This window comes from Corynebacterium kroppenstedtii (genome assembly GCF_016894245.1).
GTDB lineage: Bacteria > Actinomycetota > Actinomycetes > Mycobacteriales > Mycobacteriaceae > Corynebacterium.
In genome coordinates this window covers 1-922,746 of sequence record NZ_CP069792.1, presented here as the reverse complement: position 1 = coordinate 922,746, position 922,746 = coordinate 1, and the positions used below count along the sequence as shown (strand labels likewise).

At 56.1% G+C, this 922,746-nt stretch carries 796 protein-coding genes, 19 tRNA genes, 6 rRNA genes, 1 other RNA gene, 7 pseudogenes and 4 riboswitches; of the genes and pseudogenes, 442 read left to right on the top strand and 387 right to left on the bottom strand.

All coding sequences use genetic code 11. The annotated features are described in order from the left end of the window. The first annotated feature begins 99 nt into the window (after positions 1–99). Together I6J23_RS04105 and I6J23_RS04100 are read left to right on the top strand one after the other, a co-directional pair. Complete coding sequence (locus I6J23_RS04105; RefSeq protein ID WP_204582634.1) at positions 100–639, top strand: phage holin family protein; 540 nt, start codon at positions 100–102, stop codon at positions 637–639. A 128-nt stretch (positions 640–767) separates the two neighbouring features. Then, complete coding sequence (locus I6J23_RS04100) at positions 768–1,712, top strand: alpha/beta fold hydrolase (RefSeq protein ID WP_204582633.1); 945 nt, start codon at positions 768–770, stop codon at positions 1,710–1,712. A 1-nt stretch (position 1,713) separates the two neighbouring features. Here the strand turns inward: I6J23_RS04100 and I6J23_RS04095 are convergent, their stop codons facing one another. The 4 genes from I6J23_RS04095 to nth all read right to left on the bottom strand — a co-directional run bounded on the left by I6J23_RS04095 (position 1,714) and on the right by nth (position 5,321). Then, entirely contained in the window at positions 1,714–2,916 is a 1,203-nt protein-coding gene (locus tag I6J23_RS04095) for a MarP family serine protease (RefSeq protein ID WP_204582632.1), read from the bottom strand. Positions 2,917–2,926: 10 nt separating this feature from the next. Beyond that, positions 2,927–3,748, bottom strand: coding sequence for an NUDIX hydrolase (locus I6J23_RS04090; protein WP_204582631.1), 822 nt, complete (start codon positions 3,746–3,748; stop codon positions 2,927–2,929). A 98-nt stretch (positions 3,749–3,846) separates the two neighbouring features. Beyond that, on the bottom strand, positions 3,847–4,584 hold the full coding sequence (locus tag I6J23_RS04085; RefSeq protein WP_204582630.1) for a TlpA family protein disulfide reductase: 738 nt from the start codon (positions 4,582–4,584) through the stop codon (positions 3,847–3,849). Further along, a complete protein-coding gene (nth, locus tag I6J23_RS04080) occupies positions 4,584–5,321 on the bottom strand; it encodes an endonuclease III (RefSeq protein ID WP_046203279.1) in 738 nt (245 codons plus the stop codon). The genes I6J23_RS04085 and nth overlap by 1 nt, the downstream gene beginning before the upstream one ends. A 50-nt stretch (positions 5,322–5,371) precedes the next feature. Here nth and I6J23_RS10825 point away from each other — a divergent pair, with 50 nt between their 5' ends. Next, complete coding sequence (locus tag I6J23_RS10825; RefSeq protein ID WP_260623998.1) at positions 5,372–5,503, top strand: hypothetical protein; 132 nt, start codon at positions 5,372–5,374, stop codon at positions 5,501–5,503. Between the two features lie 384 nt (positions 5,504–5,887). After that, on the top strand, positions 5,888–6,571 hold the full coding sequence (gene glxR, locus I6J23_RS04075) for a CRP-like cAMP-activated global transcriptional regulator GlxR (protein ID WP_012732600.1): 684 nt from the start codon (positions 5,888–5,890) through the stop codon (positions 6,569–6,571). 213 nt (positions 6,572–6,784) lie between these two features. On the opposite strand, the gene I6J23_RS04070 is transcribed toward glxR, so the two are convergent. The 4 genes from I6J23_RS04070 to I6J23_RS04055 all read right to left on the bottom strand — a co-directional run bounded on the left by I6J23_RS04070 (position 6,785) and on the right by I6J23_RS04055 (position 8,908). Beyond that, entirely contained in the window at positions 6,785–7,624 is an 840-nt protein-coding gene (locus tag I6J23_RS04070) for an MBL fold metallo-hydrolase (RefSeq protein WP_204582628.1), read from the bottom strand. 145 nt (positions 7,625–7,769) lie between these two features. Beyond that, positions 7,770–8,252: a RidA family protein gene (locus tag I6J23_RS04065; RefSeq protein ID WP_204582627.1), complete on the bottom strand. Its 483-nt coding sequence runs from the start codon at positions 8,250–8,252 to the stop codon at positions 7,770–7,772. A gap of 4 nt (positions 8,253–8,256) precedes the next feature. Beyond that, positions 8,257–8,415, bottom strand: a complete 159-nt coding sequence (locus tag I6J23_RS04060; protein ID WP_012732603.1) for a DUF4177 domain-containing protein — start codon at positions 8,413–8,415, stop codon at positions 8,257–8,259. Positions 8,416–8,536: 121 nt separating this feature from the next. Beyond that, positions 8,537–8,908, bottom strand: coding sequence for a WhiB family transcriptional regulator (locus I6J23_RS04055; protein WP_204582626.1), 372 nt, complete (start codon positions 8,906–8,908; stop codon positions 8,537–8,539). 277 nt (positions 8,909–9,185) lie between these two features. Between I6J23_RS04055 and I6J23_RS04050 the strand changes: the two genes are divergently transcribed. Continuing rightward, entirely contained in the window at positions 9,186–11,522 is a 2,337-nt protein-coding gene (locus I6J23_RS04050) for a transglycosylase domain-containing protein (protein ID WP_204582625.1), read from the top strand. Between the two features lie 98 nt (positions 11,523–11,620). Here the strand turns inward: I6J23_RS04050 and I6J23_RS04045 are convergent, their stop codons facing one another. Further along, positions 11,621–12,082 (bottom strand): GatB/YqeY domain-containing protein, encoded by a 462-nt coding sequence (locus I6J23_RS04045; protein WP_204582624.1) that lies wholly within the window; start codon positions 12,080–12,082, stop codon positions 11,621–11,623. 76 nt (positions 12,083–12,158) lie between these two features. Between I6J23_RS04045 and I6J23_RS04040 the strand changes: the two genes are divergently transcribed. Both I6J23_RS04040 and I6J23_RS04035 read left to right on the top strand, forming a co-directional pair. Further along, complete coding sequence (locus I6J23_RS04040; protein WP_239454987.1) at positions 12,159–13,322, top strand: metallophosphoesterase; 1,164 nt, start codon at positions 12,159–12,161, stop codon at positions 13,320–13,322. Positions 13,323–13,387: 65 nt separating this feature from the next. After that, positions 13,388–13,461, top strand: a tRNA-Pro gene (locus I6J23_RS04035). Between the two features lie 106 nt (positions 13,462–13,567). On the opposite strand, the gene I6J23_RS04030 is transcribed toward I6J23_RS04035, so the two are convergent. Then, complete coding sequence (locus tag I6J23_RS04030) at positions 13,568–13,915, bottom strand: antibiotic biosynthesis monooxygenase family protein (protein ID WP_012732608.1); 348 nt, start codon at positions 13,913–13,915, stop codon at positions 13,568–13,570. Between the two features lie 338 nt (positions 13,916–14,253). On the opposite strand from I6J23_RS04030, the gene I6J23_RS04025 reads away from it, so the two are divergent. The 4 genes from I6J23_RS04025 to I6J23_RS04010 all read left to right on the top strand — a co-directional run bounded on the left by I6J23_RS04025 (position 14,254) and on the right by I6J23_RS04010 (position 19,329). Beyond that, positions 14,254–15,132, top strand: coding sequence for a PaaI family thioesterase (locus tag I6J23_RS04025; RefSeq protein ID WP_204582622.1), 879 nt, complete (start codon positions 14,254–14,256; stop codon positions 15,130–15,132). 107 nt (positions 15,133–15,239) lie between these two features. Beyond that, complete coding sequence (locus tag I6J23_RS04020) at positions 15,240–16,349, top strand: aldo/keto reductase (RefSeq protein WP_204582621.1); 1,110 nt, start codon at positions 15,240–15,242, stop codon at positions 16,347–16,349. Continuing rightward, positions 16,342–17,850 carry a H(+)/Cl(-) exchange transporter ClcA gene (gene clcA / locus I6J23_RS04015; RefSeq protein WP_239454986.1) on the top strand — a complete coding sequence of 503 codons (1,509 nt, stop codon included), beginning with the start codon at positions 16,342–16,344 and terminating at the stop codon, positions 17,848–17,850. The genes I6J23_RS04020 and clcA overlap by 8 nt, the downstream gene beginning before the upstream one ends. 117 nt (positions 17,851–17,967) lie before the next feature. Then, positions 17,968–19,329 (top strand): alpha/beta hydrolase family protein, encoded by a 1,362-nt coding sequence (locus I6J23_RS04010; protein WP_239454985.1) that lies wholly within the window; start codon positions 17,968–17,970, stop codon positions 19,327–19,329. Between the two features lie 19 nt (positions 19,330–19,348). Here the strand turns inward: I6J23_RS04010 and I6J23_RS04005 are convergent, their stop codons facing one another. After that, complete coding sequence (locus I6J23_RS04005) at positions 19,349–20,386, bottom strand: cation diffusion facilitator family transporter (protein ID WP_204582620.1); 1,038 nt, start codon at positions 20,384–20,386, stop codon at positions 19,349–19,351. Between the two features lie 433 nt (positions 20,387–20,819). Between I6J23_RS04005 and I6J23_RS04000 the strand changes: the two genes are divergently transcribed. The 7 genes from I6J23_RS04000 to I6J23_RS03970 all read left to right on the top strand — a co-directional run bounded on the left by I6J23_RS04000 (position 20,820) and on the right by I6J23_RS03970 (position 28,284). Next, positions 20,820–23,819, top strand: a complete 3,000-nt coding sequence (locus I6J23_RS04000; protein ID WP_204582619.1) for a DUF4040 family protein — start codon at positions 20,820–20,822, stop codon at positions 23,817–23,819. Next, positions 23,816–24,394, top strand: coding sequence for a cation:proton antiporter subunit C (locus tag I6J23_RS03995; protein WP_204582618.1), 579 nt, complete (start codon positions 23,816–23,818; stop codon positions 24,392–24,394). The genes I6J23_RS04000 and I6J23_RS03995 overlap by 4 nt, the downstream gene beginning before the upstream one ends. After that, positions 24,395–26,143 (top strand): monovalent cation/H+ antiporter subunit D family protein, encoded by a 1,749-nt coding sequence (locus tag I6J23_RS03990; RefSeq protein ID WP_204582617.1) that lies wholly within the window; start codon positions 24,395–24,397, stop codon positions 26,141–26,143. After that, complete coding sequence (locus I6J23_RS03985; protein ID WP_204582616.1) at positions 26,140–26,811, top strand: Na+/H+ antiporter subunit E; 672 nt, start codon at positions 26,140–26,142, stop codon at positions 26,809–26,811. The genes I6J23_RS03990 and I6J23_RS03985 overlap by 4 nt, the downstream gene beginning before the upstream one ends. Positions 26,812–26,813: 2 nt before the next feature. Continuing rightward, positions 26,814–27,071 (top strand): hypothetical protein, encoded by a 258-nt coding sequence (locus I6J23_RS03980; protein ID WP_052722092.1) that lies wholly within the window; start codon positions 26,814–26,816, stop codon positions 27,069–27,071. After that, complete coding sequence (locus I6J23_RS03975; protein WP_204582615.1) at positions 27,068–27,469, top strand: monovalent cation/H(+) antiporter subunit G; 402 nt, start codon at positions 27,068–27,070, stop codon at positions 27,467–27,469. Before I6J23_RS03980 ends, I6J23_RS03975 begins: the two co-directional genes overlap by 4 nt. Before the next feature lie 248 nt (positions 27,470–27,717). After that, positions 27,718–28,284 (top strand): hypothetical protein, encoded by a 567-nt coding sequence (locus I6J23_RS03970; RefSeq protein ID WP_204582614.1) that lies wholly within the window; start codon positions 27,718–27,720, stop codon positions 28,282–28,284. Between the two features lie 148 nt (positions 28,285–28,432). Here I6J23_RS03970 and I6J23_RS03965 read toward each other — a convergent pair whose 3' ends face one another. The 6 genes from I6J23_RS03965 to I6J23_RS03940 all read right to left on the bottom strand — a co-directional run bounded on the left by I6J23_RS03965 (position 28,433) and on the right by I6J23_RS03940 (position 34,236). Next, positions 28,433–28,612, bottom strand: coding sequence for a hypothetical protein (locus I6J23_RS03965; protein WP_204582613.1), 180 nt, complete (start codon positions 28,610–28,612; stop codon positions 28,433–28,435). Beyond that, positions 28,605–28,931, bottom strand: a complete 327-nt coding sequence (locus I6J23_RS03960) for a hypothetical protein (RefSeq protein ID WP_204582612.1) — start codon at positions 28,929–28,931, stop codon at positions 28,605–28,607. Before I6J23_RS03960 ends, I6J23_RS03965 begins: the two co-directional genes overlap by 8 nt. Positions 28,932–30,534: 1,603 nt before the next feature. After that, positions 30,535–30,620, bottom strand: a tRNA-Ser gene (locus I6J23_RS03955). A 185-nt stretch (positions 30,621–30,805) separates the two neighbouring features. Further along, positions 30,806–31,783 carry a hypothetical protein gene (locus tag I6J23_RS03950; protein WP_204582611.1) on the bottom strand — a complete coding sequence of 326 codons (978 nt, stop codon included), beginning with the start codon at positions 31,781–31,783 and terminating at the stop codon, positions 30,806–30,808. Further along, positions 31,780–32,907 (bottom strand): hypothetical protein, encoded by a 1,128-nt coding sequence (locus I6J23_RS03945; RefSeq protein ID WP_204582610.1) that lies wholly within the window; start codon positions 32,905–32,907, stop codon positions 31,780–31,782. Before I6J23_RS03945 ends, I6J23_RS03950 begins: the two co-directional genes overlap by 4 nt. A 204-nt stretch (positions 32,908–33,111) precedes the next feature. Further along, positions 33,112–34,236, bottom strand: a complete 1,125-nt coding sequence (locus I6J23_RS03940) for a hypothetical protein (protein ID WP_204582609.1) — start codon at positions 34,234–34,236, stop codon at positions 33,112–33,114. 129 nt (positions 34,237–34,365) lie between these two features. On the opposite strand from I6J23_RS03940, the gene I6J23_RS03935 reads away from it, so the two are divergent. Further along, positions 34,366–35,382 (top strand): NAD(P)H-quinone oxidoreductase, encoded by a 1,017-nt coding sequence (locus I6J23_RS03935; protein ID WP_204582608.1) that lies wholly within the window; start codon positions 34,366–34,368, stop codon positions 35,380–35,382. A 37-nt stretch (positions 35,383–35,419) separates the two neighbouring features. On the opposite strand, the gene I6J23_RS03930 is transcribed toward I6J23_RS03935, so the two are convergent. Further along, a complete protein-coding gene (locus tag I6J23_RS03930) occupies positions 35,420–36,712 on the bottom strand; it encodes an aminotransferase class V-fold PLP-dependent enzyme (RefSeq protein WP_204582607.1) in 1,293 nt (430 codons plus the stop codon). Positions 36,713–37,046: 334 nt separating this feature from the next. On the opposite strand from I6J23_RS03930, the gene wzm reads away from it, so the two are divergent. The 6 genes from wzm (at position 37,047) to efeB (ending at position 43,850) form a co-directional block, all read left to right on the top strand. Continuing rightward, a complete protein-coding gene (gene wzm / locus I6J23_RS03925) occupies positions 37,047–37,895 on the top strand; it encodes a galactan export ABC transporter permease subunit Wzm/RfbD (protein ID WP_204582906.1) in 849 nt (282 codons plus the stop codon). A gap of 75 nt (positions 37,896–37,970) precedes the next feature. Then, positions 37,971–38,822: a galactan export ABC transporter ATP-binding subunit Wzt/RfbE gene (gene wzt, locus I6J23_RS03920; protein ID WP_204582905.1), complete on the top strand. Its 852-nt coding sequence runs from the start codon at positions 37,971–37,973 to the stop codon at positions 38,820–38,822. 90 nt (positions 38,823–38,912) lie between these two features. Beyond that, the gene (gene glfT1 / locus I6J23_RS03915; protein ID WP_204582606.1) at positions 38,913–39,845 is read left to right on the top strand and encodes a galactofuranosyltransferase GlfT1; all 933 of its coding nucleotides are present in this window, start codon (positions 38,913–38,915) and stop codon (positions 39,843–39,845) included. Between the two features lie 101 nt (positions 39,846–39,946). Next, the gene (efeU, locus tag I6J23_RS03910; protein WP_204582605.1) at positions 39,947–40,828 is read left to right on the top strand and encodes an iron uptake transporter permease EfeU; all 882 of its coding nucleotides are present in this window, start codon (positions 39,947–39,949) and stop codon (positions 40,826–40,828) included. Between the two features lie 74 nt (positions 40,829–40,902). After that, the gene (efeO, locus tag I6J23_RS03905; protein ID WP_204582604.1) at positions 40,903–42,243 is read left to right on the top strand and encodes an iron uptake system protein EfeO; all 1,341 of its coding nucleotides are present in this window, start codon (positions 40,903–40,905) and stop codon (positions 42,241–42,243) included. Between the two features lie 140 nt (positions 42,244–42,383). Next, on the top strand, positions 42,384–43,850 hold the full coding sequence (efeB, locus tag I6J23_RS03900) for an iron uptake transporter deferrochelatase/peroxidase subunit (RefSeq protein ID WP_239454984.1): 1,467 nt from the start codon (positions 42,384–42,386) through the stop codon (positions 43,848–43,850). A 71-nt stretch (positions 43,851–43,921) separates the two neighbouring features. Here the strand turns inward: efeB and I6J23_RS03895 are convergent, their stop codons facing one another. The 3 genes from I6J23_RS03895 to I6J23_RS03885 all read right to left on the bottom strand — a co-directional run bounded on the left by I6J23_RS03895 (position 43,922) and on the right by I6J23_RS03885 (position 46,965). Further along, on the bottom strand, positions 43,922–44,275 hold the full coding sequence (locus I6J23_RS03895; RefSeq protein ID WP_046203405.1) for a metal-sensitive transcriptional regulator: 354 nt from the start codon (positions 44,273–44,275) through the stop codon (positions 43,922–43,924). Then, positions 44,272–46,689: a heavy metal translocating P-type ATPase gene (locus tag I6J23_RS03890; protein ID WP_204582903.1), complete on the bottom strand. Its 2,418-nt coding sequence runs from the start codon at positions 46,687–46,689 to the stop codon at positions 44,272–44,274. Before I6J23_RS03890 ends, I6J23_RS03895 begins: the two co-directional genes overlap by 4 nt. 66 nt (positions 46,690–46,755) lie before the next feature. Then, a complete protein-coding gene (locus tag I6J23_RS03885; RefSeq protein WP_046203407.1) occupies positions 46,756–46,965 on the bottom strand; it encodes a heavy-metal-associated domain-containing protein in 210 nt (69 codons plus the stop codon). A 383-nt stretch (positions 46,966–47,348) separates the two neighbouring features. Here I6J23_RS03885 and I6J23_RS03880 point away from each other — a divergent pair, with 383 nt between their 5' ends. Next, positions 47,349–48,815: a TIGR01777 family oxidoreductase gene (locus I6J23_RS03880; RefSeq protein ID WP_204582603.1), complete on the top strand. Its 1,467-nt coding sequence runs from the start codon at positions 47,349–47,351 to the stop codon at positions 48,813–48,815. Between the two features lie 25 nt (positions 48,816–48,840). Here I6J23_RS03880 and I6J23_RS03875 read toward each other — a convergent pair whose 3' ends face one another. The 4 genes from I6J23_RS03875 to I6J23_RS03860 all read right to left on the bottom strand — a co-directional run bounded on the left by I6J23_RS03875 (position 48,841) and on the right by I6J23_RS03860 (position 52,457). Beyond that, on the bottom strand, positions 48,841–49,488 hold the full coding sequence (locus I6J23_RS03875; RefSeq protein WP_239454983.1) for a GtrA family protein: 648 nt from the start codon (positions 49,486–49,488) through the stop codon (positions 48,841–48,843). Between the two features lie 99 nt (positions 49,489–49,587). After that, positions 49,588–50,655, bottom strand: a complete 1,068-nt coding sequence (locus I6J23_RS03870) for a hypothetical protein (RefSeq protein ID WP_102215125.1) — start codon at positions 50,653–50,655, stop codon at positions 49,588–49,590. Positions 50,656–50,729: 74 nt separating this feature from the next. Beyond that, positions 50,730–51,428, bottom strand: a complete 699-nt coding sequence (locus I6J23_RS03865; RefSeq protein WP_204582602.1) for a hypothetical protein — start codon at positions 51,426–51,428, stop codon at positions 50,730–50,732. 144 nt (positions 51,429–51,572) lie between these two features. Continuing rightward, a complete protein-coding gene (locus I6J23_RS03860; protein WP_204582601.1) occupies positions 51,573–52,457 on the bottom strand; it encodes a helix-turn-helix domain-containing protein in 885 nt (294 codons plus the stop codon). A 270-nt stretch (positions 52,458–52,727) separates the two neighbouring features. Between I6J23_RS03860 and I6J23_RS03855 the strand changes: the two genes are divergently transcribed. From I6J23_RS03855 to I6J23_RS03845, 3 genes are all read left to right on the top strand, one after another. Next, positions 52,728–53,366, top strand: coding sequence for an SDR family oxidoreductase (locus I6J23_RS03855; RefSeq protein ID WP_204582600.1), 639 nt, complete (start codon positions 52,728–52,730; stop codon positions 53,364–53,366). Positions 53,367–53,463: 97 nt separating this feature from the next. Then, on the top strand, positions 53,464–54,366 hold the full coding sequence (locus I6J23_RS03850) for an alpha/beta hydrolase (RefSeq protein ID WP_204582599.1): 903 nt from the start codon (positions 53,464–53,466) through the stop codon (positions 54,364–54,366). A gap of 58 nt (positions 54,367–54,424) precedes the next feature. After that, on the top strand, positions 54,425–55,339 hold the full coding sequence (locus I6J23_RS03845) for an alpha/beta hydrolase (protein ID WP_204582598.1): 915 nt from the start codon (positions 54,425–54,427) through the stop codon (positions 55,337–55,339). 47 nt (positions 55,340–55,386) lie between these two features. Here I6J23_RS03845 and I6J23_RS03840 read toward each other — a convergent pair whose 3' ends face one another. Both I6J23_RS03840 and I6J23_RS03835 read right to left on the bottom strand, forming a co-directional pair. Further along, a complete protein-coding gene (locus I6J23_RS03840; protein WP_204582597.1) occupies positions 55,387–56,121 on the bottom strand; it encodes a hypothetical protein in 735 nt (244 codons plus the stop codon). Then, positions 56,112–56,378, bottom strand: coding sequence for a hypothetical protein (locus I6J23_RS03835; protein ID WP_204582596.1), 267 nt, complete (start codon positions 56,376–56,378; stop codon positions 56,112–56,114). The genes I6J23_RS03840 and I6J23_RS03835 overlap by 10 nt, the downstream gene beginning before the upstream one ends. A gap of 204 nt (positions 56,379–56,582) precedes the next feature. Here I6J23_RS03835 and I6J23_RS03830 point away from each other — a divergent pair, with 204 nt between their 5' ends. From I6J23_RS03830 to I6J23_RS03810, 5 genes are all read left to right on the top strand, one after another. Further along, on the top strand, positions 56,583–57,857 hold the full coding sequence (locus tag I6J23_RS03830) for an esterase-like activity of phytase family protein (protein WP_204582595.1): 1,275 nt from the start codon (positions 56,583–56,585) through the stop codon (positions 57,855–57,857). A gap of 231 nt (positions 57,858–58,088) precedes the next feature. Further along, entirely contained in the window at positions 58,089–58,712 is a 624-nt protein-coding gene (locus I6J23_RS03825; protein ID WP_204582594.1) for a DJ-1/PfpI family protein, read from the top strand. A gap of 120 nt (positions 58,713–58,832) precedes the next feature. Then, the gene (locus I6J23_RS03820; RefSeq protein WP_046203376.1) at positions 58,833–59,069 is read left to right on the top strand and encodes a hypothetical protein; all 237 of its coding nucleotides are present in this window, start codon (positions 58,833–58,835) and stop codon (positions 59,067–59,069) included. Between the two features lie 205 nt (positions 59,070–59,274). Continuing rightward, positions 59,275–60,708, top strand: coding sequence for an FAD-binding oxidoreductase (locus I6J23_RS03815; protein WP_204582593.1), 1,434 nt, complete (start codon positions 59,275–59,277; stop codon positions 60,706–60,708). A 77-nt stretch (positions 60,709–60,785) separates the two neighbouring features. Then, positions 60,786–61,547, top strand: coding sequence for a decaprenylphospho-beta-D-erythro-pentofuranosid-2-ulose 2-reductase (locus tag I6J23_RS03810; protein ID WP_204582592.1), 762 nt, complete (start codon positions 60,786–60,788; stop codon positions 61,545–61,547). Between the two features lie 56 nt (positions 61,548–61,603). Here the strand turns inward: I6J23_RS03810 and I6J23_RS03805 are convergent, their stop codons facing one another. The 5 genes from I6J23_RS03805 to I6J23_RS03785 form a co-directional block, all read right to left on the bottom strand. After that, a complete protein-coding gene (locus tag I6J23_RS03805) occupies positions 61,604–63,259 on the bottom strand; it encodes an alpha-keto acid decarboxylase family protein (RefSeq protein WP_204582591.1) in 1,656 nt (551 codons plus the stop codon). Between the two features lie 187 nt (positions 63,260–63,446). Continuing rightward, positions 63,447–64,268, bottom strand: a complete 822-nt coding sequence (locus I6J23_RS03800; protein WP_204582590.1) for a PspA/IM30 family protein — start codon at positions 64,266–64,268, stop codon at positions 63,447–63,449. A 541-nt stretch (positions 64,269–64,809) separates the two neighbouring features. After that, positions 64,810–65,184 carry a thioredoxin gene (trxA, locus tag I6J23_RS03795; protein ID WP_046203381.1) on the bottom strand — a complete coding sequence of 125 codons (375 nt, stop codon included), beginning with the start codon at positions 65,182–65,184 and terminating at the stop codon, positions 64,810–64,812. A 226-nt stretch (positions 65,185–65,410) separates the two neighbouring features. After that, on the bottom strand, positions 65,411–66,322 hold the full coding sequence (locus I6J23_RS03790; protein WP_204582589.1) for an ABC transporter ATP-binding protein: 912 nt from the start codon (positions 66,320–66,322) through the stop codon (positions 65,411–65,413). Next, complete coding sequence (locus I6J23_RS03785; RefSeq protein WP_204582588.1) at positions 66,319–67,086, bottom strand: hypothetical protein; 768 nt, start codon at positions 67,084–67,086, stop codon at positions 66,319–66,321. The genes I6J23_RS03790 and I6J23_RS03785 overlap by 4 nt, the downstream gene beginning before the upstream one ends. Before the next feature lie 630 nt (positions 67,087–67,716). Here I6J23_RS03785 and I6J23_RS03780 point away from each other — a divergent pair. Beyond that, positions 67,717–67,917: a heavy-metal-associated domain-containing protein gene (locus I6J23_RS03780; protein WP_046203386.1), complete on the top strand. Its 201-nt coding sequence runs from the start codon at positions 67,717–67,719 to the stop codon at positions 67,915–67,917. A gap of 77 nt (positions 67,918–67,994) precedes the next feature. Here the strand turns inward: I6J23_RS03780 and I6J23_RS03775 are convergent, their stop codons facing one another. From I6J23_RS03775 to I6J23_RS03725, 11 genes are all read right to left on the bottom strand, one after another. Continuing rightward, positions 67,995–68,333: a fluoride efflux transporter FluC gene (locus I6J23_RS03775; protein ID WP_204582587.1), complete on the bottom strand. Its 339-nt coding sequence runs from the start codon at positions 68,331–68,333 to the stop codon at positions 67,995–67,997. After that, a complete protein-coding gene (locus tag I6J23_RS03770) occupies positions 68,330–68,794 on the bottom strand; it encodes a fluoride efflux transporter FluC (protein ID WP_239454982.1) in 465 nt (154 codons plus the stop codon). The genes I6J23_RS03775 and I6J23_RS03770 overlap by 4 nt, the downstream gene beginning before the upstream one ends. Positions 68,795–68,801: 7 nt before the next feature. Further along, positions 68,802–70,391: a cation:proton antiporter gene (locus tag I6J23_RS03765; RefSeq protein ID WP_204582586.1), complete on the bottom strand. Its 1,590-nt coding sequence runs from the start codon at positions 70,389–70,391 to the stop codon at positions 68,802–68,804. Between the two features lie 358 nt (positions 70,392–70,749). Beyond that, complete coding sequence (gene dnaB, locus I6J23_RS03760; RefSeq protein ID WP_204582585.1) at positions 70,750–72,240, bottom strand: replicative DNA helicase; 1,491 nt, start codon at positions 72,238–72,240, stop codon at positions 70,750–70,752. A gap of 1,048 nt (positions 72,241–73,288) precedes the next feature. Then, positions 73,289–73,741 (bottom strand): 50S ribosomal protein L9, encoded by a 453-nt coding sequence (rplI, locus tag I6J23_RS03755; protein WP_012732665.1) that lies wholly within the window; start codon positions 73,739–73,741, stop codon positions 73,289–73,291. Between the two features lie 28 nt (positions 73,742–73,769). Beyond that, entirely contained in the window at positions 73,770–74,348 is a 579-nt protein-coding gene (locus tag I6J23_RS03750) for a single-stranded DNA-binding protein (RefSeq protein WP_012732666.1), read from the bottom strand. Between the two features lie 80 nt (positions 74,349–74,428). Next, positions 74,429–74,716: a 30S ribosomal protein S6 gene (rpsF, locus tag I6J23_RS03745; RefSeq protein WP_012732667.1), complete on the bottom strand. Its 288-nt coding sequence runs from the start codon at positions 74,714–74,716 to the stop codon at positions 74,429–74,431. Between the two features lie 267 nt (positions 74,717–74,983). Beyond that, on the bottom strand, positions 74,984–75,172 hold the full coding sequence (locus I6J23_RS03740) for a hypothetical protein (RefSeq protein ID WP_204582584.1): 189 nt from the start codon (positions 75,170–75,172) through the stop codon (positions 74,984–74,986). After that, positions 75,169–76,743: a glycosyltransferase family 87 protein gene (locus I6J23_RS03735; protein WP_204582583.1), complete on the bottom strand. Its 1,575-nt coding sequence runs from the start codon at positions 76,741–76,743 to the stop codon at positions 75,169–75,171. The genes I6J23_RS03740 and I6J23_RS03735 overlap by 4 nt, the downstream gene beginning before the upstream one ends. A gap of 239 nt (positions 76,744–76,982) precedes the next feature. Further along, entirely contained in the window at positions 76,983–78,971 is a 1,989-nt protein-coding gene (locus I6J23_RS03730; protein ID WP_430516398.1) for a transglycosylase domain-containing protein, read from the bottom strand. Positions 78,972–78,976: 5 nt separating this feature from the next. Beyond that, positions 78,977–79,426, bottom strand: coding sequence for a DUF5318 family protein (locus I6J23_RS03725; protein WP_204582582.1), 450 nt, complete (start codon positions 79,424–79,426; stop codon positions 78,977–78,979). Between the two features lie 296 nt (positions 79,427–79,722). Here I6J23_RS03725 and I6J23_RS03720 point away from each other — a divergent pair, with 296 nt between their 5' ends. The 3 genes from I6J23_RS03720 to I6J23_RS03710 all read left to right on the top strand — a co-directional run bounded on the left by I6J23_RS03720 (position 79,723) and on the right by I6J23_RS03710 (position 81,869). Continuing rightward, complete coding sequence (locus tag I6J23_RS03720; protein WP_204582581.1) at positions 79,723–80,298, top strand: MarR family winged helix-turn-helix transcriptional regulator; 576 nt, start codon at positions 79,723–79,725, stop codon at positions 80,296–80,298. 134 nt (positions 80,299–80,432) lie between these two features. Further along, entirely contained in the window at positions 80,433–81,350 is a 918-nt protein-coding gene (locus tag I6J23_RS03715; protein WP_204582580.1) for a universal stress protein, read from the top strand. Positions 81,351–81,380: 30 nt separating this feature from the next. Next, entirely contained in the window at positions 81,381–81,869 is a 489-nt protein-coding gene (locus tag I6J23_RS03710; protein WP_204582579.1) for a hypothetical protein, read from the top strand. Positions 81,870–81,931: 62 nt separating this feature from the next. Here the strand turns inward: I6J23_RS03710 and lepB are convergent, their stop codons facing one another. Then, complete coding sequence (gene lepB, locus I6J23_RS03705) at positions 81,932–82,756, bottom strand: signal peptidase I (RefSeq protein ID WP_239454981.1); 825 nt, start codon at positions 82,754–82,756, stop codon at positions 81,932–81,934. Positions 82,757–82,780: 24 nt separating this feature from the next. Further along, a complete protein-coding gene (leuS, locus tag I6J23_RS03700; protein WP_239454980.1) occupies positions 82,781–85,903 on the bottom strand; it encodes a leucine--tRNA ligase in 3,123 nt (1,040 codons plus the stop codon). 87 nt (positions 85,904–85,990) lie between these two features. On the opposite strand from leuS, the gene I6J23_RS03695 reads away from it, so the two are divergent. The 4 genes from I6J23_RS03695 to I6J23_RS03680 all read left to right on the top strand — a co-directional run bounded on the left by I6J23_RS03695 (position 85,991) and on the right by I6J23_RS03680 (position 89,013). Further along, positions 85,991–87,127 carry a hypothetical protein gene (locus I6J23_RS03695; protein ID WP_204582578.1) on the top strand — a complete coding sequence of 379 codons (1,137 nt, stop codon included), beginning with the start codon at positions 85,991–85,993 and terminating at the stop codon, positions 87,125–87,127. A gap of 68 nt (positions 87,128–87,195) precedes the next feature. Further along, positions 87,196–87,918, top strand: a complete 723-nt coding sequence (locus tag I6J23_RS03690; RefSeq protein ID WP_204582577.1) for an SDR family oxidoreductase — start codon at positions 87,196–87,198, stop codon at positions 87,916–87,918. Positions 87,919–87,941: 23 nt separating this feature from the next. Then, the gene (locus I6J23_RS03685; RefSeq protein WP_204582576.1) at positions 87,942–88,397 is read left to right on the top strand and encodes an SdpI family protein; all 456 of its coding nucleotides are present in this window, start codon (positions 87,942–87,944) and stop codon (positions 88,395–88,397) included. 100 nt (positions 88,398–88,497) lie between these two features. Further along, a complete protein-coding gene (locus I6J23_RS03680) occupies positions 88,498–89,013 on the top strand; it encodes an NUDIX hydrolase (RefSeq protein WP_204582575.1) in 516 nt (171 codons plus the stop codon). A 143-nt stretch (positions 89,014–89,156) separates the two neighbouring features. Here the strand turns inward: I6J23_RS03680 and I6J23_RS03675 are convergent, their stop codons facing one another. Beyond that, positions 89,157–91,286 carry a YhgE/Pip domain-containing protein gene (locus I6J23_RS03675; RefSeq protein ID WP_204582574.1) on the bottom strand — a complete coding sequence of 710 codons (2,130 nt, stop codon included), beginning with the start codon at positions 91,284–91,286 and terminating at the stop codon, positions 89,157–89,159. Beyond that, a complete protein-coding gene (locus tag I6J23_RS03670; RefSeq protein ID WP_204582573.1) occupies positions 91,276–92,166 on the bottom strand; it encodes an ATP-binding cassette domain-containing protein in 891 nt (296 codons plus the stop codon). The genes I6J23_RS03675 and I6J23_RS03670 overlap by 11 nt, the downstream gene beginning before the upstream one ends. 277 nt (positions 92,167–92,443) lie before the next feature. Here I6J23_RS03670 and I6J23_RS03665 point away from each other — a divergent pair, with 277 nt between their 5' ends. Next, positions 92,444–93,445, top strand: a complete 1,002-nt coding sequence (locus I6J23_RS03665) for a bile acid:sodium symporter family protein (RefSeq protein WP_204582572.1) — start codon at positions 92,444–92,446, stop codon at positions 93,443–93,445. Here the strand turns inward: I6J23_RS03665 and I6J23_RS03660 are convergent. From I6J23_RS03660 to I6J23_RS03645, 4 genes are read right to left on the bottom strand one after another with little or no spacing between them, the layout of a single operon-like run. Further along, a complete protein-coding gene (locus tag I6J23_RS03660; RefSeq protein ID WP_204582571.1) occupies positions 93,429–93,794 on the bottom strand; it encodes a branched-chain amino acid transporter permease in 366 nt (121 codons plus the stop codon). The two genes, I6J23_RS03665 and I6J23_RS03660, sit on opposite strands and share 17 nt — an antisense overlap. Then, on the bottom strand, positions 93,791–94,591 hold the full coding sequence (locus I6J23_RS03655) for an AzlC family ABC transporter permease (protein ID WP_239454979.1): 801 nt from the start codon (positions 94,589–94,591) through the stop codon (positions 93,791–93,793). The genes I6J23_RS03660 and I6J23_RS03655 overlap by 4 nt, the downstream gene beginning before the upstream one ends. A 31-nt stretch (positions 94,592–94,622) precedes the next feature. Next, positions 94,623–95,228 carry a YqgE/AlgH family protein gene (locus I6J23_RS03650; protein WP_204582570.1) on the bottom strand — a complete coding sequence of 202 codons (606 nt, stop codon included), beginning with the start codon at positions 95,226–95,228 and terminating at the stop codon, positions 94,623–94,625. Then, positions 95,225–96,736, bottom strand: coding sequence for a CCA tRNA nucleotidyltransferase (locus I6J23_RS03645; protein ID WP_239454978.1), 1,512 nt, complete (start codon positions 96,734–96,736; stop codon positions 95,225–95,227). Before I6J23_RS03645 ends, I6J23_RS03650 begins: the two co-directional genes overlap by 4 nt. 151 nt (positions 96,737–96,887) lie before the next feature. On the opposite strand from I6J23_RS03645, the gene I6J23_RS03640 reads away from it, so the two are divergent. The 9 genes from I6J23_RS03640 (at position 96,888) to I6J23_RS03600 (ending at position 109,121) form a co-directional block, all read left to right on the top strand. Further along, positions 96,888–97,793: an NUDIX hydrolase gene (locus I6J23_RS03640; RefSeq protein WP_239454977.1), complete on the top strand. Its 906-nt coding sequence runs from the start codon at positions 96,888–96,890 to the stop codon at positions 97,791–97,793. Then, on the top strand, positions 97,787–100,519 hold the full coding sequence (locus I6J23_RS03635; protein WP_204582568.1) for a hypothetical protein: 2,733 nt from the start codon (positions 97,787–97,789) through the stop codon (positions 100,517–100,519). The genes I6J23_RS03640 and I6J23_RS03635 overlap by 7 nt, the downstream gene beginning before the upstream one ends. 51 nt (positions 100,520–100,570) lie before the next feature. Beyond that, on the top strand, positions 100,571–100,846 hold the full coding sequence (locus I6J23_RS03630; protein ID WP_204582567.1) for a hypothetical protein: 276 nt from the start codon (positions 100,571–100,573) through the stop codon (positions 100,844–100,846). 49 nt (positions 100,847–100,895) lie between these two features. Next, a complete protein-coding gene (locus I6J23_RS03625) occupies positions 100,896–104,513 on the top strand; it encodes a murein biosynthesis integral membrane protein MurJ (RefSeq protein ID WP_204582566.1) in 3,618 nt (1,205 codons plus the stop codon). A gap of 280 nt (positions 104,514–104,793) precedes the next feature. Next, positions 104,794–105,315 (top strand): RNA polymerase sigma factor, encoded by a 522-nt coding sequence (locus tag I6J23_RS03620; protein WP_204582565.1) that lies wholly within the window; start codon positions 104,794–104,796, stop codon positions 105,313–105,315. A gap of 188 nt (positions 105,316–105,503) precedes the next feature. Continuing rightward, a complete protein-coding gene (locus I6J23_RS03615) occupies positions 105,504–106,340 on the top strand; it encodes a hypothetical protein (protein ID WP_204582564.1) in 837 nt (278 codons plus the stop codon). 29 nt (positions 106,341–106,369) lie between these two features. Beyond that, complete coding sequence (gene trxB / locus I6J23_RS03610) at positions 106,370–107,296, top strand: thioredoxin-disulfide reductase (RefSeq protein ID WP_204582563.1); 927 nt, start codon at positions 106,370–106,372, stop codon at positions 107,294–107,296. 230 nt (positions 107,297–107,526) lie between these two features. After that, positions 107,527–107,850 carry a thioredoxin gene (trxA, locus tag I6J23_RS03605; RefSeq protein ID WP_204582562.1) on the top strand — a complete coding sequence of 108 codons (324 nt, stop codon included), beginning with the start codon at positions 107,527–107,529 and terminating at the stop codon, positions 107,848–107,850. Positions 107,851–107,942: 92 nt separating this feature from the next. Next, positions 107,943–109,121, top strand: a complete 1,179-nt coding sequence (locus I6J23_RS03600) for an N-acetylmuramoyl-L-alanine amidase (protein WP_204582561.1) — start codon at positions 107,943–107,945, stop codon at positions 109,119–109,121. Positions 109,122–109,222: 101 nt separating this feature from the next. On the opposite strand, the gene I6J23_RS03595 is transcribed toward I6J23_RS03600, so the two are convergent. The 4 genes from I6J23_RS03595 to I6J23_RS03580 form a co-directional block, all read right to left on the bottom strand. Next, positions 109,223–109,441 carry a hypothetical protein gene (locus I6J23_RS03595; protein WP_204582560.1) on the bottom strand — a complete coding sequence of 73 codons (219 nt, stop codon included), beginning with the start codon at positions 109,439–109,441 and terminating at the stop codon, positions 109,223–109,225. Between the two features lie 187 nt (positions 109,442–109,628). Next, a complete protein-coding gene (locus I6J23_RS10900; RefSeq protein WP_204582559.1) occupies positions 109,629–109,793 on the bottom strand; it encodes a ribbon-helix-helix domain-containing protein in 165 nt (54 codons plus the stop codon). Beyond that, positions 109,726–109,878, bottom strand: coding sequence for a hypothetical protein (locus I6J23_RS03585; RefSeq protein ID WP_204583087.1), 153 nt, complete (start codon positions 109,876–109,878; stop codon positions 109,726–109,728). Before I6J23_RS03585 ends, I6J23_RS10900 begins: the two co-directional genes overlap by 68 nt. Before the next feature lie 161 nt (positions 109,879–110,039). After that, positions 110,040–110,219 (bottom strand): hypothetical protein, encoded by a 180-nt coding sequence (locus I6J23_RS03580; RefSeq protein ID WP_204582558.1) that lies wholly within the window; start codon positions 110,217–110,219, stop codon positions 110,040–110,042. A 22-nt stretch (positions 110,220–110,241) separates the two neighbouring features. Between I6J23_RS03580 and I6J23_RS10820 the strand changes: the two genes are divergently transcribed. After that, the gene (locus I6J23_RS10820; RefSeq protein ID WP_275431240.1) at positions 110,242–110,373 is read left to right on the top strand and encodes a hypothetical protein; all 132 of its coding nucleotides are present in this window, start codon (positions 110,242–110,244) and stop codon (positions 110,371–110,373) included. Between the two features lie 212 nt (positions 110,374–110,585). On the opposite strand, the gene I6J23_RS03575 is transcribed toward I6J23_RS10820, so the two are convergent. From I6J23_RS03575 to rpmH, 9 genes are all read right to left on the bottom strand, one after another. After that, entirely contained in the window at positions 110,586–111,311 is a 726-nt protein-coding gene (locus I6J23_RS03575; protein WP_204582557.1) for a hypothetical protein, read from the bottom strand. 4 nt (positions 111,312–111,315) lie between these two features. After that, positions 111,316–112,794 (bottom strand): ParB/RepB/Spo0J family partition protein, encoded by a 1,479-nt coding sequence (locus I6J23_RS03570; protein ID WP_412523800.1) that lies wholly within the window; start codon positions 112,792–112,794, stop codon positions 111,316–111,318. 309 nt (positions 112,795–113,103) lie between these two features. Beyond that, positions 113,104–114,048 (bottom strand): ParA family protein, encoded by a 945-nt coding sequence (locus tag I6J23_RS03565; protein ID WP_204582555.1) that lies wholly within the window; start codon positions 114,046–114,048, stop codon positions 113,104–113,106. A gap of 147 nt (positions 114,049–114,195) precedes the next feature. After that, positions 114,196–114,852, bottom strand: a complete 657-nt coding sequence (gene rsmG, locus I6J23_RS03560; RefSeq protein WP_239455028.1) for a 16S rRNA (guanine(527)-N(7))-methyltransferase RsmG — start codon at positions 114,850–114,852, stop codon at positions 114,196–114,198. Between the two features lie 172 nt (positions 114,853–115,024). After that, positions 115,025–115,522 carry a protein jag gene (locus I6J23_RS03555; RefSeq protein WP_204582553.1) on the bottom strand — a complete coding sequence of 166 codons (498 nt, stop codon included), beginning with the start codon at positions 115,520–115,522 and terminating at the stop codon, positions 115,025–115,027. 246 nt (positions 115,523–115,768) lie between these two features. Continuing rightward, positions 115,769–116,743 (bottom strand): membrane protein insertase YidC, encoded by a 975-nt coding sequence (gene yidC, locus I6J23_RS03550; protein ID WP_046203502.1) that lies wholly within the window; start codon positions 116,741–116,743, stop codon positions 115,769–115,771. A gap of 90 nt (positions 116,744–116,833) precedes the next feature. Continuing rightward, positions 116,834–117,127 carry a membrane protein insertion efficiency factor YidD gene (yidD, locus tag I6J23_RS03545; RefSeq protein ID WP_239455027.1) on the bottom strand — a complete coding sequence of 98 codons (294 nt, stop codon included), beginning with the start codon at positions 117,125–117,127 and terminating at the stop codon, positions 116,834–116,836. Between the two features lie 278 nt (positions 117,128–117,405). After that, positions 117,406–117,813: a ribonuclease P protein component gene (gene rnpA, locus I6J23_RS03540; RefSeq protein ID WP_204582551.1), complete on the bottom strand. Its 408-nt coding sequence runs from the start codon at positions 117,811–117,813 to the stop codon at positions 117,406–117,408. Positions 117,814–118,055: 242 nt separating this feature from the next. After that, positions 118,056–118,199, bottom strand: a complete 144-nt coding sequence (gene rpmH / locus I6J23_RS03535) for a 50S ribosomal protein L34 (protein ID WP_012732704.1) — start codon at positions 118,197–118,199, stop codon at positions 118,056–118,058. An 884-nt stretch (positions 118,200–119,083) separates the two neighbouring features. Between rpmH and dnaA the strand changes: the two genes are divergently transcribed. From dnaA to I6J23_RS03505, 6 genes are all read left to right on the top strand, one after another. Next, a complete protein-coding gene (gene dnaA / locus I6J23_RS03530; RefSeq protein ID WP_204582550.1) occupies positions 119,084–121,078 on the top strand; it encodes a chromosomal replication initiator protein DnaA in 1,995 nt (664 codons plus the stop codon). Positions 121,079–121,736: 658 nt separating this feature from the next. Further along, positions 121,737–122,921, top strand: coding sequence for a DNA polymerase III subunit beta (dnaN, locus tag I6J23_RS03525; RefSeq protein WP_204582549.1), 1,185 nt, complete (start codon positions 121,737–121,739; stop codon positions 122,919–122,921). 50 nt (positions 122,922–122,971) lie between these two features. Further along, positions 122,972–124,288: a DNA replication/repair protein RecF gene (gene recF / locus I6J23_RS03520; RefSeq protein WP_204582548.1), complete on the top strand. Its 1,317-nt coding sequence runs from the start codon at positions 122,972–122,974 to the stop codon at positions 124,286–124,288. Next, the gene (locus tag I6J23_RS03515) at positions 124,281–124,979 is read left to right on the top strand and encodes a DciA family protein (RefSeq protein ID WP_204582547.1); all 699 of its coding nucleotides are present in this window, start codon (positions 124,281–124,283) and stop codon (positions 124,977–124,979) included. Before recF ends, I6J23_RS03515 begins: the two co-directional genes overlap by 8 nt. Positions 124,980–125,153: 174 nt before the next feature. Continuing rightward, positions 125,154–127,202: a DNA topoisomerase (ATP-hydrolyzing) subunit B gene (gene gyrB, locus I6J23_RS03510; protein ID WP_204582546.1), complete on the top strand. Its 2,049-nt coding sequence runs from the start codon at positions 125,154–125,156 to the stop codon at positions 127,200–127,202. Between the two features lie 497 nt (positions 127,203–127,699). After that, positions 127,700–129,124, top strand: coding sequence for an amino acid permease (locus I6J23_RS03505; protein ID WP_204582545.1), 1,425 nt, complete (start codon positions 127,700–127,702; stop codon positions 129,122–129,124). Between the two features lie 344 nt (positions 129,125–129,468). On the opposite strand, the gene I6J23_RS03500 is transcribed toward I6J23_RS03505, so the two are convergent. Then, the gene (locus I6J23_RS03500; protein WP_204582544.1) at positions 129,469–129,915 is read right to left on the bottom strand and encodes a DUF6918 family protein; all 447 of its coding nucleotides are present in this window, start codon (positions 129,913–129,915) and stop codon (positions 129,469–129,471) included. Between the two features lie 127 nt (positions 129,916–130,042). Between I6J23_RS03500 and I6J23_RS03495 the strand changes: the two genes are divergently transcribed. Next, positions 130,043–131,419, top strand: a complete 1,377-nt coding sequence (locus I6J23_RS03495; RefSeq protein ID WP_204582543.1) for a M18 family aminopeptidase — start codon at positions 130,043–130,045, stop codon at positions 131,417–131,419. A gap of 108 nt (positions 131,420–131,527) precedes the next feature. After that, complete coding sequence (locus I6J23_RS03490; protein ID WP_204582542.1) at positions 131,528–132,322, top strand: esterase/lipase family protein; 795 nt, start codon at positions 131,528–131,530, stop codon at positions 132,320–132,322. Between the two features lie 114 nt (positions 132,323–132,436). On the opposite strand, the gene I6J23_RS03485 is transcribed toward I6J23_RS03490, so the two are convergent. Continuing rightward, on the bottom strand, positions 132,437–133,147 hold the full coding sequence (locus tag I6J23_RS03485; RefSeq protein ID WP_204582541.1) for a hypothetical protein: 711 nt from the start codon (positions 133,145–133,147) through the stop codon (positions 132,437–132,439). Between the two features lie 826 nt (positions 133,148–133,973). Here I6J23_RS03485 and I6J23_RS03480 point away from each other — a divergent pair. From I6J23_RS03480 to I6J23_RS03470, 3 genes are all read left to right on the top strand, one after another. Next, positions 133,974–134,861, top strand: coding sequence for an MFS transporter (locus I6J23_RS03480; protein ID WP_204582540.1), 888 nt, complete (start codon positions 133,974–133,976; stop codon positions 134,859–134,861). A gap of 239 nt (positions 134,862–135,100) precedes the next feature. Next, positions 135,101–136,357: an alpha-hydroxy acid oxidase gene (locus I6J23_RS03475; protein ID WP_204582539.1), complete on the top strand. Its 1,257-nt coding sequence runs from the start codon at positions 135,101–135,103 to the stop codon at positions 136,355–136,357. 403 nt (positions 136,358–136,760) lie between these two features. Next, positions 136,761–138,449: an L-lactate permease gene (locus I6J23_RS03470; protein WP_046203663.1), complete on the top strand. Its 1,689-nt coding sequence runs from the start codon at positions 136,761–136,763 to the stop codon at positions 138,447–138,449. A 106-nt stretch (positions 138,450–138,555) separates the two neighbouring features. On the opposite strand, the gene I6J23_RS03465 is transcribed toward I6J23_RS03470, so the two are convergent. Next, complete coding sequence (locus tag I6J23_RS03465; protein WP_204582538.1) at positions 138,556–138,984, bottom strand: pyridoxamine 5'-phosphate oxidase family protein; 429 nt, start codon at positions 138,982–138,984, stop codon at positions 138,556–138,558. A 171-nt stretch (positions 138,985–139,155) separates the two neighbouring features. Between I6J23_RS03465 and nrdI the strand changes: the two genes are divergently transcribed. Both nrdI and nrdF read left to right on the top strand, forming a co-directional pair. Further along, positions 139,156–139,677 carry a class Ib ribonucleoside-diphosphate reductase assembly flavoprotein NrdI gene (nrdI, locus tag I6J23_RS03460; protein WP_318743637.1) on the top strand — a complete coding sequence of 174 codons (522 nt, stop codon included), beginning with the start codon at positions 139,156–139,158 and terminating at the stop codon, positions 139,675–139,677. 13 nt (positions 139,678–139,690) lie between these two features. Then, positions 139,691–140,743 (top strand): class 1b ribonucleoside-diphosphate reductase subunit beta, encoded by a 1,053-nt coding sequence (nrdF, locus tag I6J23_RS03455; protein WP_204582536.1) that lies wholly within the window; start codon positions 139,691–139,693, stop codon positions 140,741–140,743. 79 nt (positions 140,744–140,822) lie between these two features. On the opposite strand, the gene I6J23_RS03450 is transcribed toward nrdF, so the two are convergent. The 10 genes from I6J23_RS03450 to gyrA all read right to left on the bottom strand — a co-directional run bounded on the left by I6J23_RS03450 (position 140,823) and on the right by gyrA (position 151,531). Continuing rightward, the gene (locus I6J23_RS03450) at positions 140,823–141,203 is read right to left on the bottom strand and encodes a hypothetical protein (protein WP_204582535.1); all 381 of its coding nucleotides are present in this window, start codon (positions 141,201–141,203) and stop codon (positions 140,823–140,825) included. Between the two features lie 516 nt (positions 141,204–141,719). After that, entirely contained in the window at positions 141,720–141,917 is a 198-nt protein-coding gene (locus I6J23_RS03445) for a hypothetical protein (protein WP_204582534.1), read from the bottom strand. Between the two features lie 191 nt (positions 141,918–142,108). After that, complete coding sequence (locus I6J23_RS03440) at positions 142,109–142,267, bottom strand: methionine/alanine import family NSS transporter small subunit (RefSeq protein WP_204582533.1); 159 nt, start codon at positions 142,265–142,267, stop codon at positions 142,109–142,111. Positions 142,268–142,270: 3 nt separating this feature from the next. Further along, a complete protein-coding gene (locus I6J23_RS03435) occupies positions 142,271–143,995 on the bottom strand; it encodes a sodium-dependent transporter (RefSeq protein WP_204582532.1) in 1,725 nt (574 codons plus the stop codon). A gap of 777 nt (positions 143,996–144,772) precedes the next feature. Continuing rightward, on the bottom strand, positions 144,773–146,545 hold the full coding sequence (locus I6J23_RS03430; protein ID WP_204582531.1) for a hypothetical protein: 1,773 nt from the start codon (positions 146,543–146,545) through the stop codon (positions 144,773–144,775). Positions 146,546–146,613: 68 nt separating this feature from the next. Then, positions 146,614–147,345: an ABC transporter ATP-binding protein gene (locus tag I6J23_RS03425; protein WP_204582530.1), complete on the bottom strand. Its 732-nt coding sequence runs from the start codon at positions 147,343–147,345 to the stop codon at positions 146,614–146,616. Positions 147,346–148,065: 720 nt separating this feature from the next. Then, positions 148,066–148,138 (bottom strand) — tRNA-Ala (locus I6J23_RS03420). Positions 148,139–148,179: 41 nt separating this feature from the next. Next, positions 148,180–148,256 (bottom strand) — tRNA-Ile (locus I6J23_RS03415). A gap of 165 nt (positions 148,257–148,421) precedes the next feature. Then, complete coding sequence (locus I6J23_RS03410) at positions 148,422–148,919, bottom strand: DUF3566 domain-containing protein (RefSeq protein ID WP_204582529.1); 498 nt, start codon at positions 148,917–148,919, stop codon at positions 148,422–148,424. Continuing rightward, positions 148,919–151,531 carry a DNA gyrase subunit A gene (gene gyrA, locus I6J23_RS03405; RefSeq protein ID WP_204582528.1) on the bottom strand — a complete coding sequence of 871 codons (2,613 nt, stop codon included), beginning with the start codon at positions 151,529–151,531 and terminating at the stop codon, positions 148,919–148,921. The genes I6J23_RS03410 and gyrA overlap by 1 nt, the downstream gene beginning before the upstream one ends. A 179-nt stretch (positions 151,532–151,710) precedes the next feature. Here gyrA and I6J23_RS03400 point away from each other — a divergent pair, with 179 nt between their 5' ends. Next, positions 151,711–151,929 (top strand): CopG family transcriptional regulator, encoded by a 219-nt coding sequence (locus tag I6J23_RS03400; protein ID WP_204582527.1) that lies wholly within the window; start codon positions 151,711–151,713, stop codon positions 151,927–151,929. After that, positions 151,926–152,261 (top strand): hypothetical protein, encoded by a 336-nt coding sequence (locus I6J23_RS03395; RefSeq protein ID WP_204582526.1) that lies wholly within the window; start codon positions 151,926–151,928, stop codon positions 152,259–152,261. The genes I6J23_RS03400 and I6J23_RS03395 overlap by 4 nt, the downstream gene beginning before the upstream one ends. A 56-nt stretch (positions 152,262–152,317) precedes the next feature. Here the strand turns inward: I6J23_RS03395 and I6J23_RS03390 are convergent, their stop codons facing one another. After that, positions 152,318–152,683, bottom strand: a complete 366-nt coding sequence (locus I6J23_RS03390) for a hypothetical protein (protein ID WP_204582525.1) — start codon at positions 152,681–152,683, stop codon at positions 152,318–152,320. Between the two features lie 118 nt (positions 152,684–152,801). Then, positions 152,802–153,170, bottom strand: coding sequence for a hypothetical protein (locus I6J23_RS03385; RefSeq protein WP_204582524.1), 369 nt, complete (start codon positions 153,168–153,170; stop codon positions 152,802–152,804). Positions 153,171–153,542: 372 nt separating this feature from the next. Between I6J23_RS03385 and mvk the strand changes: the two genes are divergently transcribed. The 6 genes from mvk to I6J23_RS03355 all read left to right on the top strand — a co-directional run bounded on the left by mvk (position 153,543) and on the right by I6J23_RS03355 (position 160,728). Further along, entirely contained in the window at positions 153,543–154,616 is a 1,074-nt protein-coding gene (mvk, locus tag I6J23_RS03380) for a mevalonate kinase (RefSeq protein ID WP_052722385.1), read from the top strand. Continuing rightward, positions 154,583–155,770, top strand: coding sequence for a diphosphomevalonate decarboxylase (gene mvaD / locus I6J23_RS03375; RefSeq protein WP_239454976.1), 1,188 nt, complete (start codon positions 154,583–154,585; stop codon positions 155,768–155,770). Before mvk ends, mvaD begins: the two co-directional genes overlap by 34 nt. Before the next feature lie 5 nt (positions 155,771–155,775). After that, the gene (locus I6J23_RS03370) at positions 155,776–157,005 is read left to right on the top strand and encodes a phosphomevalonate kinase (protein WP_204582523.1); all 1,230 of its coding nucleotides are present in this window, start codon (positions 155,776–155,778) and stop codon (positions 157,003–157,005) included. After that, complete coding sequence (locus tag I6J23_RS03365) at positions 157,002–158,288, top strand: alpha-hydroxy-acid oxidizing protein (RefSeq protein WP_204582522.1); 1,287 nt, start codon at positions 157,002–157,004, stop codon at positions 158,286–158,288. The genes I6J23_RS03370 and I6J23_RS03365 overlap by 4 nt, the downstream gene beginning before the upstream one ends. Positions 158,289–158,428: 140 nt before the next feature. After that, positions 158,429–159,538, top strand: a complete 1,110-nt coding sequence (locus tag I6J23_RS03360) for a hydroxymethylglutaryl-CoA reductase (protein ID WP_204582521.1) — start codon at positions 158,429–158,431, stop codon at positions 159,536–159,538. Positions 159,539–159,558: 20 nt separating this feature from the next. Then, positions 159,559–160,728 carry a hydroxymethylglutaryl-CoA synthase gene (locus tag I6J23_RS03355; RefSeq protein WP_204582896.1) on the top strand — a complete coding sequence of 390 codons (1,170 nt, stop codon included), beginning with the start codon at positions 159,559–159,561 and terminating at the stop codon, positions 160,726–160,728. Between the two features lie 33 nt (positions 160,729–160,761). On the opposite strand, the gene I6J23_RS03350 is transcribed toward I6J23_RS03355, so the two are convergent. Next, positions 160,762–161,853 carry a phosphatase PAP2 family protein gene (locus I6J23_RS03350; protein WP_204582520.1) on the bottom strand — a complete coding sequence of 364 codons (1,092 nt, stop codon included), beginning with the start codon at positions 161,851–161,853 and terminating at the stop codon, positions 160,762–160,764. 465 nt (positions 161,854–162,318) lie between these two features. Next, entirely contained in the window at positions 162,319–163,917 is a 1,599-nt protein-coding gene (locus tag I6J23_RS03345; RefSeq protein ID WP_204582519.1) for a hypothetical protein, read from the bottom strand. 112 nt (positions 163,918–164,029) lie between these two features. On the opposite strand from I6J23_RS03345, the gene I6J23_RS03340 reads away from it, so the two are divergent. The 4 genes from I6J23_RS03340 (at position 164,030) to I6J23_RS03325 (ending at position 167,283) form a co-directional block, all read left to right on the top strand. After that, positions 164,030–164,569: a peptidylprolyl isomerase gene (locus tag I6J23_RS03340; protein WP_204582518.1), complete on the top strand. Its 540-nt coding sequence runs from the start codon at positions 164,030–164,032 to the stop codon at positions 164,567–164,569. Between the two features lie 131 nt (positions 164,570–164,700). Next, on the top strand, positions 164,701–165,540 hold the full coding sequence (locus tag I6J23_RS03335; protein WP_204582517.1) for a rhomboid family intramembrane serine protease: 840 nt from the start codon (positions 164,701–164,703) through the stop codon (positions 165,538–165,540). A gap of 89 nt (positions 165,541–165,629) precedes the next feature. Beyond that, a riboswitch (cobalamin riboswitch) is annotated at positions 165,630–165,863 on the top strand. A 265-nt stretch (positions 165,864–166,128) separates the two neighbouring features. Further along, positions 166,129–166,374: a CbtB domain-containing protein gene (locus I6J23_RS03330; RefSeq protein WP_046203693.1), complete on the top strand. Its 246-nt coding sequence runs from the start codon at positions 166,129–166,131 to the stop codon at positions 166,372–166,374. Positions 166,375–166,428: 54 nt separating this feature from the next. After that, positions 166,429–167,283: a CbtA family protein gene (locus I6J23_RS03325; protein ID WP_204582516.1), complete on the top strand. Its 855-nt coding sequence runs from the start codon at positions 166,429–166,431 to the stop codon at positions 167,281–167,283. Between the two features lie 293 nt (positions 167,284–167,576). On the opposite strand, the gene I6J23_RS03320 is transcribed toward I6J23_RS03325, so the two are convergent. Continuing rightward, positions 167,577–167,735 carry a hypothetical protein gene (locus I6J23_RS03320; RefSeq protein WP_169302932.1) on the bottom strand — a complete coding sequence of 53 codons (159 nt, stop codon included), beginning with the start codon at positions 167,733–167,735 and terminating at the stop codon, positions 167,577–167,579. Positions 167,736–168,194: 459 nt separating this feature from the next. Here I6J23_RS03320 and I6J23_RS03315 point away from each other — a divergent pair, with 459 nt between their 5' ends. Further along, positions 168,195–168,803 (top strand): histidine phosphatase family protein, encoded by a 609-nt coding sequence (locus I6J23_RS03315; RefSeq protein WP_204582515.1) that lies wholly within the window; start codon positions 168,195–168,197, stop codon positions 168,801–168,803. A 29-nt stretch (positions 168,804–168,832) separates the two neighbouring features. On the opposite strand, the gene crgA is transcribed toward I6J23_RS03315, so the two are convergent. After that, positions 168,833–169,105, bottom strand: a complete 273-nt coding sequence (gene crgA, locus I6J23_RS03310) for a cell division protein CrgA (RefSeq protein ID WP_046203692.1) — start codon at positions 169,103–169,105, stop codon at positions 168,833–168,835. 261 nt (positions 169,106–169,366) lie between these two features. Further along, a complete protein-coding gene (locus tag I6J23_RS03305; RefSeq protein ID WP_204582514.1) occupies positions 169,367–171,046 on the bottom strand; it encodes an LssY C-terminal domain-containing protein in 1,680 nt (559 codons plus the stop codon). Between the two features lie 370 nt (positions 171,047–171,416). Here I6J23_RS03305 and I6J23_RS03300 point away from each other — a divergent pair, with 370 nt between their 5' ends. The 9 genes from I6J23_RS03300 (at position 171,417) to I6J23_RS03260 (ending at position 186,436) form a co-directional block, all read left to right on the top strand. Further along, a complete protein-coding gene (locus I6J23_RS03300; RefSeq protein ID WP_204582513.1) occupies positions 171,417–172,913 on the top strand; it encodes a methylmalonyl-CoA carboxytransferase subunit 5S in 1,497 nt (498 codons plus the stop codon). A gap of 43 nt (positions 172,914–172,956) precedes the next feature. Continuing rightward, the gene (locus I6J23_RS03295; protein WP_204582512.1) at positions 172,957–174,540 is read left to right on the top strand and encodes an acyl-CoA carboxylase subunit beta; all 1,584 of its coding nucleotides are present in this window, start codon (positions 172,957–172,959) and stop codon (positions 174,538–174,540) included. 10 nt (positions 174,541–174,550) lie between these two features. Then, positions 174,551–174,838 (top strand): hypothetical protein, encoded by a 288-nt coding sequence (locus I6J23_RS03290; RefSeq protein WP_204582511.1) that lies wholly within the window; start codon positions 174,551–174,553, stop codon positions 174,836–174,838. A gap of 26 nt (positions 174,839–174,864) precedes the next feature. Further along, positions 174,865–175,236 carry a biotin/lipoyl-containing protein gene (locus I6J23_RS03285; RefSeq protein WP_204582510.1) on the top strand — a complete coding sequence of 124 codons (372 nt, stop codon included), beginning with the start codon at positions 174,865–174,867 and terminating at the stop codon, positions 175,234–175,236. A gap of 312 nt (positions 175,237–175,548) precedes the next feature. After that, positions 175,549–175,734: a CsbD family protein gene (locus I6J23_RS03280; RefSeq protein ID WP_412523799.1), complete on the top strand. Its 186-nt coding sequence runs from the start codon at positions 175,549–175,551 to the stop codon at positions 175,732–175,734. Positions 175,735–175,837: 103 nt separating this feature from the next. Beyond that, entirely contained in the window at positions 175,838–176,488 is a 651-nt protein-coding gene (locus I6J23_RS03275) for a methylated-DNA--[protein]-cysteine S-methyltransferase (protein WP_239454974.1), read from the top strand. Between the two features lie 98 nt (positions 176,489–176,586). Further along, positions 176,587–179,925, top strand: a complete 3,339-nt coding sequence (gene lysX, locus I6J23_RS03270) for a bifunctional lysylphosphatidylglycerol synthetase/lysine--tRNA ligase LysX (RefSeq protein WP_204582508.1) — start codon at positions 176,587–176,589, stop codon at positions 179,923–179,925. 359 nt (positions 179,926–180,284) lie between these two features. Then, entirely contained in the window at positions 180,285–184,898 is a 4,614-nt protein-coding gene (gene gltB / locus I6J23_RS03265; protein ID WP_204582507.1) for a glutamate synthase large subunit, read from the top strand. Beyond that, positions 184,898–186,436, top strand: coding sequence for a glutamate synthase subunit beta (locus tag I6J23_RS03260; RefSeq protein WP_204582506.1), 1,539 nt, complete (start codon positions 184,898–184,900; stop codon positions 186,434–186,436). Before gltB ends, I6J23_RS03260 begins: the two co-directional genes overlap by 1 nt. Before the next feature lie 63 nt (positions 186,437–186,499). Here the strand turns inward: I6J23_RS03260 and I6J23_RS03255 are convergent, their stop codons facing one another. After that, positions 186,500–187,108: a malonic semialdehyde reductase gene (locus tag I6J23_RS03255; protein ID WP_204582505.1), complete on the bottom strand. Its 609-nt coding sequence runs from the start codon at positions 187,106–187,108 to the stop codon at positions 186,500–186,502. Positions 187,109–187,233: 125 nt separating this feature from the next. Between I6J23_RS03255 and I6J23_RS03250 the strand changes: the two genes are divergently transcribed. From I6J23_RS03250 to I6J23_RS03225, 7 genes are all read left to right on the top strand, one after another. Beyond that, entirely contained in the window at positions 187,234–187,500 is a 267-nt protein-coding gene (locus I6J23_RS03250) for a hypothetical protein (RefSeq protein WP_204582504.1), read from the top strand. A gap of 26 nt (positions 187,501–187,526) precedes the next feature. After that, positions 187,527–187,916: an SdpI family protein gene (locus I6J23_RS03245; protein WP_204582503.1), complete on the top strand. Its 390-nt coding sequence runs from the start codon at positions 187,527–187,529 to the stop codon at positions 187,914–187,916. 1,018 nt (positions 187,917–188,934) lie between these two features. Further along, complete coding sequence (locus I6J23_RS03240) at positions 188,935–189,165, top strand: hypothetical protein (protein ID WP_204582502.1); 231 nt, start codon at positions 188,935–188,937, stop codon at positions 189,163–189,165. Between the two features lie 98 nt (positions 189,166–189,263). After that, positions 189,264–189,515, top strand: a complete 252-nt coding sequence (locus I6J23_RS10895; protein WP_204582894.1) for an RNA-binding S4 domain-containing protein — start codon at positions 189,264–189,266, stop codon at positions 189,513–189,515. Between the two features lie 157 nt (positions 189,516–189,672). Next, complete coding sequence (locus I6J23_RS10815; RefSeq protein ID WP_257994329.1) at positions 189,673–189,801, top strand: hypothetical protein; 129 nt, start codon at positions 189,673–189,675, stop codon at positions 189,799–189,801. 1,084 nt (positions 189,802–190,885) lie between these two features. Continuing rightward, entirely contained in the window at positions 190,886–191,263 is a 378-nt protein-coding gene (locus I6J23_RS03230; RefSeq protein ID WP_204582501.1) for a hypothetical protein, read from the top strand. Positions 191,264–191,266: 3 nt separating this feature from the next. Continuing rightward, positions 191,267–191,464: a helix-turn-helix transcriptional regulator gene (locus I6J23_RS03225; RefSeq protein ID WP_046203634.1), complete on the top strand. Its 198-nt coding sequence runs from the start codon at positions 191,267–191,269 to the stop codon at positions 191,462–191,464. A gap of 418 nt (positions 191,465–191,882) precedes the next feature. Here I6J23_RS03225 and I6J23_RS03220 read toward each other — a convergent pair whose 3' ends face one another. Further along, positions 191,883–192,392, bottom strand: a complete 510-nt coding sequence (locus tag I6J23_RS03220; protein ID WP_046203687.1) for a VOC family protein — start codon at positions 192,390–192,392, stop codon at positions 191,883–191,885. 13 nt (positions 192,393–192,405) lie between these two features. Between I6J23_RS03220 and I6J23_RS03215 the strand changes: the two genes are divergently transcribed. The 4 genes from I6J23_RS03215 (at position 192,406) to I6J23_RS03200 (ending at position 194,435) form a co-directional block, all read left to right on the top strand. Next, the gene (locus I6J23_RS03215; protein ID WP_046203633.1) at positions 192,406–192,891 is read left to right on the top strand and encodes a MarR family winged helix-turn-helix transcriptional regulator; all 486 of its coding nucleotides are present in this window, start codon (positions 192,406–192,408) and stop codon (positions 192,889–192,891) included. Positions 192,892–193,012: 121 nt separating this feature from the next. Next, positions 193,013–193,240 (top strand): hypothetical protein, encoded by a 228-nt coding sequence (locus I6J23_RS03210; protein ID WP_204582500.1) that lies wholly within the window; start codon positions 193,013–193,015, stop codon positions 193,238–193,240. A gap of 71 nt (positions 193,241–193,311) precedes the next feature. Then, on the top strand, positions 193,312–193,605 hold the full coding sequence (locus I6J23_RS03205; RefSeq protein WP_239454973.1) for an RNA-binding S4 domain-containing protein: 294 nt from the start codon (positions 193,312–193,314) through the stop codon (positions 193,603–193,605). After that, a complete protein-coding gene (locus I6J23_RS03200) occupies positions 193,605–194,435 on the top strand; it encodes a VOC family protein (RefSeq protein WP_204582498.1) in 831 nt (276 codons plus the stop codon). Before I6J23_RS03205 ends, I6J23_RS03200 begins: the two co-directional genes overlap by 1 nt. A 1,589-nt stretch (positions 194,436–196,024) precedes the next feature. On the opposite strand, the gene I6J23_RS03195 is transcribed toward I6J23_RS03200, so the two are convergent. Beyond that, complete coding sequence (locus I6J23_RS03195) at positions 196,025–197,653, bottom strand: sugar transferase (RefSeq protein WP_204582497.1); 1,629 nt, start codon at positions 197,651–197,653, stop codon at positions 196,025–196,027. 466 nt (positions 197,654–198,119) lie between these two features. Here I6J23_RS03195 and rfbA point away from each other — a divergent pair, with 466 nt between their 5' ends. Then, positions 198,120–199,019 carry a glucose-1-phosphate thymidylyltransferase RfbA gene (rfbA, locus tag I6J23_RS03190; protein WP_204582496.1) on the top strand — a complete coding sequence of 300 codons (900 nt, stop codon included), beginning with the start codon at positions 198,120–198,122 and terminating at the stop codon, positions 199,017–199,019. On the opposite strand, the gene I6J23_RS03185 is transcribed toward rfbA, so the two are convergent. After that, positions 199,005–199,487, bottom strand: a complete 483-nt coding sequence (locus I6J23_RS03185) for a hypothetical protein (RefSeq protein WP_204582495.1) — start codon at positions 199,485–199,487, stop codon at positions 199,005–199,007. The genes rfbA and I6J23_RS03185 overlap by 15 nt on opposite strands. A 132-nt stretch (positions 199,488–199,619) precedes the next feature. Here I6J23_RS03185 and I6J23_RS03180 point away from each other — a divergent pair, with 132 nt between their 5' ends. From I6J23_RS03180 to I6J23_RS03155, 6 genes are all read left to right on the top strand, one after another. Next, on the top strand, positions 199,620–200,693 hold the full coding sequence (locus I6J23_RS03180) for a glycosyltransferase family 4 protein (protein ID WP_204582494.1): 1,074 nt from the start codon (positions 199,620–199,622) through the stop codon (positions 200,691–200,693). Positions 200,694–200,821: 128 nt separating this feature from the next. Next, positions 200,822–202,210 (top strand): hypothetical protein, encoded by a 1,389-nt coding sequence (locus tag I6J23_RS03175; RefSeq protein WP_204582493.1) that lies wholly within the window; start codon positions 200,822–200,824, stop codon positions 202,208–202,210. Next, a complete protein-coding gene (locus tag I6J23_RS03170; RefSeq protein ID WP_204582492.1) occupies positions 202,211–203,923 on the top strand; it encodes a polysaccharide biosynthesis tyrosine autokinase in 1,713 nt (570 codons plus the stop codon). Between the two features lie 15 nt (positions 203,924–203,938). Beyond that, positions 203,939–204,523 (top strand): low molecular weight phosphatase family protein, encoded by a 585-nt coding sequence (locus I6J23_RS03165; protein WP_204582491.1) that lies wholly within the window; start codon positions 203,939–203,941, stop codon positions 204,521–204,523. A 35-nt stretch (positions 204,524–204,558) separates the two neighbouring features. After that, entirely contained in the window at positions 204,559–205,140 is a 582-nt protein-coding gene (locus tag I6J23_RS03160) for a hypothetical protein (RefSeq protein ID WP_204582490.1), read from the top strand. Between the two features lie 202 nt (positions 205,141–205,342). Next, complete coding sequence (locus tag I6J23_RS03155) at positions 205,343–207,559, top strand: glucose PTS transporter subunit IIA (RefSeq protein WP_204582489.1); 2,217 nt, start codon at positions 205,343–205,345, stop codon at positions 207,557–207,559. An 85-nt stretch (positions 207,560–207,644) separates the two neighbouring features. On the opposite strand, the gene I6J23_RS03150 is transcribed toward I6J23_RS03155, so the two are convergent. Then, the gene (locus I6J23_RS03150) at positions 207,645–209,957 is read right to left on the bottom strand and encodes an MMPL family transporter (RefSeq protein ID WP_239454972.1); all 2,313 of its coding nucleotides are present in this window, start codon (positions 209,955–209,957) and stop codon (positions 207,645–207,647) included. A gap of 284 nt (positions 209,958–210,241) precedes the next feature. Between I6J23_RS03150 and I6J23_RS03145 the strand changes: the two genes are divergently transcribed. Then, positions 210,242–211,561, top strand: coding sequence for a hypothetical protein (locus tag I6J23_RS03145; RefSeq protein ID WP_204582488.1), 1,320 nt, complete (start codon positions 210,242–210,244; stop codon positions 211,559–211,561). A gap of 68 nt (positions 211,562–211,629) precedes the next feature. Here I6J23_RS03145 and I6J23_RS03140 read toward each other — a convergent pair whose 3' ends face one another. Then, positions 211,630–212,871 (bottom strand): hypothetical protein, encoded by a 1,242-nt coding sequence (locus I6J23_RS03140; RefSeq protein ID WP_204582487.1) that lies wholly within the window; start codon positions 212,869–212,871, stop codon positions 211,630–211,632. A 72-nt stretch (positions 212,872–212,943) separates the two neighbouring features. Then, the gene (locus I6J23_RS03135) at positions 212,944–215,106 is read right to left on the bottom strand and encodes a M13 family metallopeptidase (RefSeq protein WP_239454971.1); all 2,163 of its coding nucleotides are present in this window, start codon (positions 215,104–215,106) and stop codon (positions 212,944–212,946) included. 302 nt (positions 215,107–215,408) lie between these two features. Between I6J23_RS03135 and I6J23_RS03130 the strand changes: the two genes are divergently transcribed. The 4 genes from I6J23_RS03130 (at position 215,409) to I6J23_RS03115 (ending at position 220,171) form a co-directional block, all read left to right on the top strand. Then, on the top strand, positions 215,409–216,248 hold the full coding sequence (locus I6J23_RS03130; RefSeq protein WP_204582486.1) for a hypothetical protein: 840 nt from the start codon (positions 215,409–215,411) through the stop codon (positions 216,246–216,248). Further along, positions 216,248–217,147: a PrsW family intramembrane metalloprotease gene (locus tag I6J23_RS03125; RefSeq protein WP_204582485.1), complete on the top strand. Its 900-nt coding sequence runs from the start codon at positions 216,248–216,250 to the stop codon at positions 217,145–217,147. Before I6J23_RS03130 ends, I6J23_RS03125 begins: the two co-directional genes overlap by 1 nt. Positions 217,148–217,305: 158 nt before the next feature. Then, positions 217,306–218,739 carry a glycoside hydrolase family 25 protein gene (locus I6J23_RS03120; RefSeq protein WP_239454970.1) on the top strand — a complete coding sequence of 478 codons (1,434 nt, stop codon included), beginning with the start codon at positions 217,306–217,308 and terminating at the stop codon, positions 218,737–218,739. 49 nt (positions 218,740–218,788) lie between these two features. Continuing rightward, the gene (locus I6J23_RS03115; RefSeq protein WP_204582484.1) at positions 218,789–220,171 is read left to right on the top strand and encodes a glycerate kinase; all 1,383 of its coding nucleotides are present in this window, start codon (positions 218,789–218,791) and stop codon (positions 220,169–220,171) included. 11 nt (positions 220,172–220,182) lie between these two features. Here I6J23_RS03115 and I6J23_RS03110 read toward each other — a convergent pair whose 3' ends face one another. The 4 genes and pseudogenes from I6J23_RS03110 to I6J23_RS03095 form a co-directional block, all read right to left on the bottom strand. Beyond that, positions 220,183–223,764: an arabinosyltransferase domain-containing protein gene (locus I6J23_RS03110; RefSeq protein WP_239454969.1), complete on the bottom strand. Its 3,582-nt coding sequence runs from the start codon at positions 223,762–223,764 to the stop codon at positions 220,183–220,185. A 60-nt stretch (positions 223,765–223,824) separates the two neighbouring features. After that, entirely contained in the window at positions 223,825–225,960 is a 2,136-nt protein-coding gene (locus tag I6J23_RS03105; RefSeq protein WP_204582482.1) for a galactan 5-O-arabinofuranosyltransferase, read from the bottom strand. An 18-nt stretch (positions 225,961–225,978) separates the two neighbouring features. Continuing rightward, positions 225,979–226,323 (bottom strand): annotated as a pseudogene (locus I6J23_RS03100) (NYN domain-containing protein); the annotation flags it as partial. Between the two features lie 1,085 nt (positions 226,324–227,408). Then, positions 227,409–227,970 (bottom strand): annotated as a pseudogene (locus I6J23_RS03095) (NYN domain-containing protein); the annotation flags it as partial. Between the two features lie 247 nt (positions 227,971–228,217). On the opposite strand from I6J23_RS03095, the gene I6J23_RS03090 reads away from it, so the two are divergent. The 11 genes and pseudogenes from I6J23_RS03090 (at position 228,218) to I6J23_RS10665 (ending at position 242,769) form a co-directional block, all read left to right on the top strand. Next, the gene (locus I6J23_RS03090; protein ID WP_204582481.1) at positions 228,218–229,141 is read left to right on the top strand and encodes a hypothetical protein; all 924 of its coding nucleotides are present in this window, start codon (positions 228,218–228,220) and stop codon (positions 229,139–229,141) included. 9 nt (positions 229,142–229,150) lie between these two features. Beyond that, on the top strand, positions 229,151–230,044 hold the full coding sequence (locus I6J23_RS03085; RefSeq protein WP_204582480.1) for a hypothetical protein: 894 nt from the start codon (positions 229,151–229,153) through the stop codon (positions 230,042–230,044). A 688-nt stretch (positions 230,045–230,732) separates the two neighbouring features. Further along, positions 230,733–232,253 (top strand): 16S ribosomal RNA (locus I6J23_RS03080). Between the two features lie 411 nt (positions 232,254–232,664). Then, positions 232,665–235,741, top strand: a 23S ribosomal RNA gene (locus I6J23_RS03075). A gap of 112 nt (positions 235,742–235,853) precedes the next feature. Continuing rightward, positions 235,854–235,970: ribosomal RNA gene (gene rrf / locus I6J23_RS03070) — 5S ribosomal RNA — on the top strand. Together the 16S, 23S and 5S rRNA genes form the textbook arrangement of a ribosomal RNA operon. A 170-nt stretch (positions 235,971–236,140) precedes the next feature. After that, entirely contained in the window at positions 236,141–236,560 is a 420-nt protein-coding gene (locus I6J23_RS03065; RefSeq protein ID WP_204582479.1) for a DUF2871 domain-containing protein, read from the top strand. A 235-nt stretch (positions 236,561–236,795) separates the two neighbouring features. Continuing rightward, positions 236,796–238,427 carry a peptide ABC transporter substrate-binding protein gene (locus tag I6J23_RS03060; protein ID WP_204582478.1) on the top strand — a complete coding sequence of 544 codons (1,632 nt, stop codon included), beginning with the start codon at positions 236,796–236,798 and terminating at the stop codon, positions 238,425–238,427. A 135-nt stretch (positions 238,428–238,562) separates the two neighbouring features. Further along, positions 238,563–239,489, top strand: coding sequence for an ABC transporter permease (locus I6J23_RS03055; protein WP_204582477.1), 927 nt, complete (start codon positions 238,563–238,565; stop codon positions 239,487–239,489). Next, a pseudogene (locus I6J23_RS03050) lies at positions 239,482–240,545 on the top strand (ABC transporter permease). The gene I6J23_RS03055 and the pseudogene I6J23_RS03050 overlap by 8 nt, the downstream one beginning before the upstream one ends. A gap of 119 nt (positions 240,546–240,664) precedes the next feature. Continuing rightward, positions 240,665–242,341, top strand: coding sequence for a dipeptide ABC transporter ATP-binding protein (locus I6J23_RS03045; protein ID WP_239455025.1), 1,677 nt, complete (start codon positions 240,665–240,667; stop codon positions 242,339–242,341). A gap of 53 nt (positions 242,342–242,394) precedes the next feature. Next, entirely contained in the window at positions 242,395–242,769 is a 375-nt protein-coding gene (locus I6J23_RS10665; protein ID WP_239454968.1) for a hypothetical protein, read from the top strand. 603 nt (positions 242,770–243,372) lie between these two features. Here the strand turns inward: I6J23_RS10665 and I6J23_RS03035 are convergent. The 4 genes from I6J23_RS03035 to I6J23_RS03020 are packed head-to-tail and all read right to left on the bottom strand — an operon-like array spanning position 243,373 to position 250,239. After that, complete coding sequence (locus I6J23_RS03035; RefSeq protein WP_204582476.1) at positions 243,373–245,991, bottom strand: ABC transporter permease; 2,619 nt, start codon at positions 245,989–245,991, stop codon at positions 243,373–243,375. After that, positions 245,988–246,755 (bottom strand): ABC transporter ATP-binding protein, encoded by a 768-nt coding sequence (locus tag I6J23_RS03030; RefSeq protein ID WP_204582475.1) that lies wholly within the window; start codon positions 246,753–246,755, stop codon positions 245,988–245,990. Before I6J23_RS03030 ends, I6J23_RS03035 begins: the two co-directional genes overlap by 4 nt. Positions 246,756–246,815: 60 nt before the next feature. After that, entirely contained in the window at positions 246,816–249,104 is a 2,289-nt protein-coding gene (locus I6J23_RS03025; RefSeq protein ID WP_204582474.1) for a hypothetical protein, read from the bottom strand. A gap of 52 nt (positions 249,105–249,156) precedes the next feature. After that, on the bottom strand, positions 249,157–250,239 hold the full coding sequence (locus tag I6J23_RS03020) for a pseudouridine synthase (RefSeq protein WP_239454967.1): 1,083 nt from the start codon (positions 250,237–250,239) through the stop codon (positions 249,157–249,159). Positions 250,240–250,485: 246 nt separating this feature from the next. Between I6J23_RS03020 and I6J23_RS03015 the strand changes: the two genes are divergently transcribed. From I6J23_RS03015 to I6J23_RS03005, 3 genes are all read left to right on the top strand, one after another. Then, positions 250,486–251,607, top strand: a complete 1,122-nt coding sequence (locus tag I6J23_RS03015) for an LLM class flavin-dependent oxidoreductase (protein WP_204582473.1) — start codon at positions 250,486–250,488, stop codon at positions 251,605–251,607. 309 nt (positions 251,608–251,916) lie between these two features. Beyond that, a complete protein-coding gene (locus I6J23_RS03010; RefSeq protein WP_204582472.1) occupies positions 251,917–252,816 on the top strand; it encodes a universal stress protein in 900 nt (299 codons plus the stop codon). 276 nt (positions 252,817–253,092) lie between these two features. Beyond that, the gene (locus I6J23_RS03005) at positions 253,093–253,713 is read left to right on the top strand and encodes a TetR/AcrR family transcriptional regulator (protein WP_204582471.1); all 621 of its coding nucleotides are present in this window, start codon (positions 253,093–253,095) and stop codon (positions 253,711–253,713) included. A 70-nt stretch (positions 253,714–253,783) separates the two neighbouring features. Here I6J23_RS03005 and I6J23_RS03000 read toward each other — a convergent pair whose 3' ends face one another. Further along, positions 253,784–253,936 (bottom strand): hypothetical protein, encoded by a 153-nt coding sequence (locus tag I6J23_RS03000; RefSeq protein WP_204582470.1) that lies wholly within the window; start codon positions 253,934–253,936, stop codon positions 253,784–253,786. Between the two features lie 69 nt (positions 253,937–254,005). Next, the gene (locus I6J23_RS02995; RefSeq protein ID WP_204582469.1) at positions 254,006–254,950 is read right to left on the bottom strand and encodes a class E sortase; all 945 of its coding nucleotides are present in this window, start codon (positions 254,948–254,950) and stop codon (positions 254,006–254,008) included. 269 nt (positions 254,951–255,219) lie between these two features. Here I6J23_RS02995 and yidC (I6J23_RS02990) point away from each other — a divergent pair, with 269 nt between their 5' ends. Continuing rightward, a complete protein-coding gene (yidC, locus tag I6J23_RS02990) occupies positions 255,220–256,575 on the top strand; it encodes a membrane protein insertase YidC (protein WP_204582468.1) in 1,356 nt (451 codons plus the stop codon). 4 nt (positions 256,576–256,579) lie between these two features. On the opposite strand, the gene I6J23_RS02985 is transcribed toward yidC (I6J23_RS02990), so the two are convergent. The 3 genes from I6J23_RS02985 to I6J23_RS02975 all read right to left on the bottom strand — a co-directional run bounded on the left by I6J23_RS02985 (position 256,580) and on the right by I6J23_RS02975 (position 258,993). Next, positions 256,580–257,236, bottom strand: coding sequence for a DUF2020 domain-containing protein (locus I6J23_RS02985; protein WP_204582467.1), 657 nt, complete (start codon positions 257,234–257,236; stop codon positions 256,580–256,582). Between the two features lie 121 nt (positions 257,237–257,357). Continuing rightward, positions 257,358–257,726 carry a histone-like nucleoid-structuring protein Lsr2 gene (locus I6J23_RS02980; RefSeq protein WP_012730789.1) on the bottom strand — a complete coding sequence of 123 codons (369 nt, stop codon included), beginning with the start codon at positions 257,724–257,726 and terminating at the stop codon, positions 257,358–257,360. Positions 257,727–258,366: 640 nt separating this feature from the next. After that, the gene (locus tag I6J23_RS02975; protein WP_204582466.1) at positions 258,367–258,993 is read right to left on the bottom strand and encodes a DUF6474 family protein; all 627 of its coding nucleotides are present in this window, start codon (positions 258,991–258,993) and stop codon (positions 258,367–258,369) included. A 206-nt stretch (positions 258,994–259,199) separates the two neighbouring features. On the opposite strand from I6J23_RS02975, the gene I6J23_RS02970 reads away from it, so the two are divergent. Further along, on the top strand, positions 259,200–261,173 hold the full coding sequence (locus tag I6J23_RS02970; RefSeq protein WP_239454966.1) for a ribonuclease H-like domain-containing protein: 1,974 nt from the start codon (positions 259,200–259,202) through the stop codon (positions 261,171–261,173). Here I6J23_RS02970 and I6J23_RS02965 read toward each other — a convergent pair. Next, positions 261,166–264,156 carry a multicopper oxidase domain-containing protein gene (locus tag I6J23_RS02965; protein ID WP_204582465.1) on the bottom strand — a complete coding sequence of 997 codons (2,991 nt, stop codon included), beginning with the start codon at positions 264,154–264,156 and terminating at the stop codon, positions 261,166–261,168. The two genes, I6J23_RS02970 and I6J23_RS02965, sit on opposite strands and share 8 nt — an antisense overlap. Positions 264,157–264,348: 192 nt before the next feature. On the opposite strand from I6J23_RS02965, the gene msrA reads away from it, so the two are divergent. Then, positions 264,349–265,011, top strand: a complete 663-nt coding sequence (gene msrA / locus I6J23_RS02960) for a peptide-methionine (S)-S-oxide reductase MsrA (protein ID WP_204582464.1) — start codon at positions 264,349–264,351, stop codon at positions 265,009–265,011. On the opposite strand, the gene I6J23_RS02955 is transcribed toward msrA, so the two are convergent. Together I6J23_RS02955 and I6J23_RS02950 are read right to left on the bottom strand one after the other, a co-directional pair. Then, positions 264,988–266,223 (bottom strand): MFS transporter, encoded by a 1,236-nt coding sequence (locus I6J23_RS02955; protein WP_204582463.1) that lies wholly within the window; start codon positions 266,221–266,223, stop codon positions 264,988–264,990. The two genes, msrA and I6J23_RS02955, sit on opposite strands and share 24 nt — an antisense overlap. A 248-nt stretch (positions 266,224–266,471) precedes the next feature. After that, positions 266,472–267,077 carry a superoxide dismutase gene (locus I6J23_RS02950; RefSeq protein ID WP_046201864.1) on the bottom strand — a complete coding sequence of 202 codons (606 nt, stop codon included), beginning with the start codon at positions 267,075–267,077 and terminating at the stop codon, positions 266,472–266,474. 488 nt (positions 267,078–267,565) lie between these two features. Between I6J23_RS02950 and I6J23_RS02945 the strand changes: the two genes are divergently transcribed. From I6J23_RS02945 to I6J23_RS02930, 4 genes are all read left to right on the top strand, one after another. Then, positions 267,566–268,552, top strand: coding sequence for an L-lactate dehydrogenase (locus I6J23_RS02945; RefSeq protein ID WP_204582462.1), 987 nt, complete (start codon positions 267,566–267,568; stop codon positions 268,550–268,552). 42 nt (positions 268,553–268,594) lie between these two features. Then, positions 268,595–270,634 carry a pyruvate kinase gene (locus I6J23_RS02940; RefSeq protein ID WP_204582461.1) on the top strand — a complete coding sequence of 680 codons (2,040 nt, stop codon included), beginning with the start codon at positions 268,595–268,597 and terminating at the stop codon, positions 270,632–270,634. A 38-nt stretch (positions 270,635–270,672) separates the two neighbouring features. Beyond that, positions 270,673–271,401: a glycerophosphodiester phosphodiesterase family protein gene (locus I6J23_RS02935; RefSeq protein ID WP_204582460.1), complete on the top strand. Its 729-nt coding sequence runs from the start codon at positions 270,673–270,675 to the stop codon at positions 271,399–271,401. Positions 271,402–271,516: 115 nt separating this feature from the next. Further along, complete coding sequence (locus I6J23_RS02930; protein ID WP_239454965.1) at positions 271,517–272,437, top strand: DUF5926 family protein; 921 nt, start codon at positions 271,517–271,519, stop codon at positions 272,435–272,437. Between the two features lie 51 nt (positions 272,438–272,488). Here I6J23_RS02930 and I6J23_RS10660 read toward each other — a convergent pair whose 3' ends face one another. From I6J23_RS10660 to I6J23_RS02910, 5 genes are all read right to left on the bottom strand, one after another. Next, a complete protein-coding gene (locus I6J23_RS10660) occupies positions 272,489–273,361 on the bottom strand; it encodes an LCP family protein (protein WP_239454964.1) in 873 nt (290 codons plus the stop codon). An 8-nt stretch (positions 273,362–273,369) separates the two neighbouring features. Next, positions 273,370–273,903 carry a hypothetical protein gene (locus tag I6J23_RS10655; protein WP_239454963.1) on the bottom strand — a complete coding sequence of 178 codons (534 nt, stop codon included), beginning with the start codon at positions 273,901–273,903 and terminating at the stop codon, positions 273,370–273,372. Positions 273,904–273,929: 26 nt separating this feature from the next. Beyond that, positions 273,930–276,899 (bottom strand): glycosyltransferase family 87 protein, encoded by a 2,970-nt coding sequence (locus tag I6J23_RS02920; protein WP_204582458.1) that lies wholly within the window; start codon positions 276,897–276,899, stop codon positions 273,930–273,932. A 280-nt stretch (positions 276,900–277,179) separates the two neighbouring features. Next, positions 277,180–277,950, bottom strand: coding sequence for a CPBP family intramembrane glutamic endopeptidase (locus I6J23_RS02915; RefSeq protein WP_412523854.1), 771 nt, complete (start codon positions 277,948–277,950; stop codon positions 277,180–277,182). Further along, positions 277,925–279,388: an amidase gene (locus I6J23_RS02910; RefSeq protein WP_204582457.1), complete on the bottom strand. Its 1,464-nt coding sequence runs from the start codon at positions 279,386–279,388 to the stop codon at positions 277,925–277,927. The genes I6J23_RS02915 and I6J23_RS02910 overlap by 26 nt, the downstream gene beginning before the upstream one ends. 186 nt (positions 279,389–279,574) lie before the next feature. Here I6J23_RS02910 and pheA point away from each other — a divergent pair, with 186 nt between their 5' ends. The 4 genes from pheA (at position 279,575) to I6J23_RS02890 (ending at position 282,717) form a co-directional block, all read left to right on the top strand. Continuing rightward, positions 279,575–280,732 (top strand): prephenate dehydratase, encoded by a 1,158-nt coding sequence (pheA, locus tag I6J23_RS02905; RefSeq protein ID WP_412523858.1) that lies wholly within the window; start codon positions 279,575–279,577, stop codon positions 280,730–280,732. Positions 280,733–280,823: 91 nt separating this feature from the next. Continuing rightward, positions 280,824–281,747 (top strand): histidine phosphatase family protein, encoded by a 924-nt coding sequence (locus I6J23_RS02900; protein ID WP_204582456.1) that lies wholly within the window; start codon positions 280,824–280,826, stop codon positions 281,745–281,747. A 76-nt stretch (positions 281,748–281,823) separates the two neighbouring features. Continuing rightward, entirely contained in the window at positions 281,824–282,492 is a 669-nt protein-coding gene (locus I6J23_RS02895) for an aminodeoxychorismate/anthranilate synthase component II (protein WP_204582455.1), read from the top strand. Positions 282,493–282,561: 69 nt separating this feature from the next. Continuing rightward, positions 282,562–282,717 carry a hypothetical protein gene (locus tag I6J23_RS02890; RefSeq protein ID WP_204582454.1) on the top strand — a complete coding sequence of 52 codons (156 nt, stop codon included), beginning with the start codon at positions 282,562–282,564 and terminating at the stop codon, positions 282,715–282,717. Between the two features lie 51 nt (positions 282,718–282,768). On the opposite strand, the gene pknB is transcribed toward I6J23_RS02890, so the two are convergent. From pknB to I6J23_RS02855, 7 genes are all read right to left on the bottom strand, one after another. Beyond that, positions 282,769–284,904, bottom strand: coding sequence for a Stk1 family PASTA domain-containing Ser/Thr kinase (pknB, locus tag I6J23_RS02885; RefSeq protein WP_204582453.1), 2,136 nt, complete (start codon positions 284,902–284,904; stop codon positions 282,769–282,771). A gap of 3 nt (positions 284,905–284,907) precedes the next feature. After that, positions 284,908–286,797: a serine/threonine-protein kinase gene (locus tag I6J23_RS02880; RefSeq protein WP_204582452.1), complete on the bottom strand. Its 1,890-nt coding sequence runs from the start codon at positions 286,795–286,797 to the stop codon at positions 284,908–284,910. A gap of 3 nt (positions 286,798–286,800) precedes the next feature. Further along, on the bottom strand, positions 286,801–288,264 hold the full coding sequence (locus I6J23_RS02875; RefSeq protein WP_204582451.1) for a penicillin-binding transpeptidase domain-containing protein: 1,464 nt from the start codon (positions 288,262–288,264) through the stop codon (positions 286,801–286,803). Further along, positions 288,261–289,718 carry an FtsW/RodA/SpoVE family cell cycle protein gene (locus tag I6J23_RS02870; protein WP_204582450.1) on the bottom strand — a complete coding sequence of 486 codons (1,458 nt, stop codon included), beginning with the start codon at positions 289,716–289,718 and terminating at the stop codon, positions 288,261–288,263. Before I6J23_RS02870 ends, I6J23_RS02875 begins: the two co-directional genes overlap by 4 nt. After that, positions 289,719–291,428, bottom strand: a complete 1,710-nt coding sequence (locus I6J23_RS10890) for a PP2C family protein-serine/threonine phosphatase (RefSeq protein ID WP_204582449.1) — start codon at positions 291,426–291,428, stop codon at positions 289,719–289,721. Between the two features lie 14 nt (positions 291,429–291,442). Beyond that, complete coding sequence (locus I6J23_RS02860) at positions 291,443–291,952, bottom strand: FHA domain-containing protein FhaB/FipA (protein WP_239454961.1); 510 nt, start codon at positions 291,950–291,952, stop codon at positions 291,443–291,445. Positions 291,953–292,247: 295 nt separating this feature from the next. After that, positions 292,248–293,234, bottom strand: coding sequence for a DUF3662 and FHA domain-containing protein (locus tag I6J23_RS02855; protein WP_204582448.1), 987 nt, complete (start codon positions 293,232–293,234; stop codon positions 292,248–292,250). Positions 293,235–293,664: 430 nt separating this feature from the next. Here I6J23_RS02855 and I6J23_RS02850 point away from each other — a divergent pair. The 3 genes from I6J23_RS02850 (at position 293,665) to I6J23_RS02840 (ending at position 296,150) form a co-directional block, all read left to right on the top strand. Next, positions 293,665–293,748: transfer RNA gene (locus tag I6J23_RS02850), tRNA-Leu, on the top strand. Between the two features lie 200 nt (positions 293,749–293,948). Then, positions 293,949–294,551: an MFS transporter gene (locus I6J23_RS02845; RefSeq protein WP_204582447.1), complete on the top strand. Its 603-nt coding sequence runs from the start codon at positions 293,949–293,951 to the stop codon at positions 294,549–294,551. Between the two features lie 135 nt (positions 294,552–294,686). Beyond that, positions 294,687–296,150 carry an NAD-dependent succinate-semialdehyde dehydrogenase gene (locus I6J23_RS02840; protein ID WP_204582883.1) on the top strand — a complete coding sequence of 488 codons (1,464 nt, stop codon included), beginning with the start codon at positions 294,687–294,689 and terminating at the stop codon, positions 296,148–296,150. 5 nt (positions 296,151–296,155) lie between these two features. Here the strand turns inward: I6J23_RS02840 and I6J23_RS02835 are convergent. From I6J23_RS02835 to eat, 4 genes and pseudogenes are all read right to left on the bottom strand, one after another. Further along, positions 296,156–297,427, bottom strand: a pseudogene (locus I6J23_RS02835) (glycosyltransferase 87 family protein). A gap of 200 nt (positions 297,428–297,627) precedes the next feature. Further along, a complete protein-coding gene (eutC, locus tag I6J23_RS02825; RefSeq protein ID WP_204582445.1) occupies positions 297,628–298,521 on the bottom strand; it encodes an ethanolamine ammonia-lyase subunit EutC in 894 nt (297 codons plus the stop codon). Then, complete coding sequence (locus tag I6J23_RS02820; protein ID WP_204582444.1) at positions 298,518–299,915, bottom strand: ethanolamine ammonia-lyase subunit EutB; 1,398 nt, start codon at positions 299,913–299,915, stop codon at positions 298,518–298,520. Before I6J23_RS02820 ends, eutC begins: the two co-directional genes overlap by 4 nt. Further along, the gene (gene eat / locus I6J23_RS02815; RefSeq protein ID WP_204582443.1) at positions 299,915–301,450 is read right to left on the bottom strand and encodes an ethanolamine permease; all 1,536 of its coding nucleotides are present in this window, start codon (positions 301,448–301,450) and stop codon (positions 299,915–299,917) included. The genes I6J23_RS02820 and eat overlap by 1 nt, the downstream gene beginning before the upstream one ends. Before the next feature lie 582 nt (positions 301,451–302,032). Here eat and I6J23_RS02810 point away from each other — a divergent pair. After that, positions 302,033–302,233, top strand: a complete 201-nt coding sequence (locus tag I6J23_RS02810; RefSeq protein ID WP_204582442.1) for a hypothetical protein — start codon at positions 302,033–302,035, stop codon at positions 302,231–302,233. Between the two features lie 294 nt (positions 302,234–302,527). Here I6J23_RS02810 and I6J23_RS10650 read toward each other — a convergent pair whose 3' ends face one another. Beyond that, positions 302,528–302,842: a threonine dehydratase gene (locus tag I6J23_RS10650; protein ID WP_082089980.1), complete on the bottom strand. Its 315-nt coding sequence runs from the start codon at positions 302,840–302,842 to the stop codon at positions 302,528–302,530. Between the two features lie 192 nt (positions 302,843–303,034). On the opposite strand from I6J23_RS10650, the gene I6J23_RS02800 reads away from it, so the two are divergent. Next, positions 303,035–304,147, top strand: coding sequence for a TIGR00730 family Rossman fold protein (locus I6J23_RS02800; RefSeq protein WP_204582440.1), 1,113 nt, complete (start codon positions 303,035–303,037; stop codon positions 304,145–304,147). Between the two features lie 45 nt (positions 304,148–304,192). On the opposite strand, the gene I6J23_RS02795 is transcribed toward I6J23_RS02800, so the two are convergent. The 9 genes from I6J23_RS02795 to I6J23_RS02755 all read right to left on the bottom strand — a co-directional run bounded on the left by I6J23_RS02795 (position 304,193) and on the right by I6J23_RS02755 (position 314,015). After that, entirely contained in the window at positions 304,193–305,605 is a 1,413-nt protein-coding gene (locus I6J23_RS02795) for an NAD-dependent succinate-semialdehyde dehydrogenase (RefSeq protein WP_204582439.1), read from the bottom strand. Positions 305,606–305,649: 44 nt separating this feature from the next. Further along, positions 305,650–306,027, bottom strand: coding sequence for a DoxX family protein (locus tag I6J23_RS02790; protein ID WP_204582438.1), 378 nt, complete (start codon positions 306,025–306,027; stop codon positions 305,650–305,652). A gap of 108 nt (positions 306,028–306,135) precedes the next feature. Continuing rightward, positions 306,136–306,792 (bottom strand): recombination mediator RecR, encoded by a 657-nt coding sequence (locus I6J23_RS02785; protein WP_204582437.1) that lies wholly within the window; start codon positions 306,790–306,792, stop codon positions 306,136–306,138. An 84-nt stretch (positions 306,793–306,876) separates the two neighbouring features. After that, positions 306,877–307,191 carry a YbaB/EbfC family nucleoid-associated protein gene (locus tag I6J23_RS02780; protein WP_204582436.1) on the bottom strand — a complete coding sequence of 105 codons (315 nt, stop codon included), beginning with the start codon at positions 307,189–307,191 and terminating at the stop codon, positions 306,877–306,879. A 153-nt stretch (positions 307,192–307,344) separates the two neighbouring features. Beyond that, a complete protein-coding gene (locus I6J23_RS02775; protein WP_204582435.1) occupies positions 307,345–310,314 on the bottom strand; it encodes a DNA polymerase III subunit gamma and tau in 2,970 nt (989 codons plus the stop codon). A 139-nt stretch (positions 310,315–310,453) separates the two neighbouring features. Continuing rightward, positions 310,454–311,155: a suppressor of fused domain protein gene (locus I6J23_RS02770; protein WP_204582434.1), complete on the bottom strand. Its 702-nt coding sequence runs from the start codon at positions 311,153–311,155 to the stop codon at positions 310,454–310,456. Positions 311,156–311,198: 43 nt separating this feature from the next. After that, positions 311,199–312,482 carry an aminotransferase class I/II-fold pyridoxal phosphate-dependent enzyme gene (locus I6J23_RS02765; RefSeq protein WP_204582433.1) on the bottom strand — a complete coding sequence of 428 codons (1,284 nt, stop codon included), beginning with the start codon at positions 312,480–312,482 and terminating at the stop codon, positions 311,199–311,201. 71 nt (positions 312,483–312,553) lie between these two features. Then, positions 312,554–313,102 (bottom strand): hypothetical protein, encoded by a 549-nt coding sequence (locus tag I6J23_RS02760; RefSeq protein ID WP_204582432.1) that lies wholly within the window; start codon positions 313,100–313,102, stop codon positions 312,554–312,556. Between the two features lie 824 nt (positions 313,103–313,926). After that, positions 313,927–314,015: transfer RNA gene (locus I6J23_RS02755), tRNA-Ser, on the bottom strand. Between the two features lie 191 nt (positions 314,016–314,206). Between I6J23_RS02755 and ffs the strand changes: the two genes are divergently transcribed. From ffs to I6J23_RS02740, 3 genes are all read left to right on the top strand, one after another. Beyond that, positions 314,207–314,301, top strand: an RNA gene (ffs, locus tag I6J23_RS02750) — signal recognition particle sRNA small type. 364 nt (positions 314,302–314,665) lie between these two features. Continuing rightward, complete coding sequence (locus I6J23_RS02745; protein WP_204582431.1) at positions 314,666–315,451, top strand: hypothetical protein; 786 nt, start codon at positions 314,666–314,668, stop codon at positions 315,449–315,451. Positions 315,452–315,584: 133 nt separating this feature from the next. Continuing rightward, positions 315,585–317,237 (top strand): hypothetical protein, encoded by a 1,653-nt coding sequence (locus I6J23_RS02740; protein WP_239454960.1) that lies wholly within the window; start codon positions 315,585–315,587, stop codon positions 317,235–317,237. Positions 317,238–317,248: 11 nt separating this feature from the next. Here I6J23_RS02740 and dhaM read toward each other — a convergent pair whose 3' ends face one another. From dhaM to dhaK, 3 genes are read right to left on the bottom strand one after another with little or no spacing between them, the layout of a single operon-like run. After that, positions 317,249–318,355, bottom strand: coding sequence for a dihydroxyacetone kinase phosphoryl donor subunit DhaM (gene dhaM, locus I6J23_RS02735; protein ID WP_430516397.1), 1,107 nt, complete (start codon positions 318,353–318,355; stop codon positions 317,249–317,251). An 11-nt stretch (positions 318,356–318,366) separates the two neighbouring features. Beyond that, positions 318,367–318,999 carry a dihydroxyacetone kinase subunit DhaL gene (gene dhaL / locus I6J23_RS02730; RefSeq protein ID WP_204582429.1) on the bottom strand — a complete coding sequence of 211 codons (633 nt, stop codon included), beginning with the start codon at positions 318,997–318,999 and terminating at the stop codon, positions 318,367–318,369. A 38-nt stretch (positions 319,000–319,037) separates the two neighbouring features. Then, on the bottom strand, positions 319,038–320,042 hold the full coding sequence (dhaK, locus tag I6J23_RS02725) for a dihydroxyacetone kinase subunit DhaK (RefSeq protein WP_204582428.1): 1,005 nt from the start codon (positions 320,040–320,042) through the stop codon (positions 319,038–319,040). A gap of 198 nt (positions 320,043–320,240) precedes the next feature. On the opposite strand from dhaK, the gene I6J23_RS02720 reads away from it, so the two are divergent. From I6J23_RS02720 to I6J23_RS02710, 3 genes are all read left to right on the top strand, one after another. Next, positions 320,241–321,131 (top strand): rhodanese-related sulfurtransferase, encoded by an 891-nt coding sequence (locus I6J23_RS02720; protein WP_204582427.1) that lies wholly within the window; start codon positions 320,241–320,243, stop codon positions 321,129–321,131. 374 nt (positions 321,132–321,505) lie between these two features. Beyond that, positions 321,506–322,126 (top strand): S1 family peptidase, encoded by a 621-nt coding sequence (locus I6J23_RS02715; protein WP_204582426.1) that lies wholly within the window; start codon positions 321,506–321,508, stop codon positions 322,124–322,126. Positions 322,127–322,213: 87 nt separating this feature from the next. Further along, the gene (locus I6J23_RS02710; protein WP_204582425.1) at positions 322,214–322,354 is read left to right on the top strand and encodes a hypothetical protein; all 141 of its coding nucleotides are present in this window, start codon (positions 322,214–322,216) and stop codon (positions 322,352–322,354) included. Between the two features lie 25 nt (positions 322,355–322,379). Here the strand turns inward: I6J23_RS02710 and I6J23_RS02705 are convergent, their stop codons facing one another. Further along, positions 322,380–323,438: a hypothetical protein gene (locus I6J23_RS02705; protein WP_204582424.1), complete on the bottom strand. Its 1,059-nt coding sequence runs from the start codon at positions 323,436–323,438 to the stop codon at positions 322,380–322,382. A 465-nt stretch (positions 323,439–323,903) separates the two neighbouring features. On the opposite strand from I6J23_RS02705, the gene I6J23_RS02700 reads away from it, so the two are divergent. After that, a complete protein-coding gene (locus I6J23_RS02700) occupies positions 323,904–325,535 on the top strand; it encodes a YeeE/YedE thiosulfate transporter family protein (RefSeq protein WP_204582880.1) in 1,632 nt (543 codons plus the stop codon). A gap of 664 nt (positions 325,536–326,199) precedes the next feature. Here the strand turns inward: I6J23_RS02700 and I6J23_RS02695 are convergent. From I6J23_RS02695 to I6J23_RS02680, 5 genes are all read right to left on the bottom strand, one after another. Further along, entirely contained in the window at positions 326,200–327,171 is a 972-nt protein-coding gene (locus I6J23_RS02695) for a hypothetical protein (protein ID WP_204582423.1), read from the bottom strand. 176 nt (positions 327,172–327,347) lie between these two features. Continuing rightward, a complete protein-coding gene (locus I6J23_RS02690) occupies positions 327,348–329,372 on the bottom strand; it encodes a DNA/RNA helicase domain-containing protein (protein ID WP_204582422.1) in 2,025 nt (674 codons plus the stop codon). A gap of 480 nt (positions 329,373–329,852) precedes the next feature. Then, entirely contained in the window at positions 329,853–329,978 is a 126-nt protein-coding gene (locus tag I6J23_RS10810) for a hypothetical protein (RefSeq protein WP_275431239.1), read from the bottom strand. Positions 329,979–330,399: 421 nt separating this feature from the next. Then, positions 330,400–330,651 carry a hypothetical protein gene (locus tag I6J23_RS02685; RefSeq protein WP_204582421.1) on the bottom strand — a complete coding sequence of 84 codons (252 nt, stop codon included), beginning with the start codon at positions 330,649–330,651 and terminating at the stop codon, positions 330,400–330,402. A gap of 84 nt (positions 330,652–330,735) precedes the next feature. Next, on the bottom strand, positions 330,736–331,464 hold the full coding sequence (locus I6J23_RS02680) for a hypothetical protein (protein WP_204582420.1): 729 nt from the start codon (positions 331,462–331,464) through the stop codon (positions 330,736–330,738). Between the two features lie 208 nt (positions 331,465–331,672). Here I6J23_RS02680 and I6J23_RS02675 point away from each other — a divergent pair, with 208 nt between their 5' ends. Together I6J23_RS02675 and I6J23_RS02670 are read left to right on the top strand one after the other, a co-directional pair. Further along, complete coding sequence (locus I6J23_RS02675) at positions 331,673–332,341, top strand: LppP/LprE family lipoprotein (RefSeq protein ID WP_204582419.1); 669 nt, start codon at positions 331,673–331,675, stop codon at positions 332,339–332,341. 213 nt (positions 332,342–332,554) lie between these two features. Continuing rightward, the gene (locus tag I6J23_RS02670) at positions 332,555–334,306 is read left to right on the top strand and encodes a hypothetical protein (protein ID WP_204582418.1); all 1,752 of its coding nucleotides are present in this window, start codon (positions 332,555–332,557) and stop codon (positions 334,304–334,306) included. Positions 334,307–334,337: 31 nt separating this feature from the next. Here the strand turns inward: I6J23_RS02670 and I6J23_RS02665 are convergent, their stop codons facing one another. Continuing rightward, the gene (locus I6J23_RS02665) at positions 334,338–336,569 is read right to left on the bottom strand and encodes a fructose-specific PTS transporter subunit EIIC (protein WP_275431238.1); all 2,232 of its coding nucleotides are present in this window, start codon (positions 336,567–336,569) and stop codon (positions 334,338–334,340) included. Positions 336,570–336,731: 162 nt separating this feature from the next. Here I6J23_RS02665 and I6J23_RS02660 point away from each other — a divergent pair, with 162 nt between their 5' ends. Then, positions 336,732–338,669, top strand: coding sequence for a BCCT family transporter (locus tag I6J23_RS02660; protein ID WP_239454959.1), 1,938 nt, complete (start codon positions 336,732–336,734; stop codon positions 338,667–338,669). Between the two features lie 2 nt (positions 338,670–338,671). Here I6J23_RS02660 and I6J23_RS02655 read toward each other — a convergent pair whose 3' ends face one another. The 11 genes from I6J23_RS02655 to I6J23_RS02605 all read right to left on the bottom strand — a co-directional run bounded on the left by I6J23_RS02655 (position 338,672) and on the right by I6J23_RS02605 (position 353,204). Beyond that, entirely contained in the window at positions 338,672–340,051 is a 1,380-nt protein-coding gene (locus I6J23_RS02655; protein ID WP_204582417.1) for a GntP family permease, read from the bottom strand. Beyond that, a complete protein-coding gene (locus tag I6J23_RS02650; RefSeq protein WP_204582416.1) occupies positions 340,051–340,587 on the bottom strand; it encodes a gluconokinase in 537 nt (178 codons plus the stop codon). The genes I6J23_RS02655 and I6J23_RS02650 overlap by 1 nt, the downstream gene beginning before the upstream one ends. A 268-nt stretch (positions 340,588–340,855) precedes the next feature. Then, positions 340,856–341,989 carry a glutamate--tRNA ligase family protein gene (locus tag I6J23_RS02645; RefSeq protein WP_239454958.1) on the bottom strand — a complete coding sequence of 378 codons (1,134 nt, stop codon included), beginning with the start codon at positions 341,987–341,989 and terminating at the stop codon, positions 340,856–340,858. A gap of 10 nt (positions 341,990–341,999) precedes the next feature. Further along, positions 342,000–343,283: a tRNA guanosine(34) transglycosylase Tgt gene (tgt, locus tag I6J23_RS02640; protein WP_046201897.1), complete on the bottom strand. Its 1,284-nt coding sequence runs from the start codon at positions 343,281–343,283 to the stop codon at positions 342,000–342,002. Positions 343,284–343,367: 84 nt separating this feature from the next. Further along, the gene (locus I6J23_RS02635; RefSeq protein ID WP_239454957.1) at positions 343,368–344,771 is read right to left on the bottom strand and encodes a class I SAM-dependent methyltransferase; all 1,404 of its coding nucleotides are present in this window, start codon (positions 344,769–344,771) and stop codon (positions 343,368–343,370) included. A 34-nt stretch (positions 344,772–344,805) separates the two neighbouring features. Continuing rightward, the gene (locus tag I6J23_RS02630) at positions 344,806–346,104 is read right to left on the bottom strand and encodes an SAM-dependent methyltransferase (RefSeq protein ID WP_204582415.1); all 1,299 of its coding nucleotides are present in this window, start codon (positions 346,102–346,104) and stop codon (positions 344,806–344,808) included. A 174-nt stretch (positions 346,105–346,278) separates the two neighbouring features. Continuing rightward, complete coding sequence (locus I6J23_RS02625) at positions 346,279–347,958, bottom strand: FAD-binding oxidoreductase (protein ID WP_204582414.1); 1,680 nt, start codon at positions 347,956–347,958, stop codon at positions 346,279–346,281. Continuing rightward, positions 347,955–348,932 (bottom strand): type 1 glutamine amidotransferase, encoded by a 978-nt coding sequence (locus tag I6J23_RS02620; protein WP_204582413.1) that lies wholly within the window; start codon positions 348,930–348,932, stop codon positions 347,955–347,957. The genes I6J23_RS02625 and I6J23_RS02620 overlap by 4 nt, the downstream gene beginning before the upstream one ends. Then, positions 348,922–350,478 carry a MurT ligase domain-containing protein gene (locus I6J23_RS02615; RefSeq protein WP_239454956.1) on the bottom strand — a complete coding sequence of 519 codons (1,557 nt, stop codon included), beginning with the start codon at positions 350,476–350,478 and terminating at the stop codon, positions 348,922–348,924. The genes I6J23_RS02620 and I6J23_RS02615 overlap by 11 nt, the downstream gene beginning before the upstream one ends. A gap of 115 nt (positions 350,479–350,593) precedes the next feature. After that, a complete protein-coding gene (locus I6J23_RS02610; protein WP_204582412.1) occupies positions 350,594–352,411 on the bottom strand; it encodes a hypothetical protein in 1,818 nt (605 codons plus the stop codon). A gap of 10 nt (positions 352,412–352,421) precedes the next feature. Beyond that, positions 352,422–353,204: an SDR family oxidoreductase gene (locus I6J23_RS02605; RefSeq protein ID WP_204582411.1), complete on the bottom strand. Its 783-nt coding sequence runs from the start codon at positions 353,202–353,204 to the stop codon at positions 352,422–352,424. Positions 353,205–353,252: 48 nt separating this feature from the next. On the opposite strand from I6J23_RS02605, the pseudogene I6J23_RS02600 reads away from it, so the two are divergent. Continuing rightward, positions 353,253–354,859, top strand: a pseudogene (locus I6J23_RS02600) (succinic semialdehyde dehydrogenase). 2 nt (positions 354,860–354,861) lie between these two features. Here the strand turns inward: I6J23_RS02600 and leuA are convergent. Both leuA and I6J23_RS02590 read right to left on the bottom strand, forming a co-directional pair. Beyond that, complete coding sequence (leuA, locus tag I6J23_RS02595; protein ID WP_204582410.1) at positions 354,862–356,703, bottom strand: 2-isopropylmalate synthase; 1,842 nt, start codon at positions 356,701–356,703, stop codon at positions 354,862–354,864. Positions 356,704–356,932: 229 nt separating this feature from the next. After that, entirely contained in the window at positions 356,933–357,781 is an 849-nt protein-coding gene (locus I6J23_RS02590) for a DMT family transporter (RefSeq protein ID WP_204582409.1), read from the bottom strand. 97 nt (positions 357,782–357,878) lie between these two features. Here I6J23_RS02590 and I6J23_RS02585 point away from each other — a divergent pair, with 97 nt between their 5' ends. Then, positions 357,879–359,276: an aspartate kinase gene (locus tag I6J23_RS02585; RefSeq protein WP_412523851.1), complete on the top strand. Its 1,398-nt coding sequence runs from the start codon at positions 357,879–357,881 to the stop codon at positions 359,274–359,276. An 80-nt stretch (positions 359,277–359,356) separates the two neighbouring features. Then, positions 359,357–360,409 carry an aspartate-semialdehyde dehydrogenase gene (locus I6J23_RS02580; RefSeq protein ID WP_204582408.1) on the top strand — a complete coding sequence of 351 codons (1,053 nt, stop codon included), beginning with the start codon at positions 359,357–359,359 and terminating at the stop codon, positions 360,407–360,409. Between the two features lie 77 nt (positions 360,410–360,486). On the opposite strand, the gene I6J23_RS02575 is transcribed toward I6J23_RS02580, so the two are convergent. Continuing rightward, the gene (locus I6J23_RS02575) at positions 360,487–361,095 is read right to left on the bottom strand and encodes an RNA polymerase sigma factor (RefSeq protein WP_204582407.1); all 609 of its coding nucleotides are present in this window, start codon (positions 361,093–361,095) and stop codon (positions 360,487–360,489) included. A gap of 204 nt (positions 361,096–361,299) precedes the next feature. Between I6J23_RS02575 and I6J23_RS02570 the strand changes: the two genes are divergently transcribed. Further along, positions 361,300–362,961, top strand: a complete 1,662-nt coding sequence (locus I6J23_RS02570; RefSeq protein ID WP_046201906.1) for a catalase — start codon at positions 361,300–361,302, stop codon at positions 362,959–362,961. A 146-nt stretch (positions 362,962–363,107) separates the two neighbouring features. Continuing rightward, entirely contained in the window at positions 363,108–363,539 is a 432-nt protein-coding gene (locus I6J23_RS02565; protein WP_204582406.1) for an organic hydroperoxide resistance protein, read from the top strand. Positions 363,540–363,927: 388 nt separating this feature from the next. Here I6J23_RS02565 and I6J23_RS02560 read toward each other — a convergent pair whose 3' ends face one another. The 5 genes from I6J23_RS02560 to hisC form a co-directional block, all read right to left on the bottom strand. Continuing rightward, positions 363,928–364,110: a hypothetical protein gene (locus tag I6J23_RS02560; protein ID WP_046201908.1), complete on the bottom strand. Its 183-nt coding sequence runs from the start codon at positions 364,108–364,110 to the stop codon at positions 363,928–363,930. 204 nt (positions 364,111–364,314) lie between these two features. Then, positions 364,315–364,911: a hypothetical protein gene (locus I6J23_RS02555; protein WP_046201909.1), complete on the bottom strand. Its 597-nt coding sequence runs from the start codon at positions 364,909–364,911 to the stop codon at positions 364,315–364,317. A 2-nt stretch (positions 364,912–364,913) separates the two neighbouring features. Further along, positions 364,914–365,060 (bottom strand): hypothetical protein, encoded by a 147-nt coding sequence (locus tag I6J23_RS02550; RefSeq protein WP_156441646.1) that lies wholly within the window; start codon positions 365,058–365,060, stop codon positions 364,914–364,916. Positions 365,061–365,282: 222 nt separating this feature from the next. Further along, a complete protein-coding gene (locus tag I6J23_RS02545) occupies positions 365,283–365,561 on the bottom strand; it encodes a hypothetical protein (protein ID WP_204582405.1) in 279 nt (92 codons plus the stop codon). Between the two features lie 425 nt (positions 365,562–365,986). Continuing rightward, entirely contained in the window at positions 365,987–367,057 is a 1,071-nt protein-coding gene (hisC, locus tag I6J23_RS02540) for a histidinol-phosphate transaminase (protein WP_204582404.1), read from the bottom strand. Positions 367,058–367,316: 259 nt separating this feature from the next. On the opposite strand from hisC, the gene I6J23_RS02535 reads away from it, so the two are divergent. After that, positions 367,317–367,404, top strand: a tRNA-Ser gene (locus tag I6J23_RS02535). A 170-nt stretch (positions 367,405–367,574) separates the two neighbouring features. Beyond that, positions 367,575–367,647, top strand: a tRNA-Arg gene (locus I6J23_RS02530). 209 nt (positions 367,648–367,856) lie between these two features. Here I6J23_RS02530 and I6J23_RS02525 read toward each other — a convergent pair. Continuing rightward, positions 367,857–368,375, bottom strand: a complete 519-nt coding sequence (locus tag I6J23_RS02525; RefSeq protein WP_204582403.1) for a hypothetical protein — start codon at positions 368,373–368,375, stop codon at positions 367,857–367,859. A gap of 326 nt (positions 368,376–368,701) precedes the next feature. Next, positions 368,702–370,759, bottom strand: coding sequence for an OPT family oligopeptide transporter (locus I6J23_RS02520; protein ID WP_204582874.1), 2,058 nt, complete (start codon positions 370,757–370,759; stop codon positions 368,702–368,704). A 151-nt stretch (positions 370,760–370,910) separates the two neighbouring features. On the opposite strand from I6J23_RS02520, the gene I6J23_RS02515 reads away from it, so the two are divergent. Further along, positions 370,911–372,353, top strand: coding sequence for a GuaB1 family IMP dehydrogenase-related protein (locus I6J23_RS02515; protein WP_204582402.1), 1,443 nt, complete (start codon positions 370,911–370,913; stop codon positions 372,351–372,353). Positions 372,354–372,430: 77 nt separating this feature from the next. Here I6J23_RS02515 and I6J23_RS02510 read toward each other — a convergent pair whose 3' ends face one another. Next, the gene (locus I6J23_RS02510; RefSeq protein ID WP_412523850.1) at positions 372,431–373,468 is read right to left on the bottom strand and encodes a prephenate dehydrogenase; all 1,038 of its coding nucleotides are present in this window, start codon (positions 373,466–373,468) and stop codon (positions 372,431–372,433) included. A 38-nt stretch (positions 373,469–373,506) separates the two neighbouring features. On the opposite strand from I6J23_RS02510, the gene I6J23_RS02505 reads away from it, so the two are divergent. From I6J23_RS02505 to I6J23_RS02475, 7 genes are all read left to right on the top strand, one after another. Further along, positions 373,507–374,019 (top strand): tRNA adenosine deaminase-associated protein, encoded by a 513-nt coding sequence (locus I6J23_RS02505; protein ID WP_204582401.1) that lies wholly within the window; start codon positions 373,507–373,509, stop codon positions 374,017–374,019. A 9-nt stretch (positions 374,020–374,028) separates the two neighbouring features. After that, positions 374,029–374,520 (top strand): tRNA adenosine(34) deaminase TadA, encoded by a 492-nt coding sequence (gene tadA / locus I6J23_RS02500; RefSeq protein WP_204582400.1) that lies wholly within the window; start codon positions 374,029–374,031, stop codon positions 374,518–374,520. A gap of 154 nt (positions 374,521–374,674) precedes the next feature. Continuing rightward, entirely contained in the window at positions 374,675–374,836 is a 162-nt protein-coding gene (locus I6J23_RS02495; protein WP_180962488.1) for a hypothetical protein, read from the top strand. Between the two features lie 108 nt (positions 374,837–374,944). After that, a tRNA-Ser gene (locus I6J23_RS02490) sits at positions 374,945–375,032 on the top strand. A 238-nt stretch (positions 375,033–375,270) separates the two neighbouring features. Further along, positions 375,271–376,524, top strand: a complete 1,254-nt coding sequence (locus I6J23_RS02485) for a hypothetical protein (RefSeq protein ID WP_204582399.1) — start codon at positions 375,271–375,273, stop codon at positions 376,522–376,524. Positions 376,525–376,638: 114 nt separating this feature from the next. Further along, the gene (locus I6J23_RS02480) at positions 376,639–378,171 is read left to right on the top strand and encodes an MFS transporter (protein WP_204582398.1); all 1,533 of its coding nucleotides are present in this window, start codon (positions 376,639–376,641) and stop codon (positions 378,169–378,171) included. Between the two features lie 99 nt (positions 378,172–378,270). After that, the gene (locus tag I6J23_RS02475) at positions 378,271–379,791 is read left to right on the top strand and encodes a hypothetical protein (RefSeq protein WP_204582397.1); all 1,521 of its coding nucleotides are present in this window, start codon (positions 378,271–378,273) and stop codon (positions 379,789–379,791) included. Between the two features lie 25 nt (positions 379,792–379,816). Here the strand turns inward: I6J23_RS02475 and I6J23_RS02470 are convergent, their stop codons facing one another. Beyond that, complete coding sequence (locus I6J23_RS02470) at positions 379,817–381,163, bottom strand: glycosyltransferase (RefSeq protein ID WP_204582396.1); 1,347 nt, start codon at positions 381,161–381,163, stop codon at positions 379,817–379,819. 234 nt (positions 381,164–381,397) lie between these two features. On the opposite strand from I6J23_RS02470, the gene I6J23_RS02465 reads away from it, so the two are divergent. After that, positions 381,398–382,801: a hypothetical protein gene (locus I6J23_RS02465; RefSeq protein ID WP_204582395.1), complete on the top strand. Its 1,404-nt coding sequence runs from the start codon at positions 381,398–381,400 to the stop codon at positions 382,799–382,801. Here the strand turns inward: I6J23_RS02465 and I6J23_RS02460 are convergent. The 7 genes from I6J23_RS02460 to I6J23_RS02430 form a co-directional block, all read right to left on the bottom strand. Continuing rightward, positions 382,798–384,318, bottom strand: a complete 1,521-nt coding sequence (locus I6J23_RS02460; protein ID WP_204582394.1) for a condensation domain-containing protein — start codon at positions 384,316–384,318, stop codon at positions 382,798–382,800. The two genes, I6J23_RS02465 and I6J23_RS02460, sit on opposite strands and share 4 nt — an antisense overlap. Before the next feature lie 508 nt (positions 384,319–384,826). After that, on the bottom strand, positions 384,827–385,153 hold the full coding sequence (locus I6J23_RS02455) for a hypothetical protein (protein WP_204582393.1): 327 nt from the start codon (positions 385,151–385,153) through the stop codon (positions 384,827–384,829). Between the two features lies 1 nt (position 385,154). After that, the gene (locus I6J23_RS02450) at positions 385,155–385,748 is read right to left on the bottom strand and encodes a gamma carbonic anhydrase family protein (RefSeq protein WP_204582392.1); all 594 of its coding nucleotides are present in this window, start codon (positions 385,746–385,748) and stop codon (positions 385,155–385,157) included. A gap of 67 nt (positions 385,749–385,815) precedes the next feature. Beyond that, entirely contained in the window at positions 385,816–386,616 is an 801-nt protein-coding gene (locus I6J23_RS02445) for an SDR family NAD(P)-dependent oxidoreductase (protein WP_239454955.1), read from the bottom strand. Between the two features lie 111 nt (positions 386,617–386,727). Further along, entirely contained in the window at positions 386,728–388,077 is a 1,350-nt protein-coding gene (locus I6J23_RS02440; RefSeq protein WP_204582391.1) for an aspartate aminotransferase family protein, read from the bottom strand. Positions 388,078–388,357: 280 nt separating this feature from the next. Then, on the bottom strand, positions 388,358–388,705 hold the full coding sequence (locus tag I6J23_RS02435; RefSeq protein ID WP_204582390.1) for a metallopeptidase family protein: 348 nt from the start codon (positions 388,703–388,705) through the stop codon (positions 388,358–388,360). An 8-nt stretch (positions 388,706–388,713) separates the two neighbouring features. Further along, positions 388,714–389,745: a septum formation family protein gene (locus I6J23_RS02430; protein ID WP_204582389.1), complete on the bottom strand. Its 1,032-nt coding sequence runs from the start codon at positions 389,743–389,745 to the stop codon at positions 388,714–388,716. A gap of 173 nt (positions 389,746–389,918) precedes the next feature. Here I6J23_RS02430 and serS point away from each other — a divergent pair, with 173 nt between their 5' ends. After that, positions 389,919–391,190 carry a serine--tRNA ligase gene (serS, locus tag I6J23_RS02425; RefSeq protein ID WP_204582388.1) on the top strand — a complete coding sequence of 424 codons (1,272 nt, stop codon included), beginning with the start codon at positions 389,919–389,921 and terminating at the stop codon, positions 391,188–391,190. Positions 391,191–391,382: 192 nt separating this feature from the next. Here the strand turns inward: serS and I6J23_RS02420 are convergent, their stop codons facing one another. The 4 genes from I6J23_RS02420 to I6J23_RS02405 form a co-directional block, all read right to left on the bottom strand. Then, positions 391,383–392,543: an alpha/beta fold hydrolase gene (locus tag I6J23_RS02420; RefSeq protein WP_204582387.1), complete on the bottom strand. Its 1,161-nt coding sequence runs from the start codon at positions 392,541–392,543 to the stop codon at positions 391,383–391,385. 1,049 nt (positions 392,544–393,592) lie between these two features. After that, a complete protein-coding gene (gene glpK / locus I6J23_RS02415; RefSeq protein ID WP_204582386.1) occupies positions 393,593–395,131 on the bottom strand; it encodes a glycerol kinase GlpK in 1,539 nt (512 codons plus the stop codon). Positions 395,132–395,383: 252 nt separating this feature from the next. Further along, on the bottom strand, positions 395,384–396,133 hold the full coding sequence (locus I6J23_RS02410; RefSeq protein WP_204582871.1) for an MIP/aquaporin family protein: 750 nt from the start codon (positions 396,131–396,133) through the stop codon (positions 395,384–395,386). A gap of 1 nt (position 396,134) precedes the next feature. After that, on the bottom strand, positions 396,135–397,862 hold the full coding sequence (locus I6J23_RS02405; protein WP_204582385.1) for a glycerol-3-phosphate dehydrogenase/oxidase: 1,728 nt from the start codon (positions 397,860–397,862) through the stop codon (positions 396,135–396,137). A 542-nt stretch (positions 397,863–398,404) separates the two neighbouring features. Between I6J23_RS02405 and I6J23_RS02400 the strand changes: the two genes are divergently transcribed. The 8 genes from I6J23_RS02400 (at position 398,405) to glf (ending at position 408,703) form a co-directional block, all read left to right on the top strand. Next, positions 398,405–400,546 carry an HAD-IIB family hydrolase gene (locus tag I6J23_RS02400; RefSeq protein WP_204582384.1) on the top strand — a complete coding sequence of 714 codons (2,142 nt, stop codon included), beginning with the start codon at positions 398,405–398,407 and terminating at the stop codon, positions 400,544–400,546. Positions 400,547–400,554: 8 nt separating this feature from the next. Next, the gene (locus I6J23_RS02395) at positions 400,555–401,466 is read left to right on the top strand and encodes an HAD family hydrolase (RefSeq protein WP_204582383.1); all 912 of its coding nucleotides are present in this window, start codon (positions 400,555–400,557) and stop codon (positions 401,464–401,466) included. A 94-nt stretch (positions 401,467–401,560) separates the two neighbouring features. Then, positions 401,561–402,610 carry an aldose 1-epimerase family protein gene (locus I6J23_RS02390; RefSeq protein ID WP_204582382.1) on the top strand — a complete coding sequence of 350 codons (1,050 nt, stop codon included), beginning with the start codon at positions 401,561–401,563 and terminating at the stop codon, positions 402,608–402,610. A 104-nt stretch (positions 402,611–402,714) separates the two neighbouring features. Continuing rightward, on the top strand, positions 402,715–404,367 hold the full coding sequence (locus tag I6J23_RS02385; RefSeq protein WP_204582870.1) for a sodium:solute symporter family protein: 1,653 nt from the start codon (positions 402,715–402,717) through the stop codon (positions 404,365–404,367). 102 nt (positions 404,368–404,469) lie between these two features. Then, positions 404,470–404,772, top strand: a complete 303-nt coding sequence (locus I6J23_RS02380; RefSeq protein WP_204582381.1) for a hypothetical protein — start codon at positions 404,470–404,472, stop codon at positions 404,770–404,772. Positions 404,773–404,842: 70 nt separating this feature from the next. After that, the gene (gene galT / locus I6J23_RS02375; protein WP_204582380.1) at positions 404,843–406,057 is read left to right on the top strand and encodes a galactose-1-phosphate uridylyltransferase; all 1,215 of its coding nucleotides are present in this window, start codon (positions 404,843–404,845) and stop codon (positions 406,055–406,057) included. Beyond that, on the top strand, positions 406,057–407,475 hold the full coding sequence (galK, locus tag I6J23_RS02370; RefSeq protein ID WP_204582379.1) for a galactokinase: 1,419 nt from the start codon (positions 406,057–406,059) through the stop codon (positions 407,473–407,475). The genes galT and galK overlap by 1 nt, the downstream gene beginning before the upstream one ends. Before the next feature lie 28 nt (positions 407,476–407,503). Then, positions 407,504–408,703, top strand: coding sequence for a UDP-galactopyranose mutase (glf, locus tag I6J23_RS02365; protein ID WP_204582378.1), 1,200 nt, complete (start codon positions 407,504–407,506; stop codon positions 408,701–408,703). A gap of 123 nt (positions 408,704–408,826) precedes the next feature. Here glf and betA read toward each other — a convergent pair whose 3' ends face one another. After that, complete coding sequence (gene betA, locus I6J23_RS02360) at positions 408,827–410,545, bottom strand: choline dehydrogenase (RefSeq protein ID WP_204582869.1); 1,719 nt, start codon at positions 410,543–410,545, stop codon at positions 408,827–408,829. 389 nt (positions 410,546–410,934) lie between these two features. Between betA and betT the strand changes: the two genes are divergently transcribed. Then, positions 410,935–413,292 carry a choline BCCT transporter BetT gene (betT, locus tag I6J23_RS02355; RefSeq protein WP_204582377.1) on the top strand — a complete coding sequence of 786 codons (2,358 nt, stop codon included), beginning with the start codon at positions 410,935–410,937 and terminating at the stop codon, positions 413,290–413,292. 42 nt (positions 413,293–413,334) lie between these two features. Further along, entirely contained in the window at positions 413,335–414,867 is a 1,533-nt protein-coding gene (locus tag I6J23_RS02350; protein ID WP_239454954.1) for an aldehyde dehydrogenase family protein, read from the top strand. Here I6J23_RS02350 and I6J23_RS02345 read toward each other — a convergent pair. Beyond that, entirely contained in the window at positions 414,851–417,154 is a 2,304-nt protein-coding gene (locus I6J23_RS02345) for a glucose PTS transporter subunit IIA (RefSeq protein ID WP_204582375.1), read from the bottom strand. The two genes, I6J23_RS02350 and I6J23_RS02345, sit on opposite strands and share 17 nt — an antisense overlap. 418 nt (positions 417,155–417,572) lie before the next feature. Between I6J23_RS02345 and I6J23_RS02340 the strand changes: the two genes are divergently transcribed. From I6J23_RS02340 to I6J23_RS02320, 5 genes are all read left to right on the top strand, one after another. Then, the gene (locus I6J23_RS02340; RefSeq protein ID WP_204582374.1) at positions 417,573–418,544 is read left to right on the top strand and encodes an alpha/beta hydrolase family protein; all 972 of its coding nucleotides are present in this window, start codon (positions 417,573–417,575) and stop codon (positions 418,542–418,544) included. Positions 418,545–418,915: 371 nt separating this feature from the next. Further along, the gene (locus I6J23_RS02335) at positions 418,916–420,985 is read left to right on the top strand and encodes a glycosyltransferase (protein WP_204582373.1); all 2,070 of its coding nucleotides are present in this window, start codon (positions 418,916–418,918) and stop codon (positions 420,983–420,985) included. Positions 420,986–421,061: 76 nt separating this feature from the next. Beyond that, entirely contained in the window at positions 421,062–421,499 is a 438-nt protein-coding gene (locus tag I6J23_RS02330; RefSeq protein WP_239455021.1) for a phosphatase PAP2 family protein, read from the top strand. Positions 421,500–421,581: 82 nt separating this feature from the next. Beyond that, on the top strand, positions 421,582–422,619 hold the full coding sequence (locus I6J23_RS02325; protein WP_204582372.1) for a decaprenyl-phosphate phosphoribosyltransferase: 1,038 nt from the start codon (positions 421,582–421,584) through the stop codon (positions 422,617–422,619). Positions 422,620–422,997: 378 nt separating this feature from the next. Beyond that, complete coding sequence (locus tag I6J23_RS02320; RefSeq protein WP_239454953.1) at positions 422,998–424,191, top strand: alpha/beta hydrolase; 1,194 nt, start codon at positions 422,998–423,000, stop codon at positions 424,189–424,191. A gap of 150 nt (positions 424,192–424,341) precedes the next feature. Here I6J23_RS02320 and I6J23_RS02315 read toward each other — a convergent pair whose 3' ends face one another. Then, the gene (locus I6J23_RS02315; RefSeq protein ID WP_204582371.1) at positions 424,342–424,488 is read right to left on the bottom strand and encodes a hypothetical protein; all 147 of its coding nucleotides are present in this window, start codon (positions 424,486–424,488) and stop codon (positions 424,342–424,344) included. A 77-nt stretch (positions 424,489–424,565) separates the two neighbouring features. Here I6J23_RS02315 and I6J23_RS02310 point away from each other — a divergent pair, with 77 nt between their 5' ends. The 4 genes from I6J23_RS02310 to I6J23_RS02295 all read left to right on the top strand — a co-directional run bounded on the left by I6J23_RS02310 (position 424,566) and on the right by I6J23_RS02295 (position 430,421). Further along, a complete protein-coding gene (locus I6J23_RS02310; protein ID WP_204582370.1) occupies positions 424,566–426,602 on the top strand; it encodes an alpha/beta hydrolase-fold protein in 2,037 nt (678 codons plus the stop codon). 121 nt (positions 426,603–426,723) lie between these two features. Further along, a complete protein-coding gene (locus tag I6J23_RS02305) occupies positions 426,724–427,386 on the top strand; it encodes a hypothetical protein (protein WP_204582369.1) in 663 nt (220 codons plus the stop codon). Positions 427,387–427,410: 24 nt separating this feature from the next. Further along, the gene (locus tag I6J23_RS02300; protein WP_204582368.1) at positions 427,411–428,358 is read left to right on the top strand and encodes a cutinase family protein; all 948 of its coding nucleotides are present in this window, start codon (positions 427,411–427,413) and stop codon (positions 428,356–428,358) included. Positions 428,359–428,969: 611 nt separating this feature from the next. Then, entirely contained in the window at positions 428,970–430,421 is a 1,452-nt protein-coding gene (locus tag I6J23_RS02295) for a hypothetical protein (protein WP_204582367.1), read from the top strand. A 116-nt stretch (positions 430,422–430,537) separates the two neighbouring features. On the opposite strand, the gene I6J23_RS02290 is transcribed toward I6J23_RS02295, so the two are convergent. The 5 genes from I6J23_RS02290 to trmB all read right to left on the bottom strand — a co-directional run bounded on the left by I6J23_RS02290 (position 430,538) and on the right by trmB (position 435,348). Beyond that, positions 430,538–432,040, bottom strand: a complete 1,503-nt coding sequence (locus tag I6J23_RS02290) for a peptide MFS transporter (protein ID WP_204582366.1) — start codon at positions 432,038–432,040, stop codon at positions 430,538–430,540. Between the two features lie 60 nt (positions 432,041–432,100). Then, entirely contained in the window at positions 432,101–432,592 is a 492-nt protein-coding gene (locus I6J23_RS02285) for a DUF3054 domain-containing protein (protein WP_231725401.1), read from the bottom strand. Between the two features lie 107 nt (positions 432,593–432,699). After that, positions 432,700–433,893: a lysylphosphatidylglycerol synthase transmembrane domain-containing protein gene (locus I6J23_RS02280; protein ID WP_204582365.1), complete on the bottom strand. Its 1,194-nt coding sequence runs from the start codon at positions 433,891–433,893 to the stop codon at positions 432,700–432,702. Between the two features lie 13 nt (positions 433,894–433,906). Further along, entirely contained in the window at positions 433,907–434,599 is a 693-nt protein-coding gene (locus I6J23_RS02275) for an NYN domain-containing protein (RefSeq protein WP_204582364.1), read from the bottom strand. After that, entirely contained in the window at positions 434,596–435,348 is a 753-nt protein-coding gene (gene trmB, locus I6J23_RS02270) for a tRNA (guanosine(46)-N7)-methyltransferase TrmB (protein WP_204582363.1), read from the bottom strand. Before trmB ends, I6J23_RS02275 begins: the two co-directional genes overlap by 4 nt. 457 nt (positions 435,349–435,805) lie before the next feature. Here trmB and I6J23_RS02265 point away from each other — a divergent pair, with 457 nt between their 5' ends. From I6J23_RS02265 to I6J23_RS02240, 6 genes are all read left to right on the top strand, one after another. Further along, positions 435,806–437,230, top strand: coding sequence for a hypothetical protein (locus I6J23_RS02265; protein ID WP_204582362.1), 1,425 nt, complete (start codon positions 435,806–435,808; stop codon positions 437,228–437,230). Positions 437,231–437,262: 32 nt separating this feature from the next. After that, positions 437,263–437,925 carry a DUF6802 family protein gene (locus I6J23_RS02260; RefSeq protein WP_204582361.1) on the top strand — a complete coding sequence of 221 codons (663 nt, stop codon included), beginning with the start codon at positions 437,263–437,265 and terminating at the stop codon, positions 437,923–437,925. Between the two features lie 228 nt (positions 437,926–438,153). Continuing rightward, on the top strand, positions 438,154–440,019 hold the full coding sequence (locus I6J23_RS02255) for a phosphoenolpyruvate carboxykinase (GTP) (protein WP_204582360.1): 1,866 nt from the start codon (positions 438,154–438,156) through the stop codon (positions 440,017–440,019). 80 nt (positions 440,020–440,099) lie between these two features. Further along, positions 440,100–440,834 (top strand): acetolactate decarboxylase, encoded by a 735-nt coding sequence (gene budA / locus I6J23_RS02250; protein ID WP_041629048.1) that lies wholly within the window; start codon positions 440,100–440,102, stop codon positions 440,832–440,834. Continuing rightward, positions 440,834–442,402: a glycoside hydrolase family 32 protein gene (locus tag I6J23_RS02245; protein ID WP_318744916.1), complete on the top strand. Its 1,569-nt coding sequence runs from the start codon at positions 440,834–440,836 to the stop codon at positions 442,400–442,402. The genes budA and I6J23_RS02245 overlap by 1 nt, the downstream gene beginning before the upstream one ends. 135 nt (positions 442,403–442,537) lie before the next feature. Next, entirely contained in the window at positions 442,538–444,190 is a 1,653-nt protein-coding gene (locus tag I6J23_RS02240) for an FUSC family protein (RefSeq protein WP_204582357.1), read from the top strand. On the opposite strand, the gene I6J23_RS02235 is transcribed toward I6J23_RS02240, so the two are convergent. The 6 genes from I6J23_RS02235 to I6J23_RS02210 form a co-directional block, all read right to left on the bottom strand. Further along, complete coding sequence (locus I6J23_RS02235) at positions 444,171–446,441, bottom strand: 3-hydroxyacyl-CoA dehydrogenase NAD-binding domain-containing protein (RefSeq protein WP_204582356.1); 2,271 nt, start codon at positions 446,439–446,441, stop codon at positions 444,171–444,173. The genes I6J23_RS02240 and I6J23_RS02235 overlap by 20 nt on opposite strands. Positions 446,442–446,528: 87 nt before the next feature. Then, complete coding sequence (locus I6J23_RS02230) at positions 446,529–447,761, bottom strand: acetyl-CoA C-acetyltransferase (protein WP_060941965.1); 1,233 nt, start codon at positions 447,759–447,761, stop codon at positions 446,529–446,531. Positions 447,762–448,016: 255 nt separating this feature from the next. Further along, positions 448,017–449,183 carry an NAD(P)-binding domain-containing protein gene (locus I6J23_RS02225; protein ID WP_204582355.1) on the bottom strand — a complete coding sequence of 389 codons (1,167 nt, stop codon included), beginning with the start codon at positions 449,181–449,183 and terminating at the stop codon, positions 448,017–448,019. A gap of 55 nt (positions 449,184–449,238) precedes the next feature. After that, on the bottom strand, positions 449,239–450,549 hold the full coding sequence (locus I6J23_RS02220; RefSeq protein ID WP_204582354.1) for an anaerobic C4-dicarboxylate transporter family protein: 1,311 nt from the start codon (positions 450,547–450,549) through the stop codon (positions 449,239–449,241). Between the two features lie 214 nt (positions 450,550–450,763). Continuing rightward, complete coding sequence (locus I6J23_RS02215) at positions 450,764–452,077, bottom strand: DUF3068 domain-containing protein (RefSeq protein WP_204582353.1); 1,314 nt, start codon at positions 452,075–452,077, stop codon at positions 450,764–450,766. A gap of 136 nt (positions 452,078–452,213) precedes the next feature. Further along, the gene (locus I6J23_RS02210) at positions 452,214–452,756 is read right to left on the bottom strand and encodes a universal stress protein (RefSeq protein ID WP_412523849.1); all 543 of its coding nucleotides are present in this window, start codon (positions 452,754–452,756) and stop codon (positions 452,214–452,216) included. A gap of 179 nt (positions 452,757–452,935) precedes the next feature. Between I6J23_RS02210 and I6J23_RS02205 the strand changes: the two genes are divergently transcribed. From I6J23_RS02205 to I6J23_RS02190, 4 genes are all read left to right on the top strand, one after another. After that, positions 452,936–454,564 (top strand): VanW family protein, encoded by a 1,629-nt coding sequence (locus tag I6J23_RS02205; RefSeq protein WP_204582865.1) that lies wholly within the window; start codon positions 452,936–452,938, stop codon positions 454,562–454,564. Positions 454,565–454,574: 10 nt separating this feature from the next. Beyond that, entirely contained in the window at positions 454,575–455,468 is an 894-nt protein-coding gene (locus I6J23_RS02200) for a PrsW family intramembrane metalloprotease (RefSeq protein ID WP_204582352.1), read from the top strand. Then, positions 455,465–456,715: a phosphatase PAP2 family protein gene (locus I6J23_RS02195; RefSeq protein WP_204582351.1), complete on the top strand. Its 1,251-nt coding sequence runs from the start codon at positions 455,465–455,467 to the stop codon at positions 456,713–456,715. The genes I6J23_RS02200 and I6J23_RS02195 overlap by 4 nt, the downstream gene beginning before the upstream one ends. Positions 456,716–456,812: 97 nt before the next feature. Further along, on the top strand, positions 456,813–458,240 hold the full coding sequence (locus I6J23_RS02190) for an MFS transporter (protein ID WP_046201954.1): 1,428 nt from the start codon (positions 456,813–456,815) through the stop codon (positions 458,238–458,240). 66 nt (positions 458,241–458,306) lie between these two features. Here the strand turns inward: I6J23_RS02190 and I6J23_RS02185 are convergent. Further along, positions 458,307–458,380, bottom strand: a tRNA-Gly gene (locus I6J23_RS02185). A 197-nt stretch (positions 458,381–458,577) separates the two neighbouring features. On the opposite strand from I6J23_RS02185, the gene dcd reads away from it, so the two are divergent. Continuing rightward, positions 458,578–459,141: a dCTP deaminase gene (gene dcd / locus I6J23_RS02180; protein WP_046202128.1), complete on the top strand. Its 564-nt coding sequence runs from the start codon at positions 458,578–458,580 to the stop codon at positions 459,139–459,141. Between the two features lie 70 nt (positions 459,142–459,211). Next, the gene (locus tag I6J23_RS02175; protein WP_204582350.1) at positions 459,212–460,567 is read left to right on the top strand and encodes a UDP-glucose dehydrogenase family protein; all 1,356 of its coding nucleotides are present in this window, start codon (positions 459,212–459,214) and stop codon (positions 460,565–460,567) included. Positions 460,568–460,685: 118 nt separating this feature from the next. On the opposite strand, the gene I6J23_RS02170 is transcribed toward I6J23_RS02175, so the two are convergent. The 3 genes from I6J23_RS02170 to I6J23_RS02160 all read right to left on the bottom strand — a co-directional run bounded on the left by I6J23_RS02170 (position 460,686) and on the right by I6J23_RS02160 (position 465,302). Further along, positions 460,686–462,164 carry a YibE/F family protein gene (locus tag I6J23_RS02170; protein ID WP_204582349.1) on the bottom strand — a complete coding sequence of 493 codons (1,479 nt, stop codon included), beginning with the start codon at positions 462,162–462,164 and terminating at the stop codon, positions 460,686–460,688. Positions 462,165–462,444: 280 nt separating this feature from the next. Beyond that, a complete protein-coding gene (locus tag I6J23_RS02165; protein WP_204582864.1) occupies positions 462,445–463,653 on the bottom strand; it encodes a pyridoxal phosphate-dependent aminotransferase in 1,209 nt (402 codons plus the stop codon). A 158-nt stretch (positions 463,654–463,811) separates the two neighbouring features. Next, entirely contained in the window at positions 463,812–465,302 is a 1,491-nt protein-coding gene (locus tag I6J23_RS02160; protein ID WP_204582348.1) for a hypothetical protein, read from the bottom strand. A 387-nt stretch (positions 465,303–465,689) separates the two neighbouring features. Between I6J23_RS02160 and I6J23_RS02155 the strand changes: the two genes are divergently transcribed. The 9 genes from I6J23_RS02155 (at position 465,690) to I6J23_RS02115 (ending at position 475,854) form a co-directional block, all read left to right on the top strand. After that, on the top strand, positions 465,690–465,983 hold the full coding sequence (locus I6J23_RS02155) for a GlsB/YeaQ/YmgE family stress response membrane protein (protein ID WP_204582347.1): 294 nt from the start codon (positions 465,690–465,692) through the stop codon (positions 465,981–465,983). Positions 465,984–466,549: 566 nt separating this feature from the next. Then, positions 466,550–466,861 carry a hypothetical protein gene (locus I6J23_RS02150; protein ID WP_204582346.1) on the top strand — a complete coding sequence of 104 codons (312 nt, stop codon included), beginning with the start codon at positions 466,550–466,552 and terminating at the stop codon, positions 466,859–466,861. 32 nt (positions 466,862–466,893) lie between these two features. Further along, positions 466,894–467,319: a DUF488 domain-containing protein gene (locus I6J23_RS02145; RefSeq protein ID WP_204582345.1), complete on the top strand. Its 426-nt coding sequence runs from the start codon at positions 466,894–466,896 to the stop codon at positions 467,317–467,319. A 422-nt stretch (positions 467,320–467,741) separates the two neighbouring features. After that, entirely contained in the window at positions 467,742–469,613 is a 1,872-nt protein-coding gene (dnaK, locus tag I6J23_RS02140) for a molecular chaperone DnaK (RefSeq protein WP_204582344.1), read from the top strand. Beyond that, positions 469,610–470,374, top strand: a complete 765-nt coding sequence (grpE, locus tag I6J23_RS02135) for a nucleotide exchange factor GrpE (protein ID WP_412523848.1) — start codon at positions 469,610–469,612, stop codon at positions 470,372–470,374. Before dnaK ends, grpE begins: the two co-directional genes overlap by 4 nt. A gap of 633 nt (positions 470,375–471,007) precedes the next feature. Beyond that, a complete protein-coding gene (locus tag I6J23_RS02130; protein ID WP_412523857.1) occupies positions 471,008–472,036 on the top strand; it encodes a PTS sugar transporter subunit IIC in 1,029 nt (342 codons plus the stop codon). A gap of 739 nt (positions 472,037–472,775) precedes the next feature. After that, the gene (gene dnaJ, locus I6J23_RS02125) at positions 472,776–474,026 is read left to right on the top strand and encodes a molecular chaperone DnaJ (protein WP_204582342.1); all 1,251 of its coding nucleotides are present in this window, start codon (positions 472,776–472,778) and stop codon (positions 474,024–474,026) included. 150 nt (positions 474,027–474,176) lie between these two features. Further along, complete coding sequence (locus I6J23_RS02120; RefSeq protein ID WP_041629054.1) at positions 474,177–474,587, top strand: heat shock protein transcriptional repressor HspR; 411 nt, start codon at positions 474,177–474,179, stop codon at positions 474,585–474,587. Then, entirely contained in the window at positions 474,574–475,854 is a 1,281-nt protein-coding gene (locus I6J23_RS02115) for a hypothetical protein (protein WP_204582341.1), read from the top strand. Before I6J23_RS02120 ends, I6J23_RS02115 begins: the two co-directional genes overlap by 14 nt. Before the next feature lie 3 nt (positions 475,855–475,857). Here I6J23_RS02115 and I6J23_RS02110 read toward each other — a convergent pair whose 3' ends face one another. From I6J23_RS02110 to I6J23_RS02090, 5 genes are all read right to left on the bottom strand, one after another. Beyond that, entirely contained in the window at positions 475,858–479,259 is a 3,402-nt protein-coding gene (locus I6J23_RS02110; protein ID WP_204582340.1) for a pyruvate carboxylase, read from the bottom strand. A 74-nt stretch (positions 479,260–479,333) separates the two neighbouring features. Further along, entirely contained in the window at positions 479,334–483,005 is a 3,672-nt protein-coding gene (locus tag I6J23_RS02105) for a proline dehydrogenase family protein (protein WP_239454951.1), read from the bottom strand. Between the two features lie 133 nt (positions 483,006–483,138). Further along, complete coding sequence (locus I6J23_RS02100) at positions 483,139–484,671, bottom strand: alpha/beta hydrolase (RefSeq protein WP_204582339.1); 1,533 nt, start codon at positions 484,669–484,671, stop codon at positions 483,139–483,141. An 11-nt stretch (positions 484,672–484,682) separates the two neighbouring features. Then, positions 484,683–485,021, bottom strand: coding sequence for a hypothetical protein (locus I6J23_RS02095; protein ID WP_046205211.1), 339 nt, complete (start codon positions 485,019–485,021; stop codon positions 484,683–484,685). A 180-nt stretch (positions 485,022–485,201) separates the two neighbouring features. Further along, positions 485,202–485,972, bottom strand: coding sequence for a TSUP family transporter (locus I6J23_RS02090; RefSeq protein ID WP_204582338.1), 771 nt, complete (start codon positions 485,970–485,972; stop codon positions 485,202–485,204). A 71-nt stretch (positions 485,973–486,043) separates the two neighbouring features. Between I6J23_RS02090 and I6J23_RS02085 the strand changes: the two genes are divergently transcribed. The 5 genes from I6J23_RS02085 to clpB all read left to right on the top strand — a co-directional run bounded on the left by I6J23_RS02085 (position 486,044) and on the right by clpB (position 493,300). Then, positions 486,044–486,874, top strand: a complete 831-nt coding sequence (locus tag I6J23_RS02085) for a carbon-nitrogen hydrolase family protein (protein WP_204582337.1) — start codon at positions 486,044–486,046, stop codon at positions 486,872–486,874. Positions 486,875–487,722: 848 nt separating this feature from the next. Then, the gene (locus tag I6J23_RS02080; RefSeq protein ID WP_204582336.1) at positions 487,723–488,439 is read left to right on the top strand and encodes an ABC transporter ATP-binding protein; all 717 of its coding nucleotides are present in this window, start codon (positions 487,723–487,725) and stop codon (positions 488,437–488,439) included. Further along, complete coding sequence (locus I6J23_RS02075) at positions 488,439–489,743, top strand: hypothetical protein (protein WP_204582335.1); 1,305 nt, start codon at positions 488,439–488,441, stop codon at positions 489,741–489,743. The genes I6J23_RS02080 and I6J23_RS02075 overlap by 1 nt, the downstream gene beginning before the upstream one ends. 35 nt (positions 489,744–489,778) lie before the next feature. Continuing rightward, complete coding sequence (locus I6J23_RS02070) at positions 489,779–490,369, top strand: hypothetical protein (RefSeq protein ID WP_204582334.1); 591 nt, start codon at positions 489,779–489,781, stop codon at positions 490,367–490,369. 357 nt (positions 490,370–490,726) lie between these two features. After that, a complete protein-coding gene (gene clpB / locus I6J23_RS02065; RefSeq protein ID WP_204582333.1) occupies positions 490,727–493,300 on the top strand; it encodes an ATP-dependent chaperone ClpB in 2,574 nt (857 codons plus the stop codon). Positions 493,301–493,453: 153 nt separating this feature from the next. Here the strand turns inward: clpB and I6J23_RS02060 are convergent, their stop codons facing one another. Then, positions 493,454–494,878, bottom strand: coding sequence for a hypothetical protein (locus tag I6J23_RS02060; RefSeq protein WP_204582332.1), 1,425 nt, complete (start codon positions 494,876–494,878; stop codon positions 493,454–493,456). A gap of 267 nt (positions 494,879–495,145) precedes the next feature. After that, positions 495,146–495,880 carry an ATP-binding cassette domain-containing protein gene (locus I6J23_RS02055; RefSeq protein WP_204582331.1) on the bottom strand — a complete coding sequence of 245 codons (735 nt, stop codon included), beginning with the start codon at positions 495,878–495,880 and terminating at the stop codon, positions 495,146–495,148. A gap of 179 nt (positions 495,881–496,059) precedes the next feature. Here I6J23_RS02055 and I6J23_RS02050 point away from each other — a divergent pair, with 179 nt between their 5' ends. The 8 genes from I6J23_RS02050 (at position 496,060) to I6J23_RS02015 (ending at position 507,318) form a co-directional block, all read left to right on the top strand. After that, positions 496,060–496,902: a sulfurtransferase gene (locus I6J23_RS02050; RefSeq protein WP_204582330.1), complete on the top strand. Its 843-nt coding sequence runs from the start codon at positions 496,060–496,062 to the stop codon at positions 496,900–496,902. Positions 496,903–497,117: 215 nt separating this feature from the next. Continuing rightward, a riboswitch (glycine riboswitch) is annotated at positions 497,118–497,237 on the top strand. Between the two features lie 200 nt (positions 497,238–497,437). Continuing rightward, positions 497,438–500,614, top strand: a complete 3,177-nt coding sequence (gene gcvP, locus I6J23_RS02045; RefSeq protein WP_275431237.1) for an aminomethyl-transferring glycine dehydrogenase — start codon at positions 497,438–497,440, stop codon at positions 500,612–500,614. Positions 500,615–500,725: 111 nt separating this feature from the next. Then, on the top strand, positions 500,726–501,829 hold the full coding sequence (gcvT, locus tag I6J23_RS02040) for a glycine cleavage system aminomethyltransferase GcvT (protein WP_204582860.1): 1,104 nt from the start codon (positions 500,726–500,728) through the stop codon (positions 501,827–501,829). An 84-nt stretch (positions 501,830–501,913) separates the two neighbouring features. After that, on the top strand, positions 501,914–502,312 hold the full coding sequence (gcvH, locus tag I6J23_RS02035; protein ID WP_204582329.1) for a glycine cleavage system protein GcvH: 399 nt from the start codon (positions 501,914–501,916) through the stop codon (positions 502,310–502,312). A 216-nt stretch (positions 502,313–502,528) separates the two neighbouring features. After that, the gene (locus tag I6J23_RS02030; protein WP_204582328.1) at positions 502,529–504,418 is read left to right on the top strand and encodes a hypothetical protein; all 1,890 of its coding nucleotides are present in this window, start codon (positions 502,529–502,531) and stop codon (positions 504,416–504,418) included. Between the two features lie 200 nt (positions 504,419–504,618). After that, complete coding sequence (gene pyrE, locus I6J23_RS02025) at positions 504,619–505,101, top strand: orotate phosphoribosyltransferase (RefSeq protein ID WP_239455018.1); 483 nt, start codon at positions 504,619–504,621, stop codon at positions 505,099–505,101. Beyond that, positions 505,094–505,813: a TrmH family RNA methyltransferase gene (locus I6J23_RS02020; protein WP_204582327.1), complete on the top strand. Its 720-nt coding sequence runs from the start codon at positions 505,094–505,096 to the stop codon at positions 505,811–505,813. The genes pyrE and I6J23_RS02020 overlap by 8 nt, the downstream gene beginning before the upstream one ends. A gap of 143 nt (positions 505,814–505,956) precedes the next feature. Further along, the gene (locus tag I6J23_RS02015; RefSeq protein WP_239454950.1) at positions 505,957–507,318 is read left to right on the top strand and encodes a glycoside hydrolase family 76 protein; all 1,362 of its coding nucleotides are present in this window, start codon (positions 505,957–505,959) and stop codon (positions 507,316–507,318) included. Positions 507,319–507,321: 3 nt separating this feature from the next. Here I6J23_RS02015 and I6J23_RS02010 read toward each other — a convergent pair whose 3' ends face one another. From I6J23_RS02010 to I6J23_RS01995, 4 genes are all read right to left on the bottom strand, one after another. After that, complete coding sequence (locus tag I6J23_RS02010; protein WP_204582326.1) at positions 507,322–507,729, bottom strand: MerR family transcriptional regulator; 408 nt, start codon at positions 507,727–507,729, stop codon at positions 507,322–507,324. A gap of 26 nt (positions 507,730–507,755) precedes the next feature. Beyond that, positions 507,756–508,619, bottom strand: coding sequence for an aldo/keto reductase (locus I6J23_RS02005; protein ID WP_204582325.1), 864 nt, complete (start codon positions 508,617–508,619; stop codon positions 507,756–507,758). Positions 508,620–509,350: 731 nt separating this feature from the next. Next, on the bottom strand, positions 509,351–511,141 hold the full coding sequence (locus I6J23_RS02000; RefSeq protein WP_204582324.1) for a DUF2075 domain-containing protein: 1,791 nt from the start codon (positions 511,139–511,141) through the stop codon (positions 509,351–509,353). A 1,177-nt stretch (positions 511,142–512,318) separates the two neighbouring features. Further along, positions 512,319–513,245, bottom strand: coding sequence for a DedA family protein (locus I6J23_RS01995; protein ID WP_239454949.1), 927 nt, complete (start codon positions 513,243–513,245; stop codon positions 512,319–512,321). A 231-nt stretch (positions 513,246–513,476) separates the two neighbouring features. Here I6J23_RS01995 and I6J23_RS01990 point away from each other — a divergent pair, with 231 nt between their 5' ends. Continuing rightward, positions 513,477–514,604: an FUSC family protein gene (locus tag I6J23_RS01990; RefSeq protein WP_204582323.1), complete on the top strand. Its 1,128-nt coding sequence runs from the start codon at positions 513,477–513,479 to the stop codon at positions 514,602–514,604. 12 nt (positions 514,605–514,616) lie between these two features. Here the strand turns inward: I6J23_RS01990 and I6J23_RS01985 are convergent, their stop codons facing one another. Further along, a complete protein-coding gene (locus tag I6J23_RS01985; protein WP_046201986.1) occupies positions 514,617–514,904 on the bottom strand; it encodes a WhiB family transcriptional regulator in 288 nt (95 codons plus the stop codon). An 844-nt stretch (positions 514,905–515,748) separates the two neighbouring features. Here I6J23_RS01985 and shbA point away from each other — a divergent pair. Both shbA and I6J23_RS01975 read left to right on the top strand, forming a co-directional pair. Beyond that, the gene (gene shbA, locus I6J23_RS01980) at positions 515,749–516,360 is read left to right on the top strand and encodes an RNA polymerase sigma factor ShbA (protein WP_204582322.1); all 612 of its coding nucleotides are present in this window, start codon (positions 515,749–515,751) and stop codon (positions 516,358–516,360) included. Between the two features lie 174 nt (positions 516,361–516,534). Further along, on the top strand, positions 516,535–517,650 hold the full coding sequence (locus tag I6J23_RS01975; protein ID WP_204582321.1) for a hypothetical protein: 1,116 nt from the start codon (positions 516,535–516,537) through the stop codon (positions 517,648–517,650). A gap of 6 nt (positions 517,651–517,656) precedes the next feature. Here the strand turns inward: I6J23_RS01975 and I6J23_RS01970 are convergent, their stop codons facing one another. Next, positions 517,657–518,025 carry a DUF5319 domain-containing protein gene (locus I6J23_RS01970; protein ID WP_046201988.1) on the bottom strand — a complete coding sequence of 123 codons (369 nt, stop codon included), beginning with the start codon at positions 518,023–518,025 and terminating at the stop codon, positions 517,657–517,659. Between the two features lie 119 nt (positions 518,026–518,144). On the opposite strand from I6J23_RS01970, the gene guaB reads away from it, so the two are divergent. From guaB to guaA, 3 genes are all read left to right on the top strand, one after another. After that, positions 518,145–519,659, top strand: coding sequence for an IMP dehydrogenase (guaB, locus tag I6J23_RS01965; RefSeq protein ID WP_046201989.1), 1,515 nt, complete (start codon positions 518,145–518,147; stop codon positions 519,657–519,659). 175 nt (positions 519,660–519,834) lie between these two features. After that, positions 519,835–520,989 carry a GuaB3 family IMP dehydrogenase-related protein gene (locus I6J23_RS01960; protein ID WP_204582320.1) on the top strand — a complete coding sequence of 385 codons (1,155 nt, stop codon included), beginning with the start codon at positions 519,835–519,837 and terminating at the stop codon, positions 520,987–520,989. 102 nt (positions 520,990–521,091) lie between these two features. Beyond that, a complete protein-coding gene (guaA, locus tag I6J23_RS01955; RefSeq protein WP_204582319.1) occupies positions 521,092–522,666 on the top strand; it encodes a glutamine-hydrolyzing GMP synthase in 1,575 nt (524 codons plus the stop codon). Positions 522,667–522,738: 72 nt separating this feature from the next. On the opposite strand, the gene I6J23_RS01950 is transcribed toward guaA, so the two are convergent. After that, positions 522,739–523,203: a hypothetical protein gene (locus tag I6J23_RS01950; RefSeq protein WP_204582318.1), complete on the bottom strand. Its 465-nt coding sequence runs from the start codon at positions 523,201–523,203 to the stop codon at positions 522,739–522,741. 433 nt (positions 523,204–523,636) lie between these two features. Between I6J23_RS01950 and I6J23_RS01945 the strand changes: the two genes are divergently transcribed. The 3 genes from I6J23_RS01945 to I6J23_RS01935 all read left to right on the top strand — a co-directional run bounded on the left by I6J23_RS01945 (position 523,637) and on the right by I6J23_RS01935 (position 527,398). Then, positions 523,637–524,509 carry a hypothetical protein gene (locus I6J23_RS01945; RefSeq protein ID WP_204582317.1) on the top strand — a complete coding sequence of 291 codons (873 nt, stop codon included), beginning with the start codon at positions 523,637–523,639 and terminating at the stop codon, positions 524,507–524,509. 68 nt (positions 524,510–524,577) lie between these two features. Then, complete coding sequence (locus I6J23_RS01940) at positions 524,578–526,230, top strand: Y-family DNA polymerase (protein WP_204582316.1); 1,653 nt, start codon at positions 524,578–524,580, stop codon at positions 526,228–526,230. Positions 526,231–526,261: 31 nt separating this feature from the next. After that, complete coding sequence (locus tag I6J23_RS01935; protein ID WP_204582315.1) at positions 526,262–527,398, top strand: sucrase ferredoxin; 1,137 nt, start codon at positions 526,262–526,264, stop codon at positions 527,396–527,398. Positions 527,399–527,467: 69 nt separating this feature from the next. Here I6J23_RS01935 and I6J23_RS01930 read toward each other — a convergent pair whose 3' ends face one another. From I6J23_RS01930 to I6J23_RS01920, 3 genes are read right to left on the bottom strand one after another with little or no spacing between them, the layout of a single operon-like run. Further along, positions 527,468–528,238 carry a methionine ABC transporter permease gene (locus I6J23_RS01930; protein WP_412523847.1) on the bottom strand — a complete coding sequence of 257 codons (771 nt, stop codon included), beginning with the start codon at positions 528,236–528,238 and terminating at the stop codon, positions 527,468–527,470. Next, positions 528,238–529,380 carry a methionine ABC transporter ATP-binding protein gene (locus I6J23_RS01925; protein WP_204582314.1) on the bottom strand — a complete coding sequence of 381 codons (1,143 nt, stop codon included), beginning with the start codon at positions 529,378–529,380 and terminating at the stop codon, positions 528,238–528,240. Before I6J23_RS01925 ends, I6J23_RS01930 begins: the two co-directional genes overlap by 1 nt. Continuing rightward, complete coding sequence (locus I6J23_RS01920; protein ID WP_204582313.1) at positions 529,380–530,270, bottom strand: MetQ/NlpA family ABC transporter substrate-binding protein; 891 nt, start codon at positions 530,268–530,270, stop codon at positions 529,380–529,382. Before I6J23_RS01920 ends, I6J23_RS01925 begins: the two co-directional genes overlap by 1 nt. Before the next feature lie 435 nt (positions 530,271–530,705). Here I6J23_RS01920 and I6J23_RS01915 point away from each other — a divergent pair, with 435 nt between their 5' ends. Next, a complete protein-coding gene (locus tag I6J23_RS01915; protein WP_204582312.1) occupies positions 530,706–534,041 on the top strand; it encodes an error-prone DNA polymerase in 3,336 nt (1,111 codons plus the stop codon). A 19-nt stretch (positions 534,042–534,060) separates the two neighbouring features. On the opposite strand, the gene I6J23_RS01910 is transcribed toward I6J23_RS01915, so the two are convergent. Both I6J23_RS01910 and I6J23_RS01905 read right to left on the bottom strand, forming a co-directional pair. Further along, positions 534,061–534,648 (bottom strand): tRNA (cytidine(34)-2'-O)-methyltransferase, encoded by a 588-nt coding sequence (locus I6J23_RS01910; RefSeq protein ID WP_239454948.1) that lies wholly within the window; start codon positions 534,646–534,648, stop codon positions 534,061–534,063. Positions 534,649–534,743: 95 nt separating this feature from the next. Further along, the gene (locus I6J23_RS01905) at positions 534,744–535,496 is read right to left on the bottom strand and encodes an SDR family NAD(P)-dependent oxidoreductase (RefSeq protein WP_231725427.1); all 753 of its coding nucleotides are present in this window, start codon (positions 535,494–535,496) and stop codon (positions 534,744–534,746) included. Between the two features lie 680 nt (positions 535,497–536,176). Here I6J23_RS01905 and I6J23_RS01900 point away from each other — a divergent pair. Beyond that, on the top strand, positions 536,177–538,894 hold the full coding sequence (locus tag I6J23_RS01900) for an ATP-dependent Clp protease ATP-binding subunit (RefSeq protein ID WP_204582310.1): 2,718 nt from the start codon (positions 536,177–536,179) through the stop codon (positions 538,892–538,894). Positions 538,895–538,946: 52 nt separating this feature from the next. Here the strand turns inward: I6J23_RS01900 and I6J23_RS01895 are convergent, their stop codons facing one another. Continuing rightward, positions 538,947–539,990: an A/G-specific adenine glycosylase gene (locus I6J23_RS01895; protein ID WP_204582309.1), complete on the bottom strand. Its 1,044-nt coding sequence runs from the start codon at positions 539,988–539,990 to the stop codon at positions 538,947–538,949. Positions 539,991–540,279: 289 nt separating this feature from the next. On the opposite strand from I6J23_RS01895, the gene I6J23_RS01890 reads away from it, so the two are divergent. Both I6J23_RS01890 and I6J23_RS01885 read left to right on the top strand, forming a co-directional pair. After that, positions 540,280–540,966 carry a carbonic anhydrase gene (locus I6J23_RS01890; protein ID WP_204582308.1) on the top strand — a complete coding sequence of 229 codons (687 nt, stop codon included), beginning with the start codon at positions 540,280–540,282 and terminating at the stop codon, positions 540,964–540,966. A 115-nt stretch (positions 540,967–541,081) separates the two neighbouring features. Beyond that, entirely contained in the window at positions 541,082–541,792 is a 711-nt protein-coding gene (locus tag I6J23_RS01885) for a hypothetical protein (RefSeq protein WP_204582307.1), read from the top strand. Between the two features lie 136 nt (positions 541,793–541,928). On the opposite strand, the gene I6J23_RS01880 is transcribed toward I6J23_RS01885, so the two are convergent. After that, a complete protein-coding gene (locus I6J23_RS01880; protein ID WP_204582306.1) occupies positions 541,929–542,588 on the bottom strand; it encodes a hypothetical protein in 660 nt (219 codons plus the stop codon). A 212-nt stretch (positions 542,589–542,800) separates the two neighbouring features. Between I6J23_RS01880 and I6J23_RS01875 the strand changes: the two genes are divergently transcribed. From I6J23_RS01875 to rlmB, 3 genes are all read left to right on the top strand, one after another. Next, positions 542,801–543,391 carry a CarD family transcriptional regulator gene (locus tag I6J23_RS01875; protein ID WP_204582305.1) on the top strand — a complete coding sequence of 197 codons (591 nt, stop codon included), beginning with the start codon at positions 542,801–542,803 and terminating at the stop codon, positions 543,389–543,391. A gap of 40 nt (positions 543,392–543,431) precedes the next feature. Further along, complete coding sequence (gene cysS, locus I6J23_RS01870) at positions 543,432–544,853, top strand: cysteine--tRNA ligase (protein ID WP_204582304.1); 1,422 nt, start codon at positions 543,432–543,434, stop codon at positions 544,851–544,853. A 79-nt stretch (positions 544,854–544,932) separates the two neighbouring features. Next, positions 544,933–545,892 (top strand): 23S rRNA (guanosine(2251)-2'-O)-methyltransferase RlmB, encoded by a 960-nt coding sequence (rlmB, locus tag I6J23_RS01865; protein ID WP_204582303.1) that lies wholly within the window; start codon positions 544,933–544,935, stop codon positions 545,890–545,892. Here rlmB and I6J23_RS01860 read toward each other — a convergent pair. From I6J23_RS01860 to I6J23_RS01850, 3 genes are read right to left on the bottom strand one after another with little or no spacing between them, the layout of a single operon-like run. Beyond that, entirely contained in the window at positions 545,846–546,820 is a 975-nt protein-coding gene (locus I6J23_RS01860; protein ID WP_204582302.1) for a metal ABC transporter permease, read from the bottom strand. The genes rlmB and I6J23_RS01860 overlap by 47 nt on opposite strands. A 16-nt stretch (positions 546,821–546,836) precedes the next feature. Beyond that, the gene (locus tag I6J23_RS01855; RefSeq protein WP_204582301.1) at positions 546,837–547,595 is read right to left on the bottom strand and encodes a metal ABC transporter ATP-binding protein; all 759 of its coding nucleotides are present in this window, start codon (positions 547,593–547,595) and stop codon (positions 546,837–546,839) included. Positions 547,596–547,604: 9 nt separating this feature from the next. Further along, positions 547,605–548,639: a metal ABC transporter solute-binding protein, Zn/Mn family gene (locus tag I6J23_RS01850; RefSeq protein ID WP_204582300.1), complete on the bottom strand. Its 1,035-nt coding sequence runs from the start codon at positions 548,637–548,639 to the stop codon at positions 547,605–547,607. A gap of 231 nt (positions 548,640–548,870) precedes the next feature. Here I6J23_RS01850 and I6J23_RS01845 point away from each other — a divergent pair, with 231 nt between their 5' ends. Then, complete coding sequence (locus I6J23_RS01845) at positions 548,871–550,064, top strand: LacI family DNA-binding transcriptional regulator (protein WP_204582299.1); 1,194 nt, start codon at positions 548,871–548,873, stop codon at positions 550,062–550,064. A 49-nt stretch (positions 550,065–550,113) separates the two neighbouring features. Here the strand turns inward: I6J23_RS01845 and I6J23_RS01840 are convergent, their stop codons facing one another. From I6J23_RS01840 to thrE, 5 genes are all read right to left on the bottom strand, one after another. Continuing rightward, the gene (locus I6J23_RS01840) at positions 550,114–550,971 is read right to left on the bottom strand and encodes a trehalose-phosphatase (protein WP_204582298.1); all 858 of its coding nucleotides are present in this window, start codon (positions 550,969–550,971) and stop codon (positions 550,114–550,116) included. An 8-nt stretch (positions 550,972–550,979) separates the two neighbouring features. Further along, entirely contained in the window at positions 550,980–551,330 is a 351-nt protein-coding gene (locus I6J23_RS01835) for a 2Fe-2S iron-sulfur cluster-binding protein (protein ID WP_204582297.1), read from the bottom strand. Further along, complete coding sequence (locus I6J23_RS01830; protein ID WP_239454947.1) at positions 551,323–552,849, bottom strand: alpha,alpha-trehalose-phosphate synthase (UDP-forming); 1,527 nt, start codon at positions 552,847–552,849, stop codon at positions 551,323–551,325. Before I6J23_RS01830 ends, I6J23_RS01835 begins: the two co-directional genes overlap by 8 nt. A gap of 227 nt (positions 552,850–553,076) precedes the next feature. Continuing rightward, a complete protein-coding gene (locus tag I6J23_RS01825; protein ID WP_046202002.1) occupies positions 553,077–553,544 on the bottom strand; it encodes a hypothetical protein in 468 nt (155 codons plus the stop codon). Between the two features lie 91 nt (positions 553,545–553,635). Continuing rightward, on the bottom strand, positions 553,636–555,258 hold the full coding sequence (gene thrE / locus I6J23_RS01820; protein WP_204582296.1) for a threonine/serine exporter ThrE: 1,623 nt from the start codon (positions 555,256–555,258) through the stop codon (positions 553,636–553,638). Positions 555,259–555,484: 226 nt separating this feature from the next. Here thrE and I6J23_RS01815 point away from each other — a divergent pair. Together I6J23_RS01815 and I6J23_RS01810 are read left to right on the top strand one after the other, a co-directional pair. Continuing rightward, positions 555,485–555,557: transfer RNA gene (locus tag I6J23_RS01815), tRNA-Thr, on the top strand. Positions 555,558–556,065: 508 nt separating this feature from the next. Then, positions 556,066–556,923 (top strand): annotated as a pseudogene (locus tag I6J23_RS01810) (Abi family protein). Between the two features lie 186 nt (positions 556,924–557,109). On the opposite strand, the gene trhA reads toward I6J23_RS01810, so the two are convergent. Then, positions 557,110–557,820, bottom strand: coding sequence for a PAQR family membrane homeostasis protein TrhA (gene trhA, locus I6J23_RS01805; RefSeq protein ID WP_204582295.1), 711 nt, complete (start codon positions 557,818–557,820; stop codon positions 557,110–557,112). Between the two features lie 52 nt (positions 557,821–557,872). Continuing rightward, entirely contained in the window at positions 557,873–559,918 is a 2,046-nt protein-coding gene (locus tag I6J23_RS01800; protein WP_204582294.1) for an alkaline phosphatase family protein, read from the bottom strand. 272 nt (positions 559,919–560,190) lie between these two features. Here I6J23_RS01800 and I6J23_RS01795 point away from each other — a divergent pair, with 272 nt between their 5' ends. The 4 genes from I6J23_RS01795 (at position 560,191) to I6J23_RS01780 (ending at position 563,908) form a co-directional block, all read left to right on the top strand. Then, positions 560,191–561,147, top strand: a complete 957-nt coding sequence (locus I6J23_RS01795) for a hypothetical protein (RefSeq protein ID WP_204582293.1) — start codon at positions 560,191–560,193, stop codon at positions 561,145–561,147. Between the two features lie 88 nt (positions 561,148–561,235). Next, positions 561,236–562,210 carry an ATP-binding cassette domain-containing protein gene (locus I6J23_RS01790; protein ID WP_204582854.1) on the top strand — a complete coding sequence of 325 codons (975 nt, stop codon included), beginning with the start codon at positions 561,236–561,238 and terminating at the stop codon, positions 562,208–562,210. Between the two features lie 30 nt (positions 562,211–562,240). Then, a complete protein-coding gene (locus tag I6J23_RS01785) occupies positions 562,241–563,005 on the top strand; it encodes an ABC transporter permease (RefSeq protein ID WP_204582292.1) in 765 nt (254 codons plus the stop codon). A 102-nt stretch (positions 563,006–563,107) separates the two neighbouring features. Next, positions 563,108–563,908 (top strand): fructosamine kinase family protein, encoded by an 801-nt coding sequence (locus I6J23_RS01780; protein WP_204582291.1) that lies wholly within the window; start codon positions 563,108–563,110, stop codon positions 563,906–563,908. 53 nt (positions 563,909–563,961) lie between these two features. Here I6J23_RS01780 and I6J23_RS01775 read toward each other — a convergent pair whose 3' ends face one another. Further along, the gene (locus tag I6J23_RS01775; protein WP_204582290.1) at positions 563,962–565,065 is read right to left on the bottom strand and encodes an AbrB family transcriptional regulator; all 1,104 of its coding nucleotides are present in this window, start codon (positions 565,063–565,065) and stop codon (positions 563,962–563,964) included. 248 nt (positions 565,066–565,313) lie between these two features. Here I6J23_RS01775 and I6J23_RS01770 point away from each other — a divergent pair, with 248 nt between their 5' ends. Both I6J23_RS01770 and I6J23_RS01765 read left to right on the top strand, forming a co-directional pair. Next, positions 565,314–566,018: a response regulator transcription factor gene (locus tag I6J23_RS01770; RefSeq protein WP_204582289.1), complete on the top strand. Its 705-nt coding sequence runs from the start codon at positions 565,314–565,316 to the stop codon at positions 566,016–566,018. Positions 566,019–566,151: 133 nt separating this feature from the next. Next, the gene (locus I6J23_RS01765) at positions 566,152–567,987 is read left to right on the top strand and encodes a sensor histidine kinase (RefSeq protein WP_239454946.1); all 1,836 of its coding nucleotides are present in this window, start codon (positions 566,152–566,154) and stop codon (positions 567,985–567,987) included. On the opposite strand, the gene I6J23_RS01760 is transcribed toward I6J23_RS01765, so the two are convergent. Together I6J23_RS01760 and I6J23_RS01755 are read right to left on the bottom strand one after the other, a co-directional pair. Further along, positions 567,962–568,882: an alpha/beta fold hydrolase gene (locus tag I6J23_RS01760; protein WP_204582288.1), complete on the bottom strand. Its 921-nt coding sequence runs from the start codon at positions 568,880–568,882 to the stop codon at positions 567,962–567,964. The genes I6J23_RS01765 and I6J23_RS01760 overlap by 26 nt on opposite strands. A 26-nt stretch (positions 568,883–568,908) precedes the next feature. Next, on the bottom strand, positions 568,909–569,346 hold the full coding sequence (locus tag I6J23_RS01755; protein WP_204582287.1) for an HIT family protein: 438 nt from the start codon (positions 569,344–569,346) through the stop codon (positions 568,909–568,911). A gap of 72 nt (positions 569,347–569,418) precedes the next feature. On the opposite strand from I6J23_RS01755, the gene purD reads away from it, so the two are divergent. From purD to I6J23_RS01725, 6 genes are all read left to right on the top strand, one after another. Beyond that, positions 569,419–570,699: a phosphoribosylamine--glycine ligase gene (purD, locus tag I6J23_RS01750; RefSeq protein WP_204582286.1), complete on the top strand. Its 1,281-nt coding sequence runs from the start codon at positions 569,419–569,421 to the stop codon at positions 570,697–570,699. 22 nt (positions 570,700–570,721) lie between these two features. Next, positions 570,722–572,002 carry a pyridoxal phosphate-dependent aminotransferase gene (locus I6J23_RS01745; RefSeq protein WP_204582285.1) on the top strand — a complete coding sequence of 427 codons (1,281 nt, stop codon included), beginning with the start codon at positions 570,722–570,724 and terminating at the stop codon, positions 572,000–572,002. 185 nt (positions 572,003–572,187) lie between these two features. Continuing rightward, a complete protein-coding gene (gene purB, locus I6J23_RS01740) occupies positions 572,188–573,651 on the top strand; it encodes an adenylosuccinate lyase (RefSeq protein WP_204582852.1) in 1,464 nt (487 codons plus the stop codon). A gap of 176 nt (positions 573,652–573,827) precedes the next feature. Then, on the top strand, positions 573,828–575,234 hold the full coding sequence (locus I6J23_RS01735; protein ID WP_204582284.1) for an alpha/beta hydrolase: 1,407 nt from the start codon (positions 573,828–573,830) through the stop codon (positions 575,232–575,234). Positions 575,235–575,365: 131 nt separating this feature from the next. Then, entirely contained in the window at positions 575,366–576,259 is an 894-nt protein-coding gene (locus tag I6J23_RS01730) for a phosphoribosylaminoimidazolesuccinocarboxamide synthase (protein WP_204582283.1), read from the top strand. A 105-nt stretch (positions 576,260–576,364) separates the two neighbouring features. Continuing rightward, positions 576,365–578,704: a S9 family peptidase gene (locus I6J23_RS01725; protein ID WP_239454945.1), complete on the top strand. Its 2,340-nt coding sequence runs from the start codon at positions 576,365–576,367 to the stop codon at positions 578,702–578,704. Between the two features lie 6 nt (positions 578,705–578,710). Here the strand turns inward: I6J23_RS01725 and I6J23_RS01720 are convergent, their stop codons facing one another. Then, entirely contained in the window at positions 578,711–579,331 is a 621-nt protein-coding gene (locus I6J23_RS01720) for a TetR/AcrR family transcriptional regulator (protein WP_204582282.1), read from the bottom strand. Positions 579,332–579,470: 139 nt separating this feature from the next. Between I6J23_RS01720 and I6J23_RS01715 the strand changes: the two genes are divergently transcribed. The 10 genes from I6J23_RS01715 (at position 579,471) to I6J23_RS01675 (ending at position 590,702) form a co-directional block, all read left to right on the top strand. Continuing rightward, positions 579,471–580,286 (top strand): carboxymuconolactone decarboxylase family protein, encoded by an 816-nt coding sequence (locus tag I6J23_RS01715; protein ID WP_204582281.1) that lies wholly within the window; start codon positions 579,471–579,473, stop codon positions 580,284–580,286. Positions 580,287–580,288: 2 nt separating this feature from the next. Then, entirely contained in the window at positions 580,289–580,726 is a 438-nt protein-coding gene (locus tag I6J23_RS01710; RefSeq protein ID WP_204582280.1) for a cupin domain-containing protein, read from the top strand. A gap of 84 nt (positions 580,727–580,810) precedes the next feature. Then, positions 580,811–582,226, top strand: coding sequence for a cation:dicarboxylate symporter family transporter (locus I6J23_RS01705; protein WP_204582279.1), 1,416 nt, complete (start codon positions 580,811–580,813; stop codon positions 582,224–582,226). Between the two features lie 97 nt (positions 582,227–582,323). Beyond that, positions 582,324–582,812 (top strand): glutathione peroxidase, encoded by a 489-nt coding sequence (locus I6J23_RS01700; RefSeq protein ID WP_046202017.1) that lies wholly within the window; start codon positions 582,324–582,326, stop codon positions 582,810–582,812. A gap of 84 nt (positions 582,813–582,896) precedes the next feature. Beyond that, complete coding sequence (gene purS / locus I6J23_RS01695; RefSeq protein ID WP_046202018.1) at positions 582,897–583,190, top strand: phosphoribosylformylglycinamidine synthase subunit PurS; 294 nt, start codon at positions 582,897–582,899, stop codon at positions 583,188–583,190. Then, positions 583,190–583,858 carry a phosphoribosylformylglycinamidine synthase subunit PurQ gene (gene purQ, locus I6J23_RS01690; protein ID WP_204582278.1) on the top strand — a complete coding sequence of 223 codons (669 nt, stop codon included), beginning with the start codon at positions 583,190–583,192 and terminating at the stop codon, positions 583,856–583,858. The genes purS and purQ overlap by 1 nt, the downstream gene beginning before the upstream one ends. 150 nt (positions 583,859–584,008) lie before the next feature. Continuing rightward, on the top strand, positions 584,009–586,408 hold the full coding sequence (purL, locus tag I6J23_RS01685; protein WP_204582850.1) for a phosphoribosylformylglycinamidine synthase subunit PurL: 2,400 nt from the start codon (positions 584,009–584,011) through the stop codon (positions 586,406–586,408). A gap of 102 nt (positions 586,409–586,510) precedes the next feature. After that, the gene (locus I6J23_RS10885; protein WP_430516396.1) at positions 586,511–587,638 is read left to right on the top strand and encodes a glycosyltransferase; all 1,128 of its coding nucleotides are present in this window, start codon (positions 586,511–586,513) and stop codon (positions 587,636–587,638) included. Between the two features lie 17 nt (positions 587,639–587,655). Further along, positions 587,656–588,000, top strand: coding sequence for a hypothetical protein (locus tag I6J23_RS10880; protein ID WP_373369132.1), 345 nt, complete (start codon positions 587,656–587,658; stop codon positions 587,998–588,000). Between the two features lie 215 nt (positions 588,001–588,215). After that, positions 588,216–590,702, top strand: a complete 2,487-nt coding sequence (locus I6J23_RS01675) for an ArnT family glycosyltransferase (RefSeq protein ID WP_204582277.1) — start codon at positions 588,216–588,218, stop codon at positions 590,700–590,702. Between the two features lie 141 nt (positions 590,703–590,843). On the opposite strand, the gene I6J23_RS01670 is transcribed toward I6J23_RS01675, so the two are convergent. Beyond that, positions 590,844–591,902, bottom strand: a complete 1,059-nt coding sequence (locus I6J23_RS01670) for an acyl-CoA thioesterase (RefSeq protein ID WP_046202020.1) — start codon at positions 591,900–591,902, stop codon at positions 590,844–590,846. A 116-nt stretch (positions 591,903–592,018) separates the two neighbouring features. On the opposite strand from I6J23_RS01670, the gene I6J23_RS01665 reads away from it, so the two are divergent. From I6J23_RS01665 to purM, 3 genes are all read left to right on the top strand, one after another. Next, the gene (locus I6J23_RS01665) at positions 592,019–592,393 is read left to right on the top strand and encodes a sterol carrier family protein (protein ID WP_082089951.1); all 375 of its coding nucleotides are present in this window, start codon (positions 592,019–592,021) and stop codon (positions 592,391–592,393) included. Between the two features lie 298 nt (positions 592,394–592,691). Further along, entirely contained in the window at positions 592,692–594,161 is a 1,470-nt protein-coding gene (purF, locus tag I6J23_RS01660) for an amidophosphoribosyltransferase (protein WP_239455016.1), read from the top strand. Between the two features lie 207 nt (positions 594,162–594,368). Continuing rightward, entirely contained in the window at positions 594,369–595,481 is a 1,113-nt protein-coding gene (gene purM, locus I6J23_RS01655) for a phosphoribosylformylglycinamidine cyclo-ligase (protein WP_204582275.1), read from the top strand. 148 nt (positions 595,482–595,629) lie between these two features. Here the strand turns inward: purM and I6J23_RS01650 are convergent, their stop codons facing one another. Both I6J23_RS01650 and I6J23_RS01645 read right to left on the bottom strand, forming a co-directional pair. Beyond that, on the bottom strand, positions 595,630–595,812 hold the full coding sequence (locus tag I6J23_RS01650) for a DUF3073 domain-containing protein (RefSeq protein ID WP_012731053.1): 183 nt from the start codon (positions 595,810–595,812) through the stop codon (positions 595,630–595,632). A gap of 269 nt (positions 595,813–596,081) precedes the next feature. Further along, positions 596,082–597,392, bottom strand: coding sequence for a YgfZ/GcvT domain-containing protein (locus I6J23_RS01645; protein ID WP_239454944.1), 1,311 nt, complete (start codon positions 597,390–597,392; stop codon positions 596,082–596,084). 84 nt (positions 597,393–597,476) lie between these two features. On the opposite strand from I6J23_RS01645, the gene I6J23_RS01640 reads away from it, so the two are divergent. Then, the gene (locus tag I6J23_RS01640) at positions 597,477–598,424 is read left to right on the top strand and encodes an aminodeoxychorismate lyase (RefSeq protein WP_239454943.1); all 948 of its coding nucleotides are present in this window, start codon (positions 597,477–597,479) and stop codon (positions 598,422–598,424) included. A 103-nt stretch (positions 598,425–598,527) separates the two neighbouring features. On the opposite strand, the gene I6J23_RS01635 is transcribed toward I6J23_RS01640, so the two are convergent. Together I6J23_RS01635 and I6J23_RS01630 are read right to left on the bottom strand one after the other, a co-directional pair. Beyond that, complete coding sequence (locus tag I6J23_RS01635; RefSeq protein WP_204582273.1) at positions 598,528–599,559, bottom strand: hypothetical protein; 1,032 nt, start codon at positions 599,557–599,559, stop codon at positions 598,528–598,530. Between the two features lie 173 nt (positions 599,560–599,732). Continuing rightward, positions 599,733–602,675: an FAD-binding and (Fe-S)-binding domain-containing protein gene (locus tag I6J23_RS01630; protein WP_239454942.1), complete on the bottom strand. Its 2,943-nt coding sequence runs from the start codon at positions 602,673–602,675 to the stop codon at positions 599,733–599,735. 270 nt (positions 602,676–602,945) lie between these two features. Between I6J23_RS01630 and I6J23_RS01625 the strand changes: the two genes are divergently transcribed. The 3 genes from I6J23_RS01625 (at position 602,946) to I6J23_RS01615 (ending at position 605,639) form a co-directional block, all read left to right on the top strand. Continuing rightward, positions 602,946–603,488 (top strand): YceI family protein, encoded by a 543-nt coding sequence (locus I6J23_RS01625; protein WP_204582271.1) that lies wholly within the window; start codon positions 602,946–602,948, stop codon positions 603,486–603,488. Positions 603,489–603,748: 260 nt separating this feature from the next. Beyond that, entirely contained in the window at positions 603,749–604,645 is an 897-nt protein-coding gene (gene hchA, locus I6J23_RS01620; RefSeq protein ID WP_204582270.1) for a glyoxalase III HchA, read from the top strand. 58 nt (positions 604,646–604,703) lie between these two features. After that, on the top strand, positions 604,704–605,639 hold the full coding sequence (locus I6J23_RS01615; RefSeq protein WP_204582269.1) for an esterase/lipase family protein: 936 nt from the start codon (positions 604,704–604,706) through the stop codon (positions 605,637–605,639). Positions 605,640–605,677: 38 nt separating this feature from the next. On the opposite strand, the gene I6J23_RS01610 is transcribed toward I6J23_RS01615, so the two are convergent. Together I6J23_RS01610 and I6J23_RS01605 are read right to left on the bottom strand one after the other, a co-directional pair. Then, a complete protein-coding gene (locus I6J23_RS01610) occupies positions 605,678–606,412 on the bottom strand; it encodes an FABP family protein (RefSeq protein WP_204582268.1) in 735 nt (244 codons plus the stop codon). Positions 606,413–606,467: 55 nt separating this feature from the next. After that, on the bottom strand, positions 606,468–607,361 hold the full coding sequence (locus I6J23_RS01605) for an LmeA family phospholipid-binding protein (protein WP_204582267.1): 894 nt from the start codon (positions 607,359–607,361) through the stop codon (positions 606,468–606,470). A gap of 139 nt (positions 607,362–607,500) precedes the next feature. Between I6J23_RS01605 and I6J23_RS01600 the strand changes: the two genes are divergently transcribed. The 8 genes from I6J23_RS01600 to I6J23_RS01565 all read left to right on the top strand — a co-directional run bounded on the left by I6J23_RS01600 (position 607,501) and on the right by I6J23_RS01565 (position 616,336). After that, positions 607,501–608,178: a winged helix family transcriptional regulator gene (locus I6J23_RS01600; RefSeq protein WP_046202046.1), complete on the top strand. Its 678-nt coding sequence runs from the start codon at positions 607,501–607,503 to the stop codon at positions 608,176–608,178. A gap of 179 nt (positions 608,179–608,357) precedes the next feature. Then, positions 608,358–609,473, top strand: coding sequence for a mycothiol synthase (gene mshD, locus I6J23_RS01595; protein WP_204582266.1), 1,116 nt, complete (start codon positions 608,358–608,360; stop codon positions 609,471–609,473). Between the two features lie 245 nt (positions 609,474–609,718). Further along, positions 609,719–610,768 carry a phosphate ABC transporter substrate-binding protein PstS gene (gene pstS / locus I6J23_RS01590; protein WP_046202176.1) on the top strand — a complete coding sequence of 350 codons (1,050 nt, stop codon included), beginning with the start codon at positions 609,719–609,721 and terminating at the stop codon, positions 610,766–610,768. 102 nt (positions 610,769–610,870) lie between these two features. Continuing rightward, positions 610,871–611,935, top strand: a complete 1,065-nt coding sequence (pstC, locus tag I6J23_RS01585) for a phosphate ABC transporter permease subunit PstC (RefSeq protein WP_231725414.1) — start codon at positions 610,871–610,873, stop codon at positions 611,933–611,935. Positions 611,936–611,986: 51 nt separating this feature from the next. Beyond that, positions 611,987–612,928, top strand: a complete 942-nt coding sequence (gene pstA, locus I6J23_RS01580; RefSeq protein WP_046202047.1) for a phosphate ABC transporter permease PstA — start codon at positions 611,987–611,989, stop codon at positions 612,926–612,928. Positions 612,929–613,022: 94 nt separating this feature from the next. After that, positions 613,023–613,799: a phosphate ABC transporter ATP-binding protein PstB gene (gene pstB, locus I6J23_RS01575; RefSeq protein ID WP_204582264.1), complete on the top strand. Its 777-nt coding sequence runs from the start codon at positions 613,023–613,025 to the stop codon at positions 613,797–613,799. Positions 613,800–614,148: 349 nt separating this feature from the next. After that, complete coding sequence (deoD, locus tag I6J23_RS01570) at positions 614,149–614,865, top strand: purine-nucleoside phosphorylase (RefSeq protein WP_204582263.1); 717 nt, start codon at positions 614,149–614,151, stop codon at positions 614,863–614,865. A gap of 10 nt (positions 614,866–614,875) precedes the next feature. Then, positions 614,876–616,336: an MFS transporter gene (locus I6J23_RS01565; protein WP_204582262.1), complete on the top strand. Its 1,461-nt coding sequence runs from the start codon at positions 614,876–614,878 to the stop codon at positions 616,334–616,336. A 55-nt stretch (positions 616,337–616,391) separates the two neighbouring features. Here the strand turns inward: I6J23_RS01565 and phoU are convergent, their stop codons facing one another. Together phoU and dusB are read right to left on the bottom strand one after the other, a co-directional pair. Further along, on the bottom strand, positions 616,392–617,126 hold the full coding sequence (gene phoU / locus I6J23_RS01560) for a phosphate signaling complex protein PhoU (RefSeq protein WP_204582261.1): 735 nt from the start codon (positions 617,124–617,126) through the stop codon (positions 616,392–616,394). A gap of 75 nt (positions 617,127–617,201) precedes the next feature. Beyond that, positions 617,202–618,305, bottom strand: coding sequence for a tRNA dihydrouridine synthase DusB (gene dusB / locus I6J23_RS01555; protein WP_046202178.1), 1,104 nt, complete (start codon positions 618,303–618,305; stop codon positions 617,202–617,204). 323 nt (positions 618,306–618,628) lie between these two features. Between dusB and I6J23_RS01550 the strand changes: the two genes are divergently transcribed. Next, the gene (locus tag I6J23_RS01550; protein ID WP_204582260.1) at positions 618,629–620,140 is read left to right on the top strand and encodes an acetyl-CoA hydrolase/transferase family protein; all 1,512 of its coding nucleotides are present in this window, start codon (positions 618,629–618,631) and stop codon (positions 620,138–620,140) included. Between the two features lie 159 nt (positions 620,141–620,299). Beyond that, a tRNA-Lys gene (locus I6J23_RS01545) sits at positions 620,300–620,372 on the top strand. Positions 620,373–620,451: 79 nt separating this feature from the next. Here I6J23_RS01545 and I6J23_RS01540 read toward each other — a convergent pair. From I6J23_RS01540 to I6J23_RS01525, 4 genes are all read right to left on the bottom strand, one after another. Further along, complete coding sequence (locus I6J23_RS01540) at positions 620,452–621,426, bottom strand: ABC transporter substrate-binding protein (protein WP_204582848.1); 975 nt, start codon at positions 621,424–621,426, stop codon at positions 620,452–620,454. A 186-nt stretch (positions 621,427–621,612) separates the two neighbouring features. After that, positions 621,613–622,275: an ABC transporter permease gene (locus I6J23_RS01535; RefSeq protein WP_204582259.1), complete on the bottom strand. Its 663-nt coding sequence runs from the start codon at positions 622,273–622,275 to the stop codon at positions 621,613–621,615. Then, positions 622,272–622,922 carry an ABC transporter permease gene (locus tag I6J23_RS01530; RefSeq protein WP_204582258.1) on the bottom strand — a complete coding sequence of 217 codons (651 nt, stop codon included), beginning with the start codon at positions 622,920–622,922 and terminating at the stop codon, positions 622,272–622,274. The genes I6J23_RS01535 and I6J23_RS01530 overlap by 4 nt, the downstream gene beginning before the upstream one ends. Next, complete coding sequence (locus I6J23_RS01525; RefSeq protein WP_204582257.1) at positions 622,919–623,731, bottom strand: ABC transporter ATP-binding protein; 813 nt, start codon at positions 623,729–623,731, stop codon at positions 622,919–622,921. The genes I6J23_RS01530 and I6J23_RS01525 overlap by 4 nt, the downstream gene beginning before the upstream one ends. A 205-nt stretch (positions 623,732–623,936) precedes the next feature. Between I6J23_RS01525 and I6J23_RS01520 the strand changes: the two genes are divergently transcribed. Next, positions 623,937–624,012 (top strand) — tRNA-Glu (locus tag I6J23_RS01520). 74 nt (positions 624,013–624,086) lie between these two features. On the opposite strand, the gene I6J23_RS01515 is transcribed toward I6J23_RS01520, so the two are convergent. The 4 genes from I6J23_RS01515 to I6J23_RS01500 all read right to left on the bottom strand — a co-directional run bounded on the left by I6J23_RS01515 (position 624,087) and on the right by I6J23_RS01500 (position 627,335). Then, complete coding sequence (locus I6J23_RS01515) at positions 624,087–625,172, bottom strand: site-specific integrase (RefSeq protein WP_204582256.1); 1,086 nt, start codon at positions 625,170–625,172, stop codon at positions 624,087–624,089. A 166-nt stretch (positions 625,173–625,338) separates the two neighbouring features. Continuing rightward, positions 625,339–625,671, bottom strand: a complete 333-nt coding sequence (locus I6J23_RS01510; RefSeq protein ID WP_204582255.1) for a hypothetical protein — start codon at positions 625,669–625,671, stop codon at positions 625,339–625,341. Positions 625,672–626,488: 817 nt separating this feature from the next. Then, positions 626,489–626,893, bottom strand: coding sequence for an ImmA/IrrE family metallo-endopeptidase (locus I6J23_RS01505; RefSeq protein WP_239454939.1), 405 nt, complete (start codon positions 626,891–626,893; stop codon positions 626,489–626,491). After that, positions 626,868–627,335: a hypothetical protein gene (locus I6J23_RS01500; RefSeq protein WP_204582254.1), complete on the bottom strand. Its 468-nt coding sequence runs from the start codon at positions 627,333–627,335 to the stop codon at positions 626,868–626,870. Before I6J23_RS01500 ends, I6J23_RS01505 begins: the two co-directional genes overlap by 26 nt. 162 nt (positions 627,336–627,497) lie before the next feature. Between I6J23_RS01500 and I6J23_RS01495 the strand changes: the two genes are divergently transcribed. Both I6J23_RS01495 and I6J23_RS01490 read left to right on the top strand, forming a co-directional pair. Then, a complete protein-coding gene (locus I6J23_RS01495) occupies positions 627,498–627,719 on the top strand; it encodes a hypothetical protein (protein WP_204582253.1) in 222 nt (73 codons plus the stop codon). A gap of 11 nt (positions 627,720–627,730) precedes the next feature. Then, on the top strand, positions 627,731–627,886 hold the full coding sequence (locus I6J23_RS01490; RefSeq protein ID WP_160296110.1) for a hypothetical protein: 156 nt from the start codon (positions 627,731–627,733) through the stop codon (positions 627,884–627,886). Here the strand turns inward: I6J23_RS01490 and I6J23_RS01485 are convergent. Further along, on the bottom strand, positions 627,883–628,044 hold the full coding sequence (locus I6J23_RS01485; RefSeq protein WP_156441636.1) for a hypothetical protein: 162 nt from the start codon (positions 628,042–628,044) through the stop codon (positions 627,883–627,885). The genes I6J23_RS01490 and I6J23_RS01485 overlap by 4 nt on opposite strands. Before the next feature lie 109 nt (positions 628,045–628,153). Here I6J23_RS01485 and I6J23_RS01480 point away from each other — a divergent pair, with 109 nt between their 5' ends. The 14 genes from I6J23_RS01480 (at position 628,154) to I6J23_RS01415 (ending at position 636,202) form a co-directional block, all read left to right on the top strand. Beyond that, entirely contained in the window at positions 628,154–628,927 is a 774-nt protein-coding gene (locus I6J23_RS01480; RefSeq protein WP_204582252.1) for a phage antirepressor N-terminal domain-containing protein, read from the top strand. A gap of 68 nt (positions 628,928–628,995) precedes the next feature. After that, positions 628,996–629,202 (top strand): hypothetical protein, encoded by a 207-nt coding sequence (locus tag I6J23_RS01475; protein WP_204582251.1) that lies wholly within the window; start codon positions 628,996–628,998, stop codon positions 629,200–629,202. 12 nt (positions 629,203–629,214) lie between these two features. After that, positions 629,215–629,382, top strand: a complete 168-nt coding sequence (locus I6J23_RS01470; RefSeq protein WP_204582250.1) for a hypothetical protein — start codon at positions 629,215–629,217, stop codon at positions 629,380–629,382. Between the two features lie 84 nt (positions 629,383–629,466). Further along, positions 629,467–629,931, top strand: coding sequence for an HNH endonuclease (locus tag I6J23_RS10875; RefSeq protein ID WP_430516395.1), 465 nt, complete (start codon positions 629,467–629,469; stop codon positions 629,929–629,931). A gap of 537 nt (positions 629,932–630,468) precedes the next feature. Next, entirely contained in the window at positions 630,469–630,675 is a 207-nt protein-coding gene (locus I6J23_RS01460) for a helix-turn-helix domain-containing protein (protein WP_046202059.1), read from the top strand. Then, positions 630,672–630,902: a hypothetical protein gene (locus I6J23_RS01455; protein WP_204582249.1), complete on the top strand. Its 231-nt coding sequence runs from the start codon at positions 630,672–630,674 to the stop codon at positions 630,900–630,902. The genes I6J23_RS01460 and I6J23_RS01455 overlap by 4 nt, the downstream gene beginning before the upstream one ends. A gap of 2 nt (positions 630,903–630,904) precedes the next feature. Next, positions 630,905–631,789: a YqaJ viral recombinase family protein gene (locus I6J23_RS01450; protein ID WP_204582248.1), complete on the top strand. Its 885-nt coding sequence runs from the start codon at positions 630,905–630,907 to the stop codon at positions 631,787–631,789. Next, the gene (locus I6J23_RS01445) at positions 631,789–632,295 is read left to right on the top strand and encodes a hypothetical protein (RefSeq protein ID WP_060941986.1); all 507 of its coding nucleotides are present in this window, start codon (positions 631,789–631,791) and stop codon (positions 632,293–632,295) included. Before I6J23_RS01450 ends, I6J23_RS01445 begins: the two co-directional genes overlap by 1 nt. Beyond that, positions 632,288–632,647, top strand: a complete 360-nt coding sequence (locus tag I6J23_RS01440) for a hypothetical protein (RefSeq protein ID WP_204582247.1) — start codon at positions 632,288–632,290, stop codon at positions 632,645–632,647. The genes I6J23_RS01445 and I6J23_RS01440 overlap by 8 nt, the downstream gene beginning before the upstream one ends. A 10-nt stretch (positions 632,648–632,657) precedes the next feature. Continuing rightward, positions 632,658–632,981, top strand: a complete 324-nt coding sequence (locus tag I6J23_RS01435; protein ID WP_231725415.1) for an HNH endonuclease — start codon at positions 632,658–632,660, stop codon at positions 632,979–632,981. Between the two features lie 214 nt (positions 632,982–633,195). Further along, the gene (locus tag I6J23_RS01430) at positions 633,196–634,137 is read left to right on the top strand and encodes a helix-turn-helix domain-containing protein (RefSeq protein ID WP_204582246.1); all 942 of its coding nucleotides are present in this window, start codon (positions 633,196–633,198) and stop codon (positions 634,135–634,137) included. Further along, positions 634,134–634,625, top strand: coding sequence for a hypothetical protein (locus I6J23_RS01425; RefSeq protein WP_204582052.1), 492 nt, complete (start codon positions 634,134–634,136; stop codon positions 634,623–634,625). The genes I6J23_RS01430 and I6J23_RS01425 overlap by 4 nt, the downstream gene beginning before the upstream one ends. 111 nt (positions 634,626–634,736) lie before the next feature. Beyond that, on the top strand, positions 634,737–635,219 hold the full coding sequence (ssb, locus tag I6J23_RS01420) for a single-stranded DNA-binding protein (RefSeq protein WP_204582245.1): 483 nt from the start codon (positions 634,737–634,739) through the stop codon (positions 635,217–635,219). Between the two features lie 635 nt (positions 635,220–635,854). After that, on the top strand, positions 635,855–636,202 hold the full coding sequence (locus I6J23_RS01415) for a hypothetical protein (RefSeq protein ID WP_012732236.1): 348 nt from the start codon (positions 635,855–635,857) through the stop codon (positions 636,200–636,202). A gap of 87 nt (positions 636,203–636,289) precedes the next feature. Here I6J23_RS01415 and I6J23_RS10870 read toward each other — a convergent pair whose 3' ends face one another. Continuing rightward, on the bottom strand, positions 636,290–636,520 hold the full coding sequence (locus I6J23_RS10870; RefSeq protein WP_204088637.1) for a type II toxin-antitoxin system death-on-curing family toxin: 231 nt from the start codon (positions 636,518–636,520) through the stop codon (positions 636,290–636,292). 157 nt (positions 636,521–636,677) lie between these two features. Beyond that, positions 636,678–636,845: a hypothetical protein gene (locus I6J23_RS01405; protein WP_204582244.1), complete on the bottom strand. Its 168-nt coding sequence runs from the start codon at positions 636,843–636,845 to the stop codon at positions 636,678–636,680. Between the two features lie 90 nt (positions 636,846–636,935). On the opposite strand from I6J23_RS01405, the gene I6J23_RS01400 reads away from it, so the two are divergent. From I6J23_RS01400 to I6J23_RS01375, 6 genes are all read left to right on the top strand, one after another. Continuing rightward, positions 636,936–637,316, top strand: a complete 381-nt coding sequence (locus I6J23_RS01400; protein WP_204582243.1) for a hypothetical protein — start codon at positions 636,936–636,938, stop codon at positions 637,314–637,316. A 260-nt stretch (positions 637,317–637,576) separates the two neighbouring features. Beyond that, entirely contained in the window at positions 637,577–638,467 is an 891-nt protein-coding gene (locus I6J23_RS01395; RefSeq protein ID WP_204088068.1) for a DNA-processing protein DprA, read from the top strand. Positions 638,468–638,613: 146 nt separating this feature from the next. After that, entirely contained in the window at positions 638,614–639,213 is a 600-nt protein-coding gene (locus I6J23_RS01390) for a phosphoribosyltransferase (RefSeq protein WP_204088069.1), read from the top strand. Between the two features lie 378 nt (positions 639,214–639,591). Beyond that, positions 639,592–639,906 (top strand): DUF2283 domain-containing protein, encoded by a 315-nt coding sequence (locus I6J23_RS01385; protein WP_204582046.1) that lies wholly within the window; start codon positions 639,592–639,594, stop codon positions 639,904–639,906. A 97-nt stretch (positions 639,907–640,003) separates the two neighbouring features. Next, complete coding sequence (locus I6J23_RS01380; RefSeq protein ID WP_204582242.1) at positions 640,004–640,816, top strand: hypothetical protein; 813 nt, start codon at positions 640,004–640,006, stop codon at positions 640,814–640,816. Positions 640,817–640,819: 3 nt separating this feature from the next. Next, positions 640,820–641,020: a hypothetical protein gene (locus I6J23_RS01375; RefSeq protein WP_204582241.1), complete on the top strand. Its 201-nt coding sequence runs from the start codon at positions 640,820–640,822 to the stop codon at positions 641,018–641,020. Positions 641,021–641,211: 191 nt separating this feature from the next. Here the strand turns inward: I6J23_RS01375 and I6J23_RS01370 are convergent, their stop codons facing one another. The 26 genes from I6J23_RS01370 to I6J23_RS01245 all read right to left on the bottom strand — a co-directional run bounded on the left by I6J23_RS01370 (position 641,212) and on the right by I6J23_RS01245 (position 668,403). Further along, entirely contained in the window at positions 641,212–642,135 is a 924-nt protein-coding gene (locus tag I6J23_RS01370; RefSeq protein WP_204582240.1) for a GDSL-type esterase/lipase family protein, read from the bottom strand. Positions 642,136–642,159: 24 nt separating this feature from the next. Next, positions 642,160–643,044, bottom strand: coding sequence for an SGNH/GDSL hydrolase family protein (locus I6J23_RS01365; protein ID WP_204582040.1), 885 nt, complete (start codon positions 643,042–643,044; stop codon positions 642,160–642,162). Positions 643,045–643,145: 101 nt separating this feature from the next. Further along, complete coding sequence (locus I6J23_RS10865) at positions 643,146–643,424, bottom strand: HNH endonuclease (protein ID WP_204582039.1); 279 nt, start codon at positions 643,422–643,424, stop codon at positions 643,146–643,148. Then, positions 643,421–643,783 (bottom strand): hypothetical protein, encoded by a 363-nt coding sequence (locus tag I6J23_RS01355; protein ID WP_046202073.1) that lies wholly within the window; start codon positions 643,781–643,783, stop codon positions 643,421–643,423. The genes I6J23_RS10865 and I6J23_RS01355 overlap by 4 nt, the downstream gene beginning before the upstream one ends. Positions 643,784–643,832: 49 nt before the next feature. Continuing rightward, positions 643,833–644,285, bottom strand: a complete 453-nt coding sequence (locus I6J23_RS01350) for a hypothetical protein (RefSeq protein WP_204582038.1) — start codon at positions 644,283–644,285, stop codon at positions 643,833–643,835. Positions 644,286–644,348: 63 nt separating this feature from the next. Next, positions 644,349–645,014: a glycoside hydrolase family 25 protein gene (locus I6J23_RS01345; protein ID WP_060941997.1), complete on the bottom strand. Its 666-nt coding sequence runs from the start codon at positions 645,012–645,014 to the stop codon at positions 644,349–644,351. Between the two features lie 260 nt (positions 645,015–645,274). After that, positions 645,275–646,873, bottom strand: coding sequence for a hypothetical protein (locus tag I6J23_RS01340; RefSeq protein ID WP_204582037.1), 1,599 nt, complete (start codon positions 646,871–646,873; stop codon positions 645,275–645,277). Next, entirely contained in the window at positions 646,791–647,663 is an 873-nt protein-coding gene (locus I6J23_RS01335; RefSeq protein WP_204582239.1) for a hypothetical protein, read from the bottom strand. The genes I6J23_RS01340 and I6J23_RS01335 overlap by 83 nt, the downstream gene beginning before the upstream one ends. Positions 647,664–647,688: 25 nt before the next feature. Further along, positions 647,689–651,459: a tape measure protein gene (locus tag I6J23_RS01330; RefSeq protein ID WP_204582238.1), complete on the bottom strand. Its 3,771-nt coding sequence runs from the start codon at positions 651,457–651,459 to the stop codon at positions 647,689–647,691. A gap of 2 nt (positions 651,460–651,461) precedes the next feature. Continuing rightward, positions 651,462–651,827: a hypothetical protein gene (locus I6J23_RS01325; protein WP_204582237.1), complete on the bottom strand. Its 366-nt coding sequence runs from the start codon at positions 651,825–651,827 to the stop codon at positions 651,462–651,464. A 55-nt stretch (positions 651,828–651,882) separates the two neighbouring features. Further along, entirely contained in the window at positions 651,883–652,176 is a 294-nt protein-coding gene (locus tag I6J23_RS01320; protein WP_204088086.1) for a hypothetical protein, read from the bottom strand. A 120-nt stretch (positions 652,177–652,296) separates the two neighbouring features. Continuing rightward, positions 652,297–657,357, bottom strand: a complete 5,061-nt coding sequence (locus I6J23_RS01315) for a hypothetical protein (RefSeq protein WP_204582236.1) — start codon at positions 657,355–657,357, stop codon at positions 652,297–652,299. Between the two features lie 98 nt (positions 657,358–657,455). After that, positions 657,456–658,733: a hypothetical protein gene (locus I6J23_RS01310; protein ID WP_204582235.1), complete on the bottom strand. Its 1,278-nt coding sequence runs from the start codon at positions 658,731–658,733 to the stop codon at positions 657,456–657,458. 2 nt (positions 658,734–658,735) lie between these two features. Beyond that, on the bottom strand, positions 658,736–659,365 hold the full coding sequence (locus I6J23_RS01305) for a hypothetical protein (protein WP_204582234.1): 630 nt from the start codon (positions 659,363–659,365) through the stop codon (positions 658,736–658,738). 50 nt (positions 659,366–659,415) lie between these two features. Next, the gene (locus tag I6J23_RS01300; protein WP_204582233.1) at positions 659,416–660,408 is read right to left on the bottom strand and encodes a hypothetical protein; all 993 of its coding nucleotides are present in this window, start codon (positions 660,406–660,408) and stop codon (positions 659,416–659,418) included. Between the two features lie 83 nt (positions 660,409–660,491). Continuing rightward, the gene (locus I6J23_RS01295) at positions 660,492–660,869 is read right to left on the bottom strand and encodes a hypothetical protein (protein WP_204582232.1); all 378 of its coding nucleotides are present in this window, start codon (positions 660,867–660,869) and stop codon (positions 660,492–660,494) included. Beyond that, positions 660,866–661,156: a hypothetical protein gene (locus I6J23_RS01290; protein WP_136662405.1), complete on the bottom strand. Its 291-nt coding sequence runs from the start codon at positions 661,154–661,156 to the stop codon at positions 660,866–660,868. Before I6J23_RS01290 ends, I6J23_RS01295 begins: the two co-directional genes overlap by 4 nt. Before the next feature lie 2 nt (positions 661,157–661,158). Then, positions 661,159–661,533 carry a hypothetical protein gene (locus I6J23_RS01285; protein WP_204582231.1) on the bottom strand — a complete coding sequence of 125 codons (375 nt, stop codon included), beginning with the start codon at positions 661,531–661,533 and terminating at the stop codon, positions 661,159–661,161. Beyond that, positions 661,505–661,903 carry a hypothetical protein gene (locus tag I6J23_RS01280; RefSeq protein WP_204582033.1) on the bottom strand — a complete coding sequence of 133 codons (399 nt, stop codon included), beginning with the start codon at positions 661,901–661,903 and terminating at the stop codon, positions 661,505–661,507. The genes I6J23_RS01285 and I6J23_RS01280 overlap by 29 nt, the downstream gene beginning before the upstream one ends. A gap of 3 nt (positions 661,904–661,906) precedes the next feature. Further along, positions 661,907–662,965: a major capsid protein gene (locus I6J23_RS01275; protein WP_204582032.1), complete on the bottom strand. Its 1,059-nt coding sequence runs from the start codon at positions 662,963–662,965 to the stop codon at positions 661,907–661,909. Beyond that, complete coding sequence (locus I6J23_RS01270; RefSeq protein WP_012732201.1) at positions 662,965–663,393, bottom strand: hypothetical protein; 429 nt, start codon at positions 663,391–663,393, stop codon at positions 662,965–662,967. Before I6J23_RS01270 ends, I6J23_RS01275 begins: the two co-directional genes overlap by 1 nt. Positions 663,394–663,422: 29 nt before the next feature. After that, a complete protein-coding gene (locus tag I6J23_RS01265) occupies positions 663,423–663,986 on the bottom strand; it encodes a hypothetical protein (protein ID WP_204582031.1) in 564 nt (187 codons plus the stop codon). 92 nt (positions 663,987–664,078) lie between these two features. Then, entirely contained in the window at positions 664,079–664,804 is a 726-nt protein-coding gene (locus tag I6J23_RS01260; RefSeq protein WP_204582030.1) for a hypothetical protein, read from the bottom strand. Beyond that, complete coding sequence (locus tag I6J23_RS01255; RefSeq protein ID WP_204582029.1) at positions 664,805–666,283, bottom strand: phage portal protein; 1,479 nt, start codon at positions 666,281–666,283, stop codon at positions 664,805–664,807. Then, positions 666,280–667,896 carry a hypothetical protein gene (locus tag I6J23_RS01250; protein WP_204582230.1) on the bottom strand — a complete coding sequence of 539 codons (1,617 nt, stop codon included), beginning with the start codon at positions 667,894–667,896 and terminating at the stop codon, positions 666,280–666,282. The genes I6J23_RS01255 and I6J23_RS01250 overlap by 4 nt, the downstream gene beginning before the upstream one ends. A gap of 3 nt (positions 667,897–667,899) precedes the next feature. Next, positions 667,900–668,403: a hypothetical protein gene (locus I6J23_RS01245; protein ID WP_146003257.1), complete on the bottom strand. Its 504-nt coding sequence runs from the start codon at positions 668,401–668,403 to the stop codon at positions 667,900–667,902. A 163-nt stretch (positions 668,404–668,566) separates the two neighbouring features. Between I6J23_RS01245 and I6J23_RS01240 the strand changes: the two genes are divergently transcribed. Together I6J23_RS01240 and I6J23_RS01235 are read left to right on the top strand one after the other, a co-directional pair. Continuing rightward, positions 668,567–668,767 (top strand): hypothetical protein, encoded by a 201-nt coding sequence (locus I6J23_RS01240; RefSeq protein ID WP_152647016.1) that lies wholly within the window; start codon positions 668,567–668,569, stop codon positions 668,765–668,767. 29 nt (positions 668,768–668,796) lie between these two features. After that, positions 668,797–669,021, top strand: a complete 225-nt coding sequence (locus tag I6J23_RS01235; protein ID WP_204582229.1) for a hypothetical protein — start codon at positions 668,797–668,799, stop codon at positions 669,019–669,021. Positions 669,022–669,463: 442 nt separating this feature from the next. Here I6J23_RS01235 and I6J23_RS01230 read toward each other — a convergent pair whose 3' ends face one another. The 4 genes from I6J23_RS01230 to I6J23_RS01215 form a co-directional block, all read right to left on the bottom strand. Then, a complete protein-coding gene (locus I6J23_RS01230; protein ID WP_204582228.1) occupies positions 669,464–669,904 on the bottom strand; it encodes a hypothetical protein in 441 nt (146 codons plus the stop codon). Positions 669,905–669,958: 54 nt separating this feature from the next. Next, complete coding sequence (locus I6J23_RS01225; protein WP_204582227.1) at positions 669,959–670,129, bottom strand: hypothetical protein; 171 nt, start codon at positions 670,127–670,129, stop codon at positions 669,959–669,961. 233 nt (positions 670,130–670,362) lie between these two features. Further along, positions 670,363–671,445 (bottom strand): glycerophosphodiester phosphodiesterase family protein, encoded by a 1,083-nt coding sequence (locus tag I6J23_RS01220; RefSeq protein ID WP_204582226.1) that lies wholly within the window; start codon positions 671,443–671,445, stop codon positions 670,363–670,365. Further along, positions 671,445–672,920 carry an MFS transporter gene (locus tag I6J23_RS01215; protein WP_204582225.1) on the bottom strand — a complete coding sequence of 492 codons (1,476 nt, stop codon included), beginning with the start codon at positions 672,918–672,920 and terminating at the stop codon, positions 671,445–671,447. The genes I6J23_RS01220 and I6J23_RS01215 overlap by 1 nt, the downstream gene beginning before the upstream one ends. Positions 672,921–673,238: 318 nt before the next feature. Between I6J23_RS01215 and I6J23_RS01210 the strand changes: the two genes are divergently transcribed. From I6J23_RS01210 to I6J23_RS01185, 6 genes are all read left to right on the top strand, one after another. Then, a tRNA-Asp gene (locus I6J23_RS01210) sits at positions 673,239–673,312 on the top strand. Between the two features lie 160 nt (positions 673,313–673,472). Further along, a riboswitch (cobalamin riboswitch) is annotated at positions 673,473–673,620 on the top strand. A 46-nt stretch (positions 673,621–673,666) separates the two neighbouring features. Next, positions 673,667–674,890, top strand: a complete 1,224-nt coding sequence (locus tag I6J23_RS01205) for an ABC transporter substrate-binding protein (protein WP_204582224.1) — start codon at positions 673,667–673,669, stop codon at positions 674,888–674,890. Further along, positions 674,887–675,924: a FecCD family ABC transporter permease gene (locus I6J23_RS01200; RefSeq protein ID WP_204582223.1), complete on the top strand. Its 1,038-nt coding sequence runs from the start codon at positions 674,887–674,889 to the stop codon at positions 675,922–675,924. Before I6J23_RS01205 ends, I6J23_RS01200 begins: the two co-directional genes overlap by 4 nt. Further along, on the top strand, positions 675,917–676,738 hold the full coding sequence (locus I6J23_RS01195) for an ABC transporter ATP-binding protein (protein ID WP_204582222.1): 822 nt from the start codon (positions 675,917–675,919) through the stop codon (positions 676,736–676,738). The genes I6J23_RS01200 and I6J23_RS01195 overlap by 8 nt, the downstream gene beginning before the upstream one ends. Before the next feature lie 179 nt (positions 676,739–676,917). Continuing rightward, positions 676,918–676,990, top strand: a tRNA-Phe gene (locus tag I6J23_RS01190). A 67-nt stretch (positions 676,991–677,057) separates the two neighbouring features. After that, positions 677,058–677,360: a GNAT family N-acetyltransferase gene (locus tag I6J23_RS01185; protein ID WP_204582221.1), complete on the top strand. Its 303-nt coding sequence runs from the start codon at positions 677,058–677,060 to the stop codon at positions 677,358–677,360. Positions 677,361–677,391: 31 nt separating this feature from the next. Here the strand turns inward: I6J23_RS01185 and epsC are convergent, their stop codons facing one another. Continuing rightward, entirely contained in the window at positions 677,392–678,012 is a 621-nt protein-coding gene (gene epsC / locus I6J23_RS01180; protein WP_204582220.1) for a serine O-acetyltransferase EpsC, read from the bottom strand. A 91-nt stretch (positions 678,013–678,103) separates the two neighbouring features. Then, a complete protein-coding gene (gene cysK, locus I6J23_RS01175) occupies positions 678,104–679,042 on the bottom strand; it encodes a cysteine synthase A (RefSeq protein ID WP_204582219.1) in 939 nt (312 codons plus the stop codon). 394 nt (positions 679,043–679,436) lie between these two features. On the opposite strand from cysK, the gene I6J23_RS01170 reads away from it, so the two are divergent. The 3 genes from I6J23_RS01170 to ramA all read left to right on the top strand — a co-directional run bounded on the left by I6J23_RS01170 (position 679,437) and on the right by ramA (position 682,382). Next, positions 679,437–680,270, top strand: a complete 834-nt coding sequence (locus I6J23_RS01170; protein ID WP_204582846.1) for an enoyl-CoA hydratase-related protein — start codon at positions 679,437–679,439, stop codon at positions 680,268–680,270. A 145-nt stretch (positions 680,271–680,415) separates the two neighbouring features. Next, entirely contained in the window at positions 680,416–680,973 is a 558-nt protein-coding gene (locus I6J23_RS01165; RefSeq protein ID WP_204582218.1) for a DUF2505 family protein, read from the top strand. Positions 680,974–681,542: 569 nt separating this feature from the next. Then, positions 681,543–682,382 (top strand): acetate metabolism transcriptional regulator RamA, encoded by an 840-nt coding sequence (ramA, locus tag I6J23_RS01160; RefSeq protein WP_046203705.1) that lies wholly within the window; start codon positions 681,543–681,545, stop codon positions 682,380–682,382. 34 nt (positions 682,383–682,416) lie between these two features. On the opposite strand, the gene I6J23_RS01155 is transcribed toward ramA, so the two are convergent. Then, positions 682,417–683,016, bottom strand: coding sequence for a cob(I)yrinic acid a,c-diamide adenosyltransferase (locus I6J23_RS01155; protein WP_204582217.1), 600 nt, complete (start codon positions 683,014–683,016; stop codon positions 682,417–682,419). A 236-nt stretch (positions 683,017–683,252) separates the two neighbouring features. Between I6J23_RS01155 and murA the strand changes: the two genes are divergently transcribed. From murA to rrf (I6J23_RS01135), 4 genes are all read left to right on the top strand, one after another. Further along, entirely contained in the window at positions 683,253–684,530 is a 1,278-nt protein-coding gene (gene murA, locus I6J23_RS01150) for a UDP-N-acetylglucosamine 1-carboxyvinyltransferase (RefSeq protein ID WP_204582845.1), read from the top strand. 653 nt (positions 684,531–685,183) lie between these two features. After that, positions 685,184–686,704: ribosomal RNA gene (locus tag I6J23_RS01145) — 16S ribosomal RNA — on the top strand. Between the two features lie 411 nt (positions 686,705–687,115). Further along, positions 687,116–690,192, top strand: a 23S ribosomal RNA gene (locus I6J23_RS01140). Positions 690,193–690,304: 112 nt separating this feature from the next. Then, positions 690,305–690,421, top strand: a 5S ribosomal RNA gene (gene rrf / locus I6J23_RS01135). A gap of 233 nt (positions 690,422–690,654) precedes the next feature. Here the strand turns inward: rrf (I6J23_RS01135) and I6J23_RS01130 are convergent. After that, a complete protein-coding gene (locus I6J23_RS01130; protein WP_239454937.1) occupies positions 690,655–691,875 on the bottom strand; it encodes an aminotransferase class I/II-fold pyridoxal phosphate-dependent enzyme in 1,221 nt (406 codons plus the stop codon). 232 nt (positions 691,876–692,107) lie between these two features. Here I6J23_RS01130 and I6J23_RS01125 point away from each other — a divergent pair, with 232 nt between their 5' ends. After that, entirely contained in the window at positions 692,108–693,259 is a 1,152-nt protein-coding gene (locus I6J23_RS01125) for a hypothetical protein (RefSeq protein ID WP_204582216.1), read from the top strand. Between the two features lie 52 nt (positions 693,260–693,311). Here I6J23_RS01125 and I6J23_RS01120 read toward each other — a convergent pair whose 3' ends face one another. The 3 genes from I6J23_RS01120 to I6J23_RS01110 form a co-directional block, all read right to left on the bottom strand. Then, complete coding sequence (locus I6J23_RS01120) at positions 693,312–693,953, bottom strand: DUF3239 domain-containing protein (protein WP_204582215.1); 642 nt, start codon at positions 693,951–693,953, stop codon at positions 693,312–693,314. A 4-nt stretch (positions 693,954–693,957) separates the two neighbouring features. Then, entirely contained in the window at positions 693,958–695,634 is a 1,677-nt protein-coding gene (locus I6J23_RS01115) for a DNA repair helicase XPB (RefSeq protein WP_204582214.1), read from the bottom strand. Positions 695,635–695,716: 82 nt separating this feature from the next. Next, positions 695,717–698,389, bottom strand: coding sequence for a helicase-associated domain-containing protein (locus tag I6J23_RS01110; RefSeq protein ID WP_204582213.1), 2,673 nt, complete (start codon positions 698,387–698,389; stop codon positions 695,717–695,719). A gap of 74 nt (positions 698,390–698,463) precedes the next feature. On the opposite strand from I6J23_RS01110, the gene I6J23_RS01105 reads away from it, so the two are divergent. Then, positions 698,464–698,664 carry a hypothetical protein gene (locus I6J23_RS01105; protein WP_204582212.1) on the top strand — a complete coding sequence of 67 codons (201 nt, stop codon included), beginning with the start codon at positions 698,464–698,466 and terminating at the stop codon, positions 698,662–698,664. 289 nt (positions 698,665–698,953) lie between these two features. Here the strand turns inward: I6J23_RS01105 and I6J23_RS10805 are convergent, their stop codons facing one another. Next, positions 698,954–699,811 carry a resuscitation-promoting factor Rpf1 domain-containing protein gene (locus I6J23_RS10805; protein WP_275431236.1) on the bottom strand — a complete coding sequence of 286 codons (858 nt, stop codon included), beginning with the start codon at positions 699,809–699,811 and terminating at the stop codon, positions 698,954–698,956. 384 nt (positions 699,812–700,195) lie between these two features. Here I6J23_RS10805 and I6J23_RS01095 point away from each other — a divergent pair, with 384 nt between their 5' ends. Continuing rightward, positions 700,196–700,588: a cold-shock protein gene (locus tag I6J23_RS01095; RefSeq protein ID WP_204582211.1), complete on the top strand. Its 393-nt coding sequence runs from the start codon at positions 700,196–700,198 to the stop codon at positions 700,586–700,588. A 99-nt stretch (positions 700,589–700,687) separates the two neighbouring features. Here the strand turns inward: I6J23_RS01095 and I6J23_RS01090 are convergent, their stop codons facing one another. From I6J23_RS01090 to I6J23_RS01075, 4 genes are all read right to left on the bottom strand, one after another. Then, on the bottom strand, positions 700,688–701,287 hold the full coding sequence (locus I6J23_RS01090; RefSeq protein ID WP_204582210.1) for a DUF2771 family protein: 600 nt from the start codon (positions 701,285–701,287) through the stop codon (positions 700,688–700,690). Positions 701,288–701,308: 21 nt separating this feature from the next. Then, complete coding sequence (locus I6J23_RS01085) at positions 701,309–702,787, bottom strand: MFS transporter (protein WP_239454936.1); 1,479 nt, start codon at positions 702,785–702,787, stop codon at positions 701,309–701,311. 127 nt (positions 702,788–702,914) lie between these two features. Then, positions 702,915–703,829, bottom strand: a complete 915-nt coding sequence (locus tag I6J23_RS01080; protein ID WP_204582208.1) for a glutaminyl-peptide cyclotransferase — start codon at positions 703,827–703,829, stop codon at positions 702,915–702,917. Continuing rightward, positions 703,805–704,083 carry a DUF2530 domain-containing protein gene (locus I6J23_RS01075; RefSeq protein WP_204582207.1) on the bottom strand — a complete coding sequence of 93 codons (279 nt, stop codon included), beginning with the start codon at positions 704,081–704,083 and terminating at the stop codon, positions 703,805–703,807. Before I6J23_RS01075 ends, I6J23_RS01080 begins: the two co-directional genes overlap by 25 nt. Before the next feature lie 102 nt (positions 704,084–704,185). Between I6J23_RS01075 and I6J23_RS01070 the strand changes: the two genes are divergently transcribed. Further along, entirely contained in the window at positions 704,186–705,679 is a 1,494-nt protein-coding gene (locus tag I6J23_RS01070) for an NCS2 family permease (protein WP_204582206.1), read from the top strand. A 67-nt stretch (positions 705,680–705,746) separates the two neighbouring features. Beyond that, on the top strand, positions 705,747–706,637 hold the full coding sequence (locus I6J23_RS01065) for a TrmH family RNA methyltransferase (RefSeq protein WP_204582205.1): 891 nt from the start codon (positions 705,747–705,749) through the stop codon (positions 706,635–706,637). Between the two features lie 67 nt (positions 706,638–706,704). Here the strand turns inward: I6J23_RS01065 and I6J23_RS01060 are convergent, their stop codons facing one another. The 3 genes from I6J23_RS01060 to serC all read right to left on the bottom strand — a co-directional run bounded on the left by I6J23_RS01060 (position 706,705) and on the right by serC (position 710,855). After that, positions 706,705–707,799, bottom strand: a complete 1,095-nt coding sequence (locus I6J23_RS01060) for a DUF6928 family protein (protein ID WP_239454935.1) — start codon at positions 707,797–707,799, stop codon at positions 706,705–706,707. Between the two features lie 74 nt (positions 707,800–707,873). Next, positions 707,874–709,421 (bottom strand): septation protein SepH, encoded by a 1,548-nt coding sequence (gene sepH / locus I6J23_RS10800; protein ID WP_204582204.1) that lies wholly within the window; start codon positions 709,419–709,421, stop codon positions 707,874–707,876. Between the two features lie 273 nt (positions 709,422–709,694). Beyond that, positions 709,695–710,855 (bottom strand): phosphoserine transaminase, encoded by a 1,161-nt coding sequence (gene serC, locus I6J23_RS01050; RefSeq protein ID WP_204582203.1) that lies wholly within the window; start codon positions 710,853–710,855, stop codon positions 709,695–709,697. Between the two features lie 467 nt (positions 710,856–711,322). Between serC and I6J23_RS01045 the strand changes: the two genes are divergently transcribed. Continuing rightward, a complete protein-coding gene (locus tag I6J23_RS01045; protein ID WP_204582202.1) occupies positions 711,323–712,633 on the top strand; it encodes a citrate synthase in 1,311 nt (436 codons plus the stop codon). Positions 712,634–712,771: 138 nt separating this feature from the next. After that, positions 712,772–713,131: an FKBP-type peptidyl-prolyl cis-trans isomerase gene (locus I6J23_RS01040; RefSeq protein ID WP_012731110.1), complete on the top strand. Its 360-nt coding sequence runs from the start codon at positions 712,772–712,774 to the stop codon at positions 713,129–713,131. Positions 713,132–713,588: 457 nt separating this feature from the next. On the opposite strand, the gene I6J23_RS01035 is transcribed toward I6J23_RS01040, so the two are convergent. After that, entirely contained in the window at positions 713,589–715,139 is a 1,551-nt protein-coding gene (locus I6J23_RS01035) for an acetyl-CoA carboxylase carboxyltransferase subunit alpha/beta (protein ID WP_239454934.1), read from the bottom strand. A gap of 178 nt (positions 715,140–715,317) precedes the next feature. Here I6J23_RS01035 and I6J23_RS01030 point away from each other — a divergent pair, with 178 nt between their 5' ends. From I6J23_RS01030 to I6J23_RS00985, 10 genes are all read left to right on the top strand, one after another. Then, positions 715,318–716,202 carry an aldo/keto reductase gene (locus I6J23_RS01030; protein WP_343287136.1) on the top strand — a complete coding sequence of 295 codons (885 nt, stop codon included), beginning with the start codon at positions 715,318–715,320 and terminating at the stop codon, positions 716,200–716,202. 94 nt (positions 716,203–716,296) lie between these two features. Beyond that, a complete protein-coding gene (locus tag I6J23_RS01025) occupies positions 716,297–717,223 on the top strand; it encodes an enoyl-CoA hydratase (RefSeq protein WP_239454933.1) in 927 nt (308 codons plus the stop codon). Positions 717,224–717,373: 150 nt separating this feature from the next. Next, a complete protein-coding gene (locus I6J23_RS01020; RefSeq protein WP_204582200.1) occupies positions 717,374–719,938 on the top strand; it encodes an HAD-IC family P-type ATPase in 2,565 nt (854 codons plus the stop codon). A 118-nt stretch (positions 719,939–720,056) separates the two neighbouring features. Beyond that, positions 720,057–721,280 (top strand): cation:proton antiporter, encoded by a 1,224-nt coding sequence (locus tag I6J23_RS01015; RefSeq protein WP_204582839.1) that lies wholly within the window; start codon positions 720,057–720,059, stop codon positions 721,278–721,280. Between the two features lie 123 nt (positions 721,281–721,403). After that, a tRNA-Arg gene (locus I6J23_RS01010) sits at positions 721,404–721,476 on the top strand. Between the two features lie 291 nt (positions 721,477–721,767). Beyond that, complete coding sequence (locus I6J23_RS01005; RefSeq protein WP_204582199.1) at positions 721,768–723,348, top strand: cytochrome ubiquinol oxidase subunit I; 1,581 nt, start codon at positions 721,768–721,770, stop codon at positions 723,346–723,348. Between the two features lie 7 nt (positions 723,349–723,355). Next, positions 723,356–724,327 (top strand): cytochrome d ubiquinol oxidase subunit II, encoded by a 972-nt coding sequence (gene cydB / locus I6J23_RS01000; protein WP_204582198.1) that lies wholly within the window; start codon positions 723,356–723,358, stop codon positions 724,325–724,327. A gap of 60 nt (positions 724,328–724,387) precedes the next feature. Beyond that, positions 724,388–725,926, top strand: coding sequence for an ABC transporter ATP-binding protein/permease (locus I6J23_RS00995; RefSeq protein ID WP_204582197.1), 1,539 nt, complete (start codon positions 724,388–724,390; stop codon positions 725,924–725,926). Further along, a complete protein-coding gene (cydC, locus tag I6J23_RS00990; RefSeq protein ID WP_204582196.1) occupies positions 725,916–727,496 on the top strand; it encodes a thiol reductant ABC exporter subunit CydC in 1,581 nt (526 codons plus the stop codon). The genes I6J23_RS00995 and cydC overlap by 11 nt, the downstream gene beginning before the upstream one ends. Positions 727,497–727,616: 120 nt before the next feature. Further along, complete coding sequence (locus tag I6J23_RS00985) at positions 727,617–728,900, top strand: heparan-alpha-glucosaminide N-acetyltransferase domain-containing protein (protein ID WP_204582195.1); 1,284 nt, start codon at positions 727,617–727,619, stop codon at positions 728,898–728,900. A gap of 60 nt (positions 728,901–728,960) precedes the next feature. Here the strand turns inward: I6J23_RS00985 and I6J23_RS00980 are convergent, their stop codons facing one another. Then, positions 728,961–729,713, bottom strand: a complete 753-nt coding sequence (locus I6J23_RS00980; RefSeq protein WP_204582194.1) for a hypothetical protein — start codon at positions 729,711–729,713, stop codon at positions 728,961–728,963. Between the two features lie 67 nt (positions 729,714–729,780). Then, the gene (locus tag I6J23_RS00975; RefSeq protein WP_204582193.1) at positions 729,781–730,347 is read right to left on the bottom strand and encodes an SRPBCC family protein; all 567 of its coding nucleotides are present in this window, start codon (positions 730,345–730,347) and stop codon (positions 729,781–729,783) included. A 269-nt stretch (positions 730,348–730,616) separates the two neighbouring features. On the opposite strand from I6J23_RS00975, the gene I6J23_RS00970 reads away from it, so the two are divergent. Both I6J23_RS00970 and cobF read left to right on the top strand, forming a co-directional pair. Beyond that, positions 730,617–730,937, top strand: a complete 321-nt coding sequence (locus tag I6J23_RS00970) for a hypothetical protein (protein WP_046203447.1) — start codon at positions 730,617–730,619, stop codon at positions 730,935–730,937. 52 nt (positions 730,938–730,989) lie between these two features. Further along, positions 730,990–731,814, top strand: a complete 825-nt coding sequence (gene cobF, locus I6J23_RS00965; RefSeq protein WP_204582192.1) for a precorrin-6A synthase (deacetylating) — start codon at positions 730,990–730,992, stop codon at positions 731,812–731,814. Between the two features lie 80 nt (positions 731,815–731,894). On the opposite strand, the gene I6J23_RS00960 is transcribed toward cobF, so the two are convergent. From I6J23_RS00960 to I6J23_RS00945, 4 genes are all read right to left on the bottom strand, one after another. Further along, on the bottom strand, positions 731,895–732,182 hold the full coding sequence (locus tag I6J23_RS00960; protein WP_046203445.1) for a mycoredoxin: 288 nt from the start codon (positions 732,180–732,182) through the stop codon (positions 731,895–731,897). Between the two features lie 55 nt (positions 732,183–732,237). After that, positions 732,238–732,903: a dihydrofolate reductase gene (locus I6J23_RS00955; protein ID WP_204582191.1), complete on the bottom strand. Its 666-nt coding sequence runs from the start codon at positions 732,901–732,903 to the stop codon at positions 732,238–732,240. A 30-nt stretch (positions 732,904–732,933) separates the two neighbouring features. Then, positions 732,934–733,761, bottom strand: a complete 828-nt coding sequence (locus I6J23_RS00950; RefSeq protein WP_412523839.1) for a thymidylate synthase — start codon at positions 733,759–733,761, stop codon at positions 732,934–732,936. Between the two features lie 94 nt (positions 733,762–733,855). Then, positions 733,856–734,614 (bottom strand): 3'(2'),5'-bisphosphate nucleotidase CysQ, encoded by a 759-nt coding sequence (locus tag I6J23_RS00945; protein WP_046203478.1) that lies wholly within the window; start codon positions 734,612–734,614, stop codon positions 733,856–733,858. 276 nt (positions 734,615–734,890) lie between these two features. Here I6J23_RS00945 and I6J23_RS00940 point away from each other — a divergent pair, with 276 nt between their 5' ends. Then, on the top strand, positions 734,891–736,504 hold the full coding sequence (locus I6J23_RS00940; protein ID WP_204582189.1) for a PepSY-associated TM helix domain-containing protein: 1,614 nt from the start codon (positions 734,891–734,893) through the stop codon (positions 736,502–736,504). A gap of 14 nt (positions 736,505–736,518) precedes the next feature. Beyond that, positions 736,519–737,652 (top strand): ABC transporter substrate-binding protein, encoded by a 1,134-nt coding sequence (locus I6J23_RS00935; RefSeq protein WP_239454932.1) that lies wholly within the window; start codon positions 736,519–736,521, stop codon positions 737,650–737,652. 73 nt (positions 737,653–737,725) lie between these two features. On the opposite strand, the gene I6J23_RS00930 is transcribed toward I6J23_RS00935, so the two are convergent. The 5 genes from I6J23_RS00930 to I6J23_RS00910 form a co-directional block, all read right to left on the bottom strand. Then, positions 737,726–738,622, bottom strand: a complete 897-nt coding sequence (locus I6J23_RS00930) for an ABC transporter ATP-binding protein (RefSeq protein ID WP_239454931.1) — start codon at positions 738,620–738,622, stop codon at positions 737,726–737,728. Next, positions 738,619–739,710, bottom strand: coding sequence for a FecCD family ABC transporter permease (locus I6J23_RS00925; RefSeq protein ID WP_204582187.1), 1,092 nt, complete (start codon positions 739,708–739,710; stop codon positions 738,619–738,621). The genes I6J23_RS00930 and I6J23_RS00925 overlap by 4 nt, the downstream gene beginning before the upstream one ends. Next, entirely contained in the window at positions 739,707–740,816 is a 1,110-nt protein-coding gene (locus I6J23_RS00920) for a FecCD family ABC transporter permease (protein ID WP_239454930.1), read from the bottom strand. The genes I6J23_RS00925 and I6J23_RS00920 overlap by 4 nt, the downstream gene beginning before the upstream one ends. 144 nt (positions 740,817–740,960) lie before the next feature. Further along, entirely contained in the window at positions 740,961–742,628 is a 1,668-nt protein-coding gene (pgi, locus tag I6J23_RS00915; RefSeq protein WP_204582185.1) for a glucose-6-phosphate isomerase, read from the bottom strand. Positions 742,629–742,821: 193 nt separating this feature from the next. Then, the gene (locus I6J23_RS00910; protein ID WP_204582183.1) at positions 742,822–743,133 is read right to left on the bottom strand and encodes a chorismate mutase; all 312 of its coding nucleotides are present in this window, start codon (positions 743,131–743,133) and stop codon (positions 742,822–742,824) included. A 127-nt stretch (positions 743,134–743,260) separates the two neighbouring features. Between I6J23_RS00910 and I6J23_RS00905 the strand changes: the two genes are divergently transcribed. Beyond that, positions 743,261–745,861 (top strand): UvrD-helicase domain-containing protein, encoded by a 2,601-nt coding sequence (locus I6J23_RS00905; RefSeq protein ID WP_204582181.1) that lies wholly within the window; start codon positions 743,261–743,263, stop codon positions 745,859–745,861. 162 nt (positions 745,862–746,023) lie between these two features. On the opposite strand, the gene I6J23_RS00900 is transcribed toward I6J23_RS00905, so the two are convergent. Both I6J23_RS00900 and I6J23_RS00895 read right to left on the bottom strand, forming a co-directional pair. Continuing rightward, positions 746,024–746,818, bottom strand: a complete 795-nt coding sequence (locus I6J23_RS00900) for a M23 family metallopeptidase (RefSeq protein WP_204582179.1) — start codon at positions 746,816–746,818, stop codon at positions 746,024–746,026. A 338-nt stretch (positions 746,819–747,156) separates the two neighbouring features. After that, a complete protein-coding gene (locus I6J23_RS00895; protein ID WP_204582178.1) occupies positions 747,157–747,531 on the bottom strand; it encodes a hypothetical protein in 375 nt (124 codons plus the stop codon). Here I6J23_RS00895 and I6J23_RS00890 point away from each other — a divergent pair. The 4 genes from I6J23_RS00890 (at position 747,519) to I6J23_RS00875 (ending at position 753,169) form a co-directional block, all read left to right on the top strand. After that, positions 747,519–749,411: a cell division protein PerM gene (locus I6J23_RS00890; protein WP_204582177.1), complete on the top strand. Its 1,893-nt coding sequence runs from the start codon at positions 747,519–747,521 to the stop codon at positions 749,409–749,411. The genes I6J23_RS00895 and I6J23_RS00890 overlap by 13 nt on opposite strands. Further along, positions 749,398–750,147, top strand: coding sequence for a phosphoribosylglycinamide formyltransferase (gene purN, locus I6J23_RS00885; RefSeq protein ID WP_204582176.1), 750 nt, complete (start codon positions 749,398–749,400; stop codon positions 750,145–750,147). The genes I6J23_RS00890 and purN overlap by 14 nt, the downstream gene beginning before the upstream one ends. Beyond that, the gene (gene purH / locus I6J23_RS00880; protein ID WP_204582174.1) at positions 750,144–751,817 is read left to right on the top strand and encodes a bifunctional phosphoribosylaminoimidazolecarboxamide formyltransferase/IMP cyclohydrolase; all 1,674 of its coding nucleotides are present in this window, start codon (positions 750,144–750,146) and stop codon (positions 751,815–751,817) included. The genes purN and purH overlap by 4 nt, the downstream gene beginning before the upstream one ends. A 137-nt stretch (positions 751,818–751,954) precedes the next feature. Then, the gene (locus I6J23_RS00875; protein WP_204582172.1) at positions 751,955–753,169 is read left to right on the top strand and encodes an acetyl-CoA C-acetyltransferase; all 1,215 of its coding nucleotides are present in this window, start codon (positions 751,955–751,957) and stop codon (positions 753,167–753,169) included. Between the two features lie 28 nt (positions 753,170–753,197). Here the strand turns inward: I6J23_RS00875 and I6J23_RS00870 are convergent, their stop codons facing one another. Then, the gene (locus I6J23_RS00870) at positions 753,198–753,767 is read right to left on the bottom strand and encodes an RDD family protein (RefSeq protein ID WP_204582170.1); all 570 of its coding nucleotides are present in this window, start codon (positions 753,765–753,767) and stop codon (positions 753,198–753,200) included. A gap of 149 nt (positions 753,768–753,916) precedes the next feature. Here I6J23_RS00870 and I6J23_RS00865 point away from each other — a divergent pair, with 149 nt between their 5' ends. Further along, positions 753,917–754,837 (top strand): HpcH/HpaI aldolase/citrate lyase family protein, encoded by a 921-nt coding sequence (locus I6J23_RS00865; RefSeq protein WP_239454929.1) that lies wholly within the window; start codon positions 753,917–753,919, stop codon positions 754,835–754,837. A 44-nt stretch (positions 754,838–754,881) separates the two neighbouring features. Here the strand turns inward: I6J23_RS00865 and I6J23_RS00860 are convergent, their stop codons facing one another. The 5 genes from I6J23_RS00860 to rpmB all read right to left on the bottom strand — a co-directional run bounded on the left by I6J23_RS00860 (position 754,882) and on the right by rpmB (position 757,021). Then, the gene (locus I6J23_RS00860) at positions 754,882–755,844 is read right to left on the bottom strand and encodes an AEC family transporter (RefSeq protein WP_204582169.1); all 963 of its coding nucleotides are present in this window, start codon (positions 755,842–755,844) and stop codon (positions 754,882–754,884) included. 208 nt (positions 755,845–756,052) lie between these two features. Beyond that, entirely contained in the window at positions 756,053–756,301 is a 249-nt protein-coding gene (gene rpsR / locus I6J23_RS00855; protein ID WP_012731143.1) for a 30S ribosomal protein S18, read from the bottom strand. 11 nt (positions 756,302–756,312) lie between these two features. Further along, positions 756,313–756,618: a 30S ribosomal protein S14 gene (gene rpsN / locus I6J23_RS00850; protein ID WP_012731144.1), complete on the bottom strand. Its 306-nt coding sequence runs from the start codon at positions 756,616–756,618 to the stop codon at positions 756,313–756,315. Between the two features lie 2 nt (positions 756,619–756,620). Next, positions 756,621–756,785, bottom strand: a complete 165-nt coding sequence (gene rpmG / locus I6J23_RS00845) for a 50S ribosomal protein L33 (RefSeq protein WP_005279910.1) — start codon at positions 756,783–756,785, stop codon at positions 756,621–756,623. Continuing rightward, complete coding sequence (rpmB, locus tag I6J23_RS00840) at positions 756,785–757,021, bottom strand: 50S ribosomal protein L28 (protein ID WP_012731145.1); 237 nt, start codon at positions 757,019–757,021, stop codon at positions 756,785–756,787. The genes rpmG and rpmB overlap by 1 nt, the downstream gene beginning before the upstream one ends. A 576-nt stretch (positions 757,022–757,597) precedes the next feature. Between rpmB and I6J23_RS00835 the strand changes: the two genes are divergently transcribed. From I6J23_RS00835 to I6J23_RS00815, 5 genes are all read left to right on the top strand, one after another. Continuing rightward, positions 757,598–757,861: a type B 50S ribosomal protein L31 gene (locus I6J23_RS00835; RefSeq protein WP_012731146.1), complete on the top strand. Its 264-nt coding sequence runs from the start codon at positions 757,598–757,600 to the stop codon at positions 757,859–757,861. 89 nt (positions 757,862–757,950) lie between these two features. Next, positions 757,951–758,118 (top strand): 50S ribosomal protein L32, encoded by a 168-nt coding sequence (gene rpmF, locus I6J23_RS00830; protein ID WP_012731147.1) that lies wholly within the window; start codon positions 757,951–757,953, stop codon positions 758,116–758,118. Between the two features lie 135 nt (positions 758,119–758,253). Beyond that, the gene (locus I6J23_RS00825; RefSeq protein ID WP_204582168.1) at positions 758,254–759,666 is read left to right on the top strand and encodes a S1C family serine protease; all 1,413 of its coding nucleotides are present in this window, start codon (positions 758,254–758,256) and stop codon (positions 759,664–759,666) included. Positions 759,667–760,008: 342 nt separating this feature from the next. After that, positions 760,009–760,635 (top strand): MogA/MoaB family molybdenum cofactor biosynthesis protein, encoded by a 627-nt coding sequence (locus I6J23_RS00820; protein ID WP_430516399.1) that lies wholly within the window; start codon positions 760,009–760,011, stop codon positions 760,633–760,635. A 9-nt stretch (positions 760,636–760,644) separates the two neighbouring features. Further along, complete coding sequence (locus I6J23_RS00815) at positions 760,645–760,989, top strand: hypothetical protein (protein ID WP_204582165.1); 345 nt, start codon at positions 760,645–760,647, stop codon at positions 760,987–760,989. Positions 760,990–761,008: 19 nt separating this feature from the next. On the opposite strand, the gene mscL is transcribed toward I6J23_RS00815, so the two are convergent. Both mscL and I6J23_RS00805 read right to left on the bottom strand, forming a co-directional pair. Beyond that, on the bottom strand, positions 761,009–761,569 hold the full coding sequence (gene mscL / locus I6J23_RS00810) for a large conductance mechanosensitive channel protein MscL (RefSeq protein WP_204582164.1): 561 nt from the start codon (positions 761,567–761,569) through the stop codon (positions 761,009–761,011). Positions 761,570–761,905: 336 nt separating this feature from the next. Further along, positions 761,906–762,601 (bottom strand): 5-formyltetrahydrofolate cyclo-ligase, encoded by a 696-nt coding sequence (locus tag I6J23_RS00805; protein ID WP_204582163.1) that lies wholly within the window; start codon positions 762,599–762,601, stop codon positions 761,906–761,908. Positions 762,602–762,655: 54 nt separating this feature from the next. Here I6J23_RS00805 and I6J23_RS00800 point away from each other — a divergent pair, with 54 nt between their 5' ends. The 6 genes from I6J23_RS00800 (at position 762,656) to I6J23_RS10630 (ending at position 769,913) form a co-directional block, all read left to right on the top strand. After that, positions 762,656–762,847: a hypothetical protein gene (locus I6J23_RS00800; RefSeq protein ID WP_204582162.1), complete on the top strand. Its 192-nt coding sequence runs from the start codon at positions 762,656–762,658 to the stop codon at positions 762,845–762,847. 125 nt (positions 762,848–762,972) lie between these two features. After that, positions 762,973–763,896, top strand: coding sequence for a UTP--glucose-1-phosphate uridylyltransferase (locus I6J23_RS00795; protein WP_239455014.1), 924 nt, complete (start codon positions 762,973–762,975; stop codon positions 763,894–763,896). 86 nt (positions 763,897–763,982) lie between these two features. After that, positions 763,983–765,317: a molybdotransferase-like divisome protein Glp gene (gene glp, locus I6J23_RS00790; RefSeq protein WP_204582159.1), complete on the top strand. Its 1,335-nt coding sequence runs from the start codon at positions 763,983–763,985 to the stop codon at positions 765,315–765,317. 15 nt (positions 765,318–765,332) lie between these two features. Further along, entirely contained in the window at positions 765,333–766,058 is a 726-nt protein-coding gene (locus tag I6J23_RS00785) for a GNAT family N-acetyltransferase (protein ID WP_204582158.1), read from the top strand. Positions 766,059–766,240: 182 nt separating this feature from the next. Beyond that, on the top strand, positions 766,241–767,887 hold the full coding sequence (locus tag I6J23_RS00780) for a gephyrin-like molybdotransferase receptor GlpR (protein ID WP_204582157.1): 1,647 nt from the start codon (positions 766,241–766,243) through the stop codon (positions 767,885–767,887). A 1,408-nt stretch (positions 767,888–769,295) separates the two neighbouring features. Then, a complete protein-coding gene (locus I6J23_RS10630; protein ID WP_239454928.1) occupies positions 769,296–769,913 on the top strand; it encodes an MFS transporter in 618 nt (205 codons plus the stop codon). A 202-nt stretch (positions 769,914–770,115) separates the two neighbouring features. Here the strand turns inward: I6J23_RS10630 and I6J23_RS00770 are convergent. Beyond that, a tRNA-Ala gene (locus I6J23_RS00770) sits at positions 770,116–770,188 on the bottom strand. Between the two features lie 95 nt (positions 770,189–770,283). After that, positions 770,284–770,823: a type 1 glutamine amidotransferase domain-containing protein gene (locus I6J23_RS00765; protein ID WP_204582156.1), complete on the bottom strand. Its 540-nt coding sequence runs from the start codon at positions 770,821–770,823 to the stop codon at positions 770,284–770,286. Between the two features lie 280 nt (positions 770,824–771,103). Between I6J23_RS00765 and I6J23_RS00760 the strand changes: the two genes are divergently transcribed. Beyond that, the gene (locus tag I6J23_RS00760) at positions 771,104–771,631 is read left to right on the top strand and encodes a DUF805 domain-containing protein (RefSeq protein WP_204582155.1); all 528 of its coding nucleotides are present in this window, start codon (positions 771,104–771,106) and stop codon (positions 771,629–771,631) included. A gap of 119 nt (positions 771,632–771,750) precedes the next feature. Here the strand turns inward: I6J23_RS00760 and I6J23_RS00755 are convergent, their stop codons facing one another. The 5 genes from I6J23_RS00755 to I6J23_RS00735 all read right to left on the bottom strand — a co-directional run bounded on the left by I6J23_RS00755 (position 771,751) and on the right by I6J23_RS00735 (position 777,508). Next, positions 771,751–773,172, bottom strand: a complete 1,422-nt coding sequence (locus I6J23_RS00755; RefSeq protein ID WP_204582154.1) for an MFS transporter — start codon at positions 773,170–773,172, stop codon at positions 771,751–771,753. Positions 773,173–773,473: 301 nt separating this feature from the next. After that, positions 773,474–774,718 carry an alpha/beta hydrolase-fold protein gene (locus tag I6J23_RS00750; RefSeq protein ID WP_204582153.1) on the bottom strand — a complete coding sequence of 415 codons (1,245 nt, stop codon included), beginning with the start codon at positions 774,716–774,718 and terminating at the stop codon, positions 773,474–773,476. A 70-nt stretch (positions 774,719–774,788) separates the two neighbouring features. Further along, positions 774,789–775,853 (bottom strand): Fe2+-enterobactin ABC transporter substrate-binding protein, encoded by a 1,065-nt coding sequence (gene fepB / locus I6J23_RS00745; RefSeq protein ID WP_204582152.1) that lies wholly within the window; start codon positions 775,851–775,853, stop codon positions 774,789–774,791. Positions 775,854–775,973: 120 nt separating this feature from the next. Continuing rightward, entirely contained in the window at positions 775,974–776,648 is a 675-nt protein-coding gene (locus I6J23_RS00740; protein WP_204582151.1) for a response regulator transcription factor, read from the bottom strand. Beyond that, entirely contained in the window at positions 776,648–777,508 is an 861-nt protein-coding gene (locus I6J23_RS00735) for a sensor histidine kinase (protein WP_239454927.1), read from the bottom strand. Before I6J23_RS00735 ends, I6J23_RS00740 begins: the two co-directional genes overlap by 1 nt. A 131-nt stretch (positions 777,509–777,639) precedes the next feature. On the opposite strand from I6J23_RS00735, the gene I6J23_RS00730 reads away from it, so the two are divergent. Both I6J23_RS00730 and I6J23_RS00725 read left to right on the top strand, forming a co-directional pair. After that, entirely contained in the window at positions 777,640–778,368 is a 729-nt protein-coding gene (locus I6J23_RS00730; RefSeq protein WP_204582150.1) for an ABC transporter ATP-binding protein, read from the top strand. After that, on the top strand, positions 778,369–779,760 hold the full coding sequence (locus I6J23_RS00725) for an FtsX-like permease family protein (RefSeq protein ID WP_204582149.1): 1,392 nt from the start codon (positions 778,369–778,371) through the stop codon (positions 779,758–779,760). It begins immediately after the preceding gene. 70 nt (positions 779,761–779,830) lie between these two features. Here I6J23_RS00725 and I6J23_RS00720 read toward each other — a convergent pair whose 3' ends face one another. Beyond that, entirely contained in the window at positions 779,831–780,937 is a 1,107-nt protein-coding gene (locus I6J23_RS00720; protein ID WP_204582148.1) for a lipoate--protein ligase family protein, read from the bottom strand. Positions 780,938–781,051: 114 nt separating this feature from the next. Between I6J23_RS00720 and I6J23_RS00715 the strand changes: the two genes are divergently transcribed. The 3 genes from I6J23_RS00715 to I6J23_RS00705 all read left to right on the top strand — a co-directional run bounded on the left by I6J23_RS00715 (position 781,052) and on the right by I6J23_RS00705 (position 782,943). Then, positions 781,052–781,543 carry a DoxX family protein gene (locus I6J23_RS00715; protein WP_204582147.1) on the top strand — a complete coding sequence of 164 codons (492 nt, stop codon included), beginning with the start codon at positions 781,052–781,054 and terminating at the stop codon, positions 781,541–781,543. Positions 781,544–781,635: 92 nt separating this feature from the next. Next, a complete protein-coding gene (locus I6J23_RS00710; RefSeq protein WP_204582146.1) occupies positions 781,636–782,046 on the top strand; it encodes a DoxX family protein in 411 nt (136 codons plus the stop codon). 87 nt (positions 782,047–782,133) lie between these two features. Next, complete coding sequence (locus tag I6J23_RS00705) at positions 782,134–782,943, top strand: zf-HC2 domain-containing protein (protein ID WP_204582145.1); 810 nt, start codon at positions 782,134–782,136, stop codon at positions 782,941–782,943. A gap of 43 nt (positions 782,944–782,986) precedes the next feature. On the opposite strand, the gene I6J23_RS00700 is transcribed toward I6J23_RS00705, so the two are convergent. After that, a complete protein-coding gene (locus tag I6J23_RS00700) occupies positions 782,987–784,690 on the bottom strand; it encodes a dolichyl-phosphate-mannose--protein mannosyltransferase (protein ID WP_239454926.1) in 1,704 nt (567 codons plus the stop codon). Between the two features lie 37 nt (positions 784,691–784,727). On the opposite strand from I6J23_RS00700, the gene rsmI reads away from it, so the two are divergent. Continuing rightward, positions 784,728–785,597 (top strand): 16S rRNA (cytidine(1402)-2'-O)-methyltransferase, encoded by an 870-nt coding sequence (gene rsmI, locus I6J23_RS00695; RefSeq protein ID WP_204582144.1) that lies wholly within the window; start codon positions 784,728–784,730, stop codon positions 785,595–785,597. A 70-nt stretch (positions 785,598–785,667) separates the two neighbouring features. Beyond that, positions 785,668–787,437, top strand: coding sequence for a BCCT family transporter (locus I6J23_RS00690; protein ID WP_204582143.1), 1,770 nt, complete (start codon positions 785,668–785,670; stop codon positions 787,435–787,437). A 59-nt stretch (positions 787,438–787,496) separates the two neighbouring features. Here the strand turns inward: I6J23_RS00690 and I6J23_RS00685 are convergent, their stop codons facing one another. Beyond that, complete coding sequence (locus I6J23_RS00685) at positions 787,497–787,916, bottom strand: RrF2 family transcriptional regulator (RefSeq protein ID WP_204582142.1); 420 nt, start codon at positions 787,914–787,916, stop codon at positions 787,497–787,499. Between the two features lie 120 nt (positions 787,917–788,036). Then, complete coding sequence (locus I6J23_RS00680; protein WP_204582141.1) at positions 788,037–789,320, bottom strand: aminodeoxychorismate synthase component I; 1,284 nt, start codon at positions 789,318–789,320, stop codon at positions 788,037–788,039. A gap of 141 nt (positions 789,321–789,461) precedes the next feature. On the opposite strand from I6J23_RS00680, the gene metG reads away from it, so the two are divergent. Both metG and I6J23_RS00670 read left to right on the top strand, forming a co-directional pair. Continuing rightward, positions 789,462–791,300 (top strand): methionine--tRNA ligase, encoded by a 1,839-nt coding sequence (gene metG / locus I6J23_RS00675; RefSeq protein ID WP_204582140.1) that lies wholly within the window; start codon positions 789,462–789,464, stop codon positions 791,298–791,300. 72 nt (positions 791,301–791,372) lie between these two features. Then, a complete protein-coding gene (locus tag I6J23_RS00670; RefSeq protein WP_236881619.1) occupies positions 791,373–792,395 on the top strand; it encodes a quinone oxidoreductase family protein in 1,023 nt (340 codons plus the stop codon). A 24-nt stretch (positions 792,396–792,419) separates the two neighbouring features. On the opposite strand, the gene I6J23_RS00665 is transcribed toward I6J23_RS00670, so the two are convergent. The 3 genes from I6J23_RS00665 to I6J23_RS00655 all read right to left on the bottom strand — a co-directional run bounded on the left by I6J23_RS00665 (position 792,420) and on the right by I6J23_RS00655 (position 796,030). Then, the gene (locus I6J23_RS00665) at positions 792,420–793,019 is read right to left on the bottom strand and encodes a class I SAM-dependent DNA methyltransferase (RefSeq protein ID WP_204582139.1); all 600 of its coding nucleotides are present in this window, start codon (positions 793,017–793,019) and stop codon (positions 792,420–792,422) included. A 23-nt stretch (positions 793,020–793,042) separates the two neighbouring features. Then, on the bottom strand, positions 793,043–794,527 hold the full coding sequence (locus I6J23_RS00660) for an aminopeptidase C (RefSeq protein ID WP_239454925.1): 1,485 nt from the start codon (positions 794,525–794,527) through the stop codon (positions 793,043–793,045). Between the two features lie 72 nt (positions 794,528–794,599). After that, the gene (locus tag I6J23_RS00655; RefSeq protein ID WP_204582138.1) at positions 794,600–796,030 is read right to left on the bottom strand and encodes an aminopeptidase C; all 1,431 of its coding nucleotides are present in this window, start codon (positions 796,028–796,030) and stop codon (positions 794,600–794,602) included. Positions 796,031–796,221: 191 nt separating this feature from the next. Here I6J23_RS00655 and I6J23_RS00650 point away from each other — a divergent pair, with 191 nt between their 5' ends. From I6J23_RS00650 to I6J23_RS00605, 10 genes are all read left to right on the top strand, one after another. Further along, positions 796,222–797,073 carry a TatD family hydrolase gene (locus tag I6J23_RS00650; RefSeq protein WP_204582137.1) on the top strand — a complete coding sequence of 284 codons (852 nt, stop codon included), beginning with the start codon at positions 796,222–796,224 and terminating at the stop codon, positions 797,071–797,073. A 270-nt stretch (positions 797,074–797,343) separates the two neighbouring features. Beyond that, on the top strand, positions 797,344–798,513 hold the full coding sequence (locus I6J23_RS00645; RefSeq protein WP_204582136.1) for a resuscitation-promoting factor: 1,170 nt from the start codon (positions 797,344–797,346) through the stop codon (positions 798,511–798,513). 9 nt (positions 798,514–798,522) lie between these two features. Next, entirely contained in the window at positions 798,523–799,452 is a 930-nt protein-coding gene (gene rsmA / locus I6J23_RS00640; protein ID WP_204582135.1) for a 16S rRNA (adenine(1518)-N(6)/adenine(1519)-N(6))-dimethyltransferase RsmA, read from the top strand. Between the two features lie 30 nt (positions 799,453–799,482). Further along, positions 799,483–800,808, top strand: coding sequence for a hypothetical protein (locus I6J23_RS00635; protein WP_204582134.1), 1,326 nt, complete (start codon positions 799,483–799,485; stop codon positions 800,806–800,808). A gap of 150 nt (positions 800,809–800,958) precedes the next feature. Then, the gene (locus I6J23_RS00630; protein WP_204582133.1) at positions 800,959–802,779 is read left to right on the top strand and encodes an ABC-F family ATP-binding cassette domain-containing protein; all 1,821 of its coding nucleotides are present in this window, start codon (positions 800,959–800,961) and stop codon (positions 802,777–802,779) included. A gap of 71 nt (positions 802,780–802,850) precedes the next feature. Continuing rightward, on the top strand, positions 802,851–804,896 hold the full coding sequence (locus I6J23_RS00625; protein ID WP_204582132.1) for an alpha/beta hydrolase: 2,046 nt from the start codon (positions 802,851–802,853) through the stop codon (positions 804,894–804,896). A gap of 99 nt (positions 804,897–804,995) precedes the next feature. Further along, on the top strand, positions 804,996–805,331 hold the full coding sequence (locus I6J23_RS00620; protein ID WP_204582131.1) for a putative quinol monooxygenase: 336 nt from the start codon (positions 804,996–804,998) through the stop codon (positions 805,329–805,331). Positions 805,332–805,394: 63 nt separating this feature from the next. Continuing rightward, on the top strand, positions 805,395–806,858 hold the full coding sequence (locus I6J23_RS00615; protein WP_204582130.1) for an L-serine ammonia-lyase: 1,464 nt from the start codon (positions 805,395–805,397) through the stop codon (positions 806,856–806,858). 63 nt (positions 806,859–806,921) lie between these two features. After that, entirely contained in the window at positions 806,922–807,842 is a 921-nt protein-coding gene (gene ppk2 / locus I6J23_RS00610; RefSeq protein ID WP_204582129.1) for a polyphosphate kinase 2, read from the top strand. Positions 807,843–807,955: 113 nt separating this feature from the next. Further along, positions 807,956–809,125, top strand: a complete 1,170-nt coding sequence (locus tag I6J23_RS00605) for an enoyl-CoA hydratase/isomerase family protein (RefSeq protein ID WP_204582128.1) — start codon at positions 807,956–807,958, stop codon at positions 809,123–809,125. 62 nt (positions 809,126–809,187) lie between these two features. Here I6J23_RS00605 and I6J23_RS00600 read toward each other — a convergent pair whose 3' ends face one another. The 3 genes from I6J23_RS00600 to I6J23_RS00590 form a co-directional block, all read right to left on the bottom strand. Further along, the gene (locus I6J23_RS00600; protein ID WP_204582127.1) at positions 809,188–809,922 is read right to left on the bottom strand and encodes a nicotinamide mononucleotide transporter family protein; all 735 of its coding nucleotides are present in this window, start codon (positions 809,920–809,922) and stop codon (positions 809,188–809,190) included. 46 nt (positions 809,923–809,968) lie between these two features. Beyond that, a riboswitch (FMN riboswitch) is annotated at positions 809,969–810,140 on the bottom strand. 126 nt (positions 810,141–810,266) lie between these two features. Further along, positions 810,267–810,911 (bottom strand): TetR/AcrR family transcriptional regulator, encoded by a 645-nt coding sequence (locus I6J23_RS00595; protein ID WP_204582126.1) that lies wholly within the window; start codon positions 810,909–810,911, stop codon positions 810,267–810,269. Continuing rightward, on the bottom strand, positions 810,911–813,358 hold the full coding sequence (locus I6J23_RS00590) for an MMPL family transporter (protein ID WP_204582125.1): 2,448 nt from the start codon (positions 813,356–813,358) through the stop codon (positions 810,911–810,913). Before I6J23_RS00590 ends, I6J23_RS00595 begins: the two co-directional genes overlap by 1 nt. Before the next feature lie 254 nt (positions 813,359–813,612). On the opposite strand from I6J23_RS00590, the gene pip reads away from it, so the two are divergent. Then, complete coding sequence (pip, locus tag I6J23_RS00585; protein WP_204582124.1) at positions 813,613–814,683, top strand: prolyl aminopeptidase; 1,071 nt, start codon at positions 813,613–813,615, stop codon at positions 814,681–814,683. Positions 814,684–814,728: 45 nt separating this feature from the next. Here pip and I6J23_RS00580 read toward each other — a convergent pair whose 3' ends face one another. After that, a complete protein-coding gene (locus tag I6J23_RS00580; protein WP_046203126.1) occupies positions 814,729–816,378 on the bottom strand; it encodes a peptide chain release factor 3 in 1,650 nt (549 codons plus the stop codon). A 212-nt stretch (positions 816,379–816,590) separates the two neighbouring features. Here I6J23_RS00580 and I6J23_RS00575 point away from each other — a divergent pair, with 212 nt between their 5' ends. Further along, positions 816,591–817,760: an NAD(P)H-dependent flavin oxidoreductase gene (locus tag I6J23_RS00575; RefSeq protein ID WP_204582123.1), complete on the top strand. Its 1,170-nt coding sequence runs from the start codon at positions 816,591–816,593 to the stop codon at positions 817,758–817,760. A 64-nt stretch (positions 817,761–817,824) separates the two neighbouring features. Here the strand turns inward: I6J23_RS00575 and I6J23_RS00570 are convergent, their stop codons facing one another. The 6 genes from I6J23_RS00570 to I6J23_RS00545 all read right to left on the bottom strand — a co-directional run bounded on the left by I6J23_RS00570 (position 817,825) and on the right by I6J23_RS00545 (position 824,868). Next, positions 817,825–819,510: an NAD-dependent malic enzyme gene (locus tag I6J23_RS00570; RefSeq protein WP_204582122.1), complete on the bottom strand. Its 1,686-nt coding sequence runs from the start codon at positions 819,508–819,510 to the stop codon at positions 817,825–817,827. A gap of 854 nt (positions 819,511–820,364) precedes the next feature. Then, positions 820,365–821,024: an aminoacyl-tRNA hydrolase gene (gene pth / locus I6J23_RS00565; RefSeq protein ID WP_204582830.1), complete on the bottom strand. Its 660-nt coding sequence runs from the start codon at positions 821,022–821,024 to the stop codon at positions 820,365–820,367. Positions 821,025–821,045: 21 nt separating this feature from the next. Then, positions 821,046–821,702, bottom strand: a complete 657-nt coding sequence (locus tag I6J23_RS00560; protein WP_204582121.1) for a 50S ribosomal protein L25/general stress protein Ctc — start codon at positions 821,700–821,702, stop codon at positions 821,046–821,048. Between the two features lie 379 nt (positions 821,703–822,081). Further along, on the bottom strand, positions 822,082–823,050 hold the full coding sequence (locus I6J23_RS00555; RefSeq protein WP_082089932.1) for a ribose-phosphate diphosphokinase: 969 nt from the start codon (positions 823,048–823,050) through the stop codon (positions 822,082–822,084). Between the two features lie 121 nt (positions 823,051–823,171). Then, positions 823,172–824,752 carry a bifunctional UDP-N-acetylglucosamine diphosphorylase/glucosamine-1-phosphate N-acetyltransferase GlmU gene (gene glmU / locus I6J23_RS00550; RefSeq protein ID WP_204582120.1) on the bottom strand — a complete coding sequence of 527 codons (1,581 nt, stop codon included), beginning with the start codon at positions 824,750–824,752 and terminating at the stop codon, positions 823,172–823,174. Positions 824,753–824,793: 41 nt separating this feature from the next. Further along, a tRNA-Gln gene (locus tag I6J23_RS00545) sits at positions 824,794–824,868 on the bottom strand. Between the two features lie 235 nt (positions 824,869–825,103). On the opposite strand from I6J23_RS00545, the gene I6J23_RS00540 reads away from it, so the two are divergent. The 10 genes and pseudogenes from I6J23_RS00540 (at position 825,104) to I6J23_RS00500 (ending at position 836,535) form a co-directional block, all read left to right on the top strand. Next, positions 825,104–826,042 carry a TetR/AcrR family transcriptional regulator gene (locus tag I6J23_RS00540; RefSeq protein WP_204582119.1) on the top strand — a complete coding sequence of 313 codons (939 nt, stop codon included), beginning with the start codon at positions 825,104–825,106 and terminating at the stop codon, positions 826,040–826,042. Positions 826,043–826,177: 135 nt separating this feature from the next. Further along, positions 826,178–829,966 carry a transcription-repair coupling factor gene (gene mfd, locus I6J23_RS00535; protein ID WP_239455013.1) on the top strand — a complete coding sequence of 1,263 codons (3,789 nt, stop codon included), beginning with the start codon at positions 826,178–826,180 and terminating at the stop codon, positions 829,964–829,966. 9 nt (positions 829,967–829,975) lie between these two features. Next, positions 829,976–830,977, top strand: a complete 1,002-nt coding sequence (locus tag I6J23_RS00530) for a MazG nucleotide pyrophosphohydrolase domain-containing protein (protein WP_239454924.1) — start codon at positions 829,976–829,978, stop codon at positions 830,975–830,977. 39 nt (positions 830,978–831,016) lie between these two features. Beyond that, complete coding sequence (locus tag I6J23_RS00525; protein WP_204582117.1) at positions 831,017–831,787, top strand: lytic transglycosylase domain-containing protein; 771 nt, start codon at positions 831,017–831,019, stop codon at positions 831,785–831,787. Positions 831,788–832,169: 382 nt separating this feature from the next. Then, on the top strand, positions 832,170–833,453 hold the full coding sequence (gene eno, locus I6J23_RS00520; RefSeq protein ID WP_204582116.1) for a phosphopyruvate hydratase: 1,284 nt from the start codon (positions 832,170–832,172) through the stop codon (positions 833,451–833,453). Between the two features lie 11 nt (positions 833,454–833,464). Next, positions 833,465–834,250: an FtsB family cell division protein gene (locus I6J23_RS00515; RefSeq protein ID WP_204582115.1), complete on the top strand. Its 786-nt coding sequence runs from the start codon at positions 833,465–833,467 to the stop codon at positions 834,248–834,250. Between the two features lie 51 nt (positions 834,251–834,301). Further along, a pseudogene (locus I6J23_RS10625) lies at positions 834,302–834,709 on the top strand (DUF501 domain-containing protein); the annotation flags it as partial. 252 nt (positions 834,710–834,961) lie between these two features. After that, the gene (locus tag I6J23_RS10620; RefSeq protein ID WP_239455012.1) at positions 834,962–835,897 is read left to right on the top strand and encodes a Ppx/GppA phosphatase family protein; all 936 of its coding nucleotides are present in this window, start codon (positions 834,962–834,964) and stop codon (positions 835,895–835,897) included. Positions 835,898–835,987: 90 nt separating this feature from the next. Continuing rightward, positions 835,988–836,061: transfer RNA gene (locus I6J23_RS00505), tRNA-Leu, on the top strand. Between the two features lie 240 nt (positions 836,062–836,301). Next, positions 836,302–836,535: a PLDc N-terminal domain-containing protein gene (locus I6J23_RS00500; protein WP_318744583.1), complete on the top strand. Its 234-nt coding sequence runs from the start codon at positions 836,302–836,304 to the stop codon at positions 836,533–836,535. Between the two features lie 750 nt (positions 836,536–837,285). Here I6J23_RS00500 and I6J23_RS00495 read toward each other — a convergent pair. The 4 genes from I6J23_RS00495 to I6J23_RS00480 all read right to left on the bottom strand — a co-directional run bounded on the left by I6J23_RS00495 (position 837,286) and on the right by I6J23_RS00480 (position 840,559). Further along, positions 837,286–838,053: an Ltp family lipoprotein gene (locus tag I6J23_RS00495; protein WP_239454923.1), complete on the bottom strand. Its 768-nt coding sequence runs from the start codon at positions 838,051–838,053 to the stop codon at positions 837,286–837,288. 25 nt (positions 838,054–838,078) lie between these two features. After that, the gene (locus tag I6J23_RS00490; RefSeq protein ID WP_204582113.1) at positions 838,079–838,615 is read right to left on the bottom strand and encodes a hypothetical protein; all 537 of its coding nucleotides are present in this window, start codon (positions 838,613–838,615) and stop codon (positions 838,079–838,081) included. Between the two features lie 730 nt (positions 838,616–839,345). Then, on the bottom strand, positions 839,346–839,735 hold the full coding sequence (locus tag I6J23_RS00485) for a hypothetical protein (protein ID WP_204582112.1): 390 nt from the start codon (positions 839,733–839,735) through the stop codon (positions 839,346–839,348). Between the two features lie 191 nt (positions 839,736–839,926). Continuing rightward, positions 839,927–840,559, bottom strand: coding sequence for a hypothetical protein (locus tag I6J23_RS00480; RefSeq protein WP_204582111.1), 633 nt, complete (start codon positions 840,557–840,559; stop codon positions 839,927–839,929). 664 nt (positions 840,560–841,223) lie between these two features. On the opposite strand from I6J23_RS00480, the gene I6J23_RS00475 reads away from it, so the two are divergent. Then, the gene (locus tag I6J23_RS00475) at positions 841,224–842,102 is read left to right on the top strand and encodes a Bax inhibitor-1/YccA family protein (RefSeq protein ID WP_204582110.1); all 879 of its coding nucleotides are present in this window, start codon (positions 841,224–841,226) and stop codon (positions 842,100–842,102) included. 196 nt (positions 842,103–842,298) lie between these two features. Here I6J23_RS00475 and greA read toward each other — a convergent pair whose 3' ends face one another. Together greA and I6J23_RS00465 are read right to left on the bottom strand one after the other, a co-directional pair. Then, complete coding sequence (gene greA / locus I6J23_RS00470) at positions 842,299–842,805, bottom strand: transcription elongation factor GreA (RefSeq protein WP_204582109.1); 507 nt, start codon at positions 842,803–842,805, stop codon at positions 842,299–842,301. A gap of 110 nt (positions 842,806–842,915) precedes the next feature. Next, a complete protein-coding gene (locus I6J23_RS00465; RefSeq protein ID WP_204582108.1) occupies positions 842,916–843,371 on the bottom strand; it encodes a DUF4307 domain-containing protein in 456 nt (151 codons plus the stop codon). Positions 843,372–843,743: 372 nt separating this feature from the next. On the opposite strand from I6J23_RS00465, the gene mca reads away from it, so the two are divergent. From mca to uppS, 4 genes are all read left to right on the top strand, one after another. Further along, entirely contained in the window at positions 843,744–844,682 is a 939-nt protein-coding gene (mca, locus tag I6J23_RS00460; RefSeq protein ID WP_204582107.1) for a mycothiol conjugate amidase Mca, read from the top strand. Positions 844,683–844,943: 261 nt separating this feature from the next. Beyond that, positions 844,944–845,312 carry a hypothetical protein gene (locus I6J23_RS00455; RefSeq protein WP_239454922.1) on the top strand — a complete coding sequence of 123 codons (369 nt, stop codon included), beginning with the start codon at positions 844,944–844,946 and terminating at the stop codon, positions 845,310–845,312. 28 nt (positions 845,313–845,340) lie between these two features. Further along, positions 845,341–846,495: a 3-deoxy-7-phosphoheptulonate synthase gene (locus I6J23_RS00450; RefSeq protein WP_204582106.1), complete on the top strand. Its 1,155-nt coding sequence runs from the start codon at positions 845,341–845,343 to the stop codon at positions 846,493–846,495. A gap of 132 nt (positions 846,496–846,627) precedes the next feature. Continuing rightward, a complete protein-coding gene (gene uppS / locus I6J23_RS00445; RefSeq protein ID WP_204582827.1) occupies positions 846,628–847,497 on the top strand; it encodes a polyprenyl diphosphate synthase in 870 nt (289 codons plus the stop codon). Positions 847,498–847,510: 13 nt separating this feature from the next. Here the strand turns inward: uppS and coaA are convergent, their stop codons facing one another. After that, positions 847,511–848,437 carry a type I pantothenate kinase gene (gene coaA, locus I6J23_RS00440; protein ID WP_204582105.1) on the bottom strand — a complete coding sequence of 309 codons (927 nt, stop codon included), beginning with the start codon at positions 848,435–848,437 and terminating at the stop codon, positions 847,511–847,513. 117 nt (positions 848,438–848,554) lie between these two features. Between coaA and glyA the strand changes: the two genes are divergently transcribed. The 4 genes from glyA (at position 848,555) to I6J23_RS00420 (ending at position 853,267) form a co-directional block, all read left to right on the top strand. Continuing rightward, positions 848,555–849,901 carry a serine hydroxymethyltransferase gene (gene glyA, locus I6J23_RS00435; protein WP_239454921.1) on the top strand — a complete coding sequence of 449 codons (1,347 nt, stop codon included), beginning with the start codon at positions 848,555–848,557 and terminating at the stop codon, positions 849,899–849,901. Between the two features lie 2 nt (positions 849,902–849,903). Further along, positions 849,904–850,554: an isochorismatase family protein gene (locus tag I6J23_RS00430; protein ID WP_204582104.1), complete on the top strand. Its 651-nt coding sequence runs from the start codon at positions 849,904–849,906 to the stop codon at positions 850,552–850,554. 604 nt (positions 850,555–851,158) lie between these two features. Continuing rightward, positions 851,159–852,334: an acyl-CoA dehydrogenase family protein gene (locus I6J23_RS00425; RefSeq protein ID WP_204582103.1), complete on the top strand. Its 1,176-nt coding sequence runs from the start codon at positions 851,159–851,161 to the stop codon at positions 852,332–852,334. 105 nt (positions 852,335–852,439) lie between these two features. After that, entirely contained in the window at positions 852,440–853,267 is an 828-nt protein-coding gene (locus I6J23_RS00420; protein WP_204582102.1) for an enoyl-CoA hydratase/isomerase family protein, read from the top strand. A 51-nt stretch (positions 853,268–853,318) separates the two neighbouring features. Here the strand turns inward: I6J23_RS00420 and I6J23_RS00415 are convergent, their stop codons facing one another. After that, positions 853,319–853,723 carry a DUF5997 family protein gene (locus I6J23_RS00415; RefSeq protein ID WP_204582101.1) on the bottom strand — a complete coding sequence of 135 codons (405 nt, stop codon included), beginning with the start codon at positions 853,721–853,723 and terminating at the stop codon, positions 853,319–853,321. Positions 853,724–853,822: 99 nt separating this feature from the next. On the opposite strand from I6J23_RS00415, the gene I6J23_RS00410 reads away from it, so the two are divergent. Both I6J23_RS00410 and I6J23_RS00405 read left to right on the top strand, forming a co-directional pair. Then, positions 853,823–854,494 carry a LysR family transcriptional regulator substrate-binding protein gene (locus tag I6J23_RS00410; protein WP_204582100.1) on the top strand — a complete coding sequence of 224 codons (672 nt, stop codon included), beginning with the start codon at positions 853,823–853,825 and terminating at the stop codon, positions 854,492–854,494. Between the two features lie 28 nt (positions 854,495–854,522). After that, positions 854,523–855,029 (top strand): GNAT family N-acetyltransferase, encoded by a 507-nt coding sequence (locus I6J23_RS00405; protein WP_204582099.1) that lies wholly within the window; start codon positions 854,523–854,525, stop codon positions 855,027–855,029. 61 nt (positions 855,030–855,090) lie between these two features. Here the strand turns inward: I6J23_RS00405 and I6J23_RS00400 are convergent, their stop codons facing one another. From I6J23_RS00400 to glpX, 4 genes are all read right to left on the bottom strand, one after another. Further along, positions 855,091–856,776 (bottom strand): MDR family MFS transporter, encoded by a 1,686-nt coding sequence (locus tag I6J23_RS00400; RefSeq protein ID WP_239454920.1) that lies wholly within the window; start codon positions 856,774–856,776, stop codon positions 855,091–855,093. Then, positions 856,773–857,696, bottom strand: a complete 924-nt coding sequence (locus I6J23_RS00395; RefSeq protein ID WP_204582098.1) for a TetR/AcrR family transcriptional regulator — start codon at positions 857,694–857,696, stop codon at positions 856,773–856,775. Before I6J23_RS00395 ends, I6J23_RS00400 begins: the two co-directional genes overlap by 4 nt. A 205-nt stretch (positions 857,697–857,901) precedes the next feature. After that, positions 857,902–859,305, bottom strand: coding sequence for a class II fumarate hydratase (locus I6J23_RS00390; protein ID WP_204582097.1), 1,404 nt, complete (start codon positions 859,303–859,305; stop codon positions 857,902–857,904). A 330-nt stretch (positions 859,306–859,635) separates the two neighbouring features. Continuing rightward, positions 859,636–860,640, bottom strand: a complete 1,005-nt coding sequence (glpX, locus tag I6J23_RS00385) for a class II fructose-bisphosphatase (protein WP_204582096.1) — start codon at positions 860,638–860,640, stop codon at positions 859,636–859,638. Positions 860,641–860,934: 294 nt separating this feature from the next. Here glpX and I6J23_RS00380 point away from each other — a divergent pair, with 294 nt between their 5' ends. Further along, the gene (locus I6J23_RS00380; protein ID WP_204582095.1) at positions 860,935–861,552 is read left to right on the top strand and encodes a DUF4245 domain-containing protein; all 618 of its coding nucleotides are present in this window, start codon (positions 860,935–860,937) and stop codon (positions 861,550–861,552) included. Here the strand turns inward: I6J23_RS00380 and I6J23_RS00375 are convergent. The 7 genes from I6J23_RS00375 to I6J23_RS00345 form a co-directional block, all read right to left on the bottom strand. Next, positions 861,480–861,815 (bottom strand): exodeoxyribonuclease VII small subunit, encoded by a 336-nt coding sequence (locus I6J23_RS00375; RefSeq protein ID WP_204582094.1) that lies wholly within the window; start codon positions 861,813–861,815, stop codon positions 861,480–861,482. The two genes, I6J23_RS00380 and I6J23_RS00375, sit on opposite strands and share 73 nt — an antisense overlap. 47 nt (positions 861,816–861,862) lie before the next feature. Next, positions 861,863–863,137 (bottom strand): exodeoxyribonuclease VII large subunit, encoded by a 1,275-nt coding sequence (gene xseA / locus I6J23_RS00370; protein ID WP_204582093.1) that lies wholly within the window; start codon positions 863,135–863,137, stop codon positions 861,863–861,865. A gap of 118 nt (positions 863,138–863,255) precedes the next feature. Then, entirely contained in the window at positions 863,256–864,185 is a 930-nt protein-coding gene (locus tag I6J23_RS00365; protein ID WP_204582092.1) for a DUF6542 domain-containing protein, read from the bottom strand. Between the two features lie 26 nt (positions 864,186–864,211). Next, positions 864,212–865,558, bottom strand: coding sequence for an AI-2E family transporter (locus I6J23_RS00360; RefSeq protein ID WP_204582091.1), 1,347 nt, complete (start codon positions 865,556–865,558; stop codon positions 864,212–864,214). Continuing rightward, entirely contained in the window at positions 865,558–866,919 is a 1,362-nt protein-coding gene (locus I6J23_RS00355) for an AI-2E family transporter (protein ID WP_204582090.1), read from the bottom strand. The genes I6J23_RS00360 and I6J23_RS00355 overlap by 1 nt, the downstream gene beginning before the upstream one ends. Before the next feature lie 58 nt (positions 866,920–866,977). Continuing rightward, entirely contained in the window at positions 866,978–867,142 is a 165-nt protein-coding gene (metS, locus tag I6J23_RS00350; protein ID WP_046203096.1) for a methionine/alanine import NSS transporter subunit MetS, read from the bottom strand. Next, a complete protein-coding gene (locus I6J23_RS00345) occupies positions 867,139–868,908 on the bottom strand; it encodes a sodium-dependent transporter (RefSeq protein ID WP_204582089.1) in 1,770 nt (589 codons plus the stop codon). The genes metS and I6J23_RS00345 overlap by 4 nt, the downstream gene beginning before the upstream one ends. A 351-nt stretch (positions 868,909–869,259) precedes the next feature. On the opposite strand from I6J23_RS00345, the gene ychF reads away from it, so the two are divergent. The 3 genes from ychF (at position 869,260) to alsS (ending at position 873,218) form a co-directional block, all read left to right on the top strand. Further along, positions 869,260–870,339, top strand: a complete 1,080-nt coding sequence (gene ychF / locus I6J23_RS00340) for a redox-regulated ATPase YchF (RefSeq protein WP_204582088.1) — start codon at positions 869,260–869,262, stop codon at positions 870,337–870,339. Positions 870,340–870,723: 384 nt separating this feature from the next. Next, the gene (locus I6J23_RS00335) at positions 870,724–871,068 is read left to right on the top strand and encodes a hypothetical protein (RefSeq protein WP_204582087.1); all 345 of its coding nucleotides are present in this window, start codon (positions 870,724–870,726) and stop codon (positions 871,066–871,068) included. Positions 871,069–871,556: 488 nt separating this feature from the next. Then, on the top strand, positions 871,557–873,218 hold the full coding sequence (gene alsS / locus I6J23_RS00330) for an acetolactate synthase AlsS (RefSeq protein WP_239454919.1): 1,662 nt from the start codon (positions 871,557–871,559) through the stop codon (positions 873,216–873,218). Between the two features lie 21 nt (positions 873,219–873,239). On the opposite strand, the gene I6J23_RS00325 is transcribed toward alsS, so the two are convergent. Beyond that, on the bottom strand, positions 873,240–873,596 hold the full coding sequence (locus I6J23_RS00325; protein ID WP_204582085.1) for a plasmid stabilization protein: 357 nt from the start codon (positions 873,594–873,596) through the stop codon (positions 873,240–873,242). A 423-nt stretch (positions 873,597–874,019) separates the two neighbouring features. Here I6J23_RS00325 and I6J23_RS00320 point away from each other — a divergent pair, with 423 nt between their 5' ends. The 3 genes from I6J23_RS00320 (at position 874,020) to I6J23_RS00310 (ending at position 877,552) form a co-directional block, all read left to right on the top strand. Further along, positions 874,020–874,877: an aldo/keto reductase gene (locus I6J23_RS00320; RefSeq protein WP_204582084.1), complete on the top strand. Its 858-nt coding sequence runs from the start codon at positions 874,020–874,022 to the stop codon at positions 874,875–874,877. A 179-nt stretch (positions 874,878–875,056) separates the two neighbouring features. Continuing rightward, positions 875,057–876,400: an NADP-specific glutamate dehydrogenase gene (gene gdhA, locus I6J23_RS00315; protein WP_204582824.1), complete on the top strand. Its 1,344-nt coding sequence runs from the start codon at positions 875,057–875,059 to the stop codon at positions 876,398–876,400. Positions 876,401–876,511: 111 nt separating this feature from the next. Beyond that, positions 876,512–877,552, top strand: coding sequence for an LLM class flavin-dependent oxidoreductase (locus tag I6J23_RS00310; protein WP_204582823.1), 1,041 nt, complete (start codon positions 876,512–876,514; stop codon positions 877,550–877,552). Positions 877,553–877,566: 14 nt separating this feature from the next. Here I6J23_RS00310 and I6J23_RS00305 read toward each other — a convergent pair whose 3' ends face one another. The 4 genes from I6J23_RS00305 to I6J23_RS00290 all read right to left on the bottom strand — a co-directional run bounded on the left by I6J23_RS00305 (position 877,567) and on the right by I6J23_RS00290 (position 882,332). After that, the gene (locus I6J23_RS00305; protein WP_204582083.1) at positions 877,567–878,232 is read right to left on the bottom strand and encodes a YdhK family protein; all 666 of its coding nucleotides are present in this window, start codon (positions 878,230–878,232) and stop codon (positions 877,567–877,569) included. A gap of 370 nt (positions 878,233–878,602) precedes the next feature. After that, complete coding sequence (locus I6J23_RS00300) at positions 878,603–878,857, bottom strand: hypothetical protein (RefSeq protein ID WP_046203087.1); 255 nt, start codon at positions 878,855–878,857, stop codon at positions 878,603–878,605. Between the two features lie 157 nt (positions 878,858–879,014). Next, positions 879,015–880,781: a choline/carnitine O-acyltransferase gene (locus tag I6J23_RS00295; RefSeq protein ID WP_204582082.1), complete on the bottom strand. Its 1,767-nt coding sequence runs from the start codon at positions 880,779–880,781 to the stop codon at positions 879,015–879,017. A 96-nt stretch (positions 880,782–880,877) separates the two neighbouring features. Continuing rightward, positions 880,878–882,332 carry an MFS transporter gene (locus I6J23_RS00290; RefSeq protein ID WP_204582081.1) on the bottom strand — a complete coding sequence of 485 codons (1,455 nt, stop codon included), beginning with the start codon at positions 882,330–882,332 and terminating at the stop codon, positions 880,878–880,880. A 170-nt stretch (positions 882,333–882,502) separates the two neighbouring features. On the opposite strand from I6J23_RS00290, the gene I6J23_RS00285 reads away from it, so the two are divergent. Next, complete coding sequence (locus I6J23_RS00285; RefSeq protein ID WP_204582080.1) at positions 882,503–883,330, top strand: TetR/AcrR family transcriptional regulator; 828 nt, start codon at positions 882,503–882,505, stop codon at positions 883,328–883,330. 31 nt (positions 883,331–883,361) lie between these two features. Here I6J23_RS00285 and I6J23_RS00280 read toward each other — a convergent pair whose 3' ends face one another. Further along, on the bottom strand, positions 883,362–884,291 hold the full coding sequence (locus I6J23_RS00280; protein ID WP_204582079.1) for a patatin-like phospholipase family protein: 930 nt from the start codon (positions 884,289–884,291) through the stop codon (positions 883,362–883,364). Positions 884,292–884,486: 195 nt separating this feature from the next. Between I6J23_RS00280 and I6J23_RS00275 the strand changes: the two genes are divergently transcribed. The 4 genes from I6J23_RS00275 to I6J23_RS00260 are packed head-to-tail and all read left to right on the top strand — an operon-like array spanning position 884,487 to position 888,221. Further along, complete coding sequence (locus I6J23_RS00275; RefSeq protein WP_204582078.1) at positions 884,487–885,101, top strand: ECF transporter S component; 615 nt, start codon at positions 884,487–884,489, stop codon at positions 885,099–885,101. Next, positions 885,101–886,708 carry an ABC transporter ATP-binding protein gene (locus I6J23_RS00270; RefSeq protein ID WP_204582077.1) on the top strand — a complete coding sequence of 536 codons (1,608 nt, stop codon included), beginning with the start codon at positions 885,101–885,103 and terminating at the stop codon, positions 886,706–886,708. The genes I6J23_RS00275 and I6J23_RS00270 overlap by 1 nt, the downstream gene beginning before the upstream one ends. Before the next feature lie 53 nt (positions 886,709–886,761). Beyond that, positions 886,762–887,490, top strand: a complete 729-nt coding sequence (locus I6J23_RS00265) for an energy-coupling factor transporter transmembrane component T family protein (protein ID WP_204582822.1) — start codon at positions 886,762–886,764, stop codon at positions 887,488–887,490. Continuing rightward, positions 887,487–888,221 carry a hypothetical protein gene (locus tag I6J23_RS00260; protein ID WP_318744554.1) on the top strand — a complete coding sequence of 245 codons (735 nt, stop codon included), beginning with the start codon at positions 887,487–887,489 and terminating at the stop codon, positions 888,219–888,221. Before I6J23_RS00265 ends, I6J23_RS00260 begins: the two co-directional genes overlap by 4 nt. Before the next feature lie 80 nt (positions 888,222–888,301). On the opposite strand, the gene I6J23_RS00255 is transcribed toward I6J23_RS00260, so the two are convergent. Further along, positions 888,302–889,057: a DUF4232 domain-containing protein gene (locus I6J23_RS00255; RefSeq protein WP_204582076.1), complete on the bottom strand. Its 756-nt coding sequence runs from the start codon at positions 889,055–889,057 to the stop codon at positions 888,302–888,304. Positions 889,058–889,248: 191 nt separating this feature from the next. Here I6J23_RS00255 and I6J23_RS00250 point away from each other — a divergent pair, with 191 nt between their 5' ends. After that, positions 889,249–890,418, top strand: coding sequence for an acyl-CoA dehydrogenase (locus I6J23_RS00250; RefSeq protein WP_204582075.1), 1,170 nt, complete (start codon positions 889,249–889,251; stop codon positions 890,416–890,418). Between the two features lie 33 nt (positions 890,419–890,451). Here the strand turns inward: I6J23_RS00250 and I6J23_RS00245 are convergent, their stop codons facing one another. From I6J23_RS00245 to I6J23_RS00220, 6 genes are all read right to left on the bottom strand, one after another. Continuing rightward, entirely contained in the window at positions 890,452–891,603 is a 1,152-nt protein-coding gene (locus I6J23_RS00245) for a tyrosine-type recombinase/integrase (protein WP_204582074.1), read from the bottom strand. Between the two features lie 140 nt (positions 891,604–891,743). Continuing rightward, a complete protein-coding gene (locus I6J23_RS00240; protein ID WP_204582073.1) occupies positions 891,744–892,043 on the bottom strand; it encodes a hypothetical protein in 300 nt (99 codons plus the stop codon). 101 nt (positions 892,044–892,144) lie between these two features. Further along, complete coding sequence (locus I6J23_RS00235; protein WP_204582072.1) at positions 892,145–892,300, bottom strand: hypothetical protein; 156 nt, start codon at positions 892,298–892,300, stop codon at positions 892,145–892,147. Between the two features lie 252 nt (positions 892,301–892,552). Next, complete coding sequence (locus I6J23_RS00230) at positions 892,553–893,035, bottom strand: hypothetical protein (protein ID WP_204582071.1); 483 nt, start codon at positions 893,033–893,035, stop codon at positions 892,553–892,555. A gap of 2 nt (positions 893,036–893,037) precedes the next feature. Beyond that, the gene (locus I6J23_RS00225; RefSeq protein WP_204582070.1) at positions 893,038–893,448 is read right to left on the bottom strand and encodes an ImmA/IrrE family metallo-endopeptidase; all 411 of its coding nucleotides are present in this window, start codon (positions 893,446–893,448) and stop codon (positions 893,038–893,040) included. Next, the gene (locus I6J23_RS00220; protein ID WP_204582069.1) at positions 893,423–893,923 is read right to left on the bottom strand and encodes a helix-turn-helix domain-containing protein; all 501 of its coding nucleotides are present in this window, start codon (positions 893,921–893,923) and stop codon (positions 893,423–893,425) included. Before I6J23_RS00220 ends, I6J23_RS00225 begins: the two co-directional genes overlap by 26 nt. 520 nt (positions 893,924–894,443) lie before the next feature. Here I6J23_RS00220 and I6J23_RS00215 point away from each other — a divergent pair. The 3 genes from I6J23_RS00215 to I6J23_RS00205 are packed head-to-tail and all read left to right on the top strand — an operon-like array spanning position 894,444 to position 895,661. Next, positions 894,444–895,232, top strand: coding sequence for an antA/AntB antirepressor family protein (locus I6J23_RS00215; protein WP_204582068.1), 789 nt, complete (start codon positions 894,444–894,446; stop codon positions 895,230–895,232). Further along, on the top strand, positions 895,210–895,464 hold the full coding sequence (locus I6J23_RS00210; RefSeq protein ID WP_204582067.1) for a hypothetical protein: 255 nt from the start codon (positions 895,210–895,212) through the stop codon (positions 895,462–895,464). Before I6J23_RS00215 ends, I6J23_RS00210 begins: the two co-directional genes overlap by 23 nt. Positions 895,465–895,493: 29 nt before the next feature. Continuing rightward, the gene (locus I6J23_RS00205) at positions 895,494–895,661 is read left to right on the top strand and encodes a hypothetical protein (protein ID WP_204582066.1); all 168 of its coding nucleotides are present in this window, start codon (positions 895,494–895,496) and stop codon (positions 895,659–895,661) included. On the opposite strand, the gene I6J23_RS00200 is transcribed toward I6J23_RS00205, so the two are convergent. After that, positions 895,658–895,879 carry a hypothetical protein gene (locus I6J23_RS00200; RefSeq protein WP_204582065.1) on the bottom strand — a complete coding sequence of 74 codons (222 nt, stop codon included), beginning with the start codon at positions 895,877–895,879 and terminating at the stop codon, positions 895,658–895,660. The genes I6J23_RS00205 and I6J23_RS00200 overlap by 4 nt on opposite strands. 72 nt (positions 895,880–895,951) lie before the next feature. Between I6J23_RS00200 and I6J23_RS00195 the strand changes: the two genes are divergently transcribed. Beyond that, positions 895,952–896,119 carry a hypothetical protein gene (locus I6J23_RS00195; protein ID WP_204582064.1) on the top strand — a complete coding sequence of 56 codons (168 nt, stop codon included), beginning with the start codon at positions 895,952–895,954 and terminating at the stop codon, positions 896,117–896,119. 7 nt (positions 896,120–896,126) lie between these two features. Here the strand turns inward: I6J23_RS00195 and I6J23_RS10795 are convergent, their stop codons facing one another. Further along, complete coding sequence (locus I6J23_RS10795) at positions 896,127–896,261, bottom strand: hypothetical protein (RefSeq protein WP_275431235.1); 135 nt, start codon at positions 896,259–896,261, stop codon at positions 896,127–896,129. 102 nt (positions 896,262–896,363) lie between these two features. Between I6J23_RS10795 and I6J23_RS00190 the strand changes: the two genes are divergently transcribed. Further along, positions 896,364–896,552 (top strand): hypothetical protein, encoded by a 189-nt coding sequence (locus I6J23_RS00190; RefSeq protein WP_204582063.1) that lies wholly within the window; start codon positions 896,364–896,366, stop codon positions 896,550–896,552. Between the two features lie 11 nt (positions 896,553–896,563). Then, positions 896,564–896,719: a hypothetical protein gene (locus tag I6J23_RS00185; RefSeq protein WP_160296110.1), complete on the top strand. Its 156-nt coding sequence runs from the start codon at positions 896,564–896,566 to the stop codon at positions 896,717–896,719. Here I6J23_RS00185 and I6J23_RS00180 read toward each other — a convergent pair. Next, positions 896,716–896,877: a hypothetical protein gene (locus tag I6J23_RS00180; RefSeq protein ID WP_204582062.1), complete on the bottom strand. Its 162-nt coding sequence runs from the start codon at positions 896,875–896,877 to the stop codon at positions 896,716–896,718. The genes I6J23_RS00185 and I6J23_RS00180 overlap by 4 nt on opposite strands. Before the next feature lie 109 nt (positions 896,878–896,986). Between I6J23_RS00180 and I6J23_RS00175 the strand changes: the two genes are divergently transcribed. The 13 genes from I6J23_RS00175 (at position 896,987) to I6J23_RS00115 (ending at position 905,394) form a co-directional block, all read left to right on the top strand. Continuing rightward, the gene (locus tag I6J23_RS00175) at positions 896,987–897,754 is read left to right on the top strand and encodes a phage antirepressor N-terminal domain-containing protein (RefSeq protein WP_204582061.1); all 768 of its coding nucleotides are present in this window, start codon (positions 896,987–896,989) and stop codon (positions 897,752–897,754) included. 21 nt (positions 897,755–897,775) lie between these two features. Then, complete coding sequence (locus I6J23_RS00170) at positions 897,776–898,171, top strand: hypothetical protein (protein ID WP_204582060.1); 396 nt, start codon at positions 897,776–897,778, stop codon at positions 898,169–898,171. Between the two features lie 2 nt (positions 898,172–898,173). Then, positions 898,174–898,812 (top strand): hypothetical protein, encoded by a 639-nt coding sequence (locus I6J23_RS00165; protein WP_204582059.1) that lies wholly within the window; start codon positions 898,174–898,176, stop codon positions 898,810–898,812. Between the two features lie 97 nt (positions 898,813–898,909). Then, positions 898,910–899,110: a helix-turn-helix domain-containing protein gene (locus I6J23_RS00160; protein WP_204582058.1), complete on the top strand. Its 201-nt coding sequence runs from the start codon at positions 898,910–898,912 to the stop codon at positions 899,108–899,110. Then, positions 899,040–899,552 (top strand): HNH endonuclease, encoded by a 513-nt coding sequence (locus I6J23_RS10860; protein WP_430516394.1) that lies wholly within the window; start codon positions 899,040–899,042, stop codon positions 899,550–899,552. Before I6J23_RS00160 ends, I6J23_RS10860 begins: the two co-directional genes overlap by 71 nt. 528 nt (positions 899,553–900,080) lie before the next feature. Further along, positions 900,081–900,341 carry a hypothetical protein gene (locus tag I6J23_RS00150; RefSeq protein WP_204582056.1) on the top strand — a complete coding sequence of 87 codons (261 nt, stop codon included), beginning with the start codon at positions 900,081–900,083 and terminating at the stop codon, positions 900,339–900,341. Between the two features lie 2 nt (positions 900,342–900,343). Then, positions 900,344–901,228 carry a YqaJ viral recombinase family protein gene (locus I6J23_RS00145; protein ID WP_204582055.1) on the top strand — a complete coding sequence of 295 codons (885 nt, stop codon included), beginning with the start codon at positions 900,344–900,346 and terminating at the stop codon, positions 901,226–901,228. Continuing rightward, complete coding sequence (locus I6J23_RS00140; protein WP_204582054.1) at positions 901,228–901,734, top strand: hypothetical protein; 507 nt, start codon at positions 901,228–901,230, stop codon at positions 901,732–901,734. Before I6J23_RS00145 ends, I6J23_RS00140 begins: the two co-directional genes overlap by 1 nt. Continuing rightward, the gene (locus tag I6J23_RS00135; protein WP_204088062.1) at positions 901,727–902,086 is read left to right on the top strand and encodes a hypothetical protein; all 360 of its coding nucleotides are present in this window, start codon (positions 901,727–901,729) and stop codon (positions 902,084–902,086) included. Before I6J23_RS00140 ends, I6J23_RS00135 begins: the two co-directional genes overlap by 8 nt. A gap of 548 nt (positions 902,087–902,634) precedes the next feature. Beyond that, on the top strand, positions 902,635–903,492 hold the full coding sequence (locus I6J23_RS00130) for a helix-turn-helix domain-containing protein (protein ID WP_204582053.1): 858 nt from the start codon (positions 902,635–902,637) through the stop codon (positions 903,490–903,492). After that, the gene (locus tag I6J23_RS00125) at positions 903,489–903,980 is read left to right on the top strand and encodes a hypothetical protein (RefSeq protein ID WP_204582052.1); all 492 of its coding nucleotides are present in this window, start codon (positions 903,489–903,491) and stop codon (positions 903,978–903,980) included. Before I6J23_RS00130 ends, I6J23_RS00125 begins: the two co-directional genes overlap by 4 nt. 112 nt (positions 903,981–904,092) lie before the next feature. Then, on the top strand, positions 904,093–904,575 hold the full coding sequence (ssb, locus tag I6J23_RS00120; protein WP_204582051.1) for a single-stranded DNA-binding protein: 483 nt from the start codon (positions 904,093–904,095) through the stop codon (positions 904,573–904,575). Between the two features lie 33 nt (positions 904,576–904,608). After that, complete coding sequence (locus I6J23_RS00115) at positions 904,609–905,394, top strand: hypothetical protein (RefSeq protein ID WP_204582050.1); 786 nt, start codon at positions 904,609–904,611, stop codon at positions 905,392–905,394. A 151-nt stretch (positions 905,395–905,545) separates the two neighbouring features. Here I6J23_RS00115 and I6J23_RS00110 read toward each other — a convergent pair whose 3' ends face one another. Both I6J23_RS00110 and I6J23_RS00105 read right to left on the bottom strand, forming a co-directional pair. Continuing rightward, positions 905,546–905,683: a hypothetical protein gene (locus I6J23_RS00110; RefSeq protein ID WP_204582049.1), complete on the bottom strand. Its 138-nt coding sequence runs from the start codon at positions 905,681–905,683 to the stop codon at positions 905,546–905,548. Between the two features lie 2 nt (positions 905,684–905,685). Beyond that, on the bottom strand, positions 905,686–906,180 hold the full coding sequence (locus tag I6J23_RS00105) for an ImmA/IrrE family metallo-endopeptidase (RefSeq protein ID WP_204582048.1): 495 nt from the start codon (positions 906,178–906,180) through the stop codon (positions 905,686–905,688). Between the two features lie 98 nt (positions 906,181–906,278). Here I6J23_RS00105 and I6J23_RS00100 point away from each other — a divergent pair, with 98 nt between their 5' ends. The 6 genes from I6J23_RS00100 to I6J23_RS00075 all read left to right on the top strand — a co-directional run bounded on the left by I6J23_RS00100 (position 906,279) and on the right by I6J23_RS00075 (position 910,363). Further along, positions 906,279–906,659, top strand: a complete 381-nt coding sequence (locus I6J23_RS00100) for a hypothetical protein (RefSeq protein WP_204582047.1) — start codon at positions 906,279–906,281, stop codon at positions 906,657–906,659. A gap of 260 nt (positions 906,660–906,919) precedes the next feature. Further along, positions 906,920–907,810, top strand: coding sequence for a DNA-processing protein DprA (locus tag I6J23_RS00095; RefSeq protein ID WP_204088068.1), 891 nt, complete (start codon positions 906,920–906,922; stop codon positions 907,808–907,810). 146 nt (positions 907,811–907,956) lie between these two features. Beyond that, positions 907,957–908,556 (top strand): phosphoribosyltransferase, encoded by a 600-nt coding sequence (locus tag I6J23_RS00090; RefSeq protein WP_204088069.1) that lies wholly within the window; start codon positions 907,957–907,959, stop codon positions 908,554–908,556. A 378-nt stretch (positions 908,557–908,934) separates the two neighbouring features. Continuing rightward, a complete protein-coding gene (locus I6J23_RS00085) occupies positions 908,935–909,249 on the top strand; it encodes a DUF2283 domain-containing protein (RefSeq protein WP_204582046.1) in 315 nt (104 codons plus the stop codon). A gap of 97 nt (positions 909,250–909,346) precedes the next feature. Next, positions 909,347–910,159, top strand: coding sequence for a GTP pyrophosphokinase (locus I6J23_RS00080; protein WP_204582045.1), 813 nt, complete (start codon positions 909,347–909,349; stop codon positions 910,157–910,159). 3 nt (positions 910,160–910,162) lie between these two features. Beyond that, complete coding sequence (locus I6J23_RS00075; protein ID WP_204088072.1) at positions 910,163–910,363, top strand: hypothetical protein; 201 nt, start codon at positions 910,163–910,165, stop codon at positions 910,361–910,363. Between the two features lie 453 nt (positions 910,364–910,816). On the opposite strand, the gene I6J23_RS00070 is transcribed toward I6J23_RS00075, so the two are convergent. After that, complete coding sequence (locus tag I6J23_RS00070; protein ID WP_204582044.1) at positions 910,817–911,563, bottom strand: metalloregulator ArsR/SmtB family transcription factor; 747 nt, start codon at positions 911,561–911,563, stop codon at positions 910,817–910,819. 87 nt (positions 911,564–911,650) lie between these two features. Between I6J23_RS00070 and arsD the strand changes: the two genes are divergently transcribed. From arsD to I6J23_RS00045, 6 genes are all read left to right on the top strand, one after another. Further along, entirely contained in the window at positions 911,651–912,019 is a 369-nt protein-coding gene (gene arsD, locus I6J23_RS00065) for an arsenite efflux transporter metallochaperone ArsD (protein WP_204582043.1), read from the top strand. Further along, a complete protein-coding gene (gene arsA, locus I6J23_RS00060; RefSeq protein WP_204582042.1) occupies positions 912,019–913,770 on the top strand; it encodes an arsenical pump-driving ATPase in 1,752 nt (583 codons plus the stop codon). The genes arsD and arsA overlap by 1 nt, the downstream gene beginning before the upstream one ends. 44 nt (positions 913,771–913,814) lie before the next feature. Continuing rightward, positions 913,815–913,937: a hypothetical protein gene (locus I6J23_RS10790; protein ID WP_269091350.1), complete on the top strand. Its 123-nt coding sequence runs from the start codon at positions 913,815–913,817 to the stop codon at positions 913,935–913,937. Positions 913,938–914,296: 359 nt separating this feature from the next. Beyond that, positions 914,297–915,586 (top strand): hypothetical protein, encoded by a 1,290-nt coding sequence (locus I6J23_RS00055; protein WP_012732226.1) that lies wholly within the window; start codon positions 914,297–914,299, stop codon positions 915,584–915,586. Between the two features lie 23 nt (positions 915,587–915,609). After that, the gene (locus I6J23_RS00050) at positions 915,610–916,191 is read left to right on the top strand and encodes a hypothetical protein (protein ID WP_204088076.1); all 582 of its coding nucleotides are present in this window, start codon (positions 915,610–915,612) and stop codon (positions 916,189–916,191) included. 5 nt (positions 916,192–916,196) lie between these two features. Further along, the gene (locus I6J23_RS00045; protein ID WP_204582041.1) at positions 916,197–916,799 is read left to right on the top strand and encodes a hypothetical protein; all 603 of its coding nucleotides are present in this window, start codon (positions 916,197–916,199) and stop codon (positions 916,797–916,799) included. Positions 916,800–917,266: 467 nt separating this feature from the next. Here I6J23_RS00045 and I6J23_RS00040 read toward each other — a convergent pair whose 3' ends face one another. The 8 genes from I6J23_RS00040 to I6J23_RS00005 all read right to left on the bottom strand — a co-directional run. After that, on the bottom strand, positions 917,267–918,151 hold the full coding sequence (locus I6J23_RS00040; protein ID WP_204582040.1) for an SGNH/GDSL hydrolase family protein: 885 nt from the start codon (positions 918,149–918,151) through the stop codon (positions 917,267–917,269). A gap of 101 nt (positions 918,152–918,252) precedes the next feature. After that, entirely contained in the window at positions 918,253–918,531 is a 279-nt protein-coding gene (locus tag I6J23_RS10855; protein ID WP_204582039.1) for an HNH endonuclease, read from the bottom strand. Continuing rightward, positions 918,528–918,890 (bottom strand): hypothetical protein, encoded by a 363-nt coding sequence (locus I6J23_RS00030; protein ID WP_046202073.1) that lies wholly within the window; start codon positions 918,888–918,890, stop codon positions 918,528–918,530. Before I6J23_RS00030 ends, I6J23_RS10855 begins: the two co-directional genes overlap by 4 nt. Positions 918,891–918,939: 49 nt before the next feature. Then, positions 918,940–919,392 carry a hypothetical protein gene (locus I6J23_RS00025; RefSeq protein ID WP_204582038.1) on the bottom strand — a complete coding sequence of 151 codons (453 nt, stop codon included), beginning with the start codon at positions 919,390–919,392 and terminating at the stop codon, positions 918,940–918,942. Between the two features lie 63 nt (positions 919,393–919,455). Next, entirely contained in the window at positions 919,456–920,121 is a 666-nt protein-coding gene (locus tag I6J23_RS00020) for a glycoside hydrolase family 25 protein (RefSeq protein WP_060941997.1), read from the bottom strand. A 260-nt stretch (positions 920,122–920,381) separates the two neighbouring features. Further along, the gene (locus I6J23_RS00015; protein WP_204582037.1) at positions 920,382–921,980 is read right to left on the bottom strand and encodes a hypothetical protein; all 1,599 of its coding nucleotides are present in this window, start codon (positions 921,978–921,980) and stop codon (positions 920,382–920,384) included. Next, positions 921,898–922,260, bottom strand: coding sequence for a hypothetical protein (locus I6J23_RS00010; RefSeq protein ID WP_204582036.1), 363 nt, complete (start codon positions 922,258–922,260; stop codon positions 921,898–921,900). Before I6J23_RS00010 ends, I6J23_RS00015 begins: the two co-directional genes overlap by 83 nt. Positions 922,261–922,313: 53 nt before the next feature. Continuing rightward, positions 922,314–922,746, bottom strand: a 433-nt coding sequence (locus tag I6J23_RS00005; protein ID WP_204582035.1) for a hypothetical protein, incomplete at its 5' end; no start/stop codon positions are given.

Sequence of the window (922,746 nt, the reverse complement as noted above, 5' to 3'; positions counted from 1 at the left end):
TTTATTAATAGGGCCTCAATCGCTATTTTCCCTAGCGCATGGCACAATTGGGTGAGAAAGTTTTGATTTCCCCATGTTTTAATGCGCAGGAGGATGCCCGTGAGCTCCACGAACAAAAATGGCTTGTACACCGATAGCTCAGACTCGGTTTTCCCCGAGGTAGGCAGTATCCCTCTCCGCGATGCCGATACTCACGCAGCAGGCCAAGGTAGCATTAATCGCCTGGTCAAGGACGCGTCCGGCCAGATCACCACCCTCGTCCGCACCGAAATTGAGCTCGCCAAAGCAGAACTCACGCAGTCCGTGAAGAAGGGCGCCATCGGTGGAGCAATGTTCGCCGTCGCCGGCATTATCGCTTTCTTCAGCGCGTTCTTCCTCTTCTTCACCCTGGCAGAGGTGCTTGACATCTGGCTCTACCGCTGGGCAGCATTCGCCATCGTCTTCGCCGGAATGCTCCTGCTCGCGGGCATTTTCGCGCTCATCGGGCTCAAGCAGGTCAAGCAGGTGAAGAAGCCAGAAGCAACCATCGATTCCTTCGGCAAACTCCCCGAGGTGGTCCCCAGCGGTTCATCCAACTCGGGTTCCTCCAAGACTGCGAGCTCAAAGAACGTCGAAACTGCTGAAGGCCTCTACAGCTAAACGCTAGAAACACTCAGCACCGACGTGGGTCCATCCACGTCGACACCACCCCGCCGACGATGCCCCGCTGCATCGTCGGTTTTTGGTTCCGTCTACCGTCGAACCTCATGATTTGGTAAACCTGGTGTGTGCCTCAACGCCCGACGAACCCCTCCGCCATTGAACTCGATGGCCCGTGGACCCACCACCTGTATCACAGCCGGGGAGTTCGCATTCACTGCGCAGACAGCGGAAATCCCGACGCCCCATTAGTGCTGCTAGTTCACGGTTTCGCTGGCGGATGGTTCGACTGGCAATCTGCCCTCCCCTTGCTCGCGGAGGATCACCACGCCGTCGCCATGGATCTCCGCGGCTATGGGCTCTCTGACAAACCCCCTCACGGCTACGACCTGGGCACAACGGCGCTAGACATCGCCGGCCTGGTCCTTGCGCTGGGTCATACGTCGGCAACTGTGGTCGCCCACGGAGAGAGCGTGCCTGCAGCGGTGATCGCTGGCCTGACCGAGCCGCAGCGCATTAAGCGTGTGGTGGCCCTCAACCCGTCGCATCCGCGTCAAAACGTCGACGTCGTCACCCGCCACCCGATCCGGCACCGTGACCGCATCACGCTGGGCATGGCCACTCGTTTCCCGCGTCTGGGTAAGCGCTGGCTGAAAGCCGACCACAGCTTGTTCCTTGAGCAGATCGTCGCCCATCTAGCCGGCTCCGCGTTCCGGTACTCCGACAGTTTCGACGAGTATCTTGCAATTCGACGCTTCGCGATGGGCGTCGAGCGCGTCGCTTATTACGCGTGCCTGCGCCACCGAAAGGCCGCGGTGGCGACAATGCCCCGCGGAACAGCGCAAACCGTTCTGGCCGATTGGTCCGGCTGGAATGAAATTGAGTGCTCGACCCCCCCGGCTGTGCGCGTTCTCCACGGTGCCGAGGATCCTCTGATCACGGCGTCGAAGACAGCTCGCGAGACTATTGCCGACGCCGACCACGTCACCGTCGTTCCCGGCGCGGGGCATTATGTCCACATGGAGGCGCCCCACGCGGTACGCGATGCTGTGCTGGCCGTGGAGAAAGCGTAACCTACTTAGCCACGCACGACTTCGTGTCCACCGCGGACCGCAAGTTCTGTACGTTTTCCACCGATCCCAACGATTCCATAAGCTCATGGTTGGTCAGCGCGTATCCGGTGTCTTGATCATCCACCCCGGCGCCGAAGATAAGCCCAAGAACTTCACCGTCGCCATCGACAACGGGCCCACCAGAGTTACCCTCACGGACCAATCCGCGCAGCGTATACGCTTCGCGCTGAACCCGATCGGTGGAATAAATATTCGGCCCGTCGATGGTCAAACGGTCACGGACGCGCGCGTTTTCCACATCGAACGGCCCGCCCAAGGGGTACCCGAGGACTGCCGCATCTGACCCCGTGGTGGCGGGCACGTTGTCTAGCGCCAGGGGGTTTAATCCCAAATCCACGGCGTGCAGGACCGCGATATCTTTATCGGGGTTGAAATACGTGACGGTGGCCACGTCCTCACCGTTGACTGTCCGCAGTTTGACCTCATTCGATCCGGCAACCACGTGGGCGTTGGTCACCACAGTGTCCGGAGCGATAACAAAACCACTGCCTTCCAGCATTTTTCGGCACTGCTGTGCCGTCGATAAGACTTGAACAATCGACGGCCGGATCTCGTTCAAGCGTTGAGTGGACAAGACTGAATCCGCCGGTGCGGGAACATCCTTATTCGGTAGCTCACCGAACGAATCGGTCAGCGTCGGCATGCCGTTCTGGTTGAGGAACATGCCTACCCGGCTGCCCCAGTTGTTCACCTGTTGCGGTGCCAGGGAGTCCACCGCCCCCAAAACCTTGGAGTTGCGGAGCGCTTTGGAGAAGTCTCCGGTGGACACGGACACCACGGGCACAGCAATCATCCACACGACGACGATCGCGGTGAAGACCTGCACAACGGCCCCGACGGCCGCGTCGGCCTTGTACACGGCCCTGGTGCGGATCATGTTGCGCAGCGCAATGCCAATGGAGGATCCTATGGCGTATCCAATAATGACGGCGAGAACCGCAATGCCTAGGGCGAAGAGGAATCGGGTGTTGTTGTCGTCAGTTTGGGCCATCGCGTACGGCGCGGCCCACATGCCGACCATGCCGCCGATGAGAACGCCTATGACCGCGGCGATGGAGGATACGCCGCCTTGTCTCCATCCGGAATGCATCGCCGATAGTGCGATGAGCACAATGACGATGTCCACAATGGTGGATCCGCTCATTCAGTGTCTCTCAGTTCTTGTGGTTGGGGGTTGTCGGCGTTGATGGTTTCTGGGGGTTTCTCCGCCACCGAGTCACCGGTTCATTGTTCGCCGACCGAGCAAGCGTCTCTGCAAGATCGTACACAGGTGAAGCGTTCCATGGTTTCTCCCAACCCGCTTCGCGGAGGAGGCCATCCACTAACCCGCCGGTAAAACCCCAAAGTAGAAGGTCCCCTATCCAAAAGGCGGGCCCGGTCCACCCTTGCCTTCCGACGGTTATTCGTATCGACGGATCCGCCAGGTGTCCCAAGGGTATGGCGACGACGTCGGCCACTTCGGCGGGGCTGGCGGGGTAAACGTGGGTGGGGTTGTTCCAGTACGCCAACACGGGCGAGACGACGTTTCCCGTGCGGGGGATGAGTATTGGGTGGAGGACCGCCAGGGGCGACATTGTGTCCGGGCGCACTGCTGTTTCCTCCTGGGCTTCCCGTACGGCGGTGTCGATGGGCGTAGTGTCCTCGGGGTCCTTCCGCCCGCCGGGAAACGCCATTTGGCCCGAGTGCGACCGCAACGTGGGCGCGCGGTGGGTCAGGAGCAGCCGGGCATCCTCGGGGTAGGGCGTGCCCGGTGTGGGCTCGTACGTGGGGTCGCCAGCCACAAGCATCAGCACTGCCGACGGGCGGGTCGCGTCGGCGTCGTCAAGCCGCGGTGTCCGTCGAGATAAATCAGAAAGTTGACGACGAATACCACCGTCGCGAGCCCGCTGTGTGATCGCGCGAAGCCACGGCGGGACCGCATCAGGCAGCGGCGGCTGGGTGGGGTCTGAGAACGACGTGGGGAACTCTTCTGTCACCTGTGGCCTCCTACAACTCGCAACGCCTCAGATCAGGATACGGCCTGACGGTAGCGTTCGGTGGGAGATACCGAGCTAGCCGACCGGCTGCAAGCCTGCTAACTGAGCACCGCGGTGACCGCCGACTCTAAATCGCCGGTGCTCGTGAACGTTTGCGGGTACACCTTGGCGACCTCCCCATTGGGTTTAAGAACCACCGTGATCGGAATAACCGACGGCAAGCGCAACGCTCGTGCGACGTCGCCACCCGAGTCTTGGAAGCTTGACAGGTGGTCCACATGTAAGTCGGAGAGGACGTCTACACCTGCGTCACCATTTTTATCGGCGTGGACGCCGACGACGTTCCATTCCGGGTGGGACTGGGCCACTTTGTCAACAATCGGAAGTTCCTTCTTGCATGGCTGGCACCAGAAGGCCCATAGATTAATAACGGTCGGTTTGCCTGCGAGGTTGCGGCTTAATGGTTGGGAGTCAGCCTTGCTTGCTGAGTTGCCCAAACATGGCAGTGTCACCGACCCCAGGGGCGAATCGTCATCCTTTTGCGAACCATCGTGACTGCCCACCGCGGCCTCAGCGGACGCAGTGGGGCACGCTGGCCGGCCAGTGGTGGGGTTGGACGCAGGGGAATTTTCGCCCTCCGATCCATCCGTTCCATCGCCCCGGCCAGCGTCACCCTCACCCGCACTGCCTTGGCCCGCGGGGCTATCGGATATCGCCGCTCCCGAATGCGCGTCATTGTGACTGGATGTAGACCGGAGCATGAGAGGAACCGCGCAGATCACCAAGCCCGTGAGCACGGCGATAATAAGGATGGTCCAGCGTTGTTGTCGCCCCATCAGTGGCCCCCTAGTGCTAAATCGAGAATGCGGTCACGCTCTGGGCCCTTAACCAGCTTTTCTGCCTCGTCGGGATTTGTGGGACCCCACACACCGAAACCATGACAGTCCTTCGCTAGGAAGCACGCACCACACGCTGCCTTCCGGGAGTGGCACACACGTCGACCATGAATAATCACTTCATGGGAAAACGGCGTCCACCGTTTTTTCTCAATTAATTGGGCCACGTCCTGCTCAACTTTTTTCGGATCCGTCGCGTCCGTTAAACCGAACCGACGCATCAAGCGACCCACATGGGTATCTACCGTTATTCCCGGCTTGCCAAACGCATTCCCCAAGACCGTGTTTGCCGTCTTACGACCCACCCCGGGCAGCGACACTAACTCCGCCATCGTGTCCGGTACGGTACCGTCGAAACGAGTGACGAGCTCATGCCCCAGAGCAACCAAATTCCGCGCTTTGTTGTGATAAAACCCCGTCGAGCGGATAAATCCTTCCACTTCCTCGACGCTGGCGTTGTCTAAATCCTCCGGGCCGGGAAACCGCTTAAACAACGCTGGCGTCACCATGTTAACGCGACGATCCGTGCACTGAGCAGACAAAATCGTGGCGACGACCATCTGATACGGATTGTCAAAGTTCAGTTCCGCTTTAGCGTCCGGATACGCACGGTGCAGCGCGCGGGAGATCCTGCGAGCACGACGGACTTTTGCAAGCGGAGTCTCGGTAGTGGCCATGCCAACACCATAGCGGGCGCCCCGGACATAACGTCGGTATGGTGGACCGCATGGCCGGGTTATTTGCCCTCCTCGCACCATTCATTCTGATGGGATTCGCCATTGGCATGGAACGCTACGAACTCTTCGCGAAGAACGCCGGAAGGAAGAAGGCGTCGAGCCCCGGTGTCGAGGCGCACTAGAGAAAGTGCAAAGTTCTTACCGCAATTCGTTGGTTCCGTCGACAAAAAATAATGTGTTTTTCACCACTATAAAAAGCTACGATAACGTAGCATACGTTATCAACGGGAGTTCGCTTCCGAAAACGTGACCAACGGCACAAGCAGCGGTTTTGTCAATTCATCCCCAAATATGGGCATCCTTGGCAAACTTTTCACCCTTTTATTGATTATTCCTCTCTATAAAACTCCCGCGTAAGCCTATTCCTAAATCGGACAAAGCTCTCACTTTTCGCCTGCCACGTAGTAATGTGAGGTGCGATACAGCGACGGGTGCGGTATTTAGTATCTAACACAGACAGCCGCGCACCGTGGCACTCGACCCTACTGCGAGAAGTGGAGACTACGTTGAGCGACGTCACCGAGATCCTCTCCCGTGCCGGCATTTTCCAAGGTGTTGACCCTGTTGCCGTCCGGAACCTCATCCATGATCTTGAGACGGTGCGATTTCCGCGCGGCACCACCATTTTCGACGAGGGGGAGCCCGGCGACCGCCTCTATATCATCACTGAGGGCAAAGTGAAGTTAGCCCGCCACGCAGCTGACGGTCGTGAAAACCTTCTCACCATTATGGGCCCCTCGGATATGTTCGGTGAACTATCCATCTTCGATCCGAACCCGCGCACATCGTCGGCTATTTGCGTCACTGAAGTGTCCGCCGCCACGATGAACTCGGAGAAGCTCCACCAGTGGATCAACGACCACCCGGCCATCTCTGAACAGCTGCTTCGTGTGCTCGCGCGTCGCCTACGTCGCACCAATAATTCCCTGGCAGACCTTATTTTTACCGACGTCCCCGGGCGCGTAGCGAAGGCGCTTCTCCAGCTAGCCAACCGGTTCGGCGTTCAGGACAATGGCAACTGGCGAGTTCACCACGACCTCACCCAAGAGGAAATCGCGCAGCTTGTTGGTGCATCGCGCGAAACTGTCAACAAAGCGCTCGCCGAATTTGCTCACCGCGGGTGGATCCGGCTCGAAGGTAAAACCGTCGTTATTTGCGACAGCGAACGCCTGGCACGTCGCGCGCGGTAAATCGGTACAACGCATAGTTCGCACCACGGGCGCTCGGCGGGTGATAGCGACGAAGCCGGCACACGGACACATTTTTGTCGTATAGCCCCGTATAACCCACAAACGCGCAAAACTTAACCACAAAAGCAAAGCAGCCCGAGACTCCCGGGCTGCTTATTCCTATTGTGCGCTACTTTTCTCGAACGCTATTTTCCCGAGCGCCACTCCTGAGCGCTACTTCTCTTCAGCGCTTAAATACCGCAGCGCCACGCGCGTCGACTGCTCAGCAGCCCCACGCAATACCGGGTCCACGTCTGTGTAAATCTCATCGACCAACTGGTCCACCGAAGCATCATCCCCCAGCTTCTTCCGAGCCTCACGGATCTGGTCAAGGCGATGGTGACGTCGATCAAGGTATTTCTTGGCAAACGGCTCCAGGTCCGGGTGATCCGGCCCATGTGCGGGCAGCAAAGGAACACCGGCGCCCCGCTTTTTCAGCATCTCCAATGTCTCTAGGTATTGCCCCAGATCACCATCGGTCTCGGAGATCATTGTCGTGTGCTTGCCGGCGATCGTATCGCCCGTCAAAATCGCCTCAGGCTTCGTATCGCTCGAACCATCATCGGCCCGAGCAGCGTCGGCACTCGGATAAAGGAAGAAACTCACCGAATCCGCGGTGTGGCCAGGAGTGGCGACAACTTTTACAGCCGGAGTGACACCCTCGACGGTGATGACTTCCCCGTCCTCGAGCGGATCACCCATTTTGCAGAAACGCTTATCGACGGACCGGACAGGCGCCCCCGTAATCTGCGATAACCGGTTAGCTCCATCAGCATGATCCGGATGCCGGTGAGTCAAAAGAATCATCGCGATTTCCGACGCATGATGGTTAAGAACATTCAGGTGGCCTTCATCCTGAGGGCCCGGATCCACAACGATCGACCGCGGATCACCGTCAGCTCTAATAACCCAACTATTGGTGCCCTCTAGCGAGCCATAGCTGGGATTGGGACATAAAACAACGCCCGCGTTGGGGGTAACGGGACGCAACTGGCTATACGCAGGATGCTCCATGCATGTCAGTGTACGTCCTCGGGCGGTCTGTCAAAATCTCATCGGGCCAGAGACAACCCAAAAAATGCCGAAACGGGGGCAATTCCGACCATGACTTAGCACACGTTCGGAAAACCCCCGGGACAGAGCGGCTTCCGTCGTAGCGTTATTGCACTCCTGTATTTCGTCGCGCGATGACTTCAACCTCCACCGGCGCATCCAAGGGCAACTCCGAAACCCCCACAGCAGACCGCGCATGGGCTGTACCGAAGACGTCGCCGAAAAGATCCGATGCACCATTTATTACCCCAGGTTGACCACCAAATCCGGGTGCGGACGCCACAAAACCCGTGACTTTCACAATCGACACCGAATCAATGTCGACGAGGGAATTGATGGCGGCCAAAGCGTTGAGTGCCGCCTGGCGAGCGTATCCCGCCGCGTCATCCGCAGACACGCCTGCACCAACCTTGCCCGTCGCCGGCAGTTCTCCGTTCTTGAATGGAAGCTGACCCGACACATAAATCGTGTCCCCCGAGATCACGGCCGGTGCATAAGAAGCCACCGGCGCCGCCACCTCTGGGAGTTCAATCCCTAAGTCGGCAAGATTCTTCCTGGGGCTCTGAGTGGACTGTCCACTGGTCGTCATAAAACTAGTCTTCCTTCGGGCGCTTCATGTAGGCAATGTGCTGCTCGCCTGTTGGGCCGGGCATGACTGCCACCAGCTCCCAGCCGTCAGCCCCCCATGTATCCAAAATCTGCTTTGTAGCGTGCGTCAACAGCGGAACTGTTGAATATTCCCAGGTTGTCATGACCCTAGCCTAACAAGGATCAGCTGCGCTGGCTTCGATCAGCTGCGCTGGGCTCAATCAGCTACGCTGTGCGGAGCCACCCACTCTAAGCTCAACCAACCAGTTAGACGGGATGCCCCCGTTATGACCGCCCGGCGTACCCCGCGTAAAAGTCTGCCCAGCTTTCCACCTCGGGGTGCTCCCGCAACAATGCACGACGCTGTCGCTCGGTCATGCCACCCCACACGCCGAACTCCACGCGGTTGTCCAAGGCGTCGGCACGGCACTGCAACACCACAGGGCAATGTCTGCAAATCGCCGCAGCTTGTCGCTGCTTCGACCCCTTGACAAACAACTCCTCAGGATCAATGTCACGGCACTTGGCGTGAGTGATCCATTGGCCACGCTCCGCGAACGATGACGGATCAGTAAGCGAATCCACCTTCTGCTGGATTCGTCCGTCCTTGGTTGTGGCCAACGATGTATCAGCCGGTCGGGTCAGCGATGCAGTCATTGTGCACTCCTCTCCGTGGTCACGTGTGCATGGTCGCGAAGCCGTGAGCGTCACCCTGGTATGTCTCGATACCGTTTTTATGGATATTCACCCTGCTTAGCTAGCTGTAAGTCTATTCACACGCCAAACAAACTGTCGACTACATCACATTTCGGGGGTAGTCGCGTTAACTACTTAACGGAAGAGTAAGTTTTTGTCTATCTGTGTTTTCCCAGAACACATGCCCATAATCGGTGAGACTCACTTCACACGGCCAATCACTGGGTAGGGTGTAAGCGTGAACCGACGATCTGATGCTCCGGCCCCTAGCCTGATCCTTTTCGGCGCAATACTCATCGCCACCCTGCTAGTGGCGCTCAGCGCGCTGCCCGTCGCCCTGGCGGCCGGAGCCACGATCAACCGTGGTCACAACGCCATGGACTCCAACTACCACGACATTGCCAGCGCCGCGTTCCCGCAGGTCTCCACCATGACCGACCGGGACGGCAACCCCTTAGCCACCTTCTACACGCAGCGCAGAGAAGAAGTCGCGTCGGACCAGATCTCGGAACCGATGAAAAAAGCCATCGTTGCCATCGAAGATCGCCGGTTCTACGATCATCACGGCGTTGACCTGCGCGGAACCGCTCGAGCGGTCGTAGCCAACATCACTCACGGTGGCGTCGCCCAGGGCGCGTCCACCCTGGATCAGCAATACGTCAAGAACTACCTCATGCTGGTCAAAGCCAAGACCGACGACGAACGCGCTGCCGCCAACGAAGACACCGCCGCGCGGAAGCTCCGCGAAATGAAACTCGCGTCTGACCTGGATAAAGACCTCTCCAAGGACGAGATTCTGACCCGGTATCTCAACCTCGTGGAATTCGGCAACGGCGCGTACGGCGTGCAAACCGCGGCACAGACGTATTTCCACGTCGACGCCAAAGACCTCACCGTGCCGCAGGCCGCGCTGCTGGCGGGAATGGTTCAATCCACGTCCGCCTATAACCCGTTCACGCACCCCGACGCCGCGCTGCAGCGCCGCAACACGGTCATTAACGCCATGGCCAGCACGGGGGCGCTTTCCGCGGCCGACGCCGACGCGGCGAAAATCACGCCGTTGGGCGTCGTCAATAAGCCTGAAGCTCCCACCAACGGATGCATTGGGGCCGACGACGCCGGCTTCTTCTGCGATTACGCGCTGCGCTACCTGGACTCGCACGGGATCTCGAAGGACGATTTCATTTCGGGTGGCTACACGATGACCACCACACTCGACCCCCACGCGTTGGATTCCGTCAACGCCTCGCTCGAACAATATGCCCCCGCCACCACCCCCGGGGTCGCCGGGGCAATGAACCTTATCAAACCCGACGGTCACGAAGTCCTCGCTATGGGCGCCTCACGGCACTACGGGCTCGACACCAGCAATTCTCAGTCCGTCTTGCCATTGGCATCACACCCTGTCGGTAATGGGGCTGGCTCCATCTTCAAAGTCTTCGCTGCAGCGGCCGGGCTGGAAAAGGGGATGGGGATCGACACGGTGATGGATGTGCCGTCGCGGATCGAGATGTCCGACATGGGGCACGGTGGCGCTCCGGGGTGCCCCTCCGACAAATACTGCGTGGAAAACGTCGGCGCGTACCCGTCGAAAATGACGCTCAAGCAGGCACTTGCCAAATCACCGAATACACCGTTTATCGAACTCGAAAAGCGACTAGGCGTGGGCACTGTTGTTGACACTGCCGTCAAGATGGGGCTACGCAGCTTGGCTGACAAACCTGATGATAGTGGCGATAACAACGGTGACAGCAAGGACAAGAAATCCCAGGCCGACACGATTAAAGAGACCAACCAGGGGTCATTCGTTCTCGGCCCTATCGCCGTCGACCCCCTTGAACTGAGCAATGTGGCGGCGACCATCGCCAACGGCGGAACGTGGTGTGAACCCAACCCCGTCCTGAAGGTGACCGACCACGACGGCAAAGACGTCCCTGTCACACCGCCGCAGTGTGAACAAGCCATCCCTACCGACGTCGCGAACGCGCTGGCCAATGGCCTATCCGATGACGTCGGCACCGGAACAGCTCACGAAGCCGCCGAGCTAACCGGGTGGGACGGCACTTTGGCCTCAAAGACCGGCACCACAGAGACCAACCAATCCGCCGCATTCTTAGGGCTCACCAGCGGACTTGCCGGAGCTGTCTATCTCTTCAACGACGGTAGTACCAGCTCACCGCTCTGCACCGGCCCCCTGCGCCAATGCCCCGATGGAAACCTTTTTGGTGGCAAGGAGCCCGCTGATATCTACCTCACCGCAGCCAAACCCCTTATCGACGCCTACGGCGGGCACACACTTCCACCCATAAACCCCTCCTATCAGGCAGGAACCAACCCCGAGGCGATCGGCTACTCACGCGCGGTACTCCCCCAACCCACTAACTCCGGCTCAACGGGAGCCACCGGCGGAGGAGGCACTGGCGGAGGAGCCACCGGTGGTGGCGGCGGTACCGGTGGCGGCGGAGGCGGAGTACCCGCTCCAGCCCCAGCGCCGGCCCTACCCGACATCCCCGGCATGATTAACGACTTCCTGCACACATATGTCCCACCTCAGCTGCAGGGATTCCTCCCGTAGCGACGGGGCCGGCGAGTGGAACGGTGGCCGGAATGGGCACCGACCGATTGAGCGCCCGCCCAAATGGGCGCCGGCTGAATGGGAGATGACCAGATGCCCTAGCCCTGAAGGCGCGCGCGAACAGCCGTCGATAAGCGTTTACCGTCAGCAGTGCCCTTCGCCTCTGCGGTGGCAGCCTTCATGATCTGCCCCATCGCTTTCATCGAAACCTCGCCGCCCTCGGCTTGATGCTGCTCGATCACACGATCTACCAGGGCATTAAGCTCCTCATCCGATAGCTGCTTCGGCTGGTAGCGTTCCAAAACGGAAATCTCAGCGCGCTCAGAATCCGCAAGTTCATCACGCCCTGCCTTCGCGTACACGTCAGCAGATTCGTGCCGCTTCTTAATTTCACGAGCAATCACGCGAAGAATGTCCTGGTCCGACGCCTCATGCGCCTTTCCCGACGTTTCCTCCTCTTGGATGGCGGCCAACAACATACGCAATGTGCTGGTCGTTTCCTTATCGCGGTTCTTCATCGACTGCTTAAGATCCTCACGGATCGTTGCTTTCATACCCATGCTTTTGAGGATAGCGCCCGCCCGGACGGTGACCAGCCGAATCGGAAAAGCGTCCCACCACCTTTACCATGGGCGTGTGAGTATTTTTCCCCGGTCCTCGTCCAGTCGGCACAGTGCCCCGTCGGCGGCGCGAGCATCACACACCTCGCACCCCCGGCCAGCCGCACCATCGTTGCTTAACCGGGCCACCCACGCGGCATCACGTGCGGGCGGGGTCCTCGTCGATAAGAAAATCGATAAGAAAAATGGGCGGTCGATTGGCAAGAAAATTGCGGCCACCGCGGGGGCTGCGGGAGCTGCAGGGGCTGCCGCCGCACTACTCGGTGCCAGCCGATTCCGCCTCGCCGTCACAACCATCCCCATGCTGGACAAAGGCACTTTTCGGGGACGGCGTAACGAATTCCGTATCCTCCATATCTCCGACCTTCACATGTTGCCCCACCAACAACTGAAGCAGCTGTGGGTCAGTGAGCTCGCCGAGCTTCAGCCGGATCTCGTTGTTAATACCGGGGATAACCTGGGCGACCCGAAGGCCGTGCCTGCCGTCGTTCAAACACTTTCTCCTCTCTTAACGACGCCGGGGCTGTTTTGCTTTGGCACCAATGATTATTGGGCGCCGACGGCCCCTAACCCACTGCGCTATCTCACGGGCAAAAAGCAAAAGCACAGCGACCAGAGCATGCCGTGGAAGAATTTGCGTGCGGTGTTCAAGGAGCATGGGTGGGAAGATTGCACCCATCAGCGGCATGATTTCGCCGTCGACGGGTTCCGGCTTGCGGTTGCTGGAGTCGACGATCCTCATGGGGATTTGGATGACTATTCGCTGATCGCTGGGGAGCCGAATAAGGACGCAGACCTATCCATCGGGCTAACGCACTCTCCTGAGCCGCGGGTGCTGGATGCCTTCGCCAAGGACGGGTATCAGCTGATCCTCGCTGGTCACACGCATGGTGGGCAGTTGTGCCTGCCGGGTGGGAAGCCTATCGTGACGAACTCTGGGATCGATCGCGAACATGCGTCCGGCGTCTCCGAGTGGAAGGACTCCATCCTCAACGTTTCCCCCGGCCTGGGAACGTCCAAGTTTGCGCCGGTGCGGACATTCTGCCCGCCTACCGCACAGCTGCTGCGCATCGTCGAAAAGGGTGGCGGTGGAACCGACGACCTCCCCGAGCCCACTATCGACGAAATTGAAGTGGGAGACGGCTTCATTGAGCGGGAAATTGTGCTGAAAGGACTGTAGGCAGGGCACCTGCGTAGTGATTTGGCAGTACGAAAGAGCGTGCGCTAGCCTTAGTCGAGTTGCACCGGGGTATGGCGCAGCTTGGTAGCGCGCTTCGTTCGGGACGAAGAGGCCGTGGGTTCAAATCCCGCTACCCCGACAAAATTTTCACCTCCGCCACTTTCGTTACGAAAGCAGCGGAGGTTTTTGCTGTATGCGCTGGGGGTTCTGGGTGGGGTTGCCGTGTGCGCGCGTTACCGCGTCAACTACTCAGCAGCATCCTTCGTCAGCATGACGTCATAGTTACGGACGACGGAGTTCATCGACCCGTGCGGTGGCCTCTTTGCCTCTTCTTCTTTGCTGGATTCGCGCTCACGCCAGCCGTGGTCTTCACGGAACTTACGGGAATTGCGCCATCCCAGGAAGGCCTCCTGGTCGCGCCACCGGGTGATGACGATCCAGCGGTCGTCGGCAGGTTCCGTCGGCTTGCACAGTTCGAAGCCTTCGAACCCATCGAACGTGTCCAAGGACTGCATATTCTGCGAAAAGCGGGAAACAACTTCGTCCGCGCGATCTGACGTAATGGTCAGCTGGTTGGTAACTACGATGCTCATGGACTCATATTAAGCATTGGCTGTCTTATAAATAAAGCGACGGGGTGTCGCAACCCAATATATCCAGCCTAACTTACCCCTTAAATAACAGGGGAGACTGTCGCAAAAATCTTCCAGTCGGAGTATGCGCTGGCCAGAGGGGTGAAACACCGGGGCGCTTGGCCCTTCAGCAAACCGCGGTACCCCACGGCCGCCGCCATCAACGAGGTACAGATTGAGCCGGCACTACCTAGCCAGAAACCGACCCGTGACTGCAGCACGTCTGCATGCCAACAAAAAGCGTCGTCCGAATGGGACAAACCGCCCCGGCGCCACCGAAGTTGAGTAACCTAGCTCACATGAATGTTCGCGCTGCAGCCCTCCTCGTCAAACGTGTTCTCCGGTCACCGCGCCTCTTCGCCGCCGCTATGAGCGCATACCCACCTCTTTTTGCTGCAGGCGTGAGAATCCGGGATATTCCCGACGATTGGTCGTCGGCACACCTCATCCTCAAGGTCAACCGGTTCAACGGCAATGCACACGGAGCCGCGTTCGGCGGATCGCTGTTCTCCATGACCGACGCCATGTTCGGCATGCTCGTTATGCAACGCCTCGGGCGGGAGTACGAAGCCTGGACGCGCACCGGCACATTCCAATACATCAACCCCGGCCGCAATAATGCCCACGCCACGGTCCGAGTCACGAACGCCATGGTCGAGCAAATTAAACACGAAATCGCCTCCGACGGCTTCTGTAATATCCCGTACACCACAGTCATTACTAACGACGACGGCTCCACCGTCGGGATTGGCCAGCAAGAACTCCACTGTCGTCTGCGCAAGAGTAAGGAAGCGCAACGCTCGCACCGCGAGCAGGAGCGTGGAGGTTCGTCCCCTCGTGTGGTCGACCGCCGCATCGAGCCCCACGAAGCTCGCGGAATCACCCTTCTTTCCTTGGCGACGGCGGTCGCGTGGCGTGCATTCGGCCCGGCGTCATCCTCTGCGGGGCCCTCCTCCGCCGAAGGACGCAGCGCGCAGGAGCATAGCGCCGAGCAACACAACATTGGGGCATCGAACAACGCCGCCACGTTAACCACCCTCCTCAGTGCGGCACGACGAATCCCCGACCCGGAAGACCGCGCGCGGTTCGTCGTCAAGAAAGTGTTAGAAGAAAACGCACTTACACCCCTGGAAATACAAGAGATGGGAATTCCATCACGGCTCATCCCTAACGACTAAAGCCAGGAACACTGATATATCCGGCACCCGAACACTGCGAACCTGTGCGTGACCACGCCCGCCAACACCGTTAACCCCTGTGCACCTGCGTCGTTACACTGGGATCTATGAGTAGCGCACATTATCCAAACGTGTACCGAGCTGCAGATGACCGCTACGACCCCGAGGCACACTCCCCCATGCCCTACAACCGCTGCGGGGATAGCGGCCTGAAACTTCCCGCGATCACCCTGGGATTGTGGCACAACTTCGGTGGGGATCGCCCCCTGGAGACGCAACGCGCAATCCTCCGGCGTGCTTTTGATCGTGGCATCACCCACTTCGACCTAGCCAACAACTATGGGCCACCACCCGGATCCGCGGAATCCAATTTCGGCCGCATTTTTGCCCAAGACTTCCGCCCATACCGGGAAGAAATGGTGATTAGCTCCAAGGCCGGCTGGTATATGAATAGCAGCCCATACGGCTTCGGGGGCAGCAGAAAATACCTGGTAGGAAGCCTGGATGCCTCATTAAAGCGGATGGGTTTGGACTATGTAGACATCTTCTACCACCACCGCCCGGACCCCGACACGCCACTGGAAGAGACAATGAGCGCGCTCGACCACATCGCTAGGTCGGGGCGTGCGCTCTACGTGGGCATCAGCTCGTACTCGCCCGAACTCACGCGGCAGGCACAGAGCATCGCCCGCGACCTGGGCACTCCGCTCACCATCATGCAGCCCAGCTATTCCATGTTTAACCGGTGGATCGAGGGCCCCGACGGCCCCACCGACCCATCCGTATCTCCCGCCGCGAAGACATCATTGCTAAAAACATGCGCCGAAAACGGTATGGGAGTCATTGCGTTCTCTGTCCTGGCCCAAGGCCTTCTGACCAGCAAATATCTCAATGGTATCCCGGATGATTCACGCCTGGGCAACCACAAGATGAACTCCACATTCCTCAACGACGACACTCTCGAGGGCATCCGCGCCCTCAATGCCATCGCCGAAGAGCGTGGACAATCACTGGCGCAAATGGCGATCGCCTGGGCACTTCGACGGCCAGAGGTGACGTCGGCACTGATCGGGGCAAGCTCAGTTGAGCAACTCGACGACAGCCTCGGCGCACTAGACAACCTGTCATTTACCGACGAGGAACTGCGGAAGATTGATCGCTACGCGGTTGACCGCAATATCAACCAATGGCAAGTAGCGACGGACTCCCGTGACTAACTCCGAGCACGACACTAACGGCCTCACTGTGAGTGGCGACGTCAGTGACGATGTGAGTAACGACGCGAAGCCGACGGCCAGTGGCCAGCCCCTCACCCGGCGCGAACGCCTCATCCGAGTGCTAACTGGCTATCACAGCCTGGAGTGGTGGAATGAGGCCAAGGGGAGACCATCAATGTCGATGGTTCCTCTGACCATTACCGCCATCATGGTGGGGTTAGGTACTGGCATCATTGCGTCCCTTTTCCGCGTGTGTCTTGAGCACGCGGAAGCATGGCGGACCACAGTGTTCGGGTGGTCACAGGGGCATGGGGTCGTCGGCGTGCTCGTCGCCATTGTTGCTCCGGCAGTATTGGCCATGGTGGGGGCGGCGATGGTTCGCCATCTGGAGCCGGTGGCGGAGGGATCCGGCATTCCCCGCGTCGAGGCCATCGTGAAGGGCAACGCCAACCCCACCCACATGCGCTTGCTGCCCATCAAGTTCGTCGGCGGGCTGATGTCCATCGGTGGCGGTTTGGCGCTGGGGCGCGAAGGCCCGTCAGTGCACCTTGGTGCGTCGGTGGCGACAATCCTGGGCCGGACCTATCGCAACAACCGCGCCGACCTGCGCTTACTGATCGCCGCAGGAGCGGCCGCCGGACTCACGACCGCCTTTTCCGCACCCCTGGCCGGTGCCGTGTTTGTGCTTGAGGAATTGGTTAAGCGCTTCGAGGCCAGGATGACAGTTGCGGTTCTATCAGCTTCTGGGGCGGCGTATTCGATGGCGCATGTGATCGTTGGAGATGATCACGTGTTTCCCCTTCCTGAACCTCAACCACCCACGCTGGATAATGGGCCATTTTTCCTGCTTGTGGGGCTGGTCGCCGGGTTCGCTGGGCTGCTGTACAACCGCATGCTCATGCGAACCCTGGCGGTAGTCGACGCGTCAACGTTCCCTGTGGAACTCCGTGCGGGCATGATCGGGGCGGCCATCGGTGTCGTCGGTTATCTCGGCCCGAATCTGGTGGGTGGCGGAGATTCGTTGACGATGGATGCTCTGATGGGTCGCGGCACCGTCATGGTTCTCCTCGGCCTGCTGATCTTGCGTTTCATCATGGCGATCGGTTCGTATGTCGCGCTCACGCCGGGCGGTTTGTTCGCCCCCATGCTTGTGTTGGGCGCTGAACTCGGGCTGATCGTTGGGCTCGTGTGCCATGCGCTGTTCCCGCAGGTCGCGCCGGATCCGTCGGCAATGGCAATCGTCGGCATGGCAGCATTATTTGCCGCGAGTGTGGGCGCGCCGGTGACCGGGCTTGTTTTGACCACCGAGATGACGGGCGCCGTGGTGCTTCTTCCGCCGCTTTTGGGTGCGTGTGCGGTCGCGATGTTCATCGCCGTGATATTTAAATGCCGTCCTATTTACGACGCTTTGGGTCTGCGGTCGGCACGAAACGTTGCGAAGAATGCTGCGGCCATTGAGCAACGGACGCAACGGGCGATGAAAGCGGAGCATGAGCGGTAGGGAGTGAGTGGCCACCACCGAAAGATAGGTTTTGCAAAGTTTTTACTTTGTTTCCTATCGACGTTGATGTGCTGGGACTATCGTTCTCAAAAAGCTCAATTCCTAGGAGGAGGTCCCATGCCCCGCACTGCTCCCCAAACTTCTCAACCCGATCGGTTCTCTCGCGCGCACACGGCGAGACGTCGGCGCTCCGTTCTTGCAAGCCTAAGCCTCAGCGCTTCTCTAGGAATCGCCTCGACACTCGCTATTCCCACTGGGATCGCGTATGCCGGTGATGCCCAAGGCACCGTGAGTCAGCCCACCGAATCCATACCCGGAAGCAATGATCCGCACCTGATGGATACTGCGCCCGGTGACGCGACCGAGCCTGGCACACTCACGAAAGTCGAGCCACTGAATCCGGCTATTGCTGTGCCCCATGCGGGAGCGTCGTATCGAATCACGTACTGGACGGTGAATTCCCAAGGTCAGCCAGCGCTGTCTACCGCAGCCGTTTACCTTCCCCAAGGCAAGGCGCCTGAAGGCGGATGGCCGGTTATGGCTTGGGCACATGGCACAGTCGGCCTCAACGACGTGTGCGCCTACTCTACAAACGGTCCAGCCGCATGGGAGAGAGATTGGGATTATCTAAATTCGTGGATGGACCAGGGCTACGCAATTGTTGCGAGCGACTACGTCGGCCTCGGAACGCCCGGCAGCCATCCTTATTTGGACGGAAAAGTAGAAGCTCACAGTGTTGTTGACGCGATTAAGGCGTCCACAACACACTTCGAGGAGTTAGCCAAAAAGTGGTTCGTCGCCGGACAGTCACAAGGCGGCGGCGCTGCAATGTTCACGGCACGATACGCAGAAGAATACGGTGGCAACAGCGACGGATTATCCTACCGCGGTGCCGTCGCCACCGGAGTTCCTGCTTACATTGAAGACTTACTACCAGTGGTGTTCCGTCCGGGCGTGGTCCCACCAGGAAAATTGGGTGAACAAAACGCGCTGCCGACCCTCACCACCTATCTTCTCTACATTGTTTCCGGGCTTCGTACCGCGCACCCGGAGTGGGACGTCAATTCCTATCTCACCGATTACGGGAAGAAATGGGTGGACTATGCTGAGGGACCAATATGCGACACCTTGTCGACTCCATCGCATCCTGCCCCTGAAGGAATTACGGATGTCGTTAAAAAGGAAAACATCCGCATTGAAGAGGTGTTTTCCAAGCCTTTAGACACTATCCCAGGATTCAAACAGGCCCTCAAGGACTACATGGGAATACCTGAATCGGGATATAACCAACCTGTTTTTATCGGCCAAGGAGGATTGGACACCGACATATTTATGCCCGGAGCTGTAACTCTTGCGGAGAAGATGAAGGCTAGCGGCCAGCCAGTCACGTTCAAGTTCTATCCCGATAAAGATCACAGCGGAACGGTGAACAAGTCTAAAGAGGACAGCATCCCGTTCGTTAAAAATGTGATGAGCTAGTTGCTCAACGGCGGACTATTTATGCCGCGCCGTGGTGTAAGCGCTCGTGCCCGCTGTGGTCCTTCGCTTCCAACTGGAATGTGGTGTGCTTGATGGCCACCGGGAAGTGCTGGGCCGTGCAATCTTCCAGGGTATGAAGAATCCGGTGGTGCTCGGCCGCGGACAGGCCACTATCCACCGCCACGTGCGCGGTTAACGCCACCACACCCGTGCTGATGGTGTTGATGTGGAGGTCATGGCAATCCTTCACCCCATCGACGCCGCAAATATGTTCGCGCACATCATCGAGGTCAATTTCGTCGGGGGTGGCCTCCATCAGGATTCGGATCGCTGTGCGGAGGAGGGTGAACGCGCGCGGAACCATCAGCGCAACGATAAACAGGGACGCGATCGAGTCCGCGCGAACCCACCCCGTCGCTAGTCCGATAATGGCGGCAAGAATGACAGCCAGCGAGCCCAAAGCGTCGTTAACTACCTCTAGAAATGCGGCGCGCATATTGAGCGAACTTTCGCGCCCACCTGCCAAAATGATAATCGACGCGGCGTTAGCCACCAGGCCAATAGTTCCGATGATGAGCATGGGCACGGGTTCCACGTCGGGCTGGTTAATGAGGTGGGATATGCCCTCTACCGCGACGACTCCGCAGATAATGATCAGCATCCCTGCCTGCAATGCGGCGGCAAGTACTTCCGCCCGCGACCATCCCCACGTGAAGCGGTTATTGCGTGGCCGCTGCGACAAATGCACAGCGATCAGGGCGATAACCAGGCCCGACGAGTCAACCAACATATGGCCGGCATCAGCCGCGAGGGCCAGCGACCCGGAGATCCACGCACCGATAAGCTCTGCGAGCAGGATTGTTGCCGTGACCGCGAGGGCGGCAATCAAACGCCCCCGTGACGAAGCACCGTGATCGTGCGTGTGCCCGTGAGAGTGCCCGTGGCTGTGGCTATGAATGTGGCTGTGGCCCGGCCCGTGCTCATGACCGTGCTCAACCCCATGATCGTGATGGTTTGCCTCCACGTGGTCGTGTCCGGGGGACATGTTGTGAGCCATGATCGTCTCCAAAGAAGTATTCGGGCACCAGAAGAGGTATTCAAGCAATAGTGAGCGCTATGACATGGCAGCCGTCATCGGCCATAGCGCTCGACACCGTCACGCTCTCCGCCGCGGCAATATTCGCCACGCGAGTTTATTTTCAATAGTGCCATCGTCATTTTCAATAATTTTGACCCTAACACCTACTCACCCGCTTCAACAAGGTATTTTTCTAAATTAGCTTTAGCTCACACTCTCTCTGTATCGTCACGACTATGCCACCATATTTTCATTAAGCAATCACGGGCACTCCATCACAGGCCAACCCACTCCGATATTCCCCACTCCAAGGCCAATTCCCGCAGCGTGGAATTCTGACCTGCAACTGATACCCTGGGAAACTGTTTATTGTCTGTTTATGTCCACTTAAACCCACAGGTGTTGATGCTTCGTGGAGCTTGTCGCGATCCCCTTGTTCGTGGTGCTCGCCCTCATCCTGGTTCCCCTGTTCGTTCGGTTACTTGACCGCAACGCAGGGTGGCCCCTAGCCCTTATTTTCATCGCGTCCGCCATCCCGCTCCTCCGGAAGTTGCCTGACATCATTGACGGCAATCCCTGGACCTGGAAGGTCACATGGATTAAGGATTTCCTCCCCAATGGTGCCGATGTGATCTTTTCACTCCGCGCCGACGCCTTATCTACATTCTTCGCTCTGCTCGCGTTAGGCATCGGCGCGGCCGTGTTCATTTACTCAACGCGGTATTTACACGGCGGCCGTGGGTCCATGAGCTTCTACCTGCTCATGACAGCTTTCATGGCAGCCGTCGTCACTCTTGTTCTTGCCGACGACGTCATCCTGATGTTTATCTCGTGGGAGCTCGTGTCACTGGCGTCGTTCTTCCTCATCGCGCGGTCAGGCCCCGGTGGCGAGCTGGGATCAATGCGCACGATTATTCTGACGTTCTTCGGTGGGCTTACGCTCCTGACCAGTTTGGGCATTAGCGCTGGTGTGACGGGAACGACCAGCCTGTCGGGGATCATTCATTCGCCGGAATGGGCACATCACCCCGCGTTGCTGTCTGTCATTGCCGTGTTGATTGCGACGTCGGCGTGCACGAAGTCGGCGCAGTTCCCCTTCCACTTCTGGCTCCCCGAGGCGATGGCGGCAGATACTCCGGTGTCCGCCTTCCTCCACGCGGCAGCCGTCGTGAAGGCCGGCATTTACCTGCTCTTGCGTTTTTCCGCGCTCTTCCATGACGACGCGTGGTGGCGCGGTGTGCTCATTATCGTCGGCATGTTCACCGCAATTATGGCGGCACTATTTGCCCTGCAGAAGAATGATCTGAAGAAACTGACCGCATACTCGACGGTGTCTCAGCTGGGCTGGATTGTGTGCACCATTGGTATTGGTACACCGCTCGCCATGGCGGCCGCGGTGGTTCACACGCTGGCACACGCATTGTTCAAATCCAGCTTGTTCATGCTGATTGGTGTGGTAGACCACCAAACCGGGACGCGCGATATTCGCCGGTTGGGGCCGATCTGGCGCGTCATGCCATGGACATTCAGCATGGCACTCATCGCCGCGACGTCCATGGCCGCGGTCCCGCCACTGTTCGGCTTCATCTCCAAAGAGGGCATGTTGGATGCCATGCTGGAAGGTGAACTGGCCACCCCGGCCACCGCGCTCCTGCTCATCTGCGCTGCTGTGGGTGCGATCCTGACCTTCGCCTACTCCTACCGCTACATTTTCGGCGGTTTCGTCGACGGAAAACGCGACGTCAGCGACGTCCACGAAGCACCACTGTCCTTGTGGCTCCCCGCGGCGATCCCCGGTTTCCTGTCCCTACCGCTGGGCTTTGTCCCCGGCTTCATGGATTCCTTCGTAGATGCCGCCGCGGATTCCGCGCTGAGCACACACCACGCGACGCACACTCACCTCGCCTTGTTCCACGGCATCACCGTGCCACTGGTGATCAGCGTCGTCGTCATCGTCGTTGGTATCACCTGTGTCGTGTTCCGTAAGGCTATTGCGCGGGTTCTCGTCGGCAAGGAACTATCCCCCTTCACGGGAGCTCACGTGCTCCAAGGGGTCATCACTGGTGGTTCCCGTTGGGGCAAGCTGGGCGGTTCTATGGCGGACTCCGTTTCGCCGACGCGCCACCTGGCTCTGCCGTTCTTGGCGGTCATTACTCTCGCGGGTTCCGTGGCTATCGGGGCGCTGTTTGATGGTGGTGCCATCGATGGTGTCGATATGGGCTCCCGGGTGGGCGGAATTGACCGCCCGCTGGATTACGTTGCCCTGGTCACGGTCATTATTGGTGTGGCCACCGCGGTCCTGGCCCGACGTCGTCTGTCGGCTGTGATTGCGGTCAGCGCTGCCGGTGTCGGTGTTACCCTGCAGATTCTGACCCTGGGCAGCCCAGATGTGGCGCTCACCCAGATTTTGGTTGAGCTGCTCACGACCGTGGTCCTCATGCTGGTCATCCGGCTGCAACCGCGCGACTTTACGGAGCGGTCCGCACGTCGTGATCGCTGGGCCGGAACGATCGCGGTTCTCATGGGATTAACGACGACGGTCGGCGTGGTCGCGCTGGTCGGCTACCACGGAAAACCATTGATTTCGCAGTGGTACCTCACCAACGGGCCCACAATTTCGCACGGAAATAACGTCGTGAACACCATCCTGGTGGAGTTCCGTGCTTTCGATACCATGGGCGAGCTTTCCGTGCTTGGTATGTGTGGTGTGGCGATCGCCGCGGTGGTGCTTTCCGTGCCGCGTGTTCGCGATGACATCCGCGGATCCTTGGCCGCCATCCCGCGCCCGGAGCTGAACTCGTTACCGATGAGGTGGATGGCGAAACTCCTTATCCCCGTCCTCATCCTGATCAGCGCAGCGGTGTTCTGGCGCGGGCACAATCACCCCGGCGGCGGGTTCATCGCAGCCCTAATCGGTGGCGGTGCGCTCATGTTCTACTACCTGTCGCGCCCGGCAGATAAGGCCCCAACGAACAATCGGCTTCCCTACATCCTGGTGGGCTCGGGTATTTCCTTGGCGGTCCTCGCAGGCCTGGCCGGTTACCTCGGCCACGCCTCCGGTGAGGAAGGCGGGCACGGATCCCGCGGGTCCTTCCTCCAGCCTCTCAATGCTCACGTTGGTGGCGAACTCTTGACGACGGCCCAGATTTTCGATGCCGGTGTCTACCTGGCCGTTCTCGGTTTGGTGGCCATCGCACTCTTGCAGTTGGGCGGCTCCATCCGGCCCGGCGCGGAAAACCCACTAGGGCCCGTACGCACCCACGGAGGGTTCTCTCCTGTCAACCCCACTGAGCCGGACTATGCACCGTCTACTGCGGGCACCGACCGCGATACCGTCTCTGAATCGACATCCGATAGTGGTGGCGATACGTCCGGCCGGAAACCCGTCGACACCGTGGAGGTGGAAGAATGATTATGGCAATAACGATTGGTGTACTCACCGCCGGCGGTGTGTTCCTGGTTCTCCAACGGGGAATGGTCCGGTTGATCCTCGGGATGACGCTCATTGGCCACGCCACCAACTTAACTCTCCTGGCTGCCGGTATCGGCGCGTGGCGGTCAGAGCCCATCATGAGCGGCACGAATCCCCAGGACGCAGCCGATCCTTTGCCGCAGGCTTTCGTGCTGACGGCGATTGTTATTTCGATGGCCACCACCGCGTTCATGCTGGCCTTGGCCGCGTTGGGCCGCTCCGATGACACCTTGACCGATCCGGTCAAGGAGTTCCCCGATTTGTTCGCAGCGTTCAAGGACTCGGTGTGGAGCACCGAGGAAAAGTCCGTGCCCGCTAAGAAGAAGGTGGCACACGGCCAGGCAAAGGATTCGCAGGAAGAGCACGATACCCCTACCGACGACGCTTATGTTTTGCCTGATCACGTCACCCATGAGGTGACAGCGCTGCAGACGATGGGCCGCAGTGCACGTCGAATTTCCACCGACTCGAACCAATATCAGCGACGCCAACAGCGCGAGGAGGGCATCGAATAGATGGCAACGTCAACGATTGCGGCGCTGCTGCCGCTCTTCCTTGCTGGGCCTCTGACGGCCGCGGCTCTTGCGGCCATGTCGCCGTGGAAAGTGCTCCGCATTGCTTTGGCTTTCGTGGTGCCCATCGTCGGTTTCGCCGCGGGCTTAAGCCTCATGATCTACCACTGGAATCATCCCGCGATCGCGGAGAACGTCGGCGGGTACGCTGCGGGTATCGCGATTCCGTTCGCGTCGGATTCGTTCTCGTCGCTCATGATCACGATGACCTCGATCGTGTGCCTGGTCTCTGTGTGGTTCGCGACGGCTGTCGGAGAGATGAATGCGCGCTTCTACCCTGCCCTGGTGTGCATGCTGATGGGCGGCGTGTACGGGGCGATGAGCACGGCGGATCTGTTCAACCTGTTCGTGTGTATTGAGGTCATGCTTCTGCCGTCGTACGCGTTGCTTGCCATGACGGGTACATTGCAGCGCCTCCGTGCTGGCAGGTTATTTGTGCTGGTGAACTTGATTACATCGGCTGTGCTGGTCGTTGGTGTCACGCTGACCTACGCGACGGCGGGGACGTCGAACCTGCCGGCCCTGGCCAGCGCGGCCCGGGGCAACGGTCCGGTGGTGGTGACCGGCGGTCTGATTCTTCTGGCGCTGGCTATTAAAGCTGGTCTGTTCCCTGTTCACACGTGGTTGCCGCGCACCTATCCGAATACGTCGCCGGCCGTCATGGCTTTGTTCTCTGGCCTGCACACCAAGGTGGCGTTCTATGCGATCTTCCGCATTTATGCCGTCATGTTTGGCCTGGATGACCGCTGGTCGTGGCTCATTCTGGTGATTTGTGTGGCTGCCATGCTTGTTGGTTCCTGGGCTGGCTTGGGTGAGCGTACGATGCGTTCGGTTCTGGCCTACCAGATGGTCAACGGTATGCCATTCATGTTGGTTGGCCTGGCCTTCGTGGGGCATGATCCCCGACGGATGCTGGCCGCGGGCGTGTTCTACGCGGTTCACCACATGACGGTGATTGCGTCGCTGGCCCTGTCCATCGGTTCGATTGAGGAAACGTACGGAACTGGCCGTTTGCAGCGCCTGTCCGGTTTGATGCGTCGTGACCCGTTGGTCGCGGCCGTGTTCGTCGCCGGCGCTTTGTCGATCGTCGGGTTGCCGCCGTTCTCCGGTGTTATCGGTAAATTGGGTGTTGTGATGGCTGTGGCCAGCGACTACTCGGTGAAGTCGTGGATTGTGTTGGCGGCCATCGTCATCGCCGGCATGGGCGCGCTGCTCTCTATGCTCCGGCTGTGGCGCGAGGTGTTCTGGGGCAAACCCATGAACCCGCAGTACGTTGACCGCCAACTGGCTGTTCCGGTGCGGTTCATTTTGCCGTCCGCGGCGATGGCCCTGATGTCGGCCGGGCTGCTGGTGGGCGCTGGGCCCGCGATTTCGGCGACGAACCACGCGGCGGATTCGCTGCTCAACGTCAAGGCCTACCAGAGCGCCGTTCTTGGCGACGACGCGGTGGGCGTGGCGAACACCGGTGGCGCTGGCCTGACTGGCGATTCCCATGATCCAGCCGATGTCCCCGACGACATGATTGTTCATCACGACGATGAGGACGAGCACGCGGCTGGAGACGACCACGGTGCCGGCGAGGACAACCACGCGATGGGTGCTGGCCACGCCACTGAGAGCGGTCACCACGCCGATTCACATCAGCGTCACGCGTCGGCAATGATTGCAGTCACCACAGGAGGGCAAGAATGAAAACGCTTCGTCTAACTCTGCATGCCCTACGGTACGGCGCGTGGCTCATTGAGCAGGTGTTACTGGCAACGTGGTCCATCATCGTGGATGCCAACAAGCGCAGGTCGGACATCGATCCGATCATCGTGGCGTACCCGTTGCGTGTGCAAACGGACCGTGAGGTCGGTCTATTTACGACGTCGATCACAATGACCCCGGGCACGTTATCGCTGGGGCTCCTTGAAGTGGGCGATGCCCTCCCCCAAGACGTGTCCGATTATCCGGGCCCCCATGAGCCAATGCCGGCCGACGATGCCCCTGATGGGCGGATCCTCTTAGTCCATGCTGCGTTTGGTAGCGATCCGGAGGCCATTATGCAGGAGCTGGCAGAGATGGAACAGCGCCTTGCCCCGCAGGTCTGCCAGCGCACGCATCCTCGGTGCGCTAATGGCTACACCAGCAAGTTGTATTACTCAGATGGCGCGCCCAATGGTGGCCCCGGGCCGAAGTCCTTCACTAAGCCCGGAGGACCGAGCATTCCTCCTGGTTATGCCGGTGGGGATACGGATGCTACCGGGTTCTCTGTTGAGTCCATTGTTCCGGGGTCTGCCGAGCAGTCACAGGCGGGAGGTGCGACCTCCAGGTCTGCCGAGCCGTCGCGCCGAAACGCTTCACAGGAGGAGAGCTAACTATGACATTCGTCTTAATTCTTGTGAGCGCGGTCATCATTGCCGCCTTATTAGCGGCATTGTTGCTGATGGCGCGGTGTGATGACTTGTCCCGTACAGTGCTGTCCGATGTGATCTTTTTCGGCGCCGTCGGGTTATTCCTTGTCTACTCACTGGGAAACCGAACAACCATTACCTACGAAGTCGCCGTCTTCGCCGGGGTGCTGAGCGTCCTGAGCTCAGTTGCGAACTCACGCATCATGGTGGGAGGCCAACGATGATCGTCAACATCATTATTTCCGTACTGATCGTGATCGCCGCCATCGCCTTCATCGACGAGGTCATCGAGATGTGGCGGGCGCCCGATGCACTCACCCGCGTCAACCTCACGGGCCCCATCACAGGCGTCGGAGTCCCCCTGCTCATCATTGCGAACATGATTCGTTCTATTGCCGACGGCGACGAATGGTACGTCGTGCTAGTGAAGTCCGTGATCGCAATCGTCGCGTGCCTGATGGTGGCGTCGGTGGGATCCTTCGTGATGGGCCGTTCCGTCCACGCCGAGCAAATCCGGCGTGGGCAGAGCGCCACGATGGGCAAAGGAGCAGGCTACACGGGCAAAGCCACAACAACGACGGGAACGCCCCTGGACGGCAAAGCCGGCGGAGACAAAGACTAAGCGGAGGGTTAAGCATTAAGCGGGCCTACTCCTCGAATGCCTAGGCGTCGAGGGTAGCCTTGTTTCTTTTTGATAACATCCCCCAACGAAAGGGGGGATATTTCGCCCTTGAAAGTTTCGTTTATATTTCGGTTACTGAAGTATCGCAGAACCATTGCTACCGTTGGCCCCGGACACGGAAACCACTTTCTGCCCAGGTGGTCAGCCCCTCGAGGGCACCACTACCGACTTCAGAGAAAGGACTATCCATGCCAGCCAACGTCACGTCCGATTCCATCGATCGCGACAACACAATCCGCAGCGCCCGATCACACGTCGGGCGTATTGCCGCCGGAGCCGCCGCCATTGTTGCCGGTGCCGGCCTCATGGGGGCAACCGCCGCGCAGGCTGAAGAAGCGCCTGCTCCAGCACCGGCACCGCAAGATGCCGCCCAGGCTGTTCACCACGTCGTCTTCAACACCCCCGAAGTCGACTGCCAGGTCACCGAGAACCCTGATTCCATCGCATGTGGAAGTAGCACGGCTGCGGCACAGAGTCAGAACTCAGAGCAAGCCGTCGACGGAGCTGTTTGCGGACCTGACCTCAATGTCGATCGCCCCGCCTTCGAGACCAAGGAGGGCGACCCCAACTCCGTGAAGCTCTCGTGCACGCACCAAGGATTCGCAGGGGACACCACCGTACTCGACGGGACCAGCCCGCAAACTGTCGGCCGCTACACCTTCTCCTTTGAGGCGGATGGCACCATCCACGTCACTGCCGACGGCGGTAACAAGGTTGTCGACATCACCCCAGCAGGAACTTTCGACGCTGCCTAAATACAGCGCCGATTCTGTGCATGAGGCGCCACTGTGCTTGATGCGCATCTGACGCAGCAATCACAGTGGAGCAATTCCGCCGGGACCATGTCCCTAGGCCGAGACGACGAAGCCCCCGCCACCAGGGCGGGGGCTCGATAGTCTGTGGTTACCACACGGGTTTTAGGGAATTGATGAAGCGTCGCCACAGTGGGGCGGGTTGGTATTCGTCAGTCGCTTTCTCCGGGGGCGTTAGACCAGCAGAGATGTAGGACTGTCGCGGTGGTGTTTCTCCGAGACTCTCAGAGTGGCGAATGGCCTTACGGTGGGTATCAGTCCAATCAGTCATTGTCTTCACCATCCTTTCCTTTCATGCTATCGCTTGCACCGCAATCATGGGTTGACTGATAAAACTTGTCTATCAGCTCTCGTTCGGTTTGACCCGCTAAGGAGCTGTCGTAGAGGTCGCCCAGCTCGATATCCACTGCTTTCCTTGTTTCATTTGTTGCTGTTTCATTGTTTGCGTTTTCTACTGCCCAGGTGAAGCGTTTCCACCACTCGGCTCGGTTATCACTAAGCCATTTTTGCCATAGTGTATGGAATACGGCCACAAGGCCGCCAGCGGCGATGAACAGTTGCACGAGCCGAAGCCACGCTTCTGTATCCATGCTTTTTACCCCCTTTCTACTCGTTGAGTGTCATCGACAAGAGGTATTGACGCGTTTTTTACAGCAATGGTTCCCCAGTGTGGCCGTAGTCAGTCACTGTGCGACCACCGACGCTCGGCGATGGGAGAAGAGGGTCGGTGGATACCGCGCTAGCGTGCATGTCACCGTTTTCCTGGTGACTAATTAACGTCTCTCGTTATGCACGAAAGAATTTCAGGGTTAAGAGCCAAAAGCCGGCGGGGATTTTTACACAGAACAGTTCGGAAATGATGTACATTAAAAAAATTGTGACACCCCGGCGCGGTAAAATAATTCTGAAGCTTTCACGGTAGGTAGTGATCCGATTTATGTTGGGCGAGACTCTTCTTTTTACAACTTACTTCCTCGCTCGAGAGTCAGATCTTGAACGATTTCATAAACAGTATTTGAAAAGGGTAGATAAGGCTCGAGAGATCACAGAGATACTCTATGTAACTGACGAAATCACACATGGAGGAGATTCATTAGCTCGCGAAGTCCTGATGCAAGATTTCCGTAGGGATATGCGAGACTTTGGAACTTATCCATTTGATGAATCTGAATGGGGTTTGTATAGCCTTTCATGTGTGGCTAAAGACGTTGACGAGCCCGCCAGTGAAGGGTCTAACATGTCTAGGCTATGGTATGACCTAGCTTTGGGTGAAGAGACAGTACCTAGGGAATTTACCAGTCAAGTAGAAGCCGTTAATGTGTCGAGCGATGGCCGGGGGTTCCCTCTGGGATCCATTGGCGACTGATCATGATCCGGAACCTCAGCAAATAGCACCAAAGAAAATGCTGGAATGGTGACTGCACACACAACCGCAACTGCCTGATAATCCACTCACCATCGCCAGGCAATGCCATGTTGGCTGGGCGAGTTGTTGGATGAGTCGTCCGTTCTTCTATGCGCAATTGCACGATCTCACCGGTGAGGGTAAATGCCACAAGACCCGCCTATTAAAACGTCACAGTCTTTAACTGCTTCGAGTCGCGAGAGACTTTACGCCTCTTTCTATCGACTGCGAGATTGAAGAGAATCGCGACGATAGAACCGACTGTAACCCCTAAGAGAAGAACTCGGCTCCTATAGCTTTCTTCTATGTCAGCAGCGTTGGCGATAATATAAGCGGCCAGCAAGCTTCCGAGGATCAGAAGGACTTGAATTGCGTACTGAACCTTGGGAGACATTGTTTTGGGACTCCTGTCACGGTCTGATCTACTCGGACTCTTCCCCAGTTTACTATCCAGGTTGTTTTGCCCCGCTAACCAAGCTCGACATGCGTCTTGCGTCTTTCTGTCTAAAAGGGTGCGAGTAGCTGCTCAAACGGTAGTAGCCGATCCGACGAACCTGCTCTTCAGCTCGGGATATGTCATTTAAGACGAGACCACGGTCGGATAATTCCTGAACTTGCTCTTCGAGATTGAACCCAGGTTTGTAATAACACGCCACCACGATTCTCCCCAGAATGAAAATCAGCCCGAGCCACTAACGCGGCGAGCGGGCTGAACATGATGAGGGTCGGGTGACACAAAACATCCCCAGCGACGAGGCCGACATCGGCCCGCACGCTGGGGATCACTGCGGAGGTAGAGGGATTTGAACCCCCGGTCCGTGTTAGGGACGCTCGCTTTCAAGGCGAGTGCATTCGGCCGCTCTGCCATACCTCCAAGCGGTTATGTATGTGCTGTGCGTTAGCTCCCTTCACCGTCGACAGCGCCGATCAACGACATCAACCGTCGAAGACGACAAGAAATGGCGGAGTGCTCTCAGCACAACGTAACCATGCTAGCCCATCTGGAGCGGCAACACCAAGCTCGGGGAAGGCTCCTTCCCGGCGCGATACGCAGAGAAGTTATTTACCGCACTGCGCGGGTGTGAACTCTTTCTGATGCGCCTTCACCACAGCAGCAAGGTCATTCAAAGCAGATTGTCCCGTCTCATACGTTCCATCCGAGGGGTGAGCTGCTAAGGCAACGGCTATTCGTCCCGTTGGGCCGTCGAAAAACCCTATCTGCCTGACCAAATAGGCGCCATCTTCATCTGGTCCCCATCCGCCTTTAAAACGAGCGCCGGGAATAGTGCCCAGGCCCCAACGCTGGTCGGAATTAATCTCGCCCATTTGGTCGATGACGAATTCTGCGCCCGGCATGCAGGGAAGATTCGCCGCAAACAGGGCAGAGTCCTCCACGGGCCACTGTGTTTGGCCAAAGCCTGAATAGTGGGGGCGAATTGCGTCGATCTGTACCTTCGTGTTGGGGTTACCACCGTCAGCTAAAACCTGGTGGACCGCTTGCCCGGAGGCTTCACCGCCGCCCAACGATTGCCATAAAGCGTCGGCGGCGTCGTTATCGGAAGCACGAATAGCATCCCGAACGTCCGCCTGGATGTCGTCGGAATTGTTATTGCGGAGCGCAGCAATAGCCAACGGCACCTTGATGGACGACCACGCGGGGTAGGGATCGACATGCCCGAAACGTCGGACCTGCTTGCCATCAGAGACGGCCAGCTCCGCCATTCCCCCGTGTTTCTTAATAACCTGGTCAACCGCTTCTTGCATGGGCGCGTCGGCTTTACCCGATAACTTCGGGGTGCCTGCCTCCGTATTTTCAATGGATGGGTGCGGGCCGGGCACGCTGGATGGCAACGTATCAACGTTTTCCGGCACCGACGATGGTGTGGACTTAGCCTGGTCCGAGCCCCCGATTGTGCATGAAGACAACATCACACCCGACGCGATCAGTCCGGCGACACACATGCGCAACCGGCGACGACGGTGCGAGCGTGAAGCATCCGTTCCAGAAGCATCCGTTCCAGGTATGTTGCCCATCATTGAATGTAAACCCTTTCGTCGTCCGGACCCTCACAAGTAACAAAGCCACCATTATCGCGGCAATTCATCGCGATATTCCGCCCACTGACTGGGCTTTTTACGTCCACCGTCATATTTGTACTCAGCGTTTTGACGTACTGCTGGGCGAAGACCCTCCGCGTTGCCACCGCAAACGCTGCCGGAGTGCTATCGGACCCGGTGTACGCCAGGTTAAGCTGCCCCGCCTCGTCATCTTGAATGGCGGCCGCGTTGGCGGGGATGGCATCGTCGGGAAGTGACGCTGTTGTTGGCCGATTTTTGATGGTGGACAGCCGGACCTCCTGATCGCCCTTCGGTTCACCATCACCTTGTTGGTGTGTGGAACTGCGTTCTTTGTTCCCATCGCCACCGCCGCCGGTCTCTTGGGTGTTCTGGTCATTCGCAGTATTTGAGGCTGTGTGGTGGCTATCCGAGGACCAGGGGCTCCCTAAAACGCCTGATTGCCATGCGGCGAACGTTCCGCCGAATACCGCGCAGGCGACAACACCAACACCGATGGACGCTGCAGCAACTGAGTGCCGACGACGTGTCGACAGGCTCACCGGGACGGACGACTTGGCTGGTCTCGAGCCAGAAGGCCGACGAGAGACGCGGGAATCGGAGGTGTCAGGTTTTTTCGGACTAGGCGCGGCTGGAGCTCGTTTGTCCGGTTCCGTTGTAACGGTCGGCCTCTTCGCGGGGGACAGGCTTGGTGCCGACGCCGAGCGGGCCCGGTCCGGAATGTAACGCTGCGGTGTTCCTAATTCCTTAGGGGACAGTGTGCGGGGAGTGTGCGAAACGGACTTGTCCCGCGTCTTACGGTTGCCTCGAACATCCGCATCCTGCTTGCGACTCGTCGTCGTGGTGGACCTGCTGGGGGCCTCAGAGCCCCGCCTTCCACGGGCCAACAATTCCGCGACAGTGACCTGTTTGCCACCCCGTAATGTGCTCTGATGCGGAGGATACTGTCGGCTATTTTTCTGTCCCTCGCCCTCACCAGCGTGGTTTTGCGACGCGGAATCCGCCGGCTCGATGTGGTTCGTGAACCACCGTTGGCTAGATTCGTCACGAGCAGAACGCGCGTGCTTGTTCGCATGTCTGCCCATGAGTCACCTATGCCCTACGCGGTTGTCACCTTTCCCGAAAGCTTTATTATGCGCAATCTATAGCAATTTATACAATACAGGCGCGCATTAGCATTCCTAACAAGCGTATACCCAGGGGAAGTACGCGCTCCAATCACATGCTCTATGTGCAAACTCTAAGCGCGTCCCGTCATCGGCATCGCCACCGTCGATAATGATGACGTTTTAGTCGATAATGACGACCGCATTATTGCCACCGTCACACCGCACATACTGGCCATTATCAACACAATCCATGTCATAAGTGAGCTTAGTATCTGGGCTATACACACCCTTTACCGTGGTATTCAGTTCGCCCGTCGAAAGATAATTCCGTACGTAAGCATCCCGAACATTCCTTGCAAAAGGTTTCGTTGTGAGCCCACCCAGTACATACACGTTGTTTAAGTTCCCAGCTGGTTCATTGTTTTCTGCCGAATTATTTGCGGGAGAGACTCCCGACGGCAAATCGGGGTATTGGGGGCGTTTCGACGAATCGTCCCCTCCGCCACTCGTATCTCGATCCGACGCTTGACCGTCGTTACCATTGCTGCCGTTCTGACCGGCGGTGGTGTTTTGGCCCTGATTGCCGGGATTCTGAGCATTGCCATTATCTTGTCCAACCTCGCGCGATTGAGAAGAGCTGGCCTCATTATTCGACGTATTAAACCAACCCTGTTCCCGTCCGAAGAAGAACAGGCCCACCACGGCCACGAGCGCCACCACCGCAGCGACGAGGGCTAAGACTTTCCCCAGCGGAAATCCTGATGAACCCGAACTCGCCCCCACCGACGCGGAACCGGCGCGAGATCCATACGCAGCACTACCGGGGTACTGCTGCTGATCGTATTGTTGCTGGCCATATTGCTGGCCCTGGGAATATTGCTGCCCGTACTGTTGGCCTTGACCATATTGCGTCGAATACTGGTTCGGCTGCTGGTACTGGCCTTGTTGCGACACACCATACCCCTGCGCGTAGCCCTGTCCATATCCCTGGGCACCATTCTGGGACTGCCCATACGTCTGCCCATATTGCCCTTGCTGAGCAGCAGATGCCCCCGGAGGTGATGGCTGAAACTCCGTCGTTTCGGTCACGTCATAGTTCGCATCCTTGGCGGCTGCACTACCGCTACCCGACTGTTGGGAGTTGTCATTTGGTTGGTAGCCGTATTTCAGCGGGACGCCTCCGTTGGAGCGCTCCCCCGCATCACCCCACGCGTCGCCACCCCCATCTGACGAGTGCGAATACCCGAAACCGTCCGAATCAGACGTCGACTTATCGTTATTCCAGTTATCCGAGGAGCGAGGCATGGGCTTTCCTTCTGTTCATCGCTGTACCGGTTGCCGGAAGCAACACATCTAGCTATTAGCACGACTTACCCATAGCGTATCGAAATATACGCCTGCGCACGACGAACCCACGCCTCTACACTCGACGTCATGAAGGCAATTATTCAACACGACACCAGTGACCCAACGTCATTGAAGTGGACAGACACCGACGACCCAACCCCCGGCCCCGGGGAAGTCCTCGTGCGTATACGCGCCGCCGGTGTCAACCGCGGCGATGTTCTCCAAGCCGCCGGGCATTACCCGCCACCACCCGGCGCGTCGAACATCATCGGGCTCGAAGCCGCGGGAACTATCGAAGCATTCGGGCCGCCCCTGGAGTCGTCACACGAATTCAGCGAGCAATCCGACGAGCAACCTGCCAGACAGTGGAGCGTCGGCGATGAATGTGGAATGCTTTTGGCTGGTGGCGGATATGCCGAACGTGTTGCTGTGCCCATTACCCAGCTCTTTCCCGTACCACGCGGATGGTCGCTCACCGATACGGCGGGTGTGATTGAAGTTGCGGCGACAGTGTGGTCGAACCTGGGGATGGTCGCTGGCATGCAGCAAGGCCAGACCGTCCTGATCCACGGTGGGTCGGGCGGCATCGGCACGTTCGCCATTCAGTTGGCCCACGCGATGGGGCTGACTGTTGCCACCACGGCAGGCAACGCCAACAACTTGGAGCTGTGCCGCTCCTTGGGCGCGGATATCCTCATCAACTACAAGGACGACGACTTCGTTGCTGTCATGAAAGAGCACGGTGGTGCCGACATCATCCTGGATATCATGGGCGCGAAATACCTGGATAGCAACGTGAAAGCGTTGGGTGAGAAAGGCCATCTTGTCATCATCGGTATGCAAGGTGGAGTCAAGGGCGAGCTTAATATCGGACGGTTGCTGTCCAAGAGAGGGTCGATCACGGCGACGAATGTGCGCGGCCGCTCCCTTGACGATAAAGCCGCCGTCGTCGCGGACACGATCAAACATGTCTGGCCTCTCTTGGAGGACGGAACCGTGTCCGCCCAGGTGACGAAAACACTTCCCATTGCCGACGCGGCAGAGGCCCACCGGCTACTGAAATCCCGTGAGGTCACCGGAAAAATCGTGCTGACCGTGGAATAAAATGGCCCGCCGGCTGGCCCTGGTCAGCGGAGTCCAGTCACCGGAGAACCGAGACCGATCTCAACAGGTGGTCAACGTCGTGGGCGGTATTATACGGCGCCAGCCCGACCGTCAACGCCCCGCCGGACTCGGTGACCCCCATGGCGTCAAAGAGGGAATCACTCTCTGCAACGCCCACGATCACGCCGTTATCGGCCAAACGCGCCTGGGCTGCCTCCGCCGACATCCCCGAGATGATGAAACTAATGCGCGGCACCCGTTCAACATGCGACGAATCATCGTCGAAACCGATGACATAGACGCCCAAGTCCTTCAATCCGTAGACCAAATGCGCTGCTAAAGCCGTGAGATAGGTGTCGATCTTCGGCATGGTGGACTGCAGCCGTCGACGCCGCGTACCCGTCGCGGAATCGTCAAGACCCGCCCAGTGGTCAACTAACGCCGCCACTGATCCGCACAGCGCCGCCTGCGGAGGATCCCACTCCACCACACCGGCCCCGGCATGACGGCCACGCCTCTGACCGGAGGAAACGCCCAGCGCAGACTGGTTAGAACCCCAACCCCGACGCCGCGGCGGACGCAGACGATCAAACATGGCCTCATCACGAAACACCAGGGCACCAAGCTCCGGCCCGCCCAAGGGGGCCAGATCCAGAGCCACCACGTCGGCCCCCCACGACTGAATCTCCACATGCCGGTAAGGCAGCACATCGGTGGCGTCGACAATAGTCCAGGCTCGCGGCGAAATACGGTGCACTGAGCTGGAAATGGCCTCCACATCAGTCACCGCACCTACCAACGCATGAGCAGCAGGCAACGCCACGATAGCCGTTGACGGTGACACTAACGACGTAAACTGCCACGCCGGCAGCGCACCCGACGCGAGATCCGCCTCTGCCCACTTCACCGTCGCACCATACAAATGGGCAGACCGCACCCACGGATCAATCGCTGAATCCGCATTACTGCGGGCCAATACAACCTCAGTGCCAATTCCCACGCGGTGGCTCAGACAGTCCGCCAAGTTACGCAGCAAGGACGCGCGCGACGGGCCCAATACCACCTGGTTTGCCCGGGCCCCCACCAAATCAGCGACAGCCCGGCGCGCCGATGCGACATAGCTATCACCGATCGGTGCCCCCGACTTCTGACTTTGAGAATGACTACCCGATGCCGCCTCCACAGCCGTGCGCAAATGAGCGTTCCTAAACGAATACGTCGCCGCTGTATTCACGCGCTCCGGAATCTGCGCCTGTTCGTGCGCATTTAAGTACACCCAGCCCTCGCCTAACCAAACATAGAGTCCACGCGCGTGGGCGACGTCGAACATGGCACACCTTTCCTTAGACGAACTTGAGACACGGTTCATGCAGGCCTCTACCGCTATTCGCTTATCATCGCGACGCGTCATCATCACTGACCCAACGCACACAATAACGGTTTAGTAGCTCCAGGGTAATCTACCGGTCACTGCCAACACGATGAACATCAGCAAGGCACACCACACTGGGATTAATACCTGCTTGTCCCATCACAAAGGTAGGGTACGGATTATGGCTGACATAGAACCAACTGAGGGCACGGCCGCGGACCACGCTGGCACGAGCTCCGATGAAGCCGGGGGAATTGCGCTTCACCGGGCCTCTCAGGCCGACATTGATCGGATGATTAAAGAGCCCACCAGCTCTATACCGCCTTCGCAGTCGCAGACCCTCCGAGCAGCATGGGTCGACCTTCTTCGCGGCTTCCAGTCGTACGAGCTGTGGTTGTCGCTGGGGATGCAAGACATCAAACAGCGCTACCGTCGCTCAGTCCTTGGTCCGCTATGGATCACGATCGCTACTGGTGTCATGGCCTTAGCGCTGGGACTGCTCTATTCATTGCTCTTTAACATTCCGCTGCATGATTTCCTCCCGCACGTCACCGTCGGGCTCATCATCTGGGGTTTTATCTCCGGGTGCGTGATCGAGGGAGCGCAGACATTCATTGCGAATGAGGGATTAATTAAGCAGCTACCAGCGTCGTTATCGGTTCACGTCTACCGGTTGGTGTGGCGACAATTCCTCTTCTTGCTGCACAACCTCGTGATCTACGTCCTGCTGATGATCATTTTCCCGCGCCCATTGGGATGGGATTGGTTTCTATCCATACCCGCGCTTGCGCTGATCGTCATTAACGGTGTGTGGGTAGGAATGTTCTTCGGGATCATCTCAACCCGCTTCCGTGACATTGCGCCACTTCTCGAATCCCTCATTCAGCTGGCGTTTTATGTCACACCTATCGTTTGGACGATGCAAACATTGCGCGATCGTGGTGGCGCCGCCGGTGAGCGCGCCCGCATCGCAGAGCTCAACCCCCTCATGCACTACCTCGAAATCGTCCGTGGCCCCCTCATCGGTGTTCCGGTCATGTGGTACAGCTGGGTGATTGTGGGTCTGTGTACCATCGTTGGCCTGCTCATCACAACGGTTGCCATGCGTCAATGGCGTGGCCGCGTGAGCTACTGGGTGTAAATGCGATGTCCGATACACGCACAGTTGCCTCCGCGCTACACACAACGGATCATGGGGACAGGAGAAGCCACAATCATGGTCAGTATTGATACCTACAATGCGTGCGTCGATTTCCCCATTTTCGACGCCAAATCACGCTCACTGAAGAAAGCGTTCCTCGGAGCTGCCGGCGGAGCGATCGGCCGGAACGCCGACAACGTCGTCGTTGTAGAAGCGCTGAAGAACGTCAACCTCCACCTTCAGGACGGCGACCGGGTGGGGCTCGTCGGCCATAATGGTGCTGGTAAGTCCACGCTGCTACGTCTGCTGTCGGGAATATACGAACCCACCCGCGGGTCGGCTGAAGTTCACGGCCGCGTAGCCCCCGTCTTTGACCTGGGCGTCGGCATGGACCCGGAGATCTCCGGCTACGAAAACATCATTATCCGTGGCCTTTTCCTGGGGCAGACGCGCAAAAAGATGCAGGCCAAAATGGATGAGATCGCCGAGTTCACCGAGCTGGGTGACTACCTCGACATGCCGCTGCGCACCTATTCCACCGGTATGCGCGTCCGCCTCGCGCTGGGGGTTGTGACGTCCATCGAGCCGGAAATTCTTCTTCTCGACGAAGGCATCGGCGCTGTTGACGCCGCGTTCATGGCGAAAGCGCGTGACCGGCTCCGCGAAATGGTGGAGCGGTCCGGAATTTTGGTGTTCGCCTCGCACTCGGACGAATTTCTTGCGCAACTGTGTACGTCCGCGTTGTGGGTGGACCACGGAGAGATACGCCAGGCCGGACAAGTGGACGATATCGTCGAACAATACGAGGGACGTGAAGCAGCCGAACAGGTGCGTCACGTAATGCGCGATATGGCTATTGAACATGCGCAAAAGAACGGTAGCGTGCCGGTGTCCGAGCAGAGCCCGTCGTCGGAAACTGCCCTATAACCCGTCATCCGGCGCCCAATTCTGCGGGCTTTTTAACGGGTTATTGTGCAGCCTGTCCTTGCCCGCGCAGGCATGTGCGATACTAACCGCATGCCTCTTTCTTCGTCGGACCGCATTGCCGCTGTCATCGTGACGCATAAACGCCGTGACCTGCTGGCCAACTCACTGCACATTGTCGCAAGCCAAACTCTGGCACCAGAGTGGGTTGTCGTGGTGGATAACGGCAATGAGCCCGAAGTCAAAGATCTCGTGGAAAGCGTCTGTGCGAACAGTCCTACCTCGCCGACACCCGTCTACCTTCCCTCGCGGCACAACCTCGGTGGGGCCGGTGGTTTCGCCTACGGATTCTTAACCGCACTCGCTCTCGGTGCCGACGCCATATTCTGCGCCGATGACGACGGCCGGCCGGAAAACACCGAGGTCCTAGCGACATTAATGCGCGTTGCGGACAAGCACGGACTTGAGGAAGTCAGCCCCGTGGTTGCAGGGATTGAGAATCCCGACCAGCTGGCGTTCCCGGTTCGCCTCCCCGGCACCGTCGAATGGAAACGGAAGCGAAGCGAACTGGAAGGGACCGATAACGGGACTTTTATCCCCGGCATCGCGTCACTGTTCAACGGAGCGCTGTTCAGCGCGAATGCCGTCGACCAGCTGGGAGTACCCGACCTCCGGCTGTTTATCCGCGGCGACGAAGTCGAATACAACCGCCGGCTCAATCGATCCGGCCTGCCTTACGGGACGACACTGGAAGCTGCCTACCTGCACCCAACGGGGGCCGACGAGTTCAAACCCATTTTCTTCGGGAAAATGCACACCCAATACCCCGATAACGAAAACAAGCGGTATTTCACGTACCGCAACCGTGGTTACCTGATGAACCAACCCGGGATGAGGAAACTCATACCCCAGGAATATGCGCGTTTCGCCTGGTTCTTCCTTATTCAGCGGAAAGATCCCAAAGGTTTTGTCTCCTGGTTGAGGCTTCATCGCCAAGGGCGCCATGAACGCTTTACTCGCCCTTAGGGCGAAGGGCGGGGGTACATAGTCCCCTCCGCGCGCTATAAGCATTGTCTGACCTACATTGCCCGAGTACATTAACCATGCACGGACAAAAAAGGAACGTCATGCTTATAGCGAATCTCCTGCTTGCTCTCCGAGAAGGCTTTGAGGCAACCCTTATAGTGGGAATCCTTTTCGCCTACCTTAAAAAGGCTGGTCGGCAGGATGTTTATCCCAAACTATGGCTAGGTATCGGACTGGCAGCCCTCGTCCCCCTCTCATTCGGCGCCATTCTGACGTGGGGGCCGAAAACACTCACCTTCCAGGCACAAGAGATCATCGGCGGAGGCCTCTCTCTCGTCGCCGTGGCTCTGGTCACCTGGATGATTTTTTGGATGGGGAAAAACTCCCGCCAGATGAAAGGTGAACTCGAAGGCTCCATGGCGAAAACCCTAGGAGAACACGACTCTGGCTGGGGCGTCGTATGGATCGCCGTCCTCGCCGTCGGCCGCGAAGGCATGGAGACTGCGCTGTTCATCTGGGCCACCGTGAGGTCGTCGATCGAAAACAACGTGGCGGCCACCACGACGGGCGTCGTGCTAGGGCTGGTTATTGCCATCATTCTCGGATGGGCAGTATACAAAGGCGCTGCTCGCATCAACATGCGCATGTTCTTCGCCGTCACCGGCATTTTCCTCATCTTCGTCGCCGCTGGTATTTGCTCCTACGGCATCGGAGACCTCCAAGAGGCCGGGGTCATTCCCGGTGTCATGAACCACGCATGGAATATGTCCCACCTTCTCCCCGAAAACACGTCCCCGCTGTACTGGGTTTATGTGGTGGGGCAAGCGATGTTCCAAATCAACGTGCAGCCCACCGTCGGCCAAGTCATCGCCTGGTGGGTGTACCTGGTGCCTGTCCTCGTGCTGTTCATCCTGCAGATCAGGGGCAAGGTCTTTGCCCCTTCAGCCCCGGCACGGCCTGCAGCACCTGCCACTAGCCAATAACTCTGTTCACTCCGCGTTCCATCAACCCTCGTTCTTCCTATTCACCATTTCCCACTCCCCGAGAGAAAGCCATCATGACATCTCATTTGTGCTCCCCACGCATCATCGCAGCAACCATTGCATCCGTCGCCACTGCTCTCACGCTCGGCGCGTGCACGGACAATCCTCAGAACTCGTCCAGCGATGACAACACCAAAGCCGACCAGACGATTCAGGTCACCATCACGGACGATTCGTGCGAACTGTCCACGTCAGAGGTGCCGTCGGGCGTCGTCAAGTTTGAAATTACTAATAACGGAACAAAGCCCAATGAGCTCGAGATTCTGGCCGAAAACAAACTCCAGATTGAATCAGAGCAAGAAAACATTGGCCCCGGGACCACCGCAAACCTGACCACCGCGTTAAAGCAGGGGTCGTATCACACGGCGTGCAAGCCGAACATGGTTGGCGACTTTGTCGGGCTCAAGGATTTCACGGTCACCAAGGGCAAAGAAGTCACGCTGACTGACGACGAAAAAGAGGCAGAGGACCGGGCGATTACGAACTACACCGCGTATGTGAAGGATCAAGTCGGGCAGCTACTCACCGGGACGCAGGCGTTTACCGAGGCCTACACCAGCGGAGATACCGAGAGGGCCAAGCAACTATTCCCGCTCGCCCGCGCGAACTATGAGCGAATCGAACCCACTGCGGAGTCCTTCGGCATCAAGGAAGCGGGCGACCTCGACACCGCACTCGATGCCCGCATCCAGGACCTCGCCGCAGACGCTGGCAAAGATGTCACCGATAAAGATGTGCTCACAAAGTGGACCGGCTGGCACCGGATTGAAGCTGACCTATGGTGCGGGGACGACTTCCGATTCGCTCATGACGAGGATCGGAAGAAAGCCGCTGACCAGCTTAACGAGGACACGAAGAAGCTGTATGACCTTGTCTACGGCAACCGTGAGGGAACCGACGGCAAATTCAAACTGGACCTTTCCGACGTCGTTGATGGCGCATCCAGCTTGATGGAGGAAGTAGCGACCTCGAAGATCGTCGGGGAAGAGGACACGTTCTCGCACACCGACCTCTACGATTTCAAAGCGAATGTTGAGGGTGCCACAGTCGCCTACGGCAACGTTGCTGACCTGGTGAAGAAGAAGGACGCGGACTTGGACAAGAAGATCACCCGCGCCTTCGACAAGGTCAATAAGCTTATCGACGAACAGAAGCCCGGCGAGGTCACCGGCCTCGGTGACGGATTCGATGGGGACCCGACCTACAAGCCCTATGACGAGATCGCCACCGTTCAGAAGGATGCTGGCGAGGCCCCCAAGGAGTCGGATTACACCGACACACAGAGGGACTTCTCTGACGCGATCAACGGCTTGTCGGAGCCTTTGTCCCAGGTTGCCGGCACGATTTTGCACTAGCGAACGAACGGTAAAGGACGAGCGGTAGCGAACGAACGATAAAGGACGAGCGGGCACTGCCGGGAACCTACGACACGCACTGACAGGAGCATGCGATATACCCCTGGCAGGGGTTAAAGGCACACGATGAGGAGGAAATAGTGTCACCCCACAACGACAACCCCGACCGCAGCCGCGGCCACGGTAACCGTCATGAACCGTGTCGCGATGAACCGGGCCCTGATACCAGCAGGCACGGGGACGGTGACGTCGGCGAGACGGATGGTTCAGCGCATGAACGTACGAGTTCGGCGGACGCGACGGGCACGCCGGGCACATCGGGTAACAAGGATCAGGGCCGTACGCGGGGTATTTCACGACGCCGACTCTTCACCACTGCCGGATTCGCTGGCCTTGCCGGGATAGCCGGCGCGGGCATCGGCGGTTTTGCTGTTCATGCTGCGGAAAACAAGGACACATCTGACCCAACTTCGCTCATTTACCCGTTCCGTGGCGAACATCAGCAGGGAATTACAACGCCGGCGCAAGACAATATGTATACCGCCGCATTCGACATCACGACCGATGATCTGGACGAGCTCAAGGACATGCTGATTTCGTGGACGTCCGCCTCGGAACAAATGTGCGCGGGTGAATTGATTGGTGGCGAACCGAACGCTAACCCCAAGGCCGTACCTCGGGACACTGGTGAGGCGTGGAATTACCCCGTCGGCGGTTTGACCATTACTTTTGGCTTCGGGAAGGGGCTTTTTGTCGACGGAGACGGCAAGGACCGCTTTGGTCTGAAAGCGAAAATGCCGGACGTCATCAAGGAAGGGATGCCCAAGTTCGCCAATGAGGCGCTTCGGTCTGAACAGAGCGATGGTGATCTGTTGGTTCAGGTGTGCTCCAATGATGCTCAGGTGTGCGTGCATGCGATTCGGAATCTGACGCGAATCGGGTTCGGCACTGTGCGGCTGCGGTGGGGGCAAATCGGGTACGGGCGGACGTCGTCAACCAGTACTGACCAGGACACTCCCCGGAACTTGTTTGGCTTTAAAGACGGCACCCAGAACATCAAGAGCGATGAAACCGACGCTCTGGATAAAGATGTGTGGGTGACGGATGGGTGGATGTCCGGCGGCAGTTTCTTCGTCGCCCGGAAGATTCACATGTATCTCGAGGTGTGGGATCGCGTTATTTTGGAGGAACAAGAGGATGTGATCGGGCGTGATAAGCGCTACGGTGCCCCTTTGTCCGTTGAGGACCCCTCCGACGATCGCGAGTTTGACGATGTTGATTACACTGCCCGGCGCGGCGGAAAGCTGGCTGTACCAGCGGATTCTCATGTGGCTGTTGTTGCCCCGGAACATAATCAGGGTCATAGGATGCTTCGGCGTGGGTACAACTACACCGATGGAAATGACTCCTTGGGCCGGTTAAACGCCGGACTGTTCTTTATTGCGTATTCGAAGGATCCGCGGGAGGGGTTCTATCCAATATTGAAGAAAATGACGGAAAAAGACGCTATGACTGAGTACCTTCAGCATCAGGCGTCTGCCTTGTTTGCTGTCCCCGGCGGTGTTCGAGAGGGCGATACTATGGTCGGCCAGCGGTTATTCGAATAATCCGCATCTCTTTGCTTCGCTCTATGCGGTGAGAGGAGCCGATCGATGGTTCCATCGGCTCTGGCATGACATTAGGACTTCACTAATCGGGCAATAGCTTGTGATGCCTCGTGAAGTTTTTGTTCGGCTTCATCGCCCCCAGCTTGGGCTGCATTAAGGACGCAGTGATTTAGGTGGTCATCAAGTAAGCCCAATCCAACGGCCTGTAAGGCCTTTGTTAACGCGCTGATCTGCGTCAGAATATCGACACAGTATTTTTCGTCCTCAATCATCTTGGTGATGCCACGGGCTTGTCCTTCGATCCGCTTCATCCGGTGGAGGTACCGTTCCTTTTCCGAAATATAGCCATGGGGGGCGTGGGTTTCATGGCATGCATGACATAATTCCTGTTCAGCCGTGCTATCCACGGTAGTTGGTGTGGTCATTTCACCCATTCCTCCTCATCAGTGCGAGTACGCGTGCTCGTATTACGGCGGACGTCAATATCCCTACCAGTGTGGATACCGATGTTCCCATTAACGCTGGTAAACCCACGCAGCCGGAGGCTGTTGCCCACCACAAAGACGCTAGAAAACGCCATCGCTGCTCCCGCGATCATGGGATTAAGAAGCCCCAGAGCAGCTATTGGAATAGCGGCGACGTTATACGCGAAAGCCCAAAACAGGTTTGTCTTAATGGTCGCGAGCGTTGCGTGGGAGAGGCGCACTGCGTCAACGGCGCTGGATAGGTCTCCGCGAACTAGTGTGATGTCGGCTGCTTCGATGGCCACATCTGCGCCAGTTCCCATCGCAAGGCCGAGGTCTGCTTGAGCCAACGCAGGGGCATCATTGACGCCGTCGCCCACCATGGCCACGGTTTTTCCTCGGCTCTGAAGTCCACGGATGACCTGTACTTTATCGGCGGGAAGGACATCTGCTTTGACATCGGCAATGCCAACTTCATCGGCAATGCGCTGGGCAACAACTCTATTGTCTCCTGTTAGCAAGACAGGGTTGAGCCCTAGCTCTTTGAGTTGTTTTATTGCTGTGGCACTCGTTGTTTTCACAGTGTCTGCGATAACAAGAATCCCTCGGGCTTCGCCATCCCAAGCGATAGCGACTGCTGTTTTTCCGGCTTGCTCGGCATCATTTTTCGCGCACCGAAGTTCGTCGTCTAGAGGAATTCCGACGTCATTGAGCAGAGATTCCTTACCGACGTACACGTCGTGGCCGTCCACGGCCGCATGTACCCCGAGGCCCTCATGGTTCCGGAAGTCGGTGACCGTGTGAGCCCCGAGACCTTGAGCGTTCGCTGCCTGCGCTATGGCGTGTGCAATGGGGTGTTCTGATGACGACTCCACTGCTCCCGCGATGGCTAGGACTTCATCACGGGATGAGGTGGCGGCAGCATGAACACTAGTTAGCGCCATGGTGCCCGTAGTCACCGTGCCTGTTTTATCCAACACGATGGTGTCAATGCCCCGAGTGGATTCTAAAACTTCTGGTCCCTTGATCAGCACACCCATTTGTGCACCGCGGCCTGTGCCAACTAAAAGTGCTGTTGGCGTGGCAAGCCCCAAGGCGCAGGGGCACGCTACAACAAGAATCGCGACCGCAGCTGTCATAGCGGTGGCGAATTCGTGGCCTAAAGCAAGCCAGACGATCAGGGTCAGTAGGGCAATGCCAATGACGGCAGGGACAAAAACACCGGAAATGCGATCGGCTAGGCGCTGAACCTGAGCTTTTCCGGTTTGGGCGTCTTCAACCATGCGCGCCATCTGGGCGAGCTGAGTATCTGCACCAACGCGGGTTGCCTGGACGACCAACCGGCCACTGGTGTTGACTGTTGCCCCGGTGACGTGATCCCCGGAGCCAACTTCTGCGGGGACAGATTCGCCCGTCAACATGGATTCGTCGATTGCTGAGGATCCACTCACTATAACGCCGTCGGTGGCAATCTTTTCGCCGGGTCGAACAACAAAGGTGTTTCCTACCTCGAGTTGCTCAACGGGAATGCGGATTTCTTGGCCGCCGTCGAGAAGGGTGACTTCTTTGGCTCCCATGTCCAGTAGCGCGCGAAGAGCAGCCCCGGATTCTCGTTTGGACTTTTTCTCGAAGTAACGTCCTACCAGGATAAATAACGTGACACCGGAGGCGACTTCTAAGTAGATATTGGCCGACGCATCGGTGTGCGACGCCATCATGGTGAACGTATGTTTGAGCCCTGGTTCACCGGCGTGTCCGAAGAAAAGGGCGTATAAGGACCACGCAAATGCCACCAGTGTTCCCATTGAAATGAGCGTATCCATGGTGGTTGCGCCGTGTTTGAGGTTCGTCCAGGCTGCCTTATGGAAGGGAAGCGCGCCCCACACGATAACGGGAGACGCCAATGTCAGGGACAGCCACTGCCAGTTACGGAACTGCAGCGCCGGGATCATCGCCATGGCGATAACGGGGATAGCCAGCCATGCGGAGACAATAAGGCGTTGCCGAAAACGTGCTGTCTCCCGCTCGATAGGACTTGCGTCCTGCTTAGAGCCAACAGCGCTACCGCGCTGGGTCTGACTTTTCGAAGCACTGCTGGTCGTGCGTTCCCCTGGAGCGGGAGTACGTGGTTCACTGAGAGTGGCCGAGTATCCTGCTTTTTCCACTGTTTGGATGAGGTCGTCGGTCGATACTGTCGACGGCACCGTAACTTTGGCTTTTTCAGTTGCCAAATTCACTGTGGCCTGCACTCCCTCGAGTTTGTTGAGCTTACGCTCTACCCGGTTAGCACACGATGCACAGGTCATCCCACCGATGTCGAGCTCAATGGTTGAGCCTTCGGCTGTGGCCACACCGCCGGTGGCAATCGGTGTCATGGAATCAGGGTTCGTCGCCGCTGTGTGTGGCACTTCTCTCGCTTCCCTTTACTTCAGCCGGTTGATTTACAGGCGGGTACCTGTGTAACCCGCTTCCTCTACGGCCTCAAGAACCTTCATATCTTTGATGTCACCATCTGAGCTGACGGTCAACATTCCCGTTTCCAAGCTGACCTCATCAACATGGATACCGGGTAGTTCGCTGACTTCGTCACGAATTGCACGTTCGCAGTGGCTGCAGGTCATGCCCGAAATCTTGTACTTGTGGGTGTTCATGGCGATCTCCTTGTCGTCGCTGTTGCTGCTGGCGTCCGCGTGTTTATAGTCCACACGAATGCACGTGTCCGAGTCAGGGGCTCATAATTCCGCATTACCGGAATACACGCAGGCGATCACATACCCTCCGGGGGTATCTGATACACCCAACGCTATACCCCCCTTGGGTATTCCGCAACGATATTGTCGTCGCACCACACCCGCCCCGACGTAACTCGCCACAACATACCCCCACCAGGTACTCCCTACGCTTGTCTGTCCATCATGTCTATCCATCACGACACGTCACCCACTCTTCGTATCGGCCACGCGTGTCGGAGGTTTCTGCAACAATGGGCCACATACCGTCCATGATCCGATTACCAAGGAGGACGAAGAGAATTATGACTATCGAGTATTCACATACCGCACGGATCCCCTTTCCCCGGCGCGACGTCGTGGAGTATTACGAATCCGCTGGAGGCGCTGCGCGTTTATGCCCTGATTTTTCAACAACGTTGACTTCGGGCCCCAGCAAAGGTCTAGCGGAGGGCTCCGAGACTGAGTTAGAAATGGGCTTGCCCTGGCTAGAGGGCCTGGCGCCAGTGTCGACGACAGTAAAATGGAAGGCGCGTCATACTGCGTACACCCAAGGCGAGTCGTTTACGGACATGATGGTGCAGGGCCCTCTCGATTCATGGGAGCATACCCACACATTTTCGGACGATAAGTTTTCCGATTCCAATGGTGGTTCCTCACTAGTTCAGGATCAGGTAACAGCGGAGCTTCCGGGCAAGACGTCAGCACTGGGTAAGAATTGGCTGGTTAAGAAAAAGATTGACAAAGAGCTGGAGCGGACGTTTGATTTCCGCACACGCCAGACGGTGGCTGACTTAGCCTTTAAACAGCAATTACGTGATATCGGCAGCACGGATAGGGCTACTGATCCCACAACTCCTCAAACTTTTGTCATCGCAGGCGAAACCGGATTAGTCGGGCAAGCAATTTCGGCGCTCCTCCGTTCACTAGGCCACAGTGTTATCGCCCTAACCCGCAGTTCTCGCACGTCGCAAGTTCCCGGTGTCACATACAAGCGCTGGGATCCCAGCAACGGCACCCTTGACCCGTCTCTTCTGAAAGGTGCGACAGCTGTCATCAACTTGGCAGGGACGTCGATTATGGGGCGTTTTACTGATGACCACAAGAAATCAATTCTTCATTCGCGTCTCGACGCCACTACGACTCTTGTCGAGGCAATGAAAAAGGCCGCGCCGGATGGTGGACCGACTACGCTAATTAATGCCTCAGCCAGCGGGTATTACGGAGCTGATGCGGGTTCGGTGACGGAAGAGTCTCCAGCGGGCGACGATTTCCTTGCCGACGTATGCCAGCGCTGGGAGGACGCTGCGCTACAGGCGGAAGAGGCTGGTATTCGGGTGGCACTCATCCGGACTGGCCTGGTGTTATCCGCCCGTGGGGGCCTCCTAGGCGCCCAGCTCCCGCTGTATCTCATGGGTGGAGGCGGCCCACTGAACGGCGGTGAGATGTGGCAGCCGTGGATTGGTATTGATGACCTTGCCCAGATCTATATTTGGTCGGCGTTTAACCCCGAGGTATCCGGGCCGGTTAATGCCGCTGCTCCCAACCCGGTAAAGCAAAAAGAATTCGCGTCCATACTGGCGAAAGTTCTTCGTCGCCCGTCTGTCATTCCGACGCCACGTCTGGGACCGGATGCTCTGATGGGTAAGGAGGGCGCAGATCAGCTTGCTCTCTCGTCGGTCAAGATGAAACCCGAGGTGTTAAAGAAGAACAAATACACGTTCCGCTTCACTGATTTGGAAGAGGCGTTGCGCCACACGCTGGGGAAATGAGGTGAAAGCCCCCTAGCTGGTCCCGCTAGTTGGTTTTGAAGATGACCCACCGCTGGACAACGAAGTTCACGGCGGTGGCCACGCCCTGGCCAATGACATAACCGACGGTGCCGGCAATGAAAGCACTGGCCCCGGCATTAAGCAAGAGATGGTTCACTGAGACCGCAAGGCCCCACTGGACGGCGAACATCAGTGCGTAGAGGGACATCGTCTGAACAAATTTCTTTGCCGATGCTTCAGCCTCAAAAGTCCAGCGACGGTTGATGATGTAAGCCGTGATGGTGCCGAAGATAAAGCCAATGGCCTTCGCGAGTGGATACGACTGCCCAAACGCATGCTGGATGATCATGGTCAGGCCGTAGTCCACAACAGCGGAGATTCCGCCTGCGATCACGAATTTATAGAGGTGAGTGAGGACGCTCGCTCCCTGCGGAGCGGGGGCATCGACGCCGGCGGTGCCGGATGTGGTGGCACTGTCGTGCGACGCTGGGGTTCCATTCTGTGCAGCCGCGTCACTTACTATTGCGACGTTTTCCGCCATACCGTTGTCTGTTACATCATCGGAGTTATCCATTGCGGCACTCTCGGCAGCTAAAGCCCCCGATAGGTTGGGCGTCAGTAGTTCCGGCTCGGCGTGATCATCGGTTGGGTGGTCAGGCTTGGTTTCACTCACGTCCTGGCAGCTTACTCTTCACCGCGCTTCACGGTCCTCCCCCGGCTCATGTCCGCTATCGGCCGACCGGTCACCGTCATACCTAGTCCGCGCCGTTACCTAGTCCGCACGGATTATTGCGCGGCACAATTCAAGACGTTCCAGTGAAGACAATCGCTTATCCCCCGTGAGCCCTATGTGCTCGAAGGCCTGCAAAGTTTCGCTGGCCAGTTGATCAATCTCAGGAAGTTTCAGTTCCGAACCGTCGTCAGCTACCCAGCCAATTGCTTCCATCATCGTTTCAATGATGTCTGCTCGCAGGGGGCCTTCAACCAGGGCTGCTTGGGCCAAGATTTCAGCAACTGCTGCATCACGGCCGGCCGGATCCTTTTCTTTCGGGAGGGAGCGGCAGACATCTAAAGTGTCGGGGTCTACGTTAATTTCTCTGCCTAAATCCAGCGCTTGAAGCAGCGGAATGAAGTCAAATATGCCACTGCGTTCAATAGCCAAGCGGATCATCGGTTTCGTCGCGCACAGAATGTGCTGCGTCGTCGCCGCGCCGGTTAGCTCTGCATTGATGCTGTCTAAATCTGCGTGTTCGTCCCCACCGACACACAACGCGTCGGGAGTCCCGTGATCACGGAGATAGCACTCGGCAACGTCGATATGAAACTGCAGGTCATCGTGTTCATCAACATTCTTATCGACAACATCCTGATCAGCGCTCCCCTCCCCAGGTTTAGAGTTCCCAGCCGCATGTTGGTGGCGGGTCACATCGAGAGTGTCGCCGGGGGCATTGAGCAGCTCGTATAACGGCCAATCCTCAACGACATGCTCGCTTTCTCCAGCTATCCCGTCGATTTCGCCGACCCCATCGTTCCCGTCTGTACCGTGAAGGATCCATTCTGCGTCACCATCACACCCGAAGCATGTGTCCAACACAGTGAAGAGATCAGTGATATGAAGGGCATCGTTAATCCCGATGATTCGGTATTGGGGTCCGTCTCCACCGCTTTGGTGCACAGAGATCACGAGGCTGGCGGGTTCTCTCGCGACGGATTCGCTGTCATCTGGTGCGGGTTCGCTTTGGCTCTGGGGAAAATGGCTGCTGTCACCGCTGCGCGCGCGATTCGCATAATCGCTCAGTTCGATGACGTTGTCATCGTCGCGGGCGGTATTTGTGCTCATAAAACCCAGGGTAGACACAAATGCCGGGGCTGGTGCGCTGATTATTCCCTACTTTGGGTTTGGCGGGCCGTCTGTTAGTGCTCAGTTGTGCGTGTGACCAGGGGAATAGACTGTGGTTCTTTGCCGCCGAAGTGCTGCAAATAATCGGTGGCTTTGGCCCGGCGCTGGACATCGATGCCGTTCCACGTGTCCACTAACCGTCGAATGCCCTCCGCCCAAGCCCAGCACTCTTTGGCCAACGGGTTGTCGACGCCGAGCGCGTCGGCGGCGTCATAGGCAGGGTCCACATCTGCGACGGCGGGGTAGGTTTGCCCCTTCAAAGTGCTCTGGCCGTTCGCTTTCCGACGCGCATTTTCGGCCTTCAGCGCCTCCTTATATGAGGCCACTGCTTCCTTGATCGCTGCGACGGTCTCGTCGACATTGACGACGCTCCACGTCGCGGTTCCTCCGTCGGATGCCCCACTTCCTTCGTCAGTGTCACCAATGGCATCATCAATGGTGGCGAGTGCTTTTCTGCCACTGCCGGTCGCTACCACAGGGTGACCGTCGATAAGCATGGGAAGAACGGATTGATCGAGTTTCGCTCCCGCCCAGGATAACTTATCCGTTTCACCAGGCTGGATGCTTGTTTTCCCCGTACCGACGATCCACGCGCCGACGAACTGACCTGTTTTAGCTAGCGGATCGGTGTCGACATGCCACACTGCGGTGGGCCCTTCACCGGCTACCACTGCGATGACGGGGTAGTTGCCGTCGGATTCAGCAGACGTCATGTGGTCCTCTTTCTCGCCTCTTTGTGCGTTACATACCGCGAGGCGTTGCGTGCCGCGAGTTGTTGTGCGTACCACTTTATGACGTTGGCCGCTCGCGCCTCTCATCCAAGCACCCAGTCTTATGGTCTGAGCCAAGCGCCCAAGTCACGGTCGCTGCAGCTCAGATGAGCTATTCACGTAATTCGTCGCAGCCATGGTGGCAAGCAGACGCAGTCCATCGCGTGTTGCTGGGTGGTCTGGTTCGGGGGTGTAGCCCAGGAGCCGCAGACCAGGATTCCCCACCACATCGAGGGCTTCGTAGCGCAGCCAGAGTTCGCCAACCTCAGCGTCATGCACAACCTTGGTTCCCCGTCGGTGATCAGCGACGTCACGCGCGGACCAGCGCGCATCGAAGGCCTCGCTCTGCTGGGACAATTCAGCGATCAGTGCATCGATGACCCGGCTAGGTGTGCGTGCCTGCTCAAGGCGGAGCATGGCGACCGCTTCATCAGCGATAGCATCCCAGTCATCGAAAAAACGCAGCGAATCCTCGTCGAGGAATACGTAGCGCGCGAGGTTCGGGCGTGGCCAGTTCTCGAACACTGGGCGATACAACGCGCGGCCGAGCTTGTTGGCAGCAACAATGTCGAGCGAGCCATTCTGAACTAGTGCCGGGACGCCACCCATCGCATCCAGCAACTGTTCTAACCCCAGCGGCAAGCATGTCGGCGTCGGCTTCGCGCGATGGTGGGAGGAACCGGGCCGATGAGAGGGACGTTCGCCGGCCAACTCGAATAAGTATGTGCGTTCGGCATTGTTCAGTCGGAGGGCACGCGCAATCGCGGTCAGCACATCATCGGAAACGCCTTTTGCCAAGCCACGTTCAACCTGGACGTAGTAGTCAACGCTGATAGCCGCGAGTGAGGCCACCTCTTCACGCCGGAGCCCCGGCACCCTACGACGGGTACCCCGCGGTAAGCCGACTTCCTCCGGCTGTAGCTTGTCGCGACGGGAAATAAGAAACTCGCGCAGTTCGGTGTTGGCAGACACAACCTCAACAGTAATGAGGAGCCCACTCCGAAGCCATAGGTTATGGGTACTCCCCAACAGCTCCCCTGCGAGGACGAAACCCCAGTCATAGGCGCTCCCCGTATGGTGGAGGGTCAACGGCTGGAGTTGATGGAGTTAAAGATACGGCTCTTCGAACAGGCACTGACAACCCCTGGATGGCATGGGGAACCGTCGATACCCTCGAGCTCGAAGACGTTGTTAAGTCAGCATTGTTACGTCATACCAAAGCAACCCAACAAAGGAGTTAGCATGACCAACGTTATCGTTCTAGGCGCCAGCGGCCAGATCGCCCGCCACGCCATCCCCACGATCGCGGACCAGGCTGACCACGGGGATAGCCTCACACTGTTTGCCCGCAATGCTTCCAAAGTCGATGCGCCCGACGGGGCCCGCATCGTCGAAGGTGATGTGCTCGACGCGGACGCTCTCGGTGCAGCGCTCGAGGGGCAGGACATTGTTTATGCCAACCTTGCAGGAAACCTCGACGAGCAGGCACGCGCACTTATCGATGCCATGAAAACGGCCGGGGTCGCGCGCCTGATTTTCGTCGATGCGCTCGGAATTTACGATGAGCTGCCCGAGAAATTCAACACCTGGAACCGGGAGGCCATCGGCGGCGAGGCGTTGACCATTTACCGCCGCGCGGCAGACATCATTGAGGCTTCGGATCTGGACTACACGATCGTCCGCCCAGCGTGGCTGACCAATAAGGACGAGACCGATTACGAACTCACCCAACGTGATGAGCAGTTCAAAGGGACCGAGGTGTCGCGCAAGGCCGTCGCTGCATTCATTGCGTCCATCATTGCCGACCCAACCCAACACTCGCGCGCCAACGTCGGGATCGACAAGCCGGGTACCGACGGCGACAAGCCTGCCTGGTACTGAGAACCCCTGGTTGAGGATTCCGCTCGTCCATATCGTGGGTGGCGTAAGTCACTACCGGCTCATTTCAAGAAAAGAAGTTTCAAGGAAGGAACCTGTAATGCAGACTGACGTTAAGTTTTCCAGCGGAAACCAAACCATCGCGGGCACGTTGTTCATTCCCGACGACGCGCAGGGTGCAAGTCCCGCGATTGTCATTAGCCACCCATTCGGCAGTGTCCGCCAACAATCACCGATCAATTACGCAACACGGCTATCCAAGGAAGGCTTCGTCACATTAACGTTCGACGCCGCCTACCAGGGAGAAAGCACCGGCGAACCCCGTCAGCTCGAAGACCCCTTCATTCGTGTCGAAAACATCAAGGACGCCGTTAGTTACCTAGCGACGTGTAAGGAGGTCGACGCCGACCGGATTGGTGCTCTCGGCATCTGCGCCTCCGGAGGGTTCGTACCGTTCGCCGCGTCCAGTGATATTCGGATCAAGGCGGTCGCCACTGTCAGCGGGGCCGACCTGGGTGACGTGTACCGGTCCCAGGCTGAGACGCTGCCGAAATTCCTCGAAGCCTCGGTACAAGCTCGCACCGACCGTGCAGCGGGTAAGGACGTCGAAGCACAACCAATGATCCCGATGACCCAGGATCAGGCAAACGAGTACCCCGATCGTTCGATGTACAAGGAAGCCTACGACTACTACCGCACGGACCGTGCCAAGGATGACCGAGCACCGAATACGGTCGATCCGACGAGCTTCGACCGCATTGCTGTGTTCGACGCCTACGGTTTCATCGATCAGATCTCGCCCCGTCCGCTGCTCATGATTGCCGGAAGTGATGCGGACACGCTGCCGTATTCGCAGAACGCGATTGAGAAGGCTCAAGAACCAAAGGAATTGTTCATTATCGACGGCGCGTCACACGTCGACCTCTACGACAAGCCCGACTACGTCGACCCGGCTGTTGCCAAGATGAGCTCCTTCTTTCGCGAGAAGCTCGCGGGCAACTAATTATTTAACGAACTGATTCCTCAAGGCGAACTGACCAGCGACCTGTAAAGGAACAAACATGAGCAAAAACATCAATATCAAGACTCTCAACGGTTATGGCACAACACTCTCTGCAGTAATCAACTTCCCTCCAGAGTTCGAGGCCTCACAGACCTATCCCGCCATCGTCGTTTCCCATCCCGGTGGTGGCGTGAAGGAGCAAACCGCAGGCCTCTACGCCAAAAAAGTCGCCGAATACGGATTTGTCACCGTCGTCTACGACGCGTCCTTCCAGGGCGCCAGTTCTGGTGAACCCCGTCAACTGGAGAATCCACATATCAGGACCGAGGATGTCAGCGCTGTCGTCGACTACCTCACCACTCTGGACTACGTCGATAACGAACGAATAGGCGCCATGGGAATTTGCGCCGGCGCTGGTTATACCGCCAACGCCGCGATCAATGACCCGCGGATCAAAGCCGTGGGCACCGTGAGCATGGTTAATATCGGGCAGATGTTCCGCAACGGGTGGGACGGATCGGTTACCGACGCCGAAGCGGCACCGATTCTCGAGCAGGCAGCACAAGCGCGGACCACTGATGCCGCCGGTAAAGACAACGAGTTCCCCCTCGCACCGATGAACGAGGACGATGCTCCCAATGAGGAGCTACGCCAGGCGTGGGAGTACTACCACACCCCGCGTTGCGAGCACCCCAACGCCCCAGGTTGGATGACTACGCGTAGCCTGTCGCAAATCATCACATACGATGCTTTCCACAAGGCCGAGGCTTATCTCACTCAACCGCTGCTGATCATTGCCGGGAGCAAAGCAGGGTCGAAGTGGATGAGCGATGATCTCTACGAACGAGCCGCCAGCACCGACAAATCCCAACACGTGGTTGACGGCGCAAACCATATGGACCTCTACGACGGTGAGAAAGAAGTAGCTGAGGCCGTCAGTAAACTCGGCCCATTCTTCACTGACAAACTCTAAGTCGCAGGCTATGAGCCCCAGGGGATGGCACCGCAACCAGCGGAAAACTAAGCGCGTGTCCTCAGTACGGAGTCGAGCTTGGCGTCGAGTTTGGCATTGCGCTTATCCTCCTGGAAGCTCAACGCAAAGCAAACAATGCCGACGAGCACCCCATACACTGTCCACGGCCGTGACTCAGTGATATGCGTGCGGATGAACGCCACGGCTTTTCTTCTGATGAAGCGGGAGAAATAAAACGACCCCACGAAGTAGCCCACCACGGCGCTGATAGCCAGACCCAATCGTGCCCAACCCCACGGGCTTGGGGCTCTATTTTCATCAATTTTCGACGGTGTGGCCTGCGGTGATTCACTTTCTGACGGCGCGGTCTCCGTCGAAGAGGTTTCCGACGGCCCAGTTTCGGACGCCGCGGTGGTTTCCAACCTCGTGGTCTCAGACGCAGCGGCGTCAAGCGATGTATCTTTTCCTGGGCTGGATAATTCCTTTGCCCCAACCCTCGGAGAATTATTATCCGCGCTTGCCAGATCTTCCGACGGCTGTGTCGTCATCCATATCACCGCGAACGCGGATCCTAGTAGCCCGACCTTCGTCGCCACCCGGCGCGGCTTCGACTCGATGCCACCTGAGGCATACCAGCCACCGATCAGGGAAGATACCAATACACGTTCAACAAGGCGGGAAACACCTCGTTCGTCTGGAGGCAGTGCGTTGATACGGTCTCTCGCTTCGTTGAGACGTCGTGTGACTCCGTGGGGAAACTGACCTCTCCTGCTTAGGTGCATGGCACCAAGACTAACAAGGCTTTACTCATTGCCTCTTTTGCTTTTGCACCGGAATAAAGCTGCGCAGTCATCCGACCAGCGATCAGCGCTGAGACCTGCCGTGCCACCGCACTAGGGCTCGGAACTTCCAAGCACGCTAAAGCGTCGGTAATAACGTCGTGCAGATCGCTCGCCATCTGTGCAGCGGATGATGCAAAGACTGGTTGCGTCCGGGATGCACGAATAAGTTCGAGCACGACGATAGCTTCTACCGCCACTTTCCTCTTGTACCAAACCAACACCCGGGATGACTCTTCTCTCGGCAGACCCCGCCTGCGTTCGTTTCCACGATGCAATATCGAAAGAAGAGTGTGGGGGCAAATGAACAACAACTAAACTTCCAGCGAACCTTCCGCAAAATTCTGCAGCGGTATAGCGAGCGACCACCATCACTACGCATGCCACCTGTTTTCATAGTGGGTGTGAAAATACGTACTCGCTCCAATCACAACCGGAAGATCACCCCTCTGATTGCTCCCCCACTTATTCTCACCACGCTCATTACGGGGTCCGCAGTTGCCATCTCAGCAACCCCAACCACCGCAGATTCGGCTGTCCCATCTTCTAGCGCTCCGAGCCCAGGCGCGACAAACCAATCCCGTTATAACGGCATGTTCGACCTCGGCAAGGCGACTCAAGATCCTAGTGTCGGCGGATTATCCGGACTGGCCTCTCTTGCTGATGGTTCCTATCTAGCCATCTCAGATGACAAAGGCGATTATGGTCCCACCCGCGCATACCGATTGAACATCGATAACAGTGGGCAGGCACAAGTCATCGGCCGGGTCGTTTTCACCAACCCAGATGGAAGTGCGTACGATCCTAAGGAATTCGACGCGGAAGAGATCCGCCAATTGCCCAACGGGCACCTGTTGTGGACGACAGAGGGTGGGTCACAAGGTGCAGAGAATCGTTCCGCCCTTGTCATCGAATCCGATAAAACCGGGCGTGAGATTCGCCGTATTCATCCCCCGCAGTACCACGTCCCCAACTATGAAGATGTGCCGGACACTAAAGAAGCTAAAGGCATAAGCCCCAATAAGGGGCCAGAAGGGATGACCATTTCTCCTGATGGAAAAACCTTTTACACGATCAACGAAAACTCTCTGGTGCAGGATGGACCAAGCAATACTCCCCAGTCGGGATCCAAAACGCGACTAACCGTCTACGACACTGCGACAGGGAAGCCCAGCGCGGAATACGTGGTTGACGTAGATCCCACGTATGCCCCCAAAGCCGACCGCGGATATGCTTCCCTGGCTACATCCCCGGATGGAAACCTTTACGCCCTACAACGCGGATATATCCCCAAACAAGGAAACCGCGCAGAGATCTACCGATTAGATGTAAACGGAGCTACCAACGTTCTCGGCCGGGAACGCCTCAACGGTACCGAAGTAGCAGTCAAGCGCGAGAAAGCCTTCGATTTCGTTGATTCGAAACTCGGTAATAGCGCACATCCGGGTGCCAGAGGCGTTCCGGAGTCTCCCGAAAACGTGGAAGGCATGACCTTCGCAGGCCCGCCAGCAGGAACCTCGGCTACCAATTCCCTGTCCGCTGGCTCCCGTGCCAACGGCCGAGGCACTGGAGTATCTAAAACTCCAGTGGGAAACAATCGTGTTTACCTCATCTCGGACAATAACTTCAGCGATTCGCAACGCACGGTAGTCCATTCCCTGGACATCGCTCCTCGCTAGTGGCCCGCCACCAGCGGATACTCATTCGTGACACTGCTGCTAACACCCGACGATCGTAGGAGATAAACAGCACTCCACGATCTCGCCGCACAGTCTCGCGCAGCATCTCCACTACCTTCGCCGTGGCGATGGGATCGATCATCACGGTCGGTTCGCCCGGCTCATAACCGATAAAAGGAACGTTCACAGTGAAACCATGACCGCAACTACGAGGTCCTCTATCATAAGTCCATGGCAGAGAACGTGGTTGAAAGGCACCTCGCGGTAATACTTTTCGACGGATTCGAGTTGCTTGATGCGTTCGGCCCTATAGAGTTCTTCAGCGCAATCCCCGATGTAAAAATTGAACTGGTAGCTCAGAGGAGCGGCCCCGTCCGAAGCGCTCAAGGCGTTGAGGTAATTGCGGAATTAGAGTGCGGCGCGCTTAACGATCCAGATATCATTTTGGTCCCCGGAGGTATGGGAACACGGACGTTGGCTCACGACGAATCGTTCTTGTCTTGGCTAACGGATATTGGAAACCGATCGGAGATAGTGGCATCAGTTTGTACGGGATCGGCGCTCTTGGCCGCGGCTGGTCTGCTCGAAGGCCATCGAGCGACGAGCAACAAACTAGCTCTTGAATGGGCGTCCTCATTTGGCGACGATATTTCTTGGGAGTATCAAGCGCGGTGGGTGCACGACGGTTGTCGATGGACATCCTCGGGTGTTGCAGCCGGCATGGATATGACCGCCACGCTGATTGGACACCTGTTTGGGCGAAAAGTTCAAACGGAAGTAACCAAGCGCATTGAATACCAACCGCAGACCGATAGCACCACCGATCCCTTTGTACGCTTCCAGGGCCCGCGTTAAGCAACCGTTACGCGATTCGACCAGAGCAAAAGCACCGAAAAGACCCCAGCCCAGCGTCGATAATGAAATCCCGGTCACAGCAACGCTGAAATTTCAGCGTCACCCCGTACACTAGGGAACATGTTCGGACGAAAATCAGCGGCTGACAAAGCTGCGGCCGCCACCTATGAAGCTGCGGAACGCACCACAGTCCCGCTGGACGTGCCCATGACGCGGATGATGGCCCAAGAGCTACCTATCTTGGATAGTTCATCCCGGCAACGGGTCAATGACCTGCTCAGAGAATATGATGGGCCGCTCATTACCAGCGTGGACATGTTGCCCGAAGAGATACGCGACATCATGAACCTCTACTAAAGCCCGTCTCCCCGGTGTAGGCTCCCATCGAGTCGATACTCGCCTATCACTGCGACAGGCGTACAGCTATGGCGTAGAACTATACGGGTGGTAGCGCGGGAGGCTTTGTGGCCGCTCACGGCTCCGGCCGAGAACCCCAAGGAGGCTCCCACGCTCGTGTGATCGCGCACAACCAATCTGACGTATCAAGGAGAAAGAGTTAGAAGTGAGCTCAACCACGACAGATCAACTACCGCTAGAGCACCGTCGTCTCACAGGGTGGGGGCGCACTCAGCCGGCTTCCAGTGAAGTCCTGTCCACACCCGACCTAGACCTGATCGCCCGCGCGGTGCGGGAGGTTGCCGAGCAGAACGAGGGTAAGCCCGACTACCTCAAGCGCGGCGTCATCGCCCGTGGTCTGGGCCGTTCCTACGGCGATCCGGCCCAGAACAGCGGTGGACTTGTTATCGACATGGCTGCGCTCAGTGAAATTCACTCCATCGACCCGGACACGGCTATTGCCGACGTCGACGGTGGCGTCACCCTCGACCAACTCATGAAAGCCGCACTGCCTTACGGCCTATGGGTTCCGGTACTCCCCGGCACCCGGCAAGTCACCATCGGCGGTGCCATCGGCCCAGATATCCACGGCAAGAACCACCACTCAGCCGGTTCCTTCGGTAACCACGTCGCCTCCATGGAACTGCTGGTTGCCGACGGCCGCATCCTGCACCTCGAGCCAGAGGGCAGCGCTGACGACCCAGATGGCGAACTTTTCTGGGCAACCGTTGGTGGCATGGGCCTCACCGGCATCATTGTGCGCGCACGCATCGCGATGACTCGCACCGAAACCGCCTACTTCATTGCCGACGGCGACATGACGGCGTCGCTGGACGAAACCATCGAATTCCACTCTGACGGGTCGGAGAAAAACTACACCTACTCCTCGGCCTGGTTCGACGCTATTTCTCCCGAACCGAAGCTGGGCCGTGCCGCTATTTCCCGCGGATCCCTGGCCACCCTGGACCAGTTGAAGGAATACGCCCCCAAGCTGGCGAAAAAGCCGTTGAAGTTCAACGCGCCTCAGTTGATGACCGTCCCGGACATCTTCCCGAACTTCACGATGAACAAGCTGACCATGATGTCCATCGGTGAGCTGTGGTGGCTGAAGTCCGGAACGTACCGAAATAAAGTGCAGAACCTGACGCAGTTCTACCAGCCGCTCGACCTCATCGGTGAGTGGAACCGCGGGTACGGCTCCAAGGGCTTCCTGCAGTACCAGTTTGTGGTCCCGCGCGAAGCCGTCGACCCATTCAAAGAAATCGTCCGCGACATTCAGCGCTCCGGGCACTACTCCGCCCTCAACGTCTTCAAGCTGTTCGGTGAAGGCAACCGCGCACCTCTCTCCTACCCGATGCCCGGCTGGAACGTCTGCGTCGACTTCCCCATCAAGCCCGGCCTCGGTGAGTTCCTGGATGACCTGGACAAACGAGTCATGGAATTCGGTGGACGCCTCTACCTAGCGAAGGAATCGCGCACTTCGGCCGAAAACTTCCACAAGATGTACCCCAAGATGGACAGCTGGCTGAAAACTCGCAACACCATCGACCCCAGCGGTGTGTTCGCCTCGGACATGTCCCGCCGTCTGGAACTGCACTAATCCAATCCCACCGCACGAATTGCATCACTCCGCCGGGTCCTGTGACGGGCTCGGTACACAGAAAGGGTTCTTTCTTTATGCTTAACGCCGTTGGGCACGCACAATCCATCCTTCTCCTCGGGGGAACGTCGGACATGGGCCTCGCCATCGTCGAGGAATTCCTCTCCCGAGGCTCCGCCTCCGTCACCCTCGCAGCCAGGAAGAACAGCAAAGATCTCCCCGCCGCGATTGACCGGATGAAGAAAGCAGGGGCGTCCGAGGTCCGCACGATCGACTTCGATGCTCTCGACACCAAGTCACACAAAGCCGTCATTGATGAAGCCTTCAGCCACGGCGATATCGACCTCGCCATCGTCGCATTCGGTATCTTGGGCGACCAAGAAGAGTTGTGGCAGAACCAAGAAAAAGCTGTTCAAGCTGCAGAGATCAACTACACCGGCTCGGTCTCCGTCGGTGTACTGCTCGGCCAGGCAATGAAAAAGCAGGGCCACGGGCAGATCGTGGCCATCTCGTCCGTCGCCGGTGAGGTCGTCCGACGCTCCAACTTCGTGTACGGCTCCACCAAGGCCGGGTTCGACGGTTTCTACCGCCAGCTAGGCGAGGCGTTGCGCGACAGTGGCGTCCGCGTCCTCGTCGTTCGGCCTGGCCAAGTGCGCACACAGATGACCGAAGGCCTTGATGACGCGCCACTGACCGTCAATAAGGAAGACGTCGCGGCGGCCGTCGCGAAAGCTGTCGATGACAACAAGTCCGTGATCTGGGTCCACCCGCTGTTCCGCTACGTCATGATGGCCCTGGCTCACACACCGGCCGCTATCCTGCGGAAACTGCCTATCTAAGGCGCGCTAGCGACGCAGGTCCCGGCGCGAATAACCGGGATCGGGCGTCAGTGCGGCTACTTTGAGTTGGCGTCGTTAATGGCCTTCCCGATTTTCTTCAGCAACTTCGGGTAGTCCTTCGGCGCGGTGCACACCTCAATGAGCACCAGCCGATCCTGATTCTCCTGCGCCGTCTCAAAGACGTCATTAAGTTCTGCGCGCGTGGTGGCCTTCAGCGTCACCACTTTATCGTCGGTGCCGCCGAGGGCCTGCGGAATCGTCCGCCAATCCCACGCCGTGATGTCGTTGTAGTCGGCGTCCTCGCCGTGAATCGAGCGTTCCACAGCGTAGCCGTCGTTGTTCACCACAATGACGACGCCGTTGACTCCTTCCCGCATCCAGGTGCCTAGCTCCTGGACTGTCAGCTGCGCAGAACCGTCGCCGATAACGAGCACTGGGCGTCGCCCCGGGCAGGCGAGACCGGCGCCCATTGCAGCAGGGAGCGTATATCCGATGGACCCCCACAACGGCTGGCCAATGAAGGTCGTGTCCGCCGGGAAACGCATCTTCGCTAGGCCGAAGAAACTGGTCCCCTGATCAGCAACAACGATGTTTCCCTCAGTCAGCACCCCAGCTAACGTCGGCCATACATCGTCTTGTACCAAGGGCTCATCAGCACCCGCAACCCAGTGGTGCGGCTCCGGTTCCGGAACTGCCCCCGGGGTACGGTCCGCGAAGGACGGAGCAAGCTCAGCAAGTGCGTCCAACGCATCAGCAATGTTCAGCGGAGCAAAGGTTTTATCGCCCACCTTCGCGTAATTAGTGGCGATATCCACACAGCGTGCCGGGTCGATCTTCTGGCTGAAGCTGGCCGTCGTCGTATCGGTAAAGCGAACACCGGCCATAACCAGGCGATCAGCCCCCTCCACAGCTTTGCGAACGTCAGGCTCGGAGGCTGCGCCCGCATACACGCCCAAGAAGAACGGGTCTTCCTCATTAACCAGCGTTTTGCCCCACATCAAGGTGGCATGAGGAATACCGGCGCTGAGCAGCCGGTTCAGGTTCTCCGTCGCCCCCATCCGGTGAACCAGGAGATCCGCCAACACCGTCACGTCGCGCCCCTCCAAGAATTCAGAGGCAGCCGCGCGGAACTCCGCCAGAGCACGGTTGGAGGTGTAGGACCGGGCACCACCCAAAGGAGACGATGGCGGCTCAACCTCGACGCGGGCGACGTCGGTAGGTACCACAATGTATCCGGGCCGCCGATGTGTCTGCACCGCGCGGAGAACGCGATCCACCTCGTCGACCGCATCGGCCGGGGTCAGATCAGCGACGGCACACGTCACTTCGCTAGCCATGCGTCGAAAATGAGAAAAATCACCATCACCAAGGCTGTGGTGCAACAACCGTCGGGACGCCTGCGCATCCTTCGACGGGGCGCCGACAATGTGCACCACCGGAACGTTCTCCGAGAAAGACCCAGCGATCGCGTTGATAGCCGAGAGCTCGCCCACCCCGAATGTGGTGACCACGGCACCGATGCCATTCATGCGTGCGTAGCCATCGGCCGCGTAGCCCGCGTTCAGCTCATTGGCGTTGCCGACCCAATGCAGCGCATCATGCCCCGTAATGTGATCCAGGAATTCCAGGTTGAAATCACCCGGAACCCCAAAAACATCCTTAATGTGCAGTTCAGCTAAGCGATCTGCAATGTAATCAGCAACCGTATACATAGTTCTCCTTCGCAAGGCTCGGTGGAGCCTGCATCGTATGGCGAGGGGTTCATCACGTGTGCTCGACGTGGCAGGTTGGCCACGTGTACACGTGACGACGTCGATGTCGCTGGGTTCGCGACACCCCACCCATACTGTCAGGAAAACGTATTAAACAGGTTGCGAGGAGGTAAAAAATGTCGATGAATTATTTGCCCTGAGTAGTATTCGACCCCCCGGTGTCACCGGAATCGAGCTCACCCTGCGGCGTATCTCCCGCGTCTAAGGAACGGTTACCAGCCTGTCCACCATGCATCTGGGCCCTAATCTCTTCCAACCGAGCCGAAGCCTTGATATCACGACCAGCGGTTTCAATCTCCGCCATGCGGGTATCCACCGAACTCTCCGTGAGCTCCTGCTTACCAAGAGCATCCGCGTAGCGACGCTCGATCTTGTCGCGTACCGAATCCAAGCTAGGAACAGAATCATCCGTGGTACTCAGCGCGTTCATTGACTCAGCAGCTTTTGCGGACTCTTCTTGCATCTTCGTCTGGTTAACCTGCGCCCGTAGCTGATCGATCTGCCCCAACTGCTCCTTCAGATGGGCCTCCGACTTCTTCACCTGGGCCTTAGCCTGCTCCGCGGCCTGAGCATTACTGTGGTGAAGCTGCTTTGTCTCCTCAATCTGCTGTTCGACGCTGACCAGTTGCGATGCCACCACCTCAGCTGTGCTGTTCCACTCGCTCGCCTGCTGGGCATCCCCCTCCTGCGACGCTTTATCCGCAAGCTGCACTGCTTTCTGAGCCTGAGACTGAAGGTTTTCTTGATCCTTAATCAGCCGGTTGAGCTTCATCTCAAGCTGCCGCTGATTTCCCAAGACAGACGACGCTTGCTCCACAACAGCCTGGTGCTGTTTCTTCGCCGCCTCTGTGGCCTGCCGGATCTGCACCATGGGGTCTGCTTTTTCATCGATGGTGCTATCAAATTTAGCCATCGCGTATTTCCACCCTTTTGAAAAGGGGTTAGCCATCACAATCTCCTTAGCGTCTGTCAGCATCGGTCGACCCTACTGTGCGGTTCACGCGCGCTCTGCAGTTCAGGCGTACAGTGCACTATGGACAACATTGATCGCAATCGTAAACAATCCTGAAGCACGTGTCCGTGTCAGATGGCGAGTCCACCACACAATCCATACCGACATTACCCATCGAGCCCAAAACACAGTGAGTTTTAGGCGATATAGCGTCGGCAGGACCGGCATCTCCCCCACAGCCGTGCCAAGGAAGGAATGGAGTACTCATGGACGTTCTGAACAGCATCCTCGCACTTGCCGAGCACCTTCTGGCAATCTCCGGCAACCCCGGACCCGTCATTCCCGACGGCACCACAATCAAGTAGGTAACGACGTCGCGAGTCTGCTCTCGCTGACAAGTCTGCGACTACGAGTAGCTCTGTGACGTGCGAATACGCGCCCCACCGATACACCGACGGTTGGGGCGCGTCGTGCTATGTGCATGATATGTAGCCGGTTGTACATTTACGTCGCTACTCCCCCGATAGCGTCGATGAGGCTACTCCCCCGATTCTTTAGCTTCCTGCTCCGCGATCTGCTTCCGAACCTCATCCATGTCCAGGTTCTTAGTCTGCTCAATGACGTCCTTAACCTGACCAGCAGAATGGACGCCCGCATGACGGTAAACCAAAACGTTGTCCCTAAACACCATGAGCGTCGGGATGGACTGGATACCCAGCGAACCCGCGATCTCCTGGTTGGATTCCGTATCTACCTTGCCAAAAGTCACATCAGGGAACTGCTCAGAGACTTCCTCGAAAATCGGTCCGAACATGCGACAGGGGCCACACCATTCAGCCCAAAAGTCCAGCGCAACAACACCATGAGAGACGGTATCGGTGAAATTATCCTTCGTCACAGTAACTGTAGCCATAAATTCCTTTCACTAAGTTTAAAAAGACGGCGCTCCTGGCCACTTTAACTAGGCCACTTTAAGGGGCCGACGCACACGGTCATCACGCCGTCTACCTGCACTATATGAAGCAGAGACCTTTAGGCGGCCCATCATAGACCAGACAGTCTACAACTGCAGCGGGGATGGGTGCCTTCACATGCGAACGTGGATATTGCGGATACAGAAATGACGAAACCGAGGACACCTATTCATTCAGTTCTAAGTAGATGCTCTCCAATGACCTACTTTCCTTAGTGAGGCCTTCAATCTTGACACCATGCCGAACCGCTACTTCCGCGATCGTCGCTGTGTCTAATCCACTAATAGAAAGTGTATGCCCAGACACACCATCAATATGACCACCATTGGTGACCATGGCACGTTGAGCAGACTCAGTATCCCCTCGGACTGTTAAAAGAACGCTATTCGTCGTTCGTAGCTGGTCAAGTGGCTTTTGAACTATCGTTCGCCCATTTTTAATCATGACCACATAGTCTGAAAACTGCTGAACCTCGTTCAGCAAGTGCGATGAAATCAAGGCCGTTCCGCCGGAACTAATATATTCCTTCAGCTTGTTCTGAAATGCGATCGAGCCATCTGCGTCCACCCCATTATGCGGTTCGTCCAAAATCACGATCTCAGGATCGTTGAGAAATGCCACCGCAAGGCAGACACGTTGCCTCATACCCAGCGACACCTTCGCAAGCTTACGGTTGCGAGCATGAGCGAGACCGTATTCGTCGAGAATGCCGATCGCTTTCTTCTTAGTATCTGAAATGCCCTTCAATAGCATTTGACTGCGAAGGAAAGTAAGTATCGACACCCGTGTATCTATCCATTCGGGATCGAGAAGATAGCCAATCGATGCCCGGCAATGATCAATCCCGACGACGTGCTCAGAAGAGTCAGGACGTCCTAGATCGATCGTGACCTTGCCAGAATCGGCATGGGTCAGCCCCGCAATAATCTTCATTATTGTCGACTTACCCGACCCGTTTGGCCCCAACAACCCCGTAATCTTGCCCCGCGGAACGTCGAATGTCATATTCTCCAAAACCGGGACTCTTTTCCCAAACGACTTATTAATTTGTTCAACCGAAATTGCCGACGAACTCATGCCTCATACCTCCACAGACGTGCCGCACCACACGCAACGGCCACGACACACCACAACCCAACTTCAAGCAGGCCCTTGAGCGACGTTGCATTAGCTTGCGTTAGTTTGTCCACGGCGAACGGGAAGCTGTGGTGGAGCAGGAGATCACCCTGGTCGTGACCCATCGCCATCAAGATGGCACCCGCCATCGGGAGAATGAGCATGATAATAATGATGAACGTGAATGACAGGGTTACGTTTCGAGCCAGATGAGAGATCCCACCAGTGATCACTCCAATGGCCACCATGCACACCGCCCATGACAGCCCACGGATACATTCCCTAGAGACAGAATCAGTGGTGACGTTAAAACTGGTTACAACAAATAAGGCGATTAAAAGTAAGCCAAAAAATAAGATAAACACTAGCCAAAAAGCCAGGGAGATAATAGCGCAAGTAAGCAGGCTAGCGACATAAGTGCGAGAACGGAAAGGAATGGAAAGAAGGGTGTAGTTTACTGATCCCTTCGTGTAATTACCAGCAATATACAGGGATAATATGAAGGCAACGAAGAAAAAAGCTAGCTCTGAGACATTAGCTAAGCCCCCCGTAAAGCCGATCGGCTTGTTGTTATGTCGCGACACCCCTACGGCTAAGCCGACCGTGGGGATGGCCATCACAACCAGCGAGACTTTCAGCGAAGTGGTGTGTATGAACGTCGTCAATTCGGACTTAATGCCATTGAGTACGAAGCCGGTTTTACTATATGACTCACTCGGTCTCATGTGCCGCCTCTTTCTCCACCCGTTTTTTCTTTTCTATTCCCTGACCCCAAACACCCATTAACCCAAAAAAACCGGCGAGCGGCATAATAAAGTCCCTAAAGCCGTGCAAGCCAACCGTAAACACAATGAAGACGACTACAGCTACATAAGGAACGAGGATAAAAAAGCCCCGTCCAGTTGGGAAGATACCGGGGTAATAAATACTGGAGTGCGATGCACGCTACCGCTATGACGGTGAATATAAGGCCGCCCACTTATTTCTCCCCTCTGCCCTCTGTAAGTCCCATTAAGGTTCGCTGCGTGGCGTATTTAGCATGGCTCAATAGGGTACCGTTACCTTAACATGAGGGAGCGCCTCTGAGCTCATCAGATTAACTGAAAAAGCTACCCCAAGCCCACTACAGGGCCTATGCGACGAACGAGCACCCCTAAATACCCCTAAACATGTGCAAAATAGAAATTGTCACTAGTGCAAACTAACAACAATAACTAAAGTTTCGTTCCACACGGGGCTATTTCGCGCCCCACGCTATAGCCTATGGAGCACACACCCGCCTGTGAGGCACCAGCTAGCACTGGCCAACCATCAGTGGCCATCAACACGACAGTACCCCACAAGGAGATACCCCAATGATGAAGAACTACACCATCACCGGCATGAGCTCCAACGAAGGAGCCGCCACCATCAAAAACGCGGTATCTCAGGCACGCGGAGTACAAAACGTCACCATCTACAACGACGGACACATGACCGTCGAAGGTGAAGACTTCGGCGATGCCGACATCAACGAGGCCGTCACTGAAGCTGGATACGCCCTCGAGCCCAAGTAACCCTCACTTTCTCCGCGCCACGCCCCGGGCGCAATGCCTCTGGCGTGGCGCCCCCGGCGCGACGTACCCGATGCACCCTACCCGGCGATGATCAACCCGACCCACGCCGCGAGGACCGCCACCACCAGCGTCGATAATGCATAGATGGCGCCACGGCCACCGCTCCCTTGAGTGACAGCCTCTACAGACGCCGTGGAGAACGTGGTATAGCCGCCCATCATCCCAGTCCCCAAAAAGCCCAATACTGCTCCCCCAGACAGGCCTGCTACACAGAGGCCAAGAACAAACGAACCGGTCACGTTGATCACAAACGTGGCCCACGGGAACTCCGCCGGCCACCGTGTGCGGATCCACGCATCCACCGCATATCGCAGGCACGCACCAATCCCACCGCCGACCGCCACGAGCAGCATCATCGCCGAGGCACCTCACTACGACCGACGCGCTCCCACCATGCCCCGGCAAACGCCGCAATCGCGCCACAGATAACACTAAATAACGCGTAGTACACCGCGAAACTCATGCCCATCAGGGACCCGGATCCCTGCACGCCGGCAGCTCCGACCCCCGGGAACCACCGAGCAATGTCCACGGCAAGCGTCGAATATGTGGTTAAACCGCCGCAAAAACCAGTCCCCAACAGCAATTTTGCGTTCACACGGCCCAGGCGGGCGAAGCGTGCACCCAAAAAACCAAGCAAAGCCGCTCCCACAACGTTCACCGCGAAAACCCACCACATAGTGGGCACCACGGCGCTCACCACGGGGCTCGACGTCAACACATCACGCACCAATGTCCCCACGGCACCACCAACAAAAACCAGCGCAGCCGACCCAACAAAACGCTTCGACACCACAGAACTTTTTTCACGAGACACAGCGCACCTACCTTTCTCGGAGCCCCATGACAGAATTTTCGCCACTCGCAAGCGTCATGCGGTCCAACTGCGCCAGCACTTCGTCGATAATGAACGGATCCGCGCCTGGCTCGAATCGAGCCGACATAACCTCGACCTGGGCAGCCTCGATCGCCTCCAATCGGACGGCGGTCACTTTCCGACGCACCTCGCGCAGGCGACGCACCGCATCCTCATAGTTCTCTGGCTCGTCGTCCTTCGGGACGCCCGTCATGTCGCGGAAACGACGCGCGATAGCCTGGATAGCCTCAGGTGGGAGATCCTCGCCCTTCGACTGCAGCACATCCATCGCGGCATTATGCGCGCGGCGCAACAAACGATCCATCGTCGCGTCGGCAATCGCATCATTGCCCTCATTGACATTCAGCTTTTGCATCATCCACGGCAGCGTCAACCCCGGAACTACCATCGTGCAGAACAGCACCGTGATCGCGATTAGTGGCATTTCGTTATAGACATTGATATAACCAGCGGGCACCGACAAAACCAGGGCCAGCGTGACCAAACCGCGCATCCCTGACCACGTCAACACCAGCACTTCCTGCAAACGAAGCGGGGACACGTTCTTCTTTTTGCCGTGCTTGTTCAACAAATACTGGTCATACATCCACACAAAACGCACCGCGAAGAGGACACCGGAGATGACCAAACCCCACACAATACCTTCGCCGATACGCGTCGAGGTCTGCTCCACCGCGTTACGTACCGACAAACCGATCAGGCCGAACGCCAGGCCCGTCACCAACAGCTCCGCGGTTTCCCAGAACGCCGACCCCGTCAAGCGATCCTCAGCCGCCGTCGCCGACACACGCGACGTCATCTCGACGGCGGCAACGACCACGGCAATAACACCCGACGCGTGAATCTCCTCCGCGGCGATATACACCGCGAATGGAACCACCCAGCTTAATGCGTTAACCGTGTTTGATCCCGCGGTGTACTCCAATGCCCGGCCGGCAACATGACCGATCAACCAGCCCAAGGCAATCGACGCCACAGCTGTATACCCAAACTGCAGCAACGCCGAGCCCACATGGATTGGGTCGTCGTTATACAAAGAATTGAGCGCCAACTGGAAGGCCACCAACGCTACCGCATCATTAAACAAGCCTTCCGTCTGCAAGGTGCCGATCACGCGCCGAGGAATTCCCGCCGGCTCCGCAACGGCCTCCACGGCCACCGGGTCCGACGGAGCGACCGCCGCGCCCAAAGCAATCGCCCCCGCGACTGACAATCCAGGGATCAACACCATTGATGTCCCGGCCACCGCCAAGATCGTGACCACGACCAACAACACCGACAAAGACAACAGCGTCCGCCACTGGGAACGGATGAGCGGCCACGACAAGCGCCGCGCCATCGCCCAAATCAGAGGCGGAAGGAATAACGGAAGAATCAGATCAGGAGGTAATGAAATATCCGGAATCGCAGGGAAGACCATCGTCGCCGTCGTTAACAGGGTTAACAACACGGGCCACGGGAGGTTGGTCCGCTCGCCGATGGACACGACGATGACCGTCGCAAACATCAGACCCACAATCACAATGAGGGTCTCCATGCCCGCCACCTTTCATTACTACCTACACACTGTCCCAGCCACTCCTGCGTGGGCAACTGCTTATGCCACGTACTTATACGAGGTCTGGGGCCAGCTCACCAAGTGCCACATGAGCGCCAGGGGCACCTCACACGCGGGCATGTAACAAATAAGCACTCCGCGCGGGCGCATCACTCAGCAATCGGGAACTACTACTCGCTATCCAAAATAGAGGAAAATGTCGGTTTGGCGCGATTTCGTGGCAGTCCACGGGCCGCGCCGACGAATGTGCGGATACCGCGAGAAGCCCCGAAAATTACCCATGAACGGCATTCTCCCGGTCTCATGGGGCGTTCAGGCCGTACGGCACGGCCCGGCCTTACGAGAAGTTATCGGTGGCCAGATTAGCGAACCTCGAGTACTTCAATTGCTCGGCAATCGGGATGGTCCCTACCGGTCCCCCGCGGTGTTTAGCCAAAATAATGTCTGCTTCTCCTTCGCGGGCGTTATCCAAAGCACCCGGCTGAGAATCCGGCCGGTACAACAGCATTACCATGTCCGCATCCTGCTCGAGGGACCCCGATTCACGAAGGTCCGCCAGCTGGGGTTTCTTGTCTGTACGGGATTCCGGGCCACGGTTGAGCTGCGAAATAGCGATCAGCGGAACTTCCACTTCCTTCGCCAACAACTTCAGCTGACGGGAAAACTCCGACACTTCCTGTTGGCGCGACTCCACCTTGCGGCCCGAGGTCATCAGCTGAAGATAATCCACAACAATCAAGCCGAGACCGTGCTTTTGTTTGATCTGGCGCGCTTTCGTCCGGATTTCCATCATCGTCAGGTTGGGAGAATCGTCTATAAAAATGGGCGCTTTCTCGAGCTTCCCCATCGTTTGAGCCAGCCGGGTCCACTCGGACTCGTCCATTTTGCCGCTGCGCATATTGGTGAGTTTCACCTCGGCCTCGGCCGATAGCAGCCTCAGAACGATCTCCATTTTGGACATCTCGAGGCTAAAAAGTGCCGACGGTGTGTTATTTTCTACCGACGCCGACCGCATGAAATCCATCGCCAAGGTGGACTTCCCCACGCCCGGACGAGCGGCGATGATAACCATCTGCCCAGGGTGAAGGCCGTTAATCGTTTTGTCGAGGTCAAGGAAGCCCGTTGGCACACCACTGGCTGCCCCACCGTGCATTTCGTACTCGTTGAGAAGATCGTTGACCTCCTCAAACGTGTCGGCCAACTCAACATAATCCGTGCTGGCGTCACGACGTCCGACCCCGAACACCTGAGACTGGGCGTAATCGACCACCTTGTCCACGTCCTGGCCGTCGATGCCGTTGTACCCCAGCTTGGCGATCTCCGTCCCCACCGAGACCAGCCCACGGAGCACCGCTTTTTCGGCAACGATCCGCGCATAGTAACTCGCGTTGGCCGCCGTCGGCACTTTAGTCATAAGGGTGTGGATGTATGGCGCACCACCCACGCGCTCCAAGTCGCCGTCCCTATTAAGGCGGTTGCTCACCAGCACCGGGTCGATCTGCAGCTGGGCGTCCGCGGATTCGCTATAAAGATCGAGAATGGCGTTAAAAATGGTTTGATGGCGCGGGTCATAGAAATCGTCCGCGCGGAGAATCTCTACGACATCCGTAATGGCGTCCTGGGACTGCAGCATACCGCCCAAAACAGCCTGCTCAGCCTCAATATCCTGGGGAGACTTCCGGCCGAATTCCTCATAATCCCGCGGATCGGGGCCGCCGGAAGGTCCAAACGACGCATCCTCATAGTCCCCACCCGAACCAAAACCAGACTCATACGAGTCATACGAATTATCAAAAGAAGACGCTGATACCGCTGAACGTGATGCCATGGGAATACCCTATCGTCTGCCGCCGACATAAACACTGAGCACAATCATGAGAGGCACGCTGGAATATGGGCGCACTGCTCTAACTCTCGCTAAACCCCACGAGATCCCACTAGACCTCACTAGGACCTCACTGGACCTCGCTAGGTCTGCTGGTGCCCGCCAGATCTCACCGGATCTCACCGGAAGGGGTTGCTCAGAGTGACTCTTTACTGCTTTTCATAAAGCCCCGACGGCTAGGATGCAAATCTCAATAACTACTTCCCGACGAAGTTATCCACAGGTTTCGTAGACCGCCTGTGGATAAAATGTGGAGAATTCAACGTTTCCCACGTCGGCCTGTGGAATTTACTGTGGACAAGTTTTTATAGCGACCTGCGGAAACGAGCGTTTGCGCAGGTCAGCCCTGTGAAATTTTGATTTGACGAATCTCACAGTACCGGTGGAAAACCGCTCCTACGCTGGGCCTTTTTATCGTGAACTGGGGAAATATCCGAGCAAATTGGGGTAAAAAGCCGGTTGTCAAGCACCTAACCTGTGCGTGTTATCCCCAGCCCCATCCACGACATCCGACAACATCTCTATCACCATTAACAGAAGGTAAACGACGAAGCTCTTGCGTGAATGATGTTCTTCGCCTGGCCGATCCCCGCATACGGAAAACCCGGGTAATACCCCAGGAAGAACCCAATTCCTGGAGCGCGAAGCGCCGGCGCATGGAACAAGGAGCTGGTAGACGGACACATTTCGTCGTATAAGGTCCGCGCATACGAAAAACGGGCCCGGCATATCTGCCAGACCCGTCGTTATTTCACGCAGGGCGTGGTGTCGAAGCACACCCAACGTGGAGTGAAGAACACGGCGCGGTGTCGAGTCGCGCCTTGTGTATCACAGAACGGCCACGAAAACGTGGCACATCCCTTATCAAGCCCCAACAACCACTGAGTTACCCCACGCTATGCGGAAATAACCTGTGGATGGGGCTCACACGCTGTTGTCGACCGGGGGTGTCGAGTCCCCGGAAAGAATTCAAAAAGTGTAAAACCAGAAACTACTGGGATACGACCTCGAAGTTAATGGTGCCGTGGATATCCTCGTGGAGCTTCACATCCACCGAGTACTTACCCGTCGACTTCACAAACCCTTTGGTCATGTCAATGCTGTGCTTATCCAGCTCCGGACCACCAGCAGCTACGACGGCTTGAGCAACGTCGTTAGGCTTAACAGACCCGAACAGCTTGCCATTGTTGGCAGTGCGGACGGCGACAGAAACGCCTTCCAGGTTTGCCAACTGCTCTTTGACCTCGCGAGCGCGATCGGCGTCGCGAATAGCACGCGCTTCCTGCGCACGCTTCAAATCCTGAACCTGCTTCTCTGCACCACGAGTAGCGGGGACCGCGTACCCGCGCGGGAGCAGGTAGTTTCTTCCATAGCCGGCCTTGACCTCGACGATGTCACCAGGAACACCGAGATTGTCAATGGCGGCGGTGAGGATCAGCTTCATGATCCCTAGCCTTTCTTACGTTGATTAGTTAGAAGGGTGGCTCATCATCTGCCCCACCAAACCCTTGGCTGGAGCCCTGGCTGGGAGCGGAATTCCACGGATCCTGATCCGCGCCCGAGTTCCCTCCGGAACCGCCGAAGCCCTGGTTGCCTTGAGACTGCTGGCCACGGTTGGAGTTAAAGCCTCCGCCTCGGTTTCCACCGAAGCCACCGCCGCCTTGGTTGAATCCGTTGCCTCCGCCACTCGTCTTTTCGACGTTTGCCGTGGCGTACTTCAACGACGGGCCGACCTCGTCGACCTCGATTTCAAAAACGCGACGCTGTTCACCGTCCCGAGTCTCAAAACTCCGTTGACGCAAGCGGCCATTCACGATCACGCGCATGCCTTTTTTTAGCGATTCGGCAGCGTTCTCGGCGGCCTGGCGCCACACATTGCAGGTAAGGAACATCGCATCCCCATCAACCCACTGGTTGGTTTGGGAATCGTAACGGCGTGGCGTCGATGCCACACGGAAATTAGCCACAGGAGCACCCGACGGGGTGTAACGAAGTTCTGGGTCAGCAACAAGATTGCCGACAACCGTGATAGGTGTCTCTCCTTGTGCCATGATGAATCCTCTCTCTGCAGGACAACCGGTTTTGGTGGTCAGATAAAACCTGACACTGGTGCTTTTACCAGTGTGCCTTTTTAGGCGTCGGTCCGCAGAACTTTCGTACGCAACACCGAATCATTCAGGTTGAGCAGACGGTCGACTTCCAGCACAGTGGCGGACTCACAGGTGAAGTCCACGACAACGTAGATGCCTTCCTCTTTCTTCTGAATGGGATAGGCCAAACGGCGCTTGCCCCAAATATCAACCTTGTCAACGTTGCCCTTTTCTTTGCGGACAACATCGAGATACTTATCCAGGGACGGGGCTACAGTGCGCTCATCCTGCGCGGGATCGAGAATGATCATGATTTCGTAGTGACGCACGGACCTCATCACCTCCTATGGTCTAGTCGTATTTCGGCCGCGCCATCGTTAGCGCGACAGGAGGGTTCGTTGCGTCAAGCAACCCCCCGAGACTACCAAACCGCTGGCCAGAGGCAAAACCCGGAGATAAACCGAAGATAAAAACCAAGCATGGTCCGCAGCAGCACCACCCAGATAAAACGACTAGCTGGCTAAGCGGGACTAATTGGCTAGAGGGGAGACTGTTTACCTAGATGGGACTAATTGGCTAGGTGGTAAGCACCCCGGCTAGTTAATGAGCGTTGCCCAAAAGACAGCAACGGTCACCGGCACAACGGTGATGAAGAAAACGGCGATACCGAATAGCCACCACGTCACCTTTGCCGGCTTCTTATACATGAAACTGGCAAACGAAGCAGTAAATAAAAAGAAGCCGATAAAAACGCTAACAATCGTCAAAGTCACTTGTGACGTCATGCTGAAGCCCCCACATCTGATCGTGTACCGACGTCCGTCCAGTTAGTTCCCGCCCGGCTAGTTGCCGTCAGATTACTCATTTCCGACGACGACGCACCGCGCTGCGCCGCTACACCATGGTGCGACGTCCACGCCCCCACGCCCGTTTCCTGTTGTCCAGGAACCTCCGCCTGGAGCATCGTTCGTGGCGCGTCGGGACGTGTACCACGCATCTGCTGGATCACCAGCACAAGGATGGCCACAACAAGCGCATCTCGCGCAATCACGAAGGAGTTGAAAAGCCAGTCTGGAGCGCCTTTGTTATCTGCACCCGTGAACCACCACATGCGCACGAACCAGTAAATAGCTTCCACCCACATCCAGGCGAATACCAGCCGCCAGCGGGGGAGAGACAACGCTACGAGGGGCACGAGCCATAACGAGTATTGCGGGCTCCACACCTTACTGGTCAGAACGAACGCGGCGATGATCAACAACGACAATTCCCACACTGCAGGCTCGCGTTTCACCTTCAGTCCGAGAATCAAAATTCCGACACAACACAATCCGAACAGCACGAACGAGATAATCGACTGCGCCTTCACCGGGACAGCAGTGGAGTAACTAAATCCCGTCACCCATGAGAGCACGCTGTACATCGTCGAATCTTCGGCTGCTCGCTTCCCATTCCGGGTGAAGAATTCTGCCCATCCAGCCGGGGATGCCATCATGATCGGGATATTCACCACAAGCCAGGTGACCACTGCTGAGACCACCGTGTTGATGAATTCCGTGCGTTCCCGCCAATGGTGACGGATGACCAGGACCAGGAAAGCGCCCAAGATATATGCTGGCCAGAGCTTCGCGGCCGTGCCCAGACCGATGAGCACCCCAGCTCCTGCGTACTTTTTCCTGGTCCACAGGAAAATCGCGCCCATCGCGCACACTGTCGCTAAAGAGTCGAAATTGGTGAAGATATGCACACCCACGATGGGACTGGCAGCAACCAAGATGACGTCCCACACCCGATGACCGGCCAGCTGGTAGGTGAACCACAGCGTCCCAATCCATGCAATCGCGAGGAACACGGCGTTGACGCCGAAATAAAAATCGACGCGGGGCACCGACCATCCAATGAGGTCAGCAAGCCAGTGCAAGGGAGCGGCCAACTGTGCGCATAACCACTGGTACAGACCGGTGAGAACCGGGTACTCCATATGGCGGGTGCCACCATCGCCGGCCCAGGAGTAGACATACGGAAAGTGCCCATCTTTCAGGCCTTCAATGCTGTACAGCGGGATCGAATCCGCATAACACCCCGAGATGTACTGACGGTTCGATGTCCAATTCACTCCGTCACCGTCGCCACGAAGACAATTCGCCTTCGACAGCCAACCTAGTGACATCATGCCCAAGGCCAGGCCCATCAGGACGCGAAGGGGAGTGGCCCACACTGCTCGCCCGACGAGACCATGGCCCGCAACAGGCCCCCCAAGGAAATGAGTCCACCGTTGCGCTGCGGGCTCCGTCAGGCTCGGCTGAACCCTCAACACGTCGGTGTCCTGCTGCTCTTTTCCTCTACCTGCACCCAACGCCACTATGTCCTTCTTAACTCTGTACGGGCCAACTCGTCGATTATTTACGGAGCTGGCTGATCGTTATTGCCCAAGTCCGGAACGGGAACTTCCACACCGGGGACAATTTCCTGCGTCCGCGTCGGAATGTTAAGACCGCCATTATCAGGCGCTTGTGGCGTCGGGGCAGGGGTTTCCTGCGTCTCCGGCGCATACTGCTGCTGCTGTGGCGCCTGCGTTTGGGGTGCACGAGTACGCTACGGCTGCTGCTGTTGAACCGTTGTCGTTCGGGTATAGGTCTTCTTCGATCCGCCCGAATTCGTATTCGCCTGCTTAGAGCCCGACGAACCTGAATCACCAAAGGCCATGTAATCTTCGTTCTGCAAGGAGCTATCCATGGTTTGCTTCCAAATGTCGGCTGGGAGTCCAGCGCCATACATCGGCCGGCCCGAGTAGAAAATGGGCTGGCCGTCATTAGTGCCGACCCAGACCGCCGTCGCTAATTGCGGGGTTGCACCAACAAACCATGCATCCTTGTTATTGCCAGTATCGCCCAACTGAGCCGTACCGGATTTGGCTGCCGAGGTCCGGCCTCCAGCCAAGCCGTGGTTACGCGAGTACGACGCGATCGGCTCCATCGCGGAGATGACGTTATTGGCGACATCCTTATCAATCCGCTGGTCACCCTCAACATCCGACCGGTCCAGCAGCACCTTGCCTGACGACGTCTCCACCTTCTGAACAAAGTGCGTCTGGTGGTACATGCCGTTATTCGCCAACGTGGACAGGCCAGTCGCCATGTCAATTGGGCGGGTTAAGTACTGGCCCAAGATGACGCCGTCATAAACCTGACCATCTTTTTCCTGCAATGTCTTTTCGCCATTGACCTCAGTGGGGATACCCAAGCGGTGGGCCATATCCGCTGTGTCCTTTGAACCGTGCTTCAAATCGTGCTGCATACGCACAAAGCTCGTGTTCAGCGACATCTTCAATGCCGTGGCCAAACTACACGAACCACAGGATTCGCCCTCAGAGTTCTGAATAGTCAGGTTATTGATAGTCACTGGGGCCGAGGAGTACACGCGGGACAGCGACATTCCCTGCTCAAGGCCTGCGGCTAAACCGAAAATTTTGAACGTCGATCCGGTCTGAAGGCCGGTGTTGGCGAAATCCCAACCATTAGGATCATCGCCTCCGTAATACCCCTTCACCGCGCCATTGCGGGGATCAACCGACACCACTGCGGTCCGGTAATCATCCGGGTAGCCCTGCATGCGGTTCTTGACCGTCTCCGTCACGGACTTCTGAACCTTGGGGTCAATCGTCGTCGTGATCTTCAGACCCTGGGTGTTGACATCCTGCTCACTAATGCCGGATGCCTCGAGCTCAGACATGACCTGCGACTTAATCAAGCCATTCGTGCCCTCAACTTCGGACCCTGTATCGATCGTGTTCGGATCAATAACCTCCGGGTATGCCGCGTGTGCGCGCTCTTCGCCGTTAACAGCGCCCATTTCGGCCATACCGTCCATGACGTAATTCCATCGCTCTTCGGCAGCCTGGCGGTTAGTCCACGGGTCTAATTCCGACGGACGCTGAATAGAGGCAGCCAACACAGCGCCTTCCTCCGGCGTGAGGTCCTTGACATCCTTGTTGAAATACGCCTTCGACGCCGCGGCGATGCCATACGCGTTACGTCCAAAATAAATAGTGTTCAGATACGCCCCGAGGATTTCGTCTTTCGACCACTCGCGGGCCATCTTCGCGGAAATAACGAGCTCCTTAGCCTTACGCGTGTAGGAGTGCTCGTTGCCCACGAGGGCATTTTTCACATACTGCTGGGTGATGGTGGAACCACCACCAGAGGATTCCTTACCTGTCACAAGTCCGAGCGCAGCGCGTCCGAAACCTTTGACGGAGAAACCGGGGTTGGAATAGAAGGAACGGTCCTCCGCCGCCAAAACGGCTTGTCGCACTGGTTGGGGGATCTCCGACAGATCAATGTCCGTGCGGTTACCGTCGGGCGGCACGATGCGCGCCAACTGTGTGGAGGAATCCGACGCGTAAATCGTTGCAATCTGATTAGTTTGTAGCTCTTGAGGCTCCGGAACCTTCGTCACCGCGTAGGCGGAAAAGAATGCCACAACAGGCGCAAGAATGAGGACAAGGAGGATCACACCTGTCCATAGCAGCACCTTTTTCCAGGTAGACATCTTGGCCTGCCTTTGTGGTTGTTTATTACTCACTAGTCCTATTTCTCCTCTACGCGAGGTTTGGACGTACCACTTCCTACGCGAACAAGCATCTCATGAAGCAGCACGTTCCACCGGCAATGCACGCATACCTCCACGATGTGGGCGGTAATGTCGCCATAGGTTTCCGCCAGGGCCTCAACCTCTCGACGACTACGCGCGGTCCCTGCTATTTTCCCCAAGTTATCGCCGAATATCCAGATGACATTTTTTAACGTCCTTTTTCCACATAGCGGACACGGACGATCTTGTGGTTCACCATGGAAATCAGCTGCATCAATCAGCCGACGCGACGACTGCCGCAAGTCTTCCGCAGAGATTTCTCCTCGGCGGTATTCAGCCAGCAACCGTTGACGATCAAGCTGATGATTCCTCGTCTCTGTCCAGCTCACTCCGGTCACTATAGGCACAATAGCCTCACGTGTATAGCCCTCCACACCGTCCCCCATAAAACCTTCTACTAAGTCCCCCTTCAACTTCCGTTTTCGTTCCTCTACCCGCCCTCTAGCATCTTCTGTGACCTTTCCCTAGCGTCGGGAATGCCGATTTAAGGAACTTCACGGTTCCCATAGGCCAACGTATCGAACTCACGCACCACGCTGACATGTACCACGCTGACATGCACCACGCTGACATGCATCGGGATGCGCTACCAATCTTTGCGCTGCGCGCAAGCAGCTTTAGCGCGGGTGAGAATCCCCATATAATGGGAGGGGTCCTCTACTGATTAACGTACCTGGTGATAATGACCTCAACTGACAAGTCCATCGATAACAATTCAGGCGACACCTCTCCGGTCGATGCCACACCATCCCACGCCCCCACGCAATCCTCGAAAAAATCCGCCGATGACATTTCCATTGACGAGCTCGCCGCACGGCTTCGCCCCCTTTTCAACAGGCTGGTTCTGATCTACTACCGCCAGTCAGTCCACACCACTCTCACTGCTGGTCAGATCTCTATACTTTCCGTCCTCGAACAACACGGATCCATGCGCATCAGCGATATTGCTAAATACGAATCCATCAGCATGCCCACCGCGTCAAACGCCATTCACCGATTAGAGTTCGATGGTCTCGTCGTTCGGGAACGTGATAAACACGATCGCCGTGGAGTCACTGTTGCCCTTACCGAACACGGTCAACAAGAACTAGACCGCGTCAATGCCCAACGGAACCGAGAATTTGCCCGATTTATCTCGCAATACACCAGGGATGGCAAAGAGCTAGCATTAGAGTTAACCGATCTCCTTGAGCGTATGCTGAATGATCATGAGGGTGGTTCCGACGATGATCAGCCTCCCCACCAGCAGCCGGCGTAAGTGATGTCCACTAAAAACTGACACACGGGCACCACCTACGCCAGATAATCGCCGACGCGGGCACCAGCCTCTATTCTTTTTCATAAAACCCGACATACACTAGAAACCAGTACTTTCACCGACGGAGCACCACCGTGACAGACGAATCTCCGGTTCGCATTCTCATCGCCCGAAGCCCCCATCCCGCCGAATCCAGTGCCGAGGAATTCGCAGCCTGGATCGCCCGCACCTCACCAGCTACCATCCGAACCGTCACAGTTTTGCCCTCCATCTGGCCATCTGACACTCCCGACGGGTTGGGAGAAGACTACCAACACTGGATCCGCAAAGAGACCAAAAACTGTGAGCGTGCTGCTCTTCAAGCATTGAAAAACGCTCGCGTTCCGGACGATTCCCTGGACACTCACCCCTTTGAGTTCATCACCGCGACCTCGGAAACGGATGCCCTCAGTGCAGCCGCCACTGATTTCAACGCAACGATTGTCTTGCTCGGATCCCACGCTTCTGCGCCCGAGGGCCGCTTTGTCGCCGGATCCACATCGGACGCTCTGCTTCACTGCGCACCTGTATCCCTAGGGCTCGCCCCACGTGACCTGCGAACATCCAAAAAAGGCGTCACACGGGTCAATTGCGCTTACGTCGACACTGACCAATCACAAGAAGCTCTGCGGAAAGCGTGCGACTACGCACACCGATGGGATGTTCCCCTTCGCCTCGTCGCATTCACCCCCCACGGGCCATCGATGTATCCCACTGAAACCCCGTACAAGCACGCAAAAGAAGCCACCCGTCAATGGCGGGATCAAGCCCAGAGCATCCTTGAGCGTGGACAAGAACGCGCTCTCGCGCGCTTCGACGATCTCCGCGTCGAACTCGCCATTGGTTCCGGCGCGGACTGGGAAAGTTCCATCACCGATCTAGATTGGAAGAAAGGGGACCTCCTCATCGTGGGCAGTTCCACGCTGGGGGTCTTCGGGCATACCTTCCTTGGTTCCTCAACAAACCAGATTGTGCGGAATTCGCCCGTCCCCACTGTTATTGTTCCCGTCTAAACCAATATTTTCGCTGTAGAGGAGGTTCGAGTGGATAGCCACGGGAAATCTCATTCTCACCGCTCCGATGACCCCGATCAGCGCGTCACCGTAGATAAAGCAGACTCCACGCCATCCAAACCATCCCGGCTCGATTATGAACTCGACCCATTACTTCGCCTAGAACAACACACTCGGTCCACTCACCAAGCCATTGTGTATGTCATCGTGGTGCCGCTTATTACGCTGATCGCGGCCGGAATAATCCTGTTCATTTCCCATAACCAGGGTGGCCCCGATTGCGACGCGGGGGAGTCGGCATGGATATGTTCGCGCACCTACGAAATCCTCTTCCCGGTCGTGCCGGGAGCCATCGCCCTCGTCGGCGCACTCGGGGCAGTGTGGACCACCTATATCAAGTGGGCACGGTACGACCGCTGGCGCCCATGGCTCGCCATTTGTTGGGTGCTCATTCCCTTCGCACTCGGGTGGATAACCAGCACCGGGTGGATGGCAATTGCCGGTCTCGATTACCGATAGGCGCGCCAGGGATGTTGCCGATGATGGTTTCGCGTCCCCTCATCACCGGCAACGCGAATCGGTTAGTCCTTCTGGACATCCGGGTGATCCACCGTGCCAATCCGACTAAACGGCAAAATACGGGCATCCACCCGACCAATAATGTTCTTCTCGGGCACCGTTCCCTGGTACTGGTCTTCCATGTGGTAACGCGAATCCGCAGAATTCGTGCGATTATCGCCCATCAACCACACATTTCCATCGGGCACAGTAATCGGGCCAAAATACCCGCCCCCACATGCTTCTGAACCATGCTCAGTGTCGACCTGCCTCTGCGGAGGCTGCAATGTGTACGACGAATCAATCGTCTTCCCATTCACTTTGACGCCATCGTCGCCGGGTTGACACTCCACGGTTTGCCCACCCGTCGCGATGACCCGCTTCACCACGTCATTCTCCGGGGGAGTTGCCAGCCCGATATACGACGCCCCAGTACGCAATACTCTGCTGAAGCCGCTGCCCTCATCCGATGTGTTCTCACCGAACTCGCCTTCGTCCCAGGACTCTGGTCCTCGGAACACGACGACATCGCCCGGCTTGGGGGAACTGAAATCGTAGGCAAGCTTATTGACAAAAACGCGGTCATTATTGCAGCCCGTGCACCCATTGAGCGTCGGCTCCATGGATTCTGAAGGAATGACATAGACGCGCCCAATAAAAACCTGGAACAGCACAGCGACAAGAAGCGCGCAGAGAATGATGATCGGGATTTCGATATACCAGGGGCGTTCCTTCTTCACCGTGGCCGCAGCGGGGCTAGACCCCGACGCTCCCGACGACGTGCTCGACTCCGAAGAACCCGACGCCTCCGACGACCCCAAGGCGGATTTTTTTGATTTTCCAAGCATGCTGTTTTCCGTTCCGGGTCGGGCCTAGATCACCACGTTGACCATACGGCCAGGGACAACGATCACTTTCTTGATCTCATGGTCGCCCACGTGTTCTTTCACCTTGGCGTCATCAAGTGCCGCAGCTTCAATATCTTCGCGTGAGGCGTCCGTCGCTACATTAATACGACTGCGGACTTTCCCCTGCACCTGAACCGGAATCTCGACGGTGTCGTCGACAAGCCACTTGTCCTCGAACGTCGGGAAGGGGCCGTGTGCCAAGGACTCGGTGTGGCCCAGCCGTGACCACAGCTCTTCAGCGATGTGCGGGGCCAGCGGGGCAACGAGCAGCACGGCTGGTTCAACGATCTCGCGGGGCGCCCCACCCGCGTACGTTTTGGTCACGTAGTTGACGTACTCGATGAGTTTCGCCACCGCGGTGTTATCCATCAACTGGGCGTAGTCCTCACGGACTGCGGCAATCGTGCGGTGCAGGGCGCGACGATCGTCATCGGTGGGGGATGCATCGGTGACGACACGATCGCCCGTCTTCTCATCGACCACAAGTCGCCACAGGCGCTGCAAAAAGCGCTGTGCACCCACGACGTCTTTTGTTGCCCATGGGCGTGATGTATCCAGAGGACCCATCGACATTTCGTAAATGCGCAGCGTATCCGCACCGTAATTGTTGCAGATGTCCTCAGGAGAGACGGCATTCTTTAGGGACTTACCCATTTTTCCGTACTCCTGATGAACCTGGATTTCGCCGTGCTCATTGGTCTGAACACCGTCCATGTTCCGCCCGTCGCTGGGGACCCACCAGAATGAGCCATCGCGCTCAACAACCTCCGCGGCAGGGATGTACACACCGCGGTCGTCGGTGTACGCGAAGGCCTGGATATACCCCTGGTTAAAGAGACGATGGTACGGCTCACAGGAGGAAACGTATCCGAGATCAAACAGCACCTTATGCCAGAACCGGGAGTACAGCAGGTGCAGCACAGCGTGCTCGACACCGCCGACATACAAGTCCACACCGCCGGATGTCTTCTGATCCGTGGGGCCCATCCAGTATTTTTCATTCTCTGGGTCACAGAGCGCGTCCTGGTTGGTGGGATCCACATAGCGGAGCTCGTACCAGGAGCTTCCCGCCCACTGCGGCATCACGTTTGTATCGCGTCGGTATTTCTTCAGGCCATCGCCCAAATCCAGCTCCACGTTGACCCAATCCTTCGCCTTGGCTAGGGGCGGGTGCGGTTCCGATTCCGCATCATCCGGGTCAAAGGACACGGGTCGGTAGTCGTCAACATCTGGAAGCACAACGGGCAACATGGACTCGGGGAGCGGGTGAGCGACGTCGTTCTCGTCGTACACAATGGGGAAGGGTTCGCCCCAGTACCGCTGCCGGGCAAAGAGCCAATCACGCAGTTTGTATTGAATTTTTTCCTTGCCGACGCCGCGCTGGACGAGCCAATCGATGGTACGGGCTTTTGCGTCCTTCACGTGGAGGCCGTTGATGTCTAAGCCGTCATCGTTAGCTGAATTCACTGCTGTGCCAGCGCCAGTGAAAGCCTCCACGGTGACGTCGCCGCCGGAAATGACCTCGGTGATAGGCAATTCGAAGACCCGGGCGAAGTCGTAGTCACGCTCATCGTGCGCGGGAACAGCCATAATCGCGCCCGTGCCGTAGCCCGACAGGACATAGTCGGCGATGAACACGGGGATGCGACGACCATTCACGGGGTTGGTCGCATAGGTGCCTAAGAAAACACCGGTTTTGTCCTTGTTCTCTTGGCGTTCCAAATCAGACTTCGCGACGATGGACGCGCGGTACTCCTTCACCGCATCGGCAGGGGTGGCCGCTCCGCCGGTCCAGCGGGCGATGGTGTCGTCGGACAGCGAGTGTTCCGCGCGGAGATCAGGCCACTGATCTGCAACGATTTCGTCGACAAGCTCATGTTCTGGCGCCAAAACAAGATATTCAGCACCGAAGAGGGTATCTGGGCGAGTCGTGAATACCGAGCACGCAGCGCGACCGTGACCGGAACCGTTCGTCGGGATGGTGAAGGTTACTTCCGCGCCCCTCGACCGGCCAATCCAATTCCGCTGCATGGACTTCACCTTGTCGGGCCAATCCAGCAAGTCAAGGTCATCGAGCAGACGATCCGAATATTGAGTGATCCGCATCATCCACTGGGTAAGTTTTTTCCGGAAAACGGGGAAGTTACCACGTTCCGAACGACCATCGGCCGTAACTTCCTCATTGGCTAGAACCGTGCCTAGTCCTGGCGCCCAATTCACCGTTGACCTGGATCGATACACTAAGCGGAACGTTTCAACGATATGCTCACGCTGAGCATCATCCAGCGCTTGCCATATCTCCGCGGAGCTTTTACCGGCTTGTTCAGCGGCATCTACGGCTCTCCCTGTTTCCGGATCAACGCTGTGATACCCGGGACCTGAAGCCACATTAACGGCACCCGATGCCAATTTATCTCGCAATTCCGACACCGGCCGCGCTGCGTTGGCCTCGGGATCAAACCAGGAATTGAAAATTTGTAAGAAAATCCATTGGGTCCAGCGGTAAAAGTCTTGATCAGTTGTAGCGAAAGACCGGCGGGGATCATGCCCCAGCCCCAAGCGCCCCAGCTGCCGCTTCATGTTCGCGATGTTCGCTTCGGTGGTCGTCCGCGGATGCGTCCCCGTCTGGACGGCATACTGTTCCGCGGGGAGACCGTAGGCGTCGTATCCCAAGGCATGCAACACGTTTTTACCCAACATCCGGTGGAAGCGTGCGTACACGTCCGTTGCAATGTATCCCAATGGGTGCCCAACGTGCAGCCCCACGCCTGAGGGGTAGGGGAACATATCCTGAACAAAAATTTGGTCATCGGGGAGGTCCGAATTCCCGTCGAGGGGTGCTAAATCGCCGGTGGGGTTAGGCGCGTTGAAAGTTCCCTCACGGGACCAACGCTGGTGCCAGGCATTTTCGATGTCCGCAGCCAAACCGGCGGTATAACGGAAGCGGGGCTCGTCGTTAGTTACCGACGATGCACTCGACCGCGAGGAAAGGGAACCCGACGAAGTAATGTGGGAAGCGGACACTGAAGTAGTGGGGCGATCAGATGACTGGCCCCCATTCGGGCTCTTTTCTCTCGGATTTGTCATGGTCACATAGTCTAGTTGGGCCCATGATGAGGGCAACTGTCCCGGTCACCCCTGACAAGTAAACCCTTTATAAAAGAAGGAGTACATATGCCTAACACCACTATTCTCTCCGACTTCGTGACTTTCTATCGCGAAATGTATTCACCGAAGACTCTGTCCGCGTCAGACATTTTCGCTAAAAAGACAGAGTCCTTTTCAATTGACGACGTCATCCACCCGGCAGATCAAAAGTGGTTTTCTGATCATGACAAAGAAGCGACGGTTAAGAAAGGTTCCATCGTCTACCTCGGCGATGAGCCTTTCTACGGGCTTCTTTCTGAGGTCGATGACGGTATTATCAACCGTACGTTCCCGCACATCGTTGACCGTCCCGCCTCTGACCACCTCAAGCTCATGGTTCTTGGAGATAACGCGGTTTTTAAAAACAAGGTTTCTGGATACCTAGCTGACGGCTTAATTCAAGTAAAAAACACAGAGGGCCATCAAGGCTCCGCCGAAGAGCCTATTAAATATTTCGATGCTCTGCTTCAAAAAATTGACCATTCGCTACCGCTAGTTCGGCATCAACGGGGGGAGCAGCTTGGCCATTCACTCACGCGTACGGCGCAAGCGCTTGCGGAAATCCTCGACCTCAATGACCAACAAAATGCGATGATGACCGGCCGGGATAACCTCAACGTTAAGGATGATGAGTTCCCGCTCATTCCTGCTTGGGAACTCCGCCACGTACTCATGGACAAGTGGCCTGGAAACCGGATGACCACGGACGGGAAACTACACATTTCCGGCGAAGACCTGCCCACAGCTGACGAGGTCGCCCGCCTCGAGCTTTACCCGTGGCGTAGCCTCCGACGTGGTTTCATTCCTGAATGGATTAAAGAAAAGATTGCTGAGGGTGACGTACCACCGTCGGTAAGCGAAGCTGCTTCTGTGGTCATTAGCATCCTTGACCGTCTCGACGACGACGCTAATGACCTTCTCTTCGTCGTAGCCAACCCCCAAGAATGGATAGATGCCATTCGCGGGACTGCAATAGCTGCACACCACGATAATGTTGACCACCTGATTGATCGCTTTACCAAAAAGCAATTACTGTATGCCGACACCCGCGACCTGTCCTTCGACAATCTCCTTGACGCATGTATCGGTGACGGAGCCAAATCCCAGCAATCAGCCGAAAAACGCCTTCACGGGCTCAGCGGTGTCGACATCACCACTAAATAAACCTCCAAATTAGCGGCTTATCTCGGGCACCCACGAATAGGCCGCAAAACACTGAGGAGTCACGACCAATGACTACACCACCCACCACGCCCGCCGAACGCCCGGTAGCCCTCATCACAGGAGGGACCCGCGGTATTGGGCTTGCCATCGCCCACGACCTCGCCACCACGCACACCGTCTACATCGGCGGAACCAGCGAGGAGAGCATTAAAAAGGCTCAACAAACCGTTCCCGATGCGCGACCATTCGTCGCGGACCTCACGGACCCGTCATCCGTCGGCAAGGCTCTCGACGCTTTCCCTGAACCGGCGCTGGATGTACTTGTTCTCAGCGCCGGGATTTCAGTGGGTGGCGCTATTGCCGATGTCTCCCGCGAAAGCTGGGTACGGGTCCTCGACCTCAACGTTATTGCGCAGGTAGACCTCATTCGGCAGCTCTTGCCGAAATTACGCGCCGCGCATGGCGACATTGTCGCCATCAATTCCGGCTCCGGGCACAGATCCCGCCCCGGAAGCGCCCCGTACTGCGCCTCTAAGTTTGCTCTGCGGGCTATCACCGACGCACTTCGCGAAGAAGAACGGGGCGTCGTCCGGGTCACATCTGTCCATCCAGGGCGCGTCGATACTGATATGCAACGCGAAATCCAGGAAGAAAAAGGGATGGCCCCCGAGGACTACGACGGCGCAATCTACGTGCAGCCGGAATCCATCGCGGCGGCGGTGCGCACAGCCATCGATGCCACACCCGAATGCACCGTGGAAGAGATCCGTGTCCGGCCTGTCATCGCATAACGCGACGGGCTTACACTAGAACCATGATTGTCGGCATCATTCTGGTTATTCTCGCTATTGCACTAGGCGGGGTGGGCCTGGCCGCATGGGGAGGAAAACTTCCTGGTAACAGCTGGGTGGGCATTCGTGTCCCCGAGGTTCGCCGTGATCCCGCCATGTGGGAACTTGCCCACAAAGTGGCCGCGCCGAGCTGGACAGTCGGTGGGCTGGCCCTGTTACTCGGAGGAATCGTCGCTTGGGGGGCTTCTGGATGGGCATGGCTGTGGGTTGTCGTGGCTGTCATTGCATCGGTAGCTCTCATCGGTGTGGGTGCCGCCATGGGCGCACATACTGTCGCAGTGCTTGACGCTCAACGACAAGCCGAAGAGAGCAAGACGTCCTGCTCCTGCGGTGGTGGGGAGGGCTCACAACAATCCCACAATCCGGTTGCCGTCGATATTGATGCTGCCCGGCGGGCTGCACAGGCTGCGGATTCCTAGGGTGGTTCTTCCCACAGCTGATTGCTACGCCGGCTAGGTCTATACAGGCCGATCCGCCCCCTGTTTCACAGTTCACCCTCGCCGCGGAGGAATATAACCGATGTCCACGCCACCCTTCATCATTAATCTCCGATCAAAAATTGGCCATGATCCACTCTGGCTGCCAGGAGTGACCGTTGTCGTCCTCCGCGACGCCGCTGTCCCTGGTCATCGCGAAGTTTTACTGGTTCAGCGCGTCGACAATGGGCAATGGACACCTGTTACGGGCATCGTCGACCCAGGTGAGCATCCCCATATTGCAGCTATACGGGAAGCCCACGAAGAAACGCGGGCGCTCATCAAGATCGAATCCCTTTTGAATGTCCAGGCGGTCGGGCCGGTGGTGTATCCCAATGGCGATGTGACCTCATATGTGGATACCGCTTTCCGTGCCTCGCTTCGCGATGATTCGCCGGAGGCCGGCATTGGCGACGACGAATCCCAAGCGGTCACCTGGTGCGATGTAAACGAATTGCCTGATATGAAGCCACGGTTCCGGGCCATTATTGCTCGGGCATGCGACGACGCAGATCACGGTGGCGCAGCATCGTGGGGGCCTCTTCCCGGGGCAGAATAGTCCGAGCTGGCGACGCCGACGTGGTACCGCCGAATCCCACTTAGCCGGCCACGAACATAAAAATCCTCCCAATCCAAGCGGGACTGGGAGGAGCACACGGCTGGGGATGAGCCCTTACACCACGCGGGGCTAGAGGCGAGTCCTTACACCACAGCTGGGTGCAGAGTAGACATTGTGTATACGCGTTTGCGCGATACACCCCACACCAAGAACATCATGGTGAGCACCGCAACGAAGGCCAACACGAGCGCGGAATTCCAGAATTGGGCGTTCACATCACCGACCCCGGCTTGCCTCATCCCTTTGATGAGCCAACTAAATGGCATGAATGGGTGGAGGATCTGGAAGAATCTGGGCGAGGTTTCTATGGGGTACAGCCCGCCCGCGGACGCTAACTGCACCACCAAAGCAACGATGCCCAACAACTGCCCCTTTCCTTCCCCGAACCAGATAATCAGTGCTTGCTGGAAGATCAAGAATCCAAATCCACCCAGCAACATCAAAGCGGTCCAGGCGAGGAGGTTTTGGGGACGAATATCCAACGTAAACCAGCTGATGCCAACCAGCAGCGCGACCTGCAAAACACTGATTAACAAGGCTGGAGTAGTAGCTCGGATAGCCAAGCGTAGCGACGACACTGACGCAGCGAGGTTCCGTCGGGGGAGTGGACGAACAACCTGCCACACGAACAATCCACCCAAGAAAATTCCGAAGCCGGCCAGGAACGGGGCTAGGCCTTCGCCCATCGACGACACCTTATGTACCCAGCTTTCATTCAGTTCCGACGGACCAGCCATGGTGTCCGCGTTGTGCGCCACCATCTGCGTCGTAAACGCTGGTACACGACCCTGCGAGGATGCCAAACTATCGTGCAGCGTGCCCGCACCCTCTGAAAGCTTCCCGGTTCCTCCGGCTAATTGGGTCGTTCCGTTCTTCAGATCTTGGTGGCCATTATTCAGCGTGGTTGCACCATCCTGAAGCCGGCTTGCGCCACCCTGCAATTGGCTCAGGCCACTGCTGAGCTGCCCTGCACCGGCGTGAGCTTCATCCAGCTTCGAAGCGATGGTCTGGCTTCCGGTTTGGAATTGCTGGAGCGCACCGCTGATTTGGGTGCTGCCATCTGCCACTCGTCGGGAACCATCAGAGGCCTTCTGAGCACCGTCGGCTAGTTGGTGAGCCGCCGAATTTGCTTGATTAACGCCGTCGAGAAGTTGCCGTACTTGAGGTAGCTGGTTGATTCCGGGGATTCCCTCTATCGCGGCCAGCTTCCCTTTCATCTCGTCGAGCCCCGCGGCTAGTTGGGCGTTGCCCTGTGCCAGCTTTGCGTTACCGTCAGAGACCTGTTGGGCACCGCTCGCAAGTTCCGTCGATTTCTCGTGGGCAAGACCTAACTTGTCGGTGAGTTGTTGGGCGCCTGCGTGAAGCTGCGCAGATCCATCATCCAGCTTCTTTGCACCATCGTGGGCTTCGCCCAGTTTCGACGTGAGCGTCCCGGCGCCGTCCTTCAACTGCGAGGATCCATCGAGAAGCTTACTGGCGCCATTATCCAACTGGGTCGCACCGCTATTGGCGGTCTTCGCACCATTAGACAACTGGCCGGAACCGTCGGCAGCTTTACCCATTCCGTCATGGATTTCATTGAGCGACGAAAAAACTTTGGCACTGGCTGTGTTGGTGATCGACTCATTAATCGTCGAGTGCAGACGCTCAGCTGCTGCTTTCAACAGGACGGATGCCGATTTTCCATTCGCGTCGTTATAGTCGAAGTTCAGCACAGCTTGGTGCGGATTCTGGGTGCCGATGGACGCCACGGAGGATGAAAAATCTTGGGGGATAACGACGGTAGCGAAGTACTTACCGTCCTCTAGACCTTTCTTGGCTTCTGATTCTGACGGGAATTGCCAATCGAAGGTGGGGTTGGCCTTAACGTTCTGAATAATTTCCGGGCCAACATTCACTGGCTGTCCATCTTTTTCTGCCGGACGGTCATTATTGACGACGGCGACCTTCATGTCGCTGAGGTTTTCCGTCGGATTCTGGTTGGCCCATAGGAAGAACGCGCCGACAAGGAGCGGAATGGTAGCCAGAATGGCGAGTGCGACGGGAAAGATACGCAGGCGGTGGATTTCCGAGTTCCGTCCGATCAACATGCGGGGCATGATGCGTTCGCGGTACGCGGCAGCTCCTTTCCCACGCGGAATGAGGCCTCGTCGTTTCGGCTGAGCGGGCGAGGAACCCGCGGATGCACTGTGGTTGGGCTTGTTATTCGCCATGGTTAGCCTCCTCGGCGGCGAGAGCATGGGTGTGCTGATAAGCAGGTGTACTACCTGCTCTGGAGCGGGTTGTGGTGTCTTGCGTGCTCCTTAGTCTGGAGTCGTCCTGGGGAGTCGTCCTGGGGGAGCGGGGGATATCGGCGCGCGTCTGCTCAGCCACGAACTCATCTGCGGGCTCATCAATAACACGGTTTTCATCCCGATTGTCGGGACGCTCAGCGAAGATCTGTCGTACACCCTCAGGAATAGCGCCGACGTTCGCGGTGTTCGCGACAATAGTTATTCCTAGAGCAGAGGCACGCTGCAGTGATTCCCATAATGCAGCTTGATCGTTTGGATTGCGGAGGGAATCGACATCGTTATAACTGATCACAGAGGGGCGACACACGAGGGCGACGAAAAGCCTCGCCTGCGCCTGCCCCAACACCGTGAGGTCTTCGATGGGAACGTCCGGTCCCGGGGGCTCGGAACCAAAAGCTGCGTGGAGGCATGACATCATATGATCGCCCTCCCACCCAGGCCGACGTGCAATGAGCGGTGATTCGAGCGAAATCCGCTCGTAAGCTATTTCCGCGATGGTCAGTGCAGGATCCAAATCATCCAGATTCTCAAAGCCAGCGAATGTCGCAATCTTTTGGACTTTCCGCATGTGTTGGGGAATGGTGAGTCCACCCACGGTGATTGTTCCGCCCGAGGGCTTCATGCGCCCCACCAGGGTGAGTAACAGGCTCGACAGCCCGTTGGACTGGCCGGCGACAAGCGCGACCGTTTCTCCCGGTTGAACAGTGAAACTTAGCGGTCCGTACACCGGGCCCCTTTTGGTCGACAGCTCGACGTCTTGTGCCGAAATGTCCACAGGCATGAAGCTACTTCGCACCACGCAGCTCCTTATCATCTCAACATTTACTTTTGTACTGAAAAACGTATGAGCGAAATAATAACACAACGGTTTCGACACACTAATTATTTCTCGTTTGAAAGTGTGTTGGCGCTTCACATGTAGTTCTCACTCACCCGCGGCGTGCACCTAGAAAACCTAACCGAATCGCTTTGTACGCAGGTATCCAATTCTTTCGCACTAGTGGTACTTTTCCGGCCGCGAGGGCTATTTTCCTCCATACCCCTCGCCCCGGTGCGAAGGTTTTTAGAATAGTGACGTGAATATTCGCAAAATTGCCTCCTGGCGGCCCGATACGTTGATCGTCATGATCCTCTCAGCAGTGGCGATCGCTATCCTTTTCCCTGCTCAGGGGGCTTTTGCCAGCGCGTGGGACACCGTCACCACGGGGGCGATTGCGTTTCTGTTTTTCCTTTACGGCGCGCGCCTCTCACCCGCAGAGGCTGTCGAGGGTCTCAAGCATTGGCGTCTTCATACCCTCATTCTGGTTTTTACCTACGTCGTGTTTCCGGTCATCGGTATCGCGCTCTTCCCACTTCAACACCTGGTTGGGCACAACCTTTATGCCGGGTTTTTATTCCTCTGCCTCGTACCCTCAACCGTGCAGTCTTCGGTGGCATTTACGTCAGTTGCCAGGGGGAATGTCGCGGGCGCCATCGTCAGTGCGTCGACATCAAATCTGTTAGGTGTCGTGATCACGCCCATCCTCGTGATGTTCTTCATGTCGGGTTCAGGCTTCCATGTGTCCGGTAGTGTGTTTATCGACGTCGCACTGCAGCTCCTTGTGCCGTTCATCCTTGGTCAGGTCGCACGCTTGTGGCGCCCAATCGCGACGATGTCGGCAAGTCCCGTGACGAAAAACGTGGACCGGCTATCCATCGCTTTCGTGGTGTACGGAGCATTTTCGGAGGGGATCGTGTTGGGGGTGTGGACGTCGATCGCGTGGTGGCAGCTGGTGATCGTTGTCCTGCTGTCTCTCATCTTGGTGGAACTGATGCTGTGGCTGACGTGGACAGCGGCTCAACGTTTCGGCTTCGATTACGGCGACCGCGTAGCCATTCAGTTTTGCGGCACTAAAAAGTCTTTGGCGACGGGCCTTCCTATGGCAGCCGTCATTTTTCCCCAGAGCGCTGCGGTGATCATCTTGCCGTTGATGGTGTTTCATCAGATTCAGCTGATGGTGTGCTCTGTGCGCGCGAGCCGATACGCGCGTCAGTTAGACGAATCGGCCAAGGTGGACGCCGCTACGCCACAACGTTGAGAAGCACAACGTAGAGTGCGGTTCCACCGAAAATTGAGAGCGTCACACTGTGCCGCCACACGTGGAGCAGGCACGTTCCCGCGATGGCTACAAGGACAGGCCACCATCCGCCGCTGTCATGCGATGTTTCCACAGCGGTGTAGACAATGAGCACCATGGTTACGCCCACGGGCATGGTTCGGCTGAGGTGGGCCACGAAATCCGATCCCCGCAAACGCGCAATAAACGGAAATGGGAATGCGCGCAAAGCAACGGTGACGACACCGATCACGAACAGCATCGCGAGCGTGTGAGACAGTGACACACCTTCGGGTAGCCCGTAGTCACCATAAGCCAGCGTTTGATTCATCGTTGTGTTTCCCCTTCACCATCGATGGGTTCAAACTGGTCACGGCTAGACCGCAGCGTGAGGGTGTCGTCAACAGTTGGAGACCAAAAGCGCACGAGAAGCACCGCAAGGTAGAGCCCTAACCCGATAACCATGAGAGATTGTTCTGACACTAGCCATCCGACGGCCGCGCAGATCAGGGCGAGGTTTGGTAAAGACCAGTCGGGATTCGCAGAAAATGACTCCATGGTGAGAACAATGAACAGGGCGACGAGGGCGAAGGACATCCCGTCGATGGTGGGAATGTACTGCCCGACAAGGGCACCGACTATTCCCGACGCCAACCATAAGGCTTGGACAACGACCTGGATTGTCAGAACGTGGACTCCGCTAATCGAGGTGTTTTTCGCCATTGATGTCGATGCGATGGCATAGGACTCATCCGTCAACGCATACGTGGAATAGGCCCGCCAGGCGCGGCTTTTAATCGCGTGGCGAGGGAACGTAAGGCCGTAGAACGCGTGACGGAAGTTCACCATTAGCGCTGTTAATCCAGCGGAAAACAGCCCAATCCCGCTGCTAATTAGGCTGATGGCCAGGAACTCCATGGATCCGGCATAGATGATGGTGGACAATATTGGTGCCCACCACCAGGCGAAACCTGACTGAACGACCAGAAGACCAAAGGAAAGCCCAAGCGGAATAAGCCCCAACCCAATTGCCCAGGTTTCGGCTAGACCTTGACGGATATCGTGGTTTACCGTACCGCCGTGTGCGGGGTTGTCCTGCGGTGATCCGCTGTGTGGTGGTGTGTCCATAACATGTTCTCTACGGGTGCGGGGTGTCGGTTTAGTTCTCGTTCGGGTCGATAGGGTAAGTCGCAAAGAGGGGGAGTGGCTGCTCTTGACGACGCATAACTTGCCCCCAGACATCGACATTGGCGGGTGCGAGGACATCTTCGGTTAATGCAGGCGCAACGTACCAATTCCCCCGCTCGATCTCGGCATTGAGTTGTCCTGGCCCCCACCCGGCGTATCCGCCAAACATGCGAAGACCGTGAAGCTTCCCTTTCACGTCATCGGGGTCGGCATCTAAATTAACCGTGACAAATCGGTGTGCTGTGGTGGAGAACAGCGTGGTGTCGTCGATAGCGGTATCTGGTTTCGCTACTCCGACGGCAAGAACAGTGTTGTGCCCCACGGGACCGCCGAGATAAATCACCTGCGGGGCAGTAATAAGGGGCGTCCACTGGGGCAGGACGTTGTGTGTTGCCATCTCTGTGCGTTCTGTCAGGTCAACGCCGACGGCACCATCGGGGCCAACGTCGAGAAGGAAAATAACGGAACGGGTCAGTTCTGCGGACACCGTTCCTGGTGCAGAGACCAGCAACATTCCCGCCTCCGGCGGTGTTTTACTCAACCCATTGAACAGGCGATCACTGTAGATATCACTCATGAATGTTGCTCCTCTGACTCCTGTTCCTCAGTCCACCATTTTTTCAGCTCTAGGATGGCGTCTTCGCGCTCTAGAGGCCCCTGGTCCAGGCGAACATCCTTCATGTGCTTCCAGGCTTTTCCTACCATCGGTCCTGGCCCAATATCTAGGATCGTCATAATGTCGTTTCCGTCAAGGTCTGGACGGATGCGAGCAAGATCCTCTTTATGCTGAATCTCCTCAATACGGCGTTCGAGATCGTCGTACAACCTCTGTAAACGTCGGGCTTTCGCCTTATTCCTGGTTGTACAGTCCGCCCGAACGAGCCGATGGAGCCGGGGCAAAAGTGGACCTGCATCGGTCACATAGCGACGAACAGCGGAGTCATTCCATGCTTTTTCGGTATAGCCGTGGAAGCGCTGGTGCAGATAAATCAATCCCGAGACATCTTTGATGAACTGCTTACTGTATTTCAATGCCCTGAATCGCTTACGGGCCATTTTCGCCCCCACCACATCATGGTGGTAAAAAGTGACGCCTCCACCGGGTTTGGGGGCGCGCGTGCTGGGCTTTCCGCAATCATGGAGCAGCGCAGCCCACCGCAGGACTAAATCCGGACCATCGGGTTCACGGTCAATGGCTTGGCGTAGCACCTGCAACGAATGGGCATACACATCTTTGTGTTGCATGTGCTCGTCACGAGTCATACGCATAGCAGGGATTTCGGGAATGATGTAGTCCGCCAGCCCGGCGTCCACCATCAGTTCAATCCCATCAGTCGGGTGATCCCCGAGGATTAATTTATCCAGCTCAGCGTGGATCCGTTCCGCTGTGATCCGCTGGATGTCCTCGGCCATTCTCTCCATTGCCTGACGCACACGTGGAGCGACGCGTAGCCCCAGTTGGGACACAAAACGGCAGGCCCGGAGCATCCGGAGTGGGTCGTCGTGAAACGAAATCGCGGGATCGTCCGGTGTATCGAGGACACCGCGAACGAGGTCGGTTAAACCGTGAAGCGGATCGTGAAACACCTGCGATCCATCGCCGCGAACCTCGACAGCCATCGCGTTGACAGTGAAATCCCTGCGGGTTAAGTCTTTGTCCAAGGAATCACCAAAGGTGACCTCCGGGTTTCTTGATTCACCGTCATAGGTGTCGGCGCGAAAAGTCGTCACTTCTATATCTTGGCCACTCCGTTGACCCGAAACCGTGCCGTAGTCAATGCCCGTATCCCACACGGCGTCGCACGTACTCTCCAACAGCCGGTGGATATCGTGCGGCCGGGCATTCGTCGTAAAGTCAAGATCACTACTCAAGCGCCCTAGAAGAGCATCTCTGACTGAACCTCCAACCAAGTAGAGATCACAATCCTTTTCGTTAAAGGCCCTGGCGAGCGGTGTCATCACGGGGACTAATGAGGCTAAGTCTCTATGCGCGCGTGCCAAATACTCTGCTTCTACAACGGACGTGTCATGAGAAGGACTCGAAGAGGACGGATGCGAATGGGATAGTGAGGACGAACCAGCCATGTCAGATATCGTACCGGTCGCCAAGATCGATCTAGCCCCCACCGATTATTATGACGCGAGTTATCCACACGTGACCACTTATCCACAATGAACGTGCGTGATGACTGGCCCATCTACCCACATGGGTTCATCGGCCTCTATCCTGAAAAGAATGAGTAGGAGCACACGGCCACAGTCAGCGAGCCATCACTCGTCCGACGCTGGCCACACGGGGGGCGGCGGATCGCCACGGCGCACGCGGCGCACTAACGGAGGCCGACGCCGGCGCAGCACCTCGAGCTCGAAAAACAATCGTCATGATGGCGATAAGAAAAAGGACAATCAGCCTCGCACACCGCGCAGTAACCACAGTCAGGGCAACGGCTCGTCGCGAGATAAAAATTCGTCGCGAGATAAAAACAAGCCACACCAGAAGCGTGCTACTGCATCGCGACGAAACAGCTCGCGCGATGCTGGGAAGCGTTCGCGGCCTGGTAGATCACGTGACCAACGCTCCGGCCGCGGGGCACGAAATACCAGGCGGAATAAATCTCGCGCCCTCGCTTCCGTCTACATGCCTACCTCGGAAGAAACCTCCGCCGGCGGGCTCGTCGTCTCTGGATTAGCCGAAGCTGTTGACGACGCCGGGATTGTGAATATGGATCGCATTTATGTATGCCTTATCGGGCGGCTTGACCGACGTGGGCGACTACTATGGTCCATCCCCAAAGGTCACGTTGAACAAGGCGAGGACCATACCACGACCGCCGAGCGCGAAGTGTGGGAAGAAACCGGATTAACCGGACGTGTCTTCGCGGACCTGGGAACTATTGACTATTGGTTCGTCTCCGACGGAATCCGCATCCATAAAACGGTCCACCACCATCTGTTGGAATACGTGGACGGCATATTTAATGATGATGATCCTGAAGTCACCGAGGTTACGTGGGCCCCTGCCTCTGAACTCGTTGAACGGCTAGCTTACGGGGATGAACGGAAATTGGCCCGGCGCGCACACGAGATTCTGCCGGATCTCGCACGTCAAGCCCATGCGGAGGGAAGGATGACGCCATGGTGAAACCGTGGGGCACACGCATCCTAGGCATGTGCAGCGCTTGTGCCGTAGCTTGTGCCGTCGGAATTCTCCCGGCGACGCTCACCGAAACAGGGCATCAGGGTCCTACGGCCCAGGCTGCGGAATCGACGCAATGGACCAACCCCTCGGCACGGGACGGGCACTCCAAAAACGATATTGATGTCTCGATTTCCCAGCTTGATCCGACGATTGCCACGATCGATGGACATGTTGCGTTCACGGTGAAGCTGACGAATTCAACATCGAGCACCCTCGACTCCATTACATATTCTCTGTCGCGCTCCGATGCCGTCGTCGACACCGCATCTGCTCGGCTCCGGTTGGCGGATAACAAAGATGTGTTTAACCACGAGCTCATCAACGGGGCTGTGGATCACGATCAGGCCAATGACTCGCAATCTACGGGGTCAACGTCAGCAGGCGAATCGACCAAAAAAGGCGAGTCAACCAAGGACAATAAATCCACCGCTTCCTCGAGCGATAACGCCGCTGTCACTCTCAAACCTGGTGAATCCACCACGTTGACTTTTGACCTTCCGATCACGGAGGGGAGTGGCAAGGCGACACCTTTAGGCATAACTGACCCAGGGACCTACCCCATCGTGATCAGCGCCCAGGCGGGGTCGTATGAGGGTTCTTCGAGGTTCTTACTTCCCGTCCGGGATAAAACTAAACCGGACACTGACAATAAACCGGCTACTGAAAATCAGCCTGTACCATTTACTTTCCTCTGGCCACTTGCCAGCCGCTCGGCCATCGTTCCTGGTGAAACTGGTGAAGCCCCTGACTCTGCACCGCTTCTGCTGAGCGACGAAACACTCGCTCATGAGCTCGCTCGTGGAGGTCGGCTCGATGGCTTGTTGTCGGCCTACGCTACTGCGGCCAACAAAAATAACGACATTAAAGAAGCGAGCTGTCTAGCCATCGATCCCGATCTGCTTACCACAGTGGAGAGAATGACTCACGGTTACTCGGTGGCCAATGAGAGGCCCAGCGCCGTGAGTGAAACCACTCGCCTGCGGGATAGTTGGGGGTCCTCCAATCGAACGAAGACGCGCGATGGCAAGGGCACTGGCGACGCTGAGAGGTGGCTGAAGAAACTCAAAGACACGGCATCCGGTGGGTGCGTGGTGTCGCTGCCCACTTCTGGGGCTAACCTTAGTGCCGTCGCAGCCACCAAAGACCCTTGGTTAGCTACACAAACGCTCTCAACCGGGGATGCGACCATTCAAGCCATCCTTGGTACTAGCACACTCAGCAACATCGCCATTCCCGGCGCGGGTTACCTCAACCAAGATGCCATACCGTCGTTAGCTAACGCCTACACCAATGGGGAGCCCGTCGACCTTAACTCGCAATTTGAGCAAGGAGCCGCAAAAACCGATAAATCTGATGACACGCCCAACACGGAGGAACCACAGGCCAATCCAGTTACTCTCACTTCTGACGACGCGTCTACGAACACAGTACGGCCAGCCTCGTGGCCTCCTCATGATCCGCATGTCACGACGCTCGTTGCGGATAACTCGCTGTCTACAAGCCCTGCCCCTAACAATGGAGAACTATCTGATACGGCACCGGGCGATAGTTCTTCCTCCGACAACGCTGATTCGGCTGGTGGGAATTCCGGGGCTCGTTCACGCGATGACGACTCAGATAAACAAGACCAACCCACGTGGGAGAACAAACTTGTCGACGTTGGTCACGGTGTGACAGCCATTCCATTTAACGCAGACGTGGGGGCCACTCTTGCGGCAACCGGGGGGACACCCGAAACGGCCGCGTACTCCACACCTTTGACTCGCTATCACGAGACGCTTGATTCCTCTCATGCGCGTATGCAGGACGCCATTGCCGTCATGTGGCAAACGATTCAATCGCGCACTCCTATCCTTGCCACGCCTCCCGCGCAGTGGACAGCCAGCCAAGAAGACGCCACCGCTTTCCTAGACGCGGTTGGCACACTCCTCGGTGGCGACGCCACACCGACCGCACTCTCCGCTATCACGTCCCAAACTCCACATTCCACGGGGAGTGTGAACCGCCCGTATGACGATCCCGGCGCGGTAAGCAGCGACGATATACATCGGGTAGCGACGCAGGCGTCGTCAATCACACGACTCACCACCATGATGAGCAATGATGATCGGATTGAGCTCACGCGGTTTAATTTCACATCGCCGTTACGGACAGATCTCCTTCGGGCACTGACTGACGACGGCCGACGGAGTGAAAAGAAATACGACACCGTCACCCAGTATTCGGACACGCTGTTGGATAAAAGCCAGGCGATGCTTCACAACCTTTTGACCTCGGTGAAGCTCGTTCCTCCGGGCAATGTGTACACGCGGACGTCGGATTCATCGCCGATCTTGATCGTGGCGCGCAATGGTTTACCCCTCCCGGTCAAGGCATCGCTCCAATGGCAGGGCCCGTCGAACGTCCAGCTTGACGAGCTGAAACAAACGTTGCCTGCCCGTGGTTCGGTTACCCTCCAGGTGCATGCTGATATCGCGGCACGGAGTAAACAAACCAAACTCAAACTATGGCTAGCGGGCGACCATAATCAGGCGCTGTCTGAACCCACCACCGTCGCCATTCAATCTGCCCCAGGTATCTCCTGGAAAGGTGTTCTGACCGTGGGGGGAATCCTCGTCACGATCGCTGGAATCGGCCTTATCCTGCGGGAACGGCGAACACGCATGTAGGTTGTCGTCTTGTGAACTGACCACGATAAATTGACGGGTAAGGATTTTATCGTGAGAGAAAGAGCCGTCTTTTCAGGAATTCTGTGTGGATTATTTCTCGGCGTCGCAACTCTCTACGGCGGAGTATTGCTTTCCACCTGTCTACCCATACCCGTCGTTTTCTACGGACTACCTCTCGCTTTCTTAGTGATGGTGGGAGTTCTGGCCGGGTCTGTCTCCCTGCTCAAGAACGATCGCTGCAGCAATCGATCATGGCGTGGCTTCGCGATCACATTTGTGACGATTGATCGTATTCGCCGCGTTAGTATCCCCAATTCACAGCGCTAACGGGCATGTCGATTCCACTTCGTTAAGCAAGTCGGCAACAATGGGCAAGGTGAGTTCAACCGACGAGAACCCAAGCTCCCCAGAGCAGCCCGAGCACCAACCGCGCCACACCGCGGCGTCTCCTCGGGCACGTGCTGGACAACGTGGCCGGATCGTCACCCCCAGGCCTCCCGCTCCAGTGCCGGAGCCAAGGAAGAAACCGACCCAGCAGGCTGGCCCCGACCTCTCCACGCTCAATGAGCGGCCACGCGCCGACCGGTCCGGTGAGCAAGGAGCACGGGGGAGCACAGCAGCATCCCCTGACCGCGCCTCGTCATCGACGGCGACAGCCACCGCGGTGAAGCCCCAGCAGGGCCAGGGTGGAAGTGGAGACGCATCACCCCAGGCAGGCACAGGTGATGGTGAGGACAAGCCACCCACGAGTACCGACACCGAGGTTGTCCGGGCCGGCGGAACGATGGCCGTCGCCACGTTGCTGTCCCGCATCACGGGGTTCTTCCGTAACCTCCTCATCGGCTCCACCATGGGCGCTGGGGTCGCGTCGGCCTACACCAGTGCGAACACTCTGCCGAACCTCATTACGGAGATCGTCCTGGGCGCAATTTTGACGTCGCTCGTCATTCCCGTTCTCGTGCGCGCAGAGAAAGAGGATGCGGACCACGGCGCTGCATTCATTCGACGCTTGCTAACGGTCGCGTCGGCCCTGCTAGTTGGGGTGACCGTGCTCGCCGTCCTCGGAGCGCCGTGGCTTGTTCAGCTGTCGTTGGACGCGAACGGCAAGGTCAATGTCACGATGGCGACGGTCTTTGCCTATCTCCTGTTGCCACAAATTCTGTTCTATGGCCTCTTTGCGCTGCTCATGGCTGTGTTGAATACGAAGGGGATTTTTGGTCCCGGCGCGTGGGCTCCGGTGGTCAATAACGCCATTGTGTTGGTTGTCCTTCTGGCGTACTGGTTCCTTCCGGGGTCATTGGATCCAACCCAGCACGTGGTGATCACCGATCCTCACATCCTTTTGTTGGGCGCGGGTACGACGTTGGGTGTTGTGGTTCAGGCGCTCATGTTGTTTCCGTATCTACGGATGGCCGGGGTTGACCTTCGCCCGCTGTGGGGCATCGACGACCGAGTCAAGCAGTTCGCCGGCATGGGTTTGGCGATCGTCGTGTATGTCGCTATTTCCCAGGCAGGGTATTTCTTCACCAACCGTATTGCGTCGGCGGCCGATCCCGGTGCGTTGTTCATCTACCAGCAGCATTGGTTGTTGCTGCAGGTGCCTTATGGCGTGATCGGTGTGACATTGTTGACGGCGATTATGCCTCGTTTGTCGCGCAACGCCGCCGATGGTGACAACCAGGGCGTTGTCCGTGATTTAACGATGGCCACGAAGATCACGCTGATGGCGTTGATCCCGGTCATTGTCTATTTCACGGTCTTTGGCACCACCATTTCGAGCGCGCTGTTCGCGTGGGGTCGTTTCGACGCGTCGTCGGCGGAAACATTGGGGTGGACGCTGAGTTTCGGTGCCTTCACACTGGTTCCGTACTCGATTGTTCTTTTGCACTTGCGCGTCTTCTATGCCCGTGAGCAGGCGTGGACTCCGACCTTCATCATTATTGCGATCACTTTGACCAAGGTCATTCTGTCCTACTTGGCACCGTTCTTAGCCACCCGCTCTGATTTTGTGGTTGTGTTGTTGGCGGCTGCCAACGGGTTCGGCTTCATTACGGGTGCGATCGTCGGGGCGGTGTTGCTGCATCGTTCATTGGGGTCCTTGCGTGGCCGTGAGGTGATGCGGTCAACGACGTGGGTGCTCGCTGCGTCCCTAGTTGGCGCTCTCGCCGGCTGGCTGCTGGATCTGGTGCTGCGCGGGGATTGGCTGATGCAGTTCCCGAAGGTGGCGACCTTGATGCGCACTGGTTTGGACGGCATCGTCTTGGTGGCTGTCGCGGGCTTGATCCTGGCGAAGTCTGGCCTGGAGGAAATCACCATTTTCGGCCGCGCGTTGGCCCGCGTACCTGGTCTGCGTCGGTTCGTATCGGTGCGGCAGCCTGCGCCAGAGGACATGGTCGGTGTTCCGAACGCGGCAGATGCTGCGGATACGTACAACGTGACTGCCTTGTCGACGGCCTCGCCTGGTTTGCCTCCCATGTCGGCTGGGTTTGTGCGCGGGCCTAAGCTCGTGCCGGGGGCGGCCGTTGCGAATGGCCGGTACCGATTGTTGGCCGACCATGGCGGAACGAATGCCATGCGCTTGTGGCACGCCCGCGAGCAAGCTTCGGGCAGGGAAGTCGCGCTGACAATCATCGACACCATGCGCATTCCGGGTATCGACGATTACCGCACTGCTCGCGATACGACTGACCGTATTATTGACCGCACATCCGCCCTCTACGAGGCGAAGTGTGCTGGCCTGGCGCAGATCCGCCACATTATTCGCGACTCTGCGGGAGCGATTGTGGTGGCGGATTGGACCCCGGGTTCTGCCTTGGCTGCTGTTGGTCAAGGACGGCCGGATCCGTACGCGGCGGCATTCGCGTGTGCTGGTTTGGCTGAGGCGGCAGTGACCGCGCATCGGCTGGATACGGCATTGGGAATTGATCATCGTGACCGCTTGCGGATTAGTTCGTCGGGCGAAGCTGTGCTGGCTTTCCCCGGAGTTATGCCACATAACTCGTACGGCCAAGATGTGCACGGCGTCGGCGTTGCTCTGAGTTTGCTGCTAGAGAATGTGGATCCAGTGCCGACGGACATCGCGAAGCTGCAGGATGAGGCTTTGCACGCTCGGTCGGCCGATGCAGAGACGCTGGCGGATCGACTGCGTCGGACGGGTTTGGGCGATGCGGAGCTTCATGCTGTTGATGAGTCCACCCCGAACCCTGAGGCTCGCCCTGGTTTCGGTGAGGCATCGCGCCGGCCCACTGGTATTGCGGGCATCGGTGCGCTGGCCATCGTTGTGGTTCTGGCAGCCGCGCTAATCGCGACGTATGTGGTGGGCAAGATTAACCGCAGCGATAATGGCCCTCTGAACTCGGGTTCGTTGGGGCGTGCTGGATCGTCGATTACTCAGGGCGATGGTGCGAAAGCGATTACCCCGACGGCGGCCGCGTATTGGGCTCCGGAGAATGGGCGGGGCACTCCTGATAACCCCGACATGGTTCCGTTGGTTATCGACGGAAATGGGACGACGGAGTGGCGTTCCGATGAATACGAGGCGCAGTTGGGCTCCTCCGCTACCTCCGTGAAGTCCGGCATGGGGATCATGATGACGCTGCCGGAGCCTGCGACGGTGACCTCGCTGCGTATCGATGGCGCGAAGAGCGGTACGCATGTGGAGATTCGTGCCGCTGGTTCAGCGACGCCGGCGACTGTAGAGGATACGACGGAGCTGGCGTCGGCCGACCTTGAGGATGGTTCCACAACGATTGATATCCCCAAGGCGGCACGACAATCTGCCGCGCCGGGCGCAGAGAAGTCGACGTCGTCGGTTCCTGCTCATACGCAATATGTCTTGGTCTGGATTACGGCGTTGCCGGTCCCGGACGCTGCCGAGATCTCAGAGATTGGTGTCACTGGTGTGGTGAATAAGGCCCAATCCAGCACGACGAGCCCAACGTCAGCGCAGTCTATGGCACGGACTGTCTCGAAACCTGTGACCCCTCAGGGGTAACGACGTACGGCCGGTGCGCCTCGAGTGCCCGGATCGTACGTATAGGGACTACGCATCGCGCCCGGGTGGTGACATCGGGCGTCGAATGTGAGAATCTAGTGTGGTGCTCATCGGGGGGAGGGCGCGGATTTCGTCGGGGGACGGTCCGCTGCCAGGTCAGTCTGAGAATAATGTCGCGCTAGGTCATTCTGTAGATACACAGGTGGCGAACACCTGTACCGATTACGGTCCTCATCGCGATTGTGCCTCACGACGCCCACGACCTCGCGAGCTGGAGACGATGAGTGACCAGGAGCTTTTCGCTGCGGTCAGCGCAGGTCAGGCGGATGCGATGGCGGTGTTAGCCCGTCGTCACGAAAAAGCAATACGCTTCGTCATTTCGCGCTGGGTGGATTGCCCGGAGGATGTGGACGATCTGTGGCAGGACACGCTGTTCAAAGCTCAGCGAGCGGCCACAATGTTTCGCGGACGCTGCGCTCCGGGGACATGGCTCCATCGAATCGCGGTGAATACGACAAAGGACTATCTCCGTCGACGGGGGAATGCTCGGATGGTCGTTCTTGACGGCGCCACACTTCCCGCGGAATTCTTTCGTGCCAATGAAGGTGGGTTGCGAGCTGCTTTAAAGACGGCACTGGCCAGCTTAGACGAGCCGTTCCGGACGACTTTTTTGCTCGTTGATCTTTACGGGTTCTCTGTGAAAGAAACTGCGGCGAAGCTGGATATCTCGCCGGGGACGATGAAGTCGCGGTGCTCACGCGCACGGCAAGCTCTTCGGAGTGCGCTGAATGAGGAGGCGTGACGGAGGTGGTGCGTGATCCGGAACACCGAGAGCTGCGTACCTGACGGTTGCCGTACGTAGGGGGTTACCGTATGGGGCCACCATACCTAGTAGCCGCCCACAACGTCGCTTGACCTGCAGGGAACCTGCACCTCGATTGCGCGTCTAATTCACTAACCGCCCACCTGTTGAAACCACTGGAGTGTGTCATGCCTACGTTTTCTCATGAGCCGGAGCCTTCGGCTTGGCCACCCCTTTCGCCTACTGTCTCTGATCTCTCCGACGACGACCTGGACTTTTTAGTCTCTCGTTTACTGTCTTCCAACGATGAGCTAGCCGTGAGTTCTCCCGACGAGGGTTCTTCCGACACAATGTCAACGTTGAGCCCATCGGTAGCGTCTAATACCGCGCCGGGCAAGGATCGCCGTGTAGCTCAAACTGAGAACGCAGATTGTCCTGTCGCCACTGACGGCGTGAGCCAGGTGATTCCTCTCCCCATGCGAAACACATGGTGGCGAATGGCTGCAATAGTCGTATTGATCGTGGGTGGCGTGGGATCGTCGTTCTTCATGCCGAACGTGATCGGGAAAATATCCACGCATACCTCAGATTCAGCCCACTCCGGCTCATCCCGTTCGGACACGATCCACTCGGACACCTCGGTTCTGCCGCGCCGGCGACCACCCAGCACCGAGCGATCCAGCGTGGAGTTGATTGCTATGACAAGCGAGCAACAAGCAGCGGCGAAGAAAGCTTTTACAGGAGCAATGGACCTCAGCAATCTCGATGTTCCCGTTGCGCAATGTTTGTCCACCATCACCATGGCTCATTCGCCCGTGCTCGGAGCCGCCCCCGTAGAATCATCCCAGCCTACAGCTACCCACACACCGTCAAGTCCCACCCCGCCTGGGTCCCGTCATACCAGATCTCAGCTGCTCATTCTTGGTGCACCGCTGCGCATTGTTGTTGTGGAGCACACGTGTTCTCGCGGAGAATCGAGCGTTCTCTACCGCTCGACCCTGAGTCACGGGGAGAGGACAGGTTAGGCTTTGACATGCCATGTAGCATTGCTCGCATGAGCGTTCACGATGTCATCATTGTCGGGTCTGGCCCTGCCGGCTACACCGCAGCCATTTATGCTGCTCGGGCAAATCTCAAGCCCCTTGTGTTCGAAGGCATCGAATACGGTGGTCTTCTCATGCAGACCACCGAGGTAGAAAATTATCCCGGCTTCCACGATGGGATTATGGGCCCATCACTCATGGAGGAGATGCGCCAGCAAGCTGAGCGCTTCGGTGCCGAACTCAAACAAGACATGGTTGAGAGCATGGGCCTGACCGGCGACATCAAGATCGTCCGTTCGGAGGGAGAGGAATACCAAGCCCGAGCAGTCATCATCGCTACGGGTGCAGCCCCTCGCTATCTTGGTGTCAAAGGTGAACAAGAACACCTGGGGCTAGGCGTATCCGCCTGCGCGACCTGCGACGGTTTCTTTTTTAAAGACAAACCCATCGTTGTCGTCGGGGGTGGAGACTCCGCCATGGAGGAGGCAGACTTCCTCACCAAGTTTGGTTCCTCGGTCACGATCGTTCACCGACGTGGCGAATTCCGCGCTTCAAACATCATGGTTCAGCGTGCCAAGGATAATCCGAAGATTAATTTCGAGATGAACGCCGTCGTTACCGAAGTGTGTGGCGACGGTCCCGTCGATCATCTCATTCTCGAAGACACACAGACGGGTGAACAGCGCACAGTGACTGCGTCGGCACTGTTTGTTGCCATCGGGCACGATCCCCGGTCTGAGATGGTTCGCGATGTCATCGACACGGACGACAAGGGCTACATCGTGGTACAAGAGCCCTCCACACGAACGTCGATTCCGGGGGTGTTCGCCGCCGGCGACGTCGTCGATAGCCACTACCAGCAGGCAATTACCGCAGCAGGATCAGGTTGTCGCGCTGCGCTCGACGTCGAACATTACCTGGTCGACCAGCGCGGATAAGGTGACTATGGCCTCAAACCATCCCCTAGGGACCACAACATACGCGGGATAGTGAATAGAAAACCTGCGTCCTGCGTTCTACGTCAATAGAGGGTCGCATAGAGAACCCTCGCATCGACGCGTAGTGATGGCTCTCGCTTGTTGATGGGTCATCATGCGTCACGCAGCTTGTAGCTACACCAATATTTCCAGTCAGAATTAACTCCAGCCGGAAAGGATTTCACACTCCCATGACTTCCCCAGTAAACGTCACCACGGACTCGTTCCGTTCCACCGTCGTGGACTCCGACAAGCCTGTTCTCGTCGATTTCTGGGCAACCTGGTGTGGTCCATGTCGGAAAATGAATCCCGTCCTGGAAGAAATCGCCGACGAGTACGACGGCAAAGCTGTGATCGCCAAGGTGAATGTCGACGAGAATGCACCCTTGGCATCCATGTTCCAGGTCATGTCCATCCCGACGATGCTGCTGTTCAAGGATGGCAAGAAAGTTCAAGAAATCCACGGGGCACAGCCCAAATCTCACATCACGACCGCACTTGAGAAACTTCTTTAACTCTATTCACTAACGCAACACTGTTCACTGATAGACTGACTCACTGACATTGTTATAACGGCAGAAATTGGGTTAAAGGGGCTGAGACGATCGTGGAGGAAAACCTGCAGGTGGGGGATAAGAGCCCTCGCGTCGCGGAGGTTCGCACGATCCTCACGAAGATTGGTCTTTTGAAGCACCCGGTGTCGGAGCACACCAGCACCGACCAGTGGGCTGATGGTGACGATGACTTTGACTACGAACTCCAGTCGGCGCTGCGAGCATTTCAACAGCAGCGAGGGGTTCTTGCCGACGGGGTCATCAACGACCACACCCTTCGCCTATTGCGCGAGGCTACCTATTCGTTGGGGGCTCGCGTTCTGCTGTATGACCCATCATCGCCGATGCAGGGTGATGATGTTGCCCAGCTGCAATCTCACCTGCAGGAACTTGGTTTCTATTCCTCCCAGATTGATGGACAGTTTTCCCGTGACACGTATAGCGCACTGAAAAATTATCAGCGTGATTATGGGCTTACTGTCGACGGTGTCTGTGGACCGGACACATTGAAGGCGCTGTCTTACCTGGGGCGGAGCATTACGGGTGGCTCACGGGCTGCAATCCAAGAGCGTGAGACCGTCCGTGCTGCAGGTCCGCAGTTGTCGGGGAAGCGCATTGTGATTGATCCGGGGCTCGGTCTGTCCACGCCGGGTCATGTCGTGCGTGGGCCCTACGGTGAGTTGACCGAAGAAGAGATTTTGTGGGACATCGCGACGCGGCTAGAGGGCCGCATGGTCGCGACGGGAATTGAGACGATTATTTCGCGCCCGCGCCAGGCTAATTCGACTGATTCGGAGCGAGCCGACATTGCTAATGCTTTCGGTGCGGATCTAGTCATCAGCCTGCGATGTGATTGGTATCACAATGAGCGCGCGGAGGGCTGTGCGTCGTTTTATTTCGGCTCCCCGCGCGGCCATTCGTCGATTACCGGCGAGTTATTGTCGGGCTATATTCAGCGAGAAATTGTAGCCCGGACGCCGCTACAGAATTGTCGTAACCATGCTCGTACGTGGGATGTATTGCGTTTGACGTCCATGCCGACGGTGGAAATCGTTTTGGGTTATCTTTCCAATCCACACGATACTGCTGTGCTGGTAGATCCGAACTACCGGGATGTCATCACAGAGGCCATGTTGATCGCCGTCAAGCGTTTGTATCTAGCTGATAATGATGATCAGCCGACGGGGACCTTTACGTTTTCCGAACTACTCGAACTCGAATCACAGGGTTAACGACCGCAGCGCTAACCTTTTAGCCACGGTGACGTAAATGAGCTGAGCTATGCTTGTGGGTGAGATAGCGCCGCGAAGGCTCGTTAGGCCTAATGCTTATATTATCCCACAGCAATTTCTAGGGAAGTGTCTGTCATACGCCAAGTAACTTCTAGTGTGTATTCAGCGCCGTAAGGCAGGTCCTCAGCCAGCGCAATAGCCTCGTGGACGTAAAAACCGAGTGTGCTGAAATTAGGGGCCCACGTGGACACCCCAATGCTGTTGGTTATGGTGGCTGGCCAGTTCTTTCCCTCTAGGGTGATATCAGCGGTGTAGGTCATTGTAACCATTCTTTTCCGCGTGCTGGTTCCACCTGTTTCTCAATACTTCGTAGCGTTCCGACGGGCAGGCCGCATCTTTATGGCGTTGCTAAGCAACTCATCACCGCCATCTGTGGCAACCACGACGGTTTCAAAAGAACGGGCGTAAGGATCGAAATTCCATGCTTAGTCGCCGAGAGGATATGCCTCATGCCACAGGCTTTAAATGGGTGATGACGTAACGAATGACCTCGGAGCGGTTCATGTGAAGTCGATCGGCGAGCTGATCGAGTCCGGCTAGCTCCTTAGCTGTCAGATGTACCGTAAAGGCGTGGGGTGAGTTGTATGTCTCGTCCGAGGCGGCCCCGACCACAGGTAATGAGTCTATCGACGTCGCAGCCGTCTTCCGCCTCAGCGAAGTAAGTGGCTAATTGGTCATCAGTGAGACGGACAGGCATGCAAATATCGTAGTGCACAAGCAGTGTTATTTAGTTTCGGTTTTTAATACGCGCCTTCGGTCGTCGTGCTCGGATCCTACCCAGGCAGGCAACCACTGTTACGGGCAGACCGGATTCGCACGCGCATATCCCGTGAAAATCAGTCGAATGGGGGGAAGGCTTTAGCGATCCATTTTCTTCCGTTTATGGTTGATGGTAACAAAAGAGAAAATCAGTGACGCAATAAGAGCGATAGTCATCGTCGGTTTTGCTAAAGGCGAGCCATCTAGTTCTGCAGCTATAGCACCAATACCGAAGAAGAGAAGAAGGAAATATACGAAGTAAATAGTTTTAAGCTGCATTTATTTGCACACTTTCTGCTCTATGAGTGTCAGAACCGCGCCTGTCACATTAATAAACGCTGCTACCTTTGGAGCTGCAGCCAGCAACGGAGCCATCTCAGCCGTTACTAAGGCGATTAATCCCGAGGATAGCGAGTCCTACGGAGTGATGTGAGGTGTCCCGTTGCACCAGGATTCGTGGACGTTCTTTTTAAAACTCATATCCGCACCCCTCATCAAGAGAAACGGCCCGGTTGCGAGTGAGTTAAGTCAACTTCGTCAGCCTTTAGAATCGCCTTGTGGTTCTTATCCGTTAGCTATAGGACAATACATGGGGCCGCCACCTCGATGGGTGTCGAACTCCATGTACCCTACTCTGTGACTGTGCTAGTGGGCTCCCATACCGACTTTGATTCGGAATCCCATGGTGACAGTCGCTTCCCACAGACTTTCTTCGACAGCTGCGAAAAGGTTCCCAGTATCAGGAAGTTCCATCCGATACCGTGGGAAAGCCGGGTGGTCGGCGGCGATCTCAAAACCCCGTTCTTCCAGTACATCGGAACACAGGATTGGAGCATGGCGGGGAATAAGGGGGCAGGTCGCCTTATCGGCTGGTGACGCGGTGGGGCGAACAGCAAAGCATTCCACTGCTCTTACGCCGCGACGCGATAATTCGTCGACGACAGCGTCGATAAGTCGGTGTTCTAGAAATAGTCCCTGGTAAGGTGGCGGAACATGCACCGTGGAGATGAGCACTGCGTCGTCACCGACTGGCCCTGTCGGAAAAGCTAGGCGTCCAGGAAGGCTAGCCGGCGGTGCAAAGACCACGGTGGCAGCAGGCACTGCTAAGTCCGCGTTTGCTCCGGACGTCACGTACGCGGTGAACGCGCATGACCCCCATGTGGTGAGGGTGTTGTGCATCCACAGTTCTTTATCCAGCCGGGGATTCCCAGAATCCACACTTCTCGGCTGACCAGCTGGTCCTGGGGGTTGCGACTCATCGTCATTATGGCTTTGTGTGCCAGGTTGGGTTGTCCAAAATGTGTTGGTCGCAGCTGTTCCAGCAAGATCCCCCAGGGTGTCAAGGGTGAGCGGATGTACAACTATTCGCATGGGTTTAGTGGCGTTCTTGCTCCGCACGTGAGGAGTCCGCTGTACCGGAGCTCCCCGACGAGCGGGAGTTATCTGCCGAACGAAGGACATCGTGATGCCCACTAGGGGAGTGCGAGACACTATCGGGGCGATTGCTGGGTTCGTGGGCTTTTAGCATTGCGATAATGCGGTCAAAATCCTCCATACCCGCAAACTCGACAACAATCTTGCCTTTCTTCGCACCCATTTGGACTTTTACGTTGGTATCTAAGTAATCGCCGAATGTATCGGCCCAGTGAGTCATTTTTTCGGGCTGGGGGCGGGGAGCGCGTGGCTCCTTCTTTTTTGGTTTATCCTCTCCTCGGTTGATAAGGGTGACAGCTTCCTCTGTCGCTCGCACCGACAGGCCTTCCGCCACAATGCGTTCAGCGAGCTTGATTTGGGCATCAGGGCCTTGTGTCACTCCCATGAGAGCGCGAGCATGGCCTGCGGACAACACTCCTGCGGCTACTCGACGTTGAACTGGTAGTGGGAGTTGGAGGAGACGAATAGTGTTTGAAATAACTGGCCGAGAACGTCCCAGTCGTGTGGCCAGCTCCGCCTGGGTGACACCAAATTCTTCGAGGAGTTGTTGGTAGGCTGCACCTTCTTCCAAAGGGTTGAGCTGCACACGGTGGATATTTTCCAGTAGCGCATCCCTCAGCATGGTGTCATCGTCGGCCTCCCGGACGATAGAGGGGATCGCTTCGAGATCAGCTAGTTGGGCGGCCCGTAAACGGCGTTCGCCCATGATGAGTTCAAATTTCCCGGGTTCCGACGCTTGACGCACCACGATGGGTTGAAGGAGACCAAACTCACGGATCGAGTGGGCCAATTCACGCAGGGCTTCTTGGTCGAAGTCCTGACGCGGATTTTTCTCGTTCCGGGTTATCGCGTTAATGGGAAGCTCGCGGTATGTTGCGGTTTCGTCGCTAATGAGAGGTTCCTGCGATGTATGTTCACTCTGCCGTTCAGCTTGTGGAGTTGCTGCGGAATCAGCGGAATCAGCGACTCCCCGGGCCTTTGCCTTTTTCGCGCTGGACGACGTGGTCCGGGTTCTATCGCGTACAGCTTCTTTCCTCTCCGCTGCGGCACGCTGCCCTAAGCTCGATCGGTTCTTTGGTAATCCCGCTTTGGTTCGTCCATGGTGGGTGTCCGCTGAGGCCGAACCCTTGGTAACGGCACCCTTGGTGTTCTTCTCGCTACTATCCGTCTGGGCATCTGCATTCCTGGACGACGCAGCGTTATCTGATTGGGTGCCGTCAGCTGGGGAATTTACGTTCTGATTACGACGCGGACTCTTCGTTAATGAGTACCAGGAGGGTTCCGGGGCACTGTTACTACCTCGGTTCGCTCCAAAGATGACGTCGGCTGCGTCGTTGCCAATCTGTGGTTTTGCCGGTCCCGTGGGAATTAAGGAGGCGAGTCCTTTACCGAGGCCACTCTTGCGTTTGGCTTCTGCCATGACGTTCATCCTTATCATTGTGGAGAACCTGCGCCGGAGCCTGGGGCACCAAGTGCAAATTCGTCGATCAATCGTCGATTATGGGGAAATTATTTAAAAGTGAGGGTTACACGCGTCTAGCGACCCAATTACGTTGTGCCCCGTAGCCTAGTCAGTTTTTCATCGTCGTAGGGAAACTCTGCGATTCATGGATGCCCGGTTCACGTTCGGCCCGAATGTTTCACGTGAAACATTGTGGCATCACGTCGATCAATTTTAGACCGACGTGGCACCCGCGAATTTCGGACTCCGAGTATTTAGCTTCGAGTTTTACGCGGTGTGACGGCCACGACGTGGGTCAGCGTTCCGCAAGGGCGACTCCGGCTCTCGACGTGCAAGTTCTTCGACAGTCGCCATGTACGCCGCCGACCCTGGGGAACCTGCATCGTGCTCGATCACGGTTTGGCCATAGCTCGGCGCTTCAGACACGCGAACATTCCGGGGGATGACGCGATCAAACACCAATGAACCGAACGACTCGCGGACATCGCTCTCGACATCATGCGAGAGATTCGTGCGACTGTCGTACATAGTGAGCAAGACACCGGTGATGTCCAGATTCGGGTTGAGAGCCTCCCGTATCAGGCGGACGTTCTCTGTCAGCTGCGTCACGCCCTCAAGAGCATAAAACTCGCATTGAATCGGAATAATAATTTCATTTGCGCCGGTCAGCCCGTTAATCGTCAGAAGACCCAAAGACGGGGGACAATCAATGAAGATGTAGTCGAACCCCATATCATCGATACCTTCATCACCCAGCATTTGTGCTACGCGGTACTCACGGTTGTACCCGTTAGCCAGTTCCATTTCCGCGCCGGCCAGATCAATGGTGGCCGGAATAGTGAACATATTGGGGTTCGACGGGTGAGCTTGAACGGCATCCTTGGGTTCAATTTCACCAATAATCACTTCGTATGTGGACGGAGTGCCTTCTGCTCGGTGCTCAGCACTGAGAGCAGTCGACGCGTTTCCCTGAGGATCAAGGTCCACCACCAGTACTTTTTGACCACGAAGAGACAGTGCCCACGCTAAATTTACGGTTGACGTGGTCTTCCCGACGCCGCCTTTCTGGTTAGCCAACGCGATTTTCCGGGTGTGGCGAGGTCGTGGAAGGGGCTTCATCGTCCCCGATTGAAACCGCGCGGCCCGTCGGGCTTGTTCTTCTATGCTGTTGTCGTCGTCATAGTCATACCCGTCCGACGAAACCCTGCCCATGTTCCCGTCCTTTGTGTCCGTGTTGTACAACTTCCGTGTGGCTGTCCGCCGTTGTCGTAACCTGTTTCGTAACCTGGCTTATCCTAGCCGGATTCGCGAGAACAAACTAGCGTTCCTGGTTGAGCAACCAACGGCTCACGCCGAGTATCAGCGACGCTCACAACGCACGACGATAGTTGCGTCGGGTAAGACATGCGTCCCCGCTTCAACGACTGAACATTCCCCGCCCCCGGCTGAGCTGATAGACCTGTGGTCACGCTCGATCTCTTCGTGAGCACTCGCGCCCTTCATGGCCAAGACCAAACCATGATGTCTGGTTAAAGGCAATGACCACCCCATAAGTTTGCCCAGTGGCGCGACTGCTCTGCTGGTCACATAGTCAGCTCCGCGGTTCTGTCGTTTGATCGTCTTCTCTTCGGCACGGCCCCGAATTACGGACACGTTGTCCAATTTGAGCTTGTCGACGACTTCCTTGAGGTAATTCACGCGTCGTAGCTGAGGCTCAACGAGCGTGATGTCTAAGTCTGGCCGCGCGATCGCGAGAGGGATGCCTGGAAGACCGGCGCCGCTTCCGATGTCCACGACACGCGAGCCACGCTCCATCAGTTCTCCAATAACGGCGCAATTGAGGATGTGCCGTTCCCACAAGCGTGGTGCCTCGCGAGGCCCGATCAGTCCGCGAACGGTAGCATCACTGCGTAGAGATTCATGGTAAGCAACGGCGAGTGGTAGGCGATCACCAAAGACTGTCGCCGCCTCAGGGGGAGTGGGCGGGGCTTCATTTATGAATGAATTATTCTTCATGCCCTGAGCATTGTCAGCTTCCGGAGTATCGCTCACGTCCAGAGCACGCTCGTGATCACCGTGCTCGATCGATGTTTCACGTGAAACATTGTCTCGGTCAGTCATTACCTTATTATCATTACCTTGCTACTGGTTACTCTGCTGCTAGATCAGATCTCATCGCTCAACGATGCTAGCGTACAGCGTCGTCAGATGTTTCACGTGAAACCACGACAGAGCGCATCGGAGGTAACCCGGCACTCTCAGACGTAAAACCTTCTTCTTCCGCCACTCGGCTATGCACAGCAGCACGCTCAAACGGATTCATCGGCCGAAGAACCACGGGTTCGCCCGTTTCACGCACTCGATCTAACGCTTCTTCTGCCTCAGCGAAAAGGCCCTGACGCTGCGAATCGCGGTAACCGTCGATGTCAAGAACAACCCCCGGAACGTCCTTAAATCCTGACGCACGAACTGCCAATCGTGTCAACATTTGTAAGGCATCAATGCCTTCACCATGCCGGCCGATAAGCTGGGCGCAGTCTCCACCCGGAAGTTCCACAAACGGTCGACCTTGAGTGACGCCATAGTCAATATCTCCATCAAGATCGGCGGCGTCTAAGAGTTCTTCGATGTAATCAGCAGCCGACTCTGCGGCACGGTCGGTATTGTTCACAGGGCCTTCATTCATGCCTCAATTATGCGCGCCCAGAGTGGAGCGCGGTAGGGGTGAGGGGGTTTCAACCCCCATAATCACCTATGCAGATTTGTCCATAGTGCCGAACTACGGCGTCGGCAGGCGGACAACGGAATTACTTCATCAACGACGACGCCATAGTAACCACAACGCCACCACACGAAAAAAAGGAGGGCCTGCAAGCCCTCCTTTACGCCTCACGGCAAACAGCGTCCCTTCATGCGACGCTCAATGCGGATATTACTTCTTCTTCTTACCGCCCTTTTTCTTATTATTTTTCGGCTTCTGACCAACCTTCGGTGCAGTGGCACGCTGAGCTTCAGCTTTTGCCTTCTTTTCCTCTTCCTCTTCGCGGTCCATCTTGTTGAAGAGGACAATCTGCTGCCCCAGTGTCCAGACGTTATTAGCCAGCATGTAGGTCAAAAGCCCGATCTGCCAGAACATACCGGTGATCAAAATCATGGCCGGGAAAAGCCACAGCATCATGTTGTTCATCATGTTGGCTTGCATGGCCATCTGCGGGTTTTGCGCGTTCTTCTTCGGGTCGGCCGCCTGGCGTGCTTTATTCCGCCGGACCATATTCCTGGCGTTGAAGTGCGTGGCCAACGCAGAAATAATCATCAACGGGATGGCCACCACGAGAATGTTGGTCCGCGTAAAATCAACGCTCCCACTAGCGGAGAACGCGTCGAACGCTTTTTCCGGCATCCGAATGTAGGCCGACAGGGGAGCACCGAACAGGCGCGCATCGAGGAAGGACTGCACCTCGGTGGCACCAAACCCGTAGTTAGGAGTGTTGCGGGTCTGTTCGACGGTCATTCCTAGTTCGCCGTGGCCGGTACCCGTTCGGTTGAAGGACCGGAGTACGTGGTACAGCGAAATAAAGATCGGCATCTGAACCAGAGCCGGTAGACACGAAGCCAAGGGATTAACGCCCATCTCCTTTTGGAGCTTGCGCATCTCAATAGCTTGAGTCTGCTGGTCGTTCTTATATTTAGCCCGAATTTCCTGCATTTTCGGCTGCAATTCCTGCATCTTCCGACCAGACCGCATTTGGTTCGCCATCGGCTTGAACAAGAAAATGCGGATGGTAAAGACCAGGAAGATAATGGACAACGCCCATGTCACGCCGGAATCCGGATTAAGGAATAATCCGAAGAATTTGTACCAGGCCAGCATGACCCAGGACACGGGGTAGTAGATGAAGTTAAGCACGGGGGTGCGTCGCTCCTAATCGTTTACGTTTTGGGACTGTGGGGCCGTGACTGTTCCGTGGACATCGCCATGATTGCACTCCATACCAAGTCACTGGCGGTTGTTTCGCCCACCAGCAGTATCGGTTGTGCCCTCACGATGGTTTCTGTCATCGTGCCCGTGCGCATCGTGTACACGTTCACGAGGTGTTCGTCGCGGGGGAACAGGATCCCACCCACCTGGATGCCATGGTCCACATTTCGACAATCGAACCGCGGCCATGAGCACACCTCGTACAACACCGTACCTGCGGATGGCCGTCAGAGCGTAATTGCTACACGTAGGCTCAAATCGACACGAGGGTCCAGGTTTCAGCGGGCTTATTCCATATTGGTAAAAGAGTATGGCTTTTTCAGCCCACGATTGCCGACGACGATGCTCACGGCTGTCTTTATCCTGGTCTGTCGAGCCAATGTCACGCTGGTCTATCGAGCCCACGCCACGGTCGTCGTGGAGTGGAGGAGGAGAAGGGTGACGGTCAGCTGAACTCATCGAGGCACCACGAACGCGACTGCCCTGAGGTGGCAGTTCCGAACGTTTCACGTGAAACATCTGCATCCCGTGCCTGTCTAGCGTTAGAGGTTTTAACGTGCCTTAGAGGTTGTTAGCGTCGACGTCATTGTTCATGATTGGTCATGCTGTTGTGAACGATCGTTCTCAGCTTCCCGACGTCGCGCTTTACCATAAGCCTTATTCGTACAGTATGTCACTGCTTCAGCTAAGGCAGTGTGGGAAGCGTGCGCCGCGGCAGGGCGAGCACGAATAACTAAATCCACATTCCGCGGAAGGTCGTCCACCACTCCTTTGGCAACATGACGTAGATGCCGTGCCACCGTGTGACGAACAACGGAATTCCCCACACTTTTCGAACACACGACACCCACACGCGGGCCATTGATGAGATCAGCCGTGGCAGGGTCAGTCGAGCGTATAACAACATGAACCACGACTAGCTTGCTACCCGACGTAGCGCCTCGAATGGCCGCCCGAAAATCCGATCTATGGCGCAGCCGTTGCGATGCTGGGAGCACGTGATTCCACATCCTCTACTTGGTGACCTTGGGCATTACCCCTCGGGTGGATTCTGTCATTATGAACCGGATAAACAGATTTCTATAGATCGCCTCTGTGCAGATCGGCTCAAATATAGACATATAGAGACAAAAGTGGAGCTTCCCCGGCCAACATTTACCTAAGACCGAGGAAACTCCACCACATTCGCTCAACGGCACCAGCTTTATCAACAGCTGGAGAAGTACGTACCTCTACGCACCTATGCCGTCAGCGACTTACGCCCTTTACGACGACGTGCCGACACAATGGCACGACCGGCCCGCGTACTCATGCGGCTACGGAAGCCGTGAACACGGGAACGGCGACGGTTGTTCGGCTGAAAAGTCCGCTTGCCTTTGGCCACGGTACTCAACTCCTCAATACACTCGGGCTCGCTAAACCCGGCACAATCGAGACAGGTTGCACCAACCTTCTAACGACATGCCGAGAGCTTGCCATGTAACACATTATTTCAACAGCAATACAGAAATCCGCTAAGACATCTCGATTACTACGCGGTACTTCCGTACCCGCTAGTACCTCCCATGCGACGAACACGGGGCGAGCAGCTTTTCGGCAGAAACAGCATGAAGCCAAAGCCAGAATCGCTGTGTATTGCCATGCTCGTGAAAGATCGGACGCCACCGAAAGCGCAGGCATCACAGATCTATTACGAATGACCTTATAAGACTACGGGTTTTACCACACGAGTCACAAATCAACGATCAAACCGCTCAATGTACCCCTAAATAGCACGGTTGTCATTCACTTATAAACTCCACAAAAGTCAACAGTGGCTAAAGACACATCATTAAGCCTGTGGATAAACCTCCCAGAATAGAAAGTCCAGGTCGTATCGCGTGTCCTTACATATTCCACAGGGGGTGTGGATAAGTTGTCCACATCTGTGACCTCAACCTTTACTTGAGGTTTATTTTCCCAGGTCAAGGCCAACTCTTCCACAGCATGATTAATCCACAGGCTCATAGCGCTCTGGGGATAAACTTGAACCCTCTTTATCCCCAGGTTGTGGATAACATTGTGGAAAACGCTTCTGACGTCTGTATTATGTTATTCACAGCTTATTCACAAGTAAGCAGATTTCTGGGGAGAACGTAAATTACAAATGTGGAATTATGCTCTGCCCAAATTAGTAACAAAATCTGACCATCAACCCACACTAGAGACCGCCATAATGTCATTTTTCATGAGCGAAACCCCGCATTACGGTGTAAAACTCAAACACACATGAGCGCGAACGTCGATGTTTTCCTCGACAGCCACGGGTACCCGCACACAACGTCATCGATACCTGTGACGAAAAACGGATCCACCCGGCCTCGCGTGCACTCACCAGCACATTCCGAGCACGACATAGCAGCAATACGAAAACAGCAACACAAAGGATTACCGATGGACCTTGGGGGCAGCCCTCACCAATTTGGACAAGTTAGCGAGGACTTTTTCACGACGTGGAATAATGTTGTCGCACAACTGATGGCCATGAATTCCCGCGAGGATATCCCAGGACAAATGCCCGGGACGCGAATTACTCCTCAGGATAAGGCCTGGTTAAAGCAAGCTGCCCCAGTCGGTCTTATCGGCGGTATCGCCGTTATCTCCACCCCTAACCGAACAGCTAAAGGGGTCTTTGAGCGCAAACTCGGCGACATCATCGCTGCCGAACTCACCGCAGCTATTGGTGAGCCAATAAAACTCGCTATCTCGATTAACTCCGCTACCACGGAAACCAATAGTTCCCCCGAAGAGCCTCGCCACACGGACTCTCACACCACAGAGTCACATCACACGGAAACTCCTCCCGCACAACCTCGTCCCGCGGAGTCTTACCGCGATTTTTCACAGCTCAACGCCAATCCGGAAATCGGTTTAACCAGCGAAAACGCCGCACAAGAACACGGGCAACCCTCGCATGAAATGCCCCGACCCACCCCACGTGACGACGATCCCTACGTTCTTCATTACCCCGACAACCCCCCACGAGGGGAACGTCCATCCAATTTTTCCGACGGCACCCCCACCAAGCCAGCTTCCTCATCCTCTCTTTCCTCACCTTCTTCTCCTGAAAGAGGAAGCGCCCACGTCGGCCATTCTTATGACACATCCGCGGACACACCCCCGCAGGGATGGAGCGAGGGGTACATCAACAATGCCAGGCCCCAGCGTCGGCAAGAACAAAAACCTGACTCCGAGCGATCGTGGTTAAACGAAAACTACACCTTCGACAATCTCGTTGCCGGCGAAGGGAACCGAGTAGTTCGAGCTGCAGCCATCGCTGTCGCAGAAAACCCAGCTCAAGCCTATAATCCGCTCTTCATTTGGGGTGGATCTGGTCTGGGGAAGACTCATATTCTTCACGCCATTGGGCATCGAGCCCTTGAACTGCGCCCCGATCTGCGCGTCCGGTACGTGTCGATCGAGGAATACACCAATGAATGGATCAACTCGATTCGCAATAACCGAGGCGAGGACTTCAAACGAAAGTATCGCAGCTTCGACATCCTGCTGGTAGATGACATTCAATTTCTGGCCGGCAAACCAGAGACTCAGATCGAATTTTTCCACAACTTCAATGCCCTCCATGGAGCACAAAAACAGATTGTCCTGTGCTCGGATCGCTCGCCCAAGGAGTTGACGGAGCTAGAGCCTCGACTCAGGACCCGTTTCCAATGGGGATTCACGCAGGACATTCAGAAACCTGACCTCGAAACGCGCATCGCAATTCTCCGGCTAAAAGCAGAACGGGAGAACGCGCACGTCCCCAGCGAAGTGTTGTCATTTATAGCAGAGCAGAAAGCTGAGTCCGTGCGTGAGCTAGAGGGCGCGCTGAATAAGGTGCTGATTGTCTCATCAATCCAGCACACCCCCGTCACACTCGACATGGCGCGGGATCAACTTCAAGATTTGGTTGCTCCTGAAGTAGTGGAGATTACGGCACCGACGATCATCTCCGTGACTGCGGAATACTTTAACTTGACGACGGCTGACCTGACCGGGCCTGGTAAAGCGCGGCCCATCGCTCATGCTCGGCAGGTCGCGATGTACCTGTGTAGGGAATTGACGGACCTTTCACTGCCCAAGGTCGGCAACAAGTTCGGTGGACGCGATCACACCACCGCGATGTATGCAGAGCGGAAGATACGGAAAGAAATGAGCGAGAAGCGCTCCACGAATGAGGCCATTCAAGAGATCACCGCACGTATCAAAGATCAAGCTCGTTAGCATCCTGGTGTTTTAAGCCCGTTGTGGATAACTTAGTGCGCTGACCTGCACATTTATTAAAATCTCATCTTATCCACAATGTTATCCACACCTGTGTAATTACAACTTTGTTATTTCATGATTTCAGTCACAAACTACGTTGTAGCACCATTGCTATAATAGACCCGATAACCTCGAATTTTTAGCAACTACTCCTGTGGATAACTACACCAAAACAGTGGATATAACAGGGGATAACTAAGCCATGATTGTGAATAAATTGATACCCACCCCGGTTCTCCACAGACCACCCCACTTTATCCACAGCGCTATCCCCAGTTTATCCACAACCCAATATCGATAATGACAAGCGACAATCCCGGTTATCCACTGTTTCCACAGCCCCTACTGCTATTACCGCTTTTTCTTTCAGGGAAATGAGTTATAGAAATAGGGCTCGCCGTTCTGTGGGGATAACCCAGATCAAAGCACATGTGCAGCCTTGCGTTGAGAGGGCTTGACAGCACATGCGTTAGTGACATGGAAAATCAATTACGGGCTGAAATAACAAAAAGTGACTCGGGTTTGTCACTAGGAGTAGGTAACATCCAAACGTGCATCACTCCACGATGACGACAACGAGCACAACCACTACCGACTCAATGAACACGGAGTAACAATGGAACCCAATGGTGTTTCTTTTCGGGTAGCGAAAGATGACTTATCCGCAGCTTTAAGCTGGGTAGCGCGTAGTTTAGCGAGCAAACCAACTCAGCCGATTCTTCGAGGCGTCATGATGACCGCCGACGATGACGGCTTGCTCCTCGCCGGATTCGACTACGAAGTCTCCACCCGTGTGCGCATTTCGGCCGAAGTGCTTGAACCCGGGCAGGTCCTCGTCGCTGGTAAATTAGCTAACGACATTATTGGGTCACTTCCACACAAAGATGTCGCTATCTCCGTCGACGGCACCAAAGTTCATGTGGCGTGTGGGCAATCTAATTTCGAATTACCCGCAATGACGATCGAAGATTATCCGGAACTTCCATCATTACCGGAAGAGACCGGGCACATTGATCCGCATGTCTTCACTGCTGCCATTGGTCAAGTTGCGTCGGCAGCAGGCAAAGATGACTCCATGCCTATGCTCACCGGCATAAAAATGGAGGTCAAAGGGAATAACGTCGTACTTGCCGCGACTGATCGTTTCCGTTTAGCCGTTCGTGAATTTACGTGGGAACCGTCGTCACCCGACGTCGACGCAGAAATCCTTATCCCGGCACGTACCTTGGCCGATTCTGCTCGGACGCTCGATACCCGCCTGAACGATCCCATCCAACTTGCGATGGGCGCTGCCCAAGACGTCGGCAAAGATGGGCTTTTAGGCATCGTGTCGGAGAATCGGCAGACAACAACACGACTGATCGACGCCGATTTCCCCAAATTCAGGCCGCTATTGCCCAAGAGCCACTCATCCATGGCCATCGTGGAAATAGCGCCGCTGTTGGACGCTATTCGACGCGTCAGCCTGGTGGCTGAACGAAATGCCCAGGTCAAACTAGAGTTTTCTGAGGATCAGCTCGTCTTGTCTGCTGGAGGTTCAGAGGCAGGCACCGCGGAGGAGACCCTTCCCGCTCAATTTGCCGGCGAGCCACTTCTTATCGCATTCAACGCGAATTACCTGAAAGAAGGCTTAGCCTCGATCGATACAAAGAATGTGGTGTTTGGGTTTACTCAACCCTCCCGCCCGGCGATCTTGATCCCAGAGCCAGAAACCATGCCCGAGCAGGACAGTGATGGCCAATTCCCGACACCATCGACATACTTCACATACCTCCTGATGCCAGTCCGGCTACCGGGCTAAAGACATATTTTTGTTCGACGCTGTTCCCATCCCCACGAGGCATCCCACCTGTGTATATCCGTGCGCTGCAATTACGTAATTTCCGGTCGTGGCCAGAGTTGGATCTTCAGCTCGGCCCGGGAATTACTGTGTTTTCAGGGCCGAATGGTCATGGAAAGACCAACGTGGTGGAAGCGCTTGATTATGTCGCCCACCTGGGTTCGCACCGCGTATCGACGGATGCTCCGCTGGTTCGCGAGGGACACGAATACACGACGGTGTCTGCAACGGCCATCAATAGTGGCCGGGAACTGACCGCCCATATGCTTATCAAGGCACGTGGATCGAATAAAGCCCAAATAAACCGCGCTCCCTGTAAAAGCCCACGTCAGCTGATTGGAATTGTCAAAACTGTTCTTTTTTCACCAGAAGATTTAGCTCTAGTACGTGGTGAACCCGAACACCGGCGGCGTTTCCTTGACGATCTCCTCATCGGACGGTTTCCCCGCTGGGCAGGCACTCGCTCCGACTACGATAAGATCCTTCGCCAACGCAATACGCTGCTCAAACGGGCCTCGAGACCCCTCCGACAAGGATATGGCGGAGGAAATGACTCCGATTCCGCCCTGGACACACTGGACACATGGGATTCGCACTTGGCAGCGGCCGGTGCACATGTCATGGCGCAGCGGATTGTCTTGGCCCATGTGCTCTCGCCCTACGTAAAAAACGCGTACCAGCGGCTGGCGCCAGAATCTCGACCTGCGCAGATCACCTACCGGTCCACCGTCGATAAAGCCCTTGGTGATGCTGGGATCACGCCGGAAACCGTCGCCAATGATGTCGTAGGAGCAACACCTGTTATTGAGGCAGTGTTGTTATCGGAGCTGGCCCGCCGGCGTGATACTGATATTCAGAGGGGGACAAGCACGTGTGGTCCTCATCGCGACGATGTTGAATTGTTGTTAGGAACCCAACCAGCGCGAGGTTATGCCAGTCACGGTGAATCCTGGTCATTCGCGCTTGCGCTGCGTTTAGCTTCCTTTGAATGGCAACGTGAGCAAGGCACGGACCCCATTCTTATTCTCGACGATGTTTTCGCGGAGTTAGATGCTGCCCGACGACGCGCCCTCGCCACTGTTGCCAAGGATGCGGAACAAACATTGGTTACCGCGGCCGTGGGGGATGATTTGCCGCAGGACCTGGTGAATAGTGACATTCGCGTTCTTACAGTGGAAGCGTCGACGCCCGATGGTTCAGACATTAGGTCTTCTCGAATCACTCACGACTCCGCTAAAGCCGAAGCGCCGGAGTCTACGGCGAGGGAAGGTGCCGTAGATGAAACTGTGGCGGAGACCGACGGCCAGGGAGGCGACGTTCATGAATGACCCCGTTGCCGAAGCACTTGCCCGCATTTACTCGCACGGCCGTGTGCCCATGCCCCCCAACATGCGGAAAGTCCTTCAGACCACCTCACCGAAAGGCCATAACTCTGACCAGAACAGCGCGACCCGTAAAAACGGTGCTGCTCACAAAGATGGTGTGAACCACAAGACCGTCGATAAGCCCGACGAAGGAAGCGTCGGCAAGAAAGTCGATAAGGACACAAATTTTAAAGACTCATCACGGGCGAAAACTACCAGCGCGATGTCGGTTTTCCGTGAGTTTTCGCGCACATCTCGAGTGTATCCCACGGGACCGGATGGTCACCGCCGGAAGAATACTCGTCGGTACGAGTCCCTGGGCACGATTGTCAATCGGGAAGTCGCGCGGCGCGGGTGGACGGAGAAGGTTTCCCATGGGTGGATTACTGCTAACTGGTCCACGGTTGCAGGTGATTACTTAGGGGAGCACTCCAGGATAAGGATGATTAAAGATACGACACTGTTTCTTGAGTGTGATTCCACCGCTAAAGCGTCCGAACTGCGGTATTTGCAGACAGAATTGCTGAGCAGAATTGCACAACACGTGGGGCCTGACGTCATAACTGCGGTGAAAATCTTTGGTCCACGGCCACCGTCGTGGCGGCATGGACCGCTACATGTCAAAGGCCGGGGACCACGCGATACCTATGGATAGTGGAACACATGCGCGACATATCCCAGTGGTAACAATTTCTGGAATAGTCCCCGCACTATACGAGTCCGAAAATCGCGTCATACGGGCCCTACACGCCCGGTGGGCGTTCAACCGAGGGGGGATACCGGGTATGATGGTGGGCAACTGTGAAAAGTAAAGGAGCGCTGCTACATCGTGGCCGAAAATGCTGCCGAAAATAACACAAGGCACGACTACGACGCCTCATCGATCACCATTCTCGAGGGGCTCGAAGCCGTCCGCAAGCGACCCGGAATGTATATCGGCTCGACTGGAGAAAGAGGCCTACACCACCTCGTGTGGGAGGTTGTCGATAACTCCGTCGATGAAGCCATGGCCGGGTACGCCACGCATGTCGACGTCACCATCATGAAAGATGGGGGCATCGAAGTTGTCGACGACGGACGTGGCATCCCCGTTTCCATGCACCCCTCGGGAGCACCCACCGTCCAAGTGGTCATGACGCAACTCCACGCTGGCGGTAAGTTCGACAACGACTCGTACGCTGTGTCCGGTGGCCTGCACGGCGTCGGTATTTCCGTCGTCAATGCCTTATCTACCCGGGTCGAAGCTGAAATCAAACGTGATGGTTACCGCTGGTATCAGAACTTCGCCGATGCGATTCCCGATGAGCTAGTCCAGGGCAAAAAAGCCCGTGGAACAGGGACGACTATCCGCTTCTGGCCGGATCCGAATGTTTTCGAAACAACCGAGTTTAAGTTTGAGACGATTGCTCGGCGCCTTCAGGAGATGGCGTTCCTTAATAAGGGCCTGTACATCACGCTGACCGATAAGCGTAACCAGGCAATCGAAACGCCCGACGATGCCGACGATACTGTCGAAGAAGCAGCTGCGGCGAAGTCCGCCGAAGAGGCGGCTGCTGATGCCGAACAGAAAGCTAAAAAGCCCAAAGAGCGGACGGAAACGTTCCATTACCCTGATGGGTTAAAGGACTACGTTGCCTCCATCAACAAGACGAAGACCGCGATACACCCGACGATTATTACTTTCGATGCTAAGGGTGATGAGCATGAGGTCGAAGTGGCGCTGCAGTGGAACTCGGGCTACGCCCAAAGTGTTCACACCTTCGCCAACACGATCAACACCATTGAAGGCGGAACCCACGAGGAAGGGTTTCGCGCCGCGCTGACGTCGTTAATGAACAGGTATGCGCGGGAGCACAAACTGCTCAAGGACAAAGAACCTAACTTGAGTGGCGACGATTGCCGCGAAGGTCTCGCGGCCGTTATCTCTGTCCGCGTAGCCGACCCCCAGTTCGAGGGCCAGACGAAGACGAAACTTGGAAACACCGAGGTCAAGAGCTTTGTCCAGAAGCAGGTCTTTGAGAATGTCAGCCACTGGTTCGAATCAAATCCGGCCGAAGCGAAGATCATTGTCAATAAAGCGGTATCGTCTTCCCAGGCACGCGTGGCGGCCCGCAAGGCTCGTGATTTAGTTCGCCGTAAATCCGCGACGGACCTGGGCGGTTTACCAGGTAAGTTAGCTGATTGCCGATCCAAAGACCCGACGCTGTCTGAGCTCTACATCGTGGAGGGTGATTCCGCTGGCGGTTCGGCCAAATCTGGCCGTGATTCGATGTACCAAGCCATTCTTCCTCTTCGAGGGAAGATTCTGAACGTGGAGAAGGCGCGGTTGGACCGTGTTCTGAAGAACAACGAAGTTCAGGCGATCATTACCGCGTTGGGTACCGGAATTCACGACGAGTTCCATATCAAGAAACTGCGCTATCACAAAATCATCCTGATGGCCGATGCTGACGTTGACGGTTCGCACATCGCAACCCTCTTGTTGACCTTGCTTTTCCGGTTTATGCGTCCGCTGGTCGAAGAGGGCCACGTGTATTTGGCGCAGCCACCGCTTTATAAGCTGAAGTGGGGCAAAGGAGCGCCTGGGTTCGCTTATTCCGACGCGGAACGTGATGAGTTATTAGCGGAAGGCCTCGAGCAAGGCCGGAAAATTAATAAAGATGATGGCATCCAACGGTATAAGGGCTTGGGTGAGATGAACCCCAAGGAGCTGTGGGAAACGACGATGGATCCCTCGATCCGTATTCTTCGTCAGGTTCAGTTGGAGGACGCGGCTAAGTCAGATGAGATCTTCTCGGTTCTCATGGGTGACGACGTTATAGCCCGTCGCAGCTTTATTACCCGTAACGCGAAGGATGTTCGTTTCTTGGATATTTAGTTTGTGTGCCGGAATCGTCTCCGGACATGAAGATATCGACCATAAGCGGCTGATTGCAGCGATCAGCCGCTTTGGTGTATTTAAGTCAGTGTGACGAAATAACTCGCGCGGGGTGGTTGGGTGCTTTTCGGTCGGTCAGGGGCCGCAGTTGAGGATATGTGCGCGCCGTGAGGTTGGAATTGAGGTCCGAACTGTGTTGAGGTCTGGTTTACTCTCTGAATTTTCGACTGTCGACGATTCTGGTGGTGCCACACGTTTCACGTGAAACATTGGCGTTGGGAGGGTAAGGGAGTGGTTCCAACAAGGTATGAATCTCAGCGTGAGACCTCTAGTCAGCCCAACGTCGTTGAAGTGGTTAACTTATGGGAGCGAGAAACTACCGGTTGTTTCCACGTAGTTCTTGTGTGGAAACGGAATAATGTTTCACGTGAAACATCGTCCATTCGCTGGATGAAATTCAATGGAGTCTACTGCGTAATAGTAAAGGATTTTTATGTATGGGCAGTAACGCAAAAATAGAGACGTCATCATCCGGTGATAGAGGATTAAAAAGGGGACTGAGCGCTAGGCACGTCCACTTCATAGCCCTAGGATCCGCCATTGGTACAGGTCTGTTTTATGGCTCAGCTGATGCCATTCAGTCAGCTGGTCCCGCCGTACTTTTGGTTTATGTCTTGGGTGGCGCGGTGGTGTACTTCATGTTGCGCGCCCTTGGCGAAATGGCGGTGCGAATGCCCGTATCAGGATCCTTCGCCGAGTATTGCCGAATCTTCCTCGGTCCATGGTCGGGATACATCACAGGTTGGATGTACGCGTTCGAAATGGTGATCGTGTGCCTTGCGGATCTGACCGCTATCGGAACATATATGAAATTCTGGTTCCCGGAGTCACCCCAATGGGTATGGGTGGCGGTGACCTTACTCATCGTTGGGGCCGTCAACGTAACGAGTTCACGGCTTTTTGGGGAACTCGAATTCGGCCTCACCATAATCAAGGTATCCGCTGTGGTAGCTATGATTGCCGGTGGTGCAATCATCTTAATTTTCGGATTAGGAAATCACGCCGATTCCGGCGTCCACAATTTGTGGTCTCATGGAGGATTTTTCCCTCATGGGCCATGGGGCATGGCTATGGCACTTGTAGTCGTGATGTTCGCATTCGGTGGTTCTGAGATCATCGGAGTAACCGCTGGAGACGCCGAAGATCCGGCGAAAACAATTCCAAAGGCCATTCATTCGGTCCCGATACGTATTCTGCTGTTTTACGTGTTGGCCATCGCGGTGATTGTCACTATTAACCCGTGGTCAGAAATTAATGGTGAGTCGTCCCCTTTCGTGCAAATATTTAATGATCTAGGTGTGAATTGGGCAGCGGCTCTGCTCAACGTCGTGGTTATTACTGCAGCTCTATCAGCCATTAACTCAGATCTCTTCGGCGCGGGCCGGGTTGTCCACGGAATGGCGGCTGAAGGATTGGCCCCACGATCCTTCGCTCGTACATCGGCCAAAGGTGTGCCCATCTTTACAACTACAGTAATGCTCGGAGTTCTAGTGATTGGCGTGGTCATCAACTTCTTAATCCCGGAGCGCGTGTTCCTCGTGATTGCTGCTCTAGCGACCTTCGCCACGGTTTTTGTATGGTTGATGATATTGTTGGCCCACCTCGCCAGCCGGACGGGAGACCAGGCACCCGCCAGCAAAGACCTGACCTACCCGGTTCCGCTGTGGCCGTGGGGTCAATACTTTGCTCTCGCAATGGTTGTTATCACGATTATCATGATGATGTTTTCCGACGATACACGGTTGGCTCTGGTTGTCGGTGTCGCCTGGACGGCCTTAATGAGTGTCGTATGGGTGGTTCGAGGCCGGCAAACGTATGAGGAGTATCTCGCCGCACGGGAAGCGGAGAAGTCTCACGCTTAACACCGTCGGGGCGTCGTATTCTTTATGACGCCACTCCATTTCCTACATCCGGGGCAGCCGACGTGGTCAGCGTCGAAAACTCTGTGTGTTACGTCATTCCATCCATTCGTGTAGAAGGCAATGTTTCACGTGAAACACCGTTGACCCCGCCGAGGCTATTTAGGTCCACGGAATAACTTCATAAAAATGACCCAGCCGATCCCGAACGGAGTCGGCTGGGTTTTCAACGATCTGACGCTAATAATACTTTGACGCCATGAGAAACCGTCGCTCTTACGTAACGCCGGTTCTATAAATGTCAGGTTGTATCAGTGTCAGGTGTGCCTCAAAGTGGAGAGGTGCTCCTAGGAAGCGTGCTTCTCAATAATGTCACCAAGATCGGGAAGTCCCTTTTCGACGATCCCTTCGAGCTTCCCGCGGAAGGTTTTGTAGATTTTCTGAGCACCTGAGTTATTAATGCTTCCCATGCGCTCATCACTTAGGTCCGCTAAATCCTTAGTGACTTCATCCGACCGCGTTTCCAGGTACTTACCAAAGCCACCTTCCGGCTTCCCATTTTGGTAGGCCTGCCAATAGGGGTTGAGGCGATCAGCAAGATGAGGCAAAAGGCGATCGGTCATGTCTTTGACCAGATCGGGCCGAGCCTTAACTGCACCACTGAAAGCCGTCTTGATTGCTTTACCGGATAGCCCGGAAAGGTTGTTGATGGAGTTCTCGGTGGATTCCGCCAGGTCAGAGACCACGGAATCTCGAGTACCATCTTTAGTCAAAATATCGGAAAGTTCAGACATAGGCTCTAAGACTAGCCAAAAAACCGTCACCTTGTGGCATCGCAATAAACGGGGAGGTCAATCGCGGCTGCACAGATAAACCTATGTGCGTAGCGCGCATCGTCACTAGCAGGCTTATGATCGTCATATGTCTTCATCCCACTCAGACCAGTACATCAGCGCATACATGAATTTCATGGATCAATCTCCGACGAGTTACCACGCTGTTGCGATGATGGCCGACGAGCTCCGGCAGGCGGGTTTCCATCCACAAAAAGAAACCGACTCATGGGATGTAAGCCCCGGGGGACATTATGTTATCCGTGATGGCGCAATGATCGCTTATGTCATTCCTCCGCTGGCTAACGTGGATGACACTGCCGAACGCGACAACGCGCGAAAGAAAACCGCGGTAACAAAAGACGACAACAGTGTGCGTCACCCGGCGTACCGCATCATCGGTGCCCACACGGATTCCCCAGCACTAGCTTTAAAACCGACGCCTCAGTCCACAACGTCAGATGGATGGGGACACTTAGCCGTGGAGGTCTACGGCGGGGCCTTATTAAATTCATGGCTCGACCGTGAGCTGTGCGTAGCTGGGCGAGTCGTCGACGAAATGGGTGCTGTTCATCTCGTCCGCACGAAACCGATTGCACGTGTCCCGCAGTTGGCCATCCATTTAGACCGTAAGGTGAATGAAGGGTTAGAGCTGAACCCCCAGAAACATATTCACCCCGCGTGGACGGTCGATGATGATAGCGCCGACATTATGGAAGTCATCGCAGAGTCCGCGGGCCTATTGAATAAAAGCCAGATCTTTGGCTGGGATCTGAAGCTGGTTCCGACGCAGAAGGCGGCCACATTTGGTGCTCAGTCACAGTTTATTGCGTCGGGTCGTCAGGATAATTTGTCATCGGTATTTGCGGGATTTCACGTTTTACAGCAGTTGGATACCGACGCGATCCCCAGCGATGACATCCTGGTCTTCGTCGCGAATGATCATGAAGAGGTTGGGTCGGGAACTCGATCGGGTGCGGCAGGTCCGTTCCTCGAGGATGTCTTACACCGGACGGCCGTTGCTTTGGGTTATGACGCCGATGAGGAAGCGCGAACGATGGCTCGCTCCGTGTGCATATCGTCGGATGCGGGACACTCGGTGCACCCCAATTATCCAGAACGTCATGACCCGGACACGCGGCCAATGATGGGACACGGACCAATGGTGAAAATTAACGCTAACCAGCGTTATGTGTCAGACGCTGTGGGCGAGGGAATCTGGCAGCGCGCGTGTGAAAGCGCTGGCATTCGCCACCAAGCGTTTGTTTCACATAACGCTATGCCATGTGGGTCGACAATCGGGCCCATCACGGCGACTCGGCTGGGAATGGTCACGGTAGACGTCGGCATCCCCCTGCTCTCGATGCATTCTGCGCGAGAAATGAGCCACGAATATGATTGCTGGGCGCTCTCGAGGGCGATGGATGCTTTTTGGACGATGGAATCACTGGAATATGGACAGTGATTGGAGTGCCGGGTGGAGACATTCCTCGTCGAAGGGCAAGTACTCGGTGATCGTTAGCCCACCCGAGGTTAGGTTGAGTTAATTAATAATCCTTGGTAGTTTCAGCCTATGCTACCTAAAACCTTGAAAGCTGCAATAGCGGCCGCTGGAGCCTCGTGTGCTGGAGTGTGTGCTCTTTTTGTCGCGCCAGCCGCTCATGCCGGAGACGCCTTTGCCGCCCCGGATGGTGTTCCTAGCGAGGGGTCTCGCCCTGTTGTCTTTATTCTTCCTGGGCAGTCAGTGGGCACGCTGCCGTACGGAAAAATGAAGGCGAACCTGGAGGCGGGCGGGTACGATACTCGCATTCTTGATCTTAAAGGGATCGACGTTGTTGCCGATGCTCATCGCATTGCCGACGCAGTTCATCGCGTTCGTGAGGATAATCCTGATGCGGAGATTTCACTGGTCGGACATAGTGCTGGTGGTATTAGTGCCCGTGAGTATGTGAAGTACCAAGGGGGTACGGAGGAGATTGCCCGGTATATCGCAATTGGGTCGCCTCAGTATGGAAGTCCGGGCGCGTGTGTACAGGGTGGTAGTGCTAAGGATTTGTGTCCAGGTTCGGAGTACATGAACCGTTTAAATGCTGGGGATGATACTCCTGGTCCTACCGAGTATTACGCTATACGCGGTGAACATGAGTGGGCGGATGGCCGGTTGGATGGTGGACAGTGCAGGATGAAGCCGGTGGCGTCTCCGTCGCCCCTAATTAATGGTGGTTTTCACCACTCAATAGAGCCTTTACAATCTGAGGTTTCAGCCACGGTCCTTGCCGCGTTGAATGGCATGTGCACTGGTGAGTATGTTGACGAGCCGATTGATTTTATCCAGGCGAAGGACACCATCTTCCAGGATGGGCTGTGATTCGCCCAAGACTTTATCCCGGAGAAGCCTAATAGGTTATTGCACGTGATAACGGTGCTTAGTGACGGTGGTGTAGGTGCACCGTGCAGGTTGGGGTGCACCTAACATGTGTATTTATCGCAGTTCTGAATCGACTACGTTCCACGGGATGTAGGCACCATATTTTCCGGTGTAGTTCTCCAGGTAGCCGACGTTGATTCCGATGACGCGATTGTATCGATCGACCATTGCTCCACCCGACGTGCCGGGTTTGGAATTAAGAGGTGAAACGAGGGCCACAGTATTGGGGCGCCCGTTCCAGCCCATGAGGGGACGATCGGTAACACGAGACTCGTTGAAACGCTGGCCGAGTCCGAGGACATGGACAGGTTCTCCCACGTTAAGTGAGTTATAGTCCCGTTTTTCCCAGCGTCCGTCGACACGGACAGCGGAGTCTAGATCAATCTTGACGGCATCTAGACCTCGACTCATTGCCGCTACCCGTCCAATACGATGGTTCGATTGGTCGAAGATCTCGGTTCCTCGAGTCCACCGACCGTGAGAGCAGTGCTCTGCTGTGTATCCGGTACGGTCTCCGATCAACGTGATACTGCAGGTTCCGCCGCTACCCGAACGGATAGTAGCTCCCTGGTGGACAGTGATGGTGCGTTGGTTCGGAGTAGTAAAGACACCTTTGGTTTTGAAGTCCTTCGAGGCGTCAGGCCACGGATGATGTGAGTACGTTGGGTGCTCAACGGCGTGAGCATCGTTAGCTGCCATGGGCATGCCAACAGCAGCAAGTGTGATCGATAATGCGGCAATAGATGCGCGAAGTAGGCGGCGCACTTTCCCCCCAAAAAATATGATGTGCAGATTATGTCAAATCTGGCGGTTTCGGATGCTGGAGTTTCTCTCTCAGCTAATAATTGAGGATACTCTATAAACGACGTTTCTGTGAAATGAATGAGATTGTGATATTTGTCTGTGAGGAAAAGCGGTAGTTTAAAACATCTGCTGCTTTTAATTAGGTAGAAATTAGATGACGACGTGGCCTAACATTGTACGAGATGTGCGTCAAACACCCCGTGAACAGCATATTTAGAGTTATTGAAAACGAATTATCAACTCTACTCGAAATTAACGATGGTCGTTGATTTAGGTAGAGAGTTTGAGGAAATGGGAGGAACTATCTGATCTTAGAACATTTGTCGCATGGCCTATTGGCTTATTTTTACCTTGATGGTGGGGAGGGAATAGGCTTAAAAGGAAAGAGTCTATCCCGTAATGCATAACTGGTGAAGCACATCGGGACTAAATATGGGGGTAAGTAAATTATATGAGGGCAAGTAAATTCGTGTCGGATGCTTTAAAACGTCTTCCACTACCGGCTTTACGCGAGATCTTTAAAGCCTAGGTGAATACCCCGCTGGTTTATTTGCATTCCACGTGGTTTTTCCGCTGGTTATTTTCGTGGGCCTGTGTTTATCGGGGAGGAGACGTAGTTTCCGCTGCCGATAGAAGGCTGGCAAATGGCAGGTGTCCTCTTCGCCGTGTAGGTGGTAGTTCCATGCGCGGGGGACTGGTATCGAGTTGTGAAGCGACACTCGTAACTCCCTGGTCGATCAAGCTAGAGGTGGTGCCAATAGGTCGTCAATAGCCGTGCGGAGGTCATATGGTCACCACTCCGGATGGTGGTGCCGATTCCGCGTCGGCCAGCAGTGCTCCACACACCCACGTGTCGCTCGTCATCAAAAGTGCGGTTGTTTTATTAGGAATGACCGCACTTCTCAATCTTTATTCAACGCAGCCGATCCTGGGTGACATCGCCGTGTGGGCGCATATCTCGACCACCAATGCAGCCTGGACGATCAGTACAACGACGGTGGCCGTTGCCATAACGGCTCCTTTTGCGGGGATGTTGTCCGATCGGATTGGCCGTCGGCGGGTGATACTGGCCGCTGTGGCCGCGATGGCGGTCCTGTCCGTGGCGGCGTTGACGTCGTGGTCCTATCCGGCCCTGGTGGGATTCGCCTTGCTGTTCCAACAGGTTGCCCCGTTTACGTTTGCCTCCCTGGCATTGACGCACCCACCGTTCGATCTTTCTACCAGCACCATTGGTCTGATTTTTGTCGTATTCCTCATCCCAACGGTGACGACGCCACGTTTCGGAGCGCTGATGGACAAGTGGGGTCCGCGCCGGCCGTTTTTTGCGTCACAAAGCGTGAGCGTCGGCGGTCTCGCCCTCACTCTCTTTCCGACGATTCCTGCGGTGATTATCGGCCTCGCGCTGTCCTGCGTCGGTGTATTCGCTGGTCAAGGAGCCGAAACACTCATGGTGGGGAGGTTAGCCGCGGGCGCCAGGTCGACCGGCGTCGGCTTGTATCTGAGGGGCTACTACGTCGGTGGTGCTATTGGTGGGGTAGCACCGATTTCGTTTTATTCGGCGGCTGGATGGGGTGCCGTCGTGTTGGTCGTTCTTGGTGTTGTGCTGTGCGCGAAGGCGATGGGCTGGTGGGCATGGCGTCCGTGCGCATCACAAGTCACCCACGGCACCGAATAAGCAGGCTTGTTAAGTAACTATGGCCATACTTGGTGTGACGTCCACTATCAATGCAGTTAGCCTACCCCCGCATGGTTACACCTACTGTTAATGCATTCACCAATTGTTTAGGCTCAATGTAGTTAGCACAATCTCGTGTGCCTCACCCTCATGTTGTGGGCTTTTGTTGCGCCAGCATTGGTGTCAGGTTAGCGAGCCTTGCGCATGTCTATATTTACGCCCTGTGAATAGGAGTCCCCGTGGTTCAGCGTCAGTTCCCGAATCCGAAAGAAATTAGGGAATATCTGCACTTTAAGAAGCCCGAGCTGAATTTGAAGAAGCGTCGTTTGGAAAGCGCTTTGACGATTTATGACTTGCGGAAGATTGCAAAGCGTCGCACTCCAGCATCGGCGTTCGACTACACGGATGGTGCTGCAGAAGGGGAGATTTCTATCGCCCGTGCTCGCAAGGCATTTGAGGACGTGGAATTTCACCCGTCCATCCTGAAGGACGCTTCAACGATTGATATGAGCACCTCGATTCTCGGCGGTCCATCTTCTTTGCCATTCGGCATTGCGCCGACGGGGTTCACTCGCCTCATGCAGACTGAAGGGGAGGTCGCGGGCGCAGGTGCAGCCGGGGCTGCGGGCATTCCTTTCTGCCTGTCGACGCTGGGTACCACTTCTATTGAAGACGTGAAAGCCACCAACCCGACGGGACGTAACTGGTTCCAGCTGTACGTGATGCGCAAGCGCGAAATCTCGTACGGGTTGGTTGAACGCGCAGCACAAGCCGGTTTCGATACCTTGTTCTTCACCGTCGATACACCGGTGTCCGGTAACCGTATGCGCGATGTCCGTCACGGTTTTTCCATTCCGCCGCAGTTGACGGTGAAGACCGTCGTCGACGCTATTCCGCGCCCCTGGTGGTGGATTGACTTCTTAACGACGCCTCCGCTGGAGTTCGCTTCCTTGAGCTCGACCGGTGGCACAGTGGGCGAACTGCTCAATAACGCCATGGACCCCACGATCAGCTTCGATGACTTGAAGACGATTCGTGAGATGTGGCCCGGGAAGCTCGCCGTGAAGGGCGTCCAGAACCTTGAGGACTCGAAGAAGCTCGCCGATCTTGGCGTCGACGCGATTGTGTTGTCTAACCACGGTGGACGACAGCTCGACCGTGCACCGGTGCCATTCTTGCTTCTCCCCGAGGTCGCCCGCGAAGTCGGGAAAGACGTGGAGATCATGGTGGACACCGGCATCATGAACGGTGCCGATATCGTTGCCGCGTTGGCCCTGGGTGCGGACTTCACCTTGATTGGACGTGCTTACCTGTACGGCTTGATGGCTGGTGGCCGTGCTGGTGTGGACCGCACCATCGAAATCTTGCGGTCGCAGATAGAACGGACCATGAAGTTGTTGCAGGTCACGAGCATTGAAGAGCTAGGACCTCAGCATGTTACGCAGCTCACTCGTTTTAATCGTGTGGACTCGTCACGCGACGATGCAACTGTGTAACCCGCAGCGGGAGGGCTAGTTCTTTAACAGTTCTTTCACCAGTCTGAGGGCTAGCCTTTAGCGCCGCCGCGGGTGCGGTTGTGCACGCTGGCCGTCTGATTGCCAGTGAATATGTTTGACGCCACGGTGAACCGGTTGCGTCTTTAGGTTCCCATTTGGGGGTAAAAACGGGGACCTGTCTGACGTATTCCTGCGGTTTACCGTGGTTTTTAGTTGTCTCATTATCACGATTTTTGACCCGTTTAGGGTGATCGTAGAGGATGTGACTAATACGGTGGTTTAACCACGTAAGTGCTTTACATCACTATTTTCTGCTGGTGTGTGAGAAGCAGTCTGGGTGATGCGTCGTTTGTCCCTCGGCATCACTCAGTGATGCCCCTGAAAAGTAAGAATAACCGGTGTCATGAGTTCCACCTATCAGCCTGATTTGGCTCCGCTGGCAGATAATTTATTTGTCTCCGCGTTGGTAGCTTTCCTCCCCTTGGCCACAATCTTTGTCACACTCGGAGTACTGCGGTGGAAGGCGCATTGGGCCGGTCTCACCGCCTTGGCCGTGTCCTTCGTCATTGCCATCGCAGCCTATGGAATGCCAGCCCACCTTGCAGGCTTGGCTGCCACTCAGGGCGCGGTGTTCGGCATCTTCCCGATCATGTGGATCGTCATCGCCGCGATCTGGTTCTATGAGATCACCGTTCGTTCGGGCCGCTTCCAGGATCTACGAGCCCTCATCGATCGACTTTCCGACGATCCCCGCGTGCAAGCAATTCTTATCGCATTCTGCTTCGGTGGCATGTTGGAAGCGTTGGCCGGATTCGGTGCGCCCCTGGCCATCACCGGTGTCATGCTCTTGACCATCGGATTCTCCCGCATGCGTGCTGCGGTGTCGGTCATGGTGGCCAATACTGCTCCGGTTGCCTTCGGTGCTGTGGCAACGCCGATCATTACCGCTGGCGCGTTGTCGGGAATTGATTACCAGCACATCGGTGCCATCGTCGGCCGACAGACCCCTATTTTATCGGTCTTTATCCCACTCTTCCTGTGCATTCTGGTTGACGGAAAGCGTGGTTTGAAAGAGTGCTGGCCGATCGCTTTCGTCATTGGCCTCGTGTTCTCCCTCACCAAGTTCGTGTTCTCTAACTACATCTCGGTGGAACTAACTGACATTGCGGCAGCTCTGATGGGTGTCGCTGCCACCGTGATCATGTTGCGTGTGTGGAAGCCGAAGGGAACGGAAGAAGCCCGCGAGCGATTGTTTGTAGAACGGCAAAAGGAGGACCAGGAAGCTGGTACTCAAGACGTCGCAGGTGCAGAGACGGTTGCACAGGAAACGGAAGAGCGTGAGCTCACCGCGGGCCGGACGTTCATGGCGCTCTTCCCGTATCTCCTTGTTCTCGTGGTCTTCTCCTTGGCCGAGTTGTGCGATCCGGTGAAACACTTCCTGAAGAGCACAGACGTCACGATTCACTGGCCGGGTTCGGACGGCCACATTCTGACCGCAGACGGCAAGGTGTCGGGAGCAACCATCTTTGAATTCACTTGGCTGTCGTCGCCAGGAACATTGCTTATCATCTCAGGTTTCATTGTTGCCGCTGTGTACCGGGTGTCTTTGAAGGTTTTGGGCCAGGCTTATTGGGAGAATTTGGTGAAGATGAAATTCTCCATTTTGACCGTTGCCTCCGTGGTCGCCCTGGCCTATGTCATGAACCAGTCGGGTCAGACGATCACAATGGGTACATGGATTGCTGGAGTGGGGGCAGCATTTGCGTTCTTTGCCCCGATTCTCGGTTGGTTGGGTACTGCCGTGACTGGTTCTGACACCAGTGCGAACGCTTTGTTCTCGACGCTACAGCAGGCAGCGGCTGAAAAAGCGAATGTTGACCCTGCCCTCATGGTTGCATCGAATACGTCCGGTGGTGTTGTCGGTAAGCTGGTGAGCCCCCAGAACTTAACCATTGTGGCGACAGCAGTTGGCTTGGTTGGCCGTGAGTCCGAGATTCTCCGGAAGGTGATCCTTTGGAGCGTGGGGCTTCTGATCGCGCTATGTATCATCAACGGGTTGCAGGCAACAGTGTTGAGCTGGATGATTCCATAATCTCAGAGTCGTCACCGTAAGACTCGTCAACCTCAGATTCGGCGGTTGGGAGGTTCATAAAGGGGAGTGGGGGCACTCCCAATCGCCAGGGTCATTGATCCGGTCATTAAACGCGATAGTCGGGGTCATCGCTATCAAGAAGTTCCCCGGCATGCGCACCGATCATTAACGTATAGATCTGCTGAACATGGATTAAAACACCCACCTTGGGTGGGGCGTAACCGTGAGCCTCCGCATAAGCAAGGCAGGCGTCCCACACCGGCCCGGTGCGGTGGATTTCCGCAGGACCAATAAACCTGTATCCATCGAGTTCAGCCCAGTCCACCACCGCAACGGCAGCCAGTGAGCCCTCGCGTAGATTTTCGTAATGCTGACGGCCGGTGTTCTCGTTGTACACCAAGGTATGGTCGTCCCACACGCGTAACGACCGCTTCGGTCCGAGATTAGGCCGAAGGGTCTCAGCGTCAGTCACCGTCGCCAAAAACGGAAGGTGCTGACTGATCATTTCCTTCATTGGATCTGTCAGTGTTGCCATTATGCGTCCTTTCATTAGAAAACACTCACGCCCTCGGTAGGGGCTTGTCGACGAAACTCCCACGCTGTAGCGCTGAAGGCGCTGACGTTGCTTCTTATGCGCTAGTCCGCGGCTTCTTATGCGCTAGTCCGCGCGCGAGGATTTATTGAGGTTGTTATTTCATCATGATGAATGATAAAGTTCAACCCGTTGAACAACGAGGGACGAACGAGCCCTCGTGAGATCTATCCGTCTCCAAGTGGGAGAACTATGCCGAGTCCATCTAGTGCCTCTGGGACGCACCTTGTCTATTTTTCGTCGGCCTCGGGAAACACCGCACGTTTCGTGGACAAACTTCACCTACCCGCGGCCCGAATCCCGATGAGGCTGAAAGAGCCTGAGCTTCATGTGTCGGAACCGTATGTGCTTATCACTCCAACCTATGGGGGAGGGGACATCGCTCGAGCGGTTCCGCGCCAAGTTATTCGCTTTCTCAACGACGAACAGAACCGATGCTTATTACGGGGAGTGATAACCAGCGGGAACACGAACTTTGGGGCCGCTTTTTGTTGTGCAGGCCCCGTGATTGCCTCGAAATGCCATGTTCCGGAACTTTATAGATTCGAGTTATTAGGGACGAGCCGTGACGTTGAAAAAGTTCGGAATGGATTAACGGATTTCTGGAAGCACGTCAAAGAAAACGAAACCCTATAGAGAGGAAAATGATTTGTCTTATATCGATGAATCGATAACTCCAGCTGAATGGTCCAAATATGGCGAAAAGCCATTGAGGCCGGTGAATTGGAATCGCTTACAAGATCCGAAGGACTTAGAAGTGTGGCAGCGGTTGACGGGAAATTTTTGGCTTCCGGAAAAAGTACCTCTGTCCAATGATATTTCCAGTTGGAATTCGCTACCCGACGATCTACGCCAACTTACCGTGAAAATCTTCACCGGATTAACTTTGCTTGACACTGTTCAGGCGACGGTGGGTGAAGTGAGTCAGATACCGGACGGCAGAACCGAGCATGAGCAGGCGGTATATACCAATATCTCGTTCATGCAGTCTGTACATGCCAGGAGTTATAGCAGTGTTTTTAGTACGTTGTGCAGTACTCCAGAGATCACGGAATCCTATAGGTGGGCAACGCGCAACACTGTCCTCCAGCAGCGGGCCACTACGGTGATGAAACACTACTATGGCCGAGATCCTCTAAAGCGGAAAGTAGCGGCCACACTGTTGAGCTCGCTGCTCTTATACGCCGGATTTTATTTGCCATTGTGGTTGAGCTGTCGCGCTAAACTCATGAACACCGCTGACATGATTCGCCTTATCCTTCGTGATAAAGCTGTACACGGTTATTATTCCGGCTACAAATTTCAGCGGGGACTCGATGCTCACCCTGAGAGGAAAAATGAGCTCCAAGAGTTTACGTATTCTCTCGTGGATGAGCTTTTAAGTTTGGAGAAAACGTACTCTGGTGAGTTGTATGGCGATATCGCTGTGCCCGATGACTCTCACCAGCGTTCAGAATCCTCATTCACCTCGCGTCCGAACTTTACGGGCGTTATGGCTTTTGTCTATTACAACGCGAATAAAGCTCTCATGAATCTTGGTTATCCCGCCCTGTATGAAGATGAAGCTGAGCTGACGGAACCAGATATTTTGGCTGCACTCGCGCCGGAGGCATCAGAAACGCACGATTTCTTCAGTGGTTCCGGAGCTTCCTATGTGATTGGAAAAACCGAAGCGACAGAGGAATCTGACTGGGATTTTTAGCAGTCGTGTAAAGCAATATTGAGTAGCTGGCCAGCCTGGACAGCCTTAAACCAGAATGCGAATCTGTGCGCCAAGCGGGCTAGTGGTCGTTTCGAGTTTCGATCAACGGATGTATAACGCACATGATCACTAGACCCAGAGCTGGATACACCAGAAGCGCAGGAGAAAAGATTTCTGGCGAGTCTTGTTGCTGGTCCATTACTGACTGACAGAAAAGCGCTACAACTAACCCGACAATACCTAGCACTGATTTAACGTGTGTCGAAGTCTTCTTAAAGATGCCGACAAAGATAGCGCCGAAAATGGCGCCCACACCCCCGACAAAGAGCATGTCTAACAAGGCAGAAGATGCAGTCGTAGCGTTATCTGCGCCGATGATTGCACCTACTACAAAAGCCACAATAATCATGAGAATTCCGGCCACGCCTACGCTCAGAATTCGTTTTGTCGCTGAACTCACGAATTAAACTCCTGTCCTCGTATTGGTGGCATCTCGCTTTCCCTCGCCCCCACACCTGTGTAAACGCAATAACCATATAGATGCCCTTCACTCAGGCCGTAAATATGCCACGGGGGAACCTGGACTCCTCCTACATAGGGAAACGAATATCGAAAGTGTTAAGAACATTGAACATAGTTCACCATGTTCAATCTCAGATGTCTATAGACTCAGGAAAGTTACCCTTATAGAGGTCGGTAGTAGGACGCCGTGTGTGTGGGTGGTAGAAGGTGTTTTTCAGAAGTTTCGGCTGTGTCCTTAAGGCCGGTTCACTTAGTGTCGGCTTTTAGCCATCTTTGATGGCATTAGTGTCTTTAGCTGCATACACCAACTGCCTGAGGATCCACGTGAGACTGCCAGGCAGTGCAATTTCAGCAACGACCCATTTACCGTCGGGCGCGCATATATGTCGGTAAGAAAAGGAATCCCCGCCGTGGTGGCGGGGATTGGTGGGGCGCGTGGTTACCAGACGGGTCGTCAGAAGTTGATCATTTTCCTCCACAGCGGAGGCTGCTGGTATTCGTTTGTGGCTTTCTTGGGTACGGGCAGGTTGGCGCGTTTATAGGCCGTCCGTGATGGGATTATTCCCATCTTTTCGCAACCTTTGATTGCTTTTTTGAGGTTGCGTATATTGCGGGCTTGCGGTGTTTCGTCAGTCCACGTTGTTGTCATCATTCCCACCATCCTTTTCCCCAATAATATTGGGTTCTTTATCATTCATCTCGTAGAACTGTGCAATCAAACTCTGTTCCGATGGGCTGGCTAGCGGGCTTTCTGATAAGCAGTCTAATTGAATTTCCGCCGCTCTCCGGCACTGTTTGGTAGCTTTATTGTTGTCTACGGTCTCTACCGCCCAGGTGAATCGTCTACGCCTTGGTGTACTTCGGCAAGTCGTCGAGATCCGTCGTCCCCAACTTTCCGCTGTTTTCATCTGGGTGCTTGGTTAAGTGAATTGCAGCAATGATTAACAATCCCCACACCAGAGCTAAATAGAGGATCATAACGATGATAGTGACAGCATCCATGTCTTAGACCTCCTTCAGACCGGCAGCCTCAAGCCGACGCTCACGGTCGTGAATAGATTCGTAGGGATTATCCAAGTGCTGGCCGAAGGGCGCTCCCTTCCCAGTCAGCGGCACTCCATAATCACTGACGGGCGGGCCGTCGAGAATCGTTCCGCGTGGCCACGGAACCCGCGACATTAGGAGAGCACCACCATAGAAGAGCACGGCCAAGCCCCAGCCAAAGATAGCCACCTTGGCCGTCGGATAGCCTTCGTATCCATCTCGCACCAATGTGATGATCTCCAGCACAAACGTCGTCCCCAATACCAGCGGGGTGAGCACCAAAAGGCAGAAATCCCACCATCGCCCAAGCTGCAGACTGCTGATCTGGTTGACGTGTTGCCGCAGCTCCGGCAAGCGGCGAAGCACCCAGCCGATGACAATGATCGCCACCACGGCGATGACCACAATGCCGATGACGTTCACGAACTTATCGACAATATCCAGCGTGGCAAGACCCGTCGACACTGGGAAAAATACGAGCGACGGGACCGAGCAGGCCACACAGACATAAACGGCAGCGCGACGTCGGGAAAGTGCGAATTTTTCCTGCACTGAGGACAACACAACTTCCACGATGGTGACCAGCGACGTAAAGCCCGCGATCAACAGCGAACCGAAGAAGAGGACGCCGAAGATCGGGCCACCGGTCATGTTGTTGATGATCGTCGGGAAGGCGATAAATGCCAGGCCGATGCCGTTGGTGGCAACATCTGCGACGGCCACATGCTGGGTGACAGCCATAAAACCCAAGGTTGCGAACACGCCGATGCCGGCGAGAACCTCAAAGGCGCTATTGGATAGGCCGACCACAGCGCCGAGACCCGAAAGGTTTGCTCGTTTCTGCAGGTAGGAAGCCTGGGTCATCATGATGCCGAAGGCGATGGCCAGGGAATAGAAGATCTGACCATAGGCGGCAATCCAGACTTGGGGATCGAGCAGAGCGCTCCACTGCGGGGTGAAGAAGGCCTCGAGCCCCTCAGCGGCACCCGGCAAAAACAAGGCACGAATAACCAAAATGATGAACATGATGATGAGCAGCGGAACGAAGATCGAGGAGAGCAACCCGGTGCCTCTACGAACACCCAGCACCATGACCGCCGTGATCGCTGCCCATACCAGAGCTAGCACGATCGCGATCGGCCACACCACATTCGCGCTGGTCAAGCTTGTGGTATCAGCGTGCAGGAACTCACCGGTAAAGAACTTCTCCGGGTCCTGTCCCCATGCCAGTTTCAACGAAAACCAGGTGTACATGGCCGCCCAGGCGAGGATCACGCAATAGTAGACGGCGATGATGTAGGTAATGCCGGTCTGCACCCAGCCGATGGCCTCGGTTTTCCGGGAGATGCGGCGCCACACCAGCGGCGCGGAGCCGCGGAAGCGGTGGCCGAGGACGTAATCGAGAATCAGGACCGGCACCCCTGCGGTCAGCAGGGCGATGACGTACGGGAAGAGGAAGGCTCCTCCGCCATTATCGTACGAAATGTAGGGGAATCGCCAGATGTTGCCGAGCCCGATGGCGGAACCGATGGCAGCGGAGATAAACATGGTCCGGCCACCGAAGGTCGCTCTTTTCGCTGGTTTGTTTGCCGGGGCCGCACCGCCGTGTCTGGGCGGGGTTCCCGCAGGGGAGTTAGCAGCAGAGGTGGGTTCGTCCCCGCTGGATACGGATGTCTTCTGGGGCATGGGTTGCTCCGTGATGTTCGTGCCTGCTCTCCGGGGTTTCCGGTGATCGCAGGCGAGGGTTTTCGATTTTCCTTTCCGAGGCTAACCGGGCCGGCGAAACCTGGGTGTGGGCCGCGGCCCTCTGTTAGCGGGTCTGAATAGCAAAAATCCCCGGTGCGGTTGTTTTCCGCAGGCCGGGGGAGCGTCTGGTAAAGGGTAGCCAGACGCTCAGTTAATAATTCGGTTGAAGGTTACTTGTGTGCTCACGGGTACAGAGCATACCGCATGGTCTAGGAGAGACTCCCATAGGATGGGTCATGCAGGAGTACCTGCGGGATGATGGTCGGTTACCTTGTGTAAAAAAGTGTTCGCACCGCTTTTTGTCGTGTAGGCCTGCTTTCTTCATTACTCATCTGTCGGCAAATCTTGATTCTTTGCACAACTCCTTTGTTTAAGTGCATAAATGAAGAAAAGGATTGCTAGGAGTAGTCCAGATACGGAAATCGGATTGAACAAAGCGAATTCACGGCTTGTTCCAAGTAAAAGAAAGAAGAGCACAGTCACTACTGCCGTGATTACTAGACCCGTTGCAATTAAAAGGAGTTTTTTAGTCGAAGCATGATGGTGCAGCGCTTGTGAGTTCACCACCGACAATTCCTCCTCCCATATCGGTCGAGGCGCGACCTTCCGTGCATTTCGCTTGAAAAACCGTTTGATGACTTGAGGAAGGTTACTTGTTCGATAGGAGAGCGGCTCCCATTAATGACTACGCCTGGCGTCCTGCCGATTGCCTGCCGCTCAAGATCGTCCGTGCAGTTTGCTGGTCCTACGTTGACCAGCGACCATACCTAGTACAGCAGCAACGGCGATCAACGCCCACATGGTAATCAACATGCCCCAAGGAACGTTCAGAGGATAGGTGACACCGAGAGAACCCAGAATATCGCTCACGCGTCTCAGTGCAGCGAGCAACCCACAAGCCGCCAATATCGCCGATGATACTGCCACCGCACAACCAATGAATGCGAAAACACTGAGTTTAGGAACACGGCCCATGCCCATTCTGCTCAACGAAAAAGCACTCCTCCGCTGATCTACAGAAAACCCGATCACGCTATAGAGCAGGCCGAAGAAAGCCACGAGCGAAACGCCGCCAATCATGGAAAACACCGAGGCCATCTGGGATGCTTGGGCTGAGCGAAGGTCGTCGTCGACGAACTGCTGAATCGTCTTCCAATCTGCCTCGGGGAATGCTTCAGAAATGCGGTGTAAGCCACCGTCAGAAGTCGCGTAGGTCCGGTAATCTATTTTCGAAGCATTACTTGGCGAGAATGTTTTAGAGTCGGCGCCTATCGCCCCTCCGAGCAGGGATTCAGGATCGCTCAATGCCACGACTTTTAGTTCCAAGGTTCTACCATCGTCGTTGACGATCGGTATTGTATCTCCGAGTTTGTAGCGCTGGGCATCCGCAGCAACATGCGTACCATTGACCGATTGAAGATCGCCGGCCTTTATTGTTCCGGGTTTCAGCATATTACGAAATACTTCTGGATTGAATAGGATGACGGGAGCTTGCTTTGCCTCCTCGTCTTTAAGTAACCACCCGTTGTCGTAATTAAACGATGAAACCTCTACATCGGGTGCCGTTCGCTTTATTTGTCCATTCGTGACCGCATCTGCTGAGACGGAAGTCATAGCAAGATATTGTCCTGCGGACGAAGATGCAAGGGTGAGCATCGCGCTAGTTCCTCCGAGTCCCAACAACAGTGCAGATATCAGCGCGATCCCGCTGATTCTTCTTGATTCAGCAGCCATAAGCCCACCGGCAGCCAAACCGACGCTACCAAAGGACTTGATGATCCTGCCGACGATGTTCACGAGCAATGGAAATACGCACCACGCAGCTATAAGCGAAGTGAACATCGCGCCGAATGTGATTTCATTAACGTTTTCCATCGTGGGATTGACTCGAAGGATTGCGACGAGGCCAATCACAACACCAATGAAGACAGTGACCCTAGTAACCAAGCGAACGCGGGTTACCCAGCGACTTTGTGTACTTGATGAGTTTTCGAGAGACGCTGCTCGTTTCGATGAGGTATAAGACACCAAGCTTGCAAAGATGGCTATCGATATAGTTGTCCATAATATTGCCGAGTATGACGGATGGATGCTGACGTCACTGACATCGAGTCCGGTCAGAGAAAGAATATACCGATGAATCGCTCCAGCCCCAGGGGCGAGTATTACGGCGAATAGCAGTGCGAGTACCGACGCAAATAGAGATATTCCAACGAATCCCAAACGCACCCGATTACGAGAAATGCCGTACACGCGTAGCGACCGGATAGTTGATGACGCGGAGGCTACGGTGAACTGAATTATGGCAGCCAGCAGCAAAAGCGCAACAACAACCGAAATGGCAACAACAAGAAAACTGTATGTGGCTATTCCGTCAAGAGTGTTAATTCGCTGAACCAGATCCGTTGTTAGGTGTCCTTGGGTTTTTAGCTCATTTGCTTTTTCGGTAGAACTGATCGCAACGCTAAGCGTGCCACTTATGATTGACACTAGCGCAACGGTGATTACGGTTAGCGTGGTTGTTGAGGACGTGTGTCCACGCCAGATAAGTAGCGGTGTCATTCATCCTCCTGTCCGAAATCGTCGCCATCGGCTCGTAAGGCACTGAGGATGTCGCCAACCGTAGGCTTATCAAGCACGTTGGATATAATTCCGTCCCGCAGTTCAAGGACGGTATCGGCTGCCGCTGCAATATAAGGATCGTGAGTAACCATCACCACAGCGACTCCCTCCTTGGCAACGTCTTTCAGAAGTTTAACCACGGTTCGTGAACTATTTTCGTCGAGAGCTCCGGTCGGCTCATCTGCGAATATGATGTCTGGCCCAACAGCTATAGCTCTTGCTACCGCAACTCGTTGGTTTTGCCCTCCGGATAGTTCGCTAGGGCGCTTCTTTTCGAACCCGCTGAGTCCGACAGCTCGAAGTGCGTCTTCGGCGGATAGACCCTTACTTTTACACTTACTTATGCGTCGCCCGAGATCAATGTTCTCTTCCGCGGTGAGGAAGTTGAGTAGGTTGTAGTCTTGAAACACCGTAGCTGTTAATTGTGCACGGAGTGCCGACCTCCGCTTGTCACTAGCCTTGAATATATTCGTATCTGAATATATAACCTCCCCGGACGTCGGTGTAACAATTCCCGACATCATGTTTAATAACGTCGACTTCCCGGACCCTGATCGTCCCATCAAGGCAGTGAATTTTCCCGCTTCGAAGGTGTAGGACACGCCTTTCACGACTGGTCCGTCGGCTTCGCGGTACATTTTTGTGACGGATCTTAGTGATATGCTCACTATATTCTGCCTTTCTAGTATTTAAGAAGTACCCGAACAAGGTCGTGTTTTCCCGTTATTCCTTGACTGATACCTAAAAACATACAGACTATTTCTTCTCGGCGTATCGGAAAATAGTCTGCCGTCGTATGGTTATGAACCCTTTCTTTTTGAGAGCATCCGTAAACGGATGGCGGCTCCGACTACGCAGAGAATCAGGCCACTAAAGCCAAGAGATGTGTTCACTTTGTCGGCGATAGAAAGGACGATGAGAACTACTCCGGCTATTGCTAGCACGATAGATATAAGAGGAATTCTTCTTTTATCCACCATCGGCCTTCTTCCTTCATTCCTACGTCTGAGGGGAGGAACTCGGGAGGGGAGATCCTGGAATCTGCTGTAGGAAGATCCCCTGATCATTCGAGTCGCACAGGTTGCAAGCTGCAGGCAACGCTATGAGCCCAGCAGCTATCCATCCGGAGGGATAACAATTTGGGCATTGTTGTTGGTAGGTGCAGCGTGGGCTACCGAAGTGAAGGCCATGGTGCAGGTAACCGCTGCGACGATACTGCTGCGGATTATCGAGCCGTGGTGAAACATAGTGCCGTTCCGGGTTAAGGGGCAGGAGGTTCGAGTCCGAGATTAATGTAGTATGGCAAACCTGTCTAGAGTGACCATGTAGAATTCATCATGCGGTACGACAAAATCCCTGGCTACCGAAGGGTAACCAGGGATTTCCTGTGGAGCGTACGAGAATCGAACTCGTGACCTCTTGCTTGCAAAGCAAGTGCTCTACCAATTGAGCTAACGCCCCCTGTGGTTATTACCACCCGAACCCCACCGGAGTGGTTTTCGTGGTGGGCCTAGGAGGACTTGAACCTCCGACCCCTTCGTTATCAGCGAAGTGCTCTAACCGCCTGAGCTATAGGCCCATGAACCGTGCAGAACTTTACCCAGGAAAACGGGGTTTACCAAATCTGCAGGTCACAGTGTAAATAGGTCGAATAAAAGTCGGCCCGCTGGGATTGATGTGGGGTCCGAGTGATGCGCACACGGGCTCCACATGGCACAGGGCAGGTCGTACGGACCGCGGATCGTTAGTCCCGTACCACCATTCTCACTCCACCAACGGCGCTCATCCGAGCTAACCCGTTGTAAATAGCTGCGGCAACAACGCCCAACAGGGTGCCGATGATGGCTTCGAAGACAGCCAGCGCGATGATCGCAATAATCACCATGCTCGTCGGAACTGAGGTGTCTGCGACGTCGTTAAGGGCGTCGTTCATGTTTCCCCATGCCCCCATCCCCGCCAAGAGGCCGAACATGAGAAGGGCAGCGAGTATCCAGACGAGGGCGATTATCGCGCTGACCGCCCCCGAGATCCGGGCAGCTCGGTGGAGATCAATATGGGTCACCTCCACAACGCGCTCGCCCTGAGGCGCGCCGTGCGCGCTGGGGGAGCTGGGCGTGTAAGGGGAACTCGACGCCGGACCAGCCGGCTCGTCGGCTAAGTTGCCCGTCCAGCGGCGCGTGCCCAGATCCTGGTTAGCCTGGTTTCCCTCGGGCGTCAGCCCGTGTGGTCCCGGCCCCGTCATTACTTCCCATCCTTAGCGTCGGAGGAGCCGTCACCGTTGGAGCCGTCCTTGGAGTCAGTCGTGGACGGGTCGTTTGGAGCCGGTTCGGCGGGATCGGTGGGGGCGTTCCCCTTCTCCGCAGTTTTCGCCGCGTGCTCTTCGCCTTCGTCTTCCACGTTGCGGTCGATGGCGAGCAGCTCAGACCCCTTGTCCAGGTGGACCAGCCGCACGCCCATCGTCTGCCGCGAGCTAGGCCGGATGTCCTTCACGTTGGACCGGACCACGGAACCGTCGGTAGTGATGCAGAAGATTTCGTCATCTTGGTCGACGACGAGTGCGCCGATCAGTTTGCCGCGCTTCTTGTTGTACTTGAACGTGGCTACGCCGAGCCCGCCGCGGCCCTTCGCCGGGTATTCCTCCATCTTCGTGCGCTTGGCATAGCCGCCGGAGGTGGCAACCATGAGGTAGGAGTCTTCGCGGACGACGGTTAGCGCCAGCAGCGCGTCCTCGCCACGGAAACGCATGCCCTTGACGCCGGCGGTGGCACGGCCCATCGGGCGCAACGTGTCGTCGTCGGCAGTAAAGCGCATGGCCTGGCCCTCTTCGGAAACCAGCAGAAGGTCATCGTTGGCGGAGCAGAGCTGCGCACCGATCAGCGAGTCGCCCTTGTTGAGGTTGATGGCGATCAATCCACCGGACCGCGCCGAGTCATAATCGGTCAGCTTCGACTTCTTCACGCGGCCTTGCTTAGTGGCCAGGACCAGGTAGGGCGCATCTTCGTAGGTCTGCAGCTGGATGACCTGGGCGATGTGTTCGCCAGGCTGGAACTCCAGTAGGTTGGCGACGTGCTGCCCACGCGCGGTCCGGGACGCTTCGGGCAACTCGTAGGCCTTGAGGCGATACACGCGCCCGAAGTTGGTGAAGAATAGGATCCAGTCGTGCGTCGAGGTCACGAAGAAGTGCCGGACGACGTCGTCCTGCTTGAGCTCAGCCCCGCGGACACCCTTCCCACCGCGCTTCTGGTTGCGGTAGAGGTCCACCTTGGTCCGCTTGGCGTAACCGGTGGACGTAATGGTGGCGACGACGTTTTCGCGCGCGATGAGGTCCTCTTCGGTGACATCGCCGGTAGCAGCGATGATCTGCGTTCGGCGGTCATCGCCGTAGTTGTTGACGATCTCCTCGAGCTCGTCGCGCACAATCTGCCGCTGGCGCTCCGGCCGGGCCAGGATGTCCTTGAGGTCGGCGATGGTGAGTTCGAGTTCCTTCAACTCGTCGATAATCTTCTGGCGTTCCAGCGCAGCGAGTTGGCGCAGTCGCATTCGCAGAATGGCGTCGGCCTGGAGCTCGTCGATATCTAGGAGGTCCATCAGTCCGGTTCGTGCGATCTCCGGGGTTTGGGACGCACGAATCAGCGCGATGACCTCGTCGAGCATATCCAGCGCTTTGACCAATCCGCGCAGGATGTGGGCACGCTTTTCGGCCTCATCCAGGCGGTGCTGGGTGCGTCGGACGATGACGTCGATTTGGTGATCGACGTATAGACGCAGCAGTTGGTCCAGGCGGAGGGTGCGGGGGACGCCGTCGACAATGGACAGCATGTTCGCGCCGAAGCTGGTCTGCAGTTGAGAGTGCTTGTAGAGGTTGTTGAGCACAACGCGCGGCACGGCGTCGCGTTTCAGTGTGACGACGATGCGCATGCCGACGCGGTCGGAGGATTCGTCGTCGATCTTGGAGATGCCTGCGATCTTCCCGTCGCGCACTTGCTCAGCAATGCTGGAGACCAGGTTATCGGGGTTGACCTGGTACGGAAGCTCGGTGATGACGATGATGGTGCGCCCACGCTCCTCCTCAATGGACGTCACGCCGCGCATTTTGATGGAGCCGCGGCCGGTGGTGTAGGCGTCCTTAATGCCTTTATCGCCGACGATGAGCCCGGCCGTGGGGAAGTCGGGGCCCTTCACGCGTTCCATGACGGCTTCGAGCGTGGTGGCCTCGTCCGCGTCGTAATGGTCGAGGCACCAGAAAATCGCCTGGGCCAGCTCGGTGAGGTTGTGCGGCGGAATATTCGTCGCCATACCGACGGCAATACCGCCGGAACCGTTCATCAGCAGGTTGGGAACACGCGACGGGAGAATCGTCGGTTCTAGTGTTTTGCCGTCGTAGTTGGGCTCAAAGTCGACGGTATTTTCGCGGATATCGCGAACCATCTCCATGGCCAACGGCGTGAGGCGGCACTCCGTATAACGCATGGCGGCGGGGCCGTCGTTGCCGCGCGAGCCGAAGTTACCTTGCCCATCAACCAGCGGATAGCGCATGGACCACGGCTGAGCCATGCGGACCAAGGTGCCATAAATGGCACTATCGCCGTGGGGGTGGAAGTGGCCCATCGTGTCCGCGACGGGTCGGGCGGACTTGACGTAGCTGCGCTCCGGGCGATAGCCGTTGTCGTACATCGCGTAGATGATGCGGCGGTGGACGGGTTTCATGCCGTCGCGGACCTCGGGGAGAGCACGTCCAACGATGACGCTCATGGCGTAATCGATGTAGCTCGATTGCATTTCTTCTTGGATGTCGATCGGGCTGATGCGATCGAAAAGGTCATTGCCCCCGGTATTTCCGCTGTCATCACTCATGCGCTCTACCTTACCTCACAGGGCGGACATGGGAGCTGTGCCTCGGCGGGTTGTGTAGGACCGATCTTTTCGACGGAGTGCTCCTGTGGGTTCGTTGAGCCGCTTTATCGGAGACGTTCGCCAATTTGTGGTACCGCAGTGGTATCACTCGAGGGTGGATAAATGGTTGAATAGTGAGTATGGCAATGACCCTACGGCTCACGGAGAACCAAGACCGCGCCCTGACGCTGCTGGCAGAAATGACAGGCACCTCGAAGCATGAAGCTGTCGTCCGCGCGATCGTGTCGACGGCGGCGCGGACGGTGGACAACGAAGAAGTGCGGGAGCTGGCCAGATCCCGAGTTCCCGAATATGCGGAACTAGTCAAGAAAGTTCGGGCTAAGAAGGTTCGACGATGACTGCGCCGGGAGTGGATGGACCGCATGGGGTGGATGATGAACTAAATGCTCGGGCCGGTTTTGGCTCCCAGCCAGTAACCGCCGAACAACTCCTTATTATTATCGACGAATTTCGCGCGGCGGCTGGGTCCGGCGTGTATCTCGTACGTCCGTGGGCGTGTGCGGCGATCGCTGCGGCTGGGCAAGGGCGTATCGGCGGAATACCGACGCACCGGAATGAAAGGGAGATGCTCGATGCCGTGGGTGAGGCGATTACGCGGCTGAAACCATTGAATAAGGTCAACGGAAAACTAGCTGAACTAGTGATCGACATTATGACGATGCGACGCTGATGCGGGGGTGCCCTTGCTGCTAGCTGTGTGAGCTGCGGTTTTACGACTTGAGGCCATCATTTCCATGAGCGAACGAAGTAAGCCACGTAGCAGGCGATTGTGATAGCCGAGAATATTGCTGCAGCGCCATTTCCTAAATGTGACTTACTGGTTAGATCGAATATGGCGATGATGACGGGAATCATGACTAGCAGCCCGTCCAAGGTGCCTACCCTAGCTCTACCTTTTACGTTGGCGTGGAAGGTTATCCACGCTGCTAGTAGGACAAAAGAGAGCACCACAAAAGCGACTGAGGATATCTGCCCTTTGAGGGAGAGAAATGACACCACTGCCAGTAATAATGTGGAGAGCACCCCGGCGAGACTTTCAATAAATGCGGGGGAAGTTGGTTTAGAGGAATTGCTGGCTTCATTAGGTGACATTCGTAGACCTTAGCTGTCGTAGTTATTTACGGGAGCTGTGAAGATGGGTCGTTAAGGTGCGCGTTCAGCGCGGGTACTCGGACCAACCTGACCCGGTAATTGGGCGTGGGCGCTGCTACTATGCGACGCTGGCGCGCTGGCTCCCTGACTGCTGGTTTCCAGAATCGTGGCTAACTTTCAGCCAAACTGCGTACAGGGCGCACGCAATAAAAAGGCCAATTCCGGCGGGCAAGATGTATACGTCTAAAAATCCCACCGGGCCCACGACGTAGTCGATAATGCCAACAACAGTAACGACGCCAGCTAATGCAATCCACACAGCTAAGTGCTGGACCTTAAAGAGCGCGAGCATGAAGTGATAAATCATTGCAGGCAAGACTGCTGCGAAAACGAATGCAGCTGCTCCGGGGGAGCGCGCTAAGAAAACAAAAGAGATAACAGTAATAATTGCTTCGATTAAGGGGAACTTGAAGAGAAGTGTGGACATGGTCGCGACCTTCCAGATTTATTCTCCGTCGCCGAGTGTTCCTCGCCGAGTGTTCCGCCCTTGAAAACACTGAAAACACTTCGGTTAGGTTTAAAATATACACGACAAACCCGTTACTTCGGGCTCGATTAGTCCCTGAATCCAGCGAGAAACGCCCTGGGCCAGCTGGAGCGTCGTCGTCGATAAGAAACGAGGACTACCCTGATTCGTGGTAGAGTAGCAGCGTTTGCCGTTGGCCACACTCGGCCGAGCCACGCTCGATGGGGTCCATGCCCAATGGGCTTTGCCCGACGGGATCTGAGGAGGTTTGTCGGGTGCTGTAGTTAAGGTGGAGCGACGGCAGGGTTTGATTCATTCCGTATAGGAGCACTGGTGCAGCCACTGAGACATTCCGACGCAGACGTTATTACTTCCTCGCGTCGCAGCGAGGCTCCCGATTATGCACGTTTGAATGAGAGTCAACGGTATAAACAACCTGCGGAAGGGCCTCATTACTCCGCGTTAGCGGACGAGGCCAGGGGGTTCGGTCGCGCTCACGCCAAGATCATTCTGTTTGGCGAGCACGCCGTTGTATTTGGGGAGCCGGCCATCGCGTTCCCCATGCAGTGCCTGACCCTGCGCGCCACGGCTGAGCCGTGTGATGGGGAACTGTGGCTGACCGCCAACAATTACGACGGTCCTCTTGCCGACGCGCCGACGTTCCTGTCCCCAGTCGGCGCCACGATTAAAGCCTGCCTGGACCTGCTTGAATACCCGCAGTCGGGGATGCACATTTCGTGCCAAGGCAATGTCCCGCCGGCGCGCGGGCTCGGCTCCAGCGCAGCGGCGTCGGCAGCAATGGTGGATTCCATCATCGATTTCAGCGGCAAGGACGTCGATTACCACAGCCGATATGAACTTGTGCAGATCGGAGAGCGCGTTGCTCACGGCAGCGCCAGCGGCCTCGACGCCCACACTGTGCTGAACACCCACCCTGTGCTCTTCCAGGGCGGACGCAGCGAACCCATCACCGTCAGCCTCGGATCGCCGCTCGTCGTCGCTGATACCGGACAACCAGGCGATACACTCTCGGCCGTCCGAGGTGTCGACGAAATACGCCGCACCCATAAGAAGCGTTTCACCAGAAATGTCGACGCCATCCGCCATCACACCGTCGAAGCGCGGATTGACCTCGCTCTCGACGACCGGGCCTCCCTGGGTGAACGGATGAACGCCGTCCACGAACACCTCGCTGACCTCGGCGTATCCAGTCCAGAGCTCGAAAACCTTATCTCGGCAGCGCGGAATGAGGGGGCGCTTGGCGCGAAGCTCACCGGCGGTGGGCGAGGTGGCTGCATCATCGCGCTATCCAAAGACGAAAACCACGCGATCGCGCTGTCCGACGCACTCCGCGCCGCGGGTGCACGTCGCACATGGCTCATGCACCCCTCGGAGTTCCAACGGTGACCACCACGCACCCCAGCATGGGCGATATCGGATCGATCACTCCGCACACCGCGCGAGCAACCGCTCACCCCAACATCGCGCTGGTCAAATACTGGGGTAAGCGCAATGCCGACTTAGTTCTGCCCGCAACCGGTAGTTTGTCACTAACGCTCGATATCTATCCCACGGATACCGTCGTTAACCCTGATCCGAGTCTGACCAGCGATATTTTCACGCTCAATGGTGAGCCAGCACCTGGTACGCCAACGCACAGGGTCAGCGCATTCCTTGACTTGGTGCGCAAGCGCAGTGCAAAACAGAACGCCGGACAGCAGAACTCCGGACAACAGAACTCTGAGCTCGCGCACACGTACGCGCGGGTCAACTCCATCAACTCCGTACCCACCGGGGCAGGGCTAGCATCCTCGGCATCAGGATTTGCTGCACTCGCCACCGCGGCATCGAAAGCCTACGGACTCCCCGGCGACCCGCGATCGCTCTCACGGCTAGCCCGCCGCGGCTCTGGATCCGCCACACGATCCATCCTGGGCAACCTCGTCATCTGGCACCCAGGCGACGGTGACGACGACCACGCCGACCTCACCTCGTACGCGGAAAGTGTCCCCGGACCCGACCTCGCCATGGTCATCTGCGTCGTCTCGGGCGCGCAAAAAGCCGTGTCCTCCCGCGTCGCCATGGCAGACACCATTCGGACATCGCCCTTCTTCGACGGGTGGGTGAGCAGCACACAGCGCGATCTTGTCGACATGCAACAAGCGCTGGCCGAGGGTGACTACACCCGAGTCGGCGAAATAACAGAATCCAACGCACTCCGCATGCACGCGGCGATTAACGGAAACCGGCCACCCGTCCGCTACCTAGCGCCCACATCCGTCGCCATTTTCGACGCTATCGCGCAACTACGGAACGACGGGCTAGAGGTGTACGGCACCGCGGACGCCGGGCCTAACGTCGTTGCGCTCTGCCAGTCCAAGGACCTCGACGCCACCCACGCAGCCCTCCATGAACGGTTCCCGGACCTCGAGCTCATCCCTGCTCGCGCCGGGTCGGGCGCTCGCTTGACGCCCATCGCGGAGACCAGCCCAGATGAGCAGACCAATGGAAATGGAGAGGACCCCGCACAGACTCCCGACGAATCGAACCGTCAGGAGTAACAGCCGTGACACAGACCTCCGTCCACGCCTCGGCACCCGGAAAGCTGTACATCGCCGGAGAATACGCTGTTGTTCACCCCGGACATGCCGCGTTACTCATCGCCGTCGACAGGTATGTGCACGTCACGCTCACGCCCACCGGCACCGAAACCGGAACGCTACGATCCGACGCGAGCGACCCCACCAAACCCGACGAAGCCCCGGTCCGGTGGGAAGCTAGCACCGACCCGACGGCAGCCGCGCGGTTCCACACCGACGAGACCGGATTCCACAAATACGTTGCGGCCGCAGTCCTCACCGTCGAACGCTGGCGAGCAGAAAAACACCTTCCCGCCAGCGGATACGATATCGACATCTCGAGCCACCTCGATGACGCCACGAGCGGCGCGAAATTCGGGCTCGGATCGTCAGCCGCAGTCACCGTCGCGACCATCGCCGCCGCTGCCCGCCACCACCGGCTACAGCCCAGGCCCGAACAGATCTACCGACTCGCAGCCATCGCAACAGTGCGGGTCACCACAAAAACATCGGGAGGCGACGTCGCCGCCAGCGCACTCGGCGGATGGGTCGAATACCACTCGCCCGACCGAGCATGGCTAGAAGACCGCGCCTGGGGTTCTCGCTCCCGCACGACAACAATCAGCGACCTGCTCACAGGGGAGTGGCCAGGCTTATCACTCCGCCGCATCACGCCCGCCGCGCCGGGAATCCAACTCAGCGTCGGCTGGACAGGAACCCCCGCCGACACCACCGAGCTCGTCGGGCACGTCGTTAAGAAAACCGCGCTACCCGACGACCTTCTCCGGCGAAGCGACGCAGCCGTCGGTAACCTTGTTGAAGCGCTGACCAGCGACAACGGTGGGTGTGAAGCTGATCCGGGTGAAGTTAATCGGAGCGACGCCGATTCAGACGACTCGGCGACGTCTGCGACCGGGAACGCCCTCGCACAAGCCCGGCAGGTCTTGGGAGAGATCGCAACGCAACGAGGGGTGGCTATCGAAACCCCGGCGCTGCGAACCTTGATCACCACCGCGCTCGAGGAGGGGTGGTGGGCGAAATCATCAGGAGCAGGAGGCGGCGACTGCGGAATCGCGCTCGCCGCGCCGGGCGTCAACCCCCGTGCACTCCACGAGCGATGGACGGCGGCAGGAATTCGCCCTCTGAACTTGCATGTTTCGCCCATGGGAGCGGATACAGCTCCACATGACACACCAACGGAAGGAGATGGGAAATGAGTGGCAGCCGGAAAGACGACCACCTGGCCCTAGCCGCCAGGCAACAACGCGAGGCCCACGGCGAACCTCCACAGCCCGCCGACGCCACAACCCCAGCTCCCGATAACGCTTCCTCCGTACCCTCACCCCGCCCCGCCGGGAGTGGCTCGACATATTGTGCGTGGGACGACGTCCGCATCCTCCACCACTCGCTGGCCGGCATAGACCCAGGTCAAGCTGATATTTCCACCACCATCCAGACGGATCCAAGTGGCGGAGAAAACGCGAACGCTGGAACAAACGCGAGCGCCAACGCACATACAGCACCGACGCTGCACTGGGGGCTGCCGTTCTACATCAACGGCATGACCGGAGGATCCGAACTCACCGCAGGAGTCAACCGCGTCCTCGCCGAAACCGCGGCACGCACAGGAATCGCCGTCGCCACCGGCTCCATGTCCATCTTCCTGCGCGAACCCGACACTCTCCCCACATTCAGCATCCTCCGTGACCGCAACCCCCACGGCACCGTGTGGGTAAACCTCAGCGCCGACGCCACACCCGACGATGCCGCCCGAGTCGTCGACGCCCTCCACGCCGATGCCCTCCAAATCCACGTCAACGCCGTGCAAGAAACCGTCATGCCGGAAGGCTCGCGCGGGTACGCCTCCTGGCCACGCAACATCGAAGCCATCGTTAATGCGCTCCAGGCCACCCACACGCCCGTCATCGTCAAAGAAGTCGGCTTCGGCATGACCCGGAACACACTTCAGCAGCTCCACGACCTGGGTGTATCCATCGCCGACGTCTCTGGCCGCGGAGGAACCAACTTCGCGCGAATCGAAAATGACCGACGATCCGACCGCGATTTCTCCTACCTCACCGGATTCGGACAATCCGCCGCATTCTCCCTGCTCGACGCAACCACTGCTGATCCCGACACCCTGCCCACACTCTTCGCCTCAGGGGGAGTTCGACAACCCTACGACGTCCTACGAGGCCTCGCCCTAGGGGCTGACGCCGTGGGAGTCGCTGGAACATTCCTCCACACCGCATTGAGCACCGGCGTGGGGGACGCCACCCGCTCACCACAGGAACGCGCCCAAGGGATCGACGCCGCAGTCGACGCGCTGACCAGCCAAATCAACCGGTGGGCCGAGCACCTCCAGGCACTCTACGAAATGGTCGGCGCCACCAGCACGAGCGACTTGCACAACACCGATGCCCTCATCACCGGGCCCCTGGCGGAGTCGGCTCGCGCGCGGGGGATTGATCTCACTGCCGTCGCCGACCGTTGTCGATAAAACGAATAATCGGTACGCACGTTTTTCGTCAGGCTCCCTCGAGGGCAAAAATTTAAAAAACAATTCACGAATAAGGGCTCAGATAAAGCCCGATAAATAAACACCTGACAACACAATTACGAATAAGAAAAGGAAACGTTATGAGCGACAATTTATATGCACCCATCCCCATGTCATGGATCGGCCCCGTCCACATCTCAGGCAACGTTGTGTCGGGGGAGACAGCGGGATGGAACGCCGAGGACGGCACACAAAACCAGGAATCCGGCGCCAGCTACGAAGCTATCTCCATCCCCATGGCCACCTATGAAACGCCACTGTGGCCATCCGTCGGCCGCGGGGCAAAAGTATCGCGCTACGTCGAAGGCGGAATCCGAGCCACACTCGTCGACGAGCGAATGACACGATCCGTATACTTCGAAGCTCCCAACGCCGGGGTTGCCCTCCGCGTCGCCACCGAACTCGACCGTCGCCGCGACGAACTGCAGGCCGTCGTCGCCCAGGCATCCCGGTATGCCAAACTCATCGACCTGCACGTCCAATACGCCGGAAATCTCCTCTTTGTGCGATTCGAATTCACCACTGGCGACGCCTCCGGCCACAACATGGTCACCCTCGCCTCCGACAACCTCATGCCGTGGATCCTCCAGCAGTACCCGGAACTGCGCTACGGATCCATCTCCGGAAACTACTGCTCCGACAAGAAAGCCACCGCAGTCAATGGCATCCTGGGACGCGGGAAGAACGTCGTCACTGAAATGCTCATCCCGCGCAACGTCGTTGAAGAACGACTCAAAACCACGCCGGAACAGATCGCGGACCTCAACGTCCGGAAGAACCTGGTCGGTACCACCTTGGCCGGCGGGTTGCGCACCGCAAACGCCCACTATGCCAATATGCTTCTGGCCTTTTACCTGGCAACCGGGCAAGACGCCGCCAACATCGTCGAAGGGTCACAGGGCATCACCCATGCCGAAGTGCGTGACGGAGACCTCTACTTTTCATGCAACCTCCCCAACCTCATTGTGGGTACAGTGGGGAACGGCAAAGGCCAGGGCTTGGAGGTTGTCGAAGAAAACTTGCGACGCCTCGGTTGCCGTGAAGATCGCCCAGCGGGGGATAACGCACGCCGACTTGCAGTACTGTGTGCGGCATCTGTTTTCTGTGGCGAACTATCACTGCTGGCCGCGCAAACGAATCCGGGCGAACTGATGGCCGCCCACGTGAAAATTGAAAGGAAAGGCGAGTGAACGCACCCGTGAACACAGCTGTGAACCCCATTGGCATCCATGACATCACCTTCGCCACGGGACACCACAGCTTCGCCCTCGAAACCCTAGCCGACAAACACGGGATCGACGTGGGCAAGTTCCACAAAGGCATCGGCCAAGAAGTCATGAGCCAGCCCGCTGCCGACGAAGACATCGTCACCATGGCAGCCACCGCCGCCAAGCGGATCATCGACCGCAACGGGACTGAGGGAATCCGCACCCTCCTCTTCGCCACCGAATCCGGCGTTGACCAGTCAAAATCCGCCGGGGTGTACGTTCACGGGCTCCTCGGGCTGCCCTCCCAGGTGCGGACCATCGAAATGAAACAGGCGTGCTACTCCGGGGTCGGTGCGCTCCAAGTCGCGCTGGGTATCGTCGCACGCAACCCCCGTGAAAAAGTGCTGGTTGTCGCCTCCGACGTTGCACGCTATGACCTCAACTCGGGCGGTGAGCCGACTCAGGGCGCGGCAGCGGCTGCGTTCCTGGTCCAGGCCAACCCCGGCATCTTGGCCGTTGAACCGGCATCCGGCGTGTACACCTACGATGTGCAGGACTTTTGGCGGCCCAACGACCGGTACACCGCCCTGGTCGACGGAAAACTCTCAATCGACGCCTACCTCAACGCCGTTCGCGGAGCCTACGACGATTTCATCGATCACGGCGGGGCCGACTTCGCCGCGATCGACCGCTTCTGTTACCACCAGCCGTTTACAAAAATGGCGGTGAAAGCGCACATGGCGTTGCGCGAACACGTGGGTCTATCAGCAGACAAAGCCGATACAGCAGCCGAACTAGAGACCACCATGCCCTACAACCGCATGATAGGTAACTCCTACACGGCATCCGTGTTCCTGGCACTGATGGCATTATTAGAGACCGAATCCGACAACCTCGCCGGTAAACGCGTCGGCATCCTGTCCTACGGGTCCGGTGCCGTCGCCGAATTCTTCACCGGCATCATTGTCGACGGGTACCAAGAGCTGCTCCACGCAGACGAGCACAAGACCGCGCTGGACTCCCGGGAACCGCTCACCTACGACGCCTACCGGGACCTTCACCCCGGAACCCGCGTCGCTGACATTACGGATTACGACACACCGGCGGTTACCGACGCGCCGTTCCGATTCGCCGGCGTGAAAGATCACTCCCGGATTTACCAGCATCGCTAGGTTTTACCAGCTTCGCTGGCAGGTCCTACCCCGTTAGGAAGTAGGAACAGGCGTACCAGCGTCGTTAGAAATGGTGGTGGAGCTCACGCGCTTGGCCACCCACGTCGTCAACCATAAACCGACCAAAATAAGGCCGTATGTCAGGATGAAACTGGCGACCGTGTCCGTAGCCCAGTGGGCACCGATGATCACGCGGCTGGCTGCCATGAGAATTCCCCACACCGTTCCGACCCACAACGCAATCCGCCAGGCTTTGCCACCGAGCGGGCGTAACACGATGGCCAATGCTGCAAGAGTAGTGCCCTCTTGGGTGTGGCCGGACGGGAACGAGCGGTGCCCATTAGGCAAGTTAATGTGATACCACGGCTGATAGGGCCCTTTTCCAGCATCAACCTCATAGGGGCGGAAGCGACCCCACAAATCCTTCATTTGGTCATTGATTCCATGCCCAGCCCACACTATTGCGAGCATAACGACAGCCGAGATGGCGATGAGGCGCAAGGTCTCATCTGACAGATTTCGAATGAGCAACCACGCAACCATCGAAACGATAATAAGAAGGACAATAGCCATAAACAGTGCAGGGGCGAACTGAGACCAGCTCATCGTGTCAGAATCATCATTATTGGCCACGCCGATGGGCGTTCCGGCTGAAAGGTTTGCACTCCATGAACGACGATATGATTCAGCCTGCTCAGACCAGCCAAGAATCGATAAGAAACTAGCCCACGTGAGCAAAATGCTTCCGAGCCCTCGCGCGATTTCTGGAAGAGAGGAGCGGAGGAGACATCCCGCAAGAACCTGCATAGCCAGAGCGCCCAGCACCGCCGGTGGGAACTCGCCGTAGGACTGGAAGAGCGTGCCAAATACGCTGTCATGGTTGATGACAGCATCACTGACCTGCTTGTCAGTGAAAGTGAAGATAATCAGCAAGACGGTGGCCACGCCGAGTAACGCTGTGACCGCCATAGGGTTGACGCCACCCCCGTCGTGCTGAATGTGTGGAGGAGTGCCTCGATCCGGACCCGCTGGGGGAGTGGTGCGAGCCGCATCAGACTGTGATGAAGACGTCCAGGCCTGGCTGTCATCGGCCTGGTTCGTGGGGAGACTAGGTGCTTGTGCCATACGTATGGTGTATCAAGCTTCTTTAACACCCCACTGACGTAAACATGAACAATAAGTGAAACTCGCGGGAAGGTGTCCGCACCGCCTTCGGTCGTATAACTCCAGGAAGGACCCAATTCCTGGGGCCAGAAGCACCTATGCACTTAAGAAGGAGCCGGTAGACGGAAAAACTGCGGGGGACGCTACACCTGGAGCTCGGAAGTGCGCCGGGATATGCGCCCCGAATAAAAGTGCGGGGGTATATGGTCAATTTTCGGCCATTTTTTGGCCATATCCCCCCGCAGTTTTGCCAACTACCCCGCATATCCCCCCGCAGTTTTCCGGCATGCGGACACATTATTTGTCGTAAAACCCAAAAAACCGCCATACGCCGGAGCGATATGGCGGAAACCCGACTACCTAGGGAAGTTTCTAGGAGGTATATCGGGCATTGGGTCGGGAGTGGACCGGATGGTCAAGCTGATGCTATTTCTTGTCGTCCTTGAGAGCGTGGCGGCCAGCTCCGTTCTGGGAGTTGCCCTTACCATTCTTGCCTTTCTTCTGGTCACCGTTGTTCTTGGACGTCTTGCCTTTGCCAGTGGACCCTTTGCTAGCTTTAGCCTTGGCACTAGGGGCCTGTGGCGCGCTGTTCTTCGGCGCGCTGTTCTTGGGACCGGACTTCTTAGCGTCTTTGGCCTTCTTATCTGCCTCAGCTTTGGCGTCCTTAGCTTCTTTCTTCAGGTCTTCCGCCTTATCCTGGGCGGCTTTCTTGACCTCGTCGGCCTTATCGTCGGCGCGAGAAGCTGCGTCCTTGGCATCAGCTTTAGCCTGCTCTGCTTTATCCGCAGCCCTATCGGCAGCGTCGGACGCAGAAGCTTTGAAATCCTCCGCCTTGTCCTTGGCTCGGTCTTTCAGCTCCTCAGCTTTGCTCTGAGCGGCTTCCTTGACTTCGTCGGTTTTCTCCTTGGCCTGATCGGCTTTCTCAGCTGCCGCGGCTCGAACGTCCTCTGTAGGATCGTCTGCCTTGTCTCCGGCATGCTCCGCTTTGTCCCCTGTGTTTCCAGCAGAATTGTCCGACGTCGGGGTTTCCGTCTTGTACACCAAGCGAGGCTCGTTATTGTTCTTCGGCGGTTCCGTCGATACGTTCTTGGAGGACCGAGACTTGTACGTGGCCCAACCGCCGGCAACGAGTGCAACGAACAGGACGATAAATAAAGGCTTCTTGCTGCGCTTCGTCTTCTTCCCAGCTGCTTGATCCAGTGAATCGGTTACGGAATCGGGCAGACGATCGCTGACGGAATCAGGCAGGTTATTCGACGCGGCGGCCGCAACATTGCTGGCGGTCTCCGCAGCTTTACCCCTCACGTCGGATGCGGTGTCTTGGGCTTTTCCAGCGAACTCGCTTGCTTTGTCTGAAGCTTTGTCCGCGAAATCGCTGGCTTTATCAGTGGCCTTTTCCGCAAACTCGGTGGCCTTCTTTTGGAAAGCCTCAGCGCGCTTCTGGAGAGCATCGGCCTTCTTCGCGTTCTGCTTCCGAGCCTTGGAGGCCTTCTTATCTGCCTTCTTCTGAACTTTCTTAGCTTTCTTTTCTGCCTTGGCGCGGGCCTTATTTAACTTCTTGCCAGCTTTATCCGCTTTGTCGGATGCAAGGTCATAAGCGCGTTCGCTCTCTTCGCGGATGCGATCAACGACAGCCACGGCAGTGGGATTTGCTGAAGCGCGCATCTGCTCCAGAGTGGACTTCTTCTTTGACATGGCCGAGTTCTCCTTGGATGAGCTTTCGGAGGACGATTTCTTGTCCTTCTTCTTATCCTGCTTTTTAGCTTTCTTAGCCGCTTTCTTGTCCTTCTTCCCCTTAGCCTCGGAGGAATTATCAGAGGACGAATCGTTGGCGTTCTTATCTACCTTACCGTTATCGCTCTGACCACGCGGTTTCCCGGGGTTAGATTCCTTCGCTTTTGCGTATTCAACGAGTCGCTCAACGGGATCGAAGTCGCGAGCTTCCTTATTCTCTTTTCGCTGTTTGCGGGCATCGGAGAGGTTGCGTGCCGCGCGCAAAAACATGGTTGTGTCTGACGAATTCATGGTTCTTCCTTATTGGTTCCTTACCGGTTTCGTGGTCAGAGGCGGGTCTTTATAACGTGTCTTTTACTACTGTAGTGGGGTGAGGGGGCGGTTCGTCTAGTAACTACGTACAATGAGTGTCGTGAGTACGCAGAAGACAGCAACCGCGATTTTGCACACTAATCGTGGCGATATTTCTATCGACCTCTTCGGTAATCATGCTCCCCAGACCGTCGATAACTTTGTCGGGTTGGCTAAGGGCACGAAGGATTACTCGGAGCGCAATGCTTCGGGTGGAGAAGAGGGCCCATTCTACGATGGCGCAATTTTCCACCGCGTCATCGACGGTTTCATGATCCAGGGTGGGGATCCGACGGGAACAGGCCGTGGTGGTCCCGGTTACCGCTTCGGTGACGAATTCCACCCCGAACTGCAGTTTGACCGCCCGTACTTGTTGGCCATGGCGAATGCTGGCCCGGGCACCAACGGTTCTCAGTTCTTCATCACCGTCGCCCCGACGCCGCACCTGAACAACCACCACACCATTTTTGGTGAGGTCACCGATGCGGATTCCCAGAAGGTCGTCGACACGATCGCGGAAACTAAGACGGATCGCTTCGATCGTCCCTTGGACGACATTGTGATTGATTCCGTGGAGATCGTCGAGGACTAGTTTGAGCCGTCGGCTTTGTGTCGTCGGCGGTGTACTATCGCGACGACTAACGACGAGTAACGCGACGGCCGTGTCAGTGCGTGTAGCGTCTCGGTACGTGTACTGCGTTGGTACGTGTAACGTGTGATGACGTGCTGACACGGACGATTCGCCAAACCCCTGTGACCTCGGGCGCGCTGATTGCCTGCATCGTTGTGTACCTGGTGACGGTTGTGCAATCCGGGTCCCTGGAAGGCAACACGCATGAGTCGTCCTTGGCGGCGTCGTGGTGGTTGTATTTACCCGCGCTGACGCCCGACAACGAAGCTCTCCTCCGCGGGCTAACTTTCAGTTTTCTTCACTCCGGTCTGACGCATCTCCTGTTCAATGGGGTCATGCTGTGGGTGTTCGGGGTCGGTATTGAGCGCACCTACGGTTCGCTGGCGATGGCGATCATTTTTGCGGGCACAAGCTACGGGTCGGCTGCCATGATCCAGTGGCGCGACCCATTGTCACTGACTGTGGGGGCATCGGGAGTGATTTATGGCCTGATGGCTGTTGCCGCAGGCATGTACGTGAACAATAAACCGCAAATGAGAGCTCTTATTGTCCTCATTGTGGTGAACTTGGGGTATTCATTAATAACTCCAGGCATCTCATTGTGGGGTCATATTGGGGGATTGTTGACGGGTGCACTGATGGCCGTTGCGATCTACGGCGCTCACATCATGACGGGTGTTCGCGGGCCAGGCCGCCGTGTAGGGCGGTTCGTCGCTGCTGGTCTAGGAACCGCTGGTATGGCGCACGGTGCTGGCTCGATGTCGAGTGGCACCTCATTGCTCGGAGGTGCTGGAGGTGCCATGTGGGGTGGCTCCGGTGGATTGCAACGAAGGCTCCTTGCGCGGCTGTCCGCCTCGGTGGCTGTATTTGTGGTCGGGTGTGGAGCGATGGTGGTCTACCTCGCACAGGTTCATTCCGCTTTGGGGGCGTAAGCGCGCTGGGCGTGTAACCGGGGGCATGACCGTGGGGGGATAATCGCTCGAATTGGGTGTATTTCCCGATGAAAATCGGCGTCTGGGCTACCAAAAGGCGGGGATGAGGTCTACAGTTGTTGTGTACAAGACGATGAGGAACCCGGTGAGAATCCGGGGCGGTCGCGCCACTGTGACTTCGTTAGCAGTCGGGTAGTACGCCTGGTCAACCTGGTCGTTCCAGGCAGGAACTATCCGAATATTGGATCCGCTGAGGTGAAAACCCCAGGTTGTGAGCATGCTTAACGAAGCAGCCAGATACTCGCGTTTTGTATTTACTTTCTTTGTTACGCGTCATATCAAAAGGAGTTGCTGCTGTTGGCTGAACTATATTCTTTTCTCTTGTGAAAGTAGGCGGAGGTTAACTCACGCCCATCACAATTTCTCAAACTAGGAAAATTCTTTTCTTCTAGTGTTGTTACTCCATAACGAAACGCCCAGGCAGGCGCGTGGTCTCGTATGCCAGGGCGTTTCTTCACTTTCATTGTTGAGGTCTACACTCGCGTAGGAATACGTATTGTTTATTTTCCGGAAGAGGAAGTGTTCATTATGACCGATTCATCACTTCGTGCGGCCCAGCCCGCATCCCCATCGCGTTCGTCGGCACGTGCGCTTGCAGAAGCGATTGATGTCCCGTCATCATTTGTGTGGTTGTTCTCTGCACTGGTTATTGGCTTGTTGGTGTACTACTTCATTGGTATCGATCAGGGCGCTACCAGTGTCTTCGGTAATGACATGCACATCCACGAGTGGGTGCACGATTCCCGCCACTTCCTGGGATTCCCCTGCCACTAATCTTCGCGTCGGTATCAGGTTTGACCTGGTGGACGCCCATATTTGGAGTTAAAAATGGAACGCCAATTCGTTCTACGCTGCGGGGGCTTTGGTTTACTGGCCGGACTGTTGTCCTTCATCTTTGCCAGGTTGTGGGCAGAGCCCATCATCAGCCGGGCCATTGATTACGAGGAAGGGCGTGACGAGGCGCAAGATGCCCTCGATAAAGCCGCTGGTATTGCCACCGATGGTGGCGATGAAGCCGAACTGTTCAGCCGCACAATTCAATCGACCGTGGGTATCGGTACTGGCATGGTTCTCATGGGACTAGCGCTAGGTTTGCTGTACGCGGTTGTGTTCAGCTTGTACCTCCGGTACGCCAAGCCAACTAACATTCGTGGTGCGGCCATCGGTGTTGCAGCTGCAATGTTCGCCTGTCTCTACATCGTTCCCTGCTTAAAGTATCCGTCGAATCCGCCCGCTATCGGTAACCCGGACACAATTAAACAGCGCACGTGGCTCTTCCTCACGATGATTATCGTGTCTGTGATCGTCATGATTGGGGTTGTTTTCCTGCACAAGGCTTTGTCCGCGCGCATGGACTCATGGATTGCTTTCCTCATTTCGGCAGCCGTTTTTGCTGTCATCATGTACGCGTTTAGTCGGCTGCTCCCACCTCTAGGGCATTTGCAGGCTAGCGTCGACGAGTTTGGTCGGCATAATTCTGAGACACCTCGCCCGCTGACAGATCCGGACGGGAAGATCGTCTACCCAGGGTTCCCTGCAGATGATCTTTACTATTTCCGCGTCTATTCATTCATGGCCCAGTGCATCTTTTGGGGTGTGATCGGATTTGGTACCGCGTTGGTGTCCAAGAAGGCCATCCACAAAGCCGCTGTTCAGGCTGAGAAAGAAAAAGTCGCGGCCTAAATTCTGGCCCTACAACCGTTCGGCGTAGCTATGTAGTGCAATACGTAGCTACGCGTTGCCATATTGGTGGACATATCGTGTGTGCCGGTAGATATCCGTGGGATCATCGGGATAGGTGAACTGTCTGTACCGACACCGGCTGACACACAACCAATTAGTTGTCAACATAGCTTGCAGACAACCAACGAAGACCTTATTGTGAGAAGCAACACCACCGTATGGTGGTGATGTAAGGAAATAAAAAAGTAGGCCACCGTGCGGCTACACGTTGACCTACTCGGGGCAAACCCCTCTTAGCAGAGTTTCTCGATCAGATCGAGTAAAGCTGCTAAGTGGCCAGCCAAAGGCCCATATTTCAAAGCCAGGGCGAGGATCCGGACGATCACGGCCCTGGCTTTGCTTATGCCTTTCAGCCAGCCTTTACGGCCCCTGGGGATAGGTTTCCTATCCATACCATCACCTCCTTCCGTTAAATTTGGAGGTCCCCTTCATCGCTGATAGGAGGCCCCACGTGCTTCACGCGGGACAGCCGCGCAGCAACGAAAGGGGGCTTGACATCACGTCAAGGCCGAAAGTAACCATAGCAAATTCGAACGCTCCATGGCCGGCCATGAGAAGTGGGGTTGAACAGCAATGAACACAGCGCACGTGTGTGCCCATACGCCTTCACACGCCCCACTAATCAGCTCGCTAACATGCGCTGAGCTGCGGTACGCCGAAGATCACTTTCCGTTCTTGAGGTGAAGGAATCTCACTGCACCCCTACGGGCCACGAGGCCGGCAACAAAGTTGTAGAGAGCACGCAGTGATTGAGTGACCATGCCACAACCACAATGTGCCAAGAAGGCAATGCGTTGCATTAATGGAAAAGCCGCCTCGTGGTGGGACGATCTCAGTGGGATAATCTCAGCATGAGGCGTTTTCATCGGCAGAGCCGCACCCCTATCCACGTGGTGCGGCTCATCGTTGTCTCGGCACCGCTCGCGAGCGCGCATCTGCCACGATTCGCGTCGTCAGAAGATGCAGTTCGGTGGGCAGATTATCGGCACACGCTGCGTCGTTACGAGGAATTCAGTGATATTAACGACGCGGGTTCGTGTGCAGAAGACGCGGACGGCCCCACCCCTTCGCGCGTTTTCGTCGGCAACCCGGGCCCGTGGGACGTGGGGGAGTGGGCGGGAAAGCCTTTGCCTCTCGTGTCGCCAATGAAGATTGCGCAGTGGAGGACAAACCCGGACTACGTCGGGCACGGCGGGGAATCGTTGCGCACTTATATCGGCCGCGTGGGGGCTTGGGCTGACGGGCTAGAACCAGGGGAGTACATCACAGTCAGCGACCAATCGCTGGGGCGCGCTCTACTGGTCCACGCCCTAGACGCCCCACCCGATGCTTTTTGGCGCTGCGATATTCCCCCCGAGTGGCAGATGCGATTCCACCGTCGGCACAGCGGCAATAAAGAAATGTGGACCCTTCGCGGCCTGGCACCCCTCGATCCAGCGTCGGCCGGAATGCTGCGCTAGGGTCGTTAGGGCCCGTTAGGCAGTTGTGCTTATTTCCACCCCATAGTCATTAAGAGCCCGACGACGAAAAGCCCGAAACCGATGGCGTAGTTCCATGCATTGAGGTTCTGCATGAACGGGATTTGCGGCCCAGCAATGTAGTTGACCACCAGCCATAGAAGTCCAGCAATGATGAAGCCGAACATGATGATGCGGTACCACAGCGGGGTGGACGCATTGTTGAGCTTGACGGGGGTACGGGTGGACGTCGATGACGACGCGGGCCTCGACTCTGAGGACTCAGTTACCTTTGACTTCGGCATATCAACCTTTCTGACTCCGCGTGGCAGTGCGTGAATGATGGTTTTGTCTGCCATGCAAGGTTAAGGGCAGCGCATACATCGGCGGTATGTGGCCCTGTTACACGATGTCGTGGACTCCGACATAACAGCTTTAGCGTCACCATAATACGGTAATGCTGGTGAAACCACTGACAGGGTGTCGGTAGGGCAAGTATTGAGGCCCCGGGCTAGTGAAATGAAGGCGAGATGTGAGGCCCCGCAACTCCATGGTTGTGCAGGCCTCTACCGCGAATGATCATCAATCGGCAGATGAATTTTTCTCACCGGCCCCCACACGGCAGCTGGTTCGTGGCCACGTATCCAGTTACGGACGTCGTCGGAGGATAGTGCTAGCAGGGCAATAATGGTCGCTGTTGTGAGAAGCAAGTTGTTGTGACCAGCTGCGATCATGCGCATTCCATTGCGATCAAGGATAGAAATCACGATGGCGATGGTGAGGAACAGCATTAGAGCATCACGCGCGTGCGTAAATCCGCCGAGCGTGAGCAGAACCAGGATCAGGGTGCCCAACGTTAATAAGCCGACGTACCATTGCGTGGCGACGTAGGCGGTATGGTGGCTGAAGCCCATGTCCTGCAACGTTCCGGGGATAAATCGATGCTGATCCGCTTTGTATAGCAGTACGACACTTTGCCACGCGACGACGAGGAATAGCATCCCCATGGACAACATCAGATTCGGTGGCCGCGGTGTACGCTGCGCATTCTTGGGGCGTCGGGCAGCGCGTTCCTCATCGGAAATATCGTCGTCGTAGTGCGTAGATGCCCGGCCTGTGTAGCGGGTTCCGTTGATTGTCGAGTCCACATTGTCCGAACCACGTGCCATGATCGGCTCAGCATCGTTGCTTTCCTCGTTGGTGGTTTCAGTTTCGGCGTTTTCCGCGACGTCGCTGGCGGTCTCAGTAATGTCCGACGGAGTGGTGGCTGCGGTGGTTTCCGACGGGGCGTCGCTCTCAGTGGTGCCCGATTCACTATCGTCGGGCAGCTCCTCGGGTGCTTGCTCCGCCACACCAGCGCTGTCATCACCGGATGAGCCAGAACGCAACGCGACCCTACTGACGTCGACAATGGGAAGGTCTCCATCAGTGTGTATTTTGTCGCCACCGCCGTTGACATGGTGATAGCCCGTCGAGAAATCTTCAATCATCGATACTGAGCTCTCGGGGACATAGGAACGAACTGTCGACACGACGTGGTCGCGTTCTCTATCAATATCGGCGGCAATGCGATGGGTGACTTGTAAGGTGAAAAAACTAACGCCGACGGCTGTGTCATAGCTGGCAGAGCCCACCCAGTCCACGCGGTGGCCCCCTGGAAGAGGCCAGTCTTTAGGGCATCGCCAGAGCCGAATGTGGTGACGTCGTGAGGGGGAACCATCCACTTCCTGTTGGTAGGCGAGGTCTTGCTCGCGATCGAAGAGGATCAGCGGACTAACCGGAGCCGCAGGATAGGACGCTCGAGTAATGGAGCTCCATACAATTTTTGCCGACGACCGAAACGTCACCGGATCTGCCAAAGTCCAGCCCGCTTGAGTCATTGAGCGGTGGAGCTGCTCGGCGGTTCCGTCAAACGCGATATTGACCGGATCACCCAAAAGCCCATCCGACGTTCGTGTACGTCCGATGAAGTAATTGGGGACGTAAATTCGAGTCAGAATTCGATGAAGCCGGGGGAGGGTGAGATAAGCAATCACGCCCCACGCGGGGATGATTAACAGCAAACGAAAATCTAAAACAAAGCTAAGTTTGAAGTATTCTCCCGCTAACCAGATGGCAGCTAAGCCTGCGAGCAGGAAAAATGTGTTATCGATCCGTTTTTCCCGTGGAGTACGGGAAGAAAATTTGCGCAACGACGTCAAATCACTGGCATGCGACCACATCGACGACAAAGATGGCATAGCCATACCCTAGTAAAACCATGTGCGCTCTGTCCTCTTCCACCGCATGTCCACCGTATGGGGATGCCTCCATCCACCATGTAGGAATCAGTTACGCAGAAGACAGAGGGTGCATATGCCGGAATGTGATCAATTGCTCCTGAACGTGATTGAAGATAGGCATGATGCCTGTTTCGGGTGCATACCGCCCCCGGAACGGGGTATCGCCGACGCATAAAAAGAGCAACGCACCGTCGCAAACCTGAATAGTGACGACGAGAAAGGACGCGGCACTCCCCTCCAAGTTGGGTTAATCACTGTTCAAGTCCAAGAGTGCGGTAAGTCACGACGGTGAGCTGTGGTGCAACAGCCAACAAATCGGCTTAACGTAGTGGCCATGACCACGCGAAAAATTGGAGTGACCGAACTGGCTCTGCGTGATGCTCACCAGAGTCTCATGGCAACACGCATGGCCCTCGAAGACATGGTCGATGCCTGTGAGGATATAGATAAAGCCGGGTATTGGAGCGTGGAATGCTGGGGCGGCGCAACGTTCGACGCCTGCATCCGCTTCCTGAACGAAGACCCGTGGGAGAGACTTCGCACATTCCGCAAGCTCATGCCCAACTCACGCCTTCAGATGCTGCTTCGTGGCCAGAACCTTCTGGGATACCGTCACTATGAGGACGGCGTCGTCGATAAGTTTGTTGAAAAATCGGCTGAAAACGGCATGGACGTCTTCAGAGTTTTCGACGCGCTTAACGACCCCCGCAACCTTGAGCATGCCATGCAGGCTGTGAAGAAAGTGGGCAAGCACGCGCAGGGCACCATCTGCTACACGGTGTCCCCGCTGCATGATGTGCAGGGATACATTGACCTAGCAGGGCGTTTGCTGGACATGGGCGCAGATTCCATCGCCCTCAAAGACATGGCTGCGCTGCTTAAACCACAGCCCGCCTACGACATCATCCGTGGCATCAAGGACACCTACGGCGAAGACACGCAGATCAACGTCCACTGCCACTCCACCACCGGCGTCACCATGGTTACCCTCATGAAGGCCATTGAAGCCGGTGCCGATGTCGTCGACACTGCTATTTCTTCCATGTCCCTGGGCCCAGGGCATAATCCCACCGAGTCTCTTGTCGAAATGCTCGAAGGAACCGACTATGAGACCGGCCTTGACATGGATCGGCTCATTAATATCCGCGACCACTTCAAGAAAGTACGCCCCAAGTACGCGGAGTTTGAGTCAAAGACACTGGTTAACACCAATATTTTCCAATCGCAGATTCCGGGCGGAATGCTCTCTAACATGGAATCGCAGCTCAAAGCCCAGGGCGCGGGCGACCGTATCGACGAGGTTATGAAAGAAGTCCCCGTCGTTCGGAAAGCAGCCGGATACCCGCCGCTGGTGACGCCATCGTCACAGATCGTTGGTACCCAGGCCGTGTTCAACGTGCTAATGGGCCGCTACAAAGTACTCACGGCAGAGTTCGCCGACCTCCTCCTCGGATACTACGGCGAAGCCCCAGGTGAGAGGGACAAAGACCTCATCGAACAAGCCAAGAAGCAAACCGGCAAAGAGGCCATTACCGAGCGTCCCGCTGACCTCCTTGAGCCCGAATGGGACAACCTTGTTGAGGAAGCTGACAAACTCGACGGCACCGATGGGTCCGACGAAGATGTCCTCACCAATGCACTGTTCCCGCAGGTCGCGCCGGGATTCTTCAAGGCTCGCCCCGATGGCCCCAAGAACGTTGGCAAGACTAAGGAGCAGCTAGAGCGCGAAGAGGCCAAGGCCTCCGGCGACGCCACTGCCATCCGCGAACCGATTACATACAAAGTCACTACAGGCGGCCGCAGCCACACTGTCTCCGTGGAACCCGCATAAACCAGTTGATCACCGCGAAAGACAGCAGAAACGGAGCAAATAAATGAGTGAGCAACCTCACGATCCCAGCATGCCTGAGCGCCTCGAACAGCTGGAAGAAGAAAAAAACCGCATCCGCCTCGGCGGCGGACAAGCACGGCTGGACAAGCAACACGACCGCGGGAAGATGACTGCCCGCGAGCGCATAACCAAGCTTGTCGACGAAGACACGTTCCAAGAAACCGGAATGTTTGCCAAGCACCGGACCACGCACTTCGGTATGGACAAAGCCGACGCCCCCGCCGACGGCGTCGTCACCGGATCTGGCGCGGTCTACGGACGGCCAGTGCACATCGCATCCCAGGACTTTAGCGTCATGGGTGGGTCCGCTGGCGAAATGCAATCCAACAAAGTGGTCGCCATGATGAAGACCTCCGCGACTACCGGCACGCCGTTCGTCTTCATCAACGACTCCGGCGGAGCGCGAGTGCAGGAAGGCATTGATTCTCTCTCCGGATACGGCCGCGTGTTCTATAACAACGTGCTGCTCTCCGGGCTTGTACCGCAGGTCTCCATCATCGCCGGCCCCTGTGCTGGTGGTGCTGCCTACTCGCCGGCACTGACGGACTTCATCATCCAGACCCGCAAGGCCAACATGTTCATCACCGGCCCCAAGGTCATCGAGTCCGTGACGGGCGAAAAAGTCACTGCTGAAGAACTCGGTGGTGCTGATGCCCATATGAGCACATCAGGCAACATTCACTTCGTCGCCGACGATGACGAGCAAGCCATCCTGATCGCGCAGAAGCTCCTGAGCTTCCTGCCGCAAAACAACACTGAAGAGCCACCCATCGTTGATCCGGACGAGGTTGTCGAGCCCGACGAATCTCTTCGCGATATCGTCCCCGTCGACGGCCGTAAGGGATACGACGTTCGCGATATCATCCGCAAGATCGTCGACTACGGCGATTTTCTCGAGGTCCAGGCCGGATACGCCCAAAACCTTGTTGTCGGATTTGCCCGCGTTGTCGGCCGGACAGTCGGTATCGTCGCTAATCAGTCGCAAGTGATGTCTGGTGTTCTGGACATCAACTCGTCCGATAAAGGAGCGAGCTTCGTTCGCTTCTGCGACTCCTTCAACATCCCGCTGCTCACGCTCGTGGACGTCCCCGGCTTCATGCCAGGTGTTGCACAAGAGCATGGCGGAATCATTCGCCACGGTGCGAAAATGCTGTTCGCTTACTCGGCGGCCACCGTGCCGAAGCTGACTGTGGTCCTCCGCAAATCCTATGGCGGATCGTACCTGGCTATGTGCTCCAAGGACCTGGGCGCGGACCGCGTCTGGGCATGGCCCACCGCGGAAATTGCGGTCATGGGTGCCGACGGGGCAGTGAACGTCGTCTTCCGCAAGGAAATCAAGAAAGCCCAGGAAGAGGGTGGCGACGAAGCCGCAGCAGCTAAGAAGGCCGAACTAGTCCAGCTCTACAAAGACACCTTCTCGACGCCGTACATGGCGGCGTCCCGAGGCCTCGTCGATGACATCATCGATCCCGCGGACACCCGTCGTGAAGTTGCCCTGGCCTTGGAGCTGTTGACCAACAAGCGTGAGAACCGGCCGTCCAAGAAGCACGGCCTGGCACCCAACTGATCGGAGAAGCATGAATACAGACAATGCATCCTCTGCTGAACTCAGTCAGTTGTTGGTTCGCCTGTCCAGTCAGGTGGAGAAGCTCTCCCGCAACGTCACCAGACTAGAAAATGAAGTTGCGGCACTGAAGCAGCGTTCTGACGAGGAAATCCCTGAAGATGTCTTAATCGCGATCAGTGCGGCCGTATCCGCATACATGGGTAACCGCGGAACCGTGCGCGCAGTTCACTTCTTGCGCCACCGCAGCTGGTCGCAGCAAGGTCGGCAGGCAGTTCAGCACAAGGCGAAATGGCAATAAGCCACGAATAGAAGGAACCCGAAAGAATGAAACTGACAGTTACCGTCAACGGCGTCCCCTATTCCGTGGACGTAGAAGTTGAACAAGAAGAACGCCCCACACTCGGTACTATCATCACTGGTGGCAACAGCAATGGGCCAACCCCCACCGCGCCGACCACGTCCTCTGTCCAGGGTGTTAGCGCCAATTCAGTCACGGCCCCCTTGGCCGGTTCCGTCAGCAAAGTGCTTGTTGAGGAAGGCCAACCCATTACGGCCGGCGAAGTGATCGTCGTCCTCGAAGCCATGAAGATGGAAACCGAAATTACAGCCCCCAATGACGGCACCGTCACCGCACTGCACGTGCAACCCGGCGACGCCGTTCAGGGTGGACAATCTCTGCTGGAGATCGGGGAATAAAACCTGCATCTCAGCAGAATCGTCTGTCAGAGTGTGCCATCACCGGTTCAGGTACCGAAATAGTCACAAGTTCGTAGGAAATACCTGGCAACCACCAGTGGTGCGAAATCCGTAGTAAAGTGTCATGGTGTTAGGCGATGTGCACACGAGCGCGCCATCACCGTCGCCCGCCTGCGGGAGTTATCCACGCAGACTGTCGGCGACGGTGGCCACGTCGCGATATCATAGCCCCGCTCGGATGAGTGTGGGTTACCCGATATGGATGCCGCTCGTTGCGTCGCAAAGCTAGAACAGAAGGAGAAGCCTATGGGTATGACTGACGACATTAAGAACAAGGCAGACGAAGCTGGCGGAAAGGCCAAAGAAGCCGCCGGTGACATTACTGACAACAAAGACCTCAAGGCTGAAGGCAAAGGCGATCAGGCCGAGTCCAAGCTGAAGCAGGGCATCGAGGACCTGAAAGATAAGGCCTCCGAGTTCCTCAACAAAGACAAGTAAGTCGGGGACTTACCCTATGAGGTCTTAACTGATTTCAAGGCCGGGTTATGAGCGCAGACGCGCTGGTAACCCGGTTTTTTTATTACCCACTATCGTTGGCTTCATGAACCACCAGGGCATATCCGCGTTCACCGACAACCAGCCCTACCGAACACGACGGTTCCCCACACCGTTCGGAGATATTGAAGTCACAATCAATGACCAGTGCATTGTGGCGTCGCACTACACACTGAATTCCGGGTCTGTTATGGGCGACTCTGCTGATGGTAGGTCCGAACCCACAATATCTTCCCCCATAGCTGCACAACGAAAGAATCTTTTTTCCACAGCAGGGGCCAGTAAAGCCCAGCGTCACCTCTTTCAACAGATTGGTGAGCAGCTCGATGAATACTTTAGTGGTACGAACCTAGTCTTTACTCTGCCGCTTTGTGCCGAGGATGAACCATCCGAATTCACGAAAGTCGTTCGCGAAGAGATGACCCACATTCCACCTGGCGACGTGCTCACCTATGGTGAGTTGGCAGAAGCCGTCGGCCGACCGCGAGCGGCGCGCGCAGTTGGAACAGTATGTAGAACCAACCCCATCCAACTCTTCATTCCTTGTCACCGGGTCATCGCAGCTGGGGGTTCACTCGGCGGGTATATGGGAGGATCGCGTGGCCTCGTGCTCAAACAGCAGCTACTTGAGAAAGAGGGCGTCCCCTTCACCGCAGAGGGGAAAGTAGATTTTAATGAACTCGCCCGTCGGCAGTAGCCGGACGGCAGGAACCGCAGTTTCACTGGCCAATCATAGGTGTGGGCCAACGACTGGTAGTCTCACAAGGAAATCACAGGATATTAGGGGACAATTCTATGGCCACAGGTTCAGGGCGGGTGCAAGATAAGACTGTGTTCGCCACGTTTATCAAGAGATTCCCGCCTCTTTTTGGCACCTTGCTCGCTGTGTATTCCTTTATCGCGCTACTGTTTAGTGCGGTCAGGCCGGTCCGGCACCAGCTGCAGAGCATCCGGGAATTCTTTGACTACGTGATCCTCCCCATGCCCGAGGTGTCAATATCATGGGCACTCGCCTTAGGACTTTTAGCAGGAGCGATTCTCGCGCGCAAACGCTTGGCCTGGTGGGTCAGCGTCATTCTTCTCGTGATCCTGAACATTGAGAACATTCTGCTCTTCGTGCTGGGGGTCAACGGCTACGACACCGGCAGTACCGTCACCACCGTTGAACTCAATGTTGGATTCATCGTCCAAGCAATCATGCTCATTGGCCTTCTGGCTACTCGCTCCGCCTTCCCGGCGCGAACACGGCACGCCGCGATCAGAAAGGCCCTCACGGTCTATGTCATCGGGGAAGGCCTGGTCACCGCCATCGGATGGTTACTCGTCGAGCTCTTCCCCCATACTTTGTCTCGTGGCAATCGTTTGCAATGGGTTCTTAATAAGTCCTTCACTTTTTCTTTGATCGACCAAAAGCTCTTTGGTGGCCATCCGGAATGGATCGTGTCATTTGTTATCACGCTGGCCAGCGCGATCGTTTTCCTCCTATCCGTATGGACTCTTTTCCGCAGCCAACGCGACAATAATGCACTTACTCCCGACGACGAGACAGCCATTCGAGCCATGATCGCCCGCTGGGGAGAGGACGATTCCCTGGCATACTTCGCAACGCGCCGCGATAAATCTGTCATTTACTCACCCGACGGACGGGCAGCGGTCACGTACCGCGTCGAACTGGGTGTATGTATCGCGTCGGGAGACCCCATCGGAAACCCCGCCGCCTGGGATCAAGCCGTGGACGCGTGGCTTCACCAGGCAGTGATGTACGGGTGGACCCCAGCCGTGATGGGGGCGTCCGACCGAGGCGCGCACTGCTATTCGTCCCACGGGTTACAGACCCTCCGTCTGGGCGACGAAGCCATCATCTACACCGATAGCTTCTCACTGAGCCAGCCTGAGTTTAAGGCAGTGCGTCAGGCTGTCGCCCGGGCGCGGCGAGCAGGGGTGACGGTTCGTATCCGCCGCCACGGAGAATTAACGGCGGAAGAAATGGCCAGCGTACAGCACGACGCTGACGCGTGGCGCGACACCAATAACGAACGCGGCTTCTCTATGGCTCTCTCACGTCTGGGGGACCCTGCCGATGCCAATAACCTCCTGGTCGAAGCCATCCAGGATACTCAGCATTCACCAACCGGTGTAGCCCGACGCGTCGGTGAGCTCTCCTTCTCCCCGTGGGGACGCACCGGGGTTTCGCTAGACCTCATGCGTCGATCACCGGACTCGCCCAATGGCACCGTGGAAATCATGGTGTCGGAACTCTGTAACGCCGGATTGGACGTCGGGGTAACACGAATCTCGCTGAACTTCGCGATGTTCCGCCAGGTTTTTGCCACGGCACACGAACTTGGCACCGGCCCCGTCATGCGGCTATGGAGAAGCCTTTTGGTCTTTTTGTCACGATGGTGGCAGATGGAAGCGCTTTACCGATCCAACGAAAAATACAACCCCACCTGGGCGCCCCGGTACATCTGCTTCAAAGATAACCACAGCATCGCCCGAGTCGGACTTGTGTCCGGCATCGTTGAAGGGTTCGTGCCCGCACCCCTGTCGCGGCGCAAACCCCCACTGACCCCCGTCGGATCGGTGAAAAGAAAAGGCGCTGCTGAAGCACTTGAGCTCGCGCCCCAACTTATGGAGGAGGCTCGTGCCGGGCGTGCAGTGCACCATCGTCGCTCGGAACAAGTCAAAGTGCGCCTGGAAAAAGCACAGCGTTTGCGCGATGAAGGGGTGAGTCCGTGGCCCACTGCCATCCGGCCGACGCATACTTGTGCGCAGATTGCCGGCTTGGATGATGGTGTTGCTGCCTCAATTTCCGGCCGCATTATTGCCCGACGCGATTTTGGGGGCGTTATGTTTCTCGAACTCCATGACTGGTCGGGCGATACACAAGTGATTATTGAAAAAGATAAATGTAGTGATTACGAGGCCTGGCGTAAAGATCTTGATCTTGCTGACATCATCCGGGTGGTTGGTGCAAAAGGAGTCTCGCGGAAGGGCGAGCCGTCGCTTGTCGCCGATAGCATCCGTTTTGAAGCGAAGTCCTTGCATCCACTTCCCAACAAAACTGACGGACTTACCGACCCCGAAGCGCGGGTGCGGTCACGGCATATTGACCTGACTGTTAATGCTGAGTCGCGCCGGGCTTTGACGGCGAGATCCGCCGTCGTGCACTCGATGCGATGTGATCTTCACACAGCGGGCTATTTGGAGGCGGAAACCCCCATTTTACAGCCAATTCATGGTGGCGCGAATGCACGGCCATTCATTACCCATATCAATGCATACAACATGAATTTGTATTTGCGCATTGCTCCCGAGTTGTTCTTGAAAAGGCTCATGTGCGGTGGAGTGGATCGTGTCTTTGAGTTGGGTCGTGAATTTCGCAACGAGGGCGTCGATGCCACTCACAATCCGGAGTTCACGTCATTGGAAGCATATGACGCTCATGGTGACTACGAAACGATGATGACACTGACTCATGAGCTTATCGTTCACGCGGCAACCGCAGTGCATGGCAAACCCGTGGTGACAGCGCCCGATGGCAGTGTGGTCGACATTTCGGGTCAGTGGCCTGTTAAATCCGTGCTCGACGCAATTACCGAGGGGGCACGGTCAGACGGTTTATGGGATGGACCAGCTATCTCGGTTGATACGCCACGCTCAGAATTAGACGCTCTGATGGAACGGGCGGGAATGCCTTTCCGCCCAGATGCTGACGACGGAACCATTATCGAAGAGCTCTATGACGAATTCGTGGAGTCCCGGACGGAATTCCCCACGTTTTATAAGGACTTCCCGGTGTCCGTCTCCCCGTTGACGCGTCGGCACCGCAGTAAGCCAGGGTTAACGGAGCGCTGGGATCTCGTGGCGTGGGGCGTCGAACTCGGTACCGCGTACTCGGAACTGACCGATCCCATTGATCAGCGTCAGCGTTTAGAAGAACAATCGCTCCTCGCAGCCGGAGGCGACCCTGAAGCTATGGAGTTGGATGAGGAATTCCTTCGTGCTTTGGAATTCGGCATGCCCCCGACCGGTGGCCTGGGAATTGGCGTGGATCGTATCGTCATGTTGATTACGGGGTCGACAATTCGTCAATCGCTTGCATTTCCGCTGGTGAAGCCCGACAACAGCTGAAGTCGTGACGCGTCGCCGGAAAGAGACCCCACAGTCTGATAGGCCGGCTAAGGAAATTACACCACTACATCGATGAAACCTTTAGGAAACATTGCTGAAACATTCATGATGTAGAGGTAGTAGGGCAGAACGTGGAGTTCACCACCCATGTGAGCCTCCTGCGATAAAGTACCAATTTACCCCTGAAATAAACCAGAATGCCCACGTCGTTTTAGCGGTGGGCCCGATCTCGTCACGGTTGACCCCGTGCGAGATCCATTGATCCTATTCACTGTGCACAACCCCGCACGTGGTAGATCTCACCGACAGACCACGGCTAACCAGGCTCGTTACAGCCATGTGAACGAAAAGGCGACCAGATGACGACTGTTCCCTCACGCCAGGGTCTTTACGACCCATCCTTTGAGCATGACGCTTGTGGCGTCGCGTTTGTTGCGAATATGCACGGTGACAAAAGCCGCGACATTGTTGACAAAGGAATTCAAGCACTTGTTAACCTCGAGCATCGTGGTGCTGCAGGTGCGGAGAAAAACACCGGCGACGGTGCCGGGATTTTGATTCAGATTCCAGACGCTTTTTACCGCCGTGAAATGGCCAAGCAGGATATTGAACTCCCACCCGCTGGCCAATACGCGACCGGCATCGCCATGCTGCCCGCTGCCCGCATGGCGGCGCTCGACGCAGTGCGCTACGTCGAAGACATCATTAAAGAAGAAGGTCTGATGCTCATCGGTTGGCGTGATTGCCCCGTCGACGATTCCTCAATCGGCGCCATGGCCAGGGATGCGATGCCGCTCTTCCACCAGGTCTTTATTTCGGGAACCAAGGATGACGGCGCTCCCCTCGAGGGCATTGACCTGGACCGCGCCGTGTGGTTTGTGCGCAAGCGCGCCGAACGCGAACTGGGTAGCAAGGGTGCTGGTGCCGGATCGGGCGAGGACACTGTGTATTTCCCCTCGTTGTCCGCCCGGACCGTTGTGTACAAAGGTATGCTGACCACCCCGCAGTTGCGGGAATTCTACCTTGACTTGCAGGATCCCCAGGTGGAATCAGCCATTGCTGTGGTTCACTCCCGTTTTTCGACAAACACGTTCCCATCCTGGCCATTGGCCCACCCCTACCGCATGGTTGCCCATAATGGCGAAATCAATACGGTGCGCGGTAACGAGAACTGGATGCGAGCCCGTGAAGCGGTAGTTGATTCTGAAGTGCTGGGTCCGATAGACCGGGTACTCCCGATCTGTGATCCCGGCGGTTCGGACACGGCCCGTTTCGACGAAGCCTTGGAGCTTCTGCATCTCGGTGGGCGTTCGCTGCCCCACGCGGTGCTCATGATGATCCCGGAGGCCTGGGAGCACAATGCCGATTTATCCGACGACGTCCGCGCCTTTTATGAGTACAACTCGTGCCTGATGGAACCGTGGGACGGCCCCGCCGACGTCGTCTTCACTGACGGCACTGTTATCGGCGCGGTTCTGGACCGCAATGGTCTGCGACCTGGACGTATTTGGATTACCGACGACGGCCTGGTCGTGGGCGCGTCTGAGGCGGGAGTCCTGCCCATCGACCCAGAGCACGTGGCGGAACGCACCCGTGTGAAGCCAGGCGAGATGTTCTTGGTGGACACCTCCCAGGGTCGCGTCGTCCCAGATGAGGAGATCAAAACTGATCTTGCCTCCCAGGCGCCCTATGGCGAGTGGGTATCGCACAACCTTGTGCGCAAAACGGATCTTCCGGACGCGGATTACCACTGGATGCCTCACCACCGGGCCGTGTTGCGCCAGCGTGTGTTCGGTTTCACCCAGGAAATCGTGGACATCATCGTCAAGCCCATGGCGCTTAATGGTGCAGAGGCCATTGGTTCGATGGGTACCGATACGCCGATCGCGGCGCTGTCCGATCACCCGTCGTACCTATTCGACTTTTTCAAGCAGCGGTTTGCGCAGGTCACGAACCCGCCACTGGACTCCATTCGTGAGAAACTCATGACTTCGCTGTTCACCCACTTGGGTGCCCAGCGGGACATCATGCACCCGGATGCTGACGCGGCGAAGCTCATCCACCTGGAGGACCCCATTTTGCGTAACCGCGATTTAGCGCGACTAATTCACGCCAATGATGGTGGAGAGTTCCCGCAGTTCGACGTCGCGATTATTTCCGGGTTGTATGCCGTGGCTCATGGTGGCCGTGGCATTCAGGAAGCTTTGCGACGCATCCGTCGTGAGGTGTCGGATGCCATTGCCGACGGTAAAACGCTGATCGTGCTGAGCGACCGCGAGTCGGATGAGCGCTTTGCGCCTATTCCGTCGCTGTTGTTAACCTCCGCTGTCCACCAGCACTTAGTGCGTGAGCGGACACGTACCCGCGCCTCCTTGATTGTGGAGGCCGGCGATGTGCGCGAGGTCCACGATATCGCCATGCTAATCACCTTTGGCGCCGACGCCATCAACCCCTACATGGGCTTTGAAACAATCGATGAGCTGCGTAAACAGGGCTCCTTGGGCGATATGGACCTCGAGACCGCGTTCGATAATTACACGAAAGCGGCGGTCAAGGGCCTGCTCAAGGTGATGTCAAAGATGGGCATCGCCGCGGTGGCGTCGTACCGCGGAGCACAGCTAGCCGACGTCGTTGGCCTGAACCAAGAGTTCTTGGATGAGTACTTCACGGGGAGTTTCGCCCCGATCGGCGGCGTTGGTTTGGAGGCTATTGCCGAGGCTGTTGGGGACCGCCACCGCGAGGCGTTCTTGCCCCGCCCTGAGGAGCAGGCACACCGCGAGCTGGAACTGGGCGGCGAGTACAAGTGGCGTCGTGAGGGTGAATACCACCTATTCAACCCGGAGACGATTTTCACCCTCCAGCACGCGACGCGCACGGGCCGCTATGAGGTCTTTAAGCGGTATACCGAGAAGGTTAATAATCAGTCCAAACGGTTGGCCACGATCCGCGGGTTGTTTAAGTTCAACCCCAACCGTCCGCCGGTGGATATTGACGAAGTTGAGCCCGTGAGCGCGATTGTGAAGCGCTTTTCGACGGGTGCGATGTCGTATGGCTCGATTTCCGCGGAGGCCCACCAGACCTTAGCCATCGCTATGAACCGCCTGGGCGGCATGTCTAACTCCGGCGAAGGTGGCGAGGATTCCGACCGCTTCACGAAGGACCCGAATGGCGATTGGCGCCGCTCCGCCATCAAGCAGGTGGCGTCGGGCCGGTTCGGTGTGACCAGCCACTATCTGAACAACTGCACGGACATCCAGATTAAGATGGCCCAAGGCGCGAAGCCTGGCGAGGGCGGTCAGCTGCCTCCGCACAAGGTGTACCCGTGGATTGCGGAAGTGCGCATTACCACTCCCGGTGTGGGGTTGATTTCGCCACCGCCGCACCACGATATTTACTCGATCGAGGACCTCGCTCAGCTCATTCACGACCTGAAGTGCGCTAACCCAGATGCGCGGATCCACGTGAAGTTGGTGTCGGAGCAGGGCGTCGGCACGGTTGCCGCGGGTGTGTCCAAGGCGCACGCGGATGTAGTGCTGATTTCCGGCCACGACGGCGGCACCGGTGCTTCCCCTCTCGGGTCCCTGAAACACGCGGGTGCCCCGTGGGAGCTGGGCCTGGCGGAGACGCAGCAGACGTTGCTGATGAATGGTCTCCGTGACCGGATCACGGTGCAGTGTGATGGCCAGCTGAAAACCGGCCGTGACGTCGTCATTGCTGCCCTGCTGGGCGCGGAAGAGTTTGGTTTTGCGACGGCTCCTCTGGTGGTTGAGGGCTGCATCATGATGCGTGTGTGCCATTTGGACACCTGCCCCGTGGGTGTGGCGACGCAGAACCCGGATCTGCGGGCGAAGTTCAGCGGCCGCGCCGAGTATGTGGTGAACTTCTTCCAGTTCATTGCGGAGGAAATTCGCGAGTACATGGCGGAACTCGGTTTCCGCACGATCGACGAGATGGTCGGCCACTCCGAGATCCTGGGCGTCAACCGTGAAGTGGCAGATAAGCACCCGGATGCGGCGAAGCTCGACCTCTCGCCGATCTTCGAGCAGCCCGATAGCCCGTTCATGTACCAGGACAAGCACTGCACGAAGACGCAGGACCACTCGCTGGACAAGGCGTTGGATAACCAAATCATTCGCGATGCGCGCGAGGTCATCGACGCGAAGGGCGAGTGTGAGCCTCTTGAGCTGTCGTACCGGATCTCCAACGTGGACCGTTCCGTGGGCGCCATGGTCGGCTCGGAAATTTCCCGCGTCGGCGGTGCCGACGGTCTGCGCGAAGGCGCATTGACCGTGGAATTTGAGGGGTCAGCAGGTAACTCCTTCGGCGCATTCTTGCCCCACGGTGTCACCCTAGCCCTCATCGGCGACGCCAACGACTACGTCGGTAAAGGATTGTCGGGTGGCCGCATTGTCGTGCGCCCCGATCCGCACTATGTCTCGGCCGTGGAAAAAGCCGGCCGTGACGTGTCGGGCGACATCATCGCTGGCAATGTCATCGGTTATGGTGCGACCTCGGGCGAGCTGTTCGTCCGTGGCACGGTGGGCGAGCGGTTCTGTGTTCGTAATTCGGGCGCGACCGCCGTCGTTGAGGGGATCGGTAACCATGGGTGCGAGTACATGACGGGTGGCCGTGTGGTTGTCCTCGGTCATGTGGGCCGCAACTTTGGTGCCGGTATGTCGGGTGGCATTGCTTTCCTTCCCGACGACGGTATCCCCGCTGGTCAAGGCGGTATCCGTGACCGTATCGATACGGCGTTGTCTGATATTGAGGAACCCACCGCGGAGGATGTGGCCTGGCTGGATCAGACTGTTGCAAGTTATCGGGAGTGGACTGGTTCGACGACCCCAGTCGGAACATTTCTGAAGGTGATGCCGCGGGATTACCGCCGCGTGCTCACGATTATGGAGAGTTGTCAGGCTCAAGGACGAGATGAGGCAGCAACTGCCGAAGCGATTATGGAGGCTGTGCACTGATGGCTGACCCACATGGATTTCAAAAGTATTCCCGCCACGACAAAGCCCACCGGCCGGTTCCGCTTCGGCTGTTGGACTGGCATGAGGTGTACGAAAAACAAGACCTAACGGATCTGCGCCAGCAGGCGACGCGGTGCATGGATTGCGGGATCCCGTTCTGCCATGATGGTTGCCCACTGGGGAACATCATCCCGGAGTGGAACGACTTGGTTCGTTTGGGCCGGTGGCGTGAGGCCTTTGACCGCCTTCACGCGACCAACAACTTCCCGGAGTTCACGGGCCGGTTGTGCCCCGCGCCGTGTGAAGGGGCGTGTGTTCTGGGCATCAATGATGACCCCGTCACGATTAAGAATGTCGAGCTGGAGATTGTCGAATATGGCTTTGAACATGACTTTGTGAAGCCCATTCGTCCTTCATTTTCGACGGGCCAGTCGGTCGCCGTGGTGGGCTCCGGCCCTGCCGGGTTGGCGGCCGCCCAGCAGCTCACCCGCGCGGGCCACGACGTCACCGTGTTCGAGCGCCACGACCGCCTGGGGGGTCTGATGCGCTACGGTGTTCCCGAGTACAAGATGGAGAAGAAGTGGATCAACCGCCGCCTGGAACAGATGGTGGCGGAGGGTACCCAGTTCCGCACCAACATTTCCCCGTCCGTGAGCGACCTGCAAGGCTTCGACGCCGTGGTGTTGGCGATCGGTTCGACCATCGGCCGCGACCTGCCCATTGAGGGCCGCGACTTAGAAGGCGTCTACCAGGCGATGGAGTACCTCCCAGAGGCCAACAAGGTCCAGGAAGGGGACAGAGAAGTATCGACGATCGACGCGCGCGGAAAGAACGTCGTGATCGTCGGTGGTGGCGACACGGGCACGGACTGCTTCGGGACGGCGCTGCGTCAGGGCGCGAAGAGCGTCGTGCAGTTCGATATCGGCCCGAAGCCGCCGCGGACACGGGCGGCATCAACGCCCTGGCCAACCTTCCCCCGCAAGCTTCGCGTCGCAACGGCCCACGAAGAGGGCGAGTATGAGGTCTCCGGCGAGGAAGAAAAGGAGCTTGTGGAAAAGCTCGGCCTGGACGCCCGCGTGAAAGGGCACCCGCTGGGCAACCGCCAGTGGAAAACGAACACGGTGGAGTTTATCGGCACCGACGGAAAGGTCACGGGGCTGAAGGGCACCCTGGTGGACCGCACCCCAGAGGGCACGATCCCCATTGAGGGTTCCGATTTCGAGATCGACGCGGATCTGGTGCTGCTCGCGATGGGCTTCGCTTCTGTGGATCGCGCCGGGATTGTCGACGAGTTGGGCCTGGAGATCGACGGCCGCGGCCGGATTGTTCGCGACGAGAACTTCCGCGCGGAGGTGCCACTCACGGCTGGGTTCCGGGCGCCGGTGTTTGTTGCTGGCGACGCAGGCCGAGGGCAGTCCCTCATCGTGTGGGGGATTTCGGAAGGCCGCTCGGCAGCTGCCGCGGTGGATCGCCAGCTCATGGGCGAATCCAGTTTGCCGGCCGCTATCATGCCGACGGACGTGCCGATGCGGGCGTAGCTGCTGATGTGGGTGTAGCCGGGCCGCAGCAGCCGGGACTCGGCGGTGGCTAGTCGGCAGTGGTTAGTCGGCGATGCGGAAGACGTCAGCGTCGTCCATCCGTGGTCCGCGCGGGTGGTGCGAGTCGGTGTCTGCCGGGACTCCGGCGATGATGACCATGATGGCTTGTTCGCCGTCGCGAAGAAATTCTTGTGTGACGGCATCGGCATCAAAACCGCCCATCGGGCCGACGCCTAGTCCGACAGCGCGGAGGCCCAAGATGAAGTAAGCCGCCTGCAAGTTTGCGGACTGAAGAGCGACGGCGGTGCGTGCTTCTTTGTTGTTTTCATACATGTCGCGGGGGCCGTTGCCACCGGCGGGGAACTGCTGTGGCAGATTGTTATGGAAGTTCGTGTCTGCAGCCATGATGAACGCGAGGGGCGCCTTTTCGGTCTTGGCTTGGTTGCTGCCCATCATGTGGGGGACGAGGCGGGAGCGCTTGTCCTTGGGGACCTCGATGATGCGCAGTGGTTGGCTGTTCATGGAAGTCGGGCCCCATTTGACGAGGTCGCGTACGGATTTGATGACCTCGGGGTCGATGCTGGTGTCCTCGAATGCGCTGGTGGTGTGGGCGTCGCGGAAGAGGACGTTGAGGGCTTCGTCGTTAATAATGAATGGTGCTGTAATTGACATGTCATTTACGACTACGCGGGTGGGGAGGGCGTGTCAACTGGACTACTCCCTGGAGGACGATCATGGGCTTGCGATTATGGGTTTAAAAGGGGACGTGGAAGTGGCAGGAAGAGACGTGGCAGCGCGTGGCGATCGTTCGAGCTCTCCTCGTCAGACCGCGCGTTCTTTTCGCTGATGAGCCCACCGGCGCACTCGACTCATCGTCCACCGGAGTCGTGATCGATGAACTTTCTCGCCTGTCGTCTCGGGGTACAACGGTGATCATGGTTACTCACGACCTGGAAATTGCAGCACAGGGGGATAGGGCAGTCGTCATCTCCGATGGAAAGCTCCTGAGGAATTTGGGTTCGCCGACAGCTGCGTCGTTGTTCTCCGCAATCGAATCCAGATAAGTGAGTGAGAGGATAAGAGGAACAATATGCCAGTGGTGGCAGCTTTGATCGCGTCGGTTGGTCTTGTGATCGTGAGCGTTTTGTGTTTGACCCTCCCCGGAAACGCGGCCTCGGGAAAGGTTCCGAGAAACTCGGCGATCGGTATCAGAACGACAGAAACGAAAAAATCTGACGAAGGTTGGAATGTCGGGCACCGCGCAGCAGCACGGATTCTCAAAAGAACAGGAATCGTCGCACTAATTCTTACAGCAGCACTTCTCTTTTCCTCTTTCTTCAGAGGTGAAATGAGCGTCGTGGCCGTTACTTGCGGAGTGCTTGGTTATGTTGTGGTCATTGGTGGGTTGTGCTGGGCTGCTGTGGTTGCCAACAATGCGGCCAAGGAGATCAATCACCAGAAGCAGACGGACGGGGTATAAATAATCTGCTTTCATGACGGCGTTTAGACGTATGTGATCCGCTGTTTATCGGCCTTCTGTTTACCCGCCTTCTCATCTACCAAGTTGATCGGTGATTTTTGCTAGATCACACGATTAAAGGCTAACTCTGCCACGTCAACTTTACCCCGGTGTCATCATTTGTACGGAGCTTTATGTTTTTGATCCAGAAATCTTCGCTATTATAAGTGGGTAAAGGCCACCCCATTGGAGGGAATACATGAAGCGCGTAAAGATTTCTCCAAACGCCATTGTTGTTCTGCTTTGTGGCGTAGCTATATCGCTCTATCTTGGATTTGCGCATCATTCCGTTGTGGGAGCGATTATATTTCTCGTCATCACTGCTATAGGAACTTTCCTGGTAAATAGGTCTAAAACACGACGGGGGTGAGATCGGGAGCGGTCCACTCGTCTTCGCTGTTAAAGGCTTACGCGCGGTCGGCCCATGCCTGGCGTGAGCTGCATCCTGGGTTCGAACTCAATCACACGCCGTGGGCGTACATTAAAACCACAAATCAAACAGCAAAAGAAACTGCCACAATAACGGCGACGACAATAATAAGTGCCATAGCTACATTTTTAAGGTTCAGCCTATCCTTTGATGCGAAGAGGCTAATTAATGCCACGCCCATAGATGGATACACAATTTTAACGTAATTGTCATGGACCCACCCGGCTTGTGAAAAAACAGTCGCGAATACAAGGCAGACCAAGGCTAGAACGAATATGAATCGACGTATATTACCGCTCGTCAATTTTTGAGCGCCCGTACGATTTTCCACAACGGTCTTCCTCCCTCAGCGTTCCTTCGTGGCGACAGCCGATTAGTGGTAGTCAGTAACTCACACAAATCTAGTATAGGTTACCCATTGATAAGTTCGTATAGTTTACAAAAGGTTTTCGACTACCATGCGTATTAGATGGCGTCTCTGTCTAGAATTTCACCCGACTCGGTTTCTGGCCTGGCCACACATATGAGAGGCAGATGGAAAGGATGCGTATGATGAGCAAACAATCCACTCACCCTCCCGCGCAGCGGATTGCCCGGGCAATGTTCTTATCCTTGGTTATCGCTGTGTGCGTTATGGCCATTGAGTGGTGGTTGATCAGTGCGCTTAACGTCGAGAACCGTGTCACCGTTTTTGCCATCATCGGGACTATGACCTGTGTAGCAATTGGAACAGTCATAGGGCAGTGGACTCGAAAACGGTGGCAAAAAGAAAAAGACTAACCACACTCGTACCGGAGGCCAGTGCGGTACTATCCTCGCCACACTCATGTGCTCGTATGTAGCTGGCTACATGAGTTTTCCGGTGACGGCTATTCGTAATTGGTCAATTTATCAAGTTAGCCAGCCTCGTTGAACCCCGCGGTCAGGCAAAGGACGTCTTTTCCGCAGGGCGCGTCGAGGTTAATCGTCAGGTTGAAACTCATAGGGGCACATGCTTGTGGCATCATGACGTTGACCTCGTCCATCCCTGGTGCGTGCGTGTTTTAAAAGAGGAAAGACTTCGGGCGACAAACGCAGCCAAACCCCAAATTAATGCTAACTACTACCACGCATTTTCTCAGGAGAAGTAAAGAGCATTTCTATCCACTTACAAGCAGGGCGGAGTTACCTAGACCGTGCTGGAGATGAGATATGACATGTCCAGCACGGTCTGGCCCGGCCCTTTGACCCATTCAAAGGGTAGGCAGTGATACGTCAACAATGTTGTATCGTAGAAAGGAAACTAACATGTTTGACGCTCTTGTTCAGAATATCCACCACATCCCTGAGGTCATCAAGCCGGCTGCCGAGTTGATTCCTGACGCAATCCACAGTGCCCCGGCACCACAGGACGCTCCGGCACCACAGGGTAAGTAGTGAATACTACTCAAGAGTATAGCCCCGCAGGTCACCCTGCGGGGCTATATTTTTGTTTGCGTCCGCTGACTACATCACCAATTACAAATACCCCTCGTAGAAAGTGGGCGCGGGTATGGCAAGCATCTACTAGAACTGAGCGGCTGGGACACTACTTCCATGCTTTATCAGTGGTGATAAGTTGCATTCCGTACATTCTGAAGTGGGACATAGTCTCTTCGTTGTTATGATCTAAACGAAGCTCCATCGTGACGAAAGTCTTCTCTACTTGTTACAACGAAAATCGGCAGACCGCCGGTGATAAGCGACGCCACTCGACCAGGTGCCAGCCCCCCTTTGGTGGAAGCGGAAAATAGTGGTTCACATGCCGATAGCTTCAGGACTAATTTTTCGTCCTCTAGCAGCTGTCAGATATGAATGTGTCGCCTCGGTAGTAATAGAATCCGCACCTACCAGCCATCGTTTCCGTCGATAAGCTGTCGTTGCCGAATCTGGCACCCCTTGAATTGATCAATGAACATTGCATCGGCGTGACGACGACCCCACTGCAGTCATTCGTGGGTACTGAAGATGCCCCGGGGCCAGCCGCGATGTTGAGAGAGGAATTGACCTCCATGGTACTGCTGGCTTTGATGTTCCTACTGGCTAGCGGCCATATAGCCCTTCATATAAGGTGCCCAAAGGCCATGTGTTCAACTTATTGACGCGGGCCTCATGTTTTAACAACTGGGGGCGGTTATTCGAGGGGCGAATTCACGCAGTAATAGATGTCCTCAGGGGATAATACGTGCTTGCACGTGCCCAACGGAAACAATCTTTAAGTGTAGGTGCCGCACTGATGGGCGAGGTAACGACGCGGGGATTTCGTTCTAGGGCTGCCGCAGTGCGCTAACCAGTCTGGTTATTTTGTGTCTCAGAACTATGTGTCAAGCAAACTTGACATTGAAGTGGACTATTTATACCTTCTAGATGTCAAGTATGCTTTACTTCAGGGAGTTGAGATACCGTGGATTTTGTACGCACTCGATTCGGACGGGCAAAGTTTGGGGGAGGTCAAAAACTACTGATCGCACTCTCCATTTTAATGGGTAGCGTTCTTGCTACTGTATTTGGGGTTTTGGTTGCTTTGACACAATTTACCGACAATCGGATTCTTGTCGCTGGTTGTTTCTTTGTCATTCTTGCCCCCGCGATGAGTACGATTGCGTGGGCTCTCATGGTTGATCGGAGCACCATCGACGGCGCTATCGACCAGCCTGAAAAATCAATTGAAAACCATTGGTACTTACATGCGGCACAGGATACCTTACATCTTGGTCTTGTCTCGGTGGGAGTTCTCGGAACCGTATCAACTTTCTGGGATTTCTCGGTCTCTGGATCTATGCTGACCATCTATCTTGGAGCTTTCCAAATAGTCGCTTTCAGCATTAGTTATCGTCTCCGCAAGTGGCGCGAAAGCTGAGCTGTGGAAAACCGAATTAAAGAACTGCGTGACGAACGCGGTTTATCGCAGCAGAGGGTAGCTGAGGCTCTGGGAGTCTCGCGGCAGACGGTTATCAGCATCGAAAAAGGCCGCTACGATCCTTCCTTGCCTCTAGCTTTTCAACTGGCCGAATTTTTCTCCTGCCGAATTGAAGACATCTTCACGCCAGAAAGAAGCTAGTCTCCGCTTCGACTGTTTTATAATTCAAAACAGCAGTTCTATCTCAAATAATCTGAACTATCACCTAATAATATAAGATAAAATATTTCATTTTAAGGATAAGTAAGACCGTATTATGATCGTATATACTGAAAGATAAGAATTGTATTCATTGAGCGATCAATGTTTAATAAGCGATGATCTAACATCGACGGGGTTCCTAGTCATAGGCAAAAGATAGTACCAGTGCTGAATAATTATTATGTTATGTTCATTTTCTCTTATCTCAATCATTTGCTCGACGGTGCAAATCGAGTGGTATCTATCAATGCCGTTCTCGAGGTGTGATAGTAACTAAAAATAAAATTAGCAGCTGGAGGTGATTTTATATACATTCTTAAAAGCGAGGGCTTAAAAATATTCAGGAAAAATATTTCTGTCAACGAGGGGGTGTTAGGTTGCGCATTGTGTTGATAAGTGAGGTGTATACAACGCTTGGCTTACGATGGTGCCAGTCGGTATCACTGTGGCGCTTATCCTGCGGAAGGGGTTGTTCTGTCGGTTCATATAGCCACCATAGATTGTGCCAAGGATCGAGAATTCGTGCGATTTTATATCCACCATAGAAATCAGATATTGGGGTTACGATGTGCGCATCGTGTTCGATGGCTTTGTTGAGGCATGTAGCGGGGTTTTTCACATAGACTTGTAAGAGGGAGGATGTGAATGGCCATTCGGGTTTACGTTCGAATAGCATGATGGTGGAGTTTCCTATATTCACTCCTGCATGGATGATTGACCCATCTCGATCAGGAGTACGAACGTGTGATAATTCCTGACCTCCGAACACCACTTCTACGAAATGTATAAAATTATCAGCATCGGGGACGATGGCGAAGGGGTTAACTGTGTTGCGTCCGGCTGGTGGCGTGATGTTCGATTGATGCATATAGTCATAAAACATGACTAATTGCGATAATGTCAAGTATCAGGACGGTGCTAGTTTCCTTTTGGCAACGCTTGGACGTCGTGCCGAGCGGGCTTGGAACGCTTTTCTCGCGAAGCGTAGTGTCACCACCGCACAGTTCGCAGCTATAGCTGCCTTAAGCGAAGGAGAAAAGACTCAGGCTCAGGTGGCAATGGTTACCGCAGTTGATCCCCGCAATATGGCGGTGACTATCAAGGGTCTGATTGAGAAGAACTGGGTTCAGGTGCGTCCAAATCCGGAGGATGCGAGGTCTAGGCTTGTAAGCTTAACTCCGGTAGGGGAAGAATGGTGGAGTGCTCTACAGCCTGAGCTCCGTCGAGAGCGAGAGAATTTTTTTCAAGCACTAACTGACGATGACTTCGTGATCTTGGAGAGGCTACTTAGAAAACTCGAAGCGTCTCATGCGGTTCCTTCTGTCGGTGCTGTTCGGCGATCTGTTTATCAACCCACAAAAGATTAGTTTGTTTTATACCTTCATATGGAAATATAATAAACAATGGCGATGGAAAGAATAGGGATATTTGGTTATATAGTAAAGTAATTCGCTGGTTACTAAATCTGAGTCAGGTGGGGTGTATTTTATGAATAATAAATCCACTCACCCTCCAGCGCGGCGTATCACTCGAGCAATGCTCTTAGCCCTAGTTATCGCTGTGTGCGCGATGGTTATTGAGTGGTTGTTGCTCAGTGTGCTTAACGTCGGGAACCGCGTTATGGTTCTCGGCATAATCGCAACTGTTACCTCAGTAGCACTTGGAATAGCCATAGGGCAGCGGACTCGGAAACAGTGGCAGAAAGAAAAGGACTAAACACACCTTTCCCGGGGTCCCCAGTGCGGCACCGTCTCCGCCACACGTACATGCTCGCATACACTAGCGGCATGAGTTCTTTTCCGGTGACGGCTATTCGCGATTCGTCAATTAAGCTCGGTCAATTCATTAAACTGGCTAGCCTCGTTGAAACCGGTGGTGAGGCAAAGGAAGTGATTTCCGGGGGGCGCGTCGAGGTCAACGGCCAGGTTGAAACCCACAGGGGGCACACGCTCCACCACGGTGACGTCGTCACTATTGGTTCTTTAGGAGCAGAAGTGGGCGGTCCCGATGACGAGGATGATTACTTCGATGAAGCCACCGCCGACGACGATTTCGACCCGGAAAAGTGGAGGAACATGTAATGCCCGCCTTTTTCGCTAGTGAAGGCATGCCCTTCTGGAACGAACTGCGCACCTATGACCTCGAGCGCTCCTCGGACTTTTACCGAGGCTTGTTCGGTTGGGAGATTGATAGCGCGGACAGCAGCGGCTACTACTACGCACGCAAGCAGGGAATGCCCATCGCGGGCATCATCCCGGTGTCATCAGACACAGGTAGCGCTGCCCAGCATCAACCGAACCGATGGATGCTTTCTTTTCTTACCGACGACGTTCGCGCGGTAGCCGATCGATCTCGCGAACACGGTGGAACCGCCGGTGAGCCCGTCGACGGGCCGCGGGGGCCGATGGTGGCCGCGACGGATATCGTCGGCGCACAATTAGGGTTCATCCATTCGGTGTCGGAGCCTTTCATTGCTGGCGGGGAGCCGGGCACGCCTGTGTGGCATGAGCTCGCGGCCATTCTCCCCGACGGGGTGAGTATCGATGACGTCGCGACGTATTACACGCAGGTGGCGCGGTGGAACACTATGCGCCACGGGGAGGGAGCCCACACGGTCATCACTGCTGTGAGCGAAGGAGGAGCATACGCGGGGGTGTGGTTCCCCGGGGAGCAAGGAGCAGCCGAGTTGAACGCGTCGGGGTCCCGGTGGGCGACGTATTTCGGGGTCGAGAACATTGTCGACGCCGCCGAGTACGCGCAGGCACACGGTGGGGACATCATCGTCCAGCCGCAAAACACCGAGTTCGGTCAGATCGCGATCCTGGCGGACCCCACTGGCGCTGCGCTGACGGTATGCGAGGCTCCGGAGAATGTGGAGGAACCCCATGAAGGGGACAACATTTTCGGCTGAATAAAGCGCGGGGAGCCTCCGCCCGCATGTCCGGTAGGGGTACACCTCAAGGAGGAAGATGACGTTGGGGGTGCGTGTTCGGGTGGCGGTCGGGATCTAGACCTAGACATGGCAGCGACGGAAGCTCGGCGACGGTGGCGACATGTTTTTGGTCAGTTTCCGACCAGGACACGTGGTAGGTGTATTTGCTGATATCCACCTAGATTGGGTCTATTCCTCAACTCTCAGGGGCACTTTACTATTGAGTGTTACAGGGGTGCAGGTTTACGGTGCCCTTAAAATTTTAAACCTGTAAAACTCCCACTGGTACGGTAAAAGACGTAGCGCATGATTAGCGACGATCAACGCGAAAAACGGTGTGTGAAAACCACAACTGTGGATATGGCGCGGAAGCCCCCTAAAACGCTCGATACGTGCGTCTGCTCACCTATCAGCAACTTCGGCCAAAGAGAAAAGTTAACACCAGGAGTAAGGCAAGCGGACAAGTACGCCAGCGACTAGTCTCGGCGGGTTTGGTGGTGGATATAGTGAGGTGTCTAATCGGCGGTATTGCACGTTGGCGCCTGAATCAAGAGGTGACGGCATTTATCATATGGATATTCCGCTGAAATGCATGGATCATGATCAGTCGCCAATGGATCCCAGAGGGAACCCCCGGCCATCGCTCGACACATTAACGGCTCTTACACGACTGTTAAATTCCCTAGGGACCGTCTCTTCGCCCAAAGCTAGGTCATACCATAGCCTAGACATGTTAGACCCTTCACTGGCAGGTTCGTCAACGTCTTTAGCCACACACGAAAGGTTATACAAACCCCATTCATCTTCATCAAATGGATAAGTGCCAAAGTCTCGCATATCCCTACGGAAATCTAGCATCATGACTTCGCGAATCACTTCATCTCCTCCATGTGTGATTTCGTCAGTTACATAGAGTATCTCTGTGATCTCTCGAGCCTTATCTATCCTTTTTAAATACTGTTTATGGAATCTTTCAAGATCCGACTCTCTAGCGAGGAAGTAAGTTGTAAAAAGAAGAGTTTCTCCCAACATATTAAATCGGATCACCGTCTACAGAGAAAGCTCCAGAATTCTTATATCTAGTCTGAGTTTGACAGTGCCTTTTATGCGCATTTTTTCCGAATTTATTCGTGTATAAATCCGCATCTTTCTCAGCTTTTTTAGCACTCTTAGGATGATTACCGTAAATCAATCCTACTTTTGGGTTTCCAGGTCCGTTCTTCACTACTTGGCACTTCACTGTGTACATGCCCAGTTCATTTTTTGTCTCAGCCGAAAAAGCTGGAGCTGGGCTAACGAGCGGTAGCGAAATGGCAACCGGAATAGAGAGAATCCACCTGGAGGTTTTAGACATACTTCTTAGCAAAGTTCTACCCTATCTACTCTCAGGTTTCCGCGGATGATCCAATTAAAATTTGACCTGATACCTGGAGCAATCGTCTTGCAGACGCTGTTTTCAGCGCCCAAAATCGGTACACCTTTTGCGTTATTTAACTTAGGTTGGTCGAGAAATCGGCTATGGCCCGTGGAACTGATGGGGTACATTCCCACTCGCACCTCACCTGAACTCAGTACGCCCCGTCGGAGGTGAGCACGGCCCGTCCCGTCTTCCATAGGATCATGAGGTCCGCCATGAAGCTCCAGTTCTCAACGTAGTTGAGGTCCAGCGACACTGACTCTTCCCACGAGAGGTTGGACCGCCCCGATACTTGCCACAGGCCAGTCATTCCGGGGAGGACCAGCATCCGGTTGCCCACCAGCCCGGTGTACTGCTCGACCTCGCGACGCAGCGGGGGACGTGGCCCCACCAGGCTCATGTCGCCTTTCAGCACGTTAAATAGCTGCGGCAGTTCGTCGATACTGTAGCGACGTAAGAACGAACCCACCCGCGTCACTCGCGGATCATTTTTCATCTTGAACAGCACGTCGTTGCCGTCGCTCTGGTCCTTCAGCTGGGCCACCATTTGATCCGCGTTCTGCACCATCGAGCGGAACTTGATCATCCCGAACGGCTTGTTCTTCTTGCCCATCCTCTCCGCGGTGTAGAAAACCGGACCGCCGTCGTCGAGCTTGATAGCAACCGCACAGACCAGCAGCAGGGGAGAAGCCATCAGCAGCAGAAGGGCAGCTACCACGCGATCAAACACGATTTTTGACACGCAGTGTGTGTGTGCATGCTGAGGGCGTTCCAGTTTTAGAAGTGGCACCCCGGCGATAGGCAGCATCTGGACCCGTCGGCCCGTGACATTGGCAACCGCCGGGGCGACCAGCAGCTCAACATTAAGGCCATCCAGCCGCCACATGAGTTCGCGCATATCGTCCATGCCAATTTGGTTACTGACGGTGACGATCACGGAATCAGCCTGAAGCAATGACACCATGACATCAATCTGATGCCAGTTATCGTGAATTTCCGCCTTAGGAAAACGGCGCTTGAGCTCCGCGAGCTGTTCCTCGCTGTGCGCATCCGCCTGCGTGCTACAGAAACCGACGATGTCGAACCGATTGTCCAATTGCCGACGGAGCGTGCCGTACACCTCGGAGATGGAATGGGGGTCGCCGATAAAAATGGCTCGCTGGCTGAGCTTCTTGTTGTCCAGCTGCCAGCAGTAGAACCGACGCCACCCGTACCGGATGAGCAGTAGCATCACTAGGCCGACAGGGTAGGTGAATACGAGGAACCGGAATCCAGACGTGTATTGGGTCAACTCGCAGACGATGGCAAATAGTCCGAATGCGAACGTTGTAGCCCGTGCAATCCGGGAATACTCCAACGCACCTTGCCCCAGAATCGCTGAATCTGTCGTGCGCATAATGCGCATGACCATAACCCACAGCGCGAAAAGGATAGTTCCAGGGACGAACATCGGGGCTGTTCCCGTATATGACCCGAGGGTGAACGTGCGTGCACTACGAGCTGTGATAGGCAGATAATCGGCAGCCACGATTAGTGACACGATAGCGATTGCCTCGCTGACTAGGATAAAAGTCCGGATTCGTGATGCATGGGCACAACGAATCGATGTCCGCTCGGGGGGAGTAGTGGTCTCGATGGGAGCATCGGTTCTGGTCGCGGGAATGTCTTGGTGGCCCGCTCTATGCAGCCCAGAGTTAGCGAGCTGCTCTTCAGTGTGGCGTCCTCCCTTGCGGTTAGGTAGTTCCGCCAGACGAAGGCCAGTGATGTGTAATAGGCTCATGGGCACCGCCGATGGGGAGAGTAGGAACCAAGTTAATTGCAATGGGGAGCGGTGGGCTAATCCTCATAACAATTTGATAACGCCCATATAGTAAGACCTGTTAGCCGAGTTTTCATGCGATTAGCCTTGTTGTTAACCAGCCCGTTACATAGGGACGGCATGGCGACGGGAAAATGGCGGTTTTCACCCTCCAACTGCACGTCGCAGGCTATTTTTGCGACATTGCGTCCTGTTTAGTTGGTGCTGTTAGCGCCGATTTTTAGATGTGAATCCACGAGTCGCCGAGAGCCACTGTGGCATTATGAAGGTATTTCTATAATTTATCGACATACTTTTGTGAATTTAGTCACAGAGAGGGTGTCTGGCCGGGATTTAGGTGAAATATCCACAATCCACAACAAACGACATCGCCTTTACCGGCTGGCCCTGCCGGATAGCTCATCGGAAGCTAGGTACGCTGGAACTCGTGAAGGGCATCATTTTGGCGGGCGGGACCGGAACCCGCTTACATCCAATTACGTTGGGCACGAGCAAGCAGCTCACCCCCGTCTACGACAAACCCATGATCTATTACCCGCTGTCCACCCTGATCCTGGCGGGTATCACCGACGTCCTCGTCATCACCACCCCTCACGACGCCACCGCATTTCACCGGCTCTTGGGCGATGGATCCGCATTCGGCATTTCGATTTCCTATGCGGTACAACCCTCACCAGCAGGAATTGCCCAAGCGTTCGTTCTCGGAGAAGAACACATCGGTAACGAGCCCGTCTGCCTCATTCTTGGGGACAATATTTTTTATGGGCCAGGTATGGGCACCCAGCTCCGGCGACACACCGCGCCCGACGGGGGCGTTATCTTCGCCTACTGGGTAAAAGATCCCACTGCGTACGGCGTCGTCGAATTTGAACATCAAGGTAACGCGCCCCATCAGCACACTGCTGTCTCGCAATTCCGCGCCCTGGGGATCGAGGAAAAACCGACGCATCCGAAATCCCATTACGCCGTCCCCGGCCTCTACTTCTATGACAATGACGTTGTCGACATGGCCAAGGACCTTGCTCCGTCGGCCCGGGGGGAGCTGGAAATCAGCGACATCAACCAGCGATACCTGGATGCGGGGCGGCTTACCGTCGAGGTTCTTCCTCGGGGAACGGCGTGGTTGGACACGGGCACGCACGATTCACTCCTGGATGCCGGGAACTTTGTGCGCACCATCGAATCCCGACAGGGCCTGAAGATTGGCAGCCCGGAAGAAGTGTCGTGGCGGATGGGTCACCTGACCGATGATCAACTCCGCCAGCGGGGCGAAGCGCTGGTTAAATCCGGATACGGTTCTTACCTGCTGGATCTACTCCGCAGGTAATTCGTGCGCGGGGATGCCCACCAGCACGGCAGCCCGGCGCTCGCAGGACTTTGTCACCACAGCATTCGCCCCCACGGACACATCGTCGGCAAGTGAGAGAGGCTTGATAATCCGACAACCTGCACCTAGATGGACATTATTGCCCAGGACGGTCTCCTGCCCGCGCGGTGCCTCGGAAATAGTGACAGAGGACTGCACCTTCAAATTGGCACCAGCCTTCACCCGACGCCCCATCACAACGCCGGTGGGATGGTACAACATAAAACCAGGTCCGACGGACACTTCCCATGCCAGATCAGCCCCCGTCAGGACATGATTAATTTGCTTAACCAAAGATCCCAAGAGAGGTAGACGTTTCCCCGCAACCTGAGAAAGCCGGAATATCACGACGGCAAAAAAACCGACGTTGAGCAGGCCGCGCACCCCATTCTCGGCCCTGCGTGCTGGTGCATCCTGCAAGATGAACATATCGAGGATCATACTGAGCACACATCACACACCCGCAACTACGGATACTGACATCAACCCCGTTATTAACACTGAGACTTGCTCAGACCCTCACCAGAACTTCCGAAAAACACTTCCAAAAAACAGAGAGAAATGAAAATACTCCACGTCACAGAGTGCTTTGCCGGAGGCGTCGCCACGGCCATCACCATGTACGCGTCACTCGTGCCCGAACATGAGCATATGGTGCTCTACACCGCCCGGCGCGCGAATTCTCCAGCTGAACCCGACCCCGAACTATTTAGACAGTCGTGGCGACTTCCGGACCAGCACCGGGCAGCCATCGATACTGTCCGACGCGTGCGTGACGAAGTTGCACCGGATGTGATCCACGCACATTCCAGCTTCGCTGGCGCATACGTACGCCTCGCTCGCTTGCGCGGAAACAGGCGCCGCACGCCCACGGTGTACACACCCCACGGTGTGGCCTTCGCGCGGAAAGACATCTCGGCGCTACACCGCGCGGTGTTTTATTCCGCCGAATGGGCATTGTCGTGGGGAACCTCCGTCTTCGCGCCATGTGGCCAGTGGGAAGGGGACGTTCTCCGGCGGCTCAATCGTCGAATACCGCAGGTCGTGATACCCAATGCCACGATGCCGACCGGGGTGACATGGAATCCCACCGGGGCTCCCACGGTGGCGATCTCCGGGCGCGTCACACCCCAGCGCAGCCCCGAACTCTTCGCCGCCATTGCGCGCCGGGTGCATCGGGAGCGGCCCGACGTCGAATTTCAGTGGCTTGGCGGTGGGGATGGTGACCTCACCGCGTCGCTGGAGCATGCCGGGGTTCATGTCACGGGCTGGCTTGATAAAAATGATCTATATTCGCGCTTGGCGGGCGTTAACGTTGGTCTTCATACAGCTTTGTGGGACGGATACCCCATGGCCGTGCTTGAGATGAACGACATTGGCGTGCCTGTCCTGGTTCAAAACATCCCAGCTCTTCGGGAGTGCCCGGCTGAAGCGCGTTTCGATGGGGTTGACGACGCCGCCCGAAAGGTTATCAGGGCGATCGATGAGCCCGAGTCGCTTCGGAACGCATGGGAAAAGGTCCAGGACAATCACAGCGTGGCGACTCTCACGCACGCGCTCCATGAGTGCTATTCGAAAGCGGGGGAAAATAAGGGTAGAATTACCATCGGTTTTCAGGTAAATAAAACTTATTAATTACCGCGTACCGACGTTACCGACCCAAATCACCCCCGATATCCGCGACGATCCGAACCTATGTACGAATCCGAAGCACGATACCCACTAATGACGCACAATACCCACTAATAACGAAGGACACGAGAATGCGGGTTGCTCCCTCCACCGATCCAGGTGGTCGCCGCAGCTCTAGACCCCGAAGCCACGTTCGCGGGTATCACACGTTTTTCTCGCCCGAGGACATCATCGTGTTCTGGTTCCTTGGGCTTCTGTGTTCCTTGGTCATCAGTGGGTTGCATTCACATTTATTACCGCCGAAATTCGACCGCGACGCACAAGTCATTCAGAGCCTCCTGGCCAAACCTGGACTCGTAAGATACGAGGACTACGGATCTTTCGCCACCATCACGTCGGTGTATCATGCGCTCGGCTTAGCGCACTCACCAACGCTGGCTGGATTCTTCGGCGTCATTATCGCGCACTGCGCATTAGCCGTCGTCCTCTGGCGAATGAGACCAATCCGAGTAACCGCTTTTAGTGTCGGCGCGCTCATCCTCTACTCGCTCCTTGTTGGGGTTTACCAGGGGGTTTATACCAAGGAAATTATTATCAGCGCTGTGGTCGTCGTCGTCGCGGCTGCGCCGACGGGGCTACAGTCAGCATGGATATGGGACTGTGTTCTCGCGGTCGTCATGGCTGCGTTGGGTCATTATTTTCGCCCGTATTGGGTGCTCATCGCCGTGTTCTTCATTGGGCTACGAGTTTGTGTGTCTAACACCGCACTGTCTCGTCGGTGGATAACAACTCGTCGCTTTATCCTCCTCATGCTGGCCTGTTCCTTGGTGGCGTCATTGGTCATCGTGGCCCGTGGCCTCCCCGCGGATTACTACCGCACTTTGGTTAACGCGGGCCGCGGAGCCGACACAGGGTCGCTGATTGGCCGCTTTGTTGAGCACCCTGAACCGATCGCGGGAATAGTCAATGTTGTGCTCTCGACGGTCATGTTGATGTTCCCCGTGACCTTGGCGGCCAAATTATCGCCCTATTACCTGGTGATTTTCGTAGTCATCGCCGGTTTTTGGGCGAGCTACCTTTACTCCGCCCAGCAGTGGCTGCGGAGCGTCTATCGGCCCCCGCTCGTGGCACGAGCAGTGTGCCTGATCGGTGCATTTGCTGTTGTGCAAGGGCTTTTCGAACCAGACTACGGGTCCGCACTCCGCCACCTGACACCACTCCTCCCGTTGTTCTTCATTGTTGCGGCAGGAGAGCGTGAAGCAGTAGGTAACAGGGATATGCCTGTTCGTGAAGGCAAAGAGCGTGTGGTAGCGCGTGGTGTGTCAGAACGCAGTGTGGCCGCTGCACAGCAAACAGATAGATCGTCCCTGGGGCGGCAACCGGGCGAGTGCCGATTGGCATCGCCTCGAGCGGCAAGTCCACCGTTGCCGACGCCAACTCAGTTGTCGCCGCCAATTCATCCCCTTTCAGCATCCAACCGACCGAGTGACCGCCCCTCAGCCCGTCAAAGTGAGAGCTAAATGACTTACCCGCAGTACAGTGACCATGTCGATGCCTACCCACACCCCGCGGGTGTCGCTATGCCGTCTGAAGAGGATCGGACTCAGATTGTCCGACGAATGTGGGCAGTAATCCGGCGTAACGCATGGATCCTTGTCCTGTTTATCGTTTTGGGTGTCGCTGGCGCATGGGGTGTCTCCATGTTGATGCCGACGAAATACACGTCGACAGCGTCGGTTTTCGTCTCAGTGGATAGCGACGGATCCATATCTGACGCTTACCAAAGCACCCAGTTCGCTGAACAAAGGATGCAGTCCTATGCGCAGCTAGTCAGCGGAGACGTTCTGGCCGAGCAGGTTATCCAAGACCTCAACTTAGATATGACGCCCCGGGACCTCACCAAGGAACTTGAGGCCACCGTCGTTCAAGACACCGTCGTGATGGAAATCTCCGCCACGGACACCGACGCTGCTCAGGCCCAAAAAATAGCCTCGGATGCCGTGAAAGTCCTCTCCAGCCAGGCAGAAAAACTGGAAGCACGTAACGGCAACGGCGCCAACGGCAACTCGAGATCGAGCACGTCTTCGAACCAGCAGTCCGCGACGGCTCCCAGGATTTCTCTGATCAACAGCCCCGAAAAAGCGACACAGCCGTCGTCGCCAAAAATGGCGATGAACCTGATTCTCGGCGGTGTACTCGGGTTCCTGGTGGCGTGCATGCTTATCGCCGTGCGGTTCTTCCTGGATCGCTCGGTCCGCTCCAGTGAGGAACTAGAGCGGCGCACAGGTCTACCTAAGCTCGGAAGCGTGCCGGTAATACCTGAAGCTCAGCGCACGAGGGTCCTGGACTTTAACGACGATCGCGTCCGGCCGGCCGAGGCATTCCGTGAACTACGCGTTAATCTCCGGTTCGTCAACGTGGATAACCCCCCGCGCGTTATTTCTGTGACGAGTGCACGGATCGGCGATGGCAAGTCCATGACCAGCCTAAACCTGGCTGGGGCCCTGGCTGCCGACGGTGACACCGTGTGCCTAGTTGATGCGGACATGCGGCGATCGAAGATGACAACCTACTTCGGTGGCGCCATCCACGGCTCCGTGGGCCTCTCGACAGCGCTGGCTGGTGACGCCGACGTGGCCGATGTTCTGCAGGAAACCGAGATAACTGGACTGGACGTCCTTGCTGCAGGTGTGACACCCCCGAACCCTGGTGAACTCCTGGGCAGCCACGCGTTCCGCCACATACTCGACGAACTACGAGAGCGCTACGACTGGGTGATCGTGGACACGCCACCGATCCTGCCCGTTACTGACGGTGCGTTGGTTGCTACCACCGTCGATGCCGTTATTGTCGCTGTTCGGTACGGGAAACGTAACTACGATGACGTCACCCGCACGCTTGCCTCGTTGCGGGCGGTGCACGCGCCGATCATCGGGACCGTTCTTACGGTCGTGCCACAAAAGTCGGACGAAGGGCGGTACGTGGGGTCCTACTCCAGGTATGAGTCGGGAAGCGACCATAAGGCTGTGGCTTCGGCCCCTGCATCGTCGACGGTCAGCGTCGATGATAAAGACAAGTCTGAACAGGACACGATCGAACAGAGCACGGTCGAACAGGACACGGTTGAACAGGACGAATCCGAGCAGGAGAAGCTCGATCAGAATGAGGCCGATCTGAGCAAGTCTGAGGACGACACTGAAGCAGCTAAAGAGGACGACGGGAAGGACGACTGACTAGGGTAGAGGCCTATGAAGATCGTCTTCGTCTGCACCGGCAACCAATGCCGGTCACCCGTGGCCGAATATGTCGCGCGTTCGTTTGCCAATGAACTCACCACCCAGGCGAAGACACACGGCCAACAACCGGCTGATTCGTCCTCGCCAGAACTCGAATTCGCCAGCGCAGGAACACACGCTCACCGAGGCACACCCATGGATCCCCGGGCGTCACGCTTCTTAGCTTCAGAGGGCATCAACGCCGACGGCTTTTCCTCAACACGCCTCAACAGGGCAGCCCTCGCAGGTGCGGACATCGTCGTCGGTATGGAGGCCGCCCACGTCGAACACGCACTCCGCATCGCACCCGTCCTCCTCAAGAAAGCAGCCACGCTAAGGCAACTCGCAGCCTGGTCAACGATCGATTCAGTCCACTTCCCGGACGACATCGCGCACCTCCGCGCTACCCGTGCGGGCAAAGAAATACTCGACCCTTACGGCCTCGACATCCCAGACCCAGTGGCAGAGAATGACGACGACTTCATGCGCATCAGTCGCGAAGTCCGGGACAATGTTAAAGCACTGGTCAAGGCCATTATTTATGGCCAGGATGTCTAGTTTCACACCCACCCGAATAACCAAGCCGAGGTTGAATGCGCCCGTCTCACCGCTCCCACATACGACGGCACCACCCCGTCCGCCGCGCTATCGCAGTCATCGTCGCGACCGTCGTCGTCGCATGGTGCATCTTTGCAGCCCGCTTTTTATGGTTACCCCACGTCGACGAGCAACCCGCCCACGTCGACGCAATCGTGCAACTCGGTGGCCCCCATGGGGGCGTCGATACATACGAAGCAACACGAAATCTAGCCCGTGACCACACCACCAACCTCGTCATTTCAGACCCTTACACCGAGAAACCGGACCTCGGCGCACGGATCTGCGCACCCGAACCCGGCGTCACCGTGTACTGCATCCACCCCGATCCGAGTACGACGCGGGGCGAAGCGCAGGCTATCGAAACGCTCGCCGAGGAACACGGATGGTCACACATCATGGTGTACGCAACTGGGAAATACCACGTCGCCCGCGCCCGGATGATCATCGGGCGGTGCTACAGTGGTGACCTCGACGTCGGATACCATAAAACGCCGCTGAGCTGGAAAGACACGATATGGGAGTGGGCATACCAAACCGGGGGCGTTGCGAAAGTACTTGTTCAACGGGGGTGTTGACGGGTATGGCTAAAAGCTGCGACTGCAGCCCCGGCACACCGACGGCAGCGTCGAGCATAGGAATGCTCGACGAGACTGCGCCCCAGTGCTTACCGCATTGATACCACCCCATGACCGGATGCGAGGGCATAGTGCCGTGTTGCCTATGGGTAAGCTGACAGAGACAAGTCTAAGAAGGCTCACGTATTCAGGAAGTAGACACATGACCGATACTCCCTCCGAGCGCCCCTCTGAGGACGTCACGACAACACAGACCGCGCCGCATAAAACCGCGACGGGGAAAGACAATGTCGTCGAAATCGTCGCTCCCGTGTCCGGACGAGTCATTCCCATTGAAGACGTCCCCGATCCCATGTTTTCCGAAAAAGTCGTCGGAGACGGCCTAGGAATCTCCAAGCCAAAGAGCGGGAAGATCCTGGCGCCCGTATCGGGGAAAGTCATGATGGTCGCCAAAACCGGCCACGCATTTGCGCTCAAGACCGAAAATGGGCTTGAAGTTTTAGTCCACCTAGGAATCGACACCGTCGAGCTCAAAGGTGAACCCTTCGACATGACGATCTCCCGAGGAGACCAGCTTCACGCTGGCGACAAAGTCGGCATCATGGATGTCGACGTCATTAAATCGGCGGGCAAAGACACCACAGTCATTGTCGCGATCACCAACACGGCCAAGAAACTCGACGACCTCAAAGTCACGCACAAGGCCGTTACATCGGGTGACCCTATCGCCGCTGCCACCCTGAAAAAGCCCAAGTCCGCAGAGAAGCCGACGACGAGCAGCGCGCAAGGAAGCAGCGCGACCGCTACAACCGAGGCAACAACAGCAGGATCCACACCGGCGTCTGTGGCGACGGCAGCCGGTACGACCGCTGATGCTGCACAACCGGGTGCTGCGCAACCGGGTGCTGCCCCCACCGCCACTGCTGAACGCCCAGCCGATCTCTCTGGTTACGACGCCACCGCATGGGACGTCATCAACAATATCGGTGGCAAAGACAACATCAGCTCGCTGACGCACTGCATCACACGCGTGCGCTTCTACCTCAAAGACGAATCCAAAGCCAACGATGATGCTGTTCGGGATACGGACGGTGTTATCGACGTCGTCAAAGCAGGTGGACAGTACCAAGTTGTTATCGGCCCCGCCGTCGAAGACGTCTACGACGCTGTGACCAAACAGCTTGGAGATGTTGAAACAGCAGACGCAGCTGACGCCGAACCTAAAGAACGCCCCACTACCCTGTGGGGCTGGGCAAAACTGGGATTCAGCTCACTGATCGGCGTGATAACGGGGTCCATGATTCCCGTCATCGGTCTGTTGGCCGCCGCCGGTATTTTGAAAGGTATTCTGGCACTATTAGTGCAGGCAGGGTGGGTAGACGACAGCACCCAGACTTACATCATTATTGATGCCATGGGCGACGCTGTCTTCTACTTCCTGCCCATCTTCGTCGGATTCACTGCCGCTCGAAGACTCGGATCAGACCCCATCATTGTTTCCATTGTTGGTGGTGTCTTGGCCTATCCCACGTTGGTAGATATGGCTTCAAAACCAGGGGACAAGTCGTTACTCGGCATGTCACTTAATGCCGAATTCTTCGGTCTGCCATTCCACATGGCATCGTATAGCTACTCCATCTTCCCGATGATTGTCGCCGCGTGGCTGGCATCTGTCGTGGAACCGTGGCTGAAGAAGGTCATCCCGACTGTCCTGCGTATGATTTTCGTCCCGCTGTGTGAAGTCGTCATCGTATCGCTGGCCATCATGCTGATTCTTGGCCCAGCTGTCATGTTTGTTTCGGAAGGCATTGCGTCCACGCTGATGTGGATCTATCACATCTCGCCCACGATTTCAGGGCTCATCATCGGTGGTTTTTATCAGTGCCTCGTCATCTTCGGACTGCACTGGGCTGTTATCCCGATCGTTACGGACCAAGTGTCCGGCCCTGGTGGGGATTCCCCGATCAATGCGATCATTTCCGCGACCATGGTGGCCCAGGGTGGTGCCGTACTGGCTATCTTCCTGAAGACCAAGCTCCTCAAGATCAAAGAGCTCGCAGGCCCCGCCGCGATCTCCGCCTTTTGTGGGATCACCGAGCCGGCCATGTACGGTATCAACCTGAAATACGGCCGTGTGTTCATCATGGCATCTATCGGTGGTGCAGCGGGCGGAATCCTGACTGGCACATTTAATGTCACCATGTACGCATTTACCGGCGCGCTCGTTGGGTTCCCGTCATTCCTCCCGCCGGGAGTGGGCATCGGCGCTAACTTCTGGGGCTACCTCATAGCCTCGGTCACGGCACTGGTTGTCTCGTTTGTACTCACGTACTTCTTCGGATTTAAGGACAGTGACGTTGAGAATGGTCGCGAAGTCAAGAAAGTACGGCTTGGTCGTCGCGACCCGGTTCAGAAATAACGCGGTGCTGGAATAGCCCAGCGCAGAAATAGCCCAGCGCAGAAATAGCCCAGCGCTGGAATAGGGCTGGAATAGGGAACGTGCGTTAGTCCGATTTGTTCGCGGCTGTACTGCCTGACCTCTGGGACAGGTGGGATGGCCACCACACCCGTCGGCCAATTAATTCAACGACCGATGGCACTAAGAACGTCCTCACGATAAACGTGTCGATGAGCACGCCTAGCGAGATGATGATCGCTAGCTGCACTAGGAATTGAATCGGTATGACGAAGAGCGCGGCAAACGTGGCCGCCAACACCAACCCCGCGCTGGTAATCACCCCGCCCGTGGATACAAGCGAACGACGCATGCCCTCGCGGGTACCCACTGCAGGAGTTTCCTCGCGGACACGCGTCATTAAGAAAATCGTGTAATCAATAGCTAGCGCCACCAAGAAAATGAATCCGTACAGTGGAACCGTCGGATCTGCTCGATCCAAACTCACGGCCGTGAAGAGCAGCGACGCCACACCAAGTGCCGCGCCATAACTCAGCACTGTGCATAGCACCAAGACCAGCGGCGCTACCAGCGACCGCAGCAATGCAGCTAATAAAGTAGTGATCAACGCTAGAACAATCGGAATAATCACTTTCCGGTCATGCACCGACGTCGCCGTGGTATCGACGTTGATTGCGGTAGTACCACCGACGGCTGCGTTCATATTTTTCATTTCGTGACGCAATGTCGTGACCGTCTGTTGTGCATCATCGGAATACACCGGCGACGATAACGTGGCCGACAGCAAGACGTCGCCATCAACAACTGTGGGTGATCCAGGCTGACCGGGACGAGAACCCTCGCCCGAATTTGTGCCCGAAACCCCTGTTCCTGCATCCACTGTTCCGCCGAAGGAGAGGGGGAGCGAGCCCGACGGAGAATCTGTGCTCGATACTGATACCGATTCGACCCCCGTCGTTCCCTGAATAATGCGCGCTGCAGACGCCATCTTTTCTTCGGGAAGCACGACATACGCCGGAGAGCCCGAGCCTCCCGGGAAGTGCTCATCCAGAACAGCTTGGCCATCGCGGGCCTGGCTGTCGCCCAGCACGAACTCACTTTGGGGAACACCATCCGCATGGAGCGCGGCTACCCCCACACAGCCGGCGGCCAACACAACCGACACTCCCACAGCCAACTGCCACGGACGGCGCGACACAGTTTTCGCTACCCATGACCACATTGGAGACGCGGCGTCAGCCTTGCCCTTGGAGGCCGTCGGCACCCGAGGCCAGAACACACGGCTGTCCGTGAGGAATAAAACAGCAGGTAGAAACGTCAATGAGACGATCATGGCGCAGCCAATCCCCACCGCCGCGACCGGGCCCAAACCAGAGTTTGAGGCCAAGTCAGAGAACAGCAAACACAGCAAGCCAGCAGAGACCGTGCCAGCCGAGGCCAGAATCGGGCGCCACGAGCCCAGCCACGCAGCGCGCGTCGCCTGCCATGCCGACCCGAGACGCGTATCAGAAGGCGGGAACTTGCGTAACTCTTCCCTGTAGCGGGCCGTGTATAAAAGGCCGTAATCCGTCGCGGCACCAATGACCAAGATGAAGAGAATCCCCTGAATCTGGCCATTAATCATGACGATCCCCGATGACGCCAGCGCAACGTTAACCCCGACCGCGGCCGCCAACGCGATCATGGATCCGAGCAGAACGAGGAATGGGAGGAACGGCGAACGGTACACGGCCACCAAGATGACTAAAACCGCGGCCACCGTCACGAGCAGAAGTAGCCCGTCGATGCCGCTGAAAGCATCCGATAAATCAGCCGTATAGCCAGCCGGACCCGTCACCCACCCTTTGACGTCGGAGGGGAGATCGGACTTCAACGTCGATGTGAGGTCTTCCACCGCATCCGTCGGGTTACTGTTGGATGGAAGCAGGACAACCATTTGAGCAGCGGTTTTGTCATCAGATGGAATGAAGGGGCTCGCGTCCCCGTCCCCTCCCGCAGCATCGCGAAGTTGTTGAGTCACCGGACCCAGTGCTGAGATATCCAAGGGCTTCCCGTCAGACTGCTCAACAACAATGATCGCCGGGAGCCGATCTTGATCCCCGAATTCTTTGATCTTCTCCTGGACCTGTGCCGATTCCGACGATTGCGGCAGAAACGACGACTGATCATTCGTTGCAACATCGCTGAGGTTGCCGAATTGTGGCCCGCCGAAAGCCGCAATTCCCAGCCAGATCGCAATAATGATCACGCTGAGAGCGACGAGCTTCCCGGTTCGGGGCGATCGTTGTGGTGATGTGCCGGTCTTTCCTACCGACGAACTACCCCGCGCCGGGGAGACCGGTGAAGTAGTCTTCCCCTCAGAGTGTGGAGAACCACTGGGAGGATGTGGAGTTGTCTTCATGTGCGCCGACCTCGGAAAACTCGGGGATGTAGCTGGGGAAGCTTGGGGTATAGCTGGGAATGCGGAGCCTAGGGTTATCTTTCAAGCAGTGGTTCCCAGTCTAGGGGGAGATGGCTAGGGAGATGGACGAGTCCAGCGTCGACAAGAAAAAAGCCGGCAGGAAAGATAGAGGGGACAACGCAAAGCAGTCACTGTCGCAGGCAGCCGCTGCAGGCGCATAAATTAGTTGCATAAGTTAAGCCCGGTGCTGGACCGCAGGGTGCTGAGCCAAGGAAACGGATAATATGACCATTCCCCGAGATAGAGCGACACTTCGCCACCGCCTCATGGGCCTGTTTCAAGATTGGCGGTGGGACGGAACCTGGTCCCTGCGCACAATACCTACCGACGGGCGCGCCCCTTTGTTTGGTGATGACGACGCACAATGCCAACGCCACCGTCGTGTTATCACCAACATGATCACGGAAGGCTTCCCGGGAACCAACGTCCACTTTGTGAACCTCGAGAACCTAACAGCGGAGCCGAGTGCTTCCGACGACCCAGCCGTCCCCGCCCGCCTTATCACTCTGATGTGCCACGACCTCGCTAACAAAAACGAACGGCCGCTCACACACATTTTTATCTATCAACTCGGAGTGTGGCGGGGCTTCGCTATCCACCACATGTGGGGCGATGGGCCCACGATGCGGGATCGGCTCGGGAGCGTGTACACATATATGGGATCTCTATGGCCATGTGGGCGCTTTGCCGACGATGGCCACGACCAGCCAGAAAACGGCACGCCCACGGTGGCACCGCGAAAACTCACTCGCAACGACGCCACCTTCCTCATGCAGTTTGGTGCGTGGGTGGAAACGCTTATCAGGCGGCCGCTGGCAACGTTGCGCAGCGTTAAAGATGTGCTGAGCGCTGAAACGATGTCATCGGGTCATCATATGGATAACCACCAGGCTTCTAATCAGCAGCCTGTGGACACGGCCCCGGCGGAGTTACTTACCACAACCTTGACATACACATGGGAAGGTCGGGACCAGGACAAACCGCGGGCTATTCCCCTGGCGTGGGATTGGTGGAATGAGCTGAACAATCAGCTTGATGCGGGCGATGGTTACGTAGACCCCAACGAGTTTTGGCTCATCGTTGGGCTGCGCCGGAACAGTAAAATCCTGGCGCACCGCGGCGGAAATCTCCTTGTGAGATCGCGTATTACCGTTGGGGGGTCGCGCGATACCGACATTGCCGCGACGAAAGAACGCTTGAAATCACCGTTCGCGGTTACGCGCGCAGCTCTGAGCGCCGCGCCACAATTAGTCAAGCAGATCCTTCAGCTGCCGCGCACTGTTTCCCTGCCCCCGATGGCTATCCGATCCGCCACCAGTCCTTCCTCGATCACCACCATGTGGACTTATAATCGTCTGGCCACCGATGAGCCCCAAGAAATCGCCGTCGGAACGCAGGGGCTCGGGACCCTACTAGTCGGCAGTTTCGAAGAAGGCCACACGTATCGCGTCATCATTTCCGGATTCGTGTCTCAGAACGTGCATCGTGCGGGGGTAGAGGCGTTGGATCGCGTCGTGAAGGACGCAGGATATACGCGGTTATAGAACCGACGCAGTATGCGCTCAGTCCTGCATACGGCTCGCGGCTCCGCACGCGCCGCGGTCCGTCCCCATCAAACCTGAGTGCGCCGCCCCTGCGTCGACACGGGAGAACACAGGTACGGCACCGCCACAATGCTCACCGTCATAATCGCACAGAACAGATACACGACCGGCCCACCGTGGAAAACAAGCGGGACGAGCATGAATAATAATGCGCGGGCACCGCTCCACACCATGTAGCCTCGCTGTTTGCCCACTATAACGGGGTACTTTGAGAGCATCGCGGAGACCATACCCGTCGTCGCATACAGCGAGAGCGCAACAAATAGCGGAAGATATTCCGCCCCCATGTACGCGCGATCATTCCACACAATGGCGGCATACTGGACTAAGGCCGTCCCCACACCGAGCACCACAGCCACGATCGTCGCAATGCGTAGTTGCACATGGTAACCATGGGGATCGTTGTTACGGATCGCTTTCGACGCCGGCGCCTCGAAGCTGGGGGACACCACTTGCTGCGCCAGCGTCAAAAATCCCCCGTAGAGACGGACAACGATTGCCCATGCGTTCGCATAGGAGCCCAGAACTGGCGTGACCATTCCCTGAATTTGGAAGCCGATATCGCCGAAAAATGTCCCCGTTGTCGCTTCCTTGTGTTCCCGGATATAGGAACGCAATGGCGAGGCAAGGACCGACGGGAACGCCACTAATGATGCCCACTCTCGCTTAATCGCAGTCCCCACTTGCTGGGTCGTCGACCGGGCCAGTAACGCCGCACCCACCACGTAGTTCAGCGCAGCAACGTAAATGAGGCCCTCGCGGACGGGGATGAGGAACACAACTACGCACGTCGCCACAATGTTCACCACGCCGTAGAGAAAACGGACCCGCGAATACACATTCATCCTGTCCTCGCGGATCGTGATCGCTACGTACATGTTGTACACAGTGATCGCCACTGTTGCGAGCATGGCCCATAGAACCCGCGCCGACCATGCAGGATGGATCCACATCAGCGCAACGCCGACGACGCCCAGCGCGACTGTGCCCATCATCGCCATGAAACCCGACGCAGCCGTCGAGAAAGACAGTCGTTCGTCGGGGAGGCGAAGATACACACTGTGGTAACTCAACGTCATCGTGCGGGACACGATCATGCCTAGGGACACCGGAAACAGCATGTAGGCCACCATCCCCGGCTGCTTGGCCGCCACCGGCACCACCATCGCCACAAAGTTCAGCGCCTGGCCGATGAGGGCTGGGCCGAAGCGTGAATATAGTTGCCGAAGACGTGTCAAGGCGTTCCCCATCCGTCACCTCATTATTTCTTCACTCACCATCGATAATCGGTGAGCCCATAGCGGTACGCCTATCAAAGGCGGCTACCAAATCTGAACGCGGTCCTTTGGGTCCAGCCACATGCCGTCATCCGGGTGGACGTCGAAGGCCTCAGCAAATTCGTCGATATTTCGGGCGATGACATTACACCGGAACTCGGAGGGCGAGTGGGGGTCAATCGCCAAGTACTGAGCGCTCAGTTGCGGGCGGATTGCTGTGCGCCACACGTTTGCCCAGGCCAGGAATAGTCGCTGCATGGCCGTAAAGGTGGGGGCGTCCTCGTAGTTCATGCCCGTGTCCGCGTCCGACTCCTTACCGAGCGGTGCTAGGGCGGTGCCGTCGGTAAGAAGGAAGGGCATCTCTGGGGACGTCTCTGGTGTGAGCCCCTGGTCCTCGAGGTACAGCCGGTAGGCAACCACAGCGATACCCAAGCCACCGAGATCGCCGATGTTCTCGCCGAGGGTGAAACGGCCATTGACGTGCTGGGCAGTCAGCCCACGCTGCTCAAGGCCCTTCGGGATGAGTGGGTTAAATTGATCCACCAACTTACCCGTCAGCTTTTCGAAGGCTTCGCGGTCCTCGGACGTCCACCACGATTTTAAATTGCCTTCGCCGTCGAACTGGGAGCCTTGATCGTCGAAACCATGACCAATTTCATGGCCAATGACCGCACCAATGCCACCGAAGTTCTGGGCCATATCCGCGTCGGGATTAAAGAACGGGGGGCGAAGGATCGCGGCGGGGAAAGTGATGTCATTGACTACGGGGTTATAGAAAGCGTTGACCATTTGCGCCGGGGCCACCCATTCAGACCGGTCCGTCGGGTTCCCCACTTTGGCGATCTCATACCGGTGCCGCCACGCCGACGCGCGTCGGGAATTAGCCACTAAATCCTCACCATGAGGGGAAAACTCCAGGTTGTCGTAGGTTTTCCACTGATCCGGGTAGGCGATCTTCGCGCGGAACGTTCCCAGTTTCTCCAGTGCACGATCCCGCGTGTCCGGCGTCATCCAATCGAGGTTGCTAATCCGCTGGCGATACGCTTTAAGCAGGTAATCAACTAGGGACAGCATCTTCTGCTTATGCTCTGGCGGGAAGTGGCGCGCGACGAACTCCCGGCCGATATCGTCGGAAATGGAGCTATCGAGGAATGACACTGCGCGCTTCCATCGGGCACGCTGCTCAGTTGAGCCCGACAACACGCGCCCGTAGAAGTTAAACGACTCGCGGCTCACGTCCTCAGCCAGCAATGACGCGCGTTGCGTCAAGATCTGCCACCCAGCCCACAGCTTCAGCACGGACAGATCCGTCTCCGGTGCCAGCGTCGCCACATGCTCCAGGTAGCTAGGTTCGCTAACCACGATCGTGTCCGTCGACAATTCTGTAGCTTCCAGCCATGATTTCCACGGGAAACCGGTGGGCAAATCGTCCACGGAGGTGGGGTTATAGGTCTTAATTGCGTCGCGGGTGTCCTCCACGTTCCAGTGGCCCTTCGCGAGGCGCGTTTCGAACTCAATGATGGTCTCCGCCAGTTGTTCGTTCGACTTATCGGCGAATTGTGCTGGGACCAGGGGAGAGTCCTGCCACTCCGGACCACTGGTGGCATCGCGAGCCATCTTCAGCATCGTCGCAATGTGCTCTTTGAGCTTGTCGACGATGGGGCGGTGAGCGTCTTCGCGGTAATAGGCCTCATCGGGGAGGGTGAGCCCACCTTGATTCAGGTAGGCCGCATCGATGGGGGAATCCGATGCTTTTGCCACGTAATAACCGGCCAAACCACTAATCCCGACGACGTCTAAGGCGCCGAGTGCTCGCGCGAAGTCCTCGAGCGTATCGACGTTGATACGTGCTAGATCTTCCTTCAGCGGAGCAAAACCGGCCTGGTTGACGCCGTTTTCGCCGTCGACGTCCATGAAACTTGCGAACCCCGCGCCGATCCGTGTGGTGGGGTCGGCGTCTTTGATAATCGCGTTGACATCCTCTTCTGCCTGGTCGCGAAGTGCGTGGAATGTGCCGTCGACGGGGCGATCGTCGGGGATGGGGTGGTGCGACAGCCACGGGCCAGACACGTACCGGTAGAGATCGTCGCGGGGTGAAGGGCGAGTGGCAGGGACTTCTGAAATGTTGTCAGGGATTGATGTTCCGGCAGAGTGATCGTTCTGGGATGGCTCGGTTGGTGATGGCGCGGTGGGCTCGGGGTTGTTCACGGTTATGACCTTCCTTTCATGGTTGAGGAATGATAGCGGTCGGGTGGGACACGCAGACACGCAACCATAGTGGGTAGCGGGGTCGGTGTGTCGTTGTCGGTATCGGCTCGTGGTGATGCGGGGGCTGCACAGCCCGGGTGATTTTGGTTACAAAACAGATTTTTATTAGCTAGAAGAAGTGGGGAAATGGGCAGGTCACCCCCCAGATACTACCCACCGCCCCTCGTTCTATGGTGCTTTCTATACAAAAACTACGCGCGCGAGCAGCCCGATAGCCCGCTGTGCTGTTATTGTCTTTCGTCATGAGTGGCGAGAATACACACGACATACCGCCGTGGGGGGACGCACCGCAAGAGGGGCAGCCACCCACGCGCAGCACCGTCGCAGGCGTCGACGCGGGTGTCGACGCAGGCCAAAACGCTTACCCGACCGGCGATCGTGACACAGCCCGGGGCCTCGACGCCGACGCATCCCGTTATCAACCCCTCCCGCAGGGATCAAAGAAAACCGCTATTTGGGCAGCGTCGTTAATCATCGTCGGAGGCCTGCTAGCTGCACCGGTCATTATCGATAAGGGTGCACCCGGTGACTACCCAGGCGACAAACACGGTGGGGACATTACCGTCGGAATGAAAGACAGCACGAACTTTACCGGGCCCAACCTGGGAGAATGCTACGACCAGTCGGACGATAACCCGTACGGATCCACCTACAAGTGTGGCAATGTCAACATCGACACGGCCACGATGAAAGGCAACGACGATGTAGACCACGTGTTCCGTCGTGGAATCCGGGCTACTGCCCACGTCAAAATCGACGGCGACCTTCCCACCACGGAGGCATCCAATGGTGAATGGGACGCGCGCGTGACGGCCTTGGAGCCGAAGGAATCCGTCACCAATCCGGACGCGAAAAAGGTGGTGTCCACGGCTTTTACCAAGAAGGACGATAAGTCAACAACCATTATCGCGACCGTGAGCAGTGCCGATGATGAAGCCTTAGCTAATACGATGAGCAAAATTGTTTCCGCGCGTGGCCTGAAAACCGATGCCGTGCGCATGGCCCTCACGACGTCGGCCACCAGTGACAATGACGCTCGCGGAGAGTCCAACGAACATCTACCAAACACGGGAGAGGCGTAATGCGAAAAGACGTATTCACCTGGACATACATCGTTCTTGCGGTCGTATGCCTCATTGCTGGCGGTCTCATGTCGGCCATGACTCTCGCAGAGACACCCGACGCTGTCGCAGTAGGTGTGGTGGGAGCCGCGATCTACCTCATTGTGTTTTTCGCTATCATGCGATTCCTGCCGATCTGGAGAAAAGGCAGCCTGATCTGGGTAATCGTGAGCCTCTACTGGGGAGCGTTCATGGTTATCTCCACCGTCATGGTCACGGAACTCGCCTTCGCCGACATCTTGAAAGAGGCGGGGTTGGGGCGGTTCGAAGCTTCCGCAACCGGCGCGATCCCTGAGGAGCTCGCCAAGGCGCTGGGCGTCTTCGTTATCCTCTTCATGGCGCGACGTGTCTGGGATAGGCCGTGGCATGGACTGTTGGCCGGCCTCTCTGTCGGCATGGGGTTCGAGGTCATGGAAAACTTCGTGTACAGCGGTGGTGGAGCCCTCTATAACGCCACGTCAGACGTGCAAGGCGCCACCGAAATGTGGATCCTCCGCACCGGATTGGGGTTCGGCTTACACCCCATGTGCACCGGTCTGGCTGGTTTCGGAATCGCCAGTGCCCTTATGGTGACCAATAAATCAACGCTGTGGCGGGTGATGGTGGGCATCGGTAGTGTCCTCGGAGCGATTGTGTTCCACGGATGGTGGAACTTTCAGTGGCCAAGTTCGCTCCAGCTGGTCGCCGTCATCGTCGACTGGCTTGCCCTGCTCGCTGTTACCGTCGTCATCCTGGTTAAAAACTGGTCGAAGGCGAAAAGGGATAAGAAACGTCCCTTGCCTAGCCATACAGAAGCGTGGGATCAGCTTCCCGTGCGCGACACCCCATATCCTTCAGCGCCGACAACCGCCGCGCAATGAGGCGGCCATTCTGTCTAGGGCGGGTGTCTAGAGCGTCACTTTCGACGGCACTCGTCGTGCCATGTAGAGCCATGTAGAGAAAGTGATGATACGCAAGTAATCGCATGAGTAGTGTGTTTCGCCTGTTGTTTATGTGTCTAATGAGTTAAAGTGTGGCCATGTCTGACTCGCGTAAGCCCTCCGCCGCACGTTCGCGTACCCGGTTTCGTCGAATCATCCCGGGGCTCAACCCTTTCCCGAAGACGATGAAACACCGCAAATTCGCCGGCGCAGCCCTTATGACAGGCTCGTTATTGACGACGGCGGCCCTCGTTTCCACGGCGACAGGGTTTACGCCAGCCGATGCTCTCAACGGCATCGACGTTTCGAGTAACAACCACTTCGGTGGGCAAGCAATCGACTGGGACTCAGTGGCCAATGACAACCAGTCGTTCGCGTTCATTAAGGCTACGGAAGGTACGAGTTATACCAACCCGTACTTCTCATCTGACTCTAAGAAAGCTAAAGCCGCTGGCCTGACGATTGGCTCGTACCACTACGCCCGTCCCGGTGGGGATCCGCGCCAAGAGGCGCAGTTCTACGCGAAAGAACTAGCGAACCAGCCGCAGCCGTCGCTTCCTCCAGCTTTGGACCTGGAGGAGACCGGCGGGTTAGGCCCGGCCCAGCTTCAAAAGTGGGTTCGTGACTGGGTTGATGAGGTCGAAAAGCAAACCGGCCGCACACCCATCATGTACACCTATTACAGCTTCTGGATCAACAACATGGGGAACACCAAGGAGTTCTCCGATATGCCGTTGTGGCTGGCGTATTACGAGGATTCCTTGCCATCAACTATCCCCGGTGGCTGGAGCCACGTGACATTTTGGCAGCACTCCGGTTCAGGGTCCGTTGACGGTGTGAACACCGAAGTCGATTTGAACAAGTACGACGGATCGGACTCCGAGCTTGCCTCGCTTGCGGGGAGCATGAAAGAAGACACCCCGGTCGGTGGTGTGGCTACCACGGTGAAACCGGCCGTGGATGCTGATGTGGCGTCGGCTAACGTGTCCAACGACATCCAGCATCAGCTGCAGACCAGCTCGAACCCGGTTCTCAAAACGATCGGTAATTCGTTTAACGTCCCCATCCCGGATTCAGTTCTGGTGGCGACGCTAGGTGTTGCAGCTGGAACGGTGTCGCTATCGCAACTGTGGGACACGATCCGTGAAGAGGGCTTCGGTGGCCAATTGGCTGATCAACTCGTGCGAGCTGTGAGCGAAGTGTCCCAGAACGGCGGGCTTCCGAAAGATCAGCTACAAGGGCTTTTGGGCGATAACGCTGGGAGCACCTTAGGGCAGCTAGAGAAAGCATTATCTGATGCGATGGTTGCCCTGGGCAGTGGTGAAGCGCCCGATAGCGATGGTTCCGATGCTAATTCGTCGGGTTCGTCGGGAAGTGCAGAAACGAGTTCTAGCGGATCGTCTGCGGGAAGCTCTGGCGCTTCGGGTAGTAGCCAGAGCTCCAGTACCGCGGGGAGCGCGAGTGGGTCGACTAGCTCGACTCAGCTTGACCAGGGCCAGCAGGTTCAGTCAGTTCCTGGCTCGAATTCCTAGCCTTACCAGCAACATTCGGTAGTATCCGGTTGACACAGGGACGGCCCTCATGCGCGTACTCATAGCCCCGGACAAGTTCAAGGGATCGCTCACCGCCGCTGAGGCAGCGGAGGCTATGGAACGTGGGGTGAAGCGTGCCCTCCCTCGCGCCGAGTGCACGACAATTCCCGTATCCGACGGCGGCGAAGGCCTAATCGAGGTTGCCCTATCAACGTCTCGACGACACCGTCGTAGCCGTGGGAACCACACGATCGACGATGCCGACCGTCCGGGCCTGGCAAGCGACGATGCGCATGCTGGACATGATGGCGATCCGAATCCGTACCCCGATTACGACGCTGAACTGCGTGTAACGTGGGTGCGCGGCCCTCTCGGCGGCGACCATGACGCACGCTGGGTCCTGATGAAGCCCTCCCACCCTAATGGCTCTCACACGAGTCAAATGGATGAATTCACGAAAAGCCTTGGTGATCGTGATGGGCGTGAGGACCACGGTTCCATTGCCGTCATTGAAATGGCGGAAGCCAGCGGGTTGGCTTGGATCTCTCCGGGGCCAGGCGCCTCCCTCCGCGCTGACAGCTATGGCACGGGACAATTACTCTGTGCAGCGGTGGATGCGGGCGCCACAACCATTATCTGCGGGATTGGCGGATCTGCCTGCACCGATGGAGGAAGTGGAGCACTCCGCGCGCTCGGTGCGCGCATCCTCGATAGCGACGGCAATGACGTTGCCCCCGGAGGCGAAGGGTTGTGCCACGCCGACGCGATTGATACGTCGAACCTCAACTCTTCCCTTCGCCTCCGTTGTCCTGACTCTGAGCCACACCATGGGCAATTACACCGTGCCCACATCATCATTGCTACGGATGTCTCTAATCCCCTTTTGGGAGCTGACGGCGCAGCAGCCGTTTATGCACCGCAAAAAGGTGCAGGCTCCCAGGAAGTAGATGTACTGGAAAAGGGGCTATCTCAATGGGCTTCGTGCCTCTCGCGTCTCAACGAAGACTTTGACCCGGCCGGTGCGGGAATGGGCGCAGCGGGTGGATTTGCCTCCGGTTTGACTGCGGTGTGCTCCGCTATGACCGTTCCCGGCTTTGACGCGGTTGCTCAGCTTAACGGTTTTGATAACGCTGTGGCAGCTGGAGCCGATCTTTTGATCGTTGGAGAAGGATCTTTAGATAAACAGACGTTGTCGGGGAAAGTCCCCGTCGCAGCAGCGCGCCGGGCTGGGGCGCGTGGTATTCCGGTCGTGGCTGTTGCAGGAGCAGTGGACGTTCACAAGGACGAGCTCGCGGACGCTGGAATATCAGATGTTATCGGGCTCGCTGAGGTGTCAGACCGAGCGGGCGACGAGGACGACACCATTCAGCACGCTGCCGAGTATGTGGAACGCGCGACAGAAAAACTTGTCCGACGGTTTCAGTCGGCCTAGGCGAACCCGGCCTAGGCGGACGATCCTTGGTCTTCGTAATTCATTGGGCCGGGGTTCCATAGACCGGAACGAGTTTCGGTCTTTTCGGTAATATGTCCGGGTTTAATCTCTTTCTTCTTTGAATTGGCAGGTGGTAGGAGTAGGTCGAGTTCACCCCAGTCACGTCCCCAGTCATCCCTGAAGTAGGTTGGCAGAGCCATGGGGACGGTGGTTGTTTCGACCAGGCCGAGAGATCCACCTCCGCTGTAGTCCATCCATCCACTGTTAGCGCGTTGAGAGTCATAGCTAGGGGCGATTCGGTACTTCGGCAACTCTGCGACTCCTGCCCAGTGATCATATTGACGCTGGCAGGGGAACTGCAGCGGTGTCTCCCATTCGAGGAACACCGGGTCCTTGCGGCCCACATAAGAGTTGAGGGTCTCAAGTTGTGGCATCCGAGGTGGCGTGAACGCTAGCCAGTCCCGCCGCGCTAACTCTTTATCCTTAGCGTGTAGGCGGAGCACATTAGCGTCCTCGGGGATGTCTGAAGTAAGGAACCGGAGGTTTCGCCACATAGGGGCAGGGCCGGGATCAATGGGGAGGAGTTCACCCGTGTTGGTGACCTTGCCACTGTCGTCTCTATGGCCGTACTCCAGCACCAGATCGAGACCCGGCTGGACAACTCCATTGCTGTCGATGTGTTTAATAGATCCCGCAGCTGACACGACGATCAGTGGTGATGTGCGCTGGTCCAGTTTGTACCACGAGGTCTTAGTCTCGGCAGGCACCTGAATGCCGCTGCTGTATGAGCCGACAACGGGGACTTTCTTAGGATCAAGTCCGAACGGTAGCGCAGCTGCAGAATTGTTGATCCCGCGCGTGTGCTGGGTGCCACCCTTTGTTCCAGCGGAGCTTGTGGTACCGGAGCTCGAGTTGCTAGTTCCTCGGGCATTCGCTTTTTCAGAGTCGCCGGCCGCTGCTTCTCCGCGGTTAGTCCCTGATGTTTGTGAGCCGTTGGTCGCGTTATTTGTGCTCTGGTCGGAACTGTCCGCATCGGACGAGTTGTTAGTCGACTTTCGCGACTTGTTGTTCTCCGCCTTCTCTTGTTCCGCAGCGTCGACGGTGTCTACCGTGCCGAAGTCGATGTCAGGGTAGATGGCTGCCGGGATATTGTTTGCGCCGAAGTTTTGGTTGTTATCAGCGGTCAATGAATCCTTAAACTTGCTGCCGTCGGCAGTCGAGAGCATATTGCTCGACGGGTGTTTTTCTACCTCAACATAATCCGCCATTTGGCAGGTTTTTCCTGCTAAAGTGCGGATATTTCCCAGCCCGACGGAGTAAGCGGGGTATTGCTTGATAAAAGCTTTCCCCATGGCGGCGCAGTTAAAGACGACGACGAGTGCGCAGAGAACGGCAATGGGTGACGACGTCAGGGCGGCGAACCGTTGTGCTCGCGCGCGTTCACGGTTCTCTAGCGCTTCGCTCTCTGAGTTGGTTTCGGCCAGCGTTTCTTGGATGTCCAACCGGAAGGATTGAATAACTCCCCACGCCATGATGAGCAGCGCGACCACCAAAACAATCGTGGACACTTGTGTGTCTTTGATCGAGATAGGTTTGTCGTACCACGGGACGCCCAGCGAGGAGATGTACCACCAGCCGTTGATACCTGCCAGCGCTAAAGCACCCAGGAAGATGGTGATACCGAGGTAGAGGAACCGGTTACGGACGGATCGCGCGGCAAACTGTGACGCGGCAACCGAGGCCAACGCGGCAACGGCAGCCCCCACCCCTGCGTAGACGCCGAAGTGGTGTGTCCATTTCGTCGGCGTGAATGCCATGAAGAACGCTGTTCCGATAACGACGAGGACGAGGCGCTGTGTCGGCCCAGGCCGTGCGCCCAGCACGGTTTTGTGCCGTAGCATGGCGGCAAGAACGGTGCCCAGTGCCAGAATCACCATGAAGATGGGGAATCGGCGTGCAAAGGACCCGTTTTCTGTCGCAGAGAAGAGTGCTTCGTAGCGAACCGACTCTTCGTACCAGTGGAGTGATGGGCCGATAAATCCTCGCAGTTTGATCGACTGCATCACGGTGGAGAGAGTTTGGTCTCCGAAGACCGCGACGAGGATGGCGGTCCCCACTGCGAGGAATGGTGCTAGTAGTGCGGTGACTCCTCCCACAACCGCTTTCTTGCTCGATGACTTAGGAGTGCCTAGCGCGTCGAGCCGGTGGATGACGATGCGGAAAATGCCAGACAGTGCTGCCAGGAGTGCAGCCACAGCCATGAGCCCGGTTGGTCCCGCCGCGAGTGATATGGATGCCACGATGACGGCGAGGGCTGCGGGGGCCAGGCGGTCTGTGCAGATGGCTCGTTCCAGAAGGACCCATGTCAAGATTGCGCCGAGGGCGATGACTGGCTCGGGGCGCAGGCCGTTGTTGTAGGCCATCCAGACGGCGAGGAAAACGAAGCCTGCAGTCCAGTAGGGGACTTTTCGGCTCGCGATTTCTGGGCCGAATCGGGGAATCACGCACCGTGAGAGTAAGAACCAGGTGAGGAATGCGGCGATGATTTCGGGCAGCCGCATCCAGGTGGATGTTGTCCCGACCCGGGCCATGAGGCCGAGAAGGTCATAGTAGGGGGCGCCGAAGGGAGATTCGGGTACGCCAAACCACCGGTAGTAGTTGGCCATGTAGCCGGAGTGCTTGGAGGCTCGCGCCATCGTGAGCAAGTAGCCGTCGTCGGACGTATTTGCGCCGAAGAAGTACCAGTAGATCAAGACGGTGCTGACGATGCCGTCGAGGGTAGTGAACTTCTTCCAGTTCTTCGGCAACAGCGGAACACGATTCCGTGTTCCGACCTTGTCTAATCTCCAGAGCGCGACAAGGGAGTACAACGCCCCGATAAGCCCCGCGATCATCGCGACGTACTTCACCAAGGTTGGCCGCGACGTAAACCGCGAGTCGATAGTCGCGTGCGCCTTGAACCCGGCGTTAATGGCGTCGTTCTTGGCGCTCGATGAGACCTCGGTGTAGACGCCGGTCATCTGCGGACGTCTGTCCCCGTCCACAGTCGCCGAGAGTTTTTTCCCACTCTTGTCGGTCTGACCAGGTACATCAATGGTGGTCGACGTGGCGTCGGAGTGAACCTTGAGAGTGGCGTCGTCGGGCAGTGAGTCTAGCGTCGAGTTCGTGAGCTGAAGAATGACCTGGCTGCGATTGATGACGTCGACACCGTCGTCAGTGGCGCGAACAATGAGCCCTCGGGACGCGACGAATCGTGAATCGTGCGGGAGGGTGGAGAGGAGGTCGGTCTGGTTATCGTTGAGGTTGTCAACCAGGGAAAGTGGGACCGTGAAGTCGAGCGACTCGGGGGAATAAGAAATCAGGGGTGCGACAACGGAATTGATGTTGTCGTTTTGGGGCCAATCAATGGACGATTGCGTCTGTTTGACGGGCAGGAGGGGGGTGAGAATGAACAACAGGAAGGCGGCAATACCGGTGACCGCCGCCACCATTTTGGTACGCCGAATGCGGGAGTCTCCGCCCGAGCCTTCTTTACGTGGCTGCTGTGGGGCGGGACTGCTTCCTTTATTGCCGTCAGTTTTCACCCGTGACACGTGTTGGAAGTCTACGTCACGTTCCTGTGAGGAGACCATTCTGGTTACATCACCTGAAATTTATTGGGGCCTAACAGCGACGACGAATGGTCCGACTTGTGTCACTGTCCAGTCGCTGAATGCCTTGGGGTGGAAGTGCATGGAGCGGAAATGCACGTTGGGGTCGCTGGGGTACACGTCATCGGCGACGTTCAATGCCCAGTCGTCATCGTCGATGGAGCCACGGAAGAGGATGGCGTCGGGTTTCCTCCAGGGCATGTCGTCCATGGCGGAGTTGAGTTCCTCGGGTGTTTCGGCCTCTGACCACTTCTCGATGGCAGCGTTTCGTTGTTCGAATTCGCCGAGCGGGTTGGCGTAGTGGGCGGTGAGCGCTTGGAACTCGAGGTAGGGATGGTACGCCATGAAGGCTTGTTCGTCGGCAAGAAGAACAGTGTCGGTGGGTTCGCGCCCGATGGTGTCCACGACTTTCTGGTAGTAGGTGCCAGAATCTGCCGGGATTCCGTCGTTGCGATGTCCGTCGCCGTCGGTGTCGGAGTAGGCGGAATTGATCGAATGGGAGATGGACCAGGGGATTGTCGCTGCGAATTCGGTGGCCGCAATCCCGACGAGCACGCCGATGACCAGTGTGATGGTGGGTGCCGCGGTGGCAAACCGTTCGGGGTAGAGAGCAGGTATCCCGTGTGCGAGGGCGTCACGGAGTCCGAGTACACCGGCGGTAGCGAGCAGCATGGTGATGGGTGGCTCCAAGCGGAATCCCAGTAGCGTCGTCCCGTGGAGTGTGGCGGCCATGGACAGCAGCACCCAGGCGTAGTAGGTCAGCACGGCGATGGCGATCGGCATGGCAATGGGATGGGTGAATCGCACAATGAGCCAGATGACTCCGATGAGGCAGAGGAACCCCAAAACGGTCATGTGGAACATGGGCGTGGGGATTTGTGTCCCATCGGTAGGGAGATAGTGCTGTGCTGTATCCGTGCTCCCATGTGGTTTGGTCAGCAGGTCCTTGATGTAGGGAGCCCAGACCGTTGCTGCGATCAGCAGGGAACCGATGCCAATTCCGGCGAGCCGGATGATCGGTAAGAACGATTTCCGACGGATGGCGATGACGAGCCCAATGACGACGATGGCGAGGGCATTAACACCAGTGAACAGGGTGTAAAGCGTTGCCGATGCACCGAGGAAGATAGCTGTTGCGAGGGCCGACCAGCGGGCTCCGTTGATGGCTCGCCATGCAAAAACAGCTGCGGCGGGGATCCCCATGCCGACGATGGCCGCGTAGGGCTCAAATGATGACAGGGAGAGCATGATAGCCGTGGTGGTGAGTGCAATGGTGGTGGCGAGCGGCAGGCTGCCGGTAATGCGTTGCCATACGGGTACGAGCATGCACGCTGCTGCGCTGAGCGTGATGATGGCCCATGGTTGGAATGCGGCCCATCCGGCGAGACCGGTGTAGTGGGCGAACCGCCCGCCGGTCATGAACCAGCCGGCGGGATAGAAGGTGGGAATGTCCGGGTAGGCCATGTCATGAAGGCCAATTTGTGCGGTCATCCGGGTGAGGAATTGGGTCCGAAATGCCTGATCTACGGAGATTCCGTCGAGGTACAGGCGGGTCGCGGACAGGGGGATAGTGAGCACCGTGCCTACTAGTCCGGCGGGAGATATGTAGGTGATGATGTATGTCAACCAGACCCGCCATCGCGGACGACGCACAGCGGGGGAGGGGGCTCCCGATTCCTTATTTCTTGCAGCGGTGTTCTTTGCGACGCTGCTACGTCCTACGTGTTTTTCGTCGTGAACCCACCAAATCAGGAGGGCAGCCACGACGATAATGAGGATGGCCGACGTGAGCGTGGAAAGCGCTTTGAGGACGTTAGAGTTGCTAAAAGCCGGGTAGTGCGTGGTTTTCATAAGGCGCCAGAAGATCAGCGCCATGGTCCCGCCACCGATCACGGCCAGGACCATGTTTATGATGGTTCGGCTGAGTCCAATGTGGTCTGCAGAGTGGCTTGTAGCAGGCAGGATGGGATCTTCGGGCGTGGCAGTGTCGACGTTGGCGACACTGTCCGCGTCATGGGTTGTCGTGGTGGAATCCGCAACTGGTGTGGATGCTGGATCCTTGTGCGACGTATCGCTCCCCTTTTTCGATGCCATGGGGTAGATCATGGCATATCGGTGGGACAGAGGGGATATTGCCATGCCCCTCCGTGGCAGCGGTTAGTCGTCGCCAGTGATGAGGATCGCGCGGATTCCGGTGTGGAACCCGTCGCGCAGGCTGACGCGTTGCGATTCGCTGAGCGTGTATTCATGTAATGATTCGCAGGCGAATTGCAGGAGCGGGCGATCCACATTCGGCGGGAGCCCTCCGCCGGAGAGTACGTGTGCGCTGTCGCGTTGCTCCTCGGTCGCGACGTGATGGAACCACCAGGTTGCATATTGTTGGCCGACATCAAACGGCGTTTGAAATCCCGTGGTTGTCCAGATCTCGTTGGGCAGTGGTACGTACCGCGACCGAAGCTTCCGCCGTGGCGCCATCATTGATGGTTTGGGTGCAGGTTTGGGCTGTGGCGTGGGCGTTGAGGCATCGGGGGCCTTGTCACCGCTCGAGGCATCGCCTGACACTGTCTCGTTGGTACTTCCATCTGATGCTTGCTGGGATGCCGCACGTTGCGCTGCTTGATGGCGCGCAGCAACACTCCCCGGGGTCACGACAGTGGTCGGCCGATCAGCCGATCGCGGATCCTCGGGCTTGTTGTCGTCTTTCGGCGCCGGGTGACCGGCAGCCTCGGTCATGGAGCCTTCATTTGCGGCCAGGGCTCCCCCGACTGCTTCAGCGGGTTCAGCGGTTCGTTGCTTGTCGACGCTGGACTCCGGAATTCGCGTCGCTGGTGATCCTCCCGACGGTGAATGCTCCGTTTGACCAGGTACCGCCTGGTCATCGACGGCGGGGCGGGTTTGCGGTGGCGTGTGACCAGCGTTGCTACCGCGGTTTTCTTCGCGGCTTCCATTATGTCGACGATCTGCTGCGTTAGCGCTTCGTCGGGCGCAGGCCATCATGTCGGCCGGCGTAGGACGGGATGGAGTTGACTCCGCTGAGTGGGATTCGTGGGTGGTCGATGATTGCCCGCTGTGCTCATCGTCGGCGGCATGGATGTTTCCGCGCACGCGCCGGGATGTCCAGGTGTCTTCACTGGTGTTCGCGGGTTGGCCGGCCGTTCCATGCTGATCCGGTCCATGCTGATCCGCTTCATGGGCGTTCGCCTCATGGGCATGGGTGGAGTCCGAGTGTGAGGAACGGCCCTCGTCACTTTTGTTTTTCGCCAGCTGGCTATTGTCGCCGGGCTTTCCAGTCTCGACGCTGGCTCCGGCGGTAGACGCTGTTAGCTGGTCAGATGGCGCCATGCCTGAATCGGCCACACTGCTCACAGAGTCGGACGTTCCATCAGCGGAAGCGCCCGAAGCACCAGCGCCTGAAGCACCTACGTCGGAACTGTCACCACCGGATTTAGCAGCATCAGAATCGCCATCGCCGGTAGAGGTCTTTTCAGATGAAGTACCCCCGGACGCTGCACTGCCGGAGGCCTCGTTTTCTGTTGCATGGTCGTCGACAATGGGATCCTGTGCTTCCAGTGGCCGCGGGGGTATCGACGGCGGAATGGGGCCCTCGAGTGGCTGGATCTGCATGGTATCGGCGAAGTCTTCGCGCGGATCCAGAACAGTGATGGAGTCACATTTGTGTCGGAGCGCGTTGGACATTGAGTCCCAGCTGAATCCGTAGAGGTGGACCCGCACTCCCATCGCGGAAGCTTCAACGACGCCGGGGATCATGTCTTGGTCTCCGGACACGAGAACCATGTCGGAGCATTGTTGGCGGATCGCCGCCAGAATCATGTCGGCAACGAGCCTGGTATCGACCGCTTTTTGTGTGCGCCGTTGCCCAGTTTCGATCAGCAGTCCCGCGCGCAGTTGAACCCCATCCACTGTCCGAAGTGCGCGTTGGTACCGGTGAGGCCCGGAATCCGGGATGCCGTCATACCAGTTTTGTCGTTGCACAGGTTGGCCGACATGTTGTGTAATCATTCGGTCGAGCACTGAACAGACTTCGGGTAGGTCAATTTCGAGCTGTGTTCGGGCACCTTCTTCCCATGAGTTGTAAAAGCTTGCTAGAAGATAAGAGGTATCGACGAAAACTAAAGTGCGTTCGAGCATCGTTCAGGGTTTCCTAACTAAAATTTATCTAACTTTTTGTAAAAGGTTCTGGGGTTCAGATTAGCGATTTCTAGTCACTAACGCCGACTCACGCGCCCGCATTTTAGTGCATTCTGCGGGAAGCCCCCACTGTATTGGTTCCCCCAATTATCCGACGGTGGTTCGTTATGTATCACCTTAACGGGGGCTCGTCGACGCCCAATTTCGGCTCAATGTCGGCTTTCACCGCGCGACCATAGTGGCAAAGATGGTAAAGAATAGAAACATGGACTTGCATTCGACGGATCCGTCGGCAGACGCACATGACCATTCTGCTGGAGAGTGGCAGCAATGGGATCCTGCGGAAGCGCCGATCGCGTGGATGCGGAAGGCTATGGTGGTGGAAGCCCGCCGTGTGTGGTCTGCGCCGTGGGGGACTCGGCGTCGTAAAAATGCTTCTGTTCTTGTGCGTGACTGCAACTTAGCGTTGCGTGAGAGTTTGATTTATTCATTTGTGGGGGATGCTGCGTCTGTGGGGGATACCGCGTCTGAACCGGCCGATAGTCGGATCGCCACCACCAGTTCGACCGCGGCTACTACTCCTAGTGTCAGCGCTACTTCGACCACTGCTGTCGCTCCCCGCGCGTCGGCGTCGGCAGCCAGTATTTTGCATGTTCTTGCTGGTCAAGAGCGCATTTCTAGCGGAATCGTCTCCGTTTTTGGAGAGTCCCCCTATGACAACGCACGCACAATGGATAGCACCGTCCTAGCCGGAGTATCGGTTCGGTACCCCGCCCAGTGGCGTGTCGACCGGGTGCTTCGCACTGCGGCTCGTCGATACCCAAACTGGGAGGACGATTTTGCGGAAATGGTGTCTCGCGCTTTCCAGCTGGATCTCTCCACGAAAGTTAACCACCTATCGACGCAGGCCAGGACATTGTTATCGGCGGTCGTAGCCGTGGCGGCGCGTGCGCCTCTGACACTGTGGGATAGGCCATGTGAGGGGCTGAGCCCGGAACGTCGGAAGTTAGTGATGCAGACTCTCGTGGCTGATTGCGCTGCACACCCGAGGACGGTGGTGATGAATCAGGCAGATCGTCGCGCCGACAGCCTTGTGCATGCGTCCGCGGATCGTCTCCTCGTCGTGTCTGGTGGCACGGTTGTTGGGGATCTCCCGACGGAGGACGCGTAGGGGTGTGTGATGTCTGTTCGTGACCGTTTGTCTTTAGCCGATGCATCAACCGGTAGCCGCTGGTTAGTGGCACTGATGGTTGTCGTGGCGTTGTGGATGGATGCCTCGCAGCCAGTGCTCGGTGCGACGACGGCGATGGTGTGGTGCATCGTCGCGCCGTATGGGAATCCGCGTTTGTTGGCCTATCGGGCCTTTGGCCTGACCATTGTTCGTTATGTCCGCGATTATGTGCTGGTTGCCGCGGCTCGTTCAGTGGCGTTGGTCGTGGTTGGCTGTTTGATCGGTGTCCTTGTCCGACGCGGTGTTGCAGGGTGGAGTTTGCCACCTTTTCTTGGCTCCTCCAATGGGTACTCGCTAACTCCGTTTATCGTGTATTTGCTGGTTGTGGCGTTTGCTGGCGTTGTTCTGGGGCTCGGTTTTAACGCATTTGCGGGGTCGCGGACGATGTCGCTGAGGCAGTATTCAGGACTCGGTGGCGGTCAAAAATTAGACGGCGACCGCTATGCAGAATCAGCATTCGTGGGCGAAGGCGCTGGAGTAGCGGATCTGGCGGTGGAGTTGTGTGGCGGACGTTCTTCGGCAGAAACACCACGTACAGGAGAAGAGCAGCACAACTTGACCTGGCTCTTCCTTCCGGCTCGCGAAACCTGGTGGGGAGTCTTCGCTTTCGCCTTGCTTTTATGCGGCATCAGTTTCGTGAGTAAAACGATGATTGTTTTAGTTGCTGGCCTTCTTGTGACCTGTGCACTTGTCGGCGGTGTGCTTGTCTCCATTGCGCGGAACGCACAAAGCTTCGGTGTGCCACGAGCCATTATGTGGAGAAAAAACTCGGTCCTTGCCCTTGGTCAAGCCTTGTGGATAGCTCTCCTATTCGCCATCACTGCAGCGTCGATCGTGAGGTAAATCCGTACTTCATCGCTTCACCGGTTACCCGCTTCTTTGACGGAGGCTCATTGCCTCACTCTCAATACTTCGCGGTTTATTGCTGCTTTATTGCTGACGGCCCCCTTTGGTTGAAGGGTGTCGTTGTTCCTTTGGCATGGCTTTTGTTCGTTGTGGGTCGCGTGTGCGGCTCTTGTTTGTTTTGTTGTGGGTGTTTTGTGGTTGTGTGCTGGGGGTTTGTGGTGTGTGGGTGGGGTGTGTAGTGTTCTGTGTCGTCGCCGAGACAGCCCGCCCGGTTACTGGGAAAGCAGTGATCCGGTGGTTGGGGTGGAGATTCTTTCACTGGTTTTGTTTTCCAGTGTGTGGCGCGTGTTTGCGTCTGGCTGGTTGCGGTGTTAGGGTTTCTGCTTGCTGCACATGCTGGTGCACCGGTTGTGGTGTGCTTGGTGTTGTGTGTGCGTGTGTTGTGTGAGAACTCGATAGTGTGCCAATGTACTTTTGTGTTGGTCGCAGCAGGTGCCACAGTGTTGTGGTGGTTGCTTTGATCATCATGACAAGATTGTTTAACACCTAAATATTTTTTGGTGTGGTTGTGGTCTGCCTGCCCCGTTGGTGGGCTGCAACATTTGTTTTTTCGGATTCCGATACGGAATTGTTTTTGTGTCGGGGTTTGTTTTTTGCTTGGTTTTCAGGCTTTTTGTGCTTTGTTTGTATGGAGAGTTTGATCCTGGCTCAGGACGAACGCTGGCGGCGTGCTTAACACATGCAAGTCGAACGGAAAGGCCCTGCTTGCAGGGTGCTCGAGTGGCGAACGGGTGAGTAACACGTGGGTGATCTGCCCCTTACTTTGGGATAAGCCTGGGAAACTGGGTCTAATACTGGATAGGACCATGCTGTAGGTGGTGTGGTGGAAAGATTAGTTTCGGTAAGGGATGAGCTCGCGGCCTATCAGCTTGTTGGTGGGGTAATGGCCTACCAAGGCGTCGACGGGTAGCCGGCCTGAGAGGGTGGACGGCCACATTGGGACTGAGATACGGCCCAGACTCCTACGGGAGGCAGCAGTGGGGAATATTGCACAATGGGCGCAAGCCTGATGCAGCGACGCCGCGTGGGGGATGACGGCCTTCGGGTTGTAAACTCCTTTCAGCCATGACGAAGCCTTCGGGTGACGGTAGTGGTAGAAGAAGCACCGGCTAACTACGTGCCAGCAGCCGCGGTAATACGTAGGGTGCGAGCGTTGTCCGGAATTACTGGGCGTAAAGAGCTCGTAGGTGGTCTGTCGCGTCATTTGTGAAAGCCCGGGGCTTAACTCCGGGTTGGCAGGTGATACGGGCATGACTGGAGTACTGTAGGGGAGACTGGAATTCCTGGTGTAGCGGTGAAATGCGCAGATATCAGGAGGAACACCGGTGGCGAAGGCGGGTCTCTGGGCAGTAACTGACGCTGAGGAGCGAAAGCATGGGTAGCGAACAGGATTAGATACCCTGGTAGTCCATGCCGTAAACGGTGGGCGCTAGGTGTGGGTTTCCTTCCACGGGATCCGTGCCGTAGCTAACGCATTAAGCGCCCCGCCTGGGGAGTACGGCCGCAAGGCTAAAACTCAAAGGAATTGACGGGGGCCCGCACAAGCGGCGGAGCATGTGGATTAATTCGATGCAACGCGAAGAACCTTACCTGGGCTTGACATGCACTGGATGCGGCCAGAGATGGTTGTTCCCTTTGTGGCTGGTGTGCAGGTGGTGCATGGTTGTCGTCAGCTCGTGTCGTGAGATGTTGGGTTAAGTCCCGCAACGAGCGCAACCCTTGTCTCGTGTTGCCAGCATTTGGTTGGGGACTCGCGGGAGACTGCCGGGGTTAACTCGGAGGAAGGTGGGGATGACGTCAAATCATCATGCCCCTTATGTCCAGGGCTTCACACATGCTACAATGGCTGGTACAGAGAGTTGCGATACCGTGAGGTGGGGCTAATCTCGTAAAGCCAGTCTCAGTTCGGATTGGAGTCTGCAACTCGACTCCATGAAGTCGGAGTCGCTAGTAATCGCAGATCAGCAATGCTGCGGTGAATACGTTCCCGGGCCTTGTACACACCGCCCGTCACGTCATGAAAGTTGGTAACACCCGAAGCCGGTGGCCTAAACTCGTTAGGGAGCCGTCGAAGGTGGGATTGGCGATTGGGACGAAGTCGTAACAAGGTAGCCGTACCGGAAGGTGCGGCTGGATCACCTCCTTTCTAAGGAGCTTATTGTTTGTGTGGTGGCGCGGTGGCCGGCCGGTGGCTGGCTCGCGTCATTATGTTGTGTTTTGTGGGTGGATGGCTTGCTGGGGCGCGCGGTTGTTTGCGTGCGGCATCACAATCATCGGGTATCGATATCTGGTGGTGGGTGGTGTGTGGCTGACACAAATGGTTTTTGGGGTGCGTTGGTGCATTGTTGGGTGTCTGGGATGGCACATGGTTGTTGTTCCTGGCCTGGCTGCAGGTGATTGTCACGGTTGTGGTGGTTGCGTGTGGTGTGGGTGTGTTGTGTGAGAACTGGATAGTGGACGCGAGTAATCTTTTCTTTTTGTATTTTGTCTGGTTTATTCATACTCCGTTGCGCACATGGTTTTGTTGTGTGTGTGGTGGGGTTGTGTTGCCTTTGTTGTTGTTTGTTGTAGGGGCGCACGGTGGATGCCTGGGCACATTACGCCGATGAAGGACGTGGAAGGCCGCGATAGTCCTCGGGGAGTTGTCAATCAAGCGTTGATCCGAGGGTGTCCGAATGGGGTAACCTTGCCGTAGTTGTGTGCGGTGACCTGCTGGTGAATGTATAGCCGGTGTGGGGGTGACGCGGGGAAGTGAAACATCTTAGTACCTGTAGGAAGAGAAAATAATAATGATTCTGCGAGTAGTGGCGAGCGAAAGTGGATGATGGCTAAACCATATGCGTGTGAGACTTGCTAGGGGTTGCGTGTGTGGTGTTGTGGGGCCGTGGTGTTGGGTGGCTAGTGACGCCCTCCTGCGTGTGGTGTGTTAGCGGAAGTGGTTTGGAATGGCCTGCCGTAGACGGTGAGAGTCCGGTACGTGAAAACATATCTTATGTGGGGTGCTGTGGTGCCCGAGTAGCAGTGGGCTCGTGGAATCTGCTGTGAATCTGCCGGGACCACCCGGTAAGCCTGAATACGTGATGTGACCGATAGTGGATAGTACCGTGAGGGAATGGTGAAAAGTACCCCGGGAGGGGAGTGAAAGAGTTCTTGAAACCGTGTGCCTACAAGCCGTCAGAGCCTCATTGGTGGGGTGATGGCGTGCCTTTTGAAGAATGAGCCTGCGAGTCAGCGGCGCGTCGCGAGGTTAACCCGTGTGGGGTAGTCGTAGGGAAACCGAGTCCTAATTGAGGGCGGTTGTCAGTGGCGTGTCCTGGACCCGAAGCGGGGTGATCTACCCATGGCCAGTGTGAAGCATCGGTAAGACGTTGTGGAGGCGCGAACCCACGTAGGTTGAAAACTGCGGGGATGAGTTGTGGGTAGGGGTGAAAGGCCAATCAAACTCCGTGATAGCTGGTTCTCCCCGAAATGCATTTAGGTGCAGCGTTGCGTGTTTCTTGTTGGAGGTAGAGCGACTGGATGGTTTAGCGGGACTATCATCTTAGCGACATCAGCCAAACTCCGAATGCCAGCAAGGTGAGAGCGTGGCAGTGAGACTGCGGGGGATAAGCTCCGTGGGTCGAGAGGGAAACAGCCCAGATCGCCGGCTAAGGCCCCTAAGTGTGTACTAAGTGGAAAAGGATGTGGGATCGCGAAGACAACCAGGAGGTTGGCTTAGAAGCAGCCATCCTTGAAAGAGTGCGTAATAGCTCACTGGTCGAGTGGTTGTGCGCCGACAATGTAGTGGGGCTTAAGTGCATCGCCGAAGCCGCGGAAACCATGCTTTTGTGTGGTTTGGTAGGGGAGCGTCGTGTGCTCGTGGAAGCTGCCGGGTGACTGGTGGTGGAGGGTATGCGAGTGAGAATGCAGGCATGAGTAGCGAATGACAAGTGAGAATCTTGTCCGCCGGATGACTAAGGGTTCCTGGGTTAAGCTTTTCTTCCCAGGGTGAGTCGGGGCCTAAGGCGAGGCCGTCAGGCGTAGTCGATGGATAACGGGTTGATATTCCCGTACCCGTGCATGCGCGCCCATGGTGAATCAGTGATACTAACCGCCCTGAAGCACATGGCATGGTCTTTGGATTGTGGTGTGTGTGGATGCGTGGGGCCTGATCTGGTAGTAGTCAAGTGATGGGGTGACGCAGTGTGGTAGCCGAGCCACTGAGTGGATTGTGGTGTAAGCGTGTAGCCCGGCATTTAGGTAAATCCGGATGCCATCAGGGGTGAGGCGTGATGCGTACCCGTTGTGGGGATGTTGGTGATCCATTGCTGTCGAGAAAAGCCTCTAGCGATGTGTGTGTGCGGCCCGTACCCGAAACCGACACAGGTGGTCAGGTAGAGAATACTAAGGCGACGGGTGAACTGTGGTTAAGGAATTCGGCAAAATGCCCCCGTAACTTCGGGAGAAGGGGGACCACTGCTGGTGACAGACTGGTTGAGCTGGTGGTGGTCGCAGAGAGTAGAGGGAAGCGACTGTTTACTAAAAACACAGGTCCGTGCGAAGACGTGAAGTCGAGGTATACGGACTGACGCCTGCCCGGTGCTGGAAGGTTAAGAGGACCTGTTAGGCCGCCTTTGGTGGTCGAAGCGGAGAATTTAAGCCCCAGTAAACGGCGGTGGTAACTATAACCATCCTAAGGTAGCGAAATTCCTTGTCGGGTAAGTTCCGACCTGCACGAATGGCGTAACGACTTCTCTGCTGTCTCAACCACAGGCCCGGCGAAATTGCAGTACGAGTAAAGATGCTCGTTACGCGCGGCAGGACGAAAAGACCCCGGGACCTTCACTATAGCTTGGTATTGGTGTTTGGTTCGGTTTGTGTAGGATAGGTGGGAGACTGTGAAGCGGCCACGCTAGTGGTGGTGGAGTCGTTGGTGAAATACCACTCTGATCGTATTGAGCATCTCAACCTCGGCCCATGATCTGGGTTAGGGACAGTGCCTGGTGGGTAGTTTAACTGGGGCGGTTGCCTCCTAAATGGTAACGGAGGCGCCCAAAGGTTCCCTCAGCCTGGTTGGCAATCAGGTGGTGAGTGTAAGTGCATAAGGGAGCTTGACTGTGAGACTGACGGGTCGAGCAGGAACGAAAGTTGGGACTAGTGATCCGGCACTGGCTTGTGGATGCGGTGTCGCTCAACGGATAAAAGGTACCCCGGGGATAACAGGCTGATCTTCCCCAAGAGTCCATATCGACGGGATGGTTTGGCACCTCGATGTCGGCTCGTCGCATCCTGGGGCTGGAGTAGGTCCCAAGGGTTGGGCTGTTCGCCCATTAAAGCGGCACGCGAGCTGGGTTTAGAACGTCGTGAGACAGTTCGGTCTCTATCCGCCGCGCGCGTGGAAACTTGAGAAAGGCTGTCCCTAGTACGAGAGGACCGGGACGGACGTACCTCTGGTGTGCCAGTTGTCCCGCCTGGGGCAGGGCTGGTTGGCTACGTACGGGAGGGATAACCGCTGAAAGCATCTAAGCGGGAAGCCTGTTTTAAGATGAGGTTTCTTTTGAGGTTCCCTGGAGATGATGGGGTTGATAGGCCGGATCTGTAAGCATTGTGAGGTGTTGAGGTGACCGGTACTAATTGGCCGAACTAAAACAACAATGAATCATGATGGAATATTGTGAGAAGTTTGTTGGTTGCTTGCGTCTGCTGTTTGGTGTCTTGTGCAGCACACCACCTTGTTGGGTTGGGTGTGTGTTGTCCTTTTGTGTGTGTTGGTGGTTTTTGCGGTGGGGTCACGCCCGGTCCCTTTCCGAACCCGGAAGCTAAGCCTGCCTGCGCCGATGGTACTGCACCTGGGAGGGTGTGGGAGAGTAGGTCGCCGCCAACCGTAACGTGGGAACAATAGAATATGTGGTGTGTGTGGTGTGGTTGTGTGTGCTCGTTGTTTGGGGGGCGCGGGCAGCCACACCACACACTTTTATATATTAAGACGGCTTCCTCCGCCGTCTTCTTATCCAAGTGAAATCCTCATAGAAGGCCATTGCTAGCCTGGGGACTATGAGGAAGCTTTATATTGCCGCCACCGTTTGGTTGGGCATCGGGCTCGTCGCCGGAGTGTTCTATCGCGAATTCACCAGAGCCCACGATTTCGAAGGCACAACTCAATTATCGGTGGTGCACACCCACTCGCTGATTCTTGGCATGACGATGAACTTGCTATTCCTTGTCTTCGCCTTGCTATTACGAATTGACAAAGACCGGCGCTTTACCACCTTCTTTTGGATTTACAACCTGGGCGCAGCGTGGACTGTCGGTTTCCTTGCGTTCCACGGAATATGGCAAGTCCTTGGGAAAGGCTTTCCCGAAACACTAGCTATCTTTGCTGGCATGGGTCATATCATTATCACTGTCGGGTTTGTCCTCTTTTTTGTCATTCTGAATAAGTACGTCAAAAGATGGCAAAAGAAGAACGCTTGATCGTTTGGATTAGATTCTTAGAGCCAGCGGCGTGACTTTCACCTTACCGTACCGGCAGCGACTCATCCTTTTGGGTGTAATGAACGTTTCTTGGACGTTAAATATCGGGGGCCGGATAGGTAATGAAGGAGTTTCCACGTAATGTAAATTCCATATTTGGTACTGCCCCGTCATTCAGACGGTGGTGAGTATCTTGAACCCAGCTATAGCTGCGCCATTTAAAGGAGCCCCCAATATGCGTCTACGGTCAGTGGCTGCCACCATCGCAACTCTGGCGTTATCTGTGGCCGAACTTACAGCGTGTGGCGATGGGGGCGGCGCCACTTTAGACGGAGCAGGCGACCCGAACATTATTCGGACTGCAGCGTCGGAACCCCAAAACGGACTTATCACTACTGACACCAACGAAAATAATGGAGGCCAAGTTCTTGACCTCCTCTATCGTGGCCTAGTTGCCTACGATGAAGACGGTAAGCCCCGCAATGAAGTCGCCAGCAACATCGAAGCCAATTCGGACAACACCCAATTTACTGTTCAGCTGGAAGATGGCTGGACCTTCACCGACGGAACACCCGTCACTGCGGATTCCTTCATTGACGCTTGGAATTACGGTGCAGCCGGTAAGAATGCCCAAAAACAACAGGACTTTTTCTCAAATATAAAAGGGTTTGACGACGTCAAGGACCCTAGTAGCAGCGTAGAAAAGATGTCTGGTCTGCAAAAACTTAATGATAAAGAATTTAGCATTTCGCTAACTGATCCAGACTCCCAATTTCCTATTAGCTTGGGGGCAACCCCGTTTTACCCTCTCCCGCAGGCCTTCTTTGACGATCCTAAGGGGTTCGGAGAACATCCAGTAGGAAACGGGCCTTATAAACTCGACGGCCAAGACGCTTGGACCCATAACAACTCTATCCGAACCGTTAAAAACGATACTTATGCTGGTGACGATAAACCAAAGAACGGTGGCGTCACTGTCAAACTATACGAAAACCTTGACACCGCATATACCGACTTACAGGCAAATAACCTGGACATTATCGGCATTACCGTTCCGCCAACAGCGATGCAGACATTTAAAGATGATTTCCCCTCAACGAATCTTGTCAAGCCAATCGCTGCTAATGGTGGCTTCGTCATCCCGCAATGGCTTGATCATTTCGGCAATGATGAGGAAGGACATCTGCGTCGGCAAGCAATCTCCATGGCAATTAATCGCAAGCAAATTGCCGACAAGATCATGAACGGGACACGCGTCCCTATGAAAGACTTCACTGCCACGACGCTGGGCGATATCCCTGACGTTCAGGGAAAAGAAGTTCTCGACTACAACCCTGACAAAGCCAAAGAGCTATGGAAAAAAGCCGATGACATCAAACCCTTCAGCGGAAAATTCGAGATCGCTTATAATTCAGACGGCGGTCATAAAGAGTGGGTTGAGGCAGTAACTAACAGCATCCACAATGTCTTGGGCATTAATGCCACCGGCAAGGCCTACCCCAACTTTAAAGCCTTGCGAAACGATGTATCCAGTGGATCCATTCATACCGCATTCCGTAGTGGTTGGCAGGGAGACTACCCCTCACAAGTCAATTTCCTACAACCACAATTCGCTACGGATGGCTCGTCAAACGACGGTAAATACACCAATGAGGAATTCGACAATCTCCTTAAAGACGCCGCGCGGGAAAGCGATCCAAAGAAAGCACAAGAAACCTACGCAAAAGCGCAAGGGATCCTTATGACGGACCTCCCAGAGATCCCCCTATTTTATTACACCGCATCAGCAGCGTGGACGACGTCACTCTCAGACGTCAACTACGACTGGAAAGGGGTTCCCATTTACACGGGTATTACCAAGAACTAGCCCCAGTAATAGACGGTAAGCGCGAAACGGGCGCTCTCCTCATTATTAGCCCTCACCGCAAGCACCTAGCATCGCCCTCGCCGTCACAGAGCCTCCCACTTATTCTCGAGTGAATGATATCGATAAGGACCCCTCATGCTTTGGTATATCGGAAAACGATTATTGCAGATGGTGCCCGTTTTTCTCGGAGCAACATTTCTTATTTACTCCATGGTTTTCTTGACCCCCGGTGATCCCGTCGCTGCATTAGCGGGAGATAAGCCCTTGAGTCCAGAAATTGTTCACTCTATTCGCTCACAATATCATTTAGACCAACCGTTCATCATCCAATATCTCTTGTACCTGAAAGGGATTTTCACTGGTGATTTAGGGCAAACGTTCTCCGGGCAAAGCGTTAGCACTGTTCTGGGAAATGCCTTCCCCGTCACGATTCGCTTGGCATTGATGGCAATCGTCATTGAAACCGTCTTCGGCATTGGGTTTGGCGTCCTTGCGGGTTTGAAAAAAGGCGGTTTGTTCGACTCCACTGTCCTTGTACTCTCCCTATTCATTATCGCGGTGCCAATCTTCGTTATTGGCTTTGTTGCGCAGTTCCTATTCGGAATTAAATGGGGAGTCCTGCCAGCCACCGTCGGTGCGCAAGGCGACTTTAAACACCTCTTGATGCCAGCATTCGTGCTGGGGCTTGTGTCTTTCGCCTACGTCTTGCGTTTGACCCGATCAGAAGTGGCTGAGGCCCTAGGGAGAGACTTTGTGCGCACCGCGTATGCCAGGGGAATGAGCAAACCAAAGGTCATTCTCCACCATGTCTTGCGGAATTCCATGATTCCCGTCGTGACGTTCATCGGCGCTGACCTCGCAGCGCTCATGGGCGGGGCGATTGTCACAGAGGGCATCTTCAATATCAATGGCGTTGGCGGCCTGGTCTATCACGCAGTGATGCTGGGTGAAGCCCCCACCGTTGTCTCTGTCGTCACGGTCTTAGTCATTATTTTCGTCGTATCGAATCTCCTTATTGACCTGCTCTACGCACTTCTCGACCCGAGGATCCGCTATGCCTAACCCATCCAACACACCCGCCCACAGGTCAGCAGCACAAGGAGCAGACAAAGAGACATCGACGCCGAGCGGAGCACATCCCCTAGCAGTGGCTGGGGCTGGCAAACACGAGTCCGCACTGGGCTCGTCGTCACGAACGGAGCGGTGGGTAGCTGAAACCGTTGCTGTAGACCAGCCATCGCGCGACGAGCTTTTGGAGGATAAAAAACCGCTCAGCACATGGTCGGAAGCCTGGTCTCGATTACGCCGTCGTCCACTATTCTGGGTATCGGTAGTGATTATATTTGCGGTATTGTTGGTTACCTTTTCCCAGGACTTTTCACCTCCACTGATCCGAAATTTGCCGACTTAGACAAGTCCCTGGAAGGTCCTCAAGCATCCCACCCCTTTGGTTTCACTCGACAGGGCTATGACGTGTACTCCCGCACGCTGTATGGTGCGCGTGCCTCGGTCGTGACAGGCGTGTCCGTCACAGTTGTCATCACGATTCTTGGAACCATCATCGGCGCGGTTGCCGGTTATGTCGGTGGTTGGCTGGACGCAGTGCTCTCCCGGCTGACCGACATTTTCTTCGCGATACCGCTTATCCTGGCCGGCATCGTTCTCATGCAGCTGTTCAGTGAACGCAATACGTTCACCGTGATCCTCGTTCTCTCCGCCTTCGGTTGGCCGCAAATGGCGCGCATCGTGCGCGGAGCCGTGATGACGGTAAAAAACAATGACTATGTGATGGCTTCACGCGCGTTAGGCCTATCGCAGTGGAAGATTCTGCTGCGCCACATCATTCCGAACTGCCTCGCGCCCATCATTGTGATGGCAACGACATCGCTGGGGATCTACATCGTGGCGGAGGCAACACTGTCTTACCTAGGCATCGGCTTACCACCAGAAACCGTGTCGTGGGGTAACGACATCTCCACAGCACAAAATACACTCCGCGCAGCACCGGCAACGTTGTTTTACCCAGCCGGCGCGCTGGCCATCACAGTGCTGGGCTTCATCATGCTGGGCGATGCGTTAAAAGATGCCCTCGACCCGAAGGAGCGTACGGCCTCATGACATCGATTCCACATTCCGCGCACCGTCCGCCTTCATCCGAGGACGCAACCAGGTCGGACCAAGGCGGGCACACCGTCGATAAGCAAAATTCCAGCGATGATACTCGCCCACTGTTGCACATGCGCGACGTTGATATCGCCTTTGGAGGTAAGAAGCACCCAATACCAACGGTATTTGGCGTTAACCTCGACATTTACCCCGGGGAAACTGTCGCGATCGTCGGTGAATCCGGGTCTGGTAAGTCCACCACTGCGCATTCCATCATTGGTTTGCTTCCCGGTGGGGGCCATGTCACAGGTGGGGCCATCACCTTTGACGACCGGGATATCACACACGCGTCTCCTAAAGAACTCGCGGCCCTCCGCGGTGCGGAAATCGGTTTAGTCCCACAAGACCCCATGTCGAACTTGAACCCCGTGTGGAAAGTAGGTTTTCAAGTCAAGGAGGCCTTGAAGGCCAACAACGTCGCGACGGGGTCCGCTGCCCACAAGCGGGCTGTCGAGCTGCTTTCCGAAGCTGGACTTCCCGACGCTAACAAGCGCGTGAACCAGTACCCGCACGAGTATTCGGGTGGTATGCGCCAACGCGCGTTGATTGCGATCGGTTTGGCGGCACGCCCGAAATTACTCATTGCTGACGAACCGACGTCGGCACTGGATGTCACGGTGCAGCGGCACATTTTGGATCACCTGGATTCGCTGACCCATGAACTGGGGACAGCGGTAATGCTGATTACGCACGACCTCGGTTTGGCCGCCGAGCGTGCGGATCGGATCGTCGTGATGAGCCAGGGTCGCGTTGTGGAGTCTGGCCCTGCGCTGGAGATTCTTCAAGATCCCCGGCACCCCTACACGCAGAAGCTGGTGGGGGCGGCTCCCTCGTTGCGGGCGCGGCGGCATGACGTCATCGAACAGCGTGAAAAAGTGGCTCACGAGGCCGAAGAACGGGCCCATGAGCGCACCACGGGGCCGCACGCGGCGCAGGATGGCGACGTCGAGCACATTATCGAAGTCCACGACCTGGGGAAGGACTTTCCGATCCCGGGTGGCCCGCCGTGGAAGAAGAGCATGTTCACGGCCGCTGCGGATGTGAATTTCTACATCCGGCGCGGGACCACAACGGCGCTGGTGGGGGAGTCTGGTTCAGGCAAGTCCACCGTGGCGAAGATGATCCTCGGCCTGCTGCAGCCGACGCGGGGTTCGGTCACGTTTAATGGGCGCGATGTCACCGCTTTGAACCGAAAGCAAGAGCTTGCTTTCCGACGCAGGGTGCAGCCTATTTTTCAGAACCCGTTTGGGTCGATTGATCCGATGTATTCGGTATTCAACACGATCGCGGAGCCGCTGAAGATTCACAAGATTGGGAATCGTGCGAGCCGCGAAAAGAAGGTTCGCGAATTGTTGGACCGTGTGGCCATGCCGGCGGCGATGATGCACAGGTTCCCGTCGGAACTATCGGGTGGTCAGCGGCAGCGCGTTGCAATTGCGCGCGCATTGGCCCTGGATCCCGATGTCGTCATCTGCGATGAGGCGGTGTCTGCCCTGGACGTGCTGGTGCAATCGCAGATCCTGAACCTATTGAATGAGCTGCAGGCAGAGATGGGATTGAGCTATTTGTTCATCACCCATGATCTTGCGGTGGTGAAGCAGATTGCCGACGACGTGCTGGTGATGCGCCAGGGGCGTCTGGTGGAGCGCGGAACGACGGATGAGCTGTTCGACCATCCGCGTGAGGAGTACACGCGTAGCCTGATTGATTCGATCCCGGGCGGGAGTATCGACCTGGGCGGTGCGTAGCGGGTGCGGCTTTTCTTTGGTCATGTACCTGCCTTGTAGTGGGGGGGGGGTAAATGAAGGCAGCTTTCAGAGTGCTTGTTGCGGGTGCTCTCATTTCCGAGATAGCAGTACTCGTTCTCGTCAATACGGGGGTGGGCTTGGCGAGCTGGTGGGCGCTCGTCCCCATTGGCTTGGTTGGCGTAGCGCTCTCGTTGCTTTATGGGGGTATGTGGCGGGATTATCGCAACAGTCAAGGCGCGTGGGCAGCGTCGCTTCCTACGACGGCCCGGAGATTTGGGGTACCCCGTAAAGCGTTAGCGCTACTTGTCTCAGAGGTTGGCTACCTTGTTTCTGCCCCAGTATCTTTAGGCCCCTTAGTGGTACTCACGATGGCAGCAGGGTCTATACCGTCCATAAAAATCTTCGAACTCTGGTCTTTATGGTTTTAGGTCTGAGTGTCGTAGAAATTATCGTCGTTCATCTGGCTGTTTCTCAAAGTTTTTGGCGATATCTTTTTCTCATTATCAGTATTTACGCTGTCGTTCTTCTGTCTGGCTTTTACGTGTCCGTCCGGAACAGACCACACTTTATAACTCACCAGGGAGTAGTCATCCGATACGGGAAAAGGCTTATTTGTGAGATACCGTGGTCACACTTGAGGAGCGCTAAACCCATAAGCGCAGGACAAGGAGGAGATATAACATTAGATGAAAATGGTCACCTTAGGGTCCCTGTTCTGAGTGAAGTCAATGTGAAGCTTGAGGTAGAGCCCCCAGTCTTAGTAGAAGATCTTCACAAAGGGTGCATAAGAGCTTCTTCTTTTGAGATCTACTGTGATGACAGAGATTCATTCCTCAATGACCTTAATGAGTGGCAATCGTTATGCCCCTGATTGACCTGTACATATTTGTTGACAAATGGGGGCCAAAACTCGGCTCTCGGGGTGAAACTTCCCTAATGAAACCTCTGCTGTCGAATTCATCGCCGAGTTTCATCACTAATTAGTTATTGTGAGATTCAATAACATCGTCACAATGACTTTCGCTCCCTTTTTAATCGGCGATGGCGTCGAGTGGGCTAATGCGCGAGGCGCGTATGCCAGGCCAGACCGCAGCGATGATGCCAACGACGGCAGATGCGATGAGCATGGCGATGATCTGTTCCCACGGAATGACAATTTGCGTAATGCCTTGCGTTTTCATTACGTTCATGAACATCCACCCGATGTAGAGCCCAATAATGACCCCAATAATCGCACCATAGAGGGACAATTGGATGCTTTCGAGGGTGATCATGCGGCGTACTTGCCCGCGCACCATCCCCACGGCACGAAGCATCCCGATTTCTTGACGACGTTCAACAATGCTGAGCGCCAGCGTATTGATGATTCCAATAATCGCGATGACCACCGATAGTGCCAGCAGACCATAGAGGATGGATAAAAGTTGGTTAACGAGTTGTGCTTGCTGGCCTTTGAATTCGTCCCGTGTTTGCACTTGCACAATGACGTAGTGCTTGACCTTCTCTTTGATCCTTTTCTGCATCGTGGTGTCGTCGATGGCGTGGTCGGTTCGGATCGTGGTCATGAGACTGCGCCACGTGTGTTTATCAGGACTGATCTTATCGATATCCTGCTGTGACACCAGCGCGGTGGGGAAAAGTTTGCTGTCCATGATCCCGATGACGGTGGAGGTGGCGTGTGCGTCGGCGGGCGCTCCCCCTTGGGGTATAAGCCCGCCGGTAGACTCAGAGCTGGTGGCCGTAAGCGCGTCGATGTCGACGGTGTCGCCCACGTGGAGGCCGTGCTTCTTAGCAAAGCTGGCGTGAATAATAGTTCCGCCGCGGGAGAGGTCCTCGCTCCCTTTTTTCATGTTGAGATCGATGTAGTTGTGTGGATTGTCGGGGGTGAAGATCACATAGCCACGGTTCGTGTCGTCTCCTCGGAGTGTGGCATTGGCCAGGGTGTAGAAGGGGGCAACCCCGGTGACACCATCAACAGATGCGATCTCCTTGTTCACACCTCCGGGGAGAGAAAACATACTCCCTGTGGCCGCTCCGGGTGGTGTTGCAACAAGGTCCGCTGTGAGTTCATTGTCAACAAGGTCCGATACGGTGCTTTTCATGGAGGCACCGATCATGCCGACGGAACTCACGAGGGCGAGTCCGAGGGTGAGGGCAAACGCAGTAGTAGCGGTCCGACGGGGGTTTCTTGACGAGTTGGTCGCCGCGAGCTTACCGACGGAGCGCCAGGGCAGTCCGAGGATGCGTCCTATTCCACTGACAAGCGGGAGGGAGAGCGCTGCGGAGACGGCGAGGGTACCCACGATGATGGCCACGGCTCCGACACCGAGGATGATCATGCGGTGACGTGTTGTGAAGTCGTCGGCGTAGCTTCCCCACCACGCGAGGGCTGCGCCCCCACCAAGGACGACGAGCCCGGTGAGGGTCCGGCGGAGCAAGGGGGCGGATTGCGTCGCGGCATTCATCGATTCGACAGGTCGGGTGGAGCCCGCCCGCCAGGCGGGCGCCCACGCGCTCACCAGTGTGACAATGATGCCAATAACCAGTGGCCACACAATCGATTGCCACGTGAGAGGTATCGACGAATCGGGCATGTCCAGACCTGTTTTGCTGAGCCCCGCAACAAGAAGATGAACGAGCCCAAATCCGACAGCGATGCCGATGAGTGACCCGATAATGCCGACGATCAGGGCTTCGATGAGCACAGAGCGCGTGATTTGTCCACGCGACGCACCCAGTGAACGTAGTAGAGAGAACTCACGGATTCGTTGCGCCACAATCATGGAAAACGTGTTCGCAATGATGAACGTGCCGACGATCAGGCCGATCGCCCCGAACGCCAGAAGGAAGTAGTTGATGAAGGTCAACTGGTTAGAAATACTCGACGTCATCTCTTTGGATGCGTCCTCGCCGGTTTGGACTGTGCTCCCGGGCACAGTGCTGGAGATGGCCGCCATGACCTGCTGTTTATCCGCGCCGGGTGTGATAGCGACGTTGTAGGAGCTGATGCTGGTGCCGGCGAGTTCGCGGAATTGGTCGGGGTTCAGAGCGACGCCCGCCCATCCGCCGAAGTTGGTCGACGTGGTATAGAAACCGACGATGGTGACGTCGGTACGCATTGTGGGTGTGGCGACGATGAGGTGGTCACCGAGCGAAATGTTGTTTTTCTCGGCTGCGTTGCTGTTGAGAGTGGCTTCCCCTGACTTGGTAGGTGCGTGTCCTTCGGTAATGGACCACGCGGTATTGGCTTGGTCGTCGCCGGGATAGTTGGGGAGGATTTGTGCTGTTGCTCCGCCGGTGTCGATCATGGTGCCATCGTCATGGGCGACGGCGACATTCATGTCGGTCATTTCGTTGGTGGCACGGACACCGGGAATGTTGTTGATGGTGTCACGCTGGTGTGCGAAATCGGTGGCCTCGCCGGGTTTGACGGCGATGTCCACGCCGTCGTACATGGTGGTGACGATCTCGGTGAACGCTTTATTCAGTGTGGCGGTGAAAATGAACGATCCAGAGACGAACGCCGTACCGAGGATGACCGCGAGGACGGTGAGGGCGAGCCGAACCTTGTGCGCACGGAGGTTTCGAAAGGAGAGCGTCCACATGGGATGGTGGCGCAGCTGATTGTTGGGCGTGGCTGGTGTGTTCATGAGGCCTGGTTATCTGGATTATCGATGGTGGCCATGGTGGTGAGGATGGATTCGGTGGTTGGGTTGGTGAGTTCATCGACGATATGCCCGTCGGTGAGGAAGATCACTCGGTCCGCGTAGGAGGCCGCTCGGGGATCGTGGGTAACGATGACAACCGTTTGGTTGTACTCGTCGACGACGGATCGGAGGGTGGTCAGAACCTCGGTGGACGAGTTGGAATCGAGATTGCCGGTGGGTTCGTCGCCGAAGATAATGTCGGGCCGGCCGATGAGTGCGCGGGCACAGGCAACGCGTTGTTGCTGCCCGCCGGAGAGTTCGGAGGGCCGGTGGTCGAGACGCGAGGTGAGGCCGAATGCCGTGACGATGTGTGTGAACCATTCCTTGTCGACGCGGTGGCCACCGATGTTCATGGGCAGAGTGATGTTCTCTGAGGCAGTGAGTGTCGGGACCAGATTGAAGGACTGGAAGACGAAGCCAATGCGGTCGCGTCGGAGCCGGGTGAGTTGTTTGTCGTTCAGAGTGGAGAGGTCTGTATCGCCGACGAAGGTGGAGCCTTCGCTAACAGAGTCGAGCCCGGCCATGCAGTGCATGAGTGTGGATTTTCCGGATCCGGAGGGGCCCATGATGGCGGTGAATTCTCCGGTTCGGAATTCGACGGAGACGGAATCAAGTGCAGTGACGCGGGTGTCGCCTTTGCCGTAGTACTTGGAGATGGCATCTGCGCGGGCTATCGGGACGTTGGCGTCGGCTGGAGTGGAAGACATTTATAAGCCTAAGGATATGTGTTGTGGTTGTGCGAGCGTATGGGCAGGGGTGTGGCGTTGTCAGGTTGTCATTGCGTCGCGGAAGACAGTTGTGGCGGGCGGGATGTAATCAGGGTGTAGAGAACGGGGTAAGCGTTGTCCGCTGTCGAGTTTGGTTCTGTGCCCCCATTGAATGACGGGGACGGAATTGGGTTGTGTGTCCTCTGTGGTGGTGTTTGTGGTGTAGTCACTGGGTTTCGACGAGAACGTGAGTGAATGTCCTTGGGTTAGGGCGAATCCGATGTTTTTCACGAACCGGGATAGTGACATTGGTGAGCGGTATGCCTCGAATAGTGAGACAAAGTCGGAATCATGGAGCGCGATTCGCGCGGCGTGGACCTTCTTTTCGCTCTCCCAAAATGGCGTGTCAGTCACCGGAACCGCAGTGTCGGCCAGTTGCCAATACAAGGGTAGTGATTTGTCGTGGCCGATGCGCGCGTTGGCTTGTCGCGATTGGCGGGCAGCGAGTGGGTTCGCCAACCCCATGGGGTCGACCACTCGGACGTCAAGTGGCGCGTTCATGCTGGTCATCCCGAGGTTGATGTAGGAGACCGTGACGGGGCTGTTATCTAGCCCGCTTGCCGTGCGGAGGTCGTCGTCGGAGTGACTTGTGGTGGCATCGACGCGTGATGACTTTTTGCCAAATTTCGACAACGCTTGCTTCTGTTCAGGGCTGGTGAAGTTGGGGAGGGGAGTCCAGACGGATCGTATGTCTTTGTACGGGTGGGTGGGGATAGATGCAAGGGGCTGGACGTGGAAGCCTTCGGGAGTTACACCCTTATCTGGGTTTTCGCTATGAGTAGAGTTTTCTAAGTGGGGAATAGACCCTTCGAGCGAGGCCGTGTAGTTGATCATCGTGGGGGCAGCCAAGAAATCTTCCGCTTTGGTGAGCGGGTCATGCGCTGAGTGCCCTGTGAAGGCAGTCCAGAATTCGCGTTCATCTACTATATCGAGGTGCTTAAAATCTGCGACTGTAGTCGGCTGGGTAAAGGGGTGGCCGGCGCATAGACGGACAATTCCCCATATTCCCATGCTTGCGCATCCTGCAATGATGATGATTGCCGACGTCGCCAGCGGTTGTTGTGCCACGAGGAGACGGCCGTGATGATTGTGCCGCGAGCTCCCGTCCCACGTCGCTGATTGCGTTCGTTTGGATGATGCAGAGGCGTAGCGGATGGGGACAACAGCGATGGGCATGACCAGGGCGAACAATGGGAGAAGGCACATGCGTCCGTGCATGAAATCACCACCGATTCTGATGATGTATAGCACATGTAGTACCCCGCACGACACCATGATGATGACAGGGAGTGGGGCGTGGCGTCCGTCGACCCGGAACAGTGCGATACCGACGATGATCGCAATAGGAATAATGAGCCATAGCCAATACGGGTTAGCGAAATCGAGGACATAGCGCCAGCCCTGTTTCCAGTCGGAGCCGGAGGCCGATTTCGCAATCGCAGTGTTGGGGACCAATAGGCCGTAATAGCCTGCCCGAAAAATCTCGTAGAGAAAGGGAAGCGGAACTGCCCACGCGAGAATGGTCCAGCGTCGGTGAATAACAAGGAGGACGACGATGGTGGCAGCTCCGTAGAGTGCTAACTCGGGACGGACTAGCCAGCTCAACCCGGCCCAGAATGCAAGGGCATAGCTCCAGCGGGGAAGGTGTCCCTGGCGCCCCTGGTGGCTCCGGGAATTGCTTACTGATCCGCTTCCTGGATATGCCCAGTGACGAGCGGCGTCCCAGTGCGCCATCAGGAACCACAGCACAGCTATCCAGAAGATGGAGAGCCCCCATTCCAGTCCCGAGGTCGCGAAGTCGCGCGCAGGCGGGAGACAGATATAGAGCAGTAGCCCACAGGGAACAAACAGAACCCCGGGGGAACGGTGAAGAGCAGCCGAACCCATAGCAGCGATCGTGACCGCGAGGACTGAGAAAAACAGACCTGTGTAGATAGCTATGGTCTCTAGGCGCGCTGATGAGACTGTGGCAATGCCGTAAATGATGTATTGCCACATAACGGATGTATTGGCCTCGACGCGTTCGCCCGCATTAAAAACAGGGCCGTTACCAGCGAGAAGATTACGAACGGTCCGCAGGACGATGAGTCCGTCGTCGCTCATCCACCGTCGCTGCCACCCGCCGATAGCGAAGATCACAGCGACAGAGAGTGCGCTCATCCACGAGGTAATAGCGGAGGGCCGCGTGCTCACGGACTGTGCTGCTTTATCTGTGGCAGGCTTCTTTTCACCCTCATATCCGGCGGTAACAGTGCCGGATGAATGTTGTTCGGGATCCCTCGTGGCCATGCCAGGATACTAACACTTGGGTCGGACATAGTTGGCCGCAACAATGGCGCAGTTATCCGCCCAGCCCCAGTGTGTGAGTCAGATCTGGTGCCGTCACGGTGATGGGCCGATGGAGGCTGGGATCAGTCCAGCTCAATTGTGTGGATCGTAGGCATAAAGGCTGATGCCATGCCTCATCGACGTGGTGGTGAGCATTGATGGCCTCCGGCAATATTCGTGGATAGACCTGGTCGCCCACAATGGGCACTCCCAGAGAATTGAGGCACATTCGCAGCTGATGCGTTTTACCCGAAAGAGGGTGCATGGTGTAGAGAGCGTAGGGGGTGTCACGTAGTGGTTCCCCACACCAACCGTGATAGCGCTCCCGGAGTGTGCGTTCATCGTGGCTGGTCAACATGCGAACCGACGAAATGACGGTCTCCGCATTGGGTTCTCCGCGCTCGAGTCGCGCCTGGATGAAACCGTGCGTCTTTTCCATGCGTTGGTGGACGTGAATGCCGTCGTTCTCGAGGCTGATAGTGCCGGAGTCGATGGTAACGTGCTCGATCTCAGAAGGGTTATGGCTCTCCGCGAGAACGGAGTGGTATGGGGCGATAGCCTGATATGTTTTCCGGACTTGCCGACGTGCGAACAGCGTTTGGTACGCCCCCCGACATCGAGGATGAGTGGTGAACAGAAGGAGTCCAGAGGTCGGGCGATCAAGTCGGTGAGCAGGAACGAGGTTGTCATTGCCGGTGGCACGCCGAAGACGGACGGTGGCTGTTTCAGTTATGTGCCGGCCCCTCGGCATCGTCGCTAAAAATGGGGGCTTGTCGACGACGAGGATCCCCGGTGATGAAAACAGCGGTGTGCAATGCCCTGGAACTGGTGTTTCGTAGGCGGGCATGCGGTAGAACCAGATCTCATCATGTGGTTGGAGTAGGTCGGAGGGAGTGAGGACGCGTCCTTTACCATCGCGAACATGCCCAGCAGTGAATCGTTCTGCACGGGCGTCCGCGGTATCGGAGGGATGGCGGTGCCGTTGAGAGGAAATCAGGTGTTCGAGGAAATTATCGGCCGTAATAGGCGCTGCATCTGCCGGTACACGGGCATGTGAAGGGTTAAGCCCATCACGAATTCCAAGAACGCGAACCATGCAGACCAGCATAAAGGGCTCGCGGCGATGGCCAATAGTGAGGATCATGGACGGAATTGGCCGTCACCGTTGTTATGGGGTGTAGAGCGGAGTCGCGCATCTGCGATAAGTGTGGCCGTCACGAGGGCGACTGTCACGACTGCGATTGTCACGAGTGCGACCGCAACGTTGAGAGCGACAGGCAAAAACACAACAAAGAATCTCGACAGTGAGAACTGCACATTTACGACCACAGGGAAGGTGTTCATGGTTACCCCAGATAGTCCATCATCAGGCCAGTCGTCGTCCGATATCGGCACCAGTGATCTCAGCACCATTGAACTTGGTCTTCTTGACCTTGTGCCGGTGAGTGAGGGAATGACAATGTCGGATGCTCTCCACGCGACGATCCGTTCCGCTCAGGCGGCGGAACGCGCCGGCTATGACCGCTTTTGGCTAGCAGAGCATCACAATTCGCAGTCGTTGGCGTCGTCGGCAACAGCGATCATGATTGGGCAAGTGGCGGCGGCAACGCATTCCGTTGCGGTTGGCGCTGGCGGCGTGATGCTACCTAATCACGCACCTCTACACGTTGCGGAGGAGTTTGGCACCTTAGACGCCCTCTATCCGGGACGGATCGAATTAGGGCTGGGACGTGCGCCAGGCACTGATCCAATGACGGCGCAGGCTTTGCGTCGGGGAAAGTCGGATGTCCCAGATTTCGAGCGCGATCTAGCCGAGCTGCGTCGCTACATGGGGCCGATGGCGCACCGCGTCAATGCCTTTCCAGGATTACGCAGCCACGTGCCATTCTTCATGCTGGGTTCGTCGGAAAATGGTGCGATGATCGCGGCACATGCGGGTCTTCCGTTCGTGTTTGCCAGCCATTTTGCTCCGTTCCGGCTGTCGACGACACTCGAGACGTATCGCAATAACTTCGTTGCAGGAGCATATGGGGACACTGCCGACGGCGATAGCGTCGACGGCGGTGGCGTCGGAAGTGGTCCTGCTCAGAGTGGTGCCGTGTCGGGATCGTCGTTGGGTAAGCCTCACGTCACTGTGGGTGTCAATGTGATGGTGGCAGAGACTGAAGAGAAAGCTCGCCATCTGTTTACGACGCATGAGCAGAGCTTTTATGGGATTGTGACGGGGACTCGTGGGCTGTTCAGGCCGCCGAAGGACGTGCGGGACGGCAATGTGATGGCATGGCAGCAGGTGGATGCGGCCTTGCAGGTAAACGCCGTGGGAACGCCTGATCAGGTGAAGGGAAAGATTGCTCGCATTGTTCAGGCGACGGGAGCACAAGGCGTTATTGCTTCTATTTATGCCTTTGACGTGGAGGACCGGGTGAGGGCGATTGAGATGCTGGGGGAAGCGTTGAGGTCCTGATGCCTGGCCGTGGCTTGTGATAGGAGATGCGCCCTGAAGCTCGCGGAGCGCTGTGTCCCTGACACCTGTGTCCCCGTCCTGGCTTTTCCTTGAAAACAGCTCCATTTCGGGGGTGGCATCGTGCACCTTGGGGGTACACCACTGTGCCGTATGGGGGTACCGTGAGAGGTGGCAATGGTGTTGCCCGTCGGCTGTAATAATCGGTTTGCCGGCAGCAACATTACTGCACAGAAACAAGTTTCGCCTTAGTAGCGCAACGTATTGTGCGGGCAATAACGCTCGCATGAGTAACCTCGAAAGTGGGATGTCATGGTGAAGCAAAACGTTATTGTTGTTGCCGTTGATGGCTCTGCCGCCTCTCAGACGGCTACTCGGTGGGCTGCGAATACCGCGCTGAAGCGGAAAGAACCGATCCGTCTGGTCAGTACGTACTCCATGCCTCAATTTTTGTACGCGGAAGGCATGGTTCCCCCGCAGGAACTCTACGATGACCTCGAAGCAGAGGCCATGGAGAAAATTGATACCGCACGCAAGATCATTGCAGATTTCGACGAGTCCGTTGAGGTCAGCTATCAGGTGGAAGAGGGCAACCCCATTGATATGCTGCTCGATATCTCCCAGGACGTCACCATGATTGTCATGGGTTCGCGTGGCTTGGGCGGTTTTTCGGGTATGGTCATGGGCTCTGTCTCAGCCGCCGTAGTGAGCCATGCGAAATGCCCCGTGGTGGTCGTGCGTGAGGAATCCGACGTATCGACGGCAACGAAGTACGGCCCCGTTGTCGTCGGAGTTGACGGTACCGGGGTTGCTGAAAAAGCAATCGAAATGGCGTTCGCAGAGGCCAGTGCCCGTAAGGCCCCGCTACGCGCGGTTCACACGTGGATTGATATGCAGGTTCAGGCTTCCCTTGCTGGGTTAAATGCAGCTCAGAAGCAATGGGAAGAGATTGAAGAAGATCAAAAGCGGCTGCTCGCTGAACGGGTCAGCGGTTATAAAGATAAGTACCCTGATGTGGAGGTTGAGCAGATTATTACTCGCGACCGTCCGGTTCGGGCACTTGCCGATGCATCTGAGGATGCACAATTGCTCGTCGTTGGTTCCCATGGCCGTGGTGGGTTCCGCGGTATGTTGTTGGGATCGACGTCACGCGCGTTGCTACAAGAAGCCCCATGCCCGCTGATGGTCGTCCGACCGGAAAGCAGAGTGTAGGCGCGACATGTAGGCACTGGCGACGCTCAACTCGTTGCGTGACTGTTTTGGGTAGCTGCACCGCGCGGCTGTCTTGCGTGGCTGGACGGTGTGGCTGAATGGCGCCCCGGCGCATACAGCGGGATTGCTGCCTCAGTTCCGGTGTCGTGTGGCTTTGGGAACACGTTAAGTAGTAAGTTGTTCGGTTGATGGATGTAGATGCCATCAGGATCCTTACTCGTAGGCCATCGGGCTATACGCCCCTAGACACCAGTAGACAAGGAGAGTGACGGCGAGGTGCCAGCTGCAAAAACAACGACTCGTCGTCGCCGGGATCGACCGAGTCCTCGTCAGCGATTGCTTAAAGCCGCCACGCGTCTATTCACTACTGAGGGTATCCGGGTTATCGGGATTGACCGTATTCTCCGCGAAGCCGACGTCGCAAAGGCCAGCTTATATTCTTTGTTTGGATCCAAAGATAACTTAGTTATTGCTTGTTTAGAGCAGCTTGACGAACAATGGCGAGCGAGCTGGCATGAACTGGCAGATCAGCGCGATAAGCCGCAAGACAAGATTCTGGCTTTTTTCGACATCTGTATTAGTGAGGAGCCGGGGAAGAATTATCGGGGATCCCATTTCCAGAACGCAGCGAGTGAATATCCGCGCCCAGAAAATGATGGGGAACGGGGAATTCGCCAAGCAGCATTAGAGCACCGACGGTGGTGCCGCGACACGATGGCGGAGCTTCTGACCAAGAAGTATGGCTATGCGTCCCGGACCATCGCGGAACAGATCATGGTGTTTTTGGATGGGGGCCTAGCAGGGGCGAAGATGAGCCGTGACGTCGTCCCGCTTCAAATTGCTCGGGAACTGGCGCGGCAGCTGTTATCTGCGCCCCCGGGCAATTACGTCATTTAGACCCATACATGTAGATCTATATATGGAATTCGTCTGTGTGTGGCGCGCGTCGTGCGCTTTATGTACTTGCCTACACGCGCACGTCGTTATACGGCATCCAGTCACTGACCACAGGGAACACCACCTGCATCAGGATCAGCACTATTGCCGCGATGAGCACTAGTGCCTCGATCACGCGAAACCAGGTGGGGCCGGGGAGGTGCCGCCAAATCCATGCGTACATGTGGTGTTCTCCTTAATGTGCTCGCAGTGAGGTGATTTAAGCACCTCTTCACCGTGGGGCTGTGGCCCCTTAGTTTTTTAGTTCGACTGGTGTTTTGTTTCCGTCTTTCGCTTCGACGCGGTCAAGGACGGCGTGAATCACCATGCGCTCCGCATTGGAGAACTGCGGATGGCACGTGGTCAGCGTGATGATGGACAGCTCAGAGGACTCGGGGGTGGAGTCCTCGTGCCCAGGAACGGAAGCGATTGTGCTGATATTGCTCGGAGTCGTGATGTAGCGCCCACGAACAGATGCGTAATCGCCTGACGTTGCCTGTTTAGCTAGCGTCGGCGATGTGCAGTGTGCCAGGGCTTGTTCACGGTCTGCGCCTTTTTCGTCGATAGGAAGGACGCGATACACGTACCAGGACTCACGGGTTTCGACGACAATGGAATCGCAGGTTTTGAGGTATCCCAGGTCATTAAAAGGAGCGCCACGGCCAACACGGTGCCCAGCGAGCGCAAAGTTTCCTTTGTCCCCGGGGTTTTGCGTTCGTGTGTAGTGCCCGGGGCCGCGGCTGAGATCGCTGGCAGACGTCCCTTGGATAATGGCGTAGTTCCAATCCGAACCGAATGTGGGGATGCGTAGCTTTCCCATGGCCTCACCTTCGTCGGCGTTCATAGTGTTGCGGGCATCGGCCCATTTGTCGTCGAGCTGACTTTTGGCTTGCGACTGTTCATGATCGGATTGGATGTTGGTCCAGTAGGCTTCGTAGACGACGAACAGCATAATGACGATGCCAAGTGTAAGGATGAGTTCTCCACTGATACCTAAAATTTTCGACGCCGTGCTCGTCTGACGTTGGTCGGGGCCGGCCGATACCGATCCGCTCGGCGAAGTCGTGACGTTATCCGTGGATGGGGTTGTGTCAGCGCTGGCATGGGTAGCCCTAGTATCGGCAGGGCCGGAATTCTGCGCGGAAAGATCGCCGGGCGAAACCGGAGACGTGACTGTGTCCTTACGATGGCGAGCCATAGACGGCAGTGTACGGCAGATAGAAGCACTTCTGCGAAAATCGTTGGGCGCAGGATATGTGCTCCGATAGCGCAGGAGATCCTTTACCGTCTGGTGTCCTGTCACGCTCGGGCCTTGTCACGCTCGGACCCTGAGGCGACTGATATTCCTTCCAAGGTAGGAACGCTCTCGCTGGAACGCTATTGTCTTATGGTGGTGTTCCTGACTAGTTGATAGGAGCGGTTCAGGAATTGTCGTGGCCCTCAGGCAGATTATTTGAGAGGTAGTGCATGATCTACAGTCTTTTCGCGTATCCGGTTTCGGGAGTGATCAAACTGTGGCATGTGCTTCTCACGGCTCTAGGTGCAGATCCGATTTCGTCATGGATCGCTTCCTTGTTTTTGTTAGTAATGACCGTTCGTCTTATTCTGCTTCCCTTTGCGTATGCCCAATATAAGTCGACCCGCATCCAAGTGAATCTGCGTCCGGTTATTAATCAAATTAGGGAAGAGTATAAAGATAAGCCAGGAACTGCGGCTAGGAAGGAACGTATAGCCAAGGAACAGAAGGCGCGAAAAGATGCTGGTTATCGGCTTAGCGCGGGGTGTTTACCGGTTCTTATCCAGTTGCCCTTCTTCTTGGGTTTATACCGAGTATTGATTCATATGGCTCGACCTAAGGGTGGTCTCGGGGCTGCGCAGCACCAGCCCATTGGGTTTTTAACCAGCCAAGATGTTGGGCAATTTCTTCAAGCTAAGGCTTTTGGTGTCCCTTTGCCGGCGTACGCGGCTATGGCCTCGTCGCGTTTACAGGAAATGGGCACGGACAAATCAACTATTTATACCTTGGCTATACCGTTGGTTCTTATTGCCTCGACTTTTACGACGATTAACATGTCGTATTCGACGTACCGCAGTTATCGTCAGTTGGAGCATGATAATCCCATTGCTGTGAGGATGCAGAAAATCATCATTCCTATGGCGGTCATGGGTAGTGCTAGCCCCTTGTTATTCGGCCTGACGAGTCCGGTTCCTGTGGCCATATTGTTCTACTGGGTGGGGAATAACTTATGGACGATGAGCCAAAACATTTTGCTCTACCGAACAATTGATAAAAGGTTTCCCTATACTCAGGAATTTCGTGAACATTATGCACGGACGAAGGCCGAGCATGATGAAGAAAAGCACGCTAAGAAAGAGAAAAAGCGGACACTGAAGCGAAACAAGTGGCGCCGTCGGGGGAGGGGTCTGATACGTCCGTGGCAAATCCCAGCCCTATGGTTGGAAGGTCACCGAGAGAAAAAGGCATATAAGCAGGAGAAAAAACAGGCGAAGCTGGATAAGAAGCGGGAAAAGAGGGAGAAGAGAGCAGCTGATCGTGAGGCCGATAGGCAAGCTCGTCAAGCCGCGGCCGCGGCAGCAGCGCGTGCGAATAGACCTCAGATTAAAGCGATTGAGACTGGCCGGCACGCTCTGAAAGAGACGGCATCTGCCCCAGAACGTGACGAGAAGAGGAAGAAGATCATTGCGGCCCAGACGCATGGGGCAATGGTGCCACAACAAGTGGCGCATACTGCTAAAAAGCCAGCGAAGCGCCGTGGTCCTTCGTATTCAAACTGGGGTGTTGCGCGAAGAGATTGCGACTGATTGATCAGAGCTGTAATTGCTGGATCACCGCTTCGGCGATCTTTTGTGTCTTCACCGTCTGAGTTTGATCGGAGTGAACAATAACGACCACTGGCCCTTTGCGAATTGCATAGACTGCCGCATTTTCCGCTTGAGCGCGATAACCTTCCCACCCCGTCGGTTGGTTGGTGTGTTCAACGTCGCCACCACTGACGGAATTGTCTGAATTCTTTGTAATTGTTGCTGCGTCATCGGTTGTTCCCGGATGAGTAATAGCGGTGCTGATCATATCGATAGCGGCTTGTTCGTTTTTAGCCGTCCGAATGATTGTTTGCGCTTGAGGCGTATTTCCATAAGAGAGCCATTGGCAGGCTGGGGGATTAAACCGCTTATCGACGGACACTCCGGTGACGCGTTGGCCGTTCAGGTCCGCCATGTCCTGGTTGGTCAAGTACGGGCACGGCGTCGAATCCGAAGCGCCAGAGGAGGGGCGGGCATCGATGGGGAGGCCATCGGCGGCCACGTCGGCTGAGGAGGCGTTAGAGCTGGATGTAGAGCCTTCTGATTCCGATCCGCCCGTCGTGTCGCTAGAACACGCAGCCAGTGAAACTGCAGTGATGGCGGTAAGAACGGTCCAGATGCCCACACGGGAGCCCGTGTGGCGTGGGAAGTGTCGTTTCATACGTCGATTGTGGTTCTTGCCTGTGTTGTGGTCGATATGTCGTGAAAAAAGCGATGAACACCGCAGTGTGCGGTATCCATCGCGGGCAGGATCGTGATAACCGGGAACGGAATGTTTCGGTTTAGGAATCCTTGTTCACCGGGTGAGCGCGATCGTAAGCTTCGATGATTTCTTTCTTAATCTGGCCACGCGGTGCAACGTGATAGCCATTCTCATTGGCCCACTTACGAATTGCGCGGTTGCGAGCCTTGGTAGCCTCCGACGAAACATTGTTGCGGTAAGAGGAACGACGGCGTCCGCGGCCACTTTCCTTTGTCGCAGAGGAAATGAAGGGCTCTAAGGCCTCGTGGAATTTACGGGCGTTGTCTTCCGAGACCTCCAGCATGTATGCAGTGCCGTCAACGCTGAAGTGAATTTCTGTCGCGTCGGACTCGGTAAGTTCGGTGCCGTCTAAGTCATCAAAAATCTGTGGAACGTATCGACGTGCCATTGTTATCTCCTTATATCAATGTTTTCTTATGGTGAGAGAACCTAGCCGCGGTGGACGTTACGACTACATACCGTTGTTTTTAAAGCCCCATTCACCGGATGAGTATTCGCTTGGCTTAGGAGTGGAGCTTTAAGGCCGGTTGTAGCGTAAATCGTGTGCAGAATGCTAATCCATGGCGATGGATGATCACACACCATGATTGAGCACCGTTACGCGACGTCGTACGACACGATGACATCAGATGGATGACATCAAATGGCCGTAACCATATGCCGATAACACCATATGCTACACCATTATGCGTATATATTCGGCGAAAGTCTACTCGTGTGCGTCATTAATTTCTCTATTTATTGGAAAGCTTCTTTTAAAGTACTCAGTCAGTCCCGAACACTATTAATGGCGTGCCAACAGATATTCCTGAGACGATTTCTCACCACTGTGAATCAGTTTTTACTACGCTTTTCCACAGGGTGTTTTGATCTGGTGGGCAAAATCCCGATTCAACTGCCAGTAAAACATAAGGAAGGCAAAGAGGTTGTCATAGAAAAGTAGCCCCACGAGGCCGTCCGACATCGTGCCCACAAAGAAACCCCCACAGGACGGAGAGCCCTGCGGAGGTGGGAATGAGTGATTGAACTTAATGCGCGATCTTGTGGTGGATCTCCGATTGCATGGCATCGAGCTCAGCCGATGCCTTCGATAGCGCCCGGTTGCGCTGCTGCTTCGGCATCTTCTCTGCGCTCTCAATGTTATTAAGCAAAAGATCTAGTCGCTTGTTGACGTCCCTCGCGAAACCGGATGGGGTGTCCTTAGCCTGAACGCGTACATTCTCTACACGAGCTTTCAGCGGAGCACCATCGCCGCGGAACCGAGACAAGTCCTGAGCTGACAGTCCCAGTTTCTTGGCCTTGTTCGCTACGCTTCGGCCTTCAATTCCATTGACCGCTCTGTAGATCAGGGGGATAACTACCGGGGCCGCCACGCGAAGTGCACCAGCCCACTGTGCAGCCTTACCGGGCGAGAAACTCCGCTCACGAATTTGCTGTACAGCGGCCTCCGCAAGGTCCTTTTCATGCTTGCGTTGATCCTTGCGGTCCTTTGCATCCTGCTTCATGACCTTTTTGGCGGTCTTGTTCAGATATTTCTCTTTTTTCGCGTTGAGCTTCTTTTCATCCTTAGCGCGGGACTTTGCCTGACGCTTCGCGATCTTTTCAGCTAATTTACGGTCGCGACGTTTTTGACGTGCTCGCTTTAGTAATCCCATGATCCATCCTTGTTGAGTTCAGAGCTCATACACTGGCGCGTAACCGACCGGCAGTTGCTCTACGCTACCGTGTTGGAATGCTCAGTAGTTCACGTAAATTTTAACTACTTCTATCGTCTTCTACTCTAACGGTTATCCTGCCATAGAGCGTTAATTGTGGTGCCCTCACCGTATTGTGTGTGGGCCCGCCTGAAATAATGAACCTAATGACTGCACCGAGACCCCATCCCGCGGATACCCCCGTAGAGGCTACAGAGCTATCGGGATGTCGGTATCGCATTCGCCAACGCCGCACCTTCGATCGTGAAGGCCACCACCGCCCACCACGGGAAGCAGCTCGGGCACGTCAAGCTCGATCAGAACTTGAACGCACGGTGGTATTCGGGCAGCTTAGCGACGATGACACCACTGTGCCCGGCGTCGGCAATAAAAAATCACTCGTGATGACGATCGCCGACTGTGCACAGGATTGTGGTTCCCAGGCGGACTGTGATCACGCGGGGACGAATCCCATGCCCCAGGACCGTGATGAGATGTGGGATGCCCAGGAGTGCGCCACGCTGGAGGCCCTGGCTGAAGGCGTACGAGTGGTTATTAATCCGCGGCTCACGGCACGGATAGCCATGGCAGAACTGCAGAGTGCGCGCCCCGGTGTGGACGTGGCTAACCCATGGTGGTTAGCCGATCCCACCGACCCGGAGCTGAGTTCCACTGACGACATCATTATTCGTACCGCACCTGACCTGCTGGTTCGGGTGGATTCATCGGCGCTTCCGCATGAGGCTCGCTACATGCCAGTCACCGTGAGTACGCACCAAGGCATAGTGCCGGACCCCGCACGCCGCATTATGTCGGTTTCCTTACCGAGGCTGGGTACATCGGTTCCCCTGTGGCGGTCGGGGCGGGCTAAAACACACTCAGGAGATATCCACCCGCTGGTCGCCGCCCATTATGCTCTTCGCGACGTGGGGCTATCATCCGACCTGATCGGGATTGTGGGGCAGGGAGCTCACGATGTTGCGGTGTGGCCCGTCGGCACTATGACCGACGGCTTTGTTGATGCAGTTCGAGTACCGATTTCTAAGCAGCCGCGAAAAATTAAAGCGTGCAGCACCTGCCGCTTTGAGAGCGATTGCCACGCAGAGCTGACGCAGATGGACGATATCAGCCTTGTTCTTCACGGGGCGCGGGCGGACAAATATCGTCTTGCCGGTATATCTACCGTTCATCAGCTTGCCGACGCTAACTGTGGCGACGCCAGCACCATGGCATATGCGTACACGCAAGGCTGGACAGCAGTTCATCGGCCTGACAAGGTGCGGCAACGGCGTAATGCGTCGCGTGAAAAGACGGCGGATAAAAACGGGTTGCGTGAAAAAGTGCCGTGTGAGAAGAGAGGCCGGACAAACGGTGCCCGTGGTGATGCCGAGGTTGTCCGCAGGGCAGACATCGAAATCGATGTAGACATGGAAGCGTACCTAGAACGCGGATGCTACTTGTGGGGGACCTGGGACGGAACCACCTACCGGCCTTTTGTGACGTGGCAGCAGTTGAACTCTAATGCCGAAGCGCGAAATTTCGCCATGTTTTGGGCGTGGTTGATGAACCAAAGGGACCGTGCCCATGCCCAGGGCCAGAGCTTCGCAGCCTACTGCTATGGGGCGCAAGGGGAGAACATGTGGCTTAAGCGGTCCGCTCAGCGCTTTGGTGGGCTCACTTTCAGCACTCCCTCTGAAGCGTCGAAGCCGGCACCCGGGTCTGCACCCGCCTCCACATCCGCGTCTGCACCCATACCCGCAACAATGGTCACCGTCCCCACCGTCGCGGAGGTCAACCAGTTCATCCGCTCACCAGAATGGGTTGACGTTTATGCAGCCGTCAAAAGTGAACTAGTGGGGCCAGCAGGGCTGGGTTTGAAAACTGTCGCACCACTGGCCGGTTTTCGCTGGGAAGACGCCGACATGGACGGGGAAGCATCATTGTCGGTGTTTATGCAGGCAAAAGGGGTCGACCCATTAGCTCCAATCTCAACGGGAGTGACGGGTGAACACGACGCCCGTGCTCTACTCCTTCGCTACAACAGGGATGACTGCCGCGCGACCGCCGTAGTCAGGAACTGGCTCACGGCAGGCGCGCCAGGTGCGCACACCATGCCCACCGCACGCGCTACGGTTAACTGACCTTGATCTTGCCCATCGCGCCGCGTTCAGCGTCGGCAAACTGGTGGTTAACCATTGTGTAGGTACCAGCCTCAGGGAAATCAGCCTCTACGAAACCGCCTTGAGCAGCCAAAAGATCAAGCGCTTGAGAACCGCCATCGTCTACACCGAAGGCATCGCGCCCATGTCGGAGAGTGTATGAACCCTCCTTGAAACTGGTATCAAACTGCGTGCCCACAATGTGGAAGGACTCGGAAATATTCGGGCCAGCATTGAGCAACCAGAACCGGGCACGCTCACCGCTCTTGAGCTCGAGAGGCTTTTGGACATACTGATTCTCCAAGCCATTAAACACCACTTTGCTGGGCTTTTCGCTGCGGAGCAAAGCGGAATCGACAGGATTGTCTTTGTCCTTACCCAGGCCATACAACTCCGACTGAACCATGATGTATTCATGATCCACAGGGTCCAAGTCCGGCGGATCAATAATCACAGCACCGAACATGCCGGCAGCAATATGCATACTGATAGGGGCCGTACCGCAGTGATACAACCAGACTCCGGCGTGTTCTGCGCGGAACCGGTACTCCAGCGATTCACCGGGTTTGATGGACCGCATGGGTTCGTCAGGGCTCACCATGCCCGCGTGGAAATCAATTGAGTGGCTAATTGAACCATCATTCTTGAGGTGGACGACGAACTCATCGCCGACGTGACCACGCAGCACCGGCCCCATGGGCGCACCATTGAATGTCCACGACGCACGCTTCGTGCCGTCCTCTCGGATTGTCCGATTAACCTGCGAGACCGTTAAATCAATATTGTGTGTGGTCCCCTCGGGCGCAGGCCCCACTGATGGATCACGGATCACCTCTTGTTTCAGCGGACTATCCGTATTTGTCGATGCCATAGAGTGCCCGCTGGCATGAACATCATCCTTATCCGACGCGGTATCGGCATCGGAATCGCTGTCGGTGGCGGTTGATCCGGCGGAACCGCTCGAACCGCCCTTGGTATTCACGGTCAACTCCATACCACGCATTTGGTGGCCGGGGATGGTGCACCAACCTTTGGTCTTCTTCGTAATCGCGCCCGACGTGAACGTTTTGCTCTCGCCGGGGTTCACTTTCCCCGTTTCACTTCCATCGGCCAGTTTGAGGTCATGGACTTGGTCGCCGTCGTTCTTCAACGTCACTTTCAGGCGATCACCAGCCGGAACGTCGATAGAATTCGGGCTAAAAGACATGCCTTTGGCCGTCACGGTGACCGACGTCGTATGCCCGGTTGCTGGGACAGTGGAGCCCCCGGAATTGTCTGACGAACCATTGCCGCTACCGGTTATGGCGAGAGTCGCGCACGCGATGAGAGCAATCGCAGACATGGTGGCCGCAACCTGTGCTAGTGGTGATCGTGAATGAGGTGGGTTCGGAGGAATTGCGCGGGTGGACGTGTGGGTGGAGGCCGTGCTGCTCGTGCTAACGCCAGTAGCGTCGTCGGCGCCGGGAGCGCCGGCAGTGCGTGCAGAGTCGGTAGACGAAGCTGATGAAGCAGACGAAGCAGACGACATCGCCGATTTATCAGCCTTTTTCCGACGCGCCGCAGCTTGCGCTCGAATCGCCCTAACCTGGTTTTTAGCCGACACAGCAGCCAGCGGAACAAACAGCGCTAAACCAATACCCGCAGCAAATGATCCCACAATGTGAAGCCACCCGCCCACGGGGAGAACCCACAGGATCAAGCCGACGTTCACCATTGTCGTCCGCGCAGGTCCCATGAAATCTAGAGTCGCAAGCCCCTGTGACACAGCCTTACCGCCACCGCCCATTGTCGAGGGAAGCAGGTAACACATCACACCAATGAGCAACTGCGCGCCGAAACCAACTACGAGAGGAACCGTCGGTGTCGAAATAATGTCGTCAGGGTTCACAATCTGGCTGATCCCCGCGACCAGCATCGTGCCAATCACCCAGACAACAGCGAACACCACCGAGGAGCGCGCAAAAATGGCGGGAGGCTCGTGGGAGACGCGACGGGAATTCCGGACGATGCTCGCCCACGGGCGGGCACAAATGATCCACCCCGCCCCATAGACCACCATGCCAATGCCGACGAGCTCGAAGCGTCCAGAAATCGCTCCAATGCTCAACACCAGAATGCCACCCAGCATCGTGGCGAGCGTCGGAACTGGGCGGAATGCCGATACGCGCGCACGCCAAATAGCTGGGAAAAGAATGGTCAACGTGCCCGCAGCGGTCAGGCCGACGAAGCCGAGCACGTTGACCGCCATGTGCAGCACAATGAGTCGGTCGTGCCACGTCCCCGGAAGAGGATGAGCCAGTGTTGCACCCAAGCCCGCGCCGATGGGCAAGATCAATGATGCAGCGATGTAGAACATGATGATCGCCGCATAGTCTCCCAGGTCAGTGCCGGACTCCGTGGCACCGCGGCGCGCCTTCACCCATTGCGAAATGAGCGACATCGCATGGATAGCCACCGCAACACCAACAATGACGGCTCCTACCGTGACGACGATCCATGCCCACTCCTGTGCATCGCGTGCAGCGTCGTTACACGCTTGCCCAATGACGCAGAGAATAACGCCCACATTGAGGGCATAAATTAAGGCGACCTGCCTCGGCCGGGAGGAGTCAGAGAGCCGTTGGTGGAGGAACTTTTCGGTGAAGTGCTGCGACCACACCATAATCGAGTTCATCAGCGCGCCAAGAGTGAAGAAATGCACCATCATCCAGCGATTATTTGGCACAAATGGGTGCGCCAAGGCGAGGACGATAATAGCGGCGAGCCACACGCTCACGGGGCGGGAGGCACGTCGGTGCCAGGACCGCGCTGATGTCTTTGAGGACGGTGACTCGTGCGGTCGGCCGGACGCAGTTCCGTGGGCCCGGCCGGAGGTGGTCCGCCCAGAGGGAGTGTCGTCGGCGGAGTGAGAAGAACGAGCCGAACCATCAGGGGAGACGGGGAGAGATTCATCGCGGGAACTCATAGTGATTTCTACGCTATTCCACAACGAGGACAAACTGGAAAATAGGCATCGAAAATGTGCATATAATCATGCTCCGTGTGCGCCGAGGGCGCACCATTCCCGAGGCGCTGTCCGTCGACGCCATCCCCACGAGTTTACAGGCGACAGCGACCAAGCCTTTCGAACACAACTACTTCGGTCTACCCTATGCTCATGGGATTTCTTTTTGGCACTCAACCCACACCAACAAGCATCGTGAACAGGGAAGATGCGCTCCCCGGGCGTGATGAACCTATCCTGCCACACCCCGCACCGCACACAGTTCTGGGAACACCCATCGACGGACCGTGGAAAGACGGGCAGCGCAGCGTCGTCGTGGGGCTCGGATGCTTTTGGGGAGCCGAAAAACTCTTCTGGGCGATCGATGGCGTAGAAAGCACAGCGGTCGGTTATGCCGGTGGGTATACACCGAACCCGACCTACCGGGAAGTATGCACAGGTCGGACCGGCCATGCCGAGACCGTCCGCATCATCTATGACCCCCACACAGTGTCCTTCGAGGATCTCATACGCACATTTTTCGAGGCACACGACCCGACGCAGGGCTTTCGCCAGGGGAACGATGTGGGCACCCAGTATCGTTCCGTGATTTACGCACAGACCGAGGACGAAGTGCAGAAAGCCCGTGAGATAGCGGAGTCCTTCTCTCGCTCACTGGCCGACGCCGGCTATGGGGACATCACCACCGACATTTCTTTACTGAGCGACACACCGACGAAAACGATGTACCTCGCGGAAGATGAGCACCAGCAGTACCTGGATAAAAACCCCAATGGCTACTGCCCGGTTCACTCAACGGGAGTCGCCTGCCGGTGACGGTGTCGCTCGGGTCGATGGGGTGGTGCGCGCGATGAACAACGCAATCACTGTTGCTATGGCCAGCCCGGCAAGCAGCCACACGACGAGCCCACCCCACTCCCATGAGTGGAGAACATGGCCGGAGAGCCAGCCTACGATTGATGACCCCATGTAGTAGCAGAACAAATACATCGACGACGCTTCCGCCCGGTTGGTCGTAGCAACCACTCCGACCCACCCCGACGCCACGGAATGGGCCGCGAAGAAACACGCCGTGAATAGTAAAATTCCCAGGATGCTACTGATGAGCTCGGGGGAAAACAGTACAGCCATGCCGATCATCATGCCGACAATCGACCCGACAAGGACACGCGCCCGCCCGAACTTCTGGACCATCGTCCCGGCTTGCGTCGCACTCCACGTTCCGGAGAGATAGAGGAAGAAGATAGCGCCGGCGACGCCCTCGCTGAGACCAAAGTGTCCTGTCAAACGGTAGCCAACATAGTCATATAGTGACACGAAGGCACCCATGAAAAGGAAAGCAAGGGTGAACAGCGCACTCAAGCGCGGGTTTTTCACGTGCTGGGCAATGGCGCTGAACTCTGACCGAAACGTCAAACGCTTAGGCTGGAAACGCTGTTGATCGGGAAGCGCCCATGACGTGATAAAGGCAAAGATAATGGCTACCGCCACGGTAGCCGCGAGCGCCCATCGCCACGATGCGAACTCCAGGACGCCAGCGGGAATGACGCGGCCGGACAGCCCACCCACCGACGTCCCCGCAACGTATAACCCCATCACGTGAGGAACGTGTTTCGGGTGAATCTCCTCCGAAAGATACGCCATCGCCGTCGCTGGAACCCCCGCAACAGCGATGCCTTGCAGTCCACGCAAGGTAATCAGCATGCCGACCGACGTCGATAAGGGGAGAAGAAGGCCCAGCAAGGTAGCGGATAGGGCACTGAGCATGATGACTCGTTTGCGTCCGAAGCGCTCTGAAATGACCGACGCCGGAATGATGGACAGCGCGAGCATCCCCGTCGTCGCGGAGACGGTTAGTGATGCCGTTGCCGGGGTGACATGGAGGTCCTCGGACAGCACGGGGAGGAGAGCCTGTGTGCAATAGAGGGCATTGAATGATGCCAACCCAGCGCCCACCATCGCCAAGATGACTTTGCGGTACATGGGGGATTGTGGCGTGTACCCGTCAGGTAAGCCCTGAGTGGCCATAGTGTGACACCTGATTTCCCGGCTCGACGCTAGATGTGCCTGACGTTGGATCTACCTGACGGTAGAATATCCCTTTTGCTTGATAGACCTATTGTAAGTCCCGCTGTGTGCGTGGTTATGTGGGCCACGTATGGCAAGCCGCGTATGAAAAGAAGAGGCACCCGCAGGTGCCTCTTCCTCTAACGCTTTTTACCGTGGCCGCCTATCTATCGTGGCCACGCGTGTGACCAGAAAGTGGCCACAGGGCATTACTTTGACTTGGCCCGTGCGTAGCGCTCTGCCACGTCCGCCCAGTTGAAGACGTTCCATACGGCCTTGACGTAATCAGCCTTCACGTTCTTGTACTGGAGGTAGAAGGCGTGCTCCCACATGTCCAGCATTAGTAGTGGGGTGAAGTCAACGGAAACGTTGCCCTGCTGGTCGGTCAGCTGCTCGATAATGAGGCGACCAGCGATGTGGTCGTATCCGAGAACGGCCCAGCCGGATCCCTGAAGGCCAGTAGCAGCAGCGGAGAAGTGATCCTTGAACTTCTCGAAGGAGCCAAAGTCGCGGTTGATAGCCTCAGCCAGCTCACCGGTCGGCTCGCCGCCACCGTTCGGGGAAAGGTTCTTCCAGAAGATGGAGTGGTTGGTGTGACCACCAAGGTTGAAGGCAAGGTTCTTGGAGAGTGCGCGAATCTCGTTGGCGTCTGCCCCTTCTTCGCGGGCCTTCTCTAGCTTCTCCAGCGCAGTGTTTGCGCCAGCAACGTAGGTTGCATGGTGCTTGTCGTGGTGAAGCTGCATAATCTCGCCAGAGATGTGAGGCTCGAGAGCGTCGTAATCGTAAGGGAGATCAGGAAGTTCGTACACAGCCATTTCAGTACCTTTCGTTAATAGCTAACATGCGCCGCTAAAACATGGCGCATTGTGATTTTTTCAACAGTGTGACTCGCACAACTAATTTGTGCGTGAAACCCAGTGTTGTGGAAGTCCGAGGGTTTCGCAACCTTTAACGTGAAGAAATTTTTCTTTATTCCGAAATGAAGACGATAAATGGGTGCAGGTCGAGGCCATAAAAGATGAAAAACCCCCTATTAATCAGGACGAATCCATAAGATTAAGGTAGGCTGTGGATATGTGGGTTGTTGTGCCCTAAAAAAGGGGGAGAGGTGGCGCAGAGTGCTCACGAGGAAACAAAAGAAACCCATATTCAATCAATCAGAACCGGGGGTATATGTTTGATTGCTTGTCAAAACACTAGCGTATTCGGGCAAAACCGGGCACAATAACACTGAAGAATACATCACGGCACATACGCGCCGTCGCACCATCTTTTTCAGATCTCATTCCTTGGAGGAATTCTCATGGCAGGTCAAGAACACCGCCGCCTTGGTAACAAAATCGTTCTTATTGGCGCTGGCGACGTCGGAATCGCCTACGCCTTCGCCCTCATCAACCAGGGTGTGTGCGACGAACTGGCCATTATTGACATCGACGAAAAGAAGACCGCCGGCAACGTCATGGACCTCAACCACGGCGTCGTGTGGGCATCGAGCCCGACCAACGTCAAGGTAGGCACCTACGATGACTGCGCCGACGCGGCGATGGTCGTCGTCTGCGCAGGCGCTGCACAGAAGCCAGGTGAAACCCGGCTGCAGCTCGTCGACAAGAACATTAAGATCCTGAACAGCATCATTGGAGATGTCATGAAGCACGACTTCGATGGCATCTTCCTCATTGCGTCGAACCCTGTCGACATCCTGACTTACGCCACCTGGAAGATTTCCGGCCTGCCCAAGGAACGCGTTATCGGTTCGGGCACGGTTCTGGACTCCGCACGGTTCCGCTCCATGCTGGGCGACATGTACGACGTTGCCCCGAGCTCCATTCACGCCTACATCATCGGTGAGCACGGCGACTCGGAACTCCCGGTGCTGTCCTCCTCGACCGTCGGCGGTGTGTCGATGCGCAAGAAGCTCGAGAAGGACCCCGAGCTGCACGGGCGTTTGGAGAAGGTCTTCGAAGAGACCCGCGACGCCGCCTACACCATTATCGACGCCAAAGGCTCGACCTCCTTCGGTATCGGCATGGGCCTAGCTCGGATTACGCGTGCTGTCCTGCAGAACCAGAACGTCGTCCTTCCTGTTTCTGCATACCTGCAGGGCGAATACGGCGAAGACGACATCTACATCGGCACCCCGGCCCTGGTGAACCGTGGCGGAATCCACCGCGTTATCGAGCTGGAACTCGATGACCACGAAGCTGAGCAGATGAAGGCATCAGCCGCGCAACTGCGTGAAATCAAAGACCGCTTCTACGGCCCGAATGCCGATCAGGAAGCAACGAAGTAGTATTCGGTCGTACGAGAAATCCGCCGCTCCGGAGGGCACATAGTGGAACAGAATGGTCATAATGGTGAACTCAACGATGCCAGCACGTCAGGGGCATCGTCGTCGAAGGCAACGACGACAAATTCAGCGACGACCTCACTGAATGAGTTGATCCGTGGTGTCAGTAGCCTCCTGACCATGCTCAGTGAGGTCGACCACGAAAAACGCGACCTAATCGATGCGGCAGACGCGGAACACCGTGAGGGGGCTCGCAATGTGCAGCACTTCGCGCGCCTCCAGGCCGATGATGCCCGCCACATTATTGCCCAACTGCGGGCGGTAGGAATCCGTGTATCCGACCAGGCTCCTGTTGCCGACCAACTCCGCGCGGCGAAAACTCTGCTGCAGAACCTGGGTGGTCCGTCTAACGACGACGGCGATGCCGAGGGAGAGACCTACGACATCACCCATTTAGCTGCAGCGATAGAACGTTCCCAGGAACAATTAGCGTCCAACAGCTCTGCGCTTTTGGGTGAACCCCGGGATGGTATGCTGAGCTGCGTCATGGTAACTCTCCCCACTGAAGCAGCCGACGATCCCGACCTCGTCCAATCCTTCGCCGACGCGGGGATGGACATCGCCCGGATCAACTGCGCGCACGACACCCCCGAAGCCTGGCGAGCAATGGCGACAAACGTCCGTGCCGCCAGCGCACGCGTAGGCCGCGACATCAAAATCTCCATGGACCTACCAGGGCCGAAACTGCGGGTAGGGCCTATTGAACCTGGCCCGCGGATCGCGCGCACCCGCGTGACCAGGACGAAAACAGGGCGCATCCTGACTCCCTCTAAGTTGTGGATCACCCCGTTCGACCACAACGCCACGACACCGGCGCCTGTGCCCGAGGGCCTTCCTGGCCGTCCGACGCTGGCCGTCCAGGTCGATCCGGAATGGTTGCAGACGGTCAATGTGGGCGATGAGCTATCCATGTTGGATGCTCGCGGATCCAAGCGCTATATGACCGTGCACAAGGTCACCGACGAGGGAGTGCTCGCCTACGGACGCCAGAACGTTTACTTGGCCAATGGCAGCCTGGTCGCATGCCAGTACATCAAAACTCGGATTCACGGGATCGGGCGCTCTGAGCAACGCGTTCATGTCGACGTTGGGTCACGCCTGACGCTGACCAGCGACCCTACGCCCACTGATCCGACGGATGATATCCCCGCCATCAACTGTGGTGAGCCACAAGCTATCCGTAGTCTGGACGTCGGATCTACTGTCCTTTTCGACGACGCCAAGATCGAATGTGAAGTCACCTCCGTCACCCGCGCTGGTGAGAAGGACGCTGAGGGCAACACCGCGGAGTACGATTCCGCGGAACTCGTCGCTGTGCACACGCGCGAAGGCGGGAAAAACCTGCGAGCAGGCCGTGGGATTCACTTCCCCGGCGTCCACGTTCCGCTTCCCGCTATGACCGATGAGGACCGTGCCATCCTCCCGGAAATCGTTCGCACGGCAGATATCATTGCGCCCAGCTACGTGCGCTCCGCCGAGGACCTCACTGAAATTCTCGATGCCATCGAGAAAGAAATCGACGTAGCAGCGTCGGAAAGCGAATCTCACAGCGCCGATATCGCGGACACCGCTGATGGCAACGAGAACCCCGCCACAGTCAGCGCGCGCATTCGGAACCTTGGCGTTATGCTGAAAGTCGAATCCGAAGAATGCTACAACGACCTATCCAATGTGGTGACAGGCCTGCTCCGTCACAGGAACTCGGGCGTGATGATCGCTCGTGGTGACCTAGCGATGGAACTCGGCTTCAGCCGCATGTCCGAAGCCCGCGAACAGATCATGGACGTGGCGAATGCTGCTCACATTCCCACCATATTCGCGACACAAGTTCTCGAAACCATGGCGAAATCCGGGCTGCCATCACGCGCAGAGATTACCGATGCCGACGTTGCGCTGCGTACCCAAGGCGTCATGTTGAACAAGGGAACACACATTCCGGATGCCATCGCCATCCTCAACCACATCGGTAAAGCGCTCAATACCAGTGAAAATTCTCTAGATTCACGAAGCCGAGGACGAGCCTAACGAGCACACGGCTGGCTCGGCGGAAAGCAAGAGAACCGATGGAGATCATCGCCCACCGCGGAGCTAGCTGTGACCACCCCGAACAGACACTAGCCGCCTACGACGCCGCGCTCTCCGAGGGAGCCGACGGCATAGAATGCGATATCCGCCTCACCAAGGACGGGCACCTCGTGTGCTCACACGACCGGACATTCGAACGCGTCGCGGGAGATAAACGCCCTATCGCAGAGCTCACCCGTGATGACCTCCCCAGTATCAACGTCGGCACCGCTGCGGAACCGCAACAACCGTTGCTCTTCAGTACGCTCCTGGACCTCGCCGAGAACGCAGATTGCGGATTATTTGTCGAAACGAAGCACCCCTCCGGATACGGCGGCCAGCTGGAGAAAACACTCGTCTCAGTGCTTCGTGACCGTGGATACATTGACAACCCCCGGCTGCACGTCATCTCATTTTCAGCCATGTCACTAGCGAGAATGCGGCACCTTGCGCCCCCTGTCCACCGGATTTTGTTGCGACGCGAAATCCAACGCCCGCTCGGACCCATCCTGTGGCGAATGGATATTCCGCAGGCCTACGGCCCGTCCATCATCAACGCGAAACTGCGTCCAGCACTCATCCACCGTGGCGACGGTTGCTACACGTGGACCGTCAACACGCGAAATGATGTCATGTGGGCTGCCCAGCATGGTATTGACTGGTTGGCCACCGACAAACCACGCCAAGCGCGCACGTGGATGGACGAAGCGTCCACGCACTCTGAGTAAACAACGGCGCACCAAGCAGGAAAGTCCACGTTGAGAAGGAAACGCCATGTCTACGACCTCTCATCCTCGACAAGAGACTGGCTAGCAGGGGGAGCGGGCAGGTAGCCTAGGCCAGGTGTCAAGGAAGAAAAAGAAGAATGAGAATCTGCCCGAAGGAATGACCCGTCGCCAAGCCAAACTGGCTAAGCGGGCCGCCGAACGTGCAGCACTAGAGCGTGACCCGCGGCCATTCGGAGGTTTTGCCTCGGAAGCAGATCTTATTGCCATGCAGGAATTCGCACCCTCTGCGCGGGCGAAAATCTCGGTGAAAGGCGTTGACTACCCCGTCTACCTCGTGACCGTCCTGCCCGGGGCGACCGCCGCGATCGTGCGCGACACCGATGGCGAGACTCCCCCTACCGCGTTCGTTGCCCTTCAGCGGCAGCACCGCGGCCCTAACCCCCATAAAGATTTAGCGCACACTCTCGTTTGGTTGCAGACCGCTCAACCAGGGCAAACGCTGGGAACATCCATTGCGGACGGCACTGAACCGCAGCTCAGCGACCTGATGGACCCCGCTCAAAAACTCGAAGTAAAGGTCGAGAAGAACTTTGACTGGTGGCTCCCAGAAGGACAAACCGTCGACCCCGCCATGCAGCAAAACATGAAGCAGGTTAATGAGTCGATGCTCCCAACCGAGAGAGTCGACGTCTCCGCGCCGGGAGCGGTCTGGTGGACCGATGGCGGCGATAAAGCCTACATCCGGTGGATCCGACAGGACGACGAGGACGCATTATTTACCGCGTTGGCGCGCCTGTACGCTGCGGGGGAATTGACCCTGGGAGAAGGCACACGGTTTGCCGGGGCGTTCCGCACCCACGGTGTTGCGGTGCCCGTCTTTGACGTTGATCCCACGGTGACGGCTCAAGAATTCCAGGAGCCCATTAAAGAGCTTGCTGTTGCGGTGGAAAAAGCACTGGCCGTCGACACACCTTTGAGCGCCGACGAGCGCAAGGCGCGGGATACTATTCGTTCCCGCCAAGTGACCATTCGGTAGGGGGCCCGTCGGCATTGGGCCCTGTGAACAGCGGGGCAGTGGGGCCCGCGACTAGCGCAACGAGTTGAACAGATCTTGCGCTGCCTCGTCATCCCACACATCGACGTCCCCGACATCAGTGGATTCATAGGATGCGATGGGGATAGTCTCCGTGTGCGGTGACAGGCCTAACCCGATGCCCAGACGCGCTAGATTCCACACGTGATCGTGCTTGTCCACTGTGAAAGAATCCGTCATATGGCTGACAAAGGGGAAGGCGCGGAACGGATTGAGGAATGTACTGGGGGATAGCGCTTTCTTCACCAGCGCGGCGAGGAACGTCCGCTGGTTCCTGGCACGGCCAATGTCACCATCGTCCATTGAATGGCGTGAGCGAACAAACCCCAGGGCGGTGGGACCATCAAGTTTTTGGCACCCCGGCTGCAGATTAATCCCGGCGAGTGGATCATCCATAGGCTGTTCCACGCAAATTTTGACACCACCCACGGCATCAACCACCCCGGCAAACCCACCAAAACCGATCTCTGCATAGTGGTCAATGCGCAGCCCAGTTGCCTGTTCCACCGTCTGCTGGAGGAGCTGCGGGCCGCCCAGAGCATACGAAGCGTTAACCTTGTCCTTCCCATGACCAGGCACATCGACGTACGAGTCGCGGGGAATAGACACCATCGTCGCTTTCCCCACGAAGGGAATATGCACCAGGATGATGGAATCTGTGCGCCCGCCACCCGTATCGCCACCGGTAGAAAGCTCATTTTGTTGATCCTCAGAGAGGCCATCACGCGAATCGGAGCCGACGAGCAGCCAGTTCGTTCCTGCCCCACCGCCAGGCCGCCCGCCATAATTGGCCAGAGCATCAACCCGATGAAGCCGAAGGTCGACCCACACCATCGTCCCGAGGGCAACAAGTATGAGAACCCCCAATAGTGCTCCTAGTTTGCGTCCCCACCCCGAAAGACGCCACCGGCGACCGCGGCTCGTGTCGGACGGGCGGCTGCCGTCTGAGGGATAAGTGCGGCGCCCGCCCCCAGGGTAGGTGGGCGTGCCGATACGTCGGTTATGCTCCTCGATCCCGCGAGGCGGCACTGGCTGTGAGAATGGACGAGAGCCCGAAGCGTAGTCACCCGGACGTCGTTCATCACGACGGTGTGGCCGTTGCGGAGTGTCATCTCGCCCTGGCTGTCCGCCTTGGTATCTCGCGCGGGACGATGCCGGGCCCGGTTGCGCATAAAAGTGCTGGTATACGTGCTTCTCGTGTCGTGCAGGCGAGCTCCCCGCGGAGTAGTCGACGTGTGACTCATCGGCTCGGCTACTGTTAGTGCGCCTATTGCCTGCTTCGTGACGGTGAGCCCCACGATCAGCACCCGTGCCCGAAGCTGCAGTATTCTTCCCTGAACGGCGTCGGATAGGTCGCCCGTAGCGGTCGACGATCGGGCGGCCATCAGGGCCGCGGAGGTAATCGTCATCGCTAGTGGTATTCATGTGGATAATGCTACTGGGTGTGGCGTCGGCGCTCGTGGTGGCGTCCACCCGTTCCCCGCGGAGTATCCGCCACAACAGGTAGCGGTGCGGTCATGTCATTGCGATACCTGTGGGACAGCGACGGCCCTGATGATCGCAGCCATTCGTCGTCACGGTGGTGTGCTTGTTGCCACTGAGTAATGCGCGATCGCGTGCGCGAAGGAAGAACCGAGGCGGGAAGGAGGGCCATAATGCACATCAGCAGAATGAGCCCTATGAGGGCTATTAAGCCGCCCGACTGAACATGTATCTTCGCCTGGACAGTGGCACCCACCACATCTGACAGGGGTGGTACGAAGAACAGGCTCACACCGATAGTTAAGAAAGCTGCTAGGCGACGGCGCTCAGCGAGGGCCACTGCTCCGAAGGCGGGGAGCAGCGCAACCTGGAAATAGTGGGTCCACACCAGCCCAGAGCAGGCTGTAGCAATGCTCGTAATTCCCACCATGAACAGCGGGAAGGCGTAGTCCCGGCGTACGTAGGCGGCCGCAAGAACAAGGATGGCGAGCAAAGCTGCCATGATGAGCGGAATTACCACAACCCAGGCCGGTGGGTTGCGGATAATGGGGACCCAAACATTGTCGTCATCGTTAAGATGACTCCTCAACATGATCGACGCAAAGCTCTGACTCTCCATGGCGATAATGCGCGCAGAGGATAGACCGCGAATGACATGGACCCAGGTGCGGAATACCTCCGTCCCTAGCGTGACCAGTGACACGAGGAAAGCCACCACAGCAGTGATGACGGCGATGCCGGCTGTTTTACGTGACCGACGGAAAAGAAACATCGCGGCGATCAGAGCGAAAGGGCTAAGTTTCACGATGCTGACCAAACCCAGCACAATACCTGCCGAGCGGGGCCGAGTACGCGCAGCAGCGATGGCATAGGCAATACCCGCGTAGATCAGCGGGCTCGTTTGGCCTAGGCGAATGGCCATGGAAAATGGCGCTGACAACCAGGCGACCACAACAACGGGCAGCAGAAGAACAAGCGGGATCGGCCGCCCCACCCAGACACGATAGGCGCAGGCGACAGTGATCACCATGGCCCAGCCGGAGAAAAACCCCAGCACCAGCGTCGAAAAATCGTAGCTCATAATGCGAGTAACGACGCTCATCACTTCCGCCACGATCGGCGCCTGAATAAATGGGTGAGGCAAAGGCGACGTCACATGCTCATTGGCGAATGGAGCCCAGTACTCTCCGGCCCAGCGTGCAAAATCCTGATGGTTGTAGTCGTAAATATGTTGCTTATCGCCCTGTGCGACGAGCTTGCCGGCGATCCACAGTGAGGACCAATCATCCGTCTGGCGGTGGGAGTTCCACGCCAAGATAGTGACAAGACCAGAGAGCACAGCAACAATATGGCCCATTTTGCCGACGATGTGGCCGCGCTGACGGGGTGATGAGCCGGAAATGAAGGCGGAAGAGGGTGCGTTAGAGTGAGCGAACCACTGAGAAACCACGGAACGCGCGCTAGCTCGTGGGGTGGAGCGCCTAGCCGCAGATGTGCCGGTAAGCCTGGATGTCGATGGTCCCGCGCCCCATGGCGCGCGAAACTCCGGCACAGAGTGGGGAAGCTCCGCGCTGGTTGCCCGACGTCGGGCGGGCACCACAACGGCGGCTGCCAGCAAGAACAGCATGATAATTGTCGCCATTAGGGCACCGCCAGGGACATAAAAATTCGCCTGGGTAAAGAAGCGATTGTCGTTCTTCGCAGTAATAACGTCGGATAGCGGTGGGAAATAGAGGACACTGACAATAGCGATGCAGGCCACTGCCCATCTCCGGCGAGCAGTCAGAGCGAACACGCCGAAGGCCGGTAACACAGCGATGATGAAATAGTGTGTCCACACGAAGCCGGAGAAACACGTGGCCACGCACATCGCGCCCACCATAATGATCTCGAAGGCCCGCCCACGACAGCGATAGGCCGCGATCGCTAAGGCCAGGGCAATCACGGCTGCAAGCATCATCGGCGTGACTACCATCCAGCCGGGGGTGTCCTGGATAATCGGAGCACCCGCAGGGCCTTCGTCGATAAGATGGCGCTTCATGATTGACACGAAGGTCTGGCTCGTCGGTGCGATCACTTTGAACGTGGAGAACATGTGAACCCGCGCACGCCAGATTTCGTGCAACGGCCACCCCACGGTCAGCACAGAAAACCCGAAGCAGAGAGCCGTTGTCGCGATCGCAATGAGTGACGTCCGGCGTGAACGACGAAACAGCAGCATCAGAGGGATAAGAGCCAACGGCGTGAGCTTAATGACACTGACCGCACCTAGCGCAATGCCGGCTGACCAGGGCCGACGACGCGCCGCCGCGATGCTGTACGCGATGCCAGCAGTGACCAGAGGCGTCGTTTGCCCCAACGTGATCGACCACTGAAATGGGGTGGAGAGCCACACCACCACCGTCACACCGGCCAGCACGCCCACAGGGATCGGGCGGTGGAACCACACGTAAAACGCACTGGCCACAAGCGCGACCAGTGCCCACCCCGACGCTACCGTCAAGAGGACCACCGACGTGTGGAACGACATTACGAATGTCAGCACTTCGGCTATTTGGGCGACGAATGGGGCCTGAACAAACGGATGTGGTGATGCTGATGTGACGTCTTGCTGCGCAAACGGTTGCCAGAAAGGGCCTGCCCATGCAGCAAAATCGTCAGGGGCGTAATCATAAATGTGTGGATCGTCACCCTGGCGAAGGAGCTTGCCGGCAATCCATAATGCAGCCCAGTCACCATTTTCGCGGGTGCCGCGCCACGCTAACTGCGTCACGAGCCCCACTAGGAGGCCCAGCACGTGAGCCGGCCATCCGATGATTGCGGCTGAGTTACTATCCGAACTACGACTATGGGCCCTGCTCAGCGCTTCACGGGCACGGCCGGCGTTAAACCGGCTACCACTCCGAAGCGACAAAGCAGGCACAAATTTTCCTTCCAACAAAAATATCGTTTACCAGTGATAATGCTGGTAGCACCCCGGCGATGGCAGGGGACGTTCCGGCCTAGCAACAATGGCGCTCAGGCTCGATGGTTGCGCCCATATCGCTCTGCGGATATGTAAGCGACGCAGCTACGGGTCAAACCAAGCGTTGAGTATATCGAAACGCATGGGGCCAGAGTTACACGGCCTTGTGGGACATCTAGTGGCGATGTGAGCCCCGACGTTGCGGCCCGCTGACATAATAAGCGCCAAGGTAGGCAACCTACAGCCCTAACCACGGCGCATGGCCAGCCACTAGCGCCGCACCCACAAATGCCACGCAGTCAATAACCGCATGAGCAATCACTAGCGGCCACACACGGCCTGTGCGTTCAAAATACGACCCAAAGACCAGCCCCATAATTGCGTTACCCACTCCCGCGCTCGGGCCCTGGTACACGTGATACAAGCCCCTCAACAGCGCCGAGGTGACCACGCGCGGCGCCCCCGACACACCACACTGAGCCAAACGGGTCTGCAGCCACCCCACTACGGCCACTTCCTCGGCCCAGGCCGTCGCGCACGCAGAAATTACTAGCACCACATAGGACCACCATGCGCGAACCCCCGCCGCCGGATCAACCGTCGCCGACATACCCCATGCGCGAGCCACACCATAAAAACACAGCCCAGGCAGACCAATCGCCGCAGCAGCCGCCAACCCATGCCACACATCGGACATACCGGACCACCGCAAAAACCGCAGAGGATTCGTCGTCACCGGATGGACCCACAACATATACACAGCCAGCGCACCCCAGCCCACCAACGTTCCAGCCGACAACACCTGCAGTGACACATCAAGCCACGCAGCCGACGCCTGCGACGGATTCAACTGGGCGGTCTGCCCCTTCAACGGTGTCGGCGATACCAGAGCCTCCACCAAACGCAGCGTTGCGCGCAGGCCTGACATCCCAAAAGTCACGGCCAGAACAATGACAATTTCCCAGCGCACCGCCGCGGTGGCATTACTTTTCGACGATAAGCCCGACACCAAGAACCTCCCACGGCGACACACGGTCCCCCACAGCGCCCAGGTGCACACTTACCGGCCATCCGTGCCACGGGCCCTCAATTGCCGTCGTCACGACGGGGACCGAAAGCCCAGCCCAGCCCGTCAAATTCCACAACGTACACCACGGGGTCCAGGCAGTTTGAGCCGCGAAATCCTCCTCCGGAGGCAAGGCCGCGAACGTGCCCACCGGCGGAGGCGGATACGCAATGGTCGGGTTCAGCACAAGATCCACATTCGCCGCGTCAGACCATTGGCCGAGCACCAGATCCGGAAGCTCCCGAAGTCTGGCCAGTGTGTCCTCATACTGTTCGGCGGTGATCGCACCGCCCAAGTCGCGAAAATACGTGCTCAACGGGGACAACGCGCCATCAAGATTCCTGCACCGGTACGCCAGCACGATGCGCAGCAACTCAATGGTCTCCGGCGGATACGGGCTGGTCACGGGAACAACATCATGGCCCGCCGCCCTCACTCGATCGGCAGCAATCCGAAGCGCGCCTGTCATCAGGGAATTCGACGCCGGACGGGGCGTAGGGTGCGAAGCACCGTGGGGCGCTGGGTGCGGCGCATTCCGACCCGCACTATGCAGCGGCTTCGTTAAAATTCCCACACGTAGACGTCGAGAAGGAACATTGACAGTCGTCGCTCCCGGAACCCATTGGGTTCGAGTCACCCTTGGTTGATCAGGGAAAGTAATTAGCGACGATGCCACCGCGACATCCGCAACCGTTCGCGCTAGAAAACCATCCGCGCGGAGCTGCCCATCGGTTGGATCGTGCGGAGGCTTAAACCCCACAATCCCGCAACAGGCGGCGGGGACGCGGATCGAACCGCCACCATCACTTCCATGCGCCACCGGGACGATACCGCGCGCAACCAGCGCCGCCGCCCCGCCCGACGAACCACCCGGCGTGCGCCCGGGCAATGCGGGATTAACAACCGTCGGCAGATGGGTTGGTTCCGTATAACACGATAAACCCAGCTCAGAGGTGGCCGACGCTCCGAAAATGGTGGCGCCGGCGTCCAATAATGCGTCCGCCACGGGGTCATTATTCTCTGGCACAGACACGCGGTCGGCCGAACCCTGTGTACAGGGAACACCCTGCACAGGGAGCAAATCCTTAATCGGAATAGGCATGCCGGCGAACGGGCCGCTCCCGCGCCGAGTATGTGGATAGGTCACGGGAATGTCATCCAGGGCAAACCCCAGCTCTTGGGTGCTCAGCCCGGTCGACTCCCGGGCGGCCTGCACTCGGTCCCGTGCGAGGCCCGCCAATACATTCGGGGAGAGGCGCTGGTCACGACTGTGTTGGGCAGAAGGCGTCGTGGCATCCTGGGTTCCGACGCGACGACGCCCACCGCGCACCATAGCGAGGATATCGGCCAAAGGGGCGTCCAACACGTCGGGGAAATCCATACCTGACAGCCTACGGGGAGGCGGATACGGTTTCGCCACCACCACCTTGTCTATCTGATTCTTGATTACCGGTGGTTTAGGGTTGAAGAGAACACCACGACATAGGCAGGTGGAATGAGTAGCGAGCAGTCAAGCAGCGTGGGCGCAAACCACACCAGTCATACACCCGAGATACCTGAGCGCAACATCCCCGTCGTCGCATTCCTTGGACCGTCAGGAACGTTTACGGAAATGGCCATGCTGGAAGTCGCAGGCCGTGGTTGGTGTGATACGCCACCCACGACCACTAGAGCCGGGGTTACTCGGACGGGAACGAGCGAGGCCGAAGATGCTGGGCCAGAATCCACCGGTGCAGAAGCCACCGCTCCCATCGATGCACATGGTCACTGCATAGTTCCGCTCCCGGTCGATTCACCTCGACATGCTGTTGACGCTGTTATTCACGGTCGCGCCGATTGGGCCTGCGTCGCCATCGAAAGCTCAGTAGAAGGCCCTGTCACCAGGACTTTCGATGCGCTGGCAGGTGCGCACCCGCTGCAGATCTACCGTGAAATCGCCATCCCGATCGCCTTCTCTATCCTCGTCCGGCCGGACACCCGGCCCCAAGACATCACTACTTGGAGTGCACACCCCGTTGCTCGTCCCCAGGTGACGTCGTGGATTGACCACCACCTCCCCCCAACGGCCGATTTCGTTGCCGCCCGATCCAACGCCGCAGCTGCAGAGATGGTCGCTCGAGGTGAGGTTGATGCTGCCGCAGCGCCTGCCCGCGCTGGGCAGCTGTACGGTTTGCACTCCTTAGCCGATAGTGTTGCCGACGTTGCCGGTGCGCAGACTCGCTTCGTGTTAGTGGGTAAACCGGGCAAATCCACAGCTCACACGGGTCGTGACCGCACATCGGTCGTCTTTAACGTCCGCAATGAGCCGGGCGCGCTGGCTCGTACGCTGACGGTGGTGTCGTCGAATGGCGTGGATTTGACTCGTATTGAGTCTCGCCCCACGCGGAAAGCGTTGGGAGAATACCGCTTTTATATGGATATGAGCGGGCATATCTCTGATCCACATGTGGCGACGGCCTTGCAGCATTTGCACAGGACGGTCCAGGTGCTGCGCTTCCTCGGGTCATGGCCGATGGACGACGGGCCCCACGTGTCGACGGCTGCGGGCCAAGCGACGACGTCCGATACGGTGACCAGGTCCGATACGGTGGCCGCAGCGTCGAACATGAACCCGGCTCAACCGTCGACGGCAACGACGGCAACACCCGCCGAGTGGTTCACCGCGCAGGAGTGGGTTGCCCATCGGGCGGAAGGAATCGCCCCGGAGACAGATGTCCTGTGGTAAAGGAATGCAACGCTGGGGCGCCGCGATGATGTACGTGGCGAGCGAGTACAGGGTGAGTATGGAATGATGACAAACTGCTGGAGGAGAACAGGTGAATAGCGTGGGTACAACAGTCAACAGCGGCACATCACATGGTTCATCGGGGGAAAAATCACAGGACGCACCCCGCGGACGTCTAATTCTATTTCGCCATGGGCAGACGACGTCCAACTTGATCACTGCTCTTGATACCGCTGTGCCTGGTGCTGATTTAACATCAATGGGCGTCGAGCAGGCTTTTACCGGTGGCGAGCGAATTGTTGTCGACGGCACTCTCTCCGGATCAGGCGTGGCGCAGCAAGGTGATGCGCCAGTGGGCTCACCACGTCCGGTCATTATCAGTTCGGAAGCGCTCCGCGCCAGGAAAACCGCCCGGTTTGCCGCCCAGGGGATGGTGAACCAAGGTGCGTCGGTGTTTACCGCGTCGCCGTCGCCTGATGGTGTGATGACCGACCCCATCACGGCGGAGCCGGATGATCCCACTGTGCCGACGGCGATCCCGGGGTTGACTGAGGTCACTGCCGGTGATTTGGAAATGAACACCGACATGGAGTCGATACACACGTACCGCTACACCCAGTTGCAGTGGTCGTCGGGAAAGATGGATATGCGTATGCCCGGCGGCCAGTCCGGGTGGGAAACGCGCCGTCGCTTCTTGGAGGGCATTACCCCGATGTTGCCGCTACTTATTCCAGGTGCGGTGGGGGCGGATACGAATACGCCTAGTGATCTTATTGTGGTTGTTCACGGTTCGGTGATGCGCTTTATAGCTGGTCAGTTAGCCGGCGTGGAGGCCCATTTCGTTCAGGACGGCTATGTGTCAAATTGCCGGTGGATTGTGTTGGATTCTCCGGCATCGTTGGATCTTGCTGCGGCGTCGTACTCAGATGTTGATCAGTCGTGCGGCTCGTGGCGGGTGAAGCAGTGGGCGTGGTTGCCCGGTGATCGTGTCCGGCTGAAGGGGTCTGCTCAGTAACAGTCAGTAATAGCCGATGGCCGGTGATAGCTAGGTAGCTACGCTGTGGGCTCGAGGTGCCGTTAGTATTGCCGGTATGCGGATTCTCGTCGTCGATAATTATGACAGTTTTGTGTACAACCTTGTGCAGTACATCGGGCAGTTGGGGGAGACGTGCACGGTGTGGCGTAACGACGACGACCGTTTGGTGGATTCAGGGGAGGATCGGGCTGCGGGCCGGTCAGTTGTTCAGCGTTTCGACGGGGTTTTGATTTCGCCGGGGCCGGGGACTCCGTCGGCGGCGGGTCAGTCGATTCCGCTGATCAAAGCGTGTATCCGCTATGAGGTGCCGATGTTTGGTGTGTGCTTGGGGCATCAGGCGTTGGCCGAGGCTTTGGGCGGTTCGGTAGTCCGGGCGGATGAGTTGTTGCATGGGAAGACGTCGCCGGTATGGCATGACGGTTCGGGTGTGATGCGGGGGTTGCCGAATCCAGTGACCGTGACGCGATACCACTCGTTGACGGTGGATGAGGCGTCGCTACCAGAGGAGTTAGTGGTGACGGGCCGCTCGGATTCGGGGATGGTGATGTCCATGCGGCATGCGTCGCTACCTTTGCATGGCGTGCAGTTCCACCCGGAGTCGATCATGACGAGCTGCGGTCACCGGATTGTGGCGAATTGGATGGGGTGCGCTGGTTTCCCTGTCGACGAGGAACGGGTGCGGGAGTTGGAGAATCGACACAACGCCGTGTTGTCGGGGCTGTAGATCGCACAAAGCGGCTGCCTGCGTACGGGTTTTCGTGAGAAATGTACGACTGATCTAGGAGTTCCAGGCGTGGCGCTTAACACCGACAAGGACGAGACCGAGGATCATGGCATTGTTCCTGTTTGCCTGCCTGCCCGGGGGCCCGACAGCATTGATATGGCTCACGTCGTGAAAGCTCTGGACGTTACCAAGAAGTGGGATGTTGAGGAGCTCGACCTCCAGTAACAGGAATTAAAAAACTTGGAGGTCTTGGTTTAACTCACCAACCTCCCGCTTTTATGGCAGGAGGCTGAACGAGCCGACTCCAACGTCGATTGTGGAGTCTTTGTCGACGGCCTGACCAGCGGGGATCGACTGGGTCATGATCTCGTTGATCTTGGTGAGATCATTCGTCTTTTGATCATGTGTGGTCAGCCGGGCGGTCCCACCGGTCCATCCAGCCGAGCGGAGTGCAGATAGCGCTTGGCTCGTGCTTTGCCCGACGAGGTTGGGCATGGTCAGCTGGTTACCGCGGGAGACCTGGAGTTCGATCGTTGCCCCCTTGGGCATCTGATTGCCTTCGTTGGCGGTGCGGAGCACTGTGCCTTCGGGGCGTGTGGAATCAACCTCGGTGACCGTCACCTTGAACCCGGCACCTTCGAGGTTTCCACGGGCGTCGTCGATGGATTGACCAGTGACGACGGGCACTCGGACTCGTTCCGGCCCGGTGGACACTGTGATAGTCACAGTACTTCCCTTGGCGACGTGGGACCCCGACGGTGGTGTTTGCTCGATAATGCGGCCGGAGGGAACGCTGTCCGATGGTGCCTCTTTCACCGTTTGGTCGAGCACGAGTCCAGCTTCTTGGAGTAGCCGCGAAGCCTCTTGTGTGTCCTTTCCTGTGAGGTTGGGGACGTCGGTTTGTTCTTTTCCGGTGGAAATGGTGAGCGTGACCTGGGTGCCCTTGGGCACTTGCGATCCCGCCGCTGGGCTCGTGTCAATGACGTGCCCTTTTTCGACGTCGGCATTAGACGCTTCCCGCGTTTTTACCTTGAGCCCGGCGTCTTCGAGTTTGGCGATGGCGTCGTCCTCGGTGAGGTTTGTGACATCGGGGATACTTATTTTCTTATTCTCGTTATTGTCGACGTGGGGGAGGCTGCTGCTCGTGGTGTTGTCGTGGTAGTAGGACCATGCGACGGCACCGCCGATTCCGAGGACGGCGAGGATAACGAGCGTCCAGATGATTCGTGTCCATGTGGACAGTGCGCTGCGTTTGTTTTTCCCCTGCTCGGAGTGCTTGGTGGAGTGTTTGCCGCCGGTGTTCCGCGGGGCGGTGTCGCCCTCTGCCGGTGCGACAGCAGCGTGCGCTCCTTGCGCTTGACCGGGAGCGTTTGATTGACCAGGTTGGGCTGCGTGGGCACCTGGGGTGGCCGCGCTGTGTGCACCGTTTGCAGCCGTGGCCCCGGCAACTCCGGCAGCCCCGGCAGCGGGCATGACGGTGGTCGCGACGTCGCTAGGGTCGGTCTGATGCGGCGTGGGGTCGTAGGGGTTCGTCCGATGCTGTGCGGCCAGCGGTGTGCGGTGGTTAGCCAAACGTCGAAGATCGTCGGCGAAATCGGCGGCATCGTCGTAGCGGTCGGCCGGGCTCTTCGCCATAGCTGTCATGATGACGGCATCGACGTTGGTGGCGGTGGTTGGGTTGAGACGAATGCCGTCGACGTGTGATGGCGGGACCGGCGTGCTTTGCACATGCTGGTACGCAACGGAGAAGGGCGATTCGCCTTGAAAGGGTGGTTGTCCCGTGATGAGTTCGTAGAGCACGCACCCGCTGGCGTAAATGTCGGAGCGTGGGTCGGCAGAGTGCCCGCGCGCCTGCTCAGGCGAGAGGTATTGCGCGGTTCCGATGACGGCAGCGGTCTGCGTCATGGAGGACGTGGCATCGCCTAGTGCCCGTGCGATGCCGAAGTCCATGACCTTGACGGACCCGGTGGCCGTAATCATGATGTTGGCGGGCTTGATATCGCGGTGGACGATGCCTGCTTCGTGGGAGAAGTGGAGTGCATCGGCGACGTCGGCCATGACCGTTGCGGCGTATTCGGGGTCGAGGGGACCGTCTTCGCGGATGATGTCGCGGAGGGTGCGTCCGCGAACGCGTTCCATGACGATGTAGGGGACGGAGCCGTCAGCTTCGCTTGTTTGTCCGGTGTCGTAGACGGCGACGATAGCGTGGTGGTTGAGCTTGGCGGCATTAAGCGCTTCGCGGCGGAACCGTTCGAGGAACGTGGTGTCGCGCGCGAGGTCGGGCCGCATCATTTTGACGGCGACGTCGCGTCCGAGGAGGGTGTCGGTGCCGGCGTAGACGTCGGACATTCCTCCTGTGCCGATTATTTCGGAAAGTGTGTATCGGCCCCCTAGTAGGGTGTTTGAATCCATCGCTTAGACCCCGCTCCGAGCGCTATTTCCGTTACTTGTTCCGTTGTGGGAGCTGTGGCCTTGTCCGGTGGTTCCTCCTGTCCCGGTTCCTCCGTTGATGGCGGAGTTTTGTTGGTTGGTGTTGCCTGATCCGCTGTTGCCACCGTTGCTGTTCCCGCGGCTGCCGGTGTTTCCTGCGTTGCCGGACCCGTTGTTGGTACCCCCGTTGGAGTTATTCCCGCCGGTGTTCGTGTTACCGGAGTTGCCGTCGGTGGTCCCGGTATTTCCGTTTCCGCCTGTGGTGTCATTGTCGGTCCCGGGGGTCTCGTTTGTCCCCTGGTCTCCTGAGTTGGTCGGCTGGACGGGGCGGGTCTCCGTGCCTGGATTGGTTTGTTGCTCGGTGTTGGTCCGTTGTGGTGGCTGGTAGGTCTCCGCTGGCGCTGTGTCATTGTCGTCGTTTTCACCAGGGACGACGGTGGTAATAACGCTGGTTACTGTTTCGCCAGTCTCATCGCGCCCGCCATCGCGGTGTACGCCGAAGGCCATCCATGCACCGATGGCGACGACGATGAGAACGAGGAGCCCAATGAGCGTCCAAAGCCACCGGGTGGCCTTGGAGTTGCTGCTGTTTGTGTTGGGTGTCGTGCCTTTGGTGGTGCTCCGGGCAGGGCTTTGCCCCCGATTTTGCGTATCACCTCGGCGGTGGGTGGCTGCCGCTGCCGCGCCGGGAGCTGCAGTGTTCTGTTGTGCTGCTGGGCTTATACGTGTGTGATCGGAGGGGCCGCGGTTGGTTGCTGCTCCCCCAAGGGATGGGTGGACGGTACCGCCGGGTCGGGGCGCTGGCCCCTGGACCTCGGGTGCAGGGGTTTGTGGTTGTTCGGTGACTTGCGCGATGGATTCACCGGGTGCTGTGGGCGAGACGAATTGTGCGGTCGGCTGGGGTTCCCCGTTGGTGGCGAACATGGCGGTGGGGGCGTCGGGGCCACCCGGAGTGACCATGCCGTCTTGATTGATTTGTTGGTGAAGTGTTTCGGGCAGTGGCGGCATGTCGCCGTTGCGAACATGGGCGACGGCCATGGTGAGTTCGGCACCATTGGCGTACCGTGCGCGAGGATCTTTGCGCAGCGCAGTCGCAATGAGTTCGCGAGTATTTCGGCCGATGCTTTCGGGCAGTGCAGGTGGCGTGGTGTTGATGTGCGCGATGGCAACGGACACGGTGGAGTCACCACGGAAGGGCCGTTGGCCGGTAAGCATTTCATAGCCGACGACACCGAGCGAGTAAATATCGCTGGCAGGCCCGACCTTCATCCCTTGGGCTTGTTCAGGGGAGACGTATTGTGCGGTGCCAACTACCATGCCGGTCCGCGTAAGCGGGACCGCTTCAGCCGCTTTAGCGATGCCGAAGTCCGCGACCTTGACGGTGCCGTCAGGCGTGATGAGCAGGTTGCCGGGCTTGATATCTCGGTGAACCATGCCGGCAGCGTGGATGGCCTGCAGTCCGAGCGCGCTTTGCTGCAGTACGTCGAGTGCGAGTTTTTCGGGAAGTTTCTTTTCGCGTGCGAGGACGTCGGCAAGCGATTCACCACGCACGTATTCCATGATGATGAAGCAGAAGGTCAGTCCGGCATCGAGGACTTCGCGGTAGGCGTGGGTGTGAACGACGTTGGGGCTGTCGATGAGTGACGATGCGTTGGCTTCGTTGCGGAAGCGTTCGCGGAACTCGGTGTTATCGGTGTACTCGGGTTTGAGAACTTTGATGGCGACGGGGTCGCCAGTGTCGTTGTCGGTGGCGAGCCACACGGTGGACATGCCGCCCCGGCCGATGATCCAGTTGAGGCGGTAGTGGGTTCCTACGAGGCGTTGGACGCGCTCAATGTCTGATCGATCTGGTTGGAGATCGTTGTCATTGGTCATGTTTTACACCCCGTCCTTGAGTGCCTGGGCGATGACGGCGCGGCCGATTGGGGCTGCGACGGATCCGCCCGTTGCTGCTTGTCCTCGGTCACCACCATTTTCGACGACGACGGCCACGGCGACATCGGCGTTCTGGGAGGGGCCGAAGGCGACGTACCAGGCGTGTGGGTTGGAGGACCGTGAGTTTTCGCCGTGTTCGGCGGTACCGGTCTTGGATGCGATGTCGGCGCCGGCGTACCCGCTGGTGCCTTTTTCGGATCCGATCATGAGCTGCGTGATGCGGTTCGCGATGTCTTCGTTCACCGCGGTATTGACTTGTTTGGGCTTAGTGGTCTTGATGGGTTTGAGGCTGGAGTCGGTGATCTGCTTGACCACGTAGGGCTTCATCCTCTTGCCTTTGTTGGCGATGGTGGCGGCGATGATTGCGTCTTGCAGCGGTGTGATGGAGACGTCTCGCTGTCCGATGGAGGATTGCGCTAGTGAGGGTTGGTCAGCGATATCGCCGACGGTGGATGTCTGAACGGGGAGTCCGAAGTCATCCACGCTTTCACCTACGCCGAACGCTTTGGCGGTCTTCTTGAATTGTTCGGTGCCGGCAGCCATGCCGAGCTGGGCGAACGCCGTGTTACAGGAGAGGGTGAACGCGGTGGACAGCGTGGTCACGGAGCCGCCCCCGCATCGTTCGCCATCGTAGTTCTCCATGGTTGTGTAGCTATCCGGCAGCGTGATTTGCGGTTCAGCGGTGACCGTGGTGTTGGCGTTGACGTTGTTCTTTTCCATGGCGGCGGCCGTGGTGATGAGTTTGAACGTCGATCCGGGCGGAAGTGTTTGCTGCGTAGCGTGGTTGAGCAGTGGCGATTCCGGGTTGGTGTTGAGGGCGGCCCAGTTTTGTTGTGCTTCCTCCGCATTGGGGGTGACGATGCTGCGCGGGTCGTAGCCAGGTGTGGAGGCAAGCGCGAGAACTTCCCCTGTGGATGGCCGGATCGCGACGACGGCACCGGTGTATCCGCGGCTGGTCATGGCGTCGTAAGCGACGCGTTGTGTCTTGGGGTCGATGGTGAGCTCGACATTGGCACCTTGGGTTTCTTTACCCGTGAGGGTGTCGGTAAACCGTTTGGTGAACAGCGAATCGTCGGTGCCGTCGAGAATGTTGTTCTGGCTGGCTTCGATGCCCGCTGTCCCGTACCGGTCAGACAGGTAGCCCTCGACGGGCCCGAACGCGTCGGGATCGCTGACATATTCGCGGTTGTACATGTCATTGGCGCCCTTAACGGAGTGCGCCAGGATTTCTCCCCCGGCACTGATCTGTCCGCGTTGGCGTGACTTCATGTCGTAGTATTGGCGCCGGTCAAGCGAGTTTTTGGCAAGGTGGTCGGTCTGAAAACCCTGGATCCAGGTGAGGTTGGCGACCATCGCAACGACGAGAAGAAGGCAGAAGATGGTGACTGCGCGGATGGACCGGTTCACTGTTGTGCCTCCTTCTGGTTGGTGCTGGCTTGCGGGTTGGTTGTGCGGTTCGGTGTCGCGGCTGACCCGCTAACGCTAGCTGGTTGTCGCGCGGAATTGGAAATGCGCAGGATGATGGCCAGCAGCATGTAGTTGGCAAGGAGCGAGGATCCACCGTGCGCGACGAATGGTGTCGTCAGTCCCGTCATCGGCAGCAGCCGCGAGATCCCTCCGACGACGACGAACACCTGGATCGCGATGGTGAGCGATAGCCCAGAGGCGACGAGTTTGCCGTAGGTGTCGCGTGTCTTAAGCGCTGTTTTCATACCTCTGGCGACGAATATGGCGTAGAGGACGATGAGCGCGGAGAGCCCCACGAGGCCGAGTTCCTCACCGATGGCGGCGAGGATGAAGTCAGAATGCGCGACGGGCACCTCGTCGGGGTATCCACGCCCGAGTCCGGTCCCGGTGATCCCACCCCACGACAAGCCGAAGAGCGCCTGCGAGAGCTGGTACCCACCTTCGTTGTAGTGGCTGATGGGGTCGATGAAGTTATCGACGCGTGTTTGGATTTTTGCGGAGATGTTGTAGATACCGACGGCCCCAATAGCAGCAAGACCGAGTCCGATAATGATCCACGACGGCCGCGACGTGGCGATGTAGAGCATGCCAAGCACGGTTCCGAAGAGGAGGAGGGCTGGGCCGAAATCGTTCTCGCCAGCCATGATGACGAGGGCGATTCCCCACACGACGAGGATGGGGCCAAGGTCACGTAGCCGCGGGAATCTCATTCCCAGGAATTTGGTGCCGGCGACGTTGAACAGCGCTCGCTTTGTGGTGAGCAGAGAGGCGAAGAATAGGAGGAGCAGAATCTTCGAGAATTCTCCGGGCTGGATGGAGAAGGGCCCGATTTGTACCCATACGTTGGCGTCAGCATTGAGGCTGGTGGGCCACACCATGGGGATGGCCATGAAGATCAGCCCGGCGATACCTAGCAGGAACGAGTAGTCCTGGAGAGATCGGTGGTCGCGAAGTCCGACGATGACGGCGACCATCATGGCGACGCCGATAATTGTCCACATGATTTGTGAGCGGACGAGATTATTCCCCGTGGCTAGGTCTAGTCGGTAAATCATGACGAGGCCGATGGCGTTGAGCAGCGCCGCGACGGGAAGCATGATTTGGTCGGAGTAGGGCGCTTTCCACAAGAGCACGAGGTGGGCGACGGTGAAAATGATGATGAACCCGCCGAGGAGATAGGCAACATCCGTGGTGAGCGGATGGTTAGCTGCGATTTCCACGGCGATGACCGCCAAAGCGAGGATTGCGGTGACAGCCAGGAGTAGCCCGAGTTCGATCCAGCGCCGTGGCCGTCGTGGCCGTGCAATGGGTCCTGTGTCGTCGGCTGCCTGCCCGGTTGTTGTAGCCGGGTACGCGACGGCGTTTCCTGCGGTCGATGGGTGTGAATAGGTCATTTATTTCACCTCCCGGCATGTGTCACCAGGTGTGGTGAGGTCTCCGGGGTGCCCGTTGGCGTTGTCTCCTGAGGCATTATTGGCTGCGGACTCACCAGTGCTGGGAGTGCCAGGTGCGGGTTCGCCACTGGTGGCTGCGTCGGAGGGCGCATGTGGCTCGCTACTGCGGTCGTCGCGGGCGGCGTCGGGGTTGTCTGCATTCCCATGTGACGATTCGCGGGTGACGCAGGCGGGGAGCGCTTGCTTAGCTAGACGCTCCATTTGTGTTTGGACGTCGTTGTAATCACCCGAGGGCAAATTGTCGACGTTCGTCCGCGTCGATGGCGGAAGGTCGGTGAGCTGGAAGCGGTGGCATTTCTTACTGGAGTCCGCATCCAGCAACGTGAGGTTGCCTTTGGCATCCAAACATGCACGTTGGTACGTGCTGTGAAGCGTCTTCCCGAGGACAGTTTCGTCGGCACCTTTATAGACGACGAGTTCGTTGTTGTCGGTGGCGATGTAATAGCGGTTGTCTAGCTTTTTCTTCGCCCACCATCCGCCGGCACCGATGACAACGGCGAGGACAAGAACAATGACGCCCGCCGTGAGTCCGACGCGACGTCGTTTTTTGCTGGTGTGTTTTTCGTGATTGTGGCTGTGCCCTCCGGCGACGGCTGAACCGTGGGTGGAATCAGTACTGTCCTTCGCACCACGACCTGCTGTGCTACTACGTTCATTGGCCCCGGCGGATATACCACTGTGTGCGGAATCGGCAAGGTCACCCCGGGATGTGTGTGTTCTCCCGTTGTCGGAGGGGCCACCACCGTTGTCGGGCGACGCCGGTTGCGATCCGGAGCGCGCTCCAGGATTTCGTTGGGCCTGGGCTTCCTTGTTCTGTTGTATAAGCTTCATGCCGACGGCTCGGCCGGCCGCGGTATCCGGTCGGGCGACGTCGGTCTGTTCCGGATCGAGCGCGCCGACGAGGATGGGCGCGGCCGGGGTGTGATCGTCGTCGCTGGTGTCGACGATTTCCCCGAGAACGACGGTGACGTTATCAGGCCCTCCGCTACGCAGGGCGAGGTCGATGAGGCGTTCGGCAGCTTGTGAGAGCGTGCCGCGGGAGACGATATCCGCGATGGTGTCGTGGCTGACGGGGTCGGAGAGACCGTCGGAGCACAAGAGGTACCGGTCGCCGGGGCGGACATCGCGGAGCATCAAGGTGGGCTCCACAGGTCGGCCTGTCAGCGCTTTCAGGATGAGGGATCGCTGCGGGTGGTTAGAAACGTCTTCAGGTGCCAGCTGGCCTTCGTCGACAAGGGATTGGACGTAGGTGTCGTCCTTGGTGATCTGCTCGAGGTGTCCGTCGCGGTAGAGGTACCCGCGTGAGTCGCCGACGTGGCAGATGGCGAGGGTGTCACCTTTGAAGAAGAAGGCGTCCAGGGTGCACCCCATGCCTTCGGTGGCGGGGTTGATGTCGATCTGGTTAGCGATAGCAGCGTTACCTTCGGCCATCGCGTCGGCCAGCTGCCCGCACATGTCGTCGCCGGGTCCCACATCATCGACGTGGGCGATGTGGGAAATCATGAGCTGGGAGGCTATTTCTCCCGCTGCATGTCCGCCCATGCCGTCGGCCAGTGCCAACAAGTGGGGGCCGGCGTAGGCAGAGTCTTCGTTATTTCCGCGGATCAATCCTACGTGCGATGCGGCCGCGTAGGTCAGGGCATATGTCATCTAATGATCCCTTCCTACTGCACGTGCAGTGTGGTTCGGCCGACGCGGATGGCATCTCCGCGGGTGAGGGTTTCTAGTTGGTCGATACGTTGCTCGTTGAGGTACGTCCCGTTACGCGATTCTAGATCTTCCACGAACCAGTCGTTTCCGTTGCGGATGAACCGTGCGTGGCGGGATGAAGCGTAGTCGTCGCTGAGGACAAGGGTGCATGACGAGGCTCGTCCGACGAAGACTTCGGGTTGCGACGTCAGGTCGATAGTTTGTCCTCTCTGGGGCCCGTTGGTCACGACGAGTTCCGAGAGCGGGGCTCTATTTCGCTGATTACGTCTGCCCTCGGAGTTGGGGGAGACGGTGGGGTCAGGTCCGCCTTGGGGCGCTGTTACGGCGGGTGCCGCGAGCACGGTGGCTGAGGGTGTAGCCGAGTCTCGTTTGAGAGCGCGCAGGGTAAGCGCGATAAAGAGCCAGAGCAGGATGAGGATGGCTAGTTTAACGAGAAACAACACCGTGCTTTGCATGGTGGGCATCCTCCTTGGTTGTGCAGCAGCATCGGTTGTGGCTCCGTGTGTGCCAGCTGGATAGTGAGCTTACAGGCACACCTGGACACCCCACCGATTCAAGTCGTGCCCTACTTTACCTTCTTTGGTGTGCCTGCGCGCCAACCTGGCAGCATAAAGCCGGTGTTCGTAGACGTGCGGTAAAGCTTTTCGGCGGTATTGATGTCGGTATTGACGACGACGTCGACGCGGGTATCGACACCTAGCCCATTTCTCACGCCGCCCCGGACTTTTGAGGGCTCGCGCCGGTTGTAGCTCTGTGGCTTTACTTCTGAGGCGTGTTGATTCGCACCTCTATATAAGAGTGTCCGACGGTGATGACGTCTCCGTCGGCCAGCAGCCAGTTGTCAATCGGGGTGTCGTTGACTGTGGTGCCATTGGTGGAGTGAAGGTCCACTAGGACGGCTTCTTTTCCGTCCCACACGAGCTCGGCGTGCCGTCGTGATACGCCGGTGTCGGGGAGGCGGAAATCCACTTGGTTACCACGCCCGATGATATTTGTTCCTTCATGCACGTGGTATGTCCGGGAGGATCCGTCTTGAAGCAAGAGAGTGACGGCTGCTTGCTCGGTTGCCTGTCCGTTTGCCGACGCCTGACCTGGGGCATAACCGCCGTTATCTTGCGCGTTGGGCGTCCCGGCGGCGTCGGCGGGGGAAACGTGTCCTGTTCCGGGGGCAGGGTTAGCCGTGTCGGCGGCGTCGGCGACTTCGGACCATGCTTGTGCATGGTGGTAGCTGTCATAGTCGAGGCTGTGAGGATAGCCGGCTTGTCCCTCCGGCTGGCCATGCTGCTCCGCCTGGTTCTGGTTGGCGGAGTTGTTTTGTTGAGAAGCGTAGACCTCGGTGGGTGGACTCACTGGCCGCGCATCCTGGTGTTCTGACACGGAGGAGTGGCACTTGAGCTGGCCGCTGTGTAGCCCCTTGTCGCTTTTAAGGTCCACGGTGACGGCTTCGTAGGTGCGCCATCCTTCATTGCGGATGAAGCGTCCAAGCAAGTCGGAGAGGTCGAAGTTCAGGTCCGGATCGGCGTCGTTAGTCTTGTCTAAGTCTTTTGCTGCGAGGTAGACGACGTACCGGTCGGGGGCATATAGAGTGCCGTGGGGTCCATAAACTAAGGAATCCTCGGCCTCTTGCTTCAAGAGTTCCTCAATTTCGGCAGGGACGACGGATCCGCCGAAGACGCGCGCGAACCCGTTATCCATGCCGCGTTGCAGGGAGCTATCGAGCTTTCGGAAACGCCCGAGCATATCCATATGAACTGGGACACCTTTCTTGGCATCGCGTGAAACTTCAGGGCTGCACTGATGTGTGGCTGACGGCAGGTCGTGCGCGGTCAGCCACGGGTTGCCCCTGATCTGCGATCGTTCTTTATGTGACCGTGGTGTTCTCTACGCTATGCCATTCGAGAGAAGTTCAGGTCATTATACGAATTTCTTTTGTAAATACATAGGAGAGCAGCGTACTACGCCCAGGTTTTCGCTGAGTGCGATCAATATCGACGGGATTTCACGCGTTATGCATGAGGAATATACGAGGAATGTACGAGATGTGAAGCTGATATGGTATGAGGCATAGGGACGGTTTTGGGTAAGTTTGTGGGCTAGTTCGCGGACTTTTCAAGCCTGTGACCTCCCCTTTTGTTTTCGACGCGCGACGTCGTGCTAAGCTGACGTGCGTTGTTTCGGGCGAGTGGCGGAATGGCAGACGCGCTGGCTTCAGGTGCCAGTGTCCTTTACGGACGTGGGGGTTCAAGTCCCCCTTCGCCCACAACTTCATTGTGAGTGTCAGTCCCCGTCGGTTGTGATCCTACAAAGGTTCAGCCGACGGGGGCTTTCTCATTCTTCCAGTTCTCCCTCACTGTCGTTGATTCCTTGGCTACAGTGTTCCTTAAAGAAAACTAAGTTCGCGCTGAAGCATAGAGCAGGTTTTGATCGATGTGGGTTGACGCTATGTGAGGGTGTCGTGATATGGGTGCAATGACTGGTACGGTGCGACGGGTTTATGACGGGATAGCGCTATCGTATGGAATGACGATGGTCGTACTCGGGTCGACGATTCCGTCGGGGCTGTATTCGATATATCAGCGGGATTGGGGGCTGGGTTCCAGCTCAACTGTCGTCTTCTTTTCTTTTTATGTCGTGGGTGTGGTCATTGCATTATTGTTTGGCCACGTTTCTGACATTGTAGGAAGAAAACCAGTTATCTTAACGTGTATTGCGCTCTCTTTGGCCTCGAGCATGACCTTTACACTGGCAACTAATTTTCCTGGTTTGTGTATTGGCCGCACCCTATCCGGTTTATCGGTAGGATTATGCACTGGCGCCTTTACGACGTTTCTGATGCTTGCGGTCTCTGCGGCAACTCAAATTGGGATGGCGTTTCTTCCCCGCGAGCCCAGTTTGGCGGCCGGAATGATTATTTTGGTGGCGGGTCTCGGATCCACCGCGGTTCCCGCTCTTGCCGCAGGAATTGTGGGCGGTCAGCCTTTTGTTGTTGCGACTGTGTGTGCCATCGTCGCCGCTTGTGCTATCAGCAATGTGTTTTTACTACGCAGTGGTAAGCACCGGTAATGGGGGAGATAACGACAGCTAGAAATGACAGTGGCAATATTCCCTGACGGAAACGCGTAGCAGGGATTACCCTGGCAGTTAACCCTAGGTGCGACAATCAACCGACCTGTGACATTCAATCTGAAAGGCGCCGTTGTGTCTATTGATCTGGAAGAGCTGATAGCGAAAACTCCAACCCAGTTATTTATTAATGGGAAGTGGGTTGATTCGTCTAGCTCAGAGACCTTTGACGTTGAGAACCCTGCCACCGGCGAGGTCATCGCAACGGTGGCTAGCGCGACGGGCGATGATGCCATTAAGGCCCTTGACGCGGCATCTGATGCTCAATACGAGTGGTCACATACGTCGTCCCGTGAGCGCAGCTCAATTTTGAAAAAGGCGTTTGACCTGGTTCAAGAGAACTCTGAGGAATTAGCCACGTTGATGACGCTGGAAATGGGGAAGCCTCTAGCGGAATCCCGCGGTGAGGTCACGTACGGCGGGGAGTTCCTCCGCTGGTTCTCTGAGGAAGCGAACCGCATTGGGGGTCAATATTCCACGAGCCCGGAGGGCTCTCTACGGTTCCTGGTTTCCCGTCGCCCTGTGGGGCCATGTTTCCTCATCACACCGTGGAACTTCCCGCTGGCCATGGGTACCCGCAAGATCGGCCCAGCATTAGCTGCCGGCTGCACCGTCGTGTTGAAGCCCGCGCGCCTAACACCGCTCACCTCGCTGTACTTTATTGAGCTGCTGCGCCAAGCCGGCGTGCCGGATGGCGTCGTTAATGTGGTGCCGTCGAAATCGGCATCGTCAGTGTCGGATCCGATCATGAGCGATTCGCGCTTGCGCAAAATGTCGTTCACCGGCTCGACGGGCGTCGGCAAGCATCTGCTCGAAGCCGCCTCGAAGAATGTGTTGCGAACCTCGATGGAGCTGGGTGGCAATGCTCCGTTTGTCGTTTTTGACGACGCGGATCTGGACAAGGCTGTTGAGGGTGCTATGGCTGCAAAGATGCGGAACATGGGTGAGGCCTGTACGGCTGCGAACCGGTTTATTGTGCATGAGTCGGTGGCCGAGGAGTTCTCGAAGAAGCTGGCCCAGGCAATGGGTGATTTGACCTGTGGAAATGGGTTGGATGAGGGCACGACGTGCGGCCCGCTGATTGAGAAGAAAGCCCTGGAGAACGTGGCCGCTTTAGTTGATGATGCTAAAGAGAAGGGCGCGACGGTGCTTTGCGGCGGTGAGTCCCTTGGGGGCAAGGGCTATTTCTATAAGCCGACGGTACTGTACCCCGTTCCCACCGATGCGCGAGTATTCGGTGAGGAGATTTTCGGGCCCGTCGCCCCGATTACGACATTCTCTACGGAAAACGAGGCACTTGAGTTAGCCAACGATACCGAATACGGATTGTCATCCTATATATTTACGACGAATGTCCAGCGAGCGTTGCGGTTCTCGGAGGATCTCGAGGCTGGAATGGCAGGTTTAAATGTGGGCGTCTTGTCCAACGCGGCGGCTCCATTCGGTGGCGTGAAGCAGTCCGGCCTGGGTCGCGAAGGCGGAAATGCCGGTATCGAGGAATACCAGGAGGTTCGCTATATCGCTATGCCAACGGAGTAGATGTCTTATAACTGCTTACGTGATGAGGACCGTGCGGGTGCCCCCCACCTCTGTGGTGCCCGTCTCTGCGACGAATGACGCTGAGTATGCGTAGAGGGCGGAGTGCTCGCGGTGGAGGTCACAGCGGAGGCGATGGTGTACCGCAGTGCAACAACAATCAGAATGGCAATGCCTGTTCCGACGTAACTCCCGGGGATAACGGCGGGATCGAAGGACTCACTGTAAGCGAGATTTCGGAAAGCTGGCACGCTGTACGGGTTAATAAAGGGGACATAAGCAACGCTCACGATAGCCACGCTGACGAACCCACCACACTGATTTACAAACCAACGAACCCGGTTATTGTGAATCCGTTGTGTCGCCAGCGTGAACCCTGTGGCGATATCGCAGATCAGCACAATGGCTGTGGGAACCAGAAAAACCCAGTGGTGATACCACGAAAATGGAGCAATAATCGGGGCCGTTATTCCCGACAAACACATGGCCATGGGTAAATCCCCATGCTTAATAGCACCTCGTACTGCGATAAAAAATACGATAATGACGAGCACATCGAGTATTAGCCACAGAGCAATCTGGTCTGTGTCATGCCATCGATATAAAGCCCCACGAAGTGAGTGAGCACCAGGGTTGCTTTGGACACCGATCCGGCTAGTTTCAAACATGTATCGCGTCCAGTATTGGGGGCCATCGGGAATGAGCAGGCAACCAGCAATGATGCTGACCACAAATGTTCCGATAGCAACAAAAAGTGGTTTCCACCGTCGTTCAAAAACAAAAACGACTGCAGACAATGCGGGCGTAAGTTTTATTCCGGTCGCAAGACCAGTCCCTAGGCCCCTGAGGCGTCCCTTGCTTCCACGGAGGAAATCGAGGGCAACTAACCCCATCAAATAGATATTGATTTGCCCCCAGAAAAAGGTTCCGTGAACCGCAGCGAGATTAAATGACGCGAATACTCCAGCTATTGAAATAATAATTAGATAGGGCTATTTATATCCTCGCTGTCGAAGAGTCGCCGCGATTACGGCAAATAGAATCACAAGAGACCCCAGCTGCCAGATCACAATGAGTGGTTTACGCTCCATAAGGATCATCGGCGAAAAAACTACAGCGGCAAATGGCGGATAGGTAAATGGTAAATCGAAGACATACGTGGCGTCGTAAAGACTATGTTCACGAAATACATGCTGGACAGCCTGATAATAAACAGTAAAATCCGCTGGCCACACGAATAAATTGCCGTTTTGACTATGACGTACTTGACCGGACGTCATACTTAAAATTGCCCACCCAGCCAACAGAAGAACCCCCAGGGATATTCCACCGCCTGCACAGGCAGAGGAAGAAGTAGAAGTGGGGGCGGGGTCTTGTGGCGAAACCGGATATTCAGGGAGCTGATGCTTACAACCACGGCCAGATTGCATGGAAATGAGTATAGGGCGTCATTTCATCGGTAGGAATTATCAGAAAACCTCTAGCTAGAAATAGCGTGCCGCGTAGCCTTCACAGTTGCGCCCGATTTCCTCAATTCCAGCATCTTTGAGATGAGGTCGGCTGCGGTGAATGCTGCGTGTTCATAACTCAGCCCGTCGGGCGGGTGAATGTTTGAAATACAGTTCCGTCGCTCGTCGGTCGTCCCCGGCGACGCGTCATATGTGATGTACATGCCGAGAGAATGAGGCACCGAAAGCCCTGGCCTCTCGCCAATAATGACCACAACGACGCGCATGTTCATGGCATGTGCAATGTGGTCACCCAACGCGACCCGAGCTTGGTTAGCTTTGACGGTGGGGGCAATGGAGAGTTCCGGGCAGATGCGGTGAACTGCGTCCCGCAGCGCCTCTTCCGTGGCCTTGCCGTGATAGGACAGCGCGTCAGGGGAGAGGCCATCCGCCATGACTATCCCCACATCCCATCCGGCCTCACGAGTGGGCAGTTTCGACAGGTCCTCACCGTTGGGAAGTCGGCCCAGGTCAGGGCGTCGTAAATATTCGGGCCGGTTCCCAGCGCGCGACCGCACGAGCGGTGCGTCGGCAAGAAAGGAAAGCCCACTCTCCGTGTCGGAACTATCCAGACGACCTGCATCCCCGCCGTTACTCGGCTCACTGAAGTCACCCGACTCACCTGAATGGACAGCATCGCGTGCGGCTGCGTGAGCCGCTGCGAACGATAGTTTCGATGAGGTCGGTTGCGCCGCGCCGTGTCTCCCTAACCCGATCCGCGCCGGGGTGAGATCACGGACTCTCGCCCACGCGTCGGGACGATGGTCGTCCCCAGCACGGCCGTCCTCGCCGCCCGTAAGTTTGGCCTCGCCACTCGTAACTCGGGGTTCGCCACCCGTGGTCGTGACGTCGAGCTGCCTCGTCATGATGTCCACCCCAATTCCATGGCATGGTCGGGCGAGAGAGCAGGTGCAGGGCCCTCGTCGGCAAGTAATCCGCCTTGATCTGTGACTCCAGTCGTGTGCAACCATTCTTCGAATTCGGGCGCTGGCCGTTTGCCCATAGTGGCGCGAACCTGCGCGATGTCATGGAAGGACAGGGACTGATAGCCCAGCATGATGTCGTCGGCACCCGGAACGGCGATGACGAAACCGGTGTTCGCCGCCGCCAGAAGGTGCAGGAGCGTGTCCATATCGTCGCTATCTGTTTCGGCATGGTTGGTGTAGCACACGTCGCACCCCATGTAAATGCCCAGGAGCCGGCCGCAGAAGTTGTCCTCCAACCCCGCCCGGATGATTTGCTTACCGTCGTACAGGTATTCGGGCCCGATGAATCCCACCACCGTATTGACCAACAGCGGACGATACACACGCGCCACCCCGTACGCGCGAGCCTCCAAAGTTTGCTGGTCAACCGGCCCATCGACGCCGATATTCGCGTCTGCCGACAGGCACGATCCCTGACCGGTCTCAAAATACAAAGCATTCGTGCCGACGGTTCCTCGGCGCAATTCGTCCGCGGCCTGCTCTGCTTCGGCCAGCATACTGAGCGACACGCCGAAGGACCGCAGCGCTCCTTCCGTTCCCACAATTGACTGAAACGGCAGATCCACGGGTGCGCCGGCCTCCATGAGGTCAATCGTCGTCGAGATATGTGTGAGCACGCTCGACTGCATAGGGATGGAGTACCGTCGCCGCACCTCGTCGAGCAGAAGCAGCAGATCGCGGACCGCCTCGGGGGAATCGCCGGCCGGGTTAATGCCCACCACCGCGTCGCCGCACCCGAAGAGCAGCCCGTCCAGGACGCTGGCCGCCACACCCGCGGGGTCGTCGGTGGGGTGGTTGGGCTGCAACCGCGACGACAAACGACCAGGTAAACCCAGGGTTGTTCGGAATTTCGTAACGACGTTTAACGCGGCGGATACCGCGATCAGCTCGCCATTGCTCATCAGTTTGGAGACAGCTGCGGCCATCTCGGGTGTCAATGCCCACGCCAAAGAGGAGATGTCGGCGCTGCGATACGCCTGTTCCAGGAGGTATTCGCGGAATGCGCCCACGGTCATGTGCGCGAGGGGGCGGAACGCGTCGGAGTCGTGGGTTCGGTGGATGAGGTCTGTGACGGCGTCCTCGATGAGGGGGCGACGGATGAACTCGCGTAGTTCCACGTCCGCCAAGACCATTGCGGCGGCGACACGCTCGGCCGCGGAGTGTGCGGCACATCCGGCCAGTTGGTCACCAGAACGGATAGGCGACGCCTTCGCCATCACCTCCGTTAAGGATGCGAATGAGTACGTGTGCCCAGCGAGGTGTTGGGAATACATTAGTAGACCTCCTCAGCCTGGAGCGGGGTAAGTGTGCGTGGGGTATTGGTGGGAGTCTCCAGTTCGCGAGGGGACGGGGAGGGTACTGCTAGGTCGCGGGCCTTTAGGTTTCGCTCCCGTCCGGCACGTTGCCGCGCAGCGCGCTCCTGTGCAATATCCACCGGCGATGTCTTCCGACCCCACGCGGCATACCCCACGGCCGCCAGCGCCATCACGCCCAATGCGCACCCGGCAAGCATGGGCGCATTCATGAACGTTGCCACGACCGCGCCCAGCGACAGCACCAACGCAACACCCGAGGTCGCGATGCCACCGAGCGTCCGGTAAGGCCGTGGCAGCTCCGGGCGCCGCACCCGCAACACAATATGCGCCACCATCATCAGCGCGTAGGACACCACGGCGCCAAACACAGCAACAGACATTAGGGCGTCACCATCCGCCACCAACGTCAACGCAAACCCCACGCACGCGGGAACAATCAACGCCCACGTTGGAGCGCCGCGGCGGTTCGTCGTCGATAAGAAAGCAGGAAGCAGTCCAGCGCGGGACAGCGAAAACGTCAGCCGCGAATAGCCGTAAATAATAGAGAAGAACGAGGCCACCAGGCCCAACAAGGCCGCGTAATTGATGGCTACCACCACGGTGTGGTTCGCGCCGACGTGCTCAAGGGCGGCCACTAGCGGATTGCCTGACTCTGCCACCACACCAGTGCCCGCGGCACCCGGCCCCACGACCATCATCGTGATAGCCGCAACTAGCAGAATCATCATCGCAACGACAATTGCCTTGGGTACCGATCGCGCCGGGTCTTTCGCCTCCTCAGCAGCCATCGGAACGCCCTCGATGGCCAGGAAGAACCACATGGCGAAGGGGATGGTCGCCCAAATTCCCGCGAGGCCGCCGTCGAAAAGAGAAATGTGGTCAGACGTACCGGGTGGATTGTGAGACTCTGTTGCTCCCGACCAGCCATCGGTGAAGGCGCTGATATGCACATGCGGGGCCATTACCACGGTGTACAGCACCAGTGCAGCGACGGCGATGATGGTGACGGCGCACATCGCTTTAAGGGCCTCGCCGGCACCTGCTAGGTGAACAACTACAACCGCGATATAGCAGAAGAGATAAATGGGCCATCCTGCGGGAACGCCCGGGATGTGGAGGGATTCGACATAACTGCTAATGAACGTGGCAATGGCGGCGGGGGCCAGCACGTACTCCAGCAAAATGGCGATCGCCGTCATGAAACCGGCGAAATCACCTACTGCTACTTGCGCAAACAGATGGCCACCACCCGCTGATGGGAGAGCGGCCGATAACTCCGCAAGTGCCAGGCACATGCTCATATATAAAATCGCAACGATAAGGAGGGCACAGAAAAGGCCACCCCAGCCACCGGAGCCGAGCCCGAACTGCCAGCCGGCGAAGTCACCCGAAATGACGAAGGATACCCCAAGTCCAGCCAGGACAATCCAGTTGAAAGAACCTTGTTTCAGATGCGTTGGCGGCTGTGGAGTGGTCTCATGTGTTGCGGTCATAGTGTGACGGTAGGTGTGCTTTCTCTCTGTCCCTTTGCTGCCATGTTGCGGGAGCGTTGCTTTTCTGAGGTTGTGTTACGGCGGGGTAAAACGGGGTTTGTGTGGGGTCGGAGAGCGCAAGCCGTGGGAGGGGGCGGGTGTTGGAGGGCTCAAGCTACGCTGCGGCGGTCGGCGGTCGGCGTTCTTAAGGAAAGAGCGATTTTTACAGTGTTTCCACAGGTTTGTTTTGTTGTTTGTTCAGGTGGGCTTCGTAGGTTAAGTCTCGTAAGCGAAACAGAGAACGTAAACACAGAAAAGCAGTTCGTGCTTTTCATGACCTGAAAGTTTGGTGATTCATCTCGATCCTTGAGGGAGCAATGGGACAAAGAAGCGCCGTACCTGCTGGGGAGCAAGGTACGGCGCTTCTTTTATGTGTATGAAGGGCGGTGTGCCGGCCGCGCAGGAGGATGGCTTTTCAGGCATACAGGGAGCGGGGTCCCGAGGAACCCCGGGGCACGTCGTAAATAGGGGAAATTAGGAGAGGAGGAGAAGAAAGTAGAAACACTGAAGACTGCTGGCCGGTGTGGGACTTATAGTTTCTTTATGAGCAATAACGAGAGCGATCGCATCGTCATTTCCGATTATCTCTACGTAACTCCCGAAACAGTTGAGATATGGGAAAAGTTAAGTGAGGAAGAAAAACAGCATCACATCAACGAAGCTGAGTATTTCTCCGAAGAGTACAACGATGGCAAGCCGTTGAGTTTTGCAGATGTGCAGGGCGCTGAGCTCAGGGGCGCCTAGGCAGTATCCATCCTCACGCGTGGTTGTGGGGGGGGCAGTGGCACTCCTTCTCAGGCTCCCTTTGTTTTTCTCAGTAACTACACAGGTTTGTTTTGTTGTTTGTTCAGGTGCGCTTCGTAGTTTGTGTCATGTAAGCGGAACAGAGAGGCATCAACGCTTCTCACGATCTGAAAGTTTGGTGATGCATTTCGATCCTCGAGGGAGCAATGGGACAAAAGGAGCGCCGTACCTGCTGGGGAGCAAGGTACGGCGCTCCTTTCATGTTGTTTTACCGTGCGTTACCTCGTGCAGCTTTTAGCTACAGGTCAGATGGCCACACTCGTCCCAGTGGTCTTCGTGCTTGTGGTGGAGGTGGCCGTCGTGCAGGTAGTCGACGTGGTCACCGTGGGGGATAGCGACGTGCCCGCAGCCCGGACCATGCTCGTGGGGGTGGTTCTCGTGGATCGTGTGCCCCTCGGTCGTGCATTCGTCCCAGTGGTCTTCGTGCTTGTGGTGGAGGTGGCCGTCGTGCAGGTAGTCGACGTGGTCACCGTGGGGGATAGCGACGTGCCCGCAGCCCGGACCATGCTCATGGGTGTGATTCTCGTGAATGACGTGCTCAGCAGTCATAGTGCGCAACCTTTCTGTGCGTTTATCGACGCTGCGGATAGTCTCCGCGCGTTACTCACTTCCGATCTTAACGACATTCACCACATATAGAAAATCGCTGGAAAAAGACCCAACGAATGTCTTATTGAAAATTGATTATTTTGGGGCTGAAGGCCAATGCTCCGCCACACCCCTTTGTTAGACTTGCAACCTATGTCAATCATTCGCGTGAGCGCCGCAATCATCCGGAATCGTGATGGCCAGTTCTTACTTGTCCGCAAGAAGGGAACGTCAGCGTTTATGTTTCCCGGCGGCAAGCCAGAGCTGGGAGAAACACCAGATCAAACGCTCATTCGCGAACTCGATGAAGAACTGGACCTTCACGTCACAACAGAGGACCTGACCTTCGTCGGCACGTTCCGAACAAACGCGGCTAATGAGGCCAACACACAACTACTCGCCGACGTTTTTACGCTAAAAAACCCGCTGAGCTGGAACAATAGTGCCGACGACGGTCACGTCGATAACGCCGGCGTCAGCAATAGTGACAATAACGACGTCTATGACGTAACTCCGCATGCTGAACTCGACGAGGCGTGCTGGTTGACCAGCGAGCACATCAAAACCGAACGTGAATCTATTGCGCCTCTGACTCGTGAGGTAGTGCCGCAGTTATATGGACGCGGATTCCTCCTGTTCACCGGCTCGGCGCTGGGGAACAGTCCCGCCTATCGGGAGGCTGTGGAGTCGCTGGTGCGTTCCATCGGCGCCCACAATGATCACATTGTTTATGGTGGCGGGCGCGCGGGCCTCATGGGAGTTGTGGGGGATACTGCCGCTGAGGATGGAACGTTGTGCATCGGCGTCATCCCCTATTTGCTCGCCGGTGTGGATGGCCCCAATGGCTTTAACCAGGGCGGACACTCTTATGTTATTCCACGGGCCGATGGAACTATGCCCACTCCGGCGCGTGGAGAAATCGCGCACGACCGTTTAACGCGTTTAGAGCTGGTGCCCACGATGTCTGCGCGTAAAACGCGAATGGGGGAATTAGCCGATATCGTTGTGGGGCTACCCGGAGGTGCCGGCACTGTCGACGAGCTTTTCGATGCCTGGACCCAGCAACAACTGGGCTACACACAGCACGCTGTGGCGCTGCTCAACGTGAATGGCTACTGGGATCCGCTGATCAGCACCATTAAACATATGGTGGCAGAGGGTTTCTTAAGCTCTGCGTATCTGGAATCCCTCATTATTGCGGATAACCCAAGCGAGCTGTATGAGAAGGTCGACGCTTGGGTCCCTCCGGCCCCGAAGTGGGGCTAGAGGTCGGGTGCGCTAGAGGGCAGCGCGACCCTTCACGTCAGCAAACTACATTGCTGGGGATAGTCCTCCGCCGTTGGGACCTTCGCTGATGCGGAAGAGGTGCTCGTTTGCGAATTCCTTAACACCCCACCGCTCCATCTCACGGCCGTAGCCAGAGCGGCCAACACCGCCGAATGGCAGCCCTGCTTCGGTGACGGATGATTCGTTCACAAACGTCATGCCGTCCTTCAACTGGCTGGCCACTTCCCAAGCCTTGTCCAGGTCAGAGCCCCAGACGGAGCCCGACAGGCCGTAGTCGGAGTAATCATTCGCGATGTGGACAGCCTCGTCGGCATCCTTCGCCGGATACACAATCGCAACCGGCCCGAATATCTCGTTGCATCCGACGTCCGACGCGGGGTCAACGTCGGTAAGAAGGGTGGGCTCCATGTAGGCGCCATCACGATCCAGCGCGTGTCCACCCACCTTGATGGTGGCCTTGCCGTCCTTAGCGGCTTTGTCCAGGCGCTCAACGATGCCGTCGCGGGCATCGATCGAGGATAGCGGGCCAATGTCGGCCTTGTCGTCATCCCACGGGCCGACGGTCATCTTGCTGATGCGTTCTTCCAAGCCGGCGACAACTTTGTCGTAGAAGGATTCCATGACAATCAGCCGCTTAGGGGCGTTGCACGCTTGGCCCGTGTTGTACATGCGGATTTTCACGAAGTTGTCCAGGACGTCGTCGAGGTTGGTGTCGTCAAGAACGATGAACGGGTCATTACCACCCAACTCGAGTAGCGACTTCTTGTAGTTTTCGCCAGCGGTTTTCGCGACGGCTGCACCGGCTGCTTCAGAACCGGTGAGTGATACGCCCTTGATGCGCTTGTCGGCGACGAAGGCGTCCATTTGTGAACCGGATGCGTACATGTTGATGAAAACGCCCTTGGGCAACCCGGCCTCTTCGAGCAGGTCTTGGCACGCCTGGGAGGACAGTGGGCAGATGGAAGCGTGCTTGAGCACGAGGGTGTTTCCTAGCAGGAGGTTCGGAGCAGCCCACCGTGCAACCTGGTAGTAGGGGAAGTTCCACGGCATAATGCCCAGGATCGGCCCCATCGGGTCGTGCCGTACGAAGGTGCGAATCGCACCCTGGCGGGGGAGCTCGGTGTCTTGCATGAGCTCGTAGGCGTGCTCGGCGTACCAACGATAAATGTTGACTACGATTTGTATCTCGCCTTGGGCCCACCGCGTGAGCTTGCCCATTTCGCGGCCGATGTAGCTGGCTAGCTCATCGGCGCGCTCTTCGTAGAGGTCGGCTACTTTGTTGAGGACGTTGACACGCTCTTCAAGGGAGGTTTCTTTCCACTGTTTGTAGGCCTCGGTGGATTGGTCGAGGATTTTATCGCGGTCAGCGTCGTCGATGCGGTTAAATTGGTCTTCTGTCTTGCCTGTACTCGGATTTTCTAATGCAAAGGTGCTCATACCACAGTCTTACACGGTTTGACTGGGTTTATCAGAAGGACTGGTCAGCGGGCCGTTTCTTTCCAGATCTTCCACGACGCATGGATCATGGGTAATTGTAGTGGGAGGCGCGCTATCCATCCGATTTGTTCTGTCCACGGCCGGTCGAGGCGTTGGCGGACGGACTCGAAATTGCCTGGCCATACGGCAAGGAGCAGCGCAGCGGAAATGAGGCCGCCATATTTGTTGGCTTTGTTATTGGGCGCGGCGAGGAGGGCGGCGGTGCCGAGTTCGCCGGCGCCGGAGAGGTAGTTCCAGAATCGTGCCGTGCCGGGGGCGTAGGTGGGGACGATTTCTTCGAAGGGTTTGGGTGTGACGAAGTGTCCGAATCCGGCGACGGTGTACAGGGTGGTGAGGCCCCAGCGGGCTTTATCAGAAGACATACCCCAGTTTTAACATGGTGTCATTGTTTTCGCATTTCCGGGGGGATTTTTGTTAGGTCGGGCGGGGTGCTGTGACCGGGCGGGGTTAGAGCGGGAGCTCTCCACCTGCTAGAGCGGGAGCCGTCCGGCGAGTGCGCGTGAGAGCGTGAGTTCGTCGACGTACTCGAGATCCCCGCCGATGGGCATGCCGGACGCGAGTCGCGAGGTAGTGAGGTCGGGGAAGTCTTTGAGGAGCCGCGCGAGGTAGGAGCTGGTCGCTTCGCCTTCGGTGTTGGGGTCGGTGGCGATGATGACTTCTTTGATGGTGGGGGCGTCTTCGTAGCTGGGTTCGTCGGGGGTGGAGTCGGCGGTTTCGCGGTCGGGCAGGACTCCAGCGATGCGTTGGAGGAGCTGTGTGATGGAGAGGTCTTTGGGGCCGACGTTGGCGAGGGGGTCGAGTGCGCCGCCGAGGACGTGGTAGCGGCCTTGGTATTCTCCGGTGGCTTCGATGACTTCGATGTCTTTGGGTTCTTCGATGACGCAGATGGTGGTGGCGTCGCGGTTGGGGTCGGCGCAGATGCGGCAGACGTCATTGCGGGAGATGTTTCCGCAGATGCGGCAGAAGGTGATGCCGTCGCGGACGGAGGTGAGCGCTGCTCGGAGTCGGTCGATGTCGTCGGGGTCGGTGTGGAGCAGGTGAAACGCTATGCGTTGGGCGCTTTTGGGGCCGATTCCGGGTAGGCGTGAGAACTCATCGATGAGGTCTTGGAGTGGTCCTTCGAACAACGACGTCCTGATTTCGTGGGTGGGGTGAGCGTGATGGGTTGGCTAGTTTTGTTACGGCGCCGAGTGCTTTAGGCGCCTAATCGTTTAGGCGCCGAGGCCTCCGAGTCCTTCGGAGAACGGGCCCATCTTTTCCTGCGCGTACGACTGCAACGCGGTGTTGGCGTCCTGGAGTGCTCCGAGGACGAGGTCTTGGAGAGTGTCGACGTCATCGGGGTCTACGACGGACTTGTCGATGGTGACGTTGGTGACCTCGCCGGTACCCTTCATGGTGACCTTGACCAGGCCGTTGCCTGCGCTGCCGCTGATTTCGGATTGTGCGATTTCACCTTGCACGCGTTGCAGTTCTTCCTGCATTTGCTGTGCTTGGGCCATGATTTCGTTGAAGTCGGGCTCTGCCATTGTTGTCTCCTTTGTCGTTAAATATCGTCGTGTTGGTGTGTCATTGTCGCGGTTCAGTGTAACGAATATGTGCGACAAGGGTGGTTGCGGCTGGCCATGCCGCCCCGGAGGGGTGGGGTTCCCTTTGGCGTGATGGGTTCCCCGGTGCGACGCCTAGAGCGGTTGCGCACCGAGTTCCTTGATGAGGAGCTCCATGGCTATGTCTTTAGCCGAGCGATGGTCGTAGTTGGGGTCGTCGCGCGTGGCGTTGACCATTTCTTCTTCGGCTTCTTCTTGCGTGTATTCGGTGCTTGCCGACGATGGTGCTTCGGCAGTCGGTCCGCCCGTGTTGGAACCACCTTTGTCGGAGTTGCTGCTGGCGTTGCCGGGGCCACCGCTGGTTTCGGTGGCGTCGCCGTTGGTGCCAGCGGACGTATTGCCCGGCGCAGGGTAATAGTCGTCGGGTGGTGGGCCGTAGCCATCGGGGTCGTCGGGTTCGGGAGGCAGCGGCGATCCGTCACTGAATTCTTGCGGTGAGTCTGCTCGCCGTCCCGCGGGTGGCGTGTGCGTTGGGCGTGACTGGCCGTTCCGTGATTGCGGTGTGGCGTTGTGTCGTGGGTGGGCATGCCCATCGCGCTGCCTTTGGCCGGTCTCGTCGGCGTTCGACTGCTGTTGTTCCTGCGCTTTTTTCCATGCTGCCGCTGCTGTTAATGCAGTGCGAGCAGAATCGGACAGGGTAGACGTGGGCGAGGCCGGTGATGCGGGTGACGTGGTTCCCGCGAAATCGCCGGGCGCGGAGCCGTTCCCGCTGTCGGCGTCGGCGCTGGTTGAAGTGTCGGCGCTGGTTTCGGTGTCGGTGGTGGCGGTAGCAGCGGATTTATCTGCTACCGCTGAGCGAGGGTGGTCTGGGTGAGCGTCCTTCCATCGTTGGAGGGCCGCGTCGTCGGTACCAATGACCGCCTCAACAGTGACTTCTTGCCCGGTGGCATCTGTGATTGCGTCCACGATGGACGTGTTGATGTGCTGGTCATTGAGCCTTTGCGCGAGCGCCCCGGTGTGGTGGCCAAGGACGACGTGGTTGCGGAAGACCCCAAGAATGACAGCTTCGCTGACCATAACCTGGGCGACTTTGCTTCGCTTGCCGACGGCCTGCTTGATCTGTGTCCATTGTGGCCGGAGATCATCGGCAGTGAGGCCGGTTTCGTGGTCTGTGGTGTCGCGGTCGGCCTGATCCGTTTCCGCCCCAGCATCGGTGTGTTGGTCATGCTGGTTTGTTTCGGTATCGGTCGATTGATCCTCGTGGCCGTTAGTCTCGGGACCTGCACTGGCCTCGGAATTTTCACTAGCGTTGGCAGCTGCAGTGGCCGTGGAATCTGCCGTGGGCGTGTCATCGGAACGTGCGCTGTCGGCGTGCGTGTTCTGCGCGTCGGCGGAACGTTCGCTCTCGGGGAGTACGACGGCGGGGCCTTCCTTCTCCTCGATCCTGTGCATGCGCTCTTCGGCTTCGCGGGCGCGGGTTTCTCTCTCTTGTTGTAACGCCTGCTCACGCAAGTATTTAGAGAGAGTTTCCCGATCCATCGTCCGCGGATCCACAGACTCTGGTGATGGTGCAGCTTCATTTTGCGACGATGCTGCGGCCTCATCCTGCGGCGGTGCAGGTTTTTCAGGTGTTGCCGCTGAAGGGCTTTGGGTCTCCAGGGACTTCACATCGCCTGTGTCTTGACGCTCCGAACCCTTAGCTTCCTGTGGCGTTTCGGGGTTCGTTTCCGAGGATGGCGAGGGCTGTGGCGTCGGAGTCTCAGTTTTCTTATTCTTGCGCGGCCAAATGATTCGCCCACCACCTTTGGCCCGGGGTGGAGTCGCGTTCGCATCAGATCCTGGGGCACCACTATCAGCAGCACCGTTATCAGCAGCTCGAGCACCACCCTCAGCAGCAGAAGAACTCGTGCTCCCAACCCGATGATCATTGTCGCTGGCAGAACGGCTGACCGCCGGTTGGCCACTTTCTAACGCTTCAACGCGTTGTGACAGTGCTTCTATACCGTCGGCCGCGCCGGGCATGACCATCCGCGCGCACATGATCTCGAGGAGCAGCCGCGGAGAGGTGGCGCCTTTTAGTTCGTTCAGTCCGTCACTGACGACGGCTGCGCATCGCGTGAGCGTGGCGGGCCCGAGGGATTGTGCTTCGTCGGTGAGGGTTTCGCGCTGGTCGAGGGGTGCGTCGACGAGTCCTTGGTCGAATGCGTCGGGTATGGACTGGAGGACGAGCAGGTCGCGGAAGCGGTCGACGAGGTCGGTGGCAAACCGTCGCGGGTCATGTCCGGCGTCGAGGACGTTGTTAATCGTGGTGAAAAGCCCGGCCGGATCGTTGTTGGCCACGGATTCGACCGCGGCATCGATAAGTGCGCTGTCTGTGATCCCGAGGACGCCTGCGGCGTGGGCGTAGGTGATGCCGTTGTCGTCGGCTCCGGCGAGGAGTTGGTCGAGGACGGAGAGCGAGTCGCGGGGGGATCCGCCGCCGGCGCGGATGACTAGCGGGTAGACGGAGTCTTCGACCTGGACTTTTTCTTCGTGGCAGATTCGTTCCAAAAGGCCCCGCATGTCGTTGGGTGCGAGGAGGCGGAACGGGTATTGGTGCGTCCTGGACTTGATGGTGGTCAGGACTTTTTCGGGTTCGGTGGTCGCGAAGATGAACACGAGGTGTTCGGGTGGTTCTTCGACGATTTTGAGTAGCGCGTTGAAGCCTTCTTTGGTGATCATGTGGGCTTCGTCGATGATGAACACGCGGTACCGGGATTCGGCGGGTGCGTAGATGGCTCGGTCGCGGAGGTCTCGCATGTCTTCGACGCCGCGGTGGCTGGCCGCGTCGAGTTCGGTGACGTCGAGGGAGCCTGGGCCGCCGGGGGCAAGTGCTCGGCAGGATTCGCATTCCCCGCAGGGGGTCGATGTGGGCCCGTGCACGCAGTTGAGCGAGCGCGCGAGGATGCGGGCGGAGGAGGTTTTACCGCAGCCGCGGGGTCCGGAGAACAGGTACGCATGATTGATGCGTCCGGCGTCGAGTGCTCGGCTAAGGGGCACGGTGACGTGTTCTTGGCCGACGACGTCGGCGAATGTTGCGGGACGGTACTTCCTGTAAAGAGCCACGTGTGTATGCTACCGCCCGGGTAGGACACACCGTGGTGTTGAGCTTTTTGCGCCTTTGAACTGGGGTTACGGGTCGGCTCGTGTGCTCAGGGGGCTAAACAGAGTGTCGTGCCGACGTGCGCTACCGGGTGGATGGGCGTTATATGACGCTCGCGCGACGAAGGTCGCGGAGGTCTGCCCCTCCTTCGGCCAGCCGAGTCTGGAGTGAGTCGATCCCGTGGGTCATGCCGTGGAGGAATTCCTGTTCGGTGAGCATGATGATCTGGGCGATCAGCGTCATACGCCCCGGGTGCGTGGGATTAACCGGTTGCCCGTCGGCCGTGGTGAGGTCGGGATGCTCGGTGACCGTGGGAACCCCTTTGGGCCAAATGTAGGGGACGACGAGTAGCCCGTGTTTCGTGGTGAACGCGGGGTTGACCATGGCCCCCAGCCCTGGGAGGAATGTTCCTGGTTGGGCTAGGCGTCCGGATCCTTCTTCGCTGAGCATGGTGGCCGCTGCAGCGACCAGTTGCGCCATTTCGCCTGGTCTGGCAAGGCCCACTGCAAGCAGCTCGGCGCGCACATCCATGCCGTCTGGGCTGGTCAGCCCGGTGGAGTATCGCGCCGCGTCTGCCGTACACGAGAGGATTTGCCACAGGTCATCGGTCACTTTTGCGTGCCGGCCGCGCGGCTGCTCCTCATTACCGTTCGCGGGGTCGACGGGTTCGGCCGTTCCGTCGTCGTTAATGAGGAGGGAGGTCACGGTAAAAGGTGGACTATCTGGGCTGGCTTTGATGCTGGTCCAGTGCGTTTCGCCAGGCAGGATGGATTCCAACCAGGTTTGTGTTTCCAGTAGGTTCATGGGCGTGGTGGGCGCTCACCTCTGTTGTCGGGGTCGGGGTCGGCTACTTCTCGGCGGCTTCAGCTGCTGCGAGGAGGACACAGGTGGCCACTCCATCCATGGCTTCTTCGACCTGCTCAATGGGCGGAAGCGAAGGCGCGAGCCGGATGTTGCGGTTATCGGGGTCCTTGTGCAGCGGGAAGCTGGATCCAGCTTCGGTGAGCTTAATACCTGCCTCTTTGGCCAACTCAACGACGCGTGACGCGGTGCCGTCGGGCACGTCGAGGCTGATGAAGTACCCACCCTTTGGCTCTGTCCACGTGGCAACGTTGTAGTCGTCGAGCCGCTCGTGGAGCACCTTGTCGACGGCGGCGAATTTCGGCGCCAGCGACGTGGCGTGTTTCCGCATGATGGCCTTGACACCCTCGGCATCGTGGAAGTACTTCGCGTGGGCCAGCTGGTTGATCTTGTTCGGCCCGATGCCGCGGATCCCAGCGTGGCTGGCGTACCAGTCCAGGTTGCTTGCCGACGAGGCGAAGAAGCTCACGCCCGACCCGGCGAAGGTGATTTTGGACGTGGACGTCATGAACCAGAAACGGTTCGGGTGCCCGGCTTTCTCGGCGAGCTTCAGAACGTTGATGGGCTCGGGGAAGTCGTCGGTGAGGGTGTGGACGGCGTAGGCGTTGTCCCACACGATACGGAAATCGGGTGCGGCCGCATCGAGCGCCGCAAGCTTTTCACACGTTTCCCGCGAGTAGCTAATGCCCGTCGGATTGCCGAATACGGGCACAGTCCACATGCCTTTGACCTGCGGGTCTTTGAGAAGTTCGGCGATGGCGTCGAGGTCGGGCCCCTCATCCGTCATCGGGACATTGATCATCTCGAATCCGAGGTGCTCGGTGATGGAGAAGTGACGGTCATACCCCGGGACCGGGCAGATCCACTTAACGGTGTCTTCGTCTTTCCACGGCCGCGGCGAATCTTGAGTGCCGAAGATATACGCCCACACGATCAGATCGTGCATGATGTTCAGGCTGGAAGCATCCCCCGCGATGATGTTGTCGACGGGGATTCCCAGCAGGTCAGCGTAGATTTTCCGAATATCGACGATGCCGCGCAGGCCACCATAGTTGCGGCAATCGGTGCCGTCGTCGGCGGTGTAGTTGCCCGTGCCGGGAAGGCCGAGCAGTTCGTCGCCAAAGTCCAGTTGTTCAGCGGATGGCTTGCCGCGGGTCAGGTCCAGCGCGAGGTTCTTGGCCTTGAGTTCGTTGTATGCCTTCTCGATGTCGGCTTTGGAGCTGGTGAGGGCTTCGACGTTGATTTTCGACGGTGTGACCTGCGGTGACATGTGAACCTTCCTTGAGACCATGCGATTCACTTTCATCGTACAGGGTGGTGCGGACATGGGAAGAGGATTTTTTATCGGGGCGCCTGAACCACGGCTTGGTAGTAGAAGTTGCCGTCCTCTCCGCGGTAGCACGCGGTTGTTTGGATTGGCTGATGGTCGCGGTTTTGTTCGCACCCCATACCGGAGCCGAATGGGCCGAGAGTCCTCCACTCCAACTTGGGGCCATTCACACCAGCGTTCGGGACGTCCTCCTCCGCGTCTTCATCGTCGTAGCTGTCGTCGTAATTGCCCGTGTTCTGCGTTTGCACTGGCGCTTGTTGCGTGGTGTAGGTCTGCCGAGGCGTGTATTCCTCGGTCGTCGTTTCGCCGTCGTAGTCCGGCGTGGTCGTGCGAGTGGTTGTGGTGGCCGTCTTCGTCGTGGTCTGGTCGGTCGTCTTGGTCTTGGTGATCGTGCTGGGCTCGGAATCTGCGTCATCATTTCCGCAGGCAGCAAGCGTGCCGACGACTGCCACCGCGGTTGCTACAGCCATTACTTTCCGACGAATGACGTGGGATTTTTTGCCGGTGCTCGGTGAGGTGATCGATGAAGAGGAGGCAGATGATGAGGCGGTGGGGAGCATTTTTCGGGCCCTTCGTGAGTAGTGATGTGAGGGAAGTAAATGGTGGCGTCGCATGTGCGGCGCTTTCATTTATTATGTGCTCTAGCCCGCGCCAATGTTCCCGATTGAGCGTTCTTTGCCCCTCGTCGTGGGGACTATGTAATCCTCTGACATGGGCGTTAGGTTTCCTTGGGCTGGTCCTCTGCGCCTGTGTTCTTTCTAGAGGTTTGGATGGAAAACCTGGCGATACTGGCTGGTGGCGGGTTATACGACAAAAAGTGTGTCCGCATGCGGGAAAACTGCGAAGGTATATCAGGGTCGGCTGGGGAAACTGCGGGGGGATATGGCCAAAAAATGGCCGAAAATTGACCATATACCCCCGCGCTTTTATTCGGGGCGTATATCCCCCCGCAGTTTTGGGCTCCAGGTGTAGCGTCCCCCGCAGTTTTTCCGTCTATCGGCTCCTTTTTCCGTGGGTCGGTGCTTCGCGCCCCAGGGATTGGGTCCTTCCCGGGGGTTATACGACAAAAGTGTTGGTGGTGGATGTGATCCGCTCGGGGCAGAGCACATCGTCGGATGGGGGATCGGCTCGATGAGCCGCCGGTAGTCGCTGGTGGTTTCGCGTGCGCACCACGGCCAGGCGATGATGTGGTCGATTCTTCGGCATGGGACCAGGCGGATATATGTCCGCCGGGCAAGTATTTTCCGTGTTTGCCCAGATCAAAGGCCAGAAATCGTCGGACTCGAATACACTTTCTGTCGTATTATCCCTGGTGGCAGTGGATGGAAATTCTGGGTATGCGAAAAACCTAGCCACCCTGTGGTTACTGGATGGCTAGGTTCTGTGGCGGAGGATGTGGGATTTGAACCCACGAGGGTATTGCTACCCGCACGCGTTCCAGGCGTGTGACATAGGCCGCTAGTCGAATCCTCCAAGCGTGGAACGCACCTGAAGTCCGCGTTCCGGTGGGCAAGCCTACCGGATGTTATGGGCATCGACAAAAACAGGTCTTGTAGGGCGTCGATAATGGGAATATTGGGTCCACGTAGTGCGCTGTTTTCCCAGCGGAGGGGAGGGATCGCTCTGGTGGGTGGGAATATGAGCCTCTGTGGGTTAGTATGGGGGCCGGATTCCGCGCGGCGTCCATCTTGTGAACTCCCCCAGGGCGGGAACGCAGCAAGGGTCAGCGAGCTCTGACGGGTGCGTGGGGTCCCCTTATTTATTTCTGCTTTCGTGCCCGGGCAGTGTTGGCTCACCATGGTGTGGCTGGTTGTAGGTGGGGAATTGCTACACCGGGGAGTTGTATATTCGTGGGAACCGATGGTCGGCTTCGTCGTCTAAACCGACGCGAGAACATTGCGACAATAATTTCTAAAATTCGTAGACGTGCCGTTATGCGTCTGGTAACGTCAACGCTGAAAAATGGGGGTTTTCACAAGTTTCCTTATTTATTGGAGTTTGTTTATTTAAAGTTTTGTGCCATTCCGTTTAGTTGCCGTTCTGACTGTCGGGGTAGAGAGGCTTCAGATTGTTCTGATATTCGGAGTGGGCGAAATTTATAAAAATCATGTTGGGGGATTGTCGTGGGGGATCACTATCGCAACAGAAGCGATATAAAACGGAATATCGGACGTCCGCGTATTGTCGGAATCTCTCTAAGCGTAGTGTCGATTGCTGCTGCAGCATTGTTGGCGGGATGTTCCCAGTCCGATGGTTCTGGTTTCGGGGATATGGAACCTGCGGCAGCTAACAGTGAAGATATAGATAGGTTTGGATCGTCGGAACCCGCCACTTCTCACACCAACCCGGCAGAAGAATTGTTCTCAGAACGGAAGGCGATCGGTTCTACAAGGCCCGTTCCCGAAGAAATTAGGTCGGGTAAGGGGGAACACAAGGATCGTCCTTTGTGGGAGCGCCCGGAGGTATTGGCTAAGTACCCGGTTAAAGCAAAAAAGAACCCTGATGGCTCCTATGACTACTCAGATCCGCGGTTTGAGAATGCCGACCTTTGCGAGGATGCTCCGCCAGGATACTGGGAAGGTATGGGGTATCGATCGGTAGGGTCGGATTATATAAAATTTCGAAAGTTAAAGAATTGTGGACTTGTGATTATGGATAGAGGGCAAGAAAGATTAATTGCCGCCGGTACAGACTCACTGCCTAAAAATAATCTCGCTGGCCGCATATTTAGAGAGTACTCACCGTATGAATATGACCAGATCAATGAAATGTTTGGTGTTAAAGCCTGTGTTTCTTATTTAGAAACTCCACTTGGAAGAGTGGGGGTTACCGATTTAGCTGAGTTTGATCCTAGGGATTTTAAAGAATTATGTGACGATGCAAGAAGCGAATTAGAAAGGTTATTGTAGAATGGAATTATCTGTAGATCCTTGTTCTCTGGATAGAGTAATTTCAATCCTAAACGACGGTGTTTTCCTTAGGGGAAAGAGTTTCCTCTCATTATACCGAGGTTTAGAAAGTTCATTCACAGAGGAACCGGGATTGAGGAACCTAAGTGAGCAACATACTAAAGTTATTTCCGGAGAAATAGGAAGCGCAGTACAGACGCTGCGTGAACTCCGTCGTCTGATTCACTGGTTAGCTGAAGGCACGAAGGAAATGCGGGGTGCGTTTGTTGGCCAAGACGATGCCTCAGCGGCCATACTCTGCGGACTTAAGTCGATACAGGGCACAGAGTTCACCTTCCCGACACGTCCAGATGGAGCATTTAGCCCCTTTGACTTTTCTGAACCAATACCAGGGGACGGTGATGATCCTTCTGCAGTCCTCGCGATGCTCGACGCAGGTGACGATAGTGAGATTTATGCCCTTGCTGAGTACTGGCACAACCTGTCCAGTTCTTTGAACGATACCGTCGACGCCCTGGTGCGGGCCCGTACCCAATTGGAAGAAAACACTGGAGAGGCGATTGATGCCGCCGCCGGTTGTTGCAGCCAGGTAATGGCCACGGCTCAAACTTTCGCTGATAACGCCACCGCCATGCACGCTTCCGTCTCCCAACTGCCTCATATTCGGCAGGCTGCCCGCGCCCAGATCGCGGCCATCGAAGCCGAGCACGCCGCAGCGGTCGCCGCAGCCACCAACCCCGCCGGAGTACAGGCAGCCGGAGAAGCAGCACGGGCAGCCACTCGTGAATTCATGACCGGCCCTTATCAAGCCATGCTCACTGCGGCGGTGCCACCACTACGCAACCTCACCGAACGACCCAACGTCGGGCAGGGTGGAGGACATCTCACCGCGCAGTCGCCCTCGCCCATTAACAGCCCTAGCTCCGTATCCACCACGGTCACCCCTGCTATGGCGACAACTGGGGCAGTTGGAGGAGCGCCGGTTATGAACAACGCACCACTTAATCTGACCCACCCAGCAACGATCAGCGCGGATAACGTCGGCACAACTACTAACCACCCCGCACCAGCAGTACCCATCACACCGGCCGCACAAACCTCACCCAACCGAGCGTCCAACGTAGGTAGCGGACCTCGCGGCGGCGCACCAACCCCGATTAACGGAAACAACGCTCCCGTTACTCCCGGTGGTGTCAGCGGTAACTCATTTCCCCGATCACCTGGGAATACTTCATCACCTGGCTACACTCCTCGCACAACCCAAACACCAGGCCGCAACCTGCGTTCTAACACACCGAACAATGGGCTCGGCGGCGCTAACCGCACCCCGATTAACAGCGGACACGCCCCACACGGCAACGGCAACTATCCGCGCAACGGAGTTCATGGGCCAGGACAGCTCAACAAACTCGACGAAATCCCGCGGAGTAGGAGCGTCATCATCCATCCCGGACCAGATACGCCCAAGCCCCGGACGGGGGACAACCCGCATTACCCAGGCTCAACCCCAGGGGACAACAAAAACATGGCACCACATTATGGCCGTGGCGCCGCAACACCGTCACCCACCGGAGGTGACGGTTCACGCACAGCGATGGGCAGGATGGGCATCGCGCCCATGGGTGGCTACGGCAACTCGTCAAAATCCCAAAAACAAGAACCAGAAGGGAAGTACAAGCCCATCACCAGCGAATTCGAGGCCGAATACAACCTGCGGCAACTCCGAGGAGACATCGGGCTCACCACGCCACACGTCATCGGCGCACAACTGCGGGAGCCCAAATGATCGCGGACACGCTACTCGTCCAGGCCGGCCGCAATAGCATCGGCAATCGAATCAATCAATGTTTTCTCAGACTGACCACCCGAAACAGTAACCTCCTCGCCACACTCGGCGCCCAAACTCATCACGGACAACGCCGAATCAGCATCCGCGTCATTGACCAAGATGCCTTCCTCTGAGTCCGCAGCCATCTCCGCCAACTTCGCGGCAGGGCGCGCGTGCAGACCGGTCTTATCCGCGACCTTCACACGCCGCGAATACCGAGCCCCATCCGCGTCGTCGCCATTGCCGCTCCCACCATTTGCATCCTCGCTCGGCGTGGCCACCGAATCGCTCTTCGACGAACCACCGCTCGCCGAATCACCATCATCGCCGGCGCTGTTCGACGTGAACGCAGAAATCGCACGTCGAGCCTCACGCTCCACACCATCCAGATCCTGGCCCTGCTGGGCAGCGACGGCTCCAGCAACGGTGGCCTCAACAAGCGGGGCGTCAATAAACCGAACAGGCTCGTCGTCGAGCATGTCCACAACCATCTCCACCGTCATCGTCGCAGAGCCCAGGTCAGTGAAAATAGCGCAGGCCAAACCCGCGTCGACAACCTTATTAACAGCGGCCTCAATCGCGTCATACGAGGTGCCGATACCGCCACCATCGGGGTTGTCCTTATCCTGCGGGCTGGCATCCAAACCACCCGCCGGAACGATCAGCACATCCCGAGCCATTTGCGACGCCAGCAGCGCCAAACCATCGGCCAAGCGCTTCGAATGAGACACCACCACGACGCCGACCTGTGGCGATTGTTTCCGTTCAGAGTCCGGCGAAGCTGAATCCACCGAAGCAGAATTCGACGGGGCAGCGTCCGTCGTCGGGCGTTCCGAACCGTCATTGGTGCCAGATGCAGCGTCGTTATTGCGTGTCATCATCGTTCCTTCCGTAAGTTCTTCCTCCGGTCGTGGTTCCTCCGTTGTTGCTCTGTTTGCAGAGCTATATGCAGAATCCTCGCCTGCAGTCGTGGTTGACGCCGCTGTAGCTGCCGCGTCACCAGCAGCTGCCGCGTCACCAGCAGCCTTACGCGGTTTCCGAGCCTCCTCCTCGAGGCGCTGCAGCACCTCGCTCATTGCGCACCCCACTACACATCAACGGCTTTGGAGGCCTCGGCGAGGAAATACGCGGAGCTCGCAGCGCCGGGATCCTTGTGTCCCACAGAGCGTTCCCCCAGGTAAGAAGCGCGCCCTTTGGTAGCAGTCATCTCGACGGTGGCCTCAGCACCTTCATCCGCAGCACGAGCAGCTGCCTGCAACACCTCGGCTGGATCCTTTCCATCATCGGCAGCAGACCGTGCTGCCCGCGCCGCCGGGGCCCACGCATCAACCATGGTTTTCTCCCCCTCCTCTGCCTTACCCCGCTTTTCGACGCCACCCACTGCGGACTCCACCACAGAGGCAACACCGTCGGCGTCAAGCCCGTCACCCGATACGGCCCTCGCTGCGTACATGAATGCTGTGCCCAGCAGCGGCCCGGACGCCCCGCCGACCGTCGACATCAGCGTCTTGGCCGTCAGCTTAAAAACGCCCGCAATATCCTGAGGCTGGTCCTCATCCAGCTTCTTCACAACAGCCTGGAAACCACGGTCCACATTTTCGCCGTGGTCAGCGTCGCCAATAGCCCGGTCCAAATCGATCAATTCTTCACGGTGCTCGCTAGCGGTCGTGGCGCACCCGCGAATCCAGCGCTCAGCCCACGCCTTATCCAAATCTGACATAGTGTTCCTCCTCTGGTCTACTGCTGGTTATTTTTGGTTTATTTCTTGACAAATGCCGGCGTCTCGGCGGGATCGTCGTACAGGGAGAGCAGTTCATCATCGACGCGGAGCAGCGTGACGGACACACCCTGCATTTCCAGGCTGGTGACGAAGTTCCCGACGTCGGACCGCTCGAGAGCAACACCGAGGTCCGATAGCCGCTGCGCCACCCGTCGGAAAACGATGTACAACTCGGACAACGGCGTGCCGCCCATTCCGTTGACCAGGGCAATAACGCGGTCGGACTTCTTCAGCTCCAGATCCGCAACAATGGGGTCGAGCAGCTGATCCGTGATCTCATTCGCACTACTCATGGGGACGCGATGTCGGCCAGGCTCGCCGTGAATGCCCACGCCCAGTTCAATCTCGCTGTCGTCGAGGTCAAAGGACGGCTCCCCCACGTGAGGAACGGTGCACGACGTCAATGCCACACCCATCGACCGCACGTTATGAATGGCACTGTGCGCGATGCGTTCGACCTCGTCGAGAGACAATCCGCGTTCCGCCGCGGCCCCGGTGATCTTCTCGACCAAGAAAGTGCCGGCAACGCCACGTCGGCCAGCGGTAAAAGTTGAATCCTCAACGGCGACATCGTCGTTCACGATGACCTGCCGAACCTCGATGTCCTCCATATCGGCAAGGTCAGCAGCGGTATCGAAATTGAGCACGTCCCCGGTGTAATTCTTAACGACGAACACCACGCCTGCACCCTTATCGGCGCTCTTTGCCACTTCGAGGATCGGGTCGGGCGTTGGTGACGTGAACACGGCGCCAGGAACGGCGGCGTCGAGCATCCCAGTGCCGACGAACCCCGCATGGAGAGGCTCGTGTCCGGAGCCGCCACCCGAAATGACGCCCACTTTGCCTTGTTCCTTGGCATTGTGAGAGCTTCGGGTGACAAACAGCGGGTCAGGATTGACCGTGACGAGCTCTGGGTGTACCAAGCCCACCCCCTCGATGCTCTCCGTGACGACGTCATGCGGGTCGTTGATTAATTTCTTCATAGACCTGACTCCTCGGTGCCTGTGTGCTCACTATTTCACCATCGGGTGGCTCTGTAGTTCTTGTTTTAGTGCGTCGATGGTCCGCAGTCTTCGTAGGCCTAGGTTACTCGCGAGACAGAGGTGTTGAGGGGCGGCGAGCTGCTTATCGGAGCCTCACGATTTCCTGGGCGTGGCAGGTGTCTTATTAGAATCAGCACCATGTCCATGCCGAAAATTGTGCTGTTTTATGTGTTCACGCCTCTAGCCGACCCTGAAGCGATTCGTCTGTGGCAGAAGGCCTTGGCGGAGAAGTGGAATCTCAAAGGCCGGGTCATTATTTCTAAAGATGGCATTAATGCGACGCTCGGCGGGGAACTTAACGACGTCAAACGTTATTGCCGTGAAACGCGCAGCTACGCACCTTTTAAGAATGCCGATATTAAGTGGTCAGAGGGTGAAGGGGATGACTTCCCCCGCTTGAGCGTGAAAGTCCGCCCGGAGTTAGTCACATTCGGCGCTGTGGATGAATTGAAGGTGAATGAAGAGGGTGTCATCGGTGGCGGTACGCATCTGAAACCGGAGGACCTGCATCATTTGATGGACGAACGTGGCGATGAGGTGGTGTTTTTCGATGGCCGTAACGCCATGGAGGCAGAAATAGGCAAGTTCCGCAATGCTGTAGTTCCAGCTACGACGACGACTCGCGATTTCTTGGATGAGATCGAATCCGGCAAGTACGACGAACTGAAGAAGCGACCGGTAGTGACGTATTGCACGGGTGGTATACGGTGCGAAGTTTTGTCAGTGCTGATGAAGAACCGCGGCTTCCAAGAGGTCTATCAGCTGGACGGGGGAATCGTGCGCTACGGGGAAGCCTACGGAAACGATGGGTATTGGGATGGATCTTTATATGTTTTTGATAAGAGAATGCATATGGAATTTGGCGACGGCGCGGAATCGTTAGGACACTGTGTTGAATGCGGAAAGCCGACGGCACAATTCGTGAATTGCGCGAATGACAAGTGTCGGAAACTGTTTTTGCGGTGTGACGCATGTACGTCTGCTCATAAGCATAAGTATTGTGGCGAATGTGAACCGGCTTTAGTGTGATTTTTCTTAACCTGATGTAAAGACGAACTGGTTTTAAGGTTCGACCAATTTCTGAAAAAGTGTTTTTTTATTTCAATTTCTGTTGGGCTGTGAGATAGATCTCGAAGGCATTTGCGTGGTGAATCTACCCAAGGCCGATAGGAGGGTTAACTCACCCCGATAACGGCATTATCGCACCGCAATGGACTTGTCAGACGTCATATGTAGATGATGTAATGCAATGGGAGCCGAAGTAGATATATCGGAGTGGGAACATGAGTTTCCACGTTTCCCTTTGTTTTCTTTCGTGTAGATCAGTGATAGGTAGAAAATTGAAGATTAGAAAAGTGCTGAGCGCTATAGCATGTGCTGCAGCATGTGTAGTTGGGACAACAGTGGCTGCACCATCGGCGAATGCGGTAGCTGATGGTTACAATGCCGTTTTTGAACCATGGTCTGCTGAAGTTCTTATTGGTGGCGTGTGTAGTGGTTCCGTTTTATCGGACCGCTGGGTTATCACTGCGGCACATTGTTTGGGTAATAGTCATGGTCCGGGTGGCCATGTGAAGATTGGTGAGCAAGCTCAGCAAACATTCAAAGTTGATCGAGTCGTTCGTGAACCGGGCGGCGCCGATGTCGCTCTGGTTCGCACTGACGTTTCGATGGGGGTTCGGCCCATCATGTTGCCGTCGCCCGGCCCTATGCCAAATCAGCCAGGGCAGTTCACTGGGTGGGGCCATGCCCGCTTCCCTGAGAAACAAGGTTTGGCTTTTGTTTCGGGTCCGACGCGAGGGCCACGCCCAGGCAATGCGGATATGTTCGAAACAAAGTCCATCATTGGTCACCAGGAGGATGGCGACTCCGGCGGAGCATTCCACATTGGTCCCGTCCTTTACGGTGTTTTGTGCTCGTCGAGCGGTAAGGACGGTCAGGGGCGGACGATGGCGAACTACACGAAGGTTGATCAGTTCCTCCCGTGGATTTACGGCACCATCTTCACTCAGAGTTGGCCCTGATAGGTCATTCGGTCTGGTAGGTTATTAGGCCCGATAGACCTTTGACACTGATAGGTCATTAGTGCAGTCGTCTACCGACGCGCACTAATGACCTTTTTGCTTTCACTAGTGACAGTTGCCGACGCTAACGATGGGGTAATAACCAACGACGGTTCGTTGCCGGATTTCTTCCATCAGTTACTGACGATTATCGACGAGGAGTATCGACGGCTCTCGGTGAGCGGCTGATCGTAGACACTAGAGCTTTGTTGGCCTAGTCGCGGTCTTCCCCAGAGTCAAAAGGAATGAAGAATGAGGCTCCTAACTCTTCATTGCCGCAGCCAGTGCTGAGGCCTTCTTCTTTCGCGGTTACGTACGTGGGTGAATAACAGCCCCAATCGTCCTCGGTGGAATCCCAGTATTGGAAATTGCCGTGGCGCTCTCCATCTCGGCCCCCATCTCCGTCGGGGGCGTCGAAGTAGCGCTTGAGTACTTCCTGAGCATCGGCGCAGTCAATATCCCCTTTGTCTATTACTATCGGGTAAGTTTCCCCATTAGCTCCTTGGGTCGTGCATTCCCCTCCTGAACTGCTATTCGAGTTGTTATTCGAACTGTCGGAATCGTCGTTTTCTTCAGTTGTGTCTGTCGTCGTGTTGTCATTATTGACGGTGGGATTAATCACGGATTTTCTTTCGGTAGGTTCCGTGGTTTCCCGCCCGGGGGTGGGATTAACTGACGGGGTCGCCACCCGAGACTGCGTTACTGACGTGCCGATTGTGGCTTCATCATTTTTCTGCCCATTGTGGTGGTTGGACCACACGTAGCTCGCTCCACCAATCGCTCCGCCGAGCAGCACGAGTATGCCAACAATACTGGCGACGCCTTTTGCGCCAATGCGGTTAGGTTTTGTGTCTGCGGAGACGCCGGTGCTTCCATTTCCGCCATAGTTATTCCCGCTTGGAGCATGCTCGCCCTGAGAAAATCCGGCTTGAGAAAACCCTTGGTTTGGTGCTGGCTGTTGTGATGTCGGCGGTTGTCCCCATTGGGATTGGTTGGGTGGTTGAGTGCCGAATCCTGGAGTGTCTTGCCTCTGTCGTGATCCCTGTGAGTTGTTCGGGTTGTTTACCGGCGGGAATTGCCGTGTTTCGTTGTTCTGACCGGCCGCGTTGTTCTGCGCATCCGTGTTTTGCCAAGCTCCGTTGTTCTGCGCGCTTCCGTTGCCCCACGTGTTGTCCTGACCGCCCGCATTATTCCACGTACCTTCGGGATTATTGGGCGGAAATTGGGTGGTTTCGGGGTCATTGTGTGGCTGTTTTTCTGATTTGTCGCTCATGGTGATTCCTTGTTCGGTGGGGTGGGGAGGCTGGTGAGCTAGGGACTAGTGAGTTGTGTATTCAATTGCGCGTGCTGACTTCACCGTGTTCGCACTCTTCTACTAAAGCAGACGTGAAGCTCACCATTTATTACCCACGGCGCAAGTCTGTGTTGTGTACCCGTTTTTGTGGGGAGCGTTGAGGCAAGCCCGCAGGTGTCGGACTCTTGCACGCTCTTTCCTGGTCCGCCCTTTCCTGCACCCTCACCCCCACTGGAAAATTGCGCCATTCACTCCCGCTGTAAAAGCTCTACACAAAGACTGTAGACAGAGCGGTCTATTTTAGGCTACTCTAAGCACGACATCATGGCGTCCACACCGGTGGTCGCCATGTATGACCGTCGTCACGTAGGGCGGATGTCCTCATTTGCCCTCATTCATTGGGTGGCGCTCATCAGACGCCACCCATCAAGCGGAAAGGTTGCCATGCTTATTACCGGTCTCATGCTCGGAACGGTCCTCGGTTACGTCATGCAAAGGGGTCGCTTTTGTGTCACCGGTATGTTGCGTGACATCTTCACGCTGAAAACGTGGCGCCGATTCGTGGCGCTCCTCGTCGTCATCGCCGTCCACGCGGTGGGCTTAGCCGCACTAACATCGCTGGGTGTCATCACCCCGGAGGTCGACGACTTCGCCCCCTTCGCCGTCATCATCGGCGGCTTCCTCTTCGGCGTCGGCATTGTGTTGGCGGGCGGGTGCGCGTCGGGAACCTGGTACCGCTCCGGCGAAGGCCTCGTCGGGTCCTGGATTGCCCTGCTCACGTATGGCTTGTCGGCCGCTGCGATGAAAGCGGGCGCGCTACAAGGGATCAACACCACACTCCGTGAATACACGGTCCCGCTTACGACTATTCAGCAGTCACTAGGCGTGTCGACGTGGGCCTTGGCCCTTCCGTTGGCCGTGCTGACCGCGTTCCTCGTCGCGAAGTTTGTCCGTGTGGAGGCAACTCAGCCGAAAATCGCTCAGCTTGCGGCGAAGAAGACGGGCCTCGCGCACCTGGTGGCGGAAAAGCCCTGGCACGTGTATACGACTGGGGCGATTGTCGGTGTGCTCGGCGTCATCGCTTGGCCTCTCTCGGCGGCGACGGGGCGCAACGATGGCTTGGGAATCACAACACCCAGCTCGGACCTGGTTCGTTTCGTGACGACGGGTGACGCGACCCGCATCAACTGGGGGGCCCTCCTGGTGCTGGGGATCCTGATCGGGTCGTACCTGGCGGCGAAGGCGTCGGGGGAGTTCCGCGTGCGAGTTCCGTCGGGAACCCAGGCGGTGCGGTCGGTCGCCGGTGGTGTGTTGATGGGTGTCGGCGCTGCGTGGGCGGGTGGCTGCACGGTCGGAAACGGCATGGTGCAGACGTCGCTGTTTAGCTACCAAGGTTGGGGTGCTTTGCTCTTCATCGCGCTGGGGGTGGGGTTCGCCGCGAAGCTGTGGCTGAAGCCTGCCGAGCCGATCAATCCGCAAGATCCGGATGGCTACACCTTGTCGCCATCTACTGCCGACGCCACCCGCGCGGCTAGCGCCGGCGATTTGGCTCCTGCCCCCGCTTCCGACGAATCAGCGCCTGGAGCTGGGGTCGATGACCTGACGCCTGAGCCCGGTGCAGTTAAGCGCAGTGCAGTGTTGGCAGAGTCTGGAGATCGTCAGAGTTCTGAACGCGAGCCTGTTTTAGTGGGCGCCTCTGCGGGTGGTTCTGCCGCCGATTCCGAATTGAATGCCGGAGGATTCGCGACAGCTGTTGGCTTACCGGCGGTGTCTGTGCTCGAGCGCCCGGCTGATGGTGGTCCTAATGACGTGAGCCCAAAGCTCCGCGGAGGTTTACGCCGTGTCGGTGAGCGACGGTTTGCCCTGGATACGCTGGGTGCGGTGTGCCCGTTCCCGCTGATTGAAGCGAAGAACGCGATGCAGCAGCTCTCCAGTGGGGATGAGCTGGTCATCGACTTCGATTGCACCCAGGCGACGGATGCTATCCCGCGATGGGCGGCGACCGATGGTCACGAGGTGACAAACTTCGAGGCCACCGCCGACGCCGGATGGACCATTAGCGTGCGCAAAGGATAAGTCGATAGTGTCTTAGCCTTTAGAGGTAATACTTTCGTGGCGAATACACAATCTTTCCGTTGCTATCTCTGCATGAGGCAATACCGGGTACGTAGTCGGGGTCTGTCTCGTTCGAATTAGGGCCCTTGTTTGTATGGTTCGTTTCCTCTAGAGCATCCTCTGAGCGGGTATTTTTCGGAATAGTTTATCAATGGACTTTCAGCTAAATGTCGGCATTTACCTCACAAAATGTGGAGTTAGTGGGGCTAAAGATAGGAGACGGGGGCTGAAGAGTTTTACGCTTGCGAAAGTATCTTAGGTTGAGTCGCAATTCCATATAACAGAATTTTTGTACGAGATCACTTTATGGATGATTTGGTGATCTAACTTTTAGTTTATATGGCGCAAATAGCCCGAAGGATTTAGTATCAAGAACCCCCGCCCAAGACCGAATCCATGCCATAGATCTCCCGTAGTGGCCGCGATCGATTTGCTCCAACCCTTTTATCGGTAGCAATGAAAAAGCTCGGACTGTCATTTAGTTCCTCATTGCGGCGAAGCAAGATCCCGGAGAGTGAACCGGAATCGGGAATGCTCCATTCCCCGGGAAGCATGCTTGGCTCTCCACCACGCGGTTGAACCCCAGTCGGTTTATCGCCAGCTGGGGTTTACTTACTGATTGAGGTTAACAGTTTGGGCTGAACAGGTTTTCTCGGTGCCAAGCAAAGTACTTCTCTCGACCTCGGAGATCCACGCCCACTTCCCTGCCTACAACTGCATTGACCTTGGTGGTGAGATCTTTGGTCATATCATTTCTGGAGGATGGGGCACCGATGACTTTTCCGTTTTCATTGACGGAGATATAGCCATGCTCGTAGAGCGCATCGCAACCCAGGACGCAGGCGAGAACGGCAATGTGCCCCCAATCAGTACGTTCCGATTCAGTAGCTTCCCTCCTGCGCTTGATGTGAGCGACATTCAGGAGGTTACTTGGATACAGTTTCCCGCAAAATACGCACTCCGCCGCTTTACGGCCTTCCAACAAGGTTGCCCGCAGGAAGCGTTGCTCCCTGCGAACGGATACCCACTGCCTGCTATCCGTCTGACCTTCGAAAAACAGTTCTGGGTCAGATACCTTGTCGGATCGATCCTTTCCCGGAGGATTAGCTAAACCGAGCGCGTTAAGGATCGCTTCGACACCATCTGCGTCATTTTCAGGCGTAAGAACGCGTATTTTTTGGAACTTTCTGTCCGACCGTCCCGAAATCCGATTAAAGGCCTCAAGCGGGAAGTAGTTTTCAGTCCACTCGTCGATGGTGACCATTAGCTCCCAGGTTGCTTCTCCGTCACCCCAGAGTTGTTTCGCAAGTCGGCGATCTTCGAACACGACTCCTACAGTGCCAACTGCATACATCGAATAGTTGCCGTAGAAGAAAACGACATCACCGGGGTTGATCTTGCCGAACTCTGCCCTATTACTAGACCGAGTACCCCATATTCTCACTCGACCATCTGGATAATGGTTTTCCAGGTTCTGTGCGGTTTGAGTAGACATCTCCGCACGAAGCCTATTGATCTCAACCGTGTTTGCGACCGTTTTAGAATAATTCTCCTTAGCAGCGTCCCCAGCTGCAGGGAAAACAATCACGTTCCGCATTCTTCTAGTCTCTCCTAAAAATCCTTATTCCTGGTTAGGAATGAAGCCGTCTGAGGTTTGTTGATATGGAAGTGATATCTCCGCCGATCTGCCGAAGAAAAGCCCGACGTAGCGCGCCCCTTCTACCGACCTATCGTGAGCTTCTTCTCTAGATCATGTAGAGGGGCAAGGGGTGGCTAGACTTGGTCGGGGTTGACGATGGACTTAAGCCAATGGTTCGTCGCGGGGTCGACTGAATACAAAGCTACGGAGTTCATGCCACGAGTCAGCAGCACGTTGTACTGGTCGCGGATGCGCTCCGCTTTCTCCGTATCGTTCTTTGCGTGCTGCGTCAGTTTCTTGTATTTAGATTGGCTGATATCGGTAGTCATTCGGCCCTCTGCCGGTGAGTACACGAAGTCCTCCCCGAAGAGAACACCAACGTTGTCGAACTCGAACCCTTGTGAGCTGAAGACAGACCCGACTTGCTCGGACCCATCAGGATTGAATGGCCAATTGGAATCGTTGGGGTAGCCGTCGATACTCTTGCGCAGATTCCAGCGCTTCTTCCAGTTACCGTCCTCGAGGATGATGTCGAAGGGCACATCATCGATGGATGTTGGTGCCGGTTTCGGCCAAGCCTGCCACTCCCAGGCGAAACCGGCCAGGAGACGATTCTGCACTGGGCGGGTCCTGATCTCATCTTGCGGATGAGACTCGGTGGCCACGAAGTACTCAACATCATCCTGGTGTGCCATCGTCAACTCCTCCAGATCGGAGGGTGAGTCCGCTACTCGCACGGTGAAGCCGTCTTGGTCATGCCACACGAGTGTCTCCAAATCAGGGTGAACCAAGTGCTTAACCCACTCCTCGTACGCTTTCGAACCCTGCGAACGATGTTGCTCAGTCAACTCGAGGTGGTAGAAGGGGACCTTGAAGTAGTCCGAGAATCCACTCTCCGCGAAATCCTTGGCCTTCTGAATGGTGAGGTAATCACCAGCGTTCGCCTGCTGGTCGGTACCCATCATCAGCACGACAACGTCGGCGGCAAGCATCAACTCCTTCAATTGGGTCCTATTGTTCGCCTCAAGCTCCTCTTGGACATGTTTGGCGTTAGCGAATCCAGTGCGAATGGTCCACTGCGAGATACGTTGCGCCTCATCGACTATCAGCAGGCGCTTCGACCCCTTGTGCTTGTCCAGATCCCAGTAGGATTTAGCCGAGGTAATCATGCCCTCCAGGGGATTCTCCTTATCAAGTTTCTTTGCCGACTTCTGCAAACTCGTGCGTAGCTGTGTGGAGTTAGTAGCAAACGAACTCTGTCTGCCTGCATGTGCCTCCAGAGCTAGCAAGTTAAGACAGATCCACGTCTTGCCCGAACCGGCCTTACCTTCGATGGCGATCAGCGCCTTACCTGACGGATTGTTCTCATCTTTTTCGGTCTTGCGCAAGATTTCCTGCACCTGGTACACCATTTCTCGCTGCTCCTCCGTTAGCGGGAAGGCCTCCGGATCACGGAAGATTACCGAAGCGGCGTCCAAAATTTCTGGCCCCTGTTCGGGGTTAGCGTCGCGTAGCGCGATCGCAGTAATTTCACCGTTGGATTCTTCGTCGAAGGTGTCTCGAATCAATTCGGTAAGACCCTCAATACCTTCGCTGTCACCAGCGAAGGTACGTACCGCATGGTTAGTCCCCGCAGTCCAGAGCGAATCAATATTCGCGGACTTGGCGTTGTGGAGGAACGCTGCACCCTCGACCAGAGCATCCGATGGATGAAACCCCTCTGTGTAGTGGGTAAGAAACCGTGCGTAATCATTTGCCTGTTCGTACGGGTGGCGTGACGTCTTGTAAACAGCACCGAAGTCGTACGCGCGACGCTTAACCGGATCCCACGATGCCTTACTCCATTGCTTTAGCTCGACAACGAGAACAGCCTTTTTGTCGCCTTTCGTACCCAACAGAACAACATCAGCACGCTGATTACCAGCCTGGTAGGGGTTGTACTCCAACGCCACCCACAAGTCGGGTCGCTCCGCTCTCTCCAAGGCTCGGGACATCGCCGGAAGACTGTTACGCCACGACCCTTCCTCACCACTGAGGATCGCCTCTGTCGACCCCTGCTCCTTCGTTCGTAACCGGGCCACGATGGAATTCAGACCGAGGGTAGAACGAGTGTCTTCAATGAACGTGTGTGCTGGCTGCAGGTAGCGCGGGTTATCCACGACCCAGCTCCTCCCGTCGGATTAATGATTTAGAACAACTTTAACTTAAGGATGCGACACATGGAGCTGGCCTTCGGACTTGCGGGCCTGTAGATATAAGACCGACGGGCTTAGTAATGGGATGGGGTCGAGGTTGATGAAAGGCACTCATCCTGAATCAAAACTCTCCGTTCCGCTTCTTGTAGTGTCACACGGATAAAGCTCTTGTATGAGGTACCCCTTGCGGGGCACCTAATGTAATTTTACGTCGTGTTTAGCTGATCTCATTGCCCGAATTAGAGAACCTGATCCGAAGCTGGTATGTGAGCGTGAAGAGACAATTTGAGACAGAACCAGCCAGCCTTCGTTCGGTCGCGTTTTGAGTACCACCCTCCCGATAATGGGGATCTTTCGTCGCGTTCGGTTCGTCACGGAGACGTGGCTAAAACCTCTCCTGCGGAGTTCATCTGAGATGGGGGACACTACTCTCTATGGTAGGGGCTACCCGAAAAGTGCCAGACGGATTTCGGTTGGCCACTCTGAGTCGGAACGCGCTAAAGGAAGAGGTCGGTCCCCGAGGTAGTCGACGGTGTTTCGGGCGATGATCTTGTGGTGGGTGCTTGGCATGGTGTCGCGTTTGTCCTCGTCCTCATCCAAACAGTGGACGTAATTGCCAAGTTCCTTATACAACTCAGAGGTGTTGTTCTATAAGGTGATAAGCACAGAGAACCTTCATTCTCTAAACATTTAGAATTAAATTTACCGCCACCAAGTTGATTGCATCTACATCGAGCTGCCGTATAACGCGAGAGTCAAGTTATGGAAGTATAACAAATGCTACTTGGGCGGGCTCCAATAGTACAATTTTCCATTGTCTTTTGTCTTTGAATTTTTGCTCAGGATAAACGAATTTTTGTTTTAAACTCGTTCCTCGTCCTGTATCTTGGAATCTCGTATTCGTCGGTTCGGAAACAGGCCAGCTTATTCATCATGTTCACTGAAAATCCGATCTAGAAATTGAATTTGAGGTCGGCAAGTCGGGAAGATATTACATCACCACCACGATCATCTTTTCCGACGAATATATCGTCGAAAATAATATGTACATTGTTGATTCATCGAAATCGTCGTTAGTGGTGTAGCAGTTGTAGGCCACACCATCGCCGACTACCGCTCCACCACCAAGAATTGCCGTCCTGATGAAGTCTTTTGTTGATGTCAAGACATCTACCGTGTCACTTTTGGTAGCTTCCACCTGCGGCGACTTTGCTTCTGCTCGCTGTGATGGCGTGTGAGCCACTTACCGGATCAGGTGGTCCTGCGCTGAAAACTTGGGAACCGCTCACGGATTGGGGTGGTCCTGTGGTAGCAGCTTGCGAGCCGCTCATTGAATCAGGCGCTGAGGGGCGAGGTCCAGTGATCCGCTAGCTCCTCCGTCGGAGGAGTGGTGGGGTCCCCCGCCGGACTGACCTTCCGACGTGAGACGCTCGATCGACGGGCGTGGGAATTGAGAGCGACGCTTGTCTTCTGCACCCGTCCGTGGCGTCGGCTGTGGACCTTGCTGTGGTGGTTCTTGTGGAGGCTCTACAGGTTGCCAAAATTGTTGCGGGGGTTGATTTCCGGGCCAGGGTTGATTAGATGGCCAGGGCTGGTTCCCCTGCTGTGGTTGATTAACGAACTGTGGTTGATTTCCGGGCCACGGGTGGTTTACCGCGCCGGGATATTCGACCGGTCCAGGTCCAGGTTGGTTTCCGGTCCACTGCTGATTTCCGTACTGTGCTTGGTTCCCCGGCCAGGGCTGGTTGACAGGCTGGGACGGATTCCCGGGCCATGGTTGATCTCCGGACGTCGGAGAATGGTTGAATTGGCCGTTAGGCGGTGGCCCATTGAAACCCTGTGGCCCATAAAAGCCTTGAGGAGGAAAGGCCGTCGTGGGTTGTGCATCCCCCGTTGTCCCAGCACCCCACTGACCATTGTTTTGAACGGTTTGCCCATTGGGTACGTTGTTCTGGTCGTTGGGTCTATTGTTGTTCTGGGGGTTGTTACCGTTCTGATTCTCGGTGTCTCCCCACGCTTCATCGTGGTGTTCCTGTCCCCATTGTTGTTCGTTCATATTTTTCAGCCTCCTTTATTTATTTAAACGTTGAGGAGGGTTCTTGGCATTACATTCTGCATAGGTGTCCTAAAAGAAACTGATTTGTTATTCGCTTGTCATCTGTTTGTGATGCCGACAATGAGGGCTTCACTTATGCTAGGAAGTGCGTCTTCAATTTCAATACGCATTTAATCCCACCATGTGGTGATGAGAGGTCGAGAAAAGCATGAAAGTGTCATCGTCCCACGCAGTCAAGGGCATTGCGTTATTAGCTAGCGCGGTCGTGCTAGCTGGATGCAACCAGGGTGGTGATAACGACAACTCTCAGGCCGCTGACCAGCCGACGTCTGTGGTTGCGAAGTCCTCCACCGCTACTCCGAGCTCTGAAAACGCGGCAGCTTCAGATGATGGCAGTAGTGCTGTCGCTGAATCTGACGAGCAAGATGCAGATAGCGACGGCAAAACTGCCGCTCAGCAGCGAAGACCTCAGGAAAGCTGCAACGACAATATTGCTGCACGGGAGTATCAAGACCACGCGGCTGAGGTTCCTCCACCTTCGTCGGGGGAATGGGATATTGATCTCTCCTCTTTTCTCGACAATCAGCCGTGTGCGGCCTTGTCTTGGGCAGTATTAGTTCCGACGTATATTGGTGACGGCAATCCTCCTACACAGGTCATGCTGTTCCATAACGGCCGATTCATAAAAACTGTGTCTCAGAAGCCGACAAACCCGCCGTATATCTCACGCGTTGATGATTCAACGATCAATGTGACTTGGGAATGGCCTAAACCAGGAGAGCCTCAGGCGGCGCCAACGGGACGGTCCATCGCCACGTTCCGGTGGGATGACCAATCCGAATCCGTCGTGATGGAAGGCGAATTACCGCCAAACTAAGTCGTGTGTGAAACCTCCCGGGCGTTATACATAATTACGCCCAGGGGGTAAACCGGGGGATCGCGTTATCGATCTAAATATCTATTGGCCGCCGGGAAACACCCACAGAAACTAAGATTTTAAACAGTAGAGCTGTATCTGGCGGTCGATAATCCTCAACCAATGGGCTCGTTTACCGCTGCGTTTCACCTCCCGAAACAAAGGCTGATTGTCATGGACCATCGAAACAATGTCCGACGGTATTTCCCATACGCTCGTAGATCGCGACATGTACGTAAGTCCTCGCATTCGCGTTTCATTTCCGCCGCTATTGTTACGCTCTCTATTCCGCTGGCAAGCGTCGCCGTCGCCAATGGTGCGCCCAGTGATTCTCCGCAGCCTGATATTCCGGCTTCTTCACAACCGAACGCGATGTGCGTCCCTTATCTCGGCGATATCAGTAAAGGGAATGGACAATTTCCTTTAGGGCTGGTCGCGCCTGATTTTGGTGATGATGGTTATGATGCCTTACCCGTCGCAAATGATAAAGACCTGCCGGAACGTATTGATTTACGAGACAACCACCAAGGTTTCAACGAAAAAATTGATGTTGCACTCCATGAGGGATCATTGGTGGTTCGTCATCGTGGAGAAGAGCAATGGCGGCATCTTCCGACCCCCGAATGTTTGGATGGAAACATTGTCAGCATGTCCATCAACGGTGATTCTCTCATCGCGCTGGATAAAGATGGCTGGATGTACACGCTGAGTAATTTGCTTTCGAGCCCGACACGATGGGGTTGGATCAGAGCCTGGGGAGGGCCGGTGTGGTTGGGGAAGGGTTTGCAATCGCCCACCACTGAGGAAGGGAAATGGTCGTTTACTCTGATCGACAACAATGTGGATAAAACATATTCCACGCCCGACGGTAAAGAACAGCCGATCTCGTATGCCAAAGTCACCCAAGTAGTCGCACTCGGCCAAGACGGATCGCATCTTTACAGCCTTGATCCGTGGCTTGCGCGTGATTATTCCTACGAAATCGGTACGCCATTTAACTCGCGTTTCCAAGCAGAATCTGTGTCAGCATCAGGATCGGTCATTTTTATTACCAATAAATACGGTGATATGTATACGAAGTTGTCCGACTATGACGTTCGCGGTGCCGACCCAGCTCAATTCCGCTACCAATGGAACGATCCCAACAATCCGGACGAGCGCCCGTCGGCAACTAATGCCCTTCAACAGCGATTGGATAACAACACAGCGCCGATAGCGATTGAAGGGCAAGAGTGGACTCACCAGCCAAAAATTCCTGGCACAATCACGAGCAGGATTTCTATCCACACGACTGCACCAGGCTCAACGAACCGCGAACTCAGGGTAGAGGGCACGAATTCGGATGGCGAATCGGGCTATTGGCACAAAGCTCTTGACGATAAAAACTGGGCCTTCACCGCAACCGGTTTACCGCTAGAGGGGAAGAAACTTGAAAACTCCTCCGCTGATCGAAGCGCAGATACATTGGCGGACGAATCTCCCTTTAGTTACGAGGGGAAAGTAACCGACAATGCGTCATTAAGCATCGATCACTTCGACTACGCAAGTGAGAAGCATGACATCAATGTGACGATCAATGGTAAGAAGTATCCGCTGTTCCTAGAGACCGTCGATGGTCGCTTGGGAACTCCTTTATCGCAGCGTGTGTTGCCAGTCGAAGGAGAATTCGGAAGGAGGCCCGCAGGATTGGTCGAAGGGATCCCACGAAATTACGTGGCGGCAATACGTGTCCCGCAGGAAACTAAGCAGGCCGCAGAACATGACCCCGAGTTGAAGAGTTTTCTGGACACATATCTCAAAGGCGAAGACCCGCACCAAATATTCGCGCGGGTCACTCCGAGTGAATTCCAGATTATTAATTCACCAGTGAAAGATGTGGCGGTACCGGCTCCCGGGGCCGTGGCAACTCTGAAATCAGTGGAATAGAGCCGGATTCGTCTCTAATACTTAGAGGTGTTTATAGGTTTCCCACGGTCTCCCGGACAGCGTCGACTATCTCACCGCGCGTTGTCGCGTCGCGGAGGTGAGTGCGGAAATTGTCTCTCATCAGGGCACGGGCAAGTTGGGCAAGAATCTTCATGTGTTTCTTATTCGCCCCTTCAGGAACGGCAATGAGGAACACAAAATGCACGGTCGTGTTATCCGGGCTGTTCCAGTCGACACCAACGCCCGGAATCCGGGCGAACAACACCGTCGGCGTTGTGACGCCAGCTACCCGCGCATGAGGAATCGCCACTTCATTTCCCACCGCCGTCGTCGATTGCTCCTCGCGAGCCAGCGCTGCCTGGATCACTGCTTCACCATCGGTAATTCGTCCGGCCGACACAGCGTGGTCTACCAAACCGCGGATGATGTCTTCGCGATCTCCAGAAGGGGCGTCATCGTCCAGGACAACGAGCGTTTCGTCGATAAGGTGAGGAGCATCTGCTGTCTCAGCGCGCTTGGTGCCGGAAACAACACCGTCAGGTTCAGCGCTGGTAGTAGTGCCAGTGTTCCGCGGGTTAGAAGAATCAGTAGAAGAATCAGCAACAGCACTATCGTCACTCGCGCCAGACGCTGTCGTCGAAGAATTCTTACTCCGGGACATACTTATTTGTGTCAGCCCGATCATGACGGCGATCGTCGTCGCGATACCGGCGAGCACGGCGATGAAGAACCACACAACGCCGTCGATAGCCCCCAACACGGCAACGATAGGTCCGCCGTGCATGACGTTATCTTTCACACCCCATAAACCGGCAAGTGCACCGGCCACGGCTCCACCAATAACATTGGCCGGAATAACCTGAAACGGACGAGCCGCTGCAAAAGGAATAGCGCCCTCCGTAATACCAAAACATCCCATGATCAGGGCAGCTATGCCAGCATCTTTTTCAGGCTTAGTAAACCATTGTCGGCGAATAAAAGTAATAACGCCCATTGCCAGCGGCGGGACCGCAATAGCCGCCGCGTTCATCCCCATAGGTGCAGCATTTCCGGCAGCAATTAAACCGCCACCGAAAAGAAACGCCGTTTTATTAAACGGACCGCCCATGTCAAAAGCGATCATTGCACCCAAGACAGCACCTAGCACCACAGAAGACGTGCCATCCATGCTGGCCAGCCAGTGCGTCAGGGCGTCGAAAAGCGATGCAATCGGTGCGCCGATGACATAAATAACAAGCAGACCAACAATGAGTGTGGTCACAATCGGAATGACAATAATCGGCCAAATAGGCGCCACATACTTATTAACGGGAATCTTTCGAATAGCCAATGCTACGTAGCCGGACAAAATCCCCGTGACAATGCCACCAATAAATCCAGTGCCCGCCTCGGAGCCATACAGCGAACCAGTCACGGCCACCATGCCGGTGATAAAACCGGGCGCCAACGCAGACCGGTCCGCAATACCTTCCGCGATATAGGCCGATAACACCGGCACCATTAGGCTGAACGCTAGTGTGCCCAGCTGATTAATGTCGTACCAAAAGCTGTCCTTTGGTATTTGCATTCCTTCCGATGTTGGGTGGCCACCCAAGGACAGCGCTACGGCAATGAGCAACCCGCCCGTCACCACGAAGGGGATCATGCGCGATACTCCAGCCATTAAAGCTCGATAGATCACTGTCGCAGGGTTCAATGATTCGCCGCTCATCGATCCGCTCGCTGATCCGTTCATTGCCGCTCCATCGGTGGCGTCGGGGGAGAGGCTGCTTCCGGAAACTCCACGACCACCGGCGCCCCCGCCATAGTCGCCGCCGCGCCCCGACTTTCCCCTGCCAGGCTGCCCCCACCGTGGAGCGACCAGCGCGCGCCGAAGAAGATCATCAGGATGGCTGATTGCAGCATCAACACCCGTCGTGATCAGCCGTTTATTGACAAACCGCTCTGTGTCGATCGCAATATCCGCCGCAATAATCACGGCATCTGCCGACTCAATATCCGCATGAGAAAAGGCATTATCGACGCCGATCGAGCCGTGAGTTTCCACCTTGATCGTCGCGCCGGCCTCCTTGGCCGCTGCCTCGAGTTTCTCCGCGGCCATATACGTGTGCGCTATACCCGTCGGACATGCAGTAATGGCCAGGATCGTTGATCCCGCGACCGTGGGGTTCTCCCCGTCAACGGCGTTTTTCTCGTTAACGGTGCTCCCGTCAACGGCGGCCGTTCCCCCTAATGACGGCTCCCTATTTCCATCTGTACTCATGAGAACGACTCTAGTTTTAGACACTCCGGCCGGCTCAACCGATACAAATCTCGATTCGGTCGCTATACATATCCGTCCAGAAAGTCGACATACATACAGAAAGTCGCTATGCATATCGCTCAGAAAACTGACTTAAGACGCCAATGGCTATACCGTTATTAGATGGCAAGGGAGGGTTACACCTCCGTCGAACTACGAAGGGCTCACATTGTGCCAGCCTCATCTCATAGCTCTCCGCCGGATCAGTCCGGTTCCTCACCCCGCCAGCACTCTGCAGGATCGTCACATCCGCGCCGCGGCACCCCACAACACGTCGGCCAGGCGTTAAAACGAGCCGTCAACCCGGAACCGCGGCTGCACCCAGGGCTCATCCCCGGCCTTAGTGTGGAAGACACAGACCGGAAATTCCCCACCAATAAAACCGTGTTTGTTGTTGCGCTCACCGTAGCCGTAGCGGTGGTTGTATGGGCGGCCGTCGCGCCGGGGAGCATCAGCGTAGTCGGCGCTGACATGCAAGAATGGATCACCACTCACTTCGCGTGGCTGTTGGGCGGTCTCATGATTGCGGTCCTTCTTTTCATGCTGATTGTGGGGTACGGCCCCACCGGGAATATTAAATTGGGTGCCGACGATTCCCGCCCGGATTATTCCACCGGGTCGTGGATCGCCATGTTATTCGCGGCAGGCCTTGGCATCGGCTTGGTGTTCTATGGGCCGCTGGAACCCCTGACGCATCTACTCGACCCGACCCCAGCCACCGACGCCAAGGCTGGCACGATGGCCGCGGTGCTGCCGTCGATGTCAACTACAATCCTGCACCAGGCCAGTTTGGCGTGGGCGATTTACGCCTTCGTCGGTGGCGCTATTGCGTATTCGTCGTATCGACGCGGCCGCCTTCCACTCATCTCCTCCATCTTTGAGCCTGTTTTTCCGAATGGGACGCACAAAATTCTTGGCGGAATTATTGATATCTTCGCCGTTCTTGTCACTCTATTTGGAACTGCGATCTCTCTCGGGATCGGTGCACTACAAATCCGCACAGGAACGTCACTATTAACCGGGAAAGAAATTCACGGAAACGCTTTCCTGATTGGGGCGATGGTTCTTCTTACCGTGGTGTTTATTTTTTCTGCAGTAAGTGGGATTAAGCGTGGAATCCGGATGCTATCGAACGCCAACATGGTCATCGTGGTGGCTTTGGCCGCTTTCGCATTACTCACCGGCCCCACCTTGTTCATTCTGGATCTCTTTCCCACCTCTATTTACGCGCTATTCCACAATTTCATGGCGATGATGTCCATTTCACCGAGCCAAGGCGACTCCGAGAAAGAATTCTTGACCTCGTGGACCACGATGTATTGGGCATGGTGGGTGTCCTGGTCGCCATTCGTCGGAATGTTTATTGCGAAAATTTCGAAAGGGCGAACGCTGCGCCAGTTCACCACTGTGGTGATTTTTGTCCCCGCGCTCATTTCCACCGCGTGGTACACGATTTATGGTGGCACTGCCATGTGGATGAATATCAAAGGCCCTGGTCTCGACGTTAAAGGCTCGGGCGAAAACGTGATGTTCGATCTGCTGGATAATCTTCCTTTGACCCCCATAACATCGACCGTCGTTCTCATTGCGGTCGTGATCTTCTTTACGACGGCCGCTGATTCAGCTACCAATGTGGTCGGTTCGATGTCCCAGTCGGGTCGAGCCCTGCCGTCCACCCCGATAACGATCATGTGGGGAGTCACTCTTGGGCTCATCGCGATCTTCCTGCTACTGGCGGGCGGCAAAGATGCGCTCTCGGGATTGCAATCGATCATGGTGACCAGCGCGTTCCCGTTCGTGTTCATTGTCATCGGGATTATGATTGCGTGGGCGAAGGATTTGCGCCAGGACCCGTACATGATTCGGCGCACCTACGCGAGAGAAGCGATTTCGCGCGGTGTGCATCGCGGCATCGACATGTATGGGGATGACTTCGTGTTTGGCACCTCGCGCGTCCCGTCAGAGCAGGGAGCGGGCGCTAAATTCCATAGCGACGATCCATCATTGACGGACTGGTACGTCGACCATCGAGGTGCGCGCGCCGATGAGGAAGACGAATAACGTCAAACGATAAGGCTGAGCAGCATAATCGAGACCAGCCCCGTCACGGACAAAATTGTCTCCATGAGAGACCATGTTTTGAAGGTCTGCCCGACAGTCATCCCAAAGTACTCTTTGACCAGCCAGAACCCGGCGTCGTTGACGTGTGAGAGGAATACTGAGCCGACGCCAATAGCCAGCACAAGCAGGGCTGTGTGCGTGTCGGTCAGGTTGGCGGCGGCGGGAGCCATGATTCCGGCGGTGGTAATCGTCGACACCGTCGCGGAACCAGTAGCTAACCGAATCGCCACGGCGACCAGCCATCCGGCCAGGATGGGGGAGAGTCCCACGCCGTGGATCCAATCGCCAATGACCGTGGCCACACCCGTCTCGACCAGCGTTTCTTTGAAGCCGCCACCGGCTCCCACAATTAGAAGAATTCCCGCAATGGGCCCGAAAGAACCGCCGGCGACGTCGGATGTTTCCTTCAGCGAATGTCCGGTGCGCAGGCCCAGCATGATCATTGCGTAAAACGTCGTAATGAGGAGAGCAACCAGTGGTTCACCGACAAAGTCGAGTGCATTGCCGAAGGCGCTCCCCTTGTCAATACCGACTGTTTCCTCGACGGTCCTGGCCAGCATCAACACAACGGGAAGTAAAATAACGGAGACGCCGACGCCAAATGAGGGGCGGGATTCGCGCGGAATGTTTTTATCCGTATCGAACGTGTCCGGCGCCGGCACGGGCACCCATTTCGCCATGAACCGCGCCGAAATCGGCCCAGAAATAATGACCGTCGGGATGGCGACGATCAGCCCCAGGCCCAAGGTGAGCCCAAGGTTGGCGGATAGGGAATCGATGGCAATAAGGGGACCAGGGTGCGGCGGGATCAAACCGTGCAAGGCCGATAACCCGGCGAGCGCGGGAATACCCAGCAACACCACCGGCACGTGAACACGCCGTGCCACCAGCATCACCACGGGGATGAGGAGGACCAGGCCGACCTCGAAGAACAGTGGAATACCGATGAGGAACGCCAGTGTCGCCATTACCCAGGGGAGGCGGTGCTCCGATGTGTGCTCGAGGAACGTGTCAACGATCTCGTCCGCCGCGCCGGTCTCAACCAGCAGTGCGCCGATAATCGCACCGAGCGCGATGAGAACTCCGACGCCACCAACCGTCGACCCCATACCCGACGAAAAAGCGGTGAATGTATCGGTCAGCGTGATGCCGGCCAGGAGCGCGAGTGCCCCGGAGCCGATGAGTAGTGACAAGAACGGATGTAGTTTCAGCCACGTAATCAGCACAATGATGAGCGCGATGCTCACGCAGGCTGCCATGATGAGTTGCCCGTGGGAGGCGTGCGCAGTGACGGTGGAGTCGGCTGCAAGCGGAGTGAGCATTACTCGTGACCTCCGGTGTTGGCACTTCGCTGAGCAATCGCCAGCACCTGTTTATCCAGTTCCTCAATGGTCTGGGAAATGTCGAGGGTAATTCCGTTCTCGTCCCCCTCCAATGTTTCCAGTGTGTCGAACTGTGATGGCAATAGTGAGCGAGGCATAAAGTGGCCCGACCGCAGTTCCATCCTGTTCGCGATAAGTTCCATAGGCCCATCGAGGTGCACGAAGAGCACATTGCCGTGGGCCTGGCTGAGCAGATCGCGGTAGGCGCGTTTCAGAGCAGAGCAGGTCACGACGGTTGACTCGCCGGCGTCGCCGTGCTTGGACATCCAATCTCGTAGGGCCCGCAGCCACGGCCAGCGGTCGTCGTCGGTGAGCGGGATCCCAGATTCCATCTTCTGGATATTTGATTGTGGGTGAAAATCATCGGCCTCCGCGTAGGGAAAGCCGGTCGAATCATGGAGATGCTGGGCAACGGACGTTTTCCCACTGCCACTAACCCCCATGACGACAATATGGAGAGGCGCTGAAAGGTCCATAGTCGCTCCTTGTCGATATGTGGTTCAGCTCACTTAATGCCGCGTAGGAGCCGAGGATCACACCTAACCGTACTCATGGACCGGACATAACCCACGCATGGCTGGGGGTTCCTCCCGCGTTTCCACCCCCGACGTTGGCTCATGCGATGGCGTGAGTGGTAAATCATGCACGTGAACGACGGTTATATCGCCACGACGGTTACCCCCGCTATTGTCGTGTCCGGTGTCGGCGAAGAGGTAGGTGACCCTTCGCGAAGGCAGGTGAACCTTATTGCCGAGGAGTCCACACGACGGGGTCGCGTGATATCGCATCGAGGTTGATGGCCTGCAGAAGTTCGGGTGCCGACGAGCACTCCGGGTGGCCGAGGGAGTGTGCTATCCACGCCCATGCTGTGTCGTGGCCGAGCTCACGTATCGTGACCGCACCGTCGCGCTTAGCTAAACGTTTGAGCTGGTGATCGGTGTCCTCATGGCCTTTCATCTGTTGCCTAGTGACGACGAGGGGTACGTGGTCGTACCTCCAGCGTGTGGGATGAATAGCCGGTGTGGGGAAGGCGTTAGCACCCCACGGGTACAACACCGTAGCCAGGAAGTTTTGGCTCGGCGCGGATGAGAGAAGATCATCGCCGCGCGTGATCTGGTCAATGCCCATAGTGAGATCATCGACGACGACGGCCAGGTTGTACGCCCAATTGCCGTCCCCACGGTGAAGGACAATGTCATCGACGGGGCCCGAATAATCGGTGGGAACACTAGATGGTGTGGGAACATTAGATGGTGTGGAATCAGAATGTTGACCGTGCGTAGCGAAATCCTCGTGGATAGTCCACTGTCCTGGGATGGATGAGGGGCTACCGCCCACGGCGGCGTGGTCATGATCTGCGATGGCCTCAAACGCCGCGTGGGCGTTAAAACGAAGTGCAGGTTTACGCCCTTGTGCAGCAAGTTTGGCGCGCTGCTCCTGACGTTGTTCGTCGGTAAGGTCCCTGCATGTCCCCGGGTATAGTCCGGGGGTTACATGCGGTGCACGTGACGCTTCCCGGATGTCTTTCCGCGAGCAATAACATTCGTATACCCAGCCACGCTCGGCTAGCCAGTGGAGGGCATCGTCGTACATAGGAAAATGATCGGATTGTTTGATGGGGCCGCCGTCCCAATCCATGCCGAATGAGTCAAGGTCTTCCATCTGGTCGAGCGCGGCACTGTGTTGGGAGCGTTGTTGATCGATATCTTCGATGCGGTAGAGCATGCGTCGGCCCGTTGAGCGCGCACAAAGCCAGGCCAGAGTGTATGTGCGCAGATTGCCAAGGTGAAAATCTCCGGACGGACTAGGGGCGAAACGGCCCGCTCCAGGTGTTGAGGTTGCCCGTGGGGCTTGCGTGTTTTCCTGTGCTATACCCACTGTGTATCCACTATTTCCACTCCGGTGCGCGCCCACCATTGGCATAATACCGACCGAGAAATTCATCACGGAATTCGTGGAAACGGTCCTCGATGAGAGCCTGCCGTGCATTGTGCACCAGTGACACAATGAATTGAATGTTATGAATACTGCACAGAGTTCCCGCTAAAAACTCTTTAGCTTTGAGCAAATGGTGGATATACGCACGGGAATACTGGCTCACGTACCCCTCTAATTCATTGTCGATAGGACGAAAATCTCGCGTAAACCGTGCTGTCTTCAAACTCAACCGGCCATCTAGCGTATATACACCCCCGCGCCGACCCAGCCGCGTGGGGGACACGCAATCGAAAGTATCAGCTCCGGCCTCTATTGCGGTGAATAAATCATCGGGCTCGCTAATTCCTAATAAGTGACGCGGTTTATTTTCCGGCAGAACGTCAGTCACCCATCCGACGATCGTTCCCAACGCGCTTTTTTCCAAAGCGCCGCCGATTCCGAAACCACCGAATCCGCGACGGCCCTCAGCCTCGAACTGGTCTGACATATCGACCAATGATTGCGCAGCGTGGCGTCGTAAATCTTCATATTGAGCGCCCTGAACCACGCCCCACAAGGATTGAAGTGGCTTACCGACGCGGGCCTCCGTTAGCCGGTTATGTTCCTCGAGGCACCGCTGAGCCCAGCGTCGGGTTCGCTCCACCGACTCTTCTTGGTATTCCCGCGAATCCATGAGGGTTGTCAGCTCATCGAACGCGAACATTATGTCGGCGCCTAATCCATGTTGGATTTGCATCGATTTTTCGGGTGTAAAGCGATGTTTGGATCCGTTAATAACGCTGCGGAAATTAACTCCGTCGTCATCAACATGAGCGTAACGCTCTTTATGCCGGGCTTTAACATCCTCCGGTTTAATATCCTTGGTGTCCATGGCCAACACCTTTTTAAACCCGACGCCCAAGCTCATCACCTGAAACCCGCCAGAATCTGTGTATGTCGGGCCATGCCAATTCTCAAATGCGGCGACGCCACCGGCCTCATCGATCAGATCAGGGCCCGGCTGAAGATAAAGATGATAGGCGTTAGAGAGGATCGCTTGAGCACCGGTTGCTCTGATTTGCTCTGGAGTTAGCATTTTTACCGTTGCTTTTGTTGCCACAGGAATAAAAGCTGGTGTGGGAATATCGCCGTGAGGAGTATGGATCACTCCGGCACGTGCTTTTCCCGCGGAATTTATGACGTCGAATGACGTATCAGTGGCACGTGAGCCCGCTACGGTAGGGGATTCAGTCATGACAGCAAGAGTAGCAACGGCGCGCCCACAGGCACGAAGCTCAGTGCCTCGAGCACTATTTGGCTGTGGTCACCGTGGGGTTCGTCAGCTCTGCCACCATTGGCGCTCAGGGACTGCCATCGTGCCGTCTTGAAGAGGCTTCACCCCCAGGGCCTGGTGTAGCTGCACAATATTGTGGTCAAAACCCCAGGCAGACCCAGCCATATAGACTCCATAGAGTTTTGCAGTAGCCTCAGTTACTTCTCTACAGGCTGCGTCCCAATTCTCTTCTAAGTTGCTGCACCAGGCTTGGAGTGTTCGGGCGTAGTGAGGGCGTAAGTTTTCCTCGTGCATCACTTCAAAACCCGCACCCTGCATATTCGCAATAATATTTCCTGAACAGTGTAATTCTCCGTCAGGGAAAATATAGCGATCAAGGAACGGGCCAGCATTGGTCTTGGCTTCATTAATCGGGCGAGTAATGCAGTGGTTGAGTATCAATCCGCCCGGCCGAAGCTTGTTAAAAAGGAATGAAAAGAAATCGTGGTAGTTAGCCGTACCGATGTGCTCTAGAATTCCGATAGCGGAGATAGCATCGAAATCTGTTTCCGGAATGTCTCGATAGTCTTGGAACCGAACTTCGGCATGGTCGCTAAGCCCCTGACGAGCAATTTCTTCATTAGCCCACTCGGCTTGTTCACGCGACAACGTTGCACCGATCGCCGTGACTCCGTGGCGGGCAGCATAGTGAACCATTCCGCCCCATCCGCAGCCGACATCAAGAAGCGTGTCCCCCGGTTGTAAGCGTAATTTATCGAAAATAAGACGGTATTTATTTTCTTGCGCTTCCTCAAGGGTAGCGGATGGATCCGGATAATAAGCGCACGTATAGGTCATCGACGGCCCTAAAAACAACTCGTAAAATCTATTCGAGACGTCATAATGGTGGCTAATTGATTCTGCGTCACGTTGCTGAGAATGTCGAGATAGACCGTCAATAGCTCGCTGCCAAAACGGCACCATTTCCTGCGGAGGTTGAGGCAAATTCCGGAAGGCATCTAGTGCCGCCAAGGAACCAATAATCCGACGAATTGTGGATGGCGAGAGCTTTTTTAGACGAACAGTCCGCAATACCCCGAACAAATCGTAGGGATTAGCAGGATGGGTGCCGCTCACTCGCAAATTATTGGTTAAATACGCGCGAGCAAGGCCTAATTCACCTGGGGCTGTCGCGATATAGGCTAAGCCGTCTTTAGTGATGTGGATTCCCATCTCGCTGGGGGCGGCACCGTGTGCACCGTTATTCGTCACACCGGCCGAGGATCCGTCAAAAGCGGTCACACGAATGGGAAAGTCAGCGATGGCGTCGATGATGTCACCCACCGTCATGGGATGTGACGCGGGCCGAATCAATGTAGTCAAAGGGGTGCTGAGCAGAGCCGACATGATCGTCGGATCAGCACCGACCATGCTGGATGCGTGGCGGGCAAGTCCGGGAATCTTCACCATGACGTTTAACTGTACTAATAGCTACGGCTACTAGCTACGCTTTCCACCAGGGGCGGAGCGGAAGATTCCATGTACCGTCGTCGGGGAGCTTCTGGCCCAACACTTGATGGAGCTGAATAATATTGTGGTCGAATCCCCACTCGGAGCCGGCCATATACAGACCGAACAAACGTGCCGTGGAAGGCTCTACCAAAGTGGTGGCTTCATCCCAATTCTTTTGAAGATTCAGGCACCAATCACGCAGCGTGCGGGCATAATGAGGCCTCAAATCTTCCTCATGAATAACATCAAACCCGACGTCCTGCATGCGGGAAATAATGGTGCCCGCGCCGGTGAGTTCACCATCAGGGAAAATGTAGCGTCCAATGAACTGTCCCGTCCGGGTTGGGCGGTTGTGTGGACGGGTGATGCAGTGGTTAAGCATCATTCCTTCAGGCCGTAATTTGTCATAAAGGAAGCTGAAGAACGATCGATAATTCTTCGGCCCAATGTGCTCCAGGATCCCGATGGCGGAAATAGCGTCAAAATCACTCTCTGAAACATCGCGATAGTCCTGGTAACGAACCTCCGCAAAGTCCTCCAGGCCTTGGCGCTTAATCTCTTCATTTGCCCAGTCAGCTTGCGCCCGCGACAAGGTCACACCCAACGCATGAACACCATGCTTGGCCGCGTAGCGGACCATTCCGCCCCAACCACAACCGACATCAAGAAGACGATCCCCTTCTTTCAGCCGCAACTTGTCAAACACCAACCGGTATTTGTTTTCCTGGGCCTCTTCCAATGTTGCATTCTCATTGGGGTAACACGCACAGGTGTACGTCATGGAGGGCCCTAAGAAATGCTCGTAAAAATCATTAGAGACGTCATAATGATGGCTAATCGCTTGTGCATCGCGAGCCTTAGAGTGCCGACGAGTCGACTTCGCGAGCCCCTCCATCGCACCCCGAAGAGCCTTGTGCCACCCAGGGATAACTTCCTGGTGGGGAATGGGAAGGCGTCGGAAAGCATGATGATTGCGTAGCTCACGAATCAGCGTGGCAATCATTCGAGGATTCTTAGAGATAGAAACGGTCGAGTACGCCTTTTGTAAATCGTCGAAAAGGACATATGGATGGGCAGGGTGAGATCCGTTGCCCTCAACAGTCAACGTGCCCGTCACGTACGCGCGGGCCAGCCCTAAATCGCCCGGTGCCGTCGCGATATAGGCCAGAGCATCTTCGTTCTCTAAACGGACAGTAATATCGCCTGACCCGATGGAGCTTCCGTCATAAGCCTCTATCGTGAATGGCAGTGGCCCCTTTGTAATAGATGCGATGATATCTGCGACAGTCATACTCAATGCGCCTGACTCTTTTCTCTTCTCTCGTGGGGTTTACGGTTGGCGCAATGGCGTTGCCCCTCATGTGCCCGCAAGGTACATCGTGTGGCGGTAGCGTCATCGCGTCGCAAATAAGTTATACCCATAGTAGTACTTAGTGCTTCTATGGCCACCTCTGACGGAATTCTCCTATTTTCCGCCTACTGCTTTGTCAAAAAGGCCAGGGAAACGGTGATGTGGATCATAAATGGTCTTGACCATTTCTGGAATACTACCGCCGTAGAGATCAGAGAATTCCTTTTCTGAGTAAAAAGCCTCCGAATACAGCGACTTATGCCCACCCAGATCTCGGATCTTTCGTTCAATGATGCGATTAAACGCGCCAGGTTGAGGATCATCCGTCAAATCCACGGGCACCGAGGACCAAAATCCGATATTGACCCACACGTCACCCACAGACAGCGGGTACAGCGGCCACGGATGGGAACCAGCGCCATCAGCCAGAGCGACATCGGACGACAACACATTGCCGCGCGTCGTTAAGGATGACGATTCTTCTGCCAGCTTGATCGGGCAGAGCCACACAGGCTGGATTTCGCTGGCGTTAAAGAACCACTCCAGGAACTCCGGGACCTTATCCGTGGTCACTTCGACATCTTGAACGACGCGCTCACGGGCGGGGCGGCCATGGTGGGCCTCAATCCGGTCTGCCAAATCCCACCGCTTGTCGGCCCCCACAATTTTCCAATAGAACGACGACCGCAAAAGCCCATCAGGCCACATCCGACGGATGGTGGGGTTTTGCGCACCAAACGCGCGCGAGCACCAGAACCAGTCCGTATCCCATCGCCATAAATAATCGTGCATTGTCAGCGTGTCGCGTGTCGTGCCCTCGGGGTGCTGCAGGGACCGGTAATAAATGTGCTCGCGCGTGTAATCGGATACTCGGGGCGGAACGTCCGACGATTGGCGTCCCAAGACCAAATAGCCCTCGGTAGGGGAAAACACCACGCCGTCTACATAATCGACAGGCTCGCCGTCGTATTCATGGCTGGAAACAATGCTGTCAATAGCCGCTGCAATAGAGGTGAGGTCGTGAAAGCGAACATGCCTAAGCTCCACGAATGGCTTAATTTTTTCAATCTTTATTTTGATTCGAACCGCATAACCTAATGAACCATACGAATTGGGATAAGCACGGAAAAGATCAACATTCTCGACGGGACTGCAGGTCACGATATCGCCCGTGCCTGTGAGAATATCCATCTCGATGACGGACTCATGCGGCAAACCATTGCGGAAACAGCTGGACTCCACGCCCATACCGGTAATAGCCCCGCCCAACGTGATTGTCTTCAACTCGGGTACAACATAGGGCGCGAAACCAAACGGAAGTAAGGTATCCACGAGGTTTTCATATGTACACATGCCTTGAACGTCGGCAGTCTGTGCCTTGGTATCCACGGCAATGACCCGGCCGAGGCCCTCGACGTTCAAACCGGGCGCCTTTGTTACTGTTCGAGAGCGGAAAAGGTTGGAAGTTTTCTTTGCCAACCTCACCTGGGCCTGTGACGGAATAGCGTCAAAAGATTTCTGAAGCTCATCGATACCTTTTTGGTGCTCAAACCACCCAATAGGATCGATGACGCGGCGGGACCCATTACCCCAGTGCGCTGCAGTTAATTCCTCCGGAGGAAGACCGCCCTGTGGTCCGGGAACGATATCGGGATCAACCCCGATATGGCTGCCCACTCGGGAAACTCCAGAGATCGCAGCACGGGATAGTCCTTCCGCCGCAGACCGAGCGGTAGCGCCAAGAGTGGAGGCGTCGACAATAGCGGAGGGGCGGAGATGGTCACGCAAAGTCATGACGTAGAGTCTATGCGCTCCCGCCGAAGCTGCGACACCTCATTGTTTAATTCCCTAGCCAATTCGAGATGCTGTGACCCCATATCCAGGCTATCCAGGCCACCATGAATCGACGGATCGATGTCATCGCCCAGCGGTGGGAGATCTTCAACCTCCACACCCAACGCCCGAGCGATAAGCACGTCGGCAAGCTGGGGATTTCTGGCTAGCGCCGGGCCGTGCATGTATGTCGCGATAATGGATCCTTGGACAGCCCCCTCGGCACAAATCTGATACTCAGCGTCCTCTCCTTCAAGATGGACCGCTGCTGCACCATAGGCATCACAGTTACCGGTGCCGTGAAGCACACGCCCCAACGGGCGGGCATCCGGGCCCACGATCGTCGCGCCCATGTGGTTTGCAAAACCAGTGAGCTGGTCAGTCAGCCCACGCGTGAAGTCATCGGTCCGTGCCGACGTCGTATTCTGCGATGAGCGTCCATCCTTCACCTCGGCAGCGGGAGCGTCCTGATGCTTAGCTTGAAGCGGTTCAGACCGGAGTTCGCCGATCATGCGGACCTTTAGACTCGACGTCGTTGCATCCAACAGGCCAAGGCCATCAACCATGGAACCGGACGCGCGGAAGGATTGCCCAAACACCTGCAGGCCAGCGCAAATGGCCAGAATAGGGGTGCCTTTGTTCGCAGCCCGAATAATGCCGCCGTCGGCGCGAAGATGCTCCGAAGCAAGAATCTGGGCGGTATCTTCACCGCCGCCGACGGTGTACAAATCCAAACTGTCGGGGACGGGGTCGCCGAGATGAATCGGAATGATCTCTGCCGCAACCCCGCGGAGACGCAGGCGCTGCCGCACAATCAGCGCGTTGCCGTCGTCGCCATAGGTGCCCAACACATCGGGCAAAATTAGGCCGATCTGGAACTGCGACGACGACCGTGAACTTGAAGATGAAGACACAGTGTGGGATTTAGCGGGCATCGGTGTCCTCCTTGCGTGCAGTGTTCTGCTTTGGTTCCCTGACAACGGCGCGGTCAAGGGCGCGCTTGAGGTCACGGAAAGCCGTGTAGTTCGCCAGCACTTCCACCCGGCCAGGCGGGCACGTTGTGATTGCCTTTAGTGCATCCTTCACCAGTTGATGGCGGACTCCAGCGTATCCCAGCCGGACGGCTAGGTCGGCGCCACGCTCACCGGCAGCTACCACCGCTAACTCATCGAGATTTTCAAAACGAACGTCCCATAGCCATGACAGATCAACTCCGTCGGCGACCTGCCCGTTTGTTGCGATGACCAGGCCATCTGCCGACCGATCCACCATGCTCAGCGCCTCTTGCCAGCCAGCGGGATTCTTAGCGAGCAACAGATGAACGTCGCGCCCGGCGTACGCCACCGTGGAATAGCGGCCAGCCACTGACTCCACGTTTTCTGTCGCTGATAGCCCTTTCTTCACATCGACGCCTAAGGTCAACGCTGCCACCACAGCTTGGGCCGCGTTGCCACGGTTCGCGTCCCCAGGCAGCGACAGCGTTAAGGGCAGAATGGTTCCCACCGGTAAGCGCGTCGCCTCTGCTGCGGACGCAGAATCGACGCGGAGCCCGTCGGGCGTCATCGAATAATCCGGTGAGGGGCGTCGGAACTCGGAGCCATCGGGAAGGGGCTTCGCCGCGTACCAATCAACATGGTTGGTGGGCTGAGACGACGGCGAGTCCGACGCTTTCGGGCCTGAGGAATTCGACATCTCGCGGCGGATAATCGCACCACCAGTACGCGGGCACGATGTCGATTCCCCTTGCCAACCCAAGCCAGCAGACACCCACACCACGTTCGGACTATCCCACGCGGCCGATGTCACCATGACATCGTCGCAGTTGGCCACAATAGTCATGTCAGGGTGCTTGTTAACTGCCCCGCGAAGCGCCCGCTCAATACTGTTGATTTCTCCTACACGGTCGAGCTGGTCACGGCTCAAATTGAGAAGGACCAGCACCTGAGGATCCAGTTTGTCGGCAATGGCCGGCACATGCATTTCATCGACTTCCAATGTGGCGACGTCATAATCGCCACCCGCCCGCAATGCTGAGACGACCCCCGCGTCCATGTTGTCCCCGCCCTCATTGGTCGCGGTGGTGAAAGTGGTGCGTGCAGCAGCAGTGAGCATCCGCGTTGTCGTGGACTTACCGTTCGTTCCTGTCACCAGCGCCACGGGGCGATTCGCGTTGATCCGGCCCATGATCATCGGATCAATTGCTGCGGCGATCATTCCGCCGATCATCCCGCCAGAGCCGCGGCCTGTTTTCTTTGAGGCCCACGTAGCTGCGTCGGCAAGGGCGAGAGCAGCCCGGCCTTGAGTGTTTAACTGTGTCACCGGAGTATCGCTGGTCACGCTGGTGATCCGAGCTTCCAAGGAATCACTGACCTGATCCGCGCCGGAGCGGAGGACCTGGTCAGCGCGCCGACGGAACGCATGCAAAGAGTTTATTGCGCGTTCCCCTACGCCAGAACGAGTGGAATCCGAGTTTTCGGTCATTGTCCTAGAATACGTGGCTCCCGGCCACATGCCACTTCAGTCGGGGAGTACTGTGAGCTCAGTCCGGCCGTGCTTTTCGTGTTTGGGGTGCGATGTAGTGCTGCTCGGGCAATGTTTATAGCTGCTCCGAGGCGGCGGCCTCCTGGGCTAGATGCAAAAACTCGTTGTCACGAATCAGCGGAATACCTTTTCGATGCGCGTGTAAGGCGCGCCCTTCATGCGGAACTCCATCGTGTTCTAGGCCATGGCCCGTGCCGTTGAACACGACTACCGAGGTTTCTCTGGTTAGTTTTTCGGAATAGGTCAGCCCAGCCCGCACGGCAGCTTCGATCAGATCATCAGGATTCATATCGACTTCGGGCGCGACGGTGAAGACCATCCCCCTCTCCAGCTTCTGCCCCGGCGACCACACTCCCGGATTAGGCGCAATGACTGGGGCTAATGCTGCGTCAATTCGTATTGTTGAGCGCTGCAAACCCACTCGATCTGCCCGTAGATCCTGCGGATCACGTTTATCGACGGTGTCCCAAGCGTCATCATCGGCCCATACCAGTGGAGTAAGGCCATCGTGTGCAGAGCGATCGTCGCTGCCGCAGTTCTCGTCGTCGCTATGGTCGTCCCTGTGACGGTCGCGTGATTCATGTAACGCATATGCCGCAGCGTTGATGGGGTCAATTCCGGCACGGTCCAGCTGTTCCATAGCTAGTTCTCCCACTAGGACAGCGTCGGCTTGAAGAAGCTGCAACGGATCGATGCTCCGACGCCGATCAGACGCGTGCGCTCCGACTCCCGGAAGCGTGGTGTACGCATCAGGTGATGAATCCATGTCCAGCACCGTGGTCGTTGGGAGTGTGTCGTCGACAAGGTTGTAGGCGGCCGCAATGCCCCGCAAACGGGTGTCGGCGATGGGAAGACGCTGTCTACGAGCTGTCGCTTGCGTGTCGACAATGGATACGGGGCGAGGAACGTGCCCATTATGACGCCGTCTGCGTTGTCGACGATTTTTTGCTGACGCAGAGCGAACCGTCCGACGTGCCTCCTGCGCGATGAACCCCCAGGTTGTGGCGGTGTCGTGGACGATGAGCACTCGGCCGTCGATAACACGATCAATTTGCCGCAACGTGGAGCTGAAGCGCGGCGAGGTCCGAAAAACATTGGGGGTAAGGCCGAAGAGGTGAAGAGGACCAGGGTCAGCATCGGTGTTGAAGACCCGCTGCCAATTGGACACGAGCAGACCATCGGCGTCGAAAAAAGCCGCATCCAGGGCTAGCATGCGGCCGGTTGAGGGGTGGATATTCGTTGTACGTAGTACGACGGCCACCATCGGAGCTTCCTCAATGGACGGAATGGGCTCACGTGGCGAGCGGACATGGGTATTTCCCGCGTTGTACTTCTCTTTATCCGGATTCGTGATGACGCCATCAGCCGCTAATCCTCGATGGGCGCGGCGCGGCCCTGGAGTTATGGATGTTTGCGTGCCGGACGAGGCCTTCCGGTGGGTCGGCTGCGTCGAAAGATCCGATTGTGCCCGATGTCGTGTCGGGTGTTGGTCTTTGTGTTCGTGCTGTTGGTTGCGATTTCCGACGTTGGGCGCCGCGGCTGGCCGGTTGCTACGGCGGTGGGCGCGACGACGCTTTTTCTTCCCCCCGTGCTGTTTTGCGGTGTTATCCGTCGTTGAGGAGGTGTCCGGAGTGTCGTTGCGTGTGTCCTTATTTGTACGGTGCTGTTTATTTCCGTGGTGCGCGGAATAAGTGGCGCGGCGTCGACGTCGCTCCCGACGTGCACGTGACCTATTGCGGGAATGCTGATGGCCATCGTGGGATTGCGATCCTCCGTTGGTGGTGTCCTTACGGTCGGGGTCGACGCCACGTGAGTGCGGTGTGCGAGCGTCGGAGCCCCGGCTGGTGGAGGAGTGATCGGAGGTCGATGTCATGCCCGATATGCTACCCGGCGACGAACTTGTTGACGTTTCGGGTAACGAATGACGGAACAAGGCGGATCAGATAGCGCAGCGTGAGGTCAAGGCCTGACGCGGAGTAAAAATGCCGCTGCCGCTCAAAGAAATTCGCGGGGTGAACAGCTTTCCACACAACCTCGGCCACGTGTTCCGGCGTGATACGCACTCCGAGTCGCTTCGTCGACGCGGCATCGACGTCGGCAAGAGCGGTTTGTGCCCATAGCGGTTGAAGAGCAACAACGCGGATCTTGTTTTCCCTCCACTCAAGATCCAGCGCCTGAGTGAACCCAGTGACGAAGAACTTGGACGCAGAGTACGGCGCGATATGCGGTTGGCCGTAGAGTGCTGCCGCGGAACCCATGTTCACCAGGTGCGCGCCGGGTGTGCGTGACAGGTACGGATGTGCGGCCCGTGCTCCATGCATGACGCCGGTGCAGTTGATGTCGCACTGCTTTTTGATGATCTCGGGGGATTGGTCGATGATGTCGTGATCACCGATGATGCCGGCGTTATTATCGAGCACATCCAGCCGCCCACCGGTGTGTGTAGTGAAGTGTGCCAGCGCGTCCTCCCACTGGTTGTAGTTGGTGACATCGAGTTCACCGATGATGATGTCGGGATAATCGTGGGACAGTTTTTCGAGGGCAGTCGCGTCGATATCGTACACACCGACAATCCAGCCTTCCGCGTGGAATCGGAGTGCGACTTCGCGACCGATGCCCGATGCCCCACCTGAGATAAAAATACTTTTCTGTTGTGAAGTATTCATGTGACCAATCTAACCTTTTTCGGGTACTCCTCGCGTACACTTCGAAATATGTTTGCACCCAAATGTTCCACGTTGCTTCCAGACCGTCTGTCAGAGGGCCCTCTGCCCGACGAGCTCGCGGCGGAACTTCGTGCGCTCACCGTCAACACCACCACCGGAAGTGTTGCTACCGAAAAGAGGCACAACGTGGAGAATCCGTGGGACGGAACCACCGTCGGCTGGGTGGGTATCGGCACCGCATCTGACGTTGCTCACGCTTTTCGACGCGCCCGCGAGGTGCAGAAAACATGGCGCACCACCCACTTTGATCAGCGCAAAAGAATACTCATACGCTTCCACGACCTTGTGTTGAAGAAGCGTGACCTTTTACTCGACATCATCCAGTTGGAAACGGGGAAGGACCGCTCCTCAGCCTTCGACGAGGTGATGGATGTCGCGAATAACGCCCGCTATTACGCAAACTCGGCCGAAAAACTGATGCGTCCTGCCCGTCGGGCAGCGGGCATTCCCGTGCTAGGAAAAGCGCGCGAGTATCACTCGCCGAAGGGGGTGGTGGGGCAAATTACCCCATGGAATTACCCCCTTACCCTCGGAATATCTGATGCTCTAGCAGCCATTGCCGCAGGAAATACGGTGGTGGCTAAGCCGGATTCAGATACACCGTTTTGTTCGCTCATCTGCCTTCAGCTGCTCAAGGATGCCGGACTACCTGACGACGTCATCCAGATTGTCACCGGCGAAGGACGCGTCGTGGGATCTGCCATTGCCGATGAGTGCGATTACTTGATGTTCACCGGATCGACGAAAACCGGCCAGCGTCTAGGCGAACACGTAGGGCACCGGTTAGTCGGCTTTTCCGCAGAATTGGGCGGAAAAACCCGATGATCATAGTGGGGGATGCCGACGCACGCCGGGCAGCCTCGTGTGCGGTGAATGCATGTTTTTCCAACTCGGGACAGCTCTGTGTGTCCATCGAAAGAATATATGTTGTCCGGGACATTTACGACGAGTTCGTCAGTGCTTTTACCACTGAAGTTAACCGCATGAAACTCGGCGCCGGGTTCGATTGGTCCGTCACGATGGGGTCATTGGTCAGTCAGCAGCAACTCGCCACGGTGGAGTCTTTTGTTGCAGAAGCGCGTGAGAAGGGTGCCCGCGTTCTTGCCGGTGGGCGGGCTCGCCCGGACCTTGGCCCATGTTTCTACGAACCCACCGTGCTTGAGGGGGTGTCGGATGACATGAGATTAAAACGCGAGGAAGTTTTTGGCCCGGTTGTTTATGTTGAGAAGGTCGACAACGTGGACGACGCGCTCACCCGGGCAAATGACACGAACTATGGGTTAAATGCCTCCGTCGTCGGCCCCTCTGACACAGCATGGAGCATTGCGCGTCGTGTTGAGTCAGGAACGATCAATATTAATGACGGTTATGCGGCGGCATGGTCGACGGTCGACGCGCCTCTCGGCGGCGTCAAAGACTCTGGGATGTCCCGCAGGCACGGGGCGGAGGGGCTCCTGAAGTACACCGAGTCTCACACCATCGTGGAGATGCGGGGGATGCCGGTCCGTGGCCCACGTTTCCTCAGCCGGAAGTTGTACGCCACCATCATGGGAAGGCTTCTCGGTGTCGGGCAAAAACTCCGGCTCCTGAAGTAGCTTTACGCCGCAGCCCGGGCCCTGTTGGCCGCGCTGGTCACGGCCTTCAGCGACGCGTAGGTGATGGAGCTTGCAATGCCCACACCCCACACCTTGGTCCCGTCGACATCGGCCAGGATGTAGGCGGCTGCTTCTGCGTCGTCGCCGGATGTTCGGGAGTGCTGCGAATAATCTTGCACCTCAACATTAATGCCGACGCTTTCCAGCGCGTTCGTGTATGCGGCCACCGGCCCGTTGCCGTGTCCGGTAATTGTTTGTTCCTCGCCGTTGATGATGAGGTGTGCGGACACTTCTGCGCCTTCGTTCTCGTTCTGGCCACCGTCGACAGTGATGCTGATGGCATCGATGGGGTCATCTCGGTCCAGGTATTCGCCGGCAAAGATGTCCCACATGTTCTTCGAGTTGACCTCGCCACCCTCAGCGTCAGTGACGGCTTGGACCACGCCGGAGAATTCAACCTGCATAGCGCGCGGCATGGTGATCCCGTGGTCGGTCTTCATAATGTAGGACACTCCGCCCTTGCCAGATTGGGAGTTCACGCGAATGACGGCTTCGTAGGTGCGGCCGACGTCCTTCGGGTCGATGGGCAGGTAGGGCACTTCCCACGGCACCCGGTGGACGATGCGCTGTCGGTCGCGTTCGGTGTCCGCAGTGTCCTCGGTGGCATTCGACTTCTCGGCCTTATCCACCATCGCGTCGAGGCCCTTATTAATAGCATCTTGGTGCGACCCAGAGAACGCGGTAAACACCAGGTCACCGCCGTACGGGTGGCGCTCAGGCACTCGCAGTTGGTTGCAATATTCGACGGTGCGCCGGATCTTATCGATGTCGGAGAAATCGATTTGTGGATCAACGCCCTGCGTCAGCATGTTCAGCCCCAGCGTGACCAGGCATACGTTTCCTGTGCGCTCACCATTGCCGAACAGGCAACCCTCGATGCGGTCCGCACCTGCCATGAATCCTAATTCGGCCGTGGCAACGCCAGTTCCGCGGTCATTGTGGGGGTGGAGGGAGATGATGATGGAATCACGACGGTTCAGGTTGCGGTCCATCCATTCGATGGAATCGGCGTACACGTTGGGCGTCGTCATCTCCACCGTCGAGGGCAGGTTAATGATGATGGGGTTATCCGGGGTGGGATCCATGATCTCGACGACGGCGTCGCAGACTTCCTTGGCATAGGCCACCTCAGTGCCGGTGTAGGACTCGGGGGAATACTCCCAGCGCCAGTTGGTCCCCGGATAGTCAGCGGTGATGGACTTAATTAATTTCGCGGCATCCGTCGCTAATTTTTTAATTCCTTCTTTGTCCTTACGAAAAACAACATCTCTTTGCAGAATAGAGGTGGAGTTATAGAAGTGAACGATGACGTTTTTTGCGCCTTCACACGCTTCGAACGTGCGGCGAATCAGGTGTTCGCGAGCCTGAACCAAGACCTGGATGGTGACGTCGTCGGGGATCATGTCTTGTTCGATTATTTCACGAACAAAGTTAAAATCCGTTTGAGATGCTGAGGGGAACCCCACCTCAATTTCCTTGTAGCCCATAGTGACCAGCAACTCGAACATCCGACGTTTCCGTTCGGGGCTCATGGGGTCAATCAGAGCTTGGTTACCGTCACGCAGATCGACGGCACACCAGACGGGTGCGTGATCAATGGTTTTATCCGGCCATGTGCGGTCGGGCAGCGTGATGTGTTCTACCTCGGTGAAGTAGGGCTGGTATCGTCCGGCGGGCATCCGTGACGGGCGCTGTTTATTCCACGACGGTTGATCGGCAGGAATGTCACCGTCGGGAGTAGAAATATGGGCAGGGGCGGAAATGAATTCGTCAACGGGGGACATGCGGTTCCTCCTCGGTTTCCGGAATGTGTGTCAAGTCCCGACCGGCACAGCGAACCCCGCGACGGGGAGCCGATCGGTTATACCCGGGCCCCGCCGCGGCACATAAGGAGGAGAGCCGCGCAGCTAGATGTTCCGCTCAAAGAACGCATATGAAAACCGTAGCACGGTTACTCAGTGTGTGAGGGATTATGACAAATAGATCTGTCGACTAATCGACTAGATCTGCCGACTAATCGACGCCTTTGCGGGATAGCACTGTGGTGGACACAATCATCACAAGCAGAGCGATGGCCATGACTATCCATCCCATGCCGTGGACTTGGAAAGATTCGCCCAACACGATGTAGCCCAAGCTAAACGCGACAATAGGTTCTGTGATGGTCATCGCTGGCAACGAATTCTTCAGCGCGCCTGCGTTGAACGACGATTGTTGGACGGCTGTTCCGATGGTCGCTCCGATGATGAGGGCATAAGTTTGCCAGGCAAGAAGCCCTCCGACAATTCCGTCTTGAACAAAGACGTCAATCGCAGCTTTGGAAAACACAGCGACGTATCCGAACACAGCACCCGTGACCACTCCAAGAAGTAATGCTTGTTCACGCCGAATCTGACGGTAGGCAAATCTGTCGATAGCGGTGAGCACCACGATTCCTGTCGTGACGGCAAGAATCCACGTCATTAGTGAGGGGTGCGTCCCCCCGGGGATGGGACGGCCGAGGATCACCAGAATGGCGACCGCCGCCGTCAGGAGGCCTGCCCATGTCATTTCCGATAAAGACACCCGACGTCCGTCATACCGCGCGGACAGCGGGAGCGTAAACATGAGCGATAACACGAGAATGGGCTGCACTACCAGCAGTGTTCCGAAGGCCAACGCGATGACTTGCAGGCCGTATCCACCCAGCGCACAGAACGTGCCCGTCCACCACAGAGGTTTGGTAATCACGGTTAAAATGGGCGCGCCGCCGTCGTCGTCATTAGGTACTTCTTCTGCTATTCGGTGACGAACGACAGTGCCCCACGCGATCGTCAGCGCGGAGGCAAGGGCGAAAAGGATAGCAAGGGCGTTGTTATGCATCGCCCATCAATTTAGCTGCTTGATGGTTGAGGTATCCTCAAGGCCACACGTGTCGTGTCGGTTATTGATGGTTTCATATCCATGATGGTTCCTTCACGTGGCCAGAGCGGATGAGGAAAGGCAGAACCTGGTGGCTCTAATCGTCCAGAAGTACGGTGGTTCGTCCCTTGAGAATGCTGAGCGTATTCGTCGAGTGGCGGAGCGCATCGTCGAAACGAAGAAAAAAGGACACGACGTTGTTGTTGTGTGCTCCGCAATGGGCGACACGACCGACGAGTTCCTTGACCTTGCAGCACAGGTTAATCCGGTGCCCCCCGCTCGTGAGATGGACATGCTGCTGACCGCGGGGGAGCGTATTTCTAATGCGTTGGTCGCAATGGCTATTGAGTCTCTGGGCGCGCACGCGCAGTCCTTCACGGGCTCGCAAGCTGGGGTATTAACGACGGAGCGCCACGGGAATGCCCGAATCGTAGATGTCACACCGGGCCGTGTGCAGGAAGCGTTGGATGAAGGCAAGATTTGTTTGGTCGCCGGCTTCCAGGGAGTCAATCGTGAGACCAAAGACGTCACGACGCTAGGCCGCGGCGGTTCGGATACCACCGCTGTTGCACTCGCAGCGGCATTGAATGCGGATGAATGTGAGATTTATTCCGATGTCGATGGTGTGTACACCGCGGACCCTCGAATCGTACATAATGCGCGGAAGCTCGACACCATTAGTTTTGAAGAAATGTTGGAGCTTGCGGCTGTCGGCTCCAAGATTCTTGTTTTGCGCAGTGTGGAATATGCGCGCGCGTTCAATGTTCCCATGCGTGTTCGGTCATCGTATAGCACAGATCCAGGCACATTAGTTACCGGCTCAATGGAGGATATTCCCGTGGAAGAAGCAGTACTTACCGGTGTGGCCACCGACAAATCAGAAGCGAAAATCACCGTTTTAGGTATTCCAGATACACCGGGGGAAGCGGCCCGTATTTTCCGCGCCGTCTCCGATGCAGAGATCAACATCGATATGGTGCTGCAGAATGTGTCTTCCCTTGCCGATAACAAAACAGACATCACGTTTACATGCCCGCGTGCCGACGCCTCACGCGCGGTTGAAATGCTGAAGAAGTTGTGCGAGGTGCCGCGGGACGAGAACCCGACGGTGCCGGTGTCCGATACGCCGGCCGACGCGGCGAAGGCCTCGATGCAGCCGGGTTCCGGGGCCTCCGAGTCCGCAGCGACGGCCCAGCCACGCGTTTTGTTTGATGATCACGTCGGCAAAGTGTCGCTGGTGGGCGCGGGAATGAAGTCGCATCCCGGTGTCACCGCTGATTTTTGTGAGGCACTCCGTGACGCCGGCGTGAACATCGAGCTCATTTCTACGTCGGAAATTCGTATTTCTGTCTTGATTCGTGATTCGGATCTGGAGAAAGCAACCCGCGCCTTGCATGAGCGTTTTGCTCTGGGCGGCGACGAAGAAGCCGTTGTCTATGCTGGAACAGGGCGCTAAGCTGGAGTTTCGCTGCCAGGTTTCACCTGGCCTGGCTTGTTTTGTTTGGCTGGTCCGTACTGTCTGGGAGGAATCACCTGATGACCACCATTGCCGTCGTTGGAGCTACTGGCCAAGTGGGGCGCGTCATGCGCTCCATCCTGGAGGAACGCAATTTCCCCTGCGATAAGGTTCGCTTCTTCGCATCGTCCAGAAGCGCGGGAACAACACTGCCTTTCCGAGGCGACGACGTCGTGGTCGAGGACGTTGCCGCCACCACCGATGAGGACCTCAAGGGCATCGACATCGCCATTTTCTCCGCTGGCGGTGCGGTGTCGAAGGAGCACGCGCCACGGTTCGCGGCCGCAGGCGCCACCGTCGTCGATAATTCGAGTGCTTGGCGCAAGGACCCCGAGGTCCCGCTCATTGTGTCCGAGGTTAACCCCGGCGACAAAGACAAGGCCGTCAAGGGGATTATCGCTAACCCGAACTGCACCACGATGGCTGCGATGCCTGTTCTCAAGATCCTCCACGACGAAGCAAACCTGAAAGTCCTGCACGTGGCCTCCTACCAGGCGGTGTCGGGTTCCGGTTTGGCCGGCGTGAAGGCCTTGAAAGAGCAGACAGATGCCGTTGAGAAGCGTGACGATGTTGACCTCGCGCATGATGGCTCCGGCGTTCAGCGTGTCATTGATGACGAGAAGCTTGGCTACGGCCCGTATGTAGCGCCGATCGCGTTCAACGCGTTGCCTTTTGCCGGGAATTACGTTGATGATGGCTCTGATGAGACCGATGAAGAGCAGAAGCTGCGTAATGAGTCTCGGAAGATTCTGAATATCCCTGACTTGAAAGTGGCCGGTACGTGCGTGCGTATCCCGGTGTTCACTGGACACACCATGGTGGTGCACGCCGAGTTCGCCCGGTCGATCACGCCGGAGCGTGCCCGCGAGTTGCTGGATAAAGCCCCGGGCGTTGAGGTTGTCGATGTGCCGACGCCTCTGGAATCAGCGGGTATTGACGATTGTCTCGTGGGGCGCATCCGTCAAGATCAAACTATCGACGATGACCGCGGTTTGGTTCTTGTTGTGGCGGGCGACAACTTGCGTAAGGGCGCGGCATTGAACACCATTCAGATCGCTGAGTTGTTGGTGTAAAGGAACTCGCCCCACCTGTGTGCGGGGGGTGAGGAGATTTGGGGAGTTCTGCACCAGCTTTTGCGTGCGACTGGGGCTTATCCGTGTGCGCGTTCCTGCACAGCGCTGAGGTGACGGTGCTTTTTCGCTGCGTGGTTTGATGTTGCGTCGATCAGGTCAGCACGTGCCCGAGCTACCCGCGACCTGATTGTTCCCACACGAACACCGACGATCGTCGCTGCTTCGTCGTAGGTGTATCCCAAGACTTGCGTCAGGATGAGCGCTTCTCGACGGTCGGGGTCTAAATTCTCCATGAGGAGCTGTACATCGACCCAGTCCGACCAGGAACTGCTGGCGGCAGTATTCGTCGCCGTGTGTTGATCAGCCACCGTTTCCCATTCTGTCCCGGTGGAGCGCGGACGAGCCATGTCGTGCCGGACGCTATCCACCCACACCCGACGTGCAACCGAGAGCAGCCACGTGCGGGCGCTTGAGCGGCCCGCAAACGTCGGCAATGCAGAGATGATGCGCAGATAGGTCTCTTGGGTGAGGTCGTCGGCGCGGTCTGTGTCGGCAAGGTGAGCAAGGAGACGCCAGACGTCCTTTTGGGTGCGTCGGATGAACTCGGTGAGCGCGGCCCGATCCCCTTGGCCGGCACGGAGAGCTAATGCTGTGACGCGTGCGTCGTCCTTGTCATGTCTTGTCACGGTATTCACCTTACCAATGTGAGTGAGAAAGTCACTTCTACCAGGGGTCTGTAGGAAGGCTATGGATTCACCCCATATTAATCTTAAAAACCTCTAGGCGGAAAGAACTTTAATAGGGTACAGTTAAACATGTAACACACCACTGGTGGGCTCTTCACCCCTGAATGACGACGACATGAGCCCGCCACATGAGAAGGAGGATCCATGTCGAACGATAGTTCGCACGATCAGCGTTTTACCTCGGACGATGTTGCACAACGCGGAGTGTGTCCCGTCACCGGGCATGGCGCCCCGCAAGCCGATGGGCGGAGCATCTCAACCCGGGTTAACGGCGCTCCGAACGCATCTGAGGAACACAGCGTGACGGTGGGGCGTGAAGGCCCCATTGCCTTGCACGATGTGTCGCTGGTGGAAAAATTGGCGCACTTCAACCGTGAGCGGATTCCAGAGCGTGTTGTCCACGCGAAGGGGTCCGGCGCATTCGGTGAGCTCACTATCACGGAAGACGTATCGCAGTACACGAAGGCGGATCTGTTCCAGCCGGGGCGTGTCACCCCCATGCTCGCCCGTTTCTCGACCGTCGCCGGAGAGAAAGGTAGCCCGGACGCTTGGCGCGATGTTCGTGGCTTTGCCTTGAAGTTCTACACCAATGAGGGCAATTACGACCTCGTTGGCAATAACACCCCGATTTTCTTCTTCCGGGATGGAATCAAATTCCCGGACTTCATCCGCTCCCAGAAGCGTCTCGCGGGGCGCGGCACGATCGATGCCGACATGCGCTGGGACTTCTGGACGCGCACCCCAGAGAGCGCACACCAGGTGACCTACTTGATGGGCGACCGCGGAATCCCGAAGACCTTCCGCAATATGGACGGCTTCGGCTCCCACACCTACCAGTGGATCAACGCTAAAGGGGAGCGGTTCTGGATCAAGTACCACTTCAAGACCCGCCAGGGATGGGACTTCCTTACCGACGAGGAGGCTGCGAAACTGGTCGGCGAAGATGCTGACAGCCACCGCGAGGATCTGTACGCGGCAATCGAGCGCGGTGACTACCCGACGTGGGACGTCAAAGTGCAGATCATGCCCCTGGAGGAAGCTGCTGGCTACAAGGTCAACCCGTTCGATTTGACGAAGACGTGGAGCCAAAAAGATTATCCGCTGATTCCGGTGGGGCACTTCACGCTGAACCGGAACCCGGAGAACTTCTTTGCGCAGATTGAATCCGCGGCATTTGAGCCGTCGAATCTGGTCCCTGGGATCGGACTGTCGCCGGATAAGATGCTGCTCTCCCGGGCCTTCGCTTACGCCGATGCGAAGCGTTACCGCCTCGGTGTGAATGCTGACCAGATTCCGGTTAATAAGCCAGTGTGCCCGGTGAACAGCTACGCCAAAGATGGCGCCGCTGTGTACGACTTCCCGCCGGCTTCTGAGCCGACGTATTCGCCGAACCGCTTTGAACGTGGCGGTGGGTACATGGATGTCGACGGTACCGACGCAGAGGGCACCGGTACGGTGCAGAGCGACATTGCGCCCGGTGAGTCGAAGTACGGTTTTGGCCGCGGTCAGGAGTCTGGCTTAGGTGCAGCTGAAGAACTGGGCCTCTGGGACGACAACTATGGCGGCGATTTAACTCGCGGCGCTTATGTCCGTCACCCGGAGGACGATGATTTCTCCCAGGCTGGGGCCCTCGTTCGCGACGTTATGGATGATGCCGCCCGTGATCGTTTGGCTAACAACATTGTTGGGGCGATGGCTGGTGTTTCCGATCAAGTCGCTAAGCAGGCTTTTAATTATTGGACTCACGTTGATGAATGGTTGGGTGCAGAAGTCGAAAAGCGTTTTACTGCCTCTCAGCAGGCATAATCCGCATAATTCGGACCTCCAGTTTTACTGTGTAGCGTGATCAGCTGTAGCGAAAAACCCCGATCTTGCTTTCACGTGGGTGAAGAGATCGGGGTTTCCGCGTACCGTTGGTGGTGTTTCATACTGACGACGATGTTAGGAGTTGTATGTCTGACGCTTTATATACCGCACGCGTAACTTCAACTGGTGGTGGCCGGGATGGCCACGTAGCTAGCGATGACGGCCATATTGATTTGGACGTTCGCCCTCCGAAGGAGATGGGAGGGTCTGGTGACGGGACTAACCCTGAACAGCTGGTCGCAGCGGGGTGGGCCGCCTGTTTCAACAGTGCACTCCAGATGATCACGAAACAGAGTGGTGTCGATGTGAGCAAGGCTCCAGAAGTCGCCGTTGAGTGCTCGTTGGTAAAGGATGACAAAGACGGCGGTTTCAAGATTAACGCCACGCTAGATGTGACTCTTTTCGGTGTTTCTGATGATCAAGCACGTGAGCTTGCAGAGAAAGCCGATGCTATGTGCCCATACTCCAAAGCGTTCCGTGGGGATAGTGAAACGGTTGTAAGAGCTCACGTGGGATAGCGATGAGCGTGGCCACTGCCGAGAAGCAGGGCAGCGAGCGCACATAATGCAAGCGCCTCAGTGGAGAGATCGATTGCGTATCTGCCACTGAGGCGCTTAATTAAGTATAAGGAAGTGCTTATAGACACAAATCCCTCCCGGCGGCGACGTCATTCTCTGGTAGAGAACGCCATTGTTTCCGTCGCCGGAGGGAGGGGCGCATGGTGAGCGCTGGAAAGGATAAAAGCAGCACTCACGCTAGTCTTGCGCCGTAGTCTGGGTACGTTAAGGCGAAAGCCCGAGCAACACAGTCGATCAACCCTGGTACCCGCAGGAATGTGCGTTGACCAGTGCTGAACGCTGTCCCACTGCCTGAGCGATTGGCGAGGGTGGCTACGGCGCGACGATGTTACTTGATAAGGGCTCCCACGAGCTTGACAATGTTGGATGCTAGCCCTGAGATGTCTCCGAACCAGCCAGCGATGGTGTTAGCATCAATCTGTCCACCGAGATCTGAGGCTTTGGAGCCAGAGTTAACAGTGTCATCCATTGCGGACGCTGCGTCTGTCGCCTTGGAGTAGTCGAAGTTCATATAGTCCCCTTTCACTCGGGTTAGCTGGAATGTGGGTTGTTTTTAAACAAACTTACCGATGGTATCCAGGATGAATTCGACGATATTGACAGCGTAGCGGGCTGCGTCTTCATCAAAGTACCCGGGAAAAGGCTGCTGACCAGTAGGCATGTGTGACCTTTCGTTGTGAAACCCCGCCCTCATGGCCGGGGTTTAGAGTGAGTGTTACTCGAAGGTAATGGTTGAGTTGGCGTCGTTGAAGTCGCTGTGCGAGGCAAGAGGTGCCACGCGCTCGCACATCAGAGCGCACTTGCTGTCAACCTTCTGAGGACGGCCGTCCTGGCGGACGTCATTGGCGTTGTAGACGTTGACGGTACCGATAAGCTTCTCGCCAGCCTGGGTGCTATTGGGCGACTTGATTCCGAGATCAATGTTGATCTTGCCGTCCTCGGTCGCACGGTATGTCTGCCAGGTGTAGACCACGATGTTGCTGGTCTCGGTGGACTTCACGAGCCCTGCGCGGACCGTGTAGTACTGTCCGGCGGTGAACCCGGTGCCATCGGCCTTGACCTGAACGGTAGCACCGCTCTTGGCCTTGACAGCGTGGCTTCCATCGTCCTTGTTGGTGAAGGAGACGTTATTCAGGGCACCTTCGGCGTGGTCAGGGTTGACGGGGGATTCAATGACGTTTGATGGATCCCACCAACGCTGGGGCCAGTCCGCGCTCGATGCCATGGCTGGGGTTGCTGATCCAGCAACGACAGCGGTTGCCGCCAGAGTTCCAGCCGCGATACGGGAAATTTTTGACGTGAAAAGTTTCATTCTTAGAGCCTTCCGAGTGCAAAACCGATCATCGAGTTAGCGGCTTCGATAAGATAGGGTCCGATTTCCGTGACCCAGTGGAATGCCGGGTAGGGATCATTCGGTGGATCAAGTGGTTGGTATGCGTTCGGGTTGGTATCTGCACCCATGCTTTTCCTCCAGATGTGATGAGCTTTGTCGACGAGCGATGGAGCGCCCACAACGTAGGGGAAACTTATCGACGTCGAAGATATGTCCTGCTGTGCTCAGCGGTTGCGACACCTTATTCACGTCGTGTTTGTTCACGTCGTGTTCGCCACCGCAGGCTGTGCGCTTTTGCGTAAAAGCGCACTTGAGACCCCCGTGGGGATCTCAAGTGGGAACTTAGCCTTTTAGCCAGCGAGGCCCTTGACCAGGCCCATGATTGAAGAAGCCAGGGTCGTGGCTGAGCCGATCAAGCTGGTCAGAGTGTTGATATTGAAGCCGTCGAAAAAGCTGCTGGCATGCTCGCTAGCGGACGAAGCGGCGTCAGAAGCGCTCGAAGCGGCGTCAGAAGCAGTTGAAGCATGCTCGCTAGCCGTGGAAGCAGCGGTCGATGCGGAGTCAGACGCAGAGGACGCGGAGTCGGAAGCGGCCTGAGCTGCTTCTGCGGCGTAGGAAAATGCGGACATAACAATCCTTCCAAGTGTGTAGACAAAATGTCGTCGCTAGCTGATAAGGCAGTGAGCACCGATTTTTGCCATAGGCAGGCATCGGTTAGCCTCATCGCGCTTGTCGTTCCATAACTTACGAGGGTGACAAGGTAAAAGAAAGGGCAGGCGGAAGAATTTCATCTCGTGTTTACTTAATCGTGCCGGTTTATGAGAGCAAAGTTAGCAACTATGCGGCCCGCCCGTGTAGACATTTATGGGTAAAAATCCGTGTGAACTGGGGCAAACAGGATTCGATGTTGAGGACACTGTGCGCCGCCTGAATTCTGGGTGCCAATTCTTCCGTAGTGTTACACCTACTCCTATGTTGGGGTGATGGTAGTTAGGTTTGCGGAGTGTTTGGGTGATATCAGCATAAAGGGTGCTGGGTGTACTGAGTGGTGACCTTATGCGATAGATCGAAGGGCAGTAATAAGCTGACCGGTCTCCTCAGCATTCGTGACGGTTATCCGCACTCCGTTACCACTGAAGCATCGGACAAGAATATGTTCCTCCGCCAAGGCTTCGGTGAATGCATCAGATTGGTCTCCAAGGGCTAACCAGACGAAGTTCGCTTGAGACTCTGGAATGTCGGCTTCGGTCAGATTCCACCGAGAGGAGTGGATGAATTCCTTGATAAGGAAATCGCGCAAACGATGGCGCTGTGGAATGGTGCGAGAGACTCGCTCGGCTTTACTCTGAGGGCTATTAAGGCATGCGATGGCGGCATCGTGGGCGAGTGTGCTCACTGAGAAGGGGACCTGGGTACGGTTAAGTGCGTTAATGATCTCTGGAGCCCCAATCATGTAACCAACACGCGCGCCCGCCAGGCCATAACATTTAGAGAAAGTTCTAGCGAAGCAGACGTTAGGGTGACGCTGCACTAAGCCCAGTGAGTCTGGTTTGAGGTCCTCGTCGGTGTAATCCAAATATGCCTCGTCGATACACACCGTGACGCGATCTGGCACGCGGGTAAGGAAAGCTTCTAGTTCGTCCTCTGTAACAAGTGTCCCCGTCGGGTTATTGGGATTACATAAAATAATGAGTGACGTTTTGTCGGTAATGGCATCGGCCATGGCGTTGAGATCGTGGCGGTGATGGGCATCGAGCGGGACCTGAATAGGAGTGGCTCCACCAATTCTGCTGAGGATGGGGTATGCCTCGAACGACCTCCACGCGAAGAGTGTTTCGTCCCCGTCTTTACATGTGGCCAGAATGAGCTGCTGCAGAAGTGAAGAGGATCCGCATCCAACTGCCACTTCGTTAACGGTGACCCCATGTAGATCAGCGATAGCATGATGTAAAGGAGAGGTCGCCATGTGAGGGTAGCGGTTAAGAGTGTGGGCGGCGGATGTAATCGCTTCGATCGCGGCGGGGAGCGGGGGTTCAGAGGTTTCATTGCTGGCTAGGACGAGGGCGTCATCAGCCTTTTTTCCTGGAGTGTATGTGGGAAGTAGGTCTAAGTCGGGGCGGATCATTCTTGTAATGGTAAGCCGGGGAATATGCGGCGCAAAAGTGGAGTAACAGTACGGTAGTGGTCGTGGAAAGAATGTCGGTGGCTGTGCTGGTTCTTGCGCGTGTTGTTCAGGGGTGTCCCGCGTGCCGACGGCCTAGCTAGCGGTGTTTGTCTTCTCTAGTTGGTACCTGTAGTATCGCCTACGGAATTCGCGGCAGTCGTGTTGTTTCTCAATCAGTGGAAACCGATCGAGTTCGACAGCCTGCGCCGTGACTTTCGCTGGAGGTGTGCCAGAGCGGCCGAATGGGGCTCCCTGCTAAGGAGTTGACCCGCAAGGGTCCGAAGGTTCAAATCCTTTCACCTCCGCCATTAATGAGCGCCTACTTCGCTTTTCTCGGAGTAGGCGCTTTTTAATTCCGTAGTACTGGGGATGAAGCAGCCGGTTAACGTGGGTTTTTTCGGGCCAGTGCGTCCTATTTTTCCTGATAAATGAATGAATTTGGGGGTCTGGCTGGCTCTGTGTAATATATCTCCCTGTTGCGCCCGTAGCTCAACGGATAGAGCATCTGACTACGGATCAGAAGGTTGGGGGTTCGAATCCCTTCGGGCGCACAGTAAGCCCCTCACCGCAGCTGTACGGTGAGGGGCTTTAAATATTCGCACGGCTTCAGTAAGAGCGGAAATTATCACCGCGCTAAACGTGAGGTTGAGAAAGTGAGCCGGGGCTATCCCTACACCTTAGTAGACATAGCCCCGGCTGAACTCACTTTCCGACGGCGAGACCGGTTATTCGCGGCTCGACCGTGGTCAGAATAATTCCATTAGTTGGATTCGCCAGCGTCTCCGCCAATATTCGGAGCGATGTTGCCACTCAGGGGCAGGTTGTTATCGCCCGTATCTCCGGACAGTGGCAAGTTGTTGTTGGACAGTGGCATGTCACCAGAGAGATCGCCAGACAATGGCATCTTGCCTGACAAGTCGCCGGAGAGTGGCATATTCAGGTCATCTCCGGATAGCGGAGTATTGATGTCACCGACGTTTCCGGATAGTGGCATGTTGATGTCACCGGTATCCCCGGAGAGCGGCATGTTGATGTCACCCGTTGTTACTTGGAGGTGGGGAGCAAAGTCGCCGACCTGCTCGGGGAAGTTGACATTAAATGTGGGTGGTTCCGGGGCGGGAGCAGGTGCAGGTGCGGGCGCGGGTAGTCCTACATTGTTGAGCTCCACGAGGAGATCCTTGATTGGCCCTTGTGTGATCTCATTGATTTGGAGAAGGAAGTCCATCGTGTGTCCTTTCGGGAGAGCTTCAGGTACAAGCCCAGAGTGGAGGTTTTTCATCGGTCCGGAGCGCCTTTTCACCTCAAGTTTTTAATCTTGCGTGAGGTGGGTGGTGCCCCGTTCTGTGAACTACCTCTGTGGTTCAGGGGATGATTCGGAGGTTAAGTCATCCCTGCATGTGCTGCAACTGGATTTGAAAACATAAGCAGGTGGTGAATCGATCATATTTACGGCGTTGCGGATTGATTTTTTTGAAAAAATTAGTATCGCGCCTTCGGAAGGTGCGATAAGCTGTGCTTTTCTACCTTCTCTACCGTAGGTTACGGCTGCTTTATCCTCGTCGTACCGTTTATTAGCTTTACCCCTGTATGGAGGGTGATTCCGCCTTATGATTCTCGGGTGAATGATGCCCGCGCCAGAGTCCGGGAATAGCGGTAGGCGCAACCGATGCACACGATAAAGAGGACAACGCCACAGATAGCTGCTCCCGTTTCCCACTCATCTGGAGCAATCGCTAAAACGTCACTGTTTCCTGACGCGGCGATAATCCCAGCATTGAGCACACCAAAGAGGGATTCACCGACAATCAACCCCGTCGCTAGTAGTACCCCGAGCCGACGTGCAAGTTCTGGATTGCGTTGTTTCTTCGCCCAACGGTTGTAGATGTACCCAATGAGCGCTCCGATCGGGATAATGACTGTCAAAGAGCTGGGCAGGTACATTCCCATTCCCACTGCTAAACCAGGTAGTGAGTATTTACCATGAGAAGTTGCGGTCACAATCTCGTTGATGATGACAACGATGACGCCGATTACTGCTCCCAGACCGATCAATGACCAGTCTAATGAGTCACCGAAAATACCTTGCGCAACCGAAGACATTAGTGCGGCTTGGGGCGCCGCCAGTGCGTCATCTCCTGCGCCCGGTGCGCCGGCAAAGCCGAACCCGGACATCATCAGTTGAAGCACAGGGGGGATAATCGCAGATCCGAAAAGAACACCGACGACGAGCGCTACCTGCTGTTTCCACGGCGTGGCGCCGACTAATTGCCCCGTTTTCAGATCCTGTAGGTTGTCGTTGGAAATTGTGGCCACACCGAAGACAACGGCTGAGGTGAAGAGCGTATAGGCAATCAGTACGTCGGAATGAGAATGTGATTCGGCCCCCATAGCGACTTTAATCAGGAGAGCTGCGGAAATAACGACAATTATTCCGACGCCTGAAATCGGAGAATTTGACGCCCCAATCAAGCCCGCCATGTAACCGCAAATACTCGCTACGACGAGACCAATAAGCAGGATATAGGCAATGCTGATACCGATCAGCCCAGCGGTGTGGTGCGCGATGGACGTGTCTTTCACAAATAACCACAGCAATAGGCCGATGGGAATCATCGAGAAAATCGTTACACCCGCGACGACGGGGAACGGAATGTCTTGCTCAGTAATATCGACCGTTTTCCCTGAATGGCGAGCCCTCGACGACACTAAGGAATCTTTAATTCCTTTGGTGATGGGGCCAGTGATTTTAATAAGTGTCCATACAGCAGCGACGGCCATCGTACCAGCACCAATGAAGCGGACGTCGCTAGAAAATGAGTCGGACACGATGCTTTCTAGCCCCGAAGCGCCAGTTCCCGGCGGAATATGACCGGCTGTACGCAGCGGAAGCAGAACGCCGTAAGAAATGAGAAGTCCGACCACCATGGCAAATCCGACGGAAAGCCCCACTAAATGGCCCACACCTATGAGGGCGAGTGACAGTGATCCACCGATCATGGTCGCCCCTGAGCCGATACGGAACGCTGCCGAAATCTCTGACGCCACCGTCTTCATTGCAGCGAGCAACGCGTAGCCACCCGACGCTAACCCACCGAGGACGATCATTCGCAGCCCCATACGGTTTTCGTCCACCGCGGATGATGGCGCCGGCTCTGAGATATCGGTGGATGAAGTCACTGACGACTGTTCACCGTCGGTAACAGAATCGTGCGCGTGGGTATCCCCCACCTTTAAGACTTCCGCTGCTGCAACACCCTCGGGGTAGGGGAGGTCGGAGTGGGTGACGAGGGCGCGTCGTAGGGGTATGGAATACATCACGCCCAACATGCCGCCGATTGCACACAAAGCGGCCGTCTCCCAGTACGGAAAACCCGACCACCAACCGATCATGACTAGCCCAGGGAGGACGAAAATAATGGCAGATAATGTTCCCGCCGCAGAAGCAATGGTTTGAACAATATTGTTTTCTGCAATGGTGTGGTCTTTAAAATTCCGCAAAATTGCCATCGAAATAACGGCAGCGGGGATAGAAGTGGCAAAAGTAAGACCGACTTTGAGCCCAAGATATACGTTTGCCGCGGTGAAAACCAGCGTAATTAAGCCACCGAGAATAACAGTCCGAAGTGTGAATTCTCGGGTTGACGGTGCCCGCTTTGCTGCCATGTCCAGCGAACCATGGGGGTGTAGTTCAGGGTCCGCAGGAGCGGAGGAATCATTCTTTTCCACGATGACGTTCTTTCTTCCAAGCTCTTCTGGGGAAGCGTACCCGCGGTATTTTACTGACACGCTGAGTGTGGCCCGTACGATAGGCTCCATGCGTTTCTTAAACGGTACGGTCCCGCAGTACGAACTCACTTATGATGATGTCTTCATGGTGCCGTCGCGTTCCGACGTGGGATCCCGTCAAAAAGTGGATTTACACACCGACGATGGCACGGGGACAACAATCCCTCTTGTCGTGGCTAACATGACCGCTGTAGCTGGTAGACGTATGGCGGAGACAATTGCCCGACGTGGTGGGCTGGCTATCATCCCGCAGGATGTGCCCGCAGATATCGTTGCCAGCACCATCGCCAGCGTGAAGTCCTCCGACCTGGTTTTCGATACACCCATCACCGTGAAACCGCATCACACCGCGGGCTACACGCGTCATCTTTTGCCCAAACGTGCTCATGGAGCAGCCATCGTCGTCGAGAATGACAAACCCATCGGCCTGGTGACAGAAAAAGACCTGCGTGGCGTCGATAATTTCACCCAAGTAGGCCGGTTGATGAGCACATCATTGGTTACTCTTCAGGACGACACCACCCCGCAACAGGCTTTCGCCCGCCTCTCCGAGGCTTCGCGGAAACTCGCTCCCGTCGTCAGCCACGATGGAGCATTGAAGGGCATCATGACGCGCAAGGCGGCGTTGCGCGCCACGCTGTACAAACCTGCCGTAGATAACGACAATAAACTTCGCGTTGGCGCAGCTATTGGCATCAATGGTGACGCTACTGGGCGGGCGACCGCACTGGTTGAGGCCGGTGCCGATGTCATCGTTGTTGACACCGCACATGGTCATCAGCAGCACATGATTGACGTTTTACGCAAGGTAAAAGCCCTGGATTTGGGTGTTCCCATTGTCGCCGGAAACGTTGTGACCGCAGAAGGCGTGGAAGACCTTGCGGCCGCTGGCGCGGACATCATCAAAGTTGGCGTCGGCCCTGGTGCAATGTGCACGACTCGCATGCAGACCGGTGTAGGCCGTCCGCAGTTTTCTGCCGTGAAAGAATGTGCGGATAAAGCCCGTGAGGTCGGTGTTCACGTGTGGGCCGACGGGGGAGTCCGACACCCGCGCGACGTCGCCCTGGCACTGGCTGCCGGCGCATCCAACGTCATGATTGGATCATGGTTTGCTGGAACCCTGGAATCCCCGGGTGACTTGATCAAAGAGAATGATGACCGTGCGTATAAAGAATCCTTCGGCATGGCGTCTCATCGGGCAGTGGAGCATCGCAACCTGCATACCGAGGAATTCGAGCGCGCGCGCCGGTCGATGTTTGAAGAGGGCATTTCCCAGGCCCGGATGTACATTGACCCGGAGCGCCCAGGCGTAGAAGACCAGGTTGACCATATTGTTTCCGGTGTGCGCTCAGCGTTTACCTACGCAGGGGCGGACAGTATTGAGACCTTCCGTGAGCGGGCGATTGTCGGGATCCAATCGGCAGCTGGATATGCAGAAGGGCGGCCTCTGTCATCGTCGTGGAAGGCTTAGCGGGCACAGCGTAACGGCCGCAAGCCCACGGCGTAGCGGTCACAAGCCCACGGCGTAACGGCCGTAAAACCTTGTGCCTAGAAAACTTCGATCCGCGCGCCGAGATTCTCTGCCTGTTTAAGCTGATCCACCCAGTCAGCATCACCGGGGTGAAGCCGCAAAACCGGGCGCTTCCCCGTGCGCGCTTCGTACCGAATGCGTGACCGGTGCCCAGCGTCAGCCAGTTCCGCGACGGTAGGTGGCGTCGCCCCCAAACTCTTTCGGGCCTCCTCTAACATGGTTTGGACTTCTTCAATGGCGCGGAGTACCTCCTCCACGTTGTTCTCGCACATGGCTTCGGTCAGTCCGGGATCCGAACCGGCGACGCGCGTTCCGTCGCGGAAAGAGCCTGCGGCTAGGGATAATGCCAGCGCGCCCCCATTGTCGCCAGCCACCGCCAGAGCGTCAGCCAACACGTGTGGCAAATGAGAAATCCGAGCGACCGCCGCGTCGTGGGACTGTGCCCGCGCCGGGACCACCTCGGCTCCGACGTCGTAGGCGAGGTTCACCACGCTCATCCATTCGCGCAGCCACCGGCCGTCGTCACTGTTGTCTGCGGGCGCATTATCGAAGGTGACCACCCACGGTGCGCCTGTAAACAAACCTGTCTGAGACGCGTCCCACCCGTTGTGGCTTGTTCCGGACATGGGGTGCCCGCCCACGAAGCGGTCGTGCAATCCGCGCGCGCGAACCTCACGTATGACGGCTTGTTTCACGCTAACGACATCGGTAATTCCACAGGTGGGGGCGTGGTCGGCAATGCGGTCGAGCATGGTTCCCACAGCGCTCATCGGTGTGGCAATCACCACAAGAGCGTCCTCATCCTCGGCTCGTTTAAGGACGGCCGCGCAATCGCTCGACGCGTCGAAACCGTCGTCGATAATGTTTGTCACTGTGGAGTGCGTGCGATCCCATCCGAAAACTCGCCGCCCTCGGGCCTGTACGTCGCGCATGATTGAACCACCAATTAGCCCTAAACCGAGGATGCATACAGAGCGGTCCTCGTGGAGAATATGGTGCTTGCCGGGTGTTGTGGCTGGGTCGGGGTAGACGCCGGATGGTGTGGAGGTGCTCATTCTGACAAGTGTGGCACAGTCCGACTACGGTTATCTATATGAATGCGGGTGTGAACGACGACGGCCAGACTCCAACTTTTGCCGTTGCACTGACAAGCCAAGACGGGCAGTGGATAGGCCGGATCCTCCCTGAGCGTGCCTCGTGGGACCTTGATGTGGCCACGCGGGCGGTGCGCGATTTGCGCTCCGAAGGGCCTAGTTTTGGCATGGTGTGCGTGGATGATGACTGGTTTGTCCTCATCCGTCCTACGCCTCGGGGGACACAGCTTTTACTTTCCGACGCCACCGCTGCGGTTGTGGACGATTACGCCGCGGAAGTATTAGACGAATTGGATGTCGACGTCCCCGATATGGATCCTGATGAGCGGGCCGACGCAGAACCGTGGCCGGAAGGGGATTTGGAGATTCTCGAGGACCTCGGCGTTCCCAGTGACGTGTTGGCTGTGATTTGCGACGACGATGAGTTGTGGGCATCGGAGCAGCTCCTCCGCATTGCGGAGGAAATCAATGCGGATGAGGAGCTTGCCGACGTAGCGCAGCTCGATTACTAGGCCGCTGACGTGATTGATGCTGGGCTGCCACGTCCTGTTCCTGAGCAGCAGGCGGAACGGTGGATGCGAATGGCGTTAGATGTGGCGAGACAAACGCCGGCGGGCGATGTTCCAGTGGGTGCCGTGGTGATTGACGCGTCGGGCCATGTTGTGGGGCAGGGATGTAATGAGCGTGAATCCACGGGGGACCCGACGGCCCACGCGGAGGTCATCGCTCTGAGAAGGGCTGCCCGGAAGGTGGGCGACGGTTGGCGCCTGGATAACCACACTCTGGTGGTGACATTAGAGCCGTGCGTAATGTGCGCGGGCGCTGCGGTGACGTCCCGCATAGGAGGCATTATTTTCGGTGCGTATGAGCCGAAAACGGGGGCGTGCGGTTCGGTGATTGATGTTGTGCGTGATCCTGCGTGGCCTTTTCCACCTGTCGATGTCAGGGGAGGTGTGTTGGAGCGAGAATGTCAGCACCTTCTGGAGAAGTTTTTTGTCCAGCGTCGAGAGTGATCTGCGTCGGAACTGGCAAGGCACGAAGTGAAGCCGCCCCCTTTGGATACCTCTCAAAAAATTTGCCTAAAACGCGTAAAAAGGATGCATTGGAACACGAATATCGCTACGGTCGATAGCACAGGTTTTATCGACTACGAAATGAGGTTTAACGATGGATCTTGACAACCTGAAGGACAAGGCCAAGGACGCTATTTCCGACAACCGCGACAAGGTTGAGGACAAGGCTAACGACGTTGCCGACAGCAAGTTGGGCGACAAGGCTGACAAGGCGAAAGAAGGCGTCAAGAAGGGCCTCGATTCTCTCGACAAGTAATTCTTAGTGCGGAATTGTAGTTACCGCGTAATGACGTCGGTATCCTTGTTGAACAGGGAAAATAGGCGTGATTTTGGCTGCTTGGAGTCCTAGGCTAACCTAGTTCGCGGTGGCGTGTCCGAGCGGCCGAAGGTGCGGCACTCGAAATGCCGTGTGCGGTAACCCCGTACCGAGGGTTCAAATCCCTCCGCCACCGCATTATGTAGCCCCCAGCGGTATCAACCGTTGGGGGTTTTCGCATATGTGCTTCTCCGCTGTGTGCGCTGTGTTTTTAAGCTCGGGGATTGATGCAACGCGTATTTGCACGGGGGTGCCGTTATCCTTCATGGCGCTCCCGTTTTCCGAAAGTTCGCTGGACCGTCGTCGGCAATGTGAATTATCGCCTAAGAGAACAAGTCGAAAAGAACAAATCGTCTTGCAAGGGCTTTACATGTGTGGATCGTGAAGCTCTAAAGTATTTAGAAGATCAGGGATCCAAGCTAAACTTGCATCCACTAAGTCGCGAAATGGGCTGGGAGGACACCATGCCATACGGAGACGGAAGCCGGACGATCTCGGCAAATGTTGACAGCATTGCTTCTTCACAGAGGAGTACGAAGCGGGCGGCATGGGCCAGTGTGATGCTTCAGGGAATGAGGCTCGCACAAGCTAAGAGGCACCACAAGGAGTCTTTAGGAGAGTTACACCATACCCAGGACCAAATCGATGAGTCGATAGGAGAACTACGCAATATCCAGTTGCAAATTGAACGTGGGATACAGCTTATCGATCAGCGAAGCCAGCAGCTCATAGCGACAATAGAAAAGAGTGAAGATAATCAAGGGTACAGAGATTATGCGATGTGGGCGGGGAGTACACCAGAAGGAAAACTTTACGAATATACATATCGCCCTGAAGCTGAGAAGCGCATTCGTTTTATAGCTGCACTCAATGAGTTATGGCAGCGGAAAGTAAGTATTGCTTTCGCCGCCGCTGTTAATCACCTCAGTCAAGCGGAACAAGATCTCCTTCTTAAAGGTGAACCGATATATCGTGATACCGAGGAACGTGTTCTCCCGTCACCTCCTAATCAAGATACTAAATTTCCTGCAAAAACAGCGCTAATTAGGATTTTATACTTTGCGTTGTTTATAATAAGTGCTCTTACCCTCCAGTTTGTCGGCAGCATTGTTCTTGCTATAGTTTTTGCTATATTCGGGAATGATCCCACTACTCCGGAATCCGGTTTTGAGAAAGTATTACACGGATATTTTATAGTTTGCGTAATTCTTGCAGTGGGTGTTTGCTTCTACGTGCGATGGCTTATAAAAAGGCGCAAAGAAAGAGACTTGCAGAAATATTACAATCTGCTAGAGCAAGAGGCGGCCAGACTTAAGCACATAGATGACTTAAATGTGGCGAAGTTGAACGAATTGATCGACCAGGTGAGTCGTGAACTTGGATTTGATATATCCAAGATTGACGAAGTTATGGTGGGCTGGAATTCAAATTCGGCAGTTGCTCGTGCAGCTTCCGTAGCCGAATTTATGGAGAACTTCCATGTCAGCCTTCCTATGGCTCGCCTATGGCCCCCGCTTCCTGATAAGCCTATTGTTAGTGACTTTTCACAAACCAAACTTGCTAAGGATAGTGAAGACATTAAAAGCCTCGTTGATAGATTCGATTGGCGCTCGCGACAAGAGCTTTAATTACCATTTAGTTGCCGACTATTCACGGGCATTATTGTGATAGCCGTAATCCGTTCACGGTGTTTGCGATCGTTTTATCAATGTCATCGTGTCCAACTCATAATATGAGGTTTTATGGTTCAGCAGAGTCAGCGTTCGAGCAGCGTAGTGCTCATCGTCATTGGTTTGTCCCTAGCAATGTTTATGTTTTCGGTAAACCAGACGATGTTGAGTGTTGCGCTTCCGACGATCGTTGGAAGTCTGCACGGCGGTGACCATATCCTCTGGATCTCCACCTCATACATGCTGGCCTCGACGATTTTTCTTCCCATGTACGGAAAACTGGGTGACCGATATGGACTAAAGAAACTATTTCTTTTTTCTTTGGTCGTTTTTATTATTTCATGCATATATGGAACATTCGTTAACTCCATGATGGCGCTAGTTATCACCCGCTTTATTCAAGGCATGGGTGGCGGGGGCTTAGTTGTTCTTTCCCAAGCTCTCTTAGCCGCCGCTGTCCCTCGCCGAGAGCGCGGAAAGTACATGGGCTTCATCGGTAGCGTATTCGTGATTTCTACCGTCGCCGGTCCCGTCGTGGGTGGCTTAATCACCGAATATTGGAATTGGCGTTGGACTTTCGGCGTCAATGTTCCCTTCGGAATCGTATCCCTTTTATTGTGTCTCAAGTTCTTACAGGAGCCGGAGCCAGAAAAACAGTCCTCTCGTATTGACGTGGCCGGAATGGTTCTTATTGGTGCCGTGTCTACCTTCCTCGTTTTGTGCACAGCCTGGGCTGGCCATGGTGGCTGGGGGCAGCCCAAAGTTCTTTTCTGCATGGTTGGCGCAGCGGCGTGCATGGTGGCCTGTATGTGGGTAGAAAAGCATGCGGGTGACCCTGTCCTTCCCCCGTATATTCTCACCAACCGAAACTTTGTCCTCGCCACATTGATCGGCATGCTGCTCGCTCTGGGAACATTCGGCGTCACAACCTATATGCCTGCCTATATACAGATTGTTGAAGGAATTGACGCTGTTACCGCTGGTTTCGTCCTTCTTCCGATGACCGCGTTGATGTTCGCCTTTTCTCTCATTTCAGGATTCATGGTCAGCAAGACCGAAAAGTATAGGGTTTTGTTGGTCACGAGCGGCGCGTTTTGTGTAGCAGGATTTCTTGCGCTAAGTGCGCTCCACACTGGCTCGGGTGTATATGTCCTTATCGCTGTCTTATGTGTCCTGGGCGTCGGTTTCGGTCTTGGTACCCAGCTTTCTGTATTAGTAGTTCAAAACTCTTTTTCGACGAAGGTGATGGGCACAGCCACAGCGTCGAATAGTTTATTCAGGGATTTAGCGGGCACATTGGGAATGTCCGTTGTCGGGGCCTTTTTCGCCTCCCGTGCCACCGCGCGTTTTGCCGAAACCGGTACTGGGGTGTCATTCGCATCGCTGACTCCGGAGTCAATGAAACAGTTACACGAGCCTGTTCATGGCATCATCGCTCAGGCCTATCACGATGCATTAATTCCTGTTCTCGGGACGTTTGTTCCCTTAATGGTTGTTGTCGTTGTTGCAGCAATCTTTGTCCGGGATGATCGCCTACGGGATAGCGGAAACAGCGACCCGAGTGAGATTAACGACCCGAGCGAAATTGTGGATACTGGCCTGTAACCACTGGCTACGAACGCCTCGGTCGCCACCCCATAGCGCTTGATCGGAAAATATATAACAATTTGGGTAGATGTAAACCCAAAGGAGAGCTGACGAAGTATGAAAGCAATCGAAAGTAGCGAGTGGGTTATCGACGGAGCGCTAACCGTGTGGGAACCATCCGCTCAGATGACTGAGGCCCCCAAGCACACGCCGACGGATCCCACGCCCCCATCGTTTTTGCAGAAGGATCACATCCGAGGAGTTCTCACTCAACGGCAGGCAGGCAACACCCATCGCGCCTACACCTGCGCGGTGGCCACCCTCCCCGGACCACTGAACACGGAAGCAATGACCGTGGCAGTAAACAATTTTGTGCGCTCGCATGAGGGATTGCGGAGTACCTTCGTCGTCAATACGGATACCGCAGGCGGACAGGGCGCGGATGCTGACGCGCCCGACGCGGCCGCGGACAAAGCTAGCGGTGGTCAGCCTGAATTCGGTGGCGCATCAGTAGAACGGAGGACGGTTCCCTCATCAGCCATTGATCTTGTCCCGCGCGTTCTTGCGGAAGCACCCGATCGTGATCAGCGTAGCGATCAACCCGGGGAGAAAAACTCGGCTGATGGCACTGGCGGAACAACCGCGAACGACATTTTGAATGATTATTTACCAACGCACGCGGTATTCGATCACTTTCCCGGTTTTGTTATCGGTGCTGTCGATAAGGGGAAATCCTGCGAGGTTTTTTATGCAGTAGACCATGCTTTCGGCGATGGATTATCGTTGTGCGTGGGCATTCTTGAATTAATGGCAAGGTATACCGGTACTCCTGCCCCTGGTTTAGTAGAAGATTCGCACCCAAGCTTTGTGGAATATACCCGCGAAGAATATCAACGAGCTGCTGCGGTCACCCCTGATTCGCCAGGAGCGAAGCTTATGCAGGAGTTCGTCCAGGTCACGGGCGGTGCTCCACGATTCCCCCTACTTACTGGAATCAAAGACAATGAGCCCCAGCCTGTTAAAGAAACACAACCGGACTTCACTCTGGCCGACGCTGATGACGTAAAAATTTTACGTTCGTTAGCTCATGAGAACGGAGTTAGCTTTAGTACCGTTGTCTTCGCGTTGTTGGCGCTTGCAGAACATAAGGCAGCGAAAACAAGCCGGTATTCAACCATTGTGGTGAATAGCACGCGAGGAAAGAAATACGCGACCTCACAGGGCTGGTTCTGCAACTTCAACCCGCTGACATTTGATATAAAGGGTGAAACTTTCGATGAAATTTTGCCCACCGTTGCCCAGGCGCAGCAGAACATGCGCGAAGTTCTTTATGAACCTGTCCATGCGTCAATCATGCCGCTGTTAGCGGCTGGGGCAGTGGACGCGAGCATTTTCGATAGCCCGCAATTGGTTACCTATATGGATCTCAGCTGGTTCACGGAGCCCCAGGGATCGAATATTCGCCTGCTCACGGGCACCGGGAAAACGAAGAACGCCAGTTTATGGGTTTTCCGTAACCCCGACGGGTTGTTCGTCGGAAGTCAGGCTCCTGATAATCCCGTTGCTGCTGAATCATTGCGCACGTTCTTCCATGCGTTCCGCGAGGCGGTCCAGGACGCTGTTGCAGGCCGACAGTAACCGCCGCCTGGACGCCGCTAACGAGCTAGCCAGCCTGGTCTTCAATGAGGCGGATCGCCGTCGATAATGCCTGGTCAGGTGATGTCATATCGGCGGCGAATGCCCGCGCAGCCTCCCGAACCGGTGACGACAGTGCACGGTCGAGGTCTTTCGCGAAGTGCTCAGTGGTCAAACGTGATACTGACGACCCGACTCCGACACCTAGGTTTTCAATGCACGACGCCCAGAAAGGTTGCTCGAAGCCGAAAGCATAAATCATGGTGGGGTTTCCGGAGCGCAGACTGGCTGCGGTCGTGCCGGCCCCACCGTGGTGAACCGCAGCGCAGCATCGTGGCAGGACAGCAGTCTGATTGATCGCTCCAGTGAAGTACACATCGTTAGCCTCGTCATGACCTTGATTGCCGACGGTGGACGTCGCTCGTGGTTCGTCGTTGGTGGCATTTGTAGTGCTGTCGAATCCGCTAAAGAGTACGCGGAGGTTGTGCCTTCGGGCCACGGAGACAATGGTGTCCACAAGGCGGGTGGGGTTCGATACCGGCATTGATCCGAAGCTCACAAAAAGTGGGGCGCTACCACTGGAAAGCCAGTGGTCAAGATCAGCGGGGAGGGTATCTGGTTCGTTGAGGCGACGCCGCGCAGAGGCGGGAAGATCAAGATACCCAACAAAAATTTTGTTGGTGCCTGCCCACTCTGCGGCGATGTCTGGGACGACGTTCGGGTCGCAGAGCTGTAGTTGAGGCACTGAGTGGTCGCGTAAGTAACGTGTGAATGGGTGAAATCGAGAAGCAAGCCCAAGATGGCGTCGGAATGTATTTTCCCAATGCCCGTACATGAAGAAGTCGAACCACTCCTGAATGTGCCATGATTTTTTCTTTATCCATTTGGGTGCGCGGCGGGTTAATTGATGCGGCCAACCCGAATAGCTGTTATGAGAAATTGGCGCATATCGCAGAACAACGAGGGGAATCCTCCATTTTTCAGCCAATGATGTCCCCTGTCTTTGACACATAGGATTCACAATTAACAAGGTTGGTTGTGCGAGCTTGGGGTGATCCATATCCGACGAGCCCTGGGTGCTGTTTTCGGAAAAGTAATAGTTGATGAGGTCTTGATGTAGATCATCAACGGAATGCTTAAGAAAGTGCGTAGCTAATTTCGCAATAGCGACGGGGTTTTTGCTCGCCAATGTTGATCGTGCGCGATCTGTCATATCGCCGATATTGATCCCCGCGGGAAACACTGACTGGATCCCGGCAGTGCGTGCAAAAGTGGTCAGACTAGGCGTGCACAAGAACGTGACAGTGTGACCGCGGTCCTGGAGTTCCAGACCGAGACTTACAGCGGGCTGGATATCGCCGCGGCTACCAGACAAGACAAACACAATATTTTGGCGAGCGGGTCTTTGAGTAGATTCAGAAGAGTCTGCTGGGCTGTTGTCGGTATGGTTTGCATGGTTTCGTGCAGAGTAGGCGGGCATAGCTTTCCTTGAGGGACCTCGCGGTGAAGTGTGGTGTGCGGAGTGCACCGGTATTAGTTCGTAATCGTTACAACGTTAGTTGTCATTATCGCAGCGGGTAAGGGGAAACGTCCTGGTACCGTCGGTGATGTGGATGTTTGCTACCTCGATGATATTGCCCTTTCAGGTCCGTGTACTCAGTATGTTCTGGACTGGGATGGAATTCCCGGTTCGGAAACCTTTCCACTAACGCTGAACCAACGTAACCATCTGGAGAGCGTCAGAGCGAGTGGCCGTCCATCATGGGTCGCAGGATCTTTTATCCTCCCCAGTAGTGTTCTCGCCGGCACACAGCACAACATCGACGCTATCGCGAATGCAATCCACACTCTTATCGGTGATTATGACGCATTGCGGCTAGTCCCCTCTAATCCGTCGGAAAATGACGGTAGCCAGAGAATGTGGTCGAATGATCACCTATCTATTGTGACCGAAGCATTCCTCACCGATTTGGATGCAGATTCTTCAACTATTCGTCAAGAGGTGGAGGCGAGAATCGACGACGCGTGCGTCCCGGGCCGTACCCCTGGGCTCTTTTTTGCCCTGTGCGGTCATCGCCTCGTGGTAGCAAGTGACCATTTTCATGCGGATATGGCGAGCATCCACATCATTCTCCAACGTCTGTGGGACCTTGTGGCTTCACCGGCAGAGAAGCTCAGAAACTGTAACAACGATCATGAGGCCACCGAAGAAAATGCCGGAATCGTTAACGGGAACGCCGGCACCTCGTCAGCCCCCGATCCCGCTACAGCTCCGTCGTTTATTGATGTTGTGCGAAAAGAACAAGAAGCATCCGTTCGCTGGCATGACAGTAAGAACAGCGATGAACTCCAGCGTGCACTTGCAGTATGGAAGCGTTTTTTTGATCGCACGGGGGGAATTGTGCCGGCATTTCCTGCCGATGTAGGTACGACGGAGTCGGTGACTCCTCATCACCGTACCGAACTTCTTGTACCCGCAGCACACATGGCCGGGCCACTTTCGACGAGGACATTTGCCGAGGTTGTGGCGGCTCTTGCGAGCTCTGTGCACACCGTGGTGGGGTCGGAGTCCCTGCCGTGCGTGGTCCCGATCCACACTCGAGGGCGGTCATCGAGCCCCTATCACGGGACTGTGGGGTGGATGGTCAGCAACGGCCCCGTCATCGCTGAGCCAGGCAACAGCGATGGCGTTCGCCAATGGTTGCGCGATGGCATTAAGGCCGTGACCGTTCCACTGGACATCGTCATGGAGACATTCAGTCCTGTGATGCCGACCCCGCAGCCCTTCATGGTGTCGTATAGCGATTTTCGCACCGGTCCGGGACGATCTGCAGCGATCCCCGGGGCCGTGTATTTTTCATCGCTCGCCCCAACAGCAACAGTGCAACTGTGGTTCACTAGAAACGACAAAGGACTATCGCTACGGGCAAAATATCCTGGGACTCCCCAGGCAGAGGCAATACTCGACGAGTGCGTTGAGGATCTCAGCCGCCGTTTAACCGGTACCGACTAGGCACGGACGGGCACAGCAGCCGCGTAATCCCCCGTCGTGACGACGCTGTGGATGATGGCGGCGAATCGCGATAGGAATGCAGCGATCGATTCTTCCGCCTGGGCGTTATTGGGGTAGCGCATCGAAACGTTGAGCCCCTCCCCAGTGCGGTTGAGCCAAATGTACACATCGTCGTCGCTCACTACGGAGCTGCGAAGAACGCGGTCTCGGTCGCCCCAGGCGTCGGCCCCCGGTATGAATCGTGTATCGACGTAGGAGATCACGAACCGAGGTGGCTCGTCGATGTGCAATGTGTCGCTCACGGCGGCATAGGGGTAGACGGAGAGATCACGGTGCCGCTTTGTGGCTTGGACCGTATCTGAAAACGCTTCGGTGAAACTCGATGCCCCATTGAGCGGATCATCGATTGGCATGAGACCAACAAACCATCCGGCAGACAGCATGTACTTGGGCTCGTGACGTGTGTGCATCGGCATGATATACCGCGCTGATGGCACCGGCGAGAGCTCGGTGAGCGCCAGCTTCAACGCGGTCAGGAGTGCAGACTTGGTTGACCCACCGTTGGCTTTCGCGCGCTTACCTAGCTGCGAGATATCTTTCTCGTTGAGTAGCCATTGGGAAAGGCTGTGCTGTGCCGGGTGCTGGTTTGCCGGCGTGGCCGACCCAGAATCCACGTTCGACCGAATAGGTAGAGGGAACACTGGCGGTGCTGGATACCCATTGGCATCAGTAAGGAACTCTTTCCATTCTTGTACTGCACGCTCACGGGCGGACGCCGATTCAGTGACAGCCCGTTCTCCGGCACAAAAGTCCACATACGAACCCGCAGGTGGCAGCGCTGGCTCCCGCTTATCGACGGCTGCCGCGTATAGCTCCCTGAGTTCGGCGATGGTGAACAGCTGTGTGTAGGCGTCCATCACTGCGTGGTCAGCGGCGAAAATGACGGTGAATTCAGGGGATGTGTGCTCGTGGCTGGCGTCGGATCGCTTTGCTTCAGGCTCACGAGCTCCAGCTTCAAACGCCTCAGGTTCAATCGTCGCAACAGTGACGTGTGGCCACCCGATCCCATTGACGTGCTGAGCGAAATGTCTGTGGATTTCGTGGCGTAGGAGCTGGTCGTCTTTGTAGACGCCGAAGTTGTTTCGGGAAACGTCAACTGCGGAAGAACCTAGCGTGTAGCGCGTAAAGCTCGTGGTCGCTTCGTTGTGGCCATCAGCGACAGCTGTTGTTCGGTATGCCTCGTGACGGCTAAACCATGTCCTGAGGGCTTCGCGGAAGGCGTCGGTACGTAGTGGCTGGTGGATAACGAACGCTCCGCCGATCCAGTCCTCCGACACGGAGGGAAGACCTTGCTCGGCGTTGTTCTTTTCTGCGCGGAGAACTTCGCGGAGGTGATCCTCGTGGTTGATGGAAAGACTGCGTTCGTCCTCGCTCCACTGGCTAGCGTCGTCAGTAAACTGCCAGGTGGAAAGCTGTCCGGTGGGGAGGGGATAGTCGGCTAGTTCTGTGTATTCCATCGTGTCGTCCTTCGTTTTGCTTATTGCCGTGCTTGTGTGCCAGTACGTTGCTGCTGTGCCAGTACGTCGATGTGCTTATCCAGCTGAAACGCTGCCACTACTGTCTTCCGAGCAGTCGTGCTATTGCACTGAGTACGTGATTGCACGATGCGGGTGAGTGCACTGTGTAGGTGCGTTCCGGCCCGGGCAAAATGTTGCTCCCTAGGGTCGATCGAGGACGCGGAAAGTGGAGACTGCCACGCCACGCTGGTTGCTATCTCCACGGTGAACAACGAATCACCACGGATGAGCTAAAGGTTTGTACTCTCAAGTTTCGGTAGCGTAGGTTCTCGCGGCGGCATCGTCAAGTGCTTATTTTCAATTTCGAACGATTTGTAATGGCCTAGCCGTATGAGATGTAACACAATGGGGGATAGAGAGAAGAAATAAAACTGCCTGCTCACCGGCATATTGGTGAGCTCAAGGACGCAGTTAATGGATGCCATCAAGAAAATGGCAGTGAGGTTAGTTACATGTCCGAGACGACATATGACGCAGCAGCGGTGAGACCCGCCACGGTCAGAACAGAGGGCCACGCTCCAATTTTCTTGGCTAGCGGGTGCGATGCTCCAAACGCAGCCAAGTAGGTGGCGCCGAGCGCTCCAGCTTTCGCCGGGCCTCGTTTGGCAAGCCAGGTCCGCCCAGCGTAGAGACCAGCCGCGCCAAGAACGACGCCTCCCAGCGGCCGGATCCCGGTTTCGCGCGCGGTGATCCACCCGCCGATTAAGCCTGTCGCGACAATTGGTGCTGTATCAACGTACTTGGCTTTCTTTAATTTCCAATTAGTGTTTGACATATCAGTCAAAATACACGTCTTCGGGTTTCAGTGATTCGGCACGGCTCGGTTGTGATTCTGCATTCTCCTTGTAATGGGCAGCATGGGGAATAAATGAGTGAGATTGCTCATCGGACAGTTGCCGTTTGACCTTCGCCGGAACACCCGCAGCAAGCGATTGTGCAGGAATTTCTTGCCCTTCCAGCACCACGGCAGCCGCTGCGATCAGACTCCCCTCATGGATCACGCTGTGGGAGAGCAACGCAGATTTCATCCCCACGAGAACTCCATTGCCCACAGTGGAGCCATGCACCAGCGCCATATGTCCGACGGTGACATCGTCGCCTAGCGTGCAGGGAGCATCACTATCGACGTGGAGAACGCTGTTGTCCTGAATATTCGTGCGTTCCCCAATTCGAATCGAGTTCACATCGCCCCGCAGAACGCAGCCGTAATACACGCTGGAATGCGCACCGATTTCCACATCACCGATCAACGTGGCATTGGGTGCAATCCACGCGGTCCGGTGGACTCGCGGCCGCTTCCCATTGAAGGGAAGAAGTAGCGGGCCGTCCGTGGATGAAGCTGTTTGTGGAGCGAAAGCCGAGTTTTCCATATCTCCATACTAGAAAGCCGCGAGAACCGGGGGTAGCCGGAACAAGCCGCGGCTACTCCTCGCAGCGCTACTCCTCGCGACGGTAGACTTCCTGCGCCGAGACCTGGTCGCGAGCCATAATCGTGATGTGGTCAATATTCATCCGCGACGGCCGCGTCGCAATCCAAGCGACAGCGTCGGCAATGTCCTCAGCAACCATCGGCTCTAAGCCGCGATAGACTGCGTCGGCCTTCTCCTTATCGCCACCAAAACGAACCGTCGAGAACTCCGTGTTCACCAGGCCGGGGCAAACCTCACACACGCGAACCGGCTTACCCAGCAACTCCAGGCGAAGCACGCGCGTCATAGCAGCCACCGCATGTTTGGCGGCGTTGTATCCGGCTCCACCGCGGTACGGCTCGTGCCCGGCAATCGAGCTGATATTAATGACCTGACCATCGCCACTGGCCTCAATCTTGGGCAGCAGAGCCCGAGTCACACGAAGCGTGCCCAACACGTTGGTGTCATACATCCATTGCCAGTCCTCGACGTTGGCGTCGGCAATCGACTCGGAACCGTGCGCCCCACCAGCGTTATTGACCAACACGTCACACCGCGGAACCTGCTCACAGAACTTATCGACGCTCTCCTGATCGGTCACATCCAGTGGCAGGGCGACGGCGTCAATACCCTCGGCGACGGCTTGAAGCTTCTCGACGCGCCGGGCACCAATGTAGACGGTGTATCCCGCGTCGGCCAGCGCCTTTGCGGACGCCGCGCCGATGCCGGAACTTGCGCCCGTAATGACGGCTACAGGTTTGGTGCCGTTGCCTTTAGCGCCAGAATCGTTAGTGGTAGCGGAAGAAGCGTCTTTAGAAGGTGATGTCATAAATAATTCTCCAAAGTTGCGGATACGTGTGAGGTTTATACGGGTTAAGGATTGTACGAGTAGTGGGGGACACATGCGCCCCGCTCGACGGAATGCGCCCCCACCACGCCACTACTGAATAGCGATTTTTTGATCCAACGTCGTCAGCGCCTTATCCAGGATCTCAAGGCCCTGGCGTGCAACGTCGTCGGGAATATTCAGAGCGGGGCAAATGTGGATACGGTTCATGTTTTGGAACACCACCAATCCGTTCTCACGGCACTCCGCAACAAGTTCCTTGACCTCAGGGGCGGTGGTTCCATAAGCACCAAGCGGTTCGCGAGTTTCCTGATCCTTCACCAATTCGACTGCCCAGAAGCAACCGAGACCGCGAACATCTCCGATGCTATGGTGCTTCGCTGCCAAATCACGCAATGCTGGACCAAAAAGATCCTCGCCCAAACGTCGAGCGTTATCAACCATCCCCTCCTCGTCCATAGCATTGACCGTGGCCACAGCAGCGGATGTTGCCAGAACATGACCCGAGTAGGTCAATCCGCCGGGGTAGGGGGTGTGGTCAAAATCAGCGGCGATCTCGTCAGAGATTGCGACACCGCCCAATGGCACATAACCCGAGTTCACCCCCTTGGCGAACGTCACCAGGTCCGGTTTCGCACCAAACTCCTCGAAGGCAAACCAGTTGCCGGTTCGGCCGAAACCAGCCATGACCTCGTCGCAAATCATGACGATGCCGTACTTATCGCAGATTTCGCGGACGCCCTGCCAGTATCCAGCCGGCGGAGGCATAATTCCCGCCGTTCCGGGAATTGTCTCCATAATGAACGCGGCGAACAGCTCCGGCCCCTCAAACGCAATGAGGTTATCCAAGTACTCGAGGGCGCGCTGGCACTCTTCCTCTTCCGTCGTGGCATGGAATTGGCTGCGGTACAAGAACGGCCCAAAGAAGTGAACCGCCCCCGACGTCCCATAGTCATTTTTCCACCGACGATTATCGCCCGAAACATTCATAGCGATCTGAGTTGCGCCGTGGTAGCCCCTGAAACGCGACAACACCTTGTAGCGACCCGTGTGCAGACGTGCCAAACGGATAGCGTGCTCAACAGCATCCGCACCACCGTTGGTGAACAACACCTTGTTGAGATGATCGGGCAAGTGCGACGTGATCAGGCGCGCGGCCTCTGAACGCTTATCATTCGCGTACGCCGGAGCGATGGTGCACAGTTGGTCCGCCTGCTCTTTGATGGCCTGCACGACCTTCGGATGTTGGTGGCCAATATTCGTATAGACCAACTGCGAAGAGAAGTCGATATATTCCTTTTTATCTGCATCGACAATGTAGGAACCGTGGGCAGATTCCATCACAATCGGATCCAACTCCGCCTGTGCAGACCACGAATGAAAAACGTGGGCTCGATCGTCGTTGTAGGCGCGCCGACCAACGTCGGACTGGGGTACTGGCACCGTAAACCTCCCTGGTGTCGGGTCAAAAGGATGTGCGGTGTCGTCGCTGGATAGAACCTGAATAAAACTCAGCAACGTACCGGCTCCGCTGAGTCTAACGGAAAAGAGGCATTTAATCCCTTGCGTTAACAAATGTTTACAATTGGCCAGCTATTGCGTGACCGGACATCGCGTAGTTAGTCATTGCACCGGCATGACGTTCTCGCGCCGAGACACGCGCCTTGTTCTCGCACCTTGTTCTCGCGCCGGGACACGCGGTCTTTACACCGATATGCGCCCTTTACGCCCAGCCGAGTTCGTGCAGACGGTCGTCGTCAATACCAAAATGATGCCCAATCTCATGGACGACGGTGACAGCAACCTGGCGGACCAATTCCTCTTCCGAATCGCAGTATGCGCAGATTGCTTCCTTATAAATCGTGATTTTATCGGGTAGAGCAAAGCTATACGACGACGTCCGCCGGGTGAGAGCAACCCCCTCGTACAGGCCCAAGGTGTGGGGGTTGTCGCGGTTCCACGGTTCGACAACCAACGCAACATTATTCATATTGCGCAGGAGAGATTCGGGGATAAGGTCAATACCCTTATCGATGAGCTCGTCGAATCTTTCGTCAGATACGGAGATCATGAAGGAACCTAATTTCCCCGTTTAGGCGCACGGCTCGGCTGCGGCGGGGGTGGATTGCCATTAATGGTGAATTCGCCCTTTGCAGACCCTTTCAAAGTGGACAGTGAGTTATTGTCCCCCGTTTTAATCAGAGAACAATTGACGTTCCGGGAACCACCCTTCCAGGAATCCTCCGTAAGCGTTGTCCAGAACGGTTCGAGCGTGGAGTTATAGAGCTTGTCATCGCCCCCAATGAATGATGTGACGGAATCGGTACAGCGTTTATTGAGATACTCATTTTGATCTTCAGTGGATGGGTATTCTTTGAATTTTTCACCCAGATCAACGATGTCTGTGACCTCATATTGGTGGTCAGCATTACAATCCACAACCTGAGCGGTTGCATCCACCGGTGAATCACTGTCAGTTTGTTTGTTCTGGTTATCGTCCTTCTTTTCAGTAATAGCGACGCACTCACCGGGCTTAAACACAGGGGATTGGTCCTGATCAGCGGCCTTGCCCGTAATCGCACTGGCGTGGCCGTCATTTCCCGTCACTTGGAGGCCACACAACAGCGTCCGGTCACCATCTGCCCATGACTTTTGTGGCGGCAAAATGGGAGCGATAGTGAACCGCCCCGTGGGATCAAACTTCCCGCCCAGATAACTAAGCGTGGGCTGTTTGCACAATTCATTGCTCAACTCTGCTTGGCGTTTCCGGCTAGGCATACCGGCGTTTGAACCGAATTCACTGGCCGGGTAGGTTGCCAAATTCTCCCGGTGGGATACCTCGAAGCGGTGAGATTTGGCGCAGTCGACGGTTTGGAAATCGGACACAGTGCCGTCGGATGAGGTCTTCCAATCCAAGCACTGTCCAGCGTCGGCATTAGTAAAGGATTTTTGTTTCGATTCTTTATCTTCCCCAGGCACCGTATGGGGGGTGTCCGACGTGGAATCGGAATGCTTTCCCTGGGCGTAGGTAAAAGTGCCCGCGGCTGATCCGCCACAGAGGAGTGCGACGAGGCCGACAATGACTGAAGAACGTCGGACTGTCGGTTTCATGCGTCACCTTCGTTTCCGGGGTCGTTGACTAATAGCGATCGATGTTTATACGCGGCATGTGCTGCCGGATGAGACCCACTACTTATTATTATTCCAGTACTATTCCTGTACCTTACTTGTTTGCTTTTTGACCGGTTGAAGCTGGACAGTGCTAAAACCATTAAGCTAATGCTGTGATTGATCTGAAGCAGCTTCGTGATGACCCCGACCGTGTCCGTGAATCCCAGCGCACCCGTGGCGAAGACCCCGGCCTCGTTGACCGCCTCCTCCAGGCTGACCAGGCCCGACGTGAGGCTATTTCCGCTGCCGACGCCGCACGCGCAGAACACAAGGCCTATACAAAATCCATGGGTAAGAAAATGCGCGACGCATCCCCCGAAGAAAAGGAGAGCCTGCGCGCACGGGGAACGGAACTGTCCGACGTCGTGAAGGATAAAGAGGAAGCTCAGCGCGTTGCCGAAGCTTCGGTTCACGACCTACAGATGCAGATCTCCAATATTGTGGAAGGCGCACCGGCCGGTGGAGAAGAAGATTTTGTTGTTCTCGAAAAAGTGGGAACCCCGCCACAATTCGATTTCGAGCCGAAAGACCACCTCGAGCTCGGGGAATCCTTGGGGATTATCGATATGGAGCGCGGTGCGAAGGTGTCGGGTTCGCGCTTTTACTTCCTCAAGGGGGCGGGTGCTTTGCTACAGCTCGGCATGCTGCAGCTTGCTGCACAGAAGGCTGTGCAGCACGGATTTGAGCTGATGATCACTCCGGTCATTGTTAATCCGGAGTCGATGTCGGGCACCGGTTTCTTGGGGCAGCATGCTGACGAGATTTATTACTTGCAGGAGGACAACCAGTATTTGGTGGGAACCTCCGAGGTTGCGTTAGCGGGCTACCATAGTAAGGAGATCATCGATCTTTCTGCTGGTCCAAAGCGCTATGCGGGGTGGTCCTCGTGCTTCCGGCGTGAGGCTGGGTCGTACGGCAAGGACACGCGGGGAATTCTTCGTGTGCACCAGTTCGATAAGGTCGAAATGTTCAGCTACTGCAAACCGGAGGACGCGGCTGCGGAGCACCAGAAGCTGTTGAGCATGGAGCGAGAGATGCTCGCGGCTGTCGAGGTTCCTTATCGCATTATCGATGTTGCTGGTGGCGATTTGGGTTCTTCGGCAGCGCGAAAGTTTGATACTGAGGCATGGGTGCCGACGCAGAATACGTACCGCGAATTAACGTCGACCAGTAACTGCACGACATTCCAGGCTCGCCGGCTGGGGATCCGGTACCGCGATGACAACAACAAGACCCAGATTGCGGCCACTCTGAATGGCACTTTAGCGACGACGCGCTGGCTGGTGGCTATTTTGGAGAATAATCAGCAGGCGGATGGGTCGGTGAAGGTGCCGGCAGCTTTGCAGCCCTATGTGGGTCAAGACGTGCTGAAACCGGTGAAGTAGCGCGGGATTAGCGCTCGTCACCGGCTGTCAGAACGACGTAGTGATAAAGAGGTCGGTTTCAAGAAAGCTCTTCGCACGGGACGAGCACGGTGACCCGCGCAATGGAAAGCTGTGTGAAAGAGGCAGGTTGCGTTCGTTCAAGAGAACTCAACCTGCCAATATTTACTGGAGAGAGACGCAAACCCTGAGTAATTAGTTGTGCGAGTCGATGAAGCCGATTGCGCGGTCGATGACTTCGTCGCGGGAGGGTTCGTTCATGGTTTCGTGCATGTCGCCTTTCCACAGGACCATGTGCTTATCGGTGGATCCGACTGCGTTGTACCAGTTGATATCGAGCGGGTAGGGAACCAATCCGTCGGTGTCACCGTGCATGATGAGCGTTGGTTTCGTGTAGTTCTTAGCGTGCGCTCCGGTGTAGAGCAGAGCAGATGCGATCTGGTACAGCGTCGACACGTTCAACGTCTTGCTGTTGAGTGGATCGTTAGAGAGCTGGTCGCGAACATCCGGATCTGAGACAACACCCAGCTTGAAAGCGTTAGGTACGTCGATGGTCTTGAGTGGCTCTGGGGACTCGATCGGCTTGCCCGCATCCGGTGGCAACTTCAAGCCGAACTGGTCTAGAACACCCTGAACGTCGTATCCGAGCATGGCGTCGAGTGGCTCCAACGGGCGTTTGCCGTCGTTAGGCAGGTACGGGCCAAAGAAGGTTGGGTAGGACTGCCCGTCGGCGTGCTTGTATTCCGGCATGAGGGTGTTCTCGCCGTAGTTGTTGATAGGTACACCGCCGCCGTTGGTCACGGTTGCGTCGATGGTGTCCGGGTAGACCACTGAATACATCTGAGCTGCCATGGCGCCCATGGAGTGGCCCATCATGTATACCTTGCCGGACTGCTCGTGATGGATCATGTCGACGAGCTGTTTCATGTCATCGATAACGTAGTTGAAGTTATCGATCAGTCCCTTATGAACGTTGTTGTATGGCTCTGCGGAACGGCCGTGACCGCGGTGATCAAGGCGGTAAACGTTATATCCGGCCAAGTTGAGACGGTACGCGATGTAGTCGTAACGCTGTTGGTTCTCTGCCAAACCGTGGATAAGAGCAATGCTTCCCTTGGCATTGGGAACGATATTCTTCTTCCAGTAAATCTGGGTGCCTTTGCCATCGGTCGACGTGAATGTGCCATCAGTGACCTGAGCGTCGGGGGCAACCATACCGGTGATGCGGCCGGGGTAGGTGTTGTAGGTGCGTACGACTCCGTCGGGGTTCGCTTCGGCAGCGGCAATGGTGCCCGAACCGAAAATCACTGCAAGTGAGAGAACAGCGGCGCCACTGGCCTTCTTGAGGGACGACATTTTTAACCTCGTATGGGGAGAAATGAACAATGGTCGGTGCGGTTAATTTTCGCGACTCTAGTAGACAGCTAGTGCGATAATTAACCACTTCATCTATCCGATATTTCAATGCTCTACAGCAGGAAACTTCTTAGAGCCGAAGAAAAAGCAGAGGTTTGAACGGTTCTCAATCGAGATTTCGTCTCGACGGGTGCCTCGCTCTCTTTATTCCTCTGGCCGATGCTCCCAAATTGAATATTGATTCAATCGGTAGATATCGCTAAAGGAAATACTAATACATTTCAGAAGTTTGACGAAGAAAAAGTTTGCGGTTCTACCCCCGTGTGGGGCTGGTATGTAATGTACCGAGTTATGCGGTACCTATGCCGACGAGTTGTGTGGAAAGTGCAATGTTTAGGCTGATCCACATGTTATCTGTGAGCGCGCTACTGCTCCGTACTTACCCAGGTTAAACGGCTTTTTTATGGCGAGACTGAAGCGCGAGTGAGGCTATCGTCGTGCGGTGAGCATGTCCGGGATGAAGGGATATTTAATTTCCGATGAATGTAAAAACCAGGTGGGCTCCGCGTGTGTGATAGGGGTGGTGAGAGGGGGCGGAATAACACGCCTGGATGAGGTTTATGTCAAGCTTTATGGCTTACCTCAAAATGGCGTTGTGCGTTAAAGGAGGCAGAAGCAGTAAAAATTAATTTCGGTGAATGTCATCGCATGGATTTATATGTAAAGGTTGATCGAAGGATAGTGGCGGGTTATCTACGTCACGACAGAAGTGGAAATTAATCTTGGGCGAAAGTGAGAAATAAGCCATCTGTGGAAACTGGAACTTAAAACCATGTAACCGCGAATAATTCTAAATGACTCAAAATAACTTTACTGGCTAATAGATGTCGACGCTCAAGTCGAGACCAATGCCAGGGTCGTGGGGCGGTGCCCAGCGTCCGGCTAGGACTGGCCGCTACCGAGTGGACGGCCAGTTGACGGAACGCAGTCCCGGGATCCTCCACGTTTAACGGGACAGAGGTGGAGGATTCGAGTCAATGGCCCACGATTTAGCTGGGCTCGTTGGTGCTCTCCTCCCAGTTGTAGGTGCGTTCGACGGCGCGGTTCCAATCGCTGTAGAGCTGCTTGCGTTCGTCTTCACCCATCTTTGGTTTCCACACCTTGTCTACGGTGCTCTGTTCTTTGAGCTCGTTGAGCGAATCCCAGAACCCAGCTGACAGGCCAGCCGCGTACGCTGCGCCTAACGCCGTGGTCTCGATGTTCTTGGGGCGGACAACCTCAGTATTGATGATGTCGGACTGGAATTGCATGAGAAATTCATTCATGACCATTCCGCCATCAACTTTCAGGGCATTAATGTCGACGCCTGAATCCGTGACCATGGCGTCAAGCACCTCGCGGGTCTGATACGCGGTTGCTTCGAGAACCGCGCGTGCCAGGTGATTGCGGTTCGCAAAACGGGTCAGTCCGACGATGACACCACGGGCATCAGGCCGCCAGCGCGGCGCAAATAGACCTGAGAAGGCGGGGACGAAGTACACGCCCCCGTTGTCCTCCACGGACTTCGCCATGTTTTCAACAGAGGGTGCGTTAGGAATCAATTGGAGGTTGTCGCGAAGCCACTGCACCAGGGAACCACCCATGGCAACTGACCCTTCGAGTGCGTAGACCGGCTTTTGGTTCTCGATCTGGTAGCACACGGTGGTGATCAACCCGTTGTCACTCCACTTCGGCTTTGCACCGGTGTTGAGCAGCATGAACAAGCCGGTTCCGTAGGTGTTCTTCGCGTCGCCATTCCCGAAGCAGCACTGGCCGAACATTGCGGCTTGCTGGTCGCCTAGTATGCCACGGATGGGGACGCCAGCCAGTGAACCGCGGGCGCGTACGGTGCGGAAATCGCCAATCGAGGGGCGAATTTCGGGGAGCATGGACTGCGGGATGTCCATCGCCTTGCAAAGATCCTCGTCCCACTGCAGCGTCTTAAGGTCCATGAGTGATGTACGGGAAGCGTTGGTTACGTCGGTGACGTGCAAGGCGGGGTTGCCGTTGTCGCCGTCGACACCGCCGGTGAGGTTCCACAAGAGCCAGGTGTCGATCGTGCCGAAGAGGAGGTCGCCTTTTTCTGCCTTCTCGCGGGCCCCATCCACGTTTTCCAAAATCCACATGATCTTGGGGCCGGCGGGGTATGAGTTCAGGCGAACACCTGTCGTCTTGCGCCAGCGGTCCGGCCCTTCCTCGCCGGCAAGCCGCTGTGCGATGTCATTAGTGCGGGTGTCCTGCCACACAATCGCGTTGTAGATGGGCTCGCCGGTGTTTTTGTCCCAGACCACCGTCGTTTCACGTTGGTTCGTGATGCCAACAGATACGACATCGTTGACAGCAATGTCTAGTTCCGCCATGGCCTCGCCGACAGCGCGTCGGGTATTGTTCCAGATCTCCTTGGCGTCATGCTCAACCCAGCCCTTTTTCGGGAAGATCTGTTTGTGCTCGAACTGAGCAACGGTGGCAATGGAACCATCATGGCGGAAGAGAATGCACCGGGTGGAGGTGGTTCCCTGATCGATGGCTGCTACATATTTCTCTGGCATGGAATCTCCAATAGTGTGTGGTCGGGTAGTTCTTGTGTCGTCGTGCTTGCGCTGGAGGTAACCAACCTTGCGCACATCAGTGGGGGTGGGCTACCTGGTTCTATTGTCGCTTCTTTAGAGCGATGGGGTGGTTCTTTATAGAAAAGATGGGGTAATTGGTGGGCCCGTGGAGGCTATTGACGTCCCTTTCGTATATACAAGCGCGCCCCGGGCGACACTGATGGGTCGGGCGGAGCGCACTGTATTCATGATTTATCCGAGGGCTACGGCGGTGAGGCCAGCGGCAACAGCGCCAAGCATCGGTCCGACGATCGGGACCCAAGCGTATGCCCACTGTGCTGCGCCTTTGTCCTTAATAGGCAGTACAAAGGCGTACATCAAACGCGGGCCCAGGTCACGCACGGGGTTAATCGCATATCCGGTGGGTGTACCAAGGGACAAGCCGATAGCGACGATGATGAAAGCAACGCCGAAGTACTTGAGGGGGCCCAAGTCTCCACCGGAGGGACCGAGGAGAATGAAGACCAACAATGAGTACGTGGCGATGAACTCTGTTAATGCATTCCAAAAGTTATTGGGATGAGCGGGAACGGTGAAGAAAATGCCTTGAGTGGTGGCATTTCCTTTGACGTTATTGCCGTTGTCATCCAGATTGTTCGCGTCAAACAATTGTTTAAACGCTGCCCACGCTAGGAACGCACCAGCCATCGCGCCGAGCAACTGTCCACCGAAATACCAGGGGACGAGTGACCACTCGAGTTTGTCGTCGATAGCAAGGGATAAGGTGACGGCCGGATTGAGGTGGCCACCGGTTTTGTCAGCGATGCTCGCGCCGATAAACACTGCGAGACCCCAGCCAAAAGCAATGGTCAGCCAGTTGGTGTTGCGGGCCGTGGACGTCCGGAGATTGACTGCGGCACACACACCATTACCAAACAGCATGAGCATCATCGTGCCGAAGAATTCCCACCCCATGGCTTGGGGGCCTGTTAGCGTTTCCATCTCACCTGTCCTGAGAAGTATCGACGTCCGGGCGAGTATCTTCGACATTCGCCTCGATCTTGTTAGCGGACTCGTCGGTCAATTCTTTTTCGGCCTTCTTCTGGGCCTCGACACGATCCGTGAAGACCCTAATTTCTTCTTTACGGGCCTTTTCGTCCCAGCCCATCGTGTCAGCAACTAGCTTGGAGACTGCTTCCGCACATTCGACACCACGGTGGTCATATTCCATCGCGAGGCGCATACGGCGATGAAGGATGTCCTCCAGGTGAGCTGCACCCTCGTGGGTAGCGGCATACAGTGCTTCAGCCATCAAGTAAGCCGGCGCACCCGGGATCGGCTCAAGTAGAGACTTGTCCTTATCGGCAGGTGCCAGGACTTCGTAGATGAGCGAACCATAGCGGTTGAGCAGGTGCTCCACGGTCTTCTCAGAGATTCCCAGCCGCTTCGCCAGCTGCGGAATCTGGTTGGCCAGTGCGTGGTAGCCATCGGCGCCGAGAAGCGGCACATCCGTGGTGACCGAATCCGGAACATCGAACGGGATGTCTTCCTTGGCGGCGTCGACTGTATCTGCGCCGATCACGCGGTAGGTCGTGTACTTGCCACCAGCCACAGACACTAGGCCAGGGGCAACGCGGGCGACTGCGTGGTTGCGTGACAGGTTCGTCGTCGAGTCTGAAGAACCGGCAACCAGCGGGCGGAGTCCCGCGTACACGCCAACGATGTCGTCGTACGTGATCTGGCGCTTCACCTTGGCATTAATGTGCTCCAAGATGTAGTCGATATCGGCCCGCGTCGGTGCGGGATTAGCCAGGTTCATGGTCCAGTCGGTGTCGGTGGTACCGATGATCCAGTACTCACCCCACGGGATCACGAAGAGAACGGACTTTTCCGTGACGAACGTGAGAGCAACGTCGCCAGGCAAGACCGACCTCGGGATGACGATGTGAACACCCTTGGAGGTGTGAACGTGGAATTTGCCTTCGACGCCGGCGAGCTTTTCGATCTCGTCATTCCAAATGCCGGTGGCATTGACAAACACCGACCCGTGAATGGTGGTTGTTCGGCCAGAATCAGTGTCGACGATCTTCGCGCCGGTGATTCGGTCTCCGTCCTTTTCGAAATCAACGACCTGGGTTGAGGGGCGGATCGTTGCGCCGAACTCTGCCGCAGTACGCAGGACAGTCATGGTGTGGCGGGCGTCGTCAACGAGGGTGTCGAAGTAACGGACACCGCCGACGAGGGCGTCTTCCTTCAACCCGGGGGAGAGCTTGAGCATGCCCTTGCGGGTGTAGTGCTTCTGCATTGGCACGGACTTTGCACCGCCCATGAGGTCGTACAACATGAAGCCGGACGCCATGAATGGGCGCTGCCAGATGCGGTGCTCCAGCGGGAAGATGAATTTCAGCGGCTTAACCAGGTGTGGGGCAAGGCCAGACATGCTGAGCTCGCGCTCGCGGAGCCCTTCGGCGACAAGCCGGAAGTCCAGCATGGCGAGGTAACGGAGCCCGCCGTGGAACATCTTGGATGAGCGTGAGGAGGTACCTCCAGCGAAGTCACGGGTTTCCAGGACGGCAACTTTTAAACCACGAGTTGCAGCGTCTAGTGCAGTACCGGCCCCAACGGATCCTCCGCCGATGATGACCATGTCGTAGTGCTCTTTACCGAAGTCTTCCCACGCTTGTTCGCGCTGTTCTTTGTTCAGTGAAGTGCTAGTGGCTGAGATCGCCATAGTTGCTAGGTTCCTCCTTCGAGCTGAGCACGTGGAAAAGAGCTGGAAGAGTAGCACAAGCCGAAGGCGATCCACCCTCCTTATCGGTGCCAGGGGTCTGGATCAGGAGAGAGGTTTTCGCCTTCGTTATGTTACGTAGCTCTCGTACTCACTCATTGAGATGTGAAGGTCACATTATTTACGGTGTCGACGCTATCATCTGGAGAGGACCTGCGTGAGCATCTACCTACGGTCGCGTAGGTAGTAGTTTTCGGGTGTGAACTACTGGTGGTCTCGTCGGTGCTGGAGCTATGGCTGACAAAGGTTTATTTATGTCCGTTTGGCGTATTATTTCCGTCATTTATGCCCGTTAATGACCGCAATCAGACGGCAAATTAATCTCAAAATTAACCCTTTACGGGGGCAGCGATTGGGACTGTTCGACGGGGTCCAACGCCACGGGGGTTCTCTGCAATGCCCGTAGACCACGTATTGGTGGCGTGGTGAACACAAAAATCCTGGTGAATTCCTGTGTCCATAAGCCCACCGTTAAGATGAACCCTATGGCAGATCCGTTTTACTTCGGCATTATTGGCCTTGCTCGGACCTTATTCACTCTGGAAGGCCTCCGTTTTCGAGTGACTGGAACCGAGAATGTACCGGCCAAAGGAGGTGCCGTTGTGGTGATGAACCACACCGGTTACCTTGACTTTGCCTACGCAGGGATTCCTTTCCGCACCTGCCGCCGATACGTGCGCTACATGGCCAAATCCGAAGTATTTGATCACCCCGTTGCGGGGCCAATCATGCGTGGGATGAAGCATATCCCGGTTGATCGGATCGACGGCAGTGAGTCATACCGGCAGGCGGTGGATTATCTCCGATCTGGCCGTTTGGTCGGAGTATTTCCGGAATCGACCATTTCACGTAGCTTCGAAATCAAAGATTTCCGCAAAGGTGCTGTCAGGATGGCTCAGGAAGCAGGGGTTCCTTTGATTCCTGTCACCATCGTGGGTTCGCAGCGTGTCTGGACGAAGGGGCACCCGAAGCGGTTGGGGCGCTCCCGGACTCCGATTTATATCAATGTTCTCTCACCCATTCATCCCGATGGCGATGCCACGACAGAGACGGATCGTCTCCGTGATGTCATGGTTAATGACCTGGACAGGCTGTGGGAAATGTACCTACAGGACAATGGCCCAGTGAAGGGGGACGAATATTGGATTCCTGCTCGGTACGGTGGAGCTGCCCCACCGTTCGAGGTTGCTCAGCGTGAGGACGAGGCTGTAGCCGAGGAGCGTCACCGCATCCGCAAGCTGCGGGACGATTTGAATAATTTAACGCATGTGGTGACGAAGACAACGCGCGACATCGTCAATAAGAGTGTCAGTATGAGTTCTGGTGCGTGGACGAAGAGTTCCGACGCGGTGAAGTCTGCCTCGGTGAGCGCACGTGACTCCGTGACTGAATCCGCAGCGGCGTTGAATGACAAAATGCCATGGCAAGCCGATGAGGAAACGAAGCTGCGTAAACGGGCGGATAAGCTCGAAAAGAATAAACGCAAAGAGGAAATAAAGGAAGCCAAGACTGCCGAGAAAGAGGCTGAGAAGGCTGAGAAGGCTGCGAAGAAGAAGGAAAAGAATAAGCGGGACGACGGGGCTGAGAAAATAGTCGAGTCCTTACAGACGAGCTTCGATTCGCTCTATGAGGAGACCTCCAAGAATAATCACGAGGGAGCGTCGAAGATTATTGAAGCAAGAGATTCGTTTTATCGTTCCTCGCGTGAATTGCTTCAATCAGTTCAATCTGCCACCGCATCGATGACGGACGCGACTCGCGATGTGGAATGGGTGTCATTAGACAAGACATTAACGTCACTGATCGGACAAACCAAACAGATTCGTGACAAAATCCCTGCACGCATTAAATCGAAATTACCTGCAGATGTGGCTGCAGTCTGTTCCGATATAGACGGAACGATCTTTCATGAGAATACAATTAGCGACGCTACGCGTGACGTATTCGGCAAGCTCAACGCCCGTGGTGTCGAAGTTCTTTTGGCTACCGGGCGGGCTATTGAAGAAGTCGATCCTGTTGTCGATCAACTCCCTATCTCACCCGTTGCCATTTGTGCCAATGGTGCAGTGGTTTATGACACCAAGAACAAACGCGTACTCCACGTGGAAGGCTTTTTTGAAGGCGGGGCGGACATTCTCACTCACCAAATCGAAGAAAATATCCCAGATGCCGAGATAATTGTGCGCACGGTCGATAACACTGCTGTTAAAGTCGTTGTCAACGCAGACATGCCAAGCGAAGATATTGCTGATGCGCTGGATGAAAGTGTCCGGGAAAGAAGTACGCTAACGTATTCCAACCCCTATGGATCTATAGAACTAGGCCCCATCGGAGTGAATAAGTCGACCGGTGCCGAATGGTATTTTCATAACAAAGGAATAGATCCGTCTCACGTCATCGCTTTCGGTGATATGCCAAATGACGCCGAATTACTCTCCTATGTCGGCGCAGGTATCACAATGGCGAATGCCGATCGGGATCTTATTCGCGACGCCTCCTGGGTGACCTCCTCAGTGGAGGACGATGGAGTTGCTGAGGTTCTCAAATATGTTGTGAAACGGTTCGAGGACCAGGACGCTGATGCTGCAGACGAAGCAGATTCACCGAGCTTAGCCACAGAGAAATAAACCTCATCGTGAATATCGACGCCAGCGGACCTCAACATACGGGTGGCCCTCGTGCAGGCCTTCCCGACGCCGTTGACCTCGCCGGACGTGACCCTGCACCCTTGCTTGTCGCTTCTGACATCGATGGGACGCTTGTCACGAGCGCCGAACGCGTTACACCGCGTCTCGCGTCGGCAATTCACCGTATGGTTCGAGCTGGAACATCGCTCGTTTTGGCCACGGGCCGTCCCGCCAGGTGGACACTCCCCGTTATTGCCCAGCTCCCCGTCCGCCCCCTGTGCGTGTGCACTAACGGATCCGTGATTTTCGATTCCGCGAGGGGAGAGGTTCTCAATGCACATGAGATACCCCCGAAGCACCTCGCTGACATGGTGCGACGAGTGGTTGAAGGCCTCGCGTCGGATCCACGGGGGATCCATGTTGGATTCGGAGTTGAACGTGTCGGAACTGATCTTTATTCCGAGAAGGATCAATTCCTCATTGAGCCTAACTTTGACCACGTATGGGATAGCCAGGGATTTTCATTGGTGAGTATCGAAGAACTCGTGGCTGAGCCGGCGGTAAAACTGCTGCTCCGTTCACCTGAGGCCACTAGCGAAGAGCTCTACCAGCTTGTAGCACCCAACATTCCCGTCGATAAAGGGCATGTCACGTATTCATTTTCGGGCGGACTACTGGAAATCGCGGCACCTGGTGTGACCAAAGCTGGTGGCTTAGCCGAGGTTGCTGAACTTCTCGGTGTCGACGCGGGCGAAACCGTTGCTTTCGGTGATATGCCGAATGACACAGAGATGCTGGAATGGGCGCGAACGGGGGTAGCAATGGGTAATGCACATCCGCTGCTCAGTGGGGTGGCAAAAGCGGTAACTACCAGTAACGATGACGATGGAGTGGCGCGCGTTATTGACGCATGGTTTTAGAAGACGCTTCACAACCGAATCGGGTATTTCCGCCCGGTTCACGGTTTGCTAACGTCAGACATCGGGCATCCAACAAGAGCCCTAAGGAGCTGCCATGAGCGACGAAGAGTCGCAGGTCAATAACCATCCTGTGGTGCATCTCTCACACGGACCATACGCTGCGGAAATTGCTACCTATGGGGGAGGAATACGTTCCCTGACATACCGCGGGTTGCCCCTAATGGAGGGGTATTCCGACGGGGAGTACCCACCTTTGTCTGCGAACGTCGTACTAGCTCCCTGGCCCAATCGAATTCGGGATGGGCGGTTTTATTTTCACGGCCAGTCACACCAGCTGTCGATGACGGAACCAGACCGGAACAACGCCATCCACGGTTTCGTGAGCGACGCCGTGTGGGACGTGATGTCACATGCTGATGACGCCACCGCGACCACATTGGCAACCACCATCGAGCCTCAGCAAGGATGGCCGTGGGCACTTCATGTGACGTCGACCTATGAACTATCCGATCAGGGGCTGACGTGTACCTGCGAGATTACGCATCCCGACAGCGCTCCCGGGGTTGGTGCTGCACCAGTGGCGTACGGGTTCCATAGCTATCTCAGCGCACTCGGATCCCCCATTGATGAGTGCACGCTCGACATGTTCGTTCGCAGTCAGCTTCCCCTGGATCCGGACAGGAAGCTCCCCTCGGGCGACATTACCGACATCACCGCAGAGTTCCCGATCCACCACATTGAGCTCCGCGACCAACTCCTCGATGACTGTTTCGGTCGGGAGGCGGTATCGAGCCGAGACACGATGTCGGAGAGTGTATCCCCAGATACGGCGCGTACTGACCTCTCACGTAGAGACGTCGCTTCTGATATCCGTGCAGCGCGACTACTTAATAGTGACGGGCGTGGGGTACAAATGTGGGTCTCTCCACAGATCAAGTGGTTCCAGGTGTTTACCGCTGACCCATCGTGGGGCTATCCCTATCCCGGCAGAGGCCGCGCATTGGCGGTCGAACCCATGACAGTGCCTCCCGATGCCTTTAACAGTGGGACGGATGTGGCGAATATTGCGGCGGGCGAATCCCTCGTCGTGAAGTGGCGTATTGGGTACGCAGCAGAGCATACGGCAGGTGCAGATCATGGATGAACCGGGACGTAGTGCCGCGTCACCTACGGTGCACTTAACCCCATAACAGGCGTGAGAAATACATATCGATAATCCAGAAAGAATAGGACACGCGCATGGAGACTATGGTCGTGGCGGAATCTGTGCTCCGCCTTGATGCCAGTTGGGTGGATTACTCACTGGTAGCGCTCTACTTTGTTTTTGTTTTGGGAATCGGGTGGGCAGCCCGGGCGAGGGTATCGAGTTCCATTGATTTCTTCCTCTCTGGCCGGGGACTGCCATCCTGGGTAACAGGTTTGGCTTTTATTTCCGCCAACCTAGGTGCGGTTGAAATCATTGGTCACTCTGCCAATGGCGTCCAGTACGGAATGCAAACAATGCAGTATTTCTGGATTGGCGCTGTTCCTGCCATGGTTTTCTTAGGCATCGTTATGATGCCTTTTTATTATGGCTCCAAAGTGCGCTCGGTCCCCGAGTTCATGCTCAAACGGTTCGGGCCGACGGCACACCTGGTCAACGCCATATCATTTGCCCTGGCTCAGCTCCTCATCGCCGGTGTGAACCTCCTGCTTCTAGCAAAAGTGGTCAATTCACTTCTGGGATGGCCTCTGTGGGTCACCCTATTGGTCGCGGCAGTTATCGTTCTGTCATATATCACGTTGGGTGGGCTCTCCGCCGCAATTTATAACGAGGTTCTTCAATTCTTCGTTATTGTTGCAGCGCTCCTTCCTTTGACATTGATTGGTCTCCATCGTGTCGGCGGTTGGGGAGGATTGAAAGGTGCACTGAACGCCGAATCTCATTTCCATACGTGGCCTGGGCAGGATATTTCGGGGTTTGATAACCCCATCGTCTCTGCAATTGGTATTGCGTTCGGTCTTGGTTTCGTTCTGTCATTTGGTTATTGGACAACAAATTTCGTTGAGGTTCAGCGTGCCATGGCCTCGGAATCGTTGAGTTCAGCACGGAAAACACCGATTATCGGCGCATTTCCGAAGATGCTGATCCCCTTCGTTGTGGTTATTCCCGGTATGGTCGCCTCGGTTCTTGTCACGCCTATTAAAGATGAGACCGCAGAACCCAATGACGCCATCCTTTATTTGATGCGTGATTTATTGCCCAATGGACTCTTAGGCGTCGCAATTGCGGGTCTCTTGGCTGCATTTATGGCCGGAATGGCGGCAAATATTTCTGCTTTCAATACCGTCATGAGTTATGACATTTGGCAGACATATGTGGTTAAAGATCGTGACGACGAATACTACCTAAAGTTTGGGCGGATTGCGACGATCCTTGCTGCGGTTATTGCCGTGGGGACTGCATTGGTTGCAATGAATTTCGGTAACGTCATGGATTACCTTCAAACGTTGTTTGGTTTCTTTAACGCCCCGCTGTTTGCCACCTTCATTTTGGGTATGTTTTGGAAGAGGATGACACCTACTGCTGGTTGGGTAGGACTAGTGACCGGTACGCTTGCCGCCGTCGTCTTCTGGGGATTGTCGTTGGGGTCCTCTCCCGTGGTCAGCCTCCCCGGGCAAGGAGTCGCATTCGTTGCAGCGTCGATTGCCTTCGCAACCGATATTGTCGTATCGATCCTCGTGACGATGGTGACGAAGCCCAAACCTGATGAAGAATTAGTGGGCTTTGTCCGTTCTGTTACGCCGAAAGCCCAGTTGGTGGACACCACGGAAGCAGAACAACCGTGGTATCACCGGACCGTACCGTTGGGACTATTGTGTTTGGTTTTGGTCATCGCGCTCAACGTCGCATTCGCATAACCGAGGAATGTGATGTGCTAATGACCGAATCACTGTCGTGTCGGACAATAAGGAACACGACTAGTTACAGCTGGAAGAAAAGTAAGAAAGGCGTTGAGTACGATGACTGAACACACATCAACTCCCGCGAGAACACCGGAGAAACATAAAGCTGGAGCTTTTGATATCCGGACAGTGATCGCCATTCTTTTAGGGATATACGGACTTGTTCTTGTGATCTGTAGTTTTGCGCTCGATCCAGGAACGAACCCAGATACGGGAGCATCTAAGTCTGCAACAGATAATTTATGGGTCGGAATCGGGTTACTGGTTGTCTCCGGTATTTTTGTGGCTTGGGCAAAACTCAAACCCATTATTGTCGATGAATCAAAGATCGTTCATGACGACGAAACCGACCGTGGATGACGGTGAATAGCTGGGTAAACAGTGATCTGTAATAGCTGATCCGGAACATGTGATGGATGAAGAACAGCAAATGAATTCCATAAGTGGTGAAAGATTGAATAATAATTCGGATCATCCGTATTCAGTAACGTCGATGACGCTGGCTGATGGAAGGGAACTGATCTATTTCGATGACGACCCAGAGGTTCTCAATGGTTCTGTGAAACGTATCCTGACGGATTCACGCGAATTGCCGCACGCAAAAACCGATTCGGAGATTCGGCGTGATCCGCTGTCGGGGGAGTGGGTCGCTTACGCGAGCCACCGCATGAATAGAACATTTATGCCGCCCGCTAATGAGGATCCTTTAGCTCCCACTGTTCCGGATCATCTGCCCACAGAAATTCCATCGCCGGACTATGACGTGGTTGTCTTTGAAAATCGGTTCCCCTCGTTCAGTATGCACATGTCTCGGATGACTGCGGATCAGGGGAAGAATGAGGGAAAAGGTGAGCATAGTGCCGACAATGGCGCGCTCGTGGATAACGGAATGGTTCCCCACCGTCCTGCTTTAGCACGATGCGAGGTTATCTGCTTTACACCGGACATTTCTGGTTCTTTTAAAGACTTACCTGTTAGCAGAATCCGAACGGTTATCGAAGCATGGGCACATCGGACGAAAGCGTTATCCGCAATTCCGGAAGTTCGGCACGTCTATCCATTTGAAAATCGTGGCGAAGAAATTGGTGTGACCTTGCAGCACCCCCATGGGCAGATTTATTCCTACCCAGAAATCCCACCACGTATTCGAAATATCGTTCACTCTTCCAAGATATATCGTGAAGAAAACGGTAGTGATCTGTTTGCTGATCTTCTCTCCGCCGAATTAGAAGAGGGAACCAGAATTATTGATCGCACCGATCATTTCGTCGTTTTCGTTCCCGCTGCCGCGAAATGGCCTTTGGAGGTCATGGTTATGCCACGACGTTCGGTGCCGGATTTTGATGCATTGTCCCAGGAAGAGCGCGCAGATCTCGCTCCGCTATTGAAGAGGCTCTACACCGCCGTCGATAAGTTCTTCGATGGAGTTGAACGAACACCATATATCGCGTCCTGGAATCAAGCGCCCACAGTGCCGGAAGACCGTGACCATGTTCGGCTCCACCTTCAATTGTTCTCCTTAATGCGGTCTCCCCATAGGTTGAAATATTTGGCGGGCTCCGAATCCGGAATGGGTTTCTGGATCAACGACACCACCCCCGAACGTATTGCTCAACGATTCAGAGAGATTTGGGACGACAAATAATGGCAAATTCACACACGGAGCCAACAGAAAAACCGCAGGCGCCGGCAACACAAGCGAAGGCAACCTCTTCACACACATCACACCATCCCCAGGCGCTCAACTGGGCTCAGGCCCGTAGTGATCAACAACTTATTGCCGACGCCACTGCGTTGTTTACCGAGACATTTGGTGGCAAGCCCGATGGTGTGTGGGCCGCTCCCGGCCGCGTGAACCTCATTGGTGATCACGTTGATTACGCAGGCGGAGTATCCATCCCCTTTGCATTGCCACATGTCACCGCCGTCGCGGCGCGTCGTCGCACCGACGACACTATCTCGATTGTTTCTCTTCCGCCGGTAGCCGCAACGGAAAACCTAAGCGTCACAGCGGAATTCGAAGACGACGCAACGGGGTCAGATGAGGCGAATTCGTCTCCCACACACCCTGAGGCGCTACGCACCACCGTTGCGCTCGCGGATGTTGGCCCAGGTCATCCAGCGGATTGGTCCGGATACATTGTGGGAACGATATGGGCTGGCCACCAGAACGGTGCGATACCTTCATCCGACCAGCATGGCAACGGGCTAGATCTCGCCCTTATTTCGGATGTTCCGCTGGGATCAGGGCTCTCAAGCTCAGCTGCGTTGGAGTGTTCCGCGGTTTTAGCTGCCCGCGAACTCGCCGCTCCAGAGGCACCCCTCGACCAGGCGACCTACCAACTCCTCATCGATGCCGCGATCCGCGCAGAAAATGACGTGGTCGGCGCGTCGACGGGTGGACTAGACCAGCGAAGTTCCCTCCTGGCTACGCCAGGCCATGCTTTAGCCATTGATTTCCGCACCAACGTCGTCAATCAAGTCGCGTGTGACGTTGAATCCGATGGGCTCGCGTTCGTGGTGGCCGACACCAACGCGCCTCACTCGCTGTCCGATGGGCAATATGCCTCGCGACGAGGCGTTATCGACGCCGTCACCGCACATGCAGGTGCATCCTCTCTGCTCGACATCGACGATCCCATCGCCGCCGCAGCCTCCTGGGCGGAAACCGACGAATCCACGGTCACGCCAGAGGTTGCACGCCTGCGCGTCACACATGTTGTTGACGAAACCGCCCGCACCCGGCGCGCCCAAGACGCCCTCAACAGCAAGAACTGGAAAGGATTTGGGCGGCTCATGAATGAGAGTCACGAATCCCTCCGCGACCTCTACGACGTATCTACACCGGAACTGAACTCGGCCCGTGACGCGGCTCTCGACGCAGGTGCCGTGGGGGCCCGCATGACCGGAGGAGGATTCGGCGGAAGCATCATCGCTCTCGTCCCCACGGAACGCATCACTGCGGTTGCACAGGAGATTCACCAGCGAACCGTCGACAAGGATTTACCGAACCCCACATTCTTGGCGATCACCCCGGCTGCGGGTGCCCGACGGCTGGTGTAACCCAGCGAACGAAAGATAGGCTTTAACCGTGACTGTCACCTCGAACACTAGTGAATATGACCTTTTTGTGGTCGGATCCGGATTCTTCGGGCTCACCATCGCTGAACGCATGGCAAGCGCCGGCAAGAAAGTGCTCATCGTAGAAAAACGCGAGCATATTGGCGGAAATGCCTATTCGGAGGCCGAGCCGGAGACGGGCATAGAGATCCACAAATATGGTGCCCACCTTTTCCACACCTCAAATGAGCGCGTGTGGAACTACGTCAACCAATTCACTGACTTCACCAATTACCAGCACCGTGTGTTCGCCATGCACAAGGGCACGGCGTACCAGTTTCCCATGGGCCTCGGGCTGATCAACCAATTCTTCGGACGGTATTACAGTCCTGATGAAGCACGCCAGCTCATTAAAGATCAGACCGATGGGCTGGACCCGGCCAAGGCGAAGAACCTGGAAGAAAAGGCGATCTCTCTGATCGGGCGGCCATTGTACGAAGCGTTCGTACGTGATTACACCGCCAAGCAGTGGCAAACAGACCCGAAGGAACTGCCGGCGGGGAACATTTCGCGACTGCCGGTCCGGTATAACTTCGACAACCGATACTTCAACGATACCTATGAGGGGCTTCCCGTCGACGGATATACCGCCTGGCTGGAACGCATGGCCGACCACGACAACATCACGGTCCGCCTGAACACCGATTGGTTTGAGGTTCGCGATGAACTCCGCGCAGCGTCACCCAAGGCCCCCGTCATCTATACCGGGCCGCTTGACAGGTATTTCAACTACTCTGAGGGGCGCTTAGGATGGCGCACCCTCGATTTTGAAACAGAAGTGCTTGAGACCGGAGACTTCCAAGGCACGCCGGTCATGAATTACAACGATGCCGACGTGAAATACACCCGCATCCATGAATTCCGTCACTTCCACCCCGAGCGGAAAGACCGGTACCCGCGAAACAAAACGGTCATCATGAAGGAATACAGCCGCTTCGCCGAGAATACCGACGAACCGTACTATCCGATTAACACTCCCGAAGACCGCGACAAACTGTTGGCTTATCGTGACCTCGCAGCGAAAGAGGCCCACGATCACAACGTTCTCTTCGGTGGCCGCCTTGGCACTTACCGTTACCTGGACATGCACATGGCTATCGGATCTGCCCTGTCCATGGTCGATAACAAATTGATGCCGTTCTTTGAGGATGGCCAGCCCATCGAAGCGTAGGTGCCGAGATCAGGCTTAGAGTGGGGCATTCTCCCTCTACATAAAAATCAGCGGGTGGTACCTGGTTACATTCCCAGTGCCACCCGCTGACTCTCAACCTAGCTGTCTACACAGCTTGGCTATCTACTTCTCTTGCTCTGGCGGATTGAGCGGATCGCCACGCTTGACGTGGTAAAACGGGGTCTCATCAGCGGCAAGAGGAGTCTTGCCCGCAATGATGTCCGACGCTTTTTCAGCGATCATCATCGTCGGTGCGTAAATATTGCCATTCGGAATAGACGGCATGACGGAAGCGTCGACAACATAAAGACCATCCGTACCGTGAACCTGCATGGTAGAGGGATCTACCACAGACATAGGGTCACTGTCCGGCCCCATCGCGCATGTGCAGGACGGGTGCAGCGCGGTCTCCGCGTCATTCCGAACCCATTCGAGAATCTCTTCGTCGGTTTGTATCGCAGAGCCAGGAGAAATCTCCCCGTCGGTGTATTCCTTCATTGCCGGGGTATCCAGCAGCTTGCGTGACACCTTGATAGCCTCAACCCACTCGCGACGGTCCTGTTCCGTCGACAGGTAGTTGAACAAAATATCCGGCTTTGTATCCACTGTGGGCGCAGTGATCCGCACATATCCCCTGGCATCCGAATACATCGGGCCGACGTGGAACTGGAATCCGTCGTCACCCTCCGGCTTCGTGCCGTCATAGCGCATGGCCAAGGGCAGGAAGTGGAACATGAGGTTTGGGTAGTCCTCGTTGTCATTAGAACGCGCGAACCCACCAGCTTCGAAATGCGATGTTGCCACCGGGCCTTTATGAGTCGTCAACCACTGCAAGCCCAGCATTGGCCACCGCCACTTATCCAAGTAGCGCTGAGCAGACACGGGTTTGGTGCAGTTGTACTGAACATACACTTCCAGGTGGTCCTGCAAGTTCTCGCCGACACCCGGCAAATCCTTAACGACGTTGACGCCGACCTTGTTCAGCAAATCTTTATTGCCGACGCCCGACACCTGCAGTAACTGCGGCGAATTGATTGCCCCACCACACAGGATCACTTTATCCGCGCGGACCTGGTGGGTACGGCCATGCCAGTCATACTCGACGCCCACGGCTTTCGTACCTTCGAAGAGAATGCGACGAACATTCGCGCGGGTGCGGAGCTCTAAGTTGTCGCGATCCAGGACGGGGTGAAGATAGGCGCGGGCAGCGGAAAGGCGACGCCCACGATCGATATTCGCGTCGAACGGGCCGAAACCTTCCTGGCGGTACCCGTTAACATCCGGCGTGTAGTTATAGCCCGCCTGCTCGATGGACTTGAAGAACGCCTTGAACAGGGGCGATGTTGCCGGGCCGCGCTTCATACGCAGGGGGCCATTGTGCCCACGGCGGGGATCGTCATCGGGGGACCCCAGCGCCGTTTCCATGCGCTTGAAGTAAGGGAGGCAGTATTTCCAATCCCACTTTTCTAATCCATCGCGCTTGCCCCACTTCTCGTAATCCATTGGGTTACCGCGCTGGAAAATTTGCCCATTAATCGAGGACGAACCACCGACGACCTTGCCGCGGGCGTGATAGATCCGACGGCCGTGCATTTCCGGCTCGGGAACAGATTCGTATTCCCAGTCGTAATGCTTATTGCCGATGGGGAATGAGAATGCGGATGGCATGTGGATGTAGAGATCCCACAGGGAGTCGTTCCTGCCTGCCTCTAGCACCATGACCGACGTCGAGAAGTCTGATGACAGCCGGTTAGCCAACACGGAACCGGCAGAACCAGCGCCCACGATAACGACGTCGCGGTGTTCCACCGTTGAACCGGACCTGGGGAAAAGCTTGCCAATCCTTGAGCCAGCCGATGCGGCTGCGGACTCCAGCCGAGAAGCAAACGAACTCACGTAGAGATCCTCCTTGCCTAGAATGCATACGTAGGGCGCCGATGCGCCGTGTGATGGCCATGGGTATCGGAGATCACGTCAGCAAAATAGCGCAGTAGAATTAGTGCAGCTCATTTCTTGCGCATTTTCGGTCGTGTATCCCGTTTATAATGGATAATCAGAATATCAAAAATAGACGAAAATATCAAGATGAAAATGTGTATTTAATACCCCGAAAAAGCGTTTGAACAGTAGCTATGCATATTGTGACAACTCTTTTGAAATGTGACCGACTACATTTTTTATCTAAATTGTTTATACTCATACGGTCCCAGAAAAACTGAAGGAAGAGACGCATGGGCCGATTGGAGAGTTCTATTTCAGCCAGAAAGACGTCGACAATCCCTGACCGTGAGGATGCGGACGACAATGGCACAGGGAAAAAAGACCCGACGAAAAATCAGGTAGTCGGAGGGTCTCAACCAACCCGGACGATAGACCCGCCAGATGTGAACTGGCCGGTATTTATCATTTCCGGCGTTCTCATCATCTGTATTGCGCTGTGGGCGATACTGACTCCCGATAACGCGCTGTCCGTACTGACGAACATCGTCGGAACAGTGTCGAAGAATGCTGGATGGTTCTATATCCTCACCGCCACGGTGGCTGTGCTGTTTATGCTGGGCGTCGCCATCACCCGTGCGGGCCTCATCAAATTGGGGCCGGACCATGCTAAACCGCAGTTCGGTCTCTTCTCCTGGGCATCCATGCTTTTTGCCGCAGGTATCGGCATTGATCTGTTGTTCTTCTCGGTGGCAGAACCGGTTAGTCAGTATTATCACCCGCCCTCAGGGGATGGTGAAAGTATTGAAGCTGCACGTCAAGCCGTTGTCTTCACCCTGTTCCACTACGGGATCACCGGGTGGGCCCTCTACGCGTTAATGGGAATGGCCTTTGGGTACTTTGCGTACCGCCTGAATATGCCCTTATCCATCCGATCTGCACTCTACCCACTTATCGGCAAGAGGATCCATGGCCCCGCCGGTGATGCCGTCGATATTGCGGCTATGTTGGGCACGGTTTTCGGTGTCGCCACATCGTTGGGCATCGGCGTTGTTCAGCTCAATTACGGGCTCAAGGTACTTTTTAACTTTCCCGAAAACTTGGCCTGGCAGATAGGCCTGATCGTGTTAGCTGTTGCGGTGGCCACGATTTCTGCAGTGTCCGGTGTCGATAAAGGAATTAAACGGCTCTCAGAGATCAACGTGCTCCTCGCTATCGGGTTGATGCTCTACATCCTGGTCACAGGCCGAACAGCATTCCTCTTCGACGCTTTGGTTATGAATGTTGGCGAATATGTCTCGAAGTTCCCCGGCATGACGATGGATACCTACGCCTTCTCTGGTGCCCAAGAATGGCTGAACTCATGGACGCTGTTCTTCTGGGCATGGTGGGTGGCATGGGCCCCCTTCATCGGTCTATTCCTGGCACGTATTTCGCGCGGACGCAGTCTACGTCAGTTCGTCGTCGGTACGATGTCCGTACCATTTTTATTCGTCCTGCTTTGGGTGTCCTTTTTCGGGAATTCCGCTCTGGATAAAGTTATTCACGGAGATAGCGACTTTGGCCATATGGCAGTTGATAAACCAGAGCGCGCGTTCTACCTCCTGCTGGGGCAGTATCCGGCCGGCATGATTGTGATGGGGGCAGCGTCGCTGATCGGCCTGTTGCTCTACATCACCTCTGCGGACTCCGCCGCCCTGGTTATGAGTAACTTCACGTCGAAAATTACGGACTCCCAGCAAGATGGACGGGCGTGGTCTCGTATTTTCTGGGCGGCCGCCGTTGGTGTCCTCACCATATCTATGCTGTTCGTCGACGGTATTCCCGCGCTGCAAAACGCAACGATCATTATGGGATTGCCATTCGCCATCGTCATGTATCTCGTGATGTACAGCTTGTTTAAGTCATTACGTTTAGAGTTACTGCAATCCAAATCGAGTGCTCGTGCCTTACACGGAGCAATGTCTAGCCGTGCTGCTCCTGCGGAAGCGGGAATGAATTGGAGGAAACGCCTCAACCGAGCCATGTCATTCCCGTCGTATACCCAGGTAGAGACGTACATTGATAACGTTGCCGCCCCTGCTCTAGACAAAGTGGCGAAGGCGTGTAAGGAACGCGGTGCGGATGTTGAGTACACGCGGTCAATTGTGGAGGGCCTGGGCCTGGCTCAGCTTGACTTCCGCGTGAAGTTCGGAAGCGATAAAGACTTCCGCTATCAGATTTATCCCACGCAGTACCCAATGCCGTCGTTTGCCGGTCGCATCCATCTGGATAGTGACAGTGAAGAACTGTATTACCGGTTGGAAATCTTCACCCTCACTGGATCGCTGGGGTATGACGTTTATGGTTATACGGAATCTCAGCTCATTGAAAACGTTTTAGATTTGTATGAGAGGCATATGGAATTCCTTCACCTTCAATCCGACCTTCCGGGCGGTTCTGACTTGTCGGATAATGCCGATCCGGTTGTTGAATGGGTGGATGATTATTCCGACTATGCTGCGGACAGTGCCGCTACAACAGGCAGTTCTGTGAGAAGTGAAAAACAAGAGGAGACGGATTCGTCGGACTCCATGGAGGAATCGACTACAGTCGGTCACTCGTCCTCTGCGTCACAACAGAGCTCAGCCGCTTCACAGAGCGAAAAATAACGATCATAGGAAAGTGAGTGCAGACACTTTATGTCGCAATCAATGACGCGAATGAAAACTGCCCCGACGCCGGCAGCCGAGCCGAAATCGTTGTTCATCAATGGCGAATGGGGTTCTGCAACAGACGGTGAGACGCGGACGATCACCTGCCCTGCTAACAATCAGGCAGTGGGCGTGGTCTCTGAGGCATCGGCGGAGGACACCGACCGCGCTATCGCCGCCGCTCGTGAGGCATTCGACTCGGGCGTGTGGTCAGGATGGTCGGGCTTTGATCGCGGCCAGCTTCTCCTCGCCGTCGCGGACGGTATTGAGGAGCGCAAGGACGAATTCGCGCTTGCGGAGTCCTTGGACACGGGCAAGCGTCTGATGGAATCGAATGCCGATATGGATGACATCATCGGGTGCTTCCGTTACTTCGGCAAGCTCGCCGGCAACGACGCCGGACGCGTCGTTGACGCTGGTGACACGTCGATAAGCTCACGTATTGTGCGTGAACCGGTTGGGGTGTGCGGGCTGATTACCCCATGGAATTACCCGCTCCTTCAGGTTGCGTGGAAAGTTGCGCCCTGCGTGGCGGCGGCGAACACCTTCGTTCTGAAGCCCGCTGAGCTGACTCCTCATACGTCAATGCTGCTTCTCGATGTGATGGATAAGGCCGGGTTGCCGAAGGGGGCAGGGAACCTGATCACTGGCGCTGGTAAATCGGCTGGTGCACCATTATCAAGTGACCCGCGTGTCGATATGGTGTCGTTCACGGGTGGGTTAGAGACCGGCCGCCATCTGGCCTCTGAAGCTTCTCTCACAGTGAAGAAGATAGCTCTTGAACTGGGCGGTAAAAACCCGAACGTCGTGTTCGCGGATGCCGACTACGACGCTGCACTGGATAACGCGATGAATGCTGCGTTCGTCCACTCCGGTCAGGTGTGCTCGGCGGGGGCTCGGCTTGTTGTCGAAGAGTCTATTGCGGAGCGTTTCGTGACAGACCTTGTTGCTCGTGCAGAAAAGGTTCGCTTGGGAGGCCCGTTTGACCAGAAAGCGGAGACGGGTGCGTTAATCTCGGAGGCGCATCGCGAGAAGGTATCGAATTATGTGGCACATGCTCGCGAGCAAGGCGCCCGCGTGCGGTGTGGCGGTGCTTTTGGTACCGGCCCAACGGCCGATGGCAGTGCGTCATTGGATGACGGTTGGTTCTATTTGCCGACGGTGATTGATCACTGCACTCAAGAGATGGATTGTGTTCACGATGAGGCCTTCGGTCCGACGGTGACGGTGGAGACATTCTCGACGGAAGAGGAAGCCATCCGCATTGCGAATGACACCAACTATGGACTGGCCGGAGCTGTGTGGACCTCCGATGCGGGCCGTGCAGAGCGCGTTGCGCGCGGTTTACGGCACGGGACGATCTGGATTAATGATTTCCACCCCTACTTGCCGCAGGCAGAGTGGGGTGGCTTCGGCCAGTCCGGTATGGGCCGCGAGCTCGGCCCTACTGGCCTGGAGGAATACACCGAGCCGAAGCACATTTACCTCAACACGACGCCAGCCGTGACCGGGTGGTTTAGCCCCGAGGAGTAGTCCTGTCGACGGAGAACAGTGGCCGCATGGTCGTGACTGATGCGTTCTCCGTCGGTTCGGATGCCATGGTTATCTCCATCCGCCGGCTATCCATCACCACAACAGGAACCGTGGTGGGTCGGCCGGCTGCTGCGACGGCGGGTACGTCGTATGTCACGATCGGCTGACCTTGAACAACGCGGTCGCCTTTCTTGGCGTGCACCGTGAATCCTTGGCCGTTTAATTCGACGGTATCGATACCTAAGTGCACGAGGACGCCGATGCGGTCGTCGGTCATGATGGCGAAGGCATGCGGGAACAGCTGCATGATGCGGCCGCTGACGGGGGCGACGGCTTCGAGTACGCCATCTTCCGGGCATATAGCGAGGCCACGGCCCACTGTTTCCGATGCGAACGTTTCATCTTCTACCTGCGAGAGTGGAATAACTGTTCCGGGGAGTGGCGCGCGAACCTCCAGTTGTCCGTGAGATTCCGTCGGATGTGAGCTCGTGGAGCGTGAGTCTGCTGAGGCCGAGCCTGTGGAGCCTCCCGTGGTCGCGCTGTCGGATGCCGCGTTGTCTATCGCGTTGTAAGTAGCGTGTTCGGGTGTCGCTGAATCCGGCGTCGGCTCTGAGTGTTTTGCCGGGGTAGCAACAGCCAGAGCTGCGTTAATTTCGTCTTTAAGTACATCGGACTCTGTCCCGAAGACGGCTTGGACACTAGTTCCGATCTCCATGACCCCAGATGCGCCTAACGCTTGGAGCTTGTTCTTGTCGACGGCCGCGGGGTTGTTCACTTCCATGCGGAGCCGAGTAATGCATGCATCCACGTTTGCGAGGTTCTGCCGGCCACCGAAAGCGTCAATAAGCTCTTCCGCCCGTGACGATGGGGAAGCGGATGTTGCCGGTTCACCGGTGATGGGAGAGGAGATCGCAGACGGATCCGTGTTCGACGTCCTAGCGCCATTTCCTGATCCTGACTCACTCGGGCTGCTAGCTGCGCCGACCGTAGCGTCCGCTCGGCCTGGCGTGTGAAGGTTCCAATGCACGATGGTGAAACGGAATATGACGTAGTACAGGACAGCGAACGCGACCCCTTGACCAATAAGAAGAGGAATGTTGTGTGCAGCAGGGGCCGTGCCGTAGAGAATCAAATCGAGTAGTCCGGCAGAGAACGAGAATCCCAGGTGGATGTTCAGCAGCTCCGCAATAGCCAGAGATAACCCTGTGAGTACCGCATGGACGACGTAGAGGGGGAACGCCAAGAACATAAACGCGAATTCGAGCGGTTCGGTGACGCCGGTGAAGAAAGCCGTCAGCCCGGCGGCCGAGAGGATGCCGATCGCCGTCGCTTTTTGTCCTTTCTTTGCTGTGTGAATCATGGCCAGCGCTGCTGCGGGGAGGCCGAACATCAGAATGGGATAAAAACCGGAGGTGAGCAGCCCCGCGGAGTGGTCACCTGCGGCGAAGCGAGAGAGCTCGCCGGAAACAGTTCCGTCAGGTCCGGTGTAATCACCGTAGATAAACCACACGTAGGTGTTCAGAATGTGGTGGAGCCCCAGCGGAATGAGCATTCGGTTAGCAAATCCGTAGACAAATGCCCCTAATGCACCCGTTCCGCCGATGAAGCGCCCAATCGCTGTTAGACCTTCGTTAAAAATGGGGTAAATGTACGACAGAACAAATCCGGTGATCAGCGTCGTTACTGAGACGACGATGGGTACAAATCGACGTCCGCCGAAAAACCCAAGGTAGGATGGCAGTTTAATGTCGTGATACTTGTCGTAGAGCCACGCGGTGAGCAGGCCGACGACGATACCACCGAACACGCTGTAATCGATGAGGGCTTGGTCGCCTGCGGAATCTGTGACTCCGGCGAGGACAAGCGGTGACATCTGTTTGAACACTGCCCCCATCACGAGGTAGCCGGCGACGGCCGCTAGGGCTGTTGACCCATCGGCTTTCTTAGCGAATCCAATAGCTACGCCGACGGCAAAGAGCAGGGGGAGTTGGGAGAAAAGCGCTTGGCCGGCGGCGCTCATCGCCTCGAAAAAAGGCCCGATGACGGGAGTTTTGATCCTTCCGAGGAGGTCGTCTTGACCTAATCGGAGGAGTATTCCCGCTGCGGGCAGGAGCGCAATGGGGAGCATGAGGCTTTTGCCCAACCGCTGGAGCTGGGAAAAGTCGGGTTTGTGAAACTTATTTCTCGACGCCGCCGACGACGGGTCGCCGGCCGTGATCGGGAGTGAATCTGGCCGCTGGGTGGCCTCAGGATTTTTACGCGAGGACGAGCGCGCGGTACTTGTCATACAACCTATGGTGGTTGCACCCAACGCGCGAATCAAGTGAGGTCTTCATCACTCGGAATGGAGTGTATTGACCTGGTCCTCACTGAGGCGAAAGCCTGTAGAGGTTTATTTCCTCTATCCTTTTAGGAAAGCGATCTAACAAGGATCCAAAGTCCAGATGTGGTCCGCGCTCGACCATCGCTCGGTCATCGTGGGGTCAGCGTGGGATTACGCCCGTAGGATGGAAATTCAGCCTTCATGGGTCACATGCGAAGGAAGAGGGCATGTGAGGGAAGAGGAATGGTATGGGTTGGGTTAAACAAGCATTGTCATACCGAATCACCCGGATTATTTTGTGTGTGGTTATAGGGCTAGTACTCGGCCTTCTGATTTATCTGGGTTTCAGGCTTTATCTGGATAATATGCTAGGAGGCCTATAGTGAAGAAAGTCGCTTGGGGTATTCTCTATGTTTTTATTGTTCTTGTTGTGGCTGCCGTAACCGCTTATTATTTCTGTACGCGTATTGATGTGTTGAGTAGAACATTTAAAAATAATCCGGATTCATATTCAGTGGTGAAGGACCTTAAGTATGGCGACGAGGTCCAGAACGACTTTGATCTATACCTTCCCAAAAGTAAGAAAAACCAGAGTGGAAAAGCCAAGGCTAAAAACGGCTCGCAGTTTCCTCTCGTGGTGTGGATCCATGGGGGAGGGTTTGTCAGCGGCGATAAAAAAGACGCTGCCTCGGCAAAAGACGCGGCAACCCGAGGATATGTGTCCGCTTCTGTTAATTACACGACCAACACGGATGATCATCCCTCAAACCTGGACAAAATGTACACGGAAATCAAGAACAGTGTGAACGCTGCCGTAGCACAAGCCACGCAGCACGGATACCCGGTCAATCAAATGGCTATTACAGGGGAATCCGCTGGGGGCACTCTCGCAATGATGTACGCCTTTCGCGATGGGAAGACCAGTCCCGTTCCCCTGAAGTTTGTTTTTCAGGAAGTCGGTCCCGCGAGCTTCCAGCCGGAAGATTGGGCTGACGCAGATGGCGATATAAAAGGTTACGGGAAAGATAAAAAGAAGTTCTTAACTGAACTGACGGGCGTGCATCTCAGTGACCACGACATGACGGATGGGTCTTATCGCAACCTAGCCGAACGCGTTTCTCCTTACCATTACGTTTCTTCTACTTCCGTCCCCATATTGATGGCATATGGAAAGAAGGACAAAATTGTGCCCTTTAAGGTGCATGACCGATTATTAAGCGCTCTTAATAATAATCACGTCCACTACGACTATCTTGTCTTCCCTCGTTCGGGACACGGTTTGTATTCGGATCCCGGCCAAGCACGAAAATATGTTGACAAACTGGATGACTATTACGACACATACTTCGATTAGCTGGATCCTTAGTCAGTGGGCACGTGAAAAAGATTAAACTTCCTCGAGATATAGCGCCGTATAAACACCGTGTAAACAGCGTCGATCAAGAAGAATGTGCGCTGGTGTGATGGACCGTTTTACCCGCGCAGTATGGGCTCTTCCTCCTCATTCTCTACCACGTCTGACGCTAAATAGCTCTGCGCGAAGCCAACCAGTACTCTAGGCATGGTGTTTGCGTCGAGGGTGGTTCTGGAGGCCAGCGTCGTAGGCCCAGTGCTGGAGTAGTGGTGCCGGAGCGCTGGCCCAATACCATTGGGGAACCTCGTCGTGCTGTTGAGCTGCGGTAGGCTCAGGATGTTGACGGAAGTGAAATGAAAGGGTTAGCGAGTATGAGCCAGGCCGGGAGTCAGGCTAAAAGTCGAGCTGTGGAGCGTCTTCAGCGCGTTATTCTGCCTCGCAGGGGGGAGCCGCACGATGTTCGATCGCTATACATGATCGAATCGAAGGCGAATAAGTCGCGTGCTGTGCTCCACAGCCGCACAGAGGCGACATTCCCGGCAGGCGCCGAGGTCAGCTTCGAGACCTATTTCAATGGTTTCCCCGCGTCGTATTGGCGGCGCTGGACTCAGCTGAAGTCCGTCGTCTTGAAACTCGAACTCCAAGGCGATGCGCGCGCCGATGTCTACCGGTCAAAAATTGACGGGTCACGCATTGCTGTTGAAGGCAAAATGACCGACGTGCTTGCTGAGGATATCCACGCGACAACAGCCGAGGAGAGCACACAGGACACCATCGAGGGTGAGCCTTCATCTGCGGAGACGACTGTATCGACACTGGAATTTGAGGTCTCTCTGGATCGCTTCGAAGATGGCGGCTGGATTTGGTTTGACTTGACCTGTGAAACGGATGTCACGTTGTTGGCCGCGGGGTGGTACGCGCCAGAACAACCCGGCCCCCAGACAATGCCCGACGGGTCGATGATCGGCCCTCAAGACAAATCCGTGACAGTGGGTATCCCGACATTCAACCGCCCCGCCGATGCTGTTGCAGCTTTAGAAGCTATTGCTTCCGACCCGGAAGTCGACGCCGTCATCGACGCGGTTTTGATGCCAGACCAGGGAACGAAGCACCCTGCGGATGAGCCGGGCTTTGATGAAGTTGTTCAGCACTTCGGTGATCGATTCCATGAGTTCCGCCAGGGAAACCTGGGCGGATCGGGTGGCTACTCCCGCATCATGTATGAGGCTCTGGGCGGTGCTGGTTCTGAGGAGGAACGCAAACAGCGAGCCACTCAAGCTCCCTTCATTCTTTATATGGATGATGACATCGCCATCGAGCCCGACTCCATTCTTCGCGCACTCCAGGTTGCTCGTTATGCGCGCCAGCCCATGTTGGTTGGCGGGCAGATGCTGAACCTTCAAGAACGTAGCCACTTACACAGCATGGGCGAGGTCATTGATCGGCATTCGTTCATGTGGACCTCGGCACCCCACGTTCACTACGACCACGACTTTTATCAATATCCCTTGCGTGATCGTAAAGATCATGGGCGGAACGCCAATGGCGACGTCATTACGTCGCGTGATCTGCACCGCCGTATCGACGTCGACTATAACGGCTGGTGGATGTGCATGATCCCTCGCGTCGTTGCAGAGGCCATTGGGCAGCCATTGCCACTGTTTATTAAGTGGGATGATGGCGAATATGGTCTCCGCGCCGGGCATGCAGGGTTCCCCACAGCATCGTGGCCGGGTATCGCGATCTGGCATATGGCCTGGTCTGATAAGGATGATGCCATTGACTGGCAGGCGTATTTCCACCTGCGTAACCGGTTAATCGTTGCCGCTATTGAGCAGGATGGGTCCATTTTGGGCATGCTGCAGTCGATGGCCAAGGCGACAACGAAGCATCTCATGTGCCTTGAATACTCAACGGTCGCTATTCAGAATGAAGCCATCAAGGACTTCTTGCGTGGCCCCGATCAGCTCTTTGACATTCTTGACACTGCACTCCCGCGTATCAACGAGTTGCGGAAAGAATACCCGGATGCCGTCGTGTTGCCGTCAGCCTCAGCGGTTCCACCCGCGAAGGGCGGGCCGAAGAATCTTACAAAGATTCCTCTTAACCCCTTTGCGAAGGTGTCTGCGTTGTCGAAGGCCGTGAAAAAGCAGTTTTCGCCCAGCGATGGTGACCCCGAGGTCCCCGACGTTAACCTTCCGCCGATTGAGGCTCGCTGGTTCTCCATGTCGCGTGTCGACGGAGCTACGGTGACTACTGCCGATGGCCGCGGAGTTGTTTTCCGTAAACGTAACCGCGCCAAGGCTGTGAAGCTGGCCCGTGAGTCGATGCGTCTGCAAAAGGAAATTTACGATCGCTTCCCTGAAATGCGCCAGATGTATCGCAAGGCACACCCAAGGCTGACCAGCCGCGAGGGATGGAGCACGGTCTTTGAACGCTAAACACAAAGGGGATCCCTTCGACGAAACCCGGGTGCTCGAATTCATTCAGGGCGCCATCGCGGATAAACCGGGCGTTATGCCTCTGGCCAGGGGGCTAAGCCACGCGGGTGAGCATGCCGCAGCCTGGCTGACTTTGGGTGTCGTCGGAATGATCGTGGATGAAAAACGTCGTACCCAGTGGGGAGTATTGACCGGAGCAGCGTTGGGGAGCCATGCAGCATCTGTGATTCTCAAGCGCATTGTTCGTCGTCCCCGGCCCCATGGACCGCGTGTGCGGATCGGGGTGAAGACTCCTTCGAAATTGAGTTTTCCCTCGTCACATGCGACATCGACGACAGCCGCGATGATTGAGCTCTCACGGATTCTTAGTTCTCCCGTGCCTTTGACAGTGATTCCGCTTATGATGCTGTCGCGGATGACCGTTGGCGTGCATTATCCAACAGATGTTGCGGCCGGGGCCCTCTTAGGAGGAGTATCGGCGGAAGCTATTCATCGGGCCGTTACGCACCAGTAGCCTAGTGTGCTCGATAGCGTTGAGAGGGTAGTGCGATTGATGGCGACTGCGAATGTCACCAAAGAGGAGTTATAAAGTCACGATGGCGGGCAATGAACACGATCCGTATCCCAGTAATGAATCCGATGGTGCGCTAATTGGGTCCGAGCCTCATACCCGAGGTCTCTACCCCGAGGCTCCTAAAAACGCGGGCGATAAAGCCTCAGCGACAATGCGGGCGCCCAAAACGCTGCCAGAGGCGATGTTTAAGGCAATTCGCCCCAAGCAGTGGGTGAAGAATGTATTGGTGGTGGCTGCTCCTGCGGCGGCTGGTTCGGATATGTTCACCGGTCGGGTTGCCCTGGACGTCTTCATCGCGTTTGTCGCCTTTTGCTGTGCGGCGTCGTCAATTTATTTGATCAACGATGCTCGGGATGTTGAGGCTGACCGCGCTCACCCGACGAAGCGATACCGCCCTATTGCCGCGGGAGTCCTCCCGGTTGGCGTGGCGTATGGGATGGCTGTTGTTCTCGTTCTCGCTGCCTTAGTTGTCTCTTTCTTCTCGACGTCCGCCTGGGCCTTGGCAACAGTTATTGGCGTCTACATCGTCCTGCAATTGGGATACTGTTTCGGATGGAAACACCAGCCGGTGATTGATATTGCGCTGGTGTCCTCGGGTTTCCTTTTGCGAGCAATGGGTGGTGGCGTCGCTGCCGGGATCGAGCTTTCACAGTGGTTCCTCCTGGTCGCAGCATTTGGTTCTTTGTTCATGGCAGCGGGCAAGCGGTACTCAGAAATTCTGCTGGCAGCCAAGTCAGGCGCAAAAATTCGTAAATCGTTAGAGGGTTATACCCCGACCTATCTGCGGTTCGTATGGACCTTGTCGGCGACGGCGGTGGTGTTGACCTACGCCTTGTGGGGCTTCGAGATGGGGCAGAAAGATAGTTCTGCGGCCGCCCTGTGGTACGAAATTTCGATGGTGCCGTTTACGGTCGCTATTTTGCGGTATGCAGCCGACGTTGATCGCGGTGATGGTGGTGCGCCCGATGAATTAGCCCTTCGTGACCATGTCCTTCAGTTGCTTGGGCTCCTATGGGCCATTGCTATTTTCATCGCGGTCTATGTAGCGCCGTCCTTCTAGACTGTGGCTGCTGGTCCTAGACTGTGGCTTCTAGTCGGGTTCGAAAACTAGGCGCGAGATCCGCAGTGGCGGAATACTGTGCTCTCCTTGCTCTCCTTCAGTAAGCATGAGGACTCGTAGCGGTGGGGATGAAGAGCAGTGGTGAACTGTCGTACCTGGTGAAAATCACGAAGTAACGTGGACAGGGTATTATTCGATTACTATTGTGTGTCATCGTTCCACCGAGTGTGATCGGTGATTGCTCATATCCGGTTCGCTGGCCGATCGTGAGGATCTGCCTCGGGGTGGATGGACGGCTATTGAAGAGCCGGCCGCATTCGTACCGTGAATGAGTGAGATAGGGAACTTCCCAGGCTCTTGAGGAAAGAGGAAAATTTTATGATGAGCTTCTCGCAACGTGTGGGAGCTATGCGTAGGCCCTGGCTTACGGTGGCCGTGCTGGTGAGTGCTATTGCGCTCATGCTGGGTGTGTCCACTGCCCTGAGCTCAAATAAAGCTCATGCGGAGGGGAGCCGAGATACCCTACGGCCGGGCTGTACATGGGATGCTGCCGCCTATTGGGTGCAGAAGTGCACAGTCCATTCAAATGCCATGAACAAGGATATTCCGGTCCAAATTCAGGCAGCCAATGGTAATGGCAATGCAGGCCTCTACATTTTGGGCGGATTCGCCGGCCCAACAAATAGTAGTGGTTGGATCGACTGGGCTCACGCTCAAAACATTTTTGTCGACGACAACATCACGAAGGTCTTTCCCCTGGGCGGTAAAGCTTCCTTCTACACGGATTGGGAGAAGCCCTCTACATCAGCTGACGGCACCCAAACCTATAAGTGGGACACCTTCTTAAGCTCTGAGCTCCCTGCGTATCTCCAGGCCAACTTCGGCGTTTCGCCGACCAATAACGCGGTTGCCGGAATGTCAATGGGTGGCACGGGCGCAATGAACTTGGCTGCTCATCACCCGAATCAGTTCCGTCAGGTTTCATCCTTCTCGGGCTACTTAGCTACATCGAACCCGATCATGCGCCTGGGCATTGCCGGTGCGATGCTCGGAAATGGCGGGTACCGCATCGACCAGATGTGGACCGGTGACCGCATCCGTCAGAACGATCCGACGAAGAATGCGGCCGCCTACCGCAACACCGACGTGTACATTTCCGCGGCGACCGGCTGGTGGAACCCGCAAGACGACTTCTTCGCTAACCCTGTCTACTCCGTATCCGTGATGGGTATGGAAGCTGTGTCGCGTGTGACCACCACTCAGTTTGAAGGTGCACTCCGCGCACAGGGCATCAACCCGACCATTGATTACCCATTGGCTGGTGTTCACAACTGGACCAACTGGCGCGAGGAACTGATCAAGGTTCGTCCCCGTATCTTGCAGGCAACCCAGAGTGCCGCTGGTCAGGGCGTTCCTGAAGGAGATAAGCCGCTGACAGGCGACCCTGGTTCACGGTCTGCTACCGTTCCGGGGGTTCGTGGCGACGATGTTTCTCCTGCCGCTCAGAATGACGCAGCTGCCACCGGTGACGACGTCCAGCGCGCTGTTGATAACAGCCACCAGGACCAGTAGGTTGCCCGGCAACGCCACCTATATGGAGACGTTGCCTATGAGTTGACTCGGTGGTCCTCATAACCACTGAGCCATCGCCGTAGGGGGACCTGGGAAGATTAACGTAAATATTCCTTCATAAGACGCAGGCACCAGTGAGGTGTCTGCGTCTTAAGTGCTTTCACCCGCGTTATCGCGGATGCACGATCGGAGGGCTGCCGTAGCCTGGGCGCTACCGCCGCAAATCAGGGCACTACCGTCGTCACGCGAAGTGTCGGTAAAAATCACATAAACAACACCGTTATCCGCGCGTCGCATAGGTAACATGCGTATAACACGGTAATAATGATGTCGGAAGAAAATGTCTACCGGCACAGAACTAAGGAAATACAGGTATGCGCGCCTCTTCGAAGCTCTCCCATCGTCGGACGTGGCCCACCACGATCGCTGCAACAGGTTTTGTTGTGATGTTAGGTGCAGCGGCTATTCACACTGGGGCGAGAGCCGAGGATGCCCCCGCAGAGAGCCAGAGCCCCAGTGCCTCTGAAAGTTCTGCGTCACAGAGTACGGAGAATGGCGATGGAGCCGCTCCAGCAGAGCATGCCGATGTTCCTGATTCGGTTCAAAGAGAAGCCGCCAAGAATGCGTTCCCCTTGACTCTTCCTTCTGAGCCCCTCCCGATCCGTACGGAGCAGCAACAGCTCGACAACCTTCCCGATGGGGTGTCCATTGACCACGTCGATTGGTTGACTGATCGACGTGTGGCGCTGTATATCAACTCCAAGGCGATGCCCGGTAATCCCGTTAAAGTTGAGATCCTCCTCGCCCGAGATTGGTACTCGCAGCCGGACAAAACATTCCCCACAGTTCTGGGGCTTGACGGTATCGTCCCTAACCAAATTGAGAACGGGTGGACGGCCGCCACCAACATTGTTCAGCAATTCGCGGACCGCAATGTCAACGTTGTATTGCCAGTGGGGGGGCTCGCTTCCTTTTATACCGATTGGCTGAATGCAGATAGTGGCCAGTTCTACAAGTGGGAATCATTCCTCACTCAGGAACTTCCCCCGATTCTTAAGGAAGGTTGGAGGGCTAATAATAAGACCGCCGTCTTCGGTATGTCTGCTGGTGCGACGGGTGCTATGAACCTTGCTGAACGTCACCCAGACATGTTTAACTTCGTCGGCTCATACTCAGGTTACCTGGACACGAGTTCCCCTGGGATGAGTGAGGGCATCGGTATTGTCATGAAGACAGTGTCACCCTTCAACGCCGAAAACATGTGGGGACCGTATGGTTCAGAAGGTTGGAAAGAGCACGACCCGAAGCTTAACGTGAGTAAGTTGAAGAACACCGGTGTCTATGTGTCAGCAGGATCTGGAGCAGCAGGATCCTATGATGACGAAAGCCAGGTTTTACCAGGGCTTCCGAAGAAAGGATTAACGTTCGGGCAAGAAGCACTAGCTCGGATGACCTCGGAAACATTCGTCAGCCACGCCAAGCGTGCAGGTATCAATGTCACGACTGCGTTTCGGAATTCTGGAACCCACACCTGGCCCTATTGGCAATTCGAGCTCGGTAAGTCGTGGCCGTATATGGCAGATGCTCTCGGATTGTCACAGAACGATCGTGGTGCCAACTGTGTCCCCATGGGCGAAATTGCTAATGCCGCGTTGAAAGATCAAGACAAGCTTGGTGGATGCACCTCCGACGAGTACGACGGCGCCAATGGAGGGAAAATCCAGGACTTCCGGAATGGGCGTACGTTCTGGAGCCCGTCGACAGGAGCGCATAACCTTTGGGGCCGTATCGGTGCTCATTATGCCGAGGTGGGAGGACCCAAGTCATTCTTGGGATATCCGACGAGTGAAGAGATTACCTCTCCGGACGGCAAAGGCCGTTTCGTGACGTTCGAGCACGGATCCATCTATTGGAATGCTGAGACCGGGCCGCACGCGTTGAAGCCGGAAATGTTCGACGCGTGGGGAACAACAGGCTATGAAACCGGAAAACTGGGTTACCCGACGGCCGATGAGAAATCAGTGGCCGGAGGTGCGCTCCAAGAGTTCCAAAACGGCTTCGTGACGCGGACCAAAGACGGAGTAGCGCATTATGTGCAGGGTGAGATTGCCAAGAAGTTCAAAGACTTTGGCGGAGTAGACAAACTTGGCTTCGCAAAGACAGACGAAGTACCAGTTGACGGCGGAGCGTTCACCGAATTCGACAAGGGCTATATTTACTGGTCCCCAGATACCGGCGCTCATGTCATCATGAAGGGCGGGATTTTCGACACGTGGGACAAAAATGGTGCCCAAGGTGGGAAGTACGGATTCCCGACCTCAGATATGGCAAATATCCCGGCTGGAGGTCTGACCATTGATTTCCAGCACGGCACTATTAAAGAAACGAACGGTAAGGTTCAGGAACCGTAACTTCGCGGCAAATGATGATCGTGAATGCTAAGGCCATCCGTCACTAGGATGGCGCGATGACAGCGACGAGAAACGGCGACGAGATAACAGCGTCGATGGGAACGATGGGAAGGACACACGCATGACTTCACGCGGTGGATTCACAATGAGCTCGAATGCAGCTGATGACGCTGATGGTTACGAGGCGGACCAGCCATTGGTTTCCCCGCGTCGTTGGAATCGTCGGGCCTGGAACCGTCCTTCGTCATTTAGGCGGGGTACTGCGCTAGTTTTAGCATCTGTGCTGGGGGCGGGCGTCCTTGCAGCATGTGGTGATGGCTCCACAGCCACCCAAGATGATTCTGATTCCGCCACCACCACTAAAGCCCGGTCATCCAGTGCATCGAGTAGTTCGGCACGGTCATCTGCGAGTTCGTCGTCGGCAAGTTCTTCAAAATCGGCGGATTCCAACGATGGCATAGGAGATAACCCTGATGCCAAGGATGATGAAACTCCGGTTGAAGTTTCACACGTTCCAGCACCGAATCGTGGCCAGCGCACGGACCAAGAAAAAAAGTTCCTGGCGACGATGCAAAAAGACAAGATCAACGTTGATGGCGCCGCAGCCGACCAAGTGATCGCATCCGCTATGGAATATTGCCAGGCGAAGGCCGAGGGGCAGGACAGTTTCTCGGTCAGAGCGATGGCAGGACAGCTGATTGAGCAGAAGCTTACGAACCAACCCTTGGACCAGGTGGAACGCTCCATCACCGAGTCTGCCGACAGCGACTTGTGTAGTGGCTAGATGCCAGCCATGTAACCTGTTGCTATGGCGCAGAAAGGGTCTCGATCAGTATTTCGCAAACTACTGGTCATCGTTGGTGTTCTCATTCTTCTGGGTGCAATTGCTGTCGGAATAGCGCAGTGGATGGGGTCTCGCGGTCAAGGCCCGGGAGCCCCCTCGAACAATGGTGAAGGATCCGGTAATCCGGAACAACCTGCAGATTGCCCGTCCGTCGAAGTTATCGCTGTGCCTGGGACAGGGGAATCCTCGACGAATGATGATCCCCTGCATCCGACGCAATTTCCCAATGCCTTGCTTCAAGGCGTTACGGGACCTTTGACGCAGAATAATGATTCATCGTCAGTGAAGGTTTGGACGGCGAATTATCCTGCTCAGATGAAAACTCTGGCAACGCTAGACCAAATGAACTATGCGGACTCGGCCAATGAAGGAGTCCGCATCGTCAACGCAGAATTGTCCGCAACTCATGGTCATTGCCCTGCGACGAAGTTCGCCATCATGGGTTTCTCTCAGGGAGCGGCCGTAGCTGGTGATGTTGCGAGTGACATAGGAAATAACCGTGGTGTCGTGCCGAGCGACGCAGTCGCGGGAGTCACAGCACTTGCTGATCCGCGTCGGGTGACCGGTGAAGGACAAACGGTCGGGGCTCAACCAAAAGGCGTTGGATCCGAAATTGCCTTGCAACCATTCGCAGCGGCGCTGGGCAATGTGGTACCTGGTTTTACTCCCCGTGGTCCGCGGTCTGGGGGAATGGGAGATCTGAACGATCGCGTCAATGAAATTTGCGCGCCGGGTGACGCCGTGTGCGATATGCCAACTAGCTTGAAGGTTGAGCCAGAGAACGTGGACGCGCTATTCACGGGTAATTCGCTGCATATTCAATATGGCACCAATCCGAACGTTATTGAGGGCACGACGTCTATCGCGTGGATGGTTCAGTGGGCTCAAGGACTCATCAATAACCACACATAGCTCACGCCGCATAGGTCGCGGATTCGCTGACATGAAAAACCCGCACCTTGCTCCCCAGCAGGTGCGGGCTTCTCTGTCCCATTGCTCCCTCAGAGTCCTATAGATCACCCTTCTTTCCTAGTAGCGTCGGCATAAAGCCTGAGTCCTTTTTCAGTGGTTAACGGTGTACAGGTGCTGTGACACTGCGTACCTGTGGCACTTTGTGTCGGTAGAAAACTGAGAATCCTGTTGTAGTCTCCGTCAGCCACTGACAGCAATGAATCTACGGACATTCTCTGGTTGTTCCATCCAGTGAACCTGTCAGTTTCCTTAGAGCTGTGTTCACTATCACCCATCAATCTCCCTGTAAAACGAAAGAAGATGACGATCGTTCTTTTCTTTGGCACAACCACCATGTATTTTATGGAGAGGGCATTAAAGTCCTGAGTCATTCCAGACATGCCTGTGAGGGGATCGCAGGTCATCACTGGGCACAATGAGGATGCATTGTCACCTCAAGGCTCATAAGCATATGACGGTGGGCATGGTGTAGCTCAGAGCCTCAAGCACTCCACGCTGTGGACTGGGGGATCTAACCCGTGCCACCAGGAAATAAAGGGGAATTACATACAATGGGGGATAACGAAATCTCTTCGCGGATAACTCACAGGGGATACCGCGGAAAGCACAGGGACAGTGAAACGCGCATAGGGGACCGTGCTTCCTTCGCTGTTCCAGCAATGAGCTTGGGCATTGCGTGTGTAGGCATCACTGCAGCAGCTCCGGCTGCATTCGCCGGAGGATTTGTCGAACCGCAATCAGTATCCGTTAAGCCACAGCAAACAATGAATCAGCAGGTGGCAAAACCCGCGCAGACAATACCGAAACAAACGAACACGGTCATCACAGCGTCTGAACGCGGAGGCACACAACAGTCTATCGCTCAGGGAATCCGCGTACAGCAAAAGCAGATCCCGCGCATGACGCCGCAATCCACCGCAACCCTCCCTAAAGCTACTGCACCTCAGCGTGCTGCCGTGCAGATTGATCAGCAGACACGTAACGACGCTCAAACTGTCCAGGTTAACCGGCAGTTATCGCAGAAAGAGGTCGGTGGGAAAGACCTTGTCGCGGGAGATAGTGCTCGCGGTAGTCGTGGCGATCATGCGCCACGCACCGGGCTCGGCCCGTGCTCTGGAGGAGTGTCCAAGGCCGAGGCTAAGTCGAAAGCTACCTCTAATGAAAGCGCGATCGGCGTGACTGCGGTAGCGAAACTCGCTATGGACTATAAGAACCGGATTGCGAGCCATATCGCCACGCCGGGAGCTTCGCTGGCTAAAAGCGCGGATTGCTCATGCCCACCGGACCGCGGGGCACTCCAGCAGAGGGATGCCCAGCGCCTCGCTGCATCGGCCCGCCACGCATGGAAGGCGGATGGAACGACGACTAACGAGTCCGCTATCGCAATTAGTGGCATCGGTAAGTCAGGAATTGTGTGGGGCGTCAAGGGCAGTATCTCGTCCACCACTGCCGAACAAGCCGTTGAGCAGCAGCGTACAAGCATGCAGAAGCGCATCATTGAGCAGAACCGTAACTCTCAGGTGTCTGCCCCGGTAGAGAAGGGGACCCCGATTCAGAAGGGTACGCCCATCCAGAAGGGCACCCCGATTGAAAAAGGCACGCCCATCCAGACCGTGTCGCGAACGGTAGAGAAGGGCACGCCCATTGCCCAGAGGAATCTCCTCACCGAGAAAGATATTCGGGCCGCTCAGGAAACAGTGAATCAGCACATTGCCGCCGCCGCAGCAACGGTAAAGGCCAATGCGGCAGCAGCGATTAACGCTAATGCGTCAAACCTGATTAACGCTGGTTTGTCGATTGCCGGCAACGTGTCGGAAGCGATTAACAGCGGTAATGCCCATAATGTGCAGGGGAACTGTCCTGTTCAGCAGCAGGTGAAGAATGACCCATGCCAGCAGCCAGCGCCGGAAAAGAAACCGTGTGCGTCAGCACCACAGGGCCAGCTAGGGGTCAGCATCAACGCGCAGGCCTCCCTCGGTGTGAATCTCAACCTTTCCGTGTGAGAACTGCCAGCATAAAGAGGATCCAGCTCAAAGAGAATGAGAGTCCTTGGCCGCCACCGTTGGGTAGTGGACTACCACGACAGCACGTGGGGGAAACTGCCTCGGTGGCTATGCGCCTATTTCACACCATCGAAAAGCTTCACAATCGGCTTCGATACCGCCAGAATGATGGCTCCGATCATCACACACACGCAGATCATTGTTATGAAATAGATTGTGGAATCATGTGCGGACTCCGGATTGTAAAAACCGGCCAGCGTACCTGCTAAAGCCGTACCCACAGCGGAGGTTAGATTCCACATCGCAACCATTCGTGCCGGATACGCACGCGGAGCAAGCTTAGTTGACATAGACAGTCCAACTGGAGACAGCAACAGCTCTGACACAGTGAAAAGGAACAACACCACAACAATCATGTAGTAGGGCGTTGAATGGTCAGCGTAGCTCACAAAGAAAAGGAAAGGAACCAAACCAAGCCCCAACATAATGGCCGACACGCCAAACTTCACCGGAGTAGACGGCTGACGTGTACCCAGACGATCCCACAGAATCGTGAAGAGCGGTGCTAAAAGAATAATGAAGATCGGGTTAATCGACTGAACCCATGAGGCCGGCGTATCCATGAAACCCCAACTCAAGTCCAGCTTCTTATCCGCATACATTGCCACCATCGTGAACTGCTGCTGATAGATCGACCAAAACACGCAAGCGGCCAGGAACATCGGAATAAACCCCAACAAACGATGGCGTTCCGTCCGATTCACCAATGAAGAACGGTACATTTCCTGCCAGAAATAAACTGCGGCGACAATCGCAATGACCGCAACATACGTCGACAATTGAGAAGTGGGAAAGAGTAGAGCAAGCCCAACAATGATGACCGTCAACGCGATGACCCCACCCCACGACTTGACGCGTTCATCAGGCCGCAAAGGATTCGGAGCTTTGGCGCCAGCATTCTGCAACGTGGTCTTCCTCATCAGGATGTACTGAATAAGGCCCAAAGCCATACCAACCGCAGCTGCTCCGAAGCCCCAGTGGAAACCCATCTGCTTCCATAGGGCGCCTGTCACCAGAGGGCCAATCAAGGCACCGATGTTCACGCCCATGTAGAACAACGAAAAACCGCCATCGCGTTTGGGGTCGCCCTCTTCGTATAAAGTTCCGACCATCGCGGAATTCGCCGTTTTCAGGGCTCCTGACCCCACCGCAACCAGGACAAGACCAATGATCAGTCCAGTGAAGCCGGGCAGAAGAGCAAGCGACATGTGCCCCAACATGATAAGCACCGCCGAATAAAACAGTGTCTTTTCTGCCCCGAGGACACGGTCAGAAATCCACGCACCACCGATCGAGGCGAGGAAAACCGCACCACCATAGGCACCGACGATTGACGTTGCCAGGCTTTCGGACATGCCCAGCCCGCCGTCGTCGGTGCTGTGATACAGGTAGAAGAGAACAAGGCCTTGGAGCCCGTAGAAGCTGAAGCGCTCCCACATCTCCACTCCGAAGAGGTTCGCCAACCCCCACGGGTGGCCGAAGAATGTTTTGGAGGTGGTTTCTCCGCGTCCAGCAAGGGTGGATCCGGTGGATCCTTGGGCCGGGTCGGTATGTGACATACAACTATTGAAGCACTCCGCTATTTCTCGCCATGCATAGCGGGGTCATTTATTTACTCGTCACTTGTCGGCTTTGTGCTTTTCTTCGGCGTCGATAAGAGCTTGTCGACGCTCACGCCTCTTGTGCGCGCGTGACGCAGAGAGGCGGGTCAGGCCCCGCCATCCGAGGATGAAGATCGCCGACGTTACCGTCGCCACGATGATGAATGACCAGTGCGGGACTTTGCTGTGGTGGAAACCCCAAATCGTGAGGCCCACAATGACGGCGGGAATCCACACAGCAATACCGAACGGGATTACAGTGCCGGCGGGGCGGCGGAGGATGGCCATGACACCGAACCCGGCGGCCGCGCCGAGCAAGAATGGCCAAGCAGTAGCGAGGACACCGCCCCAACTGAATGGCAATTCCGGTGAATTGTGGGCGATACGCGCAAGTAGGGCGAAGAGCAGAACTGCGATGATGTCCATCACCGCTGCTTGCACGTAGCTCACTTGCGTGCCTGGTGCACGGTTTGGGTCAGTCTCGGATCCCGGAGAAGCGGACTGTGACATGATGAACTCCAATCCTTAGTATTGCGCCATTATCTAGCGCCTCTATTGTCAGTATCGTCAGTGCGTTTTTAGTGTGTCCGTACTGTATGAGGTTCACGTGCGGTTCCTCAGGACCGCCCCAACATCATCGCGCGTTTGGGTCCCGCATATTGAATGAGGAAAATGATCCAGCCCACAGCGGCGAGGAGAATGAACGAAATCATTCTGAAAATAATGGTGGCAGCAAGCGCGGTTGCCGACGTCATACCGGTGGCGACGAGAGTGCCGACTATCGTTGCCTCGACGGGTCCCAACCCGCCCGGCGTGACCTGCGCAGTTCCCACGATTTTGGCAGTGACGAACGCGAGGACAACCGATGCCACGTTGGGGTGTGCCCCCACCGCCCATAGGCAAACGAGGAGGCAGAGGCAATCTGCGCCCCAGTTCACGCCTGACCACATGGCCGCCAATGCAAGCTTCGGTAACGGCAGGTCAACACTGCTGAGGGTCTTAATGCTTTCGCGTGCTTTGTCGATTCCAGTGTTGAGAGGTTTGTTCCGATAGTGGTTGACCTTGCGAAGGATGGTGACGACAACGCGCTCGACGCTAGAGAGATGTGCTGCTAACCATTTCACAACTAGTAATACGACAACCACAGCGGTAAGAGAGATGACGAGTGTCCACGGGTTCACCTTGGCACCCAAGAAATAGAATGCGGTGAGGCCGAAAAGAGCTAGCACACCTGACGCGATGACACCGGAGATCACCATATACCAGCTAGCAATCACTGAAGAAGCTCCCCATTTGTGCTGCTCACGGAAAATCATCGCTAGTGAAATTGCTGGACCACCAGGGAAAGTGGCAGACACAGAGTTCGACGTCAGAGTGAGGGCGTAGACACTGGATCGTTTGCAGGGGACCCCAGCGCTGCGTAGGAGGACGTACATGAGCTCGCCCATGGCCAGGATTGAAAGGCCGATAAAAGCGACTCCGACGATGATCCACGTGGTGTTTGCCGATCCGATGTAGCCCAGACCCTCTGAAACGAAATCAATACTGCCTCGGACGACCATCGTGAGGGCGGCTACCACAGCAAGGAAGAACACTAATCGAACCAGAGGGTGCCTCATTAGAGTGATGGCTCGTCGCCACCAGGGGAGGGGCCGAACTTTGACGCTTCCTGAGGTGTGAGATCGGCGCGACACTTGTTCCTTCGGGGCGACAGTGGTACCCGTGGCTGACTGTGCGTCGGCCAGCACTGCGTCCTTTGCGCGCGCAGTGACCTCGGTTTTTCGTCCAGGTGTTTCCGCTTCTACAGTCATTGCATCAGCTCCCTCACGACTGGCCGTCATGATGAGATGACTTCACAGAACGAAGGGAGCGGTACGGCTGTAGCCACGCGCCCTCGTCGGGAAGGCGGTCGAGATTTACTCGCGGGAGTGGCGTGGTAAAGATATCCGGGATGTCTTCGAGGTCGACGAATCGTATGGCCTCGCTCATCACCGCCCAGGTGGCGTGTTCGTAAAAACCCAGCACGGCAACGTCGATACCCTCGGCAGCCAGTTCTTCTAGCCGTGGTTGAAAGTTTCTGCCATCAGCGCTGGCAACATACACCGAGCGCAGCACACCCTCGTCGTACCTGCGGTTGATGTGCGCCAGCATGTCCGGATCGACATCGGTGTCGTCGAAAAGCTTGGGTTTAGCAAAAACCGCGAAACCGAGATTGCGGAGGGCGTCGATCCACGGGCGGATTGAGTCTGCGGACCCGGGCATGATGTTGGTGAAGACCGTGGCTTCTGGTTCGATCTGTTCGTCGAGGGAAGCGCTGAGCTGGTCTGTTTCGTGGATCAGCCATTGTCCGAGCGAATCGAAGCGTGGGCGGTAGGCAGAGCTTGGTCGTCCACCGAGAATTGATCCCAAGCCCATATCGATATTGGGTGCATCCCAAATGAGCAGTGCCGAAGGAGTTTCGTCGGGTGCTGCTGAATATGAATGGCCTCGGGATGTGGTGTTTGCGTGGTGAGTCACTTCCGCCTCCACAAGTATTCCCTGATTGTGTGGTCCATGCTAAGCCCGCGGTTTTCAAATTTGGTGGTAAGTTGACGGTCGGTCAGGATGGGGGACTCATTCCATGGCCAGCCCTTGTACTCAAGGAGCGGTTCCACGGTGACGAGGTCGTCGATCCACTCGGCATAGCCAGTGTGATCAGTTGCGACGTGGAGTACCCCACCGGGTTTGAGCCGGGATGCGATTAAATGCAGCGTTCCTGACTGTATGATGCGACGTTTGTGATGGCGTGCTTTGGGCCAGGGGTCGGGGAAAAAGATTCGCACCCCTAATAGCGACTCTGGTGCAATCATGCGGTGGAGAACTTCGACGCCATCGCCACGAACCATTCTGATATTGGTGAGGTTTTCCCGGGTGAAGGCGCCGAGCAGTTTCGCGAGTCCAGGTTTATAGAGGTCAACCGCGATGACGTTGAGGTCGGGTTCGCGGGATGCCATAGCTATTGTGGACGTGCCGGTTCCTGATCCGATCTCGAGGATGGTGGGGGCGGATCGACCGAACCAGCCGTCGGTATCAATAACAGTGTCATCGAGGACGCGACCGTATGTTGGCCATTTCTCGTCCCACAGTTCTTGTTGACGAGGTGTCAGTGTTCCTCGTCGGAAGCTCACGGTTCCTAGTCGGGGGTAATCTCGACCGTCGTTGACGACGGTTTGCGGGGGCCGACCGTGGGGGAGCTCGCCAATTGGGCCTTCAAGATTCGTGGACACCGGGGTTATTTTGCCAGGGAGGCCTACCTTTAATCAATCTTTCGCTGATCGTGTTGTGAGCATCATGACTACTTTTTATGGGTAGCTGTCCTGAATGATGGAAGGGTTGCGTGGGGATTATGTGGGGAATTCTTCTCTTTAGGGTTGATCGCGGTGTGAATACTGGCCATAATATTGGCGCATACAATTGAGTATCATGCTGCGTCGGGGGATGGGCGTGGCTCATTAATTAGGGGGACGTTATGCAGCCGGGGATGCCGGTCTCGTCGCTAATTCGTTTTATTCAAATGTCGTATCCGCATAGCAACAGTGAGGCTCGACGTTTTTTTGATCATGCCGTAACACATGTTGGCACCCCAGTAGAGGTCTCGACCGCATTGGAACAGAGTGCTGCGGTGGATCCCGCGATGCGTGATCGAATACAAGAGGTTATCGACGTTCAAGTGGGTGATGTTGCGTGAGCGCCCCTGTGGTTCCTCAGCAATCTTCGTGGGCGGCCGTTCCCGAATCTGACGTCGGCGGACCGAGTGATAGAGGACACGAAGGGGGAGAGCGACATTTCGTCGTCAGTATTATTGGGCCGGATGTGGCGGCGCTTCCTCGGGTAGCTGGTGTTGTGGAAGCTGCCGTACGGGGTGGTTTCCCTGGTGACCCCAAGAACGTGACATGGGACGTAGCTATCGCTGCGGGGCCTGAAGTGCAACCTGATGTCGTTGTGGCAGTGGTACCGCCCGCAACGCATGCGATTATTCCCGATAAGGATCGGCGGATTCTTGAGGCTGTGCGTCGCGCAGTGGATCATGTTGTGATTCTCTCGGCGGCTGAGGGGCCGCTGTCTGAGAACTCGGCTGGTGCCCTGTTTTTCCCCGGTGATGGCAAGCAGTTGCCTCGTAACTGGGACGGCATCCCTATTTGTTATTCCGATTATGAATTGATGACGGTATGCCACCGATGTGCGCAAGAACTTGTGGCATCGTCGACGGCAGCTGATTCAGGAATCAGCTCAGGAAACAGTGAGGTGGATTCAGGGGCGGATAGTTCTGACCGCGGCCCGGCCGTCGATGATGTGGAAGAGTATTACACGTTGACGGTTCCGTCATCTGGGGTATCGACGCCGAGCTCGGCCACGACGGCTGTCCTTTCTGATATTGGCGTTGTCCGTGTACCTGAGAAGAAACTCACGTATGACGTTTCGTCGCATGTGCTGCTTCCTTCGAGCACCTTGAGAAATTGGTTGCATACTGAGGAAAAGCAACGTCGGGACAGTATGGCCGTGACGAATCAACATTGTCGCGCAATGATGGATCGTGCTGTCCAGGATGCGTATCGGTCAGCATCGTCGGCGTGGCGTTCGTGCCTTGACCCGAAAGAATTGCCCGAGATTATCGATGCCGCCACGGACCAGTTGAATGACGATCGGCCCGCCGGTACTGAGCCGGTGCCGTATATAGATGTGCCCTTTGATCCTCCGGAAGCAAGCGTGACGGAGCGGATCTTGATCATTTCTGTTGGGATCAGCCTGGGCCTAGGCGTGGCTCGAATGGTGGTGATGCCCCTGGTGGGGACCGCGTTCGGTGTCTCAATCAGCCTGGGAATAGCTTTTGGCTTGTTTTGCGCGATTGTGGTCAGTTATATGCGTCACCAGCAGCTTCAGAATAATTTTCGACGGGTGGGTGGCGCGGATGCGTTGTCATTAGCGCGCGATCAGTGGGTTGATCATGCGCGTCGGGTTACCAGCCATGCGGAGGAAAAACGAGTGAAGCGGCTGCGGTCGGGGGGCTTGCGGACAGTGGCCTTGCAGGAGGCTCTTGCTCATATGGAGATGGCCTCATCGCGTCCCGGCGTATCGCGGTCTGGTATTGCACGGCCGGGTGGCAAGTGAAGTAATCCGATACGTAGCGAGAGGCAACGACAATGTCGGATGCATTTTTCTTATTTGACGGCGATGAGGTGTTGGGGGACTGGTGGGGTGGCCACTCGGCGGTGGGGCCTCCGGCGGTTTCGGCGCTCTGTGGTTTGACGGACTGTGAGACGGGGCCGCCGGGGGTATCGGGGCTGACGTTGTCACTCGAGGGAAGCTTTTACGACCTCGGTGATGCCCGGCTTGATGCTGACGGTGACGGAACTAGTGATTCAGTGACACTCTCCGACGACGATGGCTTGACGGTGTATACCGACTCTGATGGTGACGGCATGGTTGACCGGGTAACCACCGTGCGGTTCGACGGGGGATATGCCTCGTGGGCAATGAATGTCGATGAGCGCAGTGGCCATGGGGATGTCGCTGTGGAGGGGATTTCGCATGAAAAAACCCAGCATAGGAAGTTTCATGACATCAATAATGAAATTTCATATCAAGTACATTCATTGGGTGGGGTGCGAGCGCAAAGCTTTAATGACGGTGAGAGGAATCACAGTAAAGCTGGTGGGGATGAAACGTCTCCCGATGACGAGCGTGTGAAAATGCGGGGTTCAACGACGCTGAATAAGCGATATGCGAGTTCAAAGCAATGTTTAGACACGTGGACTCGGGGGCGATGGGAATGTGTTGAGCGTGGTAACTGGGATAAAAGCTAAAACGGGAAATAAAAAATGATGGAGAAACCGAGGAAAACAAACTAAGGGGCGCGGGTTGATTGAACGGGCGCAAAATACCCCCGAAATGTGACATTCATCGCTACACGGATTGGGGTAAAGAGCGTCTTTCGTCCCCTCCTTACGGTTAGAGTGGTAATGGAAGCCGGGAGCGGGATTGAGAACCGTGTAAGCGACCGGCCCACTACATCGATCTGAGGAGGTAATCCTATGTCAGTACCTACGATCCCGGGATTCGAAGGTAATGCCCCTACAACGAACCAAGACATGCTCGAATGGATCTCGGAGTGTGCTGAACTGTGCCAGCCCGATAAGGTCGTTTTCTGCGACGGCTCTGACGAAGAATGGGAAGCTATCGCGGAGGATCTCGTCAAGAAGGGGACGCTGGTCAAGCTTAATGAGGAAAAGCGACCCAATTCATACTTAGCATCGTCTGACCCTGCAGATGTTGCTCGAGTCGAGTCTCGGACCTTTATCTGCTCGAAGACTGAAGATGGCGCCGGCCCGACGAACAACTGGCGCGACCCGGACGAGATGCGTGCCGAAATGAGCGAGCACTTCAAGGGTTCCATGAAGGGGCGGACCATGTACGTGGTTCCATTCTGCATGGGCCCGATCACCGATCCCGACCCCAAGCTAGGGATCGAGCTCACCGACTCCGGCTATGTTGTGATGTCGATGCGCATTATGACCCGCATGGGTAAGGAAGCCCTCGACAAGATCGGTGATGGCCCGTTTGTTAAGGGGCTTCACTCCGTTGGTCACCCGCTGGAGCCAGGCGAAGAAGACGTCAAGTGGCCGTGCAATGAGACGAAGTACATCACACAGTTCCCTGAGGACCGTGTGATCTGGTCATACGGTTCTGGCTATGGCGGTAACGCCATCTTGGCAAAGAAGTGCTACGCCCTCCGTATTGCTTCTGTCATGGCCAAGGATGAAGGCTGGATGGCAGAGCACATGCTGATCCTGAAACTCATCTCCCCGGAGGGCAAGCCATACCACATTTGTGCGGCATTCCCCTCTCAGTGTGGTAAGACTAACCTAGCGATGATTCAACCGACTATCCCCGGCTGGAAAGCCGAGGTCATCGGCGACGACATCGCTTGGCTCCACTTTGGTGACGATGGTCGGCTATATGCGGTCAACCCAGAAAATGGTTTCTTCGGGGTCGCCCCGGGAACCAACTACAAGTCCAACCCTAACGCCATGAAGACCATGGAGCGAGGAAACAACATCTTCACCAACGTCGCGTTGACCGACGATGGCGATGTGTGGTGGGAAGGCCTGGAGAATGAGCCTGATCACCTCATTGACTGGAAAGGCAAGGATTGGACACCAGACGAGGATTGCTTGTCCTCGCACCCGAATTCTCGGTACTGCGTTCCGATCGAACAATGCCCTGTAGCTGCGCCAGAGTTTAATGATCCGAAAGGCGTGCCGGTCGACGCGATTCTCTTCGGTGGACGTCGCCCCGATACCGTGCCGCTGGTGACAGAGGCTATCGACTGGCAGCACGCAACCTTCATCGGTGCAACGCTAGCCTCCGGCCAAACCGCCGCAGCTGCCGAAGCCAAGGTCGGTACCCTTCGTTACGACCCCATGGCCATGCTTCCGTTCATCGGCTACAACGTGGGCGACTACCTCCAGCACTGGCTGGACATCGGAAAGAAGGGTGGAGACAAGCTGCCTAAGGTCTTCTTGGTTAACTGGTTCCGCCGCGGCGACGACGGTCGTTTCCTCTGGCCGGGCTTCGGCGAAAACAGCCGTGTCCTTAAGTGGATCGTGGATCGGATCGAGGGGCGCGTCGATGCAAAGAGGACGGTGGTCGGATACACCGCCTACTCGAAGGACATCGATATCGATGGCCTAGACACAGACCCCAAGGATGTCAAAGCTGCGCTGACCGCACCTGCGGATAAATGGCAGATGGATCTCTCCGATACCGAAGGTTGGTTGAAGAGCTTGGGTCCGAAGGTCCCCCAAGAAATTTGGGACGAGTTCGACTTCCTCAAGACCAGGATTAAGACAGCCAATAAGGATGGCAAGAAAGCCCTGGATGACATGAAGAAGAAGTAAAACCTTTCTCTTCTGAAGGAAGCAAGCCAAGGGCGCACATCTTCTCTGATGTGCGCCCTATGCGTGTAATATTGCTGGCCATGAGTCATGATCATCCAGTAGTGCGACACACCATCTTCCAGAACTCTCTAATGACTGCTTTGTTGGATGGTATTTACGACGGAGAAATGACCATCGGCGAGTTGCTTGGGAAAGGCAACTTCGGGTTGGGGACCTTCGATGCCCTCGATGGTGAGATGGTCATTATTGACGGTGTCTGTTACCAGCTGAAACACGACGGAACAGCCCGCCCCGCAGAGCTCGAACAGCGGACACCCTACGCGGTGGCAACGAACTTCGTGCCCCGCATTGTCCGCGAAGCGCCATCACACATCAGCCGGGCGGACCTGTCGTCATTTATCGACAGCATGACCCCGTCAGAAAACTACATGTATGCCCTGCGTATCCGCGGAAAATTCACTGAGGTGCGAACTCGCACCGTGGTTCGCCAAGAGCGCCCCTATCGGCCCATGCACAAGGTCACTGAGGAGGATGCCGCCCAGGTATTTAATGACGTATCGGGCGTCATCGCTGGCTTCCGCACCCCCATTTACGAAAAAGGGATTTCGGTTCCCGGGTGTCACGTGCACTTTATTGACGACGATCGCACCAGCGGTGGCCACGTCTTGGACTTCGAGCTTGAAAAGGGCGTCATTGAACTATGCCCCGGGACGGACCTCGAGCTTAAGCTCCCCTTGACGCAAGATTTCTCCCGTGCGAACCTCGCCCCGGAGGATTTAGACGAGAAACTCCACACAACCGAGGTGAAAGACTAGTGTCTACGGCCCGTCGAGGAGCGAACGTGATAGAGGCGTGGCGTCCGCGATTTCATGTGACGCCGGCGGGTGGCAGGCTTATGGCACCCAACGGTGTGGTGACAGATGACGGGCGTCTTCATGTCTTTTTTGCCCATGACCAGCGCTTCCCGGTACAGAATTCACGCCTTCGCTGGGGGCATGCCAGCGTTGTGGTGACCCCGGGCCCAGATGGGCACACCCCGCGGCTGAGATCCGAATGGCGCTTCCACCCGGACGTGCTGGTTCCTAACCACGACTATGACCGGGATGGGTGTTTGTCAGGCAGCGCTGTTCGTGACGACGACGGCACCGTGCGTCTGGTGTATACGGGCATTGTTGCTCCTCAGGGGGAGGGGCGTCGCGTTCACAACTCGACGCCGGCCGAAGACTCAGCATCCGGTCATTTTTCAGCAGATTGGTGCAACGCGTCGGTGAACCTGGCCGCCTTGTTTGACACCAGTGGCCGGCATGGCGGGTGGTGTCGCCCAAGTAGTCATAACCCCTTGTTAGATAGCGCTTCCTCCCCAGAGGGAGCCTGTGGCCCGTTCGTGTTCCGAGACCCCGATTCGCCATACGGGGGCTGGCGGATGGTTTTGGGTTCGGTGCAGGAGCCGTCGTTAACCTTGTACCGCTCGGATAATCTGCGGACATGGACGGCGGACGGTCCCTTGACCCTCGACACAACGGATGCCGAGGAGGGCGACACCTTTGATATCGTCCCGGAGGCGTCAACATGGGAGTATCCCAATCTGCTCCGTATGCGTGATTGCTCAACGGGGGAGGATAAGGATGTTCTCGTGGTCAGCATGCGGGGTGTCTCACCGCACGCGCATCATTTTGCCAGTTCAGCACAGTGTGTGTATTGGGTTGGCCGGCTTGAAGGGACAACATTCCACATTGAACGCGGGTGCAGTGAACTGGATCTGGGCCACGAGTTTTATGCCGCCCGGTTCGCGCCAGTGACGGGTGATGATGCAGCCGTCAATGATGCGATCATGATCGCCTGGGCCGGTTTGCCGGATGCGGATGACCAGCCGACGGCGGACGATGGGTGGGTTCATTGTCTGACGATGCCGCGACGTGTTCGCCTGTGTGGCGGGCGACTCGTTCAAGAATTCGTGACGACGTCGTCGGCGGCCGCAGATGTGGCGTCGGGTGTGATTGATTCCGCGATCATCCCCGAAACGAATGTGTACGGCACGATGGTGGGGGTGCGTCGGGATATCCCGGAGCCACGTCATCGCTCCCACCTGGGGTTAGTGTCGGCGGACGGAGTCCATATTGATGTGGACATGATGCGCAACAAAGCCGGTGACCTGCTGGTTCGCATCGATCGGACGGAGCAGTCGTACCACGACGGACCCGATGTTCGCGGTGTCATGATTCTGTCTGAGGCGATTGACAATTATCGCAACCATATTGGTAAGGCGGAATTGTTGTTGAGCGTGGACGGATCGATAATGGAAGCTGGCGTTGCGGGGTACACCTTGACCTCGCGGCTATTTTTGAATCGTGGGGATCATTGGGCCGAGGAGACGTGGTCATAGCTGGTGAAATGGTGGAACAGGTTTATAGAGCTTTCCGGGCGGGAAGTTCGTAACTTTTTCTCTCTGCCGGAATCTCCGGGGACGGGTCGGTACACGATCCACGGGATGATTACGGGCCTCATTACTCTTTTCACATTGGCCATTGTTTTCTCGCCAGTGCTGGCCATGCCGGGCCTGACGGGCGTATTCATCGCAATGTCGGCCCGTGATATGCCCCCGCTACGCCGGCTCCGCATTCTTATCGTTTTCGGCGTGTGCTTTGTCGCGTCGCAGGCATTGGGTGTTGTGATCTCCGGCAACATCTTGGTCATGGTTGTGGTGATGGCACTGATGGGCTGCTTCGGCAGCATCGTTTACCACAGCTTGATTACCTTCCCCCCGGGCGCCATGCAGTACGTCATTGCCTGTGCCGTGGCAACATACCTACCCACCAGGGGTGTCGACGGGGTAACTCTGGTGACAGCAGGTGCGTGCGGGTACGTCATGGCGCTGTGTATTTCAATGGGTTTGCAGTTGGTGGACCGCAACAAAGCGATGCGCGACGACATCACCGCGGCGGAGGACGCCGTGGCGGCGATGCGTGAGGAAAATCTGACGCACACAGAAGCCGCCCGACGTCGTGTGACGGCGCATGCAGCAGTTTTTACAGCCTTGGAGGATGTGCGCTTGGGATATGGTTGGGGGCGCCAACTCAAGCCACTGTCGACATTCGGCCGGTACGCTGAGAAAAAGACCCGGGATATCCACACGCAGTTCGTAGAAGCTGTTGTGTGGCGTCGGTGGCATACACTCCGCAGGATGAAGTATCGCGTGAATGCGGACCACCCGCCGAAATTGTCGCGCGTATCGCCGCATTTGGGCCCGCCGTCGGCTCTTCGTCGTGTGAAATGGTCGCTGAGTTTTCGCTCGGCGGCAGTGCAAATTGGACTGCGCATGGGCATGTCGATCTTCCTGACAGGGGCGCTGACCTACGGTTTGGGTTTTGGCCACCCGTATTGGGCGGTGATGACCTCAGCCATGGTGCTGAGCTTGGGCAAAGACCGGATTAGCACAACGCACCGCGGTTTCGATCGCGTCGTCGGCACGTTGGTAGGTATCGCCTTATTCGGCGTAATCCATGTCATCGATCCACCGACGGTACCTCTGCTTTTGATCTGTGCCCTTCTGTATTCGACCACCCTGTTCACCATTGGGCGCAACTACGCGTTGGGGTCGGTGTGGATCACCGCAATGATCCTCCTGATTCTTAACACCGCACCCACCAACAACTTGACCGCAACCGAGATTGTCTCCCAGCGCGCAGGGGAAACAATTATCGGCGCCATCGTGGCTCTCTTTGTGTTGTGGGTTACAGGGTCCTCTCGGGCGCCGACGTCGATCGTGCGGAGGCAGGCTCGTCGTGTTCTTCTTGCCGACGGTTTCCTGTTGGATTATGTGGCGGAGCGGACGGACCTGACGCGTCCGGGCATAGTGGCGCGTCGCCAAGTGTTGCTCGAGCTCAGCGCATCTCGTCGGATGGAGGAACTATATGCTCGTGACTTGCCCAAGGACCTGGCCGAGTGGGAGGACCTCTCGGCGCTGATTAACGAGTTCTCGTATGTCGTGTTGTGCGGCTGTTGGGTCGAAAACCCCGACGAGGTGATTGATGCGCGGCGGGCGCGCCGGGCACTGAACGAAATGATCCGACGCTTGCCCACGATTGATGGGATTCCGCTCGACACGAACAACGCCAGCGACCTCATGAAGCGCGTGCTGGTCGCGGCCAGGCCTACGTCAATGACTCCATAGGCTCGAAGCGTTTACCGTATTTCGCTGCGAGTTCACGAGCACGTGCGACGAATCCGGGGATACCTCGGGTGGGGTAATCGTCCCCTGCGTCGGCGGGGAGGTCAGCATCCTCAGGCCGGGCGTAGTTCTTGATGTACTGGCGCGTTCCCCCAGTCCACGCAGGGAATCCGATCCCCATAATGGAGCCGATGTTGGCGTCGGCATCGTCCATCAGTACCCCCTCGTCGACGCATTTCTGTGTTTCCAGAGCTTCGGCGAAAAGGATTCGTTCTCGCAGGTCAGCGAAGGTGGGGGCACCCTCGGAGGGCTGGTTAGGGGCATCGTCGCGTCGTCCAACGTGGTCCCTGTCGGAAACCTTTGTTTCGTAGTCACCGATGGACACACGTCCGGCGCCTAGTTCCGTCCACAGGCCATCCCATAGACCAGTGCGCTTCCCGTCGGTGTAGGTGTAGAACCCTCGGCCTTCGAGTTTGCCTGGCCGGTCATAGTCGTCGAGCATCGCATCGACGATGGTGGCGACGCCTCCGTCGTCAACTTGAACACCGGCTGCATGGGCGGCCTTGGCGTTTTCGGTGTTGATTTTGCGCACGAGCTTGAGATTGAGTTCGTCGGTCAGCTGCAAGGGCGGTGCCGGGTAGCCGGCTTGGCGGCCTGCTGCTTCGATGACGGCAGGGTCGATGCCCTCGGCGAGCATGCGTAGGGATTCATCCAGCATGAACCCGATGACGCGCGATGTGTAGAACCCGCGAGAATCGTTGACGACGATGGGCGTCTTGCGGATTTGTTGCGCAAAGTCGAGCGCCCCGGCGAGAGTCTCGTCATCGGTTTTCTCACCCTTGATGACCTCGATGAGCGGCATTTTGTCCACGGGAGAGAAGAAGTGGATGCCGATGAAGTTCTGGGGGCGAGTGACGCCCTCGGCGAGGCCCGTGATCGGCAGTGTCGAGGTGTTGGATCCGAGGAGGCAGTCGTCGGGGACGGCCTCCTCAATTTCGGCCCACACTTTGTGTTTGAGCTCAGTGTTTTCAAAGACCGCTTCGATGACGATGTCGCAATCGGCAAGGTCGGCGTAGTCGGCTGTCGGTGTGATGCGGTCCAGGAGTGCTTGCGATTTTTCGGTGGTGGTACGTCCCCGGTCCAGTGCTTTCTTCTCCAGCCCCTCCGAGTACGCCTTTCCGCGTTCGGCGTTGGCCAGTTCGACATCTTTCAACGCGACCTCTAGCCCCGCCTTTGCGGCAACGTAGGCAATGCCTGCGCCCATCATTCCGGCGCCGACCATGCCCAGCTTTTTGAACCTTTTCTTTTCGACATTCTTGGGACGCGAACCCCCGCCATTGCAGTGCTGCAGATCAAAGAAAAACGCCTGCATCATGTTGGTCGCTGTAGGTCCGGTGACCAGCTCAACAAAGTAACGGGTTTCTATGTCGAGGGCGTGGTCGAAGTCCACCTGTGCGCCCTCAACCGCTGCGGAAAGGATCGCTTTCGGCGCGGGCATGGGAGCGCCCTTGATTTGCTTGGTCACCGTCGCGGGAAATGAAGGAAGAATGCTCGCTAGCTTGGGCGATGTGGGGGTTCCGCCAGGAATGCGGTAGCCCTCACGGTCCCATGGCTGCGAAGGTTCAGGGTTGCTGGACAGCCAATCGCGTGCGGCGTCGATGAGCGTGTCACAGGCGACGACATCGTCGATGAGGCCGAGTGCTTTAGCCTGCTCAGGACGCATGCGCTTGCCCGTGGTGAGCACTGACATGAGTGCTTCTTGAATCCCCAGCATGCGGACAGTGCGTGTCACACCGCCACCACCTGGCAGAAGACCCAGAGTCACTTCGGGAAGGCCAATAGTGGAACCATGAGCATCGGCGGCGATGCGGTAGTGGCAGCTCAATGCGATTTCTAACCCGCCGCCGAGGGCAGCACCGTTAATGGCGGCGACAACGGGAACACCGAGCGTTTCCAGCGCCCGGAGGTCTTTTTTCATGCTGGTTAGCATGTCGTAGGTGGCTTGGGCGTCGTCGGGGCCCGTGTTAATCATGGAGGTAATGTCGCCACCGGCAAAGAACGTTTTCTTCGCAGACGTGATGATGACGCCCGTGACTGCCTTGTCGTCGACGGCCGCGGTGAGTTTCTCCACCGTGTCGTGGAGGCTCGCGCGGAATGCGTCGTTCATCGTGTTAACGGGTGAGGCGGGATCATCCATGGTCAGGGTGACAATTCCGGAATCGTCAGTGTCCCAGTGGATCGTTGTGTTGGTCATCGTAGGCTCCTTGGGCTGGTGAGTGTGGTCATTCGTGTCGGCGTTGGCCTGGGTAAACATTGGTTAGATGTTGCTTTTCACCATCGACTAGATGCGTTCGATGATGGTGGCGACCCCCATACCACCAGCGACGCAGAGTGTGATCAGCGCGTAGCGGCCGCCAGAGCGGTGGAGTTCGTCGACGGCGTGTCCGATCAGCATGGCGCCGGTCGCGCCGAGCGGATGGCCCATGGCGATGGCTCCACCATTGATGTTGAGTTTTTCGTCGGGAATTTGGAGCTCGCGCTGTGCGCGGAGGACGACGGCTGCAAAGGCTTCGTTAATTTCCCACACATCGATATCGTCGGCGGTGAGCCCCGCTTTATGGAGTGCAGCACGTGCAGCAGGTGCGGGGGCGGTCAGCATGATTGTTGGTTCGACGCCGGTGGTGGCGGTGGCCACGACGCGAGCACGGGGAGTAAGCCCCATGTCGGTACCAGCTTGTTCAGTGCCAATGAGCGTCATGGCGGCGCCGTCGACAATGCCTGAGGAATTGCCTGCATGATGAATGTGATTGATGTGCTGAACCTGCGGGTACCGGGTCAGTGCGGCCGCGTCGAAACCACCGATCCTCCCCACTTTGGCGAACGACGGCTTGAGCCCGGATAGCGATTCGACGGTCGCGTCAGGGCGTATGGTTTCGTCCTTATCGAGAAGCTGGAGGCCATTCTGGTCTGTGACCGGGACGACGGAGTTGGCAAAACGGCCCTCAGCCCACGCGTGAGCAGCGCGTTGGTGAGACCGTGCCGCGTAGGTGTCGGCGTCCTCTCGTGTGACATTATCCAATGTGGCAATAAGGTCGGCGGAAATTCCCTGGGGAACAAAGTCCGTGTGGAAGGCAGTTTCGGGGTCCATCGCCAGGGCTCCGCCGTCGGATCCCATGGGAACCCGAGACATGGATTCCACCCCTCCGGCCAGAACGAGGTCATCCCACCCGGAGCGAACTTTAGCGGCGGCCAAGTTGACCGCGCTGAGGCCCGACGCACAATAGCGGTTCACCTGAACGCCGGTGGCGGAGTAGGGGAGGTCCGCCATGAGCGCCGCTGTCCGCGCGATATCCATTCCCTGGTCCCCGACGGGTGTCACGCAGCCGGTGATGACGTCGGAGATGCGTTGTTCGTCGATATCGGGGTTGCGCCGGCGAATTTCTTTAATAAGCGTGGTGAGGAGTGTGATCGGTTTCGCAATGTGCAGCGAGCCCGTGCTTTTCCCTTTGCCACGGGGTGTTCGAAGCGCCTCGTAAATGAATGCTTGGGGTTGGGTCTCGGCGGCAGGTGCCATGTGGTTTCTCCCTGGTTGATCATTGTCGTACAAGTGCGTACGCGTTCGTGCAGTCTGTACGCATTCGTGCGCGTTCGTGCAGGTGGTGTGCGAGCGCACTCACATACCCGTTTAAATGTGTTATGAGTCACTATATGTGAGTGGGGTGGAAATGTGTCGGGAGAACAGGAATAAATTTTTCATGGGGGTGCCCGACGGCGACGCTTGAAGCTACGGCCTCCTATCTAGCTCGCTATCTCCCCAGCTCAGCCACGTCTACGATGAATGATGGTTCAGGTATTTCATGGCTGCGCGTCCCCCTCGATGGCCCGCGCGCGTAGCACCCACGGTCGAGGCGGTCGATCCATAGCCGAGGAGGAAAATGCGTGGATCTCGTTCAACGCGCACTTCATCGCGCATTTTTATGCCGCCGCCGGGCATGCGTAATTTCAGCGGTGCGAGGTGCTCGAGCGCATGGCGGAACCCCGTGTTCCAAAAAATGACGTCGACGGTTTCGTGGTGGTGGGCGTCGTACGGTTGCCAGCTTTCGGGAACAGCGAGGTGATCGGATGAGCTGGGCCCAAGACCATCCGCCGACGCCGATGTCGGTGGCTCAAAGTCAACGCCGTCACTAGTAATGCGGGTGAACATTCCGCGGCTCACCAGGACGCCCTCGCGGACACCGTTGAGGTAGGTATCCCATAGCGGAATGCCGGTGGTTCGTACCACGCTGGCGGGTTCGTCGCCGGCATAGGTGCGTTCGCGAACAGCTTGTTCAACATCGCGGCCCCACCGCGTATCGAATGTGCGGTCGGTGAAATTAGGTGGCCGACGAGTTGCCCACATCGTTTCTGTCACAGGGGCAAGTTGAAGAAGAAACTGCACGGCACTCAAGCCACCCCCAACGACCAGCGTTTTCTTGCCCGCGAAGTCGTCGGCAGTAGTGAAATTCACTGTGTGGAGCTGTTTGCCCTGAAAGTCCGCAATGCCGGGAATATAGGGAATGTACGGGTGCGTCCACGTTCCCGTCGCATTTAAGACGACGTTGCAGGTCACAGAAGAGCACGTCCCGCCTTTCACCCACACCACGGTGAGCACGTCAGTGTTTTCTTCGCTGTTGCAGACGCCGATGACTTTGGCTGGGCGCTCCACGGCAAGTTCGAATTTCCGCTCATACTCGCCGTAGTACTGGGCGACGACGCGCGACGCGGGAATGTCCGGGTCAGGGTCGCCGAGCGGTAAGCCGGGGAGGTCGGCAATCCCGTGGGCGGCATCGAACGTGAGCGAGTCCCACCGGTTTCGCCAGGCACCGCCGGGGCCGTCATTGGAATCAAGAATGAGGAAGTCGTCCCCGGGTGTGAGACCACGGTGGACGAGTTCATGAGCGCCGGCAAGACCAGCTTGTCCTGCACCAATAACGACTGCCCGGTAGTGGTCTTTCATGCCTCCTCAGTGTAGCTAAGCGCAGGGGAGTGGCAGGTGGGAGTGGCAGGCGCGTTTACAGCAGGATCGGCGCCACAAGGAATCCCAGAAGAACGCACACTGTAATGGATACCGTGCCGGGAAGGACGAAGGGGTGGGAGAGCGGTGTTTTGCCCACGCGGGTGGAACCGGTGTCGTCCATTTCCATCGCTGCAACCGTCGTCGGGTAGTTAGGGAGCAAATAGTAGTTAGACACCGCAGGGTAGCTGGCCACCAATGCTGTTGCGGGGAGACCGAGTTTTACGAACAACGGCATGAAGGCGGATGTTGTCGCAGCATGGGAGAACATCAGGGGAGCGGCGAAATAAAAGAACACGGCAGAGAGCCACGGTTGTGAATGTAGGGCTCCAGAGAGGCTGTGCGAAATGGTGTCGGCGTAATGGCTAACGAACATATTTCCTAACCACGCGAGGCCCATGATGCAGATAGCTGCGGTCATGCCGGAACGGAAAGTTTCCTGAGTGGTGATCTCGCCGAAGGGTTTCTTTGCTAAACCGCAGATGACTGCTGCCGCGGTCAGCATGACGGCCATGATCGCCAGTGTCGCGCTCAGGGGCGGGTTATGGACAATGCCTAGCTCTTTTGAAGTGACCGTCGCGTAGGCGACAACCAAAATAAGAGCAAGTAGGAAGACGAACAAACTAGGGACTGCACTCCGAGCTGGAGTGTAGTTTTCAATACCGGCTGCCGACGGTTTCACAAGGCCTTGTTTCTTCCGCTCCTGGTAGACGGGGTCATCAGCCAGTTCTTTACCTTGTCGAGCGGCAACAAATGCTCCAGCTGCGCACCCGATGAATGTCGTCGGGATAACAATCGCTAAGCACTGCAAGTATCCAACATGGAAGGGATCCAAAGCGACGACCAACGCGGCCATAGCAGCAGAAATTGGTGAGGCTGCCACACCAATTTGTGACGCCACGACGGCGATGGATAGAGGACGGGACGGGCGAATCCCGCGTTCTTTAGCGACGTCGACAATGATCGGGATGACGGAATATGCGGTGTGGCCAGTTCCGCACAGGAGTGACATGACGAACGTGACCAGGGGAGATAAGTAGACGATTTGTTGCGGGTGCTTACGCAATAGTCGTTCCGTCAGATGAACCAAGTAATCCATGGACCCGGCCACTTGCAGTGCGGCCACGGTGCAAATAACAGCCATGATGATTCCGATAACAGCCCACGGAATATCGTCTGTCGATGTTGAGACCCCAGTGATGGCGAGTACTAGGACACCTGCTGCACCCGCGAATCCAATGCCAATTCCCCCGAAACGAGCCCCCAGAATAATGAAGGCAAGAACGATAAGGAGATGAAACCAAATCATCAGTCACTCCGTTCAGCGCAATTTTAATTTTTGTGATGATGAGCCGAGAACAGACTAGGGCTAGTGACGGGCCCGACGCCATTCTGAATCACTTAAGTCGGTGTGATATTTCTAATTACTGTGATTTTGATCAAATAGCGGAGCGATCACGTAGCTAACGCAACCAAGCGGTTATTGTGCCCATCGCGTTAACGTTCTCACCTAATGAGAGTGATTAAAGGGATTCGGGGGATTTCCCTGGAGGCCGACGGATAGCTTGCCGTGCGTCGAAGTACAAGTACAGCCCAGCCAGGATTAAGATCATCCCGCTCACTCCTGTTATCCAGGGAACTGCCTTACTCCAGATATTCAGTGGCTTAATCACATTCTGAATATCGTGTAACCGGGCTTCTTTCGTGCGGTCATCCCATGAGGCGTCGAAGTGAAGCATAGTTCGGGAAGGGTGCGCTAATTCCTTATCCTGGTTTTCCTTAATCGTTTTTGCCTCATTGTAATTTTGGGCATAAAAAACCCATAACGTGGCCGAACTATTAGTTATTATTCCGGTAGCTGGCTCAACGTTTATAGTTCGGGAAGCCACATAGTACGGATCCATTTGGATGGGGGCACCAGAACTTAATCCCCACGAGGACGCAGGAATATTCCGCCGAAGCTGATCTAATTCCTGCCGCTGCTCCTCCGACGCATTGCCCGCATTGTCCATAAGCCGTCGTTGCGCGTCGTAAAGGTTGACGGGCCCCAGGTCCTGGCTGAATTGATAAACATCAATTCCCTTCGAATAAATACCGTTCCCGCGTTGTTGAATCGCGTTGACAAAGTCGATAGGTGTGGCGGTACCGGTGGCAGCATCAAAGAACCGATACGACCGTCGCTCGGACCCGAAGGGAAATCGAAATTGGTAGCCATCGCGGACAAAATCGTTGGTGGATACCTTCACACCGTCACCCAGCCCCAGAGCAGATAGATCCACCGATACGGAGGATTCAGGCTTTTTCGAAGGGAATGCTGTGTGTCGGTTCAGTACGACTTCGTCGTGGATCGATCCGATCTCATTATCCGCGTTCGTCTGACGCTTCGTGTCCGAGCCATTCTTCCTTTCCTGAGTGTCCAGGTCTCCAGCGTAGAGCGTCGATACTGCGCGAAGTTTTGTCGTCTTTTTCGACGACGCCGCCGTCGTTACTTTTTCACTCGTCCGCAGCGGCACCTCTGTTTCGATATAGCAGCGCGTCGGCATGGATCGCCCGACACAGGCCGGGTCCGAGGAATGAGACGCGGACGGATGACCGGCCTTGAAGGCAGCCGAGTCGATGAGAATCCCCCGGGTTGGCGCAGTGGAGACGTCGTAGTCGATATTCGCCGGCAATTCTTTGAGCGAGGGGACGATGAACGTCGGCGCGGCGATGGCAATGACTAACAAAATGGCGCCGGCACACAGAGAGCTGCGGGTGATAGCTCGGCGGTGCCGCGCGCCGAATGCGCTACCGGGAAGTCTGGACAAGACGCTGCGGCCACCCGCGTTCGCATTCACGGACTCTCCTCATCGACGGTGTGATGTTCTAACCCTAGGTGGGGGATACGATCTGCGTCTACTTCGTGGTCCAGTCGCCGAGGCACCGGGCGGGCGTTGGCGGGCATTAACACTACCGACGGGCCTCAGATCGCAACTATTTGTTGTCGGGAAGCGGAGGAACGATAAGCACTGGCTTGCCGGAGTGGCGCAAAACGTTATCAGACACGCTGGCCTGGAAGAGCGACTTGAACCCGGTGAGGCCCCGTGTTCCGGACACGATGACGTCAGCGCGCAGTTCTTCGGCGGCGTCGACGATGGCGCTCCAGATGGTGGTAGCGGACTCCACCAAGAACGGTTCTGCCTCAAAGCCGTTCTCGCGGGCGATCTCTACCCCTTCTTTGCACGTTTGGAGGGCCTCGGCGTGTGCGGGGTCGCCGTCCTCGGGGTTGTCGGCAGGTTGGTAAATGGCGCCAGCCATGGAGGCACCGACGCCCCGGTTAGCTTGGTGCTGGAGCGGTTCCCACGCCGTCAAAATATACGCGCGGGGCGTGCTGAGGAAGCGGCCCGCGTATTCTAGTGCCCTCTTCGCTTCGACGGAGCCGTCGTAGGCGATGAGCATGGTGTCTTTGTGGTCCCCATTGTTGGCGTCAGGGCCTGGATTCGTCGGTTCTGGGTGAGCTGAAGTCGTGTCAGGCATAGGAAATCCTCTCGGTAGGTACGGTCCCAGTGTAGGTCTCTTAGTTTAGGTACGGGGTTAGTGCATATAAGCTAATCGCTGTGTCTAGTAGTAAACACGCGCGTACGTCCGCTGGCCCCGGACGAAAACATCACCGTGCTGCCTGGTGGTCACTGGGTTTCCTGCTTTTCCTGTTGCTGATGGCAGGAATTGCGTATGCCACTGATCTGGTAATGAGTCAGGGGCAAGTGCCCCGTGGCGTCAAGGTAGGTGGCGTCAGCATTGGTGGAATGAGTAAATCGAGTGCGGATACCATGCTCCGCAATGAACTAGGAGATAAGGTTCGCGAGCCTGTCTCTATTAACGCTGGCGATATGACCTCGTCACTTGATCCGACGATGTCCGGTCTACGGGTGGATTGGGATCAAACAATCGAGAATGCCGGCCATCAACCGAAGAATCCGTGGACCAGGATTGAGTCATTTTGGAAAACCCGCGAAGTCGGCATTGTTAACGATGTCGATGAGGGTTCCTTAGACAATGCACTCCAGCGTGTTGATAAAGAGCTCACCCGGGAGCCTGTTAATGCCGAACTCGCTATAGGTTCCGACGGTAAAGCCGACGTTAAAGATCCGGTCACTGGTCAAAAGATTAACCATGATGAACTGGCTGAGAATGTTTCAAAACATTGGTTGAACACCACACGCGTTGTGGAGATTCCGGCTGAAGAAGTTAAGCCTGAGATCGGCGAAAAAGCAGTTAAGCAGGCCGAGCGGGACGTTCTCAATAAAGTGGTCTCCGGCCCGTTAATTTTTAAGGGCCGCGATGATGTGAGCGGAATTATTACCCCAGAAGATATGGGGCAAATCATCACCTTCCGGGCCGATGGTGACCATTTCACAGCCGACTACGACGACAGCGCCGCGAAGTCGATTCTTTCCTCGCAATTAAGTTCCACCGAGCGAACAAAGAAGGATGCAGATGTCCTTATTGGCGACGACGGTTCGGTCACGGTCACATCGCCTAGCCAAGATGGGGTGAGCATTAACTGGTCAAAAACCCTCGATGATTTGGAAGGGAAATTAACGAATACCACTGTCCGTGATTATGACGTCGCCTACACGGATGATAAAGCGACGTTTACAACGGAGATCGCTGAAAAGGCGGATTTTCGTGAGACGATGGGGGAATTCACGACGGGGGGATATGCGGCGGATTCCGGGGTCAACATTCGCCGCGTGGCGGAAATGGTGAATGGTGCCATCGTTTCTCCAGGTCAAACTTTTAGCCTGAATGGATTCACGGCCCCTCGTGGGGAAGCGCAGGGATTCGTGAAAGCCGGCATCATTAAAAACGGCCATTCGGATGAAGGCGTTGGCGGGGGAATCAGCCAGTTTGCTACGACGCTCTATAACGCCACCTATTTCGCGGGAATGACCGATGTGGCACATACGCCTCATAGTTATTACATTTCTCGATACCCTGCGGGCCGGGAAGCCACCGTGTACGAAGGCTCTATTGATTTAAAATTTAAAAATCCTTTTGATACGCCGGTCATGATTAAAGCATTCACCGGTGATGATGATATTACTGTGCAGATTAAGGGCATTCCACAGGTGAAAGTGGATTCTATTCAGGGGGAGAAAACAAACTTCACAAGCCCATCCTCACAGCAATTGTCAGGTCCTGATTGTCATCCCTCATCGGGGTCTCAAGGATTCACCGTGACGGATACGCGCGTTGTGACGTCATTATCCACCGGGCAGGAAATTTCCCGTGATACAACGACAACCAAATATGATCCGTCGCCAAAAATAACCTGTTCTTAGAGAGGTACTCGTGAGCTTTCCTTCGCCCCGTGATTTGTCGTCACAGGGACCGGCATCCCCCGATCCATATTCGGGAGACCCATACTCGGACGCTGTAGGTAGCCCCTCGGGTTCGTCGCGCCGTCGAGGAGTTGGGTGGGGGCTGGTGACCCTCGTCGTCGGCGTTATCGCCTATTCCGTCGTGATGCGCGTCATGGTTCGGACGGATAACCTCAATCTTTTTCCGACGCTGCTCCTCATCGGCGCAGTTACGGTTCCGCTTGCTGTGCTTTTTGTTGCCTACGCTGCCGACCAGCGCGTTCACGGCCACGAGGGGCTGGTTGCGCTCACCGCTGTTTTCGGCGGAATCGTCGGGACAACCACTGCAGGTTCGCTAGAGTTCGACGTCTTACACCGCATGCCTTGGTTAGGCATGTTGGCTGTGGCCGTCATCGAGGAAACGGCCAAGCTCATTGTCCCCGGAGTGATTTACCTGTGGGGTCGGCGCCGGACTGCGGGAATGGGTGTTGTGCTGGGCGTCGCCTCCGGTGCCGGGTTCGCCGTGCTGGAAACGATGGGGTACGGCCTTAATGCGCTTATTGCTACGCATGGGAATGTGGACGCCGTGAGTGCGACCCTCTTGCTGCGTGGGCTCTTGTCCCCGGCGGGCCACGTGGCGTGGACGGGCTTCACGGTGTGGGCGTTGTGGCGGTGCGCTGATACGCCTGCACCGAGCAATGGCCGACGGGTGTTTGCCTGGGCCTGGGTAACCGCGGTCATGCTGCACGCTGTGTGGGACGGAACATCCTTGTGGATCCTGCACATCGGCGTCGTATTCATCAGCGTGCTCGGATTACTATCTCTGATCGTGTGGTCGCGGTCGACCTCTCGTCGCAAATCGACGTCTTCGTGGGAGGTTGCGTGACAGCGACTGACATCTATCCGGATCACAAAAATGATCAGAGTCTCAAGGATCGAGCTAGTCGAGATCGATCGGTGAAGGAGCGGTGGACTAAGCATTGTCGCCGTCGGTTCGCTAACAGAGGTACGTATCGCTATCGGCTTCCGGGGCTACGATCTCTTTCGCAGGATCAATTAGTCACGACGCGCCGTGTGGGGATGACCCTATGGGCAGTGGCAGTCTGTGCGATCGGTGTACTCGCCGGCTGGTCGGAAGTGGTATCGCTGCTGGTTCCACTGCTTTTTGTCGGTTTCGCAATTTATTCGTTAGGGCACAGTCGCCTGGCCTACATACTGGTGGACTGGGGCCCGTTCATTCTCTTTTTGCTCGCATATCGGGGAATTAAAACCGTCGTCGGTTGGATGGGGATTCCGGTCCAATGGCACTTGGCGCCCGACGTTGATCGCTGGCTTTTCGGCGGAACACTGCCGAATGTGTGGCTTCAAGAACATTGGCGCTACGCGCATGCACCCTGGTGGGAATTCATTCTCATGGCCGTGTATTCCTCATATTTCTTCATGCCCTACACGGTGGCGTTTATTGAATGGTTACGGTCGCGCGCGGAATTCCGTCGATACATTGTTGGTTTGCTCGCCGTTTCATTTATTGGTTTGGGAATTTATGTTTTTGTTCCCGCGGCTCCTCCGTGGGCGGCAGCGCGGTGCACACCTGCCGACGTAGCCGACCAGCCTTCCCATACGCCGTGTATGTTCTCCGCTGAACATGCTGGTGAGGGTTCTATCTTGGGCCCGGTGAACAATAAGAATGACTCGCCCGAACCCTGGGTTGAACGCCTTACTGCCCATGCGTGGAGCCAGATTGCCCCCTTTGGTCTGGCTGATGGCGTCAAAGATTTTCAGGACGGTGCCCGCCGTGAGGAACGCACTGATGGTCCGACCTTGGGTCCTGTGGAGCCTGTCCCCGTGGGCGAAGGCCCGCTCGCTAAAGCACAAGCGTCGTCGAATTTGGTCTCGGCGATTCCGTCCTTGCATGCCGGAATAACGATGTATTTCGCTACTTTTCTGTTCAGCCGTCGTCGGTGGAAGTGGGGAAGTATTGCGTTGATTTACGCGCTAACAATGGGATTTGCGTTGGTTTTCTTCGCTGAGCACTATGTTTTCGACATTATTCTTGGATGGACGTTGGCTGCCGCGGTGCCGCTTGTTCAGACGTGGTGGATGTCCCGTCGTCGTGAATCGATTAATAAATAATAAGTAATAGATAAGCTGAACACTTTCGGGTGGGTTCTCTTTTCAATTGGTGTGATGGGCACTATTGTCCTGCGTAAAGCTCTCACGGAAGATAAATATGCGCGCATCACAGACCGTCCATTCCCAGCTCCCTACGCGTTCTGACCGGCTCGATTCATTGCCTTTCGGTCGCGAACATCGCAAACTTCTCGTTGGTTCAGGTGTCGGGTGGGCTCTGGACGCCATGGACGTCGGATTGATCAGCTATGTGATGGCCGCGCTGGTGGCCGAGTGGTCCCTGTCGAACACGCAAGCCTCGTGGCTGGGATCCATTGGTTTCGTGGGCATGATGATTGGCGCCTCCGTCGGCGGTTTGCTCGCTGACAAGTGGGGGCGCCGCAATGTTTTCGCCCTCACCCTGCTGACTTACGGCATCGCGACGGGTGCCGCGGCGTTTTCCGTCGGCTTAGTCATGCTGCTGATCCTGCGCTTCATCGTCGGCGTGGGCCTTGGTGCGGAATTACCGGTCGCGTCGACGCTGGTCTCTGAGTTTGCCCCGCGGAAGAACCGCGGGCGCATCGTTGTGGCGTTGGAATCGTTCTGGGCGGTCGGCTGGATCATGTCCGCGCTGCTCGGTTACTTCCTGGTGCCGAAGGAATGGGGCGGCTGGCCCGGCTGGCGGTGGGCACTGCTGGTGGGAATCGTCCCCGCCGTCTACGCCCTAGTTGTTCGTCACGGACTACCCGAGTCTGTGCGCTTCTTGGAGAGCCGGGGTCGCCTTGCGGAGGCCGAGCGCAGCGTTCGCCTCTTCGAGAAAGGATCGTCACGTGATTCGACGGTTCCTTTCGATGAAGCAGTGGCGTTGACGCCGACGTCCGTCGCCAAGGGAGATACCACGAAGGGCACGGTGGACGGGGTCACCGTGGAGAAGAACCGCCTAGGTGAGAAAGCTGGTGGAGACTCCTCGATATTCAGTGCCCACATGCGAGGCCGCACGACTGCCCTGTGGGTAGTGTGGTTCTTCGTCAACCTGGCCTATTACGGAGCGTTTACGTGGATGCCGACCTTGCTGTATCTGCAGGGGCACTCGCTGGTGAAGTCCTTCGAGTTCACGTTGATGATGACCCTGGCGCAGCTGCCCGGTTACGCAGCAGCGGCATGGTTGATTGAAAAATGGGGCCGACGCCTAACGTTGTCGGTTTTCCTGTGTGGTTCTGCGGTGTCGGCGATCCTGTTTGGTCTTCAGTCCGGGGCGACGGGAATCATCATCACAGGCCTGTTGCTGAGCTTCTTTAACTTGGGCGCGTGGGGTGCCTTGTACGCGATCGGCCCGGAGATCTATCCGACGGCGATGCGGGGCACGGGCACCGGCGCGGCTGCAGCCGTCGGTCGAGTAGCAGGTGTGGTGGCGCCCTTGATCGTTCCGATCTTTTTGGAGTGGGGGTCAACACCATTGGTCTTCACCATATTTGGCGCGTCATTCTTCATCGCGGTTGCTGGTGCTGTGGCTCTACCTGAGCGACACAACATGGACATGGTGGAGTAACTGGATCTGAAGGAATAAAAACAACAAGCCCTTGGCCACAACCGTGTGACCAGGGGCTTGTTTATGTGGAGCCGATGACGGGAATCGAACCCGCGCCGCTTGCTTGGGAAGCAAGAGTTCTACCATTGAACTACATCGGCATGAAGAACTGCTGTGAAAAATTCGTGATACGCATGACCCAAACGTGATCAGCGAACACTGCAACGCATGTTCCCCCTTTACCGTAGCATTGCCACTTTTGAGCCAACAAAACTCCCGGTCAACGTGCTGGTGGTAGTGGAGCGGATGGAGCCATATGCTTGTGGGGTTCCGGCAGGCCGGGGGTAAACTATGGCCTGTGATTCTCTCCGACCGTGACATTCGTTCTGCAATCGATTCTGGACACCTAGGTATTTCTCCCTTCGATCCGACGATGGTCCAACCCAGCAGTATTGATGTTCGCCTGGACCGCTACTTTCGCGTCTTCAATAATGCGCGCTATACGCATATCGATCCCAAAGAAGAGCAGGAAGATCTCACGTCGTTAGTGGAGGTGAAGGAGGGCGACGCGTTCATTCTCCACCCCGGGGAGTTTGTGTTGGGGTCAACATTGGAAGAGTTCACCCTGCCAGCGGATTTGGCTGGTCGCCTCGAGGGGAAGTCGTCCTTGGGCCGGTTGGGGCTATTGACGCACTCCACGGCAGGGTTTATCGATCCTGGGTTTAACGGCTACATCACGTTCGAGTTATCGAATGCTTCTAATTTGCCGATCGCTCTGTACCCCGAGATGAAAGTAGGCCAGCTGGCGTTGTTCATGATGTCCAGCCCTGCGGAAACACCGTATGGGTCGGGGTCATTGGGCTCGAAGTATCAGGGTCAACGCGGGCCGACGGCGTCGAGAGCATATATGAACTTCCGCTGATCGCCCGCATTCTCGCAGTGAGCGATGTCCGAACATGCTTCAGCGGTGGCTTCCGCGTAAATTCATGGGCATGCGGATGTCTGTGATTGGAACGGGATACCTGGGGTCAACGCATGCGGCGTGCATGGCGGAATTAGGGCATGAGGTCATCGGGGTGGACGTTGATCCGCATAAAATCGAGCTCCTTTCGCGCGGAGAGACGCCGTTTTTTGAGCCTGGCTTAGACGGTCTTATTCGGAAGCATATTTCCTCGGGGCGGCTCCACTTCACGACGTCATACCAGGAAGCGGCGGATTTTGCGCATGTCCATTTTTTAGGTGTTGGCACTCCGCAGCAGAAGAATTCGTATGCAGCTGACATGACCTTTGTTCGTTCTGCTGTGACAGATTTGGTGCCGTTGTTGCGGGGGCGGCATATTATTTTCGGGAAATCGACGGTTCCTGTGGGGACAGCGCGTGCGCTTCAGCAGTTGACTGATCATCTGGTTGCGTCGCAGGATGCGGATAGGTCCTTCACTTCCGCTGAGGAGACGTCGGTGGATATTGCGTGGAATCCGGAGTTCCTCCGCGAAGGCCACGCTGTGCAGGACACGATTCATCCGGATCGCATTGTCCTTGGTGTGGATAACTCGGCTTCCGAGGTAGAAAACGTCGCCAGGGAGATCTATGGACAACCCTTGGCAGAGGGAACCCCGATGTTGGTCACCGACTATGCGACGTCTGAGCTGGTGAAAGTGTCGGCGAATGCGTTTCTGGCGACAAAAATTAGCTTCATCAACGCGGTGTCCGAGGTGTGCGAGGCGTCGGGGGCGGACATCACGGTGCTTGCCGACGCAATCGGCGCGGATGAGCGCATCGGGAGGAAGTTCCTCAACGCGGGGCTCGGATTCGGGGGCGGTTGCCTGCCGAAAGACATCCGGGCGTTTATGGCTCGTGCGGGGGAATTGGGTGCGGACCAGGCGTTGACCTTTTTGCGTGAGGTGGACGCGATCAATCTTCGGCGTCGGGAAAAATTGGTCAGCATGGTGAAGGATGCCTGCGGCGGTTCCTTGCACAACGCACGGGTCACGGTACTGGGTGCGGCATTCAAGCCGGAATCGGACGACGTCCGCGACTCACCGGCGTTGGCGGTTGCGGGGGCATTGAGCCTCGCGGGGGCCCAGGTTAGTGTGTACGACCCTCAGGCAATGAAGAATGCGTCGAAGGTTTTCCCGACGCTCATGTATGCGGACACGGTGTGGGATGCACTGCGTGATGCCGACGTGGTGGTCGTGGCGACGGAGTGGACGCAGTTTAAGCAGTTGGACCCGTCGGAGGCGCGGGCGTGCGTCGCGTCGCCAATTATTATCGATGGCCGGAATTGCCTAGATGTTGACGCGTGGACGCAGGCGGGGTGGTCTGTGCGGGCGTTGGGGCGCAGTTTGTAGCGTTATCGGTATCTACGGCGAAGCAGGACGGTGTTACCAGCGGCCGTGTCCAGTAGCGGGCATGGGGGAATGCTGTCTCCCACGAGTCGATGCGATCTTTAGTGATGGTGGACGTGCTTTAGTGGTGGTGGACGTGAACGTGTCCATGTCCTCCTGTGTTGCTGGCGTTGGCATCAGGCTTGACGGTGACCGCGGCGATGATTGTCGTAATCGGTACAGCGAGCGCGAGTGCAATAGCACCAACGGCTGACCTGACGATTTCAGTCGCGATGAGGTCCGAGGTCAACACTTGTCCCAGCGGCCGCTCCGACGCTGTGATCAGCAATAACATCGGAAGGGCTGCGCCTGCGTAACTGAGAATCAGCGTGTACAACATGGATGCAATGTGGTCCCGCCCCACCTGCATACCGCCCGCGAAGAGCCGCCACGGTGACGCCTTGCGGTCGATGATGGCCAGCTCGTTGACGGTGGACGCCTGCGCCACGGTGGCGTCGTTGAGCGCACCGATCGCCCCAACGATGAATCCCGCCAGCATCAACCCATGGACGGTGACGTCGGGAAGATAAAGCTGAACCAGGAGGTTGTCCTCTTCGCCGAGCCCGCGGAGCCGGGTTCCGTCGATACCCCACCCAGCCATGACCGCGGCAAGGCCTAAAGCGATTATTGTCCCGGCGAGCGCGGAGCTGGACTTCCAACTAATCCCGTGGACGAGGTAAATCACGACGAACATGATGAGGGCACATGACGTGACGGCGAGTAAGAGCGGATCGCCGCCGCGCAGGAGTGCGGGGAGCATAAATGCGCCGATAATCACCATCGTGATGACGAGTCCAACGAGCGATCGCGCGCCTCGCCATGAGCCGATCGCCACCATGGCGATAGCTGTGATGATGAGCCACGCGATGACCGGTACTTTGCGTTGGTAATCGTTGAACGCGTACCCCATGCTGCCATCGTCAGCGGCATGGCGGGTCATGCGGATTTTGTCGCCTTCACGTAAGTCGGGGTCGCCCGGCTTGTGGGACGTCTCTATGAGCGTACGTTTCCCCTTGTCAGTGCCGCTCGTGATGTCGACTATCGCGCGGGTGCAGGTGCCCGTGGATGTGGTGGGCTCGCGGGGTGTGTCGTCGAATGTCCGGCCAACGCTGGGGGATCCACATGCTGCCTCAGTTGTGACGGCGACGGTTCCGTCGGCAATGTTTTGGGGTAGGGATGATGTTTCTTGGAAGGATTTATCGACGCGGGCCGGTGTATCCGATGGCCATAGAGCAAAAGTGGACACAGCGCTGAGAATGAAACCGATGAGCAAAAACCCGGCGAGGATGCGTTGCCCCAGTGTCCAGTTTGTGATGCCTAGCCGAAAGCGCTTGGTGGTTTGTGGGCTGTTCGGGTTTGGGGTTGTTGCTGGTTGCGAGGTTTCTTGGGATGCAGATACTCGCGTCGCTGATATCTGTGGCTGAGTTTCGCGGCGCGAGTTGCTGACCTGTGACCTGCGGGTGTCCGTCGGAAGGGGTGTTTGCCGCTGGGGTGAAGAGTGGGCCGTGTGGGGGCCACGAGGCTGGTATGGTTCGTCGCCGGACGCTGAGTGTTTACCCACAAGGACTCCTCATAGTGGACGGATCTGTCGGTAAAAGTGCAGTTCGGATCACAGATGTGTAGGCCACGGAAATGGGTGTGTAGGCCGGATAAATCTGAATGACGACGCGTAACCGACAGTATGTTCCAGTAGCAGTAACGTGTTTTCAGAATAGCGTGCTTAGGTAGGTCGCAGTCGATGAGTGCCCACGGACAGAGCCGTCATGATGAGGAGTTCACGAGATCTAGGTACCGCGGGCGATGTGTTCTCCGTCCGTTTCGGCGGGAGCCGGTCCTGTTGGTTACTGGTGGTAGCTGGAAAGGAAATTTCCGAGACGCTCGATGGCATCGGCCAAATCTCGGGCCCAGGGGAGAGTAACGACGCGGAAGTGGTCAGGCTCAGGCCAGTTGAATCCGGTGCCTTGGACAAGATGAATCTTTTCTGCGCGTAACAGATCAAACATGAATTGCTCGTCATCATGAATGTCGTAAACATTCCGATCCAATTTGGGGAAGGCATACAAAGCACCCATGGGTTTAACGACGGAAACGCCCGGTATCTCATTGAGCTTTTCGTACGCCACATTCCGTTGTTCTAATAGGCGGCCGCCGGGGAGCGTGAGGTCATAAATGGATTGCTTTCCGCCGAGAGCAACTTGAATTGCGTGTTGAGCAGGCACGTTGGGGCACAAGCGTGTGGACGCGAGCAAATCCAATCCCTCGATGAAACCCTGGGCGTGTTCCTTGGGCCCGGTGAGAACCATCCAGCCCGACCGATACCCAGCTACGCGATACGCCTTGGATAATCCGTTGAATGTGATGCACAACAGATCGGGAGCTAGGGAAGCAATGCTGATGTGTTCGGCATCGTCATAAAGAATCCGGTCATAGATTTCATCGGCAAGAATGAGAAGTGAATTCTCGCGGGCAATATCGACAATTTTCTGCAGTGTTTCCCGGCTATAGACAGCCCCGGTGGGGTTATTCGGGTTGATAACGACGATTGCCTTAGTTTTCGGAGTGACCTTAGCTTTGATGTCTTCGATGTCGGGGTTCCAATTATCGTCCTCGCGGCATAAATAATGCACGGGCTTACCGCCGGCTAGTGAAGTTGCCGCCGTCCAGAGGGGATAATCGGGTGCAGGAATGAGTACTTCATCACCATCGTCGAGAAGAGCCTGAGTAGTCATGGTGATGAGTTCAGAGACTCCATTGCCTAGGTAAATATCGTCAATGTCGGCGCTGGGGAATCCGGGAACTAATTCGTATCGCGTAGCAATGGCACGGCGAGCTGGGATGATGCCTTTGGCAGTGCTGTACCCCTGGGCCGTGGGCAGGGCCGCGATCATGTCACGCATGATGACATCGGGTGCCTCGAAGCCGAAAACCGCCGGATTACCGGTGTTGAGCTGCAGAATTCTGTGACCATCGGCAATCATACGTTCTGCTTCGGCATTGACCGGTCCGCGGATTTCGTAGAGGACGTTGCGCAGTTTGCTCGACTGATCCAGGTGCTTGAGCCGTGGACGCCCAGTGACCTGGGGCGGTGTGGTGCTGGTGTCGGCGTTGTGGGGTGCTGGTGTTGGGTTTGTATCGGAAGAACTCACCCGACCACTATGCCACGCGGCACAGTGAAAAGTGCGAATTTGTTTTTAAGAACCGACATTGGCTAATTGCCGATGTAGATGTGGATATCATCGTCTTTATTCTCGCAGCGCACTAGCCCGGGTTTAAATTCCTGGCATTCCAGTTTGAATGTCGAATCAGAGATGGGGCTATCGATGGTGATGCTTCCTCGATTGTCCTTCGGAGTGTCGTTATAGACCTGGCGTGCCGTGTCCGCCACGGAGCAATCCCATCCCACCGGGATCGCAGAGCGCGTGTATTCTCCCGTGCTACTGCCACATATTTGAACTTGGCGTGCGTCAAGATCGATATTTTGCCCGATCGATCCTTTGATGGTCTTTCCCCCGGGAGTTGGGAAGTTCTGTTGAGCTTGATCAGCCTGGTTATCTTCCGATGGACCTGTTGATGTTTTTTCCGACGAACCAACGGTGAAATTATCGTTATTGGCCATCCAAATAGCGCCGAATAGTGCTGCAAGAACTAAGACAGCGACGACGAACACCAGTGCTTTTGCGGGTGTTGTAGCAATCCAGTTCTTGAACCGTTCTTTCCGCGAACCCCCTGCGGGCTCTTGGTCGGTGTCTGACTGATCGTTAGCCTGATCGGTCGGTCCGTGGTCGGTCGTTCCTTGGTCGGTCGTTCCTTGGTCGGTGGTTGCTCGGTCAGCGGCTGTTTCCTTGCTCCCACCGGAGGCGGTTCGTGAACCTGCGGATCGGCCAGAGGCAGCTGCCGATCCTTGAGCTGCAGCACGGGGTGTTGTGTCGCCCGCTGCGGTTTCCGACGTGTTGGGTGCTGAGGGAACCTGGTGGCCTTGGTTGGTCTCTTCCGTGCCGGCTGCTCCTTGACCGGTGTTTTTACCGTTTACAGTGTTATTGGATTGGGCCTGGGAGGCGTGCTGAACGGGGCGTGACCCGTGCATCGTTGTGCTCTGCGATGTGTCATAGGCGTCGGACGTCACCGTCGACGGTGTACCGTTTGCCGGAGTGTCCGCCGTCGGATTGTTGACTGTGTCATTCGGGCGTTGCTGAGAATCCGGGTGTCCGGAATCCACTGGCGCAGAGTCGTTCGCTTGCACGGGCGTGTCAGATTTTTCGGGACCATCGGCCGATGACGTGGTGGTGCCGTTAGCCTCACGCATCATTTCTGGAGTGATGACGGGGAACCCCGCAGCCCCATTCGTCGAAAATCCACTTTTTGTGTCCGGATTATTTGATTGGGTGTCGTGTGTTTGCGGCTCGTCAAATGCGCGGTCTTCACTGAGGGAGTCGTTTTCGGGCAGAACATCGCGAGCAGTAGGAATGTCGGCAAACTCAGCATCTATAGGGGCACTGTGTGAAGAGGTGGACTCTGTTGTGTCCTGACGCTGCTCCCCCTCTAAACGCTGCTCTTGCCCCTGGCGTTGTTCTTCCGCGCGACGCTGTTCGAATGAGCTGCCCGAGTTGGGCCGGTTTTCTGTGGAAAACTGGTCATTGGATTGGGGGGAATAGCCTTCCGATTCAGACTGTGAAGTCGGGTCGGAGGGGGTTGTGCTCATTCGTCATCCTCAGGCTGTAAAAGTGATACGGAATAATATACATGCGGGGGTACGACCCCACAGCAATAATGCGATAACTAGCTTAGTGTTTTTGTATGCGGGGCGTGAATGGACGGGTATGACGTCGTTCCCATTGGCCTCGCTGGTCGTGCCGGGAAATGGCATCGCTTGTCGGACGGCAGTGAGTTTCTTTGTCGCGATTGCCTCGTGGGCTTTCTACCGACACATAAGATTTCCTAGTAAACTTTACTGTGACGAGGCTCGTACATGGTTGTGTACTACCTCATGTACTAGCCATCCGGTATTCCTCGGGCATGACTGTGGTGGAAAAGTAACTCAGTTTTCCCGTCGGTGGTCCGTTGTAAAAATATGAGAAAGGTTTGACTGATGAACGAAGTTATTTTGGCTGCGGCATCCGCTCCACCGCTAGGCATTATTGGGTGGATCATTATCGGTGGCCTCGCCGGATGGATTGCATCGAAGATCATGGGCACTGACGCCAAAATGGGCCTCCCGCTCAATATCATCGTTGGCATCGTCGGTGGTTTCCTCGGAGGTTGGCTACTCGGTGCAGTGGGCTTTGATGTCGAAGGTGGAGGAAAGTTCTTCAGCTTCCTTACCTGTCTGCTGGGTGCAGTAATCCTCTTGTGGATTGTGGGGCTAGTGACCAAAAAGAAGTAGAGAATGAAAATGTAGGGCGTGGCCTCTACACCGCGCGGTGTAAGAGCCTCAGAGTGCCCTAGAGTAAGGCCTTTAGTAAGCGCCTGAGTATATGCAGAATGAGCCCGGAGCTAGATTCGATCTGGCTCCGGGCTCGTAGTGTTTGCCCTCGAGGTTTTTACTAGGCAACGGAATCCAGTACGCACTGTGACTGGCCATTGGGATGACCCAGCATTGCGTATTATTTCGAAGTGGAGCATAGTGAATTTTTTTCTAACCAATTTTGGTGATGGGGCCAGTTACTACCATGTCTGGTGAATGCTATGTCTAAGGCGCGAATGCTCAGGAACGCAGGCGCTCGTCATCTTTTCGACTATGTGTCATCTGCGGCCAAACAGTGTTCCTTGCGTTACCGTCACGCGTCGGGGCTTCGTCATCGAGGTGATAGGCCCACAATCAAAAAATGGCTGGTGAGTAAATTCGCATTCAATACAGATCATCGTTGCTTTTCACATGAGAAGAATTGTTATAAACATTTAGGCGCCGGCCGTCGTGCCGATTGTGTATTGGCGGGGGTCCTTTGTGTCATGGGCGCAGCCCTCATCCCGTGGATGGTTATTCTGTTGTTTACGATGCCTTTTCCGGGTGTGCTGGGCTGGATCGCGTTGGATTGTGCAGAAATAGCGGCTCTGTGGACAAGTGCCTGGTGGGTGCTGACGCGTCGGCCTCACGCTGCTGCGGGGTTGTGGGGTGTTGCTGCTTTAATGCTAATTGACGCGATTGCTGACGTGACGTCGTCGTTTCCCAATATCGGAAGCGCCGTTCTGACCATTCCGGTCGAGTTGTTCGTCAGTGGCTGGGCGGCATGGTGCGCCTATGCATGGGGTAAGAACACGTAAGCGTGCGGTCTCGGAGCGCAGGAGGTAGAGCCATGATTACGACGCAGAAGATTCACGACCAGCCACCGGAGGGTGAGGGGACGCGGATCCTCGTGGATCGGCTATGGCCTCGCGGAGTGAAGAAAGCCACGGCACCGATTGATGAATGGTTGAAGGGCCTTGCGCCTTCGCCAGAGCTCAGAAAAGACTGGGGGCACGATCCATCGCGCTTTTCCCAATTCGCGGATAGGTATCGTTCCGAGCTGGATGAGCGCCTGACTACCTATAAGGATGAGGTCGCAACGGGGAACGACGGTGACAGTTCGGAGGCCGACACTGATGTGGAGGCTGCTCAGGTGGGGGAGTTGTGCGAGCGTGCAGCATCCGGAGAAAGCATCATCTTGGTCTTTGCAGCGAAAGATCGTGTGTTTAATCATGCCGTAGTTTTAAAAGCATGGCTTGACGAGCACACACGTTAATACTGCGTGCACGAATACTGCGCATACGCCCGTGATGCACACGCCTGTGATAGCTCGCTGGGTGTGCGTCACAAGATTTTCATTGGGTCAACCGGCGTAGGGGACGTCCGGCGGACAGACGGGAGGAGATATATGGGCGGCAAAAATTTCCGTGACCAGCGTCGATAATAAAAGTTGAGTCGAGTGGAATAACTTTTAGAACTGCGTCGTTACATCTAATGTCGCAAGGTTGAGTGAGTAAGACTCAAGTTAGCTTGACAAGCGTGACTCCTCTGGGTCAGACTGTGACAGGTCGTTGAGTCTGATTCACTCAGCCTCACACAAATACGTACATGCTCCGGGCGAGATCACGGGCAGAACCGATGAGTGAGCTCCACATGATTCCCCGGGCACAACAAATGTAACGAAAGGAAACGCAGATAATGGGACGTGCAGTCGGAATTGACTTGGGTACTACAAACTCAGTGGTATCCGTTTTGGAAGGTGGAGACCCCACCGTTATCGCTAACTCTGAAGGCTCGCGGACGACGCCGTCGGTGGTAGCTTTTTCGAAGAACGGCGAGGTGCTCGTTGGGCAGTCGGCTAAGAACCAGGCAGTGACCAACGTTGACCGCACTATTCGCTCGGTCAAGCGCCACATCGGCGACGACTCCTGGAATGTCGGCATCGATGACAAGAAGTACACGGCGCAGGAGATTTCCGCCCGTATTCTTCAGAAACTGAAGAGGGACGCTGAGAGCTACCTCGGCGAGGACGTTACCGACGCCGTAATTACCGTCCCGGCTTACTTCTCCGACGCTCAGCGCCAGGCAACTAAGGACGCTGGCCAGATCGCGGGCCTTAATGTGCTCCGTATTGTGAACGAACCGACGGCTGCGGCGCTGGCATACGGCCTTGAAAAAGGCGAAGACGACCAGACCATTCTGGTATACGACCTTGGTGGCGGTACCTTCGACGTCTCGCTTCTGGAGATCGGCGAGGGTGTTGTAGAAGTCCGCGCGACCAATGGTGACAACAAACTCGGTGGCGATGACTGGGATCAGCGCATCGTTGACTGGTTAACCGACAAGTTCAAGTCCTCACACGGCATTGACCTGACCAAGGACAAGATGGCCATGCAGCGTCTGCGTGAGGCTGCTGAGAAAGCCAAGATTGAGCTTTCCTCCTCGCAGCAGACCAGCATCAACCTGCCGTACATCACGGTTGACGAGGACAAGAACCCGCTCTTCCTTGACGAGACGCTGTCCCGCACAGAATTCCAGCGCATCACCCAGGATCTTCTGGACCGTACTCGTAAGCCGTTCCAGCAGGTTCTTTCCGACGCTGATATCTCGGTATCCGACATCGACCACGTGGTTCTCGTCGGCGGTTCGACCCGTATGCCGGCCGTGACCGACCTGGTCAAGGAGCTGACGGGTGGTAAAGAGCCGAACAAGGGCGTTAACCCGGACGAGGTTGTCGCCGTCGGTGCTGCCCTGCAGGCCGGGGTGCTTCGTGGTGAGGTCAAGGACGTTTTGCTTCTGGACGTCACCCCACTATCCCTCGGTATTGAAACCAAGGGTGGCGTGATGACCAAGCTCATCGAACGCAACACGACCATCCCGACGAAGCGCTCTGAGACCTTCACCACGGCGGAGGATAATCAGCCGTCCGTCCAGATCCAGGTCTTCCAGGGTGAGCGCGAGATGGCGTCGGCCAACAAATTGCTCGGTTCCTTCGAGCTGGGCGGAATTGCGCCGGCTCCGCGTGGAATCCCGCAGATCGAGGTTACTTTCGACATTGACGCCAACGGCATTGTCCACGTCACCGCGAAGGATAAGGGCACGGGTAAGGAAAACACCATTAAGATCCAGGATGGTTCAGGCCTGTCCCAGGACGAAATTGATCGCATGGTGAAGGACGCCGAGGCTCACGCGGAAGAGGATAAGAAGCGCCGCGAGGAGCAGGAAGTTCGCAACTCTGCGGAGTCCATGGTTTACCAGACCCGCAAGTTTGTCGACGATAACAAGGAGAAGGTCTCCCAGGACATCCAGGACAAGGTCGAGGAAGCCGCCAAGGGTGTTGACGAGGCCCTGAAGGGTGACGATATCGAGGCCATCAAGTCCGCTGTTGAGAAGCTGTCCGCGGAGTCTCAGGAGATGGGCAAGTCCCTCTACGAGTCTGAGGCCGCCAACGCCGGAGCTGCTGGTGGTGCTGCAGGTGCTGCGGGTGCCGAGGCAGGATCTGACAACTCCGACCCCAACGTTGTTGACGCCGAGGTAGTCGACGAAGACAAGAAGGATGATGACAAGTGAGTCTAGGCAACGACATGCCCGATGACCCGGGTGCGCCGGCCAACACAGACCCAGAAGGTGCATCCCCCAACGAGGCCGAAGCTGCAGTTGATGAAGCCCGCCTCGCGCAGGAAACGCCCGACGGAGATGTCCCCGAAGGGGCCGTCGACGGTGAAAACGTTGCCGAAGAACTTGACGACATCGATGCCGAAGTAGACGGTCTTCAAGACGACCCCGACATAGCGGTCGAATCCGCCGAAGACGATGCTGCCCGCGACCTCCAGGACGAGGGGCAAGAGCCCGTTGATGATGGGACTGCTCCCGCTGGTGAGGAGGCTGCTGGCGCTGCCGGTGGTGCGTCCTCCGTCGAGAAGCAACTCGAAGAAATGACTGCCGATCTGAAGCGGGTCTCAGCCGAGTATACAAACTACCGGCGTCGGGCCGAGCGGGATCGGGCGGCGACATTCGAGCTGGCCAAAGCGCAAGTTGCGAGTGACCTTCTGCCCATGGCGGATGACTTTGACCTTGCAGAAAAGCACGGCGATTTGAAAGAAGAAGGGCCGTTGAAGGTCTTTTCGGACAAATTCACCAAGCTGATTGCGGATTTGGGTGTTGAAAAGTTTGGCCAAGAGGGTGATGTTTTCGATCCCAACTTTCACGAGGCTGTGCAAGATATGTCATCCGGCGACGACAAAACCGTGGCGACGGTTCTACGCGCTGGGTATCGAATGGGCGACCGGGTATTACGAACCGCAATGGTAGTCATCGGCGACCCTGAGTAAGCTGGCTGGCCCTTGCTACGGGTAAGGGCCATGGGCCATGGGTTTCTACCAGGGGCGTCGTAAGTAACGCTTATATATAGCCCGGGTGGTTAACAACCACCCGGGCTTTTTCGTGCAGCGGTCGACGTCATTGTCATGGTGTGACGGATGCAGGGGAATCGGTGGCGCTGGATGCGCTGGATGCGCTGGGTGCGTTGTTGGCGCTGGGTGCGTTGTTGGCGCTGGGTGCGTTAGTAGCTTACTGAAACAAAATATCCTTCACTGGCGAATTAAATAGAGTCCCGGGCATACTATGTGCGCAGCTGCCCATGTCGACGGTTGCACACATAGGTGTCTGCGCCGAGCATAATTCTTATGGTGTGAGGCCTATCTCGAGATGGCCGTCATGTGTACATGGCGTAGTCGTCGTACATAACGGGTGAAGCTATCGTCCGGTTTTGGTATGGTCACCTTCCAGAATTAACCGTGCGCAGTGAGCCTTTAGTTCCCCGCCAATTATCAGTTCGCAATGATGGAAGCTCTATGAAAGAAGCAACAGCCTCTGAGCAACGCGTTCAGCTTGATGAATCACCTATTAATAACACACAGACAGGGGAACGGTATTCGCCCCGAATGACCATCGGCGAATTTACCATGAATGTCCTCAACGGTATTTCGGTCGCCGTGGTTGTGGCATTGGTTCCCCAAGCGCTGTTAGGGGAGCTATTCAAGGCTCTGCTTCCCGTTTTTCCGCAGGGCCAAGGAATCATTGGGATGGTGTCCGTCGCCTCTAGCATGTTGCCGATAGCCATCGGCCTACTAGTAGCGATGCAGTTCAAAATGACGCACATCCAGACCGCCACTGTTGCGATCTCAGCTGTCATGGGGTCAGGCGTCGTTCGGGGGATCGGTTCTGACGGAATCATTCAACTAAAGGGCACTGGGCTAGTTATTAATACTGGTCTAACCGCGGCGTTTGCCGTCCTTATAATCCTCCTTATAGGTGACAGGCTTAAGAGCTACACCATTTTGGTCCTTCCGCCGACGGTCATTGTTATCGCTGGCGGCATCGGTAAATTCGTGACGTACCCTGCGGTGCTGGTCTTCACAAAGTGGTTAGGTAGCCTCGTCGTAGGAGCGACGGATCTGCAGCCCATCGTGATGGGGCTTATCTTGGGCATTGTTTTCGGCCTGATGATGGCGTCGCCAATTTCGACGGTCGGAATCGCCACCGCCATCTTCCTATCCGGTATCGCCTCGGGAGTTGCGAACGTTGGATGTTGCGCCGTCGCTTTCACCATGATGTGGGCTGGGTGGAAAGTGAATGGACCAGGGGGATCGCTTGTGCACGTGGTGGGATCCGCGAAAGTTCAGGTTGCCAATATGCTGCGACGGCCCGTTGCGCTGTTGCCGGTTGTCGTTGCGTGCGCGATCAGCGGCGTCGTCGCGGGCATTTTCCGGGTGCAAGGTACGCCCATTTCGGCCGGTTTCGGGATTTCCGGGCTGGTTGGTCCGCTTGCGGCACTGAACGCAGAAGGCTGGGGATGGAGTGTGCGGAATATCCTGGTCGTTGTGCTTGTTTACGCGGTGGTGCCGTGTGTATCGGGGTATCTTGCGGTCAAGCTCTTTGATAAGAAACTAGGCGTGACGAACCAAGACATGTATGCCCTGAAATTCGATTAAGTCTCTTCGGGGAGGGGTAGTGATCTGAGATTGAGTTGACCGTGGGTTGGCGCCCGGTGGTGTGGATCCTGGGCTGGGCGTTATGTGGATTTTGTGCCGGATGATGGTTTCTGGGCGGGGGATTTCCGGGCCCAGGTTGCCCGTGCCACCCATGGCCAAAACTGCGGGGGTATATAAAGAGCGCATCCGAGAACTGCGGGGGGATATGCCCGATTTTTCGCCTTTTTTGACCATATCCCCCCGCAGTTTTGAAATGGCCTAATATCCCCCCGCAGTTCTCGCGCTCCGATTAGGGCAGGGCGATATTTGACGACTTTCGGGCTCGTGGCTCGCCGTCTTTGTGCGTCTCGACCTCGCATTATCCAGGACTGAATTGTGAAATGGGCGGGTCAAGGTTCGACCCGGAAAACGTAGCGCGACCTAAAAAACGTAGTCCGAGCCTGGACAACGTAGCGCGGTCCTGGAATATTTTCCCTGTTTAAACCGTTATTCCCAATGTAAAGTTAAGTCTACTAGACTCAACCTTGAGGCATGGTGAGGGCCCACATGTGTGGTGGCGGCAGTTCACAATGAGGTTTTGGCATGGGCTGACGGTTATCGCGCTTGTGAAACTACGGACAGTGGTATGCCGCGGGCTGAGTAACGGGAAACGGCTGACCAGGGCTCCCCACATCACCAGCCAACACAAGACAACAACGGTAGCAAGCAACAAAGCGATAAATAGTGGAAGAAGGCAAATATGACGGCTCAACGAGAGTGGGCAGACAAGGACTATTACAAGGACTTAGGAGTTTCTCGCAGCGCTAGCGAGGATGAGATTAAAAAGGCGTACCGCAAGATCGCTAGGGATAACCACCCGGATAGCCACCCCGGCGATTCAGCCGCGGAGGAACGGTTTAAGCAAGCCAGCGAGGCGTATTCCGTCGTCGGCGATGCGAAAAAACGTAAGGAATACGACGAATTGAAAGATATGCTGGCTTCCGGTGGTCTCGGTGGCTTCGGGGGCGGCGGTTTCAATAACGGTGGCTTTAACTCGGGTGGATTTGGTGGTCAGTATGGGTCGCCGGGCGGTTTCCGCACCACGTTTAGCAATTACGATACGGGCAGTGGTTTCTCTGCCTCCGATCTGTTCGGCGGCGAGTCCGGCGGAGGCATCGGCGATATTCTCGGCGACCTGTTCAGCGGCAGTCGGAGTAGCGCGTCTGCTGCCGCCAGCCGTGGTCAGCGGAATTTGCGTGGTGCCGACGTCGAAACGGAAATTACGTTGGATTTTCGCGAGGCTACCAAAGGCGCCACGGTGCCGATTCGCTTGACGAACCCCTCGTCGTGCCAGGAGTGCCACGGTTCGGGTGCCAAACCCGGGACGTCGCCACACACATGCTCGGCGTGTAATGGCAAAGGTGTCGTGTCCGACAACCGGGGCGCGTTCGGGTTGTCGCGGCCGTGTTCCGATTGTGGTGGCACGGGCTCGAAGATCGACGACCCCTGCCCGGCCTGCAAGGGTAGCGGTGTGACCAATCGCACTCGAACGATTACTGTGCGTGTTCCGTCCGGGGTTGTCGACGGTCAGAAGGTTCGCTTGGCTGGTCAGGGTGAGGCTGGAATGCGCGGCCGTCCGGCGGGCGATTTGTTCGTCACGGTCCATGTGCGGCCGGACAAGCTCTTCACTCGCAAGGGTGACGACCTGCGTGTCACCGTCCCGGTTAGTTTTTCTGAGCTGGCTTTAGGTGGAGTCGTTACTGTGCCGACGCTGGACAATAAGGTTCGCGTCAAGATTCCCGCGGGTACTAACGACGGTCGTACGCTGCGTGTTCGTGGCCGCGGTGTGCCGAAGCGTAATCAGAAGAATGGTGATCTTTTGGTGACGGTTAAAGTGGCGGTCCCGCCGAAATTGGACGAAGGTGCTGCCTCCGCGCTTCGTAGTTACGTAGCTGAGGAAAAGCGCCTGGGCTTTGATCCGCGCGCCAACTGGCCAGGGAAGGAGGGGTAAGTCATGGCTTCGAACTCCGAACGACGACACAGCACAAGGGACTCTGCCCGCGCTGGTGAGACGGGTGGACCACGCGCTGGCACAACTGGCGAAAGCCACGCCACCGGCGATACGTCTCGGCAAACCCATACCAGGGGAAGTAGACAGCCACTGGGTGAGGTACGTCGGGAAGAAGTTTATGTCATCTCGGTGGCGGCAGAACTGACCGGACTCCACGCCCAGACTCTCCGCACTTATGACCGCATGGGGCTGGTGACGCCTGAACGGACGCGGGGAGGTGGGCGGCGATACTCGCCGGACGATATTGAGATGCTTCGCGAAATACAGAAGCTTTCTCATGAAGATGGTGTTAATCTCGCGGGAATACGGGCGATCATTGACTTGAAGTCCCAAGTGGATGAGCTCCAGGCGGAGAACCATCAACTTCGGGAGCGATTGGCTCGTATGGAAGCTCAACACGGCAGGTCACGTGGTGAAATTGTGCATGTTCCTCGGTCTACCGCTGTTGTCATGTGGGAACCGGGGGCTCGGCGTAGAAAGGATAGGCGTGATAGAAGGTAGGGGGCCGCACAGCCATGACTCTGCGTCGCGGGGTGACGACGGCGCTCACGACGGTGTGACGCAAAGCGACGCCGGAGTCCACGAAGCTTCCCTGGTTCCCGTCGTCACTTTCCTGCAAACCCACGGATCGAGCTTCGTAGATGCCGTATTTACTCACCTTTTCGCCCGTCGCCCCTCTTTTATCCGCCGACTTCCCGCGGACTTGTCGCAGCTTAAGACCAGTTTTCGGCGGGCGCTGGTGCACGTGTACGCCAAGCAGGCAACCGGCAATGGGCTGGACCGACGCACGAGACGTTTTCTCCGGCACCTCGCAGAAGATCACCGAAGTTTCGGCGTCGAGGCCCCCGACTATGTCGCGATGGGGGATGCCATTATCGACGCCGGCCGCGAGATGATCGCGCCACAGGTCACCTCGGAAGAATTTGAGCTCTTCGCCATGGCAACCGGCCAAATCATCGGCCTTATGGAAGAAGGTGCCGCCGAATACAGCGAAGTTCCCGTGCGCTGGGGCGCCACCGTCCTAGACGTCGATCACCGGTCTGATGCCATCACAGTCGTTCGGCTCGCCGCTGACTCACCCATCCCGTACCGCGCCGGGCAATCAGTGCCGGTTCTGGCCCCACAATCGTCGGGTAAGCGGAAATGGCTGGCACCCGCTATCCCGCACAGCGATGACGGTCTAATCGAGTTTCATCTCGAGGTATCTCGGCCCGAAGCACCGCGGCGGCAGGCGCTAACCGGCAGTGCCGCACTTGTTTTTGACCTTGCTCGCATGACTCGCCCGGGTGACGTGTGGGAAATCGGTGCTGCACGGGGATCCATGACAGTTGATCTCCTCGACGGTTCACGCCCAGCATTGATGGTGGCCCACGGTGCTCATTTGGCGGCGATCCGCGCAATCATCCTCGACCTAGCGTCGAAACCATCGCCCCCGCCGACCCACCTGTTCTTCGGTGCCGAGTACCCCAGTGATCTTTACGAGCTCCGGACACTCTGGTCTTTCGATACGGCTATGGACTGGCTGACCGTGCACCCGTCGACGGTGCATTCGGAGGAAAACCAGTTTGCCCGCACGTCCGCCTACGCTGTCGCGCCGCGCGACTTCACTGTGCGGGAGGGGATTGCACTTGCCGACGACGTTATGGCGTGCGGCCCCTGGCAAGGCCACGAAACGATGCTGGCGGGGCCGAAGACGATGGTGGGGGATGTTAAAAGGAGGCTCATGGCGTCGGGCATGAATCCGGCGCTGATCACGATGACCTCGTAGGCGCTACGCGATAACCACCACCAGGTCGCCACCATCAACGTGGAAGGTCCCATCGGAAATAATGCGCTCGATGGTTCCATCAACGGGGGCCGTAATGCTGGCCTCCATTTTCATCGCCTCGATCACCGCGATCTTGTCACCGGCGTGAACAGTGTCGCCTTCGTCCACGGTCACGGTGACATTGCCCGCGTAGGGTGCGGCCACGTGGCCGGGATTGGAGCGGTCGGCTTTTTCCGCAGGGTTGACGTCGGCTTCGACGGATTCGTCGCGGACAAAGACGGGCCGTAGTTCGCCATTGAGGAAGCACATGACGGTTCGCACACCGCGCGCGTCGGGCTCCGAAATGGACTGCAGCTGCACAATAAGATCAATACCTTTAGTCAGCTGAATCTTTTGCTCTTCGTTGGGGTATAGGCCGAAGAAGAACTGGTTCGTGGACAGTCGGCTGACCTCACCATATTCGTTGCGGTGCGTATCAAAATCAGCCGCGGGACCGGGGAAGAGCAGGCGATTCAGCGTGTTCCGACGATCCTCTGACGACCCATTCAAGTGGTCCTCATCCTCGGACGATACTGGCGTGATCTCCGGTGTTTTCTCCCGACCCTTGAGCGCCTGGGTACGGAATGGTTCGGGCCATCCACCGGGTGGAGTCCCCAGCTCACCGTTGAGGAACCCGATGACCGAATCCGGGATGTCATAGTCATTCGGATTCGCAGCGAAGTCCGCCGGATCAATACCCGCCCCGACCAGCTGTAACGCCAGGTCGCCGACCACCTTGGACGAGGGCGTCACCTTCACCAGGTGCCCAAGCATCTCATCGGCCGCGGCATAGGCGTCTTCGATTTGCTCGAAGTTGTGCTCCAGCCCCAGCGCCGTCGCCTGCGCGCGAAGGTTCGTCAGCTGGCCACCAGGGATTTCGTGGTTGTATACCCGGCCTGTTGGGGCAGCGAGCCCCTTGTCGAACGGCGCGTACACCGAGCGCACGCCCTCCCAGTACGGTTCTAAGGCGCTCACGGCCGCCAGGTCCAGGCCGGTGTCGTACTTCGTGTTCGCCGTGGCTGCGACGATGGCCGACAGCGACGGCTGCGAGGTCGTCCCCGCCATAGGAGCCGAGGCACCATCGATAGCATCCGCGCCTGCCTCCCACGCAGCCATGTACGTGGCCAGCGATCCACCGGCAGTATCATGCGTGTGAATGTGAATGGGCAGGTCGAATTCCTTACGCAGCTCGGTGACAAGTATGCGCGCCGCCTCGGGGCGGAGCAGTCCGGCCATGTCCTTGATCGCCAGAATGTGCGCGCCCGCATCTACGATGGTGTGCGCCAGATTCATGTAATAATCCAGCGTGTAGAGCTTTTCATTGGGGTCGGCGACGTTGCCGGCGTAACTCATCGCCACTTCCGCCACGGCGGTCCCGGTTTCCCGGACAGCATCGATGGCGGCCTTCATCTGGCTGACGTCGTTCAGGGCGTCGAAAATTCGGAAAATGTCGACGCCAGAGGCGGCAGCTTCCTTCACGAACGCCTTCGTGACGGTCTCGGGGTAGGGGGTATATCCGACGGTGTTGCGCCCGCGGAGCAGCATCTGGATACACACGTTCGGCATTGCTTGGCGCAGGCGGTCCAAACGCGCCCACGGGTCCTCCTTGAGGAACCGCATGGCGACGTCATAGGTGGCGCCGCCCCACGCTTCGACGGACAACAGCTGGGGTGTCGTGCGCGCAACATGGCCCGCGGCGGCAACGAGGTCGTTGGTACGAACGCGCGTGGCCAGCAACGATTGGTGCGCATCGCGGAACGTCGTATCGGTCACCGCAACACCGCGGCGTTGGCGTAGCTCTTGCGCGAATTTTTCGGGCCTGAGCTTCAAGAGGCGGTCGCGCGATCCCTCGGGCAGCGGGGCTGATGTGTCAATCGTCGGCAATTTATCTGCCGGGTTGAGAGTGGTAGCGCGCTCACCGTTCGGCTTGTTCACCGTCACATTGCCCAAGTACCGCATGATCTTGTCGGCACGGTTGGCGTACGGCTTGGTGGTGAGCAGATCGGGGTGATCCGCGATAAACGATGTGGTGAAGTTGCCGGCACGGAAATCGGGGTTATCCAGGACACCGCGGAGGAATCGAATGTTCGTCGCGACGCCCCGGATGCGGAATTCATCAAGCGCGCGCCGGGCACGATGGACAGCGGAGTCGAAGTCTCGCCCGCGGCAGGTGAGCTTGACCAGGAGCGAATCGAAGTGTCCGGTGACCTCGGCGCCCGTTGCGGTACCCCCGTCGAGGCGAATACCGGAACCGCCCGGCGACCTGTAGGCCGTGATGTACCCGGTGTCGGGGCGAAAGTCATTGGCCGGATCCTCCGTGGTGATGCGGCATTGCATCGCGGCACCGTGGAAGGAAATAGTGTCTTGAGTGAGTCCAATCTCGGGCAGCGACGCGCCCGCCGCGATCTGCAGCTGCGCCCGGACAATGTCGATATCCGTGATTTCCTCGGTGACCGTGTGTTCGACCTGCACGCGAGGGTTCATTTCGATGAACACGTGGTTGCCGTCTTCATCAACAAGGAATTCGACGGTTCCCGCGCCGCGGTAGTTGATGTGCCGCGCGAAGTTCACCGCGTCGGTGCAGATGGCCTCGCGCTGTTCGGGCGTCAGGCTAGGTGCGGGCGCGAGTTCCACTACTTTTTGGTGGCGACGCTGCACGGAACAGTCGCGTTCGAAGAGGTGGACGACGTTGCCTTGCCCGTCGGCGAGGATCTGCACCTCGATGTGCTTCGGATTGACTACTGCTTGTTCAAGAAAAACGGTGGGGTCGCCGAAGGCGGTTTTGGCCTCATTGGATGCTGTCTCGCATAGCTCGCGGAGTTTGTCGCGCGAGGGGATGAGGCGCATACCACGCCCGCCACCCCCGGCAACGGCCTTGACGAAGAGTGGGTAGGGCATATCCGATTCGTCAGCCAGGCGTTCTAGCTCGTCGAGGTCGTCGGTGGCGGGGGTGTCGCCTAGGGTGGGCAGCCCAGCTTCTTTCGCATTGTGGATAGCGGTGGCCTTGTTGCCCGTCATGTCGAGGACGTCGGCGGTGGGGCCGACGAAGGCGATCCCCTCGCGTTCACAAGCGCGCGCGAGCTCGGGGTTCTCGGAGAGGAATCCGTAGCCGGGGTAGATGGCTTCGGCTCCCGAGTCTTTGGCAACGGAGATGATTTCGTCGACGTCGAGGTAGGCCTTGACCGGGTGGCCTTCTTCTCCGATTTCGTAGGCTTCATCAGCCTTGATGCGGTGGGAGGAGTGTCGATCCTCCCAGGGGTAGACCGCGACTGTGCTGGACTCAAGTTCGTGGGCAGCGCGGAACGCGCGGATGGCGATCTCGCCGCGGTTGGCGACGAGGACCTTGGAGAAGTGACGTACTGGCATAGCTTCCTATCTCAACGTTGAAGGTGAGCTGGTCGTGTCGATGAGTTTAGCGGTAACTATGCCAATTAGTGATCTCAGTTGGTGAGGCCCTTGATGTAGCCGAACCGGTGGTTCGTGATGGATACCGCTTGTTCCAGCAGGAATGGCAGGATTTCACGACGGCCATCGGCAAGAACCGGATGGTCGATAATGATGGATCCCGAGTGTGCCGCCGCTTTGTACAACGCCGGGTCGACGTCGCCGAGGGTGCGAACACGAACCGACTCCGCGTTTTCCACTTCGGCCGCGTAGGTGGCGTCTTCAACACGACGGATGCTGAACCCCATGGCCCCGAGCTCGATGGCAGTCTCCGCGGTGGCGGAAACGTCCATCGGCGTGCCGGAGATTTCGGACGCCAGTGTCAGGCGGACGAGGTCACGAATGAGGGTCGGCGAGGAGCTGGGGGATCCGACTCGGATGCGCAGTGGTGCCAATAATGGCCGGTAGCGGAAGATATTGGACTCCGCGATGAGCGCAGTGTTGTCGTGTTCAACGCCGAATTCGGTGCTCCACGCGTAGGCGTCGGATTCGGCCGCGCGACGCAGCCAGTATAGGTCGGCTGGTGTGAGCGTGTTGTCCAGCTGGCCTTTGATTCGGCGAAGTCGCTGGGCGACATGACGTTGAAGCCCTGCGCGGGGTAGCTCGTCCACGTCCCCTTCGGACCAGGTTCCTTGTTGTGCGACGTAGTTCGGGCCGCCGGCCTTGGCACCCGATCCGAGCGCGGAGGCTTTCCACCCGCCGAAAGATTGTCGCTGGACGATGGCCCCAGTGATACCCCTGTTGACGTAGGCATTGCCGACTTCGACGTGGTCGATCCACCAGTCAATCTCGTCTGGGTCGAGGGCGTGTAGTCCACCGGTGAGGCCGTAGCCCGTGGAGTTTTGCCATTCGGTGGCTTCTTCCAGGGTTGTGGCGTGCATGATGCCGAGGACTGGTCCAAAGCATTCGTGGGTGTGGTACCACGATCCGGGTTTGACATTATCGCGCAGCCCTGGGGACCAGAGCGTCCCTTCTTTGTTCAGCTTGCGGGGCTTGACGAGCCATTTCTCACCGCTGTCGAGTTGAGTCAACCCGCGCATGAGTTTGTCGGATGGAGGTTCGATTATTCCATTCATGGTGGTGGAAATATCGGTTCCCGGACCCACTTTGAGGGTCTCGACGGCGTCGATCAGCTGGTTCATGAAACGCTTCGACTTGCCGACGCTGCCCACCACGATGACGAGCGACGATGCGGAGCACTTTTGCCCCGCGTGGCCGAAGGCAGACCGGTAAACATCGGACACGGCGAGGTCAGGATCAGCAGATGGCGTGACGATGATAGCGTTCTTGCCTGACGTCTCCGCATTGATCACCATCTGTGGTTTCCAGCTGCGGAAGAGTCGCGCTGTGTCGGAGGCACCGGTGAGGATGATGGAGTCCACTGCTGGGTGCGATACCAGGTGTTGGCCGGCTTCATTCTCGGCAACGTTGACAAGTTGGAGGAGTTCTTCGTCGATGCCTGCTTCACGAAGTATCCCTACCGCGACTTCGGCGATGCGGACGACTTGTGGTGCAGGTTTGATGACGACAGCCGCGCCGGCAGCGAGGGCGGCGAACACACCACCCATGGGGATTGCCAGTGGGAAGTTCCACGGCGGGGTGATGAGAACCACGGAGTACGGGGTGAACCGTGATCCTTTGACGCTATCTAGTGCGCGTGCGGATTCCGCGTAGTAGCGGGCGAAGTCGATGGCTTCGGAGATCTCGGGGTCGGATTCCGCCACGGTCTTGTTCGCCTCGTGGGTCATGGCGGCGAGCAGTTCTCCTCGGTGCGCGGCCAGCGCGTTAGCTGCGGCGTCGAGCACGTCGGCGCGGTCGTGTCCGCTGGTCGTGCCCCACGCAGAGGAGCGTGCTCGTGCGCGAGCAACGATGGCGTCGATATCCGATTTCTCCGTGATCACAGGGCTGGTGACGGGGCCCGGGTCGTGGGCGAGCCAGTGCGCAGCCCATTCCCGGTTGGTAGGCAGTGACGGGTCGGTGTCCGGCTCGTTGACGAAGTGGCCTGGGACGGACTCGACTCGCTTGGATACGTCGGCTGCGGATTGTTCTTGCTGACGGTCCTGCTGGCGCCTTGGCCCCGCGAAGGTGGTCCAGCGGTCGTTGACGGCGTTGAGGTAGCGTTTTTCTTGCTCCTGCATGGGGGTCATATCGTCATCGCCGGCGACGTCGGGCGCGAAGAGGGCGTAGAGGAAGTTTTGGTGCGCGCCGTTTTCTTCGAGCCGTCGGACCAGGTAGGACACGGCGACGTCGAAGTCTTCCGCGTGGACGACAGGGGTATAGAGAATGACCGTTCCCGTGATCTGGCGCACGGCTCGGGCTTGGGCGGGTGCCATACCTTGGAGCATTTCGATGTCGAGCTGATCTTCGACGCCTCTCTGCACAGAGAGTTCGTGCGCGGTGGCCACCGTGTAGAGATTGTGAGAGGCCGCACCAATCCGGATGGCGGTGGCGTGTTCGGGTTGTAACGCGACATCGAGGAGCCGCAGGTAGTTGGCGTCTACTTCGGCTTTTGTCAGGTAAGGGGTTTGCTTCCAGTCGTGGATTTCGGAGTCCACGCGCTCCATGGACAGGTTCGCGCCCTTAACAATGCGTACCTTGATGGGGGCACCGCCCTTGTTGACGCGCTCATGGGCGAAGTCGATGAGTTCGTGCAGGGCATCCAAGGTGTCGGGGAGGTAGGCCTGGAGAACAATTCCGGCTTCGAGGTCCATGAACTCGTCTTCACTCATGAGCTCTTTGAAGAGCTTGATGGTGAGGTCGAGGTCTTTGTATTCCTCCATATCCATATTGATGAAGGGGTGCGGTGTGCGTTTGACCGCTTCCCGATAAAGAGGACGGAGGCGTTCCTTGAGCCGACGCGTGTTTCCTTCGATATCCCACGGATTGAGCTGGGAGCACACCGAGGAGGCCTTGATGGACACATAGTCCACTTTGGGGTTGCGGAGAAGTTCGATGGTTCGGTCTAGCCGACGTGTTGCTTCGCGTTCGCCGAGAACAGCCTCGCCGAGGAGGTTGATGTTGAGCCGGAACCCGTTGGCATGTGCGTCATCGAGTAGTTTGTCGAGTGCCTTACCATTGGCGTCGAGCACCAGGTGCCCCACCATTTTCCGCAGGTATCCACGGGCGATAGGCATGACAATGTCGGGAAGGATTTGTCCGGCTAGCGCTCCGAGGGAGACGAGTGCTGTATTAAGTGGACCGAGGAAGTCGGGGAGGGGTTCTTTTCGTCCGAATGGGCTACCCAGGGAGGCAAATTCCTTCGCGGCGACGGCATTGTCTTCTGGGCGTGCGACGCGGTCGACGAAGCCCATGGTGAAGTCGATGCCCTGTGGATCGTGAACAAGGGCTGCGAGTTGTTCAGTGGACGATGATTCCTTGCGTGTCTGTTCCCCGTTAGTTGCCTCGAGCCATTCGTGTGCGCGGGCGATCGCGCGGTCGGTGATGTCGTCAAGGTCGTGGGAGTTGGGAGGAGGCTTCAGGAAATCGGGGTTGTCGACGTTGCTGGCGGTTGTGGTGGTAGCAGAGATTTCCTCGCTGGTGTCGGCGGCTGTGCTGGCAGCTGTGTTCGTGGCTGCGTCACTGCCAAGCGTGCTGGAGTGTTGTTCGGTGGCGTCCAACTTCTTGTCTTTTTTGCTTTTCTTGCCCTTTTTGTTGTGTTTGCTGCTCATGTTTGTTCCTGGTGGGGTGTGGTTGCGTGTGGTTTTGTGCATGCAACGGGCGCAGCACCGCGGTGAAAACACAATTGTGCTGGTCAGTGCATGTAAGTCCCACACTATTGCTCTGGTGTAGCCCCTGCAATGTTCACCCCTGAGGTGTGTGGGTATCGGCAGACACCCCGTCGGTGATGACCTGTGCAAGAGCTGCTGAGTAGTCCCTGTACCGGTGGTTTTTCAGTAGCTCATCGAATGTGAGCCCTGGAATAATGAGGCCTCCCAGGTCGCGGATTTTTTGGTCATTGGGGGGAGTAGCAGCCAGGCCGTTGGGGGTGAGCCAGGCATCGGCGCCCCAGTGTGCGTAGGACGGGTCGGGGCCGTGCGCACCGTCGTCTGGTCCTGTGGTGAACATGATGGGGTCGGCATCATTCCTACCGACGACGATCTCAGCGTGCCCGTCGAGCGCATGTGGCGCTAATTCGTGCGCGTGATGTGCGCCTGTTCCGGGGGATCCGACGATGACGACCGTGTCGGCCTCGAGTGGAGGCGTTGTGCTTGAGGATCGGGCCGCGTGCCCGACGACGACGCTGCCGTAACTGTGACCGGTGACGGTGAGTTGTGCCGTGGGGTTGCGGGCGCGAAGCGATTGTTGGAATGAGCGCAGTGTTTTTGCACCATGGTCGGCGCTATCGGTGCTGGCTGCAGCGGGTAGAGAATTGGGTGCAGGATAGGCAGACCATGCGATGATGCTGGCTTTGTTGTCGCTGGCTTGCCTGATCTCACGAGCCCAGTCCGTGTGCCCGTGAATGCGTCCGGGTTCACTGGATCCGACTCCGCCAACGAGGGTGGCGACGGCTGGACTCGTGGTGGGATCGCCGAGTGCGATGGCCACGCCGTCGTGATCGAGGTGGACGAGGTAGGCGTCGTCGTTATCAGCGAGTGTCTTTATTATTCCCTCCAAGTACTGCTTTTCTTTGTCGTTGTGAGTGGTAGAAAGCCAGGTGTCGAGGCGCTCTCGGAGGGTACGGTCGGTGTCTTCGATGGTGTGTCCGTCGAGCCAGGGTTGTGAGTTGTCGCGTTGGGGGTCCGGGTCGGGCATGATGGTGGGGAGGAAAGCATCGGTGATTCCGGTTGCGGCGAGGATCTGGCCGAGTGGCTCGAGCGCGGGGCTATTCCACACGTCGACAAGAAGGTGAGCGAGTGCACCGTCGATAGTGTCTAGGAACATGAGCAGCATGGCGAGCTCGGCTTTGTATGCCGTCTCGATGATGCGTATGCCGGCGCTAATGAACGGGTCGGCGGTGGCGTCGCGTTGAGCTTGAAGCTGCTTGATGGTGTGCTCAAGTGATTGCGCATGGCAGAGGGGTCCGCGGAGGGCCGACGAATGTGCGCGCAATAAGCCGACGGACTGTGTGATGTGGGCGACGACGGCGCGCGTGTCCGCATTAATCGATGCCAGTGTTGCATTGGCTGTCTCGCCGTTGATTCCGCCGATGATACTGGCGGGAATAGCGCTGTCTGATATGCGGATTGTCATGGGGTCGATGAGTCCAGCCATGGTGGCTGCTACGGCATTGAGCTCGTCGGGTCTCCACCGAGGGACATGGGTGAGCGGATCCCGCATTACCGACGTTTGAGTTGCCGAGGTTTTATTGACTGTCGGTATTGTATTGATCGCCATGAGCTGCACCTTTAGCCGAGATTGTCCGAGCGCATGGCATCGTCACTCGTGTGCACCGGGGACAGTGCACTCAATCGCGATGACGAAGCATCGTCCGTGGCGCAGACACGACGTCGTAATGAATCGACGGATTCTGCGAACCGTATGTGTCGGGTGCTCAGTCCATGAGCCTGGGCATAGGCGGCGTCGGCCATGGATAGCAAAGCGGCATGGGTTCGGGATGAGTGGAAGCTGGGCGCTTGTTCATGCGCGGCGTCACATACAGCGCCGACGTGCTCAGCGTGTTCTGCATGGTCGTGGTGCTCGTGCGTCAGGGCGCGCAGCGCGGAGGGAGTAACAGTGAGAGTCATGCGCCACATCGTGCCAACTACATGCGCGTCATGTGCGTCGTTGATAGCGGTGAATCGCGTTCGCTGTGGATAACTGTGCGCTTGTGGACAACTGCGTGCCAGCCAGCAAAATGGGCACTAACGTGTCACCCCAAGCAGTTAAGCTGCCACGGGGGATCTCTACGCCGTGACAGCAAGCCTTTATGCCGTGACACCACATTGGTCCAGCGCCAATTTCCCGGCCATCAGCACAACCACGACAAGCAAGACAATGCGGACGAATCCCGCACCTTTACTAAGGACCATTCGTGCCCCGATCTGCGCCCCCACAATGTTGGTGGCGGCCAGCCCGAAGCCCAGTAGCCACCAAATATCCCCATTGATTGCAAAAACAACCAGTGCACCTAAGTTCGTGAAGGTATTGAGGATTTTGGCCCACGCGGCACTGTTCACAAAGTCCTCACCCAGCAGCGATGTGATCATAAGGATTAAGAACAAACCGGTACCGGGGCCGAACGCACCGTCATAAAGCCCGAGTCCCGTGATCAGCACCAATGCCGCAACCCAACGTCCACGCGTGACGGCCCGTCGGACTGTGACCTTCCCAAACGATGGCCGGAGTAGGACAAACGCGCCGACGGCAATAAGGAGCACGATAACGATCGGCCGCATAATGTCCTTATCAACGGACGACGCAATAACCGCCCCGAGCGCCGCCCCAATGAACGCTAGGGGCGCGTAGCGGAAAGCAGTCCGTGCAGCGGGAACGCGCCGGGCCATAATGATCGCGGAGCTGCTGGTACCGCAGATAGCAGCGATTTTGTTGACTCCGAGCGCCTGAGCATACGTAAAGCTGGGGTTCAGGATCATGATGAGTGGGAGGAGGATGAGCCCTCCACCACCGACGACGGCGTCGACCCACCCGGCAAAAAGAGAGGCGGTCAGCATGAGAGCGATCACGGTGGGGGACATGCGAAAATCGTATCGCTTCTCTTAGTGGTTCTCACTGATAGCTACTGGTTCTCACTGATAGTCTGTGGCGTATGCGCATTTCACTGGCCCAGATTTGTTCCGTCCCCGATGTTGTTAGGAATACGGATGCTGTGTGTGAGTTGATCATGCGCGCGTCGTCGGAGAACTCTGACCTCATCGTGTTCCCGGAGGCTTCGATGTACCCGTTCGGGCAGGGCCGGTTGGACACGATCGCGGAGCCATTGGATGGCCGTTTTGCGACGACTGTCCGCGAGACTGCCGAGGCGGCCGGCATTGTTGCTGTGGTGGGCATGTTCGCGCCGGCCGATTCTGTCGAGACGGAGAAGGGCACGCGCCATCGGGTGGATAACGTTGCGTTGGCGGTTGGCCGTGATGGTGCCGACGGTGATCGCGTCAATGCGGCGTACCGCAAGATCCATTGTTACGACGCGTTCGGCTACCGCGAGTCTGAGACGGTTCGCCCAGGTAATGAGCTGGAATATTTCCAGTGCGCGGGTACGACTGTCGGACTGTCGACGTGTTACGACATTCGTTTCCCGCAGCAGTTTAAGAACCTGGCGCGCGGCGGTGCGCAGGTTATTGTCGTGCCGACGTCGTGGTCGGATGGGCCGGGCAAGCGTGACCAGTGGCGGACATTGACAGCCGCACGAGCATTGGATTCGACGACGTGGATCGCGGCTGCTGGGCAGGCGCGCCCGGGCGGGTATGACAAGGTTGGCCAGTCCGACGGCCCGACCGGGATTGGCCATAGCGTTGTGGTTGGACCAGACGGGACGAGGGTTGCGGAACTGGGCTACACCTGCGGATATGTCACTGCGATTGTTGATACTGATCGGCTGGACTCCGTGAGACAAAGCATCCCGGTCCTTGGCGAGGATTAATGCCGACGCCGATCAATCTAGGCAGGAGATGAGCGCCAACGGTTGGGTCGAAGCAGGCATCCGGCAAGCGATCTGAAGCGGGCGTCCGGGGAGCGATCTAATGTGAGCGTTTCCGGAAGTAGGTAGCGAGTGACGTTAGTAAAGCCCCTCCACCGACATAGGCGAGTAGAGATGGTGAGAAGATTTCGGTCTCACCTTGCTGGGTAATTCCATACCAAATTCCGAAAATAATTAAAGCGGCGCTTGCAATCCACACAAAATATTGATGTTTCATGTCAATTAATTTGACGGGAAGAAATAGAATCAGTCCGGTAACTGCGATAATGGTTATGCCGAAAACCAGCCACGCCAATTATCCATGCGCCCGTTATTGCGCCAATGAGAAAAAGGAGAATACCAACGCCAATCGAAGTAAGTTCGATGGTTGGTAATTTGCTGGATTGTGCGTTCATCTCTGTCACCCGTATCGGATATAGAAATTCTTCTTTTACATCTTTTCGTCGGCTAGTATTGCAATCTTTGGTAGTGAAGGTATCAGCGTTGCATGTGTGTTTCTAGGGGGGGGGCAAGCGATCGCGACCCATTGATACCCCATAATTGGGGTGGAAAACTCAAAAATAATCGGCCAAATCGAGCGTGCTAGTGTGTTTTGGTCCGAGTGGAAGTTGAAATCATCAAGTTTTGATAGCGGGGTCTACGTCATCGTTTTTCCTGGGCTAAGGTCATTAATGCTCTTTTCGCGGTGGGTACTCAAGGCTTTCTATGGTGAACACCTAGGGCCGAACGTGGGGTGTACAGCTTCACGGGGTCACTTTTTCGGTGGAGCGGCATCCGTACACTAAGATACTATGCGCATCGAAGTAAGCGGGTTGAGTTTTTCGTATAAAAAGGCTAAGTCCGTGTTGGATGGAATTTCGTGCTCTTTTTCCGGTGGAATTAATATCGTGCTCGGTTCCAATGGCGCGGGGAAAAGTACCTTAATGAAGCTTCTCGCGACAGAGCTTAAACCCCAGTCCGGCGTGATCAGGTATGACGGCAAAACAGCGGAGCGAAAAAACCGCCCTACCATCGTTTCGCGCTTAGGTTGGGTGCCTCAACGTAATGCGGTTGATACATCTCAAACTGTGCGGGACTTAGTCCAGACAGCAGCGTGGCTTCATGGTTATTCCAGGAGCGAGGCCCGGAGCGCAGCGTCCGAGGCCATTGCGCTTGTCCATTTGTCCGATAACGAAGGCGACCGTTTTTCTTCGTTGTCCGGTGGGATGCAACGTCGGGCGATGGTTGCTGTCGGGATAGCTCACCGTCCCGACGTCCTTATTTTGGATGAACCGACTTCGGGATTAGACCCGAACCACCGAGCCTCGCTCTTGAGCATTATTCGTCGCCTCAGTGAGAAAACTTCAGTCATTATGACGACGCATATTTCCTCTGATATTGAGCCTACTGATCGCGTTCTTTTCCTTGATTCCGGACACATTGTCGCTGATGTGCGCTCGGAAGAGCTCGAAAGGAAATATGGAAGTATTGATGCAGCTTTCGGTCAATTGACTGCGGGAGTTATCTAATGGGGTGGCGACGACATCTTCGTTATTTTGTCCCAGCGCCCTTCGTTGCATTTCTTTTATTCGCAACGTGGCGGGTGGGCTACATTATCGGCTATTGGCCAGACGTTAATGAAGTACATTCTGAAACACTCGCCCTTATCGGAGTGTGCTTAGCGGGGTGTACTGCCTATGACATCGCGCGCCATGATGTTGACTATCTCCGCACGATATCGTCAACCTGCATACGGCTAAGCTGGTATCTCTGCGGGCTCGGTGCACTGTATGCATTGATATACAACGTCGTAACAATAGTTGTGTTGTATGCCGTGTGTTTATCCGGAGATCCCGGCGGTTCTCCATGGTGGTCGATTCCGGTTATGGGGCTTATCTGGTCCCTGTTTTCCGTGGGACTCGGCGGGGTTATTGGCCGATCGCTCTATATCAAACCGCGTTTAGCGGCGATTGTCGGCTTCATTGCGGGGGTGGCCGTCGTGGTTCTCACTTTAATGGCAGGGCTGCTACACGTAGTTCCGAAAATCCTATTCTTGAGGCCGTATTCATCGGGGAACTACGTGGGCTACGTAGAACAATCAGTCCAATTACGTCCAGTCATTTTTGGTGTTTTTATAGGAATTGTACTGGCAGCTGTGCTCATTTTCGTCACCACGGCCGAGTGGGTAAGGAGTAAAAAGCTTTTATCGTTAGCTCTACCTGGAATCGCCGTTTTCTCTGTCGCGGCAACTCTCGTCGGAATAAATGGACCCCTGGTGACGGCACGAGAGAAACCATCGAATCCTTCATGCACCCGTTCCGCCGACGGGGCTCGGTATTGCAGTTGGCCAGAAGATGAATCCACTGTGCGTGAAGTGGATAAAAACTGGTCTGCCTTTTTGTCTGAATTGGACGAGTTGGGGTTCAGCGTCGACGCAGGTGAGTATGCTCCCAAAAAAGTTGGTGGCGATTTCCCCTTGATGGCAGCTGACGCGGGACGATCCTCAACTCTTGTGTTCCGTGACTTGGCTGAAACCGTCATTGCACAAGACAGCGATAAATCGGGGTGTCAGCTTTCCGAAACCGATGGAGTATCGACTGTCTATATCGTCGCAGAATGGATTGCTGATCATTTCGGAGACAAGCCAGTTCGCGACGTCATCGGTGGGGCGAATGGCCCGGGTACCAGTGATGCCCAGAAGTGGATGGACAAGAACACTGAAGGGCAACCATTTCAGGAGCAAGAAGAGCTAATTAAAAACATCTCGGAGGATCTTAAGGCCTGTATAGCTTCTTCTGAGAAAGGCAATGACCAGGACAATCTAGAAGAATAAAGCATCCTGAAGTGAAAGAAGTGTGAGGATTACATATGAGTAATAGCGTCTTCCCTTATGTCCGCCTTCGGGGCTGGCGTGAGGCGCTATTGCTGTGTTGCGTTGTCATTCCTCTGGTTTGGTTCCATGATTTTTCGCTCCCGCAACTATTCGGTCCAGAACTGAGCATCCCTGTTTTCCTTCCGAATCTGGTTCCGGTGGTGATGGCGGGGGCGATGGGTGTTCTGCTGGGAAGTCAATGGTCAGAATCGTATGAACGTGCCGTGACGTCCCGCTCGACGCAACGCCCGCGCCTGATTCTGTCGGTCATATGCGTTCTCACCCTGGTTGCTGTAGCCGGCCTGATGAGGGCCCGTTACCTGGGGTGGGAAACGGTTGGCTTGATCAGTGCTCACAGCATTGTGGCTATTGGGTGTGCGGCCGCGGTCGGTGGCCGTTGGGGCTCGGCGGTGTCTTTGCGCGTAGTGCCTCTTCTTTCTCTTACCCTTTGCCTCAGCCCATGGTTCGTGGGGGAGAATACGGCGTTGGGGAATTCGGTCGGGATCGGTACGAGTCCCGTGGTGCTAATAGGGGAAGCTGTTCTGGGGGTTATAGGTTTGGGCGTCTGGGTTCGGCAGGGGCGTTAGCTCATCTGGGTGCGGTGGCCCGTTACTGCCGACGTGCCCATCCCGCGCACTCGTGCCCGATCCATGCATGTGCTCACCCTTCGCCACCGCCACCACATCCACCACGAAAATTTTTCTAAAAACCCGCCTTGAGTGGAATAGACTCAACTTCGTGCCAGTTGTATTAGATGTGATTAAAACTTGTGTGACGTACACTCAACAATGGTTATAGCAACGTTCGTCGTCGGCTAGTGGTCAGCTACCCGGTCGGCTCCGCCGACTGAGCCACAAAGCTTCCGCCGCACAGGCCACACACAGAACGGTCAACATAGAAACAACAAACACAGAACAACAAGCAAAGAACAGAAAGGTGACATCATGAGCTCTTTTACCCCCACAACACGCACAGCTGAAGCCCTCCAGGCTGCACTTCAAGACGCCTCGAAACGAGGTAACCCGGACATCCGCCCAGCGCACTTACTTGTCGCTCTCCTTGAGCAGGCCGATTCTATTGCGTCGCCAGTTATTCAGGCTGTCGGCGCAGATCCGAACCAGGTCCTCACCCGGGCGCGAAGTCTGGTTGGTGGGTACCCCACTGCCACTGGTCAGCAAATGGCGAACCCGCAGTTCAACCGCGATTCCCTCAACGCGCTAACCACGGCGCAGGAATTAGCAGGCCAGCTGGGTGATAGCTACGTGTCTACCGAGGTTTTGCTCGCCGGCATCGCATCCGGCGATAGTGATGCAGCGAAATTGCTGCAGGAGTTCGGTGCCACCGCGGACGCGCTTAAAACAGCGTTCCCGTCGGTACGCGGAAATCAAAAAGTGACCACCGAGGACCCAGAAGGCCAGTTCCAGGCCCTCGAAAAATACTCGACGGACCTCACCGCCCGGGCACGCGACGGCAAAATCGACCCCGTCATTGGGCGCGACGCCGAAATCCGACGCGTCGTCCAAGTGCTGTCACGGCGGACGAAGAACAACCCGGTGCTCATCGGTGAGCCCGGCGTCGGTAAAACCGCCATCGTCGAAGGCCTCGCACGGCGCATCGTCGCTGGTGATGTGCCTGAATCGCTGAAGGGCAAGAAACTCGTCTCGCTCGACCTTGGGTCCATGGTCGCGGGTGCAAAATACCGTGGCGAATTTGAGGAGCGGTTAAAGGCCGTCCTTGATGAGATCAAGAACGCCGACGGCGAAATCATCACCTTTATCGACGAGCTCCACACCATCGTCGGTGCGGGCGCCACCGGGGAATCCGCAATGGACGCCGGCAACATGATCAAGCCACTACTGGCTCGCGGTGAACTCCGGCTCGTGGGCGCAACCACCCTGGAGGAATACCGCAAGTACATCGAAAAGGACGCCGCCCTTGAGCGCCGTTTCCAGCAGGTGTACGTGGGTGAGCCCAGTGTCGAGGACACCGTCGGCATTTTGCGTGGCCTCAAAGAGCGCTACGAAGTTCACCACGGTGTTCGGATTATGGACTCCGCCCTGGTCTCGGCCGCGACGCTGTCCGATCGCTACATCACAGCCCGGTTCCTTCCCGATAAAGCCATCGACCTTATCGACGAAGCCGCCTCGCGGTTGCGGATGGAAATCGACTCCCGGCCAGAGGAAATCGACACCGCCGAGCGCGTCGTGCGTCGGCTAGAGATCGAGGAAATGGCTCTGGAGAAGGAGACCGACGAAGCGTCGAAAATCAGGCTCGAGCACCTGAAAGAAGAGCTTGCCGACGAGCGTGAAAACCTAAAGGCCCTGACCGCCCGGTGGGAGAACGAAAAGTCCGCCATTACCGAGGTGCAAAGTGTCAAGGAAGAGCTGGAGAAGGCGCGGTCTGATTCAGAAATCGCGGAGCGCGACGGCGACTACGAGAGGGTAGCAAAGCTGCGCTACGGCACTATTCCTGAACTGGAAAAGAAGCTGCACGCGGCCGAAAAGTCCGTGAACTCCACCGAAGAGAACGCCATGCTCTCTGAGGAAGTCACACCCGAGACAGTGGCCGAAGTCGTCTCCGCGTGGACTGGCATCCCCGCCGGAAAGATGATGCAAGGCGAAACCGAAAAGCTCCTGGCCATGGAGAAAGTTTTGGGCCGCCGCGTGGTCGGTCAGGACGAGGCCGTGAAGGCTGTGTCCGATGCGGTACGCCGTGCGCGTGCTGGTGTCGCCGACGAGAACCGGCCGACAGGGTCGTTCCTCTTCCTCGGCCCCACCGGCGTCGGTAAGACCGAGTTGGCCAAGGCGTTGGCGGACTTCCTCTTCGACGACGAAAAAGCCATGGTCCGCATCGACATGTCGGAGTACGGCGAGAAACACTCCGTGGCGCGCCTGGTCGGTGCCCCTCCGGGATACGTCGGCTACGACGCGGGTGGTCAGCTGACCGAAGCGGTGCGTCGTCGGCCCTACACGGTGGTCCTGTTCGACGAGGTCGAGAAGGCTCACCCGGATGTCTTCGATGTCCTCCTGCAGGTGCTCGATGAAGGCCGCCTGACCGATGGGCAAGGCCGCACGGTGGACTTCCGGAACACCATTCTGATCCTGACTTCAAACTTGGGCGCAGGTGGGACCAAGGAGCAGATGGAGACGGCCGTCAAGGCCACCTTCAAGCCGGAATTCATCAACCGACTTGACGACGTCGTTATGTTCGACGCCCTGACCAGCGAACAGCTGACCAAGATCGTGGACATCCAGATCGACGCTTTGGCCAAGAGGCTGGAATCTCGGCGCCTCGTGCTGGACGTGCACGACGATGCGAAGGAATGGCTGGCCAAGCGCGGCTACGATCCCGCGTACGGTGCACGTCCGCTGCGTCGATTAGTACAACAAGCCATTGGCGACGAACTGGCGAAGGAACTCCTCGCCGGGGATGTTCGCGACGGCGACGTCGTCGAGGTCACGGTGGCCGAGGGCGGAGACAAACTCGACGTCCACGGTGGTGGCGTGTCGACGCTATAAGTGTCGCGGCGGGAAAGGATGCGGCTGGCCTAGGAAGCAACAGTTCCCGGAGCTGGCTCCCTTTTCCGTAAGCCCACAAGTGAGAATTTTTCATAGCCCTTCCGGAGTGGTGTCCGGGAGGGCTTTTCAAGTTTTATAACACTACGGCGGATTCTACTGGCCGTTAAGACAATGCTGGAGGTGGATGAGGTCTTCCTCAGGTGGTGGAGGATTGTCTGGACCCGCTGGAGCAGGAGCAGCCAGATAGAGCGCTGAACTCGCCTGCACATCCTTGCAGGAGTTCGCGATCGTTTGGCCAAGTTCGGAGGAAATATCCGTGCTTGGCAACGCTCGGGGAACTGTGAGTGAGCGTTTGCGGTAGAGACCAAACTTAGCCATCGGGCTATCTGAGGGCGCGAAGGCATTATCGACCAAGTACAAAGTCTGCGGAAGGTACCGCTTGGCCGGTGCATCAGCATAGAGAGCACTTAATGTGCGTGCCGCTGAATGGAGAAAAGGTGCATTCGTTTCGCTTGAACAAATTTGGCGGTCGATCTCTGGAATTGATGCACAAGCAGTCAGTTTGTCCCGTCGATCGGTGGAAACGTGATCGATCTGACTATGCCCCGCTATCAGCATGATAAGGGTGAGAATAAAAGCGACAGCTGGAACCCAAATCCCTTTCCGCTTATGACCAATTGCGACTCCCACTAGTGCTAATACGGCGACAATGATAAGGAAAGCACCAATAGTTGTTGCTGCTGAACTTGCCTTAGAGGTGACAGCGGATGAGGAGACATCATGTGAAATAAGGAACCAGCTATTGGCAGCCAGAGCGATAACACTGACTGTGATAATAGGGATGAGAACAGCGTTAGTTACGGAAAGCGCTGGTTTTTTAAGGAGCGCAAGGGTGGGGTAGTTACTTAGTTTCTCCCAGACTGCGATCCCAGTCCGCCAGCGAGTTTGCCCCATAAAGGTTCCAACAGCCATAGCTACTGAACCGAAAACAAAAATGCCGTTGAGGCACGTGGAGGCTAGTTCAGCTGGGCTGCCACCCCAATTCCTTCTATCCTGGAACAGGTAATATGAATAACTTATAGTTACGACCAAACCGATGGCGATTTGTTGTGTAATTCGTCGCCATCCGCGAGCTCGTAATTTTGCGACAGGAAGAGTATCTCCACGATAGATAGTGGGGCGGCTAAACCTATTGGACTGCCGGTTGGCATGAAAACGACCCCGGCCGATAGTGTCCTGACGCAAATATATGACGCTAAAAAGGATAAAACTTCCTAGGCAGAGGGGAATACTCAGATCGATAGTGCCATCCAAGTAGAAAGAACCGGGGCTTCGCAAAGCACCATATACGGTGTCCCAAACAGTTGGATACTGTGGCCAGGAAAACAGCATGGATCCAGCAGCTGCGACGAGTGGGAGAACCCATATCCGAGTTTGTCCTAGAAGTTCGCGCCCAAACAATCCGAGTGCGAGAAAACCAAGAATATTTCGGAATATGGCAACAGATCCAAAATCCGTGAGATTAGTGGGATAACAAACGATCGAGACAATAGCTCCGGTGATAACGGCAGATGTCAATAGAATAAGTCGACGCCGGATGAGCGACCTGGGAGCACATAGATCAGGTTTTGTCTCGTGACTGAAGATAAATACTAAAGGCAGGCCTGCAATGAAACTCAGCCACAATGGTTCAATTTCAATGGTGCCGCCGTTAGACTCCAGGGTTAGAAGGATAGCCATTCGCAGCGTGAGCGTAGACACCACGGCGATAACAATATTGTGTGGTAGCCGATGAAAACGTGCCCATAACCACCAGCCTGGTGCTTTTCGTTGCAGTACCATGAGCTAGCGCTCACCTACTAGGTCTAGGTACTGGGCTTTCAGCTCTGGAAGCTGGCGGGTATGGCAAAACTCGTCCCAACCTCCGGAGAACATGAAAGCGCCTCGGGACATGACGGTGAGGGTGTCGGCGATATCAATAATGTCTTCGACAATATGAGTCGAGGTAAGGACGACGGCATCGTGAGCAACAGTTGCAACGATTCTTCGAAGTGAATCACGCTGTGCCATGTCAAGTCCGGCTGAAGCTTCATCAAGTATGAGTAGACGTGGGGAACCTACCAGCGCAGAAGCGATTCCGACGCGCCGTCTCATGCCACCGGATAGCGACGCAATGGTGGCATCCGCTTTGTCTGATAGCTCTGTCAGATTTATCAGCCGATCAACTTCGGCCGACACGTTTCCATCCGGTATTTGTTTGAGCCAGCACATATAAGCCAAATGCTCCCGGACAGTAAAACGTGATTTCGGCAGGTTCTCTTGTGGCAGATATCCCAGAACGTGCCGCAGGTCCATGCCTGTGTAGTCATTCCGATTAACCGAATCGGGATCATTGTCAGTAAAACGACAACTTCCCGACGAAGGCTTTCGTAACGTAGCGATGACTTCAAGCAGTGAGGATTTACCCGCACCATTGGGACCCAGCAGCGCATGAACACCAGCGCCCAAAACTAGATTGGCATCCTGCACCGCCACTGTCGAGCCGTATTTCACGGTTACATCGTCGATGCATAAATGCATGCCAAACTCCCTTGTCCGAAATTTACTCAGTTTTGGAAATGAAGACTATATGCAGGCTACACGCAGTAAGCGTGAGTGGCCGGACAGCAGGTTGTTAGAAGGTAACTATTGTCGTTGTCAGGAGTATCTCACAACCTGTCGTACTGCAGTCTGGAGCTCGTCCGCATAAGCTAGGGCCCATGACCGTGTATGTTTCTTCAGACACCCTGTCTAAGGCTATTAATAAATCGAATCGCATTAGCATCTTGAGCACCCACTGGTCTAGTGGAAGCCGAACCGCGTATTCGAGGTTTGTATCCGAACACATTCCTAATGCCCAATTCTGCCCTCCGGAGTTAGCCCTCACGGGGCTTCCTTCTCGTGAAGCTGGGCGTAACCCTCTACCTAATAAAGAGATTCTCCAAGAGTGGGTCTATAAGTGGGGGTTAGATAGAAAGACTCCTATCGTCATTTATGGGCAGCATCATGGCATTTTTTCTGCCCGCGCATGGTGGGTTCTCAAATGGGCGGGTTTTACGGACATTCACATCCTCGATGGGGGGCTGCCAACGTGGGAAAGTGAGGGCCACCCCGTGATCGCTGGGCCAGGCAGTTTACCGCAGCGGTTCCGCACTGATATCACCGTTGGTCACATGCCCACTATTGAGCTCGATGATATTGACCAGTGGATCAAAGACGGCGGTTTTCTACTCGATGCGCGAGATAAACGTCGTTTCGATGGGATCGCCGAAAAAATAGACTTTCAAGCCGGCCATATCCCAGGTGCGATCAACATGCCGGTTCAGGATTTTTATAACGAGGACCGGACAGTATTGTCGCCTGACGAGATTCGAGCACGGTTCAACAGGGCGGGAATTACCGACGGCTCGAAAGTGGCTGTGTACTCCGGATCGGCTTTGCATTCTTGCGCTTTGATTGCCGTCATGGAGCACGCTGGGATGGACGGTGCCACACTGTTCACCGGCGGTTGGTCGCAGTGGGCGGGGAATCCTAACAATCCCATCGAGCGCGCGGGCGATTAAGCATCACTGCTGGAAGTGGTAGCTGTGTGAGCCGGCCACCGCGTGAGTCGGCCGCCGCGCGAATCATGTGACGTTCGTGTAAATATTTGCGCCCGTTGGGGGGTAATTTCCCGTCGTATTGCCTGGTCTTTATCTTGAAATGAGGTAATCAGACGGCACAGTGCGCTCGACATGTCCTGGGTTGCAGATATAGTCGAATGACGAACATGCCGTTATGAGTTGCAACGGGAGAGCTTGCTGTCCAGGCCGGGCGCCTTGTGCTGCCGGCCAGGAAGTAGCGCCGTAGGAGCAAACCCTCCCCGGGAATCTCTCAGGCCCAGTACCGCTGCAATGAGGCACCACTGGAAAGAGCTGCGCATGCAGCCGCCGAAGGAGAAAAGCAGACCGAAGCAACGCCACCTGTGGGGTCCTATAAATCTAGAGGGCTCTCTATGCAGGGGTAAACACAGCGCGTTGGTGAGGCTGCCGAAGCTCTCAGGTACAGGAGACAGTGCGGGGGAGGCGACCGGTCATCGCCTTCGACGAATGGGAAACAATGCCTCATCTACAGTCTCAGCAGCAGTCCCCCCAACAGGCTCGCCCGAAATTTGATCCGCAGAACACGCAGAGGGCGGCCCCCGCGTCTATCAGAACCACAGCAGACCTCACCGCGCCCCTGAGTTCACCGCGGGTCTCGTCCGCGGCGTTCCCGGCGCGCCACATAGGCCCCAATGCGACGAGCATTCAGCAGATGCTGCAAACCCTCGGGTATTCGTCGGCACGCGAACTCGCTGACGCAGCGTTGCCTGATTCCATCAAGAACCGGGAACTTAATCTGCCACCTCGTCGCACCGAGCAGGACGTGTTGTCCGCGCTACAGGTTTATGCCGATAAAAACGTTCAGAAGAAGCAGTTGATTGGGTCGGGCTATTATGACACCGTCACGCCGGCTGTGATCAGGCGAAACATTGTGGAAAACCCGGGATGGTACACCGCGTACACGCCGTATCAGCCGGAGATTTCTCAGGGTCGCTTGGAGGCGCTTCTCAACTTCCAAACTGCTGTGGGGGATCTAACCGGGTTCGACGTTGTTAATGCGTCGCTACTGGATGAGGCGACTGCTGTCGCGGAGGCCGTTCAGCTGATGATCCGCGGTGGGCGTCGCCGTAAAGGTGGGGAGCCGGTCGTGCTCCTCGATAGTACTTGTCACCCGCAGGTTATCGCGGTTGTTCGGTCGCGGGCGATGGCTGCTGGTATCTCGCTGCGCGTATCGACGATCACCACCGAGACGATCGCTGACGAGGAGAACCTTGTCGGCGTCGTTATTGCCCAGCCCGGAACGACGGGCGAGGTGCGTGACCTGAAGCCCCTGATCGACGCCGCGAAGGAAAAGAAAGCGCTGGTCACGGTAAATTGTGATCTCCTTGCGCAAACGCTTCTGGCATCGCCGGGTGAACTCGGTGCGGATATCGCGGTGGGCTCTGCGCAACGCTTCGGTGTACCGCTCTTCTTCGGTGGGCCTCATGCGGCGTTTATGGCCGTCACGACCTCGCTGACCAGGAAGATGCCGGGGCGCATCGTTGGTGTGTCGAAGGATGAAGAGGGAACTCCCGCGTATCGCTTGGCCCTCCAGACCCGTGAGCAACATATTCGACGTGATCGCGCAACCTCTAACATCTGTACGGCGCAAGCACTGTTGGCTGTTGTTGCTGGCATGTACGCCGTGTGGCACGGGCCGGATGGGTTGAAAGAAATCGCGGGCCGTATTCATGCGCATGCTGTTGCGCTGGCCGACGCCATCGTCGCGGCCGGTCTTCGCATTGAGCACGACACGTTCTTTGACACCGTCACTGTTAAGCACAGCACTGATAATGCAGCGCGTATCGCCGTCGCACGTGCCCATGAAGAGGGCTTTAACCTCCGTGAACTCGGTGGTCGGCTGGTTGGTATTTCTATCGGTGAATCCACGACCGATACGGATATTCGCCAGTTGGCTGCGATATTGATCAGCGCTGAGGGCCGCGATAGTGGTTCCGGGCCAGATAGTTTGGATGAGGTCCGTGAGCTTACCGCGGGGCTGCCTGGTGATCACCGCAATGTGGCGTCGGCTGGGACAGCTCATCTACCCGCGGATCTTCTCCGTCGCGACGAGATTTTGACGCACCCGATTTTCCACGCCATTACCTCAGAAACCGAAATGATGAGGTATCTAAGGATGCTTGCCGATCGCGACCTCGCTCTTGATCGCACGATGATTCCGCTGGGCTCGTGCACGATGAAGCTCAACTCTGCGGTAGAGATGGAGCCGATCACGTGGCCGGGCTTTGCCTCGATTCACCCGATGGCTCCCGACGATCAGACGGCGGGGTGGCGTGAACTCATCCACGACCTGCAGGACAGTTTGGCCGAAATGACCGGTTACGCGGCTGTCAGCGTGCAGCCCAACGCGGGGTCTCAGGGTGAATTCGCTGGCCTGCTGGCTATTCGCCGCTATCACCAGTCGCGCGGCGACAGTGAGCGCACGATCTGCCTGATCCCGGAGTCCGCCCACGGCACTAACGCTGCGTCGGCGGCACTGGCTGGTTTGAAAGTTGTCGCAGTGAAATCCCGTGACGACGGCTCCATCGATCTTGATGACCTCGACGCGAAGCTGGAGAAGCAAGGCGACAAAGTTGCCGCCATCATGATCACGTACCCCTCCACCCACGGCGTCTACGAAGAACATGTTCGCGACGTGTGCGACAAGGTCCACGCGGCCGGTGCGCAGGTGTACATCGACGGTGCTAACCTCAACGCCCTGGTCGGCCTGGCAAAGCCCGGGCAATTCGGTGGCGACGTCAGCCACCTTAACCTGCACAAGACCTTCACGATTCCTCATGGTGGCGGTGGCCCCGGCGTCGGCCCGCTGTGTGTTGCCGAGCACCTGGTGCCCTTCTTGCCTGCTGACCCGATGGAAACAACGAGTGCCGACGCGGAGCGCTCCGGTGAGGATGCAGAGGGCTCCGGCAGCGCCGAAAGCTCGAGCGATGCCGCGTCCGACGCACATGGCGTTCCGATTGCTGGTGCCACCTATGGTTCCGCGGGCGTCGTCCCCATCTCCTGGGCATACATCGCGCTCATGGGCGGCGACGGCCTGGCAGCGGCGTCGGAAATGGCATTGGTGAATGCTAACTACATTTCTCACCAGCTCGCCGACGATTTCCCGACCCTGTATACGGGCAAGAATGGTTTGGTGGCGCACGAATGCATCCTTGACCTGCGCGAGATCACTAAGCGCTCCGGCATCACCGCGGAGGACGTCTCCAAGCGGCTCATGGACTTCGGCTTCCACGCGCCCACCTTGGCCTTCCCCGTGCCTGGGACTCTCATGGTGGAGCCCACCGAGAGTGAAGACAAGGGTGAGCTTGACCGTTTCATCGAAGCTATGCACACCATCCGGCGCGAAATCGATGAGGTCATCGATGGCACCGTCGCCGAAGAAGATTCCGTGATTCGCCACGCCCCTTATACGGCCTGGTCAGTGACGCGCGACGACTTTGACGACACCGTGTCTCACGGTCACTTCACACGTGAGAAAGCGGCATTCCCCGTCCCGGGTCTGCGTCGGACCAAGTACTTCCCACCGGTTCGCCGCATTGACAATGCCTACGGTGACCGCCACGTGGCATGCTCGTGCCCGCCCTTGGAGGATTTCGCCATTACCGACGATGAATTCAATAGTCTGGATAAATAGGCGTACCAGGGGTGCAAGTACCCCAGAGACAACCTTAGTGATAACCCCGAGACGTTGATAGGAGAACGTGACGTGACAGACCAACCCAACACAGGATCCTCCGGCGCAGGATTGGCCGGACCCCAGAAGACCGCATTGCACGATGTTCATGAGAAATTCGGCGCCCGCTTCACCGATTTCGGTGGCTGGGACATGCCCCTCAAATACGGCAGTGAACTGGACGAACATAAAGCTGTCCGCACCGACGCCGGCATTTTTGACCTCTCCCACATGGGCGAGGTCCGAGTTAGCGGCCCACAAGCAGCCGAAGCACTCGATCACGCATTGATCTCACGGCTATCAGCCGTGGCCGTCGGCAAGGCTAAATACTCCATGATGTGTACCGAGGACGGCACTATCATCGACGATCTCATCACCTACCGCCTTGCCGACGATGAATTCTTGGTCATCCCCAACGCCGGCAACGCACCCACCGTGGCCTCCGAATTAGTCTCCCGGGCTGAGTCCTTTAACTGCACCGTGGCCGACGAATCCAGCGAGACGTCGCTAATCGCTGTTCAAGGCCCCAACGCGGAGCGCGTTTTGGCCTCGTTACCCGGCGCGGATGTTCGCAACCTTGCCGAGGTGAAGTACTACGCCTTCTTCCGCGGCACCGTTGCCGGGCATGACGTGATCATCGCCCGCACGGGATACACCGGGGAAGACGGGTTCGAGATTTTCGTGCCGAACAGCGGTGCCCACGACGTCTGGGCCGCGGTCATGGACACTGACGCGGTGACACCATGCGGCCTGGCCAGCCGCGATACGCTCCGCTTGGAGGCGGGCATGCCTCTCTACGGCCACGAACTGGACCTGTCACACACCCCGGTCGACGCGGGCCTCGGTGTGTTGGCAGCGACGAAGAGCAAGGACGCCTTCGTCGGCCGGGACGCCATCGTCACCGCGAAGAAGAACGGTGCGGCACGAAAACTCGTCGGGCTGAAAGGGGATGGGCGGCGAGCTGCCCGCGCCGGCTACACCGTGTTGACCAGCGATGATAAAGAGGTCGGGGAGGTTACATCGGGCGCGCTGTCGCCGACGCTGGGCTACCCCGTGGCTATGGCCTATGTGGATGCGGACGTCGCGGAGCCGGGAACCGCGCTTTCCGTGGACATTCGTGGTAAGCATTATCCCTACACGGTGGTTCAGCTTCCTTTCTATAAGCGTGACCGCTAGCCCCAACAATCGACCCCAACAATCGACGTTAAAGACCATTCATCCGCAGCGACGAGTGTGGATGACAATGCGAAGGAGATCGTGATGTCCAACGTTTCATTGCCCGCTGACTACCTGTACTCCAGTGACCACGAGTGGATCGATAACGACGCCGCCGAGCCTGGTGACACAGTCCGCGTCGGCATTACCCATGTTGCCGCTGATCAGCTGGGTGAGATTGTGTATGTTGACCTGCCCGACGTCGGAACGGAGGTCGAAGCCGGAGAGGCTTTTGGTGAAGTGGAATCCACCAAGTCGGTTTCCGATATTTTCGCTCCCGTCTCGGGCGAAGTGGTCTCGATCAATGAAGACCTTGGCGACGACGCCGGCGTGATCAACTCCGACCCCTACGGCGATGGCTGGCTGTACGAGGTTCACATCTCCGACCTGGGGGAGCTGTTAGACCAGAGCGGATACGCCGCTGAGAACGATATCGACGTGTAAGGTCTCGGGACGTCACACGCTGCCAGGCAACACCGAGTGTTAGACAACACGTGGTTGAGACGACAAATAGCATTGTGGTCTGGCAGTGAATAACTGGTCAACGACGGCTGCCACGACGCCCTGTAGGACTCGACGGCATGATCCTTAAGGGCAGGGGTGGCGGCCTTTGTGTGCGGGTGGAGGCATTGTCCGCGGAAGCGGATAGACTATCTAACGATGAATTCCGCAGTTTTCCTGATTCTTGGCGCTCTGCTGCTCCTCGCGGCCGCAGCGCTGCTGTGGGCTGCCAACCGACCGGCAGATGATAGGGAGTGGCGACGAGTTCTCAACCGCCACGCTGGCGTGCACGAAGGTCCTACCTCCTCCCGGGGAGGACGGGCTAATCGCGCGCCACGAGAGGAGGGGGCGTCTGGTGGTTCACGCGATGCGTCTGACGGTGTCCCGTTTACTTACGCCGACGCTGGCTTTGGCGATGATGGCGATGCACTCCCGCCACGTCGTAGAAACCCCCGCTTCAATCCTCAGCAGACCCAGACTGCAGATCAAGCATTCTCACATTTCGGTGTGCGCCCGCAGGCGGAGGCGGAAGAAGAGCGCGCTGATGAGCAGGAATCGTCCGACGATGGGCTTGCCGACGACGATGTCTCGGTGACGCATCCGGATGAGCGAGACGAATCCCAGCATGGCGCAGCCTCCCATGACGACGGCGAGGACAACGCGTTCACTGTGACGCACAAGGACGGGGACGAACACTCGGATACAGATTCGCCATCCCGCAGTGTCCCCGCAGGTGAAACGGGCACCGCTGAACTGGGCACCGCGTCGGAATCGCCTGCAGATTCAGCAGAAGACGCAGCCGCAAATCCGTCTACAGACACACCCCAAGACGCCATGGAGGAGTGGTTCGAGAACCCCACACGGGCAACCCGACGTGCACGTCGATCATGGGCTGCTGAGCACGGATGGCAGTTTGACCGGAATGATCCCGATCTGGCCCACGAGTGGGCCGACCATGTTGGTGCATCATCAAGCGAAGCCAAGGACGTCGTGTCGGGACGGATGCGCGCACGTCGTGCCCACGTGGCCGATATTGACGATAACTCCTACCTGGGATTACGACGATCTGGCTCCTCAGACATACTCATCGACTTCCGGGACCGCGACCGTTGGGTGTCCCAGAACCAACCCGGTGAAGATCCCAGCCACATCAAACCTCCTCGGCCCGACCAGGAGTATGTGGGATCGTGTGGAGGATTCGCCGTGTTCTCCTCGGACCCATTGTCCGTCCGGCTCATGATGGATTCCCGCGCCGATCGCGCACTCGCACACTTACGTGGCGCCACCGCAGCCATCGTCATCGACCCGTGGTGGATCCTCGTCCGCTGTAGTCGCCGCCCCACTATCGACGATATCCCCAGGATATTCGCCTATATCGCCGACCTTGACGACGCCACCCGCGTCCTACCCAACCCGACGGCCGAATACTTGGACATGACGGATGGCGACCCCGGCCGGGCGTATTCGTACGACATCTTCACCTTGGGTGACGGCCCTCGGATGCAGGCCGTTCCCGCCGCTGGCTTCGCTGGTCAGTCCGCCACCGCTCAATCGGCTGCCGACCAGCCTGCCTTTGGTCAATTTACCGGCGGCAGCCAATCCGGCACCACCGGCCAATCCGACAGTGCCGACGTCGGCAATAATGATGAGCCGGCCGGCCAGGAGGGGAAATCTGACACGGATGCCCACATTGGATGGTCGGACAGGCCCGAATTCCGCCACGAGTATGTTGATTTGCCGCGCCGGGATCGAAGCCGACGAGAGGGGAATACTACGGAGGACGAACAGTGGGATGAGGTTGGCAAATCCACCGGAAACATTCCCGTCGTGGGTAGCGATCCTGACCACTCGGGGGCGCATGAGCGATCCGGGCGAGTTATCCGCGTGGAGTCCGATTACGACAAGTCCACCATTTTCGGCGACCCACCGTCCGAGGGGCGGCACCGCAAGAGCTCGGCCCGGCGAGGTGCGTCCCACCGTCGGGAGGATGACGATGTGCCCATCGTTGATGGTGAACTCGAGCCCGAAAATCGGCTAGACCAGGATTGAGCGGTGGGTACCGCGGAACCACAAGCGTGCAGTGAAAACCCAGCAGTCAGAAGGAGTTTCTTGTCATGACGGATCACACTAACCCAGAGGCGGAAGGCGCCGAGCCTACGTCTGCTGCTCAACCTACGTCTGCCGCGCAGACGTTGGACCCAGAGCGCCGGGCCCGGCTGGCAGAGCTGGTCAAAGAGCTGGCAGTCGTGATGGGGAAAGTGACCTTATCCTCCGGCAAAGAGGCCGATTATTACGTTGATTTGCGGCGGGCGACGTTGCATCACGAGGCCTCACCGTTGATCGGTGCTCTTCTGCGGCGACTCACCGAGGACTGGGAGTTTGACGCCGTCGGTGGCCTGACCTTGGGTGCAGACCCCGTCGCTGATTCTGTTTTGCACGCGCCCGGCCGGCCCATCGACGCGTTCGTCGTGCGCAAAGAGGCCAAGAAACACGGCATGCAGCGTCGCATTGAAGGCCCGGACATTAAAGGCAAGCGCGTCCTCGTCGTCGAAGATACGACAACCACAGGAAATAGCCCATTGACGGCGGTCAAGGCGGCACGTGAAGCCGGGGCCGAGGTTGTCGGTGTCGCTACCGTCGTCGACCGCAACACAGGCGCAGCTGATGCCATCCATAAAGAAGGCTTAGAGTACCGGTCCATCCTGGGGTTGAAGGATCTGGGACTTGAGTGATTCACCCCGCGCGTCAGACTCGCGCGCGTCAGATCCGCGCACGGTACAACCCCCAGCTGGCGTTGGTGCTACGGAGTGGAATCCGCACCCCGTTGGCGTTGGCCCGTGGGAGGTTGAGCACCCCGGCCAACCACGTCCGATGGCTGATCGTTATGACCCCACCCTCTTGAACGAGGGCGACCGGCGCAATGTCGTTGACGCGTACCGGTACTGGAAGCGCGAGGCCATCGTCGCAGACCTGGATACGCGTCGGTTCCCGTTCCACGTTGCGATCGAGAATTTCACGTCGGACCACAATATCGGGACGGTTGTCAGGACCGCGAATGCCTTTGCAGCAGAGGCGGTGCACATCGTCGGCAAGAAGCGGTGGAACCGTCGCGGAGCTATGGTGACCGACCGCTACCAGCACCTTTATCATCATTCGACGGTTGACGACGTGCTCCAGTGGGCGCATGACCATGACCTCACGGTGATTGCTGTGGACAATGTGCCCGGCTCGGTGCCCGTTGAGACGGCCGAGTTGCCCGAGCGGTGCCTCCTCCTTTTTGGCCAGGAGGGGCCGGGGGTGAGCGAGGAAGCTCAGCGCGGTGCCGTGCAAACGGTATCGATTGCGCAATTTGGTTCCACGCGGTCTATTAACGCGGGGGTTGCGGCAGGGATCGCGATGCATGCGTGGGTGAGGCAGCACGCGGACCTATCGTGTGCGTGGTGATTCGTGCCGTGACCACCAGCGATGACCAGCAGCGGCGACCAGTAGTGGCTACCGCGTAACGCCCGCGCGGTGATTCACGCGGCGTCCGCCCAATCGTGTGGAGTCAGTAGCGCCTACACCATCTATAGGGCACGATTAATACAATGCAGGATAAACGAAATAGCAATCAGTCTGATGCGTCCGCCGACGTTACCGCGGACGCTACCACCGGCGACGCACCTGCTCATGAGGGCAGTTCGCGGATTAACCACGCTGAGCAGATCAGCCATCGTGGCAGCTCGTTGCGGCCGCAGCGTCGCCAGCAGGAGCTGTGGGAGAAGTGGGATCACCGTGCTGATTTAGCCGAGGACGCTATTCATGAGCGCCATGCGCGCCGGGTGTGGGGCTTGCCGGGGACGAACCTTGCCGTGGTCTCGTGGCCGGCATTGACGCGGGATAAGTTCTTCTTGCGCTGGCATTATTGGTGGCAGGCCCATTATTTGGATTGCTTGGTGGACGCGGCGTCGCGTCGTCCGCTGAAATCCCGCTCGCGTCGCATTAGTCGGACGATGAGGGGAATTCGCCTCCGCAACGGTGCGCCGTTGACTAAGAACCGCTATTACGACGACAAATCGTGGTTAGCGTTGGCGCTTGACCGCGCAGAGGGGCTGGGCCACGGCCACGAGGCGAGGAGCCTGAAGGACCTCCAGCAGAACATTATCGACGGCGTCGACTCGCTGACCGGGGTTGTTCCGTGGCGCGTGGGGGAGGCGTTTTATAACGTGCCGACGAATGGCCCGGCGGCGATCATGATGACGCGGATGGGCCGCGTGGATGAGGCCGAGGCCCTCACCGACTGGATGTTCGAGAACCTGATCAACCAGGATGGCCTCCTCATGGATGGTATCCGAATGAAGATGGATGGCCCGGAGCCCTCGACGGCTGTGTACGCCTACAACCAGGGTGTTGCTTTGGGTGCCTGTGTGGAGATTGCTCAGCGGCGTCGCGAGGAAGCTGGGATCACAGATGGTCCTTCCGGTGCGGGTTCCGGAGTTCACGCCGGTTCCGACGTGGCGATGTCCTCGATCACCCGGGTCCACAACCTGGTCCACGCCATCGCAGTCAACTTGGCGACGGATACTGGCGTTGTGAAGGGTTCCGGCAGCGGCGATGGCGGGCTATTCCGCGGCATTCTGGTGCGGTATCTGGCCTTAGTGGCGACGGATCTTCCCGACGATCAGAAGCTATCGCGTGCGACGAAGCGCTTGGCGGGCAAACTTGTCGTGTCGACGGCGGACGCGGTGTGGGACCAGCGCCTGGAAGTTGATGGGCTTCCCGTTTTTAGTGCGGATTGGACGCGCCAGGCTGAGCTTCCGCGCGCAGCTGGCTCTATTGGTGGGGCTAGCGGCGGAGCGGTAGCAGGATCGGAGATCGCTGAGCGTGATCTGTCCGTGCAGTTGTCGGGCTGGATGGCGATTGAAGCTGCTGCCCGGGTAGTCAATAACGAGCGGTTGCGAGGGGCCTAGTGGCTACTGGTTTTTGACCGGTGCGAGCAGGCTGGATTCGTACTCGATCTCACCGGCGCGAACTTTGTCGTAGTAGCTAAGCTTCGAATCGATGAAGGCCAGCATGTCGCGTAAGTTCGCGATCTTGTCTTCGACAACATGGCGTTGATCCTGGAGGATGTCCTTGCGCTGCGGGATACTGCCCTCGCCCTCCAAGCACAGCTCCATGTACTCACGCATTTGGTCGATCCCCATGCCGCATTCCCGCAGGCAGCGAAGCCCCCGCAGCCAGGCAATATCGTGCTCATCAAAAACGCGATAATTGTTTTCATCGCGCATGACCCGCGGTACGAGCCCGATTTTGCAGTAGTACCGCACGGTGTCCACGGAGATTCTGCTGGCCTCGGAGGCTTCTCTAGTCGAATACAACATGGGATCTGCTCTTAATTCTCGTGCTCTTAGTCGGTCGATCGACGTTGGTTGATCAGGTCAGTGAAGAAATCGATGGTCTCCATTGCTTCGTGGTCGAAGAACAGTGAGGAGCCCGTATCAAGCTTGGCGATGGCGGCCATATCCTCATCGGTTAGGCTAAAATCCGCGATATCGATGTTCTGCTGGATACGCTCGGCATGGACGGACTTGGCCAGCCCGACGATATCGCGCTGGTAGAGCCACCGAAGTACCACCTGGGCGACCGACTTGTCGTATTGCTTCCCGATTCCGGTGAGCACGGGGTTATCGAAAAGCCCATTGCGGCCTTCACCAAACGGGGCCCAGGCCTCGACGGTCACGCCGTGTTTCTGTAGTTCAGCGACGCGCTCAGTTTGCTGGTTGAACGGGTTGATCTCAATCTGGTTCACGACTGGATACAAAGCATTGAACGATCCCAAGTCGTGCACGCGCGACGGCGTGAAGTTCGATACTCCGATGGAGTGGATCAGTCCCTCTTTCTGCGCGCGCTCGAGTCCCCTCCAGGCTCCGTACACGTCGTTAAAGGGCTGGTGGAGCAGCATAAGGTCAACGTAATCCGTACCCAGCTTTTCCAGTGAGGTCTTCACGCTCTCAAAGGTGGCATCCTCGCCATAATTATCGAGCCACACCTTGGTGGTCAGGAACAACTGGTCACGGTCAATGCCACTACGACGGATTCCCTCGCCAACGGCTTCCTCGTTGAAGTAGGCCTGGGCGGTATCAATATGGCGGTAACCGGCCTCGATGGCGTGGGCGACTGCGTCGGCCGTCTGGTCAGCGGGAATCTGGTATACACCGAATCCCTGGACGGGGATCGTGTGGTCGTCGGACATAGTCAGTGGTTTCAGCATAATGTGCTCCTTCGAGATTGACTACGCCCAATTCAACAACTTGGGAGCGACTCCCAAGCAAATCTGGATGTGCCCATATTGAAGCTCCAGTCGGTAGAAGGCACGGATCAGTATTCTCGAGGGAGTATTCCAGGTTTTAGAGCTATAAACGTGAGTAGGACTAAAACACGCTAAAACGAGGGTGTCAGGTAATTAGGAGCTCTGGGAATAACAACCCGAAAGCTCGAGGTTGAAAAATAATAGAGTGGGTGGGGTTAAATTTGACCGGACTTAGCTTTAAGTGCCAAATTGAATTAACAATTTAACTACTCAGGTGCGGTCAAATTTGCCGACCAGTTGGAAACTATAACGCGTTTACCCGCCCCCCAGTGAATGCCGGAGCGTTAGCAAAAGGTTTCTTTACCCATCATTCAGCACAAAGTTTCGACGGGATAAGGGGTGATCTATGAACTTAATATATTTAACGGTGTAGGAGCGCCAGGTGGTTTTACACGAGTCTACTGAGAAAAACCTATCGATAGTTACTGCATCGTCAAAAGGCTAACTTTTAGCGAGAAGAAAGAGTCTTCAAGGTAGGATTTAGCGACTTACACCTTTCTGATTTAAAGCGGCGAGGGTGTTCCGAAGTTACAAAAGAAAAATTTTTCACTGCGGACAAAAAATTTTGGAAGGGGGCCGTGATGCGAATCGGGTATATAACTGCGTTAGGGTTGTTCAAAAATAAACTACAGTTATAGCTTCGGGGAAGTCTGACGCGACATGGCGAGCAAATGTTGACGAAGAGGCTTATCAACTGCAAAAATGTATAACCCGTTTACTCCACGAGTAAGTAGAACGTTAAGTTCATTATGTAGTAACTCATCTGAGAGGTAAGCTTTAGTATTATCAGATAAGGTTCTCCGATTTTTTGCGCCCTTGTTGCAGCTCTCCTCACGGTCAAAATAGACCTTTTGCTTAGTCTCGTCCCACTTCACTGATCGGCCGATGATTACGCCGGCGATATTTAGATCGAAACCTTGGATGGTAAAGGTTGAGCCAATCTCGTCAATAGTTTGAGGTTGCTCCGCCCAAGATGAATCTTTATCTTCAGGTGCACAGGGAAGTGAATAATTCCACGGCATAGAAAAATTACCGACCGTGACATTCCAAGTGAAATCGCCATTATCGGGTTTTTTATTTTCTTTCCAAGGCCAGTCGTAAGTCGCTATCACGCGTGACAAGCCACTTTCGGTCTGTTCGGATCTTTCTCTAATTTTATGATATAGTTTATCTGGTGTGTCAAAAATCTGAAGGTCATAATCTTCATCTTCGGGAATTGGGCCAATATCGCCGTTGTCAATAAAATTTCTTAACCAAGTGAGTGTGTCGTCATTGGCATTTATCCTCAGTTGATTCTGTAAACGGATTAAGTCGTTAGAAGGATCTTTTAAGTAACGTTCGATCTCCTCTTTTTTACGCCACTGCTTAGTTGATAAAATTTGGTCTTGATCAAAAACTGCTACAACAACTCTCGCAACTTTCAAGAGGTCGACCAGGTGATCTTTTCCATGGTAGCCTTGATCACCTTGTGTAAGTAATAGATGCGCCTCGTCAACGATCACGACATCTACAGGTTTCTGCTCTTTTTTAACTGAGGAAAGGTGTTTATTTAAAAAAGCGGTTGGTTTCCAAACTCTTTGGTGGGTTCGTGTTTGCAGACCGAGCTTATTCGCAATCTGCGTATACACTGAAAGCTGCTCATTGTGGTTAACCAGTAAATGGACTTCGGGGAAGTTTGGAGTATTCTGGTCGTTATTGAAATCCTTAAGTGAATCTGAAATATCCAAGAAGATATTGCTTAACAACACCGTTTTCCCAGAACCAGCTTCCCCCATGACCAATTTAAGTCTCCCGATCTCGTCGGTACCTTTATTTAGTTCTTGTTGAATTGTTCTGAGGATAGACTTTCTGGCCTGTTCTTGTTCTTGAGTCAACTCGTGGAAAGGTGAGGCCTTAAAGATTGCAGAATCTTTAATTTCTTTTTCAGACGGAAATAAGTGCGGATTGTCTTTTCCTAGTTTACTCCAGATATCTGAGAAGATTTTGTCAAAATCGTTTTTCGTAAAATAATTTTCTTGGGCATTGGGTCGGGCATTTTCAACCCGGTATACCACCGGCACGCTAGTTAGGTAGCTCATTAGCTTGTTTTCGACGTCCAGAGTTAATGATTTGTTAAATTTATCATTCCCGATGACGTACATCTTTGACGTTTTTGAATGGTTAAATGAGTTCCAATATTGTTTATAGTTGTTGATATCGTTTGTTGGTATTTCCTTAAGGTGTTGCTCAGTTCTCCCGATGATGTTGTTGGTCTCACCTACATATACGTGGTATCCCGCATACTGTTTATCGTGAATTATATATACGGTGGGATAGTCTAAGAGGTACTTTTTATCTAGTTTGTCTTGCGAGTGCGTCAACTGCTTTTCGTAGGTTTCGATGTCTGTTTCCGAGTAGGTTATCTTTCTAATTCTCGTGTCCATGTATACTATCGTAACCGAACTTGTGCGCAACGTGTGGTTTTTCTAGCGTTTTAATATGTAGACCCCCAACAATGAGGTCATTATAACAGTTTGGCGATATCAGTTCGGATTTGATTGGTTATTACTTTTAAAGCGGAACTGGCTAGTAGGGAGTTGGAAAACGTCGGCGTTAGTTCCACCCGAGGCGAGGCCGACCGGTGGGATTTTGGGACTGGCCTTTTTTGGCGGCTAATCGCTCGCGGTTCGGCAGCTTTGTGGTCATAGAAGGCCCTGTCCGTTTTGCCTGGCGTCCAGGCTTACCCTAGTACCGTTATCGGCTAAGGAGAGGGGTTAACCGAATTGGGGTACCTGGTCTTGGATGCTACTAGGACTAGGGGATGAAGTTCTTCGGAAGACGATTGTTCTGGGATCTGACTACCTTCGACTTCACCAAATGTCTCGAAGTTCACTCGAGAATCGCCGGCTTCGCTTGCGTCACGTAGTTGTGCCCTGTCGCGGAGGTCAATAGCTGCTGATGTGGTTTTCTGTTGGGCATATTGGTCTTTAACGATGGTGTCTTCCAGTAGGAAAGTAATAATTCACTGCCTTAATCTCAGAAAATAGCTCGCTCTCCGGTATCATTTGCCTCTCAGATAATTAACTGTTTTTCTGTGAAACTATATTTAGCCGTAGATAGGCTTCCAAGGCCTCAGAATGATGGTGGTATTTCCGCTTATGCCGTGCCGATCGCTAGCTATACGGAATGCGTTCGTTAGACGGGAGAAGTCCATCCGAAAATAGGATGCGAGGTCGGCGTAGCGAGCGTGGTCATCCACTTCTTTATGTTCAAAAGTTAACGTTGTAAGTGACCATGATTTTGATTTATTTTTGTACAGGTTAATTCTGGTGTGGAGATGTTGTTTGTCACTGAAGTCGTCTATCACAATCCTGTGCGATTCTCGCTGGTGCCGTTGTGATAAATCCTGTCCAGGATACGGGGTTGTGTTGAGGGCTGTGAAAGTGGCGATGACAAGCTATGTCCGCTCAGTGTGGTGCGATAGTTGATGTTGTTGGCACCAGATTGTATGGCTGACCATAAGTTACCTCAGCCTGCGGAGTACGTGGAGATGGAGGCTTGCCAGGGAGACGTTTCCAACCACCCCCAGTCGTGGTGTTTTATAACAACGTGCATTTTCCCCTACGACTCACTAGCCTCGCGCTCGTGCAGTGTCTCTTTGGCATCACGCGCAGCCAGCGGGGCAGCAGAGTCGTCGCTAGTGACAGCTCCCTTCGACGCGCGTGATTTCTTAATCGCACCGATAATCCCGGGCAGAATAGAAATGAACACGATCGCCAGGAAAATCAGCTCGATATTCTCCCGCACGAAGGTGAAGCTCCCCAGCCACACGCCGAGAACCGTCACACCGCCAGCCCACAGGAACCCGCCGCAAATGTCGAAAAGGAAGAAGCGGGCGTAATTCATACGCGCCATGCCGATAGTCATGGGAGCGTAGGTGCGGACAATCGGCACGAACCGGCACAGAATCACGGCCAGCGCCCCCCATTTCCTAAAGAACGCCTCGCCTTCAGTGATATAGGCCTTCTTAAAGATGCGCCCGTCGGGGCGTTTCCTGATTCGGTCGCCGAGCTTCCTACCAATCCAATAGGACGATTGGTCACCGGCAATGGCACAAGCGATGGCGACCAGAAGCACCTGCCACACGGGGGCGAACCCATTGTGCTGGTTGGCCAGCATGCCCGCGGTAAACAGCAGGGAATCGCCGGGGAGGAGGGGGAATCCGAGCCCGGTTTCCACGAAAATAATGAGCCCCAGGCCGGGGAGAATCAGGTGCCCGAAGGGGCTATCGGCACCCAGCCAGTACATCGGATCCAACAGTTTCGGGGCTGCTGTCACAGTTTCGCTCGCCTGGGCGAGGATGCTGGTGCGTAGCTGCGGCACCAGATCGGCAGAGGCCGCCAGTGTTGCTCGTGCCGACGTAGCAGCGTCGGCAAGTACGTTTGTGCCGTTAGCAAAAGCGGCGGAAGCGAATGTTTTTACCCCTGTGCCACCCATGGTGAACGCTTGGGTGAGAACAGTGAGGTCGACAGCGGTCAGTGCACTCATGATCCCACAGCATACTTGGTACAGATCCATCCTTTTGACTCCGAAACCGTGAATTTGCTGTGAAATTTCTTAATTGGGCGTCACGATGCAGGTCATGAGTGGTAAGGGATGTGGTGTTCGGGGTGACGTTTCCCGCGGTAGTTCCCACCTTATTTCCCTCATTCTTCCCCGCAGTGGCCGATTTTCCCCGCAGTGGCCGATTTCCTCTTGTCGTGCCGTATTTTCTTATCTGTGAACCATTTCCACGGCGTAGAACGGCTCAGCGACGGCAAGATGATCGTGATCCAGGGGTCCCTTGCCGCCGGAATTGCATTCTGGTTTGCACACCATGTGATCGGCCACCCGCAGCCGTTCTTCGCCCCCATGGCGGCGGTGATCGCGCTCGGCACCAGCACAGTTGGCCGGTTGCGTCGGTCAGTCGAACTTGTCATGGGGGTCTCCCTGGGAATTGGCATCGGAGACATCATGATCTCCCACATCGGGACCGGGTCCTGGCAAATCGCCATCACCGTGGCCTGCGCCCTGGCCGCCGCGCTATTCCTTGATAAATCCCCGCTAGCCCCCATCCAAGCGACGTGCTCCGCCGTTTTAGTAGCGACGATTATGCCCCCGGGAACGATGGGTGGCATCACTCGAATGATCGACGCCCTGGTCGGCGGCCTTATTGGGATCATGGTGATCGCCCTGGTGCCTAATAGCGCCATCCGGCCAGCGCGACGCGAAGTAAGCCGGGTGATCGGCCACGCAGGGCATGTTCTGGACACCGTGTCGCGTGGGCTGAGGAGCAACGACGTGGGAGTCATCTCCGACGCTTTAGTGTCCGCCCGAGGAACCCAGGCGCGCATTAACGCCATGATCGCCGCTGTTCAGGGCGGTACGGAGGTCGCCGCGGTGTCGCCATTTTATTGGGGTGCGCGCCGTGACATGCGGAAAATGAGTCAGATTTTGTCGCCGGTGGATAACACGATGCGTAACTCGCGCGTTCTTGCGCGCCGGGCGGCCACGATTATTTCCGATCAGAAAGATGTTGACGAGCGTATTCCAGTTATCTTAGATGCCTTGGCCCATGCTTGTACCGAATTAGAATCGATCTTCGCTGAGCAGGGAAAATCGGGGAAGCTTCATGAGGCTCAGCGCTTACCTGCAGTGATTGAGCAGCTGAAGAATACTGCGGCAGTGACGTCGGGAGATCATGGTGAAAAGTCCGGCATTTCGGGGATTGTTGTGATGGCACAGGCGAGATCCATCATCGTGGACTTGCTCCAGGTATGCGGCTTGTCGCGTGAGTCGGCTGTGGTTGTGTTGCGGCCGGAAGATAAGAAAGGCGACGGCTCAGACCTTCAGATTTGGGAGGGCTAGAAGGTCAGAAGGCTAAACGCGGGCGTGTGTTCGCGTTATGGCGTCGCGCTCGCTTTCGCTCAGGCCGCCCCAAATGCCATAGGTCTCGCCGACGGAGAGTGCATGTTCTCTGCATTGGTTAATAACGGGACAGGTTGCGCATACCGATTTGGCAGCGTGCTCGCGGGCTGCACGGGCGCGTCCGCGTTCGCCTTCAGGGTGAAAGAACAGGGATGCATCGGTGTCTCGGCATGATCCATGCCGTTGCCATTCCCATGATTGGATGGTGGGGGTCGGCAGGTTGTGGATCTGAGAAAGCATGTTCTCCTCCGTCGGGTGTGATGTGGGTTTCATTCTGCAGATATGTGGTGTCGTTTGTGTTTGTTTTTGGTTTTGTGGTTTATGTTGTGGCGACGCCGTGTATCTGCGGGCGTGTAGGTGCCTGCTATTCAGTCAAGACCGCGTTGGTGAACAGAACGTAACGAGAACACGACTTTTAGATTGCAAAATTAATTGATGCGTGGGGCGGCAGGTGTCGTGCCTGTCTGTGAGTGGTTGTGGGGGGCTGCCCGCAGGCCGGAGGGGGTTGCTTGCAGGCTGGAAGGAGCTGCCCGCAGGCCGAAAGGGGGTGGCCGTGGGGTTCGCTGGGGAGTGCCGGATGATTGTTGAGCAATCCTTGAACGATCGCTAGGCGGCCGTTCAGTAAGACTTCGTCTTGTCACACAGAAGCTAAAACCGCTCACGCGACTGTCAGTCACCCCCTACTGAGGGGCAAAAGAATCGCTAGCTTTGTGCATTTAATACATAAAATTATCTTCATTCTTTTATACGTATTTTTGAGCCCCAAACAGTTATGGGCGTGGTCATGTAGTCTGGTTTCTCACGTTCTATAGTGCTCATTCGCGTTCTATGGAATCGTAGTGATAGTTTTATGACATCTTGTCGTCCTGAATTGCCCATTTTCAATAAGCTACAACAGCTCCGACCAGGCTCGTTGTTTGCTTATATATTCATCGGCGCAAATAAAATTGTCTTTTTCTGATTTTCACGTCAGAATGAGGCAAGAGAAATCGCGGTTTGGTGCCCGAGGCTGCGGTTACGCGTGTTTTTGTCGGAGTCGACGACGCCGACGAGCCGTCGTCGACAGTGAAAGAAGAGGAAGTCAATGTCTGCAGCAGCTAGCGATGGGGCCATTAATGGTCTGGTTGCCGCAGCTGCGCGCGGGGATCGGGACGCCATGCAAAAGGTTATGGACTATATCCACCCAAAAGTGGTGGTGTACTGCCGGCATCGGTTGTCAGATGATTCTTTCCCCGGACCGGAGGATACGGCTCAAGAAATATGCATGGCCGTACTGAAGTCGATAGATCGCTTTGTAGACCGCGGAACACCGTTCATGTCGTACGTGTACGGAATTGCTAGTCACAAGGTAAAAGATGGCTATCGCTCGATGGGGAGAGACCGTAGCCAACCGACGGATGAGATCCCCGAAGCCATCCATGATGTTGCTGGTCCAGAAGAGTTGGCTATTCAATCGGATGCCCGTAACAAACTTTTGCGTTTGCTCGACATACTGGGTGAGCGACCACGCGAAATCATTATTTTGCGAGTGCTTGAAGGGTATACCTCGGAGGAGACAGCTAAGATCATTGGGTCGACGCCGAATGCCGTTCGAGTAGCTCAGTTCCGGGCGATTGCTAAATTAAAGAAGGCCTTGGCTGAGTCGCCTGATTATGGTGAGGCGATTGCTTTGGCCAGCAAGGCTAAAGAGGACTGAAAAGTGATGTCGGGGGTTTGCTCATAAAAAGAAGTACATACGTCGTGGAGGCAACACCTTTTCCATGATGGTGCTTAATGTTGCCGATGGCGACGATATTGCGGCTTCGCCTACTAGCGGGGCCGTACACGTAATGACCGGTTTTAGTGTGGATGGAACAACAGGAGCGAACAGATGAGTGATTTTGATGACTGGGATCGTGAGGGGGTTGAGTACGATCCAGAATCCCTAGCTGCTGTTGACCGCTACCTTGATAATCTTCCCCGGGTCACCGACTCCGATGATGACCTCGGTCGGCTGTTCATTCAAGCTCGGCAGGAAGCGGAACGTAATATTCCGGCAACGCCCCAGCTCAGCGATCTAGGTTTCTTTGATAGTTTCTCTGAAGAAGAGACGCTGGATAATTCCCCCGTTGCTAATGCGCCGACAACTGTGTTCCATCCCGTGCACGCGGAGGGGCACACCGCGGCTTCCGGTGACGGCATAGCTCGCCGTAGCGACGATGCCGACGCTACGGTGCATGACTTCGCCGCCTGGAAAAACCAGCGTGAAGCGGCGGGCGATGATGCTGTCGCGAAGAGATCCCGATCGGGTCGTCCACGTCATCGCTCGTGGCGTCATGGTGATAACCACAATCCGGTCCCGCGGTGGATGTACGCCCTCGGCGGTGCTGCTGCATCCTGTGTCCTCCTCGCCGGTGGCGGAGCTGTTATCCACGCATCGACACCAGGTTCACCTCTGTGGGGGCTGAACCAGAGATTCTTCGGCGATCACGCTGCTGCGGTTGAATTGGCCTCGACGCTCGACCAGGTTCGTGAAAAGCAGGAGGCTGGGGATGTCCAGGGTGCTGCTGTTTTACTGGAAAAAGCGCGCGAAGTTGCTCACAAGGCCAAGGATTCCGGGGCGAAAAATTCAAAGAAAGACGAATCAACGACGACGGTTACTGTCACCGACCAGTCTGTGGTGAAGGGCCCCGACGGCAAACCCACCACCGTCGAGAAGACGATGAACAATGGGGAGCCGAAGAAGGCTGAGCCACGCAAGAATCCGACGACAACGAATGATCGCGACGCTAAAGAACCGAAGACGACTACTGAAACGTCGACGGTGACTGTTACCGTGACGACGACGGTGACGCCGGCTCCTGTACCTGGATCGAATGGATCTACTAGCGGTTCTTCGAGTTCCGGGAGCGGAAGTTCATCGCGTGGTTCGTCATCGGATGGCACGAGTGATGACGTGACTGAATCCCCGTCATCGGGCGGCGCTAGCACCTCCGACGAGGAGTAGAAGACCTTACCGGTACCCGGCGATGCCGTGGTTGAGCCCATCAAGGAACCCGAGGCAGTAGTCCCACGGAGCGTATTCGTCGGGATTGGGGTTGGCGCTCGGCTCATGAATGGGTGGTTGCTCGTGGTTATATAGCGCGAGCAAGTTGTTAATGAGTATCCCCCAGTCGTAGTAGTGCATCTCTTCGCAGTCATCGCACAGCATCTCCACGCCCCGTATGCCTAGCGGGGTGAGAACACGCTGCATCTCCCGGACGTGGTGAAGCTCGATAATGACCTCGCCTTTTTCCTCGTCGGTAAGGGGTTCCATAGGCTCATCGGGGTCGAGGAAAGAGGCGGGATCGTTGGGATCTCCCGCGAATGGGTCCGGGGGCATATGGTCTGCGAAGTTCACCCCACTAGGCTAGCCCATGTGCCTCAAAATTTTTGCGGTAGCATATGACAAAAGAGTGCGTGGTGGCACTTCGTTTTCGTCATGGTCCTAGGAGATAAATAGTGGAACGCACAGGTGGCGACGACCCCAACAAAGTTGCTCTTGTAGGTCTAACTTTCGATGATGTCCTTCTTATTCCTTCCGCCTCCGATGTGATTCCTTCCGAAGTGGACACATCTGCCCAGCTCACGCGCAATATCCGGCTGGGTATTCCGCTGGTGTCCGCGGCGATGGATACGGTGACAGAGTCCCGCATGGCTGTTGCGATGGCTCGGCAGGGCGGCATTGGGATCCTTCACCGCAATCTTTCCATCGACGACCAAGCCCAGAACGTGGAAGTCGTGAAGCGTTCAGAGGCTGGCATGGTCACGAACCCCATTACGTGTTCCCCGGGGGACACGATCGGCCACGTTGACGAGCTGTGCGCCAAGTTCCGCGTCTCTGGTTTGCCCGTGGTTAACGACGAGGGCACGTTGGTCGGCATTTGCACGAACCGTGACATGCGGTTCGAGTCTGATCTGTCCCGCAAGGTTGCCGACGTTATGACGCCGATGCCGTTAATCGTCGCCCAGGAGGGCGTGTCGGCGGAGGCTGCTCTGAACCTGTTGTCCACCCACAAGGTGGAGAAACTGCCGATTGTTGATTCGGCGGGCAAGTTGACGGGCCTGATCACGGTGAAAGATTTTGTGAAGCGTGAGCAGTACCCGAATGCATCAAAGGATAAGGAAGGCCGCTTGATCGTCGGTGCCGGTATCGGTACGGGCGAGGACTCATGGAAGCGCGCGGGTGCGTTGGTTGACGCGGGTGTCGATGCCCTCGTCGTTGATACTGCTCACGCGCACAATTCTGGTGTTTTGAATATGGTCTCGCGGGTGAAGAAGGAGTTCGGTGACCGCGTTGACGTCATTGGTGGCAACTTAGCGACGCGTGAGGCAGCCCAGGCGATGATTGATGCCGGGGCTGACGCCATCAAAGTGGGAATTGGACCCGGTTCTATTTGTACGACGCGCGTTGTCGCGGGTGTGGGCGCGCCGCAGATCACGGCGATCATGGAAGCCTCCGTTCCGGCGCATAAGGCCGGAGTTCCGGTTATTGCCGACGGCGGTATGCAGTATTCCGGCGATATCGCGAAAGCCCTGGTTGCTGGCGCGAACACGGTGATGTTGGGTTCGCTGCTGGCCGGTACTGCGGAAGCTCCGGGGGATGTTGTCACCGTCAATGGCAAGCAATACAAGATGTATCGCGGTATGGGTTCGTTGGGGGCGATGCAGGGCCGCGGTCTGAAGGGTGAACAGCGGTCGTACTCGAAGGATCGCTACTTCCAGGCGGATGTTCGTAGCGAAGAAAAGTTGGTCCCGGAGGGGATCGAGGGGCGTATTCCGTTCCGCGGGCACATTGATGGCATTGCTCATCAACTTGTGGGTGGTTTGCGTGCCGCCATGGGGTACACCGGTTCCGCAACGATCGACGATCTCCACGACGCCAAATTTGTGCAGATCACGGCGGCGGGTCTTCGGGAATCGCATCCGCATGACATCCAGATGACGGTGGAAGCACCCAATTATTACCAGCATTAGAAGCTCGTGGCCCCGTCGGACCGTGTCGGCCCCGTTGGCCATGCTCTGGCCACGCGCGGCCTCCGTCGTCGGGCGTGTTGGGCGCACGAAGTAACCGGGATTAATTGAGTGAATTGTTTTTGTTGTTGGCAGCCGGTTTGGGCTGTCTGTCACTGTGAGGAAATACAGAAAAATCATGCGTGAAGTTGTGGAAATTGGTTTGGGGCGGGAAGCTCGCCGGACATATGGGCTCGATGACATCACGATCGTGCCCAACAGGCGCACGCGGTCGTCAAAAGATGTGGATACTTCGTGGACGATCGACGCGTACCACTTCGGTATTCCCGTTCTGGCACAACCGAGCGACGCATTAACCAGCGTGGATTTCATTAGTGAAATGGGCCGTCTGGGGGGCGCTGCGGTTATTAACGCTGAAGGCCTGTGGGGGCGCGTGGCGGACATGGACGCCGCCGTGGAACAGATCGTGTCGACGGCCTTCGATGAAGAGGGCTACGACGATGGCCAGATGACCAATCGGGCTATCCCGCTGTTGCAAAAGCTGCATGGTCTGCCGCTGGACAAGGATTTATTGTCGGACCGTATTCGCGATGTTCGCGCTTCGGGCGTGACGACGGTGGTTCGCGTGTCGCCGCAAAATGCTCGGGAATTGGCTCCGGTGGTGGTTGCGGCCGGGGCAGAGATCGTCGTCATTCAAGGAACGTTGATCTCCGCCGAGCATGTGTCGGCCGATGGCACGCCCCTGAACTTGAAGGAGTTCATCGGCTCGCTGGATGTTCCTGTCATTGCGGGGTCGGTGTTGGATTACACGACGGCTATGCATCTGATGAGGACGGGCGCAGCCGGCATTATCGTCGGTGGTGGATCGACGACGAATGCGGACACGCTGGGTATTGATGCTCCGAAGGCGACGGCCATTGCCGACGCGGCGGCTGCCCGCCGTGATTATTTGGATGAGACCGGCGGCCGGTATGTCCACGTGATCGCGGATAGCGAGCTGGAAACCTCCGGCGAGATGGCGAAAGCTATCGCATGTGGTGCCGATGCTGTGATGTTGGGTAGCCCCTTGTCGCAGGCCAAGGAGGCTGCAGCGACCGGATACTACTGGCCTTCGGTGGCTGCGCACCCGCGGTTCCCGCGTGGGGTGATCGAGAACCTTGTCATTGAGCGTGATGAGGCTCCGTCATTGGAGAAAGTTCTCATGGGGCCGGCGACGGAACCATTCGGCAGCTTGAACCTGATCGGTGGTATTCGACGTTCGATGGCGAAGGCTGGTTACACGAATTTGAAGGACTTCCAGAAGGTTCAGTTGAGCGTTCGGTCCTGGCTGTAGCTAGCGATCTATTGGTGCTGACGTCGGGGCGTTGACGTCAGCGGGTGAGATGGAGCGAGACGGGGTCGAGGTTTGTCCATCTGACGCGGTAGAGTCATCTGCGTGAGTGAACAGCAACAAACCCCGTCTCCTGTTCTTGTCGTTGACTTTGGTGCCCAGTATGCCCAGCTCATTGCTCGGCGCGTGCGCGAGGCCCGCATCTATTCCGAGGTCATTCCGCACACCGCGTCGGTGGAGGAAATTAAGGCGAAGCATCCGGCTGCCTTGATTCTCTCAGGCGGGCCCTCCAGTGTTTACGCCGATGACGCACCTGTTTTTGATCCGTCGGTGTTGGACTTGGGTGTCCCGGTGTTCGGTATTTGCTACGGTTTTCAGGCAATGACGCACGCGTTAGGCGGAGTTGTCGCGCGCACGGGGGACCGCGAATATGGCCGGACGACGATGTCCATCGTCGGCGATGGTGGCCTCTTGCATGACGGCGCGGTGAACGACGTGTGGATGAGTCACGGGGATGCTGTGTCCGAGGCCCCTGAAGGCTTCGTGGTGACGGGCCGTTCCTCCGGAGCCCCGGTGGCTGCCTTCGAGGATGCGGACCGACACATGGCCGGTGTGCAGTACCACCCGGAGGTCATGCATTCGCCCGAAGGACAGAAGGTTCTGGAGCGTTTCTTGACGCAGATAGCCGGACTGAAGCAGACGTGGACGCCGGGCAATATTGCTGATCAGTTGGTGGAACAGGTTCGACAGCAGGTAGGCCCGGACGGCCGGGCGATTTGTGGTCTGTCGGGTGGCGTGGATTCGGCCGTTGCTGCTGCCTTAGTGCAGCGGGCGATCGGTGACCGCTTGACCTGTGTTTTCGTGGACCATGGTTTGCTGCGCAAGGGGGAGCGCGAGCAAGTGGAGAATGATTTTGTTGCGTCGACGGGCGCGAACCTGGTCACGGTCGACGAAACCGACGCGTTCCTGTCGGCGTTGAAGGGTGTGACGGACCCGGAGAAGAAGCGTAAGGCGATCGGTAACGAGTTTATTCGCTCATTTGAGCGCGCTGTTGCCGGAGTGCTGGCCGATGCGCCGGAGGGTGCACGTGTTGATTTCCTCGTTCAGGGTACGTTGTACCCGGACGTGGTGGAATCCGGCGGAGGCAGTGGAACCGCGAATATCAAGAGCCACCACAATGTGGGAGGCTTGCCTGACGACGTTGAATTTACCCTGGTAGAGCCGCTGCGTTTGTTGTTCAAGGACGAGGTCCGTGCGGTGGGGCGCGAGCTCGGTTTGCCCAGCGCTATTGTGTCGCGCCAACCGTTCCCCGGCCCAGGCCTAGGCATCCGCATTATCGGGGAGGTCACTTCTGATCGTTTGGCGACGCTCCGTGAGGCGGATGCGATTGTTCGTCAGGAGTTGTCCGCTGCGGGGCTGGACGATTCGATTTGGCAGTGCCCTGTGGTTTTGCTGGCGGATGTGAGGTCTGTCGGAGTGCAAGGCGACGGCCGGACCTACGGCCATCCGATCGTCTTGAGGCCGGTGTCATCGGAAGATGCGATGACAGCGGACTGGACGCGTATTCCCTATGACGTGATGGAGAAGATTTCGACCCGCATTACCAATGAGGTCGCTGAAGTGAATCGCGTGGTGTTGGATTGCACCTCGAAGCCTCCGGGAACGATTGAGTGGGAGTAAGACCGCGTCGGCGTGCGTGCGGAGCCCGGCCGACGCCTGGTTGCGGGGGTTGCGGGGGCACCGAGTCGGGGGTTACGGGGTGTCTGGTTCTTGGGTGTACGCAGTGCCGTCTATCCAGGGGAACACGAGATAGTTATAGACACTGGCTATCACGAAGGCAATGATGCCCAGGAACGCTCCTTGCATGGGGATAACGGGAAGGATCATGAGGGCTAACCAGTCGGGGAAGAGGGGGATGAGCCGTCGGACAGTGGTCCGGTATTCCCCGTATCGATTGATATAGGCGGCACTCACGTCATGTCGGTACGGATGAATAGCGATGAAAAGGAGCCCAGCTCCTGCGAGAACGATGAGCAGTATGACTTTCAGGAGCGGCGCGATGGCGAGTCCCATGACGCCCACAGCACCGCCGAGGAGAAGTGACGCAATAGTTCGTACCAGATTCGGAGTCGAAACCGTAGTGATGTACTCGGATTCAGTTAGCTCAGGGTCAGATAGTTCGCGGTTGGTGTCGCGGTGAGTGTTGTCGTTAGTCATATGTTTCAGAGTAGTTGTTTAGTGATCAGTGGCGGCCAGTGCGCTGAGGTCTAGGGGGTAACCAGGCGGTTTCTTTGTGCGTTGGTCCGTGTAGGAGTTCGTGCGTTGACGCTCTAGACTTTTTATATCGAACATGTGTACGATAACTCCACGAGTTTTCCATTTTTATGTCCGGATGTACAGGTACAACTGTTCATAGCTCCTTGAGTTCGAAGGGGTCATGAATATGAAGTATAGCCAACGCTCAGTGAAGAAGAAGGTGGACGATAGTGGCTTATTTTAATGAGTACGTAGGTTCTAACAATCGCATATCGTCCGCTCTGCGAGCTATGTGGATAGGATGGTTGCCTCTCCTTGTATCATCCCGTGATCTCATGTATGAGCAGCTAAACAACCATTTTTATCCTGGCCTATGTGTGAGGGCTGATCAAAGATGACGCAGATGGGAGCTCGTGCAGTAACTACGGACCTTACTGCACTTTCGAATGATGAAAAGGTGGAAATCTTGCGCTCGCGCATGGCTCATCTGGTGTCGGTACCAGATTATCCTCACGGCAAAGAATCTGATTCTTTGCCACATTCTGGTGAACGACGTTCACATCCTAAGGAAAAAGAATCGTTCGAACGTTCGATTCTCCAGGTCCTCCCTCTGCATGGGCCATTGGGGGAGCTGACATCATTGGGTGGTCTTCCTCGCGGCGCGGCAACCTCGATTGCGGATTGCCCAACTGTGCTGGTGCACATCATTGCTCAAGTGACCGCTGCGGGAAAACACGTTGCCGTTATCGGATTAAGCGACCTTTTATGGGCCGCGGTCTCAGATGCGGGCGGTGATTTATCGTTAATCGCAGTGATCGATTGTCCTGACGCTACTGGCGATGCGGATATCAGTGCGCCCGATCCTCTTAGTGTGTTGGGGGTGCTGTGCGAAGGGATGGATCTCGTCGTTTATTGCGGTCAAAGGCAAGCGGATGTGCCGCCATCAATGGCGCGGCCGGTCATGAGCCGGGTGCGCTCGTCTCGGTGCGCCCTTCTTGTGTGCGGTGTCCGGTGGCCTGGTGTTTCTTTGCATATCGACGCCACCGTGAGCGCTCTTCGCGGTTTAGGCCGTGGACGCGGGCGCATTCGCGGCATGAGCGTGGATATGTGCGTGGAGGATCGGCATCGACCTCCTCAGCGAGGGCAATGGCATATGGGCGTGGGATCTTTCGCCCAGCCGATACGCCACCATCGCCCGACGCAGCTTCACCATTGGCGTAAGAGTGTGAAAGCTCTTGATCTAAACGCAGTGGAGGCCACAGGATGACATCGGGTAACTCTATTAGCGCAGATCAGTGTCCAGATGATCCTCATTGTGATCAGTCAAGTGTGTCCGTGAATGAACGAACAATAGTCCTCTGGGTTCCAGATTTTCCTCTATATGCTGCGCGCAGTGACAACGACATTCCAGATGGGCCGCTGGCCTTGGTGGACCAGCATGGTGTGTATGTGTGTGATCGCCAGGCGCGGCATGTAGGAGTCCGACGTGGCATGAAGCGTAGGCAGGCTCAGTCGTTATGCCCGGCGATGCACATCATGCCCGCCGATGAAGACCGTGATGCCAGATATTTTGAAGACTTTGTTGCAGACGTAGATTCCGTTTCTGCTGGTATCGAGCTTTTGCGTCCCGGGCTCATTGCTGTGAAGTCTGCACCGCTGGTGAAATATTATGGCTCAGAAGAACGTGCGATCACCATGGTTCTTGATGCAGTCGCTCGACCGGGAGTGGACGTTATTGCAGGAGCTGCAGGAACATTACCTACTGCTGTGTTTGCTGCTCGTCGGGGAATGACTATTCCGGAGGGACACGATGCAGATTTCTTGGCCAGGTTACCTGTACGGACACTGTGTGAGGACAGAGCATTAGGTCAGCCACAAGAACTGGTGGACACTGTAGAGAAAATGGGTATAACGCGCATGGGGGACTGGGCTGCCTTATCGCGACGAGATGTCTCCTCTCGTTTTGGCACCGAGGGCTTGTGGTGGTGGTCTATTGCCCGTGGCGCTCCATCACGGCGGCTAGCTCCCCAAGAAAACAACGGTGATCTTGCTGTTACGCATCATTGTGATTCACCTGAGTTCCGCTCCGATACGGTGGCGTTTATTGGTCGTCGTTTAGCGGCAGATCTTCATGATCAACTGTCAGATAGAGGGCAAATATGTTTGCGTGTTGCTATACGGGCACTTATCCGCACCCCTGAGGGGGATCATGAATTGGAACGAGTGTGGCGGTGCACTGACCAGCTCACAGAACATGCGATTGCTCAGCGAGTGCGGTGGCAACTGGAAGGGTGGCTTCACCGCTTTGTATCACATGCTGCTGCCACAGCCGGGGAATCTGAAGATGGATCGGCGGGTGCGCCCCATAGCTCCGGGGCGCCCAATAACATCGAGGTCGACACAACCCCAGTTGGCGTGGGAGTATGCGAACTCACCCTTGACCCCATCGAAACGACAAGCAGTTCCATGCGTGGTTTATGGGGTGCCAAGGAAGACCATGCTGCTCATGCCGCATTGGCTCGGGTGCAGACAATGCTGGGACCAGACAGAGTATGCACTCCCGTGCTAAAAGGCGGGCGTGGCCCTGAGGACCGCATTGCTCTTATTCCCGTAGGGGAATCAGCCCCTGATCTCCCGAGCAGTACGTATTCGTGGCCAGGCCAATTTCCAGCTCCTATCCCAGTCACCAAACGCGTTGAACGTGGGCCTAGTGCTGCACATCCTGCGAGTGGAGTCTCTCTTCTCGACGAAGACGGCCATGACATTATCGTGACAGGACGCTCACTGCTCAGTGCTCAGCCAGCTTGTGTGGCATGGGGAACTCAGCGCTATGACATCACAGGATGGTCCGGACCGTGGCCCGTTGACGAGCAATGGTGGGCACAAGGACGTCGCTTCGCACGACTACAAGTGACAACAAACCAACCCAGCGGGTTGCTACTCATCTGCCGGGGAAAGAAATGGCGAATTGAAGGCGTATATCGGTGAACCGCGCAGCACGGGGGTACCCTCATGCTCTATGACCACCAAGGAAGGGTACATGGAGGAAAAAGCCACGCAAGAAAGAGCAGTAGAACGCACACGTTCAGCCCATCAGGGTGATGAGGCCCATCAGGGTGACGAGGCCCATCAGGGTGACGAGGCCTGGAAATCTATGCGATGCTCAGATTTTGGCCACGAAGCCCTCCCCGGCACAGCCAAACCCATGACACTTTTCTTGGCGGTCGAATATCTCAAAGGGTGGGGCCGAGACATTATGGATGACGATGTCTTGGGAGATCTCACCGCGCCTCTCAAAAAAGTCCTTAAAGACAATGGCGCATCAATGCAGTTCATCCGAAAACCCGGTAAAGCTGGGCAATTCCGCGACGAAAGAAAACTCTACATAGCCAGAACAGACCAAGGAACCTGCTTTACTACACGCATTTCCGGCGTCGAAGACCTCCTCCACCTTGACATCCAAGCGCTCGCCGACGGCACATGGGGAACAAGCGAACTGCCCGCCCGTCCCGTTGACCGCGTCAACCATCCGATCATGCTTGTCTGCACACATGGGAAAAGAGACCGCTGCTGCGCAATTAAAGGACGGCCCCTCGCAGCGGGGATGCAAACGTGCTTCTCCGGGGATGAAGTGTGGGAGACATCGCACTCCAAAGGACATCGCTTTGCGGCCACCATGATCTTGCTTCCTTGGGGATACTCGTACGGGCGAATCCCCACAAGTCAGGCCATCGACGCTGTGAAAACCAGTGCACAAGGACACATGTACCTCACAGGTTTGCGTGGTCGTGGCTGCTGGGATGTGCCAGGACAGACTGCCGAAATCGCCGTCGCGCAACAACTCGGAGCGCACACAGTTCCCGTCGGCAGCCTCGTCGTCAGAACAACGACAGATCAAGAACACCAAAGAGCAGAAGAAAAAATAGCGGCCGACACTCATGATCGCCTGGCCGGAGCAGCACAGAGAAACGCCACCCCGAACGACTGGCGTTCACAAACAGCGTGGCGAACCGTCGAAACATCCCGCGGAGACACGTGGGTTGTTCAACTGGAACAAGTGTCCGCTGGGAAGGTCATGGCCTCGTGCGGCAAACCCCCGAAAGACGGAAAACCTGGGTGGCACAACATGTCACCCAGGTCTAGATCCTCTCGCTAAGTGATTTCGCGCCGACCGCCGTCATGACCAGCGGTACCGGCACCGCCGTGGTCAACGGCCCTACCAGCGCTATCGGCGCATGACCAGCCGTGCAAGCGTGTTACCAATCAGCTGGGCGAATTGCACCAGCACGATGATGATCACCGTCGCCACCAAAGTGACATTCCAGTCGAAAGCGCGGTAACCATAAGTGATAGCGAAGTCACCCAAACCGCCACCGCCGATGTAGCCAGCCATCGCGGACATATCGACAATCGCAATAAAGATGAACGTGTAACCCAAGATCAACGGGCCCAAAGCCTCGCGGATCACCACACTCCACAAAATCTTCAGAGGAGACGCCCCCATCGCCCGAGCAGCTTCAACAACGCCAGGATCAACACTCACAAGGTTCTGCTCCACAATGCGGGCCACCGCAAATGTCGCAGCAATCACCATGACGAATGTTGCCGCCTCCGTGCCAATCGTTGTTCCCATCACCGCCTTCGTCAGAGGGCCGGCCGCCGCAATCAAAATAATGAACGGTATCGGGCGGATAATGTTCACCAAAATATTCAGCGTCCAATACAAGGGCTTATTGGCCAACACGCCAGACGACCTCGACGCATACAGCAACACGCCAATAATCAGGCCGAACAGGCCACCCAGGAGGATCGTCCACCCCACCATCCACAGCGTCGTCCAAAACGCTGTGATCATTGTGGGCTTGAGATTGCTCCAGTCCGTCGTTCCCGACGCCAGAACAAGATCGCGCGCCACGGTGCTGTGAGCCACGGTGTTGTGAATTGATGCGCCCACGCCAGCCAGGGCGTCGGCAGTATGTAACGCTATGCTGACCACTAGTTGATCTCCTCACACTCGGTTAATTCGGCAAGATGGGCAACAACAGCCTTGACGCCGTCCTCTGGCCCGGTCAGCTTCACAGTGAGCCGTCCAAACGAATGCTCCTGGATATTATTCACAGCTCCATGCACAAAGCCGACGGTCACATTGCGCTCAGTAGCCAGGGCAAACGCCGAGCTCAGATCTCGAGCATCGTCGACACGAACCGTGATCAGTCGCTCACCCGGATTATCAGCAACCTCCGTGAGCAGAGAATCTCGCTCACGGCCCTCGGGAGTATCACGAAGAGCAGTCGCGACGAATCGCTTGGTCACTTCCTTACGAGGGTGAGAGAAAATTTCGTGGACTGGCCCATATTCGACGATCTTGCCCTTTTCCATAACGGCAACGCGGTCAGCAATAGAACGGACAACTTCCATTTCGTGAGTGATCACAACAATGGTGATACCGAGCTCCCGGTTCACCTTATGTAGCAAATCCAGAACATCTTGAGTTGTTTCCGGGTCGAGAGCCGACGTTGCCTCGTCGGCAAGAAGAAGTGAAGGGTCGGTTGCCAGTGAACGCGCAATGCCCACACGCTGCTTCTGCCCGCCTGATAGCTGGTCAGGGTAGTTTTTGCCCTTATCGCCCAATCCGACGAAGTCGAGCAATTCCTTCACGCGCTTGGAGCGCTGAGAGCGCGGCACCTTGGCCAGGGCTAAAGGGTAGGCCACATTCGCAGCGGCCGTGCGGGAGTTCATCAGGTTGAATTGCTGGAAGATCATGCCGATGTTCTTCCGCAGGCCACGGAGTTTCCGCTCCGGCAAGTCGGTGATCGTGGTGCTGCCCAGCGTGACCGAGCCCGAAGTGGGCCGATCCAAACCGTTAATCATGCGAACCAGCGTGGATTTACCCGCGCCGGAATACCCGATAACGCCAAGAATCTCACCCGGTTCGACGGTGAGAGAAATGCCGTTGAGTGCGTGAGTATCCCGTTTACCCTGCTTGAACGTCTTGGTGACATCGCGGAACTCCACGCGGGTGCCATGATCCGTCGGGCGGTCATCAAAAGTGAGTGCGGAGCTGCCGGAAGCCGGTTGGCCGGAAGTCGGCTGGGTGGAAGTTGACTGGGCGGAATTCTCCGTTGGAATTGATGCCATTAGGATTCCTCCCGTGTTTTCTTTTCCGTGTCTTTCAAAATGTCCTCTAGTTGGTTAGCGGGGAGATCGACAGATACGGACGTACCCTTTGTGTCCTCCGCATTGGCCTTTTGTACGGCGTCGCTGTGCCAGACTTTCACCAATTTCTTGATGTTTTCGTCATTCTTCTTTTCAGGCCGAGTGGCGAGAACATTGATATATGGCTTTGCATTATCGGCTTTGGGATCATCAGCGGCTAATGCCGTTTTTGGGTCAATTCCCGCACGAAGAAGGTATGTGTTATTCACGACGGCGGGCGTCCCTTCACCCCATGCTGTAGCCGTTTGAGCAGCGTCGACAGGGGTTACACTGACCTTCGATTGCGCTTGATCGATATCCGCTGGGGTGGGGTTCAAAAGACCAGTTTTCTTCAGCGTTACCAAATGCTGTGCCTCGAGAAGGTTAATAGCTCGGCCTTGGTTAGTGCTGTCATTGGGGATAGCGATCGATGCTCCGTCTTTAAGATCATTAACGTCGGTATGGCCCTTATAGAACAAAGCAAGCGGAACAATTTCAGTCGATCCGACGGGAACAAGATCCGAATTCGATTCGACGTTATACGACGCCAAGAATTTAATGTGCTGGAATAAATTCACATCCAGCACCCCTTCACTCAGCGCAGTATTCGGGGTGTTGTAATCCGAGAAATCTTGGACATCCAAGTGAACGCCTTCCTTCTCAGCTTCTTGACGGAAAACTGTCCATGCCGTTTTCGACGAATCCGTCGTACCAATGGTCACGGTGTTAGATCCGCCTCCGCTTTCTCCCGGCGGATGGCATGCGGTGACGCCGGTTAGCGTGAGCCCGGATGCCAGGATGAGGGCGCTGAGACGCCGTAATGATGTGACCATGACCGTTGTGTCCCTTCATTCATATGGTTGTCGTGATGATGCGTAATTGTTAGTGCGAGTCTCGAAAACGCTGCGCCCTACCAGGAGTTCACAGCGGTGAGGCCAGACAAGGTTGGCCATGCTCGCACGGTGGAGATGAGCTCATGTGAACCGATACCCCAACGGCCAAAATCATAGACCAAGCTGTCTAATTGTCGAGACTCATTCTGCCTCCTTATGAAGAGATATAAAAATTTGGTTCTAACAGGCGAGGTAACAAGCCATGTTGCGACGGATTTACGACGAAATTACGACCGGATAGTTATGGGGTGTAGAAGAGGTAGGGGGTGAGGGGTGAAGAGTGGGCAGTGAGGGAAAATGGGGCGCCACCAGGCAGTGCCTTAGTTGTGGCAAATAGCACTAGCGATAATCGAACATGCGTACTAATCTATCGCTATGGATTGGGTGACGGCTCGAGGTTCAATGAATGGCAGGCCACTGTCGTGGTCGCGGCTGGAGCGTATTTTATCAGGAATAGATACGGAGCCGATTGCTTCCTCGGTTACCTCATCAAATAGCACGTTACCAGGAGTTTCTCCAGCTCTGTCGGATATGACGTCAATAGCGTCTCCTCAGGGCGAGGGGTCCCATGCTGTAGTTAATCAACGCGACCATATTCCTTTCGCTGAACTGCACGCATGTTCGGCATACTCATTTCTTCGTGGCGCGTCATCGCCCGCAGAGATGGTGGATTCAGCTGCGGAATTAGGTTTAGAAGCACTCGCATTGGTGGACCGCGACGGGGTATATGGGGCTGTTCAGTTCGCGGAAGCTGCCGCCGATTCCGGAATCGCTACCATCTTCGGCGCCGAGCTGACATTGACGCCGCCTGCTGTGTCGTCGTCGGCGTCACACTCGTCCGCTCCCTCGTCGCAAGGCCCGGTCTCCTCACCTCAGGCTATGCCGTCGAACAACGAAAGAATTCTAACGGTGCTGTGCCGAGGTGCGGAGGGCTATCGACGCCTATCGCGTGTGATTTCCGAAGCCCACATGTGTACGGGCGAGAAGAATAAAGTGTGCTATCCGACTATTGAAGAACTGGCCCGGCGCGGGGGTGACCACTGGATTATCCTGGCGGATTATTCATGGACACCCCACCTTGATGAGCTAGTGAAGTATTTTCCTCGGGTTGTTGTGGAGCTGGACCGGCTACTCACGCCCGATGATGCCGACCGGCATGAAGAACAATTGGAGGCTGCTGAGCAGCTAGGTTTAGCGGCGGTGTATTCCTCCGCAGCCACTGCGGCGCGGCCCAAAAGTGGCCGCCTAGCAGGGGCGAAAACAGCGCTGAGGTATCGGAAAGATGTCGACGATGCAGAGCCGTACACGCATCCCATCGGCGGAACATACCTGCGCAGTGGGGCGGAAATGTTCGACGCCGACTATCCGGAGCTCACGACGAACACGCTTGCCGTGGCTCATGAATGTGCCTTTACGCTGACCACCATTGCGCCGGAGCTTCCCGATTGGCCAGTTCCGGAAGGATATACCGAAATCACCTGGCTAGAGCACATGGTGGAGGAGCGCGGTGCTGTACGTTACGGCTCACGGGAGGATAACCCCACAGCGTGGGCGCAAATTGATCACGAGCTCAACGTGATTGGGAGCTTGAATTTTCCGGGATACTTCCTCATCGTGACAGACTTGGTCGACTTTTGTCGCCGGGCCAATATCCTTGCGCAGGGGAGAGGCTCGTCTGCTAATTCGGCGGTATGCTTTTCCCTCGGAATTACCAACGTCGATCCCGTTGCCGCCGATCTCCTCTTCGAACGCTTCCTCAGCCCGGAAAGAGAAGGGCCCCCGGATATTGACCTGGACATTGAGTCGGGCCGTCGGGAAGAAGTTATCCAATATTGCTATACCAAGTACGGCAGAGAAAATGCTGCTCAGGTAGCTAATGTTATTACGTACCGACGCCGAGGGGCTCTTCGCGATGCAGCTCGCGCCTTAGGGTATTCACCCGGCCGCATCGACGCATGGGTGCGTGGCCTGGACGACGCCCCCAACGATGTTGCCACCCTTGCCGATCAGCTCCACGGACAACCCCGCCACCTGGGCATACATTCAGGCGGAATGGTGATCTGTGACCGCCCGATAGCCGATGTCGTGCCCGTTGAATGGGCACGAATGGAAAACCGCTCCATCATCCAGTGGGACAAAGACGATGCAGCCAGCGGAGGTCTCGTCAAATTCGACCTCCTCGGGCTCGGCATGCTGGAAGCCCTACATCACGCCATCGACCAAGTCCACGACCATCGCGGACGAACAGTGAACCTGTGGCAACTAGGGCTTGACGACCCCGACGTGTACGCCATGCTCGCCCGCGCCGACGCTGTGGGCGTATTCCAAGTGGAATCCCGCGCCCAAATGTCCGCCCTTCCCCGTCTAAAGCCACGCGAGTTCTACGACCTCGTCGTCCAAGTTGCCCTCATTCGCCCAGGCCCCATACAAGGCGGCTCAGTCCACCCCTACATTCGACGTCGAAATGGTGAAGAAGAAGTCATCTATGACCACCCCTGCCTCAAGGATGCACTAGCAAAAACACTGGGTGTCCCGCTGTTCCAGGAACAAGTGATGCGGGTCGCTGTCGATGCCGCAGGATTTACCCCCGTTGAGGCTGATGCCCTGCGGCGTGCCATGGGGTCGAAACGCTCCGCCAAAAAAATGGAGCAGCTCCATGAACGCTTCGCCCGCGGCTGCCGAGACAAGCACGGCATGGATGAGGCCACCATCACCACACTATGGAAGAAGATTATTGCCTTCGCCGCCTACGGATTCCCCGAGTCCCACGCGCAATCCTTCGCGTCGATCGTCTACTTCTCCGCATGGTTCAAGCGCTACTACCCGGCGGAATTCTGCGTCGCCCTCCTCCGGTCTCAGCCCATGGGGTTTTACTCCCCACAGTCACTTATTGCCGACGCCCGACGCCACGGCGTTGACATCCTCCCCATCGACGTCAACCACTCCGATGTGGAGGCCACTACCATCGACAATCCTGACCTGGAGCCCGGCGCACCCAACAGCCTGAGATTGGGGCTCGGCGCTGTGAAAGGCCTTGGCACCCGTGGGGCGAAAGCTGTTGTTCAGGCACGCCACGATGGCGGCCCCTTTACACGCATTGCGGATCTGTCGCGCCGGGCGGGCATCAGTGTGTCCCAAGTGGAGGCGCTTGCTACCGCAGGTGCGCTTCGCAGCATGGGGATCGACCGGCGTGAAGGCTTGTGGGCTGCAGGAATTGCGGCCCATGAACGGCCTGGCATGCTCCCCGGGATGAGTGAGATTTCCATACCGTCGCTACCGGGGATGAGCGCGTTTGAACTCGCCGCGGCGGACATAGCGTCGACGGGCATCACAGCCGATATTCACCCCGTCGAACTACTGCGAAAACACCTGGACACTGCGGGGATCGTATCCACTAGCCAGTTGGCGTCGTGCGAAGACTCCACCCGGGTGACTGTCGCGGGGACAGTTACACACCGTCAGCGGCCTGGTACAGAAGGAGGCGTCGTTTTCCTCGGTCTGGAAGATGAAACAGGTCTCGCGAATATCACAGTGTCCCCCGGGTGCTGGACGCGCTACAGAACGGTCGCCCAAACATCGCGCATGGTCGCTATACGGGGAATCGTCCACAACGCAGCCGGTGCCGTTGCCGTGGTGGCAGACCGTATCGACTCTCTCGACACCACACTGGGAGGAGCCGCCCTTGCCGGACCATCACGTGATTTCCGGTGACGCCCACGTCAACGCCCACCTACATGCCCTGGTAGCCAAGCTGGCGCCACGCTTCATAGGCACCCACCGCCGCCGCGTTGGATAAATTCATCGAGCGGCGCCCAGGAAGCATAGGGATCCGCACACGGCTCGTAATCCGAGGATCAGCCAACGCCTCAGCGCTCAGGCCGGTTGGCTCGCAACCGAAAAGGAGCACATCGCCCCACTGATAGGAAACAGTGTCCACGCGCACGGATGTATGCGAGGTAAACGCGTACACCCTCGGCCCATCCGCCATCCCCGCGCCCAACGTCGCCAAACACTCGTCCAAGCTGGGGTGAATAGTCACGTCCACCAAATCGTGATAGTCCAACCCGGCGCGTCGTAAATTCTTTTCCTCCAAGTTGAACCCCAACGGTTCGCACAAATGTAGATGCGCCCCCACACCTGCACACATTCGAATCGCATTGCCTGTGTTCGGGGGTATCACCGGCTGGTCAAACACGACATGCAGAGGAGGGTTGGGGTTACGGATCGTGTCCTCACCCAGTGCGCGCGCTATCCCATGGGCCCGATCATGTACTGAACCCCGATCATGCACCGATCTCACGTCATCTCCACTCATCATGGATTACCGTACTCATCCTCACTCAGCCTCAGTCATCCCCGACCCACTGATTTCTGCTGCCACTGCGAGCAACTCGTTAACGTGCGCATTGCCGCTTAGCTAGCCGTAGCACCACCGTCGATAGACAAACTAGAGCCGGTAATCAGGCGCGCATAGTCGGAGCACAACCAAATGATTTGCGCAGCAACCTCATCCACCGTGGCCATTTCTTTGATCGAATTACGGTTCAGCAGTACTTTCTCTACTACTTCATCTTCCGGGAGCCAATGCAGCGCAGCCTGCTGCCGTATCTGCTTCTGAACCTGCGCAGTCCTCGTAAAACCGGGGTTCACACAGTTCGCCGTCACACCATGAGGTCCACCCTCAATTGCCGTGACCTTCGTCAGCCCCTCCAGGCCATGCATCGCGGAAGTGTAGGCCACGCGTCCTTCCGATCCACGGAGTCCATGCACGCTACACACATTCACAATGCGCCCCCACTCTTCCTCATACATATGGGGAAGTGCCGCCCGAGTCAGCAAAAATGGGGCCGTCAACATGGTGTCAATAATTCGATCCCAGTCTGCTGGCTCGTAGTCCTCAATATGGGCAATCACCTGCGAACCTGCACAGTTGACCAAAATATCGCAGTCGAGTGTCATCTCTGCCAGTAGTTCGTGATCGCGCAAATCCACGTCCCACACTTCTGCGGAACCACCGAGTTCATGGATGTCGTCCACCGTTCCGTCGGTATCCTGACCAATTAAATCAGCGACGATGACGTGCGCTCCTGACGCCGCCAAAGCCCGCGCCGCGGCCGCACCGATCCCGCCTGCACCCCCCGTGACGACGGCTGTGCGTCCACTCAAATCGACAGAAATAAAACCGCGTGGTTCCGTTTCGACGACACTCTGGCCGGCGTTCGATTTCACATTCAACGATGATGCAGTGACGCTCTGGTCCTGCCGCGCGCCCGTGGTGTCGGTGGTATTCGCGGTAGCCTCGGCGCGGTCGAAGTGTGATTCTTGGGTCTCGTTTGCCGAGGTAGAGCCGCTAACTGAGTCTTCCGAGCCCTCGGGACGAGGTGAAGGTGATTTTTTCCGAATCATGATGATGTGTCTCCCGCGTGGTGGTGTTGGTTAATGATGATGCGCGCTGTAGCGCGATCGTTATGTTGGGCTACTTTAGCCAGCACCGGGAAACCCCGCAGCCGCCGTTGGGGTGAGCTTCGGCGGTGACGTCACCGATCGTGCACTTTTTTGGCTTCATATCGCTATGTTCGCTCCCGGCGTACGCACATCTGAGCGTCCGTCGAAAATGCGCCTGACCTGCATAAAAAGAGGCGCGATGGTAGGTGTAAAGTCGCGTTTTCGACAATTTCGGGCCAGTAATCTCCGCTAAGGGGAAGTCCATGTCCGGCCTAGCCGTTACAGTGGTGTGAAACCACAAACTGCTGGTGTGTCTGGAATCCAGTTCGGTGAGCATTCACCGTGCTGGAAGAAAAGCTCATCGGCCGGACAATACTTATTTTTCAAGCGAAGGACAGTACATGTTTGAGAGGTTTACCGACCGCGCCCGTCGTGTGGTTGTGTTAGCTCAGGAAGAAGCTAGGGCATTAAATCACAATTACATCGGTACAGAGCACATTCTGCTCGGCCTCATCCGTGAGGGTGAGGGCGTCGCTGCGAAAGCTCTCGAGTCGATGGGAATTTCCCGCGAAGCTGTCCGCAGCGAAGTAGAAGACATCATTGGCAAGGGGGCACAGCCGCCCAGTGGCTATATCCCCTTTACCCCGCGCGCGAAGAAAGTGTTGGAGCTTTCCCTGCGGGAGGCACTGCAGTTAGGCCACAAGTACATCGGTACCGAGCACATTCTGCTCGGCCTCATCCGTGAGGGTGAGGGCGTCGCTGCTCAGGTGCTTGTCAAATTAGGGGCAGATCTACCGCGCGTTCGTCAGCAAGTTATCCAGCTGTTGTCGGGCTACGAAGGCCAGGGCGACGAGTCCCAGGAGCCGGGAACTAGCGAGCCCGCTGGCGCTGGCGTGGGTTCGGCCACGTTAGGGCGTTCCTCCAGTAACGAGTCTGGGCGCAAGTCCAACTCGCTGGTCCTTGATCAGTTCGGCCGGAATCTCACGCAGGCTGCGAAGGACGGCAAGCTCGATCCGGTCGTTGGCCGTGAAAAAGAGATCGAGCGCATTATGCAGGTGCTCAGCCGCCGGACCAAGAACAACCCGGTCCTGATCGGGGAGCCTGGCGTTGGTAAAACCGCCGTCGTCGAGGGGCTTGCTCTGGACATCGTCAATGGCAAAGTTCCGGAGATTTTGAAGGACAAGCAATTGTATTCCCTGGATATGGGATCGCTCGTTGCTGGTTCTCGTTACCGTGGTGACTTTGAAGAGCGCCTGAAGAAGGTTCTGAAGGAAATTAACCAGCGTGGCGACATCATCCTCTTCATCGATGAGATCCACACCATTGTTGGTGCGGGTGCGGCCGAAGGCGCCATTGACGCTGCGTCGTTGTTGAAGCCGAAGCTCGCTCGTGGTGAGCTCCAGACCATTGGTGCCACGACGCTGGATGAGTACCGGAAGCACATCGAAAAAGATGCCGCCCTGGAGCGTCGTTTCCAGCCTGTTCAGGTTCCGGAACCATCTGTCGAACTGTCGGTGGAGATTTTGAAGGGCCTGCGCCCGAAGTATGAGGCACACCATCATGTGTCGATTACCGACGCTGCTCTCGTTGCAGCTGCATCGTTGTCTGATCGCTACATCAACGATCGCTTCTTGCCGGACAAGGCCGTCGACCTTATCGACGAAGCTGGTGCGCGCATGCGTATCAAGCGGATGACAGTGCCGGAGTCCCTCCGCAAGGTCGACGAGAAAATCGCGACGATTCGTAAGCAAAAAGAAGCGGCTATTGACGATCAAGATTTCGAAAAAGCCGCTGGCTTGCGTGATCAGGAGCGGAAACTCGGCGAAGAGCGCGAGGAGAAAGAACGCCAGTGGCGTTCGGGTGAGCTGGAAGACGTTGCCGAAGTCGGTGAAGAGCAGATCGCGGAGGTTCTGGCTAACTGGACCGGCATCCCCGTGTTCAAACTCACCGAGGAAGAATCCGACCGGTTGCTGCACATGGAGGAAGAGCTCCACAAGCGCATCATCGGCCAGGAAGACGCAGTCAAGTCCGTCTCCCGCGCTATCCGACGCACCCGTGCGGGCCTGAAGGACCCACGTCGCCCGTCCGGATCGTTCATCTTCGCCGGCCCGTCAGGCGTCGGAAAGACCGAGCTGTCGAAGGCGTTGGCTGAATTCCTCTTCGGCGAAGACGATGCTCTCATCCAGATCGACATGTCCGAGTTCCACGACAAGTTCACCGCGTCGCGCCTCTTCGGTGCCCCTCCGGGGTATGTCGGCTATGAAGAGGGCGGCCAGCTGACCGAAAAGGTTCGCCGCAAGCCATTCTCTGTGGTGCTCTTCGATGAGATTGAGAAGGCCAATAACGAGATCTACAACACCCTATTGCAGGTCTTGGAAGACGGCCGCCTCACCGACGGGCAAGGTCGTGTGGTCGATTTCAAGAACACCGTCCTGATCTTCACCTCGAACCTGGGCACCGGCGACATCTCTAAAGCTGTTGGAATGGGCTTCTCTGGAGTCGGCGAGACTGACGAAGAGGGCCGCTACGAGCGGATGAAGTCGAAAGTCAACGACGAACTCAAGAAGCATTTCCGCCCCGAGTTCCTCAACCGTATCGACGACATCGTGGTGTTCCACCAGCTCACCCAGGATCAGATCATTCAGATGGTCGACCTGTTGGTGAACCGTGTGGGCATCGCCCTACGCGCCAAGGACATGGATATCGAGCTCACCGACAAGGCCAAGCGGCTGTTGGCTAAGCGCGGATTTGATCCCGTCTTGGGTGCCCGGCCACTGCGCCGTACCATCCAGCGCGAAATTGAGGATCAGCTCTCGGAGAAGATCCTCTACGGCGAAGTTGCCGCCGGTGAACTGGTCACCGTGGATGTTGAGAACTGGGACGGCGAAGGCAAGGGCGACGACGCCAAGTTCACGTTCTCCACGTCGACAAAGCCAGGTGCCGTAATGGGCGAGGGCGAGTCCAGCCTGGAGGAGCACAAGGACGATGCTGATGACTCCTCCGACGAGGCTGATCAGATCGTGCCGATGGAGTACTCCTCCAACGCTTCATCGGGCAGTGGTCCCGACGGCGGTACCTCAGGCTCAGGATCCGGCGCCGCCCAGCCCGAATCTGAATAGGTAGGGGTTCGGCCCGATATAGGGGTCCGGCCCGGATCCTGCCGGGCCAGGGCTATCGGGGGAGTCCTAGCTTTCCTTCAGTATCCACAACGAGCCCGTCAGCCAGGAGTGAGTGAAGAGCTCGGTGGAGCTGCTCCTCGTCCTTCGATGCGTGAGCAATCGCGTCCCGAGGAACGGGGCCAGTCGCGTCGCGTAAAACCTTCATGATGGCCCCGCGTACCTGGCGGTCGGTACCTTCAAACTTCTGAACGCGACGGGCTACGGCGGACCTCTCCGATTCAGTCGGCTCAGGGCAGCCCGCCAGACGCCACGCACACGTGCGGACGAGGGGGCACTGCTCGCAGCGCGCTACTCGTGACGTGCAGACGAGTGCCCCGAGCTCCATGATTGACGCTGAGAATACCGCAGAGCGTTCCACATCCGTCAGCTGCTCATCGCTCAGATGCCCAAGCCCAACACCGGGCACGTCGAAAAGAGTCCCAGCCTCTACGGGGACCTCGGGTATCCCGGCCTCCTCACGAATGCGCTGCACAATAGCGCCCACCGAGGAGCTAGCCTGTTTCTCCGATACCGGCATTAGCGCCCGCATATCATCCAAGTCCGCACGCCGCGCTGGGCCCTGTAAGTACTTCCCGTTGACGGCACGTGCAATTACGCGCCGAATATTCGTATCCACCACAGGAACAGCCCAGCCGTACGCGAAACAGGCCACTGCTCGTGCGGTGTACTCACCAATACCGGGCAAATCGAGCAGTTCAGCCACCGTGGCGGGCACTACGCCCGAATATCTATCGACGATCGTCTGCGCACACTCATGGAGACGTAGAGCGCGTCGAGGATAGCCGAGGCGCCCCCATGCGCGGAGGACGTCATCACGTCCGGCCCGGGCGAAATCGGCTGGTGTGGGCCAACGGTCCATCCATTCACGCCAAGCAGGTTCGACGCGGGAGACCGGTGTTTGCTGGCTCATAACCTCGCTCAGGAGGACCCCCCATGCGGAGCACTCGGGTTCACGCCAGGGAAGATGGCGTCCTGCCAGGATAAACCAGTCGTTAAGTTCGTCGACAAGAAAAGGTTCTGAACGGCCAGTAGACATTGCGAATGATTGTAGTGCCACGGTGGCGGTGGTGCTGCGGGCGGGCATGAGGCCACGGCTAGGTGTGAGGGGGTGGGGGTTAGTGCGGTTATGGTGAGGTGGCCATGCAGATATACACCATGTGATCACACAAACTGAGTACGGTTGTTTAGTGACGCCCCTGGTTACATTGCTTGGTGGTGACCCCGCGTGTGCCCCTTGATGAGGTGCGCCGGTGATGAGCAGAGGTAGAGCTACCTATGACGAGTAGTGGCAACTAGTATGTGGACTTTTCATCCGGAGGATTCTCATGACGACATCAGCACGCGGCTCGAACCCGCAGGCCACCCCTAGTATGAACGCGGATCCTAGTAGGCCTGTGGATGACCGTACCCCACAGACTGTGTTACAGCAGTTGTTGGATGGTAATGACCGCTTCGTGCAGGGGAAGGCGCTGCGTCCTCACCAGGATCGTGACCGGCTGTCCAGTCTGACCCAGGGGCAGGCTCCGAAGGCTGTGGTTTTGGCTTGTTCGGACTCCCGCGTCCCCGTTGAACTGCTCTTTGACCAGGGATTTGGCGATGTCTTCGTGATCCGCACGGCCGGCGAGATCGTCGATATGTCTGTGCTGGCTTCACTGGAATTCGCCGTAGAAGGTCTTGGGGTCTCTCTGGTTGTGGTGCTGGGGCATGAGAGTTGTGGTGCAGTCAAAGCCGCGTCGGAGGCCATGACCCAGGGTGCCGTTCCGGAATCATTCCAGCGCGTGCTGGTGGAGAAAGTTGCTCCATCAGTCATGGTTGCTCGCTCTGAGGGGCACACCACTACCGATGACTACGAAAAGCAGCATGTGCGGTCCATTGTTGATCACGTGGTCGGTCGCAGCCCCGAAATTACAGCCAAGCTTAACGACGGCTCCGTCGGCGTTGTCGGCTTACGGTATTTACTGAAAAACGGCCAAGTAGAGGCGGTGACCGCACGCGGGGTTGCGATGCCGTGACGTATAGCGAGCCAGGTGCGCATCTCCACTCGTTGGCGAACTCTCAGCCTCCCCGTGGGGTGACACGCCGTCTCGTTTCCGGCAGGGCAACGCGAGTTCCCGTTAATCTAGTCACGTGAGCGCTCAAGGTAACTACAACGGTCTTCCACATCCACCCGAGATCTATCGTCGACGGAGAATTGCTGCCGTCGTCATCGTGGTGGTTGTCATCGCGTTGTTGTGGTGGATCATTTCGGCCTTGAGTGGAGGCGGGGACTCGTCGTCAACCGCGGCGGAATCCAGCGTTACTACCACCACACAGTCGACGAAGCCGACGACGTCATCGCGTTCCTCGGAACGCCCACGCTCGTCGTCGGAGTCGGACAGCCCTGAAGAGTCGGAATCGGAAGCTCCCGACGCTTCAGAAGAGCCTTCCGTGGCACCCGACGCAAAAGACACGTGTGATGTTAATGACCTGCAAATAGAGGCGCGCACGGACGCGGACTCGTATGATGCAGGGCAAATGCCGCGCTTCTACTTAATTGCTCATAATCCTACGAAGGGGTCTTGCCACGCGGATCTGGCGAAGGCTCCAATGAAGTTCGAGGTCTACAACCTTGAGACCAATGAGCGCGTGTGGTCTGATGTGGACTGCAACAATCCGGCAGCGACGGGCGCGTTAGATATCGGCCCGGGCCAGACGAAGAATTATATGCTGAGCTGGTCTCGGACGACGTCCGCGCCGGGGGAGTGCTCGGATCGCGTCGCGGTGCCAAGTGGTTCGTACTACCTGCACACCTTGATTGGCGATCAGCACTCAGAACCGACGACGTTTAACTTGACGTAGTGCACAGTACCTGGCTGGTCGCCCGAGCCGTGTGAGGGCCATCTACACGGGATAGTGGCAGAGTGGCATTAGAAAACCCCGGAGATTCCTCCGGGGTATCAGTTTACAGGACTGCACTTCAGCTCTTAGTCAGCTACTAATTTTTAAATTCGTCCTTCAGGACGCCTTCGTTGTCGCGGGTGGTTTGACCGGCTTCGGGAACTGACGCGGCGACGGGAGCTTTCAAGGACACTTCACCGTTATCCAGGGTGAAGGTGACGTTGACGGCGGTTCCGGGGGTGGGACTGCCGTCAAAGGAGGTGTGAACGTAGCTGACGCAGTTGATGCGTGATTCGCCATTGGGGCTCGCGGTGGCGCTCTCTGACGCAGAGCTGTTAGTTTTCACATCGTTGGCGCCCATGGCCTCGATGGCTTTTTCGTTATTGCCAACGATTTGGCACTGTGGCTTCAAATCCTTGTTGCCATCGACCTTAACCTCTTGACCATCGACGCTAATACGCTGGAGCTGGCGCTCAGTGTTGGTGGGGTCGATGTTAGAAAGGGCAAAGGCGACGGCTCCGCCGTGGTCATCTGTTTTTGGTTGGACGGTTACATCACGCAGCGTGATGTTGTTGTTCTCAGCATTGGCTGCTGACCCGTCGACGGCGGGGACTTGGTTAGCGGTTTGGGAGATTTGGCCTGCGCCGCATGCACTGAGAGCCAGTGCGGAACCGGCCGCAACAATGGCGATGCCGGAACGTAGGGAAGCCGACTTCAACGACATTTTGTCCTCCATAGGAAGCTGTGGGGCAGCCACGTATTCGTCTTATTTTGCGTCAGGGTTTTCTGTTAAGCGCACAGAATTTAAGTATTACATTAACGCGACGTGTCTGTTTCCACATAGTCTTGGGACGTTTGTCGTGGCTAATCAGGGGGTAGTGCTATGATAGATGTGCTGAAACGTCAATTTTTCACACCGGTTTACCTGTCCGCACGCGGTGGGCGTGCGCGGCGGAGCTGAAGGGACTCATGGAATTCAACATTGGGGATACCGTCGTTTACCCGCATCATGGTGCTGCCGTCATTGAAAAGAAAGAACAGCGCCAGATTAAAGGTGAGACTGTCGATTATTTGGTCCTGAAGGTTCACCAGGGGGACTTAACGGTCCGTGTTCCGGAAAAGAACGCGGAGTCTGTCGGCGTTCGCGATGTTGTCGGTGAAGAGGGTCTTCTCAAGGTTTTCAGTGTTCTTCGCGAAACCGATGTTGAAGAGGCAGGTAACTGGTCTCGTCGGTACAAGGCGAACCAAGAGCGCTTGGCTTCGGGCGATGTGAACAAGGTCGCAGAGGTTGTCCGTGACCTGTGGCGCCGTGACCAAGACCGCGGCCTATCTGCTGGTGAGAAGCGCATGTTGGCGAAGGCTCGCCAGGTGCTGGTGGGGGAGCTCGCCCTAGCCGACGGCACTGACGACGCCAAAGCCGATGCGATGTACCAGGAGGCCCAGGAGGCTATTGCTCGGCATCGCGCCAAGTTGTTGGGGGAGGACGAGGATTCGACGAAGAAGCCGGGCCCCTCGGAGGATTCCGACATTATTGACTTAGACGAGGACGTCGAGGATTAGTTTTTCGCTAGGTCACGCTGTGAACCGATAAGCTGGGGGCGTGACTTTACGTATTTTCGATTCCGCGTCCCGTCAGTTACGTGATTTTGTTCCCCTCCGCGAGGGACACGCGTCGGTGTATTTGTGTGGTGCGACAGTGCAGTCGGCGCCACATATTGGCCACCTGCGTTCGGGCGTGGCTTTCGATATTTTGCGTAATTGGCTGACCTACATGGGCTTTGACGTGGCGTTTATCCGGAATGTCACTGACATTGATGACAAGATTTTGAACAAGGCCGCGGAACACAATCGCCCCTGGTGGGAGTGGGCTGCGACGTATGAGCGTGAGTTCCAGTGGGCGTACGACCAGTTGGGTGTGACACCACCGTCGTTGGAGCCTCATGCGACGGGGCATGTTACTGAAATGATCGAGTACATGCAGCGGATTATTGACGCCGGCCATGGTTACGCTGTGGACGGAAACGTGTATTTGAGCCCGATGTCGTTGCCTGATTATGGTTCCCTGTCCGGCCAGAAGCTCGACGAGATGGACCAGGGAGAATCCGCGGGAACGGGTAAGCGCGATCCGCGTGACTTCACGTTGTGGAAGGCTGCGAAGCCGGGTGAGCCGAGCTGGGATACTCCGTGGGGCCGTGGTCGTCCGGGGTGGCACTTGGAGTGCACGACGATGGCGACGAAGTATTTGGGCGCGGAGTTTGATATCCACGCCGGCGGTCTGGATTTGAAGTTCCCGCACCATGAGAATGAGATCGCTCAGGCCCATGCTGCGGGTGATGGATTTGCCCGCTATTGGATGCATAACGGCTGGGTGACCATGGCTGGTGAGAAGATGTCGAAGTCTCTGGGCAATGTGTTGTCCGTGCCGAATCTGCTTCGGATCGTCCGCCCCGTTGAGCTGCGTTATTATCTAGGGTCTGCGCATTATCGCTCCATGTTGGAGTTTTCAGAGGACGCTCTCCGTGAGGCAGCCGCCGGGTATCGGCGTCTGGAGAAGTTCGTTCACGCGGCGTCGAATGTGGCGGCGAAGAATGGCCGTGCGTTGGGCCGTTCCGAGGTCACGGACTCGTTCACCGACGCGATGAATGATGACATCGGTGTTCCGGCTGCGTTGGCCGAGGTACACAATGTTGTTCGTTCGGCCAATTCGCGCTTGGATGCGGCTCGTCGGGGCGATGATGCTGCCGTCGAGAGCGTGGTATCTGCAGGTGAGCAGGTTCGCGCCATGCTTGCTGTGCTGGGCGTCGATCCGCTGGACGAGAAGTGGCAGGAGATTGCTGCGGAGTCCGGTGCGGAACATGACGCGTTGGATACCCTGGTTCGCGCGGAATTGGATATCCGTGCGAAAGCTCGCGCTGAGAAAGACTGGGCGACGGCTGATGCGGTCCGCGATCGGTTGGCGGCTGCGGGCATCGTTGTGACGGATACTCCCGCTGGGGCCGAATGGGAGCTGTCGGATCAGTAGGTTCAGTGGGCGGGCTGGATGAGGGGCGCGCGACAATCGCGCACCAAGCACGTTGGGCACTGGGAAATAAGGAGGATTAATGGCGGGTCATGCGCGGAACCGAGGCGCTATTCGTAAATCGAATAAGAAGGGTGCGACGAAGGGGTCTGGGGGTCAACGGCGGCGCGGCTTGCGCGGTAAAGGGCCGACGCCGAAGGCCGAAGACCGCGTGTACCACAAGGCGCATAAGCGGAAGGTTGAGCAGCAGCGGAAGGCATCTGGGCGTCATGACCGGCGCAATTTGCATGGTTCGGAGCTTGTTGTTGGCCGCAACCCGGTGGTGGAGTGCCTGCGGGCGAAGGTTCCTGCAACGGCTTTATACGTTGCAGAGGGCACTGATAATGACGACCGTCTGACCGAGGCGGTGCGCGTCGCTGGTGACCGTGCGATCACTGTGTTGGAGGTCCCGCGTGTTGAGCTGGATCGGATGACCGGAAACGGCATGCATCAGGGTCTCGGGTTGCTCGTTCCGGAATACCAGTATGTCGATGTTCAGGATCTGATTGATCGTGCCCATGCGTCATCGTCGCCGGGGTTGATTGTGTGCTTGGATAACATCACGGATCCGAGGAATTTGGGTGCCGTGATCCGCTCAGTGGCTGCTTTTGGCGGTCACGGTGTTGTCATCCCGGAGCGCCGTAGCGCGTCGGTGACGGCGGTTGCGTGGCGGACGTCGGCGGGCACGGCTGCTCGCCTCCCTGTCGCGAAGGCAACGAACATGACCCGCGCGCTCAAGCAGTTCCAAAAAGAGGGCTATCAGGTCGTCGGTTTAGACGCTGGTGGGGACCATACTTTGGATACCTATGACGGAACGACGCCTGTTGTGGTGGTTGTTGGGTCCGAGGGCAAGGGACTGTCTCGTTTGGTCTCCGAGACGTGCGACACGGTGATGTCTATCCCGATGGCGGACAATGTCGAGTCACTCAACGCGTCCGTCGCGGCTGGTGTGGTGCTCAGCGAGTTTGCGCGGCAGCGTCGTGCGGTGAAGTCGCGGAGCTGACCTCTCGAGGGTTAACGTCGTGGGAGCTGACGTCATGATGTGAAGCCCTGGGCGTGGTGTCGCGTGGCATGGTCTCCGAGCCGACGATGATGCGCTGTGTTCGCCAACCAATGAGTCGGCATATCAGGTAGATTGCGAACGAAATCGTCGTGACGAACACGCTGACGGGGAGTCCCGGGGCCAAGGAGAGAATGAGCCCTCCCACCGCGGATACCTCGGCGAAGATCGTCGATAAGAGGACTGCTTTCCGTGGTGATGCTGTCACGTGAACAGCTGCCGCGCCGGGGGTGATGAGGAGGGACACGACGAGGAGCGCGCCGACGATCTGCACTCCTTGTGCGGCGACGAGCCCGACGAGTGCGGCGAACACGATGCTAATTGTGCGCAGGGGGATACCGCTGGCTGCGGCGACGTCGGGGTCGACGGAAGCAAAGAGGAGCGGGCGCCACAGTAAACCGAGTGTCGCTATGACGATGATGGTGATGGCGATGAGTGTGCCGACAGCTGCGCCGGACACGCCCACGATTTGGCCGGTGAGCAGAGAGAATGCGTTGCTCGCTTTGCCGGGGTAGATGTAGATGAAGAGGACGGAAAGTCCCATCCCGAAGGAGAGAATAACGCCGACGGTGCTGTCGGTATCACGCATTCCCAGTAGCGCCAGGGCGATGGCTGCGACGATGGAGCCGACGACTGCGCCGGCGCCGACGTTGCTTCCAGCGAGTAGCGCGGCTGACGCACCCATCAGCGCGAGCTCCGATGTGCCGTGCACGGTGAATGACATGCGTCGCATCACGATGAGCGGTGCGATGAGTCCGGAGATGATCCCGAGTAGCGCGGCGGCCAGCAGTGCGTGGTGGACGAAGGAGTAGTGCAGGAGTTCGGTGGTATCACTCCACCAGGTGTCCCAGGTAATCGTGGTAGTGGGCATAAGGTGGTGTGTTCTCCTAAACGATGACGAGTCTGCCGTTGACGTGAACAACGTCGACATGGGTGCCGTACAGCTCGCTGAGGACGTCAGTCGTGATGACGTCGTTAATCGTGCCGACAGTGTGGCCATTCGGCGCTAGGTATAGCACGCGATCGGTGACGTCGATCACGGGGTTGATCGTATGCGTGACGAAAACGACGGCCGTGTTGTAGTCGTGTCGTTGTGCGTCGATAGTCCGGATAGCTTGCTTTTGTGCGGCATAATCCAGGCTGAGCAGGGGTTCGTCGCACAGGAGGATATCGGGGTGCGTTGCGATCGCGCTAGCTTGACGGATCAGCTGCTGTTGGCCGCCGGAGAGGTGCCCGATGCGCCTATTGGCCAGGTGCGCTGCGTCGACAGTGGTGAGTGCCTCGTCTATTTGTGCTGCGGGAAGCCGCCGACGACGGAAGATACCGTGCCCACCGGATAGACCGACAATGTCCCGCGCGCGCAGTGGCAGTGTGGGGCTAAACATGCGCTGCTGGGGTATAAATCCGGTGGTCCCATTGACATGGACATGCCCGGATGTCAGTTTGCGTGTCCCGGTGAGGGCACCAAGGAGCGTGGATTTTCCTACTCCATTGGGTCCGAGGACGGTGAGCCATTCGCCTGGGCTCAGTGTGAGGGACAGGTCAGTCCAGAGCGGTTCGATACCCGCTGTGCTGAGTTCGATAACGGGGCCGGTGGTGCGGTTAGCGGGTTCGGTGGGACGGTGGGTGGTGCGCGGGTTGTTCACGCGGTGGTTTTACTCCTTGTTGGCATCGTGAAGCCGTTGGACGGCCTCAGAGAAAAAGTCCAGGTAGTGGGTACCTTTTTCGGGTGTTTCGTAGATATCCACAACCGGAATTCCTGCTTTCTTGGCAGCGGAGACGAGGTCCTTGGAGACGCTGTCTTCGGTTTGCGGATTGTTAACCAGGATATCGACTTTCTTATCGTTGATGAGCGACGTAAATTCGGCAACATCAGCCGCGGACGGGTCCGATTCCTTCAACGACGCACTGAGGTAACCGTGGGGGGTCACGTCCTCCATGGGGGATTCCTTCAACAGGTACCCGGAGACGGACTCGGTGCTCGCCACCTTTTTGGCTGGCAGTGCTTTGATCTTCTCATCGATAGCGTGGAGCTTGTCACTGAAGTCTGTGGCCGAGGCCTTGATATCGCTGTTCTTGTCATTCAGCGTGTCCGCAATTTTTGTTGCAAAGCTGTTGACAGTGGCGACGTCGTACCACACGTGTGGGTTGGTGGGTAGGTCGGAGTTATTGTCCGCAGTGTCGCTGGCCTCTGCGCTGTGGGCGTGATCGTGTGCATCCTCGCTATCGTGATCATGCGCGTCCTCGCTGTCATGACCATGCGCATCGTGGTCGTGCCCGTCATGCTCGTCCTCGTCGTGATCATGCTCCTCCTGGGGAAGGGCAGTGATCACGGTGGCGTCGGAACTGGCGTGTTCTGTCAGCCAGCTGTCGTACCCGGCCCCATTTCCGACGACGACGTCGGCATCCTTAATCTTCGCCATATCCTTGGCGGAGGGGTTGTAGTCGTGGGGGTCGACGGAGTCGCCTTCGATGAGGCCTGTGATCGTGACGTGGTCGTTGTCCCCTGCGATGTCATGGACGACGTCGGCCCACAGCGCGGTTGATGCGACGACATTGACGGTGTCTGATGAACCGGAGGTCGTGGAGGAGTCGTCTGAGCAGGCTGTGAGTCCGCCCATTCCGGTAAGAACCCCGGTGGCAAAAATAATTGCTAGTGCTGACCGTCGCCTATTCTTTATCGCTCGCATGTCCACCAATGAACCACTAATGAAATATGATGTCAATTGGTTTTCTTAAGCCCCGCTCAGCCTCGATAATGCGGCTTATTGACAACCAAAAGTGCTTCCATGCATGTCGGCCCAGAAATTAGAACACATCCGGAATCAAGAAGAAGACGCCCCAGGCCGGGCGAGCATCCCTCACCCCGGAATGCGTAAAAGTCGTTTTCTGGCGTTGCCGAGGGGCTAAGATTGCTACACATGAGTCCGCGACGATCCCCGAAAAATAGTCATAAGGCTACGCTGGCGTCACTCGCGGAAGCCGTGGGGGTATCGCGTACAACGGTGTCCAACGCGTACAACAAACCCGACCATTTATCACCAGAGACCCGCGCACGCATTCTCGCCACCGCCGACAAGCTGGGGTATTCCGGCCCGGATCCTGCCGCCCGCTCCCTGCGAACGCGCCGGGCAGACGCGATCGGCGTGCTTTTTACTGACGAATTGACCTACGCATTCGAGGACCGCTCGTCGGTCGATTTCTTGGCGGGTTTGGCGGAGTCCTGCCAGGCGCTGGATTCGTCCTTGGTGCTTATTCCTGCTGCTCCAGGGCGCGCGGCCTCGGGAATTAACCGCGTAGCGCAAGCCGCTGTCGATGGATTTGTGGTGTACTCGGTTGCCTCGGATGATCCCACTTTGGAGGTTGTGGCGTCGCGCGGCCTCCCGACGGTTGTGTGCGATCAGCCGTATTCCACACCAAAGCTCAAGGATTACGCCTTCGTCGGCATTGATGACCACGCTGCTATTCAGCCCGGGGTCCGGCAGCTTATCGACGCCGGCCACCGGAAAATTGGTGTGTTGTGCATTCGCCTTGACCGTGAGACTAATACGGGTGAGGTATCGGCGCAGCGTTTGCGTTATGCCCACATGCATGTACAGAAACACCGCGTCGAGGGCATTGTGGATGTGATCCGCGGTGCTCACCCAGATTGTGCAGAAGACATTCCGATTGTGGAATGCTATATCAACGATGCCAACGGCACCCGCGAAGCAGCCCGCGCGTTATTGGATGCGCACCCCGAATTGACCGCCGTGGCTTGCACGACGGATTCCTTAGCTTTGGCTGTGATGCAGTGCGCTGCTGATCGCGGGTGGACCGTGCCGGGAGATCTGTCCGTTACGGGGTTCGATGGTATCGACCTCGCCGTGCAGCAGCACATCACCACGGTTGCGCAGCCGAACAAGGATAAAGGGCGCACAGCCGGCCATGTTCTTCAAGACCTTATTTCCGACGCCACACGGGGGAAGGCAACCGCCGGCGCGTCTTCTTCTAGGAGCACGACGACATCTATAGACGCTGGCGGTGCCCCCGGTCAGGCACCAGCAACTCACGGTTCACATACGCTGCTGGATACGACGTTGGTCTCGGGGCGCACGGTGGGCCCGCCGCGGTGACGCTGCGTGGATTGTGCGCTTCAACGTCGCAGTGACACCCACGCTGACGTCAGAGTAATCCCTCGTCAGTGAGGTACTCGCGGCGCATGGTGGCTAAGCGTTGGTACACGTCGGCAATGGCGTCGGTATCCGGAACACGTAAAACGGCCGCGGTGTGAGAATCACCGACCTTAATGGACACATCATCGCCATGAAGAACGCGGAAAGCGTTTTCATCGGTCGTATCATCGCCGGCGTAGACGATGGCATCCAGGTTGTAACGGTCGCGGGCGCTTTCCAGCCACTTACCCTTATCGACCTCCATGATCTGGGCTTCTAGAATGTGCTTGCCGTACATGTAGGAACCCGTCGTTCCATCCAGCAGCGAATCAAGAACGTCAGCGAACTTCTGCTGCAGCTGGCGCTCCAGCTCGTCGTTATTCATCGCCACACCATGCAGGCCGACACCCAGCGGCTTTTCCTCCACAAACATGCCTGAGTGGGGGGCACTATCGGCCACGGCATGAGCCTCACGGATCATGCGTTCAAGGAGTTTCTTTTGCTGCTCGTTGGGTTCGACGCCACTGCCGTCATTCGCTTCGGCCCCGTGGGATCCCGCCAGAATGATTCCGGAGATGTCGCGAACATCGTCGGGACCGTCGTCGGCAATGTTCTGTCCCTGTGGTCCGGTCCGGCGGGCGAGGCGTTCAAGTTTTGAGATATCCCGCCCGGATACGAGTGCCCCGAGGGTGTGCGGCATGTGGGCGAGGTCGATGATGGCATTCATCGCGGTGGGATTCGCGGTGACGGCCATGGCGTCTTTGTTGAGCGGCGCTAAACATCCGTCGAAGTCGCTGGCTAGCATCAGTGTGGGACAGTGGGCAGCGGTGCGAAAGGCCCGGGTAATGTCATCGGACGGGGTAAACACTCATTCTCCTAAAAGTCGTAGCTGACGTCGAATTTCCCGCCAGGAGTGTCGGATAGTGTTTGGCAGGCGAGAGTCATGTCGTCGGCAATGTCGTACTCATCCAACACATTGTTGTGCACCATATGCGTAGTGGCGTTGTCATGAGGTTCGACGACGCATTGGCAGGCGCCACATTCACCCTCGGTGCACCCGTAGGGTGCGTCTAAGCCCGCGTCCAACATGGCGTAAAGAAGCCGTTTCCCTGCAGGCCATTCAATATCTTCTTCCGTGTCCTCCATAAAGACGTGCGCGGTGGAGGCCTCTGCGTCGGAAGGGTTAGTGTTAGCGGATTCGTCGCCAGCGGAGGTGGGGTTAGTCATTGTCGCTCTCTAAACAATCGAGGAATGCCGATGCCCAAGCGTGGACGTCGTGTTCGGTCACTTCATTGAACATGGACATCATCCGGTCATGCAGATCTTCTTTTTTCGCCACGGCTGCGGAGTGAACCTGGCGTTTGATCGAATCAATGTCATGCGGGTTGCACAAAAAGGCACCATCAAGTTCGGCCGCGGCACCCGTGAATTCGCTCAGGACCAGGGATCCGGTGCCGTCCGGGTGGCAGGCCACATATTCCTTGGCGACGAGGTTCATCCCGTCCTTAAGGCTCGTGACCAGCATTATGTCGGCGGCCTTGTAGTAGGAGACAAGGTCTGGGAACGGAATTGACCGGTGCATATAGGTGACTGCGGAGTGCCCGATGCTGCTGAAGTGGCCATTAATCCGTCCGACAGCTTCTTCTACTTGCCGGCGCGCCACCTTGTAGTGCTCAATGCGCTCGCGCGATGGCGTAGCCACTTGCACGAACGTGGTGGTCTCGGGGTCCAGCGCACCGGTTTCCAGGAGCTCCTCGTATGCTTCGAGGCGCTGGAGGATCCCCTTGGTGTAATCCAATCTATCGACGCCGAGGATTAGCGTTTCTGGGTTGCCCAGTTCGGAGCGAACCTTCTTCGCATCGGCATCTTTGGCAGCGGTGGTGACTGACTTGGTGTCGATGGAAATGGGGAATACACCGACGCCGACCGGACGCCCGTCTGATGCGGTAATGGTGGCCGTGATTTTCCTCATGCTGGCTTTGCCACGGACCGGAAGGCTCTCCGGTTGCCCCGTGCTGGGGGTTGCGAACCCACCGACGTCGCGGGAAAGTTCAAGGAAGTTCGTTGCGTTGTGGATGGAGTGAAACCCGATAACGTCTGCGCCCAGGAGGCCGCGGACCAGTTCTTCACGCCAGGGGAGTTGCCGGAATAATTCCGCCGGCGGGAACGGAATGTGCAGGAAGAAGCCAATTTTTAGGTCAGGACGCATTTGTCGCAGAATGCCGGGCAGAAGTTGCAGCTGGTAGTCCTGCACCCATACTGTTGCGCCTTCTGCCGCGCGTCGGGCTACTTCCATAGCGAAACGAGTATTGACGTCGCGGTAGGTTACCCACCAGTCGCGGTTAAAAATCGGTGTCACGATTAAGTCGTGATACAGGGGCCACAGTGTGGCGTTGGAGAATCCTTCGTAGTATTCGCTGTAATCCCTTTTGGTCAATCCCATGGGGATGAGTGTGATGCCCTCGTCGGTGGTGAACGGGTCAGCAACGGGGGTTGCTGTGGGCCCTTCGGATGTTGCTCCGGGCCAGCCGATCCAAGCGCCCTCGTGTTCTTTGAGGACTGGTTTGAGCGCAGTAACCAGGCCACCTGGGCTTGGCTCGAAGTGTTTGGTGCCGTCCGGATCAATCTCTATATCGACGGGCAAACGGTTAGCAACGACGATGAACGAATAGGTGTCTCTGACGGAATCGCTGCCTTCGTGATCTGTGGAGGAGTTGGTGGGTGTGGCATTGTCGTTTGAGGACATGGTCTTAGTACCTCGTTCGGGTTGGTGAGTGCTCAGGATGTTTCTGTTTACCAGGGTAGTGCCCGGGGACGTGATGCAGCGACTGCGGCCGTAAGCCGGGGTGAAGCGTGCAAAAAGCGACCCCCTCCGCGCGTGTGGCGTGGCAGGTGGTCGCTGGTTGTCGCGCTGTTGAGCTCGGCCCTACTGATAACCTCTGATAACTAGTCCTACACAGGTTGTAAGGCTGATTATGAGGATTTCTTAGCCGTCGATTTCTTAGCCGTCGACTTTTTTGCGGTGGATTTCCGCGTGCTTTTCTTCGCAGCGGATCCGGTTGACTTTTTCGTAGTTTTCTTGGTGCTCTTCTTGGTCGACTTCTTCGTGCTCTTCTTTGCCGAAGACTTAGTCGACTTCTTGCTGGTCTTCTTCGTGCCCTTGCCGGTGGACTTCTTACCGGCCGATTTCTTGCTGGACTTCTTGGCTGCTTTCTTCTCCGGTTTCTTGCCGGGGATTTCGGGTTCGCCGAGTTCTTTGGCGACGCGCCGATAGATCAGCCCTTTGGGTTCGACGCCCAGCATGCTGGTCAGCGTGGTGTAGTCAAAGAAGTCCTCTGCGTATGTAGCGACGATGCGTTGGGCCGCGATAGCTGTTTCTTCTTCGACGGCGTGCAGTGATTCTGCGTTGGTTGCCCGTTTATCAGTGACCTTGGGGGGCACAAATCCTCCTGGAAAATCCTCCTGGGATGGATGGTGAACAGAGTAATGGTAGCTCACACGGTGGGTTTCGTGGTAGCCACCACTGTGGGTTTTATCGACGACGCCACTGCGAGCGCGCTTTCGTGTTTCGGTAGGAGCGGTTGCGCCAGCGAGCCCGGATGGACCCCGTGTTGGGTGTTCGCGGGTTCCCACGGCCGTTGGTGCGCGCTTCGTTCGTGCGTGGGCCATTAGTCCGGGGCCCGTTGGTGCGTGCCTTCACCGCGAGCGGCCGCCGGACGATATTGCGGACTCCGCGGTAGGCGGTGGCGATGCGAGGTCGCCGTAGTCTGCGCGCGATCCATTCACCGAGGACGACGCCCGCTGCCAGGCTGGTGGCGATGGCGAAGGCAGTGGCCATAGAGGAGAATCCGATGGACGGACGGTCATTGAGCAGGGAGTACATCCCGCGGTAGAGAGCAAAACCGGGCAGGAGCGGGGTAATGCCCGACACTGCGGTGATCAGTGGTGGGATCATGAACCGGCGGGAGAGTAGACCACCGAAAAGTCCGATGAGTGTGGCCGCCATCCCGGAGGCTGCGATGGTGCCGAAGCCTGTGGGGATAAGGATCATGTAGTAGAACGCGGCACCGATGAGGGTGGTTACTGTCGTGATGACGGTGGATCTGAGGCGGGCGAAGCACGCTACCGCGAAGAACGCGCCGGCGAGAGCGCCAGACACGGTAATGACCACGTTTTGGACGACGTTGGTAGACGCTGAGCCTTCGAATGCGGGAAGAGGAATGCCCAACCGGGAGGCTATATTGAGCCCGAAGGCGACGCCGGCGATAATGGCGCCGGTGGAGAGCGCGGCTTCGAAGAATCGTGCGGAGGCTGTAACGGGTGCGCCGGTGATGCCATCCTGGAGCGCTTGGACGAGGGTGAGTCCGGCCAGCATGGCGACGATGCCGGCACCGATACAGACCGACGGGTTGACCTCTATTCCGTAGCGTTGGCCTACGTGGTAGGCCAGGGCAGCGGGGACGGGGGCGACAAGCCCTCCAAAGACGTTTTGGAAGAACAAGGGCAAGCCGTGTCCGGCCAGCACTGCGGATCCCCACATGATGACGATGGCAGAGAGGCAGGAGATGATGGCCTCGGAAAGGTGTCCACCGATCATGAACGCGACTGATCCAGTGAAAAAGCCCCACATGATCAGGATGAAGGCCGAGTTATAAGTCGGCGGCGCCGTGACGATTTCGTGGAGTTCGTCGGCGGCTTCTGCCCGCGTGAATCCACCGGTGAGGATGCGTCGGACGAGGACGTCGATTTCCTCTAATCGGGCGAAGTCCATGCTGAGTTTACTGACGACGCGGAATGCTGAAAGTGCACCTTTGGTGGGCCCCATGGTGGTGTACAGCATGAGGGTGTTAAGGGTGATGTCGACGTGGACGTCGTGAATACCGTATGTTTCGGTGATTGCGTGCATGTGGGCTTTGACGTCCCCGTTGCTCATTCCGCTGGCCAGGAGGACGTCGCCAATCCGGGCGGCGAGGTCGAGAACCGCGTTGATTTCATCGACATTGGTGAAGTCGATGGGTTTGAGAGGCGACGGTGCCGGGGCTGCTTTAACGGCGTCGATGGTGGCGACAGGATTGGATCCGCCGGCGGTGGTGCCGGGGGCGCGGGAGCCAGCGACGCGGCGGAATGCCTGGCTGAATCCTGAGACAAAATCCATGGGGAGATCGTTGCCTTCGCTGATCGGGATCGGTGGGGTGAGGAATGTTTTGTGGTCACAGGCTACGACAGAAACTATTGTGCGGGCGAGTGGGGTAGCGCTAAAGGATGTTTGTACTGGTGGTGGCGTGTTTGTTTCGTTGTAGACGTAGTTATGTGTATTATGGCGGGGCTGGTTAACCGAACCTGGCCGGGCTTTTTGTTTGGCGGGGGTCAGTGCCCAGTGTGCTGGAGTGGCGCAATCGGTAGCGCAACGGTCTTGTAAACCGTAGGTTGTGGGTTCAAGTCCCATCTCCAGCTCAAAATAGCAGGTCGGGGAGTTGACAGTTGCCTTTGAGGCGCGTTTTAGGCCGAAAGTGTCCAAAAAATGTCCAAATAATAGGTCACCTGCACCGCGGCATGGTAGCCATTGTGTCTTCCCGTTGCCTTCCCCAATTCATGAAGTCCAGAATGATTTTCGGTTTTGCGTTTCTACGAGGCGCTATTCTTGTTATTCGTTGACTGATGCGGACGGAATGACACCAAAGCTGGTCATTACCTCTTATCGAAAGCGCGATGGCTAAGCGAGTTTTGGCGTTTGTTGTCATCCCCTGATGTTGGTGCAATTCGGGCTCGGTCCCCGGGGCTTTGAGCTTGTCGTATTTCCGCGAACCGGCATGTAACGTTAGGTACACCATGACCGGTTCCGCTGCCCATTTCGATGGGAGTCCAGGGCCGGTCCTTGTTTTAGAAAAGCACCAGAGCATTGAGTCGGGCGAAACGCTTCGTGACCTACGATGACCAGGTCAAACTCCCTTGTGTGCGGGGGATGCACATTGAGAATCAGGATCGAGCCAAAGATATTTTGGCGTGGCTGAACTATTACCGCTTGTCGGGGTATTCGTATCCGATGCGTCGCTTCGACTGCGGTACTCGGAGAAGATTCGATAGTTTCATCGCGGGGTCATCCTTCGATTTAGTGGTTGAGCTTTATAAATTTGACGAACGACTTCGGCACGATGTTTTTATGAAGCTAGATCGTGTTGAGATGGCCATTCGAACAATGCTCGGATATGAATTAGGCCGTGTTCATCCATTGGTCTATCTTGACGCAAAAAGTTTAGGAGCTCGGGCGGAACAGCGACGCAGAAAAGATGATCGTAGGGTACACGACGTCTAGCTAGATAAATACGAAGGAGCCTTGGAGAATTCTAAGGAGGTCTTTGTTGCCCACCACAAAAAGAAATACGGCGGTGAATTACCGGTATGGGCAGCAGTAGAGATTATGGACTGGGGTATGTTGTCTTATTTATTTGGTATGTCGCCGAATATCGTGCGGAACCGTATTGCTGCGCGGTGTGGGCTGAATGCTCCGCAATTGGAATCGTGGCTCAAATCGTTGAATATCGTTCGCAACAACGCGGCTCACCATGCCCGGATGTTTAACCGTGTTTATGACATTAGGCCCAAGCTCAGTGATGATCAACGGCTGAAATCCGTTGCCGGGAAAATGAATCGGACGTTTGGTCAGCTGTCCTTAATCCAATACTTGCATCGTCAGCTTCATTTATCCCCGGCAAAACGTTTGCCAGAGTTACTGAATACTTACCCAGATAACCCTATAGTCCCACTGGAGCGGACAGGAGCCCCTCGTAACGGGTCAGATCATCCGCTCTGGAAATGTTAGTTTCGAAATAGTTAGTGTTTTTAGACGTGTTTTATTAAAATTGGTCTGCGCTGAGACAATCTCAGATGTTTCATATGATTAAAGTTACTTCGGTTTTGACGGTTAAGTAGTGAAAAGTGTCCTCACCGTCGCTAGCCAATTAATCGGTCGTAACTGCAAAATAACTATGAGCCCTCGTCGTCACCCTTAGCTCACCACCAATAACCAGATAGCAATGTGGTGCAATGCGGCCGCGACGATGGTGCTCGCGTGGAATACTTCGTGGAAGCCGAACCAACGCTCCGATGGGTTAGGGCGCTGAACCCCGTACACGATGGCGCCGAGCGAATAGATGACCCCTCCGACGATAATCAAAACCAAAGCGGCAAGGGGCACCAGTACCACCAGAGCAGTGGCTTTCACCACCACTAGCCAGCCCAACACAAGATAAATAACGACATCAACCCAGCGGGGATGGTTGGGCCACAGAAGATTAATCCCGACGGCTCCACCCGCAGCGACCCACGCTGTGGGGAGGATCCACAATCCGTCGCCCATCGAATCGAACGCGTACACCGCGACGGGCGCATAGGTGCCGGCAATAAAAATGGCAATCATGGAGTGGTCTGCGCGTCTCCATATATCGACGGCGCGCTTGGTATGCCACGGCACCCGGTGATATAAAGCCGACACTGCAAGCATTCCAAGGAGGCAAACGCTGTAAAGGACGATCGCAGTGATGAATGTCGCGCTGTTATGGAGCGCAGCAGTCGTGGCAACGAGCGCAGTGCAGGTACCTGCAAAATAAATGGCGGCAATTTCATGCAGGCGACCACGAAGAATAGGCCTGGGCCCGCGATCGTACGGAACGGTGGAGCGTGCATGATGTCGTGGCAACTGTGCCGGCGCAGGGTTCATGGAGAAAAGTGTATATAGTTTTGTGTGCGAATGCGTTGGAATAAATCCCGCCTCATCTATGTACTGCTCCGCTCGCTTCATAGTGAAATTCCGCAGGGCCTTTCACGACGATGGCGTAGCGGCCGTCTCTCCCCGTGGGTATCTCAAGAGTCACCGTGCCATGAACGTCGCACGCGATGACGTCTTTTCCAGGCGTTCCTAAATCGTCGCCGTCCGCATTCTCACGTCGTTCGGAGTTGGACGGTTCCTCACGTCGGTCGTCACCGGCCCCCTTGGCCACGTTGCTCGACCCGCGTCTGCTCTCTGCCTCAACAGGTTCTGCCATCCGCACCGCGTCTTTAGCTTCGTGGAAGCAAAACACCAGAAAGTTCGCGGTGGCAGGACCGTCGTTAGTCAGGTGTAGTTGGATGTTTTTGTCCGAGGGCTGCTCCGTAGTTGCCGCAGATAGTTGATAGGGCAAGGGGCGATGAGGACGTCGGCCCGGTTCTTGCTGTGGCATCACGCCCTTTTCCGGTGGCTGTGGGTGCCAGCGCGGCTCGAGCTCCGTCGTTGGCGGCGGGTGAGATGCAGGTGTAAAGGGTTGAGGATGAGAGAAATCAAAAGCGCTGGTTAAGTCTCCACTAATTGTGCGACGCCATCGCGACACGGTGGGAACCGAAATCCCCTTCCACGCCTCTAAGAATTGCGAGGCAGAGGTGTGGTCGAACACCTCTGAACAGCGATATCCGCCGACGCTCCACGGGGACACGACGATCATGGGAACGCGGTTACCGAAGCCGAGGGCTTTACCTTGGTACCATTCATCTTTTTCATTGCGCGGTGGCCGTGGCGGTGGAACGTGGTCGAAGTACCCGTCGTTCTCGTCGAAAGTAATAAATAGTGCGGTGTGTTTCCACACGTCAGGGTGTTTTCCTAGAGCATCTAAGAGGCGATAAATAAGGTTCGCCGACGCACGCGGCGATGATGCCGATGGGTGTTCAGATTCGGTGCTCGACGGCACGATCCAGGACACGGGCGGCAGCGTTCCCGCGGCGATGTCGTGCTCAACGCGCTGAGTTATGGTGTGCGGCTCAGAGCGGTAGAGCGCGCGGTCGAAAATGCGTCGCTCCGTCGGCGTTAACTGGTCAAGCTTATGTGTCAGCTCTTTGGTGAGCTTCTGAACCGTCGGGCTGTCGTTCTTCTCAGTCGCGGTGGCAAGGGCTGAGTAGTAATTCTCCCCGAAATCCTTGTGAGCAGCGAAAACCTTCTCTGAAACTCGCTTGGTGTAGCGGAAGTACTCGAGGTTGTTATCGGTGAAGTTGTCCCACTCCTGGTACACGCGCCAGTCAACGCCAGCATTATCCAAGATTTCCGCTAGACATGGCCAGTCGTAGCCGGGATGCCCGTCATCGTAGGCCCGGTTATCCACCGCTCGTGTCGACGGGGACGCAGGCTCAAATCCTGTGTAGCCGGAGAAATAGTAGTTTCTGTTGGGCGACGTACTCGTCGGCACGGAGCAAAAGTACTGGTCGCACACCGTGAATGTGTCGGCGAGTTCATATTGGAATGGCAAGTCGTGCCGGTCGTAATAGGCCATCGTGGAGGGGGTTTTGGCCTCTATCCAGTTGTCACACCACCCGCCGTGTAGGGCAGAGGTGCCTCCTTTCCATTCATGGTCGAGGGCGTCGACGTTTTCCGCATTCATTGATTGACGGCCTGCGGCGTCGCGGATAGAGAAGGGCAGAGTGACGGTGCCGCGCGAGTCTTTTTGCTCGAACACGGTTCCGCCACTGCGTTGAGGAAGTGGGTGGAGATCGCCGAACCCTTGAACACCCTTGAGGCAACCGAAATAGTGATCGAACGCCCGGTTTTCCTGCATGAGAAAAATGATGTGGTGAACGTCCTGGAGAGAACCAGCAGGAGCGGCGGTAGCAATTTGCTGAAGAATAGACCGGGGGAGCAGTGAGCCACCGAAAGTAGAAGCACCGACGGCCGCTGCTCCAGCTGCTGCACCTTTTAGGAAGGAACGCCGGCTCAGGCCCGTGCCTTGCCCACGAGGCTGCTCCTGTTCGCGGGGTGGTTGCTTGTCGGACTCGTTGTCGTCTTGGGGATTATGCACGCCATGGAACCGTTTCACAGGATTTGTAGCGTATCTGGGTAAGGGAAACATGAGGTGACAGGCGTATGAAATCTAAAAGAATGGAACTCACACAAATGCGAGAACGCTATCAGTGCCTCCGGAGGTAAAAGAACTGAAATTGGCGTTCTCTTCTCGTTGATTAATTGAATAATTCCCTAGTTACTTGATTATTGCGCCTAATTGTGAGGATGATAATAATCTCGGCCCCTCCCTTAATTCTGCTAAGTGAATGTAAAATATGCTTATGAGTAGTGGGGAAAAAATTATTAGCAGGCCTCGTTGCTGTTGCGCTGGTAACTGTCGTTGTGTCTAGGAATAATGATGATTCAGACAAATCCAGTTCGCCAGAGACCTCAGTTACACAGAAGATAGACCCATCGTTTAATGGTGACTGGTCGAATCAGACCCGACGTTCACGTCCGACTATCGATCAATCTCAAGTCGGCGGTGGCAACGTCGGGCGGGCTGCAAGTGGGCAACGAGTGCGGCAAGATCCTTCCATGCCCCAGAAAAGAAAAGTTCTTAGAAACTCCCAGGACTTTGAATATCTGGAGGCCGGTGATCAGATAGCTCCAGGAGGGAAATATTTTATTGAGGATTTAGACGGTAATTTTGGCGAATGTTCCTGGGGCTGGACAGTAATAAACCCTGATGACACGGATCACGTTTATAATCTCACTGCGGGACATTGCGGTAGTAAGCGCGACAAAGTTTATCTAAGGGCCGATAATGGTAAGTATGTTAATGTTGGCGAATTTGTGTGGAGTGTTCTCGATGAGACTATGGAAAACATAGGTCCAGGAAGAGACTATGGATTGATCGAGATTTATCCTAAATACTACAAAATTATTCATACCACTCCAGATGTCGCATGGGGTGGTGTTCCAACCTCGGTGAAAGGTTCTTGGGGGCCGGAAGAATTAGAACAGAATAGGCCTTATACTTGCCGCCTGGGCTGGCGTTCGGGTTTGTCGTGCGGGGATTACCAGTCAATGGTCTCAAAATATTCACTTGAGTTTGATGGTATTCAGGACCACGGCGATTCTGGCGGGATCGTATGGGCTACGGATCCAAATGATTCATTCCATGCGACTGCCTATGCAGTAGGTATAGCAAGTTATGGTCGTGAAGACGATGCCACTACCCCAGGGGCTAAGGTCATTCAGCCTGTACTCGATAGTTTTGGTCTCCAGTTGGTAACGTCGTAGGTCTTCTGCCGAGGGCGGTTGTGTCCCGTGCCAAGCTGGCCGGTTTTCTGGCATGATGTAAGCCATGCCTAATAGCCCTGGTAAGCCGATGATTGAAGCGCACGATCTGACCCAAACTTTTCGTGGCCGTGGTCGTGATAAAAAGCCAGTAAAAGCCGTCGACCGTGTGAGTCTGCACGTTGATCCAGGCGAAATCATCGGCTTCCTAGGTCCTAATGGTGCAGGTAAGACGACAACACTTCGCATGCTGACGACGTTGTTGAAGCCGACGAGTGGTTCTGCCCGTGTTGCAGGTTTCGATGTGGCGACGCAGCCCGTAGAGGTCCGTCGTCATATTGGGTATGTCAGTCAGGTGGGCTCTGCCGGTTCCAACGCGCACGCTGGTGAGGAACTGATGGATCACGGCATGCTGTATGGCTTACGTAAAAAGGACGCTCAACGGCGCGCTCATGAGTTATTTGAACAGTTTAGTTTAGATGGTTTGTGGGACAGAGAGCCTAAGAATATGTCGGGTGGCCAGCGTCGGCGTCTCGATATTGCGATGGGGCTAATCCATAGCCCGGGCCTCGTTTTCCTCGATGAACCGACGACAGGCCTGGACCCACAGGCACGGAGCAACCTCTGGGACCACATTCGTAGCCTCCGTGAAGACCAAGGTGCAACGATTTTTTTAACAACTCATTATTTGGATGAGGCCGATGCTTTAGCAGATCGGATCATTGTTATCGATCACGGACGGATTATCGCGTCAGATACGGCGGAGAATTTAAAGAGTTCGGTGTCCGGGGATCATGTTTCTCTCCGCCTTGACGACGCCACCCGCCAGGCTGAGGCGGCCGAGATTATCACCCGCGTGATGTCGGCAACCGGGACGTCGACAACATCTGATCTGAAACTCAGTGGCGACATGATAGAAGCAGACGTCTATAACTCCGGCCATGTTTTACCGGAGCTGATTAGGGCATTGGATGAGAAGTCGATCGGTATTGCCGATCTTAATGTCCGGCGCCCCACCTTGGATGACGTCTTCTTGTCGTTGACTGGTCGCTCCTTGCGCGATTAATTCTCCACAATTTTAGTTTGAGGATATTTTATGGGTATATCTAATTTCTTCCGTGAGAGTTTCATTATTTGCCGTCGGCAATTGCGCATGAATTTACGTAACCCCGCTTGGATCATCATCGGCTTGTTACAACCGGTGATGTATTTGGTGTTGTTCGGCCCCTTACTTAAGCCATTGACAGCCCAATTTGGGGCGACGAATGCCTACACATTCTTCGTTCCCGGTTTGTTGGTTCAGCTGACGGTTTTTGGTGCGATGTTCGTCGGTTTCGGTGTGATTGCCGAGTGGCGTGATGGAGTGATCGAAGCTGAGCGCGTTACTCCAGCTAGTAGGACTGCGCTGTTGTGTGGACGCCTCATGCGAGATGTGACGCAACTGGGCGTCCAATCCACAATCCTCATTGCTTTGGGGTATGCGATGGGAATGAAAGCGCCTATTGCGGGTGTGATCCTAGGCATGGTCATTACATTGTTTGCCGGTGCGGCGTCGGCGGCTGCGTCGAATGCGCTGGCTTTGACCAGTAAGGATGAAGATGTCATGGGTCCCCTAACCAACATGCTTATCATGCCTATTTTGTTGTTATCTGGAATTATTTTGCCGATGTCGTTGGCTCCCGCGTGGCTCGAACGCTTATCAGACTTCATGCCCACTCGGTACATTGTTGACGCTGTTCGCGCAATCTTCGCGGAGAATCCTGATGCTGCCACGGTGACCTGGGGGATTCTGTGGTCACTTGTTATTTTCTTTGCTGGTATTTGGTGGGGGACTCGTACATTCCGTAAAGAAAATTCATAGCAATAACTCGCATTGCGTCATAGACAGTGAATAAAAGTCATGAATAATTAGTAGAAAAAGATGATGTCACCCTTAGGCACATAAACGTCTACGGTTGGGGGCATGGCTTTTGTTGATGACGATACGTTTACGAAGAACACACATGGCCGTGCTGCAGACTGGGAAGCAGCAGGTTTGAATTGGCTGCGCGAGGCTGAATCGTCGGGCGGGGCGCGCGTCGTTAGAGTTTTCGGCCAGGACGATTCTGCTCCCGGTGGCGGGCTTGTCCTGGAGCGCTTGGATAACGGCCGTGCTTCAACCCGCTTTGCCCGTGAATTCGGCGCTGCACTGTCCCACACCCACGAGGCAGGAGCTGCCGCGTTCGGTGCTGGTCCAGACGGTTGGGAGGGCGATGGTCTTCACGGCCCAAATGATGAATTAATGCCCCTGAGCTTGAAGCATTATGACCACTGGGGCGAGATGTACGCGGAAGCCCGTATTATGCCGACGCTCGAACGCATCAATAGTTCGCAGCGCGGAGCATCCTTGGGGGAACAGGGCAACAAGGCTGTCGAGGCAGTGTGCGAACGTCTTCGCGATGGTGATTTTGACGATATCGACACTCCAGCTCGGATCCATGGAGACCTATGGGCGGGCAACGTAATGTGGACCTCCTCCGGGGCAGTGTTGATCGACCCCAGTGCTCACGGCGGACACCCACTGACGGATCTCGCTGCGCTCGCTCTTTTTGGAGCGCCCAAGCTTGATGCTATTTACGAGGGCTATGAAAGTGAGGGCTTTCTCAATGAAGGATGGAGGAAGCTTATTCCGTTGCACCAGCTAAGCATGCTGCTCAGTCACGTATACCTTTTCGGAAGCAGCTACGTACCGTCGACGATTAACGCTGCCAGCCAGTACGCGTAGTCCGGCGTGGATAGGGCACTGTGCTTAGTCGAGCATGCCTGGTGTAGTCATCTCTAGTGATGTGTGCCGGTATGTTTGATCCGCTGTAAAGTGCGGATGAGCTGTGGCACGAATGCGGTGACAATCAGCATCACAATCATCCTGGTCACTTGCATGACGGTGACAATCGGCCCCGCTCCCCGGTCGTGTGCGATGGCTAGGACGATATAGAGGCCGCCGGGTGTCGTCGCTAAGTACGTTTCAGTGAGCGTCCCAAGGCCTAAGGCTGTGAGTATTCCGGCCATCACACCACATCCGCCCATCAATACAATGATGCACAGGAATGCGAGCGGAAGGCGTTTAGCGTTAGTTACCAGTGACTGTCGATCAAACGCGCCACCGGCCTGCCAACCAATCAAAATAAATGCGGCCGCTTCCAAAACACCGGGTATCGAAATGAGATGCGGTTGCCATTCGCCTATCACAATGGCGATGGCCAAGGGGGCAAGTAAGCGGGGCGCTGGCAATGGGGTGAAACTGGCAAGCCACCCAGGAATAGTGATCACAGCTAAAACAACAAGCCAATTCATTACTGAGTGGGAGGAAAGGCTCACGAGGGGTTCTGAACCAACATCAACATTTCCGCCAACCAGTAATGGAATTAAAAATGGCAGTGAGAAAGAAACGATGAAGACACGGAGGTACTGAGCAACAGTGACGTAGCGAAAATCTGCTCCCAATTCTTCCGACAGAACAGACATTGCCGACGCCCCACCCGCGAGCGTCGACATGACTGCCGTGGATGAATCAATGGTTGAAAAACGCGTAATCACCCAGGCGCAGGCAGCGCAGAGAAGCAAAGTTATTCCAATAGCAATAAGTGACGGAAGCGCATAGGATGCCAAACGGTCAGGTGAGGAATTAACCAAAGGGCCTGCCGCCAGGAGCGAAATAACACCTTGTGAGGGTCCGATTGTGGAGCGTGGCGGCCGGATTCGTGTGCTCGCGATAATGGCTCCGCACAGCCCACCTACCATTGAGCCCAACATGAGAGGCGAGGGAAGTTGCGCTACCCGACAGAGTCCTATGGCAACTAGCGTCGCAATGATCGCGATGGTCCACCCGAATAGTGACCTGCGGGTGCTGGGCTTGATGTGGTGGGTAGTCACCTGATGCATCGCCTCCCGGTTGGTATTGCTAAGTTTACGCTGATTGTGGGTGGGCTTAGTGTTCGCACACGGGTGTCTCACTCTTCGCCCCTGTTGCTCACGCGCTGGCAGGGTGTATTACGCGAGTGGTCACAGCATATGTACACCAGGCTCCCAGGGTGCTCACATCAGGCATACAGGAAACAGGCTGAAAGTGCTCAGTAACTTCATATGCGGTGTATGCAGACAAATCACCAGTAATCGTGCACACTGGAACTATGAGTTCTGCTGAAGCCCCCACACGCGTTCTTGTTGTTGATGACGAAGCAAACATCGTAGAGCTTCTCAAAGTGTCGTTGAAGTTCCAAGGTTTCGAGGTCGCGACCGCGAGTGATGGTGGGGAAGCGTTGGATATTGCACGTTCGTTCCATCCCGACGCATTTATTCTGGACGTCATGATGCCCCGCATGGACGGGTTCACCCTATTGAGTAAGCTTCGCGCGGACGGCCACGATGCACCGGTACTTTTTCTCACAGCCAAGGATGCCGTTGATGATCGCATCCACGGTTTAACAATCGGTGCCGACGATTACGTCACCAAACCGTTCAGTTTGGAAGAAGTGGTGACGCGCTTGAAAGTAATCCTTCGCCGCGTTACACCACCAGAGGTGGATGACGATCAACGAATTACTTATGCCGACTTAACCCTGGACGATAATTCACATGAAGTAACAAAAGCGGGCGAATACGTGGATCTATCCCCGACGGAATTCAAATTGCTCCGCTACTTAATGGTTAATGCGGAAGTTGTCTTGAGCAAGGCAAAGATCTTAGATCATGTGTGGAATTATGACTTTGGTGGCGATGGAAACGTTGTTGAATCTTATGTTTCCTATTTGCGGCGCAAAGTGGATAAGGACGAGCCACATTTGATTCAGACCGTAAGAGGAGTGGGATACGTTCTTCGCACACCCAGGGCCTAAGGAGTATCACCAGCTGGACGCACGATGTACCGAAGTACGGTGCACCAGCGAATCCTGTGTGATCGTGTAACGATAATTCGAATGCTGAACGTAAGGGGCCATTGCCATTTCACTACATTCGCGTTTCAACGCAGTGGTACAACGTCTGAAAAAGAGTAATGCGCCGAACGACGCTGACACGAGCCAGTCGGTAGCCACGCAGCAGCCCAGCACTATCGATTCAACAAACGCATGGGCAATTCCCGCAACATCCTCTTCCAATGACGACCCCACTCCCGACGCCGGCCTTCACGACGATTCTCATCTGGGGAAAGAAACCCTCAGCGACGCGGATAGCGTTTCCGGAAAAGGGGACGAAACCTCCCGCCTCACGGAGGACGACGCCTCCGCGCTGAAGAAAAGCGTGCCAGTCGCTCCGCCCGGGCGGCAAACAACACGCCCACGAAGCTATAGTGAAAAACGTCGGCAAGAATGGGAACGCAAACAGCACACAGGAGCAGCTAAGCGTGGCCTGTCGCGTTTACCGTTACACACGTCACTTATCATCATCGTGATGGTGATTTCCGCAGGTGGAATGTTCTTCACCGGGCTCGCGGTGACCTCCACGCTGAGGGAATTCATGCAGTCGCGGATCGATGCCTCGCTGGAATCCACAGCGCATTCGCCCTTCATCGAGCAAGGGCGCTTACCCGTGCAGAGTGCGTACAGCGAAAACCCTAGACTCCCTAGCCAATACTTTGTGCAGGTCACCCATTCCGACGGATCCGTCGTGTCCTACGACTACGGATTCGAGTCCTACCCCAACCTTGACTCGGTCACCCATGAGACTGGCCCCGTCACCGTCTCAGCCGCGCGAGGTTCGAAATCCACAGCACACTGGCGCGCTATGGCGCTGAAAAGCCAAGACGGTGATCTCGTCGTCGTCGCAGTCTCACTTGACGATAACGAACGAACAATCTCCCGCCTCTTCCTTCTTGAAGCCGGCCTGGGAATGCTCGTCCTCGCCTTACTTCTCATTCTGACCTGGTACGTTGTCCGCCGATCACTCCGGCCCCTGAGTCACGTGGAACGCGTTGCGGGAAAGATTGCCGACGGCGACCTCTCCCAGCGTCTTCCGGAGTGGCCACCGGACACCGAAGTCGGCGCACTCTCGCGATCGCTGAACAAGATGTTGGCGCAAATCGAGCAATCCTTCGTCGCGGTGGAACGAAGCGAAGCTGAAGCTCAGGAAAACGCTCGTGTTGCACGCAAAGCAGAAGCGCAAGCGCGTGAAGCAGAGCAAACGATGCGTCGTTTTATAGGCGATGCATCTCATGAATTACGCACTCCATTGACATCCGTCAGCGGATACGCCGAGCTCTATCGAACGGGCCAAACCGACGACCTCAACCTTGTGCTGGATAGTATCTCCGCTGAAGCAGAAAGAATGAGCGTTTTAGTCCAAGATCTTTTGGATCTTGCCCGGATGGATAATTCGCGTCCTTTGGAACATAAGAGTGTCGATATCCTCAGTGTGGCAATCAGTGTTATTCAAAATATGAAAGTGAACTACCCTGACCGCGATATTTCCATGACAAACAATTGCGTGGAACCACCCATTGTGACAGGAGATAGCGCTCGCCTTCACCAAGTTCTCACCAACCTCATGACGAATGCCCTCAAACATGCAGGCCCAGAGGCTACTGTTCGCATTGCTCTTGACGATTCCACCTTGGGAACGTCGCCGAAGAAAAAAGCGGTGCGTATTCGGGTCATCGATAACGGTGTAGGTATACCGCCGGAGGATAGCGAGCACATTTTCGAGCGCTTCTACCGAGCCGACTCATCCCGGTCACGGCATCAGGGTGGAGGCTCCGGATTGGGATTATCGATCGTTCAAGGTTTGGTTGAACAGCACGGTGGCGAAGTCACCGTCGATAGCGTCGTCGATGAGGGAACAACTTTTACTGTTCTTTTGCCCCATGAATAGGGCGTTTCGCAATTGCAGCCTTAACCATCGCGATGGCCCGCCCATCGCGTGGTAGCAAATTGTGCAGTATTTTCGCTCCGGGAAAATAATCCTGAAGAAGCACCGGCGTCACGTGGTCCGTCGGCACGTCAAAAGCGGAACTGGGCCGCACAATGTAATCGGTCCTACTGGCGATAGGGATAACCTCTATCGATCGATCGACACCATGTAACGCACGCTGCAAATCCGGCGAGTCCTTGAACTGGTCAAAAGCTGACGCGCCCACACTCCAATACGCAAACCTGTGCATGGCCCGAAAGAAAACTGAAAGAACGGGGCCATATGATGACACGTCTTTCGGTAAAAGTTTCCACCGACGAATTCCCGAAAAATGGGCTCCTAAGCCAATAATCCGGCGAATTGAGACAACACGTTGAACCTCAGGCCGTGACGCAGCAAGAAGCGCAATCAATCCGCCCCGAGAATGCCCAAGGAGAATAAGCTCCCGGGCATGAATCCGTTGGCTTAACTCAATAATTTGTTCCGCTAATTCATCGACACACTCGTCAACGGGCGCGGTACCTGCTTCGCCATAATCAACATAAAAAGTCCGCCGGTCCGTGATATATGGAACAAGAACTTCCCAATTACCCTTCGCCCCTATCATTCCGTGCACGCAGAGCAGCGGTGGCTTTTCGGTCTCCGCAAGCGGGCTAAAATCCTGCTCCGGCACCCTGCCCATGTCGGGGACGCGCGCCATGATAGGTATCCGATCGGCCCGATGACAGCGCCCATCCTCATCGATATGAGGGTAGACGCGCGAAGATCCAGCCCACTGATGCCCGCGGGGACGGAGAACCCACGGTTTCATCTGCAGAGGATGCCTGGCCATAGCCTCACGCACTCGTCGAGACACTCTAAGCATCGTCAGCTATTTACCGTCTATTTGTCGTCGGCAACTCCGGTATCGATCCCGGCCTTGGTCAGCTCCGCGCGGATCTTTGCGGCGGCGGCGTCCATGGCGTCCGGGTCGGTATCGTCGGCACGCATAATGTTTTGCAAGCTATAGCCGGACATGTCGGAGGCCGGAAAGACGTGGACGTGGGCATGGGGAACTTCAAAGCCCGCGATCAGCATGCCGGCACGGGGCGCATCGAAGGCATCGGTGATAGCGCGGCCAATATTGTGAGCGACGGTAGAGACGTGCGCCCACTCGTCGGCACTGAGGTCGGTCCACCGATCAACTTCCTTAATGGGGACAACTAACGTGTGTCCGTACGCGATGGGTTCGATGGTGAGGAACGCGGCGACGGTGTCGTCGCGGTAGACGAACCGACCTGGGATGTCGCCGTTAATGATTTTCGTGAATACGGTAGCCATAAGTCCAGAGTAGCTATTTCCGAAGTGGGTAAAAAGCTTTGTATGTCAGGTGGGTGCCTTAGAGTATTGGGTATGCAGATTCTTGTCCTGGGTAATGGTTCTCGTGAGCACGCTCTTCTTTATTCGTTGTCCAAAGATTCGCAAGTGAGTGGGCTGCACGTCGTCCCAGGTAATGATGGGATGACCGCGATTGCGCAGATCCACCCCGATATCGATATCAATGATGGCTCGCAGGTTGTTGGCTTAGCGACGTCATTGGGCGCGGACCTGGTGGTGATTGGGCCGGAAGCGCCGCTGGTTGCCGGAGTGGCTGATGCTCTTCGCGACGCTCACATCCCCGTGTTTGGTCCGGGTGCAGAGGCTGCGCAGATTGAGGGATCTAAGGCGTTTGCTAAAGACGTGATGAAGGCTGCTCATGTGCGCACTGCACAAGCGGAGTCCCTGCAGCCAGGAGCCTCAACGGACCAGGTCGACGCCGTGTTGAATGACTTTGGCCCGACCTTCGTCGTGAAAGATGATGGGCTTGCCGGTGGTAAAGGTGTTGTGGTGACTCAGGATCGTGATGAAGCCCGCCACCACGCCGTCGCTGTATTAGAGTCGGGCCATCCGGTGTTGGTGGAGTCTTTCCTTGACGGCCCTGAAATTTCGCTGTTTTGCCTGGTAGATGGGGATACAGTGGTGCCTTTGTTGCCGGCCCAGGACCACAAGCGCGTTGGTGAGGGCGATACGGGCCCCAACACGGGGGGGATGGGTGCCTATGCACCGCTTCCGTGGTTGCCTGATGATGCCGTGAGCCGAATCGTTGATGAGGTCGTGCAGCCGGTGGCCTCAGAGATGGTGAAACGTGGTTGCCCCTTTAACGGACTGCTTTACGCAGGCCTGGCCTGGGGGAAGGAAGGCCCGGCGGTTGTCGAGTTCAACTGTCGGTTCGGGGATCCGGAAACCCAGGCGGTGCTGGAGCTCCTCGATACTCCATTGGCAGGAGTGCTCAACTCCGTGGCGACGGGGCACTTGGCGGATGTACCCCCGTTGACATGGAAAGATGGTTACGCCGTGACGGTGGTGCTGGCCGCCCAGGGATACCCGGCGGGGCCACGAAAGGGAGACCCCATATCGGGCGCGGAGCCCGGCACGGAGGACGATGGTGTCCGCCACGCGGGTGTCTCGCGGCTCGGCGACCGTTTAGTGTCCTCCGGCGGGCGCGTACTCAGCGTGGTTGGCGTCGGGAAAGATTTAGACGAAGCCCGGGCAAAGGTGTATCGAAAGATGGAAGGTATATCGTTGCCGGGCGGGCATTATCGGCGCGATATTGCCCAAAAGGCCGTCGAGGGCCGTATTGGCATCGCAAACTGATCTGGAGGAGTGCAGAGTAACAGTGGGACGTGACAATTCGGAGTCAGCCGATTACACCGGAATGAATTATTCGGAGGATCAACATTCCAATTCGGGTAGTTCTGGAAAGGATTATGGCTTAGCAATTCAACGTGGCCATGCCGATCCTTTTTATACGATGGAAATGGTGGCCCGCACCGCGGAAAGAGAAGCCGAGAAGCATGACACGGTGCCGCTATGTATCGGCCAGCCATCGACTCCTGCGCCACGCGTTGTCCGTGATGTTGCTATTGAGGCCATTGAAAAGGACAAATTAGGGTATACCGAAGCTTTAGGTATTCAACCGTTGCGTGAGCGTATCGCCCGGTGGCATTCGGAAACGTATGGGACGGATACCAAGGCCGATAACGTTATTGTCACGACGGGGTCCTCGGGAGCATTTGTTGCTATTTTCGCAGCTTGCTTGCCTTTTGGTGGGACCGTCGCCCTGTCCAGCCCCGGATACGCGGCTTACCGCAATGTTCTTCAAGCATTGGGCAATTCGTTCATTGATATTCCGACGACGGCCGAAACCCGGTTCCATATGACCCGTCAGCATCTTGAAGATCTTGCTCAGGCGGGGAATAAGCCAGATATGGTGTTGATTACGTCGCCTAATAATCCGACGGGGTCAATTATTGATCCCGATGAATTGCGCGCAATTTCACAATGGTGTGATGAAACCAACACAGTGTTGGTATCTGATGAGATTTACCACGGAATTAGTTACGGTCGGCCTACCGTGACGGCGCGGTCGCTCTCTGATCGTGCCGTGGTTATCGGCTCTACATCCAAATACTTCTCCATGACGGGTTGGCGTTTGGGGTGGCTGATCATTCCCGATGATCCGACGCTGCGGGAAACGATCGAAAATATCTTGGGCAACATTTCCCTCTGTGCTCCTGCTTTATCACAGATCGCGGCAACCCGGGTGTTCGACGACGACGCCCTAGCTGAACTCCGCGTCCATGTGGACCGGTACAAGGAAAACCACGACATCCTTAACAAGGAGCTGCCGGCAGTGGGGCTGCCCCGCTTCGCGCCCTCCGACGGTGCTTTCTACTTCTGGGTTGATGTCTCGGATTACACCGACGATTCCGTCGCCTTTGCTCATGAACTCCTTGACGCCACGGGCGTGTCCGTTTCTCCTGGTACCGACTTTGACGGGAGCGCCGACAAAGCGCTGGGTAAGAAATACGTCCGCGTGAGCTACGCGGGCACACCGGACGAGATGCGGGAAGCGTGTCGTCGTCTGAAACCATTCCTGGAGGCTCGGCGTCGGTAACTCCTAATAGCGAGGCGGCGAGCCCAGGGATAAAGCCGTCATCGGTGTGTGGTGATGCACAGTGATGTCGTATCCGGTCGGTGTCGTAGCTGGTTATGGCTCTGTCAGCCCCTTAGACTGATAGTGTGGCTGAGAACAAAACGGACAACTCGCGTACCAATTCCGCCGATGAGGGCAAAGGAACACTGCCCAACCAGGGCAACACTAGCGCTCCGGCTGGCACACACAAGAGAGACATAGCGAATGTACTAGCGCATCGATATGCCTCTCCAGAGCTGGTCAACTTATGGAGCCCGGAGCACAAAATCATCATGGAGCGTCGGCTCTGGATCGCTGTTCTTCGTGCGCAGAAAGAGCTCGGTGTCGATGTTCCTGACGAGGCTATCGAGGCCTACGAGTCAGTTGTCGACCGCATTGACCTGGATTCCATCGCCGCGCGCGAGCGCGTCACTCGGCACGACGTCAAAGCGCGTATTGAGGAATTTAACGCCCTGGCTGGGTATGAGCATATCCACAAGGGGATGACCAGCAGGGATCTCACCGAAAATGTTGAACAACTGCAGGTATATCGGTCGCTGGAGCATGTGCGGGACAGGATGGTGGCGGTCCTCCGGGCTGTGGCCGACTGCGCGGTCCACTACCGCGATCAGGTGATGGCGGGACGGTCCCATAATGTTGCTGCCCAGGCAACCACTCTGGGCAAGCGTTTTGCGTCGGCAGCAAATGAAATTTTGGTTGCTTATGAGAGGTTGGAAAACCTCATTTCGCGGTATCCGCTGCGTGGGATTAAAGGCCCCATGGGAACCTCCCAGGACATGTTGGATCTCGTCGGTGGAGATGAAACCAAACTTGAGCGGTTGGAAAACTCTGTATCGGAATATCTGGGTATTTCCCGACGGTTCGATTCGGTTGGGCAAGTGTACCCGCGCAGTCTTGACTTGGATGTGATTTCGGCGTTGGTACAGCTGGGGGCGGGGCCGTCGTCGCTGTCCATGACCATCCGCTTAATGGCCGGAAATGAGCTGGTCACGGAGGGGTTCAAGGAGGGGCAGGTAGGTTCCTCCGCGATGCCACACAAGATGAATGCCCGTTCGTGTGAGCGTATCGGCGGCCTGCAGATTATCCTTCGCGGATACCAAACGATGGCTGCAGGTCTGGCGGGGCAGCAATGGAATGAGGGCGATGTCTTTTGTTCCGTTGTTCGCCGCGTAGCCTTGCCGGACGCTTTCTTTGCTTTCGACGGAATGGTGGAAACGCTATTGACCGTTCTCAAAGAGTTCGGCGCTTTCCCCGCCATGATTGATAAGGAACTAGAACGGTATTTGCCATTCTTGGCGACGACACGCATCCTCATGGCCTCTATTCGCGCGGGTCTGGGACGCGAAACTGCCCACGAAATTATCAAAGAGAACGCCGTGGCCACCGCGCTTGATATGCGTGAGAAAGGCACGGAGCAAAACCTGATCGAACGTCTTGCGGCCGATGATCGGCTTCCGTTGAACCGCGAACAGTTGGATGCAGCGATTGCGGACCGCCATGCCTTCATTGGAGCAGCGGGCTCGCAGGTTGACCGAGTTGTCTCACGCGTCAAGGATATCGTTGCAGAGCATCCCGACGCTGCCGCATACATGCCTGGCGACATTGTGTAGAGCGACAGTATGTTGACCGATCCTGCGTTGAGCGACTTTGTGTAAGGCTGCCGGTGGAGGACGTAATCGCGTATAGCGTGACCGTTGTCTGGTCCAGCTCATCGTACGGTTAGCTGTTCGTCGGAGCGTCTCTGTATGGCCAGTCGTTCGGTGCAGCAGAACCGTATGATGGGTCGGTGCATATTCTTGGAGACATTCCCCTCGTGGGGACGATGCCCTCATTAGTCAATGGTGTTGTCATCATTCTGGTGTGGGCTTTCTTCTTCGTGTCGACGGCACGCGCCCGCAGTGCTGGTTATGCCACGCGGCTGGCGTGTGTGGTGCTCGGCGGGGTAACGACGGTGACTGCATTGGTGTGGTTCGTCCTGGAAAAGACCTGGAAGCCGTTTGGTGGCGGGACCGCTATTGGGGTGTATGTGGCAGGTTGGTCCCTCATCGTTTTGATTGGCCTCGCGATTGGATCATATTGTGCCCGGGGCCGAACCCGGTTGGTGCCGTGGCTGAAGAGGCCGCGTGCGACGGAGCCGCGCCCCGGCCGTCCGCAGTTGTGGTCGTCGTTTAGGTGGAAGCCGGTGTTGCGCGTGGTTGGTGCGTGTGTTGCGTTTGTCTGTGGCGCAGCTGCCTGCGTTAATGTGGTGAATAACAGTTTTGCTCTATATCCCTCGGTCGATTCTCTGGTTGGCCCGGAGCCGTACACCACCGCTCAATATGCTGATGTCAAGGGAACGTCGGCCCCGTTCAGTCCGCCTCGGGGCAGTACGATTGCCGGAGCGTGGAGTGGGGTTTCACCACGGAAGAAGGGTGTGCTTGTTCCGTTTATGATTCCGTCGCCGGTATCCCGTTTTCAGACGACGGAATCTCAGGTTTATCTACCACCGGCATACTTCGCGAATCCAAGGCCATTGTTACCTGTCGTTGTTCTGATGAATGGTCTGCCGGGGTCCCCGTCACAGTGGTTTGAGATCGGCAACGCGGGCCGGACTCTTCATCATTTCGAGCGCGTTCACCACGGTTTGGCACCTGTGATTGTTGCGATTAACACGACCGGTAATGATGATGAGGATTTAGGGTGCTTTGACACAAAGAAAGCCAAAGTGCAGACGTATATGGATACCGACGTCCCGCAACAAATACAAAAGTATTTTCAGGTGTCGAATGATCCGACCCAGTGGGCCATCGGTGGACTGAGCTATGGCGGAACATGTGCGCTCCAGGCGATCGTCAATAATCCGGAGCCGTATCGCTATTTTCTCGATTTTTCGGGCGACCGCACCCCAGGAACGATGTCGGCACAAGGGAACGCGGATACGTATTTTGAGGGAAATCTCAATGCTTATCTACGGGTTAATCCGGAAGATATCCTAAAAAGAAGAAAATTCACGGGTATTAAGGGTGTCTTCGTTGCCGGCCAGTCGGACAAGTCGTCGGTTCGAGATTTGACGTATATGAATGGGTTGGCTCAGCGCGTTGGAATTGAGTCATCATTTCGTGAGGTTCCTGGGGGCCACGATTTTGGTACCTGGCGGCTGGCTTTGGTTCTCACTCTTCCCGATGTTGCCCGAGCTACGCGGTTAATCGGTTAGCAATTAACCGGTGAAGGGACTAATCGGTGAGGGGCTAATCGGTGGGGGGATTGTCGCTGCACAGCGCGGTAAATCTCCATTGTGGGGATATGAATCGGGTTTTCGGGTTCAGGGGAGTAACATACCGGGCCATGCGCCCTGAACTCTCTTCATATGAGCACCTTTCCGCGGGAAAGGTTCGCGAAAATTATGAAATTGACGACGACACTTTGTTGATGGTGGCGTCGGATCGTGTTTCTGCGTTCGACTATATTCTGGATACCCAAATACCGGATAAGGGCAGAATCCTTACGGCAATGAGCACGTTCTTTTTTGAGCAGCTCGATATGCCGAATCATTTGGTTGGCCCTGTTGATGATGAGCGGATTCCAGAGGAAGCGTTGGGCCGTGCATTAGTGTGCGAAAAGCTAAAGATGATTCCGTTCGAGTGCGTCGCCCGGGGATATCTGACTGGTTCTGGCTTGAAGGAATACAACGAAACCGGCCGGGTATGTGGCATTGAGCTTCCCGAGGGCCTAGTTGAGGGCTCGAAGCTGCCGAAACCCATTTTCACTCCCGCGACAAAGGCGGAGTTCGGCAGCCACGACGAAAATGTTGATTACGACTACGTTCTCGAGCATTTGGGGGAGCGTCGCGCGGAAACTATCCGTGACGCAGCATTGTCGCTCTATTCCCAAGCCGCTTCTATTGCCGACGAAGGTGGCCTGATCCTGGCCGATACCAAATTCGAGTTCGGCGTGGATGCTGACGGAAACGTGAAATTGGCGGATGAAGTGCTCACCCCCGATTCGTCGCGGTATTGGCCCAAGGAAGGGTACCGCGAGGGCCACCGTCAACCCAGTTTTGATAAGCAGTATTTGCGTAACTGGTTGATCGGTCCGAAGTCGGGATGGTCACGTGAATCCGGAGTACAACCACCAGCGCTACCGGGGTCGATCGTGGAGGCCACCCGCGACAAGTACGTGGAGGCCTACGAACGCGTATCGGGATTGAAGTTCGCTGACTGGATTGGTCCGTCAGCCTAAGACTCGTCACCTTAAAACTTGTCGGGCACGCTATACGCCCAGCTCATTCCTACTTTTCGACGCCGTCGCATGATCGTGTCCGGGGTGAACAGTAGGGTGGTGGCTATGTCTCACGTTGATGATGCTCATAACACCACTCATCCACCACGCAACGTAGCCTCCGCGGAGCCTGACGGGGGTTCCCTCCAGTACGGGCCCTCGGGTGTGCCGATCCCTCCGACGGCGCATATCCATCCGACTAAGCGCTCGCATCACGGGCATGATGTCGTCGATAACTACGAATGGTTGAGGGATAAGGAAAGCCCTGAGACTTTGGCGTATCTTCGGGCCGAAAACGAGTACACGGAAGCCCGAACTCGTGATTTAGCTCCTCTACAGGACTCTATTTTCCACGAGATTAAAAGTAGGACGCAGGAGACGGATTTATCCGTTCCTGTTCGTTCGGGGGATTGGTGGTATTACGGCCGTAGCCTTGAGGGGAAGAGCTACGGGATATCCTGTCGTGTTCCAGCATCCGCGACGGGGGACAAAACAAAGGATTGGACTCCACCGGCAATTGATGCCGAGTCAGCGCCCGACAATGAACAGATCATTCTTGATTCAAATGTCTTGGCCGAGGGTGCGGAATTCTTTTCGCTCGGTGCATCGAGTGTTTCAGTGGACGGAAATTTCCTGGCTTATTCCACGGACACGACGGGTGATGAGCGGTTTGACCTGCGTATTAAGGATCTCCGGACAGGTGAGCTTCTCGACGACGCTATTGATGGCATCGGTTATGGTGCCACCTGGGTCGGATCGGAATGGTTATTTTATGAGCGTGTCGACGACTCCTGGCGTCCGCACGAGGTCTGGCGTCACCGCGTTGGCACCTCTACGGACCAGGACGTGTGTATCTTCCGCGAGGATGACGAGCGCTTCTGGGTTGGGTGTGGAACAACTCGCTCGGAGAAGTATCTTTTTGTCGAAGTCGGATCCAAAATCACCTCAGAAGTGTGGTTCCTCGACTTGGGGGCTACCGGTGATGGGGAGTCCATGACGGTTGACCCTCAGCGTGTGACGAGTGAGTTGCAATGTATCTTGCCGCGAAACACAGGGGTGCAATATGACGTTGATCACGCCGTTATCGGTGGGGCAGACCGTTGGATAGTGCTGCATAACGCGCATGGCCCAGACTTTGAACTCGGTATGGCCAGTGCTTCGCCACTGACCAGTCTGGATGACCTGGACGTCGTAATCCCTCACCAGGAAGGCCGTCGAATCGAGGGGATGGATGTATTCGCGGAGCACATGGTTGTGGGCTACCGCGAGAACGCCATTAACAAGTTGGGGCTCTTTTCTTTTGCCGACGGTACTGTCGGGAATCTTGAGCCTATCGATTTTGACGAGGAACTGTACAGCGCCGGCACGGGGGGAAATGCCGAGTGGGAATCCCCCTATATCCGCATGGCGTATGAGTCCTTTGTGACTCCCGGCCTGGTTTTTGACTACGACCTGGCTACAGGCGAACGCTTGGTACGCAAGCAGCGGATAGTAAAGGGCGGATATAACCCGTCTGATTATGTAGCGCGCCGGATGTGGACGACGGCGCGGGACGGTGCGAAAGTCCCGGTCTCGTTGATTTATCGAGCGGACCTTGAAGGGAAGACAGACCTCGAAGGGAAGGACGGCGCTCACCACTCCAGCACCCAGAACGACGACGCTGCCCCCACCGACGGGCCACACCCGACGATTCTTTACGGCTACGGATCCTATGAAGCGTCGATGGACCCCGCGTTTTCTATCGCCCGTTTGTCTTTGCTCGATAGAGGCATTGTGTTCGCTATTGCGCATGTTCGGGGTGGCGGAGAGATGGGTCGATCCTGGTACGACAACGGCAAAACGCTGGCGAAGAAGAACACATTCTATGACTTCATCGACGTTGCGGATGACTTGACCAGCCGGAACGTGACGGACAATAAGCACATGGTCGCTCTTGGGGGATCGGCCGGTGGATTACTAATGGGTGCTGTTGCCAATATGGCAGGAGATCGGTTCGCCGGGATTGAAGCTGTTGTCCCGTTCGTAGATCCCCTGACGTCGATCCTCATGCCGGAGCTTCCGTTGACCGTGATTGAATGGGATGAATGGGGAGACCCTCTTCATGATCCCGAGGTGTACGACTACATGGCGTCATATGCCCCTTATGACAATGTGTCGGCAGAAAACACCTATCCGCCTATTCTCGCGTTGACCAGTCTGAATGATACTCGAGTGTTATACGTGGAACCCGCTAAGTGGGTTGCTAAAATTCGCGCGACCATTCCGGAGGCTGATGTTTGCCTGAAGACCGAGATGATTGCGGGTCACGGTGGGGTGTCTGGACGCTATGAGCAGTGGAAACAAACCGCGTTTGAATATGCCTGGATGATTCGCCGCGTGGGCGTCGTCGAGGATGCTGCCGAATAAACCCTGTCACGCTCGAAACTGAGCTGCGCCATGGCTGAGCAACTGTGTGCTGAGCGTGACCAGCTCATCGAGGGGCATCGTTTTACCATCCGAAATCCACTGACGGTACATATCCAGCGTGCCGGCTACCAGAAAAGTATTGATGGTATTTTGCTGTTCGCGGGAAAGATGAGCATACGGATTATGCCGTGCTCGATTATGAACAAGATTCATATGAAAGAAACGTTCGGCATAGTGCCGATACTCAGGAGAGACCACCAGCTGTTCAAATAAGGGTCCCTGCCGTGCCGCGAAGTCGAAAAACACGCGGTTGATGTCGGCAATAGTCATTGTTGGTGGAATTGAATCAATAGTCTCTGCATAGTCTTGCTTCATTGATTCCAATTCCTCGCGGAAGAGTTCGTCCACCGAGTTGTAATGCAAGTAAAACGTTTTTCTGTGAATATTTGCGCGTCGCGTAATTTCCGCGACAGTAATTCTATGCGGAGGTTTTTCGCAGACGAGCTCTTCTAAAGCACGATGTATAGCCGCTTGCGTTTTGACAACACGACGATCGACATGAGCCTGGGGTTGGCCATGTTCTACGGAGCTGTCACGCGAATCGTCACGTTCGGCAGCGTTGGTCATCGGGCCTCCATCATCACCACGTGCATAATCACCACTTCGGCATAGAGTGTTGATTATTCGACACATACATCTTTTGTGTTCATTGTGCATGATGGTTCGTTGTGTGAAGCTGACTACCACCGCGTGATAGGAGGTCACCATGTCAGCTTCACAACCAAATACAAGCTCTCAGTCAGATCGACGTCGTACTGATCGATCCATACCCGACGTCTTTCGTGAAGCCTTTGACCACGACTATTCGCCGTTGGAATCTTCAGCGCGAGTGGGCGACGAATTTAGCCAGATCACCGACCGGTTTGCTTTTGGCGACATGTGGGAGGCCAGTGGGCTCGATGACCATCGAAAAGTCTTGGTCAGTGTGGCATGCGTGGCCACGGGTGGCGGCGACGAACTATCCGCATTATTGGGAGCAGGTCTTCGCTTAGGTGTCTATGCCGAAGAGCTGCAGGAGGTTTTCCACCAAATAGCGCCCTATGTAGGGATCAGTCGCGCCCGCCACGGACTACGGGAGCTAGACAAACTCGTCGACGCTCCCGTCGGTATCCAATCGACGGTGAACGAGGGCGACCGTTTGAACAAGGGAATTGCCGCGCAAAAAGCAATGTTTGGCGACGGAATTGACGCTATGCGTGACAATGCACCTGAGGATGAGCGTTTCATTCAAGACGCTTTGTCGGCCTATTGTTTTGGTGACACCTACACCCGGAAATCGCTAAGCCTTGCTGACCGGGAATTATTGACGTGGGTGGCCATCATTTCCTTAGGTGGATGTGACCCTCAAGCCCGGGCTCACGTTTCGGGGAACCTCGCAGTGGGGAATGATCGCGCAATTCTCTTGGGTGCCTTGGCGGTCTGCGTGCCTTGGATTGGTTTCCCGCGGAGCCTTAATGCCTTAGCCGCGATTAATAGCCAGACGAAAAACGATGATGCAGAAAACGATGACAAGGAGTCTTAACCATGAAAATCACCGATAAAGTTGAATTCGACAAAGTCAATAAGTTCGGCACGGGCGAATCCAACGATACTTTTGCCGAATATTTTGTGGGGAAGTCATTTTTGCAACCTATTGCCCAGCTTGATGAGGCGCACGTGGGAATTGCCAATGTAACCTTTGAACCGGGGTGCAGGAATAACTGGCATATCCACCACGCTCGTAGCGGTGGTGGCCAGATCTTGATGTGCACCGCGGGAGAAGGCTGGTACCAGGAAGAGGGCAAGGCTGCCGTTAGTATGACGGAGGGTTCCACGGTGGTGATTCCGCCGAATGTGAAGCATTGGCATGGCGCTAAGGCGGATAGCTGGTTTTCCCATATCGCTATCTCGATACCTGGGGAGGAGACCAGCAATGAGTGGTTGGAGCCCGTCTCGGACGAGGAGTATCAATCCCTCACTTAGTGGCAGCCGGGTGTTCTGGTTCGGGGGTAATCTTTTCGATAATGATTACCCACACAGGGTAGCCCCGCTGTACCATCTCAGCTCATGAGCTCCTCTCCAGTTCGGATCGTCGAACCCAAAAAAGAGAAAAAAGATAAGTCCCACTGGCTTTATATCTCTGTCATTGTTGCCGTTCTTGCGGGCGTCATTCTGGGCCTCGTTGCTCCAGACGTGGCGGTTAAATTCGAGTTATTAGGAAAACTCTTCGTTGCGTTGATCAAGATGATGATCGCGCCCGTTATCTTCTGCACAATTGTGCTGGGGATCGGTTCTGTCCGAGCAGCAGCCTCGGTGGGGCGAGCCGGCGCCATTTCGTTGGTATATTTCATCGTCATGTCAACGTTTGCCCTGGCCATAGGGCTCATCGTCGGCAATATTGTTAAACCGGGATCGAGCTTGGCTATGCCAGAGGCTGGGTCGGGGATGTCGTTCGTCGATAACAATAAAGAATCTGCTCATGGACTGAGTGGGTTCGTTATGTCCGTTATTCCGGACACGTTATTCTCTTCACTGACCAGTGGTTCTGTTCTTCAGGCCTTGTTCATTGCCCTCCTGTGCGGCTTTGCTATCCAGTCGATGGGAAGAGCTGGGGAGCCTTTATTATCGGCCATTGCTCAGATTCAAAAGCTTGTTTTTAAAGTTTTGATGATGGTCCTGTGGACAGCCCCTGTCGGTGCATTCGGCGCTATTTCCTGGGTTGTGGGGTCCACCGGTTTCGATGCAGTGAAGCAACTTGTTTTGTTGATGCTGTGCTTCTATGTGACCTGCGTCATTTTCATTTTCGGCGTTTTGGGTCTGGTTCTCTATACCTTCACCCGTTTCAATATCTTCAAGTTAGTGAAATATTTAGCCCGCGAGTACCTCCTCGTTTTTGCGACGTCGTCGTCAGAGTCTGCGCTGCCCACGTTGATTCGCAAGATGGAGCACGTAGGTGTCGATAAATCAACCGTGGGCATCGTTGTTCCGACCGAATATTCGTTTAATTTGGACGGCACGGCAATTTACCTCACGATGGCGTCGATTTTTATTTCCGACGCTATGCACAAACCCCTTAACTTGGGTGAGCAAATTGGGCTTTTGGTTTTCATGATGATTGCCTCGAAGGGTGCTGCCGGCGTTTCGGGTGCTGGATTAGCAACATTGGCTGGTGGACTGCAGGCACACCGGGCTGAGCTGTTGGATGGGGTTGGAATCATCGCTGGTATTGACCGCTTTATGTCCGAGGCGAGGGCTTTGACCAACTTCGCCGGCAATTCTGTGGCAACGCTGGTCGTGGGCGTCTGGACCCATACGGTTGATAGAAACCGTGTCAATGCCGTGTTGTCCGGGGAGATTCCGTACGTGGAGACTCCGGAGGATATGGAGTCGGACGTCAACCTGCGTAATCCTTCCGTGAAGAACCCCGCCGACAAACTCCAGCCCACGCCTCAGGTGAATGTTGACGACTATCAGCGCGCCTAAATATTCTGAGGTGCCCGCGGCTAAATCCGCTTAGATACACACAAATACTTAAGCGTAATGCACGTATTTTGCCCCCAGTCGCGCGTACTCTGGGGGTATGAGTATTTATGACATCCCAGTAACGACGATCGACGGTAAAGAAACAACGATGCGCTCGTGGGAGGGCCATGTTCTTTTAATTGTGAACGTTGCTAGCGAATGTGGTTTCACTCCACAGTATGAGGCCCTGGAGCACATTTTCGAGGAATACGCGGCACGGGGCTTTTTCGTCATCGGCGTTCCGTGCAACCAGTTTGGTGAGCAAGAGCCCGGCTCGAATGAGGAGATCAAGGAGTTCGCGTCGTCGAAATTTGGTGTGACATTCCCGTTACTGAGCAAGACGGACGTGAATGGTGACAATGAGCACCCGTTATACACAGAGCTGAAGAAAACCGCTGATAAAGATGGCGAAGCAGGCGACGTAAAGTGGAACTTTGAAAAATTTGTTCTGTCGGATTCGGGGGAGGTCTTGGGCCGGTTCCGCAGCGATGTAGACCCAGAAGATGATGACCTACTGGATCTGATTGAGGATAACCTCCCTCTCTAGCTGGCTTTTCAATTGGTTGAGTTCTCCAACTATTCGGTAATGTTGTTGGTGGTGTAGTCAACTGACCGGATAGGGAGCGCCACTGTGGCTCGAGTTGTTGTCAATGTCATGCCGAAGACTGAGATTTTGGATCCGCAGGGGCAAGCGGTTCTGCGCGCGTTGGGGCGAATCGGGGTGAATGGGGTTCGCGACGTCCGCCAAGGCAAGCGGTTTGAACTTGATGTCGACGGTTCAGTATCGGATGAGGAGCTGGACCGGTTGGCATCGACGCTATTGGCCAATACCGTCATTGAGGATTATGACGTTGTTACCGAGCGTGTCGACGATTCAGCTGCCACCCCCGTCACTTCAACCAGCGCGAATGAGGGGGCTCACTAATGCCACGTATTGGTGTGGTGACATTTCCCGGCACCCTTGACGACGGCGATGCTGCGCGCGCTGCCCGCTTGGGCGGCGCCGAGGTGGTCCGTTTATGGCATGCCGACGCTGATCTGAAAGGCGTCGATGCTGTTATCGTGCCGGGCGGTTTTTCGTATGGTGACTATCTCCGAGCGGGCGCTTTGGCAAGCTTGGCGCCTGTGATGGGTGAGGTCGTGCGTCGAGCCCACCAGGGGCTCCCCGTACTAGGTATTTGCAACGGGTTCCAAATTTTGCAAGAGGCAGGCCTTCTTCCAGGAGCGTTAACCAGGAATAAGGGTCTGCATTTTCATTGTGTGGACACGTATTTGCAGGTGGAACGCACGTTTACTCCGTGGACTGCCGGGTTCACCCAAGGCCAGAAGATTCTGGTGCCAGCAAAGCATGGTGAGGGCCGCTTTCAAGCGCCCACGGACACGATTTCGCAGTTGGAAGATGAAGGTCGCGTCGTCTTTCGGTACACCGATAATTTTAATGGCTCGGTGAATGCAATTGCCGGGGTTTCCAGTGCCGACGGTCGCGTTGTGGGGCTCATGCCGCACCCGGAGCACGCGGTGGAATTGCTGACTGGCCCCTCAACGGATGGGTTAGGTTTGATTCATTCGGTTCTTGATTCGGTGGGAGTGTAAGTGATGGTGAACCAAACGAATAAGACTGACATAACTACCGAGGATGACCAGATGCCGACGTCCACAGAAAGTGCGCGCACCGACGCAGAGGCTGATAATGCGGTCGAAAGTTTTACGGCTGCTCAGGTCAATGACACGGTTGCCGCCGCATTGGCAGAGCCAGATGCGTCGCAGCCCTATGCGTCGTTGGGCTTAAAGGACGACGAATACGCTCGAATTAAAGATATTTTAGGCCGGCGGCCCACCGATGCGGAATTAGCAATGTATTCCGTCATGTGGTCGGAGCACTGTTCATATAAGTCCTCCAAAGTGCATCTTCGTTACTTTGGCGAAACGATGACAAAGGAAATGTCGTCGAAAATTCTGGCCGGTATTGGCGAAAACGCCGGTGTGATTGACATTGGCGACGGTAACGCGGTCACCTTCCGCGTGGAATCCCATAATCACCCCTCATATGTTGAGCCGCATCAGGGTGCAGCCACGGGCGTCGGCGGAATTGTTCGCGACATTATGGCCATGGGTGCCCGTCCGATTGCCGTCATGGATCAGCTGCGTTTCGGTCCCGCCGATGCGGCGGACACCCAGCGCGTCCTTCCCGGCGTGGTTGACGGTGTGGGCGGTTATGGTAACTGCCTGGGCTTGCCGAATATTGGTGGTGAAACCGTGTTCGACGAGTCCTATGCCGGAAACCCCTTGGTGAACGCTCTGTGTATTGGGACGCTGAAAGTGGACGATCTCAAACTGGCCTTCGCCTCTGGTAAGGGGAACAAAGTGATGCTCTTTGGTTCCCGAACGGGATTGGATGGCATTGGTGGAGTGTCTGTCTTAGCATCAGACACTTTTGAAGATGGTGCCGAGCGGAAGTTGCCGTCAGTTCAGGTGGGTGATCCTTTTGCCGAAAAGGTCCTCATCGAATGTTGCTTGGATTTGTACCACGCCGGGATTGTCGTGGGGATTCAGGACTTGGGTGGTGCGGGATTATCCTGCGCCACTTCTGAGCTGGCTGCTGCAGGGGATGGCGGCATGGAGGTCAACCTCGACGCGGTGCCGCTGCGTGCGGAGCACATGACCGCGGCCGAGATCCTTTCATCGGAGTCCCAGGAACGTATGTGTGCCGTCGTGACTCCGGAGAATGTTGATCGTTTCCGGGAGATCTGTGCCCATTGGGATGTGAGCTGCGCCGAAATCGGTGAGGTCACGGATGGTGATCACCTGGTTATTCGTCATCATGGCCAGGTTGTGGTGGATGCACCGGCGCATACGATTGCACATCAGGGCCCCGTGTACGACCGTCCCTATGAGCGCCCCGATTGGCAAGATGAGCTGCAAGAACCGGGTGTAGAGGCGAAGGGGTTTGCTCGTCCTCAGGGTGCCGACGAATTGCGCGACACGTGGCTGCGCATGATTGCTTCCCCCGCGTTGTGTTCGCGCGCGTTCATCACCGAACAGTACGACCGGTACGTCATGGGTAACACAGTGGAGGCTCAGAACGCCGACGCTGGAGTCCTGCGTATCGATGAAACAACAGGCCGCGGTGTCGCTGTATCGGCGGACGCGTCGGGGCGGTACACGAAGCTCGACCCGAACATGGGGGCCCGCTTGGCCTTGGCGGAGGCCTACCGCAATGTTGTTGTGACGGGCGCTCGTCCCGTGGCCGTGACTAACTGCCTGAACTTTGGTTCACCGGAGGACCCCGCCGTGATGTGGCAGTTCCGTGAGGCTGTGCATGGCCTCGCCGATGGTGCTCGTGAGCTGGGTATTCCCGTGTCGGGCGGCAACGTGTCGTTCTACAATCAGACAGGTTCGGAGGCGATCTTGCCGACGCCACTCGTTGGTGTTGCGGGCGTCGTGACCTCGGTGGATCACCACATCAACCACCTCCTAGGGGGCTTGATGACGGAACGCTCAGCCTTCCTGGAGAGCGAATCGGGTACCGGCGATGAGTCGTTAACGTCATCCAATGACCAGTTCGAAGAGCTGTATCTCCTGGGTGAGACCCATGATGAGCTGGGTGGTTCCATCTGGCAGCAGGTTGAGCACAATGCCTTGTCGGGACTTCCCCCGCAGGTTGATTTGGCAGCGACGTCGGCGTTGGCTGATTTCTTCTGCGACCAAGCAGATCCCGATACTCCGCGGGTCGTCACTGCCGCGCACGACCTCTCCGAAGGAGGACTCGCCCAGGCCTTGGCCGAATTGGCGATGACTTCTGGCGTGGGCATGGACGTGGATGTCACCAACGTCCACGCGGATCCCTGTGTCGCGCTGTTTTCGGAATCAGCCAACCGAGTCGTGGTCGCTTGCGCCCGTGGAGATGGCGATAAACTAGTTTCCCTTGCAAAACGCTGTGGCATTCCTGTGGTGCGGTTAGGTTCCGTGACATCACTCGCATGTGGATCTTCACAGGAAACGTCCGCCCAGGTGAGGGTTAAGGTAAGCGCTGATCGTGCGGATGAGATCACGCTTCCCGTGACAGAATTAAGAGAGGCCTGGACAAGCACATTACCTAAGCTCTTTGCTCACGCAGCGGGTGCGAATTCTGTGGTGGAATAGGATATTTCACTTTTTCTGGGAAGAATATCTAAGTTTTCCGTGACAGATATTCTGAAGGTTATTTTTCCAAACCTCCCAGCGGAGAATACTTGAGTATAAGCCATGACATTTCATGCGCTGTATACCAGTAAGTCCAAGAATCCGAGTATCGAGACTGGCTCCTTCGCACCGACGGCACAGCCATCTCAACCCCGTGCCGTCGCCGGGGGAGTCTCCGTTGGCGAAACCCACCCCGCTTTGTCCACGTTGAATTCCCGTGCCATGTCGGAGAACTCAGCTGACTTCCGAGTGTCCACCATCGCACAGGAGACCGCACTCGCCGCGCCGGGTGACTCAGCTCAGGGGAAAGCTGGGTCCTATAACCCAACAGATCCGCGCCAGACCACAGTGGAGATCGTCATTCCCGTGTACAACGAGGCGACGTCCTTGCCCACGTCCGTCACTCACTTGGTAAAGAGCCTGTCGAGCCTGGTGCCATTCACGACGATGGTCACGATTGCTGATAATGCGTCCATTGATAACACGTGGATTGTTGCGGGGGAGTTGGAGCGCCAGCTGCCGTCGGTTCGTCGGGTTCACTTGGACCAAAAAGGCCGAGGGCGGATGCTGAAGAAGGTGTGGTTGGAGTCGCAATGTGATGTTGTGGCTTATATGGATGTAGATCTCTCAACCGATTTGCATGCTTTGCTTCCGTTATTAGCGCCTTTGGTTTCTGACCATTCCGATATTGCTATTGGTTCACGGTTAGCTCGCTCAGCCAATGTTGTTCGTGGTTCAAAACGTGAGTTTATCTCGCGGACATATAACCACATGCTTCGTCTCATGATGTCAGCACACTTTTCTGACGCCCAGTGTGGTTTTAAAGCAATGCGTACCGACGTTGCCCGCGCCATTCTGCCTCATGTTGAAGACCCGAATTGGTTCTTTGATACCGAAGTGTTGCTCCTCGCAGAAAAAGCTGGGTACCGGATTCATGAGGTCCCCGTAGATTGGACCGATGACCCTGATTCGCGCGTTAATGTCGTCGAAACTGCATTACAGGATTTACGCGGAATGTGGAGAGTGAGACGAAATATTGCGTCTCATCGGATTAATCTCGATTCATTCCGCCGCTCTTCGAGAGCATCTGAGCCTCCGGTGTTGGAGGGGGTGACGGGTCGGCCGGATCCCAAGCAAAGTTTTTTAGGCATGTCTGGCGATTCGGCATTGTCGGAATCGCCTCGACGGTAGCGTATGCCGTTCTCTACTTGGCTTTCTCGGCGTTTTTGCCTGCACAAGTAAACAATTTTCTTTGCCTTCTGATCACTGCAGTTCTAAATACTGCTGCCAATAGGGCATTCACCTTTGGCATATCTGGCCGAAAAAACGTGGCCAAAGATCAGCTGAGCGGTTTGTTTATTTTTGTTGTGTGTTGGTTGGTCACGTCGTTATCCCTCGTGGGCTTGTCGTGGGTGAATCCTGATGCCTCGGCAACGACAGAGTTGATCGTCTTGACAGTGGCCAACGTCGTCGCCACAGTCATCCGTTTTGTTGCTTTACGTGCGTACTTCTATTCATTCCGACACCGACGTCGCATCGGCAGCGGAAGGTAAACCACGTGTTAACGGAAGCAAAATGGCAGACATATACGACAGGAAAATATCCATTGCAGGGTGCGTTCAATCGGATTCCTAGGAAGTTGTTGGGTTCACGAAAAGACCGTGTAATGACCCGCTGGATTAAAGAATAAGGAAATTCACATGAAACATGATGAAGTGTGCAGATGGTGTGGAAATGATGTGGTGAGAATGAGGAGAATGAAATGACGATGAGTATGGTGAAAGGAGCTGGTGGCAGTCATAGTGAGACAAAAAATCACAGACAGCATCACGCCAACGTTCCGCAGGGTCCGAAAACACAAGATAGAAACAAAAAGTCGGGGATTTGTTCCGAGGTTCAGGGCTTCCCGCGCGGAAAAGAGTTGGCTGGATTCATAGCCTTAGTAATAGGCTCAGCATTTCTTTTCGTGTGGGAACTGGATAACAACAGCTATGGCAATGACTTTTATGCTGCTGCTAGCCAAGCTGGGTCGAAGAATTGGACCGCATTTCTTTTCGGTTCATCGGACTGGGGTAACACAATTACCGTGGATAAAACTCCACTATCTTTGTGGCCTTCGGCATTAGCCATCAAGATTTTTGGGTTAAATTCTTGGTCCGTCCTGGTGCCATACGCCCTTCTTGGTGTGGGTTCCGTTGCCGTCCTGTGGGCTACGGTCCGTCGCTATGCCGGGTCGACAGCGGGCTTTGTGTCGGGGATCGTGCTGGCCACCACCCCAGTCGCGGTGCTGATGTTCCGCTTCAATAACCCCGACGCGATGCTCGTCCTCCTCATGACATGTTCTGTTTGGGCGGCCATGCGCTGCGTGGAGAGCGGTAAATGGCGCTGGGCTGTGTTAACCGGCGTCTTCGTCGGTCTCGGCTTCTTGGCTAAGCAGGGCGAAGTTTTGTTGATCATTCCTGCGCTCGTCGTCCTCTTAGCGGTGGTTTCCCCGCGTTCCTGGAAGGTCAAGCTGGGGCAAAGCCTTGCCACCGTGGCCGCCATGGTCGTCTCCGCTGGCTGGTACATCGTGGCAGTGGCTGTGTGGCCATCATCGTCACGGCCCTATATCGGTGGCTCGACCAATAACTCTATTTGGGAATTGACCCTCGGATATAACGGATTCAGCCGGCTCAGCGGCAACGGCAGTGCCCCCGGCGGTGGCGCAGGTGGTAGTCCCGATGGCGCCGGCCAAGGGGTCAGTTCTGGTTCCGACGCTGTTCAGGGCGCAGCCTCTGCTGCCAGTAACGGCATGGCACAGGCTGGGAACTCGGGGCAGATGGCAAACATGCCGCAAGGCGGATCCCCGGGAGGTGGTGGCCACGGTGGCCCGACGTTCTCTGGTGAACCGAGCATCCTCCGCCTGTTTAACCAACAGTTAGGTGGCCAAGCTACGTGGCTATTCGTTGCAGCGCTGATCGCCCTCGTGATGGGGATAGTCCTGTGCGGGCGAGCACCGCTAAAAAATACGAAGCGTGGCCTGTACATCGGGCTCGGCGTCTGGCTGCTCATGTGTGCCGGGACGTTCAGCTTCATGGAGGGCACGATGCACCAGTACTACACCGTGGCTATGGTTCCTCCGATGGCTGGACTGGTCGGCATGGGCGCTGCCGATGCATGGCAGCACCGTGATCGCCTGTGGGTTCGTGCTGTGAGCGCCGTCGCTATCCTCGCGTCCGGTGTGACGGGATTCGGTGTCCTTCGTCGTGCGTCCGATTCATTCCCGACGTGGTTACCGTGGGCTATTCTCGTCGCCACGGTCATCGGTGCAGCGGGATGGTTCGCTTTGCCGTGGGTGTCCACGGCAGGAGCTCGTCGGCACGCTGATGGATCCGCGTCTTCGACGCTTTCCACACGTGCTTTGTCGTTCCGAGTGGGCGTCGTCGGTATTGTCGCAGCCGCGATGCTTGCGGGGCCGAGTGCGTACAGTGCGTACACCATCGCTCACGCAAATACCGGTTCGGTCGTCGCAGCTGGGCCGAAATCTGATTCCGGCATGGGAGGCCCAGGTGGTGGCGGTCTCGGCGGCCAAGGTGGCGCCGACGGACAAGGTTCCGATGGACAAGGTTCCGATGGACAATCTGGTGCCAACGGCCAAGATGGTGCTTCCTCGCCTGGCCAGGCGCCCAGTAATGGTCAGAACGGTGGCCGTGGCGGTGCTGCTCCGAATGGCGGCGGAACTCCACCGAACGGTGGCAATGGTCAGGGCATGCCTGGGGGGCCTGGCGGTGCTGGCACGACGACGGATAAGTCAAGTAACAGTATGCCGGGCGCTTCGCCGAATGGATCAGGTTCGCCGAATGGATCAGGTGGGTCGTCGGCTTCAGCTGGTAAGCAGGGTGGAGCGTCGTCGCCGGGTGGTCCGGGTCAGATGACTGTCAGTGAGACTCTGAAAAACAAGCTGAAAGAAGATTCCGGTAAGTATAAGTGGTCCGCGGCGACGATTGGTTCGCAAGGTGCAGCCAGCTACCAGTTGGCTACTGATACGGATGTTATGCCTATCGGTGGTTTCAGCGGTAGTGATGATGCTCCTACGTTGGATCAGTTTAAGAAATTGGTATCGGAGAAAAAGATTCACTTCTTCATTGCTGATTCCGGTCAGGGCGGTGCACCTGGTGGGAACAGTGAGATCACGTCGTGGGTGAAGGAACACTTCACTGCTACTTCCATCGACGGTGTGACCGTTTATGACCTCACTCAAGAGAAGAGCTCATAAAGCTCAGTGATTGCAGGCATTTGAGATGGGCACTCTGGGGGCCGCTTCAGGCGCCCCTGCCGGCGTCCCGGGGTTGCCCTGGTTTTAGGGAATCGACGCCGTCACAGCCCCGAATTTCTTCCTCGGGTGTTATTGAACGCGTTATTGAATCCGTCGCGATATCGGATTGTGCGGCACAAGCGGGTGGGGGGAGTACTCGGCGCGCAGATTACGGAGTGTTTCTGCGTGTTCGGCCAGGCGCTTATCTTCTTCCGTGGTGGGAGTGAAGTGGCGTGCAGTCAGTGGGTTACCGTCCTCATCGATTCCCATATAGGCGGCTGAGGCGTGGATCGCTAGTTTCATCCCGCTGCGGCCTTCCCGCGGGTCGCCAGCATAAACGTGAACACTAGTTTGCATGGAACGCGTATCGGTGCGGATGATTCGGGCGTCGGCTTCAATAAGGTCTCCGATCTGGATCGGCCGATAGAACCGGATTCCTCCCGCATAGACCGCGACAGTGCGATGCCCAGCGAATTCCATTGTGCAGGCGGTGGCTGCTTCGTCGATCCATGCCATGGCGGTGCCGCCGTGGACTTTGCCACCCCAGTTGACATCTTGTGGTTTAGCCATAAAGCGGGTGACCAGCTCAGGGGCCGTCGAATTGTCGGTATATGTTTGTTTCAGCATCTCCTCTTCGATAGCTTTGCGGAGATCAACGCGGGAGAGGGCGGCGTCCCGAACTCGGATCTCTTCCTCTGTGGTGGGTGTCCAGGTGGGGACGGGTATGGATTTTCCGTGCTCGTCCAAAGCGACGAAGATGACCAGGCAGTCGCAGGCGCGGCTAAACGATCCGTCACGCGGGTCGGCGGAATAGACTTCGTTGACAATGTGCATCGACGATCGCCCTGTGTAGGCGATGGTGGATTTCACCTCGACGAGATGCCCGGATGGTATCGGGCGGGTGAAGTGGATGTGCCCGACGTATGCCGTGACGCAGTAGGCTCCGGACCACCCGACAGCGCACGCGTAGGCAGCTTTGTCGATCCACTCGAGAACGCGCCCACCGTGGACGCCCATCGCACCCGCGAGCAGGATGTCGTTGGGGGCTGCAAGGAACCGCAGTGTGACGCTATTGTTGCGTCGGCCAGTCGCGTGGGGCTTCTCGGCAGTCTTTCCACGTTCTTCGGTGTCAGTGGTGTGTTGTGTGTCCTTAGTTGTCATGGTTTCCTTCGTCGATGCTTCGATGTTTATGTGTATCCCGCAAAAACGGGCAGCGAACAATCGGGCAGTGAACTACGTAACTCTTGCATTGTAAGGGTTGGCAGTACAGTTAGTGCGTGACTAAGAGAATTGATGCGCAGCAACTAGTGGCGGACCTGGAACAGGTAAGGCCCTGGGCGACGGATCCGCAGAACGTAGAACGCCCTCCTCGGAGTGTGATTGCCCGAGCGGTCCGCGCGAGCCTAAAAGCGTTAGAGGCTGACGCGCCGGGCCATAGCGTGGAAGTTCGTGTTCCTCCATTTGCGGCTGTGCAGTGCATCGAGGGGCCACGGCATACTAGGGGAACTCCGCCCAATGTGGTGGAAACCGACGGCCTCACGTGGATTCAGCTCGCACTGGGGATTGTGGAGTGGGAGAGTTGCAGTTCCGAGGTGGAATTCTCAGGTTCTCGTGCGGCGGAGGTGTCGCGCTGGTTGCCTCAGGTCCGGTAGTGGTCGGATAAAGCCTGTTGCCGGCGGAACTTTCCCGCGGTTACGCTCCATGCAACTCCGTTTCTCCATCCGTATCGCGCAATCTCGCGGCCCCACGCGCCTTTGCACTCCGCATCGTGGCGATTGAGTTGGGATTTAGTTGGGAAAACCAGCAATTGTTATTACAGTGGGAGTCGTGTCGCGCACTGATTGTGTAGATCCGTGGTGTGTAGAGGCCGATGCCCCCACCTCGAGCGAGCCGTTCACGACCAGGCCCTGGGGGGCCGATTCCGGTGTACCTAGTGGGGGATTCGCACCAATCAACCTCGATGATCGCGGTGAAACCGAGCCGCGCGAAGAATGTGGCGTTTTCGGGGTCTACGCGCCAGGGGAGGAGACGGCAAAGCTCACCTACTACGGTTTGTACGCTCTGCAACACCGGGGACAAGAAGCAGCGGGGATCGGTGTCGGAGATGGGCAGCAAATTCTGGTCTTCAAAGATCTCGGCTTGGTATCGCAAGTTTTCGATGAGCCCACCTTGTCGGCCCTCAGAGGCCATGTGGCCATCGGCCACACGCGATATTCCACGGCTGGCGGTGTCCGTTGGGAGCATGCCCAACCCATGTTCCGCACGGCGCGCAGCGGTGGCGACGTCGCCCTCGGACATAACGGAAACCTCATCAATCAGGGCGAGTTGCGCCGGGAAGCGGCAGCATATGGCTTGATTGACCCCGCGTCGGACCCGACCGACTCCGACGTCATGTGCGCGTTGCTCGCGTACTACCACGATGAGGACACCTCGTTGGTCCAGTCGGCTCAGGAGCTTCTTCCCCGTCTTCGTGGCGCCTTCTGTCTGACATTCACCGATGGCGAAAAGCTCTACGCCGCTCGCGATCCCCACGGTGTGCGCCCCCTCTGCCTGGGTCGCCTGGAACGCGGCTGGGTTGTGGCGTCGGAAACTTGTGCCCTGGATATCGTCGGTGCTCGCTTCGTCCGAGAGGTCGAGCCGGGAGAATTTCTTATTATCGACGACGACGGCGTGCATTCGCACCATTTCGCCCGCGCGCAGCACCGCGGGTGCGTGTTCGAGTATGTGTATTTGGCCCGCCCGGATTCGACGATCCGCGGCCGCGCAGTCAATGCGACGCGCGTGGAAATTGGCCGGCGTCTCGCCGAGGAAGCTCCGGTGGAGGGCGATTTGGTGATCCCCGTGCCTTCATCGGGGACACCGGCGGCCGTTGGTTATGCGCAAGGTTCGGGCATTCCTTTCGGAGAGGGGCTGACGAAAAACGCCTATGTGGGCCGCACGTTTATTGAGCCCTCGCAGACCATCCGTCAGTTGGGTATCCGCCTGAAGCTCAACCCGTTACGCGAAGTTATCCGTGGGAAAAGGCTGATCGTTGTCGACGATTCCATCGTGCGAGGCAATACCCAGCGCGCCTTGGTGAAGATGCTTCGCGACGCTGGAGCGGCCGAGATTCATGTTCGCATTGCTTCTCCGCCGGTAAAGTGGCCATGTTTTTATGGGATCGACTTTGCTTCCCCAGACGAACTGGTGGCTAATGACTTTGATCCAGACGATGTCGTGGAGGGAGTGCGTGCCTCGATCGGCGCGGATTCCCTGGCCTACGTGTCGGTGGAAAACATGGTGGCCGCGTCACGCCAGCAGAGATCGGAACTGTGTTGCGCCTGCTTCGATGGCCATTACCCACTCGGGTTACCCGATATTGGCCGCAAGGCGGGTGCGGTGCGTGACCTGCAAGAACACACCGCGCCGGGCGGACTCTGAGCGGGCGATGGGCTCTGGCCAAGCGGCGGTGGGCTAGGCGGTGACGGTAGCGGTGGTGCTGGCAGTCGAAACCCTCCGTGTACGTGTGTGACACGCTTAGTTTCATGTTGATCGCGTTGTCGTGACGATAATCGTGATTAATTGCCCAAGGTTATATTAATTTTAGTGAGACCGACATTTATTTAGCGAGGAAGCGATATACACAATATGAATGCTCATGAGGTAGACAACACGGAGAGTGGCGACGATACATCGGCGGCTCCTTCCGAGGGCACATCGTATGCCCAGGCGGGTGTGGATATCGAGGCAGGGGACAGGGCTGTTGAGCTATTTGCACCATTAGCCAAGAAGGCGACTAGGCCAGAGGTTCGTGGTGGCCTAGGTGGTTTTGCCGGGCTTTTTGCGTTGGGCAAATATAAGGAGCCTCTGTTGGCTGCCTCATCGGACGGTGTGGGTACGAAGCTCGCTGTGGCCCAGGCGATGGATAAGCATGACACGATTGGCCAGGATCTGGTGGCGATGGTCGTCGATGATCTTGTAGTGTGCGGTGCGGAGCCTCTGTTTTTGCAGGATTATATCGCCATCGGCAAGGTGATTCCGGAGCACGTGGCGCAGATCGTCGGCGGTATTGCTCAGGGCTGTCAGATGGCGGGGTGCGCGTTGCTGGGTGGTGAGACCGCCGAGCATCCCGGTGTGATGGAGCCTGGTGAGTACGACATTTCCGCGACCGGTGTGGGCGTCGTGGAGGCGGCGGATGTGTTGGGGCCCGATAAGGTCCGGGATGGTGATGTCATTATTGGAATGGCATCGTCGGGGCTTCACTCGAATGGATATTCGCTGGCCAGAAGGATTCTGCTGGAGGACGCCGGCCTACCGCTTGATGGGGTTGTCGAAGAGCTTGACCGGCCATTGGGCGAGGAGCTTCTAGAGCCGACGCGGATCTATGCGTTGGATTGTGTAGAGCTTATTCAGGAGTGCGAGACACACACGTTGTGCCATGTGACCGGTGGCGGACTCGCGGGCAATATGGCGCGTGTGATTCCGGACGGGCTGGTCGCGGAGATGGATCGGGCGTCGTGGACGCCGAATCCGATTTTCCGGTTGATCGCGGAGTTGGGCTCTGTGTCGGACGCAGAAATGGAGAAGACGTTCAACATGGGTGTCGGTATGGTCGCCGTGGTGAGCGCGGATGAGGCCGATCGTGCTCAGGCGCTGTTGACCGCTCGCCATGTGGACTGTTGGACCTTAGGCCGGGTGCGTGTTGCGGGCGATGGTGAGCAGGACCGCGCGGTTCTGGTCGGGGATCACCCGCAGGCGTAGGTCGGGGTAAAACGCGGAAAGTGTGCCCGATCATCTGGGCATACGAAAATGGCCAGCTCAGCTGTGCCGCGCTGGCCTAGGTTTTCGTCGGGTTGTTCTGGGGGTGAGGTGTGCTGGACGTGTCCAGGAAAGACGCCCCCAGTAGTAGTTAGCGCCAGTCGTCTTCGTCGGGCTCGTCTTCTGCCCAACGATCCCACTTGTCGTGGGAGTCTTCTTCTTCCCGTTGTCCGGTCAGTTCACGCTGGAGGCGCTCGAGGTCCATCTCAGGTGAGTTGTACTTCAACTGACGTGCTACCTTGGCTTGCTTTGCCTTGGCGCGGCCGCGACCCATGGTCTGACCCCCTTGGGTTAGCGGGCCGGTGCGGTAATCCTGCGCCGGCCCATGACGAGTTCATAGTTTCTTCCTGTCCATACCCTACCGGTTCTGAACGAAAAATTCTGCATAGGGGGACGCGATGTCGCCGAATTGCGCTGTTATTGCAGCGCACAGGGCCCTTATTGGCTAGAAATTCGGGGTAGGTGCCCGGAGTGTGAAGGCATGGGGCGCTGCGAGTCTGGTGTAGCGGCGCGCGTGGGGTGGTTAATTCAGGGGCTTCTAGGTTAGGGCGTTTTCCCGCGCAACTTGTCGACGGCTTGTCGTCCTGCTTTGGGGGCTTCGTCCAGGTGAGTGGTGTCGGGATCGATGGCGAGCGCGGTGCCATCGACCTCCAGAGGGGTTGGTGGTGTGGATGATGGAGACTGTGGCCCACCGGTTGCGTCACCAGCGATTACCTTTTCGACGATGCTCCGCTTGACAAGCCCCAGGGCGATAGGCCCTTCGTCGCAGTCGTCAACGACGGTTCCGATTCGGCCGACCTTTCGTTTCCCAGAGGTAATTGCCTCACCTGGTTCGGATCGGCGGGCTGAGTAACCGTCGACTTGGAGTTTGACCAGGAGCCGCGGCGGTCGCCCGAGGTTTTGTATCCGCGACACCGTCTCTTGCCCGCGATAGCACCCTTTGTTCAGGTGAACATAGGAGGTCGTGGACCCGTCGTCGACGGTTGCCCGTTGGGTCGGCGCGTTGGCGGGGGTTCCGATAAAGGCTTCTATTTCATGTGGCACCGTGCGATCGTCGAGGTCAGCGTGTACCTCCGGAATGACTGCTTTGACGCGCTCTGCTTCGTAGGCCATGAGCCCGGTGGCTTTCGCCCCCGCATTGATGAGCGCCGTGAACGCGTCGGTCAGCGAAGGTCTGGGTACCAAGAGATGGACAGAATCTTCCGTGCCGACGAGGGGATCGGTGAATGTAATTGTTCCTTTGGGAAGGGTATCGGGCGGGGTAGCGGTCGCCGGCGTGCTCGGAGCGTGATGGCCTTCTAAGACTTGGGCCATAACTGTCGACGTGTCGGGACCGATGACGGTAATGAGGGCAAGGTCTGCTTCGTGGACGCTCACTGCGGACCAAAAGACCATTTGGGTCAGATACGTCTGAAGAGCGTCGAAAGTGTCTGGTTCGGAGATCACGTAGACACTGGGCTCGTTGGAACCAGTGGGCGAAGATTCCTTAGGTCGCACGATAGTGAACGCGTGTTCGATGTGTCCCTTAGCGTCCAAGATCAACCCATGAGTGGTCGAGCCGGGAGCCAGCGCATCAATTTTTTGGCTGATCAGCGAGTTCAGCCACGATAATGTGTCTGCTCCACTGATCTGGAGCACCCGTTGATGGGATCTGTCGACGACCCCTGCGGATCTCTCAAATGTGCGTTGTTCACCAAGAGGGTTTCCATAATGCCAGGCCACACCGTGTTGTTGGTGACCCTCTGGTGCGTCGGCGGCTCCGTCGATGGCGTCGAGAAGTGGGCTCTGATACGTCGGGGGAGTGGGGGCTTCTCCGGGGGTCTGGCTGGTGTTCGAAGTTTCGCGGGTGGCCACGAGTGTCAGTGTAGTCGGGAATGTGGTGGTTATCATGAAACGTTTCGCCGCAGTTATGTCACAGGGGCGTCATACAATACGGATATGTCTTCTGCTTCATCTGCGCTTCCGCCGTTGTCGCCCCGGTCGCCCGGCACGAACCCGCTGCTCGTTGTCTCTGTATTACACGCGGGTTTGGATTCGTTGAGTCGGGAGCCCCGTGTTCACGATTCGTCCCAGCCACTGTTGTTTGCCGACGACCTCGCCGCGGTTCGTGGCGACGGTATTTTCGAGACGCTCATGCTCCGGGGTGGAAGTGTCCGGAATCTGGACCGGCACGCGAAGCGGTTTCGTCGTTCGGCTGCCATGCTGGGGTTACCGGAGCCGGACCTGGATTTGTGGGCTCGCGCGACGGATTTGGCTGTGAAGTCGTGGAAGAAGCAGTACCCGGAGCTTGCGGATCGTGATTGTGGCTTGCGGTGGGTATTATCCCGCGGTCGCGAGTCGACGGGGCGGCCGACGGGATGGATTACGGTAGCGCCGATGTCGGAGGAAGTTGAGCGTAGCCGTCGCGAAGGTGTCAAGGTGATGTCTGCGGAGCGAGGATTCCGCTTGGACTTGTCGGAGCGATCACCATGGGCACTGATTGGCGCGAAGACATTGTCCTATGCAGCGAATATGGCTGCCTTGCGCTATGCCCATGAGCATAATTTCGACGACGTTATCTTCATTTCCGACGACGGCGCCGTGTTGGAGGGCCCGACGTCCACTGTGATTGCGGTATCTGATCGCCGCATGATAACGCCCAAAACGGACGCGGGGATTCTCGCAGGAACCACGCAAGCGTCCATGTTTGGCATTGCGCGGGAGCGTGGTTGGGCCTGTGAGGAGCGTCGTCTCACGCTTGATGATCTTAAAGCCGCTGATGGTGTGTGGCTGGTGTCCTCAGTACGGGTTGCTGCGCGGGTACTGAGTTTGGACGGGTTCGAGTTTGACCGGCCAGATACAGCCGACGAGGTTGAGGAGATTGCCGCCGAAGCTGTCGGGGAGTGAGGGCATGGTGGGGCCTTGTCGTTTTTGTACGGAGCGTGTCCTTATCGGTGTACTGAACTGGGGCTCTGTAATTTCCTCATGGTGGAAAATATCCACGCGAAGCTTACGTGAGATGCGGCAGACGCTCTTCTCCATCCGCTTCGGGCGTCGTCGATAACTGCGGGAATTGATCAGCCGCCTTGGAAAACGCCCGTGTTAGCCGATCCAATGTCTGTCCAGCTTGTCCAGATTCGGGGTCACGGAGGGTACGGTTTAATTCAATCTGCAGGACGGAGTGCCCCTTTTTCTGCAGGTAATCGGTCACAGTGTAGCCGGACTCGGCCTCAAACTTATTCTGTGACACATGGCCATCGAACTCTTCCTGTAGAGCACCAACGATGGCGTCCGTCGACTCCGATGGTTCGTCACCTGTGCCGGCAGACACAGGTTCGTCCAGCGAAGTATCTTTCATCCCATGAATTTCGACAATAACGGCATTATTGGGGAGGCGATCGATGATTCGTGTGAACTCATCATCCCGCGTCGACCAATTCTTATTCCAGTCTGAAACCGTGCCCGTGGTTGTTAACGACGACGCACCCGTGCGGTTAGCCACAATCTCAGTAATACCGCCCGTGTACAGGTCAGCTGGTTTCCTTTTGCCGTCACGAATATGTGTCGTGGCATGGGGAGCAATGAGTACCAAGGGTGAGGTTGTAGTCCGATCCACCCACCGCACTGAATTAGACTTCCCAGCCCCATCATTGTGATTGGCCTGGTATTTTGCGTTCCGCTCGATAATCTCAGCAGTACCCGGATCTCGGGTTGTCGTAGACTCTGGAGCGGAGAGAGGGGGAGTTGCAGGTTGATCCGTGAGTTTTGAATATCCAAGAATAGATGAATAGCCAGGAGTAGTTGCGTGTGCCGATCCTAGAGTTCGCCCGCTTACCGCCCCATGAGTAAGGAGCGTGCTAGCGAGACCGAGAGTCAGTCCTAACGCTATTCCTAACCGTTTGTTGCGTATCAAAAAGCCTCGTCGACATGTGGAGTGGTGATGTCTTTCGGTGTCCGTCGAGGCAGATTTTGGGGGATGGATATTGCGTGTCAAAAGCTTTTCCGAGGACAGGTCTTCGCGAACACGTTGATTATTAGGCATACCTAGACATTAACCCCGAGTTGACACTGAAAACCAGTAATTGTGATCGGTGTGACTCCGCTAGGAGAGCTGCATTTCCGCTGTTTAGAGGCTTATAGGGATCCCACAGTTTCGAGGGGCACGCCCACGAGCTACGCCAATACCGACCACACTTCCCAGGCCGACCACACGTCTTAGGTCGTCGCGTCCACCTTTTCTTGGCGCGTCGCCCATTCCAGAAGCTGGAACAGATTCTGGTAATTCTGGCCGGTAGCCTCGGTCATCCCCTGCTCGCACGTCCGGTTGATCGATGCGTAAGCAGAGTACGGCCGCTCATTGACCTCATGCGCCTCCGCTCGCGTTGCGCTTTTCGTTAACTCAGGGTGAAGCATCCCACGGTCACCCGCATACGCGCAGCAACCCCAATGCTTCGGCACCGTCACATTCCGGGCGACAACGCGCGCGATAGCGCACATCTCGTCGATAAGACCTAAATGAGTCAGCGAGCACGTGGGGTGGAGCACCAGAGAATCCAACTGCCGCTTCGCTTCCACGTGGGGGAGCAGATAGCGCACACAGAACTCGACGGCATCCATCACCTGCACATTCTCCCATTTAGGGTCACAGGCCGCGGCCTTCTTAACAGTGTCCCGCATGACCTGAATGCCCTCTGTGCAGGAGGCAGCATCGCACACGATCGGCAGCCGGCCTTCCTCCGACGCCTCCCACAGCCCAGAGAGCACGCGTGTGCGCATGACCTCGTAGCCCTCCAGCATGCCCTTGGACTTCCACGGTGTACCGCAGCACATGCCACCGATACCGTTCGGAGTGCGCCACGTTAGGCCCGCACGCTGCGCTACCGCCTCGAAAGCCTTGGTCGCATTCATTGCTCGCTTTCCGTCGCCATCAATGCCACCGAACATCTCGTTCACACAGGCGGGGAAGAAAACAAAATCCGCGTGGTCGGTGGAGACATCGTGGCGCAGAGGGCCGCCTTGGGGCAGTGCACTCTTATAGAGAGGCATCGTGTCATCGCCGACCACTTGCCGCGCAACCCGTGTGGCAGCCGTCGGCAGGGACGACGGAACCGCATGCGCGGCAGTCATTGCCAGCGAACCAGCCTTGGCGCCCAGGTTCCACCCGTGTGCGGCCGCCTTCCAGCCCTTTTGGGCAACACTGCCAGCACTTTCCGCGCGCAACTGACGGATCAAATCGCCTGTGTTGATCCCCACCGGGCACCGCGTAAGGCACATCCCGTCCACCGCGCACGTATCCTGCCCGTCGTACTGCCACCGCTCCTGCAACTCCGTGGCCAGCTTTGTGTCCCCGCGGTTCTTCGCTGCAGCAATTTCACGACGCACAACAATCCGTTGGCGTGGCGTCAACGTGAGGTTTCGTGACGGGCACACCGGCTCGCAATACCCGCACTCGACGCACCGATCCGCCACCTTCTCGATCCGGTCAGCCACCTTCAGATGCTCAACGTACTCATGCGGATCGTCGGTAATAATAACCCCGGGGTTGAGCATTCGCTTCGGATCAGCCGCGTCTTTAATCCGGCGCATAATCTGGTACAACTCCGAACCAAATTGGCGCTCAATAAACGGAGCCATAATGCGCCCCGTTCCATGCTCTGCCTTTAGCGAACCGTTATAACCCAGAATGACATCAACCATATCCTCGGTGAAACGCTGATACCGCTGGAGTTTCTTCACATCTCGAAATTGTTCATTTAAGAGGAAGTGAACATTGCCGTCTTTTGCATGACCGAAAATGACGGAACCGGGATAATCATGATTCCGGAAAAGATGCGTGAGATCATCGCACGCGCGGCCCAAATCCTGGACTGGCACCACAACATCTTCCAAAAGTGCATTCGTTCCACTCGGCCTTGCCCCAGCAACGGCCGCATACAAATTATTTCGCGTTGACCACAAGAGATTCCGTTCTTTTCTATCCGACGTCATCTCATGTGGAACTGCCAATGGCATTGATTCAAGATGGGGGAGCGCAGCCGAATACCGGTCGTGTAGCTCGTCGTCGCTGTCTCCAGTGAACTCCACCAGCAGCGCAGCGTGATCCTTAACATCGATCTCGCGAATTGAACGTGCTACCGACCCCGTCCTCTGGGCCACCTTGAGGCTCGTAGCATCCAATAGCTCAGCAGTCTGGAATCCATCCGCCACCAGCTGAGGAACCGCCGACGATGCGTCGATCAAATTAGAGAAAACCAACAATCCGGTGGAAACTCGTGGTTTTACTTCCAAAGTGTTAAAGGTAGCTTCGGCGATATACGCCAGAGTGCCTTCCGAACCGATCAAGAGGTGCGTGAAAATATCAAGAGGGGACTCATAGTCTAAAAACGAATTTAGGCCGTACCCCATGGTGTTCTTCATCGAATACTGGTGCTTGATTTTTCGCACCAACTCGGGACTCGACGTAATCTGCCGGCGCATCTGAACGAGAGCATCAAACAAATCCGGCTCTTGCGTGCGGAACTGTTGCTCAGCATCGTGGTCAGCTGAGTTAATCACCGTTCCACTAGGAAGAATAAATACCAAGGAATCCAGCGTCTGATAGGTATTGAATTGTGTACCGCAATGCATCCCTGATGAATTATTTGCCACCACTCCACCGATCGTGCACGCACTTGACGACGCAGGATCTGGCCCTAATTTCCGTTTGTATAGCGACAGATAGGCGTTAACCATTTGGATCGTCGCTCCGGGTTGAACGCGCACTTTCCGGCCATTATCCAGGACCTCGATGTCTTGGAACCGTCGCCGGGTATCGACCATCACAGCGTCAGTCGTCGCCTGTCCGGATAGGCTGGTTCCTCCTGCTCGAAAGCTGACCTGCAGGTTGCATTGATCGGCGGCAGCCATGATGCGGGCGACCTGGTCAGCGCTGTCGGGGCGCATGATCCCTTTCGGAACAAGCAGGTAGTGCGAGGCATCGTGCGCTTGCGCAATACGGGACAGCCCGTCGTCCGCGTAGTCGATACGGTCCTTGCCGTCCGCTTGAAGGGTGTTCAGAAAACGCCGGAATTGTGGGTCCTCATCGGCGTGGGGATGAGTGATGGGGGATTCCGCCTCAGTGACAGGGGTTGAGGTCGGATCCATATGTGTCGTCGTCATGGTCCTTAGTCTAGGAATAGAATCCAAAAATCCGTGCACTGGTGGTCGTGGATCGTGGCACGTCACACCCATAAATGCTTTATGAAAGTGGGTCCAGCTGCCGACTATGTGCCCGCAGCCGCCTGCCGATCCGTCGCGTGTCGATGAGCCCTCTGCACCATATCTTCCCCCATTTAGTTGACAAGTCACCAAAGTGTGAGCAATATAGTTGATGTGTCACATAACGTGGCATGGACACAACCCGTCAAGCGGTTAAAAAAGGAGAAAACAATGACTAACCTATCCACCATCAACGGAACCTACGAAATTGACGCATCTCACTCTCGTTTAGGGTTCGTTGTTCGCCACGCCATGGTGACGAAAGTTCGCGGATCGTTCTCAGATTTCACTGGGGAAGCCTCCGGCGATGCAACCGATCCGTCGTCAATCAAGGTGAATGTGACGGCACAAGCCGATTCCTTTACCACTGGTAATGAGGACCGTGATAAGCACATCAAATCAGGTGATTTCCTGGATGTGGAAAACAACCCAACGTTAACATTCACCTCCACCTCGGCGGAGATTAAAGGAGACACGCTGGAACTTACCGGGGACCTTACTATTAAAGGAACCACCCAATCTGTGACGATTCCGTTTGAATTCGGCGGCGAGGCCAAAGATCCATTCGGCAACGTGCGCGTTGGGTTCGAAGGTGCCATCACCATTTCTCGAAAAGACTTCGGATTGTCCTGGAATGCGGCCCTGGAAACTGGCGGAGTATTAATTTCCGACGCCGTTGCGCTGGAATTAGAAATCAGCGCAATAAAGAAGTAAGCGCAACCAAGAAACAATAGTTAGTGAGGGCGCTTAACTAACTAATCATCGCCGGCGGAATGCCCGTCGGCGGTATGTTGCCGGTGGTGTTACCCCGTCAGTGGTGGTATCTCACCGGCGTTTTATTTCTGTTGTTGGTTCTGTCGCTATATCGACACCGTTGGTACGTTGTTGCGCGTTGATCATTGCGGATGCGCGACTGGTAGGGGGCACACTTTTTACAGGTGGCACGATCTCGCCATTCTATGTAGAAAAGTGATATGGCTACTAAAGCAAAGGAATTTGTCCGACAGTACGCAACAAAGACCGACGATAACCGCAAGCCAACCCCTGATCCGGCGGAGGATAATGCCTTTTTCCCCTCGGCATACTCCCTTGAGCAGTACACCGCAGATACGACCGACTTCTCCGGCCTCGCCAGCGAAGACACGTACACCGGTGGCCGGTGGAAAGTCCTCGTTATTGCAACCGAAGAGCGCTACCTACCGATGCAGAACGGCACGTTCTTCTCTACCGGCAATCACCCCGTGGAAACGCTCCTTCCCCTCTTTCACATGCACAAAGCGGGGTTCGGAGTTGATGTCGCGACTAACTCAGGCAGCCCAGCGAAATTCGAATGGTGGGCGTTCCCGTCGAAGGACGACGCCGTCAACGACGCCTGGGATGCAACGAAAAGCGCTTTTAAACAGCCCAAGAAGCTCAGCGACGTCGTTGCTCAAGGACTCGACGATTACGCCGCAGTGTTCATCCCAGGTGGTCACGGTGCCATGAATGGTGTGCCGTCGGACAGTTCGGTAGGCGAAGCCCTGCGTTATTTCCTGAATAATGATCGGCTCATTATCACGCTGTGCCACGGACCGGCAGCTCTCTTAGCGGCAGGTATCGGGGCGGACGAGAATCCTTTCGCCGGGTACAGCGTCGTGGCTTTCCCGGATGCCCTCGACTTCGGTGCCAATATTGAGATTGGCTATTTACCTGGCGAGATGCCGTGGAAGCTGGGGGAGAAGCTCCAGGAAGCGGGTATCACCATTTCCAATGAGGATATGTCCGGAGCAACCACGCGGGATAGAAATCTTCTCACAGGAGATAGCCCTTTAGCTGCGAACGCTTTAGGAAAAGAAGCGGCGCTCGCCTTGTTGGACAAATTTAACGGTTAGATGCAATTAAGTTACCAACACTGTAGCTACGCGCGGCCGCGTGATGTAGGTTAGCCTCATGATTCCCATGATTGCTCCCCGTCGCACAGTGGTGTCCATGTGCGTCATCCTCGCGGCCGCCATCACGCTATTGCTGTCGTCCCTGCCCGCCCACGCTGGTGATGCTCAATCCCCAGTGACCGCCGGATCATCGTCCACCGACGGCCCGCTCCCAGTCATCTACGTCTCCGCATCCAGCGAATCACGGAGTTCTGCAGAAGCATATGCAGATAGTCTGCGTAACCACGGTTTAGACGTTCACGTCTTCATGACATGGGAACCAGACGATCCCTCCACCAGCCCTTATGTGACTGTTAAAGGCAACTCGGCGCGCCTGGCCACCTTCGTCGACAAGCTGAAACAACAAACCGGACACGATAAGTTCGACGTCGTCACGTGGTCCCAGGGTGGCCTCGTCACTCGGTACTGGCTCAAATACTTTGGCGGTGCCGATTTCGTCCGAAAAGCCGTGATACTTTCCGGGATGATCAAGGGGTCGCCCCATCACGCCGATGCCCTTCGCAAAGGCCAATGCCCGCCACCGAATGCGCGACTTTATGTCCCTCAGGAGCTGCTCAAGAGCCCCAGTGACACCTGCTTAGAGATGTCATCGGAGGGCGAGAGCATTCGTTCACTCAACACCCCGTCGGAAGCGCTGCCGGGTATCAAGTACTACGCCGTCACGACGAAACAGGAAATCAACGCCGCCCCCTATGGCATCAATCTCATGGACGGCCCGGGTGACTACACCAATATCATCACGCAAGATCTGTGCCCGAATGACATTGTCGGGCACGGTGGGCTAACCAAACTCCCATCTATGCAAGCGTTGGTTTCCAACCTTCTGAAAGACGACAATCCGACGATGCCCTGTATGGCACCCGATTCGCCTAATGGGCTACCGACTCTCGGAGAGATCATCCCTCCCCTCACGTCCGCACCCAGCTTTGGCTAAGGTGCGGTCAGCGCGCGACCTGCCACGCGTAACGTGGGTTACCCGGCGTGGCGGGTGAGTTCCGCCGACATACGAGGAACCATCTCATTATCGACGGCACGCTCGTCAACCCAACCCAAGTGGTTATTCGGCATTAACCCGTAGAGGCGCTTACCCGGGCCCAGCGTGGCGGGGCCGGACGCTGTCACCATCGTCGATGCAGACTGCACATCCCATTGGCGCTCAGTCGTCGGCTGGCCATAGAAAATTTCGACCACGCCGCTGGCGTGCGCGCACACGAATTCGATCTCATCTTTATCGTTAATACGCCAGAACCCCGATTCCCGCTCATCGGGCCCGGAGGCTTCGCCTTCTTTATTTATCCTCCATGTACGTGACTCATATGACAGATAGTTCTGGCCATCATGAGCGAAGGTAATTTGCTGCCCAAAGGGATATTCCTCACCGGTTGCTAAATCTCGGGCTTGCCCTTCGCCCCGCCAGACCCCAACCAGGGGAAGAAGTGCCAGAAGACCATCGTGAAGAGACGGGCCCTGGCGTAAATTCGCCGTGTCGTCCGGAATAGGAAGATCACCAAAAACAGGAATGTTACGGCTGGCTGTGGTCTTGGCTTGTTCCGCAGCACGATTGACGGCCTCATTGCCATCAAGTTTGTGCCCCTGTGGTGCCCTCTCACCAGCGAAACCACCGCTGGGAGAGTGATCTGCCTGTCCCGCGGAACCAGTTCCGGGAACGCCGAATTTCTGTGCACTGTTTTTGTCGTTTTCTGCCATGGTGCCCAGCGTACCGGAGGGGTAGGACTAATCGCCTTCCCGTCCTCGCTACTTCTTACTCCCTGTCGTTTTCGTATCTCGCTTCCTCGGGTTCTTCCCGCGCCATAGGCGCAAGGTCCGACAAATTAATTGTCACATTTTGTTGGCTAGCCTGCAGAAAAATAGACCCGCCTTCGCAATAAATAAAATCAGGACGTGCCCTGAGCGGAAGATATTTTCCTTCTAATTGGAGGGAAAAGGCTCGTTTTATTTCATCCCGAATGTCCTCTGGGATCTCCCGCCCCTTCACAACCGGGGCATCCTTATCTCTGCTCGCCGGACCGTCGAGAACTTCGTAGGCATCCATGGAAATAACGTCGGCTTTGATGCGCAGCCGAACTGCTACTGTGGCCGGCTTATCTAAACCACCAATAGAACCACTAAAAACCGAATCCGACTCTTGACCACCGTTCGGCGCTGTATTCGCCAACCGTCGGATAGTCAGATCGGTAATCCCGAGACGCTCGCCTAAAGCTAATCCGTCCAGCGATAGCGTCGTCGACATGGTCTCAACCGGAGCATTCTCAATCCGTCCGTGAAGAATGTCGTGTGTCGACGCCTCGATATTCGTTGCCGAGGAATGGACAGTCACCAAACCAAACCCAGGAACGTCGAGATCTTGTGCATCGACGGTGAGCGACGATAGCTTCCCGCGCTCAGCTTCATACAAGAAAGGAAACCCCCCGGCTGTCACATCGGGTTGAACAGGCAAATTAGAGTAGTGCTGTAGTTCGCGCGAGATACGTGACTCTGTTCGAGCTGCGACTAGAGAGTCTCCCACCCATGCGCATACGCCGAGAACCATCACAACGATAGCGACGATGATGCCTACTTTGTGCACCCTCCGCCGGTGGCGAGACCGCGTCTTAACGGGCACCGAACCGGCGGGCGAAGAAGGCTGATGAGTCACCCCTACAGTTTTACCGGTTTCCCCGCTATTCATCGAACCTACAAGAAAAATAGACTATCCGGTTCGGTCAACGGGGCGAACTGGGCTAAAGTGACCCAGTATTGAGCTGTTGAGCTAGTCAACGAAAAAGGATTACATCGTGAGGATAGCGTTACTCACCAATGCCACAAGCGTGGCCGACGTACTCCCGCCCTTGGCACTCTTGCCACACGAGACCGTCATTTTTCCTCCCGACGCTACGTCCTCACGACAACTTGACGACGTCGAACTCGCGGTGATCGACGTCACGGGCTCCGACCTCCTCGGCGCCAGGGAGCTCTGCCGGACCGTGGCCGCTGCTCACCCTGATATGCCCGTGGCCGTTGCCATCGCAGAAACCAGCCTGATCGCCCTAGATTCCTCCTGGGCTGTCGACGAATTCCTCCTGGCTAGCGCTACGCCGGTCGAAATTGACGCGCGCTTCCGGCTTCTGCTTACCCGTCGGCCAGTTCCCGTTAATGAGATCGACGATTCCAACGTCGTTACTGTTGGAGAACTTGTCGTTGATGACGCAACATACACTGCGCGTATCCATGGCACCCCGCTGGATCTGACGTATAAAGAATTTGAATTGCTCCGCTTTCTGGTTCAACACTCCGGGCGCGTGTTCACCCGAAAGCAGCTCTTGCAAGAAGTGTGGGGTTACGACTTTTTCGGTGGAACCCGAACTGTCGACGTGCATGTTCGGCGGCTTCGCGCCAAGCTGGGCACCGAGTATGAGGGAATGATCGCCACTGTTCGTAATGTTGGCTACAAGGCTATCGACCTTGACGCATAATCGGGACATGCCCGAAACTATGACTCGCGCCTGAACCCCGGTAGCCTGTGCGACGAAAGCCAAATAAGCGAGCACGAAGCTGGCGACCATCAGTCGGGCTGGTGCCACCCAGTGTTCGGCCACATTCGATCACAACAGTACTTAAGCGCAGAACCCGGAAATGAGTGAGGATTGTAGCGATGGCAGACGCACCCACCTTCAACGCACAGCCGTGTGACATCATCACCCAGCTGGTGTTAGGACCAGTTTCTCCCCGGGTTCGCAATGCTCGACAGGCGTCAGCCGATCGATGGATGGAAATCGAAACAATTCTGCACGAGAGCACCCGGCATGACGGCGTCGCACCGTTTTCCGAACAATTCTTGCGCGGAATGGAGGAACCGGACCTTCATCATTGGCACGCGTTAGTCAGGGTCGATGGGCACGTACGTGGCATTGCAGCCGTCGATCCTTCTGGTCCGGCCGTCGAACTCGCCGTTCATCCCTCTTATCGACGAGGCGGGCTGGCTACAGCGTTGCAACGTGCGGTTCGCGCCCATGCGTCGTCTCTCGGCCTGGGGGATGAACGTGATATTCACACCAACGGGATTGGATTGACATGGTGGGCGCACGGCGACCTCCCCGCTGCCCGGGCGGCGGCTGAGCACATTGGTGCTACCGCTGATCGTGAACTCCTCGTGATGGAGCTTCCTGGTTCTGCCGGGAAAGACGAGTCTGACGACAAACCCGTTGCTCAGGCAGCTGCGACGCTGCCTGATGATGTCACGGTTCTCAGCTGGACGGAATCAGCCCGTCGATGGGGGAAAGATGCAGTTGATGCTGCATGGCTGGCTGTCAACAATGAGGCCTTTGACTGGCACCCCGAACAAGGCGGGTGGGATCAGTCACGCTTGGATCAGGCCCGGAGAGCATCATGGTACGACCCCGACGGTGTCCTTTTGCTTTGGGGGAGTGAGGGCGATGGTAGTGGGGGATCAGCCGACGGTGTCAGCAAGAAGGACGAAAATACTGATCAGCTTCCCCCTCTTCTAGGGTTTCACTGGACGAAATTAGTGTGCGAGGGTGACGACGAAACCGGGCGCAAGGTTGGAGAGGTTTATGTGATCGGGCTCGCTCGGAAGGCCCAGGGGCGAGGCTTAGGTCGCGCTTTAACAGCGAAGGGGATCCAGTACTTAGCCAGCAATGACGCAGCTTACGTCGAGCTCTATGTCGAAGCAGATAACGCGCCCGCTGTTCATGCCTACGAGGCGCTCGGATTCACGGTGGTTGAGCGCCACACAGCATGGAAGTTCTGAGTGTTCACTCTCTGTTCATCTTGAATCTGCTCACTGGCAACCTCCACGGATTACTTTCAAACCTGAATCCGCATGTGTCGGAATCAGTAGGCGCCGAACGAGGCAGATGATGAAGTCAACCATCCGGCGTGGCTCGTTCTGCTCCTCACCTGGCGAAATCCCTGAGTCCCGGAGGAAAAGTGAACAGGAAACAAGTAGGACGCGGTACTGCCCTAGCTACCATTGCAGCCGTCTCAGCCCTCACTATGGTGGGCTGTAATAGTGATGACAATAGCGCGGACGGTGGATCCTCGTCGTCTAATGGAGATTCGAACCTCTCTGGAACCACCGGACAGCTCACCGCAGAGGGCTCATCCGCTCAGCAGAAAGCCATGAGTGTGTTCTCTGCGAAATACTCTCAAGCAGTTCCCGGCGCACAGTTCTCATACAACAGCACGGGATCAGGCGCTGGTCAAAAACAATTCGTAGCCGGACAGGTTAATTTTGGTGGATCGGATTCGCCTCTTGACGATAGCCAAATGACTGAGGCGAAAGACAAGACCTGTAAATCCGACGTTTGGCAGCTTCCTATGGTGATTGGGCCCGTGGCCGTTGCTTATAAATTAGATGGTGCTGACAGCGTCGCTTTGAGCCCAGAGGTCATCGCCAAGATCTTCAAAGGCGAGATCAAAAAGTGGAATGATGACGCCATTAAGAAGCTCAATGATGGAGTTAATCTTCCTGATAAAGACATCAAGGTTATCTATCGTTCGGATGAATCGGGGACCTCAGATAACTTCCAAAAATTCCTGAAGGCATCCGCGCCGGGACAGTGGGATTCCGAGGGGAAGGCGTTTCCCTCCACTACAGGGTCCGGGGCGAATGGCTCATCCGGTGTTGTCCAGGAAGTTGGAGCCACCGACGGGGCTATCACTTATGTGGAAGCCGGGTTCGCCAAAGAAGCTAATTTGAAAGAGGCGGCGATCGATTTCGGGCAGGGGCCTGTCGAACTCAATAAAGAGACCGTCGGCAATGCCTTAGATAAACTCACATATAAGGGTGAGGGCAACAATATGGTCGTCGATACCGATGCCCTTTTCGGCCTGAAAGAAAAAGACAGCTACCCGTTGTTCCTCACCACATATGAACTGGTGTGCTCGAAATACCAAGATTCGTCCACCGGTGATCGCGTCCGCGACTTCCTTACCGTCGCCATTAATGATGGGCAGGACTCGAACTTGGAAGATCAGGGCTATATTCCGGTCACGGGTCAATTGAAAGACAAATTGACCAGCGCGATTAAAGAAATCAAGTAATTCGAGGGAATGCGCGTAGTTTCAGTTACTGTGGACTACGCGCTCCCAAGATGCAGCCAAGCACAAACGTTCCTATAGACCCGAATGAGTGCAGAGACACCAATGACCACTCCATCTAGCACCGGAGCTGCGACATACCAGCCTGCCGGATCCCATCTCCCATCCGCCGCTGACCAGGCAGGGCTATCATCACCTGGTAACGGAACTATCCCGCCGAAGGCCCAAAGCGGCCATAACGCACCAGGAAAAGTCCGCGCAGGCGACCGAATCTTCCACGGCCTGGCGACGGGATCAGCAATGATGATCACCATTATCATCGCTGCTATTGGAGCATTTTTGCTTTGGCGTGCCATCCCTGCGCTGCGGAACAACACCGAAAACTTCTTCACCTACAGCGGTGATTGGAATACTGCAACAACGTCGGCAATGCATTTCGGTATTCCGAACCTGTTCTTCGTCACCGTGACGGTGTCCTTGGTAGCCCTTGTTTTGGCGATGCCGGTAGCGCTGGGGATAGCAATCTTTTTAGCGCAATATTGTCCTCAGCGATTCGTAAAACCGATCGCATTTGTTGTTGACCTTCTAGCGGCCGTCCCCTCTATTGTTTTTGGTTTGTGGGGTGCCCAAGTTCTGGGGCCAAAACTCGGAGGCTTCTATGAATGGATTCATTCCTGGGCAGGTCAGTTCATTCTTTTTAAAACCTTTGCTAATTCTCCCGCTTTCGCAACAAGCAGAAACCTGTTGACCGGTGGAATCGTCTTGGCCATCATGATTCTCCCCGTGATCGCGGCTACAGCGCGAGAAGTTTTTGTTCAAACTCCTCAAGGCCACATTGAATCTGCCCTAGCATTAGGGGCAACACGATGGGAAGTTGTCACTTTGACCGTTTTGCCTTTCGGTTTCTCGGGTTATATTTCCGGAGCCATGCTGGGGTTAGGACGAGCCCTGGGCGAAACAATGGCGCTGTACTTAGTGATCTCACCGAGCTCAGAATTTCGTGGTTCCCTCTTCGATGGTGGCACAACGTTCGCCACGGCCATTGCGAACGCTGCTCAAGAGTTTAATAACAACATTCAGGCTGGCGCCTACATTTCAGCTGGCCTCGTTCTCTTCCTTTTGACGTTTGTCGTCAACGCTATCGCCCGGGCCATTGTGGCGAAGAGATAAACCTCGACCCGACACACCAGCTATCAATTACGCAAAGTAGGGAGCGCCACGATGTCACACGCGGTCTCATCGCCAGCATTACAACCACGTATTTCTCCTCATCAAAAAATCGAAACATCAACAACCTTTACTGCTATCTCGACCCGTCGAAAAGTGACGAATGAAATGGCGCGGGTTCTTGTCTTTGCAACGGTGATCGTCGCATTCATTCCGTTGCTATGGGTGCTGTGGGAGCTGATCTCACGCGGTGCTGCTGTCACCTTGAGCTCCAGCTGGTGGATGAAATCCCAGATGGGCATCATCGAATCCCAAGCAGGTGGCGGTGCCTATCACGCGATCATGGGAACACTCATTCAAGCGCTCATAACGTCAGCGCTATCGATCCCCATTGGTGTGCTGACGGGAATATATTTAGTTGAATACGCGGGGGAATCCCGTCTGGGCAAAGTGACCACCTTTATGGTGGATATCTTGACGGGCGTGCCCTCAATCGTTGCGGCGTTGTTTATCTATTCGCTATGGGTAGTGCTCTTCGGATTTGAACGCTCGGGTATGGCAGTTTCTCTTGCTTTAGTTCTGCTTATGGTTCCGGTGATTATCCGGAACACCGAAGAGATGCTGCGGGTTGTTCCTCAAGACCTGCGGGAAGCAGCGTACGCATTAGGAGTCCCGAAATGGAAAACTATTGCCCGCATTGTCCTCCCTACTGCAATGTCCGGCATTATCACGGGAATCATGTTGTCGGTTGCAAGAATCATGGGTGAATCAGCGCCCGTCCTCATCTTGGTCGGATATAACGTCGGTACGAATTTCAATCCGGTCGAAGGTCCACAAACGTCACTCCCACTCATGATGTTGGCCATGTATAAAGCTGGAACCACGGGTGCAGCCGTCGACAAGATGTGGGGTGCGGCCTTCACACTCGTCATCATTATTGCTGTATTGACTATTGCGGCTCGGCTTATTTCTCGCCGATTCTCGGTCAAGACATAACAAGGGTCCCCCGGGCACAAGGGGCCGGGCGCGAGGGCCCGGACCCTGCGGCTCGGACAATTTTTTGCACACGGCTTTAAGGAGAACGGTCACGATGGCTAAGCGCCTAGATTTAGAAGATGTCAATATTTATTACGGGGATTTCCACGCGGTTCAGGACGTCACCATGCATGTCCCTCCGCGATCTGTGACCGCCTTTATCGGACCATCGGGATGTGGTAAGTCCACCGTACTGAGGACAATTAACCGGATGCATGAAGTGACGCCTGGGGCATATGTCACTGGGTCGATCAAGCTAGATGGCGAAGACATTTACGCTGCCAAAGTAGATCCCGTAGCCGTGCGAAACACCATCGGTATGGTTTTCCAAAAAGCGAACCCTTTTCCGACGATGTCCATTGAAGACAATGTCGTCGCGGGGTTAAAACTATCCGGTGTGAAGAACAAAGCGCGTTTGAAAGAAGTGGCCGAACGGTCGCTGCGCAGTGCGAACCTGTGGGATGAAGTGAAAGACCGGCTGGATAGACCGGGTGGAGGGCTCTCCGGTGGCCAGCAGCAGCGATTGTGTATTGCGCGCGCGATCGCTGTAGAACCAGAAGTCCTGCTCATGGACGAGCCCTGCTCTGCGCTTGACCCGATTTCCACTTTGGCGGTGGAAGATCTCATTCACGAGCTGAAGAAAGAATTCACCATCGTCATTGTTACCCACAACATGCAGCAGGCTGCGCGGGTCAGCGACCAAACAGCCTTTTTCTCACTTGAATCTACGGGTAAACCAGGCCGGCTCGTGGAAACTGGGCCGACACAAGAGATTTTTGAGCGTCCCAAGCGGAAAGAAACGGAAGATTACATTTCCGGTCGGTTCGGATAGCAACTCCTACTCGTAGATCGTGCGGGCGGGTAGCCCGACGACCCATGTAGATAGTACGGGTCAGGTTGTCGAAACATAGCGTCGTCAAAAAGTGACAGGGCCCATACTGCGTCGCGAACGAAGACATGAGATAGTCATAGGGGTGTGTAACCACGGCCACGTTGGCTGGAAATGTTGGGTGTGGTTGCGGACCGGTGTTCGCGAGCACAGTGCCCGAAACAAGAGGTGGCTCACGCGGGCATCCAGATCAGAGGGCGAACTGGGGGTCATTCGGGCCTAGGGGAGTCCTGCAAAACTTGTCAGCGTAACCGCACGGTGGCGTCATGACGTGTCCCGAACAGGAGAAAACATGGGCCGACAATCAACTCCGCACATCAACCCCCACGGCGTACCCATCGCCGAGACAATCCTCCTGCCCGGCGACCCACTCCGAGCAAAATTTATCGCAGAGACTTACCTGGACGACGCTGTTCAGTTCAATTCCGTCCGTAACGCCCTTGGATACACGGGCTCCTACCAGGGCAAAGAAGTCTCAGTGATGGGGTCGGGGATGGGCATCCCCTCTATCTCCCTGTACGCCTGGGAGCTCATCCATGACTTTGGAGTGAAGAAACTCGTCCGCGTCGGGTCATGTGGCTCATTGCAAGAAGATCTTGACCTTTATGACGTCGTCATTGGGCAAGCTGCCTGTACAGACTCGAATTTCATGTCCCAGTACAACCTGCCCGGCGTATATGCACCGATCGCATCGTACCGATTGATCGAGGACGTTCGAACTCGGGCGAAGAAGGCCGGAATTACCACGCACGTGGGTAACGTCCTGAGTTCTGATGTGTTCTACAACTACCAGGATGACGTCAACCAACGGTGGGCCGCGATGGGCGTTCTAGCTGTGGAAATGGAATCCGCAGGGTTGTACGCCACTACCGCAGAAGCAGGCGTCGAAGCACTCGGGATTTTCACCGTCAGCGACAACATCGTGACGGGGGAGTCCACTACCGCAAGTGAACGAGAGAAGGCATTCACCACAATGATGGAGCTCGCCCTTCCACTCGCAGCGATCTAAGCAGGCAACGATGGCACGTACTGAATCAGCAACACTCGCCTCGGAGACGACTGGCAAGAAAGTGTTAAACCCCAAAGCCGCCGTTCCCGTTATTTTATTTACCTTCGTATTCAGCTTGGTCATTGACAACGGCTTTAAGTTCATGTCCAAGCCCATTGCCGACGACCTCCACCTCTCTGCAACAACGGTCAGCCTGCAAGCCACATTGGCAGGAATTGTCATCGGTATCGGCGCTGTGGTTTATGCCGCGCTCGCCGATACGTTCAGCATAAAAAAGTTGTTGTACGTGGGGATCGGACTGACCGTTATTGGTTCCATCATCGGGTTTGTGTTCCAACACTCGTGGCCAATGGTGCTGGCCGGGCGAATTATCCAAACCACCGGACTGGCCGGGGCGGAGACCCTATACGTTATCTACGTCACCAAGCACATATCAGCGAAAGACCAGAAGACATACCTGGGATTCTCCACAGCTGCCTTTCAATTGGCCATGCTCATCGGCGTCCTCACTAGCGGATTCATATCCACGTACATCTCGTGGACAGCAATGTTTTTGGTCTCTGCGGCTCTCATCCTCGCGGTGCCGTTCATTGCGAAAACTGTTCCCGATGATGAAAGAGTCAGCGCCAATTTGGACGTTATCGGACTTTTCCTCATCGGAGTTTTCGCCACGTTCGCTGTCATTTTTATGCAAGAATTTCAGCCCATCTACGCTGTCATATCAGTCATCGGCGTTGTACTCTTCGCGGTGTACATCAAGGTCAATAACAAGGCCCTCGTTCGGCCGGAATTCTTCCTCAACGGCCGCTACGTGTGGGCCTTAGTTGTTGTTCTCATTTTGTACTCCGTGCAGCTGGGGTACATTTTTTTCTTCCCCTTTATCGTATCCACCCTGCACGGGTTGGGAACAGATACAGCATCCATGTTGATCGCTCCCGGCTACGCTTGCGCAACTGCCGTCGGAGCTGCGTCGGGAGCTATTGCAAAGGTGCTGAAAACACGGCCGGCCATCATCATGGCGTTATCCTCGATTTGTGGGGCCCTTGTCATTCCCGCAATTATTCCCGACACATCCTTGTGGTTATTGATTCTTTCCATGATGTTCTTCGGGAGCGGATTCGCGCTCATGTACGCACCTTTGATGGCCTCAGCAATCAAGAAGATTCCGGCCGAGAAAACGGGCGTTGCCATCGGTTTTTACAACCTGACCATTAATATCGCGATCCCCGTCGGCATTGCATACACAGCCAAGCTGATCGACATCGAACCGACATTCCTCAGCGGGCTGACGCAGGGTACCGGACACACTGCTCACGCGTATGCCACCGTGTTGTGGATCCTCGCAGGGATTACCGCCGTGGCCTTCGTCGTTTATGTAGCGTCCGATCGCTATCTCACCATGAGAGAAAAACGACGTGGCGAGACACTCGATGGGGATAACGTGGCTGATCCGGCAGCTGTCGAGGCTTAGGCGTAGGCATCGACCCGACGGTACCCACCCCGATGGGACTCACCAGCGGGAGATCCTAAAACGTTCCTCCATAGCGTTGCTGGATCTCGTCAAAGTGGCGGGTGAACGTGGCTTCGCGGTCACGTTCATCTTTCCCGCCGACATACTCTTCCGGACGCATACCCGTCGCCAAGTAAATAACGCGAGCACCAATTTGAACCGCGTGATCGGAGTAACGCTCGTAGTAGCGCGATAGCAAGGTGACGTCGACGGCGTTCGTCGTCGTGTATGGCCACTCACGCTGCGTCGTCAACACAAAAATGTGGTGGTGGAGATCATCAATGGCATCGTCGTCGCGGGCCAACTGTAGTGCCAGCTCCGGGTCGTGGGACACCAACACGTCGTGCAGGGTAGCCGTGATGTCCAAACACTGCTTCGCCATCTCGGAGAAATACGGCACCATGGATTCCGGAACCGCACAATCCGGGTGGCGGCGCCGGGCTACCTTCGCAATGTGCACCATCAGTGCCGACATTCGCGAGAGATCCTCCACAATGTATGTGCCAGAAATGACACGACGAAGATCACGGGCGACTGGGCTCTCTAACGCAAGAAGCTGAAAAGCTTGTTGTTCGCACTTACCGCGAAGCTCTTCGACGTCCTCCACGCTGGTCAAAACATCTTCCGCAGCCGTGAGATCAGCGCTTAATAACGCTCGGGAAGCATGCGACGCCATTTCTTTAATTGAATCGCACATGACGATGAGATTATGGGCAAATTCCGCCAAGTGTTCCCGATAATCGTCTCTCATGGTGGCCTAGTTTAGGACAAATTGGCGAACAATGCTTGGCTAACCCAAGACCACGTTTTTCGCGTTGTTTCCGTGCTACCCGCCTGAGTGCATGATGTCCGCACCAGCGGGGACAGTACGGTCATCAGGATCGTCCAGCCACCCCTCTGGCAGCGTCACCGCCTTCGCAGACCCCTGGCGGCCACGAGGTCCGTCGGCATCGTCGGGAAGAGCCGACGCCAACGCAGGGTCTTTCACTACTGTGTTCAGGATTTCTTCGAGTTCATCAATGCTTGTGATACGCGTGACCTTTTGACGCAATTGCGACCCCGCAGGGTAGCCGCGCAAATACCACCCCATGTGTTTTCGCATGTCACGGCACGCGGTGGACTCTCCGGAGTGAGCCGCCAACAACCGAGTGTGACGCAGAATCACATCGCATACCTCCGCGAAGGTGGGCTGAGCAGGGCGTGGCTCGCCGCGCAGGGCTGCCGATAACTCCGCAAACAACCACGGGCGCCCCAAACAGCCGCGCCCCACAACCACACCGTCGCAGCCCGTCTGATCCATCATGTCCGCGGCATCCGTCGCCTTGAAAATATCGCCATTGCCGAGCACCGGCACGCCTGTTCCCGCCAAATGCTCCTTAAGTTCACCGATTCGGTTCCAGTCCGCTGTACCCGAATAGCGTTGCGCTGCTGTTCTGGCGTGCAACGCCACAGCCTGGGCGCCTTCCTCGGCGGCAATAGCACCCGCATCTAAAAACGTGAGATGGGCGTCGTCAATGCCCGTCCGCATCTTGACCGTAACCGGTATCGTCGTTCCCTCGACGCCACGAACCGCTGCTGCAACGATCTCGCCAAACAGACGCCGCTTATAGGGTAGGGCAGCTCCTCCGCCTCGTCGAGTCACCTTCGGCACCGGACACCCAAAATTCATATCGATGTGGTCGGCCAGGTTGTCGTCGGCAATCATGCGGGCAGCTTCATACGTCCATTTCGGGTCCGTGGTGTATAACTGCATGCTGCGTGGCGTCTCTTCGGGAGCAAACTCCGTCATATGCAGAGTTTTTTCATTCCGCTCGACCAGTGCTCGCGCGGTCACCATCTCGCAGACGTATAGCCCCGACGTCGTCCCAGTTTTTTGTTTCTCAAGTTCACGGCACAACAGTCGAAAAGCCACATTTGTTACCCCCGCCATAGGTGCAAGAACGACGGGGGACGATAGCTCAAATGGGCCGATTCGGAGGGGTGCGCGGGATCCAGAAATCACTGTGCCAGTGTAAACGCGTGTGAATCTGACACCAAGTGAGGGAAGGGGGAACCCATTTAGGGGAATAGTGTGGGCTAAGACTGCCGTTTCTGTCTTTCTCTTGACCTAAAGTGGTACACGTAACAACACACCACGATCGTGGTGCGACTCACCGAGTGGTGCCCCCTCGACGACGTGCCAAATGACCGACGTGGAATGTAAAGAGAACCCCCGTTAGACCAGGAAATTCGGCGGGAGCACAGGAGGAAGATATGTCAGGACGGATAGCCAACCCGAAGTTGCAAGGCCTTATCATGAGTGCCGACGAAGCCGCCGCCAAGATTAACCCTGGCGATCAGATTGGCTTCAGTGGATTTACCGGCGCCGGATATCCCAAAGAATTCCCTCAAGCCCTGGCCCGCCGTATCAAAGAGGCCCATGACCGCGGTGAAGAATTCAAAGTCAATGTGATGACTGGTGCATCCACTGCCCCCGAGCTTGATGGTGCGTTAGCAGAAGTCAATGGCATCAATTGGCGCATGCCGTACCAATCTGATCCGACTCTTCGTAAGCGGATCAACGCTGGTGACACGTATTACAGCGATATTCACCTTTCCCATTCCGGAATGTTGTTGGATCAGGGGTTCTTTGGGCCGACAGACGTAGCCGTCGTCGAAGCGGTACGCATCAAGGAAGATGGGGCAATCATCCCGTCGTCGTCCGTCGGTAACTCGACAAACTACCTGCGTAATGCGCAGAAAATCATCATTGAAGTCAACTCCTGGCAGTCCGAAGACCTCGAAGGTATGCATGACATCTGGAGCTATGGTCAGCTGCCTAACCGTCAGCCCATTCCGATTGCCGACCCCGGTGACAGGATCGGAACTCCCTACATTGATATCGACGTCGACAAGGTCATAGCAGTCATCGAAACCGACGCCGCGGACCGCAACTCTCCATTTAAGCCGATCGACGATGATTCCAAGAAGATCGCCAACTACCTGCTTGATTTCCTCGACGGAGAGATCAAGGCTGGGCGTCTGACTAAGGAACTGCTTCCAATGCAGTCCGGTGTTGGGAATATTCCGAACGCTGTTCTCGCGGGGCTTCTGGAAGGGCCATATCACCACATCACGTCTTACACGGAGGTTATCCAGGACGGCATGGTTGACCTGATGGATCAGGGCACCATGACGGTGGCGTCGGCAACCGCATTCTCTCTATCACCCGAGTACGCACACCGGGTTAATGAAAATGCTGCAGAGTACGCCAAGAAGATCGTTCTGCGCCCGCAGGAGATTTCCAACAACCCGGAAGTTATCCGACGCCTCGGCGTGATTGCATGTAACGGCATGATTGAGGCCGACATTTACGGCAACGTCAACTCCACCCACGTCACGGGTTCCAAGATGATGAACGGTATTGGCGGATCTGGTGACTTCACCCGGAATGCCTTTGTCTCGTGCTTCGTATCACCATCACGGGCGAAGGGCGGTGCAATCTCCGCCATTGTCCCCATGGTCTCTCACGTTGACCACAATGAGCACGACGTCGACGTGATCATTACTGAGCAGGGTTTGGCGGATCTGCGCGGACTTGCTCCGCGGCAGCGCTCCCGGAAGATCATCGAGAACTGCGCCTACCCGGAGTATCGCGAGCCCCTGTTGGAGTACGTGGAGCGGGCAGAAAAGAACGCGTCCGGATTGCATACCCCTCATGACCTCCATGAGGCGTTTAACTTCCACACTCGTTTCTTGGAAACCGGCACGATGATGCCTGAATAATAGTCGACGATGGCGATGGCCTTGGCCTGTTCTCCAGGCCGTTTGCCAGGCGTCCGTAGTCATGATCTATACTGACTAGCGCACATTCAAGCATGTGCTTAGTGCTGTCGTTCACTTTCGTGGTGGTCGCAGCAGTGGGCGCTTAATGAGAATGTGTGTGGGCCTTTAGCTCAGCTGGTAGAGCTACGGACTTTTAATCCGCAGGTCGAGGGTTCGAGCCCCTCAGGGCCCACAGTAGCAGCCCCTCACCGGAATTGCCTGGTGAGGGGTATTTTTAATAGCTACGCTGGCGTCGTTGCTAATTCCTGGCATTAATCGCCGGCTGCATCGACGTCGTTGTGAGCTAGCCACTCTTTTGCAATGCGTGTGGCCCGTTTTTGCTCAGTGACACTCTCGTCGTTGAGCTCCGCAAGATTCTCTGTCGTCATCTTTTTACTTATTGAATTGATGATGTTCTCTGCTTTTCCGTCTTTAAAGTTATTCATTTTTTTACTAGCAAGAGGAACGACATTTGACGGCAGGAGCAGGTGCTGTGGGTCGTCGAGGACAGTGAGGTTATTTTTCTTGATGGCTGGATCTGCGCTAAAGATATTCGCCACCTGAATTTTTCCGTCCGTCAGCGCCTTGACCGTTAATGGCCCGCCAGAATCTTCGATAGGTGTGAAATTGACGTCGACACCATAAACGGCTTTAAGGCCCTTTGGCCCGTAGGGGCGGGATTCAGCCTCTGACGGCCCTCCGTATTTCACCGACCCCGGTACACGTGCAAGGTCACCGACGCTGTGAAGGTGGTAGCGCTGAGCGAAGTCGTGGGTAACGGTGTACGTGTCCTGGTCCGACGCACGGGAGTAGTTCAGAAGATGCAGCCCCTGTGGCGCAGCGTGTACGAGGTCCCGATACACGGCGTCAGGATCCTTCGCAGTTGCTGCGCTCTCATCATCGCCCTGTGATGATTCTTTCTCGAAGTACTGGAGTAAGTTTCCCGAATACTCGGGGATAAGGTCAATGGATTGTTGCTCTATTTCTGGGATATAGACCTCACGTTGACCAATTCGAAACTGCCTATCGACGTCGATGCCGTTCTTTTCGAGCGCTTGAGCATAGATTTCGGCGATTATTTCATTCGAATAGTAGTCCTGTGAACCGATAACGATGGTATCTGAATCAGTACTCCCGTTGGATAGAGGATTAGAGCGCGCGCACGACGATGATGTGATAATAAGGAAGCTTAAGGAAATAAGGGTTGTAATAATCCTTAGAAATCCTGATCGGGACCGCGGAGTCATTCCTGGAAGAAACGCGTCGCGGACGGACAATGGGGGTCGGCGCGATGCGGTGTGTACGTCATTCAACCGGTTGATCGTCATGATAAGTGTCCCAGCTTTGGTGTTTGTAGATCGTGTACGGGGGCGGGAGTTTTGTCCGTTACACAGTTACCGTTACATAGCTACCGTTAGATCCAGCCGCAATGTTTAATGAGCGCCGAACCGAGCCCCAGCCCATTTCTGAGCACGCCCAAGCGCTGTATCAAGGACAACTGCGAGCGCAATGACAATAAGTGAGGATCCCAACATCTCGGAATAGTCGCGCGATTTCAGTCCTGCGAAAAGAAATCGCCCAAGCCCTATATCAGCGGTGTATGCCGCCAGCGTTGCTGTAGCTATGACCTGTAATGTTGCTGCCCGGATTCCACCCATGATGACGGGTAAGGCCAGAGGCAGTTCGACGGAAGTTATGACTTGCCAGGGTGTCATCCCGATAGCTTGAGCTGCGGACGGGATATCGGGTGAGATCGATCCCACGCCGGAATAGGCCCCGGCCAGTAAAGATGGAATGGCTAACACAATGAGTGCAAGGGTGGGTGCTTTTAATCCAATGCCCAGCCACAAGCCGAATAACGTCAGCAGTCCTAAGGTGGGGATGGCGCGTGCTGCGCCGGTCAACGCTCCAATAAGGCCAGCCCCTCGTCGTAAATGGCCGATTACTATTCCTGTTGGAATCGCCACGACAGAAGATATAGCCACAATCATTAGCGTGAACCATAGGTGTTCAACTAATCGTTGTGTAATGGAATTGTTTCCTGACCAGTGGTCTGCCGAAAAAGCCCAGTTTAAGGCGTCGATAAAATAGTTCATGATGATGATCCACCTGATGCGTGGCTCCACGGGGTAAGTAGCCACGTTAAGCCTTGAATGATGGCATCCACGATGAGGGCAACAATGATCGTGGCGACGATGCCAGCGGTGACTTCCGCTGTGATACCGCGTTGAAAACCGTCCGTGAGCAGTGAGCCCAAACTAGGGATACCAACGAGTGCGCCGATGGTGACCAGGCCGATCGTTGAGGACGCGACTACGCGGAGTCCTGAAGCAATGACGGGAATGGCCAGCGGTAGATCCACTTTCCACAGGATTGTGTGGGGGGAGTGTCCGAGAGCGAGTGCTGCGTCCCGCGTGTGCGCATCGACGGAGTCGAAAGCATCTGCTGCGGTGCGAACAAGTAACGCGACTCCGTAGACCGTGAGTGCGGTGATCATAGTAAGGTGCGATCGCAACGGTGTGCCAATGATGATCGGAACTGTGATGATTAATGGTAAGGAAGGTATCGCATACATAAGGGACGCGGCGTTTAATAAAGGCCTGCCGAACAGGGGGTGGGAAAACGCATAGCGCCCTATGGGAATTGCAATAAGAAGTGAGAAGAAAATCGGGGGTAGTGCTAATTGGAGGTGTTGGCGTGTTAACTCCGCGATATCTTCCCAATTGGTGATAATCCAGTTCATGAGGTAAGAACCCCCACGCTTCTTCCATAGGAATCAAGAGCAACTGTTTGACCATTGACCGTTCGCGTTGTCAATTTTCTATTCGTGTTGCTCGCCCCAGTGAACGATGCGACAAAGTCATTCTTTGGGTTGGTCATTATCTCGGCTGGCGATCCATGTTGCGAAATTACACCGCCTTTTTCGAGGATGACGACCGAGTCGCTCAGCCGAAATGCTTCGTCGATATCGTGAGTAACGAAGAGGATTGTTTTCCCTAATTCGTGTTGGAGACGGAGGAGTTCGTCCTGCAACTCTCGACGAACGATCGGGTCAACAGCTCCGAATGGCTCATCCATGAGCAGGATGTTTGGATTTGATGCAAGAGCGCGTGCGACGCCTACTCGCTGCTGCTGGCCACCAGAGAGTTGGTGAGGGTATCGCTTCGCTAAGGCTGGGTCTAGCCCCACGCGCTCCATAATCTTTCGTGCGTTCTCTCGGGCTTCGCGGCGGGGTGTGCCTTGGAGTGTTGGTACAACCGCAATATTCGCTTCGACTGTCTTGTGGGGCATGAGCCCACCAGATTGTATGACGTACCCGATTCGACGCCGGAGGTCGACAGCGGACTCGTCCATGACGTTGTGATCGTCGATGCAGACTTGGCCGCTCGTGGGCTCGGTCATGCGGTTAACCATGCGTATTAACGTCGTTTTCCCCGATCCGGATGTGCCGACGAGTGACACGATGTGATGCGACGGTATGACCAGTGAGAAATCGTGGACGGCAGTTGAGCCATCTGGGTAGGTCTTGGATACGTGATCGAAGGTAATCAATTATTAGGCCTCCTCAGCAATAGTCTCGAGGCTATCAGAATTCGACGTCCGGGTGCTGGGGAGCAGCGTGAGAGGGTGGGGCTTCTGGGGTGGAGACGTTGTGGAGGTAGTGGCCGTCAAAAGAGCTTTTCTACCAGGCGATTTTGTGAATTTTAGGTGGTTAACGTAGTCTGTAGCAGCTGCTGCAGAGAACTCTGTAGCGCGTGCTCTCATCGTCTAGTGGCCTAGGACTCCGCCCTTTCACGGCGGCAACACGGGTTCGAACCCCGTTGAGAGTACCAAAACCCCCAACCTGTTTGTGCAGGTCAGGGGGTATTTTTTATTTGTCAAATCAGGATTTTTAGCGTCTTTGGCTCTAATTTGGCTCTATGCGAAATAGGCCAGCCATAGCCTGTCCCACAGTATCGAGGTCCTCTTCGAACAGATCTGCGTATGTATCCAGCGTTAAGACAGCTGAAGCGTGGCCGAGTTGCCGCTGCACGACTTTCACGTTCGCCCCGGCTGACACCAACAGGCCAGCGGCCACGTGGCGTAGGCCGTGAGGGGTGATTCGCGGAAACGATGGGTCCTCGGTTTGAGCTTTCTTCACAGCTGCCGCGAACCAGCCTTTAGTGCCGTCGGCCCGTTTCAGTGGCCCTCCACCGGTGTGGGGGAAGAGCCATGCACTAGGCAACCTCCCCGCCACCTGCTCGTGGATCATGCGCATAACAGGAAGGCTTACGGACACGGTGCGCCTCTCATGCGTCTTAGGCAGCGTCTCTTCAGGCTTGCCGTTGATGTAGATCACGGACCGGTTTATGCGTAGCCGGGAGTGCATTTCGTCCACGTCCTCGACTTTGAGGCCGACCAGTTCACCCCATCTGAGTCCGACGGTGCCGAGCACCCATACCACTACGGCTTTATCCCCCGCATGGTGAGCCAAGCGCTCAAGCTGCGTAGGCGTGAGATATACCTTGACGGGCTTCCCTTTGGGCGGGAGTTTCACCCCGCGCGCCGGATTAGATTTCAGATAGTTATCGTCTACGGCGACGTCGAGGATTTGGGCTAGCAGGTTGTGGGCGTGTCTGATGCTGGAGCCGGACAAGGTGGACGCCGATACCCAGGCTTGAATCTCACTTTTGCGTAGGGTTCCGATTTTCCGTTTACCCCACATGGGCAGCACGGTGCTGCGTAGGCGTGAGGCTTCACGGTCGAGGGTGGAGGGTTTGAGGTGTTGTCGGCCTTTCCGCCATGTTTTAGAGAGTGTTTCGACGGTGATGTTTGCTCCGGCGGGGTCGCGCCATTGGCCGGTGGTGAGGTCTACAGTGTTTTCTGCGGCCCAGTTTTCAGCTTGCCACTTTGTTGCGAATCCGCGTTTCTGCCGTTTGCCTTGGTCGGGGTCGTAGTATTGGACGCGCCAGGCTTTTCCTTTGGAGGTTGTGTAGGGTTTGATAGAGGACACGTGTTGTTTCTTCGTTGAGTTGGGGTACGTCAGGGGTGGTACGCGCTTTGCTATTAGCGGCTAGTTAGGTGTGGTGTGGGGTGGCTAATTCTGGGGGCGTTTGCGGTAAGTGAAGACCCCCGCAACCGGTGTGGTGTGGATTGCGGGGGCCTTGCCGTGGTGCGTGTTAGGCGACTACCGGCCAGAGGAAGCCACCGATTTTGAGGCCGATTTCGACGATGTCTTTAGCGACCTCAATTCCTTTCTTGGCGTTGTCGAGGCGCTTGGCAGAGATCTCTGCTTGCTTTTCCTTTTCTTCAGCGGTCTTTTCTTTCTTCTGGTGCTTGGTGGTGTCTTGGGTGGAGGTGGTGTTGTCGGCGGTGGGGGTGGTTTCCGCAGCGGTGGTTGCTTGGACTGCGGCGGTGGGCTCGGCCGGGGTGGTTTCTGCCATTGCTGGTGCTACTGAGGCGGTGGCGGCGATGACGAGGGAGGTCAGGCCGATGGATGCTTTGCGAAGCAAGGGGTTTCTCCTTTTTGATTCTGTTTTCCGAATGCGTGTTGTCACGCGTCTAACAGGCTAGTATGTGTGCTTAAAAATTTCAGGTTTTGTAGCCGACTGCACACACCGGGGGCTGGTCTACCGTTTAGATCGGCGTGTGGCGGTGGTAGCGGTTTTATATTGTGTGTGGGTATAGTGGTTGGTGCCTTCTTTTGAAGGTCTCTGGTAGTGGATAATGTTGCCCCGTCTGCTTTTGGTTCATGGGTAGACGGGGCGTTTTCTATGTGTGAACCCTCAGCTGATGATTGCCGGGTTATACGGTCCCGGGGTAACACTGTGTGGGGTGGAGTGCCCGTAAGAAGGATGATTCCCCTCGCGGGGGCGAGGGGAGACTGTTCTGAGGAGGAACAGATGAATGAGTTCGCTTGTTCGCACGATGGGGAACTAACGGACGACGACGGGTTTAATCGTAGCAAAAGTGGGTTGAAGTGAGGTAGTGGGGTGTCTGTGGGTTGTGTCACTATGAGGTGTTTGCCGTTCAGAGGTGTCTTGTAGTGGTCCGCCGTCGGCTGGTGATGCTGTTGATAATGAAGAATGCCCCCCGCAGGGACGAGGGGCATGTGGGAAAACCGGCTATCAGTTTTCGGGACAATATAGTACATAAGTAGGGTGCCCGTATCAATCCGGCTTTATGTAAACATGTCACGTATATTCGGTTGGCGTGCCAGGTTTTGACCTGGTTTGCATCCCAGAGCGGCGAGGATCATGTCGAGGTTGTAGTGGTTCGTTGATCGGTCTTGACCTGGGTGTTGTAAAAGTTGTTTACATTTGTCTGGATCTAGTTCACGGGTGTGGCCGGCCGGTGGGTATTGCGCCATACGGCGACTAGGTGGTTGGTGACGCCGAGTTCTTGGGCGATGGCCCCTGGGTGGGGGCCGTAGATGAGCTCTGCGTTTTTGTATTCGGTGGGGTTGATCAAAACGTTAGCTGCCCATGCGTCTGCTTCCCCCTCTTGTCGGGTGTGTAGCCATCCGGTGGCGGTGCTGTCGTGGTTGTTGAGGGCGTGGCCGAGTTCGTGGGCGAGTGTGCAGCGGGCGTTGATCCATCCGAGGTCACGGCGGATTGAGATTGTTCGGGTAGTGCTCCACCATCGGCCTTTCTCGCCTCCGGTGTGAGTGGTGATGGTGATGCCGTGGGTTGCGGCGAGCATTTCGAGGTTAGGGGCCGTCTGAATAGTCATCATCTCCTGGTTCTGGCTCGATGGGGGAGCTATCGGCGACGTAGGGGCGGTCCTCATCATCGTGTGGGGTGTCACTATAGGCGGGGGGTGTGACATGACGACGCTGCGCGAGCTCATCGACGGGTGTGTCGAGGGGGCCATTACGTTTCACGCCAATTTTCATGCGGCGTAACACTTCGTCTGCGAGTTCATCTTCGGTGACAGCACGTAGTGCCCGGGCGGGGTCTACTTGTGTGGCCCATTTTTCGTCGAGGTAGCCAGTGTCGACGAGCGCTCCGATTGGGTGATGCCCGTAGGCGATGGCTATGGCGATCACATTCTCAGCACTAATACGGCTTCGTTCTACTTGCCTCGCGAAGGTCCGGTGGACGATTCCAGCTTTGGTAGCGATCGCATTGATCGCGTCGCCATCTGAGATTTGTTCTACCCAATCTGAATGGTTCATGAGTTCATCGTAACACCACTATTGCCATTATGGCAAGGGTCTGGACTGGGAAAATAAAATTTTCTAGAAAAAACTTGACATAATGTCCGATAGTCTGTCAGAATGGCAATCAGCAAGCCGGAACGGCAAGTTGTCGGCAGAACTCACTAAGGAGGTGACATTATGCGACTTGATCCCGAAGTCATCACAGACGCGATGGAACGCACAGGTTCCCGATCGGTAGACGAGTTCGGCTGGAAGTTTCTTAACAAGACGGGAACGACTGTCCGTAACTACATGACGGGCAAGAGCGTTCCGAGGGTTCCTACTTTGATGATCCTTAAGAGGATCACTCATCGTTCGCTCGACCAAATGATTATTGAAGACAACTCAATCGCTGCGTAGGAGAGGAAGAGATGAGTTCCCGAATTGAATACAAGAACTTTGTTATCAGCTCCGACGGTGAGCAGGTAGAGATTGCCACCGCCGGAGGTGAGAGGGTCACGGTTGACCATGGCGATGTCGTTGCCGTGACCAATGCTATGCAGACGCTAAAGCAGTTGGTTGGCTAGCGCCCTTCTAGCACGTTGCGGATAGTTTCGAGCAACTCAGTCTGAGTTCGTAGTTCGTCTTCGATGTGTCCGAGACGGTCTTCGATAGAGCTGAGCATCATATTTTGACTCGTGTTATCCGCAATTGATTGAAGCAGATCGACAACTTTCTGATCCACAGTGATCACCTCCTCCCTGGGGATGTGTCCCACAGGGAAGAGGCTACTCAAATCAATAGAAAATGCCCCGGCGGTAACCGGGGCGAGGAGTTCCAAAGGAGGAACAAAAATGAAGCAGTTAGTAACTATACCAGTTCCAGGCGCTCAAGAGGAACTGAAAGCCGTTCAGACTGAGGATGGTACACAGTGGGCGGCAGCTCGGCACATTTGCGATGTGCTTGGTATCGACTGGGGTAGTCAGAGTGTCAAGCTAAAGAACAAGTCATGGGCAACCGTTGCGATGATCACCACGGTTGCTGAGGACGGCAAGCAGCGCACTATGTTCATGGTTGATCGTCGGACACTGACCATGTGGCTCGCCACGATCGACACTAACCGCGTCGCCCCGGAAGTCCGACCCACACTCGAAGCCTTCCAGAACGAAGCAGCAGACGCCCTCGACCGCTACTTCAACGAAGGCGGTGCGATCAACCCACGCGCGACCGAGCACCAACAAAAGGCGTTGATGTTTGAGCTGCGCTCACAGATGGAACTCGCCCAAGCGGCGAAAGGCCTTATCCACGACGATTTTCTGGAAGCCAAGGCCCGCATCATCCTAGCCCGCGGGATGGGGGAGACCCCACAGTTGGACCCGGCCCGGAAACCGCTGTATGTGCAGGATTTCCTCAAGAGCAAGGGCTTGTCGAAGAAACAGTTGTCGGCTAAAGCCCCCATGTTTGGAAAGCGTTTGAAGGCTGCGTGGACGGATGTTCATGGCGTGGTTCCGCAGAAGGTTCCGGTCGAGTTGCCGAACGGTCGGGTGATTGAGGCTTATGGCTACACGGAGGCGGACCGGTCTTTGATGCAGCAGGTTTGGGACGAATACTTCGCCGTCACCGCCTAAAAGGAAAAGAGGATAAGGATCATGGAAAAACAAAACATTGAATACGACTACACGGATAGGGGTGAAGAGTGATGAAACCAGCTTTGGAGTTTCGGTCGCCAGAGGTCCGTGTAGCGACCGGTGACGGTGTTGTTGTGCTCTCCCTTGGAGATAAGTCCATAAGGCTAAGCGGTGAGGATGTTGAAGCCCTAGTAAGGGTTCTTCGTGCTGCCGACTTCTTAGCCGACCACGGGTACGTATCCGGAATGAACGTAGATAGCCCGAACACTATGTGAAAGGAGTGAGTGATGCGGAAGGTTGCGAAGCTCAGCATTGAAGCGGATTCGTTGGGGATCACTCTCAATATTGATGGTGCCTCGGAGGGGATTCTCATTGAGTACGAGATTCTGCCGAAAGTTGCTAAAGCAGCGCTGGCCGAGATCCTGGACTGGCAACAAGCAGCCCAGGACTCGTAGGCATTAACTACTTCGACTTCTTAGACCGAGTTTCAGTAACCGTGGTCTTTGGATGCCGAAAGGCTCATATTGACAAGTTGTTCGGTGTTGAGGAGTCGAATTTGTAGTTCGTGCGGTGTGTGGTTCGTGTTGTGGGGAAGCCGCGCGAACAAGGAAAAGGAAAGGAGGTTGATTGAGTTGAGGGGATTAAGGCTGAAAATTCCTTTAGACGCTGAGCTTGGTTGTTGTCTTTGGTGTGGAAACCCTCTTGAGTACAACGGGCGTGGTCGGAAACCGAAGTATTGCTCTAGATCGTGTAGGCAGCGCGCATATGAGTGTCGAGTAAGCGGCAATATTGGATTATTTGAGCACTTGAAGCAATTTCACACTTGCTATTTATGTGGGAAGCCTCTCGATTGGTCAGACCCTCTAGGGGTTTGCGTTGACCATGTTATCCCAACGATTCGTGGCGGCATGACTATTCCAGAGAATCTTCGTCCTGTTCATGTGGAATGTAATGCGATTAAGGGTGAGAAGCTCTTAGATCCTTCTGAGTTTGGTCTCAGGTGATTGCCTCATTCGATGTTGTGTGGCTAGACGTGTGTCGTTTTGTTTCGACACATTCGTCACAGCGCACCCTATAAACATACAAGCGTTGTTTCGTCACATTGTTTCGTCACATTAGCCCTACGAGTAAGACTCCCCCTGGATTCGTGATCTGGGTAGGGCACAAGGGTTTAACAGCCCGGTGTTATTTGATTAATCGCATAGTGAATAGCCCTGTGGGATACGGGGAGTGAGCGCTGGTGCTTAGACGCGCGAGGACCTCCCTACACCTGCCATTGGCGACGGCTGTGGTGGAGGTAACGACACGGGGTGTTAACAAAACTTTTTGGGTGGCGCTGGTGCCCGTGCAACAAGGCATCGCGGGGTGGTCAATGCACTATGGCTACCTGTGGGGTTCGATTCCCCGCCCGCCCACAAGGGAAACAACGGTTGTTTCCCGTATGTGAAAAAAGGGGAGGGGCCTTAGGTTGTTGCGTCTGGATTGGCGTCTACTCGCAACAGCCTTGGCCCCTCATTGTCACCAAAGAAGGAGTGGTGAAAATGCCTAAGAAAAGAAGGCAAGTTTTTAGTGTACGCCGTGTGTATCGAGTTGGTGAAGTGGCGGACATGTTGGGGTTGAGTGCGAATTCGGTGTATGCGCTGGTTCGTAGTGGCCAGTTGCGGACTTTGCCGAAGCGGTCGCCGTTTTCTGATTGGCGTATTCCGGCTTGGGCTGTTGATGAGTTTGTGGGGGAGGGGTTGAGGTGACGCGCGATGAAGAAATTTTGAAGTCGATGGTGGATCACCCGGCCGGTCGCCACGTTCGCATTGATGATGAGTTGGATATGACGTTTATTGATTTGGCGAATCAGGCCTATGAGGAGAGTAGGGGCCGTTTTCGCTGGTCGTGGGGGCTTGTTTGGCACGCTGTCGTTGGTGTTGCCGCTATCGCAATGTTGTTTATTGATCTGATTTGGTTGGGGACGGTGAGTTAATTATGTCGGAAAAGCAATGCAGGCTTTTGGAGTTTGATTCTGAGCAGGAGTGGTTGGAGGCCCGGAAGCGGTATTTCACCGCTACGATGATGGCGGATCTGGCGACTGGTGGTTCCGGTTCCCGTGAGCGTGTGTATCGGGATCGGCATGGGTTGAGCAAGCCGTTTGTGGGTAATTCGTATACACAGTGGGGGCATGAGCGGGAGACGGTGTTGGTGAATTACGCGCGGGAGCATGTGGACTCCAGACTGGAGCACAACACTGGGTTGTATGTGTCCACGCAAATAGAGGGTGCTGCGTGTACCCCGGACGCTGTGGGTTGCCGTGAGGATGGCACTGTTGCGGTGTTGGCTGAGGCGAAGACCACCAAGAACATGTGGTGGAAGCGTGAGGATGTTCCGGACCGCTACTTGTGGCAGATCCAGTGGCAGTTGTTGGTGACGGGGGCTGAGGCGTGTGTGCTGGTGTTTGAGTATCACGAGGATTTTGTGCCTCAGGGCGTGGATTATTTCCTCATTCGCCCGGATAAGGACACGCAGGAAAGGCTCCTGGCTTTGTTGGCTCGTCAGAAGGATTTTGAGGCCGATCATGTGGAGGCCCGGTTGCCCGATTTCTTTGCGGATCGCGTTTGTGAGTTGTCGAAGTTGAAGGCTCAGGCCCGCGAGCTGGAGGATGAGCTTAAAGCGGAGATTAAAGAGTTTACCGGTGGCGAGGATTTCAGCTATTCGGATGATCGGGTGCAGGTAACGCTGTCTACGCCGAAGCGGTCGTCCCGGTTTGATACCGCCGGGTTCAAGAGGGCGGAGCCGGAGTTGTATGAGCGGTTTGTGAAGCCGGGGAAGGCCCCTTCTCAGCGGGTCACATTGAAGTGGAAGGGGGCCGCGTAATGGCCAAGATTGATCTTGAAAATTATGAGTCTGTTGAGGAGCGCATACTGCGTTTTAGGAGGGATTATCCGAATTTCCGTTGTTTGACTGAGCTGACCTATGAGGGTGATCCGGGGCACACACGCTGGATTATTAAAGCCCGTGTGTGGCGTGATGCTGAGAATACGGGGATGCCGGATGCGACCGGCTATGCCTTTGAGATTGACGGGGCGGGCATGGCGCAGCGAACGGCAGCGTTGGAGACGTGCGAGACGTCGGCCATTGGTCGGGCGTTGGCGAATCTTGGGTATGGGGGCAATAGGCGTGTCACCCGTGAGGAGATGCGGAAGGTGAAGCGGGATGAGGACCGCCGGTTGATTGTTGACCGGTTGAGGTCGGTGCCTGATGTGGGGGCTTTGCGCGCGTTGTGGGAGGACGCGAAGGCTGCTCAGGTGACTGATCAGTCGTTGTGGCAGGCGTTTAAGAAGCGCACGGATGAGCTGGAAGGTGGCGGGCCGGATGAGTGAGTATGCGCCGTTGAATCCGGTTCAGATTGAGTCTGAGATACGTAAAGCGACAACGAAGATTGCTCAATGTATCGAGCCAGCGAGTGAGGCGTATAGCCAATGGCAGCTAGCGGAGCTGGAGTTTAAGAAGGTGTTCGCTGAGTATTTTGTCTCTGAGTCGGGGTCTGTCGAGGACCGTAAACAAAAGGCGGTGTTGAACTCGTATGACGCTGCGACGGCGGTTCGTGTTGCGGAGGCGAAGTATAAGCGGATTGTGGATTATCAGCGCTCGTATAGGGATAAGTTGTCGGCGTTGCAGTCGGTGCAGAAGTCGGTGAATGCGGCGTATCAGGCGGCGGGGCACGATGGGTAGGCGGAAGAAAATGCCTGTTGAGGTGGCCCGTGTTGTTGGTGATCGTGCTGCTGGCCGGTGTGAGGCAATGGTGTTTCCGGTGTGCACCGGGGGCGCTGAGCAGCTTCACCATAGGCAATACCGGTCGCGTGGCGGCGAACACACGGTAACGAACCTCGTGTTTATCTGTAAGGCTTGTCATGACTGGGTGCATGCCCACCCGCGAGAGTCGGCCGAGATTGGTTTGAGTGTTCATACCTGGCAGGAGCCTGGGGAGGTTCCGGTGGCGTATCGGGGTCGCCCGGCTGTGTTGGATGATGCGGGCGGGGTGACGTATTCGATCATGGAGGAGTAATACCACCCCTGTTGTGTGAACTTTCTTTTCGGGTGGGGTAGTTGCGTGCGTTTTGTTGCCGTGACTACCTCACCCTTTTTTATCGAACAATTGTGCTGATTTTGGAGATTGCTATGAAGTCTTGGATTGAGTTTGTGGCGGGGTTGAGTGGTGAGGATTTCCGCGCCCATTGGCTCGCCCGGATGCAGTTAGCGAAACCCGTAGGAGGTGAAAAATGATGACTAACAGTCGTAATCGGGTTGATGTGTATGACCACTCACGGAAGTTCGCGATGGTTCCGCACGATGTGATCGAGTCGGTTCAGGATGGGAACGCTATCGCCCTGTACGCGATTTTGAAGAAGTACGCGGACGGTGACGGCAAATCTCACCCGTCGATGAGAAGGCTCGCTGAGGCGTTAGGCTACACGTCGTATCGGCCGTTGCGTCAAGCGTTCGACAAATTGAGGGCTGTGGGGCTAGTTCGAACGTTCCCTCGGTACCGGGATGCTGACGGGATTGTTTCGTATGAGAAGTCGGATCGTTTCAATATTCAGACCTCAAATGGGTACGTGATCTACGACACGATAGATACCCACCGGGGGTATAAAAAAGATAGGGGGGCGGTGCCATATGGCACCCCACCCCAGTGCGAAATGGAACCCCCCCGGGGTGCCTATAGGACACACGAACTAGAACCAGTTGAACTAGAACCAGTTGAACTAGATAACACTCATGCTCAAAACGTTGGTTCACGAACCAAAGGTTCGCAAACCCACAACTTGAGCGAGCGTGAGTCTCGGTCTGATCGGTTCGATGAATTCTGGGACGCCTACCCACGGAAGGTCGGGAAGAAGAAAGCTCGTGCCAAATTCGCGGCGGCCGTTAAGGCTGCCGGGGATGCTCAACGCGTCATTGACGGGGCACAGCGGTTAGCGGTTGATCCGAACCTCCCGGATAAGCGGTTCATCCCTCACCCGACCACCTGGCTGGAGCGTGGCGGTTGGGACGATGAGCCGCTTCCAGCCCGGTCATTGCCTAGGCAGGTGCCGCAACGAAAAACCGAAGCTGAGCAGTGGGACGACGTACGCCGTGAGCTGCAACAACAGCGAGAAATGCGCAACCAGGCAACCATCGTTGACGGCGAAGTCCTGGACCAGCAGGAGATCGAGCCATGAACCAAGATCAGGCTGAAGACCTGGCCCTCGACATCCTTGAAAAGGGCCGCTACCTGGCGAAAGACCGGTTTCCCGTCCCTGACGCTCAGACGGTGCAGGCCTGGGCGGAGGTCGTGGCCCGCTACCACCTGCCAGACTGGCTGTGGCTCGAGGCAGTGACGATCTTTTGCACGGAGAAGATCACTCAGCGGATGGTGACCCCGCTGGACATTCTCGAGGCAGCTAGAGCGGCTAAAACACGCTGGGAGCAGTCACCTGAGGGGAGGGCTGCGATAGCGAAAGCTCGGGGAGGGCAACCCACTACACAGGCTGAGATCGAAGCCTACTACAGCAAAACCCCTGGTCAACGCGAGGAAACGCCGCGTGAGTATCAGCAGAGAGTCCACCCGCGAGTAGCTCGGATGATCGCTGAGATGGTCGAGCGTCGGACGAATTCCCCGCCCTATCGGGCTGAGCCGGGCCATTGGTGGAGCCCTAAGAAGCTCTAAAACGCGCTCATTGGCCCCTCAGGGCCACGAACATGCCCCCGCTGGTGTAGCTGCCTACCCGCGGGGGTTCAAACGTCTTAAAACCCTACTTTCATGAAAGGAATGCTCAACATGGCACAAAACACTATCCACACCACGATTGTCGGCCGCCTCGTAGCCGACCCAGAGCTTCGTTACACCAGCGACGGTAAACCTGTCGCGAGCTTCACTATTGCCAGCTCACAGCGGGTTTACAACAAGCAGACCGGCCAGTGGGAAGACGGTGAAGCAACCTTCCTGGGGTGCACGGCCTGGTCGAAACTGGCTGAGGGGGTGGCCACGTTGCGCAAGGGGCAGCGGGTTGTCGCCACTGGTGTGCTCAGGCAGCGCAGGTGGGAGTCACAGGATGGTCAGAAGCGGTCGAAGATGGAGCTGTCGGCCGATGATGTTGGAACAAGTGTTCTATTCGCGGGCGACAAGAACGGGGGTAACATTAAGCAGCCCCGAAACCAAAACAACAACCCGTCAAACGGAAATAGATGGAATAACACCACCCCCGCTAGTGACGGCTGGAACGCGGGCGGATTCAACACCGACGACGAACCTCCCTTCTGATAGACATTCCCAACAAGGAGACACCGCAATGAGCACCATCAAAATCCCCTACACACGCCCACCCATCCACGACCCCAGACCCACACCACAAAACAAAAAATTCGCCACCCTCATGGGCCGCATGTTTGAAGCCCACATCCGCCAATGGTGCAGCACCCACCACACCCACACACCAGGAACAATCACACTGCACTACCAACCCAAAAAACAGCAGCCAGATGACACACTCCGACTCCTCCTCACCAACACACTACTTAGGCAAGTAACAGACACGATCTACCCCACAGCAGCCGTCACAAACCCTGAACTGCACAAACCAGGCCACACACCACACCCCGTCTGGCTCGACATCACACCCCCACGCAAAGCGAGCAAACAATGACAACAAACCGCATTCCCCACATCCACACCCCATCAAGATTCACTCCGCCCCCCATCACCAAACGCAAACTATGCCAAGATCACCCAGAGTGGACCACCGACAGCGACAAAGAGGACATGGCCCCCGACTTCATCGCCATCTGCCAACAGTGCCCAGCACTCAACCAGTGCGAAGACTACCTACAAGCCCATGAACAAGTAGGAGCCCCCATCTTTGGGGTGGTAGCCGGGCGAACCTACTACAAAGGAGCATTATGACCAACCAACGCACACTACCATCACTACCAGCCATTGACCCGCCGATTATTACACGACGCACACTCTGCGCAGGCCGGCCCGAGTGGTCAGCCACCAAACTCACCGACAGTGCACGCACCAAACTCAAACAAGCTTGCCACCAGTGCCCGGCACTAGCCCAGTGCGAGGCCTACCTGCAAACCTACGAGAAAGCCAAACTCCCCATTGCCGGGGTTGTCGCCGGACGCGAGTGGGGAGACACCGGAAACGTCACCTGCCGGAAAGGCCACACCCTCACCCTCGCCACCACAGCCATGCGAGGCGGCTACCTCTACTGCAGAACCTGCGAACGGCACAACCAATGACGCTATCCGGCGAACAATGCAAGGAGCGCGCCCATGCCACGTAACCGACAGTCTGCGAAGAACGCTCATATACAGCCGAAAAGGCGATCACAATCGCGAACTGTGATTCACAAACCACAAAGTAAGATCGGAACTACTGATTCTATGGCAGACAACATCTACAACTAGCTCTACAACTTCACTCTGCTCAGCGACCACAGTAACCCCACGGCGATTCAAGTGGACTGCCGCAACTACCCAAGTTGTTCGTTTATTCCCATCAGAAAACGGATGCCGCGTAGCAAGCTCGAAGAGAACAACCGCAGCCTCCTCGTAAATCGAGCGACACCGTCTGTGCCCAAAAAACTCCTAAAAAGGGGCACATAGCGCAGCATCCAAACCCCCCCATAATCAAAGAGGCAGACCCGCCCCCTAGCCTGTTGCTTGTTAATGGCAATAACCGTGTCCACAGGCAAACACTGAGGAGAAGACCCCGTCATAGGTGTTCAAGGCGGGCTAACGCTTCAGCCCACTGTTGAGAAACCTGACGAATTGACTCATCTACCTCAGCATCATCGACCGGTTCATAGGCTAATGATGGAGCCGCCGGGCCACGCCCAGTAGTGGCTTCTTGGATATAGGCGGCGATGTTTTCTGCCCTCATAACCCCTCCTTCCTCACTCTTAAGCATCAACTCTACCCGCGCGGTGGGACATTTCGATATTCCAAAACACTAACTTTGAAAGGTCAACGCATGTCAAGGAATAGAAGATCAGCAAAAAAGGCTGGGACGGCGTTTGAAACCGCCGTCGCCACCTACCTAGCCGAAGAGCTCGACAGCGACTTCATCGAGCGACGCAGACTCAGCGGCGCCAACGACCGAGGAGACATCACCGGAGTACGCGACAGCCGCGGCCAAAGACTATGCATCGAATGCAAAAACTACGGAGGCCAACTCGAGCCAGGCACATGGGTCAAAGAAGCTCACATCGAAATGGGCAACGATTCAGCAGTTGCCGGAGTGGTTGTTGCCAAGCGCAAGGGCACCACCAACCCCGGCGCCCAATACGTCCTCATGACCGTGAATGATCTGGTCGCTTTGATTCGCGGCGACCGACCAGACAACGACCTATAACCACGCTGAACCCCACGAGATGCTGGCCTCCACACTCTCACCCACCCACTCAGCATTCGGGCGATCACCGCATGCTGCCCCGGACACAACGAAAACCAGGTCGTCGAAGCCCTCCGCGACCTCGAACTAGCCGGACAAGCACACGAAACCCCACGAGGATGGACATGCGCAGAGAAACGCTAGGGAGTGTCCCTACAGATCGTTATACTTAATCCAGACAGTAAATATGAGCGTTCTAACTCGTTAGGTGGTGAAGACGGATGGAGAGGTCGCGGCTCGACCACCTTGCACACGTCCTCGAACTCACCAGAACAAAACTCAACTTGACCCAGCCAGAACGAGTCGCCGAACTCATCACCACAGGGGACGCCACACAGGTAATAGCCGACCACGGGGATTATCTCCCATTCCCCAGCGAAACGAATAGCTTTGAACAATGCCGAGCAGATATAGCTGACTGGGACAGACGCGGCTTCAACATAGCCAGCATCCTCGAACCGGACTACCCCCACCTACTGCGAGAAGTCCACGAATCCCCAGCCCTGATCTACTGGACGGGAGACAACAAACCAAACGACATCGGCATTAGCATCGTCGGTTCAAGACACCCTACCGACGCTCAGGCACGCGCAGCCTACGACGTCGCACGCCAGCTATCCGAACACGGCATCACAGTCGTATCCGGCCTAGCACAAGGAATCGACGCCGCCGCCCACAGTGGTGCACTCGAAGTTGGTGGCCGCACAGTGGCTGTTATGGGCACCGGACTCGCACACACCTACCCTAAAGCCCACCAAGAACTGCGGAAAACTATCGAAACTCATGGGGGCCAAATTATCACCCAATTCGAACCCGACACCCCCGGAGCCCCATTCCGATTCCCCATGCGCAACGCCGTCATGTCAGGATTTAGCGTGGCAACACTAGTGATGGCAGCCACCGAAAAATCCGGAACCAGACACCAGGCCAAGGCCGCAGTAGGCCACGGTCACCCCGTCATCTTCCCCGCCGGTATCGCCAAGACCATATCCTGGGCAAAGGAAATGGTGGACAGGGGAGAAGCTGAAGTCGCCACAAGCGCACACGAGGCTGTACACATTGCCCTGGCCTGCATCCAGCGTCGTCGCGACAGCCTCAGCCTATTCGCATGACCGCGTTCTACCAGCAAGTTACCCGGTTTCTTGACGGGGAAGCCTATATCTACCCAGCCACAGCGACTAAAGACGCATGCGTCTACTGTCGCGGTAGCAAAACAAACGCCTCTTTTCCCACCTGTTTCACCTGCGACCAGCGGAACATGAAAGCCAGTCGCCCCGACCGGCTCGGCTTCGGCATCTACGCAGTGAACATGAAGCAATCAGGCCGCGTGATGAGAGACTACAAAAAGTCCGCGACAGCAACCATGCCGGGATCGTTCGATATGGCCAAGCAGATTGTCACGTGTCTTGCTTACCTAGGCATAATCCGCGCTCTCGAACGTGACCAATTCGATGCCGTCACTTATGTTCCCTCACTGAGTAGTCGGACAGGCCCCCACCCACTACAAATAGTGCTGAAGAGAGCATTGGAAAAAATCCAAGACGCACCACCACTGACTGATGCCCTACAGCCCTCCGACCTAAACGGCATGGAAGAACAATGGAAAAGGAGTATCCGACCAGAAAACTTTAATTGCTGCCATCAGCTGACTGGCCAACGAATACTTCTCATTGATGACACGTGGGCATCGGGCGGACATATGCTCTCCGCAGTCGGTGCTCTACGGCAGGGAGGAGTGCAGCATGTGACGGCAACTGCGTTGGCCCGCTGGCTCAAGGACGGCTTTGGAACAACCCCCACGATTCTTGAAACGATGCGCCGACAGAAGCCATCATTCTCGAACTACCAGTTCTTTTAAGAAAGCTCTGGAGCCTATCGCGGCTCCAGGCGACAACGCTCCGGTAACCGGCTCGTCGTACCGTCATCATATCACTGGTTGCGGCAAGACCAAAAGTCTTTTTAAAACAATTAATCTAGCCCGCCCACCGCAAGGGGCCTCTTATATATCCATAGCAACCGACACGAATGGAAAAACACAGAAGGTTAGACATGAACTCTTACCTGATTGACTACCACCGGCCAACCGGAAAAGTCACCTGCACCCACTACCCAAGCTCTACCGAAGCCACCGGGAAACCGGGGCAGTAGGAATCCCCGCCCTTTAAGGCAGGGAGGATGCCAAAAGAGAGCAAGACGTCTTAGTTATCACCACAGCGGTAGTAGGAGAAGATCGATAATGAAGGTAACCATCGACGCCTTAGCCGGCGCTGCCTATATTGAACTCAATGACGCCCCTGTAGCCCGAACGAAGGAACTGAGCGAGACTGTCCTGGTTGACTTAGATGAGTACAACGTCGCAGTAGGGATTGAATTGCTCAGCCCCGCAACAGCACCCCGAGCGCGTGAAATTACACAATCATGCCACGTCAGTACAGAGTGTGCTCATCGTCTCGATCAAGTGCTTGATACAGTACGGGAGTTACGAATAACAGGAGGTCAGCCCACGAAACCCCACGCGGGTGGAAAACCACGACTATCTCTAAGAAAATAAAATCCACAATAAAACAAGTGAAGTCACAACCGAGAGATATAAAACCTTGAGCTTCCTAAAAGACAAGCCATCCTGGTCAAACAATGAAATACACAAGATGAGGAAAGCGCTCCGAGAAGGAAGGAACTACGACAAAAAGCTATTCGCCCAATTCATGCTCCAACAAACAAGATTGATTAAAGCGATAGAGCCCATCATTAAAGATGAACTATCGTCATCCATTCTCGTTGAAGCGAGGGGTAATGAAGAAGTCGAACCCAACTCCAACCGCTACCGATACTCGAGCAGGTTGAAAACTTCTCGGACGCTAATCGAAAAACTAAGGAGGATGGATACCACTCCCATTAACCGGATTCAGGACATAGCTGGGCTACGCATAGACTTCGACGGGACCCTTGAAATGCAAGACGCAGTAGCTCGACAGCTCGAAAGGGCTATGAAAGCATCCGGAGCGAAAAAGACCAGGATCCTCGATATGCGCTCCGAGCCTCACAATGGCTACCGAGCAGTCCACATCCACGTAGATTTTCCCGCAGGAAAAGCAGAAATCCAGATTCGCACACCACTCCAGGCTATATGGGCAAACGCCTACGAAACCGCAGCCGACATCTTCGGCAGACAAATCCGGTACCGAGGGGGATGCGAGTGTCTTGGCAAAAGAGAGCAGGAAATCGTTTATGCCCTACATGACGTGTCAGACAAGATTCGCCATATCGAGTTGTCTCAACAAGAGGTTCGTAGTCGCCACCGAAAAGATAACAAACCGGGTGCTATAGCCCCACCAGTGACAGAAAACAACTTAAAGATAGAGAAAGTGTATGCCATCATCGGTGATATACTTGAGGCTCTCAAAGATATTCGAAACAATCTCGAAACGTCGCTACCCTCACTAGATGAGCAGAAAGGTTAGCTAATGCCAGGTTTTCTCATCGAATACCACCGCAAACGTGGCAACGTAAAGGTTGAAAGATTCGCTTCCCTGATCGAGGCGGTAGAAGAACGACTGCGACGAGATCAACAAAACTTCGACGAAGACCTCGAAATTGTGACAGTGGCCAGCCAGAGCCGCGAGCAGCTGGAAAAATCGCACTCCCGTTACTTTGTTTCTGCCTAGTCGGCGAAACGACTAGCCCCACCACCGACTATTCAGGCTCCTTGAGTGTTCACGCTCGGGGGCTTTTCTCATGCCCCAAAGAAGGGAAAACACCACTATACCTACCCCCAAGACCCGTACACACCACTAACGCCTTAGTCGCCCGGGGGTGGTGTGGTGGTGGGGGTAGGGGGTGGCCCCCTGGGGTTGTGTTAGAGCTGGTTGGCGATGATTTTGCCGATGGCGTTGGTTCCGGTGATGGTGGGGTGGTAGATCATGTTTTGTGTTGTGGTTGGTGCCCACCATCCGGCGGTCCATCGTTCGTTGTCGTCGGGGTTGCAGGTGTCGTGGCCTTTGGCTGCGTTGTGGATGTCTATTGTCCGGATTCCGGCTTTTTGGCTTGATGTTTTTATGTTGTTGTTGAGTGTTTCTTCGGCTTTGTTGCTGAGTGGGACGTGTAGGGGGATGGGTTTGTTGGCTTCGGGGGTGGCGGGGCAGATGTAGTCGCCGGGTGCGGAGAGTGGTTGGTAGGTGGTGGTGAGGAGTTCGGCGTTTGGTGCGATGGTGGGCAGCCAGGTTTTAATGGCGGTGAGGTATGCGGTGTATAGGTCGGGGTTGGGGGTGGGGAGGTTGAGTGTTCCGATTGCTGTTTTGAGTTGCTCGGTTTTTTGAAGTCCGCCGAAGGAGATGATGAGTTTTTTGGTGTTAGGGCCTAGGTCTTTGTTGTCGGTTGCTTGTTTGAGGTAGGTGGTTACTTGTTTTGCTTGTGCTCCGTTGCATGAGTAGTCGGCGAGGGACCATTGTTTTTGTTGTGCGGCTATTCGTGGCCAGTTTTCTTGGTCTTGGTTGCAGCCGTTGGGGCCGATGGCTGGTTCGCGTGGTGGGGTGGTGTAGCTGTGGACGGTTGGGTTTGGTGTGGGGCCGTTGGCGGTGTATGAGTCGCCGATGGTGACGAGGTCTTTGCCGGCTGTTGGGGCGGGTGGTGGTGTGGGGAGTTGGTTTTGGATTTGTTCGGGTGAGGGTTGTTGTTGGTTGGTTTGTGGTTGGGGGTCGGTAGGTTCAGCTTGGGCGGTGAAGGCCGTGCTTACTGCTAGTGTGCAGAGGGTGATGGTGGATGCAAGGAGGGACTTTTTCATGGTGCTTATTTCCTTCTGGTGGTTTTAGAGTTGGTTGGCGATGGTTTGTGCCATGCGTTGTTGTCCGGTGTGTGTGGGGTGGGCGATGAGGCTGCCTTCGGGGATTCCGAAGTAGCTTGAGTTGCGTTCGTTAGTTGGGCTGCACCATCCGTCGGGTTGGTTAGGTGGGGTGACGTAGGTGGCGTTGGTGTCTTGGGCGGCGGATTTGACGACGTTGTTGATGTTCGTGACGTATTGTTCGAGGAATGCGCGGTCGTTTTCGGAAAGGAAGCCATCATCTATGCATTGGTAGTCTTTCATTGCGGCGGTGTAGTAGCCGGTGAATACGATTTTTGCGTGTGGTGAGCGTTGTTGAGCGTTGTTGGCGATGTCGACGAGGCGTTGGTGGAGGGTTCGGCCTTCTGGGTCGGGGTTGTTGATTTGTGCGGTGGCTGTCGGTTCTGCTGTGTCTTTGCAGTCGGGTAGTCCGGGTATGTGGATGTGGGGGGCGCATTGTGCGAATACGTCGGCTAGTCCGGCATCGTTGCCGCCGAGGCTGATGGTGATGAGTTTGGTGTCGTTGGTGAGGTGTTCTTTTTGTGGGGTGGGTGCGGTGCCTGGTAGGGCGTGGTTTTGTGGTTGGTCGTATTGGTAGGTGAGTGCCCAGGCGCAGGAGGCGTCGTCGAGGTTGAGGTTGAGTTTTTGGGCGAGTTGGTGGGGGTAGTTGTCTTGGTCTTGGACGCAGGCGGGGTGGGTGCCGGGGACTTGTTGGGCGAGGGTGCCGGTGGAGGCGTAGGAGTCTCCGAGGGCGACGTATTTGTCGCCGGCGTTGATGGTGTCGGCGTGTGCTGGGTGTGTGGGGAGGGGAAGTAGTGACGCTGGTGTGAGGGCGAGGATGGAGGTGGCGGTGATCATTTTTATTGTTTTCATTGTGCCTACTTTATCCTTAAGTACTTAATCGACCTACCAAGCGTTAGTGATTCTGAGCAAAAAGTAAACCTCTGGGGGTGGACTCTCGGGGTGGGTCGGAATTAGGTGATGCCGGGATGAGGTTCAGGTGGGAGGTGGAGGCGTTGTGTTTTCTGCGTCTTTCCTATGCGTGTTTCCCGGGTTGTTTTGCGGGTGTGGCAGGTGCGGCAGAGAACTCGCAGGTTAGTCGGGTGGTGGGTGCCGCCTTGGCTGGTGGGAATGATGTGGTCAACTTCCCGTCCTGGCGCTCCGCAGAGTTGGCAGGTGTAGTGGTCTCGCTGCCGTATGCGTGTGCGGAGATGCCGGGGAGTTTCAGGTTTGTTCGGGTTGTGTGTGTTCATAGGTCGTGTTTGATGGCGGCGGGGGCTGGCCTGTCGGGAACTTCGTCGGGGTGAGCGTGACGCCATTCGGCTATGTGACCGAGGGCAGCATCGTATTTGTTGCTAAGAGTGTTGACTCGTTCACGGAGGGTGTCGACTTGGGTTTGTAGGTTGTTGATCCTTCCGGTGAGTTCATTTTTGGTGCGTTCGGTTTCCTTTTGGATTGCGTCGACGAACGCTTTCCATTCGGGGTAGCGCGTTTGTTCTTTGGCGACTTTTTCTTTGCCATGGGCGTTGGTGATGGCGGCGAACCATGAGGCAAGCCCTGCGATGGCGCTGGAGACTCCTGTGATGAGGAGGGTGGTGAGTGGCCCGTGCATAGTGCCCCCTGTGCGGTTAGTTGGTGTTTTTTCGGATGTGTGGCCGGGGTTAGTGTTCGGGGGCTGGTGTGGGATGGCCGGGTGTTCCGCCTTGGGGTGTGATAGTGGGGCATGGTGGCTGGTAGGCGTCGTTGGTGGGCGTGGTGGGGGTGTAGGTGACAGGCGGTGATGGGGGTGTTTGTGGGGCGTGGAGTGTGTTGTTGTCGCCGGGTTGGGTTTCTGCGTCTTTCGGGCGTCCTGTCGGCCGGTAGTCGGAGTACTCTCCAGTGGAGACGGCTGCGAGTGCGCCGCTGACAGCTGCGGCGATGCCGGCGGCGGTTTGGAACCAGTCGTCGACTTGTCCTGGTGTGGCAATACCGAGGGCGGTGACGGCTAGCCCGATGATCCCTGCAGTGGTGTAGACGACTTGCCGGAGGTACCAGGGGGAGTGGGTGATGCCTCGGTCGAGGTGAAACTCGCCAGGATGAATGTTGTTGATGTGTGGGATGTCGTGCTTAGCCATGGTGTGATCCTCTACGTGGTGTGCGGTCAGGATTGTGATGGCTGCGCTAGGGGGTGGGGTTGGTTAGTTGCCGGTGAACAGGTGCCGGAGTTCGTCGTGGCTTCCGCGGTAGGCGTTGACGTCGACAACACCGGGGTAGCCGGCGGCATAGCAGTTGGAGCCGTATTGGAGGATGTCGGGGGCGTGGTTGCCGAGTGGGTAGTTCCATCGGCGGTCGGTGTCGCCGGGGTAGAGTTGGGCGGCAGTGCCGTAGCCGTTGGATCCGTAGTTGGATACCCAGAGTGCCCCGAGCCCATCCATGGATGGTTCACCGCCGGGCATGTTTTCCCAGTACCAGGCACCCGAGTAGATGCCGGGCACGTGGTAGCCGCGTGATTCGAGTTCACGTTTCGCGGCCCACACATCGTCGCCAGTGAGGAGGAGTTGGTGATTTCTGCTGACGGACTCAACGTCGATCCATACGCCGAGGTCGCGCCGGCCTCCCATTTGTTGGTCGATGACGTCGACTTGTTGGGCGATGGTGCTTCCCTCTGAGGGGGCGCGAAGATACCAGTATGCTGACGTGATCAGTCCTGCGCTTTCCGCGTCTTGAAGATGGGAGCCGAAGACTTTATCTCGGTAGGTGCCGTCGCATAGTCGGATGATGACGAAGTCGTATCCTTCGGCTTGTGCGCGGTGTAGGTACATTCCGTTTTGATGTTCAGAGACATCGAGTCCGTACAGTGGCATAGTTACCTCTTTTCTACTTGTTGATCGAACTTAGGTTCGGTAGCCACGTGTGTAGTGTGGGGATCAGCGCTTCCATCGCTGATCGTCCTGTGGTGTAGTCGTCTTGGCCGAAAAACAATGCGTGCGCCTCATTAACCGCATTTAGCATGGGTCTTCCTACAACCCATGCCCCCGCGGGCGTATCTTCGCTTAGGCACACCCCCATGTGCTCCACCCCCTTGTTTTATACAACATGAAGTCTACTCGTTCGAACTTATATTCTAGCCGATGAGGGTCTTTAGTCGCTTTGTGACCGACGATATGTGCTTTTGGTTATCGTTGAGTTGTTGTAGAGCAGATCGGCGAGCTTTTGCTTCACCAACGGCTAGTTCTATCTCCGGCGGGTGGCCATCTTCACAGGTGATTGTGGCTTCATCAATCCATGTGGATAGCACCATTTCTCGCCATTCGACACCAATTTGGTCACCCACATTCACCTCATAGCCGAGAGAGTATGGGCATCCGTCGGCGATCTTAAACGCTGCCGAGAGCCCACCCTTGCCCTTAGCAAGCGCCTCAAACGCCTGTTGTTCACCTTCTACAGTGAACCCCTCACCCGAGGCGACGAGTTCGCGACGCCGGTACGGGCCTAGATAATGTGCTCGGCGGGTCGCCTGATGGTGGGTAAACGCGAGAAGCTTATCCTCCGTGAGCTTCTCACTGGCTTTCTCCAGCTTGGATTGCATATCGTCTAGCTGCTTATCGTGCCCAGGCCACGCCGTTTTCGCTCCTGCAATAGCGCCGCCTACAAATGAGGCTGTTGCCCGTTTCAAAAGTTGGTTAATCGCACCTGGGCTTTTCCCACCAACGGTGACGTCAGCGTACTTTGAGCGGGTGATGGTGACATCCGAGGTGGCGTAGTCGATGTGGTCTGGTCGGAGCATCACCCAGGGTTTGTAGCCGTCCGGATTGGAGCGGGCGGACATGCCGACAGTCGATACGTTGTCTTCCGGATCCCATTTGCGCTTGATGTTTTTCACGCCCTCACGGATATGGCCGGCGACGGACGAATCGGCTGTTACGGGGACGACATCGATAATGAAGGTGGGTTTCCATAGGCGCGTGTGAGTAGGGAACGGTTGCCGATCCCACGGCATCCATAGAGTGATCGTTAGCCTGAGGCCCGCCGCGTCTAAGGTTTCTTTTGTCAGGTCGGCTAGTGAGTCGAAGCGTGCGGCAAGTACTGTCCAGGGAGTATCAACTGACTTGTGCAAAGGGTTGACCATGATCGGCCAATCTGCATAGTCTCGCCAGGCGATCGGTGACCACGGGTCGGGGTCGGGTAGAAGGTCAAATTGGTAGAGCCTGCGCAGGTTCATGAGGATGAACGTTTTTATCACGCGGAGTGAGTCCCCGGCCCGCACGTCCATATATTTGGGTTGGAGCGATTTGATCGACATCGGGTTGGATTCCATGACAAGATAGTCGGTCATTTCATAGATGGAGGCTCCGCTGATTTCGACGGTGGGATTGACTCGCTGGGCATGGTCGACGATCTTGTCGACGAAGTAGGTGTAGCGGGTGTGCCCGTATTCGACGATGAGGAATTGTTGTATGTCGGTTAGCTTGCGTAAAGCCGAGTTGGGGTCGCCGTCGAAGGCTAATGGTGGTATCAGTAAATCCACCATAGGGTGGTGGGCTGGGACTTCGAGTGCGAAGGTGCCAGCATCGTTGACCTTATCTGAGGCTTTGAGTGAGACGTAGCCGGTGACGATGACCTGTGGGGTTAAGTATTTGTCAGTCAAATAGACGAACGGCGTATGGTCGTCCCGTCGCCTCTGACCAATCGCGGCCATTTGCGTTATTTGATGTTCCTGCATTAGAAATTATCCCCCCTGATTGCGCCCATGGTGAAAGGTAACGGTTTCGCCACAGCACTTGGCAATGGTGGCACTCCACTGCTGTGCCGTCTTTTGGCATGACTGGCCGTGTCCAGGCCACGCCGCGCATGGTGGCCCAGGCTGTATGGTTCGGGTAGCCCTGGTTGTCGGTGACAAGGCCCCCGGTGGCCGGGTCTGTGTAATACGTCAGTCCTGATCGGCCTAAGGCTGGCGGGAGCACGATAAGCCCGTTGCGGTCTTCGGTGAATCGTGCTGCCATGCCACGCCAGCGAACAGTTGGCCATAGTGGAATATCCCCGGTGTTTTCGATGGCTACAATGCCGGTGCCGCTATGTTGGGGGCCGAACCAGCAGCCGTCCTTAGCGGTAAGTTCAACCTCCATGGTGGTGCCGTCTATGGCGGTGGTGTCCTCGGGCAGGCCTACCGGTTTTGCAAGATGCACGAAGAGGCACAGTGATGGTTGGCGAGATTCCGTGACGATGAGTTTGGCTGGTTTGAAAAAGTCTAAGCCGTTAAGGAACCGACGGGTGACTGTCTCGACGGTGAGTTCGGGTGTTGTGGTGATCTGCACGGTGAGTGTCGGCTCGATAGGGTCAAGCTCACCGATATCTAGGCTTGGTGACTGGAAACGTGATTGGTGTTTATCCTTTTGGTCACTGATGTTGCCGACGGTGTTACTGATCTTGCCGAGTGTTACCCCCTCGGTGCCCTCATCGTCCCCGGCGAGGTGCCATGTTTGCCCCCGATAGTCTAAAAGCTGAATATTCATCAGCAGCCCCCCTGGATAATTGGTGTTACACCACCATTGGCGTTGTAAACGTATTGATCTGCACGCCCCGCTCTAAAGCCTCAATCCTGCGCTGATAATCAGCCAAAGCCTGATTGACCCCACGCCGCACATCATCCGATGACACAGTCATGTTGTCCCCGTTCATATTGACGTGCACCTCCACGGGCGGGAGCACGCTTCGGCCAGGATCATCGGCAGGACCCGCGACAGCGACTTTGACCCGTCCTTGGTTATCAAGGATGTCGGGTGCCTTTGTACCGTCAATCCCCCAGGGTAAGCCAAGATCGTCGGTCACATCGGAGAGAATGTCTCCGAGGAATTGCGCGCCCCATTCAATCGGCGCCCCAATGCGGTCTTCCTCACCGTTCAGCCACGCCTCGACACCATCCGCAAACGCGTGAGCAGTCTCATCCATATGCTGACAAGCCTCAGTCATACCTTGAGCAAAATCGTGCATCTGCTGGGAAGACAAAACCCACTCACTACCGCCAGATGTGTTCACAGCAATAGAATTATTGGGAAGAACACCACCTGAATCACGCAGAAACGCTGGAAGAACACCACCAAGCTTGTAGCCGCCGGCACGATCATATGCCGCCGACAGCGAACCATACGTGGCCAGCGCATAGTTCATCGATGCGCGAATATTGGATTCCGGATCCCAAATATCGTCATATCCAGGGTCTTTATACGACTGGAATGTTGGATCAATAGTCTGCATAAGACCCTTCGACGGCGTCCCCTTAGCCGCATTCGAATCCCAATTATTGATCGCGTGCGGATTACCACCAGACTCTTGCTGCATACGGCGCAAAACACTATTAACAAGGGAAACAGGCTGCCCTTTTTCACGAAGAAGCCGCTCGACAAGCCCGCGATACATCTCAACGTTGCCGCCGACGCTCAACCTCTCTTTCACTTTCTTAGCAACCTCTGAGACCTTTTCCTTTAGCCAATTCCACGCATTATCAGCACCCTTAGTCAGATATGCCGGCGCCACCGACTTAGCCAAGCTAGTACCACGACCAATACCCAGACGGCCCTTCACCGCATCAATCTTGCCGAAGAACAACCGCTTAGCCGCATTAGCGAAATCACTACCAAGCTCCATCGCCTTATCCAACACATCATCGGTGACCTCCCAGGCCTTACCCGCAGCATGCTTAATACCACCAATAACACCACCATCAGCAAACCCCACCGATAAGCCACTACCACGACCAGACCGCGCCATCGCATTCATCCGCGCCACAGCAGCAGGCCCGCCCACAGCACGAGTCCACTCCGGCCGCATCACCGCCTCACCGCCAGACAGGTTGAGTATCCCGGCGGTGGGGGAGAAGAACGTATGCACATCACGGCCAGGCGTATAGCCGGGCATCACACCACCCGTAGCGAAATTCACACGATCGAGTTTCTGCACACCCGTAACATTCGCAATCGCATTCCAGGCAGGCAGAATCGCGTTATTGTAGGCAACACCAGCAATCTTCTTTGCAATATCACGAATAGTGTCCCACACCGACGTCCACGCATGCTTGATACCATCAGCCGCAACCTCGAACCAATGCTGAACAGTCCGAACCCCGTCGCTCATCCTGTCGAACGCCGGTTTCACAAACCTATCCACAATCATCGAGATAAAATCGGACATTCCGCGCCAGGCGGGAATCAAAACATTATCAATGACTGCTTTAATCCCATTGACGACAGCAGACCAGACGGCACCAATCGCGGTGAATATTGGCTGCAAGATACCATTCCACAGGCCCTGTAGCACCGTCCCCATAAGGTTCCAGGCAGGCTGTAAAACACCATTCCAGACAGCCGCCATGCCGCTGAGTAGCATGTTCCACGCCGCACCGATCAGAGAGAAAATTGGTTGGAGTACCGCCGACCACAGGGTGCTCACAACCATGCCCATGAAGTCCCACATGGGGTGCAAAACCGACTCCCACAATGCGACCATTCCGGTGACCAGCAAATCCCATCCGGCTTTAATCAAGTTGAACGCCAGAAGAATAGCGGCCTTCGCTATTTCCACCTGAATCATTATCGGCGTTAGAAGCACCGACACAACATACGGCACGATAGTGCCGATCACGCTCGCAGCCTGAGAGAAGAACGAGGAAATAGCCGACCATGCTGTCGACAACCACGTGCCGATTGGCTCAAAGACTGGCTGCAGCCATTCCCAGAAGGCTTGCAAAGCGCTACCCACTGACGCCAAGATCGCTTGACCAGCTTGAGTTTTCGTCAAAAACAAGGTGATGCCGGTGATGAGAAGCCCGATGGCGGTCATGATGACACCAACAGGGTTAGTGCTGAAAATCGCGCTCATCAGCGCAGGCAGTGTCCTCAGGCCAGTAAAAATGATGCGCCCGACACCGATAACGCTCTTGAGCGCATTTCCGATATTGAACAGGGACTTCACAACTATTCCTATGCGGGGCCCGAACGCTTCCATAATGCCGGCCCCCGCCTTAACAGCCTTAAAACCCCTATTCAATGGGACGAATGCTTCAGCCCAGAGCATAAAACCGTTAGCAGCCGCCGCCGCTAACTGTGGGTGTTTAGCCAACTCGTTACTTAACGCGGTAATCGCGGGAACAATCACCGAAGTAATGATCGGGACCAGCGCATTCAATAGTGCGGTTAGCGCAGGCAGTGTCCCATTCACAATGGCCACGAGTGCAGCTGCCAGTGGTGGAATCGCCGGGGCCAAGGCGGCCACCACACGGATAGCGGCCTGAGCAAGCTGCTCTAACAAGGGGCCCATTTGGGCTAGCCCCTCCTTGAGCGGCCCAAAAGCCCCCATGGCAGTATCAACATTGATACTATCTATTGCGGAAAACACTGCGGGGATAACATCGTTAGCCAAATGCTCAAAGACCGGGGCTATCGCATTACTAATCTGCTGCGCAATCGGGCCAAGCTTGCCTTCAAGACCCGCGAAACCATCAGAAATGGCGTTAAACACCGGGATCATCCCGTTATATAACGGTTGAATGATCTCAGCGGTGACGTGGGAGGCCATAGCCTTCATATATTCCATAGACCCCTGGAACGTTTCGCGCTGCTTCTGTGCCGCCCCATGGAACATGGAATCCATAGCCTGGGAGAAATCAGCAAACGACACCTTCCCAGAGCTGACCATATCCGCCACCGCATCTTTGGACACGCCCATCTGCTTGGCGAGCTGATCCTGCAGACCGATACCACGGTCCATGAGCTGGGCCATCACCTCACCGTCGACATGCCCACGAGCAGCAACCTTCGACCAGATCGACCCCATCTCACTAATCGACGTATTCGAATGCGCGGCAGCATCAGCAACATGACTCAGCGTGTCTTGAAGCTCCTGGCCCGGTTTAATACCCGAGCCCAACATCACCGACGCAACCTGAGCAGTATCACCCATGAGAAACGACGTGCCCTCAATAGACTTATTAACGTTTCCCATGATCTGGGTAATCTCATTACCCTTATAGCCCAAACCCTCAAGAGCTTTCTCGGCCCGATCAGTCGACGCTAAACGGTTGAACCCATCAGAGAATGCTTTACCAGCACTCACACCGGCGGCAGCGGTAACAGCAATCGCCCCGACTTTCACCGTCTTCTTCAAGCCAGAGGTGATCTTGTTACCCATCTGCTCGCCCCACGATTGGGACGGAGCAACTATTGCCTTATCCAATTGTTTACGAACCTGGGAGAAATCGCCCATCTTGGGGACAATGCTCACCCATCCGGTGCCAACATCAAAGTTCGCCGCCATTTTTAGCCCCCGTTAACGCCAGACCAATCATCGCCCAGCCACTCGTCCATCTCAGCTTTCGACAAGCCCTCCGGTTTCACACCAGCCGTCTCCATTTCCTTACCATCCACCCCAGGTCGAGGAATCGGTTTCGGCCGTGCACCCTTACCATCCCAGGCGCTCATCGCCTGTTGATCAGCAATATGCGCGAGTAACTGGTTGGTTAAATCCCACTCCCACTCATCCTTGCGAGCATCACGCACGATAGCCGAATCGGGGCCCGCAGTAGCGATCAAAGCGATCACATCGTCCCAAGACACTCGGTCACTACCGTCGTTGACCCACCGCCATCGCACGCCGACTTCGATCAATTCCCTTTCAACAGCCATCGAAAAGTGCGGATCCCGATCGACAGCGTCGATAAGAGAGATAATCTCCGACAGGCTAGCTTTTGTCGCCCCCGTCGCTCCACGCTTTCATGAACGTGTTGAATTCGTCCATCTGCATGGCGTCAATAATGTCCAGAGTTCCCTCGGCAGCCTTGTCAGCTGCCCGTTCCAGCATGATCCATGAAAACTCTTCATCGTCCACACCATCGCGTTTCGCCCGGCGACGATCCCCAGCGGTAATGACCGAGCCGATGGGTGGCAGGCTGATCGATTCTCCGCTGTGGGTGGTGTAATCAAACCAGTCATCGTGAGCCTGGTCTGACTTTTTCGTTGTCTTCTTGGCGGCCATATGCGACCTTCCCCCCTATGTCGAATGCGAGTTCTATCTTTTACCTAACAGGCAGATACAGGTAGTTTCCTGATGAAACGCCATTAGGTCTACTGACATCATAGCAGTACTTATGTTCGATTACTTAGGACCAAAGGTCACCCACCACCACCATCCATACGCAACCGCGGCGGATGCCGCCGCGATAATAATGACAGCGACGATGGGGATAAAAACGTAGAGGTAGACCAGCACGATGACCGTGGCGATACCAGCCGTGGAAGCGAACCCTGTGATCGTTCCGGCGATGCCCAACACCACGACCAAGGCCGCAAGACCGAGAGATATTGTACCGATAGCCAGCACATGAACCAGAACCCACAGGCGCGAGATTCTTCCCAGCAGGGAATTCCGGGTCAGAATATTGAAGATGTCCACTGGGATGCCAACCAGTGGGAACGATATAGTGTTCACTATTCGAACATACAGTGGGATTAGGCTGAACACGATAATAAGCCCCACCACCGTCAGCACTGTCACGGTAACTATTCCCGCAATAGTCAGGCCACTGGCACGGTTAAAAACCGTCAAAAGCAGTGTGACAACGACTAGCCCCATTACGGCCACGACAACAGACAACACCGCTAAAGACACCAGCACATCCACCACGCGCCCTGTGCTGATAAGAGACGTGACTGCAATGATCACCCCGGCTGCAGCGACAATCAGCAGCCCCCACATCACAATCGGCGCACCTAGTAGGGTGATGAGTGCCCGCAGCGCGATCGTCACACGGCGGGCCGCTCGAATTGGCTGGCCAGAGAAATAAATTAGTACGGCGGCCACGACTGCTAGACCTGCGGATAATGCGATAAGCCCCGCCAGCGGGGAGAGAAGAACTCTTGGGTGTTGGGCAAGGACCGTGACGAAAATGGCTAGGGCAACAGCGGCTGTGAGCGCCCCTCCGACTCCAGGCACAATCGTGGCGGCGGCCACAGCGAAGGTGGCCACTGTTGCGGTGAAAGCAATAGCAATAAGTACACGCACAGGTGCCGTTAGTCGCCGAGTCACCATCGTAAGCGGGATGCCGATAAATAGGACGACCGGGATAACAGCGAGGGAAACAACACCCATTTGGGCGAGTTTCTGTGACCGCAGCCAGGGGATCGCTCCAGTGAGTGCGGCCATGTCGGCAGCGAGTATGCGCAAGACTCGACCGGTGATAAAGGCACCGCTGATCCCGGTTATTGCTGACAGAGCTGCTGCGACAATAAACCTGGGGAGTGTGGCTAGCTGGATGCCGATCCAGGCCAACGTGATGATGGCGGCCATGAGGAACCGGTGATTCACGCCTAAAGCAATAGCTATAGGAGTGAAGAGATCGGCGGCGAGAATGACAACTCCCCACCCCAGCAGGCGAGCCCCGGCAACGAGGCTAGCGGCGGCAATTCCAGCAAGAACAGCCCGGAGGGGAGTGAAGAGAAAACCAGTAGCCGTTCGTAGCGCCATGATGAGGCCGGCAAGGGCGGAGGCGATAGTTGTGACAGTGTCTAGGCCAACCGCGTCGAGCAATAGCCAGGGGATCGCTAAGGCAGTGACGATATACCGGTACCAGCGGCCCGGAATCAGCAGTGCCGCCCCAACAAGACAAATAACTAAGGTCCACCCCCACGCGATCGTGAAGTTTGTGGCCCACGCGTATTGAGGGGCGGAAGCAGGGGTAGTGACTCCACCCATTATAAGCCAGGCCACCCACCCGCCATATGCTGACAAGAACAACGCTATTAGGTAAGTCAGCCATAGAGCGTAGTAGCCGGTGGCCAGATAATTCCATACCACCAGCCAAAAACCCAGAATAAGCGGAACCCAGAACCGGTAGGTCGGGCCACGGAAGGGCCAATGAAGAAGCGGAGCACCCAGTTCCCCAAGTCCAAACACCACCGCCCCGGCGGCTGCAATGCTGGCATCGATAATCCACCGAAGTGGGGCAGCCAAGCGGTACATCTTAGCGACGATAGGGATTAGCCCCACTGATACCGCCGAGCGTGCGACACGTACACCTCGTAGAATCAGGGCCGAGATAAACGGTCCTATTCCTGCTAGTACCCCAGACGACATGAAAAACAGGCCGGAGACCACGGTGGATGCCACCACCAGTCGCAGTAGTAGCTGTGCCGCTCCACGGAGACCTGTCACGAACAAAGACAACTGTCCTGCCGTAAAACAAGCAATAACAGCGCCGACGACACCCAGAGCAACAGCTCCACCAACGACGATCACCGTCAGTGGTGGGGCCAACAGTGGGGCAGAAGCAACCAGCCCCGCCGCCGCAGCGAGAGCCGATAGAGCCATCACGCTGCCAATAACAAGCACAACTGGCCTAATATCCCGCCTCAATAGAGTAAACGATGCAATTTGGGAGAGCACCCACGTCACCGACGACGCATAGAATGCAATTGATGCAGGAATAGCCGCCAAGCCTGTGATAAGGGCGGTCGTACCAGAGAAAAGAGCGGGGATAAGTGCCCGCACAGTGGTTGCAGCTAAACCGAAAACCGAGACAATAAAATTCAACAGGGGCACTAGGACACTCCCCAATCCTCCCAATTCTGAGGCTGTGAGAAGTCGCGTTATACGCCGATGGAAAAACAGAGCCTGGGCAAGAGGAAGAACAATGACCAGCGCAATAGACACAGGAGGAATCATCGCCAGCTGAAAACGCAGCAAACGCACTAGCGACAGCATGACCCCCGCCGCAACAACAGGGAGCACAACGCCACCAATAGCGACAGCTCGAAGAATGTTAATCAGAGCAGATCGCCCAGTGATCGTTAAGTTCCGTGCAGCAAGAAGAACAATAAGCCCCAACACTGTGGACGAAAACAACGCCACAATCACAAACGTGATCACAGCAACCGTCGCCGCAATCACGGCCCGCTCCAGGCCAGTCATTCGAAATGGTTGAGTCAGCCGCAAGAACACACGGGCTTTAACGACCACCAGCAACGTCACCGCTGCCAACGCCGCTAAATGCGCGATAATCCAGGCAGACGCTAAAAACAGGACAGCAGCCTTAATCGTGACCGGTGCTGCCCCCGCAATCACCAGCAACGGAAAATCCAAAATAATAAACCGTGCCCCGTTAAGCACAGACCAAAAAATGAACAACGCCGCCAACGGATGGCCCGTCAAGAGGGAAATCACGATCAGATCCGCTGCCCACGGCAACAACGCCCCGCCGAGGCTGAAACCGACAAACTGGGTAACAACAAGCCACATGCCGATAACCAGGCCCAGCGTTGACAATCCCACAGGTATGGCAAAAAGTGGCTGCCCAAAGACAAACAACGCGATCGTTAACGCAAAACCAGCTGCCAGCGTGATAAGCGGGCCGAGCAACATGATTGACGCCAGCAACCAATCTTGCGCGGTCAATTCAGATAGCGCCGCGTTGGCCCCCTGTAAAAACTGATCCCAGGCCGCCGTCAGCTGTGGCCACACCTGGGCGAGATTTAACGCATCAAGAGCAGCCACCGATCCGCGAGTAAAGTCACCGGCTAGAGCAGCTGACAATAAAGCCCAGTCATTCGATAACGCCGGAGGATTAGCCCAGTCAGTAAGAAAACGGTTAGCAATATCACCGTACTGTGCTGCATCAAAAGCGCCGACGAACGCGTTATACGCCTTAACCAGATTAGCGGGGTTAAACGCCCCCCAATTCTCGCGGACAATACTGGCAGCGCTATCCCACAGTTTTTGGGCAGCCCGATACAAATCACCGCCGGTACGCGCCAAATCCACCAATAATTCACCTGATGCCATGCGATTAACAAAATCGCCCGCGATCTCATTCCACCGATGAAACGCATCACCCAACCACTGGTTTAAATCAGAGACACTCTGATTGTTGAGAAAACTACGCAGCCAGTCTCCGACCACCGTGCCCCACCCTGCCGACGCTTGGCCAAGCCACCCGGCCCACGCCCGGATCGGGCCCGACCACTGGCCCAGGCCCACAGACTCCGCAAGATTCGCCAGCGCATCACCGAGAGCAGGGACGTTCACAGACGCAATCGCATTATCAATAATGTGGTCAACATCGCCATCCATCACAGCCGTGAGCCACTCTTGCCAATTGGCTCCAATAGTCGCTATGAAGTCACCGATCGCCCTTTGTACATCACCGTTCGACAAACCTGCGATGAGCCCACCGATGCCCACAGTCGACCAGAGAGTCGCAATCTTCTTCACCGCATGGGCAATAGACTTTGTGCGTCTCCGCAGCCACGACATGGCATTATCGAACGCGGCCCTGAAATTATCCAGGTTCGCACCCGTAATCAGATCCCGCGGAGCCCAATCAGCAATAAGCCGGAGAAGCTCAGAGTCGGTCATATCCGCGACCGTGTGCTCGACACGATTAATCAGCTGATCGATGGTATCGACCAATGACCGCTCAGAAATGCGGGAAATAATACTGAGCGCCGTGGACAGTGACGCCCGGATAGCTCCAAGATTGGCAAGTCGTCCGTCACCAGTGATGTATTCGACCCACTCGCGCACGTGCCCAACGAAGGCAAAATCTGGTCCATCATGGTCACGTGGAGTTGGCTTCTGAGGTTGGCGATCCACCAACCTGTATAAACACACGCCGTTACTATCCGGCGTACATGACAGGGTGAGCACGCAGGCGGCTAACTCAGAGCGGTTAAACGATTGCGAATCAATATCGGTGACCACCGCGCGGGGAACGAACAGTCGAGTACGCTGCCCATCTGCTGACAGGAGATCGAAGTTTAAACAACGATAAGGAAGGGGCTCATCGAGACGCTCTTCAACACGAACACGAGACGAATCGAATAGCTCTTTGACTGCCCCATCGGCGTGCGTGAGTCTCATCACTGCGGAATTGCCCAGCTCCATGAAAGATACTGACAACGTAACGCCATCCGGCGACGAGACAGTATTCATCGATAGCCCCGACCAGGATTTCGTCTCCTCTGAGGCCAGCGACGTATCTACCTTGACACCATCGGCTGACACATAGCCGGCCGGGGTAAGCCCAACACCAGGTAGTCGACGAATCGGCTCCCTCGCCGACAGGGGAACAGCAAACGGATTAGAAACAGCGTGCCCAATCCACGCGCCACCCCCAGCATGCACATCCGGCGCGCCAAGAACAAGATTTTTTCGATTACGCATGTTTCCCCCCGAAAGCACCGCGTCACTCTATCCCAGTATAAGGCATAAAAAGAAGGGGGCGAGGGCATGTACCCTGGCCCCCGAGGGCAGACTCACAATTAAACAGTGAGAGCGCCGACAACAAGGTAGGCGACGAGGGCCAAGGCCACAGCGTCTCCCAGAAGCACCCCTGGCTTGAAAGCAAGCGGGGTGAGGATCGTTTTGAGTAGACGCCATGTGGTGTAGGCGCCCGCAAACAGGGTTTCCACGCCACGCAGGCCCAATCCGCGGATCGGCAGATGACCGATCTGCGGTATGCGGGTCAGCAAGAAAATGTTGAACAGGATGCGGCCAATATTGAGAGCATTCAGGATCAACATGATGTTGTTGCCGCGAACCGCGATACGGATCGGGGTGGACAAGACCAGCATATCCACAGCGGCGCGGATAGCTTTGACCACCACCGAGGTGTTGAATGCGGTGACAGTGTTAATGATCAAGTCATTGAAGACATTGAGCAGAGCCATCCGGATTTCGTGGTGGTTGAACATCTGGAGTGCAACAACGGCGAATGGTAATGCCTTCGCCGACTTGACTTGGGCGATGACCGGAGCGGCAAGAAGCCCCTTGCCTGCAGTTAAGAAGCCTTTAACGATAGCCGCTTTGAGTGCAGTGCCCACATCGACGATAGCTTTAACCGCTTCGGCGCCTTCCCCAACAACGGCACCGATAGCAAGCGCAATAGCCAGCAGGGGAGTCAAGGCTTTGTTAGCTCGGGTGGCCTGGCGGACGGCCTCATCTGCACCAATGGACGCTAGGTCAGCGACGACTCGAGCCCCACGATCAGTGAGCGTATCGACATGCTTACGAATGTCGTCGAGTTCGTCTTGACGCAGGCTAGCCAAGGATTCAAGAATATGTCCGGGCAGAGCACCGCCAGGGAGTTTCTCAACGATTTTCGCGATCGGTGCCGAACCGTTGAGCGTATCGAGAGCCTCGGCAAAATCCTTCACAGACGACCGAACATCTTCAACAGAAGACACATCACCGAGGCCCAGATCCTGAAGCTGCTTCTCAAGACCGTCAACCAGTTCGTCGGCGGCCGTCTTGAAATCCGCTACCTTCTTAAGCGGATCGGGTTCTTCCAGCGCCGTTTCAAGGTTTGCCCTCAACGTGTCTTTCACCTTTTGGCCGCTTTCGGCCTCATTCGCCAACGTGCTTAGCGCCTGCTCGACGTTGGAGCGGGCATCATCCGACACGTTCAGCACAGCGTTGGATGCCTGGGTGAAAACATTCGCGAGCTCATGGGGAAGGACACCGGCTGACTCCAGCCGGTCAATCAGAGTGGACGGAGAAAACTCGCCGTACGAATCGCGGTCAGTGTACTTATACTCCATATTTACTTAGCCCCCTCGTCCTCATGGTGCACGGCACGCAAAATATCGACAATCGTGCTGCCCATCGGTTTCGCCGCAGTGCCAATACTGGTCACCAAGTCAGTGATCTTCTTACGATCAGCTTCTGCAAGCCGGTCGAATTTACCGACGAGTTCGGGAAAGCCATCACCCGGAGAGATACCGTCGAATAGTTTCTTGCCATACGTCGAATTGATGAATTCATCAATGGCAGCACCGACCTTGCCGGCATTCACGGACAATTCATCAACATGATCAGCAACCTGCTGGGGCAGCGCTTCCATATCCCCAAATTGGGCCGCAACCTGATCATGCAGAGTTGACTTAGCATCCGTGATGCCCTTGATAGCGGCAGGAACACCGGTCCCAGGAAAGACTAGGGGGCCGCCGAGAATCTGCTTGATATCATCAGCCAGCGTCTTGGCATCTTTAACTGTTCGCCCCAACATCGAGACCTGCTGGGGGATTGACTCAGTTAACTTATCGATCAGCCCGTTGAAATTTGTGAACATCCCCGACAGAGAATCGGCAGTATCTTTTTCCACTCCACCCTGCTGCTGAAGATCGCGCAGAGACTTCGTGATCTGTGACAAAAGGCTTTCTTTGTCAGCCATAGGAATAAACCTCCAAAAAATTTTTTATGAACAATGCCTACACGAGTAGGTCAGAGAATCCCCCCAGTGAGGTCATCTATGGTTTGGCGTCCGCCGGCACCGGTGAGCAGATCAACAACAGACTGAGTCCACCGGCGATACCTATTCAGCGGCGTAAACGGCAAAGCCTCAACATCGTGAATGAGCGTGGCCCCATCGGCCCCCTCCAATAGATCAGCCAACAGCTTAAGAATGTCATCGACACCATCCAGCGGGCGCAGATGGTTAACGAGCTTTTCGATGAAATCAAGATTCAGCCCGCCCTTACCATCGATAAGGGAGTAGAACACCCCAGCAACCAAGTCCGGAGAAATCGGCAGCCCGTCCAAAGCGTTGCGAACAATATCCTCGATCTCTGCCAAAGAGACTACCGGAAGACCATCGTCGGGGAAACGATCGTCCTCGTCACGCTTGACCTCACGGCGGTCAATGTAGGTGTAGAGCTTGTTATCGTTATCGTCTGGGAAACACTCGATCGTGGCATCAAACCCGACAACCTCAGAGCGGGAAAAGACCTGATCATCAAGCTCAGAGACACGACCATTCGGGATAAACAGCCGGCCCTTGACCCCATCACCACCGTGAATATCGAAAATGTAGGACCGGTACGGTGTATCGGTCGCATTATCAATCATCTGCACCGACCGGCCGTCATGGCGTGAACGGAAATTCCCATCGCCCAACATGGCCGTGGCCACATGAGCATTCACAATCTCATGAAACTTAGCCTTGACCTGGACAGAATGACTCGACTGCAACACCGCCATCGTGTCGCCATTCCAATCCACAACATTATCTGTATCCCGGTCCACGGTCTTCGTGACACCATCTTCAGAGATGTAGCCCGCTGGACTGAAACGGTTGACAGCAGGTAACGCCGCCACCCGGATCGACGCAGAATGCGGAGTCTGAAGTGGATTAATGCCGGCCTTACCGATCCAAGCAGCCCCGCCGCTCTTCACTTCGGGCGCGCCGACAACAATATTTTGTCGCATACGTGCCATGCGAATCCCCCCAAAAGTATGAATCCCCGAGTGGCTTTCCTCGTTTAAAGCACAAGCCACCTCGTATTATACATGAATATTGATTAGCTTAACGTTGTCCACAAAGTACCGGCCGCTTGCCACCTGGCTACCCCCGGTCGATCTGGATCGGGAAAGTTATATGGCTCGGTATCGGTCTCCCACGCCATGACGGCTAAATCAGCTCGATACGCCATCTCTAGACCGTCCAGGCAGGCAGCCAGAAGATCGACACAGTCCTGGTCGTCATCCCCGTAGGCCTGCAGCATGATCCGCGTCCGGTCTGTGATCGGCGTTTCCCGATTAGGCGGCGCACTGTCCACCCGCACAACAGGGCCGTGAATGTTGTCAGGCACTTTGGTGGCAACATGGACCTTTTCGTATTCCGAGCCGACGAACCATTTCTTTAGGCACGAGACCACGACGGCTGTAGGATGCCTCATTCTGTACTCCTTGGATGGTTAGTCGCGACCGGGTACTCACCAATGGCCTTCTGCATCGAGTTATGTTTCAACTCGTACACATAGGCCTCCGAATCGTGAGGAGTGGGCACCACAAGAGCCCGCCACCGCGTTTTCCCCTGAATCGCGGGGAGCACTGTGCAATGCGACCCAGCTTTTCCTCGAAACTCCTCGGCCTTGGCATCGACAAGCGCACGTGTCTGGCCATCTTCCTTGAGGACACGGTTAAAAAACTGATGGTTAAATTTCCACTCAACACGGTCACTCACGGCTATGCCTCCTCGAAAACATGAAGCTTGTATTCCACCACACCCGGATCCCACCACGGGCCATGCGTGTAGTCATGGCCACCATCAGCCACAAGAAACCAGGCACCACCAAGCTCCACCCGATCCCCAGCACAAACACAGCCAGGAAGAGCCAACAAAGAACCAGCCCAATCCACCCGCCGAACATCCCGATCATCAGGACCATGCTCATCAGAGCTATCAATACACCAGCCAGCGACCCGAACAGACTCCGGCGCCCCCCACGACCTGGTCGTGTTACCGAACGCATCAACCCCTGAATCCCTACGGCGACGCACTTGCACTGCGAAGGGCAGAGGAAACCCCGACCTAGTACAACGAGACCGTGAACGCGCCACGACGGCCACCTCCCACAGAACGCAGCATCCGCTTGTCCTCAGCAGTCAAAAACACGCCTCCACCATTCGAATTCGACCCGAAATTCTGCGTGGTAGAAAACGGCCCAGCAGTAAAAGACTGCGACTCGGCCCCCACCGGGGCAGTGGATAAGCCACGACTGACCGCACGAGCGGCAACCCGAGCACACACCACACGAACAGCAGACGGAACATCATCACCCACATGACCACCCATATAGGCATCAATGGCGACAGTGGCCTCATCAATCATCGCCCGAATAAACCGGCGATCATCTCGATCAGGCTCCATCGTCAAACGATCCGTCACATCGCTGACCGTGCAATACACATCCACAGTGCCGCCCCTCACTGACTACTTCGAGACCTTGGCAGCTTTACGTGTGCTCTCCGGCTTGACGACATGAGCGACCATCGCCATATTCGGATTCGTCAAAATCGGCTGGACAGCACAGTTCGCACGAACCCAATACGCCATCGGATCATTCTCACGCCACGCACCCACAGCGATCTGGCCTAGACCAGTGAGCTGATATTCCGGAGAATTCATCTCCACAGTCTGGCCCCACACCGTATAGCCCAACAGCCCAGATTGCGTCTCAGGAGGCAGGAAGTACATGGTGTTCTCGTCCAGGATGCGGCGAGAACCATTCCCATCCCGTACTGACTTCGAATACGAGGTGATACCCGGCAGCCCCTGGTCCTGGAGCACAGCATTAATGGCCCCAGAAGAGACGCGAGCTAACTCACCAGTCGTATTCGCAGAGTCACGGAACTGCGCATTAACCTGCAGCTTCTGGATAACCTTGGGTGAAGCAATGATCGTGCCCGGCTTGGTGCCATTAGCATCCTCATACGCCATCGCCCAATCAATGATGTCTTCAAGCGCCGGAGCGTTGGGATCGTCCCAATGCTTCTTCGGTGTGACCTCGAACTCCTTATCGCGGCCAATACCTGCATCAACAATCGCGCCGTTTTCGGCGTAACGAACGCGGCCAGTGGTGAGAACATCGCCACGGGCCACTTCCACGCGGTTAGCCACCGCACGGACGACCGTTTCAGTGGCCTTAGTCATGTCGTCTTCCTGGAACTCGGCATTGCCCTGCCGGAAGCTGCGCAGCTGGTCCATCTCGTTGATGCGGACTTTCTGCCCAATGAGGGGCAGTTGCATGGTGGCCTTATGGCCACCGCCCATCGATCCGATAGGGGTCTCCGCATCGGCGGAGCGTACCTCCGCCAGCCGGTTGGTGTCTTCCTCGGTTTTCCAGGCGAAGAAAATGTCATTGACCAGCTGATCGGGGAAATAGGCGGACAGGGAGTACCCGTTGGCTTGAAGGTCAGTGAGGTAGTGGTTGGCATACACCGTTAAATCCTGAGGGGAAAGGACCTCAGTCCAAATCTGTGACGATCCCATTAAATATCACCTCGCAGTGATCCGACCTGATCAAAATTCGTCGAGCCATCCTCATTCCATAGAGAATCGGACGGCTCGTGAACGAACGTGAACTCAGGATGATCGCATTCTGCGATTTTCACGCGGTTGTTTGAATCTGGAAGACGATCAACGCGGATACGGCCATGCCACACAATGGGCACAACCTCTCCAGGAACATTGTCCTGGTCAGTGAGCAAAAAACCGTCCACAGACTGCGTTTTCGATGTCACCGGAAGCCAGTAGTCGCCGTCACGGTGCAAAGCGGTGCCCGACGGTAAAACTGCCCGTCGAATATGGGTTGTCTTTTCCCCCAATGTTCCCGTCTCCGCATTGTCCACAGCATGACGTGAACCAAGCCAAGACAGGTCACTAGGAGAATACCGGTCAAATGTTGGCCGAATATGCATAATTCCCCCCGAATAGTTGATGAATGATGTTACGCCCCCCGACGTGCCTTACGGCGATTCCACAGCTCTTCACCTTTCGAAATGCCCTGGCCGGGCTGCTCCCATGTCAGTGACGAGCTAGGGGCGGTAGCAGTGCTGTGCTGCTTGATGAGCGTTTTCAGCGTGGAGTCTGCATCATCGGCATCAAGATCCAACTCGTCTACTGCTTTACAAAAGCGCTTCGAATCAAAGAGCTGACCAATGTTGCCGCCCAAATCTGCAATGCGCGTTGTCAGATCGTGATGCCGCGTCTCCTCAGCAAGTTGGCTCGTCGTCTCCGACAATTGTGAGCGAAGTGCCTCCACCGTTTCCTCAAGCTTGCCGTTCTCATCTTTCAACGAGTCAAGCTGGGCTGTAAGGTGTTTGACTTCCTCAAGCGACTTCTCTGCCCGTGTTTCCCATGTGCGGGAATGGGCGCGCATCTTCTCGTACTTTTGTCGATAGTCACTAGAACTTGTATTCGACTCTGCCTTTTCGGCCTCGGATGCAGAGTCCTCAACTCCAGAGACCTTTTCGGCCTCCTGATCGGAGTGATCCCCCTCATGTGCAGTCACAGCTACTCCTCTATGTGCTTGTGTCAATTACGGTCATGGCATTCATCCCTTCCGGACAGTACCGCAATCATCACACATTTTAGCACATACGTTCAGTGACTGAGATTCCCAACTTTTCGCATAGATGACAAAATATCCTCCGGCTTGCCAGTAGGGGACTGCTCCCGCCCCTCGGCATAAATCTTCTGAGCCCGAATCGTGCTGTCAGGAAGCTCAACCTTCCCTCGCTTCTTGCAAATCACCAGACACCGACAATGATCGTGATAATGCGCCCCCGCATGACCACCGCCTGCGGTTTCCCGCGTTTTGTAGGCAAAACCGCGTGACGCCATCAACATACAAAACGCACAAGCACCCGGATGTGCCACCCGAGCCCACGCCCCATGACCGTTCCATGCCGTAGACTCCGTCGTCTTGCGCTGCCGACCGTACAACTCGTCAGAGACAAGAAAACCCACATTCTTCACCGTGGTGGCATACCCATCCTCGTCGAAGAACAACGGTCCGAAGTCATGGGCCATCCGTGCTTCCACACGATCAATATCAACTTTCTTCGGCTCCCACGCCACCGGGCGCATTCCCATATATTCTTCTTGCTCCTCGAGCCACGCCATTGTCGCGTCCGTGACTGATAGGCCGTAGGCGTCGATGGTCTCCCGCGCTAGCTGCCGTAACAGGTCTTTTTGCTCATAAGGGTTGTCGGTGACGTCCGGGATGGTAGCGGCCTCCATGTTGAGCTCACGAATGGCCAGCGTCGTAATCCGATCAACCACTGGGGTAATCGATGTCCACGGGTGTTCAACATCCACGGTGGCCATTTATCTTCCCTCTTTCGCGTCTTGGCTGGCGTTCTCATCGGGAGAGGGGACTTGTTCTGCTTCGGTCGCCCCGTCTTCGGTGTCGTTGGGCGAGCTGGATTGGTCGCTGTCCGTCTTGGATGCAGCCATGACCTTCGCGAGAGCAGACAGGCGCTTACTCCGGTTTTCCTGCTCAATTCGCAGACGATCAGCAGCAGAGAAATGCAGGTTTTCGAGCAAAACCTGAGAATCAGGGGAGAGGACACCAGCGGAGAGGAGTTTGAGCGCCCAGTCGGCATCTGCGGCTTTCGACGCTGTCGCCGGGTCTCTCCAATCCACCTCGAGGCCATCGGCTAACCGATCCGCATCCACCTCATCATCAAATTCAGTCAGCGAAGCGAGCACCTGAGCGAGCGCAATCAAATCCGGGTTCATCAGCTCGGTTTTGATTTCTGAGGCGCGAATAAGCTGCTCTTTCCACACGCGGATGGAATCACCCGATGGCGGGTTTTGCGTCATGAATCCGAAATACTGAGCCGGGATTTTCGATTCCGAAGAGATGAGCTGAGAATAGGCCCTAACCTGCTCAATAAATGGGGTCGGGGGTGAAGAAGCAAATTGCCCGACACTCGGCTGCTTTTGGTCATCTTCATCGCCATTGAGGACGAGCATCTTGCCGATGGACGTGCGCCACCCCATCTCAACGCGGTCAAATTCAGACATGCCGTCAGGGTCGTAACCAAAGTCTTCGGGTGAGGCCCCCGTAGCCCACCTTTGAGGTGAGGCATAGAACTCGGAATTGTATTCCATGTTTTCCAGGGTGCGGGCGGCGGCGTCGGTGAGATATTGCACGGCTGGCGTGATTTCTGATTGCCCTGACCAGTGGGAGGTGCGTAGCCTGTTGCGCAACCTGAACATGGGGAACCCGTTGTCGGGGATGGGGTATCTCTGGACTGATTGAATCCGGGCCGTATCCTGCAGCACGATGACGATTTGCCCACGTAGGTAGAGGACTTCGCGATAATAGCCTTGTGAATCAACCCCGGACCGTCGGTAGCCAGCCACTGGGCTATTGGTGGCATCATCCCACAACAGTGATCCGGACATGGGGGAGACCGAGCGCAGTCGGAATTGGCCCGTCGTGTCTGGCTCGACAGCAAGTAGGCCTAGCCCAAAGATCAGCATGTCTAAAATGGCTTCTGAGACGCGCAGCGGAACGTTGAACCGGCGGGTGATGGTGCGCATCTGGTCGGGGTAGTCAGGAGAGATAAAGCCGTCCATGCGTAGCAAGTCGCCATAGGTATCGACAATGGTGGCTGGCCAGCCCGACACCACCCCAATGTCCCCGAGGGTGCGTGGCACGGCCACACCGATTCGCCGGACTCGGTGTGTGCCGTCATAGTAGGCAGCCAGCCGATCATTGCTGGCTCGGTGTGATCCGACCTGACTGCTCAGTAGGCTTAGAATGTCGTCTTCCGTTTGCGTTAGTCCACCGGTCATAGGACAAATGACCCCCTCTTCTTTTTCTGTTTCGTTATCCCCCGTGACACAGCGTCGAGATAGCATTTATAGGCCATGACCGCTGCATATGCTGCATCGATTTTATCAGCCGACTCTGGCGATGATTTGTAGAGCAAATATCCGGTTCGTACTTCTCGCCGCCGCGCATTAAGCAAGTGAGCTCTTAGATAGGGGCCTCCGTCGTAGCTGATTTCGCGGTGGACAACGGCTTGTCGGAATTGAGTCAGTGATTGATACACTGAAGCGGTTTTCCCACGTGGCCACGCCATCATGGGGTGATCCGAGGTGGCCCTGACCTTGAGTTTGGGTGAGAATTCCGCCTCCCAGCTTGAGACATGCTCAGTCCACCCTGACGGGTCGCAATACATGCCGACGACCCGGTAGCGGGAAAAGCACCCTCGAATAACAGCGTCGACTTGCTTGGCATCTGGTTCCCAGGTGGGATCACGGGGAGTTGGTGATTGCCACACTGCAATTTCAAAAAGGTGCCCGTCCGAAACGCGCATCCCCACCAGGGCGGTTGCGTCAGCGTTGCCTCGGACACGGCCTCGTGATCCGTCGAAACCGAGCACGACCTTATCGCCTGGCTGGATAGCCTTGTTGCGATCCTCGATGGCGTCTACCTCAAGGTGAGACAGATACGAGTCGGAGGCGGACACTATCTGGTTAAGATAAAACTGTCGGGCATCGGACGGGTCGGTCGACGGGTCCCAAATCTCAGTAATAATCCGTTCAATATCTACCCAGCCTCCCCGATCTCGCGCTGAGTCCCCGTAGGCATAGACCAACCCTTGATAGAGGGAGTCGTGGTCGGAAAGATCAGTGTCGGCGGGGGCTTCCCTGTGGTCAACCAGGATGGTTTCCCGCTTGAGCCGCCCCTGTTTTTCAAGTTCGACAGCCTGGAATGTCTTCTCTGCTACGGAGCCTGATCCGGGGCGGAATGCATTCGGTGTTTCAATGGAGTGTCCTCCCACCTTCCCGAGGTTGCGTCGCAAAGTGTCGGCGAGCGCCACACCACCATTCGACCGTGTCCATGATTCCGTTTGGTCGAGAGCCGCCCACACTGGCCTGCCACCCTCCTTAGATAAAGCGCCGGAGGTGATGAACTCTATACGACCGCGAGGTAGGGCGATGAAGCTTTCCATAGGGTCGATGTCGTAGTTGTTTACTGCTGGCCCGTCACGGAGCATTTCGAGGAGTGGGCCGTAGGCGTTTTTTGACTGGTCTTCGTTAACAGCTGCGAATTGGATGCGTGGTGTGACGTGGTGAGACCAGGGGACACCGACCGGTTGTCCGGCTGCGTCCCACCCGCCGAAACAAACAGGGCCGAGCGCTTCGAGTGCTCCGATAGCGCCCATGAGTGGGGACTTTCCGGAGCCTTTGGGGCGTGAGAAAATCCCGCGCGTGTATATCCGTTGCCCTGTTTCCGGGTCAAGCCGGTAGTAGTGGATGAGGAAGTTGGCTTGGTCTGGGGTGAGGATGAGTGGCCTGTATTCGGCGGAGTCTGGTTGTGCGAGGTTTTCTTCGATCCAGGCTAGACATTCCCATCCGAGGGAGGGGAATTCTCCGGCCTCGCTGGGTTTAAATGGCATGAGTTAGTCAACTGCTTTCAGGCTTCTGTAGCGGCCTCGGACGTCGGCGGCGGCTCGGGAGGCGCGGCGTTTGTCTTCTGCTTCGTCAGCGGTGGCCATGGTGATGCGGTGGCGTGCCAGGCTGTCGGGTGTGATGCCGTACTGGGCGAGTTGTAGTCGTCGTTCTGGGCCTAGCCGGGTGTCGCCTCGGTTGAATGCGTCGTCGATGACCATGGTGCGGGCAAGGTCGAGCCATTGTGTTTGTTGGAGGCCTTGTGTCTTGAGTGGTGGGAAGGTGGCGAGGGTGTCCCAGAATTGGAGTGTTTGGTCTGTCCAGGGTTGTTGTGTTGCCGGGTTGGTGTCTCCGTAGATGTCTTCGAGTGCGGGTTGGGGGACAAAGGAGACAACGATTTCCCGTTGCGGAATGTTTTGTTCGTTTCTTCTCGCACGTGAGTTTGGGTTTTTCGGTGCTGGTCCTCGTCCTGGCATGGTGTTACCCCCGTCTAGCGTTAATAGTATCGTATGCATGTTCGATTATAGTGTGTTATGCTGAGAGTGCAGCTGTGCTAGGGGGGGGACTGTGGCCCCGGATTGTTTCCAGTCCGGGGCCCTTTCTTTGTTTTATGTGGCGCTGACTGGTTTGAGGGCGTCGGTGTGTGTGACGCTCGCGCTGAGGTCCCATGGTGCCCAGATGCGGAGAGAGGGAGATGGCGGTGACGCGGCAGGTGCTCGGTGGGTGGGTGAAGGAGAGCCGGTCAGCCAGTTTCTTGTGGGTTTCCTGTTCCTTGTCTTTGATACCCCGGCGATTCTGTCGGAGAAGTTCGGGACGTTAGGCATTTTGGCTAGGTGGCGGTGTGAGCGTAAGAAGCGCAGGATATTCACTCGCGGGTAATCGCTGACCTGAGGTAGGTAATAGCGAGGATGGATAAGGCCCGGCAGAGCGACACAAGCGAGTTCCGCTCTGAGCTGGAGCGTGTATCAAAGTCGGAGCGTGAGCAGCGCAAGTACATCGTGTGGATTACTGAGGTGTTCCGGAACTTGGAGGTGTGGGCGGTGGAACATGGTTTGCAGTTGCCCCCCGCCGCCGTTCATGACGTTCACAGAGTGGAAGAAGAAAGACCAGCCGGAAGAGTAGTTGTTGTGTAGGGGGTCTGGTCTGTGCCGAGCCCTTCTTTTTATGTCCGAATTGGTGTTCTAACGGTGCGAGGGGGTTCGGGGCGGGGGTAGTGTGTTTGTGGCTCTATTTTGGCTCTACGAGTTTGTTAAATTTTGGTAGATTTTGGTAGATTACGGGGGTAGTTAGTGGGGTTAGTGCACGCTTTGAGCTGGTGTTTTCCCTGGTCAGAGCGGGGGTGGAAAATACAGGTTTTCAAGTTCGAACCCCGTTGAGAGTACCAAAACCCCCAACCTGTTACTGCAGGTCAGGGGGTATTTTTCGTTTGTCAAGTCGGGATCTTCGCCCGCTTGACTACATTTTGGCTACATCTTAAACAGGCCGTCCACTCCCTGGTCGGCGTATAAGCTTCGTAATGCGCTCTTGTGATACGTAAAAGCCCGCGGTCAACGCGACTCGCTGGTACAGGACGGTCTATCCTTGGGCGTCTTCCTTGCTTTTGTTCTCTTTCTCCGCCTTTTTACGTTTTCGTGCCCAGAAGTCAAAATCCCAGATAATAGTGTTCATGTAAATCACCATGAGGGGAAAGAACCATTTTGGTGTGTGACCCGAATACATGGGATCATCTTCGTCGGATAAGGCGATTTTCTTGACCCCGTAATAACACCACATAACATCGATGATGATTGTGGCCAGAAGAGTTTGCCAGTCCATAAACACATAAATGGGAGCCAAAGCTGCGGTAAAGAGGAAATGCAGTGTTCCCACTAGCCATTGGCCAAGAAAGAAATTATGTCCGCCGAGGCATGAACTCCACACTGCAAATTTGTAAGCGCGGGATTTCGTTCTTTTTACTTCTTTAAAATCAACGTAGCGAGAGTCGAGATCATGTTTCTCGGGGATGTAGTCAAACACAATCCGTACGCTCCTGATATCGAAAACCTAGTCGCTAACCGGCCGGACCTACGTTTATGACCTTTTCCGAATTCTATTGAACTCAATGGAACAGATACCTCCCAGAAGTAGGCCAATTCCTCCGACTTCTTTCGGAACGACACCAAAGACATACAGGAAGCAGGCGACAATACCGACCACGCCACCGACCACAGTTAGATATAAGATCGTTTTCGAAGAGGACATCTAGTTCACCTCATCTCGTCCGTAACGGGCAGTCATTGCTATCCTGAGTGTGTGTTACTTGGCTAAGTATATCGAATTTATTTTTAGTGATGTTCCGGGCGAAGGTAGTTGGCCGTGTCTAAGTCGGTCACGCTAGCCGCGAGTTGCCGCGAACCCCCATTGCCGCCCCGAATTGCCGGTAATCAGAAAAACGCCCGGCAAACAGTAGCCGGGCGGATACGTGGTGGCTCGATCTACGAGAGCTCTTTAAGGACCTCCACTCCTCGTTTCGGGTAATCGGTGATAAGCCCGTCGACGCCCGCGTTATCGATAAAGTATTTGATGGTCTCTTTATCGTTGACCGTCCAGGGGAGAACTTTGATATTCATCCCGTGCGCTTTTTCCACATAGTCGCGGTCTGCGACGGGATGAAAGTCCTTGTCGCCGACCTTGGTGTCGTAGGGCTGCGCATAGCCAGGCGACGTGATCTGAGCCCCGAGAGCCTGGACCGCCTTGAGAGCATCACCGTCATACTTCTCGTAGGTGTAATCGGCTAGCCACGGCGAACCTTTTTTCCACGTGGTCTCGTCGTACAACGCGGCCAAGGTGACGTCGGGCTGCTGTTCTTTCAGCAGTTTGAGTGACCGCCAGTCGAAACTCTGGATGGTCACCTTGTCGCGAACACCGTATTGGTCAACAACACCCATGATGGTTGAAACGAATTCTTCCGGGGTCGCAGAGACTTCCCGTTTATCCGCCTCAATCTTCGTTTCAATGTTGTAGCGGACGTCGGCCCCTTTTTCTTTAACGAGGTCGAAGACGTCGTTGAGTTTCAGGATATGGTTATCGGGGGCCACCTTCTGATCAGGGAAATCAGCGAGCTTTTTGTCACACTTCAGCGTGCTGATTTGATCCCACCTCAGATCATGAACATTTTTGCCGACGTACGGGAACTGAGGATCATCCGGTGTGGCAGGTTGGGTGTCAGAGCATTTCTCGTCATCGATTTTTGGATCGTGCCACACCGCCGGCACGCCGTCCTTCGTAAGGACAATGTCCATTTCGAGAGTGCGGGCGCCTTCATCGATCGCCGTTTCAAAAGCTTGTTTGGACTCTTCGGTGTTCTCACCGCGACCACCGCGGTGTGCCTGAAGGTCAAAACTTGCGAGATCGACGTGGTTTCCGCTGGTCTTCTCTGCGGATTGTGTCATTGTCTCTGATGCCGGCGCGGTACTGGAGTTGTCGTTATCGTTGTCAGGGTTGCTGCATGCTGCAAGCGACCCGACGGCTGTGAGAAGAAGTGCTGCGGTGTAGATGCGTGCCCGGGGAGTTCTCATTACTTGGCTCCTTCGTCTTTCCTTTGCGCGTTGGTGCTGTTGGCGGTTGCTTCGGCTACCTCAGTTGTGTCGGGCGCGTCGGCCGGGGCCGCGCTAGCGTTGGAATGATGCTCCATTAGCAATTTCTCGTCTTTGCCGACGCCGACAATAAGAGCAATAGCGATGAAGGCACAGACAAGTAGGAAAATGAAAGTGACATTCCATCCCCAGTGTTTGATGATAAATCCGATTCCTGTGGAGGCAAGCGTTGCACCAACTACGTACCCCATAAGCCCGGTGAATCCAGCCGCTGTACCTGCAATATTTCGTGGAGCGAGGTCGATGGCTTGAAGTCCAATCAACATGACGGGTCCGTAAATGAGTCCGCCGATAAGGCTGACTAACAGCAGGGGAATCCACAAGGGGGAATTATGAGGGGTGAGCCAGTAGGCAAGCGTGCATAGAGCAACCGCGCTGAGAAAGAGAATCCCGGTGCTTGTGCGATATCCGCGGAAGATTTTATCCGTAACCCAGCCACATATGAGTGTGCCAATAATTCCGGCAATTTCGAAGGTTGAGAATCCGGCTATCGAGCCATTGAGGCTCGCGCCATGGATGTCGTGGAGATACACGGGCGTCCAACTGAGGATTCCGTAGCGGAGAACGTAGATAAAGATGTTGGCCAGTGCTAAGAGCACCATGACGCGGTTGGTCAAGATGTGGCGCCAAATGATGGTGAAGGTCGATTGGTTCGTAATTTCGCTGTCGTCGATTGCTTCGGTTTTGGCTGGGTCGTTCCGGTACTCCTCAATGGGAGGGAGGCCTTCGGATTCAGGGGTGTCCCTAATTAATAGGAAAGCAATGAGAGCAACAATTAGTGAGATAATGCCTGGAAGCCAAAACGCCGATTGCCATTGGTTTCCGGTGATGGACAACGCCCATGCGATCGAGATGCCGACGCCGGCACCGCCAACGTTGTGAGCGCAGTTCCAGATCGCCGTTTTCCACCCGCGCTCTGTCGTCGAAAACCAATGGACAAGGGCGCGCCCAGAAGGAGGCCATCCCATTCCTTGGAACCACCCGTTGATGAACATGACGAGGGTGAAGATAGCTACTGTGGCGTGGAGCGCGGGGATAGTTCCCAGAAGGATATTGGTGATGCCTGATAACGCCAGACCTACCGGCATGAACAGTCGTGCGTTCGCTCGGTCAGACAGCGTGGCCATCATGAATTTGGAAAGGCCATAGGAGATATAGACGGCGTTGGCAATAATTCCGATGGCGACCGTATCGAGGATGCCGTCGTTCTTGATTAGGGCGGCAACCGGTGAAATGTTATTTCTGACCAGGTAAAAGCCTGCATATCCAATGAATATCCCCATGAATACTTGCAGGCGGAGTCGTGGGTATTTATGGGCGATTTCGTCTGCGGGGAGCAGGGGTTGTGGTGGGAGCGCGCGGAAGGATAGTTGGCGCGCCGTTTTCTCTTGTAACACGCCAAATATTATGCGGTAGCTGGGACCTTAAAAATATTATCAATTGGTAACCGTCGCATCGGTCGAGGTCAGACAGGCTCATATATCCCCCGAATGGGGATAACCTGGCCAGCCCTAAGCAACGGTTGCGTAGGTTTCGGGAACCTCCGGTGACCCCGTGACGGTTTAGAGCATTTTTTCGCGCTGTTTTCTTACAGAAAACGGTCTTGACGTGGTGATTTGTGGACATTCTGTGTTCTGTGTAGAGTTCTAACACGTTCGAGCGGCTCCCGAAGAGAGTCACTCAACGGAATCTGCACTTTTTATATAAGTGTTGATGGCCCTGTGGCGCAGTTGGTTAGCGCGCCGCCCTGTCACGGCGGAGGTCGCGGGTTCAAGTCCCGTCAGGGTCGCAACTATTGCGGTCGGACCATGTGCCCGGCCTTTTTGCGTTCCAGGGGTATCGGTAGCGTCGTCGTTGGGCTGTCATAGTGCAGCCACATTTTGTGGTGAGATCGCTGCCGAATCTTTTTCCCCTAGTGTTGTTATGTTTCTCCTGTATAAATGTGCAGTTGAGACGCTCTACCGTAAGCTACCTGTAGACGGATAGCCATCAAACTGGGAAACGCGGGGAATGCAGTGAAATTCTGCAACTGACGCGCAACGGTGACACGCTCTTTTTCGTAAAGTCCGGACACCGCGTTTTGCCTTGGAAGGCTAGCCGTGAGCTTCGATATCTCGCGTTTAGGTAGAGAGGATAGTTTTCCATGCGCGGTTTCCCACTCTTTTCCCACACAGATCTCGACCATTCGTCGAAGATTCCGACACTAACAAGCCAATCAGTAAGCAATCGCCGAATAACGCGGAAACGCGGATTGAGCGTGGCTATTCTCGCGTCGGTAACCATGCTGGGAGTGGCCGGTTGTCAGTCGGGAAATGAATCCTCAAATGATGCAGAAAAGTCAGCATCGGATAGCGCTTCGTCGAAGGGTGATCAATCGGGAGACTATCCGGTTACCCTGAAGAATTGCGGCCGGGATTTGGAGATTAAGCAAAAACCTGAACGCGTCGTTGCTTTAAACCAAGGTGTGACCGAGGAATTATTGTCAATGGGCTTCGGTGATCGAGTTGTTGGTACAGCGACCTGGACCGATCCTATTTTGGATAATCTCAAGGCTGCCAATGACAAGATCAAACGTTTATCCGATAACAACGCCTCGATGGAGACAGTTCTCGATCAAAACCCGGATTTTGTAGCCGCGACATTTGCGCAAACGTTGGCTGATAGTGGTTCCGGAAGTTACGAGAGCTATAAGAAGGTCGGTGTACCGGCATATCTCGATCACACGGAATGCACGAAGTCGGATAAGCCGGGTGATAATGGCGACGGTGGTCGGAAAGAAAAACTCCGGATGTCTGATATCTATACAGATATTCACGATCTCGCCGAGATCATGGGTGACAAAGCCGCAGGTGATGAGCTCCAAAAGAAATTAGAGGACCGCATTGCCAACCTCAGCTCTTCAAGTAAAGACATTCCTTCCGGGACGTCTGTAGCCTTTTGGTTTGCCAATTCAGAAAGCCCTTACATGGCAGGGGGTAAAGGAGCGCCCCAGATTATTGCTGACCAGCTTGGGCTCAAAAACGTGTTTGAGGATAATTCGGAAGAATGGCCACAAATTGGATGGGAAGCCATAGCCGCGAAAGACCCCGATTATCTCGTTGTGGGAGACCTCACTCGTAAACAGCAAACTGCTGAGACTGCGAAGGAAAAGATCAAATTCCTTAAAAATAATCCGGTCACGAAGAATATGAAGGCAGTGAAGAATGACCACTTGATTGTGGTTGCCGGCGGTGACCTCAACCCTGGTATTCGTACCGTCGATGGTATGGAAAAGGTTGCTCATGCCCTTGCTGATGGCAATCAGAATGATGGTCAGGGCTCCTCAGCGGACAATCCCCCATCAGAACAGGGGAAGAAAGAAGAGTGACCTCGACAGTCAAACTCTGGGTTCTCGTTGGCGCATCGCTGGTAGCTCTCTTTGTCTCAATTCTGTTTTCCATCACTTTGGGTCCCTTGGATGTTTCGATGACCGATGCATGGAGAGTTGTCGCCTTCAAATTGGGGCTTAGTTCGACGCCCGAAGGCGTCACTCTTTTAGAGCAAAACGCAATTTGGGAATTGCGGATGCCACGCGCATTGCTGGCTGCGGTAGCAGGTGCTGCACTCTCTATATGTGGTGCCGTGCTGCAGTCTTTGTTGCGCAATGGTTTGGCCGACCCCTACCTGCTTGGTATCAGTTCTGGAGCTTCGGCTGGGGCTGTGGTGGTCGTTCTTACTGCCTCGACGGCGGCGTCATTTGTGATGGCGTCGGGAGCTTTCGTGGGAGCACTAGCGGCGTTTTCGCTTGTCCTTCTTCTCGCCTGGGCGGCGGGGAATGGTAACCACAACATTATTCTCGCGGGGGTTGCCATTACTCAGCTCTTCTCCGCTCTCACTAGTTTTCTCATCATGTTTTCAGCGGACGCGAACACCACACGTGGAGTGTTGTTTTGGATGTTGGGGTCTTTGGCTAGTTCATCCTGGCAGACAGTGGCTCTTAGCGCTGCCATCTTCGCGGTCAGCTTCGTGGTGCTCTTTTGTCATTCGACGGCGCTAGACGCCTTCACCTTCGGCGCCGATAGCGCGGCGTCACTGGGCATCAATGTCAAGCGTGTCCGCATGGTGGTTATTGGCGTCGCCTCCCTTTTAGCCGCGACGATCGTGTCTAGTTCCGGGGCGATTGGTTTCGTCGGCCTGGTCCTTCCACATGCCGCTCGGCTGATTGTGGGAACCGGTCACCGCCGGGTGCTTCCTGTCTCTGCTGCTCTGGGTGCCATTCTGTTGGTCTGGGTCGACGCCCTGGGCAGAACGGTTGCTGCGCCTGTCGAGATTCCCGTGGGCGTCATCACGGCCCTCGTGGGTGTCCCGTTGTTCATCGCTCTGTTGGTTAAGCAGGGTAGGGGGAGTCGTACTCATGTCTAACGATCATGATGCAGTAACTGATCACGCCACGAACACGGATCGGTCGGTGTCGTTTGTTGTTTCCGACGTGTGCTCACGCGTTCCTCCAGTTAATAACGTGTCGTTCGAGGCCCGTTCGGGTGACACGGTCGGAATAGTCGGGCGTAACGGATCAGGGAAGACTACCTTGTTACGTGCCATCGCCGGCCTGGCGCCACATTCCGGACACGTCACGATTGATGGTGAAGACTGGGACACGATTCCGCGGAAAATTCGCGCACGTCGGATGGCTTTTGTCGCGCAACACAATGTGGCTAGTGCCGACGTCACCGTCCGGGATGTTATCGCGTTGGGGCGAACGCCGTATCTCGGTGTGCTCGGGATGCGCCAAAGCGACCGTGACATGGTGGTGGCGTCGGCACGAGAGGTGGGAGTGCACGACCTGCTTGATCGGCGCTTCGTCCATCTCTCAGGCGGCGAGCAGCAGCGCGTACATCTCGCGCGCGCTCTGGCGACACAGCCTGATGTGATCCTTCTTGATGAGCCGACGAACCACCTGGATATCAGCGCTCAATTGCAGCTGATGGGGTACGTGTCGAACTCGAGTTTGGTGACTATCGTGGTTCTCCACGACTTAAACCTCGCTGCGAAGTTTTGTGATTACGTCATTGTTTTGGATGGTGGGGACCCTGTTGCTGCGGGTCCGCCGCGCGATGTTTTCACCGAGGAGGTTATCGAGCGGCACTTCGATGTGGAATCGCGCGTGTGGGAAACTCCGGATGGGATTAATCTTGAGTTTCACTCGGCGACGACCAGTGCCGGTTACGACGAGTAGTAGTGCCGGGTACAGCGATCATCGTCGGCTGAGGAGCCAGATTTTATCGTTTGTGCATAGTCATGGGCGGTGATCTCAGCGTATTACGTGCAGGAAGTGGGGCTATTTGCGTTCTTTCTGAGACGACAGGTAAAGTATCGTCTCGTGCGTGAAGCCCGGTTTACCTGGGCTGACGTGGTGGCCAGATAGCTCAGTCGGCAGAGCGTTCGCCTGAAAAGTGAAAGGTCGCCGGTTCGATCCCGGCTCTGGCCACATCACCCCTACTACACCATTGTGTGGAGTAGGGGTTTCCTTCGTTTAATCCGTCTAGAGTGGGCTTATGTCAGATAACGATGTCAATGCCCACGTCAAGCATGAAGCTGATCGTCACCGTTTCATCATTGAAGTCGACGGCGAAGTAGCAGGATTCGCCGAGTACGCTCCCACAGCCGCTGGGGACGTGCGGGATTTCAACCACACTGTGGTGCATCCCGAGTTCCGCGGCCGGGGGCTGTCGTCCAAGCTTATTAAGTCAGCTCTCGATGAGACTAGAGAAGCCGGCATGCATATCATCCCGACGTGTTCCGCCGTTGCCCACTTTGTGTCCAAGAATCATGATTACGCCGACCTAGTCGCGGACTAGCTACGACGTTGGCCACTCGTTCCACCGGCTCCTACGAAGCGTCCGACTTTTTCGACCCACCTTTGAGCGGGTTGTGAGCACTCGTGACGTATTTGTCGGGGTCAACCAGCTTGGTGCATTCGCAGTCTTTGCGTCGCCTGCACGTTGCGGGGATTCCCACGGCAATGCAGTTCGCCGGGATATCTTTGGTCACGACGGCGTTCGCGCCGATCGACGTGTTGTCACCGATCGTGATCGGTCCGAGCACCTTCGCACCAGCGCCGATGGTGACGTTGTCTCCCACAGTGGGGTGACGCTTGGTTTGCGTGAGCACCTGACCGCCCAGAGTCACGCCGTGATAGAGCATGACACCGTCGCCAATTTCGGCGGTTTCACCGATGACAACGCCCATCCCGTGGTCGATGAAAAACCTGCGTCCAATCGTCGCGCCGGGGTGGATCTCGATTCCCGTCATAAATCGGGTGAATTGCGACAGTATGCGGGCGGGGCCTTTCCAGCCACGTTCCCACCAACAGTGCGCTACTCGGTATGCCCAAATCGCGTGGAGACCGGAGTAGACCAGGGCGTTTTCTGCGTCGCCTCTGGCTGCAGGGTCATGTTCGCGTGCGTTGCGCAGATCCTCTTTGAGAGTTGTGATGATCGAACCGAGCATGCCAAGAAGAGTACCTGTTTTGAATAAAACGGGCAGATGGAGGGTGTCCATCCGCCCGCCAGACCCTTTCAGCCGGCTCGATTAGCCGTCTTTAGTCGTCGCGAAGACCTTCAAACAGTGGCGTGGAGATGTAGCGTTCACCAAAGTCGCACACTACAGTCACAATGGTTTTGCCCTTGTTTTCTGACTTCTTTGCTTCCTGAAGTGCAGCCCAAATGTTGCCGCCAGAGGAGATTCCTCCGAGGATGCCTTCTTTCGCGGCTGCCGCCTGTGCCGTGGAAACGGCGTCCTCAAAGCTGACGGTCAACACATTGTCCAAGATGTCGCGGTCGAGCGTCTCCGGGTAGAAGTTGGTTCCGATTCCCTGAATCTTGTGCGACCCCGCGCGTCCCTCAGAGAGCAGTGGGGAATCTGATGGCTCAACACCAACAACTTTGACGTCGCTCTTTTGTTCTTTCAGGTACTTGCCGACGCCGGTAACGGTGCCGCCAGTGCCGACACCGGCGACGAAAACATCGACGTTTCCGTCGGTATCGCTCCAAATCTCAGGTCCGGTGGTGTCGTAATGCTTCTTGGGGTTGGCAGGGTTGGTGAATTGTGATGCCAAGATGGAGTTCTCGGTGTTATCGGCTAGTTCTTGGGCCTTGTCGACGGCACCCTGCATGCCTGATGGGGGCGGGGTGAGGACGAGTTCTGCGCCTAATGCGCGGAGGAGTGCGCGGCGCTCTTTCGACATGGATTCCGGCATGGTGAGCACTACTTTGTAGCCTCGTGCGGCTCCGACCATGGCGAGGGCGATGCCGGTATTCCCGGATGTTGCTTCAATAATGGTGCCACCGGGCTTGAGAGAACCGTCGGCTTCGGCTGCGTCGATGATCGCGGCACCGATGCGGTCCTTCACTGAGTTGGCGGGGTTGTAGTACTCCAGTTTCACGAGGACCTCTGCGTCTAGGTCCTTTGTGAGAGAGTTCAGTCGAACGAGTGGCGTGTTGCCGACGAGTTCGGAAACATTGTCATAGACCTTTGACATGTGTGAATCTCCAATTCGTATTTTCGTAGCGGTCTTTGACCCAATGCCTACAGACCTTATTTTCGCTGCGTGTTGAGGGAATCGTAGATGTAGTCCCTCGTCGCTCGTCAGTCTACGCCCTCTATCCCAAAATAAACAGACAGATCGGTCTGTAATAAACGAGTGCTTATTGAGAATGTTTATTGAGAACGAAAACTGCAATTCGTCCCGTATGTCCGGAGCTCACGTTAGGATCGTTCCAACAGGTCCCCACCGGATTACTGAGGCCCATACGGTAAAGGATTCGGAGCGGTGACCTGGTGTAACAATCCAGCTGAGACGAATATGTCACTAACACTGAGGTGGAAATTACATGGCGAGTAATGGACGTAAAAGCTCTGAGGATTCGTCGACAATGAGCGAAAAGAATAGTGGAAACGAAGTTAACGAATCGACGGCGCGGCCGGAATCAGCTGACTACGAGACGGTGCTGGTGTCACAGGAAGATCGTGTAGCGACGGTGACGTTAAGCCGTCCGCGCGCTCTCAATGCACTCAATGCGACGTTAGTGCGTGAGTTGGTGCAGGCCGTTGAGAGTTTGGATACAGATCCGTCCGTTGGCGTTATCGTCATAACCGGATCGGAGAAGGCCTTCGCTGCGGGCGCAGACATTAAAGAGATGAAGGACCGCACCTTTCCTGAGATTAGGGAACGACGGATGTTCGGCGAGCTTGACCGCCTCCGCGATGTCGATACGCCAATCATTACCGCCGTGTCGGGGTACGCGCTGGGGGGCGGATGTGAGCTGGCTATGACTGGCGACATTGTCTTGGCCTCAGAAACTGCACGCTTTGGGCAGCCGGAAATCACTCTGGGAATTATTCCCGGCTTAGGCGGTACTCAGCGTTTAACGAGGGCAATTGGTAAAGCGAAGGCCATGGATTTGGTGTTAACTGGTCGGCCGATGCGCGCCGACGAGGCTGAGCGCTGTGGCTTAGTCTCCCGAGTGTTTCCCTCTGATTCCTTCACTGACGATGTTTACGAGGTAGCGAAAACAGTGGCTGGTTTCAGCGCTACGGCCCTTCGCGCCGCCACGAATGCTGTGGATCGGGCCTTTGAGACGACGTTATCCGAGGGGCTCCGCGCAGAGAGAGAAAGCTTTTACAGCTTGTTTGCTACTGCTGATCAGAAGGAGGGGATGTCGGCTTTCGCTGAAAAGCGTTCGCCGAATTGGCAGCATAACCAGTAGATTGGCAGCATAACCAGTAGACAGTGCTTGTAGGGCATCCGGTTTCAAGGCGTTTGGTGTATCCGCAGGTACGAATACAGGTAAATGTGTAAGAGCCAACAGCGTGTTCGGCATGGCCGTGTGAGTTCATGGAAGAATGGCACGTATGAGTGCGTCGAAAACGGAACAACGTGACTTTGCTCAGCCCATTGACCGTGTGTACGAAATTTGCTGTAGCGAGGCATTTCTACTGCGAAGTGGTGGCACCTTGGAGCGACCGGTAACGATCGTCGACTCGCGCTATGAACATCGTGACGACGGCTCAGTTTTCTCCGAGGCGACGGCTGAACAAGTCATGCAGCCGCCGGAGGACGCCGGCGAGGACGCCGAGCCGAAAACACTGCGCATGACGCAGTCGAGTACGGTTTTCCCGTTAGAAAATGACTCATTCCGCATTGAAAGTGAAGCGTCATTGCCAGGGAACACAGGGCGGATGAGCATCACGTTTCGCTATTCCGCGTTACGCGATGTAGCCGGGCAGAGTAAAACGAATCAAGTAAATGAAAAACCCCTCGGGTGCCATGTTGAGGCTAAGGCGACCGCGAAGTCTCGTATCCCTGTCATGGGACGGAAACTCGAAAAGAGCGTCGTCTCGAGTCTGGGCTCTTCCCTTGATAGGACTATTGAGCGGATTAATGATCTGGCCGCCGAGACCTGGGGATAGTAGGTGTGCTGGGGTAATGAAAACACCGCCCTCAACACGCATGGGGGTAGAGGGGGTAAAAACAACGGAACCGTAGGTTTTAATTTTTGGTTTTAGGCCGCGCTAAACCCCCTTTATAGCGGTCTGATATTCCTTCGCATTGCGGCGCGGTTTCGGTGCTAGCTTCGTCATTCGGGTAGGCCGCTGCGCTCATCATGCCACGTAACCTTTTATGAGCTGGATGACGTGGAATGTGTGCATATCGACCATAAGTCCTGGTAAATGGATTTTTCTTCGCTAATTGGCCATTGGGTGTTGGCTGGATAGTCATACTTGGCACTTGATTTTGCTGTTAAAAGAATATGAGAAATCTAATTTCTCTCTGTGAGAGAAAGTTCACATTTTTTCGCGCTCATGCAGCCTGATCACAGTGGAAAATCCCTGCTCACGGGTGGTGAAGTGACCGTTGATGACCGTTTGAATTCTTCAGTTACATTTTGTAGGGCAATTTAGTGGCTTTATAGTGAAGTCCGAAGCGTGTTTTTGCCCCCATCGGGTGTAACCCGGTGGGGGATACCAGGAGGGTAGTCGTGGACGCACTACGATACAAAGATGATGGTGAGGCCGTTCGGAGAGCTCTCGCCTCGTTGAAGAACGCCACCGGAATCCCCGTGACTATGTATGGCGCGATCGAGACGGATAACAGCCTGAAGATCAACGCGTGGGTTGGGCTTCGTACACCGGCCTTGCACAATCTTTCCATCGACGCCGGGTCAGGCGTGGGCGGTCGTGTGGTAACAACGCGTCGTCCGGTCGGTGTCAGTGATTACACCCGTGCAAAGGTGATATCTCACGAGCATGACCGTGCCATTCAAGATGAGGGGCTGCACTCCGTGGTTGCGGTGCCAATCATCGTCTCGCGGGACCTGCGTGGGGTTTTGTATGCAGGTGTCCATTCCCCCGTCCGTCTTGGTGACAAAGTCCTGGAAGAAGTTACCATGACTGCCCGCACCCTCGAGCAGGATTTAGCTGTTGGCGACGCTTTCCGCCGCACCGATCCAAGCCGTGGCGGCGGAAAGAGCGGCCGGTTGATGAACGGTGCTGAATGGGAGCAGGTTCGCTCGACTCACTCGAAGCTCCGAATGTTGGCGAACCGGGTTGAATCTGATGATCTTCGCCAAGAGCTTGAGCAGCTGTGTGACCAAATGGTTCAGCCAGTCCGGGTGAAGCAAACGACGAAGCTTTCCGCGCGTGAGCTGGATGTTTTGGCCTGCGTAGCCTTGGGTCACACCAACGTGGAAGCCGCGGAAGAAATGGGCATCGGAGCAGAAACCGTGAAGAGCTATCTCCGTTCGGTGATGCGTAAATTAGGTGCGCATACTCGCTATGAAGCGGTGAATGCTGCACGGCGTATTGGGGCGTTGCCGTAAGACAGAGCCACCGGGCGCAGAGCGACCGGAGCGCCTACAACGAGTCGCGTGTGCCTCCGCCAACCCATTTAACGTCGTTGCCGCCGTTCGCTACACGCGACAAGATAAATAGCAGGTCCGAAAGCCGGTTGAGATACTTGGCGGGCAGCTTCGACGTCGTGTCCGGATAGGCTTCCACAGCTGCCCACGCAGCCCGCTCTGCGCGCCGCACAACCGCCCGTGCGTTCTGCAAAAACGCCGATGTCATCGTCCCACCGGGAAGGATGAATGAATCAAGTTTGGGTAAGTCCTCATTGAATTCGTCACACCATTTTTCGAGGCGGTCGATGTAGCGTTGTTCAATCCGTAGCGGGGGATATTTCGGATTTTCGACGATGGGAGTTGAAAGGTCGGCCCCCGCGTCGAAGAGTTCGTTTTGGATGATGGCTAGCGCGGATTGCGCTGCGTCGGGAAGTTGGGGCTTCTCGGCGCTCTTTTCAGCTGCGAGAGCCATGCCGATGATGGTATTCGCTTCGTCGCACGTCGAATATGCGACAAGCCGTGGGTCGTTTTTGCTAACGCGGGAGAAGTCGGATAGTCCGGTGGTTCCGTCGTCGCCTGTTCGTGTGTAGATGCGGGTGAGATGGACGCTCATGGTTTCATGTTACGTCCGTGTCCGTCTGTACGTTCCCCATATGCGTTCCCCATATGGGCGCTTTATTTAAACACTCTATTTAAACCTGTCGCCCACTCATGACTTATGGTCGTAGCACCTGGACAATTTCGGCCCGTCGGTGAGGAATATTTTAGGAAATTTTTGATAACCGCGCTGCTAAGACGGGTTTCTGCGCATTCGCGAGCATGCTTGTTTAACCTGTAGGTGTGAGTGACGTGAAATCCAGAAACGATAGTTTCAAGGTAACTGGTGGAGCCCGTTTGCATGGGCAGGTTCGTGTTGCGGGGGCGAAGAACAGCGTCCTTAAGTTGATGGGGGCCGCGTTGTTGGCCGAGGGCACGACTGTGCTGACTAATTGCCCCGAGATCGCCGACGTTCCCTATATGGCCGACGTGTTACGGGGGTTAGGGTGCCGGGTGGTTCTGGATGGTCCGACTGTCTACATTACGGTTCCAGAGCACGTGACGAGTGACGCAGATTTCGACGCTGTGCGTAAGTTCCGCGCGTCCGTATGTGTGCTCGGGCCGTTGACTGCCCGTAGCCACCGTGCGGTGGTTGCCTTGCCTGGGGGAGATGCGATCGGGTCGCGCCCGTTGGATATGCATCAAAGTGGACTTGAAAAGCTGGGTGCGACGACGAAAATCGAGCATGGTTGCGTCGTATCTGAAGCCGAAAGTTTGCATGGTGCGTCGATCAAACTCGATTTTCCTTCAGTCGGGGCGACGGAAAATATTTTGACAGCCGCGGTGTTAGCGGAGGGCACCACAGTTCTGGATAACGCCGCTCGCGAGCCTGAGATCGTGGATTTGTGCACGATGCTCTCAGAAATGGGCGCCAAAATTTCCGGGGCCGGCTCGAATACCATCACGGTCGAGGGGGTTCCTCGGCTAGATCCGATCCGTCACGAGGTAATTGGCGACCGCATCGTTGCGGGTACTTGGGCATATGCCGCTGCCATTACCCAGGGTGATATCACCGTTGGCGGAATTGACCCCTCGTTCCTCCATCTCGTCCTGGAGAAAGTCAAGGGTGCGGGTGCCGAGGTAGAAACCTATGCGACGGGTTTCCGCGTTGTGCAGAACCAACGTCCAAAAGCCGTTGATTACCAGACCCTCCCTTTTCCCGGCTTTCCAACGGATCTCCAACCGATGGCGATTGCGTTGTGTTCAGTGTCTGAGGGCACATCGGTGATCACCGAGAATGTGTTCGAGTCGCGTTTCCGTTTTGTTGATGAGATGACCCGCCTTGGTGCCGATGCCTACATCGATGGCCACCACGTGATGATCCGAGGAGTAGATCAATTGTCCTCTGCTCCGGTATGGAGCTCCGACATTCGCGCAGGTGCCGGACTCGTTTTAGCCGGTTTATGTGCCGACGGCATGACCGAGGTCAACGACGTCTATCACATAGACCGTGGGTATCCGGACTTTGTAGAGACGTTGACGGAGCTAGGAGCAACTATTGAGCGGGCCCACCACGACGCCGCAGAGTAATGCTCCGTAGGGCCGTGGCGTGTTACTTCGTAGACCTACGGCATGGTCTCTCCTAAGGGTGATTTTTAACTGAGCGCAGTTGGGGTCAGCTAGATTGCCGACGATGCAACGAACGGAAAGGGTCGCGTGTGCGGCTCTTGTTTGTTTTGTTGTGGGTGTTTTGTGGTTGTGTGCTGGGGGTTTGTGGTGTGTGGGTGGGGTGTGTAGTGTTCTGTGTCGTCGCCGAGACAGCCCGCCCGGTTACTGGGAAAGCAGTGATCCGGTGGTTGGGGTGGAGATTCTTTCACTGGTTTTGTTTTCCAGTGTGTGGCGCGTGTTTGCGTCTGGCTGGTTGCGGTGTTAGGGTTTCTGCTTGCTGCACATGCTGGTGCACCGGTTGTGGTGTGCTTGGTGTTGTGTGTGCGTGTGTTGTGTGAGAACTCGATAGTGTGCCAATGTACTTTTGTGTTGGTCGCAGCAGGTGCCACAGTGTTGTGGTGGTTGCTTTGATCATCATGACAAGATTGTTTAACACCTAAATATTTTTTGGTGTGGTTGTGGTCTGCCTGCCCCGTTGGTGGGCTGCAACATTTGTTTTTTCGGATTCCGATACGGAATTGTTTTTGTGTCGGGGTTTGTTTTTTGCTTGGTTTTCAGGCTTTTTGTGCTTTGTTTGTATGGAGAGTTTGATCCTGGCTCAGGACGAACGCTGGCGGCGTGCTTAACACATGCAAGTCGAACGGAAAGGCCCTGCTTGCAGGGTGCTCGAGTGGCGAACGGGTGAGTAACACGTGGGTGATCTGCCCCTTACTTTGGGATAAGCCTGGGAAACTGGGTCTAATACTGGATAGGACCATGCTGTAGGTGGTGTGGTGGAAAGATTAGTTTCGGTAAGGGATGAGCTCGCGGCCTATCAGCTTGTTGGTGGGGTAATGGCCTACCAAGGCGTCGACGGGTAGCCGGCCTGAGAGGGTGGACGGCCACATTGGGACTGAGATACGGCCCAGACTCCTACGGGAGGCAGCAGTGGGGAATATTGCACAATGGGCGCAAGCCTGATGCAGCGACGCCGCGTGGGGGATGACGGCCTTCGGGTTGTAAACTCCTTTCAGCCATGACGAAGCCTTCGGGTGACGGTAGTGGTAGAAGAAGCACCGGCTAACTACGTGCCAGCAGCCGCGGTAATACGTAGGGTGCGAGCGTTGTCCGGAATTACTGGGCGTAAAGAGCTCGTAGGTGGTCTGTCGCGTCATTTGTGAAAGCCCGGGGCTTAACTCCGGGTTGGCAGGTGATACGGGCATGACTGGAGTACTGTAGGGGAGACTGGAATTCCTGGTGTAGCGGTGAAATGCGCAGATATCAGGAGGAACACCGGTGGCGAAGGCGGGTCTCTGGGCAGTAACTGACGCTGAGGAGCGAAAGCATGGGTAGCGAACAGGATTAGATACCCTGGTAGTCCATGCCGTAAACGGTGGGCGCTAGGTGTGGGTTTCCTTCCACGGGATCCGTGCCGTAGCTAACGCATTAAGCGCCCCGCCTGGGGAGTACGGCCGCAAGGCTAAAACTCAAAGGAATTGACGGGGGCCCGCACAAGCGGCGGAGCATGTGGATTAATTCGATGCAACGCGAAGAACCTTACCTGGGCTTGACATGCACTGGATGCGGCCAGAGATGGTTGTTCCCTTTGTGGCTGGTGTGCAGGTGGTGCATGGTTGTCGTCAGCTCGTGTCGTGAGATGTTGGGTTAAGTCCCGCAACGAGCGCAACCCTTGTCTCGTGTTGCCAGCATTTGGTTGGGGACTCGCGGGAGACTGCCGGGGTTAACTCGGAGGAAGGTGGGGATGACGTCAAATCATCATGCCCCTTATGTCCAGGGCTTCACACATGCTACAATGGCTGGTACAGAGAGTTGCGATACCGTGAGGTGGGGCTAATCTCGTAAAGCCAGTCTCAGTTCGGATTGGAGTCTGCAACTCGACTCCATGAAGTCGGAGTCGCTAGTAATCGCAGATCAGCAATGCTGCGGTGAATACGTTCCCGGGCCTTGTACACACCGCCCGTCACGTCATGAAAGTTGGTAACACCCGAAGCCGGTGGCCTAAACTCGTTAGGGAGCCGTCGAAGGTGGGATTGGCGATTGGGACGAAGTCGTAACAAGGTAGCCGTACCGGAAGGTGCGGCTGGATCACCTCCTTTCTAAGGAGCTTATTGTTTGTGTGGTGGCGCGGTGGCCGGCCGGTGGCTGGCTCGCGTCATTATGTTGTGTTTTGTGGGTGGATGGCTTGCTGGGGCGCGCGGTTGTTTGCGTGCGGCATCACAATCATCGGGTATCGATATCTGGTGGTGGGTGGTGTGTGGCTGACACAAATGGTTTTTGGGGTGCGTTGGTGCATTGTTGGGTGTCTGGGATGGCACATGGTTGTTGTTCCTGGCCTGGCTGCAGGTGATTGTCACGGTTGTGGTGGTTGCGTGTGGTGTGGGTGTGTTGTGTGAGAACTGGATAGTGGACGCGAGTAATCTTTTCTTTTTGTATTTTGTCTGGTTTATTCATACTCCGTTGCGCACATGGTTTTGTTGTGTGTGTGGTGGGGTTGTGTTGCCTTTGTTGTTGTTTGTTGTAGGGGCGCACGGTGGATGCCTGGGCACATTACGCCGATGAAGGACGTGGAAGGCCGCGATAGTCCTCGGGGAGTTGTCAATCAAGCGTTGATCCGAGGGTGTCCGAATGGGGTAACCTTGCCGTAGTTGTGTGCGGTGACCTGCTGGTGAATGTATAGCCGGTGTGGGGGTGACGCGGGGAAGTGAAACATCTTAGTACCTGTAGGAAGAGAAAATAATAATGATTCTGCGAGTAGTGGCGAGCGAAAGTGGATGATGGCTAAACCATATGCGTGTGAGACTTGCTAGGGGTTGCGTGTGTGGTGTTGTGGGGCCGTGGTGTTGGGTGGCTAGTGACGCCCTCCTGCGTGTGGTGTGTTAGCGGAAGTGGTTTGGAATGGCCTGCCGTAGACGGTGAGAGTCCGGTACGTGAAAACATATCTTATGTGGGGTGCTGTGGTGCCCGAGTAGCAGTGGGCTCGTGGAATCTGCTGTGAATCTGCCGGGACCACCCGGTAAGCCTGAATACGTGATGTGACCGATAGTGGATAGTACCGTGAGGGAATGGTGAAAAGTACCCCGGGAGGGGAGTGAAAGAGTTCTTGAAACCGTGTGCCTACAAGCCGTCAGAGCCTCATTGGTGGGGTGATGGCGTGCCTTTTGAAGAATGAGCCTGCGAGTCAGCGGCGCGTCGCGAGGTTAACCCGTGTGGGGTAGTCGTAGGGAAACCGAGTCCTAATTGAGGGCGGTTGTCAGTGGCGTGTCCTGGACCCGAAGCGGGGTGATCTACCCATGGCCAGTGTGAAGCATCGGTAAGACGTTGTGGAGGCGCGAACCCACGTAGGTTGAAAACTGCGGGGATGAGTTGTGGGTAGGGGTGAAAGGCCAATCAAACTCCGTGATAGCTGGTTCTCCCCGAAATGCATTTAGGTGCAGCGTTGCGTGTTTCTTGTTGGAGGTAGAGCGACTGGATGGTTTAGCGGGACTATCATCTTAGCGACATCAGCCAAACTCCGAATGCCAGCAAGGTGAGAGCGTGGCAGTGAGACTGCGGGGGATAAGCTCCGTGGGTCGAGAGGGAAACAGCCCAGATCGCCGGCTAAGGCCCCTAAGTGTGTACTAAGTGGAAAAGGATGTGGGATCGCGAAGACAACCAGGAGGTTGGCTTAGAAGCAGCCATCCTTGAAAGAGTGCGTAATAGCTCACTGGTCGAGTGGTTGTGCGCCGACAATGTAGTGGGGCTTAAGTGCATCGCCGAAGCCGCGGAAACCATGCTTTTGTGTGGTTTGGTAGGGGAGCGTCGTGTGCTCGTGGAAGCTGCCGGGTGACTGGTGGTGGAGGGTATGCGAGTGAGAATGCAGGCATGAGTAGCGAATGACAAGTGAGAATCTTGTCCGCCGGATGACTAAGGGTTCCTGGGTTAAGCTTTTCTTCCCAGGGTGAGTCGGGGCCTAAGGCGAGGCCGTCAGGCGTAGTCGATGGATAACGGGTTGATATTCCCGTACCCGTGCATGCGCGCCCATGGTGAATCAGTGATACTAACCGCCCTGAAGCACATGGCATGGTCTTTGGATTGTGGTGTGTGTGGATGCGTGGGGCCTGATCTGGTAGTAGTCAAGTGATGGGGTGACGCAGTGTGGTAGCCGAGCCACTGAGTGGATTGTGGTGTAAGCGTGTAGCCCGGCATTTAGGTAAATCCGGATGCCATCAGGGGTGAGGCGTGATGCGTACCCGTTGTGGGGATGTTGGTGATCCATTGCTGTCGAGAAAAGCCTCTAGCGATGTGTGTGTGCGGCCCGTACCCGAAACCGACACAGGTGGTCAGGTAGAGAATACTAAGGCGACGGGTGAACTGTGGTTAAGGAATTCGGCAAAATGCCCCCGTAACTTCGGGAGAAGGGGGACCACTGCTGGTGACAGACTGGTTGAGCTGGTGGTGGTCGCAGAGAGTAGAGGGAAGCGACTGTTTACTAAAAACACAGGTCCGTGCGAAGACGTGAAGTCGAGGTATACGGACTGACGCCTGCCCGGTGCTGGAAGGTTAAGAGGACCTGTTAGGCCGCCTTTGGTGGTCGAAGCGGAGAATTTAAGCCCCAGTAAACGGCGGTGGTAACTATAACCATCCTAAGGTAGCGAAATTCCTTGTCGGGTAAGTTCCGACCTGCACGAATGGCGTAACGACTTCTCTGCTGTCTCAACCACAGGCCCGGCGAAATTGCAGTACGAGTAAAGATGCTCGTTACGCGCGGCAGGACGAAAAGACCCCGGGACCTTCACTATAGCTTGGTATTGGTGTTTGGTTCGGTTTGTGTAGGATAGGTGGGAGACTGTGAAGCGGCCACGCTAGTGGTGGTGGAGTCGTTGGTGAAATACCACTCTGATCGTATTGAGCATCTCAACCTCGGCCCATGATCTGGGTTAGGGACAGTGCCTGGTGGGTAGTTTAACTGGGGCGGTTGCCTCCTAAATGGTAACGGAGGCGCCCAAAGGTTCCCTCAGCCTGGTTGGCAATCAGGTGGTGAGTGTAAGTGCATAAGGGAGCTTGACTGTGAGACTGACGGGTCGAGCAGGAACGAAAGTTGGGACTAGTGATCCGGCACTGGCTTGTGGATGCGGTGTCGCTCAACGGATAAAAGGTACCCCGGGGATAACAGGCTGATCTTCCCCAAGAGTCCATATCGACGGGATGGTTTGGCACCTCGATGTCGGCTCGTCGCATCCTGGGGCTGGAGTAGGTCCCAAGGGTTGGGCTGTTCGCCCATTAAAGCGGCACGCGAGCTGGGTTTAGAACGTCGTGAGACAGTTCGGTCTCTATCCGCCGCGCGCGTGGAAACTTGAGAAAGGCTGTCCCTAGTACGAGAGGACCGGGACGGACGTACCTCTGGTGTGCCAGTTGTCCCGCCTGGGGCAGGGCTGGTTGGCTACGTACGGGAGGGATAACCGCTGAAAGCATCTAAGCGGGAAGCCTGTTTTAAGATGAGGTTTCTTTTGAGGTTCCCTGGAGATGATGGGGTTGATAGGCCGGATCTGTAAGCATTGTGAGGTGTTGAGGTGACCGGTACTAATTGGCCGAACTAAAACAACAATGAATCATGATGGAATATTGTGAGAAGTTTGTTGGTTGCTTGCGTCTGCTGTTTGGTGTCTTGTGCAGCACACCACCTTGTTGGGTTGGGTGTGTGTTGTCCTTTTGTGTGTGTTGGTGGTTTTTGCGGTGGGGTCACGCCCGGTCCCTTTCCGAACCCGGAAGCTAAGCCTGCCTGCGCCGATGGTACTGCACCTGGGAGGGTGTGGGAGAGTAGGTCGCCGCCAACCGTAACGTGGGAACAATAGAATATGTGGTGTGTGTGGTGTGGTTGTGTGTGCTCGTTGTTTGGGGGGCGCGGGCAGCCACACCACTGTTTTTTGTGTGTGTTTACACGCCCAAAAAACCCAGCGAGCATTTCTGTCTCTAGCAAATCCGATTCCGCGGGACGCTGGGGGAGCCCGGTACGCGGTCTAAACAAGCCCTATGCCAGCGTCTATTACTATTTGCGTCCGCGTCGGTACTATTTTTCTCTCGCCCACGCGGTCAACTTGTTTACAGCATCGTCAATGACGTTCGCCTTCTTGCAAAAAGCCCACCGAACCAGGGTTCGATACTGCTCTTCATCGTCAACGAACGCACTAACCGGAATAGCTGCAATGCCGGCTTCCTTCGGTAGGGCGAGACAGAAGTCATCACCGGTCATATTCTTCGTCGCTTTGCACGTCGAAATGTCAGTAACCACAAAATATGACCCATCGCTTGGGTACACGGTCATGCCGATAGCCCCACAGACCTTCGCGATCTTCTTATAGTTGCTCTCTAACCGCTGGCTCAGTCCTTTGACCCACTCAGCTTCCTCGCGTAACGCGTACGCAACTGCCGGTTGAAGAGGAGTTGCCCCTACAAAAGACATATATTGCTTTGCGGTGATCGCCGCATCAACGAGCGGAGCAGGTCCCATGACCCAGCCGGTCTTCCAGCCCGTTGCATTAAAAGATTTTGCCGTCGACGAGACTGTCACAGTCCGCTCGCGCAAACTTCCCACGGACGCTACAGGCGTGTGGCGCGCTCCACTAAACACCAAGTGCTCATAGACCTCGTCGGAAAGAACAAGGCAGTCGTGAGCCTCAGCAACTTCGCTAATTGCCAGTATTTCCTCGGTCGTAAATACGTGTCCTGTCGGATTGTGAGGAGTGTTGACAACAATCATCCTCGTCTTATCCGACACAGTGCGACGCAGCGCCTCAACATCTAACGCCCAGCAGGGCGCACCGTTGTCGTCAGTTGTCGGGAGTAGTGGGACCGCTACATGGTGGCCGCCTGCTAGCCGGACCGCAGCTGCATAAGCGTCGTAATAAGGTTCGATAAGGACCACTTCAGAGTCGGGCTCGACCAACGCCAAAATCGACGCTGCTATGCCTTCAGTAGCGCCGACCGTCACAGCAACCTCGGTATCCGGATCAAAAACCTGGCCGTAGCTCTGCTCTCGATTGGCGGATATTGCTTTGCGCAGTTCAGGCACGCCCCGGCCTGGGGCGTACTGGTTATTGCCCGACAAAATCTGCTCAGAGGCGATCTCCAGCATCCTTCGTGGGCCGTCGCTGTCCGGAAAACCCTGGCCCAAGTTAATGGCATTGTTTTCTACCGCTAACCGGGTGATGCGCGAAAAGATCGTCTCAGGGATGTCACTGAGGCGCGACACGATTGGCGAAGATGAAAGTGAACCGGTCTGTTCAGTCATGGGGCCATTGTAAACACCATCGCGGACAACACAGCAGACAGGGCTGACTATACGGTGCCTACACGGCGCTCTGGTGCAGCGTCTCGAACAAGACTAACGACCAAGGTATTTCGTACGTTATCCCTGGCCAGGGCGTGGGTGTGGTCATTAAACAGACACACAGGTTTCCAAGCATCGCGGCTTTATAAACACGACACCTCGGTAAAACAAGACGGGTATATAAAATAGCCACATGGCCAACAAACCCACCCCTGGATCCTCAGCGTCCGCTTCGTCCCCAACCACTGCATCGTCGTCCGCTTCGGCCGGTGCCTCTGACTCGGCCGTTTCTTCACGGTCGGCCGGTACGTTTGGGGTGGGTCGGTCCGAGGATGTGCTCGCGGGGAACCCCATCCTCACTCCTGAACAACAGCTTGATCAGATCGCGAGCTTTATCTCGGTCCACTACAAAGAGGTGTGGGACATTATTTCCTCGCCCGGGGATTTCTCCGTCGAGCGCGAGCGAGAAGCACCGGGACAACAACGCCAGCTACAAGAGGACGCCGAGCAGGCGGTCGGACGGTTAAACGACATCGTGACACATACCTCGCAGCTCGTTTTAGGGGTGGGCCTCGACCACTCGATCCCGGGAGTCGCATTCACGTCGAGCGGGCCGGACATGCACACCGTCAATGGCAATACTGCAGTCTTCGTCCCCTCAACCCCCACAGGGCGGGTAGCAGTATCACTACATGGTGGCCCGGGGTGGCACGGATCAGGGCAGGAACTCGAGATTTTCTGGCGGCCAACCATAGCCGCGATCGCAGAACTCTCTGGCACAACAATTGTCGACGTCGACTATCAGCTTCCCCTCATACGACGGCGTCTTTCCGACGATGCGCAAGGAAATGCTGTATACAGCGATCACGCCGAGGGAACAGAAGGAATCATTCGTGATGCGCTTGCCGCAGTCGACGCGGCGGAGGACGTGCTCAGCAATATCCCGAGCGATACACACGAATCAGACAGCACCACTGCTACGTACGAAGAGGCCCGAGGTTACGACATTGTGGCCTTCGGCAGCGGTACATCGGCTGGGCTGGAGCTCGCAGCCAGGTGGAACAGCGAGCAGATTGTTCTGCAGCACCCTCGGCTATTCCAGACCAGCCCAGAGAACGAGACGTGGCGGAACCACGATTTCAGCCAGGCCAAAGTTCTTGTTCAGAAAGCCACGCGTGACGCCATCGCCGTCGATGCAGAAGGGATTGCTCATAACCTTGAGGAGCTGGGAGCAACCACAACAGTGACTGAGCACCTCGGCTACCACGTGTTGGCTACTCCGGCGGTACAAAGAGAGTGCGCCCAGGAAGCCGCCAACTTCCTCCAGGGCGGATCTGTTCGCTAAGGATCTCTTCACTGAGGTTTGTCACCAAGGGCTTGTTGCCCAAAGGCGCAAGCTAAAGCGGCAAGAGATTCCGCTTCGCACTCATGACGTCGTCAATGCGATCAAGATTGTCGGCCAGCATTTTCCACTGTTGGGGTGCAATGGCAGCCTCGGCATCGCGCACAACGTTCTGGTTCTTCGTCGCCCACCCAATTGGCATGGGATTAATCTCATCCCACCGATCCTTATGCTGGACTGACCTCGTCGCCGTGACCGCTACCGACGGAATACGCTCGCCGACCTCGCGCACCGTACCCGGAACTCGCGCCACTGTTCGTGCAGACAACGCCCACTGCGGCTCATCATCCGCATTCACTGACGTATTCACCAACGCCATAATCTCAACATCGTGAGGATTCACTCGAGCAACCATCGCCGGTGCCAGCTCATATCGGTCATACAGGGACTGGCCGGACCCCACCATGCGCGGAATGACCTGAACCATGATCAGGCTAAATAACCCGAAGATCCCCAGAACCAGAGCGAACAACACAAATGCACCATCGTGGCCTGCAAAAAGAAAAATGAGGACAGCCGCGACAACGAGGATCCCGCCGAGCACGCCGGCACTCACTTGGAGCCGACGAGAGTCTCGCACGAATTCATTATGTTGGCGGTTAAAAGCCTCGTCCACGGTGAACTGAAAAGTGCTCATGGTGTTAGTCATCCTCAAGGTCCGGTAAATCCGCCGAGTTCACAATCCGGTACGCATACCCCTGCTCAGCCAAGAAACGCTGACGATGGGCCGCATACTCGGCGTCGATAGTATCGCGCGACACCACTGTGTAGAAATGTGCACTCCCGCCGTCTTGCTTGGGGCGCATCAGACGGCCCAAACGCTGTGCCTCCTCCTGCCGCGAGCCGAACGTCCCGGAAACCTGGATAGCCAGTGATGCCTCAGGCAAATCAATAGAGAAGTTCGCCACTTTACTGACGACGAGGGTTGAAATGTCCCCAGAACGGAACTGTTCGAAAAGCTCCTCCCGCTTTTTATTCCGCGTCTTGCCGTCGATAAGAGGAGCGTTAAGCTTCTCGCTCAGTTCTTCCAACTGATCGATGTACGCACCAATAATCAACGTCGGTTCGTTGGGGTGTTGGGACATAATCTTGCGCACCACACGAATCTTCGTCCCCGAGCACGCCGATAACCGATACTTATCCGACTTTTCCGCGGTGGCGTACACCATGCGCTCGGACTCGGTCATCATGGACCGCACTTCAACACATTCCGCCGGTGCAATCCAGCCCTGGGCCTCGATATCCTTCCATGGCGCGTCATAGCGCTTGGGCCCAATCAAGCTGAACACATCGCCCTCACGGCCATCCTCACGCACCAGCGTCGCCGTCAAACCTAAACGACGACGAGACTGCAGATCAGAGGTCAAACGAAACACCGGGGCAGGCAGCAGGTGAACCTCGTCGTAAATAATGAGGCCCCAATCGCGGGAATCAAAGAGCTCCAACGCGCGATACTCACCGCGAGTCTTGCGGGTCACGACCTGGTACGTAGCAATCGTCACCGGGCGGATTTCCTTCTTTTCGCCGGAGTATTCGCCGATCTCATCCTCGGTGAGGGTGGTGCGCCGAATCAGCTCGTCCCGCCACTGGCGCCCCGATACGGTATTCGTCACCAGGATCAGCGTCGTCGTCTTGGACTTCGCCATGGCAGCAGCACCGACCATCGTTTTACCAGCCCCACAGGGCAAAACGACGACGCCGGACCCGCCATCCCAAAACGAATCCGCCGCGAGTTTTTGATAATCGCGAAGCCGCCAGTCCACGTTCTCCGTCGACAAGGAAATAGCATGAGCCTCACCGTCGACGTAACCTGCCTGGTCATCGGCAGGCCACCCGACCTTCAGCAATTCCTGCTTGAGGCGCCCGCGCTCGGAGGGGTGGACAGTCCACGCATCATCCGCAATGGCAGACCCCAACATGGGCTTGATCTTCTTGTGGCGAATGACCTCCGCCAGCACGGCCTTATCCGTGGCGTGCAGAACCAGCCCGTGGATCGGATCCTTGTGTAACGTCAGGCGGCCATAGCGGCCCATCGTGTCGGCGATATCCACCAGCAGCGGCTGCGGAACAGGGAAGCGAGAATAATTCTCCAGCACGTCGACAACCTGCTCAGCATCATGCCCGGCAGCGCGCGCATTCCACAACGCCAGCGGCGTAATCCGGTACGTGTGGATGTGCTCAGGTGCTCGCTCAAGCTCGGCAAACGGGGCCAAAGCAGCACGGGCCTCCTCGGCCTTCGGATGATCAATTTCAAGCAGAACTGTCTTATCTGATTGAACAATAAGAGGCCCACCGAAGGCGTTAGTGCCCTGCGCCATACAAACCCTTTCCTTTCGTTCTCACCGGTCCAGGAGCCGTGTTCACCGGCTCATCACTGTGATTAGCGCTCCATGCCTGCGCTCAGTGGTCCAGGAGCGTAATGCTTGTGACATGGTGGAATGCGATTCGCCGAACTTCCGACGAGTGGACATCGAACCCATCAAAATAGCCCGAGGTCACAGTGAGCGGCTCCATGCGGTATCGCTGAGTTGCGCCATTCTTCTCAACGTACGTCACAATGACCTGCATTCCCGACCGTGCATAATGCGAAAGCTGCGGAACCCAATCCTGCGGCTGCGTTAAGACCCGTCCCTCGACGTCATCGGCATCCTCCCGCCGAACCGCGGCAATCGCACCAGCAATGCCGCCCTCCGGAGTAGGCGTCACGTTAACTGAATAGCGAGTCAGCCTGTCGGACTCGTCCGCTGATGACAGATCAAAGTGACTATCAAAACGGGCGACCGAATCTGACTGTACCGCCATGCCGCCGGCGTCTTCCTGGACAACCTGGAAACCCTCGGCAGCCACATCTCTCAATGCCGTTGCCAGCGGTACTGATCCCACCACTACCGTCGGCGCTATCTTTCGTAAACCCGCCGACGACGCTGCGGGGGAAGCCAGAACGTCGTCGACGATGTGCGGGTCATCAATGCGCAGATAACACGAGGCCTCACCACCGCGCACCGATCCATAGAAGCGGCCCACGTCGTTAATGAGGAAAGTCAGGCCCTGGGGAACACCATTGAGCACGCGAAGCGATAGAAACGACGAGATATCTTCAGGGGTAAGGCCCGACGCCATCCCGCGGCGGAGACTGTCCTCCGACACCCTATACAACGTTGCCAGTCCAGGGCTTTCCACGTCGGCAATACGATCCATCATGCTCGTTGTCGTGTCATCAAGAGGGCTAGGAGCCAGCACGGTCATATCCCCCTGAGCAATCAGCGTTGACGACGGCGCAGGAAACGAGGCCTGGCAGTGTCGGATAAGAGCGATGACGTATGAGTCGTAGAGTGACAAGTCTGCTGTCGACAGATCTGCCGTATCCGCTTCAGAACCACGGGTGTCCTCTTCACTCTCCACCGACGGTGGCTGGGAAGCATAGGTGCGCGACAGACGTAACACGTAATCGGCCATAGGCGTGGAATACGTCTGGCGATCCGGCGGAATATCACGAAACAGGGGGAGGAGAATGTCTGTGACCCCAGTAGTTGCCCGCCCAGAAATGAGTCCGAAGGCTTCCGCATTGGCCGCCATATCGGGGACAGCCCGCGGGTCCATGTACACCACATGCTGCGGATACATATACCCGTACGCCGAGTACACGTCTTCTGTCTTCCCGGTTGTGGAAGGATCGAAACCACGCGCCGCGGACAAGAGGTGCCGACGCAGAACAAGAGCACCCGGTGACACCGTCTCCTCATCGAAGACATTGGTGTTCTTGCCGTCCTCACCTTTTCCGACGACCCACGTCTGCGCGAGGGAACCAAACCATCCCATCGCCAGCAACGCCCATTGTGTACCGGTGTCGCTATGAATCCACTCTTCAGCGAGGCGCGTTGGGCCCCACCACCCATAATCCGCCTCATCATAGAGAGATTCCGGATCGCCCCAGTCGAGAAAGCCGAGGTCACGGGCCAGTTCAAGGAGAGTGATGAGCCTCGTGCGGGTAAGTCCGATATCCTCCATTGCTTTTTCTGCCCGTCGTAGTTCCCGGACCCCGATCTCCGAATTACGTAGCGCTTTAAACGGTGTCCGTGCGGCGAATCGCAAGAGCTCCCGCATATGGAACAAGGTCAGGGACACTTCTGCTGCAGCTGCCGACGATAACTGCGCGCGTGCTGAAGAGACGGTACCGATAATGTCATCGGGTGTCTGCTGTATAGGAGGGGACGGCGGGGGGAAATGAAAACCTTCCGGTGGGCGGAGGGACGTCGGTACGAAGTTGTCATGTCGACCAGCGAGGTAGTTGTGGACGCGGAGGGGAAGCCGGACGTAGACGTCGGCAGGTGGTTGCTGAGTGTTCGTTGTTGTGCGGGTAGGGCGTGACGACGTAGGACGGTCTCCCGCCGATTGAACGGTGTCGTAAACCTCCAGCAAACCCAGTGAAATGAGGTGGGGGACGGGGGCAGAGGGATCTGAGTTCTTTGCGGGTGAGTGGATCCCTCGCCCCCCTGCGTCGTGGAGTCGCTGCAGCACACGGCGTTCTTGGGGCGTTACCGTGTCCAGTAGAGCCATCCAGTCCTCCCCAGTTGGTAAAGGTGGTTCGATGAACGCAATTTGCGAGGTCAGCGACCGTATCGCCTCGGGTACGACTCGGAATTGTGACTCCGATGTGGCGTTATCCGTGGTATTGGGGAAGGGAAGGCCCCACACAAGCCCATGCTCGGTTAAATACTCCAGTGCGGAGAGAACGTGACGTTCCGTCGGCATGGATGACTCATCGACACCGACCCGGGTTAATGACGCCGTGAGGTGGTCATGGAGTGCCGCCACAGTGAGTGGCCCATTGTTCCGGCCGTGGTCCGTCAGGTCGGCCATCACTTCGAGGCATGCCGAGGACAGCATATCGAGTGCTTCAACAGTTTGCGTGACCGTAAAAGGGCTGGTCAGCCGCGCAGCTAGTTGGCTGCTGCCGACAGGCATCGGGAAGAGATTCTCCAGGCGCTCGCGAAGAATCAGCGAGAGTTGATCGTCGCTAATCTGTGCGAGCCACTCAGACAAGTGATCAGGGACGGAACCGGGAGAAGACATAAACCCCCATTCTAACCGGGGGCAATCGTTCTTAGTAGGGTGACTAATACGCACTGATCTGAAAAGATGGAGCCATGGCGAAAGATAAAGAACAATATGTTGATCCAGGTTGGCCTCAGCATTTAGAGGAGGGCGAGCACCCTGTGACGGAGGTGGTGTCCCACGTGTCGGGCGCGACGAGCCCCTACGGTGAGGATACGAAATTCCCCGTCGATTCTGACGAGCTTAATTACGTCCACCCATACACCCCTGTGAACAGGCCTTTTAAGCGCTAACTGCCATCTGGATGCGACCTCACGTGTTGACTTAGCGTGCTTAGCCACACGCTACGTGTGTTCTAGCTGCGTTTATTTTTGCGGAGTCGGGGCATGTCACGCTACCGGTTATGACCGGCGGGATGACGTCAGTACGTGCCCAGACGGCACCTGCTCATGCCTAATTCCGGTTGGTAGCAGCTGCCACATGCGTTAGGCCTCATGATCTGTTACATAGAACGAACCCCTCGGGAGATACCTACCAATCGTGGTGTTTCCCGAGGGGTGTTCGTTATCAAGCGCGTTGCCGTTATGCAGCGCTGCGTGAGGAGTGGAAGTTCTTTTCCACGGCGTCGTAAATCTTTGTGGCCTGGGCGGTTGCTTCAGCATAACCGTTCACAGCTGCACCAATAGCCTGGTTGTACGCAGCGGTGAGCTCGTCGTGATGAGCGTGGTAGTAATCCGTGATCACGGCGGGCATCGGGACGCCAGCTTTATTGAAGGCTGCCTGGATAGCGTCGAAGATCTGATCCAAGCTAGCGATGCTCTGTGTTGCGGCTAAGTCCGTCACGGCCTTCTGCGGGGTCGGAGCCTCGTCGGTCGCGTCGTCAGCAGGAGCCTGGGCTGCAGGGGCAGCGTCATCGGCGGCTGCAGCCTCGTCAGCAGGCGCCGCGGCAGGCTGAACGGCTGCCTGGGTACCAGCGGCGTAGGCGTTATCACGCTGTGAAGCGCCACTGCTCAAACCGAGCTGCGCGGAGCATGCCGGCCAAGCGTTCCAGCCCTGTTCGGCGAGGACGCGCTCGCCCACCGTGATCTGCTGTTCACGGGTTGCTTGGTTGGCGGTAGCAGCGTACTCGTTTCCACCGTATGCAGACCAGGTGGAAGGAGCGAACTGCAGGCCGCCCTGGAAGCCGTTGCCAGTGTTGGTGCCCCAGTCGCCACCAGACTCGCACTGAGCCAAACGATCCCAATCGGAATCTGGTGCCGCCGACGCTGATGGAGCGACAGCAATGCCGCTAGCTGTAATAGCCAAGCCTGACAGGGCAACCTTGGCGTCGGTAGAAATACGGTTGGTGTTCTTGGAGTGATGTCCCATGAAGGGGTATAACCTCTCTGTGCGATAATCGGCGTCCTTGGCGGACCGCTTCTTGACGTACTGGCTGGCCACGCTACATGAAGGTTACGAAAAGATCACATTCCGGTAGCGACTTGGATATGGTCGCGGGCGAGTAACATGGGTAACAGTGCAGCGTAAAGCTATATTTTGATCGAATTAATGACGAAAAGTGCCGTTAAAATGTGATTAAGAACACTATATCTGCGCGTGCAGTGCGTGGTACATCGCGTGCTTCGACTAGTAAAACGTAAAACCTACCCACATGAAACATCGGGATGGGCTAAAAGCTGCGGATCGTTTAGAATAAGTAGTTTCGCCCATCCATGCTGGGATAGTCGCGAGCGCACCGCGCGATACATGGTCAACCCAATACATGGTCGAACAGCCAGATCTATAGATACCCAGCTCATTAAATACAGAGAAAGGAAAACCCTCATGCCAATCGGAAGAGTCAAATGGTTTGATCCCGATAAGGGATTTGGGTTCGTCACCAACCCGGGCGATGACGACGTCTTTGTCGGCACCCAAGTATTGCCCGACGGTGTGGAGGAACTACACCAAGGGCAGAAAATAGAGTACGAGTTTGCTGCAGGCCGGAAAGGTCCGCAGGTGCTCAGGATTACGGATATTCAAGAGACCGGTCGGCCTCGGCGCCGCCCTACTCATAAGTACAAGCCCGATCAGTTACAAAGCATGATCCAGGACTTAATGACGCTATTAGAAGGGCATGTTCAGCCGAGCCTTCAAGCAGGCCGCTACCCAGGACGGAAAGAAAGCCGTCAAGTGGCCGAGGTTCTCCGCGCTGTGGCCCGAGAACTTGATGCCTAATAATCTCGAAGCCTGAGGCGTAGCACAGCCTTCACACGTGGCGTGCACATTATTATTTCTCCGAGAGGCTATTTCTCCAGGCTTTATTCTGGGGAAGCTTTATTCTGGGGAAATGGCCCACACCATGGTGTAGGCATCCTCGTCATCAGACGAATCAGAATCGTGAGATTTATCGCCTAAGAGGACGGCATGAACCTCTGCGACTTTCAGTCGGGAACCACCTTTACTTCCATCGATGGTGACCGACTTTTTGTCTTTCGCCTTGTAAACGGATTCGTCATTCTTGGCATTGTCCTCATAAATCGTTAGCAACGACCATTGAGTATCGGAAACCGTCGAGGGGACGTCGATAGTGGCCTTCCCATCTTTGGGAAGAGAAATCTTTGTCATCGATTTCTCCGTGCAGTCCGTCGAACCTAAGGCGCAGGCCTGATAGGGGTCCGCAGTGACGTTCTTCCCCTTGGAATCAGTGACAGACAACGTGACCGTGGTGGGATCCACAGAATTGCGTCGTTGTTCCCAATACGTGAACGCAATTCCACCGACAATTGCGACGAGCACGATGACAGCCATCACAGATCCCACGATGATCATGGTGCGTCGTTCCCGACGTCGCTCTGCCTTTGTCTTTCGACGGCCACGACGGGCTGGGGCCTGAGGTGTTGGTTCTGAGCTGGAGGACGAACCCGGATCGGTCATGGCGTCCACAATAGCGAGACGCTAATGACGTCGTAAATGTGGGACCTTGACAGCGAGGAAAAGAGTCCGTAAATAACCGACGCCGATGATGATCGACAGAGCGATAAATCCTGTACCAAGTTGCGGTGGAAGAACAATTCCCATCGTTCCGCCGAACACCCACGCGAGTTGACCGAACGTTTCGCTGCGACCGAATGCACTGGATCGCGCTTCTTCGGGGAGGCCTTCTTGGATGGTTGCGTCAAGGCTTACTTTGCACAGTGAACTAGACAGCGATAACGCGAAGGTCGCGACTGCCGTCCACACCAACCCAGGCCAGATGGCTGCGGAAATGACCGTCGCCCACGCAATAGCTGCAATCGTGAGCACAGTAACTCGTGGTGCACCGAGGGGGATCCGCGCGCCCAATAAATTCCCCGAGAACGTGCCGACGCTTCCTGCAGCACCCGCGACGGCCAGCATTGCTAGCTGCTCCCAAGCACTCAGCCCGTGGGTCGATTTGGCAGCAAAAGCGACGAAAATCGTGAGGAATCCAGTGCCAGACCGGCTGGTCATGACCGACCACAAACACGCCTTGGCGTCGTGGGGGAAAGGAACGATATGAAGCTGTTGGGCCGCACGGGTGACGCGTCGACGGACGGCCCAACGACGCGGTGAAGACTGTGACGCTGACTGGTCTGGTGGTGCAGTATCGGTTGCTGTCCCATCAGCAGCGTCAGTGGTGGTCTCGGCAGGAGCGGCACCCGTCATCGTCAGGGGAGACGTGGTGGTCCACTCGTCGGGCGACGATTCTGCTTTCCGTGGAATCAGTACGCAGGAATACAACCCCATGAGGGCAATGACAATAATGACCCACAACGCTTCACGAGGCGCGAACAAGAAAGACACCCCAGCCGCAATGGCTCCGACTCCACCCGAGCCCACAATGTGCCCCAAGATCGTGAGCCGTGCGTTCGTGCGAACCAGATCAATATCCGGTGGCATGAGACGTGGTGTCACCGACGACTTCAGTACACCGAACGACTTGCTCATGACCATCATGCCCAGCGCAGCGGGATAAAGGACCCACGAGTGGAAATTCGTGAGCAGCCACACCGTCAATATGATACGCACAGCGAACGTCAGTGATAACGCAAAGCGACGTCCCGTATAAACGCGATCTAACGCAGGACCAATCAGCGGAGCAATGACTGCGAAGGGAGCGATGGTAACAAGCAAATATAGTGCGACGCCTTCACGCGACTCACCCGTCGTCGCAGAGAAAAATAGCGTGCCCGCCAGAGCAACCGCGAGTGCTGCGTCGACACCAGAGTTGCAGATGGTCGTATACGTCAGCGACGACAGTCCCGACGCCTTCGCACCGTCGGCCTCGATCCAACTAGCGACTAGGCGCCTGGGAGCTGATAACACGCGTCGAACACGAGACGGCCGTGGTGTTGTGTCATTGGCCGGTGGCTCGTGTAGCTCGCCAGGGGTAGGCGGCTCTCCGTGGTTGTTCACGAACCCATTCTTGCACCATCGTCGAATGGGCATGCATGTGCACATGCACAGGAACCGCCAAATCAGTAAGTCAGGATCCACGAAACGTTGGTGCCCGCGCCCACGGGCAGCTACGTCTACTCCAGCGCTAGCCGTCCAAGCCGTCGACGCGAACCCGATACAAATGAGGCCACAACTTGCCAGTCACATAGAGAACAGCAGGATCCGCCGGGTCGCTGGCCACGCCATTCAACACGTTCTCACCCGTAGCGCCCCGTGACGGGGGCAATCCCGACGCATCGATTACGCTGGTCACACGACCGCTCGTAGGGTCAATGACGATGAGTTCCTCGCTATGCCACACATTGGCCACAATTCGGTTGTGAGCGCAGTCTAATTCGTTAATATTGCCGACGGGCCGACCATCCAATGTCACCGATAGCGAGGAACGCTCCTCGAACGTGTCAGGGTCGCGCCGGGTGAGTTTACTGCTCCCGTCGCTCATGAGAAGGCTATGGCCGTCGTAACACAGCCCCCACCCCTCGCCCTCGTAGTGGGCTGAGCCTGTCTCCGCCAATGACTGACGGTCGCGTCGGATAGCGTGGCCCGATTTCCACGTTAACTGCCACACAGAGGTCGGCGTTGCCGCGATTCCTTCTCCGAAATACTTCCGCGGTAGGTGGTGAGTATGAGCGGCGTGGCCGTCGTCGTTGAGAAAATAAACCTCCGACATGCCGTAGCGGCCAGTACTCACCAGTGTCTGCCCCTGCGGAAGGCGATCTAATCCTTCGGTGAACGCGTCCTTGGGCCAGGGAAGTGTGTCAAGAACTGTGATCGAACGGATCGGAATTGTCCCACGAGTGGCTAAAGACGAGATAGACGAACCGTGTGGGGCTCCGCGGGTATCTGAAGAGCCGCGAGTCGCTCCGGGCTCATGTGCAGACGTTGTTGACGTGGGTGGGTGGTGTGACCACGACGCGACAATGATCATCCCGCAAACTGTAATGAGAACGATGCCGATGAGCATCGTGATGAGGGTTAATCGATACCGTCTTGAACCCATTGTGCTCCACGGCGGACAGCTTCTCGCTGCCACATATAAACCCCATAACCTAAAACACCCGTGATGGCGCCGATAATGCTGGTCCACACCAACTGGTCAGTCCACCCGCGAGTGAGTCCAAAACACACCGCACCCAGCACCCATACGATGATTCCTACGATAAGAGCAGGCCGCGGATCTTCGAGGGCTCGGGGGAGCCGGGGAAGGGTAACGTCCTGCAGCGGTTTCGAGTGGAATTGGAATTTAGGGCTCACACGTGCCAACTTACCCTTGTGGGGTTTTCCTCCCCACCCGTCCCAAATCTCACCCGTACCAAGCGCTCCTCGGTGCGGCTTCACTCATGTGCAGGAGTTCCGATGTCCAACAATGCTTCCTCCACGGACGCGGCGACGGCTCCGTCGTCGAAGAAGAAAAGACGATCCGCGCTGGACAATTATTTCCACATTTCTGAGCGAGGATCCACCCTGAGTACGGAAGTCCGTGCCGGCGTGGTGACCTTTTTCGCGATGGCGTACATCGTGCTTCTCAATCCTCTTATCCTGGGGAGCGTTCCCGATCACACCGGGACGGAACTGGGTATTCCGCGAGTCGCGGCCGTTACCGCTCTTGCCGCTGGTGTGATGACCATCGTCTTCGGCCTGATCGCCCGGTATCCCTTTGGCATCGCGACGGGCCTCGGAATTAACACGCTGGTGGCGGTCACTTTGGTGTCGACCGAAGGGCTTACATGGCCGCAAGCGATGGGGCTCATTGTTATTGACGGCATCATCATCGTGATACTGGCCGTCACCGGGTTCCGCGTCGCGGTTTTTAACGCTATCCCCGCGCCGATGAAGACAGCAATGACTGTCGGCATCGGTCTTTTTATTGCCATCATCGGTTTTGTCGACGGTGGTTTTGTCCGTCGCATTCCCGATTCCGCCCACACCACCGTCCCTGTTGAACTAGGCATCGGCGGGTCCATCGCTTCATGGCCGACGGCCGTTTTCCTGCTTGGCTTGTTGATTTGCGGCGTGCTCGTGGCCCGCAATGTTCGTGGCGGACTATTTATCGGCATCGTGGCGAACACGATTATCGCGATGATTGTTGAGGCGCTCACTCACTCGGGGGCGTCAGTAAAGAATGGCCAGCCCAACCCGAAAGGTTGGAACTTGGCGGTCCCCGGCATTCCCGATTCGTGGGCAGGAGCCCCGGATCTGTCGTTGGTGGGCAAGGTGGACCTCGTTGGTGCGTTTACCGAGGTGGGCGTGCTGACGGCCACGTTGTTGGTGTTCACACTTGTGCTGGCCAATTTCTTTGATGCCATGGGGACGATGACTGGCCTGGGTAAGCAAGCCGGTTTGGTGGATGAGACCGGTGTCTTGCCGGATATGAAGCAGGCACTGGTTGTGGAGGGCACCGGCGCGATTGTCGGTGGCGCGGTGTCCTCGTCGTCGAACACAGTATTCGTGGATTCTGCCGCAGGTATTGCCGATGGTGCCCGTACAGGCATGGCGAATGTTGTTACTGGCGTTCTATTCCTGGTTGCCATGTTTTTGACTCCGCTCTATGAGGTTGTTCCCACAGAGGCGGCTGCTCCGGTGCTCGTTATCGTGGGTGCCTTGATGGTGGGGCAAATCCGGGAGATTGATTTTTCACAATTCACGACGGCCCTTCCGGCCTTTTTAACGATCGTGGTTATGCCCTTCACGTATTCCATTGCTAACGGTATTGGGATAGGTTTCATTACTTATGCCGTGATGGAAACTGCAGCCGGACGGGCAAAGAAAGTGCATCCGTTGATGTGGATTGTGGCAATCTTGTTCGTTGTGTACTTCGGCATCGACCCCATTCGGGACGCCGTGAGTTAAATGGTCGTAAGTGAGATGAGGGACACTCGAGTTATATGAAGAACGCGGTGAGTGAGTGGAGGCGACAATGAACGATCATGATGTCGTTTATATCGACGATCCGTCAGACCCGAGGCTCGACGATTTCCGAAACCTCAACCATTCGGACAAGCGCCCTGATATGCCTGGTGGGAAAGGCTTCGTGATCGCCGAAGGCCTTCTGGTAGTTCCCCGTCTGGTTCGTTCGCGTTTTCCGGTACGGGCCATCATGGGGACTAGGGCTAAGCTTCATTCACTTCTTGCCGACGCTCACCTCGCGGAGGCCATCGCGAAGGCCAATATCCCCCTGTGGTGTGTGTCCCGCGACGTCATGGCGGAGGTTGTTGGCTTTGATATGCACCGTGGTTTGTTAGCATCGGCGAACCGCGTGGACGTGCCGTCGATCAGTGATGTTCTTGATGAACTGGATGCCCAACGAGACCGCCCTGATCAGCCTCCCGTGAGCGGGACAGTTGCCGTGCTGGAGGGCGTGGGCGACCATGAGAACATTGGTGCTTTGTTCCGCAACGCTGCAGGGCTGGGCGTGGATGCCGTCTTCTTTGGGGCTGGCTGCGCGGATCCGCTTTACCGGCGTGTGGTTCGCGTATCGATGGGACATGTGCTGCGCGTCCCCTTTGCTTATTTCGATGGCAACCGTTCGACGTGGCAGCGTGGATTGTCGGAACTACAGCAGCGCGGGTACCGATGTGTGGCATTGACTCCGTCTGATGATGCGGTCATGTTGCCCGAAGCCCTGAACGGCGCGCAGCGGGTGGCGTTAATGGTGGGGGCCGAAGGCCCAGGTTTAACCGAACATGCGATGAGAGCTAGTGATGTGAGGGCCCGCATCCCGATGTCCCCGGGGACGGATTCGTTGAATGTTGCAACCGCAGCAGCGATGGGGTTTTATGAGCGCGCTCGAACATCGATAGTGGGTTGAGGGTGATATGGTGTGGCGGCGCCGAGGCCCGGCCGGTGTGGTGATAAGAACACCTGCGATCGTGGACTTAATCGCGTGGTTCGCGACGCCCAGTCTTCCGCGCACGTGCCCGAACGCGATCACCCACCGCGTGAGGGAGTGAAGCTAGCGCTTGTCCTCCCCGTAGGGCAGCACGACCAGCAAAAGCGACGCCACGTTTCACGAACGCGGACACGTCAGAGCGGTCAATGTCGGCCCATTCGCGTACGGAAAATGGCGGGACGTGAGCGTAATCGTCGTAGTCAGAATCATGATCGGCCGGGAGACTGTCATCAATCCACTCCTCGTCATCTGCCCGTCGCGGATGCGGATTGTCAGGAGAGGCGTTTCCGTCGCCAGTGGTGGTGTGTCGTCGGAAAGGGGAGTGCCCTCGCCGGGAAGAAGACCCCGCAGCATGATCGAGGGGTAGACGGGACGCAGGGCGACCATCGATGGCGAATGCTGCGACGGGAACATCCATAGACGTCGATGACAAGGAAAGGCCTAGCCAGGAGTGAAGTGCCTCCATAGCCAACTCGGCGGGAACGAAGGGAAGCTCGATTCCACGGTGAGCACCATGTGATCGTTCCCCGGCCCAAAACGGCGTTTCGAAGGGTTCCGGCAGCCCCGTGTCTTCGAAGATGGAGACGCGATTAGAGCAGAATGACCGCTCTAATTTGCCTTCATGCCAATGCGCGAATCCGCCCAGCTGACTGTGATCGTCGGCGGCAAAAGCGTAAATATCGGAGGCAGGAATCGACTCGATCAGTTTCATGGGCAATGAGGACAGGTGCGACACATCAAACTCGTAGCCAGGAAATGATGCCGGTACATATTGAATAACGGCCACACCGTCGAATCCGCCGATATAGATTTCACCGTGGCCGGCCGATGTAGATCTATTAAGAGGAAAGTCTCCCATGTGGGTGACGGGCCATTGAGGGTTGAGCTGGGCAAGCAGTTTTCGACCAAACCCGCGATCGGGGGCGGGGTCATTGGCGAAGACATCCCGGGGGTGAGCTGTGCTGGTGCACCAAATGGTGACCGTAGCCGAGGGGAACGGGTACTTCACGATAGGTACAGACCCGTGGGGAGTGAAGCCGGTGCTGGAATTTGTTCCAGATGAATCCGACGTGTTAGCCATGTCGTCCCTCCGTTACTCACAGATATGCCGTCTCACACAGGTGTGCGGGCAGCTCTGTGTGGACAGTGTCCAGCTTAGTCGTGGTCTCGGGTGTGGTTGCCTCGGTTGCGCGGGGGATCCGACCGGTTTGTCCGCACTCCTAACAAGACATCCTCCCAGTGGGGAGTCACAGCTTTCCGACGGCGACGAGGACGGGATTCGCTGTCGGGGTGTTGTAAGAATGCGTCTTCATTGTCGGATGAGGATCCAGCGTGACCATTGGATGCGTGATCGTTGTTCGAACCGTCGTAGTCATCGCTTGTGCTGGCCGGACCACCACCGCGGTGTTGGTGATCGTTAGCTGTCGGTGATCCTTTGGGCGAGGATTGATTCGCCCGCCTGGATCGGTGGTCATCGAGTCCGACGATTTCCATGCGCCCTGTGCGACGGCGTTGTGTCCGTCGTCCGCGACCACCAGTTGCCCGAGACGGGTGAGAGTGAGACTGCTCGTCTGTGTCCGCGCCGGGCTGTTCATCGCCATCGGCTGATTCCTTGTTGGGTGACGAGGGGGAGGCGCTCGGGGTGGCGTCGTCGAAGTCCTCAGCGGTTTCGTCGTAATCGAAGTCAGGATCGCCATCGGTGTGCAGCCCGTGGATCTGTCCTGATTCCTGACTGCGATTGTCGGAGCTTGTTGACGACGGGAAACGTGTGGATCCTCCCTGGCTTCTGGTGCGGGACCATGCGCGGCCAGGCGATGGGCGGCCGAAGTCGGGGTCGACAAGTTCCGTTGCAGCTTCATTACGTGCCACTGTTGTGGCTGAGAGCCCATCGGAATGGTAACTCCATTCCGCGGTGACATCGGACATTCCCGATGCCCAGGTCAAGGTGATAATCCACAGGCGGGCGTCGTTGCGGTAGGCGTCCCACGTAGCTTCCGACAGGTCCATTCCGCGTGCCGTGAACGCGGTAGCGAGGACGTCGTCAAGAGTTAGTGTGGAGGGGCCATCTTGTCGAACGGGGTGTGATTGGCGGGCAACAGTGGTCATGCGCTCGCGTTCAGCGAGAATGGGATGCGCGAAGGGCTCAATTTTTCCTTGCGACATCCCGGAGGCGCGGACGAGGTCTTCGATCGATTCACCGCCGCGTATGCGCGCCTGGATTTCTCGTGGGGTAAGGACGACGGTCGGGGTCGACGAAGCCCTTACCGATTCGCTCTGTTCTGGTGTGACGGAGCCTGATCCTGCAGAGTCTGATTCTGCAGAGTCTGATTCTGCAGAGTCTGATTCTGCAATGTCCGCTGTGGCATGATCATCGGAGTCTTTTTCGTTATCGACGGCTGGACTGCTGTCTGCGTGAGACGAGTCGGAGTCGTCGAACTGAGAGGCTCCTTCTGCCGTGGTAGCTGTGTTGGAGGAATTAGCTGAGCCAGTGGCATCTGCGGCATCACCCAGTAACCGGCGTAGGGCAGATCGTGTGGCTGCAGTGAGGGGGAGATTGAATTGCGCTAGCGCAGTGTTGTCCTCCTGTGAGGAATCCGGTGAGGGAGCTGCAGGGGAGGATACATCGGAACGGTGTGGTTCCGAGGTAGCAAAAACCAGGTAGTCGTCGGTGCATTCCTCGGGGATGAGGGAAATTGTCTGCATTACTACCTCCTGGTCACACAAGCCGGGATGGAACTCCCATTCCTTATGCCATCATTCACGATGGCATCGTTCATTCTCATGCACCGTTTTACGCTTATGCGAAGGGTCCAGAGAACGGATGTTAACGAATGGCCGTGAGTGGCATAGCCATACGTATATCCCGACTTTTTTCTCAGATACCCCTATACCTTAGCTGGATTAAGCAAATAGCGGTGATATACGCGCTGGATAGTGCGCATATATCTGGTCCGCTAACCCCTGGAGTAACTGCTATTACGCTTTCTCTGCGGCTAGTTCATTATCCAGAATGTAATTAATGGCAGATACTAACTTCTCTACATCCGCGGTATCGATGGCCGGGAATGTGCCAATACGCAGCTGGTTCCTCCCAAGCTTGCGGTAAGGCTCTGTGTCCACGATGCCGTTAGCACGCAAGATGGCTGCGATTCGCGCTGCGTCAATGGCATCGTCGAAATCAATGGTTGTGACGACGAGGGACCGCCCCTCTGGATCGGCGACGAATGGTTGCGTCTCGGGGCGATTTTCAGCCCAATCGTAAATTACACGTGACGAGGCAGATGTGCGCTGGACCATTCCGTCGAGTCCATCGTTGTTATTCATCCATTGCACTTGCTTATCCATCATCAGTAGCGTCGCCACTGCCGGAGTGTTGTATGTTTGGTTCTTCCGTGAATTATTGACAGCAGTCTGCAAATCCAGGAACGCGGGAATAAACCGATCAGAGTGTGAAATCCGCTCGATCCTTTCCAGTGCCGCCGGGCTCATCGCGGCGAACCACAGGCCGCCATCGGATGCGAAGCATTTCTGCGGTGAAAAGTAGTAAGCATCGACATTCCGAATATCGACGGGTAAGCCACCAGCTCCCGAGGTTGCGTCGATAAGGACGAGTCCGTCACCCGATGGCCGTTCTACGGGAACCATTGCCCCCGTTGACGTTTCGTTGTGTGCCCAGGCGACAACATCCGCGTCGACATTGTTGAGTTCCGAGGGGGAAGGAGCAGTGCCTGGGTTGCTTTCGCGGACGATCGGAGCGTCCAACCAGGGAGCGCGCTCGGATGCGGCCGCGAATTTGCCTGAAAACTCTCCGTACTTCAGATGGGCGGAGCGGTGTTCAATCAGGCTGAACGTTGCTGCGTCCCAAAACGCGGTAGCGCCGCCTAGTGAGACGACGATTTCGTAGCCGTCGGGAAGCTGAAAGAGTGATGTCAGGCCTTCCTGGATAGAAGCGACGATGTTTTTGACCCCGGGCTTGCGGTGCGAGGTTCCCATAATGGTTGTCGCGCCCTGATCAATGGCCTTTATTTGCTCAAGGCGGATTTTGGAGGGGCCACAACCGAAGCGGCCGTCGTGGGGGAGTAGTTCTTTAGGAAGGCGGGGTGCGGTAGAGGGGGTTGATGATGCAGTGGGTGTCATTGTGATCCTGTGTGCAGATTTGTATGGCCCCGGGGTCGTGAACCTCTGGGGACCGTGTGTTGTTGGGGATCATAGTGATGCAGTCGCGAATAAGCGAATAAAAACCACAAAACTGTTTAAAATGCGTACATCGTCCTCCGTTGACCCGGTGAGTAACCCTGAAAGAGGGTGGATTTCTGGCCGTTGAATGGTAACTGTCGTGCACGTCACAACCTTTGTTAAACTGTGCGGCATACCATTACTCGGGTATGTCTGCTGTCGCCCCCACGTGAGTGAGGTTCTACACTAGATCGTGAAGAGGGCAGGTCTTCAGTATTTGTCCAATATTCCAGATGATGGATGCCGTGAATCGGCGAACATCGGATAACAAAGGGAAGACCGCCCTCGAAAGTGTATGAGTGCAGGGAAAACTTAAGCGAGCGCCAGCTCCATATGGCATAACCACTGCTTTCGGAGAAAGGGAAAACATGGCTGACAACAATGCTGCAGAGGCCAAGGATAAGGCTGTACTCACCTACCCGGGAGGCAGCTATGAAATGCCGATCGTTAAAGCAACCGATGGGAACGACGGTATTGCCCTGGGGAAGCTGCTCCAGGAAACTGGCTACGTTACCCTCGATCCGGGGTATGTAAATACAGGTTCCACGCTGTCCAATATCACCTACATTGATGGTGCAAATGGAATTCTTCGTTACCGTGGGTATCCCATCGAAGAACTAGCTGAGAAAGCAACCTTCAATGAAGTCTCTTACCTTTTGATTAACGGTGAGCTCCCCAACCAAGAACAGCTCGACGAATTTAACCGCAATATTCGCCGGCATACGTTGGTTGATGAAGACTTTAAGGATCATTTCTCCATTTTCCCGCGGTCATCACACCCCATGGCCGTTATTGCTTCTGCGTTGAACGTGTTGTCCACCTATTACCAGGATTCGCTCGATCCGCTCGACCCAGATATGCAGAAGCTCAACACCTATCGCCTGATGGCGAAGGTTCCAGTACTGGCCGCCTACTCTCACCGTGCCCGTCGTGGCCAGCCGTTCATGTATCCGGATAATAGTTTGAACGCCCGCCAGAACTTCATGCGTATGATGTTCGGCTATCCGACGGAAGACTACGAAGTTGACCCCGTCCTGACTAAGGCCCTGGATCAGCTCCTTATCCTCCACGCAGATCATGAGCAGAATTGTTCCACTTCAACGGTTCGCATGGTGTCCTCCGCGCAGGCCAACATGTTTGTCTCGATCGCTGCTGGCTTTAATGCGTTGTCGGGTCCGCTTCATGGTGGCGCTAACCAGGCAGTTCTGGAAATGCTCCAGGAGATTAAGGACAACGGCGGCGACGCCACTGAGTTCATGAACAAGGTGAAGAATAAGGAAGACGGCGTGAAGCTGATGGGCTTCGGTCACCGCGTCTACAAGAGCTACGATCCGCGCGCTGCAATTGTGAAAAAGACGGCGGACCGAGTGCTCAACCACCTTGGCGTCAACGACGATCTCCTCGAAATCGCCGTGAACCTCGAAGAAATCGCCCTTAAAGACGACTACTTCATCGACCGCAAGCTGTACCCGAACGTCGACTTCTACACTGGCCTCATTTACCGGGCCATGGGCTTCCCGACCAACTTCTTTACCGTCTTGTTCGGTATGGGCCGCCTGCCGGGGTGGATTGCTCAGCACCTTGAGCTCGTGAACGATAAATCGTCACGCATCAACCGCCCGCGCCAGGTGTACACGGGGTACTCTGAGCGCCACGTCGTCCCGCGCAAAGAACGCTAAACACGAAGATCCGGTGCCACGAGGCACCCCGCCGTGAGCCAAGTTCGTCATTACCAGCTACTCTGGTGAGCCGAGCTTGGCTCATTGCTTTGTCAGTCCCCCTGTACCAGCGAGTCTGAAACAAAAGGAGAAAATCTCATGAGTAAGCCAACTATCGAAGTCCAATCGGGTCCTGCCCCGCAAGATCTCCTCATTGAAGACATCACGGTAGGGGACGGTCCTGAAGCGCAAGCGGGATCGAATGTTGAGGTTCACTACGTGGGTGTGGACTTCGAAACCGGCGAAGAATTCGATTCCTCATGGGATCGCGGGCAAACCATCACGTTCCCGCTCACTGGTCTGATCGCCGGATGGCAGGAAGGTATTCCGGGCATGCGTGTCGGAGGGCGCCGGAAGCTGACGATACCGCCAGACATGGCTTATGGGCCCGCCGGCACCGGTCACCCGCTTGGCGGCCGAACCCTCGTATTTGTTATCGACCTTGTGGACGTGAAATAAGGCTGCCGCGATCTGGCGCAAATGATGTCACGCCTGCTGGCAGCAGCGTGTCAGGATTGTTGCGTAGCCTATGCGCAGCGTAGAAGCGAAGCTGTCTCCCAAGCTGCACATGCTCTCGATATTGAGAGCCACCCCACCACCGCACACACAAGCATTGCCCCCAGGGAAACAGGTTTCGCAGGAGACAAAGGTCGGGAGACAGAATAATGACCACCGATCTAGTGGCGTCGGCAAGCGAGCACATTGCGACACGAGACGCGGTAGATTCGCCTGATTTATTTACTGAGACCGGACAAGTCCCTCATCCTTCATCCGGGTTAATACTGCTGCGGCGTTGCCAGAACTCCAACGGGCAGTGCCATTGATGGCCCCCGGGTCCGTGAAGAGATCAATGTGGGAGGACTGAACCCCTTAACGCGATTTCTCCATGATTATGGTCCCGACACGCACGCGACCTCTACACGATCGTGGCGAGCCGTTCATAATGAGCCAAACGCTGTTCACGCCCACGTCGCAACGTTGAATTCAGCTTAATTTCCCACAAGGCGTGAGCAATGGCGTCAATGACCACTTTGCTGTCGGTTTCGGGATCGGTGTTACCCAATGCTGGGATAAGGCGATCGACAATACCGCGTTCATGAAGCTTATTTGCCGAAACTGACTGGTTTTCCATCATGTCTGGCGCATGATCGATATCCCGATACATAATTGCGCTGGCCCCCTCCGGAGGGAGAGGAGCCAACCACGCATCTTCACACGCCAGAACCTGATCGGCAGGAATCATTGATAGGGCGGCACCTCCACACCCCTGGCCGATAATGACCGACACTGTAGGCACGTCGATATCGAGAATCTCAGCCAGCGTGCGCGCGATGGAACGAGCCATTCCAGTCCGCTCCGCGCGATCTGACAGCTCACCACCAGGAGTATCGATAACGCTGACCAGTGGGATCCCCAACTCATGGGCCAGGGTGATTCCGCGCCGGGCGAAACGCATAGCCTCTGTGCTCAACGGCCAATCGCCTAACGGTTCTTGTGCGGTTCGGTCCATTCCGACGAAGACGAGGGATTGGTCATTGATTCTGGTTAACCCCACGATGACGGCTTCAGACATTCGCCCATCCCCGGTGCCAGAGAGTTGAATCCAGTGGTTGGAGAGAGCATTTACGAGATCAGCGGCGCTGGTTCGTCGTGGATGTCGAGTTCGTGTAATGGCGTCCCACGCTGACCTAATCTCACCTGATGGCGGTGTAGGCTCGGCCGGTTCGGTGGCGTGATCAGGGCGAATAAGAACGTCGAAAAGCTGTGTAAATTGCCGACGAAGCCCTGCGGGATCGATGACTCCATCAATCACCCCGTGGCGGGAAAGATACTCGCCTGTCTGAACCCCAGGTGATAGAGGCTTGCCCGTCGTGAGCTCAACGACGCGGGGACCCAGAAAACCCAGCGTGGCGCCGGGCTGTGCGAAGGTGAGGTGCCCCGCGGAGCCCCAGGAGGCCATGGCCCCACCCGTCGTTGGGTGGCGGAGATACACCAAGTAAGGCAAATGCTGGTCTTTATGCCGATGAATAGCAGCGGTGATCGAAATCATCAGTGCGAAGGCCGGCGTTCCTTCTTGCATTCGCGTACCGCCAGACGCGGGAGAAATTAAGAGGGGCAAGCTTTCCGCTGTCGCGCGGTGGATGGCGTCGATAATTCGTCGTGATGTTGCGGCTCCAATGGACCCCCCAAGAAAAGAGAACTCCGAGGCAACCACGGCGACACGGTGACCGTCAATCGTTCCTGCCCCGGTGATCACGGCTTCATCAACCCCCGACTTTTCCCGCGCGCGAGCTAATGCCGCTGCGTAGTCGTCGGAAATATCTCCATAATCAGGCTTAGTATCCCAGCTATCCCATGAATCGGTATCGAGAATGTCATTGACGAGGTCATGGGCGGATAGACGCTTGGGATGAGGAGTGGACGGGGAAGACGGGGGCGGAGTGGACGAACCTGAATGTGACACCATTTTTCTAGCGTAACGCTCGCATGTCGTTCGCGAGGGGCTTTAGTGAAATGATGCGTAGGCCGGGTGTGGGGGTAGTGTTATCGCTTCGGCGCCGGATGTCAGGGAAATATAAAGTGCTTACTTAACGCTGTGAACTGGGGTTCTGCAGGACTGAGTCATAGCGTGTTCAATGGCTCGTATGGCTAACAACACTTCGAAAGCAGATACGACGCGACATAACGATGGCGGCCCGACTGCCACACTTAGTGACGGGACAGTAATCCCGCGCTTGGGATTTGGGACATGGGAATTGTCTCAGGAGGAGGCATATTCCTCGGTTCGCTCTGCAATTGCGGCGGGATTCCGACGCATTGATACCGCAATGATTTACAAGAATGAGGAATCAACGGGCAAAGCTATTCGCGATGCTATCGAGAATGGTGATGTCACTCGCGAGGAGCTTACGGTTTCAACCAAACTGTGGAACTCAGACCAGGGATATGAATCCACGTTCGAGGCATTCAACACCAGCATGGAGAAGTTGGGGCTCGATTACGTCGACATCTATTTCATTCACTGGCCGTACCCTGAAAAGAATCAATATAAAGAATCCTTCAGGGCAATGATTGATCTGCAAAATCAGGGCCGTATCCGCTCCTTGGCTGTATGTAATTTTTATCCAGAAGCAATGGATGAACTTGTTGCGGAAAATAACAAGACGCCGACTATTAACCAGATTGAACTCCACCCCGGCTTCTCGCAGGCAGCGATGCGTTCGTATGATGACCAGCACTCCATTGTGACGGAATCATGGTCGCCTTTAGCCCAGGGCAAGTACTTTGATGAGTCAGTTATTAAAGATTTGGCTGCTAAGTATGGAAAGACTCCAGCGCAAATTGTTCTTCGCTGGCACCTCGATATGGGGCTTTCTGTCTTGACCCGCTCCAAGTCTAAAGAACATGTGGAATCCAACTTCGATATCCTCGACTTTTCCTTGACGACGGACGAAGTTGAGAAGATCACCGCGTTGGATCGTGAAGACGGGCGCATCGGCGCTGATCCCAGCACCGCCAATTTTGAGTAATCCCTGCTGAGCCCGAAACGCAGCGCCCGTGGCAAGTGGGCACGACATTGGCGAAAATGCCACGCGCGTGCCGCCTGGCGCATAGCCTGTATCTATGACGAATGAGAACAATGTCACATCCACATCATTTGCTCACGACGTCGCCACGCCCCAAGCGAAGCCAACAACGTTTCGGTCGCCTGGTGGCGACGTTACCTTAGACATTGTGACCTTAGACACTTTGCCCGTGCGCAGCGACGCTCCAACCAACGGTATGGAGTGGCCGAGTGTGGCAGTGATTACTCTTCGCCGGGACCACAAGAGAAATGCGTTGAACGTCGATGTCTGTAGTCACATCGCGTCCTATGTTCACCAAGCGGAAAATATAGAGTCCGTTCGTGCCATCCTTCTTCGTGGGGAGGGTAAGGCTTTTTGTGCCGGAGCAGACCTCGCAGGCGGTGTTTATACATCCGCTTTCCATCACAACCTTGATGACATGCTGACGTCTATTACACATTCGCCCCTCCCCGTCATTGCTGACGTCCACGGCCCAGCGGTCGGTGCGGGCACCCAGTTGGCTATGGCGTGTGACCTCCGCGTCGTAGGCGAGAACGGCTGGTTTAGCGTCCCCGTCGTCCGCCTTGGTATCGCCGTCGACCCGTGGACGATTCATCGCGCTGTCGAATTACTCGGTGGCGCCCGGGCACGATCATTCCTCTATACCGCCGAGCGACTCGGGCCTGACGCCGCAGTAGAGGCAGGGTTGGCGTCGTCACGAGGAAACCACGATGATGCGTGGCAGGTTGCCGTAAAACAAGCCATGAATGCCCCTCTGACCTTGAGGTACCTTAAGGCCGTCTTTAATCAGATGGTTCCGACGGGAGTGGACCAGAGGGATTCGTCTGGAGAGGTTGGATATGACGACGAGGCTCTCCCGGCTGTTCATGAGCGCTTGCGTCAAGGGTGTTGGGATTCCGAGGACGCCGCCGAAGCGAGAGCTGCTCGGGCCGAAAAACGTTCCCCTATGTTCTGGGGCAAATAGGGCCGACTTAGGGGAGAGCGGTCCTAGAATGAGTTACGGTCAGGGCCTGTTTTTGTACCAAGGGGCGTCGAGGGCTGAGCCCCCGACAGCCGAGTCCCGACAGCCGAGCGTCGATAGTCTCGTTAATAAAGCGTTCTCTACAATGAGTGCATGGCTCAACAACAGTCCGACGCTTCGTCGTCTCATGACTCCGCGGAGTCGTCTCACTCTTCTGCTGCTGATGATGACCGCGCTTTTCACACGGATCCATCAGTGGGGTTGACCTCGCAGGAGGTTGAGGAACGTCGTCGTGACGGTAAAGGCAACACGCTGCCTGAGCGTTCCGGACGCTCAACCTGGTCGATTATTAAGGCGAATGTTTTTACCCGCATCAACGCGATGCTGGGGGTCCTCCTTGTCATCGTGCTGGCAACTGGATCATTAATTAATGCGATGTTCGGGCTGTTGATCATCGCGAACTCGGGCATAGGGATTATCCAGGAGCTTCGTGCCAAGCGGACGCTAGATAAACTCACCATCGTTGGTGAAGCTCGGCCAACCGTTCGCAGAGATGGGGAGGACCAGGAGATTTCCCGCGATGAGGTTGTGCTCGATGACCTCATTGTCTTGAAATCGGGCGTCCAAGTCGTCGTCGACGGTATCGTCGTCGAATCTGAACACGTCGATATCGACGAATCTATGCTTACCGGAGAATCTGACCCTGTGGAAAAAGCGCCGGGGGATGACGTTCTATCCGGATCGTTTGTCCAGTCTGGCCACGGGCTCTATCAAGCGACGAAAGTCGGAGCAGATTCTTACGCCGGGAAATTAACCGCAGCGGCGAATAAATTTGAGCTCACTGACTCCGAGTTGATGTCCGGAATTAACAAAATCCTTCGCATCATTACGTGGTTGTTGATTCCGACCGGAATTCTGACCATTTGGACTCAGCTGTTCCGGTCCGGAGATTCATTCCGCGACGCAGTTTTGGCCATGGTTGCTGCCCTGGTTCCGATGGTCCCTGAGGGTCTGGTCTTGATGACATCCATCGCTTTCGCGGTAGGAGTTGTGCGCCTAGGCCAGTTTAAAGCGCTGGTCAATGAGCTCCCAGCGATTGAGGGCCTGGCTCGCGTCGACGTCGTCTGCACCGATAAAACCGGCACCCTGACGGAAAACAGAATGGTGCTCAACGATGTCGTGGAAGTGAACTCGAAGCAAAAATCGGGTTCCACAAGCGATTCGTCGGTCGACGAACCATTGTCAGATTCAGACGAGGGTTGGGTCCGCGTCGATCACGACGTCTTGGGTGCGTTGGCGTCCTTAATCGCGGCGGATGACGATAAGAATGACACGTCGGAGGCCATTGCTGAGGGAATTCACGATCTCGATCCTGACACGGAAGTCATGGATCCCACGGATACGAAGGCCTTTTCGTCGGCACGGAAATGGTCGGGGGCTAATTTTGGTGAGACAACGTGGGTCATGGGTGCTCCGGATGTAATCGCGCTACCGGGTTCCGATGCGGCTCAAGCAGCCGATGAGGTAGGCCGACGAGGTCTGCGAGTTTTGCTTCTAGCCCAGACTTCGAAAAAACTCGACGACATTACTGCGACGCCTAAAGAACCCGGCGATGATGACCTCACCCCCCGGGGGCTAATCGTCCTCGAGCAGAAAGTACGCGATGATGCGCCAGAGACGATTGAATACTTTGACCGCGAGAAAATGCACGTCAAGGTTATTTCTGGGGATAACGCAGAGTCAGTGGGGGCTGTGGCGTCGTCGGTGGGTATTGATAGTTCGAAGACCATCGATGCCCGTGAACTCCCTGATTTCGAGTCCAGCCAAGACAAATTCGACGAGGTTGTAGAAGAGTCAACGGTGTTTGGACGCGTCACCCCGGAACAAAAGCGCGCCATGGTCGGCGCGCTGCAGCGTAACAACCACACCGTCGCGATGACGGGTGACGGAGTGAACGATGTGTTGGCATTGAAGGATGCCAATATCGGTGTGGCGATGGGTGCAGGCTCCCCGGCGACGCGGTCGGTCGCCCAGCTGGTGTTGCTCAATAATTCGTTTGCGACGCTGCCCCATGTTGTTGCCGAAGGCCGCAGGGTCATTGGCAACATCGAGCGTGTCGCTAACCTTTTCTTGACGAAAACCGTGTACTCGGTGTTGCTGGCCCTCATCGTCGGGATCTTTGGGATGAGCTACCCCTTCCAACCCATTCACGTGACAATGACAGGCTGGTTCACGATCGGGATCCCGGCGTTTATTTTGTCGCTGGCACCGAACCATGAACGGGCAAAATCAGGTTTCGTCGGCCGTGTCCTACGGTTGGCGGTTCCGTCGGGAATTCTCATTGGTGCGGTGACCGTCGGGTTCTGGCTGTGGGTCACTCGAGACAACTTTGATCGAGCACAAGCTTCGACAGCGACGTTGACTGTGATGATCACGATGGCGTTATGGGTGCTCATCGTGGTTGCTCGCCCGTACAAACTGTGGAAGATCGTTCTGCTGGTGGTATCGGCCTTGGCTTATGTCGTGATTTTCTCGGTCCCATGGATTGCCCATATTTTGTTGCTGGATCCGACAAATCTCGGGCTGATGACCCAAGCGCTCATTGTCGGCGGGGTCGGATGTGTGGCCATTGAAATCGCATGGTGGATCAGCCACACGAAGCGCGGCGATGCTCAGCTATGGGATCACTCGGAAACCGAAGGCGTGTTCAAGTATTAATATTGTGGAGCGAGCGGTCACGATCAATTAGCTGTACATTGTGGTCAGACTTATTCGATTCGCGATCAACCAATCAGTAGGGTTGTCATCCATGACTTCAGTCCCAGTAGCCGACACGATGGCGGTTTCCAACACGGTGTTGGCGTCGGGCCAGGCGAATACCGACACGATGATTTCGCTCACCGCAATTCTTGCGGTGGCATTGTTGGCCCCCATCTTGTCCTTCATGACGGGCAAACGTATCCCAGCCGTGGTGTTCCTCATTGTGTTGGGCGTCATTATCGGCCCCAGTGTGTGGGGTCTCGCGGAGATCGATTCTGGTATTTCGATTCTGCGTCAGTTGGGTCTAGGTATGTTGTTCCTGCTGGCCGGTTACGAGTTAGACACGGACTCGTTGCGCAGCAAAGAGGGCGGTAATGCCGCGTTGACCTGGCTCATGTGCCTCGTGTTGGCATTCATTGGTGCGCTGGTTTTCCTGAAAGGAAACGGAGCGCTGACTGCAGTCACACTAGCCATCGCTGTGACATCCACCGCTCTGGGTACGTTGCTACCTATCTTGAAGCAGTCGGATCTATTACGAACCAACGTCGGTAAATCTGTCATGCTTCATGGCGCTGTTGGTGAGTTGATGCCCATTATGGCCATCGCTCTGTTGTTATCCGCGAGGTCCATGGGTGTGACGTTCCTGATCCTGCTCGCGTTCTTTGCCATCGCAGCCATGGTGGCGGTGGTACCTCGCACCGTAGCCGCTCTGGTTCCGTGGGTGGGTCGCGCGATTATCGACGGTGCCTCGGCGACGAACCAGTCGATCGTCCGTATGGTGGTGCTGATGTTGGCGATACTGATGACGGTCGCGGCGGTATTCGATCTTGACGTCGTTTTGGGGGCTTTTGCTGCTGGTATTGTTTTGCGCGGTCTGGTTCCAGAGCGCGCTCACGGTCTCATTGAGGAGCGCCTGGATGTCGTGGGCTATGGCTTTTTCATCCCCGTCTTCTTCGTGTGTTCAGGTATCAATATCGACGTGAAGACCGTGGGGGCCAATATCGGGCAATTGTTCGCTGTTGTCGGCGTTATTCTGGTTGCCCGCGGTCTCCCGGTGTTCCTGCGGGAAATGTTTACCAAGACTGGTTCAAAGTTGACGACAACGAATCAAAAACTTCAGCTCGCCTGTTATGCCGCGACTGGCCTGCCGATCATTGTTGCGGTAACTGAAGTGGCGACGAATGCGCACTTGTTAGAAGAATCGGCGGCTTCTCTTCTAGTCGCCGGCGGTGCGGTGACGGTTCTGCTCTTCCCGCTGATTGCAGCTGCACTTCAACCTAAGGATAAGAGGAAACTATAGTGCGGTTTTCTGCTCTCGGCGTCTGTCGGCTATCCTGGTTCTGCTTTTAGTTCTGGCTCCTGGTGGTTGAGGATTCTTCTACATGAGTCGTTGCCAGCAGGAGCGGTAACTGATGCGTTATTTGCCCTAGTAGCTCAGTGGATAGAGCACGGCTCTCCTAAAGCCGGTGTCGGAGGTTCGATTCCTCTCTGGGGCACAGTTCGTCGATCGTGAGTATAAGATGCCTACCCGATTCGGAGGGGCGCTGAATCCTTGAAAACGGTTAGGGTTTCAGCTTATTTTGTGGGCGGGGAACTTTCATCGAGTTCTGCACGACTATATGTCTAGACGCTTGTACCTACGGAACCGTAGGTACGGAGTGCTCCTTTTTTAGCTCAGGTGCTTCGTACGCAACGGTGCAATCTGGGCGGATTTTAAGTTAGCCACCGCCTTTGGGGAGCGGTGAAATCCTCGTCACTTTGTCTAGAGCTCAACATTGGAGGCAGCGATGGATGTCGTGGACATTTCGCGCTGGCAGTTCGGGATTACTACCGTCTACCATTTCATTTTCGTGCCATTGACCATTGGTATGGCTCCACTGGTAGCTATCATGCAAACGATGTGGGCGTTAACCTCAAAGCCCCACTGGTATAGGGCCACTCGCTTTTTTGGCAATGTCTTACTCATTAACTTTGCTATGGGGGTGGCTACTGGCATCGTTCAGGAATTTCAGTTCGGAATGAACTGGTCGGAATACTCGCGGATGGTGGGGGATGTCTTCGGTGGCCCACTGGCGCTAGAAGGGCTCATTGCCTTTTTCATGGAATCCGTGTTCCTTGGAATGTGGATTTTCGGTTGGGGCCGATTGCCAGTGTGGCTCCATACAGGTGCGATCTGGATGGTCGCGTTTGGCGTCAACATCTCGGCTTATTTCATTATTGTTGCGAATTCCTTCATGCAGCATCCGGTAGGCGCCGAATACAATCCACATACCCATCGGGCGGAATTGACTGATTTCGGTAAGCTCCTCATGAACCCTACGGCTTTGGCTGCTTTCCCCCATACCGTTTTAGGAGGGTTCCTCACCGCGGGCACCTTTGTTTTGGGTATCTCATGCTGGTGGCTCGTCCATGCCCACCGCATCGGAAAATTGCAGGCGGAATCCAGCAGTGAAAATAGCGGTGCTGCGGATCCCGACAATCCTCATTCAATGTATCGTCCGCTCATCCGCTTTGGAATTTGGGTTGTCGCCCTATCATCGGTTGCTCTCGTGCTGACGGGGGACACACAAGCGAAGATGATGTTCCGGCAACAGCCCATGAAAATGGCGTCGGCTGAATCATTGTGCCACACGCATACCGATCCGATGTTCTCCGTTTTAACGATTGGAACTCATAACAACTGTGAGTCAGTTATCCACTTGATTGAAGTTCCCTGGGTTCTTCCGTTCCTTGCTAAAGGACAATTCACTGGCGTCACTTTGAAAGGTGTTTTTGAGTTACAGAAAGAAGCGGAGAATTTATATGGACCGGGTAACTACTCACCAAATCTCTTTGTAACATATTGGTCGTTCCGGGCCATGATTGGTTTGATGCTTGGGTCTATCGCCTTGGCATTCTTCGCTTGGTTTTTCACGCGGCGCGGGCGTCTTCCACAAGGTAGGTGGCAGAAAGTTTTCAGTGTCGGGAGCATCGCGGCTATTGCCTTCCCATTCTTAGCTAACTCATCGGGATGGATTTTTACTGAGATGGGGCGTCAGCCGTGGATTGTTCACCCGAACCCTGATTCAGTTGGTGATCCTCGCACCGACAACATTCGAATGATTGTTGACATGGGGGTAACGGATCATGCGTCGTGGAATGTCATTCTTACGTTGGTTGGCTTTACGGTAACTTATCTCGCTCTGTTCTTTGTTTGGTTATGGTTGACTAAGCGGGCAGTCCTTAGCGGACCGACTGAGGACGACCACCCAACCGATGACCAGGAAGAATCCCACCGTGATGTGGGTGGAGGGTCTGACTCGGGTAGTGCTGACGAGGTAGGAACAGTGAGCTTCTCCCATCTAGCGGTGAAAAGCACTAAGGAGTAATAAGACGATGTTTGAACTCGATTTACCTACCTTGTGGTTTATACTCATCGGTTTTCTGTTTTCGGGGTATTTTTTACTCGAGGTATTTGACTTTGGCGTAGGAATGCTCCTGCCTTTTTTGGGTAGCGATGAGCATAAAAGATCAGCGATGATCTCGACCATTGGTCCGGTGTGGGATGGCAATGAAGTATGGCTCATCACAGCTGGTGGTTCTATATTCGCTGCTTTCCCTATGTGGTATGCGGATATGTTTTCGGGATATTATGTGCCGCTTTTCTTAATTCTTTTGGCACTTATTATACGGGCTGTGAGCATCGAATGGAGGGGAAAAGTCGATACCCGAAAGTGGCGTCAGTGGTGTGACAGCGGAATAGTGTTGGGCTCATGGTTACCGCCCGCGATATGGGGGGTGGCGATAGCTAATCTGGTGCGAGGTGTGCCGGATAACGCTTCCCGGGTATATCCGCTCTTCAATGTTTATGGCTTAGTGGGAGCTTTGGCATTTATTTTCGTCTTCATCTTTCATGGTGCGCTTTTTATTCGTCTGAAGACCTCGGGTAGTTTACGCGTTAACGCACGAAAACTAGCCTCGATTTTTGCTGGCTTATCTATTCTTTTTGGTGGAATATTTGTGTTATGGACTCAGCTCTCTTTTGGAGAGAAAACCACGTGGGGATGGACCGTGCTGGCAGTGACTGGCTTGATCCTTGCTCTAGTCAGCGCTCACCGTGACCGGGATGGTTGGGCCTTTTTCTTCACGTGCGTGACGATTGTTTCAGTTACAGGCCTTGCTTTTGGAGCGATGTTCCCGACGTTGTGGACCGGGTTGGATGTCTGGGATGCATCATCAAGTCGGTATACGTTGACCGTTTTGACCTGGTGTGCGGCCCTTGGAACACCCTTTGTGGTGATGTACCAGGCGTGGACGTACTGGATATTTAGGAAACGTATTACCGCTGATCCTGTTCCTTCCGAATAACTCGATAGTCGGTGGCTTTGGCAAAGCGATGTATTAGCTAGAGAGAAAAACGGTAGTGTGATGCATATATTCCAATTGGCTCACTTAAGCTCTCGGGCACGCTGGTGGGTGTATGTGTCGGCGTTTCTAAGCGTTGTTGATACAGTCCTGACCGTAGTGAGCGGCATAGCGGTGGGGACTTTGATAGCGCGTGCAGTGGAGCCGGTGAATCATCACGAGACGATGTCTCACCATTTACCGTCAGAGTATCCGTATGCTCTTTTCGGCTGGCTAGCGCTTGTCGTCGTATTGCGCGTTCTGGTTAGTTGGGCGAGGACACGATTAGGTGATGCAGCCGCAGATTCGGTGGTCTCAACTCTCCGCCGTCGTCTCTTAGACCACCTTGCTCACGAAGATCCGCACCGAGTTAACCGGTCATACTGGCACACGATATTGACTCATGGGCTAGATTCTTTTCGGCCCTACATAACTGGATTCCTTCCCGCAGCCATGGCTTCTGCTCTATCGACACCTCTGGTTTTGGTAGCTATAGCCTGGTTAGATTTTCCCTCTGCTTTGTGGGCTGCCGGAACAATTCCCCTTATTCCCTTTTTCATGTGGTTGGTGGGGACGCTAACACAATCACGAACCGAACGTAAGCTCAAGGACTTGTCCCGCCTGAACGATCAGCTCGTGGATCTTGTAGCAGGTTTGCCTACTTTGGTTGCCCACGGGAGGCAACATGATCCTGAGCTTGAAGTTCGTCGCCTAGCGAGTACCCACAAGCGGTCAACGATGGACGTCTTGAAATTAGCGTTTCTCTCTACGTTTGTTCTTGAATTTATAGCTACGCTTTCGGTTGCTTTGGTCGCCGTCAACATTGGTTTTAGGCTTTTAGGAGGCCATATTTCCTTGGCTACTGGCCTAGCCATTCTGATCATTGTTCCCGAAGTATATTCTCCGTTGCGGGACGTAGGAACGCGCTTTCACGCAGCTCAGGATGGTATAACAGCACTAAATGCAGTTCGTACGGAACTAAACTCTCCATCGCCGCCACGGCCCCTACTGCCTGATTGCGACCGCGTATCCGGTGGAGGCCTCGAAGTTGTGCTTGACAATTATTCCTGTGAAGGGCGTGACGGTATTCGGCCCCACGCTCTTTCCGCTAGGGCACGACCAGGAAACCTTACAGTGTTAGCCGGTCCCAATGGTTCCGGTAAATCGACGGCCCTCATGGCAGTTTTAGGTCTTGGCAGCGGTAGTGGAACAGCCGGTGTATGTGGGCCCGACGGCGCACTCCCTCGTGAAGAAGTGTGGAAGAACACTGCGTTCCTTCCTCAACGCCCGGTATTGACAGAAGGAACTATGGGTGACACGAGCCACCTTTCCTTGGGGCAGCGCCAAAAGGAATCCTTCCGTCGATCGGTTCCGGGAAAGAAACTTCTTGTTCTCGACGAACCGACTGCTCATCTCGACGAGCAGTCTGCACAGGAAATGATTAAGGACTTGGCCGACTTGACAGCTCGTGGCGCGACAGTGCTGGTGGCTAGTCACGATCCGCTGATGTGCGAAGCAGCGGATCGTGTTTACGATGTGGGGGCGATCGATCATGACGGTTGATGTATGGGCTCGTGAACGAGCAGTACTAGCCGGTGTAGTGACGCTGATGTCCTCAATCGCACTGACATTGGTGTCTGCGTGGCTGATTACTCGTGCGTGGCAAATGCCACCAGTTATGAACTTGACTGTCGCTATTACGTCGGTACGTGCTTTAGGAATTTCCCGCGCGGTTTTTCGATACATTGATAGGCTTGCAACCCACGACGTTGCGCTTACAGCTGCAGCGAATGCGCGTAGTCAGATTTATCATAATTTGGTAGCTGTGCCTCCATCCACCGTATTGGGGATGTCGAGAGGTCGCTTACTTAGCTTCATTGGCCCAGACATCGATGCACTCACCGATAGAATCGTACGAGCCACTATTCCGCGACGGGTTGCGATTTATACTGGTGCCCTTGCGGTTGCCCTGACCGCCACGTTATCGCTACTAGCTGCGGGTATTTTGGCTGTAGGTTTGGCCTTCTCAGGAATTGTTGTGCCATGGATCGCGGTTCAGGGTGAAAAGAAAGCCTCAACTGCTCAGGCCACGGAAGACTATGTCACAGCTGTTGACCATGTATTGCATCATGCTGCTGCATTGAGCGTACGTGGTGAACTAGATGAAGCTCTCCACCATGCGGGTGATGCAGAGCAGAGAATTTCGTCGATCCGAGGGAAGGCCCACCCATGGTCATCTGTGTCGACCGCTATGTCAGCCGCGTCATCGGGATTCACACTTATTGTCGTTGTTCTCGTTGCAGTTCTCGCTAGCCCGGACCATAACCCCCAGTGGTTAGCTGCTGTAGCGCTTATGCCCTTGGCTGCCTTCGAAGCTGTCGCTCCACTTGCTGAGGCCTCCCGTGCTGTTGTTCGTTCTCGCGACGCAGAAGCACGGCTGCGTAACGTCCTGACGATTAATAACGCTACCGAGCAAACCACTAGTGATTACATCTCTGATGACTGTCCTGTCGCTACCGCTCAAGAAACTTCCCCGGCCCTCGGTACGAGAACGAGTACTGGTCGCGTAACTGCGAACCATTTAGTTGTCGGGTGGGACCACCCAGTGTGGGAGGCGAACTTTGACGTTCCACCCGGTGGCCGGTACGAGATCGTTGCCCCCTCAGGCACTGGCAAGACCACATTGTTGATGACCTTAGCGGGGCTGATCCCGCCGTGGAATGGAAGCTATTCTGCTGTTGGTGCTCGTTTTATCGCCGAGGATGAACATATTTTCGCAACAACAGTTCGGGACAACTTGGCGGTGGGTTCCGCCGATGCGAGCGAGAGTGCAATGCGCGAGATGATCGACCGAGTGGGGTTGACTCAGTGGGTAGAGAACTTACCGCGCGGCCTTGACACTGTGTTGCGAGATGGCGAGGAATCATTATCAGGTGGTCAGAGGCGTCGTCTTATAGTAGCTCGTGCTTTACTCAGTGATGCCCCCATTCTGCTTATCGACGAACCTACTGAACACGTGGATAAGAAGTCTGAGAAACAGTTACTCGATGTTTTAGGGTTCGGGGATGCTGTGCCGGATTCGACGGACGATCAACGAACGATCGTGATGGTCCGTCACCCACGGTCGTCATAGCCACTATTCCGGTGCCCGTGCCCCCCTGGTGCCACGCATCGCTTACCCCCTATCTGGCGAAAGATTAAGCTTCATTAAATTTATTTTCAGTTGAGGACGGCGGTGGGTTAGGCTCCCCGCATGAAACAATCTATTCACCCCATTGAACAATTGAGGGGGAGCGTTCAATCGCCACGGCTGCCGGGTATAGATGTTGCTCGGGCGTTGGCGATTCTTGGGATGATCGCAGCTCATGTTGCCGCAGGTCCATCGTCGGTGAGCATTATGGACCCATCGACGTATCCGGCCCTTGTCCACGGGCGGCCAGCCGTGTTATTCGCGTTGTTAGCTGGTGTGTCTATCAGCTTGATGACGGGGCGAGGTGAGCGTCCAACGTCGGTGAACGGCGTGCAGGGAATACGGCTAAAACTCATTGGACGAGCTTTAGCTATCTTCCTGATCGGCCTTGTTCTAGAGCAGCTTGGTACTGGAATTTCGATCATATTGACTTTTTATGGGGTTCTGTATGCCGTGGCCTTACCCTTTGTGTGGGCAAAGACACGAACACTGATCATTGTGGGCACCTGCCTGGGGGTTGTCGGACCCTCTTTGCTGGCAATTATCCAGTATCTCTTGCCTAAAGGAAACGCCAGCCCAACAATCGGATTGGTATTGGGCGGAGTGTATCCGCTGCCTGTGTTCTGGGGCATTCTTCTGTTGGGGATGGTGCTGGGGCGGCTTCACCTGCAGAGCACACGAGCGTTGGCCGGCCTCGTTGCTGTCGGGGTCTGTGCCAGTGCAATTGGTTATGGTGTGGGCTCAATGTGGGGTAATGACGAAGAGCCGAAAAATGGCTGGATTAACCAGGATGACAGGAACGGCACGTCTCAGCCTGATTGGTCGGCAGTAATCTCCAAGTTAAAAAAGCAGAAAGCCCAACAATCTGATGGTGTGCAGCCAAAAGACCAGACAGCACAATCATCGGGAGGTTCGGCATCAGACGAAGGAATTGAAAGCCGATGGGGTCAATATTGGGACGCACTTGATAGCACGAAAGAGCTGAAAGATTCCCTCAAGCGCTCTCTTGTGGATTCAGCACCGCATAGTGGGGGCACCGCAGAATTCGTGGGCTCCGGTGGGTTCGCCCTCATCGTCGTGGCATTGTGCCAGCTGATCGTGTCACGAGCCCGACGGTGGTTTATACCCATCGCCGTCACCGGGGCCATGCCACTGACCATTTACACCGCTCACGTTATCATCGTGTTCGCTGTGGGTGGGCCGGCGGGAACAGTTGTCTCCAACCCGCTTTATTGGTCTCTCGTTATCGGCTCAATTGTCTTCGCGAATGTTTGGATGGCGTTTTTCGGACGTGGTCCCTTGGAGCGATTCCCACGGTGGCTGGGAAATAAGGCGGCCACACAGTAGGGGAGTTCAGCTGGGGAATAGCTCAGCCGGAGAATTGGGGTCGTAGCACAATAAAGACGGCTAGTTTTTCCGAGCCGAATTACCAATGGGTGCAATGAGGTACACCACTGGCAATCCAACGACGAGATTCATAACAGATTCAATAATGCCGTTATAGAACGGCGTCGTTAATAAGAGTGGAAGAACGACTGCCGCGACCAGTACGACTCCGACGATCCAACTGTAAAACAGCGACGGCAGCGTTGTTCCAATGTTGAGCACCCACCATAACAATGCGGCGAAGATTGCCACGACAGCGGCAAAGATCGCGTAATACGTCCGGTCAATAGGCGGATACGTCCAGTTCACGTATGTGGCGATGCGCTCCATGACGAGTTCAAGAATCCATGCCACCACGTAAGCGGTGATGGAGGCGACGATGGCAACAGCCACGACCGAGCCGATAAATTTCGGGATATCGAACTGGTCGCTGAGTGATGGGCCACTCTTCTGCGGACGCGACTGTTGAGGTGCCGGTGATTGTGCGGGGGCCTGCTGATAGCCCTGATACTGCTGGTCAGGATAGTAGCTGGCGCTATCGCTATACCTACGATTGGCTTCGTTGTATCCACGATTGCTGGGAGCCCCATACCCGCCAGAGCTATATTCTCGATTGTAGCTACCCGCCGAATACTCGTCATCGCGGTAACCCGAGTTGCCACCGGATGAATACTGGCTTTCTGAACCCGAGTAACGCTCGGAATAGCTACTGGGGAATATTTCAGTTTCATCGTTCGCGTTGCTGTAACGGGGGTCACTGTCGCGGTTCGGCATTAGCAATTAGTCCTTGTCGCTCTGTGGAAATCGTGCGTAGGTATTCTACCGGCTACGACGCAGACGCCTAGCTCGCGTCGTGTTCCACCTCGTTTTCCATTATGGATTTGATCGTCTGCACGGTTGCAGGAATGCCTTTCAATGCAGCATCACGTCGCTCGTTGAGCTCTGCGACGGCATCGTCGCCGTACTTGTTGATGAAGAACCGAAAGCCTTCTTGAGTAACTTCCCAGGTCTCCGTCAAGGTGGACCCGCCATCTGCGGCAGGTTCGATTTCATAACCCCATTCCACGACGCCTCCGTTCACGGCCCACGCAAAAATCTTGGGCCGTTCGGCTGCAGTCACGACGGACTCCGTTTCCCAGGTGCGCTGTGGTGTTTCATTATGGCCGACAAACCATGCGCCTACCTCGGGTTCTGATGGTGTCGTGCCGTCGTCACGCTCTTTCCACCACGTAGCTTTGCACACCGGAGACCAATCGCCCGTACGTGAAATATCCGACACGACGTTGTACACGTCGTCGGGAGTGGCATTAATGGTGACAGATACTCGTCGGCGAAAATCGTCGGGATTAAACATGCTCGTATCGACGGCGGAGGATGCGTTGTCGTCAGGATTGTTTGTAGGAGTCATATGGGCCAGGGTAGGTGCTTCTGCGCGTGGTTAACGGCGGGGGGAGGGAAGTTGACCTCCGTATGGGGGTGAGGCCGGACACGTTCCCGGTTGATAACACGAGCATCGGGGGGTCAAACGGCATAGCCTGAAAGGAAGTGGTTGCGCGGTTGGCTGAGACCGTGCAACTAGTACATCGCGCACGGTGACAGGCTCAGTCTGATGGGTGCACCGAGCGGCTCACCCCGAACTCCGTGCGTGCACCATAAACACTGGAGGATGACACAATCATGACAGAGAAACCGAGCTTCACTGACGTCAATGGACGGGAAGTGTATGCCAAGATTGAGGAGGGCGAGAAGGGCCCGCAGTTGATTATCGGAACCTCTCAGCCAGATGGAACGGTGAAGCGTTCCCTCGTGCTGAATAAATATGACGCCAAGCAAATGGCCGCCGTCTGCGAGGTTTACCTGCGGCAACAGTTCTCCGTCTCCTTCGCCACAGTAGACAGCATGCTCACCGCAGAAGATAGGATGAACATTTACCAAAACGAGATCGACGCGATCGAGGATCCCGAAACAAATCCCGACGACGACCTGCACAAAAACTAGTTCTGCGCGAGTAGACGAACTCAGAGATAGAGCCATGGAGTAAACAGGGTATATGCGTTTACTTCGTGTCATTGGTATGGGAGCAGGAAGCCCGGGGCATATTAGCCACGACGCTGTTGCGGCCTTGGCTTCCTCAGATGCCGTCGTCGCCGTGGATAAAGGGGACACGAAGGCGGATCTCCTCGAGCTGCGACGTCGTATATTGGCTGTTCACGCGCCAGATCTTCCGTTACTCACTGTCGACGACCCGCCGCGTGACCGCCACCCGGCAGGTACTCCGGAGTATCACCGGGAGGTTCAGCGCTGGCATCAGGAGCGCGCCCGCCTGCTGGCCGATACAATCACGTCCTCGCTGAGCGACGGACAAACGGCGGCATTTTTAGTGTGGGGCGACCCATCGCTGTACGACTCCACTCTGCGCATTATCGAGCGGATGCAGAACCTAGGGTTGGAGTGCCGTACCGAGGTATACCCCGGCATTACTGCTGTTCAGGCCCTCACGTCGGCACACCGTATTCTCATTAACCGGATTGGCGAGCCGATCACTGTCACAACAGGTCGACAGCTACAGAAAACCCTGGATGCTCCCGATACACCGTCGAGAATCAAGGCGGTGGCGAACACTGTGGTCATGCTCGACGGCAAGACCACGTGGACCCATCCCGGCCTTGACCGCGACCACACCTACATGTGGTGGGGTGCGTATGTCAGTACGGATAAGCAGGTACTGCGTAAAGGATGGGTTGGTGACATCGCCGAGGATGTTGCCCAGACTAAAGCTCAACTGCGTGCACAACACGGCTGGATAATGGATACGTACCTTTTGCGGTACTTCGACCCGGACGGCGAAGACCAGCCAGAAACGCTCATGACGTAGCGGCTGGTTCACCGAGGCATCGCCGCGTCGGTATCACCCGCGGCAAACTCTCGCGGTCAAAAACGTCGCGGCCAAAACTCTTAGGAAGAAAGTTCTTCAACTTTGCGACGCACGTCACCCGCCGGCGGATTCGTCGCGGTAGTATCGTCGGAAAACTTCACAGTCGGAACAACACGGTTACCGTCATTGACGCTTTCTACCCACTGACCGGCCTCTTCTGACTGGTCAATGTCGATAAGAGAATAAGGCGTTTCGGTACGATCCAGATTCTCTATGAGTTTCTTGCAAAACGGGCACCACGTTGCGTAATAGATCGTGGCTGCGGTTTCGTTTCCGGATGGGTTGTTTTTCTGGATAACTTCACTCATAATGACCCCACTATAGCGTCATGGTCGATTGATTGGCATTGTTTACTTGCTGAGTTTACTTGCTGAAATAGCAGAACCGATAGCGAAGCGACAACGAGCCGCTCACCTCGCCACCGTCACCGATGATCGTCCCATTGTGGGATGTTTTCCACTCACTTCGCGACGCCGGAACCCATTCTGACGACAATCGGGCAGTAACGGGATGGTCAAAGTAGTGCCCGACAGCTGCGTCGATTTCCGTGAGGACGGCTAGCCGAACCTCTGGGCGCGTGAGGGCCTCCCGGTAGACTTCGCCCCCGCCAATGACCCAAGCATCCACATTTTCCGGTGCGACGCGTCGGGTGAAAACCGGGTGGGGAATATCCTTAATCGCGGCTTCCAAGGAATGGTGAAGGATGACGCCCTCGGGTGTGTCCTCGTCACTCCAGCGGCGGGACAGCACGATGTTGGTACGCCCAGGCAGCGGTGTAAAGCGCGAGGGAATGCTCGTCCACGTTGCACTGCCCATGATGACGGGTACTCCCCACGTCAACTGCTTAAAGTGCGCCATGTCCTCGGGCACGTGCCACGGCATCCGGGTGCCGTCGCCAATGACGCCGTCTCGGTCGGAGGCCCAAATAACCCCGATGAGCGGCTGTTCCGGTTCTACTGTTCGACGCGGGGACGGGGAAGCGTGGCCAGGCGTCGGCGAGTGAACACCCGTGGATGATGAAGTAGACATTGAGCTCACCGCCTGTGGAGTGGAATTGGGCTACACCGCTACCGGCGCTTTGATAGCTGGGTGCGGGTTGTAGTTCAGGATATCGACATCGTCCCACGTGTACGAGAATAAATCCGCAGCCTTGGTTAACGATAGCGTCGGATAGGGGCGCGGATCCCGGGATAACTGAAGATCAACCTGGTCGCGGTGGTTATCGTAAATGTGGCAATCGCCGCCGGTCCAAATGAACTCCCCGACATCAAGCCCTGCCTGTTGGGCCATCATATGGGTCAGGAGTGAATAGGACGCGATATTGAATGGAACACCCAAAAACATATCGGCGCTGCGTTGATACAGCTGACAAGACAACTTCCCGTCAGCGACATAAAACTGGAAAAGAAGATGGCAGGGTGGCAGCGCCATGGATGGAACATCTGCAACATTCCAGGCGGATACGATAATCCGTCGGGACGTCGGGTTGTTCTTAATCATGTCCAGAGCTTGAGAAATTTGGTCAATGGTGTCGCCGTCGGGCGTTGGCCATGACCGCCACTGCACCCCATAAATCGGCCCGAGGTTCCCGTCCTCATCGGCCCACTCGTCCCAAATGTGGACATTTTTTTCGCGTAACGAGCGAATGTTGGATTCACCCCGGAGGAACCAAAACAGCTCCTCCGAGAGTCCACGCATGAACACTTTCTTCGTAGTAATAAGAGGGAAGCACTCTGACAGATCGAACCGCATCTGTTTCCCGAAGAGACTCCTCGTTCCTGTGCCTGTGCGGTCATCCCGGTGGTTGCCTTTGTACAGAATCTCACGGAGGAGATCTTCATATGGCGTCGGAATATCAGTACTCTCGCTCGCGGACATGTCAGTCATGGTAGCGCTTTTTTGACATCCGCCTTGGCATCGGCGACCGTCTGACCACAAACCGCAGGTCAACAGATGTGGCCGGCGTCGCAGATGCGGAGGCCTAGTAGTGTCCGTGCTCTTTCTTGAACTCGGCGGCAGCCTCCAAGATTGTGTCCTTCAGTTCCGGGCGGCAAATAACGACATCGGGGAGGTAGACATCCTCGTTGTTGTAGCGCAAAGGCGAACCATCGAGACGAGAACAGTGCAAGCCTGCGGCCGTGCACACACCGATCGGGGCTGCAGAGTCCCACTCATACTGGCCCCCAGCATGGACATAGGCGTCATAGTCACCGAGCAACACATGCATGGCTTTTGCACCCGCAGAACCCATGCGAACAACCTCACTGTCGAGTTTGTCGGCAATGACCTGTGCAACCTCAGGCTGACGGTTGTGCGATACAACGATCTTGTTAGCGCGTGGGCCCATCACAGCCTTTGCTGAACCAGTGTGGAAGACCTGGCCAGCGTCGGGAAGCCCGACAGCGGCATGGGTCGGGATCCCGTTTTCTACGAGTGCAACATGGATTGCCCAGTCCTGACGCCCGCCGGCAAACTCCTTGGTGCCGTCGAGAGGGTCGACGATCCACACGCGGTTTTTCTTCAGCCGCTCTAAGTTATCGGCGGCTTCCTCTGACAAAAACCCATCATCGGGGCGGTGTCGGGATAAAACGCGCTCAATCCATGTCTGGGCTAAGTCATCACCCGCCGCGCCGAGGCCAGGTCCTTCAAGCAAACCGACGGAACGGACGCCTTTCAAGATCTCACTAGTTCCCGTCGCAAGGCGCAGGGCAAGGGTGGCATCGTCAACGTAAGCACTCACGTAGACGACTTTAGCCGTTGTCAGCCGTTTGTCTCCACCACGGGGGCGGGACCTGTCCTTACTGAGCGACGCGCTGAATTCATCACCCTGGGATGATGCGGTGGGCAATGCGTGCAAGAAGGCACTCCGTCGCCGCGCGCAGCCATAGCGATTACCCCCGTTAATGATGAAAAAATAACAGATTACAGCAGCCGATGGGGGTAGCAGTGACGGCGACGGGAACTCTATTTTTCTTCGCAAGGAACTATCAGACCATAACCCTCGACTAATTAATACGTGACCCTGACTACACAAAGCGATTTTCATCCCGAACAGCAGAGTGAAAACCACGACGACGTGAATAGCGGCCAGCGTCGCCGCCGTCGCGGAGCGCGCTTCCCGCATCGAGGCGGCAGCGTGCGGGCCATGATTCATCGGATCCACTTCTACGCCGGCGTTTTTGTGGGCCCTTTCATTCTCATTGCAGCCGTCACCGGCTTGCTGTATGCAGCCGCACCAAGCATTGAGTCCATCGTCGACCACGACAAGATGTACGTCCCGGCCTCTGATGTGCATAGTCATCAGCGCGTAGAGGTTAAAGACCAAATACGCACCGCAGCGGAGCGGCACCCTGACCTCACCTTCAGCGGGGTACAGATTCGCAATGACGACCGTGCCACCACCCGCGTCCTTTTCAATGACCCCTCTTTGCCCTCGAAGAGCTACCGCCGAGTGGTCATGGTCAATCCTTATACCGGGGAGGTCGTTGGTGACACCGTCCAGTTTGGCAGTTCTTCCTCCCTCCGCTTCCGCGAATGGACTGACCGGGCGCACCGCAATCTCTTCTTGGGGGAGCCAGGGCGTATTTACGCTGAAACCGCAGCTGCATGGTTGGGCGTGTTGACTGTCTCTGGGCTCGTCATGTGGTGGCGAAAAGTTTATGACAAGAACAAGAAAAAGCGCGCTACGGAGTCAGAATCTCACTCATCGTCGAAACCGTTAACCGGACGCCCGAAGAGTATGCGTCGGCACGCGATCATCGGAACGTGGGCCTGCCTGGGAATGCTATTCCTCACAGCCACAGGTTTGACCTGGTCAAAGTACGCAGGCGCACAAATTGCGGACTGGCGAGTCCAGCTCAACTGGGCCAAACCCACCCCCGACACCACCGTCTCGCAGAGCGTCGATTCCCCTGAGGCTTCCATGGATCACAGCCACCACGGAGGACATGGCGACCACAGTGGCCACGGCGGCATGAGTTCTGACTCACCCGCGCTAACGCCACATGACTCGGTAGTTGAAGCACAAAACCACGTAGATACGGTCATGTCGTCAGCGAAACAGGCTGGGATCAAGGCCAGCTTCGAGGCGACGGCTCCTGTCGCACCGGGCGAAGCCTGGACCGTCACTGACCTGCGAGTCCCGTGGTACTTCAGCCATGATTCCGTCTCTGTCGATGGGGAAACAGGGCGTGTTGTCGATACCGTGTGGTTTAAAGACTGGCCCTTCGCAGCGAAACTGGCCGAGTGGGGGATTCAGCTCCACATGGGCATCCTCTTCGGGATCGTGAGCCAGGTCGCGCTGGGAGCTCTAGCCATCATGATCTGCATTATTGTCGTCCGTGGCTACATGATGTGGTGGCAGCGACGCCCAACGCGGAACCGGAACGGTTTCCGGTCGAACTTCGGACGGGCACCCCGCCGAGGTGCATGGAGAAGCTCCTCGATCATCGGGTTCGCGGTAGCGGCGATTCTGCTCATCGGGTACGGCCTGTTAGCCCCGCTCTTCGCGATCAGTGCTCTTGCTTTTCTTGCCCTGGATATCGTGATCGGGTTCGTGATGCGGTGGAAAGGCCGAGGCGCCCGCGACAGCTCGTCGAAAGATACCTCTTTCGCAGAGGTAAACGCCTAGGCTAACCTAAATTCATGGTTGAGAATCCTCGAGAGGTATCCAGTAGCTCCCCAGATGACCGGCGCGCTGACGAACCGCTGCGGAACCAGCGGAAATCGTTGGCTAGCGTAGGTCATCAGCACACCTCGCGGGAGGAGTTGTTCTCACATCATTATTCGTTTCGACGGGCCCATCACTCCTTATCGTGGGCGCCTCAAGCTCACGAGCGGAGGCTTTCGCGGCGTTCCTTCCTCGTTGCCGGGATGGGGGCTGGTATGGCCTTAGGTTTAGCGGCATGTTCGTCATCCAGTAGGGATGGGGAACACGCCGAGGCAGATTCGTCCCAGACAGCGCCGGATTCAAGCGCCCATGAGCACGATACGTCGAGAATCATTGCGCTAAACACTGGGCAGATCGACGGGCTCCTGGCATTGGGCATATCCCCAGTGGGAATGGGAGTAGCTAATGCTCAAGCGTCGTCGTCTGAGAGTATCCCCACATACATCAAGGATAAATTCGGTAAGCAGTACGACCTTGACTCCATCACCATCGTCGGACAGCGGACGCAGCCTGATATGGAGAAAATAGCCACGCTTCATCCCACTCTTATTTTGGCGAATGACAGGACAAGCAATGATGTCCTCGATCAGCTGAAATCTATTGCTCCCGTGGTGACGGGCAAGGGCGGAGCAGAGAACTGGAAGGATGATTTCCGGACCATCGCGGATGCCGTGGGTAAGCGCGATGACGCACAGCGGCTGATTGATGATCATGAGGATGCAGTTGCTGAATGGAAGAAAGACCGCGGGACCTCGCCCACGGTGTCTCTGATCAGGAACAAGGGAACCGACTACCTGATGCTGGGGCCCTTATCACTAGCTGGCCAGGTATTAAAAGACGGGGGATGCTCTCGGCCGACGTCTCAGCGTTTCGAGGATAAGGTGTCGCACCCGATTTCGTCAGAAAATCTCGACCAGCTTGACGCGGATTATCTGTTTTACGGCTTTAATGCCAAAGGGGAAAAGCTCACGAAAGATGCTTTGTGGACGAACCTGGGCGTTGTGAAAAACAACCACGCGGTAGCGGTGGACCCGGACCCGTGGTTTCTCAATGCATCGGTGGTGGCAGCAAACTATATCCTGGAGGAGCTCAAAAAGACGGTGAAATAAAGCTCGGGAAATAAGACACTAATTAAAACCGCCATGAAGGAAAATTATGGCGGCTTTTTATTACGCAACGATTTTATGTCGCTGCAGAGCCGAGCACCACGGGCTTTCGGGGCACCACCAGAGGCGCGTCAGTGCATTCCGGATCCTCAATGACTCTCGCGTCGAGCCCAAATGATGATTCTAAAAGCTCCTCTGTGAGAACCTCGGATGGCTTACCGGCTGCTGTCACTTGCCCATCGGCCATAACTATCACACAGTCGGAATAGCGCGCGGCCAAGTTCAAATCGTGCAGAACCATCACCACGGTCCGCCCCAAGCGATGCTTAAGTTCGGTGACCAGATTCAGCACTTCAATCGAGTGAGAGAGGTCAAGGTACGTCGTCGGCTCGTCTAAGAACAACACGTCAGTGTCCTGGGCTAACACCATAGAGATCCACACACGCTGACGCTGTCCGCCTGAAAGAGACGACACGGGCCGGTCCGCCAAATCGGCAACGTGGGTTAGTTCAAGCGCCCGCGCTACCTCCTCTTCATCATCCGACGACCATTGCCTGAACCATGACTGATGGGGGTGCCGACCTCGGGCGACTAGATCACTCACCACGACACCCGGGGGAGCGATGGGTGACTGTGGTAGCACACCAATGCGCCGTGCTAACTCTTTTCGACGCAGCGACCGGACGTCGACGTCGTCAAGAATGATCGACCCCGAGGAGGGAATTAGCTGAGCTGCAGCCCTCAATAGCGTGGATTTACCACAACCATTGGGCCCAATGATGGTGGTGACAGCTCCTCCCGGAATGGACGCATCCAAGTTGGGAATAACGTTGCGATCCCCGTACGAGACCCTTAGACCAGACAAGGTTAGTGAGCCTGCCGGGACGGCCTCGTGTCTCGGCGTTGAGTTTCCCCCGGGCTGCGCGGGTGTGGAGCCTGACGCACTGGATAACGAGTTCGTAGTGTGGCTCATACCGTGGCCTTTCGTGACGTGCGGACAAGGAGATAAATAAGGAATACGCCACCGATCGCTGAAGTGAGCAAACCGACGGGAAGCTCCGTGGGAAGCACCGTCTGGGTAGCAATATCGGCCAGAAGCAAAAGCACTGAGCCCGTGAGAACTGAGGTAAATAGGGGTGGGGCAGAAGTGCCGGCTAAACGCATAGCTACTTGGGGCGCAACGAAAGCGATAAAACCAATCGGACCGCCGGCCGAGACTGCAAACGCGGCCAACACTACCGAAACAATGAGGATCGCTGCATCCACCAGCCGTCGAGGTTGGCCCAGAGAGGAAGCCAGATCGGGACCTAATTGCGATGCGCGAAGTTCAAAAGAAATCCAGACGCAAATAATGATGCAAATCCCCAAAACAACCATGACGGGACGCAATCGATTCCATGTCACGGAAGAAAGGGAGCCTGTTAACCAGAATTTTGCAGCAGCTGCGTCGCTTGTTTCGGCACGAATCATCAGGAAGTGGATATAGGAATTGAGCAGCGCGGTGACCACAATACCCAACAGAACCAGACGATAAATATCCATCTGGCGGCCACGAAACCCGATGAGCCACATGAGAACAGTCGTGCCCAGGGCACCCATTAATGCAGAAGCCGGGATGCCCGCCCCAGCAAGCCACCCGGCGAAGCCACTCCCTGAACCCAGCACAATGACTGTTACGGCAGCCGCAGATGCGCCGGATGTCACGCCCAAAATATCAGGGCTGGCCAGGGCATTGCGGGTAACTGATTGTGTGAGTGCACCAGACAGCGCCAGGGCTGCACCAACAATCACAGCAGATAATGCGCGGGGCATTCGCCATTCGAACACAACGAGTTGTTCAATACGCGAGCCGCCACCCGTAAAAACGACAGACAATACGTCCATGGGGGCGATAGGGAAATCACCGATACCAATAGCCACAGCGAAGAGAAATACCCCAGCTATGACGAGCGCTAGACATACTAATAACGGGCGAGGGGACACCACGCCGGACACGGGGCCCCATTGAAACGCAGTCCGGTGGTGCGGTAAACGAACTTTACTTTGTTGTGGCGTCGTCATACTTCCACCACCTTGTTACGGCTGATGAGGTAAATGAAGAACGGTGCACCCACGAACGCGAGTACGATGCCAACTTCCACTTCACCCGGACGTGCGATGAGGCGGCCCACAATATCGGCTACAAGCACCAGAACAGCCCCCGTCAACGCCGAATAGGGCAATATCCAGCGATAATCCGGACCTGTGATGGAACGGACAACATGCGGCACAACCAATCCAACGAACCCGATAGGTCCCGCCGCAGCCGTCGCCGCTCCCGCCAGCAACGCGATAAGTAGGACGCCGACGATTCTGGACCGCCCGACATGAACTCCCAATGACGTCGCAGCGTCGTCACCCAAGTTAAGAAGATTGAGAGTGGGCCCGGTGGCGAAGGCAGCAATAAGTGCCACCGCGATCACCGGGGCTGAGACCATCACGACGTTCATATCGCGGCCGGCAATCGAGCCCACCGTCCAAAAACGCATGCGATTCAGATTGTCGTTGTTGGTTAACACCAGTCCGCTGGTTAATGACGACAAGACGGCACCCAGCGCGGCACCGCCGAGCACCAAGTTCAAGGGGCTAGCCGTCGCCTTGCCCACAGAGGCCAAGCCGAACACTAAGGCAGTGGCGCAGATTGCTCCACCGAACGCCCAGAGCGTCGTCGCAATATTCCCTGTTACGCCTAAGAATGCGAAACTCGCGACCACCGCAAAGGCTGCTCCGGCTGACACACCCAAAATGCCGGGATCCGCGAGGGGATTGCGTGTGTGCCCCTGAATTAACGCTCCGGCGCAACCAAGGGCCATCCCGACAATGATCCCGAGCAGGGCGCGGGGAATCCGGAGATCAATGATCACCCGGGTATCAGTATCGCTATTTGAAGCGTCGGATGATGATGAGAAATGGCTGAGAACATCCCATACCTTGGGCAGGGGAATACTCCGTGACCCTAGTGCCATCGCAGCACATAAACACGCTGCAAGGAGAACGAGTAAAACAACGAGGCCGATAACTCGACGCACATAGAGGCGTCGGCCTGCCTTGCTGCTACCAGGTGGCTGGGGCGAGCCATCGGCGGACGTCGGCGTCGGCGAGGCCGCCGGTGAATGAGTAACAGTCATAAGTTAGAGCGCAAATCAGTAAAGTGTGAACATCGGTGGTCAGTCGCGATATGTCTATGCGATATCCGTATGCACAGTATCAGGCCATAGCCTAACCTGAGTGCTCACATAGCTTAGCCCTAGCTTATGACATGGGGGAATCTACTATCTATTTTCTCGGTACCACGAGATCAGAGAGTCTGTGCTGGCATCTCCGGTATTGACGCCTTTTTCTCCAGTGACTGCGGGTAGAAGCTCCCCGGCCTGTTTCTTGCCCAACTCGACACCCCACTGGTCGAAGGAGTTGATAGACCAGATTGTGCCCTCGGTGAAGACGATGTGCTCATACAACGCGATCAGTTGACCAAGGACAGACGGTGTGAGAGCCGGAGCCAAGATCGTCGTCGTGGGGCGGTTCCCCGGCATGACTTTGTGAGGAACGATGCTGGGATCCACACCCTCGGACGCAATTTCGTCGGCAGTCTTTCCGAAAGCCAGAACCTTTGTTTGCGCGAAGAAGTTCGACATGAGCAAATCATGCATACTTCCTGTGCCGTCCGCCGTGGGGAGGTCATCATTGGGGGTAGCGAGCCCAATGAAATCAGCGGGTACCAATTGGGTGCCCTGGTGGAGCAATTGGAAGAAGGCGTGCTGGCCATTCGTTCCAGGCTCTCCCCAGTAGATCTCGCCCGTCGGTGCGGTGACGGGCGTGCCGTCGATACGGACGGATTTGCCGTTCGATTCCATGGTTAGCTGTTGGAGATAGGCGGGGAAACGCGCCAAGTCCTGGGAATATGGCAAGACCGCATGGGACTGTGCGCCTAAGAAATCGTCGTACCAGACGCCGAGGAGTCCCATCAGAACGGGAACATTTTTCTCCAGTGGGGTGGTCCGGAAGTGCTCATCGACGGCATGGAAGCCCTCTAAGAAGCTCATGAAGTTCTGAGGCCCGATAACGGCCATGAGAGAAAGCCCGATGGCAGAGTCTACCGAGTAGCGGCCACCAACCCAGTCCCAAAAGCCGAACATGTTGTTGGTATCGATGCCGAATTCGGAGACCTTCTCTGCGTTCGTCGATACTGCAACGAAGTGCTTGGCGATGGCATCATTTGCTTCATCGGTCCCGTCCTCCAGGTTGAGGCTTTCGAGGAACCACCGACGAGCCGCATGCGCATTGGCCAGTGTCTCCTGCGTCGTAAAGGTTTTCGACGCGACGACGAAGAGTGTCTCTGCGGGATCGAGGTCTGCCACCTTTGAGGTGAAATCAGCCGGATCGACGTTGGAGACGAAACGTCCCGAAATTCCCGCGGTGGCGAAGCTGCGGAGAGCCTGTGTTGCCATAGCGGGACCAAGGTCAGACCCCCCGATTCCGATATTCACCACAGTTTTGATCGTGTGCCCGGTGACACCCAGCCATTCGCCGGAACGCAAGGCGTGCGCAAAATCGCGCATCCGCGACAGGACGTCGTGTACGTCGGCTGCTACATTCTGCTCATCAACGTGCAAAGATTCTTCGGCGGGAAGACGTAGCGCCGTGTGCAGCACTGCTCGGTCTTCGGTCGAGTTGATATGCCGACCGCTGAACATAGCGTCGCGATGGTCCTCAAGGTTCGCCTTCTTCGCGAGGGCGATCAATGCGCCAAGCGTGTCGTCGTTAATAAGATTTTTGGACAGGTCAACGTGCAGGTCAGCCACGGAAAAGCTGAGTTTCTTCGCACGATCCTGATCGTTGGCGAATAAATCGCGCAACGTCGTTGAGGTGATTGATTTCGCAGTGTCCTTCAGCGCAGACCATTCGTTGGTTGCGGTGATATCTGGCAATGGTGAATTCATTAAATAATCCTTCTTATCGACGATAACCGTGGCGCATTGAGCGTGTATGCGCCCCTGAGCCATGCTAGTCGCGAAACAGGAGTTCCACGGGTAAGCGCTTCACACGCAACGGCCATGATGACCGGGTTTGATAGGCGACCATGATGATCAGCGTGAATGTGAGACTCATGTCGGGAATTTAGGAGGTGGGGATCTAGCCCAGGCGTCCCCGCCCCATACGGAGGAGAGCTGACGCGATGGCGGGACCTTCTGTCCCCAATTCCTCCCGGAACTCGTTGATGATCGCGACTTCTCGCGTGTGTACGAGGCGAGTTCCGCCCGACCCCATTCGCGATTGCCCGATGAGATGTGAGATTTCCGTACGACGTTTGATAGCAGAAATAATCGTGTTATCCAGCTGATTTATTTCTTTTCTTAGTTCCTGGATACGTTCGTTCGATAACGGATCACTAGTTCCGCTAGTGACCTCGCTGGACGTAGACAGACAATCGCGAGGCTCAGTCATGGGTCTTATTGTGTCATACCCGGGTTGTAGGTTGGAGTGCGAGCGCATGAAACTGACTGTTCCGTACTTCACGGGATAACAACTCGCCCTGAGCTATACAGACTTTATTGAGGAAGAGATACGCACTATGAACGATAGCCTTTCCACTCGCTTGCCGGATGGTGGGCCTTTGACTCCACAGCAGCTATTGGAAGGACTTAACCCACAGCAGCGGCAGGCGGTTGAACATGAGGGCTCTCCATTGCTCGTCGTCGCGGGGGCCGGTTCGGGAAAGACGGCAGTTCTCACTCGCCGGATCGCTTACCTCATTGGTGTTCGTGGGGTAGCGCCGTGGAATATCGTCGCTATCACCTTTACTAATAAAGCAGCGACGGAAATGAAGGACCGCGTCGCCGATCTCATTGGGCCAATTGCTGAACGTATGTGGGTGTCTACCTTCCATTCCATGTGCGTCCGTATTCTTCGTGCGCAAGCCAACCTTATTCCCGGTTTAAATACCAACTTCACGATTTATGACAGTGATGATTCACGCCGTCTACTCACGATGATCGCCCGCGACATGAATCTAGACCTGAAGCGTTTTGCTGCGCGGACAGTAGCGTCGGCGATTTCGCATCTCAAGAATGAATTGCGTACTCCCGACGACGCACGTGCCGACGCCGAAGAGGATAAGAATCCTTTTAATGAGACAGTCGCGAAGATCTACGCCGAGTATCAGAAACGTCTGCGTGCATCAAATGCGGTTGATTTCGATGATTTAATCGGTGAAGTTGTTCGTATATTCCGTGAATACCCGGAAGTGGCACTTTATTACCGACGACGCTTTCGCCATGTACTGGTAGACGAGTACCAGGATACGAATCATGCTCAGTACGTATTGGTCTCTACGTTAGTGGGAAGCGAACACTCTGAGGGGAATGCTATTGGTCCGAGCGAGTTATGTGTCGTGGGTGATGCTGACCAGTCAATTTATGCTTTCCGTGGGGCTACGATTCGGAATATTGAAGAGTTCGAGCGCGATTATCCCCATGCAGAAACAATTTTGTTAGAGCAGAATTATCGTTCCACTCAAACGATTCTTTCAGCTGCTAACGCTGTGATTTCTCAAAACTCTGGGCGGCGGGAAAAAAATCTATGGACGGCGTTGGGGGAAGGAGAAAGAATTGTCGGATATGTGGCTGACAATGAGCACGATGAAGCTCGATTCGTGGCGCGTGAAATTGACCAGTTAGTCGACAACTCCACCATTAATTATGGTGATATCGCGGTTTTCTACCGCACCAATAACGCGTCGCGCGCACTGGAAGATATTTTTATTCGCAATGGTCTTCCCTACAAGGTAGTCGGTGGGACGCGATTTTATGAGCGCAAAGAAATTCGAGACATCATTGCTTATCTGAAAGTTCTTGATAACCCGGACGATTCTGTCAGTCTGCGGCGGATAATAAACACTCCGCGGCGAGGGATTGGAAACCGCGCTCTGTCTTTGCTCTCCCTTTACGCGGAAGATCATGGCGTCAGTATGGGTGCAGCATTACGCGCAGCTGCCGACGGAGACATTCCAGCGCTAGGCGCGCGCGGTAATAAAGCGGTGGGCCGTTTTGTCGAGATGATGGACGGATTGCGTGAAGATACTGCCGATAACCAGCTGGTATCCCATGACGGGGATAATTTGGGCATCCCCGATTTGGGCGCGATTGTTAATGACGTGATTGAGCGTAGTGGTTATCTGGAAAGCCTGGAGGGATCGAATGATCCACAGGACGGCGCCCGCCTGGATAACCTCCGTGAGCTTGTTTCTGTGGCACGCGAATTCGCCTCTGAAGCCGCACATCAGTTGGCTTATGAACGCATGCCCGACGCCACCGCACCGGAGAGTTTCGCAGGAGCGGACGCGGCGGAGGGTTCCAGCGTCGGTAGTGATGGCGTCGGCAATGACGGAGGGGTAGAAACTGTCGCAGGTGGCGTGGCTTTTCTCGAGGAGGGCGAACCTCAGCCGGGGAGTCTGCAGGCTTTCCTGGAGCGTGTTTCTCTAGTGTCGGATACGGATCAGATTCCCGATGAGGACAACGGCGTTATCACTCTCATGACCCTCCACACGGCGAAGGGACTAGAGTTCCCGGTGGTTTTCCTCACTGGTTGGGAGGACGGGCAGTTCCCGCACATGAGAGCCTTGGGTGATCCGTCAGAGCTATCGGAAGAACGACGATTGGCGTATGTGGGCATTACGCGTGCACAACGTCGTTTGTACATTTCCCGAGCCGTGACCAGGGGATCTTGGGGTCAACCAGTCAACAATCCGGCATCGAGGTTTATTGCGGAAATTCCCGACGACCTTATCCACTGGGAACGCGAGGAACCTCAGCAAAGCTGGGATAGTGGCGACTGGTCCTTGGGATGGCCAGACAAGTCGACTTCCGGGTATCGGCGGGGCAACTCTCGGTATCGTTCCTCGCACTATGGGGGCGCTGGGTCGTCAGCTCATGGTGCTGGTGGCCGACGAGGTGCTGGGCGTGGAGCGAACTCGCCCTCGGATCGTCGCTCGGGCACGCCTGCGTCGGCGCTTCACCTCGAGGCCGGCGACCAAGTTAATCACGACAAATACGGGTTGGGGACTGTGGAATCAGTCTCAGGCTTGGGGAAGCACACCAGTGTGGTGATCAACTTCGGGAAGGAAGGCACCGTCCGACTCATGTTGATCGGCAATGTTCCTATGGAGAAGCTATAAGAGCGGTTATTGGGTGCTCTTACGGGGAGGGGGATTGTGCGTTCTGGCCGGCCGGTGGGGTGCGGAATACCTCGGCCGGCCGGAGTACGCGAATACGTCGGCTCCGCGACGAAAAAATCGCTGATCCGCAGAGGGACCAGCGATGTAAGAAGAGAGTTAGCGTTAGCGCTGAATCGGGCCGAGGTTAATTCCGTGTGCGGCCAACCATGGTAGTGGATCGATAGCCTCGCCACCATTGGGATGGACCTCGAAGTGGCAGTGCGACCCGGTGGAGAATCCGCGCGAGCCCATCCCGGCGATAACGTCACCAGCTTTAACGCGCTGTCCGACGGTGACGTTGATTGTCTCCATGTGGCCGTACACGAACACAGTGCCGTCGTCGGCACGAAGACGAACCCACTGGCCAAAACCAGAAGCAGGGCCTGCGGAGATAACAGTGGAATCCATGACGGCGTACTCGGGGGTACCCAGGACGTTGGCGATGTCGATACCCTTGTGGAAAGCTCCCCACCGCATCTCGAAGCCGGTGGTCAGAATGCCCTGAGCGGGCTTAACAATCCCGAGAGCATTCATGATGGCGTTGCCAACCGGCCCCGCTGAAGCAGGCTGTGCAGCAGGCTCAGGTGTCCGTGCCGCAGCATCGGCAGCCAGGCGCTGCTTATTGAATTCAACGGTCTTTGCGATCTGGTCGTGCAGATTCGCGACCGGCTTAGCTTGAGGAAGTTGAAGAATCTGAGGCGAGGATTCCGAGGCAGTTGCCTCGGACGGTGCAGCGTCGGCATCTTTGGCGACCAGCCGGACGCTATCGCTATGGCCAATGGTGGCGGCTCCTGCGCCGACAGCTCCCGCGGTGCCCAACGCACCGGCTGCAACGGCGACCGAGGCTACCCGGCTGGCCTTAGGAGTTGTCTGGCGGCGATGCGTCCCGACATACTGGCTGCCTCGATTCGTCCGCACGTGTACACCTCTCAAGCAAAAATGGTGGCCAGCCGCACCACGCACACGGCTGGCTACTGTGTGTTTCACATCGACCGTACTGCTTAACTGTTTTAACAGGTAAGCGTAATCGTTTTGTAATCTCCGAACGAAATAGTAACGAACGGCTAGCGTCGCGGCAAGCTGTTTTTCATCTTTTTCTTCTTAAGGTGTGAGCGTGGGAACACGAATTCGTACTGCGGGTGGATTATGTGATGTGTCATAGATTTGGTAGGGGTGGGAACATTAATAACAGGCGACTACAGTTGTCTCAACTGGCCTGGACTTTCTGGGTTTGTAGCCTTGAAAGACGGAGTGCCTCATGTGCCCCACGCGCGGAAGGTGTCAGGATAGACAAGTGAGAAATACCACCCCATCGAATTCTCGACGTCCGGGGGATGGGCGGTCACGGAAGAACGGTCGCCGGTCCCGCGGCGCGGATGCGCAACGCTTGACGTGGGATTCCCCATCGTCGTCACGACAGCATCGCCCCGATCGCTCATCGCGTCAGCCGGAGACGGGTGCGGAGCGATCGTCACATCAATTAGGTCGCCCTTCGTTTGACGACGTTGCGCATCGTGATTCCTCCCGGCCGCGGTCAACCGCTGGCGATTCACGCGCAAACCAGGCGCCTCGCGCGTCCGAACAGTATGTTCGCGAGCAACGTCCACAAGCTCGTGCAGTGCGCGGTTCACGTCGAGCAGATGAGGACCGAGCATCGCGGGTGCGTGGCGTAGGGGACCTCGACGACGCAGCAGCTGGCGGTAAGAAAAATGCGGGTGCACGAGGCACTCGGGGTGCTAGGGCCACGAGTTCCGACCCGGGCGATCGCCGTCGGGGGTCTGGAAGCGACCGTGGCGTCGAGGGAGCATCTCCCCGCGGACGGCGATTCGGGCTCAACCGCTGGACTCAATGGTGGCAGAAGAGCGGCAGCGCTGCTCGCAGCTCCGCGGGAGGCTCTTTTACGACACGGTTGAGAAAATTCTTGCCGGGGATTGCCGCCACCCATGTCTCCGTGATCGGCGTCATCATCGCAGTCGCGCTCATTATTTTATTGGCGTTGGACCTTTCCTTCGTCGCAGCTCCGGCCACCATTGCATCTTTGTGGTTGACATTTAATCTTGCTCCGCTGTCGATGTCCGGCGCCGATCTTGGCCTTCTGCCGTTGCTTCCCGCACTGGGTTACGCATTGTGGATAGCGCTCCGAATCCGCTCGGTCGTCCGAGAGCGAATCAGTGTCAGCGATGTGCGCATGCTTGTCGGCTGTTCGCTGGCCGTTCCTATCTTGCTGTCGTTAACCGCGCTGGCGATGCTCTGGGACGCGCAGCCGGTCCTTCCGGTGAACGTGCCGTCGGTCTGGATGGCGGTCGTGTCGACCTTCGCTCTCAACGCGCTGGCAATCATTTTTGGCATGGGCAAGCGTTTGTGGCGAGCGCTGCTGCGCTTTTACGGTATGCCTCAGTGGCCTGTCGACGCGTTTCGCCTGGGTATGGTTTTTCTCGCCGCAATGGGTGGCATCGGCGCTTTCGTCGTGATTGTTAGCCTTATTGCCCACTGGTCGGCCTTTACGGACGCGTATTCCATCGCGTCGGGCGTCGGCGGCAAAATTGGGCTGACCCTGCTGTGGATCGCTTACTTCCCGAACATGGCTCTGGCGTCGGCGAGTGTTCTTGCGGGTGCCGAGGCTAATTTCGGTGCTGCGCAGGTCAGCTTGTTTACGGCGACGCGCGCGGAGCTGCCTCCGGTGCCGGTGCTTGCCGCGATGCCTGGCGATGTTTTCCCCGCCGCATGGCTTGGGCTTTTTATTCCTGCTGCGGTCGCCATTCTTGTTTATCGACGATTCCTCAGCCAGCGACGCGTTGTCGTTTCCCCGTATGGGACTGTTGGGGTGGCTGCCCTGTCGGCCGGGATTGTTGGAATGGTCGCCGCGTGGCTGAACAGCGGCGTGGTTGGTGCGTACGGATGGTCGGGGCCAAACCCCTGGCTGACCGGCGCGGTCGCTGCTGCCTGGATGTTTGCTGTGGGGGTGATCACGATGGCGGTGATCGGAATACGTCGGGGCAGAACTGCGTCCACACGTGAGGTGAACGCCTCGGATCGTGGTGGCTCGCGTGAAGCTGATGCCGCTAAGGGCGAAGATCGCGACGCCGAGCAGGACGAAGCCGCTGCTTCCCGTAACGACGACAAGTCCGCCGCGCAGCGCGTTGAATCCGCCGATGGTGACTCGGTTGATGACGAGTCGGACGCGGACGGTGATGACGACGGCAACACCGACGATTCCGACGGGGAAGATACCGCCGACAGAAAAGCGAATGGGGAGTCCAGCCACGATCATGCTCTTGGGTCAGAGCCAGATGAGGCTAAAGAGACTGAGCCGGTAGCTGACACAAGCGCGTTAGCCTCCGAAGCTGTACAAACCGAGGCGGATTCCACCGAAAACGAGCAAGCCGCCTCAGCTGACAACGACGACACGGAATCGAACAACGATTCAGAGTCGTCTGCCGGTAACACGTCCCACGGTGGAAAATCTGCAGGTGGCATGCCTCAAGGTGGTGCGTCCGATGATCCGCATTGATCCCGTTTTCCCTGGCCGGCCTCTTCGACTCGTCGTACTGGCTTCGGGGGAGGGAACGTTGTTTCAGGCCCTTCTTAACGCCCGCCGAGAAACGCCCTCGTTGAGCGTCCAGGCCTTGGTGACGGATAAACCTTGCCCAGCAATCGATCGCGCCCGTTATGAAGGTATCCCGGTTGCCACCATTGCACCCCCTCGCAAGAACGCCCCGGCAACACCTAAGACTCCGGGGGCGCGCACAGATAAACCTCATCACCCCTCAGATTCGCAGCCAGCACCCGAGAGCCACGCTGACTCCTCCCACCCTGACACCTACGCAGAACGTCGTCGGCAATGGAATAGCGAATTAGCACAGGCAGTCCAGCAATACGACCCCGATATTGTTGTCAGTGCGGGCTTCATGCGCATCGTCGGCGATGATTTTTTAACCAGGTTCGGGGGCCGCATGATTAACACCCATCCCGCACTTCTTCCCTCCTTCCCCGGGGCGCATGCTGTGGCCGACGCCGTCGCTTATGGGGCGAAAATTACCGGTAGCACTATTCACCTGGTCGATTCTGGTGTGGACACAGGGCCTATCCTGGATCAGGAGGCTGTTCCCATTCACGATGGTGACACGCCCGACATTGTCCACCGGCGCATCAAAACTGTTGAACGACGTTTGCTCGTCTCAACATTGGATGCGATCGCGCGGCGCGGTTACATTTCAGACGGACGAAAGGCATCTTTCCTTCCATGACCGACTCCCAATCCGCAACTCCTTCTCCCGCTCCAACCTCCACATCCGATTCCCAAATCCCCGTAAAACGCGCACTGATCAGCGTATATGACAAAACTGGGCTCACAGATTTGGCTAGCGCTCTCCACGCTGATGGCGTTGAAATCGTGTCGACGGGGTCCACCGCTGCTCATATCGCCGATGCGGGAATCCCCGTGACGCTCGTCGAAAAGCTCACCGGTTTCCCTGAGTGCCTCGACGGGCGAGTCAAAACTCTGCACCCCAAAGTTCACGCGGGGATCCTGGCTGACACGCGAAACCCGGACCACGTTAAGCAACTCGACGACATGGGGATCGAGGGTTTTCAGCTCGTTGTGGTGAATTTGTACCCCTTCTCTGAAACGGTCGCGTCGGGGGCGGATCGTGACGAATGTGTGGAAAAGATCGATATCGGCGGGCCGTCGATGGTTCGTGCTGCTGCGAAGAATCACCAGTCGGTCGCGGTTGTTGTGAATCCTGACGATTACGCAGCGGCTGCCAAGGCTGTGCACGGCGGTGGTTTTACTTTTGCGCAGCGTGTGGATTTCGCATCTCGCGCTTTCCAACACACTGCGGCCTATGACGTTGCCGTCGCGACGTGGATGTCGAAGCAATCTGCGTTGACCCAGGCGTCGGCGAACGATAATGCCGGTTCAGATAGCGGTAGTGGTAATGCTGACGGTTCGGGCACGACCACGTTCGGTGAGTTCGTGGGTAGCACCTACACGCTGTCGCACCCTCTTCGTTATGGCGAAAATCCGCATCAAGCTGCGGCATTGTATGTGGATCAGCATGGTCACCCGGGGTTGGCTCAAGCTGAACAGCTCCATGGCAAGGAGATGTCCTACAACAACTACACCGATGGCGACGCTGCCTGGCGTGCTGTGTGGGATCACCCGGACGAGATCTGCGTTGCCGTCATTAAGCATGCCAATCCGTGTGGTATCGCGATTTCACGCGAGTCGGTTGCCGACGCTCACCGCAAAGCCCACGCATGCGATTCCGTGTCTGCATACGGCGGAATTATCGCCTCGAATAAGCCGGTGACGTTAGAGATGGCCCAAACGGTGAAGAAGATCTTTACTGAGGCCATCATTGCACCATCATTCGACGAGGACGCCCTCGAACTTTTGAAGACGAAGAAGAATCTCCGCATCCTGGTCGCGCCGAAGCCGGAGCGTCAAGGATTGCAGCTCAAAGAAGTATCCGGTGGCGTGCTTGTTCAGGAACGGGATGTTCTGGATGCCCCCGGTGACGATCCGTCATCGTGGGAGCTTGTTGCCGGTGACCCAGCCGGTGACGAGACGCTTGACGACCTTGCCTTCGCGTGGCGCTCCGTGCGCGCTGTGAAGTCCAACGCCATTTTGCTGGCTAAAGATGGTGCGACAGTGGGCGTTGGCATGGGGCAGGTCAACCGTGTCGACTCTGCTCGGCTGTCGGTTCAGCGTGCCGGTGAAGACCGTGCTCGCGGTGCTGTTGCTGCATCGGATGCCTTCTTCCCGTTTGCCGACGGTTTCGAGGTGCTTGCCGACGCTGGTGTACGCGCGGTTGTTCAACCCGGTGGTTCCATCCGCGATGAGGAAGTTATTGAGGCTGCCCGCAAGGCGGGAGTCACCATGTACCTGACCAAGGAGCGCCACTTCTTCCACTAGTCGGTTGGTGTGGTTGGCCCTGGTCCACATCAACGAGGCGAGGGAAATCATGTTTTCTCGGTGTCTTTGCCCGCGCGGGTCTCTATTTATCGCTACTGTGAATGTGATCTGTATTGCATAGCCATCCTGGAGGAAAAATGTCTGATTCCCATGCCCCATGCCAACCTCGCCCAGACGATGTCGTCATTGTTGGGGCGAAGCGAACCCCGCAGGGGAAATTACTGGGTTCCTTAGCGTCGCAAACGTCAGTTGACCTCGGTGCTGCGGCGGTGTCATCGGCGCTGAAAGACTCCGGTGTTTCCAGCGGGGACGTGGATTATGTCGTCATGGGCCAAGTTCTCCTGGCAGGTGCAGGGCAGAATCCGGCCCGCCAGGTGGCTGTGAAGTCCGGTATCCCGCTGGACGTTCCGGCTGAGATCGTCAACAAGGTGTGCTTGTCCGGGCTGGACGCGATTATTCATGCAACTCGGATGATTCGCGTGGGGGACGCATCGATCGTCGTCGCCGGAGGTATGGAGTCCATGACGAACGCTCCGCATGTTGCTGCGGGCGTGCGTCAGGGGAAGACCTATGGTGATTTACGGCTTGTCGACGCGATCAACCGCGACGGCCTTCATGACGCCGTGAGCGGGAAGACGATGGGGGAGGAGACCGACCGGGGGAATCAGGATCGTGGGATTACACGCGAAGAGCAGGACCACATTGCGGCCCTGTCCCACCAGCGTGCAGAGAAAGCGCGAGACGAGGGCCTGTTTGATGATGAGATCGTTCCGATAGAAATCCCGCAGCGTAAGGGTGATCCCGTCGTGGTTCGGGCCGATGAGGGGATTAGGCCTGGTACGACGGAAGAGGGATTATCGCGGCTGCGTCCTGCTTTCCTGGAGGGCGGCACGATTACCGCGGCGAGTTCATCGCAAATTTCCGACGGTGCTGCAGCCGTCGTGCTCACCACCCGTGAGGAGGCTGAGAAGAGGGGTCTGCGGGTTCTGGCTGTTGTTGGGCAGTATGGCCAAACGGCGGGTCCGGATACGACGCAGTTGCATTCTCAGCCGTCGCGCGCGTTGAAAGCTGCGCTGGACCGGTCGGGATGGTCAATTGACGATCTCGACCTCATTGAGATCAATGAAGCGTTTGCTGCTGTTGTTGCCCAGTCCATTAAGGAACTTGGTGTGGACATGGACCGCGTTAATGTCAATGGTGGCGGTATCGCTTTGGGCCATCCGGTTGGCGCGTCGGGAGCGCGATTAGTTGTTCATATGGCCCATGAGTTAGAGCGACGAGGCGGCGGGCGCGCTGGTGTGAGCTTGTGCGGCGGCGGTGGTCAGGGTGATGCTTTGACGCTGTGGGCCTAAGCACTATGGGCGTAGGGCGCACGGGCATCTAAAGGCGCTTGTTCTGGTAAAAATAAGCGCCTGCCCAGCGATCAAGGAATGATCGGCCGTTTTTATCGCGGTAAATAGAAATCGCCAGTGCAGTAATCCATATCCATAGAAATGGTTCTAGCTCTACACTCCAGCTACCGATGTAGAGGTGGGGATAATCATTGGCTCCGACGAGAATCGGCCCGAATGCTAGCCAGTAGAAGTTTCGTTTTAATGCCCCGACGTAGCCGAGTTGGTCGCCCGCTTCGGTGGTGACTTTGATGCCGGCGACAGCCTTTCCGAAGGTTCCTTCGGCATGAGCGTCCATGAGGAATCTGTAGAGGAAGAACAGGATGCTCGCCGCTGATGCTCCTATCCAGAATTGAGCAGTGTTATTTGCCACTACGTGGTTGATTCCCCACTGCACAAGGATCATCGCGCCTGAAAAGAAGAATGCGTCGAAGAAGTAGCCAAGACCACGGTTAATTACACCTGCCAGGGCTGGACGGAGCCCAGCGGTCTCAGGTGGCTGGGAATCCGTCAACACGTCGGAATCTGTCGACTCGGGGGAAGGCATCGTCGTACTCATCTCGTCGTGTATGGCGATTCTGAATGTGGAATATGGGCAGTTCTGTCCGCGGAGAGGACTCTCAATCACAGGTGTGGGCTATAAATCTTGGCGATAAGTCTAGCTAAATAGTAGGTACGGGACCAGGGGTGTCACTAGCATATTGAGCTATGACGAAGACTAATCAGGGCGCTCCCGCAGCAGGAACCACCAGCGTAGGCCACCATTCACCCCATCGACGGTGGACACCTGCGGGGCCGGCCATTCTGTTCGCCCCCGCCGACCGTCCTGAGCGGTTCGTCAAAGCAGCGGCGCGCTCTGACGTCGTCATCCTCGACCTCGAGGATGGTGCCGGGCGTGATTCATTCGACGAAGCCCGCACCAACATCGTGAACAGTGATCTTGATCCAGCGACGACGATTGTCCGCGTCCACTCTGCCGATTCGGAACTTTTCGACGGTGACATCGACATGGTGGCGAAGACGCCGTACACCACCGTGATGGTTCCCAAGGTTGACCAGCCGTTGCCAGACACGTTGAAGAATTACGACGTGATCGCGATGCTGGAGTCCCCGTCGGGAATTATGAATGCACGCGACATTGCGCACCAGGAGTTCGTCGTCGGATTGCTGTGGGGGGCGGAGGATTTCACCGCGTCGCTCGGCGGTGTGTATAGCCGGCTGCAGCGGGACGAACGAGGGTGGGACTCTGACCGTGGTTCAGCCGAGGGCCCGTACCGAACGACGGTGAATTACCTGCGCACCCAGACGTTGTTGCACGCCGCGGAGGCGGGAATTGTTGCTCTTGATGCTGTGTTTGCCGACATTCACGACGCCGACGGGTTACGTGATGAAGCGCTCGACGCTGCTCGGATCGGGTTCGCCGCGACGGCGTGTATCCACCCGGCCCAGGTTCCCGTGATTCGTGACGCGTATCGGCCGAGCGACGAGCAGGTGAAAATGGCTCGACGGATTGTCCGCGAGTCTGCCGACCATCCGGGTGCATTAAACATCGACGGGAAAATGGTCGACGCTCCTCTGTTTCGGCAGGCAGAAGTGCTGGCGGCTCGGGCAGATGCCCTAGGTATGTGAGGTTTTGTTCCGCGCCGGGCTGTGAGTGACTAGTGGCCGGCCTGTTACGTAAACACCAGCGCGAGCAGCATAATCATGACGAAGGACGCTGCTGTGGTGATCACCCCTGCGTCCCGCGCCAGGATTAAACCTCGCCCATATCGGGTGGCGTAGGTGTACACATTTTGTGCCGTCGGCAGTGTTGCGACGACGCAGGCGGCGAAAAGGGCGTGCCCCGTCATCCCGAAAACAAAGTGCGCGATAAGGAAAGCCGCCAGCGGCTGGCCAATGATTTTTGTGGCCGACGCGACCCCCACCTCGAGTCGTGGGGACGTCGAGGGATCAAGTACTTTCTGCCCCGCGAGCGACATCCCGAACGCGATGAGCGCCACCGGGACCGCTGACTGCCCGATGAGATGAACCGGTTCGACAATGGGGTGGGGGACTGAGACCCTAGCATGGGCGTGAAGGATCGATATCACGAGCCCCGTTAGCGCTCCGAGTAGCATCGGATTCTTAAACGGGGTGATGAACAAACTCCGCGTGTTGACTCGCCCAGCTCGGCCATCCGCGTGTGCTTCCTTGGCGGTGACAACGTCGAGCATGGCGAGGACGATGGGCCCGTAGAACGCTATTTGGAACAGGAGCGTCGGTACGACCACTGTGCTATCGCCGACGACGTGGGCGGCGACGGGTATTCCCAAATTAGAGGCGTTGCAGTAGGAGCTGGCTAAGCCGCCGACTGCGGATTCGTGGATGGGGCGGTGTAAGGCGGTTCGTGCCCATATGAAGTAGATCAGCCCGATCGTTAGTGCGGAGCCGCTGGCGACCGCTAATTGCGGGCCGAGGACGTCGAGTGGGTCGGTGACGTAGAGCTTGTCCAGGAGGAGTGCCGGTGTCGCCAGGAAGTACACGTACATCTGGAGCGTGAATTGCGCGTGCTTGCCCAGGAGATTGGCTTTGCCAACGAAGAATCCTATTGCGATGACGATGGCGATGGTTGCGAAGCCGGATAGTACTTGGGGCACGTGCGGCGCCTCACTCCCTGGTGGATAAGCGAAAACCGCCCCTCGGAAGGTACCGGGAGTGGCGAATGTCGAAACCTGCTGTTATCGCTTCCAAATGTTCACGCCGTTGGCCTTCGACGGACCGCTGGGTCCATCGAAGCACCACTAGGTTCTTACCTGCAGCTCTGATCCCCGGAAATGTACCCAAGACCAGGTGCTCAGGGGCGACTTAGCGGCTGGTGAACGGGAGGAGAGCCATCTCACGTGCGTTCTTCACGGCAGTTGCCACCTGGCGCTGCTGCTGCGGAGTCAAGCCGGTAACGCGACGCGACCGGATCTTGCCACGTTCTGAGATGAACGTACGCAGGGTTTCGATGTCCTTGTAGTCGACGGCCTCGATGCCGCGAGCTTTCAAGGGGTTCTTCTTGGGACGGCGGGTTGGTTCAACCCGAACCTTTTTAGAGTTGTTGCGCTTCATACTGCTACTCCTCACCAGCTGGACTTGCGGACACCTGGGAGCTCACCGCGGTGTGCCATTTCACGAACGCGAACACGGGACAGGCCGAACTTGCGCAGGTAGCCACGGGGGCGACCATCAGCAGAGTCACGGTTTCGAACCCTCACCGGGGAAGCGTCGCGGGGCTGGCGGTTCAGCTCGTACTGAGCCTCCATGCGGTCTTCGTCAGGGGTGGCCGGGTTCTTGATAATGGCCTTGAGTTCCTGACGACGCTGAGCGTAGCGTGCAACGATTTCTTTGCGCTGCTCGTTCTTCGCAATCTTAGATTTCTTAGCCATTCTTAGCGCTCCTCGCGGAATTCAACATGCTTGCGCGCAATCGGATCGAACTTCTTCAAGGTGATGCGATCCGGGTTATTGCGCTTGTTCTTGCGGGTGACGTACGTGTAGCCGGTGCCCGCAGTGGACTTCAGCTTGATGATTGGGCGAATGTCATTTCGTGCCATTAAATCTTCTCCCCACGTGCGCGGAGCTTCGCCACGACGGATTCGATTCCGTAGCGGTCGATGGTTTTCAGGCCCTTGGTGGACACATTCAACGTGATCGTGCGTCCTTCAGAGGGCAAGTAGAACGAACGACGCTGGATATTCGGGTTCCAACGACGGTTCGTGCGGCGGTGCGAGTGCGAGACGGACTTACCGAAGCTCGGTTTCCGTCCCGTGACTTGGCAATATGCCGACATGGGCTTCTCCTTCCGCCCACCATGGGATCTGCAAAGCACCAACCGTTTTCCTTCGACGGGGGAAATACATTTTCTTCGACACTAAAAATGCAGGTTAAAGCGCTAAGATGCCTAGCTAGTGGGCGATGACGTTTGCTTTTCGACAACAGCGTCTTGACACCTTACCGTCCTCGGCAAGGATTCCCAAATCTTTGGGCCTTTACGCGCTGGTTAGCGCCAATTTCATAGTTAGGGCCTAAATCTGTATGATGGGCCGATGCATGTGCGCCGGAGGCGTGTCGCACTGTTACCCTCCTCCCCTTCACGGGTCGTTTATGCCTGTCAACGCTCGTCGTTGATGGCAGGACAGTCCCGTGGGCCGGCTGATATCCAGGCGCGGTTATCCATCATTTTTATGGTTAGGTACGAGGACTCAGTGCGCGACCGGTGCAAGGTGCTGAGCCAGCTTCATTCGCGACGCGTGTTGCGATAGGCCGCCGTTCCGCCGTCGAGGTGGTCGGACGATGCCGTTATGAAGCAAGTCAGCACAAGCAGCACGCCAGACTAGCATTGTCCATGTTCTGTTAAAGGATAACGATGAAGAAGAATATTCATCCGGATTACCACCCGGTTGTCTTCAAGGATGCCAGCACCGGCCACCAGTTCTTGACTCGGTCCACTGCGACGTCAGATCGGACTGTGGAATGGGAAGATGGCAACGAATACCCGCTGATCGTCGTTGACGTCACCAGCGAGTCTCACCCCTTCTGGACGGGTGCACAGCGTGTGATGGACACCGCTGGTCGTGTCGAAAAGTTCCAGCGTCGTTACGGCAACCGCCTGCGTCGCGCGAAGAAGTAAGACGTCAATCCGTCACCATTCATTTTCACTATTCTCACAGTGATCATGCCTAGCTCGCGATGTGTGTGAGCAAGGCTTAGGAGGAAACCATGGCAGTACCGAAGCGACGTATGTCTCGCGCCAACACTCACACCCGTCGGTCCCAGTGGAAGGCCAACAATGCGCCTCTCCAGGAGGTCCGTGTTAACGGCAACACCACGCGGTTGCCACGCCGGTTGGTCAAGGCCGCTCAGCTCGGCCTGGTTGAGACTGACTAGTAGTAACAACCTCATGTCCCGTGATTGGAGCCCCGGTTCCATCACGGGATTTTTATTAGGGCCGCTGAGGGTTCACAGCCAAATTTCAGGTGACTCAAAGCGCGCGACGTGCATAATGAGCAAGAGTGATAAACCATGAGCGACGAAAACCAGCGATCGGCATGGGAGATCGATCCATCCTCCGACGATTCAACTAGCAACAACTCCGTTCATCATAATCGTGAACACGAGGTTCACGCTCCACGAAGCGATCGAGAATCTTCTGTCGAAAGCACCCCGACAGGGTTCTCCTCAACCCCCTCAGCTCATGACACAGGCTCTGACCAGTTTGGGACGCCGGGTCAGGCTTCGGGTTCGAATCAATTTGTAGATCCCAATCAGTCTGCAGGTTTTGAGCAGCCCTCCGGAGTGGTGCAAGCTCCTCGTCAGTCCCCGCAAAGAACCAAGCGCTTTAGTACGCCGGCGGTGGCTGCCCTCATTCTCGCTGCTGCGGTCGCGTCGGGAGCTGTGACCGGTGCGGTGGTGAGCAATCGGGACTCGGATTCGGCGTCTGACAATTCTTCAGCGGTATCGGCGTTAAAAGCGTCGCCGGCTAAGACGAAGAACGTCGACACGAATGGTTCTGTGCAATCTGTTGCTCAGAAAGTCTTACCTTCGGTGGTTTCGATTACTGTCGAAGCAGGTAATTCGGGGGATACTGGTTCGGGTTCAATCATTAGCGAAGATGGAACGATCATAACGAATAACCACGTTATTGCTGGTGCAGCTAATGGTGGAAAGATTTCCGTGACTCTAAATGACGGAACAACCTACTCCGCGGACATTGTTGCGCGCGACCCCGAAACTGATATTGCGGTCATTAAAGCACAAGGGGCGTCGGGTTTGACTCCGATTTCCTTGGGGGATTCGTCCAAACTTGAAGTCGGGCAAGAAGTTGTTGCTGTTGGTTCTCCCTTGGGCTTGGATGCCACGGTGACCAGTGGCATTATTTCCGCTCAAAATCGCCCTGTGCAGGCGTCCTCAGAGTCATCTGACCAGTCCACCCTTATCGACGCCATTCAGACCGATGCGGCTATTAACCCCGGTAACTCCGGCGGTGCCCTGGTCGACATGGATGGAAATCTTATCGGCATCCCATCGGTGATCGCGTCGCTCGGTTCGAGTGCTATGTCCCAGGGGTCCGGTTCAATTGGTTTAGGCTTCGCTATTCCCATTAGCCAGGCACGTGACATTGCTGAGCAACTTATTAAGAATGGCAAAGTTCAGCACCCCGTTATTGGCGTTCAAGTTGCTAAGGAATCCACAGCGCATGGAGCTGCCATCGTGGATGTTCCGAGCGATAGCGACGCCGCTAAAGCAGGTCTGAAACGGGGTGACGTCGTTACCAAAGTTGACGGACGAACCATTGATTCAGGGTTATCTCTGATCGCAGCGATTCGTTCGCATAAAGTGGGCGATACAGTCAAAATGGAAGTGACTAATCAGGACGGAAAAGACGCCCGAGAAATCACCATGACGCTCAGTTCACAAGAGACATCAGGAGAATAAACGCACTGCTCAGCCACCATCGCTTCGGGTTGGGATGATGGCTGGGCACTCCCTATATGGGGATACTATTGACTATGTGTCGGGTAGCTGGTGGAGTGTAAGGAAAATAGTTTTATTGCCTCGTACTTCTCAGTCGGAACTTAAAGTTAATAGCAGGGTGGTCAGTTCTGCTTTGTACTGAGGACGTGTGACATGAAAATTCTATAGTCCGGTCGTCGACGACATCTTTACCCATAAAAGTCTTTATCCTGTAGAAAAGGAGATAATCCAATGAGTGACAATGAGCCCTTTGATTCCATCGACCCAGCGGAGTTGGCTCGGAGCTCATCGGATGCCCGGGAAATGCCAGAATCACTACGCGGCATTGACCACGCGAAAGTTGACCGCCTCGGCGAGGTCATTGTTGAACCCGATGACGCAATGCTGATGGACCTTGAGCGGGCCGAGGAAGCAGCCCATGCTTTACGTGCAGAAAGCGCTCATGAACAGGGTGAACAAGTTCCTCGAGCCTTAGTCATTATTGTCGACGATAATGCGGGGGAGAAGTCCGATCGTATTGGCTCCTTGGTTGCCGAGTTGCTAGCGGAAGATCACTTTGGTGTCGACGCGGTAGTGCGTGTTGCTAGCCGGAAGTCGAAGGTTCGTGGTGCGCTGGAAACTGCCGTAGTCGGCGGCGTTGATCTCGCCGTAACTATCGGTGGCGTGGGCGTTGGGCCGAGGGATAAAACCCCGGAGGCCACCAAGGCGGTGTTGGACCGGCGCATTCCAGGTATTGCCCAGGCTTTACGGTCATCGGGGTTGGCCTGTGGGGCCACCGATGCTGGCTTGTCTCGGGGGATTGCCGGCATTTCGGGGTCGACCGTTGTGGTGAATTTAGCCTCGTCACGGGCTGCGATCCGGGATGGTATGGCAACGCTGACACCCCTTGTACGATACGTCATTAACGATATGGACCGCTGGAATCAGTAGAGGCTTCCCATGAATCAATCTCGACGTCATCGTCGGCATTCGCGACGTGTGTCGGACACTGATTATGATCGCTCGGGTGAATCCGCATTGGCGAACGTTGTCGACGCCGTTCGCGCGATGGAGGACCAGCCGCGCCGTGGTCTTAACGATGATCGTCTGGCTGACCTGACGCCGGACGATGAGGATAATGGTGCCGCCCCCGGTGATGGGGGCGTTGGTGCTAATGAGCGGCTATCGGGACGTGATGATGAGTTCGATGGGGACTCGGATACGGCTTATGTATCGGAGGGCCGTGATGTGGGAGCAATGTCACGCCGCGAATGGCAAGAAAATAGGCCACCGCATTGGGGGTGAGCGCCACCCCGAGTAGAAGTTACTCTTTGGCGTGTTTCCCGGATGTGGTCGAGTTTATGGTCGACGATGTGGCAACGTGGGGAGAGTTTGTTTGAGTTCCTTGTAAGGATGATTGGCTGTGTGCCGAATCGGTGGTTCTCTCCGCAAGTTCGGTGCTGGCGAGCGTCTGGCTAGGGGTACTTACTTGGTTCTGCGCTGCGAGAAGGTCGCGGATTTCCAGGAGAAGATCTTTCTCAGTAACAGGTACCTCTTCCTCTTTGACACCCATATGCTTTTTCCTGAGTTCTTCGAGCTTATTCATGGGTGCTACGAGAATGAAGTACACGACTGCCGCAATAATGAGAAAGTTAATGACGGCTGTGAGTACTGACCCAAAATCGAGAAAGGTTTTTTCATTCCCACGTATGAGGCGGAATCCCCAGCCATCTGTGTTTGCCCCGCCAAAGCACGCGATGAGCGGGTTAATGATGTATTTGGTAAAAGCCGTCACAATTGCGGTGAAGGCAGATCCAATGACAACCGCGATGGCAAGCTCAATAACGTTGCCCCGCATAATAAAGTCGCGAAAACCTTTAAGCATTATTCCTCCTCATAAATGTTTTACTCATGTGGTAAAGGGTCATATTATTACCTTAATAATTATGGCTGCTGTGAGAATAAAAAATAGCGTTCTACATATTTGATGTAAGCGTCGTGTGCGGCGCCAATTAGGACGAGAGATATCAGCGATGAAGTACACCAACCGTAGCCGAATACCCTTTAATGGTCGCGGGTGGGGCTCGGGGCGACGGTGAGTGTGCCACGACTTTAGCGAATAACGGGCGGAGTCTGCATCATGACCGGAGAAAGAGAATCGCATTCTCATATCGACGTGACACCATCGGCGGGGTTCCCACTGATATTTGTGCGTCGTTGGCTATCCGCCAACGAAGTGGTGTCGCCCTAGAGCCGTGACCACCGTCGTTAGTCGAAGGTCCCAGCCATCATGGGGGACAGCCGGGAGGATCTCGTGGGGGTGAACCAGACCGATGGTGTGTAGCGGTGATGATTGTCGGGAGGCAAGTGCGCAGTCGTAGTACCCGCCGCCCTGTCCGAGCCGGTATCCCTCGGTGTCGTAGGCGAGTGCCGGAACGATAACGATGTCGATAGTATCGAAGAGGATTGCTTTTGATCGCTCGTCTGGCTCGCGAATGCCGAACGAGGTGGTGACGAGGTTGTCCGGTGACCAAGGGTGCCACGAGAGTTGACGTACATCTTCAATACGGGGAATGACGATGTGGCAGGGGATTCGGTTCTCCAGCGCAGAAAGTAGTGACGGTATAAAGCCGCCGGGAGTATGCGCACCTGGTTCGTTGGCGATCGGTAGGTATGTCGCGATAACCAGGGGTTCGACGTATGTCCGCTCCGACGTGGTGGCGATATCGTCGATTGCCGCTATGAGTTGAGCAAGGAGCCGCTCGTCCCAGGCTCTGAGCGTTCTGTCAGGCAACTCACGCCGCATCCGTCGCATTCGATGGCGATAGGCCTTTTTGCGGTCAGCGATCAGGTCGCCCGCCGAGTACCTCCCGGATAGGTCGTCATAGCCCCCTGATGGGCCGTCGCACTCCTGCATGAACTCAGCGTAACAAAGCGGTTGTGGTGCTCATTACCGAAATCGGTAAAAGCGATGCGACCGAAAGACTCATTAAAAACTGCCCAGTATGGAGGTGACGTCGCTCAATCATGTTTAGCAGTTCGCAAGCACGACGCCATCAAGCACGACGCCATCAAGCACGACGCCATCAAGAACGATCTTGTGGGGGGATCAAGCACGATCTTGTGGGGGGATCAAGCACGAAGCTATCGTGCACGGTTTTAAGCGCGATGCCGCGAGGGTTTTTGTAAGAAGTTTGGCACTGTAGCCGACCGATTGACGGTTTTATCAGTAAGTCGTAGGAAATTTCCTAGCTTGGAAAGCGGATTCTGCGTCGGATGTCGGTTAGCATGGCTCCTATGAACAAAGATGATAAAGGCGGAAATGGTCAGGCTGCGTTGCGTACAGTCATCGTGCCAGCCGCTGGTTTGGGTACTCGTTTCCTTCCGGCGACGAAGACCGTACCCAAAGAGCTCTTGCCTGTTGTTGATCGGCCTGGTATCGAATTGATCGCGGAGGAAGCGCGCGAAGCCGGGGCTTCACGGTTGGCTATCGTTACCTCGCCGCGCAAGTCAGGGCTGATGAAGCATTTCGATCACGATGATCTCTTGGAAGAGACGCTTAAAAAGCGTGGAAAAGAGGATCGCCTGCAGAAAGTTCAGCACTCGACCGAACTTATCGACGCAGTGTCGGTCACTCAGGACCGTCCATTAGGGCTTGGTCATGCTGTAGCTCAGGCTGAAGAAGTCCTTGATCCCGACGAAGACGTCGTGGCGGTCATGCTCCCCGACGATCTTGTCATGCCCTACGGGGTCATGAACAAGATGCTCGAAGTCCGCGCAAAATACGGCGGATCTGTGCTCTGCGCGGTGGACGTTGATAAGAAAGCAACCTCTGACTACGGAGTTTTTGAGGTTAGTGGTCAGCCCGATGACGATGTCTTTGCCGTATCGGGCATGGTGGAAAAGCCTGATCCGGAAGACGCGCCCTCGACATTGGCGGCGACCGGCCGTTACCTGTTGGATCGGGATATTTTCAAGGCTCTGGGTAAAATCGAGCCCGGTAAGGGTGGTGAGCTGCAGCTTACAGATGCTATCGAGCTCCTCATCCAGTCGGATCACCCTGTGCATGTGGTAGTTCATCGTGGTCCTCGCCACGACTTGGGTAACCCAGGTGGATTCATCAAGGCCTGTGTTGACTTCGGGCTGAAGGATCCCGAATATGGCGACTCGCTGAGGGCGTATATCACGGAAAGGTTGGCCCAGGACAGCTAGCCTTAATGTGATATGCCCCGGATTCACCCGGGGTAGAGTCAGTAGGCAGCATATGCTGCTGTGTTACCCGGGCGAAAGGACGTAACGTGCGCTCAGTGGAAGAGCAGCTTGCGATTATCGCGGACGCTGCCGTAACTCCGGAGCCCGTTCGTGTGGCTATTTCGGATTCGCTTGGGCTGCGTAGCGCTGAAGAAGTCCGTGGTGACCGGCAGGTTCCAGGTTTCAATCAAGCTGCCATCGATGGCTACGCTGTTCGCGCTGTCGACCTTGTACCGCGGGAGGCAAAAGGCACCCCGGCGGATGACCGTCCCGAGGCTCAACGCCCGCCTGAGCCGTTGCCTGACGAGGATTACGAGCCTGATCGCCGTAGTGACCGCGAGCATCGGAAACTTGCCGAGCTGCCCGTCGTCGGTGATGTGGGGGCTGGTTCACATAGGCCGCTGCGATTGCAGCCCAATCAGGCAGTCAGGGTAGAGACCGGTGCGCCCGTACCCACACTGTCCGACGCCATTATTCCGGAAGCGTGGGTGGAGCGTCATGGCCGACGCATCCGGCCTCTATTTCCTGTGAAGTCCGGCGATTTTATTCATCGTGCTGGTACGGATGTCCTCGAAGGCGACGTTATTGTTAGCGAAGGGACCGTTATTGGCCCTGCGCATATTGGCTTATTAGCTGCTGTGGGGCGGTCCAAGGTCCTTGTATATCCACGGCCGCGGGTCGCTGTGATGTCGATTGGCCAAGAACTGATTGATTCGGACCGAACGCCCGGTCGTGGTCAGGTCTTTGATGTGAATTCGTATTCATTAGCGGCCGCTGCGGAAGAGGCAGGTGCGGACGCCCACAGGGTCGGCGTGATTGCGGGTGAACCACAACGCCTTCAGGAAATTATGGAGGGGCAGATCCTCCGCAGCGAAATTATCGTAATCGCTGGTGCTGTAGGGGGATCCGCGGCTCGGCGGATGCGCGATATCGTGAGTAATTTAGGCGAAATCGAGTACACCCGTGTTGCAATGCACCCGGGTTCAACTCAAGGGTTCGGTCTGCTCGGCCCCAATAAAGTGCCGACGTTCCTCTTGCCGTCGAACCCCGTCGGCTCCCTGATTATCTTCGAGACGATGATCCGCCCCCTCATTCAATATGAAGCTGGACGGCGCGGTGGCCGGCGTCGGATTATCCAGGCCAGGGCATTGCACGGTGTGAGCTCGATGCCGGGTCGGCGCGGTTTTATCCGCGGCCAGTTGATGCGTGATCGTGGTACCGACGAGTACCTAGTGGATCCTCTCGGCGCCTCCGCCGGTGCTCCGCAGCACCTGCTGGGTAGCTTTGCTGAGGCGAATTGCTTGATCCATGTTCCTGAAGACGTGGTCGGGATCGCTCCGGGTGATGTTGTTGATGTCTTGTTCTTGTCGAACCGCGCGTAAGTAGCAGGGGCTGTCATGGGGGTTGTGACTCGTCTGTTGGATCGCGTCGGTGTGGGGTCCGCGAAAGATCGTGATCTGTATCGACGCTATGGTGTTAAGCCGAGTGGCCTGCATCCGGGTTGGCCGGAGGAAACACAGGTGCTTCATGTGCCCGGTGGTTCGGTGAGGCTCCGCCCGGTTGTGAAGGATGACGGGCCGGAATGGGCGCGTCTCCGCCGCAATGATGAGGCTACGTTACGGGCGGTTGAACCGACGGCGAACGATTCGTGGGATGAGGTGCACACGGTGCCCTCGTGGTTGTCGGTGGTGGATTCGCTGTATGAGTCCGCGGCGCGGGGTGCGTCGGTTCCTTTTGCCGTGGAGTGTGACGGGAAATTTGCAGGTCAGGTTACTATCGGCGGGATTCAGCATGGCTCACTTTCGACGTGCTGGATCGGTTATTGGATTGCGAGCCCATTCTGGGGGCGTGGTGTGGGATCCGCCGCCGTGGCTTTAGGCGTCGATGCCGCGATGATGTCTGTGGGGGTGCATCGGGTCGAGGCGACGGTATTGCCCGAGAATGCCGCCTCGATCAGCGTTTTGGAGAACGTCGGTTTTCATTATGAGGGGGAGTTGGTACGCAGTATCAATATTGATGGGCAGTGGCGCGATCATTTCTTGTATGCGTTGACATCGGAGGAGTGCCCAGGTGGAGTGGTGTCACGTTTAGAGTGCAGTGGGCGGGGGAGGCGTGAAAGCTAATGATAGATCCCTGGTTGGGTCGGATGTCTGGTTGGATTGCGAATGTTTCGGCATTCGTTCGGTATTCGTATCTGTGGGCGTGGCACACGCATGTTACGGGTGTGACGGGCTACTCTTTAGTGAGAAATATCGTTGTCCGTGTTCGATTCCCCGCGGCTGACGTCAGTTAAGGAGATTCCGACGTGTCGAGTTCCCTCTTGATCGTTCTTATTGTGGTGCTGTGGCTTGCTGTTCTGGCTCCACTACTTTTGCGAAACCAGGGGCCAGTGCGTCGTACATCGAAGGCGTTGAAGGAAACGCGCGTTCTGTACCGTGGCGGATCTGGGTCGGTCGCGTCCTCCGGGCGGTTGACGAAGCATCTGCGCCGTCGGTCTGCGTCACCCGACGTTGAACCCGATCCGGCTGAGGATGAGTACCGGTTGTTAGACGAAGACGACGTGCACTTCCGCGCATACGATGACCGCGAGGCTGTGTACTCCGGTGACGCTTTGCACCCCGGTGAGCTCGACGCGGACGATGCTTCGGTGCGGGCGGCTCACACTGAGGAGAATATCGGGGAGTATGTTGAGGGTGCTAACACGCGTGACGACGAAGACGTCGTGGTAGGGGAACTAGAGCCCGAGGATTCGGACCAATCATTCGCAGCATCTTCCGTCGTGGCTGATGACATCGATGATGCTGTGACAGAACCGGTCGACGATGCCGAGTTTGAAGAGTTCGTCGACGACGTTGAGGACGAGCCTGCCGGAGCACCCGGTGAGGCGAAGGATGATCAAACGGCGCCGGGCGAGAAGTCGAGTGTCCCGGTGGGCGTTGTCGATGGTGACGTCATTATGGATTCATCGGGAGCGGTCCAGGGCGTGCCCGAGCTGGAATCTGCTGAGGCGGCTTCGTCTCAGGATCGCGATTCTCGACGGGGCAGTCGACCAGTTTCCGTGGACGAAGAATCGGCTGATGATGTGCTCTCTGCCGGCGAAGACCGTACCTCGGTGGTGTATGGCCGTGATTTCGGGTCCGACGACGCTGTGGCGAAGGACAGGGAGAAGTTCCCCGATGCCTATGATCGCCCGGAGGATGTTGTGGATTATCGCGACGGTGATCCCGCATTTGAGCACGCGTATGACTTTGCCGACGAATCAGACGATGAGCGCGAGGAGCGCCGTGAAGCTCAAAAACGCTCCAGCACCATGCTTTTCGACGACGGGCTGGATGCTTTGTCGGACGAAGAGCTCGAGGAACTCGCGCGTTCCGAATATGACGACATTGCGGTGACGGATGAGGATCGGGCGTATGTGGACCGCCGGCGCGGGCGGGGTGTGTACGACCCGGAGCTCGCCGAGCGGAATGCGCGGCGGCGGTTCACCCAGCGTAAGCGTGTGCTCTTCGGTTTGGCTGCGGTGACGGTTGTTCTGTTGGTCCTCGGCTTTGTGGTCGGTGGCGCTATGTGGGCCGGCGCTGTTGTCGGCGCTGTCGCTACCGGTGTGTACCTCGCGTTCTTGCGGAAGCAGGCCATTGAGGAGCAGCGCTTGGCGGCTCGTCGTCTGCGCCGGATGAGGCGTGCTCGAATGGGCGTCCGGAACGCTGAAGATGATCATGATGATCGGGCTGTGTCGTCGCGGTTACGTCGGCCGGCCGGCACCGTTATTGAGACGAATGATACTGATCCGGAGTTGGCTGAGCTGGAGTACGTGGACGCTGCCGATTACTTCGGCGTCGAGGAACCGGATGACATGCAGGACGACGGCGAGTACATCGACCGTCAGTACGATCGCTACGAGACAGACGGTGATGGGCGCGCCAGCGTGACGCATATACGCCGCGTGGGGTAGAAAACTACTGCTTTCAGGTCCCAAGAACTACGGCGTATTCCGCGTCGTAATGAGCGCTAGTTTTGGCCCTTGTTGCCATATTGATGCCAAAGCAGGGGCCTAGTTCGCTGTGAGCTGTGGGCGATGAGGTAAGGCCTCTACGGCAAAAAGGCGGTGTGGGCGAAATTTTGGGAAATTGTGATTTCGGGGGCTCACTGTAAGTTTTCCCCGGCAGAGAAAGAGGCCTCCGTTAAGGAAGTTCGACTAGTATCCAGTCGGTCGCAAAAACCATACGGGCGCTGGCCTATCCGGGACGATGGAGACCACATAAGTGGCTCCGGAATCGACATGCGAGACAGCCGAAATCGTTTCGCCATGAGAAGCTGACCCGCTACCCCTTTGCCACAAAGTTGGTCGCGGCAAAGATGTACGAGAAGGGCTACAGCCCACAATTCATTGCTGACACGTTCCAGCTGCGCTTGAAGGTAATTGTGTATAGGTAGTTCCAGACCTACCGTGACAAGCCAGAGTGGGCCTTAATGAGCAAACGTTAACGAGAGAGCCGATCAGGTTTTCTTATCCGGGCGAGCTTGGTGGCATCCTTTCCCGATGATGACAACTAGCCCACGCTGCAACTAGCGAAGCTCAATGTTGAGAAAACCCTGGTTGACGGGGGCTGGAACTGGTAGAAAAGACGCAAGCGTCGTGCCCGGCGAGCTGAGTAATCGGCATAAGACGCAGGTCATCGACGCTTGACACATACAGTTACCACTGACGATGCTGCAGGACGCTGCCGGGCTGACCTGCTTAAGTCAAATGTACCGACTACTGTGACGACCGCATTTTGAGGACGTCTAGGCACATCAGAAAAAAGACTTCCAAGGAAAAACTTAGGTGGGACACTTTCCGAGTAATCAACTTGCATGGGCGATAGCAACCCCGATGACGCGACTAGTGGTAACAACCATCCCAATGGTGGCCGTGGTTGGAACAGCAGCGGTAGGAAAAAGCTATGCTGCCGGAGGTCTGATTTCTGGTAGCTATGCAGCGGGAGAAGCCGCTGGGGCAATCTGGCTCACCCATAAGCTGAAACAAGTTGGGATTGGCCGGGAATTAAGAACAATTTGCCTTGTCGGGGGCTATGCTACTGCTCGTAGCTGGGGCAATACTGTGGTTCATTCCCTCTTTGTGGCTGGGTGCCGCTTTAGCAATCCTTGTCCTTGGGGCGATTTCATCACCAATACCAGGTGTTCTTAGATCGTCTGCCACTCAAATGACAAGCAGCTCTCAGCGGATACTCGCGATCGACAATGTAGTGAACCAAACATGCTGGGTTCTGGGGCCAATCCTGGGTGTGGTGTTGGTTCACCAAACGAATACGGTAATTGCATACGTTTCCTTAGCGCTATTATTGCTTGGAGCAGCAGTAGTGGCCCCTCTTGCAATTCCCAGCAATTATCGCCATGAGTCTGGGGAGGGTGGAAAGGCATCATTCCGTCCCATCGCAGTTCCAGTTGTCGCGTCAGGTGTGATCATGGCTGTCACTGCGTCCTTTGACACATTGGTTCCTGGACTTTTGACCCACTGGTTTGGGTCAGATGAGAAGGCAAGTTTTGTCTTGGCTCTATTGGCTCTGGGCAGCGTTGTTGCTTCGTCAGTTTTCGGCATCAAGAAGTCGTGGCCGAGGCCCGAAGTACTTGCCATGATCTCAACGGTGTTCATGATTGCCCTTTTAGCGACGGTAGGAAGCGTCCAGTCTTACTCAATCCTGCTAGGTGTTGCAGTGCTCATAGGGGTTGTCCAGGCGCCATCCATGGTCTTAAGGCAAGTGATCGTATCTGACTTAGTCTCGCACAAACGTAGGGCATCTGCCTTTTCTCTGCTGTACGCGGCCGGAGGTATCGGCTACTCACTCGCGGCGGCCGTGACCCCTTGGACTGCTGATATGCTCTCAGCCCGATGGGCATCGGCAGTAACTGCTGGGGCATGCTTCGCCATCCTTGGGTGGGCTGTTTGTCTTCAAAGAAAGCAGACACCGTCTGAGTGAAAGGCACGAAAGAGGTGGTAAACCATCCTCTTTAGCCATGTAGAAACGGAAAGATCCTAACGAGGGCCGATGTCGATAGCAACGCTTTCCCGGCTAAAGGGTCATGCGTGGCAGTTACCGAACGTGTAACTCATCAGAGGCGTCCCTACCTGCAGATATGCGAAAATGCCTGGCTAATGGTGACCAGGGAAAACAGTGTTTGTGGAGCATAGGGGAATCGAACCCCTGACCTACTCGATGCGAACGAGTCGCGCTACCAACTGCGCCAATGCCCCGCGGACCCCCAGCACTTTACTCCGAGGATCCGTGATCCCCAAAACAAACAGGTCGTTGCGTGCCCAGTGTCAGGGCCGATTCCCGTTGTAGCTCGCTAAGACAGCTCGTCGGTGAGTGCCTTGGTGAAGGTCGGCAGGTCATGCGGGTTGCGTGATGTGATCAATACCCAGTCATTCCCGGGGCAACGGAAGACTTCTTCGTCCACCCAGTGGGCACCCGCGTTCTCGAGGTCCGTGCGAATGGACTGGTAGGACGTCATGGTCTTGCCCTCGGTCAGTCCGGCGTCGATGAGCGCCCACGGTGCGTGGCAAATGGCGCCGACCGGCTTGTGGGCCGAGGCGAACTCCTTAAGGATGCGCTGCGCCTCCGTATCGATGCGGAGGGTGTCAGCGTTGACCGTCCCGCCTGGGAGAACGACCAGGTCGTAATCGTCGGCACTGATTTTGTCGAGGGTTGTGTCAGCCTTGACGGTCGATGCCCAGTCTTTGTCGCCAGTCACAGTTTGAATGTCGTTGCCCGAGTTGGAAGCGATGGTGACATCAATGCCTGCCGACGATAGGGCGTCGCGTGGTGAGATAATTTCTGGCTCTTCGACGCCGAAATCAGTTGCGATGATGACTGCTTTCTTTGCCATGACGTTATCTCCTCAGAAAGTCGACTAGGTTTTTGCGCGGTTTTGTTGTGGAGAGCGAACAGCCTCCCTTTCCGAAGAAGAGAGCGCACCGCCGAGTTGGTGAACGATCGTTGGCGGTTCTGTTCCGCCCTCCCGGTTAGATCCAACACGTATGAGTGAGATGTATTCCATCACGTGTGGCGATGTGTGGCGCTAACCCAGCGTTCCGATTGAGTTAAAAAAGTTAAAATCGTTGATTTTGGCCTAAAAAATGATGAGAAAAATTGTTAGGGTAGGGAACATGACTGATATGCAGCCATTCCCGTCGCAGAATGACACCGAACACTACGGAGCTGGTACTCCAGGTGGATACCACGGCCCCGATGATGCCCCTGAGTACGATGGTGAGCCACCATTGTCGCAGCCTTTCTACGGCGCAAGTTTGCCTGCAGCCGTCAAGAGATTCGTCACCAGAGCTTTTCGGTTCAAGGGACGTTCCTCAAGGTCCGAATACTGGTGGGTTCAGTTGGTCTTGTTCCTTATTTACGCTGCGGTTTCCGTAGTAGCGCTTAGTGTGGGTGTGGATCCGGATGATGTGAACAATCCAGTGGGGATCGCCACCGCTATCTTTAATTTGATTATTTTGGTGCCGAGTCTTTCGCTCACGTGGCGACGTTTGCATGATGCTGGCTTTGCCGGACCGTGGTACTTCATTATCTTCACGGGTATTGGTGTTATAGCGTATTTCATCATGACGGTTTTCCCGTCGAGGCCCGAGAAGATGAAAGAAAAGTGGGACGACAAAGAAAATCTCTCACCTGCCGTCTGATAATCACGTAACTAAGAAAACACGTGACTGAGAAGAAAGTCACGTGTTGAAGGACCCGAGAATTGGGCCTTGACATGGCGGGGAAGCACAACCCCGCCATGATTCGTATTAGAGCGGGGTTAGATGTCTTCCAACGACCTCGACGACGACTTTGGCCCTGTCAATGCCAGCAATCCGGCGGCGACACCGGTCAGTGCAATCATCGCGAAGCCAGCGAAAAATGACGCCTGATTAACAACGAAGGGCAGGAGGAGTGAGCCAACCGCGCCACCGAGGTGACCACAACCATCTGCGATGGAGAACCCGCGGGCTCGCAAGGTGGTGGGGAAGGACTCTGCTGTGAAGGTGTAGCCCATCTGGAGGTAGGACCCCAGCGCCATAGAAGCCAAGAATGAACCAAGCGTAACCATAAACGCGCTAGCGAGCGTCGCAATACACAGCATGCCTGCCGCCCATACGAGGGTGGAGACGAAAATGAGGTACTTACGCTCGAATTTATCGGAGATAAAGATCATGATGAGCGCGCCGGTTGGGTAGCCGATTGCGCCGATCGCGATGTACAGAATTGATCCAGCAATATCTTCACCGTGTGATGAAATGAGGTCAGGGGCATCACCTAGGAAGCTATAATTGCCGATGTACCACAGGAACCACATCAGGGCCATGACAATGGCCGTGCGCAGGTACTTTCCTTCAGTGAGTGACGGGGTGCTGTCTGTTCCGGTGAGCCCAAGGGAGCGATCCTGCCTCTCTTCTTCTTTTTCAACCTCTTTCCGGAATTCTTCGCGAATTTTCTGCCCTTTGCGCAACTGTTCAGGCGTGAAGTTCTCTTCCATCTTCTCGATGATCTTTTCGGCATCATCGCATCGCCATTGGGAGATTAACCACCTGGGCGACTCGGGGAGTGCTAGGGCAAAGAGAACGCCGAAGACGCCGACAAGTGCGCCGATGAAGAATAGCCAGCGCCACCCGGTGTGGAAGTTCGGAACCAATGCTAGGGCGACGAACGGTGTGATCGCTTGACCAATAATGCCGACCATAAAGGTGGCGACGGAAAGCTTGCCGCGTTGGTTAGCTGGTGCAATTTCGCCGACGTAGGTGGAAGCTAAGTTGAGGGCTGCTCCCACGCCCATGCCGGTTAAGAAGCGCCAGAGCGACAAGTCCCACACCGTGAAAGAGAATCCGCAGAGGAGAGATCCCGCTCCGGAAAAAACGAGGGAACCGATGAAAGAGACTTTCCTTCCCTTCGCGTCAGAGAGCCAGCCAGCGAGGAGTGAGCCAATAATGTAGCCCACGAGACCAACGGCCAGGGCCACGAACAGAGACATGTCCTGGCCCAGATTCATTTGCTCGTCGATAGCTGGCATGGCGAAACCGATATCGCTGATGTCATAAAAAACGAAGAAATATGCGATACCGATAACGAAAAAATCACGCTTGCGCAGTGGCCAAGCAGGGAAGCGATCCATGCGGGCCAAGAGCTCACGACCGCGTTCGGTAGTGGATTGTTCGAATGTGGTGCCAGTTAGTTCATCGGCCATGATAAGTCGCCTCCAAAAGTAGGCAGATGAATGAAATATCTGCAACACGTCCTGTGAGGTGGGCATGCTGCGCATAAAAATGGTCAGCTAACAGCGGATGCTGGGGTTGAAAATCGGCGTCAACCAGTGAGAGGCGTTGTTGCTGACCCACTAACTCCAGCCTAGTTTTTGGGCTGCGCACCCAAGTTTTTCTGAAAGATAAAAAACAAAACCACCCTATTTAAGGTGTGAGAATGAGGTATTGATTCCGAGCAAAGTGTGGGAATTGGCGCTGCTTTTCATAACGCGCTTTTTGGGAGCGCTACCGCGTCGCAATAAAGCAGAGTCCCCGCGTTAGTGCTCCCCGCCACGCTGCAGGATCATGACCATGCGTGGATACATCGAAGTGGTGCCGAATATGGGCTCGTTCCAGCCCCTCGACGACCGCGCGCGCATGAGACTCCATGAACCCTTCGCCGGTTCCCACGTCGAAGAAGAACCGTGAATTATTCTGCGCGAGTGCCGCCAAAGTGGCTTGGTTCTGGAGCTTCTCCGCGATGAGCCCGCCAAGTGGGCCGGGTAGCTGCGGCCCCTGTCGCGTCGGAAACCAGAATGATGGCGAACACCCGATAGCAGCATGGAACGATTCGGGGCTCTCAATGACGCAGTCGACGGCACATAGCCCGCCAAGGCTCTGGCCAGCAACAATGACGTAGGGGTCGGAAATGTCATAGTCTCGCGTGATCGCGGGGATGAGGTAGTCCTTGAGCGCACTTCTCCATGCAGGATTGCAGCCAAGATCGCGTAGGCGGTTCTGTCCGCGCACAGCGGAGTCTGTCGTTTCGATGGCCGCCACAGTGACGTTGGGAATGCTACCGCTGATTTCGAGCGCGCGGAGCGCTGAGTCAAAACCAGTGTGCGCCTCGCACCAGTCTTGACCGTCGAGAAGGATGAGCAGCCACGGTCGACGTTGCCGGTTATCAGTTCGATTGGCGATCGGAGTCCTCACCCATACATGTCTGTCCTGGAAAAACTCCGACGACGAGTGCCATGTGTAGGGGGTGAACTGGGCCATCGTGTTGTTAGTAGACGCCTCCGATACGTCCACGGCGCCCCACCCAGGTTCTGGCAAGGCGTCATCGAGCTGAACAATTCCAGATGACTTCGCGCTGTAGAAATGGTCAGTACCGGACGCGGAACATGACGACCACAGGGGAGGTATCTGTGCGTATGGATCGACCACCATGAGTTTCATGAGGGCTTTCCAGCGCGCCCGAAAATCGATGCGTTGATGAGGATCGTGGTGACGGGGAGTCTCCACAATCTCGTCGGGAACCGTTTCCGCAGGCATGATGTAGTAGGAGCCGCAGAGATCTGACGGTACGGTCACCGTGAATGACCACCACCCATCGTGGTGATCCGTCATCCGGTGGAGTGCAGCATCGTGGTGATCATGAACCCCAGAGAGGTGGAAAAAGACTGTCCCATAGTGACGACGACGGCCGTCGCCACGCGACAGTGATGGTTGCGCGTCAGGGGCTTGTGGCTCCTGCCACCAGAAAACCAAGGTTCGAGTGGTGGCAGTCGGCCCCGGGCAAGCAACGGGATTTGATCTCAACGATGCGTGATGGGGAGTCTTAATCGAACAAGTCCTCTAAACGGTCAATCATGGCCAGTGAACTGTAGTAATCCATCCGGAACGTGTCAGTGCCCATGGAATACACGGACTTGTTCTTGACGGCGGGGGTATCGGCCAGCACCGGATTGCTCTTATATTCCTTTACAGCTTTATCATCCGCGGCGAAGAGGAACACAGTCTTCCCGGTGGCCGCAGTGGGTAAATTCTCAGCGGAGACAACATAAACGTCAGACCGGGGTCCCATCGAATTCGATCCGCGCGCGCTTTCTGGAACGTCGGCAAGGGTGAACCCTAGCTTGGTCAGCAACTTGCCCTGTGCGGAGTCCTTTGTCCACACACGTGCAGACTTGTTTTGCGGCGTGTACACCAACGGCGTAACCGGTTGCGAAGGCTTCTTGATCTCACTACGAGCTTCAGCCGCGGTGTCATCAAACTTCTTAATGACATTCGACGTTTTCTTCTCTAGGCCTGTCGCTTTCCCCAACATGGTAGCGACATCCTGCCAGTCTTTATCGGAATAGTCGATCATCACCGTGGGAACAGCCTCGGAAATCTGTTCATAGAGGTCAGGCGTGGCGTCTTGGCCAGTCGAGGACATCACAACCAAGTCAGGTTTTTCAGCAAGTATGGCTTCCGCCGACGGGTTGAGGTCCAGGACCTTCACATGCTCTTTGTCTGCAACCTGGGACCACTGAGTGAAGAAACCATTGTCATCCGTGAGAGGCGTGCCCTTTTGTCCACCTGCCGACGCCACGACCGGTGCCCCAATGGCAAGCAAGGAACCAGTCAGCGTTACTGCAGCAGAGACGACCTTCTTCGGCTTGGCCGGGATTTTGACCTCCCCGTGGTCTGTGGCCACCGTCCGTGGCCACGTTTCGTTGGCCTGCGTGGATGAGCTCTGGCCTGATTCAGAAGATGAAGAAGAGGCCGTATCCGATGACGATTGGGTTGAATCCTCATTGCGCGAGCATGCGGCTGTACCCATGATGAGTGATACGGCGAGTGTTGACGCCACAACCGCCCGCAATGAGCGTAAGCGACGGGGAGACCTGGAACGGGACACGAAGGCGACTCCTTCTAGAGAAACAAACAAATGAGGGTAACCATACTAGTGGACGTGCAAAAGTAAAGATAGCCTCAAATTTAGAGCCGGAATGGACTGCAGGTTTATCGTTTAACCGGGTCAGATCAAGCCTGTCGTTTCAGTCAAATACTTCAAAATCGCGCGCACCCGCCGGTTATCTTCCCCCGGCTCGAGATTGAGCTTTAAGAAAATATTGGACACATGTTTCGCCACCGCGGCACCGGAAAGGAACAGGTCCTGTGAAATTTCCGCATTGGATTTTCCACGCGCCATCAGTTCCATGACTTCACGTTCGCGCGCGGTGAGCAGTCGCAAACCTGATCGTCCGGATTTCATCAGCGCTGTCGCAACATCGGGATCGATGACTACTCCGCCCTGTGCGACGATAGTGATGGACTCCAGGAAGTCTTTGACTTTTCCGATCCGATCTTTCAGCAAATAGCCCGTGCCTGCACCGTGGGCGGTTCCAGGTGTGAAAAGTTCACGGGCATAAGCAGGAGCCACGTATTGGGAGAGCACCATGATGCTTAATGATGGAAAACGCTCGCGCAGCTGAAGGGCCGCTCGTAAACCATCTTCGCGCATGTCAGGAGGCATACGTACGTCGGTAATGAGGAGATCAGGTAAAGCGCGATTATCGCCGAGACTCGCCACGGCATCGAGTAATTCCGTGGCAGAGGTCGGCTTCGCAATAACCTCATATCCGCGTTTTTCAACTAACCCTGCGACGCCTTCGCGCAACAAGGCGGAATCGTCGGCGATGACTATTTTCATTATGAATCCTCACCGAGCTGGTCGACGTTCCCATCAGACCTCGGTCTGTAGTGGTCGGCCCCACCCATCGTCGTGTTCAGTTTCGCATCACGCGATCGTGTGGACGTGGTTATGGGATATCCACTTTGCCCTCGATTGAGCATGACAGGAATCGACGCAGTAACCGCCGTTGGCCCACCAACTGGGGAGTTCAACTCCATGGAACCTCCGAAGGCAGCCAAACGCTCACGCATTCCCGATAATCCTGGGCCTAAGTGAGCCCCGCCGTCCCCCTCGTCCACAATAGAAATCCGTAAATCCTTGTCCGAGATTAGTAGGACGGTCACTGGCGCGCCGGGAGCGTATTTTGCGGCATTGGTCAGGCACTCGGCGCAGAAGAAATAGGCCGACGCCAACACGCTCGGCTGAAGGTCAGGGAGTTTATGCGGACAGTGCACGGCGATATTCGGACCGTATGACTCGGCGATCTCCTGAACCGCGGCATATAAGCCCTGGTCGCGCAGTACTTGAGGGTGAATGCCGTGGACGGTTCGACGAAGAGCATGGAGCCCATCGTCAAGGTGCGAGCGCGTCTCCTCGAGGAGTCGTTGCAGCTCTGCGGTCCCATTCTCTGCCTCAAGTTCGGCTTCCCCGAGCTTAAGTGACGCAGCCACAAAATATTGCTGAGCCCCGTCGTGGAGGTCGTTTTCTATGCGACGACGTTCAACCTCGTAGGCATCGGCAATGGCCCGGCGCGATGTCGTTAACTCGTTAATGCGCTCGGCTGCCACACTTTCATGCGACCGTGAATGAGCGGACCGGTTTCGGGGTCGTAGGTGGTCCGATAATCGTTGCCAGGCTGATAATGCCATGTGTGCCATGATAGAAACTTAAACCCCGCGTGAGTAGCGGCCGCACCCTCATTACCAGCGATGGGGGTAGTGCTAGATCTACCACGATTCGGGCGCTAGAGCTGTGGTGAACTCGGTGAACAAACTGTGAAATAGGTGTCATGAAAGATCACAACGCGCAACAGAGCCAGCAGGGCTACTCTCAGTCTTCGCTGGTTGTCCACGACATCACGAAATCGTTCACCTCAACCCCAGTTTTGACGGGTATTTCCTTGGAGATTCGCCAGGGTGAATCCGTCGCGGTCATGGGCCCGTCGGGTTCGGGCAAGTCCACTCTTTTGCATTGCATGTCCGGTGTGCTTGTCCCGGACGACGGTGATATCCGGTACGGCGATACCGTCGTTTCACGGCTGAATGATGCGAAAAGGTCAGCGCTCCGGCTGCGTAAATTCGGGTTTGTGTTCCAAGACGGTCAACTTCTTCCAGAGCTCACGGCGCAGGAAAACGTGGCTCTCCCGGCCATTTTGCAGGGCAAGTCTCGTAGGCGAGCCTATGCTGACGCCGCCGACATGCTCAAGCGCCTGGGGCTCGGGAAGCTGATTCGTCGCAGGCCAGGGAAAATGTCTGGAGGTCAAGCGCAACGCGTAGCCATCGCCCGAGCCATCGCAGCTAAACCGGCAATTATTTTTGCCGATGAGCCGACAGGCGCCCTTGACCAATCGACCGGCCATGAAGTCATGCAGCAGCTGATTGCGATTACCGAGCAGGCCGGCTCCACGTTGGTGATGGTGACCCACGATCAGAGTGTCGCGAATTGGTGCCAGCGTCGAATTGAAATTCGCGATGGCATTATTCATGACGATCGCATGTTGTCAGGGGCGGTGAGTTAAATGGCCGTTTCCTTATCGACGCTCTCTCACCTGGGTGTTCAATTGCAAAAAGCGTCCTATAGGGCGGGGACGGGGAATAAGTGGCTCTCTGCGTTAGCGGTGTTTGCCTTCACCGTGAGTACGTGGATGGCTATGACCGTTGCCGGCGGGACGTGGATGTTCTACGAACGCTATCGTCGGCCCTCGGTGGCATCACTCCACGGGATGAGTGATGAGTTACGGCAGACCTATGTAGGACTTGCGGTATTCGCCTGTGTGTTTGTTGTTCCCGCGATGATGTCCCTGGTAGCGCAATCAGCGGTTTTAGGGGCCTCCGGCCGCGAGAGGCGATTAGCAACACTTAGGTTGCTGGGGTTGTCCAACCGTGACATCACGCGACTCACCTTGGCGGAAACCAGTGCGTTGGCATTCGCCGGTTTGGCGCTTGGAACTGTGCTGTACGTCGTCGCGGCACCAGCGTGGTCGCTAGTTACTTTTCAAAACACCCGCATCGGTCTCTGGGAAATTCTCTTACCGTGGTGGGGTTATCCGGCGTTATGGGTAATCATCCTTGTCCTTGCAGCGGTAGCTGCAGTGGTTGGCCTCAAGCGTGTTATGGTGTCGCCGCTGGGAGTCTCGAAGCGGGACATTCCCACAGCACTCAGATTCTGGCGTCTCATCATATTTGTCGGGATCGTTGTGATTTCCCGCTTCGTTATGACCCAGATTAGACCTGATTACAACAATTTCGGCTGGACTCTGACTATCCTCGCCGTGATCGTGTGTCTCTTCATTCTCGGCATCAACCTTGTGGTTCCCTGGCTCATCCAGCTCGCAGCCCGTATCTCTAGCGTTCTTCCCGGAAAATTCAATTTCTTGGCGACGCGTCGAGTCATGACTGACGGACGTACCGCATGGAAACGGACGAATGCCCTGACTTTCCTCGCGCTCTTGTTGGGGTACGTGGCGATCATGCCGAAGAATCCGGGGGAGGAGTTGGGTGACCCCACGGTCAGTCGGGACACATTCACTGGAGCAGTCGTTACTTATGGTGTTGGCTTACTCATTTCGATCAGTGGAACCTTGCTGAACCAGGCATCCACCGTTTTTGAAGAAGCGGAGCTCACCCGTGCACTCGATTTCATAGGTGTCCCGTCGTCACTGCATAGGCGGGTGGCGATAAAGCAGACCTTTTATCCGCTTCTCATGACCAGTGGTTTCACGTTCCTCTTCGGCTTGTATTTGGGTTGGACGTCCTACGGGCAGTTCGTCAAGAAACCCTCAGTCGGGCCGCAATTAACGTGGATTATCGGCGCTTTCGTTATAAGCCTGGTGTTGTCGGTGGTCGCAACAGTATGTGTTGACCCCCTGCGTCAGAAGCAGATCACTCAGCATGTTCGCCGGAATGACTAGCCGACGGCCCGGGCTTTAGGGCCCAGGTATCACGGCCTAGGTATCACGGTCCAGGTATCGCGCCTAGTCGTCACGGAATCCTCTTCGTCCATGCGTCATTACCGAATTTGGTGCTGACCAGTTCCTCCGCTTCCTTGATATCCGCGTCTGTCAGCGACGCGGGTGTCGCTCCGTACCGCGTCATGAACTCTTGAGCCATGGTGTCGATGATCGTCTCACGGGGAACACCAGTTTGCCGCCGCAAAGGATCAACGCGCTTATTAGCCGACGCTAATCCTTTCGATGACACCTTGACCTTCCCGATACGAAGGACATCCATCATTTTGTCGGCGTCAATGTTGTAGCTCATCGTGGTGTGATGCAGGATCGCTCCGCGACGGCGTTTTTGCGCAGCTCCCCCGATTTTTCCGCCGTCGGAGGTAATGTCGTTAATGGGTACATACCAGGCGTTGACGCCATGCTTGGCTAACGCTGCTAGTACCCATTGGTCGAGGTATTCGTAGGATGCGACGTACGAATAACCCTGGACCAGTTCGATGGGCGCGTAGAGCGAATAGGTAATGCAGTTTCCGCCCTCCATAAACATGGCGCCGCCACCAGAGATTCGACGCACCGGAGTAATTCCGTATTTGTCGATTCCCTCTTGGTTTAATTCATTTGAATACGATTGGTAAGAACCAAAAACGACGGCCTTATCGTCCCATTCCCAAAAACGAAGGGTGGGGCCGCGACGCCCATCGGCGACCTGGTTTAAGAGCAGCTCGTCAAGAGCGACGTTGACTGGGGTGGGGAGGACGCCGGGGCGAAGAATGTCCCATTCGTAATCGGTGAAGTCTTTGCCGCCGGAGACCGCTCGTTTCACGGTGACGGCAATGTCATGAATGGTTAATCCCTCGAGGTCGAGATTGTCGAAATGAGCTAATGCGGAATTTAATCGCGATTCAAATGCTTCAGTGGACGCGGACGTTTTTGTTCCTACCAATGCCGGGGCAATTTCGTCGTAGGCTTCATCGGGCTCGAGGAAGAAGTCCCCGGAGAGGCGTAAAGATGTGATGGTGTCATTCTCGACGGTGGTGTCAATAACAATGAGTTTCCCGCCAGGCACTTTGAGCTCAAAGTGAATAGGGCGTAACGGCGAGGGCTGAGTATCCGACGAGTGCTGAGTATCTGTTGACATGCGCCCGATTATAGGTGGTCTCACGTAAGTTCTTTAGGGGGGCAAGGGTTTGGCTACCCATAATAATGTTTCTCTTTCTATGCGGGTTTGACTATTTTTGCTAATGTAGTTGATATGTCAACGAAATTGGATCCTTTCTTCCGTGACGCAGGCCTCTTTATCTTCCGCCTGGTCCTTGGTTTTATTTTTGTCATGCATGGCTGGCAAAACGCCGTCACTAAGGGATGGGGAAGCACCCGCGACTCCTTCGACGCCATGAACATCCCGGCCACGGATGTCGCAGCAACCCTGGCAAGCTGGGGTGAACTGGTCACTGGCGTTCTTTTAATCCTGGGGCTTCTCACTCGTCTCAGCAGCTTTGTCCTATTGATCGATATGGCAGGAGCGTTCTGGTTCGCGCACAAGGACGCCGGACTGTGGAGCAGCGATGGCGGCTTCGAATACGTCCTCATCCTGGGCGCATGTGCACTTCTGCTCCTCTTGGCCGGGGCCGGCGCGGTCAGCGTCGATAAGTTCCTGTTTGGCAGGAAGAAGAACTCCTCCGAGGCACCCGCACGCACTGAGATCAGCCAGCTCCGTGAGGGCGTAGAACCTACCCTCACATAAAACGGGGTCATCATCACCCCGATGTTCATCTCCGCGATGTGCGGAAACCCCTTTTTTCCGGCTACGGGTTCAGCTCGGGTACGGTCGTGTTTATGAATAAACCGGAGGTTCGTGACGCGGCACTTCTCTTGCTGCGCATTGTCGTCGGTTTGATCTTCATTGCTCACGGCTGGGATAAAGCGATGATGACGGGCTTATCCGCAACCGGGGGACAATTTGATCAGCTGGGGATCCCTCAGCCAGAGCTGATCGCTGCTCTGGTCTCATTCGTCGAAATGATCGGCGGCGCCATGATCTTTGTGGGGATCCTGGCACCTGCTGCCTCTGTTGTCCTCATCATGGACATGGTCGGTGCACTCTGGTTTGTCCATCTTCATCGAGGCTTCTTTGTCGCAAATGGTGGAGTGGAATTCGTCGCACTCCTCGTGGTTACTCTCATAGTGATCGCCATCTTTGGTGCCGGCCGGGCTAGCCTCGATTACTTCTTCCAACGACGATCCTGACGATCCTGGGTCGGCTGCCGTGGAACGGCTGTTCTGGGGTGGTGGTCCTGAGGTGACGGACTGTGATCCGCATGACGAAGGGGAATTATGGAGTGCAATGAGGTGCGTCAAGCACTGTCAGCGCGCATAGATGGTGAACGGTCCCGTGCAACCTGGGACGACGACGTGATTGACGCCCACTTGGCTGAATGCGAAGACTGCCAAAACTGGTACACACAAGCATTGATGCTAGGGCGCACCTTGCGGATCGCTCCCGCTGATGACTCCGAATCTATCCCCGATTTTTCCGAGTCCCTCGTCCAATCCGTACCGGAAGATCAACTACCGCGCCACCGTTCATGGCGAATCATTTCACTATCACTATCGCGGATAGTCCTCATTGTTCTCGGACTCATTTATGTGGGTTGGGCCATATATTTGCTGAGCCATTCGACCACGCTCACCGGCACCCCAGTTCCGTCGGGCAGCGACTCGGATGGAGCAGTGGGAGATTCTCATGACCCAGACCTTGCACGGTTATTTATCGACGCGGCCGCGATGCGTTTATCCTTGGGTTTTTCGCTCTTTTGGTGTTCATGGCGTCCACGCATGACCGCTGGAATGATTCCCCTCTTCGGTGCCCTATGGGCTTTTACAGCGGGTTTCGCCTCCAGAGACATCGTTCTCGGGCTTGCCACACCGCAGCAGCTCATGGGCCTCGTTCTCTTCATTGTGACCGTCCTTGTCATGGTGTGGTGCTGGTTCAGCCACTTCGGGGTCAGCGCTGGCGACGTGACTGGCTCCCTAAAATCGTTTAGCGCCCGGCCCGTGAAGTCTACTTTTTCAGATGCCAGGGAAACAGCCCGCCTTATTGACGAAGCCAATGACGATGTTCACCGTCACATGGGGGATCAGTAGGTCACGTAACGATGTCTTCCCGTCTACGTCCGAGGAGCGAGGTTTATTTCCAGCTCGGAAGCCACATATGGGCATCCCATTCAGAGCCGGACAAAGGCATAGCAACCATGAGTGGGAGGAAGTAAATAAACATCGCGACCACCGCACCCAGATAGAGACACACCAGGATGGACCCGGTGTCATTGATCCACAACGATTTCACACGCGCCCAGCGCGAAGATGGAGCGGTGAGCATCGCTACACTTCCCGACGCCCGTGCCGCGCTCGGTCGAATGCGCGACGAACCTGGTTTTCCTGCGACATCAGGCCGACGAGCACCAGCCCGACGTCGGCGAGAAAGCCCCCGTCGACGCCCTAAAAGGTAGCTCCCTAGATGCTTGCCCAATGAGCGGTTCTTTAAACGAGAATCCGCGATGGACCACGAATATAGCTGCCCCAGGCACAGCGCAATGGCCATGATCAGGAATGGGATCATGTTCGTTGCGTAGAAGAAGTACATCTGGCGGTCTACATCCGTGAGCCACGGCAGGAATCCGGCGGCATACCCGACAACCGGCACAGCCCAGCGCCGATCTTTACCGACAATCCAACACCACGTGGCCCACGCGATGACAGGAACAGATATCCACCAAATAATGGGTGTGCCGAAGAGCATCTGCGCGTAGTGGGTACCGTCGTCGTGAACGGAGTCGTAGTAAACCATGGGCCGTGTAGAGGCCAACCAGGACCACGGTTTGGATTCCCACGGATGATAATGCCCATTGGAATTCGTTAAGGTCGCATGGAACTGAAGCACTTGCTGCTGGTAGTACAGCCAGTTACTCAAAGGAGAGGGAACGTGTTTCAGAATGCTTCCATCCTCAATGAGCCCCGATTCTTTAGCATGCCTGTACACACTGTTTTCGTCAGCAAACCAGGCGCGCCACGTGAACATGTAGACCGCTAGGGGCAGAATAGCCAGCGATGCGATCGCGGGGAATGTGTCTCTACGCAGCGTTCCCACCACGGGGCGTTGCACGCCGAAGCGACGCCGGCGAGCCACATCGGCCATGACCGACAGCAATCCGAAGAAGAAAATGTAGAAGAGACCTGACCATTTCACTCCGGTAGCCAAACCAATGCTGATTCCGGCGGCGAATCTCCACCACCGATATCCCATGCGTGGCCCCCAGGGCGAATCCGACATTCGGTCTTCATGACGGACTTTTTTCATCCGGTCCTGCATCTGTTGTGCATCGCGTACCAACAGATATGCCGCCGCCACCACAAATAAGCATTGGAAAACGTCCAGCATTGCCGTACGTTGTGTGACTAGTAGAACGCCATCGCAGACGGCGATAATGCCCGCCATGCAGGCGATCATGGTGGAGTCCGCCAAGCGTTTCACGGTGCCCATAATCAGTAGGATGATGATGACGCCACAGGTCGCGGAGGCCGCCCGCCACCCAAACGCGTTGTAGCCAAAGAGCCACTCGGACATCATTTCGATCTGTTTGCCCACGGGCGGGTGCACCACCAAGCCGTACGCGGGATTTTCTTCAATTCCACCAACGAAGGGGTTACTCCACGATCTCACCATTTGCCACGCTTGCGGTGCGTAATGCTTTTCGTCGAAGACCGGGGCACCTTTATCCGTCGGCGAACCCAAACCGATGAATCGCGTCAAAAAGGCCATAATGCCTATCACGATTTGGGCCCACCGGTAGGGCGAAATGAGAGGTGTCGGCGAAGAATTCCGGGCAGTCACGGCAATTAGTATGCCAGCCGTATGGGAAGCTAGACATATGAGTCAGGATAATTCGTCCTATCGTGGCGGTATCGTCGTCGCGGGAACGCCATTGGGCAATATCGATGACGCGTCGCCACGGCTGCGTCATGCCCTCGCCACCGCAGACGTTGTCGCAGCAGAAGACACCCGTCGAGCACGAAATCTTGTCAATGCGTTGGGTATCGACATTGCTGGGCACCTGGTGTCGAATTTTGATCACAATGAATCCAGCCGCGTCGATGCCCTCATCTCAGAAGTCCAGCGTGGTAGAACTGTCCTCATCATTTCCGACGCCGGTATGCCCGTTATCTCCGACCCAGGGTTTCCCGTTGTGGAACGAGCTCACGACGAAGGAATCCATGTGGGCTGTATCCCGGGCCCATCAGCCGTGACCACCGCGCTGGCGATGTCGGGCCTGCACGTTGGCACTTTCTGTTTTGACGGTTTTGTGCCGCGGAAGACCGGGGCCCGTCGTGAGTGGTTATCGTCGTTAGTCACAGAACGACGCGCGTGCGTGTTCTTCGAATCACCTCACCGAATTGAAGAGACCTTGAACGCGGCGGTGGACATCCTCGGTGCTCATCGCCGTGCTGCTGTGTGCCGTGAACTCACCAAGCTTTATGAGGAGGTTCGTCGCGGCACGTTAGAGGATCTCGCCTCCTGGGCTGCGGAGGGGATCCGCGGTGAAATTACCGTCGTTCTGGAAGGTGCTCGTGACGTGAACGCGCATCCGCCAGTGGACGACCTCGTCGATGATGTTGAAGCGCGTGTCCGGGCGGATGGTCTTCGCTTGAAGGACGCATGCAAAGTTGTCGCTGACCAGTGGGGGATGCGGAAGCGGGATCTCTATGAGGCCGTCGTCGACGCTAGAAAGGCGAGTGAATAAACGAACCTTATTAGTTGCTGAAAACCTCGTAGCAATTGAATAAAAAAGAGTCCTGTTACATAGTGGATGAATGGACCATAAGAATATCGATCCTGAAGTCATCCTTGGTGACTATGATCCCGAAGTGCTGACGGGGGAGGGGCAGCTCGGCATGTCCGACGCTACCGACGACGCTCCCACGGACTGGAGAGTCGTAGGACCCGCAGCAGCACTCGTGCTTGTCGTCATCTTATGGGGACTCATCGCACCCAACGGGTTTGCGGAGTTCGCCTCCGACGCTCTGAGCTGGATCGTCGACAACCTTGGGTGGATGTTCGTCCTGTTCGGAACGGTCTTCGTGTTCTACATTTTGTCCATCGCATTCTCGCGGTTCGGATCAATTCGGTTGGGCCGCGATGATGAAGAACCCGAATTCTCGACGCCATCCTGGATTGCGATGATGTTCGCCGCAGGCATGGGAATCGGCCTAATGTTCTACGGAACGACAGAGCCGCTCACATTCTTTCGTGAAGGCGTGCCAGGGTCCGAGCCTGAAGATCTGAACTCGGCATTTGCATCGACGCTGTTCCACTGGACGCTACACCCCTGGGCGATTTACGCCATCGTGGGACTAGCTATCGCCTACGGAACCTTCCGCATGGGCCGAAAACAGCTATTGTCTTCTGCGTTCATCCCGCTTATTGGTGCGAACAGGGCCGAAGGCTGGATGGGGAAAACCATCGACGTCCTGGCCATTTTTGCCACCGTGTTCGGCACCGCCGCATCGTTGGGTCTGGGCGCACTGCAGATCGGCTCGGGTATGGACGAAACCGGCATCATCCACAACCCGGGGACGCCAGTTTTGGTCGGTGTCGTGGTCATCCTGTCCCTGTTCTTCTTGGCGTCCGCAGCGTCGGGCGTCGGCAAGGGGATTCAGTACATTTCGAACGCGAACATGGTGATGGCCGCTGTTCTGGGCATTTTTGTGCTGATTGCGGGCCCCACCGTCGTCATTCTGAACATGATCCCGACGGCATTCGGAAGCTACGTCCAGCAGTTCTTCGAGATGGCTGCCCGTACTGCAGACACTGACAACGGTACGGCAGGTAAATGGCTGGGTACCTGGACGATCTTCTACTGGGCCTGGTGGGTCTCCTGGTCGCCCTTCGTAGGAATGTTCATTGCTCGGATTTCCCGCGGACGCACCATCCGAGAGTTCGTGTGCGTGGTGTTGTTGGTTCCATCGGCAATTACGGTGGTGTGGTTCTCCATCTTCGGTGGGACGGGTGTGCACCTGGAAGAAACTAGCCGCTCCATTTGGGGCGATGGCGACTCCACCCACCAACTGTTCTCCCTGCTCAAGACCATGCCTGGGGGACAAATCTTCTCCATCCTGGCCATGGTTCTGCTGGCTACCTTCTTCATCACATCCGCAGACTCGGCCTCGACGGTCATGGGCTCGATGTCCCAAAATGGCCGCATCGTTGCCGACGTCCGCGTCACGTGTTTGTGGGGTGTGCTCACAGCCGCAATCGGCATTGTGCTGCTGGTCTCCGGCGGATCCGACGCGTTGAATAACCTGCAGTCGGTCACGATTATTGCAGCGTCGCCATTCCTCCTGATCATTATCGCGCTGATGTTCGCGCTGGTAAAAGGGTTTAGGGAAGACCCTGTGTACTTGGATCACCGTGAGCACCGACGCTTCGCGTTGAAGCTTGCGCGCGAGCGACGAGTAGAAGCAGCTCATGCGGCACGACAACGTCGTCGCGCTGACAAGATACTCGGAAAAGACCGGCGGTCGGGGAATACTGCCAATGATTCGTCAGACGGGCCGTCGACGGCGATGACAACCGCCGACTAGCCGTCGTGGACTAATGGCTGTTCGGTTAGCCGTCGTTAATTAAGGAACATGAAAAGACATCACGCCTGGTGAAAAGCCTGAGGCCTCACGGGCGTGATGTCTTTTATTGTCACTGCGTCCAATGATGCGAAAAACGCCTCTTGTGCCTGGGCTAATTCATGCTGCAGCCGGCAATTGACATTAAAGGGGCAGGGGTGGGGGTGTTCGCAGTCAATCACCGGGCTCGGCCCCTCGAGGAAACGGACGATGGCTCCGACGGAAAAATCCTCAGCGCCATCGATCAGAGTTATTCCTCCACCGCGGCCACGAGTGGCGTCGATAATACCGAATTCTGTTAGCCGCGATATGACTTTCGAAACATGGGTCCGGGGAGCGTTGATCGCTTCGGCGACCTCGCGGGCTGTTGTCCGTGCATTCCCTGACCCCACCATGTGCATGAGGGCACGTAAACCGAGATCAGAGAACTTCGTAAGATTCACAGTCTCAGGGTAGCGCCACGGGCCAGGGCCAAAAAATGCGATAACCAGCCCGACGTTTCACGCCCATGTAGTGTGATCGACCACCTACTCCGCGCGAGTGGCGGGACGCTGAGGGTATTTCTACCAGCGCAAAGTAGATGTTTTAGCTATAATCTCGGCCCATTCGGTGTCGGGAGTGGAGTCAATGGTGATCCCGCCGCCAGTGCCTAAAACCAGCTCGCCATTCACCCATTCCGCGGTGCGAATGGCCACATTCGCCACCAGATTTCCCCAGTTCAACCCCACAGTTCCGCAATGAATACCACGCGGTACTGGCTCCCACTCGGCCAGATAGTCCCGCGCCCGTAACTTCGGTGTGCCCGTCACCGACGCTGGCGGGAAACACGCATCAATAATGCGGGAATCCTGCGCTGGCGACACATCTTCCATATGCCCAGATACCGTTGACACGAGATGCCACACCCCCGGGGCCGGCAGGACCTTTAATAATGAGGGCACGGTAACGTCCCTGCATACGCGGCTGAGGTCATTGCGGACGAGGTCAACGATCATGATGTTCTCCGCAACATCCTTCCTGCTCCGCGCTAGTTCCTCGGGATCTCGATTAATGGGAAGTGTTCCTTTAATTGGCGACGACCACACCGTGGATCCCCGGCGCTCGAGAAACAGTTCGGGGCTCAGGGAGGCGATGGCGCGGTCATGAGTCGCCAGAAAAATGGCGAACGTGGGGTGGGTGCGGTGGACGGTTGAGAGCCACCACCGGGCCGCGTCGGCGCGCGACTTCATTGGAGTTCGAAACTGAGTGGAGATGCACGCTTGGTAGACCTCCCCGGCGCGAATAGCATCCAGACAGTTCATAACACCATGTCGGTGAGCATCTCGGTCGCCAGAGCTCCAGTGCGTTGCCGGAGAACATTGTGGAATCGAGTGAAAGTGGCGACGTTGATTCGCAGTAACGAGAACATCTGTGGCCCATTCGGGATCACCGTTGGTGAACCATTCCCCATTGTGGCGCCAGATCACGTGGTGGGTGGTGACGCCTGCTGCATACACTGTGGGGTCGGGATACGAGATGAAACCAAACCGAACGCCGTTGTGGGGATAAGCCGGTGTTGTCGACCCATCGTCGTTGCCAGAGGTGCTGGCAGAAGCGTTGCCCGGAGAGCGGAAAAGTGCAGGTGGGGGCTTTAATGCGTCCTCAGGGTCGCAGTACGTGCATAAAGCATCCGGTGCGATGACGGCGTCGAGCCCACCCCAGGCTCCGATAGCCATCGCGGGGAGATGGCCGTCGGTAAGAAGTGACATACCTACATCGACAGGGGCCAGCGAGCTGTAACCAAGGCGTGTCATGGAAGCAGAATCATCATGAGATGCGTCGGATACGTTTGATAGGCCGGGGAGCATAAAAATCACTGTAGCTGCCGGCGCCTGCGTCAGACGGAACTGCCGGTGGGGATGTCGACGGATCACGACGAGCACTAAGGACGGGCACTAAGACTGCCCTTCATGTCGGTAAAATTTGCAGCGCGTTGTAGCCTAGACGGTATGTCTGCACCCATACTTACGTCTGTCGCCTGGCCCTATGCTAATGGGCCCCGCCACATCGGACACGTCGCCGGTTTCGGTGTTCCCTCCGACGTTTTCGCCCGTTACCAGCGAATGCGCGGGCGTGACGTACTCATGGTCTCCGGCACTGACGAACACGGAACTCCGCTGTTGGTTCAGGCGGAAAAAGAAGGCGTCAGCGTGCAGCAGCTTGCCGATACCTATAACAAGCAAATTGTTGAAGACCTGGCCGGACTAGGTCTTTCTTATGACCTCTTTACCAGAACAACGACGCGCAATCACTACGCCATTGTTCAAGAGCTCTTCATGACGCTGTACTCCAACGGCTACATGGTGAAGCAAACGACTCTGGGTGCTATTAGCCCGTCGACAGGGCGCACTCTTCCCGACCGCTACATCGAAGGCACCTGCCCAATTTGCGGTGCCTCCGGAGCTCGTGGCGACCAATGCGATAATTGTGGCAACCAGTTGGATCCTGCCGACCTGATCGATCCGGTGTCGAAGATCAACGGTGAAAAACCACGGTTCGTTGAAACCGAGCACTTTTTGCTTGACTTGCCCGCACTCGCGGATTCGTTAGGGGAGTGGCTCGAATCCCGCAAGGATTGGCGGCCAAACGTCCTCAAGTTCTCTTTGAACATTTTGAAGGACATCAAACCCCGCGCTATGACCCGCGACATTGACTGGGGAGTGCCCGTTCCCCTCGAAGGATGGGCTGATAATAAATTCAAGAAACTCTATGTGTGGTTCGACGCCGTCGTCGGGTATTTGTCTGCCTCCATCGAGTGGGCCCATCGTATCGGTGAGCCCGACGCGTGGAAAAAATGGTGGACCAACCCTGAGGCTAAGTCCTACTACTTCATGGGCAAGGACAATATCACCTTCCACTCCCAAATTTGGCCTGCTGAAATGCTGGGATACCGTGGCCTGGGATTACGCGGGGGCACCGAAGGCAAGTTGGGTGACCTCCAATTGCCGACAGAAGTCGTCTCGTCCGAATACCTCACCATGTCGGGATCGAAGTTCTCGTCGTCCAAAGGCGTGGTTATCTACGTGCAAGATTTCCTCCGCGAATTTGGCCCCGACCCGTTGCGATACTTCATTGCCGTCGCCGGTCCAGAAAACAACGATACGGACTTCACTTGGGATGAATTCGTCCGCCGTAACAATAACGAGTTAGCCAATTCGTGGGGTAACTTGATCAACCGCACGGTGTCTATGGCGGCGAAGAATTTCGGTGAAGTTCCCGATATTTCCGGGCTTGACCGCACTGATGACGATAAGGCCCTTCTCGACCTCACGGAGAAAACCTTCGACATCGTTGCGGAGAATATAGAGCATTCTCGTTTCCGCGCCGGGATCAACGCGGCTATGCATCTGGTCGGTGAGGCTAATGCCTACATTGCTGCCCAGGAGCCGTGGAAATTAGCTAAGGATGAGGACCAGCGGGACCGCCTGGCCGTCGTGCTGCACACTGCGCTGCAGGTCGTGTCCGATTGCAATGTGCTGCTCACGCCCTACTTGCCACATGCTGCCCAGAAGGTTCATGAAACCCTGGGCCGCACCGGCGAATGGGCAGCCATGCCACGAATCGACGAAGTGACGGATGACACCCCGGTTGAGCTCATGGGAGTTGGCCTTCCTGAGGAAGGGCGAACCTACCATGTGATCACCGGTGAGTATTCCCACCAGCAGGCAGCATGGAAGCGCATCCCCATCGAAGCCGGCACGACGCTGAGGAAGCCAAAGCCGATCTTCGCGAAACTGGACCCCGAGTTGGCGGAAACCGGCCCAGAGTGGGCGCCTGTCGTCCATTAAGCCGGGATTCCCTTCCTGTAGCCGGGGATTCTCTCCCTGCTGGACGCGCCGTCATCACCTATGGTGGGGTTCATGAGCTCTTCTCAGACAGTAACTATCCCTAACACCATGCACGCGATTCGGGTGTCTCACACGGGAGGCGCGGACGCATTGGAATATAAAGACGACGTCCCCGTTCCTCAGCCCGCCCCCGGCGAGGTTCTGGTGAAGATTGATGCAGCCGGTGTCAACTACATTGACACCTATTTTCGGGAGGGAATTTATCCCGCAGACTTGCCCTACACACCAGGTGTCGAGGGTGTTGGGCGCATCGTCGCAAAGGGGGAGGATAACGGCGACGCTTCCTCCTCGGGTGAATTATCCGTGGGAGATCGCGTTGCTTTCTACAACACGAACTGCTCGTATGCGGAGTACGCGGCGGTTCCCGCGTCGGCAGCAGTGGCTATTGAGGACACTATCAATGATCCGACGGCCGCGTCGTTAATGACACAGGGGATTACTGCTCATTACCTGTCTGACGGATGCTATTCGCTGGGTGAGGGCGACACATGCGTCATTACAGCGGGTTCCGGGGGCGTCGGTTTGCTGCTCACCCAGATGGCTAAAGCGCGGGGAGCCACTGTCATCAGCATCACCTCTACCGAGGAAAAAGCGCAGCTCTCCCGGGATAATGGCGCCGACTACACCATTAATTATGACGACTACTCGCCGGAGAAAATCCGTGAGTTGACGGATGGACGCGGTGCGGATGTCGTGTATGACGGCGTAGGGAAGACGACATTTGATACATCAATTCATTCGCTACGGCCGACGGGCACGATGGTTTTGTTTGGTGCGGCCTCGGGGCCAGTACCGCCGATCGACCCTCAACTGTTGAATGAGGCGGGTTCGGTTTTCCTGACCCGGCCGAGCATTAAGGATTGGACCTCGCGCCCGGGTGAACTGCAATCGCGAGTTCAAGCGGTTGTTGGAATGGTGGCCAATGGGTCAGTGACGTTCCGAATTGGAGGGACGTTCCCGCTCTCTGAGGCACGCAAGGCTCATGAGCAGCTGCAGGCGCGGAAGACAACGGGATCGTTGGTGCTTATTCCTTAGATCAGCGTCGTCGATCAGGCCGAGTCACCCCCGCGTCAGCACGGCAACAAGGAAGGTGCTGTTCTCGTCGAAGGGATCAGCATTCCACGATGAAAACATATGTTGTGGTGCTAGGCCGGCGGACTGGGCGTCGGCAAGGAATTGTGGGGCAGTGTATCCCCGGTCGAGGGCGAAGCCAAGGATCATGCGGCCGTTGTTGGTAAGTCGGCTCGATAGGTTTGCGACTGCTGTTGCACGGTGGTCAGGGGCGATGAATGGGAACACGTTCCCGGCAGAATAAATAATGTCGAATGGCCCCTCGGGAAAATCCTGGGGGTCGGGTGAGTCGTCGCCTAAATCTGCAACATGCCACTCGCCGTCGGGCAGGCGGTTCTGTGCCACCGACACCAAGTAGGGGTCGACATCCACGCCCGTGACGGAGTGCCCTTTCTTGAGCAGGTATGCTCCTACTCTTCCAGTGCCCGCGCCGGCGTCGAGCATCCGTGAGCCGCGCTGGGCCAACGCGTCAATGAGGCGTGCCTCACCGTCGATATCCCTCCCTTGAGCAACGAAAACATCCCACCGCTTCGCATAGCGATGGGAGTGGTCAGGGTTGGCAGCAAGAATGTCATTCCACGTAGGCATGACACTCAGAATAGCCTTGGCAATTATCCGCGAGCTAGTGCGCCCATAGGATCCCACGCAGGGAGGACATGGGGTTCCTTGCTCAATGCATCCTGGTATTCCTTGGGCAGACGCGCTTTCGGCACCGCGATTTCGTACACGTTCTCGGAGAACCAGGAATCGTCCATCGTCCAGAAGCCCTTATCGGCCTTATCCGGACCCCACGAATTTTCGACGCGCCACTTGCGGGGCCGAACGGTCTCTGGCAAGGCATCGGATGAGGTGACAGTGGTCGGATCGAAGTCGTCGGCATCGTCGACGAGGTCAACCCCGGTAAACACCATGGCGTGAGTCATCATGGAATCGCCGGACAGCAGCCGGTCTTCCTTGGACATGGAGAGGTCCACACCGTAGAGAGTGTCATAGTTGTAAAGGTCGAGCGACCAATACCCCTGGTCAGCGTTTGATTGTGCCAGTGTGTCGCACCCGAACCATACAGGGTTGCCATCAACTAGCGCACCCAAGGCGGCTTTCTTCAGCACCTCGATGGGCGCATTCAGGTAAGTGACCGGCTTTGCGCCGACGACATTGCCGAGGTATTCGACGGTAAATGTGTCACCGTAGGGGCTGGTCGAGCGCGGATCGTTCACGACGCAGACATAGTCGTCGAGATCGCGGGGAAGGTAGGTTGCGGCGAACTCCTGTGGCGTTATCGTGCCTTTCCGCACAAAATCGTTATCCTTTGTGCGGTATTGCCACACAAATTTCTCCGGTGGCACACCGAGGTGGATGGTGAGAATGCGATAAACACTGGTCATGGTGTCGTCATGAACGGCCTTGACCGCGTCACTATCGGCATTGTTCTCTTTGTCCACTGTGACAGCATTGCGGATGTGCGTCGCCCCTGCACGCAGAACTGACGCTAAGTCGCGGTTCATATGCCGCGTATTAGAGCTCGATTGCGTTTCCGGCATAGCGTACTGTGGTACGACGCCATATTTGTTGATTAACGCGACAAACATATTCCATTGGCCACCGTCGTCAATGGGGGCCTGTAAAAGATGCTGGATAGTCCGATCCTCGATAGGGCGATCGGCTAATTCGCGCATCGCGGTGAGAAAATAATTGGCCTTCTCTAGCTTGTCATAGAAAGAAACATAGTTTTGGGAGAGCTCGAAGTCTTTAATTCCAGTTTCTGACATAACATTGCCACGCATGGAATTAAGTCCTGAGAAAATCCAGCACCTGCCAGATTTCTTTTGATTAGCGACGGCCCACGTGTCCGTTTTATGCGAAACGGAATGGTCGAGGGATATTACCCGCTGGCGGTTGAGAGCGACTTTATCGACGTCGGTCGTGGTCACCGCGTTAATGGCGATCCGGGCTGATAGGTCGGAGTTCACTGCCTCAGAAAGACTCGCGACAGCTTGAGGAGCCAGAACGCCGGTATTGCGCGAGGAATATTGTGGTGCCGGCGTGCTGTGGCCTGAGTTTTCGGTATCGGAGGTGTGGTTGTGAGAGGAAGTCATAGGTGTCCTTGTCATGGTTGATGGTTGGTGCGGGAGTCCTGCGTGGTGTGCAGTGGATTAGACGGCAGGGGTTTAGACCATTGAATCCCACAGGGGAAGGACAGTGGGTTCGTCGTCGAGCTGGGCGCGAAGCTGGTCAGGCAGCTCGTCCCTATGAACCACGATATGGAATACGCTGTCATTGAACCAGGAATCAGCCATTGTCCCGTAGCCTTTACCAGCGATTTCCTTATGCTCCTTGTGGTGGTGAGTTCCCCATGAGTTCTCAACGCGCCACCGACGGGGGGTATCGGAATCACTGTCGAAATCAACTCCGGTGAAGACCATTGCGTGCGTCAAACGGGATTCGGCAGTCAGCATGCGATCAGCCTTCGTCGTTTCGGTGGTGATGCCGTAGAGCTGGTCCAGCTGAATCAGATCTGCGTCCCATACGCCGAGGTCCGCCCGGAACTGCCGGTTGACATCACAGGAGAAAAACACCGGCTTATCGTTGCGAAGGCGCTGAATGGCCAGCGACTTCATAGTGTCGAGATCCACGTTGAGATAAGTGAAGTCCTCAGTGCCCCACATGTCATTTTGGAACTGGGTTGTATACCGATGACCGACGGGTACGTCCACCCGAGGATCATGCGCAATATTTACGTAGTTGTCGAGGTCATCGGGCAAAAATTCCTTCGCGAACTGCTGTGGTGTGTAGGTGCCGCCGCGATGGAAGGTGTTGTCTTTGTCGCGATACTGCCAGACGAATTCGGTGGGAGGAACACCGAGGTGAATGGATAGGACACGATGGACGTCACGAAGTGCGGAGGCAATGATGCCATTAGGGTCAAAGCCCTCAGTGTGGGTTTCTCGATCCTTATCTAGCGCGTCTCTTAGTTGAAGAGCGGCTTTACGCACAATGGTGTTTAATGCTCGATCCATGTGAGATGTCGAGGAACTCGACTGGGTTTCAGGCATGACATATTTGGGAACGGCACCGTATTTTTTCACCAAATTAACGACGTAATTCCACTGGCCACCGTCACTTACGGTGAAAGAAAACAATGTATCAATTGCGCGATCGCGTAATTCTCGTGGTGAGCCGGTACGAGATGGACTATCTGCTGATAATAATGATCCGTCATACAGCCCCGCGACGGAGCGCAAGAAGTAATTCGCTTTTTCGAACTTATCGAAGAATTGAAGATAAGACTCAGAGAATTCAAAATCCTCGAGATTAAGGGAGCGTGCGATCTCGTGGCGGAATACATTTAACGCCGCAAACATCCAGCACCGGCCAGACTGCTTCTGGTCTGTCACTTTTAAGGAATCGAGCTTTATTTCTGACGATTCGTCTAATGCGACGACTGCGTCACGGTTCAGAGCAACATGATCGACATCAGTAGTCGTCACTGCGTTCATCGCGACGCGATGGGTGGGGTCGCCGGCAATATCGGCACGAAGCTCAGATAGGCGCGTATCTGACAGTGCTGTCAATGGTGAGGTAGACGAAGATTTAGTCATGCTTGTCTCCTTAACAATGCGGTTCAGCAATATGGTTTAGCAATGTGGTTCAGCAATGTGGCTCGACACAGCGTTTCACACATGGTTCACAAACAGGGTGTGCTCGGACAGTGTGTGTGATGTGTGAACATAGTAGGGGACGGAGACCCGACTGTTCACGTCCAGCCCACTGGATTAGTTAGCCTAAAGGTATGAGCAAGAAGCGCCGCCCTGAACCGAAACCGCCCGAGTTCCTGCCACATCTTGTGGACGCTCATACCCACTTATGGGCCACCGGGGCCCATGATGCGGCGGGGATCTCGGAGTTAATGACCCGAGCTGCCGGCAGTGGGGTGGAATGGGTGTGCACGGTAGGCGACGGGCTGGACGAAGCTGAGAAAGCCCTTGAGGCCGCGCATTACCATCCTGATGTTGTGGCAGCGTGCGCCATTCACCCGACGCGTGCGGGTGAGCTGACCGACAGTGTGCGCGCTCGCCTTGAACAGATGGCGGAGGATCCTCGCTGTGTCGCGGTCGGGGAGACGGGGCTGGATTATTACTGGTTGGGCAAGCTCGACGAGTGTGCGGATAAGGAAACTCAGCGTGAGGCCCTGCAGTGGCATGCGGACGTGGCGCGCCGGGTCAACAAACCTCTCATGATTCATAATCGTGAGGCCGACGAGGATTTGCTAGCCGTTCTCGCCGACTATGGTGACGACCTCACGGTGATGCTGCATTGCTTCTCCTCGCCACTGGATGTCGCGGATGAAGCGCTGGCCCGAGGATACATTTTGTCCTTTGCAGGAAACTCGACATTCAAACGTAATGACGACCTTCGCGAGGCGGCCCGACGCGCCCCTGTAGGCCAGATCATGGTAGAGACCGACGCGCCATATATGACCCCTGAGCCATTTCGTGGTGCGAAAAATGAATCGGCATATGTCGGCTACACTGCCCGTCGATTGGCCGAGGTGAGAGGGGAGAGCCCCGCGGAGTTTGCCCTCCACACCGGCCAGACCGCGGCAAGGATTTTTGGGGTGCAGCGGTCTAGTTCGGAGGATTAGCGTCGTGCCCTGGGGGTTTTATTCCGGGTGAGCGGCCATTATTTTTTGTGTCCTCCATCACAGTTTAGGGGTTGTGCGTCTAAGGTTGTATTCAGCATATGTCCAGCTCATGGGCGGGAAAGCTGTCAAATGTTACGAAAGTGTCACAAGTGATAGCAACTTTTGGTTACGGAGCCGTTGCCTCACCCCCATCTAGTTGCTACTCTGTCGAAGTTGTTATCAGATCGTGACTTTGGGCAGGCTCCACCATTCTGAGCCGGAGAGAAAGACGTGAGCACTCAGAAGAAATCTCGCATCCACCGCATTAACCACACCTCCTCCACGCCAGTGCGTGTCGCTACCGGTGGCATGCTGGCCACATTGGTAGTCGGTGGCGCTGTTGCTGTTAACGCTCAGAAAAACCTCATCTTGAACGTTAACGGTGAAACCTCCCACGTCAGTGCGATGTCCGGAGACGTGAAGAGCATTCTCGCCTCACACGATGTCGACCTCAAAGACGGTGACTTTGTTTCCCCTGCTGCGAACAGCTCCGTCAAGGATAAGCAAGAAATTACGGTTCGCACCGCTCGCCCCGTCACGCTGACTGTCGATGGTGTCCAAAAGACCATCCAGTCCACCGCTCTCACCGTTAAGGACTTCCTAAACCAGGTTGGAACCATCAATCCGGACGATTACGTGTCTGCTCAGGGCAGCACCAAAATCCCGGAAAGTGGCATGAAACTCGAAGTCGTGCCGCTTAAGGACATCACCCTTGACGACGGTGGGCAGCTCGGCGACATGAAAGTTCCCGCTGTCACGGTGAAGGATTTCCTTGATCGCCGGGGGATCAAGTTAGGTGCCGACGATAAAGTCACACCGGAGCTTGGCAAGAAGCTGGTTAGTGGCGACAAGATCACCATTGAGCGCAACAAGACTGAAGATCAGACGGTGAAAGAGGCTGTAGAGCCGACCGTTCGCTATGTTGACGATCCCAACAGTCCAAAGGGTTCGGAGACCGTTGTTAAGCCGGGTAAGGCTGGCGAGCGCGAAGTGACCTACACCGTCAAATCCCGTAACGGTCAAGAAGTTCAGCGGTGGGAGAAAGCTTCTAAGATTCTCTCTGAGGCCACTGAAAAGGTGATTTCTCGTGGCACGAAGGCGGCCGTGGCATCATCGCCCAAGTCCTCCTCGGCATCGGCCCCTGCTGTTGCTGGAGGATCGGTGTGGGACTCCATCGCTCAGTGTGAATCCGGTGGAAAGTGGAACACCAGCACAGGAAATGGCTTCTCCGGTGGGCTGCAGTTCACTGACCAGACCTGGCAAGCATTCGGTGGCGGGGCATACGCTCCTACCGCCGCTGGCGCTAGCCGCGAGCAGCAGATCGCTGTCGCTAATAAGGTTCAAGCTGCCCAGGGTTGGGGAGCGTGGCCAGCATGCACGTCGAAGCTCGGAATCCGCTAACCTAACGGTGTGAATCAACCCCCCACTCCTCCGCGTACCTCCGATCACGTTTCTTCATCCTCTCGGCTCTTAGGGCCTAAAGAAATAAGAGAACTAGCGAGGACTGTGGGGGTCGTTCCAACTAAAAAGCGCGGACAAAACTTCGTCGTCGATCCCAACACAGTCCGTCGAATCGTCTCCACTGCTGACTTGTCACCTGATGATCACGTTCTTGAAGTCGGCCCGGGATTGGGCTCATTAACGCTAGGCCTTCTTGATGTTGTCTCTAAAGTGACGGCCGTGGAGATCGATACCACACTGGCTGAACAGCTCCCGGACACTGTAGCGGCGTACGCGCCAACACATGCGGAACAACTCGATGTAATCTCCTCCAATGCGTTAGCGCTCACCGGTTTGAGCACAGGGGACCCGGCTGCGACTCCTCCGACGGCGTTCGTAGCCAATCTGCCCTACAATGTCGCAGTTCCCATACTTTTGCACGTCCTGGAGGTTTTCCCGACCATCACGCGCGTTCTCGTCATGGTCCAAGCTGAGGTTGCTGACCGTCTTGCTGCCGAACCAGGGAATCGCGTCTACGGTGTTCCCAGTGTCAAAGCCCGCTTTTATGGTCAGGTTCAGCGCGCAGGTGCCATCGGGAAAAATGTGTTCTGGCCGGCACCCAACGTCGATTCTGGGTTGGTCAAACTCACCCGTGGCACTCGGCCGTGGCCAACTGACACCACCGCGCGGGTCCAACTGTGGCCGATTATTGACGCGGCGTTCGCACAACGCCGAAAAACCTTGCGCGCTGCTCTGAAAGGTCACTATGGAAGCGCGTCCGCAGCAGAACACGCTCTTCGGGAAGCCGGAATCGATCCGCACCGGCGGGGAGAGACGCTTTCTATCGGTGAATTTATCGTTCTGGCGCAGTTGCCTGCGAGTGCAGAAGCACCCCATTAATTGATAACAGGTGATACGGGAGGTGAAACCATGACGTCCAGCAACGGCGATAGACCTGTGTTCAATTCTGACTGGGACCAGTACATCGACGGATGGGATGGTGTCACGGGACAAGCACCGGCTGTCCTCTCGGTGTATCTTCAGACCCACTCGTCGGGTTTCACATCAGTGGCCCAGTCGATTTCCTTAGAGAACTCCGTCAGAATCCAGGCGGTCACCAACACGGAGATTGGTTCTCACCGCGGTCTGAGAGAGGCTTTAACCGGTGACAGATCGCCTTTGACAACGGGCCGCGTAGTCCACGCCCTTTATGTCGACGGTAATGTGCCGATGGGGCAGCTACCAACTGGGCCCGACAACGTCGTATGTAGGGTCGTTGAACGGATCGCCGAGGCATATCGTTCAATGATTTCACCATCATTGGCGTTACCACGGGTGACGGTGACCGTCACTAAGCGCATCCCGTTGTCAGCGGGTTTGGGTAGTAAAGCTGCCGACGTCGCAGCAGCTATCGTGGCCGCCGACCGATTCTTTGGCTATCACTTCATCGTGCGTGCAATGGGGTTCTCAGCACCCGGAGGAACGGAGACCAGCAGCGTCGGTTCTCTGTCGAGTGACGTTGTGCGACGCATCGCACAGGAAGAATGCCCCGACGAAAACGCCGCGATCGAACTTGCTCTGGAGGGCGGGACCAGCCTCATCGTGCTGGATCACGATGTGCAACACCCGGGATCCGACATCATATCCCAGAGGACTCCTCTTTTGGCGCGAGGTCCTTTGTGGTGGGTGATAACGATGCCGGTGGTCACGTCGGCAAAGATGGCGATGCCCTGGGCCGCACCAGACCGCGAGAAACAGGCTGCTCAACGCCACCAAATTCGGGCCGGCCAGCACTTTGATGATGAAGACATTGCGGACGCCGTCGAGAGCGGGGCGGCGTTGTGCCACCGTGTCGTCCAGCGTTTAGCGACCCAACGAGAGGAAATGGCGTCGGGGAAGAGACCCCAGTACAGCGTCGGCAGTATTGAAAACATTGAACGAGCGCTCGTGTCGGGCGATCCCGTGGACGTCGGTCACACGATGGGAAACGATCTGCAGCCGGCAGCAACCAGTGTGATTCCGCCCCTTCGCCGAGTTATTCAAGCGGGTTCGCGTGCAGGTGCCCTGGGCGTCATCGTGGCCCACCAAGGACCGGCCTGTGCAGTGCTGTGTGCCGATGAGGGCCATGCTTACACAGTGCAGGCTGAATTGGCAGGGAGCGGTGTTGTCCGAATGGCTAGAATTGCACCCAGTCACAGGCCGGGAAGCCACAGTGGTGCGTACCTGGTATCCGATGAGGATAAAAAATCGCCGTAACCGTCATTTCTCGTGGCTGTCCGGATCACGTGTTTTTCCTCGCCACATAAAGTCAGATGTGCACCCTACACACGTGCACTGCGGTGGCGCACGGTTCCTCGGCAACACACATGTCCCGGCGACAACAGGAGTAAGGAGTTCACAGAACTAATGGCAGCAGTACGCCCGCTCATCACGACAGACTCCGTCACCTTGACCCGTGGTATCACGATGGTGCTCGACGACGTGACGGTGGCGGTGAATGAGGGCGACAGAATTGGCGTCGTGGGGCTCAACGGTGGCGGAAAGTCCACCTTGCTTGGTGTTCTGACTCGAAGCATTGAGCCTGATTCCGGCCGAGTCACCCATGGGCGCTCCGTCCAGATCGCTACGGTGGCTCAACGTGCACAGAGCTCATCAGCTTCCGTCATCCAGACCATTGTCGGAGAGAAAGCGGCCTACGAGTGGGCCGCCGATCCCGAGGTGCGTTCCATCATTGCCGGACTTGACCTGTCGGAACTGTTAGATGAGTCGACTGATTCCATTTCTGGTGGTCAATTCCGTCGGGTAATGCTCGCAGCCGCATTGGTGCGAAAAGTTGATGTCTTAGTTCTCGACGAGCCCACCAACCACCTCGACATTGAGGGGGTTCAGTGGCTGGCTGATCATCTGCGTCACCGGAATTGCGCTCAAGTGATTGTGACCCACGATCGCTGGTTCTTGGACACCGTGGCGACGCGCACGTGGGAGGTCCATGATGGCTCGGTAGACACGTATGAAGGCGGATATAACGATTGGATGTTCGCCCGTGCTGAACGCCAGCGTCAAGCCGATGCGGCGGAACAGCGTCGCCAAAACTTGGCGCGGAAAGAGTTGGCGTGGCTGCGGCGCGGAGCACCTGCGCGCACGTCAAAACCCCGGTATCGGGTGGAAGCCGCTGAGGCGCTCATTGCTGACGTCCCGGCACCGCGCAACACGGTGGAGCTGATGGCGTTTTCCAAGCAGCGCCAGGGGAAAATTGTGGTGGACCTCCTGGACGCGACGATTGCCACACCCGATGGTCGCGTGTTAGTGGACGATCTGACGTGGCGCATCGGGCCGGGAGAGCGCATCGGTCTCGTCGGTGTCAATGGTTCAGGCAAAACGACGGTGATGCGCACGATAGCTGGCGATTATCCGATGGTTGCGGGCAAACGCCGCGAGGGTAAGACGCTCCGTTTGGGCTGGTTGCGGCAGGAACTCGAGGATATCCCCGAGGACCTCACCGTCATTGACGCGATTAAGGCGGTGGCTGAGTATGTCGTGTTGGGTAAGAAGGAGATGTCCGCTTCGCAAGTTGCTGAGCGTTTAGGCTTTCCAGTGAAGCGGCAGCGTCAGCCGGTTCGCGATTTGTCGGGTGGCGAGCGCCGTCGGCTACAACTGACCCGGATCTTGATGTCGGAACCCAATCTTTTGCTTCTCGACGAGCCCACCAACGATTTGGATATTGACACCCTTCAGGAATTGGAGTCAATGCTGGACGGGTGGCCGGGAACGCTGATCGTGATTTCCCACGACCGCTATTTGATTGAGCGTATCTGCGACAGCGTCTTTGCCTTATTCGGCGATGGGGATGTGACCCATTTACCTGGCGGTATCGATGAATACCTCGATCGCCGACGTTCCATGGCAGGTCACGCAGCGTCAGGTACTGGGTTTGCTGCGGGAACAGAGGCGATTGCTTCGGGGAATCAGCAGAAGGAGGGTTCCCTTTCTGCGGCCGAAAAACATAAAATCTCGAAGGAAATGAACTCTCTTGAACGAAAGATCGCCAAAGTTCAGAAGAGAGAAGAGAAAATCCAGCAGGATATGGCTGATGTCGCGAGCAATTCGAATGGCACGGACACAGAAAAATTGACTGAATTGGATAGAGATCTGTCCCAGGCCCGTGAAGAAAGGGAAGAACTAGAAATGGTCTGGATGGAATACGGCGAAAAGCTTGAGCAACAGTAAGCTCGCCCCGGATGGTTACTGAGGGAATGGACGACACCGGCGGCGGTCAGGACAGATCAGGAGGGTAGCGGATGGCGACGGCGAACCAGGGACAACGCCCGTCACGGGACGTGTCGAAGCCAGGGCAGCAGCTAACCTTTGACTTTGGAAAAGACTTTGACCGTGACGTGGAGTTCTATCGTCGCGCCGATGACGCTCCTGTTTTCCTCAGCACTGCGGTGGACTCCTATTCGGGCCGTGACGCCCCGATTCGGCGTCGGCTCATGGTGGCTTGGCTGTGGCTCCGCCCCGACCCAGTCGGTGTCGTTCTGGGAACGGTCGCATTCTTGATGGCCATGACTCCGTCCCTCCTGCCCCGCACCTGGCTCTTCCAAGGAGTGGTCTGTGGCGTGTCGGCCGTGACAGCCTATGCGTTCGGCGTGGTCATCCACTGGATCTGGGATCTGTGGCTCGACGATCTTATTGCACCCCGGGTGGAGGATTTGTCATTGCGGTTGCCCCGATGGCGGTGGGGGACCGACCGTCGGCTCGAAACGGCGATGCGTCGGCTAGAGGCCGAATCACGAAGACCTGCGTTCGTGGGCGGATCGCTACGTTTTCGGTGGCGTTTCGCTCTTGACGCGGCGCTTTTTATTGCTGTCCCCATCGCGACGATCATCATGTCTTTGTTTGCGGTCCGGTGGCAGAACCAGATCGCCCGGACGATGGGGGCGGAAGCTTACACGCCGGCAAAGTTCTTGCTAGTCATACCGGTAGGGCTTGGCCTGTGGGCAGCCGTTGTTGGAGTAGTCCGTGTGCTCATTAACGTGGTCGAGTGGTTGGCAGATCATGGTCCACAGCGATGGGGAGACGCAACCAGGTCCATCGCCGCCTGGCTCGTTGTCGTCGTAGTGTTGGTTTTTGTCGGGGACAAGATTGTGCCAGGAACGACGATGTCCGTGGCAGAACGGGTGTTTTCGGTACGGAATAACAAGATCCGGTCTGATCTTGTTCAGCCAACGGTGCCGGAACGGTCGGGCAGCCCAGAATCTGAGGCATCATGGGATGGGCTTGGTGCGTTTGGTACTCGATTCACGGGCTTAGGTTTGCACAAGGATGAGCTGGAGAAACTCACTGGTCAGCCCGCGAAGGAACCGATTCGCGTCTACGGTGGGCTGAAAAATGAGCCTGATGATCAAGCGCGCGCGAATCTCGTCGTCCGTGAATTGGAACGAACACATGCCGCCAACCGCGAAGTTCTCTTTGTTATTCCGACGACGGGGACCGGGTGGGTGAACCCGACTGCTGCGCAAGCTATCGAGTTGATGTTTAACGGCGATACCGCCATTGCGGCGGATCAGTATTCGTTCCTTCCCAGTGGTTTGCAGTTCGTCGCGGACAGGCAGCGAGTAAAAGAAGCCGGTCAAGTGTTAATTAACACTGTGGTCGATTGGTGGAATACGCTGCCGAAAGATCACCGCCCGCGAATTTACGTATACGGCGAGTCCTTGGGGACATCCGCGGGCGAGGGCGCTTTTTCGGGCCTGCGCGATATCGTGAACTCGGTCAATGGTGTTCTGTGGGTGGGGCCGCAAAATAGTAATAATTTGTGGAGCCAATTTGTGGCCCGACGTGATCTGGGGACTCCGGAAGTAGAGCCCACCTATTCCGACGGGCTGACAGTGCGCTTCGCCAACGGTCCGAAGAAAATATGGTCCTGGGAGGAGTCCCACGAACCAGCGACCCGTGAAGATAGTCCGCTGTGGCCGGGTCCGCGCGTGCTGTACCTACAGCACCCGTCGGATCCGGTGGTGTGGTGGTCGCCGAAACTCCTTTTCCAACGGCCTGATTGGTTAAAAGAACCGCCCAAGGGGGATCGCTCGCCAGCAATGACATGGGTGCCGATTCTCACGTTTTGGCAGGTCACGCTGGATCTCCCCGTCGCTGCCAATGTTCCGAATGGGCATGGCCACAACTATGGGCTCCAGCTTCTTGACGGATTAGCGGCAGTGGCAGGCAACGGAAAATTCACACAAGACGACATGCCTCGTCTGAAAAAGCAATTGGCGACGGCGATGGAGGGGCAAGGTCCAGAAAAGGAAGTTGGCGTCGACCAAAAGAAGATGAATGGCAACTAGTGCAGGGGTGCTTCACCATTGTGAGGTAGGCCTCCGCCGTCGCCATGAAGGATTCCACCCGTGCCGCGAAGGCGGAGCCGAATCGCTACCCTGGATGGCATGATTCTTATTAACGTGAGGTACCGTCCGAAGCCAGAATTCTTGGAGTCATTCCGGGAGAAAATGGAGGAATTCACTCAGGCATGCCGTCAAGAGCCAGGATGTGTGTTCTTCGAGTGGTACCGGAACACCGATGACCCCAAAGAATACATCCTGATCGAGGCCTACAAGGATGCGGAGGCCGGCAAGGTTCACGCCGAGTCCGATCACTTCGCCAAGGGCATTGAGGAGATGAACAAGGTTCTGCAGTCCAGGCCGAAGATTATCAACACGACCATGGAAGATCGCTCCGGCTGGGACGATATGTCCGAGGTCACCATTGATGGTGATGAGTGATATTTTCACTCAACAGCACGTGTGACATTACAGGAGCGTAGGTAGCGCGTTATCCTCGTCCATATGACTGTGAGCACATTTGAACTATTTCGCATTGGTGTGGGGCCATCGAGTTCGCACACTGTGGGACCAATGCGTGCTGGGCTCGAATTTGCACGCAGCTTACGTGAGCGCTTAACCACGACATCGGCCGACGACGTCCCCGCCACGGCCGATTCTGGTCTTGCCGACGATGAATACGTCGAGCTGGTCGGTGGTGCTGTCACTCAGGATCCAGAGAGCATCACCGTTATTCTCTATGGCTCGCTCGCCGCGACGGGAGCTGGTCACGGAACTTTAGGTGCATGTCTTTTGGGACTCGACGGAGCAGATCCGGCGACTGTTGATCCTGACTTCATGGGGCCACGCTTAGAGGAGATCCGGCGCACGCGGATGATTAATCTCGCAGGGGATAAGTCTCTGCAGGTCCAGTGTGGTTTTGAAGATATCGTGCTTCGTCCGACGGTTGTGCGGACCATTCATACTAATGCGGTCACATTTTCCGCCATTGTGCGTGGCCAACGTTTTAAGCAAACGTTCTACTCCATCGGTGGGGGCTTCATCCGAACAAAGGAAGAGGTCCCTGATCAAGACGCATTGTCCGGGCCGTGGTTATTCACCTCGAGTAAAGAACTGGTGGCTAAAGCTGAGGAACTGGGAGGTTCTGTCGCGGAGGTTCAACGCAAGTGTGAACAGTCGAGGAGAAGCGATCCGCAGATCAACGCCGATCTCGACGCCATCGCAGAGGCGATGTCTGACTGCGCTAAGCGTGGAGTCAGCCAGGAGGGGATTCTGCCTGGCGGCTTAGGGGTCCGACGTCGCGCCCAGAAGTGGTACAGCGACCTTGTTGTCGATGATCCGCATCAGACGGCTGAGTTTTCCACTGATTGGGTGAACTTAGTTGCACTAGCAGTGAATGAAGAAAACGCTGCTGGTGGTCGTGTTGTGACAGCGCCGACAAACGGGGCGGCGGGGATCATTCCGGCGGTCGGTTTTTATGCTCTCACTTTCACCCCAGCAGGTCGTAAGGATCCACAGGGCACTGCGCGTCGATTTCTCTTGGCTGCCGCGGCAGTGGGTTCCTTATACAAGGAGCGGGCTTCGATTTCTGGAGCCGAAGTGGGATGTCAAGGTGAAGTGGGTTCGGCAGCGTCGATGGCCGCTGCTGGTTTGGCCGAGGTCTTGGGCGGAACACCTCAGCAAGTTGAAAATGCCGCCGAAATCGCGATGGAGCATTCCTTAGGCCTCACCTGTGATCCGATTAGCGGGTTGGTCCAGGTACCGTGCATCGAGCGGAACGCGATTTCTGCTGGTAAAGCCATCAATGCGGCGCGTATGTCTTTGCGCGGTGACGGTACTCACCGGGTAAGCCTGGATGAAGTCATCACCACGATGAAGGAAACCGGCGCAGATATGTCTGATCGGTATAAGGAGACCGCCGGCGGTGGGCTCGCATTGCATGTCGCCGTCAATGTGCCTGAATGTTAGGGGGCGCCTTCCGGTATGTACTATTCCAAGTAGGGTATGTGATCAATCAGGAGAGGCCCCACGATGAGCGATTCGCCGCAGACCACGAACACACAGGATTCTGGCTCAGAGGACTTTCGGCAGAAACCGAAGAAACTTGATCGGAAAGCCTATGAAAAAGAATTAAAGCGTCTGCAAGCTGAACTCGTGGAAATGCAGCAGTGGGTGGTGTCCACCGGTGCTCGCCTGGTCATCATCATGGAGGGTAGGGATGCGGCAGGTAAAGGCTCTGCTATCAAGCGGATTACCCAGTATCTCAACCCCAGGACGTGCCGCATTGAGGCTCTCCCTGCTCCAAACTCGAGGGAGCAGGGACAGTGGTATTTCCAGCGCTATGTCGAAAAACTGCCGACGAAGGGCGAGATCGTCATCTTCGATCGCTCGTGGTACAACCGTGCGGGTGTCGAACGTGTGATGGGGTTTGCGACGTCGGAAGAATATCGTCGTTTCCTCCACCAGGCACCGATTTTCGAGCGGCTCCTTGTTGAAGATGGGATCATGCTGCGTAAGTATTGGTTCTCTGTGTCCGACGAGGAGCAGCTGCGTCGGTTCGAGTCGCGCCGGGACGACCCGCTGCGCCGGTGGAAACTGTCGCCGATGGATATGCAGTCCATCACCCGGTGGGAGGACTATTCGAAGGCGAAGGACGAGATGTTCGTTCATACGGATATTCCCACCGCGCCCTGGTACACCGTGGAGAGCGAGGATAAAAAGCGGTCGCGTATTAACGTGATTAATCATCTCCTCTCGTCGATTCCGTATGAGCACATTGAGCAAGACATTCCTGACATGCCCGAGCGTCCTGCACGACGTGACTATGAGCGCCCTCCGCGAAGTGACTTCCGGTATGTGCCTGACGTGGCCTCGAACTTAGAAAAAGACAAGGTCAAGGCGAAGAAGAAGGCAAAGAAGAAGGGGAAGAAGAATAAAGATAAGAAGAAGTAGCCACGGCTGAGGAGAGTGCGGTGCTCTCCATTTCGGGGGCAAAATGAGGGTGATTTCCCTATTTTTTGGCGAAATCACTGTCATAAACGGGTGGGGAGTGGAAGACTGCGTTCATGGCAGACGCACAGAAAAGTGACCAGCAACATAGTAGTGATAAGCAGCACACCGCAGCCGGTGCAGGGGATACCGCGTCGGTAACGTCTCCGACCGATTATGTTCACCTATCTGTACACGGCTCTGTGGGCCATATCGTTCTCGACCGACCCAAGGCGCTCAATTCCCTGAACACGGACATGTGCGCGGCAATAGAACGCGCGCTAACGGCGTGGTCGTCTGATCCGGCTATCGATGTTGTCGTCATGACATCATCGACGCCCAAAGCGTACTGTGCCGGTGGCGATGTGAGACGCGTTCGTGAGCTCCAGTTGGAAGGCACAGAGGAAGGACGCGCTGCCGCCGACGGGTTCTTCACGAACGAATATCGGATGAACGCCCTGTTGTCGGAGTTTCCCAAACCGTGCGTGGCGGTGATGAACGGCATCGTGATGGGGGGTGGCCTGGGGATTTCCTTGCATGGTTCCCACCGTGTGATTACGGAACGCACGTGGGCCTCGATGCCAGAAATGGCTATTGGTTTCTCGACGGACGTGGGAGTTTCCTACGCATTGCAGCATCTTCGCCAGCCTTATGGAGATCCCGACGGGACGACGTCGAATGGACTAGCGCTGTTTATGGGCTTGACGGGCTACCGCTTTACGCAGGCCGACATGTTGTGGTCGGGTATGGCCACGCACATTATTTCCTCGCACGAGGTGGACAACTTCGTGACCGCGATTGATGAGCATGGACTTGATTCGGCATTAGACACGTACGCACGCCCGGCAGCGGAGGCGGGACCGTCGTATTTAGCTCGCCATATTGAGGAAATTAACGACATCTTTAGCGAGGGCGATTGGTTCGATATTGAGGTGAAACTCGACAAGGGGGGCTATGACAAGGAACTCATCGCTGTCATTGATAATCTGCTGAGCTCCGCGAACCCATCCTCGCTGGTTGCAACAACGTTATTATTCCGCGCAAATGAGACAGCGGAAAATCTTCGCCAAGGGCTGCAGAATGAGTATGAGGTAGGGAAGGTCCTGCGCTACCAGGAGAATTTTGCTGAAGGCGTCCGAGCGGTCCTGGTGGATAAAGACAATCGGGCGAGTTTTGACCCACATGTCACTGGTGAAGTCAATCCCGAACCGTTTAGAGAAGCCTTGGGTACGGCACAATCCGAGTAACTCGGCTAGTAGCGGTGCCACCGTCTGACGTGGTGGCCTCACCTGGCTGCCGCTCTCTCCGATTACACGGTGACTGAGTCCGTCTGGCGGTTCATCTGGTGGGGGTTCGTGTGCTGTTGTAACCGGGCCCACACAACGAAGCCCCAGATGACGAAGCCCGCGTACACGATGTACAGCACAGCAGAAGGGTAGTAGCCAGCGGCGAGTAGGAGCGGAATTCCGACGAGGTCTACGCCGATCCACATGAGCCAGAATTCTGTCCATCCCTTCGCCATCCCGTAAGTGGCCAGCATAGAACCGACGAAAATCCAGGCATCAGACCACGGGCCCCAGGACCCGAGGGCACTGAATAGCCAGGCGCAGACGATAGTTCCGACGACTGCCACACCAGCCATGGTGAGGCGTTGTCGTGCCGTTGCCCAATGAGGTTCCACAGCCGCTTCGGTCGGTTCCGAGACGATTGATCGTGAAGGATCGGTGTCCTGGCTTTCCCGGATTCCTCGTAGCCGGGCAGCCCGCCATTGGTACCAGCCATAGGCACTAACGATGAGGAACATCACCTGACGTCCGGCCTGGCCGTAGAGATCAAGATTTTGCGGGGTATCAAACACCCCACCCAAAAACACGGTGAAAAGCAGAATATTACCGATGATACCCACCGGCCATGCCCACACCACTCGTTTCATGCCCCCGATTGCGGAAGCAAGCCCGAAAAGGTTGCCGATGATTTCTCGCCACAAAATTGGGTAGCCGGCGATGACGATAGTGGCGTCGAGAAGATGAGAAAAAGGATTCACGATGTTCTCCGTAGCAAGACGACGTGATCCTCAGAGGCATACAGAACTACATTCTCTTCCATCCGGACTGTGACCGTCGGCTCCGGAATTGCACCGGATCTGCTGGACCCCTCATGTGCATGGATGTGCACACGAGAGCGCTCGCGGGCTTGCCTCTTCATCTCTGTCAGAAGGGGCTTACCGCCGGTGGGGAATTCCACCCCGCCCTGAGAACGATCTCTATGTTACTCACTCACACAAATGGCGCTGTCATAACTCAATAATGAGTAGTGACAGCGCCACGACGTCACACCCCGTTAGCAGACGTGAACTGCAGTTTTCGGTGGTGGGGGTGAGCGAACAGGTTACGCGATGGGTGCGTCGATGAAATGATCGCGGATTGTTGCGAAGGATTCATTCATTGTTTTCAGAAACTCCTCCTTGGCAATTCCCTGATCAGCCAGAGATTTACCGCGGCGTAAACCGAAGCTTGTGATGACGGCGTTTATTGCCGCGATGGAGAGCTCATAGAGCAAGCACACATGTAAGGAACGGTGGGAGACGGGGGCGCCACACCGCGTCGACTCGCGCGCAGCGATGGCGACATGCATGGTCTCAATGTTTGCTTTGCATTGATCCGCAAACTCGGAATCGTCGGATCTCAGAAGATAGAGCCCGATGGCCTCCGGGTTTGTTGCCGCCCATCCCTTATCGAAGATGGTGCGAATGAGCTCTTCGGCCGCATGCTCGAAGCATGAGATCGTGTCCCACTCCGGGGGAGCATTCTTAATAATCGACGCAAACGAATCAAGCAGGTTAGAGCACTGGTACTGCAGGGCTTCATTGACTGAGGAGAAGTAGTTGTGGAATGTCCGCACGGACACTCCGGCCTCCTCAGCAACCGCCGCCACGGTTAACCCTTCGATGCCCCGATGGGTAATAACCGTGAGCGTAGCGTCCCCGATTGCATGTCTCGTGGCCGCTTTCTTCGATTCACGAAGGCCAGTCATTAGTTAGCATCTACTTTCGAACTACCTGCTGAGTGTCCTCCATCAGAGCGGTGGCCACGAGATTCTGGGAGGACCGGTTCAGAGACGGTCGCGTTGCTGGTGGCTTCATCGTTAGACGCGGACCGATTTTCCTTGTGAGATCCGCCCTCAGACCCTTCCTGAGCTCCGTCGTCATCGGGAGAAATATCCTTAATGCCTTCCCCTTCGACGTCGACCCGTGGCGTAATCTTCGCCATCCACTTGGGCAGCCACCAGGCTTTCTCGTCGAGGATGAACATCGTCGCTGGAATTAGCGTCATTCGCACCAAGAAGGCGTCAATAAATACCGCGACGGCCAAGGCAAACCCCATGGTCTTAATGACCTGCATATCCTGCAGCATGAACGCAGCGAACACGGAGATCATGATCAATGCTGCAGCGGTAACGACGCGGGCACCATGTTTGAACCCGTTCGCCGTCGCATTGCCGGCTGTCTTTCCGTGATGCCATCCCTCGCGCATACGGGATACCAAGAACACTTCGTAGTCCATGGCCAGGCCAAAGACGATACCAATAAGGATGATCGGCAGGAACGAAATGATGGGTTGTGGGTCGGAAATGATGCCCAACCAGCCCTCTTGGAAGAATCCAACGGTCAAACCGAAGGTAGCGCAGACTGTCAGCCCGAATCCAAGAGCCGCGATGAGCGGAACAGGGATCGAACGGAACACCAGCATCAAGATGAAGAATGCCAAGACAAGGACGATGGCGATGTAGGGAACCAGCACATTGTTGAGACGATCGGAAATGTCCGTCTCAATAGCTGTGACGCCTGTGACACCATAGTGGGCGCTGGTCTCCTCGGCGTAGGAATCTTCCTTATCGCGGACTTTTTGCATGGTGTCCTTGGTCTTGTCGTCCACCGTGCCTGTGGTGGGAACAATCAACACCTGGGCAGTGTCGCCGGAGTCATTAACCTGGCTGAGCATGGCGTTCTTAACACCGTCAATGGTGTTAAATTCCTGAACAGCCTTGGCAAACGCCGGTTGGCGTTGGTCCTCCGGCACATCCTTTGCGTCGATGACAGCAAGAAGAGGTGCGTTACGGCCGGGGCCGAAGGCGTCGTCGACCATCTCGTAAGCCTGCCGGGGCGACTCATTCGGATCAGAGGTGGCATCCGTCGGCAAGGCAAGATTCATGCGTGTCATGGGGAGCGCCATCAAAACAAGCGCGATGACTCCAACCCCCAGGAACGCCCACGGTTGCTTGCGGATGATGCGAACCCACCGCAGGCCCATCGTTGGCTTTTCACGTTCCGGATCGGGCGCCTCGATAAAGGGCACATTGCCCTTGAAGAACGCCTTGCCAAAGAGACCTAAGACGGCAGGGAGCAGCGTCAATGCCACCAGAACAGCGATAGCAACCGTCGCGGCAGCTGTCAACGCCATCGTCGTTAAGAACGGAATCCTCACAACAGAGAGTGCACACAGCGCCACGATGACGGTGAGGCCAGCGAACACCACCGACGAGCCGGCAGTACCCACAGCGCGTCCAGCAGCGTGAACGCGGTTTGACGTCGAGTTCGATAGTTCGTTCTTGTACCGCGAAGTAATGAAGAGGGCGTAGTCAATTCCCACCGCGAGACCCAACATTGAAGCGAGTATCGGTGTGGAATCATTCACGCTATCGACCAGGCCGGTCAGTGCCATCACGCCCAAGTTGCCGATGAGAACACCAACCAACGCCGTGATAATCGGCATACCAGCAGCGATCAAGCTACCGAAGGTAATAACCAAAACAACAAGGGCAACAGCAATACCGATCAGCTCTGACGTACCAGAACTCGGTTCCTCCATCGTGAAGGCCTGGCCTTCGTACTGGATGTCTAAGTTCGACGAGCGCGAATCGTCGACAATATCTTTGAACTTGTCGATATCCGAGGAAGGAATGTCGGAGACAGTGTCAGCATCAAAGGTGACGTCTACCGTGCCGGTCTTCTGATCATTCGATAGAGGCGAGACCGACTCAACGTTCTTGGCAATCTGCTCTTGGGGCAACTGTTGTTGCTGGCCGACGGCCGTGATCTTCTGAGTAATCCCAGCTGCGGCTGTAGCAGGATCCACCATTGAGTCGGAAGATTTCAGGATGCCTGCGTCTTTGAGTTTGGTCAGAGTGTCGTTGACCGCTTGTTGCTCGTCGGGATCAGTGAGCTTCTTCCCATTTTCGGCCTGGAAGACGAGCGTGCCAGTGGGGGCAGTGGTCTGGTCTTCCGCTCCAGGGAAGCGCTCCTTCATGGTGTTTTGAGCTTTTTCGCTCTCAATACCAGGGATCGAGAAAGTGGAGCTTGTTGTGGTTGATAGAGCAGCTGATGCCGCGCCCATCCCGATGAGGATGAGCAGCCACACGGCGATAAATCGCCATTTGTGCTTGTAGGCAGCAGTGCCTACACGGTAAAGAAACCGCGCCATAGGTAGCCAGCCTTTCTTAGAGGGGTGATTACCTCCTACAGGGGCACTACGCGGACCGCATTACTTTGACGCGTAGGAGGAGGACGTAGCCACAGTAGAAAAAATTGCACAATGTGTGCAACTTTGCAGGGCTCCTGAAACAAAATTGTTACTTAACGGGCAGGAAACGCATGTTTGCTGCAAGAAAAGGTAGTGACAGGGATGAGCTCATCAGCAAACGCGCAATGAGGTGCCAATGTGGTTAGGTGGAAGCCATGAACTCACACGACGTCCAGATCGCGACAGTACATAAAGGTCTCTACCCAGAGACAACCCCATTTAATGAAGGAACCATCGAACGACCGGTTGACCCCCACTCCCCAGCGAGTACCCAGCACATCGCCTATGCCGAGTATGGAAATCCGAAGGGTGTCCCTGCAGTTTTTATTCACGGTGGCCCAGGTGGGGGAACCTCAGCCAAGGATGCGCGTTTCTTCGACCCCGACAAGTATCGCATCATCCTTATTGACCAGCGTGGATGTGGCAAATCAACTCCACACCTCGCAGATCCCGATACCGACATCGACGCAGAACTTTCGGTGAACACCACATCCGAATTGATCGGTGATATCGAAGCGATCCGAGAAACCTTAGGCATTGAGAAGTGGGTCGTCTTCGGCGGATCATGGGGCTCCACATTGTCGCTGGCCTACACCCAGGCCCACCCAGAACGAACTCTGGCTATCATCCTTCGAGGCATTTTTATGCTGCGACGTACCGAACTCGATTGGTACTACAACGGAGGCGCAGCCTACATGTTCCCCGATAAGTGGGAACGCTTCCTCTCCGTCATTCCTGACGACAAAAAACCTGCCCCGCTCAACCCGGCTGGAATGACGCACCTTCCCGGCGTCAACCTCATCGACGTTTATCACGAACTGCTTCGGTCGGATGATCACGATACAGCTGTCGCCGCCGCCCGGTCGTGGAGTGTATGGGAAGGATCGACATCCTACCTGCACGAACAGCCCACCGAGACGCACGAAGATGAACGGTTCGCCTTAGCCTTCGCACGCATCGAGAACCACTATTTCGTCAATCACGGGTTCCTTGAGGAAGGGCAGCTTGTGCGCGACGTCGATAAGATCCGCGATATTCCTGCCGTTATCGCCCAAGGTCGCTACGACGTTGTGTGCCCGCCCATTACGGCGTGGCAGCTTCACCAAGCCTGGCCTGAAGCCACATTCGTGTGGTCACCGACATCCGGACACGCATCCTATGAGGAAGAAACAACGTCGACATTAGTGTCGGCAACAGACAGGTTTGCTGAAATGTTTGCGTCGTAAATAAGGTGTCGTAAGTCAGGTGGTTGGGGATCAGTATCGCCGCGACTAGTCAGCGACCATCGGCTCGAGCGTGAACTCCGGGTGCTCGCGCTCAATGAACTGCAGCTTCCACTTGTCGCCGAATAGGGCAATGAGCTCGCCGTCATCACGGGTGAACACCTCCACACCGCGCTGGCGGTTGAGCTCCGGGGCGGACTCGTGGTCGGTACGCCGAGCCACCGAATACGGGACGGGGCTCGTTTCCGTTTCGACGTTATACTCGTTCGCCATCCGGGCCTGCATGACTTCAAACTGCATGGGCCCGACCGCAGCCATCACCGGCGCAGCGTCGCCACGGGCATCATTGCGGAGAATCTGCACCACGCCCTCCGACGATAGCTGCTCCAACGCTTTGCGGAACTGCTTGTATTTGCCCAGCGAGCGTGCACGCAACGTGCGAAAATTCTCAGGCGCGAATTGTGGCATGGGGGCAAATTGCACCTTCGTACCCTCATAAATCGTGTCACCAGGAGCTAACGACCCAGCGTTAACGAGTCCCACAATGTCGCCGGGATACGCGGTTTCGACCGTCGACCTCGTCCGCCCAAACACTGTGAGTGCATACTTCGTCGAAAATGAGCGGCCAGATTGCGCATGAGTAACCTGCATCCCGCGATCGAACTCACCCGACACCACCCGCATAAAGGCCAGCTTGTCGCGGTGATGAGTATCCATGCCCGCCTGGACCTTGAAAATGACGCCCGAAAAAGGATCTTCCGGTGAACGCTCCGTATCAATGGCCCCCGTTGCCTTGCCCGCTGATTCGAGAACCTTGGGGTCTGTTTTCCGTGGTCCCGGTTCAGGTGCAAGCTGACACAGCAAGTCCAAAATCTGGTGAACACCAAAGTTCAACATTGCCGACGCGAACACCACAGGAGAGGTGGTGCAGTCCAGGAAAAGTTCCTGGTCGTGGACCGCGCCGTCCATGGTGAGAAGCTCGCACTCTTCGACCGCGGTGTCCCACACATCGCCTTCCTTCGAGGATGCCTCGTCGGGAGAGTAATGCTCCTCCGGGGCGATCGTTGACCCACCCGCGGTGCGCAAGAAGTGAATATATTCAGTGACATTACCGTCGGCATCGCGCCGGGCGAGGCCGTGGAAGTCCCCAGCCATCCCGACGGGCCAAAAGAGAGGTGTCGGCTGAAGGCCGATTTCGTCGACAATCTCGTCCATCAGCTCTAGGGGAGCACGCCCCGGGCGGTCCCACTTGTTGATCACCGTAATGATGGGAAGCCCACGCGCTTTACACACCCGGAATAGCTTAAGCGTCTGGGGCTCCAGGCCCTTCGCCCCGTCGATCAACATGACAGCAGCATCCACAGCGGTGAGGACACGGTAGGTATCCTCCGAAAAGTCCGCGTGACCAGGAGTGTCAACTAAGTTAATGACGTAGGGTTCCGTGCCCTTCGGTGCATTCTCGGGAAGATACTCGAACTGGAGAGCCGACGAGGCGATGGAAATACCACGATCTTTTTCCATTTCCATCCAGTCCGACACGGTGGACTTACGGCCGGCCTTGCCGTGAACAGCCCCCGCCTCGGCGATCACATGGGCGTGAAGTGCGAGCGCCTCGGTGAGTGTGGATTTACCAGCGTCGGGGTGTGCAATCACTGCGAATGTTCGGCGTCGAGCGCTCTCCTCCGCGACTGTACTCATCTGAGCGTTCCTTTTCCTCTCGCTGGTCTCGGGGCTGTTTTATTTCGCCGGTGTGTCTCACCGCAATATCTCGCCGGTTTTGTCGGCCTGTCACAATCGCGTCAGTGTAGGCCGTCGTTAATATAACCGCTCTATGATAGCCGCACCACTGTGGGGCTGTGTTTTTAGTGGTTTACCCTTCTACGTGGTCATGGTGCTATACACTCAGCCCCATGAATGAGACCCAGAACACACCATCGACAGCAGGAACATCGTCGACAGTGAAATCGAGAGCCTACCGGACCATTATCGCCGCCCCAATGGCAGGTGGACCCTCCTCACCGGCGCTGGTTGATGCAGTCGCTGCCCACGGAGGGCTCGGCTTTTTAGCAGCGGGCTACAAAACCCCAGAAGCGGTCGAAAAAGAACTGGACGATGTCGCCCAAAGAGCACGACAACGCGGTGCGAAGCACTTCTATGGCCTCAACCTTTTCGTCCCCCAGCCCAGCCCCCACGGAGTGGACCGCGATCGCGCTGCGGCATACCGGGATGAGCTAGCGAAGGATTATGAACGGTATGGCGTGGCTAAACCGGAGTTGAATTGGATTACTGACGACCAGTGGGAGGGGAAGCTGGCGGTCATACGCCGCCGCCTCGAACAACGAGAGCAACAAGGAATCAGACACAGTGACGCTGATAGCCACGCCGAGAGCATTTCAGTTCCCGATGTCCTGAGCTTTACCTTTGGTCTACCACCACAGGAACTAGTCGACGAGTTTCAATCGCGCGGAATTGAAGTGTGGGCAACTGTCGCCACCACGCACGCAGCGCAGGTCGCGGCCGAGCGAGGTGTGGCCGCGGTCGTTATTCAGGGTCCGGAAGCCGGTGGGCACCGCGCGACAATGACACCCGACGAGGAGCCCGGATCTGAGCCATTGATATCCCTTGTGCAGGCGGTGTCCGATCTGTTCGCGAATACGGACGCTTCGACGCGGCCAGCCATCATTGCAGCAGGGGGTATCGCTACGTCCGATCACGTGGGAGAAGCATTACGCCATGGTGCTGACGCTGTTGCAGCCGGAACCATATTCGCTGCGACAGAGGAAGCGGGAACAAATGAGCCCTATAAAAAGGCACTCATTTCAGCGACGGCAGACGACACCGTGATCACTCGCGCGTATTCCGGACGACCAGCACGCGGGCGTCGGAATGCGTTTATCGACGCCCACCCCGACGCGCCGTCGGTCTATCCCGCCGTCAATGGGCTCACCTCTCCCATCAGGAAGGCGGCGACCAAACAAGGGGAGACGGACTACATGTCACTTTGGGCTGGTCAGAGCGTTGAACACGCCCGCGGCGGATCCGCCGGCAGCGTCGTCGATCTTTTACTTCAGGGCAGGTAGCGCATAGGGAATAAACGGCGCGCCCGATTGCCCCATTTTATCCCCGTCGCCGATGGTTGATCGCCTATTTCGTGTCGTCTTGTTTCGTGTCGTCTTGTTTCGTGACAAGCGTATCCGGATACTCAGGCCACCACATCGCGAGTCGGACCGCCTCCACAACATTATCGGGCTGATTTTGCGCGACACCAGAGTCGACCGCTTCACGGATCACCGCTTCCGCCACGCGCGCCGACGATGCCCGCAGATTCTCGACCGGCGGCAGAATAGGCGCACCGAGCTGAGAAGCATCTACCTGCTTGGCAACCGCTGAGGCCGCAGCCAGGAGCATCCCGTCGGTTACATGGTCTGCCCGTGACACAATGACACCCAACCCGAGGCCCGGGTACAGCAACGCATTGTTGCCCTGGCCAAATTCGTAGGTGACGTCGTTGTACTCGAAGTCGTCCACGGGGATCCCCGCCGCGACAAGAGCGCGCCCATCCGACCACTTCACGACGTCGGCAGGCATTGCTTCGATGCGCGAGGTCGGGTTAGACAGGGGCAACACGATGGGGCGGTCGCAGTGTTTCGCCATCTCTCGGATCACAGGTTCGGTAAACGCACCATGATCAGTTGAGGTTCCGATAAGGATAGTGGGTTGGGCATGGCGAACTACGTCGAGCAGCCCGATTTTCCCGTCCTTGCTGCCCCAGTCTTTCACCTCCGAGGCCGTCCGCGCGTATGTCTGCTGGTAATCCGGGAGATCATCCATGCCATCGGTGACCAGCCCGTTGACGTCGATGAGCCAGATTCGTTGTGTTGCTTCCTCTTCGCTTAAACCGTCCCGGATCATTCCGGCGCGAATCTGGTCTGCCATTCCCGTGCCCGCTGTTCCTGCGCCATAAACGAGGAGACGTTGGTCAGCGAACGTGGTGTTGTTTGCCTTCATCCCCGCCATGACCGCGGCGGTGACAATAGCTCCTGTGTCCTGCATGTCATCGTTAAAGATGCGGTAGCTGTCGGCATTGTCACGAAGGATACGACGCGCATTTGAGGGGCCGAAATCTTCAAAGTGCAGGAGCGCGTGGGGGAACATATCGCTTGCGATGCGCAAGTACTCAGAAATGAGGTTGTCGTAGCGTTCGTCACGGACGCGCGCGTGGCGATTTCCTAGATAGAAGGGAGAGTTGAGTAGGTCTTTATTATCAGTGCCGACGTCGAGATTGACCGCGATAACGCGGGAGGGGTCGACACCCGCAGCAGCGGTGTAGATTGCCAGTTTGCCGATGGCGATATCGGTACCATTGACTCCCCAGTCACCAATACCCAGGATCTCTTCGGCATCTGAACAGACGATGAGGTCGACGTCGTCGGGTCCAAGTCCTAATGTTTCGAAGCTTTCACGGATTTCGTCGACACGATCGATGGATAGATATACAGCGTGTGAGCGGCGGTAATCCTGTGACCAGTTTTCAATCGCGTCACCGATGGTCGGGTCGTACACGACGGGGAGGAGTTCTTTCAGGTGATCAACAAGGAGTTTGAAATAGACCGTCTCATTACGGCCGTGCAGTTCGTCTAAGTAGTGATATTTGTTGAGGTTGTTTTCAAATTGGCTTAATTGCTGGTAGCAGCGCTGCGCCTGAGATTCGAGGCTTTCCACTCCCGACGGCAGCCGCCCAGTGAGACCAAGTTTCTTACGTTCTTCGTATGTATAGGCGGTTCCGCGGTTGATATGCGGGTCGGTGATCGCATTGGGACGAATGGACAAGGGCTGTCTCCTCGTTAATAACTGTTTGATGATGGGAAATACGCGGGCTGACCAGGGGCATTGGATAGGCCTAGGGCATTAATGGAAGGGCAGGTGAAAGTACTTTGGTTTACGCCATGCCCTGTCGTCCTCATCTTAGAGACGTTGTGGTGAGAATTTCTGGGGAAAGTATGTGAGAGGAAAGTGTGTCTGTGCCTAGTGAACCTATAAAGCGAGCAACCAACCTTTAAGAACAATTGCCGATAAGCGTAGGGGGATCACTATTCACCCCCAATTCTTACATAGGCTAACGTGCCGGTGTTATGGTTAGCGCTAAGAGTACAAGGGAAACCTCACAGCGTTCAGCCTAACCAGCCCACACTGGGGAAATTCGGTTGAAACGGTGAAGGTGGATAGTCAACCTTAAGAGGTCATCATTGTGGGTAAGCGGAAAAAGCGTACGTCACGCCAGCGTGCAGTCAGTGCTTACTCATATTCTTCAGTAGATGTGACCGTACGACGCCCATGCGATGCCGATTCGCACTGTGGCGGGAAACGAAAGCCGTGTCCGTTTCGTGATGCGGAAGCAGCCTATGAAGCTCAGTATTATGCCCGACTGGAAGCACGCAAGAAAGGCGTGCTCTTCAACGAAACGCCCTCGGCTATGGGGACTACCGCGCTACACAAAGAAGTAGCGAAGTGCCTGGAAAAAGGACCAAAGAAGAAGTGCTGTCACTCGTCGCCGCGGTGTATGCGGTGCCCGTATGTCTTTGCGCAGTTACGCAAGGTCGACACAGCGGAGTTGGACGACGATAACCTCAAGCGGACGCTTCAGAGATTAAGGAATCACAGGTAGTGCCAGCCTGACCTAGCACCTAGCGTCCATGAATCGTGTTCTGGGCAAATTGCAGCCCGCGGGTTGCAAGCAGCTCCACGGCGTCGGCAGCATTAGAACACATCAGATCCACATCGATGGACTCCCGCGTCGAAAACTTTTTTAAGACAAAGTCCGCGGGAGACATACGCCCAGGTGGACGCCCAATCCCTAACCGCACACGGAGATAATCTTTCGTCCCCAAGGCCTTGGTGATATCCCGCAGACCATTATGGCCACCTTCGCCACCTCCCCGTTTGAGGCGAACTGTCCCAAAATCGAGATCGAGGTCATCGTGGAGAACAATGACGTTCTGGGGAGGAATGTGGAAGAAACGAGCCAAGGCAGAGGTCGGTCCGCCCGAGAGGTTCATATATGACCGCGGACGACCAAGAACAATGGAGATAGATGAGCCAGTCGGGCTGGATAGGGACATCTGCGCCGAATCCGTGTTCGTTTTCTTATGCCGAGACAATGTCACGGGGACGGGGAGCGCACGCGACGCCACCTCGTCGAGGGCCATCTGGCCAATATTGTGGCGGGTGCCCACGTATTGAAGGCCGGGATTGCCAAGCCCGATAACCAGGAATGACTCTGAGTCGGTGCCCCGATGACTGCGCCGCGGAGTACTCCCGCCGCGTGGTTGAGGCGTTGAAAGCATACCCACGGAAAACAGCCTGATTTACTCCTCGGACTCGCCTTCTCCGGACTCGCCCTCAGCCTCAGTGGCCTCGCCTTCGGTCTCTTGACCTTCGGCGTCTTCCTCGTTGTCCGAGTCGGTGTCGGCAACCTCAGGAACGACCACGTTAACGATCAACGTCTCTGGGTCAGAAATCAACGTGGTGTTGGCCGGCATTTGGACGTCGCCAGCAGTGATCTGGGCACCAACTTCCAGACCCTCAACATCAATGGTGATTTCTTCCGGAATGGACAGAACGTCGGCTTCAACGTCGATAACGTCGACATCCTGCATAAGCATGGCACCCGGAGCGACTTCGCCCTCGGTGACAACAGGAACCTCGACCTCGACCTTTTCGCCGCGACGAATAGCCAGAAGGTCAGCGTGGTCGGCATCGAGTGTGAGGACGTTCTGGTCGACGGCCTTAACCATGGTCAGGTGCTTTTCACCATCAACGTTGAGGTCGACGATGGCGTTGGCACCGTGGTTACGTAGAACTGCGTGGAAGTCGATGGAGTCCACCGAAATGTGGATGGGTGCATCGAGTTCTTTGCCGTAGATCACGGCAGGAATGCGGCCTGCGCGACGCAGACGACGGGAAGCGCCTTTGCCAAATTCGTGACGGGGCAAAGCTTCGAGGTCGGTAATGTTTGTTGCCACAATAATCTCCAATCATCAGCGATGAACGCGCAGAAAGGAACAGTGTGTAGAAATATCTGCGCGCCTGTCGCCCCGGAGAGAGGATCACGCAGAAAAAGCGGAACGGTGTCACTGTAAGAACCATTGCATACCAGTGGGCTGGCTTTGCCGAGCCGTGTGTACGCCGCTGTAGATTTCCATCGCGTCGATAACGGGGCCCTGTACTTCGTGTACTGTTCCGGGCCACCCTCGCCGAGACATACCGGCCTAGGATAACAAGATTGGCCGGAGGAACCAAACGTCCTTCCGGCCAGAAGCCACGTTCATTGGGTAATGACGAGGCGAGGTGGGTAGCGCTGTTCGGAAAAGCGCTGAATCAAGTAGCACCGATGTGGGTGGCTTACTCGAATAGGTTGGTGACGGATCCGTTTTCGAAGATCTCGTGGATGGTCTTCGCCAGCAGTGGGGCAATCGACAGAACAGTGAGGTTGTCCCAGTGATCTGTATTTTGCGGCAGCGTATCGGTGGTAATCACTTCGCGCGCACCACATTCGGACAGCCGCTCGCGGGCTGGATCGGAGAATACACCGTGAGTCGTGGCGATAATCACGTCATTCGCCCCCGCCTCACGAAGCACCTTGACAGCGCCTGCAATGGTTCCACCAGTATCGATCATGTCATCGAGCAGCACACAGGTCCGTCCGGACACGTCACCGACAACACGGTTGGACGTAATCTTGTTCGCGACGTCAATATCGCGGGTTTTGTGGACGAAGGCTAGAGGTGCGTTACCCAACTCCTGGGCCCACTTTTCGGCTACCTTGACGCGCCCGGCGTCGGGGGACACGACAACGATGTTCGATGTGTCGTAGTTGGATTTCACGTAGTCCGTGAGGATCGGCATGGCGTGCATGTGATCTACAGGCCCGTCGAAGAAACCCTGAATCTGGTCTGTGTGGAGGTCAACAGACACAATGCGATCTGCCCCGGCAGACTTCAAGAGGTCTGCGACCAGGCGAGCAGAAATTGGCTCGCGGCCACGGTGCTTCTTATCTTGGCGGGCATAGGGGTAGAAGGGGAGAATTGCTGTGATGCGTTTTGCAGATCCACGCTTCAATGCATCGATCATGATGAGCTGCTCCATCAGCCACTTGTTCAGCGGCTGCGGGTGGGACTGCAAGACGAAAGCATCGCAACCGCGGACGGATTCCTCGAAGCGAACGAAGATCTCGCCATTGGCGAAGTCGCGGGCGGTGGTGGGGGTGAGCTCGATACCTAGTTCTTTGGCGACTTGCTCTCCCAGAGCGGGGTGGGCACGCCCAGAGAAGAGCATGAGGTTTTTCTGGTTTTCCGTCCAGTGTGAATTCACGGTATGCCTTTCTGTGTTGACCACGGTGATCACGATTGTTGGCAGTCAGAGTGGAAAATCTGATCAACCCTGCAGGCGTGGGATAGTGGGACTCACCAACTATCCTCGGCACTTAGTGATACTACGTCCTATCGGTCGGGGAGTTGTCGGATGGTGCCGAATTGTTGGGGGCTTTACCTGTGCTTTCGGGGGTACTGCTGTGTTCGTCACCGGCGTACTCGTCCGCGGAGCTAGCGCTCTGGGTATCGCCTGCGGCCTCTGCAGCGCGTGCTGCTGCAGTTCCCGGGCGTTTCTTGGCCACCCACCCTTCGATAACACGCTGCCGTGCACCGGGTACAACAAGAGCGCCAGCGGGAACATCGTCGGTAATCACCGTTCCGGCTCCGGAATAGGCGCCATCCCCCACGGTCACCGGCGCAACGAAAGTGGTGTCAGAGCCCGTCCTGACATGGGAACCGACAACCGTGTGGTGCTTTTTGACCCCGTCATAGTTAGCGAACACTGAGGAGCATCCGATATTCGAGTATTCGCCGATGGTGGCATCGCCCACATAAGTGAGGTGGGGAACCTTGGTACCTCGGCCGATGCTGGCATTTTTCGTCTCGACGTAAGTCCCGATCTTTCCTTCGTCGCCCAAGTGAGTTCCGGGGCGCAGGTAGGAGAAAGGCCCGACGTGGGCATTGCTGCCAATGATGGAATCAGATCCATGTGAGCGAATAACCTGGGTTCCTGAGCCAACGGTGACATTGGTGAGGCTGGTATCGGGGCCGATCTCCGCGTTGTCCTCAATGTGCGTTGTCCCGTGGAGCTGAGTCCCCGGATGGATGGTGACATCACGTCCGATAGTGACATCGACATCAATCCAGGTGGATTCGGGATCAATGATGGTGGCCCCATTGCGCATGTGTTTTTCGCAAATGTGCCGGTTGAGTACCCGCCCGGCAGCGGCAAGCTGGACGCGATCATTTACACCGGCCAATTCGGCGGGGTCATGCGCCATGTGCCCGCGGGCGATGAGCCCTTCGTTTCTGGCAATGCCGAGGACATCGGTCAAGTACATCTCGCCCTGGGCATTGTTGGTGTCCAACTTGCCCAATGAGCTGCGTAAGACGTCGGCGTCAAAAGCGAAGACGCCGGTGTTGACTTCTTTGATTCGACGTTGTTCCTCAGTGGCGTCTTTTTCCTCGACGATTGCCGTCACTTCGCCATCGGCATTGCGAATAATTCGTCCATACCCTGTCGGCGTGGGTGCTTCCACGGTGAGCACGGTAACGGCTGCGGCCGGTGCATGGGTGTGGGCATTGACCAGCGAATCGAGCGTGGCGGATGACAGAAGAGGTACATCGGCATTCGTGACGATGATTGTCCCCGTAAAGCCAGCTAATTCGTCGCTGGCCATTCCGCACATGACGGCGTGACCGGTGCCGTTCTGCTGTTCCTGATGTGCCAATGCGACGCCGGATGCCGCTGAGGATTCTTCTTGCCAGGATTCAACAGCCTGCGCAACAAGCTCCTTCTGATGACCGACGACCACGACGAGGTGGTCGGGGTTCAGCCCCTTCGCGGCATATAAAGAATGGGAGAGTAGTGAGCGCCCCCCAATCTGATGAAGCATTTTTGGGGTATCTGACTTCATTCGGGTGCCAGCCCCTGCGGCCAAAACAATGACTGCAACTGGGGTAGAACTCACGGACTCTCCCATCGTTTATGTGTATTCGGGTGATAGATCCGATCATATAGTTGTGGCTCTCCCGCCAGGACTCGAACCTAGAACGGCTGGACCAAAACCAGCTGTGTTGCCTATTACACCACGGGAGAAAGCGCAGGAGGATAATGCCCATCTCTGCGGCGCCTTACTCTACCCGACGAGATGCCCAAAGTGCCATTTTCCCTGAACAACACGCCAACAGCCCCGTGCTTCCTCCCGCCTAGATCGACGCGGAGGTGCAATTATTGCGCAGTTGTCGTGAGAGCTCTACACCTCGGATCACCGTGTTCTACATTTTTCTGGCTCTACGGCAACGTGGGGGTGCGTTCCGGATATCCTGGAGATATGACACGTCAACGTATGTCGGCAGCAGAACGTCGCTCCCAATTGATCGCTATGAGTAGGCCTGTATTTGCTGAAAAGGGCATTGAAGGTACCAGCGTCGAAGAGCTCGCTGCGCGCGCCGGTGTGTCCAAGCCCGTCATTTATGAACATTTTGGTGGGAAAGAGGGGCTCTACCAGGCAGTTATCGATGAAGATATGGTCGCCCTTGATCGCACTATCGACGAAGCGCTTGTTCAGGGGCGGTCGCGTATCCGAATCGAACGGGCGGTGTACGCGGTCCTTGATTTCGCTGAGAAAAATGAGGAAGGCTTCCGGATTCTCGCTCGAGACGGAGCTGTTGTTGGGGCCGTCGGAAGGTCGTCGCAGCCGAAAGCAGCATCGCAGTATGACAACTCGGCGACGGACCACCCGTCAGCCGAGGACGGTGTCCATTCCACCTTGCTTGGCCTTTCGGTGAATCGCGCATCCCATATTCTTGCCGACGCATTCAAAAGAAATGGTTTAGATGAGCGTCTCGCCGAGCTGTATGCCCAGGGCATGATGGGGTGTGTAGCGATGGTGGCGCAGTGGTGGACCGTGAACTCGATGGGCGTCGGCAGTGAGAACAACGTTGGCAGTGACAAAGCTGGAGCCACAGAAAGCGCCAGCGACGACAACGACGATAGCGACAATAAGGGCAACAGCGACAATAAACACGTGTTCCCTAAGGATGCGGTTGCTGCTCACATCGTGAACCTCATGTGGAATGGCCTGGCGGGAATGGAAAAGGATCCTATTCTCCACGAGGACGTCGAGGGAGAAGCTAGCCAGCAAGGTGTCAGGCTTGGTGCTGGTAAGGAGGCCGACCCGGCCGAAGTATATAGGCAACAGCAGCGTGACGCGGAGCAGTCTAGTTCGTCCGACTCAGAAGGACAGGCTTCGGACGAGATCGACGACTAGTATCCGCGGCACTCCACCACAAGGCACCCCATTACAATCAGCGTCATGACGCACATCTCTGCACAGACTCCCATGCCCTCATCCGATGCGTCCGCGTCCGACGCTGTTCGTGGGGCAGCCCACGTGCCTGAAGGAATGGGATGGCCGCCCTTGGCCGGGGTGGTGCAGTTGGCGCTGCAGTCGCCAAAACTCCGCGGCGTTGTGGCCTCGGTGGGGGCACCGCGGCTACATATCTCAGCTATTGATGAGGCGCGGTCATGGGTGGCCAGGGCGATCGCCGAAAAATCCGTCGTTGTCATCGTCACCGCGACCAGCCGCGAATCCCAGGATCTCACTGCGGAATTGCGCGACATGATGGGCGATGCCGTCGCCATGTTCCCGGCTTGGGAGACGCTCCCCCATGAGCGGTTGTCCCCTGGTTCGGAAACGGTGGGTTCTCGGTTAAAGATCCTCCGCCGTCTTGCTCACCCCCATGACGTCCCCGGTGAGCAGCCAATTCGTGTTGTCGTCGCCCCAGCGCGGTCTTTTATTCAGCCCATCATGAAGGGCTTGGGGGAGCGCGAACCGATCATCCTCGCGGAAGACACCGATGTCACGGGAATCGCCACTCGTTTAGCGGAGATGGGATATCAGCACGTGGATCTCGTCGGCAAGAGAGGGGAATTCGCCGTCCGCGGTGGTGTGGTGGATATTTTCCCCTCCACCGCTGAACTCCCGGTGCGCGCCGAGTTGTGGGGTGATGAGATTTCCGATTTGCGCGCTTTTTCGGTCGGCGACCAGCGAACAATTGAAAATTTTGATCCAGGCGTCGTCCCTGTGTACCCATGTCGTGAGCTTCTTATTGACGACGCCGTCCGCGCCCGCGCTAAAAAAATGGCACGCACACACGCATCGAATGCCACGCTGGCGGACGCGTTAACAAAGATCAGCGAAGGTGTCGCCGTTGAGGGGATGGAGTCCCTCATTCCGGTGCTTTTCGACGGTCCGATGGTGACGCTTCCTGAGGAAGTGGCCGCGGCGGATCCGTCAGTGACGACGACGGTGTTAGTGATGTCGCCGGAGAAAGTGCAGCGCCGGGCCGACGACTTGATTGCCACCGGCAAAGAGTTTGTCAAAGCCGGGTGGGAGGCTGCCGCGATGGGGGCGGAGTCACCGATTGACACCGCCGCACTGGCGGAAGTCGAGGACGGCAACGATGATCTGAACGTGGACCAGAGTGCGTATCGCTCCCTGGGCGCCATGGAGAGGACAGCGGAACACCACGGTTTGTCCTGGTGGACGTGTGCTCCCCCAGGGTTCTTGGGCAGTGCAGAGGCATCGTCCACACTCGAATTGGATTTCGCCACAGGTCCCCAGCCCAAGGGGAAACCGGGCGACGTAGAGAAAGCGATGTCGGAGCTCCATGAGCACGTGGCGCACGGAGGCCGGCTTGTGTTTACCGTACTAACACCCGCCTCCGCACAACGCATGAGCGGTCGTTTCCGTGAAGCCGGAATCGGTGTGGCACCCGACGCGGATCCCCAGAACCCGCCCGCGCCAGGTAAAGCCACTGTCATTCGGGCAGTCCTGCACGGGGGCTTAATCATTCCGCATGTCGACGACCCGCAGCCATCCGACAGCGATGAACTCACTGATACACCCCAACGCGGTGCTGCTCGACCCCTGTTCGTTGTCGCCGAGACCGATTTCACAGGCAACCGCGTCGCAGCCTATGGCGATGGTCGCCGCCGGCCACGGCGCAAACGCAACCGCGTCGACCCACTCTCACTCAATCCGGGTGATCTCGTCGTTCATGAGACCCATGGCATCGGCCGATTCGTGAAGATGCAGGAGCGCACCGTCGGCAAAGGTGCTGACGCGACCCGGCGGGAATACATGGTTCTGGAATATGCCCCGTCGAAACGGGGTGGAGCAGCCGACCACCTTTATGTCCCCATGGACAGCCTGGATTTGCTCTCGCGATATGTCGGCGGTGAAAACCCGTCGCTGTCAAAAATGGGCGGTTCTGATTGGAAGAACACCAAGAAGAAAGCCCGCGCCGCGGTCCGCGATATAGCAGCCGACCTCGTGCAGCTCTATGCCAAGCGCCAAGCCGCGCCGGGGTACGCATTCTCGCCGGATACCCCGTGGCAGCGCGAGATGGAGGACAACTTCCCATTCACGGAAACGGAAGACCAGTACAACGCCATTGAGGCGGTCAAGGAGGATATGGAGAAGCCTGTCCCCATGGATCGCGTCATTGTTGGCGACGTGGGATACGGCAAGACCGAGGTCGCCGTTCGTGCCGCATTCAAGGCTGTGCAGGATGGCAAACAGGTGGTTCTCCTCGTCCCCACGACGCTGCTGGCGCAGCAACATTTCGCCACCTTCAGCGAGCGCATGGAAGGCTTCCCTATTACGATTCGCCAGCTTTCCCGCTTTACCACGCCGAAGCAGGCTCGCGAAGTACTGACCGGGCTGGCCGAGGGGCAAGTCGACATCGTGATCGGTACTCACCGTTTGCTGCAGACAGGCGTGCAGTGGAAGAACTTGGGGCTCGTTATTGTCGACGAGGAGCAGCGTTTCGGTGTGGAGCACAAGGAGCACATTAAGGCGCTGCGTTCCCACGTTGACATGTTGACTATGTCAGCGACGCCCATCCCTCGCACCCTGGAGATGTCGATGGCGGGGATTCGCGATATGTCGACGATCCTCACCCCTCCGGAAGATCGCCATCCGGTGTTGACCTATGTGGGTGTGCAAGAGGATAAGCAGATTGCGGCGGCTATTCGTCGCGAATTGTTGCGCGACGGGCAAGTGTTCTATGTGCATAACCGTGTGCGGTCTATCGAGCAGGTTGCGCAACACATTCGGGAGCTTGTTCCAGAAGCACGCGTGGTGGTTGCGCATGGCCAGATGAACGAAGATCAGCTGGAGAACACTGTCGAAGGTTTTTGGGACCGCGAGTATGACGTTCTGGTCTGCACGACGATCGTTGAAACGGGATTGGATATTTCTAATGCCAACACGCTGATCGTCGAGAATGCTCACCATATGGGCTTGGCCCAGTTGCACCAGCTTCGCGGCCGCGTGGGCAGGTCGCGCGAACGGGGGTACGCCTACTTCTTGTACCCTCCGTCTCAGACACTGACTGAAACGTCCTACGACCGGTTATCGACGATTGCGCAGAACAACGACCTGGGAGCCGGTATGGCCGTTGCCATGAAAGACCTTGAAATGCGTGGCGCCGGCAATGTTTTAGGTGCTGAGCAATCGGGTCACATCGCCGGCGTCGGCTTTGACCTCTATGTTCGCTTAGTTGGCGAAGCTGTTGAGGCATTCAAAGCGATGGCCGACGGCAAACCAATCGATGGAAGCGATAAAGAAAACAAGGAAACGCGCATTGATATCAACGTCGATGCACATATTCCTACTAGTTATATCGCCTCTGAGCGGCTACGTTTAGCCGCATACCGGGACCTCGCCCAGGCAAAGAACGAAGAGGCATTGCAGAACGTTCGCGCAGAATTAGTGGATAGATATGGCCAGCCGCCACACGAAATTGACCGGCTACTCGCCGTCGCCCGGTTACGCATGGTGTGCCGAGACTGTGGCGTGACCGATGTCGTGGCAACCGGAGCGAACAAAGCAGCTATTTCGTTTTCCCCGATTGAACTGCCCGATTCAGGGCGGGTACGTTTGGGCAGGCTGTATCCCGGCGCACAATACCGTGCCACAACCCACAATGTCGTGGTCCCAGCACCTAAGAAAGGGCGGGGCATCCGGGCCCAAGCCATCAAAGATGAGGAATTGTTGCAGTGGTGTGCGGACGTGATGACGTCGCTGCTCGGTAAGCCGAGCCGGGAGGTCGATTCGGGTGTGCGACAGGACACTACTGGGGGCAAGAGTCACCGAAAGAATTCCACTAAAAGTAAGGTCCGTTAATATATAGCCATGTCTGTCATTGTCCTCGATCCTCGTTTTCCCGGCATGCTGCCCGTCGACGCTGTGTCTCTGGTGGGCAATGACGTGTGCTACACCGAAGAAGTCCCTGTCCGCATCCGTTGGGTGATCGCTGATCTAGGCGGCCATGTGGTGGAAGATACCGACACGCTGATCACCACCGATCCGTACAACGAATGGGTGCGGGAGAGGCTCCACAGTGGTGACCAGCTGTTAGTAGCGCCCTCGTTGTATTTCCAACGACGGCCAGACCGCGCTCTGGCGTCGGGCTCGCAGAATAATGCGCTGAGCTCGGGCGCAGCCAATGATCTTCGGGGGATTGAGGCAGAGAACCCGGCGGCGTATCCGGATTATGACTTTGCGTTGAAAGCAATCCCGCAGTTGACGGACGCTGCGGAGAGCGCCGAGGCTGGCGTTATTCACGGAACTGCTGTCGTGGGCGATGGTGCCGATGATGGCGAAAACGCCGTCGGCGTCGATGGTGACGCCGAAAACACTGAACCGGGCGACGCTTCCGACGCTAGCCATGGTGATATTCCGGCGGCTGTCCTTCATGAGATCGAAGAGGCCATTTCGGTGATGGCGCGTGCGTTGCGTCAGGGGGAGTGGGAGCAGAGTCAAAGCCATCAGTCTCTTCTTGCTTATCTGCGTGAGGAGGTTGAGGAATTAGCCCAGTCAATCGAGACGTGGCAGGCCGGGGATCTGGCGTCGGAAAAGCGGCTGTGCGATGAGTTGTCCGATATCTTTTTGCAGGTCCTGTTCCATGCGGAGATAGCTAACCGACGTGGTGCTTTTGATATTGGGCACGTTGCGGCGTCGTTTGTCCATAAAATGCGGACACGCGCTCCTTATTTGTTTGAGGAGTCGGAACGTCCAGTTGGCCTGGATGAGCAGAATCGTTTGTGGGAGGAAGGGAAACGACGTGAGCAGTCGGCTACCGATGAGTCGTGGTCGGCTCCGGCTCCTCACGAGAATCCCGGTTCGTCGTCGTAACGTCGTTATCTTACTGAGTCGTAGTCTGTGTTCTGGGTTATGAAATCTGCACGTACCCTCATTGCCGTTATCGCGGTGTTGGCGCTGGTCATCGTCGCTATTGGCTGGTTAGTCTCCCACATCCATACTGATAGTTCGTCGATGCGGAAGCCGATTCCGTCGGATGTTCCGCCGCCGAATGGAGTTGCGGCTCCGGCAGTCGATACGACTAAACATACGCGTACGTCGGAAGAGTTTCGGACCTGGGCGGAGCCGATATCGAAGAAAACTGGCATTTCTGTTGAGGCTTTGAGCGCTTATGCGAATGCGAATGTGGTGGCCCGTCATTCGAAGCCGGGGTGTCATCTGGATTGGACGACCCTCGCGGGTTTGGGATGGGTAGAAACTCGCCACGGCACCTATAACGGACATCATTTTGATTCGGTTTCTATTGATTCCAATGGCGACGTGAAGCCGCATATCCGTGGCGTCCAGCTCGATGGTGCTCCTGGAGTGGAGGACCTGCCTGATACCGACAATGGCGAATTGGATGGCGATAAGGAAAAAGATCGGGCGATGGGGCCCCTGCAGTTCATTCCGCAATCATGGGAAAAGTATGGGGTTGATGCCAATGCGGATGGAAAGGCTGATCCCGACAATATTGATGATGCTGCAGTCGCGGCAGTGAATCTTTTGTGCGATTTTGACCGTGACTTATCGACGGCGGATGGGTGGAGATCGGCTGTGCGGTCATACAATAACTCGGCGCAGTATGTGGAGGATGTACGGCGAGCTGCTGCCAATTATTCGCTTCAGCAGAAGCCGCGGTAAGTCCTGGCGCTACGCCGAGCACGTCTTTCGCGCTACGCGAGGGGGTTGTTCGCGCCACCCAAGGGGGTCGCGCTACGTTGATCACGTGTCATGGGCGTGTTCTTGGACACAGTGCACCCTGTCGAAATGCCCGTTTACGTTTATAAATATCCATTTATGCAGGATAATTGTTGTTTTGCGCCCGGTTTGTAGGATGCCTATCACAATGTAGTGACCGTCATCATGGATGCCATTATCTCGGGATCGTGCCACAATAGAAAACGTAGGTCGCGCTGCGTCCTCGCCATCATGTGCTGTGCTAGCCGCGGTGTTGCTGATGGCGTCAGCTGATTGCACGGGGCCCTGATTAGATAGGTTGTAGTCGAATAAACAGGAGGCCATTATGGCTCAGATTATCGATGTTCAAGCTCGCGAGATTCTAGACTCACGCGGCAACCCGACTGTTGAGGTTGAAGTTCTTCTTGACGACGCTTCGTTCGGCCGTGCAGGTGTTCCGTCCGGTGCATCCACCGGTGTCCACGAGGCTCATGAACTTCGCGACGGCGGCGATCGTTACCAGGGTAAAGGTGTTCGTCAGGCTGTCGAAAACGTTAATGAGAAGATCGCTCCGGCAGTGACAGGTCTTGAAGCTGACGACCAGCGCCTCGTCGATAAGGTGATGATGGATCTCGACGGGTCGGACAACAAGTCCAACCTGGGTGCGAACGCGATCCTCGGTGTCTCCTTGGCAACGGCGAAAGCCGCTGCCAGCTCCGCCAACCTCGAACTCTTCCGCTACCTTGGTGGCCCAAATGCTCACGTACTCCCCGTACCGATGATGAACATCGTCAACGGTGGTGCCCACGCAGATTCCGGCGTCGATGTTCAGGAATTCATGATTGCTCCGATTGGTGCAGATTCCTTCCGTGAGGCTCTCCGTATGGGTGCGGAGGTTTACCACAACTTGAAGTCCGTCATTAAGTCCAAGGGTCTGTCGACGGGTCTTGGCGATGAAGGTGGCTTCGCTCCGTCAGTGGGCTCTACCAAGGAAGCGTTGGACCTCATCGTTGAGGCGGTGAAGAAGGCTGGTTACAAGCTCGGCGAGGACATCGCTTTCGCCTTGGATGCTGCATCTTCTGAGTTCTACGACAAGGACAAGGGCGTCTACAACTTCGAGGGCGGCGAGCACAGCGCCGAGGACATGGTCAAGGTCTACGAGGAGCTCGTCGAGAACTACCCGATCGTGTCCATCGAGGACCCGCTGCAGGAAGACGACTGGGAAGGCTACACCAAGCTCACCGCTGAGATTGGCGACAAGGTCCAGATTGTTGGTGACGACTTCTTCGTCACCAACCCGGCACGCTTGAAGGAGGGCATTGAAAAGAAGGCTGCGAATGCCCTGCTGGTTAAGGTTAACCAGATCGGTTCCCTCTCTGAGACTGCCGACGCTGTGCAGCTGGCTCAAAACAACAACTACCGCTGCATGATGTCCCACCGTTCCGGTGAGACTGAGGACACGACCATCGCTGACCTCTCGGTTGCGTACAGCTGTGGCCAGATTAAGAGCGGTGCTCCGGCTCGCTCTGAGCGTGTTGCTAAGTACAACCAGTTGCTGCGTATCGAGGAATTCTTGGGCGACGCTGCCGTTTACGCTGGGCGCTCAGCTTTCCCGCGCTTTAACGGCTAAGATCACAGCCTATGGCACGTACACCTGAACCAGGATCGCCGGCAGGATCGGATTCTCTCCCGGTAGGGGGAGAGCGCGATCACGTCGATAGCGCTACTGCTGCGTCAACGGCCGCCGACCATCGCATGAATGGCCAGCAGGCCGGCAAACCTGGTCAGGGTGATACTCTGTCCAATTCCGACGCTGGTATGGAGCCGGATACTACATCGGCACGGAAGGGCACGTTGCCTAAGCCGGCACGCCAGTCTCGTCGGCGCCAGGCGCAACGTCGATTGCGAGAACTTCGCTTCGGCCGCGACGGTAAACAGTGGGTGTTGACCGTTCCGAGTCAACAGTCCGCGGCGAGGCTGATTATTCTTGCGGTTCTTGTAGTGGCGATGACGATGACTGTTGCATCGCCACTGAAGTCATACTTTCAGCAACGTAGTGAGTTGCAACAACTTCACATTGATATAGCGCACCAGGAAGAAGAGAAGGCTGAACTGCAAAAACAGCTGGATTTGTACAATGACGATGATTTCGTCAAGGAGCAGGCTCGGCTGCGCTTAGGCATGGTGGAGCGGGGGGAGACGTCCTGGCGGATTATTGACCCCTCGATTAAGACGAACACTTCGGAAGAATCGGACCCGAAGAAAGACGAACATCAGGATCCCTGGTACACGCAGTTATGGAGTTCGGTCCGCGAGAAGCCTTCGGAGAAAAATCAGCACGAGGACGAAGCACCATCATTGGGCGTTCCGACGGTGAATGATCCGGATCCGAACCGTCAAGCGCCTGCACCGGCAAATGGAAATTAGGTTCGGCCTGGGAATTAGGTCCGGCTTGGCAGAGAATTAAAATAAGTGGACATGACGAGTTTCTCCGGAGTGTCTAGCGAAGATATGGCCATCATGACCGACCAGTTAGGTCGGCGTCCCCGTGGTGCCCTTGAGGTGGCATATCGCACTCCCGATGGCCAGCCGGCTGTGGTGACGACGGCCCCCCGGCTGGACGATGGCACCCCTTTTCCGACGCTGTACTACCTGACTGATCCGCGTTTGACGGCGGAGGCGTCGCGGCTTGAGGTCGCTGGGGTCATGAAATGGATGACTGAGCGGCTGGAAACTGATGAGGTGCTGGCGGCCGATTACCGGGCTGCGCATGAACACTACCTGAGTCTCCGCAACAGCATTGAGAATCTGGGAACCTCCTTTTCCGGTGGCGGAATGCCCGACCGGGTGAAGTGCCTGCACGTTTTAATGGCTTTCGCTCTGGCGGAGGGGCCGGATACCGTTCGCCTGGGTACCGAGACCGTCGCTTTGGCGCTGGCCCACAACCCTGAACTGCGGGGGACTGCCCTTCCGTCTCAATGGCCGACGGTAGACGAGCTGGGGATTAGCTGGCCCATGGCTACCGATTCTTCGCTCGAGACTCATTCGGCGGACTCGAGTGGGGGCCCGAACGACGCCCCTGGCACCCAGCCCCCCGGCACGCTATCTCTAGCTGCTGTAGATTGTGGTACTAATTCCATCCGTCTGCTCATTGCCGACGTCGATGCACAGTCTGGGAAGGTTGTGCGCGAGGTTACTCGGAAGAACACCATCGTTCGTCTGGGCGAAGGTGTCGATAGTTCGGGGCAATTGTCGCCAGCTGCGATCGAGCGGACGCGGGCTGCGCTGCGTGGTTATGTCGACGTGATGGTCGATCATGGCGTGAGTGCTGTTCGTATGGTTGCGACGTCAGCAACGCGGGATGCGTCGAACAGAGATGATTTCTTCGCCATGACGAAGGCTGAGCTCGACCGGGTTGCTCCTGGGACCGTGGCGGAAGTGATTGAGGGCACGGAAGAAGCTCGCCTTTCTTACCTCGGCGCGACAATGGATGTAGATTCCGAGGGGCCCATCGTGGTCATTGACGTCGGTGGCGGTTCGACTGAGTTCGTTGTGGGGGACGCAGCCGGGGACGTTGTGGGTGCTGTGTCGACCCAGATGGGCAGCGTCCGGTTGTCGGAGCGCTTTTTGCACTCGGATCCTCCGACGGATGGGGAGTGTGCAGCGGCCCGCGAGATCGTCGACAAAAATGTGCGTGAGGCTGCGAAAGACTTACCTCTTGCTGAGGTGGTGACAGTTGTCGGCTGTGCCGGTACCTTTACGACTGTCTCGGCAGTGGTTCAGGACTTGCCTGAGTACATTCCAGAACAAATCCATCTTTCGACGCTTGACACGGACGATATTCTCGCGACGACGGCTAAGGTTCGTGCGGAGACGGTGGCGCAGAGGAAGGATCGGCCGCAGATTTTGCCTGGTCGTGCGGATGTTATCGGTGGAGGAACGCTGATTATTGACGCGATTGTGGAGTTCTTCCGCACTAAGGCCGGCATCGAACAGATCACCGTGAGCGAGAAAGATATTTTGGACGGAATCATCGCAGGATTAGCTAGGCAACGAGTTACTTTCGAGGCGTGACCACGGGATTCTGTGTCTGTGGAGTAACGCGGTAAGATGAGGCTCGCTGTTGTGCTTACCGGCGTGGTTCGGTATGTCGCCAATGGCGGTGCCCCTATAGCCCAATTGGCAGAGGCAGTGGACTTAAAATCCATTCAGTGTGGGTTCGAATCCCACTGGGGGCACTAGTCTTTTTAACCGTTTGACCAGCGGAAACGTTAGTTGGTGCGTCTAGGGCTTCCCCGTTTCGTAAGAATGCCTCGATCCAAGTAAGGGCAAAATCTAAACGTGTAATCCTCTTTTCTCTTTAATTCCTTCATGACTTTGGATAGCCTGGGTCTCGACAGTTTAGGTTAGCTACGGTCGTTTGATTTGGCTGTTTTAGGAAAAGGGGTTTAGTAATTTTCGGATTTTATTTAGCTGCCATGGCCGCCGCGAGCGATGAGGGGGGATCAATGTTGGCGTTGATCGGGTTGGTACTTCTCATCGCGATACCGCTCATAATTTTTATTGCCGCTCTGGTTTCAATCTTGTCCTCGAGTCGCTATACCGTTTTCGGAAAAGTAGTCTGGATTGTAGTTACGTTCACATTCCCCATCCTGGGGCCGATTGTGTGGTTTATATGGGGACGGAACGCCGAATCGCTCGTAAAGAGTTAGTACCTCTGTATGTGTGCCGATCCGCCTATTTTTACGTTTACCTTGAATAGAGGACATGGCCTGAGGCCTGGGACCCGGTTACTTGTTTGTGTTAATCAGGGTGGTCTAGTGCCTGAGTTCGAATCCCATTAAGGGTGCACAACATTTTTACTGTTTGCGCAGTTTATAGTCTTTTATATGCCAAACGGGGGTTTAGGCAGTGTGACTACATCGTGACGACATCTGAAACAGGCCACTCATAGTCAGGCCCGTCGCTCAGCGCGAGGGAAGGAGGAGCGCCCCGTTAATTTGGGGCCGCTCAGCCACCTGTAGACGACCCGTTCAGATCGTAGAGATATGCCCATAGGTGCCTTGCGACACTCAGGGCTTTAGGCGGTGCTTTCGCTGGTGATGCTTGCTCCGGCAATGATCATGTCATGGGCCGGTCATGAGATCGAGAGTTTTCGGTGGCACGGGGTTATTTAATTCCCCAACTGTGTCCACAGTCCTGGCAGACGCACATCTTTCGAGTTTTAAACTTTTGAGAGCTGGCACCTTTTGATTTCTTCCAGACTAGATTCGACACTCCCAGCGTGGAAACGGCCATGAGGCCACGTGCAGCGTTGTTGGTGTGACCTGCGATTCCTACGCCGGTATGACGTACTCTTCCCGCCTCTTGAATCATGCTTATTTGAACATTATCGCTGTGGCATTGTGTACATTGCGTTGCAGTTTTTCTTCTGTGATTCTGTTTGTCGGAAAACTCTCAAACTAGTGAAGGTGATCGATTGCGTATTGCGCTTGGTCAGGAGTGAACTTTTCCCCGTAATCGCTAGTCAGTTGGTCGTAGATGGCGTCACGCGACATATTCATCGTTTTCTCGTAGTTTTTCGCGGATTTTAGCGCTTGTTCATTCCAATCGACGTCTACGTGATCGACCGCATATTGCGCAGCGTCAGGCGAGAATTTTTCTCCGTAATCACTGGTCAACTGCTCGTAGAGTTTGCCCTTAGAAAAACCCGCCATTGTGGTGTAGACCTTGGCTTTAGCTAGTGCCTTCTTCTGTTCAGCAGAGGAGGATGATTTATCACTGTCTGTCGTTGGAGCCGAGACCTTTGTGGAAGTTTCTTGTGGTGCAGGATTTGGAGCTACTGCCTCCGCAGTATCATTCGCAACCCCTTGGGTGGGAGGCTCCGTGGAAGCGCTTTTCCCTGCGGCAGCTGTATTGCCATCTTTTGCGTCTGTGTCACTGCCGGATCCACCAATTGCCATAGCGGCGATTAGCGCAATGGCAGCCACTGGTGCGACGACTTTCCAGTTCCTCGACGTGTGCTTTCCAGTCTGTTGATCCTGAATTCGGCGAGTAGCGACGTAGGAGAGAAGTGCAGCGATGATAGCGAAGAATAAAAATCCGCCGATCCTGCTGGATGCGTTGCCACCAGTAAACAAGCTGATAATCGCGAATAATGCCATAAACCACCAGGCAACAACGATAGCTTTGTCTTTACCGGTCTTTGTGTTTGTGGGGACGATCTTCATGAGATGCTCTCTCTTTCCTAATGGATTAGTGGTAGGGGTCGGTGTCTCGGCAGTACTGTTCATCGTGGGATGAGATACAGTCCATCCACCAGCTTTGGATCTCTCCAGAGCTTGGGCCAACCTGCGGTGGTTGGGTGGTTATGGGCCGCTGGTTTGCCATTTGGGTGGCACAGTGCTGCGTCCATCCCGAGGTTCCGTCAGTGAAAAATGTGGTTCCGGTTTCGTGTAGTTGGGGATTTCCGCAGCTGCTAATTGTCTTGTTGAGAAGATGTGGGCGATCAAACCCTGGTGCTCCGGTGTAGCCAATGACGCCATCAGATTGAGTCTGACCTTGTGTGACGGCGGGTTGCTCTCTTGGTTCAGTTGACGGATTAGCGGCAGTAGTTTCGGTTTGCGTTGGTTCGGACGACGTGGTGCTGGACGAGGAAGATATCGTGCTGGTTAATGTCGCCGTCGGTACGGAAGATGACTTTGTGTCGTTTCCGCCATTGTCGGTGCAAGCCGAAAGAGATAGCGCTGCGAGTAGCGCGGCGAGGGCGACGCCTTGAAGTCGTTTGTGCATGATTATGTGTTCCTTTGTTGCGCTGTCCACACCTGAATTAGGTGGATTAATACACCCAGTTCTTCAGCTATGCCCCAGGGGTTAGGGGCGGTGGATCAGCCAGGCAACTCTATATTCGCCCCGAAAAGTCAGGGTGTTAGCTGGGGAAATGTAAGCTTTGCGTCTTTTCCCGTCGTTTTAGCACTTCTCTTGTACTGTTGTGGATGAAAGTGCGCAGGCTAGCTTGTTTTCGAGGCGGTAGTGCTGTGTGAAAGAGAATATTTCGGACGCCGAATGGGGGTACCGCTACCCGATAATTCTTCCCCCCGTTTATGACCTGGTGGGGATTGTAGTGGCTAGTAGGGTGCCGGCAAACGAACGCGTGCCCATATTTTCGCGAGATGATGCAGGATGGTGCGTATCGCTTTTCGGATGGGCTGAAGTTACCGGCGAACCGGCAATGCTGAATCGCGCCACACTCCCTTCCTAACAGCAATCGCCATTCATGAATGCTGGGCACTTGTAAAAGAGTTAGTTCATCATTTCCTGGGTGATGAGTGCATTAAGTATGCAATCCCGTTAATCAAGTGGATTGTACTTGGAATGCTGTTTACTTCGTTATCTAAACGGGAGAATTTTTCTAATATTCCAAAAGTGAAGTTAAAAAAACAGTATTTAACAAACAAAAACCGCCCACGGGTGGGCGGTATAGAATCGACCTTATTCGATCGTGGATGATGAACTGATCCTATTAGGCTGCGCTGTTCTCAGCGGGCAGGCAGCCTTTGAGACCACCGGTGATGCCTCCACCGAGGCCACCGATCACTGCTCCAACGATGTTGCCGACGCCGGGGCCGAAGACGGTGCCGGCAGTAGCACCGGTCAAGATGCCGGTAAGCGCTCCACCGAGCGTGCTAAGCGTGCACTTGGTAACGTACGCCTTGTGCTCAGCGCTATCCTTATCAGCGTCATCCGTCGTGGAGTCTTTTTGCTGATCCGTGGTGGAGGTCGCCGATTCCTCCTGGTGCGTGGCGCTTGCGGCGGGGGCTGAGGGAGCTTCTGCCGCCTGAGCAGCCGGGGCTCCGACGGTGAGTGCGCCTGCGAGCGCCAGACTACCGAGGATAGCCTTTGTATTCTTCATTACGGTGTCCTTTCAGAGGGATGGGCACACCACCGCACGTTTTCCTGGATAATGCAGGGTCAACGAGTTCGATGGTGACATGTACAACATATATCAACCCTAGGTTGGACACCACCCCCTGCGCGTCAATTCATGCCGGCTGATTCACATTCCATAGAGGTTTTACCGGTCATTTCTCCCGGGTGGTGTGGTCACCAGGGAACCCACTTGGGGTTCGTGCTGTCTGAGCAATGCAGTGGCTTTCCTTCTTTGGTTTGTCCAGTGGCACCGCGATCAAGTTCCGGGCCACACGGAGAGTTTTCTACGACGGGTTGCTTTACGGTGAAGTTTTCCCACGGTTGCAATTGGTAAGTTTCACTAGGCTGTGTATCTTCTTGGCGTCGCTGCTGGCTTTGTGCCTCATCTTGCCGGTCGCCACCGTCGTTATTAGGGGCCGGGGCTGGGGCGACAGGTGGGGCGGGGTTGTCTTCGGGCTTATTATCGGCCGGTTTGTTGTTGTTCGGCTTGTTGTCCGCTTGCTTCTTGTTCTCTTTGTCTTTCTCCTTATCCCCGTTTTTATTGTCCTTTTTATCTTTGTTGTCGTTCTCTTTGTCAGGTTCGTCTTGCTCGTCGCGGTTCTCGGTACTCTTTGGCTCTTCTGAAGAAGGAGACTCGGAAGACTTCGACGGAGAAGAGGAGGGAGATGATGGAGACGTCGTAACCGACGACGTCACGAGCGATGTTGATGTTGATGACGATGAGTTGTCGTGGGAGCATCCAGTCAGAGCTAGTGTTGCGGCGACGACAATGGAACTGAGTGCGACGGTGGAGCGAGAAAGGCGCATGGTGGTTTTGTTTCCTTAACTTGTTGTTGTGGCTTCAACTTGTTGTTGTGATTTCGTGATGTCGTCGGATATATCGTAAATGTTGGTGTTCGTTATCGCTCGTTGTGGAAGCGGATGCGCGGTGGCTAAAGTCCTGTACGATACATCGTTCTGTCGCTCTGATCCGTTATGGGCGCCTCATCGATACCTTCGCTTAGACGGGCTGTTCCTCTCATTTATCGAGCCGTTAAACGGCGGCTTCTCTTTTCGCTCGGAGGGGCGAATGAAGTTCGACGGGGGGAAATGCGCCAAAGTCGGAGATGGTATATCCGCCAATGTAGCCGTCATCCTCGTTCTCGAACCATCGTGATCGTGCGTGATTCAATTGAGGTACGTGAGCCCCATTTCGGGTACGTAAGCCATCATTGTGGGGAAGTCAGCGACTAGGAAAGGCGGGAACAAACCTTCTACTTTGTCCGTTACTCTTAACGACCAGCCGTTGTTACTGTCTTCGCATCTGTCTTCGGCAACGCTGGTGCCGGCCGAGGCTCTTCAGTTGAGTCCAGCTCGGCCGTAAGATGTCGCGTGGCCGCTGAGATAGTCAACGCAAACATGGTGATCACCTATAGTGGTGATCACGATAACGCTTAGTGAGTTAAGTGCACGATGAAAGGATTTACCCCCCGTGCGTAGTTCAAACCCATACTTCAGCTCCCTGACGGAAGAACGGAAGCGTGAAGCCCGTTCAGGTCAGGGTGAGTACGTGTTCGGCCAAGGCCAAGACGCCCAGCAGTTCGGTCAGCGGGGCGCATCGATGGCTGGTGCCCAGCAGTTCGGGCAACAGACCATGCAGCAGGCCCAGGGCACAACTGCAGAGCGCGGAATGACCATTGACGACGTTATCGTCAAGACCAGCATTACGCTCGGGGTCATTATCGTCGGCGCCGTCATTAACTACATGCTGTCCTTGTCGAATCCACAGGTCTCCAGCTTGCTGACTATGGTTGGCGCGATCGGCGGACTCATCATGGTCATGGTGTCGACGTTCGGTAAGAAGTTCGGCTCACCCGTCGTTACCCTTCTTTATGCTGCTTTCGAAGGCCTCTTCGTTGGTGGACTGACCAGCGTCTTTGCAAATGTTATGGTCAGCGGCGCAAATGCCGGCACCATCATCGGCCAAGCAGTGTTGGGCACCATCGGCGTATTCATCGGGATGCTGATCGTTTATCGGACGGGAGCCATCCGTGTCACACCAAAGTTCAACCGCATCATGTTAGGAGCACTCGTCGGCGTGCTCGTTCTGGCCCTAGGCAACATGCTCCTGGCAATCTTCACCGGTCATAATCCCCTGACCGACGGTGGCCCACTCGCCATCGGTTTCTCGCTCCTGTGCATCGGCTTAGCTGCGCTGAGCTTCCTGCAGGACTTTGATACCGCAGATCAACTGGTCCGCGCAGGTGCACCGTCGAAGATGGCATGGGGTGTTGCCCTTGGGTTGGCCGTAACACTGGTCTGGCTCTACACCGAAATTCTCCGTCTGCTGTCGTACGCGAACAGGAACTAGTGCGAGATCATTGACCTCACCACGGTTTTTCGTGGTGAGGAAATCGTCGGCCATCATGTTTGTTGGTCGACATTTTGATATCGCGATACTGAGACGACGGGCGCATCGAGAACCAGTGCTCTGGGAAAAAAGAAGCCCTCCGCGACGAATCACGGAGGGCTTCTTTACGTCGTCGTCAAAAAATACTTTTTGAAAATTACTTCTTTGACTCGTCGTACGGCTCGGCTTTGACGATCGTGACCGATACTGTTGAGCCATTGGGAGTCTGGTATTCGCGAGTTTCTCCCTCCTTGGCTCCGACGATGGCTTCGCCGAGCGGAGCATCAGTGGAATAGGTTTCCAGGTCGGTGTTAGATGAGTGAACACCGCGGGTGCCGATGAGGAAGGTTTCGGTGTCATCCTCGTCACCGTCGTAGTACACGTGGACAACGGAACCGACGAGGGCAACACCGCTCTGAGACGGCGCTTCGCCGATAGTTGCGGAATCGAGGAGTTCCTCGAGGTAAGCGATGCGGGCTTCCTCTTGGCCCTGCTGTTCGCGGGCCGCGTGGTAGCCACCGTTCTCTTTCAGGTCTCCCTCTTCGCGACGCTCGTTGATCTCGGCAGCGATGACGGGGCGGTTAGCTTTAAGACCATCTAATTCCTTCTTAAGACGGTCGTAGGCTTCTTGGGTTAGCCAACGGGTGTTTGTATCCTCAGCCATATTTACTCAGCCTCTCAAACGTTGCGGTCTATGAAGATAAAATGCTTCGATTCGTATAACGCAGTGCATGGTACCACTGAGATGGTGGATTCAAAGCCAGCAACGTCGGCTTATGTGTCCGAATCGTCGAGATAGCTCGGAATCTCCGTTGAGCATCCGTATTCTTTCCCAGCGACCGCTCGAGCGCGTGTGGGAATAGCCACCGTAAAGCGCTCGGTCTTGTCGCCACCGGACGGGATAACAAACTCCCGACGCCCGACCTCGTTTTTGTCATAATCCAGCGCAGTCACAATGCAATACGCCCCGCGAGAAGCGTCGTCACGTGTGACGTCGACCTTAAAATTCAGTAGCGAATCGTTGGGCCGGTCAAAACCTGCCGACGAAATAGAGACATCGGAGGAAGATTCGTTACGCCACTGATTCCACATGTATAAGCCGCTGATTACTAGCACGAGAACAACGCCGATAATGATGACTTTGCCCGAGATCGATGTCGACCGTGAAGAGCCATAACGTTGTTCTTCGGTGGTGTGGCCTGTGGGCGACTGAGAATCCTGGTCGGTCATGATTCCTATAGTACGACAGCAACGGCCGGTGTTAGCGCTGTAGGGGATAGGTGAAATGTACAGCGGTGCTTGACGCCAGCGATACGTGGAAAGTATCGCTAGTTGAAAAACGGAGACATTCGACGTAAAAGTGATGTGTCACAGAAATGGATGTAGCAGGTTGGCCATGGGGAGTCGCGGGTGATTGTACGGCCCAGGTGAAAATCATCTTGGGTTATCAACTTTGGATATCAACTTTGTTTGCAACCCTTATGCGCGTTTCTTGCTGGCACCAAATATCTTGGTTATACCCGATGGTGTGAGCGCGTTAAGCTCGTACATCGGCGGCGCAATAAGGCCGATTATTTTATTAACAAACTCGGAGGATATGTCATGACTGCATTTCGACTCTTAGCAATTCACGCGCACCCGGATGATGAATCTAGTAAAGGCGCAGCGACGTTAGCTCGGTACGCCAATGAAGGCAATGAAGTTATGGTCTTGACCTGCACGGGTGGCGAGCGTGGCTCGATCCTTAACCCAGCCATGGACCGCCCCGAAGTCCGCGAGAACATGATTGAATTGCGTAAGAAAGAAATGGCCAAAGCTGCCGAAATTCTGGGAATTAAGCAGCGCTGGTTAGGCTATGTCGACTCCGGTCTGCCCGAAGGGGACCCGTTGCCACCGTTGCCGGAGGGCTCATTCGCATTAGCTAATACAGAGGAAGCCACGGCAGACGTCGTTGAGGTCATTCGTGATTTCCGCCCGCACGTCATGATCACGTACGACGAGAACGGTGGATACCCTCATCCCGATCACATCAAGACCCACGCGGTATCTGTCCGCGCATGGTTGCGCGCCGGGGACCCGGACTTCCACCCAGAAAAGGGCGAGCCGTGGGTTGTGTCGAAAATGTACTACACCCACGGATTTGTGAAGAGTCGGTTCCTTGCCCTCCACAACGACTTTATTAATCGTGGACTGCCGAGCCCATACCAGGACCGCGTCGATAAGGCAGATGACTGGCCCGATTTGATGGAGAGGGTGACCACGCAAGTTAACGTGGCAGATTTTTTCCACAAGCGTGACGACGCTCTCCGCGCTCATGCGACACAAATTGATCCGCACAGTCGGTGGTTCGCTGTCTCACCTGAGGACCAGAGAAGAGTGTGGCCGACTGAGGAATTCGAGTTGGCTGCCAGCCGCGTTGATGTTTCGCTTCCGGAAAACGATCTGTTTGCGGGCATTGATCCTGATCATCAGCCAGATAATGTTCCTGGGATGGTGTCCCAAGCCGCACGCCAGGAATACTCTCAGGGGGACGACGACTAGCTTGTCGTTGTAGTGCCTCCGCCGTCGATGACATCGCTTTTCGACGGTGATGTCACAGGTGGAGCGTAACGACGTACACTATTCCCGAGACCAATCCGCTGTGTCTCGCTGGGTCTTATGAACGCTGTGCTTTCCGCCGGCGGTTGAGGCATTGCGTGGTTATTCTGACGGTCATGAAGAGAAACAGGAGTAGTGGCAGTGATAATGGGATACGACGTAGCAGCAGAGTTGGTGTCTCTCGGTGGAGCTAAACTCTCTACGATGTCTACTCACCTGGCGGTTACTACGGGAGGGATCCTCGCCCAACAGGAAAAGGGCGGTCCGCTGGGGCCTGAATTCGGTAAAGCATCACCGGTGGGCCTTCTCATACTCATTGGGCTTTTAGTCGTCGTCATTATTCTTGGCCGTTCAGCTACGAAGCGAATTAAAAATTTAAATCGCCGCCGCGCATTCGCTGAGCAAGAGGGAATCGACGTCTTCAATACAGAAGAGATCGATCGCCGTATGGCGGAAAAGGGTGTACAAGACGTCAACGCACACTCTCGTTTCCCGGAAGTTCGATTAAAGAATAAAAGTCAGTCGACACCACCCCCGTCGGCAAAAACGGATGACACAACGGATAATGAATAGAGCCTAGCTGCGATCGGTTACTTTTCTTATGCGCCCTACTTTTAGAACCTCGTCTGTCTCACCCCTTAATGCAGCGACTGCCACATCTGCTGGGTCAACTTTTAGCGAAGCTGCTCCAATTGCCGACGTCTCACCTATACGCCCCTTGCCATCGCCTAGGGAACTGAGACACCACATTGAGTTGGACGCAGCCGCCCGTCGGTTAGTTGAGTCAAGCCGACGTACTATCGCGAACATTATTCACGGACGGGATCATCGTTTACTCGTCATTGTCGGACCGTGTTCCATCCACGACCGTGATGCAGCCTATGACTACGCCGCCCGGCTCGCTGAGCAGGCACAACGTTATTCCGATCGCCTCTTTATCGTCATGAGAGTGTATGGCGAAAAACCGCGCACAACAGTGGGCTGGAAAGGGCTTGTTAATGATCCCGATCTCGACGGAAGCGGAAACGTCAATCGGGGATTGGCTTTAGAGCGAGAGGTATTCCGCGACGTTCTTTCCTTAGGCTTGCCGACGGCCACCGAGTTTGTGGAACCACTCACAACGAGTTACATCCACGACGCTGTGTCGTGGGGCGCCATCGGAGCGCGGACCGTCGAGAGCCAAGTGCATCGGCAGTTAGCGTCATCGCTGCCCATACCTATCGGTTTTAAAAACGCCACTGATGGCAGTATTCAGCAGGCAATTGATGCGATTCGTGCAGCGTCGGTGGCCCATCGTTTTGTCGGGGTCGATGACGACGGCCACGTCGGAGTGGTGAGCTCCCTGGGGAATGCGGACGGCCATGTGATTCTCCGCGGAGGCATATCCGGGCCGAATTACGGAACAGAGAGCGTACTTACCGCCACCGACCGGCTCACGGCAGCCGGTCTGCACCCGGCAGTAACCATCGACGCTTCACACGGGAATTCTGGCAAAGACCACATCCGCCAGCGTGCCGTCGTCGCTGATATTGCAGAACGGATTGCTGAGGGGGAGCCAGGAATTAATGGTGTGATGATGGAATCTTTCCTAGTCCCAGGCAAACAGGCCCATGATGAGGATATGGTCCGTCGGCACGGCAAAGGGACATTGGCATATGGTCAATCGATAACCGATGCCTGCATGGGGTGGGATGCGACAACGAGCGCCCTCGATGAACTCGCCCGTGCCGTTCACACGAGGGGACGCGACGCATAGGCGTACCATATGAGCGTGACTATTCCGCCCAACATTCGCTGCGATGATGACCGCGTGACCGAAAACCGGTTGGTGTCATTAGTGCGCCGAGCTGGGAAGCGTGTTCGTGCCGCATGTAAACGGGTGGCCCTCATGGCAACCTACCCGTTGTATGAGGCCAGCTTGGTAAGGGCACTTGAGGGTAAGCCCGTACCTCGCCACATCGCCGTCATGTGTGATGGTAACCGCAGGTGGGCCAGGGAAGCCGGATTCATTGACGTGAGTCACGGCCATCGTGTGGGCGCGAAGAAAATCAGTGAGCTTGTCCAGTGGTCCGGTGAACGCGGGATTGAACTTGTCACCATTTACTTGCTGAGTACAGAAAATCTCCACCGCGACAAGGCTGAACTGCAACTTTTATGCAGAATCATTGGGGACGTGTCCGATGAATTGGCCAAATCGAGGCTAAACGCACGGCTCCGTGTGGTAGGCCACCGTGATATCCTTCCCGATGCTCTCACTGACCGTCTCGCCACGAATGAAAAAGCGACCGCTAACCATACCGGAGTGTGTGTCAATATGGCCGTTGGTTACGGTGGGCGGCAGGAAATAGTTGATGCCGTGAGGTCGTTGCTTGAAGACCGACTAAAAGAGAGGGAAGAGGCATCTCGGGACTCGTCTACTAAGGACGATGAACGCGCTCACCAGGTTGAACTAGTGTCCTCGTCCAGGGGGAACGAACTGGGGGAGGACTACGACGACGATCAGCGATTTTCTCTTGAGGACATAGCGGAAGCAATCACTGTACAAGGAATTTCTGATCACCTGTATACCTCTGGCCAGCCTGATCCGGATCTTGTGATCCGCACGTCCGGGGAGCAGCGTTTGTCAGGGTTCCTTTTGTGGCAATCGGCGTATTCGGAGATTTGGTTTACTGACACGTACTGGCCAGCTTTTCGACGTGTGGATTTTCTCCGCGCACTGCGCGACTTTTCACGACGGAACCGGCGGTTCGGCCGGTAATACGCGCGGGATATCACACTTTCCGCATGCGAACGCGCTGTACAGAGTGATCTTCGCCCTTCATTAACACCAGGGTCGCGCGGGGGCGCGTCGGCAAGACATTTTCCGTCAGGTTTGGGAGGTTTACGCGCTGCCAGATTTCACGGGCTTCCCGAATAGCGGTGTCGTCGTCAAGGTCAGCAAAATGGTGGAAGTGCGCATCGGGATCAGAGAATGAGATATTTCGCAATTGCAAAAAGCGATCCACATACCATTGTTCAATGTCGCGAGGATGAGCGTCGACATACACGCTGAATTCAAAAAAATCAGACACCATTAACGTTGGGCCTGTTTGAAGAACATTGAGTCCCTCAATAATCAAAATATCCGGCCGATCAACAGTAATAAACGTATCGGGAACAATGTCATATAACTCATGGGAATACACCGGTACGCGAACGTTACGAGAGCCGGCTTTCACGTCGGTGATAAACCGCAACAATGCACGACGATTAAAGCTTTCTGGATAACCCTTTCTATCTAAAATGCCGCGTCGCGTTAACTCGGCAGTGGGATAAAGGAAGCCATCTGTTGTGACCAGATCAACCTTGGGGTGAGAATCCCACCGTTGAAGCAGTCTCTGTAACAACCGAGCGGTTGTCGATTTACCGACGGCGACAGATCCTGCGATACCAATGATGAACGGAATATGGGGAACGTCTTCTCCCAAGAACGTTGCCGTGGCTTGCCCCAAGCGTTGATGGGCCTCCACTTGGAGATGGATGAGTCGCGATAATGGCAAATAGACCTCTGTCACTTCATCCAGCGCAATGTTCTCGCCCACACCGCGAAGCTCTTTCACCTCAGCTTCGGTAAGCACCTGCGGTTGAGACATGCGCAAGCGCTTCCATTGGTGTCTATTGAATTCCAGATAGGGGCTGGATTCAGTCGCACGTGACATGCCTTCCATTGTGCTCCGTCGAATGACCTATCTCATAAGTGGGGTGCATAATCGATACTCCCATTAAGCTATGGGGTAGTTCTGCAATCACGCCATCCCCAGCGAGGAAGGGCCTTTATGAGTAATTCTTCATCAAGCACGACCCCGTCTACTGCTAATACCCCTGATCAACTCCTTAATCAGCCGTTATCTCAGATCGACCCCGAGGTTTCCGACGCCATTGCCGGCGAACTGAGCCGCCAACGGACCACGCTCGAGATGATTGCGAGTGAGAATTTCGTTCCCAGAGCGGTCCTTCAAGCCCAGGGTTCGGTTCTGACGAACAAATATGCGGAGGGGTATCCGGGGCGTCGATACTACGGTGGCTGCGAAAATGTGGACATCATCGAGGACCTTGCGAGGGACCGCGCCAAGAAGGTCTTCGGCGCGAAATATGCCAATGTGCAGCCTCATTCTGGTGCTCAAGCGAATGCTGCAGTGCTCATGGCCATCGCGAAGCCAGGAGACACGATTCTGGGCCTCTCCCTGGCACATGGGGGCCATTTAACCCACGGAATGAAGCTCAATTTCTCGGGAAAGCTGTATAACGCGGTCGCTTATGAAGTAGATCCCACGACCATGACCATCGACATGGACAAGGTTGGCCAGCAGGCCGTGGAGGAAAAACCGTCCGTCATTATTGCGGGGTGGTCCGCCTATCCACGTCATGAGGATTTCGCGGCATTCCGGGAGATCGCCGATGAAGTGGGTGCCACATTGTGGGTGGATATGGCTCACTTCGCAGGGCTGGTAGCTGCTGGTCTCCACCCATCACCGGTTCCTTACGCGGATGTCGTCTCTACGACCATCCATAAGACGTTGGGTGGTCCTCGGTCAGGGATGATCCTGACGAATGATCTAGATCTTTTCAAGAAGATCAACTCAGCTGTTTTCCCAGGTCAGCAAGGTGGACCCTTGATGCACCCTATCGCAGGAAAAGCTGTTGCGATGAAAATCGCGGGATCAGAGGAATTCCGGGATCGTCAGCGTCGAACCGTCGCCGGAGCGCGTATTTTGGCCAATCGCCTGACCCAAGACGATGCCGGGGAGGCGGGGATCGATGTCCTCACCGGTGGTACCGACGTTCACCTCGTCCTCGTTGACTTGCGTCATTCGTCGTTAAATGGTCAGGAAGCTGAGGATGCGCTCCATGATGTAGGAATCACGGTGAACCGCAATGCGGTGCCGTTTGATCCGCGACCACCCATGGTCACCTCTGGACTCAGAATCGGAACGTCGGCGCTGGCGACCCGCGGATTTGATCAAGAAGCATTTGGGGAAGTCGCCGACATTATTGCGGAGACGCTGATCAGTGGCCATCAAGGAAAGTCCGATGACGTTCGAGATGACTTACGTCAGCGGGTTGAATCCCTAGCTAAACAATTCCCCCTCTATGACGGTCTGGAAGATTGGACATTGATGTAATCATGCGCGACATAAATAGTTCCTCTCACACACACGAAGCGGACGCTGGACCAACTCACCGATGCTTAGTCATTGTTGACGTTCAGAATGATTTCTGCCCTGGTGGTGCACTGGGCTGCGAAGGTGGTGACACAGTGGCGACGGGAATCTCTGATTATGTCCGGCGGCCGGATATTACGGCCAAGTATGACTTCATTGTGGGAACGAAGGACTGGCACATCGACCCCGGCTCACACTTTGCACCGCCAGGTGTGGAACCTGATTTCGTCGAGACATGGCCCGTCCACTGCAAAGTCGGCACTCCAGGAGCCGATTCGCACCCGAATCTCGACGTCTCATCTGTCGACTATTGGTTCCTGAAGGGCGAATATGAAGCTGCCTATAGCGGTTTTGAGGGCTATCTTGAAGGAACCGATGAGGCCTCAGGCGGTGGGCAGCCAGAGAGACTAGGCCCCTGGTTGCGCAAGCAGGGGATCGAGTTTATCGACGTCTGCGGAATTGCGACAGATTTCTGTGTGAAGGCGACGGTGCTCGATGGAATCGCGGAGGGGTTCACCGTTACTCTCCTCCCGGATTTATGCGCCGGTGTTGCCCCGGATTCCAGCGCGAAGGCCCTGCAAGAAATGAAACATGCAGGTGCAGCGGTGAGCTAGTTACTGATTCTGATACGTGAAACGGCACTGTGATGGTTGACGAGGCCATCACAGTGCCGTTTCTATTCCGGAGGTCGATATTGGCGACGACAGTGCTGGTGTCCTCGGCGCCTGGAGGAGGTGACGAGCGCTGAGGGAAGGCAGATCAGGAAGGGGAGAAGAGGAATGACCCTTGCCGATCGAACCAGCACAACCAGTATCGATTTTCATCACTGTGCACCACTCTGAGATGCTCCGCCTACCTAGGGAACCCCTGATGTCCCCGGGTGGTAGAGCGTTCTCGAACATCCCGCTGCGGTATGACCTTCAATTTAGCCTTACCTAAAGCAATCCGTCAATGATTTAAGCAACTTATTTGTATCAATAATTGAAATCTCCTGGTCAATGGGATTTTGACCGATGTAGACCGGGGGTAATTTTTACCCCCGCCCCTCGTGTCTCGCTATGTCATGATTGAAAAATACGCCTCGTCAAGCTGTGACATGGGTTACTATCGCATATAAACCATGACCTACCACTTAAAGTAGTGTTCACGTCGCGGTCACCTTCAGACCTCGAAAACTGCTGCTAATCACAATAAGAACAGATAAGGAGCGCATATCCCATGAAGAACTTCTTACCCCGCACGATTTTCGATGACGAGCACAAGATGTTTCGTGAAACCGCCCGCGATTTCGTCGCAAAGGAGATCACTCCTCATGTCGGCCAGTGGCATGAACAGGGCTATTGCGATCGCGACATGTACAAAAAGGCCGGTGAGATCGGTCTTTTAGGAATTACTGCCGACGAAAAATTCGGCGGTGGAGGCATGGACGACTGGCGTTTTAACGCTATCCTCTCGGAAGAGCTCGCTCAGTCTGATTGCGGTTCAGTCCTTGTCTCTGTGCAGACGATCAATGACTTGGTTGTTCCCTACCTCGAGCGCTTTGCCAATGAGGAACAAAAAGAGCGCTTCCTGCGTCCACTCTGTGCTGGTGAGAAGATCGCGGCTATCGCTATGACCGAGCCGGGCGCCGGAGCCGACCTGGCAGGGATCCGCACGCTTGCTAAGAAAGACGCCGACGGTAACTACATCGTGAATGGTGCCAAGACATTTATCTCCAATGGCGTCCAAGCAGATTTCACAATTATCGTGGCCGTTACTGACCCTGAAAAGGGCCGAGCCGGTGTTTCGCTCCTCATTGTTGAGGACGGTATGGAGGGGTACACCAAGACGGGCCCACTGAAGAAAGTCGGACTTAAAGCCCAGGACACTGCGGAGTTGTCCTTTGAAAACGTCACTGTTCCGGCTGAGAACCTCCTCGGTGAAGAAGGTGCCGGGTTTGGTTACCTCAGGCACAACTTGGCGCAAGAGCGGCTTTCGATTGCCGTTGGCTCTGTAGCGACCTCGCGCCGCGCTTTCGACCTCGTTTATCAGCACAGCCAAGATCGTAAGACGTTCGGCAAACGACTGGTTGACCACCAGGCCTACGGGTGGATGTTGGCTGAGATGGCTACCAAGATTCAAGCTGCTCAGTCATTCGTCGATGCCTGCATTGAAGCAAAAGTCAAGGGCGAGCTTGATGAAACAACAGCGGCGATGGCCAAGTGGTGGACCACGGATCTGCAGGTAGAAGTGGTTAATAATGCGCTGCAATTGCATGGTGGCTATGGATTCATGATGGAATACCCGATCGCTACCCATTACCTGGATACGCGTGTTCAGCCAATCTACGGTGGTCCGAACGAAATCATGAAGGAAATCATTGCGCGTCGCCTTGCTAAGGGCGCTGGCAAGTAAGACACTGCCAAACTACGGTGTAGGGCTACCGTGCGGTGAGTGAAGTGCGTGAACCCAGTGTGGTGAGCGTGCGCCGCAAGCCCAACGGCGACCAGAAAGGCTGTTATGGCAGACGAACAGGACGTCGTGGGCGTCGATAACCTGGATGTTGAGACAGGCACACCAATAAACGCAGCCGACGCTGCCTCTGGTGTGGTGCGGGTGATCACGCTGCGGCGTCCAGAAGGGTATAACGCCATCAATAAGGCGCTTCGATCACGTCTCCACGAAGAATTTGACTCGGCCAATGATCCGAGCGTCCGCGCTGTGCTTCTTAACGCTGAGGGGAAGTCCTTCTGCGTCGGGCAAGACCTCAAAGAACATCTCCAGGACTTGTCCACTGGCCAGGGGATGGGCAAGGTTGTCGATGAATACAACCCCATGATTGAAGCCTTGCTCGCTATCAAAGTCCCCGTTGTAGCAGCTATTTCTGGACCAGCGGCCGGTGCAGGATGGTCTTTAGCTTTGAACTGTGACTTCCGCATTGCTTCCCGAACAGCATCCTTTACAGCCTCCTTCGCTGGAGTTGGATTAGCTTCCGATTGCGGGCTCTCACACACGCTTACCTCCGTTGTCGGACCCGCCAGGGCTCTCGAGGTGCTGTACCGTGACCAGCAGCTTACAGCCGAGCGTGCATATGACCTGGGGCTTGTCACCGAGGTCACCGACAACGACCGCGCTGAGGAGGCTGCAACGAAGTTCGCCCTAGCATTGGCACAAGGCCCGACCAAGGCATTCTGTGAAATCAAGAGCTTGGTGAAAGACGAGCAGGCTGTGATGGCCGCGGCCACGAGGGAAGCGGATGCCCAAGCGCGTCTAGCCTTCACAGAGGACCATCAAGAGGCGGTGCGATCATTCGTCGAAAAGAGAAAGCCCCAGTTCAGAGGGTGTTAGTAGGGCACTCCCAGTAGCCGCTGGGGCAGACAGAAACATTTTGCTTATGCACTACGTACGACTTTCGTTGGCAGCGTGACGACGCTCGCGCTCCTCTGCCAGTGACTTCCGCCCTTCCTGCAGCCACTGCGGACGATCGCTAAGAAGGTTGTTAATTTCAGCAGTAGTAAGCGGTTTATCCATGTCATTGCGCTTCAATGCTGCAGCGGTGACACCGAGCTTCCGCGCGACTTCCGCTCGAGGATGAGGCCCATTTGCCCGCAAATCTTTCAGCCACTGAGGCGGATTGTTTTGTAAGCCCACAAATTCATCATGGGTAAGTGCCGTCTTCTGGAAGTCTTCAGGCGTGGCAGGGAGAAAAATATTGAGCTTCTTCGCGGCCGTCATGGGCTTCATACGAGTACTGGATGGTTGCGGCCCGGACGTGCGATCACTGTGCGAATGAGTATCGTTCATGCGCACCAGAGTAATGCATAAGCAGTTCTCATCCCCGACGCTCTCAGCACTGAGTCGCTCATCCCGTTGTGCATGGGCGTCGTACGTTACGATCGGTTCATGACCGAATACCTCAAGGTCGTCTTCGTCCCGGGACTTCTTCCCGACAAATGGTTCCGCCGTTTTGATGAACGCCACGGTGGTGCGCCGCGCGGTATGACGAAACCTTCTGAATCGCGCGAAGAACAGAAATCACATCGCGATCCGCGTAGTGAACGCCCGGTGCGTATTGCGTCGGCCCCCGCGGACCATCCACTTCCTTATGTCCTGCGTGGAAAGGCCGATGTGGCTTTCGTCCGCATGGATAATCGTGGACGGGAGGGTGTCGTCAAGGATGCTGAAGCGAGTGGTCAGTCAATCCATCTCATTGAGCTCTACGAGGAACAGCCCGGCGTTGCGGTTCCTAAGGACAACCCCATCGCACTGTTTCCGCAGGTCAGCTCGCATGAATTAGAAGACGAAAAGATCATGTGGTCACCGAAACCTCCCCATTACCGAGTTGAGATAGCCGATGTCCGTGCCGCGCTTGAAGTTGTTTCCGCGAACGTCGGTGTCGTTATCGCACCCCGCCCGTTGTTGCGGGTAATCAATAAGCGTGGTGTGAAAGATGTCGCTTTGAGCGATGGACGCCCGACGCGGCTGGCCATGGTGTGGTTGCAATCTCGTGATAATCGCGACATACAGAACCTTGTCGGAATCGTTCGGGGGCGCACAGCTCGATCATCGCGGTAGCGTGTACGGAATGGAACAATAGAGCGCTATGACAGCATCGTTCACAGGAGCCATTCGTCTTATGACGCGCGACGATTATCCAGACGTGGCACGTATTCACCAGGCCGGGCTGGATACGGGCAATGGTGCGTATGAAGACTCACCGGTCACGTGGGAGGAGTTCGTCGGCAAGAAGATTCCGGAGTTGTGTTTCGTCGCGGAAGATGAGGGACATATTCTCGGGTGGGTTGCCCTCATGCCGTTTTACCATCGGCCCTCCCTGACTGGTTTCTTAGAGGATTCTATTTACATCGATCCGGCCGCGTCAGGGCGTGGAGTGGGTACTGCTCTTCTGGAGCACTCGGCTGTGAAGGCGAAGGAGTGGGGCGCGTGGACCATAACCGGATGGATATTTGAGGACAATTCCGCCTCCCAAGCGCTCCATGCAAAGGCAGGATTCAGGAAAGTGGGCACACTTCAGCGCCACGGATGGATGGTGTACGGTCCGTGGTCTCATCAATACCGCCAGTGCGCTATTTACGAAAAGCTGCTGTAGAACAACCCGCGTCGACGTGCAACGGGGGCTGTTTCACAGCAGCATCGTATGTAACCAGTATTTACACCGAGTTCCGCAGTTTCTCTTCGCGGACGAGAGCGAACAAGACGAACGCGAGAACAGCGAACGGGATCACGACGATGAACACCGGAGTTAATGCGTCGTTGTAGGCTCCCATGAACATGTCCTTGAGGGGACCAGGTAGCGAACCAACCAGTTCCGGCGTGAGGCTATCGGCGTCGAGCCCACTCGACTGTTGCGCGAACTTCTGCTGCACTTCCGGCGGAAGCTGCGCCATGGCGGCTGGCATACGGTCCGCGACCAGCTCGGTAATGCGGTTGGTGAAAATCCCGCCGACTAGAGCGGAGCCGAGTGACGAACCAATCTGGCGGAAGAAGTTGTTGCTGCCTGTGGCAACGCCAACCTTCTGGATGGGGAATGAGTTCTGGACCACCAGGATCAGAATCTGCATAGTCATGCCCAGACCGACACCCATGATGAAGAGGCATAAACCGAGGTACCACAGCGACGTATCAACGGTAATTCGGTGTAGGAGCACACATGAGGCAACCACGATAAGCATGCCGATAGGTGGATAGATGCGGTACTTTCCGGTTCGGGTGACAACATTGCCCAGACCGATGGATGTCCCCATCAATCCGATCATCATGGAGATCATCATGAAACCAGAGGTGGTCGGGTTCATGTTGTGAACCATCTGGAAGTAGGTGGGCATGTAGCTCATGACGCCGAACATCACGATTCCGACGCATAAACCGCCAACGGTGACCAGGTTGAAGTTGCGGTTCTTGAATAGCGACATGGGGATCAATGGGTCTTTAGCGCGCAATTCGATGAAGACGAAGATTGCGGCCGCAATGACGGTTCCGATCTCCAAACCGATGATCGTAGGGGAGCTCCAGGAGTATTGGTTTCCGCCCCACGACGTGAAGAGGATGAGGCATGAGGCGGCTGTCGCCATGAAGATGATGCCGAAGTAATCAAGCTTTAAGCCTGTCCCGCGCTTGGGCAGCTTGAGAGCGAACAGTGCAATAGCAACCGCGAGAAGGCCGACCGGTAGGTTAATCCAGAATGCCCACCGCCATCCAGGGCCATCAGTGAACCAACCACCAAGGACCGGTCCGAGCACCGAGGACACGCCGAAAACAGATCCCATCCAGCCCGCATATTTACCGCGTTCCCGAGGGGGAACAACGTCGGCCATGATTGCCTGCGAGAGGATCATGAGGCCACCACCGCCGAGACCTTGGATACCGCGTCCAATGATCAGCTGTGCCATCGACTGTGACAGGCCACCGATGATCGAGCCGATGAGGAATATAGCAATTGCACCGACGAAGATCGGCCTGCGGCCGATTTGATCACCGAGTTTGCCGTAGATCGGCATCATGATCGTCTGGCACAACAGGTAGGACGTAATGACCCATGACATGTGCTCGACGCCACCAAGGTCACCGACGATCGTCGGAAGGGCCGTCGAGAACAACATTTGGTCCAAACTTGCTAGCAGCATGGCGGACATGATGGCCACCATGACCGCAGGGATGTTGCTCTTATTTTTTGGTTCGGGGGATGTTCCCTCAGTGGTTGGTGACGTTTGATCTGCCGGCGAATCAATGCTTTTCACTGATTCCGGCGTAATTACACGGCTGGACAGGTGCTGCCCGGACGTGTTCACAGCGTTGTTGCTGGTGGCGTCGCTGTGTGCACCATTGTGTTTACTCACTGTGCTTCATCCTCCCATTTCTCGTCGTTACGTTCGTCGTCGTTCGTGGTGTCGTTTTTATGGTGGTTGTCGACGGTGGTTGTGTTGTGTCCGGTTGTTCTTCTCGACGTCGCCTTCGGTGATGAAGCCGTCTGCGATGAGGACGTCGATGGCCTAGGAGTGTCCCCGGGACTGTCCGGTGGCGTGGTGCCGGCCAAACATTCCGGCGGAGGAGCCCCTAAAACGTCGTAGAACAGGGTAAATGCGCCCAGACAGCAGTCACGGAGGCGACGATGCCCATTGGTGGCATCGGGTTGCCTTGTCCAGCGGAGCGTTCCAATCCGTACGGCGTCTTGGCAAAGAATTGTTAAGGCAACGGCCTCCTCAGAGACGCCATCGGTGTTCTCTGTACTGGGAAAAGCAGTTTGTGGAAGTGATCGACGCTCCGGGTGGAGAGTGAAAAACTCGTCGACAAGTTCCACGATGTTGTGGAAGCGTTGGACAGTCAGTCCGAATTGCGGAGCTGCGATATCAGGGTTGCTGCGGAAGATTTGCTTCCGACGGCTAAGCAGCAGTGTTGAGAATTCGTCACTGCGGCCACGCGACGCGAAACTAGTCTGGAGGATGAGATCTACCAAGGCCACAGTCACATGTCGCGGGTCGGCGGCGAGGAATTCCCGTTGTTCTTTATCAGGGATATCAACGATAGGGTGGCCGAGGACAGCGGTTTCCCTAGAGTCGACATAGTTAAAGAACGTGCGCTTCGAAACATTGGCTGCGTCGACGATGTCCTCGATGGTGACATTGTCGTAGCCATTTTCGAGGACAAGCCGAGTGGCGTGATCTTCGATAGCGCACAGGGTTTCTAAGCGCTTGCGTTCTCGAAGGCCCCGTGGCGCATGATTCCCCTCGATGTCGAGGTAATTACGAGTGCTTTCCACGAGAGACCACCCTAGACCCGTTTATGCACTCAGTGCAAAGTTGCGGTCAGTATAAGTCTGCATTGTGTGAAAGAAATCAACAGCGCTTTGTTTGTGACTTAGGCCATGACGGGGTCTCGGGAGAATGAGAGGGCCGCCGGCACATAGAAAAAGGGCCACCCCCACAGAGTGGCCCAGTAGTGCAGGTGACTAGCGATTCATTCGCTTACTTATCGCGACCTGTATTCGCCATTGCAAGTACGTCGAGACGCTTATCCAGCTCTTCCTCCGTGAGGTTCTCGCCGTCGACAAAACCGAGGTCAATGACGGTTTGGCGAATAGTCTTGCCCTCCTTCAGCGCGGTCTTAGCAACCTTCGCGGCAGCTTCGTAACCGATCGCGCTGTTAAGCGGAGTAACGATAGATGGAGACGACTCAGCCAGTGTCCTCATGCGCTCAGCATTGGGCTCAATCCCGTCCACCATCTTTTCAGCGAAGATCACCGCAGTGTTGGACAGCAGGCGGATTGACTCCAAAACATTGCGTGCCATCATCGGGATAAACACGTTCAGCTCAAAGGCGCCTTGCATGCCACCGGCGGCAATCGCAGCGTCGTTACCAATCACCTGGCATGCAACCTGAGTAGCGGTCTCGCACATGACCGGGTTGACCTTTCCCGGCATAATCGACGATCCCGGCTGAAGATCAGGCAAGTGAATCTCGCCGAGTCCGGTCAGCGGGCCAGAACCCATCCACCGGATATCGTTGGCGATCTTGTTGAGGGAGACAGCAATGCTCCTCAGTGCACCCGACATCTCGACGAGCCCGTCGCGGTTTGCCTGAGCCTCAAAGTGGTTAATGCAGGGACGTAGCTCCTCAACACCGGTCAGTTTCACTAGTTCAGCGGTTACTTTTTCGCCGAAATCTTCGGTGGTGTTGAGTCCCGTTCCCACGGCCGTACCACCAATGGGGAGCTCACCGACGCGCGGTAGTGTGGCCTTTACCCTCTCGATACCAGCTTCGATTTGGCGAGCGTAGCCCGAGAACTCCTGACCCAAGGTCACCGGTACCGCATCCATGAGGTGGGTGCGCCCGGACTTCACAACCTCTTCCCACTCAGTAGCCTTGGCTGATAAGGACTTATGGAGCGTCGTCAACGAGGGGATGAGATCCTTAACGGCAGCTTCCGTGGTGGCAACGTGCGTCGCGGTGGGGAAGGTGTCGTTCGAGGACTGGCCCATGTTGACGTCGTCATTCGGGTGCACCTCGACGCCATTGTTCTTGCAGATAGAGGCAATAACCTCGTTGGTGTTCATATTCGACGACGTACCGGAACCGGTCTGGAAGACGTCGATAGGAAACTCTTTGTCGTGTTTGCCGTCGGCAATATCGTTGGCCGCTGCGATGATGGCTTTGCCTTTTTCCTCTGAAAGTAGGCCACGGTCAAGATTGACTTGCGCACATGCAGCTTTGAGTAGGCCCATGGCGCGGATTTGTGCGTGTTCAAGGCCACGGCCTGACACTGGGAAATTCTGGACCGCACGTTGGGTTTGCGCCCGCCACAGTGCTGTGGCCGGAACTTTAACTTCACCCATGGTGTCGTGTTCGATGCGGTATTCTTGATCGCTCATGTTATGTAAGTCCCACCTTCATATGTGCTATGAGGATACGTGCAACGTGGCAGAATTCGTGCCACTGTCAAGTATGGCTTATCGGGAGCCCCGATGTGTGATCGATGGTGGCACACATGCAACCTAGTACCGTAGGTCATAGGTCAGCGAGGCATGTGACAAGCGCGTGATGTCGTGTGTGCGTACGCGTTGCCTTGCGTGCGTAAAAATGTCGTTCTGCAGAAAAACCTTGTCCTGCGAAGGGCAGCGGAATATATGGTTGGTCGCTTTGATGAATACCCGGGGAACACAAGACGTCCCCGGGCATAACACCGACCCGAAAACGGGGTTCTAGCTGTAATCGACCACGGAGTACTCTTCCAACTTCGTCAATTGGTGATGTGACTCAATCATGCGGATGGTACCGGACTTTGACCGCATGACCAGCGAACGCGTGATCGCACCCCGCGGTGAATACGTGACTCCACGGAGCATATCGCCGTTGGTCACACCCGTCGCAACGAAGAAGCAGTTTTGTGAGTGCACGAGGTCCTCCGTCGTGAGAACCTTACCCAGTTCGTGGCCAGCATCGAGAGCCTTTTGCTTCTCTTCATCATTACGCGGGGTCAACACACCCTGAATCTCTCCGCCCATGCATCTCATGGCACAAGCAGTGATGATGCCCTCCGGGGTTCCGCCGACGCCCATCATGATGTCGATGCTGTTTTGGGATTGATCCTGGGCGGCTGCCACAGCACCAGCGACGTCACCATCGTGAATCAAACGAACCTTGGCTCCGGCGTCGCGAATTTCCTGAATGAGGTGTTCGTGGCGTGGGCGATCCAAAACGACGACGGTAATGTCAGAAGCCCTCTTACCCTTGGCGTGGGCAACGGCGCGAATATTGTCCTTGACCGGGGCGTTGACGTCAATAACGCCGCGGGCCTCGGCGCCGACCGCGATTTTCTTCATGTAGAACACTGCGGAGGGGTCGTACATGGTTCCACGCTCTGCTGCGGCGAGCACCGAGATAGCGTTTTGGCGACCTTCAGCCATCAAAGTGGTCCCATCAACGGGGTCGACAGCGATGTCGATATCGGGTCCTTCGCCTGTTCCGACCTCTTCACCGTTGAAGAGCATCGGGGCCTCGTCTTTTTCACCCTCGCCGATAACGACCACACCGTGCATTTCCACGCTGTTGATCATCTGGCGCATGGCGTCGACAGCGGCTCCGTCGCCTTCATTCTTTTTTCCACGGCCGACCCACCTGCCCGAGGCAAGGGCGGCGGCTTCCGTCACGCGAACCAGTTCCATAGCAAGGTTACGGTCCGGTGGTGTTTGATTGTGGTCACTCATGGGTGGCACATGCCTCCTGTTTTGGCTTCAATGATGGGGTTGATCATCTTCATTGTTTCACTTATGCGCCCATTAGCCGATTAATCTCACTCCCAAATAGGGGCAAAATGTGGTGAATCTTGTACTCTTTCGGCGGTGACCACAGGTTCTCCCGGTTGATTGGTGTGACCACTGTTATGCGGGCAGTCTGAGCTAAGAAGGGAACCACTACTGAGTCGCCGTGAAGGGCGGTTAATAAGCAACATCGACGGGTGATTTTGTGATCCCTCATGAGGAACAGCCATAATCGTTCGCGTGCGCACGAAAAAGGTGGAGAAGCCAAGGATTTTCCAAGACGGCCGTGACATGATTATCTCTCTCGGAGTCATGCTCATCGTGATGTTCGTCGTCATCGGAGGGACAGGCCTGTGCCATTATCAGCCGGGCGATCCGAAAGAAGGCAAAGTCACCCGCGTCGACTACACCACGTTCCTTAAAACCGAGGCTCAATCGGCCGATTACCCTGTTCGCATACCTGCGTCGCCCGACGGATGGATTCCCAATTCAGCGCTTCGGATCAATCTCAATGGGCATTCAGGGTCCTCAGTTGGGTGGGTCCACGACAAGGACTGGATCCGATTTGTCCAAACGAGCGCATCAGTCGAGGACGTAGCCCAGGGGCTCGACGGTAAAGCCCGGGAAGAAAAAGGAACGAAAGACATCGACGGAATAACGTGGCGCATGTTTGAGGGTTCTGACGATGACGTTCGCACGGCATGGGTCGCTGATCAGAAAGACGTGCGATGGGCAGTATCGGGAACCGGCAGTACCGATGAATTCTCGACGATGGCGCGGGCTATTCAGGAAGTAAAGCCAGAGCCGTCCTCAGGAGAATCGGCCTCGTCTGAATTGTCGTCTTCGCCCTCGGCGTAATCACTATCCGCTATAGCTTTCTCAACGCGGCGTCGCGCTCCCTCGAGATAGTCCTCGCAGGTTCGAGCCAGTGCCTCGCCCCGTTCCCAGTACAAAAGCGACTCATCAAGACTCATTTGTCCGAGTTCAAGAATACGCACGACTTCAATAAGTTCCTGGCGTGCGTCTTCGTAAGATAATTCTTCGACGGGGGTAAAGCGTGGGTTGGATTCACCAGATCCGATGGTAAAAGAGTCGGAATCGTGGCGGTCGGACTGTGCCATAGATAGCTCCTTCGAAAGCGTGGAGTGCGGTTAGTTGTGGGGTTGACTTATTGAGCCGGTGAGGTCGACATCGTGGCCGCAACGATTGATCCGTCGTTGAGCCGGATCCGCAGTTGGGACCCCGGCGGGGTTTGATGAATCGAGGTCGCCACTTCGGACTCTTCACCTGGGCGCTGCACTTGGACAATGGAATACCCTCGGGCAAGCGTTGCTGACGGGCCCAATGCGGACACTTGTCCTCGCAGGTGAGCGATCTCGGAGTTCGCTCGCTCCAGCAAGAGGGTGATATTTCGCCTGATGGACGATGCATCGCGTGCTACGTCTTCCGCATGGCGATTTATCGGTGTCATCGGGTCGGCCATAACGGGGCGTTGTCGCACATCATTCAGACGATCGCGTTCGTAATCCAACCAACGGAATAGCGCTTGTTGCCCGCGTTGGCGACAATCGCGAATTCCCTCGAGCTCAGCAGCCATATCGATGACGACCCGTTTTGCCGCATCCGTGGGAGTCGCCGCGCGCAGGTCTGCTACGTCGTCGAGAACAGGGTTATCGGTCTCGTGCCCAATAGCGCTGACGACTGGCGTTCTTAGTGTGCTGACATGCCGAACGAGGCTTTCGTCGGAAAAAGGAAGAAGATCTTCGACGGAACCGCCGCCACGCGCAACGATGATGACGTCGACTGTGGAATCACGGTCGAGAATGGTTAGTGCTTCCTTGACTTCAGGAACAGCGCTGGCGCCTTGGACTGGTGGATTGAGTGTCCGAATCTTTACCGCAGGCCACCGCTCTTGGGCGATGGAAATTACGTCGCGTTCTGCGGCAGAGCCTCGGCCGGTAATGAGCCCAATGCGTCGGGGAAGAACGGGGAGTGGCTTTTTCCGCTCGGGCGCGAGTAATCCTTCGGCAGCGAGCAGTTTGCGTAGTTGCTCGATGCGGGCCAGTAGTTCACCAATTCCAACAGGGCGGATGTCGGTAATAGATAGTTTTAGTTGGCCGCGACTGACGGAATAATTCGGTTTCCCCAGAACAATGACCCGGTCACCACGTGACAGCGGAGTGGGAAGGGACGTAATGACATGATTCTTGGCGATCAGTTCAATCGACATCTCCGCTTCGACATCACGGAGGGTAAGGAACGTCCAGTACCGGGTCTGCTTCATCTGAGTGAGCTGACCCTCTACCCACACTGACCCGAGTTTCGAAATCCAGTCTCCGATTTTGCGGTTGAGGATGCGGACGGGCCACGGGGCTTCGGGGGAGGTAAGTCCGCCTCGAGCAGTATGCGACCCCGACGTGGTCGGATCCTGTTTCGCAGTCATATGTCCCACTTTAATGGTTATCTAGGACATAACTGATAGCTCGTGCGAAAGTCCTGATTGCCATGGCTTGTTGTGTGCCTCGACGCGGGCTCTTTGACCCCCGATGTTGCTGTCGTACTCAGTCCCGACGTGAGTGCCGTGGTCGTGTAGTTCGTGGCGGAAGGGAGGACGTTCCGTCGTCAGGACGGTAAGTCCGTGGCGTGAATTTTTTCGACGGATACGTGGGAGATTGTGGCGTCGAGTACGTGGATGAATGGTCCCGGTACCGCTCCCGATCTCCTTGGTGTGTATTCCGTGAAGTGCCGTCATGCTGCCGACGCGATGCAGCGGAGTCCTCATATCGCTCCTCGTATCGGCTACTTACTCGCGAGGAGCGGTTCGCTTCATATGAACGTGGCTGGTGACGTCGCGGCGCTGAGGGAGACCGTCGGGGATCGTTGTGTGCTGAATCTGTCGACGTGCTCGTCGAGTCCGAGCGATACTCGTGCGGTCGGTGGGCACGCGATGCAGAAGATCGTTGTTTCTGTTGCCCATTCCGGGATGCCCGCGATGAGGCAGATTGACGTCGTGCAGTGACGCGTGCGGTTTGCCGTCGATACAACCAGAATCGTAAGACCGCAATAATGGAGCTGATCACGACCGTCCAAAGGAGAACGAAGAAGTGTTGGACAACCGGGAAGAAGTTCGCCAATAGTGAGGTTTTGGAAAACACCGCTATGCCCTCGGAATGTCCGCTCAGCTTTCCAGCTAGGAGAGAGCAGATGGGCGTGAGAACTGTGAAAAGGATGGGCTGCGCACAGACGGTAATGAGCAGCCCTTGTACCGTGACGAGCAGGGTCGTGATGAGCGACGATGCCACGAAGAAGATGAAGTACCACCGGCCAAGGGCTCCTTCACCGGCCGAACTGATGAGCATGCCGGTCGCCATGGAGGCAGCGATGATCGCTAGGGGAGCCCACCAGAGCAGTCCCCAGAACCGATTGTCGTTGCTGTTGGAGCGCCCCGAAGAGGTTCTCGGGGAGGCAGCAGGAGTTCGATATTCTGACACAGGGAATTAGGGTACCCGTTTAAGTCCTATTTATTGGTAGGCAGACCGGTGACGGGCATTGTTGGTGTTGTTGTGGAGTCTCGTTGTACATCTTCAGTATATTGACGATTGCTTAGCGCTTTCTTTCGGGTCGTGACCTCTTTATCGATAAGTTCACTGAAGTATCGTAACCAGACGGCAACTGTAGCCATCACGGGTACAGCCAGGAACGCACCGATAATTCCGTATAAAGTACTGCCGACGGTGACGGATAGAAGAACAATGACCGGGTGGAGATTCATCGCCTTTGACTGCAAAACCGGGGAGAGGACATTCCCTTCAAGTTGTTGAACCGCGATGATGATGGCGAGCACGATTAATGCTGTCGTAAGGCCATTCGATACGAGGGCAATAAGGACGGCAATGGCTCCCGCTACGATTGCACCAACGATCGGGATGAAACCACCCATGAATGTGATGACTGCCAGCGGTAGAGCAAGCGGTACGCTGAGGATGATCAGCCCAAGGCCGATGAAGAAAGCATCGATGAGTGAAACAACCGCTTGAGCACGGATGAATCCCCCGAGCGTGTTCCAGGACCGCTGCAGGAGTTCAACGATGTGGCCTTCACCTCGTTTGCCAGAAATTTTGCCAAGCCAAGGGAGGAAACGATCGCCATCTTTCAGGAAGAAGAATGTGATCATCAGAATAACGCCGAGCATCACCGCTAATTCTGATGCCTTATTAACACCTGTTACGACGCCCGCAATGATTTGGTCCGAGCTGGATTTAATCTTGTCGATTCCCTCGTCCAGATAATCGTTGACCTGTTGATCGTCAAGATTAAGGGGCGGACCTTGAACATAGTTTTGAACCTTTTCCAGCCCTTTGATTGATTGGTCTGCCAATTGGGAGGATTGGTCGACGGCACTCGGTGCGATAAGGCTGAAGAGACCGACGATGATAGCTAAGGCACCTAGGACAGAGACCAAGGCCGCGAGCCATCGGGGAAAGTGCGCTTTGCGCATCCAATTCGTAGGAACCCAGAGCAGCGTACAGATAATGAGGGCAATCAAGATAGGAAGAACCCCTCGCCACAGCAGACCGATCGCTCTCCATGCAACGATGCCGCCGGCGATGAGGAGAACCAGCCGTATTGACCAGGCTGCGGTGACGGAGACGGCATCGCCAATGACGGCGAGACGGTCCTTGGGGGCGTCGGATGGGTCGACCTCGGGGTGGTGTTCGCCACCGCGGAATGGCGTACTGGGGTCGTGCGAATGGCCCTCCGTGCTGCCCGCGGTTGTCGACGGGTCGACCTTGTGGCTCCCAGCTGAGGTGGCTGAGCCGTTCGCTTCTGGATCGTGTTTTGTGCGGCGGTTGAAGAGTGACATTATTTGTTCTCCTCCGTGCCGTCGTCGGTAGTTGATGTGTTACTGCGTGCGTCCGAGTGTGCCGGCTCTGGCCCAGATTGTGCCGTTACCGAGTTGTGGTTCGTCCTGGTGCTTGTTTGCGGATCAATAACGACGACGGGTTGGACGGGATCAACAACGTGACTATCCACTTGCTCACTGGCGTACCGGAGTAAGACTGCGGCCACGGCCGCGAGGGGGACGGCGAGAAACGCTCCGACGACTCCGTAAACGCTTCCACCGATGGCCACCGACGCCAGGACGATAACAGGATGCAGATTCATTGCCCGCGATTGCAGGATGGGGGAGAGGACATTGCCTTCAATTTGGTGCACCAACAGTATGAGCAGCGCCGTGAGCAGCGCAGAAATCCACCCATTGGCGACGAATGCGATGACCACCGCCACAGCACCCGCAACTAGCGCGCCGAAGATCGGGATAAACCCGCAGAAGAAGTTGAGCACAGCGAGCGCGAGGGCTAGCGGGACATGAAGGATTGATAGCCCAATGGCAATAAAGACGGAGTTGAGGAAGGAAATGATTGCTTGCGCACGGATGAACCCTCCGAGAGTTTTCCACGACCTAGCGAATATTTCGTGGAGGTGCGTCCCAATCGAGCCAGAAAACTGGCGGTCAATCCATGGTAGAAACTTGTGTCCGTCGTTGAGGAAGAAGAATGTCAGCATGAGGACAATGCCCAATGTGACCGCTACCGATGACGCAGCCGATGCTCCTGACAGCACGGAGCTGACAAGAGATCCAGAATGCTCTTGGATGTGGGACGCGGCTTCGTCAAGAGCTTGGTTGAGTTGGGTGTCTTTGATGTTGAGCGGTGGCCCATTGAGCGCTTCTTTAGTTTCCCTTAAGGAGTGGGAGGCGCTGTGAGCTAAAGACTCAGATTGGTCGATAACACTCGTTGTCACGAGGCTAAGCGTGCCAATAACAATTACTGCGGCCCCCAAAATAACCACGATCGCCGATAGGGCATGCGGCACTTTGTGCTTGGTGAGCCAGTGAACCGGGGGCCAGAGCAAAGTGCAGACAATGATTGAGATCATCACGGGCAGGAGCGCACTCCAGATCAGTCCTAACCCATACCAGAGAAGAAATGCAGCCAGCGCGATCGCAAGGAACCGTAAACACCACAACGCTAAGCGCTTGATATTCACGGCTATCGACGCCGAACGGCTTGCCTCTGTGAGCGGCGCATGGGCGTAATACGGAACCCCCATGACGTCGTCGGCGTTATCACGATTGGCTAGCTGACTCGCATGGTGTTGGCTAAGGGGAGCGAGCGAACCGGGCACGCGCCTCGGTTCTGGTTCGGAAGAGGATTTCATCATCACGGACTATTGTGCACTATTCGGCCAGATTAGTGTGATCCCTGAAGCACAGTTGCTGTTAATAACCCTGATCATAGAGCTTTTCATCGGTGGCTTCGGGGTTGTCGCCGAGCTTGCCGGAGGTCTCATCGGGATGTTTCATCAGTGAGTACGTGCTCGTCGCTAGGCCACCCCAAATGACCAACATGAACAGGACCATCATCATGACTGCTGTTCCACTCATTGGTCGCCATCCTTCCCGTTCGTAGCGTCGCTAATTGTTGAGGGTATGTCTGCGGTATCGCCGCCCGTGACGGGCTGGCCCGTCGAACCGTGGCGGTCTGGATCGAGCGAGACCGCTTCTATGCGGCCACGACGTTGGCGTCGGCGTTGCTCAGCGGCAAAGCCAGCTTTACGCGATTCATGGCTCTGAGGGGTGACGATGCGCTGATGCACGTTGAACTCCACACCGAAGTCCGTACCGGGCGGGCCGGATAGGGACGGGTTTCCACGCCACGGAACGACGGACATCATGAAGGCAACAATCACGATAAGTGTGACAACACCCCATCCGTAGAGGTCAATCTGTTGGTCGGAGTAGCCGCCGTAGTTGGACTTGAACAGGTTTTGGAGCTCCTGGATTAGCGTGTACCCAAGGATGATCGGCGTGATGTTGGTGACGCAAATTCGCCAGAAGTTGCCCACTTGGAAAGATGACACCGCATTGAGGTGTAGGGAAAATTCGTCGAGCCGACGTAAAACCCAATCGACGCACACGATGGTGATCAAGGAGATGCACACAATGCCGACGTTGTTGGTGTACTTGTCCATGATGTCCAATGTGGATAAGCCTGACGTCGTGGAAAAAAGGGCTAAAGAAATGATGCCCATGACCACACCGGTGCCGATAGCCGCGCTCTTGCGATCAAGGTTTAATTTGTCTTTCACCGCAGAGACAACGACTTCCAACAGTGAGAAGAGCGATGTGAAGCCTGCGATGGCGAGTGAACCGAAGAAGAGGACACCAAAGACGGCGCCACCAGGCATGGAATTGATGATCGTTGGGAAAGCTACGAATGCGAGACCGATACCGTTGGAAACGACCTTGTCCACCGGGACGCCTTCTTGCGTGGCCATGTATCCCAATGCGGCAAAGACCCCAATACCGGCCAGAAGTTCAAATCCCGAGTTTGCGAAGCCGGTGACCAGACCAGTTCCGGTGAGGTTGGTCCGTGGTTTCAAGTACGACGAATAGGTCAACATGATGCCGAAGCCGACGGACAGCGAGAAGAAAATCTGCCCGTACGCTGCGACCCAGACTTCCGTATTCGTCAACGCGGACCAATTCGGGGTAAAGAGTGCGTCCAACCCCCGTGAAGCGCCATCCATAAACAGTGCGTAGATCACAACGATGAGGAACAGCACAGTGAGCAAGGGCATGAATACCTTAGAGACCTTGCCGATGCCTTCGTCGACTCCCATTGCCAACACGATGATCGTCGCTACCCACACTAAGGCCAGGGCAATGGCGATTTGCCAGACGATTGACGTCGAAAATGTTTGTGTTGCCTCGGAGTGGAGGAACTCGTCGGAGAAATAGGAGTCGGGTTTGCTTCCCCATGCGCGGGTGAAGGACTTAATGGTGTACAACCCGGCCCACCCAATGATGGCCGCGTAGTAAATCGAAATGAAGAATGCGATGCCAACCTGGATCCAGCCAATGGGCTCGGTCCAACCGCTTATGCGCTTAAACACAAGGGGAGCTGACCCGCGAAACCGGTGCCCCAGGGTGTAGTCGAGGAATAGCAGAGGGATTCCTGCCGTCAGCAGCGCGATGATGTACGGAATGAGGAACGCGCCACCGCCATTGGAATACGCCACATAGGGGAAGCGCCAAATATTTCCTAATCCGACGGCTGAACCGATAGCAGCTAAGAGGAAAGCTGAGCGGGAAGAGAACGTTTCGCGCGATGCAGCGGAAGCGTCACTCTCTGAGGGGGAATGAGACATGTAGAAGATGCCTTTCCGCTAAGGCTTCGACCCAACCGAGTGTCAGACGACTAGTAAGCGCGCATGAGCGGCTCGATGGGAGTTGCCGTGATGGGGAGAAATGGATTGGTCCTTACGGGTGGGGGACGCAAGCCGGCATCACGCCGGGGGTGGTGGCGTGCTCGACCGTGAAAATACTATCACCCTGTGGCCGACGGTCTGTCGACGTTCCGTCGGCGCGAATGGCGCGTGACGTGCGACGGTGTGTCGCGTTTGTGCCATTCGTGTTTCGCTGGTGTTGTAATTGTGCGTCGCGCGTTTAGTCGAGGTCCCCCATCGATGGCGGTTTGTACTGCACGTAGGATGTGTGGCATGAGTCTTACCCTCGGAATTGTCGGTCTACCCAATGTAGGAAAATCCACCCTTTTCAACGCGTTAACCCGAAACGATGTGCTGGCAGCTAATTATCCCTTTGCGACGATCGAACCCAACGTCGGCTTGGTCGAACTACCGGACGCACGCCTGAAACGTTTGGCGGAGATGTTCGATTCTGCGGAGATCATCCCGGCGACGGTCTCGTTCGTTGACATTGCGGGAATTGTGAAAGGTGCCTCTGAAGGGGAGGGGTTGGGCAACCAATTCCTGGCGAATATTCGTGAGGCAGATGCGATTTGCCAGGTTGTCCGGGCTTTTACGGATGACGATGTGGTGCATGTTGACGGAAAGGTCGATCCGTCCAGCGATATTGACGTTATTGAGACTGAGCTCATTTTGGCCGACATGCAGACCCTTGAAAAGGCTCTTCCCCGCCTGGAGAAGGAAGCAAAGAAGAATAAAGACAAGGCGGTGGAACGTGATGCCGTCGGCGAGGCTTTGAAGGTGCTTGAGGATGGTCACACGTTGTTCTCGGCGAAAGATTCGCTTGATTTAACGGCGTTGAAAGAACTGAATTTGTTGACGGCAAAGCCGTTCCTTTATGTTTTCAACTCAGACGAAGCAGTTCTGACTGATGAAGCAAAGAAGAAAGAATTGACGGAGTTGGTTGCTCCGGCTCAAGCAGTGTTCCTTGACGCCGAGACCGAGGCTGAACTACTCGAGCTTGACGACGACGAAGCCGCGGAACTGTTGGCGTCTGTGGGGCAGGATGAGCCCGGTTTGAACAAGCTGGCTCGAGCTGGATTTGCCACGCTGGGGTTGCAGACGTATCTCACCGCTGGTCCGAAGGAAGCGCGTGCGTGGACTATCCATCAGGGAGATACTGCGCCTCAAGCCGCTGGCGTTATTCACTCCGACTTTGAACGCGGATTTATTAAGGCAGAGATCGTTTCGTATGACGATCTGAATGAGCTGGGCTCCATGGCGGAGGCGCGAGCGCATGGCAAGGTCCGCCAAGAAGGTAAGGATTATGTCATGCAAGATGGAGATGTTGTTGAATTCAAATTCAATGTCTAACTGATTCGCGTTTCTTCATAACGCTCGATTGTGGTGCTTTGCAATTGCTTAGTGGCATGATGCTTAGCCACGTCATGCCCAGGCACATGGTGCTCGACCGCCTGGAACTCGACCGCACGAAAAAAGTAACTAAAGCATTATCATCTCCCAGGTTTCGGATAAGTAAGGCGACGACCGTCGGTGAGCTTCCACCTTCGTGGTCGGGGGAATCTGGGTGAAGGTTCGGGTCGGGTGGGCTGAATCCCCCTGATTCTCAGCGAGCTGGTTACGAGCGAGCTGATTGGTTTTATATATCCATTTTTCTGGGAATCGACGTTGCTGGCGCAGTTGATGCAGGTGATCCGGGGGGTCGGCGGCGTGAGGTCGGTGATCACGTAGCTGTTTATGACGATATCTGGCACCACGGGGGATTTGAGGAATATGCAGTGGTGGACGGGTGCTCCCGCGATCATTCCTGATCATGTCTCGTTCGCGTCTGCAGCCGCTGTTCCCTTTGCTAGTCTGACTGCTTGCCAGGCAATCGAGCGGAAATCGCAGGTGGCTAGTAGTGACACTGTGACGATCACCGGTGCAGGTGTGGGCGGCGAAAGTTTTGTTATTCAGATTGCAGTTAACCGAGGTTCCCATGTCGTGGGAGTAGCGTTGGGAAGATGTGAAGACCGTGTGCGGTCCTCAGGTGCTCACGAATTTTTGATTATCGGACTACCGACGATGTTGATCCGGTTGTGACGTCGACGATTAGTCTTGGTGAGTTGCCGCATCGGCTCGAAGAGGTGTCTGCAGAGAAAAACGGAAGGAGAACTGTCGCCGTGCTCTAAGGGTGTTCTGTTCTGAGTACCTACGAAGGGTCAGCTACTCGGTCATTCGAGTTTTAGTGGTTCATGGATGATTGGGGGTCTAACGGGAGTACGCCGCAAAACGTTTATTGGTGCAGATTTGTAGAAGTGGTTCTCTATTATCGTTTCTACAAATTTTTATATTTTCACGCTTTATATTGGAATCGTCAAGATTAAGAACTTCTGTTGTTAGTTAAAGAATTGCTCTACCGGTTTTCGGTTTAAAGTGCTTAGCTCGACGTGACAGCCGGCCATGCTTGATGGTGTACCATCGGCGAGCAGCAGAACGCAGTCTCCGATTACGTCGGCTCTAGACTCCGGCGTGTGGAGCATATGGCTCAACCTTATCTTTTCTCCCGCCTGATAAGAAAGCGTGACTTAGTGAAAAGCGCACAGCTTATTGTTCAAACCCTTCGAGCTCAAGGTGTCCGGTATATTTTTGGGGTTCCTGGGGCCAAAATTGATGAAGTGTACGACGCCCTTGTCGATGCGGACGATATTGAGGTCGTTGTATGCCGCCATGAGCAGAATGCAACGTTTATGGCCCAGGCTATTGGCCGGCTAACCGGGAAGCCGGGGGTTGTTTTGGTGACTTCTGGGCCAGGAACCACCAACTTGGCAACTGGGCTTGTTACCGCAAATACTGAGCAGGATCCCGTGGTCGCAATTGCGGGCACCGTGGGGTTGCCAGACAGGCTGAAGCGAACGCACCAATCTCTCGATGCTGTGAACTTTTTGGCGCCGGTTACTAAATTCGCCGCTGAATCAACGTGTGTCGATGATGTCTCAGAACTTATTACTAACGCATTCCGGGAGGCTCAACAAGAGCCCCGTGGTGCGGCTGCTGTCATGGTCCCTGCGGACGTAGCTGGATCTGAAACGTCAGCGCCTCTCCTTGAGTTCCCTGACCCGGCACCTCTAGGTCCGGCATCGCGGGCGCTCGTCGATAAGGCTAAAAAACGTATTGAAAACGCTAAATTGCCTGTTCTACTCGTGGGAATGCGAGGAGCAGGGGAGAGTGCAGTTCGAGAACTACGTCAATTAATAAAGACAACGAATCTTCCTGTCGTTGAAACTTTCCAAGGAGCGGGGGTTATTTCCCGTGATTTGGAGAATAACTTCCTGGGCCGTGTTGGCTTGTTTAAAAACCAACCCGGTGACGTTCTGCTCAATAAGGCAGACTTAATTATTTCTGTCGGTTACGATTCAGTGGAATACGATCCTCGTGTGTGGAATTTTAATGGCCAGCATGACATCATCCACGTTGATTCCATTCAGGCAGACATCGATACTCACTACCGGCCAACCTTGGAGCTCGTTGGCGACATTTCAGGCACGCTTCACGAGTTAAACAGTGTGATAAATCCGGTAGAGGTGGGACAGGCTGAGCGCTCTTTCATTGACCGACGACTTGAAGCCTTAGCCCGTACTCAGCGTCAGGGTGCAGAGCAGACGACAAGCGATTTGGGTGTGAACCCGGCTCGTTTGGTCCTGACCCTTCGGGACCTCATCACTGACGACAAAACAACTGTGGCGGCGGATATCGGAACGCATTCCATTTACCTCGCGCGGTATTTCCGCACGTATGAGCCCCGTACTTTGCTGTTTTCTAATGGCCAGCAGACCTTAGGTGTTGCTTTGCCGTGGGCAATTGCGGCGGCATTAGTTAGCAGGGATCATCCAGTCGTTTCAGTGTCGGGCGATGGTGGTTTCCTTTATTCAGCACAGGAATTGGAGACAGCAACACGTTTAGGACTCCACCTTGTCCACGTTATTATGCGAGATAATTCGTATGACATGGTCAAGTTCCAGCAGGAAAATAAATTTGGCCGTCCATCAGCCGTTGAATTAGGCGATTATGACGCGGTCAAATACGCGGAAGCATTTGGGGCCAAAGGCTACCGCGTTCACACACTGGAAGACTTTTTCACCGCGTTTTCCCAAGCGATGGCGGATGAGGGAGTGTCCATCGTGGATGTATCCGTCGATTACACAGACAGTGTGTCGTTAGCTCAGCATTTGGACTTCTCCGTGCTGAACTAACAACGGCTGATTTCTTGACGCTTAATTCTTCTTAGCGTTTTTCTGACGCTCCGCCTGCGTGACGGCGTGCTTGAGCTCGTTTTTATCCATGTCGGATCGGCCTTCGATATTCAGGCGTTTAGCGTCTTCATAGAGCTGAGCTTTTGTCCGTCCTTGTGGGCCCTGATGGGAGCGTTGCCCCCCTCGTTCAGAGGGAGACTTGTCGTTCGTAGACGTTGGTGAGGCCTGCTCAGATTCACCCTGTTGCGCACGGGTTTTATTGACCGTGCGGGCTGCGATCTCTTCGGCAGTGCTCTCCGAGCGACCCTTGTCCGTGAGTGAATCCTTAATGTGCTCGTATTGCCGTTCGCGTTTCTTATTCCATGCTTGTTGGGGCATGACAATCACCGTCCTTGTCCTATAACGATATTCCCGTTAAACGCGATGTGGAGGCGATGGGTGATATGAAAAGCTATGCCTCGGGTATATCTACACCCTATTCCTTGACCGTGATGCCAGTAGGTGTTGGGCCAGCACGGCGTGTGGTACCCAAGCTAGTCGATGGTGCCCAGCTCATCTTTAGTTATTGAGAAATCGACATCGAGCGTGTGGATAGTGCACAGGTGTATCGTCGGAACGTGGGAAGGTTTTTCCCGACCGCGGCCGAGATGAATCGTGGTGTTAACTATCAATATAATGTCTGCCACTCTGACACATTCCTTATTTTTGTTAGCGCATGCTTGTGCGTTGTAGAAGGCCGTGTCATTCGCGGAGTAGCTCCCCGTTTTACACTATTTTCACTTTTTTGAGGAAGGTAACGACATGAGCGTCGTAAATGAAAAATATACGTTGGCCAATGGGGTTGAAATCCCGAAGCTAGGGCTTGGTACCTGGTTTATTGACGATGATAAAGCAGCGCAAGCTGTTCGCGATGCAGTGAAGATTGGTTACCGCAATATTGATACAGCTCAAGCGTATGGCAATGAGCGTGGAGTCGGTGAGGGGATACGGACCGCGGATATTCCCCGAGAGGATTTATTCGTCTCAACGAAGTTGGCTGCTGAAATTAAGAATTACGATGAAGCAGTTAAATCTATAGATGGATCCCTGGAGACCTTGGGATTGGATTATGTAGACCTGATGCTCATTCATTCTCCACAACCGTGGGATGACTTCCGCGGTGGTGACTATTCCGAGGGGAATCGCCAAGCATGGCGTGCTTTGGAGGAGGCGTATCAAGCGGGGAAAATTCGTGCTATCGGCGTTTCGAACTTTTTGGAGTCGGACCTCAATAACATCCTCGATTCTTGTTCCGTGCAGCCGTTAGTTAACCAACTGCTGGTGCACGTCGGGAACACACCCCATGAACTGCTGTCTTTCTGCGCATCTAACGACATACTTGTTGAAGCCTATTCGCCAATTGCTCACGGCGAAATGCTGAAGAATAAAGACGTTGCCGAGATAGCGGAGAAATATGGCGTAAGTATTCCGCAACTGTGCATTCGTTATACCCTGCAATTGGGAACGGTATCGCTGCCAAAGACCGCCAATCCGGATCATATGCAGAGCAATGCAGACGTTGATTTCGTGATTTCAGACGAGGATATGGATGCTTTGAAGAAGCTAGATGCTCGGGATTACGGCGAGAGTAGCCAATTCCCCGTGTACTCCGGGAAGTAAAGTTCGCTGTCGGATACATAGTTCACCTCGTTACTACATGTGAAATCCACCATTGGTGTGGCCGGGCTCCACCAATGGTGTGAGCTGGCCTGAGGGATAAGTCACAACTCGATCGTCGCTGGAATTTCGTGCACTACACTGATCGACGCATGTTTGAAATCAACCCCGGAAGGGAGACCATGGACGTCGACAAAACAGTTGATGAGTATTACCAGCAGATTCTCAAGCGGAACCCGGGCGAGCCTGAATTTCATCAAGCCGCTCAGGAGATCCTCAGCAGTCTGAAGTACGTCCTCCGAAAAGATGATCACTACGCAGATGAAGGGCTCATCCAACGTCTCGCTGAACCTGAGCGTCAAATTATCTTCCGTGTTCCGTGGATTGATGACCAGGGGAATGTTCAGGTCAACCGTGGTTTCCGTGTTCAGTTTAATTCCGTCCTAGGGCCGTATAAGGGTGGTCTCCGTTTCCACCCCTCTGTGAACCTAGGCATTATCAAGTTCCTTGGTTTTGAGCAGATCTTCAAAAATTCCTTGACCGGTCTTCCAATCGGTGGCGGTAAAGGCGGTTCTGACTTTGATCCGAAAGGTAAGTCCGAACATGAAGTAATGAGGTTCTGTCAGTCGTTCATGTTGGAGCTCCAACGCCATATCGGCGAGGACATCGACGTTCCCGCAGGTGACATCGGCGTCGGTGGGCGCGAAATCGGCTACCTCTTCGGTCAGTATCGACGCATCACGGGCCGTCATGAGTCCGGAGTTCTCACTGGTAAAGGGCTAACCTGGGGTGGATCTCTCGTCCGCACGGAAGCCACAGGCTACGGCGTCGTCTACTTCATGCAGGAAATGATGGCGTCGAATAAAGAACGGCTCCATGGCGCCAAAGTCATCGTCTCTGGCTCGGGGAACGTAGCTATTTACGCTATTGAAAAAGCTCAAGAGCTTGGTGCCACGGTGGTCGCGTTTTCCGATTCGTCAGGGTATGTCTCTACCCCTGAAGGAGTGGACGTGGAGCTCCTCAAAGACGTTAAAGAGGTGCGCCGTGGCCGTGTGTCGGATTATGCCAACGAAACCGACAAGGCGACGTTCCACGAAAAAGGCAACATTTGGGAAGTCAAGGCCGACGTCGCGCTTCCCTGTGCCACGCAGAACGAGTTGGGTGAGGAAGACGCCAAGATGCTCGCGGACAATGGCTGCAAATATGTGGCTGAGGGGGCGAATATGCCCTGCACGCCGGAAGCAATTGACGTTTTTAACACCCGCCATACACTGTTTGCTCCTGGTAAAGCGGCTAATGCCGGCGGTGTGGCAACCTCAGCGTTGGAAATGCAGCAGAACGCGTCGCGCGATTCGTGGTCCTTCAACTACACAGACCAGCGCTTGCGCGACACCATGCATAATATCTTTAGGGCCTGCAACGATACCGCCAACGAGTATGAAGTCCCTGGTGACTACGTTGTTGGTGCAAATATCGCCGGTTTCAAGAAGGTCGCAGATGCCATGCTTGCGCAGGGTGTGATTTAGTAGCGCGTCGATGAGCAGGACGCGGCCCAACTGTCGATGCAGTGAGGGGGTCACGTATCCCCTCATTTCTTCATGAGGAATGTCTTACTAATCATCGGCGTTCCTATAAGCATGAAGAGATTCGGGTCTTTGAGTTTCGGTCATTATTCAGGGCGCGCGACTGATGGTAATGGATACACGGCACGAAATGCCTTGCAGGAAGCCGTTGAGTTAGCGAAAGCTGCCGATGGCTTAGGGGTTAATGGCGCATATCTCCGTGTACACCATTATCTTCCGCAGCACGCGAGCCCCATTCCTTTGTTGTCTGCAATGGCAGCCGTAACGAAAAATCTTGAAGTGGGCACTGGCGTTATCGATATGCGCTACGAAAACCCGCTTTACCTCGCAGAAGAAGCTGCTGCTTTAGATCTGCTAAGTAACGGCCGCGTTGCCCTGGGCGTGTCGCGTGGTTCACCCGAAGCCGCTGAACGTGGCTGGGAGTCCTTTGGATACACCGGCTCAACAGAGCCCCGCGGCGCTGATATTGCCCATCAGCATTTTGATACATTTCTCCGTGCTGTGCGCGGGGAACCCATGGCCACTGCCGCGAAGGATCAGTATCCACCGATGTACCGGCCGGGCGCCGGTTTGCCGGTGTTGCCACAGTCACCCGATTTGGATCACCGCATCTGGTGGGGTGCTGGTCGTCGTGAAACCGCTGAGTGGGCTGCTGAACAAGGCGTTAATCTGATGAGCTCCACGCTACTTACTGAGGCCACCGGCGAAGCATTTGCGGACCTGCAGGCGAAGCAAGTGCAGCACTATCACGAAGCGTGGAAACAGGCGGGCCACGATTGGACTCCTCGTGTGTCGGTAAGTAGAACTATTTTCCCGATTATCGACGACTACGACCGTAAGTTGTATTTAGGGGGCCAATCGAAAGACGGGATTGGCATTATCGACGGGGTTAATGCAACCTTTGGGAAGACCTACGCAGCCGAGCCAGACAAACTCGTTGAACAATTGCGTCACGATGCAGCCGTTATGGATGCGGATACGCTAATGCTGACTATTCCGAGCCAGCTCGGCGTCGAAGCGAATAAGAAAATTCTTAAGTCTTTCGCTTTGTACGTGGCTCCTGAACTCGGCTGGGAACCAACTAATCAGGATTAAGTAACTGGTCAGGATTAGTCGTTAGCGGGCTTGATCTCGTCCTCGACGACCCACTTGTGGTTGGTGACTTTCATGCCATCGGCCTCATAATTCACCATGTACACAGTTTGGTCTGTAGAGGACACAATTTTTCCTTTGGCGCCCTTCATTCCTTTCATATGGTCAGCTTCGATAGTGACGTCGGTGCCATCAGGAATCCGCTGGGTGCCAGCATCTTTTATTTCTTGCTGAACGACCCACTTGTGGTTTTTCACCGGCCTGCCACCATCCGTGGGGGTGTAATCCACTTCATATGTATATGTCGAGAACGCGCCCGCGATCGTGGCCTTCGCGCCCTTCATCCCTTTCATATGGTCAGCAGTCAAGGTTACGGTGCTACCGACGGGGTGGGTAGGGTGAGCGTTGATTGTGATACCGGCCGGCGCGTCACCGCCGTCCATGGAATGATCCATACCCCGGTGAGCGCCGTTGTCCTGAGAATCACTCGGTTCAGACGACTCTGACGTGCTCGATTCCGATGGGGATGACTGCTGAGACGCGGTAGTGGTTGCTGAGGTTGTGTCCTCGGATGACTGATCAGAATCTTCATCGACCGTGCATCCGCTGAGAACGAGTGCAGTGCTGACAGCACCCACAGTGAGTAGTGAGGCAATACGGCTTCGGCGGCGTAATGAACGCATGATCCCTCTTCTTTTATTTCTTATACTTCGCTGTTCTATACCACTAATACGCCCACTGTAATACACCATTTTTCCCGAGGGTAGCGATTCGCTTTTAGTGCACGCCACTGTCGGTACGCCACAGGGGGCATGCCACTGTCGGTACGCCACAGGCGGCATGTCCTTGTTCAGGCATGATCAAGTCAATTTTGCGGTCGTCTTACCGCCGCTGGCGCTGACGGTGCACCGTCGAGGGGCGATGTGGAAAAGCGCGCCACACACGTGAGTGAATGGCGGAAAAGAGCAGGGCCGATGTGCCGAAATACAGCGAGCACTCCGTTATCGGATCTGGGGTACTGCTAACTTGATCCTGGAGGAAGGCCTCCTAACGTCACGCCATTGGGTTATAGAGTTTCGTATGAGTGACTAAAACCTCTCGATCACCGGTGGGCTGTTGGAGTTCTTTATTCAGCTCCGCCATGACTGCTTCGCGTGCTCCGTCGTAGTCATCAAAAAAGCCGAGTACGTCACTATCTGATTTCTTTTCACCGTTATTCTTAACGACCACATAGGTGGCGGTGTCTGGAGCAGAAACCTGATGCTTAGTGTGGGTAAAAGGATCTCTATAGATGAATGACGTTGACACGAATAATTCTCCTGAGTTCTAAGTCCAGATTGTTAGGGCAATCGCCGGAAACAAGTTTAGTAGTTAGTTCACCAAAAGTGGGCGCGTATACCCCTCTATTTAGTGTTATGACCAATTATTGATACGGGACCGTTACAGTCCCGGCGTTCTAGCACCCTTATTCATGGAGTGACGTGACAAAAGACCACAACAGGTCCGATGCTTGCGGAAGCGCATGAAGGAAATGATTAGGCTGATCAGCGCGTGAAGGATGCCACGTCACGCAATACTCGAAGGACTCGGGCCGGGGCGTGTAGCTGATCCCAAAACCCTCCGGCACACTGGGCACAAAGGCATAGCGCACGAAATAATCGGCCCCACCAATTGATGTCGTGGAAAGGAAATCATATGTCGTTGCAGCAACACCCGGGTCGGTTAGAAACTCCGTCCCGGTGACCTCTTTGCCTTCTGCTTCCATAGCGGCGGTAGTAAACCGGAGACCCAAAAGGTGGCGATCAACGCCATCCCCACGCTTGCACGCCTTGACCCACGCTCGATGGGCGCCGAGGACATCGTCAAGATCCTGCCGCGTTGCCTCTCCACCAAGCAAAAGCGACGCGAATTTCACAGCTTGCGGAGTGACCGCACGCAAACACTCCGTGCGCCCGGCGCGATATTCACGCATGTCAACGGCTTCGTACACTCCTCGCGCCCGGCCGTAGATCAGGAGTTGCGCAATCGTCAAGATGAGCTGTTGCGCGGCGTCGGCACTAATTCGGAAGGGAAGCTGATCTGCCGGTGGGTGGGGGACCGTCACAATGCGTGTGGCGATATCGGCGAAATCCTGGGACACGTCACTGGCAGCTTCTTTGAGGACGGGGACGTCCTCATCTGGCCATTCCCAGGTCACTTCTTCCGGTGGGGGCGGCGTCTCAGAAGAGGTAGAAGCGGGAATAGTGACATCGTGCATACGACGTATCCCGGTGACCAGCGTCGCGCCGTCCACGGTGGAGTGTTCCACGTTTAGGCTCAACCAGGAGTCGGCCAGGCTCATCTCGTAACTGATGGGTTTGCACGCCCAGCTGTGTCCCGGTTCGAATGCGGAGCGATGGAGGTGGTCGGCGCCGTCACGTACCTCGTCGGTCAGGGTGATGGTGAAGAGGAAGTTCGTCAGGCGTCGGTAGGTGTGTTGGTTGTGGGGCTGCTCGAGTGCTCGCTCCAGGATGGGGGCGAGAGTCTCGCTACCGACGGCCGACGGTATGGCAAAGTCGAGGTCAGCAGGGGTCTGCTCACGTGATTCAGGTTTGTCATTACCGGGGCGAATAATTGCGTTGATCGACGCCGCGAGGGAATCGACATCGCGGAGTGAGCCGTCATGATCGGTCACGGGCACGGCGAAGAGTCGCCCTGCCCAGAACACGCCTATTTCTCGATCGCGGTCACCCAATTCGGCCCGATGAATTGTGTCGAGGTCGGACTGTGGATGGCGTATTCCGCCATCAAAACACTGCCATTGGTCCATCGTGGTGGGGTTTCCGCGGGCATCAGTTTCCTGAGGAGTGGTGCCCCGGGCTTGGTCGAGGTGAATGGTGGCGGCGCGGTAGATGAACTCCGCTGCCCGGCCAACTCCCGGAGTAGAAGACAAGAAACCCGGGTTGATCTGGAACGACACGTTCGTACTGTGAAGCAATGAGGTGCGCGTCGAGAGGTAGCCGCGTAACCATTCCGCCGAAAACCAGCTTCGGCCCGCCTCTCGCTCTGTGGCCGCGAACTTTTCAAGTTCGGCCTGAATTTCTGGCCCCGAATGCTGCAAGAAAACTGAACCCGCGGTGCGCGTGGTGTCCACGACGTCCGCGGGTGCGACTGCACGAGCAGCGGAAACGAGAGCTGCGACAGTCTGTTCAAGTGAAGGCAGGGGAAGAGTTTTCGGTTCCGGTGCGGTCATGTATTTATTTTCTCTACCCGGCGAGCCGACGGACAACCCCCGCCGGCTATTTTCCACCCCCTTGCTGCACCCGATCGCCACTTTCCCTATAGCCGGCTACAGCCCTTCGGTGTCATGTGAATTGCTGAGCGTCCGTAGCCCGATAGCTGCCGTGACCGTGAGCAACCCAGCAATAATCGTGAAGGCGATGCGCTGCGAGTGGACGAATGTGTCAACGACGGCGTCGCTCCACGCCCCATGCGGAAGGTCCACACCAACCACGATCGCCATGACAGTACCGATAACCGCAACACCGATCGAGTTGCCGAGCTCCTGCGCGGTGTCGTTCAGTGCCGCGCCGATCGAGGTGTGCTCTTCGGGCAGCGAACCAATCAATCCCACAGCAGCCGTAGTCATTACGGTCCGCATACCGATGGTCATGAGCAGCATTCCGGCCGCGCACCAGGCGTAGTTCGTGCCAACACCGACCCACCACACAACCAGGCTGACCAGGACGAATGCAATACCAACGGCACAGGCAAAACGCTGTCCATACTTTTCAACCATCTTATCGACGACGGGCCCAGCGGCCAGCATGCCGACGACGAAGGGCAGGTTTGCAACGCCCGCGACCCACGGACGCCATCCCCACGCGTATTGGTACAGTTCGGCCGACGCGAACATGACCGCTGCCATGGCCAGCTGAGTTGCGACCTGTAGGATAGCGGAGCCGGTCAGGGTAGGGATCTGGAAGAATGACAGGTCCAGCATCGGGTCTTTAGCTGTGTGTTCCCGCCAGATGAAGGCGACGAGCGCGAGAACGGATCCGCCAAGGGATATCAGGGTTCGCGGAGCACCCCACCCGAGTTCTGCACCGTTCGTCAACGCATAGAGCAACAGGCTGACGGCTAACCCGGAGAAGATGGCGCCGGCGAAGTCGATCGGGCCACTCTTTTTCGCTTGTGTGTCGTCGTGAACTAGTCCGAAGTAGACGCCTAACCAGGCGATTAACGCTGTCGGAGCATTGAGCATCAGCAGCCAATGCCAGTCCCAGTTTTCGACGGCCAAACCTGACAGCACGGGTCCGATAGCGAAGCCCGCCATGGATACGGTGATGATCACGCCGATGGCTTTCCCGCGCAGGGCGTCGTCGTCAAACAATCTAAAAACCAGAGACATGGTCAGTGGCGCAATGCCGGCGGCGAAGGCACCCGATAATGCGCGGATGGCGATGAGCTGCCCTGTGGTGTGGCAGAACATCACGCATAATCCCGCGAGACCGAAGAGGGCCAGGCCCCACAATAAAGTTCGACGACGGCCGAGTCTGTCTCCCAGGGTCCCGCCGACCATGAGAAACGCGCCGAAGGTGAGTGAATAGGCGCTGACGATCCACTGCAGACCGGTGGAGGTGGAGCCGAGGTCGCGGCCGATGACGGGGAGGGCGATGTTCAGGATTGAGTTGTCGAGCATTTCGACGAGCATCGTGAGGCAGAGGCCGAGGAGGGCCGGCCACGCTTCGAGTAGCGATTGGGCTTTTCTGTCCTTGCGTGGAGGGGCCGTGATGGTTGTCATGAGCGTCCTTTGTTCGTGTTCGTGCAAAAGATTCGTGAAAAGGGCGAACGAGCACCGGATCCCACGTGGCGAGGCAACATCGAATCATGTTCGGTCGCTCGAATTGCGTTCGAATATAGAACCGTGTTCGGTTAGTGTCAAGGGGAGAGGCCGGCTGATACGATCAGGGCATGCCTAGCAGCGAAAAGACAACTGATCGGAAATCGTCACCAGGTAAAAAGCTGCCCTCCTCGGTACAACGACCGAATGCGCGCCGCTCACCCCGGCGTGCGGTGTTGTCGGAAGAATCGATTATTCGCGTTGCGATCGCGCTTCTGGACCGCGATGGCGCGGATAAATTGACCTTGCGAAAAATTGCAGCCGAGCTCGACGCTGGTGTTGCGAGTTTGTACTGGTACGCCAGTGGAAAAGATCAACTTCTCGCTATGGTCTCGGATGAATTGATCCGGAGAGCGATCGACAAGGGTGAAGAGCTTGACCAGCGTGGACTGTTGGCCCCGGACGTCTTCTCCCGAGTGTCATTTGCTAAGCCTCATCCGTCGACGAGCGACGTAGCGGCTGAGGCCTTGGCACAGATTCGACGCTTATTGTTGTGCCTTTTCGAACAAATGATTGAGCACCGTTGGCTAGCCCTCCAACTAATGAATAATGGACCAGACCAGTGGTATGCGCTCCGGTTTTGGGAGCTTATTGGCCGGCAAATTCAACGTCTTGGTCTACAGAAACGCGAAGAATTATTCGCGACGAATGCCGTGGTTAATTACGCATCAGGAATTGGTGCGGAAGCATCGAGCCATACAGGGCATAAAAATTTGGATCCAGCTGAAGCTGAGGAAGATATGCATGCTCAAATTAACGAATGGGAACAACTAGATCCAGAAGAATTCCCGTTCGTCCACGATATCGTCGAGGAATTTACCGAGCATGATGATATTGCCGAGTACTCATACGGCTTAGAGTTGCTCCTCGGCGGACTGGAAAGGCAAACCTGGAAATAAGCCTGGGCCCGTGGGGGAAACGGGTTGCGGCCTACCCGCGTAAAAACTCCTCCCATTGCGGCCATTCTCGCGCTACCTGGTCAACGCCCATCTCGTAAGACTTCTGTAATTTCTCCACGTTTCTCTCTTTATTGTGGACAGGCATCTGTTCGGGATAGAACACCATTGCCCGCCCTTCCTTTTCCCATTGCGCTATTTTTTCTTTCGAACGGTTGTAACGTTCTGCTCGCTGAAGAATAGCTTCTGCAACAGCGGGTTGTTTGCGGAAATAACTCCGAATCAGACGGGCTTGTGACATGGGTTCCCGCCGAAATGATTTCGGACGAGTAAGAATGAAAAGGAATTTGGAATAACCATCTTCGATGGCGGCATCATAGGCAAACCCGCCCGTCGGCCCCATCGCGCCGTCGTAATAGTCATGCCCGTCAACGTGGGCTACAGGCATAAAGAATGGGATTGTTGAGGACGCGCGGGTATAGGCCGAAAGTTGTTCCAACGTCTGAACGTCGTCACGTCGCCACCATGTCATATTCCCGGTATCAGCACGTAGTGCTCCGAAAGCGAAGTCGGGAGAACTTTTCATAAAGGCGTCGAAATCCATCTCTGCTATTTCGCCAGGCATAACGGATTCTGTGTAGATAAATTCAGTATTGAAATACCCTTTTCCTTTCGCGAAGGTCTTCCACCCTCCGAACCGGGGATCCTCAACGAAATCTACAAACGATGCCTTAGCTCTCCACCGATTCCTAATGAGGAAATTGACTACATGCGTTGTTCCTGCTGATATTCCGCCAACCCACCCCGGATTAACCTTGTGGTCAATCAGCGCCTGAACGGCACCAACGGTGTAACTATTCCGCATTCCGCCACCTTCGAAAACAATGGCAACATCTGGGCAGTCCAGGGGAGAGTCGGACGTTCCCCACGGGGCGGTCGAGGGATCTTCAGCAGATGACGTCATAAACTCAGCATAACCTGAGTGTTATCCTCAGATCAGTACTTCGCGGGAGCCCAGCATAGAGGGCTGAGAAAACATTTTTCCTTCACCGTGTGGATATCTTCGTTGTGCCGATATCGCGAACGGATACCACGTGCCGGGAAGAATGTTGACCGTATGAACCTGATCCGGGTTATACCGGCGATAGGGAGTGAAGCTGTGAGGAAAGATAAAAATACCGGTAACGCGCGTCCTGCCCGACGGTGGAGGGTCGTCGACATCATTACGGCCGCCGTGTTGGGCGTGGCGACGGGATTAATTTTCTGGGTCTGGAACGGCCTGGGCGGCGCATGGTACAGCGCTATCGAATCGCTTTTGCCCGGATTCGGCGGACTGGTGACCGGGGTCTGGCTGCTCGGCGGCGTGTTGGGCGGCTTGATCATTCGCAAGCCGGGTGCCGCCATCATGGTGGAAGTCATCGCCGCCATCATCTCTGCGGTACTGGGCAACCAGTGGGGGATTACCACGGTGTATTCCGGTTTAGCCCAGGGGATCGGCGCTGAACTCGTCTTCATGGCGTTCATGTACGCCCGCTACACCTTGATAGTCGCCACGTTGTCTGGTGTGGGCGCGTCGGTCGTCGAGTGGTGCTACGAATGGGCATCGGGAAACTATGCCCGGTCGATCCAATACAACCTGATCTACCTCGTCTCCCTGTCCGTGTCGGGGGCCATTCTGGCGGGTGCTCTGGGCTTCTTCCTGGTTCGGGCGCTCGCGCGTGCGGGGGCGTTGGATCGGTTCGCTGCCGGCCGGGAAAGCACTGAGCTGGTCTAGTGGCGCACGTACACGACGACGTTCGGACGCCCGCGCGGGTAGTGGCCGAGGGCTTCGGTTGGCGGCACGCGGGGCGTCGGCAACCCGCGTTAGCCGATGTTAATTTTCGTATCGAACCAGGCGAGAAAGTCCTGCTCCTCGGGACATCAGGGTCGGGGAAGTCGACGCTGATGGCGGGGATGGCCGGGGTTCTCGGCGATTCCGACGACGGCGATTATGCCGGTCGATTGCTCATCAATGGGGTGGATGCTCGCAGTGTTCGCGGGCAGGTCGGTTTGGTGCTGCAGGACCCCGATTCGCAGGTCATTTCCTCGCGGGTCGGTGACGATATTGCCTTCGGTTGCGAGAATTTGGGTTTCCCGCGTGCGGAAATCTGGGAGCGTGTCCGGTGGGCCCGTGACCTCGTCGGGCTCACTGTTCCCCTTGACCATCCCACTGAGCAGCTTTCCGGCGGGCAGAAGCAGCGCTTGGCCCTCGCTGGTGTCCTGGCCATGGGTGCCGGATTGATCCTCTTGGATGAACCCACCGCGAATATCGACCCCGAGGGTGTGGCCGATGTCCGCAAAGCCGTGATCGCCGCCGCCGAGAGCACCGGCGCAACAGTCGTCATCGTCGAGCACCGCGTCGAGGTCTGGCGCGATGTCGTTGACCGCATCATGGTGGTGGGGGATTCCACGATTCGAGCCGACGGCCCGACCGACGAGGTTATCCGCACGATGGGGGAACAACTCGCCCGTGATGGAGTGTGGATCCCCGACGTTCCTCTGCCACTTGATAATTCGTGGCGACGGGAGCGTCAGGGCCGCGCTGCACTGGACCAGCACCGCGTTGTGTCGGTTGGAGCAAATGAAGTTGGAGCACACGAAGGTCGTGGAGGGGCAACGAGGAACACGCTGCTCCGGACGCATGACTTGGCCGTCGGTTGGGATGGGCGCGCGGTCAACACAGGAATCTCGCTGGACGTAACCCCCGAGCCGACGGTCATCACCGGGCCTAACGGCGCGGGTAAATCAACCGTTGCCTTGACACTCGCGGGATTGTTGGCGCCGGTTGCGGGGGACATTGACGCATCAGCACTCGTCGCCAAGGAAAAGGCTGGCGAGGCCACGTCGGTAGCAGTCCATAAAAAGCGTGATGCCAGTAGCAACCCGATGGAGTGGTCGTCGAGGGCTCTAGCGCAGCGCATTGGGACCGTGTTCCAGGACCCTGAGCATCAATTTGTGGCCCGAACTGTGCGCGACGAATTGCTCGTCGGCCCCCGGGTGTGCGGGATTGATCCTGATGTTGGTGAGCGACGTGCCGATGAGCTGCTCCGACGCCTGCACCTCGAGAACCTCGCCAAAGCCAATCCGTTTACCTTGTCGGGCGGACAGAAACGTCGGCTCTCTGTCGCGACGGTGTTATCCACCCATCCCGATGTGGTGATTGCGGACGAACCGACGTTTGGCCAGGATAGGACCACATTTATCCAGCTTATTGAGCTGCTGCGCGAGATGAGTGACGACGGTGTGGGGGTGCTCGCCATCACGCATGATCCTTTGGTAGTGGACTTGCTGGGTGTACGCCACGTTCGGTTGGCCTCGGGAGGAATGGAGGTTCAGCGGTGACCCGCGCAACGCCCCGAGGTGTGAACTTCAACCCGACGGCGCGCATCGCTGCGATGGCTCTCATTGCGACGCCACTTCTTATTTCGGTCGATATCGTGTCGGCCGGCGTGGCGTTGCTGTGCGAACTGCTAGGCGCGCCGTTCTTAGGAATGGGGTGGGGGCGGATCATTCGTCGTGGATGGCCGGTCTTTATGCTCGCCCCGCTCACCGGAGTGTCGATGCTGCTCTATGGCCGGCCTGAGGGCAAAGAATACGTGTCCTTCGCCTTCGCCCACATTACGGACAATTCGGTGTCCCTGGCTTTAGCGATCATGGTAAGGGTCCTGGCCATCGCTCTGCCCGCCGTCATCTTATCCGCGGATACCGACCCCACTGACCTTGGCGACGGCCTAGCGCAAATCTGGCATCTGCCGGAGCGATTCGTCATCGGCTCCGTAGCCGGTGTGCGTTTGGTGAGTTTATTCCAGCGTGATTATTCGGCGATGCACCGTGCTCGTCGTGCCCGTGGCTTGGCAGATTCCGGCCGGATTCGTCGTACGCTCACTATTTTCTTCGCCTTGTTAGTGCTCGCGCTGCGGCGTGGTGGGAAGTTGGCGACGGCCATGGAAGCGCGCGGGTTCGGCTCGGATCGGCCCCGGACCTGGGCGAGAGAATCACGCCTGCGGTGGCCGGACTGGGTCTTGATGGTCGGTGCGCTCCTCGTCGCGCTGATGGCGCTGGTGACAGCGTGGATGACCGGGTATTTGCGCTTCTTGGGGGGCATGATGTGGAGCTGGCGATGACAACCGACATCACCACGTTGTTTCGCGAATCGGGAGCGACGTCTTCGCGGTTAGCCTCCTCTGTAGGAATCAGAGTGGCCAGTACCGACGACGGCCCAGCAGCCCTGCGTCGATTGGTTGACGACGGAGCTATACCCGATTGCTTTTCCGCCGAGCTGGGAAGCACAGTGCTCATCGACGGATTGTCGGGCTCGGGCAAAACAACGCTCGCTAGGTATCTGGCGGAGGCGACCGGAACCCGGGTGGTCCATTGTGATGATTTTTACCCCGGATGGTCTGGGCTGATGGAGGCCTCCAGAATCGTGGCGGATTGCGTTTTGTCACCCACCGACGCTGGCTATCGTCGGTGGGATTGGGCTGCCGACGCTCCCGGGGAGTGGGTAGCCGTGGATCCCGCCGAGCCGCTCATCGTCGAGGGAGTCGGCGCAGTTACACCCGCGTCGCTAAAAGCTGCTCGTCGGCGGCTGTTAAATCAGCGACGGATGCGTGATCAACGGCCACTGCGCAATCAGCGGTGGCTTATAAGTGGTCAGCCACCGAAAATCCGAGAAGATGTGAACATCGTGGCTATTGAGGTGCGCGCTGATGCACAGCGGCGACGGCAGCGGGCACTCCACCGCGACCCAGGATTTGAAGAGTTTTGGGCTATGTGGGCCGAACAGGAGAAGGACTATGAAGCCTCACGTGGAAAGCCAACCATCGCTATCTGGAATGATCTCACGGCTGGATAAGTCTTGGTCGACCACACTGGCCGCGTTTACTGGCCGACCCCACAGTTGAGTCGCTATTTCGCCACATTTACTGGCGGTTGTTATTTCTTAGTAATGGGCCCAACATGCATGTCAACGGTATCGCCAGAGCATGCGTCCGTGGGGTAGTCAACAAAGAGCGCAGCCTCCTCGTCAGGCGGATATATCCGCAGGCCACGAGCCTGCTGGGGCTTACATGATTCCGGCGAGTAATTTCCCGACTGCGCCTTCTTGACCGACACGGTGGCAGCTTCCCCAGGGGCGACGGTCACAAGAGACGCTGTGGCATTGTGGTCCTTGTCGGCCGGCTTACCGATCTGGTGCCCATCGTTCCCACCGACGGCACTCACGCCGGGATACCCATAAAACGTGCAGGGATGATCGGACTGGTTAGTCAGGGTGATCGTGAGATAACTGGACCCGGCCGCTCCGCTCTCAGTCTTCAGGGAAGCTGAGATATCCGAGGTGTGGCACCGATCGTCACGTCCTGTCGACGCAGCACCTGCCGCTTGACGTGCTCCAGGGTCACCGGATTCTGAACCGTTTGTCGTCGACGGTTCTGCTGCCGCTGAGGAACCCGACAGCGACGGCGACGGTGTGGCAGAGGATTGTGACGGGGTGGCCTGTTCCTGTGAACTGGCGGAAGGAATCGTCGACTCTGATCCTGTGTTGGTAGGGGATGTACTGCTCCCGCATGCTGCGAGGACGCACGTGCTCACCGTGAGTGCAGTGAAGATAGCACCGCGCCGGGCTGATACGCCGCGCCGGGCGGATCCATGAGAGCGTGCGTGTCGCTGGGGCATCGGTGAGTGGTTCATATGTCCGAGTGTAGCCGTCGGCAATGATGCAGCCGGGTGGAGAAAACCAATTAGCACCCAATTACGTGAACTATGTCTCATAGATCGTCGGAAACCTTTAAAATCACAGTCATTCGTTGTTAAAAAGTGGCGTATTGATGTCTGATCGCGGGCGTGCGTCTTATCGATTTCTATGTGTGAGAGGAACCGTCATGGCTCTGAACTCTGATTTTGATCTTTACCAGCTGCCGGAGGATTACCAAGGGGTGCGCGAAGCCATCCGGGAGATCGCGGAGAAAAGCATCGCCCCGCACGCCGCGGACGTTGACGAAAAGGAGCGTTTTCCTCAGGAAGCCCTGGACGCGCTGGTAGAGACGGGGTTCAACGCCGTGCACATTCCGGAGGAGTATGGCGGAGCCGGTGGGGATTCGCTCATGGCGTGCATCGTCATTGAGGAAGTCGCGCGCGTGTGTGGTTCGTCCTCGTTGATCCCGGCCGTGAACAAGTTGGGGACGATGGGACTCATTTTGAAGGGCTCGGAGGAGCTGAAACAGCAGGTCCTCCCGGATATCGCCGGCGGGAAGATGGCCTCGTACGCACTGTCGGAACGAGGAGCCGGCTCCGACGCGGGGTCCATGAAGACGCGTGCCCGCAAAGACGGTGACTCGTGGGTCCTCAATGGATCGAAGTGTTGGATCACTAACGGCGGCAAGTCCACCTGGTACACCGTGATGGCGGTCACCGACCCGGATAAAGGCGCCAACGGCATTTCCGCATTCATGGTCCACGCCGACGATGAAGGCTTCGTCGTCGGCCCCAAAGAAAAGAAGCTAGGGATCAAAGGATCTCCGACGGCCGAGCTGTACTTTGAGGATTGCCGCATTCCCGCTGACCGCATCATTGGCGACGAGGGGACAGGCTTTAAGACCGCCCTGGAGACCCTGGATCACACGCGCCCGACGATTGGTGCGCAGGCCCTTGGCATCGCGCAGGGGGCGTTCGATCAGACCGTGAAGTACGTGAAAGAGCGCGAGCAGTTCGGCCGCCGGATTGCCGATTTCCAGAACACGCAATTCATGCTTGCCGACATGAAAATGAAGATCGACGCTGCGCGCCTCATGGTGTATACCGCGGCGTCGAACGCCGAGCGTGGCCACGCCGAGGGTGGGGAGCGCTTAGGTATGCTCGCTGCGGGTTCGAAAGCGTACGCGTCAGACGTCGCTATGCAGGTGACGACGGATGCTGTGCAGTTATTCGGTGGTTATGGATATACCCGTGATTTCCCGGTTGAACGCATGATGCGCGATGCCAAAATTACGCAGATCTACGAAGGAACGAACCAAATCTGCCGCATGGTCATGGGCAGACAGATACTGAAATAGCAGGTCAAAGGCTATTTTTGCCCCCCTTGTAGATCATTTCGCACTGCCCACATCAGCGCCATTTTTGCCGTCCAGTCCGCAAAAAGTCCGCACCAGCTCGTCGGCAGCTCCGCGAGCACGCTCCGTGTCATCCATCCACAAATGGGTATAGGTATCCAACGTGGTCGATGCTGAGGCGTGCCCCAACAACTCCTGAACCGTCTTCACCCCTAACCCCTGCCTGATCAAATGGGACGCGTACAGGTGCCTGAGATCATGGAACCGGAACCCGAACGGGGCCATCGCCGCGCTGACATTATCGGACCTCCACATCTTCCCGGACGGGGTGAGGAACAACGGCCCATCCGGCGAGGAACGGTGCTTGAGCCGGTGTTGTCGAAGCCGCTGTAGTGTGGCCGTGGGCAGCGGTATGTCGCGCCGGGAGCTTTGCGTTTTCAGCTTTGCCCACCTGGCTTCCCCGGCTGGCTGGCCTTTGGTGTGTGAGGAGGCGGCTTGCTCAACGACCCGCACAATGTGTCGTCGGCGGTCAATGCTCCTCCATCTCAGCCCCGCGACTTCACTGGACCGCATGCCTGTGGATGCAGCCAGAATCACCATAGTGGCTAGTGTGTCTCGTCCTGTGGAGTCGCAAACCTGAATCAGGTTGTTGACTTGTTCCATTGTGGGGATGCGGTATTTTTCGACCGTATTTTTTGGGGCATGGCCTATGCTGACCCTATCGGTGGGGGCTGCGGCGAGTAGCCCGTCTTCGACGGCCATGTGTAGGCATCCGCATAGTTGCGTCCAATAGTTGCGTACGGTGTTGTTGGCCAGCCCGGTGTCCCCGGTGATCCAGGGGCGTCCGGTGCGTAGGTGAGCTACCCAGGCTCGTAGGAGCGCGGGGGTGATCTGGGTGATTTGTAGGGTGGCAAGGTCGCCGAGGTTTCGGCCTACTTGTTGGCGGACGGTGAGGGTTCCGGGGGTGGTGGCGGTTGCTTCCCACGTGGGCCAGAGCTGGTTGAGTGTGGGGGCGGTTTTCTCGTCGATCCATTCGCCGCGTCTGAGTGCGCGTTGTTGTTCTTGGAGGTGGGCTTTGGCTTGTTTTTGTGTGGGGAATGTTTTGGCGTGTTCTTTTCCGGTGTGGTCGCGGTAGCGGGCGACCCATTTGGTTTTGCCGGTGGGTGTGGTTCGTTTGCTGATGGCCATTGGTGTCTTCTGGCGGTGGTAGGGTTGTGGGTATAGCAAAACCTTTCTTTGGGTTTTGTGTTGGGTAGAGAACCTCTCACTGTTTGAACTAGTTTGGCGACTCTCAAACAGTGGGGGGTTCTTTTGTGCTTATAGGGGGATTATGCAGAAGGGTGGTCATCTCCGTTTTCTTCAGGTTCTTTACTTTTGTGATCGTCTTTGCTTCGTCCGTTGAGGAATGATTTGACTACTGGCCCAGCTGTGCCTAAGCCGCACAGAATTGCCCCGGTGATGGACTCAGGAGGATCCAGTAGAAAAAGCGAAACAAAAATCCCCAAAAATGATAAGAGACTTAACGCTGTTGCGACGTAAAGCCGGAGCTTAGCTTCCTTAATGGCGTAATCGAACGATTGCTTTGTGAGTTGTCGATCTTGAACCACGTCGTCGTGGGCGTCGTTCATGACACGTGTTCCTAGTCCAGGTTGAATGTCATTAAGCCGTTTAATCTCTGACGAGTGTGGTGTTGGCCCACTATATTGGGCCATTTCGAGGTGTGCAGGGCCTAGGGCTGGAATTCCAGGCAGGCCTGAGTGATTCGGTTCTGAATCGCTTGGTCGACCTTGTGGTAGGCCCGAAATGTCCGTGTTGCGTTTCTCTGATGCGCTTCGCGCTCTGCTTGTTTGATCCGTGGGGTTTGATTCATGTCGATCTGAGACATGTCCCTTAGGATTGCTCGGATCGTAGTCATGGTTCATACCGTACCTTAAAGTCGATGGGTTTTGTTTATCGTCATTGAGTTTTGTAAGGGTGGGGGGTTCTTTTGCTGATGGCCATTGGCGTCTTCTAGGTGTACCCCTTGTTCTGTGCCCCGGATCTGGGTTACACTCTTCATATAACCGGCGACAAGTCCTCCAGGGGAGGACTTCCCAGCTTGATAGCTGGGATAGCCGGTTTCAGCGTTTTCTAGCTTTTATTTATCGGCATCTTTGATGTCTTGGCTTGACGTGTTGCATGTTGCTGTCGCTCCGGCCCCGGTTGCCGTATTCGTGGCGAGTTCTTTGCCTTTCACTGAGATGGTGCACGTGATGGCTCCGTCACTTTGGGCACCATTCGTCGCGTTGAGCGTGGCGCCGAAATAGCCTTTGACGTTAACGTCTTTACTCCATCCTGCGGTCACAGCAGTGTCTTGGGCTTGTTCTGTGTCGCTGGTGCTGTAGGTGGCGATGGCGTCAGTAGTATCTCCGGTGATGGAGTATGTGATGGTGTGTTCAGTGTCTGCGTCGTCTTGTACTTGTTTAGCAGCGAAGCTGATTGCCACGATGATAATGACAATTATTGCGAGGATCGCGAGCGCGACCATGCATCCGATGCGCTTGTACCAGGGTTTCTTAGGCTCTTTGGCGTAAACAACCTGGGGAGCCTGAGCATTGTTGTCTGGGGTGGGTGTACTCACTGTTATCTAATTCCTTCTAGAGACAGGGGACTATGGGCGTTTTGCCAAACTCGGACTAGGTGTACGGTGACGCCTAGTTCTAGGGCGATCGCTCCTGGACAGGAACCATGGATGAGTTCGGCATCCATATATTCATCCTGACCAATGAGTAGATTAGCAGCCCAGGTATCGGCTTCGTGCTCTTGTCGTTCTTTAAACCATCCTTCAGCTTTGCTGTCGTGCCCGCAGATGGCGTGGCCTAGTTCGTGGGCGAGTGTGCAGCGGTAAGCAATTGGGTGAAGATTATTCCTTAGGCTGATGGTGTGGGTGTCGCTGTACCAGCGGCCTTTGTCGCCACCGGTGTGGGTGGTGATGGTGATGTTATGGGTTGCGGCGAGCATTTCGAGGTTAGGGGCCGTCTGAATAGTCATCATCTCCTGGCATTGGTTCGTCTGGTGAGTTGTCGGCGACGTAGGGGAGGTCCTCCTCGTCGGGTGTGACGTCACTATAGGCGGGGGGTGTGACATGGCGACGCTGCGCGAGTTCGTTGGTTTGGGTGCCGGGGTCGAAGTCTATGAGGGTGTCGTCGCCGTCGTTGGTGAAGAGGTAGCGGGCTTCGGGATCGGAACGGCGATTGATTTCGTCGAGGATTTGTTCGTTGGTGGCTTGTCGGAGGGCGTAGGGGATGGATACGCCTTCGGTTTCCCATTCGTTGATGTAGCCGGTTTCGATGAGGCCGGTGACGGGGGAACGCTCATACGCACGACACAACGCAATAACAGTTTCGGGCCGAATGTGTCCGCGTGAGAGTTGACGGGTAATCGTGCTCTGAGAATATCCAGATTTCTTAGCGGCCTGAGCCCGGGTGTCGTTGCCGATCAAATCGTCTAACCATAGCTCGAAGTTCATAAGTAAAAGCATACTGGCACTGTGTAAATATCTGCAATATTCGCTGGTAAAAGTCGCAACAGGGGTGTCGAAAGGGGGTAATGTAATATGGGGGTAGTTGCTAGATGTAATTTCAGCTGGCAGTATGTATTTCAGCACCGCAGAGAGCAGTGCTGAAAGGGGACAAGATGGAAGTCCTCCATCACGTCCTCGAAGGAATCTCACTCCTCAACCTGGTAATTACCTTCGTCTGGACCGCGCAGGACAGACCAAAAGGCAAACACCAGCGACGAAAGAGATACCGGAGAGGGCAAAGAAAGTAGCCCCCGGCGCTGGATACCAGAATTATCCAGCCCCGGCGGGCTACAGCCCCTAACACTACCACCACACAAGGAGAAAACATGAGGCTGCCGAGCTACTGGCCTTACCTGGGTTACTTGATCAGCATCGCTTTGTTTCTCGTAGCTAATTCGTCGAAATGGTACTTCGTGCTGGTCGCAGTGTGTACCTGCCTGACTGGAATCGCAGAGGAGACTCACAAATGAACGATCTCATCCCCATCCATGATGACAAAGAGGGGCGTAAAGCCGTCCTCGGGCGCGACCTACACCAATTCCTCAAAGTCAAGGCGAACTACATGGAGTGGTTTCCTCGGATGGTTGGCTACGGCTTCGAAGAGGGAAAGGACTTTATTCGAAAAATCGAAAAAAGCACCGGTGGTCGTCCGATGCAAGACCACATACTCACATTGGATATGGCCAAAGAGATAGCCATGATCCAACGCACAGACCGAGGCAAGCAAGCGCGGCAGTACTTCATCGAGGTCGAACGGCGCTACCAAGAGGGTGAGCTCTCCGAACTTGATGAAGCGAAACTCGTGCAACGTGCTCTCCAGGTCACTTATCGGCAAGTGCGAGAGCTAGAAGCAGCTAATGCGGAAATGGCCCCCAAGGCCGCTTATGTCGATACCTATGTGGCCGATGAGGACTTAATTCAGTTCCGCACACTAGCTAACCAGCTGAATATCGGTGAGCAGGACCTACGCGAGCTTCTCATTGAACATAACTGGATTTACCGCATCACCGGGAAACGCTGGTCAAACAAACGGGAAGCTGTGGTCACAGAAAACCAGTACCGGGCGCGCTCCGATAAGAAACGCTATTTCCGGCCCATTCCATGCCATGACGCTCCACGCATTAACGGTGAGGTGAAGCAAACACTGAAGATCACACCGATGGGTGCTGAGCGTATCGCCGCTGCGCTCAAACGGTGGGGTGGTGCTCAAACACAGTTACAAGGAGGAAATTATGACGACATCGACGCGGCCTAGGCCTGTATACCGGTTCCGGCCGGGTGCGTTGGATCACATCATGCGGTCGAGGAATTTGAGGACAGATTCGCAGCTTGCCGCATTGTTGCTGGTTTCTATTGATGAGTTGGCGCAGCTTCGGTCTGGTGCTGAGGTGACGCCTCGGTTTGCGTTGCGCGTGAGCACTTTGCAGGGTGATGAGAATTATGTTTCTGGGCTTTTTGACGTGGTTTACGACAGTGTCGCCGCATAAGAAATGCCCCCTCAAGGAGGTGAATCAATATGACCCCCGCCCTTGAAGCTCGAATTGGCGGAGTTGATGTTACGACCGGTGACGGTATCGTACTCATGTCCCTCGGAGACGAGTCTGCAGAGCTAGATATCGACGACGTTCAAGCCTTAGTGAAAACACTTAACGCCGCCGACTACCTAGTCAGACGTGGTTACTAGAGGATCATGGCATTTGGCCTAGTGGAACGTTCAGCTTTGCTCTTGAACAGCACATATGGAACAGCCTCTGAAAGATTTGCTGAGACTGACCCACTTTTTGTGTCCAAGGTGACGAGCCCGGGATGGATACCTTCCTGGATTTTGTCAACAACTAGTTGGTTCCGTTTAGTGTCCTCCAGCAGGAGTTCCTGGCCGGAAATGACAATCCTGAATCTCATTGGTTATCACCTCTCTTTCTAGCGCTAGTTGCGCTAAACGAGAGTCTATTCAGCTACAAGGAAGGAAAGATCATGCGGAAGGTCGCGAAACTCAAAATTGAGGCAGATTCGTTGGGAATCAACCTCAACATTGATGATGCCCCGGAGGGGATTCTCATTGAGTACGAGATTGTGCCGAAAGTTGCTAAAGCGGTACTGGCCGAGATCCTGGACCGACACAATGCAGCCCAGGACCCGTAGACATTAGCTACTTCGACTTCTTAGACCGAGTTTCAGTAACCGTGGTCTTTGGATGTCGAGCAGCTGTGGAGGCCTTGACGAATCGTCCGGAGATAGCGCTCCGGTTGACTGTGGCCTTGCCGTTGCCAGCACGTTTGCTCATACCTTTTCACCTCTCTTTCTAGCGCTAGCTGCGCTGGTTGAGAGCCTACCCACCTAAGGAGGTGAACATTATGCGACTAGACCCAAGGTCATAGAAGAAGCGATGAACAGAACCGGTGCGCGATCGGTTGATGAACTCGGATGGAAGTTCCTCAACAAGACCGGTGCCACCGTTCGGAATTACGTCAGCGGTAAGAGCATGCCGACGGTACCCACCCTGATGATCCTGAAGCGGATTACGCAGCATCCACTTGACCAGATGGTCGTAGAAGACAACTCAATCGCTGCGTAGGAGAGGAAGAGATGAGTTCCCGAATTGAATACAAAAACTTTGTTATCAGCTCCGACGGTGAGCAGGTAGAGATTGCCACCGCCGGAGGTGAGAGGGTCACGGTTGACCATGGCGATGTCGTTGCCGTGACCAATGCTATGCAGACGCTAAAGCAGTTGGTTGGCTAGCGCCCTTCTAGCACGTTGCGGATAGTTTCGAGCAACTCAGCCTGAGTTCGTAGTTCGTCTTCGATGTGTCCGAGACGGTCTTCGATAGAGCTGAGCATCATATTTTGACTCGTGTTATCCGCAATTGATTGAAGCAGATCGACAACTTTCTGATCCACAGTGATCACCTCCTCCCTGGGGATGTGTCCCACAGGGAAGAGGCTACTCAAATCAATAGAAAATGCCCCGGCGGTAACCGGGGCAGGGAGTTCCAAAGGAGGAACAAAAATGAAGCAGTTAGTAACTATACCAGTTCCGGGTGCTAACGCGGAACTGAAAGCCACTCAGGTAGACGGTAAAGAGTGGGCCAGCATAACCCACGTATGTGAAGTATTGGGGATCGACAGCAAGTCGCAGCGACGCAAACTCCATGACAAGTCGTGGGCCTGCGGGGTCATGATGACCCTTCAGGTATCCGGGCAGGGACGTGAGGTGTTCATGGTTGATCGTCGCACGCTCACTATGTGGTTAGCCACCATCGACACCAACCGCGTCGCCCCGGAAGCCCGCCCCACACTTGAAGCGTTCCAGAACGAAGCAGCAGACGCGCTCGACCGCTACTTCAACGAAGGCGGGGCGATCAACCCCCGGGCGACTGAGCACCAGCACAAGGCGTTGATGTTTGAGCTGCGCTCACAGATGGAGCTAGCCCAGGCGGCGAAAGGCCTTATCCACGACGATTTCCTGGAGGCGAAGGCCCGGATCATTCTGGCCCGGGGGATGGGGGAGACCCCACAGTTGGACCCGGCCCGGAAACCGCTGTATGTGCAGGATTTCCTCAAGAGCAAGGGCTTGTCGAAGAAACAGTTGCAGGCGAAGGCCCCCATGTTTGGAAAGCGGTTGAAGGCTGCGTGGACGGATGCTCATGGCGTGGTTCCGCAGAAGGTTCCGATGGAGTTACCCAATGGCCGGGTGATTGAAGCCTACGGCTACACGGAGGCGGACCGCCCGCTCATGGAGCAGGTCTGGGACGAATATTTCGCCGTCACCGCCTAAAAGGAAAAGAGGATAAGGATCATGGAAAAACAAAACATTGAATACGACTACACGAATAGGGATGCTCTGCTCTACCTGATCAACCATGCGTCCGGCTGCTTGGACGCTGCGATAAAGGAAATATGCGGTGTGAGTACGGGCAATATGGTCGGTGTTGAGGATTTGCCGCCGCATTTGGAGACGGCAGTGTCGATACTCGACGGTGTAGGCAATCAGCTGCTTAGGGAGAAAGAGAAGCCTCATCTGCGCGGCATCAGGAACTACTCTAACGGCGTTCCAGTGGAATACGTCTATAAGGGTGAGCCGGTTACTGATCCTGAGGGGAATACGTATCGGCCTGAGTGTGTGACCAACGTTCGCCCTAGCGGCCGTATCGACGTGCCTATCCCGGCCGACCAAGAACCATGGTGGTGGTGAACATGATGCTCACCACTTTAGAGACTAAAAGCGCTGCCCGTCTCCTCGAAGATCTTCTCGCGCTGTTTGCTCAGTGGGGTGAGCCACTGGACAGTCACTACGACATTAAATTTCAACGGAAAGTCAAGAGGCGGAATCCCCATGTGCCCTTCCCACGGCCTTCTGGACGACGCGCGGTACCGATCCTGTTCGGCAAGGAATTCCGCTTTGTGGCGTCGGAGCTTATCGAGAAGTTTCGGCAACGCTATGTTGACACTGCCCCCGGGCTTTATATCGACCGGGCCGTGAAGGATGTGTTCCCCGTCTACAGCCACGGCGATGCTGACGTGAAGGGCTTCATCATGGCCGGTGTTAGTGACTTGGCAGGTGCTCGGCTCTACCCAATCGTAGTCCCAGCTGACGTTATTGACTTCAGTGTCTCTCTGCTCGGCTCGAAGGCTGATCGTGTTCGCTTCTTGTGCGAGTTGGCGTGCATCTATCGCGATGCGGTTCGCTTCGGTAGCCAGAGTGTTCGAGTTGAGCGCGGCCTGGTGGGTTCGTTGCGAAATATCGTTGGCCTTCTTCGAGTCGTGTTTGGCGAGTATTGCGACGATGAGTCCGCCGATGCCGGTGGCGGTTCCGATGGCGCCGATGATGATTGACCACCAGTTCATGGTGGGGATTTTACAGGAACAAGTTTCAAGCCCCCCGCTGTGGGGCGAGGGGCAAGAGAGAATTACAACAAGGAAAGGTTATCACATGAAGACGAAGGGTTTGGTGCGCAGGGCGTACACGGTGGCGGAGGTGTCCGAGATTAGCGGCATCCCCAAACAGACGCTGTATGGGCAGGTGAGGGAGGGGCGTTGTCCTGAGCTTCGCCCTGTTCGGTGTGGAACTCGGACGGTGTTCCCGAAGGCTCATATTGACAAGTTGTTCGGTGTTGAGGAGTCGAATTTGTAGTTCGTGCGGTGTGTGGTTCGTGTTGTGGGGAAGCCGCGCGAACAAGGAAAAGGAAAGGAGGTTGATTGAGTTGAGGGGATTAAGGCTGAAAATTCCTTTAGACGCTGAGCTTGGTTGTTGTCTTTGGTGTGGAAACCCTCTTGAGTACAACGGGCGTGGTCGGAAACCGAAGTATTGCTCTAGATCGTGTAGGCAGCGCGCATATGAGTGTCGAGTAAGCGGCAATATTGGATTATTTGAGCACTTGAAGCAATTTCACACTTGCTATTTATGTGGGAAGCCTCTCGATTGGTCAGACCCTCTAGGGGTTTGCGTTGACCATGTTATCCCAACGATTCGTGGCGGCATGACTATTCCAGAGAATCTTCGTCCTGTTCATGTGGAATGTAATGCGATTAAGGGTGAGAAGCTCTTAGATCCTTCTGAGTTTGGTCTCAGGTGATTGCCTCATTCGATGTTGTGTGGCTAGACGTGTGTCGTTTTGTTTCGACACATTCGTCACAGCGCACCCTATAAAACATACAAGCGTTGTTTCGTCACATTGTTTCGTCACATTAGCCCTACGAGTAAGACTCCCCTCGGATTCGTGATCTGGGTAGGGCACAAGGGTTTAACAGCCCGGTGTTATTTGATTAATCGCATAGTGAATAGCCCTGTGGGATACGGGGAGCGAGCGTGTTTCTTAGATCGCGATGACCTTCCTACACCTGCTGCTGGCGTCGGCCGTGGTGGAGGGAACGACACAGGGTGTTAACAGACGATAGACGATTTTTTGGGGTGGCGCTGGTGTGCCCGTGCAACAAGGTATCGCGGGGTGGTCAACGCACTACGGCCACTTGTGGGGTTCGATTCCCCACCCACCCACAAGGGGACTTTGTGTCCCCTGATGTGCAAGGAGGCCCCGCGGTATGGATATGGCTATCAATGCGTGGGGCCTCCTATCCACAGACCAATAGGAAAGGAGTCTGCAGTGGGAAAGCATACAGAACGGTTGGCGAGTACTCCACTCAACCGTGGGGGGTTGACTCGTGATGAAGAGGTTGTGAAGTCGATGGTGGATCACCCGGCCGGGAGACGTTGCCACGGCGATGAGGAGGAGCTGGACTTGCCGTTCCTTAATGATGGGGATGAGCCGTGGCGGGTTCCGTTGGAGTGGATTTTTGACGGGTTTTGCCTGCTTGTGGCGTTGATTTTGTTGTTCGTTTCGATTACTACGTTTGGGGTGCTGTAGCGGTGGATGGTTTACCTTTTGAAGTTCTTTCGTTTGATGATGAGCAGGAGTGGCTGGAAGCTAGGAAGCAGTATTTTACAGCGACGATGATGGCTGATCTGGCGACGGGCAGCTCGGCTGCGTGTGAGAAAGTCTACCGGGATCGGCATGGTTTGAGTAAGCCGTTTGCGGGTAATTCGTATACGCAGTGGGGGCATGAGCGGGAGCCGGTGTTGGTGAATTACGCGCGGGAGCATGTGGACTCGAGGTTGGTTCACAGCGCCGACCTTTACGTCTCAACAGAGATAGAAGACGCTGCTTGCACCCCGGACGCTGTGGGTTGCCGTGAGGATGGCACTGTTGCGGTGTTGGCTGAGGCGAAGACCACCAAGAACATGTGGTGGAAGCGTGAGGATGTTCCAGACCGCTACTTGTGGCAGATCCAGTGGCAGTTGTTGGTGACGGGGGCTGAGGCGTGTGTGCTGGTGTTTGAGTATCACGAGGATTTCGAGCCACGCGGGATTGACCGTTTCCTCATTCGCCCGGATCAGGACATGCAGGAAAGGCTTTTGGCTTTGTTGGCCCAGCAGCGGGATTTTGAGGCCGATCATGTGGAGGCCCGGTTGCCTGATTTCTTTGCTGATCGTGTCCGTGAGTTGTCGAAGCTGAAGGAGCAGGCCCGTGAGCTGGAGGATGAGCTTAAAGCGGAGATCAGGGAGTTCACGGGCGGGGAGGATTTCAGTTATTCGGATGATGATGTGCAGGTAACGCTGTCGACGCCTAAGCCGTCGGCCCGGTTTCAAACTTCTGAGTTTAAGAAGGCGGAGCCTGAGCTGTATGAGCGGTTTGTTAAGGCGGGTAAGGCCCCGGCTCAGCGGGTCACGTTGAAGTGGAAAGGTGCAGCATAATGGCCAAAATTTCGCTGGAAAACTACGAGCCTGTCGAGGAGCGCATACTGCGCTTTAAGAAAGAGCACCCGAATTTCCGTTGCCTTACGGAACTTACTTATGAGGGTGATCCGGGTAGTACACGGTGGATCATTAAGGCAAGTATCTGGCGTGACGCTGAGAATGTGGGGATGCCGGATGCGACCGGTTATGCCTTTGAGATTGACGGGGCGGGCATGGCGCAGCGGACTGCGGCGTTGGAGACGTGTGAGACGTCGGCTATTGGGCGTGCGTTGGCGAATCTTGGGTATGGGGGTAATCGTCGTGTCACCCGTGAGGAGATGCGGAAGGTGAAGCGGGATGAGGACCGCCGGTTGATTGTTGACCGGTTGAAGTCGGTGCCTGATGTGGGGGCTTTGCGCGCGTTGTGGGAGGACGCGAAGGCTGCTGAGGTGACCGACCAGTCATTATGGCAGGCGTTTAAGAAACGCACCGAGCAGTTGGAAGGTGGCGGTCCGGGTGAGTGAGTATGCGCCGTTGAATCCGGTTCAGATTGAGCAGCAGATCAGTGAGGCGGTGACCCAGATTTCGCGATCTATTCGCCCGGTCAGTGAGGCGTATAACACCTGGCAGAAGGCGGAGCTTGATTTTAAGGCGGCGTTTGCCAGGGTGTTTCTTGATGCTGATGGGCCGATGGAGGAGCGTAAGCAGCGTGCTGTGGCCGGGACGGTGGATGAGGCGTTAGCTGCGCGTGTTGCTGAGGGTGAGTATAAGCGTCTGTTGGATTTTCAGCGGTCGTTTCGTGATCAGTTGTCGGCGTTGCAGTCGGTGCAGAAGTCGGTGAATGCGGCGTATCAGGCGGCGGGTCACGATGGGTAGAAAGAAAATGCCGCAGGACGTTTACCGCATTGTGTTTGACCGTGCCGGGGGCCGGTGTGAGGCAATGGTGTTTCCGGTGTGTACGGGGCGGGCTGAGCAGTTTCACCACCGTAAGTACAGGTCGCGTGGTGGGGAACACACGGTCACATGTGGACTTGCGATCTGTAAGGCTTGCCATGATTGGATTCATGCCCACCCGCGAGAGTCAGCTCAGATTGGGTTGAGTGTTCATTCGTGGCAGGAGCCGTGCGATGTGCCTGTTCACTATAGGGGAAGGCCCGCTGTTTTGGATGATGCGGGCGGGGTGACGTATTCGATCATGGAGGAATAACACCACCCCTGTTGTGTGAACTTTCTTTTTGGGTGGGGTAGTTGCGTGCGCTTTGTCGTGGTGACTACCTCACCCTTTTTTATCGAACAATTGTACTAATTTTGGAGGTTGTTATGAAGTCGTGGATTGAGTTTGTGGCGGGGTTGAGTGGTGAGGATTTCCGCGCCCATTGGCTCGCCCGGATGCAGTTAGCGAAATCTGTAGGAGGTGAAAAGTAATGTCGCAAATATTTCAGGGCCCAGGGCCTGAAGACGACTTCACCCTGATTCCGAACAGCATCTCAAGATCTACTGAGCTACCCGCGAGGGCCAAGGCCGTTTACATCTTCATGCGGTCACACAGGGACGGGTGGAACATCACTACCACGTCGGTTGCGCACGCTCTGGGGATGAACAAAGACACGGTCGCTAAGGCTATTAATGACCTTATCGAGTCTGGCCATATGCGGCGGATTGAGAAACGTGCTGAAAGTGGGAGGTTTGCAGGTTGGGACTATGAAGTGCTTTCAGGTTACTTCCCCGTGTCCGAGGAATTCGGAAGTGGCGATTTGGCCGGTTCCGGAAAACCCGTATCCGGAAAACCCGCATCCGGAAATTCCGGACGCATAAGAAGACTATATTCCAAGAAAACTAAAGAGATAACTTCGTTATCTCAAGAAGATCATGCTCAAACCTCCGGTTCGAGCGAGCGTGAGTCTCGGTCTGATCGGTTCGATGAATTCTGGGATGCCTACCCACGCAAGGTTGGCAAGAAGAAAGCGCGGGCCAAGTTCGCGGCGGCCGTCAAGGCTGCCGGGGATGCTCAACGCGTCATTGACGGGGCACTGAGGCTCGCGGCTGATCCGAACCTCCCGGATAAGCGGTTCATCCCTCACCCGACCACCTGGCTGGAGCGTGGCGGTTGGGACGATGAGCCGCTTCCAGCCCGGTCATTGCCTAGGCAGGTGCCGCAACGAAAAACCGAAGCTGAGCAGTGGGACGACGTACGCCGTGAGCTGCAACAACAGCGAGAAATGCGCAACCAGGCAACCATCGTTGACGGCGAAGTCCTGGACCAGCAGGAGATCGAGCCATGAACCAAGATCAGGCTGAAGACCTGGCCCTCGACATCCTTGAAAAGGGCCGCTACCTGGCGAAAGACCGGTTTCCCGTCCCTGACGCTCAGACGGTGCAGGCCTGGGCGGAGGTCGTGGCCCGCTACCACCTGCCAGACTGGCTGTGGCTCGAGGCAGTGACGATCTTTTGCACGGAGAAGATCACTCAGCGGATGGTGACCCCGCTGGACATTCTCGAGGCAGCTAGAGCGGCTAAAACACGCTGGGAGCAGTCACCTGAGGGGAGGGCTGCGATAGCGAAAGCTCGGGGAGGGCAACCCACTACACAGGCTGAGATCGAAGCCTACTACAGCAAAACCCCTGGTCAACGCGAGGAAACGCCGCGTGAGTATCAGCAGAGAGTCCACCCGCGAGTAGCTCGGATGATCGCTGAGATGGTCGAGCGTCGGACGAATTCCCCGCCCTATCGGGCTGAGCCGGGCCATTGGTGGAGCCCTAAGAAGCTCTAAAACGCGCTCATTGGCCCCTCAGGGCCACGAACATGCCCCCGCTGGTGTAGTTGCCTACCCGCGGGGGTTCAAACGTCTTAAAACCCTATTTTCTCGAAAGGAGTGCCCCACAATGGCACAAACACCTATCCACACCACGATTGTCGGCCGCCTCGTAGCCGACCCAGAACTTCGCTACACCAACGACGGCAAACCCGTCGCCAGCTTCACTATTGCCAGCTCACAGCGGGTCTACAACAAACAAACCGGCCAGTGGGAAGACGGTGAAGCAACCTTCCTGGGGTGCACGGCCTGGTCGAAACTGGCTGAGGGGGTGGCCACGTTGCGCAAGGGGCAGCGGATTGTCGCCACTGGTGTGCTCAGGCAGCGCAGGTGGGAGTCACAGGATGGTCAGAAGCGGTCGAAGATGGAGCTGTCGGCCGATGATGTTGGAACAAGTGTTCTATTCGCGGGCGACAAGAACGGGGGTAGCACTAAGCAGCCCCGAAACCAACAGCAAAGGGGCGGAAACGGGAACGGCTGGAACAACAGCACCCCCGACAATGACGCCTGGAACGCAGGCAGCTTTGGCCAGCCAGAGAACCCACCTTATTAAAGAACGCCACTTTCACCAAAGGAGAGAAACCTCATGGGCACAATCCGCATACCCTACAACCGGCCACCCATCACCACAGCACGCCCCACCCCAGAGCAACAACAATTCGTCACCAACATGGGCCGAATGCTCGAAGGCCACATCCGGAAATGGCAACGCGAACACCACGCCAACCCCGCCACCGTCGCACTCCACTACCAACCCAAAACCCACAACCCCGACGACAAGGAAAGACTCGCCCTCACCCACAAACTCCTCGGCCTCGTCATCAGGGCACAATTCCCCCAAGCCACCCTCAAACCCCCAGTACTCCACGACCCACGGCCCTCAAACCGGCCCGTCTGGCTCGACATCCAACCCACCCAAAACCAGTACAGACCAATGCCACCAAGGCCACTACTCGGCCCGGCCGACGTGCCCGGCAAAATCCACACGCTCGGAATGGAACGCGGAATCCCCTGGGCCGTCGCCCTCGGAACCGCCAGCTACTGCGGATATATCCAAGTACCAGACGACCACCCGTGGATAAACCCTGAACTGTACCCCGATGAGGCAGACATTCCCGCCCGCGTTCATGGCGGAATCACCTACCACCACGGACTCATTCTGGGATTCGACACCGCCCACACCTACGACGCACCTCACCCGCACGCCCGCGCCTACCAACAGCTCAAGGCGGTATACGACGAAATCTGCACGAGGGATAACCGGGAACAGCAAACACCGTGGACGCCGGGCGAAGTCGTCGATGAAACTGTGCGTTTCGCCCGGAAAGCAGAGCACGCCTACCAGCAGGAATACCAAACCAAAGCAGCGTAAGGAGACGACACAATGACACCGGACGACTACCCGCCAGACTACCGGCACACACCACCGGTCAACCCGCCGCCCCGACGAAACAACTCATGAACTAGCGCTGCCACACTAGCCACAATCATAATGACGACAAGCCCAAGAATCGTATAAAACGTCACCGATCGAAACTTATGCGCCTGAGCAAGTCTCTTTGTTCTAATTCATCGAAGTTCTGCTCAATAGCCTGAGCCCCAGGATTAAGAGGGCGATCAGTAGCAATGCCCTCAACCGGGGAATCATTGAAATCTGCCACAACTAATCCTGCTTTACTAACCGCTCATGACGCTTGTGCACAGCCGGTACCGACACCCCGAACATACGAGCCGTACTGATTGGCCCCTCCGACTGGTAGCACTCCTTAAACTGATCAGGGGGCATAAGCAACGCCCCGGCAAACTCATCAGCAAAAAACTCGTGCAAGTCGTAGTCACCTGGTTTGCGGTAATCAACAAAGGAAAACTCGAAATCGCCAGCCACCGCAGTCCGATCAACAAAGTGCCCAATCTCATGCGCGAGAGTGAACTTCCTGCGCACCTGCGAATCTTGCTCATTGATGAGAATGCGAGGTGACGACTGCGATCCGCGCATGATGATCATGCCCGACACGTCATCTTGCAGGGGGCCAACATCGACACGGATATCCAGGCTATGGGCGATCGCGACTAAAGAATCCCATCCGAGGGGTTGCCCCGTGGGGTTAAGGCTGGCCGCCTCACGTCGCGCACGGTGATACAGAAGCTCGCCGCCCATTCGTTGCTCACCACCATCTTTATGCAGGCTCTTTCTGTCTCACGATTTTAGCTGAAAGACGCCCTGTCGCCATGAACTTTGTAGAAAGGAACCATCCCATGTCGCGTAACAGACAATCCGCCAAACAAGCCGGGCGATCATTCGAAACCCTCATCGCCACCTACCTAGCCCAAGAGCTCGACAGTGACTACATCGAACGACGCAGGCTCACCGGCGCCAACGACCGAGGAGACATCACCGGAGTACGCGACAGCCGCGGACAACGCCTCGTACTCGAACTCAAAAACTACGGAGGCCGGATAACACCCGGCCCGTGGGTCGAAGAGGCGCACATCGAAATGGGCAACGATTCAGCAGTTGCCGGAGTGGTTGTTGCCAAGCGCAAGGGCACCACCAACCCCGGCGCCCAATACGTCCTCATGACCGTGAATGATCTGGTCGCTTTGATTCGCGGCGACCGACCAGACAACGACCTATAACCACGCTGAACCCCACGAGATGCTGGCCTCCACACTCTCACCCACCCACTCAGCATTCGGGCGATCACCGCATGCTGCCCCGGACACAACGAAAACCAGGTCGTCGAAGCCCTCCGCGACCTCGAACTAGCCGGACAAGCACACGAAACCCCACGAGGATGGACATGCGCAGAGAAACGCTAGGGAGTGTCCCTACAGATCGTTATACTTAATCCAGACAGTAAATATGAGCGTTCTAACTCGTTAGGTGGTGAAGACGGATGGAGAGGTCGCGGCTCGACCACCTTGCACACGTCCTCGAACTCACCAGAACAAAACTCAACTTGACCCAGCCAGAACGAGTCGCCGAACTCATCACCACAGGGGACGCCACACAGGTAATAGCCGACCACGGGGATTATCTCCCATTCCCCAGCGAAACGAATAGCTTTGAACAATGCCGAGCAGATATAGCTGACTGGGACAGACGCGGCTTCAACATAGCCAGCATCCTCGAACCGGACTACCCCCACCTACTGCGAGAAGTCCACGAATCCCCAGCCCTGATCTACTGGACGGGAGACAACAAACCAAACGACATCGGCATTAGCATCGTCGGTTCAAGACACCCTACCGACGCTCAGGCACGCGCAGCCTACGACGTCGCACGCCAGCTATCCGAACACGGCATCACAGTCGTATCCGGCCTAGCACAAGGAATCGACGCCGCCGCCCACAGTGGTGCACTCGAAGTTGGTGGCCGCACAGTGGCTGTTATGGGCACCGGACTCGCACACACCTACCCTAAAGCCCACCAAGAACTGCGGAAAACTATCGAAACTCATGGGGGCCAAATTATCACCCAATTCGAACCCGACACCCCCGGAGCCCCATTCCGATTCCCCATGCGCAACGCCGTCATGTCAGGATTTAGCGTGGCAACACTAGTGATGGCAGCCACCGAAAAATCCGGAACCAGACACCAGGCCAAGGCCGCAGTAGGCCACGGTCACCCCGTCATCTTCCCCGCCGGTATCGCCAAGACCATATCCTGGGCAAAGGAAATGGTGGACAGGGGAGAAGCTGAAGTCGCCACAAGCGCACACGAGGCTGTACACATTGCCCTGGCCTGCATCCAGCGTCGTCGCGACAGCCTCAGCCTATTCGCATGACCGCGTTCTACCAGCAAGTTACCCGGTTTCTTGACGGGGAAGCCTATATCTACCCAGCCACAGCGACTAAAGACGCATGCGTCTACTGTCGCGGTAGCAAAACAAACGCCTCTTTTCCCACCTGTTTCACCTGCGACCAGCGGAACATGAAAGCCAGTCGCCCCGACCGGCTCGGCTTCGGCATCTACGCAGTGAACATGAAGCAATCAGGCCGCGTGATGAGAGACTACAAAAAGTCCGCGACAGCAACCATGCCGGGATCGTTCGATATGGCCAAGCAGATTGTCACGTGTCTTGCTTACCTAGGCATAATCCGCGCTCTCGAACGTGACCAATTCGATGCCGTCACTTATGTTCCCTCACTGAGTAGTCGGACAGGCCCCCACCCACTACAAATAGTGCTGAAGAGAGCATTGGAAAAAATCCAAGACGCACCACCACTGACTGATGCCCTACAGCCCTCCGACCTAAACGGCATGGAAGAACAATGGAAAAGGAGTATCCGACCAGAAAACTTTAATTGCTGCCATCAGCTGACTGGCCAACGAATACTTCTCATTGATGACACGTGGGCATCGGGCGGACATATGCTCTCCGCAGTCGGTGCTCTACGGCAGGGAGGAGTGCAGCATGTGACGGCAACTGCGTTGGCCCGCTGGCTCAAGGACGGCTTTGGAACAACCCCCACGATTCTTGAAACGATGCGCCGACAGAAGCCATCATTCTCGAACTACCAGTTCTTTTAAGAAAGCTCTGGAGCCTATCGCGGCTCCAGGCGACAACGCTCCGGTAACCGGCTCGTCGTACCGTCATCATATCACTGGTTGCGGCAAGACCAAAAGTCTTTTTAAAACAATTAATCTAGCCCGCCCACCGCAAGGGGCCTCTTATATATCCATAGCAACCGACACGAATGGAAAAACACAGAAGGTTAGACATGAACTCTTACCTGATTGACTACCACCGGCCAACCGGAAAAGTCACCTGCACCCACTACCCAAGCTCTACCGAAGCCACCGGGAAACCGGGGCAGTAGGAATCCCCGCCCTTTAAGGCAGGGAGGATGCCAAAAGAGAGCAAGACGTCTTAGTTATCACCACAGCGGTAGTAGGAGAAGATCGATAATGAAGGTAACCATCGACGCCTTAGCCGGCGCTGCCTATATTGAACTCAATGACGCCCCTGTAGCCCGAACGAAGGAACTGAGCGAGACTGTCCTGGTTGACTTAGATGAGTACAACGTCGCAGTAGGGATTGAATTGCTCAGCCCCGCAACAGCACCCCGAGCGCGTGAAATTACACAATCATGCCACGTCAGTACAGAGTGTGCTCATCGTCTCGATCAAGTGCTTGATACAGTACGGGAGTTACGAATAACAGGAGGTCAGCCCACGAAACCCCACGCGGGTGGAAAACCACGACTATCTCTAAGAAAATAAAATCCACAATAAAACAAGTGAAGTCACAACCGAGAGATATAAAACCTTGAGCTTCCTAAAAGACAAGCCATCCTGGTCAAACAATGAAATACACAAGATGAGGAAAGCGCTCCGAGAAGGAAGGAACTACGACAAAAAGCTATTCGCCCAATTCATGCTCCAACAAACGAGACTGATCAAAGCAATAGAACCCATCATCAAAGATGAATTAGTATCATCCATCCTCGTTGAAGCGAGGGGTAATGAAGAAGTCGAACCCAACTCCAACCGCTACCGATACTCGAGCAGGTTGAAAACGTATCAGACGCTAATCGAAAAACTAAGGAGGATGGATACCACCCCCATTGACCGGATCCAGGACATAGCTGGGCTACGTATAGACTTCGACGGCACCCTCGAGATGCAAGACACAGTTGCCCGACGGCTCGAAGGAGCTATGAAAGTATCTGGAGCGAAAAAGACCAGGATCCTTGATATGCGCTCCGAGCCCCACAATGGCTACCGAGCGGTCCACATCCACGTAGATTTCCCCGCAGGCAAAGCAGAAATCCAGATTCGCACACCACTCCAGGCCATTTGGGCAAACGCCTACGAAACCGCAGCCGACATCTTCGGCAGAGCAATCCGGTACCAAGGAGGGTGTGAGTGCCTTGACAAAAGAGAGCGGGAAATCGTTTATACCCTCCACAACGTGTCGGATAGGATCTGCCACGTCGAGTTGTCTCAACAAGAGGTCCGTAGCCGTCACCGAAAAGACAACAAACCGGGTGCTATAGCCCCACCAGTGACAGAAAACAACCGAAAAATAGAGCAAGTGTATGCCATCATCGGTGATATACTTAAGGCCCTTAGAGAGACTCGAAACAATCTCGAATCGTCGCTACCCTCACCAGATGAGCAGAAAGGTTAGCTAATGCCAGGTTTTCTCATCGAATACCACCGCAAACGTGGCAACGTAAAGGTTGAGAGGTTTGCCTCCCTGATCGAGGCAGTAGAGGAACGACTGCGACGAGACCAAAAAAACTCCGACGAGGATCTTGAAATCGTGACAGTAGCCAGCCAGAGCCGCGAGCAGTTAGAAAAATCGCACTCCCGTTATTTTCTCTCTGCCTAGCCAACTTTGTCTGAGTCCGTGCTCCTGCTCAGCCATGAGCAACACCTAACCCCACCTCCGAAAACAAAGGAAGTGGGGTTTTGCCATATCTAACAGGGGCAATGAGCATAGACCCTGCCAAGGAAACGGCAACGAACATCACGATCAATCGGAGAACCACCAGGGAACTCCACCAATCCCACACGGATGGAAAACCACCAAAAACTAGCAAGCAAGGAAACCATATGAGCGGTGGATAATGGTTGACCCGCCCCACTGACCACTCTACAATCTGCCTTGTAGAGATCGTTTCGTAAGCGACTCCACATCGCCGTAACCCCCTGGCCCCGCCGAGGGGGTTTACGTGCATCTACGGCCAAATGCGACAACGCCGATGGCGCAGACTATGCATGTTTTCCCCGTTCCGGTCGGGGTGGGTGTGTGCAAATACCCTTACGGGTGCGCAGATTTTCCTTAAGAAATTCGGCTCAACAACTCTTTTACGCGCTTGGTAATATCGTCGCGGATTTCGCGTACGACCTCTGTGGGTTCCCCCGACGGATCAGCGACCTCCCAGTCTTCATAGTGGGTTCCGGGGAAAATTGGGCATGATTCGCCACATCCCATCCTGATCACCCAATCGGCCATCTTCACTTTCGCCGGATCCAGTTTTTCTGGCTGCGCAAACGGCTCTAACGCAATTTCGGCGAGGGCGTCGCGTACCTCGGGGTGTACTTCCTCGGCCGGTTCGGTGCCTGCGCTCATGATGGTCACGTCAGATGTTGCTAGTTCTTGCGCAATGGCAGCTGCCATTTGTGAGCGACCAGCGTTTTGTCTGCAGGCGAAAAGGATTTTGGTCACGGCGGCTTCCTTTCGGCGTGTGGTTTGTTGAGGCACGTGTTTAGCGACAACGTCAAGGAATTGAGTATCAAATTCCGAGGCGATCGAATAGTAGGCCCACTTACCCTGCTGTTCACGGCCTAATATGCCAGCATTTACCAGCTTGGTGAGATGGTGCGAAATGGTTGACCGGCTGATATTAAAAACCTCGGGAAATGAACATGCGCACACCGGGTTCGGTGAACAGCGGTATATGAACAGAGCCACTTGCAGCCGCGTGACATCACTAAGTGCCGCAAAAATACTCGCCGCGTCCCGACACCGTCCTTCGTCGGCAACTGCAGGTGCGGGGCAGCAATTCGGAGCATGTTGGCTGGTCATGCAAGAACCCTATCATGTTTCGATAAACATCGAAACGTGATAGAGTTCGAGTCAGTACGACAACCATCGAAATGTAAGGAGTTAATTGTGCGTCAAATCGATGTCTATGAACCGGCCCTGTGCTGTTCTTCCGGGCTCTGCGGAACCGACGTAGACCAAGCTCTCGTTGATTTCAATGCGGCGCTGACCACTCTGGAAAAGGAGGGCATTACCGTGACCAGGCATAATCTGGCGTCTGCCCCTACTGATTTTGCGACGTGCGAGCCAGTTCGCGCATATGTCGAGGTGGCGGGTACAGACGGCCTGCCAGTTACTGTGGTCGATGGCACTATCGTTGCTACTGGTTCTTACCCACAAGTTGATCAGCTCCGTCAATTCGCCGGGGTATCCCCGGAGGAAAAGACCACTTTGCCCGTCGTTGATTCTGGCTGCTGTGGCGAAAGTGGGTGCTGCTAATGCCCCTTCCTGAACTGAGCACCAAGTTTGCGTTTTTCACTGGTAAAGGTGGAGTCGGAAAGACCACGGTTGCTTGCTCTCTAGCCACCCGTGCGGCAGGTGAAGGTAAACGAGTGCTGCTAGTGTCAACTGATCCAGCCTCGAACATTGGGCAGGTATTCGGCCGTGAGATCGGATCGGGCGGAGCAGAGCTAACCGACCTTGTGCCCGGCGCTAGCAGCTTTGATGCGGTAGAGATTGACCCGGAAGCAGAAGCGGAGCGGTATCGCGAATCTATCCTGGGTCCGGTTCGTGGCTTGCTGCCACCCGAGGTGCTAGCAACAACCGAAGAAACCTTGTCCGGTTCCTGCACCGTTGAAGTCGCTAGCTTTAATCGATTCGTCGATTATCTAACTAACGAAGACATTACTAGCCGCTATGACCACATCATTTTCGATACCGCTCCGACCGGACACACTCTGCGGTTACTGTCCTTGCCTGGCGATTGGTCAAGTTTCATTGATAAAGGCGCGGGCGATGCCTCGTGTTTGGGGCCGATGTCGGGGCTGGAGAAGAATCGGCAAACCTATCACGAGGCGGTCGCCGCTCTGTCTGACCCGGCACAAACTTCACTGGTTCTGGTGGCCAGAGCTCAAATCTCGACTCTGCAGGAAGCTAACCGTTCCACCGGTGAACTACTTGAGATGGGAATCAAACCGGCACTGTTGGTGATCAACGGCATCCTGCCAGTAAGCGCCGCTACTGATCAGCTGTCGGAGTCAATTTATGCCAGGGAGCAGGCATTACTTGATGGCCTTGCCACAAATCCTGAGCTGAGCGCGATCAATAGTATTCCAACGGTACGGCTCGAGTTGAAGGCTAACCCGGTGATGGGGGTAGACGGCCTATTACACCTGGGCGAGCCTGACGGTAATGAAAGTTCGAACGCGGGTCCCGCCCTAGAGCCGGGCTTGACGCGGTCCGTTTCAAATTCGCACGTTGATTTATCCAATCTGGTGGATGAGCTAGCACAGGGGAAACCGAAACTCGTCTTGTGCATGGGCAAAGGTGGGGTTGGCAAAACCACCGTGGCGCAAATGCTGGCATTGGAGCTCGCTAAGCGCGGCAAGCCGGTACATCTGTCCACCACGGACCCTGCGAATCACCTCGATGGTTCCCTCGAAGACAGCGTCAAAGGTTTGACGGTGTCATCTATCGATCCTGACGCGGTGACGGCTAGCTACCGAGAAGAAGTACTCGCCAGCAAAGGCGCTTCTCTCGATGCCGACGGGTACGCACAGTTGGAGGAAGACCTGCGCTCCCCGTGCACAGAAGAAGTGGCCGTTTTCAACGCATTTTCTGAAGTCGTATCAACGGCCGAAAACCAGTGGGTTGTCCTCGACACCGCCCCCACTGGGCACACCCTGCTGTTACTGGACGCCACTGGGTCCTACCACCGCGAACTCATGCGTCAATCCGGACGTGACGATTCTGCGACCACGCTCCAACACCTGCAAAATACGGAAGTGACCCGGCCAATCCTCGTAACACTGCCAGAAACCACGCCAATGCTCGAGGCACAGTCGCTCGCAGCCGACCTATCGCGAGCAGGTATCGAGCCGTGGGCATGGGTAATCAACCAGTCGCTCCCAGCAACCGAGACGTCATCACCGTTCCTGCTACGAAGAGCCAATGCGCAACAGGAGGTAATTAATTCGGTCGTTAATCAGGCAGGGGTAGAAGTGGTTCAACTACCCGTCATACCCGACTAAGAACTATGCAAATATCGATTTACCGAAGTTAAAACGATGACGCCGTGGTGGGAATAGTCGTCGCTAAACGACGTGGCACCACCAACCCCGGCGCCCAATACGTGTTGATGACCCTCAACGACCTCGTCGCCTTGATCCGCGGCGACCGCCCCGACAACGACCTATAGAAAGAACACACCGCAATGGCCTGACATACAGCTCACACCGAAAGACTCTCCGACAGGATGCGATGCTCAACTCAACGAACGACGCCGCCCATCACATCCTGATCAAATTTCCTCAGCATGTTCCAAATCTCCCATCTACTCAAACGGAACAAAACCAGGGCACGCCAATCACACCAGCACCGTACAACACCACCACCAGCACCTTGAACCATAGTTCCTGTCATGAGGCTGCTCCGGTTGTAATGTTTAAGAATTGCTATATCCTTATTAAAGGATCGAGCAAGCATCATCGCATTCTGATCCCATTGAGCTCCCCATCAAGGAGCGCCCCTCACAAATGAACCAGCAGGAAAGCATTCATGTCTATATCCAGCATAAGTGCCCGGATGCTGGGAGCTGCACTACTCATCGCAGCCCCACTGGCTACAGTCGGTACACCCGTCGCACAGGCCATCCCAGATATGCCTCAAGGCTACCCAATCACAAACCTGTACAAGAGTTGTACTCCGGAATCAGCACACACTGATCACTACCCTGAATGGCACTATGGGGAAACCGGTCGTCGCTACCTCGGTGATGGAAACATCCAATTCACCAACAAAACAGACAAAACAGTTCCTTACACCGCCTCAATCGAAACAGGAACTAATCACAAGATTGACGCGAATTCCAAGGCCTCTCTCCCCTCCGGGTGGAACACTACCGCCAAATCCGACATTGGATTAAAGGAATCCAACGGGTGGCTAGACAACGAAACCTTCGGGCCCATCAACCTAGGACCGGGAGAATCCGTCCGCATTGAATACGGCGTCGTCGAAAAAGACTTCATCGCTATGTACGTCACCTGCCAAGACGGCGTCCTTACCAATGCCGAAGGCGCCAACGTTATTCGCGGTACCGGCCCCGCCGAACGCTACGCATACGCGTACATCATCAAAGCTGATGGCACCGTCTCAGACCTTGCGATGGATATTCCAACCCGCAACCCAGGGGCAAACAGTAAGCCCAGTGGAAACACCTACAACAGCCACTCAGGGCCGAGCCTGGAAAAAGTTGCAGACCCCAAGCGCGACGAAATTATCGAACCCACACAGGAACCACAGCATGATTCGTCCTGGCCTACGCTAGGTCAAACATGCAACAACAGAGACAAAACCTGGTACCCCTATCACATCACAGCAACAAAACCAGATTTTGCAAAACCAGGCTATTCAAACGACTTCCTGAATTGGTCAGATTCCGAGTACACGTACACACCACAGACAGACTACGTGGTTGGCGCAGAATACAACGGCTACTCTAACTGGAAAAACGTAAGAAACCACCTGCCCAACGGTTGGTTGGAATCTATCGGAGTGATTGAGCGCGCATACATGCCAGTGGGCACTCCTCTAAAACCCGTTCACCTAGCCCCCGGTGAAAAAGTCCGCGTGGAATACGGAACGACCATGACGCGAGTGAATTACCAAGAAATCCATTGCGGAAAAGACGGAAAATACTCCTTGCTCTCCCACTATCCTCAGGCGTCAGCACCCAGTGGATTCTGGGCACAGGCAAAAATCACATCCAAGGACGGATCAACCAGAACTGAAGACATCACACCAGACCAGTGGCGTACATTGCCCGTACCCACCCAATCATCTAACTAATCACACCCATGACAGGAGACACCATGAAAAACATCATCCGCACCATTACAACAGCAGCAGCAGGAACCGCAGCAGCAGCCTCACTTTTCGTTGCACCAGCCGCACACGCACTGCCACCCCGTGACCAAGGAACAGCAAATCCGACGACCATCGGAGATCATTGCACTAACCCAGGCGATACCGGACAAACCATCGCTATCAAACGTAGCTATTTTGACGGGTCCGCCGGAACCTGGACAATATCCAACTACAATGACGAACCGCTACCCGTCACACGCCAAATCACAGAAACCAAGACCAAAACCTGGAATGTGTCTGCTGGCGTTGACTTCCCCATCTTGGATTTAATCCACATGACCTTCTCCACCAGCTACACCGACACGCAAACCTACGAGGTTGGCGAAACCGTGGGACCATACAATATCGCCCCCGGCAAAACTGCCGTCCTTCGTGCTGGCTGGATTGTTTCTGACTTCGAAGGACAGAAGACTATTTGCGGCGCAGACCACACATGGAAGGCAAACGGTGGAAACTTCACCGCTAGCTTACCGAAGGAACGTCACGTGGCCATCAGCACACGCGACAATGACAAGATCGAAGGCTAACCCATATGCGTTACCGTCGAAAAATTGCTGTAACACTGTGCACACTCGCAATCGGCCTGACAACACCAGGCATCTCCACCGCTACGGAGAAATCCTCACCCGGAACATTCGCCGGGGATTTCGAACTGCCACAGCGCTGGAACGATGACTTCAAACCAGGAACGTCATGCGCTACACCGAACAGCAATGGGATCTATCCCATTGCTAAACGCCGCTGGTTTAAACAGACCGATGCCGCCAGCGTCGCCAACCACAACAATCATCCTGTCCCCGTAAAACAACACATCAAGGATGTTCGCACACAGACGGTTGAAACCAGTGTCCAAATAAAAGAGAAAGCTGAACTGCCGAAGTTGATGACCAACACCTTCGGTTTCAACTACGTATACACGGAGCACTGGGCCCTGAAACAAGTCGTAGGCCCGTACAACCTTCCCGCTGGCAAACAAGGCCGGCTGGTCTGGGGATTCCTCATCCTGGACACCACAAACCAGAATGTGACATGCGGGGAAGACCTGACCTGGCACGAAGTAGGAGCCCCATTCGACGCATCCATCCCAGAAAGCCGCTACGCCGAGCTGCGCGTGGATAGTACAATAGAAGAATAAACTGATCCTGATGCGTTGGCCGAAGTGACCAGCCACACCACGGTCTAAGCTACCTAACCAACCATCCACCCATAGGGACCAACCGCACCTGGGCTGGTCCCGCTTCTCCATTGCGAACCAAGAAAGATATCGTAAACCACACCAACACAGCCTTAACCCCTAGACATCACCTCAACGTAGCCCAACTCATGGTCAACGAACGCTAACCTACCAGCGACATCGCTGCCATCATCCGCACCACGAAAACAGAAAAGACCCCTGCAGGCGCCTCGCCCGGCCGCCCACAGGGGCCCCTCTCTCATCACACCCCGAGGAAAGGGGGTGTCCTGTTACTATACCTCTACCCATAAAAACCAACAATAAAACAAATCTGCAGCCCACCCCCAAGACCCGTACACACCACTAACGCCTTAGTCGCCCGGGGGTTGTGTGGTGGTGGGGGTAGGGGGTGGTCCCCTGGGGTTGTGTTAGAGCTGGTTGGCGATGGTTTGTGCCATGCGTTGTTGTCCGGTGTGTGTGGGGTGGGCGATGAGGCTGCCTTCGGGGATTCCGAAGTAGCTTGAGTTGCGTTCGTTAGTTGGGCTGCACCATCCGTCGGGTTGGTTAGGTGGGGTGACGTAGGTGGCGTTGGTGTCTTGGGCGGCGGATTTGACGACGTTGTTGATGTTCGTGACGTATTGTTCGAGGAATGCGCGGTCGTTTTCGGAAAGGAAGCCATCATCTATGCATTGGTAGTCTTTCATTGCTGCGGTGTAGTAGCCGGTGAATACGATTTTTGCGTGTGGTGAGCGTTGTTGAGCGTTGTTGGCGATGTCGACGAGGCGTTGGTGGAGGGTTCGGCCTTCTGGGTCGGGGTTGTTGATTTGTGCGGTGGCTGTCGGTTCTGCTGTGTCTTTGCAGTCGGGTAGTCCGGGTATGTGGATGTGGGGGGCGCATTGTGCGAATACGTCGGCTAGTCCGGCATCGTTGCCGCCGAGGCTGATGGTGATGAGTTTGGTGTCGTTGGTGAGGTGTTCTTTTTGTGGGGTGGGTGCGGTGCCTGGTAGGGCGTGGTTTTGTGGTTGGTCGTATTGGTAGGTGAGTGCCCAGGCGCAGGAGGCGTCGTCGAGGTTGAGGTTGAGTTTTTGGGCGAGTTGGTGGGGGTAGTTGTCTTGGTCTTGGACGCAGGCGGGGTGGGTGCCGGGGACTTGTTGGGCGAGGGTGCCGGTGGAGGCGTAGGAGTCTCCGAGGGCGACGTATTTGTCGCCGGCGTTGATGGTGTCGGCGTGTGCTGGGTGTGTGGGGAGGGGAAGTAGTGACGCTGGTGTGAGGGCGAGGATGGAGGTGGCGGTGATCATTTTTATTGTTTTCATTGTGCCTACTTTATCCTTAAGTACTTAATCGACCTACCAAGCGTTAGTGATTCTGAGCAAAAAGTAAACCTCTGGGGGTGGACTCTCGGGGTGGGTCGGAATTAGGTGATGCCGGGATGAGGTTCAGGTGGGAGGTGGAGGCGTTGTGTTTTCTGCGTCTTTCCTATGCGTGTTTCCCGGGTTGTTTTGCGGGTGTGGCAGGTGCGGCAGAGAACTCGCAGGTTAGTCGGGTGGTGGGTGCCGCCTTGGCTGGTGGGAATGATGTGGTCAACTTCCCGTCCTGGCGCTCCGCAGAGTTGGCAGGTGTAGTGGTCTCGCTGCCGTATGCGTGTGCGGAGATGCCGGGGAGTTTCAGGTTTGTTCGGGTTGTGTGTGTTCATAGGTCGTGTTTGATGGCGGCGGGGGCTGGCCTGTCGGGAACTTCGTCGGGGTGAGCGTGACGCCATTCGGCTATGTGACCGAGGGCAGCATCGTATTTGTTGCTAAGAGTGTTGACTCGTTCACGGAGGGTGTCGACTTGGGTTTGTAGGTTGTTGATCCTTCCGGTGAGTTCATTTTTGGTGCGTTCGGTTTCCTTTTGGATTGCGTCGACGAACGCTTTCCATTCGGGGTAGCGCGTTTGTTCTTTGGCGACTTTTTCTTTGCCATGGGCGTTGGTGATGGCGGCGAACCATGAGGCAAGCCCTGCGATGGCGCTGGAGACTCCTGTGATGAGGAGGGTGGTGAGTGGCCCGTGCATAGTGCCCCCTGTGCGGTTAGTTGGTGTTTTTTCGGATGTGTGGCCGGGGTTAGTGTTCGGGGGCTGGTGTGGGATGGCCGGGTGTTCCGCCTTGGGGTGTGATAGTGGGGCATGGTGGCTGGTAGGCGTCGTTGGTGGGCGTGGTGGGGGTGTAGGTGACAGGCGGTGATGGGGGTGTTTGTGGGGCGTGGAGTGTGTTGTTGTCGCCGGGTTGGGTTTCTGCGTCTTTCGGGCGTCCTGTCGGCCGGTAGTCGGAGTACTCTCCAGTGGAGACGGCTGCGAGTGCGCCGCTGACAGCTGCGGCGATGCCGGCGGCGGTTTGGAACCAGTCGTCGACTTGTCCTGGTGTGGCAATACCGAGGGCGGTGACGGCTAGCCCGATGATCCCTGCAGTGGTGTAGACGACTTGCCGGAGGTACCAGGGGGAGTGGGTGATGCCTCGGTCGAGGTGAAACTCGCCAGGATGAATGTTGTTGATGTGTGGGATGTCGTGCTTAGCCATGGTGTGATCCTCTACGTGGTGTGCGGTCAGGATTGTGATGGCTGCGCTAGGGGGTGGGGTTGGTTAGTTGCCGGTGAACAGGTGCCGGAGTTCGTCGTGGCTTCCGCGGTAGGCGTTGACGTCGACAACACCGGGGTAGCCGGCGGCATAGCAGTTGGAGCCGTATTGGAGGATGTCGGGGGCGTGGTTGCCGAGTGGGTAGTTCCATCGGCGGTCGGTGTCGCCGGGGTAGAGTTGGGCGGCAGTGCCGTAGCCGTTGGATCCGTAGTTGGATACCCAGAGTGCCCCGAGCCCATCCATGGATGGTTCACCGCCGGGCATGTTTTCCCAGTACCAGGCACCCGAGTAGATGCCGGGCACGTGGTAGCCGCGTGATTCGAGTTCACGTTTCGCGGCCCACACATCGTCGCCAGTGAGGAGGAGTTGGTGATTTCTGCTGACGGACTCAACGTCGATCCATACGCCGAGGTCGCGCCGGCCTCCCATTTGTTGGTCGATGACGTCGACTTGTTGGGCGATGGTGCTTCCCTCTGAGGGGGCGCGAAGATACCAGTATGCTGACGTGATCAGTCCTGCGCTTTCCGCGTCTTGAAGATGGGAGCCGAAGACTTTATCTCGGTAGGTGCCGTCGCATAGTCGGATGATGACGAAGTCGTATCCTTCGGCTTGTGCGCGGTGTAGGTACATTCCGTTTTGATGTTCAGAGACATCGAGTCCGTACAGTGGCATAGTTACCTCTTTTCTACTTGTTGATCGAACTTAGGTTCGGTAGCCACGTGTGTAGTGTGGGGATCAGCGCTTCCATCGCTGATCGTCCTGTGGTGTAGTCGTCTTGGCCGAAAAACAATGCGTGCGCCTCATTAACCGCATTTAGCATGGGTCTTCCTACAACCCATGCCCCCGCGGGCGTATCTTCGCTTAGGCACACCCCCATGTGCTCCACCCCCTTGTTTTATACAACATGAAGTCTACTCGTTCGAACTTATATTCTAGCCGATGAGGGTCTTTAGTCGCTTTGTGACCGACGATATGTGCTTTTGGTTATCGTTGAGTTGTTGTAGAGCAGATCGGCGAGCTTTTGCTTCACCAACGGCTAGTTCTATCTCCGGCGGGTGGCCATCTTCACAGGTGATTGTGGCTTCATCAATCCATGTGGATAGCACCATTTCTCGCCATTCGACACCAATTTGGTCACCCACATTCACCTCATAGCCGAGAGAGTATGGGCATCCGTCGGCGATCTTAAACGCTGCCGAGAGCCCACCCTTGCCCTTAGCAAGCGCCTCAAACGCCTGTTGTTCACCTTCTACAGTGAACCCCTCACCCGAGGCGACGAGTTCGCGACGCCGGTACGGGCCTAGATAATGTGCTCGGCGGGTCGCCTGATGGTGGGTAAACGCGAGAAGCTTATCCTCCGTGAGCTTCTCACTGGCTTTCTCCAGCTTGGATTGCATATCGTCTAGCTGCTTATCGTGCCCAGGCCACGCCGTTTTCGCTCCTGCAATAGCGCCGCCTACAAATGAGGCTGTTGCCCGTTTCAAAAGTTGGTTAATCGCACCTGGGCTTTTCCCACCAACGGTGACGTCAGCGTACTTTGAGCGGGTGATGGTGACATCCGAGGTGGCGTAGTCGATGTGGTCTGGTCGGAGCATCACCCAGGGTTTGTAGCCGTCCGGATTGGAGCGGGCGGACATGCCGACAGTCGATACGTTGTCTTCCGGATCCCATTTGCGCTTGATGTTTTTCACGCCCTCACGGATATGGCCGGCGACGGACGAATCGGCTGTTACGGGGACGACATCGATAATGAAGGTGGGTTTCCATAGGCGCGTGTGAGTAGGGAACGGTTGCCGATCCCACGGCATCCATAGAGTGATCGTTAGCCTGAGGCCCGCCGCGTCTAAGGTTTCTTTTGTCAGGTCGGCTAGTGAGTCGAAGCGTGCGGCAAGTACTGTCCAGGGAGTATCAACTGACTTGTGCAAAGGGTTGACCATGATCGGCCAATCTGCATAGTCTCGCCAGGCGATCGGTGACCACGGGTCGGGGTCGGGTAGAAGGTCAAATTGGTAGAGCCTGCGCAGGTTCATGAGGATGAACGTTTTTATCACGCGGAGTGAGTCCCCGGCCCGCACGTCCATATATTTGGGTTGGAGCGATTTGATCGACATCGGGTTGGATTCCATGACAAGATAGTCGGTCATTTCATAGATGGAGGCTCCGCTGATTTCGACGGTGGGATTGACTCGCTGGGCATGGTCGACGATCTTGTCGACGAAGTAGGTGTAGCGGGTGTGCCCGTATTCGACGATGAGGAATTGTTGTATGTCGGTTAGCTTGCGTAAAGCCGAGTTGGGGTCGCCGTCGAAGGCTAATGGTGGTATCAGTAAATCCACCATAGGGTGGTGGGCTGGGACTTCGAGTGCGAAGGTGCCAGCATCGTTGACCTTATCTGAGGCTTTGAGTGAGACGTAGCCGGTGACGATGACCTGTGGGGTTAAGTATTTGTCAGTCAAATAGACGAACGGCGTATGGTCGTCCCGTCGCCTCTGACCAATCGCGGCCATTTGCGTTATTTGATGTTCCTGCATTAGAAATTATCCCCCCTGATTGCGCCCATGGTGAAAGGTAACGGTTTCGCCACAGCACTTGGCAATGGTGGCACTCCACTGCTGTGCCGTCTTTTGGCATGACTGGCCGTGTCCAGGCCACGCCGCGCATGGTGGCCCAGGCTGTATGGTTCGGGTAGCCCTGGTTGTCGGTGACAAGGCCCCCGGTGGCCGGGTCTGTGTAATACGTCAGTCCTGATCGGCCTAAGGCTGGCGGGAGCACGATAAGCCCGTTGCGGTCTTCGGTGAATCGTGCTGCCATGCCACGCCAGCGAACAGTTGGCCATAGTGGAATATCCCCGGTGTTTTCGATGGCTACAATGCCGGTGCCGCTATGTTGGGGGCCGACCAGCAGCCGTCCTTAGCGGTAAGTTCAACCTCCATGGTGGTGCCGTCTATGGCGGTGGTGTCCTCGGGCAGGCCTACCGGTTTTGCAAGATGCACGAAGAGGCACAGTGATGGTTGGCGAGATTCCGTGACGATGAGTTTGGCTGGTTTGAAAAAGTCTAAGCCGTTAAGGAACCGACGGGTGACTGTCTCGACGGTGAGTTCGGGTGTTGTGGTGATCTGCACGGTGAGTGTCGGCTCGATAGGGTCAAGCTCACCGATATCTAGGCTTGGTGACTGGAAACGTGATTGGTGTTTATCCTTTTGGTCACTGATGTTGCCGACGGTGTTACTGATCTTGCCGAGTGTTACCCCCTCGGTGCCCTCATCGTCCCCGGCGAGGTGCCATGTTTGCCCGATA

Excerpts from the sequence above, each read along its gene's own strand:
- I6J23_RS01830 (WP_239454947.1), bottom strand. The coding sequence starts at position 552,849 with ATGTCCTCAAACGACAATGCCACACCCACCAACTCCTCCACAGATCAC.
- I6J23_RS03885 (WP_046203407.1), bottom strand. The coding sequence starts at position 46,965 with ATGAACACCCACAAGTACAAGATTTCGGGCATGACCTGCAGCCACTGC.
- I6J23_RS00030 (WP_046202073.1), bottom strand. The coding sequence starts at position 918,890 with ATGCACGGGCCACTCACCACCCTCCTCATCACAGGAGTCTCCAGCGCC.
- I6J23_RS03315 (WP_204582515.1), top strand. The coding sequence starts at position 168,195 with ATGAGGCGTTTTCATCGGCAGAGCCGCACCCCTATCCACGTGGTGCGG.
- I6J23_RS03325 (WP_204582516.1), top strand. The coding sequence starts at position 166,429 with ATGGAACGCCAATTCGTTCTACGCTGCGGGGGCTTTGGTTTACTGGCC.
- I6J23_RS03555 (WP_204582553.1), bottom strand. The coding sequence starts at position 115,522 with ATGAATGAAGGCCCTGTGAACAATACCGACCGTGCCGCAGAGTCGGCT.
- I6J23_RS01730 (WP_204582283.1), top strand. The coding sequence starts at position 575,366 with ATGCGCCCTGAACTCTCTTCATATGAGCACCTTTCCGCGGGAAAGGTT.
- metS (WP_046203096.1), bottom strand. The coding sequence starts at position 867,142 with ATGAGTGGAACAGCAGTCATGATGATGGTCCTGTTCATGTTGGTCATT.
- I6J23_RS02580 (WP_204582408.1), top strand. The coding sequence starts at position 359,357 with ATGACCACCATTGCCGTCGTTGGAGCTACTGGCCAAGTGGGGCGCGTC.
- I6J23_RS01845 (WP_204582299.1), top strand. The coding sequence starts at position 548,871 with ATGAGTCCGCGACGATCCCCGAAAAATAGTCATAAGGCTACGCTGGCG.
- tgt (WP_046201897.1), bottom strand. The coding sequence starts at position 343,283 with ATGACTGAATCCCCTACCGTAGCGGGCTCACGTGCCACTGATACGTCA.
- I6J23_RS03365 (WP_204582522.1), top strand. The coding sequence starts at position 157,002 with ATGAGTGGCAGCCGGAAAGACGACCACCTGGCCCTAGCCGCCAGGCAA.
- I6J23_RS01945 (WP_204582317.1), top strand. The coding sequence starts at position 523,637 with ATGACGCAGATGGGAGCTCGTGCAGTAACTACGGACCTTACTGCACTT.
- I6J23_RS03680 (WP_204582575.1), top strand. The coding sequence starts at position 88,498 with ATGTCCACGCCACCCTTCATCATTAATCTCCGATCAAAAATTGGCCAT.
- I6J23_RS00715 (WP_204582147.1), top strand. The coding sequence starts at position 781,052 with ATGTCAACGAAATTGGATCCTTTCTTCCGTGACGCAGGCCTCTTTATC.
- I6J23_RS02570 (WP_046201906.1), top strand. The coding sequence starts at position 361,300 with ATGTCGAACGATAGTTCGCACGATCAGCGTTTTACCTCGGACGATGTT.
- I6J23_RS03010 (WP_204582472.1), top strand. The coding sequence starts at position 251,917 with ATGGTGAAGCAAAACGTTATTGTTGTTGCCGTTGATGGCTCTGCCGCC.
- thrE (WP_204582296.1), bottom strand. The coding sequence starts at position 555,258 with ATGGATTTTGTCTCAGGATTCAGCCAGGCATTCCGCCGCGTCGCTGGC.
- I6J23_RS10820 (WP_275431240.1), top strand. The coding sequence starts at position 110,242 with ATGAGTGTCAGAACCGCGCCTGTCACATTAATAAACGCTGCTACCTTT.
- I6J23_RS00975 (WP_204582193.1), bottom strand. The coding sequence starts at position 730,347 with ATGACTCCTACAAACAATCCTGACGACAACGCATCCTCCGCCGTCGAT.
- glmU (WP_204582120.1), bottom strand. The coding sequence starts at position 824,752 with ATGGGAGAGTCCGTGAGTTCTACCCCAGTTGCAGTCATTGTTTTGGCC.
- glfT1 (WP_204582606.1), top strand. The coding sequence starts at position 38,913 with ATGCCTCTTTCTTCGTCGGACCGCATTGCCGCTGTCATCGTGACGCAT.
- I6J23_RS04095 (WP_204582632.1), bottom strand. The coding sequence starts at position 2,916 with ATGAGCGGATCCACCATTGTGGACATCGTCATTGTGCTCATCGCACTA.
- I6J23_RS00160 (WP_204582058.1), top strand. The coding sequence starts at position 898,910 with ATGAAGACGAAGGGTTTGGTGCGCAGGGCGTACACGGTGGCGGAGGTG.
- I6J23_RS02350 (WP_239454954.1), top strand. The coding sequence starts at position 413,335 with ATGACGCGAATGAAAACTGCCCCGACGCCGGCAGCCGAGCCGAAATCG.
- I6J23_RS01535 (WP_204582259.1), bottom strand. The coding sequence starts at position 622,275 with ATGAACTATTTTATCGACGCCTTAAACTGGGCTTTTTCGGCAGACCAC.
- I6J23_RS01625 (WP_204582271.1), top strand. The coding sequence starts at position 602,946 with ATGACTAACCTATCCACCATCAACGGAACCTACGAAATTGACGCATCT.
- I6J23_RS03845 (WP_204582598.1), top strand. The coding sequence starts at position 54,425 with ATGAGCAAAAACATCAATATCAAGACTCTCAACGGTTATGGCACAACA.
- I6J23_RS03020 (WP_239454967.1), bottom strand. The coding sequence starts at position 250,239 with ATGGTTCGCGTTCTTGGAATTCGTGATGGGCTTAACCCTTCACATGCC.
- I6J23_RS03505 (WP_204582545.1), top strand. The coding sequence starts at position 127,700 with ATGGGCAGTAACGCAAAAATAGAGACGTCATCATCCGGTGATAGAGGA.
- I6J23_RS03970 (WP_204582614.1), top strand. The coding sequence starts at position 27,718 with ATGCCAGCCAACGTCACGTCCGATTCCATCGATCGCGACAACACAATC.
- I6J23_RS01480 (WP_204582252.1), top strand. The coding sequence starts at position 628,154 with ATGAAGCAGTTAGTAACTATACCAGTTCCAGGCGCTCAAGAGGAACTG.
- I6J23_RS00040 (WP_204582040.1), bottom strand. The coding sequence starts at position 918,151 with ATGAAAACAATAAAAATGATCACCGCCACCTCCATCCTCGCCCTCACA.
- I6J23_RS01635 (WP_204582273.1), bottom strand. The coding sequence starts at position 599,559 with ATGCCTAATAATCAACGTGTTCGCGAAGACCTGTCCTCGGAAAAGCTT.
- I6J23_RS02625 (WP_204582414.1), bottom strand. The coding sequence starts at position 347,958 with ATGACTTTGCGTGACCATCTCCGCCCCTCCGCTATTGTCGACGCCTCC.
- I6J23_RS02095 (WP_046205211.1), bottom strand. The coding sequence starts at position 485,021 with ATGACTCTCACTGTTACTCCCTCCGCGCTGCGCGCCCTGACGCACGAG.
- I6J23_RS02660 (WP_239454959.1), top strand. The coding sequence starts at position 336,732 with ATGGCAAGGGAGGGTTACACCTCCGTCGAACTACGAAGGGCTCACATT.
- I6J23_RS02525 (WP_204582403.1), bottom strand. The coding sequence starts at position 368,375 with ATGAAAAACCTCCACTCTGGGCTTGTACCTGAAGCTCTCCCGAAAGGA.
- efeO (WP_204582604.1), top strand. The coding sequence starts at position 40,903 with ATGACATCTCATTTGTGCTCCCCACGCATCATCGCAGCAACCATTGCA.
- glyA (WP_239454921.1), top strand. The coding sequence starts at position 848,555 with ATGAGTAATTCTTCATCAAGCACGACCCCGTCTACTGCTAATACCCCT.
- cysK (WP_204582219.1), bottom strand. The coding sequence starts at position 679,042 with ATGTCAAAGGTCTATGACAATGTTTCCGAACTCGTCGGCAACACGCCA.
- I6J23_RS01670 (WP_046202020.1), bottom strand. The coding sequence starts at position 591,902 with ATGACAACTAAGGACACACAACACACCACTGACACCGAAGAACGTGGA.
- I6J23_RS00725 (WP_204582149.1), top strand. The coding sequence starts at position 778,369 with ATGGCCGTTTCCTTATCGACGCTCTCTCACCTGGGTGTTCAATTGCAA.
- I6J23_RS01365 (WP_204582040.1), bottom strand. The coding sequence starts at position 643,044 with ATGAAAACAATAAAAATGATCACCGCCACCTCCATCCTCGCCCTCACA.
- I6J23_RS01550 (WP_204582260.1), top strand. The coding sequence starts at position 618,629 with ATGTCAGGACGGATAGCCAACCCGAAGTTGCAAGGCCTTATCATGAGT.
- I6J23_RS02030 (WP_204582328.1), top strand. The coding sequence starts at position 502,529 with ATGAATTCCGCAGTTTTCCTGATTCTTGGCGCTCTGCTGCTCCTCGCG.
- I6J23_RS03810 (WP_204582592.1), top strand. The coding sequence starts at position 60,786 with ATGCTTAACGCCGTTGGGCACGCACAATCCATCCTTCTCCTCGGGGGA.
- I6J23_RS01025 (WP_239454933.1), top strand. The coding sequence starts at position 716,297 with ATGACGAATGAGAACAATGTCACATCCACATCATTTGCTCACGACGTC.
- I6J23_RS02455 (WP_204582393.1), bottom strand. The coding sequence starts at position 385,153 with ATGTCAAACACTAATTGGAAATTAAAGAAAGCCAAGTACGTTGATACA.
- I6J23_RS00085 (WP_204582046.1), top strand. The coding sequence starts at position 908,935 with ATGAAGGTAACCATCGACGCCTTAGCCGGCGCTGCCTATATTGAACTC.
- I6J23_RS00655 (WP_204582138.1), bottom strand. The coding sequence starts at position 796,030 with ATGACTAAATCTTCGTCTACCTCACCATTGACAGCACTGTCAGATACG.
- I6J23_RS03055 (WP_204582477.1), top strand. The coding sequence starts at position 238,563 with ATGCTTTGGTATATCGGAAAACGATTATTGCAGATGGTGCCCGTTTTT.
- I6J23_RS03230 (WP_204582501.1), top strand. The coding sequence starts at position 190,886 with ATGGGTAGCGTTCTTGCTACTGTATTTGGGGTTTTGGTTGCTTTGACA.
- I6J23_RS03820 (WP_046203376.1), top strand. The coding sequence starts at position 58,833 with ATGTTCGGACGAAAATCAGCGGCTGACAAAGCTGCGGCCGCCACCTAT.
- I6J23_RS01245 (WP_146003257.1), bottom strand. The coding sequence starts at position 668,403 with ATGCATACGATACTATTAACGCTAGACGGGGGTAACACCATGCCAGGA.
- I6J23_RS01960 (WP_204582320.1), top strand. The coding sequence starts at position 519,835 with ATGCGTGAAGTTGTGGAAATTGGTTTGGGGCGGGAAGCTCGCCGGACA.
- I6J23_RS00355 (WP_204582090.1), bottom strand. The coding sequence starts at position 866,919 with ATGATGAAATCCTCTTCCGAACCAGAACCGAGGCGCGTGCCCGGTTCG.
- rplI (WP_012732665.1), bottom strand. The coding sequence starts at position 73,741 with ATGAAGCTGATCCTCACCGCCGCCATTGACAATCTCGGTGTTCCTGGT.
- I6J23_RS00080 (WP_204582045.1), top strand. The coding sequence starts at position 909,347 with ATGAGGAAAGCGCTCCGAGAAGGAAGGAACTACGACAAAAAGCTATTC.
- I6J23_RS04070 (WP_204582628.1), bottom strand. The coding sequence starts at position 7,624 with ATGGAGCATCCTGCGTATAGCCAGTTGCGTCCCGTTACCCCCAACGCG.
- pstS (WP_046202176.1), top strand. The coding sequence starts at position 609,719 with ATGGTGGGCTGTAATAGTGATGACAATAGCGCGGACGGTGGATCCTCG.
- I6J23_RS02860 (WP_239454961.1), bottom strand. The coding sequence starts at position 291,952 with ATGCCCACCATGCAAAGCACGGTGTTGTTTCTCGTTAAACTAGCCATC.
- I6J23_RS00170 (WP_204582060.1), top strand. The coding sequence starts at position 897,776 with ATGGAAAAACAAAACATTGAATACGACTACACGAATAGGGATGCTCTG.
- I6J23_RS00075 (WP_204088072.1), top strand. The coding sequence starts at position 910,163 with ATGCCAGGTTTTCTCATCGAATACCACCGCAAACGTGGCAACGTAAAG.
- I6J23_RS02390 (WP_204582382.1), top strand. The coding sequence starts at position 401,561 with ATGAGCGACGAAGAGTCGCAGGTCAATAACCATCCTGTGGTGCATCTC.
- I6J23_RS03320 (WP_169302932.1), bottom strand. The coding sequence starts at position 167,735 with ATGGATAGGAAACCTATCCCCAGGGGCCGTAAAGGCTGGCTGAAAGGC.
- I6J23_RS03565 (WP_204582555.1), bottom strand. The coding sequence starts at position 114,048 with ATGGGCAGGGTTTCGTCGGACGGGTATGACTATGACGACGACAACAGC.
- I6J23_RS00375 (WP_204582094.1), bottom strand. The coding sequence starts at position 861,815 with ATGGCACAGTCCGACCGCCACGATTCCGACTCTTTTACCATCGGATCT.
- I6J23_RS01370 (WP_204582240.1), bottom strand. The coding sequence starts at position 642,135 with ATGAAAAAGTCCCTCCTTGCATCCACCATCACCCTCTGCACACTAGCA.
- nth (WP_046203279.1), bottom strand. The coding sequence starts at position 5,321 with ATGGCCACTACCGAGACTCCGCTTGCAAAAGTCCGTCGTGCTCGCAGG.
- purM (WP_204582275.1), top strand. The coding sequence starts at position 594,369 with ATGAATGCTCATGAGGTAGACAACACGGAGAGTGGCGACGATACATCG.
- ychF (WP_204582088.1), top strand. The coding sequence starts at position 869,260 with ATGAGTCTTACCCTCGGAATTGTCGGTCTACCCAATGTAGGAAAATCC.
- I6J23_RS01755 (WP_204582287.1), bottom strand. The coding sequence starts at position 569,346 with ATGGCTACCGTATTCACGAAAATCATTAACGGCGACATCCCAGGTCGG.
- I6J23_RS01405 (WP_204582244.1), bottom strand. The coding sequence starts at position 636,845 with ATGAGGGCAGAAAACATCGCCGCCTATATCCAAGAAGCCACTACTGGG.
- I6J23_RS02150 (WP_204582346.1), top strand. The coding sequence starts at position 466,550 with ATGGGCGCAGCCCTCATCCCGTGGATGGTTATTCTGTTGTTTACGATG.
- I6J23_RS01715 (WP_204582281.1), top strand. The coding sequence starts at position 579,471 with ATGTCAGCTTCACAACCAAATACAAGCTCTCAGTCAGATCGACGTCGT.
- I6J23_RS00590 (WP_204582125.1), bottom strand. The coding sequence starts at position 813,358 with ATGGCGCGGTTTCTTTACCGTGTAGGCACTGCTGCCTACAAGCACAAA.
- I6J23_RS03890 (WP_204582903.1), bottom strand. The coding sequence starts at position 46,689 with ATGACACCGATTGCCACCGGCGGTGTGGCCACAGCCGAAGGCTCAACC.
- I6J23_RS00760 (WP_204582155.1), top strand. The coding sequence starts at position 771,104 with ATGACTGATATGCAGCCATTCCCGTCGCAGAATGACACCGAACACTAC.
- cydB (WP_204582198.1), top strand. The coding sequence starts at position 723,356 with ATGTTTGAACTCGATTTACCTACCTTGTGGTTTATACTCATCGGTTTT.
- I6J23_RS03140 (WP_204582487.1), bottom strand. The coding sequence starts at position 212,871 with ATGGGGAACGCCTTGACACGTCTTCGGCAACTATATTCACGCTTCGGC.
- I6J23_RS01495 (WP_204582253.1), top strand. The coding sequence starts at position 627,498 with ATGCGACTTGATCCCGAAGTCATCACAGACGCGATGGAACGCACAGGT.
- I6J23_RS02345 (WP_204582375.1), bottom strand. The coding sequence starts at position 417,154 with ATGACAAGTACCGCGCGCTCGTCCTCGCGTAAAAATCCTGAGGCCACC.
- dusB (WP_046202178.1), bottom strand. The coding sequence starts at position 618,305 with ATGGCGGGGGTAACAAATGTGGCTTTTCGACTGTTGTGCCGTGAACTT.
- I6J23_RS03690 (WP_204582577.1), top strand. The coding sequence starts at position 87,196 with ATGACTACACCACCCACCACGCCCGCCGAACGCCCGGTAGCCCTCATC.
- I6J23_RS03330 (WP_046203693.1), top strand. The coding sequence starts at position 166,129 with ATGACCGATTCATCACTTCGTGCGGCCCAGCCCGCATCCCCATCGCGT.
- I6J23_RS03220 (WP_046203687.1), bottom strand. The coding sequence starts at position 192,392 with ATGCATCAATCGAACATCACGCCACCAGCCGGACGCAACACAGTTAAC.
- I6J23_RS03205 (WP_239454973.1), top strand. The coding sequence starts at position 193,312 with ATGAGTTCTTTTCCGGTGACGGCTATTCGCGATTCGTCAATTAAGCTC.
- I6J23_RS02015 (WP_239454950.1), top strand. The coding sequence starts at position 505,957 with ATGCAGGATAAACGAAATAGCAATCAGTCTGATGCGTCCGCCGACGTT.
- I6J23_RS02650 (WP_204582416.1), bottom strand. The coding sequence starts at position 340,587 with ATGGACCTTTCAGCGCCTCTCCATATTGTCGTCATGGGGGTTAGTGGC.
- I6J23_RS00635 (WP_204582134.1), top strand. The coding sequence starts at position 799,483 with ATGACGTCCAGCAACGGCGATAGACCTGTGTTCAATTCTGACTGGGAC.
- I6J23_RS02090 (WP_204582338.1), bottom strand. The coding sequence starts at position 485,972 with ATGTCCCCCACCGTGATCGCTCTCATGCTGACCGCCTCTCTTTTTGCC.
- metG (WP_204582140.1), top strand. The coding sequence starts at position 789,462 with ATGTCTGCACCCATACTTACGTCTGTCGCCTGGCCCTATGCTAATGGG.
- efeU (WP_204582605.1), top strand. The coding sequence starts at position 39,947 with ATGCTTATAGCGAATCTCCTGCTTGCTCTCCGAGAAGGCTTTGAGGCA.
- I6J23_RS01250 (WP_204582230.1), bottom strand. The coding sequence starts at position 667,896 with ATGCCATTTAAACCCAGCGAGGCCGGAGAATTCCCCTCCCTCGGATGG.
- I6J23_RS02945 (WP_204582462.1), top strand. The coding sequence starts at position 267,566 with ATGGCAGGTCAAGAACACCGCCGCCTTGGTAACAAAATCGTTCTTATT.
- pstC (WP_231725414.1), top strand. The coding sequence starts at position 610,871 with ATGACCACTCCATCTAGCACCGGAGCTGCGACATACCAGCCTGCCGGA.
- I6J23_RS03960 (WP_204582612.1), bottom strand. The coding sequence starts at position 28,931 with ATGGATACAGAAGCGTGGCTTCGGCTCGTGCAACTGTTCATCGCCGCT.
- I6J23_RS02630 (WP_204582415.1), bottom strand. The coding sequence starts at position 346,104 with ATGACTGTCGCAGATATCATCGCATCTATTACAAAGGGGCCACTGCCA.
- I6J23_RS10865 (WP_204582039.1), bottom strand. The coding sequence starts at position 643,424 with ATGAACACACACAACCCGAACAAACCTGAAACTCCCCGGCATCTCCGC.
- I6J23_RS01400 (WP_204582243.1), top strand. The coding sequence starts at position 636,936 with ATGTCAAGGAATAGAAGATCAGCAAAAAAGGCTGGGACGGCGTTTGAA.
- I6J23_RS02670 (WP_204582418.1), top strand. The coding sequence starts at position 332,555 with ATGGACCATCGAAACAATGTCCGACGGTATTTCCCATACGCTCGTAGA.
- I6J23_RS03345 (WP_204582519.1), bottom strand. The coding sequence starts at position 163,917 with ATGAATTCGTCAGACACAACCATGTTTTTGCGCGCGGCACGCAACCTC.
- I6J23_RS01255 (WP_204582029.1), bottom strand. The coding sequence starts at position 666,283 with ATGACCGGTGGACTAACGCAAACGGAAGACGACATTCTAAGCCTACTG.
- I6J23_RS02445 (WP_239454955.1), bottom strand. The coding sequence starts at position 386,616 with ATGACATCACCTTCTAAAGACGCTTCTTCCGCTACCACTAACGATTCT.
- hchA (WP_204582270.1), top strand. The coding sequence starts at position 603,749 with ATGGCTACTAAAGCAAAGGAATTTGTCCGACAGTACGCAACAAAGACC.
- I6J23_RS01445 (WP_060941986.1), top strand. The coding sequence starts at position 631,789 with ATGGCCAAGATTGATCTTGAAAATTATGAGTCTGTTGAGGAGCGCATA.
- crgA (WP_046203692.1), bottom strand. The coding sequence starts at position 169,105 with ATGCCGAAGTCAAAGGTAACTGAGTCCTCAGAGTCGAGGCCCGCGTCG.
- I6J23_RS00325 (WP_204582085.1), bottom strand. The coding sequence starts at position 873,596 with ATGCCCCAACAAGCATGGAATAAGAAACGCGAACGGCAATACGAGCAC.
- I6J23_RS00105 (WP_204582048.1), bottom strand. The coding sequence starts at position 906,180 with ATGGGCGGCGAGCTTCTGTATCACCGTGCGCGACGTGAGGCGGCCAGC.
- I6J23_RS03340 (WP_204582518.1), top strand. The coding sequence starts at position 164,030 with ATGAGTGTCGTGAGTACGCAGAAGACAGCAACCGCGATTTTGCACACT.
- mvaD (WP_239454976.1), top strand. The coding sequence starts at position 154,583 with ATGGCTCATGCACCCCTCGGAGTTCCAACGGTGACCACCACGCACCCC.
- I6J23_RS03765 (WP_204582586.1), bottom strand. The coding sequence starts at position 70,391 with ATGGAGACCCTCATTGTGATTGTGGGTCTGATGTTTGCGACGGTCATC.
- I6J23_RS00525 (WP_204582117.1), top strand. The coding sequence starts at position 831,017 with ATGAAATCTGCACGTACCCTCATTGCCGTTATCGCGGTGTTGGCGCTG.
- trhA (WP_204582295.1), bottom strand. The coding sequence starts at position 557,820 with ATGAACCCTGCGCCGGCACAGTTGCCACGACATCATGCACGCTCCACC.
- I6J23_RS00310 (WP_204582823.1), top strand. The coding sequence starts at position 876,512 with ATGAAGAGATTCGGGTCTTTGAGTTTCGGTCATTATTCAGGGCGCGCG.
- I6J23_RS02050 (WP_204582330.1), top strand. The coding sequence starts at position 496,060 with ATGACCGTGTATGTTTCTTCAGACACCCTGTCTAAGGCTATTAATAAA.
- I6J23_RS00430 (WP_204582104.1), top strand. The coding sequence starts at position 849,904 with ATGCGCGACATAAATAGTTCCTCTCACACACACGAAGCGGACGCTGGA.
- rpmB (WP_012731145.1), bottom strand. The coding sequence starts at position 757,021 with ATGTCGGCATATTGCCAAGTCACGGGACGGAAACCGAGCTTCGGTAAG.
- I6J23_RS02460 (WP_204582394.1), bottom strand. The coding sequence starts at position 384,318 with ATGGAATACACAGAACTAGCCGACTATCCCCTCCCCACCGGACAGCTT.
- I6J23_RS03445 (WP_204582534.1), bottom strand. The coding sequence starts at position 141,917 with ATGATGACAACAACGTGGACTGACGAAACACCGCAAGCCCGCAATATA.
- I6J23_RS03300 (WP_204582513.1), top strand. The coding sequence starts at position 171,417 with ATGACCACGCGAAAAATTGGAGTGACCGAACTGGCTCTGCGTGATGCT.
- I6J23_RS02515 (WP_204582402.1), top strand. The coding sequence starts at position 370,911 with ATGCGTTTCTTAAACGGTACGGTCCCGCAGTACGAACTCACTTATGAT.
- I6J23_RS04020 (WP_204582621.1), top strand. The coding sequence starts at position 15,240 with ATGAGTAGCGCACATTATCCAAACGTGTACCGAGCTGCAGATGACCGC.
- ssb (WP_204582245.1), top strand. The coding sequence starts at position 634,737 with ATGGCACAAAACACTATCCACACCACGATTGTCGGCCGCCTCGTAGCC.
- I6J23_RS01890 (WP_204582308.1), top strand. The coding sequence starts at position 540,280 with ATGACGACATCAGCACGCGGCTCGAACCCGCAGGCCACCCCTAGTATG.
- I6J23_RS00215 (WP_204582068.1), top strand. The coding sequence starts at position 894,444 with ATGAACGATCTCATCCCCATCCATGATGACAAAGAGGGGCGTAAAGCC.
- I6J23_RS03260 (WP_204582506.1), top strand. The coding sequence starts at position 184,898 with ATGGCTGACCCACATGGATTTCAAAAGTATTCCCGCCACGACAAAGCC.
- pstA (WP_046202047.1), top strand. The coding sequence starts at position 611,987 with ATGTCACACGCGGTCTCATCGCCAGCATTACAACCACGTATTTCTCCT.
- glpK (WP_204582386.1), bottom strand. The coding sequence starts at position 395,131 with ATGCCAGAGAAATATGTAGCAGCCATCGATCAGGGAACCACCTCCACC.
- arsA (WP_204582042.1), top strand. The coding sequence starts at position 912,019 with ATGCCCCTTCCTGAACTGAGCACCAAGTTTGCGTTTTTCACTGGTAAA.
- I6J23_RS00260 (WP_318744554.1), top strand. The coding sequence starts at position 887,487 with ATGACAACCGACATCACCACGTTGTTTCGCGAATCGGGAGCGACGTCT.
- I6J23_RS02710 (WP_204582425.1), top strand. The coding sequence starts at position 322,214 with ATGACCTTTTTGCTTTCACTAGTGACAGTTGCCGACGCTAACGATGGG.
- I6J23_RS02495 (WP_180962488.1), top strand. The coding sequence starts at position 374,675 with ATGGATCTTGACAACCTGAAGGACAAGGCCAAGGACGCTATTTCCGAC.
- I6J23_RS02790 (WP_204582438.1), bottom strand. The coding sequence starts at position 306,027 with ATGTCTTCTGATAAAGCCCGCTGGGGCCTCACCACCCTGTACACCGTC.
- I6J23_RS00240 (WP_204582073.1), bottom strand. The coding sequence starts at position 892,043 with ATGAACGACGCCCACGACGACGTGGTTCAAGATCGACAACTCACAAAG.
- epsC (WP_204582220.1), bottom strand. The coding sequence starts at position 678,012 with ATGCTCGGTTCGATCATCACAACTCTCAAAGAGGATCTGCGCAACGCA.
- I6J23_RS03870 (WP_102215125.1), bottom strand. The coding sequence starts at position 50,655 with ATGAGCACAAATACCGCCCGCGACGATGACAACGTCATCGAACTGAGC.
- I6J23_RS00730 (WP_204582150.1), top strand. The coding sequence starts at position 777,640 with ATGAAAGATCACAACGCGCAACAGAGCCAGCAGGGCTACTCTCAGTCT.
- I6J23_RS02160 (WP_204582348.1), bottom strand. The coding sequence starts at position 465,302 with ATGAGCACAACCCCCTCCGACCCGACTTCACAGTCTGAATCGGAAGGC.
- I6J23_RS00680 (WP_204582141.1), bottom strand. The coding sequence starts at position 789,320 with ATGCTCCCCGGCCTATCAAACGTATCCGACGCATCTCATGATGATTCT.
- I6J23_RS03585 (WP_204583087.1), bottom strand. The coding sequence starts at position 109,878 with ATGCCTGTCCGTCTCACTGATGACCAATTAGCCACTTACTTCGCTGAG.
- I6J23_RS00595 (WP_204582126.1), bottom strand. The coding sequence starts at position 810,911 with ATGACTGGCCTTCGTGAATCGAAGAAAGCGGCCACGAGACATGCAATC.
- I6J23_RS04010 (WP_239454985.1), top strand. The coding sequence starts at position 17,968 with ATGCCCCGCACTGCTCCCCAAACTTCTCAACCCGATCGGTTCTCTCGC.
- I6J23_RS03675 (WP_204582574.1), bottom strand. The coding sequence starts at position 91,286 with ATGGCGAATAACAAGCCCAACCACAGTGCATCCGCGGGTTCCTCGCCC.
- I6J23_RS01540 (WP_204582848.1), bottom strand. The coding sequence starts at position 621,426 with ATGACTCCGCGGTCCCGATCAGGATTTCTAAGGATTATTACAACCCTT.
- I6J23_RS00870 (WP_204582170.1), bottom strand. The coding sequence starts at position 753,767 with ATGAGTACGACGATGCCTTCCCCCGAGTCGACAGATTCCGACGTGTTG.
- ppk2 (WP_204582129.1), top strand. The coding sequence starts at position 806,922 with ATGAGCGATTCGCCGCAGACCACGAACACACAGGATTCTGGCTCAGAG.
- mca (WP_204582107.1), top strand. The coding sequence starts at position 843,744 with ATGACTGCATTTCGACTCTTAGCAATTCACGCGCACCCGGATGATGAA.
- I6J23_RS03360 (WP_204582521.1), top strand. The coding sequence starts at position 158,429 with ATGAGCGACAATTTATATGCACCCATCCCCATGTCATGGATCGGCCCC.
- I6J23_RS01005 (WP_204582199.1), top strand. The coding sequence starts at position 721,768 with ATGGATGTCGTGGACATTTCGCGCTGGCAGTTCGGGATTACTACCGTC.
- I6J23_RS02895 (WP_204582455.1), top strand. The coding sequence starts at position 281,824 with ATGCGGATTCTCGTCGTCGATAATTATGACAGTTTTGTGTACAACCTT.
- eutC (WP_204582445.1), bottom strand. The coding sequence starts at position 298,521 with ATGACGAGGCAGCTCGACGTCACGACCACGGGTGGCGAACCCCGAGTT.
- betT (WP_204582377.1), top strand. The coding sequence starts at position 410,935 with ATGGGCCGATTGGAGAGTTCTATTTCAGCCAGAAAGACGTCGACAATC.
- I6J23_RS03750 (WP_012732666.1), bottom strand. The coding sequence starts at position 74,348 with ATGGCACAAGGAGAGACACCTATCACGGTTGTCGGCAATCTTGTTGCT.
- sepH (WP_204582204.1), bottom strand. The coding sequence starts at position 709,421 with ATGCAGACAATTTCCCTCATCCCCGAGGAATGCACCGACGACTACCTG.
- trxB (WP_204582563.1), top strand. The coding sequence starts at position 106,370 with ATGAGCGTTCACGATGTCATCATTGTCGGGTCTGGCCCTGCCGGCTAC.
- I6J23_RS01395 (WP_204088068.1), top strand. The coding sequence starts at position 637,577 with ATGGAGAGGTCGCGGCTCGACCACCTTGCACACGTCCTCGAACTCACC.
- cobF (WP_204582192.1), top strand. The coding sequence starts at position 730,990 with ATGCGTTTACTTCGTGTCATTGGTATGGGAGCAGGAAGCCCGGGGCAT.
- I6J23_RS03120 (WP_239454970.1), top strand. The coding sequence starts at position 217,306 with ATGTCTGACTCGCGTAAGCCCTCCGCCGCACGTTCGCGTACCCGGTTT.
- dnaK (WP_204582344.1), top strand. The coding sequence starts at position 467,742 with ATGGGACGTGCAGTCGGAATTGACTTGGGTACTACAAACTCAGTGGTA.
- I6J23_RS03215 (WP_046203633.1), top strand. The coding sequence starts at position 192,406 with ATGACTAATTGCGATAATGTCAAGTATCAGGACGGTGCTAGTTTCCTT.
- I6J23_RS01185 (WP_204582221.1), top strand. The coding sequence starts at position 677,058 with ATGTCAGATAACGATGTCAATGCCCACGTCAAGCATGAAGCTGATCGT.
- I6J23_RS03655 (WP_239454979.1), bottom strand. The coding sequence starts at position 94,591 with ATGGACACACCACCACACAGCGGATCACCGCAGGACAACCCCGCACAC.
- I6J23_RS00045 (WP_204582041.1), top strand. The coding sequence starts at position 916,197 with ATGCGTTACCGTCGAAAAATTGCTGTAACACTGTGCACACTCGCAATC.
- I6J23_RS02995 (WP_204582469.1), bottom strand. The coding sequence starts at position 254,950 with ATGGCTCGCCATCGTAAGGACACAGTCACGTCTCCGGTTTCGCCCGGC.
- I6J23_RS03015 (WP_204582473.1), top strand. The coding sequence starts at position 250,486 with ATGGTTACCCCAGATAGTCCATCATCAGGCCAGTCGTCGTCCGATATC.
- I6J23_RS02450 (WP_204582392.1), bottom strand. The coding sequence starts at position 385,748 with ATGGAAAACTCGGCTTTCGCTCCACAAACAGCTTCATCCACGGACGGC.
- I6J23_RS02175 (WP_204582350.1), top strand. The coding sequence starts at position 459,212 with ATGCGGATGTCTGTGATTGGAACGGGATACCTGGGGTCAACGCATGCG.
- I6J23_RS00910 (WP_204582183.1), bottom strand. The coding sequence starts at position 743,133 with ATGACTGAGCCTCGCGATTGTCTGTCTACGTCCAGCGAGGTCACTAGC.
- I6J23_RS03285 (WP_204582510.1), top strand. The coding sequence starts at position 174,865 with ATGAAACTGACAGTTACCGTCAACGGCGTCCCCTATTCCGTGGACGTA.
- I6J23_RS00165 (WP_204582059.1), top strand. The coding sequence starts at position 898,174 with ATGATGCTCACCACTTTAGAGACTAAAAGCGCTGCCCGTCTCCTCGAA.
- I6J23_RS02520 (WP_204582874.1), bottom strand. The coding sequence starts at position 370,759 with ATGGCAGCAAAGCGGGCACCGTCAACCCGAGAATTCACACTTCGGACT.
- I6J23_RS10665 (WP_239454968.1), top strand. The coding sequence starts at position 242,395 with ATGAAGGCAGCTTTCAGAGTGCTTGTTGCGGGTGCTCTCATTTCCGAG.
- I6J23_RS00630 (WP_204582133.1), top strand. The coding sequence starts at position 800,959 with ATGGCAGCAGTACGCCCGCTCATCACGACAGACTCCGTCACCTTGACC.
- I6J23_RS03495 (WP_204582543.1), top strand. The coding sequence starts at position 130,043 with ATGTCTTCATCCCACTCAGACCAGTACATCAGCGCATACATGAATTTC.
- I6J23_RS02510 (WP_412523850.1), bottom strand. The coding sequence starts at position 373,468 with ATGAGCACCTCCACACCATCCGGCGTCTACCCCGACCCAGCCACAACA.
- I6J23_RS03930 (WP_204582607.1), bottom strand. The coding sequence starts at position 36,712 with ATGTTCGACGTCGCCCACGCGCGTGGACTCTATGTTTGGTTAGGCGAG.
- I6J23_RS01785 (WP_204582292.1), top strand. The coding sequence starts at position 562,241 with ATGGGTATATCTAATTTCTTCCGTGAGAGTTTCATTATTTGCCGTCGG.
- I6J23_RS00220 (WP_204582069.1), bottom strand. The coding sequence starts at position 893,923 with ATGAACTTCGAGCTATGGTTAGACGATTTGATCGGCAACGACACCCGG.
- I6J23_RS03480 (WP_204582540.1), top strand. The coding sequence starts at position 133,974 with ATGGTCACCACTCCGGATGGTGGTGCCGATTCCGCGTCGGCCAGCAGT.
- I6J23_RS00210 (WP_204582067.1), top strand. The coding sequence starts at position 895,210 with ATGACGACATCGACGCGGCCTAGGCCTGTATACCGGTTCCGGCCGGGT.
- I6J23_RS02695 (WP_204582423.1), bottom strand. The coding sequence starts at position 327,171 with ATGCGGAACGTGATTGTTTTCCCTGCAGCTGGGGACGCTGCTAAGGAG.
- mfd (WP_239455013.1), top strand. The coding sequence starts at position 826,178 with ATGGGATGGCCGCCCTTGGCCGGGGTGGTGCAGTTGGCGCTGCAGTCG.
- I6J23_RS01780 (WP_204582291.1), top strand. The coding sequence starts at position 563,108 with ATGGCTTTTGTTGATGACGATACGTTTACGAAGAACACACATGGCCGT.
- I6J23_RS02980 (WP_012730789.1), bottom strand. The coding sequence starts at position 257,726 with ATGGCACGTCGATACGTTCCACAGATTTTTGATGACTTAGACGGCACC.
- I6J23_RS02210 (WP_412523849.1), bottom strand. The coding sequence starts at position 452,756 with ATGCCTGACACGACTTCAGCTCACCCAGAACCGACGAATCCAGGCCCT.
- I6J23_RS00905 (WP_204582181.1), top strand. The coding sequence starts at position 743,261 with ATGAACGATAGCCTTTCCACTCGCTTGCCGGATGGTGGGCCTTTGACT.
- I6J23_RS00010 (WP_204582036.1), bottom strand. The coding sequence starts at position 922,260 with ATGGCAGCACGATTCACCGAAGACCGCAACGGGCTTATCGTGCTCCCG.
- I6J23_RS02430 (WP_204582389.1), bottom strand. The coding sequence starts at position 389,745 with ATGAAACCGACAGTCCGACGTTCTTCAGTCATTGTCGGCCTCGTCGCA.
- I6J23_RS03180 (WP_204582494.1), top strand. The coding sequence starts at position 199,620 with ATGAAAATACTCCACGTCACAGAGTGCTTTGCCGGAGGCGTCGCCACG.
- I6J23_RS02255 (WP_204582360.1), top strand. The coding sequence starts at position 438,154 with ATGTCAGTACCTACGATCCCGGGATTCGAAGGTAATGCCCCTACAACG.
- I6J23_RS03175 (WP_204582493.1), top strand. The coding sequence starts at position 200,822 with ATGCGGGTTGCTCCCTCCACCGATCCAGGTGGTCGCCGCAGCTCTAGA.
- I6J23_RS01035 (WP_239454934.1), bottom strand. The coding sequence starts at position 715,139 with ATGGTGTCACATTCAGGTTCGTCCACTCCGCCCCCGTCTTCCCCGTCC.
- I6J23_RS02105 (WP_239454951.1), bottom strand. The coding sequence starts at position 483,005 with ATGAGCAGCAAACACAACAAAAAGGGCAAGAAAAGCAAAAAAGACAAG.
- I6J23_RS02870 (WP_204582450.1), bottom strand. The coding sequence starts at position 289,718 with ATGACCTATTCACACCCATCGACCGCAGGAAACGCCGTCGCGTACCCG.
- I6J23_RS03985 (WP_204582616.1), top strand. The coding sequence starts at position 26,140 with ATGAAAACGCTTCGTCTAACTCTGCATGCCCTACGGTACGGCGCGTGG.
- mshD (WP_204582266.1), top strand. The coding sequence starts at position 608,358 with ATGGCAGACGCACCCACCTTCAACGCACAGCCGTGTGACATCATCACC.
- I6J23_RS02070 (WP_204582334.1), top strand. The coding sequence starts at position 489,779 with ATGAGTAATAGCGTCTTCCCTTATGTCCGCCTTCGGGGCTGGCGTGAG.
- I6J23_RS03090 (WP_204582481.1), top strand. The coding sequence starts at position 228,218 with ATGGTAAAGAATAGAAACATGGACTTGCATTCGACGGATCCGTCGGCA.
- I6J23_RS00335 (WP_204582087.1), top strand. The coding sequence starts at position 870,724 with ATGACGATATCTGGCACCACGGGGGATTTGAGGAATATGCAGTGGTGG.
- gcvP (WP_275431237.1), top strand. The coding sequence starts at position 497,438 with ATGCCTCATCTACAGTCTCAGCAGCAGTCCCCCCAACAGGCTCGCCCG.
- I6J23_RS03570 (WP_412523800.1), bottom strand. The coding sequence starts at position 112,794 with ATGGCAGAAGCCAAACGCAAGAGTGGCCTCGGTAAAGGACTCGCCTCC.
- I6J23_RS01115 (WP_204582214.1), bottom strand. The coding sequence starts at position 695,634 with ATGGCGCAGGGCACTAACGCCTTCGGTGGGCCTCTTATTGTTCAATCA.
- I6J23_RS00690 (WP_204582143.1), top strand. The coding sequence starts at position 785,668 with ATGGACCATAAGAATATCGATCCTGAAGTCATCCTTGGTGACTATGAT.
- I6J23_RS02655 (WP_204582417.1), bottom strand. The coding sequence starts at position 340,051 with ATGCTCACTCCGCTTGCAGCCGACTCCACCGTCACTGCGCACGCCTCC.
- purD (WP_204582286.1), top strand. The coding sequence starts at position 569,419 with ATGCAGATTCTTGTCCTGGGTAATGGTTCTCGTGAGCACGCTCTTCTT.
- I6J23_RS03865 (WP_204582602.1), bottom strand. The coding sequence starts at position 51,428 with ATGACGTCTGCTGAATCCGACGGCAACTACCCCGTCATCGCAGTGGTA.
- I6J23_RS01235 (WP_204582229.1), top strand. The coding sequence starts at position 668,797 with ATGGATAAGGCCCGGCAGAGCGACACAAGCGAGTTCCGCTCTGAGCTG.
- I6J23_RS01860 (WP_204582302.1), bottom strand. The coding sequence starts at position 546,820 with ATGCCCACTACCACGATTACCTGGGACACCTGGTGGAGTGATACCACC.
- I6J23_RS00710 (WP_204582146.1), top strand. The coding sequence starts at position 781,636 with ATGAATAAACCGGAGGTTCGTGACGCGGCACTTCTCTTGCTGCGCATT.
- I6J23_RS01315 (WP_204582236.1), bottom strand. The coding sequence starts at position 657,357 with ATGCGTAATCGAAAAAATCTTGTTCTTGGCGCGCCGGATGTGCATGCT.
- I6J23_RS03650 (WP_204582570.1), bottom strand. The coding sequence starts at position 95,228 with ATGAGTGATATCTACAGTGATCGCCTGTTCAATGGGTTGAGTAAAACA.
- I6J23_RS01260 (WP_204582030.1), bottom strand. The coding sequence starts at position 664,804 with ATGGCCACCGTGGATGTTGAACACCCGTGGACATCGATTACCCCAGTG.
- I6J23_RS03935 (WP_204582608.1), top strand. The coding sequence starts at position 34,366 with ATGAAGGCAATTATTCAACACGACACCAGTGACCCAACGTCATTGAAG.
- I6J23_RS02475 (WP_204582397.1), top strand. The coding sequence starts at position 378,271 with ATGAAAGCAATCGAAAGTAGCGAGTGGGTTATCGACGGAGCGCTAACC.
- I6J23_RS00320 (WP_204582084.1), top strand. The coding sequence starts at position 874,020 with ATGAGCGTCGTAAATGAAAAATATACGTTGGCCAATGGGGTTGAAATC.
- I6J23_RS03740 (WP_204582584.1), bottom strand. The coding sequence starts at position 75,172 with ATGACGTCACAAGTGACTTTGACGATTGTTAGCGTTTTTATCGGCTTC.
- I6J23_RS01995 (WP_239454949.1), bottom strand. The coding sequence starts at position 513,245 with ATGAGTGCACTGACCGCTGTCGACCTCACTGTTCTCACCCAAGCGTTC.
- I6J23_RS01335 (WP_204582239.1), bottom strand. The coding sequence starts at position 647,663 with ATGAATATTCAGCTTTTAGACTATCGGGGGCAAACATGGCACCTCGCC.
- I6J23_RS01450 (WP_204582248.1), top strand. The coding sequence starts at position 630,905 with ATGTCGGAAAAGCAATGCAGGCTTTTGGAGTTTGATTCTGAGCAGGAG.
- msrA (WP_204582464.1), top strand. The coding sequence starts at position 264,349 with ATGGGATTTCTTTTTGGCACTCAACCCACACCAACAAGCATCGTGAAC.
- I6J23_RS00125 (WP_204582052.1), top strand. The coding sequence starts at position 903,489 with ATGAACCAAGATCAGGCTGAAGACCTGGCCCTCGACATCCTTGAAAAG.
- I6J23_RS00050 (WP_204088076.1), top strand. The coding sequence starts at position 915,610 with ATGAAAAACATCATCCGCACCATTACAACAGCAGCAGCAGGAACCGCA.
- I6J23_RS00420 (WP_204582102.1), top strand. The coding sequence starts at position 852,440 with ATGGCAGACGAACAGGACGTCGTGGGCGTCGATAACCTGGATGTTGAG.
- I6J23_RS01205 (WP_204582224.1), top strand. The coding sequence starts at position 673,667 with ATGCGCGGTTTCCCACTCTTTTCCCACACAGATCTCGACCATTCGTCG.
- I6J23_RS02780 (WP_204582436.1), bottom strand. The coding sequence starts at position 307,191 with ATGGCAGAGCCCGACTTCAACGAAATCATGGCCCAAGCACAGCAAATG.
- I6J23_RS03385 (WP_204582524.1), bottom strand. The coding sequence starts at position 153,170 with ATGTCCACACTTCTCTTCAAGTTCCCCTTAATCGAAGCAATTATTACT.
- I6J23_RS01610 (WP_204582268.1), bottom strand. The coding sequence starts at position 606,412 with ATGGCAGAAAACGACAAAAACAGTGCACAGAAATTCGGCGTTCCCGGA.
- I6J23_RS02635 (WP_239454957.1), bottom strand. The coding sequence starts at position 344,771 with ATGGTGAAGATTCCCGGACTTGCCCGCCACGCATCCAGCATGGTCGGT.
- phoU (WP_204582261.1), bottom strand. The coding sequence starts at position 617,126 with ATGAGAGACGATTATCGGGAACACTTGGCGGAATTTGCCCATAATCTC.
- I6J23_RS04005 (WP_204582620.1), bottom strand. The coding sequence starts at position 20,386 with ATGGCTCACAACATGTCCCCCGGACACGACCACGTGGAGGCAAACCAT.
- I6J23_RS10795 (WP_275431235.1), bottom strand. The coding sequence starts at position 896,261 with ATGAGCAAACGTGCTGGCAACGGCAAGGCCACAGTCAACCGGAGCGCT.
- coaA (WP_204582105.1), bottom strand. The coding sequence starts at position 848,437 with ATGTCACGTGCGACTGAATCCAGCCCCTATCTGGAATTCAATAGACAC.
- I6J23_RS03045 (WP_239455025.1), top strand. The coding sequence starts at position 240,665 with ATGCGCGACGTTGATATCGCCTTTGGAGGTAAGAAGCACCCAATACCA.
- I6J23_RS01130 (WP_239454937.1), bottom strand. The coding sequence starts at position 691,875 with ATGACTGAACAGACCGGTTCACTTTCATCTTCGCCAATCGTGTCGCGC.
- I6J23_RS02555 (WP_046201909.1), bottom strand. The coding sequence starts at position 364,911 with ATGAAACTTTTCACGTCAAAAATTTCCCGTATCGCGGCTGGAACTCTG.
- I6J23_RS03780 (WP_046203386.1), top strand. The coding sequence starts at position 67,717 with ATGATGAAGAACTACACCATCACCGGCATGAGCTCCAACGAAGGAGCC.
- I6J23_RS03595 (WP_204582560.1), bottom strand. The coding sequence starts at position 109,441 with ATGACCTACACCGCTGATATCACCCTAGAGGGAAAGAACTGGCCAGCC.
- I6J23_RS01110 (WP_204582213.1), bottom strand. The coding sequence starts at position 698,389 with ATGTCTTCTCCCGGTTCCGTCCCTGATCACTTGTCTGAGTGGCTCGCA.
- I6J23_RS02155 (WP_204582347.1), top strand. The coding sequence starts at position 465,690 with ATGAACGAAGTTATTTTGGCTGCGGCATCCGCTCCACCGCTAGGCATT.
- I6J23_RS01530 (WP_204582258.1), bottom strand. The coding sequence starts at position 622,922 with ATGAACTGGATTATCACCAATTGGGAAGATATCGCGGAGTTAACACGC.
- serC (WP_204582203.1), bottom strand. The coding sequence starts at position 710,855 with ATGACACCCACTGCATCATCAACCCCCTCTACCGCACCCCGCCTTCCT.
- rpmG (WP_005279910.1), bottom strand. The coding sequence starts at position 756,785 with ATGGCACGAAATGACATTCGCCCAATCATCAAGCTGAAGTCCACTGCG.
- I6J23_RS03825 (WP_204582594.1), top strand. The coding sequence starts at position 58,089 with ATGGCAGAGAACGTGGTTGAAAGGCACCTCGCGGTAATACTTTTCGAC.
- I6J23_RS00805 (WP_204582163.1), bottom strand. The coding sequence starts at position 762,601 with ATGCAGGAGTGCGACGGCCCATCAGGGGGCTATGACGACCTATCCGGG.
- I6J23_RS03150 (WP_239454972.1), bottom strand. The coding sequence starts at position 209,957 with ATGAAGACAACTCCACATCCTCCCAGTGGTTCTCCACACTCTGAGGGG.
- I6J23_RS00995 (WP_204582197.1), top strand. The coding sequence starts at position 724,388 with ATGCATATATTCCAATTGGCTCACTTAAGCTCTCGGGCACGCTGGTGG.
- I6J23_RS03200 (WP_204582498.1), top strand. The coding sequence starts at position 193,605 with ATGCCCGCCTTTTTCGCTAGTGAAGGCATGCCCTTCTGGAACGAACTG.
- I6J23_RS00360 (WP_204582091.1), bottom strand. The coding sequence starts at position 865,558 with ATGTCACTCTTCAACCGCCGCACAAAACACGATCCAGAAGCGAACGGC.
- I6J23_RS02235 (WP_204582356.1), bottom strand. The coding sequence starts at position 446,441 with ATGACCAACACAACGATCCACTGGGACACTGACGATTCCGGAATTGTC.
- I6J23_RS02325 (WP_204582372.1), top strand. The coding sequence starts at position 421,582 with ATGGCGGGCAATGAACACGATCCGTATCCCAGTAATGAATCCGATGGT.
- pstB (WP_204582264.1), top strand. The coding sequence starts at position 613,023 with ATGGCTAAGCGCCTAGATTTAGAAGATGTCAATATTTATTACGGGGAT.
- I6J23_RS02295 (WP_204582367.1), top strand. The coding sequence starts at position 428,970 with ATGGGGGATAACGAAATCTCTTCGCGGATAACTCACAGGGGATACCGC.
- I6J23_RS02335 (WP_204582373.1), top strand. The coding sequence starts at position 418,916 with ATGAGCCAGGCCGGGAGTCAGGCTAAAAGTCGAGCTGTGGAGCGTCTT.
- I6J23_RS02615 (WP_239454956.1), bottom strand. The coding sequence starts at position 350,478 with ATGACCGAAAACTCGGATTCCACTCGTTCTGGCGTAGGGGAACGCGCA.
- I6J23_RS00115 (WP_204582050.1), top strand. The coding sequence starts at position 904,609 with ATGGGCACAATCCGCATACCCTACAACCGGCCACCCATCACCACAGCA.
- I6J23_RS01195 (WP_204582222.1), top strand. The coding sequence starts at position 675,917 with ATGTCTAACGATCATGATGCAGTAACTGATCACGCCACGAACACGGAT.
- I6J23_RS00575 (WP_204582123.1), top strand. The coding sequence starts at position 816,591 with ATGAATGAGACCCAGAACACACCATCGACAGCAGGAACATCGTCGACA.
- I6J23_RS02305 (WP_204582369.1), top strand. The coding sequence starts at position 426,724 with ATGACTTCACGCGGTGGATTCACAATGAGCTCGAATGCAGCTGATGAC.
- I6J23_RS02285 (WP_231725401.1), bottom strand. The coding sequence starts at position 432,592 with ATGTCACAGTCCGCTTCTCCGGGATCCGAGACTGACCCAAACCGTGCA.
- I6J23_RS03060 (WP_204582478.1), top strand. The coding sequence starts at position 236,796 with ATGCGTCTACGGTCAGTGGCTGCCACCATCGCAACTCTGGCGTTATCT.
- I6J23_RS01355 (WP_046202073.1), bottom strand. The coding sequence starts at position 643,783 with ATGCACGGGCCACTCACCACCCTCCTCATCACAGGAGTCTCCAGCGCC.
- I6J23_RS03980 (WP_052722092.1), top strand. The coding sequence starts at position 26,814 with ATGACATTCGTCTTAATTCTTGTGAGCGCGGTCATCATTGCCGCCTTA.
- I6J23_RS02435 (WP_204582390.1), bottom strand. The coding sequence starts at position 388,705 with ATGATCTCCGTATCTGACGAAAGATTCGACGAGCTCATCGATAAGGGT.
- I6J23_RS03855 (WP_204582600.1), top strand. The coding sequence starts at position 52,728 with ATGACCAACGTTATCGTTCTAGGCGCCAGCGGCCAGATCGCCCGCCAC.
- I6J23_RS02110 (WP_204582340.1), bottom strand. The coding sequence starts at position 479,259 with ATGCCAGTACGTCACTTCTCCAAGGTCCTCGTCGCCAACCGCGGCGAG.
- dnaJ (WP_204582342.1), top strand. The coding sequence starts at position 472,776 with ATGACGGCTCAACGAGAGTGGGCAGACAAGGACTATTACAAGGACTTA.
- I6J23_RS02720 (WP_204582427.1), top strand. The coding sequence starts at position 320,241 with ATGTCCATGCCGAAAATTGTGCTGTTTTATGTGTTCACGCCTCTAGCC.
- I6J23_RS02765 (WP_204582433.1), bottom strand. The coding sequence starts at position 312,482 with ATGTCACCGCAGGTCACACCGTCGAAAATCAACGTCGAAGCCCTCACC.
- I6J23_RS01095 (WP_204582211.1), top strand. The coding sequence starts at position 700,196 with ATGCCAATCGGAAGAGTCAAATGGTTTGATCCCGATAAGGGATTTGGG.
- I6J23_RS01070 (WP_204582206.1), top strand. The coding sequence starts at position 704,186 with ATGTCCAACAATGCTTCCTCCACGGACGCGGCGACGGCTCCGTCGTCG.
- I6J23_RS00670 (WP_236881619.1), top strand. The coding sequence starts at position 791,373 with ATGAGCTCTTCTCAGACAGTAACTATCCCTAACACCATGCACGCGATT.
- I6J23_RS01120 (WP_204582215.1), bottom strand. The coding sequence starts at position 693,953 with ATGAGCACTTTTCAGTTCACCGTGGACGAGGCTTTTAACCGCCAACAT.
- I6J23_RS00070 (WP_204582044.1), bottom strand. The coding sequence starts at position 911,563 with ATGACCAGCCAACATGCTCCGAATTGCTGCCCCGCACCTGCAGTTGCC.
- I6J23_RS02965 (WP_204582465.1), bottom strand. The coding sequence starts at position 264,156 with ATGAGTTCCCGCGATGAATCTCTCCCCGTCTCCCCTGATGGTTCGGCT.
- I6J23_RS00930 (WP_239454931.1), bottom strand. The coding sequence starts at position 738,622 with ATGAGCCACACTACGAACTCGTTATCCAGTGCGTCAGGCTCCACACCC.
- I6J23_RS03280 (WP_412523799.1), top strand. The coding sequence starts at position 175,549 with ATGACTGACGACATTAAGAACAAGGCAGACGAAGCTGGCGGAAAGGCC.
- I6J23_RS02300 (WP_204582368.1), top strand. The coding sequence starts at position 427,411 with ATGGCGCAGAAAGGGTCTCGATCAGTATTTCGCAAACTACTGGTCATC.
- rpsN (WP_012731144.1), bottom strand. The coding sequence starts at position 756,618 with ATGGCTAAGAAATCTAAGATTGCGAAGAACGAGCAGCGCAAAGAAATC.
- greA (WP_204582109.1), bottom strand. The coding sequence starts at position 842,805 with ATGGCTGAGGATACAAACACCCGTTGGCTAACCCAAGAAGCCTACGAC.
- I6J23_RS02800 (WP_204582440.1), top strand. The coding sequence starts at position 303,035 with ATGTCAATCATTCGCGTGAGCGCCGCAATCATCCGGAATCGTGATGGC.
- I6J23_RS03025 (WP_204582474.1), bottom strand. The coding sequence starts at position 249,104 with ATGGCCACGAGGGATCCCGAACAACATTCATCCGGCACTGTTACCGCC.
- I6J23_RS02410 (WP_204582871.1), bottom strand. The coding sequence starts at position 396,133 with ATGGAAACGCTAACAGGCCCCCAAGCCATGGGGTGGGAATTCTTCGGC.
- I6J23_RS02665 (WP_275431238.1), bottom strand. The coding sequence starts at position 336,569 with ATGAGTACAGATGGAAATAGGGAGCCGTCATTAGGGGGAACGGCCGCC.
- I6J23_RS01900 (WP_204582310.1), top strand. The coding sequence starts at position 536,177 with ATGTTTGAGAGGTTTACCGACCGCGCCCGTCGTGTGGTTGTGTTAGCT.
- gltB (WP_204582507.1), top strand. The coding sequence starts at position 180,285 with ATGACGACTGTTCCCTCACGCCAGGGTCTTTACGACCCATCCTTTGAG.
- I6J23_RS01390 (WP_204088069.1), top strand. The coding sequence starts at position 638,614 with ATGAAAGCCAGTCGCCCCGACCGGCTCGGCTTCGGCATCTACGCAGTG.
- I6J23_RS01470 (WP_204582250.1), top strand. The coding sequence starts at position 629,215 with ATGCGGAAGGTTGCGAAGCTCAGCATTGAAGCGGATTCGTTGGGGATC.
- I6J23_RS01080 (WP_204582208.1), bottom strand. The coding sequence starts at position 703,829 with ATGGGTTCAAGACGGTATCGATTAACCCTCATCACGATGCTCATCGGC.
- I6J23_RS00925 (WP_204582187.1), bottom strand. The coding sequence starts at position 739,710 with ATGACGACGCCACAACAAAGTAAAGTTCGTTTACCGCACCACCGGACT.
- I6J23_RS10855 (WP_204582039.1), bottom strand. The coding sequence starts at position 918,531 with ATGAACACACACAACCCGAACAAACCTGAAACTCCCCGGCATCTCCGC.
- wzm (WP_204582906.1), top strand. The coding sequence starts at position 37,047 with ATGATTAAAGAGCCCACCAGCTCTATACCGCCTTCGCAGTCGCAGACC.
- I6J23_RS01380 (WP_204582242.1), top strand. The coding sequence starts at position 640,004 with ATGAGGAAAGCGCTCCGAGAAGGAAGGAACTACGACAAAAAGCTATTC.
- leuS (WP_239454980.1), bottom strand. The coding sequence starts at position 85,903 with ATGACAAATCCGAGAGAAAAGAGCCCGAATGGGGGCCAGTCATCTGAT.
- mscL (WP_204582164.1), bottom strand. The coding sequence starts at position 761,569 with ATGCTTAAAGGTTTTCGCGACTTTATTATGCGGGGCAACGTTATTGAG.
- I6J23_RS00390 (WP_204582097.1), bottom strand. The coding sequence starts at position 859,305 with ATGAGCGATCAAGAATACCGCATCGAACACGACACCATGGGTGAAGTT.
- I6J23_RS01770 (WP_204582289.1), top strand. The coding sequence starts at position 565,314 with ATGAGTTCTGCTGAAGCCCCCACACGCGTTCTTGTTGTTGATGACGAA.
- I6J23_RS00955 (WP_204582191.1), bottom strand. The coding sequence starts at position 732,903 with ATGTCTACTTCATCATCCACGGGTGTTCACTCGCCGACGCCTGGCCAC.
- I6J23_RS00455 (WP_239454922.1), top strand. The coding sequence starts at position 844,944 with ATGTCTACTCACCTGGCGGTTACTACGGGAGGGATCCTCGCCCAACAG.
- I6J23_RS03465 (WP_204582538.1), bottom strand. The coding sequence starts at position 138,984 with ATGGCAACACTGACAGATCCAATGAAGGAAATGATCAGTCAGCACCTT.
- I6J23_RS01985 (WP_046201986.1), bottom strand. The coding sequence starts at position 514,904 with ATGCTTTCTCAGATCCACAACCTGCCGACCCCCACCATCCAATCATGG.
- I6J23_RS00625 (WP_204582132.1), top strand. The coding sequence starts at position 802,851 with ATGGCGACGGCGAACCAGGGACAACGCCCGTCACGGGACGTGTCGAAG.
- I6J23_RS10810 (WP_275431239.1), bottom strand. The coding sequence starts at position 329,978 with ATGCCAAGCACCCACCACAAGATCATCGCCCGAAACACCGTCGACTAC.
- I6J23_RS04025 (WP_204582622.1), top strand. The coding sequence starts at position 14,254 with ATGAATGTTCGCGCTGCAGCCCTCCTCGTCAAACGTGTTCTCCGGTCA.
- I6J23_RS01970 (WP_046201988.1), bottom strand. The coding sequence starts at position 518,025 with ATGCCCCCGGACCCATTCGCGGGAGATCCCAACGATCCCGCCTCTTTC.
- I6J23_RS01345 (WP_060941997.1), bottom strand. The coding sequence starts at position 645,014 with ATGCCACTGTACGGACTCGATGTCTCTGAACATCAAAACGGAATGTAC.
- I6J23_RS03950 (WP_204582611.1), bottom strand. The coding sequence starts at position 31,783 with ATGATGGGCAACATACCTGGAACGGATGCTTCTGGAACGGATGCTTCA.
- I6J23_RS01350 (WP_204582038.1), bottom strand. The coding sequence starts at position 644,285 with ATGGCTAAGCACGACATCCCACACATCAACAACATTCATCCTGGCGAG.
- I6J23_RS03410 (WP_204582529.1), bottom strand. The coding sequence starts at position 148,919 with ATGACGGGGCCGGGACCACACGGGCTGACGCCCGAGGGAAACCAGGCT.
- I6J23_RS03350 (WP_204582520.1), bottom strand. The coding sequence starts at position 161,853 with ATGGCACAAGCACCTAGTCTCCCCACGAACCAGGCCGATGACAGCCAG.
- I6J23_RS03575 (WP_204582557.1), bottom strand. The coding sequence starts at position 111,311 with ATGCGAATAGTTGTACATCCGCTCACCCTTGACACCCTGGGGGATCTT.
- I6J23_RS01435 (WP_231725415.1), top strand. The coding sequence starts at position 632,658 with ATGCCTGTTGAGGTGGCCCGTGTTGTTGGTGATCGTGCTGCTGGCCGG.
- I6J23_RS00405 (WP_204582099.1), top strand. The coding sequence starts at position 854,523 with ATGACAGCATCGTTCACAGGAGCCATTCGTCTTATGACGCGCGACGAT.
- I6J23_RS03305 (WP_204582514.1), bottom strand. The coding sequence starts at position 171,046 with ATGGCTATGCCATCTTTGTCGTCGATGTGGTCGCATGCCAGTGATTTG.
- I6J23_RS00235 (WP_204582072.1), bottom strand. The coding sequence starts at position 892,300 with ATGTCTCAGATCGACATGAATCAAACCCCACGGATCAAACAAGCAGAG.
- I6J23_RS01430 (WP_204582246.1), top strand. The coding sequence starts at position 633,196 with ATGATGACTAACAGTCGTAATCGGGTTGATGTGTATGACCACTCACGG.
- I6J23_RS00290 (WP_204582081.1), bottom strand. The coding sequence starts at position 882,332 with ATGACAACCATCACGGCCCCTCCACGCAAGGACAGAAAAGCCCAATCG.
- I6J23_RS03580 (WP_204582558.1), bottom strand. The coding sequence starts at position 110,219 with ATGCAGCTTAAAACTATTTACTTCGTATATTTCCTTCTTCTCTTCTTC.
- leuA (WP_204582410.1), bottom strand. The coding sequence starts at position 356,703 with ATGTCCCCCGTTGACGAATTCATTTCCGCCCCTGCCCATATTTCTACT.
- I6J23_RS10815 (WP_257994329.1), top strand. The coding sequence starts at position 189,673 with ATGTTTGACGCTCTTGTTCAGAATATCCACCACATCCCTGAGGTCATC.
- I6J23_RS03170 (WP_204582492.1), top strand. The coding sequence starts at position 202,211 with ATGACTTACCCGCAGTACAGTGACCATGTCGATGCCTACCCACACCCC.
- I6J23_RS00540 (WP_204582119.1), top strand. The coding sequence starts at position 825,104 with ATGACACGTCAACGTATGTCGGCAGCAGAACGTCGCTCCCAATTGATC.
- I6J23_RS01155 (WP_204582217.1), bottom strand. The coding sequence starts at position 683,016 with ATGAGCGTCCATCTCACCCGCATCTACACACGAACAGGCGACGACGGA.
- I6J23_RS02855 (WP_204582448.1), bottom strand. The coding sequence starts at position 293,234 with ATGGATATGCTCGGGCGTTTCCGAAAGCTCGATAGCTCCCTGCAACGC.
- I6J23_RS10885 (WP_430516396.1), top strand. The coding sequence starts at position 586,511 with ATGACATTTCATGCGCTGTATACCAGTAAGTCCAAGAATCCGAGTATC.
- pip (WP_204582124.1), top strand. The coding sequence starts at position 813,613 with ATGAACTCACACGACGTCCAGATCGCGACAGTACATAAAGGTCTCTAC.
- I6J23_RS02280 (WP_204582365.1), bottom strand. The coding sequence starts at position 433,893 with ATGACTGTAGAAGCGGAAACACCTGGACGAAAAACCGAGGTCACTGCG.
- I6J23_RS01045 (WP_204582202.1), top strand. The coding sequence starts at position 711,323 with ATGGCTGACAACAATGCTGCAGAGGCCAAGGATAAGGCTGTACTCACC.
- trxA (WP_046203381.1), bottom strand. The coding sequence starts at position 65,184 with ATGGCTACAGTTACTGTGACGAAGGATAATTTCACCGATACCGTCTCT.
- dnaA (WP_204582550.1), top strand. The coding sequence starts at position 119,084 with ATGAGCGCGAACGTCGATGTTTTCCTCGACAGCCACGGGTACCCGCAC.
- I6J23_RS03800 (WP_204582590.1), bottom strand. The coding sequence starts at position 64,268 with ATGGCTAACCCCTTTTCAAAAGGGTGGAAATACGCGATGGCTAAATTT.
- I6J23_RS01165 (WP_204582218.1), top strand. The coding sequence starts at position 680,416 with ATGAGTGCGTCGAAAACGGAACAACGTGACTTTGCTCAGCCCATTGAC.
- I6J23_RS01950 (WP_204582318.1), bottom strand. The coding sequence starts at position 523,203 with ATGACTAACGACAACACTCACCGCGACACCAACCGCGAACTATCTGAC.
- I6J23_RS00800 (WP_204582162.1), top strand. The coding sequence starts at position 762,656 with ATGCGACCGAAAGACTCATTAAAAACTGCCCAGTATGGAGGTGACGTC.
- I6J23_RS00950 (WP_412523839.1), bottom strand. The coding sequence starts at position 733,761 with ATGACTGACATGTCCGCGAGCGAGAGTACTGATATTCCGACGCCATAT.
- I6J23_RS02085 (WP_204582337.1), top strand. The coding sequence starts at position 486,044 with ATGCGCATTTCACTGGCCCAGATTTGTTCCGTCCCCGATGTTGTTAGG.
- I6J23_RS02075 (WP_204582335.1), top strand. The coding sequence starts at position 488,439 with ATGGGGTGGCGACGACATCTTCGTTATTTTGTCCCAGCGCCCTTCGTT.
- I6J23_RS00100 (WP_204582047.1), top strand. The coding sequence starts at position 906,279 with ATGTCGCGTAACAGACAATCCGCCAAACAAGCCGGGCGATCATTCGAA.
- I6J23_RS01705 (WP_204582279.1), top strand. The coding sequence starts at position 580,811 with ATGAGCTCCTCTCCAGTTCGGATCGTCGAACCCAAAAAAGAGAAAAAA.
- I6J23_RS01415 (WP_012732236.1), top strand. The coding sequence starts at position 635,855 with ATGACCAACCAACGCACACTACCATCACTACCAGCCATTGACCCGCCG.
- I6J23_RS00090 (WP_204088069.1), top strand. The coding sequence starts at position 907,957 with ATGAAAGCCAGTCGCCCCGACCGGCTCGGCTTCGGCATCTACGCAGTG.
- nrdI (WP_318743637.1), top strand. The coding sequence starts at position 139,156 with ATGATAAAGTTCAACCCGTTGAACAACGAGGGACGAACGAGCCCTCGT.
- I6J23_RS00280 (WP_204582079.1), bottom strand. The coding sequence starts at position 884,291 with ATGACGTCATCTGCTGAAGATCCCTCGACCGCCCCGTGGGGAACGTCC.
- I6J23_RS02590 (WP_204582409.1), bottom strand. The coding sequence starts at position 357,781 with ATGCATAACAACGCCCTTGCTATCCTTTTCGCCCTTGCCTCCGCGCTG.
- I6J23_RS02760 (WP_204582432.1), bottom strand. The coding sequence starts at position 313,102 with ATGCTCCCCACCGCCTCATCATCTGCCTCCTCTTCATCGATCACCTCA.
- I6J23_RS03660 (WP_204582571.1), bottom strand. The coding sequence starts at position 93,794 with ATGAATCAAACGCTGGCTTATGGTGACTACGGGCTACCCGAAGGTGTG.
- I6J23_RS03065 (WP_204582479.1), top strand. The coding sequence starts at position 236,141 with ATGAGGAAGCTTTATATTGCCGCCACCGTTTGGTTGGGCATCGGGCTC.
- I6J23_RS00245 (WP_204582074.1), bottom strand. The coding sequence starts at position 891,603 with ATGGCCATCAGCAAACGAACCACACCCACCGGCAAAACCAAATGGGTC.
- shbA (WP_204582322.1), top strand. The coding sequence starts at position 515,749 with ATGTCTGCAGCAGCTAGCGATGGGGCCATTAATGGTCTGGTTGCCGCA.
- I6J23_RS03990 (WP_204582617.1), top strand. The coding sequence starts at position 24,395 with ATGGCAACGTCAACGATTGCGGCGCTGCTGCCGCTCTTCCTTGCTGGG.
- dnaB (WP_204582585.1), bottom strand. The coding sequence starts at position 72,240 with ATGGCATCACGTTCAGCGGTATCAGCGTCTTCTTTTGATAATTCGTAT.
- I6J23_RS00835 (WP_012731146.1), top strand. The coding sequence starts at position 757,598 with ATGAAGAAGAATATTCATCCGGATTACCACCCGGTTGTCTTCAAGGAT.
- I6J23_RS01090 (WP_204582210.1), bottom strand. The coding sequence starts at position 701,287 with ATGACCGATCCGGGTTCGTCCTCCAGCTCAGAACCAACACCTCAGGCC.
- rsmI (WP_204582144.1), top strand. The coding sequence starts at position 784,728 with ATGAGTCAGGATAATTCGTCCTATCGTGGCGGTATCGTCGTCGCGGGA.
- I6J23_RS00225 (WP_204582070.1), bottom strand. The coding sequence starts at position 893,448 with ATGATGACTATTCAGACGGCCCCTAACCTCGAAATGCTCGCCGCAACC.
- I6J23_RS02000 (WP_204582324.1), bottom strand. The coding sequence starts at position 511,141 with ATGGACACGAGAATTAGAAAGATAACCTACTCGGAAACAGACATCGAA.
- I6J23_RS01020 (WP_204582200.1), top strand. The coding sequence starts at position 717,374 with ATGGCTCAACAACAGTCCGACGCTTCGTCGTCTCATGACTCCGCGGAG.
- I6J23_RS00615 (WP_204582130.1), top strand. The coding sequence starts at position 805,395 with ATGACTGTGAGCACATTTGAACTATTTCGCATTGGTGTGGGGCCATCG.
- I6J23_RS02330 (WP_239455021.1), top strand. The coding sequence starts at position 421,062 with ATGCCTCTGGCCAGGGGGCTAAGCCACGCGGGTGAGCATGCCGCAGCC.
- I6J23_RS02380 (WP_204582381.1), top strand. The coding sequence starts at position 404,470 with ATGACTGAACACACATCAACTCCCGCGAGAACACCGGAGAAACATAAA.
- purN (WP_204582176.1), top strand. The coding sequence starts at position 749,398 with ATGATCCGCATTGATCCCGTTTTCCCTGGCCGGCCTCTTCGACTCGTC.
- I6J23_RS03850 (WP_204582599.1), top strand. The coding sequence starts at position 53,464 with ATGCAGACTGACGTTAAGTTTTCCAGCGGAAACCAAACCATCGCGGGC.
- eat (WP_204582443.1), bottom strand. The coding sequence starts at position 301,450 with ATGACCGCAACACATGAGACCACTCCACAGCCGCCAACGCATCTGAAA.
- I6J23_RS01615 (WP_204582269.1), top strand. The coding sequence starts at position 604,704 with ATGATTCCCATGATTGCTCCCCGTCGCACAGTGGTGTCCATGTGCGTC.
- I6J23_RS00620 (WP_204582131.1), top strand. The coding sequence starts at position 804,996 with ATGATTCTTATTAACGTGAGGTACCGTCCGAAGCCAGAATTCTTGGAG.
- I6J23_RS01775 (WP_204582290.1), bottom strand. The coding sequence starts at position 565,065 with ATGCATCAGGTGACTACCCACCACATCAAGCCCAGCACCCGCAGGTCA.
- I6J23_RS03255 (WP_204582505.1), bottom strand. The coding sequence starts at position 187,108 with ATGTCAATTACAGCACCATTCATTATTAACGACGAAGCCCTCAACGTC.
- I6J23_RS01790 (WP_204582854.1), top strand. The coding sequence starts at position 561,236 with ATGATTGAAGCGCACGATCTGACCCAAACTTTTCGTGGCCGTGGTCGT.
- I6J23_RS01105 (WP_204582212.1), top strand. The coding sequence starts at position 698,464 with ATGGCGAAAGATAAAGAACAATATGTTGATCCAGGTTGGCCTCAGCAT.
- dhaM (WP_430516397.1), bottom strand. The coding sequence starts at position 318,355 with ATGAGCGAGGTGCTGCAGCGCCTCGAGGAGGAGGCTCGGAAACCGCGT.
- I6J23_RS02005 (WP_204582325.1), bottom strand. The coding sequence starts at position 508,619 with ATGCTGAAACCACTGACTATGTCCGACGACCACACGATCCCCGTCCAG.
- I6J23_RS00920 (WP_239454930.1), bottom strand. The coding sequence starts at position 740,816 with ATGACTGTTACTCATTCACCGGCGGCCTCGCCGACGCCGACGTCCGCC.
- purH (WP_204582174.1), top strand. The coding sequence starts at position 750,144 with ATGACCGACTCCCAATCCGCAACTCCTTCTCCCGCTCCAACCTCCACA.
- I6J23_RS00285 (WP_204582080.1), top strand. The coding sequence starts at position 882,503 with ATGCCTAGCAGCGAAAAGACAACTGATCGGAAATCGTCACCAGGTAAA.
- I6J23_RS00650 (WP_204582137.1), top strand. The coding sequence starts at position 796,222 with ATGAGCAAGAAGCGCCGCCCTGAACCGAAACCGCCCGAGTTCCTGCCA.
- I6J23_RS03295 (WP_204582512.1), top strand. The coding sequence starts at position 172,957 with ATGAGTGAGCAACCTCACGATCCCAGCATGCCTGAGCGCCTCGAACAG.
- I6J23_RS00140 (WP_204582054.1), top strand. The coding sequence starts at position 901,228 with ATGGCCAAAATTTCGCTGGAAAACTACGAGCCTGTCGAGGAGCGCATA.
- I6J23_RS00465 (WP_204582108.1), bottom strand. The coding sequence starts at position 843,371 with ATGACCGACCAGGATTCTCAGTCGCCCACAGGCCACACCACCGAAGAA.
- I6J23_RS03195 (WP_204582497.1), bottom strand. The coding sequence starts at position 197,653 with ATGAGCCTATTACACATCACTGGCCTTCGTCTGGCGGAACTACCTAAC.
- I6J23_RS10890 (WP_204582449.1), bottom strand. The coding sequence starts at position 291,428 with ATGACATATGCCCTGACCTACGCGGCCGCATCGCACGTAGGATTGATC.
- I6J23_RS02290 (WP_204582366.1), bottom strand. The coding sequence starts at position 432,040 with ATGTCACATACCGACCCGGCCCAAGGATCCACCGGATCCACCCTTGCT.
- I6J23_RS01850 (WP_204582300.1), bottom strand. The coding sequence starts at position 548,639 with ATGCGAGCGATAAAGAATAGGCGACGGTCAGCACTAGCAATTATTTTT.
- I6J23_RS00500 (WP_318744583.1), top strand. The coding sequence starts at position 836,302 with ATGGCCGCCGCGAGCGATGAGGGGGGATCAATGTTGGCGTTGATCGGG.
- rpsR (WP_012731143.1), bottom strand. The coding sequence starts at position 756,301 with ATGAAGCGCAACAACTCTAAAAAGGTTCGGGTTGAACCAACCCGCCGT.
- I6J23_RS01975 (WP_204582321.1), top strand. The coding sequence starts at position 516,535 with ATGAGTGATTTTGATGACTGGGATCGTGAGGGGGTTGAGTACGATCCA.
- I6J23_RS02705 (WP_204582424.1), bottom strand. The coding sequence starts at position 323,438 with ATGAGCGACAAATCAGAAAAACAGCCACACAATGACCCCGAAACCACC.
- I6J23_RS02405 (WP_204582385.1), bottom strand. The coding sequence starts at position 397,862 with ATGGCGATCTCAGCCACTAGCACTTCACTGAACAAAGAACAGCGCGAA.
- gdhA (WP_204582824.1), top strand. The coding sequence starts at position 875,057 with ATGGACGTCGACAAAACAGTTGATGAGTATTACCAGCAGATTCTCAAG.
- I6J23_RS02225 (WP_204582355.1), bottom strand. The coding sequence starts at position 449,183 with ATGAAAGACCACTACCGGGCAGTCGTTATTGGTGCAGGACAAGCTGGT.
- I6J23_RS01295 (WP_204582232.1), bottom strand. The coding sequence starts at position 660,869 with ATGAGGCATCCTACAGCCGTCGTGGTCTCGTGCCTAAAGAAATGGTTC.
- I6J23_RS02550 (WP_156441646.1), bottom strand. The coding sequence starts at position 365,060 with ATGGGTGCAGATACCAACCCGAACGCATACCAACCACTTGATCCACCG.
- I6J23_RS02955 (WP_204582463.1), bottom strand. The coding sequence starts at position 266,223 with ATGGCCACTCAGGGCTTACCTGACGGGTACACGCCACAATCCCCCATG.
- I6J23_RS00425 (WP_204582103.1), top strand. The coding sequence starts at position 851,159 with ATGAAGAACTTCTTACCCCGCACGATTTTCGATGACGAGCACAAGATG.
- I6J23_RS01425 (WP_204582052.1), top strand. The coding sequence starts at position 634,134 with ATGAACCAAGATCAGGCTGAAGACCTGGCCCTCGACATCCTTGAAAAG.
- I6J23_RS01275 (WP_204582032.1), bottom strand. The coding sequence starts at position 662,965 with ATGGGATCGTCACAGATTTGGACTGAGGTCCTTTCCCCTCAGGATTTA.
- I6J23_RS01640 (WP_239454943.1), top strand. The coding sequence starts at position 597,477 with ATGTCTTCTGCTTCATCTGCGCTTCCGCCGTTGTCGCCCCGGTCGCCC.
- I6J23_RS01320 (WP_204088086.1), bottom strand. The coding sequence starts at position 652,176 with ATGGCCGCCAAGAAGACAACGAAAAAGTCAGACCAGGCTCACGATGAC.
- eno (WP_204582116.1), top strand. The coding sequence starts at position 832,170 with ATGGCTCAGATTATCGATGTTCAAGCTCGCGAGATTCTAGACTCACGC.
- I6J23_RS03615 (WP_204582564.1), top strand. The coding sequence starts at position 105,504 with ATGCCTACGTTTTCTCATGAGCCGGAGCCTTCGGCTTGGCCACCCCTT.
- I6J23_RS02605 (WP_204582411.1), bottom strand. The coding sequence starts at position 353,204 with ATGAATACTTCACAACAGAAAAGTATTTTTATCTCAGGTGGGGCATCG.
- I6J23_RS00580 (WP_046203126.1), bottom strand. The coding sequence starts at position 816,378 with ATGAGTACAGTCGCGGAGGAGAGCGCTCGACGCCGAACATTCGCAGTG.
- I6J23_RS02190 (WP_046201954.1), top strand. The coding sequence starts at position 456,813 with ATGCGCGCATCACAGACCGTCCATTCCCAGCTCCCTACGCGTTCTGAC.
- I6J23_RS00495 (WP_239454923.1), bottom strand. The coding sequence starts at position 838,053 with ATGAAGATCGTCCCCACAAACACAAAGACCGGTAAAGACAAAGCTATC.
- I6J23_RS02315 (WP_204582371.1), bottom strand. The coding sequence starts at position 424,488 with ATGCGACGCGCGGATAACGGTGTTGTTTATGTGATTTTTACCGACACT.
- I6J23_RS04085 (WP_204582630.1), bottom strand. The coding sequence starts at position 4,584 with ATGGGGCGACAACAACGCTGGACCATCCTTATTATCGCCGTGCTCACG.
- I6J23_RS01700 (WP_046202017.1), top strand. The coding sequence starts at position 582,324 with ATGAGTATTTATGACATCCCAGTAACGACGATCGACGGTAAAGAAACA.
- I6J23_RS03965 (WP_204582613.1), bottom strand. The coding sequence starts at position 28,612 with ATGACTGATTGGACTGATACCCACCGTAAGGCCATTCGCCACTCTGAG.
- I6J23_RS00755 (WP_204582154.1), bottom strand. The coding sequence starts at position 773,172 with ATGGCCGATGAACTAACTGGCACCACATTCGAACAATCCACTACCGAA.
- I6J23_RS00055 (WP_012732226.1), top strand. The coding sequence starts at position 914,297 with ATGTCTATATCCAGCATAAGTGCCCGGATGCTGGGAGCTGCACTACTC.
- pknB (WP_204582453.1), bottom strand. The coding sequence starts at position 284,904 with ATGGATTCAAACACCCTACTAGGGGGCCGATACACACTTTCCGAAATA.
- trxA (WP_204582562.1), top strand. The coding sequence starts at position 107,527 with ATGACTTCCCCAGTAAACGTCACCACGGACTCGTTCCGTTCCACCGTC.
- I6J23_RS00515 (WP_204582115.1), top strand. The coding sequence starts at position 833,465 with ATGGCACGTACACCTGAACCAGGATCGCCGGCAGGATCGGATTCTCTC.
- I6J23_RS00305 (WP_204582083.1), bottom strand. The coding sequence starts at position 878,232 with ATGCGTTCATTACGCCGCCGAAGCCGTATTGCCTCACTACTCACTGTG.
- I6J23_RS02950 (WP_046201864.1), bottom strand. The coding sequence starts at position 267,077 with ATGGCTGTGTACGAACTTCCTGATCTCCCTTACGATTACGACGCTCTC.
- galT (WP_204582380.1), top strand. The coding sequence starts at position 404,843 with ATGAATTCCATAAGTGGTGAAAGATTGAATAATAATTCGGATCATCCG.
- I6J23_RS00735 (WP_239454927.1), bottom strand. The coding sequence starts at position 777,508 with ATGGCACACATGGCATTATCAGCCTGGCAACGATTATCGGACCACCTA.
- I6J23_RS03805 (WP_204582591.1), bottom strand. The coding sequence starts at position 63,259 with ATGTATACGGTTGCTGATTACATTGCAGATCGCTTAGCTGAACTGCAC.
- I6J23_RS01920 (WP_204582313.1), bottom strand. The coding sequence starts at position 530,270 with ATGGTCACATCATTACGGCGTCTCAGCGCCCTCATCCTGGCATCCGGG.
- I6J23_RS03685 (WP_204582576.1), top strand. The coding sequence starts at position 87,942 with ATGATTGTCGGCATCATTCTGGTTATTCTCGCTATTGCACTAGGCGGG.
- I6J23_RS00960 (WP_046203445.1), bottom strand. The coding sequence starts at position 732,182 with ATGAGTGAAGTTATCCAGAAAAACAACCCATCCGGAAACGAAACCGCA.
- I6J23_RS00985 (WP_204582195.1), top strand. The coding sequence starts at position 727,617 with ATGAAACAATCTATTCACCCCATTGAACAATTGAGGGGGAGCGTTCAA.
- I6J23_RS02820 (WP_204582444.1), bottom strand. The coding sequence starts at position 299,915 with ATGTATTCCCAACACCTCGCTGGGCACACGTACTCATTCGCATCCTTA.
- I6J23_RS02880 (WP_204582452.1), bottom strand. The coding sequence starts at position 286,797 with ATGACCAATGACAACGATCTCCAACCAGATCGATCAGACATTGAGCGC.
- I6J23_RS00095 (WP_204088068.1), top strand. The coding sequence starts at position 906,920 with ATGGAGAGGTCGCGGCTCGACCACCTTGCACACGTCCTCGAACTCACC.
- I6J23_RS01040 (WP_012731110.1), top strand. The coding sequence starts at position 712,772 with ATGAGTAAGCCAACTATCGAAGTCCAATCGGGTCCTGCCCCGCAAGAT.
- I6J23_RS10825 (WP_260623998.1), top strand. The coding sequence starts at position 5,372 with ATGGCCGGGTTATTTGCCCTCCTCGCACCATTCATTCTGATGGGATTC.
- I6J23_RS00200 (WP_204582065.1), bottom strand. The coding sequence starts at position 895,879 with ATGAGATTCAGGATTGTCATTTCCGGCCAGGAACTCCTGCTGGAGGAC.
- clpB (WP_204582333.1), top strand. The coding sequence starts at position 490,727 with ATGAGCTCTTTTACCCCCACAACACGCACAGCTGAAGCCCTCCAGGCT.
- I6J23_RS00825 (WP_204582168.1), top strand. The coding sequence starts at position 758,254 with ATGAGCGACGAAAACCAGCGATCGGCATGGGAGATCGATCCATCCTCC.
- I6J23_RS03785 (WP_204582588.1), bottom strand. The coding sequence starts at position 67,086 with ATGAGACCGAGTGAGTCATATAGTAAAACCGGCTTCGTACTCAATGGC.
- I6J23_RS03620 (WP_204582565.1), top strand. The coding sequence starts at position 104,794 with ATGAGTGACCAGGAGCTTTTCGCTGCGGTCAGCGCAGGTCAGGCGGAT.
- I6J23_RS03210 (WP_204582500.1), top strand. The coding sequence starts at position 193,013 with ATGAATAATAAATCCACTCACCCTCCAGCGCGGCGTATCACTCGAGCA.
- I6J23_RS00480 (WP_204582111.1), bottom strand. The coding sequence starts at position 840,559 with ATGCGCCTTTCTCGCTCCACCGTCGCACTCAGTTCCATTGTCGTCGCC.
- I6J23_RS00815 (WP_204582165.1), top strand. The coding sequence starts at position 760,645 with ATGAATCAATCTCGACGTCATCGTCGGCATTCGCGACGTGTGTCGGAC.
- I6J23_RS01720 (WP_204582282.1), bottom strand. The coding sequence starts at position 579,331 with ATGACCAACGCTGCCGAACGTGACGATTCGCGTGACAGCTCCGTAGAA.
- I6J23_RS03130 (WP_204582486.1), top strand. The coding sequence starts at position 215,409 with ATGAGTGGCGAGAATACACACGACATACCGCCGTGGGGGGACGCACCG.
- I6J23_RS00255 (WP_204582076.1), bottom strand. The coding sequence starts at position 889,057 with ATGAACCACTCACCGATGCCCCAGCGACACGCACGCTCTCATGGATCC.
- I6J23_RS01725 (WP_239454945.1), top strand. The coding sequence starts at position 576,365 with ATGTCTCACGTTGATGATGCTCATAACACCACTCATCCACCACGCAAC.
- I6J23_RS01125 (WP_204582216.1), top strand. The coding sequence starts at position 692,108 with ATGGCCAACAAACCCACCCCTGGATCCTCAGCGTCCGCTTCGTCCCCA.
- I6J23_RS00820 (WP_430516399.1), top strand. The coding sequence starts at position 760,009 with ATGCCAGAATCACTACGCGGCATTGACCACGCGAAAGTTGACCGCCTC.
- I6J23_RS01650 (WP_012731053.1), bottom strand. The coding sequence starts at position 595,812 with ATGGGTCGCGGCCGCGCCAAGGCAAAGCAAGCCAAGGTAGCACGTCAG.
- I6J23_RS02145 (WP_204582345.1), top strand. The coding sequence starts at position 466,894 with ATGATTACGACGCAGAAGATTCACGACCAGCCACCGGAGGGTGAGGGG.
- cydC (WP_204582196.1), top strand. The coding sequence starts at position 725,916 with ATGACGGTTGATGTATGGGCTCGTGAACGAGCAGTACTAGCCGGTGTA.
- I6J23_RS03440 (WP_204582533.1), bottom strand. The coding sequence starts at position 142,267 with ATGGATGCTGTCACTATCATCGTTATGATCCTCTATTTAGCTCTGGTG.
- I6J23_RS02545 (WP_204582405.1), bottom strand. The coding sequence starts at position 365,561 with ATGTCCGCATTTTCCTACGCCGCAGAAGCAGCTCAGGCCGCTTCCGAC.
- I6J23_RS02080 (WP_204582336.1), top strand. The coding sequence starts at position 487,723 with ATGCGCATCGAAGTAAGCGGGTTGAGTTTTTCGTATAAAAAGGCTAAG.
- xseA (WP_204582093.1), bottom strand. The coding sequence starts at position 863,137 with ATGACTGCGAAACAGGATCCGACCACGTCGGGGTCGCATACTGCTCGA.
- I6J23_RS03975 (WP_204582615.1), top strand. The coding sequence starts at position 27,068 with ATGATCGTCAACATCATTATTTCCGTACTGATCGTGATCGCCGCCATC.
- purQ (WP_204582278.1), top strand. The coding sequence starts at position 583,190 with ATGCCACGTATTGGTGTGGTGACATTTCCCGGCACCCTTGACGACGGC.
- I6J23_RS02220 (WP_204582354.1), bottom strand. The coding sequence starts at position 450,549 with ATGATTTGGTTTCATCTCCTTATCGTTCTTGCCTTCATTATTCTGGGG.
- I6J23_RS02480 (WP_204582398.1), top strand. The coding sequence starts at position 376,639 with ATGGTTCAGCAGAGTCAGCGTTCGAGCAGCGTAGTGCTCATCGTCATT.
- I6J23_RS02910 (WP_204582457.1), bottom strand. The coding sequence starts at position 279,388 with ATGGATTTCCCCGACGTGTTGGACGCCCCTTTGGCCGATATCCTCGCT.
- I6J23_RS03880 (WP_204582603.1), top strand. The coding sequence starts at position 47,349 with ATGACTATCGAGTATTCACATACCGCACGGATCCCCTTTCCCCGGCGC.
- I6J23_RS02675 (WP_204582419.1), top strand. The coding sequence starts at position 331,673 with ATGAAAGTGTCATCGTCCCACGCAGTCAAGGGCATTGCGTTATTAGCT.
- I6J23_RS02680 (WP_204582420.1), bottom strand. The coding sequence starts at position 331,464 with ATGAACGAACAACAATGGGGACAGGAACACCACGATGAAGCGTGGGGA.
- I6J23_RS04060 (WP_012732603.1), bottom strand. The coding sequence starts at position 8,415 with ATGACAACCTGGGAATATTCAACAGTTCCGCTGTTGACGCACGCTACA.
- I6J23_RS10650 (WP_082089980.1), bottom strand. The coding sequence starts at position 302,842 with ATGACTGCTGAGCACGTCATTCACGAGAATCACACCCATGAGCATGGT.
- I6J23_RS02260 (WP_204582361.1), top strand. The coding sequence starts at position 437,263 with ATGTCGGATGCATTTTTCTTATTTGACGGCGATGAGGTGTTGGGGGAC.
- galK (WP_204582379.1), top strand. The coding sequence starts at position 406,057 with ATGGCAAATTCACACACGGAGCCAACAGAAAAACCGCAGGCGCCGGCA.
- I6J23_RS02700 (WP_204582880.1), top strand. The coding sequence starts at position 323,904 with ATGCTTATTACCGGTCTCATGCTCGGAACGGTCCTCGGTTACGTCATG.
- I6J23_RS03275 (WP_239454974.1), top strand. The coding sequence starts at position 175,838 with ATGAACCACCAGGGCATATCCGCGTTCACCGACAACCAGCCCTACCGA.
- I6J23_RS01225 (WP_204582227.1), bottom strand. The coding sequence starts at position 670,129 with ATGTCCTCTTCGAAAACGATCTTATATCTAACTGTGGTCGGTGGCGTG.
- I6J23_RS03515 (WP_204582547.1), top strand. The coding sequence starts at position 124,281 with ATGAATGACCCCGTTGCCGAAGCACTTGCCCGCATTTACTCGCACGGC.
- I6J23_RS00665 (WP_204582139.1), bottom strand. The coding sequence starts at position 793,019 with ATGCCTACGTGGAATGACATTCTTGCTGCCAACCCTGACCACTCCCAT.
- gcvH (WP_204582329.1), top strand. The coding sequence starts at position 501,914 with ATGTCCAACGTTTCATTGCCCGCTGACTACCTGTACTCCAGTGACCAC.
- I6J23_RS03290 (WP_204582511.1), top strand. The coding sequence starts at position 174,551 with ATGAATACAGACAATGCATCCTCTGCTGAACTCAGTCAGTTGTTGGTT.
- I6J23_RS01310 (WP_204582235.1), bottom strand. The coding sequence starts at position 658,733 with ATGGAGTATAAGTACACTGACCGCGATTCGTACGGCGAGTTTTCTCCG.
- I6J23_RS03400 (WP_204582527.1), top strand. The coding sequence starts at position 151,711 with ATGGCAATGACCCTACGGCTCACGGAGAACCAAGACCGCGCCCTGACG.
- rlmB (WP_204582303.1), top strand. The coding sequence starts at position 544,933 with ATGGCGGGTCATGCGCGGAACCGAGGCGCTATTCGTAAATCGAATAAG.
- I6J23_RS02205 (WP_204582865.1), top strand. The coding sequence starts at position 452,936 with ATGGCAGGAATTGCGTATGCCACTGATCTGGTAATGAGTCAGGGGCAA.
- I6J23_RS03695 (WP_204582578.1), top strand. The coding sequence starts at position 85,991 with ATGCCTAACACCACTATTCTCTCCGACTTCGTGACTTTCTATCGCGAA.
- I6J23_RS01675 (WP_204582277.1), top strand. The coding sequence starts at position 588,216 with ATGAGTATGGTGAAAGGAGCTGGTGGCAGTCATAGTGAGACAAAAAAT.
- uppS (WP_204582827.1), top strand. The coding sequence starts at position 846,628 with ATGGCAACCTACCCGTTGTATGAGGCCAGCTTGGTAAGGGCACTTGAG.
- I6J23_RS00970 (WP_046203447.1), top strand. The coding sequence starts at position 730,617 with ATGACAGAGAAACCGAGCTTCACTGACGTCAATGGACGGGAAGTGTAT.
- I6J23_RS00785 (WP_204582158.1), top strand. The coding sequence starts at position 765,333 with ATGGGGGTTGTGACTCGTCTGTTGGATCGCGTCGGTGTGGGGTCCGCG.
- I6J23_RS01505 (WP_239454939.1), bottom strand. The coding sequence starts at position 626,893 with ATGATGACTATTCAGACGGCCCCTAACCTCGAAATGCTCGCCGCAACC.
- budA (WP_041629048.1), top strand. The coding sequence starts at position 440,100 with ATGAGTCATGATCATCCAGTAGTGCGACACACCATCTTCCAGAACTCT.
- I6J23_RS03125 (WP_204582485.1), top strand. The coding sequence starts at position 216,248 with ATGCGAAAAGACGTATTCACCTGGACATACATCGTTCTTGCGGTCGTA.
- I6J23_RS01835 (WP_204582297.1), bottom strand. The coding sequence starts at position 551,330 with ATGACTAACCCCACCTCCGCTGGCGACGAATCCGCTAACACTAACCCT.
- I6J23_RS03030 (WP_204582475.1), bottom strand. The coding sequence starts at position 246,755 with ATGTCTTCCACTCCAGCCGACGCCAACGTCCCGATAGCCCGCGCAGAT.
- I6J23_RS01300 (WP_204582233.1), bottom strand. The coding sequence starts at position 660,408 with ATGGCACGTATGCGACAAAATATTGTTGTCGGCGCGCCCGAAGTGAAG.
- I6J23_RS00265 (WP_204582822.1), top strand. The coding sequence starts at position 886,762 with ATGGCTCTCATTGCGACGCCACTTCTTATTTCGGTCGATATCGTGTCG.
- I6J23_RS01710 (WP_204582280.1), top strand. The coding sequence starts at position 580,289 with ATGAAAATCACCGATAAAGTTGAATTCGACAAAGTCAATAAGTTCGGC.
- I6J23_RS00020 (WP_060941997.1), bottom strand. The coding sequence starts at position 920,121 with ATGCCACTGTACGGACTCGATGTCTCTGAACATCAAAACGGAATGTAC.
- I6J23_RS01340 (WP_204582037.1), bottom strand. The coding sequence starts at position 646,873 with ATGCAGGAACATCAAATAACGCAAATGGCCGCGATTGGTCAGAGGCGA.
- I6J23_RS03115 (WP_204582484.1), top strand. The coding sequence starts at position 218,789 with ATGCGCGTACTCATAGCCCCGGACAAGTTCAAGGGATCGCTCACCGCC.
- I6J23_RS03245 (WP_204582503.1), top strand. The coding sequence starts at position 187,527 with ATGCCAGTGGTGGCAGCTTTGATCGCGTCGGTTGGTCTTGTGATCGTG.
- I6J23_RS00190 (WP_204582063.1), top strand. The coding sequence starts at position 896,364 with ATGAACAGAACCGGTGCGCGATCGGTTGATGAACTCGGATGGAAGTTC.
- I6J23_RS01305 (WP_204582234.1), bottom strand. The coding sequence starts at position 659,365 with ATGGCTGACAAAGAAAGCCTTTTGTCACAGATCACGAAGTCTCTGCGC.
- I6J23_RS00195 (WP_204582064.1), top strand. The coding sequence starts at position 895,952 with ATGCGGAAGGTCGCGAAACTCAAAATTGAGGCAGATTCGTTGGGAATC.
- I6J23_RS00935 (WP_239454932.1), top strand. The coding sequence starts at position 736,519 with ATGGTTGAGAATCCTCGAGAGGTATCCAGTAGCTCCCCAGATGACCGG.
- I6J23_RS00450 (WP_204582106.1), top strand. The coding sequence starts at position 845,341 with ATGCGCCCTACTTTTAGAACCTCGTCTGTCTCACCCCTTAATGCAGCG.
- I6J23_RS03165 (WP_204582491.1), top strand. The coding sequence starts at position 203,939 with ATGAAGATCGTCTTCGTCTGCACCGGCAACCAATGCCGGTCACCCGTG.
- I6J23_RS02010 (WP_204582326.1), bottom strand. The coding sequence starts at position 507,729 with ATGTTGTATTCGACTAGAGAAGCCTCCGAGGCCAGCAGAATCTCCGTG.
- I6J23_RS03995 (WP_204582618.1), top strand. The coding sequence starts at position 23,816 with ATGATTATGGCAATAACGATTGGTGTACTCACCGCCGGCGGTGTGTTC.
- I6J23_RS02970 (WP_239454966.1), top strand. The coding sequence starts at position 259,200 with ATGACTGCACCGAGACCCCATCCCGCGGATACCCCCGTAGAGGCTACA.
- gyrA (WP_204582528.1), bottom strand. The coding sequence starts at position 151,531 with ATGAGTGATGACAGCGGAAATACCGGGGGCAATGACCTTTTCGATCGC.
- I6J23_RS04065 (WP_204582627.1), bottom strand. The coding sequence starts at position 8,252 with ATGACGACCAGTGGACAGTCCACTCAGAGCCCCAGGAAGAATCTTGCC.
- lepB (WP_239454981.1), bottom strand. The coding sequence starts at position 82,756 with ATGCTTGGAAAATCAAAAAAATCCGCCTTGGGGTCGTCGGAGGCGTCG.
- yidC (WP_204582468.1), top strand. The coding sequence starts at position 255,220 with ATGATCTACAGTCTTTTCGCGTATCCGGTTTCGGGAGTGATCAAACTG.
- I6J23_RS02975 (WP_204582466.1), bottom strand. The coding sequence starts at position 258,993 with ATGGGATTACTAAAGCGAGCACGTCAAAAACGTCGCGACCGTAAATTA.
- I6J23_RS01500 (WP_204582254.1), bottom strand. The coding sequence starts at position 627,335 with ATGAACCATTCAGATTGGGTAGAACAAATCTCAGATGGCGACGCGATC.
- I6J23_RS01875 (WP_204582305.1), top strand. The coding sequence starts at position 542,801 with ATGGAATTCAACATTGGGGATACCGTCGTTTACCCGCATCATGGTGCT.
- pyrE (WP_239455018.1), top strand. The coding sequence starts at position 504,619 with ATGGGGAAAGTGACCTTATCCTCCGGCAAAGAGGCCGATTATTACGTT.
- rpmF (WP_012731147.1), top strand. The coding sequence starts at position 757,951 with ATGGCAGTACCGAAGCGACGTATGTCTCGCGCCAACACTCACACCCGT.
- I6J23_RS00765 (WP_204582156.1), bottom strand. The coding sequence starts at position 770,823 with ATGGCAAAGAAAGCAGTCATCATCGCAACTGATTTCGGCGTCGAAGAG.
- I6J23_RS01030 (WP_343287136.1), top strand. The coding sequence starts at position 715,318 with ATGGCTAACAACACTTCGAAAGCAGATACGACGCGACATAACGATGGC.
- I6J23_RS02985 (WP_204582467.1), bottom strand. The coding sequence starts at position 257,236 with ATGAAACGACACTTCCCACGCCACACGGGCTCCCGTGTGGGCATCTGG.
- I6J23_RS04045 (WP_204582624.1), bottom strand. The coding sequence starts at position 12,082 with ATGGGTATGAAAGCAACGATCCGTGAGGATCTTAAGCAGTCGATGAAG.
- I6J23_RS01325 (WP_204582237.1), bottom strand. The coding sequence starts at position 651,827 with ATGGCTGTTGAAAGGGAATTGATCGAAGTCGGCGTGCGATGGCGGTGG.
- I6J23_RS03160 (WP_204582490.1), top strand. The coding sequence starts at position 204,559 with ATGCGCCCGTCTCACCGCTCCCACATACGACGGCACCACCCCGTCCGC.
- I6J23_RS02620 (WP_204582413.1), bottom strand. The coding sequence starts at position 348,932 with ATGCCCGCTAAATCCCACACTGTGTCTTCATCTTCAAGTTCACGGTCG.
- I6J23_RS00875 (WP_204582172.1), top strand. The coding sequence starts at position 751,955 with ATGTCTGATTCCCATGCCCCATGCCAACCTCGCCCAGACGATGTCGTC.
- I6J23_RS02400 (WP_204582384.1), top strand. The coding sequence starts at position 398,405 with ATGGCAGATCCGTTTTACTTCGGCATTATTGGCCTTGCTCGGACCTTA.
- I6J23_RS03635 (WP_204582568.1), top strand. The coding sequence starts at position 97,787 with ATGGTGAAACCGTGGGGCACACGCATCCTAGGCATGTGCAGCGCTTGT.
- I6J23_RS03000 (WP_204582470.1), bottom strand. The coding sequence starts at position 253,936 with ATGTACGCATGGATTTGGCGGCACCTCCCCGGCCCCACCTGGTTTCGC.
- I6J23_RS01895 (WP_204582309.1), bottom strand. The coding sequence starts at position 539,990 with ATGTCTACTGGCCGTTCAGAACCTTTTCTTGTCGACGAACTTAACGAC.
- dhaL (WP_204582429.1), bottom strand. The coding sequence starts at position 318,999 with ATGTCAGATTTGGATAAGGCGTGGGCTGAGCGCTGGATTCGCGGGTGC.
- I6J23_RS01915 (WP_204582312.1), top strand. The coding sequence starts at position 530,706 with ATGGATTGGGTGACGGCTCGAGGTTCAATGAATGGCAGGCCACTGTCG.
- dnaN (WP_204582549.1), top strand. The coding sequence starts at position 121,737 with ATGGAACCCAATGGTGTTTCTTTTCGGGTAGCGAAAGATGACTTATCC.
- I6J23_RS02385 (WP_204582870.1), top strand. The coding sequence starts at position 402,715 with ATGGTCGTGGCGGAATCTGTGCTCCGCCTTGATGCCAGTTGGGTGGAT.
- I6J23_RS01330 (WP_204582238.1), bottom strand. The coding sequence starts at position 651,459 with ATGGCGGCGAACTTTGATGTTGGCACCGGATGGGTGAGCATTGTCCCC.
- I6J23_RS00415 (WP_204582101.1), bottom strand. The coding sequence starts at position 853,723 with ATGAACGATACTCATTCGCACAGTGATCGCACGTCCGGGCCGCAACCA.
- I6J23_RS03470 (WP_046203663.1), top strand. The coding sequence starts at position 136,761 with ATGAGTTCCACCTATCAGCCTGATTTGGCTCCGCTGGCAGATAATTTA.
- I6J23_RS03720 (WP_204582581.1), top strand. The coding sequence starts at position 79,723 with ATGACCTCAACTGACAAGTCCATCGATAACAATTCAGGCGACACCTCT.
- I6J23_RS00345 (WP_204582089.1), bottom strand. The coding sequence starts at position 868,908 with ATGTCTCATTCCCCCTCAGAGAGTGACGCTTCCGCTGCATCGCGCGAA.
- I6J23_RS01935 (WP_204582315.1), top strand. The coding sequence starts at position 526,262 with ATGACCACCAAGGAAGGGTACATGGAGGAAAAAGCCACGCAAGAAAGA.
- I6J23_RS00530 (WP_239454924.1), top strand. The coding sequence starts at position 829,976 with ATGTCTGTCATTGTCCTCGATCCTCGTTTTCCCGGCATGCTGCCCGTC.
- I6J23_RS01270 (WP_012732201.1), bottom strand. The coding sequence starts at position 663,393 with ATGCATATTCGGCCAACATTTGACCGGTATTCTCCTAGTGACCTGTCT.
- I6J23_RS00980 (WP_204582194.1), bottom strand. The coding sequence starts at position 729,713 with ATGCCGAACCGCGACAGTGACCCCCGTTACAGCAACGCGAACGATGAA.
- I6J23_RS03725 (WP_204582582.1), bottom strand. The coding sequence starts at position 79,426 with ATGGGGGACGGTGTGGAGGGCTATACACGTGAGGCTATTGTGCCTATA.
- I6J23_RS00205 (WP_204582066.1), top strand. The coding sequence starts at position 895,494 with ATGACCCCCGCCCTTGAAGCTCGAATTGGCGGAGTTGATGTTACGACC.
- pgi (WP_204582185.1), bottom strand. The coding sequence starts at position 742,628 with ATGAATTCACCATTGCCAGATATCACCGCAACCAACGAATGGTCTGCG.
- I6J23_RS01565 (WP_204582262.1), top strand. The coding sequence starts at position 614,876 with ATGGCACGTACTGAATCAGCAACACTCGCCTCGGAGACGACTGGCAAG.
- I6J23_RS03645 (WP_239454978.1), bottom strand. The coding sequence starts at position 96,736 with ATGGCTGGTTCGTCCTCACTATCCCATTCGCATCCGTCCTCTTCGAGT.
- I6J23_RS03155 (WP_204582489.1), top strand. The coding sequence starts at position 205,343 with ATGACCGATACTCCCTCCGAGCGCCCCTCTGAGGACGTCACGACAACA.
- I6J23_RS02935 (WP_204582460.1), top strand. The coding sequence starts at position 270,673 with ATGGAGATCATCGCCCACCGCGGAGCTAGCTGTGACCACCCCGAACAG.
- I6J23_RS02130 (WP_412523857.1), top strand. The coding sequence starts at position 471,008 with ATGAATGTCCTCAACGGTATTTCGGTCGCCGTGGTTGTGGCATTGGTT.
- ssb (WP_204582051.1), top strand. The coding sequence starts at position 904,093 with ATGGCACAAACACCTATCCACACCACGATTGTCGGCCGCCTCGTAGCC.
- I6J23_RS01385 (WP_204582046.1), top strand. The coding sequence starts at position 639,592 with ATGAAGGTAACCATCGACGCCTTAGCCGGCGCTGCCTATATTGAACTC.
- rsmG (WP_239455028.1), bottom strand. The coding sequence starts at position 114,852 with ATGAAGAATAATTCATTCATAAATGAAGCCCCGCCCACTCCCCCTGAG.
- I6J23_RS00485 (WP_204582112.1), bottom strand. The coding sequence starts at position 839,735 with ATGAAGAATACAAAGGCTATCCTCGGTAGTCTGGCGCTCGCAGGCGCA.
- I6J23_RS00015 (WP_204582037.1), bottom strand. The coding sequence starts at position 921,980 with ATGCAGGAACATCAAATAACGCAAATGGCCGCGATTGGTCAGAGGCGA.
- I6J23_RS03390 (WP_204582525.1), bottom strand. The coding sequence starts at position 152,683 with ATGTCACCTAATGAAGCCAGCAATTCCTCTAAACCAACTTCCCCCGCA.
- I6J23_RS03105 (WP_204582482.1), bottom strand. The coding sequence starts at position 225,960 with ATGGCAATATCCCCTCTGTCCCACCGATATGCCATGATCTACCCCATG.
- I6J23_RS03435 (WP_204582532.1), bottom strand. The coding sequence starts at position 143,995 with ATGCCCCAGAAGACATCCGTATCCAGCGGGGACGAACCCACCTCTGCT.
- I6J23_RS03395 (WP_204582526.1), top strand. The coding sequence starts at position 151,926 with ATGACTGCGCCGGGAGTGGATGGACCGCATGGGGTGGATGATGAACTA.
- I6J23_RS01220 (WP_204582226.1), bottom strand. The coding sequence starts at position 671,445 with ATGAGAACTCCCCGGGCACGCATCTACACCGCAGCACTTCTTCTCACA.
- I6J23_RS01375 (WP_204582241.1), top strand. The coding sequence starts at position 640,820 with ATGCCAGGTTTTCTCATCGAATACCACCGCAAACGTGGCAACGTAAAG.
- I6J23_RS01910 (WP_239454948.1), bottom strand. The coding sequence starts at position 534,648 with ATGATGAGTGGAGATGACGTGAGATCGGTGCATGATCGGGGTTCAGTA.
- I6J23_RS03895 (WP_046203405.1), bottom strand. The coding sequence starts at position 44,275 with ATGACCACACCAACTACCGTGGATAGCACGGCTGAACAGGAATTATGT.
- I6J23_RS01060 (WP_239454935.1), bottom strand. The coding sequence starts at position 707,799 with ATGGCTAACACGTCGGATTCATCTGGAACAAATTCCAGCACCGGCTTC.
- I6J23_RS00605 (WP_204582128.1), top strand. The coding sequence starts at position 807,956 with ATGGCAGACGCACAGAAAAGTGACCAGCAACATAGTAGTGATAAGCAG.
- deoD (WP_204582263.1), top strand. The coding sequence starts at position 614,149 with ATGGGCCGACAATCAACTCCGCACATCAACCCCCACGGCGTACCCATC.
- I6J23_RS01170 (WP_204582846.1), top strand. The coding sequence starts at position 679,437 with ATGAGCGAAAAGAATAGTGGAAACGAAGTTAACGAATCGACGGCGCGG.
- glpX (WP_204582096.1), bottom strand. The coding sequence starts at position 860,640 with ATGAGTGACCACAATCAAACACCACCGGACCGTAACCTTGCTATGGAA.
- I6J23_RS03790 (WP_204582589.1), bottom strand. The coding sequence starts at position 66,322 with ATGAGTTCGTCGGCAATTTCGGTTGAACAAATTAATAAGTCGTTTGGG.
- I6J23_RS02320 (WP_239454953.1), top strand. The coding sequence starts at position 422,998 with ATGATGAGCTTCTCGCAACGTGTGGGAGCTATGCGTAGGCCCTGGCTT.
- I6J23_RS00250 (WP_204582075.1), top strand. The coding sequence starts at position 889,249 with ATGGCTCTGAACTCTGATTTTGATCTTTACCAGCTGCCGGAGGATTAC.
- I6J23_RS01460 (WP_046202059.1), top strand. The coding sequence starts at position 630,469 with ATGCCTAAGAAAAGAAGGCAAGTTTTTAGTGTACGCCGTGTGTATCGA.
- I6J23_RS04030 (WP_012732608.1), bottom strand. The coding sequence starts at position 13,915 with ATGAGCATCGTAGTTACCAACCAGCTGACCATTACGTCAGATCGCGCG.
- I6J23_RS01925 (WP_204582314.1), bottom strand. The coding sequence starts at position 529,380 with ATGGCATCAATTCCAACGGAGAATTCCGCCCAGTCAACTTCCACCCAG.
- I6J23_RS02310 (WP_204582370.1), top strand. The coding sequence starts at position 424,566 with ATGCGCGCCTCTTCGAAGCTCTCCCATCGTCGGACGTGGCCCACCACG.
- I6J23_RS02845 (WP_204582447.1), top strand. The coding sequence starts at position 293,949 with ATGGGTGCAATGACTGGTACGGTGCGACGGGTTTATGACGGGATAGCG.
- I6J23_RS01015 (WP_204582839.1), top strand. The coding sequence starts at position 720,057 with ATGGCGGTTTCCAACACGGTGTTGGCGTCGGGCCAGGCGAATACCGAC.
- I6J23_RS00720 (WP_204582148.1), bottom strand. The coding sequence starts at position 780,937 with ATGTCAACAGATACTCAGCACTCGTCGGATACTCAGCCCTCGCCGTTA.
- I6J23_RS03145 (WP_204582488.1), top strand. The coding sequence starts at position 210,242 with ATGACCATTCCCCGAGATAGAGCGACACTTCGCCACCGCCTCATGGGC.
- I6J23_RS01490 (WP_160296110.1), top strand. The coding sequence starts at position 627,731 with ATGAGTTCCCGAATTGAATACAAGAACTTTGTTATCAGCTCCGACGGT.
- I6J23_RS00130 (WP_204582053.1), top strand. The coding sequence starts at position 902,635 with ATGTCGCAAATATTTCAGGGCCCAGGGCCTGAAGACGACTTCACCCTG.
- I6J23_RS02100 (WP_204582339.1), bottom strand. The coding sequence starts at position 484,671 with ATGGCGATCAATACAATACCGACAGTCAATAAAACCTCGGCAACTCAA.
- I6J23_RS02420 (WP_204582387.1), bottom strand. The coding sequence starts at position 392,543 with ATGTCGTCCCTCAAGAAGGCCAGTGGCGCCGCTGTTCTCTCACTTGCA.
- I6J23_RS02230 (WP_060941965.1), bottom strand. The coding sequence starts at position 447,761 with ATGGCACCTGCCGCCGAGACCCAACCCCAAGCATTCATTTACGAGGCG.
- I6J23_RS01065 (WP_204582205.1), top strand. The coding sequence starts at position 705,747 with ATGAACGATCATGATGTCGTTTATATCGACGATCCGTCAGACCCGAGG.
- I6J23_RS00865 (WP_239454929.1), top strand. The coding sequence starts at position 753,917 with ATGACGAAGACTAATCAGGGCGCTCCCGCAGCAGGAACCACCAGCGTA.
- I6J23_RS00660 (WP_239454925.1), bottom strand. The coding sequence starts at position 794,527 with ATGACTTCCTCTCACAACCACACCTCCGATACCGAAAACTCAGGCCAC.
- I6J23_RS00490 (WP_204582113.1), bottom strand. The coding sequence starts at position 838,615 with ATGCACAAACGACTTCAAGGCGTCGCCCTCGCCGCGCTACTCGCAGCG.
- I6J23_RS02795 (WP_204582439.1), bottom strand. The coding sequence starts at position 305,605 with ATGAGCACCTTTGCATTAGAAAATCCGAGTACAGGCAAGACAGAAGAC.
- I6J23_RS03775 (WP_204582587.1), bottom strand. The coding sequence starts at position 68,333 with ATGATGCTGCTCGTGGCGGTCGGCGGTGGGATTGGTGCGTGCCTGCGA.
- I6J23_RS02560 (WP_046201908.1), bottom strand. The coding sequence starts at position 364,110 with ATGAACTTCGACTACTCCAAGGCGACAGACGCAGCGTCCGCAATGGAT.
- hisC (WP_204582404.1), bottom strand. The coding sequence starts at position 367,057 with ATGATCCGCCCCGACTTAGACCTACTTCCCACATACACTCCAGGAAAA.
- wzt (WP_204582905.1), top strand. The coding sequence starts at position 37,971 with ATGGTCAGTATTGATACCTACAATGCGTGCGTCGATTTCCCCATTTTC.
- I6J23_RS02810 (WP_204582442.1), top strand. The coding sequence starts at position 302,033 with ATGAGCAATAACGAGAGCGATCGCATCGTCATTTCCGATTATCTCTAC.
- I6J23_RS00295 (WP_204582082.1), bottom strand. The coding sequence starts at position 880,781 with ATGACCGCACCGGAACCGAAAACTCTTCCCCTGCCTTCACTTGAACAG.
- I6J23_RS00705 (WP_204582145.1), top strand. The coding sequence starts at position 782,134 with ATGGAGTGCAATGAGGTGCGTCAAGCACTGTCAGCGCGCATAGATGGT.
- I6J23_RS00185 (WP_160296110.1), top strand. The coding sequence starts at position 896,564 with ATGAGTTCCCGAATTGAATACAAAAACTTTGTTATCAGCTCCGACGGT.
- I6J23_RS04055 (WP_204582626.1), bottom strand. The coding sequence starts at position 8,908 with ATGACTGCATCGCTGACCCGACCGGCTGATACATCGTTGGCCACAACC.
- I6J23_RS00175 (WP_204582061.1), top strand. The coding sequence starts at position 896,987 with ATGAAGCAGTTAGTAACTATACCAGTTCCGGGTGCTAACGCGGAACTG.
- I6J23_RS03185 (WP_204582495.1), bottom strand. The coding sequence starts at position 199,487 with ATGTTCATCTTGCAGGATGCACCAGCACGCAGGGCCGAGAATGGGGTG.
- I6J23_RS01440 (WP_204582247.1), top strand. The coding sequence starts at position 632,288 with ATGAGTGAGTATGCGCCGTTGAATCCGGTTCAGATTGAGTCTGAGATA.
- I6J23_RS03940 (WP_204582609.1), bottom strand. The coding sequence starts at position 34,236 with ATGCCTCGCTCCTCGGATAACTGGAATAACGATAAGTCGACGTCTGAT.
- I6J23_RS02770 (WP_204582434.1), bottom strand. The coding sequence starts at position 311,155 with ATGAACCTACTGGAAACACAAACCTGGTTGGAATCCATCCTGCCTGGC.
- I6J23_RS01630 (WP_239454942.1), bottom strand. The coding sequence starts at position 602,675 with ATGACGACGACACATATGGATCCGACCTCAACCCCTGTCACTGAGGCG.
- I6J23_RS03500 (WP_204582544.1), bottom strand. The coding sequence starts at position 129,915 with ATGTCTGAACTTTCCGATATTTTGACTAAAGATGGTACTCGAGATTCC.
- pth (WP_204582830.1), bottom strand. The coding sequence starts at position 821,024 with ATGCTTTCAACGCCTCAACCACGCGGCGGGAGTACTCCGCGGCGCAGT.
- I6J23_RS00410 (WP_204582100.1), top strand. The coding sequence starts at position 853,823 with ATGACCGAATACCTCAAGGTCGTCTTCGTCCCGGGACTTCTTCCCGAC.
- I6J23_RS00025 (WP_204582038.1), bottom strand. The coding sequence starts at position 919,392 with ATGGCTAAGCACGACATCCCACACATCAACAACATTCATCCTGGCGAG.
- I6J23_RS00740 (WP_204582151.1), bottom strand. The coding sequence starts at position 776,648 with ATGAAAATAGTCATCGCCGACGATTCCGCCTTGTTGCGCGAAGGCGTC.
- I6J23_RS03490 (WP_204582542.1), top strand. The coding sequence starts at position 131,528 with ATGCTACCTAAAACCTTGAAAGCTGCAATAGCGGCCGCTGGAGCCTCG.
- I6J23_RS03085 (WP_204582480.1), top strand. The coding sequence starts at position 229,151 with ATGTCTGTTCGTGACCGTTTGTCTTTAGCCGATGCATCAACCGGTAGC.
- I6J23_RS01240 (WP_152647016.1), top strand. The coding sequence starts at position 668,567 with ATGCGGAGAGAGGGAGATGGCGGTGACGCGGCAGGTGCTCGGTGGGTG.
- dhaK (WP_204582428.1), bottom strand. The coding sequence starts at position 320,042 with ATGAAGAAATTAATCAACGACCCGCATGACGTCGTCACGGAGAGCATC.
- I6J23_RS02610 (WP_204582412.1), bottom strand. The coding sequence starts at position 352,411 with ATGACATCGACCTCCGATCACTCCTCCACCAGCCGGGGCTCCGACGCT.
- I6J23_RS03240 (WP_204582502.1), top strand. The coding sequence starts at position 188,935 with ATGATGAGCAAACAATCCACTCACCCTCCCGCGCAGCGGATTGCCCGG.
- lysX (WP_204582508.1), top strand. The coding sequence starts at position 176,587 with ATGGCCACAGGTTCAGGGCGGGTGCAAGATAAGACTGTGTTCGCCACG.
- I6J23_RS03840 (WP_204582597.1), bottom strand. The coding sequence starts at position 56,121 with ATGCACCTAAGCAGGAGAGGTCAGTTTCCCCACGGAGTCACACGACGT.
- I6J23_RS02505 (WP_204582401.1), top strand. The coding sequence starts at position 373,507 with ATGAATGCGGGTGTGAACGACGACGGCCAGACTCCAACTTTTGCCGTT.
- I6J23_RS02055 (WP_204582331.1), bottom strand. The coding sequence starts at position 495,880 with ATGCATTTATGCATCGACGATGTAACCGTGAAATACGGCTCGACAGTG.
- I6J23_RS00795 (WP_239455014.1), top strand. The coding sequence starts at position 762,973 with ATGGCTCCTATGAACAAAGATGATAAAGGCGGAAATGGTCAGGCTGCG.
- I6J23_RS02565 (WP_204582406.1), top strand. The coding sequence starts at position 363,108 with ATGTCTGACGCTTTATATACCGCACGCGTAACTTCAACTGGTGGTGGC.
- I6J23_RS03035 (WP_204582476.1), bottom strand. The coding sequence starts at position 245,991 with ATGAACACACCAGCCACGCCCAACAATCAGCTGCGCCACCATCCCATG.
- I6J23_RS03640 (WP_239454977.1), top strand. The coding sequence starts at position 96,888 with ATGAGTAGGAGCACACGGCCACAGTCAGCGAGCCATCACTCGTCCGAC.
- I6J23_RS10655 (WP_239454963.1), bottom strand. The coding sequence starts at position 273,903 with ATGACGATTACCTCCGCGGCCCTGATGGCCGCCCGATCGTCGACCGCT.
- I6J23_RS03945 (WP_204582610.1), bottom strand. The coding sequence starts at position 32,907 with ATGGGCAGACATGCGAACAAGCACGCGCGTTCTGCTCGTGACGAATCT.